804 protein-coding genes, 16 tRNA genes, 14 pseudogenes, 1 riboswitch and 1 other annotated feature are annotated in these 922746 nt (G+C 54.6%); of the genes and pseudogenes, 400 read left to right on the top strand and 434 right to left on the bottom strand.

Annotation, left to right across the window (positions count from 1 at the left end; all coding sequences use genetic code 11):
• Positions 1-69: 69 nt before the first annotated feature.
• Positions 70-2667, bottom strand: a complete 2598-nt coding sequence (topA, locus tag GJ746_RS10860; RefSeq protein WP_154680204.1) for a type I DNA topoisomerase — start codon at positions 2665-2667, stop codon at positions 70-72.
• Between the two features lie 408 nt (positions 2668-3075).
• Between topA and GJ746_RS10855 the strand changes: the two genes are divergently transcribed.
• The gene (locus tag GJ746_RS10855; RefSeq protein ID WP_032749442.1) at positions 3076-3327 is read left to right on the top strand and encodes a YciN family protein; all 252 of its coding nucleotides are present in this window, start codon (positions 3076-3078) and stop codon (positions 3325-3327) included.
• Between the two features lie 56 nt (positions 3328-3383).
• Here the strand turns inward: GJ746_RS10855 and sohB are convergent, their stop codons facing one another.
• Positions 3384-4430, bottom strand: a complete 1047-nt coding sequence (gene sohB / locus GJ746_RS10850; protein ID WP_154680203.1) for a protease SohB — start codon at positions 4428-4430, stop codon at positions 3384-3386.
• Positions 4431-5036: 606 nt separating this feature from the next.
• On the opposite strand from sohB, the gene GJ746_RS10845 reads away from it, so the two are divergent.
• Positions 5037-5843, top strand: a complete 807-nt coding sequence (locus GJ746_RS10845) for an aminoglycoside adenylyltransferase family protein (RefSeq protein WP_154682694.1) — start codon at positions 5037-5039, stop codon at positions 5841-5843.
• Positions 5844-6191: 348 nt separating this feature from the next.
• On the opposite strand, the gene catA is transcribed toward GJ746_RS10845, so the two are convergent.
• Complete coding sequence (gene catA / locus GJ746_RS10840) at positions 6192-6845, bottom strand: type A chloramphenicol O-acetyltransferase (RefSeq protein ID WP_154680202.1); 654 nt, start codon at positions 6843-6845, stop codon at positions 6192-6194.
• 563 nt (positions 6846-7408) lie between these two features.
• On the opposite strand from catA, the gene GJ746_RS10835 reads away from it, so the two are divergent.
• The 3 genes from GJ746_RS10835 to cobO (GJ746_RS10825) all read left to right on the top strand — a co-directional run bounded on the left by GJ746_RS10835 (position 7409) and on the right by cobO (GJ746_RS10825) (position 9907).
• Positions 7409-7894: a hypothetical protein gene (locus tag GJ746_RS10835; RefSeq protein ID WP_154680201.1), complete on the top strand. Its 486-nt coding sequence runs from the start codon at positions 7409-7411 to the stop codon at positions 7892-7894.
• A 664-nt stretch (positions 7895-8558) separates the two neighbouring features.
• The gene (locus tag GJ746_RS10830) at positions 8559-9320 is read left to right on the top strand and encodes a YciK family oxidoreductase (RefSeq protein ID WP_154680200.1); all 762 of its coding nucleotides are present in this window, start codon (positions 8559-8561) and stop codon (positions 9318-9320) included.
• Complete coding sequence (gene cobO / locus GJ746_RS10825; protein WP_154680199.1) at positions 9317-9907, top strand: cob(I)yrinic acid a,c-diamide adenosyltransferase; 591 nt, start codon at positions 9317-9319, stop codon at positions 9905-9907. The genes GJ746_RS10830 and cobO (GJ746_RS10825) overlap by 4 nt, the downstream gene beginning before the upstream one ends.
• Here cobO (GJ746_RS10825) and GJ746_RS10820 read toward each other — a convergent pair.
• The 7 genes from GJ746_RS10820 to rnm all read right to left on the bottom strand — a co-directional run bounded on the left by GJ746_RS10820 (position 9879) and on the right by rnm (position 19311).
• Positions 9879-10853: a helix-turn-helix transcriptional regulator gene (locus GJ746_RS10820; protein ID WP_154680198.1), complete on the bottom strand. Its 975-nt coding sequence runs from the start codon at positions 10851-10853 to the stop codon at positions 9879-9881. The genes cobO (GJ746_RS10825) and GJ746_RS10820 overlap by 29 nt on opposite strands.
• Before the next feature lie 26 nt (positions 10854-10879).
• Positions 10880-13228 carry a beta-glucosidase family protein gene (locus GJ746_RS10815; protein ID WP_154680197.1) on the bottom strand — a complete coding sequence of 783 codons (2349 nt, stop codon included), beginning with the start codon at positions 13226-13228 and terminating at the stop codon, positions 10880-10882.
• A gap of 18 nt (positions 13229-13246) precedes the next feature.
• Positions 13247-14608 carry an MFS transporter gene (locus GJ746_RS10810; RefSeq protein WP_154680196.1) on the bottom strand — a complete coding sequence of 454 codons (1362 nt, stop codon included), beginning with the start codon at positions 14606-14608 and terminating at the stop codon, positions 13247-13249.
• 165 nt (positions 14609-14773) lie between these two features.
• Entirely contained in the window at positions 14774-15658 is an 885-nt protein-coding gene (rluB, locus tag GJ746_RS10805) for a 23S rRNA pseudouridine(2605) synthase RluB (protein ID WP_154680195.1), read from the bottom strand.
• Between the two features lie 226 nt (positions 15659-15884).
• Entirely contained in the window at positions 15885-17780 is a 1896-nt protein-coding gene (locus GJ746_RS10800) for a DUF2207 domain-containing protein (protein ID WP_154680194.1), read from the bottom strand.
• A gap of 31 nt (positions 17781-17811) precedes the next feature.
• The gene (locus tag GJ746_RS10795; RefSeq protein WP_154680193.1) at positions 17812-18432 is read right to left on the bottom strand and encodes an L-threonylcarbamoyladenylate synthase; all 621 of its coding nucleotides are present in this window, start codon (positions 18430-18432) and stop codon (positions 17812-17814) included.
• A 9-nt stretch (positions 18433-18441) separates the two neighbouring features.
• Complete coding sequence (rnm, locus tag GJ746_RS10790) at positions 18442-19311, bottom strand: RNase RNM (protein WP_154680192.1); 870 nt, start codon at positions 19309-19311, stop codon at positions 18442-18444.
• 228 nt (positions 19312-19539) lie between these two features.
• Positions 19540-19635: a sequence feature (Trp leader region), on the top strand.
• A gap of 35 nt (positions 19636-19670) precedes the next feature.
• On the opposite strand from rnm, the gene GJ746_RS10785 reads away from it, so the two are divergent.
• The 5 genes from GJ746_RS10785 to trpA are packed head-to-tail and all read left to right on the top strand — an operon-like array spanning position 19671 to position 26202.
• Complete coding sequence (locus tag GJ746_RS10785; protein WP_154680191.1) at positions 19671-21233, top strand: anthranilate synthase component 1; 1563 nt, start codon at positions 19671-19673, stop codon at positions 21231-21233.
• Positions 21233-22828, top strand: coding sequence for a bifunctional anthranilate synthase glutamate amidotransferase component TrpG/anthranilate phosphoribosyltransferase TrpD (trpD, locus tag GJ746_RS10780; protein WP_154680190.1), 1596 nt, complete (start codon positions 21233-21235; stop codon positions 22826-22828). The genes GJ746_RS10785 and trpD overlap by 1 nt, the downstream gene beginning before the upstream one ends.
• A 3-nt stretch (positions 22829-22831) precedes the next feature.
• The gene (gene trpCF / locus GJ746_RS10775; protein WP_154680189.1) at positions 22832-24190 is read left to right on the top strand and encodes a bifunctional indole-3-glycerol-phosphate synthase TrpC/phosphoribosylanthranilate isomerase TrpF; all 1359 of its coding nucleotides are present in this window, start codon (positions 22832-22834) and stop codon (positions 24188-24190) included.
• 9 nt (positions 24191-24199) lie between these two features.
• Positions 24200-25393, top strand: a complete 1194-nt coding sequence (trpB, locus tag GJ746_RS10770; protein ID WP_154680188.1) for a tryptophan synthase subunit beta — start codon at positions 24200-24202, stop codon at positions 25391-25393.
• Positions 25393-26202, top strand: coding sequence for a tryptophan synthase subunit alpha (gene trpA, locus GJ746_RS10765; protein ID WP_154680187.1), 810 nt, complete (start codon positions 25393-25395; stop codon positions 26200-26202). Before trpB ends, trpA begins: the two co-directional genes overlap by 1 nt.
• A gap of 469 nt (positions 26203-26671) precedes the next feature.
• Here the strand turns inward: trpA and GJ746_RS10760 are convergent, their stop codons facing one another.
• Complete coding sequence (locus GJ746_RS10760) at positions 26672-27526, bottom strand: helix-turn-helix domain-containing protein (RefSeq protein ID WP_154680186.1); 855 nt, start codon at positions 27524-27526, stop codon at positions 26672-26674.
• 346 nt (positions 27527-27872) lie between these two features.
• On the opposite strand from GJ746_RS10760, the gene GJ746_RS10755 reads away from it, so the two are divergent.
• Entirely contained in the window at positions 27873-28496 is a 624-nt protein-coding gene (locus GJ746_RS10755; RefSeq protein ID WP_154680185.1) for a helix-turn-helix transcriptional regulator, read from the top strand.
• A 483-nt stretch (positions 28497-28979) separates the two neighbouring features.
• On the top strand, positions 28980-29225 hold the full coding sequence (locus tag GJ746_RS10750; protein WP_154680184.1) for a DUF2543 family protein: 246 nt from the start codon (positions 28980-28982) through the stop codon (positions 29223-29225).
• 120 nt (positions 29226-29345) lie between these two features.
• Here the strand turns inward: GJ746_RS10750 and ompW are convergent, their stop codons facing one another.
• A complete protein-coding gene (ompW, locus tag GJ746_RS10745; RefSeq protein ID WP_154680183.1) occupies positions 29346-29984 on the bottom strand; it encodes an outer membrane protein OmpW in 639 nt (212 codons plus the stop codon).
• Between the two features lie 311 nt (positions 29985-30295).
• On the opposite strand from ompW, the gene GJ746_RS10740 reads away from it, so the two are divergent.
• The 4 genes from GJ746_RS10740 (at position 30296) to yciA (ending at position 34545) form a co-directional block, all read left to right on the top strand.
• Positions 30296-31039, top strand: coding sequence for a YciC family protein (locus tag GJ746_RS10740; RefSeq protein ID WP_154680182.1), 744 nt, complete (start codon positions 30296-30298; stop codon positions 31037-31039).
• 51 nt (positions 31040-31090) lie between these two features.
• Complete coding sequence (locus tag GJ746_RS10735) at positions 31091-31630, top strand: septation protein A (protein ID WP_154680181.1); 540 nt, start codon at positions 31091-31093, stop codon at positions 31628-31630.
• A gap of 235 nt (positions 31631-31865) precedes the next feature.
• Positions 31866-34046, top strand: coding sequence for a TonB-dependent siderophore receptor (locus tag GJ746_RS10730; protein ID WP_154680180.1), 2181 nt, complete (start codon positions 31866-31868; stop codon positions 34044-34046).
• A gap of 100 nt (positions 34047-34146) precedes the next feature.
• The gene (yciA, locus tag GJ746_RS10725; RefSeq protein WP_154680179.1) at positions 34147-34545 is read left to right on the top strand and encodes an acyl-CoA thioester hydrolase YciA; all 399 of its coding nucleotides are present in this window, start codon (positions 34147-34149) and stop codon (positions 34543-34545) included.
• 32 nt (positions 34546-34577) lie between these two features.
• On the opposite strand, the gene GJ746_RS10720 is transcribed toward yciA, so the two are convergent.
• Entirely contained in the window at positions 34578-35114 is a 537-nt protein-coding gene (locus GJ746_RS10720; protein WP_154680178.1) for a YniB family protein, read from the bottom strand.
• A 130-nt stretch (positions 35115-35244) separates the two neighbouring features.
• On the opposite strand from GJ746_RS10720, the gene hxpB reads away from it, so the two are divergent.
• The 4 genes from hxpB to GJ746_RS10700 all read left to right on the top strand — a co-directional run bounded on the left by hxpB (position 35245) and on the right by GJ746_RS10700 (position 39032).
• Positions 35245-35913 (top strand): hexitol phosphatase HxpB, encoded by a 669-nt coding sequence (gene hxpB, locus GJ746_RS10715; protein ID WP_154680177.1) that lies wholly within the window; start codon positions 35245-35247, stop codon positions 35911-35913.
• A gap of 149 nt (positions 35914-36062) precedes the next feature.
• The gene (gene kduD / locus GJ746_RS10710; protein WP_154680176.1) at positions 36063-36824 is read left to right on the top strand and encodes a 2-dehydro-3-deoxy-D-gluconate 5-dehydrogenase KduD; all 762 of its coding nucleotides are present in this window, start codon (positions 36063-36065) and stop codon (positions 36822-36824) included.
• A gap of 91 nt (positions 36825-36915) precedes the next feature.
• Complete coding sequence (locus tag GJ746_RS10705) at positions 36916-37506, top strand: metal-dependent hydrolase (protein WP_154680175.1); 591 nt, start codon at positions 36916-36918, stop codon at positions 37504-37506.
• A gap of 134 nt (positions 37507-37640) precedes the next feature.
• On the top strand, positions 37641-39032 hold the full coding sequence (locus GJ746_RS10700; protein ID WP_154680174.1) for an L-cystine transporter: 1392 nt from the start codon (positions 37641-37643) through the stop codon (positions 39030-39032).
• A 73-nt stretch (positions 39033-39105) separates the two neighbouring features.
• Here GJ746_RS10700 and cedA read toward each other — a convergent pair whose 3' ends face one another.
• On the bottom strand, positions 39106-39345 hold the full coding sequence (cedA, locus tag GJ746_RS10695; RefSeq protein WP_264766565.1) for a cell division activator CedA: 240 nt from the start codon (positions 39343-39345) through the stop codon (positions 39106-39108).
• A gap of 196 nt (positions 39346-39541) precedes the next feature.
• Between cedA and katE the strand changes: the two genes are divergently transcribed.
• On the top strand, positions 39542-41800 hold the full coding sequence (gene katE, locus GJ746_RS10690; RefSeq protein ID WP_154680172.1) for a catalase HPII: 2259 nt from the start codon (positions 39542-39544) through the stop codon (positions 41798-41800).
• Positions 41801-41836: 36 nt separating this feature from the next.
• Here katE and chbG read toward each other — a convergent pair whose 3' ends face one another.
• From chbG to osmE, 7 genes are all read right to left on the bottom strand, one after another.
• On the bottom strand, positions 41837-42595 hold the full coding sequence (gene chbG, locus GJ746_RS10685) for a chitin disaccharide deacetylase (protein ID WP_154680171.1): 759 nt from the start codon (positions 42593-42595) through the stop codon (positions 41837-41839).
• Between the two features lie 12 nt (positions 42596-42607).
• Positions 42608-43954: a 6-phospho-beta-glucosidase gene (locus GJ746_RS10680; RefSeq protein ID WP_154680170.1), complete on the bottom strand. Its 1347-nt coding sequence runs from the start codon at positions 43952-43954 to the stop codon at positions 42608-42610.
• Positions 43955-44089: 135 nt separating this feature from the next.
• Positions 44090-44929 carry a transcriptional regulator ChbR gene (gene chbR / locus GJ746_RS10675; RefSeq protein WP_264766559.1) on the bottom strand — a complete coding sequence of 280 codons (840 nt, stop codon included), beginning with the start codon at positions 44927-44929 and terminating at the stop codon, positions 44090-44092.
• A gap of 12 nt (positions 44930-44941) precedes the next feature.
• Entirely contained in the window at positions 44942-45289 is a 348-nt protein-coding gene (gene chbA, locus GJ746_RS10670; protein WP_154680168.1) for a PTS N,N'-diacetylchitobiose transporter subunit IIA, read from the bottom strand.
• Between the two features lie 54 nt (positions 45290-45343).
• Complete coding sequence (chbC, locus tag GJ746_RS10665) at positions 45344-46702, bottom strand: PTS N,N'-diacetylchitobiose transporter subunit IIC (RefSeq protein WP_154680167.1); 1359 nt, start codon at positions 46700-46702, stop codon at positions 45344-45346.
• A 167-nt stretch (positions 46703-46869) separates the two neighbouring features.
• Positions 46870-47190 (bottom strand): PTS sugar transporter subunit IIB, encoded by a 321-nt coding sequence (locus GJ746_RS10660; protein WP_154680166.1) that lies wholly within the window; start codon positions 47188-47190, stop codon positions 46870-46872.
• Positions 47191-47474: 284 nt separating this feature from the next.
• Complete coding sequence (gene osmE / locus GJ746_RS10655; RefSeq protein WP_154680165.1) at positions 47475-47813, bottom strand: osmotically-inducible lipoprotein OsmE; 339 nt, start codon at positions 47811-47813, stop codon at positions 47475-47477.
• 230 nt (positions 47814-48043) lie between these two features.
• On the opposite strand from osmE, the gene nadE reads away from it, so the two are divergent.
• Positions 48044-48871, top strand: coding sequence for an ammonia-dependent NAD(+) synthetase (gene nadE / locus GJ746_RS10650; RefSeq protein ID WP_154680164.1), 828 nt, complete (start codon positions 48044-48046; stop codon positions 48869-48871).
• Positions 48872-48976: 105 nt separating this feature from the next.
• Positions 48977-49837: an excinuclease Cho gene (cho, locus tag GJ746_RS10645; protein WP_154680163.1), complete on the top strand. Its 861-nt coding sequence runs from the start codon at positions 48977-48979 to the stop codon at positions 49835-49837.
• Between the two features lie 145 nt (positions 49838-49982).
• On the opposite strand, the gene GJ746_RS10640 is transcribed toward cho, so the two are convergent.
• The 8 genes from GJ746_RS10640 to GJ746_RS10605 all read right to left on the bottom strand — a co-directional run bounded on the left by GJ746_RS10640 (position 49983) and on the right by GJ746_RS10605 (position 59647).
• Positions 49983-52025: a DUF2207 domain-containing protein gene (locus GJ746_RS10640; RefSeq protein WP_154680162.1), complete on the bottom strand. Its 2043-nt coding sequence runs from the start codon at positions 52023-52025 to the stop codon at positions 49983-49985.
• Positions 52026-52029: 4 nt separating this feature from the next.
• Entirely contained in the window at positions 52030-52572 is a 543-nt protein-coding gene (locus GJ746_RS10635; RefSeq protein WP_154680161.1) for a LemA family protein, read from the bottom strand.
• Between the two features lie 220 nt (positions 52573-52792).
• On the bottom strand, positions 52793-53275 hold the full coding sequence (gene spy / locus GJ746_RS10630; protein ID WP_154680160.1) for an ATP-independent periplasmic protein-refolding chaperone Spy: 483 nt from the start codon (positions 53273-53275) through the stop codon (positions 52793-52795).
• Positions 53276-53626: 351 nt separating this feature from the next.
• Positions 53627-54589, bottom strand: coding sequence for a succinylglutamate desuccinylase (astE, locus tag GJ746_RS10625; RefSeq protein ID WP_154680159.1), 963 nt, complete (start codon positions 54587-54589; stop codon positions 53627-53629).
• 9 nt (positions 54590-54598) lie between these two features.
• Positions 54599-55924 (bottom strand): N-succinylarginine dihydrolase, encoded by a 1326-nt coding sequence (gene astB, locus GJ746_RS10620; protein WP_154680158.1) that lies wholly within the window; start codon positions 55922-55924, stop codon positions 54599-54601.
• On the bottom strand, positions 55921-57399 hold the full coding sequence (astD, locus tag GJ746_RS10615) for a succinylglutamate-semialdehyde dehydrogenase (protein ID WP_154680157.1): 1479 nt from the start codon (positions 57397-57399) through the stop codon (positions 55921-55923). Before astD ends, astB begins: the two co-directional genes overlap by 4 nt.
• Positions 57396-58430 carry an arginine N-succinyltransferase gene (gene astA, locus GJ746_RS10610; protein ID WP_154680156.1) on the bottom strand — a complete coding sequence of 345 codons (1035 nt, stop codon included), beginning with the start codon at positions 58428-58430 and terminating at the stop codon, positions 57396-57398. Before astA ends, astD begins: the two co-directional genes overlap by 4 nt.
• A complete protein-coding gene (locus GJ746_RS10605) occupies positions 58427-59647 on the bottom strand; it encodes an aspartate aminotransferase family protein (RefSeq protein ID WP_154680155.1) in 1221 nt (406 codons plus the stop codon). The genes astA and GJ746_RS10605 overlap by 4 nt, the downstream gene beginning before the upstream one ends.
• A gap of 444 nt (positions 59648-60091) precedes the next feature.
• Here GJ746_RS10605 and xthA point away from each other — a divergent pair, with 444 nt between their 5' ends.
• The 8 genes from xthA (at position 60092) to GJ746_RS10565 (ending at position 67673) form a co-directional block, all read left to right on the top strand.
• A complete protein-coding gene (xthA, locus tag GJ746_RS10600; RefSeq protein WP_154680154.1) occupies positions 60092-60898 on the top strand; it encodes an exodeoxyribonuclease III in 807 nt (268 codons plus the stop codon).
• A gap of 198 nt (positions 60899-61096) precedes the next feature.
• A complete protein-coding gene (locus GJ746_RS10595) occupies positions 61097-61747 on the top strand; it encodes a TVP38/TMEM64 family protein (RefSeq protein ID WP_154680153.1) in 651 nt (216 codons plus the stop codon).
• Positions 61734-62432, top strand: coding sequence for a TVP38/TMEM64 family protein (locus GJ746_RS10590; protein WP_154680152.1), 699 nt, complete (start codon positions 61734-61736; stop codon positions 62430-62432). The genes GJ746_RS10595 and GJ746_RS10590 overlap by 14 nt, the downstream gene beginning before the upstream one ends.
• A complete protein-coding gene (locus GJ746_RS10585; protein WP_154680151.1) occupies positions 62429-62980 on the top strand; it encodes a carboxymuconolactone decarboxylase family protein in 552 nt (183 codons plus the stop codon). Before GJ746_RS10590 ends, GJ746_RS10585 begins: the two co-directional genes overlap by 4 nt.
• A gap of 9 nt (positions 62981-62989) precedes the next feature.
• Positions 62990-64150, top strand: a complete 1161-nt coding sequence (locus GJ746_RS10580) for an ABC transporter substrate-binding protein (protein WP_154680150.1) — start codon at positions 62990-62992, stop codon at positions 64148-64150.
• The gene (locus GJ746_RS10575) at positions 64123-65658 is read left to right on the top strand and encodes an ABC transporter permease subunit (RefSeq protein ID WP_154680149.1); all 1536 of its coding nucleotides are present in this window, start codon (positions 64123-64125) and stop codon (positions 65656-65658) included. Before GJ746_RS10580 ends, GJ746_RS10575 begins: the two co-directional genes overlap by 28 nt.
• The gene (locus GJ746_RS10570; RefSeq protein ID WP_154680148.1) at positions 65658-66290 is read left to right on the top strand and encodes an ATP-binding cassette domain-containing protein; all 633 of its coding nucleotides are present in this window, start codon (positions 65658-65660) and stop codon (positions 66288-66290) included. Before GJ746_RS10575 ends, GJ746_RS10570 begins: the two co-directional genes overlap by 1 nt.
• A 78-nt stretch (positions 66291-66368) precedes the next feature.
• Entirely contained in the window at positions 66369-67673 is a 1305-nt protein-coding gene (locus GJ746_RS10565) for a rhodanese-like domain-containing protein (RefSeq protein WP_154680147.1), read from the top strand.
• 146 nt (positions 67674-67819) lie between these two features.
• Here GJ746_RS10565 and GJ746_RS10560 read toward each other — a convergent pair whose 3' ends face one another.
• The gene (locus tag GJ746_RS10560; RefSeq protein ID WP_154680146.1) at positions 67820-68437 is read right to left on the bottom strand and encodes a CDP-alcohol phosphatidyltransferase family protein; all 618 of its coding nucleotides are present in this window, start codon (positions 68435-68437) and stop codon (positions 67820-67822) included.
• A gap of 86 nt (positions 68438-68523) precedes the next feature.
• Between GJ746_RS10560 and GJ746_RS10555 the strand changes: the two genes are divergently transcribed.
• Positions 68524-68934, top strand: coding sequence for a pyrimidine (deoxy)nucleoside triphosphate diphosphatase (locus tag GJ746_RS10555; RefSeq protein WP_154680145.1), 411 nt, complete (start codon positions 68524-68526; stop codon positions 68932-68934).
• Positions 68935-69116: 182 nt separating this feature from the next.
• Complete coding sequence (gdhA, locus tag GJ746_RS10550) at positions 69117-70460, top strand: NADP-specific glutamate dehydrogenase (protein WP_154680144.1); 1344 nt, start codon at positions 69117-69119, stop codon at positions 70458-70460.
• Positions 70461-70532: 72 nt separating this feature from the next.
• Here the strand turns inward: gdhA and GJ746_RS10545 are convergent, their stop codons facing one another.
• Both GJ746_RS10545 and selD read right to left on the bottom strand, forming a co-directional pair.
• Positions 70533-72488 (bottom strand): DNA topoisomerase III, encoded by a 1956-nt coding sequence (locus GJ746_RS10545; RefSeq protein WP_154680143.1) that lies wholly within the window; start codon positions 72486-72488, stop codon positions 70533-70535.
• 4 nt (positions 72489-72492) lie between these two features.
• Positions 72493-73536 (bottom strand): selenide, water dikinase SelD, encoded by a 1044-nt coding sequence (gene selD / locus GJ746_RS10540; RefSeq protein ID WP_154680142.1) that lies wholly within the window; start codon positions 73534-73536, stop codon positions 72493-72495.
• Positions 73537-73762: 226 nt separating this feature from the next.
• Between selD and phoC the strand changes: the two genes are divergently transcribed.
• Complete coding sequence (gene phoC / locus GJ746_RS10535) at positions 73763-74509, top strand: acid phosphatase PhoC (RefSeq protein WP_154680141.1); 747 nt, start codon at positions 73763-73765, stop codon at positions 74507-74509.
• Positions 74510-74617: 108 nt separating this feature from the next.
• On the opposite strand, the gene GJ746_RS10530 is transcribed toward phoC, so the two are convergent.
• Positions 74618-75169: an NAD(P)H nitroreductase gene (locus GJ746_RS10530; RefSeq protein ID WP_154680140.1), complete on the bottom strand. Its 552-nt coding sequence runs from the start codon at positions 75167-75169 to the stop codon at positions 74618-74620.
• Positions 75170-75335: 166 nt separating this feature from the next.
• Here GJ746_RS10530 and sppA point away from each other — a divergent pair, with 166 nt between their 5' ends.
• The 5 genes from sppA to yajD all read left to right on the top strand — a co-directional run bounded on the left by sppA (position 75336) and on the right by yajD (position 81051).
• Positions 75336-77189 carry a signal peptide peptidase SppA gene (sppA, locus tag GJ746_RS10525; RefSeq protein WP_154680139.1) on the top strand — a complete coding sequence of 618 codons (1854 nt, stop codon included), beginning with the start codon at positions 75336-75338 and terminating at the stop codon, positions 77187-77189.
• A 182-nt stretch (positions 77190-77371) separates the two neighbouring features.
• Positions 77372-78388, top strand: coding sequence for an asparaginase (ansA, locus tag GJ746_RS10520; RefSeq protein WP_154680138.1), 1017 nt, complete (start codon positions 77372-77374; stop codon positions 78386-78388).
• Between the two features lie 10 nt (positions 78389-78398).
• The gene (gene pncA, locus GJ746_RS10515; RefSeq protein ID WP_154680137.1) at positions 78399-79040 is read left to right on the top strand and encodes a bifunctional nicotinamidase/pyrazinamidase; all 642 of its coding nucleotides are present in this window, start codon (positions 78399-78401) and stop codon (positions 79038-79040) included.
• A 314-nt stretch (positions 79041-79354) separates the two neighbouring features.
• Positions 79355-80608, top strand: a complete 1254-nt coding sequence (locus tag GJ746_RS10510; protein WP_154680136.1) for a glycoside hydrolase family 18 protein — start codon at positions 79355-79357, stop codon at positions 80606-80608.
• Positions 80609-80706: 98 nt separating this feature from the next.
• Entirely contained in the window at positions 80707-81051 is a 345-nt protein-coding gene (yajD, locus tag GJ746_RS10505; RefSeq protein WP_154680135.1) for an HNH nuclease YajD, read from the top strand.
• Positions 81052-81110: 59 nt separating this feature from the next.
• Here yajD and GJ746_RS10500 read toward each other — a convergent pair whose 3' ends face one another.
• Both GJ746_RS10500 and msrB read right to left on the bottom strand, forming a co-directional pair.
• A complete protein-coding gene (locus GJ746_RS10500) occupies positions 81111-81386 on the bottom strand; it encodes a YeaC family protein (protein WP_154680134.1) in 276 nt (91 codons plus the stop codon).
• Between the two features lie 43 nt (positions 81387-81429).
• Positions 81430-81843: a peptide-methionine (R)-S-oxide reductase MsrB gene (gene msrB / locus GJ746_RS10495; protein WP_154680133.1), complete on the bottom strand. Its 414-nt coding sequence runs from the start codon at positions 81841-81843 to the stop codon at positions 81430-81432.
• A gap of 338 nt (positions 81844-82181) precedes the next feature.
• Between msrB and gapA the strand changes: the two genes are divergently transcribed.
• Both gapA and GJ746_RS10485 read left to right on the top strand, forming a co-directional pair.
• Positions 82182-83177 carry a glyceraldehyde-3-phosphate dehydrogenase gene (gene gapA / locus GJ746_RS10490; RefSeq protein ID WP_154680132.1) on the top strand — a complete coding sequence of 332 codons (996 nt, stop codon included), beginning with the start codon at positions 82182-82184 and terminating at the stop codon, positions 83175-83177.
• 74 nt (positions 83178-83251) lie between these two features.
• A complete protein-coding gene (locus GJ746_RS10485) occupies positions 83252-84136 on the top strand; it encodes a D-hexose-6-phosphate mutarotase (protein ID WP_154680131.1) in 885 nt (294 codons plus the stop codon).
• Between the two features lie 118 nt (positions 84137-84254).
• Here GJ746_RS10485 and GJ746_RS10480 read toward each other — a convergent pair whose 3' ends face one another.
• Both GJ746_RS10480 and GJ746_RS10475 read right to left on the bottom strand, forming a co-directional pair.
• Positions 84255-85109 carry an aldo/keto reductase gene (locus GJ746_RS10480; protein WP_154680130.1) on the bottom strand — a complete coding sequence of 285 codons (855 nt, stop codon included), beginning with the start codon at positions 85107-85109 and terminating at the stop codon, positions 84255-84257.
• Between the two features lie 92 nt (positions 85110-85201).
• Positions 85202-85948: a MipA/OmpV family protein gene (locus GJ746_RS10475; RefSeq protein ID WP_154680129.1), complete on the bottom strand. Its 747-nt coding sequence runs from the start codon at positions 85946-85948 to the stop codon at positions 85202-85204.
• A gap of 427 nt (positions 85949-86375) precedes the next feature.
• Between GJ746_RS10475 and yeaG the strand changes: the two genes are divergently transcribed.
• Together yeaG and GJ746_RS10465 are read left to right on the top strand one after the other, a co-directional pair.
• Positions 86376-88310, top strand: a complete 1935-nt coding sequence (gene yeaG / locus GJ746_RS10470) for a protein kinase YeaG (RefSeq protein ID WP_154680128.1) — start codon at positions 86376-86378, stop codon at positions 88308-88310.
• A gap of 260 nt (positions 88311-88570) precedes the next feature.
• Complete coding sequence (locus tag GJ746_RS10465; protein WP_154680127.1) at positions 88571-89854, top strand: YeaH/YhbH family protein; 1284 nt, start codon at positions 88571-88573, stop codon at positions 89852-89854.
• Between the two features lie 47 nt (positions 89855-89901).
• Here the strand turns inward: GJ746_RS10465 and GJ746_RS10460 are convergent, their stop codons facing one another.
• Entirely contained in the window at positions 89902-91059 is a 1158-nt protein-coding gene (locus GJ746_RS10460) for a glycosyltransferase family 9 protein (RefSeq protein WP_154682693.1), read from the bottom strand.
• Positions 91060-91415: 356 nt separating this feature from the next.
• Here GJ746_RS10460 and dgcJ point away from each other — a divergent pair, with 356 nt between their 5' ends.
• The 3 genes from dgcJ (at position 91416) to GJ746_RS10445 (ending at position 94077) form a co-directional block, all read left to right on the top strand.
• The gene (dgcJ, locus tag GJ746_RS10455; RefSeq protein WP_154680126.1) at positions 91416-92912 is read left to right on the top strand and encodes a diguanylate cyclase DgcJ; all 1497 of its coding nucleotides are present in this window, start codon (positions 91416-91418) and stop codon (positions 92910-92912) included.
• 33 nt (positions 92913-92945) lie between these two features.
• Positions 92946-93446, top strand: a complete 501-nt coding sequence (locus GJ746_RS10450) for a YbaK/prolyl-tRNA synthetase associated domain-containing protein (RefSeq protein WP_154680125.1) — start codon at positions 92946-92948, stop codon at positions 93444-93446.
• 184 nt (positions 93447-93630) lie between these two features.
• Positions 93631-94077, top strand: a complete 447-nt coding sequence (locus tag GJ746_RS10445) for a DUF441 domain-containing protein (protein ID WP_154680124.1) — start codon at positions 93631-93633, stop codon at positions 94075-94077.
• Here the strand turns inward: GJ746_RS10445 and GJ746_RS10440 are convergent.
• Complete coding sequence (locus GJ746_RS10440; RefSeq protein ID WP_195908859.1) at positions 94061-94855, bottom strand: AraC family transcriptional regulator; 795 nt, start codon at positions 94853-94855, stop codon at positions 94061-94063. The two genes, GJ746_RS10445 and GJ746_RS10440, sit on opposite strands and share 17 nt — an antisense overlap.
• Before the next feature lie 97 nt (positions 94856-94952).
• On the opposite strand from GJ746_RS10440, the gene GJ746_RS10435 reads away from it, so the two are divergent.
• A complete protein-coding gene (locus tag GJ746_RS10435) occupies positions 94953-96137 on the top strand; it encodes a CynX/NimT family MFS transporter (protein WP_154680122.1) in 1185 nt (394 codons plus the stop codon).
• Positions 96138-96176: 39 nt separating this feature from the next.
• Here GJ746_RS10435 and GJ746_RS10430 read toward each other — a convergent pair whose 3' ends face one another.
• Complete coding sequence (locus GJ746_RS10430) at positions 96177-96869, bottom strand: CTP synthase (RefSeq protein ID WP_154680121.1); 693 nt, start codon at positions 96867-96869, stop codon at positions 96177-96179.
• 184 nt (positions 96870-97053) lie between these two features.
• Here GJ746_RS10430 and GJ746_RS10425 point away from each other — a divergent pair.
• Positions 97054-97212, top strand: a pseudogene (locus GJ746_RS10425) (DUF523 domain-containing protein); the annotation flags it as partial.
• Entirely contained in the window at positions 97187-97534 is a 348-nt protein-coding gene (locus GJ746_RS10420) for a DUF488 domain-containing protein (protein ID WP_154680120.1), read from the top strand. The pseudogene GJ746_RS10425 and the gene GJ746_RS10420, both read left to right, overlap by 26 nt.
• A gap of 3 nt (positions 97535-97537) precedes the next feature.
• Here the strand turns inward: GJ746_RS10420 and GJ746_RS10415 are convergent, their stop codons facing one another.
• Positions 97538-97777 (bottom strand): DUF333 domain-containing protein, encoded by a 240-nt coding sequence (locus tag GJ746_RS10415; protein WP_154680119.1) that lies wholly within the window; start codon positions 97775-97777, stop codon positions 97538-97540.
• 298 nt (positions 97778-98075) lie between these two features.
• Here GJ746_RS10415 and GJ746_RS10410 point away from each other — a divergent pair, with 298 nt between their 5' ends.
• The 4 genes from GJ746_RS10410 to GJ746_RS10395 all read left to right on the top strand — a co-directional run bounded on the left by GJ746_RS10410 (position 98076) and on the right by GJ746_RS10395 (position 99592).
• A complete protein-coding gene (locus GJ746_RS10410; protein WP_154680118.1) occupies positions 98076-99089 on the top strand; it encodes a sensor domain-containing diguanylate cyclase in 1014 nt (337 codons plus the stop codon).
• Between the two features lie 61 nt (positions 99090-99150).
• Positions 99151-99252, top strand: a complete 102-nt coding sequence (locus GJ746_RS10405) for a YoaK family small membrane protein (protein WP_004101234.1) — start codon at positions 99151-99153, stop codon at positions 99250-99252.
• On the top strand, positions 99252-99326 hold the full coding sequence (gene yoaJ, locus GJ746_RS25615) for a protein YoaJ (protein WP_117125385.1): 75 nt from the start codon (positions 99252-99254) through the stop codon (positions 99324-99326). Before GJ746_RS10405 ends, yoaJ begins: the two co-directional genes overlap by 1 nt.
• Positions 99327-99466: 140 nt before the next feature.
• Entirely contained in the window at positions 99467-99592 is a 126-nt protein-coding gene (locus GJ746_RS10395; protein WP_154680117.1) for a hypothetical protein, read from the top strand.
• A 46-nt stretch (positions 99593-99638) separates the two neighbouring features.
• On the opposite strand, the gene GJ746_RS10390 is transcribed toward GJ746_RS10395, so the two are convergent.
• The 3 genes from GJ746_RS10390 to lpxP form a co-directional block, all read right to left on the bottom strand.
• A complete protein-coding gene (locus GJ746_RS10390; protein WP_154680116.1) occupies positions 99639-99902 on the bottom strand; it encodes a DUF2534 family protein in 264 nt (87 codons plus the stop codon).
• Positions 99903-100030: 128 nt separating this feature from the next.
• Positions 100031-100669, bottom strand: a complete 639-nt coding sequence (gene leuE / locus GJ746_RS10385; protein ID WP_154680115.1) for a leucine efflux protein LeuE — start codon at positions 100667-100669, stop codon at positions 100031-100033.
• Between the two features lie 89 nt (positions 100670-100758).
• Positions 100759-101673 (bottom strand): kdo(2)-lipid IV(A) palmitoleoyltransferase, encoded by a 915-nt coding sequence (gene lpxP, locus GJ746_RS10380; protein ID WP_154680114.1) that lies wholly within the window; start codon positions 101671-101673, stop codon positions 100759-100761.
• A gap of 1225 nt (positions 101674-102898) precedes the next feature.
• On the opposite strand from lpxP, the gene GJ746_RS10375 reads away from it, so the two are divergent.
• A complete protein-coding gene (locus GJ746_RS10375) occupies positions 102899-104083 on the top strand; it encodes an HD-GYP domain-containing protein (protein WP_154680113.1) in 1185 nt (394 codons plus the stop codon).
• A 79-nt stretch (positions 104084-104162) separates the two neighbouring features.
• On the top strand, positions 104163-105947 hold the full coding sequence (locus tag GJ746_RS10370) for a diguanylate cyclase (RefSeq protein ID WP_154680112.1): 1785 nt from the start codon (positions 104163-104165) through the stop codon (positions 105945-105947).
• Between the two features lie 529 nt (positions 105948-106476).
• Here GJ746_RS10370 and icd read toward each other — a convergent pair.
• Positions 106477-107727, bottom strand: a complete 1251-nt coding sequence (gene icd, locus GJ746_RS10365; protein WP_154680111.1) for an NADP-dependent isocitrate dehydrogenase — start codon at positions 107725-107727, stop codon at positions 106477-106479.
• Between the two features lie 265 nt (positions 107728-107992).
• On the opposite strand from icd, the gene rluE reads away from it, so the two are divergent.
• From rluE to purB, 6 genes are all read left to right on the top strand, one after another.
• On the top strand, positions 107993-108613 hold the full coding sequence (gene rluE / locus GJ746_RS10360) for a 23S rRNA pseudouridine(2457) synthase RluE (RefSeq protein WP_154680110.1): 621 nt from the start codon (positions 107993-107995) through the stop codon (positions 108611-108613).
• Between the two features lie 80 nt (positions 108614-108693).
• Positions 108694-109665, top strand: coding sequence for a hypothetical protein (locus GJ746_RS10355; protein ID WP_413773428.1), 972 nt, complete (start codon positions 108694-108696; stop codon positions 109663-109665).
• A 16-nt stretch (positions 109666-109681) separates the two neighbouring features.
• A complete protein-coding gene (locus GJ746_RS10350) occupies positions 109682-110158 on the top strand; it encodes an NUDIX hydrolase (RefSeq protein ID WP_154680109.1) in 477 nt (158 codons plus the stop codon).
• A gap of 38 nt (positions 110159-110196) precedes the next feature.
• Positions 110197-111303 (top strand): tRNA 2-thiouridine(34) synthase MnmA, encoded by a 1107-nt coding sequence (mnmA, locus tag GJ746_RS10345; protein ID WP_154680108.1) that lies wholly within the window; start codon positions 110197-110199, stop codon positions 111301-111303.
• Between the two features lie 59 nt (positions 111304-111362).
• On the top strand, positions 111363-112004 hold the full coding sequence (hflD, locus tag GJ746_RS10340) for a high frequency lysogenization protein HflD (RefSeq protein WP_154680107.1): 642 nt from the start codon (positions 111363-111365) through the stop codon (positions 112002-112004).
• A gap of 3 nt (positions 112005-112007) precedes the next feature.
• Complete coding sequence (gene purB, locus GJ746_RS10335) at positions 112008-113378, top strand: adenylosuccinate lyase (protein ID WP_154680106.1); 1371 nt, start codon at positions 112008-112010, stop codon at positions 113376-113378.
• A 62-nt stretch (positions 113379-113440) separates the two neighbouring features.
• Here the strand turns inward: purB and GJ746_RS10330 are convergent, their stop codons facing one another.
• The 3 genes from GJ746_RS10330 to GJ746_RS10320 form a co-directional block, all read right to left on the bottom strand.
• Positions 113441-113803, bottom strand: coding sequence for a cupin domain-containing protein (locus GJ746_RS10330; RefSeq protein ID WP_154680105.1), 363 nt, complete (start codon positions 113801-113803; stop codon positions 113441-113443).
• Between the two features lie 83 nt (positions 113804-113886).
• Entirely contained in the window at positions 113887-114693 is an 807-nt protein-coding gene (locus GJ746_RS10325) for an AraC family transcriptional regulator (protein WP_154680104.1), read from the bottom strand.
• A 78-nt stretch (positions 114694-114771) separates the two neighbouring features.
• Positions 114772-116001 (bottom strand): MFS transporter, encoded by a 1230-nt coding sequence (locus GJ746_RS10320; protein WP_154682691.1) that lies wholly within the window; start codon positions 115999-116001, stop codon positions 114772-114774.
• Positions 116002-116100: 99 nt separating this feature from the next.
• Between GJ746_RS10320 and GJ746_RS10315 the strand changes: the two genes are divergently transcribed.
• The 4 genes from GJ746_RS10315 (at position 116101) to GJ746_RS10300 (ending at position 119975) form a co-directional block, all read left to right on the top strand.
• Positions 116101-116547 carry a winged helix-turn-helix transcriptional regulator gene (locus tag GJ746_RS10315; RefSeq protein ID WP_154680103.1) on the top strand — a complete coding sequence of 149 codons (447 nt, stop codon included), beginning with the start codon at positions 116101-116103 and terminating at the stop codon, positions 116545-116547.
• Between the two features lie 84 nt (positions 116548-116631).
• Positions 116632-117306: a two-component system response regulator PhoP gene (gene phoP / locus GJ746_RS10310; RefSeq protein ID WP_154680102.1), complete on the top strand. Its 675-nt coding sequence runs from the start codon at positions 116632-116634 to the stop codon at positions 117304-117306.
• Entirely contained in the window at positions 117303-118769 is a 1467-nt protein-coding gene (phoQ, locus tag GJ746_RS10305; RefSeq protein ID WP_154680101.1) for a two-component system sensor histidine kinase PhoQ, read from the top strand. Before phoP ends, phoQ begins: the two co-directional genes overlap by 4 nt.
• A gap of 84 nt (positions 118770-118853) precedes the next feature.
• Positions 118854-119975, top strand: a complete 1122-nt coding sequence (locus tag GJ746_RS10300; protein WP_154680100.1) for a cupin domain-containing protein — start codon at positions 118854-118856, stop codon at positions 119973-119975.
• A 186-nt stretch (positions 119976-120161) separates the two neighbouring features.
• On the opposite strand, the gene pepT is transcribed toward GJ746_RS10300, so the two are convergent.
• Positions 120162-121391, bottom strand: coding sequence for a peptidase T (gene pepT / locus GJ746_RS10295; RefSeq protein WP_154680099.1), 1230 nt, complete (start codon positions 121389-121391; stop codon positions 120162-120164).
• A 258-nt stretch (positions 121392-121649) separates the two neighbouring features.
• Between pepT and potA the strand changes: the two genes are divergently transcribed.
• The 6 genes from potA (at position 121650) to GJ746_RS10265 (ending at position 126917) form a co-directional block, all read left to right on the top strand.
• A complete protein-coding gene (gene potA / locus GJ746_RS10290; RefSeq protein ID WP_154680098.1) occupies positions 121650-122786 on the top strand; it encodes a spermidine/putrescine ABC transporter ATP-binding protein PotA in 1137 nt (378 codons plus the stop codon).
• Complete coding sequence (gene potB, locus GJ746_RS10285; RefSeq protein ID WP_154680097.1) at positions 122770-123627, top strand: spermidine/putrescine ABC transporter permease PotB; 858 nt, start codon at positions 122770-122772, stop codon at positions 123625-123627. Before potA ends, potB begins: the two co-directional genes overlap by 17 nt.
• Entirely contained in the window at positions 123624-124409 is a 786-nt protein-coding gene (potC, locus tag GJ746_RS10280; RefSeq protein WP_004101171.1) for a spermidine/putrescine ABC transporter permease PotC, read from the top strand. Before potB ends, potC begins: the two co-directional genes overlap by 4 nt.
• Positions 124406-125452, top strand: coding sequence for a spermidine/putrescine ABC transporter substrate-binding protein PotD (potD, locus tag GJ746_RS10275; RefSeq protein ID WP_154680096.1), 1047 nt, complete (start codon positions 124406-124408; stop codon positions 125450-125452). The genes potC and potD overlap by 4 nt, the downstream gene beginning before the upstream one ends.
• A gap of 236 nt (positions 125453-125688) precedes the next feature.
• Positions 125689-126147: a DUF3592 domain-containing protein gene (locus tag GJ746_RS10270; RefSeq protein ID WP_154680095.1), complete on the top strand. Its 459-nt coding sequence runs from the start codon at positions 125689-125691 to the stop codon at positions 126145-126147.
• The gene (locus tag GJ746_RS10265) at positions 126144-126917 is read left to right on the top strand and encodes a TPM domain-containing protein (RefSeq protein WP_154680094.1); all 774 of its coding nucleotides are present in this window, start codon (positions 126144-126146) and stop codon (positions 126915-126917) included. Before GJ746_RS10270 ends, GJ746_RS10265 begins: the two co-directional genes overlap by 4 nt.
• A 103-nt stretch (positions 126918-127020) precedes the next feature.
• On the opposite strand, the gene GJ746_RS10260 is transcribed toward GJ746_RS10265, so the two are convergent.
• The 7 genes and pseudogenes from GJ746_RS10260 to GJ746_RS25610 all read right to left on the bottom strand — a co-directional run.
• On the bottom strand, positions 127021-127362 hold the full coding sequence (locus GJ746_RS10260; RefSeq protein ID WP_154680093.1) for a hypothetical protein: 342 nt from the start codon (positions 127360-127362) through the stop codon (positions 127021-127023).
• A 44-nt stretch (positions 127363-127406) separates the two neighbouring features.
• On the bottom strand, positions 127407-128237 hold the full coding sequence (cobB, locus tag GJ746_RS10255) for a Sir2 family NAD+-dependent deacetylase (protein ID WP_154682690.1): 831 nt from the start codon (positions 128235-128237) through the stop codon (positions 127407-127409).
• Positions 128238-128251: 14 nt separating this feature from the next.
• Entirely contained in the window at positions 128252-129163 is a 912-nt protein-coding gene (gene nagK, locus GJ746_RS10250; RefSeq protein WP_154680092.1) for an N-acetylglucosamine kinase, read from the bottom strand.
• A 48-nt stretch (positions 129164-129211) separates the two neighbouring features.
• The gene (gene lolE / locus GJ746_RS10245) at positions 129212-130456 is read right to left on the bottom strand and encodes a lipoprotein-releasing ABC transporter permease subunit LolE (RefSeq protein ID WP_154680091.1); all 1245 of its coding nucleotides are present in this window, start codon (positions 130454-130456) and stop codon (positions 129212-129214) included.
• Positions 130456-131157 (bottom strand): lipoprotein-releasing ABC transporter ATP-binding protein LolD, encoded by a 702-nt coding sequence (lolD, locus tag GJ746_RS10240; protein WP_154680090.1) that lies wholly within the window; start codon positions 131155-131157, stop codon positions 130456-130458. The genes lolE and lolD overlap by 1 nt, the downstream gene beginning before the upstream one ends.
• Entirely contained in the window at positions 131150-132349 is a 1200-nt protein-coding gene (gene lolC, locus GJ746_RS10235) for a lipoprotein-releasing ABC transporter permease subunit LolC (protein ID WP_154680089.1), read from the bottom strand. The genes lolD and lolC overlap by 8 nt, the downstream gene beginning before the upstream one ends.
• Positions 132350-132534: 185 nt before the next feature.
• A pseudogene (locus GJ746_RS25610) lies at positions 132535-132615 on the bottom strand (hypothetical protein); the annotation flags it as partial.
• A gap of 39 nt (positions 132616-132654) precedes the next feature.
• On the opposite strand from GJ746_RS25610, the gene mfd reads away from it, so the two are divergent.
• Positions 132655-136101 carry a transcription-repair coupling factor gene (gene mfd / locus GJ746_RS10230; protein WP_154680088.1) on the top strand — a complete coding sequence of 1149 codons (3447 nt, stop codon included), beginning with the start codon at positions 132655-132657 and terminating at the stop codon, positions 136099-136101.
• Positions 136102-136266: 165 nt separating this feature from the next.
• On the top strand, positions 136267-137226 hold the full coding sequence (gene ldtC, locus GJ746_RS10225) for a L,D-transpeptidase LdtC (protein ID WP_154680087.1): 960 nt from the start codon (positions 136267-136269) through the stop codon (positions 137224-137226).
• 221 nt (positions 137227-137447) lie between these two features.
• Here ldtC and bhsA read toward each other — a convergent pair whose 3' ends face one another.
• Entirely contained in the window at positions 137448-137705 is a 258-nt protein-coding gene (gene bhsA / locus GJ746_RS10220) for a multiple stress resistance protein BhsA (RefSeq protein ID WP_154680086.1), read from the bottom strand.
• A gap of 248 nt (positions 137706-137953) precedes the next feature.
• On the opposite strand from bhsA, the gene GJ746_RS10215 reads away from it, so the two are divergent.
• Positions 137954-138589, top strand: coding sequence for a TetR/AcrR family transcriptional regulator (locus GJ746_RS10215; protein ID WP_154680085.1), 636 nt, complete (start codon positions 137954-137956; stop codon positions 138587-138589).
• Between the two features lie 471 nt (positions 138590-139060).
• Positions 139061-141238, top strand: coding sequence for a TonB-dependent siderophore receptor (locus GJ746_RS10210; RefSeq protein WP_154680084.1), 2178 nt, complete (start codon positions 139061-139063; stop codon positions 141236-141238).
• Between the two features lie 56 nt (positions 141239-141294).
• Here the strand turns inward: GJ746_RS10210 and GJ746_RS10205 are convergent, their stop codons facing one another.
• The 8 genes from GJ746_RS10205 to hinT all read right to left on the bottom strand — a co-directional run bounded on the left by GJ746_RS10205 (position 141295) and on the right by hinT (position 147402).
• Positions 141295-141834 (bottom strand): glycine zipper 2TM domain-containing protein, encoded by a 540-nt coding sequence (locus GJ746_RS10205; RefSeq protein WP_154680083.1) that lies wholly within the window; start codon positions 141832-141834, stop codon positions 141295-141297.
• Positions 141835-142058: 224 nt separating this feature from the next.
• The gene (locus GJ746_RS10200) at positions 142059-143363 is read right to left on the bottom strand and encodes an NAD(P)/FAD-dependent oxidoreductase (protein WP_154680082.1); all 1305 of its coding nucleotides are present in this window, start codon (positions 143361-143363) and stop codon (positions 142059-142061) included.
• A gap of 234 nt (positions 143364-143597) precedes the next feature.
• On the bottom strand, positions 143598-144140 hold the full coding sequence (gene ycfP / locus GJ746_RS10195) for an alpha/beta hydrolase YcfP (protein ID WP_154680081.1): 543 nt from the start codon (positions 144138-144140) through the stop codon (positions 143598-143600).
• Between the two features lie 36 nt (positions 144141-144176).
• Positions 144177-145187: a beta-N-acetylhexosaminidase gene (gene nagZ / locus GJ746_RS10190; RefSeq protein WP_195908858.1), complete on the bottom strand. Its 1011-nt coding sequence runs from the start codon at positions 145185-145187 to the stop codon at positions 144177-144179.
• Between the two features lie 37 nt (positions 145188-145224).
• Entirely contained in the window at positions 145225-146037 is an 813-nt protein-coding gene (gene thiK / locus GJ746_RS10185) for a thiamine kinase (RefSeq protein ID WP_154680080.1), read from the bottom strand.
• On the bottom strand, positions 146018-146644 hold the full coding sequence (gene lpoB, locus GJ746_RS10180) for a penicillin-binding protein activator LpoB (protein WP_195908857.1): 627 nt from the start codon (positions 146642-146644) through the stop codon (positions 146018-146020). Before lpoB ends, thiK begins: the two co-directional genes overlap by 20 nt.
• A gap of 21 nt (positions 146645-146665) precedes the next feature.
• A complete protein-coding gene (locus GJ746_RS10175; RefSeq protein WP_154680078.1) occupies positions 146666-147040 on the bottom strand; it encodes a YcfL family protein in 375 nt (124 codons plus the stop codon).
• 5 nt (positions 147041-147045) lie between these two features.
• A complete protein-coding gene (gene hinT, locus GJ746_RS10170) occupies positions 147046-147402 on the bottom strand; it encodes a purine nucleoside phosphoramidase (RefSeq protein WP_004112181.1) in 357 nt (118 codons plus the stop codon).
• A gap of 350 nt (positions 147403-147752) precedes the next feature.
• Here hinT and fhuE point away from each other — a divergent pair, with 350 nt between their 5' ends.
• On the top strand, positions 147753-149936 hold the full coding sequence (fhuE, locus tag GJ746_RS10165; protein WP_154682688.1) for a ferric-rhodotorulic acid/ferric-coprogen receptor FhuE: 2184 nt from the start codon (positions 147753-147755) through the stop codon (positions 149934-149936).
• A gap of 89 nt (positions 149937-150025) precedes the next feature.
• Here fhuE and ptsG read toward each other — a convergent pair whose 3' ends face one another.
• From ptsG to yceD, 14 genes are all read right to left on the bottom strand, one after another.
• Complete coding sequence (ptsG, locus tag GJ746_RS10160; protein ID WP_154680077.1) at positions 150026-151459, bottom strand: PTS glucose transporter subunit IIBC; 1434 nt, start codon at positions 151457-151459, stop codon at positions 150026-150028.
• Between the two features lie 297 nt (positions 151460-151756).
• Positions 151757-152551, bottom strand: coding sequence for a metal-dependent hydrolase (locus GJ746_RS10155; protein ID WP_154680076.1), 795 nt, complete (start codon positions 152549-152551; stop codon positions 151757-151759).
• 10 nt (positions 152552-152561) lie between these two features.
• Positions 152562-153566: a DNA polymerase III subunit delta' gene (gene holB / locus GJ746_RS10150; protein ID WP_154680075.1), complete on the bottom strand. Its 1005-nt coding sequence runs from the start codon at positions 153564-153566 to the stop codon at positions 152562-152564.
• The gene (tmk, locus tag GJ746_RS10145) at positions 153563-154204 is read right to left on the bottom strand and encodes a dTMP kinase (protein WP_154680074.1); all 642 of its coding nucleotides are present in this window, start codon (positions 154202-154204) and stop codon (positions 153563-153565) included. Before tmk ends, holB begins: the two co-directional genes overlap by 4 nt.
• Positions 154194-155216 carry a cell division protein YceG gene (gene yceG / locus GJ746_RS10140; protein WP_154680073.1) on the bottom strand — a complete coding sequence of 341 codons (1023 nt, stop codon included), beginning with the start codon at positions 155214-155216 and terminating at the stop codon, positions 154194-154196. Before yceG ends, tmk begins: the two co-directional genes overlap by 11 nt.
• 2 nt (positions 155217-155218) lie before the next feature.
• Positions 155219-156028, bottom strand: coding sequence for an aminodeoxychorismate lyase (gene pabC / locus GJ746_RS10135; protein WP_154680072.1), 810 nt, complete (start codon positions 156026-156028; stop codon positions 155219-155221).
• 145 nt (positions 156029-156173) lie between these two features.
• A complete protein-coding gene (fabF, locus tag GJ746_RS10130; RefSeq protein ID WP_154680071.1) occupies positions 156174-157415 on the bottom strand; it encodes a beta-ketoacyl-ACP synthase II in 1242 nt (413 codons plus the stop codon).
• Positions 157416-157504: 89 nt separating this feature from the next.
• Positions 157505-157741 (bottom strand): acyl carrier protein, encoded by a 237-nt coding sequence (gene acpP, locus GJ746_RS10125; RefSeq protein WP_000103754.1) that lies wholly within the window; start codon positions 157739-157741, stop codon positions 157505-157507.
• A gap of 210 nt (positions 157742-157951) precedes the next feature.
• A complete protein-coding gene (gene fabG, locus GJ746_RS10120) occupies positions 157952-158686 on the bottom strand; it encodes a 3-oxoacyl-ACP reductase FabG (protein ID WP_004131399.1) in 735 nt (244 codons plus the stop codon).
• A 12-nt stretch (positions 158687-158698) separates the two neighbouring features.
• The gene (gene fabD, locus GJ746_RS10115; protein WP_154680070.1) at positions 158699-159628 is read right to left on the bottom strand and encodes an ACP S-malonyltransferase; all 930 of its coding nucleotides are present in this window, start codon (positions 159626-159628) and stop codon (positions 158699-158701) included.
• A 15-nt stretch (positions 159629-159643) separates the two neighbouring features.
• Entirely contained in the window at positions 159644-160597 is a 954-nt protein-coding gene (locus tag GJ746_RS10110; RefSeq protein ID WP_154680069.1) for a beta-ketoacyl-ACP synthase III, read from the bottom strand.
• A gap of 53 nt (positions 160598-160650) precedes the next feature.
• On the bottom strand, positions 160651-161748 hold the full coding sequence (plsX, locus tag GJ746_RS10105; protein WP_154682687.1) for a phosphate acyltransferase PlsX: 1098 nt from the start codon (positions 161746-161748) through the stop codon (positions 160651-160653).
• A gap of 202 nt (positions 161749-161950) precedes the next feature.
• Positions 161951-162124 carry a 50S ribosomal protein L32 gene (gene rpmF / locus GJ746_RS10100; protein ID WP_004101077.1) on the bottom strand — a complete coding sequence of 58 codons (174 nt, stop codon included), beginning with the start codon at positions 162122-162124 and terminating at the stop codon, positions 161951-161953.
• A gap of 16 nt (positions 162125-162140) precedes the next feature.
• On the bottom strand, positions 162141-162662 hold the full coding sequence (gene yceD, locus GJ746_RS10095) for a 23S rRNA accumulation protein YceD (protein WP_142464994.1): 522 nt from the start codon (positions 162660-162662) through the stop codon (positions 162141-162143).
• A 141-nt stretch (positions 162663-162803) separates the two neighbouring features.
• Between yceD and GJ746_RS10090 the strand changes: the two genes are divergently transcribed.
• Entirely contained in the window at positions 162804-163388 is a 585-nt protein-coding gene (locus GJ746_RS10090) for a Maf family protein (RefSeq protein ID WP_154680068.1), read from the top strand.
• Positions 163389-163615: 227 nt separating this feature from the next.
• On the opposite strand, the gene rluC is transcribed toward GJ746_RS10090, so the two are convergent.
• A complete protein-coding gene (rluC, locus tag GJ746_RS10085) occupies positions 163616-164569 on the bottom strand; it encodes a 23S rRNA pseudouridine(955/2504/2580) synthase RluC (RefSeq protein ID WP_195908856.1) in 954 nt (317 codons plus the stop codon).
• A gap of 698 nt (positions 164570-165267) precedes the next feature.
• Here rluC and rne point away from each other — a divergent pair.
• Positions 165268-168513, top strand: a complete 3246-nt coding sequence (rne, locus tag GJ746_RS10080; protein ID WP_154680066.1) for a ribonuclease E — start codon at positions 165268-165270, stop codon at positions 168511-168513.
• 35 nt (positions 168514-168548) lie between these two features.
• Here rne and GJ746_RS10075 read toward each other — a convergent pair whose 3' ends face one another.
• Entirely contained in the window at positions 168549-169484 is a 936-nt protein-coding gene (locus tag GJ746_RS10075; RefSeq protein WP_154680065.1) for a LysR family transcriptional regulator, read from the bottom strand.
• Positions 169485-169593: 109 nt separating this feature from the next.
• Between GJ746_RS10075 and GJ746_RS10070 the strand changes: the two genes are divergently transcribed.
• Positions 169594-170808: an MFS transporter gene (locus tag GJ746_RS10070; RefSeq protein ID WP_154680064.1), complete on the top strand. Its 1215-nt coding sequence runs from the start codon at positions 169594-169596 to the stop codon at positions 170806-170808.
• Between the two features lie 49 nt (positions 170809-170857).
• On the opposite strand, the gene murJ is transcribed toward GJ746_RS10070, so the two are convergent.
• From murJ to rimJ, 4 genes are all read right to left on the bottom strand, one after another.
• Positions 170858-172393: a murein biosynthesis integral membrane protein MurJ gene (gene murJ / locus GJ746_RS10065; RefSeq protein WP_154680063.1), complete on the bottom strand. Its 1536-nt coding sequence runs from the start codon at positions 172391-172393 to the stop codon at positions 170858-170860.
• 111 nt (positions 172394-172504) lie between these two features.
• Entirely contained in the window at positions 172505-173428 is a 924-nt protein-coding gene (locus GJ746_RS10060) for a Gfo/Idh/MocA family protein (protein ID WP_154680062.1), read from the bottom strand.
• Between the two features lie 2 nt (positions 173429-173430).
• The gene (locus GJ746_RS10055; RefSeq protein ID WP_154680061.1) at positions 173431-174078 is read right to left on the bottom strand and encodes a YceH family protein; all 648 of its coding nucleotides are present in this window, start codon (positions 174076-174078) and stop codon (positions 173431-173433) included.
• A gap of 9 nt (positions 174079-174087) precedes the next feature.
• Complete coding sequence (gene rimJ / locus GJ746_RS10050; RefSeq protein ID WP_154680060.1) at positions 174088-174672, bottom strand: ribosomal protein S5-alanine N-acetyltransferase; 585 nt, start codon at positions 174670-174672, stop codon at positions 174088-174090.
• A gap of 230 nt (positions 174673-174902) precedes the next feature.
• Here rimJ and mdtH point away from each other — a divergent pair, with 230 nt between their 5' ends.
• The 8 genes from mdtH to GJ746_RS10010 all read left to right on the top strand — a co-directional run bounded on the left by mdtH (position 174903) and on the right by GJ746_RS10010 (position 180976).
• On the top strand, positions 174903-176111 hold the full coding sequence (gene mdtH, locus GJ746_RS10045) for a multidrug efflux MFS transporter MdtH (RefSeq protein ID WP_154680059.1): 1209 nt from the start codon (positions 174903-174905) through the stop codon (positions 176109-176111).
• A gap of 65 nt (positions 176112-176176) precedes the next feature.
• Positions 176177-176824 carry a glutaredoxin 2 gene (grxB, locus tag GJ746_RS10040; RefSeq protein WP_154680058.1) on the top strand — a complete coding sequence of 216 codons (648 nt, stop codon included), beginning with the start codon at positions 176177-176179 and terminating at the stop codon, positions 176822-176824.
• A gap of 135 nt (positions 176825-176959) precedes the next feature.
• The gene (locus tag GJ746_RS10035; protein ID WP_154680057.1) at positions 176960-177520 is read left to right on the top strand and encodes a lipoprotein; all 561 of its coding nucleotides are present in this window, start codon (positions 176960-176962) and stop codon (positions 177518-177520) included.
• Positions 177521-177642: 122 nt separating this feature from the next.
• Complete coding sequence (gene pyrC / locus GJ746_RS10030; RefSeq protein ID WP_154680056.1) at positions 177643-178689, top strand: dihydroorotase; 1047 nt, start codon at positions 177643-177645, stop codon at positions 178687-178689.
• Positions 178690-178759: 70 nt separating this feature from the next.
• Positions 178760-179005: a DNA damage-inducible protein I gene (gene dinI / locus GJ746_RS10025; RefSeq protein ID WP_154680055.1), complete on the top strand. Its 246-nt coding sequence runs from the start codon at positions 178760-178762 to the stop codon at positions 179003-179005.
• A gap of 284 nt (positions 179006-179289) precedes the next feature.
• Positions 179290-179544, top strand: coding sequence for a biofilm formation regulator BssS (gene bssS, locus GJ746_RS10020; RefSeq protein ID WP_004101039.1), 255 nt, complete (start codon positions 179290-179292; stop codon positions 179542-179544).
• Positions 179545-179668: 124 nt separating this feature from the next.
• Positions 179669-180784 carry an N-methyl-L-tryptophan oxidase gene (gene solA, locus GJ746_RS10015; protein WP_154680054.1) on the top strand — a complete coding sequence of 372 codons (1116 nt, stop codon included), beginning with the start codon at positions 179669-179671 and terminating at the stop codon, positions 180782-180784.
• 78 nt (positions 180785-180862) lie between these two features.
• Entirely contained in the window at positions 180863-180976 is a 114-nt protein-coding gene (locus GJ746_RS10010) for a YceO family protein (RefSeq protein ID WP_154680053.1), read from the top strand.
• Here the strand turns inward: GJ746_RS10010 and GJ746_RS10005 are convergent.
• The gene (locus tag GJ746_RS10005) at positions 180962-182026 is read right to left on the bottom strand and encodes a rhodanese-related sulfurtransferase (RefSeq protein WP_154680052.1); all 1065 of its coding nucleotides are present in this window, start codon (positions 182024-182026) and stop codon (positions 180962-180964) included. The two genes, GJ746_RS10010 and GJ746_RS10005, sit on opposite strands and share 15 nt — an antisense overlap.
• Before the next feature lie 208 nt (positions 182027-182234).
• Here GJ746_RS10005 and GJ746_RS10000 point away from each other — a divergent pair, with 208 nt between their 5' ends.
• From GJ746_RS10000 to GJ746_RS09990, 3 genes are all read left to right on the top strand, one after another.
• On the top strand, positions 182235-183155 hold the full coding sequence (locus GJ746_RS10000; protein ID WP_154680051.1) for a Kdo(2)-lipid IV(A) acyltransferase: 921 nt from the start codon (positions 182235-182237) through the stop codon (positions 183153-183155).
• Positions 183156-183330: 175 nt separating this feature from the next.
• On the top strand, positions 183331-184581 hold the full coding sequence (gene mdtG, locus GJ746_RS09995) for a multidrug efflux MFS transporter MdtG (protein WP_154680050.1): 1251 nt from the start codon (positions 183331-183333) through the stop codon (positions 184579-184581).
• Between the two features lie 91 nt (positions 184582-184672).
• Positions 184673-185059, top strand: a complete 387-nt coding sequence (locus GJ746_RS09990) for a MysB family protein (protein WP_154680049.1) — start codon at positions 184673-184675, stop codon at positions 185057-185059.
• Here the strand turns inward: GJ746_RS09990 and GJ746_RS09985 are convergent, their stop codons facing one another.
• From GJ746_RS09985 to mdoG, 3 genes are all read right to left on the bottom strand, one after another.
• Positions 185060-185287, bottom strand: a complete 228-nt coding sequence (locus tag GJ746_RS09985) for a YceK/YidQ family lipoprotein (RefSeq protein ID WP_154680048.1) — start codon at positions 185285-185287, stop codon at positions 185060-185062. It abuts the gene before it with no gap.
• Between the two features lie 66 nt (positions 185288-185353).
• On the bottom strand, positions 185354-187882 hold the full coding sequence (mdoH, locus tag GJ746_RS09980) for a glucans biosynthesis glucosyltransferase MdoH (protein ID WP_154680047.1): 2529 nt from the start codon (positions 187880-187882) through the stop codon (positions 185354-185356).
• The gene (mdoG, locus tag GJ746_RS09975; RefSeq protein ID WP_195908820.1) at positions 187875-189428 is read right to left on the bottom strand and encodes a glucans biosynthesis protein MdoG; all 1554 of its coding nucleotides are present in this window, start codon (positions 189426-189428) and stop codon (positions 187875-187877) included. The genes mdoH and mdoG overlap by 8 nt, the downstream gene beginning before the upstream one ends.
• Before the next feature lie 252 nt (positions 189429-189680).
• On the opposite strand from mdoG, the gene mdoC reads away from it, so the two are divergent.
• Positions 189681-190841, top strand: coding sequence for a glucans biosynthesis protein MdoC (gene mdoC, locus GJ746_RS09970; RefSeq protein ID WP_154680046.1), 1161 nt, complete (start codon positions 189681-189683; stop codon positions 190839-190841).
• 41 nt (positions 190842-190882) lie between these two features.
• Here the strand turns inward: mdoC and GJ746_RS09965 are convergent, their stop codons facing one another.
• The 7 genes from GJ746_RS09965 to ghrA all read right to left on the bottom strand — a co-directional run bounded on the left by GJ746_RS09965 (position 190883) and on the right by ghrA (position 195676).
• Positions 190883-191473, bottom strand: a complete 591-nt coding sequence (locus GJ746_RS09965) for a TetR/AcrR family transcriptional regulator (RefSeq protein ID WP_154682685.1) — start codon at positions 191471-191473, stop codon at positions 190883-190885.
• Positions 191474-191519: 46 nt separating this feature from the next.
• Positions 191520-192074 carry an O-acetyl-ADP-ribose deacetylase gene (gene ymdB / locus GJ746_RS09960; RefSeq protein WP_154680045.1) on the bottom strand — a complete coding sequence of 185 codons (555 nt, stop codon included), beginning with the start codon at positions 192072-192074 and terminating at the stop codon, positions 191520-191522.
• Positions 192075-192160: 86 nt separating this feature from the next.
• Complete coding sequence (locus tag GJ746_RS09955; RefSeq protein ID WP_154680044.1) at positions 192161-192466, bottom strand: type 1 fimbrial protein; 306 nt, start codon at positions 192464-192466, stop codon at positions 192161-192163.
• Positions 192467-192751: 285 nt separating this feature from the next.
• Entirely contained in the window at positions 192752-193234 is a 483-nt protein-coding gene (locus tag GJ746_RS09950) for a DUF1097 domain-containing protein (protein WP_154680043.1), read from the bottom strand.
• Between the two features lie 103 nt (positions 193235-193337).
• Positions 193338-193892, bottom strand: a complete 555-nt coding sequence (locus GJ746_RS09945) for a molecular chaperone (protein ID WP_154680042.1) — start codon at positions 193890-193892, stop codon at positions 193338-193340.
• 22 nt (positions 193893-193914) lie between these two features.
• Positions 193915-194652 carry a phosphatase gene (locus tag GJ746_RS09940; RefSeq protein WP_154680041.1) on the bottom strand — a complete coding sequence of 246 codons (738 nt, stop codon included), beginning with the start codon at positions 194650-194652 and terminating at the stop codon, positions 193915-193917.
• Between the two features lie 85 nt (positions 194653-194737).
• Positions 194738-195676 (bottom strand): glyoxylate/hydroxypyruvate reductase GhrA, encoded by a 939-nt coding sequence (ghrA, locus tag GJ746_RS09935; protein ID WP_154680040.1) that lies wholly within the window; start codon positions 195674-195676, stop codon positions 194738-194740.
• Between the two features lie 268 nt (positions 195677-195944).
• Here ghrA and GJ746_RS09930 point away from each other — a divergent pair.
• Positions 195945-196032 (top strand) — tRNA-Ser (locus tag GJ746_RS09930).
• A 1564-nt stretch (positions 196033-197596) separates the two neighbouring features.
• On the opposite strand, the gene alr is transcribed toward GJ746_RS09930, so the two are convergent.
• The 3 genes from alr to GJ746_RS09915 all read right to left on the bottom strand — a co-directional run bounded on the left by alr (position 197597) and on the right by GJ746_RS09915 (position 200368).
• On the bottom strand, positions 197597-198823 hold the full coding sequence (gene alr, locus GJ746_RS09925) for an alanine racemase (protein ID WP_154680039.1): 1227 nt from the start codon (positions 198821-198823) through the stop codon (positions 197597-197599).
• A 131-nt stretch (positions 198824-198954) separates the two neighbouring features.
• On the bottom strand, positions 198955-199182 hold the full coding sequence (locus tag GJ746_RS09920) for a hypothetical protein (RefSeq protein ID WP_154680038.1): 228 nt from the start codon (positions 199180-199182) through the stop codon (positions 198955-198957).
• Between the two features lie 280 nt (positions 199183-199462).
• Entirely contained in the window at positions 199463-200368 is a 906-nt protein-coding gene (locus GJ746_RS09915; RefSeq protein ID WP_154680037.1) for a LysR family transcriptional regulator, read from the bottom strand.
• A gap of 114 nt (positions 200369-200482) precedes the next feature.
• On the opposite strand from GJ746_RS09915, the gene GJ746_RS09910 reads away from it, so the two are divergent.
• The 4 genes from GJ746_RS09910 to GJ746_RS09895 all read left to right on the top strand — a co-directional run bounded on the left by GJ746_RS09910 (position 200483) and on the right by GJ746_RS09895 (position 202900).
• On the top strand, positions 200483-201343 hold the full coding sequence (locus GJ746_RS09910; protein WP_154680036.1) for a pirin family protein: 861 nt from the start codon (positions 200483-200485) through the stop codon (positions 201341-201343).
• Positions 201344-201363: 20 nt separating this feature from the next.
• On the top strand, positions 201364-202041 hold the full coding sequence (locus tag GJ746_RS09905; RefSeq protein ID WP_154680035.1) for a hydrolase: 678 nt from the start codon (positions 201364-201366) through the stop codon (positions 202039-202041).
• A gap of 145 nt (positions 202042-202186) precedes the next feature.
• Positions 202187-202274, top strand: a tRNA-Ser gene (locus GJ746_RS09900).
• Positions 202275-202606: 332 nt separating this feature from the next.
• Positions 202607-202900 carry a YciI family protein gene (locus GJ746_RS09895; RefSeq protein WP_154680034.1) on the top strand — a complete coding sequence of 98 codons (294 nt, stop codon included), beginning with the start codon at positions 202607-202609 and terminating at the stop codon, positions 202898-202900.
• A 50-nt stretch (positions 202901-202950) separates the two neighbouring features.
• On the opposite strand, the gene phoH is transcribed toward GJ746_RS09895, so the two are convergent.
• From phoH to efeU, 4 genes are all read right to left on the bottom strand, one after another.
• Positions 202951-203739 carry a phosphate starvation-inducible protein PhoH gene (gene phoH, locus GJ746_RS09890; RefSeq protein WP_195908819.1) on the bottom strand — a complete coding sequence of 263 codons (789 nt, stop codon included), beginning with the start codon at positions 203737-203739 and terminating at the stop codon, positions 202951-202953.
• 510 nt (positions 203740-204249) lie between these two features.
• Positions 204250-205530, bottom strand: a complete 1281-nt coding sequence (gene efeB, locus GJ746_RS09885) for an iron uptake transporter deferrochelatase/peroxidase subunit (protein WP_154680032.1) — start codon at positions 205528-205530, stop codon at positions 204250-204252.
• Between the two features lie 4 nt (positions 205531-205534).
• On the bottom strand, positions 205535-206662 hold the full coding sequence (gene efeO, locus GJ746_RS09880) for an iron uptake system protein EfeO (RefSeq protein ID WP_154680031.1): 1128 nt from the start codon (positions 206660-206662) through the stop codon (positions 205535-205537).
• A gap of 52 nt (positions 206663-206714) precedes the next feature.
• Positions 206715-207545 (bottom strand): iron uptake transporter permease EfeU, encoded by an 831-nt coding sequence (gene efeU / locus GJ746_RS09875; protein ID WP_154680030.1) that lies wholly within the window; start codon positions 207543-207545, stop codon positions 206715-206717.
• Between the two features lie 272 nt (positions 207546-207817).
• On the opposite strand from efeU, the gene GJ746_RS09870 reads away from it, so the two are divergent.
• A complete protein-coding gene (locus tag GJ746_RS09870; RefSeq protein WP_154680029.1) occupies positions 207818-209002 on the top strand; it encodes a NupC/NupG family nucleoside CNT transporter in 1185 nt (394 codons plus the stop codon).
• A gap of 154 nt (positions 209003-209156) precedes the next feature.
• On the opposite strand, the gene GJ746_RS09865 is transcribed toward GJ746_RS09870, so the two are convergent.
• Together GJ746_RS09865 and putP are read right to left on the bottom strand one after the other, a co-directional pair.
• Positions 209157-209591, bottom strand: coding sequence for a DUF3574 domain-containing protein (locus GJ746_RS09865; RefSeq protein WP_154680028.1), 435 nt, complete (start codon positions 209589-209591; stop codon positions 209157-209159).
• Positions 209592-209703: 112 nt separating this feature from the next.
• Positions 209704-211212, bottom strand: a complete 1509-nt coding sequence (gene putP, locus GJ746_RS09860; protein ID WP_154680027.1) for a sodium/proline symporter PutP — start codon at positions 211210-211212, stop codon at positions 209704-209706.
• Between the two features lie 554 nt (positions 211213-211766).
• Between putP and putA the strand changes: the two genes are divergently transcribed.
• Together putA and GJ746_RS09850 are read left to right on the top strand one after the other, a co-directional pair.
• Positions 211767-215729 (top strand): trifunctional transcriptional regulator/proline dehydrogenase/L-glutamate gamma-semialdehyde dehydrogenase, encoded by a 3963-nt coding sequence (gene putA, locus GJ746_RS09855; protein WP_154680026.1) that lies wholly within the window; start codon positions 211767-211769, stop codon positions 215727-215729.
• A 307-nt stretch (positions 215730-216036) separates the two neighbouring features.
• A complete protein-coding gene (locus GJ746_RS09850) occupies positions 216037-216432 on the top strand; it encodes a lysozyme inhibitor LprI family protein (protein ID WP_154680025.1) in 396 nt (131 codons plus the stop codon).
• Here GJ746_RS09850 and rutR read toward each other — a convergent pair.
• On the bottom strand, positions 216429-217067 hold the full coding sequence (gene rutR / locus GJ746_RS09845) for an HTH-type transcriptional regulator RutR (RefSeq protein WP_154680024.1): 639 nt from the start codon (positions 217065-217067) through the stop codon (positions 216429-216431). The genes GJ746_RS09850 and rutR overlap by 4 nt on opposite strands.
• A 275-nt stretch (positions 217068-217342) precedes the next feature.
• On the opposite strand from rutR, the gene rutA reads away from it, so the two are divergent.
• Genes rutA through rutG form a run of 7 tightly spaced genes read left to right on the top strand, consistent with a single transcriptional unit; the run spans position 217343 to position 222764 of the window.
• Entirely contained in the window at positions 217343-218434 is a 1092-nt protein-coding gene (gene rutA, locus GJ746_RS09840) for a pyrimidine utilization protein A (protein WP_154680023.1), read from the top strand.
• Positions 218434-219144, top strand: coding sequence for a pyrimidine utilization protein B (gene rutB / locus GJ746_RS09835; RefSeq protein WP_154680022.1), 711 nt, complete (start codon positions 218434-218436; stop codon positions 219142-219144). Before rutA ends, rutB begins: the two co-directional genes overlap by 1 nt.
• The gene (rutC, locus tag GJ746_RS09830; protein ID WP_154680021.1) at positions 219137-219529 is read left to right on the top strand and encodes a pyrimidine utilization protein C; all 393 of its coding nucleotides are present in this window, start codon (positions 219137-219139) and stop codon (positions 219527-219529) included. Before rutB ends, rutC begins: the two co-directional genes overlap by 8 nt.
• The gene (gene rutD, locus GJ746_RS09825) at positions 219526-220329 is read left to right on the top strand and encodes a pyrimidine utilization protein D (protein WP_154680020.1); all 804 of its coding nucleotides are present in this window, start codon (positions 219526-219528) and stop codon (positions 220327-220329) included. Before rutC ends, rutD begins: the two co-directional genes overlap by 4 nt.
• The gene (locus GJ746_RS09820; protein WP_154680019.1) at positions 220326-220916 is read left to right on the top strand and encodes a malonic semialdehyde reductase; all 591 of its coding nucleotides are present in this window, start codon (positions 220326-220328) and stop codon (positions 220914-220916) included. Before rutD ends, GJ746_RS09820 begins: the two co-directional genes overlap by 4 nt.
• Before the next feature lie 9 nt (positions 220917-220925).
• Positions 220926-221420: an NADH-dependent FMN reductase RutF gene (gene rutF, locus GJ746_RS09815; protein WP_154680018.1), complete on the top strand. Its 495-nt coding sequence runs from the start codon at positions 220926-220928 to the stop codon at positions 221418-221420.
• A 21-nt stretch (positions 221421-221441) separates the two neighbouring features.
• Positions 221442-222764, top strand: coding sequence for a pyrimidine utilization transport protein G (gene rutG / locus GJ746_RS09810; protein WP_154680017.1), 1323 nt, complete (start codon positions 221442-221444; stop codon positions 222762-222764).
• A gap of 240 nt (positions 222765-223004) precedes the next feature.
• Here rutG and GJ746_RS09805 read toward each other — a convergent pair whose 3' ends face one another.
• Positions 223005-223178 (bottom strand): general stress protein, encoded by a 174-nt coding sequence (locus tag GJ746_RS09805; RefSeq protein ID WP_154680016.1) that lies wholly within the window; start codon positions 223176-223178, stop codon positions 223005-223007.
• 374 nt (positions 223179-223552) lie between these two features.
• Here GJ746_RS09805 and wrbA point away from each other — a divergent pair, with 374 nt between their 5' ends.
• On the top strand, positions 223553-224149 hold the full coding sequence (gene wrbA / locus GJ746_RS09800) for an NAD(P)H:quinone oxidoreductase (RefSeq protein ID WP_004100968.1): 597 nt from the start codon (positions 223553-223555) through the stop codon (positions 224147-224149).
• A gap of 14 nt (positions 224150-224163) precedes the next feature.
• Complete coding sequence (locus GJ746_RS09795) at positions 224164-224391, top strand: YccJ family protein (protein ID WP_154680015.1); 228 nt, start codon at positions 224164-224166, stop codon at positions 224389-224391.
• Between the two features lie 131 nt (positions 224392-224522).
• Here GJ746_RS09795 and agp read toward each other — a convergent pair whose 3' ends face one another.
• On the bottom strand, positions 224523-225770 hold the full coding sequence (agp, locus tag GJ746_RS09790) for a bifunctional glucose-1-phosphatase/inositol phosphatase (protein WP_154680014.1): 1248 nt from the start codon (positions 225768-225770) through the stop codon (positions 224523-224525).
• A 100-nt stretch (positions 225771-225870) separates the two neighbouring features.
• Entirely contained in the window at positions 225871-226230 is a 360-nt protein-coding gene (locus GJ746_RS09785) for a winged helix-turn-helix transcriptional regulator (protein WP_154680013.1), read from the bottom strand.
• Positions 226231-226331: 101 nt separating this feature from the next.
• Here GJ746_RS09785 and GJ746_RS09780 point away from each other — a divergent pair, with 101 nt between their 5' ends.
• Positions 226332-227081 (top strand): SDR family oxidoreductase, encoded by a 750-nt coding sequence (locus tag GJ746_RS09780; protein WP_154680012.1) that lies wholly within the window; start codon positions 226332-226334, stop codon positions 227079-227081.
• A 305-nt stretch (positions 227082-227386) separates the two neighbouring features.
• Positions 227387-227509, top strand: a complete 123-nt coding sequence (locus GJ746_RS09775) for a small membrane protein (protein ID WP_154680011.1) — start codon at positions 227387-227389, stop codon at positions 227507-227509.
• Between the two features lie 114 nt (positions 227510-227623).
• Here the strand turns inward: GJ746_RS09775 and GJ746_RS09770 are convergent, their stop codons facing one another.
• Both GJ746_RS09770 and GJ746_RS09765 read right to left on the bottom strand, forming a co-directional pair.
• The gene (locus GJ746_RS09770; protein ID WP_154680010.1) at positions 227624-229015 is read right to left on the bottom strand and encodes an APC family permease; all 1392 of its coding nucleotides are present in this window, start codon (positions 229013-229015) and stop codon (positions 227624-227626) included.
• Between the two features lie 348 nt (positions 229016-229363).
• The gene (locus GJ746_RS09765; protein ID WP_154680009.1) at positions 229364-230782 is read right to left on the bottom strand and encodes a glutamine synthetase family protein; all 1419 of its coding nucleotides are present in this window, start codon (positions 230780-230782) and stop codon (positions 229364-229366) included.
• Between the two features lie 224 nt (positions 230783-231006).
• Here GJ746_RS09765 and puuD point away from each other — a divergent pair, with 224 nt between their 5' ends.
• The 4 genes from puuD (at position 231007) to GJ746_RS09745 (ending at position 235357) form a co-directional block, all read left to right on the top strand.
• Complete coding sequence (puuD, locus tag GJ746_RS09760; RefSeq protein WP_195908818.1) at positions 231007-231759, top strand: gamma-glutamyl-gamma-aminobutyrate hydrolase; 753 nt, start codon at positions 231007-231009, stop codon at positions 231757-231759.
• Between the two features lie 25 nt (positions 231760-231784).
• Entirely contained in the window at positions 231785-232342 is a 558-nt protein-coding gene (gene puuR, locus GJ746_RS09755) for an HTH-type transcriptional regulator PuuR (RefSeq protein ID WP_004849766.1), read from the top strand.
• A gap of 244 nt (positions 232343-232586) precedes the next feature.
• A complete protein-coding gene (puuC, locus tag GJ746_RS09750; protein ID WP_154682684.1) occupies positions 232587-234074 on the top strand; it encodes an aldehyde dehydrogenase PuuC in 1488 nt (495 codons plus the stop codon).
• A gap of 2 nt (positions 234075-234076) precedes the next feature.
• The gene (locus GJ746_RS09745; protein ID WP_154680007.1) at positions 234077-235357 is read left to right on the top strand and encodes an NAD(P)/FAD-dependent oxidoreductase; all 1281 of its coding nucleotides are present in this window, start codon (positions 234077-234079) and stop codon (positions 235355-235357) included.
• On the opposite strand, the gene GJ746_RS09740 is transcribed toward GJ746_RS09745, so the two are convergent.
• Positions 235354-236331, bottom strand: a complete 978-nt coding sequence (locus GJ746_RS09740) for a LysR substrate-binding domain-containing protein (RefSeq protein WP_195908817.1) — start codon at positions 236329-236331, stop codon at positions 235354-235356. The two genes, GJ746_RS09745 and GJ746_RS09740, sit on opposite strands and share 4 nt — an antisense overlap.
• Positions 236332-236413: 82 nt before the next feature.
• Here GJ746_RS09740 and GJ746_RS09735 point away from each other — a divergent pair, with 82 nt between their 5' ends.
• A complete protein-coding gene (locus GJ746_RS09735; protein ID WP_154680005.1) occupies positions 236414-237499 on the top strand; it encodes a tartrate dehydrogenase in 1086 nt (361 codons plus the stop codon).
• Positions 237500-237930: 431 nt separating this feature from the next.
• On the opposite strand, the gene ptsP is transcribed toward GJ746_RS09735, so the two are convergent.
• Entirely contained in the window at positions 237931-240432 is a 2502-nt protein-coding gene (gene ptsP, locus GJ746_RS09730; protein WP_154680004.1) for a phosphoenolpyruvate--protein phosphotransferase, read from the bottom strand.
• Between the two features lie 308 nt (positions 240433-240740).
• Between ptsP and GJ746_RS09725 the strand changes: the two genes are divergently transcribed.
• The 5 genes from GJ746_RS09725 (at position 240741) to GJ746_RS09705 (ending at position 245841) form a co-directional block, all read left to right on the top strand.
• Entirely contained in the window at positions 240741-241817 is a 1077-nt protein-coding gene (locus GJ746_RS09725; protein ID WP_154680003.1) for a PTS fructose transporter subunit EIIC, read from the top strand.
• 20 nt (positions 241818-241837) lie between these two features.
• A complete protein-coding gene (locus GJ746_RS09720; RefSeq protein WP_004100938.1) occupies positions 241838-242158 on the top strand; it encodes a PTS fructose-like transporter subunit IIB in 321 nt (106 codons plus the stop codon).
• A gap of 187 nt (positions 242159-242345) precedes the next feature.
• Positions 242346-244643 carry a formate C-acetyltransferase gene (locus GJ746_RS09715; protein ID WP_154680002.1) on the top strand — a complete coding sequence of 766 codons (2298 nt, stop codon included), beginning with the start codon at positions 242346-242348 and terminating at the stop codon, positions 244641-244643.
• Positions 244609-245484 (top strand): [formate-C-acetyltransferase]-activating enzyme, encoded by an 876-nt coding sequence (locus GJ746_RS09710; protein WP_154680001.1) that lies wholly within the window; start codon positions 244609-244611, stop codon positions 245482-245484. Before GJ746_RS09715 ends, GJ746_RS09710 begins: the two co-directional genes overlap by 35 nt.
• Before the next feature lie 15 nt (positions 245485-245499).
• Positions 245500-245841: a PTS fructose-like transporter subunit IIB gene (locus GJ746_RS09705; RefSeq protein ID WP_154680000.1), complete on the top strand. Its 342-nt coding sequence runs from the start codon at positions 245500-245502 to the stop codon at positions 245839-245841.
• A gap of 135 nt (positions 245842-245976) precedes the next feature.
• On the opposite strand, the gene GJ746_RS09700 is transcribed toward GJ746_RS09705, so the two are convergent.
• Positions 245977-246744: a phytanoyl-CoA dioxygenase family protein gene (locus tag GJ746_RS09700; protein WP_154679999.1), complete on the bottom strand. Its 768-nt coding sequence runs from the start codon at positions 246742-246744 to the stop codon at positions 245977-245979.
• Positions 246745-246997: 253 nt separating this feature from the next.
• On the opposite strand from GJ746_RS09700, the gene GJ746_RS09695 reads away from it, so the two are divergent.
• On the top strand, positions 246998-247831 hold the full coding sequence (locus tag GJ746_RS09695) for a helix-turn-helix transcriptional regulator (protein ID WP_154679998.1): 834 nt from the start codon (positions 246998-247000) through the stop codon (positions 247829-247831).
• A 192-nt stretch (positions 247832-248023) separates the two neighbouring features.
• On the opposite strand, the gene GJ746_RS09690 is transcribed toward GJ746_RS09695, so the two are convergent.
• Positions 248024-248422 (bottom strand): helix-turn-helix domain-containing protein, encoded by a 399-nt coding sequence (locus tag GJ746_RS09690; protein WP_154682683.1) that lies wholly within the window; start codon positions 248420-248422, stop codon positions 248024-248026.
• Positions 248423-248505: 83 nt separating this feature from the next.
• On the opposite strand from GJ746_RS09690, the gene GJ746_RS09685 reads away from it, so the two are divergent.
• A complete protein-coding gene (locus GJ746_RS09685) occupies positions 248506-248979 on the top strand; it encodes a DUF2938 domain-containing protein (protein WP_195908854.1) in 474 nt (157 codons plus the stop codon).
• A gap of 233 nt (positions 248980-249212) precedes the next feature.
• Here the strand turns inward: GJ746_RS09685 and hpxK are convergent, their stop codons facing one another.
• The 7 genes from hpxK to hpxU form a co-directional block, all read right to left on the bottom strand.
• A complete protein-coding gene (gene hpxK / locus GJ746_RS09680) occupies positions 249213-250475 on the bottom strand; it encodes an allantoate amidohydrolase (RefSeq protein ID WP_154679997.1) in 1263 nt (420 codons plus the stop codon).
• On the bottom strand, positions 250472-251713 hold the full coding sequence (locus GJ746_RS09675) for a pyridoxal-phosphate-dependent aminotransferase family protein (RefSeq protein WP_154679996.1): 1242 nt from the start codon (positions 251711-251713) through the stop codon (positions 250472-250474). Before GJ746_RS09675 ends, hpxK begins: the two co-directional genes overlap by 4 nt.
• A 10-nt stretch (positions 251714-251723) precedes the next feature.
• Positions 251724-252464, bottom strand: coding sequence for an amino acid ABC transporter ATP-binding protein (locus tag GJ746_RS09670; protein WP_004100907.1), 741 nt, complete (start codon positions 252462-252464; stop codon positions 251724-251726).
• Positions 252445-253101 carry an amino acid ABC transporter permease gene (locus tag GJ746_RS09665; RefSeq protein ID WP_195908853.1) on the bottom strand — a complete coding sequence of 219 codons (657 nt, stop codon included), beginning with the start codon at positions 253099-253101 and terminating at the stop codon, positions 252445-252447. Before GJ746_RS09665 ends, GJ746_RS09670 begins: the two co-directional genes overlap by 20 nt.
• On the bottom strand, positions 253101-253766 hold the full coding sequence (locus GJ746_RS09660) for an amino acid ABC transporter permease (protein WP_154679995.1): 666 nt from the start codon (positions 253764-253766) through the stop codon (positions 253101-253103). Before GJ746_RS09660 ends, GJ746_RS09665 begins: the two co-directional genes overlap by 1 nt.
• Positions 253767-253775: 9 nt before the next feature.
• Positions 253776-254561: a transporter substrate-binding domain-containing protein gene (locus GJ746_RS09655; RefSeq protein ID WP_154679994.1), complete on the bottom strand. Its 786-nt coding sequence runs from the start codon at positions 254559-254561 to the stop codon at positions 253776-253778.
• 214 nt (positions 254562-254775) lie between these two features.
• The gene (gene hpxU / locus GJ746_RS09650; RefSeq protein WP_154679993.1) at positions 254776-255615 is read right to left on the bottom strand and encodes a MurR/RpiR family transcriptional regulator HpxU; all 840 of its coding nucleotides are present in this window, start codon (positions 255613-255615) and stop codon (positions 254776-254778) included.
• 168 nt (positions 255616-255783) lie between these two features.
• Between hpxU and hpxW the strand changes: the two genes are divergently transcribed.
• From hpxW to hpxZ, 4 genes are read left to right on the top strand one after another with little or no spacing between them, the layout of a single operon-like run.
• The gene (hpxW, locus tag GJ746_RS09645) at positions 255784-257367 is read left to right on the top strand and encodes an oxamate amidohydrolase (protein ID WP_154679992.1); all 1584 of its coding nucleotides are present in this window, start codon (positions 255784-255786) and stop codon (positions 257365-257367) included.
• Positions 257368-257376: 9 nt separating this feature from the next.
• Positions 257377-257565 carry an oxalurate catabolism protein HpxX gene (hpxX, locus tag GJ746_RS09640; protein ID WP_154682680.1) on the top strand — a complete coding sequence of 63 codons (189 nt, stop codon included), beginning with the start codon at positions 257377-257379 and terminating at the stop codon, positions 257563-257565.
• The gene (locus tag GJ746_RS09635; protein WP_154679991.1) at positions 257562-258959 is read left to right on the top strand and encodes an AtzE family amidohydrolase; all 1398 of its coding nucleotides are present in this window, start codon (positions 257562-257564) and stop codon (positions 258957-258959) included. Before hpxX ends, GJ746_RS09635 begins: the two co-directional genes overlap by 4 nt.
• Positions 258956-259342, top strand: coding sequence for an oxalurate catabolism protein HpxZ (hpxZ, locus tag GJ746_RS09630; protein ID WP_154679990.1), 387 nt, complete (start codon positions 258956-258958; stop codon positions 259340-259342). The genes GJ746_RS09635 and hpxZ overlap by 4 nt, the downstream gene beginning before the upstream one ends.
• Before the next feature lie 106 nt (positions 259343-259448).
• On the opposite strand, the gene puuE is transcribed toward hpxZ, so the two are convergent.
• The 3 genes and pseudogenes from puuE to GJ746_RS09615 form a co-directional block, all read right to left on the bottom strand.
• Positions 259449-260381: an allantoinase PuuE gene (gene puuE, locus GJ746_RS09625; protein ID WP_154679989.1), complete on the bottom strand. Its 933-nt coding sequence runs from the start codon at positions 260379-260381 to the stop codon at positions 259449-259451.
• A pseudogene (gene hpxA / locus GJ746_RS09620) lies at positions 260266-261141 on the bottom strand (allantoin racemase). Before hpxA ends, puuE begins: the two are co-directional and overlap by 116 nt.
• Positions 261141-261857, bottom strand: a complete 717-nt coding sequence (locus GJ746_RS09615; RefSeq protein ID WP_154679987.1) for a GntR family transcriptional regulator — start codon at positions 261855-261857, stop codon at positions 261141-261143. The pseudogene hpxA and the gene GJ746_RS09615 overlap by 1 nt, the downstream one beginning before the upstream one ends.
• A 143-nt stretch (positions 261858-262000) precedes the next feature.
• Here GJ746_RS09615 and GJ746_RS09610 point away from each other — a divergent pair, with 143 nt between their 5' ends.
• Positions 262001-263488 (top strand): NCS1 family nucleobase:cation symporter-1, encoded by a 1488-nt coding sequence (locus GJ746_RS09610; RefSeq protein ID WP_154679986.1) that lies wholly within the window; start codon positions 262001-262003, stop codon positions 263486-263488.
• Positions 263489-263596: 108 nt separating this feature from the next.
• The gene (guaD, locus tag GJ746_RS09605) at positions 263597-264916 is read left to right on the top strand and encodes a guanine deaminase (RefSeq protein ID WP_154679985.1); all 1320 of its coding nucleotides are present in this window, start codon (positions 263597-263599) and stop codon (positions 264914-264916) included.
• 332 nt (positions 264917-265248) lie between these two features.
• On the opposite strand, the gene uraH is transcribed toward guaD, so the two are convergent.
• The 3 genes from uraH to GJ746_RS09590 are packed head-to-tail and all read right to left on the bottom strand — an operon-like array spanning position 265249 to position 267432.
• Complete coding sequence (gene uraH / locus GJ746_RS09600) at positions 265249-265575, bottom strand: hydroxyisourate hydrolase (RefSeq protein ID WP_154679984.1); 327 nt, start codon at positions 265573-265575, stop codon at positions 265249-265251.
• Positions 265572-266072: a 2-oxo-4-hydroxy-4-carboxy-5-ureidoimidazoline decarboxylase gene (gene uraD, locus GJ746_RS09595; RefSeq protein ID WP_154679983.1), complete on the bottom strand. Its 501-nt coding sequence runs from the start codon at positions 266070-266072 to the stop codon at positions 265572-265574. The genes uraH and uraD overlap by 4 nt, the downstream gene beginning before the upstream one ends.
• Positions 266050-267432, bottom strand: coding sequence for a nucleobase:cation symporter-2 family protein (locus tag GJ746_RS09590; protein ID WP_154679982.1), 1383 nt, complete (start codon positions 267430-267432; stop codon positions 266050-266052). Before GJ746_RS09590 ends, uraD begins: the two co-directional genes overlap by 23 nt.
• A gap of 346 nt (positions 267433-267778) precedes the next feature.
• Here GJ746_RS09590 and hpxO point away from each other — a divergent pair, with 346 nt between their 5' ends.
• Positions 267779-268933, top strand: a complete 1155-nt coding sequence (gene hpxO, locus GJ746_RS09585; RefSeq protein WP_154679981.1) for an FAD-dependent urate hydroxylase HpxO — start codon at positions 267779-267781, stop codon at positions 268931-268933.
• 294 nt (positions 268934-269227) lie between these two features.
• On the opposite strand, the gene hpxR is transcribed toward hpxO, so the two are convergent.
• A complete protein-coding gene (gene hpxR / locus GJ746_RS09580) occupies positions 269228-270166 on the bottom strand; it encodes a LysR family hpxDE operon transcriptional regulator HpxR (RefSeq protein ID WP_154679980.1) in 939 nt (312 codons plus the stop codon).
• A 124-nt stretch (positions 270167-270290) separates the two neighbouring features.
• On the opposite strand from hpxR, the gene hpxD reads away from it, so the two are divergent.
• Positions 270291-271328, top strand: a complete 1038-nt coding sequence (gene hpxD, locus GJ746_RS09575) for a molybdenum cofactor-independent xanthine hydroxylase subunit HpxD (RefSeq protein WP_154679979.1) — start codon at positions 270291-270293, stop codon at positions 271326-271328.
• A gap of 13 nt (positions 271329-271341) precedes the next feature.
• Positions 271342-272310 (top strand): PDR/VanB family oxidoreductase, encoded by a 969-nt coding sequence (locus GJ746_RS09570; RefSeq protein ID WP_154679978.1) that lies wholly within the window; start codon positions 271342-271344, stop codon positions 272308-272310.
• Between the two features lie 10 nt (positions 272311-272320).
• Here the strand turns inward: GJ746_RS09570 and GJ746_RS09565 are convergent, their stop codons facing one another.
• The 5 genes from GJ746_RS09565 to GJ746_RS09540 form a co-directional block, all read right to left on the bottom strand.
• On the bottom strand, positions 272321-273349 hold the full coding sequence (locus GJ746_RS09565; protein WP_154679977.1) for an ABC transporter ATP-binding protein: 1029 nt from the start codon (positions 273347-273349) through the stop codon (positions 272321-272323).
• 1 nt (position 273350) lies between these two features.
• Positions 273351-274925 (bottom strand): ABC transporter permease, encoded by a 1575-nt coding sequence (locus GJ746_RS09560; protein ID WP_195908816.1) that lies wholly within the window; start codon positions 274923-274925, stop codon positions 273351-273353.
• 23 nt (positions 274926-274948) lie between these two features.
• Entirely contained in the window at positions 274949-275965 is a 1017-nt protein-coding gene (locus tag GJ746_RS09555) for an iron ABC transporter substrate-binding protein (protein WP_154679976.1), read from the bottom strand.
• A 749-nt stretch (positions 275966-276714) separates the two neighbouring features.
• Complete coding sequence (leuO, locus tag GJ746_RS09550) at positions 276715-277668, bottom strand: transcriptional regulator LeuO (protein WP_154679975.1); 954 nt, start codon at positions 277666-277668, stop codon at positions 276715-276717.
• 561 nt (positions 277669-278229) lie between these two features.
• Positions 278230-278305, bottom strand: a tRNA-Thr gene (locus GJ746_RS09540).
• Between the two features lie 317 nt (positions 278306-278622).
• On the opposite strand from GJ746_RS09540, the gene GJ746_RS09535 reads away from it, so the two are divergent.
• The 5 genes and pseudogenes from GJ746_RS09535 to GJ746_RS09515 all read left to right on the top strand — a co-directional run bounded on the left by GJ746_RS09535 (position 278623) and on the right by GJ746_RS09515 (position 282747).
• The gene (locus tag GJ746_RS09535; RefSeq protein ID WP_154682678.1) at positions 278623-279003 is read left to right on the top strand and encodes a hypothetical protein; all 381 of its coding nucleotides are present in this window, start codon (positions 278623-278625) and stop codon (positions 279001-279003) included.
• Positions 279004-279049: 46 nt separating this feature from the next.
• On the top strand, positions 279050-281074 hold the full coding sequence (locus GJ746_RS09530; protein ID WP_154679973.1) for a protein-disulfide reductase DsbD family protein: 2025 nt from the start codon (positions 279050-279052) through the stop codon (positions 281072-281074).
• A gap of 62 nt (positions 281075-281136) precedes the next feature.
• Positions 281137-281514 (top strand): annotated as a pseudogene (locus GJ746_RS09525) (DsbA family protein); the annotation flags it as partial.
• A 45-nt stretch (positions 281515-281559) separates the two neighbouring features.
• Positions 281560-282318 (top strand): thiol:disulfide interchange protein DsbG, encoded by a 759-nt coding sequence (gene dsbG, locus GJ746_RS09520; RefSeq protein ID WP_154682677.1) that lies wholly within the window; start codon positions 281560-281562, stop codon positions 282316-282318.
• A gap of 93 nt (positions 282319-282411) precedes the next feature.
• A complete protein-coding gene (locus tag GJ746_RS09515; protein WP_154679972.1) occupies positions 282412-282747 on the top strand; it encodes a gamma-glutamylcyclotransferase family protein in 336 nt (111 codons plus the stop codon).
• Positions 282748-282798: 51 nt separating this feature from the next.
• Here the strand turns inward: GJ746_RS09515 and GJ746_RS09510 are convergent, their stop codons facing one another.
• Together GJ746_RS09510 and GJ746_RS09505 are read right to left on the bottom strand one after the other, a co-directional pair.
• Positions 282799-283827 carry an LLM class flavin-dependent oxidoreductase gene (locus GJ746_RS09510; protein WP_154679971.1) on the bottom strand — a complete coding sequence of 343 codons (1029 nt, stop codon included), beginning with the start codon at positions 283825-283827 and terminating at the stop codon, positions 282799-282801.
• Positions 283828-284005: 178 nt separating this feature from the next.
• Positions 284006-284197: pseudogene (locus GJ746_RS09505) on the bottom strand (RidA family protein); the annotation flags it as partial.
• Between the two features lie 275 nt (positions 284198-284472).
• On the opposite strand from GJ746_RS09505, the gene lysM reads away from it, so the two are divergent.
• Positions 284473-284925, top strand: coding sequence for a peptidoglycan-binding protein LysM (lysM, locus tag GJ746_RS09500; protein WP_004100853.1), 453 nt, complete (start codon positions 284473-284475; stop codon positions 284923-284925).
• Between the two features lie 244 nt (positions 284926-285169).
• On the opposite strand, the gene GJ746_RS09495 is transcribed toward lysM, so the two are convergent.
• Entirely contained in the window at positions 285170-285397 is a 228-nt protein-coding gene (locus GJ746_RS09495; RefSeq protein ID WP_154679970.1) for a cold shock domain-containing protein, read from the bottom strand.
• Between the two features lie 446 nt (positions 285398-285843).
• Between GJ746_RS09495 and cspA the strand changes: the two genes are divergently transcribed.
• Positions 285844-286056: an RNA chaperone/antiterminator CspA gene (cspA, locus tag GJ746_RS09490; RefSeq protein WP_004849644.1), complete on the top strand. Its 213-nt coding sequence runs from the start codon at positions 285844-285846 to the stop codon at positions 286054-286056.
• A 233-nt stretch (positions 286057-286289) separates the two neighbouring features.
• Here cspA and GJ746_RS09485 read toward each other — a convergent pair whose 3' ends face one another.
• The 12 genes from GJ746_RS09485 to GJ746_RS09430 form a co-directional block, all read right to left on the bottom strand.
• Positions 286290-287723: an anion permease gene (locus GJ746_RS09485; RefSeq protein ID WP_154679969.1), complete on the bottom strand. Its 1434-nt coding sequence runs from the start codon at positions 287721-287723 to the stop codon at positions 286290-286292.
• Between the two features lie 108 nt (positions 287724-287831).
• The gene (gene acnB, locus GJ746_RS09480; RefSeq protein ID WP_154679968.1) at positions 287832-290432 is read right to left on the bottom strand and encodes a bifunctional aconitate hydratase 2/2-methylisocitrate dehydratase; all 2601 of its coding nucleotides are present in this window, start codon (positions 290430-290432) and stop codon (positions 287832-287834) included.
• Positions 290433-290501: 69 nt separating this feature from the next.
• The gene (locus GJ746_RS09475; RefSeq protein ID WP_154679967.1) at positions 290502-291068 is read right to left on the bottom strand and encodes an RBBP9/YdeN family alpha/beta hydrolase; all 567 of its coding nucleotides are present in this window, start codon (positions 291066-291068) and stop codon (positions 290502-290504) included.
• Positions 291069-291100: 32 nt separating this feature from the next.
• The gene (gene citG / locus GJ746_RS09470; protein ID WP_154679966.1) at positions 291101-291973 is read right to left on the bottom strand and encodes a triphosphoribosyl-dephospho-CoA synthase CitG; all 873 of its coding nucleotides are present in this window, start codon (positions 291971-291973) and stop codon (positions 291101-291103) included.
• The gene (citX, locus tag GJ746_RS09465; RefSeq protein ID WP_154679965.1) at positions 291948-292496 is read right to left on the bottom strand and encodes a citrate lyase holo-[acyl-carrier protein] synthase; all 549 of its coding nucleotides are present in this window, start codon (positions 292494-292496) and stop codon (positions 291948-291950) included. The genes citG and citX overlap by 26 nt, the downstream gene beginning before the upstream one ends.
• Positions 292493-294013, bottom strand: a complete 1521-nt coding sequence (gene citF, locus GJ746_RS09460; RefSeq protein ID WP_154679964.1) for a citrate lyase subunit alpha — start codon at positions 294011-294013, stop codon at positions 292493-292495. The genes citX and citF overlap by 4 nt, the downstream gene beginning before the upstream one ends.
• A gap of 33 nt (positions 294014-294046) precedes the next feature.
• On the bottom strand, positions 294047-294922 hold the full coding sequence (citE, locus tag GJ746_RS09455; RefSeq protein ID WP_154682676.1) for a citrate (pro-3S)-lyase subunit beta: 876 nt from the start codon (positions 294920-294922) through the stop codon (positions 294047-294049).
• Positions 294922-295212 carry a citrate lyase acyl carrier protein gene (citD, locus tag GJ746_RS09450; RefSeq protein WP_154679963.1) on the bottom strand — a complete coding sequence of 97 codons (291 nt, stop codon included), beginning with the start codon at positions 295210-295212 and terminating at the stop codon, positions 294922-294924. Before citD ends, citE begins: the two co-directional genes overlap by 1 nt.
• A 24-nt stretch (positions 295213-295236) precedes the next feature.
• The gene (citC, locus tag GJ746_RS09445; RefSeq protein ID WP_154679962.1) at positions 295237-296310 is read right to left on the bottom strand and encodes a [citrate (pro-3S)-lyase] ligase; all 1074 of its coding nucleotides are present in this window, start codon (positions 296308-296310) and stop codon (positions 295237-295239) included.
• 60 nt (positions 296311-296370) lie between these two features.
• Positions 296371-297234: a fumarylacetoacetate hydrolase family protein gene (locus GJ746_RS09440; RefSeq protein WP_154679961.1), complete on the bottom strand. Its 864-nt coding sequence runs from the start codon at positions 297232-297234 to the stop codon at positions 296371-296373.
• A gap of 80 nt (positions 297235-297314) precedes the next feature.
• Positions 297315-298553 carry an MFS transporter gene (locus GJ746_RS09435; RefSeq protein WP_154679960.1) on the bottom strand — a complete coding sequence of 413 codons (1239 nt, stop codon included), beginning with the start codon at positions 298551-298553 and terminating at the stop codon, positions 297315-297317.
• A 94-nt stretch (positions 298554-298647) separates the two neighbouring features.
• Positions 298648-299736: a 4-oxalomesaconate tautomerase gene (locus tag GJ746_RS09430; RefSeq protein ID WP_154679959.1), complete on the bottom strand. Its 1089-nt coding sequence runs from the start codon at positions 299734-299736 to the stop codon at positions 298648-298650.
• A 159-nt stretch (positions 299737-299895) separates the two neighbouring features.
• On the opposite strand from GJ746_RS09430, the gene GJ746_RS09425 reads away from it, so the two are divergent.
• On the top strand, positions 299896-300822 hold the full coding sequence (locus GJ746_RS09425; protein ID WP_154679958.1) for a LysR family transcriptional regulator: 927 nt from the start codon (positions 299896-299898) through the stop codon (positions 300820-300822).
• 84 nt (positions 300823-300906) lie between these two features.
• Here GJ746_RS09425 and GJ746_RS09420 read toward each other — a convergent pair whose 3' ends face one another.
• From GJ746_RS09420 to GJ746_RS09400, 5 genes and pseudogenes are all read right to left on the bottom strand, one after another.
• Entirely contained in the window at positions 300907-302085 is a 1179-nt protein-coding gene (locus GJ746_RS09420; protein WP_154679957.1) for a MalY/PatB family protein, read from the bottom strand.
• 12 nt (positions 302086-302097) lie between these two features.
• Complete coding sequence (nhaC, locus tag GJ746_RS09415; RefSeq protein WP_154679956.1) at positions 302098-303549, bottom strand: Na+/H+ antiporter NhaC; 1452 nt, start codon at positions 303547-303549, stop codon at positions 302098-302100.
• A 140-nt stretch (positions 303550-303689) separates the two neighbouring features.
• Positions 303690-304700: a LacI family DNA-binding transcriptional regulator gene (locus tag GJ746_RS09410; protein ID WP_154679955.1), complete on the bottom strand. Its 1011-nt coding sequence runs from the start codon at positions 304698-304700 to the stop codon at positions 303690-303692.
• A gap of 465 nt (positions 304701-305165) precedes the next feature.
• Complete coding sequence (locus GJ746_RS09405; protein ID WP_154679954.1) at positions 305166-305495, bottom strand: hypothetical protein; 330 nt, start codon at positions 305493-305495, stop codon at positions 305166-305168.
• 23 nt (positions 305496-305518) lie between these two features.
• Positions 305519-306630 (bottom strand): annotated as a pseudogene (locus GJ746_RS09400) (IS3 family transposase).
• A 38-nt stretch (positions 306631-306668) separates the two neighbouring features.
• Between GJ746_RS09400 and GJ746_RS25605 the strand changes: the two are divergent.
• Positions 306669-306992 (top strand): annotated as a pseudogene (locus GJ746_RS25605) (class II fructose-bisphosphate aldolase); the annotation flags it as partial.
• A 177-nt stretch (positions 306993-307169) separates the two neighbouring features.
• Here the strand turns inward: GJ746_RS25605 and GJ746_RS09390 are convergent.
• Together GJ746_RS09390 and GJ746_RS09385 are read right to left on the bottom strand one after the other, a co-directional pair.
• Positions 307170-307257, bottom strand: a tRNA-Ser gene (locus GJ746_RS09390).
• A gap of 143 nt (positions 307258-307400) precedes the next feature.
• On the bottom strand, positions 307401-309029 hold the full coding sequence (locus tag GJ746_RS09385) for an ABC transporter substrate-binding protein (RefSeq protein ID WP_154679953.1): 1629 nt from the start codon (positions 309027-309029) through the stop codon (positions 307401-307403).
• A 267-nt stretch (positions 309030-309296) separates the two neighbouring features.
• Between GJ746_RS09385 and yccA the strand changes: the two genes are divergently transcribed.
• Positions 309297-309956, top strand: coding sequence for an FtsH protease modulator YccA (gene yccA / locus GJ746_RS09380; protein ID WP_154679952.1), 660 nt, complete (start codon positions 309297-309299; stop codon positions 309954-309956).
• A gap of 88 nt (positions 309957-310044) precedes the next feature.
• A complete protein-coding gene (tusE, locus tag GJ746_RS09375) occupies positions 310045-310374 on the top strand; it encodes a sulfurtransferase TusE (RefSeq protein ID WP_154679951.1) in 330 nt (109 codons plus the stop codon).
• Here tusE and yccX read toward each other — a convergent pair.
• From yccX to GJ746_RS09355, 4 genes and pseudogenes are all read right to left on the bottom strand, one after another.
• A complete protein-coding gene (gene yccX / locus GJ746_RS09370) occupies positions 310371-310652 on the bottom strand; it encodes an acylphosphatase (RefSeq protein ID WP_004131057.1) in 282 nt (93 codons plus the stop codon). The genes tusE and yccX overlap by 4 nt on opposite strands.
• A gap of 51 nt (positions 310653-310703) precedes the next feature.
• A pseudogene (locus GJ746_RS09365) lies at positions 310704-311492 on the bottom strand (helix-turn-helix transcriptional regulator).
• A 16-nt stretch (positions 311493-311508) separates the two neighbouring features.
• The gene (locus tag GJ746_RS09360; protein ID WP_154679950.1) at positions 311509-312063 is read right to left on the bottom strand and encodes a YbhB/YbcL family Raf kinase inhibitor-like protein; all 555 of its coding nucleotides are present in this window, start codon (positions 312061-312063) and stop codon (positions 311509-311511) included.
• A complete protein-coding gene (locus tag GJ746_RS09355; protein WP_154679949.1) occupies positions 311990-312256 on the bottom strand; it encodes a hypothetical protein in 267 nt (88 codons plus the stop codon). Before GJ746_RS09355 ends, GJ746_RS09360 begins: the two co-directional genes overlap by 74 nt.
• Before the next feature lie 25 nt (positions 312257-312281).
• Between GJ746_RS09355 and rlmI the strand changes: the two genes are divergently transcribed.
• On the top strand, positions 312282-313457 hold the full coding sequence (gene rlmI, locus GJ746_RS09350) for a 23S rRNA (cytosine(1962)-C(5))-methyltransferase RlmI (protein ID WP_195908852.1): 1176 nt from the start codon (positions 312282-312284) through the stop codon (positions 313455-313457).
• A gap of 60 nt (positions 313458-313517) precedes the next feature.
• On the top strand, positions 313518-313835 hold the full coding sequence (gene hspQ / locus GJ746_RS09345; RefSeq protein ID WP_154679947.1) for a heat shock protein HspQ: 318 nt from the start codon (positions 313518-313520) through the stop codon (positions 313833-313835).
• Between the two features lie 36 nt (positions 313836-313871).
• Here hspQ and GJ746_RS09340 read toward each other — a convergent pair whose 3' ends face one another.
• From GJ746_RS09340 to GJ746_RS09310, 7 genes are all read right to left on the bottom strand, one after another.
• On the bottom strand, positions 313872-314804 hold the full coding sequence (locus GJ746_RS09340; protein ID WP_154679946.1) for a peptidase: 933 nt from the start codon (positions 314802-314804) through the stop codon (positions 313872-313874).
• 42 nt (positions 314805-314846) lie between these two features.
• Positions 314847-317984: a glycosyltransferase gene (locus GJ746_RS09335; RefSeq protein WP_154679945.1), complete on the bottom strand. Its 3138-nt coding sequence runs from the start codon at positions 317982-317984 to the stop codon at positions 314847-314849.
• A 220-nt stretch (positions 317985-318204) separates the two neighbouring features.
• Positions 318205-319392, bottom strand: coding sequence for an HlyD family efflux transporter periplasmic adaptor subunit (locus tag GJ746_RS09330; RefSeq protein WP_413773433.1), 1188 nt, complete (start codon positions 319390-319392; stop codon positions 318205-318207).
• A 29-nt stretch (positions 319393-319421) separates the two neighbouring features.
• The gene (locus GJ746_RS09325; protein WP_154679943.1) at positions 319422-321569 is read right to left on the bottom strand and encodes a type I secretion system permease/ATPase; all 2148 of its coding nucleotides are present in this window, start codon (positions 321567-321569) and stop codon (positions 319422-319424) included.
• Positions 321566-323002, bottom strand: a complete 1437-nt coding sequence (locus tag GJ746_RS09320) for a TolC family outer membrane protein (RefSeq protein WP_154679942.1) — start codon at positions 323000-323002, stop codon at positions 321566-321568. Before GJ746_RS09320 ends, GJ746_RS09325 begins: the two co-directional genes overlap by 4 nt.
• A 172-nt stretch (positions 323003-323174) precedes the next feature.
• Entirely contained in the window at positions 323175-331823 is an 8649-nt protein-coding gene (locus tag GJ746_RS09315; protein WP_154679941.1) for a BapA/Bap/LapF family large adhesin, read from the bottom strand.
• Positions 331824-332422: 599 nt separating this feature from the next.
• Positions 332423-332836, bottom strand: coding sequence for a CoA-binding protein (locus tag GJ746_RS09310; protein WP_004100789.1), 414 nt, complete (start codon positions 332834-332836; stop codon positions 332423-332425).
• A gap of 155 nt (positions 332837-332991) precedes the next feature.
• On the opposite strand from GJ746_RS09310, the gene mgsA reads away from it, so the two are divergent.
• Entirely contained in the window at positions 332992-333450 is a 459-nt protein-coding gene (gene mgsA / locus GJ746_RS09305; protein WP_154682675.1) for a methylglyoxal synthase, read from the top strand.
• A 28-nt stretch (positions 333451-333478) separates the two neighbouring features.
• On the opposite strand, the gene helD is transcribed toward mgsA, so the two are convergent.
• Positions 333479-335533, bottom strand: coding sequence for a DNA helicase IV (gene helD / locus GJ746_RS09300; RefSeq protein ID WP_154679940.1), 2055 nt, complete (start codon positions 335531-335533; stop codon positions 333479-333481).
• Positions 335534-335655: 122 nt separating this feature from the next.
• On the opposite strand from helD, the gene GJ746_RS09295 reads away from it, so the two are divergent.
• Together GJ746_RS09295 and yccS are read left to right on the top strand one after the other, a co-directional pair.
• Complete coding sequence (locus tag GJ746_RS09295; protein WP_004871560.1) at positions 335656-336102, top strand: YccF domain-containing protein; 447 nt, start codon at positions 335656-335658, stop codon at positions 336100-336102.
• Positions 336103-336119: 17 nt separating this feature from the next.
• Entirely contained in the window at positions 336120-338255 is a 2136-nt protein-coding gene (yccS, locus tag GJ746_RS09290) for a YccS family putative transporter (RefSeq protein WP_154679939.1), read from the top strand.
• On the opposite strand, the gene GJ746_RS09285 is transcribed toward yccS, so the two are convergent.
• Entirely contained in the window at positions 338243-338866 is a 624-nt protein-coding gene (locus tag GJ746_RS09285; protein ID WP_154679938.1) for a TfoX/Sxy family DNA transformation protein, read from the bottom strand. The genes yccS and GJ746_RS09285 overlap by 13 nt on opposite strands.
• A 461-nt stretch (positions 338867-339327) precedes the next feature.
• Here GJ746_RS09285 and sulA point away from each other — a divergent pair, with 461 nt between their 5' ends.
• Complete coding sequence (sulA, locus tag GJ746_RS09280) at positions 339328-339837, top strand: SOS-induced cell division inhibitor SulA (protein ID WP_154679937.1); 510 nt, start codon at positions 339328-339330, stop codon at positions 339835-339837.
• Positions 339838-340190: 353 nt separating this feature from the next.
• Positions 340191-341258: a porin OmpA gene (gene ompA, locus GJ746_RS09275; protein ID WP_154679936.1), complete on the top strand. Its 1068-nt coding sequence runs from the start codon at positions 340191-340193 to the stop codon at positions 341256-341258.
• 113 nt (positions 341259-341371) lie between these two features.
• Here the strand turns inward: ompA and matP are convergent, their stop codons facing one another.
• On the bottom strand, positions 341372-341824 hold the full coding sequence (gene matP, locus GJ746_RS09270; RefSeq protein ID WP_154679935.1) for a macrodomain Ter protein MatP: 453 nt from the start codon (positions 341822-341824) through the stop codon (positions 341372-341374).
• A gap of 185 nt (positions 341825-342009) precedes the next feature.
• Between matP and GJ746_RS09265 the strand changes: the two genes are divergently transcribed.
• Together GJ746_RS09265 and fabA are read left to right on the top strand one after the other, a co-directional pair.
• Positions 342010-343767: an AAA family ATPase gene (locus GJ746_RS09265; protein WP_154679934.1), complete on the top strand. Its 1758-nt coding sequence runs from the start codon at positions 342010-342012 to the stop codon at positions 343765-343767.
• Positions 343768-343836: 69 nt separating this feature from the next.
• Positions 343837-344355 (top strand): bifunctional 3-hydroxydecanoyl-ACP dehydratase/trans-2-decenoyl-ACP isomerase, encoded by a 519-nt coding sequence (fabA, locus tag GJ746_RS09260; RefSeq protein ID WP_154679933.1) that lies wholly within the window; start codon positions 343837-343839, stop codon positions 344353-344355.
• Between the two features lie 65 nt (positions 344356-344420).
• On the opposite strand, the gene rmf is transcribed toward fabA, so the two are convergent.
• The 6 genes from rmf to rlmKL all read right to left on the bottom strand — a co-directional run bounded on the left by rmf (position 344421) and on the right by rlmKL (position 352342).
• Complete coding sequence (gene rmf / locus GJ746_RS09255; protein ID WP_154679932.1) at positions 344421-344588, bottom strand: ribosome modulation factor; 168 nt, start codon at positions 344586-344588, stop codon at positions 344421-344423.
• Positions 344589-344843: 255 nt separating this feature from the next.
• On the bottom strand, positions 344844-345407 hold the full coding sequence (pqiC, locus tag GJ746_RS09250) for a membrane integrity-associated transporter subunit PqiC (protein WP_154679931.1): 564 nt from the start codon (positions 345405-345407) through the stop codon (positions 344844-344846).
• Complete coding sequence (gene pqiB / locus GJ746_RS09245; RefSeq protein ID WP_154679930.1) at positions 345407-347044, bottom strand: intermembrane transport protein PqiB; 1638 nt, start codon at positions 347042-347044, stop codon at positions 345407-345409. Before pqiB ends, pqiC begins: the two co-directional genes overlap by 1 nt.
• Positions 347034-348302, bottom strand: a complete 1269-nt coding sequence (gene pqiA, locus GJ746_RS09240) for a membrane integrity-associated transporter subunit PqiA (RefSeq protein WP_154679929.1) — start codon at positions 348300-348302, stop codon at positions 347034-347036. Before pqiA ends, pqiB begins: the two co-directional genes overlap by 11 nt.
• Positions 348303-348316: 14 nt before the next feature.
• Complete coding sequence (locus GJ746_RS09235) at positions 348317-350224, bottom strand: ABC transporter ATP-binding protein (protein ID WP_154679928.1); 1908 nt, start codon at positions 350222-350224, stop codon at positions 348317-348319.
• 12 nt (positions 350225-350236) lie between these two features.
• Complete coding sequence (gene rlmKL / locus GJ746_RS09230; RefSeq protein ID WP_154679927.1) at positions 350237-352342, bottom strand: bifunctional 23S rRNA (guanine(2069)-N(7))-methyltransferase RlmK/23S rRNA (guanine(2445)-N(2))-methyltransferase RlmL; 2106 nt, start codon at positions 352340-352342, stop codon at positions 350237-350239.
• Between the two features lie 98 nt (positions 352343-352440).
• Between rlmKL and GJ746_RS09225 the strand changes: the two genes are divergently transcribed.
• Positions 352441-353550 (top strand): YcbX family protein, encoded by a 1110-nt coding sequence (locus GJ746_RS09225; RefSeq protein ID WP_154679926.1) that lies wholly within the window; start codon positions 352441-352443, stop codon positions 353548-353550.
• Here the strand turns inward: GJ746_RS09225 and zapC are convergent.
• Positions 353547-354089 carry a cell division protein ZapC gene (gene zapC / locus GJ746_RS09220; RefSeq protein ID WP_154679925.1) on the bottom strand — a complete coding sequence of 181 codons (543 nt, stop codon included), beginning with the start codon at positions 354087-354089 and terminating at the stop codon, positions 353547-353549. The genes GJ746_RS09225 and zapC overlap by 4 nt on opposite strands.
• A gap of 168 nt (positions 354090-354257) precedes the next feature.
• Entirely contained in the window at positions 354258-355268 is a 1011-nt protein-coding gene (gene pyrD / locus GJ746_RS09215; RefSeq protein ID WP_154679924.1) for a quinone-dependent dihydroorotate dehydrogenase, read from the bottom strand.
• A gap of 248 nt (positions 355269-355516) precedes the next feature.
• Here pyrD and ssuE point away from each other — a divergent pair, with 248 nt between their 5' ends.
• The 3 genes from ssuE to ssuB are packed head-to-tail and all read left to right on the top strand — an operon-like array spanning position 355517 to position 357709.
• The gene (gene ssuE / locus GJ746_RS09210) at positions 355517-356092 is read left to right on the top strand and encodes an NADPH-dependent FMN reductase (protein ID WP_154679923.1); all 576 of its coding nucleotides are present in this window, start codon (positions 355517-355519) and stop codon (positions 356090-356092) included.
• Between the two features lie 55 nt (positions 356093-356147).
• Positions 356148-356939, top strand: a complete 792-nt coding sequence (gene ssuC / locus GJ746_RS09205) for an aliphatic sulfonate ABC transporter permease SsuC (RefSeq protein WP_154679922.1) — start codon at positions 356148-356150, stop codon at positions 356937-356939.
• The gene (ssuB, locus tag GJ746_RS09200; RefSeq protein WP_154679921.1) at positions 356936-357709 is read left to right on the top strand and encodes an aliphatic sulfonates ABC transporter ATP-binding protein; all 774 of its coding nucleotides are present in this window, start codon (positions 356936-356938) and stop codon (positions 357707-357709) included. The genes ssuC and ssuB overlap by 4 nt, the downstream gene beginning before the upstream one ends.
• 65 nt (positions 357710-357774) lie before the next feature.
• Here ssuB and pepN read toward each other — a convergent pair whose 3' ends face one another.
• On the bottom strand, positions 357775-360390 hold the full coding sequence (pepN, locus tag GJ746_RS09195; protein ID WP_154679920.1) for an aminopeptidase N: 2616 nt from the start codon (positions 360388-360390) through the stop codon (positions 357775-357777).
• Between the two features lie 327 nt (positions 360391-360717).
• On the opposite strand from pepN, the gene pncB reads away from it, so the two are divergent.
• The 4 genes from pncB (at position 360718) to GJ746_RS09175 (ending at position 366669) form a co-directional block, all read left to right on the top strand.
• Positions 360718-361920, top strand: coding sequence for a nicotinate phosphoribosyltransferase (gene pncB / locus GJ746_RS09190; protein ID WP_154679919.1), 1203 nt, complete (start codon positions 360718-360720; stop codon positions 361918-361920).
• A 299-nt stretch (positions 361921-362219) separates the two neighbouring features.
• A complete protein-coding gene (gene asnS / locus GJ746_RS09185; RefSeq protein WP_154679918.1) occupies positions 362220-363620 on the top strand; it encodes an asparagine--tRNA ligase in 1401 nt (466 codons plus the stop codon).
• Positions 363621-364211: 591 nt separating this feature from the next.
• The gene (locus GJ746_RS09180) at positions 364212-365291 is read left to right on the top strand and encodes a porin (RefSeq protein ID WP_154679917.1); all 1080 of its coding nucleotides are present in this window, start codon (positions 364212-364214) and stop codon (positions 365289-365291) included.
• 187 nt (positions 365292-365478) lie between these two features.
• Entirely contained in the window at positions 365479-366669 is a 1191-nt protein-coding gene (locus GJ746_RS09175; RefSeq protein ID WP_154679916.1) for an amino acid aminotransferase, read from the top strand.
• Between the two features lie 60 nt (positions 366670-366729).
• Here the strand turns inward: GJ746_RS09175 and GJ746_RS09170 are convergent, their stop codons facing one another.
• From GJ746_RS09170 to cmoM, 7 genes are all read right to left on the bottom strand, one after another.
• On the bottom strand, positions 366730-367377 hold the full coding sequence (locus tag GJ746_RS09170) for an MBL fold metallo-hydrolase (RefSeq protein ID WP_154679915.1): 648 nt from the start codon (positions 367375-367377) through the stop codon (positions 366730-366732).
• A 13-nt stretch (positions 367378-367390) separates the two neighbouring features.
• Complete coding sequence (locus tag GJ746_RS09165) at positions 367391-367942, bottom strand: YcbK family protein (RefSeq protein WP_154679914.1); 552 nt, start codon at positions 367940-367942, stop codon at positions 367391-367393.
• 298 nt (positions 367943-368240) lie between these two features.
• A complete protein-coding gene (gene ldtD / locus GJ746_RS09160; protein ID WP_154679913.1) occupies positions 368241-370034 on the bottom strand; it encodes a L,D-transpeptidase in 1794 nt (597 codons plus the stop codon).
• Between the two features lie 184 nt (positions 370035-370218).
• Complete coding sequence (mukB, locus tag GJ746_RS09155) at positions 370219-374667, bottom strand: chromosome partition protein MukB (RefSeq protein WP_154679912.1); 4449 nt, start codon at positions 374665-374667, stop codon at positions 370219-370221.
• Positions 374667-375371 (bottom strand): chromosome partition protein MukE, encoded by a 705-nt coding sequence (gene mukE, locus GJ746_RS09150; protein WP_004100725.1) that lies wholly within the window; start codon positions 375369-375371, stop codon positions 374667-374669. The genes mukB and mukE overlap by 1 nt, the downstream gene beginning before the upstream one ends.
• Positions 375352-376674: a chromosome partition protein MukF gene (mukF, locus tag GJ746_RS09145; protein ID WP_154679911.1), complete on the bottom strand. Its 1323-nt coding sequence runs from the start codon at positions 376672-376674 to the stop codon at positions 375352-375354. The genes mukE and mukF overlap by 20 nt, the downstream gene beginning before the upstream one ends.
• 3 nt (positions 376675-376677) lie before the next feature.
• The gene (gene cmoM, locus GJ746_RS09140) at positions 376678-377457 is read right to left on the bottom strand and encodes a tRNA uridine 5-oxyacetic acid(34) methyltransferase CmoM (RefSeq protein ID WP_154679910.1); all 780 of its coding nucleotides are present in this window, start codon (positions 377455-377457) and stop codon (positions 376678-376680) included.
• A gap of 121 nt (positions 377458-377578) precedes the next feature.
• Here cmoM and elyC point away from each other — a divergent pair, with 121 nt between their 5' ends.
• On the top strand, positions 377579-378358 hold the full coding sequence (gene elyC / locus GJ746_RS09135) for an envelope biogenesis factor ElyC (RefSeq protein WP_154679909.1): 780 nt from the start codon (positions 377579-377581) through the stop codon (positions 378356-378358).
• Here elyC and GJ746_RS09130 read toward each other — a convergent pair.
• From GJ746_RS09130 to GJ746_RS09070, 13 genes are all read right to left on the bottom strand, one after another.
• The gene (locus GJ746_RS09130) at positions 378335-379228 is read right to left on the bottom strand and encodes a YcbJ family phosphotransferase (RefSeq protein ID WP_154679908.1); all 894 of its coding nucleotides are present in this window, start codon (positions 379226-379228) and stop codon (positions 378335-378337) included. The genes elyC and GJ746_RS09130 overlap by 24 nt on opposite strands.
• A 141-nt stretch (positions 379229-379369) precedes the next feature.
• A complete protein-coding gene (gene kdsB, locus GJ746_RS09125; protein WP_154679907.1) occupies positions 379370-380116 on the bottom strand; it encodes a 3-deoxy-manno-octulosonate cytidylyltransferase in 747 nt (248 codons plus the stop codon).
• Positions 380113-380295 carry a protein YcaR gene (gene ycaR, locus GJ746_RS09120; RefSeq protein ID WP_110275150.1) on the bottom strand — a complete coding sequence of 61 codons (183 nt, stop codon included), beginning with the start codon at positions 380293-380295 and terminating at the stop codon, positions 380113-380115. Before ycaR ends, kdsB begins: the two co-directional genes overlap by 4 nt.
• Before the next feature lie 52 nt (positions 380296-380347).
• Positions 380348-381577, bottom strand: a complete 1230-nt coding sequence (locus GJ746_RS09115; RefSeq protein ID WP_154679906.1) for a winged helix-turn-helix domain-containing protein — start codon at positions 381575-381577, stop codon at positions 380348-380350.
• Positions 381578-381623: 46 nt separating this feature from the next.
• Positions 381624-382604 (bottom strand): tetraacyldisaccharide 4'-kinase, encoded by a 981-nt coding sequence (lpxK, locus tag GJ746_RS09110; RefSeq protein ID WP_154679905.1) that lies wholly within the window; start codon positions 382602-382604, stop codon positions 381624-381626.
• Positions 382601-384349: a lipid A ABC transporter ATP-binding protein/permease MsbA gene (gene msbA / locus GJ746_RS09105; RefSeq protein ID WP_154679904.1), complete on the bottom strand. Its 1749-nt coding sequence runs from the start codon at positions 384347-384349 to the stop codon at positions 382601-382603. Before msbA ends, lpxK begins: the two co-directional genes overlap by 4 nt.
• A gap of 45 nt (positions 384350-384394) precedes the next feature.
• Positions 384395-386650 carry a ComEC family protein gene (locus tag GJ746_RS09100; RefSeq protein WP_154679903.1) on the bottom strand — a complete coding sequence of 752 codons (2256 nt, stop codon included), beginning with the start codon at positions 386648-386650 and terminating at the stop codon, positions 384395-384397.
• A 216-nt stretch (positions 386651-386866) separates the two neighbouring features.
• Positions 386867-387154: an integration host factor subunit beta gene (ihfB, locus tag GJ746_RS09095; RefSeq protein WP_004100704.1), complete on the bottom strand. Its 288-nt coding sequence runs from the start codon at positions 387152-387154 to the stop codon at positions 386867-386869.
• A gap of 155 nt (positions 387155-387309) precedes the next feature.
• Complete coding sequence (rpsA, locus tag GJ746_RS09090; RefSeq protein WP_154679902.1) at positions 387310-388983, bottom strand: 30S ribosomal protein S1; 1674 nt, start codon at positions 388981-388983, stop codon at positions 387310-387312.
• A 136-nt stretch (positions 388984-389119) separates the two neighbouring features.
• Positions 389120-389803, bottom strand: coding sequence for a (d)CMP kinase (gene cmk, locus GJ746_RS09085; protein WP_004100701.1), 684 nt, complete (start codon positions 389801-389803; stop codon positions 389120-389122).
• A 314-nt stretch (positions 389804-390117) separates the two neighbouring features.
• Complete coding sequence (gene aroA, locus GJ746_RS09080) at positions 390118-391401, bottom strand: 3-phosphoshikimate 1-carboxyvinyltransferase (RefSeq protein WP_154679901.1); 1284 nt, start codon at positions 391399-391401, stop codon at positions 390118-390120.
• Positions 391402-391473: 72 nt separating this feature from the next.
• The gene (gene serC / locus GJ746_RS09075; protein ID WP_154679900.1) at positions 391474-392562 is read right to left on the bottom strand and encodes a 3-phosphoserine/phosphohydroxythreonine transaminase; all 1089 of its coding nucleotides are present in this window, start codon (positions 392560-392562) and stop codon (positions 391474-391476) included.
• 186 nt (positions 392563-392748) lie between these two features.
• Positions 392749-393441, bottom strand: a complete 693-nt coding sequence (locus tag GJ746_RS09070; RefSeq protein ID WP_154679899.1) for a DUF421 domain-containing protein — start codon at positions 393439-393441, stop codon at positions 392749-392751.
• Positions 393442-393555: 114 nt separating this feature from the next.
• Here GJ746_RS09070 and ycaO point away from each other — a divergent pair, with 114 nt between their 5' ends.
• The 5 genes from ycaO to GJ746_RS09045 all read left to right on the top strand — a co-directional run bounded on the left by ycaO (position 393556) and on the right by GJ746_RS09045 (position 400704).
• Entirely contained in the window at positions 393556-395316 is a 1761-nt protein-coding gene (ycaO, locus tag GJ746_RS09065; RefSeq protein ID WP_154679898.1) for a 30S ribosomal protein S12 methylthiotransferase accessory factor YcaO, read from the top strand.
• Positions 395317-395698: 382 nt separating this feature from the next.
• Positions 395699-396556: a formate transporter FocA gene (gene focA / locus GJ746_RS09060; RefSeq protein ID WP_154679897.1), complete on the top strand. Its 858-nt coding sequence runs from the start codon at positions 395699-395701 to the stop codon at positions 396554-396556.
• Between the two features lie 51 nt (positions 396557-396607).
• Positions 396608-398890 (top strand): formate C-acetyltransferase, encoded by a 2283-nt coding sequence (gene pflB, locus GJ746_RS09055; protein WP_154679896.1) that lies wholly within the window; start codon positions 396608-396610, stop codon positions 398888-398890.
• A 203-nt stretch (positions 398891-399093) separates the two neighbouring features.
• Entirely contained in the window at positions 399094-399834 is a 741-nt protein-coding gene (gene pflA / locus GJ746_RS09050) for a pyruvate formate lyase 1-activating protein (protein ID WP_004871674.1), read from the top strand.
• A gap of 78 nt (positions 399835-399912) precedes the next feature.
• Positions 399913-400704: a hypothetical protein gene (locus GJ746_RS09045; protein ID WP_154679895.1), complete on the top strand. Its 792-nt coding sequence runs from the start codon at positions 399913-399915 to the stop codon at positions 400702-400704.
• A gap of 235 nt (positions 400705-400939) precedes the next feature.
• Here GJ746_RS09045 and GJ746_RS09040 read toward each other — a convergent pair whose 3' ends face one another.
• The 9 genes from GJ746_RS09040 to lrp all read right to left on the bottom strand — a co-directional run bounded on the left by GJ746_RS09040 (position 400940) and on the right by lrp (position 414736).
• Positions 400940-402088, bottom strand: coding sequence for an MFS transporter (locus GJ746_RS09040; protein WP_154679894.1), 1149 nt, complete (start codon positions 402086-402088; stop codon positions 400940-400942).
• A gap of 274 nt (positions 402089-402362) precedes the next feature.
• Positions 402363-403226 carry a dimethyl sulfoxide reductase anchor subunit family protein gene (locus GJ746_RS09035; protein WP_154679893.1) on the bottom strand — a complete coding sequence of 288 codons (864 nt, stop codon included), beginning with the start codon at positions 403224-403226 and terminating at the stop codon, positions 402363-402365.
• Position 403227: 1 nt separating this feature from the next.
• Positions 403228-403845, bottom strand: a complete 618-nt coding sequence (locus GJ746_RS09030; protein WP_154679892.1) for a DMSO/selenate family reductase complex B subunit — start codon at positions 403843-403845, stop codon at positions 403228-403230.
• Between the two features lie 10 nt (positions 403846-403855).
• Entirely contained in the window at positions 403856-406294 is a 2439-nt protein-coding gene (dmsA, locus tag GJ746_RS09025; protein WP_154679891.1) for a dimethylsulfoxide reductase subunit A, read from the bottom strand.
• 197 nt (positions 406295-406491) lie between these two features.
• Positions 406492-407784: a serine--tRNA ligase gene (gene serS / locus GJ746_RS09020; protein WP_154679890.1), complete on the bottom strand. Its 1293-nt coding sequence runs from the start codon at positions 407782-407784 to the stop codon at positions 406492-406494.
• 90 nt (positions 407785-407874) lie between these two features.
• Complete coding sequence (rarA, locus tag GJ746_RS09015; RefSeq protein ID WP_154679889.1) at positions 407875-409218, bottom strand: replication-associated recombination protein RarA; 1344 nt, start codon at positions 409216-409218, stop codon at positions 407875-407877.
• Between the two features lie 8 nt (positions 409219-409226).
• On the bottom strand, positions 409227-409838 hold the full coding sequence (gene lolA / locus GJ746_RS09010; RefSeq protein ID WP_004130911.1) for an outer membrane lipoprotein chaperone LolA: 612 nt from the start codon (positions 409836-409838) through the stop codon (positions 409227-409229).
• A gap of 122 nt (positions 409839-409960) precedes the next feature.
• Positions 409961-414106, bottom strand: a complete 4146-nt coding sequence (gene ftsK, locus GJ746_RS09005; protein WP_154679888.1) for a DNA translocase FtsK — start codon at positions 414104-414106, stop codon at positions 409961-409963.
• Between the two features lie 135 nt (positions 414107-414241).
• A complete protein-coding gene (lrp, locus tag GJ746_RS09000) occupies positions 414242-414736 on the bottom strand; it encodes a leucine-responsive transcriptional regulator Lrp (RefSeq protein WP_002439523.1) in 495 nt (164 codons plus the stop codon).
• A 531-nt stretch (positions 414737-415267) separates the two neighbouring features.
• On the opposite strand from lrp, the gene trxB reads away from it, so the two are divergent.
• The 5 genes from trxB to infA all read left to right on the top strand — a co-directional run bounded on the left by trxB (position 415268) and on the right by infA (position 421081).
• The gene (gene trxB, locus GJ746_RS08995) at positions 415268-416236 is read left to right on the top strand and encodes a thioredoxin-disulfide reductase (protein ID WP_195908815.1); all 969 of its coding nucleotides are present in this window, start codon (positions 415268-415270) and stop codon (positions 416234-416236) included.
• Positions 416237-416351: 115 nt separating this feature from the next.
• Positions 416352-418118 (top strand): heme ABC transporter permease/ATP-binding protein CydD, encoded by a 1767-nt coding sequence (cydD, locus tag GJ746_RS08990; protein WP_154679886.1) that lies wholly within the window; start codon positions 416352-416354, stop codon positions 418116-418118.
• Positions 418119-419840, top strand: coding sequence for a heme ABC transporter ATP-binding protein/permease CydC (gene cydC, locus GJ746_RS08985; protein ID WP_154679885.1), 1722 nt, complete (start codon positions 418119-418121; stop codon positions 419838-419840).
• Between the two features lie 38 nt (positions 419841-419878).
• The gene (gene aat / locus GJ746_RS08980; protein WP_154679884.1) at positions 419879-420583 is read left to right on the top strand and encodes a leucyl/phenylalanyl-tRNA--protein transferase; all 705 of its coding nucleotides are present in this window, start codon (positions 419879-419881) and stop codon (positions 420581-420583) included.
• A 279-nt stretch (positions 420584-420862) separates the two neighbouring features.
• Positions 420863-421081 (top strand): translation initiation factor IF-1, encoded by a 219-nt coding sequence (infA, locus tag GJ746_RS08975; RefSeq protein ID WP_002211347.1) that lies wholly within the window; start codon positions 420863-420865, stop codon positions 421079-421081.
• 444 nt (positions 421082-421525) lie between these two features.
• On the opposite strand, the gene clpA is transcribed toward infA, so the two are convergent.
• Positions 421526-423808: an ATP-dependent Clp protease ATP-binding subunit ClpA gene (clpA, locus tag GJ746_RS08970; protein WP_154679883.1), complete on the bottom strand. Its 2283-nt coding sequence runs from the start codon at positions 423806-423808 to the stop codon at positions 421526-421528.
• A gap of 30 nt (positions 423809-423838) precedes the next feature.
• Complete coding sequence (gene clpS / locus GJ746_RS08965) at positions 423839-424156, bottom strand: ATP-dependent Clp protease adapter ClpS (RefSeq protein ID WP_004130898.1); 318 nt, start codon at positions 424154-424156, stop codon at positions 423839-423841.
• Positions 424157-424480: 324 nt separating this feature from the next.
• On the opposite strand from clpS, the gene cspD reads away from it, so the two are divergent.
• Positions 424481-424711 (top strand): cold shock-like protein CspD, encoded by a 231-nt coding sequence (cspD, locus tag GJ746_RS08960; protein ID WP_004100627.1) that lies wholly within the window; start codon positions 424481-424483, stop codon positions 424709-424711.
• A 68-nt stretch (positions 424712-424779) separates the two neighbouring features.
• On the opposite strand, the gene macB is transcribed toward cspD, so the two are convergent.
• From macB to GJ746_RS08945, 3 genes are all read right to left on the bottom strand, one after another.
• Positions 424780-426726 carry a macrolide ABC transporter ATP-binding protein/permease MacB gene (gene macB, locus GJ746_RS08955; RefSeq protein WP_154679882.1) on the bottom strand — a complete coding sequence of 649 codons (1947 nt, stop codon included), beginning with the start codon at positions 426724-426726 and terminating at the stop codon, positions 424780-424782.
• Entirely contained in the window at positions 426723-427838 is a 1116-nt protein-coding gene (macA, locus tag GJ746_RS08950) for a macrolide transporter subunit MacA (protein WP_154679881.1), read from the bottom strand. The genes macB and macA overlap by 4 nt, the downstream gene beginning before the upstream one ends.
• Positions 427839-428015: 177 nt before the next feature.
• The gene (locus GJ746_RS08945; protein WP_154679880.1) at positions 428016-429674 is read right to left on the bottom strand and encodes an ATP-dependent endonuclease; all 1659 of its coding nucleotides are present in this window, start codon (positions 429672-429674) and stop codon (positions 428016-428018) included.
• A 386-nt stretch (positions 429675-430060) separates the two neighbouring features.
• Between GJ746_RS08945 and aqpZ the strand changes: the two genes are divergently transcribed.
• From aqpZ to hcr, 4 genes are all read left to right on the top strand, one after another.
• Positions 430061-430756, top strand: coding sequence for an aquaporin Z (aqpZ, locus tag GJ746_RS08940; RefSeq protein ID WP_154679879.1), 696 nt, complete (start codon positions 430061-430063; stop codon positions 430754-430756).
• A gap of 123 nt (positions 430757-430879) precedes the next feature.
• Entirely contained in the window at positions 430880-431779 is a 900-nt protein-coding gene (locus GJ746_RS08935; RefSeq protein ID WP_154682674.1) for a lysine exporter LysO family protein, read from the top strand.
• A gap of 145 nt (positions 431780-431924) precedes the next feature.
• Positions 431925-433577: a hydroxylamine reductase gene (hcp, locus tag GJ746_RS08930; RefSeq protein WP_154679878.1), complete on the top strand. Its 1653-nt coding sequence runs from the start codon at positions 431925-431927 to the stop codon at positions 433575-433577.
• Between the two features lie 9 nt (positions 433578-433586).
• A complete protein-coding gene (hcr, locus tag GJ746_RS08925) occupies positions 433587-434555 on the top strand; it encodes an NADH oxidoreductase (protein WP_154679877.1) in 969 nt (322 codons plus the stop codon).
• A 564-nt stretch (positions 434556-435119) separates the two neighbouring features.
• Here the strand turns inward: hcr and GJ746_RS08920 are convergent.
• The gene (locus GJ746_RS08920) at positions 435120-435554 is read right to left on the bottom strand and encodes a DoxX family protein (protein WP_154679876.1); all 435 of its coding nucleotides are present in this window, start codon (positions 435552-435554) and stop codon (positions 435120-435122) included.
• A gap of 151 nt (positions 435555-435705) precedes the next feature.
• Here GJ746_RS08920 and poxB point away from each other — a divergent pair, with 151 nt between their 5' ends.
• The 4 genes from poxB to GJ746_RS08900 all read left to right on the top strand — a co-directional run bounded on the left by poxB (position 435706) and on the right by GJ746_RS08900 (position 441132).
• Positions 435706-437424 (top strand): ubiquinone-dependent pyruvate dehydrogenase, encoded by a 1719-nt coding sequence (gene poxB / locus GJ746_RS08915; protein ID WP_154679875.1) that lies wholly within the window; start codon positions 435706-435708, stop codon positions 437422-437424.
• Between the two features lie 155 nt (positions 437425-437579).
• Positions 437580-438578 (top strand): low-specificity L-threonine aldolase, encoded by a 999-nt coding sequence (gene ltaE / locus GJ746_RS08910; RefSeq protein ID WP_154679874.1) that lies wholly within the window; start codon positions 437580-437582, stop codon positions 438576-438578.
• Between the two features lie 10 nt (positions 438579-438588).
• On the top strand, positions 438589-440022 hold the full coding sequence (locus GJ746_RS08905; RefSeq protein ID WP_154679873.1) for a DUF2867 domain-containing protein: 1434 nt from the start codon (positions 438589-438591) through the stop codon (positions 440020-440022).
• Positions 440023-440118: 96 nt separating this feature from the next.
• The gene (locus GJ746_RS08900; protein ID WP_154679872.1) at positions 440119-441132 is read left to right on the top strand and encodes an NAD-dependent epimerase/dehydratase family protein; all 1014 of its coding nucleotides are present in this window, start codon (positions 440119-440121) and stop codon (positions 441130-441132) included.
• Here GJ746_RS08900 and GJ746_RS08895 read toward each other — a convergent pair.
• A complete protein-coding gene (locus tag GJ746_RS08895; protein ID WP_154679871.1) occupies positions 441129-441959 on the bottom strand; it encodes an N-acetylmuramoyl-L-alanine amidase in 831 nt (276 codons plus the stop codon). The two genes, GJ746_RS08900 and GJ746_RS08895, sit on opposite strands and share 4 nt — an antisense overlap.
• Positions 441956-442279, bottom strand: a complete 324-nt coding sequence (locus GJ746_RS08890) for a heavy metal-binding domain-containing protein (RefSeq protein WP_154679870.1) — start codon at positions 442277-442279, stop codon at positions 441956-441958. The genes GJ746_RS08895 and GJ746_RS08890 overlap by 4 nt, the downstream gene beginning before the upstream one ends.
• Before the next feature lie 117 nt (positions 442280-442396).
• Between GJ746_RS08890 and GJ746_RS08885 the strand changes: the two genes are divergently transcribed.
• The 6 genes from GJ746_RS08885 to artJ all read left to right on the top strand — a co-directional run bounded on the left by GJ746_RS08885 (position 442397) and on the right by artJ (position 447064).
• Positions 442397-442912: a lipoprotein gene (locus GJ746_RS08885; protein WP_154679869.1), complete on the top strand. Its 516-nt coding sequence runs from the start codon at positions 442397-442399 to the stop codon at positions 442910-442912.
• Between the two features lie 376 nt (positions 442913-443288).
• Positions 443289-444017, top strand: a complete 729-nt coding sequence (gene artP / locus GJ746_RS08880; protein WP_154679868.1) for an arginine ABC transporter ATP-binding protein ArtP — start codon at positions 443289-443291, stop codon at positions 444015-444017.
• A gap of 19 nt (positions 444018-444036) precedes the next feature.
• Entirely contained in the window at positions 444037-444768 is a 732-nt protein-coding gene (artI, locus tag GJ746_RS08875) for an arginine ABC transporter substrate-binding protein ArtI (protein ID WP_154679867.1), read from the top strand.
• A 6-nt stretch (positions 444769-444774) separates the two neighbouring features.
• A complete protein-coding gene (gene artQ / locus GJ746_RS08870; RefSeq protein WP_154679866.1) occupies positions 444775-445491 on the top strand; it encodes an arginine ABC transporter permease ArtQ in 717 nt (238 codons plus the stop codon).
• Positions 445491-446159, top strand: a complete 669-nt coding sequence (gene artM, locus GJ746_RS08865; protein WP_154679865.1) for an arginine ABC transporter permease ArtM — start codon at positions 445491-445493, stop codon at positions 446157-446159. The genes artQ and artM overlap by 1 nt, the downstream gene beginning before the upstream one ends.
• 173 nt (positions 446160-446332) lie before the next feature.
• Positions 446333-447064 (top strand): arginine ABC transporter substrate-binding protein ArtJ, encoded by a 732-nt coding sequence (gene artJ, locus GJ746_RS08860; RefSeq protein WP_154679864.1) that lies wholly within the window; start codon positions 446333-446335, stop codon positions 447062-447064.
• A 720-nt stretch (positions 447065-447784) separates the two neighbouring features.
• On the opposite strand, the gene GJ746_RS08855 is transcribed toward artJ, so the two are convergent.
• The 12 genes from GJ746_RS08855 to GJ746_RS08800 all read right to left on the bottom strand — a co-directional run bounded on the left by GJ746_RS08855 (position 447785) and on the right by GJ746_RS08800 (position 458854).
• Complete coding sequence (locus tag GJ746_RS08855) at positions 447785-449257, bottom strand: ATP-binding protein (protein ID WP_154679863.1); 1473 nt, start codon at positions 449255-449257, stop codon at positions 447785-447787.
• Positions 449254-449970, bottom strand: coding sequence for a response regulator transcription factor (locus GJ746_RS08850; RefSeq protein WP_154679862.1), 717 nt, complete (start codon positions 449968-449970; stop codon positions 449254-449256). Before GJ746_RS08850 ends, GJ746_RS08855 begins: the two co-directional genes overlap by 4 nt.
• A 78-nt stretch (positions 449971-450048) precedes the next feature.
• Positions 450049-451179, bottom strand: a complete 1131-nt coding sequence (rlmC, locus tag GJ746_RS08845; RefSeq protein WP_154679861.1) for a 23S rRNA (uracil(747)-C(5))-methyltransferase RlmC — start codon at positions 451177-451179, stop codon at positions 450049-450051.
• A gap of 42 nt (positions 451180-451221) precedes the next feature.
• Complete coding sequence (locus tag GJ746_RS08840; protein WP_154679860.1) at positions 451222-451710, bottom strand: YbjO family protein; 489 nt, start codon at positions 451708-451710, stop codon at positions 451222-451224.
• A 57-nt stretch (positions 451711-451767) separates the two neighbouring features.
• Positions 451768-452613: a putrescine ABC transporter permease PotI gene (gene potI / locus GJ746_RS08835; RefSeq protein WP_154679859.1), complete on the bottom strand. Its 846-nt coding sequence runs from the start codon at positions 452611-452613 to the stop codon at positions 451768-451770.
• Positions 452610-453563: a putrescine ABC transporter permease PotH gene (gene potH, locus GJ746_RS08830; RefSeq protein ID WP_154679858.1), complete on the bottom strand. Its 954-nt coding sequence runs from the start codon at positions 453561-453563 to the stop codon at positions 452610-452612. Before potH ends, potI begins: the two co-directional genes overlap by 4 nt.
• A gap of 10 nt (positions 453564-453573) precedes the next feature.
• The gene (gene potG, locus GJ746_RS08825; RefSeq protein ID WP_154679857.1) at positions 453574-454707 is read right to left on the bottom strand and encodes a putrescine ABC transporter ATP-binding subunit PotG; all 1134 of its coding nucleotides are present in this window, start codon (positions 454705-454707) and stop codon (positions 453574-453576) included.
• 102 nt (positions 454708-454809) lie between these two features.
• Positions 454810-455922 carry a spermidine/putrescine ABC transporter substrate-binding protein PotF gene (gene potF / locus GJ746_RS08820; protein WP_154679856.1) on the bottom strand — a complete coding sequence of 371 codons (1113 nt, stop codon included), beginning with the start codon at positions 455920-455922 and terminating at the stop codon, positions 454810-454812.
• Between the two features lie 348 nt (positions 455923-456270).
• Positions 456271-456750, bottom strand: coding sequence for a YbjN domain-containing protein (locus GJ746_RS08815; RefSeq protein ID WP_154679855.1), 480 nt, complete (start codon positions 456748-456750; stop codon positions 456271-456273).
• An 89-nt stretch (positions 456751-456839) separates the two neighbouring features.
• Positions 456840-457742: a 30S ribosomal protein S6--L-glutamate ligase gene (gene rimK / locus GJ746_RS08810; RefSeq protein WP_154679854.1), complete on the bottom strand. Its 903-nt coding sequence runs from the start codon at positions 457740-457742 to the stop codon at positions 456840-456842.
• Positions 457743-457857: 115 nt separating this feature from the next.
• Positions 457858-458580 carry an oxygen-insensitive NADPH nitroreductase gene (gene nfsA, locus GJ746_RS08805; RefSeq protein WP_154679853.1) on the bottom strand — a complete coding sequence of 241 codons (723 nt, stop codon included), beginning with the start codon at positions 458578-458580 and terminating at the stop codon, positions 457858-457860.
• Positions 458564-458854 (bottom strand): YbjC family protein, encoded by a 291-nt coding sequence (locus GJ746_RS08800; RefSeq protein ID WP_154679852.1) that lies wholly within the window; start codon positions 458852-458854, stop codon positions 458564-458566. Before GJ746_RS08800 ends, nfsA begins: the two co-directional genes overlap by 17 nt.
• A gap of 204 nt (positions 458855-459058) precedes the next feature.
• Here GJ746_RS08800 and GJ746_RS08795 point away from each other — a divergent pair, with 204 nt between their 5' ends.
• Positions 459059-459322 carry a GrxA family glutaredoxin gene (locus tag GJ746_RS08795; protein WP_004100567.1) on the top strand — a complete coding sequence of 88 codons (264 nt, stop codon included), beginning with the start codon at positions 459059-459061 and terminating at the stop codon, positions 459320-459322.
• A 6-nt stretch (positions 459323-459328) separates the two neighbouring features.
• Here the strand turns inward: GJ746_RS08795 and ybjM are convergent, their stop codons facing one another.
• Positions 459329-459712, bottom strand: a complete 384-nt coding sequence (gene ybjM, locus GJ746_RS08790) for an inner membrane protein YbjM (RefSeq protein ID WP_154679851.1) — start codon at positions 459710-459712, stop codon at positions 459329-459331.
• Positions 459713-459978: 266 nt separating this feature from the next.
• Here ybjM and GJ746_RS08785 point away from each other — a divergent pair, with 266 nt between their 5' ends.
• A complete protein-coding gene (locus GJ746_RS08785; protein ID WP_154679850.1) occupies positions 459979-461664 on the top strand; it encodes an aspartate:alanine antiporter in 1686 nt (561 codons plus the stop codon).
• A 158-nt stretch (positions 461665-461822) separates the two neighbouring features.
• Here the strand turns inward: GJ746_RS08785 and GJ746_RS08780 are convergent, their stop codons facing one another.
• The gene (locus GJ746_RS08780; protein ID WP_154679849.1) at positions 461823-462365 is read right to left on the bottom strand and encodes a TetR/AcrR family transcriptional regulator; all 543 of its coding nucleotides are present in this window, start codon (positions 462363-462365) and stop codon (positions 461823-461825) included.
• A gap of 180 nt (positions 462366-462545) precedes the next feature.
• On the opposite strand from GJ746_RS08780, the gene GJ746_RS08775 reads away from it, so the two are divergent.
• Positions 462546-463748, top strand: a complete 1203-nt coding sequence (locus tag GJ746_RS08775; RefSeq protein WP_154679848.1) for an MFS transporter — start codon at positions 462546-462548, stop codon at positions 463746-463748.
• Positions 463748-464563, top strand: a complete 816-nt coding sequence (locus GJ746_RS08770) for a Cof-type HAD-IIB family hydrolase (RefSeq protein WP_154679847.1) — start codon at positions 463748-463750, stop codon at positions 464561-464563. Before GJ746_RS08775 ends, GJ746_RS08770 begins: the two co-directional genes overlap by 1 nt.
• Before the next feature lie 47 nt (positions 464564-464610).
• Here the strand turns inward: GJ746_RS08770 and GJ746_RS08765 are convergent, their stop codons facing one another.
• On the bottom strand, positions 464611-465846 hold the full coding sequence (locus GJ746_RS08765; protein WP_154679846.1) for an MFS transporter: 1236 nt from the start codon (positions 465844-465846) through the stop codon (positions 464611-464613).
• A gap of 317 nt (positions 465847-466163) precedes the next feature.
• Here GJ746_RS08765 and ybjG point away from each other — a divergent pair, with 317 nt between their 5' ends.
• Together ybjG and deoR are read left to right on the top strand one after the other, a co-directional pair.
• A complete protein-coding gene (gene ybjG, locus GJ746_RS08760; protein WP_154679845.1) occupies positions 466164-466757 on the top strand; it encodes an undecaprenyl-diphosphate phosphatase in 594 nt (197 codons plus the stop codon).
• A gap of 124 nt (positions 466758-466881) precedes the next feature.
• On the top strand, positions 466882-467640 hold the full coding sequence (deoR, locus tag GJ746_RS08755) for a DNA-binding transcriptional repressor DeoR (RefSeq protein WP_154679844.1): 759 nt from the start codon (positions 466882-466884) through the stop codon (positions 467638-467640).
• Positions 467641-467670: 30 nt separating this feature from the next.
• Here deoR and dacC read toward each other — a convergent pair whose 3' ends face one another.
• Positions 467671-468873, bottom strand: coding sequence for a serine-type D-Ala-D-Ala carboxypeptidase (dacC, locus tag GJ746_RS08750; RefSeq protein ID WP_154682673.1), 1203 nt, complete (start codon positions 468871-468873; stop codon positions 467671-467673).
• Positions 468874-469129: 256 nt separating this feature from the next.
• Here dacC and GJ746_RS08745 point away from each other — a divergent pair, with 256 nt between their 5' ends.
• On the top strand, positions 469130-469756 hold the full coding sequence (locus GJ746_RS08745) for a glutathione S-transferase family protein (protein ID WP_154679843.1): 627 nt from the start codon (positions 469130-469132) through the stop codon (positions 469754-469756).
• Between the two features lie 2 nt (positions 469757-469758).
• Here the strand turns inward: GJ746_RS08745 and GJ746_RS08740 are convergent, their stop codons facing one another.
• Positions 469759-470871 (bottom strand): PQQ-dependent sugar dehydrogenase, encoded by a 1113-nt coding sequence (locus tag GJ746_RS08740; protein WP_154679842.1) that lies wholly within the window; start codon positions 470869-470871, stop codon positions 469759-469761.
• Between the two features lie 102 nt (positions 470872-470973).
• Positions 470974-471357 carry a biofilm formation regulator BssR gene (bssR, locus tag GJ746_RS08735; protein ID WP_154679841.1) on the bottom strand — a complete coding sequence of 128 codons (384 nt, stop codon included), beginning with the start codon at positions 471355-471357 and terminating at the stop codon, positions 470974-470976.
• A 377-nt stretch (positions 471358-471734) separates the two neighbouring features.
• On the opposite strand from bssR, the gene GJ746_RS08730 reads away from it, so the two are divergent.
• Together GJ746_RS08730 and rimO are read left to right on the top strand one after the other, a co-directional pair.
• On the top strand, positions 471735-472964 hold the full coding sequence (locus tag GJ746_RS08730; RefSeq protein ID WP_195908850.1) for an oligosaccharide MFS transporter: 1230 nt from the start codon (positions 471735-471737) through the stop codon (positions 472962-472964).
• 126 nt (positions 472965-473090) lie between these two features.
• Complete coding sequence (gene rimO, locus GJ746_RS08725; RefSeq protein ID WP_154679839.1) at positions 473091-474416, top strand: 30S ribosomal protein S12 methylthiotransferase RimO; 1326 nt, start codon at positions 473091-473093, stop codon at positions 474414-474416.
• Positions 474417-474540: 124 nt separating this feature from the next.
• Here rimO and gsiD read toward each other — a convergent pair whose 3' ends face one another.
• Genes gsiD through iaaA form a run of 5 tightly spaced genes read right to left on the bottom strand, consistent with a single transcriptional unit; the run spans position 474541 to position 480810 of the window.
• Positions 474541-475452 (bottom strand): glutathione ABC transporter permease GsiD, encoded by a 912-nt coding sequence (gsiD, locus tag GJ746_RS08720; protein WP_154682672.1) that lies wholly within the window; start codon positions 475450-475452, stop codon positions 474541-474543.
• Position 475453: 1 nt separating this feature from the next.
• Positions 475454-476374: a glutathione ABC transporter permease GsiC gene (gene gsiC, locus GJ746_RS08715; RefSeq protein WP_154679838.1), complete on the bottom strand. Its 921-nt coding sequence runs from the start codon at positions 476372-476374 to the stop codon at positions 475454-475456.
• Between the two features lie 52 nt (positions 476375-476426).
• Positions 476427-477965: a glutathione ABC transporter substrate-binding protein GsiB gene (gene gsiB / locus GJ746_RS08710; protein WP_154679837.1), complete on the bottom strand. Its 1539-nt coding sequence runs from the start codon at positions 477963-477965 to the stop codon at positions 476427-476429.
• 37 nt (positions 477966-478002) lie between these two features.
• On the bottom strand, positions 478003-479856 hold the full coding sequence (gsiA, locus tag GJ746_RS08705) for a glutathione ABC transporter ATP-binding protein GsiA (protein WP_154679836.1): 1854 nt from the start codon (positions 479854-479856) through the stop codon (positions 478003-478005).
• A gap of 12 nt (positions 479857-479868) precedes the next feature.
• A complete protein-coding gene (gene iaaA, locus GJ746_RS08700; protein ID WP_154679835.1) occupies positions 479869-480810 on the bottom strand; it encodes a beta-aspartyl-peptidase in 942 nt (313 codons plus the stop codon).
• A gap of 388 nt (positions 480811-481198) precedes the next feature.
• Between iaaA and moeA the strand changes: the two genes are divergently transcribed.
• The 6 genes from moeA (at position 481199) to GJ746_RS08670 (ending at position 489105) form a co-directional block, all read left to right on the top strand.
• Positions 481199-482434, top strand: coding sequence for a molybdopterin molybdotransferase MoeA (gene moeA / locus GJ746_RS08695; RefSeq protein WP_154679834.1), 1236 nt, complete (start codon positions 481199-481201; stop codon positions 482432-482434).
• A complete protein-coding gene (gene moeB, locus GJ746_RS08690; protein WP_154679833.1) occupies positions 482434-483189 on the top strand; it encodes a molybdopterin-synthase adenylyltransferase MoeB in 756 nt (251 codons plus the stop codon). Before moeA ends, moeB begins: the two co-directional genes overlap by 1 nt.
• A gap of 152 nt (positions 483190-483341) precedes the next feature.
• Positions 483342-484241, top strand: a complete 900-nt coding sequence (locus GJ746_RS08685) for a glycyl-radical enzyme activating protein (protein ID WP_154679832.1) — start codon at positions 483342-483344, stop codon at positions 484239-484241.
• A gap of 4 nt (positions 484242-484245) precedes the next feature.
• Complete coding sequence (locus GJ746_RS08680) at positions 484246-486678, top strand: formate C-acetyltransferase/glycerol dehydratase family glycyl radical enzyme (protein WP_154679831.1); 2433 nt, start codon at positions 484246-484248, stop codon at positions 486676-486678.
• Between the two features lie 209 nt (positions 486679-486887).
• Complete coding sequence (locus tag GJ746_RS08675; RefSeq protein ID WP_154679830.1) at positions 486888-487703, top strand: Cof-type HAD-IIB family hydrolase; 816 nt, start codon at positions 486888-486890, stop codon at positions 487701-487703.
• A gap of 136 nt (positions 487704-487839) precedes the next feature.
• Positions 487840-489105: a DUF1479 domain-containing protein gene (locus tag GJ746_RS08670; protein ID WP_154679829.1), complete on the top strand. Its 1266-nt coding sequence runs from the start codon at positions 487840-487842 to the stop codon at positions 489103-489105.
• On the opposite strand, the gene GJ746_RS08665 is transcribed toward GJ746_RS08670, so the two are convergent.
• Positions 489102-490175 (bottom strand): LacI family DNA-binding transcriptional regulator, encoded by a 1074-nt coding sequence (locus GJ746_RS08665; protein WP_154679828.1) that lies wholly within the window; start codon positions 490173-490175, stop codon positions 489102-489104. The two genes, GJ746_RS08670 and GJ746_RS08665, sit on opposite strands and share 4 nt — an antisense overlap.
• Before the next feature lie 298 nt (positions 490176-490473).
• Here GJ746_RS08665 and GJ746_RS08660 point away from each other — a divergent pair, with 298 nt between their 5' ends.
• Together GJ746_RS08660 and GJ746_RS08655 are read left to right on the top strand one after the other, a co-directional pair.
• Entirely contained in the window at positions 490474-491775 is a 1302-nt protein-coding gene (locus GJ746_RS08660; protein WP_154679827.1) for an MFS transporter, read from the top strand.
• A 15-nt stretch (positions 491776-491790) separates the two neighbouring features.
• On the top strand, positions 491791-494154 hold the full coding sequence (locus tag GJ746_RS08655) for a TIM-barrel domain-containing protein (RefSeq protein ID WP_154679826.1): 2364 nt from the start codon (positions 491791-491793) through the stop codon (positions 494152-494154).
• A 476-nt stretch (positions 494155-494630) separates the two neighbouring features.
• Here GJ746_RS08655 and GJ746_RS08650 read toward each other — a convergent pair whose 3' ends face one another.
• Positions 494631-496223, bottom strand: coding sequence for an ABC-F family ATPase (locus GJ746_RS08650; protein ID WP_154679825.1), 1593 nt, complete (start codon positions 496221-496223; stop codon positions 494631-494633).
• Between the two features lie 288 nt (positions 496224-496511).
• Here GJ746_RS08650 and GJ746_RS08645 point away from each other — a divergent pair, with 288 nt between their 5' ends.
• Complete coding sequence (locus GJ746_RS08645; protein ID WP_154679824.1) at positions 496512-497294, top strand: tyrosine-protein phosphatase; 783 nt, start codon at positions 496512-496514, stop codon at positions 497292-497294.
• A gap of 190 nt (positions 497295-497484) precedes the next feature.
• Positions 497485-498399: a L,D-transpeptidase gene (ldtB, locus tag GJ746_RS08640; protein WP_154679823.1), complete on the top strand. Its 915-nt coding sequence runs from the start codon at positions 497485-497487 to the stop codon at positions 498397-498399.
• Between the two features lie 43 nt (positions 498400-498442).
• On the opposite strand, the gene GJ746_RS08635 is transcribed toward ldtB, so the two are convergent.
• From GJ746_RS08635 to mntR, 5 genes are all read right to left on the bottom strand, one after another.
• A complete protein-coding gene (locus GJ746_RS08635; protein ID WP_154679822.1) occupies positions 498443-499159 on the bottom strand; it encodes a GntR family transcriptional regulator in 717 nt (238 codons plus the stop codon).
• A 70-nt stretch (positions 499160-499229) separates the two neighbouring features.
• Positions 499230-500606 (bottom strand): glycoside hydrolase family 1 protein, encoded by a 1377-nt coding sequence (locus GJ746_RS08630; RefSeq protein ID WP_154679821.1) that lies wholly within the window; start codon positions 500604-500606, stop codon positions 499230-499232.
• A gap of 153 nt (positions 500607-500759) precedes the next feature.
• The gene (locus GJ746_RS08625; protein ID WP_154679820.1) at positions 500760-501800 is read right to left on the bottom strand and encodes an aldo/keto reductase; all 1041 of its coding nucleotides are present in this window, start codon (positions 501798-501800) and stop codon (positions 500760-500762) included.
• Positions 501801-501910: 110 nt separating this feature from the next.
• Positions 501911-503017, bottom strand: a complete 1107-nt coding sequence (locus tag GJ746_RS08620; RefSeq protein ID WP_154679819.1) for an anion transporter — start codon at positions 503015-503017, stop codon at positions 501911-501913.
• Entirely contained in the window at positions 503014-503487 is a 474-nt protein-coding gene (gene mntR / locus GJ746_RS08615) for a manganese-binding transcriptional regulator MntR (RefSeq protein WP_154679818.1), read from the bottom strand. Before mntR ends, GJ746_RS08620 begins: the two co-directional genes overlap by 4 nt.
• A 182-nt stretch (positions 503488-503669) precedes the next feature.
• Here mntR and mntS point away from each other — a divergent pair, with 182 nt between their 5' ends.
• Both mntS and GJ746_RS08605 read left to right on the top strand, forming a co-directional pair.
• Positions 503670-503795, top strand: coding sequence for a manganase accumulation protein MntS (mntS, locus tag GJ746_RS08610; RefSeq protein ID WP_110275355.1), 126 nt, complete (start codon positions 503670-503672; stop codon positions 503793-503795).
• Between the two features lie 267 nt (positions 503796-504062).
• Entirely contained in the window at positions 504063-505640 is a 1578-nt protein-coding gene (locus GJ746_RS08605) for a phosphoethanolamine transferase (protein ID WP_154679817.1), read from the top strand.
• A gap of 70 nt (positions 505641-505710) precedes the next feature.
• On the opposite strand, the gene ompX is transcribed toward GJ746_RS08605, so the two are convergent.
• The gene (gene ompX / locus GJ746_RS08600) at positions 505711-506223 is read right to left on the bottom strand and encodes an outer membrane protein OmpX (protein WP_154679816.1); all 513 of its coding nucleotides are present in this window, start codon (positions 506221-506223) and stop codon (positions 505711-505713) included.
• Between the two features lie 353 nt (positions 506224-506576).
• On the opposite strand from ompX, the gene rhtA reads away from it, so the two are divergent.
• The 7 genes from rhtA (at position 506577) to ybiO (ending at position 517871) form a co-directional block, all read left to right on the top strand.
• Positions 506577-507464 carry a threonine/homoserine exporter RhtA gene (gene rhtA, locus GJ746_RS08595; protein WP_154679815.1) on the top strand — a complete coding sequence of 296 codons (888 nt, stop codon included), beginning with the start codon at positions 506577-506579 and terminating at the stop codon, positions 507462-507464.
• Between the two features lie 219 nt (positions 507465-507683).
• Positions 507684-508187, top strand: coding sequence for a DNA starvation/stationary phase protection protein Dps (gene dps, locus GJ746_RS08590; protein ID WP_004130751.1), 504 nt, complete (start codon positions 507684-507686; stop codon positions 508185-508187).
• A gap of 375 nt (positions 508188-508562) precedes the next feature.
• Positions 508563-509309: a glutamine ABC transporter substrate-binding protein GlnH gene (gene glnH / locus GJ746_RS08585; protein WP_154679814.1), complete on the top strand. Its 747-nt coding sequence runs from the start codon at positions 508563-508565 to the stop codon at positions 509307-509309.
• Between the two features lie 98 nt (positions 509310-509407).
• Positions 509408-510067 carry a glutamine ABC transporter permease GlnP gene (gene glnP / locus GJ746_RS08580; RefSeq protein ID WP_108704043.1) on the top strand — a complete coding sequence of 220 codons (660 nt, stop codon included), beginning with the start codon at positions 509408-509410 and terminating at the stop codon, positions 510065-510067.
• Complete coding sequence (gene glnQ, locus GJ746_RS08575) at positions 510064-510786, top strand: glutamine ABC transporter ATP-binding protein GlnQ (RefSeq protein WP_154679813.1); 723 nt, start codon at positions 510064-510066, stop codon at positions 510784-510786. The genes glnP and glnQ overlap by 4 nt, the downstream gene beginning before the upstream one ends.
• A 411-nt stretch (positions 510787-511197) precedes the next feature.
• Positions 511198-515544, top strand: coding sequence for an autotransporter outer membrane beta-barrel domain-containing protein (locus GJ746_RS08570; RefSeq protein WP_154679812.1), 4347 nt, complete (start codon positions 511198-511200; stop codon positions 515542-515544).
• A 116-nt stretch (positions 515545-515660) separates the two neighbouring features.
• On the top strand, positions 515661-517871 hold the full coding sequence (gene ybiO, locus GJ746_RS08565) for a mechanosensitive channel protein (RefSeq protein ID WP_154679811.1): 2211 nt from the start codon (positions 515661-515663) through the stop codon (positions 517869-517871).
• Here the strand turns inward: ybiO and rlmF are convergent.
• Positions 517866-518780: a 23S rRNA (adenine(1618)-N(6))-methyltransferase RlmF gene (gene rlmF / locus GJ746_RS08560; protein ID WP_154679810.1), complete on the bottom strand. Its 915-nt coding sequence runs from the start codon at positions 518778-518780 to the stop codon at positions 517866-517868. The genes ybiO and rlmF overlap by 6 nt on opposite strands.
• Positions 518781-518875: 95 nt before the next feature.
• Between rlmF and GJ746_RS08555 the strand changes: the two genes are divergently transcribed.
• The 3 genes from GJ746_RS08555 (at position 518876) to ybiJ (ending at position 520526) form a co-directional block, all read left to right on the top strand.
• Positions 518876-519490: a flavin reductase family protein gene (locus GJ746_RS08555; RefSeq protein WP_154679809.1), complete on the top strand. Its 615-nt coding sequence runs from the start codon at positions 518876-518878 to the stop codon at positions 519488-519490.
• A gap of 224 nt (positions 519491-519714) precedes the next feature.
• A complete protein-coding gene (locus GJ746_RS08550) occupies positions 519715-519981 on the top strand; it encodes a DksA/TraR family C4-type zinc finger protein (protein WP_154679808.1) in 267 nt (88 codons plus the stop codon).
• Positions 519982-520265: 284 nt separating this feature from the next.
• Positions 520266-520526, top strand: a complete 261-nt coding sequence (ybiJ, locus tag GJ746_RS08545) for a DUF1471 family protein YbiJ (RefSeq protein WP_004130722.1) — start codon at positions 520266-520268, stop codon at positions 520524-520526.
• 122 nt (positions 520527-520648) lie between these two features.
• Here ybiJ and ybiB read toward each other — a convergent pair whose 3' ends face one another.
• The 3 genes from ybiB to rhlE all read right to left on the bottom strand — a co-directional run bounded on the left by ybiB (position 520649) and on the right by rhlE (position 525372).
• Entirely contained in the window at positions 520649-521617 is a 969-nt protein-coding gene (gene ybiB / locus GJ746_RS08540; RefSeq protein ID WP_154679807.1) for a DNA-binding protein YbiB, read from the bottom strand.
• A 42-nt stretch (positions 521618-521659) separates the two neighbouring features.
• Positions 521660-523804: an ATP-dependent DNA helicase DinG gene (gene dinG / locus GJ746_RS08535; RefSeq protein ID WP_154679806.1), complete on the bottom strand. Its 2145-nt coding sequence runs from the start codon at positions 523802-523804 to the stop codon at positions 521660-521662.
• Positions 523805-524007: 203 nt separating this feature from the next.
• Positions 524008-525372, bottom strand: a complete 1365-nt coding sequence (rhlE, locus tag GJ746_RS08530; protein ID WP_154679805.1) for an ATP-dependent RNA helicase RhlE — start codon at positions 525370-525372, stop codon at positions 524008-524010.
• Positions 525373-525869: 497 nt separating this feature from the next.
• Here rhlE and cecR point away from each other — a divergent pair, with 497 nt between their 5' ends.
• The 5 genes from cecR to GJ746_RS08505 all read left to right on the top strand — a co-directional run bounded on the left by cecR (position 525870) and on the right by GJ746_RS08505 (position 531581).
• The gene (gene cecR, locus GJ746_RS08525) at positions 525870-526547 is read left to right on the top strand and encodes a transcriptional regulator CecR (protein ID WP_154679804.1); all 678 of its coding nucleotides are present in this window, start codon (positions 525870-525872) and stop codon (positions 526545-526547) included.
• Complete coding sequence (hlyD, locus tag GJ746_RS08520; protein WP_154679803.1) at positions 526544-527536, top strand: secretion protein HlyD; 993 nt, start codon at positions 526544-526546, stop codon at positions 527534-527536. Before cecR ends, hlyD begins: the two co-directional genes overlap by 4 nt.
• On the top strand, positions 527533-529272 hold the full coding sequence (locus tag GJ746_RS08515) for an ATP-binding cassette domain-containing protein (RefSeq protein ID WP_154679802.1): 1740 nt from the start codon (positions 527533-527535) through the stop codon (positions 529270-529272). Before hlyD ends, GJ746_RS08515 begins: the two co-directional genes overlap by 4 nt.
• Positions 529262-530395 carry an ABC transporter permease gene (locus GJ746_RS08510; RefSeq protein WP_154679801.1) on the top strand — a complete coding sequence of 378 codons (1134 nt, stop codon included), beginning with the start codon at positions 529262-529264 and terminating at the stop codon, positions 530393-530395. Before GJ746_RS08515 ends, GJ746_RS08510 begins: the two co-directional genes overlap by 11 nt.
• Positions 530396-530474: 79 nt before the next feature.
• A complete protein-coding gene (locus GJ746_RS08505; RefSeq protein ID WP_154679800.1) occupies positions 530475-531581 on the top strand; it encodes an ABC transporter permease in 1107 nt (368 codons plus the stop codon).
• On the opposite strand, the gene GJ746_RS08500 is transcribed toward GJ746_RS08505, so the two are convergent.
• Positions 531543-531953 carry a YbhQ family protein gene (locus GJ746_RS08500; protein WP_154679799.1) on the bottom strand — a complete coding sequence of 137 codons (411 nt, stop codon included), beginning with the start codon at positions 531951-531953 and terminating at the stop codon, positions 531543-531545. The genes GJ746_RS08505 and GJ746_RS08500 overlap by 39 nt on opposite strands.
• Positions 531954-532097: 144 nt before the next feature.
• On the opposite strand from GJ746_RS08500, the gene GJ746_RS08495 reads away from it, so the two are divergent.
• The 3 genes from GJ746_RS08495 to GJ746_RS08485 are packed head-to-tail and all read left to right on the top strand — an operon-like array spanning position 532098 to position 535053.
• Positions 532098-532847, top strand: a complete 750-nt coding sequence (locus GJ746_RS08495; RefSeq protein WP_154679798.1) for an endonuclease/exonuclease/phosphatase family protein — start codon at positions 532098-532100, stop codon at positions 532845-532847.
• Positions 532844-534088, top strand: a complete 1245-nt coding sequence (gene clsB / locus GJ746_RS08490; RefSeq protein ID WP_154679797.1) for a cardiolipin synthase ClsB — start codon at positions 532844-532846, stop codon at positions 534086-534088. Before GJ746_RS08495 ends, clsB begins: the two co-directional genes overlap by 4 nt.
• Complete coding sequence (locus GJ746_RS08485) at positions 534088-535053, top strand: lysylphosphatidylglycerol synthase transmembrane domain-containing protein (protein ID WP_154679796.1); 966 nt, start codon at positions 534088-534090, stop codon at positions 535051-535053. Before clsB ends, GJ746_RS08485 begins: the two co-directional genes overlap by 1 nt.
• 202 nt (positions 535054-535255) lie before the next feature.
• Here GJ746_RS08485 and GJ746_RS08480 read toward each other — a convergent pair whose 3' ends face one another.
• From GJ746_RS08480 to moaA, 6 genes are all read right to left on the bottom strand, one after another.
• Complete coding sequence (locus tag GJ746_RS08480; protein WP_154679795.1) at positions 535256-535960, bottom strand: Bax inhibitor-1 family protein; 705 nt, start codon at positions 535958-535960, stop codon at positions 535256-535258.
• Positions 535961-536003: 43 nt separating this feature from the next.
• Positions 536004-536456 carry a molybdopterin synthase catalytic subunit MoaE gene (moaE, locus tag GJ746_RS08475; RefSeq protein WP_154679794.1) on the bottom strand — a complete coding sequence of 151 codons (453 nt, stop codon included), beginning with the start codon at positions 536454-536456 and terminating at the stop codon, positions 536004-536006.
• A 1-nt stretch (position 536457) separates the two neighbouring features.
• Positions 536458-536706, bottom strand: a complete 249-nt coding sequence (moaD, locus tag GJ746_RS08470; protein WP_154679793.1) for a molybdopterin synthase sulfur carrier subunit — start codon at positions 536704-536706, stop codon at positions 536458-536460.
• Positions 536699-537187: a cyclic pyranopterin monophosphate synthase MoaC gene (moaC, locus tag GJ746_RS08465; RefSeq protein ID WP_154679792.1), complete on the bottom strand. Its 489-nt coding sequence runs from the start codon at positions 537185-537187 to the stop codon at positions 536699-536701. The genes moaD and moaC overlap by 8 nt, the downstream gene beginning before the upstream one ends.
• A gap of 3 nt (positions 537188-537190) precedes the next feature.
• Positions 537191-537703 carry a molybdenum cofactor biosynthesis protein B gene (gene moaB, locus GJ746_RS08460; RefSeq protein WP_154679791.1) on the bottom strand — a complete coding sequence of 171 codons (513 nt, stop codon included), beginning with the start codon at positions 537701-537703 and terminating at the stop codon, positions 537191-537193.
• A 21-nt stretch (positions 537704-537724) separates the two neighbouring features.
• The gene (gene moaA, locus GJ746_RS08455; protein WP_154679790.1) at positions 537725-538714 is read right to left on the bottom strand and encodes a GTP 3',8-cyclase MoaA; all 990 of its coding nucleotides are present in this window, start codon (positions 538712-538714) and stop codon (positions 537725-537727) included.
• A riboswitch (molybdenum cofactor riboswitch) is annotated at positions 538702-538840 on the bottom strand. Its footprint overlaps the gene before it by 13 nt.
• 208 nt (positions 538841-539048) lie before the next feature.
• Here moaA and yvcK point away from each other — a divergent pair.
• The 4 genes from yvcK (at position 539049) to pmrB (ending at position 543479) form a co-directional block, all read left to right on the top strand.
• Positions 539049-539954 (top strand): uridine diphosphate-N-acetylglucosamine-binding protein YvcK, encoded by a 906-nt coding sequence (gene yvcK / locus GJ746_RS08450; RefSeq protein ID WP_154679789.1) that lies wholly within the window; start codon positions 539049-539051, stop codon positions 539952-539954.
• A 111-nt stretch (positions 539955-540065) separates the two neighbouring features.
• Complete coding sequence (gene eptA, locus GJ746_RS08445; protein ID WP_154679788.1) at positions 540066-541709, top strand: phosphoethanolamine transferase EptA; 1644 nt, start codon at positions 540066-540068, stop codon at positions 541707-541709.
• Positions 541706-542377, top strand: coding sequence for a two-component system response regulator PmrA (pmrA, locus tag GJ746_RS08440; protein WP_154679787.1), 672 nt, complete (start codon positions 541706-541708; stop codon positions 542375-542377). Before eptA ends, pmrA begins: the two co-directional genes overlap by 4 nt.
• Positions 542378-542381: 4 nt before the next feature.
• On the top strand, positions 542382-543479 hold the full coding sequence (gene pmrB, locus GJ746_RS08435; RefSeq protein WP_154679786.1) for a two-component system sensor histidine kinase PmrB: 1098 nt from the start codon (positions 542382-542384) through the stop codon (positions 543477-543479).
• A gap of 311 nt (positions 543480-543790) precedes the next feature.
• Here the strand turns inward: pmrB and uvrB are convergent, their stop codons facing one another.
• Positions 543791-545806, bottom strand: a complete 2016-nt coding sequence (gene uvrB / locus GJ746_RS08425; RefSeq protein ID WP_154679785.1) for an excinuclease ABC subunit UvrB — start codon at positions 545804-545806, stop codon at positions 543791-543793.
• Positions 545807-546516: 710 nt separating this feature from the next.
• Here uvrB and GJ746_RS08420 point away from each other — a divergent pair.
• Positions 546517-547239 (top strand): ABC transporter ATP-binding protein, encoded by a 723-nt coding sequence (locus GJ746_RS08420; RefSeq protein ID WP_154679784.1) that lies wholly within the window; start codon positions 546517-546519, stop codon positions 547237-547239.
• Here the strand turns inward: GJ746_RS08420 and bioD are convergent.
• The 4 genes from bioD to bioB are packed head-to-tail and all read right to left on the bottom strand — an operon-like array spanning position 547181 to position 550829.
• A complete protein-coding gene (gene bioD, locus GJ746_RS08415; protein WP_154679783.1) occupies positions 547181-547903 on the bottom strand; it encodes a dethiobiotin synthase in 723 nt (240 codons plus the stop codon). The two genes, GJ746_RS08420 and bioD, sit on opposite strands and share 59 nt — an antisense overlap.
• Positions 547896-548651: a malonyl-ACP O-methyltransferase BioC gene (gene bioC / locus GJ746_RS08410; RefSeq protein ID WP_154679782.1), complete on the bottom strand. Its 756-nt coding sequence runs from the start codon at positions 548649-548651 to the stop codon at positions 547896-547898. The genes bioD and bioC overlap by 8 nt, the downstream gene beginning before the upstream one ends.
• Positions 548635-549792, bottom strand: a complete 1158-nt coding sequence (bioF, locus tag GJ746_RS08405; protein WP_154679781.1) for an 8-amino-7-oxononanoate synthase — start codon at positions 549790-549792, stop codon at positions 548635-548637. The genes bioC and bioF overlap by 17 nt, the downstream gene beginning before the upstream one ends.
• Positions 549789-550829: a biotin synthase BioB gene (gene bioB, locus GJ746_RS08400; RefSeq protein WP_154679780.1), complete on the bottom strand. Its 1041-nt coding sequence runs from the start codon at positions 550827-550829 to the stop codon at positions 549789-549791. Before bioB ends, bioF begins: the two co-directional genes overlap by 4 nt.
• A 186-nt stretch (positions 550830-551015) precedes the next feature.
• Here bioB and bioA point away from each other — a divergent pair, with 186 nt between their 5' ends.
• A complete protein-coding gene (gene bioA / locus GJ746_RS08395) occupies positions 551016-552305 on the top strand; it encodes an adenosylmethionine--8-amino-7-oxononanoate transaminase (RefSeq protein ID WP_154679779.1) in 1290 nt (429 codons plus the stop codon).
• Between the two features lie 69 nt (positions 552306-552374).
• Positions 552375-552851 carry a kinase inhibitor gene (locus GJ746_RS08390; RefSeq protein ID WP_154679778.1) on the top strand — a complete coding sequence of 159 codons (477 nt, stop codon included), beginning with the start codon at positions 552375-552377 and terminating at the stop codon, positions 552849-552851.
• Positions 552852-552950: 99 nt separating this feature from the next.
• Here the strand turns inward: GJ746_RS08390 and GJ746_RS08385 are convergent, their stop codons facing one another.
• The 6 genes from GJ746_RS08385 to hutI form a co-directional block, all read right to left on the bottom strand.
• Complete coding sequence (locus GJ746_RS08385; RefSeq protein WP_154679777.1) at positions 552951-554333, bottom strand: amino acid permease; 1383 nt, start codon at positions 554331-554333, stop codon at positions 552951-552953.
• A gap of 100 nt (positions 554334-554433) precedes the next feature.
• On the bottom strand, positions 554434-555957 hold the full coding sequence (gene hutH / locus GJ746_RS08380; RefSeq protein WP_154679776.1) for a histidine ammonia-lyase: 1524 nt from the start codon (positions 555955-555957) through the stop codon (positions 554434-554436).
• Positions 555954-557642, bottom strand: a complete 1689-nt coding sequence (gene hutU / locus GJ746_RS25365) for a urocanate hydratase (RefSeq protein ID WP_154679775.1) — start codon at positions 557640-557642, stop codon at positions 555954-555956. The genes hutH and hutU overlap by 4 nt, the downstream gene beginning before the upstream one ends.
• Positions 557643-557785: 143 nt before the next feature.
• Positions 557786-558511, bottom strand: a complete 726-nt coding sequence (locus tag GJ746_RS08370) for a histidine utilization repressor (RefSeq protein WP_154679774.1) — start codon at positions 558509-558511, stop codon at positions 557786-557788.
• A 52-nt stretch (positions 558512-558563) separates the two neighbouring features.
• Positions 558564-559520: a formimidoylglutamase gene (hutG, locus tag GJ746_RS08365; protein ID WP_154679773.1), complete on the bottom strand. Its 957-nt coding sequence runs from the start codon at positions 559518-559520 to the stop codon at positions 558564-558566.
• Positions 559517-560734 (bottom strand): imidazolonepropionase, encoded by a 1218-nt coding sequence (gene hutI, locus GJ746_RS08360; protein ID WP_154679772.1) that lies wholly within the window; start codon positions 560732-560734, stop codon positions 559517-559519. Before hutI ends, hutG begins: the two co-directional genes overlap by 4 nt.
• A gap of 356 nt (positions 560735-561090) precedes the next feature.
• Here hutI and GJ746_RS08355 point away from each other — a divergent pair, with 356 nt between their 5' ends.
• The 3 genes from GJ746_RS08355 (at position 561091) to GJ746_RS08345 (ending at position 563612) form a co-directional block, all read left to right on the top strand.
• The gene (locus GJ746_RS08355; protein ID WP_154679771.1) at positions 561091-562374 is read left to right on the top strand and encodes a putative acyl-CoA thioester hydrolase; all 1284 of its coding nucleotides are present in this window, start codon (positions 561091-561093) and stop codon (positions 562372-562374) included.
• Between the two features lie 411 nt (positions 562375-562785).
• Positions 562786-562998: a hypothetical protein gene (locus GJ746_RS08350; RefSeq protein ID WP_154679770.1), complete on the top strand. Its 213-nt coding sequence runs from the start codon at positions 562786-562788 to the stop codon at positions 562996-562998.
• Positions 562999-563057: 59 nt separating this feature from the next.
• Complete coding sequence (locus GJ746_RS08345) at positions 563058-563612, top strand: LuxR C-terminal-related transcriptional regulator (protein WP_154679769.1); 555 nt, start codon at positions 563058-563060, stop codon at positions 563610-563612.
• Positions 563613-563707: 95 nt separating this feature from the next.
• On the opposite strand, the gene GJ746_RS08340 is transcribed toward GJ746_RS08345, so the two are convergent.
• A complete protein-coding gene (locus GJ746_RS08340) occupies positions 563708-564439 on the bottom strand; it encodes a MerR family transcriptional regulator (protein ID WP_154679768.1) in 732 nt (243 codons plus the stop codon).
• Positions 564440-564628: 189 nt separating this feature from the next.
• Complete coding sequence (locus GJ746_RS08335) at positions 564629-565852, bottom strand: diguanylate phosphodiesterase (protein WP_154679767.1); 1224 nt, start codon at positions 565850-565852, stop codon at positions 564629-564631.
• Between the two features lie 335 nt (positions 565853-566187).
• Here GJ746_RS08335 and ycgZ point away from each other — a divergent pair, with 335 nt between their 5' ends.
• The 3 genes from ycgZ (at position 566188) to GJ746_RS08320 (ending at position 567196) form a co-directional block, all read left to right on the top strand.
• Positions 566188-566433: a regulatory protein YcgZ gene (gene ycgZ / locus GJ746_RS08330; protein ID WP_154679766.1), complete on the top strand. Its 246-nt coding sequence runs from the start codon at positions 566188-566190 to the stop codon at positions 566431-566433.
• A 136-nt stretch (positions 566434-566569) separates the two neighbouring features.
• The gene (locus GJ746_RS08325) at positions 566570-566875 is read left to right on the top strand and encodes a hypothetical protein (protein WP_227852760.1); all 306 of its coding nucleotides are present in this window, start codon (positions 566570-566572) and stop codon (positions 566873-566875) included.
• Positions 566876-566929: 54 nt separating this feature from the next.
• A complete protein-coding gene (locus GJ746_RS08320; RefSeq protein ID WP_154679765.1) occupies positions 566930-567196 on the top strand; it encodes a biofilm development regulator YmgB/AriR family protein in 267 nt (88 codons plus the stop codon).
• A gap of 491 nt (positions 567197-567687) precedes the next feature.
• On the opposite strand, the gene GJ746_RS08315 is transcribed toward GJ746_RS08320, so the two are convergent.
• The 7 genes from GJ746_RS08315 to pgl all read right to left on the bottom strand — a co-directional run bounded on the left by GJ746_RS08315 (position 567688) and on the right by pgl (position 576101).
• Positions 567688-568365 (bottom strand): LuxR C-terminal-related transcriptional regulator, encoded by a 678-nt coding sequence (locus GJ746_RS08315; protein ID WP_154679764.1) that lies wholly within the window; start codon positions 568363-568365, stop codon positions 567688-567690.
• A gap of 16 nt (positions 568366-568381) precedes the next feature.
• Positions 568382-569107, bottom strand: a complete 726-nt coding sequence (locus GJ746_RS08310) for a molecular chaperone (protein ID WP_154679763.1) — start codon at positions 569105-569107, stop codon at positions 568382-568384.
• A 23-nt stretch (positions 569108-569130) separates the two neighbouring features.
• Entirely contained in the window at positions 569131-570219 is a 1089-nt protein-coding gene (locus GJ746_RS08305) for a fimbrial protein (protein WP_154679762.1), read from the bottom strand.
• 15 nt (positions 570220-570234) lie between these two features.
• Positions 570235-572778, bottom strand: a complete 2544-nt coding sequence (locus GJ746_RS08300) for a fimbria/pilus outer membrane usher protein (protein ID WP_154679761.1) — start codon at positions 572776-572778, stop codon at positions 570235-570237.
• Positions 572753-573502: a molecular chaperone gene (locus GJ746_RS08295; protein ID WP_154679760.1), complete on the bottom strand. Its 750-nt coding sequence runs from the start codon at positions 573500-573502 to the stop codon at positions 572753-572755. Before GJ746_RS08295 ends, GJ746_RS08300 begins: the two co-directional genes overlap by 26 nt.
• Positions 573503-573559: 57 nt before the next feature.
• Entirely contained in the window at positions 573560-574117 is a 558-nt protein-coding gene (locus tag GJ746_RS08290) for a fimbrial protein (RefSeq protein ID WP_154679759.1), read from the bottom strand.
• Positions 574118-575105: 988 nt separating this feature from the next.
• Positions 575106-576101 carry a 6-phosphogluconolactonase gene (gene pgl, locus GJ746_RS08285; RefSeq protein WP_154679758.1) on the bottom strand — a complete coding sequence of 332 codons (996 nt, stop codon included), beginning with the start codon at positions 576099-576101 and terminating at the stop codon, positions 575106-575108.
• A gap of 221 nt (positions 576102-576322) precedes the next feature.
• Between pgl and GJ746_RS08280 the strand changes: the two genes are divergently transcribed.
• Positions 576323-577141, top strand: a complete 819-nt coding sequence (locus GJ746_RS08280) for a pyridoxal phosphatase (RefSeq protein ID WP_154679757.1) — start codon at positions 576323-576325, stop codon at positions 577139-577141.
• On the opposite strand, the gene modC is transcribed toward GJ746_RS08280, so the two are convergent.
• The 4 genes from modC to GJ746_RS08260 all read right to left on the bottom strand — a co-directional run bounded on the left by modC (position 577142) and on the right by GJ746_RS08260 (position 579953).
• A complete protein-coding gene (gene modC / locus GJ746_RS08275) occupies positions 577142-578200 on the bottom strand; it encodes a molybdenum ABC transporter ATP-binding protein ModC (RefSeq protein ID WP_154679756.1) in 1059 nt (352 codons plus the stop codon).
• Position 578201: 1 nt separating this feature from the next.
• Positions 578202-578891 (bottom strand): molybdate ABC transporter permease subunit, encoded by a 690-nt coding sequence (gene modB, locus GJ746_RS08270; protein WP_154679755.1) that lies wholly within the window; start codon positions 578889-578891, stop codon positions 578202-578204.
• Positions 578891-579664, bottom strand: a complete 774-nt coding sequence (modA, locus tag GJ746_RS08265; RefSeq protein WP_154679754.1) for a molybdate ABC transporter substrate-binding protein — start codon at positions 579662-579664, stop codon at positions 578891-578893. Before modA ends, modB begins: the two co-directional genes overlap by 1 nt.
• Positions 579665-579803: 139 nt before the next feature.
• Entirely contained in the window at positions 579804-579953 is a 150-nt protein-coding gene (locus tag GJ746_RS08260) for an AcrZ family multidrug efflux pump-associated protein (RefSeq protein ID WP_004134988.1), read from the bottom strand.
• 153 nt (positions 579954-580106) lie between these two features.
• On the opposite strand from GJ746_RS08260, the gene modE reads away from it, so the two are divergent.
• From modE to gpmA, 7 genes are all read left to right on the top strand, one after another.
• Entirely contained in the window at positions 580107-580895 is a 789-nt protein-coding gene (gene modE, locus GJ746_RS08255) for a molybdenum-dependent transcriptional regulator (protein ID WP_154679753.1), read from the top strand.
• 67 nt (positions 580896-580962) lie between these two features.
• A complete protein-coding gene (gene modF / locus GJ746_RS08250) occupies positions 580963-582438 on the top strand; it encodes a molybdate ABC transporter ATP-binding protein ModF (RefSeq protein WP_154679752.1) in 1476 nt (491 codons plus the stop codon).
• 205 nt (positions 582439-582643) lie between these two features.
• Complete coding sequence (galE, locus tag GJ746_RS08245) at positions 582644-583660, top strand: UDP-glucose 4-epimerase GalE (RefSeq protein ID WP_154679751.1); 1017 nt, start codon at positions 582644-582646, stop codon at positions 583658-583660.
• A 9-nt stretch (positions 583661-583669) separates the two neighbouring features.
• Positions 583670-584716 (top strand): galactose-1-phosphate uridylyltransferase, encoded by a 1047-nt coding sequence (gene galT, locus GJ746_RS08240; protein ID WP_154679750.1) that lies wholly within the window; start codon positions 583670-583672, stop codon positions 584714-584716.
• Between the two features lie 2 nt (positions 584717-584718).
• Entirely contained in the window at positions 584719-585867 is a 1149-nt protein-coding gene (galK, locus tag GJ746_RS08235; protein ID WP_154679749.1) for a galactokinase, read from the top strand.
• The gene (galM, locus tag GJ746_RS08230) at positions 585861-586904 is read left to right on the top strand and encodes a galactose-1-epimerase (protein ID WP_154679748.1); all 1044 of its coding nucleotides are present in this window, start codon (positions 585861-585863) and stop codon (positions 586902-586904) included. The genes galK and galM overlap by 7 nt, the downstream gene beginning before the upstream one ends.
• A gap of 326 nt (positions 586905-587230) precedes the next feature.
• Positions 587231-587983 carry a 2,3-diphosphoglycerate-dependent phosphoglycerate mutase gene (gene gpmA, locus GJ746_RS08225; RefSeq protein ID WP_154679747.1) on the top strand — a complete coding sequence of 251 codons (753 nt, stop codon included), beginning with the start codon at positions 587231-587233 and terminating at the stop codon, positions 587981-587983.
• A 79-nt stretch (positions 587984-588062) separates the two neighbouring features.
• Here the strand turns inward: gpmA and GJ746_RS08220 are convergent, their stop codons facing one another.
• Complete coding sequence (locus tag GJ746_RS08220) at positions 588063-588686, bottom strand: TetR/AcrR family transcriptional regulator (RefSeq protein ID WP_154679746.1); 624 nt, start codon at positions 588684-588686, stop codon at positions 588063-588065.
• A 195-nt stretch (positions 588687-588881) separates the two neighbouring features.
• Here GJ746_RS08220 and GJ746_RS08215 point away from each other — a divergent pair, with 195 nt between their 5' ends.
• Both GJ746_RS08215 and GJ746_RS08210 read left to right on the top strand, forming a co-directional pair.
• Positions 588882-589922 (top strand): alpha/beta fold hydrolase, encoded by a 1041-nt coding sequence (locus GJ746_RS08215; protein ID WP_154679745.1) that lies wholly within the window; start codon positions 588882-588884, stop codon positions 589920-589922.
• Between the two features lie 379 nt (positions 589923-590301).
• A complete protein-coding gene (locus tag GJ746_RS08210; RefSeq protein WP_154679744.1) occupies positions 590302-591300 on the top strand; it encodes an alpha/beta fold hydrolase in 999 nt (332 codons plus the stop codon).
• Positions 591301-591403: 103 nt separating this feature from the next.
• Here GJ746_RS08210 and aroG read toward each other — a convergent pair whose 3' ends face one another.
• The gene (gene aroG / locus GJ746_RS08205; RefSeq protein WP_004100348.1) at positions 591404-592456 is read right to left on the bottom strand and encodes a 3-deoxy-7-phosphoheptulonate synthase AroG; all 1053 of its coding nucleotides are present in this window, start codon (positions 592454-592456) and stop codon (positions 591404-591406) included.
• A 317-nt stretch (positions 592457-592773) separates the two neighbouring features.
• Here aroG and GJ746_RS08200 point away from each other — a divergent pair, with 317 nt between their 5' ends.
• Positions 592774-593145 carry a YbgS-like family protein gene (locus GJ746_RS08200; RefSeq protein WP_154679743.1) on the top strand — a complete coding sequence of 124 codons (372 nt, stop codon included), beginning with the start codon at positions 592774-592776 and terminating at the stop codon, positions 593143-593145.
• A 117-nt stretch (positions 593146-593262) separates the two neighbouring features.
• A complete protein-coding gene (gene zitB, locus GJ746_RS08195) occupies positions 593263-594207 on the top strand; it encodes a CDF family zinc transporter ZitB (RefSeq protein ID WP_154679742.1) in 945 nt (314 codons plus the stop codon).
• Here the strand turns inward: zitB and pnuC are convergent.
• From pnuC to cydA, 18 genes are all read right to left on the bottom strand, one after another.
• Entirely contained in the window at positions 594204-594923 is a 720-nt protein-coding gene (gene pnuC / locus GJ746_RS08190; protein WP_154679741.1) for a nicotinamide riboside transporter PnuC, read from the bottom strand. The two genes, zitB and pnuC, sit on opposite strands and share 4 nt — an antisense overlap.
• 35 nt (positions 594924-594958) lie before the next feature.
• Positions 594959-596002 carry a quinolinate synthase NadA gene (gene nadA, locus GJ746_RS08185; RefSeq protein ID WP_154679740.1) on the bottom strand — a complete coding sequence of 348 codons (1044 nt, stop codon included), beginning with the start codon at positions 596000-596002 and terminating at the stop codon, positions 594959-594961.
• Between the two features lie 712 nt (positions 596003-596714).
• Positions 596715-596790, bottom strand: a tRNA-Lys gene (locus tag GJ746_RS08180).
• Between the two features lie 35 nt (positions 596791-596825).
• Positions 596826-596901: transfer RNA gene (locus GJ746_RS08175), tRNA-Lys, on the bottom strand.
• A gap of 141 nt (positions 596902-597042) precedes the next feature.
• A tRNA-Lys gene (locus GJ746_RS08170) sits at positions 597043-597118 on the bottom strand.
• Positions 597119-597121: 3 nt separating this feature from the next.
• A tRNA-Val gene (locus GJ746_RS08165) sits at positions 597122-597197 on the bottom strand.
• 127 nt (positions 597198-597324) lie between these two features.
• Positions 597325-597400 (bottom strand) — tRNA-Lys (locus GJ746_RS08160).
• Positions 597401-597562: 162 nt separating this feature from the next.
• The gene (gene cpoB / locus GJ746_RS08155) at positions 597563-598357 is read right to left on the bottom strand and encodes a cell division protein CpoB (protein ID WP_154679739.1); all 795 of its coding nucleotides are present in this window, start codon (positions 598355-598357) and stop codon (positions 597563-597565) included.
• A gap of 9 nt (positions 598358-598366) precedes the next feature.
• The gene (gene pal / locus GJ746_RS08150; protein ID WP_004100337.1) at positions 598367-598891 is read right to left on the bottom strand and encodes a peptidoglycan-associated lipoprotein Pal; all 525 of its coding nucleotides are present in this window, start codon (positions 598889-598891) and stop codon (positions 598367-598369) included.
• Positions 598892-598925: 34 nt separating this feature from the next.
• Positions 598926-600218, bottom strand: coding sequence for a Tol-Pal system beta propeller repeat protein TolB (gene tolB, locus GJ746_RS08145; RefSeq protein ID WP_154682670.1), 1293 nt, complete (start codon positions 600216-600218; stop codon positions 598926-598928).
• Between the two features lie 128 nt (positions 600219-600346).
• Positions 600347-601669 (bottom strand): cell envelope integrity protein TolA, encoded by a 1323-nt coding sequence (gene tolA / locus GJ746_RS08140; RefSeq protein WP_154679738.1) that lies wholly within the window; start codon positions 601667-601669, stop codon positions 600347-600349.
• Positions 601670-601774: 105 nt separating this feature from the next.
• The gene (gene tolR / locus GJ746_RS08135; protein WP_154679737.1) at positions 601775-602203 is read right to left on the bottom strand and encodes a colicin uptake protein TolR; all 429 of its coding nucleotides are present in this window, start codon (positions 602201-602203) and stop codon (positions 601775-601777) included.
• 3 nt (positions 602204-602206) lie between these two features.
• A complete protein-coding gene (tolQ, locus tag GJ746_RS08130) occupies positions 602207-602899 on the bottom strand; it encodes a Tol-Pal system protein TolQ (protein ID WP_014228456.1) in 693 nt (230 codons plus the stop codon).
• Positions 602896-603300, bottom strand: coding sequence for a tol-pal system-associated acyl-CoA thioesterase (ybgC, locus tag GJ746_RS08125; RefSeq protein ID WP_154679736.1), 405 nt, complete (start codon positions 603298-603300; stop codon positions 602896-602898). The genes tolQ and ybgC overlap by 4 nt, the downstream gene beginning before the upstream one ends.
• 149 nt (positions 603301-603449) lie before the next feature.
• Positions 603450-603734 carry a cyd operon protein YbgE gene (gene ybgE, locus GJ746_RS08120; RefSeq protein ID WP_154679735.1) on the bottom strand — a complete coding sequence of 95 codons (285 nt, stop codon included), beginning with the start codon at positions 603732-603734 and terminating at the stop codon, positions 603450-603452.
• Between the two features lie 130 nt (positions 603735-603864).
• Positions 603865-603978, bottom strand: coding sequence for a cytochrome bd-I oxidase subunit CydX (cydX, locus tag GJ746_RS08115; protein WP_154679734.1), 114 nt, complete (start codon positions 603976-603978; stop codon positions 603865-603867).
• A gap of 15 nt (positions 603979-603993) precedes the next feature.
• Positions 603994-605133, bottom strand: a complete 1140-nt coding sequence (cydB, locus tag GJ746_RS08110) for a cytochrome d ubiquinol oxidase subunit II (protein ID WP_154679733.1) — start codon at positions 605131-605133, stop codon at positions 603994-603996.
• 15 nt (positions 605134-605148) lie between these two features.
• Entirely contained in the window at positions 605149-606717 is a 1569-nt protein-coding gene (cydA, locus tag GJ746_RS08105) for a cytochrome ubiquinol oxidase subunit I (protein ID WP_154682669.1), read from the bottom strand.
• 1225 nt (positions 606718-607942) lie between these two features.
• Here cydA and glmS point away from each other — a divergent pair.
• From glmS to cobO (GJ746_RS08055), 10 genes are all read left to right on the top strand, one after another.
• Positions 607943-608392, top strand: a complete 450-nt coding sequence (gene glmS, locus GJ746_RS08100) for a methylaspartate mutase subunit S (RefSeq protein ID WP_154679732.1) — start codon at positions 607943-607945, stop codon at positions 608390-608392.
• A complete protein-coding gene (gene glmL, locus GJ746_RS08095) occupies positions 608392-609780 on the top strand; it encodes a methylaspartate mutase accessory protein GlmL (RefSeq protein WP_154679731.1) in 1389 nt (462 codons plus the stop codon). Before glmS ends, glmL begins: the two co-directional genes overlap by 1 nt.
• 17 nt (positions 609781-609797) lie before the next feature.
• Positions 609798-611243 (top strand): methylaspartate mutase subunit E, encoded by a 1446-nt coding sequence (locus GJ746_RS08090; RefSeq protein WP_154679730.1) that lies wholly within the window; start codon positions 609798-609800, stop codon positions 611241-611243.
• Positions 611243-612484: a methylaspartate ammonia-lyase gene (locus GJ746_RS08085; RefSeq protein WP_154679729.1), complete on the top strand. Its 1242-nt coding sequence runs from the start codon at positions 611243-611245 to the stop codon at positions 612482-612484. Before GJ746_RS08090 ends, GJ746_RS08085 begins: the two co-directional genes overlap by 1 nt.
• 3 nt (positions 612485-612487) lie before the next feature.
• A complete protein-coding gene (locus GJ746_RS08080; protein WP_154679728.1) occupies positions 612488-613858 on the top strand; it encodes an acyclic terpene utilization AtuA family protein in 1371 nt (456 codons plus the stop codon).
• Positions 613855-614172 (top strand): DUF4387 domain-containing protein, encoded by a 318-nt coding sequence (locus GJ746_RS08075; protein WP_154679727.1) that lies wholly within the window; start codon positions 613855-613857, stop codon positions 614170-614172. Before GJ746_RS08080 ends, GJ746_RS08075 begins: the two co-directional genes overlap by 4 nt.
• 364 nt (positions 614173-614536) lie before the next feature.
• Positions 614537-615844 (top strand): dicarboxylate/amino acid:cation symporter, encoded by a 1308-nt coding sequence (locus GJ746_RS08070; RefSeq protein ID WP_154679726.1) that lies wholly within the window; start codon positions 614537-614539, stop codon positions 615842-615844.
• A 74-nt stretch (positions 615845-615918) separates the two neighbouring features.
• Complete coding sequence (gene glsA, locus GJ746_RS08065; protein ID WP_154679725.1) at positions 615919-616911, top strand: glutaminase A; 993 nt, start codon at positions 615919-615921, stop codon at positions 616909-616911.
• Positions 616912-616922: 11 nt separating this feature from the next.
• The gene (locus GJ746_RS08060) at positions 616923-618575 is read left to right on the top strand and encodes a class I fumarate hydratase (protein ID WP_154679724.1); all 1653 of its coding nucleotides are present in this window, start codon (positions 616923-616925) and stop codon (positions 618573-618575) included.
• 9 nt (positions 618576-618584) lie between these two features.
• Positions 618585-619187 (top strand): cob(I)yrinic acid a,c-diamide adenosyltransferase, encoded by a 603-nt coding sequence (gene cobO, locus GJ746_RS08055; RefSeq protein ID WP_154679723.1) that lies wholly within the window; start codon positions 618585-618587, stop codon positions 619185-619187.
• A 162-nt stretch (positions 619188-619349) separates the two neighbouring features.
• On the opposite strand, the gene GJ746_RS08050 is transcribed toward cobO (GJ746_RS08055), so the two are convergent.
• From GJ746_RS08050 to sdhC, 10 genes are all read right to left on the bottom strand, one after another.
• Positions 619350-620252 carry a LysR family transcriptional regulator gene (locus GJ746_RS08050; protein ID WP_154679722.1) on the bottom strand — a complete coding sequence of 301 codons (903 nt, stop codon included), beginning with the start codon at positions 620250-620252 and terminating at the stop codon, positions 619350-619352.
• A 383-nt stretch (positions 620253-620635) separates the two neighbouring features.
• Positions 620636-621415 (bottom strand): helix-turn-helix transcriptional regulator, encoded by a 780-nt coding sequence (locus GJ746_RS08045; RefSeq protein WP_154679721.1) that lies wholly within the window; start codon positions 621413-621415, stop codon positions 620636-620638.
• A gap of 251 nt (positions 621416-621666) precedes the next feature.
• Positions 621667-622536: a succinate--CoA ligase subunit alpha gene (gene sucD / locus GJ746_RS08040; RefSeq protein ID WP_004100288.1), complete on the bottom strand. Its 870-nt coding sequence runs from the start codon at positions 622534-622536 to the stop codon at positions 621667-621669.
• A complete protein-coding gene (sucC, locus tag GJ746_RS08035) occupies positions 622536-623702 on the bottom strand; it encodes an ADP-forming succinate--CoA ligase subunit beta (protein ID WP_004100286.1) in 1167 nt (388 codons plus the stop codon). The genes sucD and sucC overlap by 1 nt, the downstream gene beginning before the upstream one ends.
• Before the next feature lie 103 nt (positions 623703-623805).
• Positions 623806-625032: a 2-oxoglutarate dehydrogenase complex dihydrolipoyllysine-residue succinyltransferase gene (gene odhB / locus GJ746_RS08030; protein ID WP_154679720.1), complete on the bottom strand. Its 1227-nt coding sequence runs from the start codon at positions 625030-625032 to the stop codon at positions 623806-623808.
• Between the two features lie 14 nt (positions 625033-625046).
• Positions 625047-627854, bottom strand: coding sequence for a 2-oxoglutarate dehydrogenase E1 component (gene sucA, locus GJ746_RS08025; protein ID WP_154679719.1), 2808 nt, complete (start codon positions 627852-627854; stop codon positions 625047-625049).
• Positions 627855-628232: 378 nt separating this feature from the next.
• Entirely contained in the window at positions 628233-628949 is a 717-nt protein-coding gene (sdhB, locus tag GJ746_RS08020; protein ID WP_004130526.1) for a succinate dehydrogenase iron-sulfur subunit SdhB, read from the bottom strand.
• A 15-nt stretch (positions 628950-628964) separates the two neighbouring features.
• Entirely contained in the window at positions 628965-630731 is a 1767-nt protein-coding gene (gene sdhA / locus GJ746_RS08015; RefSeq protein ID WP_154679718.1) for a succinate dehydrogenase flavoprotein subunit, read from the bottom strand.
• The gene (gene sdhD, locus GJ746_RS08010; RefSeq protein WP_154679717.1) at positions 630731-631078 is read right to left on the bottom strand and encodes a succinate dehydrogenase membrane anchor subunit; all 348 of its coding nucleotides are present in this window, start codon (positions 631076-631078) and stop codon (positions 630731-630733) included. The genes sdhA and sdhD overlap by 1 nt, the downstream gene beginning before the upstream one ends.
• The gene (gene sdhC, locus GJ746_RS08005; protein WP_195908813.1) at positions 631072-631476 is read right to left on the bottom strand and encodes a succinate dehydrogenase cytochrome b556 subunit; all 405 of its coding nucleotides are present in this window, start codon (positions 631474-631476) and stop codon (positions 631072-631074) included. The genes sdhD and sdhC overlap by 7 nt, the downstream gene beginning before the upstream one ends.
• 640 nt (positions 631477-632116) lie before the next feature.
• Between sdhC and gltA the strand changes: the two genes are divergently transcribed.
• Positions 632117-633400 carry a citrate synthase gene (gene gltA, locus GJ746_RS08000; RefSeq protein ID WP_154679715.1) on the top strand — a complete coding sequence of 428 codons (1284 nt, stop codon included), beginning with the start codon at positions 632117-632119 and terminating at the stop codon, positions 633398-633400.
• Positions 633401-633521: 121 nt separating this feature from the next.
• Here the strand turns inward: gltA and nei are convergent, their stop codons facing one another.
• From nei to ybgI, 8 genes are all read right to left on the bottom strand, one after another.
• Positions 633522-634313: an endonuclease VIII gene (gene nei / locus GJ746_RS07995; protein WP_154679714.1), complete on the bottom strand. Its 792-nt coding sequence runs from the start codon at positions 634311-634313 to the stop codon at positions 633522-633524.
• A gap of 15 nt (positions 634314-634328) precedes the next feature.
• Complete coding sequence (gene pcp / locus GJ746_RS07990) at positions 634329-634973, bottom strand: pyroglutamyl-peptidase I (protein ID WP_154679713.1); 645 nt, start codon at positions 634971-634973, stop codon at positions 634329-634331.
• A 9-nt stretch (positions 634974-634982) separates the two neighbouring features.
• Positions 634983-635978 (bottom strand): DUF979 domain-containing protein, encoded by a 996-nt coding sequence (locus GJ746_RS07985; RefSeq protein ID WP_154679712.1) that lies wholly within the window; start codon positions 635976-635978, stop codon positions 634983-634985.
• Positions 635975-636700, bottom strand: a complete 726-nt coding sequence (locus GJ746_RS07980) for a DUF969 domain-containing protein (RefSeq protein WP_154679711.1) — start codon at positions 636698-636700, stop codon at positions 635975-635977. The genes GJ746_RS07985 and GJ746_RS07980 overlap by 4 nt, the downstream gene beginning before the upstream one ends.
• A gap of 62 nt (positions 636701-636762) precedes the next feature.
• The gene (gene pxpA / locus GJ746_RS07975) at positions 636763-637509 is read right to left on the bottom strand and encodes a 5-oxoprolinase subunit PxpA (protein WP_154682668.1); all 747 of its coding nucleotides are present in this window, start codon (positions 637507-637509) and stop codon (positions 636763-636765) included.
• Positions 637499-638431 (bottom strand): 5-oxoprolinase subunit PxpC, encoded by a 933-nt coding sequence (pxpC, locus tag GJ746_RS07970; protein ID WP_154679710.1) that lies wholly within the window; start codon positions 638429-638431, stop codon positions 637499-637501. The genes pxpA and pxpC overlap by 11 nt, the downstream gene beginning before the upstream one ends.
• Positions 638425-639081 carry a 5-oxoprolinase subunit PxpB gene (gene pxpB / locus GJ746_RS07965; RefSeq protein ID WP_154679709.1) on the bottom strand — a complete coding sequence of 219 codons (657 nt, stop codon included), beginning with the start codon at positions 639079-639081 and terminating at the stop codon, positions 638425-638427. Before pxpB ends, pxpC begins: the two co-directional genes overlap by 7 nt.
• Before the next feature lie 15 nt (positions 639082-639096).
• Complete coding sequence (gene ybgI / locus GJ746_RS07960; RefSeq protein ID WP_154679708.1) at positions 639097-639840, bottom strand: radiation resistance protein YbgI; 744 nt, start codon at positions 639838-639840, stop codon at positions 639097-639099.
• A 271-nt stretch (positions 639841-640111) separates the two neighbouring features.
• Here ybgI and dtpD (GJ746_RS07955) point away from each other — a divergent pair, with 271 nt between their 5' ends.
• On the top strand, positions 640112-641593 hold the full coding sequence (dtpD, locus tag GJ746_RS07955; RefSeq protein ID WP_154679707.1) for a dipeptide permease DtpD: 1482 nt from the start codon (positions 640112-640114) through the stop codon (positions 641591-641593).
• On the opposite strand, the gene phrB is transcribed toward dtpD (GJ746_RS07955), so the two are convergent.
• Positions 641562-643004, bottom strand: a complete 1443-nt coding sequence (gene phrB, locus GJ746_RS07950; RefSeq protein ID WP_154679706.1) for a deoxyribodipyrimidine photo-lyase — start codon at positions 643002-643004, stop codon at positions 641562-641564. The two genes, dtpD (GJ746_RS07955) and phrB, sit on opposite strands and share 32 nt — an antisense overlap.
• Positions 643005-643206: 202 nt before the next feature.
• Positions 643207-643413 (bottom strand): DUF2517 family protein, encoded by a 207-nt coding sequence (locus GJ746_RS07945; RefSeq protein WP_154679705.1) that lies wholly within the window; start codon positions 643411-643413, stop codon positions 643207-643209.
• Between the two features lie 309 nt (positions 643414-643722).
• Here GJ746_RS07945 and kdpF point away from each other — a divergent pair, with 309 nt between their 5' ends.
• From kdpF to kdpE, 6 genes and pseudogenes are all read left to right on the top strand, one after another.
• Positions 643723-643812, top strand: a complete 90-nt coding sequence (gene kdpF, locus GJ746_RS07940) for a K(+)-transporting ATPase subunit F (RefSeq protein ID WP_049250631.1) — start codon at positions 643723-643725, stop codon at positions 643810-643812.
• Positions 643812-645491, top strand: coding sequence for a potassium-transporting ATPase subunit KdpA (kdpA, locus tag GJ746_RS07935; protein WP_154679704.1), 1680 nt, complete (start codon positions 643812-643814; stop codon positions 645489-645491). Before kdpF ends, kdpA begins: the two co-directional genes overlap by 1 nt.
• A 21-nt stretch (positions 645492-645512) precedes the next feature.
• Entirely contained in the window at positions 645513-647561 is a 2049-nt protein-coding gene (gene kdpB / locus GJ746_RS07930; protein WP_154679703.1) for a potassium-transporting ATPase subunit KdpB, read from the top strand.
• 10 nt (positions 647562-647571) lie between these two features.
• Positions 647572-648147 carry a potassium-transporting ATPase subunit KdpC gene (gene kdpC, locus GJ746_RS07925; RefSeq protein WP_154679702.1) on the top strand — a complete coding sequence of 192 codons (576 nt, stop codon included), beginning with the start codon at positions 647572-647574 and terminating at the stop codon, positions 648145-648147.
• Position 648148: 1 nt separating this feature from the next.
• A pseudogene (kdpD, locus tag GJ746_RS07920) lies at positions 648149-650827 on the top strand (two-component system sensor histidine kinase KdpD); the annotation flags it as partial.
• A 99-nt stretch (positions 650828-650926) separates the two neighbouring features.
• On the top strand, positions 650927-651604 hold the full coding sequence (gene kdpE / locus GJ746_RS07915; protein ID WP_154679701.1) for a two-component system response regulator KdpE: 678 nt from the start codon (positions 650927-650929) through the stop codon (positions 651602-651604).
• A 299-nt stretch (positions 651605-651903) separates the two neighbouring features.
• On the opposite strand, the gene araD is transcribed toward kdpE, so the two are convergent.
• The 11 genes from araD to seqA form a co-directional block, all read right to left on the bottom strand.
• A complete protein-coding gene (gene araD, locus GJ746_RS07910) occupies positions 651904-652599 on the bottom strand; it encodes an L-ribulose-5-phosphate 4-epimerase (protein WP_154679700.1) in 696 nt (231 codons plus the stop codon).
• A complete protein-coding gene (locus tag GJ746_RS07905; protein ID WP_154679699.1) occupies positions 652589-653488 on the bottom strand; it encodes an L-ribulose-5-phosphate 3-epimerase in 900 nt (299 codons plus the stop codon). The genes araD and GJ746_RS07905 overlap by 11 nt, the downstream gene beginning before the upstream one ends.
• Positions 653485-654963: an FGGY-family carbohydrate kinase gene (locus GJ746_RS07900; protein ID WP_154679698.1), complete on the bottom strand. Its 1479-nt coding sequence runs from the start codon at positions 654961-654963 to the stop codon at positions 653485-653487. The genes GJ746_RS07905 and GJ746_RS07900 overlap by 4 nt, the downstream gene beginning before the upstream one ends.
• Before the next feature lie 175 nt (positions 654964-655138).
• Positions 655139-656125 (bottom strand): ABC transporter permease, encoded by a 987-nt coding sequence (locus GJ746_RS07895; RefSeq protein WP_154679697.1) that lies wholly within the window; start codon positions 656123-656125, stop codon positions 655139-655141.
• 10 nt (positions 656126-656135) lie between these two features.
• Complete coding sequence (locus GJ746_RS07890) at positions 656136-657620, bottom strand: sugar ABC transporter ATP-binding protein (protein ID WP_154679696.1); 1485 nt, start codon at positions 657618-657620, stop codon at positions 656136-656138.
• Positions 657621-657725: 105 nt separating this feature from the next.
• On the bottom strand, positions 657726-658640 hold the full coding sequence (locus GJ746_RS07885) for an ABC transporter substrate-binding protein (protein ID WP_154679695.1): 915 nt from the start codon (positions 658638-658640) through the stop codon (positions 657726-657728).
• Positions 658641-658865: 225 nt separating this feature from the next.
• A complete protein-coding gene (locus tag GJ746_RS07880) occupies positions 658866-659939 on the bottom strand; it encodes a zinc-binding dehydrogenase (RefSeq protein ID WP_154679694.1) in 1074 nt (357 codons plus the stop codon).
• Positions 659940-660054: 115 nt separating this feature from the next.
• The gene (locus tag GJ746_RS07875) at positions 660055-660852 is read right to left on the bottom strand and encodes a DeoR/GlpR family DNA-binding transcription regulator (RefSeq protein WP_154679693.1); all 798 of its coding nucleotides are present in this window, start codon (positions 660850-660852) and stop codon (positions 660055-660057) included.
• Between the two features lie 333 nt (positions 660853-661185).
• The gene (locus GJ746_RS07870) at positions 661186-661605 is read right to left on the bottom strand and encodes an arginine:ornithine antiporter (RefSeq protein WP_154679692.1); all 420 of its coding nucleotides are present in this window, start codon (positions 661603-661605) and stop codon (positions 661186-661188) included.
• A gap of 57 nt (positions 661606-661662) precedes the next feature.
• A complete protein-coding gene (pgm, locus tag GJ746_RS07865) occupies positions 661663-663303 on the bottom strand; it encodes a phosphoglucomutase (alpha-D-glucose-1,6-bisphosphate-dependent) (protein WP_154679691.1) in 1641 nt (546 codons plus the stop codon).
• A 31-nt stretch (positions 663304-663334) separates the two neighbouring features.
• Positions 663335-663883 carry a replication initiation negative regulator SeqA gene (seqA, locus tag GJ746_RS07860; protein ID WP_154679690.1) on the bottom strand — a complete coding sequence of 183 codons (549 nt, stop codon included), beginning with the start codon at positions 663881-663883 and terminating at the stop codon, positions 663335-663337.
• 184 nt (positions 663884-664067) lie between these two features.
• On the opposite strand from seqA, the gene ybfF reads away from it, so the two are divergent.
• From ybfF to GJ746_RS07820, 8 genes are all read left to right on the top strand, one after another.
• Positions 664068-664841 (top strand): esterase, encoded by a 774-nt coding sequence (gene ybfF, locus GJ746_RS07855; RefSeq protein WP_154679689.1) that lies wholly within the window; start codon positions 664068-664070, stop codon positions 664839-664841.
• A 133-nt stretch (positions 664842-664974) separates the two neighbouring features.
• Positions 664975-665268 (top strand): LexA regulated protein, encoded by a 294-nt coding sequence (gene ybfE, locus GJ746_RS07850; protein WP_154679688.1) that lies wholly within the window; start codon positions 664975-664977, stop codon positions 665266-665268.
• Between the two features lie 150 nt (positions 665269-665418).
• Positions 665419-665949, top strand: a complete 531-nt coding sequence (gene fldA, locus GJ746_RS07845; RefSeq protein ID WP_195908812.1) for a flavodoxin FldA — start codon at positions 665419-665421, stop codon at positions 665947-665949.
• Between the two features lie 291 nt (positions 665950-666240).
• Positions 666241-666693, top strand: coding sequence for a ferric iron uptake transcriptional regulator (gene fur / locus GJ746_RS07840; RefSeq protein WP_154679686.1), 453 nt, complete (start codon positions 666241-666243; stop codon positions 666691-666693).
• Between the two features lie 131 nt (positions 666694-666824).
• Positions 666825-667751: a tricarballylate utilization LysR family transcriptional regulator TcuR gene (gene tcuR / locus GJ746_RS07835; protein WP_154679685.1), complete on the top strand. Its 927-nt coding sequence runs from the start codon at positions 666825-666827 to the stop codon at positions 667749-667751.
• A gap of 97 nt (positions 667752-667848) precedes the next feature.
• Positions 667849-669252, top strand: coding sequence for an FAD-dependent tricarballylate dehydrogenase TcuA (gene tcuA / locus GJ746_RS07830; protein ID WP_154679684.1), 1404 nt, complete (start codon positions 667849-667851; stop codon positions 669250-669252).
• On the top strand, positions 669239-670378 hold the full coding sequence (gene tcuB / locus GJ746_RS07825) for a tricarballylate utilization 4Fe-4S protein TcuB (RefSeq protein WP_154679683.1): 1140 nt from the start codon (positions 669239-669241) through the stop codon (positions 670376-670378). Before tcuA ends, tcuB begins: the two co-directional genes overlap by 14 nt.
• A gap of 55 nt (positions 670379-670433) precedes the next feature.
• Positions 670434-671729 carry an MFS transporter gene (locus GJ746_RS07820; protein ID WP_154679682.1) on the top strand — a complete coding sequence of 432 codons (1296 nt, stop codon included), beginning with the start codon at positions 670434-670436 and terminating at the stop codon, positions 671727-671729.
• Positions 671730-671781: 52 nt separating this feature from the next.
• On the opposite strand, the gene chiQ is transcribed toward GJ746_RS07820, so the two are convergent.
• The 4 genes from chiQ to nagE form a co-directional block, all read right to left on the bottom strand.
• Positions 671782-672114 carry a ChiQ/YbfN family lipoprotein gene (gene chiQ, locus GJ746_RS07815; RefSeq protein ID WP_154679681.1) on the bottom strand — a complete coding sequence of 111 codons (333 nt, stop codon included), beginning with the start codon at positions 672112-672114 and terminating at the stop codon, positions 671782-671784.
• Between the two features lie 47 nt (positions 672115-672161).
• Positions 672162-673565 (bottom strand): chitoporin ChiP, encoded by a 1404-nt coding sequence (gene chiP / locus GJ746_RS07810; protein WP_154679680.1) that lies wholly within the window; start codon positions 673563-673565, stop codon positions 672162-672164.
• A gap of 432 nt (positions 673566-673997) precedes the next feature.
• Positions 673998-675665 (bottom strand): glutamine--tRNA ligase, encoded by a 1668-nt coding sequence (glnS, locus tag GJ746_RS07805; RefSeq protein WP_154679679.1) that lies wholly within the window; start codon positions 675663-675665, stop codon positions 673998-674000.
• A 178-nt stretch (positions 675666-675843) separates the two neighbouring features.
• Complete coding sequence (gene nagE, locus GJ746_RS07800) at positions 675844-677796, bottom strand: PTS N-acetyl glucosamine transporter subunit IIABC (RefSeq protein WP_154679678.1); 1953 nt, start codon at positions 677794-677796, stop codon at positions 675844-675846.
• A gap of 312 nt (positions 677797-678108) precedes the next feature.
• Between nagE and nagB the strand changes: the two genes are divergently transcribed.
• The 12 genes from nagB to GJ746_RS07740 all read left to right on the top strand — a co-directional run bounded on the left by nagB (position 678109) and on the right by GJ746_RS07740 (position 685095).
• Positions 678109-678909 (top strand): glucosamine-6-phosphate deaminase, encoded by an 801-nt coding sequence (gene nagB, locus GJ746_RS07795; protein ID WP_004130458.1) that lies wholly within the window; start codon positions 678109-678111, stop codon positions 678907-678909.
• Positions 678910-678969: 60 nt separating this feature from the next.
• Positions 678970-680118 carry an N-acetylglucosamine-6-phosphate deacetylase gene (gene nagA / locus GJ746_RS07790; RefSeq protein ID WP_154679677.1) on the top strand — a complete coding sequence of 383 codons (1149 nt, stop codon included), beginning with the start codon at positions 678970-678972 and terminating at the stop codon, positions 680116-680118.
• A gap of 8 nt (positions 680119-680126) precedes the next feature.
• Positions 680127-681347, top strand: a complete 1221-nt coding sequence (nagC, locus tag GJ746_RS07785) for a DNA-binding transcriptional regulator NagC (protein ID WP_154679676.1) — start codon at positions 680127-680129, stop codon at positions 681345-681347.
• 45 nt (positions 681348-681392) lie between these two features.
• Positions 681393-682145 (top strand): HAD-IIA family hydrolase, encoded by a 753-nt coding sequence (locus tag GJ746_RS07780; RefSeq protein ID WP_154679675.1) that lies wholly within the window; start codon positions 681393-681395, stop codon positions 682143-682145.
• A gap of 278 nt (positions 682146-682423) precedes the next feature.
• A complete protein-coding gene (gene asnB / locus GJ746_RS07775) occupies positions 682424-684085 on the top strand; it encodes an asparagine synthase B (protein WP_154679674.1) in 1662 nt (553 codons plus the stop codon).
• A gap of 229 nt (positions 684086-684314) precedes the next feature.
• Positions 684315-684391, top strand: a tRNA-Met gene (locus GJ746_RS07770).
• A 10-nt stretch (positions 684392-684401) separates the two neighbouring features.
• Positions 684402-684486: transfer RNA gene (locus GJ746_RS07765), tRNA-Leu, on the top strand.
• A 34-nt stretch (positions 684487-684520) separates the two neighbouring features.
• Positions 684521-684595, top strand: a tRNA-Gln gene (locus tag GJ746_RS07760).
• A 36-nt stretch (positions 684596-684631) separates the two neighbouring features.
• Positions 684632-684706, top strand: a tRNA-Gln gene (locus tag GJ746_RS07755).
• A gap of 22 nt (positions 684707-684728) precedes the next feature.
• Positions 684729-684805 (top strand) — tRNA-Met (locus tag GJ746_RS07750).
• A gap of 105 nt (positions 684806-684910) precedes the next feature.
• A tRNA-Gln gene (locus GJ746_RS07745) sits at positions 684911-684985 on the top strand.
• A gap of 35 nt (positions 684986-685020) precedes the next feature.
• Positions 685021-685095 (top strand) — tRNA-Gln (locus GJ746_RS07740).
• 107 nt (positions 685096-685202) lie between these two features.
• On the opposite strand, the gene ubiF is transcribed toward GJ746_RS07740, so the two are convergent.
• Entirely contained in the window at positions 685203-686378 is a 1176-nt protein-coding gene (gene ubiF, locus GJ746_RS07735; protein WP_154679673.1) for a 3-demethoxyubiquinol 3-hydroxylase, read from the bottom strand.
• Positions 686379-686587: 209 nt separating this feature from the next.
• On the opposite strand from ubiF, the gene miaB reads away from it, so the two are divergent.
• From miaB to GJ746_RS07680, 11 genes are all read left to right on the top strand, one after another.
• Positions 686588-688012, top strand: coding sequence for a tRNA (N6-isopentenyl adenosine(37)-C2)-methylthiotransferase MiaB (miaB, locus tag GJ746_RS07730; RefSeq protein WP_154679672.1), 1425 nt, complete (start codon positions 686588-686590; stop codon positions 688010-688012).
• 144 nt (positions 688013-688156) lie between these two features.
• A complete protein-coding gene (locus tag GJ746_RS07725; protein ID WP_004100205.1) occupies positions 688157-689203 on the top strand; it encodes a PhoH family protein in 1047 nt (348 codons plus the stop codon).
• Positions 689200-689667 (top strand): rRNA maturation RNase YbeY, encoded by a 468-nt coding sequence (gene ybeY / locus GJ746_RS07720; RefSeq protein ID WP_154679671.1) that lies wholly within the window; start codon positions 689200-689202, stop codon positions 689665-689667. The genes GJ746_RS07725 and ybeY overlap by 4 nt, the downstream gene beginning before the upstream one ends.
• A 98-nt stretch (positions 689668-689765) precedes the next feature.
• Entirely contained in the window at positions 689766-690644 is an 879-nt protein-coding gene (gene corC / locus GJ746_RS07715) for a CNNM family magnesium/cobalt transport protein CorC (RefSeq protein ID WP_154679670.1), read from the top strand.
• A gap of 22 nt (positions 690645-690666) precedes the next feature.
• Positions 690667-692205: an apolipoprotein N-acyltransferase gene (gene lnt, locus GJ746_RS07710; RefSeq protein WP_154679669.1), complete on the top strand. Its 1539-nt coding sequence runs from the start codon at positions 690667-690669 to the stop codon at positions 692203-692205.
• Positions 692206-692570: 365 nt separating this feature from the next.
• Positions 692571-693482, top strand: a complete 912-nt coding sequence (locus GJ746_RS07705) for an amino acid ABC transporter substrate-binding protein (protein ID WP_154679668.1) — start codon at positions 692571-692573, stop codon at positions 693480-693482.
• Between the two features lie 163 nt (positions 693483-693645).
• Positions 693646-694386: an amino acid ABC transporter permease gene (locus tag GJ746_RS07700; protein WP_154679667.1), complete on the top strand. Its 741-nt coding sequence runs from the start codon at positions 693646-693648 to the stop codon at positions 694384-694386.
• On the top strand, positions 694386-695060 hold the full coding sequence (gltK, locus tag GJ746_RS07695) for a glutamate/aspartate ABC transporter permease GltK (RefSeq protein ID WP_154679666.1): 675 nt from the start codon (positions 694386-694388) through the stop codon (positions 695058-695060). Before GJ746_RS07700 ends, gltK begins: the two co-directional genes overlap by 1 nt.
• Positions 695060-695785 (top strand): amino acid ABC transporter ATP-binding protein, encoded by a 726-nt coding sequence (locus tag GJ746_RS07690; RefSeq protein WP_154679665.1) that lies wholly within the window; start codon positions 695060-695062, stop codon positions 695783-695785. The genes gltK and GJ746_RS07690 overlap by 1 nt, the downstream gene beginning before the upstream one ends.
• 382 nt (positions 695786-696167) lie before the next feature.
• Positions 696168-697841 carry a ShlB/FhaC/HecB family hemolysin secretion/activation protein gene (locus GJ746_RS07685; protein ID WP_154679664.1) on the top strand — a complete coding sequence of 558 codons (1674 nt, stop codon included), beginning with the start codon at positions 696168-696170 and terminating at the stop codon, positions 697839-697841.
• A 58-nt stretch (positions 697842-697899) separates the two neighbouring features.
• Positions 697900-699684, top strand: a complete 1785-nt coding sequence (locus tag GJ746_RS07680) for a filamentous hemagglutinin N-terminal domain-containing protein (protein ID WP_154679663.1) — start codon at positions 697900-697902, stop codon at positions 699682-699684.
• An 88-nt stretch (positions 699685-699772) separates the two neighbouring features.
• On the opposite strand, the gene GJ746_RS07675 is transcribed toward GJ746_RS07680, so the two are convergent.
• Positions 699773-700255 carry a zinc ribbon-containing protein gene (locus tag GJ746_RS07675; RefSeq protein WP_154682667.1) on the bottom strand — a complete coding sequence of 161 codons (483 nt, stop codon included), beginning with the start codon at positions 700253-700255 and terminating at the stop codon, positions 699773-699775.
• Between the two features lie 226 nt (positions 700256-700481).
• Between GJ746_RS07675 and leuS the strand changes: the two genes are divergently transcribed.
• From leuS to lipA, 15 genes are all read left to right on the top strand, one after another.
• Positions 700482-703064 carry a leucine--tRNA ligase gene (leuS, locus tag GJ746_RS07670; protein WP_154679662.1) on the top strand — a complete coding sequence of 861 codons (2583 nt, stop codon included), beginning with the start codon at positions 700482-700484 and terminating at the stop codon, positions 703062-703064.
• Between the two features lie 14 nt (positions 703065-703078).
• The gene (lptE, locus tag GJ746_RS07665; RefSeq protein WP_154679661.1) at positions 703079-703669 is read left to right on the top strand and encodes an LPS assembly lipoprotein LptE; all 591 of its coding nucleotides are present in this window, start codon (positions 703079-703081) and stop codon (positions 703667-703669) included.
• Positions 703669-704700 (top strand): DNA polymerase III subunit delta, encoded by a 1032-nt coding sequence (gene holA / locus GJ746_RS07660; RefSeq protein ID WP_154679660.1) that lies wholly within the window; start codon positions 703669-703671, stop codon positions 704698-704700. The genes lptE and holA overlap by 1 nt, the downstream gene beginning before the upstream one ends.
• A complete protein-coding gene (nadD, locus tag GJ746_RS07655) occupies positions 704693-705343 on the top strand; it encodes a nicotinate-nucleotide adenylyltransferase (protein ID WP_195908811.1) in 651 nt (216 codons plus the stop codon). The genes holA and nadD overlap by 8 nt, the downstream gene beginning before the upstream one ends.
• 42 nt (positions 705344-705385) lie before the next feature.
• The gene (locus GJ746_RS07650; protein ID WP_154679658.1) at positions 705386-706015 is read left to right on the top strand and encodes an adenosylcobalamin/alpha-ribazole phosphatase; all 630 of its coding nucleotides are present in this window, start codon (positions 705386-705388) and stop codon (positions 706013-706015) included.
• Positions 706016-706236: 221 nt separating this feature from the next.
• Positions 706237-706554 (top strand): ribosome silencing factor, encoded by a 318-nt coding sequence (gene rsfS, locus GJ746_RS07645; protein ID WP_004100162.1) that lies wholly within the window; start codon positions 706237-706239, stop codon positions 706552-706554.
• Between the two features lie 3 nt (positions 706555-706557).
• Positions 706558-707025: a 23S rRNA (pseudouridine(1915)-N(3))-methyltransferase RlmH gene (gene rlmH / locus GJ746_RS07640; protein ID WP_004100160.1), complete on the top strand. Its 468-nt coding sequence runs from the start codon at positions 706558-706560 to the stop codon at positions 707023-707025.
• Between the two features lie 27 nt (positions 707026-707052).
• A complete protein-coding gene (mrdA, locus tag GJ746_RS07635; protein ID WP_154679657.1) occupies positions 707053-708954 on the top strand; it encodes a peptidoglycan DD-transpeptidase MrdA in 1902 nt (633 codons plus the stop codon).
• On the top strand, positions 708954-710066 hold the full coding sequence (gene mrdB / locus GJ746_RS07630; protein WP_154679656.1) for a peptidoglycan glycosyltransferase MrdB: 1113 nt from the start codon (positions 708954-708956) through the stop codon (positions 710064-710066). Before mrdA ends, mrdB begins: the two co-directional genes overlap by 1 nt.
• Positions 710067-710076: 10 nt before the next feature.
• Positions 710077-711177, top strand: a complete 1101-nt coding sequence (gene rlpA, locus GJ746_RS07625) for an endolytic peptidoglycan transglycosylase RlpA (RefSeq protein WP_154679655.1) — start codon at positions 710077-710079, stop codon at positions 711175-711177.
• A gap of 143 nt (positions 711178-711320) precedes the next feature.
• On the top strand, positions 711321-712520 hold the full coding sequence (gene dacA / locus GJ746_RS07620) for a D-alanyl-D-alanine carboxypeptidase DacA (RefSeq protein WP_154679654.1): 1200 nt from the start codon (positions 711321-711323) through the stop codon (positions 712518-712520).
• A gap of 106 nt (positions 712521-712626) precedes the next feature.
• Positions 712627-712890, top strand: coding sequence for a DUF493 family protein YbeD (gene ybeD, locus GJ746_RS07615; protein ID WP_004100153.1), 264 nt, complete (start codon positions 712627-712629; stop codon positions 712888-712890).
• A 99-nt stretch (positions 712891-712989) separates the two neighbouring features.
• Positions 712990-713634 carry a lipoyl(octanoyl) transferase LipB gene (gene lipB, locus GJ746_RS07610; protein WP_154679653.1) on the top strand — a complete coding sequence of 215 codons (645 nt, stop codon included), beginning with the start codon at positions 712990-712992 and terminating at the stop codon, positions 713632-713634.
• Positions 713635-713773: 139 nt separating this feature from the next.
• Positions 713774-714733 (top strand): YbeF family transcriptional regulator, encoded by a 960-nt coding sequence (locus GJ746_RS07605; RefSeq protein WP_154679652.1) that lies wholly within the window; start codon positions 713774-713776, stop codon positions 714731-714733.
• Between the two features lie 180 nt (positions 714734-714913).
• The gene (lipA, locus tag GJ746_RS07600; RefSeq protein ID WP_154679651.1) at positions 714914-715879 is read left to right on the top strand and encodes a lipoyl synthase; all 966 of its coding nucleotides are present in this window, start codon (positions 714914-714916) and stop codon (positions 715877-715879) included.
• Between the two features lie 222 nt (positions 715880-716101).
• Here the strand turns inward: lipA and tatE are convergent, their stop codons facing one another.
• Positions 716102-716305 carry a twin-arginine translocase subunit TatE gene (gene tatE / locus GJ746_RS07595; protein WP_154679650.1) on the bottom strand — a complete coding sequence of 68 codons (204 nt, stop codon included), beginning with the start codon at positions 716303-716305 and terminating at the stop codon, positions 716102-716104.
• A gap of 127 nt (positions 716306-716432) precedes the next feature.
• Positions 716433-717221 carry a deaminated glutathione amidase gene (locus GJ746_RS07590; protein WP_154679649.1) on the bottom strand — a complete coding sequence of 263 codons (789 nt, stop codon included), beginning with the start codon at positions 717219-717221 and terminating at the stop codon, positions 716433-716435.
• 91 nt (positions 717222-717312) lie between these two features.
• Here GJ746_RS07590 and crcB point away from each other — a divergent pair, with 91 nt between their 5' ends.
• On the top strand, positions 717313-717696 hold the full coding sequence (gene crcB, locus GJ746_RS07585; protein WP_154679648.1) for a fluoride efflux transporter CrcB: 384 nt from the start codon (positions 717313-717315) through the stop codon (positions 717694-717696).
• 57 nt (positions 717697-717753) lie between these two features.
• On the opposite strand, the gene cspE is transcribed toward crcB, so the two are convergent.
• Positions 717754-717963, bottom strand: a complete 210-nt coding sequence (cspE, locus tag GJ746_RS07580) for a transcription antiterminator/RNA stability regulator CspE (RefSeq protein ID WP_004100146.1) — start codon at positions 717961-717963, stop codon at positions 717754-717756.
• Positions 717964-718158: 195 nt separating this feature from the next.
• Positions 718159-718734, bottom strand: coding sequence for a lipid IV(A) palmitoyltransferase PagP (gene pagP, locus GJ746_RS07575; protein WP_195908810.1), 576 nt, complete (start codon positions 718732-718734; stop codon positions 718159-718161).
• A 289-nt stretch (positions 718735-719023) separates the two neighbouring features.
• Here pagP and dcuC point away from each other — a divergent pair, with 289 nt between their 5' ends.
• The 4 genes from dcuC (at position 719024) to uspG (ending at position 722478) form a co-directional block, all read left to right on the top strand.
• Positions 719024-720397 carry an anaerobic C4-dicarboxylate transporter DcuC gene (gene dcuC / locus GJ746_RS07570; RefSeq protein ID WP_154679646.1) on the top strand — a complete coding sequence of 458 codons (1374 nt, stop codon included), beginning with the start codon at positions 719024-719026 and terminating at the stop codon, positions 720395-720397.
• A 92-nt stretch (positions 720398-720489) separates the two neighbouring features.
• A complete protein-coding gene (gene rna / locus GJ746_RS07565; protein ID WP_154679645.1) occupies positions 720490-721284 on the top strand; it encodes a ribonuclease I in 795 nt (264 codons plus the stop codon).
• 155 nt (positions 721285-721439) lie between these two features.
• Complete coding sequence (gene rnk / locus GJ746_RS07560) at positions 721440-721850, top strand: nucleoside diphosphate kinase regulator (RefSeq protein ID WP_154679644.1); 411 nt, start codon at positions 721440-721442, stop codon at positions 721848-721850.
• A 199-nt stretch (positions 721851-722049) separates the two neighbouring features.
• Positions 722050-722478, top strand: coding sequence for a universal stress protein UspG (uspG, locus tag GJ746_RS07555; protein ID WP_154679643.1), 429 nt, complete (start codon positions 722050-722052; stop codon positions 722476-722478).
• A 76-nt stretch (positions 722479-722554) separates the two neighbouring features.
• On the opposite strand, the gene ahpF is transcribed toward uspG, so the two are convergent.
• Both ahpF and ahpC read right to left on the bottom strand, forming a co-directional pair.
• Positions 722555-724120 (bottom strand): alkyl hydroperoxide reductase subunit F, encoded by a 1566-nt coding sequence (ahpF, locus tag GJ746_RS07550; RefSeq protein ID WP_154679642.1) that lies wholly within the window; start codon positions 724118-724120, stop codon positions 722555-722557.
• A gap of 243 nt (positions 724121-724363) precedes the next feature.
• Positions 724364-724927, bottom strand: a complete 564-nt coding sequence (ahpC, locus tag GJ746_RS07545; RefSeq protein ID WP_002894394.1) for an alkyl hydroperoxide reductase subunit C — start codon at positions 724925-724927, stop codon at positions 724364-724366.
• A 505-nt stretch (positions 724928-725432) separates the two neighbouring features.
• Here ahpC and GJ746_RS07540 point away from each other — a divergent pair.
• From GJ746_RS07540 to GJ746_RS07525, 4 genes are all read left to right on the top strand, one after another.
• Positions 725433-725729 carry a hypothetical protein gene (locus GJ746_RS07540; RefSeq protein WP_154679641.1) on the top strand — a complete coding sequence of 99 codons (297 nt, stop codon included), beginning with the start codon at positions 725433-725435 and terminating at the stop codon, positions 725727-725729.
• A gap of 190 nt (positions 725730-725919) precedes the next feature.
• A complete protein-coding gene (citR, locus tag GJ746_RS07535) occupies positions 725920-726831 on the top strand; it encodes a DNA-binding transcriptional repressor CitR (RefSeq protein WP_154679640.1) in 912 nt (303 codons plus the stop codon).
• Between the two features lie 103 nt (positions 726832-726934).
• Entirely contained in the window at positions 726935-728158 is a 1224-nt protein-coding gene (locus GJ746_RS07530) for a phosphoadenosine phosphosulfate reductase (RefSeq protein ID WP_154679639.1), read from the top strand.
• Positions 728143-728772: an IbrB-like domain-containing protein gene (locus tag GJ746_RS07525; protein ID WP_154679638.1), complete on the top strand. Its 630-nt coding sequence runs from the start codon at positions 728143-728145 to the stop codon at positions 728770-728772. The genes GJ746_RS07530 and GJ746_RS07525 overlap by 16 nt, the downstream gene beginning before the upstream one ends.
• On the opposite strand, the gene GJ746_RS07520 is transcribed toward GJ746_RS07525, so the two are convergent.
• Positions 728773-729918: a pyridoxal phosphate-dependent aminotransferase gene (locus GJ746_RS07520; protein ID WP_195908847.1), complete on the bottom strand. Its 1146-nt coding sequence runs from the start codon at positions 729916-729918 to the stop codon at positions 728773-728775. It abuts the gene before it with no gap.
• 189 nt (positions 729919-730107) lie between these two features.
• Between GJ746_RS07520 and mtnC the strand changes: the two genes are divergently transcribed.
• On the top strand, positions 730108-730797 hold the full coding sequence (gene mtnC / locus GJ746_RS07515) for an acireductone synthase (protein ID WP_154679636.1): 690 nt from the start codon (positions 730108-730110) through the stop codon (positions 730795-730797).
• Entirely contained in the window at positions 730794-731336 is a 543-nt protein-coding gene (locus tag GJ746_RS07510; protein WP_154679635.1) for a 1,2-dihydroxy-3-keto-5-methylthiopentene dioxygenase, read from the top strand. Before mtnC ends, GJ746_RS07510 begins: the two co-directional genes overlap by 4 nt.
• Positions 731337-731519: 183 nt before the next feature.
• On the opposite strand, the gene GJ746_RS07505 is transcribed toward GJ746_RS07510, so the two are convergent.
• Positions 731520-733829: a molybdopterin-dependent oxidoreductase gene (locus GJ746_RS07505; protein WP_154679634.1), complete on the bottom strand. Its 2310-nt coding sequence runs from the start codon at positions 733827-733829 to the stop codon at positions 731520-731522.
• Positions 733830-734240: 411 nt separating this feature from the next.
• On the opposite strand from GJ746_RS07505, the gene GJ746_RS07500 reads away from it, so the two are divergent.
• Genes GJ746_RS07500 through GJ746_RS07480 form a run of 5 tightly spaced genes read left to right on the top strand, consistent with a single transcriptional unit; the run spans position 734241 to position 739708 of the window.
• The gene (locus GJ746_RS07500; RefSeq protein WP_154679633.1) at positions 734241-735221 is read left to right on the top strand and encodes a sugar ABC transporter substrate-binding protein; all 981 of its coding nucleotides are present in this window, start codon (positions 734241-734243) and stop codon (positions 735219-735221) included.
• 44 nt (positions 735222-735265) lie between these two features.
• Complete coding sequence (locus GJ746_RS07495; RefSeq protein WP_195908846.1) at positions 735266-736771, top strand: sugar ABC transporter ATP-binding protein; 1506 nt, start codon at positions 735266-735268, stop codon at positions 736769-736771.
• Entirely contained in the window at positions 736768-737754 is a 987-nt protein-coding gene (locus GJ746_RS07490; protein WP_154679631.1) for an ABC transporter permease, read from the top strand. The genes GJ746_RS07495 and GJ746_RS07490 overlap by 4 nt, the downstream gene beginning before the upstream one ends.
• The gene (locus GJ746_RS07485) at positions 737754-738755 is read left to right on the top strand and encodes an ABC transporter permease (RefSeq protein ID WP_154679630.1); all 1002 of its coding nucleotides are present in this window, start codon (positions 737754-737756) and stop codon (positions 738753-738755) included. Before GJ746_RS07490 ends, GJ746_RS07485 begins: the two co-directional genes overlap by 1 nt.
• Before the next feature lie 11 nt (positions 738756-738766).
• Entirely contained in the window at positions 738767-739708 is a 942-nt protein-coding gene (locus GJ746_RS07480; RefSeq protein WP_154679629.1) for a carbohydrate kinase family protein, read from the top strand.
• Between the two features lie 41 nt (positions 739709-739749).
• Here the strand turns inward: GJ746_RS07480 and GJ746_RS07475 are convergent, their stop codons facing one another.
• From GJ746_RS07475 to GJ746_RS07465, 3 genes are read right to left on the bottom strand one after another with little or no spacing between them, the layout of a single operon-like run.
• On the bottom strand, positions 739750-740778 hold the full coding sequence (locus GJ746_RS07475; RefSeq protein WP_154679628.1) for a 2-hydroxyacid dehydrogenase: 1029 nt from the start codon (positions 740776-740778) through the stop codon (positions 739750-739752).
• On the bottom strand, positions 740775-742271 hold the full coding sequence (locus GJ746_RS07470) for an FGGY-family carbohydrate kinase (protein ID WP_154682666.1): 1497 nt from the start codon (positions 742269-742271) through the stop codon (positions 740775-740777). The genes GJ746_RS07475 and GJ746_RS07470 overlap by 4 nt, the downstream gene beginning before the upstream one ends.
• 25 nt (positions 742272-742296) lie before the next feature.
• Positions 742297-742908 carry a methylthioribulose 1-phosphate dehydratase gene (locus GJ746_RS07465; protein WP_154679627.1) on the bottom strand — a complete coding sequence of 204 codons (612 nt, stop codon included), beginning with the start codon at positions 742906-742908 and terminating at the stop codon, positions 742297-742299.
• A gap of 679 nt (positions 742909-743587) precedes the next feature.
• Between GJ746_RS07465 and codB the strand changes: the two genes are divergently transcribed.
• The 7 genes from codB to GJ746_RS07430 all read left to right on the top strand — a co-directional run bounded on the left by codB (position 743588) and on the right by GJ746_RS07430 (position 752234).
• Positions 743588-744850 carry a cytosine permease gene (gene codB, locus GJ746_RS07460; protein ID WP_154679626.1) on the top strand — a complete coding sequence of 421 codons (1263 nt, stop codon included), beginning with the start codon at positions 743588-743590 and terminating at the stop codon, positions 744848-744850.
• Positions 744851-744852: 2 nt separating this feature from the next.
• Positions 744853-746088 carry a PucR family transcriptional regulator gene (locus GJ746_RS07455; RefSeq protein WP_154679625.1) on the top strand — a complete coding sequence of 412 codons (1236 nt, stop codon included), beginning with the start codon at positions 744853-744855 and terminating at the stop codon, positions 746086-746088.
• The gene (gene codA, locus GJ746_RS07450) at positions 746085-747323 is read left to right on the top strand and encodes a cytosine deaminase (RefSeq protein ID WP_154679624.1); all 1239 of its coding nucleotides are present in this window, start codon (positions 746085-746087) and stop codon (positions 747321-747323) included. The genes GJ746_RS07455 and codA overlap by 4 nt, the downstream gene beginning before the upstream one ends.
• 107 nt (positions 747324-747430) lie before the next feature.
• Positions 747431-748420 carry a LacI family DNA-binding transcriptional regulator gene (locus tag GJ746_RS07445; RefSeq protein ID WP_154679623.1) on the top strand — a complete coding sequence of 330 codons (990 nt, stop codon included), beginning with the start codon at positions 747431-747433 and terminating at the stop codon, positions 748418-748420.
• 121 nt (positions 748421-748541) lie between these two features.
• Entirely contained in the window at positions 748542-749351 is an 810-nt protein-coding gene (locus tag GJ746_RS07440; RefSeq protein WP_154679622.1) for an inositol monophosphatase family protein, read from the top strand.
• Between the two features lie 231 nt (positions 749352-749582).
• Positions 749583-750941 (top strand): MFS transporter, encoded by a 1359-nt coding sequence (locus tag GJ746_RS07435; RefSeq protein WP_154679621.1) that lies wholly within the window; start codon positions 749583-749585, stop codon positions 750939-750941.
• Positions 750942-750965: 24 nt separating this feature from the next.
• Entirely contained in the window at positions 750966-752234 is a 1269-nt protein-coding gene (locus GJ746_RS07430; RefSeq protein WP_154679620.1) for a histidine-type phosphatase, read from the top strand.
• A 45-nt stretch (positions 752235-752279) separates the two neighbouring features.
• Here the strand turns inward: GJ746_RS07430 and mtnA are convergent, their stop codons facing one another.
• Positions 752280-753308 carry an S-methyl-5-thioribose-1-phosphate isomerase gene (gene mtnA, locus GJ746_RS07425; protein WP_154679619.1) on the bottom strand — a complete coding sequence of 343 codons (1029 nt, stop codon included), beginning with the start codon at positions 753306-753308 and terminating at the stop codon, positions 752280-752282.
• Positions 753309-753410: 102 nt separating this feature from the next.
• Between mtnA and mtnK the strand changes: the two genes are divergently transcribed.
• Positions 753411-754610 (top strand): S-methyl-5-thioribose kinase, encoded by a 1200-nt coding sequence (gene mtnK / locus GJ746_RS07420; protein WP_154679618.1) that lies wholly within the window; start codon positions 753411-753413, stop codon positions 754608-754610.
• A gap of 126 nt (positions 754611-754736) precedes the next feature.
• Here mtnK and GJ746_RS07415 read toward each other — a convergent pair whose 3' ends face one another.
• The 4 genes from GJ746_RS07415 to GJ746_RS07400 all read right to left on the bottom strand — a co-directional run bounded on the left by GJ746_RS07415 (position 754737) and on the right by GJ746_RS07400 (position 759768).
• On the bottom strand, positions 754737-755978 hold the full coding sequence (locus GJ746_RS07415) for an LVIVD repeat-containing protein (RefSeq protein WP_154679617.1): 1242 nt from the start codon (positions 755976-755978) through the stop codon (positions 754737-754739).
• An 83-nt stretch (positions 755979-756061) separates the two neighbouring features.
• Positions 756062-757126, bottom strand: coding sequence for a sugar ABC transporter substrate-binding protein (locus GJ746_RS07410; protein ID WP_154679616.1), 1065 nt, complete (start codon positions 757124-757126; stop codon positions 756062-756064).
• Positions 757127-757270: 144 nt separating this feature from the next.
• Positions 757271-758269, bottom strand: a complete 999-nt coding sequence (locus GJ746_RS07405; RefSeq protein WP_154679615.1) for an ABC transporter permease — start codon at positions 758267-758269, stop codon at positions 757271-757273.
• Entirely contained in the window at positions 758266-759768 is a 1503-nt protein-coding gene (locus tag GJ746_RS07400) for a sugar ABC transporter ATP-binding protein (RefSeq protein WP_154679614.1), read from the bottom strand. Before GJ746_RS07400 ends, GJ746_RS07405 begins: the two co-directional genes overlap by 4 nt.
• 160 nt (positions 759769-759928) lie before the next feature.
• Here GJ746_RS07400 and GJ746_RS07395 point away from each other — a divergent pair, with 160 nt between their 5' ends.
• The 3 genes and pseudogenes from GJ746_RS07395 (at position 759929) to GJ746_RS07390 (ending at position 761886) form a co-directional block, all read left to right on the top strand.
• A complete protein-coding gene (locus GJ746_RS07395; protein ID WP_154679613.1) occupies positions 759929-761017 on the top strand; it encodes an oxidoreductase in 1089 nt (362 codons plus the stop codon).
• A gap of 181 nt (positions 761018-761198) precedes the next feature.
• Positions 761199-761501 (top strand): annotated as a pseudogene (locus GJ746_RS25360) (type II toxin-antitoxin system RelE family toxin).
• Complete coding sequence (locus GJ746_RS07390) at positions 761482-761886, top strand: helix-turn-helix domain-containing protein (RefSeq protein ID WP_154679612.1); 405 nt, start codon at positions 761482-761484, stop codon at positions 761884-761886. Before GJ746_RS25360 ends, GJ746_RS07390 begins: the two are co-directional and overlap by 20 nt.
• On the opposite strand, the gene GJ746_RS07385 is transcribed toward GJ746_RS07390, so the two are convergent.
• From GJ746_RS07385 to entC, 7 genes are all read right to left on the bottom strand, one after another.
• Complete coding sequence (locus tag GJ746_RS07385; protein ID WP_154679611.1) at positions 761883-762080, bottom strand: YbdD/YjiX family protein; 198 nt, start codon at positions 762078-762080, stop codon at positions 761883-761885. The two genes, GJ746_RS07390 and GJ746_RS07385, sit on opposite strands and share 4 nt — an antisense overlap.
• Before the next feature lie 54 nt (positions 762081-762134).
• Positions 762135-764240 (bottom strand): pyruvate/proton symporter CstA, encoded by a 2106-nt coding sequence (cstA, locus tag GJ746_RS07380; RefSeq protein ID WP_154682665.1) that lies wholly within the window; start codon positions 764238-764240, stop codon positions 762135-762137.
• Between the two features lie 560 nt (positions 764241-764800).
• Entirely contained in the window at positions 764801-765214 is a 414-nt protein-coding gene (gene entH, locus GJ746_RS07375) for a proofreading thioesterase EntH (RefSeq protein ID WP_154679610.1), read from the bottom strand.
• Positions 765215-765970 carry a 2,3-dihydro-2,3-dihydroxybenzoate dehydrogenase EntA gene (gene entA, locus GJ746_RS07370; RefSeq protein WP_154679609.1) on the bottom strand — a complete coding sequence of 252 codons (756 nt, stop codon included), beginning with the start codon at positions 765968-765970 and terminating at the stop codon, positions 765215-765217.
• Entirely contained in the window at positions 765970-766821 is an 852-nt protein-coding gene (gene entB / locus GJ746_RS07365; RefSeq protein WP_154679608.1) for an enterobactin biosynthesis bifunctional isochorismatase/aryl carrier protein EntB, read from the bottom strand. The genes entA and entB overlap by 1 nt, the downstream gene beginning before the upstream one ends.
• A 13-nt stretch (positions 766822-766834) precedes the next feature.
• Entirely contained in the window at positions 766835-768442 is a 1608-nt protein-coding gene (gene entE, locus GJ746_RS07360) for a (2,3-dihydroxybenzoyl)adenylate synthase EntE (protein ID WP_154679607.1), read from the bottom strand.
• Between the two features lie 9 nt (positions 768443-768451).
• On the bottom strand, positions 768452-769627 hold the full coding sequence (gene entC, locus GJ746_RS07355) for an isochorismate synthase EntC (RefSeq protein ID WP_154679606.1): 1176 nt from the start codon (positions 769625-769627) through the stop codon (positions 768452-768454).
• Between the two features lie 352 nt (positions 769628-769979).
• On the opposite strand from entC, the gene fepB reads away from it, so the two are divergent.
• On the top strand, positions 769980-770939 hold the full coding sequence (gene fepB, locus GJ746_RS07350; RefSeq protein ID WP_154679605.1) for a Fe2+-enterobactin ABC transporter substrate-binding protein: 960 nt from the start codon (positions 769980-769982) through the stop codon (positions 770937-770939).
• 840 nt (positions 770940-771779) lie between these two features.
• On the opposite strand, the gene entS is transcribed toward fepB, so the two are convergent.
• Positions 771780-773021 (bottom strand): enterobactin transporter EntS, encoded by a 1242-nt coding sequence (entS, locus tag GJ746_RS07345; protein ID WP_154679604.1) that lies wholly within the window; start codon positions 773019-773021, stop codon positions 771780-771782.
• 112 nt (positions 773022-773133) lie between these two features.
• Between entS and fepD the strand changes: the two genes are divergently transcribed.
• Genes fepD through fepC form a run of 3 tightly spaced genes read left to right on the top strand, consistent with a single transcriptional unit; the run spans position 773134 to position 775921 of the window.
• The gene (fepD, locus tag GJ746_RS07340) at positions 773134-774141 is read left to right on the top strand and encodes a Fe(3+)-siderophore ABC transporter permease (RefSeq protein WP_154679603.1); all 1008 of its coding nucleotides are present in this window, start codon (positions 773134-773136) and stop codon (positions 774139-774141) included.
• Positions 774138-775130 (top strand): iron-enterobactin ABC transporter permease, encoded by a 993-nt coding sequence (fepG, locus tag GJ746_RS07335; protein WP_195908809.1) that lies wholly within the window; start codon positions 774138-774140, stop codon positions 775128-775130. Before fepD ends, fepG begins: the two co-directional genes overlap by 4 nt.
• Positions 775127-775921 carry an iron-enterobactin ABC transporter ATP-binding protein gene (fepC, locus tag GJ746_RS07330; protein WP_154679602.1) on the top strand — a complete coding sequence of 265 codons (795 nt, stop codon included), beginning with the start codon at positions 775127-775129 and terminating at the stop codon, positions 775919-775921. Before fepG ends, fepC begins: the two co-directional genes overlap by 4 nt.
• Before the next feature lie 448 nt (positions 775922-776369).
• Here the strand turns inward: fepC and entF are convergent, their stop codons facing one another.
• The 3 genes from entF to fes are packed head-to-tail and all read right to left on the bottom strand — an operon-like array spanning position 776370 to position 781698.
• Complete coding sequence (gene entF, locus GJ746_RS07325) at positions 776370-780257, bottom strand: enterobactin non-ribosomal peptide synthetase EntF (protein ID WP_154682663.1); 3888 nt, start codon at positions 780255-780257, stop codon at positions 776370-776372.
• 10 nt (positions 780258-780267) lie between these two features.
• Entirely contained in the window at positions 780268-780471 is a 204-nt protein-coding gene (locus tag GJ746_RS07320) for an MbtH family protein (RefSeq protein ID WP_154679601.1), read from the bottom strand.
• A 27-nt stretch (positions 780472-780498) separates the two neighbouring features.
• The gene (gene fes, locus GJ746_RS07315; RefSeq protein ID WP_154679600.1) at positions 780499-781698 is read right to left on the bottom strand and encodes an enterochelin esterase; all 1200 of its coding nucleotides are present in this window, start codon (positions 781696-781698) and stop codon (positions 780499-780501) included.
• A 318-nt stretch (positions 781699-782016) separates the two neighbouring features.
• Between fes and GJ746_RS07310 the strand changes: the two genes are divergently transcribed.
• A complete protein-coding gene (locus GJ746_RS07310) occupies positions 782017-784293 on the top strand; it encodes a TonB-dependent siderophore receptor (protein WP_154679599.1) in 2277 nt (758 codons plus the stop codon).
• Positions 784294-784362: 69 nt separating this feature from the next.
• Positions 784363-784986, top strand: coding sequence for an enterobactin synthase subunit EntD (entD, locus tag GJ746_RS07305; protein ID WP_154679598.1), 624 nt, complete (start codon positions 784363-784365; stop codon positions 784984-784986).
• Positions 784987-785037: 51 nt separating this feature from the next.
• On the opposite strand, the gene GJ746_RS07300 is transcribed toward entD, so the two are convergent.
• Complete coding sequence (locus GJ746_RS07300; protein WP_154679597.1) at positions 785038-785973, bottom strand: transketolase family protein; 936 nt, start codon at positions 785971-785973, stop codon at positions 785038-785040.
• Entirely contained in the window at positions 785966-786796 is an 831-nt protein-coding gene (locus tag GJ746_RS07295) for a transketolase (RefSeq protein WP_154679596.1), read from the bottom strand. Before GJ746_RS07295 ends, GJ746_RS07300 begins: the two co-directional genes overlap by 8 nt.
• 365 nt (positions 786797-787161) lie before the next feature.
• Here GJ746_RS07295 and GJ746_RS07290 point away from each other — a divergent pair, with 365 nt between their 5' ends.
• From GJ746_RS07290 to GJ746_RS07255, 8 genes are all read left to right on the top strand, one after another.
• On the top strand, positions 787162-788112 hold the full coding sequence (locus GJ746_RS07290; RefSeq protein ID WP_154679595.1) for a sugar-binding transcriptional regulator: 951 nt from the start codon (positions 787162-787164) through the stop codon (positions 788110-788112).
• A 363-nt stretch (positions 788113-788475) separates the two neighbouring features.
• On the top strand, positions 788476-789996 hold the full coding sequence (locus tag GJ746_RS07285; protein WP_154679594.1) for an FGGY family carbohydrate kinase: 1521 nt from the start codon (positions 788476-788478) through the stop codon (positions 789994-789996).
• A gap of 341 nt (positions 789997-790337) precedes the next feature.
• Positions 790338-791273, top strand: coding sequence for a D-ribose ABC transporter substrate-binding protein (locus GJ746_RS07280; protein WP_154679593.1), 936 nt, complete (start codon positions 790338-790340; stop codon positions 791271-791273).
• A gap of 43 nt (positions 791274-791316) precedes the next feature.
• Entirely contained in the window at positions 791317-791937 is a 621-nt protein-coding gene (locus tag GJ746_RS07275) for a DUF2291 family protein (RefSeq protein WP_154679592.1), read from the top strand.
• A gap of 1 nt (position 791938) precedes the next feature.
• A complete protein-coding gene (locus GJ746_RS07270) occupies positions 791939-793483 on the top strand; it encodes a sugar ABC transporter ATP-binding protein (RefSeq protein WP_154679591.1) in 1545 nt (514 codons plus the stop codon).
• Between the two features lie 17 nt (positions 793484-793500).
• On the top strand, positions 793501-794556 hold the full coding sequence (locus tag GJ746_RS07265) for an ABC transporter permease (RefSeq protein WP_004100048.1): 1056 nt from the start codon (positions 793501-793503) through the stop codon (positions 794554-794556).
• 60 nt (positions 794557-794616) lie between these two features.
• A complete protein-coding gene (locus tag GJ746_RS07260; protein ID WP_154679590.1) occupies positions 794617-795414 on the top strand; it encodes an SDR family oxidoreductase in 798 nt (265 codons plus the stop codon).
• 199 nt (positions 795415-795613) lie between these two features.
• The gene (locus GJ746_RS07255) at positions 795614-796399 is read left to right on the top strand and encodes an SDR family oxidoreductase (RefSeq protein ID WP_154679589.1); all 786 of its coding nucleotides are present in this window, start codon (positions 795614-795616) and stop codon (positions 796397-796399) included.
• 193 nt (positions 796400-796592) lie between these two features.
• Here GJ746_RS07255 and GJ746_RS07250 read toward each other — a convergent pair whose 3' ends face one another.
• Together GJ746_RS07250 and GJ746_RS07245 are read right to left on the bottom strand one after the other, a co-directional pair.
• Positions 796593-796745 carry a Hok/Gef family protein gene (locus tag GJ746_RS07250; RefSeq protein ID WP_004130292.1) on the bottom strand — a complete coding sequence of 51 codons (153 nt, stop codon included), beginning with the start codon at positions 796743-796745 and terminating at the stop codon, positions 796593-796595.
• A 222-nt stretch (positions 796746-796967) separates the two neighbouring features.
• Complete coding sequence (locus GJ746_RS07245) at positions 796968-799001, bottom strand: choline transporter (RefSeq protein WP_154679588.1); 2034 nt, start codon at positions 798999-799001, stop codon at positions 796968-796970.
• Positions 799002-799129: 128 nt separating this feature from the next.
• Between GJ746_RS07245 and betI the strand changes: the two genes are divergently transcribed.
• Genes betI through betA form a run of 3 tightly spaced genes read left to right on the top strand, consistent with a single transcriptional unit; the run spans position 799130 to position 802885 of the window.
• Positions 799130-799723 carry a transcriptional regulator BetI gene (betI, locus tag GJ746_RS07240; RefSeq protein WP_154679587.1) on the top strand — a complete coding sequence of 198 codons (594 nt, stop codon included), beginning with the start codon at positions 799130-799132 and terminating at the stop codon, positions 799721-799723.
• A 10-nt stretch (positions 799724-799733) separates the two neighbouring features.
• Positions 799734-801206, top strand: a complete 1473-nt coding sequence (gene betB, locus GJ746_RS07235) for a betaine-aldehyde dehydrogenase (RefSeq protein WP_154679586.1) — start codon at positions 799734-799736, stop codon at positions 801204-801206.
• Between the two features lie 14 nt (positions 801207-801220).
• Positions 801221-802885, top strand: coding sequence for a choline dehydrogenase (gene betA / locus GJ746_RS07230; protein WP_154679585.1), 1665 nt, complete (start codon positions 801221-801223; stop codon positions 802883-802885).
• A 102-nt stretch (positions 802886-802987) separates the two neighbouring features.
• Here the strand turns inward: betA and GJ746_RS07225 are convergent.
• A pseudogene (locus tag GJ746_RS07225) lies at positions 802988-803080 on the bottom strand (GNAT family N-acetyltransferase); the annotation flags it as partial.
• Between the two features lie 252 nt (positions 803081-803332).
• The gene (locus tag GJ746_RS07220) at positions 803333-804670 is read right to left on the bottom strand and encodes an aspartate aminotransferase family protein (protein ID WP_154679584.1); all 1338 of its coding nucleotides are present in this window, start codon (positions 804668-804670) and stop codon (positions 803333-803335) included.
• Positions 804671-804852: 182 nt separating this feature from the next.
• On the opposite strand from GJ746_RS07220, the gene GJ746_RS07215 reads away from it, so the two are divergent.
• Positions 804853-805617: an SDR family NAD(P)-dependent oxidoreductase gene (locus tag GJ746_RS07215; RefSeq protein WP_154679583.1), complete on the top strand. Its 765-nt coding sequence runs from the start codon at positions 804853-804855 to the stop codon at positions 805615-805617.
• Between the two features lie 562 nt (positions 805618-806179).
• Here GJ746_RS07215 and GJ746_RS07210 read toward each other — a convergent pair.
• The 4 genes from GJ746_RS07210 to GJ746_RS07195 are packed head-to-tail and all read right to left on the bottom strand — an operon-like array spanning position 806180 to position 809156.
• The gene (locus GJ746_RS07210) at positions 806180-806941 is read right to left on the bottom strand and encodes an amino acid ABC transporter ATP-binding protein (protein ID WP_154679582.1); all 762 of its coding nucleotides are present in this window, start codon (positions 806939-806941) and stop codon (positions 806180-806182) included.
• Positions 806934-807599 carry an amino acid ABC transporter permease gene (locus GJ746_RS07205; RefSeq protein ID WP_154679581.1) on the bottom strand — a complete coding sequence of 222 codons (666 nt, stop codon included), beginning with the start codon at positions 807597-807599 and terminating at the stop codon, positions 806934-806936. Before GJ746_RS07205 ends, GJ746_RS07210 begins: the two co-directional genes overlap by 8 nt.
• 14 nt (positions 807600-807613) lie before the next feature.
• Entirely contained in the window at positions 807614-808255 is a 642-nt protein-coding gene (locus GJ746_RS07200) for an amino acid ABC transporter permease (RefSeq protein ID WP_004100025.1), read from the bottom strand.
• Between the two features lie 49 nt (positions 808256-808304).
• Complete coding sequence (locus GJ746_RS07195; RefSeq protein WP_154679580.1) at positions 808305-809156, bottom strand: transporter substrate-binding domain-containing protein; 852 nt, start codon at positions 809154-809156, stop codon at positions 808305-808307.
• 380 nt (positions 809157-809536) lie between these two features.
• Between GJ746_RS07195 and GJ746_RS07190 the strand changes: the two genes are divergently transcribed.
• Positions 809537-811003: a PLP-dependent aminotransferase family protein gene (locus GJ746_RS07190; RefSeq protein WP_154679579.1), complete on the top strand. Its 1467-nt coding sequence runs from the start codon at positions 809537-809539 to the stop codon at positions 811001-811003.
• Here the strand turns inward: GJ746_RS07190 and GJ746_RS07185 are convergent.
• A complete protein-coding gene (locus GJ746_RS07185) occupies positions 811000-812334 on the bottom strand; it encodes a PLP-dependent aminotransferase family protein (protein WP_154679578.1) in 1335 nt (444 codons plus the stop codon). The two genes, GJ746_RS07190 and GJ746_RS07185, sit on opposite strands and share 4 nt — an antisense overlap.
• A gap of 123 nt (positions 812335-812457) precedes the next feature.
• Between GJ746_RS07185 and GJ746_RS07180 the strand changes: the two genes are divergently transcribed.
• Complete coding sequence (locus GJ746_RS07180; RefSeq protein WP_195908845.1) at positions 812458-813333, top strand: DMT family transporter; 876 nt, start codon at positions 812458-812460, stop codon at positions 813331-813333.
• Positions 813334-813958: 625 nt separating this feature from the next.
• Here GJ746_RS07180 and GJ746_RS07175 read toward each other — a convergent pair.
• From GJ746_RS07175 to GJ746_RS07145, 7 genes are read right to left on the bottom strand one after another with little or no spacing between them, the layout of a single operon-like run.
• Positions 813959-815227 (bottom strand): Zn-dependent hydrolase, encoded by a 1269-nt coding sequence (locus GJ746_RS07175; protein ID WP_154679576.1) that lies wholly within the window; start codon positions 815225-815227, stop codon positions 813959-813961.
• Entirely contained in the window at positions 815217-816401 is a 1185-nt protein-coding gene (locus GJ746_RS07170; protein ID WP_154679575.1) for an amidase, read from the bottom strand. The genes GJ746_RS07175 and GJ746_RS07170 overlap by 11 nt, the downstream gene beginning before the upstream one ends.
• Before the next feature lie 18 nt (positions 816402-816419).
• Positions 816420-817430: an ABC transporter ATP-binding protein gene (locus GJ746_RS07165; protein ID WP_154679574.1), complete on the bottom strand. Its 1011-nt coding sequence runs from the start codon at positions 817428-817430 to the stop codon at positions 816420-816422.
• Entirely contained in the window at positions 817420-818463 is a 1044-nt protein-coding gene (locus GJ746_RS07160; RefSeq protein WP_154679573.1) for an ABC transporter ATP-binding protein, read from the bottom strand. Before GJ746_RS07160 ends, GJ746_RS07165 begins: the two co-directional genes overlap by 11 nt.
• Positions 818464-818466: 3 nt before the next feature.
• Complete coding sequence (locus GJ746_RS07155; RefSeq protein ID WP_154679572.1) at positions 818467-819360, bottom strand: ABC transporter permease; 894 nt, start codon at positions 819358-819360, stop codon at positions 818467-818469.
• Between the two features lie 2 nt (positions 819361-819362).
• A complete protein-coding gene (locus GJ746_RS07150) occupies positions 819363-820316 on the bottom strand; it encodes an ABC transporter permease (protein WP_154679571.1) in 954 nt (317 codons plus the stop codon).
• Between the two features lie 18 nt (positions 820317-820334).
• Complete coding sequence (locus GJ746_RS07145) at positions 820335-821999, bottom strand: ABC transporter substrate-binding protein (RefSeq protein ID WP_154679570.1); 1665 nt, start codon at positions 821997-821999, stop codon at positions 820335-820337.
• Positions 822000-822323: 324 nt separating this feature from the next.
• Between GJ746_RS07145 and GJ746_RS07140 the strand changes: the two genes are divergently transcribed.
• Both GJ746_RS07140 and GJ746_RS07135 read left to right on the top strand, forming a co-directional pair.
• Positions 822324-823439 carry a YbdK family carboxylate-amine ligase gene (locus GJ746_RS07140; RefSeq protein ID WP_154679569.1) on the top strand — a complete coding sequence of 372 codons (1116 nt, stop codon included), beginning with the start codon at positions 822324-822326 and terminating at the stop codon, positions 823437-823439.
• A 52-nt stretch (positions 823440-823491) separates the two neighbouring features.
• Complete coding sequence (locus GJ746_RS07135; protein WP_154679568.1) at positions 823492-824211, top strand: phosphodiester glycosidase family protein; 720 nt, start codon at positions 823492-823494, stop codon at positions 824209-824211.
• A 487-nt stretch (positions 824212-824698) separates the two neighbouring features.
• Here GJ746_RS07135 and GJ746_RS07130 read toward each other — a convergent pair whose 3' ends face one another.
• The 3 genes from GJ746_RS07130 to GJ746_RS07120 all read right to left on the bottom strand — a co-directional run bounded on the left by GJ746_RS07130 (position 824699) and on the right by GJ746_RS07120 (position 831812).
• A complete protein-coding gene (locus GJ746_RS07130; RefSeq protein ID WP_154679567.1) occupies positions 824699-827791 on the bottom strand; it encodes an efflux RND transporter permease subunit in 3093 nt (1030 codons plus the stop codon).
• Between the two features lie 10 nt (positions 827792-827801).
• Positions 827802-828887 (bottom strand): efflux RND transporter periplasmic adaptor subunit, encoded by a 1086-nt coding sequence (locus tag GJ746_RS07125; RefSeq protein ID WP_154679566.1) that lies wholly within the window; start codon positions 828885-828887, stop codon positions 827802-827804.
• 210 nt (positions 828888-829097) lie between these two features.
• Positions 829098-831812: a cation-transporting P-type ATPase gene (locus GJ746_RS07120; RefSeq protein WP_154682662.1), complete on the bottom strand. Its 2715-nt coding sequence runs from the start codon at positions 831810-831812 to the stop codon at positions 829098-829100.
• 503 nt (positions 831813-832315) lie between these two features.
• Here GJ746_RS07120 and GJ746_RS07115 point away from each other — a divergent pair.
• Positions 832316-832558, top strand: a complete 243-nt coding sequence (locus tag GJ746_RS07115; RefSeq protein WP_154679565.1) for a DUF1158 domain-containing protein — start codon at positions 832316-832318, stop codon at positions 832556-832558.
• Positions 832534-832824 (top strand): hypothetical protein, encoded by a 291-nt coding sequence (locus tag GJ746_RS07110; RefSeq protein ID WP_154679564.1) that lies wholly within the window; start codon positions 832534-832536, stop codon positions 832822-832824. The genes GJ746_RS07115 and GJ746_RS07110 overlap by 25 nt, the downstream gene beginning before the upstream one ends.
• Before the next feature lie 36 nt (positions 832825-832860).
• Here GJ746_RS07110 and GJ746_RS07105 read toward each other — a convergent pair whose 3' ends face one another.
• Positions 832861-833202 (bottom strand): RamA family antibiotic efflux transcriptional regulator, encoded by a 342-nt coding sequence (locus GJ746_RS07105; RefSeq protein WP_004848570.1) that lies wholly within the window; start codon positions 833200-833202, stop codon positions 832861-832863.
• Between the two features lie 32 nt (positions 833203-833234).
• Positions 833235-834335, bottom strand: coding sequence for an MBL fold metallo-hydrolase (locus tag GJ746_RS07100; protein ID WP_154679563.1), 1101 nt, complete (start codon positions 834333-834335; stop codon positions 833235-833237).
• Between the two features lie 190 nt (positions 834336-834525).
• Here GJ746_RS07100 and GJ746_RS07095 point away from each other — a divergent pair, with 190 nt between their 5' ends.
• From GJ746_RS07095 to nfsB, 3 genes are all read left to right on the top strand, one after another.
• Positions 834526-835107 (top strand): TetR/AcrR family transcriptional regulator, encoded by a 582-nt coding sequence (locus GJ746_RS07095; RefSeq protein WP_154679562.1) that lies wholly within the window; start codon positions 834526-834528, stop codon positions 835105-835107.
• Positions 835107-835475, top strand: a complete 369-nt coding sequence (locus tag GJ746_RS07090; RefSeq protein ID WP_154679561.1) for an MmcQ/YjbR family DNA-binding protein — start codon at positions 835107-835109, stop codon at positions 835473-835475. Before GJ746_RS07095 ends, GJ746_RS07090 begins: the two co-directional genes overlap by 1 nt.
• A 118-nt stretch (positions 835476-835593) precedes the next feature.
• Entirely contained in the window at positions 835594-836247 is a 654-nt protein-coding gene (gene nfsB / locus GJ746_RS07085; RefSeq protein WP_154679560.1) for an oxygen-insensitive NAD(P)H nitroreductase, read from the top strand.
• 175 nt (positions 836248-836422) lie between these two features.
• Here nfsB and GJ746_RS07080 read toward each other — a convergent pair whose 3' ends face one another.
• A complete protein-coding gene (locus GJ746_RS07080) occupies positions 836423-837289 on the bottom strand; it encodes a helix-turn-helix transcriptional regulator (RefSeq protein WP_154679559.1) in 867 nt (288 codons plus the stop codon).
• A gap of 109 nt (positions 837290-837398) precedes the next feature.
• Between GJ746_RS07080 and GJ746_RS07075 the strand changes: the two genes are divergently transcribed.
• Together GJ746_RS07075 and GJ746_RS07070 are read left to right on the top strand one after the other, a co-directional pair.
• Positions 837399-838826, top strand: a complete 1428-nt coding sequence (locus tag GJ746_RS07075; protein WP_154679558.1) for an MFS transporter — start codon at positions 837399-837401, stop codon at positions 838824-838826.
• Between the two features lie 77 nt (positions 838827-838903).
• Complete coding sequence (locus GJ746_RS07070; RefSeq protein ID WP_154679557.1) at positions 838904-840148, top strand: mechanosensitive ion channel family protein; 1245 nt, start codon at positions 838904-838906, stop codon at positions 840146-840148.
• Positions 840149-840153: 5 nt separating this feature from the next.
• Here the strand turns inward: GJ746_RS07070 and GJ746_RS07065 are convergent, their stop codons facing one another.
• Positions 840154-841134, bottom strand: coding sequence for a LacI family DNA-binding transcriptional regulator (locus GJ746_RS07065; RefSeq protein ID WP_154679556.1), 981 nt, complete (start codon positions 841132-841134; stop codon positions 840154-840156).
• 247 nt (positions 841135-841381) lie between these two features.
• On the opposite strand from GJ746_RS07065, the gene GJ746_RS07060 reads away from it, so the two are divergent.
• The 7 genes from GJ746_RS07060 (at position 841382) to GJ746_RS07030 (ending at position 849464) form a co-directional block, all read left to right on the top strand.
• Positions 841382-841780, top strand: coding sequence for an NUDIX hydrolase (locus GJ746_RS07060; RefSeq protein WP_154682661.1), 399 nt, complete (start codon positions 841382-841384; stop codon positions 841778-841780).
• An 825-nt stretch (positions 841781-842605) separates the two neighbouring features.
• Entirely contained in the window at positions 842606-843223 is a 618-nt protein-coding gene (locus tag GJ746_RS07055) for a LuxR C-terminal-related transcriptional regulator (protein WP_154679555.1), read from the top strand.
• Positions 843224-843293: 70 nt separating this feature from the next.
• A complete protein-coding gene (ecpA, locus tag GJ746_RS07050; protein ID WP_154679554.1) occupies positions 843294-843872 on the top strand; it encodes a common pilus major fimbrillin subunit EcpA in 579 nt (192 codons plus the stop codon).
• A 64-nt stretch (positions 843873-843936) separates the two neighbouring features.
• Positions 843937-844614 (top strand): hypothetical protein, encoded by a 678-nt coding sequence (locus GJ746_RS07045; protein WP_154679553.1) that lies wholly within the window; start codon positions 843937-843939, stop codon positions 844612-844614.
• An 8-nt stretch (positions 844615-844622) separates the two neighbouring features.
• Complete coding sequence (locus GJ746_RS07040; protein ID WP_154679552.1) at positions 844623-847160, top strand: TcfC E-set like domain-containing protein; 2538 nt, start codon at positions 844623-844625, stop codon at positions 847158-847160.
• Entirely contained in the window at positions 847150-848784 is a 1635-nt protein-coding gene (locus GJ746_RS07035) for a fimbrial protein (protein ID WP_154679551.1), read from the top strand. Before GJ746_RS07040 ends, GJ746_RS07035 begins: the two co-directional genes overlap by 11 nt.
• Entirely contained in the window at positions 848781-849464 is a 684-nt protein-coding gene (locus GJ746_RS07030; RefSeq protein WP_154679550.1) for a fimbria/pilus periplasmic chaperone, read from the top strand. The genes GJ746_RS07035 and GJ746_RS07030 overlap by 4 nt, the downstream gene beginning before the upstream one ends.
• Before the next feature lie 6 nt (positions 849465-849470).
• Here the strand turns inward: GJ746_RS07030 and GJ746_RS07025 are convergent, their stop codons facing one another.
• The 10 genes from GJ746_RS07025 to GJ746_RS06980 form a co-directional block, all read right to left on the bottom strand.
• Positions 849471-850106: a helix-turn-helix transcriptional regulator gene (locus GJ746_RS07025; protein WP_154679549.1), complete on the bottom strand. Its 636-nt coding sequence runs from the start codon at positions 850104-850106 to the stop codon at positions 849471-849473.
• A gap of 580 nt (positions 850107-850686) precedes the next feature.
• Positions 850687-851838, bottom strand: a complete 1152-nt coding sequence (locus GJ746_RS07020) for a Gfo/Idh/MocA family protein (protein ID WP_154679548.1) — start codon at positions 851836-851838, stop codon at positions 850687-850689.
• Positions 851838-852863 (bottom strand): sugar phosphate isomerase/epimerase family protein, encoded by a 1026-nt coding sequence (locus GJ746_RS07015; RefSeq protein WP_154679547.1) that lies wholly within the window; start codon positions 852861-852863, stop codon positions 851838-851840. Before GJ746_RS07015 ends, GJ746_RS07020 begins: the two co-directional genes overlap by 1 nt.
• A 14-nt stretch (positions 852864-852877) precedes the next feature.
• On the bottom strand, positions 852878-854119 hold the full coding sequence (locus GJ746_RS07010; RefSeq protein WP_154679546.1) for an MFS transporter: 1242 nt from the start codon (positions 854117-854119) through the stop codon (positions 852878-852880).
• A 153-nt stretch (positions 854120-854272) separates the two neighbouring features.
• Positions 854273-855649, bottom strand: a complete 1377-nt coding sequence (gene pheP / locus GJ746_RS07005) for a phenylalanine transporter (RefSeq protein WP_154679545.1) — start codon at positions 855647-855649, stop codon at positions 854273-854275.
• A 201-nt stretch (positions 855650-855850) separates the two neighbouring features.
• Positions 855851-856804 (bottom strand): aldo/keto reductase, encoded by a 954-nt coding sequence (locus tag GJ746_RS07000; RefSeq protein WP_154679544.1) that lies wholly within the window; start codon positions 856802-856804, stop codon positions 855851-855853.
• Positions 856805-857202: 398 nt separating this feature from the next.
• A complete protein-coding gene (locus GJ746_RS06995) occupies positions 857203-857979 on the bottom strand; it encodes an ABC transporter substrate-binding protein (protein ID WP_154679543.1) in 777 nt (258 codons plus the stop codon).
• 19 nt (positions 857980-857998) lie between these two features.
• Positions 857999-859177, bottom strand: a complete 1179-nt coding sequence (locus tag GJ746_RS06990; RefSeq protein WP_154679542.1) for a M20 aminoacylase family protein — start codon at positions 859175-859177, stop codon at positions 857999-858001.
• Positions 859178-859617: 440 nt separating this feature from the next.
• Complete coding sequence (locus tag GJ746_RS06985) at positions 859618-860091, bottom strand: RcnB family protein (protein ID WP_154679541.1); 474 nt, start codon at positions 860089-860091, stop codon at positions 859618-859620.
• A 372-nt stretch (positions 860092-860463) separates the two neighbouring features.
• A complete protein-coding gene (locus tag GJ746_RS06980; RefSeq protein WP_154679540.1) occupies positions 860464-860853 on the bottom strand; it encodes a hypothetical protein in 390 nt (129 codons plus the stop codon).
• 402 nt (positions 860854-861255) lie between these two features.
• On the opposite strand from GJ746_RS06980, the gene GJ746_RS06975 reads away from it, so the two are divergent.
• Together GJ746_RS06975 and GJ746_RS06970 are read left to right on the top strand one after the other, a co-directional pair.
• Positions 861256-862179: an aminoimidazole riboside kinase gene (locus GJ746_RS06975; protein WP_154679539.1), complete on the top strand. Its 924-nt coding sequence runs from the start codon at positions 861256-861258 to the stop codon at positions 862177-862179.
• 147 nt (positions 862180-862326) lie between these two features.
• Entirely contained in the window at positions 862327-863331 is a 1005-nt protein-coding gene (locus GJ746_RS06970) for a LacI family DNA-binding transcriptional regulator (RefSeq protein ID WP_154679538.1), read from the top strand.
• Between the two features lies 1 nt (position 863332).
• Here GJ746_RS06970 and licT read toward each other — a convergent pair whose 3' ends face one another.
• The 4 genes from licT to GJ746_RS06950 form a co-directional block, all read right to left on the bottom strand.
• Positions 863333-864172 (bottom strand): BglG family transcription antiterminator LicT, encoded by an 840-nt coding sequence (licT, locus tag GJ746_RS06965; RefSeq protein ID WP_154679537.1) that lies wholly within the window; start codon positions 864170-864172, stop codon positions 863333-863335.
• Entirely contained in the window at positions 864169-865593 is a 1425-nt protein-coding gene (locus GJ746_RS06960; RefSeq protein ID WP_154679536.1) for a glycoside hydrolase family 1 protein, read from the bottom strand. The genes licT and GJ746_RS06960 overlap by 4 nt, the downstream gene beginning before the upstream one ends.
• Complete coding sequence (locus GJ746_RS06955) at positions 865590-867470, bottom strand: beta-glucoside-specific PTS transporter subunit IIABC (RefSeq protein ID WP_154679535.1); 1881 nt, start codon at positions 867468-867470, stop codon at positions 865590-865592. The genes GJ746_RS06960 and GJ746_RS06955 overlap by 4 nt, the downstream gene beginning before the upstream one ends.
• Before the next feature lie 211 nt (positions 867471-867681).
• The gene (locus GJ746_RS06950; protein ID WP_154679534.1) at positions 867682-868611 is read right to left on the bottom strand and encodes a LysR substrate-binding domain-containing protein; all 930 of its coding nucleotides are present in this window, start codon (positions 868609-868611) and stop codon (positions 867682-867684) included.
• 171 nt (positions 868612-868782) lie between these two features.
• On the opposite strand from GJ746_RS06950, the gene GJ746_RS06945 reads away from it, so the two are divergent.
• From GJ746_RS06945 to GJ746_RS06915, 7 genes are read left to right on the top strand one after another with little or no spacing between them, the layout of a single operon-like run.
• Positions 868783-869733 carry a branched-chain amino acid ABC transporter permease gene (locus tag GJ746_RS06945; protein ID WP_154679533.1) on the top strand — a complete coding sequence of 317 codons (951 nt, stop codon included), beginning with the start codon at positions 868783-868785 and terminating at the stop codon, positions 869731-869733.
• A gap of 10 nt (positions 869734-869743) precedes the next feature.
• The gene (locus GJ746_RS06940) at positions 869744-870850 is read left to right on the top strand and encodes a branched-chain amino acid ABC transporter permease (RefSeq protein WP_154679532.1); all 1107 of its coding nucleotides are present in this window, start codon (positions 869744-869746) and stop codon (positions 870848-870850) included.
• Positions 870847-871614, top strand: a complete 768-nt coding sequence (locus GJ746_RS06935; protein ID WP_154679531.1) for an ABC transporter ATP-binding protein — start codon at positions 870847-870849, stop codon at positions 871612-871614. The genes GJ746_RS06940 and GJ746_RS06935 overlap by 4 nt, the downstream gene beginning before the upstream one ends.
• Positions 871607-872326 (top strand): ABC transporter ATP-binding protein, encoded by a 720-nt coding sequence (locus tag GJ746_RS06930; protein ID WP_154679530.1) that lies wholly within the window; start codon positions 871607-871609, stop codon positions 872324-872326. The genes GJ746_RS06935 and GJ746_RS06930 overlap by 8 nt, the downstream gene beginning before the upstream one ends.
• Before the next feature lie 27 nt (positions 872327-872353).
• Positions 872354-873511: a branched-chain amino acid ABC transporter substrate-binding protein gene (locus GJ746_RS06925; protein ID WP_154679529.1), complete on the top strand. Its 1158-nt coding sequence runs from the start codon at positions 872354-872356 to the stop codon at positions 873509-873511.
• Between the two features lie 17 nt (positions 873512-873528).
• Positions 873529-874011: an L-2-amino-thiazoline-4-carboxylic acid hydrolase gene (locus GJ746_RS06920; protein ID WP_154679528.1), complete on the top strand. Its 483-nt coding sequence runs from the start codon at positions 873529-873531 to the stop codon at positions 874009-874011.
• Positions 874008-875243 carry a M20 family metallo-hydrolase gene (locus tag GJ746_RS06915; RefSeq protein WP_154679527.1) on the top strand — a complete coding sequence of 412 codons (1236 nt, stop codon included), beginning with the start codon at positions 874008-874010 and terminating at the stop codon, positions 875241-875243. The genes GJ746_RS06920 and GJ746_RS06915 overlap by 4 nt, the downstream gene beginning before the upstream one ends.
• Before the next feature lie 46 nt (positions 875244-875289).
• Here the strand turns inward: GJ746_RS06915 and GJ746_RS06910 are convergent, their stop codons facing one another.
• From GJ746_RS06910 to GJ746_RS06900, 3 genes are read right to left on the bottom strand one after another with little or no spacing between them, the layout of a single operon-like run.
• Positions 875290-876312, bottom strand: a complete 1023-nt coding sequence (locus tag GJ746_RS06910; RefSeq protein WP_195908844.1) for an ABC transporter permease — start codon at positions 876310-876312, stop codon at positions 875290-875292.
• 19 nt (positions 876313-876331) lie between these two features.
• Positions 876332-877816: a sugar ABC transporter ATP-binding protein gene (locus GJ746_RS06905; protein WP_154679525.1), complete on the bottom strand. Its 1485-nt coding sequence runs from the start codon at positions 877814-877816 to the stop codon at positions 876332-876334.
• A gap of 25 nt (positions 877817-877841) precedes the next feature.
• Positions 877842-878765: a sugar ABC transporter substrate-binding protein gene (locus tag GJ746_RS06900; RefSeq protein ID WP_154679524.1), complete on the bottom strand. Its 924-nt coding sequence runs from the start codon at positions 878763-878765 to the stop codon at positions 877842-877844.
• Positions 878766-879297: 532 nt separating this feature from the next.
• Here GJ746_RS06900 and GJ746_RS06895 point away from each other — a divergent pair.
• On the top strand, positions 879298-880173 hold the full coding sequence (locus tag GJ746_RS06895) for an extended-spectrum class A beta-lactamase OXY-11-1 (protein ID WP_154679523.1): 876 nt from the start codon (positions 879298-879300) through the stop codon (positions 880171-880173).
• A 113-nt stretch (positions 880174-880286) separates the two neighbouring features.
• Here GJ746_RS06895 and GJ746_RS06890 read toward each other — a convergent pair whose 3' ends face one another.
• From GJ746_RS06890 to GJ746_RS06880, 3 genes are all read right to left on the bottom strand, one after another.
• The gene (locus tag GJ746_RS06890; RefSeq protein ID WP_154679522.1) at positions 880287-880700 is read right to left on the bottom strand and encodes a DNA breaking-rejoining protein; all 414 of its coding nucleotides are present in this window, start codon (positions 880698-880700) and stop codon (positions 880287-880289) included.
• An 87-nt stretch (positions 880701-880787) separates the two neighbouring features.
• Entirely contained in the window at positions 880788-881729 is a 942-nt protein-coding gene (locus tag GJ746_RS06885) for a LysR substrate-binding domain-containing protein (RefSeq protein ID WP_154679521.1), read from the bottom strand.
• A gap of 317 nt (positions 881730-882046) precedes the next feature.
• Positions 882047-882544, bottom strand: coding sequence for a DUF1097 domain-containing protein (locus GJ746_RS06880; RefSeq protein WP_154679520.1), 498 nt, complete (start codon positions 882542-882544; stop codon positions 882047-882049).
• Between the two features lie 258 nt (positions 882545-882802).
• Here GJ746_RS06880 and GJ746_RS06875 point away from each other — a divergent pair, with 258 nt between their 5' ends.
• The 6 genes from GJ746_RS06875 to GJ746_RS06850 all read left to right on the top strand — a co-directional run bounded on the left by GJ746_RS06875 (position 882803) and on the right by GJ746_RS06850 (position 889744).
• Positions 882803-883408 carry an ankyrin repeat domain-containing protein gene (locus GJ746_RS06875; protein ID WP_154682660.1) on the top strand — a complete coding sequence of 202 codons (606 nt, stop codon included), beginning with the start codon at positions 882803-882805 and terminating at the stop codon, positions 883406-883408.
• A gap of 39 nt (positions 883409-883447) precedes the next feature.
• A complete protein-coding gene (locus GJ746_RS06870) occupies positions 883448-884323 on the top strand; it encodes a DUF2877 domain-containing protein (RefSeq protein ID WP_154679519.1) in 876 nt (291 codons plus the stop codon).
• Positions 884301-885848, top strand: a complete 1548-nt coding sequence (fdrA, locus tag GJ746_RS06865) for an acyl-CoA synthetase FdrA (protein ID WP_154679518.1) — start codon at positions 884301-884303, stop codon at positions 885846-885848. Before GJ746_RS06870 ends, fdrA begins: the two co-directional genes overlap by 23 nt.
• Entirely contained in the window at positions 885848-887263 is a 1416-nt protein-coding gene (locus GJ746_RS06860; RefSeq protein WP_154679517.1) for a DUF1116 domain-containing protein, read from the top strand. The genes fdrA and GJ746_RS06860 overlap by 1 nt, the downstream gene beginning before the upstream one ends.
• A gap of 127 nt (positions 887264-887390) precedes the next feature.
• Positions 887391-888341 carry a carbamate kinase family protein gene (locus tag GJ746_RS06855; protein WP_154679516.1) on the top strand — a complete coding sequence of 317 codons (951 nt, stop codon included), beginning with the start codon at positions 887391-887393 and terminating at the stop codon, positions 888339-888341.
• Between the two features lie 17 nt (positions 888342-888358).
• Complete coding sequence (locus GJ746_RS06850; protein WP_154679515.1) at positions 888359-889744, top strand: amidohydrolase family protein; 1386 nt, start codon at positions 888359-888361, stop codon at positions 889742-889744.
• Between the two features lie 78 nt (positions 889745-889822).
• Here the strand turns inward: GJ746_RS06850 and lysS are convergent, their stop codons facing one another.
• The 7 genes from lysS to cadC form a co-directional block, all read right to left on the bottom strand.
• The gene (gene lysS, locus GJ746_RS06845) at positions 889823-891340 is read right to left on the bottom strand and encodes a lysine--tRNA ligase (protein ID WP_154679514.1); all 1518 of its coding nucleotides are present in this window, start codon (positions 891338-891340) and stop codon (positions 889823-889825) included.
• A 113-nt stretch (positions 891341-891453) separates the two neighbouring features.
• Positions 891454-891639, bottom strand: a complete 186-nt coding sequence (locus GJ746_RS06840) for a hypothetical protein (protein WP_154679513.1) — start codon at positions 891637-891639, stop codon at positions 891454-891456.
• 305 nt (positions 891640-891944) lie between these two features.
• On the bottom strand, positions 891945-892385 hold the full coding sequence (locus GJ746_RS06835; protein ID WP_154679512.1) for a hypothetical protein: 441 nt from the start codon (positions 892383-892385) through the stop codon (positions 891945-891947).
• A 9-nt stretch (positions 892386-892394) separates the two neighbouring features.
• Entirely contained in the window at positions 892395-893873 is a 1479-nt protein-coding gene (gene dtpD / locus GJ746_RS06830) for a dipeptide permease DtpD (protein ID WP_154679511.1), read from the bottom strand.
• A 59-nt stretch (positions 893874-893932) separates the two neighbouring features.
• On the bottom strand, positions 893933-896080 hold the full coding sequence (gene cadA, locus GJ746_RS06825) for a lysine decarboxylase CadA (protein ID WP_154679510.1): 2148 nt from the start codon (positions 896078-896080) through the stop codon (positions 893933-893935).
• An 81-nt stretch (positions 896081-896161) separates the two neighbouring features.
• The gene (cadB, locus tag GJ746_RS06820) at positions 896162-897499 is read right to left on the bottom strand and encodes a cadaverine/lysine antiporter (protein ID WP_154679509.1); all 1338 of its coding nucleotides are present in this window, start codon (positions 897497-897499) and stop codon (positions 896162-896164) included.
• A gap of 364 nt (positions 897500-897863) precedes the next feature.
• Positions 897864-899396: a lysine decarboxylation/transport transcriptional activator CadC gene (gene cadC, locus GJ746_RS06815; protein WP_154679508.1), complete on the bottom strand. Its 1533-nt coding sequence runs from the start codon at positions 899394-899396 to the stop codon at positions 897864-897866.
• A gap of 356 nt (positions 899397-899752) precedes the next feature.
• Here cadC and GJ746_RS06810 point away from each other — a divergent pair, with 356 nt between their 5' ends.
• Complete coding sequence (locus tag GJ746_RS06810; protein WP_154679507.1) at positions 899753-900619, top strand: GNAT family N-acetyltransferase; 867 nt, start codon at positions 899753-899755, stop codon at positions 900617-900619.
• 62 nt (positions 900620-900681) lie between these two features.
• Here the strand turns inward: GJ746_RS06810 and GJ746_RS06805 are convergent, their stop codons facing one another.
• On the bottom strand, positions 900682-901557 hold the full coding sequence (locus GJ746_RS06805) for a LysR substrate-binding domain-containing protein (RefSeq protein ID WP_154679506.1): 876 nt from the start codon (positions 901555-901557) through the stop codon (positions 900682-900684).
• 138 nt (positions 901558-901695) lie between these two features.
• Between GJ746_RS06805 and GJ746_RS06800 the strand changes: the two genes are divergently transcribed.
• The 3 genes from GJ746_RS06800 to GJ746_RS06790 all read left to right on the top strand — a co-directional run bounded on the left by GJ746_RS06800 (position 901696) and on the right by GJ746_RS06790 (position 903862).
• Positions 901696-902238, top strand: a complete 543-nt coding sequence (locus GJ746_RS06800) for a sugar ABC transporter (protein ID WP_154679505.1) — start codon at positions 901696-901698, stop codon at positions 902236-902238.
• Positions 902239-902247: 9 nt separating this feature from the next.
• Complete coding sequence (locus GJ746_RS06795; protein WP_154679504.1) at positions 902248-903078, top strand: MBL fold metallo-hydrolase; 831 nt, start codon at positions 902248-902250, stop codon at positions 903076-903078.
• Positions 903079-903175: 97 nt separating this feature from the next.
• The gene (locus tag GJ746_RS06790; protein ID WP_154679503.1) at positions 903176-903862 is read left to right on the top strand and encodes a Crp/Fnr family transcriptional regulator; all 687 of its coding nucleotides are present in this window, start codon (positions 903176-903178) and stop codon (positions 903860-903862) included.
• Between the two features lie 36 nt (positions 903863-903898).
• On the opposite strand, the gene GJ746_RS06785 is transcribed toward GJ746_RS06790, so the two are convergent.
• From GJ746_RS06785 to GJ746_RS06770, 4 genes are all read right to left on the bottom strand, one after another.
• Positions 903899-904720 (bottom strand): outer membrane protein OmpK, encoded by an 822-nt coding sequence (locus tag GJ746_RS06785; RefSeq protein WP_154679502.1) that lies wholly within the window; start codon positions 904718-904720, stop codon positions 903899-903901.
• 86 nt (positions 904721-904806) lie between these two features.
• Complete coding sequence (gene tsgA, locus GJ746_RS06780) at positions 904807-905967, bottom strand: MFS transporter TsgA (RefSeq protein ID WP_154679501.1); 1161 nt, start codon at positions 905965-905967, stop codon at positions 904807-904809.
• A 35-nt stretch (positions 905968-906002) separates the two neighbouring features.
• Positions 906003-906710: a purine-nucleoside phosphorylase gene (gene deoD, locus GJ746_RS06775; RefSeq protein ID WP_154679500.1), complete on the bottom strand. Its 708-nt coding sequence runs from the start codon at positions 906708-906710 to the stop codon at positions 906003-906005.
• A 444-nt stretch (positions 906711-907154) separates the two neighbouring features.
• Positions 907155-908063 (bottom strand): LysR substrate-binding domain-containing protein, encoded by a 909-nt coding sequence (locus tag GJ746_RS06770; RefSeq protein ID WP_154679499.1) that lies wholly within the window; start codon positions 908061-908063, stop codon positions 907155-907157.
• 135 nt (positions 908064-908198) lie between these two features.
• Between GJ746_RS06770 and GJ746_RS06765 the strand changes: the two genes are divergently transcribed.
• The 3 genes from GJ746_RS06765 to sdaA all read left to right on the top strand — a co-directional run bounded on the left by GJ746_RS06765 (position 908199) and on the right by sdaA (position 912077).
• A complete protein-coding gene (locus GJ746_RS06765; RefSeq protein WP_154679498.1) occupies positions 908199-909392 on the top strand; it encodes an MFS transporter in 1194 nt (397 codons plus the stop codon).
• Between the two features lie 11 nt (positions 909393-909403).
• The gene (locus GJ746_RS06760; RefSeq protein ID WP_154679497.1) at positions 909404-910585 is read left to right on the top strand and encodes an amidohydrolase; all 1182 of its coding nucleotides are present in this window, start codon (positions 909404-909406) and stop codon (positions 910583-910585) included.
• Positions 910586-910712: 127 nt separating this feature from the next.
• Positions 910713-912077: an L-serine ammonia-lyase gene (sdaA, locus tag GJ746_RS06755; RefSeq protein ID WP_154679496.1), complete on the top strand. Its 1365-nt coding sequence runs from the start codon at positions 910713-910715 to the stop codon at positions 912075-912077.
• A 118-nt stretch (positions 912078-912195) separates the two neighbouring features.
• Here sdaA and GJ746_RS06750 read toward each other — a convergent pair whose 3' ends face one another.
• The 4 genes from GJ746_RS06750 to GJ746_RS06735 all read right to left on the bottom strand — a co-directional run bounded on the left by GJ746_RS06750 (position 912196) and on the right by GJ746_RS06735 (position 916478).
• Positions 912196-913743: an amidase gene (locus GJ746_RS06750; RefSeq protein ID WP_195908808.1), complete on the bottom strand. Its 1548-nt coding sequence runs from the start codon at positions 913741-913743 to the stop codon at positions 912196-912198.
• A gap of 223 nt (positions 913744-913966) precedes the next feature.
• Entirely contained in the window at positions 913967-915022 is a 1056-nt protein-coding gene (locus tag GJ746_RS06745; RefSeq protein ID WP_195908807.1) for an anaerobic C4-dicarboxylate transporter family protein, read from the bottom strand.
• Positions 915019-915306: an anaerobic C4-dicarboxylate transporter family protein gene (locus GJ746_RS25495; protein WP_195908806.1), complete on the bottom strand. Its 288-nt coding sequence runs from the start codon at positions 915304-915306 to the stop codon at positions 915019-915021. Before GJ746_RS25495 ends, GJ746_RS06745 begins: the two co-directional genes overlap by 4 nt.
• A gap of 5 nt (positions 915307-915311) precedes the next feature.
• Positions 915312-916478 (bottom strand): M20 aminoacylase family protein, encoded by a 1167-nt coding sequence (locus GJ746_RS06735; RefSeq protein WP_154679492.1) that lies wholly within the window; start codon positions 916476-916478, stop codon positions 915312-915314.
• A gap of 454 nt (positions 916479-916932) precedes the next feature.
• Between GJ746_RS06735 and GJ746_RS06730 the strand changes: the two genes are divergently transcribed.
• The gene (locus tag GJ746_RS06730) at positions 916933-917847 is read left to right on the top strand and encodes a LysR substrate-binding domain-containing protein (protein WP_154679491.1); all 915 of its coding nucleotides are present in this window, start codon (positions 916933-916935) and stop codon (positions 917845-917847) included.
• 600 nt (positions 917848-918447) lie between these two features.
• Here GJ746_RS06730 and GJ746_RS25355 read toward each other — a convergent pair.
• From GJ746_RS25355 to GJ746_RS06700, 7 genes and pseudogenes are all read right to left on the bottom strand, one after another.
• Positions 918448-918731 (bottom strand): annotated as a pseudogene (locus GJ746_RS25355) (phage holin family protein).
• Between the two features lie 179 nt (positions 918732-918910).
• Positions 918911-919609, bottom strand: a complete 699-nt coding sequence (locus GJ746_RS06725) for a hypothetical protein (protein WP_154679490.1) — start codon at positions 919607-919609, stop codon at positions 918911-918913.
• A gap of 263 nt (positions 919610-919872) precedes the next feature.
• Complete coding sequence (locus GJ746_RS06720) at positions 919873-920703, bottom strand: hypothetical protein (protein WP_154679489.1); 831 nt, start codon at positions 920701-920703, stop codon at positions 919873-919875.
• Between the two features lie 326 nt (positions 920704-921029).
• A complete protein-coding gene (locus GJ746_RS06715) occupies positions 921030-921845 on the bottom strand; it encodes an antitermination protein (protein WP_154679488.1) in 816 nt (271 codons plus the stop codon).
• Between the two features lie 5 nt (positions 921846-921850).
• A complete protein-coding gene (locus GJ746_RS06710) occupies positions 921851-921982 on the bottom strand; it encodes a YlcG family protein (RefSeq protein WP_154679487.1) in 132 nt (43 codons plus the stop codon).
• Positions 921979-922311 (bottom strand): annotated as a pseudogene (locus GJ746_RS06705) (RusA family crossover junction endodeoxyribonuclease); the annotation flags it as partial. The gene GJ746_RS06710 and the pseudogene GJ746_RS06705, both read right to left, overlap by 4 nt.
• Positions 922312-922355: 44 nt before the next feature.
• Positions 922356-922490: pseudogene (locus tag GJ746_RS06700) on the bottom strand (DNA damage-inducible protein I); the annotation flags it as partial.
• Positions 922491-922746 lie beyond the last annotated feature (256 nt).

Genomic DNA, 922746 nt, shown 5'->3' with positions numbered 1-922746 from the left:
AAGCTTTGGATATCAGTAGGATGAGATATTAAAAAGGGCCGCGATGCGGCCCTTATCGGAGTACAACGTTTACTTTTTTGCTTCAGTCCATTTGCCGTCGATATAGAAAGCTGACCAGCCGGTCGCTTTACCATCTTTCTCAGAGGCGACGTACTGCTGCTTAGTCTTACGGCTGAAACGCACCATCGTTTTGTTGCCTTCCGGATCCTGCTGCGGGGCGTCGGCCAGATAGCGCAGCTTCTCGGCCAGGCGATCGCGAAAACGGTACAGCTCTTCAACAAGCGGCGCACGCGTTTCGCGCGATTTCGGGAAGGTGTTGGCGGCCAGGAAAACACCCGCCGCACCATCGCGCAGAACAAAGTAAGCGTCTGATTTCTCGCACGGTAGCTCCGGCAACGGCACCGGATCTTCTTTCGGCGGAGCCACTTCCCCATTACGCAGGATTTTACGCGTATTTTTACACTCGTCGTTGGTGCAGGCCATATATTTGCCAAAACGTCCCATCTTCAGGTGCATTTCGGAACCACATTTTTCGCACTCAACGATCGGACCATCATAGCCCTTGATGCGGAACTCGCCCTCTTCAATCTCGTAGCCGTCGCAGGTTGGATTATTACCGCAGACGTGCAGCTTACGCTTCGGATCGATGAGATAGCTGTCCATCGCCGTGCCGCATTTTTTACAGCGACGTTTGGCGCGCAGCGCGTTGGTTTCAGCGTCATCGCCTTCCAGCACGTTGAGGACTTCATTTTCCGGCACCAGGTTAATGGTGGTTTTGCAGCGCTCTTTCGGCGACAGCGCGTAACCCGAACAGCCGAGGAATACGCCGGTACTGGCGGTACGGATCCCCATCTTACGCCCGCAGGTTGGGCAATCGATGCTGGTCAGTACCATCGGGTTCGGCTGCATGCCGCCCTCTTCCGGATCTTTCTCTGCGGTCTGGAGCTGAGAGGTAAAATCGCCGAAGAAGCTATCGAGAACCTGTTTCCACTCGGCCTGATGGTTAGCCACCTGGTCAAGACGATCTTCCATCTGCGCGGTAAAGTCATAGTTCATCAGATCGCGGAAGTTCTCCTCCAGACGATCGGTGACGATCTCGCCCATTTTTTCCGCATAAAAACGACGGTTCTCTACCCGTACATAGCCGCGATCCTGAATGGTCGAAATGATCGATGCATAGGTCGACGGGCGGCCGATACCGCGTTTTTCCAGCTCTTTAACCAGCGAGGCTTCGCTGAAACGCGCAGGCGGCTTGGTGAAGTGCTGCGCTGGCGTAAGCTCAACCAGACTCAGGCTGTCGCCCTTGTTTACCAGCGGCAAAGTACGATCTTCATCGCCTTTACGCAGCGCAGGCATGACTTTGGTCCAGCCGTCAAAGCGCAGTGTACGGCCGCGAGCCTTCAGTTTGAAATCGCCGGCTTTTACCGTCAGCGTAGTGGAGTCGTACTGTGCAGGGGTCATCTGACAGGCGACGAACTGGCGCCAGATCAGCTGATACAGTTTCTGCGCATCAGATTCCATATCTTTTAACGTTTCGGCAAGCACGTTGACGTCGGAAGGACGAATCGCTTCGTGCGCTTCCTGCGAGTTTTCTTTGCTGGCGTACTGGTTCGCGCTTTCCGGCAGATATTTTTTACCGAAGTTATCGCCAATATAGCCACGCACCATATTCAGCGCGTCCTGGCTCAGGTTCGTTGAGTCGGTACGCATATAGGTAATGTGGCCAGCTTCATAGAGACGCTGCGCCATCATCATGGTTTTCTTCACGCCGAAGCCGAGACGAGTACTGGCGGCCTGCTGGAGCGTGGAGGTGATAAACGGCGCGCCCGGCTTGCTGCTGGTCGGCTTATCTTCACGTTCCAGCACGCTGTAGCTGGCCTTCTCTAGCAGCGCTACCGCTGCCATAGTTTCATCACGGTTTACCGGACGGAACGGCTTATCGCCGTTATGCGTCACCTGCAGCGGCAACGCATCGCCGCCTGGCGTCGTGGTGCTGGCGTCAACTTCCCAGTACTCTTCCGGGACAAACGCTTTAATTTCACGCTCGCGCTCAACCACCAGACGTACGGCAACCGACTGTACGCGGCCTGCGGACAGACCGCGGGCAATTTTCTTCCACAGCAGTGGAGAAACCATATAACCCACCACGCGGTCCATAAAACGACGCGCCTGTTGAGCGTTTACACGGTCAATATTCAGTTCGCCCGGCTTTTCAAAAGCCTGACGGATAGCATTCTTGGTGATCTCGTTGAACACCACGCGGCTATAGCGCTGTTCATCACCGCCGATAACTTCCCGCAGGTGCCATGCAATGGCTTCCCCTTCGCGGTCAAGGTCGGTTGCGAGATAGATGTGGTCGGCTTTTTCTGCCAACTGCTTGAGTTCTGAGACTACCTTTTCTTTACCCGGAAGTATTTCATAGTGCGCATTCCAGTCATGCCACGGGTCCACGCCCATACGGTTGACCAAAGCGCCGCGTTCATCCTTCTTAGGCTTTTTAGCCCCTTTGGTGGAGGTAGAGTCGGCGCTCTTTTTGGAAGCTGAGCCACTGGTCGGCAAATCGCGGATATGACCGACGCTGGACTTAACCACGTAGTCATTACCCAGATACTTATTGATCGTTTTGGCTTTTGCCGGGGACTCAACGATAACGAGAGCTTTACCCATATTCACCTTTACCTAATTTGATTCATCCAGGAATACATCGCACATTGATTCACCATCCACTGGCGACACGTCCCAACCTATGTTGCGTCGTTGTCGATGGATATCAACCCTTTGCACCGGTTTCACATCCATAAAACCAGATAGCTGAGTTTGCTGGCTTTTTCTTGCCAGGCGACATAGCACGAATAATTTTTGGCCGAATGTCAAGCAAATCTGTTGCCAGATCGCTGAAAGCGTCACACTGTACCTGATAAAATTCGTTACGCAACTTTATTAGCATGCAAAAGCAAATCCCGCCACTAACTGTGTTTATTAGGCTCCTGCGATTACCCCTGCAAGAACAATGGAAAATTTGCCCCTCGCCGTCGCGCGGCGTAGACTAGCCGCCAGGAATCACAGGAGGCATTTATGCAAGGTACAACCCAACCCATCGATCGCCAGACGCTTCTGGAAAAAGCCAACAAACTCATTCGTGAACATGAAGATACGTTAGCCGGGATCGAGGCCACCGACGTCGTTCAGCGTAACGGCGTGCTGGTGTTCAGCGGCGAGTTCTATCTTGATGAGCAAGGGTTGCCAACGGCGAAGAGTACGGCGGTATTCAATATGTTCAAATACCTCGCGCACGAATTATCTGATAAGTACCACCTGGCAGAGTAAGCGTCACCTGCCAAGCTGATATGACAACGCGAGGCCAAAGCCTCGCGTTGTTTTGTTTACATTAGCGGCTTTTGCCCGCGCTGCCACCAGCGCAGCAGGAGTTTATCGACGCTTTCCGCCGCGCTACCGGTTACACGATCGAGCATTTTCTTACGTAGTTGATAGCGCACGCTGATAACTTCATGCTTATCCATCAACCCCAGCAATAGTTCATCGCTGGTCTCCACCGCGTCCACGAGGCCTTTTTCCAGCGCCTGTACCCCGTACCAGTGTTCGCCGGTAGCCACCTGCTCAATATCCAGCCCAGGACGCATCTGGTGGACAAAATCTTTGAACAGTCGATGGGTGTCATTAAGGTCTTCGCGGAATTTTTGCCGCCCTTCTTCTGTATTCTCGCCGAGCATCGTCAGGGTACGTTTGTACTGGCCGGCCGTATGCAGCTCAATATCGATATCCTTGTTCTTCAGGAAACGATTAATGTTCGGGATCTGAGCCACAACGCCAATCGAGCCGAGGATAGCAAACGGTGCACTGACAATTCTGTTCGCCACGCAGGCCATCATATAGCCGCCGCTGGCCGCGACTTTATCTACCGCCACCGTTAACGGGATCTGCTTATCGCGCAGACGCTGCAGCTGTGATGCAGCAAGGCCATAGCCGTGAACTACCCCACCAGGGCTCTCGAGACGAATCACTACCTGGTCGCGCGCTTTTGCCGCTGCCAGAACGGCTGTGATCTCTTCGCGCAGGCTGCTGACTTCATGCGCATCCATACTGCCTTTAAAATCGAGCACCCAAACCCGCGGTTTGACATCCGGCTCCGGGGTACCCAGCTTCGCCCGCGCCTTTGACGCTTTTGCTTCCTGCTTGAGCTTTTTCTTTTGCGCTTTGTGCCACAGCTTCTGCTGCGGGCCATCAAGCAACGACACCGCCAGCTCTTCCTTCATCTCCTTATATTGCTCGCTAAGATTGGTTACCCGCAGCTCGCCGCGCTGTTTTTTGCGCTGAGTCAGGTTAACAATAATGGCGACGATAACTGCAACTGCGACAACGATAGTCGCGATTTTGGCCAAAAAAAGACCATATTGAGCAAGTAATTCCACGTTTTCACCTTGTGTAAACCGCTGACGTTGGCGCACAGTGTACATCAGCCTTCAGCGAGAAGTCTTTGTGCTTTGTTGTCGCTGCGAGGCGCATTCCCGTTTTTTTCAGCGATGATGAAATCGTTGCAAGTTATTAATTCTGCGAATAGTTTCTGCTTCATTGATTGTAATAGCGGGCACATTCAGACAAAAAGGAAAGAAAAATCAAAAATTAACATTAAAAAAAACAAATGATTAAGTGAAAAAATTCAAAAACATACAACAAGGCATGACGTTATACGTCAAATAGAATCAATAATAATCAATCAGTTAAAATACATCAGTGCTCTATCTGTAAACTCACCCCAGGCAAACTCTCACCCGCCAGTGCTATATAAAGGAGGGACGTTTTGAGAGTTGTCTGTTCTTAGTGAAGAATCTGTCGGGCGCTCCCGTGAGTAAGAAATGATGTAATTCACCCAGAATATTGTAAAGTTTCAACTATCTCATCTCGCTCTACGTAGTTTGCCAGTCTCGTTTTGTTTAACAAACTCGCCTGGCGTAACATATTTATGCTATCCAGATCATCCCCTTGAACAACGATGCGCCCTGAGGCTGAAAGATATGATGAGAGCATTGGATCTCTCCCCCTGCACACAAAAACAGATACACACCGCCTGCACGCTTCTGGAACACGTTCTGGAAAACGATCTCATGGCGATTCACTTATTCGGTTCGGCGATTGACGGCGGTCTGAAACCACTGAGTGATATTGACCTGCTGGTCACCGTGCATTCGCCGCTGCGGGATGAACAACGGCATAACTTAATGCAGAGACTACTTGAGATATCGGCATACCCCGGAACGTCAGATGTTTATCGGGCGCTTGAAGTGACAGTTGTGGCCTATTCGCAGGTTGTGCCATGGCAATTTCCACCGGTGCGGGAACTGCAGTTTGGCGAATGGTTACGGGACGATATTACGAAAGGAGAATACGAATCGGCACGGCCCGATCCCGACCTGGCAATTTTATTGACCAAAGTACGTCAAAACAGTATCCCCCTACGAGGAGAAGAGGCCAGCCTGTTGTATGCAGCTATCCCTGAACGCGACCTACAGCATACATTTCATCAGGCCCTGGCCCTTTGGAATAAAGCTGATGATGTCATGGGAGATGAAAGAAATATCCTCCTGACGTTGGCGCGTATCTGGTACAGCGTTGAGACCGGCAGGATCGCGGCTAAAGACGAAGCCGCGGCCTGGCTGCTCCCACAATTGTCCGGAGTATATGCTGAATTATTGGCGGAGGCTCGTGCAGAATATCTCGGTCATGTTACCGTGGATTGGGCAGCTAAAATGCCGCAGGTTGAAGCGTTTGTCCGTGACGTAAAAAGAGGAATACAGGAAAAACTGGCGTGTCATACGCGGACATAGCACACATCCCAGCATGTCCATTACTTTAAAGTGGTTGATAATCACGAAAAGCAGCTAAACGCTCGCAGTAACATGAACGCTCAACCTGGTGAGGTTTTCCGAGGCTGTTATCTGATAACGTATGACATGACTGAAGCGACACTTCAATCATTTATGGTAAATGCAAACTACATTCTGCTGTGAAAGAGATGAAATCCACTTGAAAACTCACTATGTAAATAATCCTGTTTCTCCTGAGGCAGTAATATTCATGCAAAGGTCAGCTTAAAATTACATACCTCGCTAAATTTAAGGGGATTTCATCTAATCTGTAACAGCCGATTAGAAAAGAATCCAATCATCTTTCGCTTACCAACATGCCTTATAACAATATTGTTGTAATTCATTGAGTAATCTACCGACATGAAAACCATCGCAGACGGCATGATGTACCTGAACTGCCAGCGGCATTAACACCTTGTCGCCTTGTGGATAATATTTTCCCATCGTGAATACCGGAGCGAAGAAATTACTGATATTGGCTACATTTAAATCAAAACTGGTAAAACTAACCCACGGATTAGCTGATATGAAAAACATGTTCTCGATAACTCCTTTAGGGAAGTATGCCTTATTATCACGATACTGCGCCATATCTTCTGAATACGATTGAAAGAAATGTGTGATGTCGTTATGGTAGTAACTCCATAGAGATGAAAAAGTTTCTGTATCTTCATGGAAAATGGTATATCCAGGATGAATAACATCCCATATTATCAACTCATCGTCTTTCATCGCCATACGGAATTCAGCATGTTCATTCATCAGGCGGGTAATGATGTATATAAATGTTGGATAGAGCTTATACCCATTTTTCTTTACAGTTTTTAATAAAGCTGTAATATCCAGCTGCACGGTTTGACTAAAGGTACACTGAGCAACTGATTGAAATGCATGAAAATGTTCCTTTCGGTGCCATTGGTCTACGTCAACTACTGTATATCCAGCATTTTGTTGGTTCATTTTAATTTCCTTAGGTCCTGTGAATGTCGCTGACTAATTTAGTTATGTGCTATTCATAATTCAAATTTCATTATCATAAATCGTGGACCATTCGCATTTTCTGACCGAAGTCGGCTTCTCGCCCACAGCTGACTCACATTGCAGTCAATTAAAGTGATAGTATTATGAGTCTCTGCGTCTGGCTGCTGACGCGCAGTAATCTATGTGCATCACTGTACCAGCGCGCGAACGTTAGCGATTTGGTTTCCGGCATCTCTGGTGACTTTTACGCTGTGAATGCATTTACCACAAGCTTACCGCATTTATCATTTTAACGACCTGAGTGCCTGACTCAGACCGCAGGAAAAGGCAGGTGACTGCCCCACTTCCGCTCCTTCCTCCGGATGATCCAAATCTATCTGATTGAAGGATTTGGGGGTATCGCCAGTAGCCAACGAATTAAGTTGCATCGAATACTGAAGGGCAAATCAGGCCCCCGACGTGTAGGTAAAAAATATCAAATATTATGCATCTGCGAATTTGGTCTAATCTGTATGTGAGACTTTTCACTGAGGTGCACCGCTATGGATATCAATAATGTCATTGCAGAATTAAACAAAGACTGGTTTGATCGATTCACCTTCTCATCTGTTTCAACATCAATTAATGGGCTCGAGTTTATTCAAAACTATCATGTAAATTATGAAAGACGACCAGATCCTGAAAGCAAATTTATTGTTCATGGAACTGATACATACATGTTGGCGATCAATCATCTTTGTGCTTTCTTCATCCACCTCATTCGCAACAATCATGATGGGATCTTCACTCCATTGCAAGACTGTTCTTTATACGAGTTAAGCAAAAGAATTCTCATAGCTAAAAGTGAATTACAGTTTTTAAAACCCGTTTTCACGCAGGATATTGGGGTTAAATCCAAAATCGAAAGTTTCAAAGATCGCTATGAAAAGCATCAAATGGTCTTTCTGGATGCAAGTGTTGAAATAAACCATGGGCTGCATAAGTTTAACATGAATGGTGTCGTCAACATGCGAGATGAACTATTTTAATATTCTGCTCAAACATCTTTTCAGAAAATATAATTGAAGCCCTTCAAAAGGGCTTTTATAAGCCTTTACAATCGTCTTCCGGTGGGGACATCAGCTAATATTGAGCCGCCTGGCGACACAGCTCATATCCCCTGAGCGCTTGACTCAGCCAAACAGCATCCTTAACGCTCCATTTATGGCTGGAACGCTACGATACGGGGTGTAATCACCTCTCGAGCCTGAACCATGCCTATACAAATCAATTAAGCGCAATAAAAGAACGAATGCAGGATATTCCTATTGCCGAAACAACGACCAGACAGAAAGCTATTAGCCAGAATGATGACGCTTCTGAAGGGAAACATGTTCCGGGATGATATTTTCTGAAAAGCGTGCGCATTTTCACGCGCCGCGAAGCCTGTTTGCGAGGTTGTACGGTAAACAGGTTGGTGATAGTTTTGCACAGCATCTGTTGAGGCATAGATCAGGCAGGATGACAGAAAAGTCCCCTGGCAACAGAGAGCGTGAATGGGACGGATTGAGATGGGAATGAGTTACTTTGAATTTATGTTTGTAATTCATTGATTTTAATAATTAAATTTTACATACACTTTCAGGCATAAAGTGCAAAAGTGAGATACCAAATAACAAGCGCGATCGCCAGCAGATCGCCCGAGGAGTCGCCGTGCATTATCAACCGCAACGTCATCTGCTACAGGACCGCATCATCCTGGTTACCGGCGCCAGCGACGGCATTGGCCGTGAAGCAGCCCTGACCTATTCCCGCTACAGCGCCAGCGTTATCCTGGTCGGTCGCAATGAAGAAAAGCTGCGCGCCGTCGCGCAAGAAATTCAGCAAGCTGGCGGAATACCCGCCCGCTGGTTTACCCTGGACCTGTTAACCTGCACGCCGCAGGAGTGCCAGCAGCTGGCGCAGAAGATTGCCATCCACTACCCGCGCCTTGACGGCGTACTGCACAACGCGGGCCTGCTTGGCGACGTCTGCCCGATGGATCAGCAGAAACCGGAAGTATGGCAGCAGGTTATGCAGGTAAACGTTAACGGTACTTTTATGCTCACCCAGGCGCTGCTTCCTTTATTACTGAAATCAGAATCGGGATCGCTGGTCTTCACCTCATCCAGCGTCGGCCGCCAGGGGCGCGCCAACTGGGGGGCTTATGCCGCATCTAAATTCGCTACCGAAGGCATGATGCAGGTACTGGCCGAGGAGTATCAAAACCGCCATCTGCGGGTAAACTGTATCAACCCAGGCGGCACGCGTACCAGGATGCGCGCCAATGCGTTCCCCACGGAAGATCCGCAAAAATTGAAAACCCCCGCTGATATCATGCCGGTCTATCTGTGGCTGATGGGCGACGACAGCCGTCGCAAAACGGGAATGACTTTTGACGCCCAGCCGGGCCGTAAACCAGGAATTGCACAATGAGTGATGAACGCTACCGCGAGCGCCAGCAGCGGGTAAAAGATAAGGTCGATGCCCGCGTTGCTGCCGCGCAGGAAGAACGCGGAATCGTGATCGTTTTTACCGGCAACGGTAAAGGCAAAACGACAGCTGCTTTCGGTACCGTCACCCGTGCCGTCGGACATGGAAAAAAAGCCGGCGTCGTGCAGTTTATCAAAGGTACCTGGCCGAACGGCGAACGCAACCTGCTCGAGCCGCACGGCGTCGAGTTTCAGGTGATGGCTACCGGTTTTACCTGGAATACGCAGGATCGCGAAAGCGATACCGCCGCTTGCCTCGCGGTCTGGGAGCACGGGCGCAGAATGCTGGCCGATGAAAGCCTCGATCTGGTGTTGCTGGACGAACTCACCTACATGGTGGCCTACGACTACCTGCCGCTCGAAGAAGTGCTTACCGCTCTGCGCAACCGTCCGCCACATCAGTCGGTTATTATTACCGGCCGCGGCTGCCACCGTGAAATTACCGAGCTGGCGGATACCGTCAGCGAACTACGTCCGGTAAAGCACGCGTTTGATGCCGGAATCAAAGCGCAGATGGGGATTGATTACTAGCCATCAGTTGCTCGAGTAGCGCATGAGTAAGCGGCAGACACAGGCAATCCTCACCCAAGGCTAGCTCGCTTTCGGGAATATTCTGCCGCGAGACGAAACGCTTGCGGTACTCGGTTGGCGTGACGCCACAGTACTTATTAAAAGCGGCGATCAGGTATTTATGTTCCTGAAAACCGCAGCTGTGGCTAATCTCAGTGATTGGCGTACGAGTATCGCGCAGCAGCGTGCGGGCTTTGTTTAGCCGCACCAGCGTCAGATACTCCTTAAAATTATACCGACTCACCTTTTTGAACAGCCGCGAAAACCAGGAGTAGCTCATTCCGCTGTGGCAGGCGACCTCACTCAGCGTCAGCGGCTGGTCAAAGTTCTGATTAATAAAATCAATCCCTTTCTTAATCATCGCCTCCTCACGCAGCGAGCTTTCGGCGCGCTGCGTTGGTTTTCCGGCACAGACTAACGCATCCAGCAGCAGATAAATCGCCGCGATACGCTGAAACGGCGCATGATTGTCGATCAGCTGTTTCAGTAGCCTCACCAGTCGTTGTCGCACCTCGCCGTCCGCCTCCGAGTAAGACCGTCCGCACATGCTCCAGTCCAGCAGCGGTGAGGGGTGCAGCTCGTCAAACAGGCCAGGGGAAAACTGTACGGTGACTAATTGACTGCCTGGCGCTTCCGCGCAAAGCGAATGAACTTCTTCCGCATTGATATACAGCATGTCCCCCTGCGCCAGCTCCAGGCTACGCTGGCCGACGGTCAGCGTAAAACGCCCCGTCAGTACGGTAATCAGCTCCGGTGCCGGATGCCAGTGAGGTTCACAGTAGCGAACCTCTGCGGCAAACACATTCAGCTTTTCCGCGTCAAAGGCAATCAGCTCATAGCCGCTGTTCGCCGTTTGTCGTCCGCTCTGGGTGACCGAACGAGGGTGAGTCACTGAAAAAGGGAACATGCGCAATCTCCTGTCACTAGCAACAATCAGCGCCCGGCCAGCACGCTATTAAGCTCATCGCGCTCAATATCCAGCGCCAGGAATTCGGTCAGCGCAATCAACAGTCCGCAAAACAGGTCCGGCGCCAGGCGAATGAGCTTTTCTCGTACCTGATCCTCTGGCATCTGGCTCTTATCGGCAATCAGCTTGACAACCCGGGCAAAAGCCTCTGGCTGCTGAATCAGCTGCTGCAGCGAGTTATCGTCGCGTAGTGGTACAAATCGCGGCGGACAATCCACTTCAATTTCCGCAGTTAACGGTAACTCCCGGGATGAGGCGCCGACGCGAATCTGCCAGGTTCCCGGCGTCACCACCCACTCGCCGAGGCCAGGATGATAGCAGGCCAGTTCAGCAATAGGCAGCTGCAGGCTTACGCGGAGTGACTCTCCGGCGGCCAGCGCAACTTTACTGAACGCTTTTAACGACTGCACTTCACGAATCAGTTCCCCCTGCGGCGCGCTGACGTACAGCTGGACAATCTCTTTGCCCGCATACTCTCCGCAGTTGGTCAGTTCAAACGAGACGTTAAGCGTCTCATCAGCGCCTAAACGGGAGGCTGAAAGCGCGATATTATCGTAAGCAAACCGGGTATAGCTTAGACCAAAGCCAAACGGGAAACGCGGCGTCAGGCAACGCTTATCGTAATAGCGATAGCCAACAAAAATCCCTTCTCCGTAATGGTGGCGCAGATTTTCACCCGGGTAGTGCAACCATGCGGGAGTTTCCTCCAGTGAATTAGGGACCGTCACCGTCAGTTTGCCGCAGGGGTTACGTCTGCCGAAGAGAATTTCCGCCACCGCGCGCCCCATTCCCTGCCCGGCAAAAAACGTTTCCAGCAGCGCTTTGCATTCACCCAGCCACGGCATAACCACCGCATCGCTGTTAGCCAATACCACAACAATGTTTGGCTGGACCGCCGCCACCTCACGAATCAACCTTTCATGCACCGGCAGAATATTCAGATCCTGACGATCGCCGTTTTCACCATCTTCGCCAACGGCGGTACTGACAAATATAACCGCCACATCAGCCTCTTGCGCAACGCGACTGGCCTGCGCCAGCGCCTGTTCATCGTCGCGTAAATCATCCGGTGCACCCACGGCCCAGGAGACGCTATAATCGTCACCGGCGAGATCGAAAATTTCATCCAGCGGGCGGTCGAGGAGATACGGTACCGTGGTAGCGCATCCGGACCCCTGAATCACCGGCTCCTGCGCCGGTTTCCCCAGCACCGCGATGCGCGGGGTTTTCTCCGGGCGTAGCGGCAGCAGATCGTCTTCGTTTTTTAATAACACAATAGATTCGCCGGCGAGCCGCTGCGCCAGCTCATGGTGGGCCGAAAAGTCAGCTCGCGTTTGCGGGCGGCGATGGCGCTGGACCTTATCCAGCAGCGCCAGCATCCGTCGGCAGGCGCGGTCTACCACCGCCATCGGGACTTCGCCGGCTTCAATGGCCGCCAACAGGGTTTGTTTATCGCGACGGGTTTCCGGCATTGCCAGATCGTTACCCGCCATCAGCGATGCCGGGCGATCTTTAATTCCATACCAGTCGGACATCACCAGGCCGTCATATCCCCACTCATCGCGCAATACCTGAGTGAGTAAAAACGGATCCTGCGAAGTTTGTACGCCGTTAAGACGATTGTAGGAGGACATCACCGTCCACGGCCGGGATTTTGCAATCGCCCGCTGGAAACCCGCCAGGTAAATTTCCCGCAGCGCCCGTTCTTCAATGATCGAATCCATTTCCGTGCGGCGGTACTCAGAGTTGTTTGCGGCAAAGTGTTTCAGGCTGGCGCCAACGCCCTCCTGCTGCAGGCCGTTAATCAGCGCTGCGGCGATGTCGCCGCTCACTACCGGATCTTCAGCGTAATATTCATAACCGCGACCGGCCAGAGGCGTGCGGCGAATATTAATGCCGGGCCCGAGCAGGATCCCAACGCCCATCTGCTGACACTCTCTCCCCAGCGCCCGCCCCATTTGATGCACCAGCTCAACGTCCCAGCAGCAGGCCAGGCTGGAGCCATTGGGAAAGCAGGTCGCCGGTAGCGAAGTGCTGAACAGCGCTTCACTTCCCCCTTTCGCAACGGGCTCTTCAGCGCTGGCCCGATCCGCGGTTTGAGTGATGACCGAGATAAAGTCATCCATACTCCACTTTTCCCGACCATCAATCTGCGCGCTGCTGTAGCGCACGCCGTAGGTACCGTCGGTCATAATGATATCTTCAATTCCATGCTGCGGCAGGGAAGCCGTGCGCCACAAGCCGCTGCCGGTCAACAGCGCCACTTTTTCTTCCGCGCTCATCGCGGCAAGGATGGTGTCAAAATCGTTATTCATCTCTCTGGCTCCCTGAGGTTAAAGCGCGTTCTGTTTACGCAGGCTGATTTTTTGCACAATATCGCGATAGGTTTTTTCATCCAGCGAATAGCAGGCGACAAAAATGGCGCTGAGCGCAAACATCGCTCCGGGGAATAGCGTCATCAGAACGTTAATGCCGTTAATCGCGCTGGCGGTAATATTGCCCGCGTCATAGTGATAATAGTCCAGCATCCACCCGGCGCAGCCGCCGCCAATGGCCATCGCTAGTTTAGTGATGAAATTAAAGAAGCCGTAAATTGCGCCTTCGGTTCGTACTCCATGGTGCCATTCGGCATATTCGACGGTATCAGCAATCATTGACCACATAGAAACAAAACCCATCCCCAGCGTAATGCTGTACAAACAAACTCCGATCATTATGAGCCAGATATTATCGCCAGCGATAAAATACTGCATCAGTACCCCAACCACGCCGATCAATAGCGCTATCAGCGTCATCTTCTTTTTACCTGTCAGCGCAATGATTTTTTCCGAAATAACGGTACCGACAATATAAGCTGCCGATTGAATCATAAAGAAGGTAGAGGTAAAACCTTCGCTGCCAATAATATATTTAATAAAGTAAATGGCGATAGCCATCCACACGGTATAGGCAATATAAAAAAAGACGGTAAACAATGAGAGGTTAATTAACGGCGCATTGCCTGCCACCGCCTTCAACATTTCCCGCAGCGTCGGAGCCGGGGTATCTTCTTCTTCGCCAACCCGCTCTTTGGTCATCCCGAAACAGGCAAGGAACAAAAACGTTGCCAGCAGTGCAAAGCAAGAGACGGCGAAGACGTAGCCGAGCTGTTTATCACTAAACGGTGAGATCAACATATCCGCAGTGGTGGATACTATCAGATAGCCGACAATAGCCAGCACAAAGCGATATACCGACAGCGACGAGCGGGAGGCTTCATGCTGCGTTAAACGGTTGGTCAGCGCCGAATATGGCGTATTCACCGCCGTATATGCCAGGCAATAAATAGTATAGGAGATCAGTGCAAAATAGAATTTTGCCTCACCGCCAAAGGGGACAAAACAGAGAACCGTGAGAAAACCAAGCGGAACTGAACCGTACAACAACCACGGGCGTAATTTTCCGTAACGGCTGTGAGTTTTATCGATCGCAAAACCAATCAGAATATTAAAAACAGCATCAATGACACGGGCAATAACAAAGATCAGGCTGGCCTGTACGGCGCTGATACCGTAGATATTGGTATAGAAGAAAAGCAAAAAAAGAGAAACAAAACCGAATGATAAATTAGAAGCAAAATCACCAAAACCATAACCTATTTTTTCTTTAACGCCGATAACCACATAGCTTGCCGATAGTTTTCCTGCTGTATCCATTTTAGGCTACCTGTTTATGTAATTAGTGCCGTCAGTATATGGCGTGGCCTGACGCACCGCTTTGCGTTATTTGTCCGGGGATTTCCTGTTTTTTGTCTTTATACAGAACTGTGAAAGGTATCACAGGAGAAAGGATTCCGGCGGTACCCGCCGGAACTGAAAGTATTAACCGTTGCCGTTATTACGGCTGCTGGAACGACGGTTATTATTATTGCTCACCTGGCTATGGCGCTTAACCGCACGGCGAATCTGATTCGCTTTCATGCGACGACGATCTTTTTCGACCGCAACCTTAGAGGTGGTTTCCGGCGTCAGCTCTACCAGCTCACGCAGGTAGTTCGTTTGCGCCAGGTCCAGCTCGGTATAGCCGCCGCGAGGCAGGCCTTTCGGCAGCAGAATATCGCCATAGCGCACGCGGATCAGGCGGCTGACCTGCACGCCAACGGCTTCCCACAGGCGGCGAACCTCGCGGTTGCGGCCTTCGGTCAGCGTGACGTTGTACCACTGGTTGATACCTTCACCACCGGTGAACTTAATGGTTTTAAACGCCGCCGGGCCATCTTCCAGCTGTACGCCGCGAGACAGCTGACGCAGCTTGTCATCATCTATCTGGCCAAATACGCGCACCGCATATTCACGCTCTACTTCGCGGCTCGGGTGCATCAGGCGGTTAGCCAGTTCGCCGTCGGTAGTGAACAGCAGCAATCCACAGGTATTGACATCAAGACGACCGACGGCAATCCAGCGCGCGCCGCGCAGCTTTGGCAGACGATCGAATACCGTTGGACGCCCTTCCGGATCGTTACGGGTACAGAGTTCGCCTTCCGGCTTGTAGTAGGCCAGCACGCGACAAATCTGTTCCGCAGACTCTTTCACTGAGACAAGGTGACCGTCGATGCGAATTTTTAAACCGGGGACCACTTCAACGCGATCGCCAAGGGTGGCGATTTTGCCATCTACGCTGACGCGGCCAGCTTCGATTTTGGCTTCAATTTCACGGCGGGAGCCGTGGCCAGCGCGGGCCAGCACTTTTTGTAATTTCTCGCTCATTGAGCTTCCTTAAGGTGTCGCCTTCCCAGGCGTCTGGTATACTTCGAAAAACAGGGCCGAGAAAGAAAAAACCTAACACCCTGTTCTGTACATAGTTTTGCATTAAAACGTGTAACTTGATGTACCGCAATAAGCGGCACATCAGCAATACGCCTTCTCGCGTGGGCGAACATGGTACACGAACTTTAAGATGAATGCTTCTTTGCTGTGATGAGCATAGCACAACTCACCATCCGCCTCCGCCGCCACCTCCGGCACCGCCGCCTGAAAATCCCCCGCCGCTGCCGAAACCAGAAGCGCTGGAGGCCCCGATGCTCAAATGCGCCTGCAAGGACAATAACACCCCGGATCTGGCTATTTCCGGCGCCTTAATCGCTGCCGCCAGGGATGGAGCCAGGCGATTGGCCCACTCCTTACCCAACCCTGCGGCTACCGCCCAGCTAAGCAATGAAATATCCAGGTAACGGGATTCACCTTTGCGCCGTTGTCCGCTGTGCGTCGCTGCCTCCAGACGTTCCAGATAGTGGATTATCCCCCTGGCCTGGGCTAAGCGCTGCTGGCCTGATTGCGTAAGCTGTGGAAGGAAGCAAAAGCCCAGCGCGGTGATATAACCGGTCAGGCACCATGCGCTGAAGTATCCGGCGGGCATATACCATTGAAAGAGCGAAAAACCCATATTTGCCCATAGAAACAGAAAAATCAGGCCACCACCGATAAGCGGAAAGAACAACGTCGCCAGTAAACTCTTGCGAATCGGTTTGCCGAGATCGCCGTCAACCACCAGGCTCACGCCGCTAAAGAGAAGCGGAAGAACGAAGAAAAGGCCCACAAACCAATCCGCAGTTAAGGTTCTGGCCGTCCAGCCCAGACTCTGCGCATTAGCCAGAGCCTGGGTCGCAAACATCGCCACAATCCCAAACAACACGAAGCTCAAAGGCCGATACCCCGCGCCCTTATGCTGCTGACGATAGTGTTTCTCCATCCGCGTAAAAGCTTTACGCAGCGTTCTATTGTAGCGCCCCTTAAGTACCACCTTATCGCCCTTGCGGAACAACAGATCCATCAAGAGTTGCTCTTCCCGGGTCGGTATATCGCTTTTTCTGCTCGCCCCCGAATGAACCCTCACCAGACATTGCTGCGTTTTGTCACCCGGCATGCTCTCCAGCGCCACCCGCCCTTTCACAATCAGGTGGGTCACATCGGCGCAAAAACCTTTATCGTCGTAGGTCTGCTTCGCCGCCATACGCAGATAGCCGGGTGAAAACTCCGTGGACATTGACGTCAGCACCGGCACGTCAACCGGGGTAAAGCGCGGCCTGCGTAGCCATAAAAACAAGAAATAACCCGCCATCAGCCCGCAGGGGATCCAGACGATCAACGACAATCGCGTGGGGATAAAAAGATGCGGGAGAAGATGAGTCGCCTGAGGCTCTGCGGCATCAGGCAACAGCGCCCGAGACCAGCGATAGAGTACGGTAAAATCCTGCTGGTAGAAGGGTTCGCGGGACTCAATGCGCCCGTCCGGCAGAAGGTGACCATTTTTTAACCTTTCGCCATAATCGCCGGTAAAAAAGTCGATATGCTTAAACGGATCTCCTTGAGCCTCCACCAGCTGCAGGGCGAAGCGAACCTGGTATATTTTGAACGACCAGCTATCACCGGTGACGTTCCAGATAAGCACGTCATCATCGCCATCGCGGATAAACGCGTTGCTGACCTGATAGTGCACCTGGTAGCGATAATCGCCTTCCGGCAGAAGTGTCTGTTCATCGCCTACGACGATTCTCATGGTCCCCCTGCGCCAGAGCAGATGCCAGGGTTCAGGTTTTCCGTCACGGGTCACGCCAATAACATGATACGTCAACAGGGCCGCGTTACCATCTGGCCGCAGCCACATGCGCGGAAGATCGCGAAAAAAACCGTGTTTAATCTGCCTGTTGCGCGCCTGGAAGTGAATGTTTTCTTGCACATCCAGCACCCCGTCAGGACGCATGAAGGCCTGAACGTCAAACAGCGCAATCGCTTCTTCTGCAGGGGATAAATGGTCAGAACGCGCATGGCTGAACGGAACGCTGAACAGCCACAGCAAAAGAAAAAATCGACAGATCCATGTCCATCTCATAACTATTCCTTCCGTGGAATAACATCAGTAATTACAGGAACGGCTTCACATCACCAACACCTTCACGAACCACAACCGGGGTATCTTCGGTGAGATCGATAACCGTCGTCGGCTGCTGGCCCAGATAGCCGCCGTGAATAATCAGGTCCACCTGCTTCTCCAGGCGATCTTTGATCTCTTCCGGGTCCGATTCGGTAAAATCGCTTCCCGGCAGCATCAGCGACGTCGACAGCATCGGCTCGCCCAAGGCTTCCAGCAGCATCTGCGCAATCGGGTTTGACGGCACGCGCATCCCGATGGTCTTACGCTTATCCTGCAACAAGCGACGCGGTACCTCTTTGGTTCCTTTAAGGATAAAGGTGTAGTTGCCCGGCGTGTTGTTTTTGATCAGACGAAAGGCCACGTTATCGACGAATGAATAGGTCGACAGTTCGGAAAGGTCGCGGCACATCAGCGTAAAGTTGTGGCCGTTTGGCAGATTACGAATCCGGCAAATCCGCTCCATCGCACCTTTATCTTCAATTTTGCAGCCTAAGGCGTAGCCGGAATCCGTCGGATAGACGATAACCCCGCCTTTACGCACAATGTCCACCGCCTGGTTAATCAACCGCGCCTGCGGGTTTTCCGGATGGATATAAAAAAACTGGCTCATACTTCCCTCTCAATTTTGTTCTACAGCCACTTCCCAACTGCGCCAGATCCCTTCTACACCAGCGGGTAGCCAAAGTTTGCGGCCCAGTTCGATCCATGGACAAGGCTGATGAAAATCAGACCCCTGCGAAGCGTGAAGGCCGTACTGTATTGCGTAGGCGGCAAGCTGAGCCCGCTCGTGCGGCGCCTGCTGACACTGCGCCACCTCCATCGCATCGCCGCCCTGTTCGCTAAAGTGGGCCAATAGTCGTTTCAACCACTTCGCCGAGAGGTCATAGCGCCCGGGGTGGGCAATAACCGCTTTACCGCCAGAATGATGAATGACATCAATTGCTTGTTTTATTGTACACCACTGGGGCGGAACATAACCTGTTTTCCCTCGCGCGAGATATTTCTTAAAGACGTCTGCCATGTTGGTTGCGTAGCCGGCTTCCACCAGAAAACGGGCAAAATGACCGCGCGTCACCGCACCGCCGTCCGCCAGCTTCAGCGCCCCTTCCCAGGCGCCCGGGATGCGCGCTTTTTCCAGCCGCTCGGCAATCTGCTGACCTCGCGCCTGGCGACGCGCTTTCTGTTCATCAAGCAGCGTGGTCATCGCCGGATGGGCAATATCGATATTCAGCCCGACTATGTGAATTTCGTGGTTTTCCCACAGCGTGGAAATTTCCACCCCGGTAATCAGCGTCAACGGTAAAGCGGCTCGCTCGATTTCCGCCCGGGCGGCAGGGATTGCCGCCACGGTATCATGGTCGGTTATCGCCAGGGTACCGACGCGCATCTGGTGAGCGCGATGGACAAGTTCTTCTGGAGTCAGTCGCCCGTCAGAGGCGATGGTATGGCTGTGCAGGTCGTAAATCACTGCGTAATTGGTATTGCTCAAGATGACTCCTGCTGGACATGAACCTGTACCCGTCATACTTTTAAGTCACAGGCAGATTAACTGTAGTTCTGCAGCTTAAGGGATTAAGGATATTAATAAGCGCATCATCATACCGACTGATAGAGAAAATCTGCAAACAGGGGTTGACTTTAATCTCTCGAACTAGTTAACTAGTACGCAAGTTCACATGAAGGGGTATCAACGATGAAAACGCAATTTATCACTCTGCACGGCTGGTGGCGCACCTCCTGTTATCGGGCGGCGTGATCGCGTTTTGCACTCAGCATACAGATACCCGGCCCGCCAATGAGCGGGCTTTTTATTGGACAAATTATTATACCGAACAGGCGAGAACAATAATGCAAACATCAAAACCGGCACTCGAGCTTCTCACCAGCGACGCCATCTATCGGGAAAACCCCACGGCGTTATTCCACCAGCTCTGCGGCGCGCGTCCGGCCACCCTGCTGCTGGAATCCGCTGATATCGACAGTAAGGATGATTTAAAGAGCCTGCTGCTGGTTGATAGCGCGCTGCGCATTACCGCGTTAGGTGACACCGTCACTATTCAGTCATTTTCGGCCAACGGTACGGCGCTGCTGGATCTGCTGGATAGCGCTTTACCTTCAGGCATTAATAATCAGCGTCAGCCTGATAGCCGGGTCTTAACCTTCCCGCCGGTCAGCTCGCTGTTAGATGAAGACGCCCGCCTGTGTTCGTTATCGGTATTTGACGCATTCCGCCTGCTGCAGGAGCTGATTACCGTTCCGCAGGATGAGCGCGAAGCGATGTTCTTCGGTGGCCTGTTTGCCTATGACCTGGTTGCCGGTTTTGAAGATCTGCCGCCGCTGGAAAGCGATACTGCCTGCCCGGATTACTGCTTTTATCTCGCGGAAACGCTGCTGGTTATTGACCATCAGACCAAAAACACCCGCATCCAGGCGAGCCTGTTCACCCCGCTGGAAAGCGAAAAACAGCGTCTCTTACAGCGTCTTGCTCAGCTCCGTCAGCAGCTGAACGAACCGCCGGCGCCGCTTCCGGTAACCACGGTGGCCGAGATGCGCTGCGATTGCGATCAAAGCGACGAAGAGTACGGTGCCGTGGTACGTAAAATGCAGCGCGCTATCCGGGCGGGAGAGATCTTCCAGGTCGTACCTTCGCGCCGCTTCTCGCTGCCCTGCCCGTCGCCGCTGGCTGCTTATGATGTGCTGAAGAAGAGCAATCCGAGCCCGTATATGTTCTTTATGCAGGATAACGACTTTACCCTGTTCGGCGCGTCGCCGGAGAGCTCTCTCAAGTACGATGCCACCAATCGCCAGATTGAAATCTACCCGATCGCCGGTACCCGTCCGCGCGGCCGCCGCGCCGATGGTTCGCTGGATCGCGATCTCGACAGCCGTATCGAACTGGAGATGCGCACCGACCATAAAGAGCTTTCCGAACATCTGATGCTGGTTGACCTGGCGCGTAACGACCTTGCGCGCATCTGTACTCCCGGTAGCCGCTACGTCGCCGACCTGACCAAAGTCGACCGTTACTCTTTCGTGATGCACCTCGTCTCCCGCGTGGTTGGCGAGCTGCGCAGCGATCTCGACGTTCTGCATGCCTATCGCGCCTGTATGAACATGGGCACCCTCAGCGGTGCTCCGAAAGTACGCGCCATGCAGCTTATCGCGGCCGCTGAAGGCAAACGCCGCGGCAGCTACGGCGGCGCGGTGGGCTACTTTACCGCCCACGGCGACCTCGATACCTGCATCGTGATTCGTTCTGCCTACGTACAGGATGGAATCGCTACGGTTCAGGCCGGGGCCGGTATCGTGCTTGATTCCGTTCCCCAATCAGAAGCCGATGAAACCCGTAATAAAGCTCGCGCGGTGCTGCGCGCTATCGCTCAGGCCCACCACGCGAAGGAGACTTTCTAATGGCCGACATTCTGCTGCTCGATAATATCGACTCTTTTACCTATAACCTGGCAGACCAGCTGCGTTCGAACGGCCATAACGTGGTGATTTACCGCAACTCCGTCCCGGCGCAGGCGCTGATTGAGCGCATCGGCACCATGAAAAATCCGGTACTGATGCTCTCGCCGGGGCCGGGAACCCCGAGCGAAGCTGGCTGTATGCCGGAGCTGCTGACCCGCATGCGCGGCAAGCTGCCGATTATCGGTATCTGCCTTGGCCACCAGGCAATTGTTGAAGCCTACGGCGGCTATGTCGGCCAGGCCGGGGAAATCCTCCACGGTAAGGCTTCAAGCATTGAACACGACGGCCAGGCTATGTTTTCCGGGCTGAGCAATCCGCTGCCGGTCGCCCGCTACCACTCGCTGGTGGGCAGCAACATTCCGGCGGGATTAACCATCAACGCCCACTTTAACGGCATGGTCATGGCGGTACGTCACGACGCGGATCGCGTCTGCGGCTTCCAGTTCCATCCGGAATCAATTCTGACCACCCAGGGCGCGCGTCTGCTTGAGCAAACGCTGGCCTGGGCGCTGCAGAAGCTGGAACAGACCAATACCCTGCAGCCGATTCTGGAAAAACTGTATCAGGCAGAAACCCTGAGCCAGCAGGAGAGCCACCAGCTGTTCTCGGCGGTCGTGCGTGGTGAAGTGAAGCCTGAGCAGCTGGCCGCCGCGCTGGTGAGCATGAAGGTGCGCGGCGAGCATCCACAGGAAATCGCCGGCGCCGCTACCGCACTGCTGGAAAACGCCGCGCCGTTCCCGCGCCCGGACTATCTGTTTGCCGACATCGTAGGTACCGGCGGCGACGGCAGCAACAGTATCAATATTTCGACCGCCAGCGCCTTTGTTGCCGCCGCCTGCGGCCTGAAGGTCGCCAAACACGGCAACCGCAGCGTGTCGAGCAAGTCCGGTTCTTCCGACCTGCTGGCAGCATTCGGTATCAATCTGGATATGAATGCCGATAAATCTCGCCAGGCGCTGGATGAACTGGGCGTATGCTTCCTGTTTGCGCCGAAGTACCACACCGGTTTCCGTCACGCCATGCCGGTACGCCAGCAGCTTAAAACCCGTACCCTGTTCAACGTGCTCGGGCCGCTGATCAACCCGGCGCATCCGCCGCTGGCGCTGATTGGCGTCTACAGCCCGGAACTGGTCCTGCCGATTGCGGAAACCCTGCGCGTGCTGGGCTACCAGCGCGCCGCGGTGGTCCATAGCGGCGGGATGGATGAAGTGTCGCTGCACGCGCCGACGGTGGTCGCGGAATTAAGCAATGGCGAAATCAAGAGCTACCAGCTGACCGCCGCCGATTTTGGCCTGACGCCTTATCATCAGGAGCAGCTGGCAGGCGGCACGCCGGAAGAAAACCGTGACATTCTTACGCGCTTGCTACAAGGTAAAGGTGATGCCGCTCACGAAGCCGCCGTTGCCGCCAACGTCGCCATGTTGATGCGTTTACATGGACATGAGGATCTGAAGGCCAACGCGCAGCAGGTCATTGATGTGCTGCGCAGCGGAGCGGCCTATGACAGAGTGACCGCCCTGGCGGCAAGAGGATAAAAAATGCAGACCGTTTTAGCAAAAATCGTGGCCGACAAAGCGATTTGGGTAGAAGCCCGCAAACAACAACAACCGTTAGCCAGTTTTCAAAATGAAGTGGTACCGACGCAGCGCAATTTTTATGATGCCCTTGCCGGCACTCGTACCGCGTTTATTCTCGAGTGCAAAAAGGCCTCTCCTTCAAAGGGCCTGATTCGCGATGATTTTGACCCGGCGGCCATCGCCGGCGTCTACAAGCACTACGCCTCGGCTATCTCGGTGCTGTGCGATGAGAAGTATTTCCAGGGCAGCTTCGACTTTCTGCCAATCGTCAGCAAGGTCGCGCCGCAGCCGATTCTGTGTAAGGACTTCACCATCGATCCTTACCAGATCTACCTGGCGCGCTACTATCAGGCCGACGCATGCCTGTTGATGCTTTCGGTGCTGGATGACGAGCAGTATCGCCAGCTCTCTGCCGTTGCGCACAGCCTGAACATGGGCGTGCTGACCGAAGTGAGCAACGAAGAAGAGCTGGAGCGCGCCATCGCGCTGAAAGCGAAAGTAGTGGGCATCAACAACCGCGATCTGCGCGATATGTCGATTGACCTCAACCGTACCCGCACCCTGGCGCCTAAGCTCGGTCATGGCGTCACGGTGATCAGCGAGTCCGGTATCCATACCTATGCCGAAGTACGCGAACTGAGTCACTTCGCCAATGGCTTTCTGATTGGCTCGGCGCTGATGGAACACGCCGATTTGAACGCCGCCGTGAAGCGCGTGCTGCTCGGCGAGAATAAAGTCTGCGGCCTGACCCGTCCTCAGGATGCCCGGGCGGCGTATGAATCCGGCGCCGTCTACGGCGGCCTGATTTTTGTCCCGACCTCGCCGCGTGCGGTGAATGAGGCTCAGGCGCAAACGGTGATTGAAAGCGCCCCTTTGAGCTACGTCGGCGTGTTCCGCAATGCGCCGGTGGCGGAAGTTGTCGCCCGCGTTGAAAGTCTGAACTTAGCCGCAGTCCAGCTGCACGGCAGCGAAGACCAGGCTTATATAGATACCCTGCGTGCCGAACTCCCGGGCAACGTGCAAATCTGGAAAGCCCTCAGCGTTGGCGAAACATTACCGCAGCGTAATTTGAACCATGTCGACAAATATGTTTTCGATAACGGCCAGGGCGGTACCGGCCAGCGCTTCGACTGGTCCCTGCTGCAAGGTCAGGACCTGCGTAACGTCCTGCTGGCAGGCGGCCTCGGCGCCGATAACTGTGTGGAAGCCGCCAAAAGCGGCTGTGCCGGACTCGATTTTAATTCAGGCGTAGAGTCGCAGCCGGGTATTAAAGATGCCAGCAAACTGGCCTCGGTGTTTCAAACGCTGCGCGCATATTAAGGAGCAACAATGAGTACTTTACTGAACCCCTATTTTGGCGAATTCGGCGGGATGTACGTTCCGCAGATCCTGATGCCCGCCCTGCGCCAGCTGGAGGAAGCCTTCGTTAGCGCGCAAAAAGATCCGGCATTCCAGGCTGAATTTACCGATCTGCTGAAAAATTACGCCGGTCGCCCGACGGCGCTGACCAGATGCCGCAACCTTACCGAAGGTACCCGCACCACGCTGTATCTCAAGCGTGAAGACCTGCTGCACGGCGGCGCGCATAAAACCAACCAGGTGCTCGGTCAGGCGCTGCTGGCAAAACGTATGGGCAAAACGGAAATTATCGCCGAAACCGGCGCCGGTCAGCACGGCGTAGCCTCAGCACTCGCCAGCGCCCTGCTTGGCCTGAAGTGCCGTATCTATATGGGTGCTAAAGATATCGAACGTCAGTCGCCGAACGTCTTTCGGATGCGCCTGATGGGGGCGGAAGTGATACCGGTGCATAGCGGCTCCTCAACGCTGAAAGATGCCTGTAACGAAGCGCTGCGCGACTGGTCCGGCAGCTACGAAAAGGCTCACTATATGCTCGGTACCGCCGCTGGCCCGCATCCGTTCCCGACCATCGTGCGTGAATTCCAGCGTATGATTGGCGAAGAAACCAAGGCCCAGATTCTGGAGAAAGAGGGACGCCTGCCGGATGCGGTTATCGCCTGCGTCGGCGGCGGTTCTAACGCCATCGGTATGTTCGCCGATTTTATCGACGAAACTTCAGTTGGCCTGATTGGCGTAGAGCCAGCCGGTCACGGGATTGAGTCTGGCGAACACGGCGCGCCGCTGAAGCACGGTCGCGTGGGTATCTACTTCGGTATGAAATCGCCGATGATGCAGACCGCCGAGGGGCAAATTGAGGAGTCCTACTCTATCTCCGCCGGACTCGACTTCCCGTCAGTGGGCCCTCAGCATGCTTATTTAAACAGCATTGGCCGCGCCGATTACGTCTCAATTACCGATGATGAAGCGCTGGATGCCTTTAAAGAGCTTTCTCGCCATGAAGGGATTATCCCGGCGCTGGAGTCCTCCCACGCCCTGGCGCACGCGCTGAAAATGATGCGCGAAAACCCGCAAAAAGAGCAGCTGCTGGTGGTTAACCTCTCCGGCCGCGGCGATAAAGACATCTTCACCGTACACGATATTTTGAAAGCGCGAGGGGAAATCTGATGGAACGTTACGAGACGCTGTTTGCACAACTGAAAGCCCGCCAGGAAGGCGCATTTGTTCCCTTCGTAACCCTCGGCGACCCTAATCCGGGGCAATCGTTGAAAATTATCGATACGCTGATTGAAGCGGGCGCTGACGCGCTGGAGCTGGGCATTCCTTTCTCCGACCCGCTGGCGGACGGTCCGACGATTCAGAACGCAACTCTGCGCGCTTTCGCCGCAGGCGTCACGCCCACCCAGTGCTTTGAAATGCTGGCGGCGATTCGTCAAAAGCACCCGACTATCCCAATCGGCCTGCTGATGTACGCTAATCTGGTGTTCAGCCCCGGTATTGATGAATTCTACGCCGCCTGCGAGCGCGCTGGCGTTGATTCCGTGCTGGTAGCCGATGTTCCCGTCGAAGAGTCCGCCCCGTTCCGCCAGGCCGCGCTGCGCCACAACATCGCGCCGATTTTCATCTGCCCGCCAAATGCCGATGACGATCTGCTGCGCCAGATTGCCTCTCACGGTCGCGGCTACACCTATCTGCTCTCACGCGCAGGCGTCACCGGGGCAGAAAATCGTGCCGCCCTGCCGCTGCATCATCTGATCGAGAAGCTGGCCGAGTACCATGCCGCGCCGCCGCTGCAGGGCTTTGGTATCTCCGCGCCAGAGCAGGTTACCGCCGCGATTGACGCAGGCGCAGCAGGCGCGATTTCTGGCTCCGCTATCGTTAAAATTATCGAGCGCAACGTTAACGATCCGCAGGCGATGCTGGATGAACTGAAAGCCTTTGCCCAGGGGCTTAAAGCCGCCACCAGAGCCGCTTAAGCGCTTCTCCCGCCCGGTTCTCCGCCGGGCGGCTATTTCTCAGCATATTTACGCGTCAGGCGAAACAACGCCACTACACCTGCTTACCTCCAGTCAGGCAGTACTTCATTCATCAGCTACGTCCCTGAGCGCATTCGCGATTGGCGAGCCCTGGGTGCAGAACGACAGCCAGAAACGTACCGTTTCCATCGTCGATAAAAAATCACTTCTGCACAAAAGATAGGGTTGATATTTTAAATGAGAAATATTATCTTTCTCAATACCGAATAGTTGAGCAAACGAGTCAGGTATTCGGTACGACATTGCTCACATTGCTTCCAGTATTTTGGCCCGCACCTGTGCGGGCTTTTTTTGGCGCCGCGCCTGGCGCGCTTAACCGGTCATGGACAGCCTCGCGCTTGTGGCAAGGAGCTGAGCTTACGACTGCGCGCACGGGTAAACAACGGCGGGAAACATCGCTACTGGTGGGTTAAATGTAAGCTACCGGTACAAAATACTGAATGGTATAAATCGAACGCGTGTTTGCAATACCAGCCCTTTTCAGGGGAGCAAAACGTTCGATATCGTAGCCCTGCCGACGATATAGCCCTAACTCAGGAAGATATTTCATATAAACATGATTTGACAGTAACGTAAATTCTTCCCATGAGCCGCTAAAGTCCAGACCAAGATACCATCCGCGTTTCGCTATCCTTATCTCCCGGCAAGCGTCATTTCGCAAATTCAAAGGCGTGCCAATAAATCCATTGATCATCGTTTTATATGCATTGCTGGCCGCAGGAAAAAAGTCAGAGAGAATAAAAATGTCACGATCGTCACCGAACATGCTGGTGGTAATTTTCCTGCGGGTGATATTTTTTCTTGAAGCAATATCATCGCTCAGCGACAGCGTGTAGTTGAATCCATATCCGGCGAATATCTGCTCTTCAAGTAAACAAAGATAAGGTTCAGGAAACCGGCAGTCATGGGAGGTAACTTTCTGATGTAATAAAGACAAATCCCAATATGTTGAATGCCGGTACTCTCCGTGACAACGACCAAAATTCTTTTTAAACTCTCGGGAAAATGTTTGAGGTGAGTCGAAATGCAACTGACAGGCGATGGATGAAATGGATTGTCGGGTCAGTTTTAACCTGCCAGCGGCATAGGTCATTCTGCGCATTCGGATATATTTTCCGACGGGAATACCAGCATATTCATAAAATACATTATAAACAGTGCGTCGAGAACACCCTACTCCACTGGCGATATCAGCAACCGACGGATTAATTGCCAGATGGTCCTCAATCCATTCTACTATTTCATTAAAGGCAGAGTTCCTCATTTCCTGAGATAATATCCTTAGCAAACCATTAGCCGCCAATATTTTATCAGCAAACCGATTTTTACACTAAGCTTTTTGTGCAGAATAAAAATAAATAAAATTTCCATAATAAAAAACCCAAAGAATTACAAATAGGTTTATGAAAATTAAGAATTTTCTCACAAAAAATGTCCAGGGTCTTATTTTGCACACAAATGTTGCTTTTTTTGAAGACCTACAATATCTTATTTAAAGCCTTTAAACCATCTGTCACTATTAACCATTTACTTTAAGCATGAGTCTCTCTGCGCCCTGGCGTTATTTGAAATCAGAGTACTTTCATTTATAACCGTGTGAATCCGTGCATATGATAAATATTTTAATTAATACTAAAAACGTCTACTCTAAACATGCTATAAAACAGCTGGTTCTGGAGTCTGTTGCCACAGATGAAGATATTAGCTTTCAGGACAGCTACACTCAATACAACATTGCTCAGGCCCATATTATCTTTACTGAAATGGAGCCTGGGGAAATATTCTTGTGTAACGACGAGTTAAAATACAGAACCAATAAAAGTCTGTTATTTATTCTCCAGGAGAAGAAAAATGAATATTTACCGACGGAGCTAACCAACTGCACAAAAAATTGCTTTTTTATATACAAAGCCGACTCCATCCCGGCAATAAGAAATAAAATTAACGCTCACATTAATGAGTTCAGAGCGACAGAGAATGAAGAGGCCATAGCTGCAGAAACGATCAGTTGTATTAACTGTCCCTGCAAATCGATTACGCATGCCCAGTCAAAAGTTGTTCATGCCCTTAGCCTTGGACTCAATCAAATGGAAATAGCCCATGAATTAAAAATTAACTATAAAACGGTTTATTCGCATAAGAAAAACGTTATGCACGACTTTAAAATAAAAGGCACACAAGATCTTAATAAATTTTTAAATGTATTAATGAAAAGGAAGCAGCTTATTTCTTAGACTGGCAAAGGTCAGATTTGTATAAGAAACGATTTTTTACACCGCCTTTTGAACCCATAAAAAAAATAAGAAAGCCTGCTGGTTACTCAAAACCCTCCTTAAATCTGTAAGAAATCGCTTATTCACCCAAAACACAAGCATTCGACGCAATATACTTAACACAGGCGTCTTTATATCAGAGTTACCGTTCTAATGACAGGAGGTCTTTTATAAACCATCACAAGCAATACCACGATAAATCATGCTGTAACGGCTTTCTGTCCCGATTACGTCGATAGAAAATATTCCCTAAAATTTAATCAACGGTGGTCGCTATCCTCAGCATAGCCGTTGCGCCCCATCACAACAGGGGCCCGGCATCCGCCACAGGCTGTTCATGCATTTTCCGCAACGTTGCCGGGATAATACGGAGCAGGAATGATATTATTGATGCCAGAGTATGCAGGCAGCAGCTGGCATCAACATCAACCCCAGGAGCGATTTATGCACGAAGAAGTACCACTAAAGTATTATGACATCGCCGATGAGTATTCGACAGAGGCCGCTGAGCCAGTTAGCGAGTCAGAACGCGAAGCTCTGGCCCGCTATTTTCAGCTGCTGATTACCCGCCTGATGAATAATGAAGAAATCAGCGAAGAGGACCAGGCAGAGATGGCGATCCAGGCTGGTATTGGTGAACAGCGTATCGATGATATCGCCGAGTTTCTGAATAGATGGGGTAATGAGTAACGCCTGCCAGAAGCGTTACGGGGAGCGTTTGAGTACTTAAGGCATTACCGTTGGTGGCGAGGATGCTGACGACAGGCAGAAAAATAAAGCTGGTCATAACGACCAGCTTTAGCAAATAGTTTAGAAACGGTATCCCGCAGAGAACATAAACACCCACGGATCCAGACGGATATCGTCGTGCTGCTTAACGCCGCCCAGCTTGTAGTCCGCTTTAGTATCGATATCCATGTACCATACCGACATGTTAATCAGCCAGTCACGGTTAATCAGATAGTCCAGCCCCACCTGCCCTGCTGCGCCCCAGGAATCTTTCAGGCTCAGATCGGAGATGCCCGTTCTCTTACCCGTATCGTTCACGCTTTCGTCAAAGAAGGTGGTGTAGTTGACACCTACGCCAACGTAAGGACGCAGTTTGCTACTGGAATCACCAAAGTACCACTGTGCCATTAAGGTCGGCGGTAAGTGGTGAACGGTAGCAATATTGCCGGTTGTTGCCGTTCCCACTTTATGACGGAACGGCGTGGCTGCCAGCAGCTCTACGCCGATATTATCCGTTGCCATATAGGTGAACGTCAGGCCCAGTTGCGTATTGTTGCTAACGTTAAAGCCGCCAAGACTGCCTAATGTGCCGCCAGCCCCTTCGGTCGGTCTGACCGTTGCCGAGCCCGCGCGAAGGAAAAACTCACCGGCTTCGTGCGCCCAGACGCTACCACCGGAAAGACTACTCAGAATAACAACCGCCGCTGCTAACTTTTTCATACCCACTTCCTCATTATGGTTATTCAGCGCAAGAATATACCTACAATAAAGTATGTTTGAACCAACATAGATCACATTAAGTCGGTAAATTTAACATTTATTGATCCAGATTAATTTTTACTTTCCTAATACAATCAGTGATAAACGTATCAAATCAATTTCATCGTTTTGGTTACTGAAGCAGGACTGCGCTGATTTCCTCTTCTATTTACAAAGATATACTTTGCGCACAGGAGCAGAGACTGCTACCCCGCCGCGATTTGCGGTACAATCGCCGGCTAGTTAACACCTGCAATACTCAAGGAGAATGCATGTCTATCACGGCAAAGTCCGTCTACCGTGACACCGGAAACTTTTTCCGCAATCAGTTCGTTACTATCCTGCTGATTGCGCTGTTATGCGCGTTCATTACGGTAGTACTTGGCCATGCCTTTTCACCCAGTGAAGAGCAGCTGTCGATATTGAGTCAGGGCGATAGCCTGGGGGGAAACGGCGGCCTGTTTGAGCTGGTTCAGAGCATGACGCCGGATCAACAACAGATCCTGCTGCGTGCATCCGCCGCCTCTACCTTCTCCGGTCTCGTGGGTAACGCCATTCTTGCTGGCGGCGTTCTGCTGATGATTCAGATGATCTCCGCAGGTCAGAGAGTCAGCGCGCTGCGCGCGATTGGCGCTTCCGCGCCGGTGCTGCCAAAGCTGCTGCTGCTGATCCTGTTGACCACGTTTGTCGTCCAGCTGGGGATGATGCTGGTGGTGGTGCCGGGCGTCCTGCTGGCTATCGTGCTCTCTTTTGCGCCGGTGATGCTGGTGCAGGATAAAATCGGCATCTTCAACGCCATGCGTAGCAGTATGCGTTTGGCCTGGGCCAACGTACGGCTGGTAGCCCCGGCGATTATCGGCTGGCTGCTGGCAAAAACTCTGCTGCTGCTGTTTGCATCCAGCTTCGCTGTGCTTACGCCAAACGTCGGGGCAGTGGTAATAAATACCCTCAGCAATCTGATCTCTGCATTATTGCTGATCTATTTATTCCGCTTGTATATGCTTATTCGCCATTAATTTAATCCGGGCCGGGCTCACCCCGGCCACCCTGAACGACGGAACCGATGTATGAAGCAGTTTCTGGATTTTTTACCGCTGGTAGTCTTCTTCGTATTCTACAAGCTTTATGATATCTACGCCGCGACAACGGCGTTAATCATCGCCACCGCCATCGTGCTGATTTACAGCTGGGTGCGCTATCGCAAAGTCGAGAAAATGGCGCTGATTACCTTTGTTCTGGTCGCCGTTTTCGGCGGGCTGACCATCTTCTTCCATAACGACGAGTTTATTAAGTGGAAGGTCACGGTAATTTACGTTCTGTTTGCCAGCGCGCTGCTGTTTAGCCAGTGGGTAATGAAGAAGCCGCTGATCCAGAGCATGTTGGGTAAAGAGCTGACGCTGCCGCAGCAGGTGTGGTCGCGGCTGAATCTGGCCTGGGCGGTGTTTTTCATCCTCTGCGGACTGGCGAATATCTATATCGCTTTCTGGTTGCCGCAGAATATCTGGGTCAACTTCAAGGTCTTCGGTCTGACGGCCCTGACGCTGGTGTTCACCCTGCTGAGCGGCGTTTACATTTATCGCCATATGCCGCAGGACGACAATCACTAAACTGCTATTCCTCCGGCACGCAGCTCTGCGTGCCGTTTTTTCGATCGTACACCCACTTTTATGCTTTCAGCGTCTGGCCAAAGCCCGCCGGATTCTCCAGAATATCTACTTAATACCGGAAGGTTGCGGCAATTGTGAGGATTTTATGGAGATTAACGGCACATTATTGTAATGATAATCGTTATCATTGATATTCTCGATCTCAATTCATCCCGTTTTGATATGGATATTTATAATGAGACCGCAGAAACAACACCTAGCCACTCCCCTTGCTCTCGCCATCGCAGGCTTATTTAGTCCGGGTGGTTTCGCCGAAGAAGTGGAGCAGGATACCGAAACGATGGTGATCCTGGGAACCGCCGAAGAAGCGCTGAAGCAGCAGCCGGGCGTCTCAATCATCACCGCGGAAGATATCGCTAAAGATCCTCCGGTTAACGATCTCTCAGAAATAATTCGTAAGATGCCCGGCGTAAACCTGACCGGCAACAGCGCCAGCGGCAGTCGGGGCAACAATCGTCAAATCGATATTCGCGGTATGGGGCCGGAAAACACGCTAATTCTTATTGATGGCGTCCCCGTCACCTCCCGCAACTCGGTACGCTATAGCTGGCGCGGCGAACGTGATACTCGCGGCGACAGCAACTGGGTGCCGCCAGAAATGGTTGAACGTATTGAAGTTCTGCGCGGCCCCGCCGCCGCACGCTACGGCTCTGGCGCCGCGGGCGGCGTTGTCAATATTATCACGAAACGCCCCACCAACGACTGGCACGGCTCGCTCTCGCTCTATACTAATCAGCCGGAAAATAATAAAGAAGGCTCCACGAACCGGGCTAACTTCAACCTCAATGGACCGCTGGCGGGGGATGCCCTGACCATGCGGCTGTACGGCAACATCAATAAAACTGAACCCGATGCCTGGGATATTAACCACGCGCAAAATGATTCTTATGCCGCAGGCCGCGAAGGTGTGCGCAACAAAGATATTAACGCCCTGCTTTCATGGAAAGTAACGCCCCAGCAGATTGTTGATTTCAGCTATGCCTATAGCCGCCAGGGCAACATCTATGCCGGAGATACGCAGTACAGCAACGGCAACGTCAGCCCAAATGGCCTGGTCGATTCTCTGTATGGCCATGAGACTAACCGCATGTACCGTCAGACCTGGGGCCTGACCTATAACGGGATCTGGGACTGGGGGCAGTCGAAAGCCGGCGTCTACTACGAGAAAACTAACAACACCCGCCTGCAGGAAGGAACGACCGGACGCGTAGAGGGGATGATTAACAGCGATGTCTATGATACCAGCCGTCTGGAGTCGTGGCGCTCAACCGGCGAGCTGAATATTCCATTCACCTGGCTTGCAGAACAGACCCTGACCCTGGGTATGGAGTGGAATCGCGACGATCTAAACGATCCGGCATCGATGCAGGCCACCAGCGCGACGGAAGCGATTCCCGGCACTTCCGGCAACCCTGCGGAGCGCAGCACAAAAAATAGCGCCACCCTGACCGGTATTTATCTCGAAGATAATATTGAAGCCGTACCGGGCACGAACATTATTCCCGGTCTGCGCTTCGACTATCATAACGATTTTGGTAGCAACTGGAGCCCAAGCCTGAACCTGTCGCAGGATCTGGGTGATATGTTTAAGGTCAAGGCGGGCATTGCCCGGGTGTTTAAAGCGCCAAACCTGTATCAGTCCAGCGAAGGGTATTTGTTATCCACCCGCGGTAACGGCTGCCCGAACAGTATCGCCAACGGCAGCTGCTATCTTCTCGGTAATCCGGATCTTGACCCTGAAATCAGCATTAACAAAGAGATCGGCCTTGAGTTTAATCTGAACGGCTATAACGCCGGGATCACCTGGTTTCGCAACGATTATAAAAATAAAATCGTCTCCGGTACCGAGGTACTGGGTAATACCGCCAGCGGCGCAAATATTCTCCAGTGGCAGAACGGCGGCAAAGCGGTGGTTGAAGGTCTCGAGGGTACCCTGCTGGTTCCGGTGATTGCAGATACGCTCAGCTGGCGAACCAATGCCACTTATATGATCACATCGGAAAACAAAGAGACTGGCAACCCGCTGTCCGTTATTCCGAAATATACCATCAACAGCATGCTCGACTGGCAGGTTACCAGCAAGCTTTCAGCCAACGTCAACTGGACTCTGTACGGTCGACAGAAACCACGCGAATATGCGGAAACACGCAACGAGACGGGAGTACTGGCGACCAATGAAGTCGGCGCCTATTCCGTGGTTGGCATTGGCGGCAACTATCAGCTGATGAAAGATCTGCGCCTGAACGCCGGGATCGGCAACCTTTTCGATAAGCGGATTTATCGAGAAAACGCCGGGGCTTCGACCTATAACGAACCAGGACGAGCTTATTACGCGGGCGTGACCCTCTCCTTCTGAACCCTCACGCCCGCGCAGGCGGGCGTCTTCCCCTATTTTCTCGACGCCGTTTTCATAGTAGCATCGCGCCCGATCATCTTTGACTAGTCCCGAGTATAGAATGACAACAACAGATCTCGCGCCGAAGGGCGAATTGGTTTTACGCACCCTGGCGATGCCGGCGGACACGAATGCTAACGGCGATATTTTTGGCGGCTGGCTGATGTCGCAGATGGATATCGGCGGAGCGATTATGGCCAAAGAAGTTGCCCATGGCCGCGTGGTGACCGTACGCGTTGACGGCATGACCTTTTTACGCCCGGTGGCGGTCGGCGATGTGGTGTGCTGCTACGCCGACTGCGTAAAGCGCGGCAACACCTCAATTACCATCAATATGGAAGTATGGGTAAAGAAAGTATCGTCTGAGCCCATCGGTCAGCGCTACAAGGCAACCGAAGCGCTGTTTATCTACGTGGCGGTGGATAATCAGGGTAAACCGCGGGCGCTGCCGGCACTGTAGTTCAGACGGCCCGGCGCTCCCGGGCCGATCGTTTACAGAAAACCGAGCAAGGAAAAGAAGAAGTAGCCCAGCACAATAATAATGACCGGCAGTACGTATAGCGGGAAATATTGCACCAGGATAGTATGACGCGGCACCACAACGCGTTCGGATATTTGCTCACGCGTTAGCCCATCCGCCCCTTTGGCCTGCTCCAGAATCAGCTGATCCTCGACGCCTTCGCGCAGAAATTTCGCCTGACGTCCCATTCGCGCCCCGGACGCCTGGAGCGCCATGCCGACGAACACCAGAATATAGATAATCCAGAAGCCGATATTCATACCGTGCTTAAAGTCCGGCAGCGGCGAGTTGTACCAGAAGAAATTCAGGAACGGCGTATTAAAGCGCATCATCTCGATCATCACGTGGGCAAAATCCATCATCACCGCGTCGATGCCTGGTTTTTTCTCACTGTGCTCGTACATAAACTTCAGCACGGAAATCAGCGTCGAGATAACTGCCGGGATAAAGACTACCCACCCCAAAATACGTTTAAGTACTGCAATGCGTCCAGCTTGTTGATACGTCATGGGTTCCCCTTGTTAAGACGCCTGATTCATTCTAAGTCTACCTTCGTCAGCGAATTTCGCCCAATAATGCGCGGTATGATATACCATGAGTGCCGATTCGTTATCTACTTACGCTACAGGAGAGGGACTTATGTCAGCCAGGCGCCAGATTCACGCCGCGATTTTTGATATGGATGGATTACTGATTGATTCCGAACCGCTATGGGATAAGGCAGAGCTGGAGGTGATTGCAAGCCTTGGGGTAGACACCAGCCGCCGCGATGAAATGCCCGATATTCTGGGGCTGCGCATCGATTTAGTCGTCGACCTGTGGTTTGCCCAGCAGCCGTGGCAAGGCCCGGATCGCGCCGAAGTCACCGCCCGGATTATCAACCGCGCCATTCAGCTGGTTGAAGAGGCGCGTCCCCTCCTGCCAGGCGCTCGTGAAGCGGTAGCGATGTGTAAAGCCCGGGGGCTGAAAATCGGCCTGGCGTCGGCGTCGCCGCTGCGAATGCTGGAAAAAGTCCTCGCCATGTTTGAACTACGCGATCAGTTTGACGCTCTCGCCTCTGCCGAAATGCTGCCGTTCAGCAAACCGCATCCGCAGGTTTATCTCGACTGTGCGGCTAAACTCGGCGTCAACCCGATGAACTGCGTAGCGCTGGAAGACTCCGTTAACGGCATGATTGCCAGCAAAGCGGCGCGAATGCGTTCTATCGTCGTCCCTCAAGCAGAAAATAGCCATGACCCGCGCTTTGTACTGGCCGACGTGAAGCTCGCGACGCTGGAATCCCTGACCCTGAGCGACCTGACTGGCTAAAGCCGCCGGTGATGATGGGAAAGTATTCTTATCCCATCATCAATAAAAATAAAACAACGTTTCATTTTTATTTGTTTTTTCCTCGTTCGCCCTCTATGCTTATCTCTGCGGCGTTATTTGACGCATGAAATCAACCAACAGAGGTGCATATGGTACTGAACGCCTTTGACCTTACGGGCAAGGTCGCTATCGTAACGGGTTGTGATACCGGGCTGGGCCAGGGAATGACTTTAGGCCTTGCGCAGGCGGGTTGCGATATTGTCGGCGTTAACCGCCGGATCCCCCATGATACGGCAGAAAAGGTTCAGGCTCTGGGCCGACGCTTTACCGCCATTCAGGCCGACCTGAGCCGTCAGGATGAGATTGATAGCATTGTGACCCAGGTCGTTGCTGCCATGGGCCGGGTCGACATCCTGGTCAACAATGCCGGAACCATCCGTCGCGCCGACGCGCTCGATTTTTCAGAAAAAGATTGGGACGACGTTCTCAATCTGAATCTGAAATCGGTATTCTTTCTCTCACAAGCGGTTGCCAGGCAGTTTATTAAGCAGGGCGACGGCGGAAAAATCGTTAACATTGCCTCAATGCTCTCCTTTCAGGGCGGTATCCGGGTGCCGTCATACACCGCGTCAAAAAGCGGCGTGTTAGGCATCACCCGCCTGCTGGCCAACGAATGGGCGGGGCATCGCATTAACGTCAACGCTATCGCACCGGGATATATGGCCACCAATAACACCCGGCAGCTGCGCGACGACGCCGAACGAAGCAAAGAGATTCTCGACCGTATTCCGGCCGGGCGCTGGGGGGTTCCTGAAGATTTGCAAGGCCCGGTGGTGTTTCTGGCTTCCGCTGCGGCGGATTACATTAGCGGCTATACCCTGGCGGTAGATGGCGGCTGGCTGGCCCGCTGACGGGTTTGTGACAAAGAGTTACACCGTCACCTCTTCCGCACACTGTATAAAAACCCTATACTGTATGAATTGACAGTTTAGGGTGTTTATCATGACGGCGGAAGGCCACCTCCTCTTCTCTATCGCCTGTGCGGTATTTGCGAAAAATGCAGAATTAACGCCCGTTCTGGCCCAGGGCGACTGGTGGCATATTGTTCCTTCCGCCATCCTGACCTGTCTGCTTCCGGATATCGATCACCCAAAGTCATTTCTTGGCCAGCGATTAAGCTGGATATCCAAACCAATTGCGCGCGCCTTCGGCCATCGCGGCTTCACCCACAGCCTGCTGGTGGTCTTCGGCGCGGTGGCAATCTTCTCGTTGAAAGTCCCGGAAAGCTGGATAGTCCCGGCCGATGCGGTTCAGGGCCTGGTGCTTGGATACCTCAGCCATATTCTCGCCGATATGCTGACTCCGGCCGGCGTGCCTCTGCTCTGGCCCTGCCGCTGGCGTTTTCGTCTGCCCCTCCTCGCGCCGCGCAAAGGCAATCAGCTGGAGCGCGCGCTGTGTATGGCGCTGTTCATCTATGCCGTGTGGATGCCGCAAAACGTTGCTGAAAACAGCGCCGTTCGCTGGTCATCCGACATGATTAACTCCCTGCAAACCACCTTTAATCGCTTTATTAGTCACCAGACTGGACGATAAACCAGCGAATTATTCAATTAGTTATAATCAATTCCATTTGAATATAAGTAACGAATTACGCCTTCTGCTACCCTTGCCGTTATAAGAGTTGGTTATTGACCAACCCGGTTATAAAAGATATCAGGAGAACGGGGATGAACTTTCCATTAATAGCGAACGTTGTTGTGTTCGCGGTTTTACTGTTGGCGTTGGCGCAAACCCGCCATAAGCAGTGGAGCCTCGCAAAAAAAGTGCTGGTCGGTCTGGTTATTGGCGTTATTTTCGGCCTGGCGCTGCAGCTTATCTATGGCTCCGACAGCCAGGTGCTGAAGGATTCTATCCAGTGGTTCAATATTGTCGGTAACGGTTATGTCCAGCTACTGCAGATGATTGTCATGCCGCTGGTTTTCGCCTCTATTCTGAGCGCGGTGGCACGCCTGCACAATGCTTCGCAGTTGGGCAAAATTAGCTTCCTCAGTATCGGTACCCTGCTGTTCACCACGCTGATTGCGGCTCTGGTGGGGGTGCTGGTGACCAATATGTTTGGCCTGACTGCCGAAGGTCTGGTTCAGGGCAACGCGGAAACTGCCCGCCTTAACGCCATTCAGAGCAATTATGCTGGTAAAGTCGCAGACCTGAGCGTCCCACAGCTGATCCTCTCTTTCGTGCCGAAAAATCCGTTTGCCGATCTGACCGGCGCGAACCCGACGTCGATTATCAGCGTGGTGATCTTCGCGGCCTTCCTCGGCGTCGCGGCGCTGAAGCTGCTGAAAGATGATGTCGCCAAAGGCCAGCGCGTTCTCTCCGCCATCGATACGCTGCAAAGCTGGGTGATGAAGCTGGTACGTCTGGTGATGCAGTTAACTCCTTACGGGGTGCTGGCGCTGATGACCAAGGTGGTTGCAGGCTCTAACCTGCAGGACATTATCAAACTTGGTAGCTTTGTTATCGCTTCCTATATTGGTCTGGGCATCATGTTCGTGGTGCACGGTCTGCTGCTGGCGGTCAACGGAGTGAGCCCGCTGAAGTACTTCCGCAAAGTGTGGCCGGTGCTGACTTTCGCCTTTACCAGCCGCTCCAGCGCGGCGTCAATTCCGCTGAATGTGGAAGCACAAACCCGTCGTCTGGGCGTACCGGAATCCATTGCCAGCTTCTCCGCATCGTTCGGCGCCACCATCGGGCAAAACGGCTGCGCGGGCCTTTACCCGGCGATGCTGGCGGTGATGGTTGCTCCGACCGTTGGTATCAACCCGCTCGACCCGCTGTGGATTGCAACGCTGGTGGGCATCGTTACCGTCAGCTCCGCCGGCGTGGCGGGCGTGGGCGGCGGCGCGACCTTTGCCGCCCTGATCGTCCTGCCAGCAATGGGGCTGCCGGTCACGCTGGTAGCGCTGTTAATTTCGGTTGAGCCGCTGATCGACATGGGGCGTACTGCGCTGAACGTTAGCGGTTCGATGACCGCCGGTACCCTGACCAGCCAGTGGCTGCGTCAGACCGACAAAACCATTCTCGATAGTGAAGAAGACGCGGAGCTGGCGCACCGCTAAGCAGCTAAATTCTTTGCGCCGTTAAAGACAAAAAACCGCTGATTATTCAGCGGTTTTTTATTTCCCTGCGCCATCAGGCGTCGATTTCGCCTTCCTGCCTCATTTGCGTCGCCCAGCGCTGCGCCGCTTCCGGTACGTTAAACGGCGGGGAACGGCGGAAATGTTCATCCATCAGCACAAAGGCAACGTATTTACCGCGCAGAACCCAGACATCGCGAAAACCATCCATTTTGACGGCGTGTTCCGGCGGCGCAGGCTCCACTCGCGGCACGTAGCTAATGATTTGACGATTTTGTTGGCGAAGTGGTTTCATCACAAATAAATTCACTAAACAAAGCGGGAAACAGAAACCCTTATCATAGCCGAAATAGCCCCCTTCCGTCGCCCCCTGCTTGCCCCTCCACACGGGTAAAAATCCTGGAAAAAAAAGTTATTAGAATATTGTTCTACAATTAGAAGGGTTTTGGTTTAGCAACGACCATTTTCTGTAATGAAAGCAGGAGCGAGCAATGTCAGATAAACACCATAAACCACTCACCCATCAGTCACCGGTACACGACGAGCGACAAGCAAAACCAGGTCTGGGTGATCTGGCCCCCGCAGATCAGAACTGGAAACCGACACCTCAGCCAACCGCCCCAGGTGAAGAACCTACCTCGCCGGGCAGCATGAAAGCCCCGGATACGGATAGCGAAAAGCTTGATGCTCTTGCGAAATACCGCAAAGGCGGGGAGGATTCTGCGCTCACAACCAATCAGGGCGTTCGCATTTCTGACGATCAGAACTCGCTGCGAGCGGGTAAACGCGGGCCAACGCTGCTGGAAGATTTTATCCTGCGCGAGAAAATAACGCACTTTGACCATGAGCGCATTCCGGAGAGGATCGTTCATGCCCGTGGCTCCGCCGCGCATGGATATTTCCAGGCATATAGCGATTTAAGCGACATCACCAAAGCGGATTTTCTCACCGACCCGAAGAAAAAAACGCCGGTATTTGTCCGTTTCTCAACGGTTCAGGGCGGCGCTGGCTCCGCCGATACGGTGCGCGATATCCGCGGCTTTGCCACCAAGTTTTACACCGATGAGGGAATTTTTGACCTCGTCGGCAACAACACGCCAATCTTTTTTATTCAGGATGCGATCAAATTCCCTGATTTCGTCCACGCGGTGAAACCTGAACCGCACTGGGCAGTTCCGCAGGGGCAAAGCGCGCACGACACTTTCTGGGACTATATTTCCCTACAGCCGGAAACGCTGCATAACGTCATGTGGGCAATGTCCGACCGCGGCCTGCCCCGCAGCTATCGTACGATGGAAGGTTTCGGCATCCACACCTTTCGCCTGATCAACGCCGAAGGTAAAGCCACCTTCGTACGTTTCCACTGGAAGCCGGTCGCTGGCAAGGCGTCTCTGGTTTGGGACGAGTCACAAAAGCTGACCGGCCGCGATCCCGATTTCCATCGTCGTGATTTATGGGAAGCTATTGAAGCCGGAGATTATCCTGAGTACGAGCTGGGATTACAGCTGATACCGGAGGAAGATGAGTTCGCCTTTGATTTCGATATACTGGATCCCACCAAGCTTATCCCGGAAGCGCTGGTTCCGGTTCAGCGGGTCGGTAAAATGGTCCTCAATCGCAACCCGGACAATTTCTTCGCCGAAAACGAACAGGCGGCATTTCATCCCGGCCATATCGTCCCGGGGATAGATTTCAGCAACGACCCGCTGCTGCAGGGCCGGTTATTCTCCTACACCGATACGCAGATTAGCCGCCTCGGCGGGCCTAATTTCCATGAGATCCCAATCAATAAACCCACCTGTCCATATCATAATTTCCAGCGAGACGGCATGCACCGGATGGATATTGATACCAATCCGGCCAACTATGAGCCGAACTCCATTAATAATAACTGGCCGCGGGAAACGCCGCCGGCAGCCAAAGGCGGCGGCTTTGAGTCTTATGCCGAACGGGTGGATGGTGAAAAAATTCGCCAGCGCAGCCCCTCATTTGGCGAGTATTACTCTCACCCCCTGCTGTTCTGGCGCAGCCAGACGCCTATTGAGCAGCAGCATATTATCGACGGTTTTAGTTTCGAACTGAGTAAAGTCGTCAGGGAGTGGATCCGTGAACGAGTCGTGGATCAGCTGGCGCATATCGATCTGCAGCTTGCTCAGGCCGTGGGTAAGAATCTTGGCATTGAGCTTACCAAAGAGCAGCGCAACATCACGCCGCCGCCGGACGTCAACGGCCTGAAAAAGGATCCTACGCTGAGCCTGTATGCCCTGCCCAGCGGTGATGTTAAAGGCCGGGTGGTCGCGGTACTGCTCAACGATCGTCCAGTGGCGAAAGAGCTGCTGGCGTTGCTGAAGGCGCTTAAGGCACACGGCGTTCATGCCAAACTGCTTTACTCCCGTATGGGTGAGGTGAAGGCCGACGATGGTACGGCCCTGCCGATTGCCGGAACCTTTGCCGGTTCGCCATCATTAACCGTAGATGCGGTCATCATTCCCGGTGGCGACCTGCAAAGCCAGAGCAACAACGGTGATTTCCATTATTACCTGCTGGAAGCCTACAAACATCTGAAGCCGATTCTGCTGGCAGGCGATGCCCGCCAGTGTAAAACCCAGCTTCAGGTTGCCAGCAAAGGTGAAGAAGGCATTGTCGAGACGGATGCGGTAAATAGCAAATCAATGGATGAACTGATTACCCTGATGGCAGCGCATCGGGTGTGGTCAAGGAGCGCCAAAATCGCGGCGATTCCGGCGTAAAAAAAACCCGGCAGCAATGCCGGGCTTTTCTGACTGTCACACATCGCGATAGGTTCCGAGCCGGTAGCCTCGCTCGGCTATCGCATATTTTAACGACTCAGAGGTGAGCACATCCAGTTCGGTCAGACGCGGATAGCAATAGGCGCTGCCCATAATCGTGTTATCTACGAACGCCGGATGGCACATGACCTCCAGCGATTTTTCTTCGCGCTGGATCGAGGCATCGAGCGTTTGCAGGAACAGCACTTCTGAAACCGCTTCACCGTAAAACTCGCTGGTAAAGCCTTCGCTGCTGCGCGCGGCATCCTGTGCCAGACCTGAAAGCGTCGCCAGGTGGCGGTCGATACGCAGCGCCACGCCCTTCTCGCGGGCAAACGCCGCCACGATGGGATATATCTGCGCAATCATATGCACATGGTGATGGCTGTCGATATGCGTCGGTTCATGGCCAAACAGCTCAATAAACCGCTGATACTGACACTCCAGCTCGTGCGCGATTTCGTCCAGCGGCAGGCTATCCTCTTCCGCCATCTGCCAAATCCACTTACCAAGACGCCCTTCGCGGGTTAAACCCGGCATCGCCGATAGCGGCTCGCCCAGGGTGAGGACAAAGTGCATCCCCACCGCCAGCTCGGGCGCGCAGCGGCTCAGCTGTGCGGCGTGGTTAATCGCCGCACCGTTGACCAGCGCCGTCGTAGAGGTAACCAGACCATTTTTGCAAGCTTCGATAATGCCGTAGTTTTGCCCCTTACTGAGGCCATAATCATCGGCATTGACGATTAACACGCGTTCCATGAGCCGCTCCCGTTACTGTTTCAGTTTTTCGATAGTCGCCGCAAAGTTTGGCAGCCACTGCTCGTGCGCGAGGATCATCTCACGCGCCAGCTTTTCGGCATCGCGATCGGAGTGGATCAGCGGGCTCAGGTTAAGCGCCAGCAGAACATCATCCAGTTCACCGCTGATTGCCGCTTCGCTGGCCGCGACTTCAAAGCCTTTGATGGTATAAATCAGCCCCAGCACTTTCTCATCGAAATGAGTGATACGCGGCGTTGGTTTCGCGCCATCGCGGCCAAGCGTACAGGTCATCTCTACCGCCCAGTCGGCTGGGATATTATCGACGTGGCCATGGTGCGGCACGTTAACGTAATGTTCAGCCTGCTTATCATTATAAATAGCGTTAATCACTTCACAGGCCGCATCGGAGTAATACGCCCCGCCGCGCTGCTCGAGCTCTTTAGGTTTAACGTTGAGATCCGGATCCTTGTACAGCTCAAATAGCTGTTTCTCCACCTTCTGCACCACCTGCGCGCGCGCGCCGCCTTTATAGTACTCGCCCATTTCAATCGCCAGCATCTCTTTTGGCTTGAAGTAGTAGAGCAGATAGGAACATGGGATCAGTCGTAGCGAACGAATCAGGCCTTCGCTGAACGGCAGGTCGAAGATATTTTTCACCGAGTTGGCAGTTAAACGGCCTGACGCTACGCCATCAAGCAGCTCGTCAAAGCGTGAAACGCCGTTAACCAGCACATCACGAACAAATACCAGGTGATTCAGACCAAAAAGATCGATATTCAGCTCATCGCTCGGGCTCAGCTTCAGCACGTCGGTGATAAACATCTTCATACCAATCGGAATATTGCACACGCCGATAAAGCGTTTGAAGCCGGTATGACGATAAACCGCTTCGGTTACCATCCCCGCCGGGTTGGTAAAGTTGATAACCCAGGCGTTCGGGCAGACTTCCTGGACATCTTTTACGATGTCAAAAATAACCGGAATGGTACGCAGACCTTTAAACAGGCCGCCTGCGCCGTTGGTTTCCTGGCCCAAATAGCCGTAGCTCAGCGGAATACGTTCATCTTTCTCGCGCGCTTTAAGCTGGCCGACGCGCAGCTGGGTGGTGACAAAGTCAGCCCCTTCCAGCGCCGTGCGGCGATCGAGGGTTTTGTAGACTTTCATCGGGACGCCGGCTTTTTCTACCATTCGTTCGCACAGGGCGTGGATAATATCGAGCTTTTCTTGCCCTTCCGCGACGTCCACCAGCCACAGTTCACCGATCGGCAGTTCATGATAACGCTTCAGGAATCCTTCAAGTAATTCCGGGGTATAGCTGCTGCCGCCGCCGATAGTCACTACCTTCAATTTCTGGCTCATCTTTTTCTCCCTTGCGGATAGCGCATATGCGACACCCGCTCTCCGTGTAAATACGGACAGTTAATTTGAATATTTATACCCGTCATGCAACTCGAATTATTTAGGGTATAGACCGCGCGGAATACCCGCGCTCGGTTAATTAATACTGGTGAGGTGTTTCCGGTAGCTACTGGGGGTAAATGAAGTCAGCTTCTTGAATGTTTTAATAAACAGACTTGGGCTGCTGTACCCCGACTCATAGGCAATATCGGTCACCGAGTAGTTGGTTATTTCTAACTGTTTCTTGGCAAAATTGATGCGAATATCGTTAATCATCTGCATCGGCGTCTTGGCATAATAACGCTGAGTCGCACGGGTTAAGTATTCCTGACTTTTCCCGGAAAGCTCTACCATATTTTCCAGAGCCCCCTCGCCAAACTTTAGTTTATCATGCATACCTTCAACGGTATTTTTCAGCCACTGTGGAATAACATCTTCAACGGGCTCTTCACGATAGTGACGCAAACGATTCAGAATGTAGAAAGAAACCAGTTCGATAAATTCGTCAAATTCAGTTTCACGAAAATTCAGTGATGCAATAACCGACTCAATATAACTGAGAAAAGTACTTTTAACGCCATAGACCTGAGAGGCGACCAGCCCAAACGGCAGCAGCGGCAAATAGTGCTTCTCAAAGAAGCTCTTGCTGATGCCAACGTTAAGAATGCGCGTCGCGCCAAATTCATAAAAACTCTGGTGATGCGACCCCATTGGGATGAAGACAAAATCCCCGCGCTCCAGCAGCACCCGCTTACCGTTGATAATCTGATAATAGCGGCCGGTTAAAACGATGGTGTATTCGTAGTAATCATGCTGGTGAAGCCCGCTTACGCTCTCCGTTTTGTTATAGATGACCACGTGAAAATTCTTGCCGTTAAAGAGTTGTTGCTCCTGGGCGGTACTGATCTCAGTGGTCATCATTTTTGGCTGCCTCATCGCGTCGATGACCTATTGTACCTTCTCGTGCAGCTCGATCAATTCGGCAACCAGCTCACGGGCCAGCATTGAGGTCATCAGATGATCTTGCGCATGTACCAGCACCAGACTCACCTTCATTTTTCCTTCTCCCTCATCGCTTTCAATCAGCTGAGTCTGCACGAGATGCGCTTCGCTCAGAGCCATCCGCGATTGTTCCATCATGGCTTTAGCCGCCTCAAAATCGCCCTGCTTGGCCTGCTTCAGCGCGGCATAAGCCAGGCTGCGCGCTTGTCCGGAGTTGATAATCAGCCCCATCACCACCTCTTCGAGGTCGTTTACCGCGGTTTCTTCTGCTGAGATGTTATCCAGATCAAACATAATGTCTCCCTTATTTTTTCAGACGGTACGGGAAACCTCCCGTACCGCGCAATATTAGAATTTCAGTGCGTTAGCAATATCTTCTTCGCTCTCTTCCTGCTCAATGACGCCCTGCGCTTTGTTGGATATCACCACAAACGGCAGGTAGACCAGCGTTGCTACAGCAAGGTTGAACAGGGCCAGCAGCAGAGCAGCTACGCTACCGTTGGTGTTAAAGAAGGCCCCTAAACCGGTAGGCATGGTCCACGGCGCGATGTTGGTAATCGGCGGAATGATGCCCAGGGTATATGCCGTCATGGTGATGGCCGCCAGCAGAGGCTGAATCAGGATGAACGGAATAAACATCACCGGGTTCATAATAATCGGCAGACCGAACAGGATTGGCTCGTTAATCTGGAAGATGCCTGACGGCAGCGCCAGCTTAGCGACCTGACGATGGTCTTCGCGACGTGAAGCGATAAAGATAGCGATGATCAAGCCCAGAGTCGCACCGGTACCGCCGAGGAAGATGTAGGAATCAAGCATCGGCTTGGCCCACATATGGAAGCTCTTACCTGCGGCCAGCGCGGCTTCGACAGAACCGTACTGCTGATAGGTGGCGATGTTTTCCAGCGCCCATGGCGTCATGATCCCGCTATCCAGCGCCGACAGCGCCAGCGAACCGTGTACGCCGAAGAACCACAGCAGCGAGGTGAAAATCACGTACGCCCAGCCTACGACAGCGCCCATTGAAGCCAGCGGCGTGGAGATGGTGTCCATGATGATCTGGTGGAAGTTAGTCCCCCAATGGGTCAGCGCCCAGGAGATAATCCCCATAATAGAGAGGATAATAAAGGCTGGAATAACCGCCGAGAATGAACGAGAAACCGAAGCCGGTACGCTGGACGGCAGCGTAATCACCCAATTGCGATGCACGATAAAAGTAAACATCTCCGCGACGACCAGACCGATCACGATACCAGAGATAATATTCGCGCCGCCTAACCAATTAGCGCCAACGGCATAAGCTTCACCAACGCTATAAGGCGTAACGGTCATGAATGCCGCCACGGCCAGTAAACCTGCGGCCATCGGGTCCACTTTTCGCTCTTCCGCTAATGCCGCACCTATAAAGAAAGGCGCCATTAGCGACATAATGCCGAGCGTACCGTTATAAACGTTACCGCCGATAGCTTTAAAACCGTTCAGGGTTTCAATGGTTGAGGCATCCAGGCGAATACCCATTGAATAAAAGAATGAGCCGTCGCCAAAGCTGAGAAATACGTTGTTAATTAAAACAAACATAGCCCCGGCTAGCGTCAATGGCATTAACTTAATAAAACCATTTTTAATTGCATTGACGTGAGGCTGCCTTCCTATTTTTACTGCGAACGGAAGGAGTACCTTTTCAAGCGAATCAATCACTTTACTCATAATAAATACCCTTTAAGGCCGCAATATAATTATTGCGGCAATGATGGATGAAATTACTCTTTGACGGGAAAATAAACTCTGAGTATTTCGGACAGCGAGCAGTAAAAATACACCCTCACGAGATTTCAACCACTGCTATCCGAAATATGTCGAGTTTTAAAATAAAATTATTGTGCAGCAGCTTTCTTAATGGCCGCAACGGCCGCTTTCAGAACACCTAAACCATCGATTTTGCCGTACAGAACGGAATCAATAACTTCTACTGGTTTGTTGGGCAGTAAACGCTGAATATCCGGCAGCATGTAGGAAATCTGCGGGCCTAATAATACGACATCAGCATCAGGGCCCTTCTCCGCGGCTAAGGTCTCGGGAAATGCTTCAATAATAACCGGCACCTCATATTTTTCGGCCTGGGCGCGCATCTTAGATACCAGCAGTGATGTAGACATCCCGGCAGAACAGAACAGGTAGATATGTTTCTTTTCCATGAACGCTTCCTCAATTTGTGTGACCTGGTCCCCTCGGTATCGTCGCTACCGGAGAGGAGGTAAGACCTGTATCTTTAAATTAGTATTGTTTATGCATTGAGTATACGGCATCGTCCCGGGCGTGGATAATTCCTCCTTGATAAGAATTGTCTCTCATTGACCTCGCGTTTTGACTGCCTTCACATTTCCCTCAAATAATTCGCGCAATTAAATAAGCATGATAAATCATAAAAAAGCCCGACCAGTGGTCGGGCTTACGTAGAAATCAGCGTTACGACGGGATGTTACTTACTATTGCGCGGGTCAGTGTCATACTCTGCGCAGGTCTGATAACCAGAATTCATAACGTGGCCGGTATCATCCAGCGCGACAAAATAGGTCTCAATTTTACCATCGCGTTGACCCAAGATGTAGGTCTGGCAGGTACCGCGAGCGTGGATCATGGTAACTTCTGATGAAGGTTTACCGGCAATTTGCGCCACCTGAGCTCGGGTCATCCCTTTTTTAACGTCTTTCACCACCGGCTGCGTGAACTGATCTTTGGTACGGTCGTAAGCCGTACAGCCTGCCAGCATAGTCAATACTGCTGCTGCACCCAGAAATCCTGCAAAATGCTTGTTCATATTCCATCCTCTTTTTTTTGGTGTGTTAATAAGCCTGGAATAAATATCGTTATTTTTCAAGCCGAAGGTAGAAATGCCGCAAAATTAAGACCTTTCCAATAATAAAGCCTATGTCATTGAGACAGCGCGCTTTTGCACCACTCAAAACTGTGATCCTTGTCGTTTTAGCGTCAAAGAGGTAGGTTAAACCCTTGCCGATTGCCAAACTGATTCACTTCCCGGAGGGCGCGATGACGCTACAACAAGAGATTATTCAGGCGCTGGGCGCAAAACCCCAGATCGATGTCGAAGGTGAAATACGCCGCAGCGTAGATTTTCTGAAGTCCTATCTGCAAAGATATCCTTTTATTAAGTCACTGGTCCTCGGCATCAGCGGCGGTCAGGATTCGACGCTCACCGGTAAATTGTGTCAGCTGGCGATCAACGAGCTACGCGCCGAAACCGGTGACAGTAGCCTACAGTTTATTGCCGTTCGTCTCCCGTACGGCGTACAGGCGGACGAGCAGGACTGCCAGGACGCAATAGCGTTTATCCAGCCGGATCGCGTATTAACGGTCAATATTAAGAGTGCCGTACTGGCCAGCGAACAGGCGCTGCGCGAAGCCGGAATTGAGCTTAGCGACTTCGTTCGCGGTAATGAAAAAGCCCGTGAACGCATGAAGGCGCAGTACAGCATTGCTGGCATGACCCATGGCGTCGTAGTGGGTACCGATCACGCGGCGGAAGCGATTACCGGATTTTTCACCAAATACGGTGATGGCGGTACGGATATTAATCCTATTTTCCGCCTCAATAAACGTCAGGGTAAACAGCTGCTGGCGCATTTAGGCTGCCCGGAACACCTGTATAAAAAACTGCCGACCGCCGACCTTGAAGACGATCGCCCCTCCCTGCCTGACGAAGTCGCGCTGGGAGTGACCTATGAAAATATTGATGACTACTTAGAAGGCAAAACGCTGGACGAGAAAACCGCCAAAACCATTGAAGGCTGGTATCTGAAAACTGAACACAAACGCCGACCTCCAATTACCGTCTTCGACGACTTCTGGAAAAAATAATCCTCTTCCTGCGCGCACCCCGACTCACATCGGGGTGTTTTTTTATCCTTTTCGCTATGTCATTCGATTGCTATACTGGATAAATAAACAGCACCAGGAGTAAAAGTGGCAAGAAGGCAATCCGCCCCGCGTCTCGAATTTGAAGCCGCGGCAATCTATGAATACCCCGAGCATCTGCGTCCGTGGCTTGAAGCGCTGCCAAAACAGCCGGGCGTGTATCTGTTCCACGGCGAAAGCGATACCCTGCCGCTCTATATCGGCAAAAGCGTGAATATCCGCAGCCGGGTGTTATCGCATCTGCGCACGCCCGACGAAGCGGCTATGCTGCGCCAGGCAAGGCGTATTTCCTGGCAACGAACGGCCGGTGAACTTGGCGCGCTCCTGTTAGAAGCGCAGCTGATCAAAGAACAGCAGCCGCTATTCAACAAGCGTCTGCGGCAAAACAGGCAGCTGTGTTCTTTACGCCTTGCTGACGGCAGTCCTCAGGTGGTTTACGCCAGCGAGCTGGATTTTTCGCAACAAAGCGATCTGTATGGCCTATTCGCCAACCGCCGCGCGGCGCTGCAGGCGCTGCAAAAAATCGCCGATGAGCATCGCCTTTGTTACGGCTTAATGGGGCTGGAGCCGCTCAACCGCGGGCGCGCCTGTTTTCGCTCGGCGCTGGGCCGCTGCGCGGGTGCCTGCTGCGGCAAAGAGAGCGTCGAGTCTCATCATCAGCGGCTGCTGGAAAACATGCACAAGATGCAGCTGGTGTGCTGGCCATGGGCAGGAGCGGTCGCCCTGGAAGAGAGCAGCGATGATATGACGCAATACCACATTATTCATAACTGGCTGTGGCTCGGTGCCGTAGACTCCCTGTCGCAGGCGTCGTCGCTCACTCGCCTGTCGGCAAAGTTTGACCAGGACGGTTACAAAATATTGTGCAAACCGCTGCTCAGCGGCAGCTATAAGCTTCATCCGCTGTAAAACGGGTTATTTTCCGCCGGGTGGCGCCACACCTTGTCCGTCCTTGTTTCTTATCGCAGGTAGTTATTTGGTAGGCTCACGCGAGCGAAGCGCGCCGGGAAATTCAAACCGACGGGCGGTGTCAGCAGCGTGAGCGCCCGTTTTTTTACCAGCCGCCGCCACCGCCGCCGCCCGAACCTCCGCCGGATGAACCGCCACCAGAAGAGCCGGAACCTCTATAGCTTGAGCCAGAAGATGAACCGCTACCTGAACTGCTATCCGGCGTTGCCATAGAAGATGTGCTGCAGGACTCGTTGAAGTGACTTACGCTCCCCCAGTCGGCGCTGGCAAAAGCTTCCGACATGGCTCCAGTGGTACTCAGATAGTGAGCAAAGGTATTGGCCCAGGTTTTCCCCACCCCCAGCGCCAGCGCGACGGGCAGCAGCTCTTCAAAATGGGAAATCATCTGCGTGGGCGGATAGATAGCCTGATAGCGATGCTTCTCAGCGGTGCCGAGATACAGCTTCAACCCTTTGGCGATTGCCAGCTCGTCCAGCCCGCGCTGCGTATAGCGCGGCGTTTTCCAGCCAACGAAAACGCACAGGGCGAAGGCCACCAGCAACGCGCCAATATATCCGGCCGGTAGCTGAGTGATGGGCACAATACCAAAGATAAAAAGCCCGCCGCCCAGCGTTGCGAATGGTCCAGTCACGACAGAAAAAAATAACGGAACCGGCCCCCAGGCGCGCCATATTTCCCGGGGACGACATAAAAACCGCAGCAGAAAAGTCAACATTGCTCCGCCAATCAGCATAAAGAGCAGAGCCGGGATAGTGAGCAGCGCGGCCTCCGTATTCACCCATAATCCGCAGGCTACCGGCACCAGCAGCGCAATATAGATGCAGCGCCGCAACGGCTGCCCCCATTTACGAAATAGTTTAGCCCGCAGTTCTTCACAACGCGTCTCCTGAAGTTTACGCGCATTCTGCATAGACGGCTGGTGGGCCCTACTGATATCGATATTTTTCTGTTTTCCCTTAAAAAGAGTACTTAAGAGCTTTAGGTCATTACTGTTCAGGCGTTTGTTCCCGTCAACGGGTAACCGGGTCAGATGCTGTTTTACTCCGGACTCCGATAGCCACGGGCTGTGGGATTGTTTTTTGTTACCCATTACCGCCATTCCGCGCTTTGCCACCAGCGCTAATAAATCACTGCTAAAAGCCATATCATCATATTTGCGTCGGGTGATAAAACGCAGATAACCGGGCGACATTGAAGAAGGCAGCGAATAGAGTGGGACCACCGGCGGCATCCTCAATCCGGTTCCGGTAACGTTTTTTCGCCACCACAGCAGGTAATACCCAACCATCAACAGCAGCGGCAGCCATACCACAGAGGTTTTCAGCGTCGGGATAAGCAGATGCACCAGCGGTAAAGCGGCCTCAGGAGCCGCAGCGCCCGCCAGAATCGCCCTGGGCCAGGTATAAACTACGGTTAGCCCCTCTCCTTTTGCCAGAGACCGCACCGTGCGCACGCTGCCATCGGCAAGAATCTCCGCGTTATGCTCGTTTGCGCCTGCGGCTCCGGTATACACATCAATCGAGCGTAGTCTGCCGTCTTTAGCATCAGCGCTGAGGTTCGCGGCGGCGTCCGGTAATTCAAGACGAAAGCTGGCCTTACTGATGGGCCAGGCCCAGTCATTACCCGTCACGTTCCAGTAGAGCTCGTCCCACTCGGGGAAGCGGCTGAAATGATTACTGACCTGATAACGAATCTCATAATTGTAGATCCCCGGCCTGAGCGTTTGTTGCGCGCTCCCAATGCGTAATGTCAGCGTTTTTGCCTCTTTATCAAGGCTATAGGGCTCATATTCCCCATCGCGCGAAACCGATTTAATCTCATAATTGACGCTAAAAATCTTTCCGTCCTGACGGTTCCATGTCAGGGGCAGCGTGCGGAAAATACCTCGGCGGATCTCATTTCCCAGCGCAAGGACCTTAATATTTTCCTGCATCTCCATGCTGCCATCCGGGTTAAAACGCGCCCTGGAGTCAAAAGAGAGGATATGTTCATACGCCGGAATAGCGCCGGCGGGGATCTGCGAGGCATCTTTGACAATAACCATCTTGCTTTCGGCAATAGCCGCACTGGCAGACAGCAGCAACAGTACGGCGAAAGCCCGCAGAACGCTAAAAGATAAACGCAACATGACATCACTCCATCCGTGGTGATTTCGCTTCCTCAGGTGAATCAAGTTCAAAGAAAGCCTCTGTTTTAAAATTAAACAGACGTGCCAGCAGCAGGCTGGGAAAAGACTCAACCAGAATATTGAAATCGCGCACGGTGCCGTTGAAGTAACGACGGGCCATCTGCAGCTGCTCTTCTATTTCGCTAAGCGATTGCTGCAAGGAAAGGTAGTTTTCGCTGGCTTTGAGCTCGGGATAAGCTTCGCCGAGCGCGAAGATGCGCCCTAGCGTACCGGAGTACTGACGTTCGCTGTCGGCTATCTGCCGGGTACTGCCGACCAGCTCGCTGCGCTGGCGGGATATTTCTTCCAGCAGCTCTTTTTCATGCTGCGCGTAGCGTTTCACCAGGCTAAGCAGATTCGGCGCTAAATCGTGGCGCCGCTTGAGCTGGACGGCGATGCCGCTCCAGGCTTCGTCTTTGAAACGCCGCAGGGAGATAAAACGGTTATAGGTCATAACGACCCAGGCGAGAAAAACCACGATGGCGGCAAGGCCGATATACATTTCCATATGCAAGATCCCTGAAGATAGTAGGCTGTAGCACCAGGACATTTGCGTCCGTGGTAGCTATCAAAGCCTCAATACTTGCATATTCGACCCAGCCAGGTAAATCAGGATCCTTTAAGGATCGCTTTCTGTAGCAGCATTTTGCGTAAAAAAACCGCCGGTCCTGCCCAAAGCCTGTTGGCATTATTGGGCAAGACCGGCGGTCTTAAGTCAGCGCGCTGAGTTATTCAGCTGGTGCAGGCATTTTACCTGCCGGCGCTTTACGATCTGTCAGATGCTTCTCAAAATTGGCATTAAACTGTTTTTTCTGTTCCGGCGTCAGAATGTTATAAATCTTGTTCTGAGTTTCCAGACGGGCCAGCGCCATCTCTTTATGCTGGGCCTCCATTTTCTCAATCTGCGCTTCGGCTTTTGCCTTATCGAAGGTATCGCTGGCAACCAGCTCATGCATCGCGCGGCGCTCATCCAGAGAAGGACGCTTCATGTTTTCACGCTGGCTTTTCATGATGTCACGAATTTGCGTTTTCTGCGCATCGGTCAGGTTCAGACCTTTAAACATCATTTCATGTGGGCCGGCAGGTCCGCGTTTATGATGCATCATCGGAGCGGTATCGCCTGCGGTGGCAGTAGTGTCAGCCGCGTGGGCCAGGTTAGCCGCGCCCAGAGCCAGAGTAGAGGCAACAAACAGTGCAGTAATCTTTTTCATATTCAATCCTTACTTTGCGTTATTTTTACGGCGCGTTGCCGTGTTGACGAGATTAACTTTACGGCGTTTATCGTCAATTAGTCAGAGCAAGCGTAAAACATTGAAAGTGTAAAAAACATTTTCTCACCAATTGTGGAGAAAATAAGGAAAATGAGGAGATAAGTGCAAGATGAAATAACTAACAGACTGTTTTGTTGAGAAATTATGAAGATTATAAATCAGCAAAGATTAAAAACAAAGCATATATCCAGGAATAATCTGCAATCATTAGTTAAAGCACGAAAAAATAAAATCACCAGGAAAAAATAAACGGCAAAATAAACGCCGCCGCCCTGTCGGGCGACGGTATCACTAGATGCGCTCTAACATCAGCCCGGCGCGCTGGCCCAGGGCGACGCTGGGGTTAGGAAAGAGAACATACTGTTGTTCTTTTTCCACCACGTAACGGGTATCGCCGTCTTCTGCAAGCAGCGTCCCGACGCTAAACGGCGTGAAATTCAGCGTCTGCGCCGACATATGCAGTTGGAACTGCTCACTCCCGCGGGTGATTTGCCGCACCACCCTGTAGCACAGAGGCGTCTGCTCCTCTTCCACCGTCAGGTCTCCCGCCAGCAGCCGCGACAGCGCGCGTTGGGTGGCTGCAAACAAACTCAGATCGTTGTCGCCAAAGGGCAACGCCTTCCCCAGCTCCAGCGTGCAGGAGAGCGCGGCGAAACGTTGGCAGCTGAAATGGGTAAAGGTACCGCCCGGCTGCTGATGAAATACCAGCGCTTCCAGCCCTGCGGCCCCAAGCCAGCGCAGAAAATTTTCATCCCACGGCTTATCGCGCGCAGGCAGTACGCCGAAGCGGGTATGCAACGAGCCGCGAATAGCGGTATGTAAATCCAGGTGCCAGCGCTCACCGCTGCTCATCGAATAAAACCGCGCCAGCGCATACTCCAGCTGTCGGGCGCGGACGGTTTCATCGCTGGCGCCAAAAGTTCGCCAGCGCTCGCCAAACATGCGGTTGATATCGCTATGCATATAACGCTTATTGGCCCTCAGCGCCTGGGGGTTACCGAAGATAACCAGCAGCCGCCAGCGTAGCGAGACTTCCCCGCGAAACAGCTGACGCAGCAGCAGATCGGTAATTTCCACCGGTGCGGTTTCGTTGCCATGAATCCCTGATGATAAAACCAGTGAACGGTCACAGGGCTCATGGGGGATGAGCTGCAAAATGCCGCAGTCGATCCAGTGCCAGCGAAACTGCGCGGTTTGACCATGGAAATGGTGAGGCAAACGCCCCGCCAGAGTTAATGCCAGAAAGTCTTCCACTACGCCTCCTTATTGCTGGAACGGATACACTGAGCCAAGGCGCAAAATTTGCGTTAAGCGATCCAGCGCTTCGCGCCCCTCGCGCAAAAGCTGCGGATCCGCGAGATCGGCCTGGGTCAGGCTATCGCGATAGTAATGGTCTACCCAGTCATTCAACGTGGCAAACAGCGCATCATTCATCATTACCGCCGGGTTGACCGCCCGCAGCTCGTTCTCGTTCAGCACTACCCTGAGGCGCAGACAGGCAGGACCACCGCCATTTGCCATGCTTTCGCGTAGATCGTAAACCTGCAGCTCATCGATCGGATTATCGTGCTCCATCAGCCGGTTCAGATAGCGCCAGACGCCAGGGTGTTCCTGCGCCTCCAGCGGCAGAATCAGCCGCATCCCGCCTTCAGGTTTGCTGAGCAGCTGACTGTTGAACAGGTAGGTTGCCACCGCGTCTTCCACCGAAACCTGACTTGCCGGTACGACGAGCGGTGTAAATCCGGCAACCCGCTGCGCCAGCTGCTGCAGGAGCTGCGGCTGATCGACAAACGCCTGCTCATGGCAAAACAGCACCTGCTGGTTACTCACCGCAATAACATCGTTATGAAATACGCCCTTATCAATCACCGCCGGGTTTTGCCGGGCGAAAACGACCTGCCGGGGATTGACCTGATTCAGGCGAGCTACGGCCTGGCTGGCTTCCAGAGTCTGCCGCGCCGGATAGCGCCGCGGACCGTCGTCGTCCCCCTGCTGGCGGCCATATATAAACAGCTGCAAGCCTGGTGCGCCATATTCGCCGCTGAGACGGTTATGGTTTGCCGCCCCTTCGTCACCAAACATAGATACCTGAGGCAGCGGACCGTGTACGGCAAACCGCTGTTCATCGGGAAAAATCGCCCGCAGCAAGGCTTCCGTGGTTGGCGCTTCGCTGGCGCGATGGAATTTGTCGTTCAGGTTAGCGACGGTCAGATGTACTCGACCATCTAATGAATCGGCAGAGGGTGAGACCGTTGCGGCGTTAGCCACCCACATTGATGAGGCGGAGCTGGCCGCCGAAAGCAGTTCCGGCGCCTGGCGCGCTGCTTTTTCCAACACCTGTTCATCGCTGCCGCTAAAGCCAATCTGGCGCAAAAGCGGGATATTTGGCCGCTCCTGCGGCGGGATCAGCGCCTGTGGATAGCCCGCGTCCGCCAGCGCTTTCATTTTCTTCAGCCCCTGCTTTGCCGCCAGCTGCGGGTTGGACACCCTATAGCGATGTTTCGTCGAGGCTTCGTTACCGAAGGATAATCCCGCGTAGTGGTGAGTCAGGCCCGGCAGCCCGTCAAAGTTAACCTCCCAGGCTTTCATTGAGATGTCTCCCGGCTAAAATCCAGCCCCGGGCTAAGCGTTGTCGGCAGTGACAGCTCCGGCGATTCCAGGCTGGCCATCGGCCAGGCGCAGTAATCTGCAGCGTACCAGGCCCCGGGCCGATGGTTACCGGAAGCGCCTGTACCGCCGAACGGCGCGGTGCTGGCGGCCCCGGTCAGCGGCTTGTTCCAGTTAACAATACCGGCTCGCGCCTCCAGCAGCAGGCGGTCAAATTTCTCACGATCGGCGGAGATGAGCCCACAGGAAAGCCCGAAGCGGGTGGCGTTAGCGAGGGCTATTGCCCGATCGAAGTCGTCATAGCGCCAGACGCAGAGCAGCGGGCCAAAGACCTCTTCGTCAGCCACCTGCGCCACATCGCTCATCTCAATAATGCCCGGCGTCAGCAGCGACGTACCGGGCTGCAGCAGGCGCGGCTCCAGCAGCGTCCTGCCGCCGTTGGCAACGTGGTTTACCCAGGCCTGATGAACGTTCTGCGCCGCCTGCGCTGAAATTAGCCCGCCGAGAAACGGCTGAGGCTCGGCGTCCCACGCGCCGGGAATCAGCTTTTGTGACACCGTCACCAGGCGTTGAAGAAAGGTATCGCCTACCTCTCCGCGTTTAACCAACAGCCGACGCGCGCAGGTACAGCGCTGCCCTGCGGTAATAAATGCCGACTGAATCGTCAGATGCACGGCGGCATCGATATCCTGCGGTTCATCGACAATCAGCGGGTTATTGCCGCCCATTTCGAGGGCCAGAATTTTTTCCGGCTGCCCGGCGAGCTGTCGATGCAGCTGAAAACCGGTGGCAGAGCTGCCGGTAAACAGCAGGCCGTCGATGTCAGCCTGGCCGCTCAGAGCCTCGCCGGTTTCGCGGCCGCCCTGAAGCAGATTCAGTACGCCCGGCGGCAGGCCGGCTTCGGCCCATAGTTTCACCACCGCCTCGCCGCTTTGCGGGGTCAGTTCGCTGGGTTTGAACACCACGGTATTCCCCGCCAACAGCGCCGGAACGATATGTCCGTTAGGTAGATGTCCAGGGAAGTTGTAGGGGCCAAATACCGCCAGTACGCCGTGCGGACGGTGGCGCAGGGTTGCAGCTCCGTCAGCCATCGCGGTTTGCGCTTCTCCGGTGCGGGTATGGTAAGCATTAACCGATATCGCGATTTTATTGATCATCGCGGCAATTTCCGTAGCCGCTTCCCAACGCGGTTTGCCGGTTTCCTGAGCGATGATTGCAGTCAATTCGGTCTTGTTCGCTTCCAGCAAGAAAGCAAACTTTTCCGCTATCGCTTTTCGCTCGGCAAACGGCCGACGCGCCCAGGCGGGAAACGCCCGCCGCGCCGCGCTGACCGCCAGCGCAACCTGCTCAGCATCGGCATCATTGCCCTGCCACAGCAGCGCCTGGCTTACCGGGTTAGTTTTACTGCGGGCCGGGCCGCGACCGCTTTGCCAGTCGCCGTTAATCCATAAGCTCATGATTTTTTCTCCTCAGGGCACAGGCGAACCAGGCGAATTTGCTCGCCAGAATGGCATTTCAGGGCATCCAGCTCGCGCGCGCTTAGCACGACGCGATCGCTCTCCGGATCGGCGTGAACTAGCATGGCGCGAAACTGCTGATACTGCTCATTGGCCACCAGGCAGGCAGGCCACTCGCCCGACGCGGGCTCGCCTTCAACGGCGGTGACCAGCCGACTTTTGCGGATGGCCCGCACCCGGTCAATTTCACACTCCAGCGTCGGGCCGCCGTCGAAAATATCGACATAGTTAAGATAGCGGAACCCCTCTTTCTCCAGCACCGCGCGCGCCGGGGCGGTTTGCGGATGCACCTCGCCGATTACCGCCCGCGCCTCATCGCTTAAAAAGTCGATATACAGCGGATGCTTCGGCATCAGCGCGGCAATAAACGCTTTTTGCCCGGTACCGCACAGGTAGTCTGCGCGGGAAAACTCCATCGCGAAGAAGCGCTTCCCGAGGCTCTCCCAGAACGGCGAATAGCCGTGCTCATCAATCACTCCGCGCATTTCCGCCACCACCTTTTCGTTAAAATGTTCACGAAAAGCAGCCATAAACAGAAAGCGCGATTTCGACAGCAGATAGCCGTTACCCTCTTTACGCCATTTCGGGTCGAGGAACAGCGTACACAGCTCGCTGCTGCCGGTATGATCGTTACTGAGAAACAGCGTCGGCAGCGCGTTATAGACGTTAAGCTCTTTTGAAGCGTGGACCTGGGTACCGACGCGATAGTTGTACCAGGGGTCGTTAAGCCCGACCGCCACCTCGATGGCGCAAATCCCCGCCACCGCGCCGCTGACGCAATCCTCCAGAACGAAGACATACCCCTGCTCGCTTTTCGGCAGCTCGCCGCGCCATGTCATCTGCGAACGTTCAATTCGCGCCGCAAGCGTGGCCTCGTCAGCCGGCAGCGACGTCAGGCCGCCGCCGGTCTCGCCTGCCAGAGCCATTAACCCCGGCAGATCCCCTTTTTCTACAGGACGGATCACCATCATGATGAGACCCCCGCGAGAAAGCGTTTGCAGGCCAGCTCAAAGCGATCCAGCCCGTGGTTAATCTCTTCTTCGCTGATAATCAGCGCCGGAGCGAAGCGCACCACATTGGCGCCGGCAATTAAAATCATCAGCCCTTCTTCCGCTGCCTGATTGCTGATTGTCTTCGCCTTCCCGGCATATTCATCCTTCAGCACGCAGCCAATGAGCAGCCCCAGACCGCGGATCTCTTTAAACAGGCCATAACGCGCATTAATCGCGTTGAGTCGTTCGCTGAACCACTGATGGCGCTGCTTAACGCCGTTGAGAACGTCGTGGGTATTGACGATAGAAAATACTTCCCCCGCGACTGCGCAGGCCAGCGGGTTACCGCCGTAGGTAGTGCCGTGAGTGCCGACGGTCATCACGCTGGCGCAGCGCTCGCTTGCCAGCAGCGCGCCGATCGGGAAGCCGCCGCCCAGCGCTTTAGCCGTAGAAAGTACGTCCGGCGTCACGCCATAGTGCATGTAGGCGTACAGTTCGCCGGTGCGGCCTACGCCAGTCTGCACCTCATCAAAAATCAGCAGCGCATTATGCGCATCGCACAGTTCACGCAGGCCGCGCAGGAAATCAGCCTGCGCAGGCACCACGCCGCCTTCACCCTGCACAGGCTCGACGATCACCGCGCAGGTGCTGTCGTTAATCAGCGCCTTTGCCGAGTCGAGGTCGTTGTAGATGGCGTGCTGAATTTGCGGCGGCAGCGGCGCAAAATCCTGCGAATAGGCCGGCTGACCGCCGGCGGAAACGGTGAACAGCGTGCGGCCATGAAAAGCGTTTTTGAATGCCACAATGCCGCTTTTCTCGCTGCCATAATGGTCGTGAGCGTATTTACGCGCCAGTTTTAGCGCCGCTTCGTTAGCTTCCGCCCCTGAGTTACAGAAAAAGACCCGGTCGGCAAAGGTGGCGTCGATCAGCTGTTTAGCCAGACGCAGCACCGGCTCATTGGTATAACCGTTGCCGGTGTGCCAGAACTTACCCGCCTGCTCGGCCAGCGCCTTAACCAGCCGCGGATGGGCGTGACCAAGGGCGTTAACCGCTATACCGCCCGCAAAATCGATATACTCTTTCCCCTGCTGATCCCACAGGCGTGAACCCTCGCCGCGTACCGGAATAAAAGCCGCTGGCGCGTATACAGGCATCATCCATTCATCAAAGTTGCTACGCGTAATTGACTGAGACATATCGACCTCTTCCGGTAAACAAAAAGTTTAAATAATGTTAATGAATATGGTTATTACGCTGTAAATGTAGATTGCACGGTTCGTGCCAGCCAGAGGTAAAAATGCATAAATCGATATTGCCAACGAAATATCAATAAGTTACGCAAGCTCACTATTCACAAGAAATGCATAAAAAGTGAATAAAAATGGCAAAAGAGGCTTTAGCAGTGAAATAAAAAGAAAGGTTATGCAGAGGTGAGATATAATTCTGTAATTGTGATCGTTGACGAAATTTATCGGTAATAACTGCCCTTTTTTGGCGCATTGCGTTGCACAATGGTGCACCGTTCGGGAAAACGGGCAATTAACCGCCGTCATTAGCAGATTAAACCGTCTTACCGCAGCCAGCCCGCCGAATTTCTGCTACCATCCCTGCACTATTTACCTTGCACAGTGGCAGCGACTATGAAATTTGTCTCTTTTAATATCAACGGCCTGCGTGCCCGCCCGCATCAGCTGGCCGCCATCATCGATAAACACCAGCCCGACGTCATCGGTCTTCAGGAAACCAAAGTCCACGACGACATGTTTCCCCTTGAAGAGGTAGCGAAGCTTGGCTACAACGTCTTTTATCACGGACAGAAAGGCCATTACGGTGTCGCGCTGCTGACCAAAGAGACGCCGATCGCCGTGCGTCGCGGTTTTCCGAACGATGGTGAAGAGGCCCAGCGCCGCATTATCATGGCGGAAATCCCCTCTCCGTTCGGCAACGTGACGGTGATTAACGGCTATTTCCCGCAGGGAGAAAGCCGCGATCATGAAACCAAATTCCCGGCCAAGGCGGCGTTTTACCAGAATCTGCAAAACTACCTCGATACCGAGCTGAATAAAGACAATCCGGTACTGATTATGGGCGATATGAATATCAGCCCCACCGATCTCGACATCGGCATCGGTGAAGAGAACCGCAAGCGCTGGCTGCGTACCGGCAAATGTTCATTCCTGCCGGAAGAGCGCGAATGGATGGATCGTCTGCTGGGCTGGGGTCTGGTGGATACGTACCGCCATGCAAACCCACAGGATAACGAACATTTTTCGTGGTTCGACTATCGCTCTAAAGGCTTTGACGATAACCGCGGGCTGCGTATCGACCTTTTGCTGGCAAGTAATCCGCTGGCGCAGCGCTGCGTTGAAACCGGAATTGACTACGAAATTCGCGCAATGGAAAAACCATCCGACCATGCACCGGTCTGGGCGACCTTTAAAGCCTAAATCTTCCCTTAATCAGGCTCTCTGACCCGGAGAGCCTGCGTGATATCAAAAAAGCCGCCGTAATTGATTGTTAACGCCGGCAAACTATTATACTGTCGCGCGCACTTTTCGCCCGCCCGGCAATACAGGAGAACCCCATGCAAAAGAAGCCGTCATAAAGCTGAACTGAAGCTGCTTTCTGTTGCGGTCGTCTTGAGCATGATGGTCTGGATTATCCATCAGACGGGTTTTGCCGAGCTGGTCACCAATTTTCACCATCTGCGCGAGACTATCCGCCAAAGCGGAACCTTCGGCTATACGCTCTATATTCTGCTATTTATTATCGCCACTCTGTTTTTGATTCCGGGAAGCGTTTTGGTTATCGCCGGCGGCGTCATTTTTGGTCCTCTACCGGGAACCTTGCTATCGCTGCTGGCGGCAACGGTTGCCTCATCCCTGTCGTTTCTGTTCGCCCGCTGGCTGGGGCGCGAGCTGCTGTTAAAATACGTCGGGCAAACGGCGGTATTTCAGGCAATTGAAAAAGGGATCGCCCGTAGCGGCAGCGACTTTTTAATTCTGACGCGCCTCATTCCACTCTTTCCTTATAATCTGCAGAATTATGCGTACGGCCTGACGGCTATTCCATTCTGGTCTTTTACCTTTATTTCCGCCGTCACTACCTTACCCGGCATTTATATTTATACGCTAATGGCCAGCGAACTTATCCGCGACGGTATCACCGTTATTTTTATGCTTAAGCTGACTGTCGCAGGACTAGCCTTATTTACCTTAATTCAGGCGGCGAAAAGATATGCCCGCTATCGGCGAATCGATACCGAACGGCTACAGGCTGAAGATGAAAAAGAGTAAAGCGCGCTACCGGATAGCCGTTGTCATTACGCTGCTTGCGGCGCTGCTGGCATGGTGGCGAATACCCGGCATAAATGATTTCATACAGCAGAGTCTTGCGGCCTTTGCCACGCTCGATCAGCCGGCGATTGAGCGCTTTATCGACTCCTGGGGCCCGCAGGCGGCGCTGGTCTCCTTCGCGCTGATGATTCTACAGGCGATAATCGCCCCGCTTCCCGCCTTCCTGATAACCTTTGCTAACGCTTCCCTGTTCGGTGCCTTCTGGGGCGGCGCGCTGTCGTGGGTCAGCTCGATGGCCGGGGCGGCGCTGTGCTTTTTTATCGCCAGAGTTCTCGGTCGTGAGGTGGTGGAAAAACTCACCGGTAAAAGCGTGTTGCGAAGTATGGATGGCTTTTTTGCCCGCTACGGCAAACACACGATATTGATCTGCCGCCTGCTGCCTTTCGTGCCGTTTGATCCGGTGAGCTACGCCGCCGGGCTGACGTCGATACGCTTTCGCCACTTTATGCTGGCTACCGGTCTCGGCCAGCTGCCCGCGACGATTGTCTATTCATGGACCGGCAGCCTGCTGACCGGCGGTACCTTCTGGCTGTTGACCGGTCTGTCAATCATGTTTGCGCTGGCCATTGTGGTGGTGGTCGCGAAAGCACTCTATCTTGAACAACAGAAGAGGAGTTCACGATGAGCTTACCGCCCCTGAAGTCCATTCCCCTGATTCTGCGTCCGCAGGCCTGGCTGCATCGCCGCCATTACGGCGAGGTGCTCAGTCCTATCCGCTGGTGGGGGCGTATCCCCCTGGTGTTTTACCTGGTGTCAATGTTCGTTGGCTATCTGGAACGTAGGCGCTCGCCTCTCGACCCGGTACTGCGTTCGCTGGTCAGCGCCCGCGTCGCGCAGCTGTGCCTGTGCGAGTTTTGTATTGATATCACCAATATGAAGCTGGCGGAGCGCTGCGGCGGCAGCGATAAACTCCTGGCAGTCGCCGGGTGGCGAGACAGCGCGCTATTCAGCGAGCGCGAGCGGCTGGCGCTGGAGTACGCCGAAGCGGCGAGCATGACGCCTCCGATCGTTGACGACGCGTTACGCGCTAAGCTGGCTCGCCAGTTTGATGCTCAGGCGCTAACTGAACTCACCGCGCTGATCGGGTTACAAAACCTCTCGGCGCGCTTTAATTCTGCCATGGCAATCCCTGCCCAGGGATTGTGCCAGGTTCCGACCGATTCAAGACCCTAAGGAGTGGTCATGCGCAGTTTATTGCTCTTCGCTCTACTGCTGCTCTCCCCGCTGACCGCCAGCGCCGACTGGCAAGCCACACAGCAGGAAGCCCGCGGCCAGACGGTGTGGTTTAACGCCTGGGGCGGCGACCCGGCGGTCAACCGCTATCTCGATTGGGTCAGCGGCGAGGTAAAACGCGACTACGCCATCGACCTGCGCATCGTACATATCGCCGATGCCGCCGATGCGGTGAAGCGTATCCAGACCGAAGCCCGCGCCGGACGCCGTCAGGGCGGCTCCATCGATCTGCTGTGGGTTAACGGCGAGAATTTTCGTACCCTGAAGAGCGCCAAGCTGCTGCATACCCGGTGGGCGGAAACCCTGCCCAACTGGCGCTTTGTCGATACGCAAAAACCGGTGCGTGAGGATTTCTCCATTCCGACCGATGGCGCGGAGTCCCCGTGGGGCAGCGCGCAGCTCACCTTTATTGCCCGCCGATCGCAAACACCCGACGCGCCAACAAATGCGCAGGCGCTGCTGGCTTTCGCCGCCGCGCATCCCGGGAGCATCACCTATCCGCGTCCGCCGGATTTTACCGGGACCGCTTTTCTCGAACAGCTGCTGCTGACGCTCACCTCGCATCCCGATGCCCTGCGCCAGCCGCCGCAGAAAGATACCTTTGGCGAAGTGACCGCGCCGCTGTGGCAATATCTTGACCAGCTCCATCCTCTTCTGTGGCGCCAGGGCCGCGACTTCCCGGCGTCGCCCGCCCGTATGGATACCATGCTGAACAATGGCACCCTCAAGCTTTCGCTGACCTTTAACCCGCTGCACGCGCAGCAAAAAGCGGCCAGCGGGGAGCTGCCAGAAGACAGCTACGGCTTCGGTTTTCGTCAGGGAATGCTCGGTAACGTGCATTTTGTGGCGATCCCGGCCAATGCCCGCGCAACGGCGGCCGCGAAGGTCGTCGCTAATTTCCTGCTCTCGCCGCAGGCGCAGCTGCGCAAAGCCGACCCAGCAGTATGGGGCGATCCCAGCGTGCTGGATCCAGCGGCTTTAACGGACGAACAGCGTCGGACTTTTGACGCCGTTGTGCCGAAAGATATGCCGCCGATGCTGGGTGAACCGCATGCCGACTGGGTTGAAGCCCTGGAGCAGGAATGGCTGCGCCGCTACGGTACGCACTAACGCTACTGGCCTGGGGCACCATCGCGCTCATCTATGTGCCGCTGCTGCCGGCGGTTTCTTTGATGGCGCTTCCGGCACTCAGGGTCTCCCTCTGGCAATCGCTATTTGCCGACCCGCAGTTCTGCCAGGCGCTGGTCGCCACGCTGGTTTCGACGCTGATTTCGGTTGGTGGCGCGCTGCTTATTGCTCTCAGCGTTGTTGCCGCACTCTGGCCATCGCGCGGCTGGCAACGGCTGGCGACCAGACTGCCGCTGCTGCTGGCGGTGCCTCATGTCGCCTTTGCTACCGCCGCCCTGCTGCTATTTGCTGAAGGCGGCTGGCTCTCTCGCCTGTTGCCCTTTTTCATCCCACCAGTTGACCGCTACGGCATTGGCCTTGGCCTGACGATGGCGATAAAAGAGAGCGCGTTTCTGCTATGGGCAATCTATGGTCTGCTGGGCGAAAAACGTCTGGCCGGTGAGGCAACGGTATTAAGAAGCCTTGGCTACGGTCGCTGGCAGTGTCTGAAGTGGTTAGTTTTACCCACGCTGCTTCCGGCGCTATCGGTCGTACTGCTGGCTACCGCCGCCTGGAGCCTTTCGGTGGTTGACGTCGCGCTGGTGATTGGTCCGGGCAACCCGCCGACGCTGGCGGTGCTGGCCTGGCAATGGTTGAGCCAGGGCGACGAGCTGCAGCAGGCCAAAGGTGCCCTCGCCAGCCTGGTACTACTGCTGACTCTCGCCACCATGGCGCTGGCGGCGTGGGGAGTCTGGCATCTCTGGCGACGACGTATACCGCAGATTCAGGGGATCCGCCACCCGCAGCCGCACGCGGTCATCGGGAAAAGCCTGGCCCTCATCCTGCCTGCTGGCGGGGTGGTCTGCGCTCTGCTGCTCGCCGCCGTAGCGCACAATAGCCAGCCGGTCAGCGAGAGCGTCGGCAACAGCCTGTGGCTTGGGCTATGCTCAGCCTTGATCGGCATGGTCATTTGCCTGCTGTGGCTGGAGCTGGGTCCTTCCCGTTTTGGTCAGTGGCTCTGGCTACCGCTGATTTTACCCGCCCTGCCGCTGGCAGACGGACAATACCAGCTGGCGCTATACGCGTGGCTGGACGGCGAGTGGCTCACCGTTTTATGGGGGCATCTGCTATGGGTGGTACCCTGGATGCTGTTTATTCTGCTTCCGGCCTGGCGCGCTCGCGATCCGCGTGCGGCGCTGGTTGCCCGGACTCTTGGCTGGCAGCGAGGGCGTATCTTCTGGCTGATCAGCTTGCCCCTCCTGACGCGCCCGCTGCTGACGGCGCTGGCGATCGGCTTTTCAGTGAGCATCGCCCAATATCTGCCGACATTATGGCTGGGTGGCGGACGAATCCCGACGCTTACCAGCGAAGCGGTGGCGCTGAGCAGCGGCGGCGATACGCATACCCTCGCCGCGCAGGCATTATGGCAGCTGTTATTACCGGCGATCTTCTTTGCCCTCACCGCTCTGCTGGCATGGCTCATCGGCCGCTATCGACAAGGATTACGCTAATGTTGACCGTTAAAAACCTGACCCTCAGCCTTCACGGACGACCGCTGCTGCGCAACGTCGATTTCTCGGTCGCACCCGGCGAGGTGCTGACCCTGATGGGGCCATCCGGTAGCGGTAAATCAACCCTGTTTTCCTGGATGATCGGCGCGCTGGAGGAGAATTTCCGCGCCGCGGGCGAACTGTGGCTGGATAGCCAGCGCTGCGATAGTTTACCCACCGAGCGGCGACGCATCGGCATTCTGTTTCAGGACGCGCTGCTGTTTGACCACTTCAGCGTCGGGCAAAACCTGCTGCTGGCGCTTCCCGCTGACGTTCCGCGCACCCGGCGCAAAGTTCAGGTTGAGCAGGCGCTGGAACGCGCCGGTCTGGCGGGCTTCTCTATTCGCGATCCGGCGACGCTTTCCGGCGGCCAGCGCGCTCGGGTCAGCCTGCTACGCGCTCTGCTGGCCCGACCGCGGGCGCTGCTGCTGGATGAGCCGTTTAATCGACTCGATGTAGCGCTGCGCGCTGATTTTCGCCGCTGGGTGTTCAACGAACTGGCGCGACAGGCGATCCCCGCCGTACTGGTCACCCATGACGAACAGGACAGGCCTGCCGGGGGGCGCTGTTTACACCTGAGTCTCTGGCAATGAAAGCCTGCGCTATCGCAAAGAATTCTCCGCCGATAACGCGGAGAATTGCCGTTCAATTTTCTACTGTCGGGCATTTCGATGAAACGTGTTTCTCAATTGACCGCACTCGCCCTGCTAATGGGGCTTGCTGCTTCCACCTTCGCCGCTGAAACCATGCCAACGCTAACGCTTTCCACGCTGCAACAGCAAAACGGCGTCGCTATTGATACGCGACTCAGCGCTTTCTATAACGGTTGGCCGCAAAGCGCCAGCGGCCCGCAGGGCCATGAACCGCAGGCTCTCAACCTTTCCGCCAGCTGGCTTGCCGCGATGAACGACGAGCAGCTGAACGCATGGGCTAAGCAGCATAATTTACAGCCATCAACGCCAGTTGCGCTGTACGGCAACGCCGAGGACAACGCAAAAGTGGCCGCACGCCTTCAAGCGGCGGGCTTCTCTCAGCTTAGTACGCTTGGCGACGCTCTGACTCAGACGGACCGCCTGCAAAAGCTGCCGCATTTTGAGCAGCTGGTGTATCCGCAGTGGCTGCACGACCTCCAGCAAGGAAAACCGGTGGCCGCCGCGCCGGCCGGGCAATGGAAGGTATTTGAAGCCGCATGGGGAGCGCCGAAATTTTATCTGCTAAGCCATATACCCGGCGCTGGCTATATTGACACCAACGAAGTCGAGAGCGAACCGCTGTGGAATAAGGTCTCCGATGCACAGCTTAAAGCGATGCTGGCAAAACACGGGATTCGCCATGATACGACGGTAATTCTGTACGGTCGCGACGTGTATGCCGCCGCCCGCGTGGCGCAGATTATGCTGTATGCCGGGGTAAAAGATGTACGCCTGCTCGACGGCGGGTGGAAAACCTGGTCTGACGCCGGGCTGCCGGTTGAGCGCGGAACGCCGCCGCAGCAGGAGCCAGAGCCGGATTTCGGCGCCACCATTCCCGCTCAGCCGCAGCTCATGCTCAATACCGAGCAGGCCCGCGCTCTGCTGCATCGTCAGGACGCCTCGCTGGTGAGCATTCGTTCCTGGCCGGAGTTTATTGGCGCCACCAGCGGCTACAGCTATATCAAGCCAGCGGGAGAGATTGCCGGCGCCCGCTGGGGCCATGCCGGAAGCGACTCCACGCATATGGAGGATTTCCACAATCCGGACGGCACCATGCGCAGCGCAGATGATATCGCCGCGATGTGGAAATCGTGGAATATTCTGCCGAGCCAGCAGGTCTCTTTCTATTGCGGTACCGGTTGGCGCGCCTCAGAAACGTTTATGTACGCCCGGGCGATGGGCTGGAACAATGTTTCGGTCTACGACGGCGGCTGGTACGAGTGGAGCAGCGACCCGCAGAATCCGGTCTCGCGCGGGGAACGCGGCCCGGAGAGCAGCAAATAATCTGCTAATTGGCAACATGCGCTGCGTGGAAGCATCCGACCCGGCGCATTTCCCGGGGGCGGCGCTAACGCGCCTTGTCCGGGCTACCGGACCGCAGACGGCGGCAAACCCGTAGCCCGGCGGAGCGCAGCGCAAACCGGGAAAACTCACCTTCCGATCTGCTTCAGCGTGACATATCCGCTCCACACCCGCGTAAAGGTGGTCAGCCAGCATAGCCCGCCAAAAACCCACGCCAGCCAGGCAAACCACTGCGGGAACAGGCAGCTCAGCACAAACAGCGCAATCGTCTCCGTACCTTCCGTCAGCCCACCGAGATAATAAAACGATTTATGGGCATAACCCGGATTATCTATCTGATGTTTAGCCGCCAGCGCGGCAAAGGCCAGAAAACTGCTGCCGGTGCCAATAAAAGCGAACAGCAGCCAGCCGCCAGCCAGCGCGTTCTGCGCCGGATCGGCAAGAATAAAACCAAACGGCACCAGAGCGTAAAACAGGAAATCGAGCGCAATATCCAGAAAACCGCCCGCATCGGTTAAGCCACGTCGTCGAGCCAGCGCGCCGTCTAAACCATCCAGCAGACGATTAACCACAATCGTCACCAGCGCCGCCTGATACCAACCCAAAGCTAAAAACGGCAGCGTCAGTATCCCGATTGCAAAGCCGAGTAACGTCACCCCATCGGGAGAGATGGCCGGACGATCCAGTAGGGCCGCTGTCGCGTTGAGCAAGGGTTTGAGACGAGGATGCAGGTGACGGTCAAGCACGGAGACTCTCCAGCGGTTACAGGGTTGTTTCAATGGGACAAGGACGGTGATAATAGGCCATTATTCCGAACAGAACGATGATGCATATGCTAAAAACAATTGATGTTGTCGCCGCCATTATCGAGCGCAACGGGAAGATCCTGCTTGCACAACGGCCTGTCCATGCGGATCAGCCGGGAATGTGGGAGTTTGCCGGCGGAAAAGTTGAGCCAGGGGAAACTCAGGCCCAGGCGCTGGTCCGGGAGCTTCAGGAAGAGCTGCAGATCGCTGCCCAACCGCATTGCTATATCGCCAGCCATCAACGTGCGGTGTCCGGGCGTATGATTCATCTTCACGCCTGGTGGGTACCGCGTTTTGACGGTGAACCCGTCGCCCACTACCACAGCCAGCTGCGCTGGTGTTCGCCGCTGGAAGCCTTTGCCTTCAACCTTGCACCCGCGGATATCCCTCTGCTGGAAACCTATATCGCCCGGCGCGCCTCTTTCCTTCCCCGCTAATTTTTTCAGGCGGCAGTCATCGTTTTTGATTATGACCAATGCCTGATTATAAATTTTGCTTCCTGAACAATTTTTCCTTGCTTACCTAACGATTTCCGGTGGTATAGTCGGAAAAACGGCTTTTTCAAGGGCCGAACCATAATAAATAGTTGCAACCACAACCATAAGGGGAATTTATATCAATGGATCAGACGTGCACTCTGGAAGGTTTTCTCGCCCGCGTTCAACAGCGCGATCCAAATCAAACTGAATTTGCTCAGGCCGTCCGCGAGGTGATGACCACCCTGTGGCCTTTCCTTGAGGAAAATCCGCGCTATCGCCAGATGAATTTGCTGGAACGTCTGGTTGAACCGGAGCGTGCTATCCAGTTCCGCGTCGTTTGGGTTGATGACCGTAATCAGGTACAGGTTAACCGCGCCTGGCGCGTGCAGTTCAACTCCGCCATCGGCCCGTACAAGGGCGGCATGCGTTTCCACCCTTCTGTAAACCTGTCGATTCTCAAATTCCTGGGCTTTGAACAAACCTTCAAAAACGCCCTGACCACCCTGCCTATGGGCGGCGGTAAAGGCGGCAGCGACTTCGATCCTAAAGGCAAAAGCGATGGCGAAGTGATGCGCTTCTGCCAGGCGCTGATGACCGAACTGTATCGCCATCTCGGTCCGGATACCGACGTTCCCGCCGGTGATATCGGCGTAGGCGGTCGTGAAGTCGGCTTTATGGCCGGGATGATGCGTAAGCTCTCCAACAACAGCGCCTGCGTATTCACTGGTAAAGGCCTCTCCTTCGGCGGTAGCCTGATTCGCCCGGAAGCAACCGGCTACGGTCTGATTTACTTCACCGAAGCAATGCTTAAGCGTCATGGTTTAGGTTTTGAAGGCGCTCGCGTCGCGGTTTCCGGCTCGGGTAACGTCGCGCAATACGCGATTGAAAAAGCGATGGAGCTTGGCGCTCGCGTGATAACCGCCTCCGACTCCAACGGCACCGTAGTTGACGAAGCTGGCTTCACCAAAGAAAAACTGGCTCGCCTGATCGACATTAAAGAGCGTTGTCACGGTCGCGTGGCTGATTACGCTCGTGAGTTCGGTCTGACCTATCTTGAAGGCAAGCAGCCGTGGTCTGTGCCGGTGGATATCGCTCTGCCGTGCGCAACGCAGAACGAGCTGGACGTCGACGCTGCCCGTCAGCTAATTGCCAACGGCGTCAAAGCCGTTGCGGAAGGCGCCAATATGCCAACCACCATCGCGGCAACCGATCTGTTCCTCGAAGCGGGCGTTCTGTTCGCGCCGGGCAAAGCGGCTAACGCTGGCGGCGTAGCCACCTCGGGCCTGGAAATGGCGCAAAACGCCGCACGTATGGGCTGGAAGGCAGAGAAAGTGGACGCGCGTCTGCACCACATCATGCTGGATATCCACCACGCCTGCGTGCAGTACGGCGGTGACGAGAAGCAGACCAACTACGTACGCGGCGCGAATATCGCCGGCTTCGTGAAGGTGGCTGACGCTATGCTGGCACAGGGTGTAATTTAAGGCTGGTGTTTCTGAACCCCGTGCATTCAGCTTCGGCGAATAAGTGAGAAGACCCCGGTTTCCCGGGGTTTTTTATTGTGGGCTTTCTGCCGCAGAGTCGGAGGCGGGTTTTTTATCTTTAGCCTTGGCTCTGCCTTTCCCCTTGCTAAAGCCTTTCTTACCGTCGCCCGGCGCAACAATCCCGCGAAAGCGACGTACCGGCGTGCTGCGCGCCTGGTCGATAAGCTGAAACAGCGTCCCCACCAGCGGCTGCATAAAGTCCTGATAGCGGCACTGTTTTTCGCTGATTTGCGTCAGAATCGACTCCCAGTGGGCCGTCATATCCGGACGGGTCGCCATTTCAGGTAAAGAATGAAACAGCGCTTTCCCGGCGTCGGTGGAGTGGATATAGCGCCCTTTCTTGGTTAAGAAACCGCGCTTGAAGAGGAGTTCGATAATCCCGGCGCGTGTCGCCTCCGTACCGAGTCCGTCCGTGGCGCGCAGGATCTTCTTCAGATCTTTATCCTGCACGAAGCGGGCAATACCGGTCATCGCCGACAGCAGCGTCGCATCGGTAAAATGACGCGGCGGCTGGGTCTGACGCTCCACCACTTCGCCCTTTTCGCACAGCAGCTCATCATCTTTTGCCACCACCGGCAGCGGCATGCCGTCGTTCTCTTCATCACGCTCTTTATTGCCCAGCAGGGTTCGCCAACCCGCCTCCGCCAGAAAACGCGCTTTCGCGACAAACTTACCGTTGGCAATATCCAGATCGATCTGACATTTACGGAACACCGCATCCGGGCAAAACTGCATCAGATACTGACGGGCGATCAGGCCATAAACCTTTTCTTCGTTATCGCTGAGCTTCACCTGCGAGCTGCGAGCGGTCGGAATAATTGCGTGGTGGGCATCGACCTTTTTATCATCCCAGCAGCGGTTGCGGATTTCCGGATCCACCACCGGCTGCGGCAGCAGGTCAGAGGCATGCACGCTAATGGCGTTCAGCACCGCATGGCGTCCGGCAAAGTGCTCCTCCGGCAGGTAGCGGCTATCGGAACGCGGATAGGTAATCAGCTTGTGGGTTTCATACAGCTTCTGGCAGATATCAAGCACGTTCTGCGCGCTAAATCCGAAGCGTTTAGCGGCTTCAATCTGCAGCGCCGAAAGGGAAAACGGCAGCGGCGCCGGCTCGGAGTCCCGCTTGTCGTTATAAGCGGTTACCGTCGCCGGCTGGCCCTCGATGCGTTTGACCACATGCTCGGCCAGCGAGCGATTCAACAGCCGCCCCTCTTCGTCCTGATACGGCTCGCAGGCTTCGCTGGGCACCCAGGTTGCGACAAAACGCTCATCCTTCGGAGTAACGATATGCGCCTTCACATCGAAGAAATCTTTGGCGACGAAGTTTTCAATCTCTTCATCACGGCGCACCACCAGGCCAAGCACCGGCGTTTGCACGCGTCCCACCGATAGCACGCCCTGATAACCCGCGTTACGCCCGAGAATAGTGTACGCGCGGGTCATGTTGATCCCATACAGCCAGTCGGCGCGGGCGCGGGCCAGCGCAGAAACGCATAGCGGAACAAATTCGCTATTGGCGCGCAGGCGGTTAATCGCCCGCTCCACCGCCTGTGGGTTAAGATCGTTAATCAGACAGCGCTGTACCTGCTGGCGTTTTTCCGGCGCCAGCTGCAGATAATCCAGCACCTCATCCACCAGCAGCTGGCCTTCTCTGTCCGGGTCACCCGCGTGGATCACTTCCTGGGCGTCGCCCAGCAGGCGCTTAATCACGTTAAGCTGTTTGGTGACCGAGGGCTTAGGCTGCAGCTGCCACTTTTCCGGCACGATGGGCAGGTCAAGCAGATTCCAGCGCGCATAGCGCCCGTCATAGACGTCGGGCTGGGCCTGCTCCAGCAGGTGGCCAATACACCAGGTGACCACCTGCCCGTTGCCGCACTCAATGTAGCCATCACCTTTGCGATGCGGTTTTGGCAGCACATCGGCGATAGCGCGACCGAGACTCGGTTTTTCTGCAATAAACAGCCGCATGAAATCAACGGATCTCGATCATGGGACGTCCGCCGCGGGCGGTAACCAGCTCGCCGATAGCGGTGAGCGTAATACCAAACTCCGCGGCCGCCGCCTGCACTTCAGCCTCGGCCTGCGGCGTTACCGCCAGCAGCAGGCCGCCGGAGGTTTGCGGATCGCACAGCAGATCGCGCCATTCTGGCGGCATTTCGCCCATCAAATGACCGTAGCTGGCAAAGTTGCGCCCGGTTCCGCCCGGTACTGCACCGGCCGCAATATACTCTTCCACTCCCGGCAGTTTCGGGATATTGGCATAGGTTAACTGCGCCTGTACTCCTGCGCCGCGGCACACTTCACTCAGGTGGCCCAGAAGCCCGAAGCCGGTCACATCGGTCATCGCTTTCACGCCGTCGATATTGGCAAACGCCGAGCCAACGAGGTTCATCTGGCACATGGTTTCCGTTGCCAGCCCCTGATGTTCAGGCTTCAGCAGCGACTTTTTCTCAGCGGTGGTCAGCACGCCAATTCCCAGCGGTTTAGTGAGATAGAGTTTACAGCCAGCCTGAGCGGTGCTGTTTTTCTTCACGCGCTCGGTCGGTACGACGCCGGTTACGGCAAGTCCGAAGATAGGTTCCGGTGCGTCAATAGAGTGGCCGCCGGCAAGCGCGATCCCCGCCTGCTGGCAGGCAAAGCGCCCGCCCTCAACCACCTGACGAGCAATTTCCGGCGCCAGGGTATTGATAGGCCAGCCGAGGATAGCGATGGCCATAATAGGTTTGCCGCCCATAGCGAAAATATCGCTGATGGCGTTAGTTGCAGCGATGCGGCCAAAATCGAACGGGTTATCGACGATCGGCATAAAAAAGTCGGTGGTGCTGACAATCGAGGTACCGTTGCCGAGATCGTAGACCGCCGCATCGTCGCTGGTTTCATTGCCCACCAGCAGATTGGGATCGATAAATTTGGCCTGGTCACTTTGCAGGATAGTTTCCAGCACTCTAGGGGAAATCTTACACCCGCAACCGGCTCCGTGGCTGTATTGCGTTAAACGAATGGCTTGCTCGCTCATGGACATCTCCTGTCATTGCAATCCCGCTATGGTAGCGCCCAAACGGCGGGGTGATAAGTGCGACAGTCCGAAATCGCGTATGGTTGCTCATTAAGCAGACAAAAAAACAATTTTGCGATACGGCCCCGCTTTTTCAGGCTGATTTTAATCTTTACTAAAGATGACAGAAATATGACAAAAAAGAATTCTGCTTTGTTTGGACATATAACAACGTAAGGAAATTTTAATGAAAAAACGCGTTCTCGCCCTTTGCCTGGCCAGTTTCTTCTCCATCAACGCTTTCGCCCTGGTTCCCGCCGGTAACGACGTCACCACCAAGCCCGACCTCTACTATCTGACCAACGCGCAGGCCATCGACAGCCTGGCGCTGCTGCCGCCACCGCCGGAAGTTGGCAGCATTGCGTTTTTAAACGATCAGGCAATGTATGAGAAAGGACGTCTGCTGCGCGGCACCGAGCGCGGAAAACTAGCCGCGGAAGACGCCAACCTGAGCGCCGGTGGCGTCGCAAACGCCTTCTCCGGCGCCTTCGGCTCGCCCATTACCGCCCAGGACGCGCCGGAGCTGCATAAGCTGCTCACCAATATGATTGAAGATGCCGGCGATCTGGCGACGCGCGGGGCGAAAGAGAAGTATATGCGTATTCGGCCATTTGCGTTTTATGGCGTCTCTACCTGCAACACCAAAGAGCAGGATGCGCTGTCGAAAAACGGCTCCTATCCTTCCGGACATACCTCAATCGGCTGGGCCACGGCGCTGGTGTTGGCTGAGATTAATCCCCAGCGGCAAAATGAAATCCTCAAGCGCGGCTTTGAGCTCGGTGAAAGTCGGGTTATCTGCGGCTATCACTGGCAGAGCGACGTAGACGCGGCGCGAGTTGTTGGCTCCGCGGTTGTCGCCACGCTGCACACCAATCCGGCATTCCAGCAACAGCTGCAGAAAGCGAAAGACGAATTCAGCAAACAACAGAAATAGTGAATAAATATCTTGCAGGCGGCATCTGCGAAAGACCAAAGCCGTAATTGACTGAAACCGTATGCCGGGTCAGGCGTTAACCGCCACCCGGCCTGTGCAGGAGTGTACTCAGAATCGGCTGACGAACGGCGAGGTATCCGGCAGCGCGATGTTGGTTGCGGCTTTAAGCTGCGGCGTGCCCAGATAGAGAAATCCCACGATTTTATCCTGCTCCCGGCAGGCAAAACCTTCACGTACAACCGGGCTCTCGGTTAACGCGCCGCTGCGCCAGATGCCGTTGAAACCCTGGGCGACTGCCGCCATCTGCATCGCCATCACCGCACAGCCCGCCGACATCTCCTGCTCCCACTTCGGCACCTTCGGGTGATCTTCACAGCGCGCGACCACGGTTATAATCAGCGGTGCACGGAACGGCGCGCTGCGGGCTTTTTCAATCGCTTTTTCATCCGCGCCAGCGGCTATGGCACCTTTTTCCAGCAGCTGGCTAAAGCGCTCGCGCCCTTCATCGGCAATAATAAAGAACCGCCACGGCTGCAGCGTCCCGTGGTCCGGCGCACGCAGGCCAGCGCGGAGGATATTTTCCAGCTGCTCGCCCGCCGGGGCGGGGTCGGTCAGACGTGAAGCGCTGCGGCGATTAATCAGTAGTTCGAGAGCATCCATCTGTATAACTCCTGTGATGTCATTTTTCATAAAATTAACATGCGCAAGGATTTTGTTACAGCCCAACGGGTGATTCCTGCTGACAACCGTCGGCACTCTCATTAGGATAGCCAAACGCGGCAGCCCCTGCGGCTCGCCCATTTTTGATAATGGTTAGGGAGAATACATGCGAACTCTTTGGCGACTGCTCGCCGGAATTTTTAAATGGACATGGCGAGTGCTCAATTTCATTCGCCAGCTCGCACTGAACGTGGTTTTCCTGGTGTTGGTGCTCGCCTGCGTCGGCATCTGGTCCCAGTTCAGCAGTACAACGACAGAGCATAAAACGCGCGGTGCGCTACTAATGGATATCACCGGCGTGGTGGTCGATAAACCTTCGGCCAGCAGCAAGCTGAGCGTGATTGGTCGTCAGCTGTTCGGCGCCAGCTCCGACCGCCTGCAGGAAAACTCGCTGTTCGATATCGTACAGACGATTCGCCAGGCAAAAGACGACCGGAATATTACCGGTATCGTGCTGGATCTGAAGAACTTTGCCGGCGGCGATCAGCCGTCGATGCAGTATATCGGTAAAGCGCTGCGTGAATTCCGCGATAGCGGCAAGCCGGTCTACGCCATCGGCAGCAGCTACAGCCAGGGCCAGTATTATCTGGCCAGCTTCGCCAATAAAATCTGGCTCTCGCCGCAGGGCGAAGTGGATCTGCACGGTTTTGCGACCAACGGCCTGTATTACAAATCGCTGCTCGACAAGCTCAAAGTATCGACCCACGTTTTCCGGGTTGGTACCTATAAGTCTGCGGTAGAACCGTTTATCCGCGACGATATGTCTCCGGCCGCGCGCGAGGTGGATAGCCGCTGGATTGGCGAGTTGTGGCAAAACTATCTCAACACTATCGCCGCCAACCGCCAGATCACCGCTCAGCAGGTGTTCCCTGGCGCTCAGGGCGTAATTGATGGGCTGCGTAAAGTCGATGGCGATACCGCAAAATACGCGCTGGACAACAAGCTGGTTGATGAGCTGGGCACCTCCACCGATGTGGAGAAAGCGCTGACAAAACAGTTTGGCTGGAGCAAGGCGGATAACAACTACAGCGCGATCAGCTACTACGACTATACGGTGAAAACCCCTGCCGACCAAGGCTCCGCCATTGCGGTTATCTTTGCTAACGGCGCGATTATGGATGGCGAAGAAACGCCGGGTAACGTCGGCGGCGACACTACCGCTGCGCAGATCCGCGACGCGCGTCTGGACCCGAAAGTGAAAGCTATCGTGCTGCGGGTAAACAGCCCGGGCGGCAGCGTCAGCGCCTCCGAAGTTATTCGCGAAGAGCTGGCGGCGGCAAAAGCAGCAGGTAAGCCGGTTGTAGTCTCGATGGGCGGTATGGCTGCCTCCGGCGGCTACTGGATCTCCACCCCGGCGGATTATATCGTGGCTAACCCAAGCACCCTTACCGGCTCTATCGGTATCTTTGGCGTGATCAATACCGTTCAGGATACGCTGGGTTCAATCGGCGTGCATACCGACGGCGTTGCAACTTCGCCGCTGGCCGACGTCTCCACTACAAAAGCGCTGCCGCCGGAAGTCCAGCAGCTTATGCAGTTGAGCATCGAAAACGGCTATAAACGCTTTATCACCCTGGTGGCGAACGCGCGTAAAAGCACGCCGGAAAAAATCGACCAAATTGCCCAGGGCCACGTCTGGACCGGCGAAGATGCGAAGGCTAACGGCCTGGTCGACAGCCTCGGCGACTTTGACGACGCGGTGGCGAAAGCCGCCGAGCTGGCGAAGCTGAAACAGTGGCATATCAACTATTACCAGGAAGACCCCACCTTCTTCTCAATGGTTGTTGATAGTCTGACCGGTTCAGTCCGCGCGGCGCTACCAGCAGCGGTACAGGCATATTTGCCGGCGCCGGTGGCCGCTGCTGCTGATGCGGTGAAAAAGGAGAGCGATAAGCTTGCGGCGTTCAACGATCCGCAGAACCGCTACGCCTTCTGTTTAACCTGCGCCAATATTCGTTAATCCTCTGCCGCCCCAGACCATGGGGCGGCATTTATCCACTTCATCCTTCACGCCGCCTCGATGCAGCGCGAATGATTTTGCGTAATGCAGCCAATGTAATACGCGAAAGCAGCCAACGCCCCTGCAACTTGCGGCGTGACGGGTATATACTTCGCCAGTCCACGTATAACCTAAGCGATGCTATGCAGAAGAAATCAATTTACGTTGCCTATACCGGCGGCACCATTGGTATGCAGCGTTCTGAACACGGCTACATTCCCGTTTCCGGCCATTTACAGCGCCAGCTGGCCTTGATGCCCGAGTTCCACCGGCCTGAGATGCCGGACTTTACCATTCATGAGTACGCCCCGCTGATGGACTCTTCCGATATGACGCCGCAGGACTGGCAGCATATCGCCGATGATATTCGCGACCATTATGATCAGTACGACGGCTTCGTAATCCTGCACGGTACGGATACCATGGCGTTTACCGCCTCGGCGCTCTCCTTTATGCTGGAGAATTTGGGAAAACCGGTTATTGTCACCGGGTCGCAAATCCCTCTCGCCGAGCTGCGATCCGACGGACAGATTAACCTGCTCAACGCGCTGTACGTCGCGGCCAACTATCCAATTAACGAAGTCACGTTGTTCTTCAATAATCGCCTCTACCGCGGCAACCGTACAACAAAGGCCCATGCCGACGGCTTTAACGCCTTCGCCTCGCCAAACCTGGCGCCGCTGCTGGAGGCCGGCATTCATATTCGCCGTCTCGGCACACCTCCCGCGCCGCAGGGTGGCGGTGAGCTGATGGTACACCCCATCACGCCGCAGCCGATCGGCGTGGTAACGATTTATCCAGGTATTTCCGCAGACGTCGTGCGCAACTTCCTGCGCCAGCCGGTCAAAGCGCTGATCCTGCGCTCTTACGGCGTCGGCAACGCGCCGCAGAATGGCGAGTTTATCCAGGTGCTGGCCGAAGCCAGCCAGCGCGGCATTGTGGTCATCAATTTGACCCAGTGCATGTCCGGCAAAGTCAATATGGGCGGTTACGCCACCGGCAACGCGCTCGCCCAGGCGGGAGTGATTAGCGGTTTTGATATGACCGTAGAAGCCACGCTGACCAAGCTACACTATTTGCTGAGCCAGGATCTGGACGTTGCGGCTATCCGTCGCGCAATGCAGGAGAATCTGCGCGGCGAACTGACACCCGATGAGTAAGGAGGAGCACATGACCCAGCGCGCGCTGCTACTGGTGGATTTACAAAATGATTTTTGCGCCGGTGGCGCACTTGCCGTCCCGCAGGGCGATAGCACGGTGGATGTCGCCAACCGGCTTATCGACTGGAGCCTGGCGCGGGACGAAACGGTAGTTGCCAGCCAGGACTGGCACCCGGCGAATCACGGCAGCTTTGCCAGCCAGCATCAGGTCGAACCCTATACTCAGGGCGAGCTCGATGGCCTGGCGCAGACCTTTTGGCCGGATCACTGCGTGCAAAACAGCGAAGGCGCGGCGCTACATCCGCTCCTCAAGCAGCAGCATATCGCCGCCGTGTTCCATAAAGGTGAAAACCCAGACATTGACAGCTACAGCGCCTTTTTCGACAACGGCCACCGGCAGAAAACCCAGCTCGATGCGTGGCTGCGCGAGCGTGGGATTACTGAACTCACGGTGCTGGGTCTGGCCACCGACTACTGCGTCAAGTTCACCGTGCTCGACGCTCTCAATCTGGGCTATAGCGTTAACGTGATTACCGACGGCTGCCGCGGGGTGAACATTCAGCCGCAGGACAGCAATCTGGCGTTTATGGAGATGGCCGCCGCAGGCGCCACCCTGTATACCCTCGATGACTGGCTGGAAACCCAGGCGTAACCCGTGCCGACAGGCTAAGCCCTGTCGGCGCGTTATCTCAGCAATCTCCTCCGGTGAAACTTTGCGCGTGCTGATACCAAAATAAAAACAGCATCAGCGCGCGTCGCAACAGCATGACTCAAGGGGCAACACAGACCGGCATCATTCGGTAGTGTTAGCTGCCCTGATACCTCCAGCAATCTACCGCTTCGCTGATGCAGCCGTGAACGCCTTCGCAGTTTTGCCCCGCGGAAGATGCTAGCCTGCACGAGCTGTTTTTTTCGCCACGCCATTTCCGTGGCGTGTTTGTATTTCTAAGTCAAAGAGGAACTGATATGAAACTTTTGCCTTTACTGGCAGCTTTACCCCTGCTCTGCGCAAGCGCTGTTTCCGCTAACTCACTGATGTCCGTCGGCTATTTTAACGGCGGCGGCGATGTCACTGCTGGCCCTGGCGGCGACATCGATAAACTGGACGTCCGCCAGATCACCCATCTCAACTACTCGTTTGGTCTGGTCTATAACGACGAAAAAGACGAAACCAACGACGCCCTGAAAGACCCCAGCAGACTGCATCAAATTTGGCTGTCGCCGAAAGTACAGGCTGATTTACTGAAAATTCCCACCTTACGTCAGCAAAACCCGAATCTGAAAGTTCTACTTTCCGTCGGCGGCTGGGGAGCTCGCGGATTCTCCGGCGCGGCGGCAACCAAGGAAACCCGGGCAGTGTTTATTCAGTCGGTACAGGAGATTATTGAAAAGTATGGTCTTGATGGGATCGACCTCGATTGGGAGTATCCGGTTAACGGCGCATGGGGACTGGTCGCCAGTCAACCGGCGGATCGGGATAATTTTACCGCCCTGCTGAAAGAGCTGCGCGCGGCGGTGGGCAATAAAAAACTGGTGACCATCGCCGTGGGCGCAAATGCTGAAAGTCCAAAAAGCTGGGTAGACGTAAAGGCAATTGCGCCATCGCTCGATTATATCAACCTGATGACCTACGACATGGCTTATGGCACCCAATACTTCAACTCTAATCTGTACGATTCAACCCGCTGGCCGACGGTAGCGGAAGCGGATAAATACAGCGCTGATTTTGTGGTCAACAACTACATTGCCGCTGGTTTAAAGCCGAGCCAGATGAATCTCGGGATTGGTTTCTATGGCCGGGTACCCAAACGTGCCGTCGAACCGGGTATTGACTGGAGCAAACCGGATGCGCAGAAGAACCCGGCTACCCAGCCCTACTTTGCGGCGCAGCAGATTGAGCTATTCAAATCGCTGGGTGTCGACCTGACGAAAGATACTTATGTGAAATACAACGATATTGTGGCGAAGTTAATCAACGATCCGCAGAAACGTTTTACTCAGCATTGGGATGATGAAGCAAAAGTGCCGTGGCTGTCGGTTCAATCCGCGGACGGCAAAGCGCTGTTTGCGCTTTCTTACGAAAACCCGCGTTCGGTGGCGATTAAGGCCGACTATATCAAGAGTAAGGGGCTGGGAGGCGCGATGTTCTGGGAGTACGGCGCGGATGACAAAAACCAGTTAGCGAAACAGCTGGCCGAGTCGCTGGGAATCAAACACTGATCTGCTCTGTGTCACCCTATCAACAATAGGTTATGATAGCCACATTCCGCTGCGCCTGACCGGCGCAGCTTTTCATTTCAACAAAAGGCATGGGTATTATGGCTTATATCCCGATAAACTACGCCCGTCTGGAAGTCGGTTACCGTGAAAAAGCGCTGAAGCTCTTCCCGTGGGTTTGCGGACGCTGCTCGCGTGAGTTTGTCTATTCAAACCTGCGTGAACTGACGGTACACCATATCGACCACGACCACTCCAATAACCCGGAAGATGGCAGTAACTGGGAGATGCTGTGCCTGTACTGCCACGATCATGAGCACTCAAAATACACCGAGGCCGACCAGTATGGTTCCACGGTGGTGGCTGGCGAAGATGCGCAGAAAGCCGTCGGCGAAGCGAAATACAATCCTTTCGCCGATCTTAAGGCGATGATGAACAAGAAATAACGCCGTTGCGCATCAAAGCCCGGCTATTGATTGGCCGGGCTGCGCAAGTTTGTTCAGACTCAGGATTTGAACGTCGCGATGGGTGCCGGCGTAATACCAAAGTCCACTTTCAGCTGCTGTTTGCTTTTCATCACCATCTGCCCGTTGGTATCGATGGTCATATGCTGCGCGTCCACGTTATGTCGCGCCTGCCAAAGCATTACCAGCTGCAGGCTGTTCTCTTTCTGTTCATCAGTCAACGCCACGCCATCCGGCCATTTTCCCAGCTCTACCGCCGTCGCCAGACGCTGATAAACTTCCGGCGTCATGCTATCGATAATCCGATCAATATCCATCTTCCGCGAACCCCGTTTTGGAATAATTTGCTGAATCGTTTTTTCAACCTTTGATTTGCTCACCGTTTTCATCATTAGTGAAGCTTAAAGAGGCCGAATTTACACAAAAACGCTCACCGGTGGGCTGAGGACCATCCGGGAAAACATGTCCAAGGTGAGCATCGCAGTTTCCACAGCGAATTTCCGTGCGCTGCATACCGTGCGAGTAGTCATTGAGGTAGCGGATAGCGTCATCGCTTACCGGCTCATAAAAGCTCGGCCAGCCGCAGCCTGAATCATACTTGGTTTGTGAGTTAAACAGCGGTGCGCCGCACACCAGGCAGTGATAGACACCATCGTGTTTATTGTGGAGTAGCCGCCCGGTGAACGGCGGTTCAGTACCGTGATTTTGCGTCACGTAAAACTGCATTTCACTCAAATTTTTCTTGAGCTCGTCCGAAGAGGGTTTATTCGACATGGGCTTACTTCTCGCTGTGAAAGGACAACTTTTCAGGTTAATTCTAACAAAATATTAACAATGAAGCGTAAACTTTTGTTCTAAACTTAGGCGACGCCAAAAGGCAGCCACACAATTGTGATATGTATCACATTTTTATCTCGAATGACCTTTAAAATTCCGGGCGCAGCCCCCATATGGAATTGGGCTCAAAGGGAAAGTGGGATAAATCAGTCGCGCAAAGGCATGCTCTGGATTGATTTGTCGCAATGATTGACACGATTCCGCTTGACGCTGCGTAAGGTTTTTGTAATTTTACAGGCAACCTTTTATTCACTAACAAATAGCTGGTGGAATATATGACTATCAAAGTAGGTATCAACGGTTTTGGCCGTATCGGTCGCATTGTTTTCCGTGCTGCTCAGGAACGTTCTGACATCGAGATCGTTGCAATCAACGACCTGTTAGACGCTGAATACATGGCTTACATGCTGAAGTATGACTCCACTCACGGCCGTTTCAACGGTACCGTTGAAGTGAAAGACGGTCATCTGATCGTTAACGGTAAAAAAATCCGTGTTACCGCTGAGCGTGACCCGGCTAACCTGAAGTGGGACGAAGTAGGTGTTGACGTTGTTGCTGAAGCAACCGGTATCTTCCTGACCGACGAAACCGCTCGTAAACACATCACCGCTGGCGCGAAAAAAGTCGTTCTGACTGGCCCGTCCAAAGATAACACCCCGATGTTTGTTAAAGGCGCTAACTTTGACAAATACGAAGGCCAGGACATCGTTTCCAACGCATCCTGCACCACCAACTGCCTGGCTCCGCTGGCAAAAGTTATCAACGACAACTTCGGCATCATCGAAGGTCTGATGACTACCGTTCACGCAACTACCGCTACTCAGAAAACCGTTGACGGCCCGTCTCATAAAGACTGGCGCGGCGGCCGCGGCGCAGCTCAGAACATCATCCCGTCCTCTACCGGTGCTGCTAAAGCTGTAGGTAAAGTACTGCCAGAACTGAATGGCAAACTGACCGGTATGGCATTCCGCGTTCCGACTCCGAACGTATCCGTTGTTGACCTGACCGTTCGTCTGGAAAAAGCTGCTTCTTATGAAGAAATTAAGAAAGCAATCAAAGCTGCTTCCGAAGGCGCAATGAAAGGCGTTCTGGGCTACACCGAAGACGACGTTGTATCTACCGATTTCAACGGTGAAGTTTGCACTTCCGTATTCGATGCTAAAGCGGGTATCGCTCTGAACGACAACTTTGTAAAACTGGTTTCCTGGTACGACAACGAAACTGGTTACTCCAACAAGGTTCTGGATCTGATTGCTCACATCTCCAAATAAGTTGAGATGAGACAGTAATCTGCAAGAGCGACTTCGGTCGCTCTTTTTTTATCTGAGCATTAAAGGATTGCGTAATGATTAATAAAATTTTTGCTCTCCCGGTTCTCGAACAGCTTACCCCTGTCCTCTCCCGTCGCCAGCTTGATGACCTGGAGTTAATCGTCGTTGAGCATCCGCAGGTTAAAGCCTCGGTTGCGTTCCAGGGCGCTCATCTGCTCTCCTGGAAGCCTGCTGGTGAGGAAGAAGTTCTGTGGCTCAGCGGTAATACCCCGTTTAAAAATGGCGTAGCCCTGCGCGGCGGCGTGCCGATTTGCTGGCCATGGTTCGGCCCGTCGGCTCAACAAGGCCTGCCGTCACACGGTTTCGCCCGCAACCTGCCGTGGTCTCTGAAAGGGCATGATGAAGATGACAACGGCGTCGTGCTGACTTTTGAACTGAAAAGCAGCGATGCTACCCGCCAGTACTGGCCACACGAGTTCACCCTGTTAGCGCGTTTCAAACTGGGCACAACCTGCGAAATTGAGCTGGAAGCACACGGTGAATTTGAAACCACTTCCGCCCTGCACACCTATTTCAACGTCGGTGATATTGCAGCAGTGAAAGTCAGCGGTCTGGGCGAGCGTTATATTGATAAAGTGAATAACGCCGAAGAAGGCGTATTAAGCAACGGCGTACAGACCTTCCCTGACCGGACCGATCGTGTATATCTGAATGCCGAAACCTGCAGCGTGATTCACGACGATGCGCTGAATCGCAATATTGATGTCACTCATCATCATAACAGCAACGTGGTGGGCTGGAACCCGGGCCCGGCGCTGTCAGTAAGCATGGGCGACATGCCGGATGATGGCTACAAAACCTTCGTGTGTGTAGAAAGCTGCTGCGTGACCGAACCGCAGAAGGCCAGCGAAGAGAAACCTTCCCGCCTGGCGCAAACCATTCGCGTAGTGAAACGCTAAGCTCACACAGTAAACCGGTTTTCGCCTTTGTACCGGGCGGCGGCTCACGCCTGGCCCGGTCTGCAATACCTTAAGCCGCAGGCTTATATGCGTACGGGATAAAGAGTGAATGTTTATTTCAGACCATATCCAGCGGCGTTTTTCTGCCTGGCGCAGGGTAGGCCTTATCCAGAAGCGCCAGTTCTTCAGCGGTCAGCACAATATTCAGCGCCGCGGCATTCTGCTCTACGTGATCGATATCTGACGCTTTAGGGATCGCTATAACGCCCCGATGGCTGATAACCCAGGCCAGCAGAACCTGCGCTGCGGTCACGCCCCGCTCCTGCGCAATATTTTTCACAACGGTATGATTTAAAAGTCCATCGCGCAGTCGACCGGCCTGAGCCAGCGGGCAATACGCCATCACCGGCAGCCGCTGCTGCTGACACCATGGCAGGAGATCATACTCAATCCCGCGGGAAGCCAGATGGTAAAGCACCTGATTGGTCGCGCACTGTTCGCCCCCCTCCACCTGCCAGAGCTGTTGCATATCATCAAAATCAAGATTCGATACGCCCCAACGACGAATTTTGCCCTGCGCTACCAGCGCCTCCATACCTTCAACCGTCTCCTGCAGCGAATAATCACCGCGCCAGTGCAGCAGGTAGAGATCCAGATAGTCGGTATTCAGACGGCGCAGGCTGGCCTCGCAGGCGCTGGCTATTTTGCGCCCTCCCGCATTCCACGGATAGACTTTAGAGACCAGCGTCACCCGGTCCCGTTGTCCGCGGATGGCCTCGCCGACCACCTCTTCGGCTTCGCCGTCAGCATACATTTCCGCCGTATCGATAACCGTTAACCCAAGGTCGATGCCCGCACGGAGTGCAGCGGCCTCCTGGGCGCGCAATGCCGGGTTTTCTCCCATATACCAGGTCCCTTGCCCAATAACGGGAACCGCTGAATGCTCGCCAAAACTGATTGTCCTTTCTGTCATAGATACCTCCCGGGAATGATTGCACCACCGTAATGCAAAACAGGGCATTACGCCCTGTTTTGATGCACAAATTGCCCTGTGATAAAGCACTATCAGAAGGTGTAAGTCACGCCCGTAGATATTACGCCGCTCCAGGACTTATCGACCATCGGGCTATCGGTGATTTCATCAGACAGACGGGTATAGCGCGCAGCGCCATATACGCTCCAGTCGCCGAGGAAACGATAGTTTGCCGATAGCTCCAGATACGGGTTCCAGCTGCTGTCCGGATCGTAGCTGCGCATGCCGCTGCGATTCGACTCATGCTTCGAAACGCCATAGTAGTACTCATTCTGGTTATCGCTGTTCCATTCAACGCCAATACCCGGCGTTATCGTCAGGTTACCGTTGGTATAGCGATACAGCCACGCCAGATCCCACACAACACCGTTGCTGTTATCCAACGTGTCGCCTGCCAGCGTAGTGCGCAGGAAACCGTAACGGGTATTGTGAACGTAGGAAAGACCGGCCATCATCGTCGATTTACGTCTGTCCAGACGGCGCATTTGCTCGCTATCGCTATCGCCTGGTTTAAAGAACATCGGCGACCAGTATGCGGTCAAGGAGAGCTTATCGCTGGTATCATTCCACAGGTAGTAACCACCACCTAAACCGCGAAACCAGAAGTTATCACCTTCATAATTAATAACGGGCACCGGGTAAACATCAGCATCATATTGCTTGTACGGATGTTCAACGACACCTACACCCGCCCCTAAAGTGAACTTCCCTTCAGCGTGTACGGCGGATGCTGAGGTCGCAATCAACACACCTAGTGCCAGAAGTTTGATTTTAGTCACGATCCATATTCCTGTTGTCAAATTATCAGCGCTGGCAGTTTAACGTTGTATACGTCATGCCTCAAATTCTTTACCTGTCATTACACAGAACTAACCAATTTCCCATCGTCATATGACCACAAACTGACAACTAAATGACGGCGCCGTGACGCTATCGGGCACAAGGAGCAAAAAAGAGCCCGCTTTTCCGGATGAGTTATTGATATGTCATTGAAATTGATTTTCTGCCTCATGCAAGTTTTCCAAATGCATCTACGCTTTAATTTAGAAGAAGTAAATGCGGGGCACGTTATCCAGAGACTGCGCCAACCTGGCATAAGGGTTGCTGGAGAATCAGAGAACGCTGAACGGCTTACCTCTTCCGGGGGCTCCCACTATTCATATGAACGGCTCTCAACCTGTGCTAAAAACGAAAGGACGGCATGCCATGAATATATTCGATCACTATCGCCAGCGCTATGAAGCTGCCAAGGACGAAGAGTTCACACTGCAGGAGTTTCTTACCATCTGTCGGCAAGATCGCAGTGCTTATGCTAATGCAGCAGAAAGATTGCTGATGGCCATCGGTGAGCCGGTCATGGTCGATACGGCCCTGGAACCCAGGCTATCCCGTCTCTTTTCAAACCGGGTTGTCGCGCGCTATCCGGCATTTGAAGAGTTTTACGGTATGGAAGATGCCATCGAGCAAATTGTTTCTTACTTAAAGCATGCCGCTCAGGGGCTGGAAGAGAAGAAACAAATTCTGTATCTGCTGGGACCCGTGGGCGGCGGTAAATCATCGCTTGCTGAACGCCTGAAGTCCCTCATGCAGCGCGTTCCTATTTACGTGCTTAGCGCTAACGGAGAGCGCAGCCCGGTCAACGATCATCCGCTGTGCCTCTTCAACCCGCAGGAAGATGCGCAGATCCTCGAGAAAGAGTACGGTATCCCGAACCGCTATCTGGGGACCATCATGTCGCCGTGGGCGGCCAAGCGCCTGCATGAATTCGGCGGCGACATCACTAAGTTCCGGGTGGTGAAAGTCTGGCCATCAATACTGGCGCAGATTGCCATCGCCAAAACTGAACCCGGCGATGAGAACAATCAGGACATCTCCGCGCTGGTTGGGAAAGTGGATATCCGTAAACTGGAACACTACGCGCAGAACGATCCGGATGCTTACGGCTATTCCGGCGCCCTGTGCCGTGCGAACCAGGGCCTGATGGAGTTTGTGGAGATGTTTAAAGCGCCCATCAAGGTGCTGCATCCGCTGCTGACCGCTACGCAGGAAGGCAACTACAATGGTACCGAGGGTATCTCCGCCCTGCCGTTCAACGGGATAATCCTCGCTCACTCGAACGAATCGGAATGGGTCACCTTCCGTAATAACAAAAACAATGAGGCCTTCCTCGACCGCGTGTATATCGTCAAGGTGCCTTATTGCCTGCGAATCTCCGAAGAGATCCGCATCTATGAAAAACTGCTTAACAACAGTGAACTGACCCATGCGCCCTGCGCGCCGGGAACTCTGGAAACCCTGTCGCGCTTCTCAATTCTGTCACGCCTGAAAGAACCGGAGAACTCGAGCATTTATTCGAAAATGCGCGTCTATGACGGCGAAAGCCTGAAAGACACCGACCCGAAAGCGAAATCCTATCAGGAGTATCGCGACTATGCCGGCGTCGATGAGGGGATGAACGGCTTGTCTACCCGCTTCGCATTTAAAATTCTGTCGCGAGTGTTTAACTTTGATCATGCCGAAGTCGCCGCTAACCCGGTGCATCTGTTCTACGTCCTGGAACAGCAAATCGAGCGCGAGCAGTTCCCGCAGGAGCAGGCAGAGCGTTACCTGGAGTTCCTGAAAGGCTATCTGATCCCGAAATATGCCGAGTTTATTGGTAAAGAGATTCAGACCGCTTACCTTGAATCCTATTCGGAATACGGGCAGAACATTTTCGACCGTTATGTCACCTATGCCGACTTCTGGATTCAGGATCAGGAGTATCGCGACCCGGATACCGGCCAGCTGTTTGACCGCGAGTCGCTGAATGCCGAACTGGAAAAAATCGAAAAGCCTGCCGGAATTAGTAATCCGAAAGACTTCCGTAACGAGATAGTCAACTTCGTGCTGCGCGCCAGAGCGCACAATAACGGGCGGAATCCAAACTGGACCAGCTACGAGAAACTGCGCACGGTTATTGAGAAGAAAATGTTCTCCAATACCGAAGAGCTGTTGCCGGTGATCTCGTTCAACACCAAAACGTCAACCGATGAGCAGAAAAAACACGATGACTTTGTCGACCGCATGATGGAGAAAGGCTATACCCGCAAGCAGGTTCGTCTGCTGTGCGAATGGTATCTGCGGGTACGTAAATCATCCTGATAGACCAGCCCGGCAGGCGATAACTGCCGGGCTAATAATAACTGCGCGGACTCCGTTAACTCGGGTTGCAGGAAAAGATAGTACTGAAGCCCGAATAATTAAGGGCATTACCCTAAATAATTCAAGTTTCAGGAAGGCGGCAAGGGAGTGAATCACCGGGAGCTTACTAAAGTAAGTGACCGGTGTGAGCGAGTGCAGCCAACGCACATGCAACTTGAAGTATGACGGGTATCGTTGGCAAATGCAGTACAGGAGGGCATATGACCTGGTTCATAGACCGACGCCTGAACGGGAAAAATAAAAGCGCCGTCAACCGACAGCGCTTTCTGCGCCGCTATAAAGCGCAGATAAAACAGTCGATCTCCGAGGCCATAAACAAGCGCTCGGTGACCGATATTCAGAGCGGGGAGTCCGTCTCCATCCCAACGGACGATATTAACGAACCGATGTTTCATCAGGGGCGCGGCGGACTACGCAACCGCGTACATCCCGGTAACGATCACTTTGTACAAAACGATCGTATCGAACGCCCTCAGGGCGGCGGCGGTGGAGGTGGCAGCGGCCAGGGACAAGCCAGCGCCGATGGCGAGGGTCAGGACGAGTTTGTCTTTCAGATTTCGAAAGACGAATATCTGGATCTGTTATTCGAAGATCTCGCCCTGCCCAATCTGCAAAAAAACCAGCAGCGGCAGCTGACGGAATTTAAAACCCATCGCGCGGGCTACACTGCAAACGGGGTTCCCGCCAACATCAGCGTGGTTCGCTCGCTGCAAAACTCGCTGGCGCGGCGTACGGCGATGACCGCAGGTAAACGCCGGGAGCTGCACGCTCTGGAAGAAGAGCTCGATATCATTAGCAAAAGCGAACCTGCACAGCTGCTGGAAGAGGAGCGCCTGCGCAGAGAGATCGCCGAATTACGGGCGAAAATCGAGCGCGTACCGTTTATTGATACTTTCGACCTGCGCTATAAAAACTATGAAAAACGGCCAGAACCGTCCAGTCAGGCGGTGATGTTTTGCCTGATGGACGTCTCCGGTTCCATGGACCAGGCGACAAAGGATATGGCAAAACGTTTTTACATCCTGCTGTATCTGTTCCTCAGCCGGACCTATAAAAACGTTGATGTGGTTTATATCCGCCACCATACGCAGGCTAAAGAGGTCGACGAGCATGAGTTCTTTTATTCACAGGAAACCGGCGGCACGATTGTCTCCAGCGCCCTGAAATTAATGGATGAAGTGGTAAAAGAGCGCTATGACCCCGCGCAGTGGAATATTTACGCCGCGCAGGCATCTGATGGTGATAACTGGGCGGACGACTCGCCGCTATGTCACGAGCTGCTGGCGAAAAAAATCCTGCCGGTGGTGCGCTACTATAGCTATATAGAGATAACTCGCCGGGCGCATCAGACGCTGTGGCGGGAGTATGAACACCTGCAGGCGACGTTTGAAAACTTCGCGATGCAGCATATTCGCGACCCCGAAGACATCTACCCGGTTTTCCGCGAACTCTTTCACAAGCAAACGTCAAAAGCAGACGGGTAGTCTTCTTAAAACAGCCAGCGTACTTTGCTGGCTGTTTTATCCTCACTTTATTCCGCCGGGATTTGTCGTGAAATGACGCGCTCTGTCTCTGCCATAATGAGGTCGGGCAAGTTTTCCAGCTGATGAACTTTACCGCATTTAACAACGATCTGCCGCGCCTTGTCGTATCCAGGTGCCCAGAGTCGATTATTCATGGGAACATCTTTATAGACCGCGATAAGCGGTTTTTTCCACGCCGCCGCCATATGAACCACCGAGGTATCCGGTGAAATCACTAAATCAGACTGGGCTATCAGGGCCATGCAATGATGCAGGGTTTTAAACGGATTTATCCTCACCTTTTCGGGTAAAGGAATGCTGATTTCGTTACGATGATCGAGCAGAATAATATTGGTTTCTGGATAATCTGCACGCAATCTGGCAATAAGCGTCGCCAGCTGTGTCTGAGAAAGACTGCGATCCTGGTGCCCGGCAAAAATATTAATCACCACCTTGTCGCCAGTCACACTCAACAGATAGTCAGCAACTTGCTGAGAAATATCCGCAGGAATATGCAGGTCATAGGACTCCAGGTGCTTTTTATCCAGCTTCAGGTAATCAGCGATAAGCGTAAAGGTTCTGGTGACGTGCCAGTTTTCACAGTCAAAATCAAAGCTTCGGGTATAGTGATTAATCGATGACCATTTATTAAAACCCAATACCGCTTTTGCTTTGATTTGCCTCAGCAGCAACATCCTGTGCACCGGAATATCGAAAAGCGAAGGGTCAATAACAAGATCATACTTATTATTCGCCAGCTCATTAACCATTGTCCGAGAAACATTATGGGTAAATTTGCGCAGATAAACCGCCGAGTCAACATTCTCGGCTTCATAGATACGGCGAATTCGCGGGTTATGTTTCATCACCTGACTATTCGATTTAGTCAGCAGAAAATCTACGCTCATTCCGGCCTCATGAAGGCATTTAACCAGCGCAGAGTCTACAACTACATCGCCGATCGCCCCTTCATTACGCAGAAGTAGTACCGTTTTCGCGCAAGATAAATCAACATCGTGTCGTTTGCGCTTATCCCAAAGCGCTTTAGCAATACAGACCCGCATGACGTTGCGTAATCTTTTAAAAAGATAATTACGGCGCCTGTTAAGTTCCCTTATTTTTTTAAACTTCCTTGGGGATACCTGCACCGCAGCGTTCTCCATCATCATAACCTCGTTGCTACTATCAACAGTACTTTTGCTAGCCTTGCTAAGGACTGACAGGAATAAGAAAAGTTCGTCTAATAATAAAATTATTTCATTTTTAGCTTCATCATGAAAGCAATTAGTGGGTGATTGCAGCATATTGCATGGGAGATAAAATGAGCAAATTATGAAATTAGTGTGATATTTAACTCACCAGCAGTATCAATTAGCACTCTTATATTTAATAACCTATTTACTTTACCGCTGCCGGACATTAACTTTTCCCCTGTTTGAGAAAGCCTACTTCTTCACCAGACATAGCGCCCCTGACCCGCACATGCTAGAATCATCAGAATTGTCCTGGCGAAATTATCATCATGAAATTACAGAATAAATTACTCCGTCATTTTATTTCTGCGGGGGTGGTTGTCCTGACATCCTCATTTCTGGTGTATGAATTAGTCGCCAGTCATCGGGATATGTCGGAATATCTGCGATACATCGTCGAAAAAGGCGAATCTATCTTTCTGTACGATAAATATCAAAATCAGCTTGCTATTGCTCAGTTTTCTCGCAAGCTGGATACGCAACCGACGGCAGAAATAGTAGAACAAGCCTGTACCAGCCTACAGACAAAAGGCGATATTAGCGGGTTAAATCTTACCGGACATGCTTTCCCTTTGCTTCACGGTACACTGAGTAGCACGCAGCCTTCGTGCCAACCGTGGATTAGCGACCTCCCGGCATTACAGGCATTCGATGCGGCTATCGCTCAAAATGATCTCAACGCTTTGCAAAGTTCAGGATCGTTCAAATCTAAAAACCTCTTCCGCTACTATATTGATCTGAAAAATAAATATGCCTATTTCTATTCTCCAGTTGAGATAAATAGTAGCCCAATTAACAACTGGAACTTCCTTCACGATAGCAAACTAGGTATCACGCAGACCAGTCTCGATAGTTTAATTCGCGGTCGTACGCTGATTTCCAGCATCTATGCTGACGCGTTAACCGGGCAGAATATTTTATCGTTTTTAAGCCCGGTCTATCATCGGGAGCGGTTAAAAGGGGTCGTGATGGTTGATATCACTCGCCAGGATATCGAGGAAATTCTCTATACTGCCGACCGGCCTCTGGTCTGGCGCTATCTCGATATTACGTTAACGGATTCAAACACAAGATCTGAAATCAGCGTCCACCGCAGCCGTACCCATCTTTTCAGCTACGCAAATCACAGCCAGAAAGTCGCAGAGAACCTGCATGTCGCGCTTTGTCTGGACATGGCCTATTTTCTGCTCAGTTCGTGGAAGCTATTTCTGTTTTACCTGATTTCCACCAGCGTACTTTTACACCTGGTAAGAATGCATTTCAGACTCTATATCGATGTCATTAAACAAAATACCAGCGATTCGTTGACCGGCCTTTTCAACCGCAAAATCCTCTCTCCGCTTCTGGAATCCCGTTTGCAAAAGCTGGCTGAACAGGGAGTGAATATTGTGTTTATGGCACTGGACTGTGACCGTTTGAAGTATATCAACGATACCCTGGGGCACAACGAAGGCGATCGCGCCATCGTGATGCTTGCTCAGGCGATATCGTCCTCTATTCGCAAAAGCGATTATGGTATCAGACTGGGTGGCGATGAGTTTTTCCTGATTTTGATCGATTATGCTGAGCAAGAAGCGCAAGGCATTCCACAACGCATTCGCCAGCATCTGGCAACGATTGATTTTGATAAACGCGTTAATTTCTCATGGGGTGCCTGCATCATGGCGCCGGGAGATAGCCTGGTTGATGTCATGAAAATTGCCGATGCCCGATTGTACGCCGATAAGAAGCAAAAAAAGCACGCCTTACCGGCCCGACAGGATTAAGCTAATGGCTTTACCCATAAGGAAAGTGTCCTCATGAACGCGTCTGTAATACACAACCCCCACCAGATGTTACTTGAATTACTTAATCGTTCTCAGGCCCGCTATCGGCTTGTGGAGCATGAGGCCGTCGGCAAATGCGAAGCGGTATCAAAGATTCGCGGTACGGCGCTGGGACAGGGGGCGAAGGCGCTGGTATGTAAAGTTAAGGGGCACGGAGTGAACCAGCACGTCCTCGCGATCCTTGCCGCCGATCTGCAGGCTGATTTAGCTCGTCTGGCCGAACACATTGGCGGTAGTAAAGCCTCCCTGGCCAGCCCGGCCGAGGTAGACACCCTCACCGCTTGCGAATTTGGCGCTATTCCGCCCTTCAGTTTCCATCCGGCATTGCGGCTGGTCGCCGATCCTCTGCTATTTGAGCGTTTCCCGGAGATAGCCTTCAACGCCGGGCAGCTTGATAAATCTATCATCCTTGATACCGCTGACTATTTACGCATTGCTCGTCCGGAACTGATCGCATTTCATCGCGACGCCTGATCGCAGCAACGCTTTTCAGCAATCTCAGCCCGCTCTCCTGACATGCTTAATTCGCGGATGGTTAATCTCCATCGGGCAGATGCCTTAAATAGCAAGTCTGCGATAAAAAAACCTGTTTACTCACGCAATTATGCGTAGAGTAAACAGGTTTCTCTTTTTTGTATTCTGGCAAGGACCTCTGCTCATGCTCGACACAACCCTGTTAATACTGCTGGGCCTGGCGGCGCTCGGCTTTATTAGCCATAACACCACCGTTGCGATTTCAATCCTGGTTTTAATTATCGTCCGCGTCACTCCGCTCAACGCTTTCTTTCCGTGGATTGAAAAACAAGGGCTGACCATCGGTATTATTATTCTCACCATCGGCGTAATGGCCCCTATCGCCAGCGGCACGTTGCCGGCTTCAACGCTGCTGCACTCCTTTGTGAACTGGAAATCGCTGGTGGCGATTGCCGTTGGCATTTTTGTTTCCTGGCTTGGCGGACGCGGCGTCACGTTGATGGGCTCTCAGCCGCAGCTGGTTGCCGGACTGCTGGTCGGCACCGTCATTGGCGTCGCCCTCTTCCGCGGCGTTCCGGTCGGCCCGCTAATCGCTGCCGGGATCATCTCGCTATTTATCGGGAAGTCGTAGCCAGGCTGGCAAGATAGCGCCCCGGCGTTTGCCCTAAGCCTTTTTTGAACATCGTAATAAAGGCGGTGGTAGAGTCATAGCCCAGGGTCTGCGCCGTCTGCTGGACCGTCTGCCCGCGGATCAGCATCTGCAGGGAGAGGATCAGCTGCAGCTGATGCCGCCAGCGGCGAAAACTCAACCCTGTCTCACGTACCACCAGCCGCGCCAGATTACGCTCGCTCATGGCGAATTCCGCCGCCCATTGCGCCAGCGTTTGCCAGCGCGCCGGATCGACGGCCATCATTTCTGCCATTTGACGAATTTTGGGATGCCCCGAGACCGGTAGCTGCAGGTGCTCCTGCGGCTGCTGCGGTAGTTCATCGAACAGCACCTGCGCCAGCCGGTTCATTTCCGGCTTATTGAGCGCTGCTCTGCCGCGCTGGGCCATCGTGAGAATAAGCTCGCGCACCAGCGGCGAGATTTTTAACGTACAGCAGAAATTCGGCATCGGCGCCGAGCCAGGCTCAATAAATAAAAAACAGATTTGCGCCTCAGGCGTCGCTCTGTTGCTGTGCGGCACCTGTCCCGGCACCCACACCGCGTACTGCGGCGGCACCATCCACATGGCGTTTTCCACTTCACAGGTCAGCGCCCCGTGCAGCGCGAGAATCAGCTGTCCTTTGCGATGCTGATGACGCGGAATGTACTGCTCGTCCGCGACAACCTGAATACGAAACGCCACCGCCGCTTCATGTCCGCTGTCCGGGTCGTAGCCGTCCAGGCCAAGTCCGATCATAATATTGTCCGATTTTAGCGATAATCTGTCATTTTAGCTTGATTTAAACAAGCGACAAACAGGCTATTGTAAACGCCTCGTATTCTTGTTTGAGATAGCCATGACTTCTGTTTCACCTTCCGCCGGGCGCCGCAATTTTTTATTGATCGTCGGTATTCTGCTTATCGCTACCACCTTACGCGTCACTTTTACCGGCGCCGCACCGCTGCTCGACGCCATTCGCGGCGAATATGGTCTGACTACCGCGCAAACCGGTCTGTTAACGACCCTGCCGCTATTAGCTTTTGGCCTGGTCTCGCCGCTGGCGGCAGGCATCGCCAGACGCTTCGGCATCGAACGGAGCCTGCTGCTGGCGATGATCCTGATTTGCCTCGGTATTGGCCTGCGTTCCCTGCCCTTTGTCGCGCTACTGTTTATCGGCACCGCGATTATTGGCTGCGGCATCGCCCTGGGAAACGTTCTGCTGCCGGGATTAATCAAACGCGATTTTTCGCAGCATGTCGCCAGAATGACCGGCGCTTATTCCCTTACCATGGGCGGAGCGGCGGCGCTGGGGTCTGCAATGGTTGTTCCGCTGGCGCTCATCGGACTGGGCTGGCGCGGCGCGCTATTGTTACTGATGGTTTTTCCGCTGCTGGCGCTGATGGTCTGGCTGCCACAGTCGCGCAATCAGGTTCCGACCCCACTGACGGGTTCCGGCGCAATTCACAACCGGGGGATCTGGCGTTCGGCGCTTGCCTGGCAGGTCACGCTATTTCTCGGCATTAACTCGCTGGTCTACTACGTTATCATCGGCTGGCTGCCCGCAATTCTGCAAAGCATGGGCTACAGCGAAGCTCAGGCCGGCTCCCTGCATGGGCTGCTCCAGCTGGCAACCGCTGCGCCAGGGGTGGCAATCCCGTTGATACTTCATCGGCTGAAAGATCACCGCGGCCTTGCGGTTCTGGTCGCGCTGATGTGCGCAATCAGCGCGTCTGGATTATGGTTTTTGCCCGGTCAGGCGGTGCTGTGGACGTTTATCTTTGGCTTCGGCTCCGGCGCCACCATGATTCTGGGACTAACCTTTATCGGTTTGCGCGCCAGCTCAGCCCACCAGGCCGCCGCGCTGTCGGGAATGGCGCAGGCGGTGGGTTATCTCCTCGCCGCCTGCGGGCCGCCGGTTATGGGCAAAATTCATGACGCCAACGGTGACTGGCATATTCCGCTAATCGCCGTGGCGCTGATTTCTGTTGCGATGGCTCTATTTGGCGCGCTGGCCGGTCGCGATCGGGAGATCGGCGGCTAGCAATACTGACCCCGGTGAACTCTGTCGCCGGGCGTTTAATCAGCGGCTCGCGGCGCGTAAAAACGCCTGAACCAGCGGCGCGGGCCGCCCTTCCAGCGCATTCCGCTCGTGCTGGAATAGCGTGGCGACAAAGAACGGATGCGTCACCAGCTCTACCGCCCTAACTTCACCTTCATCATCCCAGCCCGTCACCCGCAGATCGCCCTGCTCCAGCTCGCTGGCAAAATCTTCGGCAATCCCGTAGTTGCAGTGGTAACCCTCTTCAATGCTGGCGCGGCCATAAGCGCGAGAGATAAGCGTATTGGCGCGCAGTTCAATATTGTCCGACGTTTCAACCAGCGAGCAGCTTAACGGCGCTATCACCATCCGGCCTTCTGTATCGGTTTCCGCGTGGGCAGCATCCTGCCAGCCCATAACGTTGCGCGCGTACTCAATAATTGCGTGCTGGAATCCGCCGCAGGTGCCAAGGAACGGAATACTGTTTTCGCGCGCGTGGCGAATGGCGATAAACGCGCCTTCGGCATTTTGGTAGGGGCTTGCGGGAACCACCCAAATAGCATCGTAGTCGGCGAGGTCATCAGCGGATTTTATCTCGCTGGTGGCCAGCCAGTCATAGCGCAGCGCAAGTTCGAGCACGGCGGAGGCGTCATCAATCGCCAGAGGAATCGCTTTATGGGCAGTCACAGCGGGGTTGTAATCACCAACCAGAGCAATACGCAGGAGGGAGTTCATAGCGGGTCCTTATGTCAGAGAGATTATCAGGCAACACAAGGAACCTCAGGTTAGCGAACTCAATGAGAGAACACAATCCCTATTTTCTCCGCTTCTGAAAGCGGGCTATTTTGTCTGCCTGACGGTATGGTATTGGTATAACGCGGAAGAATGGCTACGGATGCACGATAAAGGACAAAATTCTGGTACCTTTAGCGGGCAGCGCAAATCTGGCGCCGGCGTGGCCGCCGCCCTGCTTCGCGGGCACGGGATTACGGTATTTTCTGACCAGCAGCTCCCGCAGCTGCTGGCATGGATGGAACAACGGGAGAATGACGATGATTCAATGCAAACGCGTTTATGACCCGCAGGACCAAAACGATGGCTACCGCGTTCTGGTGGACCGCCTGTGGCCCCGGGGAATTAAAAAGGAGGCGCTCAATTGCGATGAGTGGTGCAAAACGTTGACGCCATCGGCAGAGTTACGTAAGGCTTACCACAGCGAGATTATTGATTTTGCCCATTTCAGCCAGCTCTATCGCGAAGAGCTGATCGCCCATCGCGAAGAAGGTGAACGCCTGGCCGCTCTGGCTCGCCAGCAACCGTTGACGTTGCTCTATGCGGCAAAAAATACCCGGCAAAACCATGCTCGGGTGCTGGCTGAATGGCTGAAATCGCTACCGTAAGCGTTACGACTTCGCCGGATGATCGCGACGCCAGAGTTCCCATTCGTCCAGGGTTTCACCGCCAGGCAGCCTGCAGTCAGTGCGCACGCCCTGCGGACTCTGAATGGGAACCTGCGTTCCTCCCCGTTGCTCGCAATAAACTGCAGCAGGATTTGCCATGCCTGCCGGGTGGACTTGTTGTGTCGGCTGGGTATGTACGCATCCGGCTAAAGCTATAGGCAAGATGATGGTCATCCACTTCATTTCTCCCCCTTATTTGATTGAAACGGTCTTTCGCCTTGAATCTTCACGCTTTCTCCATTTTAGCTGCACTTTTGCATCGTAGAGTATCCCGGTTCTCTAACTGACCAGAGAACAGATCATTCCATAATCAATGAGTTTTGCCCCGTCGCCCCCGACGGGGCTTTTTTTACCGCTACCGATGCAGGTATTCTGCTAACAGATGTGTTAAATTTTGTGTATCTCTGTTAATTCTGCGCTGATTGACGTTTTTGCATAGTTTGCTGTTAGTTACGATTAGCGTTCGGGAGCCGTATTATTCATGTCCGATTTTATCCTCGCTCGCGTTTCGCAAACGCTCGCCAATGAACACTCTCTCGAAACATTGGTGCGACAGCTGCTTGAAATGCTGGAGCTTGTTACCCGCATGGAGTCCACCTACCTGACTCGTATCGACTTCGAAGCTCAGCGCCAGCTAATTATGTATGCGCACAACAGCAGCGAAATGCAGATCCCCGAAGGTTTCTCCGTACCATGGAATGATTCGCTGTGTAAACGCGCGCTGGACGATCGTTGCATATTTAGCAACGATGTGGCCGAACGCTGGCGTTCGTGTATCGCCGCACAGGATTTGGGTATCGCCACCTTTTTCAGCATTCCTGTCCGCCTGACCGACGGCTCATTGTTCGGCACGCTGTGCGCCACCAGCCGCCAAAGACAGCCCTACAACCTTGAAGGCGAGCAGGTGATGAATCTGTTTGCCAAACTCATCTCCCACTACGTTGAGAAAGAAACGCTGGTGCAGCAGCTGCGCGCAGCCAATGTTGCTCTCGAAATGCATTCGTACACCGATGAGCTAACCGGCTTACCAAATCGCCGCTCGCTGTTTAAACATCTTAACGCGCAGTTTCCACTGGCCCTTGAGCAGCAGCGTAGCGTGTTACTCATTTATATCGATCTTGATGGTTTTAAAGCGATTAACGACCGATTTGGTCACCCGTGCGGCGACAGTTTTCTGATACAGGTTGGCGAGCGCCTGAATGCCCGAGTGCGCAACGGCGATATCGTTGGCCGTCTCGGCGGCGATGAATTCTTAATCGTTGGCCACGGTAGCGAATTAGCGGAACAGCAAGCGTATATTACCGCTCTGCGTCACGAGTTGATGGGGACTTATTTTCTTGGTGAGCACCGGATTAACTATCCCGGCGCCAGTTTTGGCGTTATCGAAGCGGATCCTCAGCAACAGAATGTTGAACAGGCGCTGCGCGCCGCCGATGACGCGATGTATCAGGATAAAAAATCTCGTCGTCAGGAGACATTTTTTCATATTGACTAATCTATGCTGAAATCCCGTATGATGTTCAGCACGACTCATATCGACAAACAGGGACATAATTATGAGACTGGGTATTCTGTTTCCGGTGGCAATTTTCATCGTTGCCGTAGTTTTTCTTGGCTGGTTTTTTGTCGGCGGCTATGCGGCACCGGGCGGGGCATAATGAAAAAAAGCACCATTATCATGCTTATTGTCGCCATCGTAGCCGTTGCAGGTACGCAATTCGGCTGGTGGTAAAACCAGGAATATTCGCCCACGCGCCCGGCTAAAATTGCGGAATTATCTCATCTACTCAATGACTTAAAAGAATACACTCACATCATCAGCCGATTCCGCATGCTCGTTTCTGCGGACGGATTTAACTGGAGAAGTGAGTAATGAAAAAACCGATCGTGTTGCCGTTAATTCTTGCGCTTTGCACGCTGTTATCGGGATGTATTGTTGACCCGGGCTATCACCATGGGCACCATCGCCACCATCATAGCGACAGAGACTGGCGATAGAGTATGAAGCAGCAGAAGGCGAACTTTGGTTCGCCTTCGTGTTAGATCAGTCCCGGCGGTCAGAACCTAAAAAGAGGAAACCCAGCGGGATAGAAAACAGCAGCGTAAAAACAATGCTATAAACGGTAACCATCGCGCCCTGCAGGAAGAACATGGATGTCGTCCATTCCGAATACGGCATATTGTATTCGCTCACCACTCCGCCAAAGGTTGCGCGCCCAACCACGATAAGCGCGATGACAAAAATAGTCGCTATCGATAAAAAGAACTTCTTGCTGTTTTTGTTGCTGGTGAGTTTCTGCAGAATCATCCGGTTTCCCTTTTTTCTGAGCGATAATCGGCTGTATATGTAACACCAATGCAATCAAAATTGAAGGAGTTTTGTTACAACACAGAGACGGATTCTATCGGGCCGGTAACACATACCGGCCCCGACTATTATGACTGGAGCGTCGCCAGGCGGGCGGCGAAACCGACAAACACGAGGCCAATCAGGCTATTGCCGATTTTCGCCAGTTTCTTTTTCGTTTTCACATAGCGGGTGACGAAAGAGCCGGAGAGGATCAGAAAGCTCATATAGATAAAGCTAATCACTTCCAGGGTCAGCGCCAGAATAAAGAACGCCAGCCCCGGCGTTTTGGCATTGACGTCAATGAACTGTACGAAGAATGAGACATAAAAAAGAATGGCTTTCGGATTCGTCAGGCTAAGCGTCAGAGAACGTTTCAGAATCGCGCTCCCCGGCTCGGAGTCGGAAGACGAATGACCATCACGCTGAGTTAACACCGCGTAAAGCATTTTACCGCCCAACCACAGCAGATAAATCGCCCCCAGGTAGCGAACAATATTGAACAGCACCGGCGTGGTCTTGATAAGGGTCGCGACCCCGGCAAAAGCCAGAAACATCAGAACCGCATCACCGATAAACACGCCAGCCGCCGCCAGATACCCTTTTTTAACGCCGTGAGCGACGCCAGTCTTGAGGACAAAAAAAGTATTCGGGCCAGGCACCAGGATAATAAAGATAGCCCCAACCAGATAGGTCAGGTAATTCAAAACACCAAACTCAGCGAACACAACGCACTCCTTCGCTTACAACAAAAATATGATCCCGCGCACGTTAACGCAACCGGGACCATTTTGAAAGCGCCGCGTGTGCGGATGGCTTAATAGAGGGAGGTTTCGCCCAAAGGACGAGTTTTAAAGCGGCGATGAACCCACAAATATTGCTCAGGAGCACGCAAGATCTCTTTCTCAATAATCTTGTTAATATAGCTCGCCGCATCCTGTTTATCTTCACCTGGATAGTCGCTCATCACGTCGCTGATGTGCAGGCTATAACCTTTGCGGTCCGCTTTACGCACCATGCTGATAGTGAGCATTTTCGCACCCGACAAACGAGAGAGCACATAGGTACCGTTGGTGGTGGCGGCCTGCTGTACCGAAAAGAATGGAGCAAATACGCTGCCCTTCGGACCATAGTCCTGATCCGGCGCGAACCACACCGCCTCACCCGACTTTAAGGCATGTACCAGTCCGGATAGATTACGGCGGTCGATCATTGCCTTATTCGAACGCAAACGGCCACGTGTCTGCACCCACTCCATTAACGGACTATTGTGCGGACGGTAGGTTGCCATCATGGGACGGCACAGCCCCATCGTACGGCCGCCCAGCTCAAGAGACATAAAATGGACGCCAACCACCATCACGCCTTTTCCGGCGCTCAGGGCATTGTTGAGATTACCCATCCCCTCGACGTCAAACCATTTCCTGACTCGCTCATCACTCCAGAACCACGCCATCCCCGTTTCAATCAGCCCCATACCGAGCGACATAAAGTTCTGCTCAATCAGCTTTTCGCGCGCCGCTGGCGACATAGAGGGAAAACAGAGTTCGAGATTGCGTCTGGCGATATGCTCCCGGCGTTTCAGAAAGCGTCGGGATGCGCGGCCTGCGCTGGTGCCAATAAGGTGCAAAACGGGATAAGGAAGCTGAACGATAAGCCAGAGTACGGCCAGACCAAACCAGGTTCCCCAATTACGTGGGTGGAGAAGACTTTTATTAAAAGCGCAAGACATGTTTTTTCCTGTAAACATTAGAACATGAGGTAACGCTTAAGGAAAAAACGAGTCCCTTCATCTGTCATTAGGCGGTACGTGTAGCAGTTCAGACAATAATAATCCTGGTAAATTCACTCCGGCAAGTAAAAAACCTCACCAATACAAAAAAACACATTACCAGCACACTTGTAACAAAATGTAAATTAGAAAAGTATAAATAATTACATATATCCACCTCAAGAATGATTAACAAGCTAATCATTCATCATGAAGCAGTGTATTTTAAAACTATTCTGCGCCTGCGCTACCCGGAATGTCACGACTGAAGCCCCCTCCGGAGCGGCGCTGCGGCCGCATCCGACCAGCCCCCCCTTCCTCACAAGATGCTATAAACGATGTTTTGACCACGATACGAGGTTATCATCATTTATCCTCAACCTCATGGCTGGGATATTTCAAAATAATTATCCGCGTCATAAACCAATAGGAATCACCTTAATTTACTTTCCTGACAATAATTAATATTTATCGACAATGATTCATATCAGTATCGTTATTTCAGATTTTTTACTACCTTCCTTTAACGCAACTGCTGATAATAAAGTTAAGGCGTGTATTTTGCATACTCGATAGAAATTGAGGAACAGGTAGCAGAATACGGATACGTTACTTACCCTAAGACAGCGACCGAACTGCGCAGTGAAATAATCCTGATCTGGCTTCCTGCCCGCAGTCAATTAATCGCTATGGAAATACTGCGGAATCATCTGCGGATCTTTCGTTAGCGTTAGATCTCTTCTTAGCAGGATGCGCGCTTTCACCGGATGAGGGTACCGTCCGATATCAACCGGCCCACTCCCACTAGCGGTGTGCAAAGCGCGAGCTACAACTGCGCCAGACGCGTCTCACCTGGCGTGAAAACATCATTGTCAGTAACCTAATCGCCAGGAATGCTCTAAAATTCATAACAACTCATCCCATTAGCTCTTAATCAAATCCCCGCAGAGTTAATGCATATACCTCGCCAGGATTTCTTTTGTTTTGCCTGGTAAAAGTGCTTAACTGTCGGGCTAAAAAGGATTTTCACTTCGTTTCTGGCACATCTGTTCTCCGAAGAAGCGCTGAAAATGGGCCTGAGGCAAATGCAAAATCAGAATCAACTTATTCGATCAAATCGGTAATGTCGGCATCGCTATCAATGAAACAGAGCGAAACGATGCGGGTCACGCGATGGAGAAAAACGATGCGTATCGCTTTAAAATCAGCATTGATGCTTACCACCCGCGTCATACAAATCATTAACCCTGAATTACACCTGCACATGCAGAGAACGGCGTTGATTGCGCTGGAGCTTGCGCAGGCAGTAGAACTCTCACGCCAGCAGCAGCAAACTATCTTTTGCGCCGCGCTGCTGCACGACATTGGCGTTCTGGGCGATAAAAGAACCTTCTCGTCTCTGGACGCCATCGATAACCTCAACGACCCGCATCAGCATCGGGGAGCAGAAATGCTTGCCGGGTTGGCCACCTTCGCCCCTATTCTGCCGATTATTCGCGATCACCATTTTTCCCCGGAGCACCGGGGAACCCCTGAACAGCATATTGTCTATTTTGCCGACGTCTTTGAACGTCTGCTGGCTGAAGAGAAGAATACGGCTACCTATCAAAATAACATTATCAATACATTCCGTTCGCTGTATGAGGAGATCGACCCGCCGCTGTGTCAAACCTTATGCCGGCTGGCGCAAGAAGAGCATTTTTGTCTGCACCTTAATCCAGGACATATTCAGCGGATGCTGGAGATTATTGGCCCAATTAACGATGTTTATATCGATATAGACGGACTGAAAGATATCTGCTTATTAATTGCCGAAATTGTCGATACCTACAGCAGCTTTACCGCCAGCCATAGTCTGATGGTCGGTCAAATTTCCCGCACTCTCGCAGAATATATGAATTTGCCGCCGCTGGACTGTAAGAGGATCGAGATTGCCGGTTATTTACACGACATTGGTAAGGTGCATATTCCGCTGAAAATTCTGGAGAAGCAGGGTGAACTGAATGACGATGAGTTGCTTCAGGTTCGGGAACATAGCTATATGACCGGCGAAATTCTTAGCGCCTTCAGCGAACTCGGCGAAATAATGAATTGGGCAGCTAATCACCATGAAAAACTGGATGGCAGCGGCTATCCCCTTCATCTCGATAAGCACTACCTGCAGCTCCCCGACCGGATCATCGCCATCGCGGATATTTTCACGGCGCTGACTGAAAACCGCCCCTATCGCCCCGGAATGAGCCGTCAGCAGGCGTTACGGCTAATCGAAAGTGATGTTTTACATGGTGCCCTGGATAAAGACGTGTATCGCGTTTTACATCAGCATGCCGAGGTGCTCCACGCTATGATTACTCATACGCTGTCCCCTTAATCACTGGCTCTGTTCAGGTGATAAGGAAGTGCAGCGACAAAAAAGACAATGAATTCATCTGCACGCAAGGATATATCCGGTGAGAATCGCCACCATGACCAACTGGGCCTACGGGATCACCGTCGCCCTGACCCTCGCCTCCGGCATCGCAATGCTGATGGCCTCAAGTGCGGATAATGCCGAACGCCGCGCCGTCGAACAACGGCAGGTATTCGATAAGCTAAGTGAAGAAGTGGAAAGCGCCGCCTGGGAGCTTTCAGATCTCGCGCGGCTTTATATCATCAAAAAAGACCAGAATATTTTACAGGAATATCAACAGATAGCTGACGCGGATGCCACCATTGAGCATCGTCTTGAAAAGCTTAAAGACAACGGCGCAACCGCTGAAGAGTTAGCGCTGCTGCACGATGGTTTGCAAATTGCCAAGGAGCTTCAGGATGAGCAGCAAACGGCCCTGGCACAGGTTACCCGAGGAGAAGACGGAAAAGCGCTTAGCCTGCTTTACGGCGCAGTGTATGAGCAGGAGCTTGAGCGCGTTCAGACGCAGCTCGACCATTTTCGCCTGATGCTCGAAGGGCGAGTAAATAAAACCATTGCCGAGGCGACCAGGAAGTCACGTATCTGGCGTACGCTTTCGGAAGTCATGGTTGGCCTTACTGCGTTAATGTTTCTGTTTGTGCTGGGCTTTATTCTTAAACGGCGGGTGCTGTACCCCGTCGTCCGTCTGAGCGATGTGGTTCAGCGGCTGGCATCGCAGGATTATGCCGTTGAAACCCCGCAGTTCACCCAGATTGATGAAATTGGCGATATGGCACAGGCCATTCGCATTTTTCGCGAGAATGGTCTCGTGCGGCAACGCCTGGAACAAGAGCGCGACGCCGACTGGGCTATCAGAGAACTACTGGCGCGGATGACCCAGCGTTTGCAGGGCTGCGAATCATTTGAGGATGTTATCAACGTTGCCGAACTCTTCGCGCCGAATATTGCGCCTGAAGTCCCCGGACGGCTCTATATTCTCGATACCGATCCCTGGCAAATGCGCTGCGTTGCACAGTGGCTTTCTCCGCCGCAGGAATCTGACGTATTTCATCCGGATAGCTGCTGGGCCGTCAGGCGTGGGCTAAGCCATCCTCCGATCAACGGCGAGCCGGATATTACCTGCTATCACCTGTCAGAATCGCAGGCCAATCGGTCGCTGTGCGTACCACTGATCGCTCAAGGAGAGGCGATTGGCCTGCTCTCCTTCAGCAACGTCACCTCCGCCACCGCCCCTTCCCGCGCCTATCTTGAACTCATGGCTGAAGCGCTGGGCCTGGCGCTGGCTAACCAACGTTTACGTAACGCGCTGCTGGAAAAGGCGCTGTTTGATTCATTAACCGGTCTGCGCAACCGCCACCATCTGGATGATGCTCTGCACACCCAAATGAATCTGGCGGTTCGCAACGGCACGCCGCTAAGCTGCCTGATGATCGATATCGATCACTTTAAGGCGATTAATGATAACTACGGTCACGAAGCGGGCGACCTGGTGATCAAAAACGTCGCCGCGATTATTCAGCGTGCAGTACGGGATATCGGAATGGCGTTTCGTTATGGCGGCGAAGAGTTTCTGGTGCTGCTGGCCGGTACTAATGAAGATACGGCAATGGCCTGTGCAACCGATATCTATAACAGCATCCACCAGCTGGCCCTACGCTATGGCCTTGCTGAAATTGGCCAGGTCGACGTTTCCATCGGTATTGCCAGTTATCCACAGCACACGCAAAGCGACAGCCTGTTGCGTGCAGCAGATGCTGCGCTGTATCGGGCAAAGGAGCTGGGGCGTTCGAGGATTGTTAGTTTTGGAATGCTGAAGGCAGATTAAGTAGTTTGCAAGAAGACGAAAAATAGCGTTTTGACGCACGGGTTTCTGCAGGGAAACCCGCATGAGAAAATACTCACATCGCCCTCAGTATTGCCTCTTCCATCAGTTGCCCTAATAAGACCTATGCTGCATAAAGCGCGTCATTTTCAGTCTTCTGCTCTAGCGTAATTGCCAGATATCCTGGGGATGGCAGAAGACTTCCCGATTTTAATGAGTTAAGACACACCGTATGGCTGTCGTTGATCAGGCAGAATACTGCGCCGCATAGCCATCTGACACAGATAACGGCGGAAGGACAACCTTGCGCGTGGGATGCTAGCCGCTGGCAACAGTTGCAAATCGATTTTAACGATGTGCCGTAGACGGGCCGGGGAAATTACCGCATAGGTTACATGGCAAGCGAAGCGTGGTAACGGTATTCGAGTGATTATCGAAGTCAACTTGACCTCAGGCCGTCAAATCTCATCATTCAAGCGCGACAAAAAACGGGAACCCTTCGGCTCCCGTTTTGTTTAACCCAAATGCTGGATTACATATTCGCGATAATCGCGTCGCCAAACTCTGAACATTTCAGCAGCTTAGCGCCTTCCATCAGACGTTCAAAGTCATAGGTCACGGTCTTGGCAGCAATTGCGCCTTCAGTGCCTTTAACGATTAAGTCTGCGGCTTCGAACCACTGCATATGGCGCAGCATCATCTCAGCAGACAGGATGATAGAACCCGGGTTCACTTTATCCTGACCGGCATATTTCGGCGCAGTACCGTGGGTGGCTTCAAACAACGCGCACTCGTCACCAATGTTCGCACCCGGGGCGATACCGATACCGCCAACCTGCGCCGCCAGGGCGTCAGAGATATAGTCACCGTTCAGGTTCATACATGCGATAACGTCATATTCCGCCGGACGTAGCAGGATCTGCTGCAGGAAGGCGTCAGCGATAACGTCTTTAACCACGATCTCTTTCCCGGTGTTCGGGTTTTTGATCTTCATCCACGGACCGCCGTCAATCAGCTCACCGCCGAACTCTTCGCGTGCCAGCTGGTAGCCCCAGTCTTTGAACGCCCCTTCGGTGAATTTCATGATGTTGCCTTTGTGCACCAGGGTCAGAGAATCGCGATCGTTGATGATAGCGTATTCAATGGCGGCGCGAACCAGGCGTTTGGTGCCTTCTTCAGAGCACGGCTTGATGCCGATACCGCAATGTTCCGGGAAGCGAATTTTCTTCACACCCATTTCATCGCGCAGGAATTTGATGACTTTATCTGCTTCAGCAGAGTCAGCTTTCCACTCGATACCCGCATAGATATCTTCAGAGTTTTCACGGAAGATAACCATATCAGTCAGCTCAGGATGCTTAACCGGGCTTGGGGTACCCTGATAGTAACGAACCGGGCGCAGACAAACGTAGAGGTCCAGTTCCTGACGCAGAGCGACGTTCAGAGAACGGATGCCGCCGCCTACTGGCGTGGTCAGAGGGCCTTTGATAGCAACACGATATTCACGAATCAGATCAAGAGTTTCGGCAGGCAGCCAGACATCCTGGCCATAAACCTGGGTCGATTTTTCACCGGTGTAAACTTCCATCCAGGAAATTTTACGCTCGCCTTTATAGGCTTTCTCAACGGCTGCATCAACCACTTTCAGCATCGCCGGAGTAACGTCAACGCCGATACCATCACCTTCAATGAACGGGATAATCGGGTTATTAGGGACGTTCAGCTTGCCGTTTTGCAGGGTGATTTTTTGACCTTCCGCCGGAACTACTACTTTGCTTTCCATTAACCTCTCCTTCGAGCGCTTCTGGTTCTGCTCTTCCCTCTTCACGCTAGCCGGGCGTTGGCTTTAATCGCCCACTCTTGTCATCGGAATATCCCGCTAACCGGAGATTTCGCGTCCGTGTCGCCTTCCTGCAATGCGAAGCGGTTTGAGCAGCTTTTTGTTAATAATTTGTAATGAGCATGTCAATACTACCTGAATGTTTGCGTCCATGAAAGGCATTCGTAATTAGGCTATAATGCGGCAATTAAGTTAGCCTGAAAATACCATGCAAAAAACTTCATTTAGAAAACATCGCGTTGAGCGATTCAGCAAGCAACAAGACACCAGACAACGTAAAGAACGCCAACCAAAAACTGTGATCTTGTTCAATAAACCATACGATGTGTTGCCACAATTTACCGATGAATCTGGACGCAGCACGCTCAAAGATTTTATTCCGGTCGCCGGTGTTTACGCAGCGGGCCGCCTTGACCGCGATAGCGAAGGTCTGCTGGTGCTGACCAACGACGGCGTGCTGCAGGCGGCGCTCACCCAGCCGGGCAAGCGCACGGGTAAAATTTATTATGTTCAGGTCGAAGGTGAACCATCCGCTGATGCGCTGACCGCCTTGCGCGACGGCGTCACTCTGAATGATGGTCCAACCCTACCCGCCGGAGCTGAGCTGGTCGCGGAACCCGAATGGCTATGGCCGCGTAATCCGCCAATTCGCGAGCGCAAATCGATTCCCACCAGTTGGCTAAAAATCACGCTTTATGAAGGGCGTAACCGCCAGGTCAGACGCATGACCGCTCACGTCGGCTATCCTACGCTGCGCTTGATTCGTTATGCGATGGGCGGCTATACGCTGGACGGTCTGGCTAACGGCGAATGGCAAAAGGTCGAATAATAAAAGGCTGGTGACAAACCGGGTTCACTACACTCCGTAGGCCCGCGCAAGCGAAGCATCGTAGGGCAATTTCAACAGGTATGTACTTTGTCAGCAAACTGATAATAAAACGGCATACTGCCGTTTCAGGGAAGAAAAATATGCGTTTACACCTTTTGAGTGCTTTAGGTTTATGCTGCATTTCATCATGCTGTTTTGCTGAGGAGAGTTGTGAAGTTCTCGCTGGCATCGCCGCCGGAGAAGCAAGCTACATCTATGATTCCGCGCAGGTAAAAACGTCTGGCCGACTGCATTTTTACTCCGCCCCGGCGGCTAAATGCGAACTTCCGGCATTTCTGATTGCAGGCGATAACGTCGAGGTGCTCCGCAGCATGGTGCCGGGTGACGCTCTTAGCCAACAGTATCGGTACATACGTTTCCGCGATGCCAACGGACAATTTGCCACTGGCTGGGTGAATGCTGCCGGTCTGGCGATACAGGATAATCCCTTGCCCGTAAGCAACCAGTGCCGGCAATGGGCGAAGAAAGCGATGCAGCAACGCGAAACTGACGCGCCGGGGCAGGATAACCTCTACCAGATACAAGGATCCGGTCGGTCATGGTTCTACGCAATGCCCGACGAACAGTGCCGCAGCAACACCCTTTTTCTGGTTCCCGGGGATACCGTTTCGGTGCAGGAACAATCCAAAGATGATTTTATTGAGGCCGTCTATTACACCGCCGATCGTCATATCGTGCGCGGCTGGCTGAAAAAATCACGCCTCACCCCTCTAAACCGTGGCGATAGCTACCGTGAAGATATCAACCCGTTATCGACGGACAAAGCTTCGCGCCTGGTAACACTTAATTTACGTCACGACTATAGCTGTATATTTTATGAAAGCTGGAGCGCTAAAAAAGAGATCCGGATAATTGTGAGGGAAGACCACCAATCGGAGCATTGTCGCGGTGCAGGCGACCCGGAAACGGCGCCCGCTATCGCTTATATCAGCGTTGATAAACTCAGTGGCGAAATTCGCTGGCCAGATGTCGCAGAAGGGTTCGCACCATAAATGATAAGGATGCAATATGTTTAAACCACACGTCACCGTCGCCTGCGTGGTGCACGCAAAGGGCAAGTTTTTGATTGTTGAGGAAACCATCAACGGTAAAGCGCTGTGGAATCAGCCAGCGGGTCACCTCGAAGCCGATGAAACGCTGGTACAGGCAGCAGAACGCGAGCTGTGGGAAGAGACCGGCATCCGCGCCACGCCGCAGCACTTTATTCGCCTGCATCAATGGATAGCCCCGGATCGCACCCCATTCCTGCGTTTTCTGTTTGCTATTGAGCTTAACGATACGTGCGCTACCGAGCCTCATGATAGCGATATCGATCGCTGCCTGTGGCTCAGCGCTGAGGAAATTCTTAACGCGACAAATCTGCGTTCTCAACTGGTTGCCGAAAGCATTCGCAGCTACCAGCAGGATCCGCGCTACCCGCTGTCGCTAATTGGCGAATTTAACTGGCCGTTTACAGGGGGTGCCTCAACGGATGACGCGTGCTAGAATACGCCGCCTCGAAGTTCAATGTAGTGAGTATTCCAATGTCTGAAAGCCAGAAAAAAGTGATCGTCGGCATGTCCGGCGGGGTTGATTCCTCAGTTTCCGCTTACCTGCTTCTCCAGCAAGGGTATAAGGTGGAAGGCCTGTTCATGAAGAACTGGGAAGAAGACGATGGCGAGGAATACTGCACCGCTGCGGCGGATCTTGCCGACGCGCAGGCGGTCTGCGATAAGCTGGGGATTGAACTTCACACCGTAAATTTCGCCGCAGAATACTGGGACAACGTGTTCGAGTTATTCCTCGAGGAATATAAGGCCGGTCGCACGCCTAATCCGGATATTCTGTGTAATAAAGAAATCAAATTTAAAGCCTTCCTGGAATTTGCCGCAGAAGATCTCGGCGCCGACTACATCGCTACCGGCCACTACGTGCGCCGCGCCGACGTTAACGGCAAGAACCAGCTGCTGCGCGGGCTCGATGGTAATAAAGACCAGAGCTATTTTCTTTATACCTTGAGCCATGAGCAAATCGCGCAAAGCCTGTTCCCGGTAGGGGAGCTGGAAAAACCGCAGGTGCGTAAAATCGCCGAAGAGCTGGATCTCATCACCGCGAAGAAAAAAGACTCCACCGGCATCTGTTTTATCGGCGAACGGAAATTCCGCGACTTCCTCGGCCGCTACCTGCCCGCTCAGCCAGGCAAAATCATCAGCGTTGACGGCGATGAAGTTGGCGAGCATCAGGGGCTGATGTATCACACGCTTGGGCAGCGTAAGGGTCTGGGCATCGGCGGTATCAAAGACGGCGGCGAAGACCCGTGGTATGTGGTCGATAAGGACGTCGAAAACAATATTCTGATTGTCGCTCAGGGCCACGACCATCCACGTCTGATGTCTGTTGGCCTGATAGCCCAGCAGCTGCACTGGGTCGATCGTCAGCCGTTAAAAGGTACGCTGCGCTGTACGGTTAAAACCCGCTACCGCCAGACTGATATCCCCTGCACCGTGAAAGCGCTGGATGACGATCGCATCGAAGTTATTTTTGATGAGCCGGTTGCCGCCGTTACGCCGGGCCAGTCGGCGGTCTTCTACAGCGGTGAAATATGTCTTGGCGGCGGGATTATCGAACAGCGCATGCCGCTGCAGGCCTGACAGACGTTTTTGCTGCGGAATGCGCGAATCGGGCACGCCGCGGTTTACAAGGAGAATGTGTGGCGAAGAATTATTATGACATTACGCTGGCGCTGGCCGGCGTTTGCCAGGCCGCGCGTCTGGTTCAGGAACTGGCGCACCAGGGCCATTGCGATAGCGATGCCCTGCATGTATCGCTGAACAGCATCATCGATCTCGACCCGGATTCAACGCTGGCGGTGTTCGGTGGTAGCGAAGCCAATCTTCGCCTCGGGCTGGAAACCCTCATCGGCGTGCTGAACACCAGCAGTCGCCAGGGGCTGAATGCCGAACTCACTCGCTATACTTTAAGCCTGATGGTGCTGGAGCGTAAACTTGCCGCCAGCAAAGGAGCAATGGATACCCTTGGCAACCGTATCGGTGGCCTGCGCCGTCAGCTGGAACATTTCGATCTGCAATCCGAGACGCTGCTCAGCGCGATGGCCGGCATCTATGTTGATGTCATTAGCCCGCTGGGCCCGCGGATTCAGGTTACCGGCTCCCCAGCCGTGCTGCAAAGCCCTCAGGTTCAGGCGAAGGTTCGCTCTGCCCTGTTGGCCGGTATTCGCGCTGCGGTGCTCTGGCACCAGGTTGGCGGCGGACGTCTGCAGCTAATGTTTTCTCGTAATCGTCTGGTTAACCAGGCAAAACAAATTCTTGCTCATTTAACCCCGGAGTTATGATTTATGGAATTATCCTCACTGACCGCCGTGTCCCCAGTCGACGGCCGCTACGGCGATAAAGTCAGCGCGCTGCGCGGTATCTTCAGCGAATTCGGTTTGCTGAAATTCCGTGTTCAGGTAGAAGTTCGTTGGCTGCAAAAGCTGGCCGCGCACGCAGCGATTAAGGAAGTTCCTGCTTTTGCTGCTGACGCAAACGGTTACCTTGATAAAATCGTCGCCGATTTCAGCGTAGAAGATGCAGAGCGCATCAAAACTATCGAGCGCACCACTAACCATGATGTCAAAGCAGTAGAGTATTTCCTCAAGGAAAAAGTCGCCGATATCGCTGAACTGCATGCGGTTTCCGAGTTCATTCACTTCGCCTGCACCTCCGAGGACATCAACAATCTGTCGCACGCGCTGATGCTGAAAACCGCTCGCGACGAGGTGATCCTGCCTTACTGGCGCAAGCTGATCGATGCGGTTAAGGACCTGGCGGTTCAGTATCGCGATATTCCGCTGCTATCCCGTACTCACGGTCAGCCAGCGACGCCTTCCACCATGGGTAAAGAGATGGCGAACGTCGCTTACCGTATGGAGCGTCAGTATCGTCAGCTGAACCAGATTGAAATCCTTGGCAAAATCAACGGCGCGGTTGGTAACTATAACGCCCACATCGCCGCCTATCCGGAAGTGGACTGGCATCAGTTCAGCGAAGAGTTCGTTACCTCGCTGGGTATCCAGTGGAACCCGTACACGACTCAAATTGAGCCGCACGACTATATTGCCGAGCTGTTCGACTGCATCGCGCGCTTTAACACTATCCTGATTGATTTCGATCGTGACGTGTGGGGCTATATCGCGCTTAATCATTTCAAGCAGAAGACGATTGCTGGCGAAATCGGCTCCTCCACCATGCCGCATAAAGTAAACCCGATCGACTTCGAAAACTCTGAAGGCAACCTCGGTCTGGCTAACGCGGTTATGCAGCATCTGGCGAGCAAACTGCCGGTTTCCCGCTGGCAGCGCGACCTGACCGACTCCACCGTCCTGCGTAATCTCGGGGTAGGCATCGGCTACGCGCTGATTGCCTATCAATCTACCCTGAAAGGCGTGAGCAAGCTGGAACTGAATCAGGACCGCCTGCTGGATGAACTGGATCACAACTGGGAAGTTCTGGCAGAGCCAATTCAGACCGTGATGCGCCGCTACGGCATTGAAAAGCCATACGAGAAGCTGAAAGAGCTGACCCGCGGCAAGCGCGTTGACGCCGAAGGCATGCAGCAGTTCATCGACAGCCTGGCGCTGCCGGAAGAGGAAAAAGTCCGCCTGAAAGCGATGACCCCGGCTAACTATATCGGCCGCGCGACCACTATGGTTGACGAACTAAAGTAAGACCAATAACCCTCTTTCCACTTAGGAAAGAGGGTTTCATATCCGCCCTGCCGCAGCAATCGTTAAATCCAGACGTCGTTCACCGCGGTACGATTTCCGCCCTTATTCCCTGTATTCAGGACGCCGCACGGCTCGACCAGCATGAGTTTGGTTTCCTTTTCCGCCGAAGTTTTATGCTCAACACCCCGGGGTATAACGATCATTTCTCCGGCCTGAAGCAGCAGATACTTATCGCGAAAATCCAGGCGCAGCACACCCTCCAGTACGATCAGGGTTTCATCCGTTTCCGGATGGCTATGCCAGATAAAGTCGCCGAGGATCCTGACCAACTTGAATTGATAATCATTCATTTCGGCCACCACCTTCGGCTGCCACTGCTCGGTGAAGAGAGTGAATTTCTGCGCGATATTAATCGATTGATACATGAGCTGACTCCTTGAGATAAAGGCTGTCAGCATAGATAAAATCCCCACCGCAGAGATTGAACGATTGTGCAACTTGCGGCGCATCAGGCGCGGACAAACTTCAGCCAGCGGCCAGGAGAGAGGCCAAAACGGTTGATGAACTGACGCGTCATATGGCTTTGGTCGGCAAAGCCCGCGTGGGCTGCGATATCCGCCAGATTATCCCCTGCCAGCATCCGCTGGCGGCAAAAATCGAGGCGCCGCATCATCACGTAACGCCAAGGGCTGGTACCAAACAGCGCCCTGAAATCGCGGCTCAGGCTCCAGCGGTCTCTGCCGCTGACGTTCGCCAGGGTATCGAGGGTGATGTTCTGAGCAAAACAGGTGTAGACATATTCCCGAGCCCTCTCTGCGGCGGGATAATCGAAGGCCCGACGTCGAAAGCGCTGGCCGCCGACGGCGGCCAGCGTCTGCGCCAGATCGTACAGCGCGTCCTCCTCCTCCAGAGGCGCGAAGCTGGCATTGACGTCTTTCAGCAACGGAACCGCGGCGCGCAGCAAGCGCGGATCGCTGGAAATTCCGCCAGGAATAAAGGGCAATGGCTTGCCGCCAAGGATCTGTTGAATCAGCGCGGGCTCAATATACACCATCCGATAGCGAAACCCTTCTTCGGTTCCTGCATCGCCGTCATGGACTTCATCGGGATGCAAAACCATCGTGCCGCCGGGAAGGCTATGCTGCAGGCCACCGCGATAGTGAAAGCGTTGCACGCCGGAGAGCGTCTGGCCAATGGCGTAAGTATCATGCCTGTGGGGTTCATAACCGTGGCCGCCGAAGAAGGCTTCAATACGCTCAATATTGGTGGACGACTGGGCCAGTCGGACCCAATCAACACTTTTCTGTTGTGACATGATTTACGCTCCCGCGTCATCGTTCAAAACGACATCCGCTATATTATATAAAAAACCAACACCACCACTCGCTCTCTGCTATCTTTCTCCACCATCATAGCGATTCATTACGCCCCGGGTCATCCACCAGAACAGCAGCGCCAGCAGGCTGACTGATGCTCCCAGCAGACAGACGCTCTGCCATCCTGCGCTCGCATATACCGCAGTCGTGGATATCGCCCCCAGGCCGCTCCCGAGCGCATAAAACAGCATATACAGGCCCACCAGCCTGCTGTGCGCTTCGGGACGGGTACGAAAAATCATGCTTTGATTGGTGACATGCAGCGCCTGACCGCCGAGATCCAGCAGTACAATGCCAATCAGCAACGCCGCTGGCGACCATGCCATCAGCGATAAAGGCCACCAGGCAATCAGTAATATTATCAGGGCGATGGCGCTGGTGCGCTGCCCATATCCGCGATCGGCCCATTTACCGGCTCGTCCCGCCGCCAGAGCGCCGATAACCCCTACCAGGCCCAGGGCGCCAATCTCAGTATGAGAAAAGCTGAAAGGCGGAGCGCTAAGCGGCAAAACCAGCGCGCTCCAGAAGATATTAAATGCGGCAAACATCAATAATGCCAGCACCCCGCGAATCTGAAGCACTTTTTCCTGACGCAGCAGCGTCAGCATCGATATCAAAAGCCGGGGATAGCGTAAGGAGGTGGGCGCAGCGGCTAAAACCGGCAGCCGCCGCCACAGCGGAAACGCGATCCCCAGCATCAGTAAAGCGGCGCAGATATATACCCCGCGCCAGCCAAAGAGATCGCTGATGCCCCCGGAGACTACCCGCGCCAGCAGCAACCCGATAAATACCCCACCCTGCGCAGCGCCCACTACACGCCCCTGTTCATGGGGCGAGGCGGCGCTGGCTGCATAAGCGATTAACCCCTGCGTCATCGCGGTACCCAACAGGCCAACGGCAAGCATGCTCCCCAACAGCATCGCTGTGCTGGACGCCATACTCACCGTCGCCAGCGCGGCGATAAGCAGAACTACCTGCGTCGCCATCAGGCGACGACGATTCACCCGATCGCCCAGCGGTACCAGCAGTAACAATGCCAGAGCGCAGCCAATTTGAGTCACCGCAATCACGCCGCCAATGGAGGCGTCGCTAATGGCAAAATCTCGGGCTAACGCGTCGAGCAGCGGCTGCGCGTAATAGACGTTTGCCACGCTCAGGCCGCTGGCCACAGCAAATAGCCAGACCAGACTACGAGGCATAACCGGTGCAGGATCCATTAGCGATGGCGCTATCGTTGACGCTTTCATCATTCCCCCTTCACAATCTAGTTTCAAAATAAAACTAGTTGAAGGCTAGAGCATGTGGTTTTAAAATGCAACTAGTTAAATCAGCCGTTCGGAGAGTCCATGCCGCCGCGTGAAAAAAAGCACAACGAAACCTGCCCCGTAGCCCGCAGCGTCGATCTGATCGGCGATCGCTGGTCCTTGTTAATCGTGCGTGATGCCTTTGATGGCATGCGCCGCTTCAGCGATTTCCAGCGAAACCTCGGCATGGCGCGTAATATTCTCTCTGACCGTCTGCACAAATTGGTAGACTGCGGTATTCTCACTACGCAATCCGCTTCAGACGGTACGGCTTATCAGGAATATGTGTTGACGGCAAAAGGAGAGCGTTTATTCCCCGTAGTTGTAGCGCTTCGCCAGTGGGGAGAGCAGCATCTGTTTGCCGATGGTGAACCCCACTCCGTATTGCTCGATAAACGTACGCTGCGGCCGGTACCCATGATGTCACCTGTAGCAGAAGATGGACTCTTCCTGACATCTCATGAGACTGAGGTACAAAAAATCAAATAAAATTCTTTATTTAACAGCCGTTTATGTTAAAGGTGTATAATAAGCGCTAAACTATTCAAATCATGAATAAAATGGAGAATTGGCATGCGCGTACTCGTAGTTGAGGACAACGCTCTGCTGCGCCATCACCTAAAAGTTCAGCTACAGGAACTGGGCCATCAGGTAGATGCGGCGGAGGACGCAAAGGAAGCGGATTACTATCTGGGTGAACACGTTCCGGACATTGCCATCGTCGATCTTGGGCTGCCGGATGAAGATGGCCTTTCGCTGATTCGTCGCTGGCGTAGTCACGACGTATCGGTACCCATACTGGTGCTGACCGCGCGCGAAGGCTGGCAGGATAAAGTCGAGGTGTTGAGCGCCGGGGCGGATGATTACGTTACCAAGCCATTCCATATTGAAGAGGTCGCAGCCCGCATGCAGGCTCTTCTGCGGCGTAACAGCGGTCTGGCATCGCAGGTTATCTCCCTTGCACCGTTCCAGGTAGATTTATCGCGGCGCGAAGTGTCGATTAACGACCGGCCCATCAAGCTGACGGCGTTTGAATACACCATTATGGAAACGCTGATCCGTAACCGGGGTAAAGTGGTCAGCAAAGACTCGCTGATGCTACAACTCTATCCCGACGCCGAACTGCGTGAAAGCCACACTATCGATGTCCTGATGGGTCGGTTGCGCAAAAAAATTCAGGCTGAATATCCGCAGGATGTGATTACAACCGTGCGCGGCCAGGGCTATCTTTTCGAATTACGCGGATGAAAGGGCTGCTGCGGCATATTCTGCCGCTATCGTTACGCATCCGCTTTCTGCTGGCGACTGCCGCCGTGGTGCTGGTACTGTCGCTCTCTTATGGCATGGTCGCGCTGGTCGGCTATAGCGTAAGCTTTGATAAAACCACCTTCCGCCTGCTGCGCGGCGAGAGCAACCTGTTCTATATGCTGGCGAAGTGGGAAAACAATACCATTGATGTTGATATCCCCGAAAATCTCAACATGCAAAGCCCTACGGTGACGCTGATTTACGACGCTAATGGCCATCTTTTGTGGACACAGCGCGATGTCCCGTGGCTGGCGAAACGTATACATCCGGAATGGCTTAAAGATAACGGTTTTCACGAGATTGAGGCCGATGTTAACAGCAGCAGTATGCTGCAACATAACAACGATGAAATTCAGCAGCAGCTTGATGCCATCAGGGAAGAAGACGACTCTTCCGAAATGACCCACTCGGTGGCGGTCAATATCTATCCGGCCACCAGCACCATGCCGCAGCTTAGTATCGTGGTGGTAGACACGATTCCCGTCGAGCTTAAACGCTCCTATATGGTGTGGAGCTGGTTTATATACGTCCTCGCGGCTAACCTGCTGCTGGTGATCCCGTTGCTATGGATCGCGGCCTGGTGGAGTTTACGCCCAATCGAATCGCTGGCCAAAGAAGTGCGCGAACTGGAAGAACATCACCGTGAAATGCTCAATCCGAACACCACCCGCGAGCTTACGCGGCTGGTCAGCAACCTTAACCGTCTGCTGAAAAGCGAACGCGAGCGCTACGATAGGTACCGCACAACGTTGACCGATCTGACCCATAGTCTGAAAACGCCTCTCGCGGTCATGCAAAGCACCCTACGTTCCATGCGCGGCGAGAATCTCAGCGTTAACGAAGCGGAGCCGGTAATGCTGGAGCAGATTAGCCGCATCTCGCAGCAGATTGGCTACTATCTGCACCGCGCCAGCATGCGCAGCGGCGGCTCGCTGCTGAGCCGTGAATTGCATCCTATCGCCCCGCTGCTCGACAGCCTGATCTCGGCGCTGAATAAGGTCTATCAGCGCAAGGGCGTGAACATAACTCTTGATATCTCACCTGAAATCAGTTTTGTCGGCGAAAAAAACGATTTTATGGAAGTCATGGGCAACGTGCTCGATAACGCCTGCAAATACTGTCTTGAGTTTGTCGAAGTTTCCGTACGTCAGAGTAACGATAACCACCTGCATATTCTGGTTGAAGATGACGGTCCGGGGATCCCGAAAACGATGCGCGACGCGGTGTTCGATCGCGGCCAGCGAGCCGATACCCTGCGCCCCGGACAGGGCGTAGGTCTCTCGGTCGCCCGCGATATTGTTGAACAATACGATGGCCGCATCCTCACCGAAGACAGCCTGCTCGGCGGCGCCTGCATGGAAGTGATCTTTGGCCGCCAGGGGCTGGAAGATAAAGAGAGCTAAAACAGTGTTTTTTAACGGCGCCTGCATCATGCTGGTGCCGCATCCGTTATAATCCCTAACAGACACCTGCTGTGGAATATAAATATGGATTATCAACTAACGCTTAACTGGCCCGACTTTATCGAACGCTACTGGCAAAAACGCCCGGTGGTGCTTAAACGAGGCTTTGCAAATTTCGTCGATCCGTTAAGCCCGGACGAACTGGCCGGACTGGCGATGGAGAGCGAAGTCGATAGTCGCCTGGTCAGTCATCAGGACGGTAAATGGCAGGTCAGCCACGGTCCGTTTGAGAGCTACGATCACCTGAGCGAAAATAACTGGTCGCTGCTGGTGCAGGCGGTAAATAACTGGCACCAGCCAACGGCGGCGCTGATGCACCCCTTCCGCGCCCTCCCCGACTGGCGTATCGACGATCTGATGATTTCGTTTTCTGTCCCCGGCGGCGGCGTTGGTCCTCACCTCGATCAGTATGACGTGTTTATCATTCAGGGTACCGGCCGCCGCCGCTGGCGCGTGGGTGAAAAGGTGCCGATGAAACAGCACTGTCCGCATCCGGACCTGCTGCAGGTCGACCCGTTTGAAGCAATAATTGATGAAGAGATGGAGCCGGGCGATATTCTTTATATTCCGCCGGGATTCCCACACGAAGGCTATTCGCTGGAAAATTCACTCAACTACTCGGTCGGCTATCGGGCGCCGAACGCTCGCGAACTGTTCAGCGGCTTTGCCGATTATATACTGCAGCGTGAACTGGGCAGCCAGCGCTACGCCGACCCGGACGTGCCGTCGCGTGAGCACCCTGCGGATATTCTGCCCGTCGAGCTGGACCGCCTGCGCGATATGATGCTGGGGCTGATTAACCAGCCGGAGCACTTTAAACAGTGGTTTGGCGAGTTTATCACTCAATCCCGTCACGAGCTGGACGTGGCTCCCCCGGAGCCGCCGTACCAGCCCGATGAAATTTACGATGCCCTGCAGCAGGGCGATAAACTGACGCGTCTCGGCGGCCTGCGCGTGCTGCGAATTGATGGTGAAGTGTTTGTTAACGGCGAGAAAATTAACTCCCCACACCGCCCGGCGCTGGATGCCCTGGCAACCCACCTGACGTTAAAGGCAGAGCATCTCGGCGATGCCCTGGAAGATCCCTCTTTCCTCGCCCTACTGGCCGCCCTGGTCAACAGCGGCTACTGGTTCTTTGAGGATTGACGTAGCTTGCCCGGTAATGGCTAACGCCTTACCGGGCCTACGGTAGCCCAGACAAGTACCGTCAAACGCCGCCTCCCGGAAATGTGCCAGGTTGAGGCATCCGCGCTACGGCTTCCCGGCTCGCGCGGCGCTTAGCCGGGCTACTGGTCCGCAGACAGCTGTAAACCCAATCCGGGAAAACAGCTATTATGCACTGCGTTTTGCCGTCAGCTCGGCAATACGCACAATTACCTGTACCGCCTTTTCCATACCTTCAAGGGTCACAAACTCGTGCTTACCGTGGTAGTTATAGCCGCCGGTAAACAGATTCGGGCATGGCAGCCCCATAAAGGAGAGCTGCGCGCCGTCGGTACCGCCGCGAATCGGCTTCATTTCCGGGTCAATCTGGCAATCGATCATCGCCTGGCGGGCAATCTCCACCACGTGCGGATGCGCCATTACCTTCTCATGCATATTGTAATAGCTGTCCTCAATCACCAGCTCTATATAGCAATCCGGATGCAGCCCTTTACCAACCCTTTTGGCAATCTCCATCATTTTGCGCTTGCGGGCTTCAAACTGTTTACGGTCAAAGTCGCGGATAATGTAGTGCATATCCGCGCGATCGACCGTGCCTTTGATGCTGGCCAGATGGTAAAACCCCTCGTAACCTTCGGTGGTTTCCGGCGCTTCGTCGGCAGGCACCTCGGCATGAATGCGCGCCGCCAGCGACAACGCATTGACCATCACCCCTTTCGCGGTGCCCGGATGCACGTTATTGCCAACGATCTTAATCGTCACCGAGGCGGCGTTGAAGTTCTCGAACTCCAGCTCGCCTACGCCGCCACCGTCGACGGTATAGGCCCAGCGGGCATCAAAGGCGGCAACATCGAAATGCTTTGCCCCTTTGCCTACTTCTTCATCCGGAGTAAATGCCACGCGAATATCGCCGTGGGGGATATTCTTCGCCTTTAGCGTTGCCAGCGCGGTCATAATTTCAGCGATCCCCGCCTTATCGTCCGCGCCAAGCAGCGTTTTACCATCGGTGGTGATCAACGTCTGCCCGAGCAGCTGATGCAGTATGGGGAACATCACCGGCGAGAGCACCTCATCGCCAATACCGAGGGCGATATCGCCGCCGCGATAGTTTTCTACAATCTGCGGATTAACGTTTTTACCGCTGAAGTCAGGTGATGTATCGACATGGGAAATAAAACCAATCACCGGAATATCGCCCGCAACGTTAGCCGGCAGGGTACCCATGATGGTCCCTTTCTCACTCAGCGTTACGTTCACCAGTCCCATTTCTTGCAGCTGCGCCTGAAGCAGACGTAACAGCTTCCACTGTCCTTCCGTGCTCGGTACCTGACGCACGCCAGGCTTCGACTGCGTATCCAAAGAAACGTACTGTAAAAAACGCTCAAGCAATTTATCCATGTAGCCACCCTCTTCTTTTGTGACAACATTATTGATAAGCCGGAAAAGACAAATATTGCGTCAGGTCATTTTTAGCCCGGCAAATAAGAATTTAATACATTTAGAACGAGAATGTTGTAAAGGTAGCCCATCATGGCGTTTCAATCATTGGCGATTACCAGCGTTTGCCGTAGAATGCTCGGCCTTATTATTTTATGTGCATACCCAAAGGTAGGTTAACCACAAACCCCGCATCGGTCAGCTTTCCGTTGCGTCTACATGGGACAGAGTCAAAAATTGAATATACAACCGCGTTCGCGTTCTCCGCTGGTTCAGCTGGCGGGAATTCGCAAAAGCTTTGATGGTAAAACGGTAATATCCGACCTCAATCTGACCATCAACAACGGTGAGTTTCTCACCCTGCTTGGCCCCTCTGGCTGCGGTAAAACAACCGTTCTTCGTCTTATCGCCGGGCTGGAAGGCGTCGATAGCGGCCTCATCCATCTCGAAGATCAAGACATCACCCATATCCCGGCGGAAAACCGCCACGTCAACACCGTCTTTCAAAGCTATGCGCTATTTCCGCACATGACGGTGTTTGAAAACGTCGCCTTTGGCCTGCGCATGCAAAAAACCCCGGCGGCGGAAATCGCCCCCCGCGTCCACGATGCTCTGCGAATGGTGCAGCTTGAAGAGTTCGCCCAGCGTAAGCCGCATCAGCTCTCCGGCGGGCAGCAGCAGCGCGTCGCCATCGCCCGGGCGGTGGTCAACAAGCCGCGTCTGCTGCTGCTTGATGAATCACTCTCCGCCCTCGACTATAAACTGCGTAAGCAGATGCAAAACGAGCTGAAAGCGCTGCAGCGTAAGCTCGGTATTACCTTTGTTTTCGTCACCCACGATCAGGAAGAAGCGCTGACCATGTCCGACCGCATCGTGGTGATGCGCGATGGTAAAATTGAGCAGGACGGTACGCCGCGCGAAATCTACGAAGAGCCGAAAAACCTGTTTGTCGCCAGCTTTATTGGCGAGATCAATATATTTAACGCTACGGTCATCGAACGGGTTGACGAACAGCGGGTGCGCGCCAGCGTAGAGGGTCGCGAATGCAATATCTACGTCAACTTCGCCGTTGAAAAAGGCCAGCAGCTTAACGTTCTGCTGCGTCCGGAAGACCTGCGGGTTGATGAGATTCACCACAGTAATGAAGCAGACGGCCTGATAGGCTATATCCGTGAACGCAACTATAAAGGCATGACGCTGGAATCGGTGGTCGAACTGGAAAACGGCAAGATGGTGATGGTCAGCGAATTCTTTAATGAAGACGATCCTGATTTTGACCACTCTCTCGACCAGAAAATGGCCATTAACTGGGTAGAAAGCTGGGAGGTTGTGCTGGCCGATGAAGAACACAAGTAAATTCCAGAATGTGGTGATCGCCACCATCGTGGGTTGGCTTGTGCTGTTCGTCTTTTTGCCCAACCTGATGATTATCGCCACCAGCTTCCTGACCCGCGACGATACCAACTTCGTTAAGCTGGTCTTTACGCTGGATAACTACGCGCGCCTGCTCGACCCGCTTTACTACGACGTACTGCTGCACTCGTTGAATATGGCGCTACTGGCGACGCTGGCCTGCCTGGCGCTGGGCTATCCTTTCGCCTGGTTTCTGGCAAGGCTGCCGGAGAAGGTTCGTCCGCTGATGCTGTTTCTGCTGATCGTGCCGTTCTGGACCAATTCGCTGATTCGTATCTACGGGCTGAAGATCTTCCTCAGCACTAAGGGTTACCTTAACGAATTTTTGCTATGGCTGGGGGTCATCGATACGCCGCTGCGCATCATGTATACGCCCTCTGCGGTTATTATCGGCCTGGTCTATATTCTGCTGCCGTTTATGGTAATGCCGCTCTACTCCAGTATTGAGAAGCTCGAGCGCCCGCTGCTGGAGGCGGCGAAAGATCTTGGCGCCAGCAAACTGCAAACCTTTATCCGCATCATCATTCCGTTGACCATGCCGGGCATCATTGCCGGCTGTCTGCTGGTAATGCTTCCGGCAATGGGGTTGTTCTACGTCTCCGATCTGATGGGCGGCGCGAAAAACCTGCTGGTTGGCAACGTCATTAAGAGCCAGTTTCTTAACATTCGCGACTGGCCGTTCGGCGCAGCTACCAGCATCACGCTCACGCTGGTGATGGGGCTAATGCTGCTGATTTACTGGCGCGCCGCGCGTTTACTGAATAAAAAGGTGGAGCTGGAATGATCGGTCGACTGCTGCGCGGCGGCTTTATGACCGCCATTTATGCCTATCTCTACATTCCCATTATTATCCTGATCGTTAACTCGTTTAACAGTTCGCGATTCGGCATTAACTGGCAGGGTTTTACCACCAACTGGTACAGCCTGCTGATGAACAACGATAGCCTGCTGCAGGCGGCGCAGCACTCGCTGACCATGGCGGTGCTGTCGGCTACCTTCGCTACGCTTATCGGCTCGCTGACTGCCGTGGCCCTCTACCGCTATCGCTTTCGCGGTAAACCGTTCGTCAGCGGTATGCTGTTCGTGGTGATGATGTCGCCGGATATTGTGATGGCGATTTCGCTGCTGGTGCTGTTTATGCTGATTGGTATTCAGCTGGGATTCTGGTCGCTGCTGTTTTCGCATATCACCTTCTGTCTGCCCTTTGTGGTGGTTACGGTGTTTTCGCGCCTGAAAGGCTTCGACGTACGGATGCTGGAAGCAGCAAAAGATCTTGGCGCCAGCGAAATGACTATTTTGCGGAAAATCATTTTGCCGCTGGCGCTGCCCGCGGTAGCTGCGGGATGGCTGCTGAGCTTTACCCTGTCGATGGATGATGTCGTGGTTTCTTCATTCGTGACCGGACCGGGCTATGAGATCCTGCCGCTGAAGATCTATTCGATGGTCAAAGTTGGGGTATCGCCAGAAGTTAATGCACTGGCGACCATTCTGTTGGTTCTGTCGCTGGTGATGGTCATTGCCAGCCAGATAATTGCACGTGATAAAACTCAGGGGACGTTAAAATGAAAAAATGGTCACGCCACCTGCTCGCAGCGGGCGCTCTGGCAGTCGGAATGAGCGCCGCGCACGCGGACGATAGCAAAACGCTCTATTTCTATAACTGGACCGAGTACGTACCGCCGGGTCTGCTGGAGCAGTTCACTAAAGAGACCGGAATCAAGGTTATCTATTCGACCTATGAGTCGAACGAGACCATGTACGCCAAGCTCAAAACCTATAAAAACGGCGCCTACGATCTGGTGGTGCCGTCCACCTACTTCGTCGATAAAATGCGCAAAGAAGGCATGCTGCAAAAGATCGATAAGAGCAAGCTGACTAACTTCGCTAATCTCGATCCTGAAATGCTGAACAAGCCGTTTGACCCGAATAACGACTACTCGATTCCCTATATCTGGGGCGCGACCGCCATTGGTATTAACAGCGATGAGATCGATCCGAAAACCGTCACCAGCTGGGCGGATCTGTGGAAGCCGGAGTATAAGAGCAGCCTGCTGCTGACCGACGACGCGCGTGAAGTGTTCCAGGTTGCGCTGCGTAAACTCGGTTATTCGGGCAATACTACCGATCCGAAAGAGATTGAAGCGGCCTATAACGAGCTGAAAAAGCTAATGCCGAACGTCGCGGCGTTCAACTCAGATAACCCGGCGAACCCGTATATGGAAGGCGAGGTAAACCTCGGCATGGTGTGGAACGGCTCCGCGTGGGTTGCCCGTCAGGCCGGTACTCCGCTGGAAGTGGTGTGGCCGAAAGAAGGCGGCATCTTCTGGATGGATAGCCTGTCGATTCCGGCGAACGCCAAAAACGTCGATGGCGCGCTGAAGCTGATCAATTTCCTGCTGCGCCCGGAAGTGGCGAAACAGGTAGCGGAAACCATCGGTTACCCGACGCCTAACCTTGCCGCGCGTAAGATGCTGAGCCCGGAGGTTGCCAATGATAAATCGCTCTATCCGGACGCCGACACGGTTCAAAAAGGCGAATGGCAGAACGACGTCGGCAGCGCCAGCACCCTGTATGAAGAGTATTATCAGAAGCTGAAAGCGGGTCGCTAATCTCTCTACACTGCCGGGCTTCGGCCCGGCAGTAAGAGCCTGGCCCAGTCAGTTTGGTACGGACAGCGCACAGAAACCGGAGCACAGGTAGTACGTTGAGGATTGACTCGCTACGCTCGCCTTCCTGGCCGCCCTGAAGGGCGTTCAGAATACTTCCGTATTTTATCGAGCACTAATGGCAAGTAAAATAGCCCTACTGGCATAGGTTCTAAGATGTGTTACAAGGATAAGTACGCATGAAACGGGACGGTAAAGTTCTTTATTATATATTCCTCTCTTTGGGCATCGTTATGATGCTGATCTCCGCCGCTATTTTTTATTACCAGTATCGCTCTACCAGCAACGTTATTCATACCACAGGGATTATCGTTGATACCGAATGGCGCAGAGGCAACCCAAATGCAATAGGGTCAAAACGCAATAAGCCCACCTGGCATCCTGTTGTCGCCTTCCGCCCAACGCCCGACTATACGCTGATTTTTAAATCCAGAGCCGGTAACGCCCTTTATGAACACAGCGAAGGCGAAACCGTCAATGTGATCTACCCTCCCGGCCAGCCGCATAAAGCCAAAATCCACAGTCGGTGGATGAATTTTTTTAAATGGGGGTTTGTCGGGCTCATCGGTATTGTTTTCACCGCAACAAGCCAGCTTATTCGCCCTCGCAGTAAAAAGAAGCCGAGGATAGTCCAGTGAGGAAATTAATCACCCTGTTGCTCTTTCTTTCGCTTTTTCATCCCGGTTTCGCCGCATCGACACCGGCAATTGAGGGATATCTTACCGATACCACTCATACCCTTTCCGACGCCCGCAATATTTCCCGCCGTGCCGAACTGTTTAAAAAGCAAACCGGAATTGCGCCATTTATTCTGCTGACCACGCAAAGCAATATTTCGCAGGCGAATAAAGCGCGCCTGCTACAGTCGGCAAAAATGGCGGCGGGCGACAGTCAGGGCATCCTGCTGCTGATTATCAACACCGACGACCGCCGGGATGAACTGGTTGCCGATCGAAAGGCGCAGCCGCGTCTGGAAGCTCGCCATGCGGCGTTAATTGTGGAAAATCACACCCTGGCCTACTGGCAGCATGGTCTGTGGTTTCAGGGAATTAACACTGCGCTGGACGTCTTACAGGCCGCGCTCCTGCAGCAGCCAACACCGCCGCTAACCTGGTATAGCGCATCAGATACGGCCAGGAAAAAAGATTTACCCGGCCATCCGCTCGGTTTTCTCTTCTGGATACTGGCATTTATGGCCTTCAGCTGGTGGTTCCGCTTCACCACCCGCTGGCGCTATGTGCTGAAGTTCACGCTGGCAATGACGGTAGCTAACCTTTTTTATCAGGCCATATGTCTGTTCTTCAGCAGCGGGGGCTTTTCCCTGCATAAAATCGTTCCCCTGTGGGCGGTAATGATAGGCTTCAGTACCTTTGTCGCCACCTGGCTGTGGACGCATAAACGACGCTGAATTTAACCCAGCAGGAATTAGCGAGAATGACAACGCTCGCAGAGGGTAAATTTTATCTTTACCCTCTGCTTCCTCAAGATCAGAATCGGTCATTCTGCACCGGCTATTTTTTGCTGCGCGGCCCAGCCTGCCCTTTCCGTTCTCCCCGATACCTGGCTGAGATATCATCCAGCAGGCCAATGACATAATTGAGCGGCTTCCACAGCGCAGCTACGGTAATAAGCGTACCAATAAGTGATATATCGCCCTGCGCGTTCTGGCCGACGAACAGCAGATAGAGCAGATGAAACAGACAGGAAGCAGCGGATCCGATGCCGAGAAAAAGACACAGAATAAACAGAACGTTTCTGGTGCCGGAAAGCTGCGGCAGACACAATTGACTCCACAGTACAACCCCTACTGTGGCAATTAACATAATCAAAGATATGATTAACGGGCTATCCATAGCCGCTCCTGGCATTCCATTGCTCTTTATCAAAGATGATATGACTAGCCTGCGATCCTTTTAAGCAGCGTTTCCACATAGCGAGGTACTTCTTCGCTGGCCAGGCCATAGTGCTTTTCGGCAAATTCACTGCCGACCTGGCTTGGCTCGAGGTTTAGTTCAACCGTATGGGCGCCCTGCAGCCGCGCTTCATGGACAAACCCTGCCGCCGGATAAACGTGCCCGGAGGTGCCAATGGCGATAAAAATATCGCACTCGGCCAGCGCAAGGTAGATTTCATCCATATCCAGCGGCATCTCGCCGAACCATACCACGTGCGGGCGCAGCGGTGCGGGAAACTGGCAGCAGTGGCATTTATCTTCCGTCGTAACGTCACCGGTCCACTTCAGTACCTGTCCGCTCCACGAGCAGCGCACCTTAAGCAGCTCGCCGTGCATATGAATCACCCGGTGGTTGCCCGCGCGCTCATGGAGATTATCGATATTCTGGGTCACCAGCAGAAAATGATCACCGAGAACCTCTTCCAGTCGCGCCAGCGCCTGATGCGCCGCGTTAGGGGCGATCTCCGGGCTTTGCAGCTGGCGTCGGCGGTCGTTATAAAACGCCTGAACCAGCGCCGGGTCGCGAGCGAAACCTTCCGGCGTCGCCACATCCTCAACCCGATGCTCTTCCCACAGACCATCGGCGGCGCGGAAGGTTTTAATTCCCGACTCCGCCGAGATGCCCGCGCCGGTTAATACCACAACTCTTGGTTTTTCCATCGCTTCAGGGGTCTCCTTATCTTCGCCGAAGAAAATCCGCTGACGCAGACGGTCTCGTAACCGGCGCTTGTTGCGGCGAAATCGGCTTAATCGATGTAAGCGGCGCGACTGCATAGCTACCTCTGTCATTAATGAGTCAGATGAAGGAAGGCCGCACCGCGCATACCTCCGGCATCACCATGACGCGCGCGCTCAATGCGCGGCACGCTGGCAACGGGAAGCAGATGTCGCGGCAGGCGCTGCGCCAGCCCTTCGGTTATTGCAGTAAAGTTAGACAATCCTCCACCAAGCACCAGCAGATCGGGGTCGATAATCGTTAAAATATTGCCAAGACACACCGCCAGCAGATCGAGATAGCGCTCGACGTGTTCCCGCGCCTGCGCATCGCCCTGCTGCCAAAGTTCAACGATCTCGGGTGAGGTTAAGGATTGTTGGTAAAAGTGTTCGTACAGCCAGGCGAAACCGCGGCCAGAAAGATAGTTTTCGATGCAGCCCAGTTGGCCGCAGCCGCAGCGGGTGAGCGGAAAATCGCGTCCCACCACCTCAAGGGCATCCACCGGCAGGCGGATATGGCCGAACTCGCCGGTAATATAGCGATGTCCGGTAATCGATTTCCCGTTGAGCACCAGTCCGCCGCCAACGCCGGTGCCGAGAATCAGCCCCATCACCAGCGGATAGCGGGTAAATTCATCGTCCCACGCCTCGGAAAGCGCAAAGCAGTTGGCGTCGTTATCAAGACGGACGTCGCGCGCCAAACGGTGGCTCAGGTCGGCACGCAGCTTCCTGCCGCTGGCGGCGGGAACGTTGGCGGCGTAGAGCGTGCCGTCTTCAGTTTCCGGCATTCCCGGAATACCAATTCCCACCGAGCCCTGACAATCGAAGCGCCGATCGGCTTCCCGCACCAGCGCCTCTACCGCCTGCAAAAAAGCCTCGTAGCTCTCTTTTGGCGTAGCGACGCGTTTTTCCCACAGCAGCCGCCGCGCTTTATCAAATACGCCCAGCGCTATCTTGCTGCCGCCAATGTCAAATCCATAGTACATTTCAGCAATTCCTCTTTACTGGTCAACAAAGCCGACCATGACGATAAATTACTGGCCACTCAGCACCCTCGCCGGGTCAATGCGGCTGGCGCGGCGGGCGGGATACCAGCTGGCCAGCAAACTCAGCAACAGTGCCGTCACCAGCACGTAAACGACGTCCAGCCAGTGCAGTTCAGACGGCAGGAAGTCAATAAAATAGATGTCGCCGGAGAGGAATTTATGCCCGATCAGGCCCTCAATACCGTTAATAATCGAGGTCAGCTTAAATGCGCAAATAACGCCAATCGCCACCCCAATCAGGCTCCCTACCGAACCGGCAAGTAAACCATACCATACGAAAATCGCGCGGATCAGCCCGTCTTTTGCCCCAAGCGTGCGCAGCACCGCAATATCGCCGCTTTTATCTTTCACCGCCATCACCAGGGTCGAAACGATGTTAAAACAGGCGACGCCAATGACCAGCACCATCGCCAGATACATAATGGCGCGGATCATCTGAATGTCGCGGTACATATAGCCATAGGTACCTATCCAGCTCTTGATGTAAACGTAGCTATTGGTCACTTCTCCCGCATCGCGCACCAGGGTATTGGCGTGGAATACATCGGTGACTTTAATGGCGATACCGGTCACGCTGCTGCCCATTTCAAGGTACTGCTGCGCATCCTGCATGGGGATCATGGCAAAACTATGATCGAGCTGACCGCTAAGCTGCAAAATACCGCTGACGTGGAGCCTGACGCGCTTTGGCTGCAGCAGCTGGTGCTCGGCATCCGAGTTCGGGATCATGATAGAGACCCAGTCCCCCTGCTTAACGTGCAGCGCATCGGCCACGCCCTTCCCGAGAATCACCTGCTGTTCACCGGCTTTAAAGCTGGCCCATGCCTTATTCAGCACGAAGTTTGGCAGTGAGCTGAGGCGGCTCTCCTGCTGCGGGTCGACGCCTTTCACCTGAATTGCGCGCATGTTGCTGCCGCTCTCCACCAGCCCGGTGAAGTTAATATAGGGCGCTGCGGCAACGATGCCTTTGACCTTTTCAACCTTCGCCAGTACATCGCTCCAGTTGTTCCACGGCTGATTAACCGGCTCAATTTCACCGTGCGGAACCACCGCCAGAATGCGGTTGTTAAGTTCGCGCTCAAAGCCATTCATTGCGCTCAGGCCGACAATCAATACCGCTACCCCCAGCGCAATACCGATGGTTGAGATAACCGAAATCAGCGATACCATCCCTCCGCGCCGCCGTCCGCGGCTAAAGCGCAGAGCAATCAATAACGATAACGGAGAAGCCATTACTCGGCCCCCATCAGGGAGAGTTCGGCGGTCAGACGACCGTCGCGCATCTCCAGCTGGCGATTCATGCGTTTTGCCAGCTGCAGATCGTGGGTAACGACCAGGAACGCGGTACGCTGCGCCACGTTCAGTTCACCAAGCAGCTGAAAAATGCTGTCGGCGTTACGGGCGTCAAGGTTACCGGTAGGCTCATCCGCCAGCACCAGACGTGGTTTATTCACCAGCGCGCGGGCTATCGCGACGCGCTGACGCTCGCCGCCGGAAAGCTCCGACGGACGATGGTCGCTGCGGTGCTCAAGCCCAACGGCGCGCAGCATCGCTTTCGCCTGACGCTCGATATCCGCCGCTTTTTGCTTACCAATCAACAGCGGCATCGCCACGTTTTCCAGCGCGGTGAAATCCGGCAGCAGATGGTGAAACTGATAGATAAAGCCGAGCTCACGGTTACGCAGGTCGGCGCGGGCGGCGGCGGAGAGCTGGCTCATCGATTGACCGGAAAAGATAACGTCACCCGAGGTTGGCGTATCCAGCCCGCCAAGCAGATGCAGCAGCGTACTTTTGCCGGAACCGGAGGAACCGACAATCGCCATCATCTCCCCTTCCTCAATGCTGAAGCTGACATCATGCAACACGTCGGTTTGCACAGTGCCTTCCTGATAGCGTTTGCACAGGTTGTCGCATTGCAGCAGGATCTTATTCATAACGTAAAGCCTCAGCGGGTTGAGTGGCGGCAGCGCGCCATGAAGGATACAACGTAGAGAGTAAAGCCAGCGCCATGGCCACGAGGGCAATGACGATCACCTGCAGCGGCTCAATGGCTACCGGCAGCGCGGCGCCGTCAAGGAACGCGCCGATAATTGGCATCAAATTATTCAACTGGCTGGCGAGCAGCGCGCCCAGCCCGGCGCCAAGCAGCGCGCCGACAATCCCGGCGCTGGCACCCTGGACCATAAAGACCAGCATGATCTGCCGCGGCGTCAGGCCGAGGGTTTGCAGAATAGCGACTTCGCCCTGCTTCTCCATGACCATCATTCCCAGAGAAGTAATGATGTTAAAAGCGGCGACGGCGATAATCAGGCTCAGCAGCAGGCCCATCATATTTTTTTCCATCCGCACGGCCTGGAATAGCTCGCCTTTACGCTCGCGCCAGTCCTGCCATTTGGTACCTTCCGGCAGTTTCTGCTGGCTAAGCGTGTCGACCTGCAGAGGCTGATTCAACCACAGCCGCCAGCCGGTAATATTTCCCTGCGGGTAGCGCATCAGGCGTGAGGCATCGTCGATATTGGTCAACATCTGATAGCCGTCGACTTCGCTGCTGGCGGCAAAGGTACCGATGACGTTAAACAGACGCTGGCTGGGAACCCGTCCCATCGGAGTAAACTGGCTGGCGGAGGGCACCATCACGCGGATTTGGTCGCCGCGGTTGACCCCCAACTGCCCTGCCAGCTGTTCACCCAGGATAACGTTATACTTTCCGGCCTGGAGATCGCTCTGCTTCACGTTAACCAGATAGGGCGTCAGGGGATCTTTTTGCGCCGGGTCTATCCCGAGCATCACGCCAACCGCCACGCTCCGGGCGCTTTGCAGCACCACATCACCGGTGGTCAGCGGCGCCATGCGGGTGACTCCCTGTAGTCTGGCTGCGCTTTCCGGCAGCTTTTGCGGGTTTATGGACCCCTGCTGTGCGCTGAGAATGGCCTGCGGCATCAGCCCCAGGATGTTGTTTTGCAGCTCGCGCTCAAAGCCGTTCATCACCGAAAGAACGGTCACCAGCGCCATCACGCCAAGCGTAATGCCAATAGTGGAAAGCCAGGAGACGAAACGACCGAAGCGGTCGGCTGCGCGCCCGCGCATATAGCGAAGGCCGATAAAAAGTGCGGCAGGTTGATACATGTAATCCATCTGATTGCTGATAGCCGATGCCCGAGTATATAAGCGATTATGGGCAGCGTAAATGACTGAAACCTGTAGATTTTATTGGCAAAAACAGCAAAAAACCAATATAAACAACGATATAGAAAAATAAGTCCTTATTTAACTTTACGCTTATCGGAGTTCGTTACATTTTCTCCCGCATCATGACATTTGCGATACGGGTTGGCGAATCCGGGGCGATCGCGGATAATCAGACTATTGAATATCAGCGAGTTGCCCTCCATATCGGCAGAGCGAATCCCCAAGAGACCATGATACCGTCTATGCCTGAACAATACCGATACTCTTTGCCGGTTAACGCCGGCGATCAGCGCCAGCTTGGCGAACTTACCGGCGCGGCCTGCGCCACTCTGGTAGCTGAAATGGCCGAGCGCCACGGCGGTCCGGTGGTACTGATAGCCCCCGATATGCAAAACGCCCTGCGTCTGAATGATGAAATCAGGCAGTTTACCGACAGCATGGTGGCAGGCCTGGCGGACTGGGAAACGCTTCCCTACGACAGCTTCTCGCCGCATCAGGATATCATCTCTTCGCGTCTCGCCACGCTCTACCAGCTTCCGACCATGGAACGCGGCGTATTAATCATTCCGGTCAGCACCCTGATGCAGCGCGTCTGCCCGCATAATTTCCTCCACGGCCACGCGCTGGTGATGAAAAAAGGCCAGCGGCTGTCGCGGGATGCGCTGCGCTCCCAGCTGGATAGCGCCGGCTACCGCCATGTCGATCAGGTGATGGAACACGGCGAGTACGCAACCCGCGGCGCGCTGCTCGACCTGTTTCCGATGGGCAGCGAGCAGCCCTATCGTCTCGATTTTTTCGATGATGAGATCGATAGCCTGCGTCTGTTCGACGTTGACAGCCAGCGTACTCTGGAAGAAGTCGCCAGCATCAACCTGCTTCCGGCCCATGAGTTCCCGACGGACCAGGCCGCCATCGAGCTGTTCCGCAGCCAGTGGCGCGACCGCTTTGAGGTCAAACGCGACGCGGAGCATATTTATCAGCAGGTCAGTAAAGGCACGCTGCCCGCGGGAATCGAGTACTGGCAGCCGCTGTTCTTCAACGAACCGCTGCCGCCGCTGTTCAGCTATTTTCCGGCGAAAACGCTTATCGTCAACACCGGCGATCTGGAGGCCAGCGCCGAGCGCTTCCAGAACGAAACCCGCGCCCGCTATGAAAACCGCGGCGTCGATCCGATGCGCCCGCTGTTGCCGCCGGAGCAGCTCTGGCTGCGCAGCGATGAGCTATTTCGCGAGCTAAAAAAATGGCCGCGCGTCCAGCTCAAAACCGAGCGTCTGGCCGATAAAACCGCCAATACCAATCTCGGCTATCAAAAATTACCTGAACTGGCTATCCAGGCGCAGAACAAAGCGCCGCTGGATAACCTGCGCCGATTCCTTGAATCCTTCAACGGGCCGGTAATCTTCTCGGTCGAGAGCGAGGGGCGTCGCGAGGCGCTGGGCGAAATGCTGGCGCGCATTAAGGTTGCGCCAAAGTATATCCTGCGTCTTGAAGAGGCGACGGATAACGGCCGCTATCTGATGATCGGCGCGGCAGAGCATGGTTTTATCGATAGCCAGCGTAATCTGGCGCTGATTTGCGAAAGCGATCTGCTGGGCGAGCGCGTTGCCCGCCGCCGTCAGGATTCGCGGCGCACTATTAACCCGGATACCTTAATTCGCAACCTGGCGGAGCTGCATATCGGCCAGCCGGTGGTGCATCTTGAACATGGGGTCGGGCGCTACGCCGGCATGACCACCCTTGAAGCGGGCGGTATTAATGGCGAATACCTGATGCTGACCTACGCCAACGACGCCAAACTGTACGTTCCGGTGTCGTCGCTGCATCTGATTAGCCGCTACGCCGGCGGCGCGGAAGAGAATGCGCCGCTGCACAAGCTGGGCGGAGACGCCTGGGCGCGAGCGCGGCAGAAAGCCGCCGAGAAGGTACGCGATGTGGCCGCCGAACTGCTGGATATCTACGCCCAACGCGCGGCAAAAGAGGGTTACGCGTTTAAACATGATAAAGAACAGTATCAGCTGTTCTGCGACGGTTTCCCGTTCGAAACCACACCCGACCAGGCGCAGGCCATTAACGCCGTACTGAGCGATATGTGCCAGCCGCTGGCGATGGACCGGCTGGTCTGCGGCGATGTCGGCTTCGGCAAAACCGAAGTCGCCATGCGCGCGGCTTTTCTGGCAGTTGAAAACCATAAGCAGGTGGCCGTGCTGGTACCAACCACCCTGCTCGCCCAACAGCACTTCGATAACTTCCGCGATCGCTTCGCCAACTGGCCGGTGCGCATCGAGATGCTCTCACGCTTCCGTAGCGCTAAAGAGCAGGCGCAGATCCTTGAGCAAGTTGCTGAAGGGAAAATCGATATTCTTATCGGTACCCATAAGCTGCTGCAGCCGGACGTTAAGCTGCGCGATTTGGGCCTGCTGATTGTCGATGAAGAGCACCGCTTTGGCGTGCGCCATAAAGAACGTATCAAAGCGATGCGCGCTGATGTCGATATCCTGACCCTGACCGCCACGCCGATTCCGCGAACGCTGAATATGGCGATGAGCGGTATGCGCGATCTCTCGATTATCGCCACGCCTCCCGCCCGCCGTCTGGCGGTCAAAACCTTCGTCCGCGAGTATGACGCGCTGGTCGTGCGCGAGGCGATCCTGCGTGAAGTGCTGCGAGGCGGCCAGGTTTACTATCTCTATAATGACGTCGAGAATATTCAGAAAGCGGCGGACAGGCTCGCGGAGCTGGTGCCTGAGGCGCGTATTGCCATTGGTCACGGGCAAATGCGGGAGCGCGAGCTTGAACGGGTAATGAACGATTTCCACCACCAGCGCTTTAACGTCCTGGTGTGCACCACTATTATTGAAACCGGCATCGACATCCCGACGGCGAACACCATTATTATCGAGCGCGCCGATCACTTCGGTCTGGCGCAGCTGCACCAGCTGCGCGGCCGCGTTGGTCGTTCACATCATCAGGCCTATGCCTGGCTACTGACGCCGCATCCGAAAGCGATGACCACCGATGCGCAAAAACGCCTTGAGGCTATCGCGTCGCTGGAAGATCTTGGCGCCGGATTCGCGCTGGCCACCCATGACCTTGAAATTCGCGGCGCGGGGGAACTACTGGGCGAAGATCAGAGCGGCTCCATGGAAACCATCGGCTTCTCACTCTATATGGAGCTGCTGGAAAACGCCGTTGATGCGCTGAAGGCCGGGCGCGAGCCCTCTCTGGAGGATCTCACCAGCCAGCAGACCGAAGTTGAACTCCGTATGCCATCGCTGCTGCCGGACGACTTTATCCCGGATGTGAATACCCGCCTGTCGTTCTACAAGCGCATCGCCAGCGCGAAGAACGAGAATGAGCTGGAGGAGATCAAAGTTGAGCTGATCGATCGCTTTGGCCTGCTGCCGGATCCGGCAAGAAACCTGCTCGACATCGCCCGATTGCGCCAGCAGGCGCAGAAGCTGGGGATCCGTAAGCTTGAGAGCAACGAAAAAGGCGGCACCATTGAGTTTAACGAGAAGAATAACGTTAACCCGCTCTGGCTGATTGGCCTGCTGCAGAAGCAGCCGCAGCACTATCGTCTGGATGGCCCGACGCGTCTGAAGTTTATGCAGGATCTCGCCGAGCGCAAAACGCGAATGGACTGGGTGCGGCAGTTTATTCGTCTGCTGGAAGAGAACGCTACCGCCTAGCGATAACCGGGATACGATCTACAGGTCGTATCCCGGCCCTGTTTTCAGATTCGGCAAAATTTACAAACATTTTGCATTCCCCTGCACTTCCCAACACTCGCTCCCTCATAATCTTAAGGCCTCTTCGTATAAAAATAACCACTTACTTATTATGGAATTATGGTGATGAAAAGCTTTTCGCGTATTTCACTCTGGCTGGGGATGGTAGCTATCGCCGCCGCGCTGACGCTGCCTGCTCGCGCCAACACCTGGCCACTGCCGCCTCCGGGCAGCCGCCTGGTGGGGCAAAACCAGTTTCACGTGGTCGAAAATAACGGCGGCTCTCTCGAAGCGATCGCTAAAAAGTACAACGTTGGCTTCCTGGCTCTTCTCCAGGCTAACCCCGGAGTCGATCCTTATGTTCCGCGAGCCGGTAGCGTGCTGACTATTCCGCTGCAAACCCTGCTGCCCGACGCGCCTCGTGAAGGGTTAGTTCTCAACCTGGCCGAGCTTCGTCTCTACTATTATCCACCCGGAAAAAGTGAAGTGACCGTGTATCCTATCGGTATTGGGCAGCTCGGCGGCGATACGATTACCCCGACGATGGTCACCACCGTCTCCGACAAACGCGCCAACCCAACGTGGACGCCAACGGCCAATATTCGCGCCCGCTATAAAGCAATGGGGATTGACCTGCCTGCCGTCATGCCTGCCGGGCCAGATAATCCGATGGGACATCATGCCATTCGCCTGGCGGCTTACGGCGGCGTCTATCTGCTGCACGGCACCAACGCTGACTTCGGCATCGGCATGCGCGTCAGCTCCGGCTGTATTCGCCTGCGCGATGACGACATCAAAGCGTTGTACAACGAAATAACCCCAGGCACGAAGGTCACGATCATTAACACGCCAATCAAAGTATCCGTTGAGCCGAACGGAGCCCGGCTGGTAGAAGTGCACCAGCCGCTGTCGAAGCATATTGATGACGATCCGCAGACGCTGCCAATTACTCTTAACGACAGCATGCAGGCATTCAGGCAGGCGCAGTTGACCGATGCTGAAGTTATGGAGCGGGCGATGACGCTACGTTCAGGTATGCCGATTGATGTCACCCGTCACCATCACATCACGGAGCAGTCGCTCTAGCCTACCGGGTCATAGCCATAAAAAAACCGCCTTCTGAACTGAAGGCGGTTTTTTTGTGGCAAGTGACAAATAACAACGTACTGCTTTTCTGCGGTCCGCAGCGTCATAAAAGGGGTGGACGCCGCATCTCGTCAGGGAACAACTTATTTCTTACTCAACGTGGACTGCTGAAGGGATCAGGCCCACGCATAATCAGTGGCATAACAGGGGAATGCAAAAAATTATTTGTAGATAACCGCAGTCCCGTGCAGGGTGTTCGGCCCGGTTACGGAAGTAATACGGTAAGAGGTTGCCCCCATTTCTTCCGCTTTTTGCGCCAGCTGATCTTCCAGCGAACCGAGGTTAGTCCCGGCAGTAGCGGAGACGGTACCGATTTTATGCTGACCAGCCGGAGTTGACTGTACTTCTACAGCAGCAAAGCTGGCGAAAGAAAGCGAGCTGAGAACGGCGGCAATGGCTAAAGTTTTAACGTTTTTCATGATGATTAAACCTGTGCAGATGAATGTTTTTGTAGGGGTGAACGCATTTACTTAACGATCGATAGGTAAATAATAGTGTGATCCAGGTCACACGTCAAATATTTTTATAACGCCCGTATAACTATTTATAAACAGTTTAAAATTCATACATATATGAATTATTTATTTTTAGACCGCCATCGCTGGCAGCTTGTGGGGTTTATTTTTATAATGACCACTCAACACATCAATAAAGGTACAGCGGCACCATGACAACTGACGTTCAAAGTTGCACGAAAAAAAGCCGTGGCCGACCGAAAGTGTTCGACAGGGAAGCGGCGCTGGATAAGGCCATGACACTCTTCTGGCAGCACGGCTATGAAGCCACCTCTCTTGCCGATCTGGTAGAAGCAACCGGCGCAAAAGCGCCTACGCTCTACGCGGAATTTGTGAATAAAGAGGGGTTGTTTCGCGCGGTGCTGGATCGCTATATCTCGCGTTTTGCCGCCAGACACGAGGCGCTGTTGTTTGACGAAGATAAAACAGTCGATCGGGCATTACGCGATTATTTCACCGCCGTCGCGACCTGTTTCACCAGCAAAGAGACGCCGGCAGGCTGTTTTATGATTAACACCTCTGCCGCGCTGGCAGCATCATCAACCGACATCGCTAATACCGTGAAATCGCGGCACGCGATGCAGGAACAGACGCTTACGCAGTTTCTCCAGCAGCGGCAGCTGCGCGGCGAACTGCCGGCAGATGGCGACGTGCGTCAGCTGGCGCTGTTCCTTAACTGCATATTACAAGGTATGTCTATCGGCGCACGCGAAGGTGCCGACTTCACGAAGATCATGCAAATTGCCGAAACCACGCTACGCCTGTGGCCTCAGGTTCTTCAGCGTTAACTCCCTTCACCGGTGGATTCTCCACCGGTTCCCCGCCTTATCCTTACATTAACTAATGTTTTCAGTAAGTTATTTTGTTTATTTCATGAGAATGATATTGATAACAATAATCAATACGGGCAAAATCCACTATTAATTATTTCTGTTTATTTCACCATGTAACCACCGGTACTCCCGTACCGGAAAACTAAAACAACGATCCCGTAAGCCCAGAATAATTCGAGTTGCAGGACAAAACGGATAACCGTTTTGCATAGCGCTTACTGTGACCCCGAAGGGGTGAGGCCGAATCACGCGATAAGTGAACGCATCCCCGCAAGCGATTCGGGTGAGCGCCAAATCTGTCCGTAACAGATTTGAACGCCGTGTGGCTGCCGCCCTGAAGGCAAGACTCATGGATGAGCCGAGTAACAAAGTCAGCACACCTGCAGCTTGAAGAATGACGGGCATAAACTCATAAAAGGAATGAGCATGAAAAAGCGTCTCTGGGTGCTTAACCCACTGCTGCTGGCAACGGCCCTGCCCGCCTGGGCTGCTGATGATAATATGATCGTCAGCGCTAACCGAACGCACCGTACCGTAGCCGAAATGGCCCAGACCACCTGGGTTATCGAAGGCCAGGAAATTGAACAGCAGGTTCAGGGCGGGAAAGAATTCAAAGACGTGCTGGCGCAGCTAATCCCCGGCATCGACGTCAGCAGCCAGGGACGAACTAACTACGGCATGAATATGCGCGGCCGCGCGATTGTCGTATTGATTGACGGCGTTCGTCTTAACTCTTCCCGTACCGACAGCCGACAGTTAGACTCGATCGATCCTTTTAACATCGAACACATCGAGGTCATTTCCGGCGCAACATCACTGTACGGTGGTGGCAGTACTGGCGGACTTATCAATATCGTCACTAAAAAGGGACAGCAGGAGCGCCAGGTCGATCTGGAGGTGGGGGGCAAAACCGGCTTTGCCAACAGCAACGACCATGATGAACGCGTAGCGGCCGCGGTCAGCGGCGGCACCGATCACGCTTCCGGTCGTTTATCGGTTGCTTATCAGCGTTTTGGCGGCTGGTATGACGGCAACCACGATGCGCTGATCCTTGATAATACCCAGACCGGGCTTCAGCATTCTGACCGCCTGGACGTAATGGGTACGGGCACCATTGAAATCGATGACAATCGTCAGCTACAGCTGGTTACGCAGTACTATAAAAGCCAGGGCGACGATTACGGTCTGTACCTGGGGAAAAATATGTCGGCGGTAACCGGCGATGGCAAAGCCTTCACCACCGATGGCCTGAATTCCGACCGCGTCCCCGGCACCGAACGTCATCTGATTAGCCTGCTGTATTCCGATGCCGGTTTCCTCGGGCAGAATCTGGTCAGCCAGATTTATTATCGTGATGAATCCCTGAGTTTCTATCCCTTCCCTACCCTCAGTAAAGGCCAGGTCAGCAGCTTCTCTTCCTCAAAGCAGGATACCGATCAGTACGGCGCGAAAATAACCCTGAACAGCCAGCCGCTGGAGGGCTGGGATCTGACCTGGGGGCTGGACGCCGATCACGAAACCTTCAACGCCAACCAGATGTTCTTCGATTTGGGGCAATCAATGTCTTCCGGGGGGCTGAATAATCAGGCTATCTACACTACCGGACGCTACCCGGGCTATAGCATTACCAATCTGGCGCCGTTCCTGCAGTCCAGCTATGACCTGAACGATATTTTCACTATCAGCAGCGGCGTACGTTATCAGTGGACGGAAAACCGGGTAGATGATTTTGTCGGTTATGCCCAGCAGCAGGATGTCGCCAGCGGCAAGGTGAGTTCGGCGGATGCGATTCCCGGCGGGAAAACCGATTACGATAACTTCCTGTTTAACGCCGGAATTGTTGCCCATATTACCGATCGCCAGCAGACCTGGTTTAACTTCTCCCAGGGCGTTGAGCTGCCGGACCCGGGCAAATACTACGGCATCGGTAAGTACGGCGCGGCGGTCAACGGTCATCTTCCGCTTCTCTCGAGCGTGAACGTCGGCGACTCGCCGCTGCAGGGAATTAAGGTTAACTCGTACGAACTGGGCTGGCGCTATACCGGCGATAATCTTCGCACCCAGCTGGCGGCTTACTACTCGACGTCCGACAAAACTATCGTCGTTAACCGTACCGACATGACCATCGACGTGCAGTCCGATAAACGCCGTATCTATGGCGTAGAAGGCGCGGTGGATTACTTCTTCCCGAATAGCGACTGGAGCGCCGGGGCAAACTTTAATGTCCTGAAATCACAAGTGAAGAGCGAGGGTAGCTGGCAGAAGTGGGACGTTACTCTTGCCTCCCCGTCAAAAGCCACCGCCTGGGTTGGCTGGGCGCCGGAGCCGTGGTCGCTGCGGATCCAGAGCCAGCAGGTGTTTGATATTAGCGATGCCAGCGGCAATAAGCTCGACGGCTACAATACCGTAGACTTTATCGGCAGCTATGCGCTTCCCATTGGCAAGCTGACTCTCAGCGTTGAAAACCTGCTCAATGAAGATTATGTCACCCTCTGGGGACAACGCGCGCCGCTGCTTTACAGCCCAACCTACGGCAGCAGCTCTTTATACCAGTATAAAGGTCGCGGTCGTACCTTCGGTCTGAACTACTCTCTGAGTTTCTGATAAAAAAAGCCCCTCGGCCTGAGTGCCTGAGGGGCCGCTAAAAATAGCCATCTTTTCTACGCTTTGTTGGTCAGAATCAGTTGGCCGTTGCTGTCCAGCGGAATCTGCGTACCGGGGTCGCGGTCCATTCGGATTTTGCCCTGCTGATCGCCGATTTTATAGGTGACGTCATAACCAAGCATTTTTTCCGACTTGTCGTACACCGTTTTGCATCGCTGCTGCGTGGTGGTGTAGGTGTCCCCTTCCTGCATTGAGCCCTGAATCTGGTTTCCGGCATAGCCACCACCCAGCGCACCGACCACGGTAGCAACGTCTCGACCGCGTCCGCCGCCAAATTGATGACCAATAACCCCACCCGCCACCGCGCCTAAAACAGAACCGGCGATACGGTTTTCATCCTGCACCGGACGACGATGGGTTACGGTAACGTTGCGGCACTCCTGGCGTGGAGTCTTGATGCTCTCTTTTATCGGCGTACTGGATACTACCTGTGCATACTGCGGGCCGCGATCTAACACGTTAAGACCGGCAACGGCTGCGACACCCAGCGCGGCAGCCACGCCAATTCCTATACCCGCCAACATTGATTTATTCACGGGACTTCCTCCTTTGTTGCTATTACCGCTAAGTTTGCCGCTCAGCCATAAGCCTTGCAAATAAGAAAGCGGATGAAAAGTGCGTGAAAGCACGGCAAATCAATGTGTTTCGGAGGAATCCGAGCGGGGATGGCGGGAAAGACAGGAGGATATTCTGGATATTTCAATCTAAAGCCAGTTGGAACAAGGCGGCAGAGCCATCGGCCTCTGCCGCCCATACAACATTAATGCAGCTTCAGGCGCGGGCGAATAATACGGTTGATGCGCCCTACCAGCATCATCAGACCGGTTTTAAAGTAACCGTGCAGCGCTATCTGGTGCATACGGTAGAGGGAGATATATACGAAGCGCGCAATACGCCCTTCGATCATCATTGAACCGCGCATCAGATTGCCCATCAGGCTACCCACGGTGGAGTAGTTGGAGAGCGACACCAGCGAACCGTGATCTTTATAGATATAAGATTTCAGCGGCTTACCTTTTATCTGCGCCAGAATATTGTGCAGAGCGCAGGTCGCCATCTGGTGCGCAGCCTGGGCGCGAGGAGGTACAAACCCGCCTTCCGGACGAGCGCAGGACGCGCAGTCGCCGATGGCATAGATATCCTCATCACGGGTGGTCTGCAGCGTTGGCTCAACCACCAGCTGGTTGATACGGTTAGTTTCCAGACCGCCAATATCTTTCATGAAGTCCGGCGCTTTAATCCCCGCCGCCCAGACCATCAGGTCAGCGTCAATAAACTCGCCTTCTTTAGTATGCAGGCCGTTAGCATCGGCGCTGGTGACCATGGTTTTGGTCAGGACGCGCACGCCAAGTTTGGTCAGCTCACTATGCGCTGCGCCGGAAATGCGCGGCGGCAGTGCAGGCAGAATACGCTCACCGGCTTCTACCAGCGTGACGTTGAGGGCCTCGTTGGTCAACCCCTTATAACCGTAGCTATGCAGCTGCTTCACCGCGTTGTGCAGCTCGGCAGAGAGCTCAACGCCGGTCGCGCCGCCGCCGACAATCGCGATATTAACTTTGCCATTAGCCCCAAGATTGGCCGAATACTTGAGGAACAGATCCAGCATTTCCTGGTGAAAACGACGCGCCTGATGCGGATTATCGAGGAAAATGCAGTGCTCTTTCACGCCGGGCGTATTGAAATCGTTAGAGGTGCTTCCCAGCGCCATCACCAGAGTGTCATAAGGCAGCTTGCGTTCAGGCACCAGCAGCTCGCCTTTTTCGTTATGCAGCTCGGCAAGAGTGATCGTTTTAGTTTCGCGGTTAATATCCACTACCGAACCTAGCTGGAACTGGAAACCGTGGTTGCGGGCGTGAGCCAGGTAGCTCAGCGCGTCTACACCTTCATCAAGCGAACCGGTCGCCACTTCGTGCAACAGCGGTTTCCACAGGTGGCTGTGGTTACGATCAACCAGCGTAATTTTCGCTTTTTTATTGCGGCCCAGCTTTTTACCTAGCTGAGTAGCGAGCTCCAGCCCACCGGCACCACCACCCACAATCACTATTTTTTTTAATGGTGTAGTCACGCGACCCCCTAAAATTATTAACCAATTGTTAATTAAAAGTTATTGATATAGCCTTTAATTAACAACAGGTTGCAGCAGTGAAACCATTCAGCGAGATTGAGAATAACATGAACGGTGCATTGGTCATACCAAAATTGATATGCATCAAGTTTTACTGCATATTTTTTGAGCGTGGAGTCGCAGAAACGGATAAAAAAAGCCCGCGATGTTTTCGCATCGCGGGCCGGAAGGAGATCAGCCCAGGGTTTTAAAAGCCTTTATTCGCTGGAGATGCGGGGAGATATTTTTGAACTTATGGGTCTGTTCTTCATCCCAGATTATCTCATAGTAATGGTGCAGCAAATCCGCCGAACGCTGGCTATCCAGCGCTTCATCCTGGCGTGACAGCACCGCCAGACAGCGGTCGCGATTTTTTTCGCGGAAGTTATTTACGCACTTGGTCGCAATGTCCGCATACTCTTCCGGACGGTCAATCTTGCCTTCCATATTTTCATCAGGAAACAGATTTGGGTTAAAAATGGCCTGGCGAATATCACACAGAAAGCCAATTCGCTCAGCCCAAAAACCGCCAAGGCCAACGCCGCAGATTAGCGGACGATCGTCGGCGCTCAGCTGCAGCATCTTATCGACCTCTTTCAACAAGTGCTGCATATCATGTTTAGGATGCCGCGTGCTGTAGCTAATCAACCGCACATCGGGGTCGATAAACTGAAGCTGAAGCACCTTCTCATGGTTACCGGGGCTGTTTGAGTCAAAACCATGTAAATAGATAATCATCGCATCCTCACCAGACAACAACGCCTTTCAGGTTTATTACGCAGATTTCGCCTCTTGCCAGCGCGCGTGAAGCTGCTCAAGCTGCGCGCTTATCGTCTTCCAGCGGGCGGAATCCCTCAACTCCTGACGGCTAAAGGAACCTTTATGATACAATTTCGTAACACGCTCTGCTTTGATCGGCGACAGGTTATCCAGCACGCTGACCGCACCTTTACGATTATTGCAGACAAGGATCATATCGCAACCCGCATCCAGAGATGCCTGGCCGCGCTCGGCGTAGCTGCCCATAATCGCCGCCCCCTCCATCGACAGGTCATCAGAGAAGATAACCCCATCAAAGCCCAGTTCGCCGCGCAGAACCGTCTTTAGCCAGTGCGCAGAACCGCTGGCCGGACGCGGGTCAACGTCGCCGTAGATAACGTGGGCTGGCATGATGGCATCCAGACGCTGCTCGCTGATAAGCGTACGGAATACGGCCATGTCTTTAGCGCGGATTTCCGCTTCCGCGCGCGGGTCGCGGGGGGTTTCTTTATGCGAATCCGCCGTCACCGCTCCGTGTCCTGGGAAGTGTTTACCGGTGGTTTTCATCCCTGCCGCGTGCATTCCGTCAATAAAATGGCGGGCTATCGCCAGCGCTTTCTCGGGATCTTCATGATACGAACGCTCGCCAATCGCGGCGCTGATATGCCCGACATCCAGTACCGGCGCAAAGCTGATATCAATGTCCATAGCAATCATTTCGCTGGCCATCAGCCAACCGGCCTCTTCAGCCAGCTTCCTCCCCTCTTCCATACTGAGCAGCGCGGCAAAAGATTGCGCTGCGGGAAGACGGGTAAAGCCTTCGCGGAAACGCTGGACGCGCCCGCCTTCTTGATCGACCGCCACCACCAGATGGTTGCGCGAAGCCTCGCGGATCTGGCGGACCAGCTCACGTAGCTGCGCCGGATCGTGATAGTTGCGGGTAAACAGTATCAGCCCGCCAACCAAAGGATGCGCCAGAATCTCGCGCTCTTCCGCATCCAGTTCAAAACCTTCGACATCCAACATTACCGGACCCACAGCCATCTCTCTTATCCTTTTATTTTTAATCTAACTGCCGCCATATCTCATCGGCCAGCGCGATAAACTGCCAATCGGCGGTTTGCTGCCAGCGACGTTCATACCAGCCCGCCATCAGTAGCTGCATCCACGGGCGCCAGCGCTGGATTTGTCGCCATAGCTGAAGCTCATCGATTTGCGCCAGTTTCGCGTACTCAGCGGCCAGGCGACGTCGCCCAGCCGGTTCGATCCAGACCGCCGCCAGCTCCAGCGCAATATCGCCATCGCCCGCATACTCCCAGTCAATTAGCCGCAGTCCCGCCTCGCCGTGAACAATGTTGCCCGCATGAACATCCATATGTAACGGGGCCAGACGCAGCGGCTGCGGCTCACCGCGGTGCAGCAGCCGCTTATGCCAGCGCAGCCACTGCGGAGTACGCCGCGCAGGGCTGCACTGCTGCCAGTACAGCTCAAGCAGCGGCCGCATGGCGATACGCCAGCCAAAGCGCGGCTGCTGGTGCAGATGATACAGTAACCCTGCCAGCGCCGGACACTCTGGTAACGCATTCGCCACGTCACCGGAACAATATTCCACCGCCATCCAGCGCGGAGAATAAAAAACCGGCGCAGGCGCTAAGCGGTCGGGAAGACGGGAAAGCGCGTGATACTGACGACGAAAGTAGCAGGATGGCGCCTGCAAGTCATGAGGCTGACGGAGTACCAGCTTGCGCCGACCATCGCTGAGAATGCAGCTGCCGCCGCTCAGTCCATCTTGAGACTGGGCGGCGACGGGCGTATAGCGCGGGAAAAAGCGCGACAGCACTTCGTCGCGCGTAAGCTTATTGTTGCTGAACAGCACCTTTACCTGACCAGATAATTTCGCCGGTTTGTACCAGCATTAGCTGCATTTTCAGCTCAGGGGAATTAACGTTACCGGTCGCATTGGAATAGAGCACGTACTGAGCGCCAACGGTCCGTGCAATACCCATCGCTTTGCTACGGCTGCCGAGGCTGTCCTGCGGCGACAGGCCAAGCTGCTGTTTGGCCACGCCCAGCTGCTGCTGCGACACCAGAGTGAATTTACCATTCCCTTCCAGCGCGTTGCGTAACGCCGTGGTGGCCTCACCCGCATTCAGCGTGCCGTTGGTGCGGTTATTGACGCTGTCGACCAGCAATATGCTGCCTGCATTCACGCCGCTGGCCTGCAGCATTTGCCCAATCATTGGCTGCACGGCGGCGTTCCAGTCAAAATGACGCACCCGCGGTGCCGGTTGCACCGGTTGCTCACCGTGTTCAATTGGCCCCGGTTGCGTAGGTATGACGGGAATTGTTGGCACAGTCGGCTGCGGCTGGACGGGCTGCTGCGGCTTCGGCTGCGCTTCCTCAACCGGCGCGGGTTCCTGACGTTGGCCCACGCATCCGGCAAGGAATATCGCCAGTGCGGTAACTAATGCATAGCGACATATTTTAATCATTACGATTACCTCTTACAGATAAAGATGAAGTCGGGCCTTGTGCGCCCCCAGAATATTGGCGCTGCCATACAGCGAAACGGAAGAGCGTGCCGGAACCGTTATGCTACGCGCAGGCTCCAGCGGATGCATCTCCAGCCCTCTGGCGTCATACCAGAAGAAACGGTAATGCACGGTAACCGGAACCTGGCGCTCATTGAATAGTCTGGTGGTTGCCGTCGCCTGAATCTCAGAGGCGGTCACCGTCGGCACTTCGGCGCTGATGCCTGCTGCCAGCACGTTCGCCTCCATCACCAGACTTTGTCGATCGCTGACCGGAATTTCCGGATGTGAACTGCACCCGGCCAGTAAAGTCACGACCAGTAATGCGCCGAAATGGGCTGCGCGCATGAGTTTTAACCTTTATGAGCCAGCATCGGGCCCAGAGGACGACCGCCCAGCAGGTGCATATGAATATGGTAGACCTCCTGGCCTCCGTGGCGATTGCAGTTGACTATCAGGCGATAGCCATCGTCTGCAAGGCCCTCATCGCGAGCGATTTTCGCCGCCACTGTCATCATGCGCCCCAGCGCCAGCTCATGTTCTGCGGTCACGTCATTGACGGTGGGAATCAGAATATTGGGAACGATCAGAATATGGGTCGGAGCCTGCGGAGAGATATCGCGAAAAGCGGTAACGAGCTCATCCTGATAAACCACATCCGACGGGATCTCCCGGCGAATGATTTTGCTGAAAATCGTTTCTTCTGCCATGACTGATTCCTTAATCATTTTTAAACCGTGCACTGGCCTGCCCCTGCAGGTAAACGCGGACGCACAGAATTCCTCTAAGAGTATGAGCGAGTTACTCCCTCTCTTTCAACCTGAAAGCGCTTTTTCTTACGCGACAAAGCGCTTAGCTGCCGACGGATTAATCGTTTCTTGCTGAATACGATGCAGCGCCAGTGATAACGCCTTTGATCTCCATGTTTACCCTCATTTACAGTTTAAATATTAATGCGTATATTTCTCATTTGCATTCAATAAAAATACAGTGCGCTTTCGATCGACCGCGGCCAGAGAGCCGTAGCGAATAACAATTATCACATGAACAAGGGCTTATGATGTCTCTCCCCACCAACTCCCGGGATGGGCGTAACGCTCCGTCCCTGCTTGCCATGGGCATAGCGCTGGCGCTCTCCCCTAACCTTAGCCAGGCAGCCGGTCACTCCGAAGATACTATGATTGTAGAAGGTTCCACAGATAGCGCCCCGGATACGCAAAAACAGGATTACAGCGTCAAAACCACCTCTGCCGGGACAAAAATGGAGATGGCCCAGCGCGATATCCCGCAATCGGTCAGTATTATTACCGAACAGCGGATGCGCGATCAGCAGCTGCAAACGCTGGGCGATGTGATGGACCATACCATGGGGATCAGCAGCAGCCAGGCGGATTCTGACCGCGCTAGCTACTACTCCCGTGGTTTTGAGATAGACAACTATATGGTCGATGGCATTCCGACCTGGTTTGAATCCCGCTGGAATCTGGGCGATGCGCTTTCCGATATGGCCCTCTTCGAACGGGTGGAAATCGTCCGCGGCGCTAACGGTCTGCTGACCGGTACCGGCAACCCTGCCGCGTCGATCAATATGATCCGTAAGCACGCTACCAGCCGCGAGTTTAAGGGAAATGTTTCCGCGGAGTACGGCAGCTGGAACAAGGAGCGCTACGTTGCCGATATGCAAAGTCCGCTAACCGAAGACGGCAACGTGCGGGCGCGCATTATCGCGGGTTATCAAAATAACGACTCGTGGCTCGATCGGTACAACAGCGAAAAAACGTTCTTCTCGGGTATTGTGGATGCGGATCTCGCGACGTTCACCAGTTTATCCGCCGGCTACGAGTATCAGCGTATCGACGTGAATAGCCCGACATGGGGCGGTCTGCCGCGCTGGAATACCGACGGCAGCACAAACCGCTACGATCGCGCCCACAGTACCGCTCCAGACTGGGCCTATAACGACAAAGAGATCAACAAAGTCTTCGTTACGCTGAAACAACGTTTTGCTGATACCTGGCAGGCGACGCTGAACGCCACCCATTCCGAAGTCAAGTTCGACAGCAAAATGATGTACGTGGATGCGTACGTCAATAAAGCGACCGGGATGCTGGAGGGGCCGTATAGCAGCTACGGTCCGGGTTATGATTACGTCGGCGGTACCGGCTGGAATAGCGGCAAGCGTAAAGTCGACGCCGTAGATCTGTTCGCTGATGGCGGCTACGACCTGTTTGGCCGTCAGCATAATCTGATGATCGGCGGCAGCTACAGCAAGCAAAACAACCGCTATTTCAGCTCGTGGGCAAACGTCTTCCCCAGTGAGATTGGCAGCTTTTACAGCTTCAATAGCGCTGGGTTCCCGGAAACCAGCTGGGGCCCGCAGAGCCTGGCGCAGGACGATACCACGCGAATGAAATCGGTGTATGCCGCGACGCGTATTTCCCTGCTTGATCCGCTGCATCTGATCCTTGGCGTCCGCTATAACAACTGGAGCATCGAGACGCTGACCTACCATATGGAGAAAAATCATACCACTCCGTACGCCGGGCTGGTTTACGACATTAACGACAACTGGTCGGCCTACACCAGCTATACCTCGGTCTTCCAGCCGCAGAACAAGCGCGATAGTTCGGGTAAGTATCTGACGCCGATTACCGGGAACAACTATGAAGTGGGTCTAAAGTCGGACTGGATGGACAGCCGATTAACCACGACTCTCGCAATATTCCGCATCGAGCAGGATAATCTCGGCCAGGCGACCGGCGGGCAAATCCCCGGCAGCAACGGCGAAGCAGCCTATAAAACCGTCGATGGAACCGTGAGCAAAGGGGTGGAGTTCGAAATCAACGGTGCGATTACCGATAACTGGCAGATGACCTTTGGGGCGACGCGTTTTGTCGCTGAAGACAATGACGGCAATGCGGTTAATCCCAACCTGCCGCGTACCAGCGTCAAACTGTTTACCAGCTACCGTCTGCCGGTAATGCCTGAACTGACCGTTGGCGGCGGCGTTAACTGGCAGAATCGGGTGTATAAAGATACCGCGACGCCGTACGGCACCTTCCGTGCGGAACAGGGCAGCTACGCGCTGGTTGATTTGTTCACTCGCTACCAGGTTACTAAAAACTTTGCTTTGCAGGGTAACGTTAATAACCTGTTCGACAAAACTTACGACACCAACATCGATGGTTCAATTGTCTACGGCGAGCCGCGCAACTTCAGCATTACGGCCAGCTATCAGTTCTGATCTCTGCTTAACGTGACCAACGTCGTGGGCGCGCTTTGACCATTAAAAAAGGCAGCCAGTTGGCTGCCTTAGTCTCCCCATATCACAACTTAGCTGTTGCGGATGTATTCATCCATTTCAGTTTTCAGGTTATCGGATTTGGTACCGAAAATAGCCTGAACGCCTGAACCTGCAACAACCACGCCTGCAGCCCCCAGTTGTTTCAGGCCAGCCTGATCAACTTTCGCCACATCCGCCACGCTTACGCGCAGACGAGTGATACATGCGTCAAGGTTAGTAATGTTCTCTTTACCGCCGAAAGCGGCGATCAGAGCCGGAGCCATTTCGCTGGTCGCGCCTGCTTTGCTGTCTTCAGTAGCATCTTCACGACCCGGAGTTTTCAGATCCAGCGCTTTGATCAGCACGCGGAACACTACGTAGTAAACAATCGCGTAGCAGATACCGACAATCGGGAACAGCCACAGCTTGCTGCTGTTGCCGGACAGAACGATGAAGTCAATCAGGCCATGAGAGAACGAAGTACCGTCACGCATACCCAGCAGGATACAGATCGGGAAGGCCAGACCTGCCAGAATCGCGTGGATAACGTACAGGATCGGCGCAACGAACATGAAGGAGAACTCGATCGGCTCGGTGATACCGGTCAGGAACGAGGTCAGCGCTGCGGAGATCATGATACCGCCCACTTTCGCGCGGTTTTCTGGTTTTGCAGAGTGCCAGATAGCGATAGCAGCAGCCGGCAGACCGTACATTTTGAACAGGAAGCCGCCGGACAGTTTGCCCGCAGTCGGGTCACCTGCCATATAGCGCGGGATATCGCCGTGGAATACCTGACCTGCCGCGTTGGTGTATTCACCAATCTGCATCTGGAAAGGAACGTTCCAGATGTGGTGCAGACCAAACGGCACCAGGCAGCGCTCAATGAAGCCATAGATACCGAACGCGACAACCGGGTTCTGGTAGGCGGCCCACTGGGAGAAAGTCTGGATGGCGGTACCGATCGGTGGCCAGATAAAGGACAGGATCACGCCGGTGAAGATTGCGGCCAGACCAGAGATAATCGGTACAAAGCGCTTGCCCGCAAAGAAGCCCAGATACTCAGGCAACTTGATACGATAGAAGCGGTTGAACATATACGCCGCAATAGCACCGGAGATAATACCGCCAAGTACGCCGGTATCCGCCAGGTGTTTTGCCGCAATCTCTTCAGCAGGTAAATGCAGAACCAGAGGCGCAACCACGGCCATGGTTTTAACCATAATGCCGTAAGCGACGACCGATGCCAGAGCCGATACGCCGTCGTTATTGGTAAAACCAAGCGCGACACCGATGGCAAAAATCAGCGGCATGTTAGCGAAAACTGAACCGCCCGCTTCTGCCATGACGTGGGAAACTACGGCTGGCAGCCAGCTGAAGTTTGCGGAACCGACGCCCAGCAGGATACCTGCGATAGGCAGTACGGATACCGGTAGCATCAGCGATTTACCGACCTTCTGCAGGTTAGCAAATGCATTCTTAAACATAATTGAGAGTGCTCCTGAGTATTTGGTGCTTTTTTACGTTTTCACGCATTGGCACGGGGGGAGAGCCGCGCCGTGGACAGGACATCTAAGCGCCCTTTATTTATTACACAGAGTAAAATAATTACCGGGATGATTGTTTGACGGCTATCACGTTTCAATCAGTCACGGGTTAAAAACTTACATTGGTTTACATAATCCGTGTCTGAATGTTGCCAAAAAACCTTCACCGCCCCATTTGTGGCGGTGAACTTTACTCGCTTTGGCTATTAATTACGAGCCTTAAAATAATAAGCAATATCAGAGAGGTTTTAAGCGGGAGGGGGCAATATGAAAAAGCGTAGCGAAATTTTCCGTAGTCTGTTGTGCCATCTGCTCCAGCGATACGCCCTTCAGAACCGCCATGTACTCGGCGACATCCCTGACCATCGCTGGCTGGTTCTCTTTACCGCGATGCGGTACCGGAGCCAGATACGGCGAATCGGTCTCTACCAACAAACGATCGAGGGGTACATAGCGTGCCGCATCGCGAAGCTGCTCCGCATTACGGAAAGTCACAATGCCGGAAAACGAGATATAGAATCCCATATCCAGTAGCTTACCGGCGGTCTCCCTGTCCTCAGTGAAACAGTGTAGTACGCCACCGCAATCCGTCACTTTTTCTTCGCGTAAAATTTCCAGCGTATCGGCACGCGCGTCACGCGTATGAACGATAACCGGTTTATTCAGTTCGCGACCTATGCGGATATGGTCGCGAAACGACGCCTGCTGACGCGCTTTAGTTTCCGGGGTATAGAAATAATCCAGCCCGGTTTCCCCCATGGCAACCACGCCATCCTCTGCTGCAAGTTTACGCAGCTCTTCAACGTCATACTCTTCATCCTGGTTTAACGGATGCACCCCACAAGAGAAAACGACGTCGTTTCGCTGGCCCACCAGTTCGCGCATTCCACGGTATCCCGGCAGCGTCGTAGCAACCGCCAGGCAAAACTTCACATCGCGAGCGGAGGCTTTTGCCAGTACATCATCCACGTCTTTATGCAGGGTTTGATAATCCAGACCATCGAGATGGCAATGGGAGTCGACTAAAAACATGATGTCTCTCTCAGAGATGGGATACGGGAAGAACCGTCCCAGGTTGCAGGTAATGCTCCCAGCGCAGAAGGCGCTCGGTTAGCAATAGTTCGCGATTGATGCCAACAACGCTTAACAGCTGCTCACGGCAGGCGCTGACGTCGCGTGCGATCGCCTGTAAGCGCGCGGCTGGTAGCCTGGCAGCCAGTTGATTTAACAGCGCCCAGGCATCCGGATTACTCACTAGCGAGATTCCCTGCTGCCTTTTTTGCGCATCAACCAGCAGCGATGCCAGCCAGTGCAGACGGATCGCAGCCTGTTCATGGTTCAATACAGGCATCAGCGTTAACCAATCACCATGAGTTAGTATATTTCCCAGAACCTGACAAAGCTGCTGTCGCGGGGCCCAGCTGGCCTCCTGTAACAGTTCAAGAGCCGCCGCCGGTGCATTAGCGCTCAGGCGCAGAGCCGCGAGCAATTCATCTCGTGACATTGTCACTTCACGCTCTAACCACGCCAGCGCGTAGGATTCTGAAGGCGCAGCGAGGTGATATAATCGGCAACGGCTACGCAAAGTGGCCAGCAGGCGCGCCGGCTCCTGGCAGGCCAGAAAGAACCAGGTATTTTCCGGCGGCTCTTCCAGAGTTTTCAACAGCGCGTTTGCCGCCGCGTCGGTCAGCATGGCCGCATCGCCTATCCACACCACCTTCGCCCCGCCCAGCCGGGCGTGTTCATACAGTTTTTCACTCACCTCGCGCACGGCATCGATACCGAGCGAGCTTTTACCCTTTTCTGGGCTCAACGCATAATAATCAGGATGCGTGCCAGCCTGCATCAGCTGGCAGCTGTGGCAATGGCCACAGCTCTTATGCCCTTCAGGCTGGCGACACATCAGGAATCGGCAAAGCGCATAGATTAGTGCCTCACTCCCCATTCCGGGCAGGGCCTGAACCAGTAGCGCATGGTGACCCCGTCCCGCCTGGTAGCTGGAAACTAGCTGTTCAAACGCCGGGCGTAACCACGGATACCATTTCATGCCTGCTGCTCCGCGACCCACTGGTTGACTACCGCACGAATGTCACGCTCCACGGCCTCCAGCGGCTGCGTGGCGTCAACGGTGCGAATAGTGGCATCCTGCGCCGCCAGTTCAAGGTAACGGGCGCGGGTACGATTAAAGAAATCGAATGATTCCTGCTCGATGCGGTCAAGCTCGCCGCGGGCGCGGGCGCGCTTAAGGCCCACCTCGGGAGTCACATCAAGATAAAGCGTCAGGTCGGGACGGAAATCGCCGAGCACCGCATCACGCAGAGTTGCCAGCATGGACTGATCGATACCCCGTCCGCCGCCCTGATAGGCCTGAGTTGAAAGATCGTGACGATCGCCGATGACCCATTGGCCACGCGCCAGGGCCGGTTTAATCACCGTCTCAACCAGCTGCACGCGCGCCGCGTAAAACATCAGAACTTCTGCTTTGTCATTGATAACTTCATCGCCGGTAGACTGAATATCCAGCACCAGGCTGCGCAGCTTCTCGGCCAGAATGGTGCCGCCCGGTTCGCGGGTAAACACCATATCGTTAATGCCCAGCTGTTTTAGCGTCTCTACCACAAGATTACGTGCGGTGGTTTTACCTGCGCCCTCCAGGCCTTCGATGACGATATAATTACTGCGCATTTTTTTCCTTAAGTACTTTCAAATAGTCCTGGACCGAGCGGTTGTGGCTGGTCAGGTTGGTGTTAAAGGTATGGCCGCCCTTTCCGTCCGCGACAAAATAAAGATACGGCGTCTTCGCCGGATGCGCGGCAGCGTTCAGCGAAGCCTCCCCCGGTGCGGCGATAGGCCCAGGCGGCATGCCATTAATGACATAGGTATTGTAAGCGGTTGGGGTTTCCAGATCTTTTCGCGTTAACTTACCATTATAACTCTCACCCATGCCGTAAATCACGGTCGGATCGGTTTGCAGCCGCATGCCGATACGTAAACGGTTAATAAAAACTGACGCTACGCGATCGCGCTCCTCCGGTACCGCCGTCTCTTTTTCAATAATCGAGGCCATTGTTAACAGCTGATTCTTATCCTTATACGGCAGGTTTTCCATCCGCCCTTCCCAGGCTTTATCGACCGCAGCGACCATTTTCTGATGCGCCCGTTTAAGAATCGCGACATCACTGGTGTTGGCGGTATACATCCAGGTATCGGGCCAGAACCAGCCCTCGACCCAATCGGGATGCTCCAGATCGAGAACCTTTGCGACGGTTTCATAGCTATCATCCGCCAGAGTATGCCTGACGTAAGGCGCATCGCGTAGCTGGCGAAGGTAGTCGCTTACCCGCATCCCTTCCACGAAGCGCAGCGGAAACTGCGCTTCTTTGCCGCTGGCAAGCAGCTGCAGCATCTGACGAACCGTCATTTGCGGAGAGAAACGATAGGTTCCCGCTTTAAAATGGGATAGCTCAGGCTCGATACGCAGTAGCCACTGGAAAACCCGCGGCCGATTAATCACTTTATCGGCATACAGCTGTTGCCCAAGGGCCATGCGCCCTGTCCCGGTTTCAAGAGTAAAGATAGTCTCTTCTTTAATCAGTAACTTACTGTCCGCCAGCTGACGAACCTTCCACATACCGATGCCTGCGGCGATACCCAGTACCACCACCAATAGCAGGATGAAACGTAACATTTTCTTCATGACTAATCAGACAGCTCACACAAAGGGGCTAAAAAATGGTAAAGCTCGCGTGCGGACCAATATTTATCGTCCCAACAACGAACCGGTACCAGCGGCATCAATGCGTTACAAATTAGTACCTCATCAGCTTCGCGTAACGCATCGGGGAGCATGGTAACTTCGACAACGCGAAACGGCGATGGTGCCAGCCTGGCAAGGATGTGCTGGCGCATAATACCGTTCACTCCCGCTCGATCGAGGCGTGGGGTAAACACTTCAAATCCTTTACGCCAGAATAAATTCGCGGCACAGCATTCCGTAAGCCACCCTTCACTGTCAAGGACCAGCGCCTCATCGGCGTCCGTCTGCTCAAGATGAGAACGAATCAGCACCTGCTCCAGACGATTAAGGTGTTTAAGTCCGGCAAGAAAAGGGTTACGTCCCAGCGGAACGGGGCTCAGCGACACAGAGATCCCCTCTTCGCGCCAGCGAATATAGTGAGCAGGATATGGCGACACGCTGAGTATTCGGGTGGGATTCACGCAGCCCGCAGCGCTATATCCGCGACCGCCCGCCCCACGGGTAATCATCACCTTTAGTACGCCGTCCTTGTGCGGCTGCGCCAGATGCTCCATTTCCTGCGCTAATAGCGTCCAGTCGCTATAAGGAATAAGGAGCTTTTCGCAGGTTGTCTGCAGACGAGTCAAATGGGCAGGAAGAAACTGAACCTGGCCCGCAACAATTCTCGCGGTTGTAAAACAGCCATCACCGAACTGTACCCCGCGATCGTTCACCGAAAGCGTTTCACATTCAGCGCCATTGATTAAAAACATAAAAGACTCCTTATCGCTGGCCGGTCAGTTTCGCAGGAGGTGATGCGTTGAACAAGCGGAGAAAGCCGAAATAAAAAAGGCCCGACAAGCGGGCCAATTTTGCAATGAGCATCGACGGCATCAAAGACGCGACGTCAGGAGCACATTATACCTTTTTAAAGATCAGCGAACCGTTAGTACCACCGAAGCCGAAGGAGTTACATAAGGTGTAATCCATGCCAGTAACCTGACGCGCCTCGTGAGGAACAAAGTCCAGATCGCAACCTTCATCCGGATTGTCCAGGTTGATGGTTGGCGGAATAGCCTGATCGCGCAGCGCCAGGATAGAGTAGATAGACTCTACTGCACCCGCAGCACCGAGAAGGTGGCCAGTCATCGACTTGGTGGAGCTGACCATTACGCGGCTGGCAGCATCGCCAAAGACGGATTTCACCGCCTGTGCTTCTGCTTTATCACCCGCCGGCGTAGAGGTACCGTGCGCGTTAACGTAGCCAATCTGGCTCGCTTCAATGCCAGCGTCACGAATGGCGTTGACCATCGCCAGCGCTGCTCCGGCGCCATCTTCCGGCGGAGAAGTCATATGGTAGGCATCGCTGCTCATACCAAAGCCTACGATTTCAGCATAGATTTTCGCACCGCGTTTTTTCGCGTGCTCGTACTCTTCGAGTACGACCATACCGGCACCGTCACCCAGTACGAAACCATCACGCTCTTTGTCCCATGGACGGCTCGCCGCCTGTGGGTTGTCATTGCGAGTGGACAGCGCGCGCGCTGCGCCAAAACCGCCTACCCCGAGAGGAGTACTGGCTTTTTCAGCACCACCGGCAACCATTGCGTCTGCATCGCCATAGGCAATAACGCGCGCAGCGTGACCAATATTGTGTACGCCAGAAGTACAGGCGGTCGCAATGGAAATGCTCGGTCCACGCAGACCAAACATGATGGTCAGATGCCCGGCCACCATGTTAACGATTGTGGAAGGAACGAAGAACGGGCTGATCTTCCGCGGTCCGCCTTTTACCAGCGAACTGTGGTTTTCTTCGATCAGGCCAAGCCCACCAATCCCGGAACCAATAGCGGCACCGATGCGGGTAGCATTCTCTTCCGTCACTTCAAGGCCAGAATCCTGCATGGCCTGAATGCCAGCGACAATTCCATATTGAATGAAGGCATCCATCTTGCGCTGTTCTTTACGCGAGATGAAGTCATCACAGTTAAAATCCTTTACTAAGCCAGCAAATTTCGTTGCATAGGCGCTAGTATCGAAATGGTCGATCAGGCTGATGCCACTCTGACCGGCAAGGAGAGCTTTCCAGGTAGACTCTACGGTATTGCCGACAGGAGACAACATGCCCAGTCCGGTCACAACTACACGACGCTTAGACACGGTTGTCCTCCAGGGAGGGAAAATAAATTCTTGTGGGACAAAATATAGATAAAACTCAGGCGGTCGAATGACCGCCTGGAGATGTTCACTTACGCCTGGTGGCCGTTGATGTAATCAATGGCAGCCTGAACAGTAGTGATCTTCTCAGCTTCTTCGTCCGGAATCTCAGTATCAAACTCTTCTTCCAGAGCCATTACCAGCTCAACGGTGTCAAGAGAATCAGCGCCCAGGTCTTCAACGAAGGAAGCATTGTTGGTAACTTCTTCCTGCTTAACGCCCAGCTGTTCGCCGATAATTTTCTTAACGCGTTCTTCGATAGTGCTCATACTCTTAAATTTCCTATCAAAACTCGCTTTCGCGATGGTTTTCGTAGTGTATAAAATGTTGAAAAATTTGCAACTAAATCCCGGCAGGTCTTACCACGATTTTACGCTATTTTGCGGCTGTTTGCCCTAATAACGCAAATCATTTTGTACAAAACATTACAGTGAACCGCACGGACTGCGCGGTTCCTGAGCGTTTTGCGCAAATCTCGGTCAGACCATGTACATTCCGCCGTTGACGTGCAGAGTTTCACCGGTGATGTAACTCGCTTCGTCAGAGGCTAAAAATGCTACCGCACTGGCGATTTCATTTGGAGAGCCGAGGCGCCCCGCAGGAACTGCCGCCAGCGTACCCGCACGCTGCTCATCGGTCAGCGCACGCGTCATGTCCGTTTCAATAAAGCCCGGAGCAACAACGTTTACAGTAATACCGCGGGACGCAACTTCGCGAGCCAGTGATTTACTGAAGCCAATCAGACCCGCTTTCGCCGCAGCGTAGTTGGCCTGACCCGCATTTCCCATGGTACCAACCACAGAACCGATAGTGATAATACGTCCATGACGCTTTTTCATCATAGCGCGCATTACCGCTTTTGACAGGCGGAAAACAGATGACAGGTTGGTTTCGATAATATCGTTCCACTCATCATCTTTCATACGCATTAACAGGTTATCACGAGTAATCCCGGCATTATTTACCAGGATATCAACTTCGCCAAATTCTGCGCGAATATTTCCCAGAACAGATTCGATAGATGCAGGATCGGTCACATTCAGCAGCAGACCTTTACCATTAGCACCCAGATAATCGCTAATCGCCTGCGCGCCGCTTTCGCTGGTCGCAGTACCGATAACTTTCGCGCCACGGGCAACGAGCGTTTCAGCGATTGCGCGGCCAATCCCGCGACTTGCACCGGTAACCAGCGCGATTTTTCCTTCAAAACTCATGGTTTTCCTCTTTTATTGCTCAAGCGCCGCAGACAGAGCCGCCGGCTCGTTGAGCGCGGAAGCCGTCAGGGTGTCAACAATACGTTTAGTCAGACCGGTGAGGACTTTACCCGGACCCACTTCATACAGGTGCTCCACGCCCTGGGATGCCATAAACTCAACGGTTCTGGTCCACTGAACCGGGCTATACAGCTGGCGGATCAGGGCATCACGAATAGCATCAGGCGCAGTTTCGCTTTTCACGTCGACGTTATTCACAACCGGAATCGTCGGCGCGTTAAAGGTGATTTTTTGCAACTCTACGGCCAGCTTCTCCGCCGCAGGCTTCATCAGCGCGCAGTGGGACGGTACGCTGACCGGCAGCGGCAGAGCACGTTTAGCGCCCGCGGCTTTACAGGCGGCACCTGCACGCTCTACGGCCTCTTTATTGCCAGCGATAACCACCTGTCCCGGTGAGTTAAAGTTGACCGGAGAAACGACCTGACCTTCTGCAGACTCTTCGCAGGCTTTAGCAATCGCCGCGTCGTCAAGGCCAATAATCGCTGACATCGCGCCAGTACCTTCCGGCACCGCTTCCTGCATAAACTTACCGCGCATTTCAACCAGGCGTACGGCGTCGGCAAAATCGATGACGCCTGCGCATACCAGCGCAGAGTACTCGCCAAGGCTATGGCCCGCGAGCAGAACGGGAGCTTTGCCACCCTGCTGCTGCCAGACGCGATACAGTGCGACTGAAGCGGTCAGCAGCGCAGGCTGAGTCTGCCAGGTTTTGTTCAGTTCTTCCGCCGGGCCCTGCTGTGCAAGCGCCCACAGATCGTAACCCAACGCCGCAGAGGCTTCACGGAATGTCTCTTCAATTACCGGGTAAGCAGCCGCCATGTCTGACAGCATCCCGACACTCTGAGAGCCCTGTCCCGGGAACACAAAAGCAAATTGCGTCATGTTTAAATCCTTATCCTAAAAACGAACCAGCGCGGAACCCCAGGTGAAACCGCCACCGAAGGCTTCCAGCAGAATGAGCTGACCACGTTGAATACGGCCATCGCGAACGGCCTCATCCAGCGCGCAAGGAACAGAAGCTGCGGAAGTATTACCGTGTCTGTCGAGGGTAACGACAACGTTGTCCATCGACATTCCCAGCTTCTTCGCGGTGGCGCTAATAATACGCAGGTTGGCCTGATGCGGCACCAGCCAGTCCAGAGCAGAACGCTCAAGATTATTAGCGGCTAAGGTTTCATCAACGATGTGCGCCAGCTCCGTCACCGCGACTTTAAAGACTTCGTTACCGGCCATCGTCAGATAGATAGGGTTTTCTGGATCAACGCGATCGGCGTTCGGCAGCGTCAGCAGTTCGCCGTAGCTACCATCCGCATGCAGGTGGGTAGAGATGATACCCGGCTCCTCAGATGCCCCCAGCACGACGGCGCCAGCGCCATCGCCAAAAATAATAATGGTTCCGCGATCGGCTGGATCGCAGGTACGCGCCAGCACGTCCGCACCGATAACCAGCGCGTAATCAACAGCGCCATTTTTCACATATTGATCGGCAACGCTAAGCGCATAGGTGAACCCCGCACACGCCGCAGCGACATCAAACGCCGGGCAACCTTTAATCCCCAGCATAGATTGGATCTGGCAAGCCGAGCTTGGAAACGCATGAGTGCCGGAGGTGGTCGCAACAATAATCAGACCAATTTGCTCCGGCTTTACGCCTGCCATATCAAGCGCATTCTTAGCGGCTTCGAGGCCCATCGTAGCAACTGTTTCATTCGGTGCGGCAATACGACGCTCGCGGATACCGGTACGAGTGACAATCCACTCATCAGAGGTATCAACCATATTTTCCAGTTCAGCGTTCGTACGCACGTGCTCAGGCAGATAGCTGCCGGTACCAATAATCTTCGTATACATGTACGCTCAGTCACTCTTGGGTAATATACCTGGTTAACTCAAACTGCAAGGCGTCAGTCGTTTTCGGACATCCGGGTTTGAGACCTGGAATTTCCGCTTCTGCCGCCCTCGGGCAATTCGAAACCTGCAGGGTATAAAGATTCCAGGCGAGCGGCAATCCGCTGAGGAACCTGCCGCTGCACAGCCTGCACTGCCTGCTCTATTGCGACGCAAAAAGCGCGCTGATTGGCAGCCCCATGACTTTTAATCACGGAACCGCGTAATCCTAACAGACAGGCACCATTATACTGGTCGGGGTTGAGGTGACTGAATCGCCTCGACAGGCTTTTTTGTAACCAACGCTTTAATAAAAGCAGCCACCACGACCTTTTTTTCCCCTCTCCCTGTGATTTCAACAGCGAAAGGAACATTCTGACAACGCCTTCCATGGTTTTTAACGTGACGTTGCCTGTAAATCCATCACAAACCAAAACATCCGTTTTGCCCGTCAACAATTCGTTGGCTTCCAGATACCCAATATAGTTGAGGGTTGGCAAGGTTTTCAAAACCGCCGCCGCGTCGCGAATGCTGCTGAGACCTTTCATCTCTTCTTCACCGATATTCAGCAGCGCTACGCGAGGATCCTTAATGCCGATAACTTCTTCAGCAAGAACCGCCCCCATAACGGCAAACTGCACCAGCATAGTGCTATCGCAATCCACGTTAGCGCCTAAATCCAGCACCACCGTCTTGCCCTTCAACTGATGCGGCAGCATGGTAACCAGCGCAGGACGTTCTATCCCCTCTATGGGTTTAAGCAACAGCTTAGCCAACCCCATCAGCGCTCCGGTATTACCTGCGCTGACGCAGGCCTGCGCTCGCCCTTCTTTTACTAACTCCAGCGCAATGCGCATTGAGCTACCGCGGCTGGCGCGAATCGCCTGCGCGGGCCGGGCATCACTGGCAATAACTGACTGCGCAGGGATAACCTGCAGACGTGAACGTTGTTCAAAATCAGCTTTGGCAAGTAATGGCGCGATAGCGTCGGGATCGCCGACTAAAAGAAGTGTGAGATGTGAATTAGAGTTCAGTGCCTGCAATGCTGCAGGCACTGTCACGGAAGGGCCAAAATCCCCGCCCATGACATCTAACGCCAGGGTTAGACGTGTCAAGGTATCGTCGCTGCCCGGTTCGGCTATTCCCCAGTTGCCTGGGGAAATCCTCACTAAGCTTTACCACGCTTTTACTCTTTGTCTTTCGCGCTGCAGGCGCGTTAACCGCGCTCGTTCACACCAGGTGCATAGTTGCCCGTGCTCCTGGCGATTCGCTCGCTTGCGCCTTGTTACAACGCGAAATCCATGGAGTAATGCGTGATTACTTAGCGATGACCTTGCGACCGCGGTAGAAACCGTCGGCAGTGATGTGGTGACGCAGGTGTTTCTCACCAGAAGCTTTGTCTACAGACAGGCTGGTGACTGCGGTCAGAGCGTCATGGGAACGACGCATGCCACGTTTGGAACGGGTTGGTTTATTCTGTTGTACGGCCATGGACCTTACTCCTCAATTACTTATGCTTTAAGCTGGCTAATACGGCAAATGGATTTGGTTTTTGTGCCTCTTCAGGCAGTTCGCCAAAGACCATGTCCGCGTCGGACACTTCACAGTGTTCAGAATCATGCACCGGAACTACGGGCAAGGAGAGGATGATTTCATCTTCAACCAGCGCCAGCAGATCGATTTCACCGAAGTCGTTAACCTCAATCGGCTCATACGCTTCCGGCAGTGCTTCGGCCTGTTCGTCATTTCTGACTGGGCTAAAACAATACGTTGTGTGGACGTGATGGGGGAACGGTTTCCCGCAACGCTGACATTCGAGGGTTACTGACACCGTCGCATCGCCGGTTAAAACGGCAAGGCGCTGGTTATCAATAGCGAACGACATGCTGCATTCCACATCGCTGTCCACGCTGACAACAGAATCAGCGACACGCACAGCCTGATCACGGGTATAGATACCTTGGTAATCTAAGCGCTTTTGAGCCGTGCGAACCGGATCGAGAGTCAGGGGTAATTTTACCTTTTGCATAGGGCGCGCATATTAACTTTGTAACGTCATAGAGTCAAAGAAAAAGGCAGCCTCAGGTTGCCTTTTGCCATTTATTCGCACACATTGCGGCGCATAGTTTAAAATGATGCTCTGCGAAGCGCTATATGTGGATGAAAAAATATGTCTGAACTGATCCTCGCCTCAACCTCGCCGTGGCGGCGAATGCTGCTGGAGAAGCTGTCGGTACCTTTTGAATGCGCTGCGCCGGACGTTGACGAAACCCCGCAGCCCGGAGAATCAGCGCGCCAGCTGGTAATGCGCCTGGCTCAGGCAAAGGCGCAGGCCCTTGCTGCCCGCTACCCACAGCATCTCATTATAGGTTCCGATCAGGTTTGTGTCCTGGACGGTGAAATTACCGGAAAGCCGCACACGGAAGAAAACGCCCACAGGCAGTTAAGGAGGGCCAGCGGTACCATCGTCACGTTCTACACCGGCCTGGCGTTGTATAATTCCGCTAACGGCCATCTGCAAACTGAATGCGAACCTTTTGACGTTCATTTCCGTCGCTTAACCGATCAGGAAATCGACAGCTATATCCGTAAAGAGAACCCGCTACAGTGCGCCGGAAGCTTCAAAAGTGAAGGATTAGGCATCACCCTTTTCGAGCGCCTCGAGGGGCGCGATCCTAACGCCCTGATCGGTTTACCGCTCATCGCCTTGTGTCAAATGCTGCGCCGGGAAGAATTTAATCCCCTGCTCACATAAAGATAAAGCACAATGGTGTCGGAGATTTATTACCCTTCCCGGTGCTATAACCTCTCGCTTAAAGCCGTCAGTTAGCGCGAAACATGCTCAGGGAGTTTGTCTTAGCTTCAAGACCCAGGGCTCGACGCTTGATAGTAGTATGGATGAGCGAAAAAAAGACGCGGCCTGAACCAGGCCACGTCTTTTATATAACAACAGCAGGATGAGGTCTTCAGGTGGCTCAAGCCCTATCTGGCGTTACGCAGCACCTGCAGGCAACGCTTAAGCTGATTATCTAAAGGCGCTTCAACGCGCATAACCTCCCCGGTACCCGGATGCGTAAACTTCAGCGCCGCAGCATGCAGGAACAGGCGGTTCAGGCCGGTGCCTGCCAGCTGCTTATCAAATTCGCGGTCGCCGTAGCGATCGTCAAAAGCAATAGGATGGCCGGCATATTGGGTATGCACGCGAATCTGATGCGTACGGCCGGTGACCGGACTGCACCGCACAAGTGTCGCCAGGGCATAACGCTCTTCAACTTTAAAGCGCGTCTCAGAAGGCTTGCCTTCCTGGTTAACCCGCACAATGCGTTCACCGCTTTGCAGAATATTTTTCAGTAAAGGAGCCTGCACCACTTTAGTATGGGACTGCCACTGCCCGCGCACCAGCGCCAGGTAATCCTTTTGCATCCCTTTGTCGCGCAGCTGCTCGTGTAGTGAACGCAGCGCAGACCGTTTTTTGGCGACCAGCAAAACCCCTGACGTATCGCGATCGAGACGATGAACCAGTTCAAGGAAGCGCGCTTCCGGGCGCAGCGCACGCAGGCCTTCAATCACACCAAAGCTCAGCCCGCTGCCGCCATGTACCGCAGTACCGGAAGGCTTATTAAGCACCAGGATATGATCGTCTTCATAAAGGATCACATCGGCCAGCGCAGCGACTTTTTGTAAATGAGGCGAGACCGCCTCTTCTTCTTTTTCTGATACGCGAACTGGAGGAATACGAACTTCGTCGCCGGCTTCCAGCTTATACTCAGGCTTCACCCGCTTTTTATTCACCCGCACCTCGCCTTTACGCAAGATGCGATAAATCATACTCTTCGGTACGCCTTTCAGCTGCGTACGCAAAAAGTTGTCGATACGTTGCCCGGCCTCATCATCGGCAATGGCAACCATTTTTACGCTTGGGATCTCAGTTTTCATGGTGCGCGATTCTAAATAGCCCGACGCATTAGCGCCACTCATTTTTATATGCTTATATTTATCATCATCCGGAATTCATCGTATGCATCATCAGCGTTTTGTTTGTTATTAGAACAATCTGTATACGCAGGTGAAAAAACTGTGAGTAACCGGGTGATAAAAGGTGAAAGTCAACTTGCTATAACAAGCTTAGCAATGGAATAATGATGCAGTTTTCCGTGCTGAAACTTGTTAGAACAAGAAATTAGCGGAATGACCAATTTTGTCTGACCGATCATCAACGCAGCAATGGCGTAAGACGTATTGATCTTTCAGACAGTTAGCGGGCTGCGGGTTGCAGTCCTTACCGGTACAGGCTCTATGGATTTCACGCTGCAGGAAGGCATCCACTCCGGGATTACCCGGATGCTCATTTAGGTCAAATGATTAAGATGGGCTGGTTAAGCCAATACGCCAGCAGCGTGAAAAACGATGGGTATAAATGGAATCTTCTCTGGTGATACATCCCAGACAGTTCCCCTGATAATTGCGCTGTGTTTCCGTTTGAAATACAGGCGACCGACACTCTGCGCCTCTTAAGCGCGCGACAACCGTGAGGTTGGCGACGTGAAACAGACACGAGGCCATCGGTTTCCCCCGGTAAGGCGTTACTCTGCCCGTAGCTTAGTCGTCAATGTAAGAATAATGAGTAAGTTACGATGAAAAGAATGTTAATCAACGCAACTCAGCAGGAAGAGTTGCGCGTCGCCCTTGTTGATGGGCAGCGCCTGTACGACCTGGATATCGAAAGCCCCGGGCACGAACAGAAAAAAGCGAACATCTACAAAGGCAAAATCACTCGTATTGAACCTAGCCTCGAAGCCGCATTTGTTGATTATGGTGCCGAGCGTCATGGTTTCCTCCCCCTCAAAGAAATTGCCCGCGAATACTTCCCTGCAAACTACAATTCCCATGGTCGTCCAAACATTAAGGACGTACTGCGTGAAGGTCAGGAAGTTATTGTCCAGATTGATAAAGAAGAGCGAGGCAATAAAGGCGCCGCGCTTACCACCTTTATCAGCCTGGCGGGTAGTTACCTGGTACTGATGCCGAATAACCCACGCGCTGGCGGTATTTCACGCCGCATCGAGGGTGACGATCGTACCGAGCTAAAAGAAGCGCTGGCAAGCCTTGAGCTGCCGGACGGTATGGGACTTATCGTTCGCACCGCAGGCGTCGGCAAATCCGCTGAAGCGCTGCAGTGGGACCTGAGCTTCCGCCTGAAGCACTGGGAAGCCATCCAGAAAGCCGCAGAAAGCCGCCCTGCTCCGTTCCTGATCCATCAGGAAAGCAACGTGATTGTGCGCGCCTTCCGCGACTATCTGCGCCAGGATATCGGCGAAATCCTGATCGATAACCCGAAGGTGCTTGAGCTGGCCCGCCAGCACATCGCGGCGCTGGGGCGTCCGGATTTCAGCAGCAAAATTAAACTGTACACCGGTGAAATCCCGCTGTTCAGCCACTATCAGATCGAGTCGCAGATTGAATCCGCTTTCCAGCGTGAAGTTCGCCTGCCGTCCGGCGGTTCTATCGTTATCGATAGCACCGAAGCATTGACCGCTATCGACATCAACTCCGCTCGCGCAACTCGCGGCGGCGATATCGAAGAGACGGCGTTCAATACTAACCTCGAAGCGGCCGATGAGATTGCCCGCCAGCTGCGTCTGCGTGACCTCGGCGGCCTGATCGTTATCGACTTCATCGATATGACGCCGGTACGCCACCAGCGTGCGGTAGAAAACCGCCTGCGTGAAGCCGTGCGTCAGGACCGTGCGCGTATCCAGATCAGCCATATATCACGCTTTGGGCTGCTAGAAATGTCGCGCCAGCGTCTGAGCCCGTCGCTTGGCGAGTCCAGCCATCACGTCTGCCCGCGCTGTAGCGGAACGGGTACCGTACGTGATAACGAATCTCTGTCGCTCTCCATTCTGCGTTTGATCGAAGAAGAAGCGCTGAAAGAGAACACGAAAGAAGTGCACGCTATCGTTCCGGTGCCGATTGCCTCTTATCTGCTGAACGAAAAACGTGCTGCGGTAAGCGCGATTGAAACTCGCCAGACCGACGTGCGCGTGATTATCGTGCCAAACGACCAGATGGAAACGCCGCACTACTCCGTTCTGCGCGTACGGAAAGGCGAAGAAACCTCCACTCTGAGCTATCTGCTGCCGAAACTGCATGAAGAAGAGATGGCCATGCCTTCTGATGAAGAGCCGGCCGAGCGTAAACTGCCTGAACAACCGGCCCTGGCGGCATTCGTTATGCCTGACGCTCCGCCAGCCCCAACTCAGGAAGCACCGGCTAAGGCCGCGGCTACCGTTAGCGCAGCTCCTGCCTCGATGACGACGGCTCCGGCGCAGCCTGGCCTGGTATCTCGTCTCCTCAGCGCCTTGAAAAATATGTTCTCCGGTGCGGAAGAGGCTAAACCAGCAGACGTTCAGGTTGCGAAAAAAGCGGAAGAGAAATCCGAGCGTCAGCAGGACCGCCGTAAACCGCGTAATAACAACCGTCGCGATCGTAACGATCGTCGTGACAACCGGGATAATCGCGACAATCGTGCGGAAAATAGCGAAGGTCGGGAGTCTCGTGAGTCTCGCGAAGAAAACCGCCGTAACCGTCGTGAGAAGCAGCAAAATGCTGAGCCGCGCGAAAATCGCCAGACTGCGGTTGAGGATAGCGAAAAAGGTAAATCTCGCGATGAACAGCAGCCGCGCCGCGAACGTAATCGTCGTCGTAACGATGATAAACGTCAGGTTCAGCAGGATGCTAAAGCGCAAACTCGCGAAGAGCCGGTCACACAGGATAGCGAGCAGGAAGAACGCGTGCAGACTATGCCGCGCCGTAAGCCGCGCCAGCTGGCACAGAAGATTCGTATTGAATCAGCTGCCGCTGAGCAGGTTATCGAGCCGGTAGTAGAAGCACAGCCGATTGCAGAAGCTCCAGCCCTCCAGCCGGAAGCCCCAGCGCCGCGTACAGAACTGGCGAAAGTCGATCTGCCAGCGGTTGTTGAGACGGCAAACGAACATGATGACAACAGCGAATCCCGTGAATCTAACGGCATGCCGCGTCGTTCGCGTCGTTCACCTCGCCATCTTCGCGTCAGCGGCCAGCGTCGCCGTCGCTACCGTGATGAGCGTTATCCGACCCAGTCCCCGATGCCGCTGACCGTAGCCTGCGCATCGCCGGAAATGGCGTCTGGTAAAGTGTGGATCCGCTACCCGGTTGTTCGCCCGCAGGATCAGCAGCAGGAAGAAGCTCAGGTTCAGGAGTTTTCTGCCGCTGCGGTTGAGCCCGTAATCGCGCCAGCGGTCGCCGCTGAACCGGTTGTCTCTGAAGTTATCGCTCCTGCTGTTGCCGAAGAGCCTGTCGTAGTGCCGGTAGCAACCGTTGAGCCCCTGCCGGTTATTAGCGAACCTGTTGTTCCGGTCGTAGAAACCACCCATCCGGAAGCTATCGCCACTCCGGTTGATGAGCAGCCGCAGCTGATTGCTGAAGCTGACCAGACCGTAGCCGAAGAGGTAGTCGCAGAGGCCGTGGAAGCGGTTGTGGAAGATGCCGTCGAACCAGAAGCTGTGGTTGTTGCGTCAGAACCTGTTGCCGTCGAAGAGCCGGTAACGGTTGTTGAAGCGCCTGCCGCTTCCGCACCGGCTGTTGAGCCTGTGCCAGCAGCAGAACCGGTTGTCGAGACTAAACCAGAAGCCGTCAAGGCACCGGTTGTTGCGGTAGCTAATCGCCACGCATCCGCACCGATGACTCGTGCGCCAGCGCCTGACTATGTACCGGAAGCACCACGTCACAGCGATTGGATTCGCCCAGGCTTTGATTTTGACGGTAAAGGCTCCGCTGGCGGTCACAGCGCCACGCATAAAGCAACTGCCGGACCTACGCGTCCGCAACCCGTAGAGTAATGTCGATAAGACCGGCCCCAGCGGCCGGTCTTTTTTTATCCCTCTTCCGGCTTCTGCATCCCCGCAATCTGGGGCATGACCTCACGCATCAGATCGAGAAACTTACGCAACCGCGTGGGATAATAGCGCGCCCAGGGGTATACCAGATGTACCGGCAGTGGGGAAGCTCGCCACTGCGGAAACAGCTCGACCAGTCGCCCGGCGGCAATGTCTTCCGCCACCGCCCAGCTCGACACAATCGCCGCCCCCAGCCCCGCCAGCGCAGTATTACGAGCGACATGTACGCTATCCGTACTCAGGCAAGGAGCAATGCCGAAGGTAATAAGCAGATCATCCGTCTGAGACTGCAGCATCACCTCATGCTGATAAAACGTGCTGATAGCAATCCAGGGGAGTAACGACATCTCCTGAGGCGCGGTTAATGCCGGGTAGCTGCTCAGCAACGATGGGGATGCCACCACGCTGCGCGGAACCTCGGCCAGCAGTACCGATACGGTGGCCGGATCCACCTCCGCTCCGACGCGGATCGCGCAGTCGATGCCATCGCTCAGAAAATCTACCGTCTTATCGTTCAGCATCCATTCAACCGAGAGCTGCGGATAGCGCTGCAGAAAATCTACCAGCGGTCCCAACAGCTGCTGCTGACCAAAGGCGTGGGGCGCCCGTACTCTGAGGATCCCTACGGGTCGGTCATCGGCGATACGCAGGTCGTCCTCCAGCGCCAGCCAGGCATCGACAACCTGGCGGGCGTGCTGATAGCAGCGCTCACCATCATCGGTCAGCTTCATCGCATGGGTGGTGCGTAGAATCAGCCTGGCGCCAAGTAGCCCTTCCAGAGACTGGAGCCGTCGGCTGACTGTCGCCTGGGTGGTGTTCATCTGTACCGCCGCCGCGGAGAGAGAACCGGCCTCCACAATGCGAATAAACGTGCGCATCAGTTCAATACGATCTATACGCTCCTGCTTCTTCATTTATATTTTGCCTATACGTTTAGCGTATAACCGTTTTACCACCGGGCCATCTACCGCGCCAGCCTCATTATGGGAAGAATAGCGCCATCGCTTCTAAGAGGAACCCATAATGACACCGTCTCCACTTACCTCCCGCGCTGCCGGGTGGATAATTTTCGTTCTCGCACTTGGCGCAGGCTTCAGCGTCGCCTCAATCTATTACGCGCAGCCGCTGCTGCCGCTGATGGGAGCGAATCTGCATTTGAGTATTGAGGGTATGGGCCTGGTTCCAACACTGACTCAGGCGGGCTATGCATTGGGTATTCTTTTCCTTCTTCCGCTTGGCGACCGTCACGATCGCAGAAAGCTGATTCTGATAAAAAGCGTTACCCTGGCACTCCTTTTGCTGCTTTGCAGTCTCACCGGTCAGTTAACTTCTTTACTGATTGTCAGCCTGCTTATCGGAATGGCTGCAACAATGGCGCAGGATATTGTACCGGCCGCCGCTATTCTGGCTCCGGCAGGCAAACAGGGGAAAATGGTGGGGACCGTCATGACCGGACTACTGCTGGGGATCCTGCTGTCGAGAACCGTCAGCGGGCTGGTGGGAGCCATGTTCGGCTGGCGAGTGATGTATCAGGCTGCCGCCGTCAGCATTGCGCTGATTGGTCTGGTGATGTGGCGCGTTCTGCCGCGCTTTGAGATTCACTCCACCCTTGGCTACCCGCAGCTCATGAAATCTATGGCGCATCTGTGGAAGCGCTATCCGGCCCTGCGTCGTGCCGCATTCGCCCAGGGATTTCTGTCTATCGCCTTCAGCGCATTCTGGTCAACGCTTGCGGTCATGTTAATGGAACACTATCAGATGGGCAGCGCGGTAGCGGGTGGTTTTGGTATCGCTGGTGCCGCCGGAGCGCTCGCCGCGCCTCTGGCCGGTAGCCTGGCCGATAGGTTCGGCGCCGAGAAAGTCACGCAAATGGGAGCCGCGCTGGTTACCGTTTCGTTTGCCCTGATGTTTTTACTGCCGGCCCTTCCGCCGCATGGCCAGCTGATCCTGATAGCCATTTCGGCTGTTGGATTTGACCTTGGACTACAATCCAGCCTCGTATCCCACCAGAATCTGGTGTATGGCCTTGAACCTCAGGCTCGCGGTCGTCTCAATGCGCTGCTGTTCACCGGCGTGTTTGTTGGGATGTCGCTTGGTTCCGTACTGGGAAGCAAACTGTATGTCATCGCAGGCTGGAGCGGCGTGGTCACTCTGGCGGTGATTGCCGGCGCGATTGCTCTTGGCATCCGTCTTCTGGAAAGCGCACGGGTTATGTCAGCGCAACGAACCGCCAGATAAAAAAAGCCGCTCTGCAATCTCTGCAGAGCGGCTTTTGCTCAGACCAGTGTTAAACCGTACGGCGAGCAAACTCTTTCACGCGGAAGCCCAGCAGCAGCAGCGTCGCGAAATAGGCGACAACGCCAGCGACCACAACCACCATCAGACGCATCAGGCGGAACGGCATCGTCCCCTGCGACCATTCCGGCATCAGATACATTACGCCCAGAAGAGCAGCGGACATCACGATGACGGCTATCACCAGGCGCAGCAGGAACAGGAACCAGCCGGGCTGAGGAGTAAAAATTTTCTGTTTCCGCAGCTGCCAGTAAAGCAGCGCGGCGTTAAGACAGGCCGCCAGACCAATCGATAACGACAGGCCAGCGTGCTTTAGCGGGCCAATAAAGGCGAGATTCATTACCTGCGTCATAATCAGCGTAACGATGGCAATTTTCACCGGCGTTTTAATATCCTGGCGCGAGTAGAACCCCGGGGCCAGAACCTTCACGACGATAAGCCCCATCAGCCCGATAGAATACGCCACCAGCGCGCGCTGGGTCATCGCAGCATCAAAAGCGGTAAATTTCCCGTACTGGAATAGCGCTACCGTCAGCGGCTTGGCCAGTATCCCTAACGCCACGGCGCTCGGCAGCGCGAGCAGGAAGCACAGGCGCAATCCCCAGTCCATCAAACGGCAGTATTCATCGTGATTGCCGCTGGCAAAGCTTTTTGACAGCGAAGGCAGCAAAATGGTCCCCAGAGCTACGCCAAGCACGCCGGACGGAAACTCCATCAGGCGATCGGCGTAGTACATCCACGACACGGAGCCAGAAACCAGGAACGAGGCAAAAATGGTATTAATGATCAGTGAAATCTGGCTGACGGAAACGCCGAGGATCGCCGGCCCCATCTGTTTCACCACCCGCACCGCTCCCGCATCTTTGAGATTGATCCGCGGCAACACCAGCATGCCGATTTTTTTCAGGTGCGGTAGCTGCCAGGCAAGCTGCAAAATACCGCCAACCGTCACTGCCCAGGCCATTGCCAGCATCGGTGGGTTAAAATACGGGGCAGCAAACAGCGCAAAACCAATCATGCTGACGTTAAGGAACGTCGGGGCAAAAGCGGGAACCGAAAAGCGATTCCAGGTATTAAGAATCGCCCCAACTAATGAAGCCAGGGAAATCAATAAAATATAGGGAAAAGTGATGCGCAATAGCTGCGTGGTCAGCGCAAACTTCTCTGGGGTATCAGCAAATCCCGGCGCGGTAACGGTAATCACCCAGGGCGCCGCCAGCATTCCGGCCACGGTCACCAGCGACAGGACCAGCGTCAAGAGTCCCGACACATAGGCGACGAAAACCCGTGTCGCATCTTCGCCCTGCTTGCTTTTATATTCAGCAAGAATCGGCACAAAAGCCTGAGAGAACGCGCCTTCAGCAAAAATACGCCGTAAAAGATTCGGCAGTTTAAAAGCGACAAAGAAGGCGTCAGTTGCCATCCCTGCGCCAAAAATACGCGCCACAATCGCATCGCGCGCGAAACCCAGCACGCGCGAAAACATGGTCATCGAACTGACGGCCGCCAGTGATTTTAAAAGGTTCATTAACGTTTTATTCCACAACCCTGGAGTAAAACGCCCGCAAGTGCGGGCGCTGGAAAGTGGCGATAGTCTACCGGGTTCATGATGAATTACTACTGCCAGTTGTTACGAGAATTATTCACTCATCGCATCGCGCCAGAGTTTTTCTACAATGCGCTGAGCCAGCAGCGCCTGCTCTCCGGACGTTTCAGGAACCGTCTGATTTTGCACACATTCGATAAAGTGCCTGGCGCAGCCGGTAAAGCCCCGCTGCTCAAGGGTCGTCTGCCAGCCGGGGACCGGCCGCTGTATCACACCACCTCCCCGCTCCTCCTGCCACTCGCGCATATCACGGACTTCATATAATCCGCCGTCGGTTACCACCTGCACCCATTCGCGCTGACTTCCGGCTCGCCGGTGCATACTGGTCGTTATCTGCACCATCCCGGCACTGAAGTGGTGTTCGGCATACAGCATTTCACCTTGCGCGTTGGTGTGCAGCGTACCGCCGCTTAAACGCGCTTTCTCACCCGCCAGCCAAAGCGCCGTATCAACCACATGCAGATAGTCATCCAACAACGTGAAGCGCAGATCGTGGCCCACGCTGTCGCTACGGTGCTTATCCATCCGCAACGAGGCAGCGTTACCAGACTGCGCCTTAAGTTCGCGATACAGGGGGGCAAAACGGCGGTTAAATCCGACCATCAGGGTGAGATGGCGGCGAGCCGCCAGCTCAACCAACGTCTCGGCGTCGCTGAGCTTATCCGCCAGCGGTTTATCTACGCAAACGTGAACTCCGGCATTGAGCAAGCGGCTTACAACTTCATAATGTGAAGCCGTTGAAGTATGTACGAATACGGCATCGCACTGCGCCGCCAGCTGTTCCAGAGAATCGGCATAGGGAATACGCCAGGTTTCACAGATACGCAGCGCTTTCTCTTTTCCCGGAGACCATGCCGCCTGTAGCGTCCAGTCATCGGCGGCACCCAGGACAGGTAACCACGCCTTTTGCGCGATACCGCCCAGGCCAACCACTCCTATACGTAGTTTCGCCGCCATGCTTAATCTCCCAGGTGAGCCAGCAGTGAATCCAGACGCGCTTTCAGTTCGGCAACTTCCGCCTCCAGCGCCTCAACGCGAAGCTGCAGATCGTCACCGGGCGGCGATACGGCTTCAACGGCGGTAATCAGCGAATCCATATCGTCGCAGAACAGATGCATATATCTGCTCTCGCGTTTTCCCGGCTCCCGAGGCAGGCGCGCAACATAAGGGCCATCTTCCCGGGTAGCCAGATTTTCCAGCACGCGTTCGACCTCCGCCATATCGCTGAATTCATGCATGCGCTGGGCACGGCCACGCAGCTCACCGGGAGTCTGCGCCCCGCGCAGCAACAGTGTCGTCACGATAGCGACTTCCGCAGGAGTTAATTTCAGGTCGCCAAATTCAGAATTACAGAAGCGCTGTTCATATTTGGTCACTCGGTTGCCAAAACCGCTCACCGTACGCAAATAATGGCGCTTCACTAAGGTATCCAGCAAATCCTGAACATCGCTTTCGCTGAGCGACATCACCGGCTCACGGTTCGTTTTCTGGTTACAAGCGGTTACCACCGCATTAACCGACAGGGGATACTGCTCCGGCGTGGTGACCTGCTTTTCCAGCAGGCAGCCAATGACGCGCGCTTCATGCGCGGTTAACTGGTATTTCATGATGTCTCCTTAGCGACCCGGGGTCCAGTCCGGTGTCGTCAACGCCGTCAGTACATGATCGCGCCATTGCCCATCAATAAGCAGGTAATCTTTGGCGTAACCCTCTTTTTCAAATCCCAAACGCGCCAGTAAACCACCGCTGCGCTGATTATGCGGCATGTAGTTTGCCATTATGCGATGGATATGCTGCGTGCGCTGCATATAGCGGATAGCTGAAGTCAGCGCTTCAAACATCAGCCCCTGACCTTGCCATTTCTCACCGATGGAATAGCCGAGGTAGCAGGCATGAAACGACCCGCGCACTACATTCGAAAAATTCGCCACGCCGATAATCTCTTTTTCTTCCGGATCGAGCAGCGCAAAATAAAATGCTGAACCCTGTTTATGGAATTCTGAAATCATCGATAAACGCGCCTGCCAGCCGGAAGGATAACAGTGGCTGTCATCGCGTACCGGCTCCCAGGGTTTTAAGAACCCTTTATTCTCCGCGTAATAATCGGCCAGACGCCAGGCGTCACGATCGTGCACCAGCCGTACCACCAGCCGGTCCGTCGTCAAACGCACCTTCGGTACGTTACTGCGATAGCCAAACATTCCCCTCTCCTGTTCCCCTGACGCAATACTTGCTGACTTAACTATACCTGTCCTGCACGCTGGTGTGAAAACAGCAACATACCATTTTCTGCACCATCTCTGCTTTTCGATGAATAGCCTCTATCGTTCTTGCATTTTGATAAAAAAATATTGTCGCCAGTTAGCTGGGAAAATAGCCATTAACCCCGCAGAATGTCAGAGCTTATCCTTATTTTTTCCCGGGAGGGGAAATGTCCCGCGTCTCGCAGGCAAGGAGCCTGGGTAAATATTTCCTGTTAGTCGATAACATGCTGGTCGTGCTCGGCTTTTTCGTCGTCTTCCCGCTCATCTCAATTCGCTTTGTCGATCAGATGGGATGGGCTGCTCTGATGGTCGGGATCGCACTCGGCCTGCGTCAACTTGTGCAGCAGGGACTGGGAATATTTGGCGGTGCGATTGCCGACCGTTTTGGGGCCAAACCGATGATCGTTATCGGTATGCTGATGCGCGCGGCGGGTTTCGCAGCGATGGCCGTAGCCCATGAGCCATGGGTTCTGTGGCTCTCCTGCATTCTTTCGGGTCTCGGCGGTACGCTGTTCGATCCGCCGCGGGCGGCGCTGGTCGTCAAGCTGGTACGCCCGCATCAGCGTGGACGTTTCTTTTCTATCCTGATGATGCAAGACAGCGCAGGGGCCGTGATCGGCGCGCTGCTGGGCAGCTGGCTTCTGCAATATGATTTTCGTCTGGTTTGTAGCGCGGGAGCCGTCCTGTTTATCGCCTGTGCGGCATTCAACGCCTGGTATCTTCCGGCATGGAAGCTGTCAACGGTAAAAACGCCGGTCCGCGAGGGGCTGGGACGCGTGCTGCGTGATAAACGCTTTGTCACCTACGTTTTGACATTGACCGGATATTACATGTTAGCGGTACAGGTAATGTTAATGCTGCCGATCATGGTTAACGATATTGCGGGTTCTCCGACTGCGGTAAAATGGATGTATGCCATTGAAGCAGCCATTTCGTTAACGCTGCTGTATCCGATTGCTCGCTGGAGCGAAAAACGCTTTCGTCTTGAGCATCGCCTGATGGCCGGGCTGTTGATCATGACCCTGGCGATGATGCCGATTGGCCTTAGCAGCAACCTTCAACAGCTGTTTACGCTGATCTGCGTATTTTATATTGGCTCAATCATCGCCGAGCCCGCGCGTGAAACGCTGGGGGCCTCGCTGGCAGATGCCAGAGCGCGCGGAAGCTATATGGGCTTTAGCCGCCTGGGGCTCGCCTTTGGCGGCGCTTTCGGCTACGCAGGCGGCGGCTGGTTGTTCGATGCGGGTAAAGCCGCGGGTCAACCGGAGCTACCATGGCTCATGCTCGGGGTTATCGGACTGGCAACGTTTATTGCCCTGTGGTGGCAGTTTAGCCCGAAACGTTCGGCTTCCGGCATGCTGGAGCCGCGCACCTGATTTGCCGGCCCCCGGTTTCTCCTCCATACTGAATTGAGGATGTTCAGCAAATATGGAGGAGAAACGTGAAATTATATATCTACGATCACTGCCCGTTCTGCCTGAAAGCCCGCATGATTTTCGGCCTGAAAAATATCCCCGTCGAAACGATCGCGCTCCTGGAGGATGATGACTCAACCCCCACCAGAATGATCGGTCAGAAAATGGTGCCAATCCTGCAAAAAGACGATAGCCGTTACATGCCGGAAAGCATGGATATCGTGCATTATGTCGATAAACTTGATGGCAAACCGCTGCTTACCGGACCGCGTAACCCAGCTATTGAAACCTGGCTGCGCAAGGTCAACGGCTACGCTAACCGTCTGTTGATGCCGCGTTTTGCCAAATCTGCATTTGATGAATTTTCGACGCCAGAGGCGCGCGCTTATTTTGTAAAGAATAAAGAGGCGGCTATCGGCAGCTTTGCCGATCATCTCGCGCACTCACCCGGTCTGATTAAGAATATCAGCGACGATCTGCGAGCGTTGGATAAACTGGTCGTCCAGCCAAATGCCGTCAACGGAGAACTGTCTGAAGATGATATTCATCTCTTCCCTCTGTTAAGGAATCTGACGCTGGTGGCAGGGGTAAACTGGCCGAGCCGCGTGGCCGCCTACCGTGACAATATGGCCAAACAGACGCAGATCAACTTACTCTCCTCTATGGCTATTTAAGCCCAGGGCAGCGAAAGGATGGCCCCTTCGCTGCCATACGCTTCTTTTTCAGTCTTTTCCGCTAGCACCTACAGCGCTAGCGGGCCATGCTGCTTTGTGTCAGGATGAACCTACGGCATGACATTAAGGAATCCAATGAAAAAGATGTTTATTGCGGCCGCGCTTATCGTTAGCGGCCTGCTGAGCGGCTGTAACCAGCTTACGCAATATTCCGTGAGTGAGCAGGAGATCAACCAGGCGCTACAGAAACGTAACCACTTCGCCAAGGATATTGGCCTGCCCGGCGTTGCGGATGCCCATATTGAACTGAAGAACCTGACCAGCGCCATTGGTCGTGAAGAGCCGAACAAAGTGACATTGAGCGGCGTGGCTAATTTAGATCTGAATTCACTGTTCGGGAACCAGAAAGCGACCATTGACCTTAAGCTCAAAGCGCTACCGGTTTTCAACAAAGACAAAGGGGCCATCTTCCTGCAGGAGATGGAAGTGGTCGATGCGAAAGTTCAGCCTGAAAAACTACAGTCCGTTGTACAAACGCTGATCCCTTATCTGAATCAATCTCTGCGTAGCTACTTCAATCAACAGCCTGCGTATGTGCTGCGCGAAGATGCCAGCGCGGGTGAAGCACTGGCGAAAAAGTATGCTAAAGGTATTGAAGTGAAACCGGGAGAGATCGTCATCCCCTTCACTAACTAATCGTCCGGGCGCTGAAGCGCCCGTTTTTTTACGGAAGTTGATGCAAAGGAAAACGTTTACGCTTATCCTTAGTGCCCGGCAAAAACAGCCCTGATGACTGACACTATTAGCCGGAGCCTTCCATGACAGCACAATCCCAGGTATTGAAAATTCGCCGCCCTGACGACTGGCATATCCATCTGCGCGATGACGATATGCTAAAAACCGTCGTGCCTTATACCAGTGAGTTTTATGGCCGGGCGATCGTGATGCCGAATCTGGTACCGCCTGTCACGACCGTCGACGCCGCCATTGCCTATCGCCAGCGTATTATCGAGGCTATCCCTGCAGAGCATGATTTTACGCCGCTAATGACCTGCTATCTTACCGATACGCTCGACCCGGCAGAGCTTGAGCGCGGATTTAGCGAGGGCGTATTCACCGCGGCCAAACTCTACCCGGCTAATGCAACGACAAACTCCAGCCACGGCGTCACCAGCACTGATGCGATCATGCCGGTACTTGAACGTATGGAAAAGCTGGGTATGCCGCTACTGGTTCACGGTGAAGTCACTCATCCGGATATCGATATTTTTGACCGCGAAGCACGGTTTATCGAAACGGTGATGGAACCGCTCCGCCAGCGTCTGCCTGGACTGAAGGTCGTCTTTGAACATATCACCACCAAAGATGCCGCTGAATACGTGCGCGAAGGCAACCAACTCCTGGCGGCCACCATCACCCCGCAACATCTGATGTTTAACCGCAATCATATGCTGGTCGGCGGCGTGCGCCCTCACCTTTATTGCCTGCCAATTCTGAAACGTAATGTTCATCAGCAGGCACTGCGTGAACTGGTTGCCAGCGGTTTTGATCGCGTTTTCCTCGGCACTGATTCCGCCCCGCATGCCCGCCATCGTAAAGAAGCCAGCTGCGGGTGCGCAGGCTGTTTTAACGCGCCAACCGCGCTGGGCAGCTACGCCACGGTGTTTGAAGAGATGAACGCCCTGCAACACTTTGAAGCCTTCTGCTCATTTAACGGCCCTCGTTTCTATGGTCTGGAAGTCAACGATGGCTACGTTGAGCTGGTGCGTGAAGAGAGCCTGGTGGCAGAGAGTATCCCTCTGCCCGGTGACGAGCTGGTGCCGTTCCTCGCCGGAGAAACCGTGCGCTGGACAATGAAAAAATAATTAGTCCCCCCTGTTGTAAACACCTATGCGTTACTGTATAAATAAACAGTAAATTACACAGGGGGCAATTATGCGTATTGAAGTCTCTATCGCCAAATCAACAGCCTTACCCAACGGCGCCTTAGATGCGCTGAACAATGAACTCTCTCGCCGTATCGAACAGCAGTTTCCTTCCACGACAAGTCAGGTAACGGTTCGATACGCGGCTAATAACAATCTGTCGGTGATCGGCGGCCTGAAAGAAGACAAAGACCGGATTAGCGAAATCCTGCAAGAAACGTGGGAAAGCGCTGACGACTGGTTTGTCCGCGACTAGTCAATTAAATTTGCTCCCTCATTGTGCTATTTTTTGCCGGGTCGCCCCGGCTTTTTTATTTTTCAGAGTCAGACTGCCCCCTATTGCTTTTACTTAGCGCCTTCATAAATAACATATATTCGACCCTGGTTTGCGTAAAAAAACGACAATCAGAAGCCTATGTATCTCTATTTCATTAAATTTCTCGAGTTTATTCTTGACTACTGATATAATTAACTTGCTTCAGAAAACATGCATTAAACCTCGAGAACTGTTGTCTTTTAACATACGAATAAGGGGTTATGATGGAAAAGAATAATGAAGTCATCCAGACCCATCCCCTCGTTGGATGGGACATCAGCACCGTTGATAGTTACGATGCGCTGATGTTGCGCTTACACTACCAAAACCCCGCTCAAGAAAGCAGTAGAGACGCAGAGATTGGCCAGACGCTATGGCTAACAACGGACGTCGCGCGTCAGTTTATTTCTATTCTGGAAGCAGGTATTGCGAAGATTGAATCTGGCGAATACCAGGAAAATGAGTATCGAAGGCATTAAGCGTTAGTAAAAATGTCGACATATTCACTTAACAGGCACCTTCGGGTGCCTGAATTATTTTCGGACTTGTGTAGCAGAAGGTTGTTAATTACCCTGCTAACAACGCAATAACCTGGAACTCACCATGCAATACGATCTTATCATTATTGGTAGCGGCTCGGTTGGCGCTGCTGCAGGCTATTATGCGCGGCAGGCGGGGCTTAACGTACTGATGATTGATGCCCATCAACCTCCTCATCAGGAAGGCAGTCATCACGGAAAGACGCGACTCATTCGCCACGCCTACGGTGAAGGCGAAAGATATGTCCCTCTACTACTGCGCGCGCAAAAGCTGTGGGATGAGCTTGCCGCCGCCAGCGGTGAGACCGTTTTTGAATGTACAGGGGTTATCAACCTCGGGCCTGCCGATTCCGAATTCCTGCGCAATGTTGCCAGCAGCGCACACAAGTTCCAGCTCAATGTTGAAGAAATGGACGCACAGGGGGTAATGTCCCGCTGGCCGGAAATTCGCGTACCTGATGATTATCGGGCGATATTTGAGCCTGGGTCCGGGATACTGCGCAGCGAGCTGGCCGTTGAAACATGGATTCGTCTTGCCCGTGAAGCGGGAGCCGCACAGCTGTTCAACTGCCCGGTTACCGCCATTCAGCACCAGCCGGACGGCGTCACGGTGGAGACGCTCGATGGTGAGTACCACGGCAAAAAACTCCTGGTCAGCGCCGGAACCTGGGTAACGCGCCTGCTGCCCGATCTCCCTGTCCAGCCTGTGCGTAAAGTCTTCGCCTGGTTTCAGGCGGATGGCCGTTACAGCAGTAAAAACAACTTCCCGGCGTTTACCGGCGAGTTACCGAATGGCGATCATTTTTACGGTTTTCCCGCAGAAGATAATGAATTAAAAATCGGCAAGCATAACGGTGGGCAACCTATTTCCGCGCCAGAAGAGCGAAAACCCTTTGGCTCAGTGGCAACAGACGGCTCGGAGTCTTTTACCTTCCTGCGTAACGTGTTGCCCGGTATTGGTGGCTGTCTGTATGGCGCATCCTGTACCTATGACAATACCGCCGATGAGGACTTTATTATTGATACATTACCTGGCAAACCCAATACGCTTTTGATAACGGGCCTGAGCGGACACGGCTTTAAATTCGCGCCGGTATTAGGCGAACTGGCCACGCAATTCGCGCTTGAAGAACCGTTTGAGTTCGATCTTTCGCCCTTTTCCCTGACGCGATTCAATTAATAACTATCAGCTTCAGGCAGTGAAAACAGCACAAAAAATAACGGCCTCGCTTGAGGCCGTAAATAACTGAGAGAGCTTATGCGTCGCCTGTTCGAATTACTGATCGATAATATCCGCGAACATTTTATGATTTACCTCGCACTCTGGCTGCTGCTGGCCTGTATAGACCTTATCTGGCTATGGTTTTTCTGAAGGTTCTGGGTCCGGAATGCCCAGCTTAGTATTCAGACGACCGCGCGATTTATTAAAGATCTTATTCCCATTTTCACGTCCGGCACGCAGTTTTCGCTGCTCTTCTTCCGGCAGCTTATGCTCTTCCATACAGGCTTCGCTACAGCAGCCAGCGAATTTCTCCGCGCAGGCCGGACACTGAATAAACAGCAGATGGCAGCCATCGTTCAGGCAATTTGTGTGGCTATCGCAGGGAGCGCCGCACTGATGACAATGCGCGATGACATCATCTGAAATACGCTCACCCATACGTTCATCGAAGACAAAGTTTTTACCGACAAAGCGTACCGGCAGCCCCTGCTCACGCGCGCGTCGGGCATACTCGATAATTCCGCCTTCAATATGTGAGACTTTACTGAACCCATTGTGCTTCATCCAGGCGCTGGCTTTTTCACAGCGGATACCGCCGGTGCAGTACATGACAATCTTTTTATCTTTATGTTCCTGCATCATTTCAACGGCCTTCGGCAGCTGATCGCGGAAAGTATCCGCCGGGATCTCAAGGGCATTTTCGAAATGACCGACTTCATATTCGTAATGGTTACGCATATCAATAAAGACAGCGTCCGGATCGTCGAGCATCGCGTTGACTTCTGCCGCCTTCAGATAATCGCCGACGTTTGAAGCATCGAACGTCGCATCTTCAATACCATCCGCGACAATGCGATCGCGAACCTTGAGACGCAGCACCCAAAAAGATTTCCCGTCATCGTCCAGCGCAATATTCAGGCGCAAACCATTCAGAGCCGGGTCAAATCCATATAAGAATTCGCGCAGTGCATCGACACGGCTTTGTGGGACGCTAATTTGCGCGTTAATACCCTCATGGGCGAGATAAATGCGGCCAAAGACATTCAGCTTAGTCAGGGCAATCCACAGCGCGTCGCGCGTGGCCTTTGGATCGATAATCGTGAAGTATTTATAAAACGAGATCGTCGTGCGCGGCTCGGTCTCAGCCAGCATTTGCGCCTTTAACGTCTCATTTGAAATGCGGTTATGTAACACTGGCATGGTGTACCTGCTCGGCATAATCAATGAGTAAATAAACGGCGGGCATCATATAGCAAACACGTTTAATTTACATCCCCACATTTTAAGCTACATTTCTCTCACCCCAATTTACTCGCATTAACATTAAATGCCATCTGAGGCCGGTATTTTGGCTGAAGCATAAAAAAATGCGATAATAGAACACGTTGCTTAATTGAACAGGTATGAGATGACCCATTTACCAAAATTTTCCGCAGCGTTGCTGCACCCGCGTTATTGGTTGCTTTGGTTCGGAATCGGTCTGCTCTGGCTCGTTGTTCAGCTTCCCTACCCGGTAATTTATCGCCTCGGAACCGGTCTTGGCCGCATCGCACAGCGGCTGATGAAGCGCAGGGCTAAAATCGCCAGGCGCAATCTGGAGCTTTGTTTTCCTGATAAGAGTGAACAAGAGCACCGCCGGCTGGTAACGGCAAATTTCGAATCCGTCGGAATGGGGTTAATGGAAACCGGAATGGCCTGGTTTTGGCCGACAAAGCGTATCGCGCGCTGGACTGACTCCATCGGCTTCGACCATATCCGGGAAGTACAGGCGCAAAAGCGCGGAATCTTGCTTATTGGCATCCATTTCCTGACCCTCGAGATGGGCGCACGCATGTTCGGTATGAATGAGCCGGGTATTGGCGTCTATCGCCCCAATGACAACGCCGTGATCGACTGGCTACAGACCTGGGGACGCCTGCGCTCCAATAAAGATATGATCGATCGTAAGGATCTGAAAGGCATGATCCGTGCGCTGAAGAAGGGAGAAGTTATCTGGTACGCCCCGGATCACGACTATGGCCCAGCAGCCAGCGTATTTGTGCCGTTTTTCGCCGTCGATCAGGCCGCCACCACCTCGGGTACCTGGATGCTGGCAAAGATGTCAAAAGCCTGCATTGTGCCGTTTGTACCGCGCCGAAAACCCAACGGTGAAGGTTATGAGCTGATTATCTTACCGCCGGAGTGCGATCCCCCGCTGGACGATGCTGAGACGACCGCTATCTGGATGAATAAGGTCGTAGAGAAGTGCATTTTAATGGCGCCGGAGCAATATATGTGGATGCACCGCCGCTTCAAAACGCGTCCGTCAGGCGTCCCTTCTCGTTACTAGCGTAACTCAGCCCGATTTCCCGCATCAGCACATGGATGCGGGATCTCCTTTCGCACAAGCACCTGCGTTTTAGCTATAAAAGCGGTCCTCCATTGCGGCAACCATTTCTCAGGCGCATAATTAGCACGCTCATATTTTCAATTATTTGACCTGTTCTACAGGCCAGTGGAATCTTATGTCGTCTGCTGATACTCCTATTAACTGGAAACGTAATCTTACCGTTACCTGGCTTGGCTGCTTTTTAACCGGCGCCGCCTTTAGCCTCGTTATGCCATTTCTCCCGCTCTACGTTGAGCAACTCGGCGTAACCGGCCATAGCGCCCTCAATATGTGGTCAGGGCTGGTATTCAGCATCACCTTTTTATTTTCAGCCATCGCCTCACCCTTCTGGGGTGGTCTGGCCGATCGTAAAGGGCGCAAAATTATGCTGTTACGTTCAGCCCTCGGTATGGCAATCGTTATGCTGCTAATGGGGATGGCGCAAAATATCTGGCAGTTCTTGCTCCTGCGCGCACTCTTAGGTCTGCTCGGCGGATTTATTCCCAATGCCAACGCTCTGATTGCGACACAAATTCCCCGCCATAAAAGCGGCTGGGCGCTGGGCACGTTATCAACCGGCGCGGTCAGCGGCGCACTGCTTGGCCCGCTGGCTGGCGGTTTTCTGGCGGACCACTGGGGATTGCGCAACGTCTTCTTTATGACCGCCAGCGTGCTGTTTGTGTGTTTCTTATTTACTCTTTTTCTCATCCGCGAGAATTTTGTCGCCGTCAGCAAAAAAGAGATGCTCAGCGCTAAAGACGTTTTCTCATCGCTAAAAAACCCGAAGCTGGTGCTGAGTCTGTTTGTGACATCGTTAATCATTCAGGTTGCTACCGGCTCGATCGCCCCTATTCTGACGCTGTACGTGCGCGACCTCGCCGGCAACGTGAGTAATATTGCCTTCGTCAGCGGCATGATAGCTTCAGTGCCCGGGGTTGCCGCTCTGCTAAGCGCTCCTCGCCTGGGTAAACTCGGCGATCGTATTGGCCCGGAAAAGATCCTCATTGCCGCGCTGGTGATTTCAGTTTTACTTCTTATACCGATGTCGTTTGTCCAGACGCCGCTACAGCTTGGGATCCTGCGTTTCCTGTTAGGTGCCGCCGATGGCGCGCTGTTGCCTGCAGTGCAGACGCTGTTAGTGTACAATTCCACCAGCCAAATCTCTGGCAGAATTTTCAGCTATAACCAGTCGTTCCGCGATATCGGTAACGTCACGGGCCCACTAATTGGCGCATCGGTTTCCGCCAACTACGGCTTTCGCGCGGTCTTCTTCGTCACGGCCTTAGTGGTTCTGTTCAATGCAGTCTATTCAACCTTAACCCTCGGTCGTTCTCGTCGCGTTCGGACAACAGATAATCCGGGTTCGGGTAATCATTCAGTAAATTAATGCCTCTGTAGGGGTAACTCCCTTGACGCATTGCCAACCGCCTTCTATAGATTGAATCGTATTCATTTCTATTCATCTTAGGAGGTTAGCCATGCCAAAGGATTCGATGTTCTATGCCACGCTCGAAGAAGCAATCGATGCAGCCCGCGAGGAGTTTCTGGCTAATAATCCGGATAGCGACGAAGAAAGCGCCAACGTTGAGCAATTAAATATTCAGAAGTATGTACTGCAGGACGGGGATATCGCCTGGCAAGCAGAGTTTTTTGCCGACGAGGATGAACAAGGTGAATGTCTGCCTATCCTCAGCGGTCAGGCGGCACAAAGCGTCTTTGACGGCGATTATGATGAAATTGAGCTTCGCCAGGAGTGGCTGGAAGAAAACACGCTGCACGAGTGGGATGAAGGCGAATTTCAGCTTGAGCCCTCTCTGGATACGGAAGAGGGACAGGCGGCAGCCGATGAATGGGATGAACGCTAATTAGTTATATGGTCCATGGCTGGCATCAAGCGGCAGCAGTAGCGTATCAAACACCAGCGAAAAGGGCAGATCGAGGATGGTAATATAGCGCCACGCGGAATCACGGATATCCCACTGAACGCCGGGATAGTATTGGTTTCCATGCCCCTGCCCTGGCACCGTGCGACTGATAATACTCCCGCAGCCGCTAAGCAATAGCGTCATTGCGACAACCAGCACAACTCTCATCAGCAACCTCAATTCTCAGACAAAAAAATACCGGCACCATTGCCGGTATTTTCCTTAACGTACGGCTTACTTCGTTTTTAACGCCAGCGGATTCAACGTCAGCTGCTGATAGGCCCCTACCCACGAAGAGTACTTCTCCGGTGCGGCCCATACGCGATAGTGCATGCGTGACATCGTGACCGGGTCGCTCAGCAATACCAGACGACGGTCGCGGTTGAGTTTATCCGGCGTCTCGTTCAGCGCCTGTTCAACATGACGTTCGCGAGCGATATCCAGAATATGGCCGTGACGGTGACGCGCGGTGGCCATCGCCGTTGCCAGCGCGTTGAAAGATGGGTTAAATACCGCGTGCATAAAACCATCGTCCAGAGAACGCTGACGGTTCAGCGTCAGGTAAGCGTCGGTATCCTTTAGCACCTGCGGCGGAGAATACTCCTCCGGGATCAGGAACAGCTTCCAGCGTTTGGTACGCAGACCAATCGTCGCGCGGCTGGAAATTGCCGACACAAACGGCGACAGGATCAGCGAGACCACGATCGGTGCCAGCCAGAACAGGAAACGCAGATCCAGCCACGCCATCCCTACCGCCCAGACCAGGCCCAGCAGCATCTGTGACCCATGACGCATAAACGCTTCGCCCCACGGCGTTGAGTCGTCATCGCGCTGCGGTGAATTCCACACCACTTCCCAGCCCAGGAACGCGCTAACCACAAACACGGTATGGAACAGCATACGTACCGGCGCCAGCAGCACGGAAAAGAGCACTTCCAGTAGCAGAGAAAGCGTCACGCGAACGAATCCGCCATACTCTTTTGGCCCTTTACACCATACGAGAATAATACTCAGCAGCTTTGGCAGGAACAGCAGCACCATTGTCGAAGCAAACAGGGCGATGGCCAGCTCCGGGCGCCACTGAGGCCATACCGGGAACAGCTGTCGAGGCTGCAGGAAGTACTGCGGCTCGGTCAAAGCATGCACGACCTGCAAGGCGGTTGACAGCGCGAGGAACATAAACCACAGCGGCGCCGACAGGTACGACATCACGCCGGTCAGGAAGACCGCGCGGTGAACCGGGTGCATCCCTTTGACCAGGAACAGGCGGAAGTTCATCAGGTTCCCCTGACACCAGCGGCGGTCGCGCTTCAGTTCGTCCAGCAGGTTTGGCGGCAGCTCTTCATATGAACCGGGGAGATCGTAAGCAATCCACACCCCCCAACCGGCGCGACGCATCAGGGCGGCTTCCACGAAGTCGTGTGACAGAATGGAACCCGCGAAGTTACCCTCACCAGGTAACGGCGCCAGAGCACAGTGCTCAATAAACGGTTTCACGCGGATAATGGCATTGTGGCCCCAGTAATGCGACTCGCCCAGCTGCCAGAAGTGCAGACCGGCAGTAAACAGCGGACCGTAGACGCGGGTGGCGAACTGCTGACAGCGCGCATAGAGCGTATCCATACCCGACGCGCGCGGCGACGACTGGATGATCCCGGCGTTCGGGTTCGCTTCCATCAGGCGTACCAGGCCGCTCAGACACTCCCCGCTCATCACCGAGTCAGCATCTAGCACCACCATATAGCTGTACTGGCTACCCCAGCGGCGGCAGAAGTCATCGATGTTACCGCTTTTACGCTTCACCCGACGGCGACGGCGACGATAGAATATCTGCCCTTCGCCCTGCACTTCAGCAATCAGCTCCATCCACGCTTTTTGCTCCGCCACGCAGATGTCCGGGTTGTAGCTATCGCTCAGGATATAGACATCAAAGTGTGCGGCATTACCGCTGGCTTTTACCGACTCCCAGGTGGCGCGCAGGCCCGCGAATACGCGGTCAACGTCTTCGTTACAAATAGGCATGATAAGCGCGGTGCGATGCTCCGGGTTTAGCGGCTCATTCCCGACCGTTGACGCGGAAATACTGTACTTATCGCGGCCGATAAGCAGCTGCAGGAAGCCCATCAGCGCGGTCCAGAATCCCGCAGAAACCCAGCAAAAAAGCACGGCGAACAGAATCAGGATCCCCGACTGCAGCACATAAGGCAGCAGCTGCATAAAGGAAATCCACAGGTTCTGTCCCACCATATCTGCCGGGTTTATCAGCGCCCAGCCCTGGTAGGGCAAAATGGTTTTCATGTACCAGGTCGCCACAACGGTCTGCGCCAGCGTCAGCAGCAGAAGGATGTAGCGACGGATGGAGCCGACGGTACGCCATTTCTGTTCGCTCTCCTGCTCTTCTTTACTCAGGCGAGCAAGATAGCGCGGAGTTACGTCGCGGCCGCGCAGCCGATCCCAGAAACGCCCTATCGGGTTAGTGCGCCAGGGATCCGGGAACATAGAGGAACGTTTTGCTTTCGGCATTGCGTTCAGCTGAGTGCGCCCTTCGTCATCCTTAACCAGCTGATTCCCGGCCAGGGAGTCAGGCCAGCTGTGCTCCAGCCGCGCTTTGACCGAGCCCAGCGGGGAGTCGTCTTCGCGTTTAAATACGTGATGTTCAGCGTCCAGTGCTTCATGTACGGCCTGCAGATTTGCGTCAGGCAAGGCGCCTTTTTCCGCATCCGACAGCGGCAATGCGTCGATGTACTTCGTTATCTTATTCATTGGCAGGCAGCTGGTAGCTCCAGGTTTCGCTCAGCGTCTGGTCAGCATTGACCAACGCGGCGCGCATATCCGTGGTTTTCTTAGGATCTTTCACTTTAACGCGCAGGATCATACGCCAGCCTTTAGTCACTGGGTTGTAGCGCACGGTATTTTCGACAATTTCAGCGTTATCACCGATGCTTGCCTGTGCGGTTACCGGCGTATCGGTGGGCAGCTTTTTCATCTCGGCGCCGGTGAAATCAACGATAAAAGCAATTGTGCCATCCGGCTGACGGATCAGATTAGATTGCTTAACGTCACCCGTTGAACGACGAGTCTGCATCACGTATGCACTATCCGGCGCGTGCAGTTTGTCTTCATCGCGACTGAAGGTGATGGTGTACTTGAAGTTCATTTCTTTACCGGGTTCCGGCAGCTGATCCGGCGTCCAGTAGGTTACGATGTTATCGTTAGTTTCATCGTTGGTTGGAATTTCGACCAGTTCGACTTTACCTTTACCCCAATCACCCTTAGGCGTAATCCACGCGCTTGGGCGCAGATCGTAGCGATCGTCAAGATCTTCGAAACGAGAGAACTGACGGCCGCGCTGCAGCAGGCCAAAACCCTGCGGGTTTTCCATTGCATAGCTGCTGACGGCAAGATGTTTCGGATTATTCAGCGGTCGCCAGATCCATTCGCCGTTACCCGCCAGGATAGAAAGACCGTTGGAGTCGTGTAGCGCCGGACGATAGTTAGCGGTCGGGGACGGCTGATGCGGACCAAACAGGAACATGCTGGTCAACGGCGCGACGCCCAGTTTACCCACTTTGTCACGCAGATAGACTTTGGACTGTACGTCCACGACGGTATCGCGGCCAGGCATGACCACAAAACGATAGGCGCCGGTAGCACGCGGGGAATCAAGCAGTGCATAAATCGTCAGACGTTTATCGGTGGCTTTCGGGCGCTCAATCCAGAACTCACGAAAACGGGGAAACTCTTCGCCTGAGGGCAGCGCGGTATCGATAGCAAGCCCACGGGCAGACAGCCCATACACCTGCCCTTGACCAAGCACGCGGAAGTAGCTGGCTCCAAGCATGCTGACAATTTCATCGTTCTTGTCTTTGCTGTTGATCGGATAGAGGACTTTGAAGCCCGCAAAACCCAGATCTTTAACCGTGTCTTTGTCGTGCTGAACGTTGCCAAAATTGAAATAGTCCGGGCTATATTTAATTTTACGCACGCTGGTTGCCGTCACTTCATTAATGGTGACCGGCGTATCGAAATACATCCCCTGGTGATAAAACTCGAGTTTGAATGGGCTTTTCAGATTATTCCAATAAGCTTTATCGTGATTAAACTGAATTTGCTGATAGTCCGCATACTTCATATCGCGGAATGTAGAGGGCAGGTTACTTTTTGGGGCTTCAAAGCCTTTGCCGGCTAACTTTTGAGCCTCTTTTGCGACGTCATCAATGCTGAATGCCCATGCAGATGAAGTACACAGGGACAACATTACGGCTGCGCTTAACCAACGCATTTTCATCATCTGTGGTTTATGTTTCATATAAGTAAGCACTTCCCCCTTTGTGTGCTTAAATCGATCCGATCTATTTTAATGGAAACTCAGGCATTCCGACAACATAATCCCTGCAATGTTCGGCCTGGCGACACAGGGAATACACCGTTCACTGCCCCTATTGCACTTTGCGTGCTTATCCTGGAGACAGATAACCAGAGTTCATGTAGGGTTGCAGAGAATTTATAGGTTATCACGTTGAGTGATAAGACGAATTGTCTGAGAATGTAGTGATATTGTATGAATAATACTCCGGTAGAGCGTGAATATTTTTTCGACAGCATCCGCGCGTGGTTGATGCTGTTGGGGATCCCTTTTCACATTTCGCTTATATACTCCAGCCATAGCTGGCATGTGAACAGCGCAGAGCCTTCCTGGTGGCTGACGTTGTTTAATGATTTCATCCATGCCTTTCGCATGCAGGTTTTCTTTGTGATTTCCGGGTATTTTTCCTACATGCTGTTTCTGCGCTATCCGCTTAAAAAATGGTGGAAAGTACGCGTTGAGCGCGTAGGAATTCCTATGTTAACGGCGATTCCGCTGCTGACCGTGCCGCAATTTATTATGCTGCAGTACGTCAATGGTAAAGCGCAGTACTGGCATACTCTCTCAGGCTACGACAAATTCAACACTCTTGCCTGGGAGCTGATTTCCCACTTGTGGTTTTTGTTGGTCCTGGTGGTGCTGACGTCGTTGGGAGTTGTCATGTTTAAATGGCTCACGCACCAGCGTTCTGCCACAGCGCCCACCTTTGGTGACACCGTCACATTAGGTCAGCTGTCGATGATTTTTCTTGCTCTGGGCGTGCTGTATGCGGTAATCCGCCGCACCATTTTTATGCTCTATCCGCCCATTCTCAGCAACGGTTTGTTCAACTTTATCGTCATGCAGACGCTGTTTTACCTGCCTTTCTTTATTCTCGGCGCCCAGACGTTTATTAATCCGCGCCTGAAAACGATGTTTACGACCCCATCGCCCTGGTGCTTTGGCGCAGCTTTGCTGGGATTCATAGCATACCGCCTGAATCAACAGTACGGCTCTGGCGATGGCTGGATGTATGAGACCGAATACGTTATTACCATGGTGCTGGGACTGTGGATGGTTAACGTCGTCTTTTCGCTTGGCCATCGTCTGTTGAATTTCCAGTCAGCGCGTGTCACCTATTTCGTTAATGCATCACTCTTTATCTATCTGGTGCATCATCCTCTGACCCTGCTTTACGGAGCCTGGATAACCCCGATCATTAAATCCAATACGCTTGGATTTATTACCGGACTGGTTTTTGTGGTTGGAATTGCTCTGGTTCTGTATGAAATTCATCTGCGGATACCGCTATTGCGCTTTCTTTTTTCCGGAAAGTTTCAGGCAAAAACCGCTAAGCCACAGATATCGACCAATTAGTTCTTCTGATAAAGCTGCTGTGTAAGGCCAACCTGGCAGCTTTATTTTTTGGCGCACAAGAGCTGAAAGATATCGTGATACAGGGTTTCCATCGCCGACTTATCCACCGTCGATGCCGTTGCCAGATCGCAACGATAGGCTGCTCCTTCCGTCAGGATCGCGATAAATTCGCAGGCGATATTGATTTGATCATCTGTCATATCGGGATGATATTGCCGGGTAAGCCGCCCGCCCTCTTCTTTCAGGCGACGATCGGCCTGGTTTAAGATTTCCCGCAGCCGGGGGTTACGGGACGCCTCGGCGTTAATTTCCATCAGCAGATAATTATCGTTTTTTGTATGTTCAGCCGTCGGGAGCACGCCCGCTAAAACCATCGCCATACGGGGTAAATCTTGGTTTCCGGCAACCATCTCACCCACTCTGGCGTTGACAATCTCGCTGACGATGACTTCGATTATCTCTTCTTTGCTGGTGAAACTACGATAAAGCTGGCCTACGCTCAGACCCGCCTTGCGCGCAATATCCGCTACGGAGGCGCCATGCAGGCCCTTTTCCGCAAAGCATTGCTGTGCGGCGACAACAATTTCCATCCTGCGAAGCCGCTGTTTTTGTAGAACCTTCCCTTCAGCCACCGGTAAATCTCCCATGATGATAGTGTCCCGCGATTACAGGAAACTATCATATCTTATTATGGTGGCCGAATTGCGCCCGACTCGCTGCCAGTACCTGGTTATAGATACCGGCGGTTTCGGCATCAAAGCAAACGAAATACACGCGCTCCAGAGGATTGTAGCGAGTAAGAAATGAATTCACCGTCCTCACGGCTATCTCCGCGGCGGCTTGTTTAGGGTAGCCATAAACGCCGGTACTAATGGCAGGAAACGCAATCGATCGAAAATTGTTTGCCGAAGCCAGCTGCAGGCTATTTTTATAGGCGTCAGCCAGTACTTCCGCCTCCTGCCTGTCACCACCGTGCCAGACGGGCCCCACGGCGTGAATAACCGCACTGGCGGGTAAATCCCCTGCGCTGGTAATAACCGCATGGCCCGGTGGACATTCCCCCTGCTGCTGCCGCACCACTTTACAGGCAGCCAGCAGTGCAGGCCCCGCAGCGCGATGGATTGCACCATCAACCCCGCCGCCGCCAAGCAATGATGGGTTTGCGGCATTGACGATGACGTCGACCGCAAGTTTGGTAATGTCGCCGAGAATAACTTCAGGTTGAACAGCCATTTCTCCTCCTGTCGGCTACGTCTTCAAATTAATAGACGAGGATAATATGGCACGATAGACCCCAGGACGAAAGCCTGGGGCAAGTCCTACCGATAATCGACTTCCACAATAGCAAGGGTCTTCTGCGGGTTCAGATATCTTATTTGCGCAGAGCGAATGTTCTCGTTATGAATATTTCCTTTTTCAAGCTGCTGAGTCGAAATCCGTACCGTCTTCTGGTTTGGACAATCCATAAAAACCTGGTGGTTGACCGCATCCAACTGACAGGGAGTTTCCACTACTTGCCCATAGAAGTAGATGACGCCAGCCTGTACCTGTTCAGCCATCACCGGATTAAATATCCCAGAAAGAGTACATATAGCTGCCGTTAATACACATGCCTGTTTCTTCATGATTCAACTCCTCTGCCTGTCTGCATAGCCATCAAAAGAACAAGCCATCCATGAGCGCATCGGGTTACATCTACTTACATTGGTGTATTTATATTAACAAAACAAAAACAAATAAATTTCATTTATATTAATTTTGATAACAAAATCGATTCACTGACCATCGGTACAGTTAATGGCAAACACGAGTGGAGGAAAATGCATCAAACAAAGGTGAAAAAGGCGGGTTCTACGCAAAAAAAGAGCCCAAAGGGCCCTTTTTATTCATGCTGGATGATTTACATGTATTTAATTGCTTTCATTCGCAAGAGGTTTATTTTTCTCCGCGCGAGCTGCCAGCCACAGTCCGCTATTCTTCATGGCATAGCCGAATAGCAGCCCCAGCGCCAGCGAAGGGACAACAATACGCCAGTCCCCGTTACTGGCAAACGTTGAACACGCGCCGATGAAGGTGCCTGGCACAAAAGAGAGCAACAGCTGGCGCGCCTGTATGCACATAAGGAATGCCACGAGCCCGGTCATCATGTAGCTCAGGATTTCCAGCTGCGGCGCCAGGGCGCTGGCATGAATAATGACTAATGCCCACGCCACGCCGCTCATTACCGTGCAGGTTGAGATCAGCAGACCTTTCAAGCCCCCTTGCGGACAGGCAAAGTAAGCCGTACAGCCAAGAAATCCCGCCCAGCTCAGCAGGCCCAAAGCGACCGCCACCCATCCCCAGATACCGGAGAGAATGCCTGTCGTTAATGCGATTGCGAAGAGTATGTTCATGGCGCGTATCATAGCAGAAACGCACCATGCAAATGCGACACCGAACACACTACGTGAAATAATGAAATCTCTGTTGCATTTAAATTGTGATTTAAATCACGATTTATTGCTCATTGTCTTCCTGAAGCTCATCCCACATGGCGGAGAGCGCTTCTCGGGTCAGCGTGGCCATTGTGCGCCAGAACGGCGTTGTCGCATGCGCTTCGACTTTGCCAAGGAACGCCCCGCACCAGGGTAAAAGATACTCAGCAAACAGCGTTTCCAGAACCTCGGTCTCATCTTGCGGAACGTGATCTTCCAGCCATGAGGCTGCCAGCAGCAAGGAGCCGAAATGATCCGCCGCGCCCTCTCCTACGGGAACACCGTGCGCGCTGAGAAAATCACGAACTTCAGCTTCCGTTGCGCCTTCTACCCATGCGCTACGATAGGGCGGAACGGCGCACTCTTCCCCCACAAACAGCGCATTGTAGTCGGTAGCCAGAGACGAAATATCGCAGCTCTTTTGCAGGCGCTCCAGCAGTTCATCCTGCTCCAGCGGCCAGCTCGCCGCCAGCTTCCCTTCACGGATAAGGGTAAATAGCGGAACCAGCAGCGGGTCCTGCGGCTGACGATAATAGAGAGAGCCCAGCACGCGGCAGAGGATTGAAAACTCGTTCATTCATTTATTCCAGTTATTCAAATTAAAGTTCAGCAAATTCAGGAATCGCAGGCATCCCACGCGATTCAAGAAAATTAAGCAGACGCCGGGGCGTCACGTTAAGAATTCGCTCTTCCGGAAAACCGACGGCATCAAGGATTTTACGGCACTCGCCAAATTCACCGAGCGTAAACGCAGTATGAGAGTCCGAGCCCAGCGCAACCCAACCGCCGGCATCGCGCACGGCCGCCGCAACGGCACGACAATTATCTTCACTGCCGATTCGCGAAGAGACAAAAGACGAGTTATTGATTTCCAGCGCTACATGGTGCTTCGCCGCCGCAGCGGCAATGGCCGGAATATCAACGGGGAACTTAGGATTACCTGGATGGCTGATAATATGCACCGCGCCGCTCGCTATGGTGGCGATCATCGCCTCAGTATTAGTCGATTTATCCTGAGGTGGGAACACGGGTTCATGAAAACCGGCAATAATCAGATCCAGCGAAGTTAGCATCGGGCCGGTACAGTCTATTTCGCCCTGAGTATTTTTGATATTGGCTTCGATACCGCGCAGGATACCGATGCCATCCACCAGTCGCGGCCAGATACGCATATTAATAAAATGCCAGTGGTGCGGCGCATCGGCCATATCAGGGCCATGATCGGTAATGGCAAAGAGTTTGATCCCTTTGCGTTTTGCTTGCGCAATATAATCGTGCAGGGTGCTGTAAGCGTGGGTACTGGCGACGGTATGCATGTGCAGGTCAACAGGATACATCACAATCTCCTTCTCTGTTTGTGGCAAGAATAGCAGGAATCTGCGCGCAAGATCAGCAAAAACCCCGCGCTTGCGGGGCTTTCACTTAGTATCCCAACAGTCGATCGACCTGCCCGCTTACCGTTTCACCTCGCTCTAACTGACCGATTGTTTTTGCGATATAGGCAATGGCTTCCAGAGGCCGGGTGACCGCGGCCACATGCGGCGTCATCGCCACGCGCGGATGGCGCCATAACGGGCTCTCCTTCGGCAGCGGTTCACGGCTGAATACATCCAGCATCGCCCCTTTCAGCTTTCCGCTGTCGAGCGCCGCCAGCAGATCGTCCTCAACTACATGTACGCCGCGAGCCAGGTTCAGCACATAACTGTTATCCGGCAGCTGCGACAGAAGCGCCTGATTAATAATTCCGACGGTTTCCGCCGTGTTAGGCAGCAGGTTTATCAGCACTCGTGTACCCCTGAGGAAATCACTCAGCTCTTTTTCACCAGCAAAACTCGTTACCTGAGGCCAGGATTTGCGGCTCCGACTCCAGCTACGTAGCGGGAATCCCCAGCTCTGCAAGCTTTCGGCCACCTTCGCACCGAGCACGCCGGCCCCCATTATTCCGATCGTAAAATCTTCACGCTGATATTCATCCAACGGCTGCCAGCGGGCCTCCTGCTTTAACGCCTGATAGTCGTCGAAGCGACGAAACCAGTGCAGAACCTGGCTCACCGCATACTCTTGCATCTGCAATCCCATGCCGGTGTCCTCCAGACGAAATAGCGGAGTCGACAACGGCAGCATTTCCGGGTGCTCCCGTAGCTTACTAAGAATTGAATCGACACCAGCACCGAGGGCAAAGACCGCCTTGAGCTCACGTCCCTGCAGCATTTCTACCGGCGGATGCCAGACCAGAGCGTAGTCAGCGGGTTGATCATCGCCGGATTTCCACTCACGAACTCGCGAGCCGGGCAGCTGTTTTTCCAGTTGTGAAATCCAGAAAGAGGTGTCGAACGTCGGGTGGTAAAAGATGATATCCATAGGGGCTCCTGAAAGCCGACGCTACTGGCAGGTTTGGTTAGCGCCGTGTTTTACTCATTGTTTTCTATTGGTTTGCCAGCATAGCAAATTTCGTCTGGCGAGCGTGTGAAAAAGGGAATGGCGACAAAAAAAACGATTCACGCGTATTTAGGAAGCAAGTTGCTTGAAGTTTGGCTAAACGCGCGATTTTTTTTAAAAGTTGATTGACGGGAGATACGGATTTCCCTAAATTAGCGCCCGTTCCCGGCAACAACGGGAAAGACAATATGGTGAGGTGTCCGAGTGGCTGAAGGAGCACGCCTGGAAAGTGTGTATACGGCAACGTATCGGGGGTTCGAATCCCCCCCTCACCGCCATATTTTAAGAAGAGCTTGTACGTAAGTACGGGCTTTTTTTTCGCATATTGCACCCCACCAGGGGGGATGAGAACCCCCGACCGGGGGTCGACAACTGGCGTCAGCCAGTTGGACAGCTGACGAGCCTGCGAGGAAGCTGCCCGGAGGGCGAGCGCAGCGAGTCAATCCCCCCCTCACCGCCATATTTTAAGAAGAGCTTGTACGTAAGTACGGGCTTTTTTTTCGCATATTGCACCCCACCAGGGGGGATGAGAACCCCCGACCGGGGGTCGACAACTGGCGTCAGCCAGCTCATCCCCCCCGGTGGGGTGCAATATGCGAAAAAAAAGCCCGTACTTACGTACGAGCTCTTCTTAAAATATGGCGGTGAGGGGGGGATTGACTCGCAGCGCTCGTCCTCCGGGCAGCTTCCTCGCAGGCTCGTCAGCTGTCCAACTGGCTGACGCCAGTTGTCGACCCCGGTCGGGGTTCTCATCCCCCCGGTGGGGTGCAATATGCGAAAAAAAAGCCCGTACTTACGTACGAGCTCTTCTTAAAATATGGCGGTGAGGGGGGGATTGACTCGCTGCGCTCGCCCTCCGGGCAGCTTCCTCGCAGGCTCGTCAGCTGTCCAACTGGCTGACGCCAGTTGTCGACCCCCGGTCGGGGGTTCTCATCCCCCCTGGTGGGGTGCAATATGCGAAAAAAAAGCCCGTACTTACGTACAAGCTCTTCTTAAAATATGGCGGTGAGGGGGGGATTGACTCGCAGCGCTCGTCCTCCGGGCAGCTTCCTCGCAGGCTCGTCAGCTGTCCAACTGGCTGACGCCAGTTGTCGACCCCCGGTCGGGGGTTCTCATCCCCCCTGGTGGGTGCAATATGCGAAAAAAAAGCCCGTACTTACGTACAAGCTCTTCTTAAAATATGGCGGTGAGGGGGGATTGACTCGCTGCGCTCGCCCTCCGGGCAGCTTCCTCGCAGGCTCGTCAGCTGTCCAACTGGCTGACGCCAGTTGTCGACCCCGGTCGGGGTTCTCATCCCCCTGGTGGGGTGCAATATGCGAAAAAAAAGCCCGTACTTACGTACAAGCTCTTCTTAAAATATGGCGGTGAGGGGGGATTGACTCGCTGCGCTCGCCCTCCGGGCAGCTTCCTCGCAGGCTCGTCAGCTGTCCAAAACCCCCGACCGGGGGTCGACAACTGGCGTCAGCCAGTTGGACAGCTGACGAGCCTGCGAGGAAGCTGCCCGGAGGGCGAGCGCAGCGAGTCAATCCCCCCCTCACCGCCATATTTTAAGAAGAGCTCGTACGTAAGTACGGGCTTTTTTTTCGCATATTGCACCCCACCGGGGGGGATGAGAACCCCCGACCGGGGGTCGACAACTGGCGTCAGCCAGTTGGACAGCTGACGAGCCTGCGAGGAAGCTGCCCGGAGGACGAGCGCTGCGAGTCAATCCCCCCCTCACCGCCATATTCAAAGAAGAGCTCGTACATAAGTACGGGCTTTTTTTCGCATCCGGGCTGGCCTGAACAGCAGGGGTTTCCTGGGATAAATGAAACCCCTGCTGCTTATAGCGCTGAATCGGAGTTAGTCGACAAGCACTCGCTTATTGGTCGCGCCCCAGAGAATCGACATCTCAGTGAACAGCGCGCCGCTGATCTCTTCGACTTCTTCTGCGCTAATCTGCGCATTTCCTTGCCTACCAAAGAGCACTACTTCATCGCCAGGACTAACCTGCTTGAGGTCCGTAACATCGACAATTACCGTGTTCATCGACGTTTTGCCGAGCACCGGAACCCGCTGCCCGTTAATCAGCACATGCCCGGTATTACTGAATACACGCCGATAACCATCCGCGTAGCCCGTAGGAATATTGGCGAGGACAGAGTCGCGTTTAAGAGTGTAGGTGCGATCGTAGCCGACGGTATTGCCTACAGGATAGTGATTTACCGAAGCAATCGAGGATTTAAACGTCATTACGCGTTTATATTCCGTACTGGCAATGGTATCACCGTAAAAAACGCCGCCGACGCGAACCAGATCGAGCCAGGAATCACGTACCGTCAGCGTGGCAAAAGTATTGGCAACATGCAACGTAACGTCTTCGCGTTTCAGTCCAGTAATCTGCAACACTTGGGCTGACTGGTTTTTAAAACGAGCAAGATCCCGTTTCACCACCGCAGCGTCTTCTTCGGGGAAGTGAGACATGATCCCGACGATTTTCAGGCCCGGCAGTGCTGAAATCGCACGGGCCTGCTCAAGACCGGCGACATTACTGACTTCAAGGCCATTACGCGACATCCCGCCAGAGTTCAGCGCCAGATGGATACGGATAACTTTTCCTTTGTTGACAGCGATAGCGCTCAGACGTTTCGCCATTTCCAGGTTGCCAATAAGCTCTTCGGTATCGAAATCTGCCGCTTGCAGCATCTCCTTTTCAGTCGCATTGCGTACGCGCATTAGCTGCCCTTTAAAACCGAGGCTACGAACGGTGTGAATTTCCTCGTTGCTGGCAAGACCGATGCACTGAACATTGTTCTGCATCATTATTGGCGCAACAAGCTTAAGGTCATGGCCATAGGCATCCCCTTTCAGGATGGCGCATAAACGAGTTTGATTGCCCAGAAGCTGCTGGACCTTATGAATATTGTATTCCAGCGCGCTGCGTGAGATCTCAAGCGTGGTGTTATCAATAATCGCTTGTTGATCCTGGGTAATGGGTACCGGTCCTGCCGCTGTTGACGACACAGGCTGATGACAAGCGGTAATAAATAACAGCGGGATAAGCGCCAAACGACCCAAAGGGGCTGCCATGCTGACTCCTTAGCATAAGGTTGTGGTGTGTTTTATATTGTGGCGGTAGCATTTATTACGTATTCCCGGGTACATTGCGCGGGAATAGCGCTTGTGTTGGATTAACGACTCTAACAATATCGCGTTTTACTTCAACAAGCTGCAGCGCGAAAGGATAAATGATCCAGGACGGTTACAGCAAGGCGAAAGCAGTGATAAATCAGGCAATACTGAGCCCGCGCCATCACTAATGAAAAATGTTTATTGGCGATAAATTTATCCGCTTTACTGCAATCAGGAAGACGGTCTATACGCGTATGATCCTTACCCGAATTAATCATTGACTCATTATCAACAACGTTTTCGGCAAGCTTGTGCATTAAGAAAGCCCTGAATACTATAGTTTCAATTATGTTTCCCAGGCAAATCGGGACTATAAGCAGCTAAAATTTTACGAGCGTAAAAGATAAAACACTCCCTGGAAAAATTAAGACGCTCTTTTATATTATTATTGATTTTTTCACCCGATTTTAGCTCCAGGAATAATAGCTCAATCAAAACGCTGAATTATTTCATAGCGCTTAAGTAATATTGATGCCCACTGTGATTAACTCACCGTATTACGTCTGCCTGGCCAGCAGACGCAGAATACCGACAGCCCTAATCCTCCTCCATCCGCTGATACTCTTCGCTCAGGAAGTCCACCAGCGCCCTGACCGACGGTAGCAGACCACGGCGAGAAGCAAACACCGCATGGATTACCTCCCTGCGTGGCTGCCACTCATCGAGCACCACCACCAGTTCGCCGGCAGCCAGCTGTTCACGGACCATTAATAAAGGAAGCTGTACCAACCCCACTCCGGCAATAGCTGCTTCACGCAGCGCCAGCATATCCGAGGTGATCATTCGGGGCGTGAAGTAGACTTCCGCCTTTTCCCCTTCAGGGCCAGTTAACTGCCACCTATGCTGATGTTTGCCAGCCCCCAGACTTAATCCCGGCCAATTGCTTAATTCTGCTGGAAAATCAGGTTGCCCCATCCGAGCAACTAACTGCGGGCTGGCTACCAGGCGATGCCCACGATCGGCAAGAACGCGCATCACCAGATCGCTGTCCTCTATCGGTCTCGGGCGCACGCGAATCGCCACATCAATGCCTTCGCCCACCACGTCAACTCTTCGGTTAGTTGCTTCAAGCTGAAGATTCACTCCCGGATAGCGCACCATAAAACGTGCCAGCATTGGCCCAACGTGTGCATGTAAAAGCGTTACCGGGCAGGTCAGCTTGACGCTGCCGCGAGGTTCGGAGCGCAGCGTCTCTACCGCTTGTTCTGCCGCTTCAGCCTCTATCAGCATCGCCTTACAGTGCTGATAGAAGGTGTGCCCAACTTCCGTGACGGCAAACTGGCGGGTAGTACGTTGGATTAAACGTACGCCGAGTCGTTCTTCCAGCTGAGCGATGCGACGACTGAGTTTGGATTTAGGTTGATCGAGTGCCCTACCCGCCGCAGTAAATCCGCCGTAATCAACAACCTGGACAAACCAGGCTAAATCATTGAGATCCTGCATCCTCTCTCCATCGTTCTATTTTTGGAACAGTATAGGCCATTTTCGCTATCTACCGGAGTATTAGTGGTGAATATATGCTTATTCACATCAGAAACAGACGTTCAGGAGATTGCCATGAAACAGATTACTGGAATCTACACCGCGCCTTCTCAGCACTGGGTAGGCGATGGTTTCCCGGTTCGCTCCATGTTCTCTTATCAGACTCACGGCGAACAGCTAAGCCCCTTCCTGCTGCTTGATTACGCGGGGCCGCACACTTTTCCGGCGGGAAGCGGTAAACGCGGCGTCGGCGAACATCCGCATCGCGGATTCGAAACCGTTACCGTCGTCTACTCCGGTGAGGTCGAGCATCGAGACTCGACCGGTAGAGGCGGCATTATCGGTCCGGGCGATGTGCAGTGGATGACCGCTGGCTCCGGGATCCTGCACGAGGAGTCCCACTCTGCGGAATTTACCCGTACCGGCGGCGAGCTAAAAATGATTCAGCTGTGGGTCAACCTGCCGGCCAAAGACAAAATGACGCATCCGGGATATCAGAGCATTACCGCAGACGTCATTCCGCAAGCGACGCTGGACGACGATGCCGGAACAGTCAGAGTGATTGCCGGGCGCTACGGCGATGTCGCCGGCCCTGCGCATACGTTCTCACCGCTGAACGTATGGGATTTACAGCTCAGACAGGGTCGTGAGGTGACGCTGCTTCAGCCGGAAGGCTGGAGCACCGCGCTGGTGGTGCTCGAAGGTGGAGTTACCGTAAACGGCGCGGAAAGCGCACGGGAAGGACAGTTGGTGGTGTTGAGCCAGAAAGGTGACGCTTTCCATTTGGAAGCAGGCTCCGATGCAAAGGTTCTGCTGATGGCCGGCGAGCCGCTGCAGGAGCCAATTGTGGGCTACGGCCCGTTCGTGATGAATACCAAATCGCAAATCGCGGAAGCGATTGCTGATTTCAATAGCGGCCGCTTCGGCCAAATCTGATATTTGATAAGGTGAAGAATATGTCCATCCCAGCTAATTTTAACGGTTCTCGTCCGGTTATTGATGCAAATGATACCGCAATGCTGCTGATTGACCATCAAAGCGGTCTGTTCCAGACCGTCGGCGATATGCCGATGCCGGAGCTGCGCGCTCGTGCCGCAGCGCTGGCAAAGATGGCCTCATTAGCCGGGATTCCGGTGATCACGACCGCTTCCGTGCCGCAGGGTCCCAACGGTCCGCTGATTCCCGAAATTCATGAAAATGCACCTCATGCGCAATATATTGCGCGTAAAGGCGAAATCAACGCGTGGGATAACCCGGAATTTGTGGCCGCAGTAAAAGCTACCGGACGTAAAACGCTGATTATCGCCGGTACGATTACCAGCGTTTGCATGGCGTTCCCGGCCATTGCCGCCGTCGCCGATGGCTACAAAGTTTTTGCGGTAATTGATGCCTCAGGCACTTACAGCAAGATGGCGCAGGAAATCACCCTCGCCCGCATCGTTCAGGCGGGCGTCGTGCCAATGGATACCGCCGCAGTTGCGTCTGAGCTACAGCGGACCTGGAATCGTCCGGACGCCGCAGAGTGGGCTGAGGTTTACACTAAAGTTTTCCCGGCCTACCAGCTGTTGATAGAAAGCTACGCCAAAGCTCAGGACGTGGTGAAGAATAACGAACAGCTTGATTCACAGCGTTAAAATGCCTGCCCCGCCGCTCAAGGTCGGGGCAGTGTTCATTGCTTAACCGAACGATAGCGAAAGAATAAATACTGCTTGACCGTTTTAGCGCAACTCCCTATAGTACCGCCCCGTTGCCCACCCAAGGTGAGCAGCAATACAATATGGTGAGGTGTCCGAGTGGCTGAAGGAGCACGCCTGGAAAGTGTGTATACGGCAACGTATCGGGGGTTCGAATCCCCCCCTCACCGCCATATTCAAAGAAGAGCTCGTACGTAAGTACGGGCTTTTTTTTTCGCATATTGCACCCCACCAGGGGGGGATGAGAGCCCCCGACCGGGGGTCGACAACTGGCGTCAGCCAGTTGGACAGCTGACGAGCCTGCGAGGAAGCTGCCCGGAGGGCGAGCAAAGCGAGTCAATCCCCCCCTCACCCCCCCTCACCGCCATATTTTAAGAAGAGCTCGTACGTAAGTACGGGCTTTTTTTTCGCATGTCGCACCATTCAGAAACCGCATTCGGCCTACTATCACCCGCAGCTCTCCGCATGCTACTTTTATATACCCATTTAAAAGATGGACATCAAAATGAGCACTATTGCCGTTGTTGTTCTGACTTACGTTAAACCGCTTGATGAAGTTGACGCACAGCTTGCTGCGCACGTGGAATGGCTTAAGAAAGGTTACGCTGACGGAATCTTCCTCGCATCAGGGCGCAAAATCCCCAGGTCCGGCGGCGTGATTCTGGCTAAAGGCAATGATATGGATGCATTGCGTACCCGGCTAAGTCAGGATCCGTTCCAACAATCAGGTGTAGCGAAAGCTGATATCATTCCTTTCGAGGCAACAATGACCGCCCCTTCGCTGCAACATTTACTTTAGACCAGCAAAAACAAAGCCCGGTTTCCCGGGCTTTGCAGACTTAGAAACAATCAGTAGTAGGCTTTCAGCGCGCGCTGACAAAGGGTTGAACGCACGCAATCGTCGGTAGTAAAGCGTACAACACCTACCATCTCGTCCTCCTCAAAACGCGCCAGCGCATCGGCGAGTCCTGATTTCACCCCAGAAGGTAAATCGCACTGGGTAATATCGCCGTTGACGATGACCGTCACGTTCTCCCCGAGGCGGGTCAAAAACATTTTCATTTGCGCCGCGGTCACGTTCTGCGCCTCATCCAGGATCACTACCGCATTTTCAAATGTACGTCCGCGCATATAGGCGAACGGCGCGATTTCCACCTTGCCGATTTCCGGACGCAGGCAGTATTGCATAAAGGAAGCGCCTAACCTTCTCACCAGTACGTCATAGACCGGGCGGAAATAGGGAGCAAACTTCTCGGCGATATCTCCCGGTAAGAAGCCGAGATCTTCGTCGGCCTGCAGAACGGGACGGGTAACAATAATTCTGTCCACATCTTTGTGGATCAGGGCTTCAGCGGCTTTTGCCGCGCTAATCCAGGTCTTACCGCACCCGGCTTCGCCCGTCGCAAAAATCAGCTGCTTATTGTCGATAGCATTCAAATAATGCGCCTGAGCCTCATTGCGCGCCTCAATTGGCGATGCATCGCGGCTATCCCGCGCCATGCCAATTGCTTCTACGCCACTCATTTGCACAAGCGATGTGACCGATTCTTCTTCGCGCTGCTTATGGCTTCGCGAATCCTGTCTCAGCACACGTTTGGCCTCACGACGAGCTCTGGTCACTGCTTTTTGTCTTCCCATGGATAGCACCTTGCGTTGTTGGTTTACATCACACGCGCCACGTTCGACGCGATTATGCGCACTAACGATTGAGGTTTTGGCTTCCTTGTAAGCCATTGCTTGCCTGACGAATTGGCAGAGGGTCACGGCTACGCGCACCGATAACCTTGCCTGGGTTCGGGTTTTCTATGGTAGAAGAGGATGATTTAGCGGTGTGAAAATCGCGGCCGGAAGTGTGGCTGCCGTGCTGATGAGTACGGTATGGGGTTTGACGTTTTCCGTTACAGCAATCGGGCATTCGCGATCTCCATAATGAAACGAAACTACTGCTGAGAACTACCGCGTCTGTAATAAGTACATCAGAAATAATTCTAAGCGCAACTTCTTTTTCACATAAACACAACAAATAATTCTCCCCGCAGCAGGGGAGAGTTTCCGACTATAAGATTACAGAAAAATGAAACAAGGCAGGAAATACATAAAATGAATGGAAAAACAGCAGAAAACGCCCTGCCCCACGGGGCAGGCGCGTCAGGCTTCGATCAGCGATTGCCCGAGGTAATGCTGACTGTCGATAACTCCGGGCAGAACAAAGAAATATCCACCGCCGATCGGTTTCACATACTCTTCCAGCGCTTCTCCATTCAGGCGCTTTTGCACCGTCAGAAAACCTTTTTCCAGATCGTGCTGATAACAGACAAACAGCAGCCCCATATCCAGCTGCCCTGAGTTAGTCACCCCCAGCGAATAGCTGTAACCCCGACGCATCATCAGGCTGGACTCGGTTTCTGCCGTGCGCGGGTTCGCCAGACGAATGTGACTATCGAGGGCAATAGTATCGCCGTCGGGATCTTTGCTGTAATCCGGCACATCGTGCTCGTGCTGCATCCCTAGCGGCGCGCCGGTCAGTTTATTGCGACCAAAAATAGTCTGCTGTTCTTTAAGCGGCGTTCGGTCCCAGAATTCAACGCGAAACTGAATAATCCGCGCCGCCTGATAGCTGCCGCCCGTCGCCCATGCTGGCTCTTTCTGGTCGGGAGTAACCCACACCACTTTATCCATTAGCGCATTATCTGTGCTCAGCGGATTCGCGGTACCGTCTTTAAAGCCCAGGAGATTAATCGGCGTCTCTTTACCCTTACTGCGCGCGGCGCTATCGGAAATAAAGCCTTCCCGCTTCCAGCGTACGCTGAGCAGATCTGGCGTGTGTTTAATCACATCCCGCAGCGCGTGAATGACCGTATCCTGCGTATTGGCGCAAATTTGCAGCAGCAGATCGCCATGGCACAGCGCCGCATCCAGCGAGTCGTTAGGAAAACGCGTCATTTTCTGCAGCTTTTTCGGCACCTGACTGGCCAGGCCAAACCGGTCGTCAAACAGCGAATGGCCCACCGACACGGTCATCGTCAGGTTATCCGGCGCGATCCACGGCCCGAGAATGCCTGAGTCCATCGGCGGCAGACGCGGGTTGGGCGTCTCCGGCGCAGGCCCACCCATAGTCAGAAAGGCGATACGCCGGGTCAGCAGACGGAACAACCGCTCAAGGTCTGCTTTATCGCCGGCGAGGACATCAAAAGCGACAATCATCATCGACGCCTGCTGAGGCGTCAGCACGCCAGCCTGATGCTCACCATAAAACGGCTGGGTTTCCAGACGCGCATCCGGCGACACCGTGCCTGGAGAACTCTCACCCTTCGCCGCATGCGCCACCGGACAACCGCCGGTAATGGCCAGCGCGCCGCCGAGCGCGCCGATCCCTTTAAGTAACCGCCGACGCGACGGTTCATTTACATTATGCTTTTGCTCAGCCATCGACTTAGTCCAGACCCAGGATCCCGCGCAGCTGGGCCAAATCTTCCGCCAGCGTGGTAATCGGCCCTTTCAGCGCGTTACGATCGGCATCCGTCAGCTTGTCATAGGTTTCAAAACCGTCTTTGGTGCGGTACTTGCTGAGAATGGCGTCTACTTTTTTGAAATTAGCGTCAACTTTCGCCAGCAGCTCGCCGTTCTTCTTTTGCAACTGCGGGCGCAGCAGGTCGATAATTTTCTGCGCGCCGTCAATGTTGGCCTGGAAATCCCACAAATCGGTGTGGCTGTAGCGATCTTCTTCACCGCTGATTTTGCTGGCCGCCACTTCCTCAATTAGCCCGGCAGCGCCGCCAACCACTTTTGACGGCGGGAACGCCAGCTCGCTAATGCGTTTTTGCAGATCGAGAACGTCGGCGTTCAATTGATCGGCATAGTTATCCATTCCCTTGACGCTGTTATCGCCAAACAGCGCTTTTTCCAGCCGGTGGAAACCGGTGAATTTCGGATCTTCGGCTTTTTTCTCGTAGTCATCCTCGCGGGCGTCGATGCTGCCATCAAGATCGGAGAACAGTTCGGCGATCGGTTCAATACGTTCATAATGCTGGCGCGTCGGCGCGTAAAGCGCTTTTGCCTTGTCGATATCACCCGCTTTTACCGCCCCGGTAAAGGCTTTAGTGCTGCTCACCAGCTCCGCGGTCTCGGCGGTAACCCACGCTTTATAGGCGGTAATCGCCTCTCCCAGGCTAAGCAACGTGTCGGCTTTAGCAGCATCTTTGGTCGCTTCACCAGTGACCGTCAGTTTACCTTTCGGGTTGGTCAGCAGGCCGCAGGTCATATCGTATTCACCCGGCTGCAGGTTCGCCGTCAGCTTTTGCGTAAACCCGGGAGCAATATTCTCACGCTCTTCAACTACCAGCACGCCTTTCAGAATCTCCCACTCCAGCGCTTTCTGGCTATGGTTCTGAATAATGAACTGGGTTTTACCCGCTTTCACCGTGACGTTCATCGGCTCGCACTGTTTATCAGTGACGGTAACTTTTACCTGTGGAATATCGGCTGCCTGAGCGCAAAAAGCAGAGCCGAACAGCGCGGCAACGGTAAGCTGCAGCGCATTGCGACGAAAATGATTCATCATGACCATCCCTTTCGATAAGTATGTTGTAACTATTTCAGTCCGCGATGCCCGACTAGGCGGCTCGGGATGCGGTGGTTTTATTGCCCGGCGGCGAGACGTAAAGCACCAGCGCCGGAATCAGATAGATAAAGTAGACCGCTACTTCGCTGATAGTTGGCGTTTCCTGATAGCCAAAAATCCCTTCCAGCAGCGTACCGAATAGCGTGTGCGTCGAAATCACGTTGCTCAGATCAAAGGCTATATCCTGGAAATGGTTCCATAGACCGGCTTCATGAAAGGCGCGGATAGCGCCCGCGGCAAGGCCCGCGGCCACCAGCAAAATAAACAGGCTGGTCCATTTGAAAAAGACGGCAAGATTCATACGGATGCCGCCCCAGTAGATCAGGAACCCTAAAACGATTGCCGTCGCCAAACCAAGCATCGCCCCGATAGGCGGCCAAATTCCCACATCCTGCTGAAAGGCCGCCAGCAGAAAAAACACCGATTCCAGACCTTCCCGGGCAACGGCGAAAAAGACCATCATCACCAGCGCCCAACCGTGGTGATTGCCGCGCTGAAGCGCATTATCAACCGCCAGCTCAAGCTGCTGCCTGACGTTACGCGATACCTTGCGCATCCAGAACACCATCCAGGTCAGGATACACACCGCTACTACCGCCACGATACCTTCGAACAGCTCCTGTTCACGCTGCGGAAATTCACCGGTCGTTTCGTTGATGAAGATCCCCAGCCCCAGGCATAGCGCTGCGGCAAGGAGCACGCCAATCCACATAACGCCAATCCAGCTTCCGCGCTGAGTGCGCTTCAGATAGCTGGCAATCAGGCTGACAATCAGCGCTGCTTCCAGACCTTCACGTAACATGATGAGAAATGGGACAAACATGCCAACACCCTTAAATGTGAACCGCAGTCAACTGATGCAAAGTTAGGTAAATATTTATGATAGTGATTATCATTACAATAATCAGAAACACAAGTGAAATGTGTAGAGATTAATGACGATTTGTAAATTAATCGCTAACAAATAATGACTCAGGCAATTATCTCTCCGCCGTTATGCGCAATCGCAGGATGACGTTTTTTTTGCCGCAGATATTTACCCGGCTTGACGGCTGTGGCTAAATGGCGGCCTTATTGACCCGTGAAATGAACAACATGACTCAATTCTTGCACTTCCTGCTGGCGTTGGTGGTTATTCTTGCCCTTGCCTGGCTTGCCAGCTATGACCGTAAAAAAATCCGCATCCGCTATATTATTCAGCTAATCGTTATTGAAATTGCGCTGGCTTTCTTTTTTCTCCACGCAGAAAGCGGCCTGTGGTTAGTGAAAAATATCGCGTCCTTTTTTGAATCGCTGCTCGGTTTCGCCGCCGAAGGAACCAACTTTGTATTTGGCGGCATGAGTGAAAAAGGGCTGGCGTTTATTTTCCTTGGCGTCCTGTGCCCAATTATCTTTATCTCTGCGCTGATTGGTATTCTTCAGCACTGGCGGATTTTACCGATATTTATTCGTCTGATTGGTACCCTGCTGGCGAAAATTAACGGTATGGGTAAACTGGAATCCTTCAATGCGGTCAGCTCGCTGATTCTCGGTCAATCGGAAAACTTTATCGCCTATAAAGGCGTGCTCGGCGACCTCTCTTCACGCCGCCTGTTTACTATGTCGGCCACCGCGATGTCGACGGTATCGCTGTCCATTGTCGGCGCGTATATGAGTATGCTCGACGCAAAATACGTCGTCGCCGCGCTAATTCTGAATATGTTCAGCACCTTTATTGTTCTGTCGATAATTAACCCCACGCGTCCGGGCAGCGAGGAGGAGATCAAGCTCGAGAAGCTGCATGAATCGCAGAGTTTTTTTGAGATGCTCGGTGAATATATTCTGGCTGGTTTTAAAGTCGCGATGATTATTCTGGCTATGCTGATTGGTTTTATTGCCTTAATTAGCGCCATAAATGCCCTGTTCGCCACGATATTTGGCCTGAGCTTCCAGCAGATCCTCGGCTACGTCTTTTATCCCCTGGCGTGGCTGATAGGCATTCCGCTTAGCGATGCGCTGAACGCCGGCAGTATTATGGCGACCAAGCTGGTAGCGAATGAATTTGTCGCCATGATTGAGCTGCAAAAAATAGCCGCCGGCATGACGCCGCGCGGGCTGGGTATTCTATCCGTGTTCCTGGTATCCTTCGCCAACTTTGCCTCTATCGGCATTATCGCCGGGGCGATTAAAGGCCTGAACGAGCAGCAGGGGAATATCGTTTCCCGCTTCGGCCTGCGCCTGGTATACGGCGCGACGCTGGTCAGCCTGCTCTCTGCCAGCTTCGCGGGCCTGGTGCTGTAATCAGAATTGCCTGCCTACCCGTTTTCCCGGGGGCGGCGCAGAGCGCTTTACCCGGGCTGCAGATGCGTGCGGCCCGTAGGTCGGGAGCCCGCTGCAGCCCGGGAAACAGCCGCAACGTAAATCTTGTGGGGTCGACATTCCATCAGGGCACTGTTTAAAAATGAACGCATACCGGCTGGTCAACGCGCATCACCGACTCCTGCGCAAAGCGTGATTTATACGTATTGCGCAGCGCCTCAATTCCCTCTTCGCTCTTTGCATCTTTGCCATGGATCAGCATCAGCGCCTTGCTCTGTTCACGTGCGATAGTCCCGTCATTGCCCAGCCACTGTCCGCGCGCATCAAATACCGTCAGGCCATCCCGAAAGCGCGGCGTCACATCGCGGTCAACGAACTGCTGCCACTCCTGAGCGGTAATATCTTTCCCTGCCGGACGGCTTAATCCGAAATAAAGCGTCGTTTGCATCATGGTATTTTCCGCCGGGCAGGCGTTAGTCTCAGCCACCGGAGCCTTGTTCGCAGCAGGTGCCACGCAGCCGCTCAAGACCCCTGCCAGAACCAGCGCCATCGCACCCTGTTTGAAATTCATTTTGCTACCCTCATTGTTATCTGAGCTGAGATATCAGCGTATTTTCAAGCAATTAGCAAGTGTCATATACAACAAAGCCCGCAGGACGCGGGCTTGAGAGGAGAGCCAAATATTACTCGGCGGTAGCGCGTACTGGCGGCGCAGAGCGATAGTGCGCGTCCGCTTCGGCAAAGCGTCTTTGCATCTCGGCTGAAGGCGCTTTCCCCAGCAGGCTGAAAACCACAATCCCCAGGCTACCAAAAATAAAGCCAGGGATAATTTCATACAGGCCCAGCCAGCCGAACTGTTTCCAGACGATAACGGTGATAGCGCCGATAATCATTCCGGCCAGCGCGCCGTTACGCGTCATTCCTGACCACATTACCGAGAACAGCACCACCGGACCAAACGCCGCGCCGAAGCCTGCCCATGCGTAGCTCACCAGACCCAGCACGCGGTTCTCCGGGTTGGCCGCCAGGGCGATGGATACCAGCGCCACGACCAGCACCATAAAGCGTCCGACCCATACCAGTTCCTGCTGACCCGCATTTTTACGCAAAAACGCTTTATACAGATCTTCGGTAATCGCACTGGAACACACCAGCAGCTGGCAGCTCAGAGTCGACATTACCGCCGCCAGAATCGCCGACAACAGGATCCCGGCAATCCATGGGTTGAACAGAATCTGCGCCAGTTCAATAAAGACGCGTTCAGCGTTCTGGTTCACCGCTCCGGCAACGCCCGGGTTGTTATTGAAGTACGCGATGCCAAAGAAGCCGACGGCAACGGCACCCGCCAGGCAAAGGATCATCCACGTCATACTGATACGACGGGCGTGAACGATACTGTGGTGCGAATCCGCCGCCATAAAGCGCGCCAGAATATGCGGTTGGCCAAAATAGCCAAGACCCCAGCCCATCAGCGAAAGAATGGCGACGAAATTCAGGCCCTTGAGCATATCAACGTTCTCAATGCTCTTTTGCTTGATCACTTCCAGGGAATCGCCAAAACCGCCGACGGAAATAATCACCATCACCGGCGTCAGGATCAGCGCGAATATCATCAGGCTTGCCTGGACGGTATCAGTCCAGCTCACCGCGAGGAAACCACCGACGAAGGTATAGATAATGGTTGCCGCCGCGCCGGCCCACAGCGCGGTTTCGTAGCTCATACCAAACGTGCTTTCAAACAAACGCGCGCCGGCCACAATACCGGAGGCACAATAGATGGTGAAAAATAACAAAATCACCAGCGCCGAGATAATTCGCAGTACGCGGCTTTTATCTTCAAAGCGGCCGGTGAAATAATCGGGCAGCGTCAGAGCGTTATTATTCACCTCGGTATGCACCCGCAAGCGCCCCGCCACCAGCTTCCAGTTAATCCATGCGCCTAAGGTCAGGCCAATGGCAATCCAGCTTTCGGAAATTCCGGAAATAAAAATGGCGCCGGGCAACCCCATAAGCAGCCAGCCGCTCATATCTGATGCCCCGGCGGAGAGCGCGGTGACGAATGGGCCAAGGCTGCGGCCGCCAAGAATATAATCATCAAAGTTCTTTGTAGAACGCCAGGCAATAAAACCGATAAGTACCATGCCAAAAATATAAACAATAAAAGTCACCAACATGGGTGTGCTAATAGCCATGTAAAATCTCCAGAATTTTTGTCGACAGCGTCCAGATTTGTCGTTTTATCCACTGCCGGAACGGGGCAATGGCCTATTGGTTGTATTGGGCGACCGTATCCTGACGGAAGCTTTGTTTTTTCACAAATGATTTAACACAGCATTTACACGAAATGCTTTCATGACCAAACTTCATTTTGTTATAGGTTGCACTCTCTCACGTTTTTAGCGGTTGCACCATGCAAAAGTGTTAAGTGACGCATAGAAATACCTTATTAGACAGGGGATAAATTCCTGCTATTTTAGTCATTCTTTTTAACATTCCCGGTATTTCCCAGCCTGCCCCACAATTCTTAATTAACAAGGTTGCACAAAGTTGCAACATGATAGATATTTCTACGCAACCGCATAACTGAACAGCAGCGAAGTTCGCAAACGCATTCAATCTGCATCGAGGCGGCAAATTTGTTAGTCCCTGAAAGCATGGACAACGATGTGACCGGGGCGCGTAAATAAAGCCAACAATGAGGCAGGTTGAAGGATGAAGCGAACGACTAATCACAGGAGTTCCTGACATGGGCACCACCACCATGGGTGTAAAACTTGACGACGCGACGCGCGAACGCATTAAGTCCGCAGCGAGCCGTATTGACCGCACGCCGCACTGGCTGATTAAACAGGCCATCTTCAATTATCTGGAAAAGCTGGAAAACGACGAGACGCTGCCCGAGCTACCGGCGCTGCTTTCCGGCGCGGCCAACGAAAGCGATGAAGCAGGCAGTGCTGGCGATGAGCCTTATCAGCCGTTTCTCGAATTTGCCGAGCAGATCCTGCCGCAGTCCGTTTCCCGCGCGTCGATTACCGCAGCCTGGCGCTGGGCCGAAACCGACGCCGTACCAATGCTGCTGGAACAAGCTCGCCTGCCGCAGGATCTCGGCGAACAGGCGCATAAGCTCGCCTATCAGCTGGCGGAGAAGCTGCGCAATCAGAAAACTGCCAGCGGCCGCGCCGGGATGGTGCAAAGCCTGCTGCAGGAATTCTCTCTTTCCTCGCAGGAAGGCGTGGCGCTGATGTGCCTGGCGGAAGCGCTGCTGCGTATTCCCGATAAGGCCACCCGCGACGCCCTGATCCGCGACAAAATCAGCAACGGCAACTGGCAGTCGCATATCGGCCGCAGCCCGTCGCTGTTCGTTAATGCCGCCACCTGGGGGCTGCTGTTTACCGGTAAGCTGGTCTCGACCCACAACGAAACCAGCCTGTCGCGTTCGCTGAACCGCATTATTGGCAAGAGCGGCGAACCGCTGATCCGCAAAGGCGTCGATATGGCGATGCGCCTGATGGGCGAGCAGTTTGTCACCGGCGAAACTATCGCCGAGGCGCTGGCCAACGCCCGCAAGCTGGAAGATAAAGGCTTCCGCTACTCTTACGATATGCTGGGCGAAGCGGCGCTGACCGCCGACGATGCCCAGGCCTATCTGGTTTCCTATCAGCAGGCTATCCACGCCATCGGCAAAGCCTCCAATGGCCGCGGCATTTATGAAGGGCCGGGCATTTCGATTAAGCTCTCCGCGCTGCACCCGCGCTACAGCCGCGCTCAGTACGATCGCGCGATGGAAGAGCTCTATCCGCGCCTGAAGTCTCTGACCCTGCTGGCGCGCCAGTACGATATCGGCATCAATATTGACGCCGAAGAGGCCGATCGCCTGGAGATCTCGCTCGATCTGCTGGAAAAACTCTGTTTTGAGCCGGAACTGGCGGGCTGGAACGGAATTGGCTTTGTTATCCAGGCCTACCAGAAACGCTGCCCGTTCGTGATTGACTATCTGATTGATCTTGCCACCCGCAGCCGTCGTCGCCTGATGATCCGCCTGGTAAAAGGCGCATACTGGGACAGCGAAATCAAACGCGCGCAGATGGATGGTCTCGAAGGCTATCCGGTCTATACCCGCAAGGTCTACACCGACGTCTCCTATCTGGCCTGCGCGAAAAAGCTGCTGGCTGTACCGAACCTAATCTATCCGCAGTTCGCGACCCATAACGCTCATACCCTGGCGGCAATTTATCAGCTCGCCGGGCAGAACTACTATCCTGGGCAGTACGAATTCCAGTGTCTGCACGGCATGGGCGAGCCGCTGTACGAGCAGGTGACCGGCAAAGTCGCCGATGGCAAACTCAACCGTCCGTGTCGTATTTACGCCCCGGTGGGCACCCACGAAACGCTGCTGGCGTATCTGGTGCGTCGCCTGCTGGAAAACGGCGCCAACACCTCGTTCGTGAACCGTATCGCTGACAGCACTCTGCCGCTGGATGAGCTGGTTGCTGACCCGGTCGCCGCGGTGGAAAAACTGGCCCAGCAGGAAGGTCAGGTTGGCCTGCCGCACCCGAAAATCCCGCTACCGCGCGATCTTTACGGCAAAGGGCGCAGCAACTCAGCTGGCCTGGATCTGGCCAACGAACATCGTCTGGCCTCCCTCTCATCTTCATTATTAAATAGCGCGCTGCATAAATGGCAGGCGCTGCCGATGCTGGAACAGCCGGTGGAGGAAGGCGAAATGCAGGCGGTGATAAACCCGGCTGAGCCAAAAGATGTCGTCGGCCACGTGCGCGAAGCCAGCGAGGCTGAAATTCAGCAGGCGCTGAGCAGCGCGGTCAACAACGCGCCAATCTGGTTCGCCACCCCGCCGCAGGAGCGCGCGGCGATCCTCGAACGCGCCGCGGTGCTGATGGAAGGCCAGATGCCGACCCTGATGGGTATCCTGGTGCGCGAAGCGGGTAAAACCTTCAGTAACGCCATTGCTGAAGTGCGCGAAGCGGTAGATTTCCTTCATTACTACGCAGGCCAGGTTCGTAATGATTTTGATAACGAAACCCACCGTCCGCTGGGCCCGTTAGTCTGTATCAGCCCGTGGAACTTCCCGCTGGCGATCTTTACCGGACAAATTGCCGCCGCGCTGGCGGCCGGTAATACCGTGCTGGCGAAACCCGCCGAACAGACGCCGCTCATCGCCGCTCAGGGCGTGGCGATCCTGCTGGAAGCAGGCGTGCCGCCGGGCGTTATTCAGCTGCTACCAGGCCGCGGGGAAACCGTCGGCGCCGCGCTGACTTCCGATGAGCGCGTACGCGGCGTGATGTTCACCGGCTCAACCGAAGTTGCCACTCTTCTGCAGCGCAACATCGCCAGCCGCCTGGACGCTCAGGGTCGCCCGACGCCGCTGATCGCCGAAACCGGCGGCATGAACGCGATGATCGTCGACTCTTCTGCATTAACCGAGCAGGTAGTGATCGACGTTCTCGCCTCAGCGTTCGACAGCGCGGGGCAGCGCTGCTCAGCCCTGCGCGTACTCTGCCTGCAGGATGATATCGCCGACCATACGCTGACCATGCTGCGCGGCGCGATGGCCGAGTGCCGGATGGGCAACCCTGGCCGTCTGACCACCGATATCGGGCCGGTCATAGACGCCGAAGCCAAAGAAAATATTGAGCGCCATATTCAGACGCTGCGCGCCAAAGGACGCAAAGTCTTCCAGGCGGTGCGCGAAAATAGCGAAGATTCTCGCGAGTGGGAAAACGGGACCTTCGTTCCGCCGACGCTTATCGAACTGGAGAGCTTCGACGAACTGAAAAAAGAGGTCTTCGGCCCGGTGCTGCACGTGGTGCGCTATCACCGCAACGAGCTGGATGGGCTGGTTGAGCAGATCAACGCCTCCGGATACGGCCTGACCCTCGGCGTACATACCCGTATCGACGAAACCATCGCCCAGGTGACCGGCAGCGCCAACGTCGGCAACCTGTACGTCAACCGCAATATGGTCGGCGCAGTGGTCGGCGTGCAGCCGTTCGGCGGCGAAGGCCTGTCTGGCACCGGTCCGAAAGCCGGCGGTCCGCTGTATCTGTACCGGTTGCTCTCCAGTCGGCCGCAAAACGCGGTCGGGGTCACCCTCGCCCGTCAGGACGCGGACTATCCGCTGGACGCGCAGCTGAAGACGCTGCTGGAAAAACCGCTGCTTGCTTTGCAACAGTGGGCAGCGGATCGCCCGGAACTGAAGGCCCTGTGCCAACAGTTTAGCGAGCAGGCTCAGGCCGGTACCCAACGTCTGCTGCCGGGCCCCACCGGTGAGCGCAACACCCTGACCTTTATGCCGCGCGACCGCGTGCTGTGCGTAGCCGATAACGAGCAGGACGCGTTAATCCAGCTGGCAGGCGTAACCGCCGTTGGTTGTGAGGTGCTGTGGCCGGATACGCCGCTGCAGCGCGAGCTGGCGAACAAGCTGCCGCGCGAAGTCAGCGAGCGGATCCATTTTGCGAAAGCGGAGACTCTGATGAACGAACCGTTCGATGCGGTTATCTACCATGGCGATTCCGATCAGCTGCGTGAGCTGTGTGAACAGGTTGCGGCGCGCGATGGGGCGATTGTTTCGGTGCAGGGCTTCGCCCGCGGTGAGAGCAATCTGCTGCTGGAACGCCTCTATATTGAACGTTCCCTCAGCGTCAATACCGCCGCGGCCGGCGGCAACGCCAGCCTGATGACGATTGGTTAAAGCCTCCCCGGGTGCGGCTGACGCCTTACCCGGGCTACCCCAACGCAGGCCGCAGGTACCGGTAGCCGGGCAAGGCGCTCTGCGCCGCTCCCGGGAGCAGAGCGCTGGATGGCATCATTTCCCGGAGGCGATGCTGCGCATCTGTCCGGGCTACCCCAATGCAGGCCGCAGGTACCTGTAGCCCGGGCAAGGCGCTCTGCGCCGCCCCCGGGAAAACAGACCGGCACAACGTCAGCTAATGACACCAGACGCAGGCTGTGGTTAATTAAAGCTCCCGGACGGGAGCTTTTTTTATGGGAGTTGAATAATGAAACGCACTTTACTCGCTCTTGCCGCGCTGCTGGCAAGCACTTACGCGCTGGCGGACCAATGCAGCAACGCCAGCAATCAAACGGAAATGAACCAGTGCAGCGCCGAGCGATATCAGGCCGACGACAAAAAACTAAACGAAACGTACCAGGAAGCGCTGAAGCGCGCCTCCGCCAGACAGCAGGAATTGCTTAAAAAAGCGCAGCTAACGTGGATTGAACTGCGCGACGCCGACTGCAAATTTCTGGCCTCCGGCGCAGAAGGCGGCAGCGTTCAGCCGATGCTGCTCAACCAGTGCCTGTCCGACAAAACGGTAGAGCGCGAGTCATTCCTTGCTTCGCTGCTGCAGTGCGAAGATGGCGATCAGAGCTGCCCGCTGCCCCCCGCCAATTAACGCACGCGAATTCCTTCGATAATCATCCGCTGGACATTATCGACGGTCTTCTGAAAGAACGCCTCATCGCGCAGCGTCGCGCCGGTTACCGCCTCAACCTGAGTGGCAAAATCGGCGTAATGCTGTGTGGTGGCCCAAATCATAAAGATCAGATGCTGCGGGTCAACCGGAGCCAGCCTGCCGCTCGCGACCCAGCCGGATATAATCGCCGACTTCTCATCCACCAGCGCTTTCAGATCGCCGGTCAGCTCGTCCATCAGCAGCGGCGCGCCCTGCAGCATCTCCAGGCAGAACAGCCTCGACGCCTGCGGATGATCGCGCGACACCTCAAGCTTCAGACGAATATATTCGCCGATGGCCACCAGAGGGCTAATATCCTCGCGAAATGCCTTCAGCGGCGCCAGCCAGATAGCCAGGATCTGCTGCAGAACGGCAATATACAGCGCCTCTTTCGACGGGTAGTAATAGAGTAGATTGGTCTTTGACACCCCGGCCAGCTCGGCAACCTGCTCAAGCCGCGTACCGTGGATACCAAACTGCGAGAACGCGTCCAGCGCGGCGGCCAGAATAGCCTCTTTTTTTGCGCTCACCGCCAGCGAACGTTTTCCACTCTTTTTCACGCCACCCTGTGCCATAGATTTTCTCCTTCATTTCACGCCATCAGCATAGCAAAAACCCAACGTCGACACGACTCTCTGCACTCCGATTGCGCACGACTGCGGTTTTTTCGTGCACCAATTTTGACCATTCAGTCTACTTTTTTTGCTGTCACTTTCAGCAACCATCAAGCAACACATTAATAACATTAACCTTTATAAAACTGGCATCGCCTTTGCTTTATCACCCTGGCGAGGTGACCCGGGAAAGCACCGCGCGCCTTCCTTGTTCAACGACATGCAGAGAGGTAGCTATGAAAATTGGTGTCTTCGTTCCGATTGGTAATAACGGCTGGTTGATTTCCACCCATGCTCCCCAGTACATGCCGACTTTTGAGCTCAATAAGGCCATCGTGCAAAAAGCCGAGCACTACCATTTTGATTTCGCGCTGTCGATGATCAAACTGCGCGGCTTCGGCGGCAAAACTGAATTCTGGGATCATAATCTGGAGTCCTTCACCCTGATGGCCGGACTGGCCGCCGTGACTTCACGCATCCAGATCTACGCCACCGCCGCCACCCTGACCTTGCCCCCGGCGATCGTCGCCCGCATGGCCTCAACCATTGACTCGATCTCCAGCGGCCGCTTTGGCGTCAACCTGGTCACCGGCTGGCAAAAGCCGGAGTACGAGCAGATGGGCATCTGGCCTGGCGATGACTACTTCGCCAGCCGCTACGACTATCTCACCGAGTATGTCCAGGTTCTGCGCGACCTGTGGGGAACCGGGCGTAGCGACTTCAAAGGCGACTACTTCACCATGAACGACTGCCGGGTCAGCCCGCAGCCGTCGCAGCCGATGAAGGTGATTTGCGCCGGACAAAGCGATGCCGGGATGGCGTTCTCCGCCCGGCACGCTGACTATAACTTCTGCTTCGGTAAAGGCGTCAACACCCCTGCCGCCTTTGCCCCCACCGCCGCCCGCATGCTGCAGGCGGCGGAAAAAACCGGCCGCGACGTCGGCTCATACGTGCTGTTTATGGTCATTGCCGATGAAACCGACGAGGCAGCCCGCGCCAAATGGGAGCACTACAAAGCCGGCGCGGATGACGAAGCGCTGGCATGGCTGACTGAACAGAGCCAGAAAGACACCCGCTCCGGCAGCGACACTAACGTGCGTCAGATGGCCGATCCCACCTCGGCGGTCAATATCAATATGGGCACCCTTGTCGGCTCCTACGCCAATGTCGCCCGTATGCTCGACGAAGTGGCGGCGGTTCCCGGCACCGACGGCGTGCTGCTGACGTTTGATGATTTCCTTATCGGTATCGAAGCCTTTGGCCAGCGCATTCAGCCGCTGATGCGCTGCCGCGACCATATCGCCACTATGACTCAAGAGGTTGCCTGATGATTACCCTGCCCGCTCGCCCGGAATCACTGACCTTTGCGCCGCTGCAAAGCGCGCTGATCGTCGTCGATATGCAGAACGCCTACGCCAGCCAGGGCGGCTATCTCGACCTCGCCGGCTTTGACGTTTCCGCCACCCGACCGGTTATCGACAATATCAATACCGCCGTGGCCGCTGCCCGCGCCGCCGGGATGCTGATTATCTGGTTTCAGAACGGCTGGGATGACCAGTACGTGGAGGCCGGAGGCCCCGGTTCGCCGAATTTTCATAAATCCAACGCGCTGAAAACCATGCGCCAGAACCCGGAGCTGCAGGGCAAGCTGCTGGCGAAAGGCGGCTGGGACTATCAGCTGGTCGATCAGCTTAAGCCGCAGCCCGGCGATATCGTGCTGCCGAAACCGCGCTACAGCGGCTTCTTCAATACCGCTCTCGACAGCATCCTGCGTAGCCGCGGTATTCGCCACCTGGTGTTTACCGGTATCGCCACCAACGTCTGCGTGGAGTCGACCCTGCGCGATGGCTTCTTCCTCGAATATTTCGGCATCGTGCTGGAGGACGCCACCCACCAGGCCGGTCCGGCCTTCGCCCAGCAGGCGGCGCTGTTCAATATCGAAACCTTTTTCGGCTGGGTCAGCGATGTCGCCAGCTTCTGTAGCGCCCTTGAGCCCGCAGCCTCGCTCTCGTTTACCGAGGAGAAACGTTATGCCTAAACAAGTGATTATTCCGCCGGGTACCACCACGCCTATCGCGCCGTTTGTCCCCGGCACGCTGGCTGACGGCGTGGTTTACGTCTCCGGCACCCTGCCGTTTGATAAGCAAAACAACGTGGTGTATATCGGCGACCCAAAGGCGCAAACCCGCCACGTGCTGGAAACTATCAGGAGCGTTATCGAGACGGCGGGGGGCAGCATGGCGGACGTGACCTTCAACAGCATCTTTATCACCGACTGGAAAAACTACGCCGCGATTAACGAGGTTTACGCTGAATTCTTTCCCGGCGACAAACCGGCGCGTTTCTGCATTCAGTGCGGACTGGTGAAGCCCGATGCGCTGGTAGAGATAGCGACCGTCGCCCATATCGGGAAACCGGCATGATGAAGCTGAATATCTCCCCGGCGCCTTATCCGGGCGCGCCGGTGGTGGTTCTGAGCGCCGGGCTCGGCGGCACGGGTGTCTACTGGCTGGCGCAGCGTACGGCGCTGGAAGCGCAGTATCAGCTGGTGAGCTACGACCATAACGGTACCGGCGAAAACGGCGGCCCGCTGCCTACCGGTTACAGCATGGCGACCATGGCGCAGGAGCTCCGTGCGGCGCTGGAGGAGGCGGGAATAACACGTTGTACCCTGGTCGGTCACGCGCTGGGCGCGCTGATTGGCCTCCAGCTGGCGCTGGACTTCCCCGAAACGGTGAGCGCCCTGGTGCTGGTGAACGGCTGGCTGACCCTCTCCCCGCATACCCGCCGCTGTTTCCAGGTACGCGAACGCCTGCTGCACGCGGGCGGCGCGCAGGCATGGGTCGAAGCGCAGCCGCTGTTTCTCTACCCGGCGGAGTGGATGGCCTCGCGCCTGCCGCGCCTTGAGGCCGAAGAGGCGCTCGCCATCAGCCATTTTCAGGGCAAAGATAATCTGTTGAAACGGCTTAATGCCCTCAGGCAGGCCGACTTTTCGCGCCGGGCAGCGGCCATATCCTGCCCGACGCTGATTATCAGCGCCGCCGACGATCTGCTGGTACCGGCCTCCTGTTCCCGCGCGCTGCAGGCGGCAATTGCGGGCAGTCAACTGGTAGAAATGGCCTGGGGAGGCCACGCCTGCAACGTCACCGACACCGCCACCTTTAACCCCATTTTATGCGACGGGCTGGCCGCCATGCTGCCGGTCGCTCAGGAGAATCTATGAGCGAAGCCATTAGCCCGGCCGCCCGCGCCGCGCTGTTTACCGAGGCCAGAACCCACAACGGCTGGCTGGATAAACCGGTCTCCGACGAGCAGCTGCGTGAAATCTACGCCTTGATGAAAATGGGGCCGACCTCCGCCAACTGCTCCCCGGCGCGGATCGTTTTTATCCGCACGCCGGAGGGTAAAGAGAGGCTGCGCCCGACCCTGTCGAGCGGCAATTTAGCCAAAACCATGCAGGCGCCGGTCACCGCTATTGTGGCCTGGGACAGCGCTTTCTACGACCGCCTGCCGGAGCTATTTCCGCACGGCGACGCCCGCAGCTGGTTCACCTCCAGCCCACAGCTGGCGGAAGAGACCGCCTTTCGCAACAGCTCATTACAGGCGGCATACCTGATTTTCGCCTGCCGGGCACTGGGTCTTGATACCGGCCCAATGTCGGGCTTCGATCGCGAAAAGGTCGATGCGGCGTTTTTTGCCGACGGCGCCTGGAAAAGTAACCTGCTGATTAATATCGGCTACGGCGATCGCGGCAAGCTGTACGATCGCCTGCCGCGCCTGTCCTTTGATGATGCCTGCCAGCTGGCATAAGGAGCCCGCATGTCTCTTGCCGATAAACAAAGCTTTCGCGACGCCATGGCCCACGTCGGCGCGGCGGTTAACATTATTACCACCGATGGTCCCGCAGGCCGCGCGGGGTTTACCGCCAGCGCGGTCTGCAGCGTCACCGACGCGCCGCCCACGCTGCTGGTCTGCCTGAATCGCTCCGCCTCGGTGTGGCCGATCTTCAGCCAGCACCAGACGCTGTGCGTCAATACCCTGGCGGCCGGTCAGGAAAGACTCTCGAACGTATTCGGCGGCAAAACGCCGATGGTGGAGCGCTTCGCCGCCGCCGACTGGCAAACCGGCGCAACCGGCTGCCCGCGCCTGAAAGATGCGCTGGCCAGCTTCGACTGCCGTATCAGCCAGATAGTCAGCGTCGGGACGCACGACATTCTGTTTTGTGAGGTGGCGGCAATTGTTCGCCATCCGGAACCGCGTGGACTGATGTGGTTCGAGCGCGGCTACCACACGCTGATGCGTCCAGCCTGTTAACCTTTAACCCAGGATCTCATCATGGCTCTCTTCGATTTTCCTCGCTGGCAGTTAACCTCCCCTTCCGCCGCCTCCGGCGTCGTGGCCCCCGATGAGCGGCTGTCGGTCGGGCAAACCGTGGTGATGGGCGTTCAGCACGCGGTAGCGATGTTTGGCGCGACCGTCCTGATGCCAATTCTGATGGGACTGGATCCCAACCTGTCGATTCTGATGTCCGGCGTCGGCACCCTGCTGTTCTTTCTGGTCATCGGCGGACGCGTGCCGAGCTATCTTGGCTCCAGCGCCGCTTTTGTCGGCGTGGTGATCGCCGTCACCGGCTTCAACGGCCAGGGGCTTAACCCGCACCTCAGCGTTGCGCTGGGCGGCATTATTATCTGCGGTCTGGTTTATACCCTGATAGGCCTGGTGGTGATGAAAATCGGCACCCGCTGGATTGAACGGCTGATGCCGCCGGTAGTCACCGGCGCGGTGGTGATGGCGATAGGCCTTAATCTGGCCCCTATTGCGGTGCGCAGCGTATCGGCGACGCCGTTCGACGGCTGGATGGCGGTATTGACGGTGCTGTGCATCGGGCTGGTGGCGGTGTTTACCCGCGGGATGCTGCAGCGGCTGCTGATCCTCGTGGGGCTGATTGTCGCCTGCGTGCTTTACGCCCTGCTGGCTAATGTCTTCGGTCTGGGCAAGGCGCTGGATTTTAGTCTGCTTGAACAGGCGGCCTGGTTTGGCTTACCGCAGATGACTACCCCAACGTTTAATAGCCAGGCGATGATGCTGATAGCACCCGTCGCGGTGATTCTGGTGGCGGAAAACCTCGGCCATCTGAAGGCGGTTGCGGGAATGACCGGGCGCAATATGGACCCGTATATGGGGCGCGCGTTCGTCGGCGATGGACTGGCCACGATGCTCTCCGGATCGGTCGGCGGCAGCGGCGTCACTACCTACGCAGAGAATATCGGCGTGATGGCGGTCACCAAAGTGTACTCAACGCTGGTGTTCGTTGCGGCGGCGCTGATAGCGATGCTGCTCGGCTTTTCGCCGAAATTCGGTGCGCTGATCCACACGATTCCCGGGCCGGTTATCGGCGGCGCATCGATTGTGGTGTTCGGTCTGATCGCCGTCGCGGGCGCGCGGATTTGGGTACAAAACCGGGTGGATTTAAGCCAGAACAGTAATCTGATCATGGTGGCGGTAACGCTGGTGCTGGGAGCGGGTGATTTTGCCCTCTCGCTTGGCGGCTTTACCCTCGGTGGGATCGGTACGGCCACTTTCGGCGCTATTTTGCTGCACGCTCTGCTTAACCGCCGTCCGCGTGAGGCCGGGCAAACCAACGTCACTACCGTATAAAAGCTTCCGACGCCAGCAGACCCGTACCGGGAAATCCCCGGTCGCGCTGCGCTTACCGGGGCTACAAAACAGCGTCAACTCGTAGCCCGGCTAAGGCTTTAGCCGCAAGCCGGGGGCTACTCCCGCTTAGCAGCATCTGCATGCATCGGGATAAAAAAAACCGCCGACTACACGTCGGCGGCGAGGGTGATGGGGTTTGCTCTGGAGATTAACCCCTATCGGCAGACAATCAGGACGGCGCTAGCTATCGCGGCTGCCGTGACTGTTTTTTCCCCCTTTTTTGCCAGCTTCGGAAGCGCGTTGAGGATCGTTTTTAAAGTTCCCCCCGCTATGCTGGCCACCTTTACGACCTGCTTCTGATGCTCTTTCACGGTCTTCGGCAAAGTTGCCGGCACCGCCACGATGGTTTGCCATTACTGACCTCCATTTAGGTTAGACATCATGCTGCATTAGGTGAAACAAGAGGCCTTAGCCCCCGCGAGACGAATTTCGTATCGCGTGCCTTTAAGGTTAGCGGAGGAAAAACTTCATGTATGGATATAGTCACATCCTGAAATAGATTTGGCATAAGAACCGCCGCTGTTACGCCAGGCTTGAGCTAAGCGACTCTTATGACTGGCTTAAATGGCGCGACTTAAGATGTATCTTTTTGCTACAGACGTCGATGTTTGCAATTTTGTTATAAATCAAACAAATGATTGTTGCATTTGCACTCTTCGCCAGAGGTCTTATCTTTAAAGGTAGCCAGCCGATTGGCTGGTTCATAACGCAACCGAGGAGTGATGCAAATGGCTAAGATTCTGGTGCTTTATTATTCAATGTACGGACACATCGAGACCATGGCGCATGCCGTCGCCGAAGGAGCCAACAAAGTAGATGGCGTTGAAGTGGTCGTGAAGCGCGTGCCGGAAACCATGCAGGCAGAAGTTTTTGCTAAAGCAGGCGGGAAAACGCAAAACGCCCCCGTTGCTACGCCGCAGGAGCTGGCAGAGTATGACGCCATCATCTTTGGCACTCCTACCCGATTTGGCAACATGTCCGGACAAATGCGCACCTTCCTCGATCAGACCGGCGGCCTGTGGGCATCCGGCGCACTCTACGGCAAGCTGGCCAGCGTTTTCAGCTCAACCGGTACCGGCGGCGGCCAGGAACAAACCATCACCTCAACCTGGACGACTCTTGCCCACCACGGGATGATTATTGTGCCGATTGGTTACGGCGCCCAGGAGCTGTTTGATGTCTCACAGGTTCGCGGCGGCACGCCATACGGCGCCACCACCATTGCCGGCGGCGACGGTTCGCGTCAGCCAAGCGAAGAAGAATTAGCGATTGCCCGCTATCAGGGGCAACACGTCGCGGGTCTGGCGGTTAAATTACACGGTTAAGCAGGAGGAAAAGTATGGCAAATCAAGAAGCAAAAACGCACCGCGTGGGTGAATGGGCCAGCCTGCGCAATACTTCTCCCGAAATCGCCGAGGCAATTTTTGAATTAGCCAATTACGATGAAAAGCTGGCGGAGAAAATCTGGGAAGAAGGCAGCGATGAGGTTCTGCCCCGCGCCTTCGCCAAAACGGATAAAGACTCCCTGTTCTGGGGCGAACAAACCATCGAACGCAAGAACGTGTAGCCCGGACAGTACCGCCTCCGGGAGTTATTGCATAAGCTTCCCGGAGGCTGCGCATTGCGCCTGTCCGGACTACAAGGCCAGGCTAAACATCGGCCGCAAGACCCGGATTGCTCCGGGTTTTTTATGCTTTGTTACTTCGTGGCCTCAGCCATCGCTTTTTTGAAGGTATCCATCGGGCAGAAACCGTTGTCATCAACCGGACAACCGTTCAGCGCCAGCGTCACCCGCTGCGGCGGCGACTGCAGGGTTAACGCATCGGCATTGCGCAACTGCTCGGTACTTTGATAAACGTACTCAATCTTCATCAGATCCCGATTACCGTTGTTATCATGCCAGCGCTGGAAGACCAGTTTACCGCCGATTGGCGTACGCTCGTACTGGTTCTGCAGCTGATAAGGTTTAAAATCCATCGCCGTCAGCAGCGAGGCGATATTGGAGTCATGCCCGACCAGCAGCGTCACTTTCGCCGCCTTTGCCGCATCGCCCACCAGCGCGTTATCAATATATTTCACCAGCGGTTTAGCAACGTTACGCGCCACTTCAGGAGAGGTAAACAGGCTATCCTGATAGCCGTTTTTCAGCTTCGACAGTACCTGCCACTGCTTATCGCTTTTAATTTCCCCCCACGCCACCTGGTCTTTAGGGAAACCTTCATAATATTGCAGCGTAAAGGCGTCAACCAGCGAGTTGCCCACCTTAAGCGGGCCAGATACGCCAGGCTCCTGCTGATATTTAGCGCTAAAAGTATCTTTCCCGTCGCTCAGCGAGCACTGCTGTTTTTCTTTGCAGGAAGGAGAATTGCGGTAATCCGTCATCTCCTCCAGCAGCTTGTAGCTTTCGCTCAGCTGCATTCCCTGACGCTCTTTCTCCATCGCCTGCACGGCCTTTTCGCTAAAGGCGGCGGAATCGTCGGTGATCACCGGATTAAAGGTCGGGTCCATGGTGCCCATTTTTTCCTGATGATGCACGGTCACGCCGCAGCCGGGAAACGCGCCGGTAATGAAGAACTGCGCGGTAGCGACGGTGCGCTGCAGGCTATTGGCATAAGCATAGACAGCGTTCTCCGGCGGACATTCACCGCTGGTCACCAGACCCTGCTGCGCCAGCCATTCGCGCATGTAGTGCCCCATATAGACTTCCAGCACCCCGCCTTTGGTCGTCAACTGCCCGCCGGGAACATCCCACTCCGGCCAGGACTTCGGCGTTGATTGCTCCAGCACGCTGCCGTTGTTCGCCAGCGGCGCGCGCAGGTTATGGCGGCTCATGATCAGCACCTGCTGGAGCTGATACCCCTCAGGTGTAGCCTGTTCCTGCGCCTGGGCACCGGCGGACAGTAAGACAACGCCAGCCACAGCGGCAGCAAGTAGACTTTTTTTCATCCCTTAATCCTCAGTCGTTGATAATCATCGCCTTCATTGTGACAAATTTATGACACTTTTCCGCGCAATGGCTCGCAAACCGGTTAAATAGACGATTTCTCTAACGTTTTAAGAGTTTCCCGTATTGCCGCATCCACTCCGCCAGCGGCTGCAGCGCGTCGCGCATCGATAGCCCCAGTTCGGTTATCTGGTATTCCACCTTCGGCGGTATTTCCGCATAGACCTGACGCGAGACCAGCCCGCGCTGTTCAAACAGGCGCAGCTGGCGGGTGAGCTCTTTTTGCGCGATCGGTGATACCGCGCGCTGCAGTTCGCCAAAACGCACCGGCGCGTTAAGTACAATCAGCCGGTAGAGGATCGGAATCGCCCATTTTCCGGCGATCAAATTAACGAAATCGGTCATCGGACAAGGGTCTTGCGGTAAATTTTTTTGCGCTGCCTGCGCCGCGGTTTGCGCCATAGCACACCTCTTTGTTCATTAGTATCCATTTGGTACCTGGTACCTTTTGGATACTAATGTATCTATAGTGGCTTTTCCAGTCGAACAGAGGGAGTGCAAAAATGGGGCGTTTAGCAGGTAAATATAGCTTAATAACCGGGGGCACCAGCGGCATCGGTCTTGCCACCGCACAGGAATTTCTCGCCGAGGGCGCACAGGTTGCCGTCACCGGGCGCAGTTCTGCCGCGCTTGAACAAGCTCAATCCCTACTCGGAGAACAAGCCTGGGTTATCGCCGCCGATGCCGGCGATATCAATGGGCAGCGTCAGCTGGCAGAAACGCTGTCCGCGCGCTGGCCGCGGCTGGATGCGGTATTTATCAATGCCGGAGACGTGACCCACGGTCGGTTTGGTGAATGGCAGGAAGGGGACTGGGATCGTCTGATGAACATCAACCTGAAGGGTCCCTTCTTCTTGCTACAGGCGCTGCTGCCGCTGCTGGCAAATCCGGCCTCGGTGATCCTCTGCGGCTCCGTGAGCGCCCATATTGGTTTACCGACCAGCAGCGCCTACGCAGCCAGCAAAGCCGGGCTATTGTCGCTGGCTCGTACGCTGTCCGGCGAGCTGCTGTCGCGCGGCATTCGGGTTAATGGCCTGAGCCCTGGCCCGGTACGCACTCCGGCGCTGGATAAACTCGGTCTCAGCGCCGAGGCGCTGGTAAACCTACAGGCGGAAATCGAGGAGCTGGTTCCGCTGGGGCGGATGGGCACCCCGCAGGAGCTGGCTAAGGCCGCCCTGTACCTGGCGTCAGATGAGTCCAGCTATGTGGTCGGTACGGAGCTGTTGGTTGATGGCGGTACGGGGAATTTGTAATGCTGACGGCGGCGGCGACTCCGTAACGGCGCCGCCAGAAGACAGAGACCGTCTACGCCCGACGGCACGACCAGCACGCCGTTAGCGCGTCAGTAAGTTCGTTTAAACCAACACGCCATCGGTTAATTTTCCACCAAAAATCCGCTTTACACTTAACCTTTATTCATGTAAATAATTGGTTAAGAACTTCACTGGCAGTCCATTCTGGTTTCTCTCATCGCATCATCTTTAAGAAATATCCCGATGCTATTGCTCCGATATCACGGTATTTTTTCTCCATGTTAAACATAACATTAGGTTAATTTATGTCAGGTATCCTGCTCTTTATCGTCGCGGTAGTTTTGCTGGGAGTCGCCGTCTACAGCCTGGGTTCCTATATCCGGGAACGGCGCTCAGCCCAACTGCCAACTCATAAGACAAAGAAATAAAACCGCTGAACTATTCTTACCTGCAGTCTCTCCTGAGTTCCCTGATTTTCAACGAATAATGACCAAAAAGAAGGCAGGCTTAATTGCCTGCCTTTGCCTGTGATTCAATAATCGTTACGATTCCCAGACCTGTTCCGCTTTGGCGCCGTCAAACTGCGGCGGCGGCTTACGGAAACGGCGGGTCAGATAAGTCAGATAGAGTAACCCCAACCCCGCCCATATCAGACCGAGCGTCAGCGATGTCGCTTCCAGATTAATCCACAGCACCCCCACCGTCAGCGCGCCGACCATCGGCAGCAGCAGATAGTGAAAACGATCTTTCCACGTTTTATTTAAGCCTTTACGCCGCCAGAAGTGGTTAAACACCGACAGGTTGACGAAGGTAAACGCCACCAGCGCGCCAAAGTTAATCAGCGCCGTGGCGGTGACCAGGTCGAAGAACAGCGCCGACAGCGCGACAATCCCGACCATGATGACGTTCAGCGCGGGAGTCCGCCACTTCGGATGGACATAGCCAAAAATACGCTCCGGGAAAACGTTATCGCGGCCCATGACGTACAGCAGTCGTGAAACGCTGGCGTGCGACGCCAGGCCGGAAGCCAGCGTATTGACGAAGGTTGTGCACAGGAAAATCGACTGAAACAGCTTGCCGCCGACGTACAGAGCAATCTCCGGCAGCGCCGCGTCCGGATCTTTAAAGCGGCTGATATCGGGGAAAAAGAGCTGCATAAAGAAGGATGCGGCGATAAAAATCACCCCGCCGTAGACTGCGGTGAGGAAGATAGCCTTCGGGATCACCCGCGCGGCGTCCGGCGTCTCTTCGGAAAGCGTAGTGACCGCATCAAAGCCGAGAAACGAAAAGCAGACTATCGTCGCGCCGGTAATAATCGGGATCAGGTGCGCGTTCTGGCTAATAAACGGCTGAAGCGACCAGACGGTACCGACGCCCTCCCCTTTATGCAGCCCCTGCACCACCAGCACGATAAAGACCACCATAATCGAGATCTGCACCAGCACAAACAGGGTGTTGAAGTTCGCTACCAGATTAACGCTTTTCAGGTTCGCCGCGGTCAGAATCGCCACAAAGGTCACCACCCACACCCACGGTGGAACTTCAGGAAACAGCGCGGAAAGATAAATCTTCGCCAGCAGCACGTTGATCATCGGTAAAAATAGATAATCCAGCAGCGATGACCAGCCAACCATAAAACCAACGTGCGGGCTGATAGACTTCTGCGCATAGGTATACGCTGAGCCCGCCTGGGGAAACTGGCGTACCAGCTTGCCGTAGCTAATGGCGGTAAACAGCACGCCGGCCAGCGCCAGTAGATAGGAGGCCGGAACGTGGCCGTTGCTGATACCGGAAACGATGCCGAAGGTATCAAACACCGTCATCGGGGTCAGATAGGCGAGGCCCATCATCACCACCTGCCACAGCTTGAGCGATTTGCGCAGGCGCGGTTTACCCGCCTCAGACGTCGTGTCGAGAGAAGTGTTAATAGCCATGGCCATTTCCCCCGCTGCAAACCTGGGTTTGCGGTCGTAGAGACCGGGAAACCAACCTGCTTCGCAACGGGGTTAATGGCAAATCAAAAGGTAAAAAGAACCGACGAGCGGCGGTGGCTGCGCATTCCATGCGGCCATGACGGCCCCCTTCTCCCTGCGGATATTTAAACATCTGCATCATTTCCTACCTCGTTCACACTGTGTCGTTAACTGAAGCCCCGTTGCCGCCTGCGCTCCTTAACGCGACATCCGGGAAATGGCTGGCTTGCCAGCAAAAAACCTCCGACCAGGCTCCGCTCAGGCCGCATGATGCTATTTAAAACCAGAGTGCCCCTTGCGGGGCGGCAATCAGGCGTTTTTCAACATCCACTCAATTTCCGTTTCAGTAATCAATCGCTCAAACTGCAGTAATTCGTCATTCTTACAGGCGTGATAAACATGGCAGAAACGTTCACCAAGCCGCTCGCGCAGGTGGTCGTTTTGCATAAACTCCCACAGGGCGTCGCTCTGGCGAATCGGGAACGGCAGCCCTTCCTGCTCAAGGCCGTTACCTTCTACTTCTTCCTGTAGCGGCAGCGGATTATCCAGACCATGGAGGATGCCGGCGAAAATCGCCGCCATCACCAGATACGGGTTGGCGTCCGCCCCGGCCACGCGGTACTCCACGCGGTGGTTTTGTCGATCGCCGCACGGGATACGCAGCGCCACCGTGCGGTTGTTATGCCCCCACGATGCCTGGGTCGGCACATACATTCCCGGCTGGAAGCGGCGATACGAGTTGACGTTCGGCGCCAGCAGCGCCATCGACGCGGGCATCAGGTCAATCATTCCGGCGAGCGCGCGTTTTAACATCGCCGAATCTTCGCCGTTAGCCTCAGCCAGCACGTTCTCACCCTTATTGTTCTGCATGCTGATATGGATATGCATTCCGCTACCGGCGTGCTCTTCATAGGGCTTCGCCATAAAAGTGGCGTGCATCTTATGCTTCTCTGCCATTAAACGCACGAGACGTTTTAATGCCAGCGCATCATCGCAGGCATCGAGCACGTTATCGGTATGATGAAGGTTGATTTCAAACTGTCCCGGAGAGGCTTCCGCCACCGCGCCGTCGGCCGGAATGAGCTGAAGCTGGGCGATTTCATCAATTTCGCTTAGTACGTCGGCAAAGTGGTTAAGGTTGTCGACGGAGTAAACCTGGCTTTGGGTATTGCGATCGCCGGTTCCCGGCGCGCACGGCGGCTGCAGGTAACCTTCAGCGTCGCGCTTGCGGTCAAGCAAATAGAACTCCAGCTCTACCGCTACCACGGGGAACAGTCCGCGCTGGCGCAGCTGCTGCCAGAGTCGGTTCAGTACGTTCCGCGGCTCAACGTCAAAGGGAGCGCCATCTTCATCAACCATGGTCAGCAGAACCTGACCAATGTATTCCGGGTCAGCCGCCGACGGCGTTAAGGTCCCCAGCACCGGCACGCAGGTGCGATCCGGTTCGCCCATCTCCTGGCCAAGACCCGCCTCTTCAACCACGTTACCGAGAATATCCATCGCAAATACCGAAGCCGGGAAATAGCAGCCTTTCTCCAGCTTGCTCAGGCCGGAGACCGGGATCCGCTTACCGCGGAAGCAGCCGTTCAGATCGGTCAGCAGGACGTCAACGTATTGCGTATTGGGGTAACGCTCAAGGTAGCGCTTCACTTCCCAGGTGAATGCGCTGACCCGTCTCTCTTCGGACTGCTGAACAAAATTCTCAACTTCTACGATATTGGTTTCCATGATTCACCGCCGTTGTTTTAGTTTCAGACCCTGAATGGCACTGTTAAATATAATGTCCACTATTCGAATGTGTATGCAAACAAATTGTTTGTCAAATGTTAAATTAAGTTTGCAAAGGGCAATATCCACTGCTAGATTGAGAAAATATTGAACGAAATGGCCGTTTTACCCGCTAAACCGGTCATAATTTAGTCCACTTTGTGAGGGCGATCATGGAAAATATAATGTACAAGCCAGTTATTGGCGTGGTGATGTGTCGAAACAGGCTTAAGGGTCACCAGACCCAGACTTTGCAAGAAAAGTACCTGAATGCGATTGTTAACGCCGGAGGCGTGCCGATTGCCCTGCCGCACGCGCTGGCCGAGCCGGAACTGCTTGCTACGCTGCTACCTAAACTGGACGGCATTTATCTTCCTGGCAGCCCAAGCAACGTACAGCCGCACCTTTATGGTGAAAACGGCGATGAGCCTGACGCCGATCCCGGGCGTGATCTTCTGAGCATGGCGCTGATCGACGCCGCGCTCGAAAGGCGCATCCCCATTTTCGCCATCTGTCGCGGACTACAGGAACTGGTTGTCGCCACCGGCGGGACTCTGTATCGTCGTCTGTTCGAGCAGCCTGAGCTTCTTGAGCACCGCGAAGACCCTGAGCTTCCCGTAGAGCAACAGTATGCGCCCTCGCATGAAGTTCAGGTTCAGGAAGGAGGATTACTTTCTCAGTTAATACCGGGCTGCAACACGTTTTGGGTAAACTCGTTACACGGACAGGGAGCAAAAACGACGGGTCCACGGCTGCGCGTAGAGGCGCTTTCTTCGGACGGGCTGGCGGAAGCGGTTAGCGTTAAAGACCATCCTTTCGCCCTCGGCGTGCAGTGGCATCCTGAATGGAACAGTAGCGAATACGCCCTGTCGCGGATGTTGTTTGAAGGTTTTATCACCGCCTGTCAGAGCTATATTGCTGAAAAACAGCGGCTCTGACCACTACCGTTAAGGAAATGCAAATATGAGCGATGACGGACTGGCGCCAGGGAAACGTCTGTCAGAGATCCGCCAACAGCTGGGTCTTTCACAGCGTCGTGCAGCCGAACTGTCTGGGTTAACACATAGTGCCATCAGCACCATAGAACAGGACAAAGTCAGTCCTGCCATCAGTACGCTGCAAAAGCTGCTGAAAGTCTACGGGCTGTCGCTCTCGGAGTTCTTTTCTGAACCAGAAAAACCGGCTGAACCTCAGGTGGTTATCAATCAGGACGATCTGATTGAAATCGGCAGTCAGGGGGTCTCGATGAAGCTGGTTCACAATGGAAACCCGAACCGCACGCTGGCGATGATTTTTGAAACGTACCAGCCTGGAACCACAACCGGAGAGAGGATCAAGCATCAGGGTGAGGAGATAGGCACCATACTGGAGGGTGAAGTCGTGTTGACCATTAACGGTCAGGCGTATCACCTGGTGGCTGGGCAAAGCTATGCCATTAACACCGGCATACCGCATAGCTTCAGCAACACCTCGGCGGGTATCTGCCGTATTATCAGCGCCCATACGCCCACCACATTCTGATTTTTTAGCCTGAGATTTGCTCAGGCTTTCTTCAGGCCTGCGCCGCCGGAGGTTTATTCCGGCGGTGCGAAGAAAACGCAGTTCACCTTGCGCGATGCGGAAATGCTTATTCCCGCTGGCCCCAGATAATTTACGCCTGTTAACAGGCAATAAGTACGGTGCTCAACCCCGGGGACGCCCTGCGCCCTGAAGGTATGCAATAGCCCCTTTTATATTTTTCCGATTATGTCATTAAGGAGTCATGATGGATTTTCACAACCTGGCTTACTGGCAAGAAAAAGCAAAAAATCTCGCTATTGAGACGCGGTTATTTATTAACGGCGAATATAGCGCCGCCGCTGATAATAGCGTTTTTGCCACCGTCGATCCGGCGGCGCAGGAGACTCTCGCCGAAGTGGCTCGCGGCAAAAAAGCCGACGTCGATCGCGCGGTCCAGGCCGCCCGCAGCGTTTTCGACAGCGGCGACTGGTCCCAGGCATCTCCCGCGCAGCGTAAAGCGGTGCTGAATAAATTCGCCGACCTGATGGACGCTCATCGCGAAGAGCTGGCGCTGCTGGAAACGCTGGACACCGGCAAACCGATTCGCCACAGCCTGCGCGATGATGTGCCCGGCGCCGCCCGTGCGATTCGCTGGTATGCCGAAGCTATCGATAAAGTGTACGGCGAAGTCGCGCCTACCGGCAGCAATGAACTGGCGATGATCGTCCGCGAACCGATTGGCGTGATCGCGGCGGTCGTGCCGTGGAACTTCCCGCTGCTGCTGGCCTGCTGGAAACTTGGCCCGGCGCTGGCGTCCGGCAATAGCGTCGTTCTGAAGCCGTCGGAAAAATCGCCTCTTACCGCTCTGCGTCTGGCGGGACTGGCAAAAGAGGCCGGACTGCCGGACGGCGTATTCAACGTGGTCACCGGCTTCGGTCATGAAGCCGGTCAGGCGCTGGCGCAGCATCCGGATGTGGAAGTCATTACCTTTACCGGCTCCACCCGCACCGGTAAGCAGCTGCTGAAGGACGCGGGCGACAGCAATATGAAGCGCGTCTGGCTGGAGGCTGGCGGTAAAAGCGCCAATATCGTCTTTGCCGACTGCCCGGACCTGCAAAAAGCGGTTAACGCTACCGCCGGCGGTATTTTTTATAACCAGGGCCAGGTCTGTATCGCCGGAACCCGTCTGCTGCTGGAAGAGAGCATCGCCGACAGATTTCTCGACCTGTTAAAAGAACAGGCCAGGAGCTGGCAGCCGGGCAACCCGCTCGACCCGAATACCACCATGGGTATGCTGATCGACAACAGCCACGCCGATAGCGTCCACAGCTTTATTCGCGCCGGCGAAGCGCACAGCACGCTGCTGCTCGACGGGCGTAAAAACCCGTGGCCCGCGGCGGTCGGCCCGACGATTTTCGTCGATGTCGACCCCTCCTCTGCGCTCAGCCAGGAGGAGATTTTTGGCCCGGTCCTGGTGGTGACCCGCTTTAAAACCGAAGAGCAGGCGCTGGCGCTGGCCAACGACAGCCGCTACGGCCTCGGCGCGGCGGTCTGGACCCGCGATCTCTCCCGCGCTCACCGCGTCAGCCGCCGCCTGAAGGCTGGCTCCGTCTTCGTCAATAACTATAACGATGGTGATATGACCGTGCCGTTCGGCGGCTACAAGCAGAGCGGCAACGGGCGCGATAAGTCGCTGCACGCGCTGGAAAAATTCACTGAACTAAAAACTATCTGGATTGCCCTGGAGTCTTAATCATGACCGAACATACCACCAGCTATTACGCCGCCAGCGCCAACCGCTATGAACCGTTCCCGGCGCTGGACGAATCGATCAGCTGCGACGTCTGCGTCGTCGGCGGCGGCTATACCGGCCTCTCTTCGGCGCTGCATCTGGCCGAGATGGGCTACGATGTGGTGCTGCTGGAAAGCGCGCGCATCGGCTTCGGCGCCAGCGGACGCAACGGCGGCCAGTTAGTTAACTCCTACAGCCGCGATATCGACGTTATCGAGAAAACCTACGGACCGGATGCGGCCAGGATGCTCGGCAGCATGATGTTTGAAGGCGGCGATATTATTCGCGAGCGCATCCAGCGCTATCAGATTGCCTGCGACTATCGCCCCGGCGGGCTGTTTGTCGCGATGAATCACAAGCAGCTGGAAACCCTGGAAGAGCAGAAAGCCAACTGGGAGCGCTACGGCAATACTCAGCTGGAGCTGCTGGATGCCAGCGCCATTCGGCGCGAAGTTGACAGCGACCGCTACACCGGCGCCCTGCTGGACCACAGCGGCGGCCATATCCATCCGCTGAATCTGGCGATTGGCGAAGCGGACGCCATTCGTCTGAACGGCGGCCGGGTGTACGAGCAATCACCGGTCACCTGCATTCAGCACACCAGCCCGGCGGTGGTGACCACCGAACGCGGACAGGTGACCGCCCGCTACATCATCGTCGCCGGTAACGCCTATCTCGGTGATAAACTCGAGCCGGAGCTGGCGAAGCGCAGCATGCCCTGCGGCACCCAGGTGGTGACCACCGCGCCGCTGTCCGAAGATCTGGCGCGCTCGCTGATCCCGAAAAACTACTGCGTGGAAGATTGTAACTATCTGCTGGATTACTACCGCCTGACCGCCGATAACCGCCTGCTGTACGGCGGCGGCGTGGTTTACGGCGCGCGCGATCCGGACGACGTTGAGCGACTGATTATGCCGAAGCTGCTGAAAACCTTCCCGCAGCTGCAGGGGGTGAAAATCGACTATCGCTGGACAGGCAACTTCCTGCTGACCCTCTCAAGGATGCCGCAGTTTGGCCGCCTCGATAACAATATCTATTATATGCAGGGCTACAGCGGCCACGGCGTTACCTGTACCCACCTCGCCGGACGGCTGATTTCGGAGCTGCTGCGCGGCGACGCCGAACGCTTCGACGCCTTTGCGAAGCTGCCGCACTATCCGTTCCCCGGCGGGCGCAGCCTGCGCATTCCATTTACCGCCATGGGCGCGGCCTACTACAGCCTGCGCGACAGGCTCGGCGTTTAATCCCCCCGGCCGACGGCGCCCGCCGTCGGCAATTTTGCCTCGCCGTACTGCTGCGGAAAGCGCTGACGGAAGTAGTGGCGTAAAAACTCCACGGTAGTACGAATTTTTGCCGAGGTCGCCAGCCGCGACACGTATACCGCCCAGATATTGGCAGGCTGATAGTACTCCGGCAGCAGATGCAGCAGATTGCCGCTGGCGATATTTTCACTGACGTCCCACCACGAGCGCAGCGCAATCCCCTGCCCGTCCAGACACCATTGATGAACAATTTCGCCGTGGTTAGACGACAGCGGTCCGGTGACCTTAATAGCGTGCTCGCCCTCTTTGTCGCGCAGCTGCCAGACGCCAAAAGGCCGGTCGCGCTCTTTGATCACCAGACACGGCAGCGCGGCAAGATCGCTAAGCTGCTTTGGTCGCGAATATCGAGCCACAAACTCCGGCGAGGCGCAGAGAATTCGATGGTTGTTAGCAAGCTGGCGGGCAATCAGGTTAGGAGCGATGTCATCGCCGACGCGAATATCCAGATCGACCCCTTCATTGGCTAAATCTACCAGCCTGTCAGCTACGTCAAAACGGATCTCCAGCTGCGGGTATTGACGAGCCAGCTCGGAGAGCGCCGGTGCGACAATCCGGCGGCCAAAGCCAAAGCTGCTGATTATCCGCAGCGTTCCCTGTGCCACCTGGCGCACATCGGAGAGCTCATCCATCATCTGGTCGACATCCTGCAAAATGCGCTGCCCCCACTCGTAGATGCGCTCGCCCTCTTCAGTGATTGTCACCCGTCGGGTGGTACGGTGCAGCAGCTGGACGCTAAGGGTTTGTTCCAGCAACAACACGCGCTTGCTGACAAAAGCCGGGGAAACCCCGAGCTCTTGCGCAGCGGCGGCAAAACCGGCGCGGCGGGCGACCAGCATAAAGACGCGTAAGTCATTCAGCAGCGGCAGATTATTCATGATTCGTGTTTTATGTTTCACCAGTTGACGGGATTAATTATGAATCAGTCAATTATAGGATAGAGAGTAAGTCAATTTTCCTTACCTCAAACTGAGAACAACGATGAATAAAACCTTACGTATTGCCGCCATCCCCGGGGATGGCATCGGAAAAGAGGTGCTGCCTGAAGGCATTCGCGTACTGCAGGCCGCCGCCGAACGCTGGGAACTGGCGTTAAGCTTCGAGCATTTCGAATGGGCCAGCTGCGATTACTACGCCCGGTACGGCAAAATGATGCCCGACGACTGGCACGCGCAGCTGAAAGAATTTGACGCCATCTACTTCGGCGCGGTCGGCTGGCCGGATATCGTCCCGGATCATATCTCCCTATGGGATTCGCTGCTGAAGTTCCGCCGCGAGTTCGACCAGTACGTTAACCTGCGCCCGGTGCGCCTGTTCCCCGGCGTCCCCTGCCCGCTGGCGGGTAAACAGCCCGGCGATATCGATTTCTACGTGGTGCGAGAAAACACCGAAGGGGAGTATTCCGCCATTGGCGGCCATGTGAATCCGGGAACCGAACATGAAGTGGTGATTCAGGAGTCGGTGTTTACCCGCCGCGGCGTGGACCGCATCCTGCGCTACGCCTTTGAGCTGGCGCAAAGCCGCCCGCGCAAAACGTTAACTTCAGCGACCAAATCCAACGGCCTCGCCATCAGTATGCCTTTCTGGGATCAGCGCGTCGAAGCGATGGCGCAGCACTATCCGGAAGTGAAATGGGATAAGCAGCATATAGATATTCTGTGCGCCCGTTTTGTGCTGCAGCCGGAGCGTTTTGACGTGGTGGTCGGCTCCAATCTGTTCGGCGATATCCTCTCCGACCTCGGCCCGGCCTGTACCGGCACCATCGGCATTGCTCCGTCAGCAAACCTCAACCCGGATCGCACCTTCCCGTCGCTGTTTGAAGCGGTACACGGTTCGGCGCCGGATATCTACGGCAAAAATATTGCCAACCCGATTGCTACCATCTGGGCCGGCGCGATGATGCTCGATTTCCTCGGCAATGGGGATGCGCGCTATCAGGCCGCCCATGACGGTATCCTGGCGGCGATTGAGCAGACCATCGCCAGCGGGCCAAAGACGCCGGATATGAAAGGCTCCGCCTCCACCCAGCAGGTGGGCGAAGCGATTTGTCAGGCTATTGCCGGATAAAAGTCGCCCGGACAGGCGTGTAAGCGCCGCCTCCGGGACGGTGTGGTAGGGGTTCCGTTCACTATTATCCCGCAGAAAATGTCTTACCGTGGTACGTGAACGGGTAAAGGGGGAGAAAACCGTCTCCCCCTTTACAATCCCCGCGGTCCCGCATAGAAATCGGTGCTGCGCACTGCGCTCACCTCCCGGTCCTCAGCCTGCGGTCGGCTCAACTCGACATCACTGTCTCGATTCGCCTCTGGCCGCCATCCCTGGCGGCCAGACCTTGTCTTCGGTCCTCCGGCTCGCCGATTTCAGCGGGGGCCAGGGCATCGCTGTATATCACGTCGTTTCAGAGGCATATCGTAGCTGCACGAACACCGCCCCGCAGACGGCTGGAAACCCGTAGCCCCGGTAAGCGCAGCGCAACCGGGGAGATTCTCCGGCTCGAACTACAGCTCCAGCTCGCGCTGCAGCAGCGTCGCGATCGCCTCACTGCTCTCCGCGGTCACCAGCGATTGCCGGAACTCCTCATGCATAATGCGCCGCGCCAGCCGCGAGAAAATACGCATATGCTGATCGCCCGCCGAATGTTTGTTCAGAGTCAGCATAATCACAAACTGCGCCTCGTCGTCACCCCAGGCTACCGGCTGCGCCAGACGGGCGACGCTGATGGTCGACTGCTCGATATGCTCCGATTTACTGTGCGGAATGGCGAAGCTAAACCCTAAACCGGTGGAGAACACCGCTTCGCGGGCCCACAGATCGGCTTCCAGCTTACGCGGATAGCGGCAGCGCCCGGCCAGCAGCAGATTATCAGTCATGCCCTTAATGACCTCCTCTTTGCTACGCCAGTCGCTGTTCAGCGTAATGCACTGCGGAGTAATCAGCGGCGCGTCCTGCTGGGTCATGCGGAACTGGGCCAGCAGATGTTCCACCTCTAATGATGTCCGGCACTGCATCGCCTGATTAAGCAGCTGACGGCAGGCCCGGCTATCAAGCTGCGCCAGACGCGCTTTGGTCGCCGGGATCGACGGCGCGCTCATGCTCAGCTCATCCAGCCCCAGCCCCACCAGCAGCGGCAGCACCGAACCTTTAGCCCCCAGCTCGCCGCACAGGCCAATCCATTTCCCCTGACGATGCACCGCCTGAACCGCGTAATCCAGCGCCCGTAAGAATGCCGGATTGAGGCTGTTATAGTGGCGCGTCACCTTGGCGTTATCGCGATCCACCGCCAGCAGATACTGGGTCAGGTCATTACTGCCGATGCTAAAGAAATCAATCTCTTCGCAGCACTGGTCGATGATAAACATCACCGACGGCACCTCAAGCATAATGCCCAGCGGGATCTTTTCATCAAACGGAATATGTTCGCTGCGCAGCGACTGTTTGGCATCCGCCAGCTGCTCTTTCACCCACAGAATCTCCTCCATCGAGGAGATCATCGGGATCATAATTTTCAGCGCGCCATGCGCGGAAGCGCGCAGAATCGCCCGCAGCTGGGTGCGGAACAGCGCCTGATACTCTTCATAAATACGTACCGCCCGGTAGCCAAGGAACGGGTTGTTCTCCGCCGGGATGTTGAGGTAAGCCACCGGCTTATCGCCGCCGATATCCATGGTGCGGATGATAATGCTGCGCCCGTTGGCAGGCTCCAGCGCCTGGCAGAAGATATTGTAAAGCTCATTTTCCGACGGCGCGCTGGGCCTGTCCATATAGAGCATCTCGGTGCGGAACAAGCCTACCGACTGCGCGCCGTTGTTAAACGCCGCCGTAGCCTCGACCGAATGGGCAATGTTCGCCGCCACTTCGAGACGAATACCGTCTTCCGTACGCCCCTCTTTATCCAGCCACGCCTGCTGCTGGCTGCGGATCTGCGCCTGAACCCAGGCTTCCTGCTGATAGTAACGCGCTACCGCTTCGTCGGGCTTGACCACTACCAGCCCGGCGTTACCGTCGATCTGTACCCGCTGGTCAACCCACGGCAGCAGCGCCTCCATATCGACGCCCACGAGGGTGGGAATATTGAACGAGCGCGCGAGGATCACCGTGTGTGACGTGGTCCCCCCGCTGCGCAGCAGCAAGCCTTTAAGCAGGGTTTTATCCAGTTCAAGGAACTGGCTGGGGGTGAGCTCATCGGCGAGGCAGATTGACTCCTCCGTCAGCTTACCCGGAGCCGGAAAGCGCGACTCGCCGTAGATATGCTGCAGCAGCTGGAAGCAGACGTCACGGACGTCCAGCACGCGCTCCTGCAAATAGCTGTTGCCGGAAGCGCTGAACTGGGCGCAAAAATGCTCCCCGGTGGCAACGACCGCTTCGGCGCAGCTCAGGCCGGTCAGCAGCCCTCCCAGCAGGTGCTGGCGCAGCGAGGCGTCGGTAGCCAGCGAACGATGCGCTTCAAGGATAGCGCTGGCGGTACCGTCGTTATCCAGCAGGCGAAACTCAATATTTTTCACCAGCAGCGTCAAGCCTCTGTCCAGCGCAGCCTGTTCCTGTTCGATGGCCCCCGCGGCAGGCAGCTCGCCTAAATCGCGCAGGTCCAGAGACTTAAGATGGGTGAGCCTGCCGCCGGCGCTTCCGGCACACACCGGTAAGGCGAGAAACAGAGTAGGATTGAGGCGTGAGAGGGATTCGGGAACCGGCTGAACGTCCATTTGTTCCACCGTCGGCAGCGGCGCATCGCAGTGCGGGAACTCATCGGTAATGAACGCCGACAGCGCCTCAAACGCCTGCTGTTCGTCCTGACCGCTGATAATCAGCCGGCAGCTGTCTCCCTTGATTGTGTTGGTGCCGATAATCGCCAGCGCGCTTTTCGCATTCCCTCGCCCTTCCGTGCGGGTGTTTAACCATTCGACCGAAGACGAAAAAGTATTGCATAACGTCTCTACCAGGCTTGCCGGACGCGCATGTACGCCATTGGGCAAATCACATACAAATTCAATTACCAGAGCCATCGCCTTCCTCCTGAATAATGCGTATTTATCCAAAAGGTAAAGAAAGAATTCCCCCGCCACTACACGATAAATGTGGTAATTACTGGATAATTGTATGCGAGCATCTTTTTTATGCTCACGGTCACAAATAGCCTCGCAGATGGTTAAAAAACCCATAAACACTAAGATTTGAGGTGGATCCCAATTTTCCCCTCACCTTACAAATATCCAGTAAATGCACTTTTTCTCTACTATTTTATGCGCCGCCCTTTTTCTAATGTTGAGACATCAACTCAGTCACGGGCCACACAGCGCTCAGGAGAATAAAGATGAACGAACTGGTGCAAATATTAAAAAATACACGCCAGCACCTCATGACCGGGGTTTCACACATGATCCCTTTTGTCGTGTCCGGTGGGATCTTACTGGCAGTCTCCGTCATGTTGTACGGCAAGGGCGCGGTGCCCGATGTTGCCACGGATCCTAATCTGAAGAAACTGTTCGACATCGGCGTGGCTGGTCTGACGTTGATGGTGCCGTTTCTGGCAGCCTATATCGGTTACTCCATCTCTGACCGCGCTGCGCTGGCCCCCTGCGCGATAGGCGCCTGGGTCGGCAATAGCTTCGGCGCCGGTTTCTTCGGCGCGCTGATTGCCGGTCTTATTGGCGGTCTGGTGGTCTACTACCTGAAAAAAATCCCGGTACACAAGGTGCTGCGCTCGGTGATGCCTATCTTCGTTATCCCGATTATCGGCACCTTTATCACCGCCGGGATCATGATGTGGGGCCTCGGTGAGCCTATTGGCGCCCTGACTACCAACCTGACCAGCTGGCTGCAGGGAATGCAGGAAGGCAGCATCATTATCCTCGCCATCATTATGGGCCTGATGCTGGCTTTCGACATGGGCGGTCCGGTGAACAAAGTCGCCTACGCCTTCATGTTGATTTGCGTCTCCCAGGGGGTTTACACCGTGGTTGCCATCGCCGCCGTAGGTATCGCCGTACCGCCGCTGGGTATGGGTCTGGCAACGCTGATTGGACGTAAATACTTCTCCGCTGAAGAGCGCGAAACCGGTAAAGCCGCGCTGGTAATGGGATGCGTTGGTGTTACCGAAGGCGCTATTCCCTTCGCCGCCGCCGACCCGCTGCGCGTTATCCCCGCCAACATGATTGGCGCCGCTGCCGGCTGCGTAACCGCCGCGCTGCTTGGCGCCCAGTGCTACGCCGGATGGGGCGGACTGATCGTCCTGCCGGTAGTCGAAGGTAAAGGCGGATTTATTGCCGGACTGGCGGTAGGCGCCATCGTCAGCGCCGCCTGCGTCATCCTGCTCAAAGCCCTTGCGAAAAAGAAAACGTCAGACGCTAAAGCCGATGACGAAATGGATCTTGATTTCGAAATTAACTGAAACGCTGGAAGGAATATTGTATGACTAAAATTATCGCCGTTACCGCTTGTCCGTCTGGTGTTGCCCACACCTATATGGCCGCCGAATCACTGGAAAGCGCCGCTAAAGCCAAGGGCTGGCAGGTTAAAGTCGAGACCCAGGGTTCTATCGGCATTGAGAACGAACTGACGGCGGAAGACGTCGCCAGCGCCGACATGGTAATCCTGACAAAGGATATCGGCATCAAATTCGAAGAGCGTTTTGCCGGAAAAACTATCGTGCGCGTCAATATCAGCGATGCCGTGAAGCGCGCTGAAGCCATTATGAACAAAATCGACAGCCACCTTTCTCAGAATGCCTGAATATACCCTGGATAATCCGGGTTGCAGGATGGGGGACTTGTGACTTGAACAGCGCTAGCGCTGGCCCCGTAGGGGCGAGGCTCATGGATGAGCCAGGTGACACAGCCAACGCTCCTGCAACTTGAAGTATGACGGGTATAAATCACGGGGCGCGGCCTGCGCCCCGCAAAATAACATGGAGTTTGTCATGACTAATCGCACTCAACGCTTAAAAGACCGTCTGTTCGCCAACCCGCGTGAAATCTCCCTCGAGCGAGCACTACTCTACACCGCAAGCCACAAACAGACAGAGGGGGAGCCGGTGATGATCCGCCGCGCGAAAGCGACCGCATGGATCCTCGATCATGTGCAGATTTCGATTCGTGATGATGAACTGATTGCCGGTAACCGAACGATTAAACCACGCGCCGGAATTATGTCTCCGGAGATGGATCCCTACTGGCTGCTCAAGGAGCTGGACCAGTTCCCGACCCGCCCGCAGGACCGCTTCAACATCAGTGAAGAAGACAAGCGCATCTACCGCGAAGAGCTGTTCCCTTACTGGGAAAATCGTTCGATGAAAGACTTCATCAACGCCCAGATGACCGATGAAGTAAAGAACGCCGTCAGTACGCAGATTTTTAGCGTTAACCAGACCGACAAAGGCCAGGGGCATATTATTATCGACTACCCTCGCCTGCTGGAAAACGGCCTCTCCGCGCTGGTATCGGAGATTAAAGCGGTGATTAAGCAACATCCGCAGAACAGCTTTTATCAGGCGGTGCTGATCCTGCTGGAGGCGTCTCAGCGCCATATCCTGCGCTATGCAGCGCTTGCCGATGAAATGGCCGCCGGCTGCGATGATGAGCAGCGCCGCAAAGAGCTGCAGACTATCGCGGAAATTTCCCGCCATAATGCTCTGCACCGCCCGGAAGATTTCTGGCAGGCCTGCCAGCTCTTCTGGTATATGAACATCATTTTGCAGTATGAATCCAACGCCAGCTCCATTTCGCTTGGTCGCTTTGACCAGTACATGCTGCCGTACTATCAGGCTTCGCTGAATCGCGGCCAGGATCCGCAGTTCCTTAAGGAGCTGCTGGAGTCGCTGTGGGTGAAGTGCAACGATATTGTCCTGCTGCGTTCAACCAGCAGCGCGCGCTATTTTGCCGGCTTCCCGACCGGCTATACCGCCCTGCTTGGCGGTCTGACCGAGACCGGACGCAGCGCGGTAAACATCCTGTCGTTTTTATCCCTCGATGCCTATCAAAACGTTCGTCTGCCGCAGCCAAACCTCGGCGTACGGGTCAACGAGCTTATCGACCGTCCTTTCCTGCGCAAAACCGCAGAAACCATCCGCCTCGGTACCGGTATCCCGCAAATCTTCAATGATGAAGTGGTCATTCCGGCGTTTCTCAACCGCGGCGTATCGCTCGAAGACGCGCGGGATTACTCGGTCGTCGGCTGCGTTGAGCTGTCGATCCCGGGACGCACTTACGGCCTGCACGATATCGCCATGTTTAACCTGCTGAAGGTCATGGAAATCGTAATGCTGGAAAACGAAAGCAATCCTGATATCACCTGGGATGGCCTGATTAACCAAATCCGCGACAAGATTCGCTATTACATTAAGCTGATGGTCGAAGGCAGCAATATTTGCGATATCGGCCATCGCGACTGGGCGCCGGTGCCCCTGCTTTCTTCATTTATTGAAGATTGCGTGCAGAACGGCAAAGATATTACCGAAGGCGGCGCGCGCTATAACTTCTCCGGGGTTCAGGGCATCGGCATCGCTAATCTTAGCGATTCGCTGCACGCGCTAAAAGGGATGGTCTTTGAGCAGAAACGCCTGAGCTTTGCTGAACTGATCGCGGTACTGAAAGCCAACTTCCAGACGCCGGAAGGCGAAAAAATCCGCGCTCGCCTGATCAACCGTTTTGAGAAATACGGCAACGATATCGACGAAGTGGACAACATCAGCGCCGACCTGCTGCGCTTCTACTGCAAAGAGGTTGAGCAATACCAGAACCCGCGCGGCGGTCAGTTTACGCCGGGCTCCTATACTGTATCCGCCCACGTGCCGCTCGGCTCGGTAGTCGGCGCCACCCCGGACGGCCGTCTGGCCGGCGAACAGCTGGCGGACGGCGGGCTGTCGCCGATGCTTGGCCAGGATGCGCAGGGACCAACCGCGGTGCTTAAGTCGGTCAGCAAGCTGGATAACTATCTGCTGTCCAACGGTACGCTACTGAACGTTAAATTCACTCCGGCAACGCTTGCCGGTGACAGCGGCCTCAATAAGCTGGCCGACTTCCTGCAGGCATTCACCAAGCTGAAGTTACAGCATATTCAGTTCAACGTGGTGAACGCCGATACGCTGCGTGAAGCCCAGCAGCGGCCGCAGGATTTTGCCGGTCTGGTGGTGCGCGTTGCGGGCTACAGCGCATTTTTCGTCGAGCTGTCGCAGGAGATCCAGGATGACATTATCCGCCGCACCGCGCATCAGCTGTGAGGTGATAGAAACGCGCGCCGATAAGGCGCGCATTTTTAACATCCAGCGCTACTCTTTGAATGACGGTCAGGGGATCCGCACCGTCGTTTTTTTTAAGGGCTGCCCGCACGCTTGTCCCTGGTGCGCCAACCCGGAGTCAATTTCACCGAAAATTCAAACCGTGCGCCGGGAAAGCAAATGTCTGCGCTGCTCGCGCTGCCAGCAGGATGTTGTCGAATGCCCTTCCGGCGCGTGGGAGCAAATTGGTCGCGACATCACGCTGGATAATCTGCTTAAAGAGGTGCTGAAGGATGAGGTTTTCTTCCGCGCCTCCGGCGGCGGCGTTACCCTCTCGGGCGGCGAAGTGCTGATGCAGGCTGAATTTGCTACACGTTTTTTGCAGCGCCTGCGCGAATGGGGAATCAGAACCGCTATTGAAACGGCGGGCGATACCGCTTTTAGCCGTTTTTTACCGGTGGCAAAAGAGTGCGACGAAGTGCTGTTCGATCTAAAAATCATGGATGAAGCGCAGGCCCGGGAGCAGCTGTTGATGAATATGCCGCGGGTACTCGATAACTTTACCCGCCTGGTGGAAGCAAATATCCGCGTGATCCCCCGGGTACCGTTAATTCCGGGATTCACCCTGAATGAAGAGAATTTCCGCCAGATCCTGGCGTTTCTGGCCCCCTTTAAGCTGCCCGAAATTCATCTTCTGCCGTTCCATCAGTACGGAGAACCGAAATATCACTTACTGGGAAAAAGATGGTCGATGTCGATGATTAAAGCGCCCGAAGAATCTGAGATTCAACCATTCAAAACGCTGGCCGAACAGGCCGGTTTTAGCGTAACCATCGGCGGATAACGCCTGGAGGATGCTATGGATTTCAATATCGTTGCCGTAACGGCCTGCGTAAGCGGTGTCGCTCATACTTATATGGCGGCCGAGCGCCTGGAAAAGGTCGGCCACCAGGAGAAATGGAATATCAAAATTGAAACGCAGGGAGCGTTGGGGGTTGAGAATAAAATTACGCCTGACGATATTGCTCACGCCGACGTTGTTCTGCTGGTGACGGATATTGAAATTGATGATGCCGGGCGCTTTAGCGGCATTCGCACCATTAAGACCAGCATCAAAACCTTTCTGCTGCAGCCACAGCAGATTGTCGAAGCGGTTAAATACATTATGAAAAAACCGGTGGTTTATATTGAGATCCCTTGAGCGCACCTGTGATTTTGTAGCCCGGGCAAGGCGCTTGCGCCGCGGCCCGGGGAAATAACACTAAATAACACTTCGGCAGTTTCAGGTTTTCCCCGGTCGCGCTGCGCTTACCGGGGCTACAATTGCACGCGATTCTTACTCCACGTCCAGCAGCCATTTCTGCGCTGGCGTCAAGCGACTGGCGGTTTCCGGCGTCAGCCAGCGCCGCTGATCCTGCTGCGCGGTATCTGCCCGGTCGATGTATAAACCATGCAGCACGCGTCTTCTGCTTCCGACAAGATTGCGCGTCCCGCCGTGCCAGGCGTGGGCGTTATAAATCATCACGCTGCCCGCCGGCGCGGCAAATACAATCTCATCTGGATGCGCCTGCTCCGGGTCATCCAGCACTTCTTCCGGCAGTTCCGGGCGCAAGTGAGTGCCGGGAATAATACGCGGCGCGCCATTTTCCGCGCTTAAGTCATCGATAGCCCAGATGGTATTCACCAGATGCACTTTCGGAAAATCGTGACGCGGCTTTTTCCAGTCCGCATGCAGCGGCTGATGGCCGCCGTTAAACAGCGCTTCGCGCGCGTTCAGGCTGGAGACTTTAAAATCACCCTGAAAAACGTGCTGACAGGCGGAAAGGATCAGCGGATGTGACCACACTTTCTCCCAAATCACCCCTTTATTAATCAGGTTGGCAATACGCGTTGCCGTGGCCTCCTGATGATGTTCAATCGCCAGGTTATCGCCCTCTTTCTCAACAATGGCATCGATAAGGGTGCGCATCGCTTCAAGCCATTCCGCGTCCACCACGTTGTGCACGACGGTGTAGCCAAGGGTATCCAGCTCATGTTTCATTTGCGCGCTCAGTTCAACGTTTGCTCCCAGCGCATCCAGGTAAACCGCAGATTGTTGTTCCATATTTATATTCCTTAACTTATCGATAACACAAAACAAACTCTAATCTGCGCCGTCCCGGAATACATGAGGGCAAAACTACGAAAAACTGGACAAGCGTACGCGACCGGGAAAAGTGTGATGGCTATCAAAGTCCAGCAGTTTCACTATCGATTCCCGGCCACTCATTCGCGAAGTAGTCTGATACAGAGCAAACCACTGCTGATAAAATAGATTACAATCAACAGGATAATAGTTCTCTTCTAAGGCCTACGGAATGATTAACGATCTGGCGGATATTTTAAATCGTTTAGTAAATCAGAAAGATAATCTGCACGTCAGGTTCCCCGACCCGGATATCTCAGAGCCCGCGCTGGCTTTTAAGGTGCCTTTTCCGCGACTGGAGATTGTGCTTGAGGGCGAGCTAAAGGAGAGCGGGCTACCGCTGTCGGAAACTATGCTGTCTGCTTCGCAGGTCCTCTACGTACAGGCGGGCAAATGGACGCTGCCGGAATGGAGCGGACCGGCAGCAACCTTAAGCATTCTGTTCGGCCGTCAGAAGCTTGGGTTTTGCGTACAGTACTGGGACGGCAAGAAGCTGCGGACGGAAAAGCAGAACGTCGCTCGTCTGGGGCCGCGCGTAGGCTCTTATCTGCTGCTGTCGCTCAATGAGATCTGCCTGCAGCCGGATCCGGTTACCGCCAGGCTGGTCGTCTCCGCGCTGTTGAGCCACTGTCTTGAGCAGCTGGTCGGGCTGGAGATGCGCGTCAGCCGCAGCCGCGATCTGTTTATGGCCGTACAGGATTATCTGGAAGAGCATCTCAGCCAGCCCCTGACTCGCGAGTCGGTAGCGAAACGCTTCCATATTACGCCCAACTATCTTTCGCATATTTTTCAGAAATCAGGCTCCGTCGGCTTTAATGAATTTCTCACCAGCGTACGCCTGGAAAAAGCCAAAAAGCTGCTGCGCGGCTACGATCTCAAAGTCAAAGAGATCGCCCACAACTGCGGTTTTGTCGACAGCAACTATTTCTGCCGGGTGTTCAAACGCTACACCGAGCGTTCTCCTTCCGAATACCGCCGCCACTGCCGCAGCGTCCAGCAGGGGTGAGTCAGCCGGCCCACTCAACCCGTCCGCAGCCGTTATTTTTCACCTTATAGAGCGCGTTTTTCATCAACGGCTCCTGTGGAGCAGGCCCTAAACGAACAGCGATGGCTGGCATCAGAAGTTACCCAACTGGCAGTGCGCGAACGGGGCCTCGACGTCGTCAGCAGCAATAAAGAGATACGGATGGCGAAATATTTACCTGACGAGTTTCAAACCTCTCGCAACAATCCTTTTGAACTCTTCACAATGAATATGCTCGGGCTGGGTGCAACGGGCAACATGCTTGAGCCCGCGGCTCAACAGCTGTAATCGGCGAATAGTGGCGTCGATTTCCTTTGCACGTTGCTGCAGCAGCGCCCTGTCTAAATCTATCTTACCTTCGGTAGCGAACATCGCCGCCAGTTCATCCAAAGTAAACCCTGCCGCCTGCCCCAGCGCAATAAGTTGCAGTTTATTAAGCACATTTTCATGATACTGCCTTCTTAAACCATTCCGGCCAACCGGCTGAATTAATCCCTTTTTTTCGTAATACCGCAATGCAGAGGGCTTAACGCCGGAAAAGTCAGCAACCTGGCGGATATCCAGTTCTTTCATCATTGACTTAAACCTCACTTTAAGTTGCACACTGGCTATCAGCCTGACATTCATTCGGAAAGGAGTACACCGTGGAGACGATTATTATTCTTAAAACTGCCATAACGGGCATTGGCGCGACGCTGGTTATGGATTTATGGTCATTCTGTCAGAAACACCTTCTCAAAGTACCACCGCTAAACTATGCCCTGGTTGGCCGCTGGATATTATGGTTACCCAGAGGAAAGCTTTGTCATAACACCATCATTTCAACGCCGGGAATACACGGGGAGTTATTTACTGGCTGGGTATTTCACTATCTTACCGGGATCGTTTTTGCTTTTGTCCCGCTTGTACTGAACGGATCAGGCTGGTTAAACGCGCCTTCACTTACAACAGGTCTGCTAGCCGGCGCGTTAACTTTATTTGCGCCGTTTATACTCCTCCAGCCAGCATTAGGTTTTGGCCTGGCCGCCTCCCGAACGCCTCGCCCGTGGCTGGCCAGAATGTTCAGCGCGATCGCACATCTGGTATTTGCCCTGGGGCTTTACATCGCGGCCCTGGTTGTCAGAGCGTAGAGGTAATTTCCTTAATGGCGCTGGATTCACGCAAAGCGCTTTTTTATGGCAAGCGGGAGCGTTCGCTACACTCCCGGCGATGATAAGTTATTCAGGCTCAAACCCGGCAAACAGTTTAAACCGACGGTTAAAGGTAAATACCCCTACCGCCGGTTAGGGCCGCGTTTTGCGCGGTTTTTCTCAGGCAGAAAAAGAAACACAACGCGGTGTACCGCCAAATATTGCCGCGACGGTTATTTCACCTCTCCCAGCGCCAACACCGCACGAGAATAAGCCTCGATCGCCAACGCCACATCGTTACTGATAACCGACTCGGCGGGATGGTGGCTGATGCCGCCTTTACAGCGGACAAAAAGCATGGCGGACGGCCAACGTTCGGCGATGGCGATAGCGTCATGTCCGGCGCCGCTCGGCAGGGTCAGCGAACGCCCCTGCACCTCCTGCACCGCTTTGCTCAGTACCTGCTGCAATCCGCTATCGCAGGCGGTGGCGGCAATGCGGTAAAACTCTTCCGCGCTGAACTGCAGCTGGCGATGGGCGGCAATCGCCTGTGCCCTCGTCAGCAGCGTCTCGAGCAGTGCATCGAGCGGCTGGTCGTGCGGCCCGCGAATATCCAGAGTCAGCGTAACGTCGCCGGGGATAACGTTAACCGCGCCGGGCGCGCAGCGCAGCGTCCCCACCGTGGCGACCAGGTTTCCGCCCTGCTCGCGGGTCAGGGTCTCTATCAGCACCATCCACTCGGCGGCGGCGGCCAGCGCATCTTTACGATGGCTCATCGGCACCGTTCCGGCGTGACCGGCCTCGCCGGTAAAGCGGCAGTTCAGGCGACGCGCGCCGTTGATTGCTTCCACTACGCCCAGCGCCAGACCTTCCTGCTCGAGGCACGGACCCTGTTCGATATGCAGTTCGAGGTAGGCGACAATCTCCTCCTGGCGGCGGGCGGCAAGATGGATACGCGCCGGATCCAGCCCGGCCAGCACCATCGCCTGCGCCACGCTGACGCCATCGGCATCGGTCTGCGCCAGCCAGCTCTCAGGCCAGGTACCGGTCAGCCCGCGGCTGCCGAGCAGCGTAATGCCGAACCGCGTCCCCTCTTCATCGCAAAAGCCGACAATCTCAATGGCTTTTTTCAGCCGTCGCCCCTGTCGGTGCAGGCTGTGTACCACCTCAATCGCCGTCAGGACGCCGAGCATGCCGTCATAGCGTCCGGCGTTGCGCACGGTATCAAGATGCGACCCCAGCAGGATGGCCGGAGCGCCCTCCTGCTTCCCCTCATAGCGGCCGCAAATATTGCCGACGCTGTCCTGCCACACGGTCATCCCGGCCTGGGTCATCCACAGCGCCGCCCGCTGGTTAGCCGCAAGATGCTGTGGGGAGAGATAAACCCGGGTCAGGGCGTCCGGCGTTTCGCTGATCGCCGCCAGCTCATCGGCGCGGGCCATCACCCGGGCCGCGGCCTGCTGCATATCCGCCTGCTGGCGTTGTGTTTGACTCATTGCGCGCTCTCGCTGTGATAGTGATCCCATGCGGCCTGCATCGCGGCGCCCTGAGTGGTCGGGAATTTGAGATAGTTGAGTACCGACTCCAGCGCGCTGAGCGTGGTCATCACGCAATCTTTCCGCGCGTTATAACCCATGGTGCCGATCCGCCACACCTTGCCGTGCAGCGGGCCGAACGAAGTGCCGATTTCAATGCCGAAATCTTCCAGCATCAGTTTCCGCGCCTGGTCACCGTTAATCCCCTGCGGGATGACGACGCCAAGCACGTTGTTCATCTTGTGTTTAAGATCGCCGAAGGTTTCCAGCCCCATCGCCTGAATGCCTTTTAGCAGCGCATCGCCGTGCAGCTTATGGCGAGCAATGCCTTTATCCAGCCCCTCCTGGAGGATCAGACGCGCGCATTCGCGGGCGCCGAACAGCGCGGTAGTGGCCTCGGTATGATGGTTAAGGCGCTCCGGCCCCCAGTAGTCCATTACCATGCCGAGATCGAAATAGTTGGAGTAGATCATCTCCTCGTCGCCGTCGCGGTGGGCATCGGTACGAATCCCTTCTTCGACGCATTTGCGGCGGCGAATCGCCTCCTCCATGCGCGCGCTGAGGGTAATCGGCGAGGTGCCGGACGGGCCGCCAAGGCATTTTTGCATCCCCGCCGAAACCGCATCCAGCTGCCAGGCGTCGGTTTCCAGCGGGTTGCCGCCCAGCGAAGCGGTGGCGTCGGTGTAAAACAGCACGTCGTAGCGGCGGCAGATCTCCCCCAGCTCCGCCAGCGGCTGCAGCATAGTGGTCGACGTGTCGCCCTGCACCGTCAGCAGCAGGCGCGGACGAATACGTTTGACGGCATCCTCCACCTGGTCCGGGGTAAACACTTCGCCCCACGGCACTTCAGTGGTATGCACTTCCGCCCGGCAGCGGCGGGCGATTTCGCACAGCAGATGGCCGAAGCGGCCAAATACCGGCACCAGCACCTTGTCACCCGGCCGAATAGCCGAAATCAGAATCGCCTCAATCCCCGCCCTTGAGGTCCCATCCACCAGCATCGTCCAGCGGTTTTCAGTACGAAATACGCCGCGGTACAGCGCCATCACTTCGTTCATATAGAGGGTCATCGCCGGGTCGTACTGGCCGATCAGCTGGCTCGACATGGCGCGCAGCACGCGCGGGTCGGCGTTAATCGGGCCGGGCCCCATCAGCAGGCGCGCCGGCGGATTGAGTTGCGAAAACTGTGTGATATCCATCGTTAAGTCCTTATTGATTGAGGCCGCGCACGGATGAAATAAACTGCTTCAGCTCGCTGGTCTGCGGGTTAGCGAACAGCGTTTTGCTGTCCCCCTGCTCCCAGACGCGCCCCTGATGCATAAACACCACGCGGTCGCCCACTTCGCGGGCAAAATTCATTTCATGGGTCACGAGAATCAGCGTCATGCCCTCCGCCGCCAGCTGCTCCAGCACTTTAAGCACTTCGCCAACCAGCTCCGGATCCAGCGCCGAGGTGATCTCGTCACAGAGTAAAACTTTTGGCGACATCGCCAGCGCGCGGGCAATCGCCACGCGCTGTTGCTGGCCGCCGGAAAGGCTGGACGGGTAGTAATCGAGCCGGTCGCCAAGCCCGACCTTTTCCAGCATCCGCTGGGCCAGCTCCCGACACTCGGCGGCGCTCTTCTTCAGCACCCGACGCGGTGCCAGCATCACGTTTTCCAGCGCCGTCATATGCGGGAACAGGTTAAAGTTCTGGAACACCATGCCGATAGAGCGGCTGATCTCCCGCGCCTGCGAGTCGCGGTCGGTAATAGTCATCCCGCCGAGCTTAATGCTGCCATCCTGATAGCCTTCCAGGCCGTTGATGCAGCGCAGCAGCGTACTTTTGCCGGACCCGCTGCGGCCGATAATCGAGATCACTTCGCCCATATCGATATCCAGATCGACGCCCTTGAGCACGTGATTATCACCGTAATACTTCTGCATCTGATTAATGGTGATGAGAGGCATTGAATTTGTTCTCCAGATAACGGCTGTAGCGGGACAGCGGATAACACAGAATGAAGTAGCCCAGCGCCACCAGCGCAAAGACTTTAAACGGCTGATACGTCACGTTGGTCAGCATGGTGCCCGCCTTGGTCAGCTCAACGAAGCCGATAATCGACGCCAGCGCCGTGCCCTTAATCACCTGCACGGCGAACCCCACCGTCGGGGCGATAGCGATGCGCAGCGCCTGTGGCGCAACGACGCGATACAGCGTCTGGCTAAAGCTCAGCCCCAGACAGCGCGATGCTTCCCACTGCCCTTTTGGCAGCGCGCGGATGCTGCCAAACCAGATATCGAGCAAAAACGCGCTGGTATACAGCGTCAGCGCCAGCGACGCCGCGGTCCACGCCGAAACGTCGATGCCGAACAGCGCCACGCCGAAAAAGGCAAGAAACAGCTGCATCAGCAGCGGCGACCCCTGAAACAGCTCAACATAGCCGCGGATCAGGCGCTTTATCTGGCGCCCGCCGGTCATGCGCAGCAGCAGGAGCGGCAGCGTGACCAGCGCGCCGCCGAGAAACGCCACCAGCGACAGCAGCACCGTCCAGCGTCCGGCCAGCAGCAGATTGCGAACAATGTCCCAATCGGTAAAGGTGGTCATCATGCCTGCACCCCCAGCCATTTACGTCCTGCCGCCAGCAGCAGCTGGCGCATCGTTATCGACAACACTAAATAAATTCCCGTCGTCACCAGATAGACCTCAAAGCTGAGGAAGGTGCGCGACTGGATCAGGTTGGCGGCGAAGGTCAGCTCTTCATAAGAGACCTGCGACACTACCGACGAACCGAGCATGACGATAATGCACTGGCTCACCAGCGCCGGATAAATGCGCTGCAGCGCGGGCGGCAGAATCACCTGAATAAAGGTCTGCGTCCGGGTCAGCCCCAGCACGCGCCCCACCTCCCACTGCCCTTTCGGCGTGACCTGAATACCGGCGCGCACGATCTCGGTACTGTAGGCCCCAAGATTGACCACCATCGCCAGCAGAGCGGCCTCGCCCGCCGTCATCTTTAGCCCCAGGTTCGGTAAGCCAAAAACGATAAAAAACAGCTGGACCACAAACGGCGTGTTGCGAATCAGTTCGACATACCCGCCCCACATCCGGCTGAACCACGTGGGCCGCCCGCTGCGGATGGCGGCGCCGAAGATGCCAATCATCAGGCCACCGACCGTCGCCAGCACCGTTAGCTGGATGGTCACCCACAGCCCCGCCAGCAGCTCCGGCCAGTGCGGCCAGAGCGCAGAGAAATGAAGTTGCTCCGTCATGCCCGGACCTTACGCGCCGAGGCTGGCAGGCAGCGGCGCTTTCAGCCACTTCTCAGACAACCCGTTGAGGGTACCGTCTTTTACCCCCTGCTCAATCAGCGCATCCACTTTCGCCTTCAGGGCTGGTTGGTTCTTTTTCAGGCCGATAAAGCACGGCGAATCCTTCAGCATAAAGCTCGGCACCGGCGCTTTATCGGCGTTCTGCCGGGAGATGGCCGCCACTACCAGGTTACCGGTAGCCACATACTGCACCTGACCGGAAAGGTACGCCGACAGCGTGGTGTTGTTGTCTTCGTAGCGCTTAATCTGCGCCTCTTTCGGCGCCACGCTGGTCAGCACCATGTCCTCCACCGCGCCGCGGGTTACGCCAACGCTTTTACCGCTCAGCGCCGCCGGGTCTTTCAGCTCAGCGCCTTTCGCGCCAAATACGCCGAGGAAGAACGGCGCGTAGGCGCGGCTAAAATCGATCACCTTTTCGCGTTCGGCGTTTTTACCGAGGCTGGAAATCACCAGATCTACCTTATCGGTTTGCAGATAAGGCACGCGGTTGGCGCTGGTCACCGGCACCAGCTGCAGCTTGAGCTTCATCTCTTTGGCAAGATAGCGCGCCATATCGATGTCGTAACCCTGCGGCTGAAGGTCGGTGCCCACCGAGCCAAACGGCGGGAAATCCTGCGGCACCGCAATACGGATCACGCCGCGCTTTTCAATATCCTGGAGCTGGTCAGCCTTCGCCGCTGACAGATTGGTTAACAGACAGGCGGCCCCGGCCAGTGCGATCAATAGTTTTTTCATGATGTTTACCCGTTACGTTAGCATGAAACAAAAGATTCTTTAAATCCACTTTTGCAACTAATGTGCCAGAAAAGTTCCAGCGTAATGCGGTCGCTGAAAAGGCAAATAACAGCAGGTAATACAAAGGAAAGTAGAGGTGTGGGAGGAAATGGCAGCGCATTCTCCCACTATTCTATCGCACCAGAACAATGCAAGGCACCACGCTGGCGCCCCATTATCGTTGTTCCAGTTCGTCCAGCTGCTGGTAAAGGGTGGCGATATCGTGAATGCGCGGGCGGCCTTTATCGAGAATTTCATGCAAAAAGGCGTTCGACAGCAGATTGATCAGGCTGTTGACCGAGGCGTAGCTGTCGTAGGCCGACACGCTATCCAGCGGCGCGCAAAGCCGCCAGCGCGCCAGCGGAAACAGGCCGTGGGCCTGCGGCTCGCACATCAGCAGCGCCGGAATATCGCTGCTCTGCAGCTGCTGCAGTAGCGGACGGATAATCCGCGGTCGGCGGCGGAATGCCATCACCACCACCAGATCCTCGGCGGTTAAATCCACCAGCTCCTCGCTTAAGCTTTGTCCCGGCTGCGGCAGCACCTGCACCTGCCCGCGCGCCTGTAACAGCTGCTGACGCAGATGCAGCGCCGCAGGATAAGCGTTTCGCATGCCGACAATCACAATGCGCCGGGCGGCAACCATTGCCTGAATCGACTCGGCAAACTGCTGTGCATCCAGGGTGTTAACCCACTGGGTCAGGTTAGCCATCTCCTGTTTATAGTGGCGCGCCAGCAGGGTGTTGCCCTGCACCGCATCGCGATTATCGGTCAGCGGCATACCGCTCTGGCGCAGGGTACGCAGCTCATCGCGCATATCCTTATACTTTTCATAGCCCAGGCGCTTGAACAGCCGGCTGACCGTGGCTTTCGACACGCCGCTGAGCTGCGCCAGCTCTGCGCTGTTATAGCTAATCAGGTCATCAAAATGATCGAAAATAAAATCCGCCACCCGCTGTTCCTGCGGTGATAAAGACGGGTACTGCTCTTTGAGTCGTTCATCAAGCTGTTGCATAAGACCTCTGTAACTTTTGTTTCACCGCATCATAACCGTATCAGCTTTCATAATGCATGCCAGTTCCGCAAAAAATGCGCGGTGTCGGCAGCGGCTGAAACTTTACGTTCAGATATGGAACAGCTTTTGCAACCCTCAGCGGACGAGTCGCTTAATTGAGGAAAAGTCATGCAAAGTCATGTTGCCGCCCACGGGATGGCGGTCGCCCCCCATCATCTGGCCAGCCAAAGCGCGCTGGCGGTACTGCGCGAAGGCGGAAGCGCCATCGAAGCCATGGTTGCCGCCGCCGCGACCATTGCGGTGGTTTATCCGCATATGAACGGCCTCGGCGGCGATGGTTTCTGGCTTATCGTGCCGCCCGAGGGCGACCCCATCGCCATTGACGCCAGCGGCGCGGCGGGTTCGCAGGCGACGCCGCAGGCCTACGCCGGGCTGGCGCACATTCCCCATCGTGGCCCGCAGGCAGCGCTGACCGTGGCGGGCACCGTCAGCGGCTGGGACGAAGCGCTTAAGATATCGTATGAGTTGACCGGTCGCGAACTGCCTCTGGGGCGTCTGCTGGAGGATGCTATCGGCTACGCCGCGAACGGTATCCCGGTTACCGCCTCGCAGGCCAGCGCCACCGCCGGTAAATTCAACGAGCTGCGGGATCAGCCCGGATTCGCCGAAACCTTTCTGGTGGACGGCCAGCCGCCGAAGGCCGGCAGCCGCTTTTTGCAGCCGGCGCTGGCGAACACCCTGCGCCGATTAACCGAAGAAGGCTTAGACAGCTTCTATCGCGGGCCGCTGGCGGCGCAGCTGGCCCGCGGTATGGAAAAGTACGGACTGCCGGTGACTCTCAGCGACCTGCAGCAGCACCGCGCCCGCCGCCCGCAACCGCTCAGGCTCGAACATCAGCACGGCGAACTGTGGAACCTCGCGCCGCCGACCCAGGGGCTGGTTTCGCTGGCGATCCTCGGCATCACCGACCGGCTGGCGATGGCCGACGCCGACGATGCGATGACCGTCCACCGTATTGTGGAGGCGACCAAGCTGGCCTTCGGCCTGCGCGACGCGCATATCACCGATCCGCGCCACCTTGATGTCGATATCCAGAGCCTGCTGACACCGGCGGCGCTGCAGCCGCTGGCGGATAACATCGACGACCAGCGGGCGGCTCCGTGGGGCACGGGCAAAGGCCCGGGCGATACCGTCTGGATGGGGGTGATCGATAAAAGCGGGCTGGCGGTCTCCTTTATCCAAAGCCTGTACCACGAATTCGGCAGCGGCGTAGTGCTGCCGGAGAGCGGCATTGTCTGGCAGAACCGCGGGGCATCGTTCAGCCTCGACCCGAGCCACCTGCTGGCGCTGGCGCCCGGCAAACAGCCGTTTCACACTCTGAATCCCGCCGCCGCGCGGCTAAGCGATGGCCGGGTGATGGTGTACGGATCGATGGGCGGCGACGGTCAGCCGCAAACCCAGGCCGCTATCTTCACCCGCTACGTCATGCAAAACGCGCCGCTGCAGGAAAGCATCACCCGACCACGCTGGCTGCTTGGGCGTACCTGGGGACAGACCTCCGACTCGCTGAAGCTGGAAGGCCGCTTCAGCGCTGACAGCATCGCCCGCCTGCGCGAGCTGGGGCATGACGTTGAAGTACTGGCCGATTTTAGCGAAGCCATGGGCCATGCGGGAGCGATTGTTCGTCATCCCAACGGCCTGTTTGAGGGGGCCAGCGATCCGCGCAGCAACGGCTCCGCCGCCGGATATTAGGAGCCGATGATGAACATACCGCACAACGAATGGGACGCTTACCTCACACAAATGGAACAGCTGCTGGCGCTGGAGCTGGACGATACGCGCCGCGCAGAGCTCAGAATCCAGTTTAGCCGCATTGCCGCCATGGCCGGGCCGCTGCTGGCCTATCCCCTCGACGAGCGCGTCGAAATCGCCGGAGTCTATAAAGCATGAAGCTGCCTGAAATGACGATTCATGACATACAGCATGCGCTGGGCACCGGTGAGCTCAGCGCCAAAGAGATTGCCCGCCACACGCTGGAGAACATCGCGCGGGTTAATCCGCAAATCAACGCCTGGACCCACGTCAGCGAAAAACGCATGCTGGCTGAGGCGGAGAATATCGACACCCTGCGGCGGGAAAAAAAGCCCCTCCCCGCGCTGGCAGGCGTTCCTTACGCGGTAAAAAATCTGTTCGATGTTGCCGGACACACGACGCTTGCCGGAGCACGACTGCTAAGCGAGCGTCCTGCGGCAACTGCCGATAGCTGGGCGGTACGCCAGCTGCACAGCGCGGGCGCGCTGCTCTCCGGCATGCTGAATATGGATGCCTACGCCTACGGTTTTACCACCGAAAACAGCCACTACGGGGCGACGCATAACCCGCACGATCTTTCGCGCATCGCCGGCGGCTCTTCTGGCGGATCGGCGGCCGCGGTGGCTGCCGGGCTGGTGCATTTTTCGTTGGGCAGCGATACCAACGGCTCCATCCGCGTCCCGGCCTCGCTGTGCGGGATTTTTGGTCTGAAGCCGACCTTCAGCCGTCTGTCGCGTTCCGGCAGCCATCCGTTCGTCGCCAGCCTTGACCATATTGGCCCGTTTGCCCGCAGCGTCGGCGATCTTGCGGCGGTTTACGACGCGCTGCAGGGTCGCGATCCCGCCGATGGTTTTCAGGCCGACAAGGCCAGCGAGCGCACGATCAATCTGCTGCAGCGTGGTCTCGATGGCCTGCGCTGCGCCGCGCTCGGCGGCTATTTTACGACATGGTGCGATGACGATGCCCGTGCGGCGGTTGCCAGCGTTGCCCGCGCCCTAGAGGCGCATGAGGAGCTGATGTTCCCGGAGGCCGAACTGGCCCGCTCGGCGGCGTTTATTATCAGCGCCGCCGAGGGCGGTAACCAGTACCTGCCCGCGCTGCGGAGCCAGCCCGAACGTTTTGAGCCGAACTCCCGCGAGCGCCTGCTGGCGGGCGCAATGATCCCGTCGGCCTGGTACCTTCAGGCCCAGCGCTTCCGGCGCCACGCGCAGCAGGCATTTAAAACCCTGTTCAGTCATGCGGATGTGCTGATCGCCCCGGCCACACCGTGCAGCGCGACGCTCATCGGCGCGCAAACCATGGAGATCAACGGCCAGCCGCTGCCGATTCGCGCCAGTATGGGAATGTTGACCCAGCCGATTTCCTTCCTTGGCCTGCCGGTCGTCACGGTACCGCTGCGCACGACGAGCGGGCAGCCGATTGGTCTGCAGCTGATTGCCGCGCCCTTTAACGAACAAGCCTGCCTGCGCGCGGCGCGGGCGCTGGAAGAGATGGGCATCACCGACGCCCGTCCAGCGGAGGTCGCGGCATGATGACACCAGAGCAGATTAATCGCCCGTCGGTCCTCGCCGAGGTGACGGCGGCGTTTTACCGCTATGAGGAAGCGCTGGTGAGCAACGATATCGCGGTGCTGGATGAGCTGTTCTGGCACGATAAGCGCACGGTGCGGCTGGGGGCCGGGGAAAATCTTTACGGTATCGATGCAATACGCGCCTTTCGCGCCGTCCGTCCGGCTGCCGGCCTGCAGCGCGAGCTGCGGCATACCACCATTACCACCTTTGGTGAGGATTACGCGGTGTGCAGCACCGAATTTACCCGCGCAGGCAGCGAGCGCATCGGCCGCCAGCAGCAAACCTGGGTGCGCTTCCCCTTTGGCTGGCGCATCGTTGCCGCTCAGGTCAGTTTGATGAGTTAAGGGAATCCCCCCGGGTTGCGCTACGCTTCCCCGGGCTACGGGTTAACTCGCGCCTGCAGTCCAGTAGCCCGGGTAAGCTGCTTGCGGCGCGACCCGGGGAACGACTTTACCCTCTAAACGGATGAAATTCGCGCCAGTGGTCGGCGATCTGCTGACGGGTACAGACCCAAACCTGGTCGTGCTGCTGAACATAATCGAGGAAACGCTGCAGCGCGCGGAAGCGGCCCGGGCGGCCCAGCAGGCGGCAGTGCATACCAATAGACATCATCTTCGGCGCGCTGGCACCCTCTTCATACAGCACATCAAAGCTGTCTTTCAGATAGGTGTAAAACTGCTCGGCGGTATTAAATCCCTGGGCGGTGGCGAAGCGCATATCGTTGGCGTCGAGGGTATACGGCACGATCAGGTGCGGCTTACGCGTCCCGTCGCCGCACGCCACTTCGCTCCAGAACGGCAGATCGTCGCCATAGTAGTCGCTGTCGTAATCAAAACCGCCGTGCTCCACCACCAGCTGGCGAGTATTGGGGCTGTCGCGCCCGGTGTACCAGCCGGTGGGCGGTTTGCCAAACAGGTCGGTTAATACCTGAACGGCTGTATGAAGATGCTCCCGCTCCTGCTCAATGGACATATTCTGGTAATGGATCCAGCGCCAGCCGTGACTGACCACGTCATAGTTCGCCGCTTTAATCGCCTCGACCACCTCGGGATGCCGCGCCAGCGCCATGGCGACCCCGAACACGGTCAGCGGCAGTCCACGCTTGCTGAACTCATTATGAATACGCCAGAAACCGGTGCGGCTGCCGTACTCATATAATGAGTCCATCGACATATGGCGGTCAGGATAGCTGGCGGCGCCGATAATATCGGACAGAAATTGTTCGGAACCGGCGTCACCGTGCAGCACGTGGTTTTCCGAGCCCTCTTCATAGTTCAAAACAAACTGCACGGCGATGCGCGCGTTGTTCGGCCATTGCGCGTGCGGCGGCTGTCCGCCGTAGCCGCGCAGGTCGCGCGGATAATCGTCTGCCAAAAATGCCATCTGCCACCTCTTCAATTTAAAACGGGTTTAATGCCTGAAATTTGCCGCTTAACGCCTTGCTTTCCGGAAAGGCCAAATCGCCCTGCTTGCTGGTCGACAGGCCTAACGCCACCAGCGACTCAACCATTTTGACCGCCGCGCTGACGCCGTCGATCACCGGTACGCGCAGCTCGCGAGTCAGCTCCTGAGCCAGCGTCGCCATCCCACCGCAGCCCAGCACGATGGCCCCGCAGCCGTCCTCTTTTAGCGCCTGAATACAGCGCGCGCGCACCTTCTCCTGCGCCACACCGCTACCGTCCTCCAGCGCCAGCACCGGTAAATCGATGGCGTGCAGGGCCGCGCAGTGGTCATGAAAACCGTACTGGTGCAGCAGGTGGCGGGCGATAATCAGGGTGCGCGGCAGCGTGGTCACGATGGAGAAACGGGTGGCTACCAGCGTCGCCATATGCATCGCCGCTTCGGCAATCCCCACCACCGGCCCCTGCGCCAGCTCGCGCGCCGCCAGCAGCCCGGGGTCGCCAAAACAGGCGATCACGTGACCATCAACGCCCTGCTGTCGACCGGCCTTAATTTGCTCGAGCACGCCGACGGCGGCGATAGCTTCATCGAAGTGGCCCTCAATTGACGATACGCCCTCGGCGGGGCAGACCGCCAGAATCTCGGTTCCCGGCGCGGCCACCGCCCGCGCGGCGGCGCCGATGGTTTCCGTCATGCCGGGGCTGGTGTTGGGATTGATCACTTGTATACAAACAGCGGCCATTAAGGCTCCTTATAGCCGGCAAACAGCCGGGCAAAATCAGGCAGGGTCACGCCAGAACGCTCAAAGCAGAGACTGGCGACAATATGTTCAAAATGGTGCGTTAGCTCATCGCTCAGGGGCTGCAGCGCCTTATCGCGCAATCGCTGGATCAGCCGTTCGTGATCGTCGCAGCGGCAGCCCTGACGCCACGGCGATCCCCACGCTGCAATAACTAATGAAGAGCGCTGGCTCAGGCGAGTCACCATTTCGGTGAGCACCTGATTGCCGGAAATTGCCTGCAGCTGGATATGAAACTCGGCGGAGTAGCGGATCGCCGCCGGGCCGTTATAGCTTTCATGGGCCTGCTGCTCCTGATGAGTAATCGCTTCCAGCGCCGCCAGATGCGGAGGCCGGCAGCGGGCCAGCACATCCGGCAGGTTCGCCACTTCCAGCAGCGCGCGGGTACGAAAGATCTCCTGCGCTTCCTCTACCGTCGGGCTGGCGACCTGTGCACCACGTTTGGGCGTTAAGGTGACCATTTGCACAGTGGCGAGTCGTTGCAGCACCTTTCTGATCCCGGTGCGGCTCACGCCAAACACCTCCGCCAGCGCCTCTTCCGGCAGTTTGCTTCCCGGCGGTAGCTGATGCTCGACGATTGCGGTCATCAGCGCCTGATAGATGGATTCGTCTTTATCTTGCTGCTCTGGCGCGGCCTGCAGACGAGGTTGGTTGCTCATTAACCACTCCAAATTTTACTTTTCGACATCAAATCGTATACATAAAATTCAATTATTGTATACAAAATTAACCATTCTGGCCTGAATCCTGCAATAGCCTCAGCAATCCGTTTAAAGGGTTTTCATTCACAGGAGCAGGTTTCATGCCAGATATACAAACTACGCATCAGGTTAAGGCCGCCGATCCCCACGCTGGATACAGCCCACGGCTTTGCAATGAGGATCTGGCGCCGACGCGCGATCGGAACTGGAGCTGGTACAACATCTTTTCTTTCTGGATGTCGGACGTACACAGCATGGGAGGCTACGTAGTGGCCGCAAGCTTCTTTACCCTTGGCCTGGCGAGCTGGCAAGTGCTGCTGTGCCTGCTGGTGGGAATCTGTATCGTTCAGCTGTGCGCCAACCTGGTGGCGAAGCCCAGCCAGATGGCGGGCGTACCCTACGCGGTGATCTGTCGTCAGGCTTTCGGCGTGTTCGGCGCCAATATTCCAGCGGTGATCCGCGGGCTGATCGCTTTCGCGTGGTACGGCATTCAGACTTATCTCGCCGCTAACGCGCTGATGCTGGTGCTGCTGAAATTCTGGCCGTCGCTGTCGATCCTCACCGCATCCAGCTTCCTGGGCCTGTCGCATCTTGGCTGGCTGTGCTTCGCCATCATGTGGCTGCTGCAGGCGATGGTCTTCTGGCATGGGATGAACGCGATTAAGCGCTTTATCGATATTGCCGGTCCGGCGGTCTATGTGGTGATGCTGGCGCTGGCGGGATGGATTGTATACAAAACCGGTTTTGACGGGATCTCCTTTACCCTCGCCAGCAAATCGCTGAGCGCCGGGGAGCAAACCTGGCAGATGATCACCGCCACCGCGCTGGTAGTCTCCTACTTCTCCGGCCCGCTGCTCAACTTTGGCGACTTCTCGCGCTATGGTAAAAGCATGGACGAGATCCGCCGCGGCAACCGCTGGGGCCTGCCGTTTAACTTCCTGCTGTTCTCCATCGTGACCGTGGTGATTGTCTCCGGCACCCAGTCACTGTTTGGCCACATGATCACCGACCCGATTGAGACCGTGAGCCGCGTAGGCAACGACCTGGCGGTCGCCATTGGTCTGCTGACCATGATCACCGCCACCATCGGGATCAATATCGTGGCCAACTTTGTCTCTCCGGCCTTCGATTTCTCGAACTGTTCGCCGCAGAAAATCAGCTTTCGCACCGGAGGGATGATTGCCGCCGTGGGCTCTATTCTGCTGACGCCGTGGAATCTGTTTAACTCGCCGGAGCTTATCCACTATACCCTTGACGTGCTGGGGGCGTTTATCGGCCCGCTGTTCGGTATCCTGATTGTCGATTTCTACATCATTAAGCGCGGGCAGGTTTCGGTCAACGACCTGTTCGACGACACGCCAAAAGGCCAGTACTGGTACCGCAACGGCTTTAATCCAAAAGCGATTGCCGCGCTGGTGCCTTCCGTCGCCATTGGTCTGGTTATAAGCTTCATTCCATCGCTGCACGCAGTGGCCAACTTTAGCTGGTTTATCGGCGTATTCCTCAGCGGCGCGGCCTATCGCTGGATTGCCCGCGACGAGCGCGTCGGCGCCACCGCCGGTTTCAGCCCTCTCGCGCAGAAAGAGTGATCCGGTTTCCCCGCCGCGGCTTCCCGTCGTGGCGGCGTCTCTCCTGCGCAAACTGGCATCAATCTTGCTCAATTCATCTATCCTTTCGCTAATCCAAAGGCAGATCTGATGTTTGACTACCATGCCGCAGTTCGCGGCGCATTTTTCGATATCGCCGCTGTCGCCGATAGCGCTGACGAAATCGCCCGCCACGCGCGCTATCTGGAAGATGGTATTTTGTTTCTCCGGGACGGACGCGTTCAGGTACTGCTGCCCTGGCAGGAGGGCGAACGCTATCTGCATCCGCTGAAGGGCTATCGCGACCTGCGCGGTAAGCTGCTGCTGCCGGGCTTTGTCGATGCCCACGTGCACTATCCGCAGACGGAAATGATTGGCGCATTTGGCGAGCAGCTGCTGGAGTGGCTCACTACCTACACCTTTCCGGTGGAGAGCCAGTTTGCCGACGCCGACTACGCCGCAGAGATCGCGCAATTTTTTGTTAACCAGCTGCTGAGCCACGGCACCACCACCGCGCTGGTCTTTTGTACGCTGCACCCTGAATCGGTGGATGCCCTGTTTAACGAGGCGCTGCGGCTGAATATGCGCCTGATTGCCGGGAAAGTGATGATGGACCGCCACGCGCCCGAGTATCTGAGCGAAAGCGCGGAGCAGAGCTACCGGCAAACCCGCGAACTGATTCAGCGCTGGCACCTGCGCGGCCGTCTGGGATACGCCATAACGCCGCGCTTCGCGCCGACCTCAACGCCGGAGCTACTGGCGGCGGTGCAGCAGCTGCGGGAAGAGTTTCCCGATACCTGGCTGCATACCCACCTGAGCGAAAACCTCAATGAAGTAGCGTGGGTAAAAAACCTGTGGCCGGAGCATGAACACTATCTGGATGTTTATCATCACTATCGACTGACCGGCGAGCGCAGCGTATTTGCCCATGGCATTCATCTGGCGGATGCGGAGTGGCAGTGCCTGCACGATACCGGCTCGGCGCTGGCCTTTTGCCCGACCTCAAACCTGTTCCTCGGTAGTGGCCTGTTTCGTTTACCTGCCTGCTGGCAGCACAAGGTGCGGATGGGTATCGGTAGCGATGTTGGCGCAGGCACTACGTTCAGTATGCTGCGCACTCTTGGCGAGGCGTATAAAGTGAGCCAGCTGCAAAGCTACCGCCTGCGCGCCAGCGAAGCCTTCTACCATGCGACTCTCGGCGGCGCGCGCGCTCTGCGTCTTGATGAGAAGATTGGTAATTTCCAGCCCGGGAAAGAGGCCGATTTTGTGGTAATCGACCCGGCGGTGACGCCGCTGCAGCGCTTACGCAGCGGGCGCTGCAAAGATATCTATGAGCAGCTGTTCGTCCTGATGACTCTGGGCGATGAGCGTAATATCAGCGAGACGTGGGTAAACGGCGAGCGAGTATGGGGAGATGCAATAGCGGAGTAGCTTTTTCCCGGGTCGCGGCGCAAACGCCTGACCCGGGCTACCGGATCACAAGCGACTGCGGACCTGTAGCCCGGCCAAGCGTAGCGCCGCCGGGAAAACCAGCCGCAGAGGATTTTCATTCAAAGATCCTCCCGGGTCGCGGCACAAGCGCCTGACCCAGGCTACCGGACCACAAGCGACTGCGGACGTGTAGCCCGGCCAAGCGTAGCGCCGCCGGGAAAACCAGCCGCAGAGGATTTTCATTCAAAGATCCTCCCGGGTCGCGGCACAAGCGCCTGACCTGGGCTACAAGACTACGGATGACGTTGAACGTACAGCGCCGCCGGAGGCATTTAGCTGCCGCGATAGGTGGACCAGCCGCCGGGCGCGATTAAAAACGGTAAATGATAGTGCTCATCGCTCGCCTCACGGATAGCAAAATCAATCTGCGCGCTCAGATACAGCGTCTCGCGCCCGCTGGCGGCAAACCACTCGCCAATATCTGCGCTCAGCCGGTAACTCCCCGGCGCCAGCGGCCCGGCGCTCAGTTCGCCAATACGACCATTATTATCGGTAACGCCGCTGGCAACCCGCGCGCCTTCGCGCTCCAGCACAACCTTAACGCCCTGCGCCGGTCGGCCGGTAGAGATATCCAGGATATGGGTGCTTAAGGTACTCATTCGCCAATCGCTCCTTCCAGTCTTAATAAGGTGATTTCGCGCAGCTGCGTTAACGCCTCCTGCACTTCTGCGCTATCGCTGTTGTGCAGCCGACGCAACAGCGCCGCCAGAATATCCTCTCCGCCGCGCCCTTTGGCGCGAATCAAAAACACTCTACCAAAGCGCGCTTCGTAGCGAGCGTTGCCCTCTTTTAGCGCCTGCGCCAGCGCAGCGTCGTCGCCATTGACGCCCCCCTGCTCCTGACGCGAGAGCGCCGCGTGGGCCTGTTGTCCGGCGGGCTTCTCGCCGATACGCGGATGGGCGCTCAGCGCCTCGGTGAGCTCCGCTTCACCCCATCCCACCATCAGCTGCTGCGCGGCGCCAAGCAATTCAGCGCGACTTCGCCATGGCCGACCGCCAGCAAGCGCCGCCGCCCAGCCGCAGACGGCTACGCAGGGCTTCAGTAAAGAGGTCGCCTCTTCTTCTGTCAGCTGATTAAAGTGATTCAGCGCGATCATCGGTGCTCCTTGTTACCGTCGCTACGGCTTGTTTCTCATCCGGAATCAGCAAATTGAGGATAATCGCCACCAGCCCGCCGCTGGTCGCCGCGGAACCGAACAGGTTGCCGACGATCGGCGGGAAGTGGGTCAGAAACGCCGGGACCGCTTCAATGCCGAGACCAAAACCAAAGGCCAGGCCAACGATCAACATATCGCGGCGGGTCAGCGGCTTCTGGGTAATGATGCGGATCCCCGCCGCCACGACGCAGCCAAACATTACCATCGTCGCGCCGCCCAGCACCGGCGCAGGGATCTGGCGCAGTATCTCGCCGAACGGCGGAAACAGGCCGAGCAGAATCAAAATTCCTCCGATGTAGCGGCCAACGTAGCGGCTGGCGACGCCGGTCATCTGAATCACGCCGTTGTTTTGCGCAAAGGTAGTGTTGGGAAACGCGCACAGCATCGCCGCCACCATACAGCTGATACCATCGGCAAAGATGCCGCCTTTCAGCCGTGAACGGAAGGCCTCGTCGTCAATCGACTGCCGGGAGATCAGGCAGTTAGCCGTCAGATCGCCTACTGCCTCAAGAATGCACACCAGCGACACCAGCGCAATCGGCAAGAAAATGGCGCTGTTGAAATGGAAACCAAACGGGAACAGCTGCGGCAGGCGAAACCAGACATCGCCGACGCCTTTAAGCTGGAAGGCTCCGCTAAGCGCTGCTGCCGCGCAGCCGACGGCCATCCCCACCACCACCGAAGAGAGGCGCAGCCAGCGATTTTTCGCGCAGCTCAGCAGAACGATAGTCCCCAGGGTAACCGCGCCGAGGGCAATATTGCTCGTGCTGGCAAAGGCTTTAGCCTGCTCGCCGCCGCACCAGTTAATGACGCTGACTTTAATCAGGCTAATACCAATTAGCGCAATGACGCTGCCGGTAATCACCGGGGTAAAAATGCGCTTCAGCGGTTCAATAAAGCGGCTGACGAGGCAGGGCACCAGCGCGGCGACAAAGTTGACGCCAAACAGCATGGCCATAATATCCTGCGGCGTGCCGCCCTGCCCTTTTACCCACATACCGCCGGCAATGGCGACGTCGAGAAACGCAAAGCTGGTGCCCTGCATACAGATCATGCCCGCGCCGATCCCCCAAACGCGGTTGGACTGTAAAAAGGTGCCGATGCCTGATGCCAGCAGGGACATGCTGATTAAATAGGGCAGCCACTCCCCCAGCCCCAGCGCCGCGCCAATAATCAGCGGCGGCGTGATGATCCCCACCAGCCCGGCGAGTACGTGCTGTAGGGCGCTAAAAAAAGCCGGAAGCGGCGGGATCCGCTGCTCAAGGCCGTAGATTAAACCGCCGTTGTTTTCATCTGACATGATCGTTTTATCCCGTTGCGAATAAGCGTGCGGATAGGGGTGCACAAAACAGGCCAAACTCGCTCACATTTACGCAACATTTAATCGATTCTTTAATTTTCAAATAGTTAAACCCTTATCTTCCGTAATAGCAAAGAGATTTCCCTCGCCACCCTAATGAAACATTAGGTTCTTACTTTCAATTTTAGAAATTATTGATTCATAAAAAGGCAACAGGCAGGCCACTGCGCACCATATTTGTGCAGAATCACGCAATCAGAGGAGGACAGACGGCGAAATCAGCGCCTGCGCCAAAGTGGTACGCAAATTGCTCAAGCCAGTAACGACTTATGTTAAGGAGAAGTAAATGAAAGCATTAGTTATCGGCGGCGGAATTGGCGGTCTGAGCGCGGCAGTGGCGCTGAAAAACGCAGGAATCCACTGCGAAGTCTTTGAAGCGGTGAAAGAAATTAAGCCGGTGGGTGCGGCGATCTCCATCTGGCCTAACGGCGTGAAGTGTATGAAGCATCTGGGCATGGGCGATATTATCGAGAGCTACGGCGGGCCAATGCATTTTCTCGCTTATAAGGATTATCTGCGGGGAGAGAACCTGACTCAGTTCAGCCTGGCGCCGCTGATTGAGCGCACCGGCGGCCGTCCCTGTCCGGTTTCTCGCGCTGAGCTACAGCGCGAGATGCTCGACTTCTGGGGGCGCGACGCGGTGCAGTTTGCTAAACGGGTCACCCGCTGCGAAGAGCACGCAGACGGCGTTCGCGTCTGGTTTGCCGACGGGTCGATGGCCGAGGGGGATTTTTTGATTGCCGCTGACGGCAGCCATTCGGCGCTGCGTCCGTACGTGCTCGGCTATACCCCGGAGCGCCGCTATGCGGGATACGTTAACTGGAACGGCCTGGTAGAGATTGATGAGACAATTGCGCCGGGCAACCAGTGGACCACCTTCGTCGGCGAGGGAAAACGCGTGTCGCTGATGCCGGTCTCCGATGGGCGGTTTTACTTCTTCTTTGATGTGCCGCTTCCGGCCGGACTGGCCGAGGATCGCAGCACCGTGCGGGCGGATCTTAGCCGCTATTTCAGCGGCTGGGCGCCGCAGGTGCAGAAGCTGATCGCCGCCCTCGATCCGCAGACCACCAACCGCATTGAGATTCATGATATCGAGCCGTTTGATAATCTGGTTCACGGCAGGGTAGCGCTGCTGGGCGACGCCGGACACAGTACTACCCCGGATATCGGCCAGGGCGGCTGCGCGGCGCTTGAGGATGCGGTGGTGCTGGGGGATCTGTTCCGCCAGAGCCACGATATTGTCGGGGTGTTGCGTCAGTATGAATCGCTGCGCTGCGACCGGGTCCGCGATCTGGTGCTGAAGGCGCGTAAACGTTGCGACGTGACCCACGGCAAAGATATGGCGCTGACTCAAGCCTGGTATCAGGAGCTGAAATCTGAGACCGGGGAGCGGATCATCAACGGTCTGTGTGAAACTATTCAGGGCGGTCCGCTGGGGTAAAGATCCTGGTATCAGCGCCCCTCCCGGCTCGCGGCGTAAACGCCTTAGCCGGGCTACCGGAATGCAAACGGCAGTGAACCCGTAGCCCCGGTCAGCGCAGCCGGAGAAGCAAACCGCAGGATATTTCAGACCGGGCCTGCTCCCGGAGGCGGCGCTATGCGCCTGTCCGGGCTACCGGAACGCAGACGCTGGTGCCCCCGTAGCCCCGGTCAGCGCAGCGCCGCCGGGGAAGCAAACCGCAGGATATTTCAGGCCGGGCCTGTTCCCGGAGGCGGCGCTGCGCGCCTGTCCGGGCTACCGGGACGCAGACGGTGGCGAACCCGCTGCCCCGCCCTGTATCTCCTCCATCACCGCGGTCAGTTTCTGGATCGCCATCTGCGCGGGACGGGAAAGCTGGCGCGAAGGGGCGGTGCACAGGGCCAGGGTAAGCGGCCGCAGCAGCCTGTTGCGCAGCGGGACAAACGCCAGCTGACCAAGCTTCACCTCATCCAGAACGTCCAGGCGGCTGAGAATCGTCACGCCGCCGCCTTTCAGCACCAGCGACTTAATCAGGCGGATATCGTTGCAGCCAATGGTGTTCGCCGGGGAAAAATCATAATGACGATAGAGCATCGCGACCCGCTCATGGACGATCAGCGGCGCGCCGGGCACAATATGCCGCTCCTCGCTGAGCTCGCCTAACGACAACATTTCAGCATTTGCCTGCGGATGATCCGGGCGCATGACCACGCCCATCTCCAGCTCGGCAAAAGCCAGCACGCTCAGCCCGGCCTGGCCTTCGGGATCCAGAATCAGGCCAAAATCGAGATCCGCCTGGCGCACCTTCTGGCTGACGGTATGGCTATCCGCCACCTGCAGATTCAGCTCCAGCCACTGCCAGCTGCTGATGATTTCCGCCAGCGCGGCGGCAAAGCTCCCTTCCGCCAGCGCCTGCACCATGCCGAGGCTCACGGTGCCGCGCTTCAGCCCCTGCAGCTCATCAAACTTTTGCCGGGTCAGCTGAAACTCCTTTTGCCAGCGCAGCAGATTGTCGTACAGCAGCTCTCCGGCGGTGGTCATGCGCAGCCCTTCCGGCAGGCGTTCAAACAGCGGCGTACCGAAATCCTCCTCCGCCTGCAAAATTTGTCGATTAATCGCCGAAGCGGAAATATGCAGCTTTTCCGCCGCCCGCCGCAGGCTCCCGCTACGGGCCACTTCGGCAAAATAGAGAGCAAAACGCGAAAATGGGCTCATCTTTACCTGTACTCTTTTTTGCAACAGCCAGCTGAATTATTGCTGATGGATGTCAACACCCTAATATGGCAACAATAAACTCACAACAATTAAACAAATGCTTTTGTGAGCAGGAAGAGAAGCCATGAACAAACCACAGCCCAGCCCACCCGCCCATTGCACCTTTGAGCCAGAAGACTGGCTGCGGCTGGCAAAATGCTGGCACCCGGTCGCCCGCGCCTGCGATATCGGCCCCGCGCCGGTAAAAGCCACGCTGCTTGATGAACAGCTGGTTATCTATCGTATTAAGGGCCAGGTGGTAGTTGCACGCGACGTCTGCCCCCATCGCGGCGTACCGCTGACGCTCGGTTTTCACGATGAAGAAGGGATTGTCTGCCCGTACCACGGCCTGCGCTTCGGTGAGGATGGCCGCTGCAACCGCATCCCTTCCAGCCCCGACCAGCCGGTACCGGCGAAGCTCAACCTCACCAGCTTTGCGGTGGAGGAACGCTATGGCCTGATCTGGACCTGCCTGGCCTTCGATGCGGAAAACCCGCTGCCGCTGCCGGTGATGCCGCACTGGCACGACGATGGCTTTCAGCAAATCAATTGCCCGGCCTTTGAAGTCAACGGCTTTGCGGGCCGTCAGGTTGAGGGCTTTCTGGATGTCGCTCATTTTGCCTGGATCCATACCGATACCTTCGCCGATCCGGATAACCAGCTGGTGCCAAATTACACTCCGCAGGAGACGGCGTTTGGTTTTATCGCCGATTACTGGAGTTCAGTCGGCAATTATCCCGCCAGCTCTGAATTTCGTGCACCTGAGGGCTTCCAGTGGCTGCGTCATTTTGAGATGCATCTGCCGTTTACCGCCACCCTGACGATTCATTTTCCCGGTGACGCCAGGCTGGTGATTATGAACGCCGCCTCGCCGGTTTCCTCGCGGATAACCCGGATGTTCGCGCCCATCGCGCGCAATTTCGATCTGCACGTGCCGGTGGAGGACGTTTACGCCTTTAACCTGCGCGTCTTTGAGGAAGATCGCCTGATGGTGGAGACCCAGCGTCCGGAAAGATTACCGCTGGATTTAACCCTTGAAGCGCATATCCCCGCCGATCGCAGCTCTATCGCCTATCGACGCGGGCTAAAGAAAATGGGCTTCGGCGATTTTTTCCTCGTGTAAGCGGAGAATTATCATGAGCGATATCTTAGAGGTTATCGTTGACGGCCTGTGGCGTCAGGGCAGCCAGAGCCTTGCCGTACGGCTGGTCGCGCAAAACGGTCAGCCGCTCCCCGCCTGGCAGCCAGGCGCGCATATTGACCTTCATCTGCCGTGCGGCGTGATTCGCCAGTATTCGCTTACCGGCCCGCAGAGCGCCGACGACGGGTATCTGATCTGCGTGGCGCTGGAAAAGTCTTCCCGCGGCGGCTCGCGCTACATCCACCAGCAGCTGCGCCCCGGTCAGACGCTGTTGATTTCTCGCCCACGAAACCTGTTTGCTTTACAGGCGGCTGAGCGGGTAACGCTGCTGGCCGCCGGCATCGGGATTACGCCGCTGTATGCGATGGTGCTAAGGCTGGACGCTGAAGGCGTGCCGTTTACGCTGCACTACTATCTGAAAAGCCGCTCGCAGGGGGCGTTTGTGCGCGAACTGCAGCGGCGGTTCAGCACCGAAAGCGTGGTGATTCACTACTCAAGCGAAGGAGACAGCGCCCGGCAACATTTAGCCGCCGCGCTGAACAATACGCATACCGGACATCCGATTTATCTCTGCGGGCCAGAGGGATTTATGGCCGCCGCGCGTCGGACCGCTCTGGAACAGGGCTGGGCGGAAATGCTGATCCATAGCGAAGCCTTCCAGCCCGTCGCCACGCCAGCCGCAGCCCCGCAGGGAGAAACTTTTAGCGTGACGCTTGCTTCCACGGGTGAACGCTGGCCGGTTCCTGCGGATAAAACCATTGCTCAGGTACTCAAGGAGAACGGCGTCGCCGTTCCGCTCTCCTGTGAAATGGGAATTTGCGGCGTCTGCCTGACGCCGGTCATTGAGGGGGTTATCGACCACCGAGACACCGTGCAGTCGGAGGCGGAGAAATCCGCCAGCACGCAGCAGATTGCCCTGTGCTGCTCGCGTAGCCGGTCGGCGAACCTGTGTATTGATTTATAGTCTTATCGCGCTAGCCAGCAAAAACGCGAGCTTTATCTTTGACGTCAATGCGCACCGTTGCTCCCGGCCGCCACACCTGCTGGCTGACGGTTTTGACGAGCAGCGGCTCACGCAGGCCGGGCATGGTCAGCGTTAACGTGGATAAATGGCCGCTAAAATCGACGTCGCGGATGGTCAGCGCTGATTCATCCGGTGGACAGGCTGAAATGACCAATTGTTCAGGGCGCAGCATCACCCTACCCGGGCCGGCGGCGTCAGGACTGTCGGTTGATATCTCGCCAATCGCGCAGCGCGCGCGGCCTCCGTGAAACTCGGCCGGCAGCATCAGCGCATCGCCAAGAAACAGCGCGGTCTCTTCATCAACGGGGCGGCTGTATACCTCATACGGCGTGCCGACCTGGGCAAAACGCCCCTGACGCATTACCGCAACCTGGCTGGCAAATGAGAGCGCTTCATTCTGGTCGTGCGTCACCAGGATCGAAGCTATCCCGGCCTGTTCCAGCAGGTCCGCGGTCGCTTTGCGCGTGGTTGCGCGCAGCCCGGTGTCGAGCGCCGAAAAGGGTTCATCAAGCAGCATCAGCGCCGGGCGCTGCGCCAGCGCTCGCGCCAGGGCCACGCGCTGCTGCTGACCGCCGGAGATTTCATGCGGCCAGTGGCTCGCCAGCTGGCCGTCCAGCGAGACCATCTCCATCAACGCCGCTACCCGCCGGTATTTCTCCTGACGGCTGCCGTCCAGCCCCCAGGCAATATTGTCCGCGACGTTCAGATGCGGGAACAGCGCGCCTTCCTGCGGCACGAAGCCCACCCCGCGCAGGTGGGCGGGGATAAATGTTCCCTGCGTAAACAGCGTACGTCCCTGCATGACAATGCGCCCGCCATCCGGCGTTTCGAACCCCGCGAGGATCCGCAGCAGCGTGGTTTTGCCGGAGCCGGAGGGGCCAACAATCGCCGTCCGGCTGCCCGCGGCCACCGTCAGATTCAGGCCATCAAGCACCCGCGTACCGGCGAAAGATTTGGAGATAGAGGAGAGTTCGAGCATGTTACAAACCTGCGATTTTTTTCGACTGAATATAGAGAATACCGGTCAGCGGCAGCGATAGCAGAATCATCAGCATCGCGTAAGGCGCGGCGGCGACATAGTCAATTTCGCTGGTTAACGCCCAGAAGCCGGTCGACAGCGTGCGGGTGCCGAGCGGAGAGAGCAGCAGCGTGGCGGTCAGTTCATTAGTTATGCCGAGGAATACCAGCGCCGCCCCTGCCGCCGCGCCCGGCGCCGCCAGCCGCATGGTCACGCTCCACAGCGCCCGACCGGGGCTGCGGCCTAAGCTGCGGGCCACGTTTTCCAGCTCGACCGGGGCCTGAGCGATCCCGGCGCGCAGGTTGACCAGCGCTCTGGGCATAAACATCAGCAGCCAGGCAAGAAGCAGCGTCACCTCGGTCTGATAAATTGGCCGCGCGTAGTGAATGGCGATCGTCACCAGCGCCAGTGCCGTCACGATGCCGGGCAGAGAGCTGGCGATGTAGTTACACGCCTCCAGCAGGCGAAAAACGCGCTGCGGATAGCGAACGCCCAGCCAGGCGACAGGAATTGCGCAGACGGTGGTGAGGAGCGCGCCAACCGCGCCGAGCAGCAGCGTCTGGCGCAGGGAGAGCCAGAGATCGGCGTTCAGCCAGTTCGCCACGCCACCCAGCCATAGCCAGCGGCAGAGCACAATCAGCGGTACCCCCAGCGCCAGCATTACCAGGGTCAGCAGCGCGAGCTGTAACGGCAGCGTAGCCCAGCGCCCCAGCGGCCGCCGCTGCTGTTCGCGCGCGGCTCCTGAGCCAATACGCGCATAGCGCGCTTTTCCCCGCGACGCGCCCTCCAGCAGTAAAATCGCCAGGCAGCAGAGCGCCAGCACTCCGGCCAGCATGTTCGCCGCCGGGCCGCTAAAGGTTGACTGGAACTGGTCATAGATAGCGGTGGTAAAGGTGTCAAAACGCACCATCGCGAACAGGCCGAACTCCGCCAGCAGATGCAGAGCCACCAGCAGCGCGCCGCCGCATATCGCCAGCCGGAGCTGCGGCAAAACCACGCGAAAAAAGATCCGCCACGGTGGCGTACCTAATGAGGCGGCAACATCTTCCAGCGTCGGATCAAGACGCCGCAGGACGGCGGCAACCGGCATATAGATAAAGGGATAATAGGCCAGCAGCGAAAGAAAAACTCCGGCTGAAAGGCCGTGCATTGACGGTACCGCGCTGACCCAGGCGTAGCTTTGCACAAAGGCCGGGATCGCCAGCGGCGCAACCGCCAGAGCCGACCAGACTCGCCGTGCCGCCAGCAAAGTGCGCTCCGTTAGCCAGGCCAGGCCTACGCCCAGCGCAATGCAAAGGGGTACCGTCAGCGCGATAAGCCACAGCGTGTTGCTCAGCAGCTCAGCGACGCGCGGACGAAAGACCAGCGCCTGGATTGTCTCCCAGCCAGTATCAATTCCTGTGGCAATGACAAAGCCCGGCGGCAGGAGCGCCAGCAGAGAAAACAGTACGGCTAAAGCGATCATCGGAAAAGCAGGACGCCGGCGCTCGGGCAGGCGTTGTGCTTTTTTCCCGAGCGCGAAACTCAGAGAAGACATGGCGTGTTCACTCTACCGGGCGATTACAGCAGGCCAGCCTGGGTCATTAAATCGACCACTTTTTTGCTGTTCAGGGTAGACGGCTCGACCTTCGGCGCGTCTAACGCTTTCAGCGGCGTCAGTTTCGGGTTAGACGCGGCATCGACGCCAACGGCATATTCAAAGGCGTTGTTGGTGCGCAGCTGCTCTTGTCCCTGTTTGCCGGTGATCCACTTGATAAAGGCCTGTGCCTGTTGCTGGTGTTTGCTGGATGCCAGAACGCCGCCGCCGGAGATGCTGACAAAAGCGCCCGGATCCTGGTTTTTAAAATAATAGAGGCGGGTATTTTTACTGTTCTCACCGGTTTTCGCCTGGTCAACGAAACGGTAGTAATGATAGATAACGCCGCCGTCAATCTGCCCGGCATTAACCGCCTTCATGACCGTGCTATTTCCCTTGTAGGCGACAAAATTGGTTTTCATCGCTTTCAGCCATTGGAGCGTAGCCTGCTCGCCTTTCAGCGCCAGCATCGCGCTGACGATAGCCTGGAAGTCCGCGCCGGACGGCGACGCGGCCCAGCGCGCTTTCCACTCAGGTTGCGCCAGATCCATCAAAGATTTCGGCAGCTGCGCTTCGCTGATTTTCGCCGGATTGTAGACGAATACGGTGCTGCGGGCGGCAATGCCAATCCAGCGTCCGTGTTCAGGACGGTATTCCGGCGCGACCTGCTGAAGGGTCTCGGCAGCCAGCGGCGCAAACAGCTTCGCGTTATCCACCAGCACCATGGCCGGTGAGTTTTCCGTCAGGAAGACATCCGCCGGGGATGCGGCTCCCTCCTGCACCAGCTGGTTACCCAGCTCGCTGTCGCCGCCGTTACGCAGCGTCACTTTAATTCCCGTCTCTTTGGTAAAGCCGTCAACCCAGGACTTGACCAGATTTTCATGCTGGGCGTTATAAACGACAATCCCGTCACCGCTGGTCGCAGCCAGAACCGATGGGGCAATAAATGCGGAAGAAGCAATCAGTGCAGCGGAACAATAAGACACCAGGCGAAAACGCATGAGCTAATCCTTAATATATGTGGGCGAATTAAAACTGGCAGCCGGCCGGAGAGGATTAAATCACATAGAAATGTGAATGATAATGCAAACAATTACCATCTAATAAAAAGAGCGAAATGTACTGAAAGCAGGCGTACAGGAACAGGAAAATGCTATAAAAAAAGAATGGCTATCAACAACATTAAAATAACCTTAAGACACATCCGTTTCTTAACGCTATTAATTATAAGGAATAGGGTTCACGGCGCCGCGATGGCGGATTAGCGAAACCCCAGGTGCACGCTAACCACCAGGACGTCTGCAGGAATAATTCCGCTTTCAGCGGCGAAACAGCCGGTAAAATTATACTGAAAACCATAATAAGCATATGGCGAAAAGCCGATAGCGCTGCTCTCTTTTAAAGCCTTACAAGGCTCATGGTCCCTCTGATGCCTGAAGGCAGAGAAGGAAAATTCGCCGGCGTGGTCATAAAACCCAGCCGTTACCCGGCAATGCCCAATCGCGGTGTACCCCAGGCGCAATGCGGCTAACGTCAAAGTTGATTATATGTGATGGTTTTGCAAGGCCAGTATCGCTGAGAAATGAAAGGTATTATGGAAATAGATATTTTAGTGAGGTCCAGGCATGACGTCTTTCATCGGCGGATCCTGACGAAATAAAAAATGGAATCGTTAAATTAAATATTAAGCCAGTATTAAATAATCAATAATAAAATACCTGGCACAGGACCAGGTATTTCTTGAGAGATATTAGCGCTGACAAATTTTAATCAACAATTCCGCCATCCAGCGGTGGCTTCTCTCCTGTCCTGCCGTTTCATGCCACGAAAGATAACAGGTGCGGCTGTTCATTTCTAAAGGCAATGGCAGCAGCTGAAGCGCGAACTTATCTTCAAACTCTTTGGCCAGCCACTCGGGCGCGATTGCCACCATATTCGTTTGCGACACGACGCTCAGCACGCTAACCATCGCGTTACCGTGGAACGCAACGCAGGCCTGCTGCTCTTCCGAGCTATACCATGGATGGCTGAATGACGCGTAGCGATCCAGCGCTACCGTGGCATGCTGCTCCTGATAAATTTCCTGCTCGCTCAGCGGCGATTGCGATTCAATACGCGGATGATCTCGTCTGGCGACAAGTACCATTTTGTCATTGAACAGCGGAATGCTGGTGAATTCCGGGTGATTGAACTTGTTGTAATCAAGAACAAATTCAACTTCCTGATAGCGGAGCTGATTAATTACCTGTTGACTTAGCGACGATTTAAACGAGAGGCTAACCCTTGGGGCAATTTCATTGATTTTATTGAAAATAAGTGGGGTCAGATAGTTATCCAGCGGGCTACAAACGCAAAGATGATAGACGCGTTCGCAGTCCAGCGGATCGAAGAGCGTATCCGGCAGCTCATTTTGCACCAGCTGCAGCGCGCGTCGAACCGAACTAAATAGCTGAAAAGCGCGATCGGTCGGTTTAATCCCGCGACCGTTACGAACAAACAGCTCGTCCTTAAATAGCACCTTCAGGCGAGCCACCGCGCTGCTCACCGCTGGTTGAGACATACCTAGCGTATGCGCCGCTTTCGTTAAGCTTTGCTCCTGCATTACGGTATCAAAAATGGTCAGCAGGTTGAGATCCACTTTCCGCAATACAGGCTGCAGGACTTTCGGTTCAGAGGATGGTTTAGATGTTGTATTTTCACTCATGTAGGGAACTCCACCAGCACATTAATCAGCGATTCTGCTTCGGATCGCAGAGACCTTTCGCCAAAGGAAAAAAATAGGCAGATAAATCACCATCGGCCCCAGCAGCCATGTGTTATCGGTTTCCAGCAGCACGCTCAAATGTACGAAACTTATTAGCACAATCGTAAACAGCAGGAGAATATGACACGTGTTGTGTTTTCTGGAGAAAACGGCATAGCGGTAAAGCATTATTTTTTCCTTCGTTCACTCCTTGAAAGAGGGAGAGTATCATATAAAAAGCGATGAAATTTCTGAAAAATACGCGACTCATTCCGAATAAGTAAATTCTCATTGAAATTATTCAGATATGCTTAGGTAAAGCGTCAAATCCTTAAAAATGTAGATATTTACTTACCGGAACAATAACTAATAAAACTTTCCTTAACAGGTACTACCATCAATTGCCCACGCTCTGACGCTTATGCAGAAATAGTAATAAGACAGAGGAAAAAAGAGATAAATATCGGCAGAAGGAGAAGAGACGCTGTAATTCGCTAATTAACGAGTGAAAACAGGAAAAGTTGGTGCCGACTACCGGAATCGAACTGGTGACCTACTGATTACAAGTCAGTTGCTCTACCTACTGAGCTAAGTCGGCATTGGGCCGCCATCGAGGCCTCGAACCTCGTTCCCTACAACCTATGTCGTTCGCTCTTCCAGATGAGCTAATGGCGGTCAGGCGCTAATCAGTAAAGTTCAGCAGTGGCGTGCCGATACCAATTAGCGGCGCGCATAGTAACCGGGTTAATTAGCCATGTAAATAATATCAACGCATGAAATATCCGAATTTCCCCCTTCTCTGCCGGTCGGTAAGCGTTTGCATTACAGAGTTCAGACAAAACCTTACACGCCAGCCTCTTGTGGATTGATAAGGATTGTTTATGATCCACGGGTTCTGAAATGTTCAGGTACCCTATGCGCAACCGCCAGCTCCCCGGTAAATGGTTTTTGATCTTGACCTGCCTTGTCATGGCTTTCTGTCTTGTACAGCGGGCGGTCTATCTACACCATTTTCTGGAAAAGACGGGCTACGTAGCTCAGGAGACAACCATCAACGCACAGTCTCAGCAGCCATCGTCAGAGGAGGCTGAGCAAGGGCCCTCTCCCTGTCAGCTGAGCGCCAAATCCCTGCTCTGCGCGCAGCCACTGTTCTTCGATGGCGCTTTACCTGCCGTTATTCTGTTCCTTGCCCTGCTTCAGCTATTCGCTGCGGTGGGTACTTTTGTTTTCCGGGACGAGCCCGTCAGGCCGCCCACTCTGCGCATTCACCTGCAAAACTGCGTTTTCCGTGAATAAAAAAGCGTTTTTTAGACGATTACTTTTTTAATTTACGGAGAAAAAAATGCTGAAGATCTTCAGGGGCATCGTCCTCCTGTTGCTGGCCTGCATGGGCGTAGCTCATGCGGCGGACACGGGATGGCTGACCTCGCCACAAAATGACCACGCCCGGATACGCTTCCAGGCAGAAAAAGGGCAAGAGCAGGTCTACGGACTGCTCTCCATTGAGCTTGCTGACGGCTGGAAAACCTACTGGCGCTCGCCTGGTGAAGGCGGTATTGCCCCGCAAATCACCTGGAGCAACGGTGAGCAGGCACGATGGTACTGGCCAGCCCCGGTAAGATTCGAGATTTCCGGTTTGACGACCCAGGGCTACCAAAAGCAGGTCATTATCCCGATGATTATCACCGCCGCCCCTGGCGATGCGCTGGAAGGTACGCTCACGTTATCCACCTGCAGCAATGTTTGTCTGTTAACCGACTACCAACTGCGCCTCAATTTCAGCCAGCCCGTGGAGGCGGGATTCCACAATGCCTTTGAACAGGCCATGCGGACCATCCCGGCGGATAGCGGCGTCTCCGACGAGCTCTCCGCGCATCTGGTCGGCAGGAACCTGGAAATCACCGCCACCACCAGCGGTAAATGGATGCAGCCCGGTATCTATTTTGACCCTATTGACGGGGGAATTGTGGCCGGCGACCCGGATATTCGCATCGAGGGTACCCGGCTCAAAGTGACGGTACCGGTAACCGATGAATGGGGAGAGCAGCCCACTACGCTGGCGGGGAAAAAGCTGTCGCTGGTGGTGACGAATGGCGAAAAGGCGCAGCAGGCCAGCCTGACGATAGGCGCGGATCTTGCGCCAGCGGCAACGGTAAATCCCGGACGAATTCTGCTTTTCGCGCTGCTCGGTGGGTTAATCCTCAACCTTATGCCCTGCGTATTGCCGGTGATGGGCATGAAGCTCGGCTCGGTGCTGCAGTCCGGGTCAAACAAAAGCGCTATCAGGCTACGTTTTCTCGCTACCAGCGCGGGTATCCTGACTTCGTTTGCCCTGCTGGCGCTGATGGTGACGGCGCTGAAGCTTACCGGCTCTTCGTTGGGCTGGGGGATTCAGTTCCAGAATCCCTGGTTTATCGGCGTGATGGTTGCCGTCACGTTTCTCTTCTCGCTCAATCTTTTTGGCCTATTTGAAGTGCTACTCCCGTCGTCGGTCGTTGGACGCATGGCAGCCGCCAGCGGCTCCGGGATGGCGGGCAGTTTCTGTGAGGGAGTTTTCGCCACCCTACTGGCGACCCCCTGTTCCGCCCCCTTCCTGGCAACGGCCGTCGCTTTCGCGCTTGCCGCCCCGCTCCATCAGCTGTGGCTGATTTTCCTGGTCATCGGGCTGGGTATGGCCCTGCCGTGGCTATTGGTCGCCGTAGTCCCTAAAACGGCAGCTCTGCTTCCGCGCCCCGGTCGCTGGATGAAGTCGTTAAAAATGATACTCGGCGTCATGATGCTGGCCTCCAGCCTATGGCTGGCCACGCTGTTGGGCCTGCATCCTGGCCGCACCGCCGGCGCGGTCATCGCACTGGCCCTCACCCTGGCAGCTTTGCTCGCCCTGTTAGTGATCCATCAGCGAACGGCGAGACTCTTCTGGCTGGTGGTTATCACCCTGGCGGCGTTTGCCGGCTTCCAGCTTCGCGGCCTGCTCGCGGAGGCGCCCGCAGCGGCTTCGCCATCAGCTAACGCTCAGCAAATTCGCTGGCAGCCCTTCAGCGAGGAGGCTCTCCATGATGCGCTGACCGCGGGCAAGCGGGTGTTTGTCGATATCTCAGCCGACTGGTGCTTAACCTGCAAAGTGAATGAACACCGCGTGTTAAATCAGCCCGACATCACCCGCGCGCTGGCTCAGCCCGATGTGGTCGCGCTACGCGGCGACTGGAGCAAACCCTCCGAAGCCATCTCCCGCTTCCTGCAGAGCAGAAATCGCTACGCCATTCCCTTTAATGAAGTCTACGGTCCGGGTAAACCGCAAGGTGAAACGCTCCCGCCGCTGCTTGAGCAGCAAACCGTTCTGAATGCCCTCAGTCACGCAAAAGGTTAATTAGCAATGAAAAAAACGCTGTTCGCTCCCGCTCTCCTTGCGGCATTCTCACGGCATCGGCATCCTCACATAACTGTCCGTACTGCAAAAAGTTTGACCCGTATCTGGAGAAGATTGTGGAAAAATATCCGGACGTAGCCGTTATCTTTAAATTTCTCCCCTGGCGTTCTGAGAGTTCGATAACCTCAGCAAGGGATGCATTAACCCTGCGGCGCGCGCATCCACAGCAGTTTATGAAATTTAACCATATCCTGATGGCTAAGAAGGGATATCACGATAACGCCAGCATTGAACAGACGATCGAGAAAAGCTTTTCCGTCGCCGGGAAACTCGGGATCCAGGGCACGCCGGCCACGCTGATTGGCGATCGGCTACTGTCAGGCTGGATCCCCTGGACGCAATTTGATGAGATGGTCAGCGACGCGCTGAAAAAACAATAACCCACGTCTGGGGGAGCGCTCCCCCAGCATTTCAGAGGCGATATGATGAAATCTATTCTACTACTGGCGGCATGGATGATACCGGGTCTGGCTTTTGCCGGGGGAGCCATCCCTCAGATAGTTAAGGACTTTGGTGAACAGCAAGGGATAAAAATCATTAAAGAGATTGATTCCCCCGCGGGCGTGAGAGGCTGGGTTGGCCAGTATCAGGACATGGGGGTGACCATGTTTTTGACGCCGGACGGCAAACACGTGATATCAGGCTATCTTTATGATGAAAAAGGGAAAAATCTTAGTGAAACCTATTTCAAAGAAGCGATCTATATCCCTTTAGGGCGCGAAATGTGGAAGACGCTGAATAATGCCAGCCCCCTGAAGGAAGGCGCTGATTCGGCAGCCAGAAAAGTCATTGTTTTCGCCGATCCGTTCTGCCCCTGGTGCAAGGAGTTCTGGTCTACTGCGCAGCCGTGGGTAAAAGCAGGTAAGGTCCAGTTAAATACCCTGCTCGTTGCTTTTCTCAATCCGCAAAGCGGCAGGTACGCAACGGCCATTCTGAATGCCAAAGATCCGGTTGCCGCCTGGCAAGAGTATGAGCTTTCCGGTGGCAAAAAACTGCCGCGCTTTGAGGGGGTTACGCCGCGAGAAACCTTTAATCTTCTTCAGCATCATCAAAAGCTGATGGATGATTTGGGGGCCAGCGCCACCCCAGCGATCTATTACATGAATGAGAAAAACGAGCTCCAGCAGGTCATCGGCATGCCGGATAAGAAGCAGCTGGTGGAAATGTTCGGGCCTGAGCCCTGACCGACAGCAGGCGTCCTGCGGGGCGCCTTGCTAACCCAGCCCCAGCTTCGTATGTTAAGTTTGAGCGCTTGAAGCTAAAGTTAATGAGGAATAATGGAACGCTTATTTGTCTACGGCACGCTGCGTCCGGGCCACGCCAATGCCCATATAATGGAACGTATCGGCGGGGAATGGCAGCCAGGCTATGTGAACGGCATATTTTATGAACGCGGCTGGGGAGCGGCGGCGGATTTTCCGGGGATCGTTCTTGATAAAAATGGCCCTCAGGTTCACGGCTACCTGTTCCTGTCCGATAATCTCAATGCCCACTGGCCAATGCTGGATGAGTTTGAAGAGGGCTACGACCGCGTAGCCGTTGAAGTGATGACCGGGGATGGCCAGCGAGTGCCCGCATGGACCTATCAGCTACAGCCAAAGAGTGCCCAGTAAGACAATTCGCCCCGCCTGACAGCAATCAGCGGGGCGTTGCCCATCAAAGATTTATGCGTCGCGCCAGCCCAGTGCCGGTGCGACATGCCGCAGAATAGACTCAATGACATGGGCGTTATACTCCACGCCCAGCTGGTTCGGTACCGTCAGCAATAACGTATCCGCTTCAGCAATCGCTTCATCCTGTTTCAGCTGTTCGATCAGCTTGTCCGGCTCCGCGGCGTAGCTGCGGCCGAAAATGGCCCGGGTCTTCTCATCAAGGAAGCCTATCGAATCACTATCGTCACGGCCAGAACCGAAATACATCCGGTCACGATCGTCCATCAGGGCGAAAATACTGCGGCTAACCGACACGCGCGGCGTACGCGTATGACCCGCCTGCGCCCAGGCCTCGCGATAGGCGCGAATCTGTTTCGCCTGTTGAATATGGAACGGTTCACCGGTCTCATCGTCTTTCAGCGTCGAACTTTGCAGGTTCATCCCGAGCTTAGCCGCCCACATCGCCGTCGCATTTGAGCCCGCCCCCCACCAGATGCGCTCGCGTAGCCCTTCAGAATGCGGCTCCAGGCGCAGCAGCCCCGGCGGGTTGGGGAACATTGGCTGCGGATTAGGTTTCGCAAAGCCTTCTCCGCGCAGCGCGTCCAGCAGCACTTCGGTATGACGACGCGCCATATCAGACTCATTTTCGCCTTCGCCAGGCACGTAGCCAAAATAGCGCCAGCCATCAATCACCTGTTCCGGGGAACCACGGCTAATCCCCAGCTGTAAACGGCCGCCGGAGATTAAATCAGCGGCTCCCGCATCTTCGGCCATATACAGCGGATTTTCATAGCGCATATCGATAACGCCGGTGCCGATTTCAATCTTTTTGGTTTTCGCGCCTACCGCGGCCAGCAGGGGAAACGGTGAGCTGAGCTGGCGAGCAAAGTGGTGCACCCTGAAATAAGCGCCGTCCGCGCCCAGCTCTTCGGCGGCAACGGCCAGATCGATAGATTGCAGCAGCGCGTCAGCGGCCGAACGCGTCCCGGACTGCGGCGACGGCGTCCAGTGACCAAATGATAAAAAGCCAATCTTTTTCATAACGAAGTTTCCTGGTTTGCAGGGAGTCGTCGGTAGAGCGCGCCTTATGACAAGCGTATCTGCCGCGTATCCCACTACTCTACGCGTAACCAGGTGAGAATAAATATCGTTTGTTTAACCGAATGCTTCAAATAAATTGATAAAGCTTTTTGCCAGCCGCCCGGTTACGGCCCGTCCTTCAGAGGCCGAAAATCGCTTCAATTTCAATTTTAAGATCGGGTGAAAAGAGGCGGCTGACTTCAACGAGAGAGCTGGCAGGCAGATGTTCGCCGTAGTTTTGATAGAGAACCCGGCGCAATGTGTCGATCTCAGCAAATGAGGTGATAAAAATAGTGACTTTAATCAGGGATGAAAAATCAACTCCTTCTGCTTCGCAGCCTGGCAAGGCGTTGCTACGGTACCGCTATGTTGCAAAGCGGATCGCATAATGGCCGTGATAACAAGCGTTGATGCCGTGCCATCGCGGAGAATTTAAGGCAAATATCCTGCACTTTGACGCTCATTGCATATACTTCAATGGCAGGTTGCGCTTCTTTAAGACTTTGCCGCTACGGTGGAGGCATCCTGCACTTATCTATATTGGATATTGGATTATTGGGTCTGATGAAAATATTAATCATGAAGCAGTAATGGAGGTATGGAACGATGGGATTATTAAGTTTTGTGAAAGACGCGGGCGAGAAAATCTGGGATGCGGTATCTGGCGGCAGCAAGGAGGATCGGGCCGAAAAGCTGAAAAAACACATTGATAACCTTAACCTGCCCGGCGCTGAAAAAGTGAATATTGATGTCGCGGACGATGGCACCGCAACGATAACGGGCGACGTCGGCTCGCAGGAAGATAAAGAAAAAATTCTGGTGGCGGTGGGTAACGTCACCGGAGTTGGCCAGGTCAATGATAGCGTTAATGTGACGCAGAGCGGAGCGGAAAGCCGTTATTACACGGTGAAATCCGGCGATACCCTGAGCGCCATCTCAAAAGCGATGTACGGCTCGGCTAATGACTATCAGCGTATTTTTGAAGCTAATAAACCGATGCTGACGCATCCCGATAAGATCTATCCGGGTCAGGTGCTGATTATCCCGGCGAAGCAGTAAGTTATTTCGCTAAGCTTCCGTCAGTTCACTCACCATACTTCGTTAATTACCGGCCGGTCTGCTGGTCGGTAATTCACTCTCAGCCATGTGAACGTTTATCAGGGCATTCTGCCTGGCAGCATCGCAGGCCACTTTAGTAGCCGGGAGAGATAATTTTTCTGTCAGTGTGGGATGGCTTCTGCCTCGGCGAACCGCAGCCGTCGAGATGGCACAATCGACGCCCTCTCCTCTCATGGTCATCGTTCTAAAATATCTCCTTATCGCACAGAATAACTTTCGTCGCCGCTGGACCTTTATCACCGCGATGTATAGCGAATTCAACTTTTTGCCCTTCAAAGAGGGTATTAAAGTTATCGCCGTGAAGCGCTGAGAAATTAACAGCGATATCTTTGCTGCCATCAAGAGGAGAGATGAAACCAAACCCCTTCGATTCATTATACCACTTCACCAGACCTTTAATTCTTGAGGACATACTCCCTCCAGTTACACAGCATGAAATTGAGAGAAACGTGCAGGATCAAATTTTGGACTCAAAAGGAGGGGATATCAGCGATAGCGCCTGGCTATGAGAACTGCTCAGTAGAGTTTGATGTTCGTTTATCGCGCACAGATTAAGCCATTAATGCACGGATAGCGATAATAAGCAAATCAATTTTTAGCCAACCAGACACCCTGGCGCAGCAAAAAGCTTTGTCAGGATATTTACCTGGAAATAAGTCTTGCTATCTGTAGTGATGTGTGTGACTAATGAGGAGTCGGTTTAGCATACAGACATAATAAAGCGGTTTAGTAAAGCAGTCCTCATCTTAAGTGTTATCCGTTGATAATTCTTCCTTTTGAGTCTCCTTATCGTTATTAATTAGATTCTGTGCGAAAACCCCTTTCGCCGTAAGGCTCAGATATGTTGAGGTATTATCAATGTCTAATAAAATGACTGGTTTAGTAAAATGGTTTAATGAGTCGAAAGGCTTCGGTTTCATCACCCCGGACAACGGTAGCAAAGATGTGTTTGTACATTTTTCGGCTATCCAGGGCGGTGGTTTTAAAACCCTGAATGAAGGTCAGAAAGTCGAATTCACCATTGAAGATGGGCAAAAAGGCCCTTCAGCGGGTAACGTCTTCGCCATTTAAGCGGCAACTCATTCACTGGCGGGAGATTTCAGCTTCATCGCTGAAGTTTATCTCACTCCAGCTCAATAACCCTGACATCATGTCGGGGTTATTTCGTTATGCCGCAAGGCGGCCGGTTCCGTTGGTTAATTAACTGCACCCTTCTTCTGGATATCCCTATCCAAATCAGAATGCTCCCGGAATATAAACACGCCACCATGTTTCAATAAAAATGATATAAAAGCGGGCCTCGCTCAGAGCATACCGTGTTGTATCAAAAAGCCCCACCACGGAATGCCAATGACCATGTGCACAATAAAAGTTAATAAGGCCACAAGGGTTCCGGTTAACCACCATGATTTAATATCGTTATAACCGGCGGCAAAGATAATCGGCCCGGCGGCACCGCCGTAGTGCGTGATACAGCCTCCGTAGGAGTTAGAAAACAGGATAGCGAGCGCTAGCAGCACAGGCGCAGTTCCGGTAACAAGGCCTACGGTGGCAAAGACCGGAACCATGGCTGCCACGTAAGCACCGCCTGAGGCGAACAAGTAGCGTACGATAATGCTTATAAAAACAATAATCACGATGGTACTGTTACCGGCGCCGAGGAAATCCAGACGCTCAGACATAAAGGCCGCAAGCCATTTGAAGAAGCCTTCTTTGCTTAAGGTCGCACTCAATCCAATAATACCGCCGTACCAGATTAATGTATTCCAGCCGCCCTTATTTTGCAGAACATCATTCCAGCAAATGATATTTGCCAGCAGCGCGCCTACCATCGCGATTACCGCAACCGAGGATTCATTAAGCCCCAGCTGACGAGAGAATATCCAACCTAATAGCGCAGCGATGAATACGACTATTAACCCTTTCTCTTTGGAACTGATAGGGCCAAGTTCATTAAGACCCGCATTCGCAATGGTTGCATTGTCTATTTCTTTTAATTGCGGGCGGACTATTTTATATGTGACATAAGGAATAATGGCTAACATCAGCAGCCCGAGCGGCACTCCCGCCAGCGCCCAGCCCACCCAGCTTATATGAATATGAAAAATATCGGAAATTAACTGCAATGCTAAGGCATTGCCGGCAAATGCGGTTAAAAACATATAGCTGGTTGTTTTCGTCACCATATATATATTAACCATAAGATAGCGCCCGGCTTTACACGGACTCTCTTTTGGCGTTGAACCTAATACCAGGGCAATGCTGTTAATAATCGGGAATACCACGCCTCCGGCGCGTGCCGTATTAGAAGGCGTAGCCGGTGAAAGCAATAAATCCAGCAGCGCCGTAACATACCCCAGCCGCAGGGTCGTGCCGCCAAACTTTAAAATAAACCAGTAGGCCAGGCGCTTGCCTAAGCCGGTGGTGACAAAAGCGGCGCTTAAAGTAAACGCGCTAAATACCAGCCATGTCGTTCCTGAGGCATAGCCGCTCAGGACATCCATGGACTTGACGGGGGAGTCAGCAAACCTTGCTACCGTTAAGCATGACAAGCCTACCGCCGACAGCATAATAACGGGCTCAGGAAAAGGTTTACTTACCAGTCCTATAATTGAGGCCAGATAGATACCAGCCAGTATCCATGCTTCTTTCGTTAATCCTTCAGGGGGAGGAATTATTATCGCTAATACAATAATAAAAATAAGCACCGCTATTTTTATTTGTTTTGATTTAAACATGCTTCACCTCAGCTACGATCCGTGTCGTTATAAGCAGAAGCCTCTTTCTTCCGAAGCTTCTGCTAAACCAGTGAGCTATTCACTGTTAATAATTAATGTATTAAGGAATTAGCCAGAGAATTTTTGAATAATATTTTCATGCTCGTTTGTTGACTGATATTCAGGCAGCCGATCAAAGTTAAGGTAACGATAAGTATCGTCACGCGTTTCATTAATTTTATCCATATGCCAGAAATATTGTTCAACGGTCGGCATCTTGCCTATCATAGCCGCCACCGCGCTGAGCTCCGCCGATGCCAGAAAGACTTTCGCATCGGTGCCCAGACGATTCGGGAAGTTACGCGTGGAGGTTGAAACAACCGAACTTCCCTGGCGGACCCGGGCCTGATTTCCCATACATAAAGAGCAGCCGGCTGGTTCGATTCTGGCTCCCGCCTTAATAAACTTATTGTAATAGCCTTCGCTGGAAAGCTGACGCGCATCCATTTTGGTCGGCGGAGCCAGCCACAGCCGTACGGGTATCTCAGTGGCCTCGGCAATAATTTTACCGGCTGCCCGGAAATGGCCAATATTGGTCATACAGGAGCCAATAAACACTTCATCTATCGGCGAACGGGCGACTTCCGACAGCAGGCGGGCATCATCCGGATCGTTCGGCGCGCATACGATTGGTTCGCCTATTTCCGCCAGATCGATCTCAATGACCGCGGCATATTCGGCGTTCTCATCGGCAGCCAGCAGAGACGGATTTTCCAGCCACGCCTCAATTTCAGCAATCCGCCGCTCCAGCGTCGCCGCATTCTCATAACCCTGATTTATCATCCAGCGTAACAGAGTAACGTTGGAGCGCAGGTATTCGGCAACGTTCTCTTCTTCAAGACGTAGCACGCATGCCGCGGCAGAGCGTTCGGCGGAGGCGTCGGCCAGCTCAAAAGCCTGCTCTACTTTCAGCATTCCGAGCCCTTCGATTTCGAGGATGCGGCCGGAGAAAATATTGACCTTATTTTTTTTCTCCACCGTCAGCAAACCCTGCTTGATAGCGTAGAGCGGGATGGCGTGGACCAGATCGCGCAGGGTGATCCCTTTTTGCATTTCGCCCTTAAAACGAACCAGCACCGACTCCGGCATATCCAGCGGCATAATGCCCGTCGCCGCCGCAAAAGCCACCAGCCCGGAGCCGCCGGGGAAAGAGATGCCGAGCGGAAAACGGGTATGAGAATCCGCTCCGGTCCCCACGGTATCAGGAATAAGCATACGGTTTAGCCAGGAGTGGATGATGCCATCACCCGGCTTCAGCGCCACGCCGTTCCGGCGGCTGATGAACTCAGGCAACGTTTCATGTAGCTTCACATCAACCGGTTTCGGATAGGCCGAGGTGTGACAAAAAGATTGCATAACCAGATCCGCTGAAAAGCTCAGGCAGGCCAGATCGGTCAGCTCATCGCGCGTCATTCCTCCGGTAGTGTCCTGAGAGCCAACGGTGGTCACCCGCGGCTCGCAGTACTGTCCGGGACGGATCCCGGCTACGCCGCAGGCTCTGCCCACTATTTTCTGCGCCAGCGTAAAACCTGCCACCGAAGGTGACGGCGCTTTTGGCTGGCGGAAGACCTCGGAGGGCGCCAGATCCAGCGATTCGCGCGCTCTCGCCGTCAGACTCCTGCCAATGATGAGCGGAATACGTCCTCCGGCGCGAACTTCATCAAGCAGCACGTCCGTTTTCAAGGAAAACGAGGTGATATGCCGCTGGCTGTGGTTTTCGCGAATTTCGCCCTGATAAGGATAGAGGTCAATCAGCATTCCCGTTGATAGCCCGGAGACATCCATTTCTAGCGGCAGCGCGCCGGAATCCTCCAGAGTATTGAAAAAGATGGGGGCAATATTTCCGCCAACAACGAAGCCGCCGCTTCGCTTATTCGGCACCCAGGGGATATCGTTGCCAAGATGCCATAAAATAGAGTTAGTTGCCGATTTTCGTGAACTGCCGGTGCCGACGACATCCCCGACGTAAACCAGCGGATAGCCCTCTTCCTTCAGCTGCTCTAGCTGCTGGATTGGCCCTCGGCTTCCGGGTTCATCCGGGCTTACGCCGTCGCGCGGATTACACAGCATGGAAAGCGCATGCAGAGGAATATCCGGGCGTGACCACGCTTCGGGCGCCGGCGATAAATCATCGGTATTGGTTTCCCCTGTCACTTTAAATACTTTCAGCGTGATTTTCTCAGGCAGCTCCGGACGTCGTAAAAACCACTCGGCGTTGGCCCATGACTGGATAACTTTCTGCGCCTGGACATTTCCTTGCTTTGCTTTTTCTTCAACATCCTTAAATTTTTCAAAAATAAGCAGCGTGGTGCTTAATTGCTCCGCGGCGCTGTTCGCCCAACGGGGATCGTCCAGTAAGTCAATCAGCGGTTGAACATTATAACCGCCCTGCATCGTGCCCAGCAGTTCAATTGCCCGTTGAGGGGCAATAACCGGCGCCGGGTGTTCTTCTTTAACCTGCTGATAGAGGAAATCCGCTTTAATCTTCGCCGCTGGATCCACCCCCGGCGGTACGCGATGCGTCAACAGCTGTACAAGAGTGTTTTTATCATCGCACTCGTTGCTGATTAATAATGAAATTAACTCTTGCGTTTGTTCAGCGCTTAACGGCTTCGGCGGAATATTTTTCGCAGCACGTTCTGCCACATGCTTATTATAAGCTTCTAACATATGCTCTCCGGCTCAGATATTATTTATCTGAAAGTTGTTCATGTAATAGAGATAATCGGTTGCTAAAAATCATTTATTAATATATTGCGGCAAGCCTTCACAAAATTCAGCCAGCTGTTCCAGACCATAATTCCAGTCGCCGAATCCAGACTCAGCATTAATATGACCGGCGTCGCCAAGATCAATTAAATGACCTCCCCAGCATTCAGCCCAGAACCGGGCACGTTTAAAAGACATTAACGGATCGTTGCGGCTCACAAACATAAGGCTGGGCGTTGGCAATTTCTCCGGAAGTACCGCTTCTTCCAGTTCGAAGAGCGATGGCTCTGCGGGAGCCACCATGACGACGCCCGCTATATTCATCTTTTGCGTCTGAATCAGACGACACGATGCAAGCGCCCCAAAGCTGTGGCCGACCAGCACGGCCGGGAGTTGACAGGTAGCCAGCTCCCGACGAATAGCGGATATCCAGGCATCAATGTCAGGTTCCAGCCAGTTTCGCTGGCTTATCCGTTTCCAAAAAGGAAAACGACGACTCCAGCAACTTTGCCAGTGATGCTCATCACTGTCTCTCAGGCCCGGCACCAGAATAATCGTGAACATCTCACTTAGCTGTTCCAGACGTTGCGTAGTCATAAAGTCTTCCTCTCCTCGTTCAGTACCGTCTGTCAGACCGGGTAATGGGAAAGTACCCAGCCAACGGCAAGGAGATCCGCACTGCCGCCAGGACTAATATTTTTTTCAATAAGAGCCTTATCCATGTTTACCAGCGCTTTTCTGAGCCTCTCACCCGATAAGTTTTTTATCTTCAGCACTCTTTTTGCATAGCGCTGCACATATTTCAGGCCGCGTAGCCCGCCCCGGGAAACCACATTGGTATCGGGATTAAATGCCATCAGTGCCAGCAGCATCCTGAGTAGCGCATCCTGCTCCGATCCCCCTTCCCGCAGCGATTTTTGCCACTGCGGCAGCCCGAACTGCCTGACGGTATAAAAGCCGTTCTCAGCCTCGCCCCGCGCTCCGCTAAGCCCATGGTTCTGAAAAATATGCTCGCCTTTCGTTTTGGCGGAGCTATTTTTGGTCAGTTCCTGGTGAACCAGCCCCGCACACATCGCTTTGGTTTCCCGGCACAGATTACGCTGGCTGAGCATCTGGTTTGCTTTAACAAGGCGTCCTGCGGCAGCGCACAGAATTCCGAGGGAAAAAATGCCTCCTTTGTGGGTGTTTATACCGCCCGTGGCTTTGAACATCGCCTGTTCGCACGCCAGCCCAATAGGCCTTATCGCTAATAACGTCTGGGGAGCAGGCAAACCCGCCGTGGCTTTTCCCTGTTCAAAAAAGCGAGGAAACCAGGGCGAGACGGCGCTAATACTGGCCATAAATAGCGCGATGTTCATATCCCGATGCGCGCCATTATTCTCACCATCGACCAGACCGGGCTTAGGCGTTAATTTAACTTCCCGATACATCGCCTCGGCGGCCAGCCAGGCAATGCTTTGTCTCTGCTCAACCTGTTCAACGCTGACCGCTAAAGTAGTCATAGGTTAAATCCTCAATCACTTGCGCAAGTTCATTCTGCGAATGGCGGCGTATCCGGGAGCAGACGTGGGCTGGTTCACTGCAAATGAAGCATCTGCGCATCGGCTGACGGATCGCGCTGCGCGTTATTAATCCGGATTTTGGGCAAAAAACATCGATATCCCACAGACGCCCGAGCGGATGGTTGTCTTCAAGATGCGCCGTAACGTGCTTTATCATCCAGGCTGGCGCCGGGATGGACCAGAACGCTTCAGGTCCGGTGGGCTGAAAACGGACTTCGTGCCTGGAGACAGCCCATCGGTGCTTGCGCAGCAGCTGGCTAAGCGCTTCCGTCGCCTCTGCCATCACCTGCCGGGCGAGCGGCGTATCTTTTACCTCACCGGGCCAAACGAGCGTTGTTGATACCATCGGCTGTCCGTACCGGAGCAGCCAGGCTTGCTGCACGCTCGCCCGCGCTTCTCTGGCTTTCAGCACTTCCTCAAGGGTGAGGTGTACGCATGAGGCTGTTGTCGTTTCGTCGATCATTCTTTTACCTGCCTTACCACATCAATGACGCTGCCATCGCGGTAGCGCACTACGCCAACAATGCGCGAAGTAAACTCAATCGGTTTGGGTTCGCCAGAAATCACCAGCGATTTCTGATAAAGCGCCTCGATATCAACGACCGGTAAACCAGCCGCAGTCAGTCTCTCTTTGACTTCCGGGCGAGCGGGATTCACGGCAATACCGTGGTCGGTAACCAGCACATCGATGCTCTCTCCCGGAGTCACGCGCGTGGTGACGTGCCTGACGACGGTAGGAATACGGCTGCGGATCAGCGGAGCGACTACGATAGTTAAATTTGCGGCCGCGGCGACATCGCAATGCCCGCCGGATGCGCCGCGCATCACGCCGTCGGAACCGGTTAGTACGTTGACGTTAAAATCCGTATCAATTTCCAGCGCGCTTAAGATGACGACATCAACCCGATCGCAGCAGGCAGCTTTAGCGGCAGGATTCGCGTAAACGCTGGTCGAGATTTCAACGTGGTTCGGGTTTTTCGCCAGCGAATCTCCCGCCGCGCCATCAAAACTTTGGGTATCCAGCAGCTTAGTAATGAGCCCTTTTTCATGCAGATCCACGATGCTGCCGGTAATGCCGCCTAAGGCAAATCTGGCGACAATATTGTGCTTCCTCATGCGCGATTCCAGAAATCGCGTGCAGGCGGTAGAGGCGGCTCCTGAACCCGTTTGCAACGAAAAGCCGTCGCGAAAATAGCCGGAGTGCTCAATGACGTCCGCCGCGGAGCGCGCGATCATCAATTCGCGCGGGTTACTGGTTACCCGTGCGGCGCCGACGCTGATTTTAGCCGGGTCGCCAACGCTGTCGATTTTGACAATATAATCGACCTGATCCTGAATAATGCTGGCAGGCATATAGGGAAACGGCTCAATGCTTTCCGTTAGCAAAACAACCTTTTTGGCATATTTTGCATCAACCATGGCGTAGCCGAGCGAGCCGCACCGGGATTTACCGCCGCTGCCGCTGGCATTGCCATATTCATCGCAGCAGGAGACGGCTAAAAAAGCGACATCGATATTAATCTCACCCTTTTCAATCAAATTAACTCTACCGCCGTGCGAATGAATCTGCACCGGCTCCTCCATCAGGCCGTGTGAAATAGCATCTGCTAATTCACCGCGCATCCCGGAGGTATAAATTTTGCTAATAACGCCTTGTTTAATATGCTCAATCAGCGGAGCATTGCAGGTCATCAGAGAGCTTGAAGCCAGCGTCAGCCCTCGTAAGCCTTTTTCCGCCAGCTTAGCCATAACGTAGTTAATAACTTTATCTCCCTCGCGGAAGGCGTGATGAAATGAGACGGTCATACCATCACGTAAATCGCAGCGCGATAAGACATCATCCAGGGTGTCGAAAAGCTTGCGCTGGTATTTTTGCCGGGTATCCGCAAGATAAGGCGTATGGATATTTGCGCCGGAAAATACCTCATATTTATGCTGGACGCCGGATATATTATGCAGTGCTTCAGTTAATAGACTCATCGTTAAATCCTGTTGCTAAAGGCTGAATAGAGATTACTGACGAATGCCGGAGGCATTTTTACGTTCAATAACCACCCGGGCATGGTTGATGATCGGCGCGTCGATCATTTTGCCGTTCAGTGAAATCACCCCAAGTCCGCTGCGCTCTCCTTCTTCAGCCGCGGCAATAACACGCTCTGCGTAATCAACTTCTTCCTGGGTGGGCGCATAGGCATTATGTAAAATCTCTATCTGCCGTGGATTAATAAGCGATTTGCCGTTAAAGCCCATACGTTTAATCAAATCCACTTCTTTTAAAAAGCCTGCTTCATCATTAATGTCGGCATACACCACATCGAACGCATCAATACCAGCCCCGCGGGCCGCGTGTAATACCGCACAGCGCGCATAAAATAGTTCGGTACCGTCTCCGCGTTCCGTTTGCATATCCATTACGTAATCGAAAGCCGCCAGCGCAATACCCATCAGGCGTTCAGATGACCTGGCGATAGCGACGGCGTTAATGACGCCCACCGCCGACTCAATTGCCGCCATTAGCTGTGTAGATCCAACCGGCCGACCGCAGCTCTCTTCAATACGGACAATTTCACGCTCAAGCTGATAAATATCTTCCGGGGTATCGGTTTTGGGTAAACGGATAACATCCACGCCGGCGCGCACTGCCGCTTCGAGATCTTTTAAGCCAAACGGTGTACTCAGCGGATTAATCCTGACAACAGTTTCGATATCTTTATACATAGGATGCTGTAGAGCATGAAAAACCAGCAGCCGTGCACTATCTTTCTCTTTTAAGGAGACCGCATCTTCCAGGTCAAACATAATTGAGTCGGGTTTATAAATAAACGCCGTGGACAGCATGGCGGCGCTTGAACCCGGCAAAAAAAGCATACTGCGACGTAATTTCTTCATCATAATTTTTCCCACGCAATTTCGTTGCTGTCCGTTCCCCGGAGAATCGCAGCCTGAATTCTGGCGCGGATAACACAATCCAGCGCACCCTTATCCTCAACAATAATCTGGCCCTGTGTGATATTTAATGCGGCAAGAGTTTCATTCACCACCGCAGTAATCTGTTCACCAAATTGTTTGTACACTTCGCTGTTGATAGTGATATCGAGTCCATCATCATATGGGCTGACTTTGACCACCAGGTCGCTGGATTCCAGCGTCCCGGCAATTGCCGCTTTTAATATTTTCATATAAACTTCCTGAACAATTATTTATTAAGCATCGGCCATATCTAAATCTGGCTGCTTAGATTGATTCGCTGATAACCATGTATATAAGTAAGGCATGGTACTGGCTGGCACCATACATTTAACCGCCGGAAGATCTTCTTTACTTAATAAGCGCCTGACCGCCGAGGCGGATATCGGTAAATTATTACTATCGGTCATCCTCTGAATCTCGTTAACCTTGATACTGGCCGCCGGTATTGTCATCTCATCCTCCAGCCAGTGATGCATTGCGCAATTATATTGCGCGGTCACTTTACAGAATGGCTCCGTACCTACAAAACGCTGATTAATATTTAAGGCCGGTGCGATGTAACGCCGGAACATAATCAAATCTATTGCAGCATACACCTCATTAATGATCTGTTTTTCTTTGAGAAAGTAACCGGGAAACGTTCCGCGGGAAATAATATATTTTGAGCCGGGATGAACCGTGATATTAGGTATATGCCGCGACCCATCCTGAACCATGGCAAACCGCTGCCGAAAAGAAAACGTGGACAGATCCTCTTCGACGACAAAGACATGCAGCCAGTCGCATGCTTTTGCGGCCTGCTCAATGAGATACTGATGCCCCAATGTAAAAGGATTTGCATTCATCACAATCCCGCCAACATTCTCGGCCGTTACCAAATGCTGGCTCCGCAGCTGCCGGCAGTAACGATGGATGCCGACGGGCGAATTCTCCATCAGGGTTGCCTGATTATCGAGGGTGACCAAAGGATAAAATCCGCATCCCTGGAATGATCGAACATTATCCGGACAAGTCAGGAGAAATAGCTGATGTTCACCGTTCTGAATAGCCTGTAGCTCCGCTTCATGAATTATTTTCAGGCCTAAGGCTGTCCCGCGCCATTCTCTCGCAACCGCAATGCATTTTAACGTATTACCCGCAAGCCCGGCGCAGGCTACCAGCTGCCGATTGCAACGTGCGACAACGAACTGTTCAATGTCATCGTCAATGCCTAATCCATTATTCTGCAGAAAGAGAGCTATTTCGTTTCTGCAGGTACCGTTGCTAGTTTCAACCTTCTCGAACTCTAGCGTTTGGTCGGTGTACATCTTGTTTCTCCTGCCCATACCTGAATGGGCGTCAAATAATCTTGTCCGGGTCCGCGGAGACTATGACATCTGCAATTCGTGCTGAGGTTTTGATTCCACAATCGTATTCATGAGATGCCCAATCTTTTCGATAACCACCTCGACCCGATCGCCTTCGTGCATAAAGAGAGGCGGTGTTCTTTTTTTACCGACACCGCCTGGGGAGCCGGTAATAATGACATCGCCAGCGCTCAGCGAAGTGAAAGTACTGATATAGCTAATCAGATCGGCGACTTTATGGATCATGCTGGCCGTCGAATCGTTCTGAACCATAATGCCGTTCAAATAAGTTTGAATAGACAAGCGGTGTGGATCGGGTATTTCGTCAACGGTAGTCAGGCAGGGACCAAATGCCCCCGTCTGACGCCAGTTTTTACCCGCGGTAAACCACGCATGCTGCCAGTCGCGCACCGAGCCATCCATGTAGCAGCTATAGCCGGCAACATGGCTCAGAGCAGCGCTGGCGTCGATATTCATACCCGGTTTGCCAATAATAACGGCCAGTTCGCCTTCGTAATCAAACTCATCGGATAAGGCAGGTTTTAATATCGGCGTTGCGTGGCCCGTTTGCGAGTCAGGAAAACGTACGAACAGGGTCGGTGCATCGTTGGTTTCTGAAAATTCTTTTCTTTTTTCCGCATAATTCATACCGACGCAGAAAATCTTTCCTGGGTTTTCAATAACCGGTAAAAAAGTAATATCGGCTAACATGATATCGACCGGATAATTAATATATTGTGCGGCAATATCGATGGCGCCCCACTGCAGTAGATCTTTCAGCGTACTATATTGATGACCAATTTTCCCACCCAGGTCGATAATGCCTGCATCAGTCAAAATCCCATAACTTTTACGACCATGATGAACATAGCTTGCTAATTTCATGATGACACCTTACTAACATTTAATTTCTTTCCTCACGCCATTGGGAATGACGTGAGTTATTTTCTTAGACACTAATTGGCTTAAGACTCTACCGGTACCATTGCTTTTCTTTCGCTGGAAGATAAATACGTTGCGACACCCGCACCTACAGCCAGTAGCGCGATAATGAATCCCGTCATACCCTGCCAGCCCATCGAGTGGAAAACAAATCCGTTAACGAAACCGATAACTGAACCACCCATGTAGTAGAAGAACAGATACAGCGCGACGGCCTGACCACGTGCATGTGCGGCATTTTTACTCACCCAACTTAATCCAATTGAGTGGCAACCAAAGAAACAACCCGTAAAAATGACCGCACCGATAATAAATGTGACTACGTTAGAAGTTAAAGTCAGCAACATCCCCACCGCCATTAACACGAACAGTATACGCAGAACGTTCATACTGCCGTATTTTGCCGAAAGGCGACCCGCCTGAGGCGCAGTGAAGAAGCTTAAGGCAAAGCTAAAGGACAGCAGGCCTGCGTTCGCTGGTGAAATATGGAAGGGTTCTCCTTTGAGGAAGAAAGCCAGGTAATTATAGAGAGAAGTAAACACACCAAAGATGATGAAGCTAATTACAAACGCCAGCGCCAGCTTTTTGTTTTTAAAATGGGATGCTGCACCTTTTACCACACGAAGAACGTTAAGATTTTGCGTTGGTTTAAAGTTCCGGGATGCCGGGAGTAAAAAGTTAACCAGCACAGCGACTAAAATCAGGCTGGCGGCAAAACCATAGAATATGGTGTTTATCGAGATATGGTCGATCAGCTGGCTGGCAATAATACGCCCGGACATCCCGCCCATAGAATTACCAAAGACAAAGTATCCGGTGACTACCCCAGCGACAACCGGAGCGACTTCTTCACTGATATAGGCGGTTGCAGCAGCGGCAATCCCGCTGAGAGCAAGGCCAATAACCGCACGTAAAGCCACCAGCATTGCCCAGGATTCGACTAGTGGACAGAGCATTGTCAGCAGTCCGCCTAATAACAGCGAAACAATAATTAATTTTTTTCTTCCGTAATGATCGGATAGCGTCCCGGTGAATAATAAGCCGACTGCCAGCAGCGCCGTTTCTGCGGAGAGAATGATACTAACCTGGCTGACCGGTACATCATATTCGACTGCAAGAACGGGTAACAGAGGTTGAATAAAAAACAGAGAGGCTAACTCGGCAAGGCCGGATAAAGCCAGAGCCAGGATAATCCGAATATAATTACCGACTTTGACGGGAGCAGAGTTTAGCTGATTATCTTTAGTATGGGTTATAGCCATAAAATCCTCGACATTATTTTTTTAGGTACAGAGTTGTATAGCGATTACAAGCTAGAGGACATCAATTTTTCACAGCTTTAATGATATAAAATATTTATAATTCCTCCGCAAAAGCATAATCCGGGACACATACGGTACCTTCGAATAGTTTTCGGGAAGTTCTAATTACCGCGGCGCGTGTTTTCTCAATATCATTCCCCTCTTTGAGCAAAGATACCGAAATTTTTCCGCTTGGATGTTCAATATTAATAATATTGGTATAAGGAGCCTTAGGCCGATCGGCCACAATTTTATAAGCAACCGATCCTTCAATTATCGTTGCGGTTGATATACCGATAGAGCCGGTAATCGCCAGCGATTTATGACAGGTATGAGGCATAAAATAGCGGACTCTGATGGTTCCTCCTGCGCCGGGTTTGCTCAGCAGCACCGGTTTAGGAATAACTTTATCGGCAACGTCTCCCAGCCCCATTTTCGCCCCGGCCTTACGCCGGATGGCTTCCAGTTTATCCATGAATACTCTGTCCGCATCCAGCTCCGCCGGTGATTCATCCCCTGTTTTACCCATCAGCTCCGCCTTAATCAGCACCATCGGCATAGCCATATCGATGCAGGTAACTTCCACGTCATCAATCACATCTGTCACGTTACCGGTTGGCAGCAGTTTCCCCGTTTTACAACCCGCCGAGTTGAGAAAGGTCAGGCCAATCGGCGCGGCATAACCGGGAACACCGTCAATGTGCGTATCGCCTTCATAATTGACATAAAAGTTCGGCGTTTGTACTTCGGCATCAACCAGCGTACCGGTATTCAGGTTACGGATACGCACGGTCGTCACCGGGCTTTGTGCCTTAACAAGGCCTTTTTCAATCGCAAAGGGCCCTACCGCGCAGAGCATATTACCGCAGTTAGGAGTGGTATCGACACGGCGCTCGTTAACCATTACCTGCACAAACAAATAGTCGACATCAGCATCAGGACTATCTGATGGGCTAACGATAGCAACCTTACTGGTTTGAGGACTACCGCCGCCAATACCATCAATTTCAAGTTCATGGCCCGCGCCCATCAGGCCCAGCAGTACGGCATCGCGTTCCTCAATTTTCGTCGGTAAATCACTGGCTAGTATCACCGGGCCTTTCGAAGTACCACCACGCATCAGTACACAAGGAATCTTTAACATTTTCTTTCTCGTTTCACGCATTGATAAGAGCGAAGTCAGGATTCCACAGCAGGATAAATAATGCTAATGCCAAAAAAACCAACCATTAATACGTTTTGCGTATTAATAGCGGTTCAGTTAGTGTGCATACATTGCGTACTATGACCGGAGTGAAATCTTATGCTGCAGGACCTTCAGGGTATACAAGCTTTTGTTAAAATTGCAGAAATCGGATGCTTCACAAGAGCTTCACATTTTCTTCACACATCCCAGCCGGCCTTAACTCGTCGCATAAAAAAACTGGAAGAGCAGCTGGGAGCCACGCTGTTTGAACGAACGACCCGAAACATTAAGCTGACGGCCGTAGGCAGGGAATTTTTACCTAAGGCCAAGAATTTAATAGATTTTTATGAAAGTTCGATTCTGAGTATTAAAGAAATGGCAACCCATCAGAGCGGCGTTGTCACCTTGTCCTGTCTGCCCACCGCCGCATTCTATTTTCTCCCCTCGGTCATCAGGGACTATAACAATCACTATCCAAATATCCGTATCCGAATCCTCGAACACAGCGCCAGCGACTGCCTTGAGGCGGTACTAAACGGCGACGCAGATTTCGGCATAAATATGATAAACATCACACATCCTAATATTGATTTTTCACCGCTGGTCAACGAGCCATTCGTATTAGCCTGCCGACGAGACCACGAACTGGCGCAGAAATCACTGATCTTGTGGGAAGATTTGGCCAACTTCAGGCTGATTGGCGTAAGGCGTTCAAGCGGCAACCGCTCCTTGATAGATCAAGCGCTGGAGACGGTAAACTGGAAGCCAAATTGGTTTTATGAAGTCAGACATCTCTCGACATCGCTCGGTATGGTTGAGGCTGGCCTTGGCGTTGCGGTGGTCCCAAGCCTGGCAATGCCGACCGATGAGCATCACATTCTTGTCAGTCGCCCGCTGGTTGAGCCCGTTATTCGTCGCACGCTGGGACTCGTACTACGCAGAGAAACGACCCTGAGCCCTGCGGCGGAAAAGTTCAGAGAGATGCTGCTGCAGCTGTGGTCCCAGGACACAAACAGCCCGTGGATTGGCAAATTTACCCGTTAGATAGTTGCCAGGGGCGCCAGCGACAGCTTGCCTCTTGTCACTGGCGGCTTTTTTCGCACACGCCATCGCGGGAGTAAATAGCCTTTAAGCGGTAAAAGCTATCCGTTTCAATCCCTCCAGCGCTTTTTCAAGGTATACACGGGGACATCCCAGATTCAGGCGGATAAATCCGCTGCCGGCCGAACCAAAGCTATTCCCCATTGAAGGCGCAATACCAGCAACGTCAACCATAACCCATTTGAGCTGCTCATCACTCAGCGCCAGCCGTTTGCAATCTATCCATAACAGATACGTTCCCTGGGCAGGGATAATCCTGGCCCACGGGAGGTATTCAGCAGCCTGTTGAATAAACCAACGTCGATTCTCCGCCAGGTAATCAAGCAGTTCATCCAGCCAGGGAGCGCCATTTTGCCACGCCGCAATGCTCGACTCGATTGACAGAGCATTAAAAACATCCAGCCCATGAGCATCGAGGCGGCGTAAAAATTGGTCGCGCAGCGCGGATGCCGGAATAAGAAAATTCGCAATACGTAAAGTAGATAAACCGAAGGTTTTACTGGCAGAGGTGGCCGATATGACGCGTGAGTGCCAGCGCTCTCCCAGATGTAAAACCGAGGTGAAATTTTCTCCCGGCAGCAATAAATCGGCCCAGATTTCATCGGAAATTAAAATAACATCATACTTTTCGCACAATGCAAGCAGCTCGCTGAGCTCCTGAGCAGACCAACAGCGGCCGGTTGGATTATGCGGATTACATAAAATCATTAGCGGCGGGCGTTCGGTACGAAATAGCGTTTCCAGATGGGCGAGATCCATGCGGTAACCGATTTCGGGCTCCTCAGATAATGGATTTTCCAGCAATCGTCTGTCGTTGAGCGAGATGATTTTTGCAAAGGAGCCATAATATGGCCCCTGAACCACCACGCCTTCACCTGCGCGGCTGAGCATCTGCACCAGCAGAGATAATCCCGGAACTACCCCTTCTATACTGCATATCCACTGTTGTTTGATCGCCAACTGATGACGGGTTGAAAACCATGAAATCAGGGAGTCAAAGTAAATTTGCGGCCGTTCGCTGTAACCAAAAATACCGTGCTCAATGCGCTGAATTAAGGCCGTCTGGACCGCTGGCGGGCAGGTAAAGTCAAAGTCAGAAACCCACATCGGCAACAGTTCATTCGCCCCTTCGCCAAAATAGCGCGTCATAAAGTCCCATTTCAGCGAACCTGTATGGTGGCGATCAATAATTCTATTAAAGTCCATCGAGTTCCTTTCCTATTCTGTGGCCGTTAAATTGTTTTCTTTTCCTGCCGCCGGGGATGTTTTCGCAATGCCAATTCCGGTAAAACCAAAAAATAAGGCAAAGAAGATAGCCGCATAACATTGAACCGCCCACGGCAGTAAATCCAGCGTACTCACTCCCAGCGTCGTTGCCATATATACCCCGGCAGAGGTCCAGGGTAATAAGGGCTCAATAACGGTGCCCGCGTCTTCAATAGTTCGTGATAGATTTTTAGTATCCAGCCCCATGCGACGATAGGCATCTTTAAACAATTCAGCCGGTACCAGCAGAGCCAGTTTACCGTCGCTGGTTGCGCCGGTAACAAGGATGGTGGTGCCAATTGTCGCGGCAATTAACTGGCCGACGCTGTGAATGACCGTCAGCAGGCGGTTGATAATAATGCTGAGCGCCCCGGTTAACGTTAATGCCCCGGCAAAAGAGAACGCGCAAAATACCAGAAGAATGGTGCCCATCATGGAAAACATGCCGCCACGGTTAAGCAGGCGTGGAACATCAGCAATAATGCCTTCCCCTCCTTGTGGGAACATACTGATGTTAAAACCATCAATAAAAGCATCCAGACCCTGCTTGACGCTGAGCCCCTGCATAACCACGCCGAGAACCAGCGCTAATACGCAAGCGCTGAGCATTAAAGGAATCACCGGTTTTTTGCGAATCGCGCCCCACAGAACGATAACGGGCGGCAAAATCAGTACGATATTAAAGTGGTACAGCGACTCCAGCGCGTTCACAATATCGGTGACCCGCTGCGGCGTAGCCACCTCGCCCAGCATAGTACTGTGACCGGCAATAAGATAAACCACTGCGGCAAGCAGAAAGCTGGGGATCGTCGTCCATAATAAGTGCTGAATATGCTCGAAGAGCGTGGTATCTGCGACAATGGCAGCGAAGTTGGTCGAGTCTGACAGCGGCGAAATTTTATCGCCGAAGTAAGCGCCGGAAACCACCGCTCCGGCCGCCGCCGCCAGGGATACGTCCAGCCCGGCGGCCACCCCCATCAGCGCAACGCCAACGGTTCCCGCCGATCCCCACGAAGTACCGGTACATACCGAAACCACGCTGGTTAAAAAGAAGGCGGCGATAAGAATGTACTCAGGGCTGATTAATTTTAGCCCCCAGTACACCATATAAGGAATAGTGCCGCTGAACATCCACGTCCCTATTAATGCCCCGACGCAGATAAGAATCATAATAACCGGCATCGCTTTAGCAAGTTTATCCACTACCGAGCTAATGATGTCTTCCCACGTAAAACCCTGCCACCAGGCTAGTCCAGCGGCAATGGCTGCCGAACAGAGTAACAACGGTTCAATACGCAACCCCATGATGCCGTAGCCAATAATTAACAGCAGCAGCATCGCCAGAATAGGGATGGTAGCCAGAGCAAATGAGAGTGTTTTTTTCTGATTTTGAGAGGCATTCATAGATAGAACTCCAGTCTGTGAGGTGGTTCCAGAGTAGAGAACCCCCTTTTGCCTGACTGTGATCGTCAATTTGCCTTCATGTAAGCGATTACATGAGCGCGTTAAAATTGAAATAGATCACATTACTGCGCCTTGACGACTTAATTAGTGAGTTCTGGAGGAAAAACGGAATCACGGATCACCAGTTCCGCAGTGAAATTATTCATGCAGGGCTGCTGGGTTGCGCCTTTAAACAGTTGAATCGCCAACTGTGAAGCGCAACGCGCCATGCGCTCAACCGGATAGTGCATCGTTGTCAGTGCCGGATAGAGATAGCGCGCCATCACCACATCATCAAAGCCGACGATTGAAAGCTGCTGCGGTAGCGTAATGCCTTTTTGATGCAGGATGCGCATGATACCGGCGGCCATAACGTCATTGAACGTTACCGCCGCAGTAAAAGGAATACCACAGTTAAGAAGCTGATGCGCTGCGCGCTCGCCCCCTTCCTCATTAAAGGGGACGCTAATTACCCAGTTCTTATCAGGCGTTATGCCGTATTCCGCCAGCGCCTGACGATAGCCATCCAGCCGCTCGCGGCGATCGATAATAGGTAAATCGCTCGTCACGCAGGCAATACAGCGATGCCCTTGTTCCAGCAAATGAAGCGTTGCCTTTTTTGCCGCATCACAGTTTTCCAGCCATACGCAACGATTAGCCATCCCGGCAATATAGCGATTTACCACGATCATCGCCGGAAAATGCGCCGCATAGCGCAGGAGCTCCTTTTCAGACAATCTGCTCGCATGAACCACAATCGCCTCGCAGCCCTGGTTTATCAGAAAATCGAGCCCGGCTTTCTCCATGCCTTCATCATGACCGCCGCTGCACACCATTAAGCGGAACTGTTCCTGGCGTGAGACTTCCTCGACGCCGCGAGCAAGGCGAGCAAAAAAAGGATCGGCAAGATTACCGGTTAATAATCCGAGCATGTCACCGCTGCGTTTCGCCAGCGCAATGGCGGCAGCATTACGATGATAATTCAGTTCACGCATCGCTTTTTCTACTCGCTCACGCGTCACCGGCTCAACCCATGCTGTTTGATTGATCACTCGTGAAACGGTGGCAGTTGAAACTCCCGCTAATAATGCCACATCCTTTATGGTCGACATTTTTCCCTCCTTGTCTTGAGGATTTAGATTTTACTGATAGTCACTTTTGGTGGTAGTGAATATATTTATCTCTCCTGCCTTTTTTCACTGTCTATAAGATAATAACTCTACATCCATCGGTTTGCACAGCACCAACAATTTAGCCTTAGCTTCAGTTAAGCTTATCTACTATTTGTGAAGGAATTGCATCAAGAATTAACAAATAAAACATTATAATAATATAGCCTACCAACTTTACTATTTGTGGATTCTCTTCTTTTCTCTCAGGGACAATTTATTACATACTCCCGGGAATAATGATCCATCCACTCTGTTACCTGCTGTTCATTATGATGGTTCACATAAGCTCATCACCGGGTATTTCCCTCTGTCATCCGAACCACTAAAACTAACGTCATTAAGGCGCCCACTTATCTTCTAAGGAGCGGATAATGAAAGTGCTAAGTAAAAGACAAATATCATTAATCAATCATTTAGCGCAGACGAGATGTTGAAGCCATAAACTTTTTTTACTGATAAAGGTAACTCGATACTTAGTAAACCAGGATTGGGTTTGAAACTTGATGCTAACAGCGTCGTCTCACTGCCTGTCTCCTCTGGAGATAAGCAGATAGTGAACATACTGAAAAGCAAAAGGCGGGTGGATATTGCGATCGATTTGTTAACACACTCGCCGACACCGTTATCTATCAGCTTTTTATCTGAGAAGTATTTCCTTAGCCGCTCTTCTATTGTGGAAGATTTAAACAAGGTTGAAAGATGGTTAGATTGTTTTTCTCTGGTGGTGATTGGCACATCGCCTTGTAAGCACACCCGCTTTAGTTCCACGCACTTTTTGAGATTTCCGGGTTTTCGGCCATCAGCCGGTACTCTTCCGGCGTTAGATTATTCAGGGATTCATGAGGCCGCTCACTGTTATATTCAGCCAGCCAGCGCTCTGTGATTTCCCGCGCTTCATTCAGGGTCCTGAACAGATAAAAATCCAGGATTTCTGTCCGGTACGTCCGGTTGAAGCGCTCAATAAACGCATTCTGCGTAGGTTTACCCGGCCTGATAAATTCCAGCATCACCCCGTGTTCCTCCGCCCACTGCGCCAGAGCCAGCGATACCAGTTCTGGCCCGTTATCCATTCGCATCTTCAGTGGGTATCCGCGATTCGCCACTATCCTCTCGAGCACTCTCACGACTCGCTGCGCCGGGATATTCAGGTCGATTTCTATTGCGAGAGCCTCGTGGTTAAAGTCATCCACCACATTGAAGGTCCGGAAGCGTCTGCCACACACCAGCGCGTCGTGCATAAAATCGATGGACCAGCTCTGATTAAGTGCCTCAGGTGTTGCCAGTGGCGTAGGGTTTCGTACCGACAGACGCTGCTTGCCTTTGCGGCGAAAATTCAGTTTCAGCAGGCAGTAAATCCGGTGAACACGCTTATGATTCCAGGCGTTACCCTGCCTGCGCAGCACCTGAAACAGTTTCTTAAAACCTTATCGCGGATAGCGTTCTGCCAGTTCAGTCAACGCCAGGATCACCGGTTCATCGCGCCGGGTATCGGGCTGATAAAAATACACCGTCCTGCTCAGCGATAATGTCCTGCACGCCTGGCGGACGCTCATGGCAAACTGTGCCGTCAGATAGCTGACGAGCTCCCGCTTTACCGCTGGTTTTAAAGCTTTTTTTCGATAACGTCTTTCAGTGCCCGACATTCAAGGCTGAGATCGGCAAACATCTGCTTCAGACGACGATTTTCGTCCTCAAGATCTTTTATTTTTTTGATATCAGCGGCTTCAATCCCACCATATTTCGCCTTCCAGTTGTAGTAGCTGGCTTCCGAAATAGCGGCCTCGCGACACACATCTTTGACGGTCCTGCCAGCTTCGACGGACTTCAGGACGGCGATGATCTGGTGCTCGGTGAAACGGATCTTACGCATAGCGATCTCCTCAGGGGACATATTCAGTATGTCGGAAGATCTCTAAAAGTGAATGGTCCGGTTTCCCGGGATACTTACAGCCTGGCTTATATCCTGCCGGAAAGCAGCCAAAGCTGGATATCGAAAGGCTGAAATCTATTAAACAGCGGTTGAGCATTCCTCTGGTTCTCAATGGTGGTTCGGGTAACAAAGATGCGGAGGTCGCTGAATCTATCCAGAATGGGATCGGGAAAATCAATAACTCCAGCGACATGAAGAACGCGTTTTTCGTTGCGCTTGAAGGAGGGATAAAGTCCGGAAACTACGAACCTAATGCTCTATTTGTCAAACCGATGGAGGCCACAGAAGCCATTGTGGCTCACAAGATGCATCTGTACCCTCTCTTGATCCCTCACTTCTTGAAAAACAGGCATAAAAAAACCCGCTCAGGCGGGCTTTTTTTGGGCTTGAACCTCAAAATATACCAAGTGAATATACCAAGAGTATACCAACACCCCAAAGCAACAAGGGGTTACCTTTCGGTAACCCCTTGTTTTATTTGGCGGAAGCGTAGAGATTCGAACTCTAGAACCCTTTCGGGTCGCCGGTTTTCAAGACCGGTGCCTTCAACCGCTCGGCCACGCTTCCGGTATGGGGCGCACTATAAACACCTCCGTTGAGGCTGTAAAGCACCAATTTGTTCAACCGCCTTAAAAATAAACAAAAACGCGTTATTCGTCTGAAAATCAGGCAGCTTGCGCAGTTTTTCAGCGCAAACTACCCTCTCCGCGTTAATGTTTTTTAATATACATATCTTTGGTGTAGTAGTACCCCAGCTTATCCGGCGTAAATCCGCCTACCCATGGCTTAACCAGATGGGTGCGAACATAGTGATAGACCGGAATAGCCGGAACGTCCTGGCCAAGCAAATCTTCCGCCTGCTGGTAGAACTTACCCCGTGTTGCGGTATCAGGCGCTTTTGCCGCGTTGCGCAGCGCCTCATCGTAGGCTGGATTACTGTACTGGCTGGTGTTTTCACTATCTCCGGTGCGGAAGGTGTTGAGAAACGTCGCGGCGTCGTCATAGTCGGCAATCCACGCGTAGCGCACGACGTCAAAATTATGCGTATGCATGGTATCGAGCATGGTCTTCCACTCCTGGTTTTGCAGCTTAGCCTCAACGCCAAGATTCTTTTTCCACATTGAGCTGGCGGCGATGGCAATTCGCTGGTGCGATTCGGAAGTGTTGTAGAGCAAATTAAATACCAGCGGATGAGCCTCGTTAAATCCGGCCTCATTTAGTAGCTTTTGCGCCTCGGCGATACGCTTTTCGCGCGGCCAGCTGGCGTACTCGGGATTTTGCAGTTTTACACCGCCAACATCAGGCTGGCTGATTAGCCAGGCCGGACGCTGTCCCTGCCCCATGACCTTCTCCGCGATAATATCCTTATCAAGAGCCATATTCAGCGCGCGCCGCACCCGCGGGTCGTTAAACGGTGGCCGGGTGGTATTGAATTCGTAATAGTACGTTGCCAGCTGCGGCGAAACATCCAGCTGCTCGCCCATGGTTTTTTTGAGCTGAGAAAACTGGTTAATCGGTACGGTATAAACGATATCGATCTCGCCGGCTTTATAACGGTTCACATCGGCAGCTTCCGAGCTTATCGGCAAATAGGTCACCTTATTAATAACGGTATGCGCATCGTCCCAGTAACGGGGATTACGCTCGGCCACAATCCGCTCGTTGACTACCCATTGTGAAATCTTATAAGGCCCGCTGGCTACCATATGTTCCGGTTTGGTCCATTTGTCGCCATAGCGCGATATCAGCACTTTATCGAGCGGCACCAGGGACGGGTGTGCCAGCATTGCCAGAAATGCTGCATTTGGCTGATTTAAGGTCACCTCGAGAGTCATATCATCAAGCGCTTTGACTCCCAGCGTCTCGGGCGCTTTGTTCCCCTGCGCTATTTCTGCACCATTGACGATATGCATATTGCCGGGATAGCTCGCATAAGGAGACGCCGTACCGGGTGACACCAGCCGCTGCCAGCTCCACACGATATCCTGCGCGGTAATCGCCGTACCGTCGGACCAGGTCACCCCGGGACGCAAATGGAAGGTCCAAACGGTGTTGTCTTTATTCAGCCACGTCTCCGCCAGCCGGGGCTGAATCTCTCCTGACGGCGAAACGCTGATTAGCCCTTCGAAAAGGTCGCTGATAATATTGAATTCAACATCGCTTTCCACTTTATGCGGATCCAACGATGAGGGTTCGTTACCGTTATTTCTGACTAACTCCTGTTTATCTGCCAGTACCGTTCCCGGCGGCACCTGAGCGGCCAGAGCGGGCGTGACTATCGAGAACAGGCCGACGGCCAGCAGCATGCGTGTGATGTGATTATATTTTTGTGATTTCATATCCCTTGCCTTTGTTACGCTTCGTTTGTACCCTCTCCAGACTTAGTCACAGAATGGCTATAACGCAATATTTTTCAGTTAGTTATCAGATTTCGATCTGGCTTCGGAAAGTGAACACATAAACATGCTATTTATTTGCCGTTTTCTGGAATGATATGCTGAATTAAGCCGAATGACTTTGAGTAAAGATGGGTAAAAGCACTATGGCTTCGGCTCTGGTTTTTTTATGCTTCGTTATTAATTACATCTGTCATAAGAGAGTGACTCATGGATCGTATAATTACATCGTCGCGTGACCGTTCATCGCTGCTCAGCACGCACAAAGTTCTGCGGAACACCTATTTCCTGCTTAGCCTGACGCTGGCATTTTCTGCCATTACGGCAACGGCCAGCACGGTGCTGATGCTGCCTTCTCCGGGTCTGATTCTGACGCTGGTCGGTATGTACGGGCTGATGTTCCTGACCTATAAAACAGCGAATAAGCCAACCGGCATTCTGTCAGCATTCGCCTTTACCGGCTTCCTTGGCTATATCCTGGGGCCAATACTAAACGCATATCTGTCTGCCGGCATGGGCGATCTCATTGGGCTGGCGCTGGGCGGTACCGCGCTGGTGTTCTTCTGCTGCTCGGCCTACGTCCTGACTACGCGTAAGGATATGTCCTTCCTCGGCGGTATGCTGATGGCGGGCATTGTCGTCGTGCTTATCGGCATGGTCGCGAACATTTTCCTCCAGCTGCCGGCCCTGCATCTGGCCATCAGCGCGGTGTTTATCCTGATTTCTTCCGGCGCTATCCTGTTTGAGACCAGCAACATCATTCGCGGCGGTGAAACCAACTACATCCGCGCGACCGTCAGCCTGTACGTCTCGCTGTACAACATCTTCGTCAGCCTGCTGAGCATTCTTGGCTTCGCCAGCAAAGACTAACCCTCTCCAGGCTTGAACTAAGGCCCCGCTTATGCGGGGCCTTATTTTTTGCTACACTGCCGCCATTTTCAGCGGTATATGAAGAATTATGTTTATCTTTGAAGGCAATGAAATAGAGACCGATAGCGAAGGCTATCTGAAGGATACCACGCAGTGGAACGAGGCGATGGCGGCCGTTATCGCTGAGCAGGAGGGCATCAGCCTGTCCGTTGAGCACTGGGAAGTAGTGCGCTTTGTGCGCGACTTTTATCTGGAATTCAACACCTCTCCGGCGATCCGCATGCTGGTGAAAGCCATGGCGAATAAGTTCGGTGAAGAAAAAGGCAACAGCCGTTATCTTTACCGCCTGTTTCCGAAAGGCCCGGCTAAGCAGGCGACAAAAATCGCCGGTCTGCCTAAACCGGTCAAATGCATCTAATACAGAATAGCGAATTTCTGCCACTCTCTGGTGGGTTGGTGGGGCTCGGTCAGCACCCTGTCAACCCGCGCGCTGCGTGGCCCACCGGCTTTCAACCAGGCTATCAGCTTTTCCACCTGTTCCGCTTCTCCGCAGGCCAGAACCTCCACGCCGCCGTCGTCAAGATTGCGCGCATATCCCGTTAATCCAAGCTGCAGCGCCTCGCGCTGGGTCGAATAGCGAAACCCGACGCCCTGAACCGAACCGTATACCCACGCCATCGTGCAAACCGTTGCCATGTTCTCTCTCCTTTCTGGATAGCCACTTAACACAGAGGATAGCAAATTCTTCTAGCGTACATGTTTTGGTAATAATCCATAGTGCTGACGAAAACGCGCGGTAAAACGCGATCCGGACTGATAGCCGCTGTCATGCGCAATCTCACCAATGGGTCGTGACGTCGACTGTAATTGCCCCAGAGCGTAGGCCATCCGAACCTCTTCCACTATCTGGCGAAAGCTGCGCGACTCCTGCTGTAAACGACGGCGCAGGGTTGATTCGCCAAGAAACAGCATCTTAGCAACTTTCGCCACGCTCCAGGACTCTGAAGGCGACAGCATGATAATTTGCCGGACCTGGCCGGTTAAGTCCTCCCGCCGTTCGTGAAGCAGCGGCCCGGCGTATCCGGCCTGGTACAATGCCAGCAGCAGCCCCATCGCCTGATGCTGCTGTAACTGGGCGGAAAGCCCTCCGCGTACCGCCTGCAGGACGTTCTGCCACATAAACGTCAGTTCCGGGGCCAGCGGCGCGCAGAGTGACGTCAGACGCCCGGTCTGCGGCTCTTTCATATAGAGAGCCTTAAAATCCGCCAGCAGTTCAGGTGTTAATGAAAGCAGATCGGAGCAAAACAGCCCGTTCTACGGCTGATTAATCACTTCAAGCTCAACATCGGCAGGCAAAATAATCAGCTGCTGCGGGGTCGCCAGCATTTGGCTGGCCCCCTGCACGATGACCTTACTGCCGCGATTGACCCGGCAGAGCGCGGGCGAGAACAGCGTGACGCGGTGCAGTTTGCATAAACGCCGGGTGGTGATTTCCGCCGCCGTTAAAGCATTATGATGAAAATGAATGTTCCGCATCAGACTGTCCCTATTTTTAGCGTCCAGCCAGCGCCGTTATCTGCGCGCTGGCAATAGCATGGCTATGTAACATATATCCGACTAACGCCCCGCTGGCCTGAGCGTCGACAGGCAGCGTCGGGGTATCCAGCGCCCACACCGTAAAGTGATAGCGATGAGGCTTATCCCCGGCTGGCGGACACGCGCCGCCAAAACCAGCATACCCGTAATCATTACGCCCCTGTACCGCTCCGGCAGGCAATTTAGGGTTATTTTTGTCTCCGGCGCCAGCGGCTAAGCTGGTCACCTGACTGGCAATATTCACCACCGTCCAGTGCCACCAGCCGCTGCCGGTAGGCGCATCCGGATCATAAGCGGTCACCGCGAAGCTGCGGGTGCCCTCAGGAGCATTTTTCCACGCGATCTGCGGTGAGATATTCCCGCCGGTACAGCCAAAGCCGCCAAACCAGTGCGTCTGCGCCATAGGCTGGCCTTCGTGGATATCCGAACTGCTCACGCTAAACGGCGCGGCAATCGCCGTTCCGCTCATCATTACCATCACCGCCGCGGCGAATTTCAATCCTGTTTTCATTGTATTTTCCTCCATTGAGTGAGGAAATACTGTAAGATCCTGGCGTGATTTTTATTGTGCCAAAGCGCCTGCGTTTTGTGCCGAAACGCTCACCTGTCAATACCGGTGGAATGGTGCTTGCCTCAGCCACTTGTGCTAACCTACGCGCCATTTTTTCGGTGCCGACATTCCCGTTGCTTAAAGGTAGCCCCATGACAGACTCCATTTTCCCCCGCTTAGTGTTAACCAAAGGACGCGAGAAATCTCTGCTGCGTCGCCATCCGTGGATTTTCTCCGGGGCCGTCGCCCGGATGGAAGGTAAAGCCCGTTCAGGTGAGACCATCGATATCGTTGATTCACAGGGAAAATGGCTGGCCCGCGGGGCGTATTCGCCCGCTTCGCAGATCCGCGCCCGCGTCTGGAGCTTCGATCGCGATGAAGCTATCGATAACGCCTTTTTCGAGCGTCGCCTGCAGCAGGCTCAGAGCTGGCGTGAGTGGCTGGCGGCCCGCGACGGGCTGGATAGCTATCGCCTGATTGCCGGTGAGTCCGACGGATTGCCGGGCGTTACCATCGACCGTTTTGGCGACTTTTTTGTGCTGCAGCTGCTGAGCGCCGGTGCCGAATACCAGCGCGCGTCGATTATCAGCGCGCTGCAAACGCTATTCCCGGAGTGCTCAATCTACGATCGTAGCGACGTGGCGGTGCGTAAAAAAGAGGGACTGGAGCTGGCGCAGGGGCCGGTCGTCGGCAAGCTGCCGCCTGCCCTGCTGCCGATTACCGAGCACGGTATGCAGCTACTGGTGGATATTCAGGGCGGCCATAAAACCGGCTATTACCTTGACCAGCGCGACAGCCGTCTGGCGACGCGTCGCTATGTGACGGATAAGCGCGTGCTGAACTGCTTCTCCTACACCGGCGGTTTTGCCATTTCCGCGCTGATGGGCGGTTGCAGCCAGGTTGTCAGCGTCGATACTTCGCAGGAAGCGCTGGACGTTGCCAGACAGAACGTTGAACTGAACAAGCTGGACTTATCCAAAGCGGAGTTTATTCGTGATGACGTTTTTAAGCTGCTGCGTAAATATCGCGACTCCGGCGAGAAGTTTGACGTTATCGTGATGGATCCACCGAAGTTTGTTGAAAACAAAAGCCAGCTGATGGGCGCATGCCGCGGTTATAAAGACATCAATATGCTGGCGATTCAGCTTCTGAATCCCGGCGGCGTACTGCTGACCTTCTCCTGCTCTGGCCTGATGACTACCGATTTATTTCAGAAAATCATTGCCGATGCCGCCCTGGATGCCGGACGTGATGTACAATTTATAGAACAGTTCCGTCAGGCTGCCGATCACCCGGTGATAGCAACCTACCCGGAAGGGCTGTATCTGAAAGGGTTTGCTTGCCGCATTATGTAACTTGAAAAGTGGAGAATCGGCCCGCATATAGCAGGTAATCATGTATCCCAGGAGGTGCTTATGATAGCCAGCAAATTCGGTATCGGCCAACAAGTTCGCCACACGCTTCTGGGCTACCTGGGCGTGATTGTTGATGTCGATCCAGAGTACTCGCTCACGGAGCCGGAAGAGGACGAAATCGCCGCCAACGACGAGCTGCGTCTTGCGCCCTGGTATCATGTGGTGATGGAAGATGATGATGGCCAGCCGATTCACACTTATCTTGCAGAAGCGCAGCTGAGCAGCGAAGCCAGCGATGAGCATCCAGAGCAACCGTCGATGGACGAGCTGGCGCGAACCATTCGCCAGCAGCTGCAGGCTCCCAGATTGCGTAACTAATCTCAAAAACCCGCGTTGCGGGTTTTTTATTGCCCTTTATCTCTGCGCGGCATTTGCCAGCGCCTGGCAAATCAGACTATTGAATTGCCCGTCACGCTGCTGTCGTTCGCTCCAGCGGGTGTTTGCCCGCTTCATTTCGCGTGAAATCCCCTCGCTGGTAAGCGCAAGCTGCTGAAAAAATGGCGCCAGCATCGCACCGCCGGGCAAAACCTGAGTTTTAAACACCGGGCTCCCGTCAGCGTAACGGTACGTCAGCGCTTTTTCAGGCAGTACTGTTGGCGCAAAATACTGCTGCGCATAGCTGGCCCAGAAGTTCGCCGCCCCATAGCCGCGCGAGAAATTACTTTCACAGCCGGAAGGCTCAGCCAGCGGCGAAATTCTTTTCTCCGGGGGTCTGAAGGCATTTTCCATCCAGCGCGCCATTCCCTCCAGGTACCATCTCTGTTTAAACACCGCGTAACCATATTGATACAGATGGAAAAGCTCATGTGCAGGGGTAATTTTTCGTGCGGGCTGCAGCGCGGCGTTAAGCACAATTTTTAAGCCACAGGGTAGTGCCGTTCCGTCGCTCATGGTTTCTGCCGCCACCCGGTCAAAGGCCAGGCCGTGACCTTTAGGCAGGGTAAGCAGATAAATATTTATCTGCTGGGCTTGGGCATAAATTTTCTGCTCCAGCGGCGAGCGCAGGCCCAGCAGCGTGGTATAGAGATATTTCGCCGCCTGGAACTGGCTGCCAGTCTCTTTAATCACATCCGGAACGCCGTCGCCGGTACTGTCCTGCGGATATTGCAGGGCATCCTTACCCTGTAAGCTGTAATAAATATGAAAATCATCGACGACGTGCTCCTTCTCCAGGCGATGCTCATGCAGCAGAGAGCCGGGAACGCAGCGGGAGACCTGCACCACATCGCGCGCCAGAAGCGGCGAACAGCAGCAGGATGCCAGCAGTAGCGCGATGATTCGCCTCATCCCCCCTCCTGGTAGCCGCTAAAGGGGAAAGGACGCCAACGGTTATCCAACGTTAGCCGCCAGGTGGTGCTTTTTTTCCTCACCGCTTCTCTGCTCCTCATCCAGCTGACGCTCGCTTGTCTGCTGCCATGCCGCCCAGCGTCCGGCGATAGCGCTGGCATAGTAGCGTTGCGCGTTGCGCAGCGCGGCCTGCTGCATACTTTGCTGCAGCGTTTTGTCGGAGATGACTTTGATCAACGCCGCCGCCAGAGCCTCCTCATCGCCGCAGGGCACCAGTATTCCCGCCTGCATGTCCTGGAGAATGTCGCGCGGACCGTACTTAATCGCAAAGCTAATCAGTGGGGTTCCGTATGCCATCGCCTCTACGGCGGAAATAGACTGCCCCTCCTGGGTCGAACAAAGTACCGTACAGCAGGCCGTTTTGTGCGCCTGCGCGATGTCAGAGGTAAAGCCGTTAATGTGGATAGCCTTCTCCAGCCCCCACCCGGCGACCTGCGTGCTTAAGCTGCGGCGCAGCGGCCCCACTCCGTAAGTATGCAGCTGCGCGTCGGGGAGCACCGCCACTACTTTGCGAAACGCGCTCAGCAGTAAAGCGTGCTGCTTCTCTTCCGAGTAGCGGGCCAGGTAGATGACCGTTTGCGAAGGGATCTTCTGCGGATTTGCTGGAATATTGCCGTTATCAAGATGATTAGGGATCACCGCCATCTGGGCGGCGGGAAAACCCTCCTGCTGCAGATCCTGCCACTGCTCATCGGTCAGGACAATCAGCCGATCGACCAGATCCGGCTGCTCAAGGATATGCCGGTAGGAGCTTTTCAGCGCGCCGTTAGAAAGCTGATGATGGGAGTGAATGATGGCGCTCAGCGAGCAGGCCATCCGCTGGGTGGGCCGTGAACAAACAAAGCTTTTCCACGTTTTGTTTTTATCAACGATAAAATGCCAGCGCCCTTTCCCCGCCATCATGGTTTCCAGCATCCACGAAAAAAAGGCCTCTTCCTGAGCAAAGCGTTTTACTTCACCATCCGCCAGGGCAATTTCAAGATAGCTTAGCTGCACGTTACCCTTTTTCTCATTGAAGCTTTTGCGCAGCAGAATATTTCCGGCGCTATCAACGTAATCTTCAATGATTCTTTCCTGAGGGTGCAGCAAGAAGTTACGCTTGCCTACCGGCAAATCCACGCCAGGATCTACGGCATGCCTGAGCTCGATGTTGCCCGCCAGCGGTGCCAGCGTCGAGATGACCTTCATCGCAAAACAGTCGCTGAGCCACTGATAAATATTATATACCGGTACCTCTTCAGGCAGCGCGCCGCGGGCTTTTAACGCCTTCACCGCACTGGATAATTCCGGACTCCACGTCGCGGTAATCAGCCAGGGTACGGTGCGCAAATGTTCGGTGAACAGCTTCGCCCGGCGCATGGCCGCTACCTCAATACCGTTGCCCACATCGCGCAGCGTCTCCAGCAGAAAAACGGGGGTCGCGTTATTCGACGGCTGCGCGTCGTCCTGCTGGAGCTGCGGCTTTTTTGCCGCTAAATGGTATTTCTGATAAGCGATAAAGCCGGAAAGATAGTGCTCGACGTCATCGATTCGCACGCGGTAGCTATGGTGGCGAATAAAAAAGCTGTTCACGATCCGCGCCGGATTTTTAAAGAACATCGCCAGTTCGGGCCAGAAGAAACCGTTCAGCAAATAGCGCGCGCGGGTTTCCAGCGCCAGCCAGAACTTTTGCCGATCGAAATCATCAAGCAGATGGCGATGCTCAGGGGAAGCTTCCAGCCGGGTCACCATTTCAGATGCCGCCATCATCAGTTCAAGCAGCGTAGGATAGGTTGTGACGCGATGGAGCACGAAATCAAGATGATCGCGTACGTTGTTAAGACCAAAGCGAAAGTATTTTTCTTCCGGGCGGAAGCGGGTTAATTCATTAACGCAGTAGCTCAGCCAGTGGTCGTGGTGCTGCCAGTGTTTATTTCTGATGAAATAAGCAAAGGCTTTTTCCACGATTTCCAGCCACAGCGGCGCTTTGGTCAGGCCGTATAAGCGCATCAGGGCAAAAGCGGCTTCGCCGTCGTAATAGATGATACGGAATTTAGCCTTCAGCGAGAGGTCTTTGCTATTGAGTACATGCACAAACTCGCCGCTATTCGGATCCTGCATGTAAGCAATCCCCACCGCCAGCTGTTCCATCAGCGGCAGATATTGCCGATCGCCCGTCGTTTCGGTGTATTTAACCAGCGCCAGGATACTGACGGCGTTACCGCCGAGCTTAATCTCATCGCCAACGTCGCAGAGAAACGCGGCTTCACGGCCATCGTCCAGGGTCCGGACGTCAATCAGATTATTTACCAGATACGCAATCGCCCGGTCTATTGCCTCGCGCACCGCAGGCTGGCGCGTCGCTTCCCAGCCTTCAATCAGCGAATAGGTGGAACTGGCGTGGCGCAGCGCGTTGTAAGAGCGTACCGGTCGATCGAAACATGGGAACCAGCCGTAGTTATACAGACCGTCTTTCTTGACCTGACGGGCTAAATAATCGGTACCTTTTTTAATCACGTCGGCCAGGCATTGATCCTGCCAGTTTTCACCGATGACGCGATAGCCGGAACCCCGTCCGCTGTGTTCAATAACTTTAGTCCCAAAGCGATCGCAGAAGACGCCCTGGGTTTTAAAACGCCAGAGGGGCTGCTGGGGATCCTGCGGCCAATTCAGGGGCTGCTTAAACCGCCGCTGGCCATAGTTTTCCAGATTGACGCTATTCGGTGCGACAACGCCGTTGTCGCCGTCGTAGAGCAACGCATTGCCGGCGATTTCCTGCTCAAGGATGGCGCAGCTAAACTGCGGGTCAAACGCGAGGCCAAAGCGAAAATAGTTGCGTTTGGTGACCATGAACTTCTCGTTGAGGGATTGCCAGCTGAGCTTTTCAACGCTATCAACGATGTCGACGCGCAGCCACTGCGGCTCGTTGTCCTGCTTTTTGCGCCACTCCTGCAGCGCTCTGGCTCCCGCCAGCCACGCGAGATCGAAGCTGGTCCCGGTGGAGATATGAATATGCGCACGCGACTTACCATCGCTGACGCTGAAGAAGATAACCCATGCAGGATAGTCGGAGGGCAAGACGGTGGATTTTAGTTTTTTTGCCTGAAAGCAGGCTTGTTGCAATAAGTCACTTAGCGCCATTTTTCCCTCTCCGTTTACTCAAGAATGCGTTGAATGTTTTAAAAATTATTATCAGAGACTGTAAACAAACCCGTTTTAGATATTGCGCCGATATCTCTGCCCGACACACTCCCCGGAGGCGGCGCTCAACGCGCCTTGTCCGGGCTACCAGCCCGCAGACGGCCGTCAATCCGTAAGCCCGGCATTTCACGTAAGTCCGCAGCGTGAGTCAGCTATCTGATTAACGTTCCCTTAATGCTTCTTTTGCCCGATTAAACGGTTTTACCAGATAGTCCATTACCGTTTTTTCGCCGGTCTTAATATCAACCGTTGCTATCATTCCCGGGCCAATTAAAAAGCGTTTGCCGCTTTTATTTTCCAGGTAATCGTGGTCAGTACGAATAAACACCCGATAGTAGTAAATATCGGGTTTAGCTTCGTCCTGGGTGGTATCAGGGGATATGGTTTCCACCACGCCGTTAAGCGCCCCGTAGATGGCATAATCATAGGCGGTAATTTTTACCAGCGCCTGCTGGTCGGGGTGAATAAAAGCAATATCGCGAGGCGAGATCCGCGCTTCGATTAATAAACGGCCGTCGACGGGAACAATTTCCATAAGCTCGCCGTTCGGCGCAATAACCCCACCAATAGTGTTGACCTTGATATTTTTAACAATCCCCTGTACCGGCGAGCGGACGGTTAAACGGGTTACCGAATCGGCGCGCCCTTTAATCACTTCCGCCAGACTGGCCACGTCGGCATTGGCTTTTGACAGCTGTTCACGCGCGTCAACAAAATAGCGGGTATTGAGATCGATCTTTTTAAAACTGATATCGGCTAATTGCTGACGTAAACGCAGCACTTCGACGTTGCTTGCCGCCCCCGTTTTGGCCAGCCTTTCGGTAATCGCCAGTTCGCTGTTGACCAGCTTCAGCGACTCATCCAGCTGACGCGTCGATTTAGTCAACTGCTCCTTGCGGCTATAGTAGAGACGGGTCTCTTCCGCCAGCAGCGCGGGCCAGGCTTTCAGCGAAGCGGGAAATTCCAGCGGCTGGTTGTTGACCTCAGCCGTCAGACGAATACTCGCCGCCAGCGAAGCCCGATATTTCGCCAGGCTTTCTCCCACATTAGATTCGCTGCGGGTGGGGTCGAGGCGCGCCACCACCTGTCCGGCCTTCACCTTACTGCCTTCCCGCACGTTCAGCTCGGTTAAAATGCCGCCGTCGAGGGTCTGAATCACCTGTTCGCGGGAGCTGGGAATGACTTTTCCCGTCCCCGTTGAGACTTCATCCAGAACGGCAAACCACGCCCACACCGCCCCCACCAACAGCATAACGGCCAGCAAGAAAATCAGCCGCCGCGATTTGACGATCTTTGCCTCATCTTCTTCGCTATCCGGCAGCAGCGCCACCGGGTCGTTATTAGCCATCATCGGCAAAACGTCATTGCCCGATTTGTTCATATGTTCACCACCTGACCGCGGGCCTTCTCTTGTTCAAAGACCGTAGCTTTAGGTTTATCCAGCGCCAGCTGCCCGTCCTGGATAACCAGAATCCGATCGACGATATTAAGCACTGCCGCTTTATGCGTGGCGATAATCAGCGTGCGCTCACCGACCCACTGCGCCAGCTGTTCTACAAAGGCTTTTTCCGTTCGCTCGTCGAAATACGAGGTAGGTTCATCCAGCAGGATAATGTTCGGATCGCGTAGCAGCGTTCTCGCCAGCAAAAGCGACTGCCGCTGGCCGCCTGAAAGCCCTAGTCCGCCCTCCATAATGACGTGTTCAAGCCCGAGGGGCAGTTTGCGCACAAACTCCAGCGCGCCGCACAGGGATAAGAGCGAGAAGATTTCATCATCGGTCGCCGTCGGACGCCCGAGTATCAGGTTTTCACGCAGGGTACCGTGGAACAGACGCGCCTCCTGGGTCAGTAAGGTCGCGTTGCGGCGAACGTCGGCGAGATCGATCTGCGGCAGGCTCAAATCATCCAGCCGCAGCTCGCCGGAGGTCAGTTCGACGTTGCCCATCATCGCCTGTAGCAAAGTCGATTTACCGGCGCCGATACGCCCAAGAATAGCGATCCTCTCTCCGGCTTTAATCGATAGCTGGTTAATACGTAGCGGGACGGTGGCGTCATTAAGACCGTAGCGAAATTCGGCCTGGCGAAACTCGTAGTTACCGTGCAGCACGGCGCGATGAACCCGGGGTTCGTCTTGCCCTCCTTCCACCGGCAGCGCCATCAGATTATCGAGACTTGCCTTCGCCGTTTTTACCTGCTGCCAGCGAGCGAGCACGCCGCATAGTGCCGTCATGGGCGCAACCATACGAGTCGAGAGCATTGATGCCGCAACCATTGCCCCGGTGGTGATATCGCCATTGATCACCAGCGGCGCGCCGACCACCACCACCGTGGCGTACAGCAGGTTTTGCACCGACATTCCCCAGCTGACCAGACCGTGGGTCAGCCTGCGCGTTTTAACCCCCGACTCCGCGGTAATGGCGATATAGCTATTCCACTGATGCAAAAAGCGGCTTTCCGCCTGCATCATTTTGATGTCCGGCAGTCCCTGGATGCTTTCCACCAGAATGGCGTTACGTAAGGTATTTTCGTGCTGGTTCTTATTGGCCAGCGCCGCGAGCTTACGCTGTAATAGCAGGCCGGGAAGAATCATCATTACCGTCGCCACTGGCGCAATCCAGCTTAGCCACGGCGAGACAATAAACAGCACCACCTGAAACAGTAAAAAGAACGGTAAATCCGCCACGATCGTCATCATCGTGGAGGTCATCATTTCGCGCACCTGCTCCAGCTCGCGGATCTGCGAAATAAAGCTCCCCGTCGAGCGCGGTACCGCGCTGTTTTTCAGGCGCAGAGCGTGCCCGAAAACCCGGTCAGAGATGCGAATATCCCCGCGTTTACCGAGCAAATCCGTCACGTGTCCACGCATAATTTTCAGCGCAAAAGCAAAGACCGCCGCCAGCAGGACGCCGCTGAACAGAACGTAGAGAGTAGGATAGGATTGCGCCGGGATCACCCTATCGTAAACCTGCATCGAAAAGAGGATACCGCTCAGCGCGAGAACGTTAATGGCGAAAGACGCCAGCATCACGTGCATGTAGGGACGGAGGTCTTTCAGCACAATTTTGCGCAGCCAGTCCGGCTGAAAGCGGGTCAAATAGCTCTCGGTACGGATATCCCTTTCCGGCGCTGACGGACGAAAAGCTATCGTCTTTTCAATTTCCGGCAGCAGGGTTTCCAGCGGGCAGTAGCTGAGCAGCGAGAGCTCCTTCGCAAACCGCACCCCGACGGCATTATTAACGTCAAAGCTTTCAATTATGGCGATTTGCCCGTCACGTAGCTGGATAACCAACGGTAGCCGCCAGGCCGACATGTTCTGATCGGTAGTGGATAAAAACTGGCAGTTTAGTCCGGCATGGCGCGCCAGGTGTCTGAGCGCCTCGGGCAGGGTTTTCTGCGTCGCCCATTCGGCGGCGGCATGCAGGGTTCCGGGAGAAAAACTTTGTCGGTAGTGGTTAGCAATAAAGGCAATCGCATTCGACCAATCGAGCAAATGCGGTATCCCGGCGCGTTCGTCTTGTGGGGTCATGGGCGGATCTCCACGCCCTGGATATTTTGATTTTCCAGCGCGAACACCGTGCGCATCTTGCCGGTGCTGAACAGACAGTCCAGCTCCAGGGAGCGCAGTTGTGATTCGGTCAGGACCTGGCTGAATCTGGCCTGGTAAATTTCCTGATCGACGTTGAGCAGATCCAACAGCGGGCGTGAGCCGAGCTGAAGATACTGATCCTGATACAGCGCCCGGGTTTGCTCGCCAAGCTGCTGCTGACGTTTCTGAATACCCAGTGACTGAGCCAGATTAACCGCTTCATCGCGGGAGGCGTTCAGCTTCTGGCTGGCATCCAGCTGGGCGGTTTTGATCGCCGCATTCGCCGCCGCCAGGCTCTGCTGGGCAGCATCGCGAGAGGCGGTCATCGCCCCGCCCTGATAGATGGGCATCTGTACTTTAACCCAGGCGGAATATTGCGTTTTATTGAGTACCGCGCTGTTGGCGTAATTATCGTTAAGGTAGTGAGTCACCTCAGGTTCAAGAGAAATTGTCGGCAGCATTTGCGCGTTGGCGTTATCCAGTTGGGCCTGGGCCTGACCGGCCTGCGCCAGTGCCGCTAATACCGAAGGAACGGAACGGTAATCAATTTTAGATACCGCGCAGGCGGCATCCATCCCCTGCGGAACGTCATCCGTTACCGTGGCGATTCCGCCAATCCCGATAAAGGTTGCGAGCGTGGCTTTCCAGCGTTCAAGGGATGCCTGATATTGCAGAAGCGTAGATTGCGCCCCTTCGACGCGGGTATCGGTCTGTACAACGTCCGATAACGACGACGCTCCCGCATCGTTACGCTGACGAATCAGATCGCCGATCTCTTTTAGCGAAGTGACCTGCGCTTTGGCGATTTCAACCAGCTTTTGATAGCCCTGAACCTGCACCACCGCCGCGGCGGTGTCGTGAGCGACCTGATCGATATTCAGCATCACGGTGGCCTGCTGCTGGGCCACGCCGGAGTCTGCGGCTCTGACCGAACTGGAAACTTTGCCGAAGTCGTACAGCATTTGTGATACCGACACTACCAGCGATGGCGTATATCCGGCATCGGAATAAGAGTTTGTATAACCATTATTCATACCCGCACTAATTTGCGGGTAATATTTCGCTTTCGCGACATCAACTTTTTGCGCCATTTCCTGAAGCTTACTGACCTCCTGAGTAATAGACGGATGCCAGTTCACCGCATTTTTTACCGCTTTTTTAATATCGAGCGGGCCGGATATTCGAGTTTGGCTATTAATAACCTCATCATTATACCCGGCAACCTGTTGGTTATCGGTTAAACGCTGGCTGCTGATATCGTTAGGTATCAAATATGAATTTTCCGCATGAATTGAAAATACCGGATTCAAAGAAATAAAGAGGGCTGTATAGCCGCAGGTTATGACATTCCTTTTTTGTTCAAATAGACGCATCAAATCTACCCTTCAGAAATCACGCACTGAAAAAACGGATATAATAATTTCCGCATCATTATTTTTATTAAATGATAGTCTGCTATCTCCCGGTTTACTGCCTGAATTCATTCCTCCACGATAAAATAATCTGAACGGCACCTCCCTGTGCCGTCAGCGGTAATAACGCTAGTTAGTTAGAGTTATTAGTATCAATCAGCTCGTTGAGCGAATTGATATGTACCCCTTCCAGCGTAATTAAGGTTGTCGATTGATGGACTCCCGCTCCACCATCGCGGTCGATTGATACCACCGTATTGTTCCCCACGTAGCTCAGGGTGACGTAGTTGCCGAGGCTACTGCTGTTACTATCCCAGTCAACCAGCAGCGCCGACACATCAATATGATCCCCCTGCGCAACCGAGAAGTCCTTCCAGGTATCGCTACCGTTACCACCGGTGTTGTCATCGGCCAGCAGATTGTAAATCACCGTGTCGGCCCCGGCGCCCAAGGTAAAGGTATCGTCATAGGCGGTACTGTCGTAGTGGTCGCCGTTGATGCTGCCGCTAATCTGCGGATGCAGATCGATGGTCAGGTGCGCCGTCGACGCCGGGCTGCCGTTATCGTTTAAGGTATAGTTGAAAATCTCCTTCGTGGTCATGGTAGAGACATCAATATTCGCTTTCAGCGCGTAGGTGTACGCCCCTGTGCCCGTTATCGTCAGCACGCCGTACTGGCCGGTCACCTGTACGCTTCCCCCGCTGACGCTCGCACCGGTATTATCGGTAATAGTGCCATCGTTATGGAACGTCCAGGACGCCGCGTTGCCCGCACCATTCTTACCAGCGATGGTAAAGCCTGTGTGATAAGCCCCGTATGTGTCATCTACGCCGCCGGATCCCGAACCGTTGAGGATATTGCCCGCCACCGACTGCGCTATTGTGTAGTGCGTGTCGGTGTCCACCAGGCTGCCGTTGACGGTCGCCGAGGAGCTATAGGTCACTGCCAGCGTAGACGTCAGATTGTGCACTACCGTCAGCGTATAGTTCCCCGCAGCCAGATGTAGCCCGGTGAAAGTGATGGTGTCGTTATCGCCTCCATTGCCCGTAAGAGCAAACATCGACTGCGTATAGCTCCTGGAATCTACCGGCACAATGGATGTTGAGCCGTCACTATTAGTCACGATCTGCGATATTGAGATAGTCCCAGTGAGGGAAGCATTTACCCCTCCAGTGAGTGGTACCCGGCTGGTCCCCACCAGATCAAGCGTGATGGTCGGGTTATCCAGTTCATGGTCTGCCGCAACCGTGAAGCTCATCGTCTTAGTCACATTCCCCGTTGACTGATTGGCGTTGACCTGGGTCGCAGCCACGGCAAGAGCGGTTGAGGTATACGACGTTATCTGTCCGGCAGCCAGCGCCGTTGCGACGTTCATTGATATCAGGTCGTCCACCGCCTGGGATGGCGCGCCGCTGATATCAATCGTCAGCGTGGTACTCGCGGTATGGCCCAGACTGTCGGTAATGGTGTAGGTAAAGACATCCGATTTACCGACGCTGTCTACTCCTCCTTTAGGCTGGTAGGAGTAGCTGCCGTCGCTATGGATGGTCAATGTCCCCCATGCGCCCACTATCGCCGTTCCGCTGCTGCTTACCGACACCGGTTCGGATCCGTTGACCGAGGTGGCGGTTACGCTAGCCACCTTAATATTCACCCCGGTATCCGCTACATCTCCGTCACCGTCGCTTTGCAGCACGTTGCCCGCAAGGCTGTCTGCGTGATAACCCAGAGAGTCCGTAACGGTTACGCTAACAAAGGTTCCCAGATTGAGATCCAGCAACGCCTTCAAGATCCCGGTCGTTGACGGTGATGAAACTACCGCCGTGTAAGACCCGCCAGGCAGTAATGAAGACCAGCCGCCTCCGCTATAGGACAGAGTAAGACCGTTCACATTAATGGTGACGGCATTGGACAGTACTTCGACAACCTGTCCGGTAGCCTTATCAACGATGGAGAGATCCGCAGTGAAGGACGAGGCTCCACCCAGCAGGCTCAGCAGAGTGGTCAGCGCGGCGCCCAGGCTAAGTCCGGTGGTACCCGCAACCGCTAGCTGCGCTTTTTCGCTCGAACCCGCGGCGACATCAAAGTCAAAGGTGTTTCCATTGAGCAGACCCACATTGACATTGCCCAGCAGCGAAACCCCTACGAGCTGCCCGATAGTCCCGGTTTCTCCGTTGAGAGTATCGTATATTGAGGTTACCTCCGTATCCTGAACATCAGGATTCGCCTGTGCCGGTTCGATGTTGCCACCGATATTAATCGTCAGGTTAGTCGTCGATGTATTCCCCGCCTCATCGGTGATGGTGTAGCTAAAGATATCCGATTTACCGACAGCCGCGCCGCCTTTGGTCAGCTGGTAGCTATAGCTGCCATCAGAGTGAATTGTCAGTACCCCATACGCACCGGTGATATTGACGCCAGCGCTGGTCACGGTTACGGCGGTTGACCCCGGAATCGAATCAGAGACTGCGCTCGTGGCCGTGATATTGGTGCCAGTGTCCGCCATATCGCCGCTGGATGTGGTATCCAGTACGTTTCCTTCAATTGCCCCAACGCTGTAGCCAACGGAGTCCGTCACATCAACATTGACGAAACTTGCCACCTGAGCTGCGGCTAGCGCGTTGATCAGCGACACCAGGGTGCCGGAACTATTCGGCGCAGAGATGACCATGGTGTAATCGCCCGCTGGCAGATTCGCGAAGGACGCCGTACCGTTATAGGTCAGCCCACCAAGGAGGCTCGCCGAGATAGAGACGCTGTTTGCCGCAATGGCTACCACTTCGCCTGTCGCCGTATTCACTACCGACAGATCGGCACTCAGGGTATTTCCTGCCCCCAGGAGATTGACGATGGTGGTCAACAATCCGCTAGCCGTCAGCAGCGAGTTGCCGTTCACCGCAACCGTCAGATCCTCCACGGTTCCAGAACCTACGCTGAAGCGGAAGTTACTGCCCGACAGCAGCGATACATCCACGGTACTGAGTAACGTCACGCCAACCAGTTGACCGCTGGTACCGCTGACGTTGTTCAGATTACCTTCCAGCGCCGTTACATCCGGGCTATTGCTATCAGGTATCGCCTCGATATCGCTGTCAGAATCCGAATCGCTGTCCGAGTCGGAATCGCTGTCTGAATCGGAATCACTGTCGGAGTCCGAGTCGCTGTCCGAATCCGAGTCACTATCCGAATCCGAATCGCTGTCAGAATCCGAGTCGCTGTCAGAATCCGAATCGCTGTCCGAATCCGAGTCGCTGTCCGAATCCGAGTCGCTGTCGGAATCCGAATCGCTGTCAGAATCCGAGTCGCTGTCCGAATCCGAATCGCTGTCAGAGTCGGAGTCGCTGTCAGAATCCGAATCGCTGTCGGAATCCGAATCACTGTCCGAATCCGAGTCGCTGTCAGAATCCGAGTCAGCATCGCTGTCCGTATCATCAGCCAGACCGATATTGATGGTCAGCGTGGTGGTGGCCGTATTGCCATCCGCATCCGTAATCGTGTAGGTAAAGACCTCCGTCTGGCCGACAGAATCCGCGTCGCCGGTCGCATGATAGGTGTAACTGCCGTCGGCATAGATCACCAGCGTACCGTAGGCACCGTGAATTATCGTGCCGCCCGAGCTGACCGGCTCCGCCGTTGCCCCCGGCACCGACGTCGCAATGACGCTGGTCACAGTAATCCCCGTCCCGGTATCGCCAACATCCCCGCCGGCATCCGTCTGCAGGACGTTACCGCTGATAGTCGCGGACTCGTATCCGACAGAGTCGGTTACCGCCACATCCACCGCCGTCGCGACGCTGATATTTGCCAGGAAGTTCACCAGCGTCGGCAGCAGTCCGGTATTCGTCGGCGACGAAATCACGACCGTATAGCTGCCTTCCGGCAGGTCGCTGAAGCTGGCGCTGCCGCTGTAATCCAGGCTGACCCCGCCTGCCGTGATAGTCACCGCATTCGACGCCAGCGCAACCACTTCACCGGTCGCGGTATTCACGTCGGTTACCGCCACATCCACCGCCGTCGCGACGCTGATATTTGCCAGGAAGTTCACCAGCGTCGGCAGCAGTCCGGTATTCGTCGGCGACGAAATCACGACCGTATAGCTGCCTTCCGGCAGGTCGCTGAAGCTGGCGCTGCCGCTGTAATCCAGGCTGACCCCGCCTGCCGTGATAGTCACCGCATTCGACGCCAGCGCAACCACTTCACCGGTCGCGGTATTCACTACCGCCAGATCGGCCTGGAAGGTGTCCGTCCCGCCCAGCAGAAGCAGGAGCGAGTTGATCAGCGCCGCTGAACTCAGCGTTGTCCCGCCGGAAATATCCAGCACCACATCCTGCGTCGTACCGCTCGCGACGGTGAAGTCGAAGTTATTCCCGCTCAGCAGCGAAACATCGACCGTTCCCAGCAAGTTCACGCCGGTCAGCTGGGTAATCGTCCCGTTGACCCCCGTGAGATTGTCATGATCCTCAGAGATCAGCGCGGTATTGATATCCGCATTGGCCTGCGGAAGATCCGAGTCACTGTCAGAATCGGAATCACTGTCAGAATCTGAGTCGCTGTCCGAATCCGAGTCGCTGTCAGAGTCCGAGTCGCTGTCAGAGTCCGAATCGCTGTCGGAGTCCGAATCGCTGTCCGAATCCGAGTCGCTGTCAGAGTCCGAATCGCTGTCGGAATCCGAGTCACTGTCGGAGTCGGAATCGCTGTCTGAATCGGAATCGCTGTCGGAGTCCGAATCGCTGTCGGAGTCCGAATCGCTGTCGGAGTCCGAATCGCTGTCCGAATCCGAGTCGCTGTCCGAGTCCGAATCGCTGTCCGAGTCGGAATCGCTGTCTGAATCGGAGTCGCTGTCGGAATCCGAATCGCTGTCCGAATCCGAGTCAGCATCGCTGTCCGTATCATCAGCCAGACCGATATTGATGGTCAGCGTGGTGGTGGCCGTATTGCCATCCGCATCCGTAATCGTGTAGGTAAAGACCTCCGTCTGACCGACTGAATCCGCGTCGCCGGTCGCATAATAGGTGTAACTGCCGTCAGCATAGATCACCAGCGTACCGTAGGCACCGTGAATTATTGTGCCGCCCGAGCTGACCGGCTCCGCCGTTGCCCCCGGCACCGACGTCGCAATGACGCTGGTCACAGTAATCCCCGTCCCGGTATCGCCGACATCCCCGCCGGCATCCGTCTGCAGGACGTTACCGCTGATAGTCGCGGACTCGTATCCGACAGAGTCGGTTACCGCCACATCCACCGCCGTCGCGACGCTGATATTTGCCAGGAAGTTCACCAGCGTCGGCAGCAGTCCGGTATTCGTCGGCGACGAAATCACGACCGTATAGCTGCCTTCCGGCAGGTCGCTGAAGCTGGCGCTGCCGCTGTAATCCAGGCTGACCCCGCCTGCCGTGATAGTCACCGCATTCGACGCCAGCGCAACCACTTCACCGGTCGCGGTATTCACCACCGCCAGATCGGCCTGGAAGGTGTCCGTCCCGCCCAGCAGAAGCAGGAGCGTGTTGATCAGCGCCGCTGAACTCAGCGTTGTCCCGCCGGAAATATCCAGCACCACATCCTGCGTCGTGCCGCTCGCGACGGTGAAGTCGAAGTTATTCCCGCTCAGCAGCGAAACATCGACCGTTCCCAGCAAGTTCACGCCGGTCAGCTGGGTAATCGTCCCGTTTACCCCCGTGAGATTGTCATGATCCTCAGAGATCAGCGCGGTATTGATATCCGCATTGGCCTGCGGAAGATCCGAGTCGCTGTCGGAGTCGGAATCGCTGTCCGAATCCGAGTCGCTGTCAGAATCCGAATCGCTGTCAGAGTCGGAATCACTGTCAGAATCCGAGTCGCTGTCAGAGTCCGAATCGCTGTCCGAATCCGAATCGCTGTCAGAATCAGAATCGCTGTCCGAATCGGAGTCACTGTCAGAATCCGAATCGCTGTCAGAGTCGGAATCACTGTCAGAATCCGAGTCGCTGTCAGAATCCGAATCGCTGTCGGAGTCAGAATCGCTGTCGGAGTCAGAATCGCTGTCAGAATCAGAATCGCTGTCCGAATCGGAGTCACTGTCAGAATCCGAATCGCTGTCTGAATCCGAGTCGCTGTCAGAATCGGAGTCGCTGTCGGAATCCGAATCGCTGTCAGAGTCGGAGTCACTGTCGGAATCCGAGTCGCTGTCTGAATCCGAGTCACTGTCAGAATCGGAGTCGCTGTCAGAATCCGAGTCGCTGTCGGAGTCGGAATCACTGTCCGAATCCGAATCGCTGTCAGAGTCCGAGTCACTGTCGGAGTCGGAATCACTGTCAGAGTCGGAATCGCTGTCCGAATCCGAGTCGCTGTCAGAGTCGGAATCGCTGTCAGAATCGGAATCGCTGTCCGAATCGGAGTCACTGTCGGAATCCGAGTCACTATCGGAGTCGGAATCGCTGTCAGAATCCGAGTCGCTGTCCGAATCCGAGTCACTGTCGGAGTCCGAATCGCTGTCGGAGTCCGAGTCGCTGTCAGAATCGGAGTCACTGTCAGAATCCGAATCGCTGTCAGAATCCGAATCACTGTCGGAGTCGGAATCGCTGTCAGAATCCGAGTCGCTGTCAGAGTCCGAATCGCTGTCTGAATCGGAGTCGCTGTCTGAATCCGAGTCACTGTCGGAGTCCGAATCGCTGTCCGAATCGGAGTCACTGTCCGAATCGGAGTCACTGTCAGAATCGGAGTCGCTGTCGGAGTCAGAGTCACTGTCGGAGTCGGAATCACTGTCAGAGTCCGAGTCGCTGTCTGAATCCGAGTCGCTGTCCGAGTCGGAGTCACTGTCAGAGTCGGAGTCGCTGTCTGAATCCGAGTCGCTGTCGGAGTCGGAATCGCTGTCCGAGTCAGAGTCACTGTCAGAATCGGAGTCGCTGTCCGAATCGGAGTCACTGTCAGAATCCGAGTCGCTGTCAGAGTCCGAGTCACTATCCGAGTCCGAGTCACTATCCGAGTCCGAGTCGCTGTCGGAGTCGGAATCACTGTCAGAGTCCGAGTCGCTGTCAGAATCGGAGTCACTGTCGGAGTCCGAATCGCTGTCCGAGTCGCTGTCGGAATCCGAGTCGCTGTCAGAATCCGAGTCGCTGTCCGAGTCCGAGTCGCTGTCAGAATCCGAATCGCTGTCCGAATCGGAGTCACTGTCCGAATCCGAGTCGCTGTCGGAATCCGAATCGCTGTCAGAATCCGAGTCGCTGTCAGAATCCGAGTCGCTGTCTGAATCCGAGTCACTGTCGGAATCCGAGTCGCTGTCAGAATCGGAGTCACTGTCGGAGTCCGAGTCGCTGTCCGAATCCGAATCGCTGTCGGAATCTGAGTCACTGTCGGAATCGGAATCACTGTCAGAATCCGAGTCGCTGTCCGAATCGGAGTCGCTGTCAGAGTCCGAATCGCTGTCCGAATCCGAGTCGCTGTCCGAATCCGAGTCGCTGTCAGAGTCCGAATCGCTGTCCGAATCCGAGTCACTGTCGGAGTCGGAATCGCTGTCCGAATCGGAGTCGCTGTCGGAGTCCGAGTCGCTGTCAGAATCGGAGTCACTGTCGGAATCCGAGTCACTGTCGGAGTCGGAATCGCTGTCAGAATCCGAGTCGCTGTCGGAATCCGAGTCACTGTCAGAATCGGAGTCGCTGTCTGAATCCGAGTCACTGTCGGAGTCCGAATCGCTGTCCGAATCGGAGTCACTGTCAGAGTCGGAGTCACTGTCAGAATCGGAGTCGCTGTCTGAATCGGAATCGCTGTCGGAATCCGAGTCACTGTCGGAGTCGGAATCGCTGTCGGAATCCGAGTCACTGTCGGAGTCGGAATCGCTGTCGGAATCGCTGTCGGAATCCGAGTCACTGTCGGAGTCCGAATCGGAGTCGCTGTCAGAATCCGAATCACTGTCTGAATCCGAGTCGCTGTCAGAGTCCGAATCGCTGTCCGAATCCGAGTCGCTGTCGGAGTCAGAATCACTGTCCGAATCGGAGTCGCTGTCTGAATCGGAATCACTGTCCGAGTCGGAGTCGCTGTCAGAGTCGGAGTCACTGTCGGAGTCGGAATCGCTGTCTGAATCGGAATCGCTGTCAGAGTCCGAGTCGCTGTCAGAGTCCGAATCGCTGTCGGAATCGGAATCGCTGTCGGAATCCGAGTCACTGTCGGAATCGGAATCGCTGTCGGAATCGGAATCACTGTCAGAATCCGAATCGCTGTCAGAATCCGAGTCGCTGTCGGAGTCCGAATCACTGTCTGAATCAGAGTCACCGTCAGCATCTGAGTCACTGTCAGAGTCAGAGTCACCATCAGCATCTGAGTCGCTATCAGAGTCTGAATCACTGTCGGAATCCGAGTCGTTGTCTGAAACTGAGGAGTGGTGATCTTTATTTGAGGTACCAGCAAACATAGCCGCAATGCCCAGCAGAGCAGCTCCCGCCATGACCCAGCCGGCAATACTTTGCCCTGCGCCACCAGAAGCGATTACCTCTGAAAGATCGCTAATCAGTGAATAATGCGCCCCATCGGTACCGGCGCCCTCCAGCCACCACAATGCGCCGGTCTCATCATCCATAAGAACCAAATCACTGTGCTGACCATGCTCATCCGTAACAAAAAAGTTTTTAATTGTAACGGTTTCACCGTTATTGAGTTTTAGAACAAGATCATTACCTTGCCGGGTATACGAACTAATGTCTTCACGCTTTACGTGCAGGAGAACCACTGACTGCGTATTGAGATTAATTTGATTACCATCAACGGTGTATTCAACACCAGTATCTTTCGCTGTAACATTTATATTTTTCATCAGGTTGCACCCTTGAAATGAAGACGCAGTCAGAGGTATGAGATAATTCTTAATCATCCATCTTATTAGATATACCAGATCATGCAGTCCCGCAAGGAAAGAGGAAAATAAGCAATTTACATCCTGAAATAAAAACAAACCTATAATTTACATGCAGTTAAAATAATAAGCTTACATTTTGAGATGTTAATAAACGGCATAATAAAAAATGTTACTCACGGTTATTACAATAAATATAAAATTATGAATAATAATTTTCCCATACCATTAATCATCAACTTATTCACTTACCAGAAAATATCCGTGACATTATTCATATAAAATGCATAAAAAAAGCAATAATTTTTTTAAAAAATCAACTAAATTTTAAATGATAACCCATAAAATCCGAATGGTTTATCGCTTAAAATAAATTAACTATTGGTGGTGATTTTTAGTAATAAGAAAAGGATAAAATTGATGGATACCTGGCAAGACCACAAAGATAATGTGATTATAAAAAAATAAAGAAACGTTTCGATGTAGTTTTAATTAAAATACTAAACATAAAAACTTAATTAATATCGACATTAAAAACCCCGCTATGCGGGGTTTTTGGTTTAGCGAGCCAATCCTAATCGAGGTATTTCAATCGCTGGACAGCGATCCATCACAACATTAAGCCCGGCATCTCGGGCCAGAACGGCCGCCTGTTCATTGATAACTCCCAGCTGTAACCATAGCGTTTTAGCGCCGATAGCCACAGCTTCCTGAGCTACGCCCCAGGCCGCTTCTGAATTACGGAAGACGTCTACCATATCCACTTTTTCTGGCACTTCCGCAAGCGTGGCATAGCCTTTTTGCCCCAGAAGAGTCGTACCCGCCACTTTTGGTGAAACAGGAATAACATGATACCCCTGTTCCAGAAGGTACTTCATTACGCGATAGCTTGGGCGGTCTGGCTTGTCGCTAGCCCCCACCAGCGCAATTGTCCTTGTTGAGGTCAAAATACCTGCGATATCGTTCTCTTTCATCTTCATCCTCCAGCTATTTAACCCAAGTGTATGCTAATACCACTGAACCAACCATCCATCCTAACCTGCGGATACATCAAAAATTTTAATCCAGGAGCTTGCAGCGCTAACCACTTCCAGTAATCTGTCTACAGGCTAAAATGTGGAATGAGATGATGGAACTAACAACACGTACATTACCCGCACGCAAACATATTGCGCTGGTTGCTCACGATCACTGTAAAGATATGCTGATGAAATGGGTTGAACGCCATCAGAAACTGCTGGCTCAACACACGCTATCGGCGACCGGCACTACCGGTAATCTTGTCGCTCGCGCCACCGGGCTTGAGGTTCATGCAATGCTGAGCGGCCCGATGGGTGGCGATCAGCAGGTAGGAGCCCTGATTTCAGAAGGTAAAGTTGATGTTTTAATTTTCTTCTGGGACCCGCTAAATGCCGTTCCGCACGACCCAGATGTGAAAGCGCTCCTGCGCCTGGCTACGGTTTGGAATATTCCCGTCGCTACCAATGCTTCTACCGCAGACTTTATTATCCAGTCCCCGCACTTCAACGATCCTGTTGATATTCTGATCCCTGATTATCCACGCTACCTTGCGGATCGTCTGAAATAAAACACGCTGGCGGCCATGCCGCCAGTCATTACGGCTTTCTTGCTACCGGCACGTCCAACGCTTCTAACATTGCAACAAACGGGGAAGGCCGTTCTTTACTAAACAATAACCATACGCGCAGACGGGCTCGGGTAATGGCGACATACAGCAATCGTCTCTCTTCGGCATCAGGAAAATCCTCCGGCTGCGGTAACAAAGCCTGCTCCATAATCGACTCACGCGCCGGTGCGGGGAATGCATCATCTCCCTCCTGAAGACCAAGGATAATGACGTAATCTGCCTGTTGTCCTTTACTGGCATGAATAGTCATAAAATCAAGCTGCAGATGCGGCCAGCGCGTCGCGGCTTTTTCTAACGCCGCAGGCTTCAAATGATGATAGCGAGCTAATAGTAAAATCCGCTGTTCCCGTTTTACATAACCGCTCATTTTATCAAGCAGATCGTCGAGTTTATCTTCTGCCAACAACATCACCGCTTTTTTATCCCCTGCGGCCAGGCTATTTAACGGTTTCGTCAGCTGATGCGGGTTTTGCTGGATAAACCCGTTCGCAATCTCTCCTATCCGGCTGTTGAAACGATAGGTAGTGTCAAGCGCACAGCAGTCCCCTTCACCAAAATAGTGATTAAAGGCCGTCGTCAGCGAGAGCTGAGCCCCACTAAAACGGTAAATCGCCTGCCAGTCATCACCAACAGCAAATAGCGTGGTTTGGGTATTTTGACGGCGTAACGCAGCAAGTAAGGATGCCCGCTGCGGGGAGATATCCTGAAACTCATCTACCAGGATATGCTTCCACGGGCTGACAAACCTTCCCTTATCAAGAATATTAATCGCCTGATGAATCAAGCCGGAAAAATCGACGGCATTTTCATCTTTTAACGCGGTTTTCCACGCTTTAAGTAAAGGAGCCATCAGCTTGACGCGCTTGCCAAAAAGATCGCGAACCTCTTCAGGAGCTCCGGCAATCATTTCGGCCTGAGAGCCGCCGTGCATACGCATCAGACTAACCCAGCGATCGAGGCGGCTGGCGATACGGCGCTGCAACTTTTTATCCTGCCAGAAATCTCCCTCGGGGATCTGCCAGTCCATTTCTTCTTCCAGCCATAGTCGCCAGCCTTTCGCCTGCGCTTTTTTCTCCTGGCACTGTTGCTGCCAGCTCTGTATTAAGAGTTTTTGCCGCGCAGCGCTGTCGCTTTCCAGCTTACTAATCATCGGGACTTTCTTACTGCCCTGCTGAATAATATGCAGAGCGAGAGAATGAAAAGTTCGCGCTGAGATCTCTTCGGTACCCAGGCGCTCACGGATGCGCTCATCCATCTCCTGCGCGGCTTGCCTTCCAAACGCCAGCAGTAAAATTTGGTCTGCCGCTGCTTCACCGCGCGTTAATAACCAGCCAGCACGCGCCACTAACACCGACGTCTTACCGCTACCGGCTCCAGCCAGAACTAACAATGAACGCTCGCCGTTCACCACTGCTCTTGCCTGAGCTGGGTTCAACGGCGATGATTCAACTGCCGCAAAAAAACCACGATATTGCTCCAGCATTGACTCAGTAAATTTTCGATTATGCTCAAGCCTGGCTTTTTCAGTATCACTTAACCAACTCTGACATTGGCGCCATAGCTCTCGGCAGTTATCAAATGCGTCAAGTCGGCTTGTTGGCACTGGTAATCCACTTAAGGCATGCCGTATTTTTATCTGAATATCAGCCACCTGCTGACGCGTTAACCATTTCCCGTCTGCGCTGGAACGAGCCACTTCAGCGAGCTGCTGACGAAGCACATCAGCAGAAATATCGCTCATTTCCGCGCTCCACTGCTGCCAGAGGGTGTTGAGATGATGATAAAAACGCTGGGTTTCGTTCCATTCGGTACCATGCAAACGCACAACTTTATCGCCGGGAAGGATAAACTCCAGCTCTCCCCACACCAGGCCACGCTTGCAATGAATTGATAATAACTGATTGAAAGGTATAAGATATTCATGACTATCACCGGAAACCTTTACCCCGGCATTAAGAAGTTGCACCCTATCATAAGGATGCTGAGCCATGCGTTTGCCCAATGTTGTCGCTCTAAGTTCCATATAATGTCGAATTTCAATCAGGTTGGATGTTTTTCAGTTTAACCGCCAGCGACCGGGTGCTCCAGCGTAAAAAACGCTACAATAGCCGGGACTTATTATCTACGGAATTAACCAGAGGGTTTATGCGTACCGTTCTGAATATTTTAAACTTTATCCTCGGCGGATTCGCCACCACGCTCGGCTGGCTTCTGGCAACGCTGGTCAGCATTGTATTGATCTTCACTCTGCCCCTCACCCGATCCTGCTGGGAAATTACAAAACTCTCTCTTCTTCCTTATGGTAATGAAGCCGTGCATGTCGATGAACTCGATCCTCAGGGAAAGAATAGCCTGTTAAACGCAGGTGGGACCCTGTTGAATATTTTATGGTTTATCTTCTTTGGCTGGTGGCTCTGTCTGATGCATATCTTTTGCGGAATCGCACAGTGTCTGACCATCATCGGCATCCCGGTTGGTATCGCCAATTTTAAAATCGCCGCGATTGCCCTATGGCCAGTAGGCCGTCGAGTCGTTTCCGTCGAGACTGCTCGTGCCGCTCGCGAAGCTAATGCGCGCCGCCGCTTTCAGTAATTGAATGGAACAGAGAAATGCTTAGCCCCCTGCTACACCGCTATACCTGGAACAGCGCCTGGTTGTATAACATCAGAATATTTATCGCACTCTGCGGTACGACCGCATTTCCCTGGTGGCTCGGTGAAGTAAAACTAACGATCCCTTTAACGCTTGGGGTTGTTGCCGCAGCGCTGACCGACCTTGATGACCGCCTGACAGGACGTCTGCGTAATCTGGCTATCACCCTCGTATGCTTTTTTATTGCTTCAGCGTCAGTGGAACTGCTCTTCCCCTGGCCCTGGTTATTCGCAGCAGGACTAACCGCTTCCACGATAGGTTTTATTTTGCTCGGTGGACTGGGACAGCGCTATGCGACAATCGCCTTTGGCGCGTTATTAATCGCCATCTATACCATGTTAGGGGTGACGCTCTACAGCCACTGGTATCTCCAGCCGTTATTTTTACTGGCAGGAGCGGTGTGGTACAACTTACTCACGCTCGCCGGGCATCTTATTTTCCCCATTCGTCCCCTTCAGGACAACCTGGCTCGTAGCTACGAGCAGCTGGCTCACTACCTGGAACTAAAATCACGCCTGTTCGATCCGGATTTAGAAGATGAAAGCCAGGCACCGCTGTACGACCTGGCAATAGCGAACGGCCAGCTGGTCACTACGCTTAACCAAACTAAAGTCTCTCTCCTGACTCGCCTGCGCGGGGACCGCGGTCAGCGCGGCACTCGTCGGACTTTACAATACTACTTTGTGGCGCAGGATATCCACGAGCGCGCCAGTTCCTCGCATATTCAGTACCAAACGCTGCGCGAACATTTTCGCTACAGTGACGTGATGTTCCGCTTTCAGCGTATGTTGTCAATGCAGGCGCAGGCTTGCCATAAACTGTCTCGCGCGATCCTGCTACGGGAACCCTACCTGCACGACACTCACTTTGAACGTGCTTTTATGCATCTCGACGCCGCGCTCGATCGCGTGAAAGCCAGCGGAGCTCCTGCGGAGCAGATCAAAGCATTGGGCTTTTTGCTCAATAATTTACGGGCAATTGACGCTCAGCTGGCAACCATTGAATCAGTCCAGACCACCGTTGCGCCGAACAACAGCACGGAAAATCTGTTGGCAGACGACCAACCAAATGGTTTCAGCGATATCTGGCTGCGCTTACGTAGCAATATGTCCCCGGAGTCAGCCCTGTTTCGCCATGCGGTCCGAATGTCGCTAGTGCTGTGCGCAGGTTATGCTTTTATCCAACTGACCGGCCTGAACCATGGTTACTGGATATTGCTGACCAGCCTGTTTGTTTGCCAGCCAAACTATAACGCCACCCGTCACCGTCTGGCGTTAAGGATAATCGGGACGCTGGTTGGAGTGGCGGTAGGCCTTCCAGTGCTGCTCCTCGTTCCATCCGTTGAAGGGCAGTTGGTTTTAATTGTTCTGACCGGCGTGCTGTTCTTCGCTTTCCGTAATGTGCAGTACGCGCATGCGACAATGTTTATTACCCTGCTGGTTTTGTTGTGCTTTAACCTGCTGGGTGAAGGATTCGAAGTTGCCCTACCGCGTATAATTGACACGTTGATCGGCTGTGCTATTGCATGGGCTGCAGTAAGTTTTATCTGGCCGGACTGGAAATTCCGCAACCTACCGCGCGTTCTTGAACAAGCAATCAACGCCAACTGCCGCTATTTAGATGCCATACTTGAGCAATATCACCAGGGACGCGATAACCGTCTTGCCTACCGTATAGCGCGCAGAGCGGCGCACAGCAGGGATGGTGAATTAGCATCCGTAGTATCAAACTTATCTACAGAACCAAAAACCAATGCACAAATGCGAGAGACCGCCTTTCGATTGCTGTGCCTGAATCATACTTTTACCAGCTATATTTCCGCTCTTGGAGCCCACAGGGAAAAGCTGGCAACGCCAGATATCCTGGCGCTGCTGGACGATGCCGTTTGTTATGTTGATGACGTATTGCACCACTCTCCGGCCGATGAGCAACGGGTACAGCAAGCTTTAACAAGCCTGCAGACCCGAATTCAGCATCTCGATCCTCGAGCCGACAGTAAAGAGCCTTTAGTTCTGCAACAAATCGGACTGCTACTGGCGCTGTTACCTGAAATTTGTCGGCTTCAGCGCCAGGTTGAGATTCAACCAGAGTAAACCTCAATCCTCTGCACCTGTTCTGCCGCCCACTCCTCAAGCTCCTGACGCTGTTGCGTTGGGAGCGTGGCCGCATGTACGCCGGCAAGTGCCCCCTCTAACGCATAAAGAACATTAACCGTCAGCGCTTTATTCATTTTTCGTAACCTCAGCCAGGCTTCTTTGGCCCCAATTCTACGCAGCATTAATTCATCTGTGATGCCGGAATTAATCAGCTGTAGCTCCATATGAAAACTGATATTGGGTAAGTTTTTTAATCTCCCTGAGTAGCGCTGGCGATGTTTTTCATTACGAGCAGTCTGTAATGAAAGGGATGATAAATGAAAAAGCATTTTGCTATCACGCCAGAGTTCTTCATCTATATGATAATACTTTAGCGAAACCAGACGGCCATTCTTATGCATCTTCAAAAGCGGGGTTTTATGTGCTACGCGGTACGCTGCGCTCTGCTCGCAAACCCGAAGATAGATTTCACCTTCTGCCATCATGGCGAAAACGGTATTATCTATCGCCAGGCTATAGCCGCCAAACAGGGGACGGCAGCTTATTTTGCCTAATGGAGACAAACACGCCCGAAACTGATGGATCCTGAGACATACAAGTTTCTTCATGATTATTCCTTTCTTAATCATGTAAATAAGACACAAATTTGTTAACGGAACCGTTATTAAAGAAAATAAGTGACTTCCCTTTGTGCAGCAACATGAATTATCTCTTTATTTTAATCAGTTTGTTTTTTTGCGAGCCGCTTTCAGAAAATAGCGTCTTTATGAAGTCAAAGTCTGTAAAGGCAAAATGCTCAATTTATTTTGAACACAAGAAGATAGAGGAATCCAGGTATCATTACCCGCGCTCGTATGGTTAAGACAAAAATTAATACAGACAATTTAGTTAAGAAAAAATAGCGGTGGGATGAATTCACATTATGCACGCAATGTCGTGAGCCATTCTCAGTTCATGTTCACTCAATGAAGCGTACAAATTTCATTCATCCAGAGATAAAATCTGGTTGATCTTTCCGCCTACCGCATATACTGTATATGCATACAGTAACACACAGGCGGGATAGACTATGTTTACATCAGCTCATGCAAATCGTTCACAACTGACTTCTACTTCAGTACATCGTCGCTCTCATGACGCTGCCGAACAGCCAGCAAACGGGCTGATCAGTGAAATAGTTTATAGAGAAGATCAGCCTATGATGACCCAGCTGCTATTGCTTCCTTTATTACAGCAGCTTGGTCAGCAATCGCGCTGGCAGCTCTGGCTTACTCCGCAGCAGAAATTGAGCCGTGAGTGGGTACAGTCTTCCGGTCTGCCGCTATCAAAAGTTATGCAGATCAGCCAGCTCTCCCCTTCTGACACCCTGGAGTCAATGGTTCGATCCCTGCGAACCGGAAATTACAGCGTAGTCATTGGCTGGCTATCAGATGAACTCAGCGTTGAAGAACATGAACGACTGGTTGCCGCTGCTGAAGAGGGTCACGCGATGGGCTTCATTATGCGCCCGGTGAGAAGGACTAATCAGCCTGGCAGACAACTTTCGGGGCTGAAAATTCACTCAAATCTTTATCATTGAGTGAGTTTAGGATTAATCCTGGATTTTTTTTTATCCTGACGTTGGGCAGGCTTTCATGAGAGGTATTTTTGTTAAAATGCTTGTCTGATGCGGGTTCGCGACTTTTTCAGGGTTGATGAATACCCACCCTATTTATTAAACATTGTGTACACAACCCTTTTTTTTCATATGCCTGACGGAGTTCACACTTGTAAGTTTCGAACTAAGTTGTAGACTTTACATCGCCAGGGGTGATCGGCTTACGCTGCATGTATCAGCATAGTTAACAACAAGTCACGCCCCGGGTGAAGGATTTAACCGTGAGGTCTTTTGAAACTTCATGGCGAATTTTGGATGATAATGAGGCGCAAAAAATGAAAAAGACAGCTATCGCGATTGCAGTGGCACTGGCTGGCTTCGCTACCGTAGCGCAGGCCGCTCCGAAAGATAACACCTGGTATACAGGTGCTAAACTGGGCTGGTCCCAGTATCACGACACCGGTTTCTACGGTAACGGTTTCAAAGGCAACAATGGTCCGGTTCGTAACGATCAGCTGGGTGCTGGTGCGTTTGGTGGTTACCAGGTTAACCCGTACCTCGGTTTCGAGATGGGTTATGACTGGCTGGGCCGCATGGCTTATAAAGGCAGCGTAAACAACGGTGCTTTCAAAGCTCAGGGCGTTCAGCTGACTGCTAAACTGGGTTACCCAATCACTGACGATCTGGACATCTATACCCGTCTGGGTGGTATGGTTTGGCGCGCTGACTCCAAAGGCAACTATGCTAACGGCGTTTCTCGTAGCGAACACGACACTGGTGTCTCCCCGGTATTCGCGGGCGGCTTAGAGTGGGCTGTTACTCGTGACATCGCAACTCGTCTGGAATACCAGTGGGTTAACAACATCGGCGACGCTGGCACCGTTGGTACCCGTCCTGATAACGGCATGCTGAGCCTGGGTGTTTCCTACCGTTTCGGTCAGGAAGATGTTGCTCCGGTTGTAGCTCCGGCTCCGGCTCCGGCTCCAGAAGTGACTACTAAGCACTTCACCCTGAAGTCTGACGTTCTGTTCAACTTCAACAAATCTACTCTGAAACCAGAAGGCCAGCAGGCTCTGGATCAGCTGTACACCCAGCTGAGCAACATGGATCCTAAAGATGGTTCCGCAGTTGTTCTGGGCTATACCGACCGTATCGGTTCTGATGCCTACAACCAGCAGCTGTCTGAGAAACGTGCTCAGTCCGTTGTTGATTACCTGGTATCCAAAGGTATCCCGTCCAGCAAAATCTCTGCTCGCGGTATGGGTGAATCCAACCCGGTTACTGGCAACACCTGTGACAACGTGAAAGCTCGTGCAGCTCTGATCGACTGCCTGGGTCCGGATCGTCGCGTAGAAATCGAAGTTAAAGGCTACAAAGACGTCGTAACTCAGCCGCAGGCTTAAGTTATACCGTTAATGAAAAAACCCCGCATTGCGGGGTTTTTTTTGGGCTAACGTTATACAACGAAACCAGAATCGAATAAGTCCCAACAGCCAGATGTCCATCTGGCATCTGCTCACTCTTTACCGAGTAACACCTGTAGATCATGCTTCAGGCTGGACATTTTGCTGGCATATTTCTCTTTATGCTCAGCATCTTCAATCAACTGCACAATAGTCTCTGACAGAGTCTTACCTCTCCTCTGCGCCAGGCCAGCCAGACGTTGCCAGACCATAAACTCAAGGTCGATAGACTTCTTGCGCGTGTGCTGATGCTCCGCATTAAAATGACGCTTACGTCGGGCACGAATAGTCTGCTTCATGCGGTTCGCCAGCCCTGGATTCATATGCTGCTCAATCCAGGTATTCACCAGCACGGGTTCATTTTCGAGCGTCAGCAATACCTCTACCGCAGCTTGTGCAGCGCTGGCTTCAATGTAGCGGGTAATCAGTTCACCTTCCCGATGCTTTTTTACCAGATATGCCCATTTCCAGCCGCTTTCGAGATTTTCCAGTTGTTGATATTTCATTGCGATCTCAATGTGACCGTGTAACTCATTTCAGGATATCAGTTTTTTGTTGATGTGCTGAGAATAAATCATCTTTCGTGATGTTGGTAGATTCGATATCACCGCGTTAAGCGCAATCACCCGTGTGCTCTGACCTCGCATAATGTATAATCGCGCGTTTTACATCTGACTAAAAAACAGCGACTTTGACCATTACGAAACTTACCCGAAACGATCTCGCTCCTGATACGGAAAGTTATCAGGCGCTGTTTGCACAAGCCGATTTAGCTCAGGCAGAGGCATCCCTCTCAGGCGAACTGCAGCCTCGTCTATTCTACGCCCTGGAGCAGCTTTTGCTCACGCCAGCTATTTCGCCATTCATGCTGGTTAAAGCCCCGGAAGAGCCGGAGTATCTGCAGTGGTTAGCGCACGAAGCGCGAACCTTACACCACCCATCACCGTCACTCTGCGGTGTACGCTATCAGGTTGATGGCGCAAAGGTCTCACTCTCGCCGGCACAAACAACAGAAGATAACTTTGCCAGCATTGCTCCGGTTGAATCTGCTGATTGGGTAGAAGCTGAGCAACTCTTTGGCTGCCTGCGCCAGTTTAATGGTGAAATCACTTTACAACCAGGCCTTGTCCATCGCGCTAACGGCGGTGTACTGATTCTCTCCCTGCGCGCCTTACTGGCCCAGCCGCTGCTGTGGATGCGGCTAAAAAATATGGTGACCCGTCAGCGCTTTGACTGGTTGTCATTTGATGAGTCCCGCCCTCTTCCGGTGAGCGTTCCTTCCATGCCGCTCAGCCTGAAAGTTATTCTGGTCGGCGAGCGGGAATCACTTGCTGATTTCCAGGAAATGGAGCCCGAGCTTTCCACACAGGCTATCTACAGCGAATATGAAGATAATCTGCAGATCGCTGATGCAGATACGCTGAAACAGTGGTGTCAATGGGTCTGGCAAAATGCCCGGCAGCTTGAGCTTCCGGGACCGGCAGAAAATGCCTGGCCACTGCTGATTCAGGAAGGCGCTCGTTATACAGGAGATCAGGAAACTCTGCCCCTTTGCGTGCTCTGGATTGCCCGTCAGCTTCGTGAAGCCGCTGCATACTGTGAAGGTGACGAGATAAGCGCTGAAGAGATGCATACCATGCTGGAGCGTCGTCTGTGGCGAGAAGGCTATCTTGCTGAACGCATCCAGGACGAAATTCTTCAGGAACAGATTCTGATCGAGACCGAAGGCGAGTGCGTTGGGCAAATCAACGCCCTGTCCGTCATCGAGTTTCCGGGTCACCCGCGCGCGTTTGGCGAACCTTCGCGCATCAGCTGTGTAGTACATATTGGTGACGGCGAATTCATTGACGTAGAGCGCAAGGCCGAGCTGGGTGGCAATATTCATGCAAAAGGCATGATGATTATGCAGGCGTTCCTGATGTCCGAGCTGGAACTTGAGCAACAGCTCCCCTTCACTGCCTCCTTGACCTTCGAACAGTCCTACAGTGAAGTGGATGGGGATAGCGCCTCCATGGCCGAACTGTGCGCATTGATTAGTTCGCTGGCTAATGTACCTATTAACCAGAGTATCGCTATTACCGGCTCTGTCGATCAGTTTGGTCGTGTACAGCCGGTTGGCGGACTTAATGAGAAGATTGAAGGCTTCTTTGCTATTTGCCAACAGCGTGGGCTGACCGGCAAACAGGGAGTTATTATTCCTTCTGCCAACGTCCGTCATCTTAGCCTGGCGCAGGAGCTGCAACAGGCGGTTGCGGATGAGCAGTTCTTTATCTGGGCTGTCGATGACGTAACGGAAGCGTTACCCATTCTGACCCAGTTAATCTGGGATGGTGAAGGACAAACTTTACGTCAAACCATTCAGGAACGGATTGCACAGGCAACACAGCAAGAGAGTCGACATCGCTTTCCGTGGCCGCTACGCTGGTTAGGCGGTTCAGGTTCGAACTGATCGGACTTGTTCAGCGTACACGTGTTAGCTATCCTGCGTCCCGAACTCAAAATAAGGCATACTGAAAACATGGTAGATAAACGCGAATCCTATACAAAAGAAGACCTTCTTGCCTCTGGTCGTGGTGAACTATTTGGTGCAAAAGGCCCGCAGCTGCCGGCACCAAGTATGCTGATGATGGACCGCGTCATCAAAATGACCGAAACCGGTGGTAACTACGATAAAGGGTATGTCGAAGCAGAGCTCGATATTAATCCCGATCTGTGGTTCTTCGGTTGCCACTTCATTGGCGATCCGGTAATGCCGGGCTGTCTCGGCCTGGATGCGATGTGGCAGCTGGTTGGCTTCTATCTGGGCTGGCTGGGCGGCGAAGGTAAAGGCCGTGCGTTAGGCGTGGGTGAAGTTAAGTTCACAGGTCAGGTACGACCAACGGCGAAGAAAGTGACCTATCGTATTCACTTTAAGCGCGTAGTTAACCGTCGACTGATTATGGGACTGGCAGATGGCGAAGTGCTGGTCGACGATCGTCTGATTTACACCGCGACCGATCTGAAAGTAGGCCTGTTCCAGGACACTTCTGCGTTCTGATAACTAACAACGCGTTATACAAGGCGAAGCCCCCGCGCAGCGGAGGCTTCTTTTTAAAGAGACAGTCAGGCAATTTGCACCCTGTCTTCCATGGCCTCTCGCCAGCCTCCTAGCCAATAAGACCTTTGGTTCAAGGTCTGGTAAGGACACATTTCCTTCGACCTTCCGGTCATACCGGCCTGGTATCCACGCTGATGTGCCCGTTCCAGACGATCTCGTTTTTGTCTCTTCATGCCTCGTTTCCCTCATTCTTTGATCTGGTGGAAAAGAAAACAATGGTCACTAAATGCGCAACCACGGTTAACGAATACCGCGAATCGAGGAAAGCGTCAATGCGCAAAATTCACGCCATTGTCATATTTGTGAGCTACATGTAAGTTCATTTGTACAAAAACTGTGAAGCAGCACAAGTAACAAATTGATGGAAAAACAAAAAAGCCGCTGCAATTTTCACTCTCGCAGCGGCTTTTTATTCTCATTAATTTTACTTATGGCAAGCGGTTAAGCTCGCTGGCAATCGCCGTTGCTTCCTGGGTCCAGGCCTGAGCTAACGTTTTCACCATCGCATCATAGCCATCACCTTGCTGCTTAAGCTCAATATGGAAAGGTCGCTTAATCAACTGCCCTTGATGCTTCAGCAGCCACTCTCCGCTGACGATCGCCCGCCCATCGTAGCGGCCGTGAAAACCGCTTACGGAAACGTTGAGCGTATCCTGATCGCTACCCAGCGGTTGAGAAGCAACAACCCAACCCGGCAGCTGGTTACTAAGGTTCGCCACCAGCGTGGTTCTCAGCTGCTGATCGAGCGGGCTGGCCCATAGATTATTTTTCGCTATCACATACTGAACATCGGTAGTCTGATAAACCACCCCGTTACCAGCCAGATAGTCAGGAATGCTAACCTGCTCGACCCAAAGTAAATGTCTGCTGTGGTGGGCGGCGCTTTGCGCGCTACCCTGTGCTACAGGAAGCTGATAGTAAGTTTTACTCTCACCGCCGCTGCTGCATGCCGTCAGCGCGCACACCGCCGCCGCTATTAGCCACTTCTTCATTATTTCGCTCCCTTCGGCTGCGGATCTTTTTTATCCTTCGCCTCAAATACCAGCGCATTGCTCTTATCATTAAGCGTTTTCAGTACCGGCTGCAGTTCACGTAGAACCTGGTCAAGACGCTGCATATCCGCAACCATCTTATTGTATGCCGCAGAACCCGGCTGGAAGCCCTGCATGCTACGATTAAGTTCACGCAACGTATTCTGCATATCGCCCGGCAGCTGCTGCATTGACTGACTTGAGGTGATCTTATTCAGACTATCCAGCGTTGCCTGCACGTGCTGCATCGTTTTTTCACTTTGCGCCAGCGTACTGGTAGCCTGCTCCAGTAGCGGATTAATTGGCAGATTATTAATTTTATCCAATGCATCCATCAGGCGCTGCTGGATCTGCGCCAGACCGCCACTCACGGTTGGAATAATCGGATAACCGCCAAACTCCTGGATCTTGCCGCGTACCGGGGCTTTCGGATAGAAGTCGAGATCGATGTACAGCGCTCCGGTCACCAGGTTACCGGTTTTAAGCGAGCCGCGTAGTCCGCGATTCATTAGATCATCGATATGCTTACGAATGTCAGGATCGGCGCCTAATTGATTGATCAGGCGTTCTGGCTCAATTCGCACTTCAACCGGGATACGGTAATCATCATTTATGTTCTGCTTGAGACCTGGAATAAAGAACGGTACCTTGCCCACGGTTCCAAGACGGATACCGCGGAACTCAACCGGCGCGCCGGGCTGCAGACCGCGAATCGAATCTTTAAAGAACATCACGTAGTCGATGTGTTGGGTAAACACCGAATCCTGAATGCTTCGTTGATCGTCAAACAGATGATATTCGGTTTTATTTGCCACCGGCTCCCCTAGCGGCAGCCCTTCAGGAATATCAAAGCTGACGCCGCCGCCAAACAGCGTCGACAGCGATCCCATTTCAACCCGCATGCCCGCCGCGGTCAGATCCACCGCTATACCGCTGTCCTTCCAGAAGCGCACGTTATTAGTGACCAGGCGATCGTTAGGCGCGCTAATAAACAGCTGATAGGTGATGTTGCGTTTTTGCGCATCGAAGGTGCTGGTTTCGACAGAGCCCACGCGATAGCCGCGAAAGAGCACCGGGTCGCCGGGTGACAGCTGGCCCGCTTTGCTGCTTTCCAGCAGAATGCGAATGCCTTTTGCATCGGGAGATGCCAGCGGCGGTGAATCCAGTAGAGGATACTGCGCAGGGACAGAGCCTTTGGTACCCGGCTGTAGTTCGATATAGGCGCCGGACAATAACGTCCCCAGGCCGCTAATTCCTTCACGACCTACCTGTGGTTTAACTACCCAAAAAACGGAATCCTGGTGCAGCAATTTTTCCATACCTGAATTGAGTCGGGCCTTAATTTCCACGTGATTCAGGTCATCAGTCAGGGTCGCGCTTTCAATAACGCCGACATCCACGCTGCGGCTTTTGATTCGGGTTTTCCCCCCTTCAATTCCTTCAGCGTTGGTCGTAATCAGGGTCACTTCCGGTCCCTGATGGCTGTAATGATAAAAAAGAATCCATGCGCCGATAAGCGCCGTGACTATCGGGAAGATCCATACCGGTGACCAGTTCTTCACCTTTTGCACTTTCGCTTCTCCGCTCTTATTTTCCATGCTGCAGTCTTTCCTCATGGCTTGAATCTGGCTCACGATCCCACAATAAACGTGGGTCAAAGGTCATGGCCGAAAACATTGTCATCACGACGACCAGGGCAAACATCACCGCTCCTATCGCCGGATAGATATTCATTAATCCACCTATGCGCACCAGAGCCGAGAGTACCGCGATGACAAACACATCAATCATTGACCAGCGGCCAACAAACTCGACGACTTCATAAATCAGATGCATGCGCTCCGAGTCATGCTCTCCTTTGCCGCTGGCGTTCCAGCATAACCAACCGATAGCAATCATTTTTAACGTTGGTACCATAATACTGGCGATAAATATCACCATTGCTACCGGATATGATCCCTCACTCCACAGCAGGATCACCCCCGCCATAATAGTAGAAGGCATTTTATCACCCAGCAGATCGGTGATCATGATAGGCAAAATATTGGCAGGCATATACAGGAGCAGCGAGGTTATTAACAGCGCCATCGTCCACTGCAGGCTGTTTTTCCGTCGCGCGGTACCCTTTGTGTGACAGCGCGGGCAGATGGCTTCATCAACGGGTAAAACTGCCGTACAGCATGAACATGAACGCAGCCCCTGACGCAGCCCGGAAACGCCGACTTTCAGCGGCTGCCGGACAGGCGGCATTGGCGCAATATCATCCCATAGCCAACGGCGATCCACGCACTGAAATGCCCTCAGCTGTAAGATGCAGAACATGCACCAGGGAACAAAGCTCAGGCCAATGCCAATATCACCATAAGCCATTAGCTTCACGAAACTTACCAGAACCCCGGCGAGAAAAATTTCCGCCATTCCCCAGGTTTTAAGGTGAAACAGGATCCGCGCCAGAAACGCCTTTAGCCCCGAAGGCATGCGTACCCGATTAACCAGCAGAAGTATGGTGACCAGGCAGAACGCCGGCACCAGCTGTACGAAAAGTAAAAAGAAAGTACCGAGGCTGGCGTAATCCTCGGTAAAGAGCACGTCTGGAATCTCCAGAAGTTCGATTTCGCTACTGATCCCCCCAACCTTCATGTAGATGAAGGGAAACAGATTGGCCAGCAGCAGCATAAACAACGCGACCAGCGCATAGGCCGTGGGACGCTGCCGGGGCGCGTCCCATGACGTTGTTAATGTCGTTCCGCAACGCGGACACGTAGCTTTCTGGCGATGCTCCAGCTGCGGCAAAGCCACCAGCAGATCACATTGTCGACACAAAATATGCCGCGCAGCATGATGATGATCGCACATGAAAACTCCTCAGCTTATGCGCCGTTTTTTAATCCTTCGAGATATTCCCAGCGTTCGAAGGCGGTTTCCAGCGCCTGCTCCGCTTCACTTAGCTGCGCCAGAACCTGCTGAGTATGATCATGCGACTGACCAAAGAAAGAAGGATCGGCAACCTGCTCCTGCAAATTCTCCAGTTGAGCCTCAAGTTCTTCCAGCTTCTGCGGCAGCTGTTCCAACTCGCGCTGCAGGTTATAGCTTAGTTTACCAGCGGCACGCTTAACACTTTCTGCTTTCGGTTGAGCAACTTCAACGCTCTTTTTGGCAACCGGCTGCTTTTGCGCCAGATACTGCGCCTGCTGGCCGCGGGCGTCATGGTAGCCGCCTACGTATTGGCCAATTTTCCCCTCGCCTTCGAAGATCCAACACTCAGTTACCGTGTTGTCAACAAACTGACGGTCGTGGCTAACCAGCATTACGGTTCCTTGATAGCCATCAACAAGTTCTTCCAGCAGTTCCAGCGTTTCAACATCCAGATCGTTTGTCGGTTCATCGAGAATCAACAGGTTACTAGGCTTGAGGAACAGGCGCGCCAGCAGCAGGCGGTTACGCTCGCCGCCGGACAGCGCGCGCACTGGCGTCATTGCGCGTTTCGGATGGAACATAAAGTCCTGCAAATAACCCAGAACATGGCGCGGCTTGCCGTTCACCATCACTTCCTGTTTACCTTCCGCGAGGTTGTCCATTACCGTTTTGTCTGGATCAAGCTCCGCGCGGTGCTGGTCGAAATAAGCGACCTCCAGCTTGGTCCCCACGTGAATGCGCCCGCTATCCGCCTGCAGTTGACCGAGCATCAGCTTCAGCAGCGTGGTTTTCCCGCAGCCGTTAGGGCCGATCAGCGCAATCTTGTCGCCGCGCTGGATTTGGGCGGTGAAATCCTTAACCAGTACCTTGCCATCAACCTGATAGTTGACGTTCTCCATTTCGAAGACAATCTTGCCAGAACGCGCGGCCTCTTCGACCTGCATCTTTGCGCTACCCATCACTTCCCGGCGCTCGCCGCGCTCGCGACGCATGGCTTTTAACGCCCGCACGCGTCCTTCATTACGGGTTCGACGGGCCTTGATCCCCTGGCGGATCCACACCTCTTCCTGCGCCAGTTTGCGATCGAACTCCGCGTTCTGTAATTCTTCAACCCGCAGCGCTTCTTCTTTATCCAGCAGATACTGATCGTAGTTGCCCGGATAGGTCACCAGCTTGCCGCGATCGAGATCGACAATTCGCGTCGCCATATTGCGAATAAAAGAACGGTCGTGCGAAATAAATATAATGGTGCCTTTGAACATCTTCAGGAAACTTTCCAGCCAGTCGATGGTTTCAATATCGAGGTGGTTAGTCGGTTCATCGAGCAGCAGCACGCGCGGACCGCTGACCAGCGCTCGGCCGAGGGCCGCTTTACGCAGCCAGCCGCCGGAAAGCGAGGAAAGCTCAGCGTTGGCATCGAGATTAAGCTGTTCCAGCACTTCATTAATACGGCTATCGAGCTGCCACAGCCCTAAATTATCCAGCTGTTCCTGAAGGCGCGCCAGTTCATTGAGATTCTTGTCGCTCGGATCGGTCATCACCAGCTGGGAAACATCGTGATATGCCTTGAGGTAAGCAGCTTGTTCCGCAATACCTTCCGCCACAAAGTCATAAACGGTTCCGGTAACATCACGCGGTGGATCCTGCTGCAAACGTGCGACAACCAGATCCTGCTCATAGATAATGCGCCCGTCATCAAGCCCCTGTTCACGATTGAGGATCTTCATCAGGGTCGATTTGCCCGCGCCATTGCGCCCAACCAGGCAGACTCGTTCGTTATCTTCGATATGCAGTTCAGCATTATCCAGCAGCGGCGCATCGCTGAAAGAGAGCCAGGCGCCGTGCATACTAATTAAAGACATTCTTTATTCCTTTCAGGCTGCGGTAATCAGCCAGCAGTTGTGGATCTGACGGTTGCGGGCAAAATCCTGAGACAGCGTTTTTTGCGTGATCTCCTGCGCCTTCAGGCCAAGATTAGCCAGCCCGTCATGATCCATACGGAAACCGCGTTTGTTGTTCGAGAACATAATCGTGCCGCCTTTACGCAGCAGACGTTTTAAATCGGTCATCAGACGCAAATGATCGCGCTGAACGTCAAACGCATCGTCCATGCGTTTGGAGTTAGAGAAGGTTGGCGGATCGATAAAGATCAGGTCGAACTGTTCGGTCGTCTCGCGCAGCCAGCCCAGCACATCGGCCTGCATCAGGCGATGCGCGCGACCGGTTAAACCATTGAGACGCAGGTTGCGTTCAGCCCATTCTAGATAGGTACGCGACATATCAACCGTGGTGGTGGAACGCGCGCCGCCAAGGCCCGCGTGTACGCTGGCGCTGCCGGTATAAGAGAACAGGTTGAGGAAATCTTTGCCTTTACTCATCTGCCCCAGCATGCGGCGAGCGATGCGGTGATCGAGGAACAGCCCGGTATCCAGATAGTCGGTCAGGTTGACCCACAGACGTGCGTTATACTCCTGCACCTCGATGAATTCCCCTTTTTCACCCATTTTCTGGTACTGGTTTTTACCTTTCTGACGCTCGCGGGTTTTCAACACCAGCTTGTTCGGCGCAATTCCCAGCACGGCAATGGTGGCGGCGATAATATCAAACAGGCGCTGACGGGCTTTGTGCGCGTCGACGGTTTTCGGCGGCGCATACTCCTGCACCACGACCCAATCGGCGTAGCGGTCGATAGCAACGTTGTACTCCGGGAGGTCGGCATCATACAGGCGATAGCATTCAATCCCTTCCTGACGCGCCCACTTCTCATATTTTTTCAGGTTTTTACGCAGGCGGTTGGCGAAATCTTCCGCCAGCATGGCGGTTTTACCGCCTTCGTTTTCCGCCAGGTGGTAGTTCTTCTGTACGCAGTCGAGCGGGCCGTTTTTAGCTTTAAATTGCTTATCGGCGCGCAGCTGCAGGCAGCTCAGCAGATCCGGCGAGGCGCTAAACAGCGACAGATTCCAGCCGCCAAACTGATTTTTCATAATCCGCCCCAGCAGGCTATGCAGGGCAATCAGCGCCGGTTCACTCTCCAGACGTTCGCCGTAAGGAGGGTTGCTAATCACCGTGCCGTAAGGGCCTTTTGGTAACGGGTTGCTCAGCTGGGCGACATCTTTCACTTCGAAGGTAATCAGTTCACCAATACCGGCGCGGCGGGCGTTGCGCTGCGCGCGTTCGATAACGCGAGCGTCAACGTCAGAACCATAAAAGCGCGACTCATACCCCGCCAGTCCCTGACGGGCGCGGGTTTGCGCTTCGGCTTTCACCTCTTTCCAGATAGCATCGTCATGCTGCGCCCAGCCGCCGAATCCCCAATGGCCGCGGTGTAAGCCCGGAGCGCGATCGGTAGCCAGCATCGCCGCTTCAATCAGCAGCGTGCCGGAACCGCACATCGGATCCAGCAGCGGCGTCCCCGCAGCCCAGCCGGAACGCATCACAATGGCCGCCGCCAGGTTTTCTTTGATGGGCGCCATACCGGTGCCATCACGGTAGCCGCGCAGGTGCAGACCCTCGCCGCTGAGATCTAAAGAAATATGCGCTGTCTCTTTATTCAGCCAGACGTTAATACGCAGATCGGGATTTTCGCGATCGACGTTGGGGCGCGGCAGATTTTTGCGCGTGAAGCTGTCGACAATGGCGTCTTTAACTTTTAACGCTCCGTACTGGCTGTTACGAATCTCTTCGTTCAGCCCGCTAAAATGCACGGCAAAAGTGGCATCCTGGGTGAAAATCTCCGTCCATGGGATAGCCTGTACGCCAAGATACAGATCCAGATCGCTGTATACGCTGCACTGTCCCAGCGGCAGCATAATCCGCGACGCCAGCCGGCTCCACATCAGGCTTTGATACAGCAGCCGCGTATCTCCCTGAAAATGGACCCCGCCCTGGACCAACTGGCAGTCCACCGCGCCCAGCCCTTCCAGTTCAGTTTTTAACAGCTCTTCCAGACCACGAGCCGTGCTGGCAAACAGAGAATTCATATCGTCACTTTTACTAAAAGAAAATTGGTGCGCATTATAGCCAATATGCGCCCCATGTCATAAAGTTAAAGGCTTATTTTTAAAGCCAGGGGCAGCGTATGGTAACGCTTTCGCGTCTTTTCATTCATCCCGTCAAATCAATGAGGGGAATTGGCCTGAGCCACGCTTATGCGGACATTAGCGGGTTGGCCTTCGATCGTATATTTATGCTGACGGAAACCGATGGCACCTTCATTACCGCCCGTCAGTTTCCGCAAATGGTCAAGTTTACTCCCGCGCCGCTCCATGATGGTCTGCATCTCACCGCGCCGGACGGCAGCAGCGCGATGGTTCGCTTTAGCGATTTCGCCGCCCGACAGGAGCCGACGGAAGTCTGGGGCAACCATTTTACCGCCCTGATTGCTCCTCCAGCGATTAACCAGTGGCTAAGCGGGTTCTTTAACCGCAGCGTTCAGCTCCGCTGGCTGGGGCCGCAGCTAAGCCGCCGGGTCAACCATCACGATGCCGTCCCTCTCTCCTTTGCCGACGGATTTCCCTATCTGCTGGCTAATGAAGCTTCGCTGCGCGACCTGCAAAAGCGCTGTCCAGCCAGCGTAAGCATAGAACAGTTTCGCCCAAATCTGCTGGTGACCGGCGCAGCGGCCTGGGAGGAAGATACGTGGAAAGTGGTACGCATCGGCGAAGTCATTTTTGATGTCGTTAAACCGTGCAGCCGCTGTGTATTTACTACCGTCAGCCCGGAGCGAGGACAAAAACATCCGGCGGGTGAACCTTTAACCACACTGCAGGGATTCCGCACGGCGCTGGATAACGGTGACGTCGATTTCGGCCAGAATCTTATTGCGCGAAATAGCGGCGTGGTCCGCGTAGGCGATGAATTAGAAGTGCTGGCCCGCGGCCCGGCGAAGGCTTACGGCGCTGGAGCCAGCGACAATACGCTGGTGCCGGAAGCTCAGCAAAACGCGACGGTGGAAATTGAGTGGCAGGGGATAAGTTTCACCGGCAATAACCAGCAAATATTGCTGGAACAGCTGGAGCAACAGGGTATTCGCATCCCTTACTCTTGCCGGGCGGGAATTTGCGGCAGCTGTCGCATCCGGCTGGAAGAAGGGGAAGTCAGCGCGCTGAAGAAAAACGCGGTAGCCGCAGATGGCACCATTTTATGCTGTAGCTGCGTGCCAAAAACCGCAGTGAGGCTGGCGCCTTAAACTGCCTGACCCAGGCTGAAGCTGGCGACTCCGGGCGCCGGCTGCAGCCGGTCGTTCATAATTTTAATCACATCACCCAGCTGCATTACTCGCCCGGCAAGCGTCAGGCCAGGCTGCGCTAACAGGCACAGCGCGGCGTTTTCCCCGGGTTCAACCACCAGCAGATTGACCTGCTGACCGGTATCGCTGAGCCATGCGCTGGCGGCATCACCTGTACCGGGCTGCCAGCTCTCTTCATGCGTATTGAAATGCCAGCTTTTCGGCATCTGCGGCTTAAGAAAACGAATGGCGACCAGCGCATTGAGCACTAACTCAGCTCGCTGCTCCTTTGATAATTCGAGATCGCGGCATTTTTCTTCAAAAGAAAAGTAAAGCGCGGCGTCATCAACGCAAAATCCGGAAGGCGTGAAGGCGTCGGGCGTCAACATCCGGCGGGCAAAACGAGACCTGAATAACATGCCATTGGCCAAATCGAGCATCATGCGATCGTGCTCGTCATCGTAATACCAGCGCCAGTTATCGTCAGGTTTAATTCGCATTTCTACCCCCGTCCTCTTCCACTTCCATCTGTAATAAACAGGTAAACTGCTACAGAATATTTCCAAAATTAAGAAAAGACTAAAATGTCTAAATAAGCAACAATGAAGGAATATAAAACAACCAGGGCTATAAATAAAGCCCTGGTGGAGTATCAGAAGGGGAAAAGATTAGATATGGGTAACAATTTCTTTAATCAGCGGCGGACCTTTAAAAATAAATCCGGAATAAATCTGTACCAGCGTCGCCCCGGCGGCTAACTTTTCGCGGGCCGCAATCACCGAGTCAATACCGCCGACTCCGATAATTGGCAAACGGCCACCTAATTCCGCTGACAGCATGCGAATAATTTCCGTACTTTTTAGCTGCAGCGGGCGCCCGCTTAAGCCACCGGTTTCATCGCAATGTTTCATCCCCTGAACCAGCGAGCGATCCAAAGTTGTATTGGTAGCAATTACGCCATCTATATTATGCCGAACTAAACTGTCAGCAACCTGGATCAATTCTTCGACGGAAAGATCCGGAGCGATCTTGACTGCCACTGGAACATATTTCTGATGCTTTTCTTGTAACTCACGTTGCTTATTTTTAATACCAGAAAGCAAATCATCAAGCGCATCGCCATACTGTAAAGTACGCAACCCCGGAGTATTCGGTGAGGAAATATTAATGGCGATATATCCGGCATAAGCATAGATTTTTTCCATACAAATCAGATAATCATCTTTGCCCTGCTCTACCGGTGTATCTTTATTCTTACCAATATTAATACCCAGAATACCGTCAAAATGCGCCTTTTTTACGTTCTCCACCAGGTTATCGACACCATGGTTATTAAAGCCCATGCGATTGATCAAACCTTCGGCATCAACCAGACGGAAGATCCTTGGCTTATCGTTGCCTGGCTGTGGACGCGGCGTCACGGTGCCAATTTCTATGGAACCAAAACCCATGGCTCCGAGCGCATCAATACACTCGCCGTTTTTGTCCAGCCCGGCGGCCAGGCCCAGCGGGTTTTTAAATGTGAGTCCCATACAGGTCACCGGCCTCGCCGGCACCTTCTGGCGAATCAGCATTTCCAGCGGGGTACCCGAAACACGGCGTAGCTGTTGAAAAGTAACTTCATGAGCGCGCTCAGGATCGAGCTGAAAAAGGGCTTTACGAACGAAGGGGTAGTACATGAACTCTCCTGGATTCCCGGTGTGCAAACCGGGGGCGTATTATGTGCGATCCACCCCGGAAAGGGAATTGACCTACGACAAAAAATCTTACCTCCAACGCAAACGTTTACTTTTCTTGCCCTCGTTATGCGCTTTCTGACAATCCAACGTCGGATAAATCATTTAGGGAAATAAAAACGCTCTGTCACACTGCGGCTAAATGTTATCAATTATAGATAAATGAAAATATTTAGTTATAAGGAGAGAATATGCGCGTCATCACACTTGCGGGCAGCCCGCGTTACCCATCGCGTTCAAGCGCGCTTCTGGAATATGCCAGAGAGACGCTCTCCGCAGCGGACATTGAGGTCTGCCACTGGCATCTGCAAAATTTTGATCCTGAAGACCTGCTGTATGCACGCTTTGATAATCCGGCCCTCCATGCGCTGAATGAGCAGCTTGCCAGCGCCGATGGGCTGATTATTGCCACGCCTGTTTATAAAGCTTCTTTTTCCGGCGCGCTGAAGACTCTGCTCGACCTGCTGCCAGAGCGCGCGCTCGAAGGCAAGATCGTTCTGCCGTTGGCCACCGGCGGAACCATCGCCCATATGCTGGCGGTGGATTACGCCTTAAAACCGGTACTCAATGCGTTGAAAGCCCAGGAGATCCTTCATGGCGTCTTCGCCGATGATAGTCAGGTCACTGATTATCAACATAAACCACAATTTACTCCCAGTCTGCAGGGCCGCCTTGATCTGGCGCTCGAGACCTTCTGGCAGGCGCTGCACCGTCCCAGTAGCCGCGCGCCGGCGCTGAAAACATTACAGCGGGTTGAGCATGTATAAAGGCAAGCGTTGACGCCCGTCCCGGCCAAAACGATTGAAGAATAAGGAGCGCTTAATGGCGACGCTTTCACAAAAATTACTGATCCGCGCGGCCCCCTGGCTTTTGCCAGTCGGTAGCGTGATCGTCTGGCAGTTTGCCTCCTCCGTTGGTTGGTTATCCACCCGGATTTTGCCATCGCCGGAAGGGGTACTTAAAGCCTTCTGGACGCTGTCCGCCAGCGGCGAGCTATGGCAGCATCTGGCCATCAGCTCGTGGCGGGCGCTTATAGGTTTTAGTATCGGCGGTTCCATTGGCCTGGTTCTCGGTCTTATCAGCGGTCTGTCGCGCTGGGGTGAACGCCTGCTGGATACCTCTATTCAGATGCTACGCAACGTACCGCATCTCGCGCTGATTCCGCTGGTTATCCTGTGGTTCGGCATCGATGAGAGCGCCAAAATTTTCCTCGTGGCGCTGGGCACCATGTTCCCGATTTATATCAACACCTGGCACGGTATCCGTAACATTGACCAAGGACTGGTCGAGATGGCCCGGAGCTACGGTTTATCGGGTTTTGCTCTGTTTCGTCACGTGATCCTGCCGGGTGCCCTGCCCTCTATTATGGTCGGCATTCGTTTTGCGCTCGGCCTGATGTGGTTAACGCTGATCGTTGCCGAGACCATCTCTGCTAACGCCGGTATCGGCTATCTGGCGATGAACGCCCGCGAGTTCCTGCAGACCGATGTCGTGGTCGTCGCCATCATTCTTTACGCTATTCTCGGCAAACTGGCCGACTTCAGCGCCCAGCTGCTTGAACGCGTCTGGCTGCGCTGGAATCCGGCTTATCACCTTCAGGAGGCCAACGCATGACCACCGCGCGTCTTAATCCGGGGATCCCACTGTTGCTAAACGGCGTCAGCAAGCGTTACGGCAGCAAAACAATTCTCAATGAACTCGATCTTCATATTCCCACCGGGCAATTTGTCGCGGTAGTCGGGCGCAGCGGCGGAGGGAAAAGTACTCTGCTGCGGCTGCTGGCAGGTCTGGAAAAGCCCAACGCTGGTCAACTGCTGGCTGGTTCGACGCCGCTGGCGCAAATTCAGGACGATACCCGGATGATGTTTCAGGATTCTCGTCTGCTGCCGTGGAAAACGGTAATCGATAATGTCGGCCTCGGGCTGAAAGGCCAGTGGCGCGAAGCCGCGCTCAAGGCGCTGGCGAGCGTCGGTCTTGAGGATCGTGCCGATGAATGGCCCGCCGCGCTTTCCGGCGGACAAAAGCAACGGGTAGCGCTGGCTCGCGCGTTAATTCATCGTCCCGGATTATTATTGCTTGATGAGCCGCTGGGCGCGCTGGATGCGCTCACTCGTCTGGAAATGCAGGATCTGATCGTGTCGCTATGGCAGGAGCAGGGATTTACCGTCCTGCTGGTCACCCACGATGTCAGCGAAGCGGTGGCAATGGCCGATCGCGTTTTGCTGATTGAAGAGGGAAAAATAGGTCTGGATCTACTGGTGGATATTCCACGCCCACGGCGCACGGGCTCGGCGAAGCTGGCTGAGCTGGAAGCGGAAGTACTGAACCGGGTAATGCAGCGCGGCAAGAATGAATCCTCGCCACGCTTAGTGAGCCACGGTTAACGACTGCGACGTTCCCCCGCTCGCGCTGCGCATAGCGGGGCTACAGGTTTGAACTCGTGCTGGCGTTACGCCAGCGCTTTGCTGATTTTCTCGAACAGATCGCCGGAAAGATTTTCCAGACCTTTCAGCTGCTCCAGCGCCCCGCGCATCAGCGCCTGACGCTTCTCGTCATAACGTTTCAGACGGATCAGCGGCTCAATCAGACGCGAAGCAACCTGCGGATTGCGGCTGTTCAGTTCAGTTAACATCTCGACCAGGAACTGATAACCGCTACCGTCTTGCGCGTGGAACGCCGCCGGATTGCTGCCGGCAAAAGCGCCAATCAGAGAACGGATGCGGTTCGGGTTACCCATGCTAAACGAGCGATGGTTTAACAGGCCACGAACCGTCTCCAGTACGTTATCAGCCGGGCTGGTAGACTGCAGAATGAACCATTTATCCATCACCAGGCCGTCCTGATGCCATTTGTCGTCATACTCCTGCATCAGCGTATCGCGGCACGGCAGCTGCGCCGCGACTGCTGCAGACAGCGCCGCCAGCGCATCGGTCATATTGTCGGCATGATGATACTGCGCGCTCACCAGTCTGTCCGCCAGCTCTGCATCGCCAAACGCAAGATAACGCAGGCAGGTGTTACGCAGAGAACGCTTGCCGATATCGGCATGCTCAACGCGGTAGCTATCGAGCTTGTTAGCGTTGTAAACCACCAGGAACTCGTCCGCCAGCTCTTTCGCCAGCGTGCGGGTCAGCGCCTCACGCACTGCGGCAATAGCGATCGGATCGATAATCGCGAACAGTTCGGCGATTTCGTTGGCCGAAGGCAGGGTCAGGATCTCCGCCGCCAGCGCTGGGTCGATCTTCTCATCCAGCAGAATCGCCCGGAAGGCATCGGCGACGTGGATCGGCAGCGACAGCGGCTGCCCCTGCTGGTGGCGATTAACGTTGAGTTTGATATAGGTCGCCAGCAGGCTCTGCGCGGCGTCCCAGCGGGAGAAATCATTGCGCGCGTGACGCATCAGGAACGTTAGCTGCTGATCGCTCCATTTGTACTCCAGCTTGACCGGCGCGGAGAACTCGCACAGCAGCGCAGGTACCGGCTGGAAGTAGACGTTGTCAAAAACAAAGGTCTGCTCCGCCTGGGTCACATTCAGCACGTGATGCACCGGATGACCGCCTTTCTGCAGCGGAATCACTTTACCTTCGTTATCGTAAAGCTCGATATCGAATGGAATATGCAGAGGCAGCTTTTCCGCCTGTTCAGAAGTTGGCGGCGTGCGCTGGCTGACGGTCAGGGTGTACTGTTCCGTTTCCGGATTGTAGTCATCATGGACGGTGACGATCGGCGTACCGGACTGACTATACCAGCGGCGGAAGTGGGAAAGATCAACATTGGAAGCGTCTTCCATCGCCTGGACAAAATCATCACAGGTCGCGGCGCTGCCGTCGTGGCGTTCAAAATAGAGCTGCATTCCTTTCTGGAAATTCTCTTCGCCCAGCAGGGTATGCAGCATGCGGATCACTTCCGCGCCCTTCTCATACACCGTCAGGGTGTAGAAGTTATTCATTTCAATCACGCTGTCCGGGCGAATCGGATGCGCCATCGGGCTGGCGTCTTCGGCGAACTGCAGGCCGCGCATGGTACGCACGTTATTAATGCGGTTGACCGCGCGTGAGCCGAGGTCGGAGCTGAACTCCTGATCGCGGAAAACGGTCAGGCCCTCTTTCAGGCTAAGCTGGAACCAGTCGCGGCAGGTGACGCGGTTGCCAGTCCAGTTATGGAAATATTCGTGACCAATAACGCGCTCAATATCCAGATAGTCTTTATCGGTTGCGGTATCGGTACGCGCCAGCACGTATTTAGAGTTAAAGACGTTAAGCCCTTTGTTCTCCATCGCGCCCATGTTAAAGAAATCGACGGCGACAATCATATAGATGTCGAGGTCGTACTCGAGACCAAAGCGGGTTTCATCCCACTTCATCGAGTTTTTCAGCGAAGTCATCGCCCACGGCGCGCGGTCAAGGTTGCCGCGGTCAACGTATAGTTCCAGCGCGACGTCACGCCCTGAGCGGGTTTTGAAGGTATCACGCAGAACGTCGAAATCACCGGCCACCAGCGCAAACAGGTAACAAGGTTTTGGGAACGGATCCTGCCACTGGATCCAGTGGCGACCATTTTCCAGCTCGCCCTGCGCGGCGCGGTTACCGTTGGAGAGCAGGAACGGGTATTTTGCTTTGTCAGCGATGATTTTGGTGGTGAAACGCGCCAGAACGTCCGGGCGATCCAGGTACCAGGTGATATGGCGAAAACCTTCCGCTTCGCACTGGGTACATAGCGCTTCGCCTGACTGATACAGCCCTTCCAGCGCGGTATTAGCCGCCGGGCTGATTTCGTTGACGATGGTGAGGGTGAAATGTTCTGGCAACTCGCCAATCACTAGCTGGTTATTTTCTTCTTTATAGTCGTTCCAGGGTTGTCCGTTAACCTTGAGAGAGACCAGCGTCAGGTCTTCGCCATCCAGACGCAATGGCACATCAGGCGTAGCCGAATGGCGGGAGACCTTGCTCTCAGCCGTCACAACGGTTTTCGCGGCATCCAGGTCAAAGGTCAAATCGATATCGCTAATCAGATACTCCGGCGCACGGTAGTCATGGCGGTATTTGGCTTGGGGCTGTTGTGTCATAAAGAACCTTTAGCATGTCCTGTAAAGTGTTGACTCAGTCTATTCCTGTTGCGTAAATCTCGCTATGCAGAATCTTCATCTTTTCAATGCTAAACATGAAAATTGCTACATTTTGATAACACCAGAGGCACGAAATGCGCTCGACCAGGCGCAAAGCTTGTGGTGTGATGCGTGTTCAATATATTAAACTAGGCCTCGCAAATGACCGTTAGCGTCGCCATCAGCCGTCGCCGCGGGACAGAGTCGGGTATTACAGGTATACTCCGCCTCCTTTTACCGCTTTGGTTTTGATGGAAACGCTCCAGTGAGAGGATGCTACTGCGCACCATGACCCAATTCACTTCTCCTGTACTGCACTCGCTGCTTGATACGGATGCCTATAAGCTGCATATGCAGCAGGCTGTCTTCCACCGCTACAATGACGTACAGGTCGCGGCGGAGTTCCGCTGCCGTGGGGACGATTTGCTCGGCATCTACGCCGATGCGATTCGCGAGCAGGTTGAGACGATGAGCGACCTGAAGCTGCAGGACGATGAATATCACTGGTTGTCGAGCCTGCCCTTCTTTGCGCAAGACTATCTCGACTGGCTGCGCAACTTCCGCTACGACCCTCGCCAGGTTACCGTCATCAATGACAACGGCAAGCTTAATATCCGTCTGTCCGGGCCATGGCTTGAAGTCATTATGTGGGAAGTCCCGCTGCTGGCGGTGATAAGCGAGCTGGTGCACCACTATCGCTCACCGGAAGCCGGCGTCGAGCTCGCGCTGGACACGCTTGAACATAAGCTGACTGATTTCAGCCGTCTCACTGCCGGTATGGATATGTCTGGCTTCCGCCTGATGGATTTCGGTACCCGCCGCCGCTTCTCGCGCGAGGTACAGCAGGCGATTGTTCAGCGCCTCCAGCAGGAAACCTGGTTTACCGGTACCAGCAACTACGATCTGGCGCGTCGCCTGGATCTTACGCCAATGGGCACCCAGGCGCATGAATGGTTCCAGGCACATCAACAAATTAGTCCGAATCTTGCCAGCAGCCAGCGCGCTGCCCTCGCGGCCTGGCTGGAAGAGTATCCCGATCGGTTAGGTATCGCTTTGACCGACTGCATTACGATGGACGCATTCCTTCGTGATTTTGGACCGGAGTTTGCGACCCGTTATCAGGGGCTGCGCCACGACTCCGGCGACCCGGTGGAATGGGGTGAGAAGGCTATCGCCCACTACAAGAAGCTGGGCATCGATCCGCTGAGCAAAGTGCTGGTATTTTCCGACAATCTCGATCTGAAGAAAGCGGTCGATTTATATCGCCACTTCTCATCGCAGGTAAATCTGAGCTTCGGTATCGGTACTCGTTTAACCTGCGATATCCCACAGGTAAAACCGCTGAATATCGTTATCAAGCTGGTAGAGTGCAACGGTAAGCCGGTGGCGAAACTTTCGGATAGTCCGGGTAAGACTATTTGCCACGATAAAGCCTTCGTACGCGCCCTGCGCAAGGCTTTCGATCTGCCGCCGATTAAAAAAGCCAGTTAAGTCTCGATGTAAAAATGCGTCCGCAGCAACGGACGCATTTTATTCGCCCCGGTTGTTCGCCCGGACAACATCGATCGTTAAGAGCCACGTTTTCGATGCCAAAAGACAGGCATGAGAGTCGAATCCACCTTAATATCAGACTCCAGGGCGGCAAATAAGGCCATCTCCTTATTTATTTCCTAAATCCCTCCTTTCTTATGCGAAATCTACTTGTCTGATGGAAGATGACAGGTAACATAGATATCCCCCTGCTGAAGGGGAATACAGATTTTTCTATTGGACTAACAAGAGAGACTATTATGAGCGTTGTGCCTGTAGCCGACGTACTCCAGGGCCGCGTTGCCGTTGACAGCGAAGTCACCGTGCGCGGATGGGTGCGTACCCGCCGAGATTCTAAAGCTGGCTTTTCTTTCCTCGCCGTCTATGACGGTTCCTGCTTTGATCCTGTACAGGCCGTTATTAGTAATTCTCTTCCCAATTACAATCAGGAAGTGCTGCGCCTGACCACCGGCTGCTCGGTCATCGTCAGCGGTAAAGTTGTGGCCTCTCAGGGACAGGGCCAGAGCTTTGAAATTCAGGCCAGTCATGTTGAAGTGACCGGCTGGGTGGAAGATCCGGATACTTACCCGATGGCCGCTAAGCGTCACAGCATCGAGTATCTGCGCGAAGTTGCTCACCTGCGCCCACGCACTAATCTGATTGGCGCTGTGGCGCGCGTTCGCCATACGCTGGCGCAGGCGCTGCACCGTTTCTTTGACGAGCAGGGATTCTTCTGGGTTTCGACCCCGCTGATTACCGCTTCCGACACTGAAGGCGCTGGCGAAATGTTCCGCGTTTCAACGCTGGATCTGGAAAACCTGCCGCGCAACGATCTGGGCAAAGTCGATTTTGATAAAGACTTCTTCGGTAAAGAGTCGTTCCTGACCGTTTCCGGCCAGCTGAACGGCGAAACCTACGCCTGCGCGTTGTCTAAAATCTACACCTTCGGCCCAACTTTCCGCGCGGAAAACTCCAACACCAGCCGCCATCTGGCAGAGTTCTGGATGCTGGAGCCGGAAGTTGCCTTCGCTAACCTGAACGATGTGGCGGGCCTGGCCGAAGCAATGCTTAAGTACGTTTTCAAAGCCGTTCTGGAAGAGCGTGCGGATGACATGCAGTTCTTTGCCGAACGCGTTGATAAAGATGCCATCGACCGTCTGCAGCGTTTTGTTTCCGCTGATTTCGCCCAGGTTGATTACACTGACGCAGTCACCATTCTGGAAAACTGCGGTAAGCAGTTCGAAAATCCGGTGTACTGGGGTGTGGATCTCTCCTCCGAGCACGAACGCTATCTGGCGGAAGAGCACTTTAAAGCTCCGGTAGTAGTGAAAAACTACCCGAAAGACATTAAAGCGTTCTATATGCGCCTTAACGAAGACGGTAAAACCGTTGCGGCGATGGACGTTCTGGCGCCGGGCATCGGTGAAATTATCGGTGGTTCCCAGCGTGAAGAACGCCTGGACGTGCTTGACGCGCGTATGGCGGAAATGGGCCTTAATAAAGAAGACTACTGGTGGTATCGCGATCTGCGCCGTTACGGCACCGTGCCGCATTCCGGCTTCGGTCTGGGCTTCGAGCGTCTGATTGCTTACGTGACCGGCGTGCAAAACGTTCGTGATGTTATTCCGTTCCCGAGAACGCCTCGTAACGCGACATTCTGATTTTTTCAGGCAAATTCTACTGAGGGCCAGCGCAAGCTGGCCTTTTTTTATGTCAATTTACGTTAATGAATATCAGGAAATTTAAACATCAACCTGCGGTATTCATAAATATGTTACGCACTATTTCGATCCTGCCTGCAGGTAAAAAACGCACTTTATGCTCATAAATCGGCAAACACGCTGATTATATTGCTCGTTTTTTAACCACCAACAGCACAACTTGCAACGACAAACTTTGAACAAAAATAAATCAAAATGCTGATGCAAAATGCACAAACCCTCTCTTATCTAAATTAATCATAATTAATTCATATAGATATATAAAGACAGGCGATTTTGTCAACGAACAAGGCCGGAATGTTGATAGAGTTCACAAAGTCCCCCAAAATACACATTTAGTTACATAGAATTTCCTTTTGTTACTCATATGCGATATTGGTAGCATTTTCAGGCTAGCGAAACGTTGTTCTGAATGGAAAGATGCCTCCAGACACCAAACTATCATCAATAGTTCCGTAAACTTTTATTGACGAAACTTATTGGCGGCAGTGGCAAGTGTTCATAAAAAAATATAAATGAGGGTAATAAATAATGATGAAGCGCAAAATTCTGGCAGCGGTAATTCCTGCCCTGCTGGTAGCCGGTGCAGCAAACGCTGCAGAAATCTATAACAAAAACGGCAACAAACTGGATTTTTACGGAAAAATGGTTGGCGAGCACGTTTGGACCACCAACGGCGACACCAGCAGCGATGATACCACTTACGCTCGTATCGGCCTGAAAGGCGAAACGCAGATCAACGAACAGCTGATCGGTTACGGCCAGTGGGAATACAACATGGATGCGTCCAATGTTGAAGGTAAACAGACTACTAAAACTCGTCTGGCTTTTGCAGGCTTAAAAGCGGGTGAATACGGTTCATTCGACTACGGTCGTAACTATGGCGCCATCTACGATGTAGAAGCGGCAACCGATATGCTGGTTGAATGGGGTGGCGACGGCTGGAGCTACACCGACAACTTCATGACCGCACGTACCAACGGCGTAGCAACCTATCGTAACTCTGACTTCTTCGGTCTGGTTGACGGTCTGAGCTTCGCGCTGCAGTACCAGGGTAAAAACAAAGACCGCGACGTTAAGAAACAAAACGGCGACGGTTTCAGCACCGCAGCAACCTACGCGTTTGACAACGGCGTTGCGCTGTCAGCAGGCTACGCTAACTCCAGCCGTACCGGCGATCAGAAAGCTGACAAAAACGGTAATAAAGCTGAAGCATGGGCAACCTCCGCTAAGTATGACGCGAACAACATCTACGCTGCGGTCATGTACTCTCAGACTTACAACATGACTCCGGAAAACGAAGGCAACTACTTCGCGGGTAAAACTCAGAACTTCGAAGCCGTTGTTCAGTATCAGTTCGACTTCGGCCTGCGTCCGTCCATCGGCTACGTACAGACTAAAGGTAAAGACCTGCGTTCTCGCCCTGGCTTCTCCGGCGGCGATGCTGACCTGGTTAAATACATCGAAGTGGGTACCTGGTACTACTTCAACAAAAACATGAACGTTTACGCTGCGTATAAATTCAACCAGCTGAGCGACAACGACTACACCGAAGCTGCTAAAGTCGCTACTGACGATCAGGCCGCAGTGGGTATCGTTTACCAGTTCTAATCTGCAGTACACCCCTTCGTGATATGCCTAAAAAGCAGGACTTCGGTCCTGCTTTTCTGCATTCCTGAGAAGAAAATCGTAACTTTTAAAAACCTTCTCGCTTTTTGTCGCAAACGGTTGGCAATTAACATAACTCCCGTTAACCTGATAGCGGATTTCCCTTCAGTAATCACAATGGAACCTCGTCATGTTTGAGAACATTACCGCCGCCCCTGCCGACCCAATTCTGGGCCTGGCCGATCTATTTCGTGCCGATGACCGCCCAACAAAAATTAATCTTGGAATTGGTGTTTATAAAGATGAAACGGGTAAAACACCGGTCCTGACTAGCGTGAAAAAAGCAGAGCAGTTTCTGCTGGAAAACGAAACCACCAAAAATTATCTGAGCATTGATGGTATTCCTGAGTTTGGCCGCTGCACTCAGGAGCTTCTGTTTGGGAAAGGAAGCGCAATTATCAATGACAAACGCGCCCGTACCGCACAGACTCCGGGTGGTACCGGCGGTCTCCGCGTTGCAGCTGATTTTCTTGCCAAAAACACCGATGCTAAACGTATTTGGGTAAGCAATCCAAGCTGGCCAAACCATAAAAGCGTGTTCAATTCAGCCGGGCTGGAAGTTCGCGAATACACCTACTACGACGCAGCAAACCACAAACTCGACTTCGACGGACTGCTGGCCAGCCTGAACGAAGCACAGGCAGGTGACGTGGTTCTGTTCCACGGCTGCTGCCACAACCCTACCGGTATCGATCCAACGCTTGAGCAGTGGCAACAGCTGGCGCAGCTCTCCGTAGACAAAGGCTGGCTGCCGCTGTTTGACTTTGCTTATCAGGGCTTCGCCCGCGGTCTGGAAGAAGATGCTGAAGGCCTGCGCGCTTTCGCCGCGCTGCATAAAGAGCTGCTGATCGCCAGCTCATACTCAAAGAACTTCGGCCTGTACAACGAGCGCGTAGGCGCCTGTACGCTGGTTGCTGCGGACCAGGAAACGGTAGACCGCGCTTTCAGCCAGATGAAGTCCGTGATCCGCGCTAACTACTCTAACCCACCGGCTCACGGTGCGTCGGTAGTGGCGACTATTCTCAGCAATGACTCGCTGCGCGCCATCTGGGAACAGGAACTGACCGACATGCGTCAACGCATTCAGCGTATGCGTCTGCTGTTCGTTAATACCCTGCAGGAAAAAGGCGCCAGCCGCGATTTCTCTTTCATCATTCAGCAAAACGGGATGTTCTCGTTCAGCGGTCTGACCAAAGAGCAGGTACTACGTCTGCGCGAAGAGTTTGCGGTGTACGCGGTGGCTTCCGGACGTATTAACGTCGCCGGTATGACGCCGGACAACATGGCGCCGCTGTGCGAAGCGATTGTTGCCGTCCTGTAAGCTCCGCTTCAAAAACAAAAGGCCGCAGCTGCGGCCTTTTTTACACCCATCATCCGGGTATTACCACACCGGCATTTCATCCTGCAGGAAAGGGTTGTGCAGACGCTCATATCCAAGAGTTGACATAGGCCCATGTCCCGGAATAAACGACACGTCATCCCCTAACGGCAGCAGTTTGCTTTTAATCGCCTCGATCAGCTGGTTGTGATCGCCGCGTGGAAAATCACTGCGCCCTACGCCGCCTTTAAAAATCACATCGCCGGAAATCAGCAGTCGGGAAGCCTCATCGAAGAAAACCACGTGTCCTGGGGTATGCCCAGGACAGTGCAGTACCTGCAGGGAAACATTCCCCACGCTGACCGCATCACCGTCGTTTAGCCAGCGATCCGGCTGCAGCGGCTGGCAATTTTCCAGACCAAACATCCGGCTCTGCGCAGGTAGCCCCTCCAGCCAGAACTCATCTTCTTTTTCCGGACCAATAATCGGCACGCCATAATGTTGTGCCAGTTCCGCCGCCGCGCCAACGTGATCGAGATGGCCGTGAGTGAGCAGAATCTGCATCAGGCTAACGCCTGCCGCCGTGACTTCCTGTTTGATTCGCTCAGCGTCGCCGCCGGGATCGACCAGTGCCGCCAGTTTGGTTTGTTCACACCAGATTAAAGAACAGTTCTGCGCGAACGCGGTAACCGGAATAATACGATAGTTCATGAGGCTCCTTTCGTTACCAGTGCCTTACAGGCCCGGTATCAATATGCACAAAGTTGCTACGTGGGTAGTATCCTACACCACCTGTGCGCATAGATAACGCCGCTTTGCGAATATTGCTTAACGAAATGCCTTCGATATGGAAATCCATAGCCTGCCCTTTGGTGTGGTAGCTTTGCTTCGCCACCCCCCGGCTCCGTGCGCGCAGCTCATTATTGGTATCGACAGAACGATAACCAGAAATAAGCTGGACGGGCTTGTTGGTTCCAAGTAATCCCTGCAGACGATAGAGTTGATCGAACAAACCGGGATCGATGGACTTAATCTTATTCGCGCGATAGTCACGGAAAAAATGATTCAGTCTTGCTAATTCATCCTGAATATAGCCTCTGCCATCGAAAAACTCCGCCTTGAGTGATTCACCAGTATGCAGGTTGTTCAGCGTCAAAATACGCGGTCGGGGGGTCGAGAGGGTGGCAAATGCCGGCGCAGGCAGAATGGCAGCAGCACCGAGCGCAGCTCCACCTAACGCCAGCAGTTTGCGGCGATTAGCGTCAAATTTGTCCATGATAATCAGGTCTACAGGTAAATGAATCGTAATATACTTTTCCCGCAGCACGTCCTGGCTGCCAGCATGCGCTCACGCCCCTGCGGCTGATAAATATCAGCGATGGAGAATGGGCCGCTTACCGCCACAACGCATTTGCAGGATTATATGTATATGCACTTCTGGCGCACGAAAGGCACCTTACCGGGCATTATAGCCAACGTCAAGGCAGCCTAACCCCAGTAAACTCGGGCCTTGCAGGCTGCAAGACACGAGTTTACACACAGTTATGACAACCAAATCCGTTGAACTACTTCATTTATCTGATTAATTGTTCAGCTTTAGGCAGAATTTGTGCGCTGGATCGCGCAGTGAGGTCGTAATTGTAAATATCTGTACGATATTGTGTACGTCCATCAGCACCGACAAATGCGGTCAAATAATAGAGATTCACCGGGATATTCTGGCGAATATTAACGTAGCGGGTATTTCCCTGCTTAAGCGCATCCGAAATACGCGCATCATTCCAGCCAGCATCCTGAAGCAGCATATTCGCCAGTTCTGAAGCTTTATTCACGCGTACGCACCCGGAGCTCAATGCCCGGCCATCTCTCTGAAACAGATTATGGTTAGGCGTGTCATGCAAATAGATAGCATCCGAGCTTGGCATATTGAATTTATATCGCCCCAGCGAATTACGCGCGCCAGGCGCCTGCTGAAAACGGAATGGAAGATTCGATGCGGTTATCGTCTCCCAGTCAACCTGCCACGGATCGATGGTCTCTTTGCTATTCCAGCCGCGCATTACCGTATAGCCATGCTGCTCAAGATAGCCTGGATTATTACGCACCTTCGGCAGAATATCTTTACGCGCCAGCGTCGGCGGCACGTTCCATGGCGGGTTGACCACCACATTGTTCAGCGCGCTGCTCATCATCGGGGTTTTACGGTCCGGCCGCCCCACAATGACCCTCGATGCCAGAACCTCGCTGCCGTCTTGATAATAAACCAGCGAAAAGGCTGGAATATTCACCATAATTCCGGTGGAAAGATTGCCCGGCAGAAGGCGCAAACGCTGGATATTCAATGCCAGAACGCCCGCGCGCTGCGCTGGCGAAACGTTGAGCCAGTCACGAGTCGCCTGACCAATCACGCCATCAGCACCCAGTCCCTGCCACGCCTGAAAACGCTTAACACCTTCAACCAGTTGACGATCGTAAACGCCGCGGCCGCTGTTTTTCGCTTTTTTCTCGGCGGATGGACTCACTGCGCCCTCGTCTGACAAAGCAGCTTTAGCCGAATCATTCAGCATACCGGTGCGTTGTAAAATTTCGCGCAGCGCGCCCGCGTCATTAGTCCATTCACCAGGACGCAGAGAAGCTTTGCTGGTCAGCTGCGGCCACGGACGGGAGTCGGCAACCTGTGCCAGCAATGCCTGATGCATGGCGGCATACTGCGGATGCTGCGGTGCCAGACCGGCAATAAACTGCGGCAACGAGCCGTTTTCCAGCGCCATCTGCCACTGGTTGATAACCGACAGAGCCGGCGTCGACATCGTATAGGGCTTAGTACCATACAGCCAGCGATTACCCTGAGTAGGAATACCGCTAATAAAGTGCAAATAGCCCAGCATGGCATCGGACAGAACAACATCCCGCGCCAGACCGCTTACCGCAGGATCGGTCAATAGCTCAACCCATGTGGTGAACTGTGGCTGAAAACCGGCGATAGCAACCTCAGCCAGCTGTTGTTGAAACGCCTGCACAGCCTCGCGGTTTTCCCACATCGGCTTCATATCCCTGGCCGCATAGAGCGACACCAGCGGATTCATAAATACGGGTTGATAACCAGACGGCAGTACCGCCTGAATATCGGCACGGCTTTTTGCCACCACATCGGCCGCAAGCACCTGCTCACCGACCATTTTGGCGACTGCCGCAGAGTGGCTTGCGCTTTGGCTCAGCTCAGAAGACAGCTCGCCGATAGTTGCAGAGCTGTCCGTTGGCACAACTTCAGGCTCTTCGGCCTGAACATTGAACAGTGGAGCAAATGCAAAAGCCAGGCTCAGGCTGAGCGCAGACAATTGACGACCATACCGTTTCTTTAGCAACATCCCTTGCCCCCTGTTAACACATTGCTGCCCGCTAAAAATGGGGCTTACTTTCAGTATATGAAGACGAAAACGCTTTTGCCTTCCCAAATGTAAAGAAGTTAAAAGATTATACAATCCTAAAATCCTGGAACACATAACATAAAGGGCGACATGATGTCGCCCTTTGACTGATTAGCGAACAATTTTACGAAGCATTTGCCGTTCCCGGCAGGGTTTCGGGCAGCTGTGGCGCGAACCCACGCAGCCCTACCACATGAACATGCTCGTGATTATTCACCACTTTACGTACCAGTTTATAGGTGGTGCCTTTTTCCGGACTGATATTTTCCGGCGCCGCGATAATCAGCTGCATCTCCAGACGATCGCACAGTTCAAACAGCGTGGCGATAGAGCGGGCATCCAGACGCGCCGCCTCATCAAGGAACAGCAAACGACATGGAGAAATATCCTTGCCGCGCAGGCGCATAGATTCATCTTCCCAGCTCTGCACCACCATAACCAGAATCGACATCCCGGTACCGATGGCCTCACCGGTCGATAGCGCACCGGATTCAGCGCGCAGCCAGCCGTCGGATCCACGGTTAACTTCCACTTCCATCTCCAGATAGTTGCGGTAGTCCAGCAGCTCTTCACCGATGGTCTGCGGCGTACGCTGCCCCATGTCGATTTGCGGATTCAGGCGCTGATACAGCTTCGCCAGCGCCTCCGAGAAGGTCAGACGATTACTGTTGAACAGGTCCTGATGCTGTTCATGCTGTTCAGACAGCACGTCCAGCAGCATCGAGTGGGTTTCCCGGACGTTGACGTTCAGACGTACGCTGTTGACCTGGCCGAATGAGACGCTCTGCAGCCCCTGGTTGAGCATGCGGATACGGTTTTGTTCGCGCTGGATAGTCTTGCGGATAATGTTGGCTACGCTGCGGGAGCTGATGGCCAGCTTCTGCTCGCGGTTGGTCAACTCTTCCGTCAGACGGCTAAGCTCGATCTCCATCTGCTCAATCGCTTCCACCGGATCGTCGGTACGAATAATATCCTGGCGAATACGCTCGCGCAGATGCTGATAAACGGCGACAAAGAACTGGATTTTGCGTTCCGGACGTTTCGGATCTTCAGAAATACGCAGCACATCGCGCAGATGTTCGTTATCCGATACCGCCAGACGCAGCGCCCCCAGCGCCTTATCCGACATTGAGCGCAGCTCATCAGCCGAAAGATAAGCCAGCTCACGACGATGCAGACGACGTTCCACGCCGTTGTCTTTTACCAGACGCATGACCGCACACCAGCCCGCTTTGGCACTGACCACCTGTTCGCGCATTTCGCAATAATCACGCTCCAGCTTACGCAGCTTACGGGTCAGGTTATCCATTTCCGCTTCGCAGAAAGTCAACGCTTTCTCAAGCTGGTTACGTCGCGCTCGGTTGTTGCTGAGCTGAGCGTGGAGCTCATCGCGACGCAGGCGGGCGCGCTCTTCCGCACCGGCATCGGCGCGTACGCCAATATCCTTAAGCTCTTTGTGCAGGTCGTTAAGCAGCTCTTTTTTGGTGTCGTAGGAGCTTTTCAGCGATGCCAGCACCTGATGGTACTGGTTGAGCTGCGCGGCGTGGGTGCGCAGCGCTTCGCGGGTACGGGCACGTTCCGCTTCCGCCTGCTCCAGACGCTGACGCAGCTTCTCGTTCAGATCGCTATTACCGCTTAGCATCTCTGCTGAATCGGAGTAGCTAAAGTGGGCGCGACGCTGCACCACTTCGGTCAGCGCAAACGCCTGCTGACGCGCGTCGCGCTGGGTCTGCTGCGAATACGCGTAATCTTCTTTCAGCTGCTCAAACTGCTCCGGGTCGCTCTGCAGAACGGAAACGATCGGCTCCAGCTTTGCCAGCTGATTACCATGCTGCTGCACGAAGCGCGCGGCTTCCTGCGCTTCGTCAAGCCGCTCCTGGATCTCATCCACGCGATCGGCCAGCGAATCGTCGGCCAGCAGGTTAAGGCGCGGCAGCAGGCGGTTCAGAGCGGATACGCCCTCTTTCGCCTGCTCATACTGCACCCGATTCTGCTGGTTATCGCTCTCATGGGCGCTCAGCGCCCGCTCCAGTTCGCCGCGACGAGTATTCAGTTTGCGGATTTCTTCTTCCGGATCATCCTCAAAAGCAACCGCCAGATGATTGCCGATAAAGCGGCTAAACGCCTGATGCAGGCGCTGGGTTTTCTGCACATCGAAAGATAACGTCGCAAAACGCTCGGACAGGCTTTCGCGTTCGGCGTGCAGCGTTTCTACGCGGCTTTCACGGGCAGCGCGGCCAAACAACGGCAGCGACGGAAAGCGCGAATAGCGCCACTGACGATCGGCAATTTTAACAACAACCGCTTTTTCCAGCTCATCGACGCTGAATACGCTGTCATCAAACGACTGCGGATCCCCTTCGATCAGATAGAGATCTTCAGGACAATCTTCCAGTCCTTCCAGCTGCTCCGCGATGAGCGACAGGTCCGGAACTACAATAGCGTGACGTGAAGGGCCGTACAGCGCAGAATAATACGGCGCATCATCGAGGCTAACGTCATCGTAGATTTCCGATAGCAGCACGCCGCCAAAACGTTCCGCCAGCGCGTTGAGGCGCTGATCTTCCGAACCGCCCGGCTGGCTAAGACGCTCAATTTCATCGTCGATCGCGCGTTTGCGAGCGCCGACTTCATCGCGTTCTACGATAGCTTCGCGTTCACGCTCAAGCAGCTGCTGGAGATATTCGGTGACCTCCTGGCTGGACTCAAACTGCTCGCCGCTCTGCTCGCACAGCTGATTCAGGCTGTTTTGCGCCGCCAGCCAGATTGGGGCGCGACGCATCAGAGTTTGAGTGCGCGATTGCAGCTGTTCCAGCTCCTGACGCAGGGTCATCCGCCGTTCGCTGGCGGAAGAGACGCTGTCAGAAAGCGACGCGATGCGGGCCTCCAGCTCCTGATGCAGAGCTTCAAGCTCGTCGATATCGTAGCGTTTGCCCTGCCGCTTGCAGAATTCATTGAGCTGGCGTTCAGCATCCTGCTGTTCACGCAGGCGCTGTTCAAGCTCGGTCAGACGACTGCGCAGCCCGTGCGCCTGTTCAGCCTGATGGCGTTGATTAACGCCTTCGCGCAGCAGCTCACGCGCCACGTTCCAGGCTTCATTACGCGCCAGCGGGCCGTTGATCTCCGCCACCAGCTGGTATGCCTGTTCGAACTGGCTGTGCGCGGTTTGCGCCACGCTCATTTTCTGTTCCAGCGACAGCATTTTCTCCGTCGCTTCCTGCTCTTTGGCCTGGAAAGTCTCCAGCCACTCGTCAGCGCTTTCCGGGGTTAAATCCGGCAGATGACAAAGTGTTTTTGCTCGTTCCAGCGCCTGCAGCGCCTGGTTATACTGAATGGCGCGCGTCTGCTGCACATCCAGCGCCTGCTGATAGTCGGCAAGCTGGTTTTTCAGCTCATCGACTTCCAGCTCAGCGGCTTCAGCGCGGGCTTCGTTTTCTTCTTGCTGCTCAACCGCTTCCGCTACGACTTCATTTTGCTCTTCAAGGCGGATCTGCAGTTCATCAAGATCCGCTTCATAGCGCTCAATTTTTTCCTGCTGACGCAGCGCGGTCTGTACCAGGTTCAGATGGTCGCTGGCGGCCTGATAATCGGCTTCCAGATCGCCTTCCGCACCGTTATGTTCCTGCAGTTCGCGGGCCATATCGACATGTTTGTACTGCTCTGCGGCGAGCTGAGCCCGGGATGTGAACAGATCGCGACGATATTCCAGCGCTTTGTCGAGATGAATACGCCGCTCGTTCGCGTGGCGCATATAGTCGGCGGCAACGTAGTTGGTGGCTTCGCTGATCAGATGCTTGAAGAGATCGCGGTCCGACTGCGTCACGCGAATCGCTTCCAGGGTCATGCGGTTTTCACGCAGCGCCGCTTCCATATCCTGGAATGCTTTACGCACGCCGCTGTTTTCCGGCAGCAGGTAGTCGCGCAGCGAGCGGGTGATGGTGCTTGAAATGCCGCCGTACAGCGACGCTTCGATCAGGCGATAGTACTTGCTACGGTCCGAGGCAGAACGCAAACGACGCGCCACCACGCCCAAATCAAACATCAGCGAGTGATATTCGGTGATCGAGTTGAACTGCTTGAACTGCACCCCTTCTATCGCTTCGAGCTTATCTTTCAGCTCGTTGAGCGTCACCACCCGCGCCTGGCGCTCGTTAAGGGTTTCGGTTAACAGCTGAGTCGGCTGAATAGAGGTTGGCAGACCCTGAATCGCGAAAGGTTTGATATCGACTTTCCGATCGCGACCGGCAACCTGCTGCAGGCGCACCCCGACGACTACCCGCTGATGACGAGAGTTGATAACGTCCAGCACCGAATAACAGACCCCGGCGCGCAGCTTACCGTGCAGACCTTTATCACGCGAACCACTGGTGGCCCCAGCTTCGGTGGTGTTACGGAAGTGCAGCAGCGTCAGGTCCGGGATCAGGGCCGTCACGAAAGCGGCCATGGTAGTCGACTTACCTGCGCCGTTACCGCCCGAAAGGGTGGTCACCAGTTCATCAAGATCAAAGGTGCGGGCAAAAAAACCGTTCCAGTTAACCAGCGTCAGCGAGCGAAATTTACCGCGTTCAATCATTACTCTTCCTCCCCGCTATCCGGCTGATTCTCTTCATTCTCATCATTGAGCTGCAGACGATTTTCCAGCGCCATCGCTTCACCATCGCGGATCATGCGCAGCTGCGCTTCGCGCGGATCGTCGCCGGCGCGAACGTCAGCGCCGAAGCGAAACACCGATTCGGTAATGCGGAATTTGCTGCTGTCGTGGCCCATAAACCACACCATGCCAAGGCGGCGCAGGCGGTTGAGCGAGGCGCGCATTTTTTCCTGCAGCTTCTGGCGGTCAAGGTCTGAGCCGGTAGAACGGTTATTGACCAGCTTCAGCAGCTTGGCTTCATCCGCCAGAGTCAGCAGCTCGTCGTAAAGCTCCTGCTGGGTGAAGATGCCTTCATTCGCCAGGCGCTCCGGGCTAAGATAGAGATAGCAGAGAATTTTACCCACCATCATATCCAGCTCGGAAAGCACCGATCGCGGAATTAGCGTGGTCGAACGCGGGCGCAGATAGAAAAATCCCTCCGGCGCGCGGATCAGCTCGACGTTATAGCGAGCATAAAACTCTTCCAGGTAATCCTGAAAATCCATCAAAAATGCGTGATTATCCAGCTCGTCAAGGCCGATATGACGGCCCGCGCGCAGGGCGCTATCCAGCGCCGGAAATAACGGATTAGCCAACGCTTGCGCCAGTTTAACCGGCATCACTTGTTCAATATTTGTCGATGACATGCGCCTGTACCTTGGCTCCGTAATCATTAATCGGCTGCCATTTTGCCGGCAGTCCGGTGAAATCTGCTTGCGCTACGCCCAAGCGTACCGCCTGGTCAACCACAATGCGCGCGACATCAAAGTGGCGTGCGCGCGGATACTGCGACAGATATTCGCGTACTACCAGACCAAGATCCAGCGGCAGCCCCTTTTCTTTATAGACCACCAGCTGCCCCTCTATCAGCGCCGCCAGCTGTTCACGAATTTCGTTAAACTCTTCGTACTCCAGATCTGCCGGAAGTTCCCCGGTAACCTCTTCATCATGCAGCGCCATCTCTTCGTCGCGCATATCAAGCAGACGATCGGCATTCGCGTGGGTCAGCGCCCAGGGAGCATCAAAGTAGGTCTGTACCGACTGGCGTAGACGCTGGGCGAAGACGCGGTTTTTGTCCATATCGATCGCGGTACGAATAAATTTATGTACGTGGCGATCGTAACCGATCCACAGGTCAATCGCCTGCTGACCCCAGCTAACGATGCGGTCCAGTTTGCTTTGTAGATCGAACACCAGACGATCGATAAAATTCAGATCGTCGTGCGCCATGGTCGAGTCCTGAATACGCAGCAGGTTCGCCTGCAGCTTATCGCCCGCCGCATCCAGCGTATCCTGCAGCTCGCGCAGGGTACCGGAGGTTTCAGACAGCAGCAGCTCACAGCTGGAAATCGCCGCCCGCCAGTCTTTATTCAACAGCTGGGCAATATCATCTTTCACCAGCTGCTGCTGTTCATCCATGATCCGCTGAGTCAGGTCAATACTGTCGAAAATTTCCGCTACCGAGTACTTCAGCGGGGCGAAAACGTTGCGATGCCAGTGGAACTCATCGCCGCCCTCTTCCGCCGAGTCGGCGGCACGCTTGAGTTCACCGGCCACGATTGATAGCTGCATCGACAGGCGCAGGGTGGAAAACTCACGCTGGCGAATATAGTAATCGGTGATCCCAATCCCCAACGGCGTCAGGCGATAAATAGCGTTACCTTCGGTGATTTCGCTGGTAAAGCGGTTCAGCAGACGCTGGCGCACCATATCATTAATGGCATTATTGGCGCGCTGGCTGATGGTTTCGCTGGTCTGCTCAAACGCATCACTCACGTGGCGGAACGCGTCCACCAGTTCTCCCTCGGTCATTTCCCCTTCCATCCGCTCACCGTTCAGCGTGGCAATCGCCAGCAGAAAAGAGAGTCTGTCGACCGGTAGCGAAATAGAAAAATCATTTTTCCTGGCCCAGGCAACCAGTTCGGGGACTGTCTGGGAAAATTCACTCATAGTTTATCCTTGCATCTGCGGCTTAAGCGCGGTGACGTGAATATAACGGCCTAAGCTAATATACGGCTCCTGGCGACAGTAGCGCGTTTCCAGCTCCAGCAACGCCGCAAATTTGTCGTGCTGTTGGTGTTTTTCACGCAGATAATCATGAAACACCCGCACGCCGGTCTTTCCGGCGATCTGCCAGCCAATCTCTTCCAGCCAGCCATAAACCTGCTGCGGATCGCGCGGGTAGTCTGGTGACAGCGTGCGTTTTTTCTTTTTTGGCATACCGATTTGTACATAGTCGAGATTTCCGGCAACCATATTGTGCATCAACAGACCGTTAGCATTGTAGAACATAAGCGACAACGCGCCGCCGGGGCGCAACACTGACCACAGCGTACGCAGCATCTCCTGTGGTTCGGCTACCCATTCCAGCACCGCATGAAACAGTATCAGATCGACAGAACTTTCCAAATGCTGTGCAATATCCTGAGCCGCGCATTGTACAAAATGCATGTTGTCGATCACACCTTTATCGGCAGCCGCCTGCCGGGCGCGAGCCACCATTTCACCTGAGAGATCGCATAAGGTGACGTGATGGCCCATTTCCGCCACTTTAATCGCCGTTTGCCCTTCGCCGCCGCCCGCGTCCAGAACTCGCAATGGCCCTGGCCCCAGCTGGTTCAGCAGCGGTTGCAGATCCTGCCAGAGGATCGCCTGCCGCAGCTGGCCTTTGGTGGTGCCATATATATTGCGCGAAAACTTTTCCGCAATATCATCGAAATTACGATCCTGCACGGGTGACTCCACAAGCCAACACAAAGCCGCTATTTTGTCATACCCGCGCGGAGAATGAAGCGATCTGTTGTAAGATCCGACTATATCTTTGGTTATGTGGTTAAAAAAGGAACCATCCGGCATGCTTTTTACGCTGAAAAAGGTTTTAGGCGGTATGATGCTGCCGCTTCCCCTGCTGCTGCTGTTCATTGCGTTTGGGATCGCGCTGCTGTGGTTTAGTCGTTTTCAGCGCACCGGTAAGCTCTGCGTCAGTCTCGGCTGGCTGCTATTGCTGCTGTTGAGCCTGCAGCCGGTAGCCGATAGTTTGTTAAAACCGATTGAAGATAAATACCCAACGTGGCGAAGTGAAGAGCGCGTACAGTACGTCGTTGTTCTTGGCGGGGGCTATACCTGGAACCCAAACTGGGCGCCCAGCTCAAATCTTATTAACAATAGTCTACCCCGTCTGACGGAAGGGATCCGCCTGTGGTACGAAAACCCGGGCTCGAAACTCATTTTTACCGGCGCAGCGGCAAAAACTAATCCCGTCAGCACCGCCGAAGCCGGAGCCAGAGTGGCAGAGAGTCTGGGCATTCCGCGCAGCGAAATCATCGTCCTGGATAAACCTAAAGATACCGAAGAGGAAGCCGCTGCGGTAAAAGAGGCCATAGGCAATGCGCCTTTCCTGCTGGTGACATCCGCCTCTCATCTGCCGCGGGCGATGATATTCTTTCGCCATGCCGGGCTGACTCCCCTACCCGCACCGGCCAACCAGTTGGCAATTGAGTCACCGCTCAACCTATGGGAACAGGCAATTCCCTCTCCTGTATGGTTAATGCATAGCGATCGGGTCGGTTACGAAACGCTGGGCCGTATCTGGCAATGGCTCAAAGGGGCATCAGGCGAGCCAGGGCAGAATTGACTTTGCCGCCAGATCAAACCGGGCGCGCTCAAAGCGTCCGGTATTGACCAGATTATCGACTTCATCCCACAACAAATACAGCCAGCGTCGCCAGAGAAACGCTTCCGCTACTGGCGCCCGGCGGAGATAGTGCCACAGTAGCTGCTCTTCCTGGCCGCTATCAACCAGACGGAATAGCTCGTATTCCCGCGGTGCCCAGAGCACCATGCCCGGTCCCACCATCGCTAACAGCTGATCGCTGCGCGGATCTTTCAGCATGCTGCGCAGCGTGAAGCTACCGTGTACCAGCACGCAGTTATCATTGAAATCTTTAAATAAATCTTCGAGGCATTCGCGAGTGCGGAATAAAATGCGTTTATCCTGCATCGTCAGGCCGGTATCCTGGTACAGATTCAGCGTGCTCCAGAGTACCTCTACGCGCTGGCGATACCAGTGCGGCCAGAGGTTTTCCTGGGTGCTATCAACCATACCAACGCAGCCGCCGCTATCATGGCGGTGCCAGGCCAGCAGAGCTTCCACTATCTGCTCCTGCAATTGCTCCCAGCGTTCCGGCGTACGGGCGGGGGCTTCAACCGAGACGCCGCGAAGTCGTTCGATCAGCAGAACATCGGGGCCAGGGTGCTCTTCGTGCGTCATCACACCGTAGACAACCGGCATCCGGACGGTACCGCTTCGTGCGAGAGTCGATATCTTCCACGCCAGCTGGCGGGCTACGCCCGGCGTTGTAAAACTACGCGCCAGCAGCGGCATTGGGTTTCCGTGTGCATCGTATAGCGACCACAGCGCCGACGAGGGTCTCTCGCTGACGCACTCTACGCGGCTGAGTTTTTCACCCAACAGGTGACTCAGCTCGGTACGCAACTGTTCCATTTCAGATTACCCCTATGAACACTACCGTTTTAATAATGAGCGCCTGTGACGGGGTTGTCATCGGGTGAGATCAAAATAGGCGTAAAAAAGTATGGAAAAAAGACCTGAGGATATCCCCTCCTGATGGAGGGGATGGGGGGATTAACGCAGCTCCGCGCGAACGCGTTCCAGATCTTCCGGCGTATCAACGCCGGTGCCAGGCACGACCTCCGCCACCGCGACATGGATTTTTTCGCCATACCACAGTACGCGCAGCTGCTCGAGCATCTCAATTTGCTCTAGCGGGCTCGGCGCCCAGCTCACGTAGCGACGGATAAAACCGGCGCGATAGCCATAAATCCCGATATGACGCAGTAGAGAATCACCAATAGCGTCACGGGATTTAGCGAAACGATCGCGATCCCACGGAATAGTGGCGCGGGAGAAGTAGAGCGCGTAGCCCTCTGAATCCATGACGACTTTCACCGCATTCGGATTAAACGCCTCTTCCGCATCATGGACAGGCACCGCCAACGTTGCCATACCGCTCGTGCTGGCAGCCAGGTTCTCCGCCACCTGACGCACGATCGCCGGCGGGATCATCGGCTCATCGCCCTGGATATTTACAATGATGGTGTCATCGCTGAAGGCGCATTTTTCGACAACCTCGGCCAAGCGTTCAGTGCCTGACTGATGATCTTCACGCGTCATGCAGACTTCACCGCCGGCGGCTTCCACCGCTCGGGCCACGTCTGCATGATCGGTAGCGACGATAATACGATCGGCTCCGGATTCGCGAGCGCGCTCCAGAACGTGGACAATCATCGGTTTGCCGTTGATATCCTGAAGCGGTTTTCCCGGCAGACGAGTGGAAGCAAAGCGCGCGGGGATAATAACCACGAAACTCATGACTGGCTCTCTTCTACGGCAAGCGGGCGGGCTTCAGTTTCCAGCAGTACGGGAATACCGTCACGCAGCGGAAAAGCCAGACTATCAAGTTTGCAGATCAGTTCTTGCTTATCCTGGCTGTAATACAGCTTACCGTTACAAACCGGACAGGCGATAATTTCAAGTAAACGATGATCCATGATTCCTCCAGATGGACCGAATAGATTCTTCAGCAGCATATCACACGCCAGCTCAGGCGGCGTAAATTTCCCAACCTTGTCGCTGCCCGGCAAACAGTTCCTCCGGCAGCCGTCCACAGACCACCCGCGTAGCGTTTTGCCAGAGGGCAAAATCATCAATGGCTCGTTTAAGCCCCTTTTCAAGCCCCGACGTTACCTTAACGCCATCCTCCAGCCACAAGGCGATAATTTCCAGAATGCCGGTTTTACGGTGCATCTTGCTATCCATTCTGCCTACCAGCCTCCCCTGATGCAGCAGCGGCAAGACAAAATAGCCGTACTGACGTTTCGGCGCGGGCGTGTAGCACTCCAGCCGATAGGTAAAATTAAACAGCTGTTCAGCACGTTTACGGTCCCATACCACCGGGTCGAAAGGCGAGAGCACCGCGCTGTGGCTGGCGGTAAGCCTGCCGCCGGGCGCTGACTCCAGCAGAGTTAGCGCATCGCGGTGGAGCCACATTTCGCCCAGCGCTTCAACATTCACCGGCACCACCAGCCCTTCCTCCTGCCAATTCGCCAGCAGCAGCGGAAGAAAGGGCTGACGCAGTCGATAATAATCCGCCAACCACTGCACGCGAAAAATCCCCAGACTGCGGGCGCTATTGCGTAACATAATCGCTTCGGCCTGCTCCTGAGAGAGCCCATCTCGCTCATCGTCCCAGTCGGGCATCACCCGCTGCGTCAGGTCGTAAACGCGCTGAAAATTTCGCCGTTCAATAACCATCACTTCACCAGCGGTGAATAAACCTTCAAGGTGACGCTTATGGGGTTTCCACTCCCACCATCCGCTGGCGCCTTTACGCGGATGCTCGAAGTCAGCCGAGCGAACGGGTCCGTTTTCAGCGATATGCGTCAGCAGTTCCTGAATACCAGAAGCGTGCTCGGTCATCCACGCCTGGTGATATTTCCAGCCCATTTTATCCGGCGTCAGCATGCGGTGACGAACCAGCGAAAAGTCGCTCCTTGGTAAGAAACAGGCTTCATGCGCCCAGTACTCCATCAGTTCACCTGCGCGAAGCGCTTCGTCCAGCCAGTCCTGCGGATAATTTCCCAGACGACTAAAAAGCACCAGGTACGGGCTACGGGCAACAACGTTGATGGTGTCGATTTGCAGTAAAGACATCTGCTTGATGGTCTGCAGAATATCCTCGGGCCGCGCGCGACGGCGGGGCTTTTTCAGCAGCCCCTGTGCGGCAAGATGGAGGTGGCGGGCTTCTTTGAGCGAGAGGGACAATACCGGCATGCAGGTTCTCCGTTAAGGGCTCCGGCGCAAGCGGCATTGACCAAATTTAGCGTTGCGCCAGCGTAACTAAGTCCGTGAGCAACCGCTGTGCGCGTTCATCTGTCATTATCGCGTCGACCGGAAGATACCACCAGTTTGCCTGCGCAAACTCGCGACACTTCACCGCATCTTTTTCGGTCATCAGCAAAGTTTGCTGCGACGTCGCCAGCGCGGCAACATCGCTCGGTGTCAGCGCCTGATGGTCGGCTAAGGCGACGGTTTTTACCGGCCGTACACCGCAGCTTTCAAGGGTAGCGAAAAAACGCGGCGGGTGACCGATTCCAGCCATTGCCACCACATTCTCAAAGGCCGCCACGTCCTGACGTTCACCGGTCAATAGATTCACCGCCTGACCCGGGCGAAGCTGCATCGGTATCTCGCCAGCATGAGCGATACCGCCGTTAACGATCACCGCATCCACGCTGCGTAAACGCGAAGCGCGTTCGCGCATGGGGCCTGCGGGTAGCCACCAGCCGTTACCAAAACGGCGCACGCCGTCAATCACCACAATTTCTTTGTCACGCGCCAGCTTATAATGCTGCAGGCCATCATCAGTGACGATAAGCTGGAGCTCGTTGGCAGCCAAAAGAGCCTTTACCGCATCGCTACGCACTGGTGAGACAGCAACCGGCGCGCCGGTTCGCTGGTAAATCAGCACCGGCTCATCGCCCGCTTCCGCAGTGCGGGTATCGGCATTAAGCAGCAGCGGATAGCTTGCCGCTTTACCGCCGTAACCGCGTGAAACGACGCCAATGCGAATACCGCGCTGCTGGAGTTGTTCCACCAGCCAGACGACAACCGGCGTTTTGCCATTGCCGCCAGCGGTCAGATTACCCACCACCACCACCGGGACCGGCGCTCGCCAGGCCTTTCTCCACCCCAGCTTATAGCTAAGCCTTATTAATCCGCTCACCAGGCCATACAGCCAGGAGAGCGGAAGCAGCAGCCGCCATAAGGGAGACTCACCGGACCAGATGCGAGCAATCATGCGCCGAACTGCATCTTATGCAGCTGAGCGTAAACGCCTTTATGCTCCAGCAGGTCGATATGGCTGCCGCGTTCAACGATCTGACCGTCTTCCACCACCACGATCTCGTCAGCCTGTTCAATCGTCGACAGGCGGTGGGCGATAACCAACGAGGTGCGGTTTTTCTGCAGTTCGTCGAGTGCGGCCTGAATAGCGCGTTCAGATTCGGTGTCCAACGCCGACGTTGCTTCGTCGAGAATCAGTATTGGACTGTTACGCAGCAGCGCACGAGCGATAGCGATACGCTGGCGCTGACCGCCTGATAGCATTACGCCATTTTCACCGATAATCGTATCCAGACCATTGTCCATTTTATTGATGAAATCCATGGCATAAGCCATACGAGCCGCTTCTTCTATCTGTTCACGGCTGTACTCTTCGGTACGCGCATAGGCGATATTATTCGCCACGGTATCATTAAAAAGATGGACGTTTTGCGACACCAGCGCGACCTGATCGCGTAAGGAGCTCAGCGTATATTCGCGTAGATCGTGACCATCCAGTAAAATCTGTCCGTCATCGACATCGTAAAAACGCGTGATCAGGCTGGCGATGGTCGATTTGCCCGACCCAGAACGCCCTACGAGGGCCACGGTCTTTCCTTCCGGAATATTCAGATCGATGTTGCGCAGCGCAGCGACTTCACGTCCCGGATATCTGAAGGTAACGTTTTTAAATTCGAGGTTGCCCTTCGCGCGCTCAATTACCCGCTTGCCTTCATCTTTTTCCTGCTCGGAGTCAAGAATTGCGAAAAGCGTCTGACAGGCGGCCATCCCGCGCTGGAACTGCGCGTTAACGTTAGTCAGCGATTTCAGCGGGCGCATCAGGGCGATCATCGAGGAGAAGACCACGGTAATTGTCCCGGCCGTCAGCGTCTCCATCACGCTAGGGAAGCTCGCCGCGTAGAGCACGAATGCCAGCGCCAGAGAAGCAATCAGCTGAATAATCGGGTCTGAGATTGATGACGCGGAGACCATTTTCATCCCCTGCAGGCGCATCTTATTGCTGACTTTATCAAACCGTTTGGTTTCTACCTCCTGGCCGCCAAACATCAGCACTTCTTTATGCCCTTTCAGCATCTGCTCTGCGCTGGTAGTCACCTGACCCATGGTGTTCTGCATATTTTTGCTGATATTACGAAAACGCTTCGAGACCACGCGAATTGCCACGGATACGATCGGCGCCAGAACAATGAGAATCAATGACAGCTGCCAGCTGTAATAAAACATCATAGCGAACAGGCCAATAATCGACGCACCTTCACGCACGACGGTAATCAGCGCGCTGGAAGAGGAAGATGCAACCTGCTCAGAATCATAGGTGATACGCGATAACAGCGTCCCGGTGGACTGTTTGTCAAAAAAGGCAACCGGCATCCCCATCATATGGCTGAATAAACGACGGCGCATTGTCATAACAACTTTGCCGGAAACCCATGAGATACAGTAGCTCGAAACGTAGCTGGTGATGCCGCGCAGAATCATCAATCCGATCACCACCAGCGGCATCCATATCAGCACCGAGCGATCCGTTTTACCAAAACCATCATCCAGTAACGGTTTAAGAAGCGATAGCATGAAGGTATCACTAGCCGCGTTAAGCACTAACGCTACCGCTGCGACGATTAGCCCGGGTTTAAACGGCGCTATAATCGGCCAGAGTCGGCGGAAGGTCTGCCACGTGGAGAGATCTTTATCGTTCTGCATTCAATAAACCAGCTTATGTTGAAATAGCCGCATATTCTACCCGTTCTACGCGTTCCCGCCAAACCACTGATGATACCAACGAGGCAAAACATCATCTCGTAAGCCATGGATTTGCCAGCCATCTGGGGAAAATATAACCGTAATTTGCCCCAGATGAGGGGTGTCGAACCATCGATAACCCTGTTTTCGGTAGCGCTGCTGCACTTTCGTTGATGGCATCCGCCATGCGTTATAACGGGAAGCCGAAGCGAGTGCCGCTTCTCCGGCAACGCTCCGCAGTAAGGCTATTCCCGAAGAGGTGTTACTTCCGTGATGCGGAACCTGAATAATTGTAGACGCAAGATGCTGCCAGTAGCGGCTAATCATCGCCTGTTCTGCAGGCGTTTCGATATCCCCGGTCAGCAGAATGCTGTGCTTTCCATCATCAATTCGCACCACGCAAGAACGATCGTTCCCCTGCTTTGTTGCTCCGGGTAAAGGCCACAGGGCACGAAAGGTTAAGCCCCGCCATTGCCAGACCTCTCCGCGCTGGCACGCTAAATGCCCTGCCCAGCCTAACGGGCTACGCACCCATATCCGGGGCCATGCTTTTAATACTGAATTCAGTCCGCCGCGATGATCGAGATGCTCGTGGCTAAGAACTATGCCTTCAAGCTGCAAATGATGCCAGCGCAGCCAGGGAATAATAATTTGCTGGCCGCTGTCTCCGTCTGGCCAGGCAAGCCCGGTATCGTAGAGAAGGGCCGCGCCCTGCCGCTCAATCACCATAGCCAGCCCCTGTCCCACATCCAGCATCGTAACTCGCCATTCATCGGCAACGCTATTGCGCCAGAATGGCCAGCTCAGCAGCGTGAAACAACCTAAACAAAACGCCGGCAATTTGCGCCACGCATGGAAGCGCCAGACTATTAACGTCAGCCATGGCAGTATGCTTATCCCAAGCCAGCGGCCATCTACGTCCAGCCAACCGGGCGGCAGCTGCCGTAATGACCAGAATAACGCAGCCAGAATACGGTCTGCGGATTGCCACATGGCCATCTCAATAATCAGCGGCCCGCAGAGATGGAGAAACATGCCTGTCAGAATCAGTGGGACAACGACAAATGTCACCAACGGCACGGCGATAAAATTGGCGATCACGGACGTTAAGCTGATGCCGTGAAAGAGAGCAATCTGCAGGGGCGCGAGTAAGAACATCAATCCAATCTGCAGATGGCATAGCGCAATGCTTTGCCGCAGAAGCCAGTGCCTTTTACCACCCGGCATCGGCGCCAGCTGATACCAGAAGATAAGCGCCGCAACGGCAAATGCGGAAAGCCAGAGGCTTTCAGATAGCACCGAAAGCGGGTCGGCAAACAGTATCGCACCGAGGCAGCAGAGCCATATTTGCCACGGCGACCAGCGTTTTCCCGATAGTCGAAGCAGGCAGCCGACTGCCAGCGCAACGCAGGTACGCAGCGCGGGTGGCTGCATACCGGTTAGCCCGGCATAGAAAAATGCGCATGCCAGTCCAATAAGCAGCGGTGCTCGCCAACTGACCCAGCGGCATGGGAGAAAGAACTGCACTCCCCTGAGTAACAACCAGCCCAAAGAAGCCCCTAACGCAATATGTAAGCCCGAAATCGCCATCAGGTGCGATGTGCCGGTTTCCTGCATCAGAGTCTTGATCTCACGAGGTACCGCCAGACGTTCGCCCATGCCTAATCCCAATATCACCGTTTGCCACGGCAACGCAGTCAGCGTTTGCGTTAGCGATGTCAGATAGCGTGCGCGCAAACTACATTTTCGTTCCCGCACTTCAGCAGTGATAAAGCGCCCGGTTAACGGGCGATGCTGCGATAACGCATAACGTTGGCTATCGAACCCGCCGTCGTTGAGCTGACCATGCACCGGACGCGCACGAAGCGTCATTGTCCAAATCTGACCGGCACAGGGGGGTTCTGGCAGATAGTTGCCATACAGGCTTATGCCTGGCGCAGGAAACAGCCGTCGCCCGTCCAGACGAATAATCCGGCCCTGATGAGCTGTCTGTCCGTCAGTCGCAATCAGCTCAACTTCAGCCTGCAGATTTCTGTCGGTTAACATTTCCATTGGCCATAGCGCCTGCCTGGCGCTGAGTAAGCCCCAGACCAAAAATAGCATCATCAATGCCGTATATTGCGCGGGTCTACGACGACATTGCGCAATAAGTAGAGCAAAGATAATGATTGTCCATATGACAAACCGTCCGGGTAAAATGGGTAACCAGAGCAGCGGCAGGATAGCAATGATCACGCAGCCCGCAAGTTGTGGTAAACGCATTAACACCTCCCTGTCAGGAGAGAAGTGTTACGCTAAAAAGAGAGCGTGTCTCTGAGGACAAAAGGGAAATGCGGCGCGCTATCCAGAGAGTTTTTGCTGTTGCCGGAAAAGGGCCTGCGTTTTGCGAGGAAAATTCAAAGATAGATTTTAAGGCATAAAAAAAGCACCCGAAGGTGCTTTTTTAACGTCCAGTATGTTGTCGCAGCTCGGCGAAACTTACTCTTCGTAAATATTGGCGCGGTCACGTAATTCTTTGCCCGGCTTAAAGTGCGGAACGTATTTACCTTCCAGTTCAACTTTATCGCCAGTCTTGGGGTTACGCCCGGTGCGTGGTGCTCGATAATGCAGAGAGAAGCTGCCGAAACCGCGGATTTCAATGCGCTCGCCTTGAGCAAGCGTTGAGGCCATATGCTCCAGCATTTCTTTAACAGCATCTTCCACTGCTTTCGCAGGAATGTGAGATTGCTGGCTGGCAAGTCTTTCTATCAATTCTGACTTGGTCATTATTCCTCCGGTTTCCTTCAAGGCAAAATTAGCTAACAGCTTAAACAAGGGCGGCCGTAGCCGCCCTTTGTGCTTGGCTTGATTACAGGACGAAACCTGCAATCTGTCAAGTAAACTCGTCATAATTCAGGTTGTTGTAACCCGAAAGACTAAGATTACTCGCCTTTAGCTGCTTTGAAAGCTTCAGCCATTGCGTTGTTAGAGAAGTTTGCATCTTCCTGTTTGTTAACAGTTGCGATTGCATCTTTCTCATCAGCTTCGTCTTTCGCGCGAACAGACAGGCTGATTGCGCGGTTCTTACGATCAACGCCGGTGAATTTAGCTTCAACGTCGTCGCCAACGCTCAGAACCAGAGTTGCATCTTCAACGCGGTCACGGGAAGCTTCAGAAGCGCGCAGGTAACCTTCAACGCCATCAGCCAGTTCTACGGTTGCGCCTTTAGCGTCAACTGCAGTCACTTTACCGTTTACGATTGCGCCTTTCTTGTTCAGTGCAACCCAGTTGTTGAACGGATCTTCTGCGAGCTGCTTAACGCCCAGAGAGATACGCTCACGCTCTGCGTCAACCTGCAGAACAACTGCTGCGATTTCGTCGCCTTTTTTGTATTCACGAACTGCTTCTTCGCCTGCAACGTTCCAGGAGATGTCAGACAGGTGAACCAGGCCGTCGATGCCGCCGTCCAGGCCGATGAAGATACCGAAGTCAGTGATAGACTTGATTTTACCTTCAACACGGTCGCCCTTGTTGTGGGTTTCCGCGAACTGCTGCCATGGGTTGTTTTTGCACTGCTTCAGGCCCAGGGAGATACGACGACGCTCTTCGTCGATATCCAGAACCATAACTTCCACTACATCGCCAACGTTAACAACTTTGGACGGGTGGATGTTTTTGTTGGTCCAATCCATTTCGGAAACGTGAACCAGGCCTTCAACGCCTTCTTCGATTTCAACGAAGCAGCCGTAGTCGGTCAGGTTGGTTACGCGACCGGTCAGTTTGGTACCTTCCGGATAACGTTTAGCGATAGCTACCCACGGATCTTCGCCCAGCTGTTTCAGGCCAAGAGATACACGAGTACGTTCGCGGTCGAACTTCAGCACTTTAACAGTGATTTCGTCGCCAACGTTTACGATTTCGCTCGGATGCTTAACGCGTTTCCATGCCATATCGGTAATGTGCAGCAGGCCGTCAACGCCGCCCAGATCAACGAATGCACCGTAGTCAGTGAGGTTCTTAACGATACCTTTAACTTCCATGCCTTCCTGCAGGTTTTCCAGCAGCTGATCGCGCTCTGCGCTGTTTTCGGATTCGATAACGGCACGACGAGAAACAACAACGTTGTTACGTTTCTGGTCCAGCTTGATGACTTTGAATTCAAGCTCTTTGCCTTCCAGGTGCAGCGTATCGCGCACCGGACGAACGTCTACCAGGGAGCCCGGCAGGAACGCACGAATACCATTCAGCTCAACAGTGAAGCCACCTTTAACTTTGCCGTTGATAACACCGACTACAGTTTCAGCGTCTTCGTAAGCTTTTTCCAGCGTGATCCAAGCTTCGTGACGTTTAGCTTTCTCACGGGACAGCAGGGTTTCACCGAAGCCGTCTTCTACTGCATCCAGAGCAACGTCAACTTCGTCACCAACCTGGATTTCCAGCTCGCCCTGGGCGTTTTTGAACTGCTCTGCCGGAATGGCAGACTCAGATTTCAGACCGGCGTCAACCAGTACTACATCTTTGTCGATAGCAACAACAACACCACGAACGATGGAACCCGGACGGGTTTCGATTGTTTTTAAGGATTCTTCAAATAGTTGAGCAAAAGATTCAGTCATGTTTAATCTTCAGGTTTCATATTTAACGTCCACCAGGCTCCATGCCGGATGGGGTTGTTTAACATACCCGCTAACACTCCATTGCTGCGGGGTACTGCTATAATTCGGAGGCTATTGTGCTTTATCGACGATAAGATTAAGCGGAAGCCAGTTTTTCGCGCGCATATTGTAGCGCTTTTTCAATCACTTGCTCAATGTTTAGTTCCGTTGAATCAAGAACTAAAGCATCGGCTGCCGGGATAAGCGGCGCCACCGTGCGATTGCGATCGCGATCGTCGCGCTCTTTTATCTCGGATAAAAGGCGATCAAAGTTAACACTAAAGCCCTTCTCCTGCAACTGAAGCATGCGGCGATGCGCACGTTCTTCCGCGGAAGCGTCAAGGAAAATTTTCACCGGCGCATCGGGGAATACTACGGTTCCCATATCGCGTCCGTCGGCGATCAAACCGGGCAGTTCACGGAAGGCTCGCTGACGGCGCAGTAATGCTTCACGCACGCGTGGAAAAGCGGCGACTTTTGACGCCGTGTTGGCAACATCCTGAGTACGAATTTCGGCGCTAACATCCTCGCCCTCCAGAATAACCTCAAGGCTACCGTCAGTAGAGACGAAACGCACATCCAGATGCGCGGCCAGCGGCACTAAAGCCTCTTCGGATTCAACATCAACATGATGATGCAAGGCAGCGAGAGCAAGAACGCGATAAATAGCTCCTGAATCAAGCAGATGCCAGCCCAGCGTCTCTGCCATTGCCTTGCATAAAGTGCCTTTGCCCGCACCGCCAGGCCCATCAATGGTGATTACCGGAACAGTTGCCGTCATCTTTTTCTCCTTCAGCAAGGCGCATAAATATATAAACGCCGCGCATTATACGCATCTATACGGCGGAAAGTGAGTACTGCTTATAAATTACGGATTACAGGAAATGTAATGCGGAATAATCGTGCAATTATAGCGGGTTGATTGAGCGGCAAACGAAAGATGACGTAGTTTTACTTTTAATCCATCGCGAGGCGGTTTATTGAAACGTTGCGCCAGCAGCCAGCTCTCGATGGACCTATAAGGCCAGTGTCCGACAAACGTACGTAAAAAACGCCGACTGATTGGCCGGCGTTTTTACATTACACTCGCAACATTCAGGCCAGCGTACTAATTCGCGCAAGCTGCTCGAAGTAATCCGGGAAAGTTTTCGCCGTACACTTCGGGTCAAGGATCGTTACCGGCGTATCGGAAAGCGCCACCAGCGAGAAACACATTGCCATTCGGTGGTCGTTATAGGTACCGATTTCAGCAAACTGGAGCTTCACAGGCGGCGTGATACGAATGTAATCTTCCCCCTCTTCAACCTCAGCCCCGACTTTACGCAGCTCCGTGGCCATCGCAAACAGGCGGTCGGTCTCCTTGACGCGCCAGTTATAGATGTTGCGCAGAGTCGTGGTCCCTTTGGCGAACAGGGCTGCCGTGGCGATGGTCATCGCGGCATCCGGGATATGATTCATATCCATATCAATAGCGTTCAGTTCGCCACGCGTGCAGGCGATATAATCATCGCCCCAGGTGATGGTTGCGCCCATTTTTTCCAGCACATCGGCAAACCGAATGTCGCCCTGGACGCTGTTGCGACCGATACCGGTGACTTTAACCGTTCCGCCTTTAATCGCGCCAGCGGCGAGGAAATAGGACGCTGAAGAAGCATCACCTTCAACCAGATAGTCGCCAGGCGAATGATAGTGTTGATTGCCGCGCACGATGAAATGCTGGTAAGACTGATTTTCAACCTCAACGCCGAACGTTTTCATCAGGTGCAGCGTAATATCAATATAAGGTTTGGAAACCAGGTCGCCTTTAATGGCGATGACGGTATCCTGAGGCGCCAATGGGGCAGTCATCAGCAGCGCGGTCAGAAACTGGCTGGAAACGCTACCGTCAACCTCAACCTGACCGCCGCTAAAACCACCGCGCAGGCGCAGCGGAGGATAGTTTTCTTGTTCCAGATAATCAATCTGCGCCCCACCCTGACGCAGCGCGTCAACCAGGTGACCAATCGGCCGCTCTTTCATCCGCGGCTCGCCGGTCAGCACAATATTGTTACTGCCCAGACATAAGGCAGCCGCCAGCGGACGCATTGCCGTTCCGGCATTACCGAGGAACAGTTCTAATTCTTCACCCGCCTGCAGAGGGCCACCGTTGCCGATAACTTCACAGCGAGTACGATCGGAGGACAGGTTGTAATGAACTCCCAGCGCGCTCAGGGCATTCAGCATATGGCGTACATCGTCGCTATCCAGCAGATTGGTCAGCACCGTGGTGCCACGGGCTAAAGCCGCCAGCAGCAAGGCTCGGTTAGAGACACTCTTGGACCCGGGCAGGTTAATAGTGCCATCTACGCGTGCGATGGGTTGTAACGTCAGGGATTCCATTAAACTAAACTCTCAAACAAACAGAATAAAAACCCCGCAAAAGGGCTGCGGGGATGAAAATGACGACCGCGATTAACCGTGACGGCGTTCGAAGTCCTGCATAAAGTCGGTCAGGGCCTTCACGCCCGCCAACGGCATGGCGTTATAGATGGAAGCGCGCATACCGCCCACGACGCGATGGCCTTTCAGCGCATGCAGACCGGCAGCAAAAGACTCTTCGAGGAACAGTTTGTCAAGCGCGCTATCCGCCAGCTGGAACGGCACGTTCATGCGCGAGCGGTTAGCAGTAGCGACATCGTTACGATAGAAACCGCTGTTATCGATGGTGCTATACAGCAAATCGGATTTCTGCTGATTAATTTTATCCATAGCGGCAACGCCGCCCTGCTCTTTCAGCCATTTAAACACCAGGCCGGAGAGATACCAGGCAAATGTCGGCGGCGTGTTAAACATAGAATCGTTGGCAGACAGAATGGAGTAATCAAGAATCGACGGACAGGCAACGCTGGCTTTGCCCAGCAGATCCTCACGCACAATAATCAGCGTCAGGCCAGCAGGACCGATGTTTTTCTGCGCGCCTGCGTAGATTACGCCATAACGGCTTACGTCAATTTCACGAGACAAAATAGTCGAGGAAAAATCCGCCGTCACGATGACATCGTCGCCAAAATCAGGCGTTTCTTCAATGGCGATACCATCGATAGTTTCGTTCGGGCAGTAGTGCAGATAGGCCGCGCCCGGAGTCAACTGCCATTCGCTCATCGGTTTAACCGCTCGCTGTCCGTCAACGGTGATTTTGGCGTCAATAACGTTCGGTTTGCAGTATTTATGCGCTTCTTTAACCGCGCTGGCTGCCCAGTAGCCAGCGTCAACGTAGTCGGCAACGGTTTTATCACCAAGCAGGTTTAGCGGAATACCAGCAAACTGTCCGCGACCACCGCCGTGGCAGAATAAGACTTTATAATTTGAAGGAATATTGAGCAGGGAGCGAAAATCCTGTTCCGCTTCTTCAGCCACCTTAATGAACTCTTTACCACGGTGGCTGATTTCCATCACCGACGTCCCCAAACCGTTCCAGTCGCACAGTTCCTTTTGTGCCAGTTTGAGTACTTCCGCCGGCAGCATTGCCGGGCCTGAACTGAAGTTATAGACCTGAGCCATTTCCCCTCACCACTTGCTATGTAATTTACCCGCGAACCGTCGCGGGTATAAGTTATTCCTGTGGCTATCGGTTTTATCATCCAGTGACACGTACCGCAATCGCTAAAACTGAACCTCAGGGAAATGCGGCTTCGCTCACACAAAACAATGTGCCAGCTTGACGGCATAAAACCGACATAATTGCTGTCAGGTGACTCTTTTTGCCCGGCTGACCTTCGACCATTCTGCATTTGCGCAGCGAGGGCATAATTGTTTATCTCCGGCTCGTAGCGCAAGGATTGCGCTACAGCGAACGCAGGCATACTCATCATCCTGAGGTATGGTGGTAAAACGCGCGGTAAAGCGGGAAGGAAGAATAGACAGTCCGGCTTTAACATCTTCATTCGCATAGTAATACAGGCTTATCTGTCCGTTGGTCTCCAGAATAGCTAACCGTACCTGTCCCAGCTGCTCAACCCCGCTGGTTCTAAGCTCCATAAAAAACTCAAATTCGGTCATGTTTTCCGCCTGAAGTTTCTCCCAGGCTAGTTCACCGTTTTCAACAACAATAATCGGTTTGCCTTCAAGTAAATCCTCCAGTTTTTCGCTATGCCCCATAAGCCACATAATTAACCGATAAAGAATGGCCAGGGTGATAAAAACCGCCAGCACCGGCAGCATAGGAACATCATCATAAAACGCGACATCACCCGCTGCGGAACCCAGGGTTAAAATAATAAGGACTTCGAACAGGGACATCTGGCGAACGCCGCGCCGTCCGGTTATTTTGAGAAAAATAAATACTAATACAAAGGTATAAAGGCTTCGTAATGCCACCTCGGCCAGAAATTCCACGGGCACTTTATCCAGTGCCATACGATGCCAGTCAAATGTCTTCATGGTTAACGCCTGAACAGTTATTGAGTGACATAAGCATAGCCAGACGATGGAGATAGCACCCGTCATCTAAAACCCGTATCATTGCGCGCTTTACGTACGATAAAAGTGACTGCCATGACTCAAACGTTTATACCCGGCAAAGATGCCGCCCTGGAAGACTCCATCGCTCGCTTCCAGCAGAAGTTGCTCGACCTCGGATTTGATATTGAAGAGGCCTCATGGCTTAACCCGGTACCGCACGTCTGGTCTGTGCATATCCGTGATAAAGAGTGCGCCCTGTGTTTCACTAACGGTAAAGGCGCCACTAAAAAGGCCGCGCTGGCCTCCGCGCTCGGAGAATACTTTGAGCGTCTTTCTACCAACTACTTCTTTGCCGATTTCTGGCTGGGCGAGACCATCGCCAATGGTCCTTTCGTACATTATCCCAATGAAAAATGGTTCCCGTTAACCGAAGATGATGAAGTTCCGCAAGGCCTGCTGGATCCTCGCCTGCGCGCATTCTACGATCCTGACGATCAGTTAACCGCCAGCATGATAGTCGATCTGCAGTCGGGTAATGACGAGCGCGGCGTCTGCGGCCTGCCGTTCACCCGTCAGTCAGATGGTGAAACGGTCTACATTCCGATGAATATCGTCGGTAATCTGTACGTTTCTAACGGGATGTCTGCTGGTAACACTCGTAACGAAGCCCGCGTTCAGGGCCTCTCAGAAGTGTTTGAACGCCATATTAAAAACCGCATTATCGCCGAAAGTATTAGCCTGCCGGAGATCCCTGCAGAGGTGATGGCACGCTATCCGGGCGTGGTTGAATCCATTAACAAGCTGGAGGCCGAAGGTTTCCCGATTTTCGCTTACGACGGTTCGCTTGGCGGTAAATATCCGGTTATCTGCGTCGTGCTGTTCAATCCCGCTAATGGCACCTGTTTTGCCTCTTTCGGCGCGCATCCCGATTTCGGCGTGGCGCTGGAACGCACCGTTACTGAACTGCTGCAAGGGCGCAGCCTGAAAGATCTGGATGTCTTTACGCCGCCAACCTTCGATGATGAAGAAGTCGCGGAACATGCGAACCTGGAAACCCACTTTATCGATTCAAGCGGCCTGATCTCCTGGGACATGTTTAAGCAGGACGCCGACTACCCGTTCGTGGACTGGAGCTTCTCTGGTACCACGGATGAAGAGTTCGCGACTTTAATGGCTATCTTTAAAGAAGAAGATAAAGAAGTCTATATTGCTGATTACGAGCATCTGAGCGTCTACGCCTGTCGAATCATTGTCCCGGGTATGTCGGATATCTATCCGGCAGAAGATCTGTGGCTGGCGAATAACAGCATGGGGGCACATCTGCGCGAAACCATTCTTTCCCTGCCGGGAAGCGAATGGGAACAAGAAGATTATCTGGCGCTTATCGAACAAATGGATGATGAAGGCCTTGATGATTTCACCCGCGTGCGCGAACTGCTGGGTCTGGCGACCGGTAAAGACAACGGCTGGTATACGCTGCGAATCGGTGAACTGAAGGCGATGCTTGCCCTGGCTGGCGGCGATACTGAACAGGCCTTGATCTGGACCGAATGGACCATGGAATTCAATGCCTCAATCTTTAGCGCCGAGCGAGCCAACTACTATCGCTGTCTGCAAACCTTACTGCTGCTTAGCCAGGAAGAAGAGCGTCAGCCGCTGCAGTATCTCAACGCGTTTGTACGCATGTACGGCGCGGAGGCGGTTGAGGCTGCCAGCGCCGCGCTCAGTGGAGAAGCTCCGTTCTATGGTCTGCAGGCAGTTGACAGCGATCTGCTGGCTTTCCCGGCTCATCAGTCCTTACTAAAAGCCTATGAGAAGCTGCAGCGCGCGAAAGCAGCATTCTGGATTAAATAAATCGTCTCTTTCCGTTAAATGACGATACTACGGGGTCATCTGGACCCCGTTTTTTCTGATTTGAACATTTCCAATATTTGTTGTAGCCATAAAGTTAATTGGTAGTAAAAAATAATAAAACCCCGCAGCAAATATTGTTAATTTTAATAAAAATACCCCATTTTAATTAACCGAAAATCGGGGTTGAAATGAAAATAATCAACATTATTTGTAAATTTTAAAATTTATTTTTTCATTAAAAAACAATAGATTAAGCTCATTTTTAACCAATTCCACACACTAAAAAGGCCTATAGTTCCGGTACGATATGATCTACATCAAATTCCCTTCTATAATGCTTTGTTAGTATCTCACCGCCAACTTACATAAAGAGAGAGTTAGTGTGAAAGCTGACAACCCTTTTGATCTTTTACTCCCTGCTGCGATGGCGAAAGTTGCCGAAGAAGCGGGTGTCTATAAAGCGACAAAACATCCGATAAAGACGTTTTATCTGGCTATCACCGCAGGTGTCTTCATCTCTATCGCTTTTGTTTTCTATATTACCGCGACTACCGGCACGGCCGGGATGCCTTTCGGTATTGCCAAACTAATTGGGGGCATCTGCTTCTCACTGGGTTTGATTCTCTGCGTTATTTGCGGTGCCGACCTGTTTACCTCAACTGTTCTTATCGTTGTAGCGAAAGCCAGCGGAAGAATTACCTGGGGTCAACTGGCAAAAAACTGGCTCAACGTCTATGTTGGTAACCTGGTTGGTTGCCTGCTCTTTGTGTTGCTGATGTGGCTTTCAGGCGAATATATGACTGCGAATGGTCAGTGGGGACTTAACGTTCTACAAACCGCCGATCACAAAATGCACCATACTTTTATTGAAGCCGTCTGCCTTGGTATCCTGGCAAACCTGATGGTCTGCCTTGCGGTATGGATGAGCTATTCTGGCCGCAGCCTGATGGATAAAGCCATGATTATGGTTTTACCGGTGGCCATGTTTGTTGCCAGCGGGTTTGAGCATAGTATCGCGAACATGTTTATGATCCCGTTGGGTATCGTTATCCGCGAATTTGCAAGCCCGGAATTCTGGACCGCGATTGGTTCAGCTCCGGAAAATTTCTCTCACCTGACCGTTATGAACTTCATCACTGATAACCTGATTCCGGTAACAATCGGGAACATCATCGGCGGTGGTCTACTGGTCGGGTTGACATACTGGGTCATTTACCTGCGTGGCGACAACCATCACTAAGGGTTGTTTCAGGCAGTAAATAAAAAATCCACTTAAGAAGGTAGGTGTTACATGTCCGAGCTTAATGAAAAGTTAGCCACAGCCTGGGAAGGTTTTGCGAAAGGTGACTGGCAGAACGAAGTCAACGTCCGCGACTTCATCCAGAAAAACTATACTCCGTATGAAGGTGACGAGTCCTTCCTGGCTGGCGCAACTGACGCGACCACCAAGCTGTGGGACACCGTAATGGAAGGCGTTAAACAGGAAAACCGCACTCACGCGCCTGTTGATTTTGACACTTCCCTTGCGTCCACCATCACTTCTCATGACGCCGGCTACATCGAGAAATCTCTTGAGAAAATCGTTGGCCTGCAGACTGAAGCTCCGCTGAAACGTGCGATTATCCCGTTCGGCGGTATCAAAATGGTAGAAGGTTCCTGCAAAGCGTACAATCGCGAGCTGGACCCGATGCTGAAGAAAATCTTCACTGAGTACCGTAAAACTCATAACCAGGGCGTATTTGACGTTTACACCAAAGACATCCTGAACTGCCGTAAATCTGGTGTCCTGACCGGTCTGCCGGATGCGTATGGCCGTGGCCGTATCATCGGTGACTACCGCCGCGTTGCGCTGTACGGCATCGACTTCCTGATGAAAGACAAATACGCCCAGTTCGTCTCTCTGCAGGATAAACTGGAAAACGGCGAAGATCTGGAAGCAACTATCCGTCTGCGTGAAGAAATCTCTGAACAGCACCGTGCGCTGGGTCAGATCAAAGAAATGGCTGCCAAATATGGCTGCGATATCTCTGGTCCGGCAACCACCGCTCAAGAAGCAATCCAGTGGACCTACTTCGGCTACCTGGCCGCTGTTAAATCCCAGAACGGCGCGGCAATGTCCTTTGGCCGTACTTCCAGCTTCCTGGACATCTTCATCGAACGTGACCTGAAAGCCGGTAAAATCACCGAGCAGGATGCACAGGAAATGATTGACCACCTGGTCATGAAACTGCGTATGGTTCGTTTCCTGCGTACTCCTGAATATGATGAACTGTTCTCTGGCGACCCGATTTGGGCAACTGAATCTATCGGTGGTATGGGCGTTGATGGCCGTACTCTGGTAACCAAAAACAGCTTCCGTTTCCTGAACACCCTGTACACCATGGGGCCGTCTCCGGAGCCGAACATCACCATTCTGTGGTCTGAAAAACTGCCGCTGAGCTTCAAAAAATTCGCTGCTAAAGTGTCCATCGATACCTCTTCTCTGCAGTATGAGAACGATGACCTGATGCGTCCTGACTTCAACAACGACGACTACGCTATCGCTTGTTGCGTAAGCCCGATGGTTGTTGGTAAGCAAATGCAGTTCTTCGGTGCTCGCGCTAACCTCGCGAAAACCATGCTGTACGCAATCAACGGCGGCGTTGATGAAAAACTGAAAATGCAGGTTGGTCCTAAATCTGAACCGATCAAAGGCGACGTTCTGAACTTCGACGAAGTTATGGACCGCATGGATCACTTCATGGACTGGCTGGCTAAACAGTACGTCACTGCGCTGAACATCATCCACTACATGCACGACAAGTACAGCTACGAAGCCTCCCTGATGGCGCTGCACGACCGTGATGTTATCCGCACCATGGCATGTGGTATCGCAGGTCTGTCCGTTGCCGCTGACTCCCTGTCTGCAATCAAATATGCGAAAGTTAAACCGATTCGTGATGAAAACGGTCTGGCTGTCGACTTCGAAATCGAAGGCGAATACCCGCAGTTTGGTAACAACGACTCTCGCGTTGATGATATGGCCGTTGACCTGGTTGAACGTTTCATGAAGAAAATTCAGAAACTGCATACCTACCGCAACGCTATCCCGACTCAGTCCGTTCTGACCATCACCTCTAACGTTGTGTATGGTAAGAAAACCGGTAACACCCCTGACGGTCGTCGCGCTGGCGCTCCGTTCGGACCAGGTGCTAACCCGATGCACGGCCGTGACCAGAAAGGTGCTGTTGCCTCTCTGACCTCCGTTGCTAAACTGCCGTTTGCTTACGCGAAAGATGGTATCTCTTATACCTTCTCTATCGTTCCGAACGCGCTGGGTAAAGACGACGAAGTGCGTAAAACTAACCTCGCGGGCCTGATGGATGGTTACTTCCATCACGAAGCCTCCATCGAAGGCGGTCAGCACCTGAACGTCAACGTCATGAACCGCGAAATGCTGCTCGACGCGATGGAAAACCCGGAAAAATATCCGCAGCTGACCATCCGCGTATCCGGCTACGCAGTACGTTTTAACTCCCTGACTAAAGAACAGCAGCAGGACGTTATTACTCGTACCTTCACTCAGACCATGTAATGGTATTGACTGAAATCGTACAGTAAAAAGCGTACAATAAAGGCTCCACGCAAGTGGGGCCTTTTTAGCAATACGTTCCAGCCCCAGTCTCTTTTGTCCGCTGTCTATACTCTATGGATAACAGCCAAAACAGACTTAACACAGCCGGTTTGAGCTGTGCATGCACAGGCCCCGGACGGGCCGAATCTGGAGATATCACCGCAATGTCAACAATTGGTCGCATTCACTCCTTTGAATCCTGTGGCACCGTCGATGGCCCGGGGATCCGCTTTATTACTTTTTTCCAGGGCTGCCTGATGCGCTGCCTCTATTGCCATAACCGCGACACATGGGATACCCACGGCGGTAAAGAGATTACCGTTGAAGAGCTGATGAAAGAGGTTGTCACCTATCGCCACTTTATGAACGCTTCCGGCGGCGGCGTGACCGCATCCGGCGGCGAGGCTATCCTGCAGGCCGAATTTGTTCGCGATTGGTTTCGCGCCTGTAAGAAAGAAGGCATTCATACCTGCCTCGACACCAACGGCTTTGTGCGCCGCTACGATCCGGTCATTGATGAACTGCTGGAAGTCACCGACCTGGTGATGCTCGACCTCAAGCAGATGAACGACGAAATTCACCAGAACCTGGTTGGCGTTTCAAACCATCGTACGCTGGAGTTTGCTCGTTATCTGTCAAACAAAAACATCAACGTCTGGATCCGCTACGTTGTGGTTCCGGGCTGGTCCGATGATGATGATTCCGCGCATCGCCTGGGCGAGTTTACCCGTGACATGGGCAACGTCGAGAAAATCGAACTGCTGCCCTATCATGAACTGGGCAAACATAAGTGGGTAGCGATGGGCGAAGAGTATAAGCTGGACGGCGTCCACCCGCCGAAGAAAGAGACCATGGAACGCGTGAAAGGTATTCTTGAGCAGTATGGTCATAAGGTGATGTATTAAATTTTGTCTTAACAAAACGGCTGCCGGACAGAGCAGCCGTTTTGTTATTCCGGTAGGGAAAACACAGGAAAGAAAGCTTTGCGTTTATTGATTTCAGGGATTTTACTGCTTTCATCTCAGTATCTGAACGCCGCCAGCAGCTGCGATATCCGCGCCATCGTCCAACACGCCTGGCCGGATGCGAAACCAACGGCCGAAGGTGCGTTCACACTCAGTCATCAGGTCATTGATATCACGGGTAGCTCACCGCAAAGCGCTATTTGTCGCGTCTGGCCTGCCCACCCTGAGCTAACCCTGGCCGCAGTGCCGCTTATGTCCCCGGAAAAGACTGATTATGACCACACTGGCGATCTGGAACTGCTGGTGGTTGATACTGCAAGCCTGGAGGTAAAGCAGCGGCTCCTGCTGCCAGAACTGATGAGCGATGATGCGGTTCGCCTTACCGGTATCATGCTTGATACTGCGCGCTGGAGAGTCGCCCCCGGGAAAACCGCTTTTGGCCTGCATGTTACCCGTAGCGGTAGTTCACGAGTAAATCCTTTCAGTGAAGATGTGCTGTCGTTGTACGTAATTGACAATAACCAGCTACGCACTGTGTTAAAAGGGATACTGCTCGAGGAGAACAGCGGTGAGTGGGACGGAAACTGTGCTGGAGAGTTTAATAGCAGCAAACGCACCCTTGCCATAGATAGCGCTTCCCACAATGGTTACGCCGCTATTCGGGTCAGTGAAAAAAGCGTTGCATCCACCGCCTATATTGACGCCAATAATGAATGCACGTCGAAGGATAAATCAGGAAAAGCCAGCTGGCTCCTGCGTTATGATGGTAAACAGTATGCCATCCCCAAAAATCTGGCGCCGCTTGAGTAGCCGCTCTATGAGATAAAGTATTGCGATAGTTTATTCGCTACGCTTTCCATCGTGAAAATCAGCATTTGATGTCCTTAATGATATTCCGCATCGCGCTCATCTCACTCTGTCAGCGCCTGGGCAAGGGGACAGGTTATAACAATGAGCAGCAGTTCAGAATAAGACCCGATTTACGGCACTTACCGCTTCTTAATAAGAATAGCCAGGAGATATCCCCTGGCTATTATTGACAAAATCAGGCATGAGCCACTGGCGTAGGATGATGCCCTGCTTTACGCAACAGCGTCAGCAGGTAAAGGAATGAGACGCTGGCTATCATGATAAACAGCAGATTATCAGAGAAGTTCTGCATCAGCATCGCGGTCAGCGTCGGCCCAAGCAGGCTGCCCACGGTATAGCTCATTAGTAGCGCCTGGTTCATTGCCACCAGTTGATGACGCTCAACTTTTTCACAGGCCCAGGCCATAGCGACCGGATAGAGCGTGAACCCTGAGGCGCCAAGTACAAACAGCGCAGGCGCCATTGCGGCCTGGCTCAGCATCGCCAGGCAGCCGAGAATCACGACAAACACCTGTACGCGCAGGACCATCAGACGACCGTAACGATCGGCCAGTCGACCAATTGGCCACTGCCCAACGATACCAGCGCTCACCATCACGGCCATCCAGAAGCCGATGCCTGAATCACTCACACCTTTATGGTTGAGCCACAGGGGCATCAGCCCGTAGAGCGATCCAAGAACGATCCCGGAAATAATGCAGCCGTTAACCCCATGACGTGCCTGACGCAACCTTAACATCGGCCAGATACGCGCCGGTTCGCGCGGTTCATCGGCCTGATTCACCACCCGGGCAAACAGCAAGGGCAGAATACCGGCCAGCGCCAGAGCCGTTACCCAGGGCAGAACGCTCATCAAATCCGTCGGTAGCTTGCTGACCATTAACTGGCCCAGCACCGTACCAACGTAATAAATCATCATATATGCCGCCAGCAGGCGGCCACGGCTGCGTGAAGTGCCGCTACAAACCAGCGCGCTCTCAACGACCACCCAAATCATTGCGCAGCCTACGCCCGCGATAAAACGCCAGCTGAACCAGCTCCAGAAACCCAGGGTAATACCAAGACCAACGCAACCCACGGCAAAGATAATTGATGCCAGGTAATAGCTGCGATTAAAACCCAGACGCTTGATCACCCACCCGGCAAGTAAAGTTCCCACCAGATTGCCGGTAAAATATGATGATCCTACCATTCCGACCTGCCAGGTCGGCATCTTTTCATGGGCGAGCCAAAGCGGGACGAGCGTATTTAGAACCGCTATCGCCAGGGTCAAAAGAAGCAGGCCACAGAGCAGCATTTGCACTGGCCGGGTATAGATGGTCATGGATATCAACCGTGGTGGAGTTCAGATTTCGTGCGCATCATGCCACTGCTGTAAACATTGTCAATCCACCTGAAATCAGGCCTGACGCGGTTTGCGGGGTAACGATAGAAGATTTTTATCCAGCGGATCGGCAACAGATTAAATATTTATATTATTCTATTGTTTTTATTAATTTATTGGAAAATTAAGTCTGGAATATCGGTAGAAATATTTCATGAATCGACCGCACTTTTTATCGCGCCAGAAATAATCATTCTGGCGCGATAAATAACGATTAGCTGGCGATTGCCATCCCTACGGTCATATGCAAGCCGTAGAAGACGCCGCGGCCAATCATCTCGCCGACCAGTACCAGCACAAATGCCAGCCCTAACAGGGGTAAAGCGGGTTGATAGCCCTTAAGCTGCGGAGCAATCCAGCATACCAAAGCCAGCGCCAACGCTACGACACGCCAGGCCATTAGCGAGCCGTAGTCCGGCACCAGCGCAGAAGCTTGCTGAATCGAACTATGGATTGTCAGCAGTTCATTTCCCTGCATCAGTACCACAATTACGCTCACCACCAGCGCCAGCAGAGTCACCGCCGGCAACAGACGCATCGCCCAGCCATTAACTCCCGCAAAGCGCAGCAGCAGATACCCCAACAGCGGACCGCCAATAAACATCGTCAGGAAGAAACTGAACGGTGTCCAGACTGAGTACCAGGTAGGCACCGTATCAATGGTGTTATAAACACGGACCATCATCCAGACGAAGATAACCCCCAGCACCATAGTCATGGCCAGCCAGAGATTACGCAGTCCTGATGGTAGCTTATTGACCACCGCCAGAAGCCAGCCGATACCGCCGACAGCAAAGAAAAGCGCCCCGCTGGCGATTTCATTACTCAGCGATGAAGCACCAACGCGATTCAGCGAGTTAAAAGCGCGCATCGGCGACCCAAGATGCAGAGTTGAGGCAATAAAGCCGAGGCCCATCAGTACCCACAGGCCAAACATACTCCACACTACACGCTGCTGCTGTTCACGCGTCAGGTCGCCTTTCATTAACGCCAGAGCCAGTACAATAAAACCGCCCACAACGCACTGACCAAAGACCGTGAACACTATCAGCGGCCATTCATGCCATCCACTCCCCATATCACACCTCCTTCGGGTTAGCCAGGTATCCGGTGGTATCTCCACACGGGCGGCTGTTGGCGTTAGGTTTAATCACAATGCTTGGTTTAGTGAAGTGGGCCGAAGGCAGCGGCGCAACGGCAGCCAGCTGGCCGTGCTTTTCACGCAACTCTTCAATTGGGCCAAAATCAAGCGCGCGCAGCGGGCAGGATTCCACGCAAATCGGCTTTTTGCCCACGGCAACGCGTTCGTAGCAGCCGTCGCATTTAGTCATATGCCCTTTTGTCGCATTGTACTGCGGCGCGCCGTACGGACAGGCCATATGACAGTAGCGACAGCCGATACACACATCTTCATCCACCACCACAAAACCATCTTCACGCTTGTGCATCGCCCCGCTCGGGCAAACTTTAGTACAGGCAGGGTCCTCACAATGGTTGCAGGCAATAGAAAGGTAATAGGCAAAGACGTTCTGCTGCCATACGCCGTTGTCTTCTTGCCAGTCGCCACCGGCATATTCGTAGATACGACGGAAGCTCACTTCCGGCGTGAGGTTTTTATAGTCTTTACAAGCCAGTTCGCAGGTTTTGCAACCGGTGCAACGGGCGGAATCAATAAAAAATCCATACTGAGTTGTCATCGGTTACTCCTTACAGCTTTTCAACCTGGACAAGGTTGGTATGCGATGGATTGCCTTTCGCCAGCGGCGACGGGCGCTGGGTGGTCAGCACATTAATGCTGCCCGCCTGATCCACGCGACCTGCATCCGGGTTATACCAGGCCCCCTCACCCAGCGCGACCACGCCAGGGATCATTCTCGGGGTCACTTTGGCTTCGATATGCACTTCACCACGATCGTTGAAAATACGGATCCGATCGCCATTAGCGATACCGCGCTTCTGGGCATCGAGCGGGTTGATCCACATTTCCTGACGGCATGCGGCTTTCAATACATCAACGTTGCCGTAGGTAGAGTGGGTACGCGCTTTATAGTGAAAACCGGTGAGCTGCAGCGGGTACTTTTTAGCCAACGGATCGTTGTGGTTTTCGAAGCCAGGGCTGTATATCGGCAACGGATCGATTACATCCTCTTCTTTAAGCTCCCAGGTCGCCGCGATTTCCGCCAGCTGCGCGGAGTAAATTTCAATTTTCCCTGACGGCGTCGTTAACGGATTGGCGACAGGATCCTCACGGAAAGCCTTATAGGCAACGTGATGACCTTCCGGGTCGCGCTGCTTGAATATCCCCTGCTTGCGGAATTCATCAAACGGCAATAGCCCAGGGATCGCTTTACGGGATTGCTCATAGAGATGACGCAACCACTCTTCCTGGGTCCGGCCTTCGGTGAAACGCTGCTCTACGCCCATACGTTTCGCCAGTTCTGTTGTCATCTCATAAATGGTTTTACATTCAAAACGCGGTTTGATGGCCTGGTCGGCAAAAATAACGTAGGACATGTTGCCGCAGGATGCATCCAGGGCAAAATCCATCTGCTCCGAGGCCGTACAATCCGGCAGCAGGATATCGGCATATTTTGCCGATGAGGTCATGTGGCAATCAATGACCACAATCATTTCGCATTTAGTGTCATCCTGCAGGATGTCATGGGTACGATTGATTTCTGAATGCTGGTTTATCAGACAGTTACCGGCATAGTTCCAGACCATTTTAATAGGTACATCGAGCTTATCCTTGCCGCGAACACCATCGCGCAGAGCGGTCATTTCGGTCCCGCGCTCAATTGCATCGGTCCACATAAACATGGAAATACTGGTTTCGACCGGATTATTTAGCGTCGGCATACGTTCAAAAGGCAACGAGTAAGAACCTTCACGCGCGCCGGTATTCCCGCCGTTGATCCCAACGTTGCCGGTTAAGATCGCCAGCATTGAAATCGCACGCGACACCAGCTCTCCGTTGGCATGACGCTGTGGTCCCCACCCCTGAGAAATATAGGCAGGTTTAGCGCTGGCAATCTCACGCGCCAGCTGCACGATACGCGCCTTAGGAATGCCGGTAATCGTTGATGCCCACTCCGGAGTTTTCGCTATGCCATCATTGCCCTGGCCGAGAATATAGGCCTTGTAGTGACCATTGGCCGGCGCGCCTTCAGGCAGCGTTTTTTCGTCATAGCCAACGCAATATTTGTCGAGGAAAGGCTGGTCAACGAGATTCTCGTTAATCATTACCCAGGCCAGCGCGGAGACCAGCGCGGCATCGGTTCCGGGGCGGATCGGGATCCATTCATCTTCGCGGCCGGCTCCGGTGTCGGTATAGCGCGGATCGATAATAATCAGCCTGGCGTTGGATTTCTCCCGCGCCTGTTCAAGGTAGTAGGTTACCCCGCCGCCGCTCATCCGGGTTTCTCCCGGGTTGTTGCCAAACAGCACTACCAGCTTACTGTTTTCAATGTCCGACGGGCTATTGCCATCGGCCCAGCCGCCGTAGGTGTAGTTCAGGCCTGCGGCGATTTGCGCAGTAGAGTAGTCGCCGTAGTGGTTCAGATAACCGCCGCAGCAGTTCATCAGACGGGCAATCAGAGTTTTACCCGGTGGCCAGGAGCGCGTCAGGGTACCGCCGAGGGTTCCGGTGCCGTAATTCAGATAAATAGATTCGTTACCGTACTCTTTAATCAGCCGCTGCATATTGCTGGCGATAGTGTCAAACGCTTCTTCCCAGCTAATTTGTTCAAATTTACCTTCACCGCGTTTACCAACGCGCTTCATGGGATATTTCAGGCGGTCTGGATTATAGACACGCCGACGCATTGAGCGACCACGCAGGCAGGCACGAACCTGGTGCAGGCCGTCGTAGCTATCGTCGCCGGTATTGTCTGTTTCAACATATTTAATTTCACCATCAACCACATGCATCCGCAGAGGACAACGGCTACCGCAGTTAACCGTACAGGCGCTCCAGGTCACCGTTTCGCTGGCGGGAGTGAGGCTATCCGCAGCGTGGGCAATACGCGTGAAGGGTAAGGTAAAAGCACTGCTGGCCATCGCCAGTCCGCCAATCGCCGTGGTTTTCATTAAACCACGCCGGCTCACCTCGGCAGCCAGTAAAGCATCGGGGGTTTTGATTTTCATAGATACTCGCTTTGGTTGCTCACAATTAATTGAATACGCTATATATAAAAATACATAGCGAAATTAACCGTTATTAATTTTTATGCTGGTTAATCCAAAGTGAGTATCTGTGTATTCACAGAGCTGATTATTGCCCGGTATCAAGAAGGGAGTAAAAAAAAAGCGCCCGCAGGCGCTTTTAAGAAAATTACCGAATATCAGCCGATAAATTCGAGGCCGCGCATATACGGGCGCAGAACTTCCGGGATCTCAATCCGACCGTCCGCCTGCTGATAGTTTTCCATCAGCGCAACCAGCGTACGTCCAACCGCAAGGCCAGAACCGTTGAGAGTGTGTACGAGACGAGTTTTCTTATCCGATTTGCTGCGGCAACGCGCCTGCATACGACGCGCCTGGAAATCCCATACGTTAGAGCAGGACGAGATTTCGCGGTAGGTATTCTGCGCCGGTACCCACACTTCCAGATCGTAGGTTTTACAAGCGCTGAAGCCCATATCACCCGTGCACAGAGCCACTTTACGATACGGCAGTCCCAGCAGCTGCAGTACTTTCTCAGCATGGCCGGTCATCTCTTCGAGTGCCGCCATTGAGTCTTCCGGACGCACAATCTGCACCATTTCAACTTTGTCGAACTGGTGCATACGGATAAGACCACGGGTATCACGACCATAGGATCCGGCTTCAGAACGGAAACAAGGCGTATGCGCAGTCATTTTGATCGGCAGATCGTCTTCATCGATGATTTCATCGCGAACCAGGTTGGTCAGCGGGACTTCCGCCGTCGGGATCAGCGCATAGTTGCTGCTGTCAGCTTCTTCTTCCAGCGGACGGGTATGGAACAGGTCGCCCGCGAACTTTGGCAGCTGACCGGTACCGTACAGCGTGTCCTGGTTAACCAGATACGGAACATAGTTTTCGCTGTAGCCGTGTTGTTCAGTATGCAGATCCAGCATAAACTGCGCCAGCGCGCGATGCAGGCGGGCAAGCTGGCCTTTCATCACCACAAAGCGAGAGCCGGTCAGCTTCACCGCGGCAGCAAAATCCAGCCCTCCGTGCATTTCACCCAGCGTCACGTGATCGCGAACGTCAAAATCAAACTCACGCGGCGTTCCCCAGCGGCTGACTTCAACGTTGTCGTTTTCGTCGCGACCGGCCGGAACGTCATCGTGCGGGATGTTAGGGATAGTCAGTGCGATATCGCGGATTTCCGCCAGCAGCGCGTCCAGCTCGGTTTTCGCCGCATCAAGCTGCTCACCGAGTTTGTTCACTTCCTGGCGTAATGGCTCGATATCTTCCCCGCGCGCTTTCGCCTGGCCTATGGATTTCGATCGGGAGTTGCGCTCCGCCTGCAGGTTTTCAGTTTGAACCTGCAAAACTTTACGACGCTCTTCCAGAGCGCGAAGTTTATCTACATCCAGCTTAAAGCCCCGGCGTGCCAGTTTTTCTGCGACTGCGTCTGGCTCGGTACGCAGCAGATTGGGATCGAGCATGCTTATCCTGTGCTTATCGAATTAATAAAGAAAAATGGCCGCAGAGCGCGACCACGGAAATAGTGTGACAACCTTACCGCAACGCCTCAATTATCGGTAGCGTTTTATCGGGCTATTTTGATCCTGTTCGGCTAACCAGGTGAGCTTTTCACCTATTTTGCCCTCCAGCCCCCGGTTTGTCGGCTTATAATAGCGCGTTTGCGCCATTTCCTGCGGGAAGTACTGCTCCCCGGCAGCATAAGCATTCGGTTCATCGTGCGCGTAGCGATACTCCTGCCCGTAGCCCATCTCTTTCATCAACCGGGTTGGGGCATTGCGTAAATGTACCGGTACGTCGTAATCAGGGCGTTCCCGGGCATCAGCCATCGCCGCTTTAAAAGCGGTATAAACTGCGTTGCTTTTTGGCGCACAGGCCAGATAGACGATGGCCTGAGCAATCGCTCGTTCGCCTTCCGCCGGTCCGACACGAGTAAAACAGTCCCAGGCGGAAATAGCCACCTGCATGGCGCGCGGATCGGCATTGCCGACATCTTCCGAAGCAATCGCCAGGCAGCGCCGCGCTACGTAAAGCGGATCGCCTCCGGCGGTAATAATTCGCGCATACCAGTAAAGCGCCGCATCCGGCGCGCTACCGCGAACCGATTTGTGCAGCGCGGAGATTAAGTCGTAAAAACGATCGCCTTTGTTGTCGAAACGCGCGCTACGCTCGCCGGCAATTTCGGTCAACAGTTCAACCTTTAGCACACGATTACCAGCGTCATCGCTCTCGGCCATATCGGCCATCATTTCCAGCGTATTGAGAGCCCGGCGCGCATCGCCGTTGACCAGGTCGGCGATCGCTTTGCGCGTCTCGTCCGGCAGAACAATATTTTGCCCGCCGTAGCCGCGAGTTTTGTCACTCATCGCCTGATTGAGCACCTGCTCAATGTCATCACTGGTCAGCGACTTCAGCAGATAGACGCGCGCCCGGGAGAGCAGCGCCGAGTTGAGTTCAAAAGAAGGGTTTTCCGTTGTCGCGCCGATAAAGGTGATGGTTCCATCTTCGATATGCGGCAGAAAGGCATCCTGCTGGCTTTTATTAAAACGGTGGACTTCGTCGACAAACAGAATCGTGCGGCGCCCCGCGTTGCGGTTTTGACGCGCGCGTTCGATAGCTTCGCGGATCTCTTTAACCCCGGAGGTAACCGCTGAAATACGTTCAACATCTGCGCTGGCGTAGCGCGCAATCACCTCGGCCAGCGTGGTTTTCCCTGTCCCCGGCGGCCCCCAGAGGATCATTGAGTGCAGATGCCCGGCTTCAATCGCCCTCGGCAGGGGTTTGCCCGGCGCCAGCAAATGCTGCTGACCAATGTACTGCGCTAAATTTTCTGGCCGCATACGGGCGGCCAGAGGTTGAAACGCGTTATCGGAAAAATCGAGCGACAGATTGCTCACGTTCGCCTCTACTTACGTTGATCGTCCACCGTAACCCCTTGCGGCGGCGTAAAGGTGAACTTAGATGCATCGACGGCACCATTTTGTTGCGATTTCAGCTGATAGCTGCTGCGTTGATCGTCCTGTTCCACGGCGCTGAACTGATGGATCGTTCCATCACGACCCACGTTTATGGTGAACTGCTTCAGATTACCGCTACCGTTTTTCGGTGTCAGAACAAAATCATCGCCGTTCTGCTTAATGTTGTAGTTCTGCCAGTCGCTGGCCTGGTTGCGGGCAATCAGCATAAACGGCGTGTTGCTGGTCGCATCTTTCAGCCAGGTAGCGGTAGCCTGCTCAACAAACGGGTTGTAGAACCACAGCGTTTTACCATCAGAAACCAGAACGCTTTCGTCCGGCTGGGTCATGTGCCAGTTGAACAGATTTGGTCGCTTGACCCAGAGATCGCCCTGTCCGTCCTGCACGGCGTTACCGCTGCCGTCCGTCACTTTTTGCGTAAAGCTGGAGTGGAAGCTGCTCACTTTATCAAGGCGGCTTTTTAAATCGCTGGCGGCATCCGCCCAAACCTGGCTGACAACAAAACTGGACAGTAATGCACAGGTGATTGCGAGTTTTTTCATTGTTATTCCTTAATGTGCGTCACTCCCGACGCGGGAGCCTTGGTCTGCTGCTAATGTAGAATCATCAACGGCGATGGAACAGCAGAACAGGCTGATTTTCACTTATTTACCCAACTTTGCGCTTACTCAAAGGGCGGTGGAGCCAGCACTTCACGGTTACCGTTATGACCCTGTTCGCTCACAATACCCTGAGCTTCCATTTGCTCAATGATACGCGCGGCGCGGTTATAGCCGATGCGGAACTGCCGCTGTACCCCAGAAATGGAGGCTTTACGTTTTTCCGTCACAAAGTTAACCGCCTGATCGAACAGCGGATCGAGCTCTTCACCGCCTTCGTAGCCACCGCCGCCACCTTCGCTTTCGCTATCGGAGGTGATGCCTTCGACATACTGCGGACGCCCGCGAGCCTTCCAGTCCTGCACCACAGCGTGAACTTCTTCATCACGCACAAAAGCGCCGTGCACGCGCACAGGGATAGTCGAGTTAGGCGCGGAGTAGAGCATATCCCCCATTCCGAGCAGAGACTCTGCTCCCCCCTGGTCAAGAATAGTACGCGAGTCAATTTTACTTGATACGGTAAAGGCGATACGCGTTGGAATATTGGCTTTGATAAGGCCGGTAATAACGTCCACCGATGGTCGCTGGGTTGCCAGCACCAGGTGGATGCCTGCGGCGCGCGCTTTCTGCGCCAGACGCGCAATCAGCTCTTCCACTTTCTTGCCGACGGTCATCATCAGGTCGGCAAACTCATCAACCAGCACAACGATGTAAGGCTCTTTTTTCAGTACCGGATGCGTCGCATCCATGCTGTCGCCGGGCTTCCAGTAAGGATCCGGGATTGGCCGACCCATACGCGCGGCTTCAGCAATCTTCTCGTTGTAACCCGCAAGATTACGCACGCCCAGCGCCGACATCAGTTTATACCGACGCTCCATTTCATTTACGCTCCAGCGCAAAGCGTTGGCCGCGTCTTTCATATCCGTCACAACTTCCGTCAACAGATGCGGTATTCCCTCATAGACCGACAGCTCGAGCATTTTCGGGTCAATCATGATGAATTTCACATCTTCCGGCTGCGCTTTGTAGAGCATGCTGAGGATCATGGCGTTGACCCCGACGGACTTACCGGAACCGGTAGTACCCGCCACCAGCAGGTGCGGCATCTTCGCTAGATCGGCGGTAACAGGTTCACCAGCGATATCCTTGCCGAGAACCACGGTCAGCGGTGATGGATTATCGCGGAATTTCGCGTTATCCAGCACTTCGCGCAGGTACACGGTTTGACGCTTTTTATTCGGCAGTTCCAGACCAACGTACGGTTTACCCGGAATAACCTCCACCACACGAACCGCGGCGGTGGACAGAGAACGGGCCAGGTCTCGCGACAGGTTGGAAATCCGCGCCGCTTTGACGCCTGGAGCCAGATTAAGCTCAAAGCGAGTGATGACCGGGCCTGGCGAGTAGTTCACCACATCTGCCTTAATGCGGAAGTCGGCGAGACGAGCCTCAACCAGACGCGCCATCTGCTCAAGCGCAAAAGTGTCTATCGGCTCAACTTCAGCCGGTGGCGGCGTAAGCAGATCAAGAGACGGTAAAAGCGTAGTCGGTTTCTGTAACGGGCGACTGTCTCCATTACGCATCAACAGCGGGTGAATAAGGCTTTCCGGCTGCGCGATTGGCTGCTGCGGAACATGCCCCTGCGGAGCCTGCTGTTGCGGATAGCCGCCAGGAATGTGCTGAGCTTGTGACGGCATCTGCGAATGCTGGATCGCCTGCTGTTGCGCATTTTGCGGCTGCTGAGACATCTGCTGATGCGCGCTTGGCTGATGATGTACGGGCTGAGAATGCTGTGGCGGCTGCTGATACTGCGGTGCAGGCTGCGGCACTTCCGGCATCGGCGTGAAGACAGGCTCGCTCGGCGTATCATCAACTAACGCTTTCATCGGCGAGAATTCGTAATCAGCGGCAGAGAACGGATGCGATCCTGGCGGTTGCTCGCTGGCGTAGCGCTGCTGTTGAGAAGCGGCAAACTGGCGGGCAAGCTCTGCTTCAGCGGCAGAATCCTCATCCTCGTTATCCACTTCCGTCGCGTAACTCTCACCATAACGCTCATTCTGCGCAGCCGCGAACTGACGCGCCAGCTCGTCCTGCTCAAGCTCTGCAACTTCCTCATCCGTCAGCGAATCATCAGCATAATGCTGATGTTCGGCCTGACGCGCACGTTCTTCAGCCAACCGCTGCGAAGGCAGCTTAATGCCATAGGAGGCCAGCTCACGGCGCGTGGGTACCCGAACACGATTTGGACGCGGTAGTTTTGGGCCAATGCCCTCTTTCACCTGGACACGAGGGCCGCCGGAAGCCGGACTAAACAACGGCGCAGCGCTGGATGCCGCTGATACCGTCGAGGCCGCCGCTGCGGTTGCGGAGGAGGCCCCCGTAGCCTGATGAACTCCGGAAGCCAGCGTGCTCACTGTGGCAATATCAACTGACGGTGACGGCGGAGGCGAAATCGGTTTGGTGGCAACCGGACTGACCGGCTCTGGAATCGGTTGATACCATGCAGCAAGCTGCTCGCGTTCGCGCGCGCGTTTCTCTTCCACTTCTTCGAAGTAGTACATCGGCGGACGCTGAGGCTTCACTTCCTCTTGCACAGGTTCAGGCTCGACGACTGACACCGGTGCGTAAGGTTCAGGCTGCGGTACCGGATTGTGCTCCGGCTGATGCTGGTAAGCCGGCTCTGGCTGATAGCCCGGCTGCTGGACCGGAGCCTGCTCAGGCTGATACGCATGATGCGGCTGGTAAGCCGGTTCTGGCTGATAGCCCGGCTGCTGGACCGGAGCCTGCTCAGGCTGATACGCGTGCTGCGGCTGGTAAGCCGGCTCTGGCTGATAGCCCGGCTGCGGGACCGGAGCCTGCTCAGGCTGATACGCATGCTGCGGCTGGTAAGCCGGTTCTGACTGATAGCCCGGCTGCTGGACCGGAGCCTGCTCAGGCTGATACGCATGCTGCAGCTGGTAAGCCGGTTCTGGCTGATAGCCCGGCTGCTGGACCGGAGCCTGCTCAGGCTGATACGCATGCTGCGGCTGGTAAGCCGGTTCTGGCTGATATCCCGGCTGCTGGACCGGCATCTGCTGAGCCTGAAAAGCGTGCTGCGGCTGGTTAGCAAGGTCCGGATGATAGACGGGCTGAGCCTCATATCCCGGCTGTGGTTCGGACCATGCTTGCGGTGCGCCGGTATCCTGAGCGGCTAAAGCCACCGGTTCGGCAATGCTATGACCATTCAACAAAGGATCGTAGGGGTCAAAATCACCCGGGCGTGCCGCACTGGTTCCGGAGAAAAGAACATCATCAGCATTCGCCGGACGCGCTGCGCTGGAGCCGGAAAAAAGGACATCGTCAGCAGCAACAGGCGCCCCACCGGCGCTGTATTGAACTTCTTCGGCATCATCCATCCGCTTACCGGAGAACAACGCGGCATCAGTTTTACGTCCCATCGGGTTAGAAAACTTCTCGGCCAGCCGCTGGCGGCGGGCTAAGGCGCTGCGTAAAATCCGCGCGCGACGCGAGCCTTGCGGTTTCGGCGATTCATCATCTTCATATTCGTCTTCATCATCTTCATACTCCTCTTCATCAACCCACGTATCGTCACGACGAGTACGGTTACTGGCGAAGGTGAGAACAGACAGAATCATGCCGCCGAGTTTTTCTGCGATGCTAACCCAGGACCAGCCGGTAAACAGCGTCAGTCCTGCCGCCCAGATGCACAAGAGCGCGATGGTCCCGCCGCTACTGTGCAGCAGCGGTTGTAGGGTCGTGCTCAGCAGGCTGCCAATCACTCCGCCGGAGGCGAAGTACCAGATATCGTCAGCATTGATAGCGGCCAGCCCACAGGAAGTAAGAATGAGCGCCAGCGCGCCGATCAAACGCAGCGAGACGGCGAAATAATCAATGTACTCGTCATTTTCCTGATGACGCCAGGCAAACCAACAGCCGCCGATAATGATGATCGGGATGGTATAGGCCATTACGCCAAAGATGAAAAATAGCGTGTCGGCAAGCCAGGCGCCTGGCGTCCCGCCGATGTTGTGAATCGGCTCATGCCACGCCGTTTGCGACCAGCTAGGATCCGAGGGATTAAAGCTGAGTAAGGCCGCCATCAACCAGATGGCAAAAAGAGAGCAAAGAATGAGTAACGCCTCAAGGAGCCGGCGCCCACTACTAAGCTTTGTAAATTTGACTTCTTTGTCTTCGGTGTATTCCTGGCTCAAGAAAGGCTCTCCAGGTATCAGGCTGTTTCCTGCCTTCGGCTAAAACGGACAACAGTGCCGGGTCTCCCCGGCACTGTTGCTGTATGGATTAACAGGAGTGTAATCAAACTACTTCGATTTTGCACCTGTTCCGTGTTAGCGCGTCTTGATTACCAGACGATTACTTTGCTTAACTTCTTCCATTACCACGTAGGTACGGGTGTCGTTTACGCCCGGCAGGCGCAGCAAGGTCTCGCCCAGTAACTTACGATACGCTGACATATCCGGTACGCGGGTTTTCAACAGGTAGTCGAAATCCCCGGAAACCAGATGACACTCTTGAATTTCTTCAAGTTTTTGCACAGCGGAGTTAAATTGCTCAAACACATCCGGCGCGCCACGATTCAGAGTAATCTCAACAAATACCAGAAGTGATGCATCCAGATAATGCGGATTGAGCAGCGCTGTATAGCCCTGAATAAAACCCTGCCTTTCCAGTCGACGCACGCGCTCAAGGCAAGGCGTCGGAGAAAGTCCTACCCGTTTAGAAAGCTCGACGTTGGAAATACGCCCGTCTTTTTGCAATTCATTCAAAATATTACGATCAATGCGGTCGAGATCTTTGCCAGGGCGCTTCTTGCTATCTACCATTATTATTGTCTCTCTGTATTCCTTCCCTACTCCTGTTCCGACTCTGAGCCTTCACTGTCAGAGTCCATCCTGTTGCTACCCGTACGACAATGGGTAACCCAGGGGTACGTGAGAAGCCCGTTGCCTGACGGCAGTTACCGACATCACGCATGGCGTCTGTCCACACCATGCGTAGATTTCGCTAACCCGGATAAAAATGGCATTTGCGTGCATGAAAATTCGCCACACGCGAAACACTGCTTTTCTTCTTCCATGAATGTTTTCGCAAAAGCACAGGGGATTGTCAAAGCAAAACATCGATTTTTAGTACAAGATGCCAGATATTCATTATCCTCACCCGTTGATTCTCATGTTTTCCTCTTATAATTGTCCTGCTGACAGTAGAATTAGTTATATTGTTCGTTCGTTAAATCGCCAATTAATCGGCAGCTTCTATTGCACATATCGTTAACAAAACTGCCCTGCTCTTTTTTTACGACAACAAATTCCCTACAATCCAGCCCATGTATGCCAATAAATTACGAGGATCTCATGGGCACGGCCAAACACAGTAAACTGCTTATTCTTGGTTCTGGACCTGCGGGATATACCGCTGCGGTCTACGCAGCGCGTGCAAATCTGCAGCCGGTATTGATTACCGGTATGGAAAAGGGGGGTCAGCTGACCACCACCACTGAAGTGGAAAACTGGCCAGGCGATCCTAACGATCTGACCGGTCCGTTATTGATGGAGCGCATGCACGAACATGCCACCAAGTTTGATACTGAAATTATTTTCGACCATATCAACAGCGTGGACCTGCAAAATCGTCCCTTCCGTCTGTCAGGCGACAGCGCTGAATACACCTGCGATGCCCTGATCATTGCCACCGGTGCGTCAGCGCGTTATCTGGGATTACCATCGGAAGAGGCATTTAAAGGCCGCGGCGTTTCGGCCTGCGCAACCTGCGACGGATTCTTCTATCGTAACCAGAAAGTGGCCGTGATCGGCGGCGGCAATACTGCCGTAGAAGAGGCGCTGTATCTGTCCAACATCGCTTCCGAAGTGCATCTGATCCACCGTCGTGACGGTTTCCGTGCGGAAAAAATCCTCATAAAGCGTCTGATGGACAAAGTGGAAAGCGGCAATATCGTACTGCATACCAACCGTACGCTGGAAGAAGTGACCGGTGACCAGATGGGCGTGAGCGGCTTGCGTCTGCGCGATACGCAAAATGCTGACAACGTTGAATCTCTGGAAGTCGCGGGGCTTTTCGTTGCTATCGGCCACAGCCCGAATACGGCAATTTTTGCCGGCCAGCTGGAGCTGGAAAACGGCTACATTAAGGTCCAGTCCGGCATCCACGGCAACGCCACCCAGACCAGCATTCCGGGCGTTTTTGCCGCAGGTGACGTGATGGATCACATTTACCGTCAGGCGATTACCTCCGCTGGTACCGGCTGTATGGCTGCGCTGGACGCTGAACGTTATCTGGATGGTTTAGCCGACGCTTGCAAATAATCTTTACAAGTCAGTAACAAAGGTAAATAAGGCGACGAAAAGTCGCCTTTATTTTTACCTCGTTGTACCATTGCCGTGCCCACAAAAACTCATAACTACACCTGCTAAGCGCGCAATGAATAAAACCCGTCAACAAGAGTTAACCCGTTGGTTAAAAGATCAAAGCATTATCTCCCGTCGCTGGTTGATGATTTCCCGCGCCCTCGGCGTCGTTAGCGGCCTGTTAATCGTTGCTCAGGCATGGTTCCTGGCGCGAATCCTCCATCGCATGATTATGGAAAATATTCCCGCGACGGCGCTGCTGCTGCCCTTTACGTTACTGGTGCTGGTCTTTGTACTTCGCGCCTGGGTAACCTGGCTGCGTGAAAGGGTCGGTTTTCAGGCGGGTCAGCATATCCGCCTTGAGATCCGCCGTCAGGTTCTGGATCGCTTACAGCAGGCGGGACCCGCATGGATACAGGGGAAACCCGCCGGTAGCTGGGCAACGCTGATCCTTGAGCAGATCGACGATATGCACGACTACTATGCTCGTTATCGGCCGCAAATGACGCTGGCCGCCTGCGTACCCTTGCTGATTGTTATCACTATCTTCCCATCTAACTGGGCGGCAGCGCTTATTCTGCTGGGTACTGCGCCGCTAATTCCGCTATTTATGGCGCTGGTGGGAATGGGAGCGGCAGATGCCAACCGACGTAACTTTCTCGCACTGGCGCGTTTGAGCGGCCATTTCCTCGATCGTCTGCGAGGCATGGAAACCCTGAGAATCTTCCATCGTGGTCAAGCAGAAACGGAAAACATCCGCGAAGCCTCTCAGGATTTCCGCCAGCGGACAATGGAAGTACTGCGCCTGGCGTTTCTCTCCTCAGGCGTACTGGAGTTTTTTACTTCGCTGTCTATTGCACTGGTCGCCGTTTACTTTGGTTTCTCCTATCTGGGAGAGCTCAACTTTGGCCATTACGGGGTTGGCGTGACGTTGATGTCCGGATTCCTCGCACTGATTCTGGCCCCTGAGTTTTTCCAGCCGCTGCGCGATCTTGGCACCTTTTATCATGCTAAAGCGCAGGCTATCGGCGCGGCTGACAGTCTGAAGACCTTTATGGAAACGCCTCTGGCCCAGTCTGAGCGGGGAGAAAAGGTATTAAGCGACAATGACATGATAAGCCTTGAAGCTCGCGATCTGCTGATCAAATCCCCTGAGGGTAAAGTGCTGGCCGGGCCGCTGAATTTTTCCTTACACGCCGGCGAACGAGTGGTACTGGTAGGGCAAAGCGGCTCGGGCAAAAGCTCGCTACTGAATACGTTAACCGGTTTTCTTCCCTATGACGGCTCTCTCAAGGTAAACGCCGTTGAGTTAAAGAGCCTGGATACCGACCGCTGGCGTCGTCTTCTGAGCTGGGTTGGGCAAAATCCGCAGCTGCCTGCGGCGACGCTGCGCGAAAACGTTCTGCTCGCATGCCCTGACGCCACTGACGCTCAGCTGCAGCTTGCTCTGGACAAAGCCTGGGTTAGTGAATTCCTTTCTCTTCTGCCGCAAGGTATTGACACACCGGTTGGCGATCAGGCGGGCCGCCTGTCTGTCGGGCAGGCTCAGCGTGTCGCCGTCGCGCGGGCACTGTTGGTCCCCTGTCGTCTGCTGCTGCTGGACGAGCCAGCCGCCAGCCTGGATGCCCACAGCGAACAGCGAGTGATGCAGGCGCTGACTAATGCATCAACGCAGCAAACTACGTTAATGGTTACCCACCAGCTGGAAGGTCTTGCTGACTGGGATGCAATTTGGGTTATGCAGGATGGTCAGATTGTTGAGCAAGGAAGTTATTCGCAGCTGGCAGCCGCAAGCGGCCCCTTCGCGACCCTGCTCGCCCATCGTCAGGAGGAGATTTAAATGCACGCATTATGGCCTTACCTGGCGCTGTACAAACGGCACAAATGGCTGTTGTTGCTCGGTATCGTACTGGCAATCGTTACGCTACTGGCCAGCATTGGCTTACTCACGCTCTCCGGCTGGTTCCTCTCAGCATCCGCCGTCGTTGGCGTCGCGGGTATCTACAGCTTCAACTATATGCTGCCTGCCGCCGGGGTGCGCGGCGCGGCGATTATTCGTACTGCTGGCCGCTACTTTGAGCGTCTGGTTAGCCATGACGCTACCTTCCGCGTCCTTCAGCACCTGCGCGTTTTTACCTTCAGTAAGCTGCTACCGCTATCCCCTGCCGGACTGGCTCGCTTTCGTCAAGGTGAGTTGCTCAACCGGGTTGTTGCTGATGTCGACACCCTGGATCATCTCTACCTACGCGTAATATCACCGCTGGTAGGGGCCCTTGTGGTGATCCTCGTTGTCACCTTAGGCCTGAGCGTGCTGGACGTCACTCTGGCCCTGACCCTCGGCGGCATTATGCTGTTCACTCTGCTGGTGCTGCCGCCGCTGTTCTATCGCGCCGGTAAACCCGCAGGGGAAAACATGACCCAGCTGCGCGGGCAGTATCGCCAGCAGCTGACCTCATGGCTTCAGGGGCAGGCAGAACTTATGCTATTCAATGCCAGCGATCGCTACCGGCAGCAGATGGAAAAAACAGAACTTCGCTGGCTGGATGCACAGCGCCGCCAGGCTGAACTCACCGCTCTTTCTCAGGCATTAATGCTGCTGATTGGCGGTATTGCGATTATCGCCATGCTGTGGCTCGCCTCTGCGGACGTTGGCGGTAACACTCAGCCTGGAGCCCTGATTGCTCTGTTTGTGTTCTGCGCGTTAGCGGCGTTCGAAGCGCTCGCACCGGTCACTGGCGCATTTCAGCATCTGGGGCAAGTTATCGCTTCAGCAACACGTATTACGCAAATTACTGAACAAGAGCCGGAGGTGACCTTTACTCAGGGTGAAGGCCAGAATCTGGAACGGGTATCGTTAAGCCTCAGTCAGGTCACGTTTAGCTATCCGCAACAGCCCTCCCCCGCGCTTGAAAAAGTCTCATTGCAGGTTAAAGCCGGAGAGCATATCGCTATTCTGGGACGGACTGGCTGCGGCAAATCAACCCTGTTACAGCTGCTGACCCGCGCCTGGGATCCGGATCGCGGGGAAATCCTACTCAATAATCAGCCGCTGACGCAGCTTAATGAGGCGACGCTGCGTCGGGCGATGAGCGTCGTACCGCAGCGCGTGCATCTGTTCAGCGCCACGCTGCGTGATAACCTGCTGCTGGCCTCTCCTTCTGCCAGCGATGCCCGGCTTGCAGAAGCGCTGGAGCGCGTTGGTTTAGCAAAACTACTGGAAGATAGCGGCCTGAATAGCTGGCTGGGAGAAGGGGGCCGTCAGCTCTCCGGCGGTGAGCTACGCAGGTTGGCTATCGCCCGCGCCCTGCTTCATGACGCGCCGCTCATGTTGCTTGATGAGCCTACCGAAGGCCTTGATGCGACAACCGAAAGCCAAATACTTGATCTACTTGCGGAAGTGATGCGTGAAAAAACCGTGCTGATGGTGACTCACCGTCTGCGCGGACTCGCGCGCTTTAATCAGATAATTGTCATGGACAACGGGAAGATTATTGAGCAAGGTAGTCACGCAGAACTGCTGGCTGAACAAGGGCGATACTACCAGTTTAAGCAGCGCCTGTAGGCTACTATTGAATCATTGCCTGATGCGTTGAGGTAAAAATGCGGCTGGTTCAGCTCTCACATCATTCCATCGCCTTCCCCTCCCCGGAAGGCGCTTTACGCGAACCAAATGGCCTGTTAGCGCTGGGCGGAGATCTTAGCCCGGCGCGGTTACTGATGGCCTATCAGCGCGGTATCTTTCCGTGGTTTTCGCCCGGCGACCCCATTTTATGGTGGTCACCCGATCCAAGGGCGGTTCTGTGGCCGGAAAAATTTCATCTCAGCCGCAGCATGAAGCGCTTTCACCTGCGCTCTCCTTATCGCGTCACGTTGAATCACGCCTTCGGTCAGGTTATCGAAGGCTGCGCCGATCATCGCGATGAGGGGACATGGATAACGCCGGGCATCGTACAGGCTTATCACCAGTTACATGAACTGGGTCACGCTCATTCTGTTGAAGTGTGGCAGGGGGATAGATTAGTCGGCGGTATGTACGGCGTCGCGCAGGGCGCCCTGTTTTGCGGTGAGTCGATGTTCAGCCGTGCCGAAAACGCGTCCAAAACCGCACTGCTGGTGTTTAGTCAGGCATTTTCGCAGGATGGTGGAAAATTAATCGACTGTCAGGTGCTAAATAAACATACGGCTTCTCTCGGCGCTGTCGAAATACCTCGCCGCGATTACCTCGACTATCTCTCTGTGCTGCGAACCTACCGTTTGCCAGAACGATTCTGGGTACCAAGGGCACTATTTGCCGGTGAAGCATAAATGTTTTCAGCACATTTTTTGTCAGGATGTTATAATTGCGCGGTAGAGTAGCTTCTGCCCGTTGCCCCGCCGCCGTTTGGGAATAATAAGAGTCAGATAACGCCCATCGTTCTGTCACTCCCCCTTTACGTTTGCGCCTGTCACCCGGTTTATCCGCGTGAATTCCGGGTAATGCGCCAAAACTACTTCGGCGATTTGACGTAAAACTTTACATACTTGCTGAACTTCGGCATTATCTTGCCGGTTCAAAACTACGGTAGTGATACCCCAGAGGACTAGATGGCCAAAGAAGACAATATTGAAATGCAGGGCACCGTACTTGATACGTTGCCTAACACTATGTTCCGCGTAGAACTGGAAAACGGTCACGTGGTAACTGCGCATATTTCCGGTAAAATGCGTAAAAACTACATCCGCATTCTGACGGGCGACAAAGTGACTGTTGAGCTGACCCCGTACGACCTGAGCAAAGGCCGCATTGTCTTCCGTAGTCGCTGATCGTTTTCGCGCTTAAAGCGCCAGATGCTGAAGGCCGGGATAATTCCCGGTCTTTTCATTTCTTTTATTCTTTCGCCCTTTCCTTCTTTAGCTTTGACGACCGTTTCTCTGTGCTTATAAAGCAATGTTCGGCTTGTCTTAGCGTGAAAGGATACTCAAATGAGCGCCCTGCAACTTATTTAAGCCGACAATATTCGGCCTCTATATACACTTCCCTTTCTGGTGTTTCTAAGCTGCCTGTACGGCAGTGAACTGGACGAACTATACCCTACCATATTGTTATTATTGAAATTAATCAACAAATCCCCTCTTTAACCTTAATCTGTCGTCGGTTATTACCTTCTTTTAAAATCAATGAGTTAATCCCGCGCAAAAAAAAGGGTTCAGAGCACTGGCGTAAAAAAACCGGCCCTGAGGCCGGTTTTTGCATTTATCACAACCGATTTAGTGTGCCGCTTCCGGCTTGTGCTTCTGCGCGCTCTGGAAGTCGTAGGTGAGCGCGTTTTTCTCTTTATCTAGCTCAACGGTAACCTGACCGCCGTCAACCAGTGAACCAAACAGCAGCTCGTTGGCCAGCGGTTTTTTCAGGTTATCCTGAATCACCCTCGCCATCGGACGTGCGCCCATGGCCCGGTCGTAGCCTTTCTCTGCCAGCCAATCGCGAGCTTCCTGGCTAACTTCCAAAGACACGCCTTTCTGATCCAGCTGGACCTGCAGCTCGACGATAAATTTATCCACCACCTGATGGATAACCGTCGTAGACAGGTGATCGAACCAGATAATGTTATCGAGACGGTTACGGAATTCCGGCGTAAAGATCTTTTTGATCTCATCCATCGCATCCGGACTGTTGTCCTGATGAATAAGGCCAATCGATTTACGCTCGGTTTCACGCACCCCGGCGTTAGTCGTCATTACCAGCACCACGTTGCGGAAATCCGCTTTGCGGCCGTTATTATCGGTCAGCGTCCCGTTATCCATTACCTGCAGCAACAGGTTAAAGACGTCCGGGTGCGCTTTTTCAATTTCATCCAGCAGCAGCACAGCGTGCGGATGCTTGATAACCGCATCGGTCAGCAGCCCGCCCTGATCGAAACCAACGTAGCCCGGAGGCGCACCGATTAAACGGCTGACGGTATGACGTTCCATATATTCGGACATATCAAAGCGCAGCAGCTCAATGCCAAGCGACTTCGCCAGCTGCACGGTAACCTCAGTTTTACCCACCCCGGTAGGTCCGGCGAACAGGAAAGAGCCCACAGGTTTGTGCTCATGGCCCAGCCCGGCGCGCGCCATCTTGATCGCTTCGGTTAATGCCTCTATCGCCTTATCCTGGCCAAAGACCAGCATTTTCAGGCGATCGCCGAGGTTTTTCAGCGTATCGCGATCGCTGCGGGAAACGCTCTTCTCAGGAATACGCGCAATCCTCGCCACCACGGACTCAATATCCGCCACGTTAACCGTTTTCTTGCGTTTGCTCACCGGCATCAAGCGCGCACGCGCTCCGGCTTCGTCAATGACGTCAATCGCCTTATCCGGCAAATGACGATCGTTGATGTATTTCACCGCCAGCTCCACCGCCGCACGTACTGCTTTCGCGGTGTAACGCACGTCGTGGTGCGCTTCGTACTTAGGTTTAAGGCCGTTGATAATCTGCACCGTCTCTTCTACTGAAGGTTCGGTGATATCAATTTTCTGGAAACGACGGGCCAGGGCACGATCTTTTTCAAAGATGTTGCTGAACTCCTGATAAGTCGTCGAACCAATCACCCGAATTTTACCGCTGGAGAGCAGCGGTTTAATCAGGTTAGCGGCATCAACCTGCCCACCGGAAGCGGCGCCAGCGCCGATGATAGTATGAATTTCATCAATGAACAGAATACTGTTGGTATCCTGCTCCAGCTGCTTGAGCAACGCTTTGAAACGTTTTTCAAAATCGCCGCGATATTTGGTGCCTGCCAGCAACGAACCAATATCCAGTGAATAAATAGTGCAATCGGCCATGACTTCCGGCACGTCGCCCTGCACAATACGCCAGGCAAGACCCTCGGCAATGGCGGTTTTACCGACGCCAGATTCCCCCACCAGCAGCGGGTTATTTTTACGGCGACGGCACAGAACCTGAATAGCACGTTCCAGCTCTTTTTCGCGGCCGATCAGCGGATCGATTCCGCCTACGCGGGCAAGCTGGTTGAGGTTGGTGGTGAAGTTTTCCATACGATCCTCCCCGCCTGCTTGCTCTTCACTGCTGCCAGGCTGGCTTCCGCTATTATCGGAAGACTGGCTCGGCTCGTCTTTACGCGTACCGTGAGAGATGAAGTTAACGACATCAAGTCGACTGACTTCATGTTTACGCAGCAGGTATGCCGCCTGCGATTCTTGTTCGCTAAAAATCGCGACCAGAACGTTGGCTCCGGTGACTTCACTGCGGCCGGAAGACTGGACGTGGAAAACGGCACGTTGCAGCACGCGCTGAAAGCTCAGCGTTGGCTGAGTATCGCGGTCTTCTTCCGTTGTAGGCAGTACGGGTGTGGTCTGTTCGATGAAGGCTTCGAGTTCCTGACGCAGCGCAACCAGGTCCACTGAACACGCTTCAAGCGCTTCGCGGGCCGAAGGGTTGCTAAGCAGCGCCAGCAACAAGTGCTCGACGGTCATGAACTCATGACGGTGCTCGCGCGCTCTGGCGAAAGCCATGTTTAAACTGAGTTCCAGTTCTTGATTGAGCATAGGCACCTCCCCCAAGTTTATTGCCTGTATTCAGGCTTTTTCTAGCGTACACAACAACGGATGTTCGTTCTCCCTCGCGTATTGGTTCACCATCGATACTTTGGTTTCAGCAACTTCGGCGGTAAAAACCCCACAAATCGCTTTACCTTGATAGTGAACCGTCAGCATCAGTTGCGTTGCACGTTCAACATCATAAGAAAAGAATTTTTGTAACACGTCAATAACAAACTCCATTGGAGTGTAGTCATCATTGACTAATATCACTTTATACATAGATGGCGGTTTAAGCGCATCTTTAACTTCGTCCTCTACTAGCTGATCGAAGTCCAACCAGTCTCTCTTACTCATCGTCAGTGTTCATCATCGGTTGCTGTTGCCAACAGGCGGTGGCCTGTCGATGACCAGAGGCTATGCACATCACAAATCTACAATAGATCATAGATAATTATCATCTATTACTTCCATCCGCGACACCTGTCACATTCCCCGGCAATAGCGTTAACTGCTTCAAATTTTGACGCATTTTTCACCGTCCCTCATCGTCAATTGCTTGACGCATTTCCTGATTTCTCTAAATTGTAGTGGCGAGAGTTGGCGAGCAATTGAACAACTCGTCACTCCACTACCGGTTCATTCCATCTTACTTATAAGATTTACGAAGGATGTCGAAGTATGGAAATGGGTACTGTTAAGTGGTTCAACAATGCCAAAGGGTTCGGTTTTATTTGCCCTGAGGGCGGCGGCGAAGACATTTTCGCCCATTACTCCACCATCCAGATGGATGGTTACAGAACGCTAAAAGCCGGACAAGCGGTTCGGTTTGATGTTCACCAGGGGCCAAAAGGTAATCACGCCAGCGTGATTGTCCCTGTTGAAGCTGAAGAAACAGAAACAGCCGCATAACTCTTTTGCTTCATTGTGTACATCCCGCCTGCAAAATGCCAGTCCTTCTGACTGGCATTTTTTTATCACTACTCGCGCGCCAGCGCGTCAACAGGGTCCAGACGAGCCGCATTGCGCGCCGGTAGCCAGCCGAACAGAACCCCGGTCAGCGTGGAACATAAAAAAGCGGTCAACAGCGCCAGCGGTGAAAAACCGATTTCCCAGCCGGGTAAAAACAACTGCAGGACAAAGGCAATCAGCAGCGAAAGCGTCACGCCCAGCGCTCCGCCGACCAGACAAACTAACACCGCCTCGATCAAAAACTGCTGCAATACATCGCTCGCTCGCGCCCCGACCGCCATCCGGATACCAATTTCCCGCGTACGCTCCGTAACGGAGACCAGCATAATATTCATCACACCGATTCCCCCGACCACCAGCGCAATCACCGCCACCAGAGTCAGAAACAGCTGTAGTGTATGTGTGGTCCGTTCCGCCGTTTTCAAGATGCTGTCCATATTCCAGGTAAATACATCTTTCTTACCGTGGCGCAGCTCCAGTAAACGTAACAGCTGCTGTTCAGCCACCGCGCTGTCATAGCCTTCGTTCACGCGGACGGTGATTGAATTCAGCCAGGACTGTCCCATCACCCGACCGGCCATGGTGGTATAGGGTAACCAGACGCGCAGGATTTTGCTGCTGCCGAACATCGACTGTTTTTCATCCGCCACGCCAATCACTTTTGCCGGCATATTGCCGACCAGAATGATCTCACCCACTACCTTCGCTTTGTGCGGAAATAGCTGTCGGCGCGCGTTGCTATCGAGCACCACAACCTGCGCACGGCTATTTAGCTGGAGCTCATTAAAGGTGTTTCCTTCGCTGAAGGTCATACCATAGACGTTAAAATACTGCGCTCCCACGCCCTCGGCGCTGGCGGCAACGTCAATATTGTCCGCCCGCAGACGCAGGCTTTTTGATACCGCCGGGGTCGCCGAGCTGACCCAGGGCTGTTTCTGAATAGCCAACAGGTCATCGTACTTCAGAGACTGCTGATAGCGGGGATCGTCATCGCCGAAATCCTTGCCGGGATAAACATCAATAGTATTGGTACCGATAGCGCGAATATCGGCCAGCACCATCTGCTTCGCGGCATCGCCCACCACCACAATCGACACCACCGAAGCGATGCCGATAATAATCCCGAGCATCGTCAGCAGCGTACGCATTTTATTCGCCGCCATCGCGCGCCAGGCCATGATCAGCGCTTCGCGAAAGCCGCTGCTGAACTGACGCCACGCCGACGGTTCGGCCGCCGTGCGCTGGCGCAGTACGCCGCCTTGCGCCGGACTCAGCGCGGGCGGATTACGCACGATTTCACCGTCGTGTATCTCAATCACCCGCTCCGCCTGGGCCGCCACCTGCGGGTCATGGGTGACGATAATCACCGTATGCCCCTGCGCTTTTAGCTGGTGAAGGATCCCCATGACCTCTTCGCCGGAGCGGCTGTCCAGCGCACCGGTTGGCTCATCCGCCAGAATCACTTCCCCGCCGTTCATCAGGGCGCGGGCGATACTCACCCGCTGCTGCTGGCCGCCGGAGAGCTGCGAAGGCTGATATTCAGCTCTGTCGCCCAGCCCCAGCCGAACCAGCAGCTCATGGGCCCGGGCCAGGCGCGCTTTGCGCTCGGCGCCGGCATAAACCGCAGGAACTTCGACGTTCTGCGCCGCGGTCAGATGTGAGAGCAGATGGTAACGCTGGAAAATAAAACCGAAGTGTTCCCGACGCAGTCGCGCCAGCTCATCGCCGTTCAGATGAGCCACGTCCGTTCCCGCGACCCGATAGGTGCCGCTGGTGGGTTTATCGAGACAGCCGAGAATATTCATCAGCGTGGATTTACCGGAACCTGAAGCCCCGACGATAGCCACCATCTCACCGGCGGCAATACTCAACGTAATGCCCTTCAGCACATCAACATGACCATCGCCGGAAGGGTAGCTGCGACGAATATCATGTAGTTCCAGTAGCGCCGTCATTTCGCCGCTCCGGCCGCACCTTCGCCGATAATCACTTCATCACCCTCTTCCAGCCCTTTCACCACCGCTACATCGGTATCGTTACGGGCACCGATAACGATTTCACGTTCTTTAACTTCGCCGGTCCGCAGTAAACGTACGCGATAGCGGTTATCGCCGATGGCTTCTCCCAATGCGCTAAGCGGAATAGTAATTATATTTTTCACTTCAGAGAGCTGAATATGCACCTGAGCGGTCATTTCCAGACGCAGGATGCCCTCAGGGTTCGGCACCTCGAAACGCGCGTAGTAAAAGATAGCGTCGTTGACCTTTTCGGGAGTCGGAAGAATATCCTTCAGCGTCCCTTCATAGCGCGTTAGCGGATCGCCCAGTACGGTAAACCAGGCTTTTTGTCCCGGCTTCAGATGAATCACGTCCGCTTCTGAAACCTGAGCCTTCACCAGCATGGTGCTGAGATCCGCGAGGGTCAAAATATTAGGCGCCTGTTGGGCGGCAATCACCGTCTGGCCCTGAAGGGTAGTGATTTGCGTCACTTCTCCGGACATAGGCGCCAGAATTTTGGTGTAATCAAGGTTAGTTTTGGCGGTATCGAGAGTAGCCTGATTTCGTTTGACCTGGGCTTCAATTGTGCCAATTTGCGCCTCTTTTACCGCTAAGTCGGTTGCGGCGGTATCCAGGTCCTGACGAGATACCAACTGGCGCTGCGCCAGCTGCTGCTGACGGGCTAAGGTTGCCGCCGATAGCTTACGCTCAGCTTGAGCCTGGTTCAGCTGCGCCCGCAGTTCCATTAGCGTTGCTTCAACTTCTTTGATCTGGTTTTCCGCCTGTTCAGGATCGATAACCCCCAACAGCTGATCTTTTTTCACTTTGTCGCCAATCTCAACGCGCAGCGTTTTGAGCTGCCCGCTGACCTGCGCCCCTACGTCCACTTTTTTTAACGCATCCAGTTTACCGGTCGCCAGCACGCTCTGCTGCAGGTCACCTTTACGCACAACCAGCGTCTGATACTGCGGTAGCGGCACATTCAGGATCCGCCATCCCCAAACGGCAAGAGCCAGCACGACAATCGCCAGCAGCCACCATACTTTCCTGCGCTTTCCATTTAATTTCATAAAAATTCCTGATGTTTTAACCCGCAGAGCCCGCGACAATTCTATCTAAATGCCGCGATAGAATAACTCTCATTTTTAGCCGTACTTAATTTTTGTTTAACCGAATTTGAGCGTTGTCGCTGATGAAGGCGTGCCGGGATAACTTTCCCGGCAGGGAGAGGCTGAGGAGAAGGGAAGCTAATCCGCGCGCCCGCGCGCCAGCCACAGCACGCGAGAGAACATTTTTTTCAATAGCGTCGGTATTGCGTCAACGCCGCGACGCCCGGCCTCCATCGCAACTTCAATCGCCAGATCCGGTTTGGACGAGCGGTGAATCGCTTTGGTAATCACCCGCCGCATGTTCATCGGAATATTCATCGGCAGCTGTGCGACCCGGTGATAAACGTCATCAAATCCCTGGCGATACATAAAATGCTCCATATCCATCGCCGGTAGCGTAGTCAGATGGTCACGCTCGAGCGTTTTATCGTCATTTAACAGCCCGCGAACGGTAGCGGCATACTTCTTCCCTGCTTCATCGCCATCTACCAGCACATGCCACTCAATCCCCATACGGCGCGCAAATTTAATCAGCGGTTTCAAACCCGACTGGGCAAACTCAATCACCTTCACGCCCTCTGCGTCAAAGTGGTGGCCGCACTGACGGGCCAGCTCATTGATAACCCAGGTTTCCGTTTCCCCTTCAACCAGTAACCAGCAGCGGGCAAACAGCGATGAAGCACGGTTAAAACGAATGTGAAAAGCGATGCGCCGACTGTCTTCCGCATTCATACCGCCAGGACCGAGCCTCCACGCAGATACCCGCGAAGATTCACGCACCAGGCGACAAACATGTTCAACGGGCGTCAACGACAGCAGTTCGCCCGAGTTGGTCGTCGTCACCCGCTGCAGCGGTAACAAATTGAGCAAATGCCACGCCACGGACAGCATAATCGGGTGCAGGCGAGTTTCCGGATCCTCAATCAACAATAGCGGACGCGCATCGCGATCGAGTCTTACCGTCCCTTTCGCCTGTAAAAGCGTTGAGAACAGCCCCAGTAAAATCACCCGATGGCTGCGACCGCCGGGTTTGTCGATCATCCTGTTGATGATATCCAGATAGCGCCAGCTGCGCTGTTCATCATGTGAATAGCGACGCATCAGACGATTACGCGATTGTGCGCTGCTCTGCTCGGCAAAATAGTGTTCCAGCAATTGCACCATTGCCGACAGCCCCTGGCGTATCTGGCCATCGGTTAAATTTTGCGGATGATGCATTAGTTCACGAGAGAGATAATCGAGCTGGCGGGCGGTAATCTCGATCTGCGGCGTATGCGGCACGGCGCCGTTATGGATCCGCCGCATAAAACGGGCGTCACGAAGCCGCAGAACCGGCATCAAGCGGACTAAGTGACGGGCCTGCTCATCAATATCATCAAGCTCCAGCGCCTCTCCTTCGCCATTGATAAAACTGCGCAGGGTCATCACGCTATCGTCATCGGTCAGCTCCCCTTCCAGGCGATAGAAAACCCGCTGATAGCCATCTTCGCAGGGAACCCAGCAGCTGCTCAGAGGGCGATAGCGGCGAACGCGATGGCGCCCGGGCTCATTTTCACGGAAGGTCAGAATAATATGCAGATGACGCTCTCGTCCCAGAACATCTCCAGGCGGAAACCAAAAATCTTCACGGACAAAACGATAGAGGTCGAGCTCCGGCGACAAGAGCAGCGTCAGGGCATCCAGCAGACTGGACTTACCCCAGGCATTTTCGCCAATCAGCACGTTATTTTGCTCCAGCGTCAACGATAAACGGTTGATGCCGCGAAAGCCTACAATTTCGACGCGCTCAAGATGCATATCCCCTCCGCTCGGTTTCTACTTTCTCCTTCAGTTATCAGCAGTATAGCGAGGTGCGCATGAACATGACACTCCAGGCTTATGGGAATCGTTATCAGCGGGGGATTTCAGGATGTGATTGGTCATATATCACTGACTTGAGAAAATAATTCATCATCGCAAGTAGTTATTTGAATCGCTTTTGTTCTACACTTTCAGAAATTGTCCATGGAAAAAAGGATACCATCGCATTGTTCTAAATCAAATTACATCAATTTATTTAACTAGTCCCGGGATGGTAATCGTCCATAGAATAACGATGCTTTATTTTATTCGTCATTCTTTGTGTCGATAAATAATGGCCAGCGCGAAAAATCGCGCTCGTTTACGTTTTTATTGAGGTGGTTATGTTTAGAAAATTAGCAGCAGAATGCTTTGGTACATTCTGGCTAGTGTTTGGTGGTTGCGGTAGCGCCGTTCTGGCTGCAGCATTTCCGGAACTGGGTATTGGCTTTGCCGGCGTCGCGTTAGCGTTCGGTTTAACCGTATTGACCATGGCATTTGCCGTTGGTCATATTTCCGGCGGACATTTTAATCCGGCGGTAACATTAGGCCTGTGGGCCGGTGGCCGTTTCCCGGCTAAAGATGTTATTGGTTATATTATCGCCCAGGTTGTAGGCGGTATCATTGCAGCCGCTATTTTGTATATCGTTGCCAGCGGTAAAGCAGGTTTCGACGCCGCGGCCAGCGGATTCGCTTCTAACGGCTACGGCGAACACTCTCCGGGCGGCTTCTCAATGCTTTCCGCAATTGTGATTGAGATTGTGCTGACCTGCGGTTTCCTGCTGGTGATTCACGGCGCTACGGATAAAAACGCACCAGCCGGTTTTGCCCCTATCGCTATTGGCCTGGCGCTAACGCTCATTCACCTGATCAGTATTCCGGTGACGAATACTTCGGTTAACCCGGCGCGTAGCACCGCGGTAGCAATCTTCCAGGGCGGCTGGGCGCTACAGCAGCTGTGGCTGTTCTGGGTGATGCCGATCGTCGGCGGTATTCTCGGCGGCGTGCTTTATCGTACCCTGCTGGAAAAACGTAACTAACTCCCCCTGTTTCTCTTCAGGCCCGGTTCTACCGGGCCTTTCTTTTTTTGATAGCTTTACTCAGTCCGGCTATTTGGGTAGTGTCATTGGCGCTATTTCCATTCTGCAAGGGCCATGTCTTTCATGTTTTCGGGACTATTAATCATTCTGCTGCCGTTGGTTGTAGGCTATCTTATTCCTCTTCGTCGGCCATCAGCCCTGAAACTCATCACGCGTCTTCTGAGCTGGATCGTCTACGTTATTCTCTTTTTTATGGGAATTAGCCTGGCCTTCCTCGATAATCTGGCCAGCAACCTTCTGGCGATCCTTCATTACGCGGCGGTCAGCGTAGTCATTATCCTGCTGTGCAATATTGCAGCGCTGATGTGGCTTGAGCAGAAAATGCCGTGGCAAAATAAACATCGCCAGGAAAAATTACCCTCCCGCCTGGCCATGGCCCTGGAATCCCTTCAGCTATGCGGCGTAGTGCTTATTGGTTTTCTTATTGGCCTGAGCGGCTTGTCCTTTTTACAACACGCTACCGAGGCCAGCGAATATACGCTGATTTTCCTTTTGTTCCTCATCGGTATTCAACTGCGTAATAATGGGATGACGCTGCGGCAAATCGTTCTTAATCGCCGCGGAATGATTGTCGCGGTCGTCGTAATGATTAGCTCATTGCTGGGCGGAGTGATTAATGCCTTTATTCTCGATCTGCCGATAAAAACCGGGCTGGCTATGGCCTCCGGGTTCGGCTGGTATTCTCTTTCCGGCATCCTGCTGACTGAATCCTATGGTCCAGTTATTGGTAGCGCCGCATTCTTTAACGATCTTGCCCGAGAGCTGCTGGCCATTATGCTTATTCCCGGCATGGTGAGCCGCAGTCGTTCAACGGCGCTGGGTATTTGCGGTGCGACCTCAATGGACTTTACGCTACCGGTACTGCAACGCTCAGGCGGCGTGGAGATCGTTCCGGCAGCTATCGTTCATGGCTTCATTCTGAGCCTGCTGGTGCCTATCCTGATGGCTGTTTTCTCCGCTTAATACCTCTCTGGCGGTAGTTCTCTGCCGCCAATTTTGCGCTAAATCAATCTCCCTTTAAGTTGTATAAGAAATACCTTTTCTCCTTACGCCCTCGGGCATAATCTTAAACATGTATATTAAATATAACTTTATAAAAGGTGTGACCATGTTTTGTGTGCAATGTGAACAAACCATCCGTACCCCGGCAGGAAACGGTTGCTCTTACGCACAGGGTATGTGCGGGAAAACAGCCGAAACATCCGATCTGCAGGATCTGCTAATTGCTGCTTTACAAGGACTCTCCGCATGGGCGCTTAAAGCCCGCGAATACGGCATCATCGACCATGGTGTTGATAGCTTCGCGCCGCGCGCTTTCTTCTCCACCCTGACCAACGTTAACTTCGACTCCCCGCGTATCGTTGGTTATGCGCGCCAGGCTATCGCCATGCGTGAAGCACTTAAAGCCCAGTGCCTGAGCATTGATGCCCACGCGACGGTTAACAATCCGATGGCCGTTCTGCAACTGGCCAGCGACGATCTGGGCGACCTGCAGCGTCAGGCGGCGGAATTCACGCCGAACAAAGACAAAGCAGCCATCGGCGAGAACATTCTCGGCCTGCGCCTGCTGTGCCTGTACGGCCTGAAAGGCGCTGCGGCTTATATGGAACACGCGCACGTTCTGGGCCAGTATGACAACGATATCTACGCCCAATATCACAAAATCATGGCGTGGCTCGGTACCTGGCCTTCCGATATGAATGCGCTGCTTGAGTGCTCAATGGAAATCGGTCAGATGAACTTCAAGGTGATGAGTATCCTCGATGCCGGTGAGACCAGCAAATATGGCCATCCAACGCCGACTCAGGTCAACGTCAAAGCGACCGAAGGTAAATGCATCCTGATTTCCGGCCATGATCTGAAAGATCTGTACAACCTGCTGGAGCAGACCGAAGGCACCGGCGTTAACGTCTACACCCACGGTGAAATGTTGCCGGCGCACGGCTACCCGGAGCTACGTAAATTCAAACATCTGATCGGCAACTACGGCAGCGGCTGGCAAAACCAGCAGGTTGAGTTCGCTCGCTTCCCGGGTCCAATTGTGATGACCTCCAACTGCATTATCGACCCGACCGTAGGCGCCTACGACGATCGCATCTGGACCCGTAGTATCGTCGGCTGGCCGGGCGTTAATCACCTGGAAGGCGAAGATTTCGCACCGGTTATCGCCCAGGCGCAGCAGATGGCTGGTTTCCCGTACAGCGAGATCCCGCACCTCATCACCGTTGGCTTCGGCCGCCAAACACTGTTGGGTGCAGCTGACACTCTTATCGACCTGGTGAGCCGGGAAAAACTGCGCCATATCTTCCTGGTTGGCGGCTGCGACGGGGCGCGCGGCGAGCGTAACTACTTCACCGATTTCGCCACCAGCGTACCTGACGACTGTCTGATCCTGACCCTGGCCTGCGGTAAATACCGTTTCAACAAACTGGATTTCGGCGATATCGAAGGGCTACCGCGCCTGGTCGATGCCGGCCAGTGCAACGACGCTTACTCGGCGATTATCCTGGCGGTCACTCTGGCGGAAAAACTAGGCTGCGGCGTCAACGATCTGCCGCTGTCGCTGGTACTTTCCTGGTTCGAACAGAAAGCAATCGTGATTCTGCTGACCCTGCTCTCACTGGGCGTAAAAAACATCGTCACCGGCCCGACTGCGCCAGGCTTCTTCACTCCTGACCTGCTGGCCGTGCTCAACGAGAAATTTGGCCTGCGTTCGGTGACCACCGTAGAAGAAGATATGAAACAGCTGCTGAGCGCATAAGGAGCCATCATGACTATGCCAACCGCACAATGTCCGTGGCGGATGCAGGTTCATCACATCCACCAGGAAACACCGGATGTGTGGACGATTTCGTTGCTCTGCCACGACTATTATCCGTACCGTGCCGGACAGTATGCGCTGGTGAGCGTGCGCAATTCGGCAGAGACTCTGCGCGCTTACACCATTTCGTCCACACCGGGCGTCAGCGAATACATTACGTTGACCGTTCGCCGTATTGACGATGGCGTGGGTTCACAGTGGCTTACCCGCGACATTAAGCGCGGCGATTATATCTGGCTATCCGACGCAATGGGGGATTTCACCTGTGATGATAAGGCGGACGATAAATTCCTGCTGCTGGCCGCCGGCTGTGGCGTCACGCCAATCATGTCGATGCGCCGCTGGTTGGCCAGGTACCGCCCGCAGGCCGATGTGCAGGTGATCTTTAACGTTCGCTCTCCCCTGGACGTCATTTTCGCTGATGAGTGGCGTCAATATCCGGTGACGCTGGTGGCGGAAAACAACGCCACCCACGGTTTTGTCGCAGGACGTTTAACCACTGAGCTGCTGCAAAGCGTGCCGGATCTGGCAGCGCGTACCGTGATGACCTGCGGTCCGGCGCCGTATATGGATTTGGTCGAGCAGGACGTCAAAGCGCTTGGCGCGACGCGCTTCTTTAAAGAGCAGTTCTTTACGCCGGTGGCCATTGCGGCCACCGGTGGCCTGAAGTTCAGCAAACTGCAGCCGGCAAAAGAGTTTTATGCGCCGGTGGGCTCCACGCTGCTCGAAGCGCTGGAAAGCAACAAGGTGCCGGTTACCGCCGCCTGTCGCGCAGGCGTCTGCGGCTGCTGTAAAACCAAAGTGGTTTCGGGGGAATATACCGTCAGCAGTACCATGACGTTAACCGATGCGGAAATTGCTGAAGGTTACGTGCTGGCCTGCTCCTGCCAGCCGCAGGGAGATTTGATTCTCGCTTAATTATTCCGCATGACCTCTGCTACCCGGTAAACAGTCGGGTAGCATTTTCCTTTCCAGAGCTCGGCCGCCAACGCGGAGTGAAACGTTATGGGCCGGGTAAGTCCAGGCCGACATCCGGCAAAAACAGAGGCATAAGGTCTACAACGACTTTGTTATCGTTTTAAACTGTCTGTTCGGCAATGAACATGAAGCCGGCTTAGACGCTTGTCTGTTAACTTTTCTAAGCTGCCTGTACGGCAGTGAACAAACGCTCCATCCCCTGGTCGCGTTCGTTTTTTTTCTAAGCTGCCTGTACGGCAGTGAACGTGAAGTGTCCCGCAATCTGACTGAGCAGATCTTTCTAAGCTGCCTGTACGGCAGTGAACTCCAGCCAGGCACACCTACCTTATTGTTTAATAATGCAATAATCAATAAAAAACCGTTTTACCCTTTTTTCAAAACCAGCCAATAAACATTAATAAATCAATGCGTTAAAAAAGCACTCAGAAAAAGGGTAGGAGAAACGAGCACCTACCTCCCGGTAAACAGAATGCGGCCATGATGAGGAAGAAAACCCTGGCGCGTTTACCGCCAGGCTGAGTTTCCGCCAATGGAATAGCGCCCTGCATCGAGGAAGGCAATCGCCAGCGCGCCAATAAAGAAATAGGCCAGATTCTCAATCGCCCAGGCCCCCACCGCATCCAGCGCGAACGTTTTGCCTGTCCCCACCATCAGCCAGGCCACAACCATCGTAAACGCCAGCACCAGCGCTGCCGGACGGGTCAGAATCCCTACAATCAACAGACAAGGGGCAACAACCTCACCCACCAGCACGCCATAAGCGATAAAGCCCGGCAATCCTTTTGCTATCAGCATATTGCTGATGGCTCCTGTGCCATCAAATAACTTATGCAAGCCGTGAAACAACATCAGTCCGCCAACAGCAAGTCGTAACAAAAATTTGCCGAAATCGTCATGAGTCAGTAGTTTATTTATAGTATTTAACAGCGATTTAACCATTTGAAATGATTCCTGTTTACCACTTTGGTGAGCGCAGATTATGCAGAGTTTTTGATAAATAAAACCAGCAAAAAATGAGGGGCAAACGGCGGGCGTAACGGTCATTTTCATCTAAGCTTGTAAGCGTTATCACTAAAGGAGATGGAAAACCATGAAACAGACCGTGGCGGCATACATTGCTAAAACTCTTGAACAAGCTGGCGTAAAACGCATTTGGGGCGTCACCGGGGATTCTCTCAACGGCTTAAGCGACAGCCTGAACCGCATGGGAACGATAGACTGGATGCCTACGCGCCATGAAGAAGTTGCCGCCTTCGCCGCCGGAGCGGAAGCCCAGCTCACCGGCGAGCTGGCGGTATGCGCAGGTTCCTGCGGGCCGGGCAACCTGCACCTGATCAACGGTCTTTTCGACTGTCACCGCAATCATGTTCCGGTTCTGGCCATTGCTGCTCATATTCCCTCCAGCGAAATCGGCAGCGGCTATTTTCAGGAAACGCATCCTCAGGAGTTGTTCCGCGAATGCAGCCACTACTGCGAGCTGGTCTCATCCCCGGAACAAATTCCGCAGGTCCTGGCCATTGCGATGCGCAAAGCGGTAATTAACCGCGGCGTCTCAGTAGTCGTCCTCCCTGGCGACGTCGCGCTAAAAGCCGCGCCAGAGAGCGCCAGCAGCCACTGGTATCACGCGCCGCTGCCGCTGGTCACTCCGCCGGAAGAAGAGCTTAAAAAGCTGGCCCAGCTGCTGCGCTACTCAAGCAATATCGCCCTGATGTGCGGCAGCGGCTGCGCCGGAGCCCATAAAGAGCTGGTGGAGTTCGCCGCAAAGCTCAAGGCGCCTGTCGTCCACGCCCTGCGTGGTAAAGAGCACGTCGAATACGACAACCCTTATGACGTCGGCATGACCGGACTGATTGGTTTCTCTTCCGGCTTCCATACCATGATGAACGCCGACACTCTGGTACTGCTCGGCACTCAGTTCCCCTATCGCGCCTTCTATCCGACGGATGCGAAAATCATTCAGATCGATATCAACCCGGGCAGTATCGGCGCGCACAGTAAAGTAGACATGGCGCTGGTGGGCGACATCAAATCCACTCTCAGCGCGCTGCTGCCACATCTGGAAGAGAAAACCGACCGCAAATTTCTCGATACAGCGCTGGAGCACTATCGCGACGCGCGTAAAGGGCTGGACGATCTGGCGAAGCCCAGCGACAAAACCATTCATCCTCAGTATCTGGCGCAGCGGATCAGCCATTTTGCCGACGACGATGCCATTTTCACCTGCGATGTTGGTACGCCAACCGTGTGGGCCGCGCGCTATCTGCAGATGAACGGCAAACGTCGTCTGCTTGGGTCGTTCAACCACGGGTCAATGGCTAACGCTATGCCGCAGGCTATCGGCGCGAAAGCGACCGCCCCCAATCGCCAGGTGGTAGCAATGTGCGGCGACGGCGGCTTCAGCATGCTGATGGGGGATTTTCTCTCGCTGGCTCAGATGAAGCTGCCGGTAAAAATCGTCATCTTTAATAACAGCGTTCTCGGCTTCGTTGCCATGGAAATGAAAGCCGGCGGTTATCTGACCGACGGCACCGAACTGCACGATACGAATTTTGCCCGCATCGCCGAAGCCTGCGGTATCAAGGGTATTCGTGTAGAAAGTGCGGCAGAGGTCGACGAAGCGTTGCAAACCGCCTTCAGTACCGATGGTCCGGTATTGGTGGATGTCGTTGTCGCTAAAGAAGAGCTGGCGATCCCGCCGCAGATCAAACTGGAACAGGCCAAAGGTTTCAGCCTCTATATGCTGCGCGCGATTATCAGCGGCCGCGGCGACGAGGTTATCGAACTGGCGAAAACTAACTGGCTGAGGTAAAAATATCCTTTTCAATTCATACACAAAATAATTCGTGTTACATCCAAAGCGGCAAGCCCGAAAACTCCCGGGAGCATAGCTAACTATGCGATCGGGGTTTGAGGGCGCAGCCAACGCAGAGGCAGCGCGAAGGATGAAGTGGATAAGGATATGACATGATAGATTTACGCAGTGATACCGTTACCCGTCCTGGCCGCGCCATGCTGGAAGCAATGATGGCCGCCCCGGTCGGGGATGACGTGTATGGCGATGACCCGACCGTAAACCAGCTCCAGCGTTTTGCCGCCGAACTTGCCGGCAAAGAGGCTGCAATCTTTCTGCCAACCGGTACCCAGGCCAATCTGGTCGCTTTGCTCAGCCACTGCCAGCGCGGCGAAGAGTATATCGTCGGCCAGGGCGCGCATAATTATCTCTACGAAGCAGGCGGCGCGGCGGTGCTCGGCAGCATCCAGCCGCAGCCGATTGATGCCGCTGCGGACGGCTCTCTGCCGCTGGATAAAGTCGCGGCCAAAATCAAACCGAACGATATCCATTTCGCTCCAACCCGGCTGCTGTCTCTGGAAAATACCCATAACGGCAAGGTGCTGCCGCGCGAATATCTGCAAGAGGCCTGGGAGTTTACCCGCCAGCGCGGCCTCGGGCTGCACGTTGACGGTGCCCGCATTTTTAACGCCCTCGTGGAATACGGCTGCGAGCTGCGCGACATCACCCGATACTGTGATTCACTCACCATCTGCCTGTCAAAAGGGCTCGGCGCGCCGGTAGGCTCGCTGCTGGTGGGGAGCGAAGAGTATATTCGCCACGCCATCCGCTGGCGGAAAATGGTCGGCGGCGGGATGCGTCAGGCCGGGATCCTCGCAGCAGCAGGAATTTATGCCTTACAGAACAATATCGAGCGTTTAAAAGAGGATCACGATAACGCCGCGTGGATGGCAGAGCAGCTGCGCGCCGCCGGTGCGGAAGTGACCCGTCATGATACCAATATGCTGTTCGTCCGCGTTGGCGAAGAGCACGCCGCGCTGGGCGAGTATCTGCGTGAACGAGGCGTGCTAATCAGCGCTTCGCCCATTGTGCGCCTGGTAACGCATATTGACGTCAATCGTCAGCAGCTCGCCGAGGTGGTTAATCACTGGCGGGCATTTTTAAACCGTTAAGGAGAACAGCGTGTCGCAACGAATTCTGGTACTGGGCGCCAGCGGCTATATTGGCCAGCATCTGGTGAAAAGGCTCAGCGAGCAGGGATTCACCGTGCTGGCTGCGGCACGCCGGATAGACAGGCTTAAAAAACAAAATCTTCCCGGCGTTGAGTGCCGCTCGCTGGATTTAAATCATCCGGACGGGTTGACCGCCCTGCTGGCGCAGGCTGACACCGTTTACTACCTGGTACACGGGATGGGCGAAGGCGGCGATTTTATCCAGCACGAGCGCCAGGTTGCCCTGAACGTGCGCGACGCCCTGCGCAAAACGCCGGTGAGTGAAGTCATTTTCCTCAGTTCCTTACAGGTTTCGGAACAGGAGCAATCCGACCACCTGCGCGCCCGCCAGATCACCGCCGACCTGCTGCGCGAATCAGGCGTTCCGGTAACGGAAATTCGCGCCGGCATCATCGTCGGCGCGGGTTCCGCCGCGTTCGAAGTGATGCGCGATATGGTCTACAACCTGCCGGTACTGACGCCGCCGCGCTGGGTGCGCTCGCGCACCACGCCCATTGCGCTGGAAAACTTGCTCTATTATCTGCTGCAGTTGCTTAATCATCCCTCCCGAGAGCACCGAATCTTTGAAGCCGCCGGGCCGGAAGTTTTAAGCTATCAGCAGCAGTTTATCCGCTTTATGGCGGTCAGCGGCAAACGACGCCCGCTGATCCCTGTCCCCTTACCCACCAGCTGGATTTCAGTATGGTTTCTCAATGTCATTACCTCCGTGCCGCCCACCACGGCCAAAGCGCTGATCCAGGGGCTCAAGCACGATCTGATCGCCGACGATCGCGCCCTGCGCGCCTTAATTCCGCAACCGCTGATCGCTTTTGATGAAGCGGTGCGCAGCACGCTAAAAGAAGAAGAACAGCTGGTGAACTCCAGCGACTGGGGCTACGACGCGCAGGCTTTCGCCCGCTGGCGGCCCGAGTACGGCTACTACCCGAAACAGGCGGGCTGTACCGTTAATACTTGCGCCAGCCTGGCCGCGCTGTGGAAGGTAGTGAATCAAATTGGCGGCAAAGAGGGCTATTTTTTCGGCAACGTTCTGTGGAAGACTCGCGGGGCGATGGACCTGTTGGTGGGCCATCGGCTGGCAAAAGGTCGTCCGGAAAAAGAGTATCTGCAAACCGGTGATACGGTGGACAGCTGGAAGGTGATTATCGTCGAAACGGAAAAGCAGCTGACCCTGTTATTCGGTATGAAAGCCCCGGGCCTGGGCCGCCTGAGCTTTACCCTGCGCAATAAAGGCGACCATCGCGAGCTGGACGTTCGGGCCTGGTGGCACCCGCACGGTATGCCCGGTCTCTTTTACTGGCTGCTGATGATCCCGGCGCATCTGTTTATATTTCGCGGCATGGCGCGACGCATAGCTCGCCTGGCGGAGCAAATCACCAGCAAATAAGATATACGTACAGAATTCTTTCATGATTCTCATTGCATCGTAGTCAGAATCACGGAAAAATGCGCACGAAATTCTTTTGTGGGACAGTGGATCGATATGAAGGTACTGGTTACCGGTGCGACCAGCGGATTAGGCCGCAACGCGGTGGAATATCTGCGTAACAGGGGCATCAGCGTCAGAGCGACCGGGCGTAATGAAGCCATGGGCAAGCTTCTGAGCAAAATGGGTGCCGAGTTCGTCCCAGCGGACTTAACCGAGCTGGTCTCCTCGCAGGCCAAAGTGATGCTCGCCGGTATCGATACCCTGTGGCACTGTTCCAGCTTTACCTCCCCGTGGGGCACCCAACAGGCTTTTGATTTAGCAAACGTCCGCGCAACCCGTCGCCTCGGCGAATGGGCGGTGGCCTGGGGCGTGCGCAACTTCGTGCATATCTCCTCGCCATCGCTCTATTTTGATTATCACCATCATCGCGATATTCAGGAAGATTTTCGTCCGCAGCGCTTCGCTAACGAGTTCGCCCGCAGCAAAGCGGCGAGCGAAGACGTAATCAATTTGCTGGCGCAGGCCAACCCGAATACCCGATTTACCATTCTGCGTCCGCAAAGTCTGTTTGGCCCACATGATAAAGTGTTTATCCCGCGCCTGGCGCAGATGATGCAGCACTACGGCAGCGTTCTGTTACCACGCGGCGGCAGCGCGCTGGTGGACATGACCTACTATGAAAATGCGGTACACGCGATGTGGCTCGCCAGCCAGGCCCACTGCGACCTTCTGCCCTCGGCCCGCGCCTACAACATCACAAACGGCGAGCCGCAAACCCTGCACAGTATCGTACAGAAACTCATCGATGAGCTGGGGATTAAGTGCCGCATCCGTTCGGTACCTTATCCAATGCTGGATATCATCGCCCGCAGCATGGAGCGCTTTGGCAATAAGTCAGCTAAAGAGCCCGCCTTCACCCACTACGGCGTCTCCAAGCTGAACTTTGATTTTACCCTTGATATCTCCCGCGCTCAGCAGGAGTTAAGCTATCAGCCGGTAGTCACGATGGATGAAGGCATTATCCGTACCGCCGCGTGGTTGAGAGACCACGGTAAGCTGCACTACTAGCCCCGACCGTACTTTTCCAGCAGCGCTTCAGCAATCGCCAGGGTTTGCGCATCGGCAACGCCGTCCCAGCGTTCGGGGCGGAAGTGCATCTGGAAAGCCATAATCACCCGCTTTTGCTGAGCCGGAGTCATTTCCGGCGTCACCTGATAGCCGTAGCGCGCGAGCACGTCCAGCAGCCCGGCGGTTTCAACCGGCTCGAATGAAGGCCGCCCCTGCAGATAAAACGCCACGCGCTGTGCGTCCGGCCATGCGCCTATCCCCTGCTCCGCCAGCCTGCGCCACGGAAACAACGGCCCCGGATCGTCTTTACGCTGTGGGGCAATATCAGCATGAGCGACCACGTTCTGCGGCGCAATATGGTAGCGGGCGATAATATCTTTCGCCAGGGGGATCAGAGCGTCGATTTGCGCCGGATTAAACGGCGTGAAGCTTTTTATCCCCGCCGTTTTTTGCCAGCCGCGATTCTCCAGCTCGATACCAATCGAAGTATCGTTAATGCGCGTACTACCGCGCCAGAAGCTGACGCCCGCATGCCAGGCCAATTCCTCTTCCGGCACCAGCTGCCAGATCCGCGGTTTGCCTTTGTGCAGCGGCGGTTTCTCCGGGATCAGGTAGTGAGAGCTCACCTGATTATCCGTCAGCGTCGCCAGCGAAACGTCGAAATCATCGGCGGTGTAGTGAATGACCAGCACTTTGATGCGCGGATAGGCCGCCTGCGCCGGATGGCGCGTATCCAGCTGATAGCCATCGCGATCGACAATCCCTTTCTCCGTGGCGCAGCCCGTCAGCAGCAGCCCCAGCAGAACACCTGCCCGACAAACTTTCATCGCTGGGTCTTCACCGCGGTACCGCTGACGCTCACCATCAGCATGCTGCTATCTTTACCAACGGTTTCGTAGTCAATATCAATCCCCACGACCGCGTTAGCGCCCAGCGCTTTCGCCTGTTCGCTTAGTTCTGCAAAAGCAATTTCACGGGCTTTACGCAGCTCTTTTTCATAGGCGCCGGAACGGCCGCCAACGATATCGCGAATGCTGGCGAAAAAATCGCGGAATACGTTGGCGCCGAGAATCGCTTCCCCGGTGACGACCCCGCAATACTCAACGATCGGCTGACCTTCGAGGGTCGGAGTGGTGGAAAATTGCATGGTGAAACTCCTTCTTTAACGTTCAATGCGTTAGCTCTGAGGGTCAAGCACAATCCCTATCTGATACACTATGCTTGAAAAGATATTTTAACGTAGTGAGCTTATAAGGAAATCATCATGCGCTACAAAGTTCTTGCATTAGTCCTCCCCTGCGCGCTGGCGCTCAGCGCCTGTACTACCGTCACGCCTGCCTACAAAGATAACGGCACCCGTAGCGGCCCCTGCATCGAAGGTGGCCCGGATGACGTGGCGCAGAAGTTTTATGACTACCAGGTGCAGAATCGCAACAGCGATTTAACGGCGCTGCGTCCATACCTGAGCGACGGTCTGGCAAAACTGCTGAACGACGCGCGTCAGGACACGTCTAACCACGCCCTGCTGCAGTCTAATCTGTTCTCCAGCAGCACCACGCCAGCGGACAGCGCCGATGTCGCCAGCGCCTCCACCATTCCTAACCGCGATGCGCGCAATATTCCGCTGCGCGTTGAGCTGAAACAGGGCACCCAAAGCTGGAAGGATGAAGTACTGATGATTCAGGAAGGCCAGTGCTGGGCCGTGGATGACGTGCGCTACCTCGGCAACAACTCCCATGCGCCGGCGGGAACCCTGCGTCAAAGTCTTGAAAAACGCTAACCTGCCGATGGCTCCTGGCAAACAATAGCCTGAATAATTCAGGCTGCAGGCAGGCGGCAACTTCGCGACAAATCAGTGTGGAACAGATTTGAACGCCGTATCCCGGCGGCCCGTAAGGGCGAGGCTCATGGATGAGCCGAGTCACAAAGTCAACGCATCTGCCGCTAGAATTATGGCGGGTATAACCCGGTAAAATGTCGGTATTTACTCAGGTACTGCCGACATTTACTCCCCCCGCCCTCACGAAGCCATATTTTGTGCTAACTTTAAATGTAAACGTGGTTTACATTTAACTTTTAACGCATAAATATTGCATAACTATTCTGCCAAAGGTACTATTTGCGGCCTCAATTGCTATTTGTATCAGACTGCCCAGATGAGCATTAAATTAAACGGCATTAATTGCTTCTACGGCGCGCACCAGGCGCTGTTCGACATCACGCTGGAGTGCCCGCAGGGGGAAACGCTGGTGCTGCTCGGCCCAAGCGGTGCCGGTAAAAGCTCGCTGCTGCGCGTACTCAACCTGCTGGAGATGCCGCGTTCCGGTACGCTGTACATCGCCGGAAACCATTTCGACTTTACCAAAGCGCCTTCTGACAAAGCTATTCGCGAACTGCGCCAGAACGTAGGTATGGTTTTTCAACAGTACAATCTGTGGCCGCATCTGACCGTGCAGCAAAATCTGATTGAAGCTCCCTGCCGCGTGCTCGGTTTAAGCAAAGATCAGGCTTTAGCGCGCGCTGAAAAGCTGCTCGAACGTCTGCGTCTGAAACCATACAGCGATCGCTACCCGCTGCATCTTTCCGGCGGTCAGCAGCAGCGCGTCGCCATTGCCCGCGCCCTGATGATGGAACCGCAGGTTCTGCTGTTTGATGAACCGACGGCGGCGCTGGATCCAGAAATCACCGCCCAGATCGTCAGCATTATCCGCGAACTGGCTGAAACCGGCATTACGCAGGTTATCGTCACCCACGAAGTGGAAGTGGCGCGTAAAACGGCCAGCCGCGTGGTGTATATGGAAAATGGCCATATCGTTGAACAAGGTGATGCCAGCTGCTTTGTGCATCCACAGACCGACGCGTTTAAAAACTATCTTTCACATTGATGTTTTCGGGGAAATGACGATGAAAAAAGTACTGATTGCCGCTCTTCTTGCGGGCATGAGCCTCTCCGCTACCGCTGCCCAGACCATTCGTTTCGCCACCGAGGCCTCTTATCCTCCGTTTGAATCGATCGATGCCAATAACAAAATTGTCGGCTTTGACGTCGATCTGGCGAATGCCCTGTGTAAAGAGATTGATGCGACCTGCACCTTTACCAACCAGGCCTTCGATAGCCTGATCCCCAGCCTGAAGTTCCGTCGTTTCGACGCGGTCATGGCCGGGATGGATATCACCCCTGAGCGTGAGAAGCAGGTGCTGTTCACCACCCCATACTACGAAAACTCCGCGTTATTCGTTGGTCAGGAAGGTAAATTCACCAGTATTGATGCGCTGAAAGGCAAAAAGGTCGGCGTACAGAACGGGACGACCCACCAGAAATTCATCACCGATAAACATCCGGAAATCACTACCGTTCCTTACGACAGCTACCAGAATGCGAAGCTGGATCTGCAGAACGGCCGTATTGACGCCGTATTTGGCGATACCGCCGTGGTGACCGAATGGCTGAAGAGCAATCCGAAGCTGGCCGCAGTAGGTGACAAAGTCACCGATAAAGACTACTTCGGCACCGGTCTCGGCATTGCGTTACGCCAGGGTAATACTGAACTGCAGCAGAAATTTAACGCCGCGCTGGAAAAAGTGAAGAGCGATGGGACTTACCAGTCTATCTATAACAAATGGTTCCAGAAGTAACTCTGAATGAACGAATTTTTTCCATTAGCAAGCGCCGCCGGGATGACCGTCGGCCTTGCCGTTTGCGCCCTGATCATCGGCCTGGTGCTGGCGATGCTGTTTGCCGTCCTCGAGTCGGTGAAGCTGCGCCCGGTCGCCTGGCTCGCAACCGGCATTGTCACCCTTTTGCGCGGACTACCGGAAATTCTGGTGGTTCTGTTTATCTATTTTGGTTCCTCACAGCTGCTGCTGACCCTTTCTGACGGCTTTACGATTAATCTCGGCATTGTGCAGATCCCGGTACAGATGCAGATCGATAATTTCGACGTTAGTCCGTTCCTTTGCGGGGCTATCGCCCTATCTCTGCTGTATGCCGCCTATGCATCTCAGACTCTGCGCGGGGCGCTAAAAGCGGTGCCGCAGGGGCAGTGGGAATCCGGTCAGGCGCTGGGATTATCTAAAGCCGCCATTTTCTTTCGTCTGGTGATGCCGCAAATGTGGCGCCATGCGCTGCCGGGTCTCGGTAACCAGTGGCTGGTATTGCTGAAGGACACCGCGCTGGTAAGCTTAATCAGCGTCAACGACCTGATGCTGCAAACCAAAAGCATCGCTACCCGTACTCAGGAGCCGTTTAACTGGTACATCATCGCGGCAGCAATTTATCTGGTCATCACCCTGTTGAGTCAGTACATCCTGAAACGTATTGACCAGCGTGCGACGCGCTTCGAAAGGAGACCAGGCTGATGCTTGAGTACTTACCTGAACTGCTCAAAGGGCTGCACACCAGCCTGACGCTGACCGCTGCATCTATCGCCGTGGCGCTGGTTTTATCGCTAATCTTTACCATTATCCTGACGTTAAAAACGCCGGGACTGGTGTGGATCGTGCGCGGCTATATCACGTTGTTTACCGGCACGCCGCTGCTGGTGCAGATCTTCCTGATTTACTACGGCCCGGGTCAGTTCCCGTCGCTGCAGGAGTATCCGGTACTCTGGCATCTGATTTCCGAACCCTGGCTCTGCGCGCTAATCGCCCTTTCTCTCAACAGCGCCGCTTACACCACGCAGCTGTTTTATGGCGCTATTCGCGCCATCCCGGATGGCCAGTGGCAATCCTGCGGCGCGCTGGGGATGAGCAAGAAAGATACCCTGGCGATCCTGCTGCCGTACGCCTTTAAGCGCGCCCTCTCCTCCTACTCCAACGAAGTGGTGCTGGTGTTCAAGAGCACGTCCCTGGCCTACACCATTACCCTGATGGAAGTGATGGGACACAGCCAGCTGCTCTATGGCCGCACTTATGATGTGATGGTGTTCGGCGCCGCAGGGATTGTCTATCTGGTGGTCAATGGCCTGCTGACGCTGCTGATGCGTCTGGTGGAACATAAAGCGCTGGCCTTTGAGCGACGTAATTAAAAACGCATAACCAACCAAACCAGGACGGATAAATTCTCTGAATTATCCGTCTTTTTTTATTTCATAAAAAATAAATAACCACATTTATTGAATATAAATTCATTTGGTGGCATTGTTAGCTCCAGCCGCAGACACGGCATAACATCATAAGATTGACCGACGGGAGTTCCACGATGAAAAAATTAGTTCTGGCCGCACTGCTTAGCTCTTTCGCCTTTGGCGCCGCTGCCGCAGAAAAAATCAGTTTTGGCGTTTCCGCAACCTACCCTCCGTTTGAATCGATGGATGCCAATAACCAGATCGCCGGTTTCGATATCGACCTGGCTAACGCGCTGTGTAAACAGATGCAGGCGGAGTGTACTTTTACCAACCACGCTTTCGACAGCCTGATCCCGGCGCTTAAATTCAAGAAGTATGATGCGGTCATTTCCGGTATGGACATTACGCCTGAACGCAGCAAGCAGGTGGCCTTTACCGACCCGTACTACGCCAACTCGGCGCTGGTCATTGCGAAGAAAGACGCTTACCACTCTTTCGACGATCTGAAAGGCAAGCGCATCGGGATGGAAAACGGCACCACGCACCAGAAATACCTGCAGGATAAACATCCGGAAGTGAAAACCGTGGCTTACGATAGCTACCAGAATGCGTTTATCGACCTGAAAAATGGCCGTATTGATGGGGTGTTTGGCGACACCGCCGTGGTTAATGAATGGCAAAAAACCAACCCGCAGCTGGGCGCGGCAACGCCGAAGGTAACCGACGCGCAGTACTTCGGCACCGGTCTCGGCATTGCGGTACGTCCGGATAACAAAGCGCTGCTGGAAAAACTGAACGCCGCGCTAAAGGCGATTAAAGCCGACGGCACCTACGACAAAATCAGCAATCAGTGGTTCCCGGAGTAAACCCTCCCGGAGGCGGCGCTTGACGCGCCTGTCCGGGCTACCGGCCCGCAGACAACCGTGGCCCCGTAGCCCGGGCAAGCGCAGCGCGGCCCGGGAAGAAGCCGCATCACAGCCGCAATCCCGTCGCATTTCCCGGGTTGCAGAGTAAATGCCTTACCCAGGCTACCGGCCCGCAGACAGCCGTGGCCCCGTAGCCCGGGCAAGCGCAGCGCGGCCCGGGAAGAAACCGCACCACAGCCGCATTCCCGGCACATTCCCCGGGTTGCGGCGTAAACGCCCTACCCGAGCTACCGGCCCGCAGACAGCCGTGGCCCCGTAGCCCGGGCAAGCGCAGCGCGGCCCGGGAAGAAACCGCACCACAGCCGCAATCCCGGCGCATTTCCCGGGTTGCAGAGTAAATGCCTTACCCAGGCTACCGGCCCGCAGACAGCCGTGGCCCAGTAGTCCGGGCAAGCGCAGCGCGGCCCGGGAAGAAACCGCACCACAGCCGCATTCCCGGCACATTCCCCGGGTTGCGGCGTAAATGCCTTACCCGAGCTACCGGCCCGCAGACAGCCACGACCCCGTAGCCCGGGCAAGCGCAGCACGGCCCGGGAAGAAGCCGCACCACAGCCGCAATCCCGGCGCATTCCCCGGGTTGCGGCGTAAACGCCTTACCCAGGCTACCTACCGGTTAGCAGACGGCGCTAAACCTGCATCCCGCCCGGCCAACCCGCAACCTTAAACCGGCAGTGTGAACTGGAAACAGGCCCCTGTCGGCGCTTCGAGCAGGCGAATATCGCCGCCGTGCAGCTGCAGCATCCGCCGCACAATCATTAATCCCAAACCTCCTCTTGATGAGCTTTGCGCGCCAGGCTCCAGCACCGAGGGCCGTTCAAACAGGGTTGCCCGCAGCTCACCGGCCACGCCGGGACCGCTATCAGCCACTTCGACGACGATCTCCGTCCCCGCTCGATGCGCCGCCAGGCTGATAAGCCCGCCCTCCGGCGTATGGCGAATCGCGTTATCGAGCAAATTAGTCAGCACCCGTTCAATCATCGAGAGATCTGCGGTGACAGGCGGTAGTCCAGCGGCAAGATCCAGCTGCAAACCGATATTGCGCGTCGCGATTGCCAGATCGAATTTTTGCGCCACATCCTGCACCAGCTCGGCCAAAACGAACGTTTCCGGCTGCGGCTTAATCCCGCCGTGCTCCAGGCGGGCCAGCTCAAACAGCTGCTGAGAAAGATGGCGCACCTTGTTCCCCTGGCGCAGGGCGATATTCAGATACTGCTTGTTCTCTTCCATCGTCAGGCGATCGGCCTTCAGGCTTAGCGTTTCCAGATATCCCAGCAACGAAGTGAGCGGCGTGCGTAAATCGTGGGAAATATTAGCGACGAATTCCCGGCGCTGGCGATCGCTATCGGCCAGACGATCCCACTGGTTGGCAATCTGGCGAGCCAGCTCAATAAAGCGATTATGCAGCACGGCAACTTCATTTCCCGGGTTGGCCTCCGGAGTTAGCGCCGCCAGCGCCTTAATCGCATGAATACTGTCTTCTCTGTCCGTCGCTACCAGTGCGGTGAGCTGGCGCACCGGGCGCGTTACCCAGTACCATGCAAGCCAGCCCGCCAGCAGGCCGAGGACGGCCACCAGCAGCAGGGTCCACAGTAGCAGGCTCCAGGCTGTTTTTTGCCAGGCGCTCGCCGCCAGTTCATTAAAGGTTTCGCCTTGCAGAATAATATAGAGATAGCCGCGCAGCTGGCCGTCCTGGCGCAGCGGCGCAACGCTAAACACTTTTTGCCGATCCGGGCTGCGCGGATCGTCGCCGTAAATCGGCCAGGCGCCGCCGGAAAGAAACGTTTGTAGCGGTACAAGATCGATGCGCTGACGTTTGATATGACCGGGCGGCGCGGCGTCGGCCAGCAGCTCGCCATCAGGGGAAAGCAGGTACAGCTCCACGCTCGGATTGAAGGTCATCAGCCGGTCGAACAGCGGCTTCAGCCTCTGGCGGTCAACCTGCCCCTCAGCGTCCAGAAGCGGCTCACGGGCGGCGATTTGCTGCGCCAGCCCGGCAGAGAGACGCTGAATCATCACATTGCCGTACTGGGCGCTGCTGTACAGCTGAATCAGGCAAACGGCTAACGCGCAAAGCAGCAGCAGCGAGGTAAACACCAGCGCCAGACGCTGGCTGAGAGTGAGACGGCGGATCATGGCTGCGCCTCGTTGCGCTCCACGGCAAATTTATAGCCTTTTCCCCAGACGGTCAGAATGATGTCCGGCTCTGCCGGGTCGCGCTCAATTTTGGTGCGCAGGCGGTTGATATGGGTATTGACCGTATGTTCATAGCCGTCGTGCTGATAGCCCCACACCCGATCGAGCAGCTCAAGGCGGGAAAAGACCTCCCCCTGATGACGAGCAAAGTAGTAGAGCAGATCGAACTCTCGCGGCGTCAGATCCACCGTCTCGCCGCGCAGCTTCACGTCGCGCGATAAAGGATCGATGCTTAAACCGTGGCTATTGATGCGCCCGGCATCCAGCAAAAGATTTTGCCCCATCGCCTCCTGCCGACGAAACACCGCTTTGACCCGGGCGATCAGTTCAAGAATCGAGAAAGGTTTAGCCAGGTAATCATCCGCCCCTATCTCCAGCCCCTGCACCCGCTGGGTTTCGCTGGCGCGGGCGCTGATAATAATCACCGGCAGATAGCGGGTTTGCTGACGAATGCGCCGACAAATCTCAAGACCGTCAACGCCAGGCAACATCAGGTCCAGAATGACGGCATCCCAGAGCTCTTTTTCCAGCAGACCCAGAGCCTGCGCCCCGTCCGCTTCGTGGACAATCTGATATCCCTCATCCAGCAGATTCAGGCGCAGCAGCGCGGCGATATCCTCATCATCTTCTACTAACAAAATTTTCTTTGCCACCGGCAGCACTCCGCTATTCCCAGGTTCTGATTAGCCAAGCTTACCCGATCTTTGCCGGCTGAAGAGTTCACATTTTGTTTATACTTCGCGGACCAGCAGGGTCAGCACTTCATAGTGCGCTGTGTGGGGGAACATATCGAACAGCTGGACGCGCTCAATGCGATAACCGGCCAGACGAGCGATATCTTTCGCCATCGTCCGGGCATTGCAGCTGGAATAGATAATAAACTCCGGCGCCATACGGCTTAAATAGTCGCACAGCCCATCGCCGATACCGCGGCGCGGCGGATTCACCAGCACCAGCTCGGGAATTTCGTCTTCACCGGTGGCGAACTGCGTGGAATCGAGCGCCTGAAAATGCAGATTTCGCAGCCCGAGCTCCGCTGCCGACTGCCGCGCGCAGGCGATGGCCTCCGGGGAGATCTCAATCCCGGTCAGGCGCATCTCCGGCGTAGCGCAGTGCAGGCCAAAACCGCCCACGCCGCAGAACAGATCCCACATATGCTTGACCGGCAGCTGGCGCACCCAGTCACGGGCGGTGGCATATAGCTGGCTGGCTACCGTCGGGTTAGTCTGAAAGAAGCTTTGCGGACGGATCCACAGCGGTACGCCGTTGAAATTTTCCGCCAGCGCCTGCTGGTCGGTGAGGAAAATTTCCTGCTCACCCTCCATGATGGCCATATGCACCGGCTGGATATTGGCGGTAATCACTTTCAGCTGCGGCAGCAGCGCCTGCAGCTCCGGCAGCGCAGCGCGCAGTTGGCCAAGTTTGGCCTCCGATCGCAGGACGAAGCGCAGCATCATGCCGCCGTCGAGCCGGCTTTCAGTCAGCAGAATATACTTCAGCTCGCCGCGCCTGCGGGCAACGTTATAGGGCGTGAGCCCGGCGCGGGCGATAAACGGTCGGAGCACAGCAAATACGGGCGCAAAGCCTGACGGATAAAGCGGGCAGTCGGTGAGGTCTTCCGGAGTGCCATCACGATGCAGCATCCCGAACAGCGGGCGCTCAACGCTACCGCTGACCACCATTTTGGCTTTGTTGCGAAACCCGCTTTCCGGCCCGCAAGCCGGTGCGCTCCAGTGAGCAACCGGAGCATCGGCCAAAAGCGCGCGCAGGTCGGCCATTTTATCGGCGAGCTGTTGAGATATCGGCAGTTCCAACCACTGGCAGGAGCGACAGCGGCCCGCGTCATAAAGTGCGCAGTGCATAGCAAGACCTTCAAAAAAACAGGGGCGGGGATTGTATCACCGTTACTGTAAACGGAAAAAGCGCCGGCACGGGCTCGGAACAAACAGCATGACCAGCACCAGCAGGTCCGGCAGCTTTTGCAGCACCAGAGAACGAAATATTTCGCGCTTTGATTCCCCGGCAATACTAAAAAGTTCGGGATATCCGTAGCCCAGAGAAGCGGCCCACAGATAGCTAATCACAATAATCTGAGTCAGCAGAAACAGCCAGCGCGCCCAGTTCCGCCCTTTCACCAGCGAAAACGCGCACCAGATTTCTATAAACACCAGCACCAGGCTTGAGAGAAAAACCAGCGTCAGCGTCCACGTCTGCACGCTGCGATGGACAAAATCCATAATTCCCTGGACGCCAAGCTGGTTGAGGATCATCAGTAAATCCAGACCGCGGATTAAAATAATGGCGAAGGCCGCCACCTGCACCAGCGCAGGAACGTTAAGACGAGCATGAGACAAACGCGTTTTAGTAAACAATCCCAACGTAAAGTCTTCCATGAAAACGGCGCCTTAAATGCGGCGCCGATGTTAACTCTATTGCAGATTTTAGGCGGTTCAGCCGCTTCTTGCACGCTGGATATCGCGCACCCGCTGCTTTTCCGCGCGGGCCATCAAATACCAGGCGATAAAACCAACAATCCCGACCACGCCGAGGATTAACGTTGCCAGGGCATTAATCTCCGGATTAACCCCCATACGCACGCTGGAGAAGACCAGCATCGGCAGCGTCGTCGCCCCGGGCCCGGAAACAAAGCTGGCAATAACAAGGTCGTCCAGAGACAACGTGAACGCCAGCAGCCAGCCGGAGATCACCGCCGGCATGATCATCGGTAGCGTAATCACGAAAAAGACCTTCAGCGGCGCAGCGCCCAAATCCATCGCCGCCTCCTCGATAGACTGGTCCAGCTCGCGCAGGCGCGATGAAATAACCACCGCCACGTATGCGGTGCAGAAGGTGACGTGCGCCAGCCAGATGGTTAGCATTCCGCGATCCGACGGCCAGCCGATAGCATGCCCCAGCGCCACGAACAGCAGCAGCAGCGACAGCCCGGTAATCACATCGGGCATGACCAGCGGCGCGGTGATCATAAAGGCAAAACCGTTTGACCCGCGGAAGCGGCCAAAACGCACCATGACCACCGCGGCAATCGTGCCGAGAATCACCGCCGCCGTCGCGGCGCAGGCGGCAATGGTCAGGCTCAATCCTACCGCGCTCATCATCGCATCGTCGTGAAACAGCTCGCGATACCAGCGCGTTGACCACCCTGCCCATACCGTCACCAGCTTCGAACTGTTGAACGAGTAAATCACCAGCATCAGCATCGGCGCGTACAGGAACGTAAAGCCGAGCACCAGAATCAATATTCGCCACGGCGAACGGACGACCGGCAAATTATTCATCCGTGTTCCCCCACCTGTTTTTGCTGATGCTTATGAAACCACATAATCGGTACGATCAGCAGCAACAGCATCACGATCGCTACCGCCGAGGCTACCGGCCAGTCGCGGTTATTGAAAAACTCCTGCCACAGCACGCGACCAATCATAATGCTGTCCGGACCGCCTAACAGTTCAGGAATGACGAACTCCCCTACCGCCGGAATAAACACCAGCATCGATCCGGCAATAATTCCGCCTTTGGTGAGCGGAACGATCACCTGGAAAAAGGTCTTCAGCGGCCGGGCCCCCAGGTCCAGAGACGCCTCAACCAGCGAATAATCGATACGCGTGAGAGCGGTGTAAATCGGCAGCACCATAAACGGCAGATAGGCGTAAACAATACCGATGTAGACCGCCAGGTTGGTATGCAGGATCTCCAGCGGCTGATCGATAACCCCCAACCACAGCAGAAAGTTATTGAGCACGCCGTTGCTTTTCAGCAGCCCCATCCAGGCATAGACGCGGATCAGGAACGACGTCCATGACGGCAGGATCACCAGCAACAGCAGAATATTACGGGTTGATGGCTTGCTGTGCGCCACCGCCCACGCCAGCGGATAACCCAGCAGCAGGCAGCAGAAGGTCGAGATCCCTGCCACCTGAAGCGATTGCAGATACGCCTCAAAATAGAGCGGATCGTCGGTGAGCTGCAGGAAGTTACCGAGGTTCAGCGTCAACGTTAGCTGACCATCGGCCCATTCCAGCAGATCGGTATACGGCGGGATCGCCCGCGCCATCTCTGCGAGACTGATTTTAAACACGATCAGAAACGGCAGCAGGAACAGGAGGATCAGCCACAGGTAGGGCAGCGCAATCACCAGCTTGCGCCCATGAGCCATCTGCAGGCGCGCCAGCCACAGCGCAAAACCGCCCGGTTTTTTTACACCTGACGGGGGTTCTAATGTACTCATCGCCCTCTCCTTACACCGTCAGCACGACGCAGCTATCGGCATCCCAGCACAAACGAACCTCATCGCCCCACGTCGGCGCTCCTTTGCGGTAGCGGTGTTCATTCTGCAGCTGAGCGCTGATCATCTGCCCGCTTTTCAGGCGCACATGGTAGATAGACAGGTCGCCGAGATAGGCAATATAGATAACTTCACCCACCGCAAAGTTGTAGCCATCCGCAGGCGGGTCTTCACAAAGCATGATTTTTTCCGGGCGCAGGGCCACCCACACCGGCACGTTATCGACGACGGAGGCATCAGGATCAACCTTCAGCGGATGGGTCAGGCCCGGCGAATCAAGGACCAGACCATCTTCCTGACGCTCTTTTACCAGCCCTTCGAAGACGTTGACCGAACCGATAAACTCCGCGCTGTAGCGGGTGGTTGGATGCTCATAAATCTCCTCCGGCTCGCCGATTTGCACGAACTTACCGCGGTTCATAATGGCGATGCGTCCCGCCATGGTCATCGCCTCTTCCTGATCGTGGGTCACCATCACGCAGGTCACGCCGACGCGTTCAAGAATATCAACCACTTCCAGCTGCATCCGATCGCGCAGCTTTTTATCCAGCGCCCCCATCGGCTCATCAAGCAGCAGTAGTTTTGGTCTTTTCGCCAGGCTGCGGGCCAGCGCCACGCGCTGCCGCTGGCCGCCGGAAAGCTGATGCGGCTTACGCTTTGCGAACTCCTGCATATGCACCAGCGCCAGCATCTCCTGCACCCGGCTGGTGATTTCAGATTTAGGCAATTTGTCCTGCTTGAGGCCAAAGGCGATATTTTGCTCCACCGTCATGTGGGGAAACAGCGCATAGGACTGAAACATCATGTTGATGGGCCGCTGATACGGCGGCACCCGCGCCAGATCGACGCCATCGAGTACAATCTGCCCGGCGGTAGGCTGTTCGAAACCCGCCAGCATACGCAGCAGAGTTGACTTACCGCAGCCGGAGGCGCCGAGCAGAGCAAAAATTTCGCCTTTATAAATAGTGAGATTGACATCATCGACGGCGTGCTGGCCATCGAACGACTTGGTTAAATTACGGATTTCAAGTAGCGGGGTAAGCGCTTTGGGGGCTTTCGCCTGGGGGCGAGGAATCACATCATTCACGGGGTGTTCTCCGGTAAAAATCAAATCATGGTGCAGGCGCACTATATCGGTGCGCCTGTTGCCGGGAGCGCTACGCCCACCCGGCCTAAAGCTCACGGAGAATTACTTACCGCTTTTCACCTTCGTCCAGGCGCGAGTACGCACGCGGTCGATTTTCGGATCCTGCACTTTCAGCGTGAACAGCTTGGCGAATACGTCAGCCGGCGGATAGATGGCCGGATTATTGCGGATCTCTTCGCTAACCAGCGGCGTAGAGGCTTTGTTGCCGTTAGCGTAATAGACGTGATCGCTGATGTGGGCGATAACATCCGGACGCATCAGATAGTTCAGGAACTGATAAGCCTCATCTTTGTTTTTCGCATCCGCCGGCATGGCGAAAACGTCAAAGAACGCCAGCGCCCCCTCTTTTGGAATAAAGTAGGAGACGTTGACTCCATTCTTCGCTTCTTTCGCCCGGTTAGCCGCCTGCCATACATCCCCTGCCCAACCGATAGCGACGCAGATATCGCCGTTCGCCAGGTCGTTGATATACTGCGAGGAGTGGAAATAGCGGATATTCGGACGCAGCTTCAGCAGCAGATCTGTCGCCGGGCCGGTATAATCATCGGCTTTACTGCTGTTAGGATCTTTGCCGAGGTAGTTCAGCACGGTAGCGAAAATCTCTTCCGGGGCATCAAGGAAGGAAACGCCGCAGCTTTTAAGCTTCTCGAGGTTTTCCGGCTTCAGCACCAGATCCCAGCTGTCGAGCGGCGCGTCCTTGCCGAGAACGGCTTTAACTTTATCAATGTTGTAACCAATGCCGGTTGTCGCCCACAGATACGGAATGGCGTATTTGTTATCCGGGTCGTGCTTCGCGACCAGCTTCAATACTTCCGGATCGAGATTTTTCCAGTTTGGAAGTTTGCTCTTATCCAGCGGCTGGAATACGCCTGCCGCCAGCTGGCGCTCCAGGAAACTCGCCGACGGTACGACCAGGTCGAAACCGGTGCTGCCCGCCATTAATTTACCTTCCAGCACTTCGTTGGAATCAAAAACGTCGTACACCACTTTAATACCGGTCTCTTTTTCAAAATTCGCCACCGTATCCGGGGCAATATAATCAGACCAGTTATAAACATGCAGCGTTTTTTGTTCGGCGGCGAGCGAACCGGCAGAGACGGCCATCAGCGCACCCGTAACCAGACCTGTTAACCATTTTTTACCAAAGGCGGTCATATCTCTTATTCCTTATCAATGCCCGTTAACAAGCGGGCTGAATATACGCACTTGTTCGCATGCAATAATCATGCATATTTTTTCATTGCCTAAGAAAAGGAGAGAGGACCTCTCCCGGAATGGTTGCCCGCAACTGGAAGCAGCGTCAGAATAACTGTAGCCAGAATAAGAGGCTATAGCCCAGGTAAAAAAACGCCTTTTATCAATTTTTTATGCAATTAGGGTCTATGTGATAAGCCGAAAGAGGCAGAATGGCGGTGAAAAATTCTTTACAGAAAGGTTAATAGCAGAATAAAAGCGTGTAATACGCAGCCGCCATGGCAGTGGCTGCGCTATTATTCAACCGGCTTAGTGAAGAAAATGGTACTGAATATTCTCAGACGCGGGCTCTTCTTCCTCAGTCTTATACAGCACCTGGTTCGCGCTGGCTTCCAGGATGACCATGGAGATTTGTTCTTCGCTCTGCCGGAAGAACCAGGCGAACTGATCGAGAGTGACGCCGACACCAACGGTCAACGCCTGGCACACCACCAGTTTCGGCAGATTGTCGTCCTGAATATCGAGGAAAGCTTTCACCGTCAACGAACTGGCGTTTATTGCTGAAAGATCGGCTGACAGCGGCAGCAGCGCGGAGGGTTTCACCTCAGCCAGGGCGGAAAAGAGCACCACGTTATCAATCAGGTCAATTTTGGCATCAAAAATGCCTTCGAAATTTTGCATATGCGGCAGGTGCAGTGCCTGGCAGGAATCACACTCGAAAAAGCTGATGCCCAATTCGTCGAGCCATTGACGTAACGTATCAAGACCCGGAACGACCAGTGAATCCATATGACCTGTGACCTCTTACTGTGAAAAATGCGACGCCATAGCTTACGCAAAAAAAGCGTCGTATTCCATGACGGCGTCGTGAAACGGAATTATCCTCCCATTTTCAGACAAAATCCGGGTGCAGCCTGCCGTTCGATCCATGCGATCATTTTGCCGGCAATATCGACGCCGGTGGTGGTTTCAACCCCTTCCAGGCCGGGAGAAGCGTTAACCTCCATGACCAGCGGGCCGCGCGTAGCGCGCAGAATATCAACGCCGGCAACGTCCAGCCCGAGTGTATGTACCGCTTTAATAGCCATTTCCCGCTCCTGTTCGCTGATAAGCGCCACCGTGGCCACGCCGCCGCGATGCAGGTTGGAACGAAAATCGCCCTCTTTCGCTCGCCGCTCAATCGCCGCCACCACTTCGTTACCCACTACGAGGCAGCGCACATCCCGGCCTTTCGCCTCAGCGATATACTCCTGAACCAGAATATGCGCGTTCAGGCCGCGAAAAGCGTCAATGACGCTCTCCGCCGCCTGCCGGGTTTCGGCCAGCACCACGCCGATCCCCTGGGTGCCCTCTACCAGCTTCACCACCAGCGGCGCGCCGCCAACCATCGCGATCAGGTCGCTGGTATCGTCGGGCGAATGGGCAATGCCGGTGAGCGGCAGGTCAATTCCCTGGCGCGCCAGCAGCTGTAGCGAACGCAGCTTGTCGCGGGCGCGGGTGATGGCAACGGACTCATTTAGCGGATAGCTACCCAGCAGCTCAAACTGGCGCAGCGCGGCGGTGCCGTAATAAGTGATCGCCGTTCCAATACGCGGGATCACGGCATCAAAATGCGGGAGCTGGCGGCCTTTATAGTGAATAGACGAGGCCACCGGGCTGACGTTCATATAGCAGGAAAGCGGATCGAGGATTTCTACCTTATGACCGCGTTTTTGCGCGGCCTCGCGCAGACGACGACATGAATAAAGCGTTCCATCCCGGGATAATATGGCAATTTTCACCCTGTACCTCTGCGAAAAGACCCGCTCTGGCGGGCCTTTGGTAACGAACAACATCTTTAATTAGCGCAGGCCTGGCGGAATTCCTTGCGACCGGCCTGAAGCAGTTTACACGCAATCAGCGCGTAGCCCATCCCTGCTTATGCAGATATTCCAGAATAAATGGACGACTTTCTTTAACAATAGTCCGGCGAATATGGTCGCTCCAGGTATCGCGACGCGTGTTGCTGCCGCGAGAGAGATAATACTGTGCTAACTGTTCGTCATATTCAGCAAGTACCGCCTCATCCACCGGCTGATACTCATTTTCATGCACCAGCATCGACGACGGCATACGCGGTTTAACTTCCGGGTTATCGTCTGGCCAGCCAAGGCACAGGCCGAACAGCGGCAGGACGTGTTGCGGGAGCTTCAGCAGCGCGGTTACCGCATCAATATTGTTACGTAACCCGCCAATATAGACGCCGCCTAAGCCAAGGGATTCCGCCGCCACCAGCGCATTCTGCGCCAGAATGGCGGTATCGACGCAGCCGAGCAGCAGCTGTTCGGCGAAGCCAAGCCGCGCGTCCGGGCAAATTTGCAGATTACGGTTAAAATCAGCGCAGAATACCCAGAATTCTGCAGCCTGCGCCACGTGCTTCTGGCCGCCGCTCAGCGGGACCAGCTGTTGGCGTATCTCAGGGTCAGTGACGCGAATAATTGAAGAACATTGTAAAAAACTGGAGCTGGAAGCTCCCTGCGCGCTGGCAATAATCGCCGCGCGCTGTTCGTCGCTAATCGGCGCGTCGGTAAAATGGCGAATAGAACGGTGGCTACGCAGCAGCTCAATGGTCGGCGTCATCTCGTTTTTCTCTGTCAGGCAATGATGAAGGTGAATTTTTCGTCTGCGTCAACTGCGGGGCAAGCACTTTCGCCACTCGCCACATCAACGCCACGGCGGCCGGAAGCATCAGCAGAATTCCCGCGAAAATCATTAACAGCGCCGCAGTCGGGCTGGAAAACGGGGCTGGCAGGCTGATGTACTGGTTGAGCGAAAGCCAGGCCAGGGTCAACAGCGCTATACCAATAATCTCTACTATCAGAACGCTTTTGGGTAATGCTGCGGGCGATCGCATAACGCTTCTCCGGTCCAAATCATTCTCGCTACCAGGCTAAAACTGGTCGCGTACCGAGCCAGTATAGCGGCTTCAGCAGCAGAATTTTTATCAAACATAGCCTTAAGGCATCAAAGTAAAAGGCAGAACCTTCTTTTACTTACCGACATTACGGGGCATGATACGTCGCATTCGCCATCCGGCTGAGGTTTAAGGAGAGAAACTATGTTTACGGTAATTTTTGGTCGTCCAGGCTGCCCATATTGCGTTCGCGCCAAAGAGCTGGCGGAAAAACTGAGCAACGAACGCGATGATTTTAACTATCGCTACATTGATATTCACGCCGAGGGTATCAGCAAAGCCGATCTGGAAAAAACCGTGGGTAAACCGGTAGAAACCGTACCGCAGATTTTTGTCGATCAGAAGCACATTGGCGGCTGCACCGACTTTGAAGCCTGGGCGAAAGAGAATCTGGGCCTGTTTGCCTGAGATAGCTCAATCCTCTGACGAGTGCTTGCGTCTGGCGTCAAGCCAGGCGCAAATAAACAAAAAGCACAGCGCGCCTAACGCGCACCAGAACACCGCGCTAAATAACCACGCCAGTTCCTGCCAGAAAGAACGCTGAGTCACAAAACAAAGCCGCATCACCGCCAGACAGACCGGCGCAGCCAGCATAGCGCCAATAAGCGGACGAATAACCCGCTGTCCGGGAGAGAGGCAGCTTGCCGCCGCACCGGGGAGTAAAAAGAACAACAGCCCAAGCTCAGGATTACCGGTGGCCCGAAAGGCGCCTTTCATATGTAACAGCAGTGACAAACAAACCACAATAAATAGAAAGAACCCACAGATAATACCGGCCCAGGTACGCTCAGATTTCACTACATCCTCCTGATTTTGCCTCTAACCAACTTCCACTTCGCCCAGTCAGATAAAGATTCTGGCAATCCTTGCCAATAAAAGATCCCGCCCGCGTAAAACGATTGTTACTAGCCGCAGCCGCCAGGAAAGATTAAACTATCGCCTATATTTTGCTGGTTATAACGGGAAGCCAGAATAGCGTTCGGAACAACGCGAACACTGGACAAACCTTAGACCAAATAACCATTTCCTTCAACAACTTACTAGTAAATGAGAAGTTGGCTTTCGTGAATATAAACGTCGCAGATTTGTTAAACGGGAATTACATCCTGTTATTGTTCGTTGTACTTGCATTAGGACTTTGCCTCGGGAAACTGCGTCTCGGGTCGGTACAACTTGGTAATTCCATTGGCGTTTTAGTCGTTTCCCTATTATTAGGTCAGCAGCATTTCAGTATTAACACTGATGCCCTGAATCTCGGCTTCATGCTGTTTATTTTCTGCGTTGGCGTAGAAGCGGGACCCAACTTTTTTTCTATTTTTTTTCGCGACGGCAAAAATTACCTGATGCTCGCGCTGGTGATGGTCGGTAGCGCAATGCTGCTCGCCATGGGGCTGGGTAAGCTTTTCGGCTGGGATATCGGCCTGACGGCCGGGATGCTTGCTGGCGCCATGACCTCCACGCCCGTGCTGGTGGGCGCCGGGGATACGTTACGCCACTTCGGCATGCCCAGCGACCAGCTCGCCCTCTCGCTTGACCATCTGAGTCTCGGCTATGCCCTGACCTATCTGATTGGTCTGGTTAGCCTGATTGTCGGCGCGCGCTATATGCCGAAGCTGCAGCATCAGGATTTACAGACCAGCGCCCAGCAAATCGCCCGCGAGCGCGGTCTCGACACCGATTCCCGGCGTAAGGTCTATCTGCCGGTGATCCGCGCTTATCGAGTCGGCCCGGAGCTGGTTGCGTGGGCTGATGGCAAGAACCTGCGCGAGCTGGGCATTTACCGCCAGACCGGCTGCTATATTGAGCGGATCCGCCGCAACGGTATTCTGGCGAATCCCGACGGCGATGCGGTGCTGCAGATGGGCGATGATATCGCGCTGGTGGGCTACCCTGATGCCCACGCCCGCCTCGACCCAAGCTTCCGTAACGGCAAAGAGGTCTTCGACCGCGATCTGCTGGATATGCGCATCGTCACCGAAGAGATTGTGGTAAAAAACCATAATGCCGTCGGCCGCCGCCTGGCGCAGCTGAAGCTGACCGATCACGGTTGCTTCTTAAACCGCGTGATCCGCAGCCAGATCGAAATGCCTATCGACGATAACGTTGTGCTAAACAAGGGCGATGTACTGCAGGTCAGCGGCGATGCGCGCCGCGTCAAAACCGTCGCCGACCGTATTGGCTTTATCTCCATTCACAGCCAGGTGACCGACCTGCTCGCCTTCTGCGCCTTCTTTATCGTCGGCCTGATGATCGGCATGATCACCTTCCAGTTCAGCTCGTTCAGCTTCGGGATCGGTAACGCCGCTGGCCTGCTGTTTGCCGGTATCCTGCTTGGCTTCCTGCGCGCCAACCATCCGACGTTTGGCTATATCCCGCAGGGCGCGCTGAATATGGTGAAAGAGTTCGGGCTGATGGTATTCATGGCCGGCGTTGGGCTCAGCGCGGGAGCCGGCATTAATAACGGCCTCGGCGCCGTCGGCGGCCAGATGCTGGCAGCCGGTCTGATTGTCAGCCTGGTGCCGGTGGTTATCTGCTTCCTGTTCGGCGCTTACGTCCTGCGCATGAACCGCGCGATGCTGTTCGGCGCGATGATGGGCGCCCGCACCTGCGCTCCGGCGATGGAAATCATCAGCGATACCGCGCGCAGCAATATTCCAGCGCTGGGATACGCGGGAACCTATGCCATCGCTAACGTATTGTTAACCCTGGCTGGTACGCTGATTGTTATCATCTGGCCGGGGCTACAGTAAATTTTTTTCAGAAAAAAACGCACACTGGCAGAACTTTTTTAGCTGGCATCAGTCATAAGTAGTGCCACTGCTTTTCTTTGATGTCCCCATTTTGTGGAGCCCATCAACCCCGCCACTTAGGTTCAAGGTTGATGGGTTTTTTGTTTTCTGCGCCCCGCTCACTCTCCCGCCAGCCTCCCCACCATCAGTCGAATCGCTTCTCTTGATAGCGGCGCTCTGTCGGTCACGAAGTGCAGCGTCATGCCCTCAATAAAGGCGTCAAGCCCGCGCGCCGTCGCCGGCTCAAACCACTGCTCAAGCGTCTGCTGGCTGCGTAGCATCCAGTTCTGCATGACCGCTTTTAAATTTGGCTGGCTGCTGCAAAAAGCATACAGCTGATACATCAGCTCCATATTGCGCGCGGTGGTCACCTGAGCGCTAAAGATAAGCTCAGCGATGGCGTCACAGGCCCCTTCGCGATCGCGTACATCAGCAAAAAACTGCTGATACTGCGCCGACATCTGGCCGGTAAACAGGCTGAACGCTTCTTCGACCAGCGCCTCAATGCCGCTGAAATAGTATGTCAGCGAGCCCAATGGTACACCGGCGCAGGCGGCTATTTTCCGATGCGTGACCGCATGAATACCATGAATGGCGATCGTATCCAGCGTCGCCTGTAATATACGCTCCCGCCTCAGCGGGTCGTTGGGTCGACGGGCCATCAGTTTTCCTCATTCATTTAAATAGGCGCTTAATCCCATCGCGGATGTTTAACGCCTCTTCAGGCTGAATCGAATCATAGAGGTCGATAAAAAAACATTCCGCAGCAAGCTGCCTGGATGTACAAATGTACACAACCTTGCTACTGTTGTCTGCATCTCTTCACTCTCAGGCATTTACGGATGACAGCGCAAACCTCTCGCAGAGCCCTTCAGTTAAGACTATGGGCGCTTTTCATGTTCTTTTTTATCCCCGGCTTACTCATGGCGTCATGGGCAACCCGTACCCCGGCGATTCGCGATCTGCTCGCGCTCTCAACGGCGGAAATGGGGATTGTATTATTTGGACTATCAATAGGTTCGATGAGCGGCATTCTCTGCTCTGCGTGGCTGGTCAATCGATTCGGCACCCGTAAAGTCATTCGTACTACCATGTCCTGCGCGGTGGTCGGCATGCTGGTGCTCAGCGCCGCACTGTGGTTTACCTCCGCCGTACTGTTTGCTATCGGCTTAGCTATCTTCGGCGCCAGCTTTGGCTCGGCGGAAGTGGCGATTAACGTTGAAGGCGCCGCCGTTGAACGCGAAATGAATAAAACCGTGCTGCCAATGATGCACGGTTTCTACAGCTTCGGTACGCTCGTCGGCGCCGGGATCGGTATGGCGGTCACCGGCTTTGGCCTGCCCGCCGCCCCGCACATCCTGCTGGCGGCGCTGGTAGCAGTCGCCCCTATTGCTATTGCCATTCGCGCGATTCCGGAAGGCACCGGCAAAAATGCCGCGGAAGCGGCGCGCCATGAAGGCAAAGGGCTGCCGATATGGCGCGATGCGCAGCTACTGCTGATTGGCGTAATCGTCCTGGCCATGGCCTTTGCCGAAGGCTCCGCCAACGACTGGCTACCGCTGCTGATGGTGGATGGTCACGGCTTCAGCCCAACCTCCGGCTCGCTGATTTATGCAGGTTTCACTCTCGGCATGACCCTCGGCCGCTTTACCGGCGGCTGGTTTATCGACCGCTACAGCCGCGTCACGGTGGTTCGCGCCAGCGCGGTTATGGGCGCACTGGGCATTGGCCTGATTATTTTTGTCGATAATCCGTGGGTTGCCGGGATCTCCGTACTATTATGGGGCCTCGGCGCGTCGCTGGGCTTCCCGCTCACTATTTCCGCCGCCAGCGATACCGGCCCCGATGCGCCGAAGCGCGTCAGCGTGGTGGCGATCACCGGCTACCTCGCCTTCCTCGTCGGGCCGCCGCTGCTGGGCTTCCTGGGTGAACACTTTGGCCTGCGCAGCGCCATGATGGTGGTGCTGGCGCTGGTGCTGGTCGCGGCAATCGTCGCCCGTGCGGTAGCAAAGCCCCAACCTGAACCTGTCATGGAGAACAGATAATGAGCATCAAATTGATTGCGGTAGACATGGACGGCACCTTTCTGAGCGACGCCAAAACCTATAACCGCCAGCGCTTCCTTGCCCAGTATCAGCGGATGCGCGAACAGGACATCCGCTTCGTGGTCGCCAGCGGCAACCAGTATTACCAGCTCATCTCATTCTTCCCGGAGGTGGCTCACGAGATTGCATTTGTCGCTGAAAACGGCGGCTGGGTCGTGAGCGCCGGCGAGGATATTTTTAACTGTCAGATGCCGAAAGAACATTTCAATACCGTCATCGACCATCTTCAGACGCTGACCAACATTGAGGTTATCGCCTGCGGGAAACGCAGCGCCTATACCCTCAATCAATATAATGATGAGCTAAAAGCGGTGGCGGCGAAGTACTACCATCGCCTCGAGCTGGTTGATGATTTTAATCATATTGCTGATGATGTGATTCTGAAATTCGGCCTCAACGTCCCGGATCACCTGATCCCACAAATGCAGCCGAAGCTGCACGCCGCTCTTGGCGATATGGTAACCGCGGTCGCCACCGGTTACGGCAGCATTGATTTGATTATTCCGGGAGTGCATAAAGCTAACGGACTGCGCATCCTGCAGGAGCGCTGGGGGATCGAGAATCATGAAGTTGTGGCTTTCGGCGATAGCGGCAACGATATCGAAATGCTGCAACATGCCGGATTCGGTTTCGCTATGGCGAACGCCGCCGCCCCGGTGAAGGCCGTTGCTGGCTACGACGCCCCGCACAATAACGAAGAAGGCGTGCTGCATATCATTGATAAAGTCCTTAATCGCGAAGCGCCGTTCGCCTGAGGTAGCGCCTGCTGCGGCGCTTGACGCCGCAGCAGGTTATAAACAGATTACTGCGGCTCGTGGGCATTCCCCACGCTTTTATCCTTCAGAAAGTAGACCATCATCGCCAGCCAGAGCACACCGCTCAACAGGTTCAGCAAACTGAATAGTCCGCTGCCGCCAGACTCCCAGGCGTGTTTACTGACTTCGATACCCACCGTAAAGATCAACATTTGCAGCATGCCCATCGCCGCCGACACCGTCCCCTTACTCATCTCGCTGGCAAACAGCGTCAGGCGCACCAGCCCGGCGTTGGCGAGACCAATCCCGAATGCGTAAACGCTCAGCCCGGCGGTCATCCACAGATACGCGTGCGAAGAAGCCACCGTCGCGATGGCGGAGATCAGCAGGCCAAGCATAATCGGCCAGCCGCCAAGAATAATCAGCGAACGTACCGTTTTGCGTGAAGTCTGGCGCGCCAGCACCAGATTACCGGCAATCAGCGCGCCAAAAATGGGCACCTGCAGCAGGCCATATTCGTAGCTGGTCGCCTGCTCGCCGCTGATAATAATGACCGGCGATTGGGCAATCCATGCCAGCAGCGGCAGGCTGACAAAGCCCGTTGCCAGCGCTCCGGCGACGAAGCGCAGGTTTTTCAGCACTTCGCGGTAGTCACGCCCAAGCTCTTTTACCGATAGCTTCTCGCCCATGCGCGTGGCGGTTTCCGGCATCGCTTTCTGTAGTCCGAAGAAGGCGATGCCGGCCAGTACGGCAAACAGCACAAACATCATCTCCCAGGGCAGGAGATGAACCCAGGCCGCCCCCACTAGCGGTCCCAGCAGCGGCGCAATGAGCGCGACGTTAGCCATCAGCGCGGTGATTTTAATGCACACCGCCTCTTCAAAAGACTCCTGTATCGCCGCATAGCCGACCGCGCCGATAAAGCACAGGCTGATGCCCTGCAAAAAACGCAGCAGCGTAAACTGCTCAATGGTTTGCGCCAGCAGCGTCGCCAGGCAAGTTGCGATAAACCACACCACGCCGGTCAGCATCACCGGACGGCGGCCAACACGGTCCGAAAGCGGCCCCAGCAGCCACTGCAAAAACATACCGCCCGCCAGATAAGCGGTCATTGAGGTCGGAACCCACTCGTTGCCAACGCCATACTCTTCGACGACCGTAAGCATGCCCGGTTGGATCATATCGTTGCCGATATAAGTGGCGAATTCATATAACACCAGGCACAGCGGAAAGAGCAGCGCCTGACGACCGAGGCGTTTGCCTGAAAGGGAATAATTCTGCATGAAATCTCTTATTTAAAAAAAACCGCGCAAAGTTTAATGAAAGTCGTGCCGGGGAGATAGCGAATTGTAAGCCACAATATAAAAATTCGCACTCTGGCAGAGCCATCCCGGCCGCTAAAGAAAATCTAATTTTCTATATTTCGTTTATGTTTCAATTAGGTTACACACCATATACTCCCTCATTCAGTCCGTTGACGAAGAGACGCTGACCGTCTCTGTCATAACAGACTGAAAGTTAAGACAATACTGCTTTACCTTATCGCCACCGTTTTTTAAGGTGGGCGGCATGTTACTAACGGACTAAAGAGCCTGGATGAATGCTGGAAAATATTAACAACTCGCTGTTTGCCTTAATCAATGCCACTCCCGCCTCACCGTGGTGGGCGATTGAAATCGCGACGTTTATCGCCAGAGACCTGATTATTCTTGTACCATTATTAGTACTCGCCCTATGGCTATGGGGCCCAAATCAGCGTCAGTTAGTATTTAAGGTCACAATGGCCTTAGCGATCAGCCTTACGCTCTCGTGGATATTCGGCGTTTTTTTCCCACACGAGCGTCCTTTTGCCGCCGGTATTGGCTATAACTTCCTGCACCATTCACCCAATAACTCTTTTCCAAGTAATCACGGCACTATCTGCTTTACTTTTGCGCTGGCCTTTTTGTTCTGGCACCGCCTGTGGTCTGGAGCGCTGCTTATTGCTATTGCCTGCGCGATTGCCTGGTCCAGAGTCTATCTCGGCGTCCACTGGCCGCTGGACATGCTGGGCGGGCTTCTCACCGCGATGATCGCCTGTCTTAGCGCCCAGCTGCTGTGGCAAAGCGGTGGAAATATGCTTTATCAGCACCTGCAGCGGCTTTACCGTCTGTTCTTTTCGCTGCCGATTCGTAAAGGCTGGGTGCGCGAATAAGCAGTCCTGACCAACTGGTAAAGTTGCGCCAGAGCCTGGCTCCTACGCGTGACTAACCCTCTTCCGGCAGGTAAAATCCCGCTGACGCCCTGTCAACGCAGGGCGCTTTCAGCTCAGAGGGAATATGGAAACTCGTCGTGACGAACGCATCAGCCAGCTTATTCAGGCGCTCAAGCGCAGTGATAAACTTCATCTAAAAGAAGCGGCCACCCTGCTTGGGGTGTCTGAGATGACTATTCGTCGCGACCTCAATGGCCATAGCGGTCCGGTAGTTTTGCTTGGCGGCTATATCGTCCTGGAGCCGCGCAGCGCGACGCACTATCTGTTAAGCGATCAGAAAACGCGCCTTGTCGATGAAAAACGCCGCGCGGCCCGCCATGCGGCAAAGCTGCTTGAAGCGCACCAGATGGCATTTTTCGACTGCGGGACCACCACGCCGTGGATCATCGACGCCATCGACAACGCCCTGCCCTTTACCGGGGTTTGCTATTCGCTGAATACCTTCCTTTCCCTGCAGGAAAAACCCCAATGCCGCGCGATCTTATGCGGCGGCGAGTTTCACGCCAGCAATGCCATTTTTAAACCGCTGAGTCTGCAGGATACGCTGAGCCATCTTTGTCCGGATATCGCGTTTTATTCCGCCGCGGGCATCGATTGCGAGCAGGGAGCGACCTGTTTTAATCTGGAAGAGCTGCCGGTAAAACACTGGGCGATGAAAAGCGCGCGCTACCACGTGCTGGTTGTCGATCACAGTAAATTTGGTAAGGTTCGACCGGCGCGGATGGGCGATTTAGCGCAGTTTGACGTGATTGCCAGCGACGTGTGTCCGGATGACGAGCTGCTCGCGCTGGCGAAGGAAAAACAGATTTCACTACTTTACTAAAACCGCGCCCCGCAGGGCGCGGCCTGCATTTTACGAGAACCAGCCGCCGAACCAGCCGTGCAGTTTCATCAGCACGAAATCTATCATCCGGCTGAAGAACCCGCCTTCGTTGACCGCTTCCATAACAATCAGCGGCCGCTGTTCAATGGTTTTATCATTCAGTTTAAAGTCGATGGTGCCCACAACCTGCCCTTTTGTCAGCGGCGCGGTCAGCTGCTTATCGTTCAGGGTGTAGCTGGCCTTGAGGTTTTTCAGCTGGCCTTTCGGCAGCGTGATAGAACCGGCCTCGCCCGCTCCCAGCTTCGCTTCGTTGCTGTCGCCAAACCAGACGCGCTGAGTAATAAAGGTGGCGTCGGGCTTAATTGGCGTGACGGTTTCGTAGAAACGGAAGCCCCAGGTCAGCAGTTTTTCTGATTCATTAAAACGGATACGGTCAGTTTTGGTGCCGAGCACCACGGCAATCAGGCGCATATCGTTTTGCGTCGCGGATGATACCAGGTTGTAGCCCGCGCCTGCCGTTGTCCCGGTTTTCACGCCGTCAGCGTTGAGGTTAGAGCTCCACAGCAGACGGTTGCGGTTCGGCTGACGAATCTTGTTAAAGGTGAACTCTTTTTCTTTATGGATAGCATACTCTTCCGGCACGTCATGGATCATCGCTTTGGTCAGCAACGCCATATCGCGGGCGGTACTGAACTGGCCCGGGGCATCCAGACCGTGCACGGTCATAAAGGTGGTGTTAGTCAGACCCATTTTCTGCGCATAGCCGTTCATCAGGCTGACAAACGCGTCCTGGCTACCCGCTACGTAGTCGGCAATCGCAATGCTGGCATCGTTACCGGACTGAATAATAACGCCTTTATTGAGGTCCTCTACCGATACCTGCATCCCAGGCTTGAGAAACATCACCGAAGAGCCGCGCAGCGCTGGGTTACCGGTTGCCCACGCATCGCGTCCAATGGTAACCATATCGGTGGACTTAATCTTACCAGCCTTTAACGCCTGGCCGACGACATAGCTGGTCATGATCTTGGTCAGGCTCGCCGGATCGAGCTTTTCATCGGCATTGCCTTCGCTGAGCACCTTGCCGCTGGCATAGTCCATCAGGATCCAGGCGCGCGCGTCAATTGATGGCGCATCGGGAAGTTGTTCCGCAGCCTGCACCGCAGGCGCAACGAGAAATAAGAACGCGCAGCCTGCCGCGAGGCCGCGAAGGGATAAAGCATCATGCGTCATAAGAGCCACCCAAGTATCCTTTCCAAACAAAAATATGCCGCTGCACTCTTTCGGCGCCGCAGCAGCCGGTGAGTAAAGCGTACAAATGACCTTAAAGAAACAGCGAGTTGGTAAAGTTTTTAAAGTTTACGCAATAACATCGCCTGCTGCTGCAAACAGAGCAATTTTTTTGATCGCGGTTGCCTAAGCATTAACTTTATTCCAACATGAATGCTCACTACGCTGCAATGGCGGCCAATAAAAAGCAGGAGCGGATATGATTACGTTGTGGGGCAGAAATAACTCAACCAATGTGAAGAAAGTACGCTGGGTACTGGAAGAACTTGACCTACCGTATCAACAAATCCTGGCAGGGCTGGAGTTCGGCCTGAATCACGATGCCGAATATTTAGCCATGAACCCTAATGGGCTGGTGCCGCTGTTAAAGGATACTTCGACCAATATCGTTCTCTGGGAATCAAATACCATTATCCGCTATCTGGCCGCGCAGTACGGCCAGAATCGCCTGTGGGTGGAATCACCCGCCGAACGCGCCCAGGGGGAAAAATGGATGGACTGGGCCAACGGTTCGCTCTCGCCTGCCCATCGGCCGATTTTAATGGGGCTGGTGAGAACGCCGCCTGAAAAACGTGACCCCGCCGCGATTGAAGCCGGTATTGCCGAGTGCGAAACGCTGTTCGCTATTCTGGACGATGAGCTGGCGCAGCATCAATGGCTGTCGGGCGATGCCTTCGGCCTCGGCGACATCGCCGTCGCGCCGTTTATTTACAATCTACTGGAAACCATAAAAACCTGGCAGCCGCGCCCGCATCTGCAGCGGTGGTATCAGCAGATTAACCAGCGTCAGGCCTGGCGTAGCGTGGTGATGATTCCGGTCACCTGACTTTAGCCAGCCGGACTCACCCTGAGCAGTTCGCCGTTGGATTCGTCGGTTAACACATACAGATAACCGTCGGGTCCAACGCGCACATCGCGGATGCGTTTACCGTGCCCAGTCAAAATACGCTCCTGTTCCGTGACGTTATTGCCATCAACCTTCAGTACAATTAGCGACTTATCCTTCAGCGCGCCGATAAACAGCCTGTGCTGCCACTGCGGGAAGGTCTGCGCGCCGTAAAACGCCATCCCGCTCACCGCCGGAGATTTTTCCCAGACAAACAGCGGCGCTTCGGTTCCCTCAACCGTCTTGCCTTTGGCCTCAGGGATCGGTAGTCCGCTATAGTTGATACCGTGCGTTGCCAGCGGCCAGCCGTAATTTTTACCTTTTTGCGGTATGTTGATCTCATCTCCGCCGCGCGGCCCGTGTTCATTCAACCAGAGCGCGTCGCTCCACGGGTTCATCGCCATCCCCTGAGGATTACGAATACCATAGGACCAAATTTCCGGCCTGGCGCCAGACCGTCCTACAAAAGGATTATCGGCGGGGATCTTACCCTCCGCCGTCAAACGCACCACCTTCCCCTGTAGCTTATCGAGATCCTGCGCGGTAGAACGCTGGTTATTCTCCCCAAGGCCAATAAACAGATGGCCGTGGCCGTCGAACACCAGCCGACCGCCGAAATGGTTGCCGGTCGAGAGCTTCGGCTGCTGGCGGAAAACCACCTGGAAATTTTCGAGGCGCTGAAGATCCTCGCTCAACCGGCCATAGCCTACGGCGGTCCCGGCCTTACCGTCATTTCCGCCTTCGGCATAGCTCAGCCAGACCCGTCGCGATTGGGTGAAATCCGGCGCCAGCGCCACGTCAAGCAGACCACCCTGTCCGTTTGCCCACACCTGCGGTACGCCCGAAAGCGCAGGCGAAAGACCTTTATCGCGCCGCCAGAGCTTTAGCTCACCGCCGCGCAGGGTAATCAAAATGCCTCTATCGTCCGGAAGAAAGGCCAGCGCCCACGGATGTTCAAGCTGGTTCTGCAACACCTCCACGCGCTCTTCGGCGGCCAGAGCCGCTGCGGGTAGCAGTAAAGCGGTAAGGGCTATCAGGGTAATGGTCTGGCGCATGGCACACTCCTTTTGTCAGCAATGCGATAAGGGTAGCCAGCGTGGAAGAGCAGAAAGGGATTTTTACATAACATTAATCAGGGGGAGCAAGCTCCCCCTGTCTCAGGCATGAGTAATGGGCGCAGAATCATTCAACTTATGAATATTGAGCGTCAATACTGTCAGGCAGTTTTCCAGCTTATCTACGTTAACAGCAATGTAGGACGGGCAGTCATGGTGCCCACTCATCAGGCATACTGCCGCGGAAGCGATGGCTTCGCCCGCCAGCCGCAGGGCTTCCTTTTCCTCCAGTGCAATAACGTTCTGCAGGCGCGGAGCGCGTTCACGCATTTCATGACACAGTTCAAACAAATTATCACGCAGATGGTCGCTTTCGCTGACTGACATATAGCCTTTCGCTTTACGCAGCTGTAAATAAGCATCAAGGTCAATATTGGCATTAATCAGCTTATCCACAAGGTTACGATAGAGTCTGTCAACGGTCATCACAGGTCCTCCTCTGTCGTCCTTCACCACAATCATAATATGGTCATTTTTTGTACAAAACGATGAGTCAGATCAATAATTCTCAGGTCATTAACATCATTTACAATGTTACAACGATAATCAAAATCCTCATCTGCCAGCCTCCCTTCCTTAAGGCATAAATGTTATACGCTCTCATAAAAAACAACTTTTTATCGACTAAATAAAGTTATTTATTTCAGTGCCGATCACAAATCACCGCAAATCACATTGCCTGATACTGCTGAAAAGCGTCATATCAACTCGAAAAATGTATTACGTATAACATCAAAGAAAAAAAACAAACAGATCGATCCTGTTTGTAACCTTTGTCTCTATCGCTTGAAGGAACAGAAATGATTACGTCCGGCAAAAGAAACTATATCTTGTTGAGTCTTTTCGATTTCCTCTATCTTTTCGCCTGGTCCTCTACCATGGCGTTTTTTGTTATCTGGACAACCCAGCATCTCGGAATCAGCGCCACCAAAACCGGCCTGCTCTATTCGGTCAATGCCTTCATCGCCCTGCTGATGCAGCCATTCTTCGGTTTTATCGCCGATAAATTCGGCCTGAAAAAGCGGCTGATCTGGATCCTGGTGGCCATGCTGCTGCCGGTTGGGCCGTTTTTTATTTATTTGTATGCGCCGCTGCTGGTACACAGCTTCTGGCTGGGGGCGCTGCTTGGCGGGGTATACCTGGGGATGATTTTTAACTCCGGCTGCGGAGTGATTGATTCGTATATTGATAAAATTTCTCGTCGCTACCAGTTCGAATATGGTCGGGTAAGGATGTGGGGTTCATTAGGCTGGGCCGCCGCGGCGTGGATCGTTGGCAAGTATATCGACAGCAACCCCAATCTCGCGTTCTGGCTGGCCAGCTTCGCCATTGTTATCGCGGCTATCTGCTTTATGTTGACCAAAGTCGAACTGACCGAAGCGGAAATACAAAAAACCAGTGCGCTAAAAGTTTCACACGCGCTGGAGCTGGCAAAGAACGGGCAGTTCTGGATGCTGCTGGTGTTTACCCTTTTCGTTACCCAAATCTACGACACCTACGATCAGCAGTTCGCTCAATATTTCTCTCTGCAGTTTGCAAGCCCGGAAGAAGGCAATCGCTGGTATGGCATTCTGGCCTCAATACAGGTTTGCGGCGAGACGCTGTTCTTATGCCTGATGCCGTGGTTTGTGAACCGTACCGGCGCGAAATGGGCGCTGATCATCGCCGGGCTGATCATGTCAGTGCGTATCGTTGGTTCCGCTATTCCGCTCGGTCCGGTGTGGATTGGCGCGGTGAAAATGATGCATGCGCTGGAGAAACCGCTGATTCTGGTGTCGGTGTTTAAATTTATCGCCGCCAACTTTGACCACAAACTGTCATCGACGGTCTATCTGCTGGTGCTGTTTGTCGCCTCCATCGCCACCGCGATTTACTCGCCGCTGGCCGGGTATTTATATGACACCATCGGCTTTGCGCATACTTATTATATTCTGGGCGGCATCGCCGGGCTTTTTACGCTGATCTCGATATTTACGCTGCGCGATAATAGAGAACCCAACGCCCCAGGCGCAGGGGCTACGCAAACGCTGTAATAACGGATGCCCAGGATATCCTCCTGGGCTTTTTCATCATTAAGCATGCCGTTGCTATACTATTTTGCGCAAAGACCTGTAAAATCCCTGCCCTGACCATTCCAATAATTGAACACTTTTTAAGCTATGAGCAATGTCACCCATCAGCCGAAGATCGGCTTTGTCTCTCTGGGCTGCCCGAAAAATCTCGTGGACTCAGAACGTATCCTGACTGAACTGCGTACCGAGGGGTACGATGTGGTTCCCTCCTACGATAACGCCGATATGGTTATCGTTAACACCTGCGGCTTTATCGATAGCGCCGTGCAGGAGTCGCTGGAAGCGATTGGCGAAGCCTTGAAAGAAAACGGTAAAGTGATCGTTACCGGCTGCCTGGGCGCAAAAGAAGATCAGATCCGCGAAGTGCATCCGAAAGTGCTGGAGATTACCGGCCCGCACAGCTATGAGCAGGTGCTGGAACATGTTCATCATTACGCGCCGAAGCCTAAACATAACCCGTTCCTGAGCCTGGTGCCGGAGCAGGGCGTTAAGCTGACGCCGCGTCATTACGCCTACTTAAAAATTTCCGAAGGCTGCAACCATCGCTGCACCTTCTGCATCATCCCGTCAATGCGCGGCGATCTGGTCAGCCGGCCGATTGGCGAAGTGCTGGCGGAAGCCAAACGCCTGGCCGACGCCGGGGTCAAAGAGCTGCTGGTGATTTCGCAGGACACCTCCGCCTACGGCGTTGACGTCAAACACCGCAGCGGTTTCCACAACGGTATGCCGGTAAAAACCAGCATGGTTAGCCTGTGTGAAGAGCTGGCTAAGCTCGGTATCTGGGTTCGTCTGCACTACGTCTATCCGTATCCCCACGTTGATGATGTGATCCCGCTGATGGCGGAAGGCAAAATTCTGCCGTATCTGGATATCCCGCTGCAGCACGCCAGCCCGCGTATTCTCAAGATGATGAAACGCCCGGGTTCCGCCGACCGCCAGCTGGCGCGCATTAAGCAGTGGCGCGAAGTCTGCCCTGACCTCACTCTGCGTTCGACCTTTATCGTCGGCTTCCCGGGTGAAACGGAAGAAGACTTCCAGATGCTGCTCGACTTCCTGAAAGAAGCCCGCCTCGACCGCGTCGGCTGCTTTAAATACAGCCCGGTTGAAGGCGCGACCGCCAACGAGCTGGCGGACCAGGTACCGGAAGAGGTGAAAGAAGAGCGCTGGAACCGCTTCATGCAGCTCCAGCAGCAGATCTCCGCCGAACGCCTGCAGGAGAAAGTAGGCCACGAAATTATGGTGCTGATCGACGAAGTGGATGAAGAAGGGGCAATTGGCCGCAGCATGGCCGATGCACCAGAAATCGACGGCGCGGTGTACCTGAACGGTGAGAGTAAAGTCAAACCGGGCGACGTTGTGCGGGTCAAAGTCGAACACGCTGACGAATACGATCTGTGGGGCAGCCGGGTTTAATCCGGCTCTCTGAACGTATCCCGGATGGCGGCTGCCGCCTTATCCGGGCAACAAAACCGCAGAATATCAACATGCGGAGCGCATTCCCGGGGGCGGTGCTGCGCACCCGGCCGGGAAATCGCGCCTACCCTTTTATCTTCGGATCCAGCGCATCGCGCAGGCCATCGCCCAACAGGTTAAACGCCAGCACCGTCAGGAAAATGGCTATCGCCGGGAACAGCGCCACGTGAGGAGCCATCACCATATCCGCCCGCGCTTCGTTCAGCATCGCCCCCCACTCCGGCGTCGGCGGCTGTGCGCCAAGCCCCAGAAATGACAGGCTGGCAGCGGAGATAATCGATACCCCGATACGCATAGTGAAATAGACCACAATCGACGATACCGTTCCGGGCAGAATGTGGTTAAACAGGATATTGGCATCGCTGGCGCCAATACTGCGCGCCGACTCAATGAATGTCTGCTGCTTAAGCACCAGGGTATTGCCGCGGACCAGGCGGGCAAATGCCGGGATCGAGAAGATTGCCACCGCGATAATCACGTTCGACATCCCGCTTCCCATCACCGCTACCACGGCAATCGCCAGCAGAATACCGGGGAAAGCAAACAGCACATCGCAGATGCGCATAATGATGCGATCCCACCAGCCTTCGTAGTATCCGGCCATCAGACCAAGCACGGTACCCAATGCGGCGCCAATTAATACCGCCAGGACGCCGGCGGCCAGCGAAATCTGCGCCCCCACAAGTACCCGGCTGAAAATATCGCGCCCCAGCGAGTCAACGCCGAACCAGTGCATCATCGACGGGCCTTCATTAAGCCGGTCGTAGTCGAAATAGTTTTCGGCATCAAACGGCGCTATCCAGGGCGCGACAATCGCTACCGCGATTAGCAGCAGAACAAATATTCCCGCTCCCATTGCCACCGGCTGACCGCGAAACCGCCGCCAGAACTCGTGCCATGGCGTACGTATCCGCCCGGGTTTAATCCCCGGCATCGCGTTGATAGCCGCTTCTCTTCTCCAGTTGAGCAATCGCACCTTACTTGTACCTGATAGCCGGGTTAATGGCGGCATACAGCACGTCCACCACTAAATTGATAAGAATAAATTCCAGAGAAAACAGCAGTACTTCCGCCTGAATCACCGGATAGTCGCGCATCTCTACCGAATCCACCAGCAGACGCCCCAGACCCGGCCAGTTAAAGACCTTCTCCACGACGATTGAACCGCCGAGCAAAAAGCCGAACTGCAGCCCCATCATGGTCACCACCGGGATCATCGCATTACGCAGGCCGTGCTTAAGCACCACCAGCGTTTCGCTGACGCCTTTCGCCCGCGCGGTGCGCATGTAGTCTTCATGCAGAACATCCACGAACGATGCCCGGGTAAAGCGCGCCATTACCGCCGCCACCGCCGCGCCCAGAGTCAACGAGGGCAGGATATAGTGCCGCCAGCTGTCGGCGCCCACCGTTGGCAGCCAGCCCAGCTCAACGGAAAAGACCTGCATCAGCAGCATCCCCAGCGCAAAGGCCGGAAATGAAATGCCGGTGACCGCCAGCGCCATTCCAAGACGATCCGGCCAGCGGTTACGCCATACTGCCGCCACGATCCCGGCCGCCATGCCAAATAAAACCGCCCAGCTCATGCTGGCGAGCGTTAACCAGAACGTAGGCATAAAGCGGCTGGCGATTTCGCTACTCACCGGACGGCGCGATGCCATCGAGGTACCAAAATCTCCCTGCAAAATATTGGTAATATAGTGCCAGAACTGCACGTGCAGCGGTTGGTCAAGCCCCAGCTGCTGGCGCACCATCCCTACCACCTGAGCATCGGCTTCCGGCCCGGCAATCAGCCGCGCCGGATCGCCGGGCAGCATATGCACGAACAGAAATACCAGCACCGCCACAATCAGCAGCGTGGGGATTAGCCCCAGCAGGCGTTTAATAACATAATTGAGCATGCTTATCCTTGCGTGAAGTCCCCGTAGCCTGCGCCCGGGGACCCACAGCTATCTACTGAAGATCCGCCTGTTCAAAGCTAAACCCGGTATCCGGCTGGATATAGAATCCGGTCAGATTTTTACTGTGCGCCGAGACCAGCTTTTCCACCACCAGCGGCACCCACGGCGACTCTTTCCAGATAGTATCCTGCGCATCCTTATACAAGCGCGTTTTTTCCTGCGCATCGGTGGTTTTCAGCGCCTCATTCAGATCTTTATCAACCTGAGGATTGCTGTAGAAGGCGGTATTAAACAGGGTCGGCGGCCAGTTTTGCGAGGCAAACAGCGGCGACAGCGCCCAGTCGGCTTCTCCGGTCGAAGCCGACCAGCCGGTATAGAACATACGCACGCCGCTCTCTTTCTGCCCTTTACCTTCGACTTCCGCCGCGCGCTGGCCCGCATCCATTGCCGTCAGCTGCGCCTTAATGCCTACCTGCGCCAGCTGCTGCTGGGTAAACTGCAGCACTTTTTGCGCGGTGCTGTGGTTGTGCGACGACCACAGCGTGGTGTTGAATCCATTTGGATAGCCCGCTTCTTTCAGCAGCTCGCGGGCTTTCGCCGGATCGTACGGCCAGGCGGTATAGCTTTCAGCATAGGCAATAGACGGCGGCACCACCCCGGTCGCCGGCGTGGCATAACCCGCAAAGGCCACCTTCACCAACGCCTGACGGTTGATGGCGTAGTTAATCGCTTCACGCACTTTTGGATTATCAAACGGCTTCTGCGTCACGTTCATGCTGATATAGCGCTGCATAATTGACGGACTGGCCACCAGCTCGAGCTTGCTGTTTTTCTCCAGCACAGGCGCCTGCTCGTAAGGAATCGGGAAAGCAAACTGCGCTTCGCCGGTTTGCAGCATCGCCGCGCGGGTGTTGTTATCCACCACCGGACGCCAGGTAATAGAATCCAGCTTCGGCAGCCCCTGCTGCCAGTACCCGGCGAACTTCTTCACTTTAACAAAGTCGGTCTGATTCCAGGTATCGAGCTGATATGGGCCGGTACCGACCGGATGAAAACCAATCTCTTTCCCGTATTTCTTCAGCGCCGCCGGAGAAATCATCGCCGTCGCCGGATGGGCCAGGATATTGATAAACGCCGAGAAAGGCTGTTTGAGGGTAATTTTCACCGTAGTCGGGTCAACCGCTTCGGTGCTGGCGATATTTTTATACAGGTTATAGCGCTTGAGATGGTTTTCCGGGTTGCTGGCACGATCGAGGTTGGCCTTAACCGCTTCGGCATTAAACTCGGTCCCGTCCTGGAACTTCACCCCCGGCTGCAGCTTAATGGTATACACCAGGCCGTCCGGAGAAACGGTATAGCTTTCCGCCAGAACGTTTTGCAATTTCATATCTTTATCAAGGCCAAACAGCCCCTGATAGAAGGACTTCGCCACCGCCTGCGACAGCGTGTCGTTAGCATCATACGGGTCGAGAGTCGTAAAGTTTGAACCGACCGCCACTACGACATCTTTTGCGGCAAAGACCGGCGTCGTTGCCAGCGCTGAAGCGACGCCCAGCGCCAACAGCCATTTGCCTGAAATGCGTTGAGTCATATTGTTCTCCTGAAATGCTGCATTATTGATGTTGTTGTTATCGTGCCAGAACGTCGGCGGCGGACTCTCTGGCAACAAAGTGCCCCGGCCCCACCTGCTGTAACGGCGTACTTACTCCCTCTTCTCCCCGCTTGAAGATGTTACCCGGCAGCTCGTCGGAGAGCAGCACGCGCTGCGGACGACGATGCGCAGGGTCAGCCACCGGAACGGCGGCCATCAGTTTACGGGTGTAGGGATGCTGCGGATTTTCAAACACGGCGCGACGCGGGCCAATCTCGACAATACGCCCGCGGTACATCACCGCCACGCGATGGCTGATACGCTCAACCACCGCCATGTCATGGGAAATAAACAGAAATGCGATGCCCATCTCACGCTGTAAGTCGAGCATCAGGTTAATTATTTGCGCGCGGATCGACACGTCCAGCGCCGACACCGACTCATCGGCAATCACCACTTTTGGATTGAGCGCCAGCGCGCGGGCGATACAGATCCGCTGCCGCTGGCCGCCGGAAAACTCGTGCGGATAGCGCCACGCGTGCTCCGGCTCCAGTCCGACGCGCTCCAGTAACCAGGCGACCCGCTCACGCGCGGCGTCCCCTTCCAGCAGCCTGTGCACGCGCAGCGGCTCCATAATCGAATAGCCGACCGTTTGCCGTGGGTCGAGGGATGCATAAGGGTCCTGGAAAATAAACTGGATATCACGGCGCAGCGCCTGAAGCTTACTGCCGGTTAGCGCGTCAATGCGCTGACCGTCAAAGGTAATGCTGCCCCCCTGGGTTTCAACCAGACGCAGCAGCGCCCGACCGGTAGTTGATTTTCCGCAGCCGGACTCCCCCACCAGGCTTAGCGTTTCGCCGGGCCATAAATCAAAGCTCACTTTTTCAACCGCGTGCACCTCACGGGTAATGCGGTTGAGAATGCCGCTGCGCAGCGGAAAACGCGCCACCAGATCGCGTACTTTCAGGATTGGTTCCCCGGCAACAACGGTGTTTTGCCCTTCTTCCGACGGGCTCTGGTTTAACAGCGGGAAACGACGCGGCAGAGAAGTGCCGCGCATTGCGCCCAGCCTCGGCACCGCGGCCAGCAGCGCCCTGGTATACGGGTGTTTCGGCGCGCGGAAAATCTCCTCCACGCTGCCGGTTTCCACCGCTTCACCGCGATACATCACCAGCACGCGATCGGCGATATCAGCCACGACGCCCATATCGTGGGTAATAAAGATAACGCCCATCGCCATCTCTTTTTGCAGGACGGCGATAAGCTGTAAAATCTGCGCCTGGATAGTCACGTCCAGCGCGGTCGTAGGTTCATCGGCAATCAGCACCGCCGGGCGACAGGAAAGCGCCATAGCGATCATCACCCGCTGGCGCATCCCGCCGGATAGCTGATGCGGATAGCGCGAGAGCATTGCCTCTGCTTCCGGAATACGCACCTGATCGAGCATTTTTTTGGCTGCGCGCAGGGCCTCATCATGCTTGAGGCCCTGATGCAATCTTATAGATTCGGCAATTTGTTCGCCGATGGTAAATACCGGGTTCAGCGAAGTCATCGGCTCCTGAAAGATCATTGCCATATCCGCGCCGCGCACGCGGCGCATATCGGCGTCAGACTGTTCGCTAAGTTCAATCACCTGCCGGTTGCGGCGGCGTAGCAGCAGGGCATCGCTGCGCACTTCGCTGACCGCCCTATCGAGCAGACGCATCAGCGCCAGCGACGTCACCGACTTCCCCGAGCCGGACTCGCCGACAATCGCCAGCGTCTCACCGCGCCGCAGGGTAAACGACAGGTCGCGGACGGCGGAAAAAGCCTGCTGCTGCTGATTAAACACGACGTTCAGACCGCAAACCTGCAGAACATCATTGGCATCGATTTCTTGACTATGCGGCAACGCCCTTTCCTCTTATTCGCGATAAATACCAATCGTGGGCGTATCACCCGCATAACACCAGGCCCGGTACATGCCTTCGCTATTAAACGGCAGCGCCACGTTGCCTTCTCTGTCGACGGCGATCAGGCCCCCGCTGCCGCCCAGCGCCGGGAGTTTCTCCATCACCACCCTTTCACAGGCTTCCTGCAGGCTGAGCTGGCTATACTCCATTAGCGCCGAAATATCGTAGGCCGCCAGAGTACGTATAAACACTTCGCCGGTGCCGGTACAGGACACGGCGACGCTGGCGTTATTGGCATAGCAGCCCGCCCCCGGCAGCGGGCTGTCGCCGACGCGTCCGGGTAGCTTATTGGTCATCCCGCCAGTGGAGGTCGCCGCGGCGAGGTTACCCGCCAGATCCAGCGCAACCGCGCCGACAGTGCCCATTTTATGCCGCTCATCCAACGGCGAGGGGTGATGGTCGAGCACGATATTACCCTCCTCCTGAGCCTGACGCAGCTGTAGTAAGCGCTCGGGAGTCGAAAACAGGCCGTTATCCACGCGCTCCATACCGCAGGAAGCGGCAAACGCTTCCGCCCCCTCGCCAATCAGCAGCACGTGGGGGCTCTGTTCCAGCACCAGCCGCGCCGCCAGAACCGGATTGCGTAAATGCTTAACGCCGGCCACGGCTCCCGCCTGTAAGCTGTGGCCATCCATAATACAGGCATCGAGTTCATGGCTGGCATCGCGAGTAAATACGGAACCAATACCCGCGTTAAATAACGGGCACTCTTCCAGCTGCCGGACCGCTTCGGTTACCGTATCCAGCGCGCTGGCTCCTGCCGCCAGCATTTTTTGCCCGCTATCGACAATCGCCGATAGCGCCGCCACGTACTCCCGCTCGCGCTCCGGCGTCATCTGCGCGCGGGTAATCGCCCCGGCGCCGCCGTGAATTGCTATTACCGCCTTGCCCATTGCGCCATTCCTTAACGATAAAGTGTATAAATATCATTATCGTGCTGACTGTCCTATACAATTTTTGAATATAGAAAGAGCGGGCGGGGATGTAAAGCTTGTCGCCAGCTGGCATATAGCCCGTCCCTCTTTTCTGCTATATACCCGCCATACTTCAGGCTGTATATGCATTGGCTTCGTTACTCGGCTCACCCATGAGCCTCGCCCTGACGGGCCGCCGTTACACGGCGTTCAAATCTGTTCCGGACAGATTTGTCTCTCACCAGAGGCAGCCTTCAGCGGTTCCAATTGGTTGCCGATGAATTTATCCCTGCGTCGCCGCCTGCCTGCAACTCGAATGATTTAAGGTATAATAGGCGCTTTCGATGTTTGCCCGCAGGAGAAACCCATGGATTTTACCGCCGGACTGATGCCGCTCGACACAGCCCTGACCCAGATGCTCACTCGTATCACGCCGCTGAATGCGACGGAAACCGTACCGCTGTTGCAGGCCTTTTCGCGCGTCACCGCCCATGATCTGGTTTCACCGCTGAACGTTCCCGGTTTTGATAATTCAGCAATGGACGGCTACGCCGTACGTCTGGCGGATCTCACCGACCACGCCGCGCTGCCGGTGGCGGGCAAGGCCTTTGCCGGTCAACCCTTCAGCGGCGTCTGGCCAGCGGGTACCTGTATCCGCATTATGACCGGCGCGCCGGTGCCGGAAGGCTGCGACGCAGTGGTGATGCAGGAGCAAACCGAACAAACCGATAGCGGTATCCGTATTATCGCCCCGGTGAAAAGTGGACAAAATATCCGCCGTACCGGGGAAGATATCGCCCGGGGCGCGGTCGTCTTCCCTGCGGGAACCCGCCTGACCGTCGCCGAACTACCGGTTATCGCCTCGCTGGGCATTGCCGAGATTGACGTGGTGCGCAAGGTTCGCGTGGCGGTGTTCTCTACCGGCGATGAGCTGCAGCTACCGGGCAAACCGCTTGCTGACGGGCAAATTTACGATACTAACCGTCTGGCGGTGCATCTGATGCTGCAGGAGCTGGGCTGTGAAGTGATTAATCTCGGCGTTATTCCCGACGACCCGGCGCGACTACGCGAAGTCTTTATCGAGGCCGATCGGCAGGCTGACGTGGTGATTAGCTCCGGCGGCGTTTCCGTCGGCGAAGCGGACTACACCAAAGCGATCCTTGAAGAGCTGGGTGAAATCGGCTTCTGGAAGCTGGCGATTAAGCCGGGTAAACCTTTCGCTTTCGGCAAGCTCAGCCACAGCTGGTTCTGCGGCCTGCCGGGCAACCCGGTTTCCGCGACGCTGACCTTCTACCAGCTGGTTCAGCCGCTGCTGGCTAAGCTTTCCGGCAACGTTGGGCAAGCTCAGCCGATGCGCCTGCGCGTACGCGCCGCATCAAATCTGAAAAAATCGCCGGGCCGTCTCGATTTTCAACGCGGCGTGCTGCAACGTAACCCGGACGGCGAGCTGGTCGTGCGCAGTACCGGCCACCAGGGCTCGCATATCTTCAGTTCATTCAGCCTCGGGAACTGCTTTATTGTGCTGGAGCGCGAGCGCGGCAACGTGGAAGCGGGTGAATGGGTGGAAGTAGAGCCGTTTAATCATCTTTTCGGAGGGCTGTAATGGGCGTAGAGCTGAGCGATGAGGAGATGCTGCGCTATAACCGGCAAATTATTCTGCGCGATTTCGATTTTGACGGTCAGGAGCAGCTTAAAGCCTCGCGCGTGCTGGTCGTCGGCCTCGGCGGGCTGGGCTGCGCCGCCGCGCAGTATCTGGCGGCGGCAGGCGTCGGCCAGATTACCCTGCTCGATTTCGACATCGTCTCGCTCTCCAACCTTCAGCGCCAGACCCTGCACAGCGACGCCACCATCGGCCAGCCGAAGGTCGACTCCGCCCGCGCCGCGCTGGCCCGCATCAATCCGCACGTTCAGCTCGCGCCGTTAAACGCGCAGCTGGAAGAAGCAGCGCTATTTGCGCAGATCGCTGCCCACGATCTGGTGCTCGACTGTACCGACAACGTCGCTATTCGTAACCAGCTAAACGCCGGTTGTTTCCGCCATAAAACGCCGCTGGTCTCCGGCGCAGCGATACGGATGGAAGGGCAAATCAGCGTCTTTACGTATCAGGAGGATGAACCCTGCTACCGTTGCCTGAGCCGCCTGTTTGGTGAAAACGCCCTCACCTGCGTGGAAGCCGGGGTGATGGCGCCGCTGGTCGGCACCATTGGTTCACTCCAGGCAATGGAAGCCATTAAACTACTGACCCACTACGGCAGCCCGGCGACGGGTAAGATCGTGATGTACGACGCCATGCGCTGCCAGTTCCGCGAAATGAAGCTGCCGCGTAATCCTCACTGCGAGGTATGCGGTACGCTTTAGCCCTTTCCCGGCAGCAACGCTGCCGGATAATTTGTGACCTACCGCGATTTTTTCACCCTCACTCACCCCCCTCGCTCTGCTTGTTGATTTATATCAATACAACTTTCATTCGAAAGTAATTCAATCTTCATATGCAAAAAAGAGGGTGAATCATGATCTTCAACATTCAGCGTTACTCAACCCATGACGGCCCGGGGATCCGCACAGTCGTATTCCTGAAAGGGTGTTCACTGGGCTGCCGCTGGTGCCAGAACCCGGAAAGCCGCGCCCGCACGGCGGATTTGCTGTATGACTCTCGCCTGTGCCTGGACGGCTGCTATCTCTGCCAGCAGGCGGCTCCTGACGTTATCACCCGCAAGCTGGATGGCCTGATTATCCACCGCGAAAAGCTCACCGATGACCATATTGGCAAACTGCGCGACTGCTGCCCGACCACCGCTTTAACGGTATGCGGCGAAGAGAAAAGCGTCGAGGACATTATGGCCACGGTGCTGCGCGACAGGCCATTCTACGATCGCAGCGGCGGCGGCGTCACCCTCTCCGGCGGAGAGCCGTTTATGAATCCCGAGCTGGCCCGGCAGCTTTTTGAAGCCAGCCATCACGCGGGCGTCCACACCGCGGTCGAAACCTGTCTGCACGTACCGTGGAAATACGTCGAACCCTCTTTGCCTTTTATTGACCTGTTCCTCGCTGACCTTAAGCACGTTAACGAAGCGATTTTCCAGCAGTGGACGGACGGCAGCGCCCGCCGGGTGCTGGATAACCTACAGCGAGTTGCGCAGGCCGGGAAGAAAATCATCATTCGCGTTCCGCTGATCCAGGGTGTTAACGCTAACGAAAGCGATATTGCCGCTATTACCGATTTTGCCGCTGACCGTTTAAAGGTTAGCGAGATCCACTTCCTGCCGTACCACACGTTAGGAATGAATAAATACCAATTACTCAGTCAGCCCTATACCGCTCCGGATAAACCGCTTGCTGCACCCGAGCTGCTCGCCTTCGCGCAGCGCTATGCTCAGAGCAAAGGTTTAACGGCGACTCTACGAGGATAACCTTATGACAACGTTGAAACTGGATACTCTGAGCCCACGCATTCAGGCGCACAAAATGGCGCTGGTGCATATCGTCAAGCCGCCGGTCTGTACCGAGCGAGCCCAGCACTATACCGAAGCCTACCAGCAGCATCTGGACAAACCGATTCCGGTACGCCGCGCGCTGGCGCTGGCTCATCACCTTGCGCAACGGACCATCTGGATTAAGCACGATGAACTGATCGTCGGCAACCAGGCCAGCGAAGTTCGCGCGGCACCTATCTTCCCGGAATACACGGTAAGCTGGATTGAAAAAGAGATTGACGATCTCGCCGATCGTCCCGGCGCCGGTTTTGCCGTTAGCGAAGAGAACAAACGCGTGCTGCACGAAGTATGCCCATGGTGGCGCGGTCAAACCGTGCAGGATCGCTGCTACGGCATGTTCACCGACGAACAAAAAGCGCTGCTGGCTACCGGGATCATCAAAGCGGAAGGCAATATGACCTCCGGCGATGCCCATCTCGCGGTCAACTATCCGCTATTGCTGGAAAAAGGTCTTGACGGCATGCGGGCGAAAGTCGCCGAGCGCCGTTCACGCATTAACCTGACCGTACTGGAAGATTTGCACGGCGAGCAGTTCCTCAAAGCCATTGATATCGTTCTGGAAGCCGTGAGCGAACATAGCAAACGCTTTGCCGATCTGGCGCGCAGCATGGCGGCAACGGAGTCCCGAGAATCCCGCCGTGACGAGCTGCTGATGATTGCCGAAAACTGCGACATCATCGCCCACGAGCCGCCGAAAACCTTCTGGCAGGCGCTGCAGCTGTGCTATTTCATCCAGCTGATCCTGCAAATTGAATCCAACGGCCACTCGGTCTCTTTTGGCCGTATGGACCAGTACCTCTATCCGTACTACTGCCGCGACGTTGAGCTGGCGCAGTCTCTGGATCGCGAACACGCCATCGAACTGCTGCACTGCTGCTGGCTGAAACTGCTGGAGGTGAACAAAATTCGCTCCGGCTCGCACTCTAAAGCGTCCGCCGGTAGCCCGCTGTACCAGAACGTCACCATCGGCGGTCAGAATCTGGTGGACGGCAAAGCGCAGGACGCGGTGAATCCGCTCTCCTACGCGATTCTCGAATCCTGCGGTCGCCTGCGTTCGACGCAGCCCAACCTCAGCGTGCGCTACCACGCGGACATGAGCAACGACTTCCTCGACGCCTGCGTGCAGGTCATTCGCTGCGGCTTCGGGATGCCGGCGTTTAACAACGACGAAATCGTTATTCCTGAATTTATCAAACTCGGCATTGAGCCGCAGGACGCCTACGATTATGCCGCCATCGGCTGCATCGAAACCGCCGTTGGCGGTAAATGGGGCTACCGCTGCACCGGCATGAGCTTTATCAACTTTGCCCGCGTGATGCTGGCAACGCTGGAAGGCGGCCGCGATGCCACCAGCGGTCAGGTGTTCCTGCCGCAGGAGCACGCGTTGTCGAAAGGTAACTTCGACAATTTCGAACAGGTGCTGGCCGACTGGGATACGCAAATCCGCTACTACACGCGTAAATCAATTGAGATTGAGTACGTGGTCGACACCATGCTGGAAGAGAACGTGCACGATATTCTCTGCTCGGCGCTGGTTGATGACTGTATTGAACGCGCGAAGAGTATCAAGCAGGGCGGCGCAAAATATGACTGGGTTTCCGGCCTGCAGGTCGGTATCGCTAACCTCGGCAACAGCCTGGCGGCGGTGAAAAAACTGGTCTTCGATCAGGGCGTCATTGGTCAGCAAGAGCTGGCGAAAGCGCTGGCTGAGGACTTCGAAGGCCTGACCCATGAGCAGCTGCGCCAGCGCTTAATCAACGGCGCGCCGAAATACGGTAACGATGAAGATAGCGTTGACGTTCTGCTGGCTCGCGCCTACCAGACCTATATCGATGAGCTGAAGCTGTATCACAACCCGCGCTATGGCCGCGGCCCGATTGGCGGCAACTACTACGCCGGAACCTCGTCCATCTCCGCAAACGTGCCGTTTGGCGCTCAGACCATGGCAACGCCGGATGGCCGTAAAGCGCATTCACCGCTGGCGGAAGGCGCCAGCCCGGCCTCCGGTACCGACCATCTGGGGCCAACGGCGGTGATCAGCTCGGTGGGTAAACTGCCGACCGGTTCGATTCTTGGCGGCGTGCTGCTTAATCAGAAGCTGAACCCGGCTACGCTGGAGAACGAGTCGGATAAGCAGAAACTGATGGTGCTACTGCGCACCTTCTTCGAGGTGCACAAAGGCTGGCATATTCAGTACAACATCGTGTCGCGCGAGACGCTGCTGGAAGCAAAAAAACATCCTGACCAATATCGTGATTTAGTGGTCCGCGTGGCCGGATACTCGGCGTTCTTTACCGCCCTGTCGCCGGATGCCCAGGATGATATTATCGCCCGCACCGAGCACACGCTGTAAATAACATCCCCCGGCTTGCGCTGCGCTTAGCCGGGCTACAGGTTCGAAGCCGTTTGCGAGCCGATAGCCCGGGTAAGGCGTTTACGCCGCAACCCGGGGTTTTCTCCTGCACATAGGTGAACGCAAACTTTCATTCGAAATAAATTTGTGCTCGCCATCACATTGTAATTAGAATGTTACTGGTCGAAGTTAAGCCAGGAGCATTTGTTATGACCGTTAAAGTTATCGTCACCGATATGGACGGAACTTTTCTCAATGACGCCAAGCAGTACGATCGCTCGCGTTTTCTTGCGCAGTTTGCGCTGCTTCAGCAGCAGGGTATTGAATTCGTTGTCGCCAGCGGCAATCAGTACTATCAGCTAATCTCTTTTTTCCCGGAAATTCGCGACCACATCTCCTTTGTCGCCGAAAACGGCGCGCTGGTTTATGAACACGGTCAACAGCTGTTCCACGGTGAACTTACCCGTCATGAATCGCAGATAGTCATTGGCGAACTGCTCAAAGACCCGCAGCTCAACTTCGTCGCCTGCGGTCTCGAAAGCGCTTATATCAGCGATCGCGCGCCTGACGCCTTTGTCACGCTAATGTCAAAGCACTACCATCGCCTGCAGCGCATCAGTAACTACCATGACATCGACGATAAGCTGTTTAAGTTTTCCCTTAACCTGCCGGATAGCGAAATTCCGCAGCTTGTCGATAAACTGCACGTTGCGCTGGACGGCATCATGAAGCCGGTTACCAGCGGCTTTGGCTTCGTCGATTTGATTATCCCCGGCCTGCATAAAGCCAACGGCATTAGTCGCCTGCTTAAACGCTGGAATATCTCCCCGCAGGCGTGCGTAGCCATCGGCGACAGCGCGAACGACACGGAAATGCTCAAGCTGGTGAAATACTCTTTCGCCATGGCCAACGCCGCCGAAAGCATCAAGGCGGTGTCGCGCTATGCCACCGATGACAACAACCACGACGGCGCGCTGAACGTGGTTCAGGCCGTCCTCGACCACACCTCCCCGTTCGACGAGTAACGTCCCTCCGGGGTTTACCGCCCCGGATTTCAGTTTTGTGCACCTCCGCATAATTTTAAACTTGCATTAACTTTATTTTAACTTAAATTATCGTATGTAAGATTAATTACTTTCGAATGAAAGATGAGAGGTCATCATGGCTGTTACCCATACCTGTGAAACTTTACCCGCCGACCACAAAGCGGCAATTCGCCAGATTAAGCAGGAGCTGCGTACGCAAATTGGCGACGTGCAGGCGGTGTTCGATCGGCTGACGGCGCGTATTACCGCGCGTCTGGAAGAGATCGACGCCCTTAAATCCAGCGGTCAGGACGTGTGGCCGGTCATCCCGTTCAACGATATTGCCCGGGGTCAGGTCACGGATGCCCAGCGCGAGCTTATCAAGCGTCGCGGCTGCGCGGTGATCAAGGGGCACTTTTCGCGTGAACAGGCGCTGGCGTGGGATAACTCAATGCTGGAGTATCTCGATCTCAACCATTTCGATGACGTCTATAAAGGCCCGGGAGATACCTTCTTCGGCTCCCTTGAGGCTTCGCGCCCGGAGATCTATCCGATTTACTGGTCACAGGCGCAGATGCAGGCCCGCCAGAGCGATGAAATGGCCGCCGTGCAATCCTTCCTCAACCGCCTGTGGACGTTCAATCACGATGGCAAACAGTGGTTTAACCCGGATGTCAGCGTCATTTACCCGGACCGCATTCGCCGCCGCCCGCCGGGAACCACGTCGAAAGGTCTGGGCGCGCATACCGATTCCGGCGCCCTGGAGCGCTGGCTGCTGCCCGCTTATCAGAAAGTCTTTGCCAACGTGTTTAACGGCAATATTGAAGCTTACGACCCATGGGACGCGGCGCACCGCACTGAAGTAGAAGAGTATACCGTCGATAACACCACCAAATGTTCGGTATTCCGTACCTTCCAGGGCTGGACCGCGCTCTCCGATATGATCCCCGATCAGGGCCTACTGCACGTCGTACCGATCCCTGAAGCGATGGCTTACGTGCTGCTGCGCCCTCTGCTTGACGATGTGCCGGATGATGAACTTTGCGGCGTCGCGCCGGGCAAAGTGCTGCCGATTTCGGAAAAATGGCACCCGCTGCTGATGAAAGCCTTGAGCTCTATTCCGGCGCTGAATGCGGGCGATTCGGTATGGTGGCACTGTGACGTGATCCACTCGGTAGCGCCGGTGGAAAACCAGCAGGGGTGGGGTAACGTTATGTACATCCCCGCCGCGCCGATGTGTGAGAAAAACCTCGCCTACGCCCGGAAGGTCAAAGTGGCGCTGGAGCGCGGCGCTTCGCCGGGAGATTTCCCGCGTGAAGATTATGAAACCGACTGGGAGGGCCGTTTCACGCTGGATGATTTAAATATCCACGGTAAGCGCGCGCTGGGGATGGTTGACTAATCGTCATATAGCCCCCTGGGTTCCACGGCGGTACGGCGATTACCGGCACGTATCCGCCGTACCGAATCACGTACCGCCAGCGTGCCGTGCAGCAATAAGGAACCGTGCGGTGCATCAGGACGAATCAGCCTTTGCTGTAGCAGATGTACCGCCTCCACCCCCAACTCATCGCGCGGGACATGTACGGCGGTTAGCGGCACATCCTGAATCGCCGCCAGATTGAAGCCGTCTATACTCATAACGGAAATATCCTGCGGCACGCGTAAGCCACGTTTTTGCAAGGCGGCGATAGTCCCTGCCGCCATAAAATCACCGCCTACCAGAAATGCCGTTGGCAGCGGGCCCTCGCCGCGCTGATCCAGCCACTCGCCAACTTTTTTCTCGGTATCCCTGGCGCTGAAATTCGCGACGTCGATTAAATCCATGCTATCGACAAAGCGCAGATTCCGCGCGCGCCACGCCTGCTTGATCCCCAGCAAACGCAGCTCCATGGTATAGCGGCGCAGGCACATCACGGTCATGATCGCCTGGTGCCCCATCTCAAACAGATAGCGGGCGGCGAACTGGCCAATCAGCCGATGGTCCGGCGCGACGGAAGGGATGCGCATTCCCGCATCGTGACAGTTAATCATCACGCAGGGTTTCGCCAGATCGGCCGCCAGATCGTGAATATGCGGATCGTCAATACCCAGTAAAATCGCGGCCTGAGTCGATGCTTCGTGCATGCGCTGTAAAAACAAATTGGCATCGCTGTCATTCTCCTCCAGCGCGCAATAGCGCAGATGGACTTCATGTGGCATCAGCGCCGTATTGATGCTCTGAATAACGCGGTAGTAGTAAATATCCGTTCGCTCATCAAAAGCCCGCTGCGGGGCAAATACCACCAGATTATTAAGCAGCATCCTCCCTGCGGCGATACCGTCCATAACGCCCAGCTCGCGAGCGCAGTCCAGTACCTTCTGCCGCGCCTTCGCGCTGGTGTTTGCCTTACCCGCCAGCACCCGCGATACGGTACTGATCGACAGCCCTGTCCGCCCCGCGATTTCGCTGACTTTGAGTTTTTTATCCATTTTGTGATCGCGCTCTAATTTGTTAATGAAAAAATTTTCATATTCAGAATGTGAATATTTTTAAGCGAACTGGCGATGAATTACTGCGATCCCGATCGTTCCATGAAAAAATTTGCAGAATTGCCGCTATTGCCCATCCTCGTTCTCCCTTAGCCTGAATTGGTCCACCACCTTCCAAATTAGTCAACCAATGATGGTGGAACATAAACATGATCAAACAACGAAATTCAAACTTTTAGCGACAACTCAGCTACTGGGTTGGTCAATTTTCCCTACTACATGTCTCGTGGAGAGTTCTATGAGCCAAGGCCTCAACAATGATATGGCGGTAAGTAAGCCACGCCGTATAGTGAAGAATCTGCGCTGGTGGATGCTGGTGCTGTTTTTACTCGGCGTTACCGTTAACTACATCACACGCAATTCGCTGGGGATTATCGCCCCGGAATTAAAAACCTCTCTCGGCATTACTACCGAGCAGTACTCGTGGATAGTCGGCGCTTTTCAGCTGGCGTACACCATTTTCCAGCCGCTCTGCGGTTGGCTTATCGACGTGATTGGCCTCAAGCTCGGCTTTATGATCTGCGCTACGCTGTGGGCTATCGCCTGCATTGCCCACGCTGGCGCGGGGAGCTGGCTACACCTGGCGATTCTGCGCTTTTTCATGGGCGGCGCTGAAGCGGCGGCGACGCCCGCAAACGCCAAAACGTTAGGTGAATGGTTTCCAAAATCTGAACGTCCGATCGCGGCAGGCTGGGCCGGCGTCGGCTTCTCCGTCGGCGCGATGCTGGCGCCGCCGATTATCTACTTCGCACACGCTTCGTTCGGCTGGCAGGGCGCATTCATGTTCACCGGCGGGCTGGCGCTCTTATGGGTCGTGCTGTGGTGGGCGTTTTATCATAACCCGGATAAACACCCCAACCTCGGCAAAGCTGAGCTGGCGCTGATCCAGCAGGATAATGAAGCGCCAGCGGTCAAACTGCCCTTCTTTACCGCGCTGAAAACCGTATCCAAAAACAAGCGTTTCTACGGTATCGCCATTCCGGCCTTTATGGCGGAACCCGCCTGGGCGGTGCTGAGCTTCTGGGTACCGCTCTATCTGGCGAAAGAGCACGGGATGGATTTAAAGCAAATCGCTATGTTTGCCTGGCTACCGTTTCTGGCCGCCGACCTCGGCAGCGTCGCCAGCGGCTATCTGACCAGGCTGTATACCCGCTGGTTCGGCTGCTCGCGGGTGAACTCGGTGGTCGCCAGCTCCGTGACCGGCGCCTTCCTGATGATTTCGCTCGCCACCGTGGCGATTACCCGCGATCCCTATATCACCATCGTGCTGATTTCGATAGGCGGCTTCGGTCACCAGATTATCTCCTGCATGCTCAGCGCGCTGGTGGTGGAGTCGTTTGATAAAGGCCAGATGGCGACCGTCAACGGTATGCGCGGATCCGCCGCATGGATCGCCAGCTTCTTGTTCTCGTTATTAATTGGGGTCACCGCCGACAAGATCGGCTTCAACCCGCTATTTATTGCCATGGGGTTCTTTGACCTGGTTGGCGCGGTATTCCTGGTGGCATTTATTGCTGAACGTCGCGCAAAACGCGCCTGAGAGTGGATGTAAAAAATGAAGACTTTGAAAAACTGGACCTTGCACCAACGGCTGGATCACCTCGTTGAGCTCACCGTCGACGGCCAGCACACCCTGTGCCTGTACATTCTGGAAGAGAATATGTTTCGCGTGCTGCTGAAGCGGCACGGTCAGCTGGCGCTGAATCGAACCTGGAGCATCGCCCCGCAGCAGGATGTACCGTGGGAAGGACGCGCGCGCGAAGATTTAAGCGGCTTCAGCCTCCCCGCCTGGCAGCTTACCGAGCACGCCGACGCGTTGACTATCGCCACCGAACGGCTGCGCGTCACCGTTCATCAGCCGCTGTGGCTGGAATGGAGCTACCGTGATGAAGCCGGCGAATGGCAGCCACTGGCCAATGACCGCCCCACCAGCGCCTATCTGGCGAATGCGCACGGCGACGGCGTTGCCCACTACCTGAGCCGCCGTAAAGACGAACGCTTCTATGGCCTGGGTGAAAAGGCGGGCGATTTACAGCGTAACGGTAAACGCTACGAGATGCGTAATCTTGACGCCATGGGCTATAACGCGGTGAGCACCGACCCGCTGTACAAACATATTCCGTTTACTATCACGCAGCGCAGCGATATCAGCTACGGCCTGTTTTACGACAACCTGAGCAGCTGCTGGCTGGATCTCGGCAACGAAATCGACAACTATCATACCGCCTATCGCCGCTGGCAGGCGGAAGCGGGCGATATCGATTACTATCTGTTCACCGGTAAGCGCGTGCTGGATATCACCAAAGCGTTCGTTCGCCTGACCGGTAAAACGCTGTTTGGGCCGAAATGGAGCCTCGGCTACAGCGGTTCGACGATGCACTACACCGACGCGCCGGATGCGCAAAACCAGCTGATGAACTTCATCCGCCTGTGCGAGGAGCACGCCATCCCATGCGATTCGTTCCAGCTCTCATCCGGCTATACCTCGATTAACGGCAAGCGCTACGTCTTTAACTGGAACTACGACAAGGTGCCGCAGCCGAAGGTGATGAGCCAGGCGTTCCATGATGCCGGGCTGAAGCTCGCCGCCAATATTAAACCCTGCCTGCTGCAGGACCATCCGCGCTATAGCGAAGTCGCGGAACGCGGGCTGTTTATCCGTGATTCACAGGTCAATGCCCCGGAACGTTCCAGCTTCTGGGATGACGAAGGGTCGCACCTCGACTTTACCAACCCGCAGACCGTCGCCTGGTGGCAGGAAGGCGTGACAACCCAACTGCTGGAGATGGGCATCGACTCCACGTGGAACGATAATAACGAGTATGAAGTGTGGGACGGTGAGGCCCGCTGTTACGGATTTGGCGAGGAAATTGCCATTAAACATATCCGCCCGGTCATGCCGCTGCTTATGATGCGCGCGTCTCTGGAGGCGCAGCAGCGCTTTGCGCCGCACAAACGCCCGTATCTTATCTCCCGCTCCGGCTGCGCCGGGATGCAGCGCTACGTTCAGACCTGGAGCGGCGATAACCGTACCAACTGGGATACTCTGCGCTACAACACCCGAATGGGGCTGGGGATGAGCCTCTCCGGGCTATTCAACGTCGGCCACGATGTCGGCGGCTTCTCCGGCGATAAGCCGGACCCGGAGCTGTTCGTTCGCTGGGTACAGAACGGCGTTATGCATCCACGCTTTACCATTCACTCGTGGAATGACGATCAGACGGTCAATGAAGCCTGGATGTACCCGGAAATAACCCCGGCCATCCGTTCGGCCATTGAGCTGCGCTATCGTCTGCTGCCGTACCTCTATACCCTGCTCTGGCAGGCTCACGCCGACGATGAACCGATGCTGCGCCCAACCTTCCTCGATCACGAGCACGATCCGCAGACGTTTGTCGAATGCGATGACTTCATGCTGGGTCGCGATCTGCTGGTCGCCAGCGTCGTGGAACCCGGCGCGCGTCAGCGTCGCGTGTGGCTGCCGGCTAATCAGGACGGCTGGTACGACTATTACAACCACCAGTGGTTCGCGGGCGGTCAATGGGTCACCCTCGATGCGCCGCTGGAAAAACTGCCGCTGCTGGTTCGCGCCGGAGCTGGCCTGCCGCTCAGCGAACGCGTCAGCCACGTCAGCGCTGAAAAAGACGATACCCGCGAGCTGAAACTGTTCCCGCTGAAAGGCGTGGGCGCAACCAGCGGTCTGCTGTTTGAAGACGATGGCGAAAGCTGGGGCTATCAGAAAGGTCATGCGCTGTGGGTGGAATGGGAAATGGCGTGCGATAGCGCGACCATTAACCTCAAGGTGAACGCGCGCGGCGACTATCGGCCAGCGTGGAAAGCGCTGAAGGTGTCGTTACTGGCGGGAGAAAAACGCCGGCTGCTGGTAAATGGTGAAGAAAGGAGCGAGTGGCTGGTGTAGTGCGGACTGGAGCCCTCTCCCACCGGGAGAGGGCACAGGAGCAACAGACCTTTTTTGCGCTGTCGCCGGTAGCCTGGATAAGGCACAGCAACGCCTCCGGAGAATTCAGCCACTCTGCGCTCTGTTCCCGGGGGCGGCGCTTGACGCGCCTTGCCCGGGCTACAGTTTCACCATCGTCTGTGAGCCGGTTGCCCGGACAGATGCACAGCACAGGTTCAACGCAGCCTGCGATCCGGTAGCCCGGACAGATGCGCAGCATCGCCTCCGGGAAATTCAGCCACTTTGCGCTTAACTGGAGGTCTTCTGCACCCTGCTCCCGGGAGCGGCGCTTAACGCGCCTTGCCCGAGCTACAGGTTCATCGCCGTCTGTGGGCCGGTTGCCCGGACAGATGCACAGCACAGGTTCATCGCCGTCTGTGGGAGGTAGCCCGGATAAGGCGCAGCAGCGCCGCAATCCGGGACAAACAACAGGAAAATTATTCGATACCTTTACTGCGCAGATAATCTTCGTAGTTACCGGTGAAGTCCACAACGCGCTCCGGCGTAATTTCAATCACCCGGGTCGCCAGCGAGCTAACAAACTCACGGTCGTGGGAAACGAAAATCAGGGTGCCCTGATACATCTCCAGCGCCATGTTAAGCGATTCGATCGATTCCATATCCAGGTGGTTGGTCGGTTCGTCCATCACCAGGATATTCGGTTTCTGCATCATCAGCTTACCGAACAGCATGCGGCCTTTTTCGCCACCGGAGAGTACTTTCGCCGGCTTCTTGATATCGTCCTGGCTGAACAGCAGGCGACCGAGGATGCTACGCACCGCCTGCTCGTCATCGCTTTCCTGCTTCCACTGGCTCATCCACTCAAATACCGTCAGATCGTTTTCAAATTCATACTCATGATCCTGCGCGTAGTAGCCGATCTGCGCGTTCTCAGACCACTTAACGGTACCGTTGTCCGGCGCCAGATCGCCGACCAGGGTTTTCAGCATCGTCGATTTACCCACGCCGTTGGCGCCCAGAATGGCAATCTTCTCGCCCACTTCCAGCAGCAGGTTAAAGTTTTTGAACAGCGGGCCGTTATCAAAACCTTTTGCCAGCGCTTCCACTTCGAGGGCATTACGGAACAGTTTCTTGTCCTGCTCAAAGCGGATGAACGGGTTCTGACGGCTGGACGCTTTCACTTCATCCAGCTTAATTTTATCAATCTGACGGGCGCGCGAGGTCGCCTGGCGAGATTTGGAGGCGTTAGCGCTAAAGCGGCTAACAAAAGATTGCAGGTCGGCAATCTGCGCTTTCTTCTTGGCGTTATCCGCCAGCAGACGTTCGCGCGCCTGGGTCGCTGCGGTCATATATTCATCGTAGTTGCCAGGATAAACGCGCAGCTCACCGTAATCCAGATCCGCCATATGGGTACACACCATGTTCAGGAAGTGACGGTCGTGCGAGATGATGATCATGGTGCTGTCACGCTCGTTGAGCGTCTGCTCAAGCCAGCGAATGGTATCGATGTCCAGGTTGTTCGTCGGTTCATCGAGCAGCAGGATATCCGGATTGGAGAACAGCGCCTGTGCCAGTAGAACGCGCAGCTTCCAGCCGGGAGCGACTTCGCTCATCGGGCCATAATGCTGTTCTACCGGGATACCCACGCCGAGCAGCAGCTCGCCGGCGCGGGCTTCAGCGGAATAACCGTCCATCTCGCCGTACAGAACTTCAAGATCGGCTACCTTGTAGCCGTCTTCTTCGCTCATCTCCGCCAGCGAGTAAATGCGGTCGCGCTCCTGCTTCACTTCCCACAGCTCGCCGTGGCCCATAATGACCGTATCCAGCACGCTAAACTCTTCAAACGCAAACTGATCCTGACGCAGCTTACCGATACGCTCGTTTGGGTCGAGGGAGACATTGCCCAGCGTCGGCTCAAGATCGCCGCCGAGGATCTTCATAAAGGTGGATTTGCCGCTACCGTTGGCGCCAATCAGGCCGTAACGGTTGCCGCCGCCAAATTTGACGGAAATGTTTTCGAACAGCGGCTTACTGCCGAACTGCATGGTCACGTTGCTGGATACTAGCACGGGGTTATCCTGAAAAAAGAGAATGAGAAGTGTGATGAACCAGACATTATGCCAGCAAATGCTCCACTTTTCACGGGCCGTTATAAAATCATCAATGACGCCCGTGTCAGAGTCATGTCATATTGCGCGGTTATACCCGTCATTCTACAAATTGCCTGTGCGAGGGAGGATTCTTTCACCTGCCGCAGACGTTGTTCTAAACGGTTAACCGTTTTGTCCCGTAACGGGAACTATTTTGGGTATACACTGCTAACTGCGTAATTTTTTACCTTAATCTGGAAGGAACCTATGACCACAATCTCTCGTCATCCGGCTTTTTTATCGCTGCAGGGCGGTATCAACTTTCGCGATCTGGGCGGCCAGCGTACCGCCGACGGTCGCCGCGTGCGTTCGGGGAAATTATTCCGTTCCGGCTCGCTGCATATGATGACGACCGATGACTTAACCCATCTGGACTCAATTCCGCTTAGCCGGGTAATTGATTATCGCGACCCGGGAGAGGTGAGTCGCAGCCCCGATAAGCTGAACAAAACGGCTCACTACCTCAACGCCCCTGCGAACCCGCACGTTCGCGACGTCAACGCTAAAGTGACCGAGCTCAACGCCGACACGTTAAATGACCTGAACGGCGAGCAGTTTATGCTGGAGCTCTATCGCCAGCTGCCGTTCAATAACGCCGCCTATCGCCAGCTCGCCGGTTGGCTGATGGAGCCTTTCGACGGCGCGCTGCTGCAGCACTGCGCGGTGGGCAAAGACCGCACCGGCGTAGGTTGCGCTTTAACGCTCTTCGCCCTCGGCTGCGATCGCCAGACGGTGATGGAAGAGTATCTGCTCACCCAGGGCATGCTGACTCAGGTCGAAGATTTTATGCTCGCCTCGCTCGGCGATAAGCTGACCGCCCGCGGCCGGCAGAACCTGGCGGAAATAATGACGGTTCATGAATCTTATCTTGCGGCTGCGCTTTCCGGGATCGAGGAGCGTTACGCCAGCGTCGATGCCTGGCTGGAAAAAGAGTATCGGCTTACGCCACAGGCGCGAGAAGCGCTGCAGTCGCGGCTTCTGGAGGGGTGATTCCCTCCCGTTTTCAGGCCGCAAAGCCAGCGCTGACGGGCTACACTCACAGTAGCAGGAAAAAAATGTGATTTCGTACACATCTCATTTACCTGTTTGCCGGAAAGCACATATAATGCGCTCCCATCGACTTCCTGTTTAAACTGACAAAGGCTTGTGTGGCATTAACCTCGCCCACGACATAAAGATTATGAAATTATCAACTCTCTTCGCGGCAGCCTTCGCCATCGTGGGCTTTTGCAACACAGCATCTGCTGTAACCTACCCTCTGCCGACCGACGGCAGCCGTCTGATTGGTCAGAATCAGGTGATCACTATTCCGGAAGGCAACAAGCAGCCGCTGGAATATTTTGCCGCCGAATATCAGATGGGTTTATCCAACATGCTGGAAGCCAACCCGGGCGTGGACACCTTCCTGCCGAAGGGCGGTACGGTGCTGAACATCCCACAGCAGCTGATCCTGCCGGACACCGTGCATGAAGGTATCGTCATCAACAGCGCGGAGATGCGCCTCTACTACTATCCGAAGGGCACTAACACCGTCATCGTGTTGCCTATCGGTATCGGTCAGCTAGGTAAAGACACGCCAATCAACTGGGTCACCAAAGTTGAGCGTAAAAAAGCCGGTCCGACCTGGACCCCGACGGCCAAAATGCATGCCGAATACCGCGCGGCCGGCGAACCGCTGCCTGCGGTGGTTCCTGCCGGTCCTGATAACCCGATGGGCCTGTACGCGCTGTATATCGGCCGCCTGTACGCCATTCACGGTACTAACGCCAACTTCGGTATCGGCCTGCGCGTCAGCCACGGCTGCGTACGTCTGCGTAACGACGATATTAAATTCCTGTTTGAAAACGTGCCGGTCGGCACCCGCGTTGAATTTATCGATGAGCCAGTGAAAGCGACGACTGAGCCAGACGGCAGCCGCTACATTGAAGTTCACAACCCGCTCTCTACTACAGAAGCACAGTTCCAGGGCGACGAAATCGTACCGATTACGCTGACCAAATCAGTGCAGAGCGTGTCCAGCCAGGCTGACGTAGACCAGAGCGTCCTCGATCAGGCGATTCAGAACCGTTCCGGTATGCCGGTGCGTCTGAACTAAACGCGTTTAACGCACGGTGGCGGGCCCGGTGCCCGCCATTTTTTTATCCGTTATTAACCAGAATTATTCCGCCGTGATCGTAACGATAGTGGCAATGGGCATACTCCAGCGGCGTCCCGTCTTCCAGATAGATAACTTGTTCGACTTCCAGCACCGGATCGCTCGCCTCGCAGTTAAGGTGTTCCCTGTCCAGTTCCTGCGGCTTCAGCGCCCGCACCACGCGATACGAGCCCATCATTTTTAACCCCAGCGTCTCCTGCACGTAACGAAACACCGAGCTTTCAAGATGTGCTTTATTCAGACCGGGTACCAGCGCAACGGGCATTACGGTGAGATCCAGCGACACGGGCTCATCGTTAAGCAGCCGCAGGCGGACGAAATCATAGACCGGAGCGTCGGCATCAATCAGCAGCGAGCTTTGCTCTTTTTCCGTCGGGAACCGCAGCTCGAAGCGAATCACCCGGCTGGTGACTTCTCCTAAATGTTCCCAGGTTTTCGTCGCGCCAAAATAGTCGCTGCCGGGCAGTTCCCATTGTGAAAGCTGGAGGAAGTTTTTACGTACAAACGTTCCCTGACCCTTGCGGGTGTAGATAAGACCTTCGACAATCAGCTGGCGCATCGCCTGCTGGATGGTCATCCTGCTGGTATTGAATTCCGCCGCGAACGCAAACTGGTCGGGTAACGGCTCGCTGGCGGGATACTGGCGGCTGATAATACGTTTTTTGATTTCCCGCGCGATACTCAGATATTTGGCCGTCATTACCCGATCCTTTTACTTTGCTGATAGTAGCTGGCGGGCAGAATATACCATCTGCCCGCCCGCGATTCCGCTACATCTCTTCACCGTTACTGCGAATGGCCCGCTTCAGCCAGGCATAGCTTTTCTTCGGCACGCGCTTGAGGTCCTTCAGATCGTGGTTTTCGCGATTCACGTAAACAACCCCGTAGCGTTTGCGCATATCGCCCTGAGAACTGAGAATATCGATTAACCCCCAGCCCAGATAGCCAATTACCTGCGCGCCATCCTCAAACATCGCCTCTTTCATCGCGTTGATATGGTCGCGATGATAGGCGATGCGGTAGTCGTCGGCCACCTGGTTTACGCCGTCCCAGGACTCAATCACCCCAATACCGTTTTCAATCGGAAATACCGGCAGACGCCAGTCGTTGTAGTAGCGGGTAATAATGGTGCGAAAGCCCAGCGGATCGATCTGCCAGCCCCATTCGGTGGCCTCCAGGTATTGATTCTTTTTATCGCCAAACTGCATGTAGTAGTTGACCGGCGTGTCCGGCGGGATCGGGTCGCTATCAAGGGCCTTGCTGGCGTAGTAGCTAAAGGCCAGGTAGTCGATTTTTACCTTCGCCATCAGCGTCAGGTCTTCTTCGCGGTAGATATCCTCCAGGCCTTCGCGGGCGACCACGTGCATGACCTCAGGGCTGTAGCCCTCCCCGGCAAAGGCGCGCAGCAGGTTCTGGTTTAAGAACTCATCGAGCTGCTGGGCGCAAAGGATATCGCGCGGTTTGCAGGTCGCCGGATAGACCAGCGCATGGGCCAGCATACCGCCCATCAGGCACTGCGGTTTAGTCTGGTGCAGATAGTGCGTGAGGTGAACGTGGGCCATCATCACGTGATGCTGGATCTGATACAGCTCGCGCAGGGTCTTCTCGCCGCGCATATAGCCTGAAATCAGAAACGCGTCCGGCATATGGTAAAGATTCTGTTCATTAAAGGTCAGCCACCACTTCACCTTGCTGCCAAAGCAGTCGATCATCTTCTGCCCGTAACGAATAAAGGCTTCCATCACCCGACGGTCGGTAAAACCGTTGTAGCGCTCAGCCAGCGACAGCGGCATATCGAAGTGATACAGGCAGATCATCGGCTCAATGCCGCGGGCAATTAGCTCGTCGATAAACCGGTGATAAAAGGCAATTCCTTCTTCGTTGAACTCACCGTCACCTTGCGGGCAAACGCGGCTCCACGCAATCTGGAAGCGGTAGCAGTTCATGCCTAAATCCTGCATCAGATCGAAATCCTCCCGATAGCGATGGTAGGAATCCGTCGCCACCTTCCAGTCGGAAGCAAATTCCGCAGGCTGGCGGATATCATAGACCGACATCCCTTTTCCACCCTCATTCCACGCCCCTTCAGTTTGCATACTGGAAACTGAATTACCCCATAAAAAATCTGCCGGTAATGTTCTGTTCATCGCTTGCACCTATGACTAGTCATATTTATTTCATGACTAGTCATATAAACGAAATCGCTTTCTCAGGCAAAGCCAGGGATCGTTTTTTGTGAGCGAAACGGATAAAAAAAAGCCGGATCGCAAAATTTGCGATCCGGCCGATATGGAGGGTAATTACTGCTGTGCGAGCTGATTACGCCGATATTCACCCTGGCGCTCCTGCATCCAGCCCGGATACTCTCGCGGCAGCGCGCTGACCGCATCAAGCCGCTCCAGCTCGGCGTCGCTCAAAACAATAGTGGTTGCCGCAAGATTATCGGCGAGCTGCTCGGCGCGCCTGGCGCCTATAATCACGCTGCTTACCGCCGGCTGATGCAGCAGCCAGGCCAGCGCGATTTGCGCCACCGAAACGCCTTTGGCGTCGGCAATTTCTCGCATCACATCGATGCAGTCAAAAGCCCGCTCTTTGTTCACCGGAGGGAAATCAAACTCCAGACGACGGCCGCCGCTTGCCGACTGCCCATCACGATCGTACTTACCGCTGAGCAATCCTCCCGCCAGCGGGCTCCAGACCATCAGCCCCAGCCCTTCGCTTTGCATCATCGGCACCAGCTCGCGCTCCAGATCGCGTCCGGCAATGGTGTAGTAAGCCTGTAATGAAGCAAAGCGCGCCAGACCCAGGCGCTCAGAGATTCCCAGCGCTTTGACAATCTGCCAGGCCGCCCAGTTCGACACGCCGATATAGCGAACGTGACCGTGCTGCACCAGATTATCCAGCGCATACAGCGTCTCTTCGATAGGGGTTGCCGGATCGAAGCCATGGAGTTGGTAGAGATCGATATGATCGAGCTGCAGGCGACGCAGGTTCTCTTTTACGCCACCGATAATGTGATAGCGTGAACTACCGCGTGAGTTAACGCCCGCGGTGCCGGTCTCGCCAAACACTTTGGTCGCCACCACCACGTTTTCCCGCGGTACTTTCAGATTCTTCAGCGCCTGGCCGGTAATCTCTTCCGAGCGTCCTTCTGAATAGACGTCAGCGGTGTCGATGAAGTTGATGCCCGCATCCAGCGCGCTGCCCACCAGCCGTTCAGCCTCCGCCTGGCGCAGTTGCCCCACTTTGCCCCACATACCGCCTTCCCCGCCGAAGGTCATGGTGCCCAGGCACAGCTCAGAGACGAAAAGGCCGGTATGGCCCAGTTTTTGATAACGCATAGGACTCTCCTTCATTCAGGGTAATTCACTGCCGTGAATAAAGTTATACCCCGGAAAAGGAGAACGCGAATGTGGCGTTTCTGTCCGTTTCTTGCCCAATTCTCTGAAAATCAGAGCTGCAGCAATCCGTAACCTACCAGCGCCGCCCACAGCAGCATCGGAATGGAGTAGAGATGGAAACGCCACCAGATACGGCGATCGCCAGCCATGCGCAGCGCTATCAGATTTGCCAAAGACCCTGGCAGCAGGCCGAACCCGCCAACGTTAACCGCCCAGGCCAGCAGCACCGATGGCGGTACATAGTTGAGCAGCAAAATCGTCGCCGGGACGTTGCTGATAAACTGCGACAGACCAATGGTCGTCAGCCATAATCCTCCCGCCGGGAGCTGGCCGACACCGTTGAGCGCATGCTGCAGAACCGGCAGCTGGGTCAGCAGATGAACATCAACAAACATCACCATAAATACCAGCAGCAGCGTCCAGTCGACGTTAATGATCACCGCCCGCGCGAGCAGCAGGAAACCCAACGCGATCAGCGCCAGTCCCCATAGCTCCTGCTTTAGCTCCAGGGCGGTCAAAAATACTATATAGAAGGCCAGGCAGCTCCAGACCAGCTTTGGCCGCCACGATGGCGCCTTGTCGCTGCTCTGATAGTTAAGATGCTTCGCGGGGAAACAGAACCAGCACAGCGCCAGCAGAGTCATCATCATCGCCGCCGCCAGCGGCAGCATCTGGCCGATAAAGGCCGGGAATGAAAGGCCGGAACGTCCCCACAGCAGAATATTTTGCGGGTTACCTATGGGGGTTAACAACGATCCGGCATTCACCGCCAGCGCTTCGAAAATGATCAAGCGGCTGGTCGGTATCGCGCACCATTTTTTCAGCGTCAGCGTAAGCGGCACAACAATAAACAGCGCCACGTCGTTGGTTAAGAAGGTCGAAAGCAGCGCGGCCGCCAGCACCATAAATATGGCCAGCTGGCGCTCGGTGACGAAGCGGCGCGCCATTTTACGGCCTAATACGTCAAAATAGCCGCTAAGTTCAATACCTTTGGTCAGTAGCATCAGCCCGCTGAGGGTGATGATCGTATGCCAGTCGATCGCGTGGAGCCAGCCTGTGGGGGCAAACGGTACAAAGAAGCTTAAAACAACGCCAACAATCAGTAGCAAATGTAAAAAGCGGTCGCGGATTAGCGACTGAACAAAGACGAGGTTCATTCTCCCTGGGACCCTTGCCTGAGAGTGAACTGTTTAAACATCGCCAGCGTCTCTTCGCTGACGTGGTGCTCCATGCCTTCGGCATCGCGACGGGCAATCTCCGGACTGACGCCAATCACCAGCAAAAAGTTCTCGACAATCTGGTGGCGTTCGCGGCTTTCATGCGCCAGCTTCTCACCTTCTGGGGTCAAAAAGATCCCCCGCCATGGGATCTGCTCGATCAGCCCGACGCTGGCCAGTCGTTTTAACATTTTCGCAACGGTGGGCTGCGACACGCCAAGACGCGCGGCCATATCTACCTGACGGGCTTCACCCACTTCCATAATCAGATCGGAAATCAGCTCCACGTAGTCATCAATCAGCTCCCGACGATGCGCCTCGCGCACCTGACGAAACCCCTCCACGTGTTCTTCGACATTCACTAGCTGCGTCACTTTTTTTGTTATTGGCTTACCTGCGCGACGGTTCATTGTGCTTCCTCATTCCTGTGACGCATCAAGCATCATATAAAAGGACCCCCATTGTAATGGATCGCGCACGGAGAACAAAAATTTAACGTTTTAGCCATAGCTATAAAATATAGCCTGTGCTATATCTGTATGTAATACACACATCCTTCAAGGAGTGAAGGACGAAGTTACAGGAGGACGTTATGAATGAATTCAAGAGGTGCTTAAACGTGTTTACCCATTCTCCTTTTAAAGTTCGGTTAATGCTTGTAGGTATGCTGTGCGATCTGATAAACGGCAAACCGCAGCAGGATAAACCTAAAAACTAATGCGGCGTCGCGGTACGCCGCTTCATTTTTCTGTCACACTTTCCCGCCAAACTGGCTGATTACCCGGCGCTCCAGCAGGTTTTTTCAAGTTTTGTAAGCTTTCTCCCAAAACAATCTGTTATGGGTAGTTGACCTTAACATTTGCAAGCCCTATCTTTTGTCAGCCCTGCCACTACTGCGGCTCGCAGAGACCCTCTTCACGCACTGTCCAGCAGGTTTTACCCCTTGATGCCAGGGGACGCACATGGCTCTTTTTGATTTTTTACTATGAATGTCACGCTAAAAGAAACGCTGGTCACCCGCAGACCGGTCCTGAACCCATGGACAGGATTCTACTTTTTACAATCGCTGTTTATTAACCTGGCGCTGGGCTACGACTTTAGCCTGCTTTATACCGTTGCTTTTACCTGCGTGCTGCATCTGCTCTGGCGGAGCTTTCCACGCGCGCAAAAAGCGGTGGTCGGCGTCTACTCGCTGCTGGCGGCCATGTACTACCCTTTTGGCCAGGCCTACGGCGCACCGAACTTCAACACGCTGCTGGCGTTACACGCCACTAATATAGAAGAGTCCACCGAGATCCTGACGATCTTCCCGTGGTACAACTATCTGCTGGCCATCTTTATCTTTGCGCTCGGAGTAATTGCCGTGCGCCGCAGGCCGGAACCCTCTGCACGCTGGGGGAAATTAGATACCCTGGGGCTGGTTTTTTGCATCGGTATTTTTTTCCTGCAACCGATACAAAACCTTGCCTGGGGCGGCGTCTTTAAGGTTATCGACACCGGCTATCCGGCAGTACGCTTTATTAAAGATGTCGTCGTCAATAACAATGAAGTGCTGGATGAGCAGGCGCGGATGACGCAGCTGGCCAATATGAAAGACAGCTGGCACGTGCTGGCGGTTAAGCCCAAATATCATCTGTATGTGGTGGTGATCGGAGAGAGCGCGCGTCGCGACGCGCTTGGCGCCTTCGGTGGCCACTGGGACAACACACCGTTCACCAGTTCGGTAAACGGCTATCTGTTCAATGACTACGTCGCCGCCAGCGGCTCAACGCAGAAATCTCTCGGTTTGACCCTTAACCGCGTGGTCGACGATAAACCGCAGTTCCAGGATAACTTTGTTACTCTCGCTAATCGCGCCGGCTTCCAGACCTGGTGGTTCTCGAATCAGGGGCAAATTGGTGAATACGATACGGCGATTGCGAGTATCGCCAAACGCGCGGACGAAGTTCAGTTCCTCAAGAACGGCGATTTCGAGGCCAATAAAAATACTCAGGATGAGCAGCTATTAACGCTGACCGCTCAGGTGCTCGCCACCCGGAGAACCCAGCCGCAGCTGATCGTTCTGCATTTGATGGGCTCTCATCCGCAGGCCTGCGACCGCACCAAAGGCAAATACGCCGTTTTCGTGCAGTCGAAAGAGACCTCCTGCTATCTCTACACCATGACGCAAACCGATACGCTGCTGAGCAATCTTTATACTCAGCTACAAAATTCGGGGGAAACCTTCTCGATGACCTATTTTTCCGATCACGGTCTGGCCTTTAAGGAACGCGGGAAAGAGGTGCAGTATCTGGCGCACGACGATAAGTATCAGCAGAATTTCCAGGTGCCGTTTATGGTGATCTCCAGCGATGATAAAGCGCATAAGGTCATTAAAGCGCGGCGTTCCGCCAATGACTTCCTCAGCTTCTTTGCGCAGTGGACCGGGATCAGCGCCCGGGAGATAACCCCGCGCTATCGCTTTATCTCAGAACAGAAGGCCGGCCCCATCTACATCACCAACTTCCAGCTGAAGAAAGTCGACTATACCCATCTGGGCACCGACGCGTTCACCGTCAATTAAATTCGCCGTACGAAATCGCAGGCAAAAAAAATCCGCCCCATGAGGCGGATTTTTTATATCACCGAAGTGATTAGAAGCGGTAACCTACGCCAGCAATCCAGGTGCCAACGTCAACGTTACGGATGCGGGACTGCTCGTAGGAGAAGTCGAGGGCAACGTTTTCAATCGGGTTGAACTGCAGACCAGCACCGTAAGAGAAACCGTAGTCGCTCATATCGGTTTTGTTCGGGTAGCTGTTGTTCTGGAATTTACCGTAGCCAACGCCCACAACGCCGTAGATGCTTGCCCAGTCATTCAGACGGTAAGCCGGACCTGCGGTGATGCCGTAGTACTGGCCTTTCTTGTAAACGCCATCTTCGCTACGATCTTTTTCAGTGTAGGTGAAAGAACCGATAACACCCAGCGGGTTGTTGTCTTGCTCGTAACGATACTTCAGGTTGAAACCGCCTGCTTTGTTGGCCTGACCCTGCATGTCGCTCTGAGCGTAACCACCGGTAACGGTAGAAGTTGCAGCGAAAGCAGTGGTACCTACGGATGCAGCCAGAACAACGGCCAGTGCTGAAAAACGTGCAATTTTATTCATAACCACCTCAAATGTGTTTCTAATAAGTCCTAAGTCTTAAATATAACAAAAACTTTTGCGAAACTCTTTTCACTTTACATTGTCTAACGTACTTTTTCATGTAACCAAAAGTTTCTACGTTCCTATAACAATCTGGAAAACAAAACTTTTTTACGGATATACACCTATTAAGGCTCATAAAGCATAAGATGTGCATCCAGATTAATCCTAATTAACTGGTGAATTAATCTTCACATACCCTTCTATTGTACTAGCTGTAAGAACCTTTTTTTCAACATTAGCTCAACCGCCATGGGGTAATTCCATTACACTGGGGGTTTTACCCCGTTTGACAAAAACTGACAGGAGAAAGGATGCCCGGCTCGTCCCGTAAAGTACCGGCGTGGTTGCCGATACTGGTTATTATCATTGCCATGATTTCCATCCAGAGTGGCGCTTCGCTGGCCAAATCACTGTTCCCGCTCGTCGGTGCACCGGGCGTTACCGCCCTGCGTCTGGCTCTTGGAACCTTGATCCTGGTGGTTATCTTCAAACCCTGGCGCCTGCGCTTTGCTGCGGAACAGCGCCTGCCGCTGCTGCTATACGGCCTGTCGCTGGGTGCAATGAACTACCTGTTCTATTTATCCATTCAACGAATTCCGCTAGGTGTCGCAGTGGCGCTGGAGTTTACCGGACCGCTGGCGGTCGCCCTCTTTGGCTCTCGTCGCCCTCTTGATTTTGTCTGGGTGGTACTGGCGGTGCTCGGACTATGGTTCCTGCTGCCGTTGGGGCAAAGCGTTTCGCAGGTCGATCCTGTGGGCGCTCTGCTGGCGCTCGGTGCGGGAGCCTGCTGGGCGGTATATATTCTGACCGGTCAGCGCGCCGGAGAAGAGCATGGGCCGGCAACGGTCGCGATGGGGTCACTTATCGCGGCGGTGGTTTTCGTGCCAATGGGGATGATTCAGGCCAGCGATACGCTATTTCAGTGGGGCCTATTGTTACCTGGCCTGGGAATCGCCATTTTATCGACCGCACTCCCCTACTCTCTGGAGATGGTAGCCCTGACCCGTATGCCCAGCAAGACGTTTGGCACTTTGATGAGCATGGAGCCAGCTCTCGCCGCACTCTCGGGAATGGTATTTCTTGGCGAAACGCTCACCGCAATCCAATTGCTGGCGCTGGGAGCCATCATACTTGCCTCAATGGGCTCCACGCTGACCATGCGCCGGGAAACTAAAATACAGAAGGTCGAGATCAATTAGGCAAAGGGGTCCTGGTTGGGAGTCGATCAATCAGGACCTTTGATTTATATAGCATTTCTCTCATCAAACAGCCCTGCGCTATCAGACCGATAGAGACTACCTCCGCTGCAAAGCTCAAATCCGTTGCTATACTTAATTCCGCAAGTTATTGGGATGAGTCGCTCCGAATAATTCAAATTTGAAGTATGACGAGTACAAATATCAAGAGGATATGACACGATGAGTACCGCAAAACTGGTTAAAACTAAAGCAACGAATCTGCTCTACACCCGTAACGACGTCGCTGACAGCGCCAAAAAAGCGACCGTTGAGCTGCTGAATCGCCAGGTGATCCAGTTCATTGACCTGTCTCTGATTACCAAGCAGGCTCACTGGAATATGCGCGGTGCAAACTTTATTGCCGTTCATGAGATGCTGGACGGTTTCCGCACCGCGCTCGTCGACCACCTTGATACGATGGCTGAACGTGCCGTACAGCTTGGCGGCGTGGCGCTGGGTACGACTCAGGTCATCAACAGCAAAAGCCCGCTGAAAAGCTACCCGCTGGATATCCACAGCGTCCAGGACCATCTGAAAGAGCTGGCTGACCGTTATGCCATCGTCGCAAATGATGTGCGTAAAGCCATCGACGAAGCGAAAGACGAAGATACCGCTGATATCTTCACCGCCGCTTCCCGCGACCTGGACAAATTCCTGTGGTTTATCGAAGCTAATATCGAGTAACGTCAACTGCCGTCAGCTACGCTGGCGGCTTTTTTATGTTTTCCTCCATCACCCGCCGCGCACCACATTAGTGCATATGAATGTTCAAAATACGCGCTAAAGTAAAACAATTGTAATAATCACCTCACACAATCGTTACAACGAGATTGTTTTAACATCAGGATTTGCGTTAAAAATGCTCTTGTTATGCGATGTTGTTATGACGCACCAAAACCGAGCGCCACGTCGGAGCGTTTAACATGATCCGTTCTCAACATCGTGCAAAAGGAATTATCCCGGTTGTTATAAAACAACAGGTTGTAAAACTGGCATGGATTTTTCATAAGGCAACTCGTTCTCGCCGGGGATCGCCCCGTGGATATAAAAGGAAATGCTATGAAGTCTGTTTTTAAAGTTTCACTGGCTGCACTGACCCTGGCTTTTGCGGTTTCTTCTCACGCCGCTGATAAAAAACTGGTTGTTGCGACCGATACGGCGTTTGTTCCGTTTGAATTTAAACAGGGCGATCGGTATGTCGGCTTCGACGTTGATCTGTGGGCTGCCATCGCGAAAGAGCTGAAGCTTGATTACACCCTGAAGCCAATGGATTTCAGCGGTATTATTCCAGCCCTGCAAACTAAAAATATCGATCTCGCCCTGGCCGGGATCACCATTACGGACGAGCGTAAAAAAGCGATCGATTTTTCTGATGGCTACTACAAGAGCGGTCTGCTGGTGATGGTCAATGCCAATAATAACGATATTAAAGATGTTAAAGACCTGAACGGTAAAGTGGTGGCGGTTAAGAGCGGTACCGGTTCCGTTGATTACGCGAAAGCCAATATCAAAACCAAAGATCTGCGTCAGTTCCCGAACATCGATAATGCCTATATGGAACTGGGTACCGGACGTGCCGACGCGGTTCTGCACGATACGCCGAATATCCTTTATTTCATCAAAACGGCGGGCAACGGTAAGTTCAAAGCAGTCGGCGAGTCGCTGGAAGCGCAAAACTACGGTATCGCGTTCCCGAAAGGCAGCGACGAGCTGCGCGAAAAAGTGAACGGCGCGCTGAAGACTCTGCGGGAAAACGGAACTTATAACGAAATTTATAAAAAATGGTTCGGTACTGAACCAAAATAATAATGAGCGTTTTCTCTTCCAGGCCTGCTGATAAGCAGGCCTGAATAGTTTTCTCAGAGGGCTTTCCTCTGTTTTCGACACGGTAACAGGAACAGATTATGCAGTTTGACTGGAGTGCCATCTGGCCCGCCATTCCTATTTTGCTGGAAGGCGCCAAAATGACGCTGTGGATTTCCGTCCTCGGCCTGATCGGCGGTTTGATAATCGGTCTGGTGGCCGGTTTCGCCCGCTGTTTCGGCGGCTGGATTGCTAACCACATCGCGCTGGTTTTTATCGAAATCATTCGCGGCACCCCGATTGTGGTGCAGGTGATGTTTATCTACTTTGCCCTGCCGATGGCGTTTAGCGATTTACGTATCGACCCGTTTTCCGCGGCGGTGGTGACCATTATGATCAACTCCGGCGCCTATATTGCGGAAATTACCCGCGGTGCGGTGCTGTCAATTCATAAAGGCTTCCGTGAAGCAGGACTCGCGCTGGGTCTTTCACGTCGGGAAACCATCCGTTATGTGATCCTGCCGCTGGCGCTGCGCCGCATGCTGCCCCCGCTGGGTAACCAGTGGATTATCAGCATCAAGGATACCTCGCTGTTTATCGTTATCGGCGTGGCCGAGTTGACCCGCCAGGGCCAGGAAATTATTGCCGGCAATTTCCGCGCGCTGGAGATCTGGAGCGCGGTCGCCGTTATTTATCTGATCATTACCCTGGTGCTGAGCTTCGTTCTGCGTCGTCTTGAAAGAAGGATGAAAATCCTGTGATTGAATTTAAAAACGTTTCCAAACATTTTGGCCCGACCAAAGTGCTGCATGATATCGATCTGAAGATCAATCAGGGCGAAGTGGTGGTGATTATCGGGCCATCCGGCTCCGGTAAATCAACCCTGCTGCGCTGCATTAATAAACTCGAAGAGATCACCAGCGGCGATTTGATTGTCGATGGTCTGAAGGTCAACGATCCGAAGGTTGATGAGCGCCTGATTCGCCAGGAAGCCGGTATGGTATTCCAGCAATTTTATCTGTTCCCACACCTGACGGCGCTGGAAAACGTGATGTTCGGCCCGCTGCGCGTTCGCGGTGCCAGCAAGGCGGCGGCGGAAAAACAGGCCAAAGATCTGCTGGAAAAAGTCGGTCTGGCGGAGCGCGCCCACCACTACCCCTCTGAGCTTTCCGGCGGTCAGCAGCAGCGCGTGGCCATTGCTCGCGCGCTGGCGGTTAAACCGAAAATGATGCTGTTTGATGAACCGACCTCCGCGCTTGACCCCGAACTGCGTCATGAAGTGTTGAAGGTGATGCAGGATCTGGCCGAAGAGGGTATGACTATGGTTATCGTCACTCATGAAATCGGCTTCGCCGAGAAAGTGGCTTCGCGCCTGATCTTTATCGATAAAGGGCGTATCGCGGAAGATGGCGATCCGCAGATACTGGTTAAGAACCCGCCAAGCCCGCGCCTGCGCGATTTTTTACAGCACGTCGCCTGACGCCCAACGGCTCTCCCCTCCGCGGGAGAGCCGCTTTCCAGAATCCCTGTTTCGAGGCACTATTATCATCCGCAAGGAAACCTAAATCTGGCCGAAATGGATTGAATTCAATTATATTTAATATAATTTACCCACGTAATTAAATACACTTTCAGCAATCACCTCAATAAATAACTCATGTTTTAGAAATGTATGAAGTGAGATAAACATATATAATTCTCAATCTCAAGAATCTAGCAATTTGCTTTATTCTTCCATTCCCAGCCTGAAATTCAGTACAGGAGAAAAGACATCACATTCTTTTTGTGACAAGCATCAAAAACACAACCATTATAAATAAAATATCAAAGATATCATGTTTCTATAGCTCAAAAGATTATTACATTTTTGTTTGTTAGGGAATGATGAACTATGAACCGAAGCTTTAATATCGTCTGGAGCGCAGCACGTAATATGTTTGTCGTCGCACCAGAATTTGCCAGCAGCAATGGACGCCTTCTCAGCCATACTCGAATCAACGTATTGGCAGCTTCATTTTTATGCGTGTCAGGCAGCGCCCTGGCGGAAGACCGGACTTTTATAACTTATAATTCCGGCGAATATAAATTAAGCGGAACCTATCTTTCCAGCAACAACGACCCCAATAGCAGAGGAACAACTGCAATCTCAGCATGGGGCTGGGGTGGTGAGGAAATTATTATCAGTGACGAGGGTGTAGTCACGATCAAGACCTCAGGTTCGGGAACTAATGGCATATTCATTGACGGAGCCAATAGTAGCCTGACGCTTGATAATCAGGGTTGGTCAATACTCACCGCGGGCAATAGCTCATCGGCGGTGACCGCAGTTTCAGGAGCCCAGATATCCCTCAGCGGCGGTTCAATCGCTACCCAAGGTGAAAACTCGTTTGCGGTATCTGTTTCTGATGCTAACAGCATAGCTACCCTCAATGATGTCACGATTGCCGCAACAGGGGGCTGGGCTGGCGGTCTGATTGCCAGAGATGGAGGAAAAATTGCGATGACGGACGGCAGTATCATAACTGAAGGATATTCATCCTCCGGCGTCCTTGCATCTTCATCAGAAAGCGTAATTGATTTCAATAACGTATCTGTTTCATCGGCAGGCGACTGGAGTACTGCGCTATCAGCCAACGAAGACGCTCATGTTACAATGACAGGCGGTAGCGCAGCCACTACAGGGATATATTCAGCTGGAGTTACATCCTATAACAACAGCGTGGTAACCCTGAAAGATACCTCAGTTTCAACCTCGGGCAGTAACTCTGATAGCATTTCCGCAAATTTTGGCGGTACTGTTAACGTAACGGGTGGAAACATTACAACAAAGGGTAACTCTGCTCATGGAGCCTATTCTGGAGATGTGAATAGCCCAATCACCCTGGACAATGTCAAAATATCTACCGCGGGAGAATGGTCTTACGGATTATTTTCTCGGGGGAAGATCATCATGAGCAACAGTAGCATACTCACCACTGGTAACTCAGCCTATGGTATAGGAAACGACAGTGACGCTTTTATACAGCTCAGCAATATCATCATATCAACCCAAGGTTATGGGGCACGAGGACTGTCTACTGATAAAGGAAATACCATTTTAAAAGACAGCCAGGTGACTACCGCTGGCGATTATGCATCAGGCATTGTATCAAGTGAGGCGGACATAAGTCTGGATAATATTGGCATATCAACCTATGGCCAATACGCATATGGCGTAGATGTCTACGCCACCGAAAAGACGACTTTAAAAAACGGTAATCTGAAAACCACGGGCAGTGGGGCCAATGGTATTCTTGCATATTCAGCTAAAGTTTTCCTGGATAATGTCGATATATCTACCTCCGGCACTAACGCTGAAGGAATATCAGCCAAGGCGGATAGCAATATTACAATGACTGGCGGTAGCATTCAAACAACAGGCTCGGGTTCCAGCGGCATTAATATTTACTCTTCAGATCTTCAGTTAAACCAGGTTTCTATCTCCACTCAGGGTGAGGACGCGTCTGGACTCAAGCTCGGAAGTGGGAGCACTCTTACAGGCCAGAATTTAAACGTTATCAGTAATAAATCCTGGGGTGTAGTACAGGAAAAAGAATGGAACTCGGCATCGGCATCATTAACGAATAGCCAGATAACCGGCGATAGCGCTGCCTATTATCTGGATGCGTCATATGCTTATTACGACGATCAGGCCAATTCGCTAAATATCACCGGCGGCAGCGTTACCGCCACAGCCAGGAGCGGGAGTGCATTTTATGTCAATGCTGGTGCCGCAGATATTACCGTTGATAATCTGCAAAACGTCAGTGCCGCAAATCTGCTGACGGTTAACGATAACAACTGGAATAACGTTGTATTCCGCGCCCAAAATGACAGTACCCTGAGCGGTGCTATTCAGGCCGGAAACAGCAATGTCACGGTTGACCTGGACAAAACCAGCCTCTGGAATGTTCACGGCGATTCCGCGATCGGCAATCTTACCAACGCTGGTGTCATTAATCTCAATACCTCTTTAGGTTCTCTTTATGCAGGGAAATTAACGCTCGCCGACAGTAGCGTACTCAATATACAATTGGATAGCGGCGTTAGTGAGCCGGTTATTGCCACAAGCTCCAGCAGCCTTAACGGGGCGCTGAATATTAGTGGTATCGGTAATATTAAAAATTCGTTAATAAATGCGCCGTACACTTTTACGCTTATTAGCGCAGACAATAAGATCAATGGAGACTTTAATAATTTCACCGTTGCCGGAATAGATGCGAAAGAGACCGACTTTTTAACCCTGGATGGACGAATCAATCCTGACAATAAAACGCAGTATGAGATAGCCACCTCACTATCCTGGTATGCCGATCAAGACAATGCCGCAACCGATGCGCACGGAACCTTTACGTTAAGTAAAGCGGAGGGGCAATTTACGGTAAATAGCCGTCTTGATGATGTCGAAAATACGCTCGCCTCAACTAATAGCAGCGGCTGGGATGGGAAATCACTGACTAAACTTGGCGGCGGTACGTTAATTCTCTCCGCTGCTAATACCTATAGCGGTGATACTAACGTTAAAGAGGGCACCTTATGGCTGGAGAACAGCGCAAAAATTGGCGCGACTGGAAGTAAGCAAAAAATCGACATCGCTTCAGGAGCAAATTTCGGCGGTAGCGGCATCGTTAATGGTCACGTCTTTAACAGCGGCAATCTTGCTATGAGTACAAACGGAGAAGTTGGTAACTCCCTGACGATTAATGGCAACTATACCGGTAATAACGGTAATCTTTATTTCAACACCCAGTTAGGCGGTGATGACTCGTTAACGGATAAACTGACGATCTCCGGTGATTCAAATGGTACTTCTACAGTCTATATCGCTAATGTGGGTGGCAAGGGTGAACTAACAAATAAAGGTATTGAGTTAATTGATATTTCAGGACAGTCAGACGGAGTCTTTACCCAAGGGAATCAGGTTCAAATTGGCTTATATGAATACCGTTTGTATAAGGATGCCGGAGACTGGTACCTACGCTCGCAATCAAACGCACCTGTAGATCCGGTTAACCCTGACGACGGCAACAACGGTAACGTCGACCCGGTTAATCCTGACGACGGCAACAACGGCAACGTCGACCCGGTTAATCCTGACGATGGCAACAACGGCAACGTCGACCCGGTTAACCCTGACGATGGCAACAACGGCAACGTCGACCCGGTTAATCCTGACGATGGCAACAACGGCAACGTTGACCCGGTTAACCCTGATGATGGCAACAACGGCGGCACAACACCGCCAGGTTCGCATCAATATCGGGCAGATATAGGCGCATATCTTGGCAACCAATGGATGGTTCGCAATCTGCAAATGCAAACGCTTTACGATCGTAAAGGTAGCCAGTTACGCACCGACAATGGAAGCATGTGGATGAGATTTAAAGCCGGGCGCTCCGACTCGCAGGCTGTTGACGGAAATGTGGATATAAATAACAACTATTCTCAAATCCAGCTTGGTGGGAATATACTGGCCTGGGATAACGGCGAGCAAAGTCTTGTCACCGGCATCATGGCCAGCTATCTCAATGCGGATACTGAAAGCACGGGTAATCGTGGCATGGACGGCAGTAAACTGTCCGCCAGCGGCAATGTTTCTGGTTACAACGTGGGAATTTACTCAACCTGGTTTGCCGATGCCCAGGCGCACCGCGGACTGTACATTGATAGCTGGTATCAGTACGGAATGTACAGCAACACGGTGAAAAATGGGGATATTGGCTCAACGGACTATGATTCCAACACCCATACGGCCTCGCTGGAAGCTGGATATCGGTATGATATCGCTCTTAAAGGTGGGAATCAGATTAGCCTGACGCCACAGGCGCAAATCATCTGGCAGAATTATTCTGCTGATACCATTATCGACAAGGGTAGAACTCGTATTGATGGGCAAAACAGCAATAGCTGGACCTCCCGTCTCGGTCTGCGCGTCGATGGTAAGCTATATAAAAATCAAACCTCTGTTATTCAACCCTTTGCTGAAGTCAACTGGTTGCATACCAATGATGATGTCTCCGTTGCCTTTAATAATGCTGACGTGCAGATGGATTTACCTGCAAATCGCGCCGAGCTAAAAGCGGGAATTGAGGTGAATCTTAATAATCAGTGGAGTATTACCGGATTAGTTGCCGGACAAAAAGGCAGTAATAATTACGGCGATCTTAACGGTAGCCTCAACGTCAGATACAGCTGGTAAGCTACATCCGTCCGGCTCTCCCCTCCGCGGGAGAGCCTCTTTCCAGAATCATCCCAACCTCGCCCTCCGGATCTCGTCTTCTATACTTATTGGTTTGAGATGCAAAGGAGGTGCCTGTGCCGCGGATTTTATTACTGCTCGCTTTACTCTTCACCGCTCCGCTATGGGCCGCGACGCTGCCCGGCGTTTCAGCAGCCACAACGGAGCAGCCCAGCAGTAGCGAACCTGATCTTGCGCAGAAAAAAGCAGCCTACGGCGCGCTGGCCGACGTACTTGAAAATGCCGACGCCCGCCAGGAGCTTATCGATCAGCTGCGTAAAGCCGCCGCTACGCCTCCGCCGGACAGTACCCCGAAGCTGACGCCGCCGGAAATAAAAGACGAGACCACAGTGCTGGAAAACGTTACCGAAATCAGCCGAGAATATGGCGAACAGCTTTCGTCACGTTTCTCTCAGCTGTGGCGCAATATCACCGGTTCTCCGCACAAACCTTTTAATACCCAAACGTTCACCAGCGCCGCCTGGCATTTCTTGCTGCTGGCCGGTCTGGTATTTGCGTTCTGGTGGCTGGTGCGCCTGGCGGCACTGCCGCTGTATCGTAAAATGGGCCACTGGGGACGCCATAAAAACCGCGAGCGCAGTAACTGGCTGCAGCTGCCCGCAACTATCGCCGGGGCGTTTATTTTCGACCTGCTTCTGCTGGCCCTAACGCTGTTCGTCGGCCAGCTGTTAAGCGACCGCCTGAACGGAAATAATCCCACCATCGCCTTCCAGCAAAGCCTGTTTCTTAACGCCTTCGCGCTAATCGAGTTTTTCAAAGCTATTCTGCGCCTCATTTTCTGCCCGCGCATTCCGGAACTCCGGCCATTTAATCTCAGCGATGCCTCGGCACAGTACTGGAATCTGCGCCTGAGTGCGCTAAGCAGCCTGATTGGCTACGGGCTTATCGTCGCGGTACCAATCATCTCCAACCAGGTTAACGTGCAGGTCGGCGCGCTGGCCAACGTAGTGATAATGCTGTGCATCACGCTCTGGGCGCTGTACCTGATATTCCACAACAAAAAATTAATTACCCAGAGACTTATTCATCTCGCCGACCGTTCGCTGGCCTTTTTTAGCCTGTTTATTCGTGCTTTTGCTTTAGTCTGGCACTGGCTGGCCTGGGCCTATTTTATCGTGCTGTTTTTCTTCTCACTGTTCGACCCAGGCAACAGCCTGAAATTTATGATGGGTGCCACGCTGCGTAGTCTGGCCATCATCGGTGCCGCCGCGCTGGTATCCGGTATTTTGTCGCGCTGGATAGCGAAAACCATCACCCTGTCGCCGGAAACCCAGCGCAACTACCCTGAACTGCAAAAAAGGCTTAACGGCTGGATTTCCGCGTCGCTGAAAGCGGCACGAATATTAACGGTCTGCGTAGCGATTATGCTGCTACTCAGCGCGTGGGGGTTATTTGATTTCTGGCAGTGGATACATAACGGCAGCGGGCAAAAAACGGTGGATGTGCTGATTCGCATCGCGCTAATTCTGTTCTTCTCGGCGATTGGCTGGACGCTGCTCGCCAGCCTGATTGAGAACCGGCTGGCATCGGATATACACGGTCGCCCGCTGCCCAGCGCCCGCGCACGAACGCTTCTTACGCTATTTCGCAACGCGCTGGCGGTGGTGATCAGCACGATTACTATTATGATTCTGCTTTCAGAGGTTGGTGTGAATATCGCCCCGCTGCTGGCCGGTGCCGGTGCGTTAGGCCTGGCCATTTCGTTCGGCGCGCAGACTCTGGTCAAAGATATCATTACCGGGATCTTTATCCAGTTTGAAAACGGCATGAATACCGGCGATCTGGTGACTATTGGGCCGTTAACCGGCACGGTGGAACGGATGTCGATTCGTTCCGTCGGCGTACGCCAGGATACCGGCGCCTATCATATTATTCCGTGGTCTTCGATAACGACCTTCGCCAACTTCGTGCGCGGCATAGGTTCAGTCGTGGCCAACTATGATGTTGATCGACAGGAAGATTTAGATAAGGCCAATCAGGCGCTGAAGGACGCGGTAGCGGAAGTGATGGCGCAGGAAGAGATTCGCGGATTGATTATTGGCGAGCCCTCTTTTGCCGGGCTGGTCGGCTTAAGCAATACCGCCTTTACCCTGCGCGTCACCTTCACTACTTTACCGCTCAAGCAGTGGACGGTACGTTTCGCCCTCGACACCCAGGTGAAGCGACATTTTGACCTCGCAGGGGTACGGGCGCCGGTACAAACCTATCAGGTCCTGCCGATGCCTGCACCAGCTGGGCCACCGGCTCCCGCTGAGCCGACGTTATAACGTCCGGCGGCGTTTGGCTTCATCCATAAAGGTCCAGGCGATAAAGCGGCTTTGCTTGTTCCCCTGGGCCATCTCTTTTTTCATCACTTTCACCGCGCCGACATCGGTCAGAGCGCGGTAGAGCGGCGGCAGATTGTCGCTACGGGAAACCAGCGAGGTAAACCATTTCACCTGACGGCCAAACTGTTGACTCTCCTGAATCATCTGCGTAATAAAAGCGACCTCACCACCTTCACACCAGAGCTCCTGCTGCTGGCCGCCAAAGTTCAGTACGCTCTCTTCGCCAAGCCCCAGATTGCGGCGTTTACGCTCACCACCCGCCCGCGCGCTGGCGGCGGAATCATGAAACGGGGGATTGCACAGCGTCGCGTCATAGGTCTCATTTTTATGAATAATGCCGGTCAGGATGGCTTTGGCATCTTTTTGCCGACGCAGACGAATCTGGCGAGTCAGTCCAGGATTGCCGTTAACGATAGCCTGGGCGCTGGCGAACGCTTCAGCATTCACTTCGCTGCCGGTGAAGCGCCAGCCGTATTCATGAACGCCAATCAGCGGATAGATGCAGTTTGCCCCGACGCCAATATCGAGAATGCTGGCGTTAGCCGGGATTGTCCCACTATCCAGCGCCAGCAGATCGGCGAGATGATGAATGTAGTCCGCCCTGCCCGGCACCGGTGGACAGAGAAAGCCGTCGGGAATATCCCAGTGTTTCACCGCGTAAAAGTGTGCCAGCAGCGCTTTGTTCAGCGCCTTCACCGCCAGCGGATTGGCAAAGTCGATGGTCTGCTCACCTACCGGGTTAAGGGTGATGAAGGCCTGCAGCTCGGGATGGGCCTGGCACAGCGCGGGCAGGTCGTAGCGTTGATGGTGACGGTTACGCGGGTGTAACCCCGGTTTCTGGGCTTTCATGGCAATCTCCTTTGGACAGCCGCGTAAGATACCCGTTGACGGCGGCGCGGTAAATAAGTGAGTCTGGATATCTTCTTTTTTGTCATGGGTGTTATATGTACTTCTACCAACCTTCGCTCGGACACGGTCTGCCGCACGACCCGCTTAATGCGATTATCGGGCCGCGGCCCATCGGCTGGATCTCTTCTCTTGACAGCAGCGGGCAGCGTAACCTTGCGCCCTATAGCTTTTTTAACTGTTTTAACTATCGTCCGCCGATTATTGGCTTCGCCAGCAGCGGCTGGAAAGATAGCGTACAGAATATCACCGAGACTAAAGAATTTGTCTGGAACCTGACAACCCGGCCTCTGGCGACCGCGATGAACGAAACTTCCGCGACTATTCCCCACGACGAGGATGAATTCGTCCGCGCCGGTTTGACCCCGGCGGCCAGCCGTATCGTCAGCGCTCCCCGGGTCGCCGAAAGCCCGGTAAACTTTGAGTGCCGCCTTTCGCAATGCATTCAGTTAACCACCGCAGAAGGGCTGGCGGTAGACACCTGGCTGGTGCTGGGTGAAGTGGTGGCAGTACATATTGATGAATCGCTACTGGAAGAAGGCATTTACCAGACCGCCAAAGCCCAGCCGATTCTGCGCGCCGGAGGACCAGGCGCTTATTACGGCATTGATGAAAGCCTGCGTTTTGACCTTGTGCGCCCGGACGCACGCTAAACCCGTTCCCCGACCAGTAAGAACGTCTCTTGCCAGGTCGGGAAAGCCGATGTCTGCTTTCCCGCCTGTACCTTCCTTAGTTGCCCTAATGGTCAGGCGCCTCGCTCTGCGCCTGACCATTGCGCCAGGCCTGAATAATCCCCCCAGAAGAAGCGCTCCTTGTCTGGTCATTTTTTGCCCCCATATATCCTGTACTAAAGAGATGCGAGATAACGAGGTGAACTATGGCATCAGGTTGGGCAAATGATGACGCCGTGCAGGAACAGATCGACAGTACCATCAACGACGCGATTGCGCGGGCGAGAAATGAACTGTCTTCGGGCGAAAGCAACAAATTTTGTGAAGAATGTGGAGAACCGATTCCTGAAGCGCGTCGACGGGCTGTGGCGGGGGTGAGATATTGCCTCAAATGCCAACAGGAGAAAGATTTACACAACAATACATTTTCAGGATATAATCGCAGAGGTTCCAAAGACAGCCAGCTACGCTGACGGATATTTACCGTTCATTACCGCAGATAGCGTTATCTTTTCGCGCACGTTTTTTGGCGATCGGAGTGGCAAAATGTGCCCTCAAAGCCCGCTGTACCCGGCCATAAGCGAATTTGTCTTTATCGGCGAAAATAATTTATTAGTATTCAATAAATTAATAATCATTCAAAAAATTAGATGAAGATTGTTAATTTCCTTCGATTTTCTCTCTCGGCAAAAATCGTGATACTTATCACATCGACGAAACATCGTCCTCTATAAAGACAACCTGCGAGAGATTAACTATGAAAAACATCAAATATGCTGCCGCTGCTATCGCCCTTTCCGCTCTTTCTTTCGGCGCGTTCGCCGCACAGCCGGTAACATCGGCTCAGGCAGAGAGCATGAACAAAATCGGTGTGGTCTCCGCTGAAGGCGCGACGACACTGGATGGACTGGAAGCCAAACTGGCTGAAAAAGCGGAAGCTGCTGGTGCGACCGGCTATAGCATTACCTCCGCGAACAGCAACAACAAACTTAGCGGTACCGCGGTTATCTATAAATAATCGCCAGCTATCCCTGTAGCAAGACTCCGTAATGCCACTGTTCTAACCCTGTAAGATCCTTAATACCCTTGCCTTGCCCGTCCATGCCACTGGACGGGCTTTTTTTTGCCTGACGAATACGGTTACCAGTTCTCTTCGACTTTCGCCAGCCCCTGTTGCACAGACAAAACCTCCCCCGTTGCCATAAGGCAGCAGGCCAGCTGAATTTTCAGCGACTGCGGCAACGGTTCGCTGCCGACGATACAGCGCTCAATCCAGCGTGCGGTCACTTCGGGATCTTTTGATTCAGGCAGCACGACCGCCTGCGCCGCAGCGCTATCCTGACGCTCGTGTATCACCCGCGTTCCGGCGGCATCAATCAGGCTAATCTGCGGGCAACGCTGCGGGTTAGCATAAACTTCACCTTCGGTACCGTGCATCAGCAGCGCCCGTCCGCCAAGCTCAGCAAAGAATTTTGCCACTCGACCGACATATTCCGGATGGGAGACGCTCGACAGGCGCAGCGCGGCATCTTCCGCAAATGGCGTTGCCAGCTTGGCCAGCGTGTGGGCGCTGTTGCGCACCCCCATACGCCAGCGCATGGCCAGCTGTTTTTCCAGCGGCGGACAAAATGCACCTACCGGAACGTAAACCGGCTGATGGCTGTCGAGCCTCGCCTGCGCCTGGCCCGCATGAAGCGTAGCCGGGATCCCCATCAGCTCAAAAATAGTTTCCGTCAGCACGCGGGTTGGGTCATGGCTTACGCCGTGAACAATCACCGGGAAACCAAGCTTGTGCAGCAGCACGGCCAGCAGAGGCGTCAGGTTTGCCTGTTTACGCGCGCCGTTATAGCTTGGGATCACAATCGGCATCGGTTTAGCAACCGGCGGGGTGAGCTGGATCGTGTGAGCCTGCATCGCTTCATAAAAACCCTGCATCTCCGCTTCACCTTCGCCCTTGATACGCAAGGCGATAAGAATGCCGCCCAGCTCGAGCTCCGGCACCTCGCCGTTAAGCATCCGCGAGTACAGCGCGCGGGCCGTCTCCACATCAAGGTCGCGGGCGTGATTTTTTCCGCGCCCGACTTCTTTAATTATCTTGCTGTAGTCCATTGCTGGCTCCTCTGAGCTTCTCATATCATCGGCACGGCAGCGTTAACGCCGTTTGCGACGCGTCTGTTTTGCTTTAGTTTTTACTATAACCTCAGGGACAGCTGGCTGCTCTATCGGAAATATGGGTAACGCATTCAATAAACGCTTACCGTAGTTTTTGGTCAGCAGGCGTTTGTCATAAATCACCACTTCTCCCCAGCAGCTATGGCTACGGATCAGACGACCAACCTGCTGAATCAGGTTAAATGAAGCGCTGGGCAGGCTCTGGACTTCGAACGGGTAGCGGTTGAGGCTTTTGAGCCATTCACCTTCGGTTATCACCACCGGGCTGTCTATCGGCGGAAACGCTATTTTATGGATATGCACCTGACTTAACAGGTCGCCTTTTAAATCCAGCCCTTCCGCAAAGGATTGCAGCCCGACCAGGACGCTGCGTTCGCCGGCTTCAACGCGTTTGCGATGCAGCTCCACCAGTCGGTAGCGAGGTTTATCGCCCTGAACCAATAGCAGCAGGCGCAGATCGGTAACGTGTTCGAGAAAACGCTGCATCGCTCTACCGCTGGCGAACAGCACCAGCATACCGAGATGCTTTTTGCTCTCGACCTGCTCACGGAAATAGGCGGCCATCTCGGCAATATGCTGCTCTTCGTTATCAATAAGCGGTTCGTAATGCATCTGCGGAATGACGATTTTGCCCTGTTCGACGTGGTTAAAGGGCGAGTCCAGCGCGACAAAGCGATCGCCGGCTTTCTCTTTCAGCCCGCTCATCTCCTGCAGACGCGAAAAGCTATTTAGCGAACGCAGCGTCGCGGAAGTGACAACGATATGCGGAACGCTACGCCAGAGCAGCCTTTCCAGCTGATCGCTGACGCGGATCCCTACGCAGTGGAACCAGATATGCATCTGGCCATCCCGCAGGTCGCGCGTGGCCCATTTGGTTACCGGCGCGCCCGAGGATTGCGCCAGCGATGCCAGTCGCCAAAGTTTACTTTGGCTTTCAAACATTCCCAGCGCGCGGTTCATCTGTAGCAGTACCCGGTGCAGCCTCACCACATCGTGACTGCCGGTTTTCTCACTGAGATCGTTCAGAAACAGCTCCGCCAGGCCGCGCAAAGTCTCAGTAAGCTTCGCCAGCCGCTGGCAAATCTCCATCACTTCCTGCGGCAGTTCTCCCATCGGGAAGCGATGCTCAGCCTCCTGCCCAGCCGGCATGTACAGATTGAGGATATTATTCAGAGAGGAGATCAGCTCATACAGCTCTTCGCAATGTCCGTTCAGACGATCGGGGTTCGCCAGCGGAGGCGTGGTTTTAGGACGAAACTGTTCCATGCAGGTGGCGACCAGCTTAGTGAACAGATCCAGCTGCAGGCGATACCACGGCGCGGTGATTTCAGCGCTCATTTCCAGCGCATCGCGGGCGACATCCGGCAGGTGATGGCCTTCATCAAGCACCAGCAGCAAATGCTTCGGCTCCGGCAGCACCGCCTCGCTCTCCATAGCCGCCATCACCAGCGCATGGTTCGCCACCACCACTTCCGCTTCCTGAATTTCCCGTCGGGCGACAAAGAACGGGCATTCGCGATAATAGTGGCAGTTGCGGTTCAGGCAGCTGGCTTTATCGGTGCTCAGGCGGCTCCACAAGGAATCATCCACGTTTTTATCGGTATGATCGCGCAGGCCGTCCCACTTATAGCTATCAAGATCCGCCTTCAGGGTCGCGCACAGCTTCTGTTCCGCCTGATTATTCGGCGTGAGTTCGTTATCAAGAAAAGCCAGCAAATCCTGCTGCGTTGGTTCGCTGCTGGCAAGCGCGGCCAGGTTACGCGGGCAGACGTAGCGCCCGCGGCCAAAGGCGGCGGTAAAACGAAGGTCGGGGATGATTTTACGCAGCAGCGGCAGGTCTTTACTGTAGATTTGGTCCTGCAGCGCAACGTTGGCGGTGCTGACCACCAGCGTTTTTTGCTCTTCACGGGCAATGGCAATACCGGGAATCAGGTATGACAAGGTTTTACCGACGCCGGTCGGCGCTTCAATCGCCAGGTGCCGCCCCTCTTCCCCGGCGAGCGTCTTCGCCACATCGGCAATCATCTGCCGCTGCGGAGGACGGGGAATAAAGTCAGGAATTTGTTCCTGAAGCGCCTTATACCAGGCGGCGATTTGCGCTTTCAGCGCTGCGGTCAAAGCCATGAGAAAACCTGAATACTGTATAAACAGCCACTATTGTGCCATTTTTTCACTGTCGGGAGGAATGTCTTTCTGAGCAAACTGGAATCACGCTCGAGGTTCAAGATGAGCGGCAAGAGTTCCGGGCAAGGAATCCCGCCCGGATAAGTCAATCTGTGGCGTAGCCGTGCGATAACGGCAATAGCTACAGCAATAACGAAATAGTGTTACTCAGCAGCGGCTGGTTTACGCGGGCGACGACGGCGAGGCGGTTTCCCGTCCTGAGTACGCGCTTTTGGCGCTTCGCCATCGGTACGACGCGGAGCGGACTGCTGACCACGACCTTGCCCCTGGGCGCTACGCCCCTGACCGCCGCGGCTCTGGCTTTGCCCGCCCCGGCCGCCGCCGCGCTGCTGCTGACGACCGTTTTGAATCGGCTCGGCTTTAATCGAGGGATCCGGCTCGTACCCTGCCAGGGCAATGCGCGGGATCTCTTTTTTCAGCAGGCGTTCGATATCATGCAGCAGTTTATGCTCATCGACACAGACCAGCGACAGCGCTTCGCCCGTTGCCGCGGCGCGCCCGGTACGACCGATCCGATGGACGTAGTCTTCCGGTACGTTTGGCAGTTCATAGTTCACTACGTGCGGCAGCTCTTCGATATCCAGACCGCGCGCGGCGATATCGGTCGCTACCAGCACGCGAATAGCGCCGGATTTAAAGTCAGCCAGCGCGCGGGTACGTGCGCCCTGGCTCTTATTACCGTGAATTGCGGCGCTGCGGATACCGTCTTTATTAAGCTGCTCCGCCAGATGGTTGGCACCATGCTTGGTACGGGTAAAAACCAGCACCTGCTGCCAGTTGCCTTCGCCAATCATCTGCGACAGCAGCTCGCGCTTGCGCTTTTTGTCAACAAAATGCACCAGCTGACTCACCTGATCGGAAGCGGTGTTACGGCGCGCCACTTCGATTTCCAGCGGATTACGCAGCAGCTTTTCCGCCAGCGCTTTGATGTCGTCGGAAAATGTTGCGGAGAACAGCAGGTTCTGACGTTTCGGCGGCAGCTTCGCCAGCACGCGGCGGATATCGTGAATAAAGCCCATATCCAGCATACGGTCGGCTTCATCCAGCACCAGCACTTCAACTTTGTCGAGGCTAACGGCGTTCTGATGCTCAAGATCCAGTAGACGGCCAGGCGTGGCCACCAGAATATCGACGCCGCTGCGCAGCTTCATCATCTGCGGGTTAATGCTTACACCGCCAAACACCACCAGCGAACGAATGTTGAGATACTTACTGTAATCCCGGACGTTCTCGCCAATCTGCGCTGCCAGTTCGCGCGTCGGGGTCAGGATCAGGGCCCGTACCGGACGACGGCCTTTCGCGTGGGGTTCTTTTTGGATCAGGTGCTGAAGCAGCGGCAACGTAAAACCTGCCGTTTTGCCGGTACCCGTCTGGGCGCTGGCCATCAAATCGCGGCCCTGTAACACTGCCGGGATAGCCTGCTGCTGAATAGGGGTTGGCTCAACGTAGCCCTGCTCAGCAATTGCGCGCAGGATTTCAGGATTCAGGCCAAGGGAATCAAAAGACATAACAACTCCGAACCGCCCCGGCCCGTCACAGGCGTAGTTTTCAGGGAGATTATTGCGAAAGAGATGGCAAAAACCACAATGCCATGAAGTTGCGCATTCTAGCAGATTTTGTGACGAACCGCATAAAATCTCCTGTAAAGGGAAAAGAATACGCGAGGTATCGTCTGAATAATTCAGCCGCTGATGAGGGGCGCCATAGCCGCACCTTGGTCAACGCATACGCGGGGGCGGAAACAATTAACGCTGGCGATGCTTAATTTTATCTACCATCAATGCATTAGCACTTCCGTAGCGGTCAAACAGGGCTGGCTACGCGGCAACCGCCTCCCCTAACTCATTAACCCAATGAACAAAAAGAAAAAGTGAAGATTTTCTTTCATTCATTGGATTTCCGAAGGGCTAAATCAGGAAGGATTTCATATTTAACCGCAAACGCTGGACAAACCGGAAACCCACGCCTAGAGTTAATCAATCGATTGATTAATTTTTTGAGTGCCATGACGACAACGCCAATGACCAGCAAAGGCGAGCAGGCAAAAAGCCAGCTTATCGCCGCCGCTATCGCCCAGTTCGGCGAATATGGCCTGCACGCCACGACCCGCGATATCGCTGCCCAGGCCGGGCAAAATATTGCCGCTATCACTTACTATTTTGGTTCCAAAGACGACCTCTACCTTGCCTGCGCCCGGTGGATTGCCGATTTCATCGCGCAAAATTTTCACCCCCACGCGCAGGCGGCAGAGGATCTGCTGGCTCAGCCCGCAGCGGATAAAGCCGCCATCCGCACCCTGATCTTGCGCGCCTGTCAGAATATGATTTTACTTCTGACCCAGAATGATACGGTCAATTTGAGCAAATTCATCTCCCGCGAGCAGCTGTCACCGACCCCGGCTTACCAGCTAATCCACGATCGGGTCATTGCTCCGCTACACTGCTACCTGACCCGTTTAATTTCCGTCTATACCGGCCTTAACGCCGACAGCACGCAAATGGTCCTCCACACTCACGCACTGCTGGGCGAAGTACTCGCTTTTCGTCTTGGTCGGGAAACGATACTGCGCCGTGCGGGTTGGACTGAGTTCGATCGGGATAAAACCGAGCAAATTATCGAGGTCATCACCTGCCATATCGATTTCGTTCTACAAGGATTATCGCAAAGGGGTCTGGAGTCATGAAAAAACCGCTCATCGTCGTTCTGTTGCTTCTCCTGCTGGCCGCTGTCATTGGCGGAGGCTGGTGGTGGTACCAGAGCAGCCAGCCGAAAGAACTCACGCTATATGGCAATGTGGATATTCGTACCGTTAACCTGAGCTTCCGCGTAGGCGGGCGACTGGCGTCGCTCAGCGTCGACGAGGGTGATGCGATTAAAGCCGGGCAGACGCTGGGCGAACTGGATCGCGCGCCCTATGAGAACGCCCTGCAGCAGGCTCAGGCCAACGTATCTACTGCCCAGGCGCAGTACGACCTGATGATGGCGGGCTATCGCTCGGAAGAGATTGCCCAGGCCGCCGCCGCGGTTAACCAGGCGCAGGCGGCTTACGACTATGCGCAGAACTTTTACCAGCGTCAGCTGGGGCTGCGCAAAAGCAGCGCTATTTCCGCCAACGACCTGGAAAACGCCCGCTCCTCACGCGATCAGGCCCAGGCTACGCTGAAGTCCGCCCAGGATAAGCTACGCCAGTACCGCGCCGGTAATCGTCCGCAGGAAATCGCCCAGGCCAAAGCCAGCCTGGAGCAGGCCCAGGCCGCGCTGGCGCAGGCGAAACTCGATCTGCACGATACAACCTTAACTTCGCCGTCCGACGGGACGCTGATGACCCGCGCCGTCGAACCAGGCAGCATGCTCAGCGCTGGCGGCACGGTGATGACGCTGTCGTTAACCCATCCGGTATGGGTCCGCGCCTACATTGATGAAAAAAACCTCGGTCAGGCCCAGCCGGGGCGCGAAGTGCAGCTTTATACCGATGGTCGGCCGGATAAACCCTACCGCGGCAAAATTGGTTTCGTTTCCCCTGGGGCTGAATTTACGCCGAAAACCGTCGAAACCCCGGACCTGCGCACCGATCTGGTTTATCGCCTGCGAATCGTGGTGACCGATGCCGACGACGCGCTGCGTCAGGGAATGCCGGTCACCGTCACCTTCAGTAACGGAAATGGCCAATGAGCGAAGACGTTATTTCGCTGAACGGACTGACCAGACGCTTTGCCGGAATGGACCGCCCGGCCGTCGCGCCGCTGGACTGTACTATTCGCTCCGGCTACGTTACCGGACTGGTGGGCCCGGATGGCGCAGGAAAAACCACCCTGATGCGCATGCTCGCCGGACTGCTGAAGCCCGACGCAGGCAGCGCAAGGGTAATCGGCTTCGACCCGATTGCCGACGATAGCGCCCTGCACGCGGTACTCGGTTATATGCCGCAGAAATTCGGCCTGTATGAAGATTTGACGGTGATGGAAAACCTGACGCTCTACGCCGACCTGCGCAGCGTTACCGGCGAAGCGCGGGAGAAAACGTTTGCCCGGCTGCTGGAATTTACCTCCCTCGGCCCCTTTACCGGCCGGCTGGCGGGCAAGCTTTCCGGCGGTATGAAGCAGAAACTTGGCCTGGCCTGTACCCTCGTCGGCGAACCGAAAGTACTGCTGCTGGACGAACCCGGCGTCGGCGTCGATCCCATCTCGCGTCGGGAACTCTGGCAGATGGTGCACGAACTGGCCGGTGACGGCATGCTGATCCTCTGGAGCACCTCGTATCTCGACGAGGCCGAACAGTGCCGCGACGTCCTATTGATGAACGAGGGACAACTGCTCTATCAGGGCGCGCCAAAAGAGCTGACGCAAACCATGGCCGGTCGCAGCTTTTTGCTATCCAGCAGCGAGGAAAATAACCGCCGCTTACTCCAGCGTACCTTAAAACTGCCGCAGGTGAGCGATGGTGTGATTCAGGGCAAATCGGTACGCCTGATCCTCAAGAAAGAGGCCAGCATCAGCGAAGTACAAGAAGCTGCCGATATGCCGTCGCTGGAGATCGCCGAAACCGCGCCGCGCTTTGAGGACGCCTTTATCGATCTGCTGGGCGGCGCCGGTACCGCCGAATCGCCGCTGGGAAAAATTATCCACACCGTAGAGGGTTCACATGACGACACGGTGATTGAAGCGCAGACTCTGACCAAGAAATTCGGCGATTTTGCCGCCACTGACCACGTCGATTTCCAGGTTAAGCGCGGCGAGATCTTCGGCCTTCTCGGGCCTAACGGCGCCGGCAAGTCCACCACTTTTAAGATGATGTGCGGTCTGCTGGTTCCTACCTCCGGTAAAGCGCTGGTGCTGGGTATGGACCTGAAAGTCAGCTCCGGCAAAGCGCGTCAGCATCTGGGCTATATGGCGCAGAAGTTCTCGCTCTACGGCAACCTTACCGTTGAGCAAAACCTGCGTTTTTTCTCCGGAGTGTACGGACTGCGCGGTCGGGCGCAGAACGCTAAAATCGCCAGCATGAGCGAGGCGTTCGGCCTGAAAAGCATCGCCCGCCAGGCCGCCGACGACCTGCCGCTCGGCTATAAGCAGCGCCTGGCGCTGGCCTGCTCGCTGATGCACGAGCCGGATATCCTGTTCCTTGATGAACCGACCTCCGGCGTCGATCCCCTTACCCGCCGTGAATTCTGGCTGCATATCAACAGCATGGTGGATAAGGGCGTTACGGTGATGGTCACCACCCACTTTATGGATGAAGCGGAGTATTGCGATCGTATCGGCCTGGTCTATCACGGTAAGCTGATCGCCAGCGGCACGCCGGACGATCTGAAGGCGCTGGCGGCGGACGATGAACAGCCTGACCCGACGATGGAGCAGGCATTTATTACCCTCATCCACGACTGGGATAAGGAGAACGCCGGTGAGCGCTAAACTGCTATCGTGGCGGCGCGTGCGCGCCCTGTGCGTGAAAGAGACGCGACAAATCGTCCGCGACCCCAGCAGCTGGCTGATTGCGGTCGTGATCCCCCTGCTGCTGCTGTTTATCTTTGGCTATGGAATTAACCTCGACTCCAGCAAGCTGCGGGTGGGCGTGCTGCTGGAGCAGCAAAGCGAAGAGGCGCTGGACTTCGTCCATACCATGACCGGTTCCCCGTACATTGACGCCACCATCAGCGACAACCGCCAGCAGCTGATTCAAATGATGCAGGCCGGGCGGATCCGCGCGCTGGTGGTAGTACCGGTAGACTTCGACCAGAAGATGGCTCGCCCCGGCGACGATGCACCGATCCAGCTCATCACCGACGGCAGCGAACCGAATACCGCTAACTTCGCCCAGGGCTACGTCGAAGGCATCTGGCAAATCTGGCAGCAGCAGCGGGCGGAAGATCGCGGTGAAACCTTTAAACCGCTAATTGATGTGCAGACGCGATACTGGTTTAACCCGGCGGCCATCAGCCAGCATTTTATTATCCCCGGCGCGATTACCATCATTATGACGGTAGTTGGCGCGATCCTGACCTCGCTGGTAGTGGCTCGTGAGTGGGAGCGCGGCACCATGGAAGCGCTGCTGTCGACCGAGATTACCCGCGCCGAGCTGCTGCTGTGCAAACTCATCCCCTATTATTTCCTCGGCATGCTGGCGATGCTGCTGTGTATGCTGGTGGCGGTGTTTATTCTCGGCGTGCCGTTTCGCGGTTCGCTGGTGATTCTGTTTTTTATCACCAGCCTGTTTTTGCTGAGCACGTTGGGCATGGGGCTGCTGATCTCCACCATCACCCGCAACCAGTTTAACGCCGCGCAGGTGGCGCTGAATGCCGCGTTTTTACCATCAATTATGCTGTCCGGGTTTATTTTTCAGATAGACAGCATGCCGGCGATAATCCGCGCGGTGACCTACGTGATCCCGGCGCGCTATTTTGTCAGCACCCTACAAAGCCTGTTTCTGGCGGGCAATATCCCGGTAGTGCTGCTGGTGAACGTCATGTTCCTGATAGCCTCGGCGGTGATGTTTATTGGCCTGACGTGGCTGAAAACCAAACGGCGTCTGGATTAAAGTTCCGCCTGGTTCGCAGGTCTTGTAGCCCGGACAGGTGCGCCAGCACCGCCTCCGGGGATCATAAAGAGAGAATAGAATGTTTCATCGCTTATGGACGTTAATCCGCAAAGAGCTGCAGTCGTTGTTGCGCGAGCCGCAGACGCGGGCGATTTTGATCATGCCGGTGCTGATTCAGGTACTGCTGTTCCCTTTTGCCGCCACGCTGGAAGTGACGAACGCGACTATCGCTATCTATAACGAAGATAACGGCAAGCACGCCGTGGAGCTGACCCAGCGCTTCGCGCGCGCTAAAGCCTTTACCCACGTTCTGCTGCTCAAAAGCCCGCAGGAAATACGGCCAACCATCGATGAACAAAAAGCGCTGCTGGTCGTGCGTTTTCCGGCGGATTTCTCACGCAACCTCGATACCTGGCAGACCGCCCCGCTTCAGCTCCTGCTCGACGGCCGCAACTCCAACAGCGCGCAGATCGCCGCGAACTATCTCCAGCAGATCGTCAAAAGCTATCAGCAGGACCTGCTGGAAGGCAGATCTAAACCGAACAACAGCGAACTGGTGGTGCGTAACTGGTATAACCCGAACCTTGATTACAAATGGTTCGTGGTGCCGTCGCTGATCGCCATGATCACCACCATCGGCGTAATGATCGTTACGTCGCTCTCCGTTGCCCGCGAGCGCGAACAGGGAACCCTCGATCAGCTGCTGGTCTCGCCGCTGGCAACCTGGCAAATCTTTATCGGCAAAGCGGTACCGGCGCTGATTGTCGCGACCCTGCAGGCAACCATCGTGCTGGGGATTGGCATCTGGGCCTATCAAATCCCGTTCGCCGGCTCGCTGCTGCTGTTTTACTTTACGATGATTGTTTACGGCCTGTCGCTGGTGGGATTTGGCCTGTTAATTTCGTCGCTGTGCTCGACGCAGCAGCAGGCGTTTATCGGCGTGTTTGTCTTTATGATGCCGGCGATTCTGCTTTCCGGCTACGTTTCGCCGGTTGAGAACATGCCGCAGTGGCTGCAGGATTTAACGTGGATTAACCCGATTCGGCATTTCACCGATATCACCAAGCAGATCTATTTGAAGGATGCGAGTCTGGAAATTGTGTGGGGTAGTTTGTGGCCGCTACTGGTCATAGCGGCCACCACCGGCTCAGCGGCGTATGCGATGTTCCGAAGAAAGATCGCGTAGTTTTTTATCTTTCGCCAGCAGTGAAACCACCGCCGGGCCTGCGAGTATTGCCAGCCCGGCGAGGGCTAACAGCAGGTTATTATGCAGCACGCGGGACAGCAACCACAGCACGATCACCGCCGTGCCGAAGTACCAGGTGGTGGTGAGTTCCTCAAGGACGTCACCGACGTCGCGCCAGCGTTCATCGTGGTGACGCTGTAGAAATAGCATCGCCAGTAAGGTGATGCCGTACAGGACGCACAAGCCTAATCCGACGCGTACCAGCGCGCCGCTCATCCAACCCATCACCAGTACTGCCACGACCAGTAGATGCAACATAATCTGCCAGCAACTAAGACCCGTTGCGACGCGTACACGTTGTTGCCACTTCATGGCTTCTCTCCTGAAGGATTTTTCTCTAGCTACTCAGAGTACCGCACTTTACGGAAAATTCCGTATCACCGCATCTTTTTGTGACCTCTACTACACTATTTCCTACAGGAAAGTGACATTGCCCAGAGAAATAAGGACAAACAAATGCCGCGATTTTCGTTAAACGTGCTGACAATTAACACTCATAAAGGCTTTACTGCCTTCAATCGCCGTTTTATTTTGCCCGAATTACGCGAAGCGGTGCGCAGCGTCAGCGCCGACATTGTTTGCCTGCAGGAAGTGATGGGAGCGCATGAAATCCATCCCCTGCATATCGAAAACTGGCCGGATACCACCCACTACGAATTTCTCGCCGATACCATGTGGAGCGATTACGCCTATGGTCGCAACGCCGTTTACCCGGAAGGACACCACGGCAACGCGGTACTTTCGCGCTTTCCCATTGCGCATTATCAAAATCTCGATGTGTCCGTCGGCAACAGCGAAAAACGCGGCCTGCTCTACTGCCGCATTGTGCCGCCGGAAAGTGACATCACGCTTCATTTGATCTGCGTGCATCTGGGTCTGCGCTCTCATCAACGCCGGGCTCAGCTAACGATGCTGGCGGATTGGGTGAATGCTTTACCCGCCGGCGAGCCGGTGGTGGTGGCGGGTGATTTTAATGACTGGCGACAGCAGGCTAACCGGCAGCTAAAAATCCAGGCCGGACTGGAAGAGATTTTCACCCGCGCCAGAGGGCGACCGGCGCGGACTTTTCCTGTTAATTTTCCCCTGCTGCGCCTTGACCGTATTTACGTGAAAAACGCCCATGCCAGCCGGCCCAAAGCGCTGGCTTTAAAACAGTGGCGTCATCTGTCCGATCATGCACCGCTTAGCGTGGAGATTCATCTGTGAAATGTAGCTGGCAGGAAGGGAACCGCATTCGGCTATTAGAAAATGGCGATAACTATTATCCGGCGTTGTTTGCCGCTATTGGCCGCGCGCAGCAGCGGGTGATCCTTGAATCCTTTATCTGGTTTGAGGATGACGTAGGCAGGCAGCTGCATGCCGTGCTGTTAAAAGCAGCGCAGCGCGGCGTGCGCGTTGAGGTGCTACTTGACGGCTACGGATCGCCGGATCTGAGCGAAAGCTTCGTAGGCGAACTCACGTCAGCTGGGGTGATTTTTCGCTACTACGACCCGCGCCCGCGCCTGCTCGGTATGCGTACTAATTTGTTTCGCCGGATGCACCGCAAAATCGCCGTTATCGACGACGTTACCGCTTTTGTCGGCGGAATTAACTACTCCGCCGAGCATATGACCGATTATGGCCCGGAAGCGAAACAGGATTACGCGGTTCAGGTTGAAGGGCCGGTGGTGCTGGATATTCTGCAGTTTGAGCTCGAAAACCTGCCCACCAACGAAGCAACCCGCCGCTGGTGGCAGCGGCGTCGCCACAAGCCGGAAATTAACCGCAATCCCGGCGAGGCTCAGGCGCTGTTTATCTGGCGGGATAATCAGGATCACCGCGATGATATTGAACGTCACTATCTGAAGATGCTTACCAGCGCCCGCCGGGAAGTAATTATCGCGAACGCCTACTTTTTCCCCGGCTACCGACTGCTGCACGCGATGCGCAACGCCGCCCGCCGCGGGGTGAGCGTCAAGCTTATCGTTCAGGGCGAGCCGGATATCCCGATCGTCAAATTCGGCGCGCGCCTGCTCTATCACTATCTGGTGAAAGGCGGAGTGCAAATTTTCGAATATCGCCGCCGTCCGCTGCACGGCAAAGTCGCGCTGGCGGACGATCACTGGGCCACCGTCGGCTCCAGCAATCTCGACCCGCTTAGCCTGTCGCTCAACCTGGAAGCGAATCTGGTTATTCATGACCGCGAGTTCAACCAGACGCTGCGCGATAATCTCAATGGATTAATTACCAACGACTGTCGTCAGGTTGATAAGAGTATTTTGTCTAAACGGACCTGGTGGCGGCTCGGTATCAGCGTGCTGGCGTTCCACTTCCTGCGCCACTTTCCCGCATGGGTCGGATGGCTTCCGGCCCATACGCCGATACTGTCGCGAGTTCGACCACCGGTGCAGCCAGAAATAGAAACCCAGGATCGCGTGGATCCGGAAAACCAGGAGGTGAAATCCTGATGGCGAAATCTCATCCACGCTGGAAGATGGCGAAAAAAATCCTTACGGTGCTCTTTTTTGTCGCCGTAGTCGTCCTGTTGGTGGTCTATGCGCAAAAAATTGACTGGCAGGAAGTGTGGAAAGTCATTCGCGATTACAACCGTACGGCGCTGCTGAGCGCCATAGGACTGGTTATCGTCAGCTATCTGATCTACGGCTGCTACGACCTGCTTGGGCGCGCTTACTGCGGCCACAAGCTGGCGAAACGTCAGGTGATGCTGGTGTCGTTTATCTGCTACGCCTTTAACCTGACGCTCAGCACCTGGGTGGGTGGCATTGGTATGCGTTACCGGCTCTACTCGCGCCTCGGCCTGAGCGGAGCAACCATTACGCGAATTTTTTCTCTGAGCATTACCACCAACTGGCTGGGCTACATTCTGCTTGGCGGCATCATTTTTAGCTCCGGGATGGTACAGGTCCCTCAGCGCTGGTATATCAGCCAGTCTGCGCTGCAAATTCTCGGCGTCGTTTTGCTGCTGATTTCCGCGTTCTACCTATGGGCCTGCGCCTTTGCCAGAAAGCGTCATATGACGATAAAAGGCCAGCGGCTGGTGCTGCCTTCCTGGCGCTTTGCCATATTGCAGATGGCGGTTTCCAGCCTGAACTGGATGGCAATGGGGGCGATTATCTGGCTGCTGTTAGGCCCGCAGGTCGACTATTTTCTCGTGCTCGGCGTACTGCTGGTCAGCAGCATTGCGGGGGTCATTGTGCATATTCCGGCAGGCATTGGGGTGCTTGAGGCGGTATTTATCGCCATGCTTTCCGGCGAAGAGATTTCGCGCGGCGCCATCATCGCCGCCCTGCTCGCCTATCGCACGCTGTACTACTTTCTGCCGCTGCTGCTGGCAACCATCGGCTACTTAATTCTGGAGAGTCGGGCGAAACATCTGCGGGAGAAAAATGAGCGTAAGCTGGCGGGAGAGTAGCGAAGATTCCCCGGTCGCGCTGCGCTTACCGGGGCTACGGTTTCGTGCGGTTGGGTAGATATCGTGGATATCTGCCGCTATTTTATCCACATCTCCGTTGATGAACTTTCCCGGTAGCGCTTCGCAGACCGGCTACAGGTTCATTATTATCTGCGGTCTTGTAGCCCGGATAAGGCGCATCGCGCCGCCATCCGGGAACGAGTTAACGACGGTTGCCGAAAATACGCAGCAGCATCAGGAACAGGTTGATAAAGTCCAGATACAGCGTCAGAGCGCCGAGAATAGAGTATTTCCGCAGGGTTGAGGCATCGCGAACGTCAATCTGCTCGCCGATGTTTTTCAGCTTCTGGGTGTCGTAAGCCGTAAGGCCGACAAACACCAGCACCCCGATATAGGTCACCGCCCACATCAACGCTTCGCTCTTCAGCCAGAAGTTGACCAGCGATGCCAGCAGGATGCCGATCAGCGCCATAAACAGCATATTACCGAAGCCGCTCAGGTCGCGTTTGGTGGTATAGCCGTAAAGGCTCATCGCGCCGAACATCCCGCCTGCGACCACGAAGGTACTGGCGATTGACGAATAGGTATAGACAATAAAAATGCTGGATAGCGTTAGCCCGGTTAGCGCCGAATAGAGCATAAACAGAGTGGTTGCCATACCGGCGCTAAGTCGCTGTACCATACCGGAAAGCACGAATACCAGCCCCAGCTGCGCGATGATCAGACCGAAAAAGGTAATCTTGCTGGAAAAAACGAACATCATCACCGCTGGGGTGTTAGCGGCAAACCACGCGATAAACGCCGTGAGCAGCAGGCCGACCGTCATCCAGCCGTATACCTGTGCCATATAGGTTTGTAGTCCACTGCGACCCTGTACGATTGAACCGGTACGAGGATATCTGTCCATGACTGTCTCCTGATTAACGAAATTATCTTCTAAGCGTACCACACTACCAGCGTTCTGCCGCTTCACGGTCGCTATCGCGCGCGTCCACCCAGCGATCGCCCTCCGGCGTCGCCTCACGCTTCCAGAACGGCGCGCGGGTCTTCAGGTAATCCATTATAAACTCCCCCGCCGCAAACGCGCTGCCACGATGGGCGCTGGTGACGCCGACAAAGACAATCTCTTCCCCGGGCCACATTTCGCCGATACGGTGAATCACCGTCACACGCCCCAGTGGCCAGCGCTCGCGTGCCTGTTCCACGATTTCCGCCAGCGATTTTTCCGTCATTCCCGGATAGTGCTCAAGGGTCAGCGCTTTTACGCTATCGCCGAGGTTATGGTTACGCACCTTGCCGGTAAACGTCACCACCGCACCGTCTTCATCACGTTCGGCCAGCCAGGGATATTCATCGCCGACTTTAAAGCGATCGTGGCTGACGATAATACGAGTCTGCGTCATGTTACCCCCCGGTAACCGGCGGGAAAAACGCCACTTCATCGCCGGACACTAACGGATGATCAAAGGAGGTCAACGTTTGATTGACCGCCGCCAGCAGTTTGCCCTCTTCCAGCGCCAGCGCCCAGCGGTCACCGCGGGCGATCAGCTGCTGGCGAACGGCTTCAACGGTGGTCAGCCCGCGCGGATCGAGCGTCAGGGAGTCGGTGCCGAGCAGTTCGCGCACCTGAGCAAAAAAAAGGACCTTAATCATGGGTATCTTCCACTCTGAAATCGCCGGACTTGCCGCCGCTTTTCGCCAGCAGGCGCACCGGACCAATCACCATATCTTTCTGTACCGCTTTACACATATCGTAAATGGTCAATGCGGCCACGGAAGCGGCGGTCAGGGCTTCCATTTCGACGCCGGTTTTGCCGGTCAGACGGCACAGGGATTCAATTCGCACCCGGTTACGTTCGGGCTGCGCCTGCAGATTGACTTCGACTTTGCTCAGCATCAGCGGATGGCACAGCGGGATTAACTCCCAGGTGCGTTTTGCCGCCTGGATCCCGGCGATACGGGCGGTGGCAAAAACATCCCCTTTGTGATGGCTGCCGTCGATAATCATTGCCAGGGTTGTCGCGTGCATCTCAACGAACGCCTCGGCGCGCGCTTCGCGAACCGTCTCCGCTTTCGCGGAGACATCAACCATGTGCGCCTCTCCGGCGGCGTTAATATGGGTCAGCTGTGACATAAATTACTTCTTAAGATGAGAGATAAAGTTGCACGGATGGGTGCGCGCATCGAGCTGGGGCGCAATAATATTGTCCCATGCGGTACGACAGGCTTTGGTTGAACCCGGCATCGCAAAAATCAGCGTACGGTTCGCCACCCCGGCCACGGCGCGGGACTGCAGCGTTGAAGTGCCGATCTCTTCAAAAGAGAGCATCCGGAACACTTCGCCGAAGCCTTCCACTTCGCGGTCAAACAGCGGCAGCAGCGCTTCAGGCGCCTGGTCGCCGTCGGTAAAGCCGGTACCGCCGGTAATCAGCACCACCTGCACCTCATCATCGGCAATCCACGCCGATACCCTGGCGCGAATAGCGTAGCGGTTCTCTTTGACAATCGCCTTGTCGACAATCACGTGGCCCGCTTCCTGGGCCGCATCGCGCAACCAGTGGCCGGAAGTGTCGTCCTCTTCGCCGCGTCGGCTGGAAACGGTGAGAATAGCAATACGGGTCGGGATAAACTCAGCGCTGGCCTGACTCATCTGATCGCTCCTTAAAATGAATTATCCGCCAATATACGACAGGTTCTGGGTAATACCGGTGTTGCCCTGATGAAGGAAATGGGTTTGTTTTTTATGCGTCAACGCTTCGGAAATGCGCGCCTCCAGCTCCGGTTGCTGCCGATCGTCTTCGAGCAGATCGCGCAGATCGACGCCGCCTTCGCCGAACAGGCACAGGTGTAACTTGCCAACGGAAGAGACGCGCAGGCGATTACAGGTGGCGCAGAAGTCTTTTTCATAAGGCATGATCAGCCCGATTTCACCAGCGTAGTCCGGATGGCAGAACACCTGCGCCGGGCCATCGCTACGCTGGCGGATCTGGTGGATCCAACCGCGGCGCAGCAGCTCATCGCGCAGTACCATGCCCGAGATATGATGACGGCGAAACAGATCGCTACCTTCGCCGGTTTCCATTAATTCAATAAAACGCAGCTGAATGCGGCGCGGCTGGATCCACGCCAGAAAGGTATCGAGCTGATGGTGGTTAACGTCGCGCATCAGCACGGTGTTGACCTTAACCTTTTCGAAGCCGGCGGCAAACGCGGCGTCGATACCTTCCATCACCTGATGAAACTTGTTCTGGCCGGTTATAGCGTGAAACTGACGAGCATCAAGGCTATCCACGCTGACGTTAATCGCCGTCAGTCCAGCGTCACGCCAGCTTTCAACGTCGCGCGCCAGCCGGTAGCCGTTGGTGGTAACCGCGATCTGGCGGATGGAGGGATTTTCCCTCACGGCGGCAATGATGTCGGTAAAATCGCGGCGCAGCGAGGGTTCCCCGCCGGTCAAGCGCACCTTTTCCGTTCCCAGAGCGGAAAACGCGCGCGTGACGCGGCGAACTTCATCTACGCTGAGAAAGCCTTTATTGGTGACGGCGCCGGGCTTGTAGCCATCGGGCAGACAGTAGGTGCAACGAAAGTTGCATACGTCGGTAATTGATAAGCGCAGATAGTAAAACTTCCGCGCAAATGCATCGGTAAGCTGTGAAGCCATAGACACCTTTCCAAATACGGGAGACGCGGTCATTTCTTTCCACGCCCTGGTGGCAACCGAAGTTGTCACGGCCAAAGCACCATATCTTTTGACACAGGCACAGAGGCTAGAGTGTTAACGGATTATGCCGATAGTAGCGCGATAATGGCGCTTTAGCCATTTTCGATTTCGCTATATATTCATGTATATATCGCTACGTTCGTACATTTTCGCTACAGAATAGCTAAAAACCACCCTTTTGCATTGATATGGGTCAGTTTGTCAGATTACGCCCATCGTCTTTTAGGAGTAGATCGGTTACTGTGTGCCGGATAAATCGATCTAAGGAATTTCTATGCGCAGTCGTACTTTTGCCGATCTCGATCGCGTTGTGGCACTGGGCGGCGGGCACGGGCTTGGCCGGGTAATGTCCTCCCTCTCCTCCCTCGGCTCTCGTCTTACCGGCATTGTTACCACAACCGATAACGGCGGCTCCACCGGGCGAATTCGCCGCGCGGAAGGCGGCATTGCCTGGGGCGATATGCGCAACTGTATTAACCAACTCATTGCCGAACCCAGCGTAGCGTCGGCAATGTTTGAATACCGTTTTAGCGGTAACGGCGAACTTTCCGGCCATAACCTCGGAAACCTGATGTTAAAGGCGCTGGATCACCTGAGCGTACGGCCGCTTGAAGCGATCAATTTGATCAGAAGTTTGCTTAAGGTCGACGCATTCCTTATCCCAATGTCGGAACAACCGGTCGATCTGATGGCTATCGATCACGAAGGGCATGAAGTTTACGGCGAAGTGAACATCGATCAGCTTTCTCGCGTGCCGCGTGAGCTCATGCTTTTCCCGCCGGTTCCTACTACCCGTGAAGCGATAGAAGCTATCGCCGAGGCTGATTTAATCCTGATTGGTCCCGGTAGTTTCTATACCAGCCTGCTGCCCATTCTGCTGCTTAATGAAATGGCACAGGCGCTGCGCCGCACGCCTGCGCCAATGGTATTTATCGATAATTTAGGCAAAGAGCACAGCCCGGCGGCAAGCCTGACGCTGGCGGACAGAGTCGCTATTATGGAGCAGCATATTGGCAAACGGGTAATCGACGCGCTGGTCGTTGGCCCAAAAGCCGATACCGCCGGTATTGAAAACCGGGTCATCATTCGGACCCCTCTTGACGCCAGCGATGTCCCCTATCGTCACGATCGGCAGCTGCTGCGCAGCGCGCTGGATAAAGCCATTGAGGCATTAGGTTAATCCTTAAAACAGCCTGCTAATGGCGAGAAAAACAGGCTGGCTTAAAATCTTAAGGTTGTCTTAAAAAAGAATCGGCAGCATAGCGATCATCTCTTCATGTGGACGTTCGCTATGTCGTTATTTTCTTTACGTCGGCCCTTACTTAGCCGTACGGCTTATTTGATTCTTTTTGCCTGCTATATCGGCCTGGCGCTGAATCTTGCTTTCTATCGCCAGGCATTCACCCTGCTGCCGGTCAACGGTCTGCATAACTGGCTGGTGTTCCTCAGTATGCCGATAGTGGCCATCAGCGTGATGAATATCATCACTACGATAGCGTCGTTCCTGAAGCTTGATCGAATCGTCATCAGCCTGTTTATCCTGCTCAGCGCTTCGGCCCAGTATTTTATCTGGACCTTTGGCGTGGTTATCGACCGGGCGATGATTACCAATATTTTCGATACCACTCCCGCCGAAAGCTTTGCGCTGCTGTCAGGAAAAATGGTTCTGATACTCGGAATTTCCGGCGTTCTGGCGGTGGTCGCGGCCTGGTGGGTTAACATCCGCAAACCGCAAACCCTGTGGCGCAGTGTTGCTGTCCGCCTGGTGAACATCGTGGTTTCAGCGCTGCTGATTATTCTGGTCGCCGCGCTGTTTTATAAAGATTACGCTTCGCTGTTTCGCAATAACAAAGAGCTGGTGAAATCACTGAACCCATCAAACAGCATCGTGGCGTTGAATTCCTGGTATGCGCACAACAGGATGGATAATCTTCCGCTGGTCAAAATTGGCGAAGACGCCGTTCAGAAGCCAGAGATGCGCGACGGACCGCGGAAAAACCTGACCATCGTGGTGTTAGGTGAAACGTCAAGAGCAGCAAACTTTTCCCTGAACGGCTACTCCCGCGAGACTAACCCGCGCCTGAAACAGGATAACGTTATCTATTTCCCCGACACGACTTCCTGCGGCACGGCGACTGCGGTTTCCGTACCGTGCATGTTCTCTAATATGCCGCGCGCCCATTATGATGAAGAGCTGGCGCACCACCAGGAAGGCGTACTGGATATCCTGCAACGAGCCGGCATTCAGGTACAGTGGAATGATAACGACGGCGGCTGCAAAGGAGCCTGTGACCGGGTGCCGCACCAGAACGTGACCGATCTCAAGCTGAGCGGCCAGTGCATCGACGGCGAGTGCTACGATGAGGTTCTGTTCCATAACCTGGATAGCTATATCGATAATTTACAGCAGGACGGAATTATCGTTCTGCATACCATCGGCAGCCATGGCCCGACTTACTACAATCGCTATCCGGCGCAGTTTAAACAGTTTACGCCGACCTGCGATACCAATGAGATTCAGAGCTGCACTCAGCAGCAGCTCACCAATACCTACGACAATACGATTTTGTATGTCGATTATGTGGTCGACAAAGCGATAAAATTACTGCAGTCAAAGCAGGATAAATTTACCACCAGCCTGGTGTATCTCTCGGATCACGGCGAGTCGCTTGGTGAAGATGGGGTATATTTGCACGGACTGCCGTGGTCCATCGCACCGGATACGCAAAAACACGTTCCGATGCTGCTCTGGCTGTCGGCGGATTATCAACAGCGTTATGGCGTGTCCAGCCAGTGTTTGCAGCAAAAAGCGAAAACGCAAGCGTATTCGCAGGATAATCTCTTCTCCACCCTGCTCGGTCTGCTCGGGGTCAGCACCCGCGAGTACCAGGCAACAGACGATATTTTAACGCCATGTAGAGAGGCAGGCCGATGAAAATTTTAGTCGTTGAAGACGATGCGCTCCTGTTACAAGGATTAATTCTGGCGATGCAAAGCGAGGGCTACGTTTGCGACGGCGTGTCAACGGCCCACGAAGCCGCGCTTTCGCTGGCCAGCAATCACTACAGCCTGGTGGTTCTCGACCTCGGTCTACCGGATGAAGACGGCCTGCACTTTCTGGCGCGAATGCGGCGGGAGAAATTCAGCCAACCGGTGCTGATCCTCACCGCTCGCGATGCCCTGGACGAGCGCATCAGCGGCCTGGATACCGGCGCCGATGATTATCTGGTTAAACCGTTCGCCCTGGAAGAGCTGAACGCGCGCATTCGCGCCCTGCTGCGTCGCCATAATAATCAGGGCGATAACGAACTGACCGTCGGCGATCTGCGCCTGAACGTCACCCGACGGCTGGTGTGGCTCAGCGAGCAGTCCCTGGATTTAACTCCCAAAGAGTATGCCCTGCTGTCTCGCCTGATGATGAAGGCCGGCAGCCCGGTGCATCGCGAGATCCTCTATAACGATATTTACAGCTGGGATAACGAACCGGCCACCAACACGCTTGAGGTACATATCCATAATCTGCGTGACAAGGTAGGCAAATCACGCATCCGTACCGTTCGGGGCTTTGGCTATATGCTGGTTAATCACGCGGAGAAAGAGTAACGCTATGGCTTTTTTTGGCAGGGAAAACTGGACCATGCGTCATCGGCTGCTGCTGACGATTGGCGCAATTCTGGCGGTTTGCCAGTTAATCAGCGTGTTCTGGCTATGGCATGAAAGCCAGGAACAGATTCAGCTGCTGGTTGCCAGCGCCATTGAAGGGCATAACAATCAGAAACACATCGAGCATGAGATTCGCGAGGCGGTGGCCAGCCTGCTGATCCCAAGCCTGCTGATTATCGGCCTTGCGCTTTATATCTCTATGTTGGCCGTGAAAAAAATCACAAAACCCCTTTCACGCCTCCAGCAGGAGCTGGAAAGCCGTACCCCGGATAATCTACAGCCCATCACTTTGAAAGAATCGGTCCCGGAGGTTACCGCGGTAACCAGCGCGATAAATCAGCTGGTATCCCGTCTGAATTTAACTCTCGATCGCGAGCGCCTGTTTACCGCCGACGTCGCCCATGAGCTGCGCACCCCTCTGGCCGGGCTGCGTCTGCACCTGGAGCTACTGGCGAAAGTGCACGGCATAAGCGTGGATCCGCTGATCCAGCGTCTCGATCAAATGACCAATAGTATTAATCAACTGCTTCAGCTGGCGCGCGTCGGCCAGTCGTTTTCTGCCGGAAGCTATCAGCAGGTCGCGCTGAAAGAGGATGTTTTCGAACCGCTGCAGAGCGAGCTGGAGTCAATGCTGCAACAGCGCCAGCAAAAGCTGGTATTCAGCGACAAAGAAGGTGGAGCGGTTGTTTCGGGCGACGCCACGCTGGTGAAGGTGATTTTGCGGAATCTGGTGGAAAACGCGCATCGTTACAGCCCGACAGGGTCAACGATTAAAGTATCGATAACGCCTGGCCCGACGCCGATACTGGCGGTCGAGGATGAAGGTCCGGGAATTGATGAGGCCAAAAGCGGTGAATTGAGTAAAGCGTTCGTCCGAATGGACAGCCGCTACGGCGGTATTGGCCTTGGGTTAAGCATCGTTACCCGCATCGCGCAGCTGCACGACGCCCAGTTCTTTTTACACAACCGTCAGCCTGGGCCGGGCGTTCGCGCATGGGTGCTTTTCCCGAAAGCTTCCCGTCAGAATGTCAGTACCCATTGATGGAAAAAGGCAACGACGATAACAAAAGCGCAGGTGACTGCCAGGTATTCGCGAAAGGTTAATTTTTGCATGGCGCTATCCTCAGTAGATTGAGGATAGTTTCGCCAAACAATATTAAGCCAACATTAAGCATCGCGGAAAAACGCGACAGAGGACAATAAGTAACGAAGTCTGTTGGCAACCCGTTTTGGCTAATGTGCTCGCTTTTCTGTCGGGTGACGGCTGGCGCCTTACCCGACCGACGAAAACCACATCCAGTTCACAATCCCGTAAGCCCGGTAAGGCGCCAGCCGCTACCGGGCGCTATTGACCTACGAAGCGGCAATAAACAGATCGCGCAGCTGATGGAGCTGGTCGCGAATTTGCGCCGCCTCTTCAAACTCCAGGTTCTGAGCATGCTGCATCATCTGCCCTTCCAGCTCGTGAATTTTCTGCTGTAACGCTTTCGGCGTGAGCTCTACGGTATCCGCCTCAACCGGAGAACGAGCCTTACTGCGTCCCTTGGTTTTGGTTTTCGCGATATTCTGACCAAGCGCCAGAATATCGACCACTTTCTTATTGAGCCCCTGCGGCACAATACCGTGCTCTTCGTTGTAGGCCTGCTGCTTCTCGCGGCGGCGCTCGGTTTCACCGATCGCTTTCGCCATTGACGGCGTAATTTTGTCGCCGTAGAGAATCGCTTTACCGTTGATATTTCGCGCCGCGCGGCCAATAGTCTGAATCAGCGAGCGTTCAGAGCGCAGGAAGCCTTCTTTATCGGCATCAAGGATCGCCACCAGCGAGACTTCCGGCATATCTAACCCTTCACGCAGCAGGTTGATGCCCACCAGCACGTCAAATTCGCCGAGGCGCAGATCGCGAATAATCTCCATACGCTCGACGGTATCGATATCCGAGTGCAGGTAGCGCACTCGCTCACCGTGCTCTTCCAGATATTCGGTTAAGTCCTCTGCCATTCGTTTGGTCAGGGTCGTTACCAGCACGCGCTCGTTGATCGCGGTACGGATGCGAATTTCCGAAAGCAGGTCGTCCACCTGGGTTGCCACAGGACGCACTTCAATCACCGGATCAAGCAGCCCCGTTGGACGGACAACCTGATCGACCACTTCGTCGCCGGATTTATCCAGCTCATAGGCTCCCGGCGTTGCCGAAACATAGATAGTTTGCGGCGCCAGAGCCTCAAACTCTTCAAACTTCAGCGGACGGTTATCCAGCGCTGACGGCAAACGGAAACCGTACTCAACCAGCGTCTCTTTACGCGCGCGGTCCCCGCGGTACATACCGCCGATTTGCGGAATAGTGACGTGGGATTCATCAATCACCAGTAGACCATCGGCCGGCAGGTAGTCGAACAGCGTCGGCGGCGGCTCGCCCGGCCCGCGGCCCGACAGGTAGCGCGAGTAGTTCTCAATCCCCGAGCAGTAGCCCAGCTCGTTCATCATTTCGAGATCGAACTGCGTACGCTGGCTCAGGCGCTGCTCTTCAAGCAGCTTGTTGTTCTCCAGCAGCACCTTACGCCGCCCCGCCAGTTCGACTTTAATCTCCTCCATCGCCTGAACGATACGCTCGCGTGGAGTGACGTAGTGAGTTTTCGGGTAAACGGTGAAGCGCGGGATAGTTGACTCGATGTGGCCGGTCAGCGGATCGAACAGCGACAGACGCTCGACTTCCTCATCGAACAGCTCAACGCGCAGCGCGATATCGTCAGATTCTGCCGGGAAGATATCAATCACTTCGCCGCGTACGCGGAAGGTACCGCGCTGAAAAGCTTGATCGTTACGGGTATACTGCAGCTCCGCCAGGCGGCGCAGAATGGCGCGCTGGTCGATAATCATGCCGACCGTGAGGTGCAGCATCATTTTCAGGTATAGGTCCGGGTCGCCCAGACCGTAGATGGCGGAGACCGATGCCACTACCACCACGTCGCGACGCTCCAGCAGCGCTTTGGTCGCCGACAGACGCATCTGCTCAATATGTTCGTTCACCGACGCATCTTTCTCGATAAAGGTATCCGAGCTTGGTACGTAGGCTTCAGGCTGGTAGTAATCGTAGTAGGAGACGAAATACTCCACCGCGTTCTCCGGGAAGAACTCTTTCATCTCGCCGTAAAGCTGGGCAGCCAGGGTTTTATTCGGCGCCAGTACCATCGTCGGACGCTGGAGATCGGCAATGACGTTGGCAATGGTGAACGTTTTACCTGAACCGGTCACCCCGAGCAGCGTTTGATGCGCCAGGCCATCTTCGAGCCCCTCTTCCAGGCGACGAATGGCTTCCGGCTGGTCGCCGGACGGATGGAAAGCAGAATGCAGCTTAAATGGTTTACTCATCAATCAGAACCTGAAGAAGGGTTGGACGGCAGGTGTTTAATTCTACTCGTCGGCTCAGCTTTTGCCAACAAAAAATACTGGATATAAAAACAGTGTTATATTATCGTATCCAGACGAATCAGCCTTTTTTGCCATCATCATGAACGAATAAAAACCGCTTTACGGAATAATCCACCACTCTGTGGGGTTATCCCCAAAAAGTTTTGATATTTAACATTTGTCAAGCAAGGTAATGAATGTTTTATGGCAGCCGGTGACACTTTTCTTACAGGCATTGCTTTTATTCAATTAATTGATATTTAAGGGTTTTTAATAAAAGACGGGTTTCGCGTCAATTCGCCCGCAGGCCGCGTACTCTCTAGCTTACCGCAAGTTTTCTAACTCTAATACACAAGGTTATCCACAGGAATAGTGGATAACTGTCTGCAGCCCATGACCCATGCTACCCGGACAAACCTGACCGCTGCAGTAAAACCGGTTGCAAAAAAATTTTATTGATTTTTTTTTGCTATTTATCGGCTAAGAATAGCTGGAATTTTTGTTATTTATGCACCACATTTCAGCGTCCCGGCACCGGGAAAGTGCAAGGCTGGCCGCCTTTCTCCCGGCCGCATCTGTGTTTATCAGCAAATACCGAGAGTTCTTTTTCCTGGCAAGAGATTTGCAGCATCTTCTTGTCGCCTGCTATCCCAGGAAAGGAGAAAACGTCTATGTTGAGTCTACGTGCCGTCAATCACTATTACGGAAGCCAGCACACGCTGTGGAATGTCGATCTTGAGCTTAAGCCAGGTCAGTGCACTGGCGTTATGGGAGGTCAGGGAATGGGAAAAACAACGCTCGTCAACTGCATTACCGGCCACCTTCCGGTCGCCAGCGGCAGTATGACCTGGCAGGAAGCGGGAGCCGCGCCCTATGACCTGATGCCGCTCTCCGCGCAGTCGCGTAGCGCCATCGGCATTGGCTACGTACCGCAGGATAAACGTATCTTTTCGCAGCTAAGCGTAGAGGAAAATCTGCATATCGCCCTGGCGGCGGGTGGCGAACCGGCCTCAGCGTTCGCCGGGGAGATTTACGATCTGTTTCCCGAGCTTTACGCCCTGCGGCAGAGTAAAGGGATTACGCTCACCGCGGACGATCAGTACCAGCTGGCGCTGGCCCGGGCGCTGATAACCCGCCCGCGCCTGCTGATCCTTGATGAACCATCACGCGTTGGCGGGCAGCGTTTCCTCCACAAGCTGGGAGATTTGCTGGTGCGCCTGAATCGCGATATTGGGCTGACGATACTGATCGCCGAGCAGCACCTGCCGTTTATCCGCCGGGTGGCGGATCGTTTCTGTCTGCTCCACTGCGGTCGCAACGTCGCCCAGGGCGATGTTATGCAGCTGGATGCGCCGCTGCTGGCAAAATGGATGACGCCGGATCCAGCGCGCTGAGGTCAAGAAACCGGCCGAGATCTTCGCGCTGAGCGGCATCCGCCAGCCACGGGATTTCGCCCAGAAACGGCGCGGGCAGCACGCGCTTCAGCGTCGCCAGATACTCAGAATGACGTTTGCCCGGCGGCTGGATATCGTTAGCTATCCATCCCGCCAGCGGCAACCCGGCATGAAGCACCGCCCGGGCGGTAAGCATTGCGTGGTTGATACACCCCAGCTTAACGCCGACCACCAGAATCACCGGCAGCTGCTCCTCCTGAACCCAATCGGCAAAGGTCAGGGCTTCTGAAAGCGGCGTAAACCAGCCTCCCGCCCCCTCAACCAGCACCCAGTCCGACAACGCTTCCAGCCCGCGCAGGCCCGCAGAAATCGTGGCGGCGTCAATCGGTCGCCCTTCGGCGGCGCTGATGATATGTGGCGACGTTGGTTCGGCAAAAGTAAAGGGATTAACCTGTTCGTAACGCAGCGCCACCCGGCTATTACGCTGCAGGGCCAGCGCATCGTCATTGCGCAGCCCCTGTGCCGTATATTCGCTGCCGGAAGCCACCGGTTTATAGCCCGCGCTCTTATATCCCGCGCGGTTGGCCGCCTGCAGCAGAGCGCTGCTGGCAACGGTTTTCCCCACTTCGGTGTCGGTACCGGTAACGAAAAAACGTTTAATCACGTTCGATGACTCCTGTAAAAAGATGGTACGTCAGCGGGCACTGGCCCTGCTGCTGCGGCCAGGCGAGCTGAAGCTGCCGCAGTTTGCGGCGACTGAGCGTCGCCGCGCTGCGTCCCTGGTGCAAATGAGTCGCGCCGATGCCTTTGAGCGAACGCATCGCGCTGAGTGCATCATTAAACGGCAGCGTGATGGTATGAACGTGGCCGACGGCGCGACGATCAGCCAGCGCCTGACGTACCGCCTGTTCGCTGAGAAAACGATTGGCGTGCGGCCGTTCGTCGATGGCTCGCCAGGCCTGGTTCAGCTCCGGCAAAGAGCCAGCCAACAGGGTAGTGAACGCAACCCGCCCGCCCGGCCGCACCACCCGATAAAGTTCGTTAAGAGCGGTGGCGAGGCTGCCGCACCATTGCACCGCAAGATTACTCCACGCCAGGTCGACGCAGCCCTCCGCCAGCGGCAGCGCTTCGATGTCGCCTTCAACGTAGCGGTGCGCGCACTCCCCGCGACGGGCTTCCGCCAGCATGTCGGCGGAAAGATCCAGCGCCGTCACCCGACTCCCCGCATCAAGCCAGAAACGGCTCATGCTGCCAGGGCCGCAGCCCGCGTCCAGCACCTCGGGAAAAGCTACCATCCCGAGCTTTTCCAGCAGCAAAGAGGCGCTACGGCGCTGTAGTTCATCGTGCCGGGAGTAGTGCTCTGCCGCGCGGCCAAACGCCGCCGCTACTGCACGTTTATTCACCGCCGTCATGCAGTACCTCCAGCAGTCGGGCGATATCGGAAGATTCATGGGCGGCGGTCAGCGTCAGACGCAGACGCGCGCTGCCAGCGGGAACCGTCGGCGGGCGGATGGCGGTCGCCCAGCAGCCACGCGCGCGCAGGTGCGCCGCCAGCCATAGGGCTCGGGCGTTATCGCCGACGATCAGCGGCTGAATCGCGCTGCCAGAATGAGTCAGTTGGCCGGGATAATGGGACATTCCCCGGCGAAAGTCGGCGATATGGTCAGCCAGCTTATCCCGCCGCTGCTGCCCATCGTCGCTACGAATGACGCCCAGCGCGGCGCTCAACGCTACCGCCTGCGCCGGAGGCATCGCGGTGCTGTAAATCAAATGGCGGGCAAACTGCAGCAGATATTCCGCCAGCGTCTCGCTGCACAGTATTGCCGCACCGCTGACGCCAAACGCTTTGCCGAAGGTGACGATTAGCAGATCCGGACGTATCTGCTGCGCATGGCTGCTGCCGCGCCCTTCTGCGCCCACCGCGCCGATGCCGTGCGCATCATCAACCAGCATTAGCGCGCCCGCCGCCCGCGCAGCCCGTTGTACATCAGCCAGCGGCGCGCTATCGCCATCCATACTAAAAATGCCTTCGGTCACCACCAGCTGCTGGCCGGTTAGCGGTTTCGCCAGCAGATCTGCAAGATGCCGGGAGTCATTGTGCTGAAAGCGCCGCAGCTGCGCCGGGCTAAGGCTGGCGGCTTCCAGCAGCGAAGCATGGCTGAGACGGTCAGCCACAATCCGGTCCTCTTTGCCCGCCAGCGCGGCGATCGCCGCCTGATTTGCGGCAAAGCCGGAGATAAACAGCAGCGCGCACGGATAGCCCAGCCAGTCGGCAAGCTGCTCTTCCAGCGCGCGGTGCGCCTCGCTATAGCCGCTGACGTGGCCGGAGCCGCCGCTGCCGACGCCGTAGCGTTCCGCCCCCAGCTGCCAGGCCTTGACTATCGTTGGATGCTGGCTGAGGCCCAGATAATCGTTGCTGGAAAAATTGAGCCAGCGCTGCCCGTCGCGGATAAGCCAGCGACCTGCTCCCAGAGTTACCGGTTGACGTCTGCGCAATGCATCCGCCGCCTGCCGCTCCGCCAGCGCCTGCTCGATACGGTGCTGCCAGCTCATAGCGCCGCCGCGTTGTAATATTCCTCAGTATCCGGGTTCAGCAACGCCTGCTCCAGGCGCTGCTGTTGGGCATTATCGCCTTCCAGCACCTCTGTCTGCTGCGGGTTGATCCCCAGCTTGCGGAACAGCTGCAGGTCTTTGTCCTCTTCCGGATTGGGCGTGGTCAGCAGCTTACAGCCGTAAAAAATAGAGTTTGCTCCGGCCATAAAGCACATCGCCTGGGTCTGTTCGTTCATCTGTTCGCGACCGGCGGAAAGACGCACGTGCGAGGTCGGCATCATGATGCGCGCAATAGCAATAGTGCGAATAAAATCAAAGGCATCAACGTCGTCATTGTCCGCCAGCGGCGTTCCCTTAACCTTAACCAGCATATTGATCGGCACGCTTTCCGGCGGCGTCGGCAGATTAGCCAGCTGCAGCAGTAGCCCGGCGCGGTCTTTAACCGTTTCCCCCAGCCCGACGATACCGCCGGAACAGACTTTGATCCCGGCATCGCGCACTTTGTCGAGGGTATCAAGACGCTCCTGGTAGGTGCGGGTGGTGATGATATTGCCGTAGAACTCCGGCGAGGTATCAAGATTGTGATTGTAGTAATCCAGACCGGCACCGGCGAGACGCTGTGCCTGGCTATCGTTCAGCGTGCCAAGCGTCATGCAGGCCTCCAGCCCCAGTTCCTTCACTCCTTTCACCATCTGCTCAAGATACGGCATATCGCGGTCGTGAGGGTTCTTCCACGCCGCCCCCATGCAGAAACGGGTTGAACCGGCTTTTTTCGCCTGCCGCGCCGACTCCAGCACCTGCTCAACCTCCATCAGGCGTTCGGATTCGAGACCGGTTTTATAGCGCGCGCTTTGCGGACAGTATTTGCAGTCTTCCGGGCAGGCGCCGGTCTTAATCGACAGCAGCGTGCTGACCTGAACCTGGCGCGGGTCGAAATGCTGACGATGGACCTGCTGCGCTTCAAACAGCAGATCCAGAAAAGGTTTATTAAATAACTCAGTGACTTGTGACATTGTCCAGCGTGGGTGGTGAGCCATTAGCCTCTCCAAAAGTCGTACAGGTTCTATTTCACACGGCCTCTTTGTTGGCTGCACTCGCGCACCCCGGTCACATAGTGAAGTTTGCCGCCTCGATGCTGCGCGAAATATTTTGTGTACGATTCATTGTAAGTTCAGTGTAGACTTGTAAACCTAAATGTTTTCAAAATGGTTTACAAGTCGATTATGACAACGGACGATCTCGCTTTCGATCGGCGCCATATCTGGCACCCTTACACTTCAATGACTTCGCCGCTGCCGGTCTATCCAGTGGTATCAGCCCATGGCTGTGAGCTGACCCTGTCCGGCGGCGAACAGCTGGTTGACGGTATGTCGTCCTGGTGGGCGGCCATTCATGGCTACAATCACCCGCGGCTGAACGCGGCAATGAAAATGCAGATTGATCGGATGTCGCACGTCATGTTCGGCGGGATTACCCATCCTTCCGCCGTCGCCCTGTGCCGCCAGCTGGTGGCGATGACTCCGGAAAGTCTAGAATGCGTATTCCTCGCCGATTCCGGCTCCGTTGCCGTCGAAGTGGCGATGAAAATGGCGCTACAGTACTGGCAGGCGAAGGGCGACCCGCGCCGGCGCTTTCTTACCTTCCGCAACGGCTATCACGGCGATACCTTCGGCGCGATGTCGGTCTGCGATCCGACGAACTCGATGCACAGCCTGTGGCAGGGTTATCTGCCGGATAACCTCTTTGCCCCGGCGCCGCAAAGCCGCTTCGACGGCGAGTGGGACGAACGGGATATGGTGCCGTTCGCCCGGCTGATGGCCGCCCATCGCCATGAAATCGCGGCGGTGATCCTCGAGCCCATAGTGCAGGGCGCAGGCGGAATGCGGATGTACCATCCCGAGTGGCTGCGGCGAATCCGCAAGATGTGCGATCGCGAAGGCATTTTGCTGATAGCCGATGAGATTGCCACCGGTTTCGGTCGTACCGGTAAGCTGTTCGCCTGCGAGCACGCGGATATCGCAGCGGATATTCTGTGCCTTGGTAAAGCGCTGACCGGCGGCACCATGACGCTTTCCGCCGCCATCACCACCCGGCTGGTGGCGGAAACCATCAGCGACGGCGAAGCGGGCTGCTTTATGCACGGACCGACCTTTATGGGCAATCCGCTGGCCTGCGCGGTGGCGACCGAGAGCCTGCGCCTGCTGGAAAGCGGCGAGTGGCAGCAGCAGGTGGCCGCTATTGAAGCGCAGCTCAAAGCCGGGCTGGCCGCGGCACGAGAATCCGCCCTGGTTGCCGATGTCCGCGTTCTTGGCGCGATTGGCGTTGTCGAAACCCGCCGTCCGGTCAACATGGCGGCCCTGCAACGCTTTTTCGTCGAGCAAGGCGTATGGATCCGCCCGTTCGGTCGCCTGATCTACCTGATGCCGCCGTACATCATTACGCCGGCACAGCTGAGCCGCCTGACGCGGGCGGTTAACATCGCCGTTCAGGATGAAACATTTTTTAGCGAATAAGAGACGGTAAAGGCGCGGCGCACGCGCTACACTTCTTTGCTAATCAGTGAATTAATGCGAGGAGAGACGATGAAATTAATCAGTCATGATTTGCAGGATGGCGAGAAGCTGCCTAATCGTCATGTCTTCAACGGCATGGGCTACGATGGCGATAATATTTCACCGCACCTGGCGTGGGATGAGGTCCCGGCCGGCACTAAAAGCTTTGTGGTGACCTGTTTTGATCCCGATGCCCCGACCGGTTCCGGCTGGTGGCACTGGCTGGTGGCCAACCTTCCGGCCGATACCCGCGTGTTACCGCAAGGAGCTGGCTCCGGCCAGGCCGAACTGCCGGAAGAGGCCATCCAGACCCGTACCGATTTTGGTCAGGCGGGATACGGCGGCGCGGCGCCGCCGAAGGGCGAGACCCACCGTTATATCTTTACCGTCCACGCGCTGGACGTCGATAAAATTGATGTTGATGAGGGCGCAAGCGGCGCGATGGTAGGCTTTAACGTCCATTTCCACAGCCTCGGCAGCGCGTCGATTACCGCCCTGTTTAGCTAATCCCCGGATGGCGGCGTAAACGCCTTATCCGGGCTACAGGTGAGTGCGATTGGGTAGCCCGGGTAAGGCGTCAGCCGCAACCCGGGTAAACCAAAACAATCACGATTCCGTCACCGCCTGCACGGCGTTTTTGCGCACCCGCGCAAACCACACCGCCGTCAGCAGGCCGAGCCACACCAGACCGGCAATCAGCGCAATCCGCGTCTCCTCGACCATCCCCAGCACCGCGATCACTAGCCCCATAAACAGCAGGGTAAGCAGCGGAGCAAGCGGCCAGAACGGCACCGGGAAGGCGATATTACGACGCTCTTCTTCAGACAAACCACGACGCATCGCAAAGTGCGCCAGCAGGATCATCAGCCAGACCCACACCGTCGCGAAGGCCGCCAGCGAGGCAATCAACACAAAAACCTGCTCCGGCATCAGATAGTTAAGCACCACCGCCGCCAGCAGCGCCACGCCCATCACCACCACCGTCATCCACGGCACGCCGTTGCTGGCGATACGCTGGAAGCTCTTCGGCGCCAGCCCCTCTTTGGCCATACCGTACATCATCCGCCCCGCGCCAAAAATATCGCTGTTAATCGCCGAAATACTGGCGCTGATGACGATGATATTCAGAATGGTTGCCGCCGCCGGAATGCCCAGGCCATCAAAAATCAGTACGAAAGGACTACCCCGTTCGCCGAAGCTGTTCCACGGGAAAATCGCCATCAGAATCGCCAGAGTGCAGACGTAAAACAACACGATACGCAGCGGAATCGTATTGATCGCCTGCGGGATCACCTTGTGCGGATCCTTCGCTTCCGCCGCGGTGACGCCAATGATCTCAACGCCGCCAAAGGCAAACATCACGATCCCAAGCGAGGCCACGATCCCCTCCCAGCCGTTAGGGGCAAAGCCGCCATGGTTCCATAGGTTATCCAGCCCAGTTGCCGGGAAGGCGTTACCGAATCCGAAGAAAATAATGCTGCCGCCCGCCACAATCATGGCGATAATCGCCACCACTTTGATCAGAGATAGCCAGAACTCCATCTCGCCAAAAACGCGCACGCTGCACAGGTTCATGGCGCCGATAAAAAAGATAATGCTCAGCACCCAGATCCAGCGCGGAACATCGGGATACCACAGCCCCATGTAGATGCCGAAAGCGGTCACGTCCGCGAGGGCGACGATCACCATCTCAAAGGTGTAGGTCCAGCCGGTGATAAACCCCGCCAGCGGGCCAAGATACTGGCGCGCGTAGCTGCTGAAGGAGCCGGAAACAGGGTTGCGTACCGCCATTTCCCCCAGCGCGCGCATCACGATAAACACCGCCGCGCCGCCAATCAGATACGCCAGCAGTACCGCCGGACCAGCGGCCTTGATTGCCGATGCCGAGCCATAAAACAGCCCGGTACCAATAGCGGAGCCGAGCGCGATAAAACGTATGTGCCGGGCATTCAGCCCGCGCAGCAGGTGTGGCTTGTGTTGTTGTTGCATATGCAAGTGTCCTGATAGTTTTTATACGACGACAAATATGCGTGTAGAGTGGCCGGGAAGAAGAGATCCTCCCGGCGCAGGTACAGAGAACAGCGATGGTTTAGAGCACGGCAGGCAGCAGCCGCGTCAGATGACGCGCCGCCAGAAGCTCAATAGCGTTTTCGATATCCGGGGCGAAGAAGCGGTCCTCGGTGTAGTGAGTGACTCTTTCGCGCAGCAGAAGGCGCGCCTCTTCCAGCAGCGGGCTGCTGGTCAGGCCTTCGCGCATATCCAGCCCCTGCACGGAAGCTAACCACTCAACGGCCAGTACGCCGCGGGTGTTTTCCGCCATCGCCCACAGACGACGACCGGCGGCCGGAGCCATCGAGACGTGGTCTTCCTGGTTGGCGGAGGTCGGCAGGCTGTCCACGCTGTGCGGGTGCGACAGCGCTTTATTCTCACTGGCCAGCGCCGCCGCCGTCACCTGGGCAATCATAAAACCCGAGTTGACGCCGCCGTTTTTCACCAGGAAAGGCGGCAGCTGCGACATATGGCTGTCCATCATCAGGGCGATTCGGCGCTCGGACAGCGAGCCAATTTCGGCAATCGCCAGCGCGATATTATCCGCCGCCATCGCCACCGGTTCGGCGTGGAAGTTGCCGCCGGAGATCACGTCGTTCTCGCTGGCAAATACCAGCGGGTTATCAGAGACCGCGTTCGCTTCAACCAGTAGCACTTCCGCCGCCTGGCGAAGCTGGGTCAGGCAGGCGCCCATCACCTGCGGCTGACAGCGCAAAGAGTACGGATCCTGCACCTTGGTGCAGTTATGATGCGACCGGGAAATGGCGCTGTCATCGGTGAGCAGGTGGCGATAGAGCGCCGCGGCGTCAATCTGCCCGCGCTGGCCGCGCGCTTCATGAATACGCGGGTCAAACGGACGACGCGATCCGAGCGCCGCCTCGGTGGTTAACGCCCCGCAGACCACCGCGGAAGCAAACAGGTCTTCGGCTTCGAACAGGCCGCGCAGAGCAAATGCCGTCGAGGCCTGCGTGCCGTTGAGCAGCGCCAGTCCCTCTTTCGCCGCCAGCGTGATTGGTTCAAGCCCTGCCTGACGCAGCGCCTGCGTTGCCGGTAGCCACTCCCCGCCGCGCACCCGCGCTTTCCCCTCGCCGAGTAGGGTTAAGGACATATGCGCCAGCGGCGCAAGATCGCCAGACGCGCCGACCGAACCTTTTGCCGGGATCCACGGCGTCACGCCTGCGTTAACCAGGCCAATCAGCGCCTGAATCACGCTCAGACGGATCCCGGAAAAGCCGCGTGACAGGCTGTTAATCTTCAGCACCATAATCAGGCGAGCAAGGTCATCATCCAGCGGTTCGCCAATCCCCGCCGCGTGCGACAGCACCAGAGAACGCTGAAGATTTTCCAGGTCATCGGTGGAGATACGGGTTTGCGCCAGCAGGCCAAAACCGGTGTTGATACCGTAAGCGGTACGGCCTTCCGCCAGAATCGCGTTAACGCAGGCAACGCTGTCATCGATCGCCGCGAAGGCGCTCTCGTCAAGAGTCACTTTCAGCGGCTGGCTGTAGATGTCGCGCAGCTGCGACAGGCTGAGTTGGCCCGGAATCAGTGTTAAAGCGTTCATTTAGCGTGCCCCTGCGTTGCTGCTACCATCGGAAGATTCAAACCTTGTTCTGTCGCGCACTCAATGGCGATATCGTAACCCGCATCAGCATGACGCATAACGCCGGTCGCCGGGTCGTTGTGCAGAACGCGGGCGATACGCGCCGCCGCTTCATCGGTACCGTCACAAACGATAACCATCCCGGAGTGCTGCGAAAAGCCCATCCCTACTCCGCCGCCGTGATGCAGCGACACCCAGGTCGCACCGCTGGCGGTATTCAGCAAGGCGTTGAGCAGCGGCCAGTCGGAGACAGCGTCGGAACCATCGCGCATCGCTTCCGTTTCGCGGTTCGGGCTGGCGACCGAACCGGAATCAAGATGGTCGCGGCCGATGACGATCGGCGCGGAGACTTCGCCGCTGCGCACCATTTCGTTAAACGCCAGCCCCAGCTTCTGCCGCCACTCCAGTCCTACCCAGCAGATACGCGCCGGAAGCCCCTGGAAGCTAATGCGCTCCCGGGCCATGTCCAGCCAGTGATGCAGATGCTTATCGTCTTTAACAATCTCTTTCACTTTGGCATCGGTTTTATAGATATCCTGCGGGTCGCCGGACAGGGCAACCCAGCGGAACGGGCCAATGCCGCGGCAGAACAGCGGACGAATATAGGCGGGAACGAAACCGGGGAAAGCAAACGCATTGCTAACGCCCATCTCCTGGGCCATCTGGCGAATATTATTGCCATAGTCAAACGTCGGCACGCCCATTGCGTGGAAAGCCAGCATTGCCTGTACATGGTCGGCCATTGAGCGCTTCGCCGCCAGGATTGTCCCCTGCGGGTCCGCTTCGGCTTTAGCCTGATACTCTTCCCAGCTCCAGCCTTTCGGCAGATAGCCGTGCAGCGGATCGTGGGCGCTGGTCTGATCGGTCACCATGTCAGGACGGACGCCGCGCTTGACCATTTCCGGCACGATTTCCGCCGCATTACCGCACAGGGCGATTGAGATGGCCCGGCCCTCAGCGGTGTATTTCTTGATACGTGCCAGAGCGTCATCCAGCGACGTTGCCTGTTCGTCAACGTAGCGGGTGCGCAGGCGGAAATCGATACGGCTCTGCTGGCATTCAATATTCAGCGAACAGGCCCCGGCTAAGGTTGCGGCCAGCGGCTGCGCGCCGCCCATACCGCCCAGGCCGGCGGTCAGTACCCAGCGGCCCTTCAGGCTGCCCTGGTAATGCTGGCGACCGGCTTCCACGAAAGTTTCATAGGTGCCCTGCACGATGCCCTGGCTGCCGATGTAAATCCAGCTTCCGGCGGTCATCTGGCCGTACATCGCCAGACCTTTGGCATCCAGTTCGTTAAAGTGTTCCCAGGTTGCCCAGTGCGGCACCAGGTTGGAGTTGGCGATCAGCACGCGTGGCGAGTTTTCATGGGTTTTGAAGACGCCCACCGGCTTGCCGGACTGCACCAGCAATGTTTCATCGCTCTCGAGATTTTTCAGCGCCTTCACGATAGCGTCATAGCATTCCCAGTTACGCGCCGCGCGTCCGATACCACCGTATACCACCAGCTCATGCGGGTTTTCGGCGACATCCGGGTCGAGGTTATTCATGAGCATTCGCAGCGGGGCTTCGGTCAGCCAGCTCTTCGCATTTAACGTCGTGCCACGCGGCGCACGTACGTCCTGCTGGCGGTATTTGCTTTGCGACATCGGGGGTTTCTCCTGACAATTAACGTTGGGTACGCAAATACATATACTTGTCTATACAAGCATGCGCAAGCCAGGATTTAACAGAAATGATACATTTTTGTTATATTGCGTCAGCAATCACGTTTTGCCGACGCGCAGGAGGATCAGGAAGCGAAATGCCCCTGGAGACGGTAGCGGCTACCGGGAAAAAGCAGGCGCGCGTGGGAGACAATATGGGTGGTGGACCAGGTGCGACGGCGGATCAGCAAACACGGGTCGTGGGCGTGGATTTGCAGCAGGGCGCACTCCTCAGCCGTTGCCTGTACCGCCTCAACGATATGTTCTCCCTCGGTCAAGGGGGCGATCAGCGACAGATAGTCGTGGGGCGTGGTGGCGGTATAATCCTGACGCAAATAGTCCGGTATCACGGCGGCGTTTACGCAGCGGTCCTCGATCTGTACCGGGATCTCATTTTCAAAATGCACCATCAGCGAATGAAAAATCCGCGTGCCAGCGGCTACGTTCAGCGCCGCCGCCTGAATCAGATCGGCCTGAGTCTCTTCCAGCAGGAGCACCTCACAGCGGTGCTGATGATGGCGAGAGGCGATTTCTTCAGCGATGCTGCGCACTTCGAACAGCGCCGACTGCCCTTTCGGCTCGGCGACAAAAGTCCCCACCCCCTGTAGCCGCACCAGCAGACCTTCATCGGTCAGCTCGCGCAGCGCCCGATTGATGGTCATCCGGCTAAAGCCAAACTGCGCCACCAGCTCCGCCTCCGAAGGAATACGATCGTGCGGCCGCCAGACGCCGCTGTGGATCTTTTCGCTGATTGCCTGCTTCACCTTTTCATAGAATGGCGCAGGCGCGGAACGAGGTTGCGGTGAGAACATGCCGGGCTTCCTTGTGCAATGGGCGACGAAACATCCAGAATATACTGAATCGCTAGCGCCACCAATGGGCGATTTGCCATGCCAGACGGGCCGCCGCGCGGGCTCCCTGGCTGTCAATATCATACTGTGGATTAAACTCAACCAGGTCCACCGCCTGAAGCTTACCGCTGCGGCACAGCGGCTCGATGATTCTCAGCAGCATAGCCAGCGGGATGCCGAGTGCGGCAGGTGCGGAGACGGCAGGCATTTCGCGAGCGGGCAGCACATCAAGATCGATAGTGAGATACAGGCGATCGTAGCGGGCAATATTACGCTCGATTTCCGGGATAACTCGCGCCTCAAGGGAGTGAAGAACTTCCAGATCCTCGATAATCGTCACCTCGCGGCGGGCAGCCTCGTCCAGCAGCGCCTGGGTATTGGCGGCACGGCTTACGCCGATACAGGTATAATGAAAAGCGCGCCGCTGCGCTTCGCAGACCAGCGCCAGCTGGCGGAACGGCGTACCCGAGCTGGCCCGGTCGGCAAAACGTAAATCAAGGTGCGCATCGAGATTGATAATGCCGACCTCTTCTGCGGGAAAAGCGTCCAGTACCCCGGCGCCGTGGCCGAAAGCCGTCTCGTGACCGCCGCCCAGTACCAGCGTACGCTTACCTGCACGCTGGCAGGCCGTAACCGCTTCGCGCAGCCCCTGCTGCGCCTCTTCCAGCGCTTCACCCACCGCGCTGATGGTTCCCATATCCACGCAGCGGTCGTGTCCGTCATGGCTGGCCATATTCGCCAGCGCCCGACGCAGGGTTTCCGGCCCTTTTGCCGCGCCGGTGCGTCCTTTATTACGCCGGACCCCTTCATCACAGGCGAACCCGAGCAGAGCTATATCACCGCTCACCGCCTGTGGCTCAAAACGCCCGGCCCGGTGGATAGTCTGAAACAGGCGCAGCGCGTTCGCCGCTTCCGTGCTGTCATCACGTCCCTGCCACAGCTCTGCGAGCGTAGGTAGCCAAAGATTCATACCATTTCTCCCCGAACAACGCGTTGCCAGAGCGGAGTGCGCCCCGGCTCATAAACCATCTCAACCGGATGCGCCGCATCCCAGATAGCGAAATCGGCGACAAAGCCCGCCGCCAGCTGACCGTGGCTGTCCTGACGACCCAGCGCCTGCGCCGCGTGACGGGTTACCCCAGCCCACGCCTCCTCCGGCGTTAAGCCAAACTTCACGCAGGCCATATTCATCGCCAGATGGAGACTGGCGAAGGGGCTGGTGCCAGGGTTGTAGTCCGTCGCCACCGCCATCGGCACGTTATATTCCCGCAGCAGTTCAACAGGCGGTTTACGGGTTTCGTTAAGGAAATAGAATGCGCCGGGAAGGAGTACCGCCACAGTTCCGCTACGGCGCATCGCCGCCACGCCCTCTGGCGTCAGGTATTCAATATGGTCGGCGGAAAGGCCTTTATAGCGGCTCACTAATTCGGCGCCCCCAAGCGAAGAGAGCTGCTCAACGTGTCCTTTTACCGGGATACCTAATGCCTGAGCCGTACTGTAAACCCGTTCAGTCTGCGCCGGACTAAAGCCGACGTTTTCGCAGAAGGCATCGACGCTTTCGAATAACCCCTCTTCCCAGAGCGCCGGGAGAATGGTTTCACACACCAGGTTGATATAACCGTCCGGATCACCTTTATATTCCGGCGGCGTAGCGTGAGCGGCGAGCAGCGTCGGCGAAATCTCCACGGCATGCGTAGCGGCAAGCTGTTGTATAACACGCAGCATTTTGCGCTCGTTTTCCAGATCCAGCCCATAGCCGGATTTGATCTCCAGAGTGGTGACACCTTCACGTAGCAGACGCTCCAGCCTCCGCCGGGCCAGCGCCAGCAGCTCCGCTTCGCTGCTTTCCCGGGTGGCGCGCACGGTAGCGTTAATACCGCCGCCGTTGGCGCTAATAGTCTGATAGGAGACACCGTTCAGGCGCTGCTCCCACTCCTGCGCCCGGCTGCCGCCAAAAACCAGGTGGGTGTGGCAGTCAATCAGCCCCGGCGTGATAAGTCTGCCGTCGAGGTCGATGCGCCGCCCTGACGGCACATCGCGTTCGGGAACAATAGCCTCAATGCGGCCATCGCGCACCAGCAGCGCATGGTTTTCAAGCAGACCGTAAGGCCGAGAGTTACGGGGGTCGAGAGTGGCAAGACGGGCGTTTCGCCAGATTACGCGTTCGGAAAAGGTATGTGTCATAGCCGTTAACTTGTCATGGGTTGTATAGACATTTATTTTAATCCCACGCGAAATGTCAACCCGGGAGCTACGAATGTTATTTATTTGTGATCAAAAGCGACCCATTCCGGGCGTTGATTATGTAAAGGCGGCAACTTTTTTGTGCTACGTCTTCCCGTTTCGCTTAACTTGGTATACAACAGCAGGCTTTAAAGGACTTATGCCCTTAATACTTTCAGTTGTCTGTGCCCTGACTACGCTCGTGCTCTTCGGTGACATAGTTTTACTATGCCCGCGAGGAATCACTTACTTGCCAACGGCCTGTAACTTTAATTATTCAGGGTATTGTTATTCGATTTATTCTTGCCCGGAGCAACATGAACACATATTCCGTTTCCCGTCTGGCGCTGGCATTGGCCTTTGGCGTGACGCTGTCCGCCTGTAGTTCGACGCCTGCCGATCAAAAGCCCTCAACGCAGACTGCGCCGGGCACGGCTTCTCGTCCAGTGTTAACCGCCGATGAAGCAAAAAACTTTTTACCGGAGAGCTATTTCCAGTCTCTGGCTCCTGGCGCCGCAGCCTGGCGTCCTGCCGCCATCAGCCTTCCTGCACAGCCTGACTTTATCGTTGGGCCTGAGGGCGCGCAGGGCGTAACCCACACCACAATTCAGGCCGCAGTGGATGCCGCAATTACCCGCCACTCTGACCGTCGTCAGTTTATCGCTATTATGCCGGGCGAATATACGGGCACCGTATATGTTCCGGCAGCTTCTGGCGCAATCACCCTGTACGGCACCGGCGAGAAACCCATTGACGTGAAAATTAGTGAAGCGATTGATTCAGAAATGGATCCCGCCTCCTGGCGTCATCAGGTCAATCCGCGCGGCAAATATATGCCGGGTAAACCGGCCTGGTATATGTACGACAACTGCCAGAGCAAACGTAACGCCACAAATGGCGTCATGTGCTCAGCGGTATTCTGGTCACAGAACAACGGTCTGCAGCTGCAGAATCTGACTATCGCCAACAACCTTGGCGATAGCGTTGATGCGGGTACCCATCAGGCCGTCGCGCTGCGTACCGATGGCGATATGGTGCAGATTAACAATGTGAATATTCTTGGTCGCCAGAATACCTTTTTCGTGACCAATAGCGGCGTACAAAACCGCCTGCAGGATAATCGTCAGACCCGTACGCTGGTCAGCAACAGCTATATTGAAGGCGATGTCGACATCGTTTCCGGCCGTGGAGCGGTGGTGTTCGATAACACCGACTTCCGCGTGGTAAACTCGCGCACTCAAAAAGAAGCTTACGTCTTTGCTCCGGCCACGCTAAAAAGCGTGACCTACGGCTTCCTGGCGATCAACAGCCGTTTTACCGCTTCCGGTGATAATGTCGCGCAGTTCGGACGCTCCCTGGACGTTGACGGCAATACTAACGGCCAGGTCGTTATCCGCGATAGCGTCATCAATGAAGGCTTCAATATTGCTCAACCGTGGGCTGATGCCGTTGGTTCTCATCGTCCGTTTAGCGGCAACACCGGAACCGCGGATGATAAAGGTAATCCGCAGCGTAATCTCAATGACGCAAACTTCAACCGCATGTGGGAATACAACAACCGCGGCGTGGGAAGCTTTGTCGTTTCTGAACCAAAGCAGTAATGTAAAACCGAGAGGGGGAGCCCTTCCCCTTCTCGCTCTTCTTCCCCTGCCCAATCTTCCCCTTTTATCGCCATCATCCTCTGGCAGAACACCGTTTTCTCTTTTACAGCACGCCTAAGTTGTACAACTTTCAATTATCACCAAAAAATAAATATCAAATAAAAACAATAAGTTAATATTGAAATTTAAAAAAATAAACAAAATGTACAAAATTTTACGGGGAAAATTGTACATTCTGAAAATCATGGCTATAGTTATAGCGTAAGTTTTAATTTCTCTGCATTACAGCATCCTGACGATTTAAAAATTGCACACCATTTCTATCGATCTGGTGAAAAACGTATAGCAAAGATCGTTGTTATCAACCGTCTTTGCTTGTCAGGCCGTTTTTAACGTTATATGAGATATATCATGCAAATTAAAAATACTATTCCGGCAGAGTTTGTCGCGAACTCTGCTTTGCTAAAAAACATTGAAAATATGGTCCGGCTTGATAATGAAACCGTTAGTAATGAACGTTTAATCGTTGAAGTTCAGCGTCGACTGAATATAGAGAAAAATGAAATTCTCGCCGATCTTTATATCCAAACGCTGCACATGTTATACGGTAAAAATCATCACTAAGCGTTATTTTTGATTTGCTAATAGTCATCACTAATTAACCTATCTGGCTCGGAGGACAAATGAATAACGACAAGCAAGGTCTCTTTTTGAATCATTACGATCTTTGGATTAATAACAATCTTCTTCGTCAAGGTTTACAGCTTGTCCTTGATTCATTATCACCGCACTGCTTTCATGGCAAATATGTCTTTTTCACCAGCGACAACTATTATTCCGTTATAAATCATAATTATGATAGCAGAAGAGTTCGTTTTGTTCTGCTTACCGATGGCAACGATTTGAACTTTCTGAGCGAAATCCCGATGTACCGAATCCCTGCTCGCTCTACCCCTGAAGAGATAAAATCGTTCATTCTGCGCCCTACGCTGTTTGGTAAGAAGTCGGACAACGAATCTGAGAGTATCGTTTTTACCAGTCGAGAAAAAGAAGTTATTCGTTTGATGAATGATGGCGAAGCGATGGCCAACATCGGAAAATCACTGAACCTACATATTAAAACAATTTATCAAATTCGCCTGACCTTAATTAAAAAGTTAGGCTGCTCTGGCCGTACTGATTTTTTTAACATTAGCCGCAGCGAAACATTTAAAGCCTGGACTCAGCTAAACTTCTGATAGCTTAACTATCGGCTTATTTTTGAGACGGATCGGCAAGACAAGCGGCGGAATAAAATAGCCAAAAAAGTTCCGCTGCTAACCTTCAATAACGCTTACTCCCCATGAAACTCAATTGTATAGCCCTGACTTTGCCAGTGGCTGAGGAGTTCCGCCTGCAAATGGGTTAGCGGACGGCCAGTCCAGACAAAAATATGCTGGCCGGGGAACAATTCCGGGCGGGGAGAATCCAGCGGCTCAGCCAGAACATTAACGTGCCAGGCTCGTTGCGACAATCGCCACGCTTCCAGCCACAATCGAGTGCGGTCTTCATTTCCCCAGCCAACCAACAGGGTCTCTTTACCAACCTTTTTGCGCGATTCTGCCAGGATAAGCGCTACGCAATCAATCAAAATGCCATCCAGCATGCTGATAATAGCCAGTGAAGTGTTCTGATCGAGGTTGAGCTTGCTGCGTACAGGCACAAAAAGGCGATCGATGAGCTTATCTACGGGGTATTCGTGGCTGAGGGACATGATTCGGGTGCGCAATTTCGAAGGCTGTACAACTCGTAGAAGAGTCATCATCTCTTCCTGAAGCAGAACGGCTGCATCTTGCGTTTCAGGTAACTGGCCTTCGAGCAGAGCCTTAACCTTGCCAACCGAGACTCCGCGATCTATCCAGCGTTTGATCTCCTCAATGCGCTGAACATCCTCTTCGTCAAACTGGCGATGCCCTCCCTCGCTCCTCTGCGGCTTCAGCAAGCCATATCTCCGCTGCCATGCACGCAAGGTAACAGGGTTGATTCCGCAACGTTCGGCGACTTCACCGATACTGTAATAAGCCATTAGCACCCTCTAACCTGATAATACTTTCCTGACTAAATTAACCAATTCAGGCGGGTTGTACAATTAACTTTTCTTGTACAGTTAAAATATAACAGGTCGGGCGCTAATGTATAGGTCAAAAAGGATGAAGCATTTTACCATTCTGTACGGACCTTACAGCGTAACTACGCACTCGGTACCGCATGAAATTTAAAGAATACCCCAGGATGATTTTTTCTCGGGCCACGATACCGCTGGAATACCTCCCAGACACGGGCTGGCAAACAAATTCCCCTGGAAATGGGTAATGCCAGCCGACTCCAGCCACATCCACTCTTCCGGTCGTTCAATACCCACCGCTGAAATGGCAATTTCCAGCGAGTTACAACATTTAATGATGGCCTGCACGATAGCCTGCCTGGGGCCGTGCTTATGGATATCTTTAACCAGCTGGCGATTAATCTTAATACGGTCCGGCTGAAACTGGGCCAACAGCAAAAGTCCGGCAAACCCGGCCCCAAAGTGATCGATAGCCACACGAATACCCGCAGACTTAAGTCTACGAACAGAATCGGTGAATTCATCAATGCGGGAAATCGCTTCGCTTTCGGTGAACTCAACAATAATCTGCTCTGAAATCAGACCATTCGCTTTAATTTCAGCTAAAAGAAATTCCACTGCTTCGGGGACATGTACCAGAGTCATTGGCAGAAGATTAATTGACAATGTGCGTCCACGCAGACGCAAACGCCCCGCCATAGCAAACGCTATTCGCTTGCTGTGGAGATCCGTCCAGTAAATATCTTCTCGCGGTACGCCATCAAAATAAACCGCAGGTGATTCACCGGAAGTGGTACGCAGTAGCGCTTCAAAAGAGACAATTTCTTTCGCAAACGGGTCGATAACCGGCTGAAATGCGAAACTGCACTCTTCCTGTTGCAGCGGAGCTTCCGGATAAAAGGCGGAACCCTCAGTGACAAAATCCCAGCTTTCTGCCGCAGGAATTTCATAATAATTTTCCTTTTCCGTGGCTTCTACAAAAGTACGGAAAAAATGGAGCGCTCTGTCATCATAAGTTAGCTGATATTTAGTGGTTCCTTTATCAAGCACAATTTGCAAAACTTCATCTCGGTCATACTCTCGTAAATCAAAGAGTTCCATACCTATTTTGCCAAATCGACGAGACGGGCCATGATCTCTTAGTAGCTCGACAAGATTATGATGGCGTCGGTCTTCACAGATACGGTGATAAATATCTTCAACCTTCTCTTCAGGCCCTTCTAATAGTTGAAAAAAATGGGTGCCGTTAAAAAGCAAAATACCCGACACTTCTTCCTGACCATTTTTTACATTTGCTGCAGCAACCATGCTTTCGAGCGATTTAATTGACACATTGTCACAGATATGACTGCGATAAATGATGGTAGTGAGCATGAAATTTCCAACAGAAGAGATAAAAGCAATTGAGATATTACAGTAGCAGGTCTATTCCCTTAAGTCGTGTAAAACTGACAGATTTACAGATAAATAAATGGCGTTAACATCCTCATTTGACTGGCCTTCTCGCCGATCGCCACACCTGTACAAACCGTACATCTCACATCTTTACTACCCCCTCATTTTTCAAAAAATTAAATCCATTAAAATCAATTAGATATGATAATATTTAAAAAAACTAACATATTTTTTTCATTTTCTATGTACAAGTTACCGATCATTGTATAACTTTAATCACAAGTTTACTGACGATTGAACTAACAGGAGCACATATGCAGCAGAACGGTTACATTCCTGACACGGCTAACGCTATTGCCCAGTACTTCAATAAAGCTTCATTGCCTTCACAGCAGGAAACATTAGGGCAAATTGTAATGGATATCCTTAATGAAGGACGGAATCTGAATCGTAAGTCCCTGTGTACAAAACTGCTGAGCCGTCTTGAAGTGGCTTCTCAACCTGAAGAAGAAAACCACTATCAAACGCTGATCGGTCTCTTATTTGAGAATCAGGACTAAGCGTTCTGCCGGTTATCTGGTGATTTAAGTCGTTACTGAATGAGGAAACATAAGGGATGGGTCAAAATCTTGTACAGATTACCGGCCTGGCACTAAATTCCCAGTCATGGAGATGACGATAATCAGAGATACAGTTATGAATAGCGGTGATTTTGATCCATTAACAGATTCGTTGATCGGGGAGGCTGTCCTCTCTCTGCTCAAAAATAAGGGGCCGATTACTACTCAGGCTCTGGTAAATAAGCTCCAGGCGATGCTGACTGGGGAAGCGGATAAAAAGCGGCGGGATGCAATTGGGCGTATTATTGATGAAATTAATAATATGGTAGCCCACCGTGGTAAGAAAACGCCTCTGGGTACTTCAGACGCTAAGAATGACTGGAATGATCCCAAATCTTTATTGGGTTCTTCCCGGCAGTCTGGTACCCATAAAATACACTGACCATTAACGGTCTATTCGTTAATTAACAAAGTAGAGAATATGATGAGACAGACTATGCATCAGCAATCAGATATTTACGCAGGCCTGAACGATACCGCACTCTCTGAATATTTCCGCAACGCAGGCGACAGACTGATTGATGAATCAGCGGTAATGTCGCTGGCTATCAGCAGCATCCTTGAATCTGAGGGGCATCTCAGCAACAAGGCCATTATTCTTTGGTTGATTACTGCCCTGGAAACCACCAGCGATGTCGTCACGGCGGACGTTATCCGCAAAACTCTGGAAATTGTCGTAAGCTACACCATGGACGATATCTAAAGTAGTTAAATAAAGATAAGCAATTCGGAGTCAGCGTTACTATATATTCCCTGAAGATTAAATATATTCAGGGAATATGATCTTGTAAATAGCTCAAGGTCTTTTATCTGACATCGAAGATAACTATATAGCAGCTTAATGTAAACAAAGCCATCATCACAGGGATGCTATTGCTTCCACTACTCGTGCCAGTACAGAGTCTCCATCCTCTGCGATATGGAGCCTATATAACGTACTAAAAAATACAAAACGTTCGTGGAAGTGGAATATTTTGCATACGAAGAGTATGCGAATATTCTGGAATTTTCCTGATACAGCCCAGGCAGAACCATAATTCATATGGTCCTGCCTGGGCTGACAACACGCTTGAAACGAAGTGAAAGACTGCTCTGAATCTTCGAAGATGCTGGCCTACAAAAATGTTGCCGTAGTGTTTTAAACTTACTCTCTACTTAATATTTTTGTAGTCACCATCTCACTAATAATTTTGATTACACAGATGGCCGTTGGTGTGCAACCAGCTCCTTTTTTTCGCGTAACAGAGCAAGGTTTCTCAGCCGCCGGTACAGAACAGGATCCTGTTGCATTATCAGTTTACGCACTAAGGTATCCTGATCTCTATAAATTAGTTTGTTGCTGACGCCCAGTTCACGCGATATCTCTTTAACAGATAGTCCTTCCAGCAGATGGTAAACTATTTGTTGTTCTCGTAAGGTAAAGAGAAAGCAATTATTATACTTTTTTTTATTTTTCGTAATGACAGCATGGCAGTGAGTTAAGAAAATTTCCATCCGTTCTTTAATCACTGAAAGATCGTTCCGCCCCCCCAGATGTAACATAGAAGTTTTATCAAGACTATACATATCAACAAAAAATAAAACATTGCTAAATACGACTCTTTTATCACCCAGCCATTTAACAGAAAAAATAACATCATTTTCAAAAGATTTACTACTTGCCTTGCTGATATCAAAATTTTTCAACGAGAAGGGAATAAAATTTAAATATTTATCAATAAGATGAAAAGGTATATCTTCCTGCAATTCATTTTTTAATGCAGATGAAAAAAGTAATTCTTTAAAAATCGAATGAACTGCAATTCCATCATACACATTCTTTGTCAGATAGATAAATTTATAGCGTAGTAATGATGAGTTAAATCCCAACATAGTCTTATCCCTCTCATTATCTCAAGCTAATTCGCTCTACGCCAAAATCATCTATCCAGGTTAAGGATTTTATATCTTGATTTGTTCCCACTATTTTTTCTGATGATATATCCATAAATGAATAAGGTAATATCATACCATCTTGAGGCAAATCATTTATCTCTTTACCGTTGGTTAGCGTAACTTTCAATAGTGAATAATGAAATGGCGTTCTATTTTCTATCCGGATACAATATTTATCATCACAGCTTATTTTTAGAACATTAATATTCTTTAACTGTTGCTCGGTGTTAAGTTGCGCCAATGCTAGCGGGCGATAAAAAACCTTTATCCGCGTACGAAAAGCAACCTGTAATAAAGCCGCTCCCTCTTTCCCCTTGGCTTTTCGTGGGATTTCTAACGCATTCAGCCAAAATAAAGACTCTGTATTCTTTGTTAATAGATTTTTGTCATCAATAAACTGCAGTCGGATAATGCGCGATTCTTTCCCGTCCAGACGGAATACCGGAGGTGAGACCAAAAATGGTGTTTTTATCACCTCAGGCTTATCCATTATATTATCTCTGTCGATCCATAGCTGCATGAGAACTGCATTATCACCTTCATTTTTAATCTGAAATGTCACTTCCCGCTCAGTTTCATTTAAAATAAGTCGAGTAAAATTAATATACGTCGCAGCGTATACCAACGAACAAAAAGATAATAATAACATGGCAAATAGAATTTTAGCGGAGAAGACCATAATACAATTTCCTGATAATAACTTTATTTATAACTCAAGGTAAAAGTAACAGCACCATTAATTCCTCCTGGAGAAACATTAGCTTCCGTTTGATACAATCCTGCCCGCAATGGAATTTTATAAGTTGCATTATCTACCGTGGGATCATAATCCGTTAACAGATATGAGGTATTAAACGATAATGGAACATCCTGATCATTTAACAATTGAATTCCGACACCACTTGCAGTGGATGTAGAGCTGATAGCGAACAGCCCCTGAGAGTTATCAAGTATTGCCGTTGTTGGCGTAAAGAGATAACTAATACTGGCTAATCCAGCCGGACACTCAGTGAACACCAAATCGAAATTTTTCCTTGATGTGGTGTAACCTATTCCGGTAAAACTTGCACGACTAGCTGGCGGAAGATTCACATTAACATCAGAAGTTGTACAAGTCCCTCCTGTTGTCGAGATAACTAATCCTCCGGCACGAAACTGTGCAATCATATATGTACCACTACCAACAGAGTTTGAACCACCGTAGGTCTGATAATGTCGCATATACATTGGATCGAAAACTGCGGTTGAACCGGCCCTTAATGATGCCTTTGTTTTCACAAACCTAACCTGTACATCAACACCGATATTCCAGGAGCCGGCATCGTCGTCACTAACATTAAATAATTGCGAGGGCGTTTGATAAATCCCATTAGCAACGGTTAACGGATACCAATCGCTCATCTGACCTTTAACGGTATAGCGCCAACGTGCCACATAACCTAACCCATCCTTTACTACCGTGTCATAAACGTTATAAGTTTGGCCGTCGATCTGCATTGTTCCCCAAACACGGTAGGGAGGATATCCCTGAACCGCCATAGGTACCGTATAACTTTTATAATTGCTCACATGTTCGCAAGTCCATGCAGTAGGATTGGATGAAGTCATCCAGTTGCCCAGCAAATCTCCAACATCGGCATCTTTACCAACTTGTACAGTGGTAGAATCAAAATATTGATAGTAACCGCTGGTTCTCTTGCAGTTAACCCAAGTACCATCAGCTTTTGCATTTCCAATAGCACCAGCTAAGACAAATAAGTGCAGAACCCAAATGTGAACTATTTTTACCATTATGCACTTCTCCTGTTATTGGCAAACTGCATGAGCTTGTGGCAAACCAACGCCTGTTCCTACCGATTTAGCAGGAAGTGCGTAAGCAAATGAACAAGTTTGTTGACCTTTTTCTCCCCATATTACATGGAGTTTTCCAGTTTCATTTTTAACTCTAACGAAAGCCTCCCCGCCTTGTGTGACATAGCCGACAGGACGATTGTTTTCATCCATGATCGCAGAGCCAAACGGTAATTCCTCTGAAGGGTGACTTAATGTAAGAAGAAGAGAATGACCGACATCGGTCTTATACTTCATCAATACTACAGCCCCTGCCGTTGGCACGATATTCTGGCTGGTCACTTCGAGCGAAACATCATTCGATAAGCCTTTCGGGTCGAGTTCAATAGTATTCTGACGATACGGCGTTAAATATGGTACCGCTGCCTTACCGTAGCGATTTAAACTCAGGCTATTGTTATTAGCTATTCTTGCCCCAGCAGCTACATCAGCCTCAATAATTGCTACTGTATCGCCCATTACAGGAGTGAGTACAATCCCATTTTGCCACGCTACGACACCACCAGATAAGTTCATTCCATACTGCTGATAACCACTTCCGGCTGAAACATTAGCGCCAATACTACTCCATGGCGATGTCCAGTTACCGCCTAGTCCCCCGGTTTTTTTAGTACCATTTTGCTTATAATGGTCAACATTACTAAATGCATTATAAGTAAACTGCCTATTATTGCCTGTGGTTCCGGCAATAGAGTTTTGAATTCCCTGGTGATCGCGTTCTTGAATATAAGTCGAATTGAGATAAGCCGAACGACTACTTTCACCAAGTGGTAAGGAAATTCCAATCGCAATCTTATTATCCCACTTATCCTTCATCAGATCGCGTGTTCTACTACCATTTATATTCAGATTGAAATACTTGAATGCATTTGTATAGCCAAACTGATATTCCGTATCTTGGCCACTTCTGTTCCAATAATCCTGAGTACTTGCGCTTAAATTAAGGCTCCCCCAGGCATCACTTATAGCTTGCGTTGCGCTAATTTGTATACGGTTCTTACGGTTAATAGTATCGTTGAACCAACTATAGTTACGCTGCTGACCATCACGCATTATCATCGCGTCATCAATACTATAATAACCTGAACTAGAATAACGATAACTCGCAAGCGTAACGTTAGTATTCACCACTGGCAATATTTTAGCGAAAGAGAAGCGAATACTCTGACCTTCTCGCTTACGGTCATCGCTAAAGGTACTACGTGCATGAGTGATATCCGCTGAAATAGCGCCAAAAGAGGTATTTAGTGCTCCTCCTCCCGCAATCGACTGGTAATCCTCACCACCCAGTACACCAGAATAACCTGTAATGAGATTAGAAAATCCATGACGAAGAGTTCCCATCATGATGTAAGGTTCTTCATTTACAGATGTATTATGATAGCGCCCGCCCATCAAGGTATAGCGAGTAATTCCCGGACGTAACAGTTCAGCAATTGAAGCATAAGTTACAGTGAAGCTACGTTCGCTTCCATCTGCCTCTTTTATTGTGACCAGCAAATCACCACCTGTGCCTGTAGGATATAGGTCATCAATAGTGAAGGGGCCAGGTGGCACAGTTGTCTCATAAATTCGCATGCCTCTCTGGCTAATGCGAATGAGAGCATTCGTGTTGGCTATGCCATTAATTACAGGGGCATAACCACGTTGTGAATCCATATACATACGATCATCAGAGGCGATCATTACACCGCGGAATCCAACACTATCGAAGACCTGTCCCTCGGTTGATGACTCACCCATAACCAATTTACTGCGTAATGGAATGATAGCGCGTTCAACATAAATATTGGCGTTATCATAGCCCCAATTTTTTCCTTCACTCCAGTTGAATGAGCCGCGATAACGCAGGCGCCAAACATCCCAATTTATTCCCCCTCTGAGCCCAAGGTATTGGGTCGAAAGAGAATCAGCGCCGGACATATCAGAATGGTAGGCATTATAATCATATTGCAGCATTGCCGCCGAAATCCCATGATCCCAGAGTTCAGGGCTGACATAGCCTCGAGCATAGCGTAATAAATAGATCTGAGGAGACTGTACATTAATACGCTGAGTAGCCACATCAAATTTCGTTATAAGGTCCTGATAAATATCTTCAGTATGTACACACGCATCATCTTTCTTTAATCTTTCTATTGTTTCAGATTTAATCTTATTCAAATCAATTCCAGCAATGGATACTAACTTGATATTAAAACAAGGTTTAGCTACCGCTGACTGTGGGTCGTCTTTGGCGAATTTAACATCAACACGACCTTTCCATTTTTCATTAACATAAAGATCGACAGTATAATTTCCGCTAGCAACCGGGTTTCCCTGAGTATAAGCACTAACATCAATAGCCGATCGCAAAAATTCTCTGTTAAAAAAAACCTCATCATTTTGTCGTGCTACCACTGCCTGAGGAATAATAACTGATAAAATAACAAACTGTGCTATCCGGTTTAAACAGACTGAAGGTGAGTGTATTTTATTTAGTTTGCAGCGACTGCTCATTTCTTGTTTCTCCTCCATAATCGTTGATCACACTGTAAAATAGAGTGAGACCGTCCAGCCGTTCTGATTTCTTCGTTACTAACTGGAGATTTATTTCTCCTTTAGGTGCAATCATTCGTTGAGGAAAATGCTCAACAGCGGCAGCTATCGCCGAATCTTTTTTCCTGCGAAAATCTATACTCCTAAATGTAATATAATAGGGAGAGTTATTTTTTATATTTAAAGTATTACCGTTTCTCTTAAATATTAGTTTTTTATACGATTCTAGTACGCTATATTCGAGATTAGCAGGACGATAAAATAATTTTATCCTGGTACGAAATGCCAGTTGCATGATATTAGAACCTGCTTCAATCATCTTTGTGGGCTTTGGCGGGATCTCCAGCATATTAAACCAGAACAAAGTTTCCCTATCATTCGGAAGATTTTCCCCAGTAAACATGACTCTAACTGCCTGCCCCTTATCAGGGTCAATACGAACAACAGGCGGGGTGATCATAAAGGGCACCTTTACCTCACCTGGTCTGGATTTAGGGTTGCCATCATCAATCCATAACTGAAGTAGATAAGGATTCTTGCCATTATTTTTTAATTGCACAATGGATTCTTTGTCTTTTTCATTGAAAACAATTCTTGTTCCATTAATAGCGACATCTGCCAAAGCTTCAACAGACATAAAAAAAGATACAATTAAAATAAAACAGTGGGATATTTTTTTAAGCATCAAAGAACCTCATCATTGAAAGGAGTAAAAGCAAATGCTTTTACTCCTAAAAATCAATTACTCATAAACCATAGTGTAATCAACCTGAGTGGTTACTGAGCCCGCAGTAGAAGCATCGGTTGCATAATACTGAGCATAGTAATTAAGAACACCGCTACCCGAGGTGATATCTACCGGGATGTCATTCTGACCATTCGCGACTGAAGCACCGACAACAATAGCATCACGCTCGGCGTTCAATAATTGCACCTGTACATTACCCGCGGCATCAGGAGCGGCAGTATGAATATTCAGGCGACCAGTCTGACTATCAACATAAGTGCCAGGTTCAAAATAAGTGCTTGCGGTATTTAAAGCCACACCTGCACAGCCAGACAGTGAAATACTGAATGGTGTTGCCCCAGCTGTTGCTCCCGTAGTAGCCAGTGAGGAAACTGAGACTGTCGGTAATGTTACCGTTGCATCGGTATTACCACCGTCAACAGAAATTGTACAAGTAGTATCAGTGATCTGACCATTAATAGTAATAGTTCCATCCGCGGCAAAAGCGGAGTTTGTCACGACAGCAGACAATGCCAAAGCAAATGCTGAAATAGCATATTTATTATTACGCATATATAGCTTCCCTATTTGGGTTAAGATTCACAACAACAAAAAAATGATATTGCAACAATTAAAAAGTCTTTCTTAATTATTAAAAAATAAGAAAGGAACAATATCATCTAATTTCCATAACAATAATATACAGCAATCTGCTGATGCGCAATAATAGGAAAATTCAACTACATTTATATCTTAATATTTCATTTAAGGTGGGCACAGCTATCGTAATTATTTATATTTGATATTATCAATATATATTAAAATGGTTTTTTTCTATGTTTTTTTTATTAAAAAAACATATAATTTTATATTAGCAAGAATTTGATCCAGATCATAGACATTGGATTATTTTAACATGTTTGCAACAAAAAAAGGTTGTTCTTCGCATTCTCAATGATCAAATTGATCATCTTTTAAGCACATTCAAGCCGCCAGTTAGTATGTATTTCTGCATCCAATAAACACGGTAGAAATATCGCAATAGGTACCCTCTTTCAATATCAAAAATACTTTAAAATACATAGAAATAAAGAATTAACATTCAAAACATTTATTTACATATGAAAAATCCTAATCCACCTTAAGTATCAATAAATTGTTAAATATCATATTTTTTCTGAGATTTTTCTCAAATGGATTTAGTTGCTTAGAATGGGATCTTTGTTAGCATAAAAAACTATAATAAAACACAAATTACTTTACTCAAAAAAATAAAATTTCGTTTGACTACCATATACCTTTCAAAATCATTGCTTATCCATTTATATCTGGTGGAAAAATCCTGGAAAATCGGACATGCACGCGCCTGAAGAAACGGGAACCCACCAGTAGCCCTACACTGACGGTGAGAAAATCTCCTTCTTCAGGCAATACTGTTTCCATGTTACATGCAGTAACTGATCAAAATGCTCAACGAACTTCCTTCATCAAGGAGACTAACGATAAATGAAAGGTATAAAAAAACCTCGCCGCGGCGAGGTTTCACTAACAAACGGTAAGCTTAGCGAGCGTTGACGACCACCCACATTGGCCCCTGCCCTACGGCATAGCGCCCTTTTTCCTGCAACAATCCCTGCTCGCCCGCAATTTCATACACCGCGATATGATGCGATTTCTGACCGGCGGCAATCAGATATTTACCGCTATGATCGAGGTTAAAACCGCGCGGTTGGGTCTCGGTATTCTGATAACCTTCAATCGACAGTACGCTACCGTCTTCCGAAACGCTGAAGATAGTGATAACGCTGGCGGTACGATCGCAGGCGTAGAGATGACGGCCATCGGGAGTCAGATGGATATCCGCAGCCCAGCGAACGCCAGCGAAATCAGGCGGCATCATGTCGAGGGTTTGTACGCACTCGATTTTGCCGTACGGATCTTTCAGTTCCCAGACGTCTACCGAGCTGTTCAGTTCGTTAACACAGTAGCCGTATTGCTGGTTCGGATGGAACACCATATGACGCGGTCCCGCGCCTTCAACAGTAGTCACCTCAGCTGGTTCCTGGGCCGCCAGGAAACCATCATCGCTCAGGGTAAACAGACAGATACGGTCCTGCTTCAGCGCCGGCACCCACAGGGTGCGATTGTCCGGGGAGATGTTTGCCGAGTGGCAGCCTTCCAGCCCTTCGACAACCGACACCACTTCTCGCGGCAGCCCATCGACCAGCGGCGTCACGCTCACGCAACCTGCATTGTAGGAAGCGCTAAACACAAAGCGGCCATGATGATCGGTAGAAATATGCGTTGGGCTACCCGGCAGCGCGGCTTCCCCCGCGAAGGTCAGGGCGCCATTATCCGGCGCAATGCGGTAGGCCAGTACGCGAAACTCCGGACGCACGCCGACGTAGAGATACTCTTTGTTCGGGCTTACCACCATCGGCTGGACCTGACCCGGGGCATCAACAACCTGCACCAGGGTCAATTTCCCCTCAAGATTCAGATCCCAGACGTGGATCTGCTGGCTTTCCGGGCTGGCGGTATAAACGGTTTGTTTCATGAATACTCCTTCCTCACTGCACGTGGAAATTTCATTTTTCAGACTAACGGCATCCTGAAAAATACAATATGCATACACAACATTATTCAGGTTGCCTCCTGGCAGCCTGAAAGATCAAGTGTATCGGCTCTTTAGCGGTAGATGCTGAAAAGTTTGCCCGAATGGCACAGCGGTGTACCATCATAGCCTGCTAACTTTTCATCATTAACCGGAAACAACACATGACCTCACGCGTGATTGCCCTGGACTTAGATGGCACTCTATTGACCGGCAAAAAAACCATCCTCCCCGCCTCGCTCGATGCCCTGGCCCGCGCCAGAGAGGCGGGATACCAGACGATTGTCGTCACCGGCCGACATCACGTCGCTATCCATCCTTTTTATCAGGCGCTGGCTCTGGATACACCTGCAATTTGCTGTAATGGCACCTATTTGTATGATTATCATGCAAAAAAGGTTCTTGAGTCCGATCCCATGCCGGTGGACAAAGCCCTGACCCTGACGGAAATGCTGAAAGAGCACGATATTCACGGCCTGATGTACGTCGATGACGCCATGCTCTATGAGCAGCCGACCGGACACGTTATCCGCACCGCCAACTGGGCGCAGTCTCTTCCCGTCGAGCAGCGCCCGGTATTTACTCAGGTAGACTCTCTGGCGCAGGCGGCCCGCGAAGTTAACGCCGTATGGAAATTCGCTCTGACCGATGAAGATACCGCCAAACTGCAGCGCTTTGCCCAACACGTTGGCCAGACGCTGGGCCTGGAGTGCGAATGGTCGTGGCACAATCAGGTTGATATAGCCCGTGAGGGCAACAGCAAAGGTAAGCGCCTCGCGCAGTGGGTCACCGCGCAGGGCCTGTCAATGAAAGATGTGATCGCCTTCGGCGATAACTATAACGACCTTAGCATGCTGGAAGCCGCCGGTACCGGTGTCGCGATGGGCAACGCGGTGGATGAAGTGAAAGCGCGCGCTAACGTGGTAATCGGTGAAAACGAGACCACCAGCATCGCCGACTACATTTACCGCCACCTGCTGTAATCAGGCGGCAATCGACACGCTTTTTATCTGCGCATACAGCTGCTGGCCCGGGATAATCCCCAGATCATCGCGAGCCCAGGGGCTGATGCGCGCCCACAGCGTACGGCCGCTGATCTCAAGTCTGACCTCCACCTGCCCATTACTTTCAATACACTGCATGACCCGCGCAGGTAAAATATTGCGGATGCTGGTCTGTTGGGCGGGCTCCAGGACCAGAGACACGTCCGAGGCCTGAATGCGGATACGCGCCGTCTCGCCCGGCGCCCTGTCGAGTCGGTTAACCCATATTCGCTGGTCGCCAAGCGCCAGCGCGGTCATCGCGTACTGCGGATGCTGAGCGGCTACGGTCACGTTCAGGATGGTGCTTTGCTGATCCTGTGGAAGCCAGGGGTGCATCACGCTGCTGCTCCACACCTCCTCCAGACAGCCAAAGGCCTTAACTTTTCCCTCTTCCAGCACCAGCACGTTATCCGCCAGATGCTGGATCTCATCCAGCGAGTGGCTGACGTACAGCATCGGGATATTAATTTCGCGCGCCAGGCGCTGCAGATAGGGCAAGAGCTCGCGCTTACGCGGGATATCGAGCGATGCCAGCGGCTCATCCAGCAGCAGCAGCTCCGGCGCGGTAAGCAGCGCCCGTCCAATAGCTACCCGCTGTTTTTCGCCGCCGGAGAGTCCTCCCGGCAGGCGGTCAAGCAGCGGCGCAATGCCGAGCAAATCCACCAGCTTATCGAACTGGCTGGCCATATTTTTTGCCATGCCATATTGCAGATTGCCGCGCACTTTGTAGTGTGGAAACAGGCGAGCGTCCTGAAAAACATAGCCAATGCGGCGTTTTTCCGGCGCCAGGCAAATGCGTTTTTCGACATCATTAAGCACCCTGCCGTTAAGCACGATGCGCCCCTGCTTCGGACGCGTCAGGCCGCTAATAGCGTTAATCAATGAAGTTTTTCCCGCCCCGGATACGCCAAACACCGCAGTAATGCCGGTAGCGGGTAGCGTCTCGCGAATTTGCAGGCAGTGGCTGCCCAGCATCTGGGTAAAATCGAGTTCAAGCATGTTATTTCCCCATCCGCTGACGGCTGAGGCGGGCCAGCCATTCGGAAATCAGCAGCGATACCAGCGCCAGCACAATCGAAATCAGACATAAACGCGCGGCTGCGCTTTCCCCACCGGGAGTCTGAATCAGGGTATACATTGCCGAAGGAATCGTGCGCGTTTCGCCTGGAATGTTGGAGACAAAAGTGATGGTGGCGCCAAACTCGCCCAAAGAACGGGCGAAGGCCAGCACGGTACCGACGATAATACCGGGTAGCGTCAACGGTAGCGTAATCGTGAAAAATACCCGCCAGCGCCCAGCGCCCAGGGTCCGCGCCGCCTGCTCAAGCTTGATATCCACCCCTTCCAGCGCCAGACGAATAGCCCGCACCATCAGCGGAAAGGACATCACCGCAGCCGCCAGTACCGCGCCGCGCCAGCTAAACGCAAAGCTCAGGCCGAACCAATCGTAAAGCCAGCTGCCGATAAAGCCGCGTCGCCCCATCGCAACCAGCAGTAAATACCCCACCACCACCGGCGGTAATACCAGCGGCAGGTGGAGGATGCTATCGAGTAACGCTTTACCGGGAAAATCCCGTCGAACCAGCAGCCAGGAAAAAAAGATGCCAAAAGGCAAGCTGAATACCACCGCCAGGGAGGAGACTTTCAGGCTCAGCAGTACCGCCTGCCATTCAGGATCGCTTAAGAACATTAGTGAGTCGTAAATCCGTAGCGTTTAAAAATGGCGGAAGCTTCCGGCCCTTTCAGATAATCATAAAATGCGCTTACCGTCGCGTTTTTATGCCCGTCGACGATAGCCAGCGGATATTCCACCTTCTTATGGGAATCTTCCGGGAAGGTACCGACAACTTTTACGCCTTTACTGGCGACGGCATCAGAGCCGTACACGATCCCCAGCGGGGCTTCACTGCGTTCAACCAGGGCCAGCGCGCCGCGCACGTCCTCCGCCGGCGCCAGCTTCGGTGACAGCGTTTCCCAGGCGCCCAATTTTTGCAGCGCTTCTTTCGCATAGATGCCAGCAGGCACGTGTTCCGGGTCGCCAACTGCCAGACGACCGCCTTTCAGCAGGCTGGTCCAGTCGGTTTTATCATTGATGCTTATCTCACCCTGAGCGCTGGCTTTCGGCGCTACCACAACCAGGCTGTTTCCGAGAAGGGTCGCGCGTGAAGCAGAATCAATACTCTTTTTCCCGGCCGCGTAATCCATCCATTTTTGATCGGCGGAAATGAACAGATCCGCCGGCGCGCCGGCCTCAATTTGTCGCGCCAGAGTTGATGAAGAGGCAAACGACGAGACCACCTCCACGTTCTTCTCTTTTTTATACTCTTTAGCAATATCCTGCATGGCATTAGTGAGCGACGCCGCAGCAAAAACCGTCACTTTGCCCTCTTCCGCCAGCGCGTGGCCAGCAGCGGAGAGCGTTAACGTTGCTGCGGCAAAAAAGCGTAACCATTGACCTGCCATCTGAAACTCCCGTAGGTTCGTTATGTAATAAATAATATAACGATAGTGCTAAGATTTTCCCAGAGAAAATTAGGGGTAATTAGCAGCAGAATATTAGGGGGGCAAATAAAAACGCCCGGAGAACCGGGCGCGGGAGAAATCAGTGGTTTTGCGGCCTGCTGTCTTTATGACCGGCTCCGGAGAAGAGGTTAAACACTTCGCCCAGTCCGTAAATCAGACCCAGGATGATAGCCATCACCACAGGGACCATGACTACGGCAAAAACCAGACTTTTCAATAGCTCTAACATGGTTGGCTCCAGAAAGTACGAATACTTTATTGTAACTAATTCAGCCGGAAAAACACGCCCCATTTGTGCGGTGCCTCACGGACCGCCGCAACAGATGTATCTTGCAAGATGACCGCTATCGGTCACAATACTCTATTTCGTCAGGATATGATTATGCAGGCCGAAATTCTTCTTACCCTCAAATTGCAGCAGCGCCTGTTCGCCGATCCCCGTCGTATCGCCCTGCTGAAACAGATTGACCAGACCGGCTCGATTAGCCAGGGGGCCAAAAACGCGGGTATCAGCTATAAAAGCGCCTGGGATGCTATTAATGAAATGAATCAGCTCAGCGAGCATCCCCTCGTTGACCGGGCAACCGGCGGGAAAGGCGGCGGCGGCGCGGTCCTCACTCGCTACGGACAGCGGCTGATTCAGCTCTACGATCTGCTGGCGCAAATTCAGCAAAAAGCGTTTGATGTTCTGAGCGATGATGACGCGCTTCCCCTCGACAGCCTGCTGGCAGCTATTTCGCGATTTTCACTACAAACCAGCGCGCGCAACCAGTGGTTTGGCACCATTACTGGCCGCGATCATCAGCAGGTACAGCAGCACGTAGAAGTACTGCTGGCCGACGGACAAACCCGTTTCAAGGTCGCCATTACCGCGCAAAGCGCCGATCGCCTGGGCCTTAATGAAGGCCAGGAAGTTCTGGTGTTGTTGAAAGCGCCGTGGGTCGGAATTACCCAGGACGCAGAACAGGCCAGACAGGCCGATAACCAGCTGGCCGGCCGGATTCAGCGCATCGAACGCGGAGCAGAACGGTGCGAAGTGCTGATGACGCTTCCGGATGGCCAGAGCCTTTGCGCCACCCTGCCGCCAGAACAGACGCGCGAACTGACGGAAGGCGCGGAAGCGGTAGCATATTTTAATGCCGATCGTATCATTCTCGCCACGTTGTGCTAACGGCATTGACATTGCGCTCGTGAAGACGTATCCCTGAAGCACTTCGCTGCAAAAAGTGGGATATACAATGTCATTGTTGCAAATTTCGCAAGGCACGTTTCGCCTGAGCGACACAAAAACGTTAAATATTGAGCACCTCAACGTACAGGCTGGCGAGAGTTGGGCTTTCGTCGGTAGCAACGGCAGCGGGAAATCGGCGCTCGCGCGCGCGCTATCCGGCGAGCTGACTCTGCTTAGCGGGCAGCTTGAGTGCACTTTTTCGCGCCTCACCCGCCTCTCTTTCGAGCAGCTGCAAAAGCTGGTCAGCGATGAGTGGCAGCGTAACAACACCGATTTACTCAGCCCCGGCGAAGAAGATACCGGGCGCACGACCGCGGAAATTATCCAGGATGAGGTTAAAGACGCTTCCCGCTGCGCCCAACTTGCCGAACAGTTTGGTATTAGCCACCTGCTCCAGCGCCGCTTTAAATATCTCTCGACCGGAGAAACGCGCAAGACCCTGCTGTGCCAGGCCCTGATGGGCGATCCCGACCTGCTTATTCTCGATGAGCCGTTCGATGGCCTTGATGTCGCTTCACGCCAGCAGCTGGCCGAGCTTTTGGCGACGCTAAACGGCAAAGGTATCACCCTTGTGCTGGTACTCAATCGTTTCGATGAAATTCCGGCGTTCGTACAGTTTGCCGGAGTGCTGGCGGACTGCGTACTGAGCGAAACCGGTGAAAAACAGGCCCTGCTACAGCAGGCGCTCATAGCCCAGCTGGCGCACAGTGAAAAGCTTGACGGCATGACTTTGCCGGAGCCAGACGCACCGGCCGCGCGCCTGGCGCTGGACGACGATGCGCCGCTCATCGTGTTAAACGATGGCATAGTTTCATACAACGATCGTCCGATCATTAATCATCTGAGCTGGACGGTAAATCCCGGCGAGCACTGGCAGATTGTCGGCCCCAACGGCGCGGGAAAATCCACGCTGCTCAGCCTGATTACCGGCGATCATCCGCAGGGATACAGTAACGATCTTACCCTTTTCGGCCGCCGCCGCGGCAGCGGTGAAACCATCTGGGATATTAAAAAGCATATTGGTTACGTCAGCAGCAGCCTGCATCTGGAGTATCGCGTCAGCACCAACGTGCGCAACGTTATTCTCTCCGGCTACTTCGACTCAATTGGCATCTATCAGGCCGTTTCCGACAAACAGCACAAGCTGGTACAAAGCTGGCTGGATATTCTGGGTATCGACAAACGCACCGCCGACGCGCCGTTCCATAGTCTCTCGTGGGGGCAGCAGCGGCTGGCGCTGATCGTCCGCGCTCTGGTCAAGCACCCTACTCTACTGATCCTCGATGAACCGCTACAGGGCCTGGATCCGCTCAACCGCCAGCTGGTGCGTCGCTTCGTTGATGTACTGATTGGTGAAGGAGCAACCCAGCTGCTGTTTGTCTCCCATCACGCGGAAGACGCGCCGGACTGCATTACCCACCGTCTGGCGTTCGTGAGCAGTGGAGACGGTTACACTTACCAACTCGGTCCGCTGCAAAATTAAGCCTCTGCAGGGGTCCGCGGATCCCTGTTTTTTTCAGAATAATAACCGCTACATAGCTTATCCAACTGTTTTAAAGAGAGAAAAAATAAAATACTATGATGTGATATTTTAGTGTAAACGATTCCACCAATTTGCCCTGTGTCACACTTTTCCCTTCTTTGGTATGCTATCTTCTTCTCACACGATAAGCCTATTGGAGCGAATCATGAAAGTACTGGTTACAGGTGGTAGCGGTTACATTGGAAGTCACACCTGCGTTCAACTGCTACTGCAGGGACACGAAGTGATTATTCTCGACAATCTCTGCAACAGTAAGCGCAGCGTATTGCCGGTCATCGAACGTCTCGGCGGGAAAAGTGCCACCTTTGTCGAAGGCGATATTCGTAATGAAGCGCTGATGACGGAAATTCTTCACGATCACGCCATTGACGCGGTGATCCATTTCGCCGGTCTGAAAGCCGTCGGAGAGTCCGTCGCCAAACCGCTGGAATACTACGACAATAACGTAACCGGAACTCTGAAACTCGTTTCCGCAATGCGCGCTGCTGGCGTGAAAAACTTCATTTTTAGCTCCTCCGCCACCGTCTACGGCGATCAGCCCAAAATCCCTTATGTCGAAAGCTTCCCGACCGGCACGCCGCAGAGCCCGTACGGCAAAAGCAAGCTGATGGTTGAACAGATCCTGGCCGATCTGCAAAAAGCGCAGCCGGAGTGGAGCATCGCCCTGCTGCGCTACTTCAACCCGGTCGGCGCACATCCGTCTGGCGATATGGGCGAAGACCCGCAGGGCATCCCGAACAATCTGATGCCGTATATCGCGCAGGTCGCCGTTGGCCGTCGTGAATCACTGGCGGTATTCGGCAACGACTATCCAACCGAAGATGGTACCGGCGTACGTGACTATATTCACGTCATGGACCTTGCCGACGGCCACGTCGCGGCAATGGAAAAACTGGCCGATAAACCCGGCGTGCATATCTATAACCTCGGCGCCGGCGTTGGCAGCAGCGTGCTTGACGTCGTCAACGCCTTTAGCAAAGCCTGCGGTAAACCGATTAACTACCACTTCGCGCCGCGCCGCGACGGCGACCTCCCGGCCTACTGGGCGGATGCTGAAAAGGCCGATCGCGAACTGAACTGGCGCGTAACGCGCAACCTTGACGAAATGGCGCAGGACACCTGGCACTGGCAGTCCCGTCATCCGCAGGGTTATCCAGACTAAGGAACCTTCATGAGCGTATTTAACCCCGTCGACCATCCACATCGTCGTTATAACCCGTTAACCGGGCAGTGGATTCTGGTTTCTCCGCATCGCGCCAGGCGCCCCTGGCAGGGGGCGCAGGAAACGCCGGCAAAACAGACTTTGCCCGCGCACGATCCGGACTGTTTCCTGTGCCCGGGTAATACCCGCGTCACCGGCGACAAAAACCCGAACTACACCGGAACGTTTGTCTTTACTAATGACTTTGCGGCTTTGATGACCGATACCCCTGACGCCCCGGAAAGCGACGATCCGCTGATACGCTGTCAAAGCGCCCGCGGCACCAGCCGGGTCATCTGCTTCTCGCCAGACCACAGCAAAACGCTGCCGGAACTGAGCGTGGAAGCGCTGGAAGGCGTGGTTAAAACGTGGCAGGAGCAGACCGCCGATCTCGGGAAAACCTACCCGTGGGTCCAGGTGTTTGAAAACAAAGGAGCCGCAATGGGCTGCTCCAACCCGCACCCGCATGGCCAGGTGTGGGCAAACAGCTTCCTGCCGAATGAGGCGGAACGCGAAAATCGTCTGCAAAAAGCGTACTTCACCGAGCACGGTTCGCCGATGCTGGTGGATTACGTACAGCGCGAATTAGCCGACGGTAGCCGTACCGTCGTCGAGACTGACCACTGGCTTGCCGTCGTCCCTTACTGGGCCGCATGGCCTTTTGAGACGCTGCTGCTGCCTAAGGCACATATCCAGCGCCTGACGGATTTAACCGCTGACCAGCGTAGCGATCTCGCGCTGGCGCTGAAAAAGCTGACCAGCCGTTACGACAACCTGTTCCAGTGCTCATTCCCCTACTCAATGGGCTGGCACGGCGCACCGTTTAACGATGAAGAGAATAATCACTGGCAGCTACACGCTCATTTTTATCCGCCGCTGCTGCGCTCCGCCACGGTGCGTAAATTTATGGTCGGCTATGAAATGCTGGCTGAAACCCAGCGTGACCTGACGGCCGAGCAGGCCGCCGAACGTCTGCGCGCTGTGAGCGACGTCCATTTTCGCGAATCCGGAGTATAACCATGAGTCTGAAAGAGAAAACCCAAGCCCTGTTTGCTGAAAAATTTGGCTATCCGGCCAGCCACGTTATCCAGGCCCCTGGCCGCGTTAATCTGATCGGCGAACATACTGACTATAACGATGGGTTCGTGCTGCCCTGCGCCATTGATTACCAGACGGTCATCAGCTGCTCGCCGCGCAACGATCGCACCGTGCGGGTTATTGCCGCCGATTACGACAATCAGACTGATGAGTTCTCTCTGGACTCGCCGATTACCAGCCACGAGACCCAGCAGTGGTCGAACTATGTTCGCGGCGTGGTCAAGCATCTGCAGCAGCGGAATAAAAACATCGGCGGTGCAGACCTGGTTATCAGCGGCAACGTGCCGCAGGGCGCAGGATTAAGCTCCTCGGCTTCACTGGAAGTCGCCGTCGGCACCGTGTTCCAGCAGCTGTATCACCTACCGCTCGACGGCGCGCAAATCGCGCTGAACGGTCAGGAGGCGGAAAACCAGTTCGTCGGCTGTAACTGCGGCATTATGGACCAGCTAATCTCCGCGCTCGGTAAAAAAGACCACGCGCTGCTCATCGACTGCCGCTCTTTAGGGACCAAAGCGGTCTCAATGCCGAAAGGCGTCGCGGTGATCATTATCAACAGTAACTTTAAACGCACCCTGGTTGGCAGCGAATACAACACTCGCCGCGAACAGTGTGAAACCGGCGCGCGTTTCTTCCAGCAGCCCGCTCTGCGCGATGTGACTTTGCAAGAGTTCAACGCCGTTGCCCACGAGCTTGACCCGGTGGTCGCCAGGCGCGTTCGTCACGTGCTGACCGAGAACGCCCGCACCGTAGAAGCTGCTGGCGCGCTGGAAAAAGGCGACCTGCAGCGGATGGGCGAGCTGATGGCGGAATCCCACGCCTCCATGCGCGATGATTTTGAAATCACCGTACCGCAGATTGACACCCTGGTGGACATCGTCAAAGCGAGCATCGGCGACAAAGGCGGCGTCCGCATGACCGGCGGCGGTTTTGGCGGCTGTATTGTTGCACTGGTGCCGGAAGATCTGGTCGATACCGTTCAGCAAGCCGTAGCCAAAGAGTACGAAGCAAAAACCGGTATTAAAGAAACGTTCTACGTGTGCAAGCCGTCTCAGGGAGCAGGACAATGCTAAATCAAACAACGGATCTGGCGCCGGACGGCCAGCCGTGGAATATCCTCACCCTGCGCAACGGTGCAGGGATGACGGCCACCGTGATGGACTGGGGCGCTACGCTGCTCTCCGCGCAGGTGACGCTGGCCGACGGCAGCGTGCGCGAAGCGCTGCTTGGTTGTGCAACCCCTGGCGACTATACGCGCCAGGCCGCCTATCTCGGCGCTTCGATAGGTCGTTACGCAAACCGTATCGGCAACAGCCGCTTTTCCCTGGATGAGCGCATCGTCAATCTGACGCCATCCAACGAGGCCGGCCACCAGCTGCACGGCGGACCAGAAGGGTTTGATAAGCGCCGCTGGCAAATTGTCAGCGCCGACGCCCGCCACGCGCTGTTTTCTATCTCATCCAGCGATGGCGATCAGGGGTTTCCGGGCAACCTGACGGCAACGGCGCTCTACCGGCTGACCGACGATAACCGGATCTCCATCGAATATCGCGCCACCGTGGATCGGCCCTGCCCGGTTAACCTGACTAATCACGTCTATTTCAATCTTGATGGCGTGCAGAGCGACGTGCGTAACCACAAGCTGCAAATCTTTGCCGATGCTTATCTGCCCGTCGAGAGTGACGGTATTCCGGAAGGAGAGCTGCAAAACGTCACCCTGACCAGCTTTGATTTCCGTACGCCGAAAGCGCTGGCGGTTGATTTCCTGCGTGACGAAGACCAGCAAAAAGTAAAAGGCTACGACCATGCATTTCTGCTGCAGACGCTGGGTGATGCCAGCAGTCCGGCGGCTCACGTCTGGTCGCAGGACGAAAAGCTGCAGATGACGGTTTATACTTCCGCTCCGGCCCTGCAGTTCTACTCCGGCAACTATCTTGGCGGTACGCCGTCACGTACGGCGCAGCCCTACGATGACTGGCAAGGACTGGCGCTGGAGAGTGAATTCCTGCCGGATTCACCAAACCATCCGGAATGGCCGCAGCCGGATTGCATACTGCGCCCCGGCGAAGAGTACGTCAGCCTGACGGAATATCAGTTTATTGCCAAATAATCCCCCGCCCTCCTGATGGAGGGCTTTTTATCCTTTCGTTGAAAAATTCGCCGTTTACAGACAAAAACATAACCTCTGTTTTACAAGCACCTTACACTGAGCCACTATTTTCGCTATGGTTAGGGATAAGCATTGCCGTGAGGTAAATCACAGCAATATAATGAGAATAGTTATCAATCAATAAATATATACACTACAGCATTCGGGTCGCAGCAAAACGGCACATACGCGAACCCCTGGCAGCATAGCCAACGATGCGATCGGGGTAAGTGAAGTAGCCAGCAATGAGGCGGTGCGAAGGGTGACGTGTATTGAGGAGTAAGAGAATGGCTGTAACTAAGCTGGTACTCGTTCGTCACGGCGAAAGCCAATGGAACAACGAAAACCGTTTCACCGGTTGGTATGATGTTGACCTGTCCGAGAAAGGCGTTGGTGAAGCAAAAGCGGCCGGTAAGCTGCTGAAAGAAGAAGGCTTCAGCTTCGATTTTGCTTATACCTCTGTGCTGAAACGCGCCATCCACACGCTGTGGAACGTACTGGACGAACTGGATCAGGCCTGGCTGCCGGTTGAGAAATCCTGGAAACTGAACGAGCGCCACTACGGTGCGCTGCAGGGGCTGAACAAAGCGGAAACCGCAGAAAAATACGGCGATGAGCAGGTTAAACAGTGGCGTCGCGGCTTCGCGGTAACGCCGCCGGAGCTGACCAAAGACGACGAGCGCTACCCGGGCCACGATCCGCGCTATGCCAAACTGACCGATGCTGAACTGCCGACCACCGAGAGCCTGGCGCTGACCATCGACCGCGTAGTACCGTACTGGAACGAAACTATTCTGCCGCGTCTGAAAAGCGGTGAGCGCGTAATTATCGCCGCCCACGGCAACTCCCTGCGTGCGCTGGTGAAATATCTCGACAACATGGGCGAAGACGAGATCCTCGAACTCAATATCCCGACCGGCGTTCCGCTGGTGTACGAGTTTGACGAGAACTTCAAGCCTGTTAAACATTACTATCTGGGTAACGCTGACGAAATCGCTGCAAAAGCGGCTGCCGTAGCTAACCAGGGTAAAGCGAAGTAATGGTTTCGCCGGATAGCTTAGGCTATCCGGTACTTCTTCTCCATCCAGATAATTTGCGCTCAGCCGCCTGTTATACCCTTCAGGATTTCTCGCCGTGTCTGTCAAATACTGAAAGCGCCAGCTCAACCACGGCCCTCACCTCATGCTCGCTAACGCCATCCCTGACCTGCACCGATAAACCAAAAAGTACGGTAGTAAAATATTCGGCGAGTATATACGCTTGCTGCCTGGCGGCAGGATCTCCCGCCACGCATTCTTCCATTAGTCGGCGTTCGAACAATAAAGCCGTTCTGCGGCGCTCTTCATTCAATATCGCCCGTATAGGAGCACTATCCTGTGAGCCTAAAAGCGCAGCCAGTACGACGAAGCAACCTCTATGGCGCTGGTCGGCATAAAACTGCGTCAGCGTCTGCTCAAAGAGCGCGGCTATGCCTTCGCGCGCGCTTTTAGCGCTTTGTAATGCTTTTTCACGATAAGCACCGTATTTAGCCAGATAGAAGGTCACGGCCTCGGTAAAAAGGGCATTTTTACTGCCAAACGCAGCATACAGACTGGGGGAGTTAATCCCCATTGCCGTCTTCAGTAATGCCAGGCTTGAAGCTTCATAGCCATATTGCCAAAACGTCTCTAATGCTTTTTCGAGCGCTTCATCGCGATCGAAATCCCTTGGTCTTCCGCGAGTTACTGCATTTTTAGTTGTCATAACGCCCTATTCTGTACTGATCGATACATAAAATTCTTGACTCCACCCGACTCAAATATATACTGATTGATACATAAATAACAGAAGATCGGCTATGCCGCATAAGTGCATCAAAAAAAAGAATTTTCTACCAGCCACCTGCCCGTCGCTCTTGAAGTGATGGATATAACTGTAGTTAAATCAGAGATATAAATTATGAAATTAAAAGCGACCTTGTTTACGACAATGCTCTTCGCATCGGTAAGCTCCACCTATGCTGAATACGATCCCAACCTAAAATCTATTGATACTCCTCCTGCCGTATCACAACAAAAATTTGATCTGGTTAAATCTGAAAAGCTCGGTCAATACGCCTATAGTCAGGGCCTGGAAAGTAAATTTATTGAAACTGATGGTGTCCGTCTGCACTATGTTGAAGGGGGTAACAGCGGCACTCCAATAATCTTTATCCACGGCTTTGGTTCTACATGGAAAATGTGGGAACCGGTGATGGAAAAATTTAAAGCCACACATAAGGTCATTGCCATTGATTTGCCGGGTCTGGGACAATCTTCGCCGATTAAAAATGAGGATTATTCCGCGCAAAATGTTTCCACTATCTTGCTGAGCGCAATAAAAAAAATAGCTGGCGATGAGCCTATTTATTTCGTTACCCACGATCTCGGGAATTCAGCCTCTTATCCTCTGGTTGCCAACAACCAGGGTTACATTAAAAAAGTAGTCTTTATGGACTCCCCGATTCCTGACAAATCGATGTTTGAATATGCTGGCTATACGCCTTCCGGGCCTGGTCTGGGCTGGCATTTTGGCTATTTTAGCTTTGGCGATATCGCAGAGAAACAAATCGCCAGCGATCCTTCTCTTTTCTTCTCATATTTCATAAAAACCTATGCCGGTAAGAAAGATATATTTACGCCACAGCTGCTGAGCGAGCTTATTGAACCATACTCTACGCGGGAGAAATTACATGCTGCTTTTGGCTACTATAAATCCCATGCAAAATCCATTGCCCAAAATGAACAACTTCTTGCGGAAGGAAAAAAACTATCGATACCTTCCATGGCATTAACGGGGGAAAAAGGCGTGAACGACGTTTTAGTCAAAGAGATGAGAAGCCGTTTTGTACAAGATCCGCAAAATTTTAAAGGTGTCATTCTTCCTGATACCGGACACTGGATGGTTGAAGAAAATCCAACAGCAGTGAGCGATGAGCTCTCGCAGTTTTTGTTTAACTAGATTTATTAACTCAATTAACCTTTGCAGTCAGTTAACCTTATTATTTGCTCATAAACCTATCATGGTTTAAGGCTCCTTACTGTTTTTAGCATTATAAACAGGAAAGGCCGTGTGAGAAAAAGAATTGTAATGACGCTAATGCACCATTCGACAACGCTGTAGAATGGAATAATAGCGGGCAATACCGACTCTCTCATTTATAGCAATCAGCTGTCACCGGGAAATAACCGGGCTGCCTTCGTGATGAATAAACGGCGGCAGTCCATATTCCTCCCGCTCGTCTCCGGAGCGGATTCTGGTCGCGCAGAAGCTTGCGCTATATTTTATGTTACTTCCGTAGGCCAAACGGGAGTTTTTATAGCTAATATGGAGCGCATCTATGACTTCCCGTCGATTCTTCATTCCTTTATTTCTCGCCCTTTCCGCGCCAGCAGCAGCCAGCAATACACCTTCTTATGGCCCTCAATTAGAGGGTTTTGACTATGCCTGGCCGGTTAAACACTTTACCTTCACCTCACAAGGCCAGAAGCTTGATATGGCCTATCTCGACATACCGCCAGCGAAACCCAACGGTCATACGGTAGTGCTGATGCACGGTAAAAATTTTTGTGCAGGAACATGGGAAACCACCATTAAAGCGCTGACGGACGATGGATATCGGGTCGTCGCGCCGGATCAAATCGGTTTTTGTAAATCGAGCAAACCTCAGCACTACCAGTACTCGTTCCAGCAGCTGGCCAATAACACCCATGCTTTGTTAAAACAACTGAATATTGAGCAAGTTACGCTAATGGGTCACTCTACTGGCGGCATGTTGGCAACGCGTTTTGCCCTGATGTGGCCACAGCAGGTCAAACAGCTGATTATGGTTAACCCTATAGGTCTCGAAGACTGGAAAGCACAGGGCGTCCCTTATCAATCCGTCGACCAATGGTACCAGCGTGAATTAAAAACCAGTGCGGACAGCATTCGGCAGTATGAAAAAAACACTTATTACGTTGGAAAGTGGAAACCAGAATATGAGCGCTGGGTAAACATGCTCGCCGGGCTTAATAGCGGTCCGGGGAAACAGCGGGTAGCATGGAATTCAGCCTTGCTTTATGACATGATTTTTACGCAACCGGTTATCTATGAATTTGGCAAACTTACGATGCCAGTAACGCTGCTTATCGGAACGCAGGATAACACTGCCATTGGTAAAGATGCCGCGCCGCCTGAAATTAGAAAGCGGCTGGGTAACTATGCGGTGCTGGGTAAGGAGGCTGCCAAAAAGATTCCCCGTGCCTCTTTAATTGAATTTAACGATATGGGACATGCCCCGCAAATACAGGATCCGCAAAGGTTTCACCAGGCATTATTGAAGGAACTGATACCGTGAAGGCATAGCGAAGCTTAAGCTGCAGGACAAAATATTTTGCCTCGGCATTAGGCCCTGAGACAAAAAAACCGGCGAAAACGCCGGTTTTTCATTAAGTCAAAAATTAACCACGGCGCGCTTTTACCGCTTCCGCCAGCTGACGAAGAAGCGTATCGGTATCTTCCCAGCCAATGCAGGCATCAGTGATACTTTTGCCGTAGGTCAGCGGCTCACCGCTTTCGAGGCTCTGATTACCTTCAACCAGGTGGCTTTCGATCATCACGCCCATAATTGACCGCTCGCCGCCGGCGACCTGCTGGCATACGTCTGCGCCGACATCCATCTGCTTTTTAAACTGCTTGCTGGAGTTGGCGTGGCTGAAATCGATCATAATCTGAGCGGGCAGCCCTGCTTTAGCCAGACCGACCTTCACTTCAGCCACGTGCTGCGCGCTGTAGTTCGGCTCTTTACCGCCGCGCAGGATAATATGGCAATCGCTATTACCGCTGGTGTTCACAATCGCCGAATGTCCCCATTTGGTTACTGACAGGAAACAGTGCGGCGCGCCGGCGGCGTTAATAGCATCGATTGCGACTTTGATGGTTCCGTCAGTGCCGTTTTTAAAACCGACCGGGCACGACAGGCCGGAAGAGAGCTCGCGATGCACCTGTGATTCAGTGGTACGTGCGCCAATGGCTCCCCAGCTCATCAGATCGGCGAGATACTGCGGGGTGATCATATCAAGGAATTCCCCTGCCGCAGGCAGACCGCTGTCGTTGATATCCAGCAGCAGCTTACGCGCGATACGCAGGCCATCGTTGATGCGGAAGCTGTTATCCATATGCGGATCGTTAATCAGCCCTTTCCAGCCCACGGTGGTACGCGGTTTTTCAAAATAAACCCGCATCACGATTTCCAGCTCGCCTTTAAGCTCTTCGCGAAGCTTAAGCAGACGTTCAGCATACTCTTTCGCCGCCGCCGGATCGTGGATAGAGCATGGCCCAATGACTACCAGCAGACGATCGTCATTACCTTTCAGGATCTGATGGATCGCTTTACGCGCATGCGCAACGGTGTTGGCGGCATTTTCAGTAGCAGGGAATTTTTCCAGGAGCGCAACGGGAGGTAATAATTCGTTGATCTCTTTAATGCGTAAATCGTCGTTCTGATAATTCATCTTATTTCCAGCGTTGGCATACTTATCTAGTTAAATGCAATCCCTCCAATCTATCTCTTCGAGCAAAAAGTGTAAACCTGATTTTACAGTAGCGACAGAATATTCCTGGAAATAGGCTAAAAAACACTACAAAGTCGCGGAATAGCGGCCATCATCTATAATTTTTAACTGTTAGAACTCAATTTTCCTTAGCATTCAGCATTATATATTAATGTCGTTCGCTAAGACCGAAGCTTTAACCCGCAGCGAGGCAAACCTCCGGCAAATGCACTGTTGGAAGAGGTAATCCGGCAAAATCGACATAACAGGAGCATCCAATGAAAATGAACAAGCTAACCAGTCTTCTCTTCGCAGCAACTCTGAGTCTGGCCAGCGGCGCGGCACTCGCCGCCGATACGGGCGCACAATCGAACAACGGGCAAGCAAATGCAGCAGCCGACGCAGGTCAGGTAGCCCCCGATGCCCGTGAAAACGTAGCGCCGAATAATGTTGATAACGGTAAAATTAATTCCGGTTCTACTGATAACGGCGGCACTATGCTCCACCCTGATGGCTCAAACATGAACCATGACGGTATGTCGAGCGATGAAGTGCACAAAAACTCAATGTGCAAAGATGGCCGCTGCCCCGATACCGGAAAAAAAGTCGGTCAGGATGAAGCAACGAAAACTGACGGTACCACACAATAATCAACAGGTTGTGTACTCTACGGGAGAGCCATGGCTCTCCTTTTTTCATTTTATTCCCCCTAAGTAGCAAATCATGTCATAAAGTAATCATCAAAATAATAATCCAGGGATAACACTATGGGGCAATCACACTCGCATAATTCTTCGCAACCCACCGAAGATAATAACGCCCGTCGGCTACTGCTGGCGTTCTGCGTCACCGCTGGATTCATGGTGGTTGAGGTCGCAGGCGGACTCATTTCCGGGTCGCTGGCGCTGCTGGCCGACGCCGGGCATATGCTAACCGACGCAGCAGCGTTGCTGTTCGCCTTCCTGGCCGTACGTTTCGCCAGTCGCCCACCCAATGCTCAACACACCTTTGGCTGGCTGCGCCTGACCACCCTGGCGGCATTCCTCAACGCCATTGCTCTAGTGGTGATTACCATTTTAATCGTCTGGGAGGCTGTTCAGCGCTTTAATCATCCCCAACCGGTTGCGGGTAAAACGATGATGGTTATCGCCGTCGCCGGACTGCTGGCCAATATTCTGGCCTTCTGGATCCTGCATCGCGGCAGCGAAGAGCGTAATCTGAATGTACGGGCCGCGGCTCTGCACGTACTGGGGGATTTACTCGGTTCGGTCGGCGCGATTATTGCCGCTATAGTGATCCTCACTACCGGCTGGACGCCTATCGATCCTATTCTGTCAGTACTGGTGTCGTGCCTGGTTTTGCGCAGCGCCTGGCGTTTGTTGCAGGAGAGCGTCAACGAGCTGCTGGAGGGAGCGCCGCGGTCGCTTGACGTTGACGCACTTAAGCGCGATTTACGCCGCTCGATTCCGGAGGTTCGCAACGTACACCACGTTCATGCGTGGCTGGTCGGTGAGAAAACGGTGATGACGCTACACGTGCAGGTCGTGCCGCCGCACGACCACGACGGCCTGCTGGAGCGGATCCAACATTTCTTAGAGCATAAATATAAAATTGAACACGTTACGGTACAGATGGAGTACCAGCCCTGTAGCGGCCCGGAATGCCGTTTAAACGTGACGCACGCCGGGCATGAACACCATCACCACCATTAACGGGAAAACGCGTGTGAGCCGCGCTCACGCGCGCTGTTAATCCACATCCGGCTGCCGTTGACGGCGATAAATGTCAGAAGCAGGTATTCAAGCGACATCGCATAAACGCCCTGAAGGGCGAAAATAACCACGCTAATGACGTTAATAATTACCCACAGCAGCCAGTTTTCAACGTATTTACGCGTCATCAGGACCATCGCCGCAATTGAGAGCACCATCATGCAGGAGTCCCAGAACGGGAATGCGTCCGGCTGCAGTTCCGGCATGGCTACCTGTAAACCCAGAGTTTGCATCAGTACGACGGCAATCCGCGTCAAAAAAGCAAAGACCGGGTTAATAAATATCGTCATCAGGCCAATCGCCACCACGCAGGCCGCCAGCCATCCCAACGCTTTCGGCAGCGGCAGCCAACGAATTTGTAGCTCCGCCTGATTATCGCTGGTTTGTCGTGACCATGCGTACCAGCCGTAGACGTTGGCTGCAAAGAAAAAGAGCTGCAGCAGAAGGCTGGCGTACAGCTGGATCTGAAAAAAGATAATGGCAAACAGCGTGACGTTGATCAGCCCGAAGGCATAGTTGCCGATCTTCTCCAGGCTCGCCAGCCAGATACACAACAGGCCAGCGATGGTGCCAATCGCTTCAATCCACGATAAGTCGTAGCCCCCTGCGCCAATTGGTATGTGCACTAAAATATTCTGTGTGCTAAAAAAATCCATCTCATCCCCAGAGCGTACTGTGACGCAGTAATGAACTATCCCCGAAGTGTAGCTGCAAAATCGAGCATTCTGTTTAGCGGAACCAGTGCCCCGGTACGCAGCTTCTCATCAACGTGAATTTCATGTTCCGCCCCCCCTTTCTCCAGCCCTTCAGCAATTGCCTGCAGGCCGTTCATCGCCATCCATGGGCAGTGCGCGCAGCTACGGCAGGTTGCCCCTTCGCCTGCGGTCGGCGCTTCCAGCAGCTCTTTTCCCGGCACCGCCTGCTGCATTTTGTAAAAAATCCCGCGATCGGTGGCGACAATCAGCTGCTTGTGCGGCAGAGTTTTAGCCGCGCTGATTAACTGACTTGTAGAACCCACGGCGTCAGCCATGTCGACAATCGCCTGCGGAGATTCCGGATGAACCAGCACGGCGGCATCCGGATATAGCGCTTTCATTCTTGCCAGCGCTTGAGTTTTGAATTCATCATGAACAATACAGGCCCCCTGCCAGCACAGCACATCGGCACCAGTCTGTTTTTTAACGTAGCTGCCCAGATGGCGGTCCGGAGCCCAGAGAATCTTTTCACCCAGACTATCAAGATGCTCAATCAGTTCCACCGCGATACTGGAGGTCACAACCCAGTCGGCACGAGCCTTGACCGCCGCAGAGGTATTGGCATAAACCACAACCGTACGATCCGGATGAGCGTCACAGAAATCGCTAAACGCCTTGCTCGGGCAGCCCAGGTCGAGCGAGCACTCTGCATGCAGCGTAGGCATCAGAATAGTTTTTTCCGGACTGAGGATTTTTGCCGTTTCTCCCATAAAACGCACGCCGGCAACCAACAGCGTTGAGGCGGAGTGTTGAGCGCCGAAACGCGCCATCTCCAGGGAGTCAGAGATACAGCCGCCGGTCTCTTCGGCCAGCTGCTGGATTTCCGGGTCGGTGTAGTAATGGGCCACCATCACCGCATCACGCTCACGCAGCAGACGTTTAATTTTTTCACGATAGAAGTGTTTCTCATCGCGGCTTAACGGCATTGGCTTTGGGGGAAAGGGATAAATCGCCGCTTCCGGGTCAAAAATCACGCTCATCTTGCATTCTCGTTTCACTGACTTAACTTTCCGACCAGAAGAAGGCCTGAAAACGGCATTAATTGGTCCCTATGTTTTATATGCTAAACAAGATAGCCGATTGTGGTGTAAATGTCGTGGGGAATTTTATGACTCAACGAGCATTTCCCCGGAGGCGATGCTGCGCATCTGTCCGGGCTACCGACCAGTGCGAGATGTAACCACGATGAGTACAAAACGTCAGCGGAATGGCGCAGCATAAAGCAATTGCGGGTTGTGGTGATTTTTGTAGCGAGAGCGGATAGCAAAAAAGCGCCTTTAGGGCGCTTTTTTACATTGGTGGGTCGTGCAGGATGACTCGCTTTCGCACGCCCTTCGGGCCGTCGCCGCTAGCGGCTCCGTTGTCTCACTTCGCTACTCGTCCCTTACTGAATCCTGCCTTTCGGGGCTGCTCCGTTCGACCCGAACCTGCTGCAGGTTCGAATCTCATGGATAGCAGATAGCAAAAAAGCGCCTTTAGGGCGCTTTTTTACATTGGTGGGTCGTGCAGGATGACTCGCTTTCGCTCGCCCTTCGGGCCATCGCCGCTAGCGGCTCCGTTGTCTCACTTCGCTACTCGTCCCTTAATGAATCCTGCCTTTCGGGGCTGCTCCGTTCGACCCGAACCTGCTGCAGGTTCGAATCTCATGGATAGCAGATAGCAAAAAAGCGCCTTTAGGGCGCTTTTTTACATTGGTGGGTCGTGCAGGATTCGAACCTGCGACCAATTGATTAAAAGTCAACTGCTCTACCAACTGAGCTAACGACCCCTTGCGGGTTTGCTGCTATCTGGAACTATTCAGGATGGTGGGTCGTGCAGGATTCGAACCTGCGACCAATTGATTAAAAGTCAACTGCTCTACCAACTGAGCTAACGACCCGCTCGGGTACTTCCTGAATTTTAACTTATTTATCAATCTGCCTTGATAAATCGTGCGGGATGATTCGCTTTCGCTCGCCCTGCGGGCCGTTGCTGACGCAACATTGTCCATCACGCTTAACATCGGAATGTGATGTTAAATTGGTGGGTCGTGCAGGATTCGAACCTGCGACCAATTGATTAAAAGTCAACTGCTCTACCAACTGAGCTAACGACCCGAGTGGTGGGTGATGACGGGATCGAACCGCCGACCCCCTCCTTGTAAGGGAGGTGCTCTCCCAGCTGAGCTAATCACCCGATACTACGCTGGATACATCTTTAAGCGGTGGCTCGTTCAGGATGACTCGGCTTCGCCTCGCCCTACATACCGTTGCTGACACAACGTTATCCTTCACGTTTTACTATCGCGTTCCACCAGAACGATTGGTGGGTCGTGCAGGATTCGAACCTGCGACCAATTGATTAAAAGTCAACTGCTCTACCAACTGAGCTAACGACCCACTATTTTCGTCGCTTTGGGCTTGTTCGATATCCCTTGGCAACGGCGGCATATATTACTGATTTCAGAATTCAGCGCAACAACAATTTAGATAAAGATCGCTTAACTGCTTAGGATTCATGCGACAAGACCAGAAATAATGCGATTTCTGGTCATGCCATAATCATCCAAGTGCATTGAGGCGTTTTTGCGCTTGTTTAGCCCCATCGGTGCCAGGAAATTTACTGACCACCTGCTGGTAGACCGCCTTCGCTTTTGCGGTATCGCCCTTATCCTGCATGATTACGCCGACTTTAAACATCGCGTCCGGCGCCTTCGGGGATTTCGGGTAGTTTTTCACCACGGAGGCGAAATAATACGCCGCATCGTCTTTTTTACCCTTGTTGTAATTCAGCTGCCCGAGCCAGTAGTTAGCGTTCGGCTGATACGTTGAATCAGGATACTTTTTGACGAAGTTCTGAAATGCCGCCATCGCATCATCCTGGCGGGAAGGCTCCTTTACCAGCGCAATAGCGGCATTGTAATCAGTATTGGCATCACCGGTCTGTGCCGGTGCGCCTGATGAAGCCGCTGGCGCCGCTGCTCCAGTAGCGGCTGCGCTTTGATCGCCCGCAGACGCCTGGGTTTGCGCGCCTGCTGCGCCGCCACCGCTGCTCAGACTATCTATCTGCAGCAGGATCTGCTTCTGGCGCTCAACAACCTGATTCAGCTGATACTGGCTTTCCTGGATTTGACCACGCAGGGAATCAATATCGGACTGATTTTCAGAGAGTTGTTGCTGGAGTTGGGTTAAAAGCTGGCTGTGCGCATTTGAAATACGCTCGAGTTGAGTGACGCGGTCTTCGACCGAGCCTGAGCCGACACTACTGATTGGCGCCTGAGCAAAAGCGGCCCAGGGGGCCGCTATGCCAACCAGTAACGACAGACTCAATAGATGATGTCTGAAGTTACTGCTCATGCAATTCTCTTAGTAAACCAGTACGGCGCGACGGTTTTTAGCGTAAGCCGCTTCGTCGTGGCCCAGTACTGCAGGTTTTTCTTTACCGTAAGAAACGATGGAAATCTGGTCAGCAGAAACACCTTTGCCCTGCAGATACATCTTCACGGCGTTAGCACGACGCTCGCCCAGTGCGATGTTGTATTCCGGAGTTCCACGCTCATCCGCATGGCCTTCTACGGTCACTTTGTAAGACGGGTTGCTACGCAGGAAGTTAGCGTGCGCGTCCAGCATTGCAGCGAAGTCAGAACGGATATCGTATTTGTCCAGATCGAAGTAAACGATATTGTTCTGCTGCAGCTGTTGCATCTGCAGACGAGCCTGCTCTTCGGAAGACATGTTGCCGCCGTTAGCGTTACCGTCCATACCAGTGCCGGCACCCAGCATGCCTTCACCGCTCTGGTCGTTGCTGGCGTTCTTGTTAGAAGAACACGCTGCGATTGCCATAACCGGCAGAGCGATCAACAGCCCTTTCAGCACTTTGTTCAGTTGCATTTCTTTGATTCCTTTAATAATCAATTATTTATTATCACAGATACGGCGACCAGGCAGGTGATTTTACCTGTCCATCAGTTGCCGGAAGACGCGCTTTGAAACGCCCATCCGTAGAAACCAGATTCAGCACGGATCCCATCCCCTGAGAAGAGCTGTAGATTACCATAGTGCCGTTAGGTGCCAGACTCGGCGTTTCATCTAAAAACGTTGATGACAGAACCTGCACACCACCCGCTTCCAGATCTTGTTTGGCAATGTGCTGCTGACCACCGGCCGAGCTTACCATTACCATAGTTTTACCATCTGCGCTCACGTCCGCGTCCTGGTTTTGTGAACCTTCCCAGGTAATACGCTGCGGCGTGCCGCCATTAATATTGACTTTATACACCTGCGGACGACCGGCCTGGTCGGAGGTGAAGGCCAGGTTCTGGCTATCCGGGAACCAGCTTGGTTCAGTGTTGTTGCTGCGTCCGTTGGTTACCTGACGAATCTGACCAGATCCGAGGTCCATCACGTACAGGTTCAGACTACCGGTTTTTGACAGGGCAAAAGCCAGTTTGCTGCCATCCGGTGAAAACGCCGGCGCGCCGTTATGCTGCGGGAACGAGGCGATCTGACGAACTGAACCATTAGCCAGAGTCTGGACGACCAGCGCAGAACGACCGCTTTCAAAGGTTACGTAGGCCAGCTTCGCGCCGTCCGGAGACCAGGCCGGTGACATCAGCGGCTGGGTGGAACGGTGGACAAGGAACTGGTTGTAGCCATCGTAGTCAGACACGCGCAGCTCGTACGGGAACTGCCCGCCGTTGGTCTGCACGACGTAAGCGATGCGGGTACGGAAAGCACCCTTAATACCGGTCAGCTTCTCAAATACGGCGTCGCTGGCAGCATGCGCAGCATAGCGCAAATACTGCTTAGTAACCTTAAATGAGTTCTGCGCCAGCACGGTACCCGGCGCACCGCCGGTATCAACCAGCTGGTAAGCGACGTTATAAGAACCGTCCGCATTTTGCGTCACCTGACCAACCACGACGGCGTCAATACCCAGCGCAGACCATGCCGCAGGCTGTACTTCCTGAGCGCTACCCGGCTGCTGAGGCAGGCGCGAGCGGTCGAGCGGATTAAACTTACCGCTGTTGCGCAGGTCAGCCGCCACGATACCACCCACATCTTCCGGCGCAGCACCCTGCCCTGCCCACTGGAACGGCACAACGCCGATTGGGCGTGCCGAGTCAACCCCTTGGGTAATCTCGATGCGTACTTCTGCGTGCAGCACCGCCGCCCACAGCATTAAAAAACTAAATGCTACTCGTAATGCCTGCTTCATCATATCTCCCTTATCCAGGCGGAAAGCCCACGATAATTTAGCAGAATATTAACAAACCCAAATACACAAAACTATTAAAACCCTGTGACTACCATAGATTGTTTTTCCCCGCTTGCACGGGGAAAATATCACTGAGGTTTGAAGTCCAGCGGCGCATTTTTGAACACTTCATATACTGCCTGACTAGGCGGTTTTGGGAACTTAGCCTGCCGGGCTGCTGCAAGAGCGGCCTGACAAAGCGCAGGATCCCCACCTTCAGACTGTATATTTAACAACATGCCATCCGGAGCAAGTTTGATACGCAAAGTGCATGTTTTGCCTGAGTAAGACGATGCGTCATAAAACTTACTTTCAATAGCAGATTTTATCTGCCCGGCATAATTGCTGATATCAGCACCTGATGCGCCATTATTTTTAGTACTACCACTCCCGGCGGCAGAAGCATTGTTTCCTTTTGCCCCTCCACCGGTTTTCGGCGCATTCTTACCGGAACTCAGATCACCGAGAAGATCGTCAACGCCGCTGGCTTCTTTAGCCGCGGCAGCTTTCTTCGCGGCGGCTGCCTTAGCGGCGGCGGCTTTAGCGGCTTTATCTGCAGCAGCCTTCTCTGCGGCGGCAGCTTCAGCTGCTGCTGCTTTCTCGGCCGCGGCTTTTTCCGCTGCTGCAGCTTTTTCTGCTGCCGCTTTCTCGGCTGCGGCTTTCTGCGCGGCTGCTTTTTCTGCCGCTTTTTCGGCGGCAGCTTTTTCAGCAGCAGCCTGTTTCGCCGCTTCCTGTTGCGCTTTTTTCTCGGCCTGCTGCTGCGCTTTCTTCTCGGCTTCCTGCTGAGCTTTTTTCGCTGCCTCGGCTTCAGCTTTCTTCTGTGCATCCGCCGCGGCTTTCGCCGCTTCCGCTTCTGCCTGTTTCTTTGCATCGGCCGCCGCTTTCGCCGCAGCCGCTTCGGCGGCTTTTGCCTGAGCATCGGCCTTCGCTTTCGCATCAGCGGCGGCTTTAGCAGCAGCTTCCTGCGCCTCTTTCGCCTGAGCTTCCGCTTTTGCCTTTGCCGCTGCGGCGGCTTTCGCCGCGGCTTCTTCAGCCTGTTTTTGCTGTTCTTTCGCTTCTTTAGCCGCTTCCTGCGCCTGCAGACGCTCCTGTTCCAGCTGTTTTAGCCGTTCCTGCTCGGCAGCCTGCTTTTCACGTAGCTCTTCCGCCTGCTGCTGAGCCTGCTTTTCACGCTGCTCGGCGGCGCGGCGGGCGCTGGCCTGCTGCTGCTGTTGGCGGTCATAATTCTTAACAACCGCCCCCGGATCGACCATTACCGCATCTATAGAAGAACCCCCGCCGCCGCCGGCAGAAGCGTCCAGATGCTCGTCAAACGAACTCCAGATCAGCAGCGCTATCAATACGATGTGCAGCGCGACTGAAACTATGATCGCTCGTTTAAGCTTGTCGTTTTGTTCGGTTGCCTTTGACACTATCGGTTCCCAAAAACTGTTCGCCTGTTCCCGCTATTTTACGTTAGCCTGGAGACGCTTTTGTCCCAAAGCTGACATTTTGACGGGCGTGCATATTGCGAGCGATTAGATCGGCTTGGTCATCAAGCCAACCGATTTAACCCCTGCGCTATGCAACAGGTTAAGCGCTTTAATAATCTCATCGTAAGGTACTTCTTTAGCACCACCGATCAGGAATACCGTTTTCTCGTTCGCCTCAAGTCGACGCCTGGCTTCGGCAATGACCTGCTCCGGCGGCAGCTGCGATAGCGTTTCCGGGCCAATTTTCAGGTTGTACTGCCCTACTCCGGAAACCTCAACGATCACCGGCGGCTCATCGTTGCTTTTTACCGCCTGTGATTCCGTCGCGTCCGGTAGATCGACCTCTACGCTCTGCGTAATGATCGGCGCTGTCGCCATAAAGATCAGCAACAGCACCAACAGGACATCCAGCAGCGGAACGATGTTGATCTCGGACTTCAGTTCGCGACGTCCGCGTCCACGTGCTCTGGCCATGGCTTACCCCTTATTGCTTTCGCTGCTGGTAAACGCCTGACGGTGCAGAATGGCGGTGAACTCTTCCATAAAGTTGTCGTAGTTCAGCTCGAGTTTGTTTACGCGCTGGTTCAGACGGTTATAGGCCATAACCGCCGGGATTGCGGCGAAGAGACCAATTGCGGTCGCAATCAGCGCTTCTGCGATACCCGGTGCCACCATTTGCAGCGTCGCTTGTTTTACCGCACCCAGCGCGATAAAAGCGTGCATGATCCCCCATACGGTACCAAACAGGCCGATATACGGACTGATAGAACCTACCGTGCCGAGGAACGGGATATGCGTCTCCAGAGTTTCCAGCTCGCGATTCATCGAGATACGCATGGCGCGCGATGCCCCTTCAACAATGGCTTCCGGCGCATGGCTGTTGGCACGATGCAGACGGGCAAACTCTTTGAAACCGCTGTAGAAGATTTGTTCCGAACCGGTCAGATTATCGCGACGACCCTGGCTTTCCTGATACAGACGAGAAAGCTCAATACCGGACCAGAACTTATCTTCAAACGCTTCAGCCTCGCGTGACGCCGAATTGAGAATACGCGTTCTCTGAATAATGATGGCCCAGGAGGCGATGGAAAAACAAACTAAAATCAACATGATAAGTTTAACCAGAAGGCTCGCCTTCAGGAACAAATCAAGGATATTCATCTCAGTCACTGCTTAAACTCCGCGACAATAGACTTGGGAAGCGCACGAGGCTTCATTAAGAGTGGATCAACGCACACGATCAGAACCTCAGCTTCATTCAAAACGACGTTCTCTGCGTTGACGATTCGCTGCGTGAAAACCAGGGAAGTACCGCGCATTGCGGTGATCTCCGTCTGGATTTCGAGCATGTCGTCGAGTCTGGCGGGCGCAAAATATTCCAGAGTCATTTTGCGAACCACAAAGGCAACTCGTTCAGCCAGCAAAACCTGTTGGCTGAAGTGATGATGGCGCAGCATCTCTGTGCGTGCTCTTTCATAGAAAGCGACGTAGCTGGCGTGGTAAACCACACCACCGGCGTCGGTATCTTCGTAATAGACCCGAACCGGCCATCGAAACAGCGTTGTATTCACTTTACATCCCGGTAATGCAACAAAAGGTTAGAGCTTTCAAACTTCGCTACTATACGCGCGGGAATCGTGGTTTGGAATGGGGGAAAGTAAACGACGAGTAAATTTTTATGGGCTTATGCAAGCCCATATGGTTAACAGAGAGTTCTTATTCAAAAGAAGAAAAAAAACAGGCCCACAACGAGCACAATATCGGCGATAAGCGGACAAAAAAATCCTTGCCAGTGAATGGCGCGCGGACGGAAGCCCACGCCGTGGATAACACCGGCGCAAACCGCCCACATCAGCAGGAAACCGTGCCAGATTTCCAGTTCGCTGGTTTTTGCCGCGAAACGCGACGGATCCCAGAAGATGCAGCCCGCTAACGCCAGCGCCATCAATAAGGAAAGCGCCCTTAACGGGCGCTTGTCCATTATCGCATACATATACTTTATCATTCACGTCGCCTCTTTGTTGGCTACATCCGCTTACCCCAGTCACTTACTGGTGTAAGTGACTGGGGATTCACAGACCTGCCGCCTCGATGCAACCCGAATGATTTCGTATATCGCATCACGATAATACTCATCAGTGTTCTTCTTTACCTGCTTTGGTGGCTTCCACCTGCTCAAGCGCCAGCGCGGTAATCACCCCAAAGGCACAAGCAAGAAGCGTTCCCAAAATCCATGCGAAATACCACATATATAGCTCCTTACCTTAGTACAGCGAGTGGGTGTTCTTTTCGATGTCTTCGCGGGTGATGCGACCGAACATTTTCCAGTAACACCAGGCGGTGTAGGCCAGAATAATCGGTACGAAGATAATCGCCACGTAAGTCATCAGGTTCAGCGTCAGCTGGCTGGAAGTCGCATCCCACATGGTCAGGCTCGCGTTAATCGCCGTGCTTGATGGCATAATGAACGGGAACATCGCGATGCCTGCGGTCAGAATGATGCACGCCAGGGTCAACGAGGAGAACAGAAACGCCCATGCGCCTTTATCTGCTTTAGTCGAGATGACGGTCAGCAGCGGCAGCGCTACGCCCAGAGCAGGAATCGCCCACAGCGCTGGCATGTTGTTAAAGTTCACCATCCACGCACCGGCTTCACGCGCAACTTCTTTGGTCAGCGGGTTAGACGGGCCAGTATGATCCAGTACGGATTTCACCACATAGCCGTCAATACCGAAGTAAACCCAAACGCCCGCCAGCGCGAAGCAGACCAGCGTAACCAGTGCAGCTACCGTAGAAACGGAACGGGTGCGCAGGTGCAGTTCGCCAACGGTACGCATCTGCAGATAAGTCGCGCCCTGGGTCAGGATCATCGCCACGCTGACAATACCGGCCAGCAGTCCAAACGGATTGAGCAGCTGGAAGAAATTGCCGGTGTAGTACAGACGCAGATATTCATCTACGTGGAACGGGACGCCCTGCAGCAGGTTGCCGAATGCCACGCCAATCACCAGCGGCGGCACGAAGCTCCCGACGAAAATGCCCCAGTCCCACATATTACGCCAGCGGGTATCTTCAATCTTCGAGCGGTAGTCAAAACCGACCGGGCGGAAGAATAAAGACGCCAGCACCAGGATCATTGCCACATAGAAGCCGGAAAACGCTGCGGCGTAGACCATCGGCCAGGCGGCAAACAGCGCGCCGCCCGCGGTGATCAGCCACACCTGGTTTCCGTCCCAGTGCGGAGCAATGGAGTTGATCATAATTCGACGCTCGGTGTCGTTACGACCGAGGAAACGGGTGAGCATCCCCACCCCCATGTCGAAGCCATCGGCGACAGCGAAACCAATCAGCAGAATGCCTATCAGCAGCCACCAGATAAAACGCAATACTTCATAATCGATCATTTGACGACTCCTGTCTTAGCGTGCCGACTGAATAGCCGCAGAGGACTGTTCAAAGTGATAGCGACCGGTTTTCAGGCTGCTTGGTCCTTTACGGGCAAACTTGAACATAAGGAACAGTTCGGCCACCAGGAACAGCGTGTACAGGCCACAGATCAGCACCATTGAGAAGATCAGGTCGCCCGCAGTCAGCGACGAGTTCGCTACAGCAGTTGGCAGCACCTCACCGATAGCCCACGGCTGACGGCCATACTCGGCAACAAACCAGCCCGCTTCAACGGCAATCCACGGCAGCGGCAGGCCGTAGAACGCGGCGCGCAGCAGCCATTTTTTCTCACCAATGCGGTTACGAATAACGGTCCAGAAAGCGGCACCGATAATCAGCAGCATCAGCACGCCACACGCCACCATGATGCGGAAGGCGAAGTAGAGCGGCGCAACGGCAGGAATGGAGTCTTTGGTTGCCAGGGCTATCTGCTCTTCCGTCGCGTCTGCGACGTTTTCGGTATAGCGTTTCAGCAGCAGACCGTAGCCAAGATCTTTCTTAACGTCGTTAAACCGATCGCGAATGCTCTGGTCGGTTGAACCCGCGCGCAGCTGTTCCAGCAGCGAGTACGCTTTCATCCCGTTACGGATACGCTCTTCGTGCTGAACCATCAGATCTTTCAGGCCGGTTACCTGCTTATCTACAGAGCGGGTCGCAATAATGCCCAGCGCATACGGGATCTGAATCGAGAAGTGGTTCTCTTGCGCATTCTGATCGGGAATACCAAACAGGGTAAAGGCCGCCGGAGCTGGCTGAGTTTCCCATTCCGCTTCAATAGCCGCCAGTTTGGTTTTCTGCACGTCGCCCATTTCGTAGCCGGATTCATCACCCAGAACGATAACGGAGAGGATTGCCGCCATGCCGAAGCTCGCTGCAATCGCAAAAGAGCGCTTCGCAAAAGCAAAGTCGCGACCTTTGAGCATATACCAGGAGCTGATGGCAAGAATGAACATCGCGCCGGTCACGTAGCCAGACGCTACGGTATGAACGAACTTAACCTGAGCCACCGGGTTCAGAACCAGCTCGGCAAAGCTGACCATCTCCATACGCATGGTTTCAAAGTTGAAGTCCGACGCAATCGGGTTCTGCATCCAGCCGTTAGCGACCAGAATCCACAGGGCCGAGAGGTTGGAGCCCAGCGCCACCAGCCAGGTAACGGCCATGTGCTGAACCTTGCCCAGACGATCCCAACCGAAGAAGAACAGACCTACAAAGGTAGATTCGAGGAAGAAGGCCATTAAACCTTCAATGGCCAGCGGCGCACCGAAGATATCGCCCACGTAGTGAGAGTAGTAAGACCAGTTAGTCCCGAACTGGAACTCCATGGTAAGACCGGTTGCGACACCCAGAGCAAAGTTGATACCAAACAACTTGCCCCAGAACTTGGTCATATCTTTATAAATCTGTTTGCCGGAAAGGACGTAGACCGTTTCCATGATGGCCAGCAGGAACGCCATACCAAGCGTCAGCGGCACAAACAGGAAGTGGTACATCGCGGTCAAGGCAAACTGTAAGCGCGACAGTTCGACTATATCTAACATCATGACTCCTTGCTCATCGCATGAAGACTCCGAGAGTGAACCCCGTTAGAAAGGGTCACACGCATGCCCCAATACAAATTTATTTGCTTCCCCTCGGAACTGCCGTTTCCTCAACTCAAAAAAACGGCAGCGCTGAGAAGTTACAAACATGTTAACAAAACATCCAAATTGATCCCGTGATTATATTACGCTGCAAAACCCTTACAATAAATAGGTTTTTATTGTGATAAATTTGCAGTTTTCGACAGCGATCAATTTATAGCGAAAATACCAGATTTCGGTCAATTTGATCCGCGACAATTTAACTCCATTTCGCGATCTTTTCCAAGTTTTAAACATTGATTTAAATCAATTTTCATTTTAAATGTTAATTATGTTTACCGAGTGAAACGCTGGTGAACACTAGGTTAACGATATGTTTTTCAACGGTATCATCGGTTACTGAAAATGATAGCCCATTTATTTAAACGCGGAGGGGAATTTAATGAGCCGGACGCGGGCAGGTAAAATGTGACCATAAACGGATAATGTCGCATAGCTCACAGAATTTTTTTAGCAAGTTGTCGACATATATTTTTTGCTTATTACATTTATCATTATATTCACCTTTAATTAACACACTCGCGTAACTATCTCATTATCAAGTAAGTCCCGTGCACATTGAGCCGCTTCTTTGGCTAGTGACGGTCCCCCTTCCCTTCATAACCCGCGTCTGTAACATGCGCTTTTTTCTGGTGCCGGGAAGAACTCGCCTGGCCTGAACGCGCTCATCAACAAAAATGAAATATAAAACATACAAATCGTCATTTTATATCTTTAATCTTACAAATAGCTGTTTATGCATATAAAAACCCGCGCAAAAATTCCGTTACCATGCTCACATAAAAATTCAAAGAAATGTATTTAATCTTTATTATCAAAAGTAAAAAATCGTCCAAAATAAAATAAGATCTTGCTCACAAAGATCGCAATATATTTATTTGGCAGAGATGAATATTAATAAATCACGATATAAGAAACCAACATAACACATTGATAAACATGATATTTATAAACAAAAACCTAAAATAAGAGTTTTTTGAATGATATTCTGAAAATAGATCATTTGCTTCCCGCCTGTGAACCAAAGACACTCCAGCCCTATTAAAAGGCAGCTCACGCAGCTGCTGCAAAATATCAGCAGTCGTTTTTATTTTTATACCATCAGCCCTACAGAGGATTACCCATGAAGAAATCAACACTTGTTATTGGCGTCATTGGTGCTGACTGCCATGCAGTAGGCAATAAAGTCCTGGACCGCGTTTTTACTGCCCATGATTTTCGCGTAATCAATCTGGGCGTGATGGTCAGCCAGGACGAATACATCGATGCTGCCATTGAAACCGGCGCGGATGCCATCGTCGTGTCGTCGATTTACGGCCACGGCGACATCGACTGCCTGGGGCTGCGCGAACGCTGCATCGAACGGGGTATCGGCGATATTCTTCTCTATGTTGGCGGTAACCTGGTGGTCGGTAAACACGATTTTGCCGACGTCGAAGCTAAATTCAAAGAGATGGGTTTCAACCGCGTATTTGCCCCAAGCCACGATCTCGAAGATGTCTGCCTGCTAATGGCAAACGATATCAACCAGCGCCATGGCATTGAACAGCAGTGTCTGGAAGAGGCTATCTGATGCAAACCGTCTCTGTCGATATCGGCTCGACGTGGACCAAAGCGGCCCTCTTCGCGCAGGAGGGAGATGAGCTTACGCTGGTAAACCACGTTCTGACCCCGACCACTACCCATCACCTGGCCGAGGGCTTTTTTGCCAGCCTCAACCAGGTGCTCAACGTAGCCGATGCGCGCCCATTGCTGAACAACGGTGACGTGACGTTGAAATACTCCTCATCAGCAAAAGGCGGCCTTGCCGTCGCCGCGATGGGACTGGTGCCGTCTATCACTCTGGAATCAGCAAAAGTTACCGCTCACTCGGCGGGAGCCAAAATCGCACAATACTACTCGTACAAACTCAATCGCCACGATATTCAGGAACTGGAAGCCACGCCGCCGGATATTCTGCTGTTTACCGGCGGCACAGACGGCGGTGAAGAGAGCTACGGGCTGGCCAACGCCCACGCGCTGGCGGAGTCAAAGCTCGACTGCGCCATTATCTATGCCGGAAACCGTGATATTCAGGACGAAGTCCAGACGATCCTTGGGCACAAAGATCTGACGACGGTAGACAACATTCTGCCCGATCTCGATCACCCGAATCCGTACGCAGCCCGCAAGGCAATTTGCGATCTCTTTTTATCCCGCATCGTCAAAGGGAAAGGCCTGGACGTTATTGTTGCTGAAACCGGCGAAGAGCCGATGCCAACGCCGTGGACCGTCTTTGAACTGGTGAAAACTATCAGTAATTACGACAGCGCGTGGAAAGAGTTCATGCTGATCGACATGGGCGGCGCCACTACCGATGTCTACTCCGCCTGCGCCAACACGCTCTCACCGGATACCGTTCTGCACGGCGTGCCAGAACCCTTTGTAAAACGCACGGTGGAAGGCGATCTCGGTATGCGTGTCTCAGCGGTGGTTGTCGGTGAAAGCGCGCGGGAGCTGGTGAACGTCGTCTTTGCCCATCAGCCGCAGCGTCAGGAAGCCTTTTACCGCTATTTACGTCATCTGGTTGCCCAGCCGGATTATCTGCCCGCTAACGAGGAGGAAAAGTATTTCGATACCGTCCTCGCCGGGCTGTGCGTCGGCTACGCCAGCGAACGCCATGCGGGTACCAAAAAGCAGGTCTGCACCTGCGTGGGCAACATTGATTTGCAGATGGGGCGCGATCTGACCACGGTACGTAAAGTCGTGGGCTCCGGCGGATGGCTCTCCCGGGCCAGCCGGTTCCCCCTCCACAGCTGGTTGAAATACCGCGAGCTGGACGACGACGGCAGACGCATTCTCTTACCCACCCAGTTTGAATATTACCGCGATGCAAAAGGCCTGCTTCCGCTGCTGGCAAACGTTGCCAGACTCTATCCCGAGCTCGCCGCCCGCACCAGCATTCACTGTTTAACCCTATAAAATGAAGGCAGCTACGAATGGAACTTCGAAATAAAAAATTAACCCACGACGAATTCATGACCGAGCGGCATCAGGTATTGCAGACCTGGCATACCGGCAAAGACGTTGAGCACTTCGAAGATGGCGTGAAGTACCAGCAAACCATTCCTGAGAAAAAACGCTTTTCTCACGCTCTGCTGAAGGCCGACCAGGAAGGTAAAACCCTGAGCCAGCCCCGGGCGGGCGTGGCGCTGATGGATGAACATATTGAGCTGCTCAAAACGCTGCAGGCAGAGTGTGACCTGCTGCCCAGCACTATCGATGCCTATACCCGTCTTAATCGCTATGAAGAGGCGGCGGTGGGGATCCAGAAATCTATCGAGGCAGGAACGTCCAAACTAAACGGTTTGCCGGTGGTTAACCACGGCGTCGCAGCCTGCCGCCGGATGACCGAAGCGCTGGAAAAACCGGTTCAGGTGCGCCACGGCACGCCGGATGCGCGCCTGCTGGCGGAAATCTCCATGGCCAGCGGATTTACCAGCTATGAAGGCGGCGGTATCTCCTACAACATTCCTTACGCCAAGCGCGTCACTCTGGAAAAATCGATTCGCGACTGGCAGTACTGCGACCGTCTGATGGGCCTGTACGAAGAGCACGGGATCCGCATCAACCGCGAACCGTTCGGCCCGCTGACCGGTACCCTGATCCCGCCGTTTATGTCCCACGCGGTAGCTATCATCGAAGGCCTGCTGGCGCTGGAACAGGGCGTCAAGTCCATTACCGTCGGCTACGGCCAGGTTGGCAGCCTGACGCAGGATATCGCGGCGATTCAGTCCCTTCGCGAACTCTCCCACGAGTACTTCGGCAACTATGGATTCGACGATTACGAACTGAGCACCGTTTTCCACCAGTGGATGGGCGGCTTCCCGGAAGATGAAGCGAAAGCATTCGCTATTATCTCCTGGGGCGCAGCGGTGGCCGGTATGGCCGGCGCAACCAAAGTGATCACCAAAAGCCCGCACGAAGCGTTCGGGATTCCGACTGCAGCAGCGAATCTTCAGGGACTGAAAGCGTCTCGCCAGATGCTCAATATGGTTAGCGATCAGAAATTCCTCCCCTGCGCCGCCGTTGAGCAGGAAGTGGAGCTGATTAAAAGCGAAGTCCGCGCGGTGCTGAAGAAAGTTTTCGAGCTGGGCAACGGCGATATAGCCCGCGGTACGGTACTGGCTTTTGAAGCGGGGGTGCTGGACGTGCCTTTCGCCCCGGCGTCCTGCAACGCAGGCAAAATCCTGCCGGTTCGCGACAATGCTGGTGCGATTCGCGTACTCGAGGCCGGTGCGGTACCGCTGCCGAAAGACATCCTCGCCCTGCACCACGATTACGTCGCCGAGCGTGCGCATTTTGAAGGACGCAAACCCTCATTCCAGATGGTTGTTGATGACATCAACGCGGTATCCCACAGTAAATTAATAGGAAGACCATAATGAAAATTAAACAGGCCCTTTTCACCGCTGGCTACTCCTCATTCTATTTTGACGATCAGCAGGCGATTAAAAACGGCGCGGGTCATGATGGATTTATTTATACCGGTGCGCCGGTAACGCCAGGCTTTACCTCGATCCGCCAGGCGGGAGAATGCGTTTCGGTTCAGCTGATTCTGGAAAACGGCGCGGTAGCGGTCGGCGACTGCGCCGCCGTCCAGTACTCCGGCGCGGGCGGCCGCGATCCGCTGTTTCTGGCGGAGAACTTTATCCCGTTCCTCAACGATCATATTAAGCCGCTGCTGGAAGGCCGCGATGTCGATACCTTCCTGCCGAACGCCCGCTTCTTCGACAAGCTGCGGATTGACGGCAATCTGCTGCACACCGCCGTTCGCTATGGGCTTTCCCAGGCGCTGCTCGATGCCACCGCGCTGGCCAGCGGTCGCCTGAAGGCAGAGGTAATTTGTGACGAATGGCAGCTGCCGTGCATTCCGGAGGCTATTCCATTATTCGGTCAGAGCGGAGATGACCGCTACATCGCCGTTGACAAGATGATCCTCAAAGGCGTTGACGTCCTGCCGCATGCGCTGATTAACAACGTTGAAGAGAAACTGGGTCTGCAAGGTGAAAAACTACGTGAGTACGTACGCTGGCTATCTGACCGCATCTTAAGCCTGCGCGCCAGCCCGCGCTATCACCCAACGCTGCATATCGACGTCTACGGCACCATCGGCCTGATTTTCGATATGGACCCCGTTCGCTGCGCCGAATATATCGCCAGCCTGGAGAAAGAGGCCCAGGGCCTGCCGCTCTACATAGAAGGCCCGGTAGATGCGGGTAATAAAGCGGACCAGATCCGTATGCTGACCGCCATTACCAAAGAACTGACGCGCCTGGGCTCCGGGGTGAAAATTGTCGCCGACGAGTGGTGTAACACCTACCAGGATATCGTGGATTTCACCGACGCCGGTAGCTGCCACATGGTGCAAATCAAAACGCCGGATCTCGGTGGTATTCATAACATTGTGGACGCGGTGCTGTACTGCAACAAACACGCGATGGAAGCCTATCAGGGCGGTACCTGCAACGAAACCGAAATCAGCGCCCGCACCTGCATTCACGTCGCGCTGGCCGCGCGCCCAATGCGTATGCTGATCAAGCCGGGCATGGGCTTCGATGAAGGTCTCAATATCGTGTTTAACGAAATGAACCGCACCATCGCGCTGTTGCAGACTAAGGATTAAAAGATGGCTCGTACCTTTAAAATCTTATCGCCAACCGCGATCCTGGGCTATGGCTTCCCGGAAGAGAGCTTTCGTAAGGCCATGGAAGAGTCGCCGGATCTGATTGCCGTTGACGCCGGCTCGTCCGATCCCGGCCCCCACTACCTGGGGGCAGGTAAACCCTTCACCGACAGAGCCGGAGTCAAACGCGATCTGCGCTATATGATCGTCGCTGGCGTAAAAAACAACATTCCGGTGGTGATCGGCACCGCCGGCGGATCCGGCGCGGCGCCGCATCTTGAGTGGTGTCGGCAGATAATCCTCGAGATCGCCCGCGAGGAGCAACTCTCCTTCTCGCTGGCGCTGATCCCGTCGGACGTCGAGAAAGAGATTGTTCATCAGGCGCTGGATAACGGCAAAATTACCGCTCTCGACTTTGTGCCGGCGCTGACCCACGAGGCAATTGCCGAGAGTACCTATATCGTTGCCCAGATGGGAATCGAACCCTTCCAGCGGGCGCTGGAGGCCGGTGCGCAGGTGGTGCTGGGCGGTCGCGCCTACGATCCGGCCTGCTTCGCGGCGCTGCCGATCATGAAGGGCTTTGATGAAGGTCTGGCCCTGCACTGCGGCAAAATTCTCGAGTGCGCGGCCATTGCCGCCACGCCAGGATCCGGCTCCGACTGCGCGATGGGGATTATCGACGACCACGGCTTTACGCTGAAAACGTTTAATCCGCAGCGCAAGTTCACTGAAACCTCGGCAGCGGCGCACACGCTATATGAGAAGTCCGATCCGTACTTTCTGCCGGGACCCGGCGGCGTGCTGAACCTGAAAGAATGCAGCTTCAAAGCGGTGAACGACGGCGAGGTTTACGTCAGCGGTTCCCGTCACGAAGAGACGCCCTACGCGCTGAAGCTGGAAGGCGCGCGTCAGGTAGGTTTTCGCTGTCTGACTATAGCCGGAACCCGCGACCCGATAATGATTGCCGGGATTGATAAAATTCTCGAAGAGGTGCAGGCCAGCGTCGCGCGCAACCTTTCGCTGAATGATGACAGCATCCGTATGACCTTCCATCTGTACGGTAAGAACGGCGTGATGGGCAATCATGAACCGATAAAAACCGCTGGTCACGAACTGGGCATTTTGCTCGATGTCGTTGCGCCAACCCAAGATATCGCCAACAGCGTCTGCTCGCTGGTGCGCTCTACCCTGTTGCACTACGGCTATGAAAATCGCATTGCGACCGCGGGCAATCTCGCCTTCCCGTTCTCGCCTTCCGATATTCAGAGCGGCCCGGTGTATGAGTTCTCAATTTATCACCTGATTGAAGCCAGCGACGCGCTGCGGTTTGACTTCCATCTCGAACAGGTGACGCCGGAAGGAGTTCAGCCATGAAACAATCCATATGCTCGCTGGCGCAGGTTATTCGCTCCAAAAACGCCGGACCGTATGAACTGGTTTTGGATATTTTATTTAAAACCCGGGAGGATTATCAGCGGGTAAAACGTTCTGAGCAATTAACCCCGCAGCTTATTGCCGACTTATATAACGTGAAGCCTGATTTTATTCATCGCATAGTCTGGTTTGATCCGGCCAACGCGGTAAAAATCGTCATGCCACGCGATATTATTTCCGGCAACGTTGGCGACAATGATGTTTATGGCGCGCAGCAGCATGCGCCGTTATTAAGTATTGAGTTCGATTTTTAATTCTATATCCAATGGCTTTCGAGTCGCATTGAGGCGGCAGCTGAGAGACAAATTCGTCAGGAACGAATTTGAACAGCCGGAGGCTGCCTTCGGTGAGGGACATGGGTGTCCCTCATTCATCCCCAGGAGCGTATATCAGTACGTGACCGGGGTGAGCAAAGGCAGCCAACAAAAATGCAGCTTGAAAGACGACGGATATAAAAAGATAACAACATCCATTGGCATACAGGATTTCGCTGTATCACTGTATTCCAGATAATTTATGCGGTTGGTCACGACAGGCGCACGCTTGAGCGGTTAGCAGGCTCAGGCGTGCGCTGCCCTACAACACTTCACCGACTAACCCTGTTCCGATGGAGTAAACATGAAAAAAATAAGTTTAACCAAAATGATCATATTAGGCCTGATACTCGGCATGATTGCCGGGGTAGCTATTAATAATATGGTGTCGGCAGATACAGCAAAATCATATGCCCAGGATATTTCTATTTTTACCACCATATTTTTACGTATGGTAAAAATGATTATCGCCCCGCTGGTTATATCAACGCTGGTGGTTGGCATAGCTAAAATGGGCGATGCGAAAACACTCGGGCGTATATTCTCCAAAACTTTTTTCCTGTTTATTTGCGCTTCGCTGCTGTCGATTGCGCTGGGTCTGGTCATCGTCAATCTGTTCCAGCCAGGCGCAGGGATTAACTTCGTCGCCCACGATGCCGGAGCCGTGGCTGCCGTCCAGTCCGAGCCCTTCACGCTAAAAGTCTTTATCTCTCACGCGGTACCAACCAGCATCATTGATGCGATGGCGCGCAATGAAATCCTGCAAATCGTGGTGTTCTCCATTTTTCTCGGCTGCAGCCTGGCGGCTATCGGCGAAAAAGCCGAGCCCATCGTTAAGGTGCTTGATTCGCTGGTTCACGTGATGCTGAAGCTGACGGGCTACGTCATGCTGTTTGCCCCCCTCACCGTTTTCGCCGCCATTTCCGGGCTAATTGCCGAACGCGGTCTGGGCGTGATGGTCAGCGCCGGGATCTTTATGGGCGAATTCTACCTGACGCTGGGCATGCTGTGGGCGATCCTGATTGGCCTGTCGGCGATGATTGTTGGTCCGTGCATCAGTCGTCTGACCAAAGCGATTCTCGAACCTGCCCTGCTGGCTTTCACCACCTCCAGTTCAGAAGCCGCGTTCCCCGGCACGCTGGATAAGCTGGAAAAATTTGGCGTCTCTTCCAAAATTGCCAGCTTCGTCCTGCCCATCGGTTACTCCTTTAACCTGGTCGGCTCCATGGCCTACTGCTCGTTTGCCACCGTCTTCATTGCGCAGGCGTGCAACATAGAGCTGAGCATGGGCGAGCAGATCACCATGCTGCTTATTCTGATGCTGACCTCAAAAGGGATGGCGGGCGTGCCGCGCGCATCGATGGTGGTTATCGCCGCGACGCTCAACCAGTTCAACATTCCTGAGGCCGGCCTGATCCTGCTGATGGGCGTGGATCCGTTCCTTGATATGGGCCGTTCAGCCACCAACGTGATGAGTAACGCCATGGGCGCCGCCATCGTTGGCCGCTGGGAAGGCGAGCATTACGGGGAAGGCTGCCGCGGCACCGCTCCGGTCAAAAAACCGGAACAGGAGCGCCCTGCCAGAGAAACGTCCGAAGTGGCGATGTCCTGACGGCAAAACGGAATTGAACCCCAGGCCGGATCTGTCCGGCCCGGTTGCTCCCAATCATTCCAACAGGACACACTATGAACGTTAAATTTCTCGGCTCCTGTATCTTAACCGCCAGCCTGTTGTTTAGCGCCGGCGCGCTGGCGCAGGACTATGCCGCGATTATCGAGCAGGCGCACCAGAAGTATAAAAATAATCGCGACGGCAAAGTCGCCGACTACATCCCTGCCCTGGCGAGCTACAGCCCGGATAATTTCGCCATAACGCTCGCCACGGTCGAAGGCAAAATTTACCAGGCCGGAGATGTGAAAAAAGCTTTTCCGATGGAGTCCCTGAGCAAAGTCTTCACCCTCGCGCTGGCTATGGAACAGCGCGGGCCACAGGAAGTGCTGGATAAACTCGGCGCCAATGCTACCGGCCTGCCCTTTAACTCCGGCTTAGCCCTGGAGCTCACGAAAGGCGCAGCGGAGAACCCGTTAGTTAACGCCGGCGCCATGAGCACAGTAAGCCTGATCGAAGCGCAAAACAAAACCGATCGCTGGAACAAAATCCTCAACAACCTCAACGCCTGGGCCGATAGCGCGCTGAGCGTTAACGAGCCGGTATTTAAATCCGAAATGGAAACCAACCAGCATAACCAGGCGCTGGCGATGCTGATGAAATCCTATAACCGCTTTTATGGCGATCCCCAGGAGGCCGTCGAAATCTATACCCGCCAGTGCTCGGTAGATATCACCGTTGAACAGCTAGCCAAAATGGGGGCGGTGCTCGCCAATCAGGGCAAATCGCCGTTCAACGGCAAACAGTTGCTGAATGCGAACTACGTCCCACAGGTGCTGGCGGAAATGGCCATTGCCGGACTGTACGACGGCAGCGGCAAATGGCTCTACACCGTCGGTATCCCGGCGAAATCAGGCGTTGGCGGCGGGATGGTAGCCGTGGTTCCCGGACAGTACGCCATCGCAGTCTACTCCCCTCCGCTGGATGAAGCCGGTAACAGCGTCCGCGCCCAGCAGACCATTGAATACGTCGCAGATGCGACGCGGGCCAATCTCTTTTTAGCGAAATAGTGAGAAGTAAAATGTCCAAACCTTTTGTCTGGCAGGAACTTTTTGTTCAGAGTAACGATAATACCGAATATGAATTACTCACTACTCAACACGTGAAGGTGACAGAATTAGACGGGGAAGAAGTCATCAAGGTTGCGCCGGAGGCGTTAACCTTGCTGGCTCAGCAGGCATTTTATGAGGCTTCATTTTTCCTGCGCGCCGGGCACTTAAAACAGATCGCCAGCATCCTCCACGACCCGCAGGCCAGCAGCAACGATAAATACGTTGCACTGCAGCTGCTGCGCAACGCCGAAGTGTCAGCAAAAGGCGTCCTGCCAAACTGCCAGGATACCGGAACCGCAACCGTCGTGGCGAGCAAAGGCCAGAACATCTGGACCGGCGGCAACGACGCAGAAGCTCTCAGTCAGGGTATCTACGCCACCTTTCAGGACAACAATTTACGCTATTCGCAAAATGCTCCCCTGGATATGTACACCGAGGTAAACACTCAAACCAACCTGCCCGCGCAGATTGACATCAGCGCCACGCCGGGCAGCGAATACCGTTTCCTGTTCGTCAATAAAGGCGGCGGCTCGGCGAACAAAGCGGCGCTATTCCAGGAAACAAAATCTATTCTGCAGCCGGAAAAACTCACCGCCTTCCTGATAGAAAAGATGAAAGCATTGGGTACCGCCGCCTGTCCGCCGTATCATATTGCCTTTGTGGTGGGCGGCCTCTCAGCGGATCAAGCATTGAAGGTGGCCAAGCTGGCCTCGACAAAATATTACGACAACCTGCCCACCAGCGGAAACGAGCTGGGCCAGGCATTTCGCGATACCACTCTGGAAACCACGCTGCTTAAAGCCAGCCGCGAGTTCGGCATCGGCGCGCAGTTTGGCGGCAAGTACTTCGCCCACGATATTCGCGTAATTCGTCTGCCGCGGCACGGCGGTTCATGCCCTATCGCGATGGCCCTCTCCTGCTCCGCCGACCGAAATATCAAAGCCAAAATCAACAAGCACGGCATCTGGCTGGAGAAGCTGGAACATAACCCGGGCAAGTTTATTCCCGATTCTCATCGCATTGAAAACGGGGCGCAGACCGTCCAGCTTGATTTGAACCGGCCGCTGCGTGAAGTTCTGCGCGACATGTCAAGTCTGCCCGTCGGCACCCGGCTTTCCCTGAGCGGCCCCATTGTCGTCGCCCGCGACATCGCCCATGCCAAAATCAAAGCGCGCCTGGATAACGGCGAACCGATGCCGGAATATATGCGTAATCATATCGTCTATTACGCGGGCCCGGCGAAGACGCCGAATAATCTGGCCTGCGGATCGCTCGGCCCCACCACCGGCGGACGGATGGATGGGTACGTCGATGCTTTCCAGGCAGCGGGCGGTAGTCTGATCATGCTCTCTAAAGGCAACCGTAGTCAGCAGGTAACCGAAGCCTGCCATAAACACGGCGGCTTTAATCTCGGCAGCATCGGCGGCGCGGCGGCCCTGCTGGCGCAGCAATATGTCAAAAGTCTACGCTGTCTTGAGTATCCGGAGCTGGGAATGGAAGCGGTATGGATGATGGAAGTCGAAAACCTGCCTGCGTTTGTGCTGGTCGATGATAAAGGAAATAACTTCTTCAGCCAGTTCGAACAGCAGCATCGCTGCGCAACCTGTCCAGCAGGACATTAAGGAGCTTTTATGCACGCGCGAGGAAATCCTGATCGCCACCGTCAACGCCAGCAAAAGCTGAAAGCGCAGGTTGATACCCGCGTGGCGGCGGCAACCGAGCAAAAAGGGATCCTGATAATCTTCACCGGTAACGGCAAAGGTAAATCCACCGCCGCTTTTGGCACCGCAACGCGCGCCGTCGGGCATGGTAAAACCGTTGGCGTTGCCCAGTTTATTAAAGGCCAGTGGGATAATGGTGAATACAATACTCTGCATCCTCTCGGCGTTGAGTTTCACATTATGGGCACCGGCTTTACCTGGGAAACGCAAAACAGAGAAGCGGATATTCAGGCGGCATCGGCGATATGGCAGGAGAGCAAGCGCATGCTGGCCGACCCGCGCTACGATCTGTTGGTACTGGATGAGCTTACGTATATGCTGGCGTATCGCTACCTGGATACTCAGGAAGTGCTGGCCGCAATCGTGAATCGCCCGCCGCAGCAGAACGTGATTGTCACCGGCCGCGGCTGCCATGCACGGCTGCTTGAGCTTGCCGATACGGTAAGCGAACTGCGTCCGGTAAAGCACGCCTTCGACAGCGGCATTCAGGCGCAGGCGGGAATCGACTGGTAGTTTTACCCGGCTCGCGCTGCGCTTAGCCGGGCTACCAAACCCGAGCGCCTCGCAAATTGGGTAGTTGGGTAGCCCGGCTAAGGCGTTTACGCCGCGAGCCGGGAAGAGGGAAAGCCAGCCGTCGGGTATGGACACCGTCCTCTGTGGCCGGACAACGCGCCGTCAGGCAGCCGACACCACCGATTTTTGCAGCAGCCACTCGCGGAATACCTGTAAATGACGTGATTCCGCTTTATCCGCCTGCCAGGTCATAATGAAGCGGTTTCCGGTGCGGATCGGTACATCGCAGGGAATCACCATCTCACCGCTATCCAAATCGTGTTGAATGGCAAAGCGCGGTAGTAGCGCCACTCCCAGATTCGAACGCACCGCCGCTATCAGCATTGAGAGCAGATCAAAGCGCGGACCGATATTGATCTGAGGACTAGTGATATTCGATAGCGCAAACCACTCCTGCCAACCGTGGATCCGCGTACTCTGATGCAGCAGCGGAAACTCGCCTAAAAGCTCCTCCACCGCCAGCTTTTGCCCGGGGTCGGACAGCAGTCCGCAGCCGCATACCGGCAGAATTTCCTCCTCAAACAGATACTCAACCTCAGACCATGGCGAGCAAAAATCCTCGCGCATAATGGCGGCATCGTATTCTCGGCTAAGAAAATCGCCCGTATTCGCCAGCGAATGAATATTAACGATGATACCAGGATGTAATTTATTAAATTCGCGCAGATTGGGGATCAGCCAGTGGGTGCTAAAGGTGGGATTGACGGCCAGTTCAAGAACCTGCACCGTAGGTTGCCAGGTCATAATTGAATTGGTATCACGTTCCAGCTTGTTAAGCGTTTCCTTAACGATAGCTAAATAATGCTTGCCAGCCGCATTTAAAAAAATCCTTTTTTTAGCATGGTTAAATAATGACGTATGGAGGAAATCCTCCAGCGCCGTGACTTGTCGGAACACAGCGCTTTGTGTTAAAGCCAACTCTTCTGCTGCTCGAGTATAACTTTCGTGGCGAGCCACAACCTCAAAGGTCACCAGTAATTCAGTTTTAGGTATTTTTCCTCTCATAACGTCTTCCATTTACGGCGTGCAAAAAATTGTTTAATTGATAAAAAAAGCGCGCAAGGACATCAGATTAGCCCCGGGTGTTATATTTTATTTTACCTGCAGGTGTCATTGATCTATTCCATGATTAATGCATACTATCATTGATCAAATAATAACCAATAATACCCGGAGGCTACAATAAACACAATTTAAACAATGTGATTGCCATGCAAATAACAGCCATAAGTTGTCAATATTTTTTCACGTTAACTTGTTTATTTGCGAAGCTAGTCTGAGGAAAATGGAATTTAATTACCCACTAGCGTGTAGATATTAAAATTTTCCGCGATCGGGCACACACTATGAATGCTCTAGGAAAAATCTGAATCACCTTTAATCGGCTGTTAATTAACTTGTGCTGAACGCGTCGAGAGACAGTGTTCGCGGAACGACTGCGGAGTGGTACGATGGGCCGAGCGAAACACCCGACAAAAATAGCTGGTTTGTGCAAACTGAAGCTTACGCGCTACGCTGTCTATAGAATAATCCGGATCGCCAAGCAGTTCTCCGGCGCGCTGCATTTTCCGTTGCATAACCCAGCGCTTGAAATTGACTCCCTGACGTTTTTTAAAAAAACGGCTAAAGTAATTGGCACTCAAACAGACATGGGCGGCTACCGACTCCAGAGACAGCTCATCATATAAATGCTCATCAATATAGCGTAATGCTGCCATTAGTTTTTTTTCATGCGCCAGTTTTTTCGCATAATAAAAATCGGCCTCGTGTCGCCATTTCCCAGATTCTCTCTCATTTTTTTCTGCGGCTGCCGAGATATTATTCACGATAAAATGAAGTAATCTTATTGCCGCCGACCGATGATTATTATCACTGGCATTTCGATGGTCACAAACTATATATCCTGATAATTTATCGCGATGAATCAGCGGTAGTGAAAAGTAATTTAATCCGGCATAACAGTCAGGTAAACGGTCATCCGCCCCTTTAATCACCTTAGCCTCCAGCCCCGTTGCCCGGGAAAAAACCTCGGCCAGTAAGCTAAAATTATCAAATTGTTCATTCATTATCTTTAGCGTCACGTTATTCTCCACCATCCTTTGTGAGCGCTTAATATGCAGAAAATTATGGAGAAAAAGGATGATGCCAGACGCAAAAAATAATCTCATTTAAACAGATGAATATGATAAAAATGCATGTTCACCGGCGCCGTTTTACGGCAGCACAGCGCAGACGAGTTGCACTGCCGCCCGCTATTCCGATACCGACAATGACCTTGCCGAAAGCGCTATTCGTTAGCTGAAAGCGAGGGAGGAAAGCTAAATGACAGACAAAAAAAAGACCATCATCAGATGGCCAACCATGTCGAAACTGGACCAGCCCTTGGCCATGCAGAAAGCCAGGGCTGTTTTTTTACTTCTTACTTAATAACGGTTTTCAGCGCTTCGCCGATATCGGCCAGGCTGCGAACGGTTTTCACGCCTGCGGCTTCGAGAGCGGCGAATTTCTCATCCGCAGTCCCTTTACCACCGGCAATGATCGCGCCCGCGTGGCCCATACGCTTGCCTTTCGGCGCGGTCACGCCGGCGATGTAGCCGACAACCGGTTTGGTCACGTGATCTTTGATGTAAGCAGCCGCTTCTTCTTCCGCGCTACCGCCGATCTCACCGATCATCACGATCGCTTCGGTCTGCGGATCTTCCTGGAACAGCTTCAGGATATCGATGAAGTTGGAGCCCGGGATCGGGTCGCCGCCGATGCCCACGCAGGTGGACTGGCCGAAGCCATAGTCGGTGGTCTGCTTAACCGCTTCATAGGTCAGGGTACCGGAACGGGAAACGATGCCCACTTTACCCGGCTGGTGAATGTGGCCCGGCATGATGCCGATTTTGCATTCGCCCGGCGTGATCACGCCCGGGCAGTTCGGCCCGATCATACGCACGCCAGCTTCGTCCAGCTTCACTTTCACAGTCAGCATATCCAGCGTCGGGATACCTTCAGTAATGGTGATAATCAGCTTAATGCCTGCATCGATAGCTTCCAGGATGGAGTCTTTGCAGAACGGCGCCGGAACGTAGATAACGGATGCGGTCGCACCGGTGGCTTCTACCGCTTCGCGCACGGTGTTGAACACCGGCAGGCCCAGATGAGTGGTGCCGCCTTTGCCCGGCGTAACGCCGCCAACCATCTGCGTACCGTAAGCGATGGCTTGTTCAGAGTGGAATGTACCCTGGCTACCGGTGAAGCCCTGGCAGATAACCTTGGTATCTTTATTAATTAAAACGGACATTATTTCCCCTCCACTGCGGCAACAACCTGCTGAGCTGCATCCGTCAGACTTTTCGCTGCAATAATATTCAGGCCGCTGTCAGCCAGTTTCTTCGCGCCCAGTTCGGCGTTGTTACCTTCCAGACGGACCACTACCGGGACGTTAACGCCCACTTCAGCCACCGCGCCGATGATGCCGTCGGCAATCAGGTCACAGCGTACGATACCGCCGAAGATGTTAACCAGAACCGCTTTAACGTTGTCATCAGAGAGGATGATTTTGAACGCTTCGGTGACGCGCTCTTTAGTTGCGCCGCCGCCAACGTCGAGGAAGTTAGCCGGTTCGCCGCCGTGCAGCTTAACGATGTCCATGGTACCCATCGCCAGGCCCGCGCCGTTAACCATGCAACCGATGTTGCCGTCCAGCGCAACGTAGTTCAGCTCCCACTGTGCCGCCTGAGCTTCACGCGGATCTTCCTGCGACTGATCGCGCATTTCGCGCAGATCCGGCTGGCGGAACAGCGCGTTGCCATCAGCGCCCAGTTTGCCGTCGAGGCAGATCAGGTCGCCCTGCTTAGTAATAACCAGCGGGTTAATTTCGATTAGCGCCAGATCGCGCTCAAGGAAAATGGTCGCCAGACCCATAAAGATTTTGGTGAACTGCTGAACCTGCTTACCTTCCAGACCCAGTTTAAATGCCAGTTCACGTCCCTGATAAGGCATCGGGCCCGCCAGCGGATCAAGAGCGATTTTGTGGATCAGGTGTGGAGTTTCTTCCGCCACTTTTTCAATTTCCACGCCGCCTTCGGTAGAGGCCATAAAGACCACGCGACGGGAGCTACGGTCAACTACCGCGCCCAGGTACAGCTCTTTATCGATATCGGTCGCCGCTTCAACCAGAATCTGGTTAACCGGCTGGCCGTTTGCATCTGTCTGGTAGGTTACCAGGCGTTTGCCCAGCCAGTGTTCAGCAAATGCGCGAATGTCTTCTTTGCTTTTAACTACTTTCACACCGCCCGCTTTGCCGCGGCCACCAGCGTGAACCTGACATTTCACTACCCACGGACCCGCGCCGATTTTTGAAGCGGCTTCTTCTGCTTCACGCGGAGTAGTACAGGCATAACCCACCGGCGCCGGTAAGCCATAGCGGGCAAAGAGTTGTTTTGCCTGATATTCATGTAAGTTCATGTGTTCAGTCCATCCTTCAGGGAATAATTATCTTTAAACCTGTAGGCCTGATAACGGCGCTGACGCATGTTATCCGGCCTACGGTAGGTAATACTCTTGCTGACTACACGTCCAGCAGCAGACGAGTCGGGTCTTCCAGCAGCTCTTTAATCGCTACCAGGAAGCCTACCGATTCACGTCCGTCGATCAGACGGTGGTCGTAGGAGAGCGCCAGGTACATCATCGGCAGAATTTCCACCTTACCATTCACCGCCATCGGACGGTCTTTAATGGCATGCATACCCAGAATCGCGCTCTGCGGCGGGTTGATGATCGGCGTGGACATCAGCGAACCGAATACGCCGCCGTTGGTAATGGTGAAATTACCGCCGGTCAGATCGTCTACGGTCAGCTTGCCGTCGCGGCCTTTTACTGCCAGCTCTTTAATTCTCTTCTCGATATCCGCCATGCCCAGCAGGTCAACGTCACGCAGAACCGGGGTCACCAGGCCACGCGGCGTGGAGACCGCCATGCTGACGTCGAAGTAGTTGTGATACACCACGTCATCGCCATCGATAGAAGCGTTCACTTCCGGATAGCGCTTCAGCGCTTCAACCACCGCCTTCACGTAGAAGGACATAAAGCCCAGGCGAATACCGTGACGTTTTTCAAACGCGTCGCCGTACTGCTTACGCAGATCCATAATCGGCTTCATGTTGACTTCGTTGAAGGTCGTCAGCATGGCGGTGGAGTTTTTCGCCTCCAGCAGACGCTCGGCAACGCGCTTGCGCAGGCGGGTCATCGGCACGCGTTTTTCAGAACGATTGCCCAGCTGCGGAGCCGCAGCAGCGGCAGCGGCTGGCGCAGCGGCCGGCGCTTCAGCTTTTGCCGGTGCGCTCGCCAGATGTTTTTCAACGTCTTCACGGGTCAGACGGCCGCCAACGCCGGTGCCTTTAATAGCTGCCGCGTCGAGGCTATGCTCCGCCAGCAGACGGCGGATTGCCGGGCTCAGCGCATCGTTATTTTGCTCTTCCAGAGAAGCCTGCTGGCGCTGGGCCGGAGTAGACTCTTTAGCATCTGCTTTAGCGCCGGACTCTTTGCCGGAGCTGTTACCTTCACGCAGGCGGCCCAGGATCTGACGTGAAAGCACGGTGGCGCCTTCATCTTCAATCACTGCATCCAGAATGCCATCCGCTGAAGCCGGCACTTCCAGTACCACTTTGTCAGTTTCGATTTCTACCAGCACTTCGTCACGGACAACCGCATCACCCGGTTTTTTATGCCAGGTAGCAACCGTTGCGTCAGCTACGGACTCAGGCAGGTCGGGAACCAGAATATCTACGCTACTCATTATGTATCCTTTAATTAATCGACGTTCAGCGCGTCATTGACCAGATCTTGTTGCTGTTTCTGGTGAACGGACAAGTAACCTACCGCCGGAGAGGCGGAGGCCGGGCGGCCTGCATAACGCAGAGAGGCCCCAAACGGAATCACTTCGCGGAAGTGATGCTGGCTGCAGTACCACGCGCCCTGGTTGAGCGGTTCTTCCTGGCACCAGACAAAATCATGCACGTGCGCATAAGGTTTCAGCGCTTCCTGTACCGCCTGATGCGGGAACGGATAGAGCTGCTCTATGCGCACGATAGCGACATCTTTCTGCTCGTTCTTACGGCGTTGTTCCAGCAGATCGTAGTAAACCTTACCAGAGCACAGCACAACACGCTTCACCGCTTGCGGATCGAGCTCGTCGATTTCGCCGATGGCCGGCATAAAGGTGCCATTCGCCAGTTCGTCCATGCTGGAGACCGCCAGCGGGTGGCGCAGCAGAGACTTCGGCGACATCACCACCAGCGGACGGCGCATACCGCGCAGCGCCTGACGACGCAGCATATGGTAAACCTGCGCCGGAGTGGACGGTACGCAGACCTGCATATTCTGCTCGGCGCAGAGCTGCAGATAACGCTCCAGACGCGCGGAGGAGTGCTCCGGCCCCTGGCCTTCGTAGCCGTGCGGCAGCAGCATCACCAGGCCACACATCCGGCCCCATTTCTGCTCGCCGGAGCTGATGAACTGGTCGATAACCACCTGCGCGCCGTTGGCGAAGTCACCGAACTGCGCTTCCCAGATAGTCAGGGTGCGCGGTTCTGCGGTGGCATAGCCGTATTCAAACGCCAGTACCGCCTCTTCAGACAGCACGGAGTCCCAGACTTTAAAATGACCCTGGCCATTGTGGACGTGCTGCAGCGGCGTATAGGTTGAGCCATTTTTCTGGTTGTGGATAACCGCGTGACGGTGGAAGAAGGTACCGCGTCCGGAGTCTTCGCCGGACAGACGTACAGAAATGCCTTCATCAACCAGCGTAGCGTAGGCGAGATTCTCCGCGCCGCCCCAGTCAAACAGCTTCTCACCGGCGGCCATCGCCTGACGATCGCCATAAATTTTCGCCACGCGGGACTGCATCTCAACGGCTTCCGGCACCGTACTGATGCGTTTCGCCAGCTCTTGCAGACGCTTAGGTTCAACTTTGTCCGGGTAGCTTTCATCCCACTCGTGGTTGAGGTACGGCGACCAGGTAAATGAATGCATATTCATCGGACGCCACTCCTGCACCACGCATTCGCCGGCATCCAGCGCATCGCGGTAGAGGTTAACCTGCTCGGTAGCGTCTTCCAGCGTCGTAACCTTGTCGGCTTCCAGCTTGTCGGCATAGATTTTGCGCGGGGTCGGATGCTTTTTGATTTTCTGGTACATCAGCGGCTGGGTTGCGCTCGGCTCGTCGGCTTCGTTATGGCCGTGACGGCGGTAGCACACCAGGTCGATGAAGACATCGCGTTTGAAGGTATTACGGAAATCCAGCGCCAGGCGAGTCACAAAAGCCACGGCTTCCGGATCATCAGCGTTAACGTGGAAAATCGGCGCCTGTACCATTTTGCCGATATCGGTGCAGTACGGGGTAGAACGCGCGTCCAGCGGGTTGGAGGTAGTGAAGCCAACCTGGTTGTTGATAACGATGCGTACGGTACCGCCCACTTCGTAACCGCGCGCTTTGGACATGTTCAGGGTTTCCTGAACCACGCCCTGGCCGGTTACTGCGGCGTCGCCGTGAATAGTGATTGGCAGCACTTTGTTACTGCTTGGCTCGTCCAGACGATCGAGACGGGCGCGCACGGAACCGATAACTACCGGGCTGACGATTTCCAGGTGCGACGGGTTGAACGCCAGCGCCAGGTGTACCAGTCCGCCTTCGGTTTCCATATCGGAAGAGAAGCCCATGTGGTACTTCACGTCGCCGGTGCCGAGGTGTTCTTTATGTTTGCCGGCGAACTCGTCGAACAGGTCCTGCGGTTTTTTACCCAGCACATTGACCAGTACGTTCAGACGGCCGCGGTGCGCCATGCCCAGCACCACTTCGCGTGTGCCGCTCTTACCCGCGTGGCGGATAATCTCTTTGAGCATCGGGATCAGCGCGTCCCCGCCTTCCAGCGAGAAGCGTTTTGCGCCCGGGAATTTCGCGCCGAGGTAGCGCTCAAGGCCTTCCGCTGCGGTCAGTTCGCTGAGGAAGCGTTTTTTCTCTTCCGCGGTGAAGCTCGCTTTGCCTGCCACCGACTCGATACGCTGCTGGATCCAGCGCTTTTCTTCGGTAGAGGTAATGTGCATATATTCCGCGCCGATGGAGCCGCAGTAGGTTTGCTTGAGGGCTGCAATCAGTTCGCCCAGCTTCATCGTGTCTTTGCCGATGGCAAAAGAACCTACGTTATAGCTTTCCTGGAAATCGGCCTCGGTCAGATCGTGGTAAGCCGGATCGAGATCCGCCACTCTCTCTTGCTGCCACAGTCCCAGCGGATCGAGATTCGCATGCTGGTGACCACGGAAGCGGTATGCGTTGATGAGCTGCAGGACTTTAACCTGCTTCACATTGGTGTCAGGGTCGGAAATCGAAGAAGTGTAACGCGAGGCATCCTTCGCCAGGCGGCGGAAATAATCACGCGTTTTGGAATGAAATTGATCCGGTTTGACTCCGGTGCCAGGTAACTGCTGGAACATAGAACGCCAGTTGGCGTCAACAGAGTCAGGATCGGTTAAGAAGTCTTCATAGAGCTGTTCTATCCAGCTCTGGTTCGAACCAGAGAGGTAAGAAGAGTCCAGCCAGGCTTTCATTGCGCCGTTCTGCATCGTGATCCCTTAAGCATTTATATGCTTATTTCGCCGTAGAAACTACCACGCACAGAAGTTGTACGTGCCGGGGTTCACTTGTTGCGGAGGAGTTGTGGTTTCGTCCGCTAAGGAACCTTTAAAAACTGTCTAATAATCTTCTTTGTTCAGGCTGCGACTGTGTTGCGACCCTCACTCACTCCGGTCACATAGTTCACTATGCTCCCGGAGATTCGTTCTGCTCGCGCCTTGTCTCGCGCTGAACATCTCGATTATTACTATTAATGTGGCAGTTTTTAGAGGTTTCCTGCTATGTCCCCGGCGGCGCGAACGCTACCGGGGTTACTGCTTTTGGTAGCCCGGATAAGCGGTAGCGCCATCCGGGACAGACCGGGTTACTTACGCACTGCGCTGCAGCAGCATCGACTTAATATGGCCGATGGCGCGCGTCGGGTTCAGCCCCTTAGGACATACACTGACGCAGTTCATGATGCTGTGACAGCGGAATACGCTGAAAGCATCGCTCAGCCCTTCGAGGCGCTCGCTGGTTTCGGTATCGCGGCTGTCGATCAGGAAGCGATACGCGGCCAGCAGGCCAGCCGGGCCGATAAACTTATCCGGATTCCACCAGAACGACGGGCATGAAGTTGAACAACATGCGCAGAGAATACACTCGTACAAACCGTCGAGTTTCTCACGCTGCTCTGGCGACTGCAGATGCTCGCGAGCAGGAGGATTTTGCCCATTATTCAATAAGTAAGGCTTAATCTTCTCATATTGTGCATAGAATTGCCCCATGTCTACCACCAAATCACGGATAACCGGTAATCCTGGCAGCGGACGGATAACAATTTTCTTGCCCGGCTGATTCAGCGCGGAGATCGGCGTAATGCACGCCAGACCGTTCTTGCCGTTCATGTTCAGGCCGTCGGAACCACATACCCCTTCACGGCAGGAGCGGCGGAACGACAGAGACGGATCTTTTTCTTTTAGCTGGATTAACGCATCCAGCAGCATCATATCGCGACCCTCTTCCGCTTCCAGGGTGTAATCCTGCATGCGCGGAGCATCGTCTACGTCCGGGTTATAACGATAAACTGAAAACTCGAGTTTCATATTCCTGTCTCCGCATTAATAAGTACGAATCTTCGGCGGGAACGCCGGACGCAGTTTCGGTTCCATATTGACGCTACGACGCGTCATGGATTCCGACTCTGGCAGATACAGGGAATGGCACAGCCAGTTTTCATCATCACGATCCGGGAAGTCGAAGCGGCTATGGGCACCACGGCTTTCGGTACGGAAGTTGGCGGACATCGCGGTGGCGTAAGCGGTTTCCATCAGGTTATCCAGCTCCAGGCACTCAACGCGCTGGGTATTGAATTCGCTGGAAGTGTCATCCAGACGGGCGTTTTTCAGGCGCTCGCGGATGGCTTTCAGCTGCTCAAGACCCTTCGCCATCGCATCCCCTTCGCGGAATACTGAGAAGTTATGCTGCATACATTCCTGCAGCGCTTTGCGGATTTCGACCGGGTCTTCACCGTTACGGTTGCCGTTCCAGCGGTTCAGACGTTCCAGAGAAGCGTCGATCTCTTCGTCCGTCGCATCGCGCAGGACGCCCTGCTCGGCAATCGATTCCTGCAGATGCAGACCCACCGCGCGACCAAAGACCACCAGGTCAAGCAGCGAGTTGCCGCCCAGACGGTTTGCGCCGTGTACCGATACGCAGGCGATTTCGCCGACCGCGAACAGCCCAGGAATCACCACGTCTTCGCCCTTCTCGTTTACGGTCAGCGCCTGGCCGCTTACTTTGGTCGGAATTCCGCCCATCATATAGTGGCAGGTTGGGATAACCGGAATCGGCTCTTTAACCGGGTCGACGTGGGCAAAGGTACGAGAGAGTTCCAGGATACCCGGCAGACGGGATTCGAGGACTTCTTTACCCAGGTGGTCAAGCTTAAGCTTGGCGTGCGGGCCCCAAGGACCGTCACAGCCGCGACCTTCACGAATTTCAATCATGATGGAACGCGCCACCACGTCACGACCCGCCAGGTCTTTCGCATTCGGCGCATAACGCTCCATAAAGCGCTCGCCGTGTTTGTTCAGCAGGTAGCCGCCTTCACCACGGCAACCTTCGGTGACCAGAACGCCCGCACCGGCGATACCGGTCGGGTGGAACTGCCACATCTCCATATCCTGTACCGGAACACCGGCACGGATAGCCATACCCACGCCGTCGCCGGTATTGATATGCGCGTTAGTAGTGGACTGGTAAATACGGCCTGCGCCGCCGGTTGCCAGCACGGTCGCGCGGGCTTTGAAGTAAACCACTTCACCGGTTTCGATGCTCAGAGCGGTACAACCGACTACTGCGCCATCGGCATTTTTCACCAGATCCAGCGCATACCATTCGGAGAAAATCGTGGTGTGGTTTTTCAGGTTCTGTTGATAAAGGGTATGCAGCAGGGCGTGACCGGTACGGTCTGCCGCCGCAGCGGTACGTGCCGCCTGCTCGCCGCCGAAGTTTTTCGACTGGCCGCCGAACGGACGCTGATAAATAGTGCCATTTTCAAGACGGGAGAACGGCAGTCCCATATGGTCCAGCTCGAGAATCGCTTCCGGGCCGGTTTTACACATATATTCGATGGCGTCCTGATCGCCAATGTAGTCCGACCCCTTAACGGTGTCGTACATATGCCATTCCCAGTTATCTTCATGGGTATTACCGAGCGCGACGGTGATACCACCCTGCGCGGATACGGTATGGGAACGGGTCGGGAAAACTTTTGAGAGCAACGCACAGGTCTGGCCACTCTGGGAAATCTGCAGCGCCGCGCGCATACCTGCGCCACCGGCACCAATTACGACTGCATCAAATTCTCTGACAGGCAATTTCATTACACACCCCACACCACAACAAATCCATAAAGAACGTAAGCCACCAGCGCAACAACGATAATCAGTTGCAGAATCAAGCGCACGGCCAGTGGTTTAACGTAGTCCGTTAACACCTGCCACATTCCAATCCACGCGTGGATCAGAATCGAAACGAGAGCCAGCAGGGTAAAGACTTTTGTAAACGCGGAGGAGAAAAAGCCTGTCCAGACTTCCCATGAGATTTCACCGGTGGTGGCAAAAAAGCCGACCATGTAGATGATGTAGAGGGTCAGAACGATTGCGGTAGCGCGGACCAGAATAAAGTCATGTACGCCGTTGCGTCCTAGTGCTGAGGCGTTGCTTACCATACGAGGACTCCTGCGAGAAGTGAAAGCACGACAGTAATTACAATAAAAATTTTGGCGGAACGTGTCCCTGATTCGAGGGTTTCTTCGAGGTAACCAAAATCCATCAGCAGGTGGCGGATACCGACTACCGCGTGATACGCCAGCGCGGTGAGGATGCCCCACATAATGAATTTCACAAAGAAGCTATCCATGATGGACGCCGCAGTGAGGAAACCTTCGGGAGAGGAGAGACTAGTGCCCAGCAGCCAAAGCAGAATCCCGATCGCCACGAAGGTGATGACTCCGGATACGCGATGGAGAATGGACGCTATCGCCGTGATTGGGAACCGGATCGTTTGCAAATCCAGATTGACAGGTCTTTGTTTTTTCACATTTCTTACCATGAATAACGCCCACATGCTGTTCTTATTGTTTCCTTCCTCCGGTCTGCTTGCGGGTCAGACAGCGTCCTTATCTATAACTAAAAGTCATGTTAAAACCCCTTTCCAGGAGTTAAAGCGTGACAAAAATAACGCTGGGTGGCTCGGGATTGCAGGGTGTTCCGGAGACCTGGCGGCAGTATAGGCCGTTCACAAAATCATTACAATTAACCTACATATAGTTTGTCGGGTTTTCTCCCGAACAGTGATCAATGTCACGATAACAACATATTTTTAAATTTTAATCATCTGATTTGACAAATATTAAACATTATTGTTACAACCATTACCAGATAAATGCAATAATACGCAAAAGTTATGAGGTCACTCTTTTACCTGAGAATAAGTTATGCAACAGTGAGAGAGTATTGACCGATGTAATCAGGACAGTTATTAGTGGTATATAGTTTTATAATATTCGGGCTGCTAAAACGCTGATTTGCTGCTGTTTCATCGTAGGTTGAAGGCTTACCATCAAGCGCCTTTGCTCTGTACCCTGCCCTTTTCGCGACGCAGAGCGATGTGCAACATAACAACCTGGTAATGTCATCTGCTACGGGCCGAATGCAAATCCACCACCCGGCAGCCTTAAGCAATAAAGGCGCTAAGGAGACCATAAATGTCTGATGCTAAAGCAAAAATCACCCTGGGTGGTGATGCTGCTATTGAACTGGATGTGCTAAAGGGCACTCTCGGTCAGGATGTTATTGATATTCGTAGTCTTGGTTCAAAAGGCGTGTTTACTTTTGACCCTGGTTTCACCTCCACCGCATCCTGCGAATCTAAAATCACCTTTATTGACGGTGACGAAGGTATCCTGCTGCACCGCGGTTTCCCGATCGATCAATTAGCAACTGACTCCAACTATCTGGAAGTATGCTACATCCTGTTGAACGGTGAGAAACCAACCCAGGCACAGTACGACGAATTCAAAACTATCGTTACCCGCCATACCATGATTCACGAGCAGATCACTCGTCTGTTCCACGCGTTCCGCCGCGATTCCCATCCGATGGCCGTTATGTGCGGTATCACCGGCGCGCTGGCCGCGTTCTATCACGATTCGCTGGATGTGAATAACCCGCGTCACCGCGATATCGCCGCATTCCGCCTGCTCTCCAAAATGCCGACGATGGCGGCAATGTGTTACAAGTATTCTATCGGCCAGCCTTTCGTTTATCCGCGCAACGACCTCTCCTACGCGGGTAACTTCCTGAATATGATGTTCTCCACGCCGTGTGAAACCTACGAGGTTAACCCGGTGCTGGAACGCGCTATGGACCGCATCCTGATCCTGCACGCCGACCACGAACAGAATGCTTCTACCTCCACCGTGCGTACCGCCGGCTCTTCCGGCGCGAACCCGTTCGCCTGCATTGCTGCGGGTATTGCTTCCCTGTGGGGACCGGCGCACGGCGGCGCCAACGAAGCGGCGCTGAAGATGCTCGAAGAGATCAGCTCCGTGGAACACATTCCGGAATTCGTCCGTCGCGCGAAAGACAAAAACGACTCTTTCCGCCTGATGGGCTTTGGCCACCGCGTGTACAAAAACTACGACCCGCGCGCCACGGTTATGCGTGAAACCTGCCACGAAGTGCTGAAAGAGCTGGGCACCAAAGACGATCTGCTGGAAGTCGCTATGGAGCTTGAGCACATCGCGCTCAACGATCCGTACTTCATTGAGAAGAAACTCTATCCGAACGTCGATTTCTACTCCGGCATCATCCTGAAAGCGATGGGTATTCCGTCCTCCATGTTTACCGTTATCTTCGCGATGGCGCGTACCGTGGGCTGGATTGCGCACTGGAACGAAATGCACAGCGACGGCATGAAAATCGCCCGTCCGCGTCAGCTGTATACCGGCTACGAAAAACGCGATTACAAAAACGATATCGCCCGCTAAGGCGGATATCGCAGCGACAAAAAACGCGCCTGAAGGCGCGTTTTTTATTGTCGATAAACGGCGTGCTGTACCGCTCCCGGCACGATACCGGAAACCGCATCCTTATGGTCATATCGCTAAACTAACGCTGGCACCCCGGGCACCAGTAAAACGGCCGTGACGACAGCATGGTCCTTTCGATAATCCCGCCGCAGCGCTCGCAGGTCTCCCCTTCACGATGAAAAACGTTGAAACGAAACAACGCTCCATGATGCTTATTCTCATCGACCAGGCCGCGCGTGTTGTAGGACAAGCGCGGGATCTCCAGCAGCGCATGCGCCAGCGCATCCAGCTGTTTCTCATCAAGTTCAGAGGCTTTGTGACGACCGGTTAGCCCGACCTGCCAAAGGATCTCCACGCGCAGATAATTGCCCAATCCGGCGAGAAACGCCTGATCCAGCAGCAGTCCGGAGAACTGGCGGTTGCGGAATTTCGCCGACAGCAGCCGCTCTTTAACCTGCGCCACGCTCAGGGTCATGTCGAGCACGTCGGGCCCGACCCGCAGCAAAAATGGATGTCGGGCAAGCTGCTCGGGCGTCAGCATCTCAATCTCAGAGGCACTGTAGAGCAAAATCGCCTTACGCGCCGTCTGCAGGCGAACGCGCAGAATACGCGTCGTTTCAGGCTGCTCCCCGGCATCGACCACCCGCCAGACTCCGTACAGCTGGTTATGGCTGTACAAGGTCAGGCCACCGGAGAAATGGGTCAGCAGCGCCTTACCGCGGGTTTCAATACGCGTCACTCTCTGGCCGACAAGCTGAGATTGATAATGTTGTAACTGCGGGAAGGCGAACCACGCCTCGGTCAGGGGTTCGCCTTTAATCGCCGCTTCCAGGCTATCCGCCGCGCGGCGAATTTCCGGACCTTCCGGCATAATAATATCCTTGTGTTAATGCGTTGCGCCGCCGCCAATTTTTACGTCGGCATCCTGCTGCAGAGCGACGGCAATTGCCGTCTCCAGCGCCGTACGCACCGTCTCTACCGCCATGCTCGCGGCGCCAGCATGAACTGCGGCCTGCTCCGGCAGATACGGAATATGGATAAAGCCCCCCTTCGCGCCGCGCTTATCACGCAGCCGGTGCAGCAGGCCATACATCACGTGATTACAGACAAACGTCCCCGCCGTCTGCGACACCGAGGCCGGGATCCCCTGGCTACGCAGCACGGCGACGATCGCTTTGATCGGCAACGTGCTGAAGTACGCCGCCGGACCATCGGCAGCAATCGGCACGTCGATGGGTTGCAGACCTTTATTATCTGGGATCCGCGCATCATCGACGTTGATCGCCACTCGTTCGACGGTGATATCGACGCGTCCCCCTGCCTGACCGACGGCCAGCGTCAGGACGGGATCCAGCTCATCGAGGGCGGCGTTAAGTGCGGTCAGCGCTTCGCCGAATACGCACGGCAGCTGCCGCGCCGCTACGGACTGTCCGGCAATAATAGCGCCATCCAGCCGCTTCACCACTTCCCACGAAGGGTTAACCGCCTCACCGCCGAACGGTTCAAAACCGGTAATCAGTACGCCAGCCATGATCCCTCCTTACAGGAACATCAGGAAATAGAGCAAAAATACGTTCACGATAAGCAGCAGAATGCCGGTCGGCACCTGGGCTTTGATCACCGCGTTTTTATCCGGCAGCTCCAGCAGCGCCGCCGGAACAATATTAAAGTTAGCCGCCATCGGCGTCATCAGGGTGCCGCAATAGCCGGAGAACATGCCAATTGCCGCCATCACCGCCGGATTACCGCCGTGCTGTAGCACCAGAATCGGGATCCCGACCCCTGCCGTCACGATGGGGAACGCGGCGAAAGCGTTGCCCATCACCATCGTCAGCAGCGCCATGCCAAGGGTGTAGACAGCCACGGCGATAAACCGGCTGTCCACCGCCAGATACTGCTGCGTCAGCCAGGAGATGCTATTGCCGACGCCTGCGGCGGTAAACAGCAGCCCGAGAACCGCGAGGATCTGCGGCAAAATAAACGCCCAGCCCACCGAATCCAGCAGACGCCGCGCCTCCTGCAACGGCTGCACCGCCGTTTCATGGGTCATGCGGATAGCCATTACCAGACCAAGCAGCGTGCCCGCGGTCATTGAAAACAGGGTAATCAGCGTCGCGTGATTGCCAGGGCCAAAGATAGCGACCTGCAGCGAAGGCAGATTATTAAACAGCAGTACACCGATAACCGTGACTACCGGGATCGCCAGCGCCGGGAAGAACAGCCTGTTGCCCAGACGCGCGGCGCTGGCGCTGCGTTCCTCCTGCGAGCGCTGGTGATAGCGACCAAGACGTACGCCGCCAAAACCGGCGATTAACGCCAGTACCACCACCACTACGCCAACACCAATATTGACGCTGCGCTTGTCGCCAACCAGCTCATAGGTCCAGTCGCCAAACAAAAACACCAGGCCGTATAGCCCCCAGAACAGGCCGGTAGTCAGCCTGCGCGGGTTAGCCTTATCGCGCCAGGACATCACCGCCACGATTAAAAGCACGACACCCGCCAGCCAGTACAGCCAGGTTTGTTGAAAATTCATGCCGCACCGCCTTTCGCCTGAGCGGCGTTAACCTTGTCCAGTTCGCGCTGAAGATGGCGGTCGAGACGCCACAGACGGGCGGAATGGATCAAGAAGGCGCATACCGCCGTCGGGATCCCCCACAGAGCAATATGCAGCGGCTCTGTCTGAATGCCGCCCGACTCAAGCATAAAGTTATGCATAAAGATAATCGCGCCGAAAGCGACGAAAATATCTTCGCCGAAGAAAAGGCCCACGTTATCGGTCGCTGCCGACATCGCGCGCAGGCGATAGCGGATATTGCCCGGCAAAGCGCCAAAGTTTTTCTCCGCCGCCCCTTCCGCCATCGGCGCCAGCAGCGGACGCACCATCTGCGGATGGCCACCCAGGCTGGTTAACCCCATCGCGGCGGTCACTTCACGAACGAACAGATAGACGATCAGCAGGCGACCGGCGGTGGCGCTACGGATCTTCGCGATCCACGTTTGCGCGCGCTCTTTCAGACCATGACGCTCCAGCAGGCCAATCACCGCCAGCGGCAGCAGCAGAATAAACGGCAGATTGCGGGTATTGAGAAATCCTTCACCCAGCTTTTCGAGAATGGTCGCGATCGGCATATGCGCCGTCAGACCGGTAATGATCCCGGAGACAATAACCACCAGCACCGGGTTAAAACGCAGAATAAATCCGACCACGATCGCGGCAATACCGATCAGCGGCCAGAGAGATAGTGACTCTCCCATAGTAACATCCTGTATGTTGTTGTGAATTGTTGTCTATTTCTAATTGATTGATAATATTATTTTTATTCTTCGAGTTCCGCACTCACCTGAATATTGCGCCCGGCAAAAGCCGCGCGCAGGCGACGCGCAAAATCCAGCGCGTGCTCGCCGTCGCCGTGCAGGCAGACGGTTTCCGCCACCACGTGCGCCCATTCGCCGGTGATGCTGCGCACCCGGCTGTGCTGCACCATTTCCAGAGTTTGCGCCAGAGACTGTTCTTCGCTTTCAATCAGCGCACCGGGCTGCGTGCGCGGCACCAGACTGCCATCCGCCAGATAACCGCGGTCAGCAAAGACTTCCTGGCGGGTGGTCAGCTGATAACGTTGCCCGGCGCGAATCAGCTCGCTGCCTGCCAGACCAACCAGAACCAGGTCAGCGTCAACATCGCGCACCGCTTTCGCAATCGCATCGGCCAGCTGCGGATCTTTTGCCGCCTGGTTATAGAGCATGCCGTGCGGCTTGACGTGCTGCAGCTCGCCGCCCTGCGCGCGTACTATCGCCGCCAGCGCGCCAACCTGATACAGCGTTTGTGCGTAAACCGTCTCCGGCGGCAGCTGCATTGCCGTGCGACCAAAATTATCCCGATCGGGGAAGCTCGGATGTGCCCCTACCGCCACGCCATTTTTCAGCGCTTCGCGAACGCTCTGCAGCATCATCACCGCGTCCCCGGCATGGAAACCGCAGGCAATATTGGCGGAAGAGACCAGCTGCAGCAGCGCGCTATCGTTGGCGCATCCTTCACCCAGGTCGGCGTTTAAATCAATCTTCATCATTAAGTCTCCATGCCAGTTGTTCAAAATAACGTTCCCTGTCAGTACGCGCTTTAAGCGCTTCCTCCAGCGAGCAGGGAACAAAGTGGATCGGCTGACCCAGCGGTATTTGCGCCAGCTGATACATGTCCGCCTCGATGATGGTCGCAATGCGCGGATAGCCTCCGGTGGTCTGCGCGTCATTCATCAGTACGATTGGCTGGCCGTTATGCGGCACCTGCACCACGCCGGGCAGCAGGCCGTGCGAAAGCATCTCGCGATCGGTGGTCCGCTTCAGCGGCTGCCCCTGCAGACGATAGCCCATGCGGTTGCTCTGCGGGCTAAGCTGCCACGGCGAGCGCCAGAAAGCGTCCTGCGACACGCTATCGAACTCATGATATTCCGGCCCCGGCAAAGCGCGGATGCGGTTGCCGACGGGCAGCTGTTTCACGCCGCGTGGCCCGCTGAACTGTTTATCCACTTTTCCCAGCTTCAACCGATCGCCATCCTGCAGGCGCCGCCCTTCCAGGCCGCCAATCCCCACTTTCAGGTCGGTACTGCGCGAGCCCAGCACTTTGGGTACCGCAATGCCCCCGGCGACTGCCAGATAGCTGCGCACGCCGTGCTGCGGGTTCCTGAGCACCAGATGCTGTCCGGCCTTGACCGCCATACGCCAGCCCACCCACACGGGTTCGCCGTCTAACTTCGCCTCACAGGCGGCGCCGGTCAGCGCAAACCAGCCGCTGCGTTCAAATTGAATATCCACCTGCCCCAGCGTTATCTCCAGCGCCGCAGCGTTAGCCCCGTTGCCAACCAGCAGATTGGCGGTCACCAGCGCCGGCTTATCCATGGCGCCGCAGCGACTGATGCCCAGCTGACGCAGCCCTTCACGCCCGCCGTCCTGCACCGAGGTATACATCCCGGCGCGAATGATCTTTAACATACGCCCTCCTTTTGCGGCACGAAGCGTACTCTGTCGCCGGAACGCAGCAGCACGGGTTCCTTGCGCTTCGGATCAAATAGCGCCAGCGGCGTACGACCCAATAGCTGCCACCCGCCCGGCGTCGCCAGCGGGTAGATCCCGGTTTGCGCGCCGCCAATCCCTACCGAACCCGCCGGTACCAGCAGGCGCGGTTCCGCCCGTCGCGGCATCGCCAGCTTTTCCGGCAGGCCGCCAAAATACGGGAATCCCGGCTGGAAGCCGAGGAACCACACCACGTACTCCACCGATGAGTGCAGTTCAACCACCTGCTTTTCGCTCAGTCCGCTGTGGCGGGCAACCTCCCCCAGATCGGGACCGCCCTCGCCGCCGTACACCACCGGGACCGAAATCTCCCGCGATTCCGGCTCGAGCGTATCGCACTCCTCCCACCAGATTTGCAGGCGCTCAATCGCATCCCATGCGGTCTGCTGTGGGTTGCGCAATATCACGGTAATATTGTTCATCCCCGGTACGGCTTCCACCACTTCGGTATGACCAACCAGCCGCTGGGCTAACCGCCAGATCCGTTTCTGGCTTTCCAGCGTTACCGGAGGCTCAAGCTCCAGCACGACTGCCGTTTCACCTAACAAATAACAACGCGCTCGCTGCACTTTTGCCTCCGTTCATCAAGCCGGGTTCGGGATATCAATAAAGGTGACTTCCAGTTCGGTATTTTCCGTTAGCCATTCGCTTAACGCGCGAATTCCGCCGCGCTCGGTGGCATGGTGGCCCGCGGCATAGAAATGCAGCCCCTGCTCGCGCGCCGAATGAATGGTCTGCTCTGAAACTTCGCCGGTAATAAACGCATCGACGCCAAAGCGGGCCGCGCTATCAATAAAGCTCTGGCCGCCGCCGGTACACCACGCCACGCGGGACACCCTCTCCGGCCCGGTGTCGCCGCACCACAACGGTTTACGCCCCAACCGCGCTTCAATCCACGAAGCCAGCTCCAGCCCCGATACCGCCATTGACAGTTCTCCCCACGGCACCAGCGGCTCAATTTCGCCCATCACGTTGACGCCGAGCAGCGCTGCCAGCTGGGCGTTATTACCCAGTTCAGGATGCGCGTCGAGCGGCAGGTGCCAGCCGTAGAGGTTGATGTCGTTAGCCAGCAGCGTCTTGAGACGGTTGCGCTTCATGCCGCGAATAATTGGTGATTCCCCTTTCCAGAAGTAGCCATGGTGGACGATCACCGCGTCCGCCTGCAGACGGACGGCTTCATCGAGCAACGCCTGGCTGGCGGTCACGCCGGTGACGATTTTTTGTACCGTCTCGCGCCCTTCCACCTGCAGGCCATTTGGGGCGTAATCACTGATGGCCGCGCTATTGAGTTTTTCATTAATCAGTTGTTCCAGTTCACTATTTTTCATTACCGCTCCATCAGGTCATCATTCTATGCAGAGGGATAACATAACGGTATCCGCCCGGTCAGTCGATAGGTCTACCGCTTCGCCAGCTACTTTGACTGTTGGCGAAATCCCGCAATTTGTCTACTCCTCCCCTCGCGCATTCGTGTATATTTATGCACTATTACAGCATATTAAATAACCAGAAAGCCTTTAAACACATGAATATCACTAGTTAATGGCTATTCATGCAGAAAGATCGACTTTCATTTTTGATGGCAGGACAGAGCGTTAAATGAACACACAATCTTCACAGCCGCGGGCGATTTATTACGTCGTCGCGCTGCAAATCTGGGAATACTTCAGTTTTTACGGCATGCGCGCGCTGCTGATCCTCTATCTCACCAATCAGCTGAAGTATGACGATAATCATGCTTATGCGCTGTTCAGCGCCTATTGCTCACTGGTCTACGTCACGCCGATTCTCGGCGGCTTTCTCGCCGATAAGCTGCTGGGCAACCGCATGGCGGTGATGCTCGGCGCGCTGTTGATGGCCATCGGCCATCTGGTGCTCGGCGCCAGCGAAATCGCCCCCACCTTCCTCTACCTGTCGCTGGCGATTATTGTCTGCGGCTACGGGCTGTTTAAATCCAACGTCAGCTGTCTGCTCGGTGAACTGTATGAACCCACAGACCCGCGTCGCGATGGCGGTTTTTCGCTGATGTACGCGGCGGGCAACGTCGGATCTATCGTGGCGCCAATCGCCTGCGGCTACGTGCAGCAAGAGTACAGCTGGGCGATGGGCTTCGCGCTGGCGGCAGTGGGGATGATTGCCGGGCTGGTCATATTTCTCAGCGGTAACCGCCACTTCCGCCACACGCGGAACGTCAATCGCGAAGCGCTGCGGGCACGAAATTTTGTCTTACCGAACTGGGGCTGGCTGCTGGTTCTGCTTATCACCGCGCCGCTGCTGATCGCCGTGCTGTTCTGGCAGGAGTGGTCGGTATATGCGCTGATTGTGGCGACGGTAATTGGTCTGGCGGTACTGGCGCGGATCTACCTGAGGGCTGAGACCGCCAGGCAGCGTAAAGAGCTACGTCTGATTATAGTGCTCACCTGCTTCAGCCTGCTGTTCTGGGCTTTTGCGCAGCAGGGCGGCAGCTCCATCAGCCTGTACATCGACCGTTTTGTTAACCGTCATTTTATGGGCTACGAGATACCGACCGCGATGTTCCAGTCGGTCAACGCCTTTGCGGTGATGCTCTGCGGGGTCGTGCTGGCGTGGCTGGTGAAAGAGAATATCAACGGCAACCGTACCGTGCGTATCTGGGGCAAGTTCGCGCTGGGCCTCGGCCTGATGAGCGCCGGGTTCTGTATCCTGACCCTCAGCGCACGCTGGTCGGCGGCTTTCGGGCAATCTTCAATGCCGCTGATGGTGCTGGGGCTGGCGGTGATGGGCTTCGCCGAGCTGTTTATCGACCCGGTGGCGATGTCGCAGATTACCCGTATCGAGATCCCTGGCGTGACCGGCGTACTGACCGGCATCTATATGCTGCTCTCCGGGGCTATCGCCAATTACCTGGCGGGCGTGATTGCCGACCAGACCTCGCAGGGGTCGTTTGACGCCGCCGGAGCCGTCAACTACTCGATTAATGCCTACATTGAGGTATTCAGCCAGATAACCTGGGGCGCGCTGGCCTGCGTCGGCCTGGTGCTGGCTATCTGGCTGTATCACTCGGTTAAAATCAGGGCTCGTCGTCTGGCGATGGAGCCTTAAGTTCTCTGGCGGCTTCCCAGACCGCCAGCGTCTCCAGCCGCGCCTGCTTGTGATCGACAATCGGGCGCGGATAATTCAGCGTTAAGCCCTGTTTATCCGCCCACTGCCACGGTTGATGCAGCGCTTTTTCAGGCACGGTAGCCAGCTCCGGCAACCATTGACGAATAAACTGTCCCGCTTTATCAAAGCGCTCTCCCTGGGTCGTCGGGTTAAAAATACGAAAATAGGGCGCGGCATCGGTACCGGTTGACGCCGCCCACTGCCAGCCGCCGTTATTCGCCGCCAGATCGCCATCAATAAGCTGTTCGATAAAGTAGCGCTCCCCCAGCCGCCAGTCGATACGCAGGTCTTTCACCAGGAAACTGGCGACAATCATCCGCAGGCGATTGTGCATCCAGCCGGTGGTGTTGAGCTGACGCATGGCGGCGTCAACAATCGGGAAGCCGGTTTCCCCGCGCTGCCAGGCCTGAAGCAGGGATGTATCATCCAGCCACGCCACCTTATCGGTCCAGGCGATAAAAGGTCGTCCTTTACACAAATTCGGGTAGTAAACCATCAGATGGCGATAAAACTCACGCCAGATAAGTTCGTTGAGCCAAACCGCCCCCGCTTCCCCCTCCAGCGCTCGCGGCTGCTCCACCAGCAGGCGATGCAGGCACTGACGCGGTGAAAGCGCGCCTACCGCCAGGCACGGCGACAGCCGACTGGTCCCCTCAATGGCCGGAAAATCGCGCTGCTGTTCATATTCGGCGGCCTTTTGCTGGCAAAAGCCGCGAAGCCGGGCGATAGCGCTTTTTTCATCAGCGGCAAACAGTTTTGTATCAAATGGCGTCTGGGGATAATCAATTTTTACTTCAGCTACAGAATCTATTGGCCCACCGGCGCGAACCCTGGGCGCGGCGACGCACTCAGGCAGCGCTTCCTGTAGACGCCGAATAAAAGCATTTTTAAACGGCGTAAATACCTTATACATTTCGCGGCTGCCGGTCAGCACGCTGCCGGGCGGCAGCAGCACGCTGTCATCAAAACCCTGACAGACGACTGCTGCTAAAGCTTTCTCCACTGCCGCATCGCGCTGGCGTTCGTTAATTTCGTACTGATAGTTGTAAAACAGATGAGTGACCTGCTGTCGCTCGCAGAAGCTGGTCAGTCGCTTAACGCTGGCAGCGAAATCTTCCGCATGCTCAACGTGCAGCGGGATCCCCTTTTCTGCCAGCGCCGCCTGCAGGCTATGAAGGTGGCTGACCATAAACGCCGCCTGACGCGGTGCCATCCCGTGCTGGCGCCATTGCGCTGGCGTGGCAATAAATAACCCCAGCACCTCGGCATGGGGATCGCGACAGGCAGCAGCAAGCGCTAGGTTATCGTGCATGCGCAAATCCGCGCGAAACCAGACCAGATGGGTGGCCATAACATTCCTTTCATCATTAAAATTGATAAATTCGACTTATATTCAACTCTCCCACAGGCTTTGCCTGCGGGGAGTTAATAAGTGTAAGCCACTCCAGGCAAAAAAAAACCGCCGGATAAACCGGCGGCTTGATGCGTAACAAATCTGGGTGGGCTCTGTGCCCATGCTTCTGCAGGCTCAGCTGTCCCGCAATCTGAAATTTTTAATAAAAATCTGCGGAGGCCTTTTCCGCCTGCGCCATCCATACCGGCTGGTCGCTGGTTTTTGACCACACACGGTGCAGCCAGCTGTAAAAACGCGCGCGATCTTTCCAGAACAGCATCACCGGAAGGGCCAGCACGCCAGCGGCCACGGCGAAAGCGCGACGCGCAAAGATGATATGAGCAGGATAAGTTTTGTACAACGCCATAATTTCTCTCCCCTTTGTCAGGCCGGCAAGCAAAGCCGGTAAAGTTACAATGTTTCTCTGCCTAAAATAGTACCGCTTTGGTTGTAATTTTACTACTCATCCGACCACTAAAAAGCACTTATTTAGCCTTTATTTACATTCATCCGGTAACTTAGTTACATAAAAGTTAAATTAATACTAACCATTAGTTAAATTGTGGGCTTGGCGATTTTTATATTTTTTTTACACCCCCGCGGCTGATTTTTGCGAAATCTTTGCGCCCGAATTCCTATCCTCCTCGTAAATCAAAAAGACACCCGGAGGTGGATTGTGACTGCAGGCGTAATCGCTGGCGTAGCGCTGGTGTTCCTGTTGCTGGTTTATCTGGTCTATGCCCTGATACACGCGGAGGCATTCTGATGGCCGCTCAAGGATTTTTACTCATTGCCAGCTTCCTGATACTGCTGATGCTCCTGGCTCGTCCGCTGGGCACGGCGCTGGCGACCATGATCAACGATGTTCCACTACCGGGACTGGCCGGTATCGAACGCGGTTTATGGCGGGCGGCGGGCATTGGTTCGCAGGAGATGAACTGGTATCAATATTTATTCGCTATCCTGCTGTTTAACGCGCTGGGCCTGGCGGCGCTTTTTGCGCTACTGATGCTCCAGGGTTCCCTGCCGCTCAATCCTCAGCACCTGCCCGGACTTTCATGGGATCTGGCGCTGAATACGGCGGTGAGCTTCGTCAGCAATACCAACTGGCAGGCCTATGCCGGTGAAGCCACCATGAGCAGCCTTAGCCAGATGGCCGGACTGGCGGTGCAAAACTTCCTTTCCGCCGCCACCGGCATCGCGGTGATCTTTGCCCTTACCCGCGCTTACGCCCGGCAGAAGGTCAGCACCCTGGGTAACGCCTGGGTCGATCTGACCCGCATCACCCTCTGGCTGCTGCTGCCCATTTCGCTGCTGATTGCGCTGTTCTTTATTCAGCAGGGCGTACCGCAGAGTTTTGCGCCTAATCAGGGTTTTACCTCGCTTGAAGGGGTACGCCAGATGCTGCCAATGGGGCCAGTGGCTTCGCAGGAAGCGATAAAAATGCTGGGTACCAACGGCGGCGGCTTCTTTAACGCTAACTCGGCGCATCCGTTTGAAAACCCCACTGCGCTGACCAATCTGGTACAGATGCTGGCGATCTTTCTGATCCCGGCGGCGCTGTGCTTCGCCTTCGGTGAGGTAGTAGGCGACCGCCGTCAGGGACGGGCAATCCTGTGGGCAATGACGCTTATCTTTATCGTCTGCGTGGCGGTAGTCATGTGGGCGGAAACCCGCGGCAACCCGCATCTGCTGAGCCTTGGCGCCGACAGCAGTCTGAACATGGAAGGAAAAGAGAGCCGGTTCGGCATTCTTGCCAGCAGCCTGTTTGCCGTGGTCACTACCGCCGCGTCATGCGGGGCGGTCAACGCGATGCATGACTCCTTTACCGCGCTGGGCGGCATGGTGCCGATGTGGCTGATGCAGATAGGCGAAGTGGTCTTCGGCGGCGTCGGTTCAGGCCTGTACGGCATGCTGCTGTTCGTGATGCTGGCGGTATTTATCGCCGGGCTGATGATTGGCCGCACCCCGGAATACCTCGGTAAGAAAATCGACGTCCGCGAAATGAAAATGATTGCGCTGGCTATTCTCGTCACCCCGACGCTGGTACTGCTCGGCACGGCGCTGGCGATGATGACCGAGGCAGGACGCGCGGGAATGTTCAACCCTGGCCCACACGGCTTCAGCGAAGTGCTGTACGCCGTCACCTCAGCGGCCAATAACAACGGCAGCACCTTTGGCGGCCTGAGCGCGGCGACGCCGTTCTGGAACCTGCTGCTGGCGTTTTGCATGCTGGTCGGCCGCTTCGCGGTGATTATTCCGGTCATGGCTATCGCCGGTTCGCTGGTGACCAAGAAAATTCAGCCCGCCGGTAGCGGCACGCTCGCCACCCATGATGCGCTGTTTATCGGCCTGCTGATCGGCACCGTGCTGCTGGTCGGCGCCCTGACCTTTATTCCCGCGCTGGCGCTCGGCCCGCTGGCGGAACACTTTTCCTTACTTTAAGCAAGTGCGGAGCTACCTGTTATGAGTCGCAAATCATTAGCCCTGCTGGAGCCGACGCTGGTGCGCCAGGCGCTGCTGGATGCCGTGAAAAAACTGAGCCCTGCCGTGCAGTGGCATAACCCGGTAATGTTTATCGTCTGGATTGGCAGCCTGCTGACCACCCTGCTGGCCGTCGCCATGGCAAGCGGGCAGGTAGCCGGCAGCGCCGGGTTTACCGCGGCCATTAGTTTCTGGCTGTGGTTCACCGTATTGTTCGCCAACTTCGCCGAGGCGATGGCCGAGGGCCGCAGCAAAGCGCAGGCCAACAGCCTTAAAGGGGTTAAAAAGACCTCATTCGCCCGTAAGCTGCGCGCGCCGCAGCACGATGCGCAAATTGATCACGTGCCCGCCGAGGAACTGCGTAAAGGCGACGTGGTGCTGGTCGAAGCGGGGGATATTATTCCCTGCGACGGCGAAGTGATCGAAGGCGGCGCGTCGGTGGATGAGAGCGCCATTACCGGCGAATCCGCGCCGGTTATCCGCGAATCCGGCGGCGACTTCGCGTCGGTAACCGGCGGGACGCGTATTCTGTCTGACTGGCTGGTGATCCGCTGCAGCGTCAACCCCGGCGAAACCTTCCTCGACCGGATGATCGCTATGGTTGAAGGCGCCCAGCGCCGTAAGACGCCGAACGAAATCGCCCTGACCATCCTGCTGATCGCCCTGACCCTGGTATTCCTGCTGGCCACCGCCACCATCTGGCCCTTCTCCGCCTGGAGCGGTAACGCGGTCAGCGTAACGGTACTGGTGGCGCTGCTGGTGTGCCTGATCCCCACGACGATCGGCGGCCTGCTGTCGGCCATCGGCGTCGCCGGCATGAGCCGCATGCTCGGTGCGAACGTGATCGCCACCAGCGGCCGCGCGGTGGAGGCGGCTGGGGATGTCGACGTCCTGCTGCTGGACAAAACCGGCACCATTACCCTCGGCAACCGCCAGGCGTCGGCATTCCTGCCTGCGCAGGGCGTGGAAGAAAAAACGCTCGCCGATGCCGCCCAGCTTTCGTCGCTGGCCGATGAAACGCCGGAAGGTCGCAGCATCGTGGTGCTGGCAAAACAGCGCTTTAACCTGCGCGAGCGCGATCTGCAATCCCTGCATGCCACCTTTGTGCCGTTTACCGCCCAGACCCGAATGAGCGGCATCAACATCGACCAGCGGATGATCCGCAAAGGTTCTGTGGATGCCATTCGCCGCCACGTGGAGGCCAACGGCGGCCATTTCCCGGCCGATGTCGAGAAGCAGGTAGAAGAAGTGGCGCGTCTTGGCGCCACGCCGCTGGTGGTTGCCGAGGGCGAGCGGGTGCTGGGGATTATTTCGCTCAAAGATATCGTCAAGGGCGGTATTAAAGAGCGCTTTGCCCAGCTGCGCAAAATGGGCATTAAAACGGTGATGATCACCGGCGATAACCGCCTGACCGCCGCCGCTATTGCCGCGGAGGCCGGAGTGGATGATTTTCTCGCCGAAGCGACGCCGGAGGCTAAACTGGCGCTGATTCGTCAGTATCAATCCGAAGGACGGCTGGTGGCGATGACCGGCGACGGTACCAACGATGCCCCGGCGCTGGCGCAGGCCGACGTCGCGGTGGCGATGAACTCCGGTACCCAGGCGGCAAAAGAGGCGGGCAACATGGTGGATCTGGACTCTAACCCCACCAAACTGATTGAGGTTGTGCATATCGGTAAACAGATGCTGATGACCCGTGGTTCTTTAACCACCTTCAGCATCGCCAACGACGTGGCGAAGTATTTCGCCATTATTCCGGCCGCCTTTGCCGCCGTCTATCCGCCGCTGGCGATGCTTAACGTGATGCATCTGCACTCGCCCTCTTCGGCGATCCTGAGCGCGGTGATTTTTAACGCGCTGATCATCATCTTCCTGATCCCGCTGGCGCTGAAGGGCGTGAGCTATAAGCCGCTGACGGCCTCGGCGATGCTGCGCCGCAACCTGTGGGTCTACGGCCTGGGCGGCCTGCTGGTGCCGTTTATCGGTATTAAAGCTATCGACCTGTTACTGACCCTGAGCGGACTGCTGTGAGGAAAAAACCATGTCATTAATTCGTCCTGCCGTTGTGCTGTTTATTCTGTTAACGCTAATAACCGGCGGCGTCTATCCGCTGCTCACCACCGCTCTGGGACAATGGTGGTTCCCGCAGCAGGCCAACGGCTCGCTGGTGCGGATTGACGGCGAAGTGCGCGGTTCCAGCCTTATCGGACAGAACTTTACCGCCCCGGGCTATTTCCAGGGCCGCCCTTCCGCCACCGCGGAAGTGGCGGATAACCCGCTGGCGTCCGGCGGCAGTAACCTCGCCGCCAGCAATCCAGCGCTGGACAAAGCCATCAGCGATCGGGTGCAGGCTCTGCGCGCCGCCAACCCGGAGGCGAATCCGACGGTGCCGGTGGAACTGGTTACCGCCTCGGCGAGCGGGCTGGATTACAGCCTGACTCCGGCCGCCGCGCTGTGGCAGGTTGCACGGGTCGCTAAAGCGCGGCAGCTTAGCGTGGAGCAGGTCAGGCAGATGGTGAACGAGGCGACGCAAAAACCGTTGCTCAGTTTTCTCGGCCAACCTGTGGTAAATATACTGCAGCTGAATATGTCGCTGGATGCCCTGAAGGAAAAGTAAGATGAGTGACGAGCCGCTGCGTCCGGACCCTGACCGCCTGCTGCAACACACCGCCGCCCCCCATCGCGGCAAGCTGAAGATATTTTTTGGCGCCTGCGCGGGGGTGGGTAAAACCTGGGCGATGCTGGCGGAAGCGCAGCGGCTACGCGCCCAGGGTCTGGATATTCTGATTGGCGTGGCGGAAACCCACGGGCGTAAAGAGACGGCGGCGATGCTTGAGGGGCTCAGCACCCTGCCCCAGCGCCGTCTCTCCCACCGCGGGCGCTACGTTCGGGAGTTTGACCTTGACGGCGCGCTGGCCCGCCGCCCGGCGCTGATCCTCGTCGATGAGCTGGCGCACAGCAACGCGCCCGGCTCGCGTCATCCTAAACGCTGGCAGGACGTTGAAGAGCTGCTGGAAGCCGGCATTGATATTTTCACTACCGTTAACGTCCAGCATCTTGAGAGCCTGAACGACGTCGTCAGCGGCATCACCGGCGTGCAGGTTCGAGAAACTGTCCCCGACCCGTTTTTCGATGCCGCCGACGATGTGGTGCTGGTCGACCTGCCCCCGGACGATCTGCGTCAGCGGCTGAATGAAGGTAAAGTCTATATCGGTGGCCAGGCCGAGCGGGCCATTGAGAATTTCTTTCGTAAGGGCAACCTGATCGCCCTGCGCGAGCTGGCGCTGCGCCGCACCGCCGACCGCGTCGATGAGCAGATGCGCGCCTGGCGCGACCGCCAGGGCCAGGAAAAAGTCTGGCATACCCGCGACGCCATTCTGTTGTGCATCGGACATAACACCGGCAGCGAAAAGCTGGTGCGCGCCGCCGCCCGGCTGGCCGCCAGGCTGGGCAGCGTCTGGCATGCGGTGTATGTCGAAACCCCCTCTCTGCATCGCCTGCCGGAAGCGAAACGGCGGGCGATTCTCGCCGCGCTCAGGCTGGCGCAGGAGCTGGGCGCGGAAACCGCCACCCTCTCCGATCCTTCTGAAGAGAAGGCCGTTCTGCACTACGCCCGCGAACATAATCTCGGCAAGATAGTGATTGGCCGCCAGCAAAAAAAACGCTGGTGGGACCGCAGCGGCTTCGCCGATCGTCTGGCCCGCCACGCGCCGGATCTCGATCTGGTGGCGATCGCGCTGGATGAAAAGGCCGCTTCCCTGCCCGCTCCCGCCAGCGATGGCCGGACGGCGATGGAAAAATGGCGTTTACAGCTACAAGGATGCGTTGTCGCCATCGCGCTATGTGCGGTGATTACCGTTGTCGCCATGCAGTGGCTGATGGCCTTTGAAGCCGCCAATCTGGTGATGCTGTATCTGCTTGGGGTGGTGATTATCGCCCTCGTCTATGGCCGCTGGCCGTCGGTACTGGCGACGGTGATTAACGTAGTCAGCTTTGATCTGTTTTTCGTCGCACCGCGCGGAACGCTGGCGGTTTCCGACGTGCAGTACTTGTTGACCTTTGGCGTGATGCTGACCGTCGGGCTGCTTATCGGCAACCTCACCGCCGGCGTACGCTACCAGGCGCGGGTGGCGCGCTATCGCGAACGGCGCACCCGGCATCTGTACGAAATGTCAAAAGCGCTGGCGGTGGGCCGCAGTCGGGAGGATATCGCCGCCACCAGCGAGCGGTTTATCGCCTCAACGTTTCAGGCGCGTAGCCAGCTGCTGTTGCCCGATGAGGCAGACAGGCTCTCTCCGTTGACGCAGCAGACGGCGACAATCACCTGGGATGACGCGATTGCCCGCTGGAGCTTCGACAAAGGGCAGCCCGCCGGAGCGGGTACCGATACGCTGCCCGGCGTGCCCTACCAAATTCTGCCGCTGAAAAGCGCCGCCCGCACCTGGGGGTTACTGGTAGTGGAACCAGCGAATCTGCGCCAGCTGATGATCCCTGAACAGCAGCGCCTGCTGGAAACCTTCACCCTGCTGGTCGCCAGCGCGCTGGAGAGACTGACGCTTACCGCCAGCGAAGAGCAGGCGCGGCTGAACAGCGAACGAGAAAGTCTGCGCAACTCGCTGCTGGCGGCGCTTTCTCACGATCTCCGCACTCCTTTGACGGTGCTGTTCGGTCAGGCGGAGATCCTGACCCTCGATCTCGCCAGCGAAGGATCGAAGCACGCGCCGCAGGCCAATGAGATTCGCCAGCACGTGCTGAACACCACCCGCCTGGTCAATAATCTACTGGATATGGCGCGGATCCAGTCCGGCGGCTTTAATTTGCATAAAGAGTGGCTGACCCTCGAAGAGGTGATCGGCAGCGCGCTGCGTATGCTGGAACCGGGGCTCGGCGGGAGGCATATTCAGCTCGCCCTGCCGGATCCGCTGCTGCTGGTCCACGTCGATGGCCCGCTTTTCGAACGGGTGCTGATTAATCTGCTGGAAAACGCGGTGAAGTACGCCGGGCCGCAGGCGCAAATCGGCATTACCGCGCACGCCGACCCGCATCATTTGTGTCTCGAGGTATGGGATAACGGACCGGGCATTCCTGTCGGGCAGGAACAGGCTATCTTTGATAAATTCGCCCGCGGTAATAAAGAGTCGGCAATTCCCGGCGTAGGCCTGGGGCTGGCGATTTGTCAGGCCATTGTTGAAGTCCACGGCGGGACAATTAGCGCCGCGACGCGCCCGCAAGGCGGCGCCTGTTTCCGTGTTACACTGCCGCGAGAAGTGCCCCCTGAACTGGGCGAATGGGATGAGGTGGTGTTAAATACCGGGATACCGTTTGTCGCCGTCCTTAAGACGCGATCCGGGTACTTTGGTAGAGGATAATTTTATCTGTCTGAACGGGAAGAACGGGTGATAAACGTACTGATTATCGAAGACGAAAACGCTATCCGCCGCTTTCTGCGCACCGCGCTGGAAGCCGACGGCATGCGCGTATTTGAAGCGGAAACGCTGCAGCGCGGGCTGATTGAAGCCGCGACCCGCAAGCCGGATTTAACCATTCTCGATCTTGGGCTGCCCGATGGTGATGGTAACGCGTTTATTCGCGAAGTTCGCCAGTGGAGCCAGATGCCGATTATCGTACTATCGGCGCGCACCGAGGAGCAGGACAAGATCGCCGCCCTTGACGCCGGCGCCGATGATTATCTCAGTAAGCCCTTCGGTATCGGTGAACTGCAGGCGCGGTTGCGGGTAGCGATGCGCCGTCATTCAGGCGCTCAGGCCGACGAGCCGCTGGTGCGTTTTGCCAATATCGAAGTGGATATCCCCGCCCGTCGCATCCTGCGCGGCGACGAGGAGATACACCTGACGCCGATTGAATTTCGCCTGCTGGCAGTGCTGTTAAATAATCCAGGCAAGGTGCTGACCCAGCGACAGCTGCTCAACCAGGTCTGGGGGCCGAATGCGGTGGAGCATAGCCACTATCTACGTATTTATATGGGACATCTGCGGCAAAAGCTGGAGGTCGATCCGGCCCGTCCGCAGCATTTGCTGACCGAAACGGGGATTGGCTACCGGTTTATGCCGTAGCCGTTGTCCCCGGCTCGCGCTTCGCTTAGCCGGGCTACCGCCGTCGTCTGCCAGGCGGTAGCCCGGACAGGTGCGTCAAGCGCCGCCTCCGGGGGGTCAACCCGGCTCGCGCTTCGCTCAGCCGGGCTACCGGACCGCAGACCGCTGAAGACGCGTAGCCCGGACAGGCGCGGCAAGCGCCGCCTCCGGGGGGGGCAATCCGGCTCGCGCTTCGCTCAGCCGGGCTACTTGTCCACCGCCGTCTGTGAATCGGTAGCCCGGATAAGGCGTTTACGCCGCAATCCGGGGAATGCGGGCGATTATTGCCCGTAGTAGGCCCCCGCCCCGTGTTTACGCAAGTAGTGTTTATCCAGCAGCGTCGCAGAGACCGGCTGTTCGTCAGTACACAACTGCCGAGTCCACATATTCATATAGGCAATCTCTTCCAGCACCACCGCATTATGTACCGCGTTCGCCGGGTCTTTTCCCCACGCAAAAGGGCCATGGCCGTGGACCAGCGCGGCGGGTACGCTGAGCGGTTCAATGTGCTGCCGGTTCAACGTCTCGATAATCACATGACCGGTATTGGCTTCATAATTACCGCGGATTTCATCGTCGCTAAGCGGTCGGGTACAGGGAACAGGCCCATAAAAATAGTCGGCATGGGTGGTGCCCATCGCCAGCAGCGGCCTGCCCGACTGCGCCCAAATGGTCGCATGGCGCGAGTGGGTGTGTACGATTCCGCCCACGTCGCTAAACGCTTTATACAGCTCAAGGTGGGTCGGCGTATCCGATGAAGGCTTGTAACGTCCCTCCACCACCCTGCCGGTCGCCAGTTCAACCACCACCATATCGTCCGCCGCCATCGCGGCGTATTCAACGCCGGAAGGTTTAATCACCACCAGCCCGGCATCGCGATCGATACCGCTGACGTTACCCCAGGTAAAAGTCACCAGATTAAATTTCGGCAGCGCCAGATTGGCGTCGAAAACCGCCTGCTTGAGGTTATCCAACATACTTCACTCCTGAATTCACCATGCTTTCATACTGCGGTGGACGAAACGCCTGCTGATATTTATCCGCAAGCCACGCTTTAGCTTCGGCAATTCTCTCGCTATCCAGGCCGTCATTTTTAGCCCACATCTCAATCAGCCACGCGCCGCGGTAGTTCAGCGCCGAGAGGGTACGGAATATCTCAGTAAAATCGACGCAGCCGGTACCGAATGGCACGTCGCGGAACTGCCCCAAAGAGGCGTGTGAAACGGGCTGGGTATCCTTCAAATGAATCGCGGTGATTTTATGAATTCCCTTACTCAACTCTTCAGGTACGTCGTTTTGCCAGGCGCTTAAGTTGCCGACATCCGGGTAAACGCAAAACCACGGACTACAAACCTTGCGCTCCAGATCCAGCCAGCGGGAGATATTGCTCATGAAGGCGGTATCCATAATCTCCATCGACAGCATTACCTGCGCTTTCGCCGCTTCAGCTACCGCCCAGTTAATACCCTCAATAAAATATTCCCGCGTCTGAGCCGAAGACGATTCGTAATAAACGTCATAACCTGCCAGCTGGATATTGCGAATGCCGACGTGGCTGGCAAAATCCAGCGCATCCAGCATCAGTTCACGCGCCTTAAGCCGGGTATCGCGATTGACGCTGCCAAAAGGATAGCTACGGTGCGCGGAAAGGCACATGCTCGGCACATCGATGCCGCTGTTAATTTTATCCGCCACGAATGCCAGCCGCTGCCCGCGGTTCCAGCGCAGTCGGGCCTGGCGATCGGGGCTTTCATCAACGGATATTTCGAGAAAATCAAATTCCAGACTGGCCGCCGTTGCAAAGCGTTGCGCCCAGTTCAGCTCCGCAGGAAGCGCTTTTTCGTAAATACCAATTCTGGGTTTCATTGTGCAGCTCCCGTTGCTCTGGAAAGGCTTTGCGCTACCTGTAAATAACGGTCGTAGCCTTCACGTAGCTGTTGATGCCGTTTGCTGTCGGGTTGATAGCAAACCACCTCCGGCTGGGTGGCTTTAATCGCCTCGCTGAAATTGGCGTACGCTCCGGTCCCTGCCGCGGCGCAGAGTGCGGCGGCCCGGCATCCGGCCTGTTCGATATCGACCACTTCCAGCGGGAGATTTGAAGCATCGGCGTACATCTGCGTCCAGCCTTTCGACTGGCTTGGCCCGCCGGTAAAGCGGATTTTTTGGATATCCTGATTGAGTTCGATAATACGGTCCTGATGCACCAGATGGGAAAAAACGATCCCGCGATAAATGGCGGCGATAATATCCTTTTTGCTGTGATGCCCCGCCAGGCCGACCAGCGCGCCGGGGAGATCCATCGCCAGATTCGAACCGAACAGATAGGGTAAAAAGATCAGGCTGCTGTCAGTCTCCTGCGCAATCCAGCTTTCAAAATGCTCGTAGCAGCGATCATCATCCGGAAAAAACTGCTTCACAAACCACGACAGGTTGCTCGCCGAGGTGGGGCTGCCCTCATGAACAAAATATTTGCCCGGGATGCAGTATTTTCCCCAGATGTACGGGAAGTCGCTGGCGATAATGCTATCCGTTACGGAGGTGGCAATGCTCCAGGTCCCGGCCACCGCGCTCAGGGTATCGGCCCGGTCAATGCCCGAGGAGACCGCGGAAGCAACCACGTCGAAAAAGCCGCCGAATACCGGCGTCCCCGGACATAACCCGCAGTCCAGCGAAGCCTGTAAGGTAATGTGGCCTACGCAGTCCGTCGAGTTCACTACCGGTGCGGTTTTCTCCGCCACTTCCTCAATACCAAACAGCGCCATCATGTCGCAGTCATAGCGGGAGGTGAACTGGTTATAAAAATTGCTACCGGAAATATTGGTGATCTCTGCCGTCGCCTCGCCGGTCAGGCGGAAGCGAATATAGTCGTGTACCATTAAAACGGCGTCGATCCTGTCGTAATTGGCCGGTTCATGTTCTTTCAGCCACGCCAGCAGCGACACCGGGTGCCCGGTCCACAGCTGCTGCAACCCCTTTGGGTAGGCCAGTTTATCGATACCTTCGCGATACCATTTTTTGACAAACTCCAGCGCCCGAGTATCGGATGAGATAATGCCGTTGCGCACCGGCTCGCCGTTTTTATCAATCGCGTACAACCCTTTGCCGTGGGAAGAGAAACCGATGCCGCCGATGCTTAACGGAGGCACCTGGCTTTCATACATCGCTTTTTTAATCACGCGGCAAACGGTGTCCCATAGCTCATGCATATTTCGTTCAGTAAAACCCGGCTGTTCGGATAATACCTGCGCATATTGTGAAGCAACGTGGATCTCCTGCCCTGACTCATTATATATACCCGCTTTGGTGACCGTACCACCTATATCCACTCCGATAAAATTCATATCCCTTCACCCCACAATGAAAATGATTTAGAGCCTATCCCAGTAGGCGTTATTGGCGCAGACAGTTTGAACACGGACAGCGCGGAAGAACCGGAGCGTACACGTAGTACGTGAGGATTCTGAGCACTGCCCAGGTTCAAAATGGCAAGCAAAATAGCCCTAATGAGATAGGCTCTTAACGTCTGGCTGAGCTAATAAAGGTGGCGCCCCAAATAATAAGCCCTTTCACTACGTACTGAACGTAAGGTGAGATCCCTAAAAGATTTAATCCATTATTCAGTACGCCGAGCATCATGGCGCCGATCAGCGTGCCAATAATCATTCCGCGGCCGCCGGCAATCGATGCCCCGCCGAGCACCACGGCGGCAATAGCATCCAGTTCAAAACCCACTCCAGCATTAGGCTGACCGCTCATCACGCGCGAGGTGAAAATAAGTCCGGCAAAACTGGCGGTAAAGCCGCTAATTACATAAACCAGCAGCTTATAATATTTAACCCGCAGTCCGCTCAGGCGCGCCGCCTCTTCATTGCCGCCCAGGGAATAAACATAGCGACCAAACGGCATATGGTTCAGCACGATATAGAAGATGATATATAAAACGACCATCAGAATAATCGGCACCTGAATACCAAACAGATATTCACGGCCCCAAAAAGCGAATGAATCCGGTAATCCAGAGATCGGATAGCCGCCGGTATAGATCAGCGCCAGGCCTTTGGCAATTATCATTGCTCCGAGAGTCACAATAATCGGCGGCATCTTACCGTAGGCGGTTAAAAAACCGTTTAGCGCGCCAAAGGCCACGCCGGAACACAGGCCGATAAGAATGGCGAGCCAGGGATCTAAACCATAGTACTTCATTAACCCTGCCATCAGGGTTCCAGCCAGCGCCATCACAGCGCCAACGGAAAGGTCGATACCGCCGGTAAGAATAGCAAAGGTCATCCCGATAGCGATGATCGCGTTAATCGAAACCTGGCGTGCGACGGTAGACAGGTTATCTACCGTTAAAAAGTAGTCATTAAAGATAGCCATACAGGAAAACAGCAATACCAGTCCCACAAACGGCAGGAACGCTGGCATTTTTAATAATCCATGGAGGACTTTTTTATCTTTATCAGGAGATGCGGCTGGCGCTAATGATACATTTTCATTACTCATTTACTACTCCCTAAATAATATTACCGGCAGCATGCAGCATAATCACGGTGGAGTTAATGTTGTCGTTCTCAAGCTCAGCGACAATATTGCCGTCACGAAAAACCATGACCCGGTCGCTAACGCCAATGACTTCCGGTAATTCAGACGAAATCATAATAATCGCAATACCCTGAGCGGTGAGGTCGCGCATGATTTGATAGATTTCTGATTTTGCGCCAACATCAATACCGCGTGTTGGTTCGTCAAAAATAAGAATATTGACATCATGATTTAACCAACGAGAAATAACGACTTTCTGCTGGTTGCCGCCGCTCAATGTGCCTACGGCAGTCCACGCATCCGGCGTTTTGACGCCAACATGATTAATTAAACGTTCCGCGGTTTTTCGTTCTTCGCCATCGCGGATCAGCGAGAATTGACAGTCATGCTTGTTGAGCCAGATATTATCTTTGACGGAAAATGGTAGCACCAGTCCCTGTGTTTTGCGGCTTTCAGGCAACAGGCCGATCCCGAGACGCAGAGCCTGATCGGTAGATTTAATCGTAACCTCTTTTCCGGCAAGGCGAACATGTTTTTTGAAGCATTTATCCGCACCGGTCAGAGCCAGGATGGTTTCCGAACGTCCTGACCCCACCAGCCCGGCAAGGCCCAAAATTTCGCCTTTGCGCAGCGTCAGTCGGTTAACCTGACTGCTTTCCGTGAGCTGAATTTCCGCTTCCAGTAATAATTCATCATGCGCCAGCGTCCGCCGCTCAGGGTAGATATTCTCTACCTCGCGGCCGACCATCATCTGGATCATTTCTGAGATATCGATGTTATCAACCTTTGCCGATCCGATATATTTGCCATCGCGCAGGATGCTCAGGCTGTCGCAGATCTCATAAATCTCCTCAAGGTGATGAGAGATAAAGAACATGCCGACGCCTTTCGCTTTTAAATCGCGCATCACGCGAAAGAGATGTTCCGCCTCGCTCGGCGTCAGGGTGGCGGTTGGTTCGTCGAGAATAAGAATTCGCGCATCCAGCGATAGCGCCTTGGCAATTTCCACAAACTGCTGCTCGGCGACGCTGAGGTGACAAATTTGCTCATCAGGATCGAGGGTCACGCCGAGCTCTTTGAAAATCCGCAGCGCCTCACGGCGCATTGCTTTACGATCTAACAGACCAAATCGGTTCACCTTCTCGCGGTTAAGGAAAATATTCTCATAAGCGTTAAGGTAAGGAATAAGGGAAAACTCCTGAAAGATAATTCCTACACCGCACGCTATAGCATCACGATAGTTATGAAAATGCTGCTGCTTGCCATCAATAAAAATATTGCCAGCGTCAGGTTGATATATTCCGCACAGGATTTTCATCAACGTTGATTTACCCGCGCCATTTTCACCCAGTAAGGCATGAACCTCCCCCCGACCGAGGGTGATATTGACGTTATCGAGCGCCTTGACTCCGGGGAAGTTTTTACTAACGTTTTTGACTTCCAGTAAGCTGGGCATGAACATCGCTCCATGACGGCACGATAAAATATCGTGCCAGATTTTAATAAAAATCCGGGACGGCCCACATAAATAAAGGTGGGCCGCTGTGGAGTAATAACGCGGTTACCAGTGGAAATCTTTAGCGTTAGTTTTATCAATCAGCTTCACATCGACAGGGATCTCTTTTGGAATATTCGCCCCCCAGTGTTTCGCCAGCGCAATACCTAAACCAATACGTAGCTGATCGCGCGGGAACTGAGCGGCAGTGGCAATAAATGGCGTATTGCCTTTAGCAATTTCGGCTACCGCTTCCGGAGAACCATCGACGCTGACCAGCTTCACGTCGCGTCCCGATGCCTGAATAGCCGCCAGCGCACCGAGGGAACCAACATCATTTACGCTGAAAATACCGTTGAGCGTAGGGTTAGATTGCAGCATATTTTCCGTCACGCTCATGGAAGTATCACGTTCCTGTTTACCATTAAGCCTGGTAATAACTTTGATATCGGGATGCTTTTTCATCGCATCTTCAAAACCGCGCACGCGTTCCAGAATAGGCACCACCGGAATACCATCGAGAATTGCAACGTTGCCTTTTTCACCCAGCGCTTTCGCTAAATGCTCACCGGCAATAAAACCTGCATCATAGTTTTTTGAGCCAACAAAAGAATCAATGGGGCCGTTAGCCTGAGCATCAATAGCAACCACGACTACACCCGCTTTTTTCGCTGCCAGCACGGCGGTTTCCGCACCAACGCTATCTGCCGGGTTAATCAGCAAAATATCAATTTTCTTTTGCAGCATGTCCTCGACGTCACTAATCTGCTTGGAAACATCATGCGCCGCATCCGCAGTATAGACGGTGGCATTAATGTCCTTAGCCGACTGCTCCAGCGACTCTTTCATGGTGACGAAGTATTCGTTATTTAATTCCTGGAACGACATGCCGATTTTCAAAGGACTGGCATTAATACAGGCTACCATGCTCATAGCCAAAAGCCCCGAGAGTAATGCTTTGGTAGTAAATTTCACAGGCATTCAATATCTCCTTATTGAGTAATGCGCCAGAAAATAAAATTTATTCACCGGCGTTTTCATGGTACGAATGTTGCCTGATATACTGAGCAATAAATTCACAGCGTTCAGAAATAGAGATACTGATGATATTTATCCCAGTTATCACCATGATACAAATCCAGTATTCATTTAGCCGACGTTGATTCTGTGCCGCTTAAAAAAATGGCGCCATTTAATAAGTTAAGTTTATGGTTTAATGACGACCTTAATAGAGTCCAGTGACTTCGCCACTTCAAAAGCGGCTTTCCACTCATCGATTGAATAGAAGTGAGTAACCACCCCCTTTGCGGTCAGAAGACCTCGCTCAAAGAGATCGATGGCAATTTCATAGCTGTACGGCCCCAGATGCGCGCCGCGGATATCCAGCTCTTTACGGTCGCCAATGATCGACCAGTCAACGGTAGTTTCTTTACCAAACACGCTGAACTCGACGAAGCGCCCCAGCTTACGAATCATCTCCAGACCCTGGGTTACGCCAACTGGAGCTCCGGTGGCTTCGATATAGACGTCGCAGCCGTACCCGTCGGTCATTGATTTAACGATAGCAACCGCATCTTCTTTCGCTGCGTTGATAACCACATCGGCACCAAACGCTTTCGCCAGCGCCAGGCGGTCTTCCATCGTGTCGATAACAACCAGCTTCTTCGGCGTTTTAAGATGCGCGACCTGCACCATACACAGACCCAGCGGCCCGGCGCCAGCGATAACAACCACATCATCCAGATCGATATCTCCGCGGCGTACCGTGTGGATGGCGCATGCCATCGGTTCGATAAGGGCGGCATCTTCTTCGCTTAATGATTCGGGAATCTTGTGAATAATCGCTCTTTCTGAAAAACGCATATATTCAGCCATACCGCCATCGGCAACATCTTTCTGGAAACCGTAAATATCGTGAGTTTCGCACATCCAGTATTTACCAGTTTTACAGAAACGGCACTCATGACAGGGTACAATCTGCTCCGCCAGAATACGGTCGCCAATTTTTAATTTATATTTTTCAGCTGAACCTGGGCCTAATTCAGCAACCCGCCCGTAGAATTCATGTCCCGGAACAACCGGCGTTTTTACCCATGGATTCTCACCCCAGAACATAGCGGCGCCATCCTGGGCCTTACAATCGCCAGCACATATTCCACAACCGTCAACTTTAATAACCACTTCTCTTTCTTGTGCGACCGGACGTTTAATTTTCTCAAAGCGGTAATCCTGGGGACCATGGCAGACAACCGCTTTCATCTCTTCAGGTAATTGTTCCATTGTAAACCTCGTTTGCGGATAAATAATGAAGATGGACAGTATTGCTGACGCAATACTCCTCCATCTGGCACAAGAGTAGTAAATAATGATGAAAATAGTTTATTATGCAGAGCTTTTATTTAGTCTCTACAATATGAACCTGTTCCTGACGATAGATAGCGGTTGGTAATTCGTTAGTGATCATGATATCAATATCCGCTAGATCGCATATTTTATATAATGAATAGCGCTCAAACTTACTGCTATCAACCATCAGAATTTTTTGATCGGCAACTTTAAGCATTTCTTGCTTTAAGCGGACATTAACCTCGTTGCTATCTTTAATTTCCAGACCGGAGTCTAACCCCTGGCAGGAAAAAAAAAGCTTATTCACCTTAAAGTTATTAATAATAAACTCAGCTACCGGACCGTGGAAATCACCGTGTCGCTCAGAATATTCACCCCCAACGCTGACGATTCTTATTTTCTTACGACAGGCCAAGGTTTGAATAATATTCAAAGAATTGGTGATAACGGTCAATTCGATATCAGGCAACTGGCGGGCCAGAAACCAGCAGGAACTACTGTTATCCATGATAATACACTCGTGTTCATGAATAAACTGCAGTGCACCTTTAGCAATACGCATCTTACGCTCCGGCTGCTCTTTAGTGCGTTTAATAAAAGCTTCTGCTTTATCGACAAAGTTTCCATTATTTGTCGGAGTATCGGCAGACAAAAATGATGCATTATTTTCAGAAATCATTGCACCACCAAAGCTGCGCACTATTTTCTTATTCCTGGCCAGCGTAGTTAAATCACGACGAATGGTTTCCGGAGATACGCCAAATATTCGCGACAGCTCATTAACTCTGGCACATCCCTTTTCTACGACATATTCCACAATTAATGAGTGACGTTTAACTTGTAACATATAAGTTCTCAAGAAAGCATCCAGGATTTAATGACATAAATATAACAAAATCATCCATATCAGTAAGTGACATAAATCATACAAAATCAAAACAACCTTGTAGCTTTTTTTAATTTGAAGTCGATCATATATATTTAGAAAATTTCATATGAAACGGGGTTATATTGTGATGAAAACCACAAAAATAAGCGGCATTAATCGATAATCATGCCAGTTTTTTCTGCAGAACGGGCAAAGTCGGGCAAACGTGCAATACCCGATTATGCCCGATTCAGTCACCGCAGGACGCTAACAGCCGTAGATTTCAGGATAACCAGCCTGCCGACATCGCGCTCAAGCCCTGCGGCATCGCCAAAGGGTCGCGACTTTTGCCACCTCTGACAACAGCAGGAACCCAATATAAAATGCGCTCCCCTTAAACTCCATTTCGCGCAGCATCCAGAACACCAGCGAAAGTGAAGGCAGCATGAAAATCAGGCGCAGCGGCGTCTGCGCGTAGGTCAGCCACAGCGCATAGCGGCTCTGCCGCCAGAAGAGAATCATCGACAGCGGAATACTCAGGATCAGCATGAAATTTAGCGGGAATAACCAGGCAGCCGCAGAACCATAGGTTTGCAGAAGCTGAAGATATGAAAGGAGATCGTCGTAGAAAGGTACACGCTGATGGTAGACATTCCAGCAAATAAACTGGAGGAAATAGAACAGATCCATCCCACCCCAGAACCAAAAAACATTTTTACGTTCCAGTTTCATCGCATTCCTTGCGAAAAAAATCAGGCCCTTATAAGGGCCTGATTAACGTGATTTTAATTACGCGTTTTTCAGCACTTCGCTGACAATTACCACCGCTTCTTTCTCAATTTGCTGACGATGCTCAGCGCCGAGGAAGCTTTCACAGTAGATTTTATAGGCATCTTCGGTGCCTGACGGACGCGCGGCGAACCAGCCGTTGTCGGTCATCACCTTCAGGCCGCCAATCGCTGCGCCATTACCCGGCGCCGCGGTCAGACGTGCGGTAATCGGGTCACCGGCCAGGGTGCTGGCGCTAACCATTTCCGGCGAGAGCTTAGACAACGCCGCTTTCTGAGCTGACGTCGCGGAAGCCTGCAGACGGTTGTAGCTTGGCGCACCGAAGCGCTCAGCCAGTTCATCGTAGTGCTGCTGCGGGTTTTTGCCGGTTACGGCAGTGATTTCTGCCGCCAGCAGACACATGATGATCCCGTCTTTGTCGGTAGACCACGGGGTGCCGTCAAAGCGCAGGAATGAGGCTCCCGCGCTCTCTTCGCCGCCAAAACCGAAGCTGCCGTCGAACAGGCCATCAACGAACCACTTAAAGCCGACCGGCACTTCCACCAGCTTACGGCCCAGATCGTTAACCACGCGGTCGATCATCGCCGAAGAGACCAGGGTCTTACCGACCGCAACATCTTTACCCCACTGCGGGCGATGCTGGAACAGATAGTTAATCGCTACCGCCAGATAATGGTTCGGGTTCATTAACCCGGCCGGAGTGACAATACCGTGACGGTCGTAATCCGGGTCATTGGCGAAGGCCAGATCAAACTTGTCGCGCAGCGCCAGCAGGCCGGCCATCGCGCATTCCGAGGAGCAGTCCATGCGGATTGCGCCGTCTTTATCGAGGTGCATAAAGCGGAAGGTCTGATCAACGTGGTCGTTAACGATGGTCAGGTTAAGGTTGTAATGCTTAGCGATACGTTTCCAGTATTCGATACCGGAGCCGCCCAGCGGATCGACGCCCAGCGTCAATCCGGCTTTCTGGATCGCCGCCATATCGACGATATCTGCCAGCCCCTCAACAAACGGCTGCACCAGATCCTGCTCTTTGACGTGGCCGGAAGCCAGCGCTGCATCCAGTGAGATGCGCTTCACGCCCTGCAGACCCGCAGCCAGCAGTTCGTTGGCGCGATTTTCGACAACTTTAGTGACGTTAGTGTCAGCCGGGCCGCCGTTTGGTGGGTTGTACTTAATACCACCGTCTTCCGGCGGGTTGTGTGACGGCGTAATAACAATACCGTCGGCCAGCGGGCCGCCCTTTTTGTTGTGCACCAGAATGGCATTGGAAATCGCCGGCGTCGGAGTGAAGCCGTTATTTTCCTGAACGATGACGTCAACACCGTTCGCCGCCAGCACTTCCAGTACGGAGATGAAGGCTGGCTCGGATAGTGCGTGGGTGTCCTTCCCGACGTAGCATGGGCCGGTGATCCCGTTCTTCGCGCGGTCTTCCGCAATTGCCTGCGCAATCGCCAGAATATGCTGTTCGTTGAAGTTATGGCGCGCCGCGCTACCGCGATGGCCAGAGGTGCCAAACTTCACCGCATGTTCCGCGTTGCCTGCTTCCGGCTTCAGCACATAGTACTGGGCAGTCAGCTGGGCGACGTTAATCAAATCACTCTGTTGCGCAGGTTGACCTGCGCGTTTATCGATTGCCATTGCCTGATCCTTCTGGTGCAAAGTTAAATAACTAGATCGTACCGCAAACCTTTTCGATCAATTCCGCCGGAAACTGCATTGACTGCATAATATGTTCGATCATGCTGCATTTGCGGCCGGTATTGGTATTTGTAATGACCCACCACGGTGTCCCCGGAACCTGCTTAGGCTTCGTCTGATTACCGTTTTTCTGCAGCGTACGCTCATCCTCAGCGAAATATACGCGAGTGCGTCCGTGCAGCGACTCGGTCGCCTCGGCAAACGCTTTGCTGTCTAAGGCGTAGAGGGTTGTCAGAATCAGCATGAAACGGTTTACCGCGCGCTTTTGTTCGGCGTACTCATCGGATAACAGCAGCTCGCGCATCGCACGGACTTTATCTTTCAGAGGATTCGCGGGCTTCACTTCAACGACAGGCGTTGGCGCAGGGGCCGGAGCGGCTTTCGCTACCGGTGCGGCGGTCTGGGAAACGGCGGAAAACTTCAACATGCGCCGTAAAATGTCGGATGCGCTCTCGCCAATATGCTTGGTGTGGCTGGCAATATAGCTATAGAGTTCATCATCAACTTCAATTGTTTTCATCTTAATCCAGTGCGATATCTTTTTCTGAATACAAGTTGTCGGGATTATAGGTACAAATCCCAACCGCGGATAGCGTCAAACCAGGATGGCGGTAAAACTCGGATATCTTCCGGGTCTTGCAGCCGGGTGGCAGAATGTCCAACATAATACCCTAACCCGACGGAGCGAAAAAAAGAACTTTGCCATGAAATTAAATAGCCGAGCGCAATCTGCACAAAATCCGCACAATAATCCCCCTATCGTCCTGGTCCACGGCCTTTTTGGCAGTCTGGATAATCTGGGGATCCTCGCCCGCGATCTGGTCCTTGACCATGATATTTTGCAGGTCGACATGCGAAACCACGGCCTCTCACCGCGCGCGCCGGAGATGACCTATGCCGCGATGGCCCAGGATCTGCTTGATACTCTCAATGAATCACAAATTGAGAGGGCGACCTTTATTGGTCACTCCATGGGAGGTAAGGCCGTGATGGCGCTCAGTGCTCTGGCGCCGGAGCGTATCGCCGGCCTGGTCGCCATTGATATCGCCCCGGTGGATTATCATGTTCGTCGCCATGATGAAATCTTCGCCGCCATCAACGCCGTCACCGACGCGGGTGCCGCCACGCGTCAGCAGGCCGCGGCAGTGATGCGCGAACACCTCAATGAAGAGGGCGTCATTCAGTTTTTGTTGAAATCTTTCGTGGACGGCCAGTGGCGTTTTAACGTGCCGGTGCTGTGGGAACAGTACGCTAATATCGTCGGCTGGCAAACCGTCCCGGCCTGGCCGCATCCGGCGCAGTTTATCCCCGGCGGCAACTCCCCTTACGTCACCGATGAATATCGTGACGCCCTGTTGGCTCAATTTCCCCAGGCGCGCGCGCACGTTATCGCCGGAGCCGGACACTGGGTGCATGCCGAGAAACCGGAAGCCGTTATCCGCGCTATTCGACGTTATTTAGCCACCATCGGCGGGTAACTGCTTAAAATATGCCCGACCGCGCGGCTTAATGCCCGCGGTCGTTGGCGCAGCTCGTCGCCTGATGTATTATGGCGCGCTATCTGCGTCGGCTACTCCCGACAGCTTGTTTCCCCCGAAGTCACTCTGAATCATGGCAAAAGAACAAACGGACCGTACGACATTAGATTTGTTCGCAACTGAGCGTCGGCCGGGCAGACCGAAAACCAATCCGCTTTCGCGCGATGAACAGCTGCGCATCAACAAACGCAACCAGCTTAAACGCGACAAAGTCCGCGGCCTCAAGCGCGTTGAGCTAAAGCTGAATGCCGATGCGGTGGATGCGCTTAACGAGCTGGCGGAAGCCCGTAATATGAACCGCAGCGATCTCATTGAAGAGATGCTGATGAACCAGCTGGCAGCCCTGCGCGACCAGGATAAAGCCTAAAACCCTCAAAAAGTCAGCTTTCATGTAGCAGAGTGTGCAGTTGGGCGTGATTGCTGTTTCCGCGCCTTTCTCTGTTCTGCTATCATTGCCCCTATCTGCGGGCATTACGCCCACTACCACATCATTAAGTTTCAAGAGGTTATTTTACTCATGGCAATCATCGGCATCTTTTTTGGCAGCGACACCGGCAACACCGAAAATATTGCAAAAATGATTCAAAAGCAGCTTGGTAAAGATGTTGCTGATGTTCACGACATTGCCAAAAGCAGCAAAGAGGATCTGGAAGGTCACGATATCCTGCTGCTCGGCATTCCGACCTGGTACTATGGTGAAGCCCAGTGCGATTGGGACGATTTTTTCCCGACCCTGGAAGAGATCGACTTCAATGGCAAACTGGTTGCCCTTTTTGGCTGCGGCGATCAGGAAGACTATGCTGAATACTTCTGTGATGCTCTGGGTACCATTCGCGACATCATCGAACCGCGCGGCGCGACTATCGTTGGCCACTGGCCGACCGCCGGCTACCATTTTGAAGCCTCTAAAGGTCTGGCGGATGACCACCACTTTGTTGGCCTGGCCATCGATGAAGATCGTCAGCCGGAACTGACCAACGAACGCGTGGAAAAATGGGTAAAACAGATTTCTGAAGAGCTGCATCTTGAAGAAATCAAGAATGCCTGAGTCTGAACGGCATAATCATCAGATTTTGCCTAATCTATAGATAAAAGCAATCGAAGTTATAGCTACAAGTTTTTAACTTTTAGTCACATATCTGTACAATGTCCTCTGATTTAACGAGGTCGCGTGAAGCACTTTGTAGCGAGTGCCTCGTTTTTGACAGCATACAAGGCCCGATGCTTGCAGTTTTCATTTCACCATGGCAGTTCTATAATGAGACGCATTACATCGGGTGATTCTCTGTATTACTTCCGCAGATGGAAGTAGATCGTTTAGCAACAGGACAGATTCCGCATGACTGACAACAATACCGCATTAAAGAAGGCTGGCCTGAAAGTGACTCTTCCAAGATTAAAAATCCTGGAAGTCCTTCAGGAACCGGATAACCATCATGTCAGTGCGGAAGACTTATACAAACGCCTGATCGATATGGGCGAAGAGATTGGCCTGGCGACCGTCTATCGCGTACTCAACCAGTTCGACGACGCCGGTATCGTCACCCGTCATAATTTCGAAGGCGGTAAATCCGTTTTTGAACTGACGCAGCAGCATCATCACGATCACCTTATCTGCCTCGACTGCGGCAAAGTGATCGAATTTAGCGATGACTCAATTGAAGCGCGCCAGCGTGAAATTGCCTCCAGGCACGGTATTCGCCTGACTAACCACAGCCTGTACCTTTACGGTCACTGTGCAGAAGGCGACTGCCGCGAAGATGAACATGCTCACGATGCGGCAGAGAAATAATCACCGCAGCGTATAACGTTAAAAGCCAACCTTCAGGTTGGCTTTTTTTTGCTCTGAATATGATCCCCCTCTTCCTCTCGCGCCTCAATACATTTACTGTCAGTGGATCCAGCCTTGTACGGAGAGTCGACATGGAGCTTCGCCAGCTACGCTATTTTGTCCGCATTATCGAAACCGGCAGCATGGGCCGCGCCGCCCTAGATCTGAATATCGGTGTCTCCGCGCTTAGCCAACAAATGGCGCGTCTGGAGAACGAACTTGCTATTCGCCTGCTGCAACGAACATCGCGCGGCGTGATGCCGACCAGCGCTGGCCTTGCCTTTTACTCTCAGGCGCAGCTGGCTCTGCGTCATGCTGATGATGCGGTTCTCGCCGCGCGCGAAGCGCGCCTTTCCGGCCACGTCAGCGTCGGTATGGCCCCAAGCACCGCCTCTGTTCTGGGGGTGCCTTTTATTAACGCGATGCGCGAAAGCTATGCCGATGTCCGCCTGCATTTAGTCGAAAGCCTCTCCGGCAACCTTGAGCGAATGATCAATACCCGTCAGCTTGATTTAGCCATCGTGTTCCAGAAGGAGAAGCTTATGCGCTGGAGCGCCAGACCCATTCTCGAAGAGCGTCTGTTCCTGATAGGTACCCACGAAGTGCTGGCTCCCCTTCCCGACGCGAGCATCTCGCCAGGCCAGCTGGCCGCTATCCCGTTGATTATGCCAAGCCAGGGGCATGGTCTGCGCGGCAGGCTCGAGTCTATCTGCCAGGAACACTCCCTTAACATTGATGTGGTAGCTGAAATCGACGGTCTGGCGCTGCTGATGCGCGCCGTCCGCGACGGACTCGGCGCTACTCTGCAGCCTGGGGCAGCCATTTCTCATCTCGACAACGAGGCGCTGAGAGTGATCGGTGTCGACAATCCGATACTCAGTCGGCCTAATTTTCTCGTCAGTCTCTCTGATGATGAACTGACGCCAGCAGGCCTTGCGGCGCGAGTGATACTGACAAAAGTCATGCGTCAGCTCGTTGAATCAGGCCGCTGGCCGGGCGCCAGTCTTTACGCTCACTAAACCCCCCTTTAGCAATACGCCATAGCGGCTTGCCGGCCTGAGCACCTACATTTCCATTACAAATTTAACAATAAAGCAAACCGTAATGGAGCCAAAAATGGTGGATGTACTGGTGATTGGCGGCGGCAATGCCGCATTATGCGCCGCCTTAACCGCCCGGGAAGCTGGCGCGTCCGTGCTGCTGCTGGAGGCCGCACCGCGGGAATGGCGAGGCGGAAACTCTCAGCACACGCGAAATCTTCGCTGTATGCATGATGCTCCGCAGGATGTTTTAGTCGACAGCTATCCGGAAGAAGAATACTGGCAGGATCTGCTGCGCGTTACCGATGGCAACACCAACGAAACGCTGGCGCGGCTGGTGATCCGCACCTCATCTGAATGCCGCGACTGGATGCGCCAGCATGGCGTTAACTTCCAGCCGCCGCTGTCCGGCGCCCTGCACGTGGCCCGCACTAACGCCTTTTTTATGGGCGGCGGTAAAGCGCTGATAAACGCCTATTACCGCAGCGCAGAACAGTTGGGCGTGCAGATCCGTTACAACACGCCGGTGCAGGCGCTTGAATTACACAACGGCGAATTCGTCGCCGCGCTGGCGGGTGAAGAGAGGATCGCGGCGAAAACCTGCGTCCTCGCCGCGGGCGGGTTTGAATCTAACCGCGAGTGGCTGCGCGAAGCCTGGGGACAGAACGAGCGTGGCGAATGGCCAGCCGATAACTTTCTCATCCGCGGAACCCGCTTCAACCAGGGCGTCCTGCTCAAATTTATGATCGAGGCAGGGGCTGACATCATCGGCGATCCGTCACAGTCACACTGCGTCGCGATTGACGCCCGGGCGCCGCTCTATGATGGCGGCATCTGCACGCGCGTGGACTGCGTGTCGTTGGGTGTGGTTGTCAACCGCGATGCCGAGCGCTTTTATGATGAGGGCGAGGATTTCTGGCCTAAACGCTATGCCATCTGGGGACGGCTGGTCGCCCACCAGCCCGGCCAAATCGGTTACTCGATCATCGACAGCAAAGCGATCGGTCATTTTATGCCGCCCGTTTTTCCCGGAGCCCAGGCCAATACTATCGCCGAACTGGCTCGCCAGCTGGGGCTGGACGCGGAACGACTGTCGCAAACCATCGCCCGCTATAACGCCGCCTGTACGCCCGGCCAGTTCGATCATACCCGCCTTGATAACTGCGCGACATCAGACCTGACGCCGCCGAAAACCCACTGGGCGCGGCCCATCGATACGCCGCCCTACTACGGTTATGCGTTACGTCCAGGGATCACTTTCACCTATCTCGGACTCTATGTTAATGAACGCTCCGCCGTCCATTTTGCAGGCAAGCCCAGCCGTAACCTGTTCGTGGCCGGTGAAATGATGGCCGGCAACGTACTGGGCAAAGGCTATACCGCCGGGGTGGGCATGTCGATTGGTACTACATTCGGTTGCATTGCCGGCCAGCAAGCCGCCCATGCGGCACAGCAGGAGACACAGCATGAAGTCGCTTGAAAAGCTGATCATTGACGCACAAATCATCACTGAACCAGAAGCGGAAGTTGAAAGGGTGATGCAGGTGTGTAACGCCTGCCGTTATTGTGAAGGGTTTTGCGCCGTATTTCCGGCGATGACCCAGCGCCTCGCCTTTGGCAAAGCGGATATTAACTACCTGGCCAACCTGTGCCACAACTGCGGTGCCTGCCTGCACGCTTGCCAGTACGCGCCGCCGCATGAGTTTGCCATTAACGTTCCGAAAGCGATGGCGGAAGTGCGACTGGAAACCTATCAACATTATGCTCAGCCCGCGGCTTTCGGCAGCCTGTATCGTCGGGCTGGCGTAACCACGGTGCTGGCTCTGATTGCCGGTTTGATCCTCTTTTTACTGCTGGCGATGGGGCTCAAAGGCTCACTGCTTCATCCACCGCTGGCCGGCGATTTTTACCAGATATTTCCCCATAACCTGCTGGCGTGGATGTTTGGCTCGGTCTTCATTCTGGCCATCGGTTTACTGATGACCGGGGTGATCCGTTTCTGGCGCGAGATATCACCAGGCCAACCGCAGCCTGGTGATATCGCAAAGGCCTCACATGATGCGCTTACGCTGAAATATCTCGACGGCGGACACGGTAAAGGCTGCAACGAGTCTGATGACGCGTTTACGCTGATGCGCCGCCGTTTCCATCACTTTACCTTCTATGGTTTCCTGCTCTGTTTCGCCGCCACTGTGGTCGCCACGGGCTACCACTATTTCGCCGGATGGGAAGCTCCCTACCCGTTCTTCAGCGTTCCTGTACTTCTGGGTACGCTTGGCGGAATTGGCTTGCTGGTAGGTCCGGCTGGCTTGCTGTGGCTGAACCTGCGTCGTTCTCCGCTGCACGGCGACGCGCGACAAAAACCCATGGATCGTGGCTTTATTCTGCTGCTGTTCCTGACCAGCCTTACCGGGCTCGCCCTGTTGGCAGGACGCGACACTTCGTGGATGGGCATCCTGCTTGCCATTCATCTTGGCGTCGTGATGGCGCTGTTTTTAACTATTCCCTACGGAAAATTTGCCCACGGATTTTATCGCTGTGCGGCGTTACTCAAGTGGGCAATTGAGAAACGCCGTGGAAAACAGGCGGCAGTCGCAGGCGACTAATCCGCTCCCTCTTACCTCTATAAAAACAAGATAAAGACAATGGAGAGCAACCCCTATGACGCAACAATCATCGCGTGCCGGCACCTTTGGCGCAATTCTCCGCGTGACCAGCGGCAATTTTCTCGAACAATTCGACTTTTTTCTGTTTGGCTTTTACGCCACCTACATCGCCAGAACCTTCTTTCCGGCAGAGAGTGAGTTTGCGGCGTTAATGCTCACCTTTGCCGTGTTTGGCTCCGGCTTCCTGATGCGCCCCATCGGCGCGATAGTGCTGGGAGCCTATATCGACAGAATCGGCCGCCGGAAAGGGCTCATGGTGACGCTGGCGATTATGGGCTGCGGGACGCTACTGATAGCGCTGGTACCCGGCTATAACACAATCGGGGTTCTCGCCCCCATCCTGGTGTTAGTCGGCCGTCTGCTGCAGGGGTTTTCAGCGGGCGTAGAACTTGGCGGCGTTTCGGTTTATCTGTCGGAAATCGCCACGCCGGGGAAAAAAGGGTTCTATACCAGCTGGCAATCCGCCAGCCAACAGGTGGCGATTGTCATGGCGGCGCTGATTGGCTACGTGTTGAACGAAACGCTCGGCCACGACGAGATAGCCGAATGGGGCTGGCGCATCCCCTTCTTTATTGGCTGCCTGATTATTCCGCTTATTTTTGTGCTGCGTCGTTCTTTACAGGAGACCGAAGACTTCCTGCAGCGCAAACATCGTCCTGATACCAAAGAGATCCTGACCACGATTGCCAAAAACTGGCGCATTATTATCGCCGGGACGCTGCTGGTAGCGATGACCACCACCACCTTTTACTTCATTACCGTCTATACGCCAACCTACGGTAGAACGGTTCTGCATCTTAGCGCTCGCGACAGTCTGCTGGTCACCATGCTGGTCGGCATCTCTAACTTTATCTGGTTACCGATTGGCGGGGCAATTTCTGACAGAATAGGCCGTCGTCCGGTGCTCATGGGGATCACCCTGCTGGCGCTGCTCACCACCTGGCCGGTGATGCACTGGCTCACCGCCGCGCCGGATTTCACCCGCATGACGCTGGTCCTGCTGTGGTTCTCATTCTTCTTTGGCATGTATAACGGCGCGATGGTGGCAGCGCTCACGGAAGTGATGCCGGTCTACGTCCGTACCGTGGGCTTTTCACTGGCCTTTAGTCTCGCAACCGCTATCTTTGGTGGCCTGACGCCGGCGATTTCTACCGCCCTGGTGGAGATAACGGGGGATAAAAGTTCCCCTGGCTGGTGGTTGATGTGCGCTGCGCTATGCGGGTTTGCGGCAACCGCGATGCTCTTCGTGCGCCTGAGCCGCGGCTATCAGCCGGCAGAAGTACAGCATTAAAATAGTAACGGGCGGAGTTTACGCTCCGCCCGTTCGCCCGCCTTCGCCTGGTTTAGCGTGGCGTATTGTTACTGCGGATCTCTTTCCAGATCTGGTCACAACGCGACTGTACCGCCTGATCGTTACCGGTTTTCCGCGCCTGAATACACTGTTGATAATCCAGTACCCGGACGCTTTCCTGAGTGGCGAACTGCTGATGCTGCTTCTCTTGTTTCAGCACGTTCAATACGCTCTGGCAGGCTTGAATTTTATCCGGATTGCCCTCAGCGGTATTGATACAGGCGCTGTAGGCGTCTTTTAACTTTGAGTCTTCTTTAGGGGCTGGCGACTGCGTACAGGCCACCAGACCTGCAGCCATAATGGCGACAAGCATTAACTTCTTCATGATCAACCTCGGGAAATTGCGGCGGACTCACGCCCGCCGCATTGGCATCAGAAAATGGTGAACGGAGCGATAACCATGAACTTCACGTCGCGCTCATCCTGGAAGATGTTGCCATAACCGCCGCTCCAGCTTGGGATATCGGAGTGGTTGTCGTATTGAGTAAAGTGGAGTTTGAACAACGTACCTTTCGCCCGGCCTTCCTGGACGGTGTACATCGCATCCAGGCTATAGGCTGATTCTTCCAGGCGTTTGTTCGGATTGTAGAAAGCGTCAGGAGAAGACATTTTGCCCGGTTTCGCATCCCAGGCATAAACGTAGGATGCGCCGAAGGCCCAGCCAGGCATGTTCCAGTTCTTCATGTCATACATCGCGCCGAAGAACACGGCTTTTTCACCGTTGGCGTTGAAGTCCGAGCGGTTATCCCACCAGATATCCAGGCGACCGTTAGAAGATGCATAGGTTGGGGTCATACGCTGCAGGAAGTAGCCCTGCTGACCTTCAGCCTTAACCCAGGTACCTTCCAGACGCAGGTCCAGAACATCAGCAACTTTATAGCCAAAGGTCAATGCCTGCAGCCATGCCGTGCCGTCATAAATATCGTTAACTCCGCCGTTGCTGACTTTATCGCGGGTGCCGTAGAACTGATAGCTGGTGGTTAACGGCGTGCCGGCAACATCAAACTTATAGCTGGCTTTAGCAAAATACTGGTCAACATACCCCTGTGCCTGGCCAAACGCCGCTTCCAGCACGAGGTCATTTTTAAAATCGTATTTGGCGCCGATAGAATGGAGGTAATCTACCTTGGTTTTCTTGTCGTTCTGATAGAACTCATCCATCTCAATGTGCCATGGCGCTTTATATTCGTTGGTCCACATATAGGAGAAACTCAGCGCGCCAGCGTCACCGTAGTCAAAATTGGCACCGGCTTCAGCGCCCTGGTAAGTACCCGGCATAAAGCTCCAGTGCGGAGCCAGTAAGGTTTGGCCGGTTGGCTGAATATAGCCAGCGCGCGCCCAGGCCGGACCAAATTTAAATTTGGCAGCCGCTTTATACAGGCTGATCCCGCTCTTATCGCCGGAATAGTCTTCATCGTAGGTTTTATTGCGCGAGGAGAACGCGATTTCGTTCGGGTGGCCGCTCTCGCTGCTCTCGCCCATTTCGATAGCGGTAAAGGCAGCAATATCAATCCCAAACATATCGGCGGCATAGCCGGACTGGAAGTCCAGGTTGGCGTTCCAGGTAGAGTGTGAGAGGTTGGTTTTATATTTGTCGCCGTCGGTTACATCTTTACGGTCACGTTCACGTTGCCAGTAATAGATGCCGCCAGTTAACGTTGAATCATCAATGAATCCTTCTGCTTTTGCATCAGGCACCATTGCAAATCCTGACAGGGCTGTTACACCGGCAATAGCCAGCGCCAGCGTACTACGTTTGCCACTAAACGTACGCATATGCATATCCTCTTTGACGTTTTAAAGTGCGGTTACCAGGGGCAACACGCAAAAAAATAAATAAAACTGCTAAAAAGTGGTGCGGTAAAAATTCGCATAACCACTGGCTATAGACTATTTTTCGTGACGCGAATTATCAATCTCTTTCGCTGACCAAAGATGAAGATTATGACAAAGCGCACATAATTTATGTCTTTTTGTTTCAGTCGTAGAAGTGATGCATTTAGCGTGGAAGTGCTTGCAAAAACAGACAAATTCAACTGAGATGAAAGCGATTACATATTTTTCGCGGAGAAAGTGGCAGGGTTAAAAACTGTTTTTTTACATTCTGTAAACAAGATTAATTCGCATCGCGAAAATATGATAATTTAATCCTCTGATTTGCCATAAAAAAACGCCGCGATAAGCGGCGTTGTTAATAAAGGCGGAAAACTAGGCGCCGACTTTCGCCCAGGTATCGCGCAGACCGACGGTGCGGTTAAACACCAGATTGGTTGCGCTTGCATAGCGGCTGTCGAGGCAGAAATAGCCTTCACGTTCGAACTGGTAAGCTTTCCCCGCCTGAGCCTGCGCCAGAGCAGGTTCTGCGAATCCCTGTTTAATCACCAGCGATTCCGGATTTATTACCGCGAGGAAATCGTCCGCCGCGCCCGGGTTCGGCACGCTGAACAAACGATCGTACAGGCGAATCTCTACCGGCAGCGCGTGCGCCGCGCTCACCCAGTGAATCACACCCTTAACTTTACGGCCATCGGCTGGATCTTTGCTCAGAGTGTCGGCGTCGTAGGTGCAGAAGATAGTGGTGATGTTACCTTCCGCATCTTTTTCCACGCGTTCTGCTTTGATGACGTACGCGTTGCGCAGGCGAACTTCTTTACCCATAACCAGACGCTTGTACTGCTTGTTCGCTTCCTCGCGGAAGTCAGCGCGATCGATCCAGATTTCGCCGCTGAACGGAACCTCGCGGCTGCCCATCTCCGGTTTGTTCGGATGATTCGGCATGGTCACCATTTCACTGCCGCCCTGAGGATAGTTTTCGATGACCAGCTTAACCGGGTCGATAACGGCCATGGCGCGCGGAGCGTTTTCGTTTAAATCCTCACGGATGCAGGATTCCAGAGAGGCGATTTCAATGGTGTTGTCCTGCTTGGTCACGCCAATGCGTTTGCAGAACTCGCGAATGGATTCCGCGGTGTAGCCGCGACGACGCAGACCGGAGATGGTCGGCATACGCGGATCGTCCCAACCTTCAACATGCTTCTCTGTCACCAGCTGATTCAGCTTACGCTTGGACATCACGGTGTATTCGAGGTTGAGGCGCGAAAACTCGTACTGACGCGGGTGTACAGGGATACTGATGTTATCCAGCACCCAATCGTACAGACGACGGTTATCCTGGAACTCCAGAGTACAGAGAGAGTGAGTAATCCCTTCCAGCGCATCGCTGATGCAGTGGGTAAAGTCGTACATCGGGTAGATGCACCACTTGCTTCCGGTCTGGTGATGGTCGGCAAACTTAATGCGATACAGAACCGGATCGCGCATCACGATAAATGGAGAAGCCATATCGATTTTCGCGCGCAGACAGGCTTTACCTTCGGCAAACCCACCGCTGCGCATTTTTTCAAACAGCGCCAGGTTCTCTTCCACGCTGCGATCGCGGTATGGACTATTTTTACCCGGCTCTTTCAGCGTGCCGCGGTACTCGCGGATTTCATCCGCCGACAGTTCATCAACGTAGGCCAGACCTTTATTGATGAGCTCAATCGCATACTGGTGCAGCTGATCGAAATAATCAGACGAGTAGCAAACGTCCCCGGACCAGTGGAAACCTAACCACTGCACGTCGTTTTTAATCGACTCAACGTATTCGATATCTTCCTTCACCGGGTTGGTGTCATCGAAACGCAGGTTGCATTGGCCTTTGTAATCCTGGGCGATACCAAAGTTCAGGCAAATAGATTTTGCATGGCCAATGTGCAGATAGCCGTTCGGTTCCGGTGGAAAACGGGTATGAACGGTGGTGTGCTTACCAGTAGCCAGATCTTCATCAATAATCTGACGAATAAAGTTAGTCGGGCGGGCTTCTGCCTCACTCATCGTGGGTTCCTCAAAGCGTAAACAACGTATAACGGCACATGATCTTACAAGCAGGGCGTGGAGACAACTATTAGTTACGCAAAATACGTTTCTGGAGAAGATAATGAAGTTGTTTGCGGTAAAAAAAAGCGGCGCAGCTTTCGCTGCGCCGCTGAGGCATAAACCTTACTCAGGAGACCTACTTGCCTTTAATTTCGTACAGCGGCGTCTGGCCTGCAACAACCTGACCGGTCGCCTGAATTACCAGCGCACCGAAGTCGTCGCTGTTGCTGCACACTACCGGGCTAATCATCGAACGCGCGTTAGCGTTCAGGAACTCAAGATCCAGTTCCAGAATCGGCTGACCCGCCTTCACTTCCGCCCCCTCTTCCACCAGACGTTTGAAGCCCTGGCCGTTAAGAGCAACGGTATCGATACCCATATGGACGACGATTTCCGCGCCGTTTTCAGTTTCCAGGCAGAAAGCATGGTTAGTGTTGAAAATCTTCACCACGGTACCCGCAACCGGAGCCACAACAATCTTATCGGTCGGTTTCACCGCCACCCCATCGCCAACGGCTTTACTGGCGAAGGCTTCATCCGGAACCTGCTCAAGAGCCACAATATCACCGGTAATGGGTGAAACTAACGCTTCAACGGTTTTCGCGTTGGCTACGGCCTGTGGTTTAACCGCCTGAGCGGCAGCTGGAGCGCTATGAGACGATGCTGCCGTTGCGGCGACTGGGCCACGGGCAACCACTTTCTTCATTTCATCGCCAACGGATTCCGCTTTCGCACCCACGATAACCTGGATGGTCTGCTTGTTCAGTTTAACGACACCGGAAGCACCGAGGCGCTTACAGGCTGCATCGTTTACCAGCGCGGAGTCCGCAACGGTCAGACGCAGACGGGTAATACAGGCATCAATCGCCTTCAGGTTATCCGTACCGCCGACCGCAGCGATGTAGTTGGTCGCCAGCTGGGTTAAACCCTCTTCGGTATTGCTGTTTGCTTCTTCAGTGACCACGTCATCGACTTTATCTTCACGACCCGGCGTTTTCAGATTGAACATGCGGATAACCGCGCTGAACAGCAGGAAGTAGATAACGAAGAACACCGCGCCCATCACAATCAGCATCCAGACGTTTTTACTGGCTGCCGGCAGGCTGTACATCAGAACGTAGTCGATGGCACCCGCGGAGAAAGAGAAGCCCGCGTGGATACCCAGCGCCGTCGCAACGAACAGGCTGATACCGGTCAGAACAGCGTGCAGGAGGTACAGCAGCGGAGCCAGGAACATGAACAGGAATTCCAGCGGCTCAGTCACGCCGGTCAGGAACGCGGTGATAGCAACCGACAGCAGCATACCGCCAACCATCGGACGACGCTCTTTCGGCGCGGCAAAGTACATCGCCAGAGCCGCACCCGGCAGACCGAACATCATGATCGGGAAGAAGCCGGACATGAACATCCCCGCAGTGCCGTCACCAGCGTAGAAGCGGTTGATGTCGCCGTGGAATACCGCGCCCGCAGCGTTGGTGAACTCACCAATCTGGAACCAGGCGATGGTGTTCAGTACCTGATGCAGGCCAGTCGGGATCAGCAGACGGTTGATGAAACCAAAGATACCAGAACCCAGCGCGCCCGCGCCGACGATCCACTCACCGCCAGCATGGATGGCATTCTGCACCGGTGGCCAGACGTAGCCGAAGATGGCCGCCAGCACCAGGCAGAAAAAGCCGGTCGCAATGGGTACAAAACGTTTGCCGCCGAAAAAGCTCAGGAACTCAGGCAGCTTGATACCCGACCAGCGGTTATACACGGCACCGCCGACCAGACCGGTGATGATACCCGCCAGGACGCCCATGTTGATGGCCGGGTTGATGGTGACCATTGCTTTGGTCAGAACAAAGTAACCTACTGCGCCCGCCAGCGCGGCGGCACCGGCGCTGTCTTTCGACCAGCTGGATGCCACACCGATAGCAAAAATCAGCGCCAGGTTATCAAAGATTGCCCCACCCGCTTGTGCGATAAACGATATGTTAAGCAGATCTGGTTGACCAAATCGCAGCAGCAGCGCCGCGACCGGTAGCACTGCGATAGGGAGCTGTAACGCCCTACCGAGCCGCTGGAAAAAACCTAAAATATTCATCTTATTCCCCCTATGAGACCCCGATCAGGCTCACTAAAGCCACTTTATTATTGTGTAACTTACTTAAATTTTTAACTTACCTGCAAAGTGTCTGAAAAATTAATTCGTCTCGCAAATTAAATGGGTATTTTTTGTGACAATAATCACCAAATATCGTATTCACCTCCGCCTTTGACTGGCTAACAACGAAAACTTATTTTATCATTCAAAAAATCAACACGGATTGACCCCGGTCGGCGTAGTTACTGCAATACTCTTAATAGTATGCTGGCGCCAATCCGCCAGGTTCTAATTTAACTATAGAGGTGAACAATGAGACTGATCCCCCTGGTAACAGCTGAACAAGTAGGTAAATGGGCTGCCCGCCACATCGTTAACCGCATCAATGCGTTCAAGCCGACTGCGGACCGTCCGTTTGTCCTGGGTCTGCCTACCGGCGGTACGCCTCTGACCGCTTATAAAGCTCTTGTTGAGATGCACAAAGCAGGCCAGGTTAGCTTTAAGCATGTTGTTACCTTCAATATGGATGAGTACGTTGGTCTGCCGAAAGAGCATCCGGAAAGCTATCATAGCTTTATGCATCGCAACTTCTTTGATCACGTTGATATCCCGGCAGAAAACATCAACCTTCTGAATGGTAACGCGCCGGATATCGATGCAGAATGCCGTCGCTATGAAGAAAAAATCCGTTCATACGGTAAAATTCATCTGTTTATGGGCGGCGTAGGTAACGATGGCCACATCGCTTTCAACGAACCAGCCTCTTCTCTGGCTTCGCGCACACGCATTAAAACTCTGACCCATGATACTCGCGTTGCAAACTCTCGCTTCTTCGACGGCGATGTAGACCAGGTGCCTAAATACGCGCTGACCGTAGGCGTGGGTACGCTGCTGGATGCGGAAGAAGTGATGATTCTGGTTCTGGGCCATCAGAAAGCGCTGGCTCTGCAGGCGGCAGTTGAAGGCAATGTGAACCATATGTGGACTATTACCTGCCTGCAGCTGCACCCGAAAGCGGTTGTCGTGTGCGACGAGCCATCCACCATGGAACTGAAAGTTAAGACGCTGAAATATTTCAACGAATTAGAAGCTGAAAACATCAAAGGTCTGTAATGTAGTCTCGTCCCGCGGCTGCCCCCGCGGGACAATCATTTTGGATAACCGGGGGTCGTAATGTATGCATTAACCCAAGGCCGGATTTATACCGGCCATGAAATTCTGGATGACCATGCGATTGTTATCGCCAATGGCCTTATCGAACGTATTTGTCCTCAGACTGAACTGCCAACCGGGATCGAACAGCACTCGGTTGATGGTGCGATCGTTGCCCCCGGTTTTATCGATGTCCAGCTCAACGGCTGCGGCGGCGTGCAGTTCAACGACACGGCGGAAGCGGTCACCGTTGAAACGCTGGAGATTATGCAAAAAGCCAACGAGCGCTCCGGTTGCACCAGCTATCTGCCGACGCTAATTACCGCCAGCGATGACCTGATGAAACAGGGCGTGCGCGTGATGCGCGAGTATCTGCAAAAGCATCCTAACCAGGCGCTGGGCCTGCATCTTGAAGGTCCCTGGCTGAATATTGTTAAAAAAGGCACCCACAACCCGGACTACGTGCGTAAACCGGACGCCGGACTGGTCGATTTTCTGTGCGAAAACGCGGACGTGATCACCAAAATCACCCTTGCGCCGGAACGCGTTGAACCGGAAGTTATCCGCAAGCTGGTGGCGGCAGGAATTATCGTTTCTGCGGGCCATTCCAACGCCACGCTGAAAGAAGCGAAAATCGGCTTCCGCTCCGGCATTAGTTTCGCTACCCATCTGTTTAACGCCATGCCGTATATTACCGGTCGTGAACCGGGTCTTGCCGGGGCGATTTTCGACGAACCGGATGTCTACTGCGGTATTATCGTCGATGGTATGCACGTCGATTACGCTAACGTCCGCCTCGCTAAACGTTTGAAAGGCGATAAGCTGTGCCTTGTGACCGACGCAACGGCTCCGGCTGGCGCCAATATTGAACAGTTCATTTTTGCTGGTAAAACAATATACTACCGGAATGGACTGTGCGTAGATGAGAACGGTACCCTCAGCGGCTCTTCGTTGACCATGATTGAAGGGGTGCGTAACCTCGTTGAGCATTGCGGCATCGCGCTGGACGAAGTGTTGCGCATGGCAACGCTCTATCCTTCTCGCGCAATTGGCGTAGATAAACAGTTAGGCAGCATTGCTCCGGGGATGGTCGCTAACCTGACCGCATTCACCCGCGATTATAAAATCACCAAGACCATCGTTAATGGTAACGAGGTCGTCACTGAGTAAGTAAAAGTATGACATCAGGCGGACAGGCTCAAATTGGTAACGTCGATCTTGTAAAACAGCTGAACAGCGCGGCCGTCTATCGGCTCATCGATCAGCACGGCCCCATCTCGCGTATTCAGATTGCGGAACAAAGCCAGCTTGCCCCCGCCAGCGTAACGAAAATTACGCGTCAGCTTATTGAACGCGGACTGATCAAAGAAGTCGATCAGCAGGCCTCCACCGGAGGCCGCCGCGCCATCTCTATTGTTGCTGAAACCCGCAACTACCACGCTATCGGCGTCCGTCTTGGCCGCTATGATGCCACCCTGACGCTCTACGATTTAAGCAGTAAGCCGCTTGAGGAAGAGCACTACCCGCTGCCGGAAAGAACGCAAGAAACGCTGGAACACGCGCTGCTTAACATCATTGCCGCTTTCATCGAGAGCTGCCAGCGTAAAATCCGCGAACTGATTGCCATCTCAGTTATTCTGCCAGGACTGGTCGACCCGGAAAGCGGCGTCATTCGCTATATGCCGCATATTCAGGTGGAAAACTGGGGTCTGGTCGAAGCGCTGGAAAAAAAGTTTAAAGTCACCTGCTTTGTCGGTCACGATATTCGCAGCCTGGCGCTGGCAGAGCACTACTTTGGTGCGAGCCACGACTGTGAAGACTCCATTCTGGTGCGCGTACACCGCGGCACCGGCGCAGGGATCATCTCCAACGGGCGCATTTTTATTGGCCGTAACGGTAACGTCGGTGAAATCGGCCATATTCAGGTTGATCCATTAGGCGAACGCTGTCACTGCGGTAACTTTGGCTGCCTGGAGACCGTTGCCGCTAACGCGGCGATTGAACATCGCGTTCGTCATCTGCTGGAACAGGGATATCAAAGTAAAATCTCCCTTGAGGACTGCACGATCAAGACAATTTGCAAAGCCGCGAATAAAGGCGATGCGCTGGCCTGCGAGGTCATCGAACACGTTGGTCGTCATCTCGGTAAAACCATCGCGATTGCTATTAACCTGTTCAATCCGCAAAAAGTGGTGATTGCCGGCGAGATTGTCGAGGCGGAAAAAGTGCTGCTGCCAGCTATCGAAGGCTGCATCAATACCCAGGCGCTGAAGGCCTTCCGTAAAAATCTGCCGGTGGTGCGCTCCACGCTCGATCATCGTTCGGCAATCGGTGCTTTTGCCCTTGTAAAGCGCGCGATGCTCAACGGGATCCTACTCCAGCGTTTGCTGGAAATCTAAAGCCGCTTTATAGTTTCGCCTTTCTCCAATGATGTCGGACAGTTCATGACCATTCAAAACATAATCTGTGATATTGACGGCGTGCTGATGCACGACAATGTGGCCGTACCGGGCGCCGCTGAATTCATCAAACGTATTCTCGACAAAGAGATGCCGCTGGTGATGCTGACTAACTACCCTTCTCAAACCGGTCAGGACCTGGCGAACCGTTTTGCGACTGCGGGAATAGATGTCCCTGATACCGCCTTCTATACCTCTGCAATGGCCACGGCGGATTTTCTGCGTCGCCAGGAAGGTAAGAAAGCCTATGTGGTAGGTGAAGGCGCGCTGATCCACGAACTGTATAAAGCTGGCTTTACCATTACTGACGTCAATCCTGATTTTGTTATCGTCGGTGAAACCCGATCCTTTAACTGGGAAATGATGCATAAGGCCGCCTTTTTTGTCGCCAACGGCGCGCGCTTTATCGCCACTAACCCGGATACCCACGGCCGTGGCTATTACCCGGCCTGCGGCGCGCTGTGCGCCGGTATTGAGAAAATCTCTGGTCGTAAACCGTTCTACGTCGGTAAACCAAGCCCGTGGATTATCCGCTCTGCGCTGAATAAAATGCAGGCGCATTCGGAACAAACGGTTATCGTCGGCGACAACCTGCGTACGGATATTCTTGCTGGCTTCCAGGCCGGTCTGGAAACCATTCTGGTGCTTTCCGGGGTCGCCACGCTTGATGATATCGACAGCATGCCGTTCCGCCCTTCGTGGATTTATCCTTCCGTTGCAGAAATTGATCTTTTCTGAACAAAACCACGTCCCAGGACGTGGTTTTCTCTTTTTGAAGTGCCAGAAAAGAGTTTCATCTAATGAAAATGCATTATCATTAGATATTCTTTAATAAAAGCACTCAAAACATACTCTTTTTTCACTATCCAGCAATCGCTATTGCATTATTTCCTTTTACAGCCGTAAATCCCTTGCGCCCTACGCCCCTTTGCGGCATTTTCTTAAGCATGCACTGAGGCTTCGCAAGCAGAAGAAGCCTGCACAACAACAAACAAGATAGGGTAACGGAGAAGGCTATGTGTTCGATTTTTGGCGTACTGGATATTAAAACTGACGCAGGCGAACTGCGTAAAAAGGCACTCGAGCTTTCTCGCCTGATGCGCCACCGTGGCCCGGACTGGTCCGGCGTCTACGCCTGCGATAAGGCCATTCTGGCACATGAACGTCTGTCAATCGTCGACGTCAACGCCGGTGCACAGCCGCTGTATAACGCCCAAAAAACTCACGCACTCGCCGTTAACGGTGAAATCTACAACCACCAGGCGCTGCGCGCAGAATACGGTGACCGCTATGCGTTCCAGACCGGCTCCGACTGCGAAGTTATCCTCGCGCTGTATCAGGAGAAAGGGGCAGACTTCCTTGACGATCTCCAGGGAATGTTTGCTTTCGCGCTCTACGACAGCGAAAAAGACGCGTATCTGATTGGTCGCGACCACATCGGGATTATCCCGCTGTATATGGGTCACGACGAACACGGCAACTTCTACGTTGCCTCTGAAATGAAAGCGCTGGTTCCGGTATGCCGCACGATTAAAGAGTTCCCTGCAGGTAGCTATCTGTGGAGCAAAGACGGGGAGATCCGTCAGTACTACCAGCGCGACTGGTTCGACTATGATGCGGTTAAAGACAACGTGACCGACAAAAACGAGCTGCGTCAGGCGCTGGAAGAGTCGGTGAAAAGCCACCTGATGTCCGACGTCCCCTACGGCGTCCTGCTCTCCGGCGGCCTGGATTCATCGGTGATTTCCGCCATCACCAAAAAATATGCCGCCCGCCGCGTTGAGGATCAGGAAAAATCAGAGGCCTGGTGGCCGCAGCTGCACTCCTTCGCCGTCGGTCTGGAGGGTGCACCTGACCTGAAAGCCGCTCAGGAAGTGGCTAACCATCTGGGTACCGTGCATCACGAGATCCACTTTACGGTGCAGGAAGGCCTGGACGCGATTCGCGATGTTATCTATCACATTGAAACTTACGATGTCACCACCATCCGCGCATCAACACCGATGTACCTGATGTCGCGCAAAATCAAAGCGATGGGCATCAAAATGGTGCTGTCAGGTGAAGGTTCTGACGAAGTATTTGGCGGCTATCTCTACTTCCACAAAGCGCCAAATGCCAAAGAGTTGCATGAAGAGACCGTTCGCAAGCTGCAGGCGCTGCATATGTTTGACTGCGCCCGCGCCAACAAAGCGATGTCTGCCTGGGGCGTTGAAGCACGCGTGCCGTTCCTCGATAAGAAATTCCTCGATGTGGCGATGCGTATTAACCCGCAGGATAAGATGTGCGGCAACGGCAAAATGGAAAAACATATCTTACGTGAATGTTTTGAATCCTACCTGCCGGCGAGCGTTGCATGGCGACAGAAAGAGCAGTTCTCTGACGGCGTAGGCTACAGCTGGATCGATACGTTAAAAGAAGTCGCCGCTGAGCAAATTTCCGATCAGCAGCTGGAAACGGCCAGCTTCCGCTTCCCGTACAATACGCCATCATCGAAGGAAGCGTACCTGTACCGTGAGATCTTTGAAGAGCTGTTCCCGGTTCCCAGCGCTGCTGAATGCGTTCCTGGCGGCCCGTCCGTCGCCTGCTCTTCAGCAAAAGCCATAGAATGGGATGAATCTTTCAAAAAGATGAACGATCCGTCAGGGCGCGCGGTCGGCGTACACCAGTCGGCTTATTAAACGCTTTTTTTTCGAAACGGACTCCGCGGAGTCCGTTTTTGTTTTTGTGCCTTGTTTAAGCCGTTAAAAACGATAAATAACCAATAATTGCCGATTATTGCGTCACGCTGTTCGCAACCTAACCAAACAGTTACGTTCAGCCCATTTTCGATGAAAAAGGGGTTGACGCTTCAAGGCTCAATACGCATAATGCGCCCCGCAACGCCGATAAGGTAACGCGAAAAAAGATGGCTACGTAGCTCAGCTGGTTAGAGCACATCACTCATAATGATGGGGTCACAGGTTCAAATCCCGTCGTAGCCACCATCTTTTTTTTGCGGGAGTGGCGAAATTGGTAGACGCACCAGATTTAGGTTCTGGCGCCGCAAGGTGTGCGAGTTCAAGTCTCGCCTCCCGCACCATTTACTCTTTCGCGTTGTCAGTAAAAGATGTTGTTGGGGTATCGCCAAGCGGTAAGGCACCGGTTTTTGATACCGGCATTCCCTGGTTCGAATCCAGGTACCCCAGCCATATTTCTTCGATATTTGCGGTTCACCGCGACGGTATTGGGGTATCGCCAAGCGGTAAGGCACCGGTTTTTGATACCGGCATTCCCTGGTTCGAATCCAGGTACCCCAGCCATCGAAGAATGCAGTAATGTTTTGGCTACGTAGCTCAGCTGGTTAGAGCACATCACTCATAATGATGGGGTCACAGGTTCAAATCCCGTCGTAGCCACCATACAAAGGAATTATTGATTCACTTCGATAAATCCAGAAAGTGTGGGAGTATCGCCAGGCTGTAAGGCATCGGTATGACTCCGGCACAAGCCAGACAAAATAAAATTGGGGTATCGCCAAGCGGTAAGGCACCGGATTCTGATTCCGGCATTCCGAGGTTCGAATCCTCGTACCCCAGCCAATTTTAAAAGTCGTCCACTCTGTGGGTGCGCCCGTTGGGGTATCGCCAAGCGGTAAGGCTCTGGTTTCTGATACCAGCATTCCGAGGTTCGAATCCTCGTACCCCAGCCATCTAATAGCAAAAAGCTCGCTTCGGCGAGCTTTTTGCTTTCCGTCATTTACCTCTCATACGCGACTCCATTTCCCGGCTTAACCTTCGTCAGCCGGGTAAATCGGGCTTACAGTCCTAATGCGTATTTCAGCGCCTGGCGTTTCAATCCACCCGCGCGTTCGGCCGCCATCAACCCTAGATTTCGTAACATCCGTACCGGCGGCAAATCGTTGCTGAATCCGGCGTAAAACAGATCCATCCCCGACTGCATAATAAAGTTGTCAGCCTGACGTCGCCTCTGGTACCGCTTGAGCACCGGCAGACTGGCCCACTCTTCGCCGTGCGCTTTAGCCCTGCCCAGAATATCCAGCAGCGCATCGACATCGCGATAGCCCAGATTAACTCCCTGCCCCGCCAGCGGATGGATAGTGTGCGCAGCATCGCCGACCAGCGCCAGCCCCGGACGAACATACTGCAAAGCATGACGGCGGGTTAGCGGGAATGCGCCAGCGCACAGCGGCGTTACCTCCCCCAGTCTCGACGGGAAGTGGCGGATAATTTCCTGCTGCAGCTGAGACATGCTCATTCCCTGCAGCTGGCGGATCCTCGCCGGCGTGTCGTACCACACCAGCGAAGCCCAATGATCGAATAGCGGTAGAAACGCCCGTGGCCCCGCAGGCGTGAACTGCTGCCAGGTGCTGTCGCCGGGCTCATCAGCGCACTGCACGCTTATCAACATACAGGACTGTTGATACTGCCATGCATGGATACCAATCCCGGCAAGCTGCCGCACCTGCGAACTGGCGCCGTCCGCGCCCACCACCAGCCGCGCATCAATCTGGCTGCTATCGGTCAGCGTGACGGAAGTGTGCGTTGCTCCACGCCGCATCTCCTGGAGCGATGCCCCGACCCGCAGAGAGATAAGTTCATGGGCTTCCAGCGCCTGCCATAAAGCAAGCTGCAGGACGTTATTCTCCACCATATAGCCCAGTTCAGGCAGCTTTAGCTCGGCGGCGTTAAAAACGACATGCGCGCTCTCCCACTCCCAGGTCTCCAGCTGACGGTACGCATGCGCGCGCATTGACCGCACGCTATCCCAGACGCCCAGGCTTTTCAGCAATCCTACCGATGACGCGCTGATTGCCGAAATACGCACGTCAGGCGTTGAAGAGGCATCAAAAGCCGGAGGTGCGTTTTTTTCAATAACCGTCACCGTAAAGCCCTGCTGCGCCAGGCCGAGCGCCAGGGCGCCGCCAACCATTCCGCCGCCGACGATGACGACATCTGTTGCATGAATTGTCATGGCTATTATCCTTAAACCTGAATCGCCTAAGTTTACCGGATTTTTATTCGCCTTGTGGTGATAACGGTCGTACTGGTCAGGGAGCGGTCAAAGCATTACAATACGCGCCCTGCAATCCTGGCTTTATATCCGTCACCCTTCACACTGCAGAGCATCATCCGGTGAAGACGCTGACTTTGGGTATACCTATATTAAGCATGAGCAAGTCGATGACAAAAAAACTCCATATTAAAACCTGGGGCTGTCAGATGAACGAATACGATTCATCAAAGATGGCCGATCTGCTGGATGCCACACACGGGTATCAACTCACCGAAGTGGCGGAAGAAGCAGATGTGCTGCTGCTCAATACCTGCTCAATCCGTGAGAAGGCCCAGGAAAAAGTTTTCCATCAGCTAGGACGCTGGAAGCTGCTGAAAGAGAAAAATCCCAACCTGATTATCGGCGTTGGCGGCTGCGTAGCCTCTCAGGAAGGCGACCATATTCGCCAGCGCGCACATTACGTCGATATTATTTTTGGGCCGCAGACCCTGCACCGTCTGCCGGAAATGATCAACTCCGTCCGCGGTAACCGCAGCCCGGTCGTCGATATCAGCTTCCCGGAAATCGAAAAATTCGATCGCCTGCCGGAACCGCGCGCTGAAGGCCCAAGCGCCTTTGTTTCCATCATGGAAGGCTGCAATAAATACTGCACCTACTGCGTGGTGCCTTATACCCGCGGTGAGGAAGTCAGCCGTCCAAGCGACGATATCCTGTTTGAAATCGCTCAGCTTGCGGCTCAGGGCGTGCGCGAAGTTAACCTGCTCGGGCAGAACGTGAACGCCTGGCGCGGGGAAAACTACGACGGTAGCACCGGCAGCTTTGCCGATCTGCTGCGGCTGGTTGCGGCTATCGACGGAATCGACCGGATCCGCTTTACTACCAGCCATCCGATCGAATTCACCGACGATATCATTGAGGTTTATCGCGATACGCCAGAGCTGGTCAGCTTCCTGCACCTGCCGGTACAGAGCGGTTCCGACCGCGTGCTGAACCTGATGGGACGAACCCACACTGCGCTGGAATATAAAGCGATTATCCGCAAACTGCGCGCGGCGCGTCCGGATATTCAGATTAGCTCCGACTTCATCGTGGGCTTCCCTGGCGAAACCACCCAGGATTTCGAGCAGACCATGAAGTTAATCGCCGATGTGAATTTCGATATGAGCTACAGCTTCATCTTCTCTGCGCGCCCGGGAACCCCGGCGGCCGACATGGTCGATGACGTACCGGAAGAAGATAAGAAGCAGCGTCTGTATATTCTGCAGGAGCGTATCAACCAGCAGGCAACGGCCTGGAGCCGCCGTATGCTCGGCACCATACAGCGTATTCTGGTAGAAGGCACCTCGCGTAAGAGCATTATGGAGCTGTCTGGCCGCACCGAGAATAACCGCGTGGTCAATTTCGAAGGCTCGCCTGAGATGATTGGTAAGTTTGTCGATGTCGAAATTACCGACGTCTGGACAAACTCATTGCGCGGTAAAGTGGTGCGCACCGAGGACGAAATGGGTCTGCGCATCGCGGAAACTCCGGAGTCGGTGATTGCCCGTACCCGTAAAGAAAACGATCTGGGCGTCGGTATTCATCAGCCATAATCCTTTCAGGCCTGCCGGCTCCGGCAGGCCTTGTATTTCCTCTCCTGAACCCAATATCTACAGCGATGCTTGCGCCATATTCCGATGACGTGAATAATTTCCTGACCGGCTACCTTCCGGCTATCTATGTATAAGAGGAACAGTTTGAATACAGACACTCGCGAAATCACCCTTGAGCCCGCAGACAACGCCCGTCTGCTGAGCCTGTGCGGCCCGTTTGATGACAACATTAAACAGCTGGAACGCCGTCTCGGCATCGAGATTAACCGTCGTGACAACCACTTTAAACTGACAGGTCGGCCGATTTGCGTCACCGCTGCGGCCGATATCCTGCGCAGTCTGTACGTCGATACCGCGCCGATGCGCGGCGAAATCCAGGATATCGAACCGGAGCAAATTCATCTGGCAATCAAAGAAGCCCGCGTTCTGGAGCAAAGCGCCGAAAGCGTGCCGGACTACGGCAAAGCCGTCAATATCAAAACCAAGCGTGGGGTTATTAAGCCGCGTACGCCGAATCAGGCGCAGTACATCGCCAATATTCTTGACCATGATATTACCTTCGGCGTCGGCCCTGCCGGGACCGGGAAAACCTACCTGGCGGTCGCCGCAGCGGTAGACGCGCTGGAGCGCCAGGAGATCCGCCGTATTCTTCTGACCCGTCCGGCGGTAGAGGCCGGCGAAAAACTGGGCTTCCTGCCCGGCGATCTGAGCCAGAAAGTGGATCCATACCTGCGTCCGCTGTATGACGCGTTGTTTGAGATGCTTGGCTTCGAGAAGGTTGAAAAGCTTATCGAGCGTAACGTCATTGAAGTCGCGCCGCTGGCCTATATGCGCGGTCGTACGCTAAACGATGCGTTTATTATTCTTGATGAAAGCCAGAACACGACTATCGAGCAGATGAAAATGTTTCTGACTCGTATCGGCTTTAACTCCAAAGCGGTCATCACCGGCGACGTCACGCAGATTGACCTGCCGCGCAGCACCAAATCCGGCCTGCGCCACGCGATTGAAGTCCTGGCGGAAGTCGATGAGATCAGCTTTAACTTCTTCCACAGCGAAGACGTCGTGCGCCATCCGGTGGTCGCCCGCATCGTTAACGCCTATGAAGCATGGGAAGAAGCGGACCAAAAACGTAAAGCAGAACTGGCCGCCGAGCGCAAACGCGAAGCCCAGGAACAGGAGCATAAATGAGTCAGGTCATACTCGATTTACAGCTGGCTTGTGAAGATAACGGCGGAATGCCGGATGAAGCCCAGTTTCAGCGCTGGGTCGATAGCGTTATCCCGCAGTTCCAGGAGGAGTCGGAGCTCACGATTCGTCTGGTTGATGAAGCGGAAAGCCACGAGCTGAATCTGACCTATCGCGGGAAAGACAAACCGACCAACGTGCTGTCCTTCCCGTTCGAAGCCCCACCGGGCATCGAAATGCCGCTGCTTGGCGATCTGGTCATCTGCCGTCAGGTGGTTGAACAAGAAGCAAAAGAGCAAGGTAAACCGCTGGAGGCGCACTGGGCGCATATGGTTGTCCACGGTAGTCTGCATCTTTTAGGCTATGACCATATTATTGATGAAGAAGCGGAAGAGATGGAATCCCTCGAAACAGAGATAATGCTTGCTCTGGGCTATGAGGATCCGTACATTGCCGAGAAGGAATAACCTGTTGCCGGCTTTGCCGGCGACTGGCCGCTATGCCGGGCGCTGAGTATACGCGTGACGTGCGACGATTTAACTAACATGAGAACCCATACGACGCCATGAGCGACGACAATTCACACAGTAGCGACACAGTAAACAGCAAAAAGGGATTCTTCTCCCTGTTACTCAGCCAGCTTTTTCACGGTGAACCCAAAAACCGTGATGAACTGCTGGCGCTGATCCGTGATTCCGGGCAAAACGACCTTATCGACGAAGATACGCGCGATATGCTCGAAGGGGTAATGGATATCGCCGACCAGCGCGTCCGCGACATCATGATCCCCCGCTCGCAGATGATTACCCTGAAACGCAACCAGACTCTGGACGAGTGCCTCGATGTGATCATCGAATCCGCCCACTCGCGTTTCCCGGTGATCAGCGAAGATAAAGATCACATCGAAGGGATTCTGATGGCCAAAGATCTGCTGCCGTTTATGCGCAGCGATGCCGAAGCCTTCAGCATGGAAAAAGTGTTGCGCCCGGCGGTCGTTGTACCTGAAAGCAAGCGGGTTGACCGCATGCTGAAAGAGTTCCGCTCCCAGCGTTATCATATGGCTATCGTTATCGATGAGTTTGGCGGCGTCTCAGGCCTCGTGACCATTGAAGACATCCTCGAGCTAATCGTCGGTGAAATTGAAGACGAATATGACGAAGAAGAAGATATCGATTTTCGTCAGCTGAGCCGCCACACGTGGACGGTGCGCGCTCTGGCCTCCATAGAAGACTTCAACGAAGCCTTCGGCACCCACTTCAGCGACGAAGAAGTTGATACCATTGGCGGCCTGGTGATGCAGGCGTTTGGTCATCTGCCTGCCCGCGGCGAGTCAATCGACATTGATGGTTACCAATTCAAGGTCGCAATGGCTGACAGTCGACGTATTATTCAGGTACATGTAAAGCTTCCTGATGATGCCCCGCAGCCGAAGCTGGAAGATTAATCCAACGGGACGATTAACCTAAATGGTATTTGCCTCTCTTATTGAACGCCAGCGCGTACGTCTGCTGCTGGCGCTGTTATCTGGAGCCAGCGGAACGCTGGCTTTTTCACCTTATGACTTCTGGCCAGCGGCGATTATTTCGTTAATTGGTCTGCAAGGTTTAACCCTCAACCGCCGTCCCTTGCAAAGCGCCGCAATTGGCTATTTCTGGGGACTGGGGCTTTTCGGATCCGGTATTAACTGGGTCTACGTCAGCATCGCGCAGTTTGGCGGCATGCCCGGGCCCGTCAACGTTTTTCTGGTTGTGCTACTGGCCGCATATCTCTCCCTTTATACCGGTTTATTCGCCGGTATTCTTTCACGCCTTTGGCCGAAAAGCAGCTGGATACGCGTCGCCATCGCCGCGCCGGTGGTGTGGCAAATTACCGAATTTCTGCGCGGCTGGGTACTGACCGGCTTTCCGTGGCTGCAGTTCGGCTACAGCCAGATTGACGGCCCGCTAAAAGGCCTGGCTCCGGTGATGGGCGTCGAGGCGATTAACTTTCTGCTGATGCTCGTCAGCGGCCTGCTGGTATTAGCTATCGCCCAACGCAGCTGGAAGCCGCTACTCGCCGCCGCTGTGCTGTTCCTCCTCCCCTTCCCGCTGCGCTACATTCAGTGGTATCAACTGTTGCCGGAGCGCGCGACCACGGTTTCGCTGGTACAGGGCGATATCCCTCAGGCGATGAAGTGGGATCAGAACCAGCTACTCAATACTCTGAAAACCTATCTGGATCTTACCCAGCCGCACATGGGTAAATCACAGCTCATCATCTGGCCGGAGTCCGCGATACCGGATCTGGAAATTAATCAGCAGCCATTCCTCAGCATGATGGACGACCTGATGCGGTCGAAAAACAGCTCGCTGATTACCGGCATTGTCGACGCGCGCCTGAACACGCAGAATCGCTACGATACCTACAACACCATTATTACGCTGGGCAAAGATAATCCTTACCGCTACGACTCAAAGAACCGTTACAACAAGAACCATCTGGTACCATTCGGTGAATTTGTGCCTCTGGAGTCGATTCTGCGTCCGCTGGCGCCGTTCTTCGATCTGCCCATGTCCTCTTTCAGCCGCGGGCCGTACGTGCAGCCCCAGCTGGTGGCGCATAATATGCGTCTGACGGCGGCCATCTGCTACGAGATCATTCTTGGTGAACAGGTGCGGGATAACTTCCGCCCGGATACCGATTTTCTGCTGACCATCTCTAATGACGCATGGTTCGGTAAATCTATCGGCCCGTGGCAGCACTTCCAGATGGCGCGGATGCGCGCGCTGGAGCTGGCCCGCCCGCTGCTGCGCAGCACCAATAACGGTATTACCGCCATCATCGGCCCACGCGGTGACATTCAGGCGATGATCCCGCAGTTCACCCGAGCGGTATTGACCAGCAAAGTCACTCCGACTTCAGGGCTGACGCCGTATGCTCGTACGGGTAACTGGCCGCTGTGGGCGCTGACTGCCCTGTTTGGCTTTGCTGCGCTGCTGATGAGCCTACGTCAGCGCCGTCAATAATTCCCGCCTTTCTTATCTGCCGCGGCGACGTTCATCGCCGCGGCCACCTCCCCTTTTCGTTCCATTTTGGCACGACCATTGCTTAATAAACTGATGTCGCACTGCGATCCTTAGGGGTACAACCCGGTTGCACCACCATCGATCAACAAGCTGCGCTATTTTGGTGCAATGGGGAATTTTTGCCTTTAAATGGTGCGGCGCGCTTCGCAAAAACCAACAATATAAGAGCAAAATCTTTACATTAACCCAAACTAAATGCTAACAAACACATACAAATGCTGCCCGCAAAGACGGCAGCAATAAAAAACACACATTCACAATGGGTATCAATAGCGTCAGACGGCGCTGAGGATAAGGAGTCGGATATGCAATTACGTAAACTGGCCGCAGCAATGCTGGTCATGGGACTGACCGCCGTTGCGGCGCATGCGGAAGATGCGGCACCAACAGCTGGCCAGAGCACTCTGGATAAAATTGCCAAAAACGGCGTTATCGTCGTCGGTCACCGTGAATCATCCGTTCCGTTCTCTTACTATGACAATAAACAGCAGGTCGTTGGCTACTCTCAGGACTACTCGAATGCGATTGTCGATGCCATTAAGAAGAAACTGAACAAACCGGATCTGCAGGTAAAACTGATCCCGGTGACCTCACAGAACCGTATCCCGCTGCTGCAAAATGGCACCTATGATTTCGAATGCGGCTCCACCACCAACAACCTTGAACGGCAAAAACAGGCTGCCTTCTCCGACACTATTTTCGTCGTCGGCACCCGTCTGCTGGTGAAAAAAGGCGGCGCAATTAAAGATTTCGCGGATCTGAAGGATAAGGCCGTCGTTGTCACCTCCGGTACCACCTCAGAAATTCTGCTGCATAAGCTGAACGACGAGAAAAAAATGAATATGCGTATTATCAGCGCTAAAGATCACGGTGACTCTTTCCGCACCCTGGAAAGCGGCCGCGCGGTGGCCTTTATGATGGACGATGCGCTGCTGGCTGGCGAACGCGCTAAAGCGAAGAAGCCGGATAACTGGGAGATTGTCGGTACGGCGCAGTCTCAGGAAGCCTACGGCTGCATGCTGCGTAAAGACGATCCGCAGTTCAAAACGCTGGTAGATGAGACAATCGCTCAGGCTCAGACCTCCGGTGAAGCTGAAAAATGGTTTGATAAGTGGTTTAAAAACCCGATTCCGCCAAAGAACCTGAATATGAACTTTGAACTCTCTGACGAAATGAAGGCGCTGTTCAAATCACCAAACGACAAAGCTCTTAACTAATTAAAAAAACAAAGGGCGGGAAATCCTGCCCTCCCGATTGTTGCTACGGCGCGGACAGACTATACGGCGGCTGGTCGTTCCCCAGCCGCCGCGAATACCGAAACAGGCTGAGCAACAATCTTCGAGGGTAGCGCTGCTACCCTTTTTTTTCCAGGAGTCATTTATGTCAATAGACTGGAACTGGGGGATATTCCTGCAACAGGCCCCGTTCGGCAACACCACCTATTTAGGCTGGCTATGGAGTGGTTTTCAGATCACCGTCACCCTGTCGGTAACGGCCTGGATTATCGCATTCTTTGTAGGGTCGCTATTCGGTATCCTCCGTACGGTCCCTAACCGTCTGCTATCCAGCATCGGCACCTGTTACGTTGAACTTTTTCGTAACGTTCCGCTGATCGTACAATTTTTTACCTGGTATCTGGTGGTGCCTGAGCTACTGCCGGAAAACCTCGGTATGTGGTTTAAGTCCGAGCTGGATCCTAATATTCAGTTCTTCGTTTCCTCTATGCTGTGTCTGGGATTATTTACCGCCGCGCGCGTCTGCGAACAGGTTCGCTCCGGCATTCAGTCCCTACCGCGCGGACAGAAAAACGCCGGACTGGCGATGGGGTTAACGCTACCGCAGACTTACCGATACGTACTGCTGCCCAACGCCTATCGCGTTATCGTGCCGCCGATGACCTCTGAAATGATGAACCTGGTGAAAAACTCAGCCATCGCTTCCACCATTGGGCTTGCCGATATGGCCGCGCAGGCGGGCAAACTGCTGGATTACTCGGCCCATGCCTGGGAATCGTTTACCGCAATCACTCTCGCCTACGTGTTCATCAACGCCGTCATTATGCTGATCATGTACGTAGTCGAGCGCAAGGTCCGCCTGCCGGGCAACATGGGAGGCAAATAATGTACGATTTTGACTGGAGTTCCATTATTCCCTCCATGCCATACCTGCTGGCAGGACTGGTTATCACGCTAAAAATCACCGTGACGGCGATTGTTATCGGGATTGTCTGGGGGACGATTCTGGCCGTTATGCGTCTGTCGAGCTTCCTGCCGCTGGCGTGGTTTGCCAAAACCTACGTTAACGTCTTCCGCTCTATTCCGCTGGTCATGGTACTGCTGTGGTTTTATCTGATTGTTCCGGGCTTTCTGCAAAACGTGCTGGGGCTGTCGCCGAAAACCGATATTCGCCTGATTTCGGCGATGATCGCTTTCTCTATGTTTGAAGCGGCCTACTACTCGGAAATTATTCGTGCCGGTATTCAGAGTATCTCTCGCGGTCAGTCCAGCGCGGCACTGGCGCTGGGGATGACCCACTGGCAGTCTATGAGACTGGTGATTCTGCCGCAGGCCTTTCGCGCCATGGTACCGCTGCTGCTTACCCAGGGCATTGTACTGTTCCAGGATACCTCGCTTGTCTATGTTCTGAGCCTGGCCGACTTCTTCCGCACGGCTTCCACTATCGGCGAGCGTGATGGAACCCAGGTAGAAATGGTCCTGTTTGCAGGCGCCGTATATTTTGTTATTAGCCTCAGCGCATCGCTGTTGGTCAGCTGGTTGAAGAAAAGGACTGTGTAATGATTACCCTGAAAAACGTTTCAAAATGGTATGGTCACTTTCAGGTGCTGACCGATTGCTCCACGGAAGTGAAAAAAGGCGAAGTTGTGGTGGTCTGTGGGCCATCAGGCTCAGGCAAATCCACGCTGATTAAAACCGTCAACGGTCTGGAGCCAATACAGCAAGGTGAAATTATCGTCGACGGTACTAAGGTTAACGACAAAAAGACCAATCTTGCCAAACTGCGTTCCCACGTAGGGATGGTATTCCAGCATTTCGAGCTGTTCCCGCACCTGTCGATTATCGAAAATCTGACGCTGGCTCAGGTCAAAGTGCTCAATCGCGATAAAGCCGCTGCACGGGCAAAAGGTCTGAAGCTGCTGGAACGCGTCGGGCTCGCCGCTCATGCCGAAAAATTCCCTGCTCAGCTCTCAGGCGGGCAGCAGCAGCGTGTGGCCATCGCGCGTGCCTTGTGTATGGACCCAATCGCCATGCTGTTTGACGAACCAACTTCCGCGCTTGACCCGGAGATGATTAACGAAGTACTGGACGTCATGGTTGAACTGGCTAATGAAGGAATGACCATGATGGTGGTGACCCACGAAATGGGTTTTGCCCGTAAAGTGGCGAACCGAGTCATCTTTATGGATGAGGGTAAAATTGTAGAAGACGCCGATAAAGAAGCGTTTTTTGCTAACCCGCAATCAGAACGCGCCAAAGATTTCCTCGCCAAAATTCTGCATTAAGCTTGAGGCGTGCACATAATGTGCACGCCATTTTTTTCTTACTCCCACAAAAAATACTCCCCTCCATATATCTGGCCGTGGCTTAGTACTTCTTAAATAAACATCATCAATATATCTACCCTCTCAAGCAATAATTCATCATTTGAAATGATCAATTCAATATAAATTCAGGCTTGTTATCGTGGATTGGGTAATCCAGCATCGTTAACATAGTGTAGCTATTTACGAAAACAACGAGTACCGAATGCATTTTTAGCTATCTTAAAAAATAAAATTCTTAAGTTTGAATACCCATTAGCCAGCGTGACGATGATCGTCACGTCAGGCCGATCATCCTTAGCGAAAAACAGAACGTTAAAATGAAACAAATGGAAATTGCTTCATGACCAATAGTAAAAAAAACCTGCTGACGACTATTTTGTTTTATTGTTTTTTTTCTTCCTTTACCTTTGCAAATGTTTCGAACAGTAATACTAATCAGATCGAGCGGGATAAAGCGCGTCAGAGCGCATTAAAACCTGAGCAGCAGCATTACCAATCATCACGTTCGGATTCGCATCGCGGAAAAATAGCGTTCCCCGTGGAAACAACCTGTCAATTTATCAGCCACGTCAATATCCTTTCCGAGGACGAAAAGCTCACTCGTCGTCTGTTAAGGAACATCACTATTCAGGCGGAAAACCGATGCTTAGGTATTGAAGGAATACGTCTGCTAACCGCAACCTTACAAAATGAAATGATTGTACAGGGATATATCACCTCCCTTATCGATGTTCCTTCGCAATCGCTGAATGACGGTATTCTGAAAATTAATCTCACCTATGGTCACATTGGGGATATCGCCTTATCGACAAACAACAGTGCGACAACCCACCTCTGGAACTCAATGCCTTCGGAGAGAGGAGATATCTTAAAACTGACCGATCTTGAACAGGGTATGGCCAACCTGCAGCGGTTGCCAGGTTCATCAGCCCATATGAAAATTGTGCCCGGCAAAAACAATGCAGAGAGCGACATTCAGATTACGCGCAATCTGGCAAAACAGTGGCAGCTTGCCGCATGGCTGGATGATGCAGGAAGCCGTGCCAGCGGGCGTTATCAAGGGGGCGGCGCACTTTATCTTTATGATTTAACGACTCTCAACGACATTCTTTACCTATCGGCAGGCGGTGATGTTGAGTTCAGCCAGAACAATGACGGCAACCAGAATAATAGCCTCTATTATTCCCTCCCATTTGGATACTGGTCGCTAAGCCTCTATGGCTCACGGAGTCAATATCGCCAGCAGTTTAGAGGTAACTACTCGACTATTGAATACAAAAGCAAGAACCGCTACGCCAGCGCGACTCTGACACGACTGCTGTCACATACCCGACAGCAGAAAACAACGCTTGATGCGCGTATCTCAAAGGGCACATCGCGTTATTATTTCGGCGGAAGTGAGCTGAGCGTCATGCGCAAGCAAAACCCTTTATGGGAAGTCACGTTACGCCAACAGCGCTATTTCACAAATAAAATGATGGAAGCCAGCGTGGGTATACAGCGCAGCTTGCCCTGGCTTAGCTCTATGGCAACCCCGGAAGAAAGAGCAGGACTTTACGACAAGCATTCACGCGTTATCCATGCCGATCTTCAGGCCCTGATGAAATTTGAAATAACAGGGGATAAATTCAGCTACGCACCTCACCTGAACGCGCAATTTAGCCCTGACAGGTTATCCTCCGATAACCAGTTTAATATCGGCAACCGCTGGACGGTACGTGGGTTTGATGGCGAGAATACACTTTCCGGAAATCAGGGATGGTACTGGCGCAATGATTTTATTTGGGATATTGAAATTCCTGAGCAGCAAATTTATTTAGGACTGGATCTGGGTCGAATTATCGGTTCAGAAAAATATAATACAGGAAAAGCAATATCTGGTGCCGTAGGGGGAATTCGTGGAGCAATACTCTCAACACAGTATGACTTTTTTATTGGCACTCCGCTGGGAAAACCTGATGCTTTCCACAGCGACCCTTTAAACCTTGGATTCTCATTACAATGGAGGTATTAACGTATTTATTTAATCCTATCCCCAATCAACACTAATCTATCTTTAAAGGAATACAGGAATGTTTAAATTTAAATTTTCATATGTCGCGCTTGCGGCAGCCCTAAGCTCAAGCTTTGTTTATGCCGATCCGACAACCTATACCCATACATCTGGGGTGAAAGTTATCGATATCGAAAAGCCAAACTCGGCTGGTGTTTCACATAACTTATATCGTGAGTTTGATGTAGCGAGCCATAGCGGCGTAGTTCTTAATAATAGTGCCAGCGATTTAACCCATGATACCTTAGGTAATATTGCCAGAAACAACAATCTGACTAACGGCGGTGCTTCCGTTATTCTGAATGAAGTCACTTCAAATAAGTCGAGCGCACTTAATGGCTTTATCGAAGTCGCGGGCCAAAAAGCCGATGTCATCATTGCCAACCCCAATGGCATCACATGTTCCGGCTGTAGTTTTGTTAACACCAATAAAGCGGTTCTTACTACCGGAAAAGTGAAACTCAGTGACACAGGCGCCATCGCAAGCTATGACGTTACCGGCGGAAAAATCACCGTTGACCCTTATGGAATGAATGCCAGCAATAGCTATGCCGTTCTGCTCGCTGATGCTATCGCAATCAACGGAACAATTAATGCTACCAACGCCATGGTGGGAGCCGGGAACTTCACTTTTAACAACGATACCGGAGCAATGACCTCTGCTGGTAAATCAGCAACGGTAATGCAGATGCTATTCCCTGAATATAGTATCGATATTAGTCATCTAGGCGGCATCAAGGCAAATAGCATTACGATGGTCGGCAACAACTTAGGCTTTGGCGTGCGCAATAAAGGTGCGATCGTTGCTAATGCCAGCCTTGCCATGACCAGTAATGGTTTTCTGAAAAATGAAGGTTCCATCACCAGCAACGGCTTCGTTACTCAGATTGCATCTGCCGGTAATCTGGACAATACCGGGACTATTTCCACAACGAATACCACGCTGGTTAATAGCCTGGCAACAATGTCCAATGAAGGCACCATTTCCAGTACCAGGCAACTTGTTGCCAATGCTTCCGAGGAGTTTGTTAATAGAGGTACCATGGAGGGTACGACTGGTCTCGCGGTAAGCAGCTCAGGTAATGTCACGACTTATTATGGTTCCTATCTCCTTTCTGACGGTCAGTTGGCTGTATCCGCCCTGAACAACATCGACAATGGCGGTTCTATCAGAGGTAACGCAACCAGCGTTAGCTTCGGTGGTAACAGCTTTAAAGTAACAGGTAACCTCTGGGGATATTCTAGCCTTAACGTATTATCCTCACAGAATACGACAATTGGTTCAGGAACCATATTTAACTCCGGAAGAATTTCGGGGAAAGATGTAACCATTCAGACAAATGGCACATTCAATCAGGAAGGCAACGTTATCACCAATGGTTCTTTGTCTATCAAAAGTGGTTCATTAAATAACAGTTATTATATTTCCTCCCCGGAGCTGAATATTGAAAGTAGCTATGTAAAAAATCTGGCCACCATTGATGGTAATAACGTGAATATTAATTCCAGTCAGGGCATCCATAATGAAGGTGAAATTAATGCCATAAATGATATAACCTTAAGCGCTCAAAATGGCAGTAACATTACTAACTATAATAAAATCCAGGCTGGAGGAGTCATGACGCTCAACGCGCGTCAGGTGATCAATGGCGGTTACAGATGTGGTTGGTTCGGTATCAAAAACTGTGGCGTTGGTTTTATCAAAGCCGACAAATTCGTTCTCAACTCATCCCATGCCTATGCTTCAAATATGGGCGGTAATCAACAATTTAAGAGTGCAGAAATAAATACGATCTCTTATTAATTGCCGTGCCTCTAGTACACCATTAATCGTTAGCATTACCGTCTTGTAAACAACGCCCGGTAAATTTCACTTTCACCGGGCGTAAAAATCAAGGTTCAAACGGCCGGCGCTGGAACTGATCGTGACCGCACTTCGGGCAGCGCGGCAGCACATCTGGGGTATAAACCGGCAGATGATAATGGCACTTCTCACACACCAGATTACCCAGCCCTACGACTTCACCGCTGTGATAAACGCCATGGTGGCTGAGATCCTGAAACACCTCGCGCCACTCAAGCTGGGTTTTATCGGTAATATCCGCCAGCTCCTGCCACAGACTCTCTTTAATCACCCGCATGAAAACGCTGTCGGTGAGCTCATCCTGGCTCTCTTCGTAGCTGAGCGCGAACTCTTCCAGATCGCGTCTGACAGCATGAATAACGTTCTCTATTTCGCTCTGCGTTAACTCGCCGGACTGACTAATTTTTGCCCTGGCCTGTCCCACCAGCGCGTCAATATCGCGTTCGCCATTGCGTAACCGCTCGCTGAGGGTTGACACCAGCTCTCGGTAGAATTGAGCAACCTTGTTCATCATTTCGCCTCCGGTGTGGTTAACTATTTCTAATAATAGACGTTATCTGCATGCAGCTCTGCCTGCCGCTCCACAGAGTCGCGAAATATTCTCCTTCGCTTTCGTCCACGGAAGTGTGTGAAAGGCTGTTTTGACGTCAGCGTTTGGGCTATGCTATGTCGTTCTGAAATAACACATCCATTGGCTACACTTTGTAGCTGTATTGAACACAGGACTACTGGCTGCCATGCAAGAGCAATATCGCCCTGAAGAGATAGAATCAAAAGTCCAGCAACACTGGGACGAGAAGCGTACCTTTGAAGTTACTGAAGACGAGAGTAAAGAGAAGTATTACTGCCTGTCGATGCTTCCCTATCCTTCTGGTCGACTACATATGGGCCACGTGCGCAACTATACCATTGGCGACGTGATTTCCCGTTACCAGCGTATGTTGGGCAAGAATGTCCTGCAGCCTATCGGCTGGGATGCATTTGGTCTGCCTGCAGAAGGTGCGGCGGTAAAAAACAACACCGCTCCAGCCCCGTGGACTTACGACAACATCGCCTACATGAAAAACCAGCTGAAAAAGCTGGGCTTCGGCTATGACTGGAACCGTGAAGTGACAACCTGTACCCCGGAATACTACCGCTGGGAGCAGAAGTTCTTCACCGAACTGTATAAAAAAGGCCTGGTCTATAAAAAAACCTCCGCGGTGAACTGGTGCCCGAATGACCAGACCGTCCTGGCCAACGAGCAGGTTATCGACGGCTGCTGCTGGCGCTGCGACACAAAAGTTGAGCGTAAAGAGATCCCGCAGTGGTTTATCAAAATCACCGCCTACGCGGATGAACTGCTGAAAGATCTGGATAATCTGGATCAGTGGCCTGATACCGTTAAAACGATGCAGCGCAACTGGATCGGTCGTTCTGAAGGCGTAGAGATCTCTTTTGATGTCAACGAATATGCCAACAAGCTGACCGTTTACACGACCCGCCCGGATACCTTTATGGGCTGCACCTACCTGGCCGTCGCAGCGGGTCACCCGCTGGCGCAGCAGGCTGCCGCCAATAACCCTGCGCTGGCGACGTTTATCGACGAATGTCGTAATACCAAAGTTGCCGAAGCTGATATGGCAACCATGGAGAAAAAAGGCGTCGATACCGGCTATAAAGCCATTCATCCGCTGACCGGCGAAGCCATTCCGGTATGGGCAGCAAACTTTGTGCTGATGGAATACGGTACCGGCGCGGTGATGGCCGTTCCGGGTCACGATCAGCGTGACTACGAATTTGCCAGCAAATACGGCCTGGAGATCAAGCCGGTGATTCTGGCGGCAGATGGTACCGAACCAGATCTTTCTCAACAGGCTCTGACCGAAAAAGGCGTGCTGTTTAACTCAGGCGAGTTCGATGGTCTGGATCACGAAGCGGGCTTTAATGCCATCGCTGATAAGCTCGCGTCTCTTGGCGTTGGCGAGCGTAAAGTGAACTATCGTCTGCGCGACTGGGGGGTTTCCCGCCAGCGCTACTGGGGCGCGCCAATTCCAATGGTCACCCTGGAAGACGGCACCGTGATGCCTACCCCGGAAGATCAGCTGCCGGTTATTCTGCCGGAAGATGTCGTGATGGACGGTATCACCAGCCCGATCAAGGCCGATCCTGAGTGGGCGAAAACCACCGTTAACGGCAAGCCGGCGCTGCGCGAAACCGATACTTTTGACACCTTTATGGAATCCTCCTGGTACTACGCGCGCTACACCTGCCCGCAGTACGACCAGGGCATGCTGGACCCGAAAGCGGCAAACTACTGGCTGCCGGTCGACATTTATATCGGCGGAATCGAACACGCCATTATGCACCTGCTCTATTTCCGCTTCTTCCACAAGCTGATGCGCGACGCGGGCATGGTTAACTCTGACGAGCCGGCTAAACAGCTGCTGTGTCAGGGGATGGTGCTGGCAGACGCGTTCTACTATGTTGGAGCGAACGGCGAGCGTAACTGGGTTTCTCCGGTTGATGCGATCGTTGAGCGCGACGAGAAAGGCCGGATCGTGAAAGCGAAAGATGCTGAAGGCCATGAACTGGTCTATACCGGCATGAGCAAGATGTCGAAGTCGAAAAACAACGGCATCGATCCGCAGGTGATGGTTGAACGTTACGGCGCAGATACCGTACGTCTGTTTATGATGTTTGCTTCCCCGGCAGATATGACGCTTGAGTGGCAGGAATCCGGCGTGGAAGGTGCAAACCGCTTCCTGAAACGCGTCTGGAAACTGGTATATGAGCATACCACCCAGGGTGAGGTTGCTGCGCTGGATGTTGCCAGCCTCAGCGAAGATCAAAAAGCGCTGCGTCGCGACGTGCACAAAACCATCGCGAAAGTCACCGATGATATCGGTCGTCGTCAGACCTTCAACACCGCGATTGCGGCGATTATGGAGCTGATGAACAAGCTGGCGAAAGCGCCGCAGGAAAACGAACAGGATCGCGCGCTGATGCGTGAAGCCCTGCTGGCGGTAGTTCGCATGCTCAACCCGTTCACCCCACACGCCAGTTTCACTCTGTGGAAAGAACTCGGTGGTCAAGGCGATATTGACAACACGCCGTGGCCGGTTGCCGACGAAAGCGCAATGGTTGAAGACACTACTCTGGTTGTGGTCCAGGTAAATGGTAAAGTTCGTGGTAAAATTACCGTTGCGGTGGATGCAACCGAAGAGCAGGTACGTGAGCGTGCGGGTCAAGAGCATCTGGTCGCGAAATATCTCGACGGAGTGACCGTGCGTAAAGTGATCTACGTCCCGGGTAAACTGCTCAATCTGGTCGTTGGCTAAGCGCGGGAGGAAGCGTGCGATATCTGGCAACATTGTTGTTATCTCTGGCGGTGTTAATCACCGCCGGTTGTGGCTGGCACCTGCGTAGCACTACGCAGGTTCCTACCGCAATGAAAACCATGGTCTTCCAGTCGGGCGATCCAAATGGTCCATTAAGTCGTGCCATCCGTAACCAGCTGCGTCTGAATGGGGTCGAGCTGCTCGATGCCAGTACGCTACGTAAGGATATCCCTTCCCTGCGTCTGGAATCATCGTCCATTCAGAAAGATACGGCATCCATTTTCCAGGATGGCCGTACTGCGGAATATCAGATGGTGATGACGGTGCATGCCAGCGTCCTGATTCCTGGTCATGATATCTACCCCATCACGACCAAAGTCTACCGTTCGTTCTTCGATAACCCGCAGGCGGCGTTAGCGAAAGATGCCGAACAGGACATGATCGTTCAGGAAATGTACGACAAGGCCGCCGAGCAGCTGATTCGTAAGTTGCCAAGCGTACACGTTGCGGATGTTGAAGCCACAAAGGAGGAAGAAAGGCCGGTCACTACGACCCCAGCGACTTCTACCTCCGGCAATCGCGTCTCCACTACGCTGGGTAGCTGATGATTCGGTTGTACCCGGAACAGCTCCGCGCGCAGCTCACTGAAGGGCTGCGCGCGGCCTATTTGCTGCTTGGCAACGATCCGCTACTCCTGCAGGAAAGCCAGGATGCCATCCGCGAAGCCGCTGCGGCTCAGGGCTTTATCGAACATCACACCGCCACCATTGATGCCAGTACCGACTGGTCTGCCCTTTTCTCGTTAAGTCAGGCTATGAGCCTGTTCTCCAGCCGTCAAACGCTGCTGCTAATCCTGCCGGACAACGGCCCTAATGCGGCCATTAACGAACAGCTCGCGACGCTGGTCGGAATGCTGCATGACGATTTACTGCTGATCGTTCGCGGTACTAAGCTGACAAAAGCGCAGGAGAACGCCGCGTGGATAACGGCTCTTACCAGCCGTGCCGTTCAGGTAAGCTGCCAGACCCCGGAATATGCCCAGCTGCCGCGCTGGCTCGCCGCACGCGCCAGGCAGCATAATCTGCAGCTTGATGACGCGGCCAGCCAGCTGCTGTGCTACTGCTATGAAGGCAATCTGCTGGCGCTGGCGCAGGCTCTGGAGCGCCTGTCGCTACTGTGGCCTGATGGCAAACTGACGCTGCCGCGCGTTGAGCAGGCTGTCAACGATGCCGCACACTTTACCCCATATCACTGGGTTGATGCGCTGCTGGCCGGCAAAAGCAAGCGCGTTCTGCACGTGCTGCAGCAGCTGCGTCTGGAAGGCTGTGAACCAGCTATCCTGCTGCGCACCCTGCAGCGTGAACTGCTGCTGCTGGTGAACCTTAAGCGACAGTCCACCCATACGCCGCTGCGTTCGCTCTTTGACAAGCATCGGGTGTGGCAAAACCGTCGCCAGCTGATTAGCAATGCTCTCGCTCGCCTTAGCGCCGATCAGCTACGCCAGGCCGTTACGCTGCTGACCCGTGCTGAACTCACCTTCAAGCAGGATTACGGCCAATCCGTCTGGCCCGAGCTGGAAAGTCTTTCTTTGTTGCTCTGCCACAAAGCGCTGGCAGACGTTTTTATTGATGGTTGATATGACTCAGTTACAGGCGATGTACGGCGGCACCTTCGATCCGGTGCATTACGGTCACCTTAAACCGGTGGAAATTCTGGCTAATCAAATCGGCCTTAATAAAGTCACTATCGTGCCTAACAATGTGCCGCCGCACCGCCCGCAGCCCGAAGCCACCAGCGATCAACGCCGGCATATGCTGGAGCTGGCTATCGCCGATAAGCCGCTGTTTATCCTCGACGATCGCGAGCTTAAGCGCGACTCGCCGTCATATTCAGCACAAACCCTGCGGGAGTGGCGCGAGGAACAAGGCCCGGACCGGCAGCTGGCGTTTATTATTGGCCAGGATTCACTGCTCACCTTTACCACGTGGCATGACTATAAAAGCATTCTTGATAACGTGCATTTGATCGTATGTCGACGCCCGGGTTATCCGCTGGCCATGGCGTGTGAGCAGGATCAGCTATGGCTGGACACGCACCTCACCCATGACGTCGAGCGACTGCATAGCAGTCCGGCTGGCGTGATTTACCTCGCCGAAACGCCGTGGTTTGATATCTCTGCAACCATTATTCGTCAGCGTCTTGAAGCAGGCGAGTCCTGCGCAGAAATGCTGCCGGAAACCGTTCTTGAGTATATCCATGAGCAGAAGCTCTACTGCTAGCCTGATAACAACGTCTCCCACGCTCCTTCTGAGAGGGTCATCATGAAGTTATGGTTAGTTCGTCATGGCGAAACCGCGGCCAACGTCGCGGGACTCTATAGTGGACACGCCCCCACGCCGTTAACGGAGCGTGGCATCAGGCAGGCACAAACCCTGGGAAAGCGGCTGCAGGCGGTCCCTTTTCAGCGCGTATTTTGCAGCGAACTTGAGCGCACCCAGCGCACGGCCAGCCTGCTGCTTGGCGAGCGTAATCTCCCTCTAGAGTCCCGCGCCGAACTCAATGAAATGTTTTTCGGCGACTGGGAAATGCGCCACCATCGCGATTTGCAGCATGAAGATGCCGAAAACTACGCCGCCTGGTGCGCCGACTGGCAGCACGCGGCACCCACCAACGGGGAAGGATTTCAGGCGTTTGCCGAGCGCGTCTCCGGCTTTACCACCACACTCTCTCAGTACCGGGAACTTAACCACCTGCTGATCGTCGGTCACCAGGGCGTTCTTAGTCTGTTAATTGCTCAGCTTCTGAACCTGCCGAATTCAGCTATGTGGCACTTCCCCATTGAACATGGCGCGTGGAGCGTTGTCGATCTACAGCCTGATTTCACTACCCTGCGCGTACTAAATAGCCAGGCCGTTTGGCTGGCGGAAGAAGAATTGCGCGCAGACCATTGACAGAGCAAAGCAGGCTGTTATTCTCCGCAGCCAGGCTGCGCCCGCCATTTGTACTTTGCAGAAATTGTTTTACAAAAATGGCGATGCAATCCTCGGCGATGGATGGGATGATAGCCGCCTTTATCGCCCGTTTATCGACATTTATCCCGACTTTGCCACCAGTTGGGGTATACTGCCAGGCTGTTTATTGTTATCACTCTTCACACACCCAGGGGGAACTCTTGCAGGGTAAAGCACTCCAGGATTTTGTTATCGACAAAATTGATGACCTGAAAGGTCAGGACATCGTTGCCATTGACGTTCATGGCAAATCCAGCATTACAGATTGCATGGTTATCTGCACAGGCACTTCGACGCGCCATGTTATGTCCATCGCTGACCACGTTGTGCAGGAATCTCGCGCCGCCGGCATGCTGCCGCTGGGCGTCGAAGGTGAAGCCGCCGCGGACTGGATTGTGGTGGATCTCGGCGACGTTATGGTTCACGTCATGCAGGAAGAGAGCCGTCGTCTGTACGAGCTGGAAAAACTCTGGAGTTAATGCGTGAAGCTGCACCTGGTGGCCGTTGGCACCAAAATGCCGGACTGGGTTCAGACCGGCTTTAGCGAGTATCTGCGCCGCTTTCCGAAAGACATGCCGTTCGAGCTGGTAGAAATCCCCGCAGGTAAACGCGGCAAAAATGCCGACATCAAGCGCATCCTTGAAAAAGAAGGAGAAATGATGCTGGCGGCCGCAGGTAAAAACCGTATCGTGACCCTGGACATCCCGGGGAAACCGTGGGATACGCCGCAGCTGGCGCGCGAGCTGGAACGCTGGAAACAGGATGGTCGCGACGTCAGCCTGCTTATCGGCGGTCCGGAAGGCCTTTCACCCGCTTGCAAAGCGGCAGCGGAACAAAGTTGGTCGCTCTCAACGCTCACGTTACCTCACCCGCTGGTTCGCGTACTGGTGGCCGAGAGTCTGTATCGGGCGTGGAGCATTACCACCAACCACCCTTACCACCGTGAGTAATGATGACCAGGGTAGACTAAGCAGCGAATGAAATTACAGAATTCTTTCCGCGACTATACGGCTGAATCCTCGCTGTTCGTGCGCCGGGCGCTGGTCGCTTTTTTGGGGATTTTGCTGCTTACCGGCGTACTGATCGCCAACCTTTATAACGTGCAAATTGTGCGTTACACCGACTATCAAACGCGCTCAAACGAAAACCGCATCAAGCTGGTCCCTATCCCGCCGAGTCGCGGTATTATCTACGATCGCAACGGGACGCCGCTGGCGCTCAACCGCACAATCTACCAGCTGGAAATGATGCCGGAAAAGGTCGACAACGTTCAGCAAACGCTGGATGCCCTGCGCGATGTTATCGATCTAACCGATGACGACGTGGCGAACTTCAAAAAAGAGCGCGCCCGCTCGCATCGCTTTACCTCCATTCCGGTGAAAGTCAATCTTACCGAAGTGCAGGTCGCCCGTTTCGCAGTCAACCAGTACCGTTTTCCCGGCGTGGAAGTCAAAGGCTATAAACGCCGTTACTATCCTTATAACTCCGCTCTGACCCACGTTATCGGCTACGTCTCCAAAATTAACGATAAAGACGTCGATCGCCTGGATAAAGAGGGAAAGCTGGCTAACTACGCCTCCACGCACGATATCGGCAAACTGGGTATCGAGCGCTATTACGAAGATGTCCTGCACGGGCAAACCGGCTATGAAGAGGTTGAAGTCAACAACCGCGGCCGCGTGATTCGCCAGCTAAAAGAGGTCCCGCCTCAGGCCGGGCGCGATATCTATTTAACGCTCGACCTGAAGCTTCAGCAGTATATTGAAACCCTGCTCGCCGGTAGCCGCGCGGCAGTGGTTGTCACCGACCCGAGAACCGGCGCCATTCTCGCGCTGGTCTCAACGCCGAGCTACGATCCCAACCTGTTCGTTGACGGTATTTCCAGCAAAGACTACTCCGGGCTGCTTAACGATCCCAACACGCCGCTGGTCAACCGTGCGACCCAGGGGGTTTATCCACCCGCGTCAACGGTTAAGCCTTACGTGGCCGTCTCCGCGCTCAGCGCCGGGGTCATTACCCGTAACACCAGCCTGTTTGACCCCGGCTGGTGGCAGCTTCCCGGCTCGGATAAGCGCTATCGCGACTGGAAAAAGTGGGGCCACGGTCATCTGAACGTCACTAAAGCGCTGGAAGAGTCTGCCGATACCTATTTCTACCAGGTTGCCTACGATATGGGTATCGATCGTCTGTCGGAGTGGATGAGCAAATTCGGCTATGGCCACTATACCGGCGTTGACCTTGCCGAAGAGCGCTCCGGCAACATGCCGACCCGCGAATGGAAGCTCAAGCGCTTTAAGAAACCCTGGTACCAGGGCGATACAATTCCGGTCGGCATCGGGCAGGGTTACTGGACCGCAACCCCTATCCAGATGAACAAGGCGCTGATGATCCTGATTAATGACGGCGTGGTTAAAGTGCCGCATCTGCTGCAAAGCACGGTGGAAGACGGTAAACCGGTGCCCTGGGTTCAACCGCACGAACCGCCGGTTGGCGATATTCACTCCGGTTTTTGGGAAATCGCCAAAGACGGGATGTACGGCGTCGCCAACCGCGGCAACGGTACCGCGCATAAATACTTCGCCAGCGCGCCTTACAAAATCGCGGCCAAATCGGGTACCGCTCAGGTTTTCGGCCTGAAAGCTAATGAAACCTACAACGCGCACAGAATCGCTGAACGCCTGCGTGACCACAAACTGATGACGGCGTTTGCCCCTTACAACAACCCCCAGGTTGCCGTTGCCATTATTCTTGAGAACGGCGGCGCTGGCCCGGCTGTCGGTACCATCATGCGTCAGATTCTCGATCATATAATGCTGGGCGACAACAACACCAACCTGCCGAGCGAAAACCCGGCGGTCACGGCCGGGGAGGATCAATAATGACTGATAATCCGAACAAAAAATCGCTATGGGATAAAATCCACCTCGACCCTACCATGCTCCTTATCCTGCTGGCGCTGCTGACCTACAGCGCGCTGGTTATCTGGAGCGCCAGCGGTCAGGACATGGGCATGATGGAGCGTAAAATCGGCCAAATCGCCATGGGCATTGTTATCATGATCGTCATGGCGCAAATTCCACCGCGGGTCTATGAAGGCTGGGCGCCCTATCTCTACATATTTTGTATCATCCTGCTGATTGCGGTTGATGCCTTCGGTGCCATTTCCAAAGGGGCGCAGCGCTGGCTGGATCTCGGTATCGTCCGCTTCCAGCCGTCGGAAATAGCCAAAATCGCCGTTCCGCTGATGGTCGCGCGCTTTATTAACCGCGATGTCTGTCCGCCATCGCTGAAAAACACCGCCATTGCGCTGGTGCTGATTTTTCTGCCCACGCTGCTGGTTGCCGCGCAGCCCGACCTCGGGACCTCGATTCTGGTCGCCCTGTCCGGCCTGTTCGTCCTGTTTCTCTCCGGCCTGAGCTGGCGTCTGATTGGAATTGCCGTGGTGCTGGTCGCCGCTTTTATTCCTGTCCTGTGGTTCTTCCTGATGCATGATTATCAGCGCCAGCGCGTAATGATGCTGCTCGACCCGGAAACCGATCCGCTCGGCGCGGGTTACCATATTATTCAGTCAAAAATCGCCATTGGCTCTGGCGGCCTGCGCGGCAAAGGCTGGCTGCACGGAACCCAGTCGCAGCTTGAGTTTCTGCCTGAACGCCACACTGACTTTATCTTTGCCGTCCTGGCGGAAGAGCTGGGGCTTATCGGCGTCCTGATCCTGCTGGCGCTCTATATTTTGCTGATCATGCGCGGGCTGTGGATTGCCGCCCAGGCGCAAACCACTTTTGGTCGCGTGATGGCCGGTGGTTTAATGTTGATTTTATTCGTTTATGTCTTCGTAAATATTGGTATGGTAAGTGGTATTTTACCAGTGGTGGGGGTACCTTTGCCGCTGGTCAGCTACGGGGGATCTGCCCTCATCGTATTGATGGCCGGGTTTGGTATCGTCATGTCGATCCATACTCACAGAAAAATGTTGTCGAAAAGCGTGTAAGGGGTTCGCGATGCGTAAGCAATGGCTGGGGATCTGCATAGCAGCAGGACTGCTGGCGGCATGTTCGGGTGAAGACGTTCAACAGAAAACGGTCAGCACTCCACAGCCGGCCGTTTGCAATGGCCCCACGGTAGAAATTAGCGGCGCCGATCCGCAGTATGAAACGCCCAACCCAACGGCGAATCAAGACTATGAGCGCGACGGCAAAAGCTACAAAATCGTCCAGGATCCGTCCAACTTTACCCAGGCTGGTTTCGCCGCCATCTACGATGCTGAACCTAACAGCAATCTGACCGCCTCGGGAGAAGCGTTTGATCCCACGCAGCTCACCGCAGCGCATCCTACGCTGCCGATCCCGAGCTATGCGCGGATCACTAACCTGGCAAACGGCCGCATGATCGTCGTGCGGATAAACGATCGCGGACCTTATGGTAACGATCGCGTGGTTTCTCTTTCGCGCGCGTCAGCCGATCGCCTGAATACGTCAAACAATACCAAGGTGCGAATCGACCCGATCGTCGTAGCGCCGGACGGTTCGCTTTCCGGGCCAGGCATGGCATGTACCACGGTGGCGAAACAGACCTACGCCCTGCCTGCGCGCCCGAACCTTGACGGTGACGGCAGCTCGGCGATGGGTCAGCCCGCTCCAATCGACGTGCACGCCATCAGCAACTCCACGCTGAAGCCGGAAGATAGCACCGGAGCGCCGGTCAACAGCGGCGGTTTCCTCGGCGCGCCGACGCCGCTGAATAGCGGCGTGCTGGAGGGCAGCGAGCCTGTCGTTCAAACCGCCCCGGTTACCGCGCCGGATTCCGTTCAGGGAAGCGCGGCGCCCGCCGTAGCGGCAACCGCTGCAGTTACTCCTGCCGCAGCGGCGAGCGCCAGCGGCGATTTCGTCGTACAGGTCGGTGCCGTCAGCGATCAATCGCGCGCGCAGCAGTATCAGCAGCGTCTGAGCCAGCAATTCTCCGTCCCGGGCCGCGTTATGCAAAACGGCGCAGTATGGCGTATCCAGCTCGGTCCATTCAGCAGCAAAGCTGAGGCGAGCACCGTTCAACAGCGTCTGCAAAGCGAAGCTCAGCTGCAATCATTTATCACTCGCGCCAACTAAAGGCATCGCTCCCGCGTCCCCGGTGCATCGCGCATGACAAAGTCGTTAACAAAGTCGTGCGCAATGTCGGATGCTGGTTCGTAGTGCATTTGTTATAGTAAGGCACTTTTTTTAACTCCATCACGGATGCCGTTGTTCAGACCATGAAGACCTCTTTTACCGCTCGCTTACTCATTACGGCGCTCTCCGTGGCAGCGCTGTCCTCCGCTGCCCGCGCTGATGACCTGAATATCAAAACGATGATCCCCGGCGCCCCGCAGATTGACGCCGAATCCTGGGTTCTTATTGATTACAACTCAGGCAAAGTACTGGCAGAAAATAACGCCGACGCCCGCCGCGATCCGGCGAGTCTGACCAAAATGATGACCAGCTACGTCATTGGTCAGGCAATGAAAGCCGGCAAATTTAAAGAGTCCGACCTGGTTACCGTGGGTAACGACGCGTGGGCAACCGGGAACCCAGTCTTTAAAGGCTCTTCGCTGATGTTCCTGAAGCCAGGCATGCAGGTACCCGTTTCCCAGCTGATCCGCGGTATCAACCTGCAGTCGGGTAACGATGCCTGCGTGGCGATGGCCGACTATGTCGCCGGCAGTCAGGATGCCTTTGTCAGCCTGATGAACAACTACGTTAATGCCCTGGGCCTGAAGAACACCCACTTCCAGACCGTTCACGGCCTGGATGCTGACGGTCAGTTCAGCTCTGCCCGCGACATGGCGCTTATCGGCCAGGCGCTGATCCGCGATGTCCCGAACGAATACACTATCTACAAAGAAAAAGAGTTTACCTTCAACGGCATCCGCCAGCTCAACCGCAATGGCCTGCTGTGGGATAACAGCCTGAACGTCGATGGCATTAAAACCGGCCATACGGATAAAGCAGGCTATAACCTCGTTGCTTCGGCAACCGAAGGCCAGATGCGTTTAATCTCCGCCGTGATGGGCGGCCGGACGTATAAGGGCCGTGAGTCTGAAAGCAAAAAGCTGCTGACCTGGGGATTCCGCTTCTTTGAAACCGTCAACCCGATTAAGGCCGGTAAAGAGTTCGCATCCGAACCTGCCTGGTTTGGTGATAGCGATCGCGCATCACTCGGCGTGGATAAAGACGTTTATCTGACAATCCCTCGCGGTCGGATGAAAGATTTGAAAGCCAGCTACGTTCTGAATAATGCCGAACTGCACGCCCCGCTGCAGAAAAATCAGGTGGTGGGGACCATTAACTTCCAGCTGGATGGCAAAACCATCGATCAGCGTCCGCTGGTGGTACTGCAGGAAATCCCGGAAGGCAATTTCTTCGGTAAAATCATTGATTACATTAAGTTAATGTTCCACCACTGGTTTGGTTAAAAATCGAACACTTGAAAGTGTGATTTACATCCCCATATACTAGTTATCCTGATAACTCCCACACGTCGTGGGAGTTATTATTTTTTGTTGTAACACCGGAGCTGACATGAAAACCAAACTTAACGAACTGCTTGAATTCCCTACTCCATTTACCTACAAAGTAATGGGTCAGGCGTTGCCGGAGCTGGTTGACCAGGTGGTTGAAGTGGTACAGCGCCATGCACCAGGTGATTACTCTCCGACGGTAAAACCCAGCAGCAAAGGCAACTACCACTCTGTCTCTATTACCATCAATGCCACCCATATTGAGCAGGTAGAAACCCTGTACGAAGAGCTGGGTAATATTGAAATCGTACGGATGGTGCTGTAAATCTCTTCCTCTGACCCGGTTCTACGCCGGGTCATTCTCTGTTTCTCGCTGTGATATACTCGCTGCCACAAGTTATTCTCTCTCTGCGGAGACGTTGTTTTGCAGCACAATAAAATTCTCATCCGCCAGCTCGGCCTGCAACCTTACGAACCTGTCTCGCAGGCAATGCATGAATTTACCGACACCCGCGACGACGCCACCCTGGATGAAATCTGGCTGGTTGAACATCATCCGGTGTTCACTCAGGGCCAGGCCGGAAAAGCCGAGCATGTTCTGGTTCCCGGCGAAATACCGGTTATCCAGAGCGATCGCGGCGGACAGGTCACCTATCATGGACCGGGGCAGCAGGTGATGTATGTTCTGCTGAACCTGAAACGCCGTAAGCTGGGCGTACGTGAGCTGGTCACTCTGCTGGAGCAAACCGTCGTTAATACCCTGGCGGAATATGCTATAGAATCGCACCCGCGCGCGGATGCGCCCGGCGTCTACGTGGGCGATCGGAAAATCTGCTCTCTGGGCTTACGTATCCGCCAAGGCTGCTCATTCCATGGCCTGGCGCTGAATATCAACATGGATCTGTCTCCTTTCCAGCGGATTAACCCATGCGGCTATGCCGGAATGGAGATGACGCAGATGCGTCAGTGGCAGCCCGATGCCCAGACGAATACCGTTTCGCCTCGGCTGGTAGCTAATCTGCTGGCCTTACTGAACAACCCACCGTTTGAGTATATACAATCGCGCTAGCGCCATGGCGTCCCGTTAGCGCGGGACGCCACCGGTATCGCTCGCGGTAAATTCAGCCTTAATATTTGCAATCTATTATCACTAATAAAAGAAATGCCGCCGCTATAATGGTGTTAATCATCACCAGCGGAAATACAGAGTGGACGAAAATAACTCTCAGGCAGAACCAACCGATCGGCTTGACGCTCAACACAATCGGCAGATGTTTCGCATTCTGCGCAATATAGACCTTAATTTACTCACTATTTTTGAAGCGGTTTACGTCCATAAAGGGATCGTCAACGCAGCCAAAGTACTTAATATCACCCCGTCGGCAATTAGTCAGTCAATCAACAAACTGCGTGCTCTCTTCCCCGACCCGCTTTTTATTCGCAAAGGCCAGGGCGTAACGCCAACAGCCTATGCCACCCATCTTCATACACATATTAGTCAGGGAATGGCGGCATTTCTCAACGCCCTGGATTTAACCGGAAATACGCATAGTGAGCGGGTGATTACTATTGCCACGCCTCCGGCTATTGGCGCCTTAATCATGCCGATTATCAACAAAAAACTGCGGACCGTTTTCCCCCAGGTTTTGTTGCACAATATTGCCATCGTCGACGCCGTCAGCCAGTTAAACCAGCGTCAGGTTGACCTTCTGATCGATAGTTTTCCCCACAGCGGGAGAACGATTACGCACCATGTGCTATTTCAGGACAGCGTGCATATTTTCTGTCGGGCAAACCATCCCGCCCTGGCGGTACCGGCGACCTCAGATAACCTTCGTCAATATGAATTCGCGCTGCTGCAGCCTGAGGGCCAACGTTATACGACTATCCTGCGTCGTCTGCAGGAGCATCTCGGCGAACGTCGCTGCGGGTTCAGCAGCTACAATTTGTTAACTCAAGCTGCGCTGGTCAGTGAGAGCGACATGCTGGGACTGATTACCTCGGGGATGTTTTCCCTGGTCGAGAAGATCTGGCCTTTAACATTGCTTGATTATTCCCCTCTACGGGAAGAAAAAATTGACATTACGCTGCACTATAACAAGCTCAGCGTACAGGACCCCTTATTGAAAGAGATTGTTGAAGCTATTCGTCAGGCTTTTAATCAATAAGGCACGGGAGGGAAAAGCAGAAACCAACAACTATTTTACAATTTGCCCGGCCATCAGGCTGCTTTATGCCCCGTATCAATGGTATACTGCCTGCGTTTAATTCAAAAATAGTTGATAAATGCAACATTTACTTGAATTGATTCGCTTTCCTTCGTCACTCGCAACTGGAACACGCACGCTATGAGTAAACCCATTGTGATGGAACGCGGTGTTAAATACCGCGACGCCGATAAAATGGCCCTTATCCCGGTGAAAAACGTGGCAACTGAGCGTGAAGCTCTGCTCAGAAAACCGGAATGGATGAAAATCAAACTTCCGGCTGACTCGTCCCGTATCCAGGGGATCAAGGCAGCGATGCGTAAGAACGGCCTGCACTCCGTGTGCGAAGAAGCCTCTTGCCCTAACCTCGCGGAATGTTTTAACCACGGAACGGCAACCTTTATGATCCTGGGCGCCATCTGTACCCGTCGTTGCCCATTTTGCGATGTTGCCCACGGCCGTCCGGTCGCGCCTGATGCCAATGAGCCGCAAAAGCTGGCGCAAACCATTGCTGATATGGCCCTGCGCTATGTCGTAGTGACTTCCGTGGATCGCGACGATCTGCGCGATGGCGGCGCTCAGCATTTTGCCGACTGCATCAGCGCAATCCGCGAAAAAAGCCCAACGATTAAAATTGAAACTCTGGTGCCGGACTTCCGCGGCCGTATGGATCGTGCGCTGGAGATTCTCCAGGCCACGCCGCCGGATGTATTTAACCATAATCTGGAAAACGTACCGCGCCTCTATCGCCAGGTTCGCCCAGGGGCAGACTACAACTGGTCTCTGAAGCTGCTGGAACGTTTTAAAGAAGCGCATCCCGAGCTCCCGACTAAATCAGGTCTGATGGTTGGTTTAGGCGAAACCAACGCGGAAATCATTGAAGTTATGCGCGATCTGCGCCGTCATGGTGTGACGATGCTGACGTTAGGCCAGTATTTGCAACCGAGCCGCCACCACCTGCCGGTACAGCGCTACGTTAGCCCTGACGAATTCGAAGAGATGAAAGCAGAAGCAATGGCAATGGGCTTTACCCACGCCGCCTGCGGGCCATTCGTTCGTTCGTCCTATCATGCTGACCTCCAGGCTAAAGGCATGGAAGTGAAGTAATCCCTGCTTCAACCGCGGCGTTATTTATAACGCTGCGGTCCCTTCACTCTTGTCATTCATCTGTTCAATTAAAAGCCCAACGCGGTAACAGTTGGTTGCATATTTTTCAGCAGAAAGCGTGCCGATTACAAAAAGAGGCCGCAGCGTTATCGCTGCAGCCTCTTTGCCGACGTGGTTCATCCATCGGTAGCGAGTCTCCTTTAGCAGGAAACCCGTCGCGAATTACTCTTTATGAGAGAGCTTCTGTGCCGGAGCCTCTTCAGCACTGGCCTTCTTCGCGCTATCGTCGTCATCGCTCATAGCTTTTTTAAAGCCTTTGATAGCCGAGCCCAGGTCTCCACCCAGCGTGCGTAACTTTTTGGTACCAAACACTAAGATAATTAGTGCTGCAACTACCAGCAGTTTGGTAATACTAATCTCACCCATAGCTAACCTTCTTCTCTCATACAAGCTGCGAATACGCCATTATACACGTATACAATTAACGGCTATTTGACGCGCGGACACAATAGCAATCTGTAACAAGGTGAATCAAGCCTTGTTTAAAAAAACGTCATAATAATTGCGGTGGCGCAAAGCGACGATTCTGCAGCACCGGCAGGCGCTCCCGGACCTGCTGAATATAATCAGCTGAAACCTCGGCAAAAATCAACTGCGGCAGCTCTCCCGCTCCGGCAAGCGTCGTCCCTAACGGATCGACAATACGGCTCAGACCAATATTACGCGTTCCACACTCGCCTGCTGCGACAATATAACAGGTTGTATCTAACGCGCGCGCTGCTAATAGCGTCGCCCAGTGATGCTCCTTCAGCGCTCCATTTACCCACGCGGTGGGCAACACGATGATTTGGGCGCCGCTGAGCGCTAACGAGAGCGCCAGCTCCGGGAAACGTAAATCGTAGCAGGTCATCAACCCAACGCGCATTCCATCCACCTCAATAAGCGGCGGAATTTGCCGCCCGGCATCAACCAGCCGGGACTCCTGCATACTGAAAGCATCATAAAGATGCAGCTTCTGGTATTGCGCAATAATCTTCCCCCCGCGTAAAGCCACCAGCGTATTCGTTGCCCTCCCCTCACCTGAAGGCACGTGCAGGGTTAACACCGTGGTCAACGAGTTACTTTCGCTTTCCGCAAGCAGAGGCTGTAGAAATCCGCCATCCAGGGGCTGGGCCGATTTAACCGATAAATCCGCATCGTTATCATCTCGCGCGAGTAATGCCTCTGGCAGCACCAGAAGCGTTGCTCCCCGCCCCGACGCCTGGCGCATCAGGCCAACGCAGGTCCGGGCATTAACCGTCCATTCCGGCGTTACGGCAAATTGTCCGGCGGCAACAAGCATCTTTTCTCTCCCGTCAGGTAATTCATAGCCAGCAAGGTATTTCGCGCGCTACACTCGAAGTTTAGTCTTAATCAATAAACAGGGAATGACCGTGTTGCAACTCCTTTTAGCTGTGTTTCTTGGCGGCGGCACCGGCAGCGTTTTGCGCTGGTGGCTGGGTATGAAGTTTAATCCTGTGCATCATGCTATTCCCATCGGCACTCTCACTGCTAACCTGTTAGGAGCATTTATTATTGGTGCCGGCCTCGCCTGGTTTAATCGCCTGACGGATGTCGATCCAATGTGGAAACTGCTTATCACCACCGGCTTTTGCGGCGGACTGACAACCTTCTCCACTTTTTCCGCCGAAGTAGTGTTTCTTCTGCAGCAGGGGCGCTTTAGCTGGGCCTTGCTGAATATCGTCGTCAACTTATTAGGCTCATTTGCCATGACGGCCGCCGCGTTCTGGCTGTTTTCTCATGCCGCCAGCCGCTAACTACAGGCAAAAAAAAACCCGCTATGAGCGGGTTTTTATATTCTACTGACGCGTTGCTTAGATAGGCATTACGTTTGCAGCAGAAGGGCCTTTGGCACCGTTAGTGATTTCGAACTCTACGCGCTGACCTTCAGCCAGAGTTTTGAAACCGTTGGACTGGATTGCAGAGAAATGTACGAATACATCTTTGCTGCCATCTTCCGGAGTAATGAAACCGAATCCTTTGGACTCATTAAACCACTTAACGTTACCTTTAATCTTAGACATCAAAATTACCTTTATATGAAAAAATCGACACTAATACTGTGTCAGGCATCAGTACACCAATTGTGATACCTTTTGTCCAGCGCAACTTTGCTAAAAAGTGATAAAAGTCTCTATCTTTTTCTGCAAGGTGTACTTTAGTCTTTGTTTTTCCACAAGACAGTCCGCTTATCTCTTTTATAGCTATGTAAAATCGCCTCAAAACTGAATGCGAGCCCATGCAAAGTAAACGTTACCGTTGTTATAGGTACCCGGGATATAGGTCATCTGGAAGGTTGCCGGACCGTAACCGATGGAAGCTAAAGGCAGCACGACAGGAAGCGGGATATAGTTCCAGTTATCACGCGCCGTTACGCCAAGAGTGTAGCCCAGGCCAATATGGAAATTATCATCCGCTAACGGGCGCCAGGTTTTCTCCCAGCCATAGCCGCCGATAGGCTCCCATTTATTAAACGAGTCCTTGAAAGCCATAAGATAAATGCCATGCCAGTTGCCTTTATCATCCCAGCGAGACACGCCGAAGCCGGCCCCCCACGGGCGCTCGTTGTACTTGTCAGTTTTCTCTTTGTCATAGGCGAAACGGGCATGCCAGGTCACTGCTGGGATATAAAGATCGTAGTGCTCAGGCTCGTTCCAGGTCTGTGCAACGTTATCACTCAGCGTATTGTAACCGTCGCGAAGCGTCGAACTAAACGATGCGCTAGCTGAAGTTGATGAGAGCAACAGGCCCAAATATCCAAGAAAAAACCATGTAGATCGACGTAGCGTTAACACTTTTCTATTACCAGTCTCATTTTTAAAGCGGAGTAAGATAGCAAATATAATCTTAATATTACCTTAACAAAATTAGGCAAACTCTTGATTTGCGCGCTACAAAAATCCGAAACCCCTCTCCCCTTACCTTTCACTACCCAAAGCTTTTAGCGCCGCGCAGGGATTCTCATCGATTTATTGATTTGCATCAGCGAGTTTTGCCCGTTTTTTAGGCACATTCGCTCACTTAATTTTATCTTCGCTTTATTTATCAGCAGATTCTTTGGATTTATGGTCTGGGAGTTAGAGAATGCTTACGCTAGTAGAGATCCTTATTGGGATTGTAGTCATTGTGGGCGTCGCCCGCTACATCATTAAAGGCTATTCCGCCACCGGCGTTCTGTTCGTCGGTGGCTTAGTATTACTTATCGCCAGTGCGCTAATGGGACATAAGATTTTACCTGGCGACGCGAAGAGCACCGGTTATTCCGCTACCGATATTGTTGAATATATTAAAATACTGCTCATGAGCCGCGGCGGCGACCTCGGCATGATGATTATGATGCTCTGCGGCTTCGCGACCTATATGACGCATATCGGCGCCAATGATATGGTGGTGAAGCTGGCCTCAAAACCGCTGCGCTATATTAACTCCCCCTATCTACTGATGATCGCCGCTTATTTTGTGGCCTGCCTGATGTCGCTGGCGGTCTCCTCGGCCACCGGTCTGGGCGTACTGCTGATGGCAACGCTATTCCCGGTCATGGTCAACGTAGGCATCAGCCGCGGTGCCGCCGCGGCTATTTGCGCCTCTCCCGCGGCGATAATTCTCTCTCCAACTTCCGGAGATGTGGTCCTCGCCGCCAAAGCGGCCGAAATGCCGTTGATTGATTTTGCCTTTAAAACCACTCTGCCCATCTCAATTGTGGCCATTGTCAGCATGGCGATTGCTCACTTTTTCTGGCAGCGTTACCTGGATAAAAAAGAAAATGTCGCCCATGAAATGCTCGATGTGAACGAGATAACCACCACCGCCCCCGCTTTTTACGCCATTCTGCCTTTTACACCGATCATCGGGGTACTGATTTTCGACGGCAAATGGGGTCCGGAGCTGCACATTATCACCATTCTCGTTCTCTGCATGCTGCTGGCGGCGGTCCTGGAATTCTGCCGCGGCTTTAACACCAAAAATGTATTTAATGGGCTGGAAGCGGCGTATCGCGGCATGGCTGACGCTTTTGCAGGCGTGGTAATGCTGCTGGTGGCCGCCGGCGTCTTTGCTCAGGGTCTGAGCACCATAGGCTTTATCAACGGCCTGATTTCCATCGCGACTTCATTCGGTTCCGCCAGTATTATCCTGATGCTGGTGCTGGTGATCCTGACCATGCTGGCGGCAATGACTACCGGCTCCGGTAACGCCCCATTCTATGCCTTCGTTGAGATGATCCCTAAACTGGCGCACTCTTCCGGCATCAATCCGGCTTATCTGTCTATTCCGATGCTGCAGGCCTCCAACCTTGGTCGAACCATTTCCCCGGTATCCGGCGTTGTTGTCGCCGTGGCCGGGATGGCAAAAATTTCACCGTTCGAAGTAGTAAAACGCACTTCTGTTCCGGTTCTGGTCGGTTTATTAGTTGTTATTATCGCCACCGAAGTTCTGGTACCCGGCAGCGCAATCCGCTAGCGGAGAAACCTGGTGAAAAGGCGCCTGCTGGCGCCTTTTTTGTGCTTTAATAACCTAATGTTATTAATGACCAGTTGTCATCAGGAATAAAAATGTTCAGGAAGGATTACGTCGCCATTGTTCTTTTGCTGGGCGCCACCCAGGCCAGCGCAGATCCGCTGATCGCAACGCAATACGGCGATTTTGACCGCTACGTACTCGCCCTCTCCTGGCAAACCGGGTTCTGCCAAAGCATGCAAGAGCGAAACCGCAGCGAGCCGGAAGAGTGCCGCCTGCAGCAAGAACGCAGCAATAAAGCCGATTTTCTGACCGTTCATGGCCTGTGGCCGAGCTTACCCCGGTCTATCGCCGCACGCGGCGTAGATGAACGCCGCTGGATGCGTTTTGGCTGCGCAACCCGCCCCATCCCCAATATGCCTGAGGCGAAAGCCGGGCAAAAATGTCGGGCGGCTGAAACCGGCCTATCGCTGGAAATGGCAAACAAACTCAATGGGGTCATGCCTGGCTCCGGCGGCAATTCATGTCTTGAGCGTTATGAATACGCCAAGCATGGCGTTTGCTTTGGTTTCGATCCTGATAACTATTTCGGTACCATGGTGCGCCTGAACAGCGAGATTAAACAAAGCACGACTGGCGCTTTTCTGGCGAAACACTATGGGCAAACCGTTAGTCGGGATGAGTTCAACGCCGCGGTCGCTCAGTCCTATGGAAAACAGAGCGTTAAAGCGTTCAAGTTAACCTGTAACGGTAATCCCGCCTATCTGACTGAGATACAAATCTCCATTAAATCCGCGGCGATCAATGAGCCTTTATCGGCTAATTCATTCTTACCGCAGCCCCATCCGGGAAACTGTGGTAAACAGTTTCTGCTGGATAAGGTCGATTAGATTTCATACGATTTAGCTATCGATCATTGATGAATGTGCGTTTAATCACTTCAAACCACCATCAAGTCTCAGTATGATGAGAGGACATTAACCCTTGCCATTTTCGGTGAGGGTTTTCTTTTACGGACAGGTTCCTGGATAACATGGAGTATGAGATGACCAGACCCGCAATCATTATTAATGAACTCGATGCTGAGCGCATCGACAGGCTGCTGGAACAACCAGCATTCGCCAACTCCCCGGTAGCGGACGCATTAAACGACGAACTTGACCGCGCGCAGATGCTGGCTCCGGAAGATATGCCGCATGATGTTGTTAGCATGAACAGCCAGGTCAGATTTCGCGATTTAACCACCGGAGAAGAGCGCACCCGTACGCTGGTTTTCCCGGCACAGGTCACGGATAGCACCACGCAATTATCGGTTATGGCTCCGGTGGGCGCAGCCCTGCTGGGTCTTAAAGTTGGTAGCGCCATTCACTGGGAATTACCGGGCGGCACCTCTACGCATCTTGAAGTACTGGAGCTGCTATACCAGCCGGAAGCCGCTGGCGATTTCCACCGTTAATTTCCCCACTGCCTGAGGCGTTTCACGCTTTATCCAGAGGATGTAACCACATCCTCTTTCTGCATTTTTCACTTCCCCTCGCTCTTTTGACAAACTTTTACCCCGCACTCCTGCCGTTCTGACAATTTTGCGACCTGAATGGCACAAAACTTTCCTATAATGTGTTGATATAAAAGCAGACACACATGGAGGAATGCATATGTATAAAACAATCATTATGCCCGTTGATGTCTTTGAAATGGAGTTAAGCGATAAAGCCGTTCGCCATGCGGAATTTTTAGCCCAGCAGGACGGGGTTATCCATCTTCTCCACGTATTACCCGGATCATCGAGCTTCAGCATGAGCCGTTTTACCGCCGATCTGCGTCGCTTTGAAGAGCATTTGCAGCATGAAGCGGAAACGCGACTAAAAACGATGGCCGGACATTTCAGCATTGATCCGTCGCGTATTAAAATGCACGTCCGCTTTGGTAACGTACGCGATATGGTCAATGAACTGGCGAATGAAATTAAAGCCGATGTGGTAGTTATTGGCTCACGTAATCCTTCTATCAGTACGCACCTGCTGGGCTCCAATGCCTCAAGCGTGATTCGCCACGCGCATATTCCGGTAATGGTCGTCAGGTAACTCCATACAGGTAAAAAAAAGAGGCTACCCTTGGGTAGCCTCTTTGTTGTGCAGGTCTGTCTTACTTTATTATGAATTATGCGGTCCTGGTGCGAATCAGGTAATCGAACGAGCTCAGAGAAGCTTTCGCACCCTCGCCTGTGGCGATAATAATCTGTTTGTACGGTACGGTCGTGCAGTCACCAGCGGCGAAAACGCCCTTCACGTTGGTTTCACATTTCGCATCAATGATGATTTCACCCATGCGGTTGCGTTCAATCGTGCCTTCCAGCCAGTTGGTATTCGGCAGCAGACCAATCTGCACGAAGATCCCCGCCAGCGCTACGTGGTGTTCATCTCCACTCACGCGGTCACGATACTGCAGACCGGTTACCTTACTACCGTCACCCACCACTTCCGTGGTCTGCGCATTAAGGATGATATCGACGTTTTTCAGGCTGCGAACTTTATCCTGCAGAACCTGGTCGGCCTTCATCTCCGGAGCAAACTCCAGCAGAGTGACATGCTCAACGACGCCAGCCAGATCGATAGCCGCTTCGACACCAGAGTTACCGCCGCCGATAACCGCCACGCGCTTGCCTTTAAACAGCGGGCCATCGCAGTGCGGGCAATAGGTCACGCCCTTGGTGCGATATTGATCTTCACCGGGGACGTTCATGTTACGCCACTTAGCGCCGGTGGCAATGATAACGCTACGCGCTTTCAGCACCGCGCCGGAGGCCGTTTCAATCTGGTGCAGGCCGCCTTCAACTGCCGCAGGGATCAGTTTTGCCGCGCTCTGGGAATCAATCACATCAACATCATATTCGCTAACGTGCGCTTTTAATGCGCCAGCCAGCTTCTGGCCTTCAGTTTTTGGAACTGAGATATAGTTTTCAATATCAACAGTATCCAGCACCTGGCCGCCAAAGCGTTCACCCATCAGGCCGGTACGAATGCCTTTACGCGCGGAGTAAACGGCTGCAGCTGCGCCGGACGGGCCGGAGCCAACAATTAACACCTCATAGGCTTCACGTTTATTCAGCTCTTCCGCCGCGCGTTTTTCCGCGCCGGTATCCACTTTAGCAACGATTTCAGTCAGCGTCATACGACCCTGGCCAAACTCCTTACCGTTCATAAATACCGCCGGAACGCCCATCACGTTGCGTTCGGTGATTTCATTTTGATAAGTGCCGCCGTCAATTGCCGTATGCTTGATGCGCGGGTTCAGTACTGCCATCAGGTTCAGCGCCTGAACAACGTCCGGGCAGTTATGGCATGAAAGTGAATAATAGGTTTCAAATTCAAAATCACCGTCAATGTTGCGGATCTGCTCCAGCAGGGTCTGCGCTTCTTTTGACGGATGACCGCCGGTCCACAGCAGCGCCAGCACTAAAGAGGTGAATTCATGCCCCAGCGGAGAACCTGCAAAACGCGGTCCCTGACTGGAGCCTGGGTTGGTAATCAGGAATGACGGCTTACGTACCGCCAGACTGTTATCTTCTTTAAAGGTGACTTTATCTGACAGTTCAGCAATTTCAGCCAGCAGTTCCCTGATTTCTGCCGATTTAGCGCCGTCATCCAGCGTGGCAATCAGCTCAACAGGTTTGGTCAGCTTCTCAAGATAGGCCTTGAGCTGGGTTTTCATGTTGGTGTCGAGCATTTTTATCTCCTGGGCTTAAAACATCATCATGCAAGCGGCCTCGTTCAGGCTGCCTGAATGCGCTTGCATCATGGTGTTGGAATAAAACGGGCGCAGATGCGCCCAGATATAACTACGCAATTTCCTAAGCCTTTCGCGCAAGAGCAAGGCGGCTAGCCTGGGAATCCCCGGAAGCTTACATCAGTAAGTGACCGGGGTGAGCAGGCGACGCCAACGCAGCAATTGCGTAAAGGAGACGGAAATTTAGATTTTGCCGACCAGGTCCAGAGACGGAGCCAGAGTCGCTTCGCCTTCTTTCCATTTAGCCGGGCAAACTTCGCCTGGGTGAGAAGCTACGTATTGAGCTGCTTTGATTTTACGCAGCAGGTCAGACGCGTCGCGGCCGATACCTTCAGCGGTAACTTCGATCGCCTGGATAATACCCTGCGGGTCAACAACGAAGGTTGCACGATCTGCCAGACCTTCATCTTCACGCATGTTGTCGAAGTTACGGGTCAGGGCGCCAGTCGGGTCGCCGATCATCGCGTATTTGATTTTTGCGATGGTTTCAGAGCTGCTGTGCCATGCTTTATGAGTGAAATGAGTATCGGTAGATACGGAGTAAACGTCTACACCCAGCTTCTGCAGTTCTTCGTAGTGGTCAGCCACGTCACCCAGTTCAGTCGGGCAAACGAAGGTGAAATCAGCCGGGTAGAAGAAGAAGACGCTCCAGCGGCCTTCAGTATCTTTCTCGGTTACTTCGATGAATTCACCGTTTTTGAACGCCTGGTTTTTAAAAGGTTTGATTTTGGTATTAATTAAGGACATCTATACTTCCTCCGTGTTTTCGTTGAGGTCTAAGTTAACGAACTTTTCCTGACTCGACCAATGCGTTTGCATTATCGAATCAATAAGCGTTATCTAACAACCGGAACAAGACAACTTTGTGAACCTGTCTACGCGATAGCGAACTTCCGCCACTTTTCGCATTAAATGCGCTGAAAAGTAAAAAGGCCGCCCTCTCAGGCGGCCCCGTTACCTGAAACACCCGCAGGTAGGTTCAGCGCCAGTAGCTGGCAATGTGTTGCGCTCTACACCTTAATGTAACAGCTTGGGGATTACATCACCCACTGAACCAAAGGGCAATCCGCTCGGCTACAGGTCTTACCTATGGCTGTAATAGGTTTTACCGCTCCTTCCGCTTGTTCATTGATTTTGAAGAGCATAATCATGTTGAAGCCGCTTTTCTTCCGGGTTTATTACCTTTTACAGCCATGAAGAAGTCGCTTACTTCCCCCCTCAGCATCTGCAGGCCTGAATCAGGGCAAGTCGTATGCCTTCTGGCGTAATCAACTCTAAAAGTCAGGCCGCCATTCTTGCCCGCAACGCTCAGACTAAAATGGGGCAGCCGTTGGTGATTTGCTGGAAAAATAAGCATCGATATTCCCGCAACTATTCAGCCAGAGTAAATACGAGACTAAATTTTAACCCGCAGTTGATGGAAGCTCCCGGCGCCAACATCGCACCCGCCATTTACTACATGAATAAAGAAAATACGCTTCAACAAGCAATTGTGATCTCAGATATAGAAAAACTCCTGTTCACAATGGAGCAAGATAACCGTTCATAAACAGTCTCCTCCGTCAGATTTAATAGTACACAAAAGGATCTGGCGGAATGCGGTACTGTGGTATATATTTAGATAAACTTAATGTACTCCTCAGCATTAAATAATTTAAAATGAATAATCACGCGATGAATATAATGCAAGCATTCAATAATCTTTTTATTCTTCTTGCCAGCTTAACAGGACGTTGATAATGGCTAATCTTTACGATCTTAAAAAATTTGACCTTAACCTGCTCGTTATTTTCGAATGCATATATCAGCATTTAAGCATTAGTAAAGCCGCAGAAACGCTATTTATTACGCCTTCCGCCGTCAGTCAATCACTCCAGCGATTACGCAATCAGCTCAACGATCCGCTATTTGTGCGCTCGGGAAAAGGGATCACTCCTACCACGGCAGGCGTTAATTTACATCTTCATCTGGAAAAAAATCTCAATCAGCTTGAGCAAACTATCAATATCACCAGTCGGTCTGAGTTGAGAAAACGTCTTGTTGTTTATGCGCCACAGCTTTTTATGACCCTAAAAACCACACGCTTAATTCACATGTTATTAGACACTCCAAACCTTCACGTGGAACATCACGATCTGCTGGCATCCGGGGAGTCCGTCGAAAACCTGTTGTCCTATCGCAAAGCAGATCTGGTTTTCAGCACTACGCCATTATCCTCTCGGACAACGGTCTGTAAGCCCGTTCAGGAGCTGGATATCTCACTCGTTTGCAGTGAAAACCACCCAAGACTGGCGTCATTAAACACCACAAAAAACATACTCGAGGAAGGATTTACTTATTATCTTTCAAACGATCATGGGACTAAATCTTTTCAAGGTGAGACAGCCAGCATTCTTTCTGACAAAAAAGTCTCTTTTAGTAGCGATTCATACATCGCTATCCTTAACGTAATTCAACAAACTGATTTACTTGGCTTTGTGCCGACATGCATTCTGGATCAGATAAGTTTCAAAAATAAATTCACAATTCTTGAGACTTCGTTCAATGTCCCGAGCATGACTATCTACATGATTTATAATCAGGTCAATCTTGATGACCCCAACTTTGCCCAATTCATCAGGACTTGTGAAGAAAATAATATTTTTGAATAGTTAGAATAATTCCATTGATTATATGAATACTAACTAATCTCTTGATTAAGAAATTAATATGATATAACTACACAGTCTCTTTGGCTTTAAAGGAATAATGGCTGTGTCTTTTATTAAACTTCCATTACCAGAATCCGTTCTGCAGGCCAGTCAGCAGAGAATAGAATGGGTGATGGAAAACTTCTCCCGCGTTTGCGTCTCTTTTTCTGGCGGTAAAGATTCAACGACGATGCTGCATCTCACGGCGCAGCATGCCCGCCTGACAGGTAAAAAGATCTGTGTCCTGTTTATTGACTGGGAGGCGCAGTTCTCCTGTACCATTACCCATTGCGAAAAAATGCGCGATGCGTATCGCGACGTTATTGAGCAATTTTTCTGGGTCGCGTTACCTCTCACCACCCAGAACTCGCTAACCCAGTTCACGCCGGAATGGCAGTGCTGGGAACCCGGTGCACCCTGGGTACGCCAGCCGCCGGAGGATGCGATAACCGATCCGAACTATTTCCCCTTCTATCAGCCGGGAATGAGTTTTGAAACCTTCGTTCGCGAATTCGCCGACTGGTTTTCACAAAACCGTCCGGCGGCGGTGATGATTGGCATCCGGGCGGATGAATCGCTTAATCGGTTTATCACCATCTCCTCGCAGCGAAAGCTGCGTTTTGCCGACGACAAACCCTGGACCACCTCAGCGCCAGGCGGGCACGCGTGGTATATCTACCCAATCTACGACTGGAAAACCGCCGATATCTGGACCTGGTTTGGCAAAAGCGGCCTTTCCTACAACCCGCTCTATAACCTGATGTACCAGGCCGGCGTTCCGCTGCGCTATATGCGTATCTGTGAGCCCTTTGGCCCTGAACAGCGCCAGGGGCTGTGGCTCTATCATGTGCTGGAGCCTGAACGCTGGGCCGCGATGTGCCAGCGCGTCAGCGGCGTTCACTGCGGCGGAGTTTATGCCGGTCACGATAATCAGTTCTACGGTCATCGCAAGCTGGATAAACCCGAGCACCATACCTGGAAAAGCTATGCTCTGTTCTTACTCGACAGCATGCCGGAAAAAACGGCGGAACATTATCGTAATAAAATCGCCGTTTATCTCCACTGGTATCAAAAAAAGGGAATGACGGATATTCCGGATACCCAACCGGCGGATATTGGTTCCAGGGATATCCCTTCATGGCGCCGCATCTGCAAGGTCCTTTTAAACAACGATTACTGGTGTCGACAGCTCTCTTTTAGCCCGACTAAAGCCAAACAATATAAACGCTATCGCGAGCGTATGAATAAAAAGCGCCAGCAATGGGGAATACTATGCAACGACAATTAATCAAGGATTTAGAACGCTATCTGCAATCGCTGGAAAATGAAGAAGAAAAAATTAATGCTCTCAATGCCTTTCGCCAGATTCTGCATGAATATAGTCCGTTCAAATCACAACCTGTTGATTGCGTACTGTGGGTAAAACAGGAAGCCGTTTCGCCTAATGATTACAACCCAAATAACCTTGCGCCACCGGAAAAACGCCTGTTGTTTACCTCACTGAATACGGATGGCTTCACGCAGCCAATCGTAGTGCTTAAGGAGGGGCAGGAACGCTATGCAATTGTCGATGGTTTTCATCGCCACGAGCTCGCCAAAGATAAATCCGCGCTGAAAAAAAAGCTAAAAGGCTACCTCCCCGTCACCTGCCTGGAAAACAGCAGCGCCAGACGCGATTCTCTGATGGCCGCGACCATTCGCCACAACCGGGCGCGCGGACGTCATCAGATTCATGCGATGTCGGAAATCGTTCAGGAACTGGCGCACCTTGGCTGGTCGGACGAGAAAATCGGCAAGGAGTTAGGCATGGACTCAGACGAAGTATTACGCCTGAAGCAAATCAACGGTCTGGTAGAGATGTTCAGCGACCGTCAGTTTTCTCAGGCGTGGACCGTTAAATAGCTACAGACGGCACAAACGTTCCGCGGCAGCCAGCAGCGTGGCTGGCTGTTTGGCGAAGCACAGGCGTATCAGCTTATGCGGGAACGGATCGGCACAGAACACCGACAGCGGGATCGCCGCGACGCCGATCTCGGTGGTTAACCAGCGACAGAAGTTGACATCATCCAGATCTGAGACTGCGCTGTAGTCCGCCAGCAGGAAGTAGGTTCCTTCACAGGGCAAAATTTCCAGACGGCTGGAACGCAGCGCATCAATAAACAGGTCCCGACGCTCGCGGTAGAACGACGGCAGCTGGCGATAGTGCTCCGGCTCGCTGCGCAGCATATCGGCAATCGCCAGTTGAGCAGGCGTATTAACGGCAAAAGTCAGATACTGATGCACTTTACGCAGCTCAGCGCTAATGGCTGCGGGCGCTACGCAATAGCCTACCTTCCAGCCGGTCATATGGAAGGTTTTACCAAATGAAGAGACCGCCACCGCCCGCTCGCGCAGCTGCGGATGCGCCAGCACGCTGGCATGCCCCTGTGCGGCAAAGCAGATGTGTTCATAAACTTCATCGCTAATCACATAAATTTCACGCTCGGCAATCGCCTGCCATAGCGCGGCAAAATCCTCTCTCTGCCACACCGTCGCGGAAGGGTTGTGCGGAGTATTCAGAATAACCAGCCGGGTTTTATCGCTGAGGGTAGCGGCAAACTGCTGCCAGTCAACGCGAAAATGCGGCGGCTGGAGAGCAATACGCCTGAGCACGCCGCCCGACAGTTCAATCGCCGGGGCGTAGCTATCGTAGCTCGGATCAAAGCAGATAACTTCATCGCCGGTACGCACCAGCGCGGTAATGGCCGCGTAAAGCGCTTCCGTCGCTCCGGCGGTGACGGTCACGTCGCTATTGGCATCAGGTCGATAGCCATACAGCTCTTCGGTTTTATCAACAATCGCTTCACGTAACGCGGCCACGCCGGTCATCGGAGCATACTGATTAGCCCCCTGCGCCACGTGATACGCCAGACGCTCCTGTAAATAGCGCGGTCCGTCAAAATCGGGAAATCCCTGCGACAGGTTAATCGCCTGGTGCTGCTGGGCTAACGCGCTCATTTGGGTAAAGATTGTGGTGCCCAGCGAAGGAAGTTTACTCTCAGGAATCAGTGGCTTATTGCTCATTCTTTTTGTACCGTTTGTAATGCTGTTGTTGAAGCCACTATAACACGATGTTAATATTTGGCAATCAAGACGCTTAGACGTCTAAACGATAATGTTATTTCAATTTTGATTGAAAACACAGCTATCAGCACAACGCCACCGTCAGCACGACCCACCGCTCACACTGGAGAACTCATGATCCGCGCTATCGTGACCGATATAGAAGGCACCACCAGCGACATTCGCTTCGTCCACAACGTTCTGTTTCCGTATGCCCGCGACCGTCTGGCCGCTTTCGTTACCGCTCAGCAGTTTGTCGAGCCGGTGAAGTCCATTCTCGATAACCTGCGCGCAGAGATAGCCCAGCCGGCAGCCAACGCCGAGCAGCTTATAGCCACCCTGTTTACCTTTATGGATGAGGATCGCAAATCGACTGCCCTCAAGGCGCTGCAGGGCATTATCTGGCGCGAGGGCTATGTAAACGGTGACTTCACCGGCCACCTCTATCCGGACGTTCTCCCGTCACTGGAAAAATGGAAGTCACAGAGCATTGATTTATATGTATATTCCTCAGGCTCCGTCGCTGCGCAGAAATTGTTATTTGGCTACAGCGATGAAGGTGATATTACTCATTTATTCAACGGCTATTTCGATACCCTGGTGGGCGCCAAGCGTGAAGTGCAGTCCTACCGCAATATTGCTGAGCAACTGGGACATCCTCCTGCCGCGATTCTGTTCCTGTCCGATATCCATCAGGAGCTGGATGCCGCAGAAGCGGCGGGGTTCCGTACCCTACAACTGGTGCGCGGCGACCGTGACCCGGCCAGCCACCATCCGCAGGTTCAGCGTTTTGATGATATTCACCCGGAGCAAATCCCAGCATGAGCGCACTAACTATTTTTTCCGTGAAAGATCCGCAAAACTCTCTCTGGCACAGCACCAACGCCGATGAGATCCAGCAGCAGCTCAACGCTAAAGGCGTACGTTTTGAGCGCTGGCAGGCTGACCGTGATTTAGGCGCGGCGCCAACCCCAGAAACGGTCATTGCCGCTTATCAGCACGCGATTGATAAGCTGGTTGCTGAGAAAGGCTACCAGAGTTGGGACGTTATCAGCCTGCGCGCCGATAATCCGCAGAAGGACGCGATGCGTGAAAAATTCCTTAACGAGCATACTCACGGGGAAGACGAAGTGCGCTTCTTCGTTGAAGGAGCGGGCCTGTTTTGCCTGCATATTGGCGATGAAGTGTTCCAGGTTCTGTGCGAAAAGAACGACCTGATTTCCGTCCCTGCGCTCACGCCGCACTGGTTTGATATGGGCTCGGAGCCAAATTTCACCGCTATTCGCATTTTCGACAACCCGGAAGGCTGGATTGCCCGCTTTACCGGCGACGATATTGCCAGCGCCTATCCGCGGCTGGCGTAACGCGCCTTGTCCGGGCTACCGATCTGCAGACAACTGTGAACATGTAACCCGGGCAGGCGCCCTGCGCCGCCCCCGGGAGCAGAACGCAGCGTGGCTGAATTTCCCGGAGGCGATGCTGCGCATCTGTCCGGGCTACCCGCTCGCGGAGGGCCTTGATTCCGCAAGCCGGGAATTACCGGGCACCTAACCCTCAATAAACCTCGGCGGGTCGAAAGCGGTCACCGGCGGCAGCGCATCCCGCCACGGTTCGATCTCCACCCAGCAGCTCTGAGCGCTGCATCCCTGCCCCAGGCGAGAACTACCGCGATCTTCGGTTAACACGTTGGGATTGCCATGCTTATCCAGCGACCCCTTTTCATTCGGGTCCAGCGGATCGTACCAGGCGCCGGTCGACATCTGCACGACCCCTGGCAAAATCTGCTCGCTGAGATGCACGCCGGCGAGAATCGCTCCGCGGGCGTTAAAGACCCTGACCACGCTGCCTTCGCTGATATCCCGCGCCTGTGCATCCTGCGGATGCATCCACAGCGGCTCGCGCCCCTGAATTTTCGTCGCCCGACTGACGCTACCGTGATCGTACTGGCTATGCAGGCGGGTGCGCGGTTGACTTGAGAGCAGATGCAGCGGCCAGTGCGCCGCCTCCTGCCGCTGCCAGGCCGCTTCCTGCGCATCCCACCACGGGTGGCCTGGGCACTCGCGATAGCCAAATCCGGCAACGGTTTGTGAAAAGAGCTCAATCTTGCCGGACGGCGTGGAGAGCGGATAGCGCTGCGGGTCGGCGCGAAAATCCGCCAGAAACACCTGCGGTTGCTCCGGCGCGCTGTACTCCAGCACTCCCTGCTGCCAGAACGCCTCAAAGGACGGCAGCGCTATCCCTTCTTCCCGCGCACGCGGCCGCGACGCTTCGTAAATATGCCGCAGCCACTGCCCGGCATCGCACCCCTCGCTGAATTGTTCGGCAAAACCCAGTCGTTCTGCGAGGTCGCAAAAGATGGCGTAATCATCGCGCGCGTCGCCCACCGGTGGGATCTGCGCGCTCATCGCGATCATAAAACCATCGTGGCCGCCGCTGCCGATGTCCTCCCGCTCCAGCGAAGTCGTGGCCGGTAGAACGATATCGGAAAATTTGGCCTGCGCGGTCCAGTACTGCTCGTGCACCACGACCGTTTCCGGCCGCCGCCAGGCTTCGCACAGGCGGTTAATATCCTGATGATGATGGAACGCGTTGCCGCCCGCCCAGTAAACGAGGCGAATATCGGGATAGCGCAGATGCTGGCCGTCAAACTCATACGCTTCACCCGGATGCAGCAGCATATCGGAGAGACGCGCCACCGGGATCACGCTGCTTACGGCGTTATCCCCGGCAGGAAGACGCGGCCCGGAAAAGGCCTTACGCGCTGCCCCCGCCAGATTAGTACAGGCGTAGCCGAATCCCAGCCCGCCGCCGGGCGTACCGATTTGCCCCAGCAGCGCGGTGAGCGCCACCATCGCCCAGTAGGCCTGTTCACCCTGACGCGCTCGCTGAATCGACCAGGAAATATTGACCATCGTGCGCTGGCTGGCCATTTCGCGGGCAAGCGAAGCTATCCGCTGCGCGTCGATACCGGTTATCGCCGCCGCCCATTCCGGCTTTTTTGCCACGCCATCGCTCTCCCCCATCAGATAGGCGCGATAAGGTGCAAAACCCACCGTGTGGCTGGCGATAAAAGCGCTGTCGTACAGGGATTCATGAATCAGCACGTAGCACAGCGCCAGCAGCAGCGCAGTATCGGTCCCCGGGCGGACGGCGAGCCACTCGGCGCTCTCCACGGCGCTCAGGTCATTGCGCACCGGGCTGATATTGATAAAACGCGTCCCCTGCGCCTGCATTTTTTCCAGCCAGTATTTCAGCATATGGTCGTTGGCGCCGCCGCCGTTGACCTGTGCATTACGCAGCGGCAGGCCGCCGAAGGCGACGAACAGCTGACACTCGCGCGCCAGTTCGGAAAAGTGGGTGTGCTGACGGTGCAGCGGACTTAGCGGCCCGAGAATATGCGGTAGAATACGCTCACCCGCCGCGCTGCTGTAGGTATTGGTACTGGCGGTATAGCCGCCGAAGCACTTGAGAAAACGGTGCAGCTGGCTTTGCGCATGATGGAAGCGTCCGGCGCTGGCCCAGCCGTAGGAACCACCGAAAATCGCTTCATTGCCGCAGCGCGTTTTCACTGAATTCAGCTCGCGGGCCAGCAGATCGAGCGCCACTTCCCAGCTGACCTCCACAAACGGCTCTTTGCCGCGTCCCTCACGGGATGCCGGGCCATGTTGTAAGTAGCCGACGCGTACCGCCGGACGGCGAATGCGCGTCTTGCCGGTAACCGCATCGGGGAGCGATTGACCAATAGCTGAGGGATTTTTATCCCACGGTACCGGCGTGACGGCATCAATATTGCCGTCACGGGCCTGGACTTGCCAGGTCCCCCAGTGCATCACGGTCAGATTATGCTGTTTTCTCATCTTGTCTTTTTTCTCACCCGCTAACGGCCGGTATAATAAATCGCAGGAACCATAAATATAAAACCCTTATTGCCATACATTCTTCTGCATTAAAATCATTTGCCACTCAAAACAACTTAAGATTATTGCATAATGCGATATATTAAAGACGTTCAGTAATAATGATTAATGCTGCCATACTGTTTTGAATAAATAAGAGTTGCAAGTAAATTAAACCCACAAAATAAAAAGGGATTAACCTGCATCATGAAATATTTTCAGGTTGCAGGTGATAAATTTCCGTTTTTCTCAGGCAAATCTGCGATATAACATTGTTGATATAACTTAGACATATTTCGTATTTGAGGTTGCGTGGCTGTTATTGTCATGCTACTGCTTCGCAGCTACCTCCATCACAGGACTATAATAACAATGTCGCAGAAAATGAAATTATTGCCCATCGCGCTGGGTCTGCTCTCGCTTGCCTCCGTTAACGCTCTGGCGGCAGATACCTTATCGCTTCAGGGAAAAACCATCGGCATCGCCGTTGTCGGCACCCAGCACTTCTGGGATCGTGAAGCCTATAAAGGCGCCACTGAGGAAGTAGAGAAGCTGGGTGGTAAAGTAATCGGCGTCGACGGCGGCCGCGATAACCAGGTTCATGCTAATAATCACGATATTTTACTGTCACGTAAAGTCGATGCGGTAATTAGTATTCTGGGCGACAGCTCGGTTGAACCTAAATTTAAAGCCCTGCGCGATGCCGGCATTCCGGTATTTACCGTAGACCACGTTTCAAAATATTCTGTGAATAATACCACCTCCGATAACTACACTCTTGGGTCAACCATTGGTCGTTATATGGCCGATGAGCTAGGAGGCAAGGGTAATGTCGCGGTATTTAACGCGTTCTCCAGCTCCCTGCGTATTTGCGGCATTCGCTATGATCAGTGGAAATATGTCCTCAAGGATTACCCGGATATTCATATTATTCAACCAGAGCTGGCGGAACAGTTTGCCAACTCGCCGGAAGATGCGCGTAAGAAAACCCTTGAGCTGCTGAGCCAGTACCCGAAAGGCAAACTCGATGCGATTCACGTTGCCTGCTGGGATCAGCCGGCTATCGGTATTGTCCAGGCGCTGGAAGAGAGCGGCCGCGATAAAGACGTCAAGGTTACCGCCATCGATGCAGGCCCGGAAACGCTGGAGATCATGGCCGAGCCCGATAGCCCGTTCGTCGCTAACGTCGCCCAGCAGCCGCACCTGATCGGCCAGACCTCCGCCGATAACGTCGCTCGCTACTTCGACAAACAGAATCTGCCGGTACAAACCTTTATCCCGGTGGTCCCGGTGAAAGGCCCTCAGGAAGCGAAAGCGGTCTATAAACAGCTGGGATATGGCGAACTGCAGTGATCACTCAATCCTCCGGCGGGGCAAATCCCGCCGCTGGTCTGGCGATGAACCAGATCGGCAAAAGCTTTGCCAACGTGACAGCATTAAATGCGGTCACGCTGCTTCTGAATCCCGGTGAAATTCACGGTCTGATCGGCGAGAACGGCGCGGGAAAATCGACGCTAATCAAAATCCTCGCCGGCGCCTATCAGGCCGATAGCGGCAACGCCACTCTGGACGGCGCGCCGCTGCCGCTCGGCAACCCGGCAGCGATCGAAGCGCTCGGCATCCGCGTTATTCACCAGGAACTCAATCTGATCCCGCACTTTACGGTTGCCGAATCGGTGTTTCTGGGCCAGGAGTATCGTACCCGCTGGGGCGCGCTGGACCGGCGGCGAATGAATACCGTCACCGAGGCGTTTTTCCGCGACAGCTGGCAGCTGGAAATCAATCCCCGCCGTCTGATCCGCGACCTCAGCCTCGCCGAACGCAAGCTGGTACAAATCGCCAGGGCGCTGATCGACGGCGCGGCAAAGCTGGTGGTATTCGACGAACCCACTGCGCCGCTGGAAGCGCAGGAGGCCAGCCTGGTCTCCTCGGCGATTCTGCGCCTGCGCGAGCAGGGGATCGCCATTCTCTATATTTCCCACTATCTCAACGAAATCGCCACCCTTTGCGATCGCGGAACGGTACTGCGTAACGGCGAGGTCGTCGGCTACCCCGATCGTGAACTCCTGCAGGATACCGACGCGCTGATTAAAATGATGGTCGGGCGCGATATCGAACAGCTCTATACCCCGCGGCAGAGCAGCGCCCATCAAGTCGATGCCGCCGCGCCGGTACTTTCGGTTCGTCACCTTAGCGACGGTCAGCAATTAAACGATATTACTTTTGATATCCAGCCGGGCGAAATCGTCGGCGTTGCCGGGCTGCTTGGCGCCGGGCGCGACGTGCTGGTCGATCTGCTTTACGGGCTGCGCCGCGCCCGCAGCGGTACGATTAGCATCGACGGCCAGCCAAAGCGGCTGCGCACGCCGTATCAGGCTACCCGCGACGGACTGGCGCTGGTGCCGCGCGACCGCCGCCACCAGGGGCTAATCCTCCCCTTCTCCACTGCCGACAATATTAATCTCGCCTCGCTCCCTGAGACCGCCACCCTCGGCTGGGAACATCGCGGCAAAGCGCTGCAAAAAGCGCTCAGCTGGATTGAAAAGCTGTCTATCCGTCCCGGCCGCCCGGAGCTGCCGGTGCGCTTTATGAGCGGCGGCAATCAGCAAAAGGCGATTCTCGCCCGCTGGCTGGGCACCGATGCGCGGCTTTTCATTCTCGATGAACCCACCCTCGGCGTTGATATCGGCGCGCGCAGCGATATTTATCAGCGTACCCGCGAGCTAGCGGATCGGGGTCGCGGCGTGCTGGTCTCCTCCAGCGACGCGCCGGAGCTGCTGGGCCTTTGCGACCGCATCCTGGTGATGTGGCGCGGCGAGCTGGTTGCCAATCTCCCGACCCGGGGACTGACGCTGGACGCGCTGCTGGTGACGATTAACGGTGGACAGGAACAACAGATATGAGTGCTGATATCCAGCGTCGCCCCCTTCCTGGCATCGCGACGCTTATCGAAAAATTTCCCCTGATTCTCTTTTTCGCGCTGCTGGTCTGGCTCAGCCTGCAGTCGCCTTTCTTTTTAAGCTGGCAAAATATCAGCATGATGCTGGTGCAAAGCGTGCCGCTGGCGATCCTCTGCTTCGGACTGGTCTGCGTGATTGCCGTCGGCGGCGACGATGTGGTTACCGGCGGTATCGATCTGTCGCTACCCGCCATTGCGGTGCTCGGCGTGGCGCTGCTCAGTCTCGGTATGGCGGAGTGGAATACCCCTTACCTGGTGCTGGTTTTACTGCTGATCGCCGTCAGCCTGGCCTGCGGCGCGGTCAACGCCGCGCTGGTGCTGGCAGCAGGCCTGCCGCCGCTGCTGGCGACCCTGTCGACTTCGGTGGCTTTCACCGGCCTGACCGACCTGCTGACCGGCCAGCGGCGCATCGCGGTCAACGATCCGCTAATGGTGGCCTTTCGCGATGACGGCCTGTTCGGCATTCCGTGGCCGCTTATTTATCTGCTGGCGGTTTTTGCGCTGTTTCAGTTTCTGCTCCATCACTCCCGCTTCGGCCAGCATTTACAGGCGGTAGGCGGCAACCGCGACATGGCGCAGATGAGCGGGCTCAACGTACGTCGTTTGACCATTATCGTCTGGCTACTGGCAGGGTTCGCCGCCGGACTGGCGATTTTGCCGCTGCTCAGCCAGGGCTCCGGCAGCTCCAGCGGTACCGCGACGCCGCTGCTGCTGGAAACCGTCCTCGCCACCTTTATCGGCGCGGCCTTCTCAAGGCGTCGCGTGGTCACCATCTGGGGGGCGCTGCTCGGCGCGGTGCTGGTCAACGCGCTCTCTAACGGACTCGGACTGCTGGGGGTGAATATTTTCTGGATGGGCGCGATCAAAGGCGGCCTGATCCTCGTGGTGCTGGCAGCTTCTGCGGTCAGACATAAAGGAGGCAACTGATGAGCCAGATGACGCTCAAGACCCCTACGGCTGGACAACCCGGCAGCGGCCCGCTGGCGTGGCTATCGCGGGCTGGATTCGGCGTGATTACCCTGCTGGCAATTGCCCTGTTCGGCTGGGCGAACCCGGTATTTTTGACCGTCGATAACTGGGCGAATTTGCTGCAGGGCAGCGCGATTCTGCTGATCGTGGCGATGGCGATGACCCTTATTGTCAGCGCCGGAGCGATTGATCTCTCCGTCGGCGTGGCGCTGGATTTCGGCGCCGCCTTTGCGCTGGTGGCGCTCAAGACCTGGCATCTGCCGTGGCAGGCGGCGGTGGGCTGCGCGCTGCTCGGCGGCGTAATTATCGGTCTGCTGAACGCCTTCCTGATCCTTATCTGCCAGATCCGCCCCTTTCTCGCCACCCTCGGCACCTGGTTTATCGCCAGCAGCGCCGAGCGCATCTATACCGACGGCGGCGGCTCTATCTCCTACCGCCGGATGGCGCCGGAGTATCACGATCTGGCGGTCGGCAATATCGGCGGTATCCCCACGCCGGTGGTGATTGTTCTGACGCTGTGGCTGGCGGCCTGGCTGATCACCGAACGTACGCTGTTCGGCAAATACGTGCGCGCTATCGGTCAGAACGGTGAAGCGGCGCGAATCGCCGGAATTCGCGACCGCCGCACCATGCTGTGGGTGCTGGTGGCGGCCTCCGCGCTGTGCGCCGTCGGCGGCGTTATCCTTTCCGCCAACCTGCGCCAGTTTACGCCGCTGGCCGGTCAGGCCTACCTGATGGACGCTATCGCCGCGGTATTTATCGGCACCGCCTTTAACCGGCTGGGCCGGGTCAGCATCGCCGGAACCCTCGGCGGCGTGCTGTTCCTTGCGATTATTGATAACGGCCTGAACCTGATGGGGCTTAACTACCTGGTGAAAGATGCGCTGGTGGGCGTGATTCTGGTGGTGGCGCTGGCTCTCTCCTTCTGGCAGGCGCGTCTGCGCCAGACCCATCGTTAAGCGGAGCACCTATGGCAGCTTTTGACGCCGTCTTTGTCGGCCTGACTATTCTTGATATCGCCGGACGTCCGGTTATCGACATCCCGCCGCGCGGTGGGGTGGCCTTTATTGAACAGATCCGCCTTAACCCCGCCGGAACCGCCGCCGGGGCCAATATAAACGCCGCAAAGCTGGGCATTCGCACCGCTGCGGTCGCCTGTCTTGGCGAAGACGAAAAAGCCGATTTTATCCTTGCCAGCTATGCGCGGCTGGGGATCGACTGCTCGCTGATCCAGCGTACGGCGCAGCAGGAGACGTCGGCGACAATCCTGCCCATCCGTCCCAACGGCGAGCGCCCGGCGCTGCACTGCCGCGGCGCTTCCGATGCCCTTTTCGTCATCGAGGAACAATTTGACGCTGCTCTTGACTGCCGTTTCCTGCACCACGGCGGCAGCGGCCTGCTGGCGGCGATGGACAGTGGGCAAAGCGCGCTTCTGCTGCAGGCGGCGAAGGCTCGCGGCGTCACCACCAGCTTTGATTTAATTGCGCCCGACGAGCGCACCCTGGGGCTGCTACGCCCGCTGCTGCCGTCGGTGGACTACTTTATGCCTTCCCTTGAAGAAGCGGCATATCTCTCCGGGGAGACCCAGCCAGAAGCAATCGCCCGCTTCTTCTTCGAGGCTGGCGTCGGGACCTGCATTCTGAAGGATGGCGAAAACGGCTCCTGGCTGCTGACCCGCGACGGTACCGTCGAGCATATCGCGCCCTTCCGGGTAGATGCCGTTGATACTACCGGCTGCGGCGACAGCTACTGCGGCGGTTTTATAGCCGCGCTGGCCCGCGGGCTAAGCGTTAAAGAGGCGTGTGAGGTGGCTTCCGCGGTCGCCGCGCTGGTGGCGACCGGGATGGGTTCGGACGCGGGCGTGGTCGACTGGCAGCATACTCAAGCGTTTATGGCAGCCAACCGCAGCTAACAAATAGCTTCGCCACCGCGTTATGCGGCGGCGAGAGCGGGTTAACGCCACTGATAGAGCAACGGCTCTCCGGCAACGTAGCGCTGCAGGTCGGCAGCAATCATGGCCGTATGTTTAGCGATGCTCTCTCTTGTCGCTCCGGCAATATGCGGGGTAATAATCACGTTATCAAACTCGGTGACAAACGGATGGTCGCGCCATAGCGGCTCGCGATGGTAGACATCCAGCGCCGCGCCGCCCAGCGGTCCGTGGCGCAGCGCGTTAATCAACGCTTCTTCATCAACTACCGCAGCGCGCGAGGTATTAATTAGCAGCGCGCCCGGCTTCATACTATTCAACAGCTGCGCGTTGACCAGACCATCGCTGTGCGGACCGCTGCTCAGATGCAAACTTACAATATCCGCCTCGCGGAACAGCGCCTCAAGCGTCGTTTTCTGCAGCCCCGGCTCGTTGATATCTTCGGCGGCGACAAACGGATCCACCACCAGCACCGCCATACCAAAGGCGCGGGCAATACGCGCTACCCGGCGGCCAATATTACCGTAGCCAATCAGCCCGAGAGTTTTGTTACGCAGCTCGCTGCCTTTAAACACTTCATAAGGACTTTCCGGGCTGACGTCCCATACCACATCGCGGCGCAGCCCGCTCTGGGTAGACTGAGCTGCATTCTCCGCGTTGGTGAATTCACCGCGTTTTAGCGCCGCGTGCGACTGCGGAATATGCCGCGCCAGGCTCAGCATCAGTCCCAGCGTCAGCTCAGCGGCGGCGTCCGCATTGCGACCCGGCGTATAGAGCACGCGGATCCCGCGCGCCTGGGCAGCTTTGGTATCAATGTTCACCGGATTGGCGCGCGTGCAGGCGATCACCTGCAGACGCGGGCAGGCGGCGATCACCGCTTCCGTTACCTCATCGTAGCTGGTCACCAGCACCTCGGCGTCGTGGGCCAGTTCGATCAGCTGGCCTGCGCTCAGCTTCGGTTTGCCGAGCGCCCAGCCTTCAACCCGCAGTTCACCCAGCTGCTGAAAGGCGCTAAGGTCGCCGGCGTGTTCGGCGGTAAAAACAATTTTCATATGCGTTGTTCCTGAGAAATACGTTGCAGCGCCTCCTGGCGGGCCTGCCAGACCGGGAGCATCTGCTCGCGCAGCAGACGATAAACCGGATAGAGTGCGGTATAGCGGCTATGCGCCTGTGAATTGGGCCGGTAGCGGGTCTGCTCCAGCGCCGGATAGCGGCTCAGCGCATCAACGCTGCGCGCCGCCAGAATCGCCGCGCCGCGCGCGCTAAGTTCATTGAAAGTACTGGAAACCACCGTTCTGCCGGTGCAGTCGGCAATAATTTGCAGCCAGGTCGCCGACGCCGCGCCGCCGCCGGTCAGGTACAGCTCACCGTCTTGCGGATAGCCCTGGAGCGAGTCGACGATAGCGTAGGCCAGCCCTTCAAACACCGCCCGCTGCAGCTCCGCGCGGCTGGTGTGCTGGCTAATACCGAAATAACCGGCCCGCGCTTCGGGGCTAAAGAACGGCGCGCGTTCGCCGTTGAGATAGGGCTGCCAGAAAACGCCGCCGCTGCCCGGCTCGACGCTGGCGATGCTCTGCTCCAGCTGCTGTAAATCCGGGTTCAGCGAAATCTGCTGCTGCAGCCAGTCAATATTCGGCGTACCGGCCTGCATCGGAAAAAGATTGATAAAGCTACCCGCTTCGGTATGGGTGACGTAGCGCGCCCCCTCATTGACCGTCTGGCGACCGTGGCAGACGATGCCGGTGCAGCAGGTTGTGCCAAGAATAGTATAAATGTCGCCGTCGTTGACCGCCCCGCAGCCGAGCGCCGCGCTGCACACATCCAGCGCGCCGGCCGCTACCGGCGTAGCAACGGGAAGCCCGGTCAGCGTTGCGATCTCCTGCCGCAGCCTACCCGCCTGCGCGTCCGGGGCTAACAGAGGCGGAAACAGGTGCGCCAACTCCGCCAGCCCCATCTCATTGAGTACGACCGTGGATAGCTGCCCGCTCTGCTGATTCAGCAAAGAGGTACTGGCGTCGGTAAGATCCAACGCCGCCACGCCGGTAAGGCGAAAGCGGATCCAGTCCTTGGCGAAAAACAGATAGCGGGCCGCCGCCAGCCGTTCCGGCTGATGACGCTTGAGCCAGCACAGCTGCATGCTGGTGTTGCAGGGCTGCAGATGGGTGCCGGTATCGTCAAAAAAACGGCGGTCAAAGCCGGGGCGGCTGAGGAGTTCGCTCATCAGCTCGCGGCTGCGGGTATCGCTCCACAGGATCCCTGACCCGACCGGTTCACCCTCGGCATCGCTAAGCCAGACCCCTTCGCCCTGCCCGGCGAGGCCGATAGCGCGCAAACGCCCGCCTTGCAGCGTCGGATGCTGAGCAATTTCACGCAATATCGCCACTACCGACTGCCACAGCTGGGCCATATCCTGCTCGGCATGACCGTTGGCAGACAGCCGCGGGCCAGTATTCTGCGCCGCGCTGGCGCACGCCTGAAAGCGTTCATCAAACAGCACCGCCTTAACGCGGGAAGTGCCGATATCGATTCCGAGATAAAAATCCATGCCTGATCCGTTGGTGGAGAGAAATTTAGTCGCGCTCATAGCGGCGACGCATCAGCTCGCACTCGAACAGAAACTCCAGTCCTTCCAGCTGGCGACGGGCTTCGTTTATATCTTTACCCCAGCAGGTCAGGCCGTGGCCGCGCAGCAGGAAGCCGTAGCGCAGCGGATTGGTCTGCGCATAATCTTCAATGCGCGCGGCCAGAGCGTCGATATCCTGGTCGTTATCGAAAATCGCTACCGGGACGGTATCGAGATGACTATGCTGCCCGGTCAGGGTTTTCTGCATTTCATAGCCCTGCAGCGCCAGAGTGCCGCTTTTTTCAATGCGCGACAGGACGGTGGCGTTGACGGTATGCACGTGCAGGACAAAATTGGCTTCCGGGAAAAGGCGATACACCAGCGTATGCAGGCCGGTTTCAGCAGAAGGCTTACGCCCGGAAGGCGCTTTATTACTGGCGATCTCCACCTGCAGGAAATCCTCCGTCGTCAGGCTGCCTTTATCGCGCCCCGATTCGCTTAGCCAGCACCAGGTTTCATCCTGCCGCGCCGACATATTCCCGCCGGTAGCCGGAGCCCAGCCTTTCGCGCCGATCCAATGACAGGTGGTGACCAGTTGCGCGAGTCTTTCTTGCCACATAGCAGTTCCTTAATTTAGCGATGTTAATTTGCGAACCTTTACGGGCGGGCGTTATTGTTGCAGGCCGTTTGGTCACGGACAGCGCGGAACACCCGGAACGGACATGTAGTACGTGAGGAGGATGAGCGCTGCCCTGATCCAAAATGGCCAATAAAATAGCCTGGCGCCAGGTTCTTTAGCCGTCTAAATGGCTATTCATCCGATACTAACACCGCCCGCCTGTGTGAACAATATTTCAGGAAAGGCTTATATCGATAATGGTTATATCAGAAATGCATATCAAATTACCTTTTTTAACAACGATATAACCATACGGCTGCATAAGCCCAAGATTACCGGCTGTGATTCAGCGAAAAGATGGGGGATCGTTTTGTGGGCAAGCTATATAAAAAAACAGCAGAGAAGATGACGTCGTTGTTTTCGCTCTGGCAACCTGAAATATCCTGCCTCCGCACCAAAACAGGGCAATAAAGCACCATAATGGTGCATCAGTGCACGTATTGCACCATCATGGTTCAAAATTTGCAGTATGCACATCTATGTGGCGCAACGAAGCATTTTAAATACCTTTTATGTGCAGTTAGCACATTCATTTGTGTTATACCTGCACTGTTTATATTGGCATAGTTTTTGCCTACCTCTGGCATCGCCATTCGCATAGCCACTCAGAGGTTCCACTATGTCAAACAGCAATGATTTTCCGCTCGTCGAAGCGCCTGCCTCCGGGCGTAAGGGCGTATTTTCGATCTCCATGGTTCTGTTCAGCTTTACCTTTTTTACCGGCACCATGTTCGCGGGCGGCAAGCTTGGCGTCTCTTTCTCCATCGTTAACCTGCTGTGGATTGCGGCGATCGGTAACTTCCTGCTGGCTCTTTACGCCGCTTCGCTCGGCTGGGTTGCCGCACGCAGCGGGCTGAACACCGTGCTGATGGGGCGTTTTTGCTTCGGCGAAATCGGCAGCAAACTCGCTGATTTTATTCTTGGTTTCGCCGAACTGGGCTGGTACGCCTGGGGTACCGCGACGGTGGCCATTTCGCTGGTGAAAATTCTCGCCCTGCCCGCCGTTATGACCACTCCGCTGATGATCCTCTTCGGCATCCTGTTCTGCGTGACCGCGCTGGTGGGCTATAAGGGCCTGGATGCGCTATCGCGCGTGTCGGTGCCGCTGATGTTCATCCTGCTGGTGGTTTCCATGTACCTCGCCGCCCATCACGCCGGCGGCTGGCAGGCGATGACCACAATTGAACCGAGCGAAACCATGACCTGGTCGGCGGCCATCACTATGGTGTTCGGCACCTTCGCCAGCGGCGCGACCCAGGCAACGAACTGGACCCGGCTGGCAAACTCCAGCCGCACCGCTATCGTCGCCAGCATGAGCAGCTTTCTTATTGGCAACGGGCTGATGATTGTTGCCGGGGCGTGGTGCGCCATCGTTTATCAGCAGGCCGATATCGTGGAAGTGTTGATTTTGCAGGGGCTATCCGTCGCCGCGGTGGTAATGCTGTGCCTCAACCTGCTGACCATTCAGGGGCCGACAATTTATAACGTCTCCGCCGCCGCCTGCCATCTGCTGCGCAGCGAGCGCCGCCGTACCCTGACCGTAGTCGCCGCCGCCATCGGCATCGTGCTGGCCATTGGCGGTATGTATGAAATGCTGATCCCTTTCCTCGTTCTTCTCGGCAGCATTATTCCCCCCATCGGTGGCGTCATTCTCGCCGACTACTGGTTTTATCGCGGCGGCCGCTATCCGCTGCTGCAAACTGCCCGCTTACCGCGCTTTAACTGGCTGGGGCTTAGCGCCTACGCCGTGGGCGCGGTGGTGGCTTACCTGTCGCCATGGATCGCCCCGCTGGTCGGCATTACCGTTTCCGCGCTGGTCTATATCGCGCTGACTCGTCTGAGCAAACGCCAGCCCGCCGCTGATTCCGTCGTGGAACAGTAGTCATGAGCCTGACGGTGGGCGAAATCCTCGCCCTTGATGGGCTTTCCGCCATGCGCCTGCGCGCCGGTAAGCAGGGGCTACAGCTGGCGGTGCGCTGGTACTACGTGGCGGAAAATGAAAATATCGCCGAATGGATTATGGGCGGGGAACTGGTGTTTATCACCGGGATCAACCACCCCCGCGATGAAGAAAACCTGGTTCATTTGCTGATGGAAGGCAAGCAGCGCGGGATTGCCGGAATGGTGATCCTTACCGGTGACGCCTATATCCAGGCGATCCCGCCGCGCCTGATTGCTCTCGCCGACCAGCTGGGCATTCCGCTGATCGAACAGCCCTATATGCTGAAAATGGTGATTGTTACCGAACGCATCGGCACCGCGCTGGTACGCAGCGAAAACGCCCTGCAATCGCGGCGCGATATTCTGATGCAGCTACTGACCGGCGACTATCCCGACCTGCAGCTCCTGCATCAACGGGCGCTCCATCAGCAGCTGGATTTTACCCGTCCTCTGCGGGTCGCGGCGCTGCGCCTTGAGGGAATACAGCGTCTGTTTCGCCAGTTCCCGCCGGAGCAGGCCGAAGCCTGGCTACAGCAGGCTCGTCGCACCGTGCGCCAGCGCTTGCAGCAGCAGCTCAATCAACAGGGCAACCCCTTTCCGCTGGTAGAGCGCAGCAATATGTTCCTCTTCCTGCTGCCGGATGAAGAAGGCGAGTTTTATCAGCAGAAAAAATGGCTGCAGGAGTGGCTGCTTGCGCTGGCGGAAAGCGACGACGAACTGTCGCTGCTGTGCGGCCTTTCGGCGCCGGTACAGCAGCTGCAGGGATATCAGCGCGCCCTGTCGCAGGCGCGTCAGGCGCTGGACCTCTGCGATAACCTGCGTCCGGCCCAGCGCATCAGCGACTACCAGCAGCTGGGCTTTATCAAGCTGCTCTCCGCCGTCAGCGACCCCACCCTGCTGAGCGATTTTATGCACGACACTCTCGGCTGCCTGATTGAACCGGATCGCAAAAGTCCGTGGCTGCTGATGGAGACGCTGGAAACGCTGCTTCAGGAGAGCGGCAACGTGGTCAGAGCCGCCGAGCGGCTGGGTATCCACCGCAATACGCTGCATCAGCGTATCCAGCGCATTGAAAAGCTAACCAGCTATCCGGTCAGCCATCCGCAATTTCATCTCAACGCTTCGGTCGCTTTAGCGATCTGGCGTATGTCGCAAAACCATTTACGGGAACAACCATGAAAATTATCAATGCGCGTCTGCGCCATAAAGAAGCGCTTTATACCCTTGAATTACAGGATGGACTGATTAAAAGCATCGCTCCACAGACGGCAGTGCAGACGGCCGACGCCAGCGATGTCGATGCCCGGCAAAAGCTGGTTATCCCGCCGTTCGTCGAACCGCATATCCATCTCGACGCCACTTTGACGGCAGGCGAACCGGAGTGGAATATGAGCGGCACCCTGTTTGAGGGTATCGCCCGCTGGAGCCAGCGCAAAGAGAGCGTCACCGTTGAAGATACGCGCCAGCGGGCGCTGAAAACCATCGGCATGCTGCGCGATAACGGCGTACAGCACGTACGTACCCATATTGATGTCACCGATCCCTCCCTGACGGCCCTTGAGGCGATGCTGACGGTGAAAAAAGAGGCGGCTCATCTTATCGACCTGCAGATCGTCGCTTTTCCGCAGGAGGGGATTGAGTCGTTCCCCGGTGGGCGCGAACTGATGACCCGCGCCATTGAGATGGGGGCCGATGTGGTCGGCGGCATTCCGCACTACGAAAACACCCGCGATAAAGGCGTCAGCTCGCTGGTTTTCCTGATGGATCTGGCCCAGCGTCACGGCCGCCTGGTAGACGTACACTGCGATGAAACCGACGACCCGCAGTCGCGCTTCCTCGAAGTGCTGGCGGAAGAAGCCCGGGTACGCGACATGGGCGCGCAGGTCACCGCCAGCCATACCTGCGCCATGGGTTCCTACGATAACGCCTACTGCTCGAAGCTGTTCCGCCTGCTTAAAGCGTCGGGCATCAACTTTATCTCCTGCCCGACCGAAAGCATCCACCTGCAGGGGCGCTTCGACACCTGGCCGAAACGCCGCGGCGTAACGCGGGTAGCGGAGCTGGATCGCGCCGGGATCAACGTCTGCTTTGCCCAGGACTCTATCCAGGATCCGTGGTACCCGTTGGGCAACGGCAACATTATGCGCATCCTCGACGCCGGACTGCATATCTGCCATATGCTGGGATATGAAGATTTGCAGCGCTGCCTCGACCTCATCACCGACAACAGCGCCCGCGCGCTGTGCCTCGGCGATAACTACGGCATTGCCGAGGGTCGTCCGGCAAACCTGCTGATCCTCGACGCGGAAAACGACTATGACGCGGTGCGCCGCCAGGCCAAAGTACTGACCTCCATTCGTCACGGCAAAATCATTTTGCAGCGTCAGCCGGAACAGATTCACTACCCGGCGTAAGCATAACGTTGGCGCGGTCCCCACCCCGCGTCAACCCGCTGCTCGTCCAGGGATTTATGTGGTACCTTCTTACTACTTTTGTTGCCGACCATGGCTCCCCTGACACTATGAGTGAAAAAAAATGGATTAAGGCCGAGGACGTTGCCCGGCTTGCCGGCGTCTCCCGCTCTGCGGTTTCCCGCACCTTTACTCCCGGCGCGTCGGTGGCGGAAAAAACCCGGCAGAAGGTCCTCGCCGCGGCGGAAACCCTGGGCTATCAGGTCAATATCATCGCCCGCACGATGAACACCGGCAGCAGCAATTTTATCGGTATCGTCACCGCCGGGTTTGATAACCCGTTCCGTAGTAAATTACTCTCGCCGCTGGTCCACCAGCTGGCGCTTAACGGCTTTATGCCGCTGCTGATGAACGCCGACGATCCGCAGCAGCTCGCCCCCTCGCTCAAACAGCTGCTGAGCTACCACGTCGCGGGCGTCATTATCACTTCCGGGGCGCCGCCGCTGTCGCTGGCGGAAGAGTATCTGGAGCGAAAAATTCCGGTGACGCTGATCAACCGCCACGCCGACTTAGCCGGCTGCGATCGGGTATGCAGCGACAACGCGCAGGGGGCGAAGCTGGTGGCCGACCTGTTTGTTCAACGCCGCTGGCAACAGGTCGGATTTATCGGCGAAAGCCTGGATAACTTCAGCACCCGCCAGCGCTACGAGGCGTTTGTCGCCCGCACGCAGGGCATGGACGTGGCCGCCCATTTCTGCGACAGCAGCGGCTATCAGGCGGGCTTTACCGCCGCCAGGCAGCTGCTTGCCGCGCATCCGCAGCTGCAGGCGCTGTTCTGCGCCACCGATATGCTGGCGCTCGGCGCGCTGGACGGCCTGCGGGCGGAGAATCCCGGCGCTCCCCTGCCCGCGATCGTTGGCTTCGATGATATTCCGCAGGCGGACTGGCAGCCCTACCAGCTGACCACCGTGCAGCAGAATACCGCCCTGCTCGCCCATCATGCGGTCGATCTGCTGGTTACAAGGATCGCCAGATTCAGCCTGCCGTCACGCCACCGCGAGGTGCCGGTGAAACTGATCGTCCGCCAAAGCGCAAAATGAAAAATTCATTTTATGCAGGAACGATCACAGAATAATTCTTTTAATCCATCCACACTCATTTCGCCCTTCGGGGCTGTTTTTTTCAGGCAAATTGCACACGTGTGCAAAATAGGGAGTTACGATGAAATCACTGGAATTAGATGAACTGCAGGCCCGCTACCGCCTGGCCTGCGAGCTGGCGCAGGCCGGTGCGGAACTGGCGTTCGAATTCTATCAGCAGCGCGACCGGCTGGCGGTGGAGCATAAGGGCGACGATCTGCAGGACGTGGTCAGCGTCGCCGATAAACAGGTCGAAGCGTTTGTTAAGCAGCGCATTATCAGCGCTTTCCCGCAGGACGGCTTTCTCGGCGAGGAGAGCGGCACGCAGATGCCGGACGCCCGCGTCCTGTGGGTGGTCGATCCTATCGACGGCACCAGCTGTTTTCTTAACGGCCTGCATACCTGGTGCCTGTCGCTGGCTATCGTCGCCGACGGTGAACCGGTTATTGGCGTGGTGTACGACCCCAACCATCGCGAGCTGTTCCACGCCCTGAAAGGCCAGGGCGCATGGCTCAACGATGCGCCCATCGCGCCGCATCCGGGTGCGACGGTTAAGGCGGGAGTGATGGGGGTCGGCACCTCACACCGCGTGACGCCGGCGGTCTTTCTGCCCTTTCTCGACGCGCTGCTGAGCGACGGCGGGATGTTTATCCGCAACGGCTCCGGAGCGCTGATGAGCGCCTGGGCGGCGGCGGGCAGGCTTATCGGCTACTACGAACCGCATATGAACCCGTGGGACGGGCTGCCGGGGCTGGTGCTGATGCGCGAAGCGGGCGGCCTCAGCAATGACTACCTGGCGGAAGATGGAATTCGTAACGGTAATCCGCTGCTGCTGGCCAGCAAGACGCTCTATCCACAATTAAAAAACATGCTTTGTCACCCATTACCTTAACCGTATCGGGTCAGGCTTTATCTGATTATGTACTCTACACAACGACAATGTACCCTAAATAATTCGAGTTGCAGAAAGGCGGCAAGTGAGCGACCCCCCAGGAGCTTACTCTGGTAAGTGACTGGGGTGAACGAACGCAGCCAACGCATATGCAACTTGAAGTATGACGGGTTAAACCTCATGGACGAACCACACTAATCAGTCAGGCCTCCGACCTTCGGAGATACCATCATGTCTGGAATTATCGCATTTTTTCGCGCTTCGCCGCCCAAAGCGGGCGGAGAGTTCGATGAGCGGCGCTTTCGCAGCGTGCGCTGGCAAACCTTTATTACCATGACCCTGGCATACGTCACGTTTTACGTTTGTCGGCTGTCGTTTACCGTCGCCAAAAGCGCGCTGGTAGAGCTTGGTATTACCCCGACGGAGCTGGGGATGATCGGCTCAACGCTATTTTTCAGCTACGCCATCGGCAAGCTGGTCAACGGCTTTATCGCCGATCATGCCAACGTGGTGCGCTATATGAGCCTCGGGCTACTGCTCAGCGCCGGGATGAATCTGATGATGGGGATGACCAGCAACGCCATGCTGCTGGCTGTCTTCTGGGGGATCAACGGTTGGGCGCAATCGATGGGCGTCGGCCCGTGCGTGGTATCGCTGGCACGCTGGTACGGCTGCAAAGAAAGAGGCACTTTTTACGCCATCTGGTCGACGGCGCATAACATCGGCGAAGCGATGACCTATATGGTGATCGCCGCGGTGATTGCCGGATTTGGCTGGCAGATGGGCTACCTGTCCACCACCGCGCTCGGCGCCGCCGGGGTGGTGCTGATGCTGCTGTTTATGCGCGACTCGCCGCAAAGCTGCGGCTTCCCGCCGATCAACGTCATTCGCGACGAACCGCAAGAGGAGGCCGAGGCCCGCGGCTCGGTATTTAAAAACCAGCTGCTGGCGCTGCGTAACCCGGCCCTGTGGACGCTGGCCCTGGCCTCGGCGTTTATGTATATCGACCGCTACGCGGTGAACTCGTGGGGGATCTTCTTTCTGGAACAGGATAAAGCCTACTCCACCCTGGAGGCTTCCGGGATTATCGGGGTCAACGCCATCGCGGGTATCGCCGGAACCATTATCGCCGGGATGCTCTCCGACCGCTTTTTCCCGCGTAACCGCAGCGTGATGGCCGGATTTATCAGCCTGCTCAACACCGCTGGCTTCGCGCTGATGCTCTGGTCGCCGCACGGCTACTACACCGATATTCTGGCGATGATTATCTTCGGCGCCACCATCGGGGCGTTAACCTGTTTCCTCGGCGGACTGATTGCCGTCGATATTTCGTCGCGCAAAGCAGCGGGCGCCGCGCTCGGCACTATCGGCATCGCCAGCTACGCGGGAGCAGGACTCGGCGAGTTTCTGACCGGCATCATCATCGATAAAACGTCGATTATCGAAAACGGCAAAACGCTGTACGACTTCAGTACGCTGTCGCTGTTTTGGGTAGGCACCGGCCTCGCCTCCGCGCTATTCTGTTTTACCACCGCCGCGATTGTCGCCAGGCGACACGCCATAGAACGGCAGACCTCATTCTCGTCATAACCCTTTACTTATAAGGAAGATTTTATGATGCCTGTACGACATCAGGTTTTGCTACGCCTGCTGCTTGCCTGCACTCTGCCGCTGCTGGCCGCGCCGGGCCATGCCGCCGCGCAGTATGCGCTGGAGAAAGTGGTTGAACTCAGCCGCCACGGCATTCGTCCGCCGACCGAGGGCAACCGGGAGGCCATCGAAGCGGCGACCCAGCGTCCGTGGACCCAGTGGACCACCCGCGACGGCGAGCTGACCGGCCACGGCTATGCCGCCGTCGTCAATAAGGGGCGCGATGAGGGTGCGCGCTTTCGCCAGCTGGGGCTGCTGACGGCGGGCTGCCCGGCGAGCGGTGAGATTTACGTGCGCGCCAGCCCCCTGCAGCGCACGCGGGCCACCGCCCAGGCGCTGGTAGACGGCACCTTTCCCGGATGCGGCGTAGAAATTCATCACGTTAGCGGCGACGCCGACCCGCTGTTTCAGAGCGATAAGTTTGTCGCCACGCAAACCGACCCCGCCCGCCAGCTGGCGGAGGTCAAAGCGAAAGCCGGCGATCTGGCGCAGCGCCGGCAGACGCTGGCTCCGGTGATTCAGCTGCTGAAAAACGCGGTCTGCATGACCGATAAGCCCTGCCCGGTGTTTGACCTCCCGTGGCAGGTCGAGCAAAGCAAAAGCGGCAAAACGTCGATTAGCGGGCTGAGCGTGATGGCCAACATGGTCGAGACGCTGCGGCTGGGCTGGAGCGAAAACCTGCCCCTTAGCCAGCTGGCGTGGGGCAATATCACCCGCTCCGGCCAGATAACCGCCCTGCTGCCGCTGCTGACGGAGAACTACGATCTGAGCAACGATGTGCTGTATACCGCACAAAAACGCGGCTCGATTCTGCTCAACGCCATGCTCGAAGGGGTAAAAGAAGGCACCACGCCGAACGTACGCTGGCTGCTGCTGGTGGCGCACGATACCAATATCGCCATGGTACGGACGTTAATGGACTTTAGCTGGCAGCTGCCGGGGTACAGCCGCGGCAATATCCCGCCGGGCAGCAGCCTGGTGCTGGAACGCTGGCGCGATACCCGCAGCGGTCAACGCTTCCTGCGCGTCTACTTCCAGGCGCAGAGTCTGGACGATTTACGCCGCCTGCAAACGCCGGACAGCCAGCATCCGCTGCTGCGCCAGGAGTGGCGTCAGGCGGGCTGCCGGACGACCGATGTCGGGACCCTGTGCCCTTACCAGGCGACGCTGACCGCGCTCGGCCGTAATATCGACCGGCGCTCCGCTCCGGCGGTTGAAATGGTTCTGCCCTGAACTGAATGCGAAGCTATGCAGGTAGCTTCGCTTTTTAGCTCAGATTCAGGCCTTTTCTGGCTTAAATGCCCCGGCGGCAACCTGCTCCGGGGTCACCACGCCGCTATCCAGCACCCAGCCGCTGACTAACGATGCGGGCGTGACGTCGAACGCCGGATTGTAAACCGCGGCATCTTTCGGCGCCCACTGTACCGCGCCAAAGCTGCCGGCAACGCCGGTCACTTCCGCCGCCGCCCGCTGCTCAATCGGGATCGCCGCGCCGTTCGGGCAATAGCGATCCAGGGTGGTCTGCGGCGCGGCCACATAAAACGGGATCCGGTGATACCTCGCCAGCACCGCCAGCGAATAGGTGCCGATTTTATTCGCTACGTCGCCGTTGGCGGCAATACGGTCAGCGCCAACCCACACCGCGTCCACCTCGCCCTGCGCCATCAGGCTGGCGGCCATCGAGTCGGTAATCAGCCGATACGGCACGCCCAGCTCGCCCAGCTCCCAGGCGGTCAGGCGTCCGCCCTGTAACAGAGGACGCGTTTCATCCACCCAGACGTTCGCCACTTTCCCCTGCTCGTGCGCCAGCGCAATCACTCCCAGCGCGGTGCCGACTCCCGCCGTCGCCAGACCGCCGGTATTGCAGTGGGTTAACAGGCGGCTGCCCGGCGTGACTAGCGCGCTGCCCGCTTCGGCGATGCTGGCGCAAAGCTGCTTATCTTCTTCTATCAGGCGCAGTGCTTCCGCTTCCAGCGCCTGCGGATAAGATTCCTGCGCCAGCGCCAGCTTCATGCGATCCAGATTATTCATCAGGTTCACCGCGGTCGGGCGGGCGGCGCGCAGCGTCTCCAGCGCCTGAGAAAGTTCATCGCGGGTCAGGCCGCGCTGCGCCAGTAGCGCCAGCAGCAGGCTGGCGGAGAGGCCAATCAACGGCGCGCCGCGAACCCGCAGGGCGTGGATATGGTCCACCAGCAGCGCCACGCTATCCGCCGCCAGCCAGCGTTTTTCCTGCGGTAAAGCCTGCTGGTCAAGAATAAAAAGCTGATTTTCGCTTACCCGCAGGCTGGTGGTCTGTAGTGTCTGCATTTAGTTAAATCCCTGTTGCGTTGTTGTATCACATTGTGTCAGGATGGAATCCAGAAGTATAGACGTCTGAACGGCTTAATCAGAATTTTGAGGATCGAGGCAATGTCGCAATACCATACTTTCACCGCCAGCGATGCGGTGGCTTACGCCCAACAATATGGCGGAATCAACAATCCGTCAGAACTGGTGTCCGCACAGGAAGTGGGCGATGGTAACCTCAACCTGGTGTTTAAAATTTTCGATACCGAAGGCGTTAGCCGGATTATCGTTAAGCAGGCGCTACCCTACGTACGCTGCGTGGGTGAATCCTGGCCCCTGACCCTCGACCGCGCGCGTCTTGAAGCGCAAACTCTGGTTGCTCACTATCAGCACTGCCCGCAGCACACGGTGCAGATTGTGCATTTCGACCCCGCGCTGGCGGTAATGGTGATGGAAGATCTCTCCGATCACCGTATCTGGCGCGGCGAGTTGATTAACAACGTTTACTATCCGCAAGCCGCCAGCCAGCTGGGAGAATATCTGGCCCAGGCGCTGTTCCACACCAGCGATTTTTATCTGCATACGCATGAGAAAAAGGCCCGGGTGGCGGAGTTTATTAACCCCGAGATGTGCGAAATCACCGAGGACCTGTTCTTCAACGATCCCTATCAGGTTCACGAGCGCAACAATTACCCCGCGGCGCTGGAAGCCGACGTCTCCGCCCTGCGCGACGATGCCCAGCTAAAGCTGGCGGTCGCCGCGCTGAAGCACCGCTTTTTCTCCCATGCTGAAGCGCTGCTGCACGGCGATATCCATAGCGGCTCGATTTTCGTCGCGGAAGGCAGCTTTAAAGCTATCGACGCCGAATTTGGCTATTTCGGCCCGATCGGTTTCGATATCGGCACCGCCATCGGCAACCTGCTGCTCAACTACTGCGGCCTGCCGGGACATCTTGGCGTTCGCGATGCCGCCGCCGCGCGCGAGCAGCGTCTGAGCGATATTCAGCAGTTCTGGAATACCTTCGCCGAGCGTTTCCAGGCGCTGGCGACGGAAAAATCCCGCGACGCGGCGCTGGCTTATCCCGGCTATGCCTCCGCGTTCCTGAAGAAAGTATGGGCCGATGCAATTGGCTTCTGCGGCACCGAGTTGATTCGCCGCAGCGTTGGCCTGTCGCACGTGGCGGATATCGATACCATTGAGGACGAAGCCATGCGTCATCAATGCCTGCGCCACGCCATCACCCTGGGTAAAGCGCTGGTTGTGCTTGCCGATCGTATCGACAGCGTCGAAGAGCTGATTGCACGAATTCGTCAGTACGGTTAATCGTTCCCGGGCCGCGACGCTAATGCGTCTTGCCCGGGCTACCTGGTCTGTCCGGGCTACAAAACCCGCAAACCGCACAGACCCGTAGCCCGGACAGGCGCAACGCGCCGCCTCCGGGAAATATTCCTACCCCAGATACTCAATCACCGACAGTCCGCCGTTATAATCGGTGCTGTAGATAATGCCCTGCGCATCAACGAATACGTCGCAGGACTGGATAACCCGCGGACGACCAGGTCGGGTATCCATCATTTTCGCCGGCGCGGTGGGCACCAGCGCCCCGGTTTCCACCGGCCGATAAGGGTTGGAAATATCGTAAGCGCGCACGCCTGCGTTCTGGTAAGTAGCGAAAATCAGCGTTGAGCTAATAAAGCTGCCGGGACGGTTCTCATGCAGATTATGCGGGCCAAAGTGCGCTCCTTTCGCCACATAGTCGGCTTCATCCGGCTGCGGAAAAGTCGAAATACTCACCGGATTCGTCGGGTCGCGAATATCAAACAGCCAGATCAGCTTCTCGCCATCCTGCTGGTTATCCAGCACCGCTTCATCAAGCACCACCAGCAACTCCCGATCCGGTAGCGGCAGCGCGGTATGAGTACCGCCGCCAAACGGCGGGCTCCAGTTACGGTGGCTGATAAGCTTCGGCTGCGCGCGGTCTTTGACATCCAGCAGCGTCAAGCCGCCGTCGCGCCAGCTACCGTAAGCGGTATCTCCGGCGATAATCGCATGATGCAGGGCGTAGCGTTTACCTTCCGGCCACTGCGGCGTTTCCCCCGCCGCGTGGTTCATTCCCGGCAGCCACCAGCGCCCGGCAACCTCCGGTTTACGCGGATCGGCAAGATCGATAGTCAGGAAAATATAGTCGCTAAAACCGTCGATCAGCGCGGAAACGTAGGCCCAGCGACCGCCGACGTACCAGATGCGGTGGATTCCAATACCGTTGAGCGACAGGAAGCTAACTTCCCGCGGTTTATCCGGCGTTGAAATATCAAAAATCCGCAGTCCGGCGCTCCATCCCTTATCCTGCACGTCGCTGACCGTCTCGCCGACCGAACGGGTGTAGTAAACCTTCTCGTCGGCGAAACGGGCATCGGCGAACAGATCCCGGGCGTTGATTACCAGCAGCAGATCGTCGTGCGCCTGTAAATGGACATTCCAGGTTCCGGGCGGCGCGGCGATGTAATTGACCGTTTGCGGATTTTTCGGGTCGCGTACGTCCACGACGGAAAAGCCCTGCGATACCATATGGCCAATATAGGCAAAACCACGATGTACCATCAGCTGAACGCCGTCCGGGCGTCCTCCCTGATCGCTATGGCCAATCAGCCGCATATTGCGGCTGTATTCGGGGCACGGTAATTCTGTCACCTTGAGCTCCTTTTGTCGGATGGCGGCTGCGTCTTATCCGACCAACAACACTACTGGCCCGCTAAGCGCAGCGCCTCCAGGCGTTACTTGTTTTTCGCTTCCAGAGTGGCGAACCACGGGGCGATAAAGTCTTCGGTCTGACCCCAGCCCGGGATAATTTTGCCCAGCGAGGCGACGTTCACCGCCCCTGGTTGCGCCGCCAGCAGCGCCTGCGGTATCGCCGCCGCTTTAAAGTCATAGGTTTTCGGCGTTGGTTCACCGGCAATTTTATTGGCGATCAGGCGCACGTTGGTCGCGCCGATAAGCTTCGGATCGACCGCCACGCTCACTTTCCACGGGCTGCCGGATTCGCGCATCAGCTGCAAATCCTGGTTGGAAATATCGATACTGTAGAGTTTAATCTCGGTGCGGCCGTTCTCTTTCAGCGCTTTATAAGCGCCCTGGCTGAACGCGTCCCAGGTCCCCCAGATGGCGTCAATTTTGCCTTTCGGGTATTTGGCTAAGACTGCGCCGACCTTGTTGGCGGTGTCGCCCTGCACATCGGAAGAGACCGCGCCGATGGATTCCAGCTCTTTGATCCCGGGGTTTTGTTTTAGCAGCGTCTGGTAAGCGGCCTGACGGCGCTCCATCGGCGGGAAGCCTGCGACCCACAGCTTGACGATATTGGCTTTGCCGTTGAAGTCCTTCACCAGCTGGCCGAAGGAGAGTTCGGTCAGCGAAGCGTCATCCTGCTGGGTGACGGTAACGCCCGGAATTTCGCCGTTTACCGCGGTATCGAAGACCGAGACTTTAATCCCCGCATCCACCGCTTTTTTTACTAGCGCAGTGGCGTAAGGGTCCCGCCCCTGAGAAAGAATAATCCCGTCATATTTCTGGCTAATCGCCTGGTTAACAAAGTCCTGGAATTTTGCGTCGTCGCCGTTGCTGAGGAAGGTGCTGATTTTAAAGCCGAGCTTTTTACCTTCCTGAATGGCCCCGGAGACAAACTGGGTGGTGTTATCGTCAGAACCCAGATTGCGGATCACCGCAATGCGAATCGGCCCGCTGTGTTCGGCGATCGCCGCCGGAAGCGGGGTCGGGGTTTCAGCAAAAGCCGCCGTCGCGTTGAACAATCCCAGCGCGATGAGTGAAAGCGTTATCTTTTTCATGGTGTTTCCTTTTTGTTACCCTAAATAATTCGAATTGCAGGACGGCGGCAAGTAAACGAATCCCGATGAGCTTACATAAGTAAGTGATTCGGGTGAGTGAACGCAGCCAACACACCTGCAATTTGAAGAATGACGGGTAAAATGTTAGGTGCGGCGCTGAAAATAAGTCAGTGCCAGCGCGCCAGCCAGCACCAGCCCTTTAATAATGTCCATCGCGTAGTACGGCACCGAGAGCATCACCAGGCCGTTGGAGAGCACGCCCAGGATCACCGCCCCCACCAGCGTACCGAGCGCGTTCGGCTTACCGGAACCGGCCAGCGAGAAGCCAATCCACGCTGCCGCCACCGCATCCATCAGGTAGCCGCCGCCGGCGTTTACCTGGGATGAGCCGATGCGCGAAGCCAGCAGAATGCCGCCAAGCCCCGCCAGCAGGGAGGCCATGACGTAGGCCGCAACTTTGTAACGCGTAATCCGCAGGCCGGAGAGGCGCGCTGCTTCCGGATTGCCGCCGATGGCGTACATCCGCCGCCCGTGGGTGGTAAAGGAGAGCGCCAGCTGGGCGATGACCGTCACCACCAGCATAATGATGACAATCGTCGGTACCTGCCCCAGCGAACCGAACGCCGCCGGGATCGTACCTTCCGCCATATCGCCGCTCGGCAGCACCATATTTTCGGTAATCGAGCCGCCGTAGCTGTAGGTCATCGCCACGCCCTGAATCACGAACAGGCTGGCCAGCGTCGCCAGCATGTCGGGAATCCGCAGGATCACGATGAGAAAAGCGTTGAATAGTCCCACCAGGGTGCAGAGCGCGAGGGTAACAAGGATCGCCTCGGTGGTGCCGAAGCCGTGCCAGACAAACAGCGAAATCACCAGCGCATTGGCCAGCGAGGCGGTGGAGCCTACGGACAAATCGAAGCCACCGATGGTCAGCGATATCGACACGCCGATGGCAATTACCGTCACGATAGCAATAGAGCGCAGGATGTTGATGATATTAAACGGGTCGAGGAAGTTGTCCGACGCCAGGCCAAAAACGGCGATCAGCAGAACAACGGTCAGCAACATGCCCCATTTGTAGAGAAAATCGAAAAATCGCTGACGGCCCGATACCGTCGCGTTCACTGCCAGGGCCTTACTCACGCTGCTGCTCCTCCGGTAGAGTAATAAAGAATGTTCTCTTCCCGGGCCTCAGCGCCCGGGATTTCCGCCACGATGCGTCCGTCCCACAGCACGCAGATACGATCGCACAGACCAACCAGCTCGGCGAATTCACCCGAGGCGTAAATCACTCCTTTGCCTTCCCGCGCCAGGCCGTCAATAAGCTGGAATAAATCCGTTTTGGCCTTCACATCGACGCCTTTGGTCGGCTCATCGAAAATCAGGACGTTGGCGTTGCCGCGCAGCCATTTGCCGATCGCCACTTTCTGCTGATTGCCGCCGGAAAGGCGGCGCAGCGTCTGCGCCGGTCCGGAAGAGCGGATCCCCACGCGGGCTATCACCTCTTCCGCCCAGCGCCAGGCATGACGATGGCCAAACAGGCTCCAGCGGGAAAAACTGTTGTCGGCGCTGACCGCCAGATTCATCACCACCGGCTCTTCGATAAAAATGCCCTCTTTACGCCTCTCCTCAGGTACCAGCGCCAGACCGCGGACCACCGAATCAGCCGGGTCGCGCGGACGCCAGGGCTGGTTGTTCAGCTCCCCGCGCGTTAAACGGCTTTTGCTGGCGCCAAACAGCGCCTTGCACAGTTCGGTTTTTCCGGCGCCCGCCAGTCCGGCGATCCCCAGAATCTCTCCTTTGCGCAGACGCAGCGAGATATCCTGCAACAGCCCTTCGTCATGTAACCCTTCGACCTGCAGCAGCACTTCCTCGCCGTGCGGCGGGCGCTTCGACGGGAAGATATCGCTTAGCTCGTGGCCAAGCATCTTCTCGACAATCTGATCGCCGCTCAGATTGCCCATCGGCCCACTCTCAACCAGACGGCCATCGCGCAGCACCGTCAGGGTGTCGCAGATCGCTTTTAATTCATGAATGCGGTGTGAGATAAACACAATGCCAATGCCCTGCTGCTGCAGGCGGCGAACTACCGCAAACAGGCGCTCGCTCTCATTTTGGTCCAGCGGCGCGGTAGGTTCATCGAGGATAAGAAAGCGGCAGTGGTGCGACAACGCGCGGGCCAGCAGGATTTGCTGTTTTTCTGCCAGCGTGCAGCTATCGATTGAGCGCCGTACGTCAAGGCTGACATCAAGCTGGGCCAGCGCCTCGCGCGCCAGCTGGCGCACCCGGCTCCAGCGGAAAGCGAGGCCAGGTTCAGCCAGCCTGTCGAGCATAATGTTTTCCGCGATACTCAGGCCCGGTACCAGCGCAACGTCAACCTCCTGCTGTACCAGATGGATGCCCAGCAGTTTGGCATCGCGCGGCGAGCGAATGCCGATCGGCTGGTTGTTAATCACCACTTCGCCTTCATAATGATCGTACGTGCCGCACAGCACCGCCATGAGCGTCGACTTACCCGCACCGTTAGCGCCGGTTAACGCATGCACCGTTCCCCCGATGAGGGTAAAAGAGACGTTGCTCAGCGCCCGAAAGCCGGAAAAGACGAGGCTAATATTTTGCATCTCAAGACGATTGCCGGTCATCCCCTGCACCCTGTCGATTAATGTTCTGATTTAACGAATTTTTCATAGCCGTGCTTGACTGACAAATGCATAAAAGGCATAAGATAAAGCGAAATAGTATTAGCCATCCGGATGTCCAGACATAACATCGGGTTAGCAAAACAGAACAAGGACAGCATTGATGAGTCACAGCGATATCCGCGTGGTCCCCGGCCCCGCCAACTACTATTCCCATCCCGGCAGCCTTGCCCGACTGCATGATTTTTATAGCGAAGAACAGCTTTCACGCGCGGTGTGGATTTACGGCGAACGGGCTATCGCTGGCGCAGAGGCTTTCCTGCCGGAAGCGTTTAACGCGCCCGGCGCGAAAAAAATCTTATTTAAAGGCCACTGCAGCGAAAACGATGTCAGCGAACTTGCCCGCGCGTCCGGCGACGATCGCGCGGTAGTGATCGGCGTCGGCGGCGGCGCACTGCTCGATACCGCGAAGGCGCTGGCCCGCCGTCTCGGTTTGCCGGTAGTGGCGATCCCCACTATCGCCGCGACCTGCGCGGCGTGGACGCCGCTGTCGGTGTGGTATAACGATGCCGGTCAGGCGCTGCAGTTTGAAATTTTCGACGACGCCAACTTCCTGGTGCTGGTGGAGCCGCACATTATTCTGAACGCCCCGGCGGAATATCTGCTGGCGGGGATCGGCGATACCCTGGCGAAATGGTATGAAGCGGTGGTGCTGGCCCCACATCCGGAGACGCTGCCGCTCACCGTGCGTCTTGGCATCAACGGCGCGCTGGCCATTCGCGATGTGCTGCTGGAAAGCAGCGAAACCGCGCTGGCCAACCAGCAGCGTGGGGAGCTAACCCAGGCTTTCCGTGACGTGGTGGATGCGATTATCGCTGGCGGCGGTATGGTGGGCGGATTAGGCGAGCGCTATACCCGCGTTGCCGCCGCCCATGCGGTGCATAACGGGCTGACGGTGCTACCGCAGACCGAAAAATATCTGCACGGAACCAAAGTCGCCTACGGTATTCTGGTGCAGAGCGCCCTGCTCGGCCAGGATGACGTGCTGGCACAGCTGGTGCGGGCGTATCAGCGCTTTAATCTGCCAACCACGCTGGCGGCGCTGGAGGTGGATATCAACAACCGTGAACAGCTGGATCGCGTCATCACTCATACCCTGCGCCCGGTAGAATCCATCCATTTCCTGCCGGTTGCGATCAACGCCGAAACCCTGCGCGCGGCGTTTGAAAAAGTCGAACGTTTCGCCGTATAACTCCCCCGTTCTGTTCGCCTCTGCCGCACGGCGGAGGCGCTTTCGAGCCGCCTCGCAAAGCTGATTTTTCCGTCTTTATGCTGCCTTAAATCAACGCTATGGTCCTCTATAAGAAAATTAAAATTTACTTATAATCTTATTATTTACTTATAAAGAGCTTTGGCTTAAAGTGGAGGTCAGGGTGATCGTTTTTTGGTCAAAAAGTGCAGAAAAGCAGCTCGCCGCAATTGATTCCCGCTATCAGTAGAGAATCAAAGAAAAGCCACGAGCCATGGATGATAAAAATGCACCGGCTCCGGACATTAAGAAACTCAAGCAGCCGGCGTCCAAAGATCATTATCGATTGCGTGTAGGTGATTATCGAATCATCTTCACTCAGTTTGAGGGGATATCTGGAAGCTGTTATGTCGTAGCAATAAAACGCAGAACCTCAACAACCCGTCTTCACGAGGAGGCAACGCCCTATGGCAGTGCAACTAATTAAGGATGACGAGGGCAACCCACAGTATGTGGTTATCCCTTATAACGAATACTTCCAGATGCGCCTGAAAATGGCGGAATACGATGATGAGCAAGAGGATGTGTGGGAAGACATCCCCTACGAATCCGATGAATATGACAGCGTTCCATTACCAGATGGCGTTTGCGACATCATGCATCGTGAGAAAGTCAGCCTGCAGGCCGCCTGGCGCATTCTGCGCGGCCTGTCGCAGCAGGAGGTTGCCGATAAGCTCGGCATTAGCCAGTCTGCGGTTTCCCAGCTGGAGGCCGTCGACTCCCGTCCGCAAAAGCGCACCCGCGAAAAGCTAGCGGCAATTTACGGCTGTACGCAGGAGCAAATCAGCCTGTATCTGCCGAAAGAGGGCTAACAGCACTTCGCGCCGCCTTTGCCGCCGTAGCGCGCGTCCTGGCGCTCGCGAAAAAACTCTTCGTAGGTCATCGGCGTTTGCTCGGGATGCGTGGCGCGAATGTGCTCGACATAGTTGTCGTAATCCGGCACGCCGATCATCATTTTCGCCGCCTGACCTAAATATTTTCCTGCTTTCGAAAGGGAATCAAACATTTTTAGCTCTCATCATCGCCCCCCTTCTCATAAGGGGGGCGATATCGTTACGCCCTAGTGGGCGCGTTTGGCCTGGGTTACCAGGCTGTCTGCATCAGCAGGCATCTCCTGGTAAGGGGTTTCTTTCGCCGTTGGCTTGTCTTCTTTCAGCGCCGCCAGCGCGGTTTTAATTGAGAACAGCGCCAGCACCACGACCACGACCATAAAGAAGATGGTCAGACCGGCATCCAGACGGTTGTTAAACACCAGCTGCGCCAGCTGCGACTCGGTATACTGCGGCGGAATATTGCCGCTGTCGATCATCGCCTGGAACTTATTGGCAATCGCCAGGAACCCAACTTTCGTATCGGTGCTGAACGACTTCTGCCAGCCCGCGGTTAAGGTACATACCAGCAGCCAGGAGGTCGGCAGCAGCGCCACCCACGCATAGCGCTGGCGCTTCATCTTAAACAATACCACTGCACAGAGCATCAGCGCCATTCCTGCCAGCATCTGGTTAGCAATACCAAACAGCGGCCACAGCGTGTTGATACCGCCAAGCGGGTCAACCACGCCCTGATGCAGGAAATAGCCCCACGCCAGTACGCACAGCGCCGTCGCCAGCAGGTTGGCAGGCAGAGAACTGGTTTGCTTCAACCCCGGACTGATGACCCCCAGCAGGTCCTGGAGCATAAAGCGCGCCGCGCGCGTCCCCGCATCCACCGCGGTCAGGATGAACAGCGCCTCAAACAGAATCGCGAAGTGGTACCAGAAGGAGACGTCCATCAGGCCGCCCAGCGAGCCGTGCAGAATGTAGGCCATACCCACCGCCAGCGTCGGGGCGCCGCCCGCGCGGGAGATAATCGACTGCTCGCCCACTTCGTTAGCAATCTGATTGAGCGTATCCGGGGTCACGGTAAAGCCCCAGCTGCTCACCACCTGCGCCGCCGACGCCACCACATCGGTCACGCCCGCCGGAGCCAGAACCGCCATCGGGCTGTTCATGGCGAAATAAACGCCCGGATCGATAATGCAGGCCGCCACCAGCGCCATGATCGCCACGAAGGACTCCATCAGCATACCGCCGTAGCCGATAAAACAGGCTTGTCCTTCGTTGGCCAACATTTTCGGCGTAGTGCCTGAAGAGATAAGCGCATGGAAGCCAGAAACCGCGCCGCAGGCGATGGTGATAAACAGAAACGGGAACAGGTTGCCGCTCCACACCGGCCCGGTGCCGTCGATAAACTTGGTCAGCGCCGGCATCGTCAGCGTCGGGCGCATAATCAGGATCCCGATCGCCAGGCCGACGATAGTGCCGATTTTCAGGAAGGTGGAGAGGTAGTCGCGAGGTGCCAGCAGCAGCCACACCGGCAGCACGGCGGCGATAAAGCCGTAACCTACCAGAATCCACGTGAGCTGCACGCCGGTATAGTCAAACCACGGTGCCCAGGTCGGGCTTTCCGCCACCCAGCCGCCGGAAATGATGGCGAATACCAGCATCACCAGACCAATGACCGATACTTCGCCAATGCGCCCGGGGCGCAGGTAGCGAATATAGATCCCCATAAAAATCGCCAGCGGAATGGTGAACGCCACGGTGTAGGTCCCCCACGGACTGTGGGTCAGCGCTTTCACCACGATCATCGCCAGTACCGCAAGGATGATCACCATGATCATAAAGCAGGCCACCAGCGCCAGCACTCCGGCGGTTGGCCCCATCTCCTCTTTGACCAGCTCGCCGAGCGAACGTCCATCGCGGCGGGTGGAGACGAACAGCACCATAAAGTCCTGCACCGCCCCGGCCAGCACCACGCCGGCGAGGATCCAGATCATCCCCGGCAGATAGCCCATCTGCGCCGCCAGCACCGGGCCAACCAGCGGCCCTGCTCCGGCTATGGCCGCAAAATGGTGACCGAACAGCACTTTTTTGTCGGTCGGGACGTAGTCGAGACCGTCGTTGTGACGCACCGCCGGGGTCATGCGCGTCGGGTCGACCGCCAGCACGTTTTTAGCGATATACAGGCCGTAGAAGCGATAGGCGATCAGATAGACGCAGACTGCCGCGACGACAATCCATAGCGCATTAATCTGTTCACCACGGTTGAGCGCGATATAGCCGAGGGCAAAGGCTCCGATAACGGAGAGTATTGTCCAGATGAGGTATTTCCCTGAATTATTCATCATTGTGTTCCGCTGGTAGGGTAATCCGGATGTTACAGTTTGTTTCTAGAACACAATGTAGATTTTAACAACTCAGAAACGGTGCAGATGTCGTCTTGCGGTAAGGATTTATCTCACATTGCAAGCGAGATCACTTCTGGTGGGAAATGGATGAAAATGGGGGAGGATAATCTGAAATGACATCGCAGATTGTTTCCCGGGGGCGGGCTACCTGTCCGCAGACCGCCGGGGACGCGTAGCCCGGACAGATGTGCAGCATCGCCTCCGGGAAAATTCTGCAACACCCTGCGCGCTTCTCCCGGGGGCGGCGCGTTGCGCCTTGCCCGGGCTACCACACCGCAGACCGCCGGGGACACGTAGCCCGGACAGATGCGCAGCATCGCCTCCGGGAAAATTCTGCAACACCCTGCGCGCTTCTCCCGGGGGCGGCGCGTTGCGCCTTGCCGGGCTACAGGACCGCAGACCGCTGGGGATGCCTTGCCCGAGCTACCTGCCCGCAGACGGCTAGAATCCCGTAGCCCGGCTAAGGCGTTCACGCCGCAAGCCGGGATCAGGTTTCCTCAGCCGAGGACCGCCGTACCCAGACGGCAGGTGCAGCAGCGTCGTCCGCGTTCGTCGAATATCGCAATCTCCCAGCTCTGGCCCTGGCGTCCCAGGTGCAGCGGGCGGCACTCGCCGCGCACTTTACCGCTGGAAACCGCCCGGTGATGGGTGGCGTTAAGTTCGGTTCCCACCACGCACTGCCCCTCTTCGGTCATCAACCATCCGGCCATGGAGCCGAGGGTTTCCGCCAGCGCCGCGGATGCCCCGCCGTGCAGCAGCCCGAACGGCTGATGGGTTCGCGTATCGACCGGCATTTCCGCCTCCAGTACGCCCTCCTCCAGCCGGGTATAGACAATCCCCAGATGCGCCACCATCGTATTTGCGCTGGTCGCGTTAAGCTCATCGATCGTCAGCAGACGTTTCCAGGCCATCTATGCCCCCAGCGTTGAGCCGCCGTCCACCACAATATCCTGCAGCGTGATATGGCTGGCGTGGGCGGAAGCGAGGAACAGAATGGTACTGGCAATCTCCTGCGGCCGGGCGATTTTGCCCAGCGGAATACCCAGCTTAAACTGCTCGCCGAAGCCGCGAATGCGCTGCTGCTCAGCATCATCGCTGATCCATAGCGTGCGCTGCATATCGGTATCGGTAGAACCGGGAGAAACCAGATTACAGCGTACGCCGCTGCCCGCCAGCTCCAGGCCAACGGTCAGCGCCAGGCTCTTTAGCGCCGCCTTCGACGCGCCGTAGGCGCTCATGCCGATACGCGGAGTATGGGCTGCATCGGACGCCACGGTCACTATCGCCCCGCCCTTCTGGCGACGGAACTGCGCCATCGTCTGCTGAAACAAATTAAACGCCCCGCCGACGTTGACGGCGAAGCTCTGCTGCCAGTCTTCCTGGCTCAGCGTATCGGTCGCCCCCATGCGCAAAATTCCGGCGGCATTGACCAGCACATCCAGTCGATCGATGTTATCCAGCAGGCGACCGCATACCTGCGCCACCTGCTGCGCGTCGGCGACGTCCAGCGTCTCGGTGGCAAACGGATAGCTTTCGCCATCAAAAGCCAGATCAAAACCGGTCACCTTTGCCCCGGCCTCAACGAACGCCATCGCGGTGGCATAGCCGATGCCCTTACCCGCTCCGGTCACCCACACGGTCTGGCCGTGAAAATCTAATCCAGCCATTATTTCACCTCGCGGGAAAGCAGCGCCCACCAGGCATCGATGGTGGGGTTTTTCGCCAGCACCACAAAGTCGATATCGCCGTGAACTTTCCGCCAGCGGGCGGCCAGCGCCATCATGCGCACCGAATCCAGACCGTAGTCGATCAGGTTTTCGTCATCCATTGGCTCGTCGGATTCATCCAGCAGCGGCAGCACCAGCGCGCGCAGCGCCGCCTTCGATGCCGGCAGCGGCAGCAGTTCTTCGGTCATCACCACGCGACCGGAGCGACCCGCCACGTAGTTGAGCGCCATCAGATGCTCTTCCCGGCTGAAATCGGCCAGCGCATCGGCAACAAAGAACGGCTTAATATCGCGCATAAACGCGTCGGTCGCGGTGGTCATGCAGCCGATATGGGCGTACACGCCGGTGATGATCAGCTGATCGCGCCCCGTCTCCTTCAGCATCTCTTCCAGCGGAGAACGATGAAACGCGCTGTAGCGCCACTTCACCAGCACGGTGTCATTGTCGTCCGGCGCCAGAGCGGCAATGACCTGCTGCTGTTCCGGAGAGCGGGTTAAACCCGGCCCCCACATATCGTTCAGCAGCGCACGGTCTGCATCGCTCTGCTCTTTGGGTTGGGCGGTATAAAAGACCGGGATGTTATTTTGCTTGCAGAACTCGCGCAGGGCAGCGATGTTGGCCACCACTTTCTCCATCATCGCGCTGTTTTCGCCCCAGAAGTTGAGGAAATACTCCTGCATATCGTGGATTAACAGCGCGGCGCGGGACGGCTCAAAGGCCCAGTTCACTTTGTTCGCCGGGATATCGCTGGCTTCCGGCAGCGCGTAAGCCTGTAATTTTGGGATTGCCATTCTGTCCTCTCTTTCAGCCCAGCTTGCGTTCAGCCAGCCACTGACGTAATTGTTTTTTATCGACTTTGCCCACCGGCGTCAGCGGCAGCGTGTCAACGCACTCCACCCGGTCCGGCAGTTTAAATTCTGCGACCCCCTGTTCCCGCAGAAAACGGCGTACCGCGACCGCGCGCAGGGGCTCTTTCACTACCAGATACGCACAGCTTTTTTCACCGAGCAGGCTATCTTCCATGCTGACCAGCGCGACGTGGATCGCCGCCGGATGGCGCAGCAGCAGGTTTTCGATCTCTTCCGCCGCGATCTTCTCTCCGCCGCGGTTGATCTGATCTTTTTCCCGCCCCTGGACGGTGATATAGCCGTCTTCATCAATCGAGATCAGATCGCCCGAGCAGTAGAAACCGTTGGCATCAAAGGCTTCGGCGTTATGCTGCGGGCTCTTGTAATAGCCGCGGAAGGTGTATGGGCCACGGGTCATCAGCCGTCCGACTTCGCCGCGCGGCAGCGGATTTCCGTCGGCATCGGCCACCCACACTTCATCATCCGGGCACATCGGGCAGCCCTGGGTATTGATAATGCGCTCCGGGCTGTCGTCGAGGCGGGTATAGTTCACCAGCCCCTCCGCCATGCCGAAGACCTGCTGCAGCTGGCAGCCGATTTCCGTCGGAATACGCGCGGCGAGGGTGGCGGAAAGGCGTGCGCCGCCCACCTGCAGCAGCCGCAATGATTGCAGCTGAGCATTGCTACCGACGTCGTGGATCTCCTGTAGCCAGAGGCTGACCGCAGGCGGGACCAGCGAGGTCAGGTTAATCTGGTGCTTTTCGATCAGCGGGAAACACAGCGTCGCGCTCGGATCGTGCGCCAGCACCACCACGCCACCGGCGAGGAACACGCCTAATGAACCCGGCGAACTCATCGCGTAGTTATGGGCGGCGGGAAGCGCGTTCAGATAGCGCGTTTCGGCACTCACGCCGCACAGCTCATTGCTGCGGCGAATGCTGTAGTCATAATCGTTATGAGTGCGCGGAATCAGCTTCGGCGTGCCGGTACTGCCGCCGGAAAGCTGGAAAAACGCCACCTCGTCGGCAGGCGTCGGGTTGGCAACGAAATCATCGCCAGGCCGATCGATGGCTGCCGCCAGGCTTTGCTCGCCGCAGTCGTTCAGCAGCAGCGTCACGCGAACCGACGAATGCTGCTCAACAAAAGCGTTGAGAAAAGCATCATCGGCAAACAGCGCGTGTTCGCGGTCGGCAATCAGCAAAGCGGGTTCAATCTGCGCGGCGTAGGCGTTCAGCTCGCTACGTTGATGGCTGAACAGCGCATTGACCGGCGCAACGCCGATACGCAGCAGGGCGAAAAAAGTAATATAAAATTCCGCAACGTTGCCCAGCTGCACCAGCGCCGTTTCGCCGCGCTTCAGCCCCTGACGCTGTAACGAAGCGCCAAGATTATCGACCAGGCGGTTGAATTCGCGGTAGCTGTAGCTTTTATCGCCGTCGATAATGGCGGGCGCGTCGTTCTCCGCATGACGGGTAATCAGATTGGTTAGCGGCAGATCCTGCCAGTAACCTTTTTGCCGGTAGCGGGTCGCAAAATCTTCCGGCCAGCGGGTAAATTCGATCATGATCATCCCTTATTGCAAGCCGAAAACGTTCAGCATGGTGGTCAGTTTGACGCCGGTTTCGCGCCACTCGCCCAGCGGTGAAGAGGCAGGAACGATACCTGCGCCGGCAAATAGCCGCAGGGTGCGCTGGTGCAGGCGCGCGCAGCGGATGGTGACCACCCATTCGCCGTTGCCTTCGTCGTCGCACCAGCCGACAATCCCGCCAAACAGCTGGCGGTCGAACGACTCCAGTTCGCTAATCAGGCGTTTCGCCGCCTGATGCGGGAAGCCGCTCAGCGCCGGGGTCGGGTGCAGCAGGCAGGCCAGCGACATCGCGTTTTCGTTTGCCAGCGCGGAGCCCTGAATCTGCGTCGCCAGATGCCACAGGGTCGGTGTGGTAATGAGCTGCGGAGAATCCGGTAGGGAAAGTTCGCTGCTGCGCGGCGCTAATACGGCCTTCATCGCCTGGGTCACCAGCTCATGCTCGTGACGATCTTTTTCCGATGCCAGTAGCTTGTGCCCCGCTTCGCGATCCAGTATATCGTCCGGCTGACGGCGGGCGGAACCGGCCAGCGGCAGAGAGCTGAAATGCGAACCTTCTTTACGCAGCAGCAGCTCCGGGCTGGCGCCCAGCAGTACGCCGCCGTCCGAGAGCGGCACGTGGAAGTTAAAGCTGGCAGGGTTCTGGGCGATCAGTCGCTCAAGCAGCGCCCCGCTATCAACCCGTTTGCTGGTAGTAATATCAATCAGGCGCGACAGGACCACTTTGTCCACTTCCGGCGTAGCGGTCAGGGCCGCGGCGCGCGTCACCATGGCCATGAAAGTATCCTGTCCGGGGATCTCCTGGCGCTGGACGACATCCATCGGGGCCTGTCCGCACGTATAGCGTGCGGAGTGCTGCTTTTCCGTACGGGAAAACGCTTCCCAGCGCTCAGGGATAAAGAGCTCGGACGGCTCGCTGGTATCAAACGGAATGGCGCCGACCATCACCGGCTTAGCGATCCCGGCGGCCCGCGCCGCTTTAAACGCGGCCGCCATTTTTTGCTGGAATTCCCCATCAAGATTATCGCCATCGGCGGCAGGATGAGAAAATCGGCTAAAACAGCCAGCGGTGCTGAAACTGCGGTACGGCGACATAAAGAAGAAGCTTTCCGGCGGCAGGGTCATTTTTTTCTCCCGAACTTCCTCAGCCAACGATGTTTCCATATCATCCTCCAAAAATGATAAAGATATTACGAATAATTATCATTTATATTTTGGTTGGCTAACCTAAAAGGTATTGCGCTCTATGTCAACCGTACAGGTTGCATGTTGTGCTACTTATGCCCTGCATCTTTTAAATTGCCTCTTTGGCTGGCTGCCGATGACGCGCGCCTTTGCGAGGCCACCGGGGCAGCGTTCAAACCGGCTCACGGGAGCATCCTTGTTACCGCTTCCGAAGCGTTCTTCCGCTGCCGCCTCAAGGCACCTCGAATGATTCAGCACCAGGGCTTGCATCCATGCCGCGCAAAGTTGAAAATGAGAAGCATTTATCACAACTACATCAGGATGCGAATACGTGAATTTCTCCACCTTTTGCCGCCGTACCCTCCTCGCCGGCGGTCTGGCGATTTTAGGAATTAGCTCAGCGCTGGCGGCAGACTGGCCGCGCCAGATAACCGACAGTCGCGGAACGCACACGCTGGAAAGCCAGCCTCTGCGGATTGTTTCCACCAGCGTGACGCTGACCGGCTCGCTGCTGGCGATTGACGCGCCGGTGGTGGCCAGCGGAGCCACAACACCCAATAATCGCGTCGCCGATGGCCAGGGATTTTTGCGTCAATGGAGCGATGTGGCGAAAGCGCGCAAGCTGTCGCGTCTCTACATTGGCGAGCCGAGCGCTGAAGCCGTCGCGGCCCAGATGCCGGACCTGATCCTGATTAGCGCCACCGGCGGTGACTCGGCGATGGCGCTGTACGATCAGCTTTCGACCATCGCGCCGACGCTTATCATTAACTACGATGATAAAAGCTGGCAGACGCTGCTGACCCAGTTGGGTGAAATCACCGGTCATGAAAAACAGGCTGCGGAAAGAATTGCTGAGTTTGATAAAAAGCTGGCGGCGCTGAAAGAGAAAATGCAGCTGCCGCCGCAGCCTGTCACCGCGCTGGTCTACACCCCTGCGGCCCATAGCGCCAATATCTGGACCAAAGAATCTGCTCAGGGGCAGCTGCTCGAACAGCTGGGCTTTACCCTCGCCGACCTGCCCTCCGGGCTCCATGCCAGCCAGAGCCAGGGGAAACGCCACGATATTGTTCAATTGGGTGGGGAAAATTTAGCCGCCGGACTGAACGGTCAGAGCCTGTTCCTGTTTGCCGGGGATCAAAAAGATGCCGAGGCGATTTACGCTAACCCGCTGCTGTCGCATCTGTCCTCGGTCGAAGGTAAACGCGTTTATCCGCTGGGGACGGAAACCTTCCGCCTCGATTACTACAGCGCCGTGCTGGTGCTGCAGCGTTTAGCGGCGCTCTTTGCCTAAACAGATCTCCCGGCGCCAATTGCGGATAACCAGAATAATGCGCGCTTCTCCCGGGGGTGGCGCGTTGCGCCTTGCCCGGGCTACCCCACCGCAGACCGCCGGGGACGCATAGCCCGGACAGATGCGCAGCATCGCCTCCGGGAAAATTCTGCAACACCCTGCACGCTTCTCCCGGGGGCGGCGCGTTGCGCCTTGCCCGGGCTACTCCACCGCAGACCGCCGGGGACGCGTAGCCCGGACAGATGCGCAGCATCGCCTCCGGGAAAATTCTGCAACACCCTGCGCGCTTCTCCCGGGGGCGGCGCGTTGCGCCTTGCCCGGGCTACCACACCGCAGACCGCCGGGGACGCGTAGCCCGGACAGATGCGCAGCATCGCCTCCGGGAAAATTCCGCAACACCCTGCGCGCTTCTCCCGGGGGCGGCGCAAAGCGCCTTGCCCGGGTTACCGCACCGCAGACCGCCGGGAACGCGTAGCCCGGACAGATGCGCAGCATCGCCTCCGGGAAAATTCTGCAACACCCTGCACGCTTCTCCCGGGGGCGGCGCAAAACGCCTGCCCGGGTTACCGCACCGCAGACCGCCGGGGACGCGTAGCCCGGACAGATGCGCAGCATCGCCTCCGGGAAAATTCTGCAACACCCTGCGCGCTTCTCCCGGGGGCGGCGCAAAACGCCTGCCCGGACTACCGCATCGCAGACCGCCGGAGACGCGTAGCCCGGACAGATGCGCAGCATCGCCTCCGGGAAAATTCTGCAACACCCTGCGCGCTTCTCCCGGGGCGGCGCAAAACGCCTGCCCGGGTTACCGCACTGCAGACCGCCGGGAAAGCGCAGCGAAAGTTAACTTTCGCTGACCCTCTCCGGGCGCTGAAAGCGGCGCAGTTCGCGCAACAGTCCCACCAGCACCACGCCGACAATCACCAGCGCCCAACCGCTGGCGCTCGCCGAAGCGGCCGGCGTCAGAATCGCCCCCAGACCGCCGAGCAGCGCCGCGCCTATCGCATCGCCGGTTACGTTCTGCGCGGTCCACAAACCGTTGATTCGTCCAAGCATATTTTCCGGAGTTTGCGTCTGGATCAGCGTGTATTGCAGCAGCGAGCTTATCGCGCTCAGCCAGCCAAATAGCGCCAGGCACAGCGCACCCAGCTCCCACACCGGCATCAGGCTAAACAGCGCAATAGCCACAAACGAGCCGACGGTGGTCGCCAGCATCAGCACGCCGGGCTTCGCCGTCTGCGCCAGCTGTCCGCTGGTCAACGCGCCGAATGCCGCCCCTAAAGGGATCGCGGCGTACAGCATCCCAATCTGCGACGCCGACATCTGCCAGCTTCCGGCCAGCGCCGGATAGAGTACGCGCACCGCGCTGGCCATCGTCAGCAGGCCGCCAAGCAGCGCGATGCCGCCGATAAGCGGGCTATTAAACAGAAACTTTAATCCCGCCTGCAGCGATTTCAGCGGATGCTCGCGCGGCTGCGGCGGCGGAGCCAGCAGCGGTAAACGCAGCAGGGTCAGCGTGGTAATAAAAGTGCCCGCCGCCGCCAGGCCATAGTTCCAGGCCACGCCGCCGGTCGCCAGCAGCAGACCGCCGATCATCGGCGAAATCACCGAGCCCAGCCGCACCGTTAACATGGTGATTGCTCCGGCCTGCATCAAATTTTCCCGACCGACCAGCGCCGGGGTCGCCGCCAGCAGCGCGGTCACGCCAATGGAAGCAAACAGGCCGTCCCAGATGCCCAGCAGATAGATAGCGATAAGCGACGGTTCCGGCATCATGGCATTGATGCACAGGCCGACGAAGCCGATGCCGCAGGTGCCGCGCGCCAGCAGAATCAGACGCTTACGTTCATAGCGGTCGGCAAGCACGCCGCCGATCATCAGACCGATAAACATCGAAGCGCCGGTCAGGGTTACCGACAACCCCACTTGCCAGGTCGAATGGGTCATCATCTGGATTTGTACCGGGATCGCTACGCCCAGCAGGCCAAGCGACAGAATTGAGATAAAGCGGGCGATAAAGACGGCACGAAAGGCCGGGTGAGTTTTCAGTAAGCTGAGATTCAGCAGCCAGGATTGTCGGTTCATGACAGCGCCTTGTTATTATTTTCCATACCATTTTTATGGGTGCACATGCTAACATAACTGAATAGAATCGATAACGATAATTACTATCATTATCATGCCAGGGATGTAAGCCATGTCGTTTTCAACGACCGCGGCGCGCGCCTTTGCCGTGCCGGGTCTATTAATCGTTTTAGCCATCGCCGTTACGCTCAGCCTGCTGATTGGCGCTAAGCCCCTGCCGTTTAGCGTCGTCGTGGAGGCACTCAGCGGTACCTGCCAGAGCGCCGATTGCACCATCGTCCTTGATGCCCGACTGCCGCGAACCCTCGCCGGACTACTGGCCGGGGCCGCGCTGGGTCTCGCCGGAGCGCTGATGCAAACGCTGACCCGTAACCCGCTGGCGGACCCGGGGATCCTCGGCGTTAACTCCGGCGCCAGTTTCGCTATCGTCCTGGGCGCGGCGCTGTTTGGTATCTCCTCGCCGCAGGAGCAACTGCTGATGGCTTTTTGCGGCGCGTTCGCCGCCTCGCTGCTGGTCGCCTTTACCGGCAGCCAGGGCGGCGGCCAGCTTAGTCCAGTCCGCCTGACTCTCGCAGGGGTTGCTCTGGCGGCTGTGCTCGAAGGACTGTCCAGCGGGATCGCCCTGCTGAACCCCGACGTCTATGACCAGCTGCGCTTCTGGCAGGCGGGTTCGCTCGACGTACGCACTCTGCAAACCCTGAAAATCGTGCTGCTGCCGGTGCTTATTGCCGGAGGAATTACGCTGCTGCTGAGCAGGGCTTTAAATAGCCTGAGCCTCGGCAACGATACCGCCACCGCGCTCGGCAGCCGGGTCGCCCGTACCCAGCTTATCGGGCTGCTGGCGATAACCGTCCTGTGCGGCAGCGCCACGGCGGTAGTCGGGCCGATCGCCTTTATCGGCCTGATGATGCCGCATCTGGCCCGCTGGCTGGTGGGAGCCGATCATCGTTGGTCGCTGCCGGTTACGCTACTGGCAACTCCTGCCCTGCTGCTGTTCGCCGACATACTGGGGCGCCTGCTGGTTCCCGGCGAGCTGCGGGTTTCAGTGGTTAGCGCCTTTATCGGCGCGCCGGTGCTGATCTGGCTGGTGCGCCGCCAGCCGCGCGGAGGTGGAATATGATAGCCCCTTCTCGCCGCCTGATTTTTAGCTGCCTGCTGCTGATCCTCGCCAGCCTGCTGGTCTCCCTGTGGGGGCTCGGTACCGGCCTGGTGCCGTTAAGCGTTGAACAGGTTATCTCGGCACTGCTCGGCGATGCGCCGCGTAACGTCGCCATGGTGGTAACCGAATGGCGTTTACCCCGCGTACTGATGGCGCTGCTGATTGGCGCCGCCCTCGGCGTCAGCGGCGCAATATTTCAGTCTCTGACCCGCAACCCGCTGGGCAGCCCAGACGTGATGGGCTTTAACACCGGGGCGTGGAGCGGCGTGCTGGTGGCGATGGTGATGTTCGGCCAGAACCTGGCGGCCATCGCCATGGCGGCAATGGCTGGCGGTATTCTCACCGCGCTGGTGGTCTGGCTGCTGGCGTGGCGTAACGGGATTGAAACCTTTCGCCTGATTATTATCGGCATCGGCGTGCGCGCCATGCTGGTAGCGTTCAACACCTGGCTACTGCTGCGCGCTTCGCTGGAAACCGCCCTCTCCGCCGGACTGTGGTATGCCGGCTCGCTGAATGGTCTGACCTGGGGAAAAACCTGGCCCTCCGCGCCGCTGATTCTCTTGATGCTGGTCTTCGCTGCGCTGCTGGCGCGACGCATGCGGCTGCTGGAGATGGGTGACGATACCGCCTGCGCGCTGGGCGTTCGGGTTGAGCGTTCGCGTCTGCTGTTGATGCTGGTCGGGGTGGTGCTGACCGCCGCCGCCACCGCGCTCGCCGGACCGATTTCGTTTATCGCTCTGGTGGCTCCCCATATCGCCCGACGCCTTAGCGGTACCGCCCGCTGGGGACTGGCCCAGGCGGCGCTGTGCGGGGCCCTGCTGCTGGCGCTTTCTGACTACTGCGCGCAGCGTCTGTTTATGCCCTATCAGTTACCGGTGGGCGTGGTGACCGTCAGCATTGGCGGCATCTACCTTATCGGGTTGTTAATTCAGGAGTCCCGCAAAAAATGACTGCTACCACCTCCCGTTTGCGCGGCGACCAGTTAACCCTGGCGTACGGCAAAAAGACCATCGCCGAATCGCTGAACGTGACCATTCCCGACGGCCACTTTACCGCCATCATTGGCCCCAACGGCTGCGGTAAATCGACGCTGTTGCGCACCCTGAGTCGCCTGATGACGCCCACCGACGGTCATGTCTGGCTCGACGGCGAGCAGATCCAGCGTTACGCCAGCAAGGAGGTTGCTAAACGCATCGGCCTGCTGGCGCAGAACGCGACCACCCCAGGTGATATTACGGTTCAGGAGCTGGTGGCCCGCGGACGCTATCCGCACCAGCCGTTGTTTACCCGCTGGCGCAAAGAGGATGAAGAGGCGGTCAGCAGAGCGATGAAGGCCACCGGCATTACCGACCTGGCGCGACAAAGCGTCGATACGCTCTCCGGCGGCCAGCGCCAGCGGGCGTGGATCGCCATGGTGCTGGCCCAGGAAACGGCGATCATGCTGCTGGATGAGCCAACCACCTGGCTGGACATCAGCCATCAAATCGATCTGCTGGAGCTCTTGAGCGAACTGAATCAGGAGAAGGGCTATACGCTGGCGGCGGTGCTGCATGACCTGAACCAGGCCTGCCGCTACGCCACCCATTTGATTGCCCTGCGCGAGGGCAAAATCGTCGCCGAGGGCGCGCCAAAGGAGATCGTCAACGCGGAGCTAATTGAAAAGATTTACGGTCTGCGCTGTACGATCATTGAAGATCCGGTGGCCCATACGCCGCTGGTAGTACCGCTCGGTCGAAAGTAGATCCTCCCGGCTCACGCTGCGCTTAGCCGGGCTACCAGTCTGGCAAAAACGGTAGCCCGAGTAAGACGTTTACACCGCAACCCGGGGAAATTACACGTCCTTGCCTCGTCCAGCCCTGGCTTCCCCGGCTCGCGCTACGCTTAGCCGGGCTACCCAGTCTCGCAGAAACGCTAGCCCGAGTAAGGCGTTTACACCGCAACCCGGGGAAATTACATGTCCTTGCCTCGTCCAGCCCTGGCTTCCCCGGCTCGCGCTGCGCTTAGCCGGGCTACCAGTCTGGCAGAAACGGTAGCCCGAGTAAGGCGTTTACGCCGCAACCCGGGGAAATTACACGTCCTTGCTTCGTCCAGCCCCGGCTTCCCCGGCTCGCGCTGCGCTTAGCCGGGCTACCAGTCTGGCAGAAACGGTAGCCCGGGCAAGGCGTTTACGCCGCAACCCGGGAGTTTTTCTATCCTTCCCCGAGAATCTCCCTGACCACCGGGCCAATCGCCTCAAAGGCCTGCGGGGAGATAATATCCACATGGGCACAATTCTGGCTAAAAACCTCCAGCTCTACAACCCACGGCCCCCACACCACCTGCGGATCCATCCCGGCCTGGCGGGTTTTCTCCGCGACAAACAGCGTCGCCTTACCGTCAAACTTCGCGCTGTGCGCGGTGGTCAGCAGGCGTACCGCATCGGCGTAGTTGCCCTCGATAACGCTGAATAGCTCGCCGGAAGCCTGCCCCTGCTGTGCGGCCAGAAACGCTTCGCGTTCACTAGCTATCTCCGCCAGTACCTCCGGGTCCAGACCGTTAGCTTCTTTCTCCGTCCAGTTCTGGGTTTCCGGCGGCCAGGTATCCAGCAGCCCGAGGAAGGCCACCGCTTCGCCGCGCTGGCGTAAACGGGCGGCAATCCCCTGCGCCAGGGTGCCGCCGAGCGAATAACCGAACAGATAATAGGGGCCGTGCGGCTGCTGCGAAAGCAGGGTTTGCAGATGATGCTCGCAGACCGCATCCAGATCCGCCGCCGTCGCCATTGGCCCCAGTGGGCGCGGCGACTGAATGCCGGTAATAGACCAGCGCGGGCTTAAATAACGCGCCAGCACGCTGAACTGCCAGGCAAAACCGGAGGCTGGATGGAAGCAGAAAAGCGTCGGGCCGTCGCTCTCGCGCAGCGGCAGAATCGCGTCGAAGCCCAGCCGCTGCGCCTGCTCATCGCTGAGATCCGAAGCCAGCAGCGCGCTCAGTTTGCCAACGCTAGAAGCGACCATCACCTGCCCCGGCGTTACCTGACGTTCCAGCTCGCGGCTGAGCAGCACCGCGAGACGCATCGCCAGCAGCGAATGGCCGCCGAGGGCGAAGAAATCGGCGTCAATATCATTGATCTCACAGCCCAACAGCTGGCTGAATGCCGAGGCAACGGCGGTTTCCATGCCCGGTTCCGGCGGACGACCGCTGCTCTCGCGGCTTAGCGTCGGCAGCGGCAGCGCTTTACGATCCAGCTTCCCGTTAGCGCTCAGCGGCAGCTCCGGCAGCTGAATCAGCACCACCGGCACCATATGCGGCGGCAGCTGTTCGCCGAGCCGCGCTTTAAGCGCTGCGGTATCCAGCGGCAGGCCAGATTCAGAAACCAGATAGCCCACCAGCTGACGGGCATCGCCGCCGATCGACACCGCCTGATTAAAGATACAGGCGTGAGCCACCGTCTGCTTGACGTCCGGCAGCGCCGACATCGCGCGGTCAATCTCTCCCAGTTCAATCCGCTGGCCGCGAATTTTCAGCTGGTCGTCGCTGCGCCCAAGATATTCCACCGCGCCGCTATCAAGCCAGCGGGCAACGTCGCCAGTGCGGTACATGCGCTCGCCCGGCGCGTAAGGGTCGGCAATAAAGCGGCTGGCGGTCAAATCGGGACGCCCCAGATAGCCCTGCGCCAACTGAATACCGGTCAGGTAGAGATCTCCCGCCACGCCCGGCGGCACCGGGCGCATTGACGCATCGAGAATGCGCAACCCGGTATTCCACACCGGCCAGCCAATCGGCACGCTGGTGCCGGTTACCGCGGCCAGCTCGGGCCCGCAGGCCGGATACCAGCTGACGTCCACCGCCGCTTCCGTCGGGCCGTACAGGTTATGCAGCGGCGCGCCGGTCAGCAGCTCCCACTCCCGGCACAGCGCCGTCGGCAGCGCTTCTCCGCTGCAGAATACCCGGCGCAGAGTCTGGCAGGAGGCGACGTTTTTCGCATCCAACGAGGCGACGAACGCCGCCAGCATCGACGGGACAAAATGGGTGGTGGTCACGCCGTAGCGGGCAAAAAACTGCTGCATCGCCAGCGGGTCGCGATGGGCTTCCGGTTCGGCCATCACCAGCTGCGCGCCGGCGATAAACGGCCACCAGAACTCCCATACCGAAACATCAAAGCTGCACGGCGTTTTCTGCGCCACCACATCGTCGGCGGTGAGCGGATAGTGGTCCTGCATCCACAGCAGGCGGTTAACGATGGCGGTCTGCCCGACCATCACCCCTTTCGGTCGCCCGGTAGAGCCGGAGGTAAAGATGATATACGCGGTATGCTCAGGCTGCGAGAGCGCCAGCGGCGCGGAGTCGCCCGCCGCCAGCGGCTGCTGGTAGCAGAGGCTTTCCAGACCGGGAATATCGCTAAAGCGCGCCAGCTGATCCTCAGAGGTAATCAGCAGCGACGGACGGGCATCTTCCAGCATCATCCGCAGACGGTCGTCGGGATAGCCGGTATCCAGCGGCAGCCACGCGGCTCCGGCTTCAACAATGCCGTGCAGCGCCAGCGTCAGGAATACCGAACGCGGCAGCGCCACCGCCACGCTATCGCCCGGCTTAACGCCGCGCGCGCGCAGTAATTCCGCCAGCGCCACTACCTGCTGGCGCATTTCGCGGTAGCTGAACTGCCTGCTGGTGTCCGCCAGCGCGGGCGCATCGGGAGTTTTCGCCGCCTGCTCCGCCACCAGCGCGCTCAGAGTCGTAAGCGGCAGATCAATAGCGGTGGCGTTTACCTGCTGAAGCCGTGCCGTTTCCGCCGCCGACAGCATATTCGCTTCGCCGCAGCGCAGGCCCGGATTATCGGCAAACTGCATCAGCAATGCCGATAGCCGGGCAATATGCCCGCGCAGCGTCTGTTCATCGTATCGCTGTTTATTGGCCAGAACCTCCAGCGACAGGCCGCCCGCTTCGTCAGGGAAAAGCGCCAGCTCCAGGTCGTTGACCGGGCCGGTCGCCAGGGTGTGGGTAATGGCCCGTACGCCGTCAATATCCAGCTGATAGTCAAAGACTTTAATATTGAGTACCGGGCCAAACAGCGGTTCATCGCCCGCCGCCTTGCCGCTATCGCGGACAATCTGTTCGGCGTCGTAGCGCTGATGGCGGCGCATTTTCTTGAGCTGTCCGGCAAGACGAATCGCCAGCTCCGGCAGCGTTTCCCCGGCGTCAATATTGACCGCCAGCGGCAGAACGTTGAGCACCGGTCCGCTGGCGGTTAACGCCGCAGAGCCCATACGGCGCATAAAAATAAAGCCCGCAGCGTACTCCATTCGGCTGCACAGCCGCCCCAGCCACAGGGCGGTTAACGCCAGCGCCAGATCCGCGCGCTGGCACTGCGGTGCGCCTGCTGCCAGCCGGTTAAAGGCTCCGGCCTCGACCTCCAGCTTCATGCGCCAGATATCGGTGCTGGTCGCCCTTCCCGCCAGCGGCGCGTCCGAAAGCGAGGCCGGAGCCGGCAGCGCTTTACGCTGCGCCTGCCAGAACGCTTTGTCACGCTGCCAGGCATCGCTGCCATAATAACGCTGGTACTCTTCCACCACTTCGGAGAAGGGGGTAAACGGTGAAGCCGGCGTCTGTTCACCGCGCTGCCAGGCGCGATAAATCGCCGCGATCTGGCGGGTAATGGCCGGGAAGCTGAAGCCGTCGACCAGCAAATGGTGATAACGCTGATACCAGTACCAGCGCTTATCGCCCACCCGCAGCAGCTGATGGCAGACCAGCGGATTACCGCCATCCACGCGCAGGTTCTGTCCGAGATCGGACTGCATCAGCGCCAGCGCGGCGGCGTGCGGGTCGCTCGAATCGCGCAGGTCTTGATAGTCCGGCTCGGCAAAGATGCGGCGCTCATCGACCCACTGCCAGGCCTCGCCGTTATCTTCACAAAAGCGCATGCTGAGAGTATCGGCCTGCGACAGGCCGGTAACAATCGCCTGTCCCAGCAGAACCGGGTCGATATCGCCGCACAGTTCAACGTAGTGGGCAACGCTCCATGCGCCGGGCAGCGTCGAGAGACGCTCCGCCATCCAGATCCCCGGCTGAGCCGCAACCAGCGGTAAACGAGTGGTCATCATCGGCTCCTCAGGATACATGGTGAGCGGGGGTCAAAGTTGACCAGTTCGCCATAAGCCAGGCGTTGCACGCCTCTAACGACTGCGGCGGACACTCCACCATCCAGCCTTGCGGCAGCGCGCAGTGCTGTGGCCACAGGCTGAACTGCTGCTGATCATTGCGCAGGATATAAAACTGCTCTTGCGGGTTGTCGAAGGGGTTACTGAATTGCATGTCAAATTCCTCGTAAAGCGCGCTCTGCTACTCGTTTCGGCATAAAGGCTGCCACAGCTGGATAAGCCCCGCCGTCAGCCCGCCGCGCCAGCAAAGCGCATCATGCCCGCCGTCAACCTGACGCCAGAAAATCGTCTGCTGTTGCAGGCAAGCAAGCAGCGCCTGGTTCGTGCGAAAAATAATCGGCTCGCGGATCCCGGCTTCCAGCCAGATACGTAGCCCCTGCGGTTGTAATTCGCCGCGGCTGAGCCGCTCAATCAGCAGGCCCGTCTGCGCGCCGCCGCGATGCGGCCACCAGTAAGAGCCGGACTGGCTGAGCACGCAGCCAAAACGCTGCGGCCAATAGAGTGCGGCGAACATGGCGGCGAGACCGCCAAAGCTCTGCCCTGCCACCACCGTTCGGTCGGCGCGATCGCTGAAAGGCGTTATCTGATGAACCAGCGGCAACAGCTCTTCCTGCACCGCCAGCCAGAAGGCCTCATTGCAGGGAAGCTCTTCGGAGCGATGCTGGTCATCAATCACATCAATCAGTAGATAAACCGCCGGCGGCAGCCGTTTTTCGCGGGTTAATCCCGCCAGCGGCGACCATACCGGCATGCTTTCGGCCCAGAACTGGCCATCAAGCAGGATCGCCAGCGGGCGCTGTTGCGGATGGGCATCGCCGGTGGCGTAAATCCATATCCGTCGCGTATTGCCGAGACGCTGGCTGTGCCACTCAATGCAGACTGGAGGCTGATAGGGTTCATCGCGCAGCGACCATCCCGGCTGTTCAGGAGCTTCAGGCAGTTCCAGCGCGGAAACAGCATGACCGCGCCCGCCCTTCCAGCTTTGCCGGTTGAGCGGGTCGGCAATTGCGCGCGGCAGCAGCTTGCGCCAGCCTTCGCGCAGCAGCGCGTGGTCCGGGCTATCGGCGTTAAAAAGCTGAGGAGAAAAATCATCGTCGCGTGAAGAAGGAATAAAGCAGTAGCTGCCGCGCCAGGTAGGGGAAAGCGTAGTTTGCCAGAACCAGGCATCGGTACCGGGAATGCGCTGCAGCGTTTGCGGCTGCGCATTTTTATGATGGTCAGTTACGCCGGTGATATTAATCCACACCCGCTGGGTTGCCGAAGACGTTTCGTTGCCCGCCGGGTCGCGCCACCAGAAGGTCACCCGATACGCACCGTCCACGGCCTCAATCTGCGGACCGGTAATAATCTGCCACCAGTCGTCGCTTCCTGTCTTATGCATTCCTTTTCAACCCTATGTTTATCGTGACATTTATCAACGAACGCATTAATAAACGCAATATTTATTGATAATATTATTGATAACTATTTTCATTTGCAATAGCGTATTAGCGCGCTGTGGGAAGCGCGTCTTTCAAAAAATAAACATGTCAGAGAGCGCTTATGTAAAGCCGGGGCTTGCGGGTAAACAAATGAGCCCGAAAGCCGGATTCTGGTCAGCGACGGAGTGCCTGGGCCCTCTACTGGCAATATTGATACCGCCTATCCACCCGACGGAAAGGGCTTTTGAGGAAGGCGGCAACGAAAAGCAGGATTTACAATGAATAACAGGATCAAATCCCTGGCCTTGCTGGTCAATCTGGGAATCTACGGAGCTGCTTTTCCGCTGAGCGCGGCGGAAACGACCTCCGATAGCAAAGCCGCAACCGCTGATGAAACCATGGTCGTTACCGCTGCCGAGCAGAACCTGCAGGCGCCTGGCGTGTCAACCATCACCGCCGATGAAATTCGTAAACGTCCGCCTGCGCGCGACGTAGCTGAAATTATCCGTACCATGCCGGGCGTTAACCTGACCGGCAACTCCACCAGCGGCCAGCGCGGCAACAATCGCCAGATTGATATTCGCGGCATGGGCCCGGAAAACACCCTGATCCTGATAGACGGCAAGCCCGTGACCAGCCGCAACTCCGTGCGCCAGGGCTGGCGCGGCGAGCGAGATACCCGCGGCGATACCGGCTGGGTTCCGCCAGAAATGATTGAACGCATTGAGGTCCTGCGCGGCCCGGCTGCCGCACGCTACGGCAACGGCGCGGCGGGCGGCGTCGTCAATATCATCACCAAAAAAGGCGGCGACGAGTGGCACGGTTCCTGGAACACCTATCTGAACGCCCCGGAGCACAAAGACGAAGGGTCGACAAAACGCACCAACTTTAGCCTTAACGGGCCGCTGGGCGGAGATTTTAGCTTCCGCCTGTACGGCAACCTCGATAAAACTCAGGCCGACGCCTGGGATATCAACCAGGGCCATCAGTCCGAGCGTACCGGCAACTATGTTGATACGCTGCCTGCGGGCCGCGAAGGGGTAATTAACAAAGACATTAACGGCACGGTGCGCTGGGACTTTGCTCCAATGCAGTCTCTGGAGCTTGAAGCGGGCTATAGCCGTCAGGGCAACCTCTATGCCGGTGATACGCAGAACACCAATACTAACCAGCGGGTAAAAGATAACTACGGTAAAGAGACTAACCGCCTTTATCGCCAGAACTACTCCCTCACCTGGAACGGCGGCTGGGATAACGGCGTTACCACCAGCAACTGGGTACAGTACGAACACACCCGCAACTCCCGTACTCCGGAAGGTCTGGCGGGCGGAACGGAAGGCATTTTCGACCCGAACTCATCGGCGAAATACGTCGATTCCGATCTTAACGATGTGATGTTGCACAGTGAAGTCAGCATTCCGTTTGACCTGTGGGTTAATCAGAATCTGACGCTGGGTAGCGAATGGAACCAGCAGCGCATGAAGGATCAGTTATCCAACTCTCAGACCTTTATGGGCGGCGACATTCCGGGCTACGACAGCACTAACCGCAGCCCTTATTCGAAAGCAGAAATTTTCTCGCTGTTTGCCGAAAACAACATCGAGCTGACCGATACCACCATGCTGACGCCGGGTCTGCGCTTCGATCACCACAGCATCGTCGGTAACAACTGGAGCCCATCGCTAAACCTGTCTCAGGGCCTGTGGGATGACTTCACGTTAAAGATGGGCATCGCCCGCGCCTACAAAGCGCCAAGCCTGTATCAAACCAATCCTAACTATATTCTCTATAGTAAAGGGCAAGGCTGCTATGCGACCGGCGCCTCTACCGGTATCGGCTGCTATATGATGGGTAATGACGACCTGAAAGCCGAGACCAGCGTTAACAAAGAGATTGGCCTCGAATTTAAACGCGACGGCTGGCTGGCCGGGGTGACCTGGTTCCGTAACGATTATAAAAACAAGATTGAGGCGGGTACCGTTCCGCTGAGCCGCACCTCTATTACCAGCAAAGGGAAAACCACCTACACCGATATCTATCAGTGGGAAAACGTCCCTAAAGCGGTGGTTGAAGGGCTTGAAGGCACGTTGAATATTCCGGTTAGCGATACGATTAACTGGACCAACAACATTACTTACATGCTGCAGAGTAAGAATAAAGAGACCGGCGAACGACTGTCGATCATACCTGAATATACGCTGAACTCGACCCTCAGCTGGCAGGTGCGTCAGGATGTCTCGCTGCAGTCCACGCTGACCTGGTACGGTAAGCAAGAGCCGAAGAAATATGATTACCAGGGCAAACCGGTTACCGGTTCGGATAAGCAAGAAGTCAGTCCTTATAGCATCGTGGGCCTGAGCGCGACCTGGGACGTCAGCAAAAACGTCAGCCTGACCGGCGGCGTGGATAACGTCTTTGACAAACGCTTGTGGCGTGAAGGTAACTCCCAGACGACCGGAAGCACAACCGATGTTTCCTATATGAGAGGCGCAGGGGCGTATACCTACAACGAACCGGGACGTACCTGGTATATGAGCGTCAATACCCACTTCTGATGATGCACCCGCTCCCCCCCGCCCTCTTCCCCGTAGAGGGCGGACGGGAGAATCTGTTAACATCACGCTATGCAAATCCAGCACTCGATTATTCAACTTGCCGGTCACTCGCTTCAGCGGGTGGATTTCGACCCGGTAACCTTTCAGCCAGAAGATCTGCTCTGGCTGCCGCACTATGCCCAACTCACCGACGGCTCCCGCAAACGACAGACCGAGCATCTCGCCGGGCGTATCGCCGCGGTTTACGCGCTGCAGGAAGTGGGCGAAAAGGACGTTCCCGCCATCGGTGATGAACGCCAGCCCCTGTGGCCAGCGCCGTGGTACGGCAGCATCAGCCACTGCGAACGCAGCGCGCTGGCGGTGGTCTCGGCCCAACCGATTGGCGTCGATATTGAGCGTATCATGACGCCTTCCCTGGCGGCGGATCTGGAAAGCAGCATCATCAATAGCGAAGAAAAGAGCCTGCTCGCAGCAAGCGGCCTGACGCCCGAGCTGGCGCTGACGCTGGCGTTTTCGGCGAAGGAGAGCGCGTTCAAGGCCTGCCCTCTCCGGGTACAAGCGGGAATAGGTTTCACCGATTTTAAACTGGTGTGTATAAAGGAAGGAAATTTGCTTTTGCGGCTATCCGCCACGGAGTACCGGCTGCAATGGATTAAGGCCGCTGAATACGTGATTACGCTCAGCGCGTCATAAACACAAAACCCGCGCGGTCGCCCCGCACGGGTTTACAACGCTACGGCAAAATCAGCGCATCTTCTGCGCCAGCTCCGCCACAGAAGCGGCATCAAAACCATGATGTTTGCGCAGCCAGCCGCGGTCCGCCGCCGCCGCATACTCGCCATCCGGGATCCCCAGACGTTTAAGCGTAATGCCCGCGCCCGCTTCGGCCAGCACTTCCGCCACCAGGCTACCCAATCCGCCGTTGACGTTATGTTCTTCCACCGTAATCACCGCTTTGCACGGCTTCAGCGCTGCCAGCAGCGCGGCGGTATCGCAAGGGCGAATGGACGGCACGCTCACCACTTTGGCCTGAATCCCCGCGTCGGCCAGCATCTGCGCGGCATCGACGATTTCATGCACCGTTGACCCCGTCGCGACCAGCGCGATATCCTCGCCTTCCCGCAGCGTGACGACCGCTCCCGGCACAAAGCGATAGTTTTCATCGTGCAGTTCCGGCAGCGCCTTACCGTCAAGACGAATATACACCGGCCCCTGATAGCCGATAGCGTAATCGATAATCTGCCGACATTCGCGCGGCGAAGACGGGGCAAAAATCTGGATATTACCGAAGCCGCGCATCACCGCCAGGTCGTCGATCGCGTGATGGGTGCTGGCCAGCGGGCCGTAGCTGGCCCCGGCGTTAAGGCCAAATAGCTTAACGTTGGTGTTGTTATAGCAAACGTCGACTTTAATCTGTTCATTAGCGCGGGAAATCAGGAACGGCGCGGCGTTACAGGTGACCGCCACTTTGCCTCCCAGCGCCAGCCCCGCCGCCGTACCGACCATGCTCTGCTCGGCGATACCCACGTTAACCAGACGGCCGGGAAACTGTTTAATAAACGGGGCAATTTTTGCCGTAGACGTTGAGTCAGCCACCACCGGCACCAGGTCAACCCCGCTGTCGACCGCATCAATAAAGGCCTGAACCATCACGCTCGCCAGGTGTTCTGCATTACTCATCTTTCAGTTCCTCCAGTGCCAGTGCAATTTCTTCGCCTTTCGGTACCCGGTGGTGCCATTCAGGGCGCCCCTGGATAAAGGAAATACCGGCACCTTTCGTGGTGTTGGCGATAACAACGTTCGGTTTACCTTCCTGCTTCAGCCCTTCCAGGGTCGCCACTACCGAGGCCATGTCGTTACCCTGGCACTCGGTGACCGTCATCCCGAAGGCCTTCCATTTATCAGCCAGCGGATCGGTATTCATGATTTCGCGGGTCGGCCCCGCCAGCTGGAGATTGTTCTTGTCATTAATAATGACCAGGTTATCAAGGCCATAGTGCGCCGCAGCCAGCGCCGCTTCCCAGTTGCTGCCTTCCGCCAGTTCGCCATCGCCGGTAATTAAAAAGATGCGGCGGGAGCTGTTGCTTTTCTTTGCAGCCAGCGCCAGCCCCACCGCAACAGGCAAACCGTGGCCCAGCGCGCCGGTGTTAAGCTCAATACCCGGCGTTTTCTGACGAACCGGGTGACCAGGAAGATGTGAATTGGCATGCTGATAGGTTTCCAGCCAGTCAACCGGGAAGAAGCCCGCTTCGGCCAGCACGCAGTAGTAGCAGCCCACCGCATGGCCTTTCGACTGAATGTAGATATCACGCTGGTCGTCATCCAGGCGGTCCGGCGCAACGTTCATAATGCGGAAATAGAGCGCGGTGATCAGTTCAACCTGAGACAGGTCGGCACCGGTGTGCCCACCAGCCGGGCTATTGGCATTCAATCTGACGATATGGCGACGTACGGCGCGGGCTTTACGCTCAAGTGCCTGGACATCATAGCTATAGGGATTCATTTAATACCTCTGAATTTATTTTCAACTTGGAATATTTATTCCGTCAGGGACTAAAAAAACCAGACATCCCCAGGCAACGCATCGTAAGGCTTACGCCGCTGCATCATACTCAGGAACATTCTGCCTCCTTACCACCAGGCATAACTTCACCCGGATACTTTTCAGTTGACCTGAAATCGTCAATGAATATATATTCAATAACGATTCTTTATTCAATTATGCGACCAGCGATTTGTTTTTGTCCATAGCTGTTTTTGACGATTGGTGAAAGTTAGATATTCATCACACTTAACTGTCTTTTCTTTTCGCGTATGATAATGAGCTCTAACATAATGGCTGCACGTAAATGATTTTCGGGGAAATATATGGCTAAGCAGGATGAACAACGGCTATTAGTTAAGATTGCCACGCTCTACTATCTTGAAGGACGCAAGCAGTCCGATATCGCTCAACTTCTCTCGCTTTCTCAATCATTTATCTCCCGAGCGATCACCCGCTGCCAAAAAGAAGGCGTGGTCAAAATCAGCGTTGTTCAGCCATCGAATATTTTCCTCAATCTTGAAAAAGGCCTCGAGGATCGTTACGGCATTAAACAAGCCATCGTGGTGGATACTGAAGAAGACGCCAGCGATCACACCATCAAGCGCGCTATTGGCTCCGCCGCCGCGCACTATCTGGAGACGCGATTGCGGCCAAAAGATCTGATCGGCGTCTCTTCGTGGAGCTCGACCATTCGTGCGATGGTGGATGAGGTTCATGCACAAAACCTGAAGGCCAGCGGCGTCATTCAACTGCTGGGCGGCGTCGGTCCAAACGGTAACGTGCAGGCGACCATTCTCACCCAAACTCTGGCGCAGCATCTGAACTGTGAAGCCTGGCTGCTCCCTTCCCAAAGCATTGAGGGTTCCACCGAGGAAAAAAATCGCCTCGTTGCCAGCAAAGATGTCGCCGATGTTATCGCCCGCTTCGACGAAGTCGATATCGCTATTGTCGGCATTGGCATTCTTGAACCGTCACAGCTGCTGAAAACCTCCGGCAACTACTATCACGAAGATATGCTCCAGGTGCTGGCGGAACGCGGCGCCGTGGGGGACATTTGCCTGCACTACTACGACAAAAACGGTAACGCAGTGTTACGCGATGATGAAGATCCTGTAATCGGTATGGCGCTGGAGAAAGTGAAGAAGTGCCCTAACGTGGTGGCTCTAGCCGGCGGCAGAGATAAGGTGGCAGCTATCAAAGGTGCGCTGTCGGGCGGATATATCGATGTTTTAATTACCGACTACCCCACGGCAAGATTGCTTATTGCCGATTGAAATCCCCACTCCAACACTTTCCCACAGCCTTTACGCTTTCTCTCAGGCGTAAAGGTGATGCTAATAAATCAATATATTTCAGTAGGATAAAAGCACAAAGCCGCTCTCTTTTTCACCAACATCGGGATACTTCGTTGATCCGATAAGTGTGATTGCCAGCACAATTGATAACTTTTCCTGTAGCCCGACGGGAAGTTTCTGGCTAAGGTATCAAATAAATAATCACTATCGAATATATATTCAGTGATTAAAAAAGTGAAAACGAATTGTCACATCATGACCTGCCAGGAAGCAATGCGATAACGAGGAGTAGCAACCGTTCCCCTCTGCGCCAGGACGAAGTGTGACTCAGGAGACTACCTAATGCAGGCAACACGTAAAGAGTTCATCATTGCACTGGACGAGGGCACCACCAATGCCAAAGCCGTGGTGCTCGATAGCCGCGGCCAGGTCGTGGTGAAATTCTCCCAGCCGCTGGCGATTCAAACACCGCGTGAAGGTTGGGTCGAGCAGTCGGGAGAAGTGCTGGTAGAGGCGTCACTGGACGTTATTGCGCAAGCGGTTGAACACGTTGGCGCTGCAAACGTCGCTGCCTTAGCCATCAGCAACCAGCGCGAAACGGCAATCGGCTGGTATCGCCAGAGCGGTAAGCCGATCAACGCGGCCATCACCTGGCAGTGTACCCGCAGCGCTGAATTTTGCGATGAACTGCGTCGCAACGGTAAAGAGCAGCAAATCAAAACAACTACCGGCTTGCCGATTGCGCCGCTGTTCTCTGCCTCGAAAATGCGCTGGCTGCTGGAATCCATCCCGGACGGCAGAATGCAGGCAGAGCGCGGAGAAATTTGCCTTGGCACTATCGACAGCTGGCTGCTGTGGAACTTAACCCAGGGTGAGGCGTTTTACTGCGATTGCTCCAATGCCGCACGTACCCAGCTGCTCAACCTGCAAACCGGTCAGTGGGACGACGAAATGCTGGCGCTGTTTCAGATCCCTCGCGCCGCGCTGCCGGAAATTAAACCTTCCAGCGGATTATTTGGCTATACCCGCGGGCTGAACGCGATCCCTGACGGTATCCCGGTAATGGCGATGGTCGGGGATTCCCATGCCGCGCTGTTCGGCCACGCGCTGGGCGAATCCGGCTGCGTTAAAGCCACCTACGGTACCGGATCATCGGTGATGGCGCCGGTAAAATCCGCCCAGTGCGATATCGACGCGCTGGCCACCACCGTCGCCTGGCACGACGGCGACAGCATGACCTACGGGCTAGAAGGTAATATTCCGCATACCGGCGACGCCGTAGCATGGATGGCCGACAGTACCGGCTTAAGCGAGCTTTCCGCCGCGGAACTGGCGCATGAACTCAACACGCTGCCCGCCTCCGTTGATTCGACGCTGGGCGTCTATTTTGTCCCGGCGTTAACCGGCCTTGGCGCGCCGTGGTGGGATGACAGCGCGCGCGGCGTAATCTGCGGCCTGAGCCGCGGCGTCAAGCGCGCCCATCTGATTCGCGCCGCGCTGGAATCCATTACCTATCAAATCGCCGATGTCGTCGTTGCGATGCGCCAGCAGGATGACTTCCACCTGACGGCATTGATGGTCGACGGCGGCCCAACCAAAAATGACTGGTTAATGCAGTATCAGGCCGATCTGCTCGGCTGCCCGGTGATGCGCAGCGACGTTGCCGAACTGTCGGCGATTGGCGCGGCCCTGCTCGCACGCAAAGCCCTGAATCCCGGATCGGTGACCGATCTGAAAGCCTTTTTAACCGAACATAGCGAATTTATCCCCGATATGGCCCGCCACCAGCGCCTGCAGAAAAGATGGCAGGAGTGGCGCCATGCGGTGAACAGAACATTATGGAAACCGGCAACGTCCGCCTGACGCCCACCAGGGAATCGCGCGTGTGACGCACTTTAGAGCCTATCCCAGTAGGCGTTATTGGCGCAGGCAGTTTGAACACGGACAGCGCTTCGATCCCGGAGCGTACACGTAGTACGTGAGGATTAACTCGCGATGCTCGCCCTCCGGGCCGCCCTGAAGGGCGTTCAAAATACTTTCGTATTTTGTCGAGCACTGCCCTGGTTCAAAATGGCCAGTAAAATAGCCCTAATGGATAGGCTCTTACTCATCAACAAAAGGAGACCCCCGGCCCATAAACTTGATTTACAGGCCTTACGTTGTTTCACCGTACCCGACAATAACAACCAAGAGAGAAAATTGTCATGAAATTACGTTTAACGCTTTTAACTGCTGCTACCCTGACCGCCTTTTCTTTTGCTGCCCAGGCGGCAGAAAAAGGCACCATTATGATCATGGTAAACTCGCTGGATAACCCTTATTACGCCTCTGAAGCCAAGGGCGCCAGCGAAAAAGCAAAAGAACTGGGATATCAAACCACTATTCTGTCGCACGGCGAAGATGTAAAAAAACAGAATGAGCTGATCGATACCGCCATCGGTAAAAAAGTTCAGGGCATTATTCTGGATAACGCCGACTCCACCGCCAGCGTCGCCGCTATTGAAAAAGCGAAGAAAGCCGGTATTCCGGTGGTATTAATTAACCGCGAAATTCCGGTTGATGATATCGCGCTGGAGCAAATTACCCATAATAACTTCCAGGCCGGTTCTGAAGTCGCCAACGTATTTGTTGAGAAAATGGCGGAGAAAGGGAAATACGCCGAACTGACCTGTAACCTGGCGGATAATAACTGCGTTACCCGCTCTAAATCTTTCCACCAGGTTATCGACCAGTACCCCGATATGGTCAGCGTGGCCAAACAAGACGCTAAGGGCACGTTAATCGACGGCAAACGCATTATGGACAGTATTCTGCAAGCGCATCCTGACGTGAAGGGCGTGATTTGCGGCAACGGTCCTGTCGCACTCGGCGCTATCGCCGCGCTGAAAGCCGCTAATCGCACCGACGTTGTGGTGGTTGGTATTGATGGCAGCAACGATGAACGCGACGCGGTAAAAGCCGGCACCCTGCAGGCTACCGTGATGCTTCAGGCCCAGGCCATCGCCGCTCAGGGGGTGACCGATCTCGATAACTACCTGCAAAAAGGTGAAAAACCGGCGAAGCAGCGCGTGATGTTCCGCGGCATCCTGATAACCCAGGACAACGCAGATAAAGTACAGGACTTCAATATCAAATCCTGATTTCGGGTTGTTGCGCCCCTTCCGGGGCGCACAGGAGAGTATTATGTATAAAAAAATATCGCTGATGCTGGTCGTTCTTGCGCTCGGAGGCTGTCGTATCGTCTCTCAGCAGGAGCTGGCCGATCTTAAATCTCCGCCCAATCCGCATATGGCGGATATCGATCGGACATGGCAAGACCAGGTGGTTCCTCAGGTTGTGGCTAAAGCTCGCCCGGTCGCCGAATTAATGACCGCTCTCGGCGCAGCGCATGATATTGATAGCGCCTGCAAAGCGTTAGGCTATCGTGCTCAGGATGAAAATCCGTGCGTTTTTTACGTCAAAGTTGAAGGCACTATCAGCAAAATTGATTCCGCTTCACGTAGCGGAAAAATGACGATTGAGGATACCAGCGGCAGCAACGTGGTAGTGCAAATTGGCCCAACGCTGCGCGGCACATTATTACGCGACGGCTATCAGGGCGCCAGCTATCAGGACTTCAACGATCAGGTGCTATTTGGTGAATATAGCCGGGCGATTAATGAACACGCCGTCAAGATGATCCAGACGGCGCAGGTTAAAACCGGCGAAGCAGTACAGGTCTACGGCGTGTTCTCCGCCTGGGATATTCCGCAGAGCGTTCCTGATATTACGCCAGCAAAAATTGTTCGTTTGGGAGGACAATAAGATGCAGCGGCAAGAACTCGTCAATTCCCAACCAGTCGAATCTGAAGTTATTATCGAAACCCGCGAATTATCACGCGTTTATCCAGGCGTTGTGGCTTTAGATAACGTGAACTATCGGGTCTATCGAAATAAAGTAAACGTTCTGATCGGTGAAAATGGTGCGGGTAAATCCACCATGATGAAAATGCTTGCTGGCGTTGAAACACCCTCTTCCGGTCAAATTATTCTTGACGGTACTCCGGTCACCCTAAGCTCCACCCATCAGGCAGAGAAACATGGCATCAGCATCATTTTTCAGGAATTAAACTTATTCCCGAACATGAACGTCATGGATAATATTTTTATGGCTAACGAATTCTTTCAGAAAGGAAAGATTAACGAAAAATATCAATATGAGTTAGCCAAAAAATTACTCGAGAGGCTCGAACTTAACGTCGATCCCTATACCCCGCTCGGCGAATTAGGTATCGGCCATCAGCAGCTGGTGGAAATTGCGCGCGCGCTTTCAAAAGACACCCGGGTATTAATTATGGATGAGCCCACTTCCGCACTCAGTCAGTCGGAAGTCAAAATCCTGTTTAACGTTATTGAGCAGCTTAAACGCCGTGGCGTCACCATTATTTATATTTCCCATCGTCTGGAAGAGCTGATGGAAATTGGCGATCACATCACTATTTTCCGCGACGGGCGCTTTATCAGCGAGCGTGAAGTCAGCGACGCCAGTATTCCGTGGATTATCGAACAGATGGTCGGCGATAAGAAAAAACATTTTGACTACCGGCCTGCGCCAAAAGGCGAGGCGGTACTTGCCGTTGATGGTTTGACGGCGCTCCATCCCAGCGGCGGCTATAAGCTCAACGACGTGACCTTCACCTTAAGTAAAGGGGAAGTCATCGGCATCTACGGTCTGCTCGGCGCCGGGCGCACGGAGCTGTTCAAAGGCTTGGTCGGCCTGATGCCCTGCCAGAGCGGTAACGTCCAGCTCAACGGCGAAAACATCGAAAAGTCTTCGTTCCAGACGCGGCTGAAAAAGGGGCTGGCGCTGGTTCCTGAAGACCGCCAGGGCGAAGGCGTGGTGCAGATGATGTCGATTCAGTCGAATATGACCTTATCCGATTTCAGCCTGCAGGGCTTTCGTCGGGCGTGGAAATGGCTGAATCCGCAGAAGGAAACGGCCTGCGTCAAAGAGATGATTGGCGAGCTGGCCATCAAGGTTAGCGATCCCGAACTACCGATCACCTCGCTCAGCGGCGGCAACCAACAAAAAGTGGTACTCGGCAAAGCGTTGATGACCAGGCCGGAGGTGGTATTTCTCGATGAGCCCACTCGCGGCATTGATGTCGGCGCGAAAACCGACGTTTATCACCTGATCGGCAAAATGGCCCAACAGGGTCTGGCAGTGATGTTCTCTTCATCGGAGCTGGATGAAGTGATGGCGCTGGCGGATCGCATTTTGGTGATGGCCGATGGCCGGATTACCGCCGATTTACCGCGTCATGCGGTTACCCGCGAAAAATTAATCGCGGCTTCAACACCTCAAGATTAATCAGGCTGGAACCCATCATGAACCAGAAATATATGATTTATATGTACCTGCTGAAAGCCAGAACGTTTATCGCTCTGCTGCTGGTTATCGCGTTTTTCAGCGTGATGGTACCGAATTTCCTGACCACATCTAACCTGCTGATTATGACCCAGCACGTGGCCATCACCGGCCTGCTGGCCATCGGTATGACGCTGGTTATTCTGACGGGCGGTATCGACCTTTCCGTTGGCGCCGTCGCCGGGATCTGCGGCATGGTTGCCGGGGCGCTATTAACTAACGGCCTGCCCTTGTGGAACGGCAGCGTCATTTTCTTCAACGTGCCGGAAGTGATCCTCTGCGTGGCGCTCTTCGGCGTACTGGTCGGCTTTGTTAACGGCGCGGTAATCACCCGCTTCGGCGTGGCGCCCTTTATCTGCACCCTGGGCATGATGTATGTCGCCAGGGGTTCGGCGCTGCTGTTCAACGACGGCAGCACCTACCCGAACCTTAACGGCATGGAAGCGCTGGGCAATACCGGTTTCTCCACCCTGGGATCCGGAACGCTGATGGGCATTTATTTGCCAATCTGGCTGATGATCGGCTTCCTGCTGCTGGGCTACTGGCTGACCACCAAAACCCCGCTGGGCCGCTATATCTACGCTATCGGCGGTAATGAATCCGCCGCTCGCCTTGCAGGTGTACCTATCGTCAAGGCAAAAATCTTTGTTTACGCCTTCTCCGGCCTGTGCTCGGCGTTCGTTGGTCTTATCGTCGCCTCACAGCTGCAAACCGCGCACCCGATGACCGGCAATATGTTCGAAATGGACGCTATCGGCGCCACCGTGCTCGGCGGAACCGCGCTGGCAGGCGGCCGTGGCCGGGTTACCGGCTCTATTATCGGCGCGTTCGTTATCGTCTTCCTGGCTGATGGCATGGTGATGATGGGGGTCAGCGATTTCTGGCAGATGGTCATTAAGGGCGTGGTTATCGTCACCGCGGTCGTTGTCGACCAGTTCCAGCAAAAACTACAAAACAAAGTCATCCTGATGCGCCGCCATGAGGAGAAGCTGGCTGCGGCAGGTGCCACCAGTTAATAACGTCTTTATTACCCCGTCGGACGCACCGGCGTCCGGCTTCTATAAGGGATGAAAAACATGCAAAGAAATTTCGAGAACAAAACGGTTGTTATCACCGGCGCCTGCCGCGGAATTGGTGCCGGTATCGCCGAGCGCTTTGCGCGCGACGGGGCGAATCTGGTGATGGTCTCTAACGCCGAGCGCGTCCACGAAACGGCGGAAACCTTACGCCAGCGCTATCAGGCCGATATTCTTTCGTTGCAGGTTGATGTCACCGACGAAGCGCAGGTGCAGTCACTGTACGAGCGGGCGGCGGCGCGTTTCGGCACCATTGACGTCTCTATCCAGAACGCGGGCGTGATCACTATCGACTATTACGATCGTATGCCGAAAGCCGACTTTGAAAAAGTGCTCGCCGTTAACACCACCGGCGTCTGGCTGTGCTGCCGCGAAGCCGCCAAATATATGGTTAAGCAGAACCACGGCAGCCTGATCAATACCTCTTCCGGCCAGGGGCGTCAGGGCTTTATTTATACCCCGCACTATGCCGCCAGCAAAATGGGCGTTATCGGCATTACCCAAAGCCTGGCGCACGAGCTGGCGCCGTGGAATATCACCGTCAACGCCTTCTGTCCGGGCATTATTGAAAGCGAAATGTGGGACTACAACGACCGGGTATGGGGCGAGATCCTCAGCACCGAGCAGAAACGCTACGGTAAGGGCGAGCTGATGGCGGAGTGGGTCGAAGGCATTCCGATGAAGCGTGCCGGTAAACCGGAAGACGTTGCTGGTCTGGTGGCGTTTCTCGCCTCCGATGACGCGCGCTATCTCACCGGGCAGACCATCAATATAGATGGCGGCCTGATTATGTCGTAATGCGGTCCCCCGGGTTGCGGCTGACGCCTTACCCGGGCTTCCGGTCGGCACAATTTTGTAGCCCGGATAAGACGTTTATGCCGCAATCCGGGGAAACAACAGATCAGCACCGTCTGGTAGCCCGGACAGGCGCAACGCGCCGCCTCCGGGAACGCCAACACCGGGCATGCTAAAGAATATTTTTTAGAGAGTAATAACTATGATCGCAAAAGATTTTGCCCAACAGCTGTTTAATCTACAGGACCGCGTCGCTTTTGTGACCGGCGCAGGCAGCGGTATCGGCCAGATGATTGCTTATGGCCTCGCCAGCGCGGGCGCTCGGATAGTCTGCTTTGATCTACGCGAAGACGGGGGCCTTGCTGAAACCGTAAACAATATCGAAGCCATTGGTGGAGAAGCCTGTTTTTACACCGGCGATGTCCGTCAGCTTAGCGACCTGCGCGCCGGTGTTGCGCTGGCCAAAAGCCGCTTTGGCCGCCTTGATGTCGCCGTAAACGCCGCCGGGATTGCTAATGCCAATCCGGCGCTTGAGATGGAAACCGAGCAGTGGCAGCGGGTTATCGACATCAACCTCACTGGCGTGTGGAACTCCTGTAAGGCGGAAGCCGAGCTGATGCAGGAATCTGGCGGCGGCTCGATTATTAATATCGCCTCGATGTCCGGCATCATCGTTAATCGGGGCCTCGATCAGGCGCACTATAACTGCTCTAAAGCGGGGGTGATCCACCTGTCGAAAAGCCTGGCGATGGAGTGGATCGGCAAAGGGATCCGCGTGAACTCCATCAGTCCCGGCTACACCGCCACGCCGATGAACACCCGTCCAGAGATGGTTCACCAGACCCGCGAATTTGAAAGCCAGACGCCGATCCAGCGTATGGCGAAGGTGGAAGAGATGGCCGGTCCGGCGCTGTTCCTTGCCAGCGATGCGGCATCATTCTGTACCGGGGTTGATCTGGTCGTCGACGGCGGCTTTGTCTGCTGGTAGAACGGACCGAATGCCGGTATGGATATCAATATACTGACAGCGACCGGCGAAGCAGTATGCAGGGTGGCGGCGCGATTGTTTTAACCGGTCGATGTTCTCTCGCCGTCCATCCTGCCCCCATAAGCAGAAAAAAGGTGCCTTAAGGTTCCTTACCCAGCCTGCGGATAAGCGGGGATAGCTCCCCGCATACCGGCTACTTCTTCGTTTCGTAAGCGAGAACGGCCTTGAACTCCATACTACGTTCTTTGATGCTCAGCTCGCACAGCGAGTCGCGCACCATTAACGTCAATCCCAGCGCTGTCAGACACAGCACGATGATTGCCACCAGGGCGTATTTTGTCAGCATCTCGTTGCCTCCATGCGAAGAAGAGGCTACTATCCAACGTGCTAGGGTTGGATCGTGAGCCTCAGGTTGATGGGAACATCTCCTGGGGCTTCGTCTTTCTGAATCCTCACCTAAGCCTGAACGCAGAAAGCCTCAGGCACCCGCCGCCATCATACGCCTCCCTGCGTTTCTCACTGTATATTTAACCAGTCAAATCCCTTTTTCAGAAAACGTTTAGATGGCCTACATTCCGGGGAAGGTCACGCTGTTGCCCGGCGCTTCGCGATGCAGATGGATAAAGTTCAAATGACGCTCGTACTGGTCAAGAATATCGGTAATGACCTGCTCTTTGCTGTAGTCCATCAGGTCGTTGCCCTGACTCCCTTCCAGCAGGAAGGTCTCCAGACGATAGTAGGTCGACTTCCCGCTACGCGCCCGGTAGGTAAAGCCGGGAATGGAGTACTGCTGCGGCCAGATTTGATAAATAAAGTTCTGCTCGTCGCCCATATGCACCAGCAGGTCGAGATGGCCCAGGTTATCCCCCTCTTCCGGCGGCAGGCTTTTCAGCTCAACGTAGGCGCCGCGCAGCTTCAGCTCCTGCGCCACCTCTTCCATCGCCGGGAAGCATACCGTTTCCATCATCTGGCGGGTATAGCGCGTGCCGGGATAGTTCATCAGCCGCGACAGACGCTTCTTCCAGCTCAGGCGATCCTGTACGCCAAGCGGGCGCGGGGCAGTATCGCGGTTGGCGCTCTCGCGGCGATAATCCTCGACCTTCAGCGACTTGTACAACCCCGCCATCACGAAGAAGATCACGAAGCTAAACGGTAGCCCCATAATCACCGTTGCGTTCTGCAGGGCGGAAATGCCGTTAGTCATCAGCATGCCGAGGGTCAGCAGGCCGATGACCACCGACCAGAAGATCCGCAGCCAGTTTGGCGCATCGCTGTTGATATCCTTCAGCTTCGAGGTGAAGTTACCCAGCACCAGCGCCCCGGAATCCGCGGAGGTCACGTAGAACAGCAGGCCGGTAATCGTCGCCACCGAAGCGCTAAAGGTAAACGCCGGATACTGCGCCAGCAGGTTATAGAATCCGCGCTCCGGGTGGGCGACCGCCTCGGCGGCGAAGGCCGCATTGCCGTGGATGATTTCGTACAGCGCGCTGTTGCCGAACACCGACAGCCACAGCAGGGTAAAGGTGAAGGGGATAATCAGCGTCCCCAGCACGAACTGACGAATGGTACGTCCACGTGAAATACGCGCCAGGAACAGACCGACAAACGGCGACCACGCAACCCACCACGCCCAGAAGAACAGGGTCCAGTTGTTCATCCACTCTACCGGACGATCGAAGGCGAAGCTGTTCAGAGTCATACCCATAAAACGATTCACGTAGTCGCCGACGTTAAGCACCAGCGCATTGAGCAGGAACTCGGTATCGCCCATAAACAGGATGAACAGGATCAGGCCGAGGGCCAGCACCACGTTAAGCTCGGAAAGAATACGAATGCCTTTGTCCACCCCGGAGGTCACAGAGATGGTGGCGATTATCACCGACAGCACGATCAGCGCCGCTTTCGCCCCCAGCGAATCCGGGATGTCAAACAGCACGTTGAGGCCATAATTGAGCTGCACCACGCCAATGCCAAGGGTGGTGGCGATACCAAAAATGGTGCCGATAACGGCGGCGATATCCACGGTGTGGCCAATAGGGCCATTAATCTTTTTGCCAAAGATAGGATAGAGCGCGGAGCGGATGGTCAGGGGTAAATTATAACGATAGCTAAAGTATCCCAACGCCATCCCCATCAGGGCATACATCGACCAGCCGGTCAGCCCGTAGTGAAACAGCGTCCATACCATCGCCTGGCGCGCCGCCTCCATGGTCTGCCCCGCCCCTTCCGGCGGCTGCATATACTGGGTCACCGGTTCGGCAACGGAGAAGAACATCAGGTCGATCCCGATACCAGCGGCGAACAGCATTGCCGCCCAGCTGAGCACGCTAAACTCCGGCTTCGAGTGCTCCGGTCCGAGCTTCACCGAACCGAAACGCGAGCAGGCGATGCACACCACAAACACGATATACAGCGTCGCGGCCAACAAATAATACCAGCCGAAGGTCTTTGAAACCCAGTTCAGGGTACGGCCAATCCAGGCCGCGGAATAATCGCTGAAGAAGAGAGTCATCAGGGAAAACAACAAAATCAGTCCGGCGGAAGTATAAAAAACCACCGGATTGATTTTGTCCTTTTCTCTGCTCGGCGAAAGGTCTGTCATCCATTCTCCTTACTTTTTTTGTAACTATTAGAACCAAAATCGGAAACAATTAAGACACATTTTATATTGAACGTCCAATCAAAAACCGCTTTAATAGATAAACAAAGCTGATGAATGGAGTCTGAGAAATGCCCAAACTGGGGATGCAACCGATACGGCAGCGGCAGCTCATTGACGCGACCCTGGCCGCGATCAATGAAGTGGGAATGCACGATGCCACCATTGCGCAAATTGCCCGACGGGCTGGCGTATCAACCGGCATCATCAGCCACTATTTCAAGGATAAGAACGGGCTGCTGGAAGCGACGATGCGCGATATCACCGGCCAGCTGCGCCAGGCGGTATTAAGCCGTCTGCACGCTCTGCCCGGCGCCTCTCCTCAGGAGCGCCTGCGCGCCATCGTAGCGGGAAACTTTGACGAGAGTCAGATAAGCAGCGCGGCGATGAAGGCCTGGCTCGCCTTTTGGGCCAGCAGCATGCATCAGCCGATGCTCTATCGTCTGCAGCAGGTCAGCAGCCGACGCCTGCTGTCGAATATCGTCTATGAGTTCCAGCGCGCTCTGCCGCGCGAAGAGGCGCAGGAGGCCGGATACGGTCTCGCCGCGCTGATCGACGGGCTGTGGCTGCGCGCGGCGCTAAGCGGTAAACCGTTGGATAAAGCCCGCGCCGAAACGCTCGCCGAGCACTTCATCAGCAAATATCTGCCACCGACTTCTCAATAATGGAGGACCCATGTCCCGAATGGCCGAACAGCAGCTTTATATCCACGGTGGTTATGTCTCCGCCACCAGCGGTAAAACCTTCGAGACCATTAACCCCGCCAGCGGGGAAGTGCTGGCGACCGTCCAGGCCGCCGGCCGTGAAGACGTCGACCGGGCGGTAAAAAGCGCCCAAAAAGGGCAAAAAATCTGGGCGGCGATGAGCGCGATGGAACGTTCGCGCATTCTGCGTAAAGCGGTCGATATTCTGCGCGAGCGCAACGACGAACTGGCGCGTCTGGAAACTCTCGATACCGGCAAACCGCTGAGCGAAACCGCCGCCGTCGATATCGTCACCGGTGCAGATGTCCTGGAGTACTACGCGGGCCTGATCCCGGCGCTGGAAGGCAGCCAGATCCCGCTGCGCGACAGTTCATTCGTCTATACCCGCCGGGAACCGCTGGGCGTCGTCGCCGGGATCGGTGCCTGGAACTATCCGATCCAGATAGCCCTGTGGAAATCAGCCCCGGCGCTGGCGGCCGGTAACGCGATGATCTTTAAGCCGAGTGAAGTCACCCCGCTCACCGCCCTGAAGCTGGCGGAAATTTACCGCGAAGCGGGACTACCGGCGGGCGTATTTAACGTGCTGCCGGGCACCGGCGCCGAAACCGGCCAGTATCTCACCGAGCACCCGGACATCGCCAAAATCTCCTTTACCGGCGGCGTCGCCAGCGGCAAAAAGGTGATGGCCAACTCCGCCGCCTCCTCATTGAAGGAAGTGACCATGGAGCTGGGCGGCAAATCGCCGCTGATCGTCTGTGAAGACGCCAACCTCGACCTCGCCGCCGACATCGCGATGATGGCTAACTTCTACAGCTCGGGCCAGGTCTGTACCAACGGCACGCGAGTCTTCGTTCCGGCGCGCCTGAAATCGGCGTTTGAAGAAAAAATCCTCGCTCGCGTGGCGCGTATCCGCCCCGGCGATCTGTTTGCTGAAAGCACCAACTTCGGACCGCTGGTGAGCTTCCCTCACCGCGAGAACGTGCTGCGCTACATCGAGACGGGTAAACAAGAAGGCGCGCGCCTGCTCTGCGGCGGCGAAGTGCTGAAAGGGGAAGGCTTCGACCACGGCGCGTGGGTCGCCCCGACGGTGTTTACCGACTGCGATGACCAGATGACCATCGTCCGCGAAGAGATCTTCGGCCCGGTGATATCGATTCTGAGCTACGACGATGAGGAAGAAGCGGTTCGCCGCGCCAATGCCACCGAATACGGCCTCGCTGCCGGCGTGGTCACACCGGATTTAAACCGCGCCCACCGTCTGATTCATCGGCTGGAGGCCGGGATCTGCTGGATCAACACCTGGGGCGAATCCCCGGCGGAGATGCCGGTCGGCGGCTACAAGCACTCCGGGATTGGCCGCGAAAACGGCGTGCAGACGCTACAGAGCTACACCCAGGTAAAATCCATCCAGGTTGAGATGGGTCAGTTTCAATCCATATTTTAACCAGGAGGTCATTTTTGCAGTTTGACTACATTATTATTGGTGCCGGTTCCGCCGGCAACGTACTGGCTACACGACTGACGGAAGATCCTGACACCACCGTCCTGCTGCTGGAAGCGGGCGGCCCGGATTACCGTTTCGACTTCCGCACCCAGATGCCCGCCGCGCTGGCGTTTCCCCTGCAGGGTCGGCGCTATAACTGGGCCTACGAGACCGAACCCGAGCCGCATATGAATAACCGCCGCATGGAGTGCGGGCGCGGTAAGGGCCTCGGCGGCTCCTCATTGATCAACGGCATGTGCTATATCCGCGGCAACGCCATGGACCTCGATAACTGGGCCACGGCGCCGGGGCTTGAACACTGGAGCTACCTCGACTGTCTGCCCTATTACCGCAAAGCGGAAACTCGCGATATCGGCGCTAACGACTACCACGGCGGCGACGGCCCGGTCAGCGTCACCACGCCTAAGCAGGGCAACAACCCGCTGTTCCACGCGATGATCGAAGCCGGCGTACAGGCAGGCTACCCGCGCACCGACGATCTTAACGGCTACCAGCAGGAGGGGTTTGGCCCGATGGATCGTACCGTGACGCCGCAGGGACGCCGCGCCAGCACCGCACGCGGCTATCTCGACCAGGCCCGCGCGCGCGCCAATCTGACCATTCGCACCCACGCGCTGACCGATCGTATTATTTTTGCCGGCAAGCGCGCCGTCGGCGTCGAATGGCTGGAAGGCGACAGCACCGCGCCATCAAAAGCCACCGCTAACAAAGAAGTGCTGCTCTGCGCGGGGGCTATCGCCTCGCCGCAAATCCTGCAGCGATCCGGCGTCGGCAGCCCGGAACTGTTGCGCCAGTTCGATATTCCGCTGGTACACGCCCTGCCCGGCGTCGGCGAGAACCTGCAGGATCATCTGGAGATGTATCTGCAGTACGAATGCAAAGAGCCGGTGTCGCTCTACCCGGCGCTGCAGTGGTGGAACCAGCCGAAAATCGGCGCCGAATGGCTGTTCAGCGGAACCGGCATCGGCGCCAGCAACCAGTTTGAAGCGGGTGGATTTATTCGCAGCCGCGAGGAGTTTGCGTGGCCGAATATTCAGTACCATTTCCTGCCGGTCGCGATTAACTATAACGGTTCAAATGCGGTAAAAGAGCACGGCTTCCAGTGCCACGTGGGCTCCATGCGCTCCCCGAGCCGCGGCCACGTGCGGCTGAAATCGCGCGATCCGCACCAGCATCCGGCGATTCTGTTTAACTATATGTCCAGCGAACAGGACTGGCAGGAGTTTCGCGATGCGATTCGTATTACCCGCGAAATCATGCATCAGCCGGCGCTGGATAACTATCGCGGCCGGGAGATCAGCCCGGGTGCGGAGTGCCAGAGCGATGCCGAGCTGGATGAGTTCGTGCGCAATCATGCGGAAACCGCCTTCCATCCGTGCGGCACCTGTAAAATGGGCTACGACAAGATGTCGGTGGTCGATGGCGAAGGTCGGGTTCACGGGCTGGAGGGCCTGCGCGTGGTAGACGCCTCAATTATGCCGCAGATTATTACCGGCAACCTTAACGCCACCACGATTATGATTGGCGAGAAAATGGCTGACGCCATTCGCGGCCGCCAGCCGCTGCCGCGCAGTACCGCGACTTATTATGTCGCCGGGGATGCGCCGGTTCGCCGCTAAACGATCTATGCCGGGTGGCGGCGACGCCTCACCCGGCCTGGCCACGATTTTACGGGATTGCGCTACGCTTATTCGGGCTATTCATCGGCGCTCGTCCTGAATTCAACGAAACGTTTCCAGCCGCTTTATCTGCCGCCCTTCGGCATCAAAGTTCTCCGGCGCCAGCCACGCCTGCAGCGCCGCATCGCGCACGGGCACGCGATCCTTGACCTGCTGACCAAACTCATTGATTTCCGGCACGCTTATCTCTCCCGTAGTGTTATCAAATTGTTATATCAAGAAAGCCGGATAGCCGGAAGATGGCTTGCAGAATAAACCATTGGTCTAAGGTAGGGTAAAAACCCGCCCCCGCTCGCGCTACGCTTAGCGGGGCTACGGGTTCACTGCTACCTGGAAGTGGTTAGCCCGGGTGAAGCGTTTACGCCGCGACCCGGGAAATCATCCCCCCTACTTCGCCAGGTTCGCGAAGCGGGCAAATACCGCATCAAAAATCGCCAGCCCTTTTGCCACCTGTTCGGCACTGATGGTGCACGGCGGCACCACGTGAATGCGGTTCTCCACCACAAACGCCAGCAGACCAGCTTCGGTTAACGCAACTTTAATCGCCGCCATATCGGCAGCGGTCAGCGGGGTTTTCCGCTCGCGGCTGCTGACCAGCTCCAGCGCCTGGAACAGACCGCGGCCGCGCACGTTGCCGATAAGCGCGTGCTTCTCCGCCAGCGCTTCCAGCCCCGGACGCAGTACCTTGTTGCCGATGGTCGCCGCGTTCTCCACCACCTTCTCTTCTTTCATCGCATCAATGGTGGCGACAATCGCCGCCATCGCCAGCGGATGGCCGGAATAGGTCAGCCCTCCGGCGAAGAAATGGTCATCAAAGTAGCGGGCGAGCGGCTCGCTAATCAGCACGCCGCCGGCCGGGACGTAGCCGGCATTCACCCCTTTGGCGAAAGTCACCAGATCCGGCACCACGCCATCCTGCTCAAAGGCAAACCAGCTCCCGGTACGGCCAAAACCGGCCATCACTTCATCAAGGATCAAGACAATGCCGAACTCATCGGCCAGCGCCCGCACGCCCTGCATATAGCCCTCGGGCGGGACAAGAATCCCGGCAGTACCCGGAATCGACTCCAGCAGAATCGCGGCAATCGCGTTCGGGCCTTCGCACTCAATCATCCGCCGCAGATGAGCCAGCGCGCGCTGGCACTCCTCCTCTTCCGTCGCGGCGTTAAATTCGCTGCGATAGAGGTAGGGATTGAAAAAGTGTACGTGGCCGCGGGAATACTCGTTCGGCACCCGGCGCCAGTCGCCGGTGGCGGCAATGGCGCTGCCGGTATTGCCGTGATAGGAACGATAGGCGGAGAGCACTTTATCGCGCCCGGTATAGAGCCGCGCCATGCGGATGGCGTTCTCGTTGGCGTCAGCGCCAGCATTGGTGAAGAACACTTTGCTAAAGCCTTCCGGCGCCAGCTCGACGATGCGCTTCGCCGCTTCGCCGCGGGCGAGGTTGGCGGTGGCGGGCGCGATGGTCACCAGTTCTTCCAGTTGGGCTTTCATCGCCGCCAGCACGCGCGGATGCTGATAGCCAATGTTGACGTTGACCAGCTGGCTGCTGAAATCCAGGTAAGTATTGCCTTCGTAATCCCACAGCTCGCAGCCTTTAGCCCCGGCGATCACCAGCGGATGTAAATTGCCCTGCATCGACCATGAATGAAACACATAAGCGCGATCCAGCTGCCGAACTTCATCATTGCTTATTGCTACTTCGTTCTGTAGTGCCAGCTTCATACCCTGCCCTCTCTCATGTCGTTGTCGTTGGCCTCATCATTGGTCGTTCAGGGCAGAAACGGATAGAGCCAGTCAGGCAAAAATGATGTGACACCGTGTCACATCGCCGCGCGCCGACTGGCTCTGTGCCCGCGCGCGTGCGGTTTTTATAGTGGGAGCGACAATCTGCACAGGAGAATGAAATGGCAACGAGCAAAGTGGTGTTTATTACCGGGGCGACCTCGGGTTTTGGCGAAGCGGCGGCGCAGGTCTTCGCCGATGCGGGCTGGTCGCTGGTGCTGAGTGGACGCCGTGTTGAGCGGCTGAAGACGCTACAGGATAAGCTCGCCTCGCAGGTGGCGGTGCATATCATCGAACTCGACGTGCGCGATAGCGATGCGGTCGCCGCGGCCGTGCTGGCGCTGCCCGCTGAATTCGCCGATATCACGACGCTGATTAACAACGCCGGGCTGGCGCTGTCGCCGCAGCCCGCGCAGAAAGTGGATCTGGACGACTGGAAAACGATGATCGACACCAACGTCACCGGACTGGTCAACGTGACTCATGCCCTGCTGCCGACGCTGATTCGTCACGGCGCGGGGGCGAGCATCATCAATATTGGCTCTATCGCCGGGCAGTGGCCCTATCCTGGCAGCCACGTCTACGGCGCCAGCAAGGCTTTCGTGAAGCAGTTCAGCTATAACCTGCGCTGCGATCTGCTCGGGACCGGGGTGCGCGTGACCGATCTCGCGCCGGGGATTGCCGAAACGGAATTTACCCTGGTGCGCACCAAAGGCGACCAGGCGGCGTCGGACAACCTGTATCGCGGCACCACGCCGCTGAGCGCGCGGGATATTGCCGAACAGATGTTTTATATCGCCACGCTGCCGGACCATATGAATATCAACCGGGTCGAGGTGATGCCGGTGCGTCAAGCCTGGCAGCCGTTTGCGATCGATCGGGATTGACATCAGCCGCCGCGCCCGGGCCTGGTAGCCCGGACAGGCGCGGCAGCGCCGCCTCCGGGACGGTGTGGTAGGTGGTTCCGTTCACCGCTATTTCGCAGAAAATGTCTCACCGTGGTACGTGAACGGGTAAAGGGGGAGAAAACCGTCTCCCCCTTTACAATCCCCGCGGTCCCGCAAAGAAATCGGTGCTACGCACTGCGCTCACCTCCCGGTCCTCAGCCTGCGGTCGGCTCAACTCGACATCCCTGTCTCGATTCGCCTCTGGCCGCCATCCCTGGCGGCCAGCCCTTGTCTTCGGCCCTCCGGTTCGCCGATTTCAGCGGGGGCCAGGGCATCGCTGCATAACACGTTGTTTCAGAGACATATCCATAGCTGCATGAACATCTCCCGGAGGCGGCGCTGCCGCGCCTGTCCGGGCTACCCAGTCTGCCTCCCTCAGGCACCGGGCCCGCAAATCCCGGGTCGCGGCGTAAACGCCTTACCCGGGATACCGCCCCGCAGACGGCTGGCAACCCGTAGCCCCGGTAAGCGCAGCGCAACCGGGGAGATTGGCCGCTGGAGATTATCGGCTGCTCTGCAGAAACTGCCTGACGCGCTCGGAATCCGGGTTGCTGAAAAACTTCTCCGGCGGCGCTTTCTCAATCAACAATCCCTTCTCAAGAAACACCACTTCATCCGACACCTGGCGCGCGAAGTCCATCTCGTGGGTCACCACCACCATGGTATAGCCCTCAGCGGCCAGCGCTTTCATCACTCCCAGCACCTCGTTGACCAGCTCGGGGTCCAGCGCCGACGTCGGTTCATCAAACAGAATCACCTCCGGCGACATCGCCAGCGAACGGGCAATTGCCACCCTCTGCTTCTGTCCGCCGGAGAGCGTTATCGGGTAAACGTCGGCTTTATGCGCCATCCCCACTTTCTCCAGCTGCTGCATGGCGATAACCTTTGCTTCATCACGTTTCATCCCCTTCACGTGCAGCAACGCTTCGCTGACGTTCTGCTGCACCGTCAGATGCGGCCACAGGTTAAAGCTCTGAAACACCATCCCTACCCGCTCGCGGATTTTTGACAGCTGACGATGGGACATCGCCCGGCCATTTTGCTCGTCAATCCCCAGCCGCTGGCCGCTGATGCGGATCTCGCCGCGATCCGGCTGTTCCAGCCAGTTCATGCAGCGCAGCAGCGTTGATTTACCTGACCCCGACGAGCCGAGTATGCTCACCACGGTCCCCTTCTCAACCGTCAGGTTGATATCGCGAAGCACTTCAACGTTATCAAACTGTTTTGAGACGTTTTTGACGCTTACAGCAGTGGTATCAGGCATGACTCATTCCTCTTCTCGCTCCCCAGGCGCTCAGACGCTTAATCAGCAGCTCCAGCAGGATACTGATCGCCCAGTAGAGCCCAATGGCGACAATAAAGGCGTTAAACGGGATAAAATAGGTGGCCTGCACGCTGTTAGCCGCAGCGGTTATCTCCTGGACGGTGATAATGCTGAGGAAAGCGGTATCTTTCAGGCAGATAATCAGCTGATTCCCCATCAGCGGTAGCGCTGATGACAAAATATTGGGCAGAATAATACGGCGGAAGATTTTGTAGCGCGAAAACCCCTGCGCTACCGCCGCCTCGATATAACCGCCGGAAAATACCCGGCGCTGGCTGCGCAGTATTTCAAAGAAATAGGCACCGTGGTAAATAATTAAGGCGATTAATCCGGCTGTCCACGCCTCCATACTGATACCGACTTCCGGCAAACCGTAATAGAGCAAATAAGCCAGAATCAAAAAGGGAATCGCCCGCATTAAGCTGACGAAGCCAATAATAATCCGGTTAAGGGTTTTCTTTTGATATTCGGTTAAATAGCACAGGACCACGCCGATAATTAATCCGGCGATCGCCGCGGTAATAAATAGCTCAAGGGTGGCGAGTAAACCGGCAATAAAGCTGTCGCGTACCGACCAGATAACGGCCCACTGATTCATAGCATCTCCCGTATTTATCGCGCCAGACGCTTCGCTTTCCGCTCGGCCATCCCCTGCAGCTTCAGCAGCAGGCCAATAATCACCACGTACAGCAGACCCGCCGCCAGAATCGGCGAAAGCGGTTCATAGGTAACTGAAGAAATTCGGTTAGTGACGCGGGTGAGATCCACCACGCCAATCACCGCGATTGCCGGGCTGCCTTTTATCAGGAACGACATTTCGTTGACCAGTGCGGGCAGGCTTTCAATCCACATTTGCGGCAGCATGATATAGCGGAAGTAAGCCCAGCGCCGCATTCCCACCGACTCCGCCGCTTCCCGCTGTTCGCGGGGGAAAGTGCGAAAAGCGTTACGCCAGATTTCGGCATTGAAAGCCGAGGTATTGAGCGTCAGCGCCACAATCGCCGCGACGTTTTTATCGAGGTTAATCCCGACGGTCGGCAGAGAAAGAAACAGGAACAGCACCAGCGTCACCAGCGGCGTGGCGCGGGCAAGGCTGATATAGACCACCAGCAGCTGATCGATAACCGGGATACGCAGCATGCGTACCAGCGCGATCAGCAGACCAATCACCACCCCAAAGGCAATAGCGATGGCCGAAATCCAGAGGGTAGTCCATGCGCCTTCAATCAGTAACTGCCAGGAAATTGCATCCATGAAGCCCTCCTTCACCTGAACAGGCGGCGGTTTCCCGCCGCAGAACCCATTACAGCCCGGCTAATTTATGAAACTGTTCCGGGCTGGTAATCGCTTCGGTCGGCAGGTCGTCATAGGTTTCGCCAAACCACTTTTTCTGCAGCTCGGCGAGCTTGCCGGTCTCCTTCATGTGGTTCATAAATTTGGTCATATAGGCCAGTAGCTGCGGCGAGTTTTTCGGGATCGGCCATGCCATATAGCCCGGACCGGATACCGCCAGACCTTTGGCGAACACCTTCGGCCTGGCCTTCGCCAGGTCGTTGACCGAGATAACCACGTTTATCACGTAGTCCAGACGTTTGTTGGCGAGGTCGGCGTAGGCTTCAGGATAGGAGGGATACTCCACCACCGGCCCCAGCTTACCGCCGGTTTTCTCCAGCATCGCTTTCAGTTCCGGCAGCCTTGCCAGCAGCGCGCTGCCCGCCTGAACGCCCACTTTTTTCCCGCTCAGTTCAGCAATGGTATTCAGGGAATTATCGCCCGCGCGTTTAACAAAATAGTGCTGCGCTGACGCCCACGGCGGCGTGAAATCAAAGACTTTGAGACGGTCATCGGTAATCACCGCGCCGGTTAACGCCATGTCGTATTGCCCGGTGGAGACCGCCGCCAATAATCCGGTCCACGGCAGAATGCTCTGGTCGACGTTGAATTTCGCGTATTTGCGTAATTCATCGAGCATATCTTTGTTGAAGCCATCCGCCTGGCCGTTATTCATAAAGTTAAAAGGCGCGTAATCATCTTCGGTCGCGACTTTGAGGGTGCCGGTTTTTTCTATTTCCGCAAGGTCGGCAGCTGCTGCGTGATAAGAAAAGGCCATCGCCATGATGGCGCCCAGACAAATTGAACCTAATGATTTGTTCATTAATTCACCCCTAATTAATTCGCCAGACGTGTTCATTCCAGAACATGAAAAGGTTTTGCAAAATATGTGCCGACGGAAGTTCCGGTCCGCGACTGATGAATACGTTTTTAGAGCCCCCCATCAGGCGTACATTGTTGCAGCCAGTTTGGATACGGACAGCGCGGAACACCCGGAGCGTACACGTCGTACGTGAGGAGTGTGAGCACTGCCCGGGACCAAAATGGCAAATAAAATAGCCTGATGGGGTCGGTTCTCACTGTAGGGACGGTTTTTAATTTCCAGATAGAGCCAGATTCACCGCGCGGATGTGTCAGTCACTCTCAGAGTGGTATGGAATTTGCTCCGGTTCCTGCACAGAGCGTTTGAGTAAGGAGCCAGTCATGATCCGCCACCTGTTACACGTTGATTTCGACCCGCGCCGCGGTTTGCAGGAGCAGGTGCGCGAAACGCTGATTAACGCCATTCTGGGCGGCATCTTCTCCGCCGACACGCCGCTCCCCTCCTGCCGCCAGCTGGCCAGCCAGCTGCGGGTCTCGCGCAATACCACGGCGCTGGTGTTTGAGGGGCTGGTTAACGAGGGATATCTGGTGAGCCGCCCGCGCAGCGGTTATTACCTGCATACGGATTATCAGCACGCAGATCCCTCCACGGTAACGGAAACTGCACCGCAGGACGCGGGTTCTGCACCACGCTGGGGCACGCGGCTGCAAATTACCCCCAGTCAGCAGGAGTCGATTCTCAAACCGGCCGGCTGGATGAACTACCGCTACCCGTTTATCTACGGTCAGCCCGATACCCGCCAGTTTCCGCTGGCGACCTGGCGCTCGGCGGCTAACTGGCTGCACGGCGGAGTGCGCGATCCGGCGTGGGTGGTCGATCATATCGACCAGGACGTACCGATGCTGATTGAACAAATCCGCACCCGGGTCCTCCCCAAGCGCGGCATTGTCGCCTCACCGGACGAGATCCTGATTACTCTCGGTTCGCAAAACGCACTCTATCTGCTGACCCGCCTGCTGCTGTCGTCAAAGACGCGAGTCGGCGTAGAGAATCCCTGCTTTCGCGAGGCCATTAACACTTTTCTGCTCGCCGATACCGATATCGTGCCGCATCCGGTGGATCAACAGGGGATCGTCCTCAACGATGCGTCATGCGATTACTACTACGTGACTCCCGGCCACCAGGTGCCGACCGGCGTGGCGATGAGCAAAGCGCGCCGCAGCCAGCTGCTGGAGCATGCCGCGTGCCATGATGCGGTGATTATTGAGGACGATTACGACTCTGAAAGTAACTTTATGCTCAACCCGCTGCCGGCGCTGAAGGCCAGCGATCGCTGCGGGCGAGTGATCTACGTGAGCAGCCTGTCAAAGGCGCTCTCGCCGGGCCTGCGGCTGGGCTTTATGGTCGCCGACCCGGACCTGATTGACGAAGCAAGGGCGCTGCGGCGGCTGGTATATCGCCACCCGCCGACCAATATTCAGTATCAGATGGCGCATTTTCTTGCCCAGGGGCACTATGAAACGCACCTGCGGCGCTACCATCACGACTCGGCCCGGCGCTGGGAGCGCCTCAACAACGCGCTGCAGCAGCATCTGCCGGAATGCCGAATCATCCCCGGCAGCGAACACGCCAATGCCTTCTGGCTGGCCACCCCGGAACAAATCAACACCCAGCAGCTGACCTGGCGCGCCGCCCACGCCGGGGTACTGATTGAGCCCGGCGCGCGGCATTTTCTCAGCGACGCGCCGCCGGATAACTTCTTCCGTATGGGCTTCCACGCCATTCACCCCGACGCCATCGAACAAGGCGTGGAAGTGCTGCGCGGTCAGCTGGCGCAGATGGGCTAGCGGTATTGCTCAAACTCAACGGCTTCGCGAACGCTAAGCAGCGCCGCGCGCAGGCTATCGACAGGAACCGATCCGAGAGCGATGCGCAGCGCCTGCGGTACGTTCGCGGCAACGCAGAACGGCTCGGCGGTCGACACCGAAATACGGTGATCCATTAGCGTTTTCGCCAGCCGATCGGCCCGGCTCTCTTCCCCCAGAGGCAGCCAGACAAAATACGAATCCGCATGGCTCACTATGGGAAGCGCACCAAGAACCTCGCGGGCAATCAGCTGCCGCTGCCGTGCGTCCTGTCGTTTCTGCGTTTCAAAGCGCTCAACCGTGCCATCTTCAATCCAGGCGCAGATCAGCGAACTCATCAGCGAAGGCGTATTCCACGTCGTAGCCCGGATGGCGCGCTCAATCTCAGGCCGATAGCGGGATGGACAGATAACCGCCCCCACGCGCAGCCCGGTGGCGACGGTTTTCGAAAAACCGGTGACATAGATCGTTCTTTCCGGCGCGTGGCTGACTACCGGCGGCGGCGGATGGCTGACCAGCCTGGCGTAGGCGGCATCTTCAATAATGAGCAGGTCGTGCTGACGAGCGAGGTCTGCCAGTCTCTGCCGCTGGTGTGTGTCAAGCACCCAGCCCAGCGGATTGTGCAGCGTCGGCATGGTATAAACCGCCCGAACGCGCCGCTGCTGGCACAATATGTGAAGCGCATGCAGATCCGGCCTGTCCGCGCGACAGGGGATCGCCGCAAGCTCCAGATGATACAGGGCCGCCAGAACCTTGAAGCCCGAGTAGGTGAGCGCATCCACCGCCACCACGTCGCCCGGACGTAAAAGCCCCATGACGGTGACCGCCAGCCCGTGCTGAGCGCCATTGACGATCAGTACATTCTCAGGCTCCGGCGCAAACCCGCTGGCGGTCAAATGGCGAGCGATAATTTCGCGCTCGACGCTCCGCCCGGCATGGGGTTGATAGCGCAGATGGGAGTCAATATCTCCCGCCATCGCCAGCTGCCTGAGCACCTCGCGCAGCGCATCTCCCTGCTCCGCCAGCGTAGGATAATTGAAGTTGAGATCCACAACATCGGCAGCGACCACCTGCTGATCGATGCCGTGCCCGGGCGGCAGAGAGATATCCCGCACGAAGGTTCCACGTCCGGTTTCGCCGCTGACCAGCCCCATCGCCTCCAGCTCACGATAGACGCGGGTGGCCGTAGCCAGCGAGATCCTCTCATCGGCGGCAAGGGTACGATGCGTGGGCAGACGGGTTCCGGCGGCTATCTGTCCGCTGCGGATCGCCTGCGCGTAACTATCGACAACGGCTTTGTATCGGGCTTTCATCGGTGAATGTATCTATGACAATAATTTGATTGTATTGGATTGAGCACATTACCATCGCTGCAAACATGGCTCAAGCGGGCACAGCACATCTGATAAAGCGAGGTTAACGTGGTGGATACAGTGGTGCATAAAACGGAGCCGGGACCATGGTCCGGATGGCTTAATGGTTTACTGGGCGTCATCATTTTTAGCGGTTCGCTGCCCGCAACGCGTCTGGCGGTGCTGGATATGGATCCGTTCCTGCTAACCTTTCTGCGCGCCTCCATCGCCGGGCTCCTCGCCATCTTACTGGTGGTAAGTTTTCGCGAAAAATGCCCGCGCCTGTCGCAGCTTTTGCCGCTGGCGATTGTCTCGTCAGGCGTGGTGATCGGCTTTCCGCTGCTCACGGCGCTGGCCCTACAGCACGTCACCTCAGCGCATTCGATTGTTTTCATCGGGCTATTGCCGCTGATGACCGCTATTTTCGGCGTACTGCGCGGTGGTGAACGTCCGCGCCGCGCTTTCTGGATCTTTTCTATTATTGGCAGTCTGCTGGTGGTGGGATTCGCCCTGACGCAAAATGCGGCGGCGTCGCTCAGCGGCGATCTGCTGATGCTGGCGGCGGTTATCGCCTGCGGCTTAGGCTATGCGGAGGGAGCAAAGCTGACGAGAGAGCTCGGCGGTTGGCAGGTGATTTGCTGGGCGCTGATTATCGCGCTGCCTTTTATGCTGATCGCCTCGTCGCTCGCCCGGCCAGCGTCGTGGAGCACCATCTCGATTTCCTCCTGGATTGCGCTCGGCTATGTGTCGCTCTTTAGCATGCTTATCGGTTTTATCTTCTGGTACAAAGGGCTGGCCGCAGGCGGTATCGCCGCCGTCGGCCAGCTCCAGCTATTACAGCCGTTCTTCGGGCTTGGTCTGTCGGCTGTGCTTTTGCACGAAACCGTCAGCCCATTGATGCTGGCGGTGACTCTGGGGGTGGTGCTGTGCGTTATGGGTTCGCGCAAATTTAGCCGCTAGCCTGTATTGCCCTTGTAGCCCGGAAGTCCCGGGTCGCGGCGTAAACACCTTACCCGGGCTACCGCCCCTACTCCCCACAGGCGGCTGGAAACCCGTAGCCCTTATAGCCCGGAGAGGCGCGTCAAGCGCCGCCTCCGGCAGAGTTTCATACAGCAGCGGGGATATCTCTGAAACAACGCGAGATGCAGCGATGCCCTGGCCCCCGCTGAAATCGGCGAACCGGAGGGCCGAAGACAAGGGCTGGCCGCCAGGGATGGCGGCCAGAGGCGAATCGAGACAGGGATGTCGAGTTGAGCCGACCGCAGGCTGAGGACCGGGAGGTGAGCGCAGTGCGTAGCACCGATTTCTTTGCGGGACCGCGGGGATTGTAAAGGGGGAGACGGTTTTCTCCCCCTTTACCCGTTCACGTACCACGGTGAGACATTTTCTGCGGAATAATAGTGAACGGAACCCCTCACCACCTTTCCGGAGGCGGCGCTACCGCGCCTGTCCGGGCTACCCAATCTGCCTCCCTCAGGCACCGGGCCCGGAAACCCCGGGTCGCGGCGCAAACGCCTTACCCGGGCTACTGCTGTATTGCCCTTGTAGCCCCGGTAAGCGCAGCGCGACCGGGGAGAATAACCGGTTACACTACCCGCGCGTACTGCAGCATCACCTGCAGCAGCACGTTCGCGCCGGCTTCCACGTGCTCCGGCGACGCATATTCAATTTCGTTGTGGCTGATCCCGTCCTTACAGGGGATAAAAATCATCCCGGTCGGCGCCAGATAGCTCATATACACCGCGTCGTGTCCGGCGCCGGAGACAATCTCCCGCGCGGGATACCCCAGCCGCTGCGCGGCGTCAGCGATCGCCGCCTGGCAATCCGGGTGGAACGGCGCCGCCGGATAGTGGCTCACCTCTTTTAACGCCACCTTCAGGCCGCTCTCCCGCTCGACCCCGGCGATAAACGCCCGCAGCTGACGGTCCATCTCATCCACCAGCTCGTCGCTAAGGTTGCGCATATCAATCGAAAACGTCACCTCTCCCGGCACCACGTTGCGGCTGTTCGGATAGACCTGCACCATCCCTACCGTACCGCGCCCTTCCTCGCTGCGCCCGGCAATCGCCACCACCTCCTGCATAATGCGGGTCGCCACCTGCAAAGCGTCCTGACGCAGGCGCATCGGCGTCGGTCCGGCGTGGGACTCCTGGCCGGTCACCACGCAGTCATACCAGCGGATCCCCAGCACGCCCTGCACAATGCCGATAATTTTCTCTTCATCTTCAAGAATCGGCCCCTGTTCAATATGCGCTTCAAAGTAGGCGCCAATCGGATGGTCGCCCGGCGTCTGGCTGCCGATATAGCCGATGCGCGCCAGCTCCTCGCCCACGGCTTTACCGTCCGCATCCTTTGCGGCGTAGATGGTCTCCAGCGGGAATACCCCGGCAAATACCCCGGAACCCATCATCACCGGTACAAAGCGCGACCCCTCTTCATTGGTCCAGAACACCACTTCAATCGGCGTTTCGGTTTCAATCTCCCGATCGTTCAGGGTTCGTACCACCTCCAGCGCCGCCAGCACGCCATAGTTACCGTCAAATTTGCCGCCGGTCGGCTGGGTGTCAATATGGCTGCCGGAGACAATCGGCGGCAGCGCCGAATTACGCCCTTCCCGGCGCATAAATACGTTGCCGATTTTATCGACGGTGACGCTCATCCCGGCCGCCTGCGCCCAGCTAATCACCAAATCCCGTCCCTGGCGGTCAAGATCGGTCAGCGTCAGACGGCAGCAGCCGCCCTTCGGCGTGGCGCCGATTTCCGCCAGCGTCATCAGCGAATCCCACAGGCGTGTGCCATTGACCCGGCAGGCGGAAGTTTCGGTTATCGGGGTAAAAAGGACATCACTGCTCATTTCGGTCTCCTTGCATAAACGCGGCGGCCAGCTCAACCAGCAGACGATCGCTGCCGCGCGGCCCTAAAAATGAAATTCCCAGCGGCAGTCCGCCCGTCCGGGCGACCGGCAGCGTCACCTGCGGACGTTGGGTCATCACGGAAATTAACAGCAGATCGTGAGACAGGCGGCGGACCGCTTCTATCTCTTCCGCCTGCGCCGTCAGCAGCGGCGCGCCGTCGGGAACCGTCGGCATCACTAAAACCGCATCGCCCAACTGCGCGTCCCACCAGGCGCTAAAACGCTCGCGCTGCTGGCAGGCGGCGTCAAACTGCGCGCGGGTGACCGCTTTACCCCAAAAGAAGCGTTCGCGGACGTCCGGCCCCAGTTGCAGGCCGTAGCGCTCAATAGTTACGCCCTGCGCCTGCCACGCTTCGTAGCCCTGAATCTGGCGGAAGGCGAGATAGATATCATCCACGTCCGGCAGCAGCGCGCCGAGCGGCGTTACCGCGCCAAAAAAGCGCTCAATGCTCTGGCGCACCGGTAGCAGCGCCTGCTGGCTGCGCGGCGGCAGGCGGGAAAACAGTCCATCATGGCTGGCCAGCCGAACGCGGCTAATATCCACTCTCTCATCACTGAACAGGCAGGCGGCAACGGCAGAAAAGACTTCCGGCGAGCGGGCAAAGAAGCCGCAGGTATCCATGGTGGCACACAGCGGCTGACAGCCGTCGAGGGAGATTCTCCCGTGGGTCGGACGCAGGCCGTACAATCCGCAATAGCTGGCGGGAGTGCGTACCGAGCCGCCGGTATCGCTGCCGAGGGCAAAGTCGCACGCCTCGTTCGATACCGCCGACGCCGAGCCGGACGACGATCCGCCGGGGATATGATTCGGCGCGGCGCCGTTGCGCGGGGTGCCATAATGCACGTTGTGCCCGCTCATCGAATACGCCAGCTCGCTGGTATGGGTTTTACCGATAAAGCGCGCGCCATTATCTAACAATTTTTGCACCACCGGCGCGGTGCGGGTTTTCACCCCGGACAGCGCCAGCAGATGCGGATTGCCGCCGCCGGTGGGGTAGCCCGCTACGTCAAACAGATCTTTGACCGCAAAAGTTAACCCGCTCAGCGGCCCGCTGAGCGCATGCGCCACCGGATGCGGCGGATAGGGCATAAAAGCGCGAATATCATCCTGCATACTGCTTTCCTCGAGGCTTCAGGCGTACAGCGCCTGGTTTTCAACGGACGCACTCAGCTCACGCCAGCGATGGCAGTTCACCACGTGACGCGGCCCGGCCTGTTCGGTAGCCGGCTGGCTCTGCGCACAGGCGGGGCGCGCGTGCGGACAGCGATCGGCAAACGCGCAGCCGGGCGGCAGCCGCGAGAGATCCGGCGGCGAGCCGGGGATACAGTGCAGCACGTCGCCCTTTTTCAACCCCTCTTTCGGCCGGCTGCCCAGCAGCACCTGGGTGTAAGGATGGCGCGGACGATACAGAATCTCCTCAATCGACGCCTCTTCCACGATGCGCCCGGCGTACATTACCGCCACCCGATCGGCGATCTCCACCGCCGCGCCGATATCGTGGGTCACAAAAATGATCGACAGATCGCGCTGCTTTTGCTGCTCACGCAGCAGGATCAGGATCTGGATTTGCACCGTGGCATCCAGCGCGGTGGTTGGCTCATCCGCCAGCAGCAGCTGCGGATCGCAGGAGAGCGCGAGGGCAATCATCGCCCGCTGGCGCATTCCGCCGGACATCTCGTGCGGGTAAGCATCCAGCCGCCGCTCGGGGCTCGGAATGCGTACCTGGCGCAGCGCCTCCAGCGCCCTTTCCCGCGCCGCCTGGCGCGACAGGCCTTCATGGCGACGCAGCCCTTCGACAATCTGCTGGCCCACGGTATAGACCGGGTCGAAGGCCAGCAGCGGCTCCTGGAAAATCATCGCGCAGCGTGCGCCGCGGTAGCGCCGCAGCTGCCCGGCGCTCATCTTCAACACATCCTCTTCCCCAACCCTCAGGGTACCGGAAAGCACGCTGCTTTTCGGCGGATGCAGGCGCATCAGGGCGCGCAGGGTGACGCTTTTCCCGGAGCCAGATTCGCCGATCAGCGCCATCACTTCGCCTTTTTGTACATCAAAGGAGACGCCGTTAACCGCGTTGACCGTCTGGCCGTCGCGGCGAAACTCCACCCGCAGGTCGCGGATATGGACATAAGCTTCATGCAACATGGCTCACCTCCTGGATGGCGATATTCTGATGCCAGGGTGAAGCGGGCTGCGCCATCAGGCAGGCGCTTTGATGCCCCTCGCCGACGCTTTCAAGCTTTGGCTTCACCTCTGCGCACACCGCTCTGGCGTGCGGGCAGCGGGTATGAAAGCGGCAGCCGGAGGGCGGAGAAATCGGGCTGGGCGGATCGCCGCTCAGCGGCGAGGTTAAGGTGCGATGCTGCGGGTCCATCGACGGCATCGAACTTAATAACGCGCGGGTATAGGGGTGGGCCGAGGCGGTAAACAGCTGCTCCGCCGGGCCAATCTCCACCACCTCGCCGAGATACATCACCAGGATGCGGTCCGACAGCCAGCGCACCACGTGCAGGTCGTGGCTGATAAACACATAGGTCAGCGCCAGCGTCCGTTTCAGCTCCTGCAACAGCTGCAGTACCTGGGCTTCCACCGATTTATCCAGCGCCGAAACCGCCTCATCAAGAATCACCAGCCGGGGTTTCATCGCCAACGCGCGGGCGATATTGACGCGCTGGCGCTGGCCGCCGGAGAGCGCGTGCGGATAGCGGTGCGCAAAACGTCCCGGCTCAAGGCCAACGTGCGCCAGCAGATAGCGGGCGTACTCACTGGCCTCTTTGGCGCTGACGCCGTGTACCCGTTGGCCGAAGGCGATGCTCTCTTCCATGGTCATACGCGGGTTGAGCGAGGCGTAGCTATCCTGGAAAACCATCTGTACCTGGCGGCGATACGCTTTCATCGGCAGGCGCGATGAGCCCACTTCCAGGCCATCAAAGATCAGCTCCCCGCTATCCTGATTAAGCAGCTGCATCAGCAGCCGGGCAGTGGTCGATTTACCGCAGCCCGACTCCCCCACCACGCCAAGGGTTTCGCCTTTGATCACCGAAAAACTGACGTCATCCACCGCCTGCACCACTTCTCGCGCTTTGCCGCCGCCGGCGGGAAAATGCTTCAGCAGATTGTTAACCTTCAGCAGCGGCTGCGCCGGCCCGCCGAGGTCGATATTCGTAAAGGGTTGCATCGCTTACTCCTTAATCGCCATTGCCGCACGCAGGCGGTCCGCGAGGATATTGAACGAAATGGAGGTGATAAAAATCATCAGGCCGGGCAGCGCCGCCACCCACGGTTGGGTATAAATCGCCGTGCGCAGGGTGTTGAGCATCAGCCCCCACTCCGGCTCCGGCGGACGAACCCCGAGGCCGAGAAATGAGAGCCCGGAGGCGAGGATCATGCACACCGAAATCAGGCCGGTGGAGAAGACGAAAATCGGCCCCAGCACGTTGCCCAGCACCTGGACGCGAATAATGGTGAACGCGCTAGCTCCGGTGGCTCGGGCGGCGTCGATGTAGTCCATATGTCGCACCTGCGCGGTGACGCTTTCGGCAATACGCGCCACCTGCGGCACGAACACCAGGGTCAGCGACAGCAGTGCGTTACCGATGCCCGCGCCCAGCGCGCCGGAGAGTGCGATCGCCAGCAGCACCGACGGGAAGGCGTAAAAAACATCAATGGTGCGCATAATAATGGTGTTGGTTTTACCGCCCGCATAGCCGGCGATAATGCCGATCGCCCCGCCGATAAAAAAGGCCAGCACCACCGGGACAATCCCCATAAACAGCGATAACCTTGTGCCGAGAATCAGCCTTGATAGCATATCGCGCCCCAGCTCATCGGAGCCCAGCGGGAAGCCGTCGGTGCCGATCGGCTTGAGGCGTAAAAACATCGACGTTTGATACGGGTCTTTAACGATCAGCCAGGGGCCAAATAGCGCCAGCGCCAGCAGAACGAGAATGATCGCGCCGACGAATACCCCGCCCGGGTCGCGCAGCAGGCGGCCAAACACGCCGCGCCAGTAGCCTTGCCTGGCGACCGTCGTGGCAGAGACGGCAATGCCTTTGGTCGTCACGGTATCCACCATCGTCAGCTCCTCTTAATTCGCGGATCGAGGCTGGTTTGCAGAATATCCACCAGCAGATTGAGCAGGACAAAGAACAGCGCCAGTACCCAGATGGTGCCCTGCAATAGCGGCAGATCGCGCTGGAAAATGGCGGTATTCAGCAGCAGCCCGGTGCCGGGCCAGGAGAAAACGGTTTCCACCAGAATCGAGCCGCCCATCAGATAGCCGACCTGCAGCCCCATCACCGCCAGCGCGGTCGGCGCGGCGTTTTTCACCACGTGCAGAAAGATCCGCGATTCGTTGAGCCCCCTGGCGCGCAGGCCGACGATAAACTCCTGGCTGAGAATGTCCGCCACCTGCGAACGAACGGTGCGGGCGATGATGCCGGTCGGGATCACCGACAGCGTAAAAGCCGGCAGCAGCATAAACTGCAGGTGCTCCCAGTCCCACTGCCAGCCCACCTCGCCGATTGGCCCGCCGCCGGTTGCCGGTAGCAGCGCGAATTTGACGCTAAAAACAATCACCAGCAGCATCCCCAGCCAGTAGTGCGGCACGCTGACGCCGAATACCGACAGCACCGAGGCCAGGCGGTCAATAATGCTGTTACGAAAATAGCCGGCGACAAACCCAAACAGGCTACCCAGCACAAATCCGATCGCCGTCGCCAGCAGCGCCAGACGCAAAGAGTAGGTCACCGCCGTCATGACCTCGTCGATGACCGGACGGCCGGTGGCGACCGACATGCCCAAATCGCCGTGCAGCGCCCGCCATAGCCAGTGCACAAACTGCAGCGGCAGCGGTTTATCAAAGCCGTAGGCCTGCATTAAGGTCTGACGCAGCGCTTCCGAGGCGTCCGGCGGCATCACCGACACCAGCGGGTCGCCCGGCGCAATCTGCACCAGCATAAAACAGATCACCGCTACCCCGAGCATGGTGGGGACGGCCAGCAGGATGCGATATAGCACGGTATTGATCATCTCTTGCTCCCGTATCAATTACTCTTTTTTGCTCACCAGGCTAAGGTCGATAAACCAGCTTTGCGGCTGCACCACTCCGCTGACGGCAGGCGAAATCGCCCGTGGCCCGACATCATGAGCGACGAACAGGAACGGCACCTGATCGACCAGCGCGGCGTGCAGTTCGCCCGCGGCTTTATCCATTTCGGCCGGGGTAAACGCGTGTTTTACCGCCGTCGCCAGCTTTTCGGTTTCCGGGGTCGAGAAATAGCCCCAGTTGGTTGCCACCGGCGGGAAGGCTTTCGCGGTGGAGAAGCGGATCATGCCGAAATAGGGATCGTTAACCGCGGCGCTAACGTTGATGGCGTCGATCCCTTTCGCCGATGGATCTTTCGCCCCGAGACGCCAGTTGGTAAACAGGGTGTTCCATTCGTTAACTTTAATGTCGACGTTAAAGAAGCAGCTTTTCAGGCTCTGCTGGATGTACTCGTTCATCGGCAGCGGCTGCATCTGCCCGGAGCCGGAGGCCGAGGTGGCGACCGTGACGTGCAGCGGTTTACCGGCGCTATAGCCAGCTTCGGTCATCAGCTTGCGGGCGGTGTCCGGGTCATATTTGATCTGGAAAGTGGGCTTGCCGTGCCACGGGCTGTCGGCCTCGTAGACGCCGGTCGCTTCGGTCATATAGCCGCCGAGATAGCTTTTCAGCTCGGCGCGGTTCAGGCACAGGTTGGCGGCTTTACGCACGCGAATATCTTTCCACGGCGATCCCTCTTCGAAGGAGAACTGCCACGGCCACAGGTGCGGCTGGGTGTTAGCGTAGATTTTAAAACCCTGGGCTTTTATCTGATCGACCGCGTCCGGGGCCGGGGCTTCAATCCAGTCCACCTGCTTCGAGAGCAGCGCCGCGGTGCGGGCGTTAGCTTCCGGCAGCGGGATCAGCACCACTTTATCCACCCGTGGAATGCGATCTTTGTTCCAGTAGTCGGGGTTCTTATCGAGGATCAGCTGCTGGCGGGGAACCAGTTTTGCCATTTTGAAGGGGCCGCTTCCCACCGCGTGGGCGGCAAATTCGGTCCACGCCTGCTTGCTGCGCGCTGCGGTATCGCCGGTGCTTGTCGGCACCGCGTCATACAGCTTTTGCCATGCGGTGGGCGAAACGATAAACAGGTTGGTGATGTTGTAGGGCAACAGCGCGTCAGGTTCGGCGGTGGTCAGCGCCACTGTGTGGTCATCAATTTTCTCCGCGCCGGTGAGGGTCGGCATACGCGAGAGAGTGTTACCAATCTGGCCGGGCGCGTACTGCGGCGCGGCTTTATTCAACACCTTATCCACGTTCCAGACGATGGCGTCGGCGTTAACCTCGGAGCCATCGTGAAATTTCACCCCCGGGCGCAGGGTGAAAATCCAGCGGCTTTGATTTTGCGGGTCAACGCGCCACTCGGTGGCCAGCCCCGGCACCAGACCGCTGGGCTTTTCCCCTTGCGACAGGTCCCATTCAACAAGGGAATCGTAAAGCGGAATGCCGGTAAAGCGGTTGCCCTCAAAACCCTGATCGGGCTGCCCGAGGGTCAACGGGATATCGGCGGCGGTCATAGCAATGCGCAGGGTTGAGGCCTGAACCGGCAATGCGGCCAACAGCGCCAGCGCCCCGCTAACAGCAACGGCGAGATGGCATTTACGCGAAAGTAATTTTTTCTTCAGCATCACATTGTCCCTGTTAAATAAAAGTCGCTATTTAACAGGCAAGATGCATACCAGTTCTGCAAGGGCGGGAAATAAGGACGAAACGGCGGATAAAATAAGGATGACTTATATTATCTCGATGATTTTACTTTAAAAATAAAACAACCTTATCTTTTTGCACCGCTGACGGGAATTATGTTGCAGGATTGCACCAGTCTTACTTTTTACGCAAAGGAATAATCACGGGGCGTCACTTTTTATAAAATAAATTCATAATCTTCGGCAAATCATCAGTTTGAGGCGTTGTCTTCTATACTTACTGATAAAGAGAAAGGGGGAGTCGCCATGTCGTTACCTGATTTTCACCGCTCGGAGCCGTTTACCCTCGGCATTGAGCTGGAGCTCCAGGTCGTCAACCCGCCGGGCTTTGATTTAAGCCAGGACTCTTCCGCGCTGATTGACGAGGTCCAGGGCACGCTGAAAGCCGGCGAGGCCAAACATGACATCACCGAAAGCATGCTGGAGATCGCCACCGGCGTTTGCCGCGATATCCACCAGGCGACGGCGCAGCTGGGCGCCATTCAACAGGCGGTGCTGCGCGCCGCCGCCCGCCATCATCTGCAAATCTGCGGCGGCGGAACCCATCCGTTTCAAAGCTGGCAGCGCCAGCAGATCAGCGATAACCCGCGCTATCTGCAAACCGTCGAACACTTTGGCTATCTGGCGAAGCAGGCGACGATCTTCGGCCAGCACGTGCACGTAGGGTGCCAAAACGGCGATGATGCAATTTATCTTGTGCACGGCCTGTCGCGCTTCGTGCCGCATTTTATCGCGCTGAATGCAGCATCGCCCTGGCTCGACGGCGCGGATAGCGGCTTTGCCTGTTCGCGGCTGAACCTTTTTGCCGCTTATCCCGATAACGGCCCGATGCCGTGGGTTAATAACTGGCGGGCTTTTATCGGCCTGTTTCGTCGTCTTAGCTATACCAGCATGATCGATAGCATGAAGGATCTGCACTGGGATATCCGCCCCAGCCCGCGCTTTGGCACCGTCGAAGTACGGGTCATGGATACGCCGCTGACGATAGCCCAGGCGGTGAATATCGCCGGATTTATTCAGATTATCGCCTGCTGGCTGCTGACCGAGCGGCCGTTCAAGCATCAGCCCGAAGATTATCTGCTCTACCCCTTCAACCGCTACCAGGCCTGCCGCTATGGTTTGGACGGGATCAATACCGACGTGAACAGCGGCGAACAGCAAACCTTTCGCGAAGAGATTTTACAGCTGGCGGATAAACTGGCGCCCAGCGCCCATAAGCTAAATGCCAGCAGCGCGCTGGAGGCGGTTGTGCGCCAGGCGAAGCAGGAAAGCAGCGAGCCGCAGCAGATGCGCGAGTTTATCGCCAACGGCGGATCGTTAATCGGGCTGGTGCAAAAGCACTGCGAGATCTGGACGGCGTAGCGGCGATAACAGGGTATACTGCGCGTTTTCGTCGTCTGTCTGGAACTCTGCCGTGCGCTTGTCATCTCTTCTGCCGCTGTTGCTGTTATCTTTGCCCGCCTTCGCCAGCGGAAAATGCTCGCTGTCCGACCCGTCGCTGACGCTACAAAGCTATACCGTTAATCCGCAGCGCGAACGCATTGTCATGTACTGGCAAAAAGAGGATGGCAAAGCCTGGGGATCGCTGCGCTCTTTGCTGGCGGATATCAACCGCAGCGGACAGGTGCAGATGGCGATGAACGGCGGAATTTATGATAAATCCTACGCGCCGCTGGGGCTGTATATCGAAAAAGGCAGGCAGCTGACCCCGCTTAACCGCGCCTCCGGCGGCGGCAACTTTTTTATTCGTCCTGGCGGGGTATTTTATCTGCAAGGGCAAAAGGCGAGGATTGTCAGCATCGATAAATTCAAGCCGTCGCCGGCCATTCAATACGCCGTACAGTCCGGGCCAATGCTGATTGAAAACGGCAAGATCAACTGGCGGCTAAAGCCGTCCGCCAGCTCGCGCAAGCTGCGTAACGGTGTAGGCATCACCGGCGATGGTAAAGTGGTATTTATGCTCAGCCAGCGCGAAACCAACTTCTACGATTTCGCCTGCTACGCGCAGTCAAAGCTCAACGTGCGCCAGATGCTGTATCTCGACGGCACCATTTCGAAGATGTACCAGAAAGGTGGCAGCGTGCCGTGGCAGTACCATCCGTTCGTCACTATGATCGCGGTGGAGAGCAGGTAATCGGCATAACATCCTTTGCGGGGAGTAGCCCGGGTAAGGCGTTTACGCCGCGACCCGGGATTTCCAGGCCCGGTGCCTGAGGGAAGCAGATTAGGTAGCCCGGACAGGCGCGGCAGCGCCGCCTCCGGGAGGGCGGTGAGGGGTTCCGTTCACTATTATTCCGCAGAAAATGTCTCACCGTGGTACGTGAACGGGTAAAGGGGGAGAAAACCGTCTCCCCCTTTACAATCCCCGCGGTCCCGCAAAGAAATCGGTGCTGCGCACTGCGCTCACCTCCCGGACCTCAGCCTGCGGTCGGCTCAACTCGACATCACTGTCTCGATTCGCCTCTGTCCGCCATCCCTGGCGGCCAGCCCTTGTCTTCGGGCCTCCGGTTCGCCGATTTCAGCGGGGGCCAGGGCATCGCTGCATATCACGTTGTTTCAGAAATATATCCGTAGCTGCATGAAAATCTCCCCTGAGGCGGCGCTACCAAACCCGAGCCCACCTACATCCGGCGGTGGGCCCACTCGCGCAGACGCTGGAACAACACGTACAGAGACGGAATAAACAAAATACCCACTATCGTCGCCACCAGCATGCCGCTGAACACCGTGGTACCGATAATCCGTCGGCTCTGCGCCCCGGCGCCGGTGGCGAGCATCATCGGCATGATACCGATGATAAAAGAGACCGCCGTCATCATCACCGCGCGGAAACGGCGGGTGGCCCCTTCGCGGGCGGCGTCGACTATCGACATCCCCTCTTCGCGCTTCGCTCTGGCAAACTCGACGATCAAAATCGCGTTTTTCGCCGCCAGCGCGATCAACAGCACCAGCCCAATCTGCACGTACACGTCGTTAGCATAACCGGCCCACCACAGCCACAGCAGCGACCCGCCGATGGCGAACAGCACCGACAGCATCACGCTCGCCGGCAGCGTCCAGCTTTCATACTGGGCAACAAGGAACAGCCACGCCATCACTACCGCCGCCAGTACGATCCACACAGCCTGATTGCCGGTCTGCTGCTCCTGCCAGGAGATCCCGCTCCAGGCAAAATCATAACCATGCGGCAGATTCGCCTGCAGGATCTGCGTCATCACAGCCATCGCCGTACGGCTGCTGACGCCTTCCGCCGCTGAACCGCTCACCGATACCGACGGAAACTGGTTATATTGCTGAAGGAAAGGCGCGCCTACCGTTGGCGTAATCGTCACCAGATTACTCAGACGAATCCGCTCGCCGCTGTCGCTGCGCACGTAAAGCTCGCTAATCTGCTCCGCACGCTCGCGCCACTGCATTTCGTTTTGCATCACCACATGGTAAACGCGATTGTTGATGCTGAAATCGCCGGCGCGGGTGCCGCCAAACGCGGTCTGCAGGCTGCTGAAAATCCTCGCGACCGGCACGTTCAACCGCGCCGCGCGATCGCGGTCAACCTCAAGCGTCAGCTGCGGTACGTTGCTGCTCCAGGTCGTAAACACCCGGCTCAGCTGCGGATGCTGGTTGGCCATCCGCAGCACCTGATGCGTCACCCGCTCCAGCTCCGCCGCAGATTGCCCGGCCTGTGCCAGAATGCGTAAATTAAACCCGGAGGCGTTACCCAGCCCCGGCAGCGTCGGCGGCGCAAAAGTCATCATCGTCGCTTCCGGCAGCCCCATCAGCTGGCCCTGAAGTTTTTCCATCACCGCTTCCAGCGGCGGACGCTGATGCCAGTCCTTCAGCATTACCGAGATAAAACCACCGTTCGAAGCGCTGGTGCCGTTGAGAATATTAAAACCCGATACCTGAATCACATCCTCAACCGCCGGATTCAACAGCAGCAATTCGCGCGCCTGGGCCATCACCGCTTCAGTGCGCTCCAGCGAAGCGGCTTCAGGCAGCTGCACGCTGGCAAAGAAGTAGCCCTGATCCTCCTGCGGCAGAAAGCCCTTCGGCATGGTAGCAAAGCTAAAAACCACCAGCCCGCCAGCCATAGCCGTCGCCGCCAGCGCCAGCCAGGAGCGACGATTCATGCCCCCTACCAGACGCCCGTAACCATCGCGCACCTTATCCAGACCGCGGTTAAAACCGCGCCAGATAGCGGCAGGACGCTCCGGACGCGGACGCAGCAGCAGCGCGCACAGCGCTGGCGTCAGCGTCAGCGCCACCACGCTCGACAGCGTCACCGCCGTCGATAACGTCACGGCGAACTGGCGATACAGCTCGCCAACGATGCCCGGCAGCATCGCCACCGGAACAAATACCGCCAGCAGCACCAGAGTCGTGGCGATCACCGGCCCGGCGATTTGCCGCAGCGCCTCGGCGGTGGCGGCCTTCCGTCCCAGCCCCTCTGCCATTTTGCTTTCCACGCTCTCAACCACCACGATGGCGTCATCCACCACCATGGTCAGAGCGAGGATTATCGCGAACAGGCTCAGGGTATTGGCGCTGTAGCCCAGCGAATAGAGCACGGCGAAAGTACCGATAAGCGATACCGGAATAGCCAGGGCAACAATCAGCGTGGCCCGCCAGCTTTGCAGGAACAGCGAGACCACCACCACCACCGCCAGCAGGGTCAGCGCCAGCGACACGCCGATCTCTTCGATCGTCGCCGAGACGAAGCGGGTGGTGTCAAACTTCACTTCCCAGGTGAGATCCGCCGGGAAGCGCGCGTGCAGCCGGGTCAGCTCGGCGCGCACCGCGCTGGCCACCTGCAGGGCGTTGGCGGCAGGCGTCGGATAAATACCGAGATAAGCGGAGTCTTTGCCATTGAGCTGCGCGCCGGAGCTGTAGCTGCGCGCGCCCAGCTCAATGGTCGCTACGTCAGACAGGCGTACCAGCTGGCCGCCTTCACCGCTGCGAATCACAATCTGCCTGAAACCGGCAGCGTCACTCAGGCGACCAATACCGTTGATGGTCAGGGTCTGCTGCTGGCCGTTGAACACCGGCGGCGTCCCCACCTGCCCCGCAGCACCCTGCACATTCTGCTCGCGCAGCGCCAGGAAGATATCGTCGCTGGTGATATTAAGCGCGTTCATACGATCGGGGCGTAGCCAGATACGCATGCTGTAGTCGCGCGCGCCGAACATCTGTACTTCACCGACGCCCGGCAGACGCGCCAGCGCCTCACGCACCTGGGTACTGGCATAGTTGCTGACAAACAGCGGCGACAGGCTGCCGAGCGGCGAGTAGAGACTAACGCCCATCAGCAGATTCGTCGCCCGCTTGCGCACCTGCACGCCGTTCTGCTGCACGTCGGCAGGAAGCTGCGCTACCGCCTGCGAGACGCGGTTTTGCACATCGATCGCGGCTAAATCGGCATCGGTACCGGCGGCAAAGGTCAGGCTCAGACTGTAGGTTCCCTCATCGGAGCTGGTAGACTCCATATACAGCATATGGTCAACGCCGTTGAGCTGGGTCTCCAGCGGCGCGGCGATGGCTTCCGCTACGTCCGCCGCGCTGGCTCCCGGCCAGCTGGCGCTAACGTTAATGACCGGTGGCGTAATCTGCGGATACTGCTCGACGGGGATTAGCTTCAGCGATACCGCGCCGACGAAGGTCATCAGCAACGCAATCACCATCGCAAAGCGTGGACGACGGATAAAGAACGTTAGCATTCCCTCTCCCTTAATCATTCAGCAGTTGAACGGTCACGCCGTCCCGCAGGCGCTGAGCGCCCTCCGTCACGACGCGATCGCCCGCTTTCAAACCTTCCGCGACCACGAAGCGCTGGCCGTGTTGGCCTACCGGTGCCAAACGGCGCATCGCCACCGTGTTGTCCGGCTTCAGCACCCAGGTATAGAAGCCCAGCGCATCCTGCTGTAACGCAGAAGCGGGGATCATCGGAGCCTCATCAAGCTGCTGCGGGCGGAAGAAAACCACCACGTTGCCGCCGGGCAGCAGGCGATGTTGGGGATTAGCGAATTCAGCACGCAACGCCACGCTGGCGGTGCGGCTATCGATACGGTTATCGACGGAAGTCAGCACGCCGTCTTCACGCCGTCCATCGATATCGACCTGCGCCAGCCACGCCTGCTTCAACGCGGCGATATCGGTATGCTGGCCCGCCTTCGCGAAAAACGCGGTTTCATCCAGCGAGAAAGCCACGCGAATGGGGTCGAGCTGGACCACGTCGACCAGCACGCCGCTGGCGGGATTCACCAGGCTGCCGACGTGAAACGCGCTATGGCCGACGCGTCCGGTGACCGGTGAAGTGAGACGAGTGTAGCCGAGCGTAATGTGCTGGGCGGCAATGCGCGCCTGCGCCTGCTCCACGGCGGCGGCGGCAACATCGCGCTGCATCTGCGCGGTATCAACGTCATTGCGGCTGATTGAGTGATTATTTTTTAGCTGCTGGTAGCGGTTGAGCAGCTGCTGGGCCTGGCGGAGCGAGGCCTGCGCGCTTTTCAGCTCGGCCTGTGCCAGCGCCAGCGCGGCTTTCGGCTGGGCGTCATCCAGCGTAAACAGCAGATCGCCTTTATTAACGTACTGCCCGTCCTGAAAATGCCGCTGCACAATCTTGCCTTCGGTACGGGCGCGAATAGCAACGGAATGAATGGCCTCAACGCGGCCCGAGATTTGCCTTTCGCTGGCATACGGTTCTTGCTCAACGGTGACAACGCGCACCGGAACGGCCGGTGTAGCGGCGGCGGTCGTTAGCGCGTAGCCTGCCAGGCCACAGGCCAGCAGAGCTGAACGGAAGATCTTATTCATGAGGAATTCCTTACGACGATGCGGCGTCCCCTCTCCTGCAGGAGGAGGGATTCCCGGTAAATTACGCACTGTTGTGTAGTAAAAATAACCGCAGGACGTTTCCCCCTCCCCGACGGGAGGGGGAGAACATCGTTCCAGCTTTTTATTTCCGCAGATTATTTCCGCAGTGCCCTCTTCCTCCAGGAAAGGGGCGCCGGACGGCTCAGCAAACTACGCGGTTTTGCGGAAACGACGGGTCAGGCGCTTCTCGACTTCCACCACCAGGAACATTGCGATACCGATAACCAGAGTGACAAACCAGTAGCGCAGCGGCAGCCCTTCGGTGCCAAACATCGTCTGCATCACCGGCACATAGATGATGACCAGCTGCATCAGCAGCAGCACGCCGCTTACCAGCCAGATGCCCTTATTGCGCAGCAGCCCCATGCTCAGCGAGAAGCTGTCGCTGCTGCGGCAGTTAATCATGTACACCCACTGCGCGGTGACCAGCATCTGCAGCAGCACGGTGCGGATAAACTCCGGACTGTGGCCGCGCGGCGCCAGCCAGGCTTCCAGAACAAAGGCAGCGACGGCGATCATCGTACCGACGAAGGCAACCCGCCAGACGGCGAAGGCATCCATGACGTGCTGGCCGGTTTTACGCGGCGGGCGGTTCATGGCGTTGCGCTCGGCGGCTTCAAAAGCGAGGCCGAAGGAGAGCGTGGCGGAGGTCGCCATGTTCATCCACAAAATCAGCACCGGCGTCAGCGGAATAATATTTCCCGCCAGCAGGGCGATGATAATCAGCAGCCCCTGCGCCAGGTTGGTTGGCATAATAAAGAGAATGGTCTTTTTCAGGTTGTCGTAGACCCGACGCCCCTCTTTAACCGAACCGGCGATGGTGGCAAAGTTGTCATCGGTCAGGACCATGTCAGCGGCCTCTTTGGTCACCTCGGTACCTTTAATCCCCATGGCGATACCAACATCGGCCTGACGCAGCGCCGGTGCGTCGTTAACGCCGTCGCCGGTCATGCCGACCACTTCACCGTTATCCTGCAGCGCTTTCACCAGCCGCAGTTTGTGCTCCGGGCTGGTGCGGGCAAAGATATCGTACTCAACGGCGGCTTTCGCCAGTTCGCCATCGTCCATGTGCTCAAGCTGGTAGCCGGTCATCGCCTGGCTGCTGTTGGTGATCCCCAGCATCTGGCCGATGCTCATCGCCGTCTGCGGATGATCGCCGGTGATCATTTTTACGCGGATCCCGGCGTTCTGGCAGGCCTGGATGGCATCAATCGCCTCCGGACGCGGCGGGTCCATCATCCCGGCAATGCCGAGGAAGACCAGCCCTTCGCGGAGATCGTCGTGGCTCAGGGTGGTGCTGCCGACGTTGGCCGGCTTGTGCGCGGCGGCGACCATACGCAGGCCCTGACGGGCAAAGCGCGCCATCTCCTCTTCCCAGTACTGACGATCGAACGGCGCCGTCCCCTGCTTGCCCATCTGCTGGCGGCACATCGCGAAAATCACGTCCGGCGCGCCGGTGATCAGCACCTGCTCAACGTCGCCCATTTTCTGCAGGGTCGCCATGTACTTGTACTGCGAGTCGAACGGGATTTTCGACACCAGGCGCGCGTCGACAGGTTTCAGCTGCGCTTTTGCCGCCAGCACCTTCAGCGCCCCTTCGGTCGGCCCGCCGGTAATGCCCCACAGGCCGCGCTCATCCTGAATCAACTGGCTGTCGTTACACAGGTCGATGGTGCGCAGGTAAGTTTCCAGCACGCTTCCCGGTTTAATCTGCACCGGTTCATTGCTGCCTTCCAGGTAGATGTTACCCTGCGGCTCGTAGCTGTCGCCGTCGATGCGGTAGCAGCAGTCGGCGGTAATGATGGCTTTGACGGTCATCTCGTTCATCGTCAGAGTACCGGTTTTATCCGAGCACACCACGGTCATCGCCCCCAGGGTTTCAACCGTTGGCAGCTTGCGGATTATCGCCCGCTGACGCGCCATCGCCTGTACGCCAAGGGAGAGAATAATTGAGATAATCGCCGGTAAACCTTCCGGCACGGCGGCCACCGCCAGGCTAATCAGCGAGAGCAGCAGCTCGCCGAGAGGAATGTCGCGCAGCGCCAGACTAAAGACGAATAGCGCCGCCATCATCGCCAGGATGATGACGAAAATCGCTTTGCCGAGCTTGTCCATCTGCACCAGCAGAGGCGTGCGGTGCTTCTCAATGCCCGCCATCATCTGGTTGATGTGGCCGAGCTCGGTCTCCTGACCGGTTGCGGTGACTACGCCCACGCCGCCCCCGGCGCTGATGGTGGTGCCGGAGAAGAGCATGTTGGTGCGGTCACCCAGCGGCAGTTCGCCTTCCAGCGCGTCGGTGTTTTTATCCACTACCGTCGACTCGCCGGTCAAAATCGCTTCTTCAACCCGCAGATTATGGGCTTCAATCAGGCGCAGATCGGCAGGAACGCGGTCGCCCGCGCGCAGGATCACAATATCGCCCGGAACCAGGTCGCGGGTGGGAATGGTTTCATGTTTACCGTTGCGCTGTACGCGCGTATCGCTGGAGAGCATATTGCGAATGACCTGCAGCGATTTTTCAGCATTGCTCTCCTGGATATGGCCGATCAGGGCGTTGATCACCGTAACGCCAAGGATAACCAGGGTATCGACCCAGTGGCCCATTATCGCCGTGAGCGCGGCGGCGGCCAGCAGGACAAAAATCAGGACGTCGTTAAAGTGGGCAAGAAAGCGCAGCCAGGCGGGTTTACCTTTCTTCTCTGGTAAAGCGTTCGGACCAAAGGTCTTCAGACGATCGGCGGCTTCAGCAGAGCTGAGCCCATTGGAATGGCTTTTTTTCTGCGCCAGCACCGCATCAACCGTCTGCTGATATGCCCGGCGTGGCGCTGCATCCCCTGAGGGGGTGGTATTATTAGTTTTGATCATTTTGGTCAAAATATATCTCCCTTAAAATTCCTTAAGGCGGAAAGCCTGGAATCATCCCGGGCCAATGAGAAAAATTTAAAAGTCGCGAGTGATAATTTGAACCTGGACAATATTTAATCTCTCGCAAATACAAAAATTGTGGTAAGTTAATTCTATAAAACAACTATTGCAGTATATTAATAAACCGAAACTAAACGAGGTCTACTATGTTTGGAATCTACCGCGGACGCCGTCTGGTGCTGTACATACTGCTAGCCATCATTATCGCCACTCTGGTGGGATATAGCACCTATACTTTTGTAAAAGCGCTGGCTTAATAATGACGTTAATTTACAGTCAGGAGTAATTAACTTAATCACAAATAAGCCTAAATTAATTAACATCGGAATGAGTGAAGGTGATTAAATATAATACTTAAAGCTTATTTTAATTCCGTGCGAAACTATATTGCATTGACTCTCTTTTTACCGGACAATATGTTTTTAACTGATGATTAACAAATAATGAAACATCCGCTAGAAACGCTCTTAAGTGCCGCCGGTATTCTCTTGCTGGCTTTGCTTTCCTGCCTGCTGCTACCGGCGCCCTCGCTGGGCCTGACGCTGGCGCAAAAGCTGGTTGAGACGTTCCATCTGATGGATCTCAACCAGCTTTATACGCTGATTTTTTGTCTGTGGTTCTTAGCGCTTGGCGCTATTGAATACCTGGTGCTGCGCTGGGTATGGCGTCGCTGGTTTTCCCTTTAGCATCAGGCCGGTACGTTAACCAGCGCCAGGCGGCGGCATCATGGCCGCTGGTGTCGAATTTACCCGCTGTAGCCAGACAGGTACCGACGAGCGATTTATCTGACGCGATGGTCAGCCACGAATCAGATGAATTAAGCCCGGGCCTGAAACGGGTACAAGTGCAGATCAACGCCAACAATTACCGCGGCCACCCAATAGATGGCCTCGTGCGCCTGCTTCCGGGCATTAAGAACGATTACGGCGATGGTGTGAGCTATGGCAGGTAAGAAAAACGTCCGCCGGTCGTCTCCGACGGACGTTTTTCAGTGCGCGCGGCTATGATTCTCTTTACGATAGGCGCCCGGCGGCTGGTTAAACGTACGGGTGAAAATGCGGGTAAAGGTTTGCTGCGAGTCAAAGCCGTATTTCAGGCAAATATCGTAGACCCGCTGATCGGTATCGCGCAGGTCGCGTGCCGCCAGCAGCAGCTTACGCTCGCGGATATAGCGTCCAAGGCTCTCCCCTTTGTATTGTAAAAACAGGCGTTGCAAATGCCATTTCGAGTAACCGGCATGGCGCGCAATATCGTCAATGCGGAGCGGTTGATGCAAATTATCATCAATCCACTCGACGATAGTATCAATGACCTGAGCGGAAATAGTCATATGTCCTCTCTCCTCCTGAAGCGCTCTCATCGTTATCGCCACCAGGCGTTAAATGATTGCGTTTTATCAGCGACCCAAACCGGCTCGCCCAACATTGGCGTCAATAGCCGCCAGGATCTCCCTTTGCTGGCCTCAGCCAGCCGTTTATACGGATCGTCCCACGTGTGTTTTGCCAGCACAAAGCGTCCGGCATGGCCCGGCAGTACCGCGCGGGCCCGAACATCGTCAGCGGCTTGCGCCGTCTCTTCCGGCATCATATGGATGAACTTCCAGTCCTGGTCATACTGACCGTTTTCCATGACGGCCAGATCGACTTCACCAAACTGTTCGCCAATGGCTTTAAAGTGCGGCCCGTAGCCGCTATCGCCGCTGTAGTAAATCTTCTGCTGCGGCGTGACGAACATAAAGCTGGCCCACAGGGTCTGGTTGCGTTTCAGGCCACGCCCGGAAAAGTGGCGCGCCGGCAGGACGTGTACCGTCAACTCATCGCTCACCTGCACCGACTGGTTCCAGTCCGCTTCGCTGATCATCGCGCTTTCCACTCCCCAGTAGCGCAGGTGTGAACCAACGCCCAATGGCGTCACTACGCGTTTAACTTTCGGCATCAGCGCTTTGATGGTGGCGTAGTCGAGATGGTCGTAGTGATCGTGCGAAATAATCAGCAGATCGATGTCCGGCATCCCTTCCGCCTGCCACGGGTAGTCCCCAGGAAACGCTTTATTAATGAACGAGAATGGTGCCGCATAGTTACTAAACACCGGGTCAATCAGAATGCGTTTACCCGCAAGCTGCAGATACCAGGATGAGTGTCCTAACCAAACCATAACGTCCTGTCCTGCAGGCAGGCTGGCCAGATCGGTGTTCACCAACGGCAGCGGCTGGGCCGGTCTGGCGTTCTCGCGTTTGGCGACGAGAAACTCCCACCACGCGGCGAGCATATTTTTTTGCCCGGTAAAGCCCGGCGTCGGAAGCTGATTATGAAACTGACCGTCGTGATAGTGCGGCGACTGTTCCACCAGGCTGAGCTGTGCGCCCTGCGGCGCTTTACCAAACCCGGCATTTAACACAAACGGCAATGTTGTTGCTGACGCTAATAACATGATGGCGACCACGCTGAAAATGACACGGTTCATATCCTGACCTGGCGAAATCCTCCTTCCTGGAGGTTTTTGTTATAAGGCTTGATTATGAGTGAGTAAGCACTCATTATTAGGAAGAAGCTGAAAGCCGTCAAGACGATTTTCAAATTTTGACAGACAACGTTGCAGTGCCCATATCAGGCATGCTTAGATCGTGGTTTTATAACCTGTGAGGTAAATTGTAGTGGCTCGTCCTAAGAGTGAAGATAAAAAGCAAGCGTTGCTGGAGGCCGCCACCACCGCCTTTGCCCAATCGGGAATCGCCGCCTCAACCTCTGCTATCGCCCGCAATGCCGGGGTGGCCGAGGGTACGCTGTTTCGCTACTTTGCCACCAAGGACGATCTGATAAACGAGCTTTATCTCTCCATTAAGGCCGGTTTAGTGAAGGTGATGGTCTCCAGTCTTGACCTGACCGAATCCCGTCCGAAAGAGAACGCGCGCAACATCTGGAATAGCTATATCAACTGGGGCATGCATAAGCCGATGGAGCATCAGGCGATCCGCCGGATGTCCCTCAGCGAAAGAATTACCGATGAAACGCGTACCCGGGTGCAAGAAATGTTCCCCGAGCTCAACGAGATATGTCAGCTTTCGGTAAAACCTATCTTTCTAAGCGATGCCTATCGCACTTTTGGCGATGCGCTGTTTTTATCGCTTGCTGAAACCACTATCGAATACGCCAGTAACGATCCGCTGCGCTCAAAGGAGCTCATTGCATTAGGCTTTGAAGCGATGTGGCAGGCGCTGCATGAGGAAACGGACTAATGGACGCTCGCTCGCTGCATGACCACGCGCATCGTATCGCGCTGGAGTTCCCTTTTACCGAACACTGCTGGCCTTTTGGCCCGGAGTACGACGCGTTTAAAGTCGGCGGGCGCATTTTTATGCTGACCATGACGATTCGCGGCAGAGCCCTGGTCAACCTTAAGTGCGATCCGCAAAAATCGCTGCTTCATCAGGCGATATACCGCAGCGTTGAGCCCGGCTATCACATGAATAAAAAGCACTGGATCACCGTGGTTCCCGGCGAAGATATCAGTGAAGATCTGCTGGCGGAGCTGATCAATGATTCGTGGAATCAGGTGGTCGATAAACTCAGCAAAAAAGAGCAGCATCGGCTGCGCCCGGCGTGATTTTCAGCGCAGCGCGATAAGTGTTATCGCATTTTTGCCTCTTATCATTTGCCCGACATCGCTGTACTCTTCCTGCACGTAAAGCACCCGCAAGGGGTTGTAAACAGTGAGGAAGAGTATGGATATCGTATCAGTTGCCTTAAAGCGCTACTCCACCAAGGCATTTGACGCCACTAAAAAGCTGACTGCTGAACAGGCGGAAAACCTGAAAACGCTGCTGCAGTACAGCCCGTCAAGCACCAACTCCCAGCCGTGGCATTTTATCGTCGCCAGTACCGATGAAGGCAAAGCGCGTATCGCCAAAGCGGCGAGCGGCACCTACGTATTTAATGAACGTAAAATTCTCGATGCGTCCCACGTGGTGGTTTTCTGCGCGAAAACCGCGATGGATGACGCCTGGCTGGAGCGCGTGGTCGATCAGGAAGAGGCCGATGGCCGCTTCGCTAATGCCGAGGCGAAAGCCGCTAACCATAAAGGCCGCACCTTCTTTGCCGATATGCACCGCAAAGAGCTGCATGATGACGATCAGTGGATGGCGAAACAGGTTTATCTGAACGTCGGCAATTTCCTGCTTGGCGTTGCGGCGATGGGCCTGGACGCGGTGCCAATTGAAGGCGTCGATTTCGCGATTCTTGATAGCGAATTCGACCTGAAAGCTCAGGGCTATACCAGCCTGGTGGTAGTGCCGGTTGGGCATCATAGCGTTGAAGACTTCAACGCCGCCCTGCCAAAATCTCGCCTGCCGCAGGCGACGACAATTACCGAGATTTAATCTCCCCTGGCGCGTCCAGGGAAGTAAAAACCGTGCCGGTGTTCCCTCTCTCCCTGCGGGAGAGGGATTTTTCCCCCTGCGTTTGCTCTTACATGACCATGTTATTGCCACAGGGTCATCCCCGGATTGCGACGGGCACCTTATCCGGGCGACAAAACCACAACCTGTCCTGTCATTATTGTTTATCCAGCCACGCCAGCGCCCGCTCCCCCGCTTCATCCATTGGTAAGTAGACCAGCAGACGCGAACCGTTGCGCGGAGCCGAATACCAGTACATCTGCTGCAGGCTAAAACGTCCGAGCTGCGGATGGTTGAAATTTTTTACCTGATTCTCCACCCCGCGCACTTCATAACGCTGATGCCAGAGCGTCTCGAACTCCGCCGAGGCGGCGAAAAAGCGCGCCAGCTTATTCTCCCACAGCGGATCGCCGCGGTGCTCCGCCATCGCCGCGCGGAAATAGGAGACAAACGTCGCCAGCACATCGCGATTTTCGATCCGGCTGCGCCAGGTGTCGTTAGTCAGATAGAGATAAATGCAGTTGCGATCTTCTTCCGGAATGGTGGCGAAGTCGATACCCATCAGGCGGCAGAAGCTGTCGTTCCAGGCCACAATATCAAAGCTCGGCTTCTGAATGCTGGCGGGCTGCGGCATCAGGCTATCAAGCATCCGCCGGGTGCCGGGGCTGATGCCTTCACAAATCGTAACCTGAGTGGCTTCCGGCGGGGTCAGGCCGGCGAGCACGAACAGATGCCGGGTCTCCAGCGGGCTGCACTGCAGCGCGTTCGCCACGCCCACCAGCACCGTCCCGGATGGATTCACCTCCCGCCCCTGCTCAAGCCAGGTGTACCAGGTTACGCCGACATCCGCCAGCATCGCCACTTCTTCCCGACGCAGGCCCGGCGTACGCCGTCTGCCAACCCGGGGCAATCCCAGGCGCTGCGGATCGAGGCTTTCGCGGCGGGCGCGTAAAAACGCCCCAAGCTGTTTACGGCGATCATCGGGCACGGCGCTCGTCGATTCACGTTGCGGCATCGTGGTCATAAAACCTCCAGCATGGTAGTACCAATACCAGTATAAGCAGGAACTGGTACCCGTTTAATTTATCGGTGATGCTACGGCTATCCGCTGAATGACGCAATGGAGAGATCCGATGAATTCGTCTGCTGTTTCACCCGGCCGCGCCGGTTTATTCCTCCTGTTGGCTGGCCAGATGCTGCCGCTGATCGACACTTCAATCGCTAACGTCGCGCTGGACTCCATCACCCACTCGCTGAGCGCCAGCGCCACGCAGCTGGAGCTGATCGTCGCGCTGTACGGCGTCGCCTTTGCCGTCTGCCTGGCGATGGGCAGCAAACTTGGCGATAACTACGGACGCCGTCGGCTGTTTATGTGGGGGGTGGCAATTTTTGGCGTCGCCTCTCTGCTGTGCGGAATGGCGAACACCATCAACACTTTACTGGCGGCGCGTACCTTACAGGGCGTCGGCGCGGCGCTGATCGTGCCGCAAATCCTCGCCACGCTACATATCACCCTGAAAGGCGCAGCCCACGCCCGGGCCATCAGTCTGTACGGCGGTATTGGCGGTATCGCCTTTATTGTTGGTCAGATGGGCGGAGGCTGGCTGGTGTCGGCGGATATCGCCGGTTTGGGCTGGCGCAACGCGTTCTTTATTAACGTCCCAATCTGCCTGCTGGTGCTGGCCTTAAGCCCGCGATATGTCCCGGAAACCCGGCGCGACGCGCATTCACGCATCGACTGGCAGGGCACCTTCAGCCTGGCGCTGATCCTCTGCTGCCTGCTGTTCCCGATGGCGCTGGGGCCGGAGCTGCACTGGCCGTGGACGCTTCAGCTGATGCTGGCCGCGGTGCTGCCGCTGCTGGTCTGGATGCGGGCCAGCGCGCTGGGTAAGCAGCAGCGCGGCGAACAGCCGCTATTGCCGCCTCGCCTGCTGAAGCTCACCAGCATTCGTTTCGGCATGGCCATCGCTCTGCTCTTTTTCAGCGCCTGGTCCGGGTTTATGTTCTGCATGGCGCTGACCATGCAGGCCGGCCTGGGGATGGCGCCGTGGCAGTCCGGAAATAGCTTTATCGCTCTCGGCGTGGCCTATTTTATCTCTGCGCTATACGCGCCGAAGCTGATTGCCCGCTACGCCATGGGCCGCATTTTGTTGATTGGCCTGTCGGTGCAGATTGCCGGCCTGCTGCTGCTGAGCGCGACCTTCTACCGCCTCGGGCTCGAGACCAGCACTCTGACGCTGGTACCGTCTACGGCGCTGATCGGCTATGGGCAGGCGCTTATCGTCAATAGCTTTTACCGCATCGGGATGCGCGATATCAGCACCAGCGACGCCGGGGCGGGAAGCGCCATTCTCAGCACTCTGCAGCAGGCGACCCTGGGGCTGGGTCCGGCTATTCTCGGGTCGCTATTCTTAACCCTTGCTCATCGCAGCGGCGGCGACTATCCGCGGGCGCTGATCGATTTTCTTGCGGTTGAAGTCGCCATGATGCTGACATTAGGCGCCATCGCGCTGTGGCTACGTCATCACCTTAACGTTCGCCCGGCGGTGATAGCGCCATAATTCACATCGGCGTAACCTGAGATTTGCATAATAGACATCCTGCGGTCATCATAACCGCTGGATGTACAGGAGACGTTATGCAGGAATTAATATCGCAAATCGCCGCATTAGGCATCACCATTACCCCCACCACCTCCCTCATTATTATCTTTGGAATTATTCTTCTGACGGCGATTGTTGTGCACCTTATTCTGCACAAAGTCGTGCTGCGAACCTTCGAAAAGCGAGCGCAGGCCAGTAGCCATTTGTGGCTGCAAATTATTACGCAGAACAAACTGTTTCACCGTCTGGCCTTTACCCTGCAGGGGATTATCGTCAACGTGCAGGCGGTTTTATGGCTGCAAAAAGGCAGTGAGGCTGCGGAAATACTCACCACCTGCGCGCAGCTGTGGGTGATGATATATGCGATGCTGTCCTTCTTTTCGCTGCTGGATGTGGTGTTCAATTTATCGCAGAAATTCGCCACCGCCTCTCAGCTTCCGCTCAAAGGAATATTTCAGGGAATTAAGCTGGTCTGCGCGATTATCGTCGGCATTCTGGTTATCTCATTGCTGATTGGCCAGTCGCCGGCGATTCTCATCAGCGGCCTCGGGGCCATGGCCGCGGTCCTGATGCTGGTATTCAAAGACCCGATTCTTGGTCTGGTGGCCGGTATTCAGCTCTCAGCCAACAATATGCTCAAACTCGGTGACTGGCTGGAGATGCCGAAATACGGCGCCGACGGTGCGGTGATCGATATCGGTCTGACCACGGTGAAGGTGCGCAACTGGGATAATACCATCACCACGATCCCCACCTGGTCGCTGGTTTCCGACTCGTTTAAAAACTGGAGCGGCATGTCGGCATCCGGCGGGAGACGTATTAAACGGAGTCTGAATATTGATACCACCAGCATTCATTTTCTTGATGAACATGAGCAGCAGCGCCTGATTCAGGCTCGGCTGCTGAAACCGTATATGGATTCACGCCATCAGGAAATTAGCCTGTGGAATCAGCAGAACGCCAGCGACCAGTCGGTGCTGAACCAGCGCAAAATGACTAATATCGGCACCTTCCGCGCCTATTTACAGGAGTACTTACGCAACCATTCGCGCATTCGTAAGGATATGACGCTGATGGTTCGCCAGCTGGCTCCGGATGCCAACGGCCTGCCGATTGAGATTTACTGCTTCACCAACACCGTGGTGTGGGCAGAGTATGAGAGCATTCAGGCGGATATTTTCGATCACGTATTTGCCGTGGTTGACGAGTTCGGCCTGCGCATTCATCAGTCCCCCACCGGCAACGATATCCGTTCGCTGGCGGGCACAGTTTCACCGTAACATGCTCAGGCACTGGCGCGGGAGATCACGCGCCAGTCCATCATCACCCGCTCGACCGCAGCGTCTGGATTATCGATTCTCTTCATCAATAATGTCACCGCCGTACGGCCAATCGCGCGTGAAGGCTGCTCCACGGTAGTCAGCTGCGGCGATACGACTTCCGCAAGCTCTGTACCATCAAAGCCAATCACCGCAATATCTTCCGGGACTCGCAATCCGGCCCGCGCGATTGCCCGCAGGGCCCCGGCCGCCAGCGAATCAGAGACGGCAAACACCGCGTCCGGCCGCTCTTCCTGCGCCAGTAGCTCCTCCATCGCTTTGGTACCGGCAGCGGCGCTCAGGTCGCTGGCGTAGGTCACCCGTTGATAATCCAGCTGGCGAACGTGCAGCACGCTTTTATAGCCGCGTTCGCGCAGACGGGAATAACGATAGCTGAGATCGTGGTTGATTAAAGCAATGCGTCGGCGCCCGGCGTCGGCCAGCCGGGAAACCGCGCCCTGCGATGCATCAACATCGTTGATGCCCACGCAGGAGATAGTGCCGTTATCGGCATATTCAGCGCACTGAACCCAAGGCGCGTCGCCAATCATGGTGGTGAGCTCCGGCAGACTGGAGAGCGCGTTCATGGTGATAATGCCGTCGACCATTTTTCCGGAGAGCAGCTGCAGACCGGACGTGGAACGGTCGAGATCTGAACCGGAATTACACAGCAGGATGCGATAGCCGTTCTTTTCCGCCTCTTCTTCAATACCTTTGACGACCTCGGCGCAAAAGGGGTTGGCGATATTAGAGACCATCACCAGAATCATATTGCTGCGGGCCGTACGCAGCTGGCGGGCCAGCAGATTCGGCTGGTAGTTACTCTCTTTGATAGCCTGTAGCACACGTTCGCGATTCTTCGCTTTCACCGTGTCGCTGTTATTCAATACCCGCGACACCGTCGCCACCGAGACGCCCGCCAGGCGAGCGATTTTCTGAATTGACATAGAGGCTACACTTCCCGCATAGACGTTATTTTTCGCAGGCTATCATAAATGAGCCCCGTCCGCGCCGCCAGCAAAGGCAACCCCGCCTGAGTTTCTTGTTGTCAGTGATGGCCGCAAAATCGGAGGCCGTCAGCACAATACTACGCCAGGGTACGGGATTGATTAGCATGCTTAGTGAGTTATCATAACAGGCTGAGTCAACACGCTGGTGGAACATTGTTCGAACATGGGGAATACATTGAATACAATGGAAAAAATTAATATTGCAGCGGCGATTATCACCGACGGCGAGGGACGTTGCCTTTTAGTCAGAAAGCGCGGCACGGAATACTTTATGCAGCCTGGAGGAAAACCAGAAATCGGAGAGCGCCCGGATGCCGCGCTTATCCGCGAGCTAAAAGAAGAGCTCAGCTTTATCGTTTCTTCGGACGAACTGGAACCAATAGGCCATTTTACTGATCTTGCTGCTAACGAACCGGGTCATCTCGTCTCTGCGGATATCTTTCATATACCAACCGAAAGGACTCGCTTTGAACCAACGGCAGAAATTGAGGAGGTCATCTGGTTTAAGCCTAATCAAGGCCAGCCTGTTAAGCTCGCCCCGCTGACTGAAAACCATGTATTGCCGCTACTGCAAGAACTGTAGTTTCCCGCAACCTATCGAGGGTATTGGCTGCTTGCCAGCCACAAGCAACCAATACCTGATAACCCTGACGTTTTCTCTTCCTGTATAAGAGTGCCGCCCCCCATGGCCTCTGCAGAAGAACCCAGCCTGTCCTGAAGCAATAAGTGACTATGCCCCCACTTACCGCCTCGCGGATGGATTTCTCCTTACTCTCCCCCTTATGTTTGAAGCCCCGCTGAACACTTGCTAGCCCTATCTGCCCGTACCGTTCACTTTTCGCGCGTTCCCGGGCAAGTTCAGGCAGAGGTGGACCTCACCTGAACGTTATTTCGCGATTAATCTTGTCGTTCGCATCACAGTTGCTTTACTTCTTAATCATTTTTTTCATGCTTTTTGTATCCGGGATCAGATTTCGCACATTCCATCTTTCTCGTCTAACCTAATCTATCGCACTTTTCATTTACAAAGACTCGCCTGCCCTATAAAAACAACCATAAATAAAAACAATATAAAAACAAAAATTTAACAAAAGGGGGTGATTTTGTTGTTTTTTTGACTTTTTGTGCTGTTTTTTTTTAACCAATCATTGTCAATTCAGCGGGAATATTCCTGGTAACTATGGATAATTCTTATCTTGAGATCAAAATAAAATTCCTCATGTTAATAATTTTTTCATTCATAATAGTAACTTACAAAAAATAACGTTATTTGCTCTGAATAAGAATTTACTCATGTTTTATCTTCGAGAACATTCCGAAATTAAAGTTGTCACATTTGTTAACTAGCCATAATATAGCCACATCAGTGAGCGATAAGGTTAGTAAATATAGGGAAATAAATCGGCACATGACACCGCAGAAATATGAGAAGGCATACTGCATAAGTTGTCAGTATCATTGTGAGTTATATCCGCAGCCTACGATAAAGATGATTAACTGCATTGAAACTCACTATTGCGTATGGCCCGATAAAAATATCTATTTAAAAAACGGAGTGCAGTGCTTTTTAATTAATAAGCACTATAACTTCTCTCATGCTGGTTTTATTTTTGTTGATTTTTCTCGCTATAACATTAGATTATTCACCAACAACAAATGGATTGAATATCTAAGCAGAACCGGATTACGGATGATTTTGATTGCCGACCGATTGGCGCAGCCGTTGGCTTTATACTGGAAGCATCGCTGCAAACAGATATTTTCGGTGATCAATACCAGTGATACTAAAGATGAGATCGAAAAGAAAATACAGCTTTCATTTCTCGGCAAAAGAGATGAACGAGGGTACCGCCAAAAATTAAGCGATCAAGAAGTACTCGTGTTGGATCATTTGCTTGCAGAGAAGTCAGTAAAACAGATAGCGAAAGAAATGCTGGTTGCAGAAAAGAGAATCTATGCAATCAAGCTAAGCTTGCAAAATAAGATGGGAGGCAGAGGGAAGTTAAACATAATTCTATCTGGATAAAATCATCATCAGTATTTATCGCAATAACGCCATAAATGGAACTAACTTAATTATTCTCAGGAAATCTAAAATGAAAAAAATCGTATTAGCGGGTGTTGTGGCTGCAGCTTTTATCTCTTCCAACGCGATGGCTAACGTTGAAGCATCGGCCACTGCCAGCTGGGATGCTAGCGCAACTAAAGACACTACCAGTGCTCTGGTTGTAACTCCGCTGAAATCCCTGGCTTTCCAGTACGCTGAAGGGATTAAAGCGTTTAACTCTCAGAAAGGCGCTTTTGACATCACTATCCAGGGCCAGTCCGGCGCGACTGACTTCACTCTGACCTCACAGGTTGTCAGCAATACCCTGAGCCGTACCACTGACGCTTCTACCCTGGCTGTCGGTGTAAGCTGGAACGGAAACGCGCTGAGCAAAACCGCTCCTGTAACAATGATTGATGCTGGCAACAACATCTCTGCGGGTCTGGATGCTCTGGCTGTCGCTACCGCCTACGCTGGCGCCGATCGCGTTAGTACTCAGGGCTCCTTCGATTTCACTATCGATTCTGCTACTTCTGACGGCAGCACCGCAGTTCCGTTCAAAGACTTAACTGACGGTTACTGGAGCGGCGACGTTCGCGTTCAGTTCAACGCGGTCTGGACTATCTAATCAGGTGTAGTTAACACCTGGCTGGTATGACAAGGAGGCTTCGGCCTCCTTATAAGGATGTGCTATGAAACGGAATCCATTATTAATCTCTCTCTTTTTATTCACCATGACGCCCTCCTCTCATGCGATTAATGTCGGAGAGGTCACCTCAATAATGGGGCCGGATGCTTCCACTCTGGCAAAAGAAATCACTAATACCACCGATACCGCACGCTACGTTAGCGTAAGCGTGGAGCGTATCTCATCGCCGATGAACGGTGGCGTTGTTATTCCGATGGAAACCCGTTCGGAATTATTATCAACACCTGCCAGTCTTATATTACCTGGAAACGCCAAAGAGAACTTTCGTTTTTTTTACAAAGGCGCACAGGACAACAAAGAACGTTATTACCGAATATCCTGGACCGATGAACCAGTAACCGAATTTGAGGCCAGCAAAAAGAAAAAACAGGGTGAAGCAACAACTTCAGCCATTATTGGTACGATTCTGGTGGTGGCCCCACGTGAAGAAAGATTTGATTATCGTCGAGATAATGACACAGTGACTAATACGGGTAATGCTTCATTCCGCGTTATCTCCTACGGACCTTGTCGTGATAAAGCGAAAGATGAGGGGCAAGGCTGCCGTGAACGCTATTATGTAATGCCTGGTGTCAGCGTAAAAATAAAGCATACCGATCTCACCAACAAAAAAACGCGAATTGGAATATGGCACGGTGAGCAATATATAAATGTAAACTGAGTAACATTATGGATAATCTTGGTTATGTCAAAGGGACGTTGTTCGCTGGGTTATTGATATCGGTAAACCAGGGGTTGGCAGCTAATGCAACAACGCCAGTTAAAGTCAGTAACTATGTTATTCCTTCGGTATTTGCTAACGCGTTATATCAGGGCATGTCGGTCCCTGTTTTTATTCGTTATGAAGGCGATAATAGTACGCAACGCAGTCAGCAAAAAATCGCCGATGCAATCCTTACCATCAAGGATAATGAGTTTCGTCTGAACCAGATCGCGCTGAGCGATCTGCCGGAGCGAACCGAATTGTCACCTCAAATAAAATCGCTGCTCAACGAGATGCAGGATAAGGGCATCGGCGATGGTCAGCGTGTTTATATCAATAAAGATGCCTCACTTTCGCTCGATACGCGTTCATTTTATCTTGAGCTGACGGTAAACCGGGAAGCCATGCAGGCCGCTATTTTGCCGCGTACCAACGTACTTGGAGAATCCACCGCGCAGGACCTCTCCAGCGTGCTGAATTACTCGATGGGGAGCTATTACAATAAATTCGAGAATACCGATAGCGCCAGTAGCTATCTGACCCTTGATAACACCTGGTCGCTGCGGGAGCACCATCTGAACTTTAACGGCTCCCTCTACGGCATTGGTACCGGAAATCAGCAGGGTAAAATGTATCGCTCCATGTACGAGCGCGACTACCAGGGGCGCCGTCTGGCCATGGGGATGGTGGACACCTGGAATCTGCAATCTATCGCCAGCATGAGCGCTCTCAACTCCAGCCGTATTTATGGCGTCAGCTATGGCAATAAAAGCAGTTCACAAACTCAAGATAATACGCTTTCACTGGTGCCCGTCACGGTGTTCCTGCCGGCGGCCGGTGAAGTACACGTTTATCGTGACGGCAAACTGCTCAGCATTCAAAACTTCTCAATGGGCAGCTACGAGCTTGATACTTCACGCCTGCCGTTTGGTATCTACAACGTCGATGTACAGGTGGTGGTTAACGGACGCGTCGTCAGCAGCCGGACGGCCAACATCAATAAAACCTTCGCCCGCAAATCGAGCGTTACCGGCGATCTCTCGTGGCAAACCTTCGGGGGCAGCCTCGAATACAACAAGATGCAGTATCGCCGCTACAACAACATTAATTATGGAACACGCAATACGTGGATAGCCGGGGTCGCCGCTGCAACCAGCCAACCCTGGCTCTCTGGCGTGAATCTGAAAACCACGCTCTACGGTTTTGACAATAACGGCGTCAATGAAAGCGAAGCTAACGTTATTTTCAATAATGCTTTCAGCTTTAACCAGCAGGGGCTGTTCGCCACCGACGGCAGCTGGCAGAGTACCTCTACATTCAATATGAGCTTACCGGATGGCTACGGCAGCCTGTGGGGATCGCGCCAGTATGGTTCTATCGGTAACGCGCTACCGATGCAGCAGAACGACTACTTTACCGTAGGCGCCAGCGCTAACCTGCGCAAAATAGCGCCCTTCCTCGGTACGCTGAGCGTCAGCCGGACGAACAATAAATACACCGGTAGCACTTACACCAACTTCGATTACGATCAATCGCTGTTAGCCAATCGCTATGCGACGATTTCTCTTCGTGCCGGGATTCAGAACTATCAGTACAACAACAACGAAAATCTGCGCGATAAATACGTCAATATTGACATCTCTATCCCCTTCTCAACCTGGCTCAGCACCGGCGTATCCAGCCAGAACGGTAATATGCTGGCGAACGCTACGCTGCGCAAAAGCTTTGACGATAGCGCCATTACCCAGGTGGGAGCGTCTGTTTCAAAGCAGATTAAACAGAATAAAAATGATGATAGCAGCTATCGCTCCGATGATTACGCAGCGAATAGTTACGTCAGCTATGACACCAAATATAACGCTGGCACCGTATCGGTTAGCCGCTCATCGCAGCATAGTTCAAACTACAGCCTGAGTTCGCAGGGCAGCGTGGCCTGGACGCAAAAAAATATCTATGCCGGAAAAGGAACCCAAAGCGCGGGCCTGGTGGTCAACACCAATTTCACCGGCAAGGGCAGGATGATGGCGCAGATCAACGGCCAGAACTATCCCCTCACCGGCAAAAGCAACTTCATCAGCCTTCCGCCTTACGCGGAATACAAGGTGGAGCTGATGAACGACAAAAACTCAGAAGACAGCGTCGATATCGTAAACGGCCGCCGCAATAAAGTCGTGCTCTATCCGGGTAACGTCAGCGTGATTAATCCGGAAGTTAAACAGCTGGTCACCGTATTTGGCCGGGTGAAAGACCGCCGCGGCGGTTACTACGCCAACGCCGATATTCATAACCACATTGGTAAAACCCGAACCGACGAACTCGGCGAGTTCGCCATGGATGTCGATAAACGCTATCCGGTGATCACCCTGGTGGATAAATTCGGCGGCATTTGCGAAGTGGATCTTGATCTGAAAGAGGCGAAAGGCGCCGTGTGGGTCGGAGAGATTCCTTGTGAGATCCAACAACAAACGGCATCAGTGACTGGAGATGTTAAGAATGTCTATTAAACCCCAGACCATCATGCTGCTGGCCGGCTGGATGCTGGCCGCGCCGGCAATGGCGCTTACCGCTACCAACGACGGGAGCGGAAGCAACACCTATATGTTTATCGATAACGATGTCGACGATGAATATTTCATCACCACCAGCTCCCTGTCCCCGCGCTTTACCGGGGCCAATGTCTGGACAAAATATCCGACTAATCAGCGCAGTCTGGGATATCTAGGCAACTCAGGGTGGAGTTACACCAACCGCTACTTCGACCTGTGGATCGAGAATTCGCCCATTAACCAACCGTTTCTCGGGATCCGCTGCCAGACTACGGGCTCAAACTGCCCGACCTCAGGCTATATCACTCCCGACGTCATCGATAAAGAGGGCTTTTATCACGCGATGTCAGGTAGCTCCGTAACAAACGGTAGCTATGGCGCCGGAACGCTGAGCCAGTCGGCCTATGAGTATTTTCGCGATCGGCCGGTGGGAACCATCGATAGTTTGCAGCTTAATCTTTGCTACATGGACTCCAGAGCCGATTATGACTTTGCCTCCGGCGTTCGCTGTAAAGATCTCCCCAGCGGAGGAAAGTGGGTTTACTACACGTTTAACCTCGAAAAGGTCTCGCATCTGACGTTAAACAGTACCGGCGCGATGGCGGAAGTGTGGATTGCCAGCGATGGCACGCCAAGCGTCAACCTCGGCTCTGATTTATGCCAGATGGCCGAGGTCGGAAGCGGTTTGTCGAAAGCTTCGGGAATCGTCTGTAAAATGGTGTCTTACAGCTTTCAGGAGACCAAAACCCTCACCACCCAACTTGATTTCCGGATGCTCATTGATACGGCGATGCTGGGATTCTCTCCTTCGGCGTCGGACGTAAGGTTCAGCGGTGATGGGGCAAGCTGGTACAACTACAGTAACACTAACGTCGACTATAACCAGATCTTCACTCCGTCAGGTAACTACGTCTACGTATTCCTGTCCAACGCCTTTTTCCAAAAAGTTCTGAAAGCGGGAACGGATTTAACCAACAAGGATGCGCTGTTCACCTTCTATTTTGATAACGGAGTCACTCCGCAATCGGGTTATTATCAGTTCACGCCGTCAACGTTAATTAACCTCATCCCGCGGGAATACGGCATCAGCATTGTTGCCAGCGACGGCAGCTCTCATCCACAAGCATCCGGCAAGATCGGCAGCGAAGAGCCAATCACCTTTGAGTACAAAGTGACAACTTCCGCATCGCGTCAGGCCGACAGCATCACTGCCCAGGTGGTTGGTGATTCCACCACCATAAACGGTGTGCCGTACTGCCTGTTTACCTCAGCGGACGAGACGCTAAAAGTCCCTGTCCCGGCCTACCTGCAATGGATCTCCGCGACCGGCGGTACGGTAAAAGTCCGTAACAGCTGCGGTGAAAATCCTGTCGATATGACAGACGCCGCATGGGTTCAGACGGCCTGGAACGCCAACGTCAACGATGGTTTCTTTTTTACCACCACGCTGAAGCTGCTGTTTCCGATGGATGACTCACGCTCACAGTTTACGGTTAGCGGCCACGACTGGATGGGTGTCGTCAGCGCTACCGGGGATGTAAAAGTGACCGCCACCTGGATTGGCGTCGATCGGGGGTCATGATGAAAAAAATCCTTGCCCTCGGATTTTGCGGGCTTTGTATGCAGCCCGCCTCTGCGGTGTACTTTAACTCCATTATCTATGATATGGATGCCAGTAAAGATTTTATCTCCCGGCCAATAGTCAATGATACAAAAAACAACAATTTGTACACCATATCGGCTTATAAAATATCCCGGCCGGGCAACGGAGATGAAAAGCCAGTACCGGGTCAGGATAAAGACCTGGTCTGGTCGCCGCTGAAGTTCACGGTTCAGGCAAACGGCCAGGAGTATTTCAAACTGTACTACCGCGGACCTAAAGACGATATTGAGCGATATTATCGGGTTATCTTTACGGAAACTCCGGTGACGGTTTTCCCCTGGCGTCGGGATGAGAAAAAAATGGATGTCGTTCCCGCGGTGTCGATGAGCACGATTCTCATCGTGCGTCCTCGTAAAACTCAACTCAAGTATGAGATAAACGAAGCAACGGGCACCATTAAAAATACCGGTAACACCTTTTTTAGAGTTGTTATCCAGAAAGGATGCAACGGTGATGATGAAAGCTCAACGCAATTTTATATGTTGCCAGGGGAAAGCTGGAAAGATCCAAAGGCTCAATATGGTAATAAGAAATTTATTGTCGCATTGGGTAAATACCATCGATTAGGAAGCAGCTGCTTTACCGATGCCTCTGACTAATCTCTGCTAATCCAGAGCGGGAATGGTATGTTTGAAACGCAGCTCCCGCAAACGATTTAATCCTCCGAGCTTCTTGCATAAAGAGTATTGAAAACGATAGACGCTACGGGGATCGCAGGCCATGATGCGGGCGATATCCTGACTGGAATATCCGGCGGCCAGCAGGCGGAGCGTACGCATCTCGCTCTCCGTCAGCGACGGCGTGCGTCGGCAGTGAATACTGCGCCCCAGCATCAGGCGTTTTATTTTTTTAAGTAAGTTGCTTAAGTTACCATTGACCGCCACCACCGACCATGAAAACTCGTAACGCTGCATCCAAAAATTGGCCATTGGCAGCAGGCTTCTGTCCGCCACCAGAATGATTTTCAGCCCTGTCGCGTTCAGCTTCTCAGCCCAATCTTTATTCAGAAAATACAATATATTATCCAACGAAAAATCCACGACAATAATCCCTTCAGGCACAAAGCAGGTCAGTTCCCGGAAAACCAAATCATTTACTGCACGTTTAAAAAAATAGTTTTTATCGGGCCACACCGCAAACTTCCGCTCTGCACAAAGAGAACGTTCAATTTTACTCTCTGCTTCAATACGGCAGTTTAAACCACAGGCTATACATTTAACTTCACAGTTACGCACTGTCATTACAATTACCTCTTGTACTTAAAAAAACTTTCAGAAAGATACACAAGCAATTTCAAACATACTGTAAACGACAAAACCAGACTGAATTTTGTTTACTATAAGAAAATAAAAATAAAGACTAATTTATGTTAGCTAACTGTAACCCGGTGAATATTAACGTGGATCATTAAATACTTTAAAATAAACCTAATAAAAATTAACCTCATGACATTCATTTATATTAAAGCATAATAAACCTGCATCATATGTAATAAACAATGACAATGTTTATTATCGATTAATTTATAGTTGTGAAATGAAAAAAGAATTTTTGTGAATATTGGTTTGCGGCACAAATTCGTTGCTTAATTAAATATGAATAAATATAAGAATAGTCCTGAAAAGAGGGGCTTAGCTCTATTTATAGCGTAAAAAATGTCCCTGCCGGGCGCCGGCCCACAGCGCATCCAGCAGGGAGATTCGTTTATGGCGGGGCACATCCTTTGACTCGCAATAGCCCGAAAAACCGATCAATGGGCCTGAAGACCTGCAAAAAGGGAGATGATTTAGCCGGTGCGCATAATGCGCACCGGCTTTCTGCTTATCTGACTACTTTTACCCAGCGCTGCAGCTGATGACTTTTTACTATCGCATCAATGATGAACATCACGTCTGCCCCCTCACGGAACGAGGCAAAGCGCCGATGCGGTTCCTGCGGCATCTGGCCGTCACGCACCGCCTGATAAAAACTCAGCATCATATTTTTAAAGGCATCGGGCCAGCCCTCAATATGCCCGCCGGGGAAATGGGCGCTGGCGGCGGCCTCTTCCAACATCAGGCTCGGATCGTCGCTGAGCAGCTGGTTTGGCCGCTGGCGATGACCAATCCACAGCCGCTGCGGTACTTCCTGCTGCCAGGCAAGCGAACAGTTGCTGCCGTTGATCTCCACCGTCAGGCCATTTTTTCTTCCGGCGCTGACCTGCGAAACGGTAAAACAGCCCTTGCTGCCATCATCAAAACGAAACAGTACCGACCCCAGATCTTCAGTGTCGACGGGCCGCGCTTCGTACTCGCCGTCAGCGCGATGCTGGCTGAAGGTCGCGTCACCGGCGACAGGCGCTTTACGCGTCGGCCAGACGATAGAGAGATCCGCCATCACCTCCACAATGCGTCGGCCGGTCATAAACTGCACCGTATCGCACCAGTGTGAACCAATATCGGCCATCGCCCGCGACGCGCCGCCCTGCGCCGAATCCACCCGCCAGTTATAGTCGGTATCCAGCAGCATCCAGTCCTGAAGATAGCTGCCGTGCGCCGCAAACAGCCTGCCGACGTCGCCGTTGCGCATCATCGCCGCCGCCTGCTGCACCATAGCAAACTGGCGATAGACGAAGCTGACCCCGTGGACCACGCCGGCGCTTTCCGCCAGCGCCACCAGCTCCCGCGCCTCCTCGGGGCTCATGCATAGCGGTTTTTCCGAAAAGACGTGCAGACCGGCGGAGAGGATCTGGCGGTTAATCTGCGCATGCAGGTGGTTCGGCGTGCAATTATGCACCACCTGTAGCCCGGGATGCGCCAGCAATGCCTCAACGCTAGCGTAAGCATGCGCCACGTTGAGCTGCCGCGCCTTCTGTTGCGCCATCTCCAGGCTACCGTCGCACAGCGCCACCACCTCGATATCGCCGACTCTGCGCAGCGCTTCCAGATGCGCCGGGCCGATAAAACCCGAGCCAATAATGCCAACCTGAATCATTATTCCCCCTCCTTGCCGGTGGCAAAATCATCAAACGCCCGCCCGGAGACCGGAATGATATGGCGGCGGATAAACTCGCTGCCTTCGCGCGCACCGACCTCCGCATCCTTCAGGCAGCACTCCCACTCCAGCACCGCCCAGCCGTCAAAATCATACTCGGTGAGCTTACTGAAAATCCCTTTGAAATCGATCTGCCCGTCGCCCGGCGAGCGAAAGCGCCCCGCCCGCTGCTGCCAGTTCTGATAGCCGCCGTAGACCCCGCTGCGGCCATCGCGGCGGAATTCAGCGTCTTTAACGTGAAACGCCTTGATCCGCGAATGATAGATATCGATATACGCCAGATAGTCCATCTGCTGGAGGTGCAAATGGCTGGGGTCATAGAGCATATTGCAGCGCGGATGGTTGCCAACCCGCTGCAGAAAACGCTCAAAGGTCACGCCATCATGCAGGTCCTCGCCGGGATGGATTTCGTAGCAAACATCGACGCCCTGTTCGTCGAAAATATCAAGCAGCGGCCGCCAGCGCCGGGCCAGCTCAGCAAAAGCCTCATCGAGAAGCGGCTGATTATGCGGCGGCCACGGATAAAAATATGGCCACGCCAGCGCCCCGGAAAAGGTGGCGTGCGCCTTCAGCCCCAAACGCGCCGAGGCCACCGCCGCCTGGCGCACTTTCTCGACCGCCCACTGCTGGCGCGCCTGCGGGTTACCGCGCAGCGCAGCCGGAGCAAACGCGTCAAAGGCCGTATCATAAGCCGGATGAACGGCTACCAGCTGGCCCTCAAGATGCGTGGAAAGCTCGCTGATTACCAGCCCCTGTTCCGCCAGCATGCCTCTTACTTCATCGCAATAGGTCTGACTCACCGCCGCCCGCTCAACGTCGAAAATCGCCGGATGGTTGCAGGGGATCTGCAATGCCTGATAGCCCAGACCGGCAGCCCACTGCGCCACGCCCTGCAGGGTATTAAACGGCGCCTGTGCGCCGATAAACTGCGCCAGAAAAATGCCCGGTCCCTTAATCGTTTTCATACCACCTCCTAAAATTAACGCGGCTCTTTCCCGTTGTACTGGAAAGAGAAAAGGAAAATCAGTGCGATAGCCACTGCGGCCAGCGCCGGGATCCACCAGAAGGTGACCCACGCCTGAGGTACGGTCTGGCCAGCGACCAGATGGTTATACAGCGCGCCGGAAATCTGCGAACCCAGCAGCATGCCGATACCGTAGGTGAACATAACAATCATGCTTTGCGCCTGGCCCTTCACCTTGTCGCCGGCCACGCGGTCGGTATAGATGAAACCAACCACAAAGAAAAAGTCGTAGCACACGCCGTGCAGCAGAATGCCGAGATAGAGCAGGAACCGCCCCTCCTCGCTGACGCCCAGGGCAAAGAAGGCGTAGCGCACGAACCACGCCGCCATGCCGATCAGCAGCATGTATTTAACCCCCAGGCGGCGGAACAGCAGCGGGATTACCAGCATAAAGAAGATTTCTGACATCTGACCGAAAGACATCGCGGTGCTGACGTCCGCCACCCCGGCATCCGCCAGATAAGAGGCGGTGTAGGCGTAGTAGGTCCCGAGCGGAATCGAAATCAGCGTCGCGCAGAGGGAGAAAATCAGGAAGTGGCGCGTTTTCAACAGCGCGAAAGCGTCGGCGCACAGCAGGTCGCGAAACTGAACCGGCGTCCCTTTCGCCGGAGCCGGCGTATGCGGCAACGTCAGACTATAAACGGCCAGCGCTACCGAGCAGAGCGCCGCCAGGGTAAAAATGCCGGTGGTATCGGAGATACCGGTGACGCCGATGAAGATACCGGCGACAATCCAGCCAATGGTGCCGAAGACACGTACCACCGGGAATGTTTTATCGACGTTCGCCAGGCTGTGGAAGGCGATATTGTTGGTCAGCGCCAGCGTCGGCATATAGCACAGGGTATAGCCAAACAGCAGGCCAATTAGCAGCGCGCCGTTTTGCGCCACCAGCGCCTGCGGCACAAACCACAGAATGACCGCCCCGGCCAGATGCATCACCGCCATCACTTTCTGCGAAGCGAAAAAACGATCGACCAGCATTCCCAGCACAAACGGTGAGAGGATAGACGCAATCGGCCCCGCGGAGAAGGCGTCGCCGATCAGCAGCGACATTTCATAGCGGGTCATCACCAGTCCCAGCGTCACCGACCAGCTCCCCCAGATAAAGAACTGCATAAACATCATTAACGACAGCCGCGGCACCAGGAAACGGTGCGTTACGCGGGTACTTTCACGAACTTCAGTTGTTGTTACCATTTCAACCGCCCTCAAAAAGTAATCGATTACAAAATAGCTTCAGGCGAAAAGTAATCGATTACAAAGAGAAGATCGCGCGGAAAATACCCTAAGCGCGAAGAAGATCACAATAAAAAAGGATTATGCCCCGTCGGACGACGGGGCCGTCACGCACTACGCCGGGCGGCGCAGGATTTTAAAAGCCACGAACAGAAACAGGATCCACACTGGCAGCAGAATCGCCGACAGGCGCATACCGTCGATCGTACACATCAGCACGAGGATCAGCCCCAGGAAGGCGATACAAAAATAGTTGCTGGCAGGCGACAACAGCGCTTTAAACTTCGACTCACGCCCCTTGCGCCGCTGGGCCGCGCGGAACTTGAGGTGCGCCAGGCAGATCATGATCCAGTTCAGCAGCAGCGTCGCCACCACCAGCGCCATCAGCAGGCCGAGAGCTTTCTGCGGCAGCAGGTAGTTAAGCAGCACCACCAGCGAGGTGATAATGCCGGAAAGCAGCAGGGAGTTAACCGGCACGCCGCGCTTGCTGATGCGGGCGAGAAACTTCGGCGCATTGCCCTGCACCGACAGGCCGAACAGCATTCTGCTGTTAGAATAAACGCCGCTGTTATAGACCGATAGCGACGCCACCAGAATCACAAAGTTTAGCGCAGAAGCCACCACGTTACTGTCGAGATTATGGAAAATCATCACGAACGGGCTGCTGTCGGATTTAATTTCCACCCACGGATAGAGCGCCAGCAGAACCACCAGCGAACCGATATAAAACAGCAGAATACGGTATACCACCTGGTTAACCGCCTTCGGGATGCTCTTTTCCGGATTGCGCGCTTCCGCAGCGGTAATGCCGATAAGCTCCAGTCCGCCGAAAGAGAACATGATCACCGCCAGCGACATAATTAAGCCGTGCCAGCCGGTGGCGAAGAAACCGCCGTGCTTCCACAGGTTATCGATTCCCGCTTTGCTGCCCCCGTGGCCGCCGAACAGCATCCACAGGCCAAAGCCGATCATGCCGATAATCGCCAGCACCTTAATCAGCGCGAACCAGAATTCCGCTTCGCCGTATAGACGAACGTTAACAAGGTTGACGGCGTTGATAATAATGAAGAAAGCGGCGGCCCAGATCCACGTCGGTACCTCGGGCAGCCAGTACTGCATATAGATCCCAGCGGCGGTCAGCTCCGCCATCCCCACCAGCACAAACATCACCCAGTAGTTCCAGCCGGACAGAAAACCGGCGAACGGGCCCCAGTATTTATAAGCAAAGTGGGCAAAGGAGCCAGAAACCGGTTCTTCAACGACCATTTCGCCCAGCTGGCGCATGATCAGAAAGGCGACGATCCCGGCAACGGCGTAACCGAGCAGCACGGCCGGCCCCGCCATTTGTATTGCAGGCCCGATGCCGAGAAACAGGCCGGTGCCAATGGCGCCGCCGAGGGCGATAAGTTGGATATGTCGGTTCTGTAAACCGCGGTGAAGCGTCGGGCCGCTTTCCTCTACGGCGTCCGATGACGTTGACGCGTCTTTCACGTCGATCCCCTGTGTATTTATATAAAGGGGCACCTTTTAACACTTATACTCGCCATACTTCAAGCAACAGATGCGCAGGCTTCATTCGTTCATTGATTTATCGCAAGGGGTGACCGCCCTGCCCGCCCCTGAGCCGTAACCTGAAATTTGTCGCCTGACAGAATAATGAGGCCGGAACCCGTCTGGCCCCGGCGCACGGCATTACGCGCTGGCGGTATCCAGACGCGCCAGCTGCTCAGAGCTCAGGCTCAGCGCGGCGGCCCGGGCGAAGCTCTCCACCTGAGCAATGCTGGTAGCGCTGGCGATGGGCGCCGTTACGCCATCGCGGCTCATCAGCCAGGCCAGTGCAATTTCAGCGGGTTTTGCGTCATGTTGCTCAGCCACCTCAACCAGGGTATCAACAATACGCAGCCCGCGCGGGTTGAGATATTTGCCGATGCCGCCGCCGCGCTGGCTTTGCGCCAGATCGGACTGCTGACGGTATTTGCCGGTCAGGAAGCCGGACGCCAGGCTGTAGTAGGTCACTACGCCGATATCGCGGCTAATACACAGGTCGCAGAGCGCGCCTTCAAAAGCCGAACGATGATAAAGATTATATTCCGGCTGCAGCACCTGCCAGGCCGGCAGACCGCTTTTACGCGACACTTCCAGCGCGCTCGCAAGCTGCTCGGCATCGAGATTAGATGCCCCCATCGCGCGGATTTTTCCCGCCTGCTGCAGGGCATGGAAGGCTTCGAGCGTTTCGGCGACCGGCGTTTCCGGGTCAGGCCAGTGGGAGAAGTAAAGGTCGATATAATCGGTATTCAGGCGACGCAGCGAATCGTCAACCGCCTGCTGGATCCAGTCTTTTTTCAGTCCTTTATGGCCGGGAAGGCCTAAATCGGAACCGACTTTAGTGAAAATTTTCACCTTATCGCGCATGTCTGGCCGCGCCTGCAGCCAGCGGCCAATAATGGTTTCGGACTCGCCGCCCTGGTTACCGTCCGCCCAGCGGGAGTAAACATCCGCCGTGTCGATAGCATCAAAGCCGTGGTCTACAAACGCATCAAGAATGGCAAAACTGGTTTTCTCATCGATAGTCCAGCCAAAAACGTTGCCGCCAAACACCAGCGGGGCGATGGAAAATCCGGTTTTGCCCAGGGGACGTGTCATCATGCCGTTCACTCCTTATTTCCCCGTCATACTTCAACGCGAAGTATGACAGATTTATACCCAAAATAATTCGAGTTGCGGGACAAAGCACTAGTGCTTTGAACAGCGCATGCGCTGGCCCCGTAGGGGCAAGGCCGTAGGCCGAGTAACGCGGCGACGCAGCGACAAATTCGTCGGGAACGAATTTGAACAGCCGAAGGCTGCCTCTGGTGAGGGACAAGGATGTCCCTCATTACATCCCCAGGAGCTTACTGAAGTAAGTGACTGGGGTGAGCGACAAATCTGCCGGGAGCAGATTTGAACGCCGTGTAACGGCGGCCCGCCAGGGCGAGGCCCATGGATGGGCCGAGTAATCTGCAGCCAACGCACATGCAACTTGAAGTATGACGGGTATAACAGCATTATGTCCCGGAATAGACATCAAAGCTAAAATATTTCCCGGCTAACTTTTTGTAGGTGCCATCGGCGAGAATTTTGGCAATCGCGCCGTTAATCTCCTGACGCAGCGCCTCATCCTCCTTGCGAAGACCAATGGCCGCTCCGGCGCCAAACAGCTTGTCATCCTGCAGATGCCCGCCGACGAAGGCAAACTCTTTACCCTGCGGCTGCTGCAGGAAGCTGTAGTCGGCCATCATCCCGGAAAGCACCGCGCCATCAATACGCCCGGACTCAAGATCCTGAACCACGCGATCCGCTCCCTGATAGGCGACAATATTGATTCCCGCCGGACGCCAGTGCTGGTTGACGTAAGTTTCCTGCGCCGATCCCTGCTCTACGCCAATGGTTTTACCCTTCAGCTGCGCAACGCTATTTCCGGCGAGGGTGTTTTTACGCGCCACGAGGAACACCGGGCCGTTGTACAGTTTATCGCTGAAGCCGATCTGCTCTTTACGTTTATCGGTCATATACATGCCGGAGAGGATCGCATCGAACTTGCGCGCCTTCAGCGCCGGGATAATACCGTCGAAGTTGCTTTCCACCCACACGCATTTCGCCTGGAGCTGCTCGCAAATCGCGTTGCCGAGGTCAATATCAAAACCCGCCAGCTTACCCTGCGGATCTTTCCATTCAAACGGCGCGAAAGTTGGATCGACGCCAAAGCGAATTTCCTTATTTTCTGCGGCCAGGGCTGAAGTTGAGGCCATCAGCGCGACCCACAGCAGAAGAGATTTTTTCATTATTTACGGACTCCAGAGATCAACGGCAGTGTGTTTCAACTAACCGGGCGAACAGCGTCGCGCCGGTGGAAATAATGTCATCATTAAAGTCATAGCCGGGGTTATGCACCATGCAGCCGCCCTTTCCGCCCTTCTCGCCGTTGCCCAGCAGGAAGTAGCAACCAGGACGCTCCTGAAGCATAAAAGCGAAATCTTCGCTGGCGTTCATCGGCGAAACCGACTCCAGCACGCCCTCCTCGCCAAACACCTCCAGCGCCAGCGCCCTGGCGAACTCGGTCTCCTCGACGCTGTTGGTCAGCACCGGATAAGAGTCAAAGACCTCAACCTCGCTGCTGGCGCCGTAGCTTTTGGCGGTAAAATCAGCGAGCTCCTTGATGCGCTTAATCAGCAGGTCGCGGATTTCAGGTTTCATCGCCCGCACGCTCAGCTCCATTACCACGTTTTCGGGGATAACGTTTGATGCGATGCCCGCCTGGAACGTGCCGACGCTCACCACCGCGGTTTCGCCCGGCGGTACGTTACGGGCAACGATACTTTGCAGATTCATCACCAGCGCAGCGCCGGTCACAATCGGATCGACGGTGCGCTCAGGGTGCGCGCCGTGGCCGCCGTAACCGGTAATGGTGATTTTTACCGTATCCGCGGAGGCCATAAAGTTCCCGGCGTAAAAGCCAAGTTTACCTACCGGCAGGCCCGGCATATTGTGCAAACCGAAGATACGCTCGCAGGGGAAGCGCTCGAACAGGCCGTCTTTAATCATTAAATCCGCGCCGCCGATTGCTTCTTCCGCGGGCTGGAATATCAGGTGCACCGTGCCGTTAAACTGGCAGGCCGGAGAGGCAATATATTTTGCCGCCGCCAGCAGAATGGTCGTGTGGCCGTCGTGGCCGCAGGCGTGCATTTTGCCAGCAACGGTGCTGGCCCACGGGAGGTCGGTCGTTTCGAAAATCGGCAGCGCATCCATGTCGGCACGCAGGCCGATAGTGCGCGGCGAATCGCCTTTGCTCAGGGTGCCGACGACCCCGGTTTTCGCCAGCTCGCGGGTCACCGTATAGCCCCACTCGCTCAGCTTCCCGGCTACCAGTTCGCTGGTATTAAACTCTTCCAGGCTTAATTCCGGATTGGCATGTAAATAATGACGGATCGCAATCATTTCATCTTCGTTGGCTTTAATTTCGGGAATTACAAAATCGGTCATGCCGGTCTCCGGGAATAGAATCAGGTGCTAAGCTTTAATAACTTAACGTGCTAAAGGTTTAATGCAAGCAGGATTTCTTATTCCGCAGGGAGTTTTATCTCATTTGTTCATAATGATTTTTCGACAACATTCATTGGCTAAAAATAATCATTTTCAAATATCTGAGATTCATTAAAAATAAAGCACAACAGTAAGAAAGAAATCTAAAAAACCTTCATTAAATATCAAAAATAAGGCTTCAGGATAGCATTTTCCTCTGCCTGGCATTCTATGTCCGCGCAACGACGACGAGGTGAAACAGGATGTGTCAGGAAGAATTGACCTGGCCTGGAGAAAGGTTGCGGATTTTCCGCCGCGATAGTGCCAGATGTGCATGTCAGCCTGGACACCGATGACTTGCCGCCTCCGTCAGAAGGCGGCATCGGCCCGGCGTAACAACATTAGTTATTCAACGCGCCGTTAATCAGAATTGAAGTAATAATCCCGGTCGCAGCGGCAATCAGTACATAGTTGCCATCAATATACGACCAGTGGTGGCCGCGCGGCGGGGCCGGCAGCCCGCGATCGTTCCAGTCGTTGATGCGATAATCTTTGCCGCGGAAACGTTCCGGTACCGGCTGGCCTTTGCGGAAATCATGTCCGTTCCACGCAAAATGATCCTGCTCGTGACGCTGCTGAGGGCGGTTATCATGCGCCTCTCCTCCGCGTCCCTGGTGACCGCGCTCCGGCCCGCGATTATCGCCATTACCCTGGCGATTGTTAGCCTGTGGCCCCTTACCGTCCGGGCCGCCGTGACCAGCGTTATTCTGCCAGGTCTGCTGTTGACCATGATTATTACCGCCGGGACCATCGGCCCATGAAACGGTACTAAAAACACAAGACAGCATAATTGCCAGCGAAAAAATCTTTTTCATAGTACACCTCCTGATATATTTCCGTTGTACCGGGAAAATGTGGAGGAATATTGAGTAGTGATATAACCAGGACTATTCCTGGACTTGCAGGCCGAATTGTTTTTAGCTGCGGATTACCCGGACCAGCATGGGCCTCGCCCTGGCGGGCGGTCGCAAACCGCTTTCCAATCTGCTCCTGGCAGATTCGTCACTCACTTCTGCCACAGGGTTACCTGTGCTCCTGAAGATTTATAAACTTGCCGCCTCTATGCGACTCGACTTATTTAGGGTTTAGCATTACCACCCATTAAAAATATTATCCCGCGCTAAATACAGCGCACTAAAAAACAAAAAAGGCCGCTTTCGCGACCCTTTCCTTAAAATAATCAGTGATTATTCGGTGACTTTCGTTTTCAGGTCTTCGGCACCCTGCTTGGTTTTATCCCAGCCTTCTTTGCTGACCTCTTTGGTTTTATTCCAGCCTTTTTCGGTGCCTTCTTTGGTGGCGTTCCAGCCTTTCTCCGTCCCTTCTTTAGTTTTATTCCAGGTTTTCTGCGCGCCTTCGCTGACTTCACTGCCTACGCTATCGCTTTTGCCTTCCGCCGCGTGTTTGGCTTTCAGCTGCTGCTCTTCACCCTGGTGCTGAGCCTCGTGCAATTTTTCCTTCGCGGTGTTTGCTCCTTCATGGGCGGCCGCGACGGTATCGTCAGTTGCGTGTGTCGTTGCAGCAAAAACAGGAGCTGCTACCAGAATCGCAGATAACGCAATCATTGCTTTTTTCATAATGTCCTCTCTCTAACGAACTTAATGTTACGAGTCGCATTAAGCATGGCACAAGATTCTGCCGTCTGGCTTTAGGGATTGTTCTTAAAACTAATTTAAGACTTTTCAATGCGCTTTTAGTCTGGTGGGAGCCGGACTCCGTCGGCTCCGCTAGTTTTCATACCCCGGGGGCGGCCCCCGGAGGCGGCGCGCTGCGCCTGCCCATGCTCTCATTATTGCCTCCGCCTCGCCCACGGCAATGAAATCCCCTTCCTCTCTCTGAATCCCCGATCTTTTGCCGCCCTGCGCGTATTTTTTATGCCCTGGCTCGCACTTTTTCTCAGGTGACGTTCCCCTCATTCTGTCGTTATGCTTTAATTTGCTAAACCGGTTTAATAAAGTTTAGCCATGGAGAATGTCAGCATGAATGAAAAAGTTTGGGTTCTGGGAGACGCGGTAGTGGATCTGCTACCAGAAAGCGAAGGCCGGCTGCTGCGATGCCCCGGCGGCGCACCGGCCAACGTGGCGGTAGGGATCGCTCGTCTTGGCGGCCACAGCGGGTTTATCGGGCGCGTCGGCGACGATCCTTTCGGCCGCTTTATGCGCCATACTCTACAGCATGAGCAGGTGGACATCAGCCATATGCGCCTCGACGGGCAGCACCGCACCTCTACCGTCGTGGTTGACCTTGACGAGCAGGGCGAAAGAACGTTTACCTTTATGGTACGCCCCAGCGCGGATCTGTTCCTGGCCGAAGAAGACCTGCCGCAGTTTGCCGCCGGGCAATGGCTCCACGCCTGCTCCATCGCGCTCAGCGCCGAGCCCAGCCGCAGCACCACCTTCGCGGCAATGGAGAAAATCAAACAGGCGGGCGGGCGGGTCAGCTTTGACCCCAATATCCGCCCGGACCTCTGGCAGGATCAGGCGCTGCTGCACGCCTGCCTCGATCGCGCCCTGCGCATGGCTAACGTAGTGAAGCTATCGGAAGAGGAGCTGGAATTCATCAGTGGAAGTAATGATTTAACGCACGGCATCGCCAGCGTCACCGCGCGCTACCAGCCTGAATTACTGCTGGTCACCCAGGGAAAAGCGGGCGTGCTTGCCGCCTTCCAGCAGCAGTTTACCCACTTCAGCGCCAGGCCTGTAGTCAGCGTCGATACCACCGGCGCAGGGGACGCTTTTGTCGCCGGACTGCTCACCAGCCTTGGGGCAAAAGGGATGCCGACCGATATCGCCGCGCTGGAGCCCACGCTCGCGCTGGCGCAAACCTGCGGCGCGCTGGCCACAACGGCGAAAGGCGCCATGACCGCCCTGCCCTATCAGCACGATCTTAATCGCCAGCTTTGATCTTCAAGGCCGCCCCGCGCGGCCGACTTTGTTGCATCCATTATGCTTATTAAATCGGTTTAGCAAATTGCGATGCACTATCGCTACTGGCCGCTACGAACATGCATGGTAGAATAAGCGTTTTGCTTTCAGGCTCATGGCGTCGTAATGAAAACCAAACGCGTAACCATTAAAGATATCGCCGAACTGGCGGGCGTTTCTAAAGCGCCCGCCAGCCTGGTGCTGAACGGGCGTGGCAAGGAGCTGCGCGTGGCGCAGGAAACACGCGAGCGCGTTCTGGCCATTGCCCGCGAGCAGCACTATCAGCCGAGTATTCACGCCCGCTCGCTGCGCGATAACCGCAGCCACACCATTGGGCTGGTAGTGCCGGAGATCACCAACTACGGTTTTGCGGTTTTTTCCCATGAGCTGGAGATGCTGTGCCGCGAGGCGGGCGTTCAGCTGCTGATCTCCTGTACCGACGAAAACCCCGGTCAGGAGAGCATGGTGGTCAATAACATGATTGCCCGCCAGGTCGACGGGCTGATCGTCGCCTCCTGTATGCACAGCGATGCCGACTATCTCAAGCTCAGCGAACAGCTGCCGGTGGTGCTTTTTGACCGCCGCCCGAATGAAAGCGCCCTGCCGCTGGTGATGACCGATTCGATTACCCCGACGGCGGAGCTGATTTCCCGTATCGCCCCCCAGCATCGCGACGAGTTTTGGTTTTTAGGCGGCCAGCCGCGCCTGTCGCCGTCCCGCGACCGTCTGGCCGGGTTTACGCAGGGTCTGGCCCAGGCGGGTATCGAACTGCGCCCGGAATGGGTGATTAACGGCAACTATCACCCCAGTTCCGGCTATGAGATGTTCGCTGCTCTCTGTGCGCGTCTGGGCCGACCGCCAAAGGCGCTGTTTACCGCCGCCTGCGGTCTGCTGGAAGGGGTACTGCGCTATATGAGCCAGCACCATTTGCTCAATTCCGATATTCATCTGGCAAGCTTTGACGATCACTATCTCTACGATTCGCTGTCGCTGCGTATTGATACCGTACAGCAGGACAACCGCCAGCTGGCCTGGCACTGCTACGATTTAATCAGCCAGCTGATCGACGGCAACGCGCCTGAACCTCTACAGCGCTACCTGCCGGCGACGCTGCTGTTTCGGCATCGCTGATTCACGCATCCAGCCCCGCGATCCGCACCAGATGAACGGTGAGCCACAGCAGCTCGTTGCCGCCTAGGGTGATATCGAGCTGGGCTTTGACGTAGTCGCGGATCAGCAGCGCGCAGCGGTAAGCGTCCGGATACTCCTTAATTACCTGCACCAGCAGAAAACTGTCCCGCGCGCCGTCCAGCTCTCCCTCCTGTAAACGCTGGAGGAAAAACTGCATATGGACCAGAAAGCGCGAATAGTTTATCGATTCGGTGTCTATCTGCTGCTTAAAGTGGTACTGCACGAGATTAAAAATATCCTTCAGCATTTTTACCGACTGCATAGCCTGCGCCACGTCGTCGCCCTCGCTCTGGCCGTTAACCAGATGAAAGGCGATATTCCCGGCTTCCTCCTCAGGCAGTTCAATCCCGTACTGCTGACGAATAATCGTCACCGCCTCGCTGGCGACGCGGAACTGCTGCGGATAAAAACGCCTGACTTCCGGAAGCAGGCGGTTTTGAATGGCGATCCCTTTACGGCTGCGTTCGATGGCGAAAGTCAGGTGGTCGGCGAGAGTGAAGAAAATCTGCTCGCGAACCTTGCTGGCAAGCTGCAGATTGGCGCGGGAAATAATCATCGCCGCCATTTCGATGACCTCGTCCGGAATGGCGGAGAGCGCCTCAAGATAGCCGCTGCGCGCGCCGAGCGCCTGGGTCACGAATAGCTTCTCTATCTTCTCCGGGGCGATCTCATCCCCTGGCCTGCTGTTGAAACCAATGCCTTTCCCCATAACGATAACCTCCCGGTTATCGTCGTCCATCGAGAGCACGAGGCTATTATTGAGCACCTTCTGAACAATCATCTCTGCGACTCGCCGTGGTTGCCGTTTTGCGCGATAACATCCTTATACCACCAGAAGCTGCGTTTGCGGATCCTTTGCAGACTCTTGAGGTCATCCTCGCCGCGATCGACATAAATAAAACCATAGCGCTTGGCGTATCCCTGATGCGTGCTGACCACATCAATTGCCGCCCAAGGACAGTAGCCTATCAGCTCGACGCCGTCGGCAATCGCCAGCCGCATTTGCTCAATATGCGCCTGTAAGAAGGCGATACGGTAATCGTCATTCACCGTCCCATCATGCTCCAGCTTGTCCGGCGCGCCCATGCCGTTTTCGCTAATCAGAATCGGCAAACCATAACGCTCGCACACTTTACGCAGCGTCAGACGCAGCCCCACCGGATCGACCACCCAGCCGTAGGGGGTTTTACCGACCCACGGATTTTCCGCCGGACGATATACGCCGTCTTCGCCCAGCATAATTTGCTGGTCACCCGCGCGGGGCGCAACGTCCCCGCCGTCGCCCCGACTGGCGGCAATCGTCGCGGTGGAGTAGTAGTTAATGGCGATAAAATCCGGCCGACCCTGCTGCAAAATCAGCGCATCTTCTGGCTGCATTTCCGGCGCGAGGCCTCGGTCCTGTAAATACGCCCACGCCAGAGCGTTGTAGCGACCATGTACCGCCACATCCAGAAAGCTCCAGCAGCGCAGCGTCTCCCAGTTATGGGCGGCGATGGCGTCCTCCGGTTTACAGCTTTCGGCGTACATCGACGTGGTGTTTATCGCCGGGCCGATGCGCAGCCCGGGGAACTCGCGGTGGCACAGGGCGAAGATCTGCGCCTGGGCCAGCATCATATGATGATTCTGCTGGTACAGCGCCTTCTTATCCGGCAGCTCACGATCGGCGGGTACGCCAATCGCGCCGGGATGCAGAATCATGGTGTTCTGTTCGTTAATGGTCAGCCACAGCGGAACCTTAGCCGCAAACTCGCTAAACAGCAGCCGGGCATAGCGCACAAATGCCTCCCCGGTTTTGCGGTTCAGCCAGCCGCCTTTTAGCTCCAGCGCCCACGGCAGGTCGAAGTGGTACAGCGTGACGATGGGGGTGATCCCGTGGCGCGTCAGGGCGTCGATCAGGCGGTGATAAAAGGCCAGACCGGCCGGATTCACCGGGCCATCGCCGTCAGGTATCACCCGCGACCAGGCCACCGAAAAACGGTAGGCCTTCAGCCCCATCTGCGCCATCAGCGCGACGTCTTCCTCCACCCGGTGATAGTGGTCGCTGGCGATGCGGAAGTCCGCCGTTCCCGGCGGATGGCTGAGCATATCGACCACCGACGGCCCTTTACCGTCTTCATTCCATGCGCCCTCAACCTGATAGGCTGAGGTGGATGCGCCCCACAGAAAACCGTCCGGGAACTGCGCTTTGTTTTGATAAATCATGCCTGCGCCTCCTTAGCGGATTGCACCATCAGCTGCTCGCCGTAATCGACCTGCACGGCGGCGGTCAGGCGCAGTGAGTGCTGCTCGTCGCCGTTGACCACTATCACCGGCGTAATCAGGTCATACCCGGCCTGCTCGATGGCGGGAATATCAAAGCGGATCAGCGCCTGTCCGGCTTCCACCTTATCCCCCACCTTCAGCGTAGAGCTAAAGTGCTGGCCGTTAAGATTAACGGTGTCGATACCGATATGGATCAGCAGCTCAAGACCGCTGTCGCTTTGTAAACCCACGGCGTGACACGACGGCAGGAACATCATCACCGTGCCGCTAAACGGCGCGCGCAGGACTCCCTCTTCAGGACGAATCGCCAGCCCCTCGCCCAGCAGACCGCCGGAGAAAACGTCATCGTTGACTTCGCTGAGCGCCACCACCTCGCCGCGCAGCGGGCTGAGCACTTCAGTTTCGCTCTCGTTTTTCGCGCTGACCGCAGGCTGCGGCGCCTCGCTGACCTCTTCTTGATCCTCAGGCGTATCTTTAAAGGCAATAAACCAGGTCAGGGTAAAGGTCACCACGATGGAGATCGCGCAGGTTACCAGCGCGTGGACGATGTTCATCGGGTTTTCGCCGATAAACGCCGGCAGCGCCGCGAGGCCTGGCGAGACAAACGCGTAGCGCACCAGCCCGCTCACCCCGGCGTAGACCCCGGCGCAGCCGCCGCCGATCATCGCCGCAATCAGCACGCGGCGGAACTTGAGCAGCACCCCGTACAGCGCCGGTTCGGTGATCCCCAGCAGCGCGGTAAATCCCGATGAGGAGGCCAGCTGGCGCAGGTTGCTATTTTTGGTTTTCAGCGCCACGCACAGCGTCGCCGCCCCCATCGCCACGTTTGAGGCCAGCATCCCCGGGCCGTTAATCATCTCGTAGCCGCTTTTACTCAGCTGACCGGTGGCGATCGGCGTCATCGCCCAGGCGGTACCGGTAATGATCAGGAAGGGCTGCAGGGTGCCCATCAGCATCGGGATTAACCAGCTGGCGTGGCGGTCGATAGCGCCCGCGCCTGCGGCCACCAGGTCGTTCAGCAAAATGCCCGCCGGACCGACCACCACCAGCGCCAGCGGCGCGGTGATCAACAGAATCAGCATCGGCTTAACGAAGAATTTAATAATCGACGGCGAGACTTTTTCGGCAAAGCGCTCCACCCACGACATCAGCCACACCGTCAGAATGATCGGCAGTACCGAACCGGAGTAATCGGAAAGCAGAACGTTAATACCGACAAAATCGACCGCTTTACCGGCCGCCAGCATCTGGCCGATGCCCGGATGCAACAGCACGCCCGCGAGAGTCATCGCCAGAATCGGGTTGCATTCAAACTTCAGCGACGCGCCGTAGGCCAGCAGCACCGGCAGGAAGAAGAAGGCGGCGTCGGCAATAATGTTGAGCAGCTGATACGTCGAGCTGGTTTCGCTAATCACCCCGGTCAGTTTAAGAATGGCCAGCAGCGCCTTGATCATCCCCGCGCCGGTAATCGCCGGGATCACTGGGGTAAAGGTGGTCGAGATAACGCTGATAATGCGCGCGAAAATACCGGTTGGCTTCGCGTTTTTATCGCCGCCGGCAGGGCTTTTCTTCTGCGGCAGCGCCTTATTGAGCAGGCGATAAACCTGCTGCACCTCATTGCCAATTACAATCTGGAACTGGCCGCCCTTCTCCACCACGCTGATCACGCCGGGGATAGCGCCAATCTGCGCATCGTTAACCTTGGCGCGGTCGTTGAACTCCATACGCAAGCGGGTCGCGCAGTGGGTGAGCATGCGGATATTCTCCGCACCGCCCACCGCGTGGAGGATTTTGTCTGCTGTTTCGTTATAGTTCATAGTGTTCCCTGGTGTTGGGGCAAAAAAAAAGACCAAAACAGAGACGCTCCCCTTAACGGGAGAGCATTTCTATTTTGGTCTTGCCTGCTTTCGCAGTAGCACGCCATTATAAAAATGGGTTATTTCGGCGGATTATCTAAGCGTCTCTGGTCAATGACAATAACGGCCGGACAAAAATGTGAACTGGATTAAGTAAATTCTTAAGTAAATATCAATTAAGGGCCTGCTGGCGCAGCCAGCTCTGCAACAGCTTACCGTCAGGCGTCATATCGCTATCCTGACGCACGCAGAGATAGTAATCCCGGCCATCATCTATCGCCGCATCAAAAATTTTTACCAGCTCGCCGCTCTTCAGATAGGGAGCGATCAGCGGCTCGCGCATCAGGGCGCAGCCCAGCCCGGCCTGCACGCCCGCCAGGGTCAACAGGCCATCCTCAAATAATGGCCCGGTCGAGCGCGGCGGGCGCTTCACTCCCTGCTGCACAAACCACTGGTTCCACGTGGTGCGCTCCTCATCGTGCAGCAGCGGCATCTGCAATAGCTGCTCCGGGGTATCAATATGCCCATGCAGGCGCAAAAACGCCCGGCTGCAGACCGGCACCATTTTGCCGGAGATCAGCTTTTCGCTCTGATAACCCACCCAGTGACCGTTGCCAAAGCGGATCGACATATCGGAGGCGTCGCTAAGGTAGTTGCGGTGGTTGGCGTAAACCACGTTGATTTCGGTATGCGGATTGGCGTGCACAAATGACGGCAGGCGGGGAATAAACCAGCCCATGCCAAACAGCGGGATCAGGCTGATGGTCACCTGCTGAGTTTGCACCTGATCGATCAGATGCCCGGTGGCCTGACGCAGCACGTTAAACGCCGCGCGGATCGAGCGGTAATACTCCCGCCCCTGCTGGCTGAGGGTCAGCCGTCGCCCCTGACGTTCGGTGAGTGGGATCTGCAAATAGCCTTCCAGCACCTTCAGCTGATGGCTGACCGCCGAGGGCGATATCGCCAGCTCCTGCGCCGCCAGGGTCACGCTGCCCAGCCGCGCGATCGCCTCGAAGGCGCGTACCGCCCGCAGCGGCGGATCGTTGGCTAAAGTACTCTCCGACCAGCTAACCGGCCCCTCTGATTGTTCTGTTTTTTTCATATGTTGATTTTCTTAGCGCATTTCGCTATCCGATGCATTATTAAATTATATTTAAAATCATCAAGATAGTTAACCACACATTTATAATAAGAAAGAATATATGCGTATTTTACAATTTAATTCATTTGTTGGATGGTAGCTATTATTTGAGCATCTTGTCGGAACAATCAGTTGGACACACTCATACAACAAATGATCAACGGGGTCATGCTCGGCAGCATCTACGCCCTGATCGCGCTGGGTTACACCATGGTGTACGGCATCCTGCGCATTATTAACTTTGCCCACGGCGATATTCTGATGGTCGGCGCGCTGACCACGCTCTCCGGGATGAACGCGCTGAACGCCCATTTTCCCGGCCTGCCGCCGCTGGCGCTGCTGGGGCTGGCGCTGCTGCTGGCCATGGCGGTGTGCGCCCTCCTAGCGATGGCAGTCGAGCGCTTTGCCTACCGCCGCCTGCGCAACGCCCCGCGCCTGGCGCCGCTGATCTCCGGGATCGGCGTCTCGGTACTGCTGCAAACCGTAGCGATGATCGTCTGGTCGCGTAATCCGCTGATGTTCCCGCAGATCCTGCCAATGGAGCCGATCGCCGTAACCCACGGCAGCGCCGCGCATCCGCCGGCTCTCGTGACCGTCACCGGTATAGTCACCGTCGCGCTGGCCCTCGCGGTGATGCTCGGCCTGTGGCTGCTGGTGGAGTACACCCGACTGGGACGCGGGATGCGCGCGGTAGCGGAAAACCCGCGCATCGCCACGCTGATGGGCGTTAACCCTAACGCTATTATCGCCCTCACTTTCGCCATCGGCGGCATATTCGCCGCGCTGGCTGGCGTGATGATGGCCAGCAACTACGGCAATGCCAGCTTCTCCATGGGCTTTCTGCCCGGTATTAAAGCCTTTACCGCCGCGGTGCTCGGCGGCATCGGCAATATTCGCGGCGCGATGATCGGCGGCCTGCTGCTGGGGCTTATCGAATCCCTCGGCGCAGGCTATCTCGGCGACCTGACCCACGGCGTCTTCGGCAGCAACTACCAGGATATCTTCGCCTTTATGGTGCTGATCCTGGTGCTGGTCTTCCGCCCGGCCGGTTTGCTCGGCGAACGCGTCGCCCAGCGGGCTTAGGAGAAAAATCATGACAACGGCACAACTCGATACGCCTGTCGTCTCCCGCCGCTTCTGGTCCGGGATGACCCTGTTGGTCTGCGCGCTGCTGGTCGCGCCGATGGTCGCCAGCCAGCTCGGCGGCAACTACTGGGTGCGGGTCATCGACTTCGCCCTGCTCTACGTTATGCTGGCGCTGGGGCTGAATATCGTGGTCGGCTACACCGGCCTGCTGGATATGGGCTTTATCGCCTTTTACGCCGTCGGCGCGTATCTGGCGGCGCTGCTGGCCTCTCCGCATCTGCTGGACGTGTTCCCAATTTTAAATAGCTGGTTTCCGGACGGCCTGCACACCTCGTGGCTGGTGATTATTCCGCTCGCCGCGCTGCTGGCGGCAGGCTGCGGTATCGTGCTGGGCGCGCCGACGCTCAAGCTGCGCGGCGACTACCTGGCGATTGTCACCCTCGGGTTCGGCGAAATTATTCGCATCCTGATGCGCAACCTCGACCGTCCGGTCAACATCACCAACGGCGCAAAAGGCATCTCCGGGGTCGATTCGCTGAATCTGTTCGGCCTCAAGTTTAGCGGCGTTTATCACTGGCTCGGCTTTAAAGTCCCGGCGCTATGGCTGTGGTACTACCTGCTGATGCTGGTGATTGTGGCGATTATTTTCGTCTGCCTGCGGCTACAGCATTCGCGCATTGGCCGGGCCTGGCACGCCATCCGCGAGGATGAAGACGTCGCCCGGGCGATGGGCATCAACCTGCGTAACTACAAGCTGCTGGCTTTCGCTATCGGCGCCTCATTCGGCGGCGTGGCGGGCGCGCTGTTCGGCGCATTTCAGGGCTTCGTTTCGCCGGAATCCTTTACCCTGCAGGAGTCGATTGCGGTGCTGGCGATGGTGGTGCTGGGCGGGATGGGGCATATCCCCGGCGTGATCCTCGGCGCGGTGCTGCTGACCGCGCTGCCGGAGCTGCTGCGCAGCCAGGCGGCGCCGGTACAGCAGGCGCTGTTTGGCGAAGTGCTGATTGACCCGGAAATATTGCGCCAGCTGTTTTACGGCCTGGCGCTGGTGCTGGTCATGCTGCTGCGCCCTCAGGGTATCTGGCCCGCGCGACATCAAGGAGCGAAAGCATGAGCCTGTTAAGCGTGCGCCATATGACCAAGCGCTTCGGCGGCCTGACGGCGGTCGACAACGTGTCGCTCACCATCAACGAGGGCGAAATATACGGCCTGATCGGCCCCAACGGCGCGGGAAAAACCACCTGCTTTAACCTGATTACCGGGCTATATCCGGCGGACAGCGGCGAGTTCGCCATCGGCGGGGAAGCCTATTTTCCGAACAATATTGAGAAAGTGACCGCCGCGGGCATCGCCCGCACCTTCCAGAACGTGCGGTTATTTAACGAAATGTCGGTGCTGGAAAACGTGATGGTGGGCCGCCACGTGCGCACCCGCAACGGCCTGTGGGCCGCGCTCTCCCGCCATAAACGCGCCCGCGCCGAAGAGGCGCAGACCCGCGAGCTGGCGTGGCACTGGCTGGACTATACCGGCATCGCGCAGTTCGCCCACTATCGCGCCTGCGACCTCGCCTACGGCCACCAGCGGCGGCTGGAGATTGCCCGCGCGCTGGCGACCGACCCGCGCCTGCTGGCGCTGGATGAACCGGCGGCCGGGATGAACGCCACCGAGAAGATGGCCCTTGGCGAACTACTGCTGCGCATTCGCGATGACGGCAAAACGCTGCTGATGATTGAGCACGACGTCAAGCTGGTGATGGGGATCTGCGATCGCCTGATGGTGCTGGATTACGGCAAAACGTTAACCAGCGGCACGCCGGAGACCGTACGCCGCGATCCGGCGGTGATCGCCGCCTGGCTGGGAGGCAATGTCCATGTCTGATCTCTTAACCGTCAACCAGCTTAGCGTCCACTACGGCGGCATCCAGGCAGTGCGCGACGTCTCATTCAGCGTGAAAGAGGGCGAGCAGACCACGCTGATTGGCGCCAACGGCGCGGGCAAAAGCTCCACCGTCCGCGCCATTACCGGGCTGGAACCCTTTAGCGGCGACATTCTGTTTAACGGCAGGCCGATACGCAAACGCCGGGCCGAATCCCTGCTGCGCGAAGGGCTGGTGATGGTGCCGGAAGGTCGCGGCATCTTCGCGCGCATGACGGTGCTGGAAAACCTGCAAATGGGCGCCTGGCTACGGCGCGACGCGGCGGCGGTAAAACAGGAAATGCGCGCTATTTTCGAAAACTTTCCGCGTCTTGGCGAACGCCAGCACCAGCTGGCGGGGCTGCTCTCCGGCGGCGAACAGCAGCTGCTGGCGCTCAACCGCGCCCTGCTCAGCCAGCCGCGCCTGCTGATCCTCGACGAACCGTCAATGGGGCTGGCACCGCTGATGGTCGAAAACATTTTTCGCGTTATCGCCACCCTGCGCCAGCGCGGCATCGCGCTGTTGCTGATCGAACAGAACGCACGCCTGGCGCTGGAAGCAACCGACCGCGCCTGGGTGATGGACAGCGGCAGCATCGTCGAGCACGGTCCGTCGCCGACGCTGCTGGCCGACGATCGTATTGCACAGATTTATTTGGGCGAAATGCCCGTTTAACACACCAACCAGCATCAGGGAAAAACAATGAAAACCGTAAAAATCAGCGCGCTCAGCGCCGCTATTCTGCTCAGTGGTTTAGCCTCATCCACCGCGTGGTCCACGACCAGAGAAACCGTGATTATCGGCCTGGCAGGCCCGCTCACCGGCCCTTCCGCGCGTATCGGCAAGGATCTGGAAAACGGCGCGCAGCTGGCAATTGATGATATCAACAAGCAGCACCCGACCATCGGCGGCAAGGCGGTAACCTTCAAGCTGCAATCGGAAGACGATCAGTCCGACCCGCGCACCGCCGTTGCCGTCGCCCAGCGTCTGGTGGATAGCGGCGTCGCGGGCGTCGTCGGCCACTGGAACACCGGCACCAGCATCCCTGCCGCGCGGGTTTACCACGATGCGGGCATCGCCCAGGTCGCGCCGGTCGCCACCGGGCACGCCTATACCAGACAGGGTTTCGACACCAGCTTCCGCGTGATGGGCCACGACGATGACGGCGGCCAGTTTGCCGGACAGTACGCAGTGCAAACCCTGAAGGCCAAACGCATCGCGGTCATCGATGACCGTACCGCCTTCGGCCAGGGGCTGGCGGATGAGTTTATTAAGTCGCTGGAAGCGCAGGGAATCAACATCGTCGACCGCCAGTACGTCGATGACAAAACCGTCGACTTCAGCGCCGTGCTGACCGCTATCCGCAGCAAAAACGCCGACCTGATTTTCTTTGGCGGCGTCGATAGTCAGGCCGCTCCGCTGGCACGGCGCATCAAACAGTTGGGCATGAACGCCACCCTGATGGGCGCGGGCGGCTTCGTCAGCCAGACCTTCCTCCAGCTGGCGCAAAAAGAGGGCGACGGCGTGGTGGCGCTGGAGCCGGGACTGCCGGTTGAGCAGATGCCGGGCGGTAAAGCCTTCGAGCAGGCCTACCAGTCGCGCTATCACACCCATATTGAACTGCACGCGCCGTTCGCCTATGACGCTACCCGCGTGCTGGTCGCGGCGATGGAAAAAGCCGACTCCGTCGACCCGGCCGACTATCTGCCCGCCCTGCGCGCCATTAACTACGCCGGCGTCACCGGACAAATCGCCTTTGATAAAGAGGGCAACCTGAAATCGCCAACCTTTACCGTTTATAAAGTCGTCGACGGCAAATGGCAGCCGCAAACCGTACTCGGCGGCGCAACCACGAAGTAACGCAGTGAGGCAATGTGATGAGTGATAATAACGAGCTGGGCATTCTCGCCCGCCGCAAAATTGAAGCAGAAATAATCAAGCCGATTTACGACATCCTGGTGCGCGAGATAGGTAAAGCTCGCGCCCAGGCGGTCATCGGCGAAGCGATTGAAAACGCCGCCATTGAGGCGGGTAAAGCCTTTGCCCGCCAGGAGCCGAACGGTGCGGATATTCAGAGCTTTGTCGCCCTGCAGTATTTATGGGAAAAAGATAACGCCCTGGAGGTCAAGGTGCTGGACGCCGACGACCAGCAGTATAACTACAACGTCAACCGCTGCCGCTACGCCGAGATGTACCACGAAATGGGCCTCGGCGAGATTGGCCATCTGCTCTCCTGCGCCCGCGACGATAAGTTTATCGTCGGCTACGCCCCGGAAGTAGAGCTGACCCGCACCACCACCATCATGCAGGGCGGAAAGTGCTGCGACTTCCGCTATCGCGTGAAAAAGGATAAGTCATGATAACCGTCAACGGCGCACGTCTGTGGTCGACGCTTAACGAGATGGCCCTTATCGGCGCCACGCCGGCAGGCGGCGTGACCCGGCTGACGCTTAGCGAAGAGGACCGCCAGGCGCGCGATCTGCTGCGCCAGTGGGCGCGGGAAGCTGGCTTTCCCTGCGAAGTCGACAGCATGGGTAATATGTTTATTCGCCGCGCCGGTAAAAATCCGCAGCTTGCCCCGGTGCTGACCGGTTCGCACGTCGATTCCCAGCCGCTCGGCGGCCGCTATGACGGCATTTACGGCGTGCTGGCCGGGCTGGAGGCGTTGCGCACCCTGAACGATCGCGGCATTGCGACCGAGCGCGATATCGTGCTGGTGAACTGGACCAACGAAGAAGGGGCGCGCTTTGCCCCGGCGATGCTGGGATCTGGCGTCTGGGCCGGGCAGTTTAGCGAAGCCTACGCGCTCGCCCGTGAAGATCGCGACGGCATCAGCGTCGGCGCGGCGCTGGAGGCTATCGGCTATCGCGGCGCACGCCCGACAGCCGCCTTCCCGCTGCACGCCTGCTACGAAGTGCATATCGAACAGGGGCCGATTCTGGAAGAAGAAGGTATTGATATCGGCCTCGTTCACGCGGCCATGGGCCAGCGCTGGTTCAACGTCACCCTGAAGGGCTTTTCCGCCCACGCCGGAACCACGCCGATGGGCAGCCGCCGCGACGCGCTGACCGCCTTCGCCGAGCTGGCGCTGGCGGTGGAACAAATCGGCATTGCCCACAATCCCGACGGACGGGCAACTATCGGCATGGCGCAGGTGATACCGGGATCGCGCAACGTGGTGCCGGGGCGCATGCTATGCAGCGTCGAGTTTCGTCATCCGCAATCCCCGGCGCTGGAAGCGATGGAACGGGAACTGCATCGCGCCGCTGAAGCGCTGGCGGCGCGGGGCGTGGCGGCAAACGTCGAGCGCATTTTTGATTACGCGCCCATTGCCTTTGATGGCGAGTGTCTGGCGCGCAGCCAGCGAGCGGCGGACGAACTGGGCTATAGCGCGCGAACCATGGTCTCCGGCGCCGGTCACGATACCTGCTATATCAGCAAGGTCGCGCCCGCCAGCATGATTTTCATTCCCTGCGAGAAGGGGATTAGCCATAACGAGGCGGAAAATATTCTGCCCGCGTGGGCGGAAAAAGGGGCTAACGTACTGCTCAACAGTTTACGCCTTGCCGCCGATGAGCCCGGCAGCGCGTAGACGAGTCACCAGCCCGCAGCAATTCACGCCGCGGGCGATTATTAAGTTAATGCTTCTTACGGTTACGCCGCATATCGATAGTCACCGCCGCGACGATAATGACGCCTTTGATAATATCCTGCACGTAGGCGTCAACGCCGACAAAGGTAAACCCGCTCTTAATCAGGCCAAGGATCATCGCGCCGATTAAGGTGCCGGTGATGCGTCCCACCCCGCCCATCAGGCTGCTGCCGCCGATAACCGCCGCGGCGATCGCATCCAGCTCGTAGGACATTCCCATGCTCGACTGGCCGCTGCTGACGCGCGCCGCCAGCACTACACCTGCAAGGCCGGAGAGCGCCCCGGCGATGGTATAGACGATCACCAGATATTTATTGACGTTAATACCGGAGACCTTCGCCGAGGTCATATTGCCGCCGATGGCATAAACGTATTTCCCGTAGCGGGTATGCTTCAGGGCGATGTGGAAGACTGCAGCAACGACGAAGAAAATAATCACCGGCATCGCCCCCTGACCGATGGCGGTGAAGCTGTCGGATAAGAAGCTAATCGGATTGCCCTGGGTGTAATACTGCGCCAGACCGCGCGCCGACACCATCATCCCCAGGGTGGCGATAAACGGCGGGATGCCGGTGCGGGTCACCAGAAAACCGTTGGTTAGGCCGCACAAAAGTCCAACGCCGATACCGGCGCCAATCGGGATTATCGCTGGCATATTGACCAGCGACGGGAACATCGGCGACAGGCTGTCGGAGGTTTGCGCGAGGCTTGCCGCCACCACCGCGGCGAGAGCGATCACCGAACCGGAGGAGAGGTCAATGCCGGTGGTAATAATCACCTGGGTGACCCCGACCGCGATGATGCCGATAATCGCCACCTGCAAAACAATTAATATCAGGCGATTGGTGTTGAATAAAAAGGACTGGTCGCGGACGTACCAGCCGGCTATTTCGAAAGTCAGGGCAATCACCAGCATGACGATAAATATGCCGGTATCTTTCGGCAGCTTGTGACGCAATTGACCAAACAAAGAGGGTTTCTCGTTAAGCGGGGTCGCCGTTATTTTCATATTGCTCATTCTCTGTGCCTCAATGGGATGCCAACGACAAAATGGTTTCCTGATCGGCGTCCTCTTTATCGAGGATGCCGGTAATACGCCCTTCATGCATCACCATCACCCGATCGCTCATTCCGAGAATCTCAGGTAATTCTGAAGAGACCATAATTACCGCCACGCCGCGGTTCGCCAGCTCGCTGATCAGATGATAAATTTCCGCTTTCGCCCCGACGTCAATTCCGCGCGTTGGCTCATCGAGAATCAGTATTTTCGGCTGAGCCAGCAGCCAGCGGGCGATCAGCACTTTTTGCTGATTGCCGCCGCTAAGGTTATTAATGATCTGATCCATGGTGGGGGTTTTAATATTCAGACGGCGGATCTGCTCCATGCAGTCTTCGGCCATTTTGAGATGCTGAACAAAGCCGGTTTTACCGATATATTCCGGCATTTTGACGATGCTCATATTCTCCAGCACCGACAGTACGAGGAACAGCCCGGACTTTTTGCGGTCTTCCGTGAGCAGCGCCATCCCTTTTTCAATCGCCGTCGAAGGCGAATCAATAGTGACCGGCACACCGTCAATCAGCACTTCGCCGCTATCGGCTTGCTCCATGCCGAACAGGCTCTCCATCACTTCGCTGCGCCCGGCCCCCACCAGCCCGGCAACGCCAAGGATTTCGCCGCGGCGCACGCTAAAGTTGATATCGTGAAAGACCCCCTTGCGCGACAGATTGCGTACGGTCAGCACCTCGTCGCCAATGGCGTTATTAAATTTGGGAAAGAGCTGAGTGAGCTCCCGGCCAACCATCCGGGTAATCAGCGACTGGCGGGTAAACTCGCTGGTATTTTGGCTATCAACCCAGGTGCCGTCGCGAAATACGCTGATTTCATCGGTAATGGCGAAAATCTCGTCCATCTTGTGGCTGATGTAGATAATCGCTTTTCCCTGCTGGCGTAAATCGCGAATAATGGTAAACAGGTGCGCCACTTCGCTCTCGGTTAACGCCGAGGTCGGCTCATCCATAATCACAATATCCGCGTTCCACGAAACCGCTTTGGCAATCTCCACCATTTGCTGAGCAGCAATACTTAACTCCCCCACCAGCCGGTCGGCGGACAAACGGATATTCAGTTTATCCAGCAGTTCCTGAGTCTGGCGGACAAGCTGGCGATGATCGACGAAACCGTATTTCATCGGCTCGCGGCCGAGCCAGATATTTTCCGCCACCGTCATATGCGGCACCAGATTCAGCTCCTGGTGGATCATCGAGATCCCGGAGCGCAGCGCGTCCATCGTATCCTGAAACTGAACCGGCTCCCCTTTGACGCGGATCGCGCCCTTATCGGGACGGTAGATCCCGATAAGGCATTTCATCAGCGTGGATTTGCCGGCGCCGTTTTCGCCCATCAGCGCGTGCACCGTCCCCGGGCGCACGCGTAATGAGACGTTGTCGAGCGCCTTCACGCCGGGGAAAAATTTGCTGATCCCTTCGGCTTCAAGTGCAAAAGCGTTCATACCTCTACCTCCGTCCCCTGAGCGACTATTTCTGGTTGCGATTGACGAACTCGGCCATGTTGTCTTTGGTAATCAGCTGGTAAGGAACGTCGATGACCTTTTCCACTTTCTCGCCGTTAGCCAGCTTAACGGCGGCATCCACCGCCCCTTCGCCCTGCCCTTTGGCATCCTGGAAAATGGTGGCGATCATCTTGCCGTTTTTGAGCATTTGCAGGGCATCAGGCGTCCCGTCCACTCCGGCAATCAGAATATGGTTCGGGTTTTTCCCCAGCGCCTGCAGCGCACCGATCGCCATTTCATCGTTATTGGAGGCGATGGCCTGAATGTCTTCGCCGCTGGTCATCCAGTTGCTGACCACATCCACGGCGTCGTTGCGGGTGAATTTAGCGGTCTGCTTCTGTACGATTTTGATATCCGGGTATTTCGCCACCACTTCTTCGACGCCTTTGGTGCGGTCGCGGGTCGATTCATTCGCCAGGTCGCCGAGCAGAATGGCGACGCTGCCTTTACCGTTCATCGCTTTGGCTAACGCTTCCATCTGCAGGCGCCCCGCCAGCACCGAGTCGGAGCCGACGTAGGCCATTTTGTCGGTAAGCTGCGCCTGCGGGCGGCGGTTAACAAAGACCAGCGGAATACCCGCTTTGGTGGCCTGGTCCATAATCGGTTTAACCGCGTTGGTATCAACCGGGTTAACGATAATCGCGTCGACGCCCTGGCCAATAAAATTCTGTACCTGCTGTAGCTGCTGCGAGACGTCGCCTTTAGCATCTTCCATCTGCGCCTTAACGCCGTCTTTTTGCAGCTCTTTTTGCATCGCGGTGCGCAGAATCGTCAGGAAGTTGTCATCAAAAAGCGCCATAGAAACACCGACCGAAATATCTTTCGCCATCACGACCGCTGGCAGCATGCAGGCTATCAACGAGGCAACAACCGTTTTCTTGATATTCATAGTTGATCCTTTATTCACAGGTACATCGGTTAGGTAGAATGAAAAAATAGTTTCATTATTCATGCGTTAAGCGTCTGCTTCTTCAACCTTCAGAACAAACGGACCTCACGCAGAGGCGTTTTTAGCTGTTGTTCTAAATCACAAAAACTAGTTGTTTTAAAATGATTTTTCAAAACATCAGTCCATTCTCTGGGGTAGAAAAAATACAGACTATTTATTTCATCAATAAGAAATATGAAACTTTATTAAGTAAATAACTGAAATGAAAATTTTAAAACCGTGTGTTAACAGAATTTTGACACACATCTAACATTGACGCGTAAATGCGCAAAAAATGAGAGGCAGGCGACGATTTCCGGCGCGATAAAGGATGAATTCGCCTGTTCTGGCGTTAAAGAGCCGCCGCCTGAAGCCGGTTTCTGGTTAACAGGCAGCCCGACGGGCAGATGAAACAGGTTCTACGTTATTGCTTGTCAAAACAGAAACCGTCGCGGATAGTCCTCAACGGCTAATCACGATTAAGGAACAAGAGATGATTAAAAGTTTGTGGCATAAAGCCGCCCTGACGGCCGTCGCCACCGTTCCACTACTGCTCGCAAGCGGTTCGTTATGGGCAACTACCGATACAATCCAGCAGAAGCTGGCTGAATTAGAAAAGAGTTCCGGCGGCAGGCTAGGCGTGGCGCTGATTAACACCGCAGATAATTCTCAAACCTTATATCGCGGCAATGAACGTTTTGCGATGTGCAGCACCGGGAAAGTGATGGCTGCCGCCGCGGTGTTAAAAGAGAGTGAGAACAATAAAGATGTGGTGAATAAACGGCTGGAGATTAAAGAATCCGATCTGGTGGTGTGGAGCCCGATTAGCGAAAAACATCTCAAGAACGGAATGACGCTGGCCGAACTGAGCGCGGCGACGCTGCAATACAGCGACAATACCGCGATGAATAAGATTATTGGCTACCTCGGCGGCCCGGACAACGTGACCGCCTTCGCCCGCAGTATCGGCGATACCACCTTTCGTCTCGATCGTACGGAGCCGACGCTAAATACCGCCATTCCGGGCGATGAGCGCGATACTACCACGCCGCAGGCGATGGCCGAGAGCCTGCAGAAGTTAACGCTGGGCAATGCTCTGGGCGAACAGCAGCGCGCCCGGTTGGTGACCTGGCTGAAAGGCAACACCACCGGCGGGCAAAGCATTCGCGCAGGCCTGCCTGAAAGCTGGGTTGTTGGAGATAAAACCGGCGCCGGGGATTATGGCACCACCAACGATATCGCCGTCATCTGGCCGGAAAATCAGGCTCCGCTGGTACTGGTGACTTACTTTACCCAGCCGCAGCAGGATGCGAAAAACCGCAAAGATGTCTTAGCCGCGGCGGCAAAAATCGTCACCGAAGGGCTGTAGCATTTTGTAAGAACGGCTTTACGCGCTATTGAGACAGTTTCCCCGGTTGCGCTGCGCTAACCGGGGCTACGGAATTACCGCCACCCGCCATCCGAAAAAGGCCGAATGGCCTGTTAATCGGTGATTTTAAACGTTAATGCGTAGGCGCTGGATTTACTTTCATCGCCCGTACCGCCCATATGATAAACCCTTACCGTATAGTTACCGCTCACGGCCAGGCGCTGCTCAAAAATATCGCCGCTCATCGAGCCGTTATAAATCATATTATTATCAGGCGTAATCACATTAAACCAGGGGTGCGGCCGCTGGCTCTTCATACTGATATGCATCCTCTGACCCGCTTTTGCGGCCAGCGTATAGTCATCAACATCGTTCCCGATAAGCGTGCTTTTTATTATCGTGCCGTTACTGTTTTTTTCGAAATGAACGATGCTGCTATTAATTGTATCACTTGCTCTTGATAATACTGACCCTAATAAATAACCCGCACAGATCATGCCGCCAACAATTAACTTTATTTTTTTCATTTAATTAACACCATCTCTTTCCTTCCGCGCGCTGTTATAACATATAAGGTATCCGGAGTAAGCCAACCTGTAAGAAATTACCTCGCGTTATTTTCCCGTCTCCTGACGATGGAGTAAATCCCGATAAATTGTGGTTAATATTCCTCCAGGACGAAACTCTTTTTTAATCCACTGAGTCACCTGGCCAGTCGCGGCGTGCTGGGTCGCCAGCAGCATCCCTGAATCCTGACGCGGGTTGTGTATCTGGCGAATCACCAGCAATTTCTGCTCTATCGCTTCTTGCACCATATAATCAGGTAAAAAGCCGATCCCTTCGCCGAGGATCTGGCACTGACATTTGGTATTAAAATCTGGTACCAGGATCGCCTCCTGACCGTGCAGCAGCCAGCCCACCTTTTTATTGATGGTACTGGCGGTATCCTCAACCATAATATTGGGATACAGGCGCAGCTGGCTTTCGGCGATCGGCTCCGGCATAAACGCCAGCGGGTGATCCGCAGCGATAGCAAACACCCAGCGGATCGCGCCGATCTCGGTATAGTCGATCCCTCCGCCATCAAGCAAAGTATCCGGCGCACCGATAGCGATATTCACCTGATTGTTAATCATCGAATCCCAGACGCCGTTATAAACCTCGGTGGTCACGGTTATCTGACAGGTGGGGAACTGTTTTTTCAGTACCTGGAGCAGCCGCGCGGTATGACGCGGCGTATAAAGTAGCTGGTTAATACAGATGCGCACTCGCGCTTCTATTCCCTGAGAAATGGTGTCGATACTGCGCTTAATGGCGTGAAAATCATTTAACAGGTCGGTGGCTTTACGAAAAAGATAAAAACCGGATTCCGTGAGTTCAATGCTGCGGGTATTGCGGGTAAAAAGCACCACGTCCAGCCCCGCCTCCATTCGTTTGATGGTATAGCTGATGGCCGAAGTGGTCACTCCCAGTTCATCAGCGGCTTTACTAAAGCTGCCAAAACGCGCCGCTGTGGTAAACGCCAGCAGGTTCTCTTCAGTAAAAATGGAATTCATGCGCCGCTCCAGCTTTTATTAACCCATACATACCTAAATAATCCGAGCGCTTGCGCTGGCCCCGAGGGGCGAGGCCGCAGGCTGAGTAACGTGGCAAGTGGGCGACAAATTCGTCAGAAACGAAGTTGACCAGCCAAAGGCTGGCCTCCGGTAAGGGACATGAATGCCCCCTCATTAATCCCCGGGAGCCTGGTCTGGTAAGTGACTGGGGTCGGCCAACGCACATGCAGCCTGAAGAATCACGGGTATAGCTGATGAATGTATGGGTACTCCTTATGCCAGAGCAATCATTTTTGAATATCTTTTAAAAACTGGGTTTATTGCACACCAGTCTTTGACGTCGCCTCGCTGAGTTTTCGGCCACTATATTCGGAAATAAAGCCCACGCAGTTACCGGCCAGGAAACCCAGCAGCGTCACCGTCCAGTTCAGTCCGGTGGCAAAAAACAGCGTCATGCCCAAGAAACCGCCGGGAATAAAAGCAGTCAGCGCAAAGCGCCCCTGCCAGACGATAACCGCAGAAAACGGCACCGTGGTGACGACGCTGGCCCAGAAGGAAGAGATACCCGTTACGGAAGCAATACCTCCCGCAGCCAGCGCCGCGAGATATGCCCAGATGACCCCGGAATAGTTAACAAACAGGCTCTTTATCCAGCCCTCTCTACCGCCGCCCGCCGCGTAAAAACTACAAAAAGCGACAAAACCAATGGTCCCCAGCAACTCCCAGCCCTGTTGCAGCCCAACGTGCGAAGAAACCAGCTGCCAGATGCCCGCGCAAATGCCAACCGTAATCCCCGTAGCGGTGAGTCCGTTCATATTTATCTCCTCTGATTAGAATTCTCTGATGAGGTATTTCAGCCAGGAAACTATATCGGAACAAAACCTGATTGAGTTAAGGGATAAAACGGGAAAGAAACTAAAGGTTGTACTAACGCACACTCTGCACCGATTATTAAATAACATTCAACAATCAGGCTGATTATGGCGAATAAATTTTAAGCGGGTTCTTTTCTCATAATTTCGTTGCTATTCTCAGAATATCAATAAACGGCCACAAACATCAGGGGAATGATGATGACCCAAAAAAGCCTGCTGGATGAATATTTACTGGCTGCAGAACAAGGCAATTTAAATCAATTAAAAACGCTCCTGACGCAAGATATCGATATTAATATCAGCGACCATCAAGGTCGTACAGCAATAATTCTGGCGAGCCTCAACCAGCATTATGAATGCGTTTCGCTGCTTATTACCGCCGGTGTCGATATTAATAAACAGGATCGGATATGCCGCAATCCTTTTTTACTGAGCTGCCTGAATAACGATGTCAAACTGCTGCAATTACTTTTAGCGGCGAAGCCGGATCTGAACCGGTTAACCCGCTTTGGCGGCGTGGGCCTGACGCCTGCCTGCGAAAAAGGCCATCTTGAAATTGTCAAAATATTGCTGACGAAGACCGATATTAACGTCAATCACACCAACTTTGTTGGCTGGACGCCGCTGCTGGAAGCCATCGTCCTGAACGACGGCGGCCCGACGCAGCAGGCTATCGTTGAACTGCTGCTGAAACACGGCGCTCTCCCGCATCTGACCGATAAATATGGTAAAACCCCGCTGGAGCTGGCGCGGGAGAAAGGGTATGAGGAGATAGCCCGGCTGCTGATTGCGGCCGGAGCTTAGCTGAGGAGATACGCTATCGACACCCCACTACGGCGGTGTGTGCAAGCGCTAACTGCGGACCGGGGCTTTCTTAGTGAACGCGGCGACGGGTGGGTTGAGCAGGTCTTTTCCCGGGCAGTAAACCTCTGGCTCCCGGCGCCGCAGCGGCTAATGACGCTGCTCTGCAAGGACTATGACAACGCACCTGATAGCGGTAGGTTAGCGCTTACCCACTTTGACGGTCTGTTCCGGCCCGGTGAGCCGGTTCAGTTTCATCCTTCAGGTATCGCAATCGGTGAGGATAAATGGATAGACACCGTATCCTGCCTCCGCTGGCAACCGATAACACCACGCCTCAGCGGCGACCGGTTGCGGCAAATTCCCTGGCAGCGATGGAGTGAGTTCATTCATCAGCAGCTGCGGGACAATGAGACATTATTTCTCGCAGGCGGCGATAATCCATTTTACCAGGCCGTTTCCGCAGAATTAAAGCAGCGGCGCAAAACGTTATTTAACGCCTTATTACAGGGTGAAGGGATAACCTCCGCCGTAGCGAATATGATCGGATTAGGTATCGGCCTGACGCCATCGGCGGACGATTATCTGGTTGGGCTGAGCGCGCTGCTATTTATTGACGGGCATCCTGCGAAGCAATACCGGCCAGCTTTTTTATCGGCGCTTCAGCAGGCCCGCCCAAACACGACCCTGCTGAGCGCTATTACGCTGGAAGCGGCATTTGAACAGCGCTATCGCGAGAATATTTACCGATTGATTAATCAGCTAATTAATCAACCGCACCATTTTTCTATTTACGCTATCGCCAATATTAAAAATATTGGCTCAAGTTCTGGCTGCGACATGCTCTTTGGCATGGCGGACGCCTGCGCGCTGAGCCAAACATATGGAGGACATTATGTCAGTCAAAATAGTCATTAAAAAGAATACGTATTTTGATTCGGTCTCGCTGATGTCAGTTTCCACTCGCGCGAATAAACTCGACGGCGTCGAGCAGGCGTTTGTGGCCATGGCAACCGAGATGAACAAAGGCGTGCTGAAAAATCTCGGACTGCTGACGCCGGAGCTTGATGCCGCGAAAAACGGCGACCTGATGATCGTCATCAACGGCAAAGAGGGTGCCGATAACGAACAGATTCTGGCATCCATTGAAGCGCTGTTCACAAAAAAAGCGCAGAGCGGCTCCCACGAAGCGCGTTACGCCACGCTGGGCAGCGCTAAAAAACATCTTCCCGAAAGCAACCTGGCGATCGTTTCGGTCAACGGCCTGTTTGCCGCCCGCGAAGCGCGTCAGGCGCTGCAAAATGGCCTCAACGTAATGCTGTTCTCCGACAACGTCTCGATTGAAGACGAGCTGCAGCTTAAGCAGCTGGCGCATGAAAAAGGGCTGTTGATGATGGGGCCGGACTGCGGCACCGCCATTATTAACGGTGCGGCGCTGTGCTTTGGCAACGCGGTGCGCCGCGGCAGTATCGGCATCGTGGGAGCATCCGGAACCGGCAGCCAGGAGCTGAGCGTACGTATTCACGGGTTCGGCGGCGGCGTTTCGCAGCTGATCGGCACCGGCGGGCGCGACCTGAGCGAAAAGATCGGCGGAGTGATGATGCTTGACGCGATCGGCATGCTGGAAAACGATCCGCAAACTGAAATCATCGCGCTGATCTCCAAGCCCCCTGCCCCCGCCGTGGCGCGTAAAGTGATTGAACGCGCTCGCGCCTGCCGTAAGCCGGTGGTCATTTGCTTCCCTGGACGGGACGAGCCTCCGGCAGACGAACCGGGCTTACAGTTTGCTTGCTCCACCGAAGAGGCGGCGCTGAAAGCGGTACTGCTGAGCGGAGTGAAGAAAGCATCTTTAGACCTGCCCCCACTAAACGAGAGGCTGATTGCCGACGTACGCGCGCGTCTGACCCCGCAGCAGAAGTATATTCGCGGCCTGTTCTGCGGCGGCACTCTGTGCGATGAAATCATGTTTGCGGTAATGGAAAAGCACGGTGACGTCTACAGCAACATCCAGCCGGACCCGGCTTTCCGCCTGCCGGATATTAACCGCAGCGTTAAGCATACCTTCCTCGATTTCGGCGATGACGATTTCACCAACGGTAAGCCGCACCCGATGATCGACCCGACCAACCGCATCAGTCGCCTCCTCCAGGAGGCTCGCGATCCCGACGTTGGCGTCATCGTCATGGACTTCGTGCTCGGTTTTGGTTCGCACCAGGATCCGGCAGGGGTGATGCTCGAGGCAATCAAAGAGGCGAAAGCGATCGCCGCCGCCGAAGGGCGGGAGCTTACGATCCTCGGCTACGTGCTGGGAACCGATCTCGATACGCCATCGCTGGACAAACAACGCCAGATGCTAAGCGATGCGGGCGTCATTCTGGCAAGCAGTAGCAGCAATACCGGATTGCTGGCGCGTGAATTTATCTGCAAAGGGGAGAATGCCTGATGAGCCAGTTATTTAACCAACCGTTGAACGTAATTAACGTCGGTATCGCCATGTTCAGCAATGACCTGCAAAAGCAGCATGTCAACGTCACCCAGCTTGACTGGACGCCGCCGGGCCAGGGCAATATGCAGCTGGTTAACGCTCTGGATAGTATCGCCGATTCGCCGCTGGCGGACAAAATCGCCGCCGCTAATCAGCAGGCGCTGGAGCGCATCATCCAGTCACATCCTGTGCTGATTGGCTTCGATCAGGCTCTCAACGTGGTTCCCGGCATGACGCCAAAAACGATTCTTCACGCCGGGCCGCCGGTGACGTGGGAAAAAATGTGCGGAGCCATGAAAGGCGCGGTTACCGGAGCGCTGGTGTTTGAAGGGCTGGCCAGGGATATCGACGAAGCGGCGGCGCTGGCGGCTTCTGGGGAAATCACCTTCTCGCCGTGCCACGAGCACGACTGCGTGGGGTCGATGGCGGGCGTCACCTCGGCGTCGATGTTTATGCATATTGTCGAGAATAAAACCTACGGCAATATCGCCTACACCAACATGAGCGAGCAGATGGCCAAAATCCTGCGCATGGGGGCGAACGACCAGAGCGTGATCGACCGTCTCAACTGGATGCGTGATGTGCAGGGTCCGATGCTGCGCGATGCGATGAAAATCATCGGCGAGATTGACCTGCGCTTAATGCTGGCCCAGGCGCTGCACATGGGCGACGAGTGCCACAACCGCAACAACGCCGGCACCACGCTGCTGATTCAGGCCCTGACGCCGGGGATTATTCAGGCGGGCTATTCCGTTGAGCAGCAGCGCGAAGTGTTTGAGTTCGTCGCCAGCAGCGACTACTTCTCCGGCCCGACGTGGATGGCGATGTGTAAAGCGGCGATGGACGCGGCGCACGGTATCGAATACAGCACCGTGGTGACCACCATGGCGCGCAACGGCGTTGAGTTTGGCCTGCGGGTCAGCGGCCTGCCGGGACAGTGGTTTACCGGCCCGGCGCAGCAGGTGATTGGCCCGATGTTCGCGGGTTACAGGCAGGAAGACTCGGGTCTTGATATTGGCGACAGCGCAATTACTGAAACTTACGGTATCGGCGGTTTTGCGATGGCGACGGCCCCGGCCATCGTGGCGCTGGTAGGCGGCACGGTTGAAGAAGCTATCGATTTCTCCCGCCAGATGCGCGAAATCACGCTGGGTGAGAACCCGAACGTTACTATTCCTCTGCTGGGCTTTATGGGGGTACCGACGGCCATCGACATTACGCGCGTCGGCAGCAGCGGTATTCTGCCGGTGATCAATACCGCGATTGCCCATAAAGACGCCGGTATCGGCATGATTGGCGCCGGGATTGTTCACCCGCCGTTCGCCTGCTTCGAAAAGGCGATTTTAAGCTGGTGCGAGCGTTACGACGTATAGCGTTGAAGCCCGGGCAAGGCGTTTACGTCAACCCCGGGACATCCCCGGCGGCGCTACGCTTAGCCGGGCCACTATGACCACCACACAATAACAATAAACATCTCACCGTCCGTAGCGGAAGTCAGATATGAAAGAACTTATCGTCGTTGCCATTGGCGGCAACAGCATCATCAAAGATAACGCCAGCCAGTCAATAGAGCATCAGGCCGAGGCGGTCAAAGCGGTAGCCAGCACGGTGCTGGAGATGCTGGCATCGGACTATAACGTGGTACTGACCCACGGCAACGGCCCGCAGGTTGGGCTGGATTTACGCCGTTCGGAGATCGCCCATGAGCGCGAAGGCCTGCCGCTGACGCCGCTGGCCAACTGCGTCGCCGATACCCAGGGCGGTATCGGCTTTTTAATCCAACAGGCGCTGAATAACCGGCTCGCCCAGCGCGGCGAGCAAAAGGCGGTGACCGTCGTCACGCAGGTCGAAGTAGATAAAAACGATCCCGGCTTTACCCATCCGACGAAACCCATCGGCGCGTTCTTTAGCGAAGCCCAGCGCGACGATCTTCAGCTGGCCCATCCCGAGTGGCGTTTTGTGGAGGACGCCGGGCGCGGCTACCGCCGGGTCGTGGCCTCTCCGCAGCCAAAGCGCATCGTTGAGGCCGGGGCTATCAAAGCGCTGACCCGCCAGGGATTCGTGGTGATTGGCGCGGGCGGCGGCGGAATTCCGGTGGTCCGCGGCGAACAGGGCGAGTATCACAGCATCGATGCGGTCATTGATAAAGATCTTTCCACCGCCCTGCTGGCTCGTGAAATCCGTGCCGATATTCTGGTAATTACCACCGGCGTTGAAAGAGTCTGTATCCATTTTGGTCAACCCAACCAGCAAGCGCTGGGCACGACCACCCTCAGCGAAATGGCCCGCTATATGCAGGAAGGACATTTTCCGCCAGGCAGCATGTTGCCTAAGATAGTTGCCAGCCTCGCCTTCTTACAGCACGGCGGCAAACGGGTCATTATCACTACGCCGGAACGTCTGGCCGCCGCGCTGCGCGGGGAAACCGGAACCCATATCGTGCATGACTAAAACAAAAAGGAAGAGAGATGAATAAAGACAATAGCCGTCGGGAGTTTCTCAGCCAGAGTGGCAAAATGGTCACCGCCGCCGCCCTGTTCGGCGCGGCGATTCCGGTCGCCAGTGCGGAGAAGAGTCGGGATCCTGCGTCCACCTGCGAGAATAAAAGCGTCAATCGCATCGCTGACAAACGTTACTATCTCGACAATGTCCTGTTAGAAAGCGGCTTTGAGTATGACAACGGCGTCGTGACGCGCACCCGCACCGAGCTGCAAACCCTCGATATCCGCGACGGCAAAATAGCGGCGCTGCTAAGCAATAAAAGCCACCCCGATGCCTCCCTGCCGCACTATGATGCGGGCGGTAAGCTGATGCTGCCGGCAATGCGCGATATGCATATTCACCTGGATAAAACCTTTTACGGCGGCCCGTGGCGCTCGCTGAACCGCCCGGCGGGCACCACGATTCAGGATATGATCAAGCTGGAGCAGAAGCTGCTGCCCGAGCTACAGCCTTACACCCAAGCCCATGCCGAAAAGCTGATCGACCTGCTCCAGTCGAAAGGCTCCACCATCGCCCGCAGCCACTGCAACATCGAACCGGTCTCCGGACTGAAAAACCTCGAAAATCTGCAGGCCGTGCTGGCGCGGCGTCAGGCGGGCTTTGCGTGCGAGATCGTCGCTTTTCCACAGCACGGGCTGCTGCTGTCAAAATCTGAACCCCTGGTGCGCGAAGCCATGCAGGCCGGCGCGCACTATGTTGGCGGCCTGGATCCCACCAGCGTCGACGGCGCGATGGAAAAGTCGCTTGATACCATGTTCCAGATTGCGCTCGACTACGATAAAGGCGTCGATATTCACCTGCATGAAACCAGCCCGGCGGGCGCTGCGGCGGTGAACTACATGGTAGAAACCGTCGAAAAAACGCCGCAGCTGAAAGGCAAGCTAACCATCAGCCACGCCTTCGCGCTGGCGGTGATGAACGAGCAGCAGGTAGATGAAATCGCCACGCGCATGGCGGCCCAGCAAATCACCATCGCCTCCACCGTGCCTATCGGCACGCTGCATATGCCGCTCAAGCAGCTGCGCGATAAAGGCGTCTTCGTGATGACCGGTACCGATAGCGTAATCGATCACTGGTCGCCGTATGGCCTCGGCGACATGCTGGAAAAAGCGAACCTCTACGCCCAGCTCTATATTCGCCCCAATGAGCAGACGCTCTCCCGTTCGTTGGCCATCGCTACCGGCGACGTGCTACCGCTCAACGATAAGGGCGAACGCGTCTGGCCGAAGGCGCAGGATGAGGCCAGCTTCGTGCTGGTTGACGCCTCCTGTTCCGCCGAAGCGGTAGCGCGAATTTCGCCGCGCACGGCGACCTTCCATCAGGGAAATATGGTGTGGGGCAGCGTGGGCTAAACGGCCCTTTGAAGTGAATCTGCGGATGATAAACAACCCCGGCGTCAGGCCGGGGTTTTGTTTTTCCATCCGTGGTGATTATTTCTGCGGACGCATCGCCGGGAACAGGATCACGTCGCGAATGGTGTGGCTGTTGGTAAACAGCATCACCATACGATCGATGCCAATCCCCAGACCGGCGGTTGGCGGCAGGCCATATTCCAGCGCGGTGACGTAGTCCTCGTCATAGAACATCGCTTCATCATCCCCCGCCGCTTTGGCGTTGACCTGATCCTGGAAACGCTGCGCCTGGTCTTCCGCATCGTTCAGTTCGCTAAAGCCGTTGCCGATTTCACGCCCGCCGATAAAGAACTCGAAGCGGTCGGTAATTTCCGGGTTCACGTCGTTGCGGCGCGCCAGCGGCGAAACCTCCGCCGGATACTCGGTAATAAAGGTGGGCTGGATCAGGTGTGCTTCCGCCACTTCGTCGAAAATTTCGGTGACGATACGCCCCAGGCCCCAGCTCTTCTCAACGTGAATACCGATAGATTCCGCCAGCGCTTTAGCCGCGTCGAAGTTATCCAGACTCGCCATCTCGGTTTCCGGACGGTATTTCTGAATCGCCTCACGCATGGTCAGTTTTTCAAACGGCTTACCGAAGTCGAACACCTGGTCGCCGTACGGCACTTCGGTTTTACCCAGCACGGTCTGCGCCAGGGTGCGGAACAGCGACTCTGTCAGCTCGATCAGATCTTTGTAGTCCGCATAGGCCATATAGAGTTCCATCATGGTGAACTCCGGATTATGGCGAACGGAGATCCCTTCGTTACGGAAGTTGCGGTTGATTTCGAATACCCGTTCGAAGCCGCCAACCACCAGCCGTTTCAGGTACAGCTCCGGCGCGATACGCAGGTACATATCCAGATCGAGAGCGTTGTGATGGGTGATAAACGGACGTGCGGAAGCGCCGCCGGGGATCGCCTGCATCATCGGGGTTTCCACTTCCATAAACCCGCGGGCCACCATGAACTGACGCATGGTCGCGAGGATCTGCGAACGCACTTTGAAGGTGTGACGCGACGTTTCGTTGGCAATCAGATCCAGATAGCGCTGACGATAGCGCGCTTCCTGATCCTGCAGGCCGTGGAATTTATCCGGTAGCGGACGCAGGGCTTTGGTCAGCAGGCGCAGCTCGCTGCAGTGGATAGAGAGCTCACCGGTCTGGGTTTTGAACAGCTTACCGCGGGCGGCGATAATGTCGCCGAGATCCCACTTTTTAAACTGCTCGCTGTAGACGCCTTGCGCCAGATCGTCGCGGGCGACGTATAGCTGAATACGTCCACCCACGTCCTGTAAGGTAACGAAAGAGGCTTTACCCATGATGCGGCGGGTCATCATGCGCCCAGCCACGGAGACCTCGACGTTCAGAGAGGTGAGCTCGTCGTTTTCCTTACTATCGTATTCAGCATGGAGCTGGTCGGAAGTATGGTCACGGCGAAAGTCGTTAGGGAACGCCACGCCCTGCTCGCGCAGCGCGGCCAGTTTTTCACGACGGGTTTTCAGTTCATTATTAAGGTCAATTGCCTCATCGGCACCTTGTGCTTGTTGTTCAGACATGTTGGTTCCTCATAATCCTGCTTGCAAACTTGCTTCGATAATTGAACCAGGTCACTACCCGGCGCGGCCCGTTCCGGCATCAGCACCAGAGGACAATCTTCAGGAACCTGGCTTCAATTCCGGCTGATTTCACTCAGCCATGGCTTCAGTAACAGTTTTTTATCTTCGGCTTCCACAACTGCCAGAATATCCTCCTTCTGATTAATGAACGGGGCAAGGAGCGGTTGTTTACGCTCCGGTGCGGCCCCCTCCCCGGCTCGCGGCGTAAACGCCTTAGCCGGGCTACCCGGCGTCGCCATTTTGTAGCCCCGGTAAGCGCAGCGCGACCGGGGACGTTTTCCCGAGCAGCCCAGACGAGCGCTAAATGCCCCCGGCTCGCGGCGTAAACGCCTTAGCCGGGCTACCCGGCGCCGCCATTTTGTCGCCCCGGTAAGCGCAGCGCGACCGGGGACGTTTTCCCGAGCAGCCCAGACGAGCGCTACATGCCCCCGGCTCGCGGCGTAAACGCCTTAGCCGGGCTACCAGGCTACCCGGCGTCGCCATTTTGTAGCCCCGGTAAGCGCAGCGCGACCGGGGGAGTTCTCCCGAACGGCCCAGACGGGCGCTAAATGCCCCCGGCTCGCGGCGTAAACGCCTTAGCCGGGCTACCGGGCGTCGCCATTTTGTAGCCCCGGTAAGCGCAGCGCGACCGGGGAAGTTTTCTCAAGCAGCCCAGACGGGCGCCAAATGCCCCGGCTCGCGGCGTAAACGCCTTAGCCGGGCTACCCGGCGCCGCCATTTTGTAGCCCCGGTAAGCGCAGCGCGACCGGGGAAGTTTTCCCGAGCAGCCCAGACGGGCGCTAAATGCCCCGGCTCGCGGCGTAAACGCCTTAGCCGGACTCCCCGGCGCCGCCATTTTGTCGCCCCGGTAAGCACAGCGCGACCGGGGGAGTTTTCCCGAACGGCCCAGACGGGCGCTAAATGCCCCCGGCTCGCGACGTAAACGCCTTAGCCGGGCTACCCGGCGTCGGTATTGGGTATGAATCCCGGAGGCGGTGCTACGCACCTGTCCGGGCTACAGGTCCGCACGAGTTGGAAAATCACCGGCGGCCGCGCGGCGTTTGCCCACGCAGAGGGCGGCAGTGAAGGCGACAATGACAATGGCCGCCACGCAGCCCAGCGTCCATTCGCCCATCCGGGCAAAGAAAAGCTGATACGCGGCAATCGCCGTATCGCTGATTTGCGACTCGGTGGTCTGCTGGGCCACCACGCCGGCCAGCCAGTTGGCGACTGCGCCGGTGGCCAGCATATAAATCCCGGTCAGCATGCCGGTGACGCCGGGCATGTTCAGGCGGGTTATCTGCGCCATCGCAACCGGATCAATAAACAGTTCGGCAAAGCCCATCAGCGCCAGACCGGCAACCATCATGCCCATTGAGGCCTGCCCTTGTGCCGCGCCGTAGCGGGCGTTAAGCGCCAGCAGCATAAAACCGCAGCCCATCAGCACCAGGCCGAAGGCGAACTTCAGCCACACGCGCAGCGCCGAACGGGTCGCCCCTTCCGGGCGCATTAGCCACGCCAGCATCACGCCCGCCGCCATCACCGCCACGGCGTTAACCGACTGGAACAGCGCGGTCGGCACTTCAATATTCAGCAAGCGGCGGTTAACAAAGTGGTCGATGAACAGGCTGATCGAACTGCCGCCCTGCTGCGCCAGCACCCAGAACAGCGTACCGGCCAGCATCAGCAGAACGATTTGCCACAGCGCGCGGCGATGTTCCGGGGATTTGACCATAATGCGCGCCACCATCTGGGCGGCGAACACGCAAACTATCGCCAGCAGGTAGCCGGACCAGTTATTCTCCAGCAGCAGCGTGAAAAAGACCGGCGCCACGCAGAGCATCACCACCAGCCAGCCCCAGGTCGGCAGCACAAACTTTACCGCCCGCAGCGCCTGTTTATCGACGCCGCGGGTATCGCGGAAGTAGCGGCTGCCGCTTAAGAAAATCATCAGGCCAACAAACATGCCGATCCCCGCCAGCGCAAAGCCGATATGCCAGCCGTACCACTGCGCCGCCAGCCCGCAGGCGATGGGCGCGGCGATAGAACCGACGTTACCGGCGGCGTACAGCAGCGAAAAGCCGCCATCGCGACGATGGTCGTCAGTCGCGTACAGTTCGCCGAGCAGGCAGCTGATATTGGATTTGAACAGGCCGTAGCCGCAGATAATGATCGCCAGCGCCAGATAGAGGCTCCAGGTGGAATCAGATTCGACGCCCAGCACCACATGACCAAGGGTCATCAACAGCGCTCCGGCAATCACCGCCGTACGGTTGCCGAGCAGGCGGTCGGCAAGCCAGCCGCCGAGAATGGGGGTTACGTAAACTAAAGATGCGTAGGCGCTGAACAGGCTGATAGCGTGGCTGTCATCAAAGCCGAGCTGATGGGTGAGATAGAGGATGAGTAAGGCACGCATGCCGTAAAAGCTGAAATATTCCCAGATCTGGATCGCAACGATGTAATAAATCGCGCGCGGCTGTGAGGGTGTTTTCATGTGTTCTCCTTGCAGCGTGAAAAAGGGAAGTGGCAAGCCACTTCCCTGTTGTGCATCGATTATTTGTTGTTTTCTTCTTTCAGCACTTTAACGGTGTAACGACCATCCGCCTGACGATAGGCGCCGTGGATATCGGTTTCGAAGCCCGGATAGTGGGCGCCGATTTCGCACAGCATCTGCAGGAATTCCAGCACCGGACGGCTCTCTTCGGTGATCATTTCACCCGGCATTACCAGCGGTACTCCAGGAGGATACGGCAGGATCATGTTGGCATTGACGCGACCGACCATCTCTTCGAGATACACCTCTTCGGTCTGACCGTGCAGCTCTTTCTGGAACGCGGCGTACGGGGTGATCATCATGGTTGGCAGTACTTCAAACGCGCGGAACATCAGGTCCGGCAGATTGTGGTGCTCAATCAGTTTATGAATGTTCTGCGCCAGTTCCTGAACGCGCATGTTTTCGTAGAATTCAGGATCTTCGCGGTACAGCGAAGGCAGCATGTTTTTCACCCGCAGGTTCAGGTCAAACGCGCGTTTGAAATCGGTCAACGCGCGCAGCAGGCTCAGCGCTTTGGTTTTATCGATCCCGATACTGAACAGGAACAGCAGGTTATACGGACCGGTTTTTTCAACCACGATGCCGTGCTCGTCGAGATATTTCGCCACGATGCTGGCCGGAATACCGAACTCATCCATAGTGCCGTCTTTCTTCATCCCCGGAGTCAGCAGGGTGACTTTGATCGGGTCGAGATACATGTGTTCGTTGTCGATGTTTTTGAAACCGTGCCATGCGCTGTCTGAGCGCAGCGGCCAACATTCAGGGCCATCGATATGTTCCGGCTGCCAGACGTCGAAGAACCAGCCTTCGGATTCGCCTTTCAGACGTTTGATCTCTTTACGGAACTTGATCGAACGCTCGATAGAGCCGTCAATCAGGCGTTTACCGGCGTTGCCTTTCATCATCGCCGCCGCGGTTTCCGTCGAGGCCACCACGCCGTAGTGCGGAGAAGTGGTGGTGTGCATCATGTAGGCTTCGTTAAAGGTTTCTTCGTTAACGTCGCCTTTAACGTGAATCATCGAAGCCTGGGAGAACGCCGCCAGCAGTTTGTGCGTGGACTGGGTTTCGTAAATGACTTTCCCTTCGACGCGGCCGCCGCTCATCCCGCATTTGCCTGCATAAATCGGCGAGAAGTTGGTGTAAGGCACCCACGCGGAGTCAAAGTGGATGGATTTCACATCCAGGGTTTTCTTGATGTAGTCCGTGTTGTACAGCAGGCCATCATAGGTGGAGTTGGTGATCACCGCGTGCACCGGCCAGGTGGCGTTCGGGGTTTCTTTTACGCGCTTCGCGATAGTCGCATGCTGGAATTCGCTCTGCGGAATACCGCCAAGGATGCCGTAAGCGTTACGCGTCGGGCGGAAGTAGATTGGCGTAATGTCGCTCATCATCATCAGATGGGTTAGCGATTTGTGGCAGTTACGGTCAATCAGCACGGTGCTACCGGCAGGCGCGGAGTACATGCCAACGATTTTGTTAGCGGTAGAGGTCCCGTTAGTCACCATGTAGCTGCGTTCCGCGTTGAAGACGCGAGCGATGTACTCTTCCGCTTCTTTGTGCGGGCCGCTATGGTCGAGCAGAGAACCAAGTTCAGAAACCGAAATCGAGATATCGGATTTCATGGTATTGGAACCAAAGAAGTCGTAAAAGAGGCTGCCGACCGGACTTTTCTGGAACGCGGTACCGCCCATATGGCCTGGAGTACAGAAGGTGTATTTGCCTTCTCGTACGTATTTAAACAGCGCTTTAGTCAGCGGCGGCAGAATGGTGTCGATATATTCGTCAGTATTCTGTTTGATTTTGTTCGCGATATCTTCCGCCGCGCCCAGCGCGTATTCGAAGAAGCGTACCTGCATCCGCAGATCGTTGAGGCTAACGTCCAGCGTGGAGTAGGTATTCGCAAAGGCATACAGCGGCATATATTCGTTCATTTTGCTGATGTCTTCGCACAGTTCGAGATTGTATTTATCCCAGTCGAAGATAACGCCGCACAGACGCGCATTGTTTTCAATAAGTTTTAATAAGTCGTCACGGTCGTTCGGGTAGACAATACGGAAGTCCAGGCGTTCGAGGGCGCGATGCAGCTCACGGATGGGTTCTTCTTTGAAGTAAACACCCATGTGATTCATGATTGCGATAACGTTCATAGTCAAATCTCCAGATAAAGAAAGCCCCTCCCGCCACGACGTGACAGGTGATGGAAGGAGCCTCAGGAATTGGGGTGCTGATTAATGTGCGCTGGCGGTGTTGCTATCAGCGGAGTCGTCGTTACTCTGACGCTGGTGCATTTTGCGACCGTAGAACATCAGGATAATCAGGCTGACGATAAAGGTACCGGCCAGTTCGAAGGAGCTGGCGCCCATCAGGGCGATGAAGCAGAACGCACAGCCGAGTACGGAGCAAATCAGGCTGACGAAGTTGCGCACGTTAATGCCTTCGAAGCGAATCAGGTCCACGCAGGAGTAGAAATAAGGCAGCATGGTCAGCAGTACCGCGATACCGGTTAATTCACCGAACAGGTCAGAAGCCTTGCCGCCGGTAGAGTTCATCAGGGTAATCAGTACCATCAGCGCGGTCATTTTCACCGCCGCCAGCAGCAGGCCTTTTTTCGGAATACCGTTGCTGTCGACTTCGCCATACACATTCGGGAAGTTACCGTCGTTGGCAGCGCGTACGCCGGCCTGGCCCACCAGCATCATCCAGGACCCCAGAGAGGTCAGACACGCGAAGGCGGTAAAGGCGGAAACCAGCGGCGCGGCCCAGCCGCCGAGAATGGTGGAGGCGCTCACGGCAAACGGCGCACCGGATGCAGCCATCTCAGACGCAGGATACATACCGGCGATAACCTGGGTCGCGGCGATGTAGACGATACCGGCCATCGCGGTACCCAGCATGGTGGCCAGCGGTACGGTGCGTTTCGGGTTTTTCACCATTCCGGTACTGACGGCGGCGGATTCCACGCCGACGAAGGCCCACAGGCAGAGCAGAATACTTTTGATGACCGCGTGGCTGTCAGTAGTGCTGGAAGTGTTCCAGTTTGCCTGATAGGTCGCAGCGTCAAACCAGTGCCAGCCGACGACTGCGGTCATAACCACCGGAATAAGCACCAGTACCAGGCCGATAGTCGTCAGGCGGCTCACCCAGGTTCCCCCGAGCATATTTACGAAGGTAAATATCCAGACAATGGCAATACAGGCAATACCTGCCGGCACCGGATTATTTAAAATCGGGAAGAATGTTGATAAATAAGAGACGGCGGTAATCCCGATTGCCAGATTACCGATCCAGTTGGCGTGATAATAAAGAACGCCGGTCTGGAAACCGAACGCCGGAGATATTTCACCAGCGTAGGCAATGGGCCCACCCTGCTGCGGATTTTTGGTCGCCAGTCGGGCATAAACATAAGCCAGAGACATCGCACCAATAATAGAAATCACCCACCCCCAGATGGCAATACCACCGATACTGGCGAGGTTAGCTGGTAATAATGCGATACCGCTCCCCATCATATTACCGGCGACTACACCGGTACAGGCAAATAGCCCGATCTTCTTGGCAGAACTCATGTTTGCTTTTCTCCTAAGTTTATTTGGGAGGTACAGATCATGATGATGAACCTTTTATTGACCCGACCAACTGCCAACCAGATTACGGATTGGTACAAGATAAGTCCTAAAGATAAAGTGAAATAACCACAAACATCAGACAAATGATATTTTGACCTTTTTCGCGCAACATATCAGGATGACAACTTGATATCAGGAAAAGGTAAAAGCCCTTTATTTACAGCAAATTAAAATCAACGCTCGGTGTTGAAAATGTGTTACATATACGGAGAGGAAGGCGAAAAAACATAACAACAGGGAAGCTCATGAGAAACATAAGATTAACCTCATCACCGCCAAAAATATGACCGTGATGAGGCTTGACTTATTCTGCAGCGAGGAAGTTATCGAGATAGGGAACAACCCGGGTGACGGAGGTCTGAAATACGGCGTTTTCAATCCAATAAAAGGTATTCTCACCGGGACGTAAATTAAACGCCGTCAGGTAGGCATCGGCAGCTTCCCGGCTCTGCCCTTTCATTTCGTAGACTTTACCCAGCAGCACATAGTTCATCCACGACATCTCCAGGTCAATGCCGGTATTAATTGCCCGGTAGGCTTCATCTACTTTACCTTTACCCAGCATATCCACCGTTTTAATCTGATAAAATATCGCCATGTCTTTTATTCCCGGCATATTGCCCACGCGGGTAATTTCGCTATAAAGTTCGGCGAGCTGTTTATCATCCAGCGGCTGCTGTGAATGTCGCAATACGTCCACCAGCACTTTTTCCGCCCAGGCGTAGGTAAAGTCCGGTGACTGTTTATTTACATCAGCAAGCAGACTACTGGCTTTGCCTAATGAATCGACGTCTCCGTTCATTAATAGCTGATGCGCCTGATAGAAATGGGTAAGCGCGATACTTTGCGACGGTTGATACTGCCTGAGCATCTCCTGCATTCGCGCCGGCCAGGGCTGCTTCAGCGCCTCCGACAGGCTGCTCAGCAGGTCGTTTTGAATCGAAAGCTGGTTATCGTTAGTGACAAAGTAACGCTTATCCATCATGGTCGAGCCGTCGGCGTTATCCACCACCTTGACCGACATAAAGCACTGCTGCGCGCGATAGTGCCGCTGATTGACGAACTCGATGGTCAGGGTTTTTCCCGAACTACTCGGCTCGTTGATGTTGTAGTTGGTTTTATCGTGCACCATAAAGGTGGAGAACGTGTTCAGCGAGGTGGTAATCAGGCTTCCCAGACCAATGGCATAGGAGTGCTGAGATGACCAGTTGTTACAGGTATTGCCGCTGAGCAGATGAATATCAACATCACGCGGATTAAGCAGCAGACGCGCCTTGGTTACCGGCGGGCGCGACTCCAGCGTCGATAACGCCACCAGCGCCACGCAGCTGGCGAGCGCCAGCAAAAACAGACCCCAGACAATAAAGGTAGTTAGCCGTTTACGCTTTTCCGGCTGCACCGCCGATGCGCTATCTGCCGCAGGCTCAGCGGCCTGCGGGGCAAGCGGTGGCCTGTCCGCCCCGAGCGCTGGCGCTGTAGCGGGAATAACCGGCGTCAGCTCCTCTCCCTCTTCGCTACACCAGATAACCGGCGCCGTTAGCTTATAGCCGCGTTTGGGAACGGTCGCGATATATTCCAGGCTGCCATCATCGCCATCTTTCAGCGACTTACGCAGTTCAGAAACGCTTTGCGTCACAACGTGACTGGTCACCACGTTGCGGGTCCAGACGTTGTCGATAAGCTCATCCCGACTGAGTACTTCATCAGGATGGCGGGCAAAGAACACCAGAAGATCGATCAGACGCGGTTCGAGAGTTAGCTGACGCCCCTTTCGGCTAATTTGGTTAACAGAGGGAGTAACCAGCCATTCTCCAACGCGAACAACAGGTTGTTGCATAAAAAAGAGCCCCAGGACGAAACGGGAAAGGCGCGATGATAACACATTTCCCCTATCTGATTATGATAGGGGTCATGACCATGAACGCGATATATTCCTCTTCATTTTTAATGACTGGCAAACTTTCATTTTTTGCCGACGCTTTTATGATTCATGGTCGATGCGCTTTAAGGAGACAAAAGCAGCTCATTTTTAGCCTTATTTCCGGCGAATATGTGACGTGAGCAAGGCTTAAGCACCACAGTCGTCGCCCATCGGTGGGGATATGCTATTTTTAGGTCGCCCGACGGAGATCGGACCGCCGAACAAATAGCCGATAAACAGTGCCTCACCCGCAGCGTAAAGGAATGTCGACGATGACCTATAAATTAGTTAAGCAAATTGTGCACAATGATGTTTTAAGAAATAGCTTCATTGACCTGGCGATTAAAACCTTCGATCTTTCCTTCAAAGAGTGGTACCGCAAAGGATACTGGACCGACGCCTATATTCCCTACGCCCTGGCGAGTAACAATAAAGTGATCGCTAATGCCTCCGCTAATATTATTAACCTGGTCTGGCAGGACAAGCCCCGGCGCTATATTCAAATCGGCACCGTGATGACCGATATCGATCATCGTAATAAGGGGCTGGCCGGACAGCTAGTCAAAGAAATTTTGTCGGACTGGCAGGATAAAGCCGATGGCTTCTTTTTGTTCGCTAACCCAACAACCGTTGATTTTTATCCAAAATTTGGCTTCGAGCGCACCGACGAACATCAGTATATTATGCCGGTGGTGCCTGCAGCTGGGGACTTTCGCAAGCTCGATATGGATCAGCCGGGCGATATCGCGCTGCTACAACAGTACTATCAAAAATCGAATCCGTTTTCGCAGCTGCGGGTGGAAGATAATTTCGGTTTACTGATGTTTTACTGCTCCGCCTTTATGAAGCACTTCGTCTATTATTCGGTGAAAAATCAGGCTATCGCTATTGCCATGCAAAACGGTCCGGCGCTGATCTGCTTTGATATTTTCTGCGACAGCGGGCGGTCTCTGTCGGCCATTATTAATGAACTCGCCGACGAGAATACCTATCAGGCGATCCTTGGTTTTACCCCCAAAGAGAACCGAACTGGCGAATATGAAAAAATCGAAGGGGAAGATATTCTGTTTATCCACCACCAAAAAGAAAATCTCTTCAAAGAAAATAAGCTGATGTTCCCGCTTTTAGCCCATGCCTGAGGCTGCGTGAGTCGCGAAATTCCGCGCCGCCACGGGCCGCACAGGCCCGTCCGGCCGGGCCTTTATTGCGTTATCAGCCACTGTTCAAACGCCTGTAGCGCCGACTCATTGATCCCCTTTTCCAGCGGCTTAACCAGACAAAAGCGCTTACTCAGGCTGCGGGCCAGCGGCCAGGGCGCAACCAGCGTCCCATTGGCGAGTTCTTGTTCGACATACACGTGGGGCACCAGGGCAACCCCCTGCCCGGCCAACGCGGCGGCTATCGCCATCTCATGCAGATCGTAACGCACGCCCTGCGCCGGATTTACCAGCGTGATCCCGCACTCTTCGGCATAACGATGCCAGGCGTCAGGATTCTGCCGTCGATGAATACGCGGCAGTTCGTTCAACTGGTCAATCGGTTCGCCTCCCGCCAGTAATGCAGAGTGGCATACCGGCACCAGCCTCTCTTCAAACAGAAACTGCCTGCGCATCCCGGCCCATGCGGGATGTTCAAAGTGAACCGCCGCATCAAAACCACTGCCGGAGATAATAAACGGATCGGTTCTGACCGCGATATTCAGCGTGATATCCGGATGCAGGCGCTGAAAATCCCCAAGACGGGGAATAAGCCAGCGGCTGGCGAAGGTCGGCGGCGCGGCGATTTCCAGGCTTCGGCTGCCGTCCGCTGCGCCCATCAGATACTGCGTATCTCGTTCAAGCCGTTCCAGAGTTTCACGCACGTGATGCGCGTAACGTGCGCCGTTCGGGTTCAGCCGCACCCGGCTTCCCGTCCTCTCAAACAGCTTACAGTTCAACAGCGATTCCAGGCGGGCGATTTGCCGACTGATAGCCCCCTCGGTGAGCGATAGTTCTTCCGCCGCGCGGGCAAAGTTACCGTGCCTGGCGGCGGCCTCAAAAGCCTGCAGCGAGGTACTGCTGGGAAGTTTTTTTCGCATGACGGTAGTCTCTGCCGGATGGTTGGTTAGTGACAAAATATCATTGAACGATGAAATAATATCGCTTCATAGCGCTCATTTCCGAAAGTAGCATGATTAAAAGTCAACATCACCTTTCCATCATGCCGAGGCCAGCCCATGCTATATATCGTTGAGTGCCGTTACGCCGATCCGCAAACTGAAGCCAGCTGGAATACATTTTACAGCCAGCACAAGCTGCCGGCGCTGGTGTCCGTCAACGGCTTCAGCGCCTCGCAGCGCTTCAAAGCCCTTGATTCCGGCTCCCCGCTTTATCTTGCCATTCATTCCATCGAAGATGCGGACGTCCTCACCGGCCAGGAGTACCGCCATAAAGGCGGCGGCAACTTTTCACGCTGGCAAACGCATATTCGCGACTGGCGTCGAAACCTGTATCACTACCGCGGTACTTTCCCTGCCGTCTCTGAGGGCGACGTTCTGTTACTGAGTCCGGAGAGGCTGGACTTTATTGACTCAGAGCTGGGATATCAACCGACGCAGCTTCGGGCAGCCGGACTGGACAACAATCCGCCGCAGCGCGTGGTTTACATCCTGCCGCGCCGGGAGGCCATGCTGCTGGCGGGGCAGGAAAAAGCCGCCATCTATGAACCCATGGCCGGTCAGCTGCAAAATCCTGGTGAAGAACAACCTGCATCACGCTAAGAGGTTATTATGCGCAGTTCATCTTTTGTCACCCGCCAGATTGGCGATTTTCAGGTGACGGCTCTCAGCGACGGCGATATGGCCGCCAGCCTGGCGCTGCTGTCCGGCATTACCAGCGACGATGCTCTGGCAATCCAGCGCCAGGCGGGCGTCATAGATCCCGGCACTATCGACATTAATGGCTATCTTATCCGCGGCCGGGAAAGAACGATTTTGGTTGATGCGGGGACGGGAGGCGGCGTGCTGGAAGCCAGCCTGCGGGCGGCGGGGGTTACCCCTGAAGAGGTTGATACCGTTCTGCTGACCCACGCTCACCCGGATCATATCGGCGGCCTGCTGGATGCAAACGGCGCGCCGCGCTTTCTCAACGCGCGTCTTCATCTGCATCCTCTGGAAGCGGAGTACTGGCAGGATGACGTCATGTTAAGCCGGGCTAATGAACGCGGGCAGCGAAATTTTGCTCTCGCCCGGCGAACGCTGGACGCGTGGGCCAGCAGGCTCAGTTTTCTTGACGATCGAGAAGTCGTCGCGGGTATCCGTCCGCTATGGCTGCCCGGGCATACGCCGGGCCATAGCGGGTTTCGCATCGACGCGGCTCGACAAAGCCTGTTGATATGGGGAGATATCGTCCATTTTCCGCATATTCAGACCGCGCGCCCCGCTGCCGCCATCGCTTTTGATTGCGATCCTGCTCAGGCCAGAGTAACGCGGGAAACGATCTTCGCTCAGGCCGCCAGCGAAAAGCTGCTGATTGCCGGTATGCACCTTGGCGAACCGGGGTTTGCTCGCGTTGTCGCCGCTGGTAAAGGGTACCGTATCGAATACTCTACAACGCAATAATTCAGCGAATACCCTGCTTGTGGTGCGCTTAATGACAGAAACGCTTAAATGGCATACATTCAGACCTAAGGAATATCTGACTCACTGACGTTAAGACATGCAGCTTAAACCACTCACCAAAGGTCGTTTTCAAAGTATCTGGCAACAGGACGATGCATTTATTGAGAAAATATTTCGCGAACTGCTGTCAGATACCCAGCTTATTGCGGAAAATGAGTATCTCTATCATCAAGGCCAGGTGATCGACCGTCTGATTATGGTTGAGTCAGGCAGGATTTCGTTGCGTTACAGCGCTGAAAATGGTCGTCGTTTCCAGCTGGGCGCAATGGAATGCGACGAACAACTGTTTGGCGAAATGGAGTTTTTTACCGGCTATCGCTGCCAGCTTGATATCGTGGCGGAAGAGCCTCTTACCGTCGCAGTATGCAGCTGCGAGCGGCTTGAAGAAGCGCTCAATCAGCATCCTAAGCTGGCGATATTCTTTGCCAGCGCGATGGCGGTGGACTATCAGGATATGCTGGAAATCTTCCTGCACCGCATGCTCTACCCTATCGTGCATAATGTTGCCTATGATCTGTATCGCCAGCACCTGAACAAGCAGCCCATGGATGGATTCAGTAAAAATTATCAGGAAGCTGAAAGATTCGGCACCACCGATCGCGTATATCGGCGCGCGGTTAAAGAGCTGATTGACGCCGGGCTGGTGGCGCGGACAAAACAGGGGCTTGAAATTCAGGATCTTGATGGCCTGCGCCAATTTCTTGGCAACGATAGTTTTGAATGACACACCGGAGGCGGTACGGTGTGCCATTCAACCCGATTAAAACTTCCAGGTAAGGCTGAAGTAGTGCCCAAGCCCCGTTGTACGGCCTGCGCCGCCGTGGTTTTGCATCAATGCCATGTTGCGGAAATACTTTAATCCGTAGCCTATAGCGTAATGTTCGCTATGCCAGTAGATACCATTAAACCATTCAATAGCATTGTTACTGTAAAGCTGCTGATCGGCTATCTTATTCGCGGCAAATTGATAATCCAAATATCCCTGATAATTTAAATGGCTACCGTTGGCAAACTGATAAAAGGGCGTTGACCAGTTCGTAGAGAACATATAACCATCCCACTTGCCCTCATTCTCCGCGCCATAGTTTTCACGGACATAGTGTGCATACAAATTCATTCCCACCATACCAAACCATGGCACCGTCACATCCGTCCCAAGCCCAATATAGTGTTCAAATAGCTCACGATCGCCGATATTATTCACCGTTGCGATATAAAACTCATTAAATGGGCCAACGGATAAATCTTTATTAAAAATAGCATCCAGTGAAAACCGTGGTGAAATTTTAGCAAAAAAGTTATCACCACCGTGACGATCGTCATGCTTGCTATCAAAAACATCAAAAATATCGACGTAACCGTACAGATCGACAATCCCCGAGCGAGCGCCAAACTCCAGCTCAAGATAAGTGTCGTTGCGAATGCCATAAGGAACTTTGGCATCAACGCTCTGCATTAAATTCATTTGCATCCAGTTGTAGTCGTTCTTACGGATATTACCGTCATTATAATCTGCCGCTATTGCGTGAGAACAGCCAACGCTAATCATCACCGCTAACAATGCTTTTTTAAAATTAAACATATTCCATTCCTTTGATAAAGTCTGGGCGTCATTGCTCCTGAAAGGGAGCAATGGCAAATTGTCAAATTTACAAGAGGGTGGTGCTACTATGCTGACTTACGTTTTAATTTAAGTGTTACCATCAACATGATGAAAATAATGGCGTATAAAGCGGGTATTGCATACATTATTTTCTGCAGCCCCATCGTTTTTTCCATCAGAGCACTAATCGCTGGACTAAACATCGCCCCGGCGCTGCCGCTAATTAATATAAAAGAAACATTCTGGCTACTCGCGCGTTTAACAAAAGATACGCCATAAGCAATAAACGAGTTATAGAGCGCCGCGCAAACAAAACCATAGCTATAGGCAAGATAATCTAAGCCAGAAATACTCTCTTTAGTGACAATAACAGTGGTAATGATACATGCCAGTAAAATAATGCTCAGTAAGAAATAGTGAATCTTTACCCGGGCAACGATGACGGTGGACACTAAGGCGCCAATCAGCGCGGCTCCCCAGTATTGGGTAATGATATTGCCGGCTTCTTCAAAGGGAATACCAAATTTGTTCTTCACAAACAGAGGTGCCCAGGTCAGGAAGGTATAGAGCGCTAACATGCCCATGAAAAGGCCAATCCCACCGCTGATGATCCCAGGGTTCCACTCTGATTTAACCGGATCGGTCTGACCTGAAGCGGGTGCGACTTCACAGGCGTTAAAGCGGGTCAGCGCCACAATGCCCAGCGTCACCAGCGCCACCATTCCGACGCTCAGATAGCTGTAGCTCCATGACATATTGTGCGTAAGAGCAAAGGTGGTGATCAAAGGGAAGACCACGCCCGCCACGTTAAAGGTAGCATCCTGCACCACCAGCATCGTACTCTGAATGCGGTCCTGCCAGACGGAGACCACGATGGTTCCGGCCACACACAGCCCAATCCCGCCGCAGAGTCCCACCAGGGTCATTGCTACCATGACGGGCCATAATCCACTGCTCATATGCATCGCGACTGCGCAAAGGAAAACAATCGAGTAGATTATAAGCGTCATCCGTTTTACCCCGACTTTTTCAATCAGAAAAAAAGCCGCGATAGTTCCTGCCAGCGCCCCGCCGTTGAGCAAAGAAAAAATAGAGGCAACCGCATTGATATCCGCATGATAATGCTCTGCAATGGGTTCAATCAGCATACCGAACTGACTGGCAAACCCCGCCATAATAAAATTTGCCAGGAAGCTAATTAACGTAAGTGAAATTTTATTTTTCATATAAAGCATCCCTGATGGGTGTAAATCGAAAAAAGCTAAGCTGTAATTGCCGTATTCAGCGCCAGCTCAATCATATTGTTAAAGGTCAGCTGTCGTTCTTCAGCCGTTGTTTCTTCCCCGGTCAGACAATGATCGGATACCGTTAAAATAGCAAGGGCTTCAATACCAAACTGATGCGCTAATGCGTACAGCCCGGCAACTTCCATATCGATACCCAATACCCCAAACTCCTCCAGTGCCGGGATAAGATTTTCATCCGGATCGTAATAAAGATCGCCACTAAATACGTTGCCAACTTTTACATCAACACCATTTTTTTGCGCTACCGTCCATGCCTGATGCAGTAATTTAAAATCAGCAGATGTCGCCATTGAATAACCTGAACTGCGCTTCAGATTCGTGGCGGAATCCGTTCCGGCGGCAACGGCTAAAATGATATCGCGCATTTTAACGTGATGCTGAGTCGCCCCCAGGCTACCGACCCGAATGATTCTTTTTACGCCATAGTCATTAACCAGTTCATGAGCATAAAGCGTCATTGAGGGGATTCCCATGCCATGTCCCATCACCGATACAGGATGACCTGAATAAAATCCGGTATACCCCAGCATATTTCGCACATTGGTGACTTCTTTATAGTTTTGCAGATAATTTTCGGCGATAAATTTAGCCCGCAGCGGATCTCCGGGCATGATAACGGTAGAAGCAAAATCGCCGGATTTAGCATTAATATGTGCAGTCATAACAGCTCCATAATTTTACAGGGAAGGCATGCTGGAATTGTATGCCGGGCAAAGAAGGGGCGAGAGGACAAAAGTCCTGCTCAAACGATCGGCCTCTCATTTTAGAGAGTTATTTTTTGCCTAAACAAACCCGGCAATGCTTGAGCCTGTCCGCAGGGAATATGATTGAAGTCCCGGCGTTTCAGTCAGGACTTTGTATGCAAGCAGAGTGCTAAGAGGAACGGATGCGGTAAAAATAAATAGACGGCATAGTACGTTGAGGGGAAAAATCGCGTTCGACTCGCTCCCCTCATGATACTCCCGGGCGCAACGGCCTCTTTCGCCCGATGAAGTCTGGTCATAACGACGGGCAATAGTAAGCGTTCCAGCGGGAATAAGAAAATCGGCGAGCGCTTCAGATAAGGGACTTTTTAAGCCACTGAATTAAAATGAAATTCATCCGTTTTACCAGGCATAACGGTGACATTCCCGCCGCAAATGATTGAGGAAAAGGCTCGCGTTGTGGGTGAGCGCTGATTTTTGTGACCAGACAGCACAATATTGCGCTGCCGGCAGCGTGGTTATGGGAAGCGTCGCAAGCTTATCACCCAGCTGCAGCGGCTGATTCATCGCTCGCGCGATGACGGTTAAATAGTCCGATTCCAGCACCATCTGAAGCGCGACGAACACCGAATCAGTGCGTAAAGGCGTAATTGCAACCTGTCGATAAAAATGAAGCAGCTTGTTTTGTAAGTGTTGATAGTAGCCCATTGGCGATTCTGGCAATAACCATTTAGCTTTACGTAAAGCAAACAGCTCGCTTTCATTCATTAGCGGATGACCTTTACGCGCTATCACACAAAAAGGCGCAATGAAAAGCGGTTCAAGCATCACCCCTTCTGGAGGACTCAGCGGATCGAACGAGCCAATCGCCAGATCGATTTCGCCATTGATCACCCCAGGCAACAGTGACGAAAGCTGTCCCTCTTTCGCCGTCATTCTCACTTGCGGTAATTCCTTCTTAAACTTTTCCACGACTTGAGGAAAAACGGTCACAGCAATGAGCGATGAGAAACCGATAGTCAACCGTCCGTGAGTGAAGTGATTGATTTGCTCAACCTCATCTACCGCTCGTTGTAGCTCCTCAAGAACCCACTCCGTACGCTGCAGAAAAGCAATTCCTGCTTCCGTCAGGGTTATCCCCTCTTTGCTTCGCAGTAAAAGTTGCGTACCGAGAGTTTGCTCCAGCTCACGCAATGTTCGACTCAAAGCTGGTTGCGATTGGCCCATAAGACGGGCGGCCGAACGAATGCTACCACTGCGTACCACCTGCCGTAGCGCTTGCAACTGGTTAAGTTTAGGAAGGTATTTCACTGCTTACCTCTATCAGAAAAAAGCATCACCTATAGAAAAATAATATCTTCCCTATACACCCATAAAGGAAGAGGATTTATCGGGGAGCTACCCAAAAAACGCATATTCAACAATGAGATTCTAGCGGGAATATAAATGAAAAGTCAGTCTCAGATGGTCTTCTTGCTGTTTATTGGTTACGTATTAGTTTACATCGATAAAACCGTAACTGGTTTCGCTTTACTACCCATCGAAAAGGAATTTGGTCTCAGCGCAGAACAACTAGGCTACATTACCGGAATTTTTTTCCTTGCTTATTCGCTATTTCAGGTACCAGCTGGCTGGCTGAATGACAGGATTGGCTATAAGACGATGCTGGTCTTATCGCTAACGCTGCTGGGCGTATTTGCTCTTTTCTTCGGCCTTCTGGGGTTGAGTTTTGGCCTGTTACTCTTCTTCCGTTTTCTCGCCGGCGTTGGACACTCAGGCTACCCCTGTTCCTGTGCAAAGGCGGTGGTCAGTAATTTCAGCGTTGAGCAACGGACTTTTGCCCAGTCAATTTTGCTCTCATCGGCAGGGCTGGCAATGACCATTGGTCCTATTATCGCCGTTAATGCTCTGGCAGTACTGGGATGGCATAAGTCGTTCATCATACTGGGTGTTATTTCATGTTTTATTGCCTTACTGATTGCCCTGCGCGTGCCGCGTCAGCAGCAGTCGTCCCTGGTAGTCAAAAAAAATACTGTTAAGGCTTCTTTATGGCGTAATCCAACGGTGCTCCTGCTATTTCTTTCCATATTCTGCGTCAACATTCCTAACTATGGCCTGATGGCCTGGCTGCCAAAATTTCTTGTCCAGAATATGGGGATGTCACTTGGGGTCTCCGGTTTTGTCGTCGCTGCTGGCGGATTGGGTATCTGGCTTTCGTCTCTGGGTACCGGCTGGCTTGTTGGCAAATACTTTCTCAACCGTGAACCCTTAGTTATTGCCGTTAGTTCGCTTGGCGCCGCAGTGGTTATCTTCTCCATTTTTTATGCGAAAACGCCGTTCGTTGCCGCGGTACTCCTTTTTATTGGCGAAATTTTTCTGATGTCGACCTTTGTTACCGCTTTCACCTTACCGATGAAGCGCTTACCAGAAAAGATGATGGGTTCGGCTATTGGCTTGATTAATACCGGGGGTACGCTTGGAGGATTTGTTTCCCCCATCGTAATTGGCTATTTAGTGGAAAAAAGCCAGGGCTATTACAGTGCTTTTCTGTTTCTTGCACTGGCGATGGCCTGCTCCGGGCTTGCGGTGTTACCGCTAATGAAACGCAAAATCATCGTTAACGAGACTGTTGTTGATTGAAGGAGTATCTGATGAATCATGTCGCTGAACTTTTGATTTCTGCCGCTGCAGAAGAGGCACTCCGCTGGCGTCGTCATATTCACGCCTATCCGGATCTATCGTTTAATGAGAAACCAACCGCCGATTATATCGCCAGTGAACTGACGCCATTTGTCGGTCTGGAAATAAACAGGCCATTAGAAAATAGCGTCGTTGCGGTACTACGCGGCGCTTATCCTGGTCCTGCGTGGGCGTTACGTGCTGATATTGATGCTCTTCCATTGCAGGAGGAGAGTGGTGAACTCTTTTCATCGAAGAAGAGCGGGATCATGCATGCCTGCGGTCACGATGCACATGCCGCGATGCTCATGGGGGCGGCAAAAGTCCTTAGCCAGTTGCAAAAGCATTTACACGGCAGCATCAAATTTATCTTCCAACCCGCAGAAGAGATACCGCCTGGCGGCGCGCGCGAACTCGTAAATCTGGGGGTGCTTGATGACGTTGAACATATTTTTGGCCTACACGTGCTTCCCACGACACCCACAGGCACTATTACGTTAAAAGAAGGGGTCTACGTCGCCTCCAGCGATAATTTTGATATTACCATTCATGGTAAAGGCGGCCATGGCTCGATGCCGCATTATTGTATTGATCCAGTGACTATTGGGGCAGAAATAGTCAGCGCTCTTCAGCAAATTGTGTCACGTAATATCGATCCGAGCTGTGCTCCAGTCTTAACCATCGCTACTTTCCAGGCCGGCGACAGTTATAATGTCATTCCTGATAGCGCTCGCCTGGCCGGAACTCTGCGCACTCACAGCCAGCAGGTCCGGGAAGCGGTACCGCCGATGATGGCCAGTATTATTAACGGCATCAGTACAGCCTATGGAGCCAGATGTGATATCCAATGGCAGCAGGGTTATTCTGTGGGCAACAATCACGATATCACCAATCAGATTGCTCGCGACGCTATTACCCGTTATTTCCCTGAAGGGACTTTACAGTTCCAGGATAAGGCTCTTTTTAGTAGCGAAGATTTCTCTTCCTATCAGGAAAAAATTCCAGGTACTTTCTTGTTCGTCGGCTGCGGTAATCAACAAAAAAAGGCGACCTGGAATGTGCATAATCCCCATTTTCGCATTGATGAAGATGTGCTGGCTATCGGCATTAAAACGCATATAGCGCTGGTTAGCCAATTACTAAATTACGATTAAGAAAATGATTAGCCGGACAGTTATCAGCCATAGGGTCTGAGTTCGGCATCTCTGGCAGTAATGAACGATCCGGGCGCAGTTATTACATCGTTGCCGCACCTGCGGCAACCCTGTCAGGAGTGTTAGCGTGATTAGTATATTCGACATGTTCAAGGTGGGGATCGGTCCCTCATCTTCCCATACTGTCGGGCCGATGAAGGCCGGTAAACAGTTCGTCGATGACCTGGTCGAAAAGGGATTGCTTAATGCAGTGACGCGCGTGGCGGTTGACGTCTACGGCTCGCTGTCATTAACCGGCAAAGGCCACCATACGGATATCGCCATTATTATGGGACTGGCGGGCAATCAGCCCGACACGGTCGATATTGACGCGATCCCGGCGTTTATGCGCGACGTTGAAGCGCGCGGACGCCTGCTGCTGGCGAACGGGCAGCATGAAGTCGATTTCCCGCAGAATGACGGCATGCGTTTTCGCAGCGACGACCTGCCGCTGCATGAAAACGGAATGACCATTCATGCCTGGGCCGGCGAGAAAGAAATCTACAGCAAAACGTATTACTCCATCGGCGGCGGGTTTATCGTCGATGAAGAGCATTTCGGTAAAGAGAGCGCCAGCGAGCTGCGCGTCCCCTATCCGTTTAAATCCGCGCAGGAGATGCTGGGCTACTGCAAAGAGACCGGCATGTCGCTCTCCGGGATGGTGAGGCAGAACGAGCTGGCTCTGCACAGCAAAAAAGAGATTGAAGACTATTTTGCCCATATCTGGCAGACCATGCGCGCCTGTATTGAACGCGGTATGAATACCGAGGGCGTACTGCCCGGCCCGCTGCGCGTTCCTCGTCGCGCTCCGGCGCTGCGACGGATGCTGGTTGCCAGCGAAAAACTCTCTAACGATCCCATGAACGTCGTGGACTGGGTCAATATGTTCGCGCTGGCGGTCAATGAAGAGAATGCGGCCGGCGGACGCGTGGTGACGGCCCCCACTAACGGCGCCTGCGGTATCGTGCCGGCGGTCCTGGCCTACTATGACCACTTTATCGAGCCCGTAAGCCCGGATATCTATATTCGTTACTTCCTGGCTTCGGGGGCTATCGGTACGCTGTATAAAATGAACGCCTCCATTTCCGGGGCGGAAGTGGGCTGCCAGGGCGAAGTCGGCGTGGCCTGTTCGATGGCCGCCGCGGGCCTGGCCGAAATCCTCGGCGCCAGCCCTGAGCAGGTCTGCGTGGCGGCGGAAATCGGCATGGAGCATAACCTGGGACTTACCTGTGACCCGGTGGCCGGACAGGTGCAGGTACCGTGCATTGAACGTAACGCCATTGCTTCCGTTAAAGCGATTAACGCCAGCCGGATGGCGATGCGCCGCACCAGCGAGCCGCGCGTCTCGCTCGATAAAGTCATTGAGACCATGTATGAGACAGGTAAAGACATGAACGCCAAATACCGGGAAACGTCGCGCGGCGGCCTGGCTATTAAAGTTCAGTGCGACTAAACACCTGGTGTGCCTGATAGAAATCCTGAAGCAGCAATAGTCTGGTTTACAGGGGACAGATTAAAAGCCACCAAAGGTGGCTTTTAACTTTAATGGATGCTCGATTATAAATAGTACGTTAAGGTTTCTTGTCTGCTGAGACAGGAGCACTTTTCAATTCCGGCGCTATCGCAGGGGCAACCCTGACTGGATGATGGAGCTCATATCCATGTACCAGGCCGATCAGTTTCGGCTCCGAAAATTCCTGACCTAAAAATTCCAGGGCGACGGGCTGAGGCTGCGTATCCTGGGTCATCCCTGCCATAAATGAAATTGCTGGTAGCCCAGAAAACGAACTTAAACCAACATTTTTACGTCCTTCTGTATTTTTACCAATCGGCATATTTAATTCGGTAAGCGTGGGATAGAGTACCGCGTCATACTGTACTTCTCCGTTCATTACCCTGTTCAACTGCGCGCGAATAAAACCCGCTCGTCCCTGAATATTTTTTTTATACACAGGATCGTCATTACGTTTATCACTTAAGCTGTTATAGAGCGTCAGCCACTCTTCCGTAGTCGGCGCGTAACCCCTGCGGGTTAATATCTCATCAAAGCTTCGTGGATGACCATCTTTATCAGAAGACCAACTGGTCAGGTATTCATTTAACCCCTGTTTGATTTCATAACCCGCCAGGCTTTTAAAGCCATTGATGATTTGTTCCTGTTCAGGTAATGAAACAATATCAATCGTTGCTCCGGCATTACGCATCGCCTCTAAAGCACTATCGATAACCTGGTAATAGGTTCGATTATCCTTTGTCCTTTGCGGAAACATGCCGGAAATCAGAGCAATTCTGGCATTTTTTAAACCATCTTTTACTGCTGCATTCATGATTTGCTGTTTACGTTCCGGCGTGGACCAGGCCTCGGTGAACATTAAAATCCGCGCGCAGTCCGAAACTTTCCGACACATCGGGCCAACCGTATCCTGTGTTTTAGAAAGAGGGGCAACGCCAGTAAGCTCAGACAAAGCCCGGCTGGGACGGATACCTGTTAATCCAGCCACTGCGGCGGGTATGCGGATAGACCCACCAGTATCGGTTCCTAGCCCAACCATCGCAAGGCTGGCAGAGACAGCTGTACCAGTCCCGCCGGAAGAGCCGCCGGGACCATTGGTTAAAATATAAGGGTTAAGCGTTTGCCCGCCAGCTGAAGAGAGGCCAAGCATGGCGATAGCAAACTCATCCAGATTTGCTTTGCCCAGAATAATTGCGCCTTGATTAATCAAATTATCAACAACCTTCGCATTAGCAGGTGGCTGACTATTTTTTAAGGCAGACGATCCTAACGAGGTCGGCATATCTTTAGTATTTATATTATCTTTTACCACCAGCGGAACACAGAATAGTGGCTGATGCTTATCTAATTGTTTATCCTTTTCTCTGGCCACAATCAGTGCCTCAGGATTAACGGTAATAAAGCTATTGAGCTTTGGACCATTTTTGTCAAAAGCATCAATACGCTTTAAATAACCTTGCACGACCTCTTCACAGGTAATATCTTTATTATTTAATGATTGATGCAGCTGTTCTATAGTGGCTTCAGACCAGTCAAAAGCGCTGGCACTGGATGAACATAATATCATAATAGCCGAGCCAATCAGCGAAAGTGAAAAATTTCTCATTTTATTGTCCATTTATATATAAACATAAAGCGATTATGAACCTATCCCATTAGACTTTTTTACTTGCACCATTAAGCTAAGGTAGTAACCCCGTATACCGTTTGTACGTTAAAGTTACTGAATACCTTTAGTATGCAAGCTATCTACGCCAATAGCGCCTGCAAGGATAGGCCCTGAACTTATAAAAAGGCTGCAAAATTCTCAGCCATGTTTATCGCCGTAGTTATAACACCAGTTCCCACATGAAGGTGCCAACCGCAATTGAAATGATTAGTGAAAACACGCCCGGTAACCAGAATCGGTATTTTTGTGTCGAGCCAGTAGGATCAATTTCCTCAGCAAAGAGTAAGGTTGGCTGTGCGGGTATAAAGTAATTAACGTTAACAGCCTGAATCATTGCAGCCATAAAACCTGCGGGAACGCCAAGCCCGAGCGCTAACGGATAGATAATTGAAATTATCGCCGTTTGTGACATTACAAATGTAGCGACAACGCCACAAATAATGACAATAAACCACGGAGCAACGGAAACCAGGCTACCTACACTCTGTTCAAGCACGATTGAATTTTCCGGTGATTGAAAAATAGTCGCGCCTAACCAACCTGGGCCGAGTACTGCAATAGCGGCTCCTATTGCGGCGGTAAAAATCTTCGTCTTGTAAATTACCGCAGGGGACATTTTTGTCAGAAAAATAATCGCTGCTGCTGCCAGGAACATAAATATCTGTACCGTTGAGGTTGCTGACATAAAGACTTCTTTGCCATCAACCACGTTGGCCGTGGTTAGCGCATGGAGTAAAGATTCATTAGTACCAAATATCAAAATCAGCGCCACGCTTAGCAAAAAAACTAAGACCGATAATTTTTGTTGGCGTGTGAACACTGGCTCCTTGCCCTTATCCGCCCCATCGCGCACCGCCTCAAACGGTATCGCGCCTTCGGATAAACGCTTTTGATATTCGGGATCTTTATCCAATGGTTTACCGCGAAAAGACATAAATACGCTTAATGCCAGCGTGGAAATTAATGCTGCGGGGAGCGCAATCGTCAAATACTGGCCAAAGGTGTATCCGGCATAACCATTCAAAAAACCAAACGCTACAATAGCGGATGATGCCGCTGGTGAACAGACTAACGCCATATTAGCAGCAGTGACGCAAGTCACCAGCGGGCGCTCAGGGCGAATACCCGCTCTCAGCGCAGTACGCGCGATAATCGGCTCCAGAGAAAGGGTAATATTTGCCGTTCCGATACCAAAAACAAAACCAAAAATAATCAAAGGAGAAACAAAAGTAATAGCCGATGGTTTTTTTTTTCGATTAATTTACCTGCATGATGCACCAAATAATCCAGACCGCCGCTGGCTTCTAGCAACCCTCCCGCAATACCAATCGCTAAAATAATCATTACCGGTATGACCGGCGCTTTTCCGATTGGTATCTGAAAGATAAAAATCATAATAAATAAGCCCAGGATAGAGAGTATTCCTACTCCAAGGGCTCCACCGATCTTCAGACCGTAGATGACAAGTACGGCCATAATTAAAACTTCCAGTATTAGCATTATCATTATTCTTGTTCCCTCAGATAACGTTCAACCAATGCTGTCCAATAAGTACCGCCCCGTAAAATCAGGTCATCATTAAAGTCATAATCAGGCTGATGACAGTTTGGAGTGTTACCATTATTCAATAGTGCATAAGCACCGGGACACGCTTCGAGCATGTAAGCAAAATCTTCACTGTTCATATACGGCTGGAAAGATTGAGGGCACTCCTCTTCGGAAAATACGTCAATCCCGACCTCGCGTGCCAGGTTAGCAGCAAAAGAATCGTTAACTACCGCAGGAGCAATGGATTGCACACATACTTCAGCTTTAGCTCCCATCGCGCTACATACATGCGTGGCAATGCGTTGAATATTTTCGATGATCATCTTCCTGACACTATTATCCATGCTGCGCACACTAAGCAGCATTTGAGCTGTCTCAGGAATGATGTTGTAAGAACCTTCACGACCAGCCAAAAATGAACCCACCGTAACCACGGCGCGATCTTTAGGTGCAGTATTACGTGAAACGATACTCTGTAAGGCCTGGACCACGGTGGCCCCTACAACGACGGGATCGATAGTATTCTGTGGCTCAGCGCCATGGCCACCTCGTCCAGTGATATTGATCGTGACTCGATCGGAAGAAGAAAGCATGGCGCCTGGCTGAACATAAAACATTTTATTATTTTCAGCATTTGGCATGCTGTGCAGGGCAAAAACGTAGTCGCAGGGAAAGCGTTCAAACAAACCATCCCCGATCATCGCAGGGCCCCCGCCCTGTCCTTCTTCTGCCGGCTGGAAAATGACATTCAGCGTACCGTTGAAATTTTTACGCTTAGCCAACAGCCGGGCCCCTGCAAGGAGCATGGTAGTGTTGCCATCGTGACCACAGGAATGGCTGGCGCCTTGAATGGTGCTTGAATAAGGCAAACCAGTATTTTCTTCCATAGGAAGCGCATCCATATCAGCGCGTAAACCGATAGTTTTACTTCCAGAGCCGCACTTTAATTGCCCTACCACACCAGTTTTTCCAATGCCTTTATGAACTTTAAAGCCCCATTCTGTTAAATAATCAGCAACAATATTGCTAGTACGTAAGGTATTGAAACCAATTTCTGGATGTGAATGCAAATCGTGACGGATTTTTTTAAAATCATCAAACCAGTCGTTCAATTCCTGGAACATAGCTATCCTCACTTGAAAATAAAATAAAACATTCCATTTCTTAAATGTTTATTCACCACCGCATGCCGTCCATTAATTTTATTTTTTCTTGATTTTTTACATAAGATGTTATTTTCTTTTTGCTGATACTTTTCCGTTATCAAACAAACGGCCTCATGAAGAAATAAAAAAGCAAAAAAGAAACGCTAACACCCTGAATTATCTATATTTTTCACAAGAAGACATCAGCGGTAACAGGTGACATGAATCACAACCATTCCATTTAAAACTATCATTTATGTGATATAGCTATCATCTGAAGTAATCGAGTTGATAATATAAGGTTATTATATTGTTTTATTGATTGCCTGACGTTATTATTTAACTACTTATCGTCGTTTAAATTTATTGAGATATTTACCTTTGCTTCCAATGTTGATAAAAAACCTTAAGCTGGTAAAAAAGGGAATGTTTGATGTCGGTAAAAATGACTCACCTTAGGGCATTAAAAGAAGTGGCTGAACGAGGCAGTATCCGCGCAGCCAGCCGTTCAATGGGAATTTCACAGCCTGCGCTTACCCGAAGTATTAAAGACCTTGAAAATCAAATGGGCGTCTCGTTGCTGGAGCGGAACTCTCACGGTATTTCGCTAACGGTTTATGGTGAATATTTTCTCAATCATGCCAAGCTGATCCTGAAAGAGCTGGAACTGGCACAAGATGGTATCCGCCAACAGCTAGAAAAATTTAATGGTTCAGTAAGCATTGGCATGGGGGGAAGCGTCGCCCTGAGCATTCTTCCGCAAGTCGCGGCATGGTTCAGAAAAGACTTTCCTGAAGCCAGAATGTATATTTATGAAGAACAGGTAGATGCATTACTAAATAGTTTGCGAAACGGCGAACTGGACTTTTGCATTAATACAGCCAATCCGGAGATGCATAACGGCGAATTCGATTTCGAAGCGTTATTTACACTCGACTACGCTATCTTTGCCCGCAAAGTTCACCCTTTGGTCACAGCATCGACTTTAAATCAGCTTGAAAATCAGAACTGGATATTACCAATAACTCGTTCAGGTTATCATCAAAAAATTCTACATATGCTGAAGGAAAGCGGTTTAAACCCTGAGGTTTCGTTCTATATTAATAATATTTCAGGCGCGATTGAGTTAATGAAAAAAACGGACTGTTTGAGCGTTCTTCCTCGTGTGCTCAATCAAAGCGAGCAGAACGACCATGCCATTGTCCCTCTTAATATTGGTTTGAGTCTTCCTCCCGCCGTTTACTATATTGTTTGCCGGAAAAACAGGCCGTTGCCTCCATTAGTGCAGAAACTTATTCATTTGTTTCGGGTTCAAAGTCAGACCAGAAAGCGAAGCTCTGTAACTTGAGAAACATTGCCAGAATAACTGGCATCACAGGAGAGGTGGTTGATGAATTTAAGGTGAAACCTGATAAGTGCAGATTCTCAACACAGATTCGGTTTAAACAGCGCTAAGGGGAGAACTCTCGAGAGTGGCAAATCGTCTTTGTTGAACGCTTTGCCAGGATTGAACGGCTCATCACCGTCATAAGAACGAAGCACCTGAGCTGATGAATAGATTCTCAGGAGTATAGAGAAATGGTAGTTCGAGACGTCAATCAAGCATCTAAGCGTTTAGCCGAACATACGCGGCAAATTGACTCGATTTTGAGGAAAATGCCCCAAATATGTTCCACAAAGAAAAATCAGTGGCTGGAGGAAGTTGATAAGCCCCTACAGAATTCGAACCTGTGATCCGAGACTTATAATAACGCATATCATTTTTAACTAATTGTATTTACTTAATTAGTATTTACACTGACAAAACAGGCATGTTATGACATATCAGTGACGCTGTTGTGTCACTGATATGTCACCCGTCATCAAACATGACCATCATCCTGCCTCATATCGTTGCTCTCGTGAGTCGCAACGCCGAGCACTTCAACATCATCAAGCGCCTCATCTTCTATTGACTCGCCACCAGCAGTGATAAGCGACTATCCCCACCGACAAAACCCACTCCGCTACCAATCGCAACAGACGCCAGTCAATATGTTCCAGCGCTGAGGTAAAGGTCAGCGTTAACGCGCCGCAGAGTAACTAACATCTTTTTCCGGCCGCCGTCGCTATATGCGATACCAAGGCAACCATAACCACGGAAAACAGTACAGCGCCCAGTGGGGTCTCGCCGCGCCCCCAACTCTGGAATAATTCCAGCCAGTCCGGCCTGGAATGAGGGTTGTTGAACATTTTTATCGTCGCTTACCTCCGACGGTCCGGGGTGTTAGCGGTTTGAAAGAATTAAACCGTCAGACATAACCGAATTGAGGCGGTGAGACCTTCAATCATCTATGAATAATAGATTTGAAATTTGAGAAGATGAAATACTTAGTCAAAGGCATCAGTCTGATGCCTTTTGCTAAATATTATTAACCTATCTGGATATTACCATTTTCGAAAACGTACTGTGTGCCTGCAGAAATGCCGTTCTCACCTTCGCGCGCAATCGTTACTTGCTTAACATCACCATCTTTCCAGCAAAAAACAGTCACAGCACCGACACCAGGAGTGAAAGAGCATTTATTACTGGTAACCACAAGCAACGCGTTTTCACCAGTAATAACTTCCGCATCACTACCAGTACAAATAATGGTGTTATCCGAGCCTTCATCTGAAATCTGGTTTGTCGCACCGGAAGAAATCAGCGTTGAATTTTTCACCACATCACGAGCAATAATCCGGGATGCACTACCTGCTACATAGGCTGTAGATTCATTCAAGCCGTAGTCAGGAACAGAGGGTTCGGTCATATAACTGAGTTCAATTTGTGAATTGTCACCCAATGCACTTGTACGTGACATATTCCCGGCCTTAATATTGCTCTCATAGCCGATGATACTAATAATACCATTTGCACCAGGAATGTAAAAACCGTCCTCACTGCCTGGCTCACCATCAGCGAGAATAATATCATCATACACGGTTGCATAATTCCCGCAGTGAACAATGCGTACAGGCGAGGATTTCCCGACCACAGATGGGAAACCATCGGAAAAGGCCACACCACCGTTACCGATAGTGCCACCAACCATTACTGCACCTTCAATTGGAGCGTTAATATTAGACATATCGATTCCTTTTGTTTTTTGGTTGATAAAACAGGTCTGGCTTAACGGGCTTGAATATATATTAATATATCGATGAGGATTCCCGTGAGCCTGAAAAAGTATCACCCGCCAGGCAGGCGGGTCTTTAATTTGCAGAATAATTATGTAGTACTCAGAGAAGGATACCCACCAGAGTCTCCTTTAACACTGAATATAAAATATTTATTGAAATTAATTTAGCATTTGAGGACTCACATCAATGTGCATCTTTAGTATCAGCTAATTTATAATTCAATCACCTCCCCATTCTCATCAATCTTGTAATATCTTCCAGCTTCAATACCATCTTCCCCCTCATAAATGACTTTAAGACGATTACGCTCACCATCGTGCCACACCACCGAGGCCACACCACGCTCACCGATAGTGAAAGACTCAAGAATACGTGAGGCAAAAATAATACCATTTTCGCCTACTGCAGCTCTAGAATTTTCACCGGTTATGACAACCGTATTATTTGTAGTTTCTGCAATAACCTCGCAATTATCCCCCGTGGCTATTGCGACATTATCATCAGAGTCGCGGGCATAAAGAGTGTTGTTATCACCCGCGACTATTCCAACAGATTTGGTGGCTTCTCCAAGATCAATATAACTATCTACGCCAGCGGTGATTAATAAGTTATCTCTGCCCGGTGGGTTTTTAAATCGGACATTTGAGGAATCACCAAGAGTAAACGCCTTACAACCATTAATACTGTGTTCTTCTTCGTCTTCAGGGCTATAATTAATACCGATAATAATTTGCGATTGCTCACCCATGGCCACAGTGGATGAACCATTGCCCGCCCATATTGTCGACTCTTTCCCAGTCGTAACAAATTCTCCCGGTGACTCATCGGGCATAAATGGTTCATTAGGGTAAGCAACATTATCCCAATAAGTTGGAAGAACATCTCCATATACCAATCCTTTATAACCGGTATGAACAATTTTCGGGAAATTACATTTAGCTGAAACATTCATTTCATCGTAGGGAATAACAATCCATTTATCTTCTTCCAGGTCACCACCAATGACAATTCCTGATTCAAGTAATGGAGGAATCTGAGCCATAATACTACTCCTTTATATCACCAGCCGTGGCTGATTAATTAGTTAACTGATTAAAAAACACCTGACTTGATCCACGCATACTCAACTGATTAAGCAACCTTTCAGCGAAATTAAATACAGATGGTTCTGGTTAGAGTAACCAACATAAAAAATCGAACTGAGAGGGGGAAATACGTGATTTTCAGATACAAAAAAACCCGCTCAGTGGCGGGTTATCTGGAGCGAATCCCCTACAGGCGATATACTCCATGATTTAAATCATACACGACAACTTCGGACAAAATCAAGCTTTTTGTAGCTAAAAAACGAAATATTGTCGACATCGTTTAAAATTTGGTAGCTTGCTGAAATTCCTTATCCGCTTCTCTTTCGCCCTTCCAACAAATATCCACCAGCACATCACAGAACGGTTTCCAGTTACGGGTCCATGTTCTGACATGCAGATCAGGAATCAGCGTCAGTATCGCTTTGTAGGCAGCCGTAGATGGCATCGTTGAAAAGCCCTTTCCTGAACAGCGCTCACAGGTTTTATAAAGCGGAGCCCCGTACTCTTTGGACCGTTTACGGTCCAGCACCTGACCGGAACCACCACAGCGGCAGAGAGCGTTTATCTTCCCTTTGCCATCACAGGCTTCACAACTGGCGCTGATAGTAGTTGTTACCTCTGTCCATTTTTCCCAGTCAGACGGACGAACTGCCCGGGACCTTTTCGCCCAATATGGTGCTTTACCCCACGGGTATGAAACCTTTCGTTGCGTACTGGTGGTCTGCTGCTTCCCGGTACCACCGCAAACTTTACAGGCTCCCGCTGTTTCTGCGGATCGGGAATACTCAGCAAAGGCAAACTGCGCCAGCACAAGACAGCAGCGCCCCAGCGAATCACCAGCAGCTTTACGCACGTTTTTTGGCGCTGTCTCAATGGCATATCTCGCCAGCGTCTGAACCACCAGCTGCTCATCGGTCTTGCTGATGCCTGATTTACCAAAGAACGCCGCCAGCCCGAACCGCGCCCTACTGCTGGTGGCACCAATAGCCACCATAACATCAGCGCCTGTGAGATGATCCGGAGAGGTTCCTTTCACCTCGTCGCTGATATGCATACCTTGCGGGCTGAAATACTTTAATGACGCTTCAAGTTTCATGCTATTTATCCCAGGGTCTGATAGATGCGCACAAAGTTTCTCAGTATTCGATAACCAACCAGAATGGTTCCACGGTGCCGAAAAAGGCGCAGTTTTTGCCAGCGCTCGCGGATGACTTGAATGACTTTCTTGTTCATATGCCTTCCGGCTCCCGTTCAGTAACAACCAGTTCCAGCCTGCCGCCCGGACAAACTGGCATCTTAATTACGCGGTAATCGACAACCTGAGAGTCATCGAGCCCAAACCGGGCCTTTATCAACGCGTCAGAGGCTGCTTTCTGGTGGTTGTCCAGGTCACGTCTGCGCCGGTCTGGCATGTAGTATTCAATACGGACCCGCAGGGACGTGGGTGTGGCGAAATCCAGCATTGTCTGGCAGGTGAGCAGACGGATATTTTCGCGGTAAGCTGCGCCGTGGGCGCTAATATGCGCTCGCATGCGGTTATGCCAGTAATAGCGGTTACCCGCTGTTTATCCATAAACGTCACTGCGCCGGTAACAGATAAACCCTCTGCTCCGGCTCTTTTTACCGTAACCACGCACTTCTCAACGTTTTCAACCGGTTGTTTCTGCAGTTCAACCTGCAGCGCGCCTATGGCGCCATCAGGTAACTTTTTGGTTCGGTCGATCGATACTTCAACGCGCATTTTTCCTCCTCACTCAATCACTGTATGAATATACAGTATTTATACCCCCTGATACTCGATAGCGCAATCTTGAAACGATTATTTGTGATAAAAACCTTATTAATCACCATGTTATTCGTGTAAAGCCGTCCATAGGCGGTTTACCAGACCTGCCAGTTAACCCTCAGGCTTGTATGGTTCGGGTTGTTCGCAGGTTTTTCCTTACCTGGAACAGCCCGCTGATAAGCTATGTTAGCCGCGAAGAACTGGCGTTTAT

Source organism: Klebsiella oxytoca (assembly GCF_009707385.1).
GTDB classification, from domain to species: Bacteria; Pseudomonadota; Gammaproteobacteria; order Enterobacterales; family Enterobacteriaceae; genus Klebsiella; species Klebsiella oxytoca_C.
This window is presented reverse-complemented; position numbering and strand designations above follow the sequence as displayed.

Bases quoted from the DNA above. Each gene is read 5' to 3' on its own strand.
- topA (WP_154680204.1), bottom strand. From the start codon at position 2,667: ATGGGTAAAGCTCTCGTTATCGTTGAGTCCCCGGCAAAAGCCAAAACG.
- GJ746_RS10855 (WP_032749442.1), top strand. From the start codon at position 3,076: ATGCAAGGTACAACCCAACCCATCGATCGCCAGACGCTTCTGGAAAAA.
- GJ746_RS10845 (WP_154682694.1), top strand. From the start codon at position 5,037: ATGAGAGCATTGGATCTCTCCCCCTGCACACAAAAACAGATACACACC.
- catA (WP_154680202.1), bottom strand. From the start codon at position 6,845: ATGAACCAACAAAATGCTGGATATACAGTAGTTGACGTAGACCAATGG.
- GJ746_RS10835 (WP_154680201.1), top strand. From the start codon at position 7,409: ATGGATATCAATAATGTCATTGCAGAATTAAACAAAGACTGGTTTGAT.
- cobO (WP_154680199.1), top strand. From the start codon at position 9,317: ATGAGTGATGAACGCTACCGCGAGCGCCAGCAGCGGGTAAAAGATAAG.
- GJ746_RS10820 (WP_154680198.1), bottom strand. From the start codon at position 10,853: ATGTTCCCTTTTTCAGTGACTCACCCTCGTTCGGTCACCCAGAGCGGA.
- GJ746_RS10815 (WP_154680197.1), bottom strand. From the start codon at position 13,228: ATGAATAACGATTTTGACACCATCCTTGCCGCGATGAGCGCGGAAGAA.
- GJ746_RS10810 (WP_154680196.1), bottom strand. From the start codon at position 14,608: ATGGATACAGCAGGAAAACTATCGGCAAGCTATGTGGTTATCGGCGTT.
- rluB (WP_154680195.1), bottom strand. From the start codon at position 15,658: ATGAGCGAGAAATTACAAAAAGTGCTGGCCCGCGCTGGCCACGGCTCC.
- GJ746_RS10800 (WP_154680194.1), bottom strand. From the start codon at position 17,780: ATGAGATGGACATGGATCTGTCGATTTTTTCTTTTGCTGTGGCTGTTC.
- GJ746_RS10795 (WP_154680193.1), bottom strand. From the start codon at position 18,432: ATGAGCCAGTTTTTTTATATCCATCCGGAAAACCCGCAGGCGCGGTTG.
- GJ746_RS10785 (WP_154680191.1), top strand. From the start codon at position 19,671: ATGCAAACATCAAAACCGGCACTCGAGCTTCTCACCAGCGACGCCATC.
- trpD (WP_154680190.1), top strand. From the start codon at position 21,233: ATGGCCGACATTCTGCTGCTCGATAATATCGACTCTTTTACCTATAAC.
- trpCF (WP_154680189.1), top strand. From the start codon at position 22,832: ATGCAGACCGTTTTAGCAAAAATCGTGGCCGACAAAGCGATTTGGGTA.
- trpB (WP_154680188.1), top strand. From the start codon at position 24,200: ATGAGTACTTTACTGAACCCCTATTTTGGCGAATTCGGCGGGATGTAC.
- trpA (WP_154680187.1), top strand. From the start codon at position 25,393: ATGGAACGTTACGAGACGCTGTTTGCACAACTGAAAGCCCGCCAGGAA.
- GJ746_RS10760 (WP_154680186.1), bottom strand. From the start codon at position 27,526: ATGAGGAACTCTGCCTTTAATGAAATAGTAGAATGGATTGAGGACCAT.
- GJ746_RS10755 (WP_154680185.1), top strand. From the start codon at position 27,873: ATGATAAATATTTTAATTAATACTAAAAACGTCTACTCTAAACATGCT.
- GJ746_RS10750 (WP_154680184.1), top strand. From the start codon at position 28,980: ATGCACGAAGAAGTACCACTAAAGTATTATGACATCGCCGATGAGTAT.
- ompW (WP_154680183.1), bottom strand. From the start codon at position 29,984: ATGAAAAAGTTAGCAGCGGCGGTTGTTATTCTGAGTAGTCTTTCCGGT.
- GJ746_RS10740 (WP_154680182.1), top strand. From the start codon at position 30,296: ATGTCTATCACGGCAAAGTCCGTCTACCGTGACACCGGAAACTTTTTC.
- GJ746_RS10735 (WP_154680181.1), top strand. From the start codon at position 31,091: ATGAAGCAGTTTCTGGATTTTTTACCGCTGGTAGTCTTCTTCGTATTC.
- GJ746_RS10730 (WP_154680180.1), top strand. From the start codon at position 31,866: ATGAGACCGCAGAAACAACACCTAGCCACTCCCCTTGCTCTCGCCATC.
- yciA (WP_154680179.1), top strand. From the start codon at position 34,147: ATGACAACAACAGATCTCGCGCCGAAGGGCGAATTGGTTTTACGCACC.
- GJ746_RS10720 (WP_154680178.1), bottom strand. From the start codon at position 35,114: ATGACGTATCAACAAGCTGGACGCATTGCAGTACTTAAACGTATTTTG.
- hxpB (WP_154680177.1), top strand. From the start codon at position 35,245: ATGTCAGCCAGGCGCCAGATTCACGCCGCGATTTTTGATATGGATGGA.
- kduD (WP_154680176.1), top strand. From the start codon at position 36,063: ATGGTACTGAACGCCTTTGACCTTACGGGCAAGGTCGCTATCGTAACG.
- GJ746_RS10705 (WP_154680175.1), top strand. From the start codon at position 36,916: ATGACGGCGGAAGGCCACCTCCTCTTCTCTATCGCCTGTGCGGTATTT.
- GJ746_RS10700 (WP_154680174.1), top strand. From the start codon at position 37,641: ATGAACTTTCCATTAATAGCGAACGTTGTTGTGTTCGCGGTTTTACTG.
- cedA (WP_264766565.1), bottom strand. From the start codon at position 39,345: ATGAAACCACTTCGCCAACAAAATCGTCAAATCATTAGCTACGTGCCG.
- katE (WP_154680172.1), top strand. From the start codon at position 39,542: ATGTCAGATAAACACCATAAACCACTCACCCATCAGTCACCGGTACAC.
- chbG (WP_154680171.1), bottom strand. From the start codon at position 42,595: ATGGAACGCGTGTTAATCGTCAATGCCGATGATTATGGCCTCAGTAAG.
- GJ746_RS10680 (WP_154680170.1), bottom strand. From the start codon at position 43,954: ATGAGCCAGAAATTGAAGGTAGTGACTATCGGCGGCGGCAGCAGCTAT.
- chbR (WP_264766559.1), bottom strand. From the start codon at position 44,929: ATGAGGCAGCCAAAAATGATGACCACTGAGATCAGTACCGCCCAGGAG.
- chbA (WP_154680168.1), bottom strand. From the start codon at position 45,289: ATGTTTGATCTGGATAACATCTCAGCAGAAGAAACCGCGGTAAACGAC.
- chbC (WP_154680167.1), bottom strand. From the start codon at position 46,702: ATGAGTAAAGTGATTGATTCGCTTGAAAAGGTACTCCTTCCGTTCGCA.
- GJ746_RS10660 (WP_154680166.1), bottom strand. From the start codon at position 47,190: ATGGAAAAGAAACATATCTACCTGTTCTGTTCTGCCGGGATGTCTACA.
- osmE (WP_154680165.1), bottom strand. From the start codon at position 47,813: ATGAACAAGCATTTTGCAGGATTTCTGGGTGCAGCAGCAGTATTGACT.
- nadE (WP_154680164.1), top strand. From the start codon at position 48,044: ATGACGCTACAACAAGAGATTATTCAGGCGCTGGGCGCAAAACCCCAG.
- GJ746_RS10640 (WP_154680162.1), bottom strand. From the start codon at position 52,025: ATGTTGCGTTTATCTTTTAGCGTTCTGCGGGCTTTCGCCGTACTGTTG.
- GJ746_RS10635 (WP_154680161.1), bottom strand. From the start codon at position 52,572: ATGGAAATGTATATCGGCCTTGCCGCCATCGTGGTTTTTCTCGCCTGG.
- spy (WP_154680160.1), bottom strand. From the start codon at position 53,275: ATGAAAAAGATTACTGCACTGTTTGTTGCCTCTACTCTGGCTCTGGGC.
- astB (WP_154680158.1), bottom strand. From the start codon at position 55,924: ATGAAAGCCTGGGAGGTTAACTTTGACGGGCTGCCGGGCCTGACTCAC.
- astD (WP_154680157.1), bottom strand. From the start codon at position 57,399: ATGAGCTTATGGATTAACGGCGACTGGCAAAGCGGTCGCGGCCCGGCC.
- astA (WP_154680156.1), bottom strand. From the start codon at position 58,430: ATGATGGTGATCCGTCCTGTAGAAAAAGGGGATCTGCCGGGGTTAATG.
- GJ746_RS10605 (WP_154680155.1), bottom strand. From the start codon at position 59,647: ATGTCTCAGTCAATTACGCGTAGCAACTTTGATGAATGGATGATGCCT.
- xthA (WP_154680154.1), top strand. From the start codon at position 60,092: ATGAAATTTGTCTCTTTTAATATCAACGGCCTGCGTGCCCGCCCGCAT.
- GJ746_RS10595 (WP_154680153.1), top strand. From the start codon at position 61,097: ATGATGGTCTGGATTATCCATCAGACGGGTTTTGCCGAGCTGGTCACC.
- GJ746_RS10590 (WP_154680152.1), top strand. From the start codon at position 61,734: ATGAAAAAGAGTAAAGCGCGCTACCGGATAGCCGTTGTCATTACGCTG.
- GJ746_RS10585 (WP_154680151.1), top strand. From the start codon at position 62,429: ATGAGCTTACCGCCCCTGAAGTCCATTCCCCTGATTCTGCGTCCGCAG.
- GJ746_RS10580 (WP_154680150.1), top strand. From the start codon at position 62,990: ATGCGCAGTTTATTGCTCTTCGCTCTACTGCTGCTCTCCCCGCTGACC.
- GJ746_RS10575 (WP_154680149.1), top strand. From the start codon at position 64,123: ATGGCTGCGCCGCTACGGTACGCACTAACGCTACTGGCCTGGGGCACC.
- GJ746_RS10570 (WP_154680148.1), top strand. From the start codon at position 65,658: ATGTTGACCGTTAAAAACCTGACCCTCAGCCTTCACGGACGACCGCTG.
- GJ746_RS10565 (WP_154680147.1), top strand. From the start codon at position 66,369: ATGAAACGTGTTTCTCAATTGACCGCACTCGCCCTGCTAATGGGGCTT.
- GJ746_RS10555 (WP_154680145.1), top strand. From the start codon at position 68,524: ATGCTAAAAACAATTGATGTTGTCGCCGCCATTATCGAGCGCAACGGG.
- gdhA (WP_154680144.1), top strand. From the start codon at position 69,117: ATGGATCAGACGTGCACTCTGGAAGGTTTTCTCGCCCGCGTTCAACAG.
- GJ746_RS10545 (WP_154680143.1), bottom strand. From the start codon at position 72,488: ATGCGGCTGTTTATTGCAGAAAAACCGAGTCTCGGTCGCGCTATCGCC.
- selD (WP_154680142.1), bottom strand. From the start codon at position 73,536: ATGAGCGAGCAAGCCATTCGTTTAACGCAATACAGCCACGGAGCCGGT.
- phoC (WP_154680141.1), top strand. From the start codon at position 73,763: ATGAAAAAACGCGTTCTCGCCCTTTGCCTGGCCAGTTTCTTCTCCATC.
- GJ746_RS10530 (WP_154680140.1), bottom strand. From the start codon at position 75,169: ATGGATGCTCTCGAACTACTGATTAATCGCCGCAGCGCTTCACGTCTG.
- sppA (WP_154680139.1), top strand. From the start codon at position 75,336: ATGCGAACTCTTTGGCGACTGCTCGCCGGAATTTTTAAATGGACATGG.
- ansA (WP_154680138.1), top strand. From the start codon at position 77,372: ATGCAGAAGAAATCAATTTACGTTGCCTATACCGGCGGCACCATTGGT.
- pncA (WP_154680137.1), top strand. From the start codon at position 78,399: ATGACCCAGCGCGCGCTGCTACTGGTGGATTTACAAAATGATTTTTGC.
- GJ746_RS10510 (WP_154680136.1), top strand. From the start codon at position 79,355: ATGAAACTTTTGCCTTTACTGGCAGCTTTACCCCTGCTCTGCGCAAGC.
- yajD (WP_154680135.1), top strand. From the start codon at position 80,707: ATGGCTTATATCCCGATAAACTACGCCCGTCTGGAAGTCGGTTACCGT.
- GJ746_RS10500 (WP_154680134.1), bottom strand. From the start codon at position 81,386: ATGGATATTGATCGGATTATCGATAGCATGACGCCGGAAGTTTATCAG.
- msrB (WP_154680133.1), bottom strand. From the start codon at position 81,843: ATGTCGAATAAACCCTCTTCGGACGAGCTCAAGAAAAATTTGAGTGAA.
- gapA (WP_154680132.1), top strand. From the start codon at position 82,182: ATGACTATCAAAGTAGGTATCAACGGTTTTGGCCGTATCGGTCGCATT.
- GJ746_RS10485 (WP_154680131.1), top strand. From the start codon at position 83,252: ATGATTAATAAAATTTTTGCTCTCCCGGTTCTCGAACAGCTTACCCCT.
- GJ746_RS10480 (WP_154680130.1), bottom strand. From the start codon at position 85,109: ATGACAGAAAGGACAATCAGTTTTGGCGAGCATTCAGCGGTTCCCGTT.
- yeaG (WP_154680128.1), top strand. From the start codon at position 86,376: ATGAATATATTCGATCACTATCGCCAGCGCTATGAAGCTGCCAAGGAC.
- GJ746_RS10465 (WP_154680127.1), top strand. From the start codon at position 88,571: ATGACCTGGTTCATAGACCGACGCCTGAACGGGAAAAATAAAAGCGCC.
- GJ746_RS10460 (WP_154682693.1), bottom strand. From the start codon at position 91,059: ATGATGGAGAACGCTGCGGTGCAGGTATCCCCAAGGAAGTTTAAAAAA.
- dgcJ (WP_154680126.1), top strand. From the start codon at position 91,416: ATGAAATTACAGAATAAATTACTCCGTCATTTTATTTCTGCGGGGGTG.
- GJ746_RS10450 (WP_154680125.1), top strand. From the start codon at position 92,946: ATGAACGCGTCTGTAATACACAACCCCCACCAGATGTTACTTGAATTA.
- GJ746_RS10445 (WP_154680124.1), top strand. From the start codon at position 93,631: ATGCTCGACACAACCCTGTTAATACTGCTGGGCCTGGCGGCGCTCGGC.
- GJ746_RS10435 (WP_154680122.1), top strand. From the start codon at position 94,953: ATGACTTCTGTTTCACCTTCCGCCGGGCGCCGCAATTTTTTATTGATC.
- GJ746_RS10430 (WP_154680121.1), bottom strand. From the start codon at position 96,869: ATGAACTCCCTCCTGCGTATTGCTCTGGTTGGTGATTACAACCCCGCT.
- GJ746_RS10420 (WP_154680120.1), top strand. From the start codon at position 97,187: ATGATTCAATGCAAACGCGTTTATGACCCGCAGGACCAAAACGATGGC.
- GJ746_RS10415 (WP_154680119.1), bottom strand. From the start codon at position 97,777: ATGAAGTGGATGACCATCATCTTGCCTATAGCTTTAGCCGGATGCGTA.
- GJ746_RS10410 (WP_154680118.1), top strand. From the start codon at position 98,076: ATGTCCGATTTTATCCTCGCTCGCGTTTCGCAAACGCTCGCCAATGAA.
- GJ746_RS10405 (WP_004101234.1), top strand. From the start codon at position 99,151: ATGAGACTGGGTATTCTGTTTCCGGTGGCAATTTTCATCGTTGCCGTA.
- GJ746_RS10395 (WP_154680117.1), top strand. From the start codon at position 99,467: ATGAAAAAACCGATCGTGTTGCCGTTAATTCTTGCGCTTTGCACGCTG.
- GJ746_RS10390 (WP_154680116.1), bottom strand. From the start codon at position 99,902: ATGATTCTGCAGAAACTCACCAGCAACAAAAACAGCAAGAAGTTCTTT.
- lpxP (WP_154680114.1), bottom strand. From the start codon at position 101,673: ATGTCTTGCGCTTTTAATAAAAGTCTTCTCCACCCACGTAATTGGGGA.
- GJ746_RS10375 (WP_154680113.1), top strand. From the start codon at position 102,899: ATGCGTATCGCTTTAAAATCAGCATTGATGCTTACCACCCGCGTCATA.
- icd (WP_154680111.1), bottom strand. From the start codon at position 107,727: ATGGAAAGCAAAGTAGTAGTTCCGGCGGAAGGTCAAAAAATCACCCTG.
- rluE (WP_154680110.1), top strand. From the start codon at position 107,993: ATGCAAAAAACTTCATTTAGAAAACATCGCGTTGAGCGATTCAGCAAG.
- GJ746_RS10355 (WP_413773428.1), top strand. From the start codon at position 108,694: ATGTACTTTGTCAGCAAACTGATAATAAAACGGCATACTGCCGTTTCA.
- GJ746_RS10350 (WP_154680109.1), top strand. From the start codon at position 109,682: ATGTTTAAACCACACGTCACCGTCGCCTGCGTGGTGCACGCAAAGGGC.
- mnmA (WP_154680108.1), top strand. From the start codon at position 110,197: ATGTCTGAAAGCCAGAAAAAAGTGATCGTCGGCATGTCCGGCGGGGTT.
- purB (WP_154680106.1), top strand. From the start codon at position 112,008: ATGGAATTATCCTCACTGACCGCCGTGTCCCCAGTCGACGGCCGCTAC.
- GJ746_RS10330 (WP_154680105.1), bottom strand. From the start codon at position 113,803: ATGTATCAATCGATTAATATCGCGCAGAAATTCACTCTCTTCACCGAG.
- GJ746_RS10325 (WP_154680104.1), bottom strand. From the start codon at position 114,693: ATGTCACAACAGAAAAGTGTTGATTGGGTCCGACTGGCCCAGTCGTCC.
- GJ746_RS10320 (WP_154682691.1), bottom strand. From the start codon at position 116,001: ATGAAAGCGTCAACGATAGCGCCATCGCTAATGGATCCTGCACCGGTT.
- GJ746_RS10315 (WP_154680103.1), top strand. From the start codon at position 116,101: ATGCCGCCGCGTGAAAAAAAGCACAACGAAACCTGCCCCGTAGCCCGC.
- phoP (WP_154680102.1), top strand. From the start codon at position 116,632: ATGCGCGTACTCGTAGTTGAGGACAACGCTCTGCTGCGCCATCACCTA.
- phoQ (WP_154680101.1), top strand. From the start codon at position 117,303: ATGAAAGGGCTGCTGCGGCATATTCTGCCGCTATCGTTACGCATCCGC.
- GJ746_RS10300 (WP_154680100.1), top strand. From the start codon at position 118,854: ATGGATTATCAACTAACGCTTAACTGGCCCGACTTTATCGAACGCTAC.
- pepT (WP_154680099.1), bottom strand. From the start codon at position 121,391: ATGGATAAATTGCTTGAGCGTTTTTTACAGTACGTTTCTTTGGATACG.
- potA (WP_154680098.1), top strand. From the start codon at position 121,650: ATGGGACAGAGTCAAAAATTGAATATACAACCGCGTTCGCGTTCTCCG.
- potB (WP_154680097.1), top strand. From the start codon at position 122,770: ATGAAGAACACAAGTAAATTCCAGAATGTGGTGATCGCCACCATCGTG.
- potC (WP_004101171.1), top strand. From the start codon at position 123,624: ATGATCGGTCGACTGCTGCGCGGCGGCTTTATGACCGCCATTTATGCC.
- potD (WP_154680096.1), top strand. From the start codon at position 124,406: ATGAAAAAATGGTCACGCCACCTGCTCGCAGCGGGCGCTCTGGCAGTC.
- GJ746_RS10270 (WP_154680095.1), top strand. From the start codon at position 125,689: ATGAAACGGGACGGTAAAGTTCTTTATTATATATTCCTCTCTTTGGGC.
- GJ746_RS10260 (WP_154680093.1), bottom strand. From the start codon at position 127,362: ATGGATAGCCCGTTAATCATATCTTTGATTATGTTAATTGCCACAGTA.
- cobB (WP_154682690.1), bottom strand. From the start codon at position 128,237: ATGCAGTCGCGCCGCTTACATCGATTAAGCCGATTTCGCCGCAACAAG.
- nagK (WP_154680092.1), bottom strand. From the start codon at position 129,163: ATGTACTATGGATTTGACATTGGCGGCAGCAAGATAGCGCTGGGCGTA.
- lolE (WP_154680091.1), bottom strand. From the start codon at position 130,456: ATGGCTTCTCCGTTATCGTTATTGATTGCTCTGCGCTTTAGCCGCGGA.
- lolD (WP_154680090.1), bottom strand. From the start codon at position 131,157: ATGAATAAGATCCTGCTGCAATGCGACAACCTGTGCAAACGCTATCAG.
- lolC (WP_154680089.1), bottom strand. From the start codon at position 132,349: ATGTATCAACCTGCCGCACTTTTTATCGGCCTTCGCTATATGCGCGGG.
- mfd (WP_154680088.1), top strand. From the start codon at position 132,655: ATGCCTGAACAATACCGATACTCTTTGCCGGTTAACGCCGGCGATCAG.
- ldtC (WP_154680087.1), top strand. From the start codon at position 136,267: ATGAAAAGCTTTTCGCGTATTTCACTCTGGCTGGGGATGGTAGCTATC.
- bhsA (WP_154680086.1), bottom strand. From the start codon at position 137,705: ATGAAAAACGTTAAAACTTTAGCCATTGCCGCCGTTCTCAGCTCGCTT.
- GJ746_RS10215 (WP_154680085.1), top strand. From the start codon at position 137,954: ATGACAACTGACGTTCAAAGTTGCACGAAAAAAAGCCGTGGCCGACCG.
- GJ746_RS10210 (WP_154680084.1), top strand. From the start codon at position 139,061: ATGAAAAAGCGTCTCTGGGTGCTTAACCCACTGCTGCTGGCAACGGCC.
- ycfP (WP_154680081.1), bottom strand. From the start codon at position 144,140: ATGATTATCTATTTACATGGTTTTGACTCAAACAGCCCCGGTAACCAT.
- nagZ (WP_195908858.1), bottom strand. From the start codon at position 145,187: ATGTTGGATGTCGAAGGTTTTGAACTGGATGCGGAAGAGCGCGAGATT.
- GJ746_RS10175 (WP_154680078.1), bottom strand. From the start codon at position 147,040: ATGCGCGCAGCCCATTTCGGCGCATTACTGGTCGTGACTTTACTGGCC.
- hinT (WP_004112181.1), bottom strand. From the start codon at position 147,402: ATGGCAGAAGAAACGATTTTCAGCAAAATCATTCGCCGGGAGATCCCG.
- fhuE (WP_154682688.1), top strand. From the start codon at position 147,753: ATGTCTCTCCCCACCAACTCCCGGGATGGGCGTAACGCTCCGTCCCTG.
- ptsG (WP_154680077.1), bottom strand. From the start codon at position 151,459: ATGTTTAAGAATGCATTTGCTAACCTGCAGAAGGTCGGTAAATCGCTG.
- GJ746_RS10155 (WP_154680076.1), bottom strand. From the start codon at position 152,551: ATGTTTTTAGTCGACTCCCATTGCCATCTCGATGGTCTGGATTATCAA.
- holB (WP_154680075.1), bottom strand. From the start codon at position 153,566: ATGAAATGGTATCCGTGGTTACGCCCGGCGTTTGAACAGCTAGTTTCC.
- tmk (WP_154680074.1), bottom strand. From the start codon at position 154,204: ATGCGCAGTAATTATATCGTCATCGAAGGCCTGGAGGGCGCAGGTAAA.
- yceG (WP_154680073.1), bottom strand. From the start codon at position 155,216: ATGAAGAAAATGTTACGTTTCATCCTGCTATTGGTGGTGGTACTGGGT.
- pabC (WP_154680072.1), bottom strand. From the start codon at position 156,028: ATGTTTTTAATCAATGGCGCTGAATGTGAAACGCTTTCGGTGAACGAT.
- acpP (WP_000103754.1), bottom strand. From the start codon at position 157,741: ATGAGCACTATCGAAGAACGCGTTAAGAAAATTATCGGCGAACAGCTG.
- fabG (WP_004131399.1), bottom strand. From the start codon at position 158,686: ATGAGTTTTGAAGGAAAAATCGCGCTGGTTACCGGTGCAAGTCGCGGG.
- fabD (WP_154680070.1), bottom strand. From the start codon at position 159,628: ATGACGCAATTTGCTTTTGTGTTCCCGGGACAGGGCTCTCAGAGTGTC.
- GJ746_RS10110 (WP_154680069.1), bottom strand. From the start codon at position 160,597: ATGTATACGAAGATTATTGGTACCGGCAGCTATCTGCCTGAGCACGTG.
- rpmF (WP_004101077.1), bottom strand. From the start codon at position 162,124: ATGGCCGTACAACAGAATAAACCAACCCGTTCCAAACGTGGCATGCGT.
- yceD (WP_142464994.1), bottom strand. From the start codon at position 162,662: ATGCAAAAGGTAAAATTACCCCTGACTCTCGATCCGGTTCGCACGGCT.
- GJ746_RS10090 (WP_154680068.1), top strand. From the start codon at position 162,804: ATGTCTGAACTGATCCTCGCCTCAACCTCGCCGTGGCGGCGAATGCTG.
- rluC (WP_195908856.1), bottom strand. From the start codon at position 164,569: ATGAAAACTGAGATCCCAAGCGTAAAAATGGTTGCCATTGCCGATGAT.
- rne (WP_154680066.1), top strand. From the start codon at position 165,268: ATGAAAAGAATGTTAATCAACGCAACTCAGCAGGAAGAGTTGCGCGTC.
- GJ746_RS10075 (WP_154680065.1), bottom strand. From the start codon at position 169,484: ATGAAGAAGCAGGAGCGTATAGATCGTATTGAACTGATGCGCACGTTT.
- GJ746_RS10070 (WP_154680064.1), top strand. From the start codon at position 169,594: ATGACACCGTCTCCACTTACCTCCCGCGCTGCCGGGTGGATAATTTTC.
- murJ (WP_154680063.1), bottom strand. From the start codon at position 172,393: ATGAACCTTTTAAAATCACTGGCGGCCGTCAGTTCGATGACCATGTTT.
- GJ746_RS10060 (WP_154680062.1), bottom strand. From the start codon at position 173,428: ATGGCGGCGAAACTACGTATAGGAGTGGTTGGCCTGGGCGGTATCGCG.
- GJ746_RS10055 (WP_154680061.1), bottom strand. From the start codon at position 174,078: ATGAAATACCAGTTAACCGCGCATGAAGCGCGCGTCATTGGCTGCCTG.
- rimJ (WP_154680060.1), bottom strand. From the start codon at position 174,672: ATGTTTGGCTATCGCAGTAACGTACCGAAGGTGCGTTTGACGACGGAC.
- mdtH (WP_154680059.1), top strand. From the start codon at position 174,903: ATGTCCCGCGTCTCGCAGGCAAGGAGCCTGGGTAAATATTTCCTGTTA.
- GJ746_RS10035 (WP_154680057.1), top strand. From the start codon at position 176,960: ATGAAAAAGATGTTTATTGCGGCCGCGCTTATCGTTAGCGGCCTGCTG.
- pyrC (WP_154680056.1), top strand. From the start codon at position 177,643: ATGACAGCACAATCCCAGGTATTGAAAATTCGCCGCCCTGACGACTGG.
- dinI (WP_154680055.1), top strand. From the start codon at position 178,760: ATGCGTATTGAAGTCTCTATCGCCAAATCAACAGCCTTACCCAACGGC.
- bssS (WP_004101039.1), top strand. From the start codon at position 179,290: ATGGAAAAGAATAATGAAGTCATCCAGACCCATCCCCTCGTTGGATGG.
- solA (WP_154680054.1), top strand. From the start codon at position 179,669: ATGCAATACGATCTTATCATTATTGGTAGCGGCTCGGTTGGCGCTGCT.
- GJ746_RS10010 (WP_154680053.1), top strand. From the start codon at position 180,863: ATGCGTCGCCTGTTCGAATTACTGATCGATAATATCCGCGAACATTTT.
- GJ746_RS10005 (WP_154680052.1), bottom strand. From the start codon at position 182,026: ATGCCAGTGTTACATAACCGCATTTCAAATGAGACGTTAAAGGCGCAA.
- GJ746_RS10000 (WP_154680051.1), top strand. From the start codon at position 182,235: ATGACCCATTTACCAAAATTTTCCGCAGCGTTGCTGCACCCGCGTTAT.
- mdtG (WP_154680050.1), top strand. From the start codon at position 183,331: ATGTCGTCTGCTGATACTCCTATTAACTGGAAACGTAATCTTACCGTT.
- GJ746_RS09990 (WP_154680049.1), top strand. From the start codon at position 184,673: ATGCCAAAGGATTCGATGTTCTATGCCACGCTCGAAGAAGCAATCGAT.
- GJ746_RS09985 (WP_154680048.1), bottom strand. From the start codon at position 185,287: ATGAGAGTTGTGCTGGTTGTCGCAATGACGCTATTGCTTAGCGGCTGC.
- mdoH (WP_154680047.1), bottom strand. From the start codon at position 187,882: ATGAATAAGATAACGAAGTACATCGACGCATTGCCGCTGTCGGATGCG.
- mdoG (WP_195908820.1), bottom strand. From the start codon at position 189,428: ATGAAACATAAACCACAGATGATGAAAATGCGTTGGTTAAGCGCAGCC.
- mdoC (WP_154680046.1), top strand. From the start codon at position 189,681: ATGAATAATACTCCGGTAGAGCGTGAATATTTTTTCGACAGCATCCGC.
- ymdB (WP_154680045.1), bottom strand. From the start codon at position 192,074: ATGGCTGTTCAACCTGAAGTTATTCTCGGCGACATTACCAAACTTGCG.
- GJ746_RS09955 (WP_154680044.1), bottom strand. From the start codon at position 192,466: ATGAAGAAACAGGCATGTGTATTAACGGCAGCTATATGTACTCTTTCT.
- GJ746_RS09950 (WP_154680043.1), bottom strand. From the start codon at position 193,234: ATGAACATACTCTTCGCAATCGCATTAACGACAGGCATTCTCTCCGGT.
- GJ746_RS09945 (WP_154680042.1), bottom strand. From the start codon at position 193,892: ATGAACGAGTTTTCAATCCTCTGCCGCGTGCTGGGCTCTCTCTATTAT.
- GJ746_RS09940 (WP_154680041.1), bottom strand. From the start codon at position 194,652: ATGTATCCTGTTGACCTGCACATGCATACCGTCGCCAGTACCCACGCT.
- ghrA (WP_154680040.1), bottom strand. From the start codon at position 195,676: ATGGATATCATCTTTTACCACCCGACGTTCGACACCTCTTTCTGGATT.
- alr (WP_154680039.1), bottom strand. From the start codon at position 198,823: ATGGCAGCCCCTTTGGGTCGTTTGGCGCTTATCCCGCTGTTATTTATT.
- GJ746_RS09920 (WP_154680038.1), bottom strand. From the start codon at position 199,182: ATGCACAAGCTTGCCGAAAACGTTGTTGATAATGAGTCAATGATTAAT.
- GJ746_RS09915 (WP_154680037.1), bottom strand. From the start codon at position 200,368: ATGCAGGATCTCAATGATTTAGCCTGGTTTGTCCAGGTTGTTGATTAC.
- GJ746_RS09910 (WP_154680036.1), top strand. From the start codon at position 200,483: ATGAAACAGATTACTGGAATCTACACCGCGCCTTCTCAGCACTGGGTA.
- GJ746_RS09905 (WP_154680035.1), top strand. From the start codon at position 201,364: ATGTCCATCCCAGCTAATTTTAACGGTTCTCGTCCGGTTATTGATGCA.
- GJ746_RS09895 (WP_154680034.1), top strand. From the start codon at position 202,607: ATGAGCACTATTGCCGTTGTTGTTCTGACTTACGTTAAACCGCTTGAT.
- phoH (WP_195908819.1), bottom strand. From the start codon at position 203,739: ATGGGAAGACAAAAAGCAGTGACCAGAGCTCGTCGTGAGGCCAAACGT.
- efeB (WP_154680032.1), bottom strand. From the start codon at position 205,530: ATGGCTGAGCAAAAGCATAATGTAAATGAACCGTCGCGTCGGCGGTTA.
- efeO (WP_154680031.1), bottom strand. From the start codon at position 206,662: ATGATGAATCATTTTCGTCGCAATGCGCTGCAGCTTACCGTTGCCGCG.
- efeU (WP_154680030.1), bottom strand. From the start codon at position 207,545: ATGTTTGTCCCATTTCTCATCATGTTACGTGAAGGTCTGGAAGCAGCG.
- GJ746_RS09870 (WP_154680029.1), top strand. From the start codon at position 207,818: ATGACTCAATTCTTGCACTTCCTGCTGGCGTTGGTGGTTATTCTTGCC.
- GJ746_RS09865 (WP_154680028.1), bottom strand. From the start codon at position 209,591: ATGAATTTCAAACAGGGTGCGATGGCGCTGGTTCTGGCAGGGGTCTTG.
- putP (WP_154680027.1), bottom strand. From the start codon at position 211,212: ATGGCTATTAGCACACCCATGTTGGTGACTTTTATTGTTTATATTTTT.
- putA (WP_154680026.1), top strand. From the start codon at position 211,767: ATGGGCACCACCACCATGGGTGTAAAACTTGACGACGCGACGCGCGAA.
- GJ746_RS09850 (WP_154680025.1), top strand. From the start codon at position 216,037: ATGAAACGCACTTTACTCGCTCTTGCCGCGCTGCTGGCAAGCACTTAC.
- rutR (WP_154680024.1), bottom strand. From the start codon at position 217,067: ATGGCACAGGGTGGCGTGAAAAAGAGTGGAAAACGTTCGCTGGCGGTG.
- rutA (WP_154680023.1), top strand. From the start codon at position 217,343: ATGAAAATTGGTGTCTTCGTTCCGATTGGTAATAACGGCTGGTTGATT.
- rutB (WP_154680022.1), top strand. From the start codon at position 218,434: ATGATTACCCTGCCCGCTCGCCCGGAATCACTGACCTTTGCGCCGCTG.
- rutC (WP_154680021.1), top strand. From the start codon at position 219,137: ATGCCTAAACAAGTGATTATTCCGCCGGGTACCACCACGCCTATCGCG.
- rutD (WP_154680020.1), top strand. From the start codon at position 219,526: ATGATGAAGCTGAATATCTCCCCGGCGCCTTATCCGGGCGCGCCGGTG.
- GJ746_RS09820 (WP_154680019.1), top strand. From the start codon at position 220,326: ATGAGCGAAGCCATTAGCCCGGCCGCCCGCGCCGCGCTGTTTACCGAG.
- rutF (WP_154680018.1), top strand. From the start codon at position 220,926: ATGTCTCTTGCCGATAAACAAAGCTTTCGCGACGCCATGGCCCACGTC.
- rutG (WP_154680017.1), top strand. From the start codon at position 221,442: ATGGCTCTCTTCGATTTTCCTCGCTGGCAGTTAACCTCCCCTTCCGCC.
- GJ746_RS09805 (WP_154680016.1), bottom strand. From the start codon at position 223,178: ATGGCAAACCATCGTGGCGGTGCCGGCAACTTTGCCGAAGACCGTGAA.
- wrbA (WP_004100968.1), top strand. From the start codon at position 223,553: ATGGCTAAGATTCTGGTGCTTTATTATTCAATGTACGGACACATCGAG.
- GJ746_RS09795 (WP_154680015.1), top strand. From the start codon at position 224,164: ATGGCAAATCAAGAAGCAAAAACGCACCGCGTGGGTGAATGGGCCAGC.
- agp (WP_154680014.1), bottom strand. From the start codon at position 225,770: ATGAAAAAAAGTCTACTTGCTGCCGCTGTGGCTGGCGTTGTCTTACTG.
- GJ746_RS09785 (WP_154680013.1), bottom strand. From the start codon at position 226,230: ATGGCGCAAACCGCGGCGCAGGCAGCGCAAAAAAATTTACCGCAAGAC.
- GJ746_RS09780 (WP_154680012.1), top strand. From the start codon at position 226,332: ATGGGGCGTTTAGCAGGTAAATATAGCTTAATAACCGGGGGCACCAGC.
- GJ746_RS09775 (WP_154680011.1), top strand. From the start codon at position 227,387: ATGTCAGGTATCCTGCTCTTTATCGTCGCGGTAGTTTTGCTGGGAGTC.
- GJ746_RS09770 (WP_154680010.1), bottom strand. From the start codon at position 229,015: ATGGCTATTAACACTTCTCTCGACACGACGTCTGAGGCGGGTAAACCG.
- GJ746_RS09765 (WP_154680009.1), bottom strand. From the start codon at position 230,782: ATGGAAACCAATATCGTAGAAGTTGAGAATTTTGTTCAGCAGTCCGAA.
- puuD (WP_195908818.1), top strand. From the start codon at position 231,007: ATGTACAAGCCAGTTATTGGCGTGGTGATGTGTCGAAACAGGCTTAAG.
- puuR (WP_004849766.1), top strand. From the start codon at position 231,785: ATGAGCGATGACGGACTGGCGCCAGGGAAACGTCTGTCAGAGATCCGC.
- puuC (WP_154682684.1), top strand. From the start codon at position 232,587: ATGGATTTTCACAACCTGGCTTACTGGCAAGAAAAAGCAAAAAATCTC.
- GJ746_RS09745 (WP_154680007.1), top strand. From the start codon at position 234,077: ATGACCGAACATACCACCAGCTATTACGCCGCCAGCGCCAACCGCTAT.
- GJ746_RS09735 (WP_154680005.1), top strand. From the start codon at position 236,414: ATGAATAAAACCTTACGTATTGCCGCCATCCCCGGGGATGGCATCGGA.
- ptsP (WP_154680004.1), bottom strand. From the start codon at position 240,432: ATGGCTCTGGTAATTGAATTTGTATGTGATTTGCCCAATGGCGTACAT.
- GJ746_RS09725 (WP_154680003.1), top strand. From the start codon at position 240,741: ATGAACGAACTGGTGCAAATATTAAAAAATACACGCCAGCACCTCATG.
- GJ746_RS09720 (WP_004100938.1), top strand. From the start codon at position 241,838: ATGACTAAAATTATCGCCGTTACCGCTTGTCCGTCTGGTGTTGCCCAC.
- GJ746_RS09715 (WP_154680002.1), top strand. From the start codon at position 242,346: ATGACTAATCGCACTCAACGCTTAAAAGACCGTCTGTTCGCCAACCCG.
- GJ746_RS09710 (WP_154680001.1), top strand. From the start codon at position 244,609: ATGACATTATCCGCCGCACCGCGCATCAGCTGTGAGGTGATAGAAACG.
- GJ746_RS09705 (WP_154680000.1), top strand. From the start codon at position 245,500: ATGGATTTCAATATCGTTGCCGTAACGGCCTGCGTAAGCGGTGTCGCT.
- GJ746_RS09700 (WP_154679999.1), bottom strand. From the start codon at position 246,744: ATGGAACAACAATCTGCGGTTTACCTGGATGCGCTGGGAGCAAACGTT.
- GJ746_RS09695 (WP_154679998.1), top strand. From the start codon at position 246,998: ATGATTAACGATCTGGCGGATATTTTAAATCGTTTAGTAAATCAGAAA.
- GJ746_RS09690 (WP_154682683.1), bottom strand. From the start codon at position 248,422: ATGAAAGAACTGGATATCCGCCAGGTTGCTGACTTTTCCGGCGTTAAG.
- hpxK (WP_154679997.1), bottom strand. From the start codon at position 250,475: ATGAGTCAAACACAACGCCAGCAGGCGGATATGCAGCAGGCCGCGGCC.
- GJ746_RS09675 (WP_154679996.1), bottom strand. From the start codon at position 251,713: ATGGATATCACACAGTTTTCGCAACTCAATCCGCCGGCGCGCCTGCTG.
- GJ746_RS09670 (WP_004100907.1), bottom strand. From the start codon at position 252,464: ATGCCTCTCATCACCATTAATCAGATGCAGAAGTATTACGGTGATAAT.
- GJ746_RS09665 (WP_195908853.1), bottom strand. From the start codon at position 253,101: ATGACCACCTTTACCGATTGGGACATTGTTCGCAATCTGCTGCTGGCC.
- GJ746_RS09660 (WP_154679995.1), bottom strand. From the start codon at position 253,766: ATGACGGAGCAACTTCATTTCTCTGCGCTCTGGCCGCACTGGCCGGAG.
- GJ746_RS09655 (WP_154679994.1), bottom strand. From the start codon at position 254,561: ATGAAAAAACTATTGATCGCACTGGCCGGGGCCGCCTGTCTGTTAACC.
- hpxU (WP_154679993.1), bottom strand. From the start codon at position 255,615: ATGCAACAGCTTGATGAACGACTCAAAGAGCAGTACCCGTCTTTATCA.
- hpxW (WP_154679992.1), top strand. From the start codon at position 255,784: ATGCAAAGTCATGTTGCCGCCCACGGGATGGCGGTCGCCCCCCATCAT.
- hpxX (WP_154682680.1), top strand. From the start codon at position 257,377: ATGAACATACCGCACAACGAATGGGACGCTTACCTCACACAAATGGAA.
- GJ746_RS09635 (WP_154679991.1), top strand. From the start codon at position 257,562: ATGAAGCTGCCTGAAATGACGATTCATGACATACAGCATGCGCTGGGC.
- hpxZ (WP_154679990.1), top strand. From the start codon at position 258,956: ATGATGACACCAGAGCAGATTAATCGCCCGTCGGTCCTCGCCGAGGTG.
- puuE (WP_154679989.1), bottom strand. From the start codon at position 260,381: ATGGCATTTTTGGCAGACGATTATCCGCGCGACCTGCGCGGCTACGGC.
- GJ746_RS09615 (WP_154679987.1), bottom strand. From the start codon at position 261,857: ATGAGCAACCAACCTCGTCTGCAGGCCGCGCCAGAGCAGCAAGATAAA.
- GJ746_RS09610 (WP_154679986.1), top strand. From the start codon at position 262,001: ATGCCAGATATACAAACTACGCATCAGGTTAAGGCCGCCGATCCCCAC.
- guaD (WP_154679985.1), top strand. From the start codon at position 263,597: ATGTTTGACTACCATGCCGCAGTTCGCGGCGCATTTTTCGATATCGCC.
- uraH (WP_154679984.1), bottom strand. From the start codon at position 265,575: ATGAGTACCTTAAGCACCCATATCCTGGATATCTCTACCGGCCGACCG.
- uraD (WP_154679983.1), bottom strand. From the start codon at position 266,072: ATGATCGCGCTGAATCACTTTAATCAGCTGACAGAAGAAGAGGCGACC.
- GJ746_RS09590 (WP_154679982.1), bottom strand. From the start codon at position 267,432: ATGTCAGATGAAAACAACGGCGGTTTAATCTACGGCCTTGAGCAGCGG.
- hpxO (WP_154679981.1), top strand. From the start codon at position 267,779: ATGAAAGCATTAGTTATCGGCGGCGGAATTGGCGGTCTGAGCGCGGCA.
- hpxR (WP_154679980.1), bottom strand. From the start codon at position 270,166: ATGAGCCCATTTTCGCGTTTTGCTCTCTATTTTGCCGAAGTGGCCCGT.
- hpxD (WP_154679979.1), top strand. From the start codon at position 270,291: ATGAACAAACCACAGCCCAGCCCACCCGCCCATTGCACCTTTGAGCCA.
- GJ746_RS09570 (WP_154679978.1), top strand. From the start codon at position 271,342: ATGAGCGATATCTTAGAGGTTATCGTTGACGGCCTGTGGCGTCAGGGC.
- GJ746_RS09565 (WP_154679977.1), bottom strand. From the start codon at position 273,349: ATGCTCGAACTCTCCTCTATCTCCAAATCTTTCGCCGGTACGCGGGTG.
- GJ746_RS09560 (WP_195908816.1), bottom strand. From the start codon at position 274,925: ATGTCTTCTCTGAGTTTCGCGCTCGGGAAAAAAGCACAACGCCTGCCC.
- GJ746_RS09555 (WP_154679976.1), bottom strand. From the start codon at position 275,965: ATGCGTTTTCGCCTGGTGTCTTATTGTTCCGCTGCACTGATTGCTTCT.
- leuO (WP_154679975.1), bottom strand. From the start codon at position 277,668: ATGAGTGAAAATACAACATCTAAACCATCCTCTGAACCGAAAGTCCTG.
- GJ746_RS09535 (WP_154682678.1), top strand. From the start codon at position 278,623: ATGCGCAACCGCCAGCTCCCCGGTAAATGGTTTTTGATCTTGACCTGC.
- GJ746_RS09530 (WP_154679973.1), top strand. From the start codon at position 279,050: ATGCTGAAGATCTTCAGGGGCATCGTCCTCCTGTTGCTGGCCTGCATG.
- dsbG (WP_154682677.1), top strand. From the start codon at position 281,560: ATGAAATCTATTCTACTACTGGCGGCATGGATGATACCGGGTCTGGCT.
- GJ746_RS09515 (WP_154679972.1), top strand. From the start codon at position 282,412: ATGGAACGCTTATTTGTCTACGGCACGCTGCGTCCGGGCCACGCCAAT.
- GJ746_RS09510 (WP_154679971.1), bottom strand. From the start codon at position 283,827: ATGAAAAAGATTGGCTTTTTATCATTTGGTCACTGGACGCCGTCGCCG.
- lysM (WP_004100853.1), top strand. From the start codon at position 284,473: ATGGGATTATTAAGTTTTGTGAAAGACGCGGGCGAGAAAATCTGGGAT.
- GJ746_RS09495 (WP_154679970.1), bottom strand. From the start codon at position 285,397: ATGTCCTCAAGAATTAAAGGTCTGGTGAAGTGGTATAATGAATCGAAG.
- cspA (WP_004849644.1), top strand. From the start codon at position 285,844: ATGTCTAATAAAATGACTGGTTTAGTAAAATGGTTTAATGAGTCGAAA.
- GJ746_RS09485 (WP_154679969.1), bottom strand. From the start codon at position 287,723: ATGTTTAAATCAAAACAAATAAAAATAGCGGTGCTTATTTTTATTATT.
- acnB (WP_154679968.1), bottom strand. From the start codon at position 290,432: ATGTTAGAAGCTTATAATAAGCATGTGGCAGAACGTGCTGCGAAAAAT.
- GJ746_RS09475 (WP_154679967.1), bottom strand. From the start codon at position 291,068: ATGACTACGCAACGTCTGGAACAGCTAAGTGAGATGTTCACGATTATT.
- citG (WP_154679966.1), bottom strand. From the start codon at position 291,973: ATGACTACTTTAGCGGTCAGCGTTGAACAGGTTGAGCAGAGACAAAGC.
- citX (WP_154679965.1), bottom strand. From the start codon at position 292,496: ATGATCGACGAAACGACAACAGCCTCATGCGTACACCTCACCCTTGAG.
- citF (WP_154679964.1), bottom strand. From the start codon at position 294,013: ATGAGTCTATTAACTGAAGCACTGCATAATATATCCGGCGTCCAGCAT.
- citE (WP_154682676.1), bottom strand. From the start codon at position 294,922: ATGAAGAAATTACGTCGCAGTATGCTTTTTTTGCCGGGTTCAAGCGCC.
- citD (WP_154679963.1), bottom strand. From the start codon at position 295,212: ATGAAAATATTAAAAGCGGCAATTGCCGGGACGCTGGAATCCAGCGAC.
- citC (WP_154679962.1), bottom strand. From the start codon at position 296,310: ATGTACACCGACCAAACGCTAGAGTTCGAGAAGGTTGAAACTAGCAAC.
- GJ746_RS09440 (WP_154679961.1), bottom strand. From the start codon at position 297,234: ATGAAATTAGCAAGCTATGTTCATCATGGTCGTAAAAGTTATGGGATT.
- GJ746_RS09435 (WP_154679960.1), bottom strand. From the start codon at position 298,553: ATGGCTATAACCCATACTAAAGATAATCAGCTAAACTCTGCTCCCGTC.
- GJ746_RS09430 (WP_154679959.1), bottom strand. From the start codon at position 299,736: ATGTTAAAGATTCCTTGTGTACTGATGCGTGGTGGTACTTCGAAAGGC.
- GJ746_RS09425 (WP_154679958.1), top strand. From the start codon at position 299,896: ATGCTGCAGGACCTTCAGGGTATACAAGCTTTTGTTAAAATTGCAGAA.
- GJ746_RS09420 (WP_154679957.1), bottom strand. From the start codon at position 302,085: ATGGACTTTAATAGAATTATTGATCGCCACCATACAGGTTCGCTGAAA.
- nhaC (WP_154679956.1), bottom strand. From the start codon at position 303,549: ATGAATGCCTCTCAAAATCAGAAAAAAACACTCTCATTTGCTCTGGCT.
- GJ746_RS09410 (WP_154679955.1), bottom strand. From the start codon at position 304,700: ATGTCGACCATAAAGGATGTGGCATTATTAGCGGGAGTTTCAACTGCC.
- GJ746_RS09385 (WP_154679953.1), bottom strand. From the start codon at position 309,029: ATGAAATCACAAAAATATAATCACATCACACGCATGCTGCTGGCCGTC.
- yccA (WP_154679952.1), top strand. From the start codon at position 309,297: ATGGATCGTATAATTACATCGTCGCGTGACCGTTCATCGCTGCTCAGC.
- tusE (WP_154679951.1), top strand. From the start codon at position 310,045: ATGTTTATCTTTGAAGGCAATGAAATAGAGACCGATAGCGAAGGCTAT.
- yccX (WP_004131057.1), bottom strand. From the start codon at position 310,652: ATGGCAACGGTTTGCACGATGGCGTGGGTATACGGTTCGGTTCAGGGC.
- GJ746_RS09360 (WP_154679950.1), bottom strand. From the start codon at position 312,063: ATGAAAACAGGATTGAAATTCGCCGCGGCGGTGATGGTAATGATGAGC.
- GJ746_RS09355 (WP_154679949.1), bottom strand. From the start codon at position 312,256: ATGGGGCTACCTTTAAGCAACGGGAATGTCGGCACCGAAAAAATGGCG.
- hspQ (WP_154679947.1), top strand. From the start codon at position 313,518: ATGATAGCCAGCAAATTCGGTATCGGCCAACAAGTTCGCCACACGCTT.
- GJ746_RS09340 (WP_154679946.1), bottom strand. From the start codon at position 314,804: ATGAGGCGAATCATCGCGCTACTGCTGGCATCCTGCTGCTGTTCGCCG.
- GJ746_RS09335 (WP_154679945.1), bottom strand. From the start codon at position 317,984: ATGGCGCTAAGTGACTTATTGCAACAAGCCTGCTTTCAGGCAAAAAAA.
- GJ746_RS09330 (WP_413773433.1), bottom strand. From the start codon at position 319,392: ATGGCTAATAACGACCCGGTGGCGCTGCTGCCGGATAGCGAAGAAGAT.
- GJ746_RS09325 (WP_154679943.1), bottom strand. From the start codon at position 321,569: ATGACCCCACAAGACGAACGCGCCGGGATACCGCATTTGCTCGATTGG.
- GJ746_RS09320 (WP_154679942.1), bottom strand. From the start codon at position 323,002: ATGCGTCTATTTGAACAAAAAAGGAATGTCATAACCTGCGGCTATACA.
- GJ746_RS09315 (WP_154679941.1), bottom strand. From the start codon at position 331,823: ATGAAAAATATAAATGTTACAGCGAAAGATACTGGTGTTGAATACACC.
- GJ746_RS09310 (WP_004100789.1), bottom strand. From the start codon at position 332,836: ATGAAAGAGAACGATATCGCAGGTATTTTGACCTCAACAAGGACAATT.
- mgsA (WP_154682675.1), top strand. From the start codon at position 332,992: ATGGAACTAACAACACGTACATTACCCGCACGCAAACATATTGCGCTG.
- helD (WP_154679940.1), bottom strand. From the start codon at position 335,533: ATGGAACTTAGAGCGACAACATTGGGCAAACGCATGGCTCAGCATCCT.
- GJ746_RS09295 (WP_004871560.1), top strand. From the start codon at position 335,656: ATGCGTACCGTTCTGAATATTTTAAACTTTATCCTCGGCGGATTCGCC.
- yccS (WP_154679939.1), top strand. From the start codon at position 336,120: ATGCTTAGCCCCCTGCTACACCGCTATACCTGGAACAGCGCCTGGTTG.
- GJ746_RS09285 (WP_154679938.1), bottom strand. From the start codon at position 338,866: ATGAAGAAACTTGTATGTCTCAGGATCCATCAGTTTCGGGCGTGTTTG.
- sulA (WP_154679937.1), top strand. From the start codon at position 339,328: ATGTTTACATCAGCTCATGCAAATCGTTCACAACTGACTTCTACTTCA.
- ompA (WP_154679936.1), top strand. From the start codon at position 340,191: ATGAAAAAGACAGCTATCGCGATTGCAGTGGCACTGGCTGGCTTCGCT.
- matP (WP_154679935.1), bottom strand. From the start codon at position 341,824: ATGAAATATCAACAACTGGAAAATCTCGAAAGCGGCTGGAAATGGGCA.
- fabA (WP_154679933.1), top strand. From the start codon at position 343,837: ATGGTAGATAAACGCGAATCCTATACAAAAGAAGACCTTCTTGCCTCT.
- rmf (WP_154679932.1), bottom strand. From the start codon at position 344,588: ATGAAGAGACAAAAACGAGATCGTCTGGAACGGGCACATCAGCGTGGA.
- pqiC (WP_154679931.1), bottom strand. From the start codon at position 345,407: ATGAAGAAGTGGCTAATAGCGGCGGCGGTGTGCGCGCTGACGGCATGC.
- pqiB (WP_154679930.1), bottom strand. From the start codon at position 347,044: ATGGAAAATAAGAGCGGAGAAGCGAAAGTGCAAAAGGTGAAGAACTGG.
- pqiA (WP_154679929.1), bottom strand. From the start codon at position 348,302: ATGTGCGATCATCATCATGCTGCGCGGCATATTTTGTGTCGACAATGT.
- GJ746_RS09235 (WP_154679928.1), bottom strand. From the start codon at position 350,224: ATGTCTTTAATTAGTATGCACGGCGCCTGGCTCTCTTTCAGCGATGCG.
- rlmKL (WP_154679927.1), bottom strand. From the start codon at position 352,342: ATGAATTCTCTGTTTGCCAGCACGGCTCGTGGTCTGGAAGAGCTGTTA.
- GJ746_RS09225 (WP_154679926.1), top strand. From the start codon at position 352,441: ATGGTAACGCTTTCGCGTCTTTTCATTCATCCCGTCAAATCAATGAGG.
- zapC (WP_154679925.1), bottom strand. From the start codon at position 354,089: ATGCGAATTAAACCTGACGATAACTGGCGCTGGTATTACGATGACGAG.
- pyrD (WP_154679924.1), bottom strand. From the start codon at position 355,268: ATGTACTACCCCTTCGTTCGTAAAGCCCTTTTTCAGCTCGATCCTGAG.
- ssuE (WP_154679923.1), top strand. From the start codon at position 355,517: ATGCGCGTCATCACACTTGCGGGCAGCCCGCGTTACCCATCGCGTTCA.
- ssuC (WP_154679922.1), top strand. From the start codon at position 356,148: ATGGCGACGCTTTCACAAAAATTACTGATCCGCGCGGCCCCCTGGCTT.
- ssuB (WP_154679921.1), top strand. From the start codon at position 356,936: ATGACCACCGCGCGTCTTAATCCGGGGATCCCACTGTTGCTAAACGGC.
- pepN (WP_154679920.1), bottom strand. From the start codon at position 360,390: ATGACACAACAGCCCCAAGCCAAATACCGCCATGACTACCGTGCGCCG.
- pncB (WP_154679919.1), top strand. From the start codon at position 360,718: ATGACCCAATTCACTTCTCCTGTACTGCACTCGCTGCTTGATACGGAT.
- asnS (WP_154679918.1), top strand. From the start codon at position 362,220: ATGAGCGTTGTGCCTGTAGCCGACGTACTCCAGGGCCGCGTTGCCGTT.
- GJ746_RS09180 (WP_154679917.1), top strand. From the start codon at position 364,212: ATGATGAAGCGCAAAATTCTGGCAGCGGTAATTCCTGCCCTGCTGGTA.
- GJ746_RS09175 (WP_154679916.1), top strand. From the start codon at position 365,479: ATGTTTGAGAACATTACCGCCGCCCCTGCCGACCCAATTCTGGGCCTG.
- GJ746_RS09170 (WP_154679915.1), bottom strand. From the start codon at position 367,377: ATGAACTATCGTATTATTCCGGTTACCGCGTTCGCGCAGAACTGTTCT.
- GJ746_RS09165 (WP_154679914.1), bottom strand. From the start codon at position 367,942: ATGGACAAATTTGACGCTAATCGCCGCAAACTGCTGGCGTTAGGTGGA.
- ldtD (WP_154679913.1), bottom strand. From the start codon at position 370,034: ATGTTGCTAAAGAAACGGTATGGTCGTCAATTGTCTGCGCTCAGCCTG.
- mukB (WP_154679912.1), bottom strand. From the start codon at position 374,667: ATGATTGAACGCGGTAAATTTCGCTCGCTGACGCTGGTTAACTGGAAC.
- mukE (WP_004100725.1), bottom strand. From the start codon at position 375,371: ATGTCATCGACAAATATTGAACAAGTGATGCCGGTTAAACTGGCGCAA.
- mukF (WP_154679911.1), bottom strand. From the start codon at position 376,674: ATGAGTGAATTTTCCCAGACAGTCCCCGAACTGGTTGCCTGGGCCAGG.
- elyC (WP_154679909.1), top strand. From the start codon at position 377,579: ATGCTTTTTACGCTGAAAAAGGTTTTAGGCGGTATGATGCTGCCGCTT.
- GJ746_RS09130 (WP_154679908.1), bottom strand. From the start codon at position 379,228: ATGGAACAGTTGCGTACCGAGCTGAGTCACCTGTTGGGTGAAAAACTC.
- kdsB (WP_154679907.1), bottom strand. From the start codon at position 380,116: ATGAGTTTCGTGGTTATTATCCCCGCGCGCTTTGCTTCCACTCGTCTG.
- ycaR (WP_110275150.1), bottom strand. From the start codon at position 380,295: ATGGATCATCGTTTACTTGAAATTATCGCCTGTCCGGTTTGTAACGGT.
- GJ746_RS09115 (WP_154679906.1), bottom strand. From the start codon at position 381,577: ATGCCGGTATTGTCCCTCTCGCTCAAAGAAGCCCGCCACCTCCATCTT.
- lpxK (WP_154679905.1), bottom strand. From the start codon at position 382,604: ATGATTGCTCGCATCTGGTCCGGTGAGTCTCCCTTATGGCGGCTGCTG.
- msbA (WP_154679904.1), bottom strand. From the start codon at position 384,349: ATGCAGAACGATAAAGATCTCTCCACGTGGCAGACCTTCCGCCGACTC.
- GJ746_RS09100 (WP_154679903.1), bottom strand. From the start codon at position 386,650: ATGCGTTTACCACAACTTGCGGGCTGCGTGATCATTGCTATCCTGCCG.
- ihfB (WP_004100704.1), bottom strand. From the start codon at position 387,154: ATGACCAAGTCAGAATTGATAGAAAGACTTGCCAGCCAGCAATCTCAC.
- rpsA (WP_154679902.1), bottom strand. From the start codon at position 388,983: ATGACTGAATCTTTTGCTCAACTATTTGAAGAATCCTTAAAAACAATC.
- cmk (WP_004100701.1), bottom strand. From the start codon at position 389,803: ATGACGGCAACTGTTCCGGTAATCACCATTGATGGGCCTGGCGGTGCG.
- aroA (WP_154679901.1), bottom strand. From the start codon at position 391,401: ATGGAATCCCTGACGTTACAACCCATCGCACGCGTAGATGGCACTATT.
- serC (WP_154679900.1), bottom strand. From the start codon at position 392,562: ATGGCTCAGGTCTATAACTTCAGTTCAGGCCCGGCAATGCTGCCGGCG.
- GJ746_RS09070 (WP_154679899.1), bottom strand. From the start codon at position 393,441: ATGAAGACATTTGACTGGCATCGTATGGCACTGGATAAAGTGCCCGTG.
- ycaO (WP_154679898.1), top strand. From the start codon at position 393,556: ATGACTCAAACGTTTATACCCGGCAAAGATGCCGCCCTGGAAGACTCC.
- pflB (WP_154679896.1), top strand. From the start codon at position 396,608: ATGTCCGAGCTTAATGAAAAGTTAGCCACAGCCTGGGAAGGTTTTGCG.
- pflA (WP_004871674.1), top strand. From the start codon at position 399,094: ATGTCAACAATTGGTCGCATTCACTCCTTTGAATCCTGTGGCACCGTC.
- GJ746_RS09040 (WP_154679894.1), bottom strand. From the start codon at position 402,088: ATGACCATCTATACCCGGCCAGTGCAAATGCTGCTCTGTGGCCTGCTT.
- GJ746_RS09035 (WP_154679893.1), bottom strand. From the start codon at position 403,226: ATGGGGAGTGGATGGCATGAATGGCCGCTGATAGTGTTCACGGTCTTT.
- GJ746_RS09030 (WP_154679892.1), bottom strand. From the start codon at position 403,845: ATGACAACTCAGTATGGATTTTTTATTGATTCCGCCCGTTGCACCGGT.
- dmsA (WP_154679891.1), bottom strand. From the start codon at position 406,294: ATGAAAATCAAAACCCCCGATGCTTTACTGGCTGCCGAGGTGAGCCGG.
- serS (WP_154679890.1), bottom strand. From the start codon at position 407,784: ATGCTCGATCCCAATCTGCTGCGTACCGAGCCAGACGCAGTCGCAGAA.
- lolA (WP_004130911.1), bottom strand. From the start codon at position 409,838: ATGAAAAAACTCGCAATCACCTGTGCATTACTGTCCAGTTTTGTTGTC.
- lrp (WP_002439523.1), bottom strand. From the start codon at position 414,736: ATGGTAGATAGCAAGAAGCGCCCTGGCAAAGATCTCGACCGCATTGAT.
- trxB (WP_195908815.1), top strand. From the start codon at position 415,268: ATGGGCACGGCCAAACACAGTAAACTGCTTATTCTTGGTTCTGGACCT.
- cydD (WP_154679886.1), top strand. From the start codon at position 416,352: ATGAATAAAACCCGTCAACAAGAGTTAACCCGTTGGTTAAAAGATCAA.
- cydC (WP_154679885.1), top strand. From the start codon at position 418,119: ATGCACGCATTATGGCCTTACCTGGCGCTGTACAAACGGCACAAATGG.
- aat (WP_154679884.1), top strand. From the start codon at position 419,879: ATGCGGCTGGTTCAGCTCTCACATCATTCCATCGCCTTCCCCTCCCCG.
- infA (WP_002211347.1), top strand. From the start codon at position 420,863: ATGGCCAAAGAAGACAATATTGAAATGCAGGGCACCGTACTTGATACG.
- clpA (WP_154679883.1), bottom strand. From the start codon at position 423,808: ATGCTCAATCAAGAACTGGAACTCAGTTTAAACATGGCTTTCGCCAGA.
- clpS (WP_004130898.1), bottom strand. From the start codon at position 424,156: ATGAGTAAGAGAGACTGGTTGGACTTCGATCAGCTAGTAGAGGACGAA.
- cspD (WP_004100627.1), top strand. From the start codon at position 424,481: ATGGAAATGGGTACTGTTAAGTGGTTCAACAATGCCAAAGGGTTCGGT.
- macB (WP_154679882.1), bottom strand. From the start codon at position 426,726: ATGACGGCGCTACTGGAACTACATGATATTCGTCGCAGCTACCCTTCC.
- macA (WP_154679881.1), bottom strand. From the start codon at position 427,838: ATGAAATTAAATGGAAAGCGCAGGAAAGTATGGTGGCTGCTGGCGATT.
- GJ746_RS08945 (WP_154679880.1), bottom strand. From the start codon at position 429,674: ATGCATCTTGAGCGCGTCGAAATTGTAGGCTTTCGCGGCATCAACCGT.
- aqpZ (WP_154679879.1), top strand. From the start codon at position 430,061: ATGTTTAGAAAATTAGCAGCAGAATGCTTTGGTACATTCTGGCTAGTG.
- GJ746_RS08935 (WP_154682674.1), top strand. From the start codon at position 430,880: ATGTTTTCGGGACTATTAATCATTCTGCTGCCGTTGGTTGTAGGCTAT.
- hcp (WP_154679878.1), top strand. From the start codon at position 431,925: ATGTTTTGTGTGCAATGTGAACAAACCATCCGTACCCCGGCAGGAAAC.
- hcr (WP_154679877.1), top strand. From the start codon at position 433,587: ATGACTATGCCAACCGCACAATGTCCGTGGCGGATGCAGGTTCATCAC.
- GJ746_RS08920 (WP_154679876.1), bottom strand. From the start codon at position 435,554: ATGGTTAAATCGCTGTTAAATACTATAAATAAACTACTGACTCATGAC.
- poxB (WP_154679875.1), top strand. From the start codon at position 435,706: ATGAAACAGACCGTGGCGGCATACATTGCTAAAACTCTTGAACAAGCT.
- ltaE (WP_154679874.1), top strand. From the start codon at position 437,580: ATGATAGATTTACGCAGTGATACCGTTACCCGTCCTGGCCGCGCCATG.
- GJ746_RS08900 (WP_154679872.1), top strand. From the start codon at position 440,119: ATGAAGGTACTGGTTACCGGTGCGACCAGCGGATTAGGCCGCAACGCG.
- GJ746_RS08895 (WP_154679871.1), bottom strand. From the start codon at position 441,959: ATGAAAGTTTGTCGGGCAGGTGTTCTGCTGGGGCTGCTGCTGACGGGC.
- GJ746_RS08890 (WP_154679870.1), bottom strand. From the start codon at position 442,279: ATGCAATTTTCCACCACTCCGACCCTCGAAGGTCAGCCGATCGTTGAG.
- GJ746_RS08885 (WP_154679869.1), top strand. From the start codon at position 442,397: ATGCGCTACAAAGTTCTTGCATTAGTCCTCCCCTGCGCGCTGGCGCTC.
- artP (WP_154679868.1), top strand. From the start codon at position 443,289: ATGAGCATTAAATTAAACGGCATTAATTGCTTCTACGGCGCGCACCAG.
- artI (WP_154679867.1), top strand. From the start codon at position 444,037: ATGAAAAAAGTACTGATTGCCGCTCTTCTTGCGGGCATGAGCCTCTCC.
- artQ (WP_154679866.1), top strand. From the start codon at position 444,775: ATGAACGAATTTTTTCCATTAGCAAGCGCCGCCGGGATGACCGTCGGC.
- artM (WP_154679865.1), top strand. From the start codon at position 445,491: ATGCTTGAGTACTTACCTGAACTGCTCAAAGGGCTGCACACCAGCCTG.
- artJ (WP_154679864.1), top strand. From the start codon at position 446,333: ATGAAAAAATTAGTTCTGGCCGCACTGCTTAGCTCTTTCGCCTTTGGC.
- GJ746_RS08855 (WP_154679863.1), bottom strand. From the start codon at position 449,257: ATGATCCGCCGTCTCACTCTCAGCCAGCGTCTGGCGCTGGTGTTTACC.
- rlmC (WP_154679861.1), bottom strand. From the start codon at position 451,179: ATGCACTGCGCACTTTATGACGCGGGCCGCTGTCGCTCCTGCCAGTGG.
- GJ746_RS08840 (WP_154679860.1), bottom strand. From the start codon at position 451,710: ATGGAAGACTTTACGTTGGGATTGTTTACTAAAACGCGTTTGTCTCAT.
- potI (WP_154679859.1), bottom strand. From the start codon at position 452,613: ATGAATAATTTGCCGGTCGTCCGTTCGCCGTGGCGAATATTGATTCTG.
- potH (WP_154679858.1), bottom strand. From the start codon at position 453,563: ATGAGTACATTAGAACCCCCGTCAGGTGTAAAAAAACCGGGCGGTTTT.
- potF (WP_154679856.1), bottom strand. From the start codon at position 455,922: ATGACCGCCTTTGGTAAAAAATGGTTAACAGGTCTGGTTACGGGTGCG.
- GJ746_RS08815 (WP_154679855.1), bottom strand. From the start codon at position 456,750: ATGGATTCACTGGTCGTTCCGGGTCTTGATACGTTACGTCAATGGCTC.
- nfsA (WP_154679853.1), bottom strand. From the start codon at position 458,580: ATGACGCCGACCATTGAGCTGCTGCGTAGCCACCGTTCTATTCGCCAT.
- GJ746_RS08800 (WP_154679852.1), bottom strand. From the start codon at position 458,854: ATGCGATCGCCCGCAGCATTACCCAAAAGCGTTCTGATAGTAGAGATT.
- GJ746_RS08795 (WP_004100567.1), top strand. From the start codon at position 459,059: ATGTTTACGGTAATTTTTGGTCGTCCAGGCTGCCCATATTGCGTTCGC.
- GJ746_RS08780 (WP_154679849.1), bottom strand. From the start codon at position 462,365: ATGGCCCGTCGACCCAACGACCCGCTGAGGCGGGAGCGTATATTACAG.
- GJ746_RS08775 (WP_154679848.1), top strand. From the start codon at position 462,546: ATGACAGCGCAAACCTCTCGCAGAGCCCTTCAGTTAAGACTATGGGCG.
- GJ746_RS08770 (WP_154679847.1), top strand. From the start codon at position 463,748: ATGAGCATCAAATTGATTGCGGTAGACATGGACGGCACCTTTCTGAGC.
- GJ746_RS08765 (WP_154679846.1), bottom strand. From the start codon at position 465,846: ATGCAGAATTATTCCCTTTCAGGCAAACGCCTCGGTCGTCAGGCGCTG.
- ybjG (WP_154679845.1), top strand. From the start codon at position 466,164: ATGCTGGAAAATATTAACAACTCGCTGTTTGCCTTAATCAATGCCACT.
- deoR (WP_154679844.1), top strand. From the start codon at position 466,882: ATGGAAACTCGTCGTGACGAACGCATCAGCCAGCTTATTCAGGCGCTC.
- dacC (WP_154682673.1), bottom strand. From the start codon at position 468,873: ATGACGCATGATGCTTTATCCCTTCGCGGCCTCGCGGCAGGCTGCGCG.
- GJ746_RS08745 (WP_154679843.1), top strand. From the start codon at position 469,130: ATGATTACGTTGTGGGGCAGAAATAACTCAACCAATGTGAAGAAAGTA.
- GJ746_RS08740 (WP_154679842.1), bottom strand. From the start codon at position 470,871: ATGCGCCAGACCATTACCCTGATAGCCCTTACCGCTTTACTGCTACCC.
- bssR (WP_154679841.1), bottom strand. From the start codon at position 471,357: ATGACCGTTGACAGACTCTATCGTAACCTTGTGGATAAGCTGATTAAT.
- rimO (WP_154679839.1), top strand. From the start codon at position 473,091: ATGAGCAATGTCACCCATCAGCCGAAGATCGGCTTTGTCTCTCTGGGC.
- gsiC (WP_154679838.1), bottom strand. From the start codon at position 476,374: ATGCTCAATTATGTTATTAAACGCCTGCTGGGGCTAATCCCCACGCTG.
- gsiB (WP_154679837.1), bottom strand. From the start codon at position 477,965: ATGACTCAACGCATTTCAGGCAAATGGCTGTTGGCGCTGGGCGTCGCT.
- iaaA (WP_154679835.1), bottom strand. From the start codon at position 480,810: ATGGGCAAGGCGGTAATAGCAATTCACGGCGGCGCCGGGGCGATTACC.
- moeA (WP_154679834.1), top strand. From the start codon at position 481,199: ATGGATTTTACCGCCGGACTGATGCCGCTCGACACAGCCCTGACCCAG.
- moeB (WP_154679833.1), top strand. From the start codon at position 482,434: ATGGGCGTAGAGCTGAGCGATGAGGAGATGCTGCGCTATAACCGGCAA.
- GJ746_RS08685 (WP_154679832.1), top strand. From the start codon at position 483,342: ATGATCTTCAACATTCAGCGTTACTCAACCCATGACGGCCCGGGGATC.
- GJ746_RS08680 (WP_154679831.1), top strand. From the start codon at position 484,246: ATGACAACGTTGAAACTGGATACTCTGAGCCCACGCATTCAGGCGCAC.
- GJ746_RS08675 (WP_154679830.1), top strand. From the start codon at position 486,888: ATGACCGTTAAAGTTATCGTCACCGATATGGACGGAACTTTTCTCAAT.
- GJ746_RS08670 (WP_154679829.1), top strand. From the start codon at position 487,840: ATGGCTGTTACCCATACCTGTGAAACTTTACCCGCCGACCACAAAGCG.
- GJ746_RS08665 (WP_154679828.1), bottom strand. From the start codon at position 490,175: ATGGATAAAAAACTCAAAGTCAGCGAAATCGCGGGGCGGACAGGGCTG.
- GJ746_RS08660 (WP_154679827.1), top strand. From the start codon at position 490,474: ATGAGCCAAGGCCTCAACAATGATATGGCGGTAAGTAAGCCACGCCGT.
- GJ746_RS08655 (WP_154679826.1), top strand. From the start codon at position 491,791: ATGAAGACTTTGAAAAACTGGACCTTGCACCAACGGCTGGATCACCTC.
- GJ746_RS08645 (WP_154679824.1), top strand. From the start codon at position 496,512: ATGACCACAATCTCTCGTCATCCGGCTTTTTTATCGCTGCAGGGCGGT.
- ldtB (WP_154679823.1), top strand. From the start codon at position 497,485: ATGAAATTATCAACTCTCTTCGCGGCAGCCTTCGCCATCGTGGGCTTT.
- GJ746_RS08635 (WP_154679822.1), bottom strand. From the start codon at position 499,159: ATGACGGCCAAATATCTGAGTATCGCGCGGGAAATCAAAAAACGTATT.
- GJ746_RS08630 (WP_154679821.1), bottom strand. From the start codon at position 500,606: ATGAACAGAACATTACCGGCAGATTTTTTATGGGGTAATTCAGTTTCC.
- GJ746_RS08625 (WP_154679820.1), bottom strand. From the start codon at position 501,800: ATGCGTTATCAAAAACTGGGCCATACCGGCCTTTTCGTCTCTGAGCTG.
- GJ746_RS08620 (WP_154679819.1), bottom strand. From the start codon at position 503,017: ATGAACCTCGTCTTTGTTCAGTCGCTAATCCGCGACCGCTTTTTACAT.
- mntR (WP_154679818.1), bottom strand. From the start codon at position 503,487: ATGAACCGTCGCGCAGGTAAGCCAATAACAAAAAAAGTGACGCAGCTA.
- mntS (WP_110275355.1), top strand. From the start codon at position 503,670: ATGAATGAATTCAAGAGGTGCTTAAACGTGTTTACCCATTCTCCTTTT.
- GJ746_RS08605 (WP_154679817.1), top strand. From the start codon at position 504,063: ATGAATGTCACGCTAAAAGAAACGCTGGTCACCCGCAGACCGGTCCTG.
- ompX (WP_154679816.1), bottom strand. From the start codon at position 506,223: ATGAATAAAATTGCACGTTTTTCAGCACTGGCCGTTGTTCTGGCTGCA.
- rhtA (WP_154679815.1), top strand. From the start codon at position 506,577: ATGCCCGGCTCGTCCCGTAAAGTACCGGCGTGGTTGCCGATACTGGTT.
- dps (WP_004130751.1), top strand. From the start codon at position 507,684: ATGAGTACCGCAAAACTGGTTAAAACTAAAGCAACGAATCTGCTCTAC.
- glnH (WP_154679814.1), top strand. From the start codon at position 508,563: ATGAAGTCTGTTTTTAAAGTTTCACTGGCTGCACTGACCCTGGCTTTT.
- glnP (WP_108704043.1), top strand. From the start codon at position 509,408: ATGCAGTTTGACTGGAGTGCCATCTGGCCCGCCATTCCTATTTTGCTG.
- GJ746_RS08570 (WP_154679812.1), top strand. From the start codon at position 511,198: ATGAACCGAAGCTTTAATATCGTCTGGAGCGCAGCACGTAATATGTTT.
- rlmF (WP_154679810.1), bottom strand. From the start codon at position 518,780: ATGAAAGCCCAGAAACCGGGGTTACACCCGCGTAACCGTCACCATCAA.
- GJ746_RS08555 (WP_154679809.1), top strand. From the start codon at position 518,876: ATGTACTTCTACCAACCTTCGCTCGGACACGGTCTGCCGCACGACCCG.
- GJ746_RS08550 (WP_154679808.1), top strand. From the start codon at position 519,715: ATGGCATCAGGTTGGGCAAATGATGACGCCGTGCAGGAACAGATCGAC.
- ybiJ (WP_004130722.1), top strand. From the start codon at position 520,266: ATGAAAAACATCAAATATGCTGCCGCTGCTATCGCCCTTTCCGCTCTT.
- ybiB (WP_154679807.1), bottom strand. From the start codon at position 521,617: ATGGACTACAGCAAGATAATTAAAGAAGTCGGGCGCGGAAAAAATCAC.
- dinG (WP_154679806.1), bottom strand. From the start codon at position 523,804: ATGGCTTTGACCGCAGCGCTGAAAGCGCAAATCGCCGCCTGGTATAAG.
- rhlE (WP_154679805.1), bottom strand. From the start codon at position 525,372: ATGTCTTTTGATTCCCTTGGCCTGAATCCTGAAATCCTGCGCGCAATT.
- cecR (WP_154679804.1), top strand. From the start codon at position 525,870: ATGACGACAACGCCAATGACCAGCAAAGGCGAGCAGGCAAAAAGCCAG.
- hlyD (WP_154679803.1), top strand. From the start codon at position 526,544: ATGAAAAAACCGCTCATCGTCGTTCTGTTGCTTCTCCTGCTGGCCGCT.
- GJ746_RS08515 (WP_154679802.1), top strand. From the start codon at position 527,533: ATGAGCGAAGACGTTATTTCGCTGAACGGACTGACCAGACGCTTTGCC.
- GJ746_RS08505 (WP_154679800.1), top strand. From the start codon at position 530,475: ATGTTTCATCGCTTATGGACGTTAATCCGCAAAGAGCTGCAGTCGTTG.
- GJ746_RS08500 (WP_154679799.1), bottom strand. From the start codon at position 531,953: ATGAAGTGGCAACAACGTGTACGCGTCGCAACGGGTCTTAGTTGCTGG.
- GJ746_RS08495 (WP_154679798.1), top strand. From the start codon at position 532,098: ATGCCGCGATTTTCGTTAAACGTGCTGACAATTAACACTCATAAAGGC.
- GJ746_RS08485 (WP_154679796.1), top strand. From the start codon at position 534,088: ATGGCGAAATCTCATCCACGCTGGAAGATGGCGAAAAAAATCCTTACG.
- GJ746_RS08480 (WP_154679795.1), bottom strand. From the start codon at position 535,960: ATGGACAGATATCCTCGTACCGGTTCAATCGTACAGGGTCGCAGTGGA.
- moaE (WP_154679794.1), bottom strand. From the start codon at position 536,456: ATGACGCAGACTCGTATTATCGTCAGCCACGATCGCTTTAAAGTCGGC.
- moaD (WP_154679793.1), bottom strand. From the start codon at position 536,706: ATGATTAAGGTCCTTTTTTTTGCTCAGGTGCGCGAACTGCTCGGCACC.
- moaC (WP_154679792.1), bottom strand. From the start codon at position 537,187: ATGTCACAGCTGACCCATATTAACGCCGCCGGAGAGGCGCACATGGTT.
- moaB (WP_154679791.1), bottom strand. From the start codon at position 537,703: ATGAGTCAGGCCAGCGCTGAGTTTATCCCGACCCGTATTGCTATTCTC.
- moaA (WP_154679790.1), bottom strand. From the start codon at position 538,714: ATGGCTTCACAGCTTACCGATGCATTTGCGCGGAAGTTTTACTATCTG.
- yvcK (WP_154679789.1), top strand. From the start codon at position 539,049: ATGCGCAGTCGTACTTTTGCCGATCTCGATCGCGTTGTGGCACTGGGC.
- eptA (WP_154679788.1), top strand. From the start codon at position 540,066: ATGTCGTTATTTTCTTTACGTCGGCCCTTACTTAGCCGTACGGCTTAT.
- pmrA (WP_154679787.1), top strand. From the start codon at position 541,706: ATGAAAATTTTAGTCGTTGAAGACGATGCGCTCCTGTTACAAGGATTA.
- pmrB (WP_154679786.1), top strand. From the start codon at position 542,382: ATGGCTTTTTTTGGCAGGGAAAACTGGACCATGCGTCATCGGCTGCTG.
- uvrB (WP_154679785.1), bottom strand. From the start codon at position 545,806: ATGAGTAAACCATTTAAGCTGCATTCTGCTTTCCATCCGTCCGGCGAC.
- GJ746_RS08420 (WP_154679784.1), top strand. From the start codon at position 546,517: ATGTTGAGTCTACGTGCCGTCAATCACTATTACGGAAGCCAGCACACG.
- bioC (WP_154679782.1), bottom strand. From the start codon at position 548,651: ATGACGGCGGTGAATAAACGTGCAGTAGCGGCGGCGTTTGGCCGCGCG.
- bioF (WP_154679781.1), bottom strand. From the start codon at position 549,792: ATGAGCTGGCAGCACCGTATCGAGCAGGCGCTGGCGGAGCGGCAGGCG.
- bioB (WP_154679780.1), bottom strand. From the start codon at position 550,829: ATGGCTCACCACCCACGCTGGACAATGTCACAAGTCACTGAGTTATTT.
- bioA (WP_154679779.1), top strand. From the start codon at position 551,016: ATGACAACGGACGATCTCGCTTTCGATCGGCGCCATATCTGGCACCCT.
- GJ746_RS08390 (WP_154679778.1), top strand. From the start codon at position 552,375: ATGAAATTAATCAGTCATGATTTGCAGGATGGCGAGAAGCTGCCTAAT.
- GJ746_RS08385 (WP_154679777.1), bottom strand. From the start codon at position 554,333: ATGCAACAACAACACAAGCCACACCTGCTGCGCGGGCTGAATGCCCGG.
- hutH (WP_154679776.1), bottom strand. From the start codon at position 555,957: ATGAACGCTTTAACACTGATTCCGGGCCAACTCAGCCTGTCGCAGCTG.
- hutU (WP_154679775.1), bottom strand. From the start codon at position 557,642: ATGTCGCAAAGCAAATACCGCCAGCAGGACGTACGTGCGCCGCGTGGC.
- GJ746_RS08370 (WP_154679774.1), bottom strand. From the start codon at position 558,511: ATGTTCTCACCGCAACCTCGTTCCGCGCCTGCGCCATTCTATGAAAAG.
- hutG (WP_154679773.1), bottom strand. From the start codon at position 559,520: ATGAATCTTTGGCTACCTACGCTCGCAGAGCTGTGGCAGGGACGTGAT.
- hutI (WP_154679772.1), bottom strand. From the start codon at position 560,734: ATGACACATACCTTTTCCGAACGCGTAATCTGGCGAAACGCCCGTCTT.
- GJ746_RS08355 (WP_154679771.1), top strand. From the start codon at position 561,091: ATGAACACATATTCCGTTTCCCGTCTGGCGCTGGCATTGGCCTTTGGC.
- GJ746_RS08350 (WP_154679770.1), top strand. From the start codon at position 562,786: ATGCAAATTAAAAATACTATTCCGGCAGAGTTTGTCGCGAACTCTGCT.
- GJ746_RS08345 (WP_154679769.1), top strand. From the start codon at position 563,058: ATGAATAACGACAAGCAAGGTCTCTTTTTGAATCATTACGATCTTTGG.
- GJ746_RS08340 (WP_154679768.1), bottom strand. From the start codon at position 564,439: ATGGCTTATTACAGTATCGGTGAAGTCGCCGAACGTTGCGGAATCAAC.
- GJ746_RS08335 (WP_154679767.1), bottom strand. From the start codon at position 565,852: ATGCTCACTACCATCATTTATCGCAGTCATATCTGTGACAATGTGTCA.
- ycgZ (WP_154679766.1), top strand. From the start codon at position 566,188: ATGCAGCAGAACGGTTACATTCCTGACACGGCTAACGCTATTGCCCAG.
- GJ746_RS08325 (WP_227852760.1), top strand. From the start codon at position 566,570: ATGAATAGCGGTGATTTTGATCCATTAACAGATTCGTTGATCGGGGAG.
- GJ746_RS08320 (WP_154679765.1), top strand. From the start codon at position 566,930: ATGCATCAGCAATCAGATATTTACGCAGGCCTGAACGATACCGCACTC.
- GJ746_RS08315 (WP_154679764.1), bottom strand. From the start codon at position 568,365: ATGTTGGGATTTAACTCATCATTACTACGCTATAAATTTATCTATCTG.
- GJ746_RS08310 (WP_154679763.1), bottom strand. From the start codon at position 569,107: ATGGTCTTCTCCGCTAAAATTCTATTTGCCATGTTATTATTATCTTTT.
- GJ746_RS08305 (WP_154679762.1), bottom strand. From the start codon at position 570,219: ATGGTAAAAATAGTTCACATTTGGGTTCTGCACTTATTTGTCTTAGCT.
- GJ746_RS08300 (WP_154679761.1), bottom strand. From the start codon at position 572,778: ATGAGCAGTCGCTGCAAACTAAATAAAATACACTCACCTTCAGTCTGT.
- GJ746_RS08295 (WP_154679760.1), bottom strand. From the start codon at position 573,502: ATGCTTAAAAAAATATCCCACTGTTTTATTTTAATTGTATCTTTTTTT.
- GJ746_RS08290 (WP_154679759.1), bottom strand. From the start codon at position 574,117: ATGCGTAATAATAAATATGCTATTTCAGCATTTGCTTTGGCATTGTCT.
- pgl (WP_154679758.1), bottom strand. From the start codon at position 576,101: ATGAAACAAACCGTTTATACCGCCAGCCCGGAAAGCCAGCAGATCCAC.
- GJ746_RS08280 (WP_154679757.1), top strand. From the start codon at position 576,323: ATGACCTCACGCGTGATTGCCCTGGACTTAGATGGCACTCTATTGACC.
- modC (WP_154679756.1), bottom strand. From the start codon at position 578,200: ATGCTTGAACTCGATTTTACCCAGATGCTGGGCAGCCACTGCCTGCAA.
- modB (WP_154679755.1), bottom strand. From the start codon at position 578,891: ATGTTCTTAAGCGATCCTGAATGGCAGGCGGTACTGCTGAGCCTGAAA.
- modA (WP_154679754.1), bottom strand. From the start codon at position 579,664: ATGGCAGGTCAATGGTTACGCTTTTTTGCCGCAGCAACGTTAACGCTC.
- GJ746_RS08260 (WP_004134988.1), bottom strand. From the start codon at position 579,953: ATGTTAGAGCTATTGAAAAGTCTGGTTTTTGCCGTAGTCATGGTCCCT.
- modE (WP_154679753.1), top strand. From the start codon at position 580,107: ATGCAGGCCGAAATTCTTCTTACCCTCAAATTGCAGCAGCGCCTGTTC.
- modF (WP_154679752.1), top strand. From the start codon at position 580,963: ATGTCATTGTTGCAAATTTCGCAAGGCACGTTTCGCCTGAGCGACACA.
- galE (WP_154679751.1), top strand. From the start codon at position 582,644: ATGAAAGTACTGGTTACAGGTGGTAGCGGTTACATTGGAAGTCACACC.
- galT (WP_154679750.1), top strand. From the start codon at position 583,670: ATGAGCGTATTTAACCCCGTCGACCATCCACATCGTCGTTATAACCCG.
- galK (WP_154679749.1), top strand. From the start codon at position 584,719: ATGAGTCTGAAAGAGAAAACCCAAGCCCTGTTTGCTGAAAAATTTGGC.
- galM (WP_154679748.1), top strand. From the start codon at position 585,861: ATGCTAAATCAAACAACGGATCTGGCGCCGGACGGCCAGCCGTGGAAT.
- gpmA (WP_154679747.1), top strand. From the start codon at position 587,231: ATGGCTGTAACTAAGCTGGTACTCGTTCGTCACGGCGAAAGCCAATGG.
- GJ746_RS08220 (WP_154679746.1), bottom strand. From the start codon at position 588,686: ATGACAACTAAAAATGCAGTAACTCGCGGAAGACCAAGGGATTTCGAT.
- GJ746_RS08215 (WP_154679745.1), top strand. From the start codon at position 588,882: ATGAAATTAAAAGCGACCTTGTTTACGACAATGCTCTTCGCATCGGTA.
- GJ746_RS08210 (WP_154679744.1), top strand. From the start codon at position 590,302: ATGACTTCCCGTCGATTCTTCATTCCTTTATTTCTCGCCCTTTCCGCG.
- aroG (WP_004100348.1), bottom strand. From the start codon at position 592,456: ATGAATTATCAGAACGACGATTTACGCATTAAAGAGATCAACGAATTA.
- GJ746_RS08200 (WP_154679743.1), top strand. From the start codon at position 592,774: ATGAAAATGAACAAGCTAACCAGTCTTCTCTTCGCAGCAACTCTGAGT.
- zitB (WP_154679742.1), top strand. From the start codon at position 593,263: ATGGGGCAATCACACTCGCATAATTCTTCGCAACCCACCGAAGATAAT.
- pnuC (WP_154679741.1), bottom strand. From the start codon at position 594,923: ATGGATTTTTTTAGCACACAGAATATTTTAGTGCACATACCAATTGGC.
- nadA (WP_154679740.1), bottom strand. From the start codon at position 596,002: ATGAGCGTGATTTTTGACCCGGAAGCGGCGATTTATCCCTTTCCCCCA.
- cpoB (WP_154679739.1), bottom strand. From the start codon at position 598,357: ATGAGCAGTAACTTCAGACATCATCTATTGAGTCTGTCGTTACTGGTT.
- pal (WP_004100337.1), bottom strand. From the start codon at position 598,891: ATGCAACTGAACAAAGTGCTGAAAGGGCTGTTGATCGCTCTGCCGGTT.
- tolB (WP_154682670.1), bottom strand. From the start codon at position 600,218: ATGAAGCAGGCATTACGAGTAGCATTTAGTTTTTTAATGCTGTGGGCG.
- tolR (WP_154679737.1), bottom strand. From the start codon at position 602,203: ATGGCCAGAGCACGTGGACGCGGACGTCGCGAACTGAAGTCCGAGATC.
- ybgE (WP_154679735.1), bottom strand. From the start codon at position 603,734: ATGATAAAGTATATGTATGCGATAATGGACAAGCGCCCGTTAAGGGCG.
- cydX (WP_154679734.1), bottom strand. From the start codon at position 603,978: ATGTGGTATTTCGCATGGATTTTGGGAACGCTTCTTGCTTGTGCCTTT.
- cydB (WP_154679733.1), bottom strand. From the start codon at position 605,133: ATGATCGATTATGAAGTATTGCGTTTTATCTGGTGGCTGCTGATAGGC.
- cydA (WP_154682669.1), bottom strand. From the start codon at position 606,717: ATGTTAGATATAGTCGAACTGTCGCGCTTACAGTTTGCCTTGACCGCG.
- glmS (WP_154679732.1), top strand. From the start codon at position 607,943: ATGAAGAAATCAACACTTGTTATTGGCGTCATTGGTGCTGACTGCCAT.
- glmL (WP_154679731.1), top strand. From the start codon at position 608,392: ATGCAAACCGTCTCTGTCGATATCGGCTCGACGTGGACCAAAGCGGCC.
- GJ746_RS08090 (WP_154679730.1), top strand. From the start codon at position 609,798: ATGGAACTTCGAAATAAAAAATTAACCCACGACGAATTCATGACCGAG.
- GJ746_RS08085 (WP_154679729.1), top strand. From the start codon at position 611,243: ATGAAAATTAAACAGGCCCTTTTCACCGCTGGCTACTCCTCATTCTAT.
- GJ746_RS08080 (WP_154679728.1), top strand. From the start codon at position 612,488: ATGGCTCGTACCTTTAAAATCTTATCGCCAACCGCGATCCTGGGCTAT.
- GJ746_RS08075 (WP_154679727.1), top strand. From the start codon at position 613,855: ATGAAACAATCCATATGCTCGCTGGCGCAGGTTATTCGCTCCAAAAAC.
- GJ746_RS08070 (WP_154679726.1), top strand. From the start codon at position 614,537: ATGAAAAAAATAAGTTTAACCAAAATGATCATATTAGGCCTGATACTC.
- glsA (WP_154679725.1), top strand. From the start codon at position 615,919: ATGAACGTTAAATTTCTCGGCTCCTGTATCTTAACCGCCAGCCTGTTG.
- GJ746_RS08060 (WP_154679724.1), top strand. From the start codon at position 616,923: ATGTCCAAACCTTTTGTCTGGCAGGAACTTTTTGTTCAGAGTAACGAT.
- cobO (WP_154679723.1), top strand. From the start codon at position 618,585: ATGCACGCGCGAGGAAATCCTGATCGCCACCGTCAACGCCAGCAAAAG.
- GJ746_RS08050 (WP_154679722.1), bottom strand. From the start codon at position 620,252: ATGAGAGGAAAAATACCTAAAACTGAATTACTGGTGACCTTTGAGGTT.
- GJ746_RS08045 (WP_154679721.1), bottom strand. From the start codon at position 621,415: ATGAGATTATTTTTTGCGTCTGGCATCATCCTTTTTCTCCATAATTTT.
- sucD (WP_004100288.1), bottom strand. From the start codon at position 622,536: ATGTCCGTTTTAATTAATAAAGATACCAAGGTTATCTGCCAGGGCTTC.
- sucC (WP_004100286.1), bottom strand. From the start codon at position 623,702: ATGAACTTACATGAATATCAGGCAAAACAACTCTTTGCCCGCTATGGC.
- odhB (WP_154679720.1), bottom strand. From the start codon at position 625,032: ATGAGTAGCGTAGATATTCTGGTTCCCGACCTGCCTGAGTCCGTAGCT.
- sucA (WP_154679719.1), bottom strand. From the start codon at position 627,854: ATGCAGAACGGCGCAATGAAAGCCTGGCTGGACTCTTCTTACCTCTCT.
- sdhB (WP_004130526.1), bottom strand. From the start codon at position 628,949: ATGAAACTCGAGTTTTCAGTTTATCGTTATAACCCGGACGTAGACGAT.
- sdhA (WP_154679718.1), bottom strand. From the start codon at position 630,731: ATGAAATTGCCTGTCAGAGAATTTGATGCAGTCGTAATTGGTGCCGGT.
- sdhD (WP_154679717.1), bottom strand. From the start codon at position 631,078: ATGGTAAGCAACGCCTCAGCACTAGGACGCAACGGCGTACATGACTTT.
- sdhC (WP_195908813.1), bottom strand. From the start codon at position 631,476: ATGTGGGCGTTATTCATGGTAAGAAATGTGAAAAAACAAAGACCTGTC.
- gltA (WP_154679715.1), top strand. From the start codon at position 632,117: ATGTCTGATGCTAAAGCAAAAATCACCCTGGGTGGTGATGCTGCTATT.
- nei (WP_154679714.1), bottom strand. From the start codon at position 634,313: ATGCCGGAAGGTCCGGAAATTCGCCGCGCGGCGGATAGCCTGGAAGCG.
- pcp (WP_154679713.1), bottom strand. From the start codon at position 634,973: ATGGCTGGCGTACTGATTACCGGTTTTGAACCGTTCGGCGGTGAGGCG.
- GJ746_RS07985 (WP_154679712.1), bottom strand. From the start codon at position 635,978: ATGAATTTTCAACAAACCTGGCTGTACTGGCTGGCGGGTGTCGTGCTT.
- GJ746_RS07980 (WP_154679711.1), bottom strand. From the start codon at position 636,700: ATGGGAGAGTCACTATCTCTCTGGCCGCTGATCGGTATTGCCGCGATC.
- pxpA (WP_154682668.1), bottom strand. From the start codon at position 637,509: ATGAAGATTGATTTAAACGCCGACCTGGGTGAAGGATGCGCCAACGAT.
- pxpC (WP_154679710.1), bottom strand. From the start codon at position 638,431: ATGTTAAAGATCATTCGCGCCGGGATGTATACCTCGGTGCAGGACGGC.
- ybgI (WP_154679708.1), bottom strand. From the start codon at position 639,840: ATGAAAAATAGTGAACTGGAACAACTGATTAATGAAAAACTCAATAGC.
- dtpD (WP_154679707.1), top strand. From the start codon at position 640,112: ATGAACACACAATCTTCACAGCCGCGGGCGATTTATTACGTCGTCGCG.
- phrB (WP_154679706.1), bottom strand. From the start codon at position 643,004: ATGGCCACCCATCTGGTCTGGTTTCGCGCGGATTTGCGCATGCACGAT.
- GJ746_RS07945 (WP_154679705.1), bottom strand. From the start codon at position 643,413: ATGGCGTTGTACAAAACTTATCCTGCTCATATCATCTTTGCGCGTCGC.
- kdpA (WP_154679704.1), top strand. From the start codon at position 643,812: ATGGCCGCTCAAGGATTTTTACTCATTGCCAGCTTCCTGATACTGCTG.
- kdpB (WP_154679703.1), top strand. From the start codon at position 645,513: ATGAGTCGCAAATCATTAGCCCTGCTGGAGCCGACGCTGGTGCGCCAG.
- kdpC (WP_154679702.1), top strand. From the start codon at position 647,572: ATGTCATTAATTCGTCCTGCCGTTGTGCTGTTTATTCTGTTAACGCTA.
- araD (WP_154679700.1), bottom strand. From the start codon at position 652,599: ATGTTGGATAACCTCAAGCAGGCGGTTTTCGACGCCAATCTGGCGCTG.
- GJ746_RS07905 (WP_154679699.1), bottom strand. From the start codon at position 653,488: ATGAAACCCAGAATTGGTATTTACGAAAAAGCGCTTCCTGCGGAGCTG.
- GJ746_RS07900 (WP_154679698.1), bottom strand. From the start codon at position 654,963: ATGAATTTTATCGGAGTGGATATAGGTGGTACGGTCACCAAAGCGGGT.
- GJ746_RS07895 (WP_154679697.1), bottom strand. From the start codon at position 656,125: ATGAGTAATGAAAATGTATCATTAGCGCCAGCCGCATCTCCTGATAAA.
- GJ746_RS07890 (WP_154679696.1), bottom strand. From the start codon at position 657,620: ATGCCCAGCTTACTGGAAGTCAAAAACGTTAGTAAAAACTTCCCCGGA.
- GJ746_RS07885 (WP_154679695.1), bottom strand. From the start codon at position 658,640: ATGCCTGTGAAATTTACTACCAAAGCATTACTCTCGGGGCTTTTGGCT.
- GJ746_RS07880 (WP_154679694.1), bottom strand. From the start codon at position 659,939: ATGGAACAATTACCTGAAGAGATGAAAGCGGTTGTCTGCCATGGTCCC.
- GJ746_RS07875 (WP_154679693.1), bottom strand. From the start codon at position 660,852: ATGTTACAAGTTAAACGTCACTCATTAATTGTGGAATATGTCGTAGAA.
- GJ746_RS07870 (WP_154679692.1), bottom strand. From the start codon at position 661,605: ATGAAACTGGAACGTAAAAATGTTTTTTGGTTCTGGGGTGGGATGGAT.
- pgm (WP_154679691.1), bottom strand. From the start codon at position 663,303: ATGGCAATCGATAAACGCGCAGGTCAACCTGCGCAACAGAGTGATTTG.
- seqA (WP_154679690.1), bottom strand. From the start codon at position 663,883: ATGAAAACAATTGAAGTTGATGATGAACTCTATAGCTATATTGCCAGC.
- ybfF (WP_154679689.1), top strand. From the start codon at position 664,068: ATGAAATTAAATAGCCGAGCGCAATCTGCACAAAATCCGCACAATAAT.
- ybfE (WP_154679688.1), top strand. From the start codon at position 664,975: ATGGCAAAAGAACAAACGGACCGTACGACATTAGATTTGTTCGCAACT.
- fldA (WP_195908812.1), top strand. From the start codon at position 665,419: ATGGCAATCATCGGCATCTTTTTTGGCAGCGACACCGGCAACACCGAA.
- fur (WP_154679686.1), top strand. From the start codon at position 666,241: ATGACTGACAACAATACCGCATTAAAGAAGGCTGGCCTGAAAGTGACT.
- tcuR (WP_154679685.1), top strand. From the start codon at position 666,825: ATGGAGCTTCGCCAGCTACGCTATTTTGTCCGCATTATCGAAACCGGC.
- tcuA (WP_154679684.1), top strand. From the start codon at position 667,849: ATGGTGGATGTACTGGTGATTGGCGGCGGCAATGCCGCATTATGCGCC.
- tcuB (WP_154679683.1), top strand. From the start codon at position 669,239: ATGAAGTCGCTTGAAAAGCTGATCATTGACGCACAAATCATCACTGAA.
- GJ746_RS07820 (WP_154679682.1), top strand. From the start codon at position 670,434: ATGACGCAACAATCATCGCGTGCCGGCACCTTTGGCGCAATTCTCCGC.
- chiQ (WP_154679681.1), bottom strand. From the start codon at position 672,114: ATGAAGAAGTTAATGCTTGTCGCCATTATGGCTGCAGGTCTGGTGGCC.
- chiP (WP_154679680.1), bottom strand. From the start codon at position 673,565: ATGCGTACGTTTAGTGGCAAACGTAGTACGCTGGCGCTGGCTATTGCC.
- glnS (WP_154679679.1), bottom strand. From the start codon at position 675,665: ATGAGTGAGGCAGAAGCCCGCCCGACTAACTTTATTCGTCAGATTATT.
- nagE (WP_154679678.1), bottom strand. From the start codon at position 677,796: ATGAATATTTTAGGTTTTTTCCAGCGGCTCGGTAGGGCGTTACAGCTC.
- nagB (WP_004130458.1), top strand. From the start codon at position 678,109: ATGAGACTGATCCCCCTGGTAACAGCTGAACAAGTAGGTAAATGGGCT.
- nagA (WP_154679677.1), top strand. From the start codon at position 678,970: ATGTATGCATTAACCCAAGGCCGGATTTATACCGGCCATGAAATTCTG.
- nagC (WP_154679676.1), top strand. From the start codon at position 680,127: ATGACATCAGGCGGACAGGCTCAAATTGGTAACGTCGATCTTGTAAAA.
- GJ746_RS07780 (WP_154679675.1), top strand. From the start codon at position 681,393: ATGACCATTCAAAACATAATCTGTGATATTGACGGCGTGCTGATGCAC.
- asnB (WP_154679674.1), top strand. From the start codon at position 682,424: ATGTGTTCGATTTTTGGCGTACTGGATATTAAAACTGACGCAGGCGAA.
- ubiF (WP_154679673.1), bottom strand. From the start codon at position 686,378: ATGACAATTCATGCAACAGATGTCGTCATCGTCGGCGGCGGAATGGTT.
- miaB (WP_154679672.1), top strand. From the start codon at position 686,588: ATGACAAAAAAACTCCATATTAAAACCTGGGGCTGTCAGATGAACGAA.
- ybeY (WP_154679671.1), top strand. From the start codon at position 689,200: ATGAGTCAGGTCATACTCGATTTACAGCTGGCTTGTGAAGATAACGGC.
- corC (WP_154679670.1), top strand. From the start codon at position 689,766: ATGAGCGACGACAATTCACACAGTAGCGACACAGTAAACAGCAAAAAG.
- lnt (WP_154679669.1), top strand. From the start codon at position 690,667: ATGGTATTTGCCTCTCTTATTGAACGCCAGCGCGTACGTCTGCTGCTG.
- GJ746_RS07705 (WP_154679668.1), top strand. From the start codon at position 692,571: ATGCAATTACGTAAACTGGCCGCAGCAATGCTGGTCATGGGACTGACC.
- GJ746_RS07700 (WP_154679667.1), top strand. From the start codon at position 693,646: ATGTCAATAGACTGGAACTGGGGGATATTCCTGCAACAGGCCCCGTTC.
- gltK (WP_154679666.1), top strand. From the start codon at position 694,386: ATGTACGATTTTGACTGGAGTTCCATTATTCCCTCCATGCCATACCTG.
- GJ746_RS07690 (WP_154679665.1), top strand. From the start codon at position 695,060: ATGATTACCCTGAAAAACGTTTCAAAATGGTATGGTCACTTTCAGGTG.
- GJ746_RS07685 (WP_154679664.1), top strand. From the start codon at position 696,168: ATGACCAATAGTAAAAAAAACCTGCTGACGACTATTTTGTTTTATTGT.
- GJ746_RS07680 (WP_154679663.1), top strand. From the start codon at position 697,900: ATGTTTAAATTTAAATTTTCATATGTCGCGCTTGCGGCAGCCCTAAGC.
- GJ746_RS07675 (WP_154682667.1), bottom strand. From the start codon at position 700,255: ATGAACAAGGTTGCTCAATTCTACCGAGAGCTGGTGTCAACCCTCAGC.
- leuS (WP_154679662.1), top strand. From the start codon at position 700,482: ATGCAAGAGCAATATCGCCCTGAAGAGATAGAATCAAAAGTCCAGCAA.
- holA (WP_154679660.1), top strand. From the start codon at position 703,669: ATGATTCGGTTGTACCCGGAACAGCTCCGCGCGCAGCTCACTGAAGGG.
- nadD (WP_195908811.1), top strand. From the start codon at position 704,693: ATGGTTGATATGACTCAGTTACAGGCGATGTACGGCGGCACCTTCGAT.
- GJ746_RS07650 (WP_154679658.1), top strand. From the start codon at position 705,386: ATGAAGTTATGGTTAGTTCGTCATGGCGAAACCGCGGCCAACGTCGCG.
- mrdA (WP_154679657.1), top strand. From the start codon at position 707,053: ATGAAATTACAGAATTCTTTCCGCGACTATACGGCTGAATCCTCGCTG.
- mrdB (WP_154679656.1), top strand. From the start codon at position 708,954: ATGACTGATAATCCGAACAAAAAATCGCTATGGGATAAAATCCACCTC.
- rlpA (WP_154679655.1), top strand. From the start codon at position 710,077: ATGCGTAAGCAATGGCTGGGGATCTGCATAGCAGCAGGACTGCTGGCG.
- dacA (WP_154679654.1), top strand. From the start codon at position 711,321: ATGAAGACCTCTTTTACCGCTCGCTTACTCATTACGGCGCTCTCCGTG.
- ybeD (WP_004100153.1), top strand. From the start codon at position 712,627: ATGAAAACCAAACTTAACGAACTGCTTGAATTCCCTACTCCATTTACC.
- lipA (WP_154679651.1), top strand. From the start codon at position 714,914: ATGAGTAAACCCATTGTGATGGAACGCGGTGTTAAATACCGCGACGCC.
- tatE (WP_154679650.1), bottom strand. From the start codon at position 716,305: ATGGGTGAGATTAGTATTACCAAACTGCTGGTAGTTGCAGCACTAATT.
- GJ746_RS07590 (WP_154679649.1), bottom strand. From the start codon at position 717,221: ATGCTTGTTGCCGCCGGACAATTTGCCGTAACGCCGGAATGGACGGTT.
- cspE (WP_004100146.1), bottom strand. From the start codon at position 717,963: ATGTCTAAGATTAAAGGTAACGTTAAGTGGTTTAATGAGTCCAAAGGA.
- dcuC (WP_154679646.1), top strand. From the start codon at position 719,024: ATGCTTACGCTAGTAGAGATCCTTATTGGGATTGTAGTCATTGTGGGC.
- rna (WP_154679645.1), top strand. From the start codon at position 720,490: ATGTTCAGGAAGGATTACGTCGCCATTGTTCTTTTGCTGGGCGCCACC.
- rnk (WP_154679644.1), top strand. From the start codon at position 721,440: ATGACCAGACCCGCAATCATTATTAATGAACTCGATGCTGAGCGCATC.
- uspG (WP_154679643.1), top strand. From the start codon at position 722,050: ATGTATAAAACAATCATTATGCCCGTTGATGTCTTTGAAATGGAGTTA.
- ahpF (WP_154679642.1), bottom strand. From the start codon at position 724,120: ATGCTCGACACCAACATGAAAACCCAGCTCAAGGCCTATCTTGAGAAG.
- ahpC (WP_002894394.1), bottom strand. From the start codon at position 724,927: ATGTCCTTAATTAATACCAAAATCAAACCTTTTAAAAACCAGGCGTTC.
- GJ746_RS07540 (WP_154679641.1), top strand. From the start codon at position 725,433: ATGCCTTCTGGCGTAATCAACTCTAAAAGTCAGGCCGCCATTCTTGCC.
- citR (WP_154679640.1), top strand. From the start codon at position 725,920: ATGGCTAATCTTTACGATCTTAAAAAATTTGACCTTAACCTGCTCGTT.
- GJ746_RS07525 (WP_154679638.1), top strand. From the start codon at position 728,143: ATGCAACGACAATTAATCAAGGATTTAGAACGCTATCTGCAATCGCTG.
- mtnC (WP_154679636.1), top strand. From the start codon at position 730,108: ATGATCCGCGCTATCGTGACCGATATAGAAGGCACCACCAGCGACATT.
- GJ746_RS07510 (WP_154679635.1), top strand. From the start codon at position 730,794: ATGAGCGCACTAACTATTTTTTCCGTGAAAGATCCGCAAAACTCTCTC.
- GJ746_RS07505 (WP_154679634.1), bottom strand. From the start codon at position 733,829: ATGAGAAAACAGCATAATCTGACCGTGATGCACTGGGGGACCTGGCAA.
- GJ746_RS07500 (WP_154679633.1), top strand. From the start codon at position 734,241: ATGTCGCAGAAAATGAAATTATTGCCCATCGCGCTGGGTCTGCTCTCG.
- GJ746_RS07495 (WP_195908846.1), top strand. From the start codon at position 735,266: ATGAACCAGATCGGCAAAAGCTTTGCCAACGTGACAGCATTAAATGCG.
- GJ746_RS07490 (WP_154679631.1), top strand. From the start codon at position 736,768: ATGAGTGCTGATATCCAGCGTCGCCCCCTTCCTGGCATCGCGACGCTT.
- GJ746_RS07485 (WP_154679630.1), top strand. From the start codon at position 737,754: ATGAGCCAGATGACGCTCAAGACCCCTACGGCTGGACAACCCGGCAGC.
- GJ746_RS07480 (WP_154679629.1), top strand. From the start codon at position 738,767: ATGGCAGCTTTTGACGCCGTCTTTGTCGGCCTGACTATTCTTGATATC.
- GJ746_RS07475 (WP_154679628.1), bottom strand. From the start codon at position 740,778: ATGAAAATTGTTTTTACCGCCGAACACGCCGGCGACCTTAGCGCCTTT.
- GJ746_RS07470 (WP_154682666.1), bottom strand. From the start codon at position 742,271: ATGGATTTTTATCTCGGAATCGATATCGGCACTTCCCGCGTTAAGGCG.
- GJ746_RS07465 (WP_154679627.1), bottom strand. From the start codon at position 742,908: ATGTGGCAAGAAAGACTCGCGCAACTGGTCACCACCTGTCATTGGATC.
- codB (WP_154679626.1), top strand. From the start codon at position 743,588: ATGTCAAACAGCAATGATTTTCCGCTCGTCGAAGCGCCTGCCTCCGGG.
- GJ746_RS07455 (WP_154679625.1), top strand. From the start codon at position 744,853: ATGAGCCTGACGGTGGGCGAAATCCTCGCCCTTGATGGGCTTTCCGCC.
- codA (WP_154679624.1), top strand. From the start codon at position 746,085: ATGAAAATTATCAATGCGCGTCTGCGCCATAAAGAAGCGCTTTATACC.
- GJ746_RS07445 (WP_154679623.1), top strand. From the start codon at position 747,431: ATGAGTGAAAAAAAATGGATTAAGGCCGAGGACGTTGCCCGGCTTGCC.
- GJ746_RS07440 (WP_154679622.1), top strand. From the start codon at position 748,542: ATGAAATCACTGGAATTAGATGAACTGCAGGCCCGCTACCGCCTGGCC.
- GJ746_RS07435 (WP_154679621.1), top strand. From the start codon at position 749,583: ATGTCTGGAATTATCGCATTTTTTCGCGCTTCGCCGCCCAAAGCGGGC.
- GJ746_RS07430 (WP_154679620.1), top strand. From the start codon at position 750,966: ATGATGCCTGTACGACATCAGGTTTTGCTACGCCTGCTGCTTGCCTGC.
- mtnA (WP_154679619.1), bottom strand. From the start codon at position 753,308: ATGCAGACACTACAGACCACCAGCCTGCGGGTAAGCGAAAATCAGCTT.
- mtnK (WP_154679618.1), top strand. From the start codon at position 753,411: ATGTCGCAATACCATACTTTCACCGCCAGCGATGCGGTGGCTTACGCC.
- GJ746_RS07410 (WP_154679616.1), bottom strand. From the start codon at position 757,126: ATGAAAAAGATAACGCTTTCACTCATCGCGCTGGGATTGTTCAACGCG.
- GJ746_RS07400 (WP_154679614.1), bottom strand. From the start codon at position 759,768: ATGACCGGCAATCGTCTTGAGATGCAAAATATTAGCCTCGTCTTTTCC.
- GJ746_RS07395 (WP_154679613.1), top strand. From the start codon at position 759,929: ATGAGTCACAGCGATATCCGCGTGGTCCCCGGCCCCGCCAACTACTAT.
- GJ746_RS07390 (WP_154679612.1), top strand. From the start codon at position 761,482: ATGGCAGTGCAACTAATTAAGGATGACGAGGGCAACCCACAGTATGTG.
- GJ746_RS07385 (WP_154679611.1), bottom strand. From the start codon at position 762,080: ATGTTTGATTCCCTTTCGAAAGCAGGAAAATATTTAGGTCAGGCGGCG.
- cstA (WP_154682665.1), bottom strand. From the start codon at position 764,240: ATGAATAATTCAGGGAAATACCTCATCTGGACAATACTCTCCGTTATC.
- entH (WP_154679610.1), bottom strand. From the start codon at position 765,214: ATGGCCTGGAAACGTCTGCTGACGATCGATGAGCTTAACGCGACCAGC.
- entA (WP_154679609.1), bottom strand. From the start codon at position 765,970: ATGGCTGGATTAGATTTTCACGGCCAGACCGTGTGGGTGACCGGAGCG.
- entB (WP_154679608.1), bottom strand. From the start codon at position 766,821: ATGGCAATCCCAAAATTACAGGCTTACGCGCTGCCGGAAGCCAGCGAT.
- entE (WP_154679607.1), bottom strand. From the start codon at position 768,442: ATGATCGAATTTACCCGCTGGCCGGAAGATTTTGCGACCCGCTACCGG.
- entC (WP_154679606.1), bottom strand. From the start codon at position 769,627: ATGGAAACATCGTTGGCTGAGGAAGTTCGGGAGAAAAAAATGACCCTG.
- entS (WP_154679604.1), bottom strand. From the start codon at position 773,021: ATGAACCGACAATCCTGGCTGCTGAATCTCAGCTTACTGAAAACTCAC.
- fepD (WP_154679603.1), top strand. From the start codon at position 773,134: ATGTCGTTTTCAACGACCGCGGCGCGCGCCTTTGCCGTGCCGGGTCTA.
- fepG (WP_195908809.1), top strand. From the start codon at position 774,138: ATGATAGCCCCTTCTCGCCGCCTGATTTTTAGCTGCCTGCTGCTGATC.
- fepC (WP_154679602.1), top strand. From the start codon at position 775,127: ATGACTGCTACCACCTCCCGTTTGCGCGGCGACCAGTTAACCCTGGCG.
- entF (WP_154682663.1), bottom strand. From the start codon at position 780,257: ATGACCACTCGTTTACCGCTGGTTGCGGCTCAGCCGGGGATCTGGATG.
- GJ746_RS07320 (WP_154679601.1), bottom strand. From the start codon at position 780,471: ATGCAATTCAGTAACCCCTTCGACAACCCGCAAGAGCAGTTTTATATC.
- fes (WP_154679600.1), bottom strand. From the start codon at position 781,698: ATGCATAAGACAGGAAGCGACGACTGGTGGCAGATTATTACCGGTCCG.
- GJ746_RS07310 (WP_154679599.1), top strand. From the start codon at position 782,017: ATGAATAACAGGATCAAATCCCTGGCCTTGCTGGTCAATCTGGGAATC.
- entD (WP_154679598.1), top strand. From the start codon at position 784,363: ATGCAAATCCAGCACTCGATTATTCAACTTGCCGGTCACTCGCTTCAG.
- GJ746_RS07300 (WP_154679597.1), bottom strand. From the start codon at position 785,973: ATGAGTAATGCAGAACACCTGGCGAGCGTGATGGTTCAGGCCTTTATT.
- GJ746_RS07295 (WP_154679596.1), bottom strand. From the start codon at position 786,796: ATGAATCCCTATAGCTATGATGTCCAGGCACTTGAGCGTAAAGCCCGC.
- GJ746_RS07290 (WP_154679595.1), top strand. From the start codon at position 787,162: ATGGCTAAGCAGGATGAACAACGGCTATTAGTTAAGATTGCCACGCTC.
- GJ746_RS07285 (WP_154679594.1), top strand. From the start codon at position 788,476: ATGCAGGCAACACGTAAAGAGTTCATCATTGCACTGGACGAGGGCACC.
- GJ746_RS07280 (WP_154679593.1), top strand. From the start codon at position 790,338: ATGAAATTACGTTTAACGCTTTTAACTGCTGCTACCCTGACCGCCTTT.
- GJ746_RS07275 (WP_154679592.1), top strand. From the start codon at position 791,317: ATGTATAAAAAAATATCGCTGATGCTGGTCGTTCTTGCGCTCGGAGGC.
- GJ746_RS07270 (WP_154679591.1), top strand. From the start codon at position 791,939: ATGCAGCGGCAAGAACTCGTCAATTCCCAACCAGTCGAATCTGAAGTT.
- GJ746_RS07265 (WP_004100048.1), top strand. From the start codon at position 793,501: ATGAACCAGAAATATATGATTTATATGTACCTGCTGAAAGCCAGAACG.
- GJ746_RS07260 (WP_154679590.1), top strand. From the start codon at position 794,617: ATGCAAAGAAATTTCGAGAACAAAACGGTTGTTATCACCGGCGCCTGC.
- GJ746_RS07255 (WP_154679589.1), top strand. From the start codon at position 795,614: ATGATCGCAAAAGATTTTGCCCAACAGCTGTTTAATCTACAGGACCGC.
- GJ746_RS07250 (WP_004130292.1), bottom strand. From the start codon at position 796,745: ATGCTGACAAAATACGCCCTGGTGGCAATCATCGTGCTGTGTCTGACA.
- GJ746_RS07245 (WP_154679588.1), bottom strand. From the start codon at position 799,001: ATGACAGACCTTTCGCCGAGCAGAGAAAAGGACAAAATCAATCCGGTG.
- betI (WP_154679587.1), top strand. From the start codon at position 799,130: ATGCCCAAACTGGGGATGCAACCGATACGGCAGCGGCAGCTCATTGAC.
- betB (WP_154679586.1), top strand. From the start codon at position 799,734: ATGTCCCGAATGGCCGAACAGCAGCTTTATATCCACGGTGGTTATGTC.
- GJ746_RS07220 (WP_154679584.1), bottom strand. From the start codon at position 804,670: ATGAAGCTGGCACTACAGAACGAAGTAGCAATAAGCAATGATGAAGTT.
- GJ746_RS07215 (WP_154679583.1), top strand. From the start codon at position 804,853: ATGGCAACGAGCAAAGTGGTGTTTATTACCGGGGCGACCTCGGGTTTT.
- GJ746_RS07210 (WP_154679582.1), bottom strand. From the start codon at position 806,941: ATGCCTGATACCACTGCTGTAAGCGTCAAAAACGTCTCAAAACAGTTT.
- GJ746_RS07205 (WP_154679581.1), bottom strand. From the start codon at position 807,599: ATGAATCAGTGGGCCGTTATCTGGTCGGTACGCGACAGCTTTATTGCC.
- GJ746_RS07200 (WP_004100025.1), bottom strand. From the start codon at position 808,255: ATGGATGCAATTTCCTGGCAGTTACTGATTGAAGGCGCATGGACTACC.
- GJ746_RS07195 (WP_154679580.1), bottom strand. From the start codon at position 809,156: ATGAACAAATCATTAGGTTCAATTTGTCTGGGCGCCATCATGGCGATG.
- GJ746_RS07190 (WP_154679579.1), top strand. From the start codon at position 809,537: ATGATCCGCCACCTGTTACACGTTGATTTCGACCCGCGCCGCGGTTTG.
- GJ746_RS07185 (WP_154679578.1), bottom strand. From the start codon at position 812,334: ATGAAAGCCCGATACAAAGCCGTTGTCGATAGTTACGCGCAGGCGATC.
- GJ746_RS07175 (WP_154679576.1), bottom strand. From the start codon at position 815,227: ATGAGCAGTGATGTCCTTTTTACCCCGATAACCGAAACTTCCGCCTGC.
- GJ746_RS07170 (WP_154679575.1), bottom strand. From the start codon at position 816,401: ATGCAGGATGATATTCGCGCTTTTATGCCCTATCCGCCGCATCCGGTG.
- GJ746_RS07165 (WP_154679574.1), bottom strand. From the start codon at position 817,430: ATGTTGCATGAAGCTTATGTCCATATCCGCGACCTGCGGGTGGAGTTT.
- GJ746_RS07160 (WP_154679573.1), bottom strand. From the start codon at position 818,463: ATGCAACCCTTTACGAATATCGACCTCGGCGGGCCGGCGCAGCCGCTG.
- GJ746_RS07155 (WP_154679572.1), bottom strand. From the start codon at position 819,360: ATGGTGGATACCGTGACGACCAAAGGCATTGCCGTCTCTGCCACGACG.
- GJ746_RS07150 (WP_154679571.1), bottom strand. From the start codon at position 820,316: ATGATCAATACCGTGCTATATCGCATCCTGCTGGCCGTCCCCACCATG.
- GJ746_RS07145 (WP_154679570.1), bottom strand. From the start codon at position 821,999: ATGCTGAAGAAAAAATTACTTTCGCGTAAATGCCATCTCGCCGTTGCT.
- GJ746_RS07140 (WP_154679569.1), top strand. From the start codon at position 822,324: ATGTCGTTACCTGATTTTCACCGCTCGGAGCCGTTTACCCTCGGCATT.
- GJ746_RS07130 (WP_154679567.1), bottom strand. From the start codon at position 827,791: ATGCTAACGTTCTTTATCCGTCGTCCACGCTTTGCGATGGTGATTGCG.
- GJ746_RS07125 (WP_154679566.1), bottom strand. From the start codon at position 828,887: ATGAATAAGATCTTCCGTTCAGCTCTGCTGGCCTGTGGCCTGGCAGGC.
- GJ746_RS07120 (WP_154682662.1), bottom strand. From the start codon at position 831,812: ATGATCAAAACTAATAATACCACCCCCTCAGGGGATGCAGCGCCACGC.
- GJ746_RS07115 (WP_154679565.1), top strand. From the start codon at position 832,316: ATGAAACATCCGCTAGAAACGCTCTTAAGTGCCGCCGGTATTCTCTTG.
- GJ746_RS07110 (WP_154679564.1), top strand. From the start codon at position 832,534: ATGGCGTCGCTGGTTTTCCCTTTAGCATCAGGCCGGTACGTTAACCAG.
- GJ746_RS07105 (WP_004848570.1), bottom strand. From the start codon at position 833,202: ATGACTATTTCCGCTCAGGTCATTGATACTATCGTCGAGTGGATTGAT.
- GJ746_RS07100 (WP_154679563.1), bottom strand. From the start codon at position 834,335: ATGAACCGTGTCATTTTCAGCGTGGTCGCCATCATGTTATTAGCGTCA.
- GJ746_RS07090 (WP_154679561.1), top strand. From the start codon at position 835,107: ATGGACGCTCGCTCGCTGCATGACCACGCGCATCGTATCGCGCTGGAG.
- nfsB (WP_154679560.1), top strand. From the start codon at position 835,594: ATGGATATCGTATCAGTTGCCTTAAAGCGCTACTCCACCAAGGCATTT.
- GJ746_RS07080 (WP_154679559.1), bottom strand. From the start codon at position 837,289: ATGACCACGATGCCGCAACGTGAATCGACGAGCGCCGTGCCCGATGAT.
- GJ746_RS07075 (WP_154679558.1), top strand. From the start codon at position 837,399: ATGAATTCGTCTGCTGTTTCACCCGGCCGCGCCGGTTTATTCCTCCTG.
- GJ746_RS07070 (WP_154679557.1), top strand. From the start codon at position 838,904: ATGCAGGAATTAATATCGCAAATCGCCGCATTAGGCATCACCATTACC.
- GJ746_RS07065 (WP_154679556.1), bottom strand. From the start codon at position 841,134: ATGTCAATTCAGAAAATCGCTCGCCTGGCGGGCGTCTCGGTGGCGACG.
- GJ746_RS07060 (WP_154682661.1), top strand. From the start codon at position 841,382: ATGGAAAAAATTAATATTGCAGCGGCGATTATCACCGACGGCGAGGGA.
- GJ746_RS07055 (WP_154679555.1), top strand. From the start codon at position 842,606: ATGACACCGCAGAAATATGAGAAGGCATACTGCATAAGTTGTCAGTAT.
- ecpA (WP_154679554.1), top strand. From the start codon at position 843,294: ATGAAAAAAATCGTATTAGCGGGTGTTGTGGCTGCAGCTTTTATCTCT.
- GJ746_RS07045 (WP_154679553.1), top strand. From the start codon at position 843,937: ATGAAACGGAATCCATTATTAATCTCTCTCTTTTTATTCACCATGACG.
- GJ746_RS07040 (WP_154679552.1), top strand. From the start codon at position 844,623: ATGGATAATCTTGGTTATGTCAAAGGGACGTTGTTCGCTGGGTTATTG.
- GJ746_RS07035 (WP_154679551.1), top strand. From the start codon at position 847,150: ATGTCTATTAAACCCCAGACCATCATGCTGCTGGCCGGCTGGATGCTG.
- GJ746_RS07030 (WP_154679550.1), top strand. From the start codon at position 848,781: ATGATGAAAAAAATCCTTGCCCTCGGATTTTGCGGGCTTTGTATGCAG.
- GJ746_RS07025 (WP_154679549.1), bottom strand. From the start codon at position 850,106: ATGACAGTGCGTAACTGTGAAGTTAAATGTATAGCCTGTGGTTTAAAC.
- GJ746_RS07020 (WP_154679548.1), bottom strand. From the start codon at position 851,838: ATGATTCAGGTTGGCATTATTGGCTCGGGTTTTATCGGCCCGGCGCAT.
- GJ746_RS07015 (WP_154679547.1), bottom strand. From the start codon at position 852,863: ATGAAAACGATTAAGGGACCGGGCATTTTTCTGGCGCAGTTTATCGGC.
- GJ746_RS07010 (WP_154679546.1), bottom strand. From the start codon at position 854,119: ATGGTAACAACAACTGAAGTTCGTGAAAGTACCCGCGTAACGCACCGT.
- GJ746_RS07000 (WP_154679544.1), bottom strand. From the start codon at position 856,804: ATGATGACACGTCCCCTGGGCAAAACCGGATTTTCCATCGCCCCGCTG.
- GJ746_RS06995 (WP_154679543.1), bottom strand. From the start codon at position 857,979: ATGAAAAAATCTCTTCTGCTGTGGGTCGCGCTGATGGCCTCAACTTCA.
- GJ746_RS06990 (WP_154679542.1), bottom strand. From the start codon at position 859,177: ATGACCGATTTTGTAATTCCCGAAATTAAAGCCAACGAAGATGAAATG.
- GJ746_RS06985 (WP_154679541.1), bottom strand. From the start codon at position 860,091: ATGAAAAAGATTTTTTCGCTGGCAATTATGCTGTCTTGTGTTTTTAGT.
- GJ746_RS06980 (WP_154679540.1), bottom strand. From the start codon at position 860,853: ATGAAAAAAGCAATGATTGCGTTATCTGCGATTCTGGTAGCAGCTCCT.
- GJ746_RS06975 (WP_154679539.1), top strand. From the start codon at position 861,256: ATGAATGAAAAAGTTTGGGTTCTGGGAGACGCGGTAGTGGATCTGCTA.
- GJ746_RS06970 (WP_154679538.1), top strand. From the start codon at position 862,327: ATGAAAACCAAACGCGTAACCATTAAAGATATCGCCGAACTGGCGGGC.
- licT (WP_154679537.1), bottom strand. From the start codon at position 864,172: ATGATTGTTCAGAAGGTGCTCAATAATAGCCTCGTGCTCTCGATGGAC.
- GJ746_RS06960 (WP_154679536.1), bottom strand. From the start codon at position 865,593: ATGATTTATCAAAACAAAGCGCAGTTCCCGGACGGTTTTCTGTGGGGC.
- GJ746_RS06955 (WP_154679535.1), bottom strand. From the start codon at position 867,470: ATGAACTATAACGAAACAGCAGACAAAATCCTCCACGCGGTGGGCGGT.
- GJ746_RS06950 (WP_154679534.1), bottom strand. From the start codon at position 868,611: ATGAAAAAAACAGAACAATCAGAGGGGCCGGTTAGCTGGTCGGAGAGT.
- GJ746_RS06940 (WP_154679532.1), top strand. From the start codon at position 869,744: ATGACAACGGCACAACTCGATACGCCTGTCGTCTCCCGCCGCTTCTGG.
- GJ746_RS06935 (WP_154679531.1), top strand. From the start codon at position 870,847: ATGAGCCTGTTAAGCGTGCGCCATATGACCAAGCGCTTCGGCGGCCTG.
- GJ746_RS06930 (WP_154679530.1), top strand. From the start codon at position 871,607: ATGTCTGATCTCTTAACCGTCAACCAGCTTAGCGTCCACTACGGCGGC.
- GJ746_RS06925 (WP_154679529.1), top strand. From the start codon at position 872,354: ATGAAAACCGTAAAAATCAGCGCGCTCAGCGCCGCTATTCTGCTCAGT.
- GJ746_RS06920 (WP_154679528.1), top strand. From the start codon at position 873,529: ATGAGTGATAATAACGAGCTGGGCATTCTCGCCCGCCGCAAAATTGAA.
- GJ746_RS06915 (WP_154679527.1), top strand. From the start codon at position 874,008: ATGATAACCGTCAACGGCGCACGTCTGTGGTCGACGCTTAACGAGATG.
- GJ746_RS06910 (WP_195908844.1), bottom strand. From the start codon at position 876,312: ATGAAAATAACGGCGACCCCGCTTAACGAGAAACCCTCTTTGTTTGGT.
- GJ746_RS06905 (WP_154679525.1), bottom strand. From the start codon at position 877,816: ATGAACGCTTTTGCACTTGAAGCCGAAGGGATCAGCAAATTTTTCCCC.
- GJ746_RS06900 (WP_154679524.1), bottom strand. From the start codon at position 878,765: ATGAATATCAAGAAAACGGTTGTTGCCTCGTTGATAGCCTGCATGCTG.
- GJ746_RS06895 (WP_154679523.1), top strand. From the start codon at position 879,298: ATGATTAAAAGTTTGTGGCATAAAGCCGCCCTGACGGCCGTCGCCACC.
- GJ746_RS06890 (WP_154679522.1), bottom strand. From the start codon at position 880,700: ATGAAAAAAATAAAGTTAATTGTTGGCGGCATGATCTGTGCGGGTTAT.
- GJ746_RS06885 (WP_154679521.1), bottom strand. From the start codon at position 881,729: ATGAATTCCATTTTTACTGAAGAGAACCTGCTGGCGTTTACCACAGCG.
- GJ746_RS06880 (WP_154679520.1), bottom strand. From the start codon at position 882,544: ATGAACGGACTCACCGCTACGGGGATTACGGTTGGCATTTGCGCGGGC.
- GJ746_RS06875 (WP_154682660.1), top strand. From the start codon at position 882,803: ATGACCCAAAAAAGCCTGCTGGATGAATATTTACTGGCTGCAGAACAA.
- fdrA (WP_154679518.1), top strand. From the start codon at position 884,301: ATGTCAGTCAAAATAGTCATTAAAAAGAATACGTATTTTGATTCGGTC.
- GJ746_RS06860 (WP_154679517.1), top strand. From the start codon at position 885,848: ATGAGCCAGTTATTTAACCAACCGTTGAACGTAATTAACGTCGGTATC.
- GJ746_RS06855 (WP_154679516.1), top strand. From the start codon at position 887,391: ATGAAAGAACTTATCGTCGTTGCCATTGGCGGCAACAGCATCATCAAA.
- GJ746_RS06850 (WP_154679515.1), top strand. From the start codon at position 888,359: ATGAATAAAGACAATAGCCGTCGGGAGTTTCTCAGCCAGAGTGGCAAA.
- lysS (WP_154679514.1), bottom strand. From the start codon at position 891,340: ATGTCTGAACAACAAGCACAAGGTGCCGATGAGGCAATTGACCTTAAT.
- GJ746_RS06840 (WP_154679513.1), bottom strand. From the start codon at position 891,639: ATGGCGACGCCGGGTAGCCCGGCTAAGGCGTTTACGCCGCGAGCCGGG.
- dtpD (WP_154679511.1), bottom strand. From the start codon at position 893,873: ATGAAAACACCCTCACAGCCGCGCGCGATTTATTACATCGTTGCGATC.
- cadA (WP_154679510.1), bottom strand. From the start codon at position 896,080: ATGAACGTTATCGCAATCATGAATCACATGGGTGTTTACTTCAAAGAA.
- cadB (WP_154679509.1), bottom strand. From the start codon at position 897,499: ATGAGTTCTGCCAAGAAGATCGGGCTATTTGCCTGTACCGGTGTAGTC.
- cadC (WP_154679508.1), bottom strand. From the start codon at position 899,396: ATGCAACAACCTGTTGTTCGCGTTGGAGAATGGCTGGTTACTCCCTCT.
- GJ746_RS06810 (WP_154679507.1), top strand. From the start codon at position 899,753: ATGACCTATAAATTAGTTAAGCAAATTGTGCACAATGATGTTTTAAGA.
- GJ746_RS06805 (WP_154679506.1), bottom strand. From the start codon at position 901,557: ATGCGAAAAAAACTTCCCAGCAGTACCTCGCTGCAGGCTTTTGAGGCC.
- GJ746_RS06800 (WP_154679505.1), top strand. From the start codon at position 901,696: ATGCTATATATCGTTGAGTGCCGTTACGCCGATCCGCAAACTGAAGCC.
- GJ746_RS06795 (WP_154679504.1), top strand. From the start codon at position 902,248: ATGCGCAGTTCATCTTTTGTCACCCGCCAGATTGGCGATTTTCAGGTG.
- GJ746_RS06790 (WP_154679503.1), top strand. From the start codon at position 903,176: ATGCAGCTTAAACCACTCACCAAAGGTCGTTTTCAAAGTATCTGGCAA.
- GJ746_RS06785 (WP_154679502.1), bottom strand. From the start codon at position 904,720: ATGTTTAATTTTAAAAAAGCATTGTTAGCGGTGATGATTAGCGTTGGC.
- tsgA (WP_154679501.1), bottom strand. From the start codon at position 905,967: ATGAAAAATAAAATTTCACTTACGTTAATTAGCTTCCTGGCAAATTTT.
- deoD (WP_154679500.1), bottom strand. From the start codon at position 906,710: ATGACTGCACATATTAATGCTAAATCCGGCGATTTTGCTTCTACCGTT.
- GJ746_RS06765 (WP_154679498.1), top strand. From the start codon at position 908,199: ATGAAAAGTCAGTCTCAGATGGTCTTCTTGCTGTTTATTGGTTACGTA.
- GJ746_RS06760 (WP_154679497.1), top strand. From the start codon at position 909,404: ATGAATCATGTCGCTGAACTTTTGATTTCTGCCGCTGCAGAAGAGGCA.
- GJ746_RS06750 (WP_195908808.1), bottom strand. From the start codon at position 913,743: ATGAGAAATTTTTCACTTTCGCTGATTGGCTCGGCTATTATGATATTA.
- GJ746_RS25495 (WP_195908806.1), bottom strand. From the start codon at position 915,306: ATGCTAATACTGGAAGTTTTAATTATGGCCGTACTTGTCATCTACGGT.
- GJ746_RS06735 (WP_154679492.1), bottom strand. From the start codon at position 916,478: ATGTTCCAGGAATTGAACGACTGGTTTGATGATTTTAAAAAAATCCGT.
- GJ746_RS06730 (WP_154679491.1), top strand. From the start codon at position 916,933: ATGTCGGTAAAAATGACTCACCTTAGGGCATTAAAAGAAGTGGCTGAA.
- GJ746_RS06725 (WP_154679490.1), bottom strand. From the start codon at position 919,609: ATGTCTAATATTAACGCTCCAATTGAAGGTGCAGTAATGGTTGGTGGC.
- GJ746_RS06720 (WP_154679489.1), bottom strand. From the start codon at position 920,703: ATGGCTCAGATTCCTCCATTACTTGAATCAGGAATTGTCATTGGTGGT.
- GJ746_RS06715 (WP_154679488.1), bottom strand. From the start codon at position 921,845: ATGAAACTTGAAGCGTCATTAAAGTATTTCAGCCCGCAAGGTATGCAT.
- GJ746_RS06710 (WP_154679487.1), bottom strand. From the start codon at position 921,982: ATGAACAAGAAAGTCATTCAAGTCATCCGCGAGCGCTGGCAAAAACTG.